The 907832-nt window shown below is 56.8% G+C and carries 850 protein-coding genes, 9 tRNA genes, 3 rRNA genes and 25 pseudogenes (2 of these 887 cut by a window edge); 511 read left to right on the top strand and 376 right to left on the bottom strand.

Annotated features, from left to right (window positions below):
* The 3 genes in view from N7D90_RS17790 to N7D90_RS17780 are tightly spaced (at most 46 nt apart) and all read right to left on the bottom strand, a layout consistent with a single transcriptional unit that may run on beyond the window.
* A protein-coding gene (locus N7D90_RS17790; RefSeq protein ID WP_261739229.1) for a cob(I)yrinic acid a,c-diamide adenosyltransferase crosses the window boundary here: on the bottom strand, positions 1-496 show its 5' portion. It extends 86 nt beyond the left edge of the window; the window shows 496 of its 582 coding nt (coding positions 1-496); it begins with the start codon at positions 494-496; the stop codon falls past the left edge of the window.
* A gap of 1 nt (position 497) precedes the next feature.
* Positions 498-2534, bottom strand: a complete 2037-nt coding sequence (locus N7D90_RS17785; RefSeq protein WP_261739228.1) for an ATP-binding protein — start codon at positions 2532-2534, stop codon at positions 498-500.
* A gap of 46 nt (positions 2535-2580) precedes the next feature.
* Entirely contained in the window at positions 2581-3462 is an 882-nt protein-coding gene (locus tag N7D90_RS17780) for a putative 2-dehydropantoate 2-reductase (RefSeq protein ID WP_315968123.1), read from the bottom strand.
* Between the two features lie 200 nt (positions 3463-3662).
* Here N7D90_RS17780 and N7D90_RS17775 point away from each other — a divergent pair, with 200 nt between their 5' ends.
* The gene (locus N7D90_RS17775) at positions 3663-4148 is read left to right on the top strand and encodes a YajQ family cyclic di-GMP-binding protein (RefSeq protein ID WP_019823277.1); all 486 of its coding nucleotides are present in this window, start codon (positions 3663-3665) and stop codon (positions 4146-4148) included.
* A 138-nt stretch (positions 4149-4286) separates the two neighbouring features.
* The gene (locus N7D90_RS17770; RefSeq protein ID WP_261739226.1) at positions 4287-5129 is read left to right on the top strand and encodes a mechanosensitive ion channel family protein; all 843 of its coding nucleotides are present in this window, start codon (positions 4287-4289) and stop codon (positions 5127-5129) included.
* A gap of 265 nt (positions 5130-5394) precedes the next feature.
* On the opposite strand, the gene N7D90_RS17765 is transcribed toward N7D90_RS17770, so the two are convergent.
* Both N7D90_RS17765 and N7D90_RS17760 read right to left on the bottom strand, forming a co-directional pair.
* Positions 5395-6678 carry an OprD family porin gene (locus tag N7D90_RS17765; protein WP_261739225.1) on the bottom strand — a complete coding sequence of 428 codons (1284 nt, stop codon included), beginning with the start codon at positions 6676-6678 and terminating at the stop codon, positions 5395-5397.
* A 372-nt stretch (positions 6679-7050) separates the two neighbouring features.
* Entirely contained in the window at positions 7051-7413 is a 363-nt protein-coding gene (locus N7D90_RS17760) for a hypothetical protein (protein ID WP_261739224.1), read from the bottom strand.
* Positions 7414-7461: 48 nt separating this feature from the next.
* Here N7D90_RS17760 and N7D90_RS17755 point away from each other — a divergent pair, with 48 nt between their 5' ends.
* A complete protein-coding gene (locus N7D90_RS17755) occupies positions 7462-7887 on the top strand; it encodes an HIT family protein (RefSeq protein WP_261739223.1) in 426 nt (141 codons plus the stop codon).
* Positions 7888-7889: 2 nt separating this feature from the next.
* A complete protein-coding gene (locus N7D90_RS17750) occupies positions 7890-8096 on the top strand; it encodes a SlyX family protein (RefSeq protein WP_029611570.1) in 207 nt (68 codons plus the stop codon).
* A 67-nt stretch (positions 8097-8163) separates the two neighbouring features.
* Here the strand turns inward: N7D90_RS17750 and N7D90_RS24655 are convergent, their stop codons facing one another.
* Positions 8164-8766, bottom strand: a complete 603-nt coding sequence (locus N7D90_RS24655) for a cold-shock protein (RefSeq protein ID WP_315968122.1) — start codon at positions 8764-8766, stop codon at positions 8164-8166.
* 854 nt (positions 8767-9620) lie between these two features.
* On the opposite strand from N7D90_RS24655, the gene N7D90_RS17740 reads away from it, so the two are divergent.
* The 18 genes from N7D90_RS17740 to N7D90_RS17655 all read left to right on the top strand — a co-directional run bounded on the left by N7D90_RS17740 (position 9621) and on the right by N7D90_RS17655 (position 23361).
* Positions 9621-9983 (top strand): ribbon-helix-helix domain-containing protein, encoded by a 363-nt coding sequence (locus N7D90_RS17740; RefSeq protein WP_261739222.1) that lies wholly within the window; start codon positions 9621-9623, stop codon positions 9981-9983.
* A gap of 181 nt (positions 9984-10164) precedes the next feature.
* Positions 10165-10386 carry an FmdB family zinc ribbon protein gene (locus N7D90_RS17735; protein ID WP_019823263.1) on the top strand — a complete coding sequence of 74 codons (222 nt, stop codon included), beginning with the start codon at positions 10165-10167 and terminating at the stop codon, positions 10384-10386.
* Between the two features lie 109 nt (positions 10387-10495).
* The gene (gene aspS, locus N7D90_RS17730) at positions 10496-12271 is read left to right on the top strand and encodes an aspartate--tRNA ligase (RefSeq protein ID WP_261739221.1); all 1776 of its coding nucleotides are present in this window, start codon (positions 10496-10498) and stop codon (positions 12269-12271) included.
* 121 nt (positions 12272-12392) lie between these two features.
* Complete coding sequence (locus N7D90_RS17725) at positions 12393-13139, top strand: YebC/PmpR family DNA-binding transcriptional regulator (protein WP_261739220.1); 747 nt, start codon at positions 12393-12395, stop codon at positions 13137-13139.
* A gap of 132 nt (positions 13140-13271) precedes the next feature.
* Complete coding sequence (ruvC, locus tag N7D90_RS17720) at positions 13272-13796, top strand: crossover junction endodeoxyribonuclease RuvC (RefSeq protein WP_029611572.1); 525 nt, start codon at positions 13272-13274, stop codon at positions 13794-13796.
* A gap of 112 nt (positions 13797-13908) precedes the next feature.
* Positions 13909-14517 carry a Holliday junction branch migration protein RuvA gene (ruvA, locus tag N7D90_RS17715; protein WP_019823258.1) on the top strand — a complete coding sequence of 203 codons (609 nt, stop codon included), beginning with the start codon at positions 13909-13911 and terminating at the stop codon, positions 14515-14517.
* Positions 14518-15576 carry a Holliday junction branch migration DNA helicase RuvB gene (gene ruvB, locus N7D90_RS17710; protein WP_261739219.1) on the top strand — a complete coding sequence of 353 codons (1059 nt, stop codon included), beginning with the start codon at positions 14518-14520 and terminating at the stop codon, positions 15574-15576.
* A gap of 138 nt (positions 15577-15714) precedes the next feature.
* Positions 15715-16182: a tol-pal system-associated acyl-CoA thioesterase gene (ybgC, locus tag N7D90_RS17705; RefSeq protein WP_261739218.1), complete on the top strand. Its 468-nt coding sequence runs from the start codon at positions 15715-15717 to the stop codon at positions 16180-16182.
* A complete protein-coding gene (tolQ, locus tag N7D90_RS17700; RefSeq protein ID WP_060694291.1) occupies positions 16172-16867 on the top strand; it encodes a protein TolQ in 696 nt (231 codons plus the stop codon). The genes ybgC and tolQ overlap by 11 nt, the downstream gene beginning before the upstream one ends.
* Before the next feature lie 23 nt (positions 16868-16890).
* Complete coding sequence (gene tolR / locus N7D90_RS17695; RefSeq protein ID WP_162200692.1) at positions 16891-17343, top strand: protein TolR; 453 nt, start codon at positions 16891-16893, stop codon at positions 17341-17343.
* A complete protein-coding gene (tolA, locus tag N7D90_RS17690; RefSeq protein ID WP_261739217.1) occupies positions 17343-18437 on the top strand; it encodes a cell envelope integrity protein TolA in 1095 nt (364 codons plus the stop codon). Before tolR ends, tolA begins: the two co-directional genes overlap by 1 nt.
* A 47-nt stretch (positions 18438-18484) precedes the next feature.
* Entirely contained in the window at positions 18485-19735 is a 1251-nt protein-coding gene (gene tolB / locus N7D90_RS17685) for a Tol-Pal system beta propeller repeat protein TolB (protein ID WP_261742473.1), read from the top strand.
* A 55-nt stretch (positions 19736-19790) separates the two neighbouring features.
* Entirely contained in the window at positions 19791-20291 is a 501-nt protein-coding gene (gene pal / locus N7D90_RS17680) for a peptidoglycan-associated lipoprotein Pal (RefSeq protein WP_003441254.1), read from the top strand.
* Between the two features lie 6 nt (positions 20292-20297).
* The gene (ybgF, locus tag N7D90_RS17675; RefSeq protein WP_261739216.1) at positions 20298-21113 is read left to right on the top strand and encodes a tol-pal system protein YbgF; all 816 of its coding nucleotides are present in this window, start codon (positions 20298-20300) and stop codon (positions 21111-21113) included.
* A 163-nt stretch (positions 21114-21276) separates the two neighbouring features.
* Entirely contained in the window at positions 21277-21924 is a 648-nt protein-coding gene (queE, locus tag N7D90_RS17670) for a 7-carboxy-7-deazaguanine synthase QueE (RefSeq protein ID WP_261739215.1), read from the top strand.
* A 1-nt stretch (position 21925) separates the two neighbouring features.
* Complete coding sequence (gene queC, locus N7D90_RS17665) at positions 21926-22618, top strand: 7-cyano-7-deazaguanine synthase QueC (RefSeq protein ID WP_261739214.1); 693 nt, start codon at positions 21926-21928, stop codon at positions 22616-22618.
* 74 nt (positions 22619-22692) lie between these two features.
* Positions 22693-22768, top strand: a tRNA-Lys gene (locus N7D90_RS17660).
* A 224-nt stretch (positions 22769-22992) separates the two neighbouring features.
* Entirely contained in the window at positions 22993-23361 is a 369-nt protein-coding gene (locus N7D90_RS17655; protein WP_261739213.1) for a hypothetical protein, read from the top strand.
* A gap of 71 nt (positions 23362-23432) precedes the next feature.
* On the opposite strand, the gene N7D90_RS17650 is transcribed toward N7D90_RS17655, so the two are convergent.
* Entirely contained in the window at positions 23433-24128 is a 696-nt protein-coding gene (locus N7D90_RS17650; RefSeq protein WP_315968121.1) for a tRNA (adenine(22)-N(1))-methyltransferase, read from the bottom strand.
* Positions 24129-24230: 102 nt separating this feature from the next.
* Positions 24231-25259: a LacI family DNA-binding transcriptional regulator gene (locus N7D90_RS17645; RefSeq protein ID WP_261739212.1), complete on the bottom strand. Its 1029-nt coding sequence runs from the start codon at positions 25257-25259 to the stop codon at positions 24231-24233.
* A 212-nt stretch (positions 25260-25471) separates the two neighbouring features.
* Here N7D90_RS17645 and N7D90_RS17640 point away from each other — a divergent pair, with 212 nt between their 5' ends.
* Positions 25472-26803 carry an MFS transporter gene (locus tag N7D90_RS17640; RefSeq protein WP_261739211.1) on the top strand — a complete coding sequence of 444 codons (1332 nt, stop codon included), beginning with the start codon at positions 25472-25474 and terminating at the stop codon, positions 26801-26803.
* A gap of 13 nt (positions 26804-26816) precedes the next feature.
* Complete coding sequence (locus N7D90_RS17635) at positions 26817-28172, top strand: amidase (RefSeq protein WP_261739210.1); 1356 nt, start codon at positions 26817-26819, stop codon at positions 28170-28172.
* 86 nt (positions 28173-28258) lie between these two features.
* Here the strand turns inward: N7D90_RS17635 and N7D90_RS17630 are convergent, their stop codons facing one another.
* From N7D90_RS17630 to N7D90_RS17585, 10 genes are all read right to left on the bottom strand, one after another.
* Positions 28259-30121, bottom strand: coding sequence for an NAD(P)/FAD-dependent oxidoreductase (locus tag N7D90_RS17630; RefSeq protein WP_261739209.1), 1863 nt, complete (start codon positions 30119-30121; stop codon positions 28259-28261).
* A 54-nt stretch (positions 30122-30175) separates the two neighbouring features.
* Positions 30176-31660: an APC family permease gene (locus tag N7D90_RS17625; protein WP_261739208.1), complete on the bottom strand. Its 1485-nt coding sequence runs from the start codon at positions 31658-31660 to the stop codon at positions 30176-30178.
* A 179-nt stretch (positions 31661-31839) separates the two neighbouring features.
* The gene (locus N7D90_RS17620; protein ID WP_261739207.1) at positions 31840-33264 is read right to left on the bottom strand and encodes a gamma-aminobutyraldehyde dehydrogenase; all 1425 of its coding nucleotides are present in this window, start codon (positions 33262-33264) and stop codon (positions 31840-31842) included.
* A 78-nt stretch (positions 33265-33342) separates the two neighbouring features.
* Positions 33343-34185, bottom strand: a complete 843-nt coding sequence (locus N7D90_RS17615) for an ABC transporter permease (RefSeq protein WP_261739206.1) — start codon at positions 34183-34185, stop codon at positions 33343-33345.
* Entirely contained in the window at positions 34175-35122 is a 948-nt protein-coding gene (locus tag N7D90_RS17610; RefSeq protein WP_261739205.1) for an ABC transporter permease, read from the bottom strand. Before N7D90_RS17610 ends, N7D90_RS17615 begins: the two co-directional genes overlap by 11 nt.
* A 1-nt stretch (position 35123) precedes the next feature.
* Positions 35124-36161 (bottom strand): ABC transporter ATP-binding protein, encoded by a 1038-nt coding sequence (locus N7D90_RS17605; RefSeq protein ID WP_261739204.1) that lies wholly within the window; start codon positions 36159-36161, stop codon positions 35124-35126.
* 105 nt (positions 36162-36266) lie between these two features.
* A complete protein-coding gene (gene ydcS / locus N7D90_RS17600) occupies positions 36267-37418 on the bottom strand; it encodes a putative ABC transporter substrate-binding protein YdcS (RefSeq protein ID WP_261739203.1) in 1152 nt (383 codons plus the stop codon).
* 88 nt (positions 37419-37506) lie between these two features.
* Entirely contained in the window at positions 37507-38994 is a 1488-nt protein-coding gene (locus tag N7D90_RS17595; protein ID WP_261739202.1) for a gamma-aminobutyraldehyde dehydrogenase, read from the bottom strand.
* A gap of 101 nt (positions 38995-39095) precedes the next feature.
* A complete protein-coding gene (locus tag N7D90_RS17590) occupies positions 39096-40010 on the bottom strand; it encodes a LysR family transcriptional regulator (protein WP_261739201.1) in 915 nt (304 codons plus the stop codon).
* An 89-nt stretch (positions 40011-40099) separates the two neighbouring features.
* Positions 40100-41338 (bottom strand): acyl-CoA dehydrogenase family protein, encoded by a 1239-nt coding sequence (locus tag N7D90_RS17585; RefSeq protein WP_261739200.1) that lies wholly within the window; start codon positions 41336-41338, stop codon positions 40100-40102.
* A 313-nt stretch (positions 41339-41651) separates the two neighbouring features.
* Between N7D90_RS17585 and N7D90_RS17580 the strand changes: the two genes are divergently transcribed.
* Both N7D90_RS17580 and N7D90_RS17575 read left to right on the top strand, forming a co-directional pair.
* Positions 41652-42575 carry an ABC transporter substrate-binding protein gene (locus tag N7D90_RS17580; protein WP_261739199.1) on the top strand — a complete coding sequence of 308 codons (924 nt, stop codon included), beginning with the start codon at positions 41652-41654 and terminating at the stop codon, positions 42573-42575.
* Between the two features lie 17 nt (positions 42576-42592).
* The gene (locus N7D90_RS17575; protein ID WP_261739198.1) at positions 42593-43909 is read left to right on the top strand and encodes an LLM class flavin-dependent oxidoreductase; all 1317 of its coding nucleotides are present in this window, start codon (positions 42593-42595) and stop codon (positions 43907-43909) included.
* A gap of 113 nt (positions 43910-44022) precedes the next feature.
* On the opposite strand, the gene N7D90_RS17570 is transcribed toward N7D90_RS17575, so the two are convergent.
* From N7D90_RS17570 to N7D90_RS17480, 19 genes are all read right to left on the bottom strand, one after another.
* Entirely contained in the window at positions 44023-44523 is a 501-nt protein-coding gene (locus N7D90_RS17570) for a C40 family peptidase (RefSeq protein WP_261739197.1), read from the bottom strand.
* A gap of 284 nt (positions 44524-44807) precedes the next feature.
* Positions 44808-47177 (bottom strand): TonB-dependent siderophore receptor, encoded by a 2370-nt coding sequence (locus N7D90_RS17565; RefSeq protein WP_261739196.1) that lies wholly within the window; start codon positions 47175-47177, stop codon positions 44808-44810.
* A gap of 288 nt (positions 47178-47465) precedes the next feature.
* Complete coding sequence (locus tag N7D90_RS17560) at positions 47466-48683, bottom strand: hypothetical protein (RefSeq protein WP_261739195.1); 1218 nt, start codon at positions 48681-48683, stop codon at positions 47466-47468.
* Positions 48684-49105: 422 nt separating this feature from the next.
* Positions 49106-50059 (bottom strand): PDR/VanB family oxidoreductase, encoded by a 954-nt coding sequence (locus tag N7D90_RS17555; protein WP_261739194.1) that lies wholly within the window; start codon positions 50057-50059, stop codon positions 49106-49108.
* The gene (locus N7D90_RS17550; protein WP_261739193.1) at positions 50056-51090 is read right to left on the bottom strand and encodes an aromatic ring-hydroxylating oxygenase subunit alpha; all 1035 of its coding nucleotides are present in this window, start codon (positions 51088-51090) and stop codon (positions 50056-50058) included. Before N7D90_RS17550 ends, N7D90_RS17555 begins: the two co-directional genes overlap by 4 nt.
* Before the next feature lie 37 nt (positions 51091-51127).
* Positions 51128-51358, bottom strand: a complete 231-nt coding sequence (locus N7D90_RS17545; RefSeq protein ID WP_261739192.1) for a recombinase-like helix-turn-helix domain-containing protein — start codon at positions 51356-51358, stop codon at positions 51128-51130.
* Between the two features lie 34 nt (positions 51359-51392).
* The gene (locus N7D90_RS17540; RefSeq protein WP_261739191.1) at positions 51393-52535 is read right to left on the bottom strand and encodes an FAD-dependent monooxygenase; all 1143 of its coding nucleotides are present in this window, start codon (positions 52533-52535) and stop codon (positions 51393-51395) included.
* 13 nt (positions 52536-52548) lie between these two features.
* Complete coding sequence (locus tag N7D90_RS17535) at positions 52549-53514, bottom strand: VOC family protein (RefSeq protein WP_261739190.1); 966 nt, start codon at positions 53512-53514, stop codon at positions 52549-52551.
* Positions 53511-55007, bottom strand: a complete 1497-nt coding sequence (locus N7D90_RS17530) for an aldehyde dehydrogenase (protein WP_261739189.1) — start codon at positions 55005-55007, stop codon at positions 53511-53513. Before N7D90_RS17530 ends, N7D90_RS17535 begins: the two co-directional genes overlap by 4 nt.
* Positions 55008-55041: 34 nt before the next feature.
* Positions 55042-55845: an aspartate dehydrogenase gene (locus N7D90_RS17525; protein ID WP_261739188.1), complete on the bottom strand. Its 804-nt coding sequence runs from the start codon at positions 55843-55845 to the stop codon at positions 55042-55044.
* A 10-nt stretch (positions 55846-55855) separates the two neighbouring features.
* Positions 55856-57538: a thiamine pyrophosphate-binding protein gene (locus tag N7D90_RS17520; RefSeq protein WP_261739187.1), complete on the bottom strand. Its 1683-nt coding sequence runs from the start codon at positions 57536-57538 to the stop codon at positions 55856-55858.
* A complete protein-coding gene (locus N7D90_RS17515) occupies positions 57531-58328 on the bottom strand; it encodes an SDR family oxidoreductase (protein ID WP_261739186.1) in 798 nt (265 codons plus the stop codon). Before N7D90_RS17515 ends, N7D90_RS17520 begins: the two co-directional genes overlap by 8 nt.
* A gap of 1 nt (position 58329) precedes the next feature.
* A complete protein-coding gene (locus N7D90_RS17510; RefSeq protein ID WP_261739185.1) occupies positions 58330-59166 on the bottom strand; it encodes an IclR family transcriptional regulator in 837 nt (278 codons plus the stop codon).
* Positions 59163-60047 (bottom strand): alpha/beta fold hydrolase, encoded by an 885-nt coding sequence (locus N7D90_RS17505; RefSeq protein ID WP_261739184.1) that lies wholly within the window; start codon positions 60045-60047, stop codon positions 59163-59165. The genes N7D90_RS17510 and N7D90_RS17505 overlap by 4 nt, the downstream gene beginning before the upstream one ends.
* A 4-nt stretch (positions 60048-60051) precedes the next feature.
* Positions 60052-60591, bottom strand: a complete 540-nt coding sequence (locus tag N7D90_RS17500) for a cupin domain-containing protein (RefSeq protein WP_261739183.1) — start codon at positions 60589-60591, stop codon at positions 60052-60054.
* Positions 60592-60604: 13 nt separating this feature from the next.
* Positions 60605-61369: an SDR family oxidoreductase gene (locus tag N7D90_RS17495; protein ID WP_261739182.1), complete on the bottom strand. Its 765-nt coding sequence runs from the start codon at positions 61367-61369 to the stop codon at positions 60605-60607.
* The gene (locus N7D90_RS17490) at positions 61369-62145 is read right to left on the bottom strand and encodes an ABC transporter permease (RefSeq protein ID WP_261739181.1); all 777 of its coding nucleotides are present in this window, start codon (positions 62143-62145) and stop codon (positions 61369-61371) included. The genes N7D90_RS17495 and N7D90_RS17490 overlap by 1 nt, the downstream gene beginning before the upstream one ends.
* Positions 62146-62173: 28 nt before the next feature.
* Entirely contained in the window at positions 62174-63175 is a 1002-nt protein-coding gene (locus tag N7D90_RS17485) for an ABC transporter substrate-binding protein (RefSeq protein WP_261739180.1), read from the bottom strand.
* Positions 63176-63213: 38 nt separating this feature from the next.
* Positions 63214-64065 (bottom strand): ABC transporter ATP-binding protein, encoded by an 852-nt coding sequence (locus tag N7D90_RS17480; protein ID WP_395247634.1) that lies wholly within the window; start codon positions 64063-64065, stop codon positions 63214-63216.
* A 450-nt stretch (positions 64066-64515) separates the two neighbouring features.
* Between N7D90_RS17480 and N7D90_RS17475 the strand changes: the two genes are divergently transcribed.
* The 3 genes from N7D90_RS17475 to nadA all read left to right on the top strand — a co-directional run bounded on the left by N7D90_RS17475 (position 64516) and on the right by nadA (position 67060).
* The gene (locus N7D90_RS17475; protein WP_261739179.1) at positions 64516-64959 is read left to right on the top strand and encodes a GNAT family N-acetyltransferase; all 444 of its coding nucleotides are present in this window, start codon (positions 64516-64518) and stop codon (positions 64957-64959) included.
* Positions 64956-65558 carry an FMN-dependent NADH-azoreductase gene (locus tag N7D90_RS17470; RefSeq protein ID WP_261739178.1) on the top strand — a complete coding sequence of 201 codons (603 nt, stop codon included), beginning with the start codon at positions 64956-64958 and terminating at the stop codon, positions 65556-65558. The genes N7D90_RS17475 and N7D90_RS17470 overlap by 4 nt, the downstream gene beginning before the upstream one ends.
* A gap of 443 nt (positions 65559-66001) precedes the next feature.
* Positions 66002-67060, top strand: a complete 1059-nt coding sequence (gene nadA, locus N7D90_RS17465; RefSeq protein WP_095001725.1) for a quinolinate synthase NadA — start codon at positions 66002-66004, stop codon at positions 67058-67060.
* Between the two features lie 100 nt (positions 67061-67160).
* Here nadA and N7D90_RS17460 read toward each other — a convergent pair whose 3' ends face one another.
* Complete coding sequence (locus tag N7D90_RS17460; protein ID WP_261739177.1) at positions 67161-68591, bottom strand: M48 family metalloprotease; 1431 nt, start codon at positions 68589-68591, stop codon at positions 67161-67163.
* 119 nt (positions 68592-68710) lie between these two features.
* Here N7D90_RS17460 and N7D90_RS17455 point away from each other — a divergent pair, with 119 nt between their 5' ends.
* Positions 68711-68950, top strand: coding sequence for a sulfurtransferase TusA family protein (locus N7D90_RS17455; RefSeq protein ID WP_261739176.1), 240 nt, complete (start codon positions 68711-68713; stop codon positions 68948-68950).
* A 79-nt stretch (positions 68951-69029) separates the two neighbouring features.
* The gene (locus N7D90_RS17450) at positions 69030-70100 is read left to right on the top strand and encodes an AI-2E family transporter (protein ID WP_261739175.1); all 1071 of its coding nucleotides are present in this window, start codon (positions 69030-69032) and stop codon (positions 70098-70100) included.
* A gap of 73 nt (positions 70101-70173) precedes the next feature.
* Here N7D90_RS17450 and acnB read toward each other — a convergent pair whose 3' ends face one another.
* Positions 70174-72774, bottom strand: coding sequence for a bifunctional aconitate hydratase 2/2-methylisocitrate dehydratase (gene acnB / locus N7D90_RS17445; RefSeq protein ID WP_261742470.1), 2601 nt, complete (start codon positions 72772-72774; stop codon positions 70174-70176).
* Between the two features lie 406 nt (positions 72775-73180).
* Here acnB and N7D90_RS17440 point away from each other — a divergent pair, with 406 nt between their 5' ends.
* Complete coding sequence (locus N7D90_RS17440) at positions 73181-73651, top strand: DUF1289 domain-containing protein (RefSeq protein ID WP_261739174.1); 471 nt, start codon at positions 73181-73183, stop codon at positions 73649-73651.
* Positions 73652-73656: 5 nt separating this feature from the next.
* On the opposite strand, the gene N7D90_RS17435 is transcribed toward N7D90_RS17440, so the two are convergent.
* On the bottom strand, positions 73657-74520 hold the full coding sequence (locus N7D90_RS17435) for a universal stress protein (protein WP_261739173.1): 864 nt from the start codon (positions 74518-74520) through the stop codon (positions 73657-73659).
* Between the two features lie 219 nt (positions 74521-74739).
* Here N7D90_RS17435 and N7D90_RS17430 point away from each other — a divergent pair, with 219 nt between their 5' ends.
* From N7D90_RS17430 to N7D90_RS17410, 5 genes are all read left to right on the top strand, one after another.
* Positions 74740-75348, top strand: coding sequence for a tRNA-(ms[2]io[6]A)-hydroxylase (locus tag N7D90_RS17430; RefSeq protein ID WP_261739172.1), 609 nt, complete (start codon positions 74740-74742; stop codon positions 75346-75348).
* A 268-nt stretch (positions 75349-75616) separates the two neighbouring features.
* A complete protein-coding gene (locus N7D90_RS17425) occupies positions 75617-76090 on the top strand; it encodes a MarR family winged helix-turn-helix transcriptional regulator (RefSeq protein WP_261739171.1) in 474 nt (157 codons plus the stop codon).
* Positions 76087-77562: an efflux transporter outer membrane subunit gene (locus N7D90_RS17420; RefSeq protein ID WP_261739170.1), complete on the top strand. Its 1476-nt coding sequence runs from the start codon at positions 76087-76089 to the stop codon at positions 77560-77562. Before N7D90_RS17425 ends, N7D90_RS17420 begins: the two co-directional genes overlap by 4 nt.
* 9 nt (positions 77563-77571) lie before the next feature.
* Entirely contained in the window at positions 77572-78777 is a 1206-nt protein-coding gene (locus N7D90_RS17415; protein WP_261739169.1) for an efflux RND transporter periplasmic adaptor subunit, read from the top strand.
* A gap of 63 nt (positions 78778-78840) precedes the next feature.
* Positions 78841-80370 (top strand): DHA2 family efflux MFS transporter permease subunit, encoded by a 1530-nt coding sequence (locus tag N7D90_RS17410; RefSeq protein WP_261739168.1) that lies wholly within the window; start codon positions 78841-78843, stop codon positions 80368-80370.
* A 95-nt stretch (positions 80371-80465) separates the two neighbouring features.
* Here the strand turns inward: N7D90_RS17410 and lpxH are convergent, their stop codons facing one another.
* Both lpxH and N7D90_RS17400 read right to left on the bottom strand, forming a co-directional pair.
* Positions 80466-81203, bottom strand: coding sequence for a UDP-2,3-diacylglucosamine diphosphatase (gene lpxH / locus N7D90_RS17405; RefSeq protein WP_261739167.1), 738 nt, complete (start codon positions 81201-81203; stop codon positions 80466-80468).
* Positions 81200-81703, bottom strand: coding sequence for a peptidylprolyl isomerase (locus N7D90_RS17400; protein ID WP_019823171.1), 504 nt, complete (start codon positions 81701-81703; stop codon positions 81200-81202). The genes lpxH and N7D90_RS17400 overlap by 4 nt, the downstream gene beginning before the upstream one ends.
* A 278-nt stretch (positions 81704-81981) precedes the next feature.
* Between N7D90_RS17400 and N7D90_RS17395 the strand changes: the two genes are divergently transcribed.
* The gene (locus N7D90_RS17395; protein WP_261739166.1) at positions 81982-83679 is read left to right on the top strand and encodes a glutamine--tRNA ligase/YqeY domain fusion protein; all 1698 of its coding nucleotides are present in this window, start codon (positions 81982-81984) and stop codon (positions 83677-83679) included.
* A gap of 22 nt (positions 83680-83701) precedes the next feature.
* Positions 83702-85084 carry a cysteine--tRNA ligase gene (gene cysS, locus N7D90_RS17390; RefSeq protein ID WP_261739165.1) on the top strand — a complete coding sequence of 461 codons (1383 nt, stop codon included), beginning with the start codon at positions 83702-83704 and terminating at the stop codon, positions 85082-85084.
* A 188-nt stretch (positions 85085-85272) separates the two neighbouring features.
* On the opposite strand, the gene folD is transcribed toward cysS, so the two are convergent.
* Positions 85273-86127 (bottom strand): bifunctional methylenetetrahydrofolate dehydrogenase/methenyltetrahydrofolate cyclohydrolase FolD, encoded by an 855-nt coding sequence (folD, locus tag N7D90_RS17385; RefSeq protein WP_261739164.1) that lies wholly within the window; start codon positions 86125-86127, stop codon positions 85273-85275.
* 280 nt (positions 86128-86407) lie between these two features.
* On the opposite strand from folD, the gene N7D90_RS17380 reads away from it, so the two are divergent.
* The 10 genes from N7D90_RS17380 (at position 86408) to N7D90_RS17335 (ending at position 95872) form a co-directional block, all read left to right on the top strand.
* Positions 86408-86484, top strand: a tRNA-Arg gene (locus N7D90_RS17380).
* Between the two features lie 41 nt (positions 86485-86525).
* A tRNA-His gene (locus tag N7D90_RS17375) sits at positions 86526-86601 on the top strand.
* A 56-nt stretch (positions 86602-86657) separates the two neighbouring features.
* A tRNA-Leu gene (locus N7D90_RS17370) sits at positions 86658-86742 on the top strand.
* A gap of 86 nt (positions 86743-86828) precedes the next feature.
* Positions 86829-86904 (top strand) — tRNA-His (locus N7D90_RS17365).
* 453 nt (positions 86905-87357) lie between these two features.
* The gene (gene tig, locus N7D90_RS17360) at positions 87358-88668 is read left to right on the top strand and encodes a trigger factor (protein ID WP_261739163.1); all 1311 of its coding nucleotides are present in this window, start codon (positions 87358-87360) and stop codon (positions 88666-88668) included.
* A gap of 90 nt (positions 88669-88758) precedes the next feature.
* Positions 88759-89400, top strand: coding sequence for an ATP-dependent Clp endopeptidase proteolytic subunit ClpP (gene clpP, locus N7D90_RS17355; protein ID WP_016782312.1), 642 nt, complete (start codon positions 88759-88761; stop codon positions 89398-89400).
* A 106-nt stretch (positions 89401-89506) separates the two neighbouring features.
* Positions 89507-90790 (top strand): ATP-dependent Clp protease ATP-binding subunit ClpX, encoded by a 1284-nt coding sequence (clpX, locus tag N7D90_RS17350; protein WP_048359633.1) that lies wholly within the window; start codon positions 89507-89509, stop codon positions 90788-90790.
* A gap of 163 nt (positions 90791-90953) precedes the next feature.
* A complete protein-coding gene (gene lon / locus N7D90_RS17345; RefSeq protein WP_261739162.1) occupies positions 90954-93350 on the top strand; it encodes an endopeptidase La in 2397 nt (798 codons plus the stop codon).
* A 148-nt stretch (positions 93351-93498) separates the two neighbouring features.
* Complete coding sequence (locus tag N7D90_RS17340) at positions 93499-93771, top strand: HU family DNA-binding protein (RefSeq protein WP_016782315.1); 273 nt, start codon at positions 93499-93501, stop codon at positions 93769-93771.
* Between the two features lie 229 nt (positions 93772-94000).
* Positions 94001-95872: a SurA N-terminal domain-containing protein gene (locus N7D90_RS17335; RefSeq protein WP_261739161.1), complete on the top strand. Its 1872-nt coding sequence runs from the start codon at positions 94001-94003 to the stop codon at positions 95870-95872.
* A gap of 62 nt (positions 95873-95934) precedes the next feature.
* On the opposite strand, the gene N7D90_RS17330 is transcribed toward N7D90_RS17335, so the two are convergent.
* Together N7D90_RS17330 and N7D90_RS17325 are read right to left on the bottom strand one after the other, a co-directional pair.
* The gene (locus N7D90_RS17330; protein WP_261739160.1) at positions 95935-96285 is read right to left on the bottom strand and encodes an antibiotic biosynthesis monooxygenase family protein; all 351 of its coding nucleotides are present in this window, start codon (positions 96283-96285) and stop codon (positions 95935-95937) included.
* Positions 96282-97442 carry a cytochrome P450 gene (locus N7D90_RS17325; protein WP_261739159.1) on the bottom strand — a complete coding sequence of 387 codons (1161 nt, stop codon included), beginning with the start codon at positions 97440-97442 and terminating at the stop codon, positions 96282-96284. Before N7D90_RS17325 ends, N7D90_RS17330 begins: the two co-directional genes overlap by 4 nt.
* Positions 97443-97516: 74 nt before the next feature.
* Here N7D90_RS17325 and N7D90_RS17320 point away from each other — a divergent pair, with 74 nt between their 5' ends.
* On the top strand, positions 97517-98215 hold the full coding sequence (locus tag N7D90_RS17320; protein WP_261739158.1) for an ArsR/SmtB family transcription factor: 699 nt from the start codon (positions 97517-97519) through the stop codon (positions 98213-98215).
* A gap of 76 nt (positions 98216-98291) precedes the next feature.
* Here N7D90_RS17320 and fabI read toward each other — a convergent pair whose 3' ends face one another.
* From fabI to gloB, 8 genes are all read right to left on the bottom strand, one after another.
* Entirely contained in the window at positions 98292-99086 is a 795-nt protein-coding gene (gene fabI / locus N7D90_RS17315) for an enoyl-ACP reductase FabI (protein WP_016782317.1), read from the bottom strand.
* A 19-nt stretch (positions 99087-99105) separates the two neighbouring features.
* A complete protein-coding gene (locus N7D90_RS17310; RefSeq protein WP_261739157.1) occupies positions 99106-100716 on the bottom strand; it encodes an ABC transporter ATP-binding protein in 1611 nt (536 codons plus the stop codon).
* A gap of 1 nt (position 100717) precedes the next feature.
* Positions 100718-101737 carry an ABC transporter permease gene (locus N7D90_RS17305; protein WP_261739156.1) on the bottom strand — a complete coding sequence of 340 codons (1020 nt, stop codon included), beginning with the start codon at positions 101735-101737 and terminating at the stop codon, positions 100718-100720.
* A gap of 1 nt (position 101738) precedes the next feature.
* Positions 101739-102812 carry a microcin C ABC transporter permease YejB gene (locus N7D90_RS17300; protein ID WP_261739155.1) on the bottom strand — a complete coding sequence of 358 codons (1074 nt, stop codon included), beginning with the start codon at positions 102810-102812 and terminating at the stop codon, positions 101739-101741.
* Complete coding sequence (locus N7D90_RS17295) at positions 102813-104654, bottom strand: extracellular solute-binding protein (protein WP_261739154.1); 1842 nt, start codon at positions 104652-104654, stop codon at positions 102813-102815.
* On the bottom strand, positions 104651-106480 hold the full coding sequence (locus N7D90_RS17290) for an extracellular solute-binding protein (protein WP_261739153.1): 1830 nt from the start codon (positions 106478-106480) through the stop codon (positions 104651-104653). The genes N7D90_RS17295 and N7D90_RS17290 overlap by 4 nt, the downstream gene beginning before the upstream one ends.
* 156 nt (positions 106481-106636) lie before the next feature.
* On the bottom strand, positions 106637-108037 hold the full coding sequence (locus N7D90_RS17285; protein WP_261739152.1) for a lytic transglycosylase domain-containing protein: 1401 nt from the start codon (positions 108035-108037) through the stop codon (positions 106637-106639).
* 99 nt (positions 108038-108136) lie between these two features.
* Positions 108137-108916, bottom strand: coding sequence for a hydroxyacylglutathione hydrolase (gloB, locus tag N7D90_RS17280; RefSeq protein WP_261739151.1), 780 nt, complete (start codon positions 108914-108916; stop codon positions 108137-108139).
* 73 nt (positions 108917-108989) lie between these two features.
* On the opposite strand from gloB, the gene N7D90_RS17275 reads away from it, so the two are divergent.
* The 4 genes from N7D90_RS17275 (at position 108990) to N7D90_RS17260 (ending at position 111743) form a co-directional block, all read left to right on the top strand.
* A complete protein-coding gene (locus N7D90_RS17275; protein ID WP_261739150.1) occupies positions 108990-109748 on the top strand; it encodes a methyltransferase domain-containing protein in 759 nt (252 codons plus the stop codon).
* An 86-nt stretch (positions 109749-109834) separates the two neighbouring features.
* Positions 109835-110287 (top strand): ribonuclease HI, encoded by a 453-nt coding sequence (gene rnhA, locus N7D90_RS17270; RefSeq protein ID WP_261739149.1) that lies wholly within the window; start codon positions 109835-109837, stop codon positions 110285-110287.
* Positions 110280-111038 (top strand): DNA polymerase III subunit epsilon, encoded by a 759-nt coding sequence (dnaQ, locus tag N7D90_RS17265; protein WP_261739148.1) that lies wholly within the window; start codon positions 110280-110282, stop codon positions 111036-111038. Before rnhA ends, dnaQ begins: the two co-directional genes overlap by 8 nt.
* Positions 111039-111167: 129 nt before the next feature.
* The gene (locus N7D90_RS17260; protein ID WP_261739147.1) at positions 111168-111743 is read left to right on the top strand and encodes a GNAT family N-acetyltransferase; all 576 of its coding nucleotides are present in this window, start codon (positions 111168-111170) and stop codon (positions 111741-111743) included.
* Positions 111744-111796: 53 nt separating this feature from the next.
* Here the strand turns inward: N7D90_RS17260 and N7D90_RS17255 are convergent, their stop codons facing one another.
* On the bottom strand, positions 111797-112708 hold the full coding sequence (locus N7D90_RS17255) for a LysR family transcriptional regulator (protein ID WP_261739146.1): 912 nt from the start codon (positions 112706-112708) through the stop codon (positions 111797-111799).
* 248 nt (positions 112709-112956) lie between these two features.
* A complete protein-coding gene (locus tag N7D90_RS17250) occupies positions 112957-113178 on the bottom strand; it encodes a hypothetical protein (protein WP_261739145.1) in 222 nt (73 codons plus the stop codon).
* Positions 113179-113374: 196 nt separating this feature from the next.
* On the opposite strand from N7D90_RS17250, the gene N7D90_RS17245 reads away from it, so the two are divergent.
* On the top strand, positions 113375-113935 hold the full coding sequence (locus N7D90_RS17245; RefSeq protein WP_261739144.1) for an NADPH-dependent FMN reductase: 561 nt from the start codon (positions 113375-113377) through the stop codon (positions 113933-113935).
* A 59-nt stretch (positions 113936-113994) separates the two neighbouring features.
* Here the strand turns inward: N7D90_RS17245 and phnX are convergent, their stop codons facing one another.
* A complete protein-coding gene (gene phnX, locus N7D90_RS17240) occupies positions 113995-114822 on the bottom strand; it encodes a phosphonoacetaldehyde hydrolase (RefSeq protein ID WP_261739143.1) in 828 nt (275 codons plus the stop codon).
* A 61-nt stretch (positions 114823-114883) separates the two neighbouring features.
* A complete protein-coding gene (locus tag N7D90_RS17235; protein ID WP_261739142.1) occupies positions 114884-115993 on the bottom strand; it encodes a 2-aminoethylphosphonate--pyruvate transaminase in 1110 nt (369 codons plus the stop codon).
* A 116-nt stretch (positions 115994-116109) separates the two neighbouring features.
* Between N7D90_RS17235 and N7D90_RS17230 the strand changes: the two genes are divergently transcribed.
* The gene (locus N7D90_RS17230; RefSeq protein WP_261739141.1) at positions 116110-116982 is read left to right on the top strand and encodes a LysR substrate-binding domain-containing protein; all 873 of its coding nucleotides are present in this window, start codon (positions 116110-116112) and stop codon (positions 116980-116982) included.
* Positions 116983-117149: 167 nt separating this feature from the next.
* Here N7D90_RS17230 and N7D90_RS17225 read toward each other — a convergent pair whose 3' ends face one another.
* A complete protein-coding gene (locus tag N7D90_RS17225; protein WP_261739140.1) occupies positions 117150-118019 on the bottom strand; it encodes a LysR family transcriptional regulator in 870 nt (289 codons plus the stop codon).
* Positions 118020-118308: 289 nt separating this feature from the next.
* Between N7D90_RS17225 and N7D90_RS17220 the strand changes: the two genes are divergently transcribed.
* From N7D90_RS17220 to N7D90_RS17210, 3 genes are all read left to right on the top strand, one after another.
* A complete protein-coding gene (locus N7D90_RS17220; protein ID WP_261739139.1) occupies positions 118309-119634 on the top strand; it encodes an MFS transporter in 1326 nt (441 codons plus the stop codon).
* Positions 119635-119649: 15 nt separating this feature from the next.
* Positions 119650-121041 (top strand): FAD-dependent oxidoreductase, encoded by a 1392-nt coding sequence (locus N7D90_RS17215; RefSeq protein WP_261739138.1) that lies wholly within the window; start codon positions 119650-119652, stop codon positions 121039-121041.
* 107 nt (positions 121042-121148) lie between these two features.
* The gene (locus tag N7D90_RS17210; RefSeq protein WP_261739137.1) at positions 121149-121853 is read left to right on the top strand and encodes a YebC/PmpR family DNA-binding transcriptional regulator; all 705 of its coding nucleotides are present in this window, start codon (positions 121149-121151) and stop codon (positions 121851-121853) included.
* 180 nt (positions 121854-122033) lie between these two features.
* Here N7D90_RS17210 and N7D90_RS17205 read toward each other — a convergent pair whose 3' ends face one another.
* The gene (locus tag N7D90_RS17205; RefSeq protein ID WP_261739136.1) at positions 122034-123344 is read right to left on the bottom strand and encodes a leucine-rich repeat-containing protein kinase family protein; all 1311 of its coding nucleotides are present in this window, start codon (positions 123342-123344) and stop codon (positions 122034-122036) included.
* 241 nt (positions 123345-123585) lie between these two features.
* Here N7D90_RS17205 and N7D90_RS17200 point away from each other — a divergent pair, with 241 nt between their 5' ends.
* From N7D90_RS17200 to N7D90_RS17170, 7 genes are all read left to right on the top strand, one after another.
* Entirely contained in the window at positions 123586-124074 is a 489-nt protein-coding gene (locus N7D90_RS17200; protein WP_405046649.1) for a spore coat U domain-containing protein, read from the top strand.
* 16 nt (positions 124075-124090) lie between these two features.
* Positions 124091-124627, top strand: a complete 537-nt coding sequence (locus N7D90_RS17195; RefSeq protein ID WP_261739134.1) for a spore coat U domain-containing protein — start codon at positions 124091-124093, stop codon at positions 124625-124627.
* Positions 124628-124645: 18 nt separating this feature from the next.
* Entirely contained in the window at positions 124646-125182 is a 537-nt protein-coding gene (locus N7D90_RS17190; protein WP_261739133.1) for a spore coat U domain-containing protein, read from the top strand.
* Between the two features lie 32 nt (positions 125183-125214).
* On the top strand, positions 125215-125682 hold the full coding sequence (locus tag N7D90_RS17185) for a spore coat U domain-containing protein (protein ID WP_261739132.1): 468 nt from the start codon (positions 125215-125217) through the stop codon (positions 125680-125682).
* 24 nt (positions 125683-125706) lie between these two features.
* Positions 125707-126486: a molecular chaperone gene (locus tag N7D90_RS17180; RefSeq protein ID WP_261739131.1), complete on the top strand. Its 780-nt coding sequence runs from the start codon at positions 125707-125709 to the stop codon at positions 126484-126486.
* A gap of 142 nt (positions 126487-126628) precedes the next feature.
* Positions 126629-128950: a fimbria/pilus outer membrane usher protein gene (locus N7D90_RS17175; RefSeq protein WP_261742469.1), complete on the top strand. Its 2322-nt coding sequence runs from the start codon at positions 126629-126631 to the stop codon at positions 128948-128950.
* Positions 128947-129897 (top strand): spore coat protein U domain-containing protein, encoded by a 951-nt coding sequence (locus N7D90_RS17170; RefSeq protein ID WP_261739130.1) that lies wholly within the window; start codon positions 128947-128949, stop codon positions 129895-129897. The genes N7D90_RS17175 and N7D90_RS17170 overlap by 4 nt, the downstream gene beginning before the upstream one ends.
* On the opposite strand, the gene N7D90_RS17165 is transcribed toward N7D90_RS17170, so the two are convergent.
* Together N7D90_RS17165 and N7D90_RS17160 are read right to left on the bottom strand one after the other, a co-directional pair.
* The gene (locus tag N7D90_RS17165) at positions 129894-131045 is read right to left on the bottom strand and encodes a M14-type cytosolic carboxypeptidase (RefSeq protein WP_261739129.1); all 1152 of its coding nucleotides are present in this window, start codon (positions 131043-131045) and stop codon (positions 129894-129896) included. The two genes, N7D90_RS17170 and N7D90_RS17165, sit on opposite strands and share 4 nt — an antisense overlap.
* A 536-nt stretch (positions 131046-131581) precedes the next feature.
* A complete protein-coding gene (locus N7D90_RS17160) occupies positions 131582-132049 on the bottom strand; it encodes an Lrp/AsnC family transcriptional regulator (RefSeq protein WP_261739128.1) in 468 nt (155 codons plus the stop codon).
* A gap of 184 nt (positions 132050-132233) precedes the next feature.
* Between N7D90_RS17160 and N7D90_RS17155 the strand changes: the two genes are divergently transcribed.
* A complete protein-coding gene (locus tag N7D90_RS17155; RefSeq protein ID WP_261739127.1) occupies positions 132234-133286 on the top strand; it encodes a Glu/Leu/Phe/Val dehydrogenase dimerization domain-containing protein in 1053 nt (350 codons plus the stop codon).
* Between the two features lie 48 nt (positions 133287-133334).
* Here N7D90_RS17155 and N7D90_RS17150 read toward each other — a convergent pair whose 3' ends face one another.
* On the bottom strand, positions 133335-133682 hold the full coding sequence (locus N7D90_RS17150) for a DUF6124 family protein (protein ID WP_261739126.1): 348 nt from the start codon (positions 133680-133682) through the stop codon (positions 133335-133337).
* A gap of 129 nt (positions 133683-133811) precedes the next feature.
* On the opposite strand from N7D90_RS17150, the gene N7D90_RS17145 reads away from it, so the two are divergent.
* Complete coding sequence (locus N7D90_RS17145) at positions 133812-134471, top strand: LexA family protein (RefSeq protein WP_261739125.1); 660 nt, start codon at positions 133812-133814, stop codon at positions 134469-134471.
* Between the two features lie 55 nt (positions 134472-134526).
* Here N7D90_RS17145 and N7D90_RS17140 read toward each other — a convergent pair whose 3' ends face one another.
* Genes N7D90_RS17140 through N7D90_RS17125 form a run of 4 tightly spaced genes read right to left on the bottom strand, consistent with a single transcriptional unit; the run spans position 134527 to position 140093 of the window.
* Positions 134527-136467 (bottom strand): acetyl/propionyl/methylcrotonyl-CoA carboxylase subunit alpha, encoded by a 1941-nt coding sequence (locus N7D90_RS17140; RefSeq protein ID WP_261739124.1) that lies wholly within the window; start codon positions 136465-136467, stop codon positions 134527-134529.
* Positions 136464-137282, bottom strand: a complete 819-nt coding sequence (locus N7D90_RS17135; RefSeq protein WP_261739123.1) for a gamma-carboxygeranoyl-CoA hydratase — start codon at positions 137280-137282, stop codon at positions 136464-136466. The genes N7D90_RS17140 and N7D90_RS17135 overlap by 4 nt, the downstream gene beginning before the upstream one ends.
* A gap of 28 nt (positions 137283-137310) precedes the next feature.
* Positions 137311-138918, bottom strand: coding sequence for a carboxyl transferase domain-containing protein (locus tag N7D90_RS17130; protein WP_261739122.1), 1608 nt, complete (start codon positions 138916-138918; stop codon positions 137311-137313).
* An 11-nt stretch (positions 138919-138929) separates the two neighbouring features.
* On the bottom strand, positions 138930-140093 hold the full coding sequence (locus N7D90_RS17125) for an isovaleryl-CoA dehydrogenase (RefSeq protein ID WP_261739121.1): 1164 nt from the start codon (positions 140091-140093) through the stop codon (positions 138930-138932).
* A gap of 204 nt (positions 140094-140297) precedes the next feature.
* Between N7D90_RS17125 and N7D90_RS17120 the strand changes: the two genes are divergently transcribed.
* Positions 140298-141980, top strand: coding sequence for an AMP-binding protein (locus tag N7D90_RS17120; RefSeq protein WP_261739120.1), 1683 nt, complete (start codon positions 140298-140300; stop codon positions 141978-141980).
* Positions 141981-142664: 684 nt separating this feature from the next.
* On the opposite strand, the gene N7D90_RS17115 is transcribed toward N7D90_RS17120, so the two are convergent.
* From N7D90_RS17115 to N7D90_RS17105, 3 genes are read right to left on the bottom strand one after another with little or no spacing between them, the layout of a single operon-like run.
* Positions 142665-143561, bottom strand: coding sequence for a hydroxymethylglutaryl-CoA lyase (locus tag N7D90_RS17115; RefSeq protein ID WP_261739119.1), 897 nt, complete (start codon positions 143559-143561; stop codon positions 142665-142667).
* Between the two features lie 52 nt (positions 143562-143613).
* Positions 143614-144012, bottom strand: coding sequence for a MerR family transcriptional regulator (locus tag N7D90_RS17110; RefSeq protein WP_261739118.1), 399 nt, complete (start codon positions 144010-144012; stop codon positions 143614-143616).
* A gap of 26 nt (positions 144013-144038) precedes the next feature.
* A complete protein-coding gene (locus N7D90_RS17105) occupies positions 144039-144992 on the bottom strand; it encodes a LysR family transcriptional regulator (protein WP_261739117.1) in 954 nt (317 codons plus the stop codon).
* A gap of 158 nt (positions 144993-145150) precedes the next feature.
* Between N7D90_RS17105 and N7D90_RS17100 the strand changes: the two genes are divergently transcribed.
* Positions 145151-146356, top strand: a complete 1206-nt coding sequence (locus N7D90_RS17100) for an acyl-CoA dehydrogenase (RefSeq protein WP_261739116.1) — start codon at positions 145151-145153, stop codon at positions 146354-146356.
* Positions 146357-146376: 20 nt separating this feature from the next.
* Here N7D90_RS17100 and N7D90_RS17095 read toward each other — a convergent pair whose 3' ends face one another.
* Positions 146377-147672 carry a phosphate ABC transporter substrate-binding/OmpA family protein gene (locus tag N7D90_RS17095; RefSeq protein ID WP_261742468.1) on the bottom strand — a complete coding sequence of 432 codons (1296 nt, stop codon included), beginning with the start codon at positions 147670-147672 and terminating at the stop codon, positions 146377-146379.
* A 243-nt stretch (positions 147673-147915) separates the two neighbouring features.
* Positions 147916-148728 carry an exodeoxyribonuclease III gene (gene xthA, locus N7D90_RS17090; protein ID WP_261739115.1) on the bottom strand — a complete coding sequence of 271 codons (813 nt, stop codon included), beginning with the start codon at positions 148726-148728 and terminating at the stop codon, positions 147916-147918.
* Between the two features lie 183 nt (positions 148729-148911).
* Between xthA and N7D90_RS17085 the strand changes: the two genes are divergently transcribed.
* From N7D90_RS17085 to N7D90_RS17075, 3 genes are all read left to right on the top strand, one after another.
* The gene (locus N7D90_RS17085; protein WP_261739114.1) at positions 148912-149562 is read left to right on the top strand and encodes a GNAT family N-acetyltransferase; all 651 of its coding nucleotides are present in this window, start codon (positions 148912-148914) and stop codon (positions 149560-149562) included.
* Between the two features lie 63 nt (positions 149563-149625).
* Positions 149626-151353, top strand: a complete 1728-nt coding sequence (locus N7D90_RS17080) for an autotransporter assembly complex protein TamA (protein ID WP_261739113.1) — start codon at positions 149626-149628, stop codon at positions 151351-151353.
* Entirely contained in the window at positions 151350-155024 is a 3675-nt protein-coding gene (locus N7D90_RS17075) for a translocation/assembly module TamB domain-containing protein (RefSeq protein ID WP_261739112.1), read from the top strand. The genes N7D90_RS17080 and N7D90_RS17075 overlap by 4 nt, the downstream gene beginning before the upstream one ends.
* Before the next feature lie 136 nt (positions 155025-155160).
* On the opposite strand, the gene N7D90_RS17070 is transcribed toward N7D90_RS17075, so the two are convergent.
* A complete protein-coding gene (locus N7D90_RS17070) occupies positions 155161-156156 on the bottom strand; it encodes an aldo/keto reductase (protein WP_261739111.1) in 996 nt (331 codons plus the stop codon).
* 107 nt (positions 156157-156263) lie between these two features.
* Between N7D90_RS17070 and N7D90_RS17065 the strand changes: the two genes are divergently transcribed.
* Together N7D90_RS17065 and N7D90_RS17060 are read left to right on the top strand one after the other, a co-directional pair.
* A complete protein-coding gene (locus N7D90_RS17065; RefSeq protein ID WP_261739110.1) occupies positions 156264-157169 on the top strand; it encodes a LysR family transcriptional regulator in 906 nt (301 codons plus the stop codon).
* A gap of 317 nt (positions 157170-157486) precedes the next feature.
* Positions 157487-157675 carry a hypothetical protein gene (locus N7D90_RS17060; RefSeq protein ID WP_261739109.1) on the top strand — a complete coding sequence of 63 codons (189 nt, stop codon included), beginning with the start codon at positions 157487-157489 and terminating at the stop codon, positions 157673-157675.
* Here N7D90_RS17060 and N7D90_RS17055 read toward each other — a convergent pair.
* Positions 157672-158058 carry a fe2+ zn2+ uptake regulation protein gene (locus N7D90_RS17055; protein ID WP_261739108.1) on the bottom strand — a complete coding sequence of 129 codons (387 nt, stop codon included), beginning with the start codon at positions 158056-158058 and terminating at the stop codon, positions 157672-157674. The genes N7D90_RS17060 and N7D90_RS17055 overlap by 4 nt on opposite strands.
* Before the next feature lie 262 nt (positions 158059-158320).
* On the opposite strand from N7D90_RS17055, the gene N7D90_RS17050 reads away from it, so the two are divergent.
* Positions 158321-160624 (top strand): acylase, encoded by a 2304-nt coding sequence (locus N7D90_RS17050; protein ID WP_261739107.1) that lies wholly within the window; start codon positions 158321-158323, stop codon positions 160622-160624.
* A gap of 207 nt (positions 160625-160831) precedes the next feature.
* On the opposite strand, the gene N7D90_RS17045 is transcribed toward N7D90_RS17050, so the two are convergent.
* Positions 160832-161836 (bottom strand): FecR family protein, encoded by a 1005-nt coding sequence (locus tag N7D90_RS17045; protein ID WP_261739106.1) that lies wholly within the window; start codon positions 161834-161836, stop codon positions 160832-160834.
* A gap of 164 nt (positions 161837-162000) precedes the next feature.
* On the opposite strand from N7D90_RS17045, the gene N7D90_RS17040 reads away from it, so the two are divergent.
* Complete coding sequence (locus N7D90_RS17040; RefSeq protein WP_261739105.1) at positions 162001-162273, top strand: PepSY domain-containing protein; 273 nt, start codon at positions 162001-162003, stop codon at positions 162271-162273.
* Positions 162274-162439: 166 nt separating this feature from the next.
* On the opposite strand, the gene N7D90_RS17035 is transcribed toward N7D90_RS17040, so the two are convergent.
* Both N7D90_RS17035 and N7D90_RS17030 read right to left on the bottom strand, forming a co-directional pair.
* Positions 162440-162697: a DUF2790 domain-containing protein gene (locus N7D90_RS17035; protein WP_261739104.1), complete on the bottom strand. Its 258-nt coding sequence runs from the start codon at positions 162695-162697 to the stop codon at positions 162440-162442.
* 289 nt (positions 162698-162986) lie between these two features.
* Complete coding sequence (locus tag N7D90_RS17030) at positions 162987-163241, bottom strand: DUF2790 domain-containing protein (protein WP_261739103.1); 255 nt, start codon at positions 163239-163241, stop codon at positions 162987-162989.
* A gap of 303 nt (positions 163242-163544) precedes the next feature.
* On the opposite strand from N7D90_RS17030, the gene zapE reads away from it, so the two are divergent.
* The gene (gene zapE, locus N7D90_RS17025; protein WP_261739102.1) at positions 163545-164675 is read left to right on the top strand and encodes a cell division protein ZapE; all 1131 of its coding nucleotides are present in this window, start codon (positions 163545-163547) and stop codon (positions 164673-164675) included.
* A gap of 86 nt (positions 164676-164761) precedes the next feature.
* Here the strand turns inward: zapE and dkgB are convergent, their stop codons facing one another.
* Positions 164762-165565, bottom strand: coding sequence for a 2,5-didehydrogluconate reductase DkgB (gene dkgB, locus N7D90_RS17020; protein ID WP_261739101.1), 804 nt, complete (start codon positions 165563-165565; stop codon positions 164762-164764).
* A gap of 190 nt (positions 165566-165755) precedes the next feature.
* Between dkgB and N7D90_RS17015 the strand changes: the two genes are divergently transcribed.
* On the top strand, positions 165756-167372 hold the full coding sequence (locus N7D90_RS17015; RefSeq protein WP_261739100.1) for a PvdJ/PvdD/PvdP-like protein: 1617 nt from the start codon (positions 165756-165758) through the stop codon (positions 167370-167372).
* Positions 167373-167382: 10 nt separating this feature from the next.
* On the opposite strand, the gene N7D90_RS17010 is transcribed toward N7D90_RS17015, so the two are convergent.
* Genes N7D90_RS17010 through N7D90_RS17000 form a run of 3 tightly spaced genes read right to left on the bottom strand, consistent with a single transcriptional unit; the run spans position 167383 to position 171922 of the window.
* The gene (locus N7D90_RS17010; RefSeq protein ID WP_261739099.1) at positions 167383-168777 is read right to left on the bottom strand and encodes an efflux transporter outer membrane subunit; all 1395 of its coding nucleotides are present in this window, start codon (positions 168775-168777) and stop codon (positions 167383-167385) included.
* A 7-nt stretch (positions 168778-168784) separates the two neighbouring features.
* Positions 168785-170755, bottom strand: coding sequence for a MacB family efflux pump subunit (locus N7D90_RS17005; protein ID WP_261739098.1), 1971 nt, complete (start codon positions 170753-170755; stop codon positions 168785-168787).
* Positions 170756-171922, bottom strand: a complete 1167-nt coding sequence (locus tag N7D90_RS17000) for an efflux RND transporter periplasmic adaptor subunit (protein WP_261739097.1) — start codon at positions 171920-171922, stop codon at positions 170756-170758.
* Positions 171923-172233: 311 nt separating this feature from the next.
* On the opposite strand from N7D90_RS17000, the gene N7D90_RS16995 reads away from it, so the two are divergent.
* The 7 genes from N7D90_RS16995 (at position 172234) to N7D90_RS16965 (ending at position 182775) form a co-directional block, all read left to right on the top strand.
* Positions 172234-172713, top strand: a complete 480-nt coding sequence (locus N7D90_RS16995; protein ID WP_261739096.1) for a sigma-70 family RNA polymerase sigma factor — start codon at positions 172234-172236, stop codon at positions 172711-172713.
* Positions 172714-172827: 114 nt separating this feature from the next.
* Positions 172828-174165, top strand: a complete 1338-nt coding sequence (locus tag N7D90_RS16990) for a lysine N(6)-hydroxylase/L-ornithine N(5)-oxygenase family protein (protein WP_261739095.1) — start codon at positions 172828-172830, stop codon at positions 174163-174165.
* 641 nt (positions 174166-174806) lie between these two features.
* Positions 174807-177569, top strand: coding sequence for a magnesium-translocating P-type ATPase (gene mgtA / locus N7D90_RS16985; protein ID WP_261739094.1), 2763 nt, complete (start codon positions 174807-174809; stop codon positions 177567-177569).
* A 396-nt stretch (positions 177570-177965) separates the two neighbouring features.
* The gene (locus N7D90_RS16980; protein WP_261739093.1) at positions 177966-178589 is read left to right on the top strand and encodes a response regulator transcription factor; all 624 of its coding nucleotides are present in this window, start codon (positions 177966-177968) and stop codon (positions 178587-178589) included.
* Positions 178590-181856 (top strand): transporter substrate-binding domain-containing protein, encoded by a 3267-nt coding sequence (locus N7D90_RS16975; RefSeq protein ID WP_261739092.1) that lies wholly within the window; start codon positions 178590-178592, stop codon positions 181854-181856.
* A complete protein-coding gene (locus N7D90_RS16970) occupies positions 181840-182196 on the top strand; it encodes a hypothetical protein (RefSeq protein ID WP_261739091.1) in 357 nt (118 codons plus the stop codon). Before N7D90_RS16975 ends, N7D90_RS16970 begins: the two co-directional genes overlap by 17 nt.
* A 93-nt stretch (positions 182197-182289) precedes the next feature.
* Positions 182290-182775: a GNAT family N-acetyltransferase gene (locus tag N7D90_RS16965; protein WP_261739090.1), complete on the top strand. Its 486-nt coding sequence runs from the start codon at positions 182290-182292 to the stop codon at positions 182773-182775.
* 179 nt (positions 182776-182954) lie between these two features.
* On the opposite strand, the gene N7D90_RS16960 is transcribed toward N7D90_RS16965, so the two are convergent.
* Complete coding sequence (locus tag N7D90_RS16960) at positions 182955-185168, bottom strand: TonB-dependent siderophore receptor (protein ID WP_261739089.1); 2214 nt, start codon at positions 185166-185168, stop codon at positions 182955-182957.
* Between the two features lie 155 nt (positions 185169-185323).
* Positions 185324-187066, bottom strand: a complete 1743-nt coding sequence (locus tag N7D90_RS16955; protein WP_261739088.1) for a phosphoethanolamine transferase CptA — start codon at positions 187064-187066, stop codon at positions 185324-185326.
* A gap of 362 nt (positions 187067-187428) precedes the next feature.
* On the opposite strand from N7D90_RS16955, the gene gnd reads away from it, so the two are divergent.
* The 5 genes from gnd (at position 187429) to nudC (ending at position 192541) form a co-directional block, all read left to right on the top strand.
* On the top strand, positions 187429-188409 hold the full coding sequence (gene gnd / locus N7D90_RS16950; protein ID WP_261739087.1) for a phosphogluconate dehydrogenase (NAD(+)-dependent, decarboxylating): 981 nt from the start codon (positions 187429-187431) through the stop codon (positions 188407-188409).
* Complete coding sequence (gene zwf / locus N7D90_RS16945) at positions 188406-189929, top strand: glucose-6-phosphate dehydrogenase (protein ID WP_261739086.1); 1524 nt, start codon at positions 188406-188408, stop codon at positions 189927-189929. Before gnd ends, zwf begins: the two co-directional genes overlap by 4 nt.
* The gene (locus N7D90_RS16940; RefSeq protein ID WP_261739085.1) at positions 189926-190744 is read left to right on the top strand and encodes a Cof-type HAD-IIB family hydrolase; all 819 of its coding nucleotides are present in this window, start codon (positions 189926-189928) and stop codon (positions 190742-190744) included. The genes zwf and N7D90_RS16940 overlap by 4 nt, the downstream gene beginning before the upstream one ends.
* Before the next feature lie 123 nt (positions 190745-190867).
* Positions 190868-191680 (top strand): crotonase/enoyl-CoA hydratase family protein, encoded by an 813-nt coding sequence (locus N7D90_RS16935; RefSeq protein WP_261739084.1) that lies wholly within the window; start codon positions 190868-190870, stop codon positions 191678-191680.
* Between the two features lie 30 nt (positions 191681-191710).
* Positions 191711-192541, top strand: coding sequence for an NAD(+) diphosphatase (nudC, locus tag N7D90_RS16930; protein WP_261739083.1), 831 nt, complete (start codon positions 191711-191713; stop codon positions 192539-192541).
* Here nudC and N7D90_RS16925 read toward each other — a convergent pair.
* The gene (locus tag N7D90_RS16925; RefSeq protein ID WP_261739082.1) at positions 192509-193288 is read right to left on the bottom strand and encodes a TSUP family transporter; all 780 of its coding nucleotides are present in this window, start codon (positions 193286-193288) and stop codon (positions 192509-192511) included. The two genes, nudC and N7D90_RS16925, sit on opposite strands and share 33 nt — an antisense overlap.
* Before the next feature lie 203 nt (positions 193289-193491).
* Positions 193492-194577, bottom strand: a complete 1086-nt coding sequence (locus N7D90_RS16920) for a sigma-54 interaction domain-containing protein (RefSeq protein ID WP_261739081.1) — start codon at positions 194575-194577, stop codon at positions 193492-193494.
* Between the two features lie 331 nt (positions 194578-194908).
* Here N7D90_RS16920 and N7D90_RS16915 point away from each other — a divergent pair, with 331 nt between their 5' ends.
* Together N7D90_RS16915 and N7D90_RS16910 are read left to right on the top strand one after the other, a co-directional pair.
* Positions 194909-196078, top strand: a complete 1170-nt coding sequence (locus N7D90_RS16915; RefSeq protein WP_261739080.1) for a cysteine desulfurase family protein — start codon at positions 194909-194911, stop codon at positions 196076-196078.
* 59 nt (positions 196079-196137) lie between these two features.
* On the top strand, positions 196138-197958 hold the full coding sequence (locus N7D90_RS16910) for an aminopeptidase P family protein (protein ID WP_261739079.1): 1821 nt from the start codon (positions 196138-196140) through the stop codon (positions 197956-197958).
* Positions 197959-198015: 57 nt separating this feature from the next.
* On the opposite strand, the gene N7D90_RS16905 is transcribed toward N7D90_RS16910, so the two are convergent.
* The gene (locus N7D90_RS16905) at positions 198016-198297 is read right to left on the bottom strand and encodes a hypothetical protein (protein ID WP_261739078.1); all 282 of its coding nucleotides are present in this window, start codon (positions 198295-198297) and stop codon (positions 198016-198018) included.
* A gap of 141 nt (positions 198298-198438) precedes the next feature.
* Positions 198439-199338, bottom strand: a complete 900-nt coding sequence (rhtA, locus tag N7D90_RS16900; protein WP_261739077.1) for a threonine/homoserine exporter RhtA — start codon at positions 199336-199338, stop codon at positions 198439-198441.
* A gap of 599 nt (positions 199339-199937) precedes the next feature.
* Between rhtA and N7D90_RS16895 the strand changes: the two genes are divergently transcribed.
* The 3 genes from N7D90_RS16895 to rrf all read left to right on the top strand — a co-directional run bounded on the left by N7D90_RS16895 (position 199938) and on the right by rrf (position 204968).
* Positions 199938-201474, top strand: a 16S ribosomal RNA gene (locus N7D90_RS16895).
* A 327-nt stretch (positions 201475-201801) separates the two neighbouring features.
* Positions 201802-204693, top strand: a 23S ribosomal RNA gene (locus N7D90_RS16890).
* Positions 204694-204852: 159 nt separating this feature from the next.
* Positions 204853-204968, top strand: a 5S ribosomal RNA gene (rrf, locus tag N7D90_RS16885).
* Together the 16S, 23S and 5S rRNA genes form the textbook arrangement of a ribosomal RNA operon.
* Positions 204969-205125: 157 nt before the next feature.
* On the opposite strand, the gene queD is transcribed toward rrf, so the two are convergent.
* Complete coding sequence (queD, locus tag N7D90_RS16880) at positions 205126-205482, bottom strand: 6-carboxytetrahydropterin synthase QueD (RefSeq protein ID WP_019410510.1); 357 nt, start codon at positions 205480-205482, stop codon at positions 205126-205128.
* A gap of 206 nt (positions 205483-205688) precedes the next feature.
* Between queD and N7D90_RS16875 the strand changes: the two genes are divergently transcribed.
* From N7D90_RS16875 to N7D90_RS16865, 3 genes are read left to right on the top strand one after another with little or no spacing between them, the layout of a single operon-like run.
* Positions 205689-206003 (top strand): PepSY domain-containing protein, encoded by a 315-nt coding sequence (locus tag N7D90_RS16875; RefSeq protein ID WP_261742467.1) that lies wholly within the window; start codon positions 205689-205691, stop codon positions 206001-206003.
* A complete protein-coding gene (locus tag N7D90_RS16870; protein WP_261739076.1) occupies positions 206003-206671 on the top strand; it encodes a response regulator transcription factor in 669 nt (222 codons plus the stop codon). Before N7D90_RS16875 ends, N7D90_RS16870 begins: the two co-directional genes overlap by 1 nt.
* Positions 206668-208002 (top strand): sensor histidine kinase, encoded by a 1335-nt coding sequence (locus tag N7D90_RS16865; RefSeq protein ID WP_261739075.1) that lies wholly within the window; start codon positions 206668-206670, stop codon positions 208000-208002. The genes N7D90_RS16870 and N7D90_RS16865 overlap by 4 nt, the downstream gene beginning before the upstream one ends.
* Before the next feature lie 20 nt (positions 208003-208022).
* Here N7D90_RS16865 and N7D90_RS16860 read toward each other — a convergent pair whose 3' ends face one another.
* Positions 208023-210170, bottom strand: coding sequence for a methyl-accepting chemotaxis protein (locus tag N7D90_RS16860; RefSeq protein WP_261739074.1), 2148 nt, complete (start codon positions 210168-210170; stop codon positions 208023-208025).
* Positions 210171-210486: 316 nt separating this feature from the next.
* Here N7D90_RS16860 and N7D90_RS16855 point away from each other — a divergent pair, with 316 nt between their 5' ends.
* Positions 210487-211806 carry a Na+/H+ antiporter family protein gene (locus tag N7D90_RS16855; protein WP_261739073.1) on the top strand — a complete coding sequence of 440 codons (1320 nt, stop codon included), beginning with the start codon at positions 210487-210489 and terminating at the stop codon, positions 211804-211806.
* Between the two features lie 19 nt (positions 211807-211825).
* On the opposite strand, the gene N7D90_RS16850 is transcribed toward N7D90_RS16855, so the two are convergent.
* The 5 genes from N7D90_RS16850 to N7D90_RS16830 all read right to left on the bottom strand — a co-directional run bounded on the left by N7D90_RS16850 (position 211826) and on the right by N7D90_RS16830 (position 217198).
* Positions 211826-212686, bottom strand: a complete 861-nt coding sequence (locus N7D90_RS16850; protein ID WP_261739072.1) for a pirin family protein — start codon at positions 212684-212686, stop codon at positions 211826-211828.
* A gap of 64 nt (positions 212687-212750) precedes the next feature.
* Complete coding sequence (locus N7D90_RS16845) at positions 212751-213167, bottom strand: OsmC family protein (protein WP_261739071.1); 417 nt, start codon at positions 213165-213167, stop codon at positions 212751-212753.
* A 135-nt stretch (positions 213168-213302) separates the two neighbouring features.
* Positions 213303-214523, bottom strand: a complete 1221-nt coding sequence (fabB, locus tag N7D90_RS16840) for a beta-ketoacyl-ACP synthase I (protein WP_261739070.1) — start codon at positions 214521-214523, stop codon at positions 213303-213305.
* An 11-nt stretch (positions 214524-214534) separates the two neighbouring features.
* A complete protein-coding gene (fabA, locus tag N7D90_RS16835) occupies positions 214535-215050 on the bottom strand; it encodes a 3-hydroxyacyl-[acyl-carrier-protein] dehydratase FabA (RefSeq protein ID WP_003210552.1) in 516 nt (171 codons plus the stop codon).
* A gap of 249 nt (positions 215051-215299) precedes the next feature.
* Entirely contained in the window at positions 215300-217198 is a 1899-nt protein-coding gene (locus tag N7D90_RS16830) for an ATP-binding protein (RefSeq protein ID WP_261739069.1), read from the bottom strand.
* A gap of 252 nt (positions 217199-217450) precedes the next feature.
* On the opposite strand from N7D90_RS16830, the gene N7D90_RS16825 reads away from it, so the two are divergent.
* From N7D90_RS16825 to N7D90_RS16790, 8 genes are all read left to right on the top strand, one after another.
* Positions 217451-218476: an NAD(P)H-dependent glycerol-3-phosphate dehydrogenase gene (locus N7D90_RS16825; protein WP_261739068.1), complete on the top strand. Its 1026-nt coding sequence runs from the start codon at positions 217451-217453 to the stop codon at positions 218474-218476.
* Positions 218477-218494: 18 nt separating this feature from the next.
* Positions 218495-218827 carry a DUF4389 domain-containing protein gene (locus tag N7D90_RS16820; protein WP_261739067.1) on the top strand — a complete coding sequence of 111 codons (333 nt, stop codon included), beginning with the start codon at positions 218495-218497 and terminating at the stop codon, positions 218825-218827.
* Positions 218824-219273: a phosphohistidine phosphatase SixA gene (sixA, locus tag N7D90_RS16815; protein ID WP_261739066.1), complete on the top strand. Its 450-nt coding sequence runs from the start codon at positions 218824-218826 to the stop codon at positions 219271-219273. The genes N7D90_RS16820 and sixA overlap by 4 nt, the downstream gene beginning before the upstream one ends.
* Before the next feature lie 125 nt (positions 219274-219398).
* Positions 219399-219842, top strand: coding sequence for a hotdog fold thioesterase (locus tag N7D90_RS16810; protein WP_261739065.1), 444 nt, complete (start codon positions 219399-219401; stop codon positions 219840-219842).
* 112 nt (positions 219843-219954) lie between these two features.
* Positions 219955-220755, top strand: coding sequence for an alpha/beta fold hydrolase (locus N7D90_RS16805; protein WP_261739064.1), 801 nt, complete (start codon positions 219955-219957; stop codon positions 220753-220755).
* Between the two features lie 12 nt (positions 220756-220767).
* The gene (locus N7D90_RS16800; RefSeq protein ID WP_261739063.1) at positions 220768-221622 is read left to right on the top strand and encodes an alpha/beta hydrolase; all 855 of its coding nucleotides are present in this window, start codon (positions 220768-220770) and stop codon (positions 221620-221622) included.
* A gap of 145 nt (positions 221623-221767) precedes the next feature.
* Positions 221768-222586: a DUF4892 domain-containing protein gene (locus N7D90_RS16795; RefSeq protein WP_261739062.1), complete on the top strand. Its 819-nt coding sequence runs from the start codon at positions 221768-221770 to the stop codon at positions 222584-222586.
* Positions 222587-222659: 73 nt separating this feature from the next.
* Positions 222660-223709 (top strand): AI-2E family transporter, encoded by a 1050-nt coding sequence (locus tag N7D90_RS16790; protein WP_261739061.1) that lies wholly within the window; start codon positions 222660-222662, stop codon positions 223707-223709.
* Position 223710: 1 nt separating this feature from the next.
* On the opposite strand, the gene N7D90_RS16785 is transcribed toward N7D90_RS16790, so the two are convergent.
* The 3 genes from N7D90_RS16785 to N7D90_RS16775 all read right to left on the bottom strand — a co-directional run bounded on the left by N7D90_RS16785 (position 223711) and on the right by N7D90_RS16775 (position 225373).
* Positions 223711-224181 carry an RNA methyltransferase gene (locus N7D90_RS16785; protein WP_261739060.1) on the bottom strand — a complete coding sequence of 157 codons (471 nt, stop codon included), beginning with the start codon at positions 224179-224181 and terminating at the stop codon, positions 223711-223713.
* 78 nt (positions 224182-224259) lie between these two features.
* Positions 224260-224634, bottom strand: coding sequence for a YajD family HNH nuclease (locus N7D90_RS16780; RefSeq protein WP_003441620.1), 375 nt, complete (start codon positions 224632-224634; stop codon positions 224260-224262).
* 52 nt (positions 224635-224686) lie between these two features.
* Positions 224687-225373, bottom strand: a complete 687-nt coding sequence (locus N7D90_RS16775) for a spermidine synthase (protein ID WP_048382941.1) — start codon at positions 225371-225373, stop codon at positions 224687-224689.
* Between the two features lie 82 nt (positions 225374-225455).
* Between N7D90_RS16775 and N7D90_RS16770 the strand changes: the two genes are divergently transcribed.
* Complete coding sequence (locus tag N7D90_RS16770) at positions 225456-225749, top strand: hypothetical protein (protein ID WP_261739059.1); 294 nt, start codon at positions 225456-225458, stop codon at positions 225747-225749.
* Between the two features lie 211 nt (positions 225750-225960).
* Here the strand turns inward: N7D90_RS16770 and N7D90_RS16765 are convergent, their stop codons facing one another.
* Entirely contained in the window at positions 225961-228006 is a 2046-nt protein-coding gene (locus N7D90_RS16765) for a S9 family peptidase (RefSeq protein ID WP_261739058.1), read from the bottom strand.
* A gap of 100 nt (positions 228007-228106) precedes the next feature.
* On the opposite strand from N7D90_RS16765, the gene N7D90_RS16760 reads away from it, so the two are divergent.
* The 6 genes from N7D90_RS16760 (at position 228107) to N7D90_RS16735 (ending at position 232564) form a co-directional block, all read left to right on the top strand.
* Positions 228107-228601: an MFS transporter gene (locus N7D90_RS16760; RefSeq protein ID WP_261739057.1), complete on the top strand. Its 495-nt coding sequence runs from the start codon at positions 228107-228109 to the stop codon at positions 228599-228601.
* Between the two features lie 36 nt (positions 228602-228637).
* On the top strand, positions 228638-229414 hold the full coding sequence (locus N7D90_RS16755) for a class II glutamine amidotransferase (RefSeq protein WP_261739056.1): 777 nt from the start codon (positions 228638-228640) through the stop codon (positions 229412-229414).
* A 12-nt stretch (positions 229415-229426) separates the two neighbouring features.
* A complete protein-coding gene (locus tag N7D90_RS16750; protein WP_261739055.1) occupies positions 229427-229960 on the top strand; it encodes a DUF2937 family protein in 534 nt (177 codons plus the stop codon).
* 236 nt (positions 229961-230196) lie between these two features.
* Positions 230197-230949, top strand: coding sequence for a 5-oxoprolinase subunit PxpA (locus N7D90_RS16745; RefSeq protein WP_261739054.1), 753 nt, complete (start codon positions 230197-230199; stop codon positions 230947-230949).
* Positions 230946-231650, top strand: coding sequence for a 5-oxoprolinase subunit B family protein (locus N7D90_RS16740; RefSeq protein ID WP_261739053.1), 705 nt, complete (start codon positions 230946-230948; stop codon positions 231648-231650). Before N7D90_RS16745 ends, N7D90_RS16740 begins: the two co-directional genes overlap by 4 nt.
* Positions 231647-232564, top strand: coding sequence for a biotin-dependent carboxyltransferase family protein (locus N7D90_RS16735; RefSeq protein ID WP_261739052.1), 918 nt, complete (start codon positions 231647-231649; stop codon positions 232562-232564). The genes N7D90_RS16740 and N7D90_RS16735 overlap by 4 nt, the downstream gene beginning before the upstream one ends.
* A gap of 171 nt (positions 232565-232735) precedes the next feature.
* On the opposite strand, the gene N7D90_RS16730 is transcribed toward N7D90_RS16735, so the two are convergent.
* Together N7D90_RS16730 and N7D90_RS16725 are read right to left on the bottom strand one after the other, a co-directional pair.
* Positions 232736-233914: a vWA domain-containing protein gene (locus N7D90_RS16730; RefSeq protein WP_261739051.1), complete on the bottom strand. Its 1179-nt coding sequence runs from the start codon at positions 233912-233914 to the stop codon at positions 232736-232738.
* Positions 233915-233935: 21 nt separating this feature from the next.
* Positions 233936-234781: an AAA family ATPase gene (locus tag N7D90_RS16725; protein ID WP_261739050.1), complete on the bottom strand. Its 846-nt coding sequence runs from the start codon at positions 234779-234781 to the stop codon at positions 233936-233938.
* Between the two features lie 206 nt (positions 234782-234987).
* Between N7D90_RS16725 and cysK the strand changes: the two genes are divergently transcribed.
* Both cysK and N7D90_RS16715 read left to right on the top strand, forming a co-directional pair.
* On the top strand, positions 234988-235962 hold the full coding sequence (gene cysK, locus N7D90_RS16720) for a cysteine synthase A (protein ID WP_261739049.1): 975 nt from the start codon (positions 234988-234990) through the stop codon (positions 235960-235962).
* Between the two features lie 278 nt (positions 235963-236240).
* Positions 236241-237179 carry an aspartyl/asparaginyl beta-hydroxylase domain-containing protein gene (locus N7D90_RS16715; protein WP_261739048.1) on the top strand — a complete coding sequence of 313 codons (939 nt, stop codon included), beginning with the start codon at positions 236241-236243 and terminating at the stop codon, positions 237177-237179.
* 263 nt (positions 237180-237442) lie between these two features.
* Here the strand turns inward: N7D90_RS16715 and N7D90_RS16710 are convergent, their stop codons facing one another.
* Positions 237443-237925 (bottom strand): hypothetical protein, encoded by a 483-nt coding sequence (locus N7D90_RS16710; RefSeq protein ID WP_315968120.1) that lies wholly within the window; start codon positions 237923-237925, stop codon positions 237443-237445.
* A gap of 425 nt (positions 237926-238350) precedes the next feature.
* Here N7D90_RS16710 and N7D90_RS16705 point away from each other — a divergent pair, with 425 nt between their 5' ends.
* The gene (locus N7D90_RS16705) at positions 238351-239214 is read left to right on the top strand and encodes a DMT family transporter (RefSeq protein ID WP_261739045.1); all 864 of its coding nucleotides are present in this window, start codon (positions 238351-238353) and stop codon (positions 239212-239214) included.
* A gap of 44 nt (positions 239215-239258) precedes the next feature.
* Here the strand turns inward: N7D90_RS16705 and N7D90_RS16700 are convergent, their stop codons facing one another.
* A complete protein-coding gene (locus N7D90_RS16700; RefSeq protein ID WP_405046648.1) occupies positions 239259-240128 on the bottom strand; it encodes a DMT family transporter in 870 nt (289 codons plus the stop codon).
* 162 nt (positions 240129-240290) lie between these two features.
* Here N7D90_RS16700 and aceK point away from each other — a divergent pair, with 162 nt between their 5' ends.
* From aceK to N7D90_RS16675, 5 genes are all read left to right on the top strand, one after another.
* Complete coding sequence (gene aceK / locus N7D90_RS16695) at positions 240291-242000, top strand: bifunctional isocitrate dehydrogenase kinase/phosphatase (protein ID WP_261739043.1); 1710 nt, start codon at positions 240291-240293, stop codon at positions 241998-242000.
* Between the two features lie 87 nt (positions 242001-242087).
* The gene (hrpA, locus tag N7D90_RS16690) at positions 242088-245999 is read left to right on the top strand and encodes an ATP-dependent RNA helicase HrpA (protein ID WP_261739042.1); all 3912 of its coding nucleotides are present in this window, start codon (positions 242088-242090) and stop codon (positions 245997-245999) included.
* A 204-nt stretch (positions 246000-246203) separates the two neighbouring features.
* Positions 246204-247325 (top strand): beta-ketoacyl-ACP synthase III, encoded by a 1122-nt coding sequence (locus N7D90_RS16685; protein ID WP_261739041.1) that lies wholly within the window; start codon positions 246204-246206, stop codon positions 247323-247325.
* 31 nt (positions 247326-247356) lie between these two features.
* A complete protein-coding gene (locus N7D90_RS16680; RefSeq protein WP_261739040.1) occupies positions 247357-247968 on the top strand; it encodes an RNA polymerase sigma factor in 612 nt (203 codons plus the stop codon).
* On the top strand, positions 247962-248189 hold the full coding sequence (locus tag N7D90_RS16675; protein ID WP_261739039.1) for an anti-sigma factor family protein: 228 nt from the start codon (positions 247962-247964) through the stop codon (positions 248187-248189). Before N7D90_RS16680 ends, N7D90_RS16675 begins: the two co-directional genes overlap by 7 nt.
* Before the next feature lie 121 nt (positions 248190-248310).
* Here the strand turns inward: N7D90_RS16675 and N7D90_RS16670 are convergent, their stop codons facing one another.
* Positions 248311-249603 carry a putative porin gene (locus N7D90_RS16670; RefSeq protein WP_261739038.1) on the bottom strand — a complete coding sequence of 431 codons (1293 nt, stop codon included), beginning with the start codon at positions 249601-249603 and terminating at the stop codon, positions 248311-248313.
* A 279-nt stretch (positions 249604-249882) separates the two neighbouring features.
* On the opposite strand from N7D90_RS16670, the gene N7D90_RS16665 reads away from it, so the two are divergent.
* Entirely contained in the window at positions 249883-251007 is a 1125-nt protein-coding gene (locus N7D90_RS16665; RefSeq protein ID WP_261739037.1) for a GNAT family N-acetyltransferase, read from the top strand.
* An 18-nt stretch (positions 251008-251025) separates the two neighbouring features.
* Here the strand turns inward: N7D90_RS16665 and aqpZ are convergent, their stop codons facing one another.
* The 4 genes from aqpZ to N7D90_RS16645 all read right to left on the bottom strand — a co-directional run bounded on the left by aqpZ (position 251026) and on the right by N7D90_RS16645 (position 255534).
* Positions 251026-251727 (bottom strand): aquaporin Z, encoded by a 702-nt coding sequence (gene aqpZ / locus N7D90_RS16660; RefSeq protein WP_261739036.1) that lies wholly within the window; start codon positions 251725-251727, stop codon positions 251026-251028.
* A 200-nt stretch (positions 251728-251927) separates the two neighbouring features.
* Complete coding sequence (locus tag N7D90_RS16655; protein WP_261739035.1) at positions 251928-253760, bottom strand: ABC transporter ATP-binding protein; 1833 nt, start codon at positions 253758-253760, stop codon at positions 251928-251930.
* Between the two features lie 125 nt (positions 253761-253885).
* Positions 253886-254449 (bottom strand): peptidylprolyl isomerase, encoded by a 564-nt coding sequence (locus N7D90_RS16650; RefSeq protein ID WP_261742466.1) that lies wholly within the window; start codon positions 254447-254449, stop codon positions 253886-253888.
* A 161-nt stretch (positions 254450-254610) separates the two neighbouring features.
* Positions 254611-255534, bottom strand: a complete 924-nt coding sequence (locus N7D90_RS16645; RefSeq protein WP_261739034.1) for a LysR family transcriptional regulator — start codon at positions 255532-255534, stop codon at positions 254611-254613.
* A 154-nt stretch (positions 255535-255688) separates the two neighbouring features.
* On the opposite strand from N7D90_RS16645, the gene N7D90_RS16640 reads away from it, so the two are divergent.
* The 3 genes from N7D90_RS16640 to N7D90_RS16630 all read left to right on the top strand — a co-directional run bounded on the left by N7D90_RS16640 (position 255689) and on the right by N7D90_RS16630 (position 258009).
* Entirely contained in the window at positions 255689-256288 is a 600-nt protein-coding gene (locus tag N7D90_RS16640) for an FMN-dependent NADH-azoreductase (RefSeq protein ID WP_261739033.1), read from the top strand.
* Between the two features lie 259 nt (positions 256289-256547).
* The gene (locus N7D90_RS16635) at positions 256548-257408 is read left to right on the top strand and encodes a carboxylate/amino acid/amine transporter (protein WP_261739032.1); all 861 of its coding nucleotides are present in this window, start codon (positions 256548-256550) and stop codon (positions 257406-257408) included.
* 40 nt (positions 257409-257448) lie between these two features.
* On the top strand, positions 257449-258009 hold the full coding sequence (locus N7D90_RS16630) for an RBBP9/YdeN family alpha/beta hydrolase (RefSeq protein WP_261739031.1): 561 nt from the start codon (positions 257449-257451) through the stop codon (positions 258007-258009).
* A 136-nt stretch (positions 258010-258145) separates the two neighbouring features.
* Here N7D90_RS16630 and N7D90_RS16625 read toward each other — a convergent pair whose 3' ends face one another.
* Positions 258146-259432, bottom strand: coding sequence for a mechanosensitive ion channel family protein (locus N7D90_RS16625; protein ID WP_261739030.1), 1287 nt, complete (start codon positions 259430-259432; stop codon positions 258146-258148).
* Positions 259433-259624: 192 nt separating this feature from the next.
* Here N7D90_RS16625 and N7D90_RS16620 point away from each other — a divergent pair, with 192 nt between their 5' ends.
* A complete protein-coding gene (locus N7D90_RS16620; protein WP_261739029.1) occupies positions 259625-260971 on the top strand; it encodes a DEAD/DEAH box helicase in 1347 nt (448 codons plus the stop codon).
* Positions 260972-261052: 81 nt separating this feature from the next.
* Here the strand turns inward: N7D90_RS16620 and N7D90_RS16615 are convergent, their stop codons facing one another.
* Both N7D90_RS16615 and N7D90_RS16610 read right to left on the bottom strand, forming a co-directional pair.
* Positions 261053-261775 (bottom strand): TorF family putative porin, encoded by a 723-nt coding sequence (locus tag N7D90_RS16615; protein ID WP_261739028.1) that lies wholly within the window; start codon positions 261773-261775, stop codon positions 261053-261055.
* A 191-nt stretch (positions 261776-261966) separates the two neighbouring features.
* Positions 261967-262146, bottom strand: coding sequence for a hypothetical protein (locus N7D90_RS16610; RefSeq protein WP_048360704.1), 180 nt, complete (start codon positions 262144-262146; stop codon positions 261967-261969).
* A 357-nt stretch (positions 262147-262503) separates the two neighbouring features.
* Between N7D90_RS16610 and N7D90_RS16605 the strand changes: the two genes are divergently transcribed.
* From N7D90_RS16605 to N7D90_RS16585, 5 genes and pseudogenes are all read left to right on the top strand, one after another.
* Complete coding sequence (locus N7D90_RS16605; RefSeq protein WP_261739027.1) at positions 262504-263340, top strand: S1 RNA-binding domain-containing protein; 837 nt, start codon at positions 262504-262506, stop codon at positions 263338-263340.
* Positions 263341-263363: 23 nt separating this feature from the next.
* Positions 263364-263768, top strand: coding sequence for a DUF2177 family protein (locus N7D90_RS16600; protein WP_261739026.1), 405 nt, complete (start codon positions 263364-263366; stop codon positions 263766-263768).
* Between the two features lie 73 nt (positions 263769-263841).
* Positions 263842-264771, top strand: a complete 930-nt coding sequence (locus N7D90_RS16595) for a DMT family transporter (RefSeq protein ID WP_261739025.1) — start codon at positions 263842-263844, stop codon at positions 264769-264771.
* Between the two features lie 11 nt (positions 264772-264782).
* A pseudogene (locus N7D90_RS16590) lies at positions 264783-264956 on the top strand (LysR family transcriptional regulator); the annotation flags it as partial.
* 127 nt (positions 264957-265083) lie between these two features.
* Positions 265084-265209, top strand: coding sequence for a PA1414 family protein (locus N7D90_RS16585; protein WP_003441703.1), 126 nt, complete (start codon positions 265084-265086; stop codon positions 265207-265209).
* Between the two features lie 118 nt (positions 265210-265327).
* On the opposite strand, the gene N7D90_RS16580 is transcribed toward N7D90_RS16585, so the two are convergent.
* The 3 genes from N7D90_RS16580 to speB all read right to left on the bottom strand — a co-directional run bounded on the left by N7D90_RS16580 (position 265328) and on the right by speB (position 268459).
* On the bottom strand, positions 265328-265810 hold the full coding sequence (locus N7D90_RS16580; RefSeq protein WP_261739024.1) for a hypothetical protein: 483 nt from the start codon (positions 265808-265810) through the stop codon (positions 265328-265330).
* A 214-nt stretch (positions 265811-266024) separates the two neighbouring features.
* Positions 266025-267407, bottom strand: a complete 1383-nt coding sequence (locus N7D90_RS16575; RefSeq protein WP_261739023.1) for a sodium:solute symporter — start codon at positions 267405-267407, stop codon at positions 266025-266027.
* Positions 267408-267508: 101 nt separating this feature from the next.
* Positions 267509-268459, bottom strand: coding sequence for an agmatinase (gene speB / locus N7D90_RS16570; protein WP_261739022.1), 951 nt, complete (start codon positions 268457-268459; stop codon positions 267509-267511).
* A gap of 175 nt (positions 268460-268634) precedes the next feature.
* Here speB and N7D90_RS16565 point away from each other — a divergent pair, with 175 nt between their 5' ends.
* Together N7D90_RS16565 and N7D90_RS16560 are read left to right on the top strand one after the other, a co-directional pair.
* A complete protein-coding gene (locus N7D90_RS16565; RefSeq protein ID WP_261739021.1) occupies positions 268635-269528 on the top strand; it encodes a LysR family transcriptional regulator in 894 nt (297 codons plus the stop codon).
* A gap of 17 nt (positions 269529-269545) precedes the next feature.
* Entirely contained in the window at positions 269546-270151 is a 606-nt protein-coding gene (locus N7D90_RS16560) for a tRNA-uridine aminocarboxypropyltransferase (RefSeq protein WP_261739020.1), read from the top strand.
* A 153-nt stretch (positions 270152-270304) separates the two neighbouring features.
* Here N7D90_RS16560 and N7D90_RS16555 read toward each other — a convergent pair whose 3' ends face one another.
* Both N7D90_RS16555 and N7D90_RS16550 read right to left on the bottom strand, forming a co-directional pair.
* Positions 270305-270703 (bottom strand): YbaN family protein, encoded by a 399-nt coding sequence (locus tag N7D90_RS16555; protein WP_261739019.1) that lies wholly within the window; start codon positions 270701-270703, stop codon positions 270305-270307.
* A gap of 4 nt (positions 270704-270707) precedes the next feature.
* Positions 270708-271295, bottom strand: a complete 588-nt coding sequence (locus tag N7D90_RS16550; RefSeq protein WP_048360714.1) for a YecA family protein — start codon at positions 271293-271295, stop codon at positions 270708-270710.
* Positions 271296-271565: 270 nt separating this feature from the next.
* Here N7D90_RS16550 and recQ point away from each other — a divergent pair, with 270 nt between their 5' ends.
* Together recQ and N7D90_RS16540 are read left to right on the top strand one after the other, a co-directional pair.
* The gene (gene recQ / locus N7D90_RS16545; protein ID WP_261739018.1) at positions 271566-273695 is read left to right on the top strand and encodes a DNA helicase RecQ; all 2130 of its coding nucleotides are present in this window, start codon (positions 271566-271568) and stop codon (positions 273693-273695) included.
* A 110-nt stretch (positions 273696-273805) separates the two neighbouring features.
* The gene (locus N7D90_RS16540) at positions 273806-274240 is read left to right on the top strand and encodes a MarR family transcriptional regulator (protein ID WP_261739017.1); all 435 of its coding nucleotides are present in this window, start codon (positions 273806-273808) and stop codon (positions 274238-274240) included.
* 118 nt (positions 274241-274358) lie between these two features.
* Here N7D90_RS16540 and N7D90_RS16535 read toward each other — a convergent pair whose 3' ends face one another.
* Positions 274359-276542 carry a patatin-like phospholipase family protein gene (locus N7D90_RS16535; protein ID WP_261742465.1) on the bottom strand — a complete coding sequence of 728 codons (2184 nt, stop codon included), beginning with the start codon at positions 276540-276542 and terminating at the stop codon, positions 274359-274361.
* A gap of 71 nt (positions 276543-276613) precedes the next feature.
* Between N7D90_RS16535 and N7D90_RS16530 the strand changes: the two genes are divergently transcribed.
* Positions 276614-276901, top strand: coding sequence for a SelT/SelW/SelH family protein (locus N7D90_RS16530; protein ID WP_261739016.1), 288 nt, complete (start codon positions 276614-276616; stop codon positions 276899-276901).
* Here the strand turns inward: N7D90_RS16530 and N7D90_RS16525 are convergent.
* The 3 genes from N7D90_RS16525 to N7D90_RS16515 form a co-directional block, all read right to left on the bottom strand.
* A complete protein-coding gene (locus N7D90_RS16525; RefSeq protein ID WP_261739015.1) occupies positions 276895-277788 on the bottom strand; it encodes a DMT family transporter in 894 nt (297 codons plus the stop codon). The two genes, N7D90_RS16530 and N7D90_RS16525, sit on opposite strands and share 7 nt — an antisense overlap.
* A gap of 77 nt (positions 277789-277865) precedes the next feature.
* Positions 277866-278624: a helix-turn-helix transcriptional regulator gene (locus N7D90_RS16520; protein ID WP_261739014.1), complete on the bottom strand. Its 759-nt coding sequence runs from the start codon at positions 278622-278624 to the stop codon at positions 277866-277868.
* A gap of 20 nt (positions 278625-278644) precedes the next feature.
* Positions 278645-280099, bottom strand: coding sequence for a TrkH family potassium uptake protein (locus N7D90_RS16515; RefSeq protein WP_261739013.1), 1455 nt, complete (start codon positions 280097-280099; stop codon positions 278645-278647).
* A gap of 119 nt (positions 280100-280218) precedes the next feature.
* Between N7D90_RS16515 and N7D90_RS16510 the strand changes: the two genes are divergently transcribed.
* Entirely contained in the window at positions 280219-280782 is a 564-nt protein-coding gene (locus N7D90_RS16510) for an NAD(P)H nitroreductase (protein ID WP_261739012.1), read from the top strand.
* 251 nt (positions 280783-281033) lie between these two features.
* On the opposite strand, the gene N7D90_RS16505 is transcribed toward N7D90_RS16510, so the two are convergent.
* From N7D90_RS16505 to N7D90_RS16485, 5 genes are all read right to left on the bottom strand, one after another.
* Positions 281034-282368, bottom strand: coding sequence for a sensor histidine kinase (locus tag N7D90_RS16505; RefSeq protein ID WP_261739011.1), 1335 nt, complete (start codon positions 282366-282368; stop codon positions 281034-281036).
* A gap of 78 nt (positions 282369-282446) precedes the next feature.
* Positions 282447-282875 (bottom strand): Spy/CpxP family protein refolding chaperone, encoded by a 429-nt coding sequence (locus N7D90_RS16500; RefSeq protein ID WP_261739010.1) that lies wholly within the window; start codon positions 282873-282875, stop codon positions 282447-282449.
* A gap of 227 nt (positions 282876-283102) precedes the next feature.
* The gene (locus N7D90_RS16495) at positions 283103-283780 is read right to left on the bottom strand and encodes a response regulator transcription factor (protein WP_261739009.1); all 678 of its coding nucleotides are present in this window, start codon (positions 283778-283780) and stop codon (positions 283103-283105) included.
* Between the two features lie 60 nt (positions 283781-283840).
* Positions 283841-284140, bottom strand: coding sequence for a YciI family protein (locus N7D90_RS16490; protein ID WP_261739008.1), 300 nt, complete (start codon positions 284138-284140; stop codon positions 283841-283843).
* Position 284141: 1 nt separating this feature from the next.
* Complete coding sequence (locus N7D90_RS16485; protein WP_261739007.1) at positions 284142-284738, bottom strand: septation protein A; 597 nt, start codon at positions 284736-284738, stop codon at positions 284142-284144.
* An 84-nt stretch (positions 284739-284822) separates the two neighbouring features.
* Between N7D90_RS16485 and N7D90_RS16480 the strand changes: the two genes are divergently transcribed.
* The 8 genes from N7D90_RS16480 (at position 284823) to arfB (ending at position 292413) form a co-directional block, all read left to right on the top strand.
* Positions 284823-285686, top strand: coding sequence for a PHP domain-containing protein (locus tag N7D90_RS16480; RefSeq protein ID WP_261739006.1), 864 nt, complete (start codon positions 284823-284825; stop codon positions 285684-285686).
* 13 nt (positions 285687-285699) lie between these two features.
* Complete coding sequence (locus tag N7D90_RS16475; RefSeq protein WP_261739005.1) at positions 285700-286332, top strand: L-threonylcarbamoyladenylate synthase; 633 nt, start codon at positions 285700-285702, stop codon at positions 286330-286332.
* Between the two features lie 128 nt (positions 286333-286460).
* Positions 286461-287159 carry a segregation and condensation protein A gene (locus N7D90_RS16470; protein ID WP_261742464.1) on the top strand — a complete coding sequence of 233 codons (699 nt, stop codon included), beginning with the start codon at positions 286461-286463 and terminating at the stop codon, positions 287157-287159.
* A 12-nt stretch (positions 287160-287171) separates the two neighbouring features.
* Positions 287172-288110 (top strand): SMC-Scp complex subunit ScpB, encoded by a 939-nt coding sequence (scpB, locus tag N7D90_RS16465; RefSeq protein WP_261739004.1) that lies wholly within the window; start codon positions 287172-287174, stop codon positions 288108-288110.
* 121 nt (positions 288111-288231) lie between these two features.
* Positions 288232-288423 carry a DUF1289 domain-containing protein gene (locus N7D90_RS16460; RefSeq protein WP_261739003.1) on the top strand — a complete coding sequence of 64 codons (192 nt, stop codon included), beginning with the start codon at positions 288232-288234 and terminating at the stop codon, positions 288421-288423.
* A 144-nt stretch (positions 288424-288567) separates the two neighbouring features.
* A complete protein-coding gene (rluB, locus tag N7D90_RS16455) occupies positions 288568-289764 on the top strand; it encodes a 23S rRNA pseudouridine(2605) synthase RluB (RefSeq protein WP_261739002.1) in 1197 nt (398 codons plus the stop codon).
* A 726-nt stretch (positions 289765-290490) separates the two neighbouring features.
* A complete protein-coding gene (locus tag N7D90_RS16450) occupies positions 290491-291909 on the top strand; it encodes an amino acid permease (RefSeq protein ID WP_261739001.1) in 1419 nt (472 codons plus the stop codon).
* A gap of 90 nt (positions 291910-291999) precedes the next feature.
* The gene (gene arfB, locus N7D90_RS16445; RefSeq protein ID WP_261739000.1) at positions 292000-292413 is read left to right on the top strand and encodes an alternative ribosome rescue aminoacyl-tRNA hydrolase ArfB; all 414 of its coding nucleotides are present in this window, start codon (positions 292000-292002) and stop codon (positions 292411-292413) included.
* Positions 292414-292437: 24 nt separating this feature from the next.
* Here the strand turns inward: arfB and N7D90_RS16440 are convergent, their stop codons facing one another.
* The 6 genes from N7D90_RS16440 to phhA all read right to left on the bottom strand — a co-directional run bounded on the left by N7D90_RS16440 (position 292438) and on the right by phhA (position 296756).
* Complete coding sequence (locus N7D90_RS16440; RefSeq protein ID WP_261738999.1) at positions 292438-293625, bottom strand: MFS transporter; 1188 nt, start codon at positions 293623-293625, stop codon at positions 292438-292440.
* Positions 293626-293660: 35 nt separating this feature from the next.
* The gene (locus N7D90_RS16435; protein ID WP_261738998.1) at positions 293661-293837 is read right to left on the bottom strand and encodes a hypothetical protein; all 177 of its coding nucleotides are present in this window, start codon (positions 293835-293837) and stop codon (positions 293661-293663) included.
* Between the two features lie 88 nt (positions 293838-293925).
* Positions 293926-294057, bottom strand: a complete 132-nt coding sequence (locus N7D90_RS16430; RefSeq protein WP_261738997.1) for a hypothetical protein — start codon at positions 294055-294057, stop codon at positions 293926-293928.
* A 305-nt stretch (positions 294058-294362) separates the two neighbouring features.
* Positions 294363-295559 (bottom strand): amino acid aminotransferase, encoded by a 1197-nt coding sequence (locus tag N7D90_RS16425; protein ID WP_261738996.1) that lies wholly within the window; start codon positions 295557-295559, stop codon positions 294363-294365.
* Positions 295559-295915, bottom strand: a complete 357-nt coding sequence (locus tag N7D90_RS16420; RefSeq protein WP_261738995.1) for a 4a-hydroxytetrahydrobiopterin dehydratase — start codon at positions 295913-295915, stop codon at positions 295559-295561. Before N7D90_RS16420 ends, N7D90_RS16425 begins: the two co-directional genes overlap by 1 nt.
* Before the next feature lie 49 nt (positions 295916-295964).
* On the bottom strand, positions 295965-296756 hold the full coding sequence (gene phhA / locus N7D90_RS16415; protein WP_261738994.1) for a phenylalanine 4-monooxygenase: 792 nt from the start codon (positions 296754-296756) through the stop codon (positions 295965-295967).
* A gap of 335 nt (positions 296757-297091) precedes the next feature.
* On the opposite strand from phhA, the gene N7D90_RS16410 reads away from it, so the two are divergent.
* The 56 genes from N7D90_RS16410 (at position 297092) to N7D90_RS16135 (ending at position 354380) form a co-directional block, all read left to right on the top strand.
* Complete coding sequence (locus tag N7D90_RS16410) at positions 297092-298651, top strand: sigma-54-dependent transcriptional regulator (protein ID WP_261738993.1); 1560 nt, start codon at positions 297092-297094, stop codon at positions 298649-298651.
* Positions 298652-298920: 269 nt separating this feature from the next.
* A complete protein-coding gene (locus N7D90_RS16405) occupies positions 298921-299661 on the top strand; it encodes a flagellar basal body rod protein FlgF (RefSeq protein WP_261738992.1) in 741 nt (246 codons plus the stop codon).
* 45 nt (positions 299662-299706) lie between these two features.
* Positions 299707-300492 (top strand): flagellar basal-body rod protein FlgG, encoded by a 786-nt coding sequence (flgG, locus tag N7D90_RS16400; RefSeq protein WP_261738991.1) that lies wholly within the window; start codon positions 299707-299709, stop codon positions 300490-300492.
* A gap of 24 nt (positions 300493-300516) precedes the next feature.
* Positions 300517-301212, top strand: coding sequence for a flagellar basal body L-ring protein FlgH (gene flgH / locus N7D90_RS16395; protein WP_261738990.1), 696 nt, complete (start codon positions 300517-300519; stop codon positions 301210-301212).
* 14 nt (positions 301213-301226) lie between these two features.
* Positions 301227-302336 carry a flagellar basal body P-ring protein FlgI gene (locus N7D90_RS16390; protein WP_261738989.1) on the top strand — a complete coding sequence of 370 codons (1110 nt, stop codon included), beginning with the start codon at positions 301227-301229 and terminating at the stop codon, positions 302334-302336.
* Between the two features lie 10 nt (positions 302337-302346).
* Entirely contained in the window at positions 302347-303603 is a 1257-nt protein-coding gene (gene flgJ, locus N7D90_RS16385; protein WP_261738988.1) for a flagellar assembly peptidoglycan hydrolase FlgJ, read from the top strand.
* A 10-nt stretch (positions 303604-303613) separates the two neighbouring features.
* On the top strand, positions 303614-305638 hold the full coding sequence (flgK, locus tag N7D90_RS16380; RefSeq protein WP_261738987.1) for a flagellar hook-associated protein FlgK: 2025 nt from the start codon (positions 303614-303616) through the stop codon (positions 305636-305638).
* 14 nt (positions 305639-305652) lie between these two features.
* On the top strand, positions 305653-307233 hold the full coding sequence (locus N7D90_RS16375) for a flagellar hook-associated protein 3 (protein WP_261738986.1): 1581 nt from the start codon (positions 305653-305655) through the stop codon (positions 307231-307233).
* 377 nt (positions 307234-307610) lie between these two features.
* Positions 307611-308537, top strand: coding sequence for a ketoacyl-ACP synthase III (locus N7D90_RS16370; RefSeq protein WP_261738985.1), 927 nt, complete (start codon positions 307611-307613; stop codon positions 308535-308537).
* A gap of 358 nt (positions 308538-308895) precedes the next feature.
* The gene (locus N7D90_RS16365; RefSeq protein WP_261738984.1) at positions 308896-310623 is read left to right on the top strand and encodes a flagellin; all 1728 of its coding nucleotides are present in this window, start codon (positions 308896-308898) and stop codon (positions 310621-310623) included.
* Between the two features lie 155 nt (positions 310624-310778).
* Positions 310779-312140, top strand: a complete 1362-nt coding sequence (gene fliD / locus N7D90_RS16360) for a flagellar filament capping protein FliD (RefSeq protein WP_261738983.1) — start codon at positions 310779-310781, stop codon at positions 312138-312140.
* A gap of 96 nt (positions 312141-312236) precedes the next feature.
* A complete protein-coding gene (fliS, locus tag N7D90_RS16355; protein WP_261738982.1) occupies positions 312237-312626 on the top strand; it encodes a flagellar export chaperone FliS in 390 nt (129 codons plus the stop codon).
* Positions 312627-312642: 16 nt separating this feature from the next.
* A complete protein-coding gene (locus N7D90_RS16350; RefSeq protein ID WP_261738981.1) occupies positions 312643-312936 on the top strand; it encodes a flagellar protein FliT in 294 nt (97 codons plus the stop codon).
* A 180-nt stretch (positions 312937-313116) separates the two neighbouring features.
* A complete protein-coding gene (locus N7D90_RS16345; protein WP_261738980.1) occupies positions 313117-314598 on the top strand; it encodes a sigma-54 dependent transcriptional regulator in 1482 nt (493 codons plus the stop codon).
* A 206-nt stretch (positions 314599-314804) separates the two neighbouring features.
* The gene (locus N7D90_RS16340) at positions 314805-315923 is read left to right on the top strand and encodes a sensor histidine kinase (protein WP_261738979.1); all 1119 of its coding nucleotides are present in this window, start codon (positions 314805-314807) and stop codon (positions 315921-315923) included.
* Positions 315924-315928: 5 nt separating this feature from the next.
* On the top strand, positions 315929-317296 hold the full coding sequence (locus tag N7D90_RS16335; protein WP_261742463.1) for a sigma-54-dependent transcriptional regulator: 1368 nt from the start codon (positions 315929-315931) through the stop codon (positions 317294-317296).
* Between the two features lie 243 nt (positions 317297-317539).
* On the top strand, positions 317540-317872 hold the full coding sequence (gene fliE / locus N7D90_RS16330) for a flagellar hook-basal body complex protein FliE (RefSeq protein ID WP_016781577.1): 333 nt from the start codon (positions 317540-317542) through the stop codon (positions 317870-317872).
* Positions 317873-317887: 15 nt separating this feature from the next.
* On the top strand, positions 317888-319672 hold the full coding sequence (gene fliF / locus N7D90_RS16325) for a flagellar basal-body MS-ring/collar protein FliF (RefSeq protein WP_261738978.1): 1785 nt from the start codon (positions 317888-317890) through the stop codon (positions 319670-319672).
* Positions 319665-320684, top strand: a complete 1020-nt coding sequence (gene fliG, locus N7D90_RS16320) for a flagellar motor switch protein FliG (protein ID WP_261738977.1) — start codon at positions 319665-319667, stop codon at positions 320682-320684. Before fliF ends, fliG begins: the two co-directional genes overlap by 8 nt.
* Entirely contained in the window at positions 320685-321443 is a 759-nt protein-coding gene (fliH, locus tag N7D90_RS16315; protein WP_261738976.1) for a flagellar assembly protein FliH, read from the top strand. It begins immediately after the preceding gene.
* Complete coding sequence (fliI, locus tag N7D90_RS16310) at positions 321433-322791, top strand: flagellar protein export ATPase FliI (RefSeq protein WP_261738975.1); 1359 nt, start codon at positions 321433-321435, stop codon at positions 322789-322791. Before fliH ends, fliI begins: the two co-directional genes overlap by 11 nt.
* A 6-nt stretch (positions 322792-322797) precedes the next feature.
* Positions 322798-323250: a flagellar export protein FliJ gene (fliJ, locus tag N7D90_RS16305; RefSeq protein ID WP_261738974.1), complete on the top strand. Its 453-nt coding sequence runs from the start codon at positions 322798-322800 to the stop codon at positions 323248-323250.
* Between the two features lie 139 nt (positions 323251-323389).
* Positions 323390-323695, top strand: a complete 306-nt coding sequence (locus tag N7D90_RS16300) for an STAS domain-containing protein (RefSeq protein ID WP_261738973.1) — start codon at positions 323390-323392, stop codon at positions 323693-323695.
* Between the two features lie 8 nt (positions 323696-323703).
* The gene (locus tag N7D90_RS16295) at positions 323704-325035 is read left to right on the top strand and encodes an ATP-binding SpoIIE family protein phosphatase (protein WP_261738972.1); all 1332 of its coding nucleotides are present in this window, start codon (positions 323704-323706) and stop codon (positions 325033-325035) included.
* Between the two features lie 30 nt (positions 325036-325065).
* Entirely contained in the window at positions 325066-325428 is a 363-nt protein-coding gene (locus N7D90_RS16290) for an Hpt domain-containing protein (protein WP_261738971.1), read from the top strand.
* A 78-nt stretch (positions 325429-325506) separates the two neighbouring features.
* On the top strand, positions 325507-326682 hold the full coding sequence (locus N7D90_RS16285) for a flagellar hook-length control protein FliK (RefSeq protein WP_261738970.1): 1176 nt from the start codon (positions 325507-325509) through the stop codon (positions 326680-326682).
* A gap of 252 nt (positions 326683-326934) precedes the next feature.
* Positions 326935-327426 carry a flagellar basal body-associated protein FliL gene (gene fliL, locus N7D90_RS16280; RefSeq protein ID WP_261738969.1) on the top strand — a complete coding sequence of 164 codons (492 nt, stop codon included), beginning with the start codon at positions 326935-326937 and terminating at the stop codon, positions 327424-327426.
* Between the two features lie 9 nt (positions 327427-327435).
* Positions 327436-328404 (top strand): flagellar motor switch protein FliM, encoded by a 969-nt coding sequence (gene fliM, locus N7D90_RS16275; protein ID WP_261738968.1) that lies wholly within the window; start codon positions 327436-327438, stop codon positions 328402-328404.
* 47 nt (positions 328405-328451) lie between these two features.
* Positions 328452-328916: a flagellar motor switch protein FliN gene (gene fliN / locus N7D90_RS16270; protein ID WP_261738967.1), complete on the top strand. Its 465-nt coding sequence runs from the start codon at positions 328452-328454 to the stop codon at positions 328914-328916.
* Positions 328917-329354: a flagellar biosynthetic protein FliO gene (fliO, locus tag N7D90_RS16265; protein ID WP_261738966.1), complete on the top strand. Its 438-nt coding sequence runs from the start codon at positions 328917-328919 to the stop codon at positions 329352-329354.
* Positions 329354-330097: a flagellar type III secretion system pore protein FliP gene (gene fliP, locus N7D90_RS16260; RefSeq protein ID WP_261738965.1), complete on the top strand. Its 744-nt coding sequence runs from the start codon at positions 329354-329356 to the stop codon at positions 330095-330097. Before fliO ends, fliP begins: the two co-directional genes overlap by 1 nt.
* A gap of 3 nt (positions 330098-330100) precedes the next feature.
* Positions 330101-330370, top strand: a complete 270-nt coding sequence (gene fliQ / locus N7D90_RS16255) for a flagellar biosynthesis protein FliQ (protein ID WP_019828826.1) — start codon at positions 330101-330103, stop codon at positions 330368-330370.
* Positions 330371-331153, top strand: a complete 783-nt coding sequence (gene fliR, locus N7D90_RS16250) for a flagellar biosynthetic protein FliR (protein WP_261738964.1) — start codon at positions 330371-330373, stop codon at positions 331151-331153.
* 6 nt (positions 331154-331159) lie between these two features.
* Positions 331160-332296: a flagellar biosynthesis protein FlhB gene (gene flhB, locus N7D90_RS16245; RefSeq protein WP_261738963.1), complete on the top strand. Its 1137-nt coding sequence runs from the start codon at positions 331160-331162 to the stop codon at positions 332294-332296.
* 404 nt (positions 332297-332700) lie between these two features.
* Positions 332701-333231 (top strand): fimbrial protein, encoded by a 531-nt coding sequence (locus N7D90_RS16240; protein WP_261738962.1) that lies wholly within the window; start codon positions 332701-332703, stop codon positions 333229-333231.
* A 56-nt stretch (positions 333232-333287) separates the two neighbouring features.
* Entirely contained in the window at positions 333288-333854 is a 567-nt protein-coding gene (locus N7D90_RS16235) for a fimbrial protein (protein WP_261738961.1), read from the top strand.
* Positions 333855-336419, top strand: coding sequence for an outer membrane usher protein (locus tag N7D90_RS16230; RefSeq protein WP_261738960.1), 2565 nt, complete (start codon positions 333855-333857; stop codon positions 336417-336419).
* A complete protein-coding gene (locus N7D90_RS16225) occupies positions 336416-337177 on the top strand; it encodes a fimbria/pilus periplasmic chaperone (protein ID WP_261738959.1) in 762 nt (253 codons plus the stop codon). Before N7D90_RS16230 ends, N7D90_RS16225 begins: the two co-directional genes overlap by 4 nt.
* A complete protein-coding gene (locus N7D90_RS16220) occupies positions 337170-337757 on the top strand; it encodes a fimbrial protein (RefSeq protein ID WP_261738958.1) in 588 nt (195 codons plus the stop codon). Before N7D90_RS16225 ends, N7D90_RS16220 begins: the two co-directional genes overlap by 8 nt.
* A complete protein-coding gene (locus N7D90_RS16215; protein ID WP_315968117.1) occupies positions 337711-338262 on the top strand; it encodes a fimbrial protein in 552 nt (183 codons plus the stop codon). The genes N7D90_RS16220 and N7D90_RS16215 overlap by 47 nt, the downstream gene beginning before the upstream one ends.
* 13 nt (positions 338263-338275) lie before the next feature.
* Positions 338276-338755, top strand: a complete 480-nt coding sequence (locus N7D90_RS16210; RefSeq protein ID WP_261738956.1) for a fimbrial protein — start codon at positions 338276-338278, stop codon at positions 338753-338755.
* A gap of 632 nt (positions 338756-339387) precedes the next feature.
* Positions 339388-339918: a fimbrial protein gene (locus N7D90_RS16205; protein WP_261738955.1), complete on the top strand. Its 531-nt coding sequence runs from the start codon at positions 339388-339390 to the stop codon at positions 339916-339918.
* Positions 339919-340186: 268 nt separating this feature from the next.
* Positions 340187-342316 carry a flagellar biosynthesis protein FlhA gene (flhA, locus tag N7D90_RS16200; protein WP_261742462.1) on the top strand — a complete coding sequence of 710 codons (2130 nt, stop codon included), beginning with the start codon at positions 340187-340189 and terminating at the stop codon, positions 342314-342316.
* Between the two features lie 11 nt (positions 342317-342327).
* Positions 342328-343644 carry a flagellar biosynthesis protein FlhF gene (gene flhF, locus N7D90_RS16195; RefSeq protein WP_261738954.1) on the top strand — a complete coding sequence of 439 codons (1317 nt, stop codon included), beginning with the start codon at positions 342328-342330 and terminating at the stop codon, positions 343642-343644.
* A 119-nt stretch (positions 343645-343763) separates the two neighbouring features.
* Positions 343764-344591: a flagellar synthesis regulator FleN gene (gene fleN, locus N7D90_RS16190; protein WP_016781547.1), complete on the top strand. Its 828-nt coding sequence runs from the start codon at positions 343764-343766 to the stop codon at positions 344589-344591.
* Positions 344591-345331 (top strand): RNA polymerase sigma factor FliA, encoded by a 741-nt coding sequence (gene fliA / locus N7D90_RS16185; RefSeq protein ID WP_261738953.1) that lies wholly within the window; start codon positions 344591-344593, stop codon positions 345329-345331. Before fleN ends, fliA begins: the two co-directional genes overlap by 1 nt.
* Positions 345332-345533: 202 nt before the next feature.
* A complete protein-coding gene (locus tag N7D90_RS16180) occupies positions 345534-345905 on the top strand; it encodes a chemotaxis response regulator CheY (RefSeq protein ID WP_261738952.1) in 372 nt (123 codons plus the stop codon).
* Between the two features lie 20 nt (positions 345906-345925).
* Positions 345926-346714, top strand: coding sequence for a protein phosphatase CheZ (locus N7D90_RS16175; RefSeq protein WP_261738951.1), 789 nt, complete (start codon positions 345926-345928; stop codon positions 346712-346714).
* 62 nt (positions 346715-346776) lie between these two features.
* A complete protein-coding gene (locus N7D90_RS16170) occupies positions 346777-348939 on the top strand; it encodes a chemotaxis protein CheA (RefSeq protein WP_261738950.1) in 2163 nt (720 codons plus the stop codon).
* Positions 348940-348982: 43 nt separating this feature from the next.
* Positions 348983-350116, top strand: a complete 1134-nt coding sequence (locus N7D90_RS16165; protein ID WP_261738949.1) for a chemotaxis response regulator protein-glutamate methylesterase — start codon at positions 348983-348985, stop codon at positions 350114-350116.
* A complete protein-coding gene (locus N7D90_RS16160) occupies positions 350116-350856 on the top strand; it encodes a flagellar motor protein (RefSeq protein ID WP_261738948.1) in 741 nt (246 codons plus the stop codon). Before N7D90_RS16165 ends, N7D90_RS16160 begins: the two co-directional genes overlap by 1 nt.
* Positions 350857-350858: 2 nt before the next feature.
* Entirely contained in the window at positions 350859-351749 is an 891-nt protein-coding gene (gene motD / locus N7D90_RS16155) for a flagellar motor protein MotD (RefSeq protein ID WP_261738947.1), read from the top strand.
* 38 nt (positions 351750-351787) lie between these two features.
* A complete protein-coding gene (locus N7D90_RS16150; protein ID WP_261738946.1) occupies positions 351788-352576 on the top strand; it encodes a ParA family protein in 789 nt (262 codons plus the stop codon).
* A gap of 84 nt (positions 352577-352660) precedes the next feature.
* A complete protein-coding gene (locus tag N7D90_RS16145; protein ID WP_261738945.1) occupies positions 352661-353425 on the top strand; it encodes a CheW domain-containing protein in 765 nt (254 codons plus the stop codon).
* Positions 353426-353507: 82 nt separating this feature from the next.
* Positions 353508-353987 (top strand): chemotaxis protein CheW, encoded by a 480-nt coding sequence (locus N7D90_RS16140; RefSeq protein ID WP_261738944.1) that lies wholly within the window; start codon positions 353508-353510, stop codon positions 353985-353987.
* Positions 353988-354380 carry a DUF2802 domain-containing protein gene (locus tag N7D90_RS16135; RefSeq protein WP_261738943.1) on the top strand — a complete coding sequence of 131 codons (393 nt, stop codon included), beginning with the start codon at positions 353988-353990 and terminating at the stop codon, positions 354378-354380.
* 298 nt (positions 354381-354678) lie between these two features.
* Here N7D90_RS16135 and N7D90_RS16130 read toward each other — a convergent pair whose 3' ends face one another.
* Positions 354679-354996 (bottom strand): EscU/YscU/HrcU family type III secretion system export apparatus switch protein, encoded by a 318-nt coding sequence (locus N7D90_RS16130; protein ID WP_261738942.1) that lies wholly within the window; start codon positions 354994-354996, stop codon positions 354679-354681.
* Positions 354993-356564, bottom strand: coding sequence for a flagellar hook-length control protein FliK (locus N7D90_RS16125; protein ID WP_261738941.1), 1572 nt, complete (start codon positions 356562-356564; stop codon positions 354993-354995). Before N7D90_RS16125 ends, N7D90_RS16130 begins: the two co-directional genes overlap by 4 nt.
* Before the next feature lie 245 nt (positions 356565-356809).
* Here N7D90_RS16125 and ccmA point away from each other — a divergent pair, with 245 nt between their 5' ends.
* From ccmA to N7D90_RS16070, 11 genes are all read left to right on the top strand, one after another.
* Positions 356810-357391, top strand: a complete 582-nt coding sequence (gene ccmA, locus N7D90_RS16120; RefSeq protein WP_261742461.1) for a cytochrome c biogenesis heme-transporting ATPase CcmA — start codon at positions 356810-356812, stop codon at positions 357389-357391.
* Complete coding sequence (ccmB, locus tag N7D90_RS16115) at positions 357388-358056, top strand: heme exporter protein CcmB (protein WP_261738940.1); 669 nt, start codon at positions 357388-357390, stop codon at positions 358054-358056. Before ccmA ends, ccmB begins: the two co-directional genes overlap by 4 nt.
* A gap of 84 nt (positions 358057-358140) precedes the next feature.
* Positions 358141-358899: a heme ABC transporter permease gene (locus N7D90_RS16110; protein WP_219261020.1), complete on the top strand. Its 759-nt coding sequence runs from the start codon at positions 358141-358143 to the stop codon at positions 358897-358899.
* Positions 358896-359072 (top strand): heme exporter protein CcmD, encoded by a 177-nt coding sequence (gene ccmD, locus N7D90_RS16105; protein WP_261738939.1) that lies wholly within the window; start codon positions 358896-358898, stop codon positions 359070-359072. Before N7D90_RS16110 ends, ccmD begins: the two co-directional genes overlap by 4 nt.
* A complete protein-coding gene (gene ccmE, locus N7D90_RS16100; RefSeq protein ID WP_261738938.1) occupies positions 359069-359527 on the top strand; it encodes a cytochrome c maturation protein CcmE in 459 nt (152 codons plus the stop codon). The genes ccmD and ccmE overlap by 4 nt, the downstream gene beginning before the upstream one ends.
* Complete coding sequence (locus tag N7D90_RS16095) at positions 359527-361515, top strand: heme lyase CcmF/NrfE family subunit (RefSeq protein ID WP_261738937.1); 1989 nt, start codon at positions 359527-359529, stop codon at positions 361513-361515. The genes ccmE and N7D90_RS16095 overlap by 1 nt, the downstream gene beginning before the upstream one ends.
* On the top strand, positions 361512-362048 hold the full coding sequence (locus N7D90_RS16090) for a DsbE family thiol:disulfide interchange protein (RefSeq protein WP_261738936.1): 537 nt from the start codon (positions 361512-361514) through the stop codon (positions 362046-362048). Before N7D90_RS16095 ends, N7D90_RS16090 begins: the two co-directional genes overlap by 4 nt.
* Entirely contained in the window at positions 362045-362521 is a 477-nt protein-coding gene (locus tag N7D90_RS16085; RefSeq protein ID WP_261738935.1) for a cytochrome c-type biogenesis protein, read from the top strand. Before N7D90_RS16090 ends, N7D90_RS16085 begins: the two co-directional genes overlap by 4 nt.
* On the top strand, positions 362514-363716 hold the full coding sequence (gene ccmI, locus N7D90_RS16080; RefSeq protein ID WP_261738934.1) for a c-type cytochrome biogenesis protein CcmI: 1203 nt from the start codon (positions 362514-362516) through the stop codon (positions 363714-363716). The genes N7D90_RS16085 and ccmI overlap by 8 nt, the downstream gene beginning before the upstream one ends.
* Before the next feature lie 88 nt (positions 363717-363804).
* The gene (locus N7D90_RS16075) at positions 363805-364200 is read left to right on the top strand and encodes a hypothetical protein (RefSeq protein ID WP_261738933.1); all 396 of its coding nucleotides are present in this window, start codon (positions 363805-363807) and stop codon (positions 364198-364200) included.
* Positions 364201-364288: 88 nt separating this feature from the next.
* Positions 364289-365131: a PhzF family phenazine biosynthesis protein gene (locus N7D90_RS16070; RefSeq protein WP_261738932.1), complete on the top strand. Its 843-nt coding sequence runs from the start codon at positions 364289-364291 to the stop codon at positions 365129-365131.
* 3 nt (positions 365132-365134) lie between these two features.
* On the opposite strand, the gene N7D90_RS16065 is transcribed toward N7D90_RS16070, so the two are convergent.
* The 7 genes from N7D90_RS16065 to gcl form a co-directional block, all read right to left on the bottom strand.
* Positions 365135-367072 carry a DNA topoisomerase III gene (locus N7D90_RS16065; RefSeq protein ID WP_261738931.1) on the bottom strand — a complete coding sequence of 646 codons (1938 nt, stop codon included), beginning with the start codon at positions 367070-367072 and terminating at the stop codon, positions 365135-365137.
* A gap of 295 nt (positions 367073-367367) precedes the next feature.
* Positions 367368-368375: a sulfate ABC transporter substrate-binding protein gene (locus N7D90_RS16060; protein ID WP_261738930.1), complete on the bottom strand. Its 1008-nt coding sequence runs from the start codon at positions 368373-368375 to the stop codon at positions 367368-367370.
* Positions 368376-368468: 93 nt separating this feature from the next.
* Positions 368469-369290 carry an ion transporter gene (locus tag N7D90_RS16055; RefSeq protein ID WP_261738929.1) on the bottom strand — a complete coding sequence of 274 codons (822 nt, stop codon included), beginning with the start codon at positions 369288-369290 and terminating at the stop codon, positions 368469-368471.
* 39 nt (positions 369291-369329) lie between these two features.
* Entirely contained in the window at positions 369330-370229 is a 900-nt protein-coding gene (locus N7D90_RS16050) for an urea transporter (RefSeq protein WP_261738928.1), read from the bottom strand.
* Positions 370230-370372: 143 nt separating this feature from the next.
* Positions 370373-371263: a 2-hydroxy-3-oxopropionate reductase gene (locus N7D90_RS16045; protein ID WP_261738927.1), complete on the bottom strand. Its 891-nt coding sequence runs from the start codon at positions 371261-371263 to the stop codon at positions 370373-370375.
* 190 nt (positions 371264-371453) lie between these two features.
* Positions 371454-372236, bottom strand: a complete 783-nt coding sequence (hyi, locus tag N7D90_RS16040) for a hydroxypyruvate isomerase (protein ID WP_261738926.1) — start codon at positions 372234-372236, stop codon at positions 371454-371456.
* A 53-nt stretch (positions 372237-372289) separates the two neighbouring features.
* On the bottom strand, positions 372290-374065 hold the full coding sequence (gene gcl, locus N7D90_RS16035; protein ID WP_261738925.1) for a glyoxylate carboligase: 1776 nt from the start codon (positions 374063-374065) through the stop codon (positions 372290-372292).
* A 266-nt stretch (positions 374066-374331) separates the two neighbouring features.
* Between gcl and N7D90_RS16030 the strand changes: the two genes are divergently transcribed.
* A complete protein-coding gene (locus N7D90_RS16030; RefSeq protein WP_261738924.1) occupies positions 374332-374772 on the top strand; it encodes a GlcG/HbpS family heme-binding protein in 441 nt (146 codons plus the stop codon).
* Positions 374773-374864: 92 nt separating this feature from the next.
* Here N7D90_RS16030 and N7D90_RS16025 read toward each other — a convergent pair whose 3' ends face one another.
* Both N7D90_RS16025 and N7D90_RS16020 read right to left on the bottom strand, forming a co-directional pair.
* The gene (locus tag N7D90_RS16025; RefSeq protein ID WP_261738923.1) at positions 374865-375323 is read right to left on the bottom strand and encodes an REP-associated tyrosine transposase; all 459 of its coding nucleotides are present in this window, start codon (positions 375321-375323) and stop codon (positions 374865-374867) included.
* Between the two features lie 163 nt (positions 375324-375486).
* On the bottom strand, positions 375487-376095 hold the full coding sequence (locus N7D90_RS16020; RefSeq protein ID WP_261738922.1) for a TetR/AcrR family transcriptional regulator: 609 nt from the start codon (positions 376093-376095) through the stop codon (positions 375487-375489).
* Positions 376096-376227: 132 nt separating this feature from the next.
* Here N7D90_RS16020 and N7D90_RS16015 point away from each other — a divergent pair.
* Positions 376228-376686, top strand: a pseudogene (locus N7D90_RS16015) (DUF808 family protein); the annotation flags it as partial.
* Positions 376687-377094: 408 nt separating this feature from the next.
* On the opposite strand, the gene N7D90_RS16010 reads toward N7D90_RS16015, so the two are convergent.
* Together N7D90_RS16010 and N7D90_RS16005 are read right to left on the bottom strand one after the other, a co-directional pair.
* A complete protein-coding gene (locus N7D90_RS16010; protein ID WP_261738921.1) occupies positions 377095-377193 on the bottom strand; it encodes a helix-turn-helix domain-containing protein in 99 nt (32 codons plus the stop codon).
* 254 nt (positions 377194-377447) lie between these two features.
* Entirely contained in the window at positions 377448-377915 is a 468-nt protein-coding gene (locus tag N7D90_RS16005) for a helix-turn-helix domain-containing protein (protein ID WP_261738920.1), read from the bottom strand.
* Between the two features lie 188 nt (positions 377916-378103).
* Between N7D90_RS16005 and N7D90_RS16000 the strand changes: the two genes are divergently transcribed.
* From N7D90_RS16000 to N7D90_RS15985, 4 genes are all read left to right on the top strand, one after another.
* The gene (locus N7D90_RS16000) at positions 378104-378400 is read left to right on the top strand and encodes a DUF6957 family protein (RefSeq protein ID WP_261738919.1); all 297 of its coding nucleotides are present in this window, start codon (positions 378104-378106) and stop codon (positions 378398-378400) included.
* A 17-nt stretch (positions 378401-378417) separates the two neighbouring features.
* Complete coding sequence (locus tag N7D90_RS15995) at positions 378418-378840, top strand: hypothetical protein (protein WP_261738918.1); 423 nt, start codon at positions 378418-378420, stop codon at positions 378838-378840.
* Positions 378841-378945: 105 nt separating this feature from the next.
* The gene (locus N7D90_RS15990) at positions 378946-379674 is read left to right on the top strand and encodes a metallophosphoesterase family protein (protein ID WP_261738917.1); all 729 of its coding nucleotides are present in this window, start codon (positions 378946-378948) and stop codon (positions 379672-379674) included.
* A gap of 157 nt (positions 379675-379831) precedes the next feature.
* Positions 379832-380143, top strand: a complete 312-nt coding sequence (locus tag N7D90_RS15985) for a DUF6957 family protein (RefSeq protein ID WP_410011854.1) — start codon at positions 379832-379834, stop codon at positions 380141-380143.
* Positions 380144-380731: 588 nt separating this feature from the next.
* Here N7D90_RS15985 and N7D90_RS15980 read toward each other — a convergent pair.
* Positions 380732-381031, bottom strand: a complete 300-nt coding sequence (locus N7D90_RS15980) for a hypothetical protein (protein ID WP_261738915.1) — start codon at positions 381029-381031, stop codon at positions 380732-380734.
* Positions 381032-381230: 199 nt separating this feature from the next.
* Between N7D90_RS15980 and N7D90_RS15975 the strand changes: the two genes are divergently transcribed.
* The gene (locus N7D90_RS15975) at positions 381231-381527 is read left to right on the top strand and encodes a hypothetical protein (protein ID WP_261738914.1); all 297 of its coding nucleotides are present in this window, start codon (positions 381231-381233) and stop codon (positions 381525-381527) included.
* Positions 381528-381677: 150 nt separating this feature from the next.
* Positions 381678-382175: a 3'-5' exonuclease gene (locus tag N7D90_RS15970; RefSeq protein WP_261738913.1), complete on the top strand. Its 498-nt coding sequence runs from the start codon at positions 381678-381680 to the stop codon at positions 382173-382175.
* A 50-nt stretch (positions 382176-382225) separates the two neighbouring features.
* Here N7D90_RS15970 and N7D90_RS15965 read toward each other — a convergent pair.
* Positions 382226-382398, bottom strand: a pseudogene (locus N7D90_RS15965) (nitroreductase family protein); the annotation flags it as partial.
* 89 nt (positions 382399-382487) lie between these two features.
* Between N7D90_RS15965 and N7D90_RS15960 the strand changes: the two are divergent.
* Positions 382488-382940, top strand: a complete 453-nt coding sequence (locus tag N7D90_RS15960) for a LysR substrate-binding domain-containing protein (protein ID WP_261738912.1) — start codon at positions 382488-382490, stop codon at positions 382938-382940.
* Positions 382941-382985: 45 nt separating this feature from the next.
* Here N7D90_RS15960 and N7D90_RS15955 read toward each other — a convergent pair.
* Positions 382986-383245: pseudogene (locus N7D90_RS15955) on the bottom strand (hypothetical protein); the annotation flags it as partial.
* Positions 383246-383455: 210 nt separating this feature from the next.
* On the opposite strand from N7D90_RS15955, the gene N7D90_RS15950 reads away from it, so the two are divergent.
* The 8 genes and pseudogenes from N7D90_RS15950 to tnpC (N7D90_RS15920) all read left to right on the top strand — a co-directional run.
* Complete coding sequence (locus tag N7D90_RS15950; RefSeq protein ID WP_261738911.1) at positions 383456-386266, top strand: ATP-binding protein; 2811 nt, start codon at positions 383456-383458, stop codon at positions 386264-386266.
* A gap of 11 nt (positions 386267-386277) precedes the next feature.
* Complete coding sequence (locus N7D90_RS15945; protein WP_261738910.1) at positions 386278-387480, top strand: EAL domain-containing protein; 1203 nt, start codon at positions 386278-386280, stop codon at positions 387478-387480.
* Between the two features lie 92 nt (positions 387481-387572).
* Positions 387573-390830 (top strand): hybrid sensor histidine kinase/response regulator, encoded by a 3258-nt coding sequence (locus tag N7D90_RS15940; RefSeq protein ID WP_261738909.1) that lies wholly within the window; start codon positions 387573-387575, stop codon positions 390828-390830.
* A 61-nt stretch (positions 390831-390891) separates the two neighbouring features.
* On the top strand, positions 390892-391542 hold the full coding sequence (locus tag N7D90_RS15935; RefSeq protein ID WP_261738908.1) for a response regulator: 651 nt from the start codon (positions 390892-390894) through the stop codon (positions 391540-391542).
* A gap of 502 nt (positions 391543-392044) precedes the next feature.
* On the top strand, positions 392045-392308 hold the full coding sequence (locus N7D90_RS15930; RefSeq protein ID WP_261738907.1) for a transposase: 264 nt from the start codon (positions 392045-392047) through the stop codon (positions 392306-392308).
* Positions 392309-392362: 54 nt separating this feature from the next.
* Positions 392363-392509, top strand: coding sequence for a hypothetical protein (locus N7D90_RS15925; RefSeq protein ID WP_261738906.1), 147 nt, complete (start codon positions 392363-392365; stop codon positions 392507-392509).
* Positions 392482-392682: an IS66 family insertion sequence element accessory protein TnpB gene (gene tnpB, locus N7D90_RS24710; RefSeq protein WP_410011853.1), complete on the top strand. Its 201-nt coding sequence runs from the start codon at positions 392482-392484 to the stop codon at positions 392680-392682. The genes N7D90_RS15925 and tnpB overlap by 28 nt, the downstream gene beginning before the upstream one ends.
* A gap of 118 nt (positions 392683-392800) precedes the next feature.
* Positions 392801-393743, top strand: a pseudogene (tnpC, locus tag N7D90_RS15920) (IS66 family transposase); the annotation flags it as partial.
* Positions 393744-394165: 422 nt separating this feature from the next.
* Here the strand turns inward: tnpC (N7D90_RS15920) and N7D90_RS15915 are convergent.
* Positions 394166-395329 (bottom strand): annotated as a pseudogene (locus N7D90_RS15915) (IS3 family transposase).
* Positions 395330-395615: 286 nt separating this feature from the next.
* Between N7D90_RS15915 and N7D90_RS15910 the strand changes: the two are divergent.
* The 8 genes from N7D90_RS15910 (at position 395616) to N7D90_RS15875 (ending at position 404895) form a co-directional block, all read left to right on the top strand.
* Entirely contained in the window at positions 395616-396164 is a 549-nt protein-coding gene (locus N7D90_RS15910) for a fimbrial protein (protein WP_261738905.1), read from the top strand.
* A gap of 133 nt (positions 396165-396297) precedes the next feature.
* The gene (locus N7D90_RS15905) at positions 396298-397044 is read left to right on the top strand and encodes a molecular chaperone (protein WP_261738904.1); all 747 of its coding nucleotides are present in this window, start codon (positions 396298-396300) and stop codon (positions 397042-397044) included.
* 150 nt (positions 397045-397194) lie between these two features.
* Positions 397195-399795: a fimbria/pilus outer membrane usher protein gene (locus tag N7D90_RS15900; RefSeq protein ID WP_261738903.1), complete on the top strand. Its 2601-nt coding sequence runs from the start codon at positions 397195-397197 to the stop codon at positions 399793-399795.
* Positions 399796-399955: 160 nt separating this feature from the next.
* On the top strand, positions 399956-400960 hold the full coding sequence (locus N7D90_RS15895; protein ID WP_261738902.1) for a fimbrial protein: 1005 nt from the start codon (positions 399956-399958) through the stop codon (positions 400958-400960).
* Between the two features lie 365 nt (positions 400961-401325).
* The gene (locus N7D90_RS15890) at positions 401326-401586 is read left to right on the top strand and encodes a DUF5339 domain-containing protein (RefSeq protein WP_261738901.1); all 261 of its coding nucleotides are present in this window, start codon (positions 401326-401328) and stop codon (positions 401584-401586) included.
* 223 nt (positions 401587-401809) lie between these two features.
* On the top strand, positions 401810-402340 hold the full coding sequence (locus tag N7D90_RS15885; RefSeq protein ID WP_261738900.1) for a hypothetical protein: 531 nt from the start codon (positions 401810-401812) through the stop codon (positions 402338-402340).
* A gap of 10 nt (positions 402341-402350) precedes the next feature.
* Positions 402351-403157, top strand: coding sequence for a DUF1266 domain-containing protein (locus tag N7D90_RS15880; protein ID WP_261738899.1), 807 nt, complete (start codon positions 402351-402353; stop codon positions 403155-403157).
* A 679-nt stretch (positions 403158-403836) separates the two neighbouring features.
* Positions 403837-404895, top strand: a complete 1059-nt coding sequence (locus N7D90_RS15875; RefSeq protein WP_261738898.1) for a hypothetical protein — start codon at positions 403837-403839, stop codon at positions 404893-404895.
* Positions 404896-405672: 777 nt separating this feature from the next.
* On the opposite strand, the gene N7D90_RS15870 is transcribed toward N7D90_RS15875, so the two are convergent.
* A complete protein-coding gene (locus tag N7D90_RS15870; protein WP_261738897.1) occupies positions 405673-406053 on the bottom strand; it encodes a type 1 fimbrial protein in 381 nt (126 codons plus the stop codon).
* Positions 406054-406805: 752 nt separating this feature from the next.
* Complete coding sequence (locus N7D90_RS15865) at positions 406806-407396, bottom strand: class I SAM-dependent methyltransferase (protein ID WP_261738896.1); 591 nt, start codon at positions 407394-407396, stop codon at positions 406806-406808.
* Between the two features lie 465 nt (positions 407397-407861).
* Here N7D90_RS15865 and N7D90_RS15860 point away from each other — a divergent pair, with 465 nt between their 5' ends.
* Positions 407862-408317, top strand: a complete 456-nt coding sequence (locus N7D90_RS15860; RefSeq protein ID WP_261738895.1) for a hypothetical protein — start codon at positions 407862-407864, stop codon at positions 408315-408317.
* 1298 nt (positions 408318-409615) lie between these two features.
* On the opposite strand, the gene N7D90_RS15855 is transcribed toward N7D90_RS15860, so the two are convergent.
* From N7D90_RS15855 to N7D90_RS15845, 3 genes are all read right to left on the bottom strand, one after another.
* Positions 409616-409966: a hypothetical protein gene (locus N7D90_RS15855; RefSeq protein WP_261738894.1), complete on the bottom strand. Its 351-nt coding sequence runs from the start codon at positions 409964-409966 to the stop codon at positions 409616-409618.
* Between the two features lie 251 nt (positions 409967-410217).
* On the bottom strand, positions 410218-410628 hold the full coding sequence (locus N7D90_RS15850; protein ID WP_261738893.1) for a DUF4259 domain-containing protein: 411 nt from the start codon (positions 410626-410628) through the stop codon (positions 410218-410220).
* 52 nt (positions 410629-410680) lie between these two features.
* Complete coding sequence (locus N7D90_RS15845) at positions 410681-411682, bottom strand: hypothetical protein (RefSeq protein ID WP_261738892.1); 1002 nt, start codon at positions 411680-411682, stop codon at positions 410681-410683.
* 674 nt (positions 411683-412356) lie between these two features.
* On the opposite strand from N7D90_RS15845, the pseudogene tnpC (N7D90_RS15840) reads away from it, so the two are divergent.
* Positions 412357-413076: pseudogene (tnpC, locus tag N7D90_RS15840) on the top strand (IS66 family transposase); the annotation flags it as partial.
* A 1208-nt stretch (positions 413077-414284) separates the two neighbouring features.
* Here the strand turns inward: tnpC (N7D90_RS15840) and N7D90_RS15835 are convergent.
* The 5 genes and pseudogenes from N7D90_RS15835 to N7D90_RS15815 all read right to left on the bottom strand — a co-directional run.
* Positions 414285-415022, bottom strand: coding sequence for a site-specific integrase (locus tag N7D90_RS15835; protein ID WP_261738891.1), 738 nt, complete (start codon positions 415020-415022; stop codon positions 414285-414287).
* 180 nt (positions 415023-415202) lie between these two features.
* Positions 415203-416300, bottom strand: coding sequence for an XRE family transcriptional regulator (locus tag N7D90_RS15830; protein WP_261738890.1), 1098 nt, complete (start codon positions 416298-416300; stop codon positions 415203-415205).
* A complete protein-coding gene (locus tag N7D90_RS15825) occupies positions 416300-416914 on the bottom strand; it encodes a hypothetical protein (RefSeq protein WP_261738889.1) in 615 nt (204 codons plus the stop codon). The genes N7D90_RS15830 and N7D90_RS15825 overlap by 1 nt, the downstream gene beginning before the upstream one ends.
* Positions 416915-417147: 233 nt before the next feature.
* Complete coding sequence (locus N7D90_RS15820; protein ID WP_261738888.1) at positions 417148-417765, bottom strand: 3'-5' exonuclease; 618 nt, start codon at positions 417763-417765, stop codon at positions 417148-417150.
* A gap of 93 nt (positions 417766-417858) precedes the next feature.
* Positions 417859-418507: pseudogene (locus tag N7D90_RS15815) on the bottom strand (IS3 family transposase); the annotation flags it as partial.
* A 246-nt stretch (positions 418508-418753) separates the two neighbouring features.
* On the opposite strand from N7D90_RS15815, the gene N7D90_RS15810 reads away from it, so the two are divergent.
* Positions 418754-420967: an AAA family ATPase gene (locus tag N7D90_RS15810; protein WP_261738887.1), complete on the top strand. Its 2214-nt coding sequence runs from the start codon at positions 418754-418756 to the stop codon at positions 420965-420967.
* 521 nt (positions 420968-421488) lie between these two features.
* Here N7D90_RS15810 and N7D90_RS15805 read toward each other — a convergent pair.
* Complete coding sequence (locus N7D90_RS15805; RefSeq protein WP_261738886.1) at positions 421489-425454, bottom strand: DUF4365 domain-containing protein; 3966 nt, start codon at positions 425452-425454, stop codon at positions 421489-421491.
* A 602-nt stretch (positions 425455-426056) separates the two neighbouring features.
* Between N7D90_RS15805 and N7D90_RS15800 the strand changes: the two genes are divergently transcribed.
* The gene (locus tag N7D90_RS15800) at positions 426057-427598 is read left to right on the top strand and encodes an LA2681 family HEPN domain-containing protein (RefSeq protein WP_261742460.1); all 1542 of its coding nucleotides are present in this window, start codon (positions 426057-426059) and stop codon (positions 427596-427598) included.
* 275 nt (positions 427599-427873) lie between these two features.
* Positions 427874-428797 (top strand): DUF808 domain-containing protein, encoded by a 924-nt coding sequence (locus N7D90_RS15795; RefSeq protein ID WP_261738885.1) that lies wholly within the window; start codon positions 427874-427876, stop codon positions 428795-428797.
* Between the two features lie 33 nt (positions 428798-428830).
* Here N7D90_RS15795 and N7D90_RS15790 read toward each other — a convergent pair whose 3' ends face one another.
* Positions 428831-429544, bottom strand: a complete 714-nt coding sequence (locus N7D90_RS15790; protein ID WP_261738884.1) for a hypothetical protein — start codon at positions 429542-429544, stop codon at positions 428831-428833.
* A gap of 51 nt (positions 429545-429595) precedes the next feature.
* Between N7D90_RS15790 and N7D90_RS15785 the strand changes: the two genes are divergently transcribed.
* Positions 429596-430228 carry an ATP-binding protein gene (locus N7D90_RS15785; RefSeq protein WP_261738883.1) on the top strand — a complete coding sequence of 211 codons (633 nt, stop codon included), beginning with the start codon at positions 429596-429598 and terminating at the stop codon, positions 430226-430228.
* A gap of 197 nt (positions 430229-430425) precedes the next feature.
* Here N7D90_RS15785 and N7D90_RS15780 read toward each other — a convergent pair.
* Positions 430426-431149, bottom strand: a pseudogene (locus N7D90_RS15780) (IS21 family transposase); the annotation flags it as partial.
* A gap of 422 nt (positions 431150-431571) precedes the next feature.
* Here N7D90_RS15780 and N7D90_RS15775 point away from each other — a divergent pair.
* The 5 genes and pseudogenes from N7D90_RS15775 to N7D90_RS15755 all read left to right on the top strand — a co-directional run.
* Entirely contained in the window at positions 431572-432675 is a 1104-nt protein-coding gene (locus N7D90_RS15775; RefSeq protein WP_261738882.1) for a tyrosine-type recombinase/integrase, read from the top strand.
* A 3-nt stretch (positions 432676-432678) separates the two neighbouring features.
* A complete protein-coding gene (locus N7D90_RS15770) occupies positions 432679-434493 on the top strand; it encodes a site-specific integrase (RefSeq protein ID WP_261738881.1) in 1815 nt (604 codons plus the stop codon).
* A complete protein-coding gene (locus tag N7D90_RS15765; RefSeq protein WP_261738880.1) occupies positions 434480-436357 on the top strand; it encodes a hypothetical protein in 1878 nt (625 codons plus the stop codon). Before N7D90_RS15770 ends, N7D90_RS15765 begins: the two co-directional genes overlap by 14 nt.
* The gene (locus tag N7D90_RS15760) at positions 436354-436827 is read left to right on the top strand and encodes a hypothetical protein (RefSeq protein ID WP_261738879.1); all 474 of its coding nucleotides are present in this window, start codon (positions 436354-436356) and stop codon (positions 436825-436827) included. The genes N7D90_RS15765 and N7D90_RS15760 overlap by 4 nt, the downstream gene beginning before the upstream one ends.
* Before the next feature lie 564 nt (positions 436828-437391).
* A pseudogene (locus tag N7D90_RS15755) lies at positions 437392-437880 on the top strand (DUF808 family protein); the annotation flags it as partial.
* Between the two features lie 4 nt (positions 437881-437884).
* Here N7D90_RS15755 and N7D90_RS15750 read toward each other — a convergent pair.
* Positions 437885-439087 (bottom strand): MFS transporter, encoded by a 1203-nt coding sequence (locus N7D90_RS15750; RefSeq protein WP_261738878.1) that lies wholly within the window; start codon positions 439085-439087, stop codon positions 437885-437887.
* 207 nt (positions 439088-439294) lie between these two features.
* Here N7D90_RS15750 and N7D90_RS15745 point away from each other — a divergent pair, with 207 nt between their 5' ends.
* A complete protein-coding gene (locus N7D90_RS15745) occupies positions 439295-439897 on the top strand; it encodes a TetR/AcrR family transcriptional regulator (protein WP_261738877.1) in 603 nt (200 codons plus the stop codon).
* A 19-nt stretch (positions 439898-439916) separates the two neighbouring features.
* Here N7D90_RS15745 and N7D90_RS15740 read toward each other — a convergent pair whose 3' ends face one another.
* From N7D90_RS15740 to puuE, 8 genes are all read right to left on the bottom strand, one after another.
* Entirely contained in the window at positions 439917-440702 is a 786-nt protein-coding gene (locus N7D90_RS15740) for an outer membrane protein OmpK (RefSeq protein WP_261738876.1), read from the bottom strand.
* A 249-nt stretch (positions 440703-440951) separates the two neighbouring features.
* Entirely contained in the window at positions 440952-441737 is a 786-nt protein-coding gene (locus N7D90_RS15735) for an outer membrane protein OmpK (protein ID WP_261738875.1), read from the bottom strand.
* A 135-nt stretch (positions 441738-441872) separates the two neighbouring features.
* Entirely contained in the window at positions 441873-443237 is a 1365-nt protein-coding gene (locus N7D90_RS15730; RefSeq protein ID WP_261738874.1) for a nucleobase:cation symporter-2 family protein, read from the bottom strand.
* A gap of 76 nt (positions 443238-443313) precedes the next feature.
* Positions 443314-444603 (bottom strand): urate hydroxylase PuuD, encoded by a 1290-nt coding sequence (locus N7D90_RS15725; protein ID WP_261738873.1) that lies wholly within the window; start codon positions 444601-444603, stop codon positions 443314-443316.
* A gap of 47 nt (positions 444604-444650) precedes the next feature.
* A complete protein-coding gene (locus tag N7D90_RS15720; protein WP_261738872.1) occupies positions 444651-445154 on the bottom strand; it encodes an ureidoglycolate lyase in 504 nt (167 codons plus the stop codon).
* 121 nt (positions 445155-445275) lie between these two features.
* Positions 445276-446271, bottom strand: a complete 996-nt coding sequence (gene alc / locus N7D90_RS15715; RefSeq protein ID WP_261738871.1) for an allantoicase — start codon at positions 446269-446271, stop codon at positions 445276-445278.
* Positions 446272-446332: 61 nt separating this feature from the next.
* On the bottom strand, positions 446333-446848 hold the full coding sequence (gene uraD, locus N7D90_RS15710; protein WP_261738870.1) for a 2-oxo-4-hydroxy-4-carboxy-5-ureidoimidazoline decarboxylase: 516 nt from the start codon (positions 446846-446848) through the stop codon (positions 446333-446335).
* A complete protein-coding gene (gene puuE / locus N7D90_RS15705; protein WP_261738869.1) occupies positions 446845-447774 on the bottom strand; it encodes an allantoinase PuuE in 930 nt (309 codons plus the stop codon). The genes uraD and puuE overlap by 4 nt, the downstream gene beginning before the upstream one ends.
* A gap of 374 nt (positions 447775-448148) precedes the next feature.
* Between puuE and uraH the strand changes: the two genes are divergently transcribed.
* The gene (gene uraH / locus N7D90_RS15700) at positions 448149-448502 is read left to right on the top strand and encodes a hydroxyisourate hydrolase (protein ID WP_261738868.1); all 354 of its coding nucleotides are present in this window, start codon (positions 448149-448151) and stop codon (positions 448500-448502) included.
* A 175-nt stretch (positions 448503-448677) separates the two neighbouring features.
* Here the strand turns inward: uraH and N7D90_RS15695 are convergent, their stop codons facing one another.
* The 3 genes from N7D90_RS15695 to N7D90_RS15685 all read right to left on the bottom strand — a co-directional run bounded on the left by N7D90_RS15695 (position 448678) and on the right by N7D90_RS15685 (position 451328).
* Positions 448678-449304 (bottom strand): LysE family translocator, encoded by a 627-nt coding sequence (locus N7D90_RS15695; RefSeq protein WP_261738867.1) that lies wholly within the window; start codon positions 449302-449304, stop codon positions 448678-448680.
* 61 nt (positions 449305-449365) lie between these two features.
* The gene (locus N7D90_RS15690; RefSeq protein ID WP_410011848.1) at positions 449366-450715 is read right to left on the bottom strand and encodes an NCS2 family permease; all 1350 of its coding nucleotides are present in this window, start codon (positions 450713-450715) and stop codon (positions 449366-449368) included.
* A gap of 172 nt (positions 450716-450887) precedes the next feature.
* On the bottom strand, positions 450888-451328 hold the full coding sequence (locus N7D90_RS15685) for a MarR family winged helix-turn-helix transcriptional regulator (protein ID WP_261738866.1): 441 nt from the start codon (positions 451326-451328) through the stop codon (positions 450888-450890).
* Positions 451329-451410: 82 nt separating this feature from the next.
* Here N7D90_RS15685 and N7D90_RS15680 point away from each other — a divergent pair, with 82 nt between their 5' ends.
* On the top strand, positions 451411-452577 hold the full coding sequence (locus N7D90_RS15680) for a PLP-dependent aminotransferase family protein (RefSeq protein ID WP_261738865.1): 1167 nt from the start codon (positions 451411-451413) through the stop codon (positions 452575-452577).
* A gap of 10 nt (positions 452578-452587) precedes the next feature.
* The gene (locus N7D90_RS15675) at positions 452588-453190 is read left to right on the top strand and encodes a glutathione S-transferase family protein (RefSeq protein WP_261738864.1); all 603 of its coding nucleotides are present in this window, start codon (positions 452588-452590) and stop codon (positions 453188-453190) included.
* 72 nt (positions 453191-453262) lie between these two features.
* On the opposite strand, the gene N7D90_RS15670 is transcribed toward N7D90_RS15675, so the two are convergent.
* From N7D90_RS15670 to N7D90_RS15635, 7 genes and pseudogenes are all read right to left on the bottom strand, one after another.
* A complete protein-coding gene (locus N7D90_RS15670; protein WP_261738863.1) occupies positions 453263-453634 on the bottom strand; it encodes a glutathione S-transferase N-terminal domain-containing protein in 372 nt (123 codons plus the stop codon).
* A gap of 100 nt (positions 453635-453734) precedes the next feature.
* The gene (gene folE / locus N7D90_RS15665; RefSeq protein WP_019826593.1) at positions 453735-454280 is read right to left on the bottom strand and encodes a GTP cyclohydrolase I FolE; all 546 of its coding nucleotides are present in this window, start codon (positions 454278-454280) and stop codon (positions 453735-453737) included.
* A gap of 22 nt (positions 454281-454302) precedes the next feature.
* Positions 454303-454569: pseudogene (locus N7D90_RS15660) on the bottom strand (site-specific integrase); the annotation flags it as partial.
* A 479-nt stretch (positions 454570-455048) separates the two neighbouring features.
* Complete coding sequence (locus tag N7D90_RS15650; RefSeq protein WP_261738862.1) at positions 455049-455366, bottom strand: hypothetical protein; 318 nt, start codon at positions 455364-455366, stop codon at positions 455049-455051.
* Between the two features lie 378 nt (positions 455367-455744).
* Positions 455745-456302 carry a Smr/MutS family protein gene (locus N7D90_RS15645; protein WP_261738861.1) on the bottom strand — a complete coding sequence of 186 codons (558 nt, stop codon included), beginning with the start codon at positions 456300-456302 and terminating at the stop codon, positions 455745-455747.
* Between the two features lie 63 nt (positions 456303-456365).
* Positions 456366-456686, bottom strand: a complete 321-nt coding sequence (locus N7D90_RS15640) for a hypothetical protein (RefSeq protein WP_261738860.1) — start codon at positions 456684-456686, stop codon at positions 456366-456368.
* A 140-nt stretch (positions 456687-456826) separates the two neighbouring features.
* Positions 456827-457417: a cysteine hydrolase family protein gene (locus N7D90_RS15635; protein ID WP_261738859.1), complete on the bottom strand. Its 591-nt coding sequence runs from the start codon at positions 457415-457417 to the stop codon at positions 456827-456829.
* Between the two features lie 273 nt (positions 457418-457690).
* On the opposite strand from N7D90_RS15635, the gene prmB reads away from it, so the two are divergent.
* A complete protein-coding gene (prmB, locus tag N7D90_RS15630; RefSeq protein ID WP_261738858.1) occupies positions 457691-458599 on the top strand; it encodes a 50S ribosomal protein L3 N(5)-glutamine methyltransferase in 909 nt (302 codons plus the stop codon).
* 193 nt (positions 458600-458792) lie between these two features.
* Here prmB and N7D90_RS15625 read toward each other — a convergent pair whose 3' ends face one another.
* On the bottom strand, positions 458793-459584 hold the full coding sequence (locus N7D90_RS15625; RefSeq protein WP_261738857.1) for a hypothetical protein: 792 nt from the start codon (positions 459582-459584) through the stop codon (positions 458793-458795).
* Positions 459585-459643: 59 nt separating this feature from the next.
* Positions 459644-460642 (bottom strand): alpha/beta hydrolase, encoded by a 999-nt coding sequence (locus N7D90_RS15620; RefSeq protein ID WP_261738856.1) that lies wholly within the window; start codon positions 460640-460642, stop codon positions 459644-459646.
* A gap of 190 nt (positions 460643-460832) precedes the next feature.
* On the opposite strand from N7D90_RS15620, the gene aroC reads away from it, so the two are divergent.
* From aroC to N7D90_RS15605, 3 genes are all read left to right on the top strand, one after another.
* A complete protein-coding gene (gene aroC, locus N7D90_RS15615) occupies positions 460833-461924 on the top strand; it encodes a chorismate synthase (RefSeq protein WP_261738855.1) in 1092 nt (363 codons plus the stop codon).
* A gap of 34 nt (positions 461925-461958) precedes the next feature.
* The gene (locus tag N7D90_RS15610; protein ID WP_261738854.1) at positions 461959-463107 is read left to right on the top strand and encodes an MFS transporter; all 1149 of its coding nucleotides are present in this window, start codon (positions 461959-461961) and stop codon (positions 463105-463107) included.
* A gap of 195 nt (positions 463108-463302) precedes the next feature.
* On the top strand, positions 463303-463848 hold the full coding sequence (locus N7D90_RS15605) for a 1,2-dihydroxy-3-keto-5-methylthiopentene dioxygenase (RefSeq protein WP_261738853.1): 546 nt from the start codon (positions 463303-463305) through the stop codon (positions 463846-463848).
* Positions 463849-463990: 142 nt separating this feature from the next.
* On the opposite strand, the gene N7D90_RS15600 is transcribed toward N7D90_RS15605, so the two are convergent.
* Positions 463991-464269 (bottom strand): DUF3509 domain-containing protein, encoded by a 279-nt coding sequence (locus N7D90_RS15600; RefSeq protein WP_261738852.1) that lies wholly within the window; start codon positions 464267-464269, stop codon positions 463991-463993.
* Between the two features lie 291 nt (positions 464270-464560).
* Here N7D90_RS15600 and N7D90_RS15595 point away from each other — a divergent pair, with 291 nt between their 5' ends.
* The 4 genes from N7D90_RS15595 to N7D90_RS15580 all read left to right on the top strand — a co-directional run bounded on the left by N7D90_RS15595 (position 464561) and on the right by N7D90_RS15580 (position 468343).
* The gene (locus N7D90_RS15595; protein ID WP_261738851.1) at positions 464561-465094 is read left to right on the top strand and encodes an ankyrin repeat domain-containing protein; all 534 of its coding nucleotides are present in this window, start codon (positions 464561-464563) and stop codon (positions 465092-465094) included.
* Positions 465095-465161: 67 nt separating this feature from the next.
* Positions 465162-465692: a hypothetical protein gene (locus N7D90_RS15590; RefSeq protein WP_261738850.1), complete on the top strand. Its 531-nt coding sequence runs from the start codon at positions 465162-465164 to the stop codon at positions 465690-465692.
* An 83-nt stretch (positions 465693-465775) separates the two neighbouring features.
* The gene (locus N7D90_RS15585; protein ID WP_261738849.1) at positions 465776-465967 is read left to right on the top strand and encodes a PLD nuclease N-terminal domain-containing protein; all 192 of its coding nucleotides are present in this window, start codon (positions 465776-465778) and stop codon (positions 465965-465967) included.
* Between the two features lie 297 nt (positions 465968-466264).
* Positions 466265-468343, top strand: coding sequence for an LTA synthase family protein (locus N7D90_RS15580; protein WP_261738848.1), 2079 nt, complete (start codon positions 466265-466267; stop codon positions 468341-468343).
* 57 nt (positions 468344-468400) lie between these two features.
* Here the strand turns inward: N7D90_RS15580 and N7D90_RS15575 are convergent, their stop codons facing one another.
* Positions 468401-468559: a DUF3309 domain-containing protein gene (locus N7D90_RS15575; RefSeq protein WP_261738847.1), complete on the bottom strand. Its 159-nt coding sequence runs from the start codon at positions 468557-468559 to the stop codon at positions 468401-468403.
* Between the two features lie 202 nt (positions 468560-468761).
* Here N7D90_RS15575 and N7D90_RS15570 point away from each other — a divergent pair, with 202 nt between their 5' ends.
* Together N7D90_RS15570 and csrA are read left to right on the top strand one after the other, a co-directional pair.
* Entirely contained in the window at positions 468762-469094 is a 333-nt protein-coding gene (locus N7D90_RS15570) for a YnfA family protein (RefSeq protein WP_261738846.1), read from the top strand.
* Positions 469095-469230: 136 nt separating this feature from the next.
* Positions 469231-469434 carry a carbon storage regulator CsrA gene (gene csrA, locus N7D90_RS15565; RefSeq protein ID WP_261738845.1) on the top strand — a complete coding sequence of 68 codons (204 nt, stop codon included), beginning with the start codon at positions 469231-469233 and terminating at the stop codon, positions 469432-469434.
* On the opposite strand, the gene N7D90_RS15560 is transcribed toward csrA, so the two are convergent.
* The 7 genes from N7D90_RS15560 to N7D90_RS15530 form a co-directional block, all read right to left on the bottom strand.
* Positions 469431-469658 carry a YheU family protein gene (locus N7D90_RS15560; protein WP_016781468.1) on the bottom strand — a complete coding sequence of 76 codons (228 nt, stop codon included), beginning with the start codon at positions 469656-469658 and terminating at the stop codon, positions 469431-469433. The two genes, csrA and N7D90_RS15560, sit on opposite strands and share 4 nt — an antisense overlap.
* A gap of 33 nt (positions 469659-469691) precedes the next feature.
* The gene (locus N7D90_RS15555) at positions 469692-470693 is read right to left on the bottom strand and encodes a glycosyl transferase family protein (RefSeq protein ID WP_261738844.1); all 1002 of its coding nucleotides are present in this window, start codon (positions 470691-470693) and stop codon (positions 469692-469694) included.
* Complete coding sequence (locus N7D90_RS15550) at positions 470690-471025, bottom strand: TusE/DsrC/DsvC family sulfur relay protein (protein WP_261738843.1); 336 nt, start codon at positions 471023-471025, stop codon at positions 470690-470692. Before N7D90_RS15550 ends, N7D90_RS15555 begins: the two co-directional genes overlap by 4 nt.
* A complete protein-coding gene (gene tusB / locus N7D90_RS15545) occupies positions 471022-471309 on the bottom strand; it encodes a sulfurtransferase complex subunit TusB (RefSeq protein WP_261738842.1) in 288 nt (95 codons plus the stop codon). Before tusB ends, N7D90_RS15550 begins: the two co-directional genes overlap by 4 nt.
* The gene (gene tusC, locus N7D90_RS15540) at positions 471309-471671 is read right to left on the bottom strand and encodes a sulfurtransferase complex subunit TusC (RefSeq protein WP_261738841.1); all 363 of its coding nucleotides are present in this window, start codon (positions 471669-471671) and stop codon (positions 471309-471311) included. Before tusC ends, tusB begins: the two co-directional genes overlap by 1 nt.
* A 1-nt stretch (position 471672) precedes the next feature.
* Positions 471673-472065, bottom strand: coding sequence for a sulfurtransferase complex subunit TusD (gene tusD / locus N7D90_RS15535; RefSeq protein ID WP_261738840.1), 393 nt, complete (start codon positions 472063-472065; stop codon positions 471673-471675).
* A 110-nt stretch (positions 472066-472175) separates the two neighbouring features.
* A complete protein-coding gene (locus tag N7D90_RS15530; protein WP_261738839.1) occupies positions 472176-472847 on the bottom strand; it encodes a Bax inhibitor-1/YccA family protein in 672 nt (223 codons plus the stop codon).
* Between the two features lie 240 nt (positions 472848-473087).
* Here N7D90_RS15530 and N7D90_RS15525 point away from each other — a divergent pair.
* Positions 473088-473178 (top strand) — tRNA-Ser (locus N7D90_RS15525).
* Between the two features lie 465 nt (positions 473179-473643).
* Here N7D90_RS15525 and N7D90_RS15515 read toward each other — a convergent pair.
* The 4 genes from N7D90_RS15515 to N7D90_RS15500 form a co-directional block, all read right to left on the bottom strand.
* Positions 473644-474696: a fimbrial protein gene (locus N7D90_RS15515; protein ID WP_261738838.1), complete on the bottom strand. Its 1053-nt coding sequence runs from the start codon at positions 474694-474696 to the stop codon at positions 473644-473646.
* 362 nt (positions 474697-475058) lie between these two features.
* A complete protein-coding gene (locus N7D90_RS15510; RefSeq protein WP_261738837.1) occupies positions 475059-475394 on the bottom strand; it encodes a hypothetical protein in 336 nt (111 codons plus the stop codon).
* 227 nt (positions 475395-475621) lie between these two features.
* A complete protein-coding gene (locus tag N7D90_RS15505) occupies positions 475622-476407 on the bottom strand; it encodes a class I SAM-dependent methyltransferase (RefSeq protein WP_261738836.1) in 786 nt (261 codons plus the stop codon).
* Positions 476408-476892: 485 nt separating this feature from the next.
* The gene (locus tag N7D90_RS15500; RefSeq protein WP_261738835.1) at positions 476893-477639 is read right to left on the bottom strand and encodes a porin family protein; all 747 of its coding nucleotides are present in this window, start codon (positions 477637-477639) and stop codon (positions 476893-476895) included.
* A gap of 256 nt (positions 477640-477895) precedes the next feature.
* Between N7D90_RS15500 and N7D90_RS15495 the strand changes: the two genes are divergently transcribed.
* The 8 genes from N7D90_RS15495 (at position 477896) to N7D90_RS15460 (ending at position 486828) form a co-directional block, all read left to right on the top strand.
* A complete protein-coding gene (locus tag N7D90_RS15495; RefSeq protein WP_261738834.1) occupies positions 477896-478303 on the top strand; it encodes a DUF3224 domain-containing protein in 408 nt (135 codons plus the stop codon).
* Between the two features lie 199 nt (positions 478304-478502).
* Complete coding sequence (locus tag N7D90_RS15490) at positions 478503-479780, top strand: cystathionine gamma-synthase family protein (RefSeq protein ID WP_261738833.1); 1278 nt, start codon at positions 478503-478505, stop codon at positions 479778-479780.
* Between the two features lie 131 nt (positions 479781-479911).
* Entirely contained in the window at positions 479912-481351 is a 1440-nt protein-coding gene (locus N7D90_RS15485; protein WP_261738832.1) for an amino acid permease, read from the top strand.
* A gap of 50 nt (positions 481352-481401) precedes the next feature.
* On the top strand, positions 481402-482292 hold the full coding sequence (locus N7D90_RS15480; protein ID WP_261738831.1) for a LysR substrate-binding domain-containing protein: 891 nt from the start codon (positions 481402-481404) through the stop codon (positions 482290-482292).
* A gap of 18 nt (positions 482293-482310) precedes the next feature.
* The gene (gene thrC, locus N7D90_RS15475; RefSeq protein WP_261738830.1) at positions 482311-483699 is read left to right on the top strand and encodes a threonine synthase; all 1389 of its coding nucleotides are present in this window, start codon (positions 482311-482313) and stop codon (positions 483697-483699) included.
* Complete coding sequence (locus tag N7D90_RS15470; RefSeq protein WP_261738829.1) at positions 483696-484133, top strand: Lrp/AsnC family transcriptional regulator; 438 nt, start codon at positions 483696-483698, stop codon at positions 484131-484133. Before thrC ends, N7D90_RS15470 begins: the two co-directional genes overlap by 4 nt.
* Positions 484134-484355: 222 nt before the next feature.
* Complete coding sequence (locus tag N7D90_RS15465) at positions 484356-485396, top strand: homoserine dehydrogenase (protein ID WP_261738828.1); 1041 nt, start codon at positions 484356-484358, stop codon at positions 485394-485396.
* Positions 485397-485409: 13 nt separating this feature from the next.
* The gene (locus N7D90_RS15460; protein ID WP_261738827.1) at positions 485410-486828 is read left to right on the top strand and encodes an aldehyde dehydrogenase family protein; all 1419 of its coding nucleotides are present in this window, start codon (positions 485410-485412) and stop codon (positions 486826-486828) included.
* Positions 486829-486958: 130 nt separating this feature from the next.
* Here the strand turns inward: N7D90_RS15460 and N7D90_RS15455 are convergent, their stop codons facing one another.
* Positions 486959-487120, bottom strand: a complete 162-nt coding sequence (locus tag N7D90_RS15455) for a DUF2986 domain-containing protein (RefSeq protein WP_261738826.1) — start codon at positions 487118-487120, stop codon at positions 486959-486961.
* A gap of 502 nt (positions 487121-487622) precedes the next feature.
* On the opposite strand from N7D90_RS15455, the gene N7D90_RS15450 reads away from it, so the two are divergent.
* Positions 487623-488711 (top strand): hypothetical protein, encoded by a 1089-nt coding sequence (locus N7D90_RS15450; protein WP_261738825.1) that lies wholly within the window; start codon positions 487623-487625, stop codon positions 488709-488711.
* A gap of 105 nt (positions 488712-488816) precedes the next feature.
* Here the strand turns inward: N7D90_RS15450 and N7D90_RS15445 are convergent, their stop codons facing one another.
* Together N7D90_RS15445 and N7D90_RS15440 are read right to left on the bottom strand one after the other, a co-directional pair.
* Positions 488817-489380, bottom strand: coding sequence for a cysteine hydrolase family protein (locus tag N7D90_RS15445; RefSeq protein ID WP_261738824.1), 564 nt, complete (start codon positions 489378-489380; stop codon positions 488817-488819).
* 66 nt (positions 489381-489446) lie between these two features.
* Positions 489447-489704 (bottom strand): hypothetical protein, encoded by a 258-nt coding sequence (locus N7D90_RS15440; protein WP_261738823.1) that lies wholly within the window; start codon positions 489702-489704, stop codon positions 489447-489449.
* Positions 489705-489875: 171 nt separating this feature from the next.
* On the opposite strand from N7D90_RS15440, the gene N7D90_RS15435 reads away from it, so the two are divergent.
* The gene (locus N7D90_RS15435; RefSeq protein WP_261738822.1) at positions 489876-490586 is read left to right on the top strand and encodes a response regulator; all 711 of its coding nucleotides are present in this window, start codon (positions 489876-489878) and stop codon (positions 490584-490586) included.
* A gap of 77 nt (positions 490587-490663) precedes the next feature.
* Positions 490664-491941 (top strand): ATP-binding protein, encoded by a 1278-nt coding sequence (locus N7D90_RS15430; RefSeq protein ID WP_261742458.1) that lies wholly within the window; start codon positions 490664-490666, stop codon positions 491939-491941.
* A gap of 142 nt (positions 491942-492083) precedes the next feature.
* Here the strand turns inward: N7D90_RS15430 and N7D90_RS15425 are convergent, their stop codons facing one another.
* Both N7D90_RS15425 and N7D90_RS15420 read right to left on the bottom strand, forming a co-directional pair.
* Positions 492084-493421, bottom strand: coding sequence for an MFS transporter (locus N7D90_RS15425; RefSeq protein WP_261738821.1), 1338 nt, complete (start codon positions 493419-493421; stop codon positions 492084-492086).
* Positions 493422-493540: 119 nt separating this feature from the next.
* Positions 493541-495148 (bottom strand): EAL domain-containing protein, encoded by a 1608-nt coding sequence (locus N7D90_RS15420; RefSeq protein ID WP_261738820.1) that lies wholly within the window; start codon positions 495146-495148, stop codon positions 493541-493543.
* 239 nt (positions 495149-495387) lie between these two features.
* On the opposite strand from N7D90_RS15420, the gene N7D90_RS15415 reads away from it, so the two are divergent.
* Entirely contained in the window at positions 495388-495900 is a 513-nt protein-coding gene (locus N7D90_RS15415; protein WP_261738819.1) for a hypothetical protein, read from the top strand.
* On the opposite strand, the gene N7D90_RS15410 is transcribed toward N7D90_RS15415, so the two are convergent.
* From N7D90_RS15410 to N7D90_RS15400, 3 genes are all read right to left on the bottom strand, one after another.
* Positions 495860-496354 (bottom strand): hypothetical protein, encoded by a 495-nt coding sequence (locus N7D90_RS15410; protein WP_261738818.1) that lies wholly within the window; start codon positions 496352-496354, stop codon positions 495860-495862. The two genes, N7D90_RS15415 and N7D90_RS15410, sit on opposite strands and share 41 nt — an antisense overlap.
* Positions 496318-497196, bottom strand: a complete 879-nt coding sequence (locus N7D90_RS15405) for a transcriptional regulator (protein WP_261738817.1) — start codon at positions 497194-497196, stop codon at positions 496318-496320. The genes N7D90_RS15410 and N7D90_RS15405 overlap by 37 nt, the downstream gene beginning before the upstream one ends.
* Positions 497197-497651: 455 nt before the next feature.
* A complete protein-coding gene (locus N7D90_RS15400; protein ID WP_261738816.1) occupies positions 497652-498548 on the bottom strand; it encodes a DMT family transporter in 897 nt (298 codons plus the stop codon).
* 98 nt (positions 498549-498646) lie between these two features.
* On the opposite strand from N7D90_RS15400, the gene N7D90_RS15395 reads away from it, so the two are divergent.
* Entirely contained in the window at positions 498647-499984 is a 1338-nt protein-coding gene (locus N7D90_RS15395; RefSeq protein ID WP_261738815.1) for a PLP-dependent aminotransferase family protein, read from the top strand.
* A gap of 2 nt (positions 499985-499986) precedes the next feature.
* Here the strand turns inward: N7D90_RS15395 and N7D90_RS15390 are convergent, their stop codons facing one another.
* Positions 499987-500424, bottom strand: coding sequence for an Lrp/AsnC family transcriptional regulator (locus tag N7D90_RS15390; protein WP_261738814.1), 438 nt, complete (start codon positions 500422-500424; stop codon positions 499987-499989).
* Positions 500425-500555: 131 nt separating this feature from the next.
* Here N7D90_RS15390 and N7D90_RS15385 point away from each other — a divergent pair, with 131 nt between their 5' ends.
* Both N7D90_RS15385 and N7D90_RS15380 read left to right on the top strand, forming a co-directional pair.
* Positions 500556-501449, top strand: a complete 894-nt coding sequence (locus tag N7D90_RS15385) for a DMT family transporter (RefSeq protein WP_261738813.1) — start codon at positions 500556-500558, stop codon at positions 501447-501449.
* Positions 501450-501563: 114 nt separating this feature from the next.
* Complete coding sequence (locus N7D90_RS15380) at positions 501564-502346, top strand: HNH endonuclease (RefSeq protein WP_261738812.1); 783 nt, start codon at positions 501564-501566, stop codon at positions 502344-502346.
* Here the strand turns inward: N7D90_RS15380 and N7D90_RS15375 are convergent.
* Positions 502318-502809 (bottom strand): hypothetical protein, encoded by a 492-nt coding sequence (locus N7D90_RS15375; RefSeq protein WP_261738811.1) that lies wholly within the window; start codon positions 502807-502809, stop codon positions 502318-502320. The two genes, N7D90_RS15380 and N7D90_RS15375, sit on opposite strands and share 29 nt — an antisense overlap.
* A gap of 252 nt (positions 502810-503061) precedes the next feature.
* On the opposite strand from N7D90_RS15375, the gene N7D90_RS15370 reads away from it, so the two are divergent.
* From N7D90_RS15370 to N7D90_RS15350, 5 genes are read left to right on the top strand one after another with little or no spacing between them, the layout of a single operon-like run.
* On the top strand, positions 503062-504642 hold the full coding sequence (locus tag N7D90_RS15370) for an ABC transporter substrate-binding protein (RefSeq protein WP_261738810.1): 1581 nt from the start codon (positions 503062-503064) through the stop codon (positions 504640-504642).
* Positions 504639-505610, top strand: coding sequence for an ABC transporter permease (locus N7D90_RS15365; RefSeq protein WP_261738809.1), 972 nt, complete (start codon positions 504639-504641; stop codon positions 505608-505610). Before N7D90_RS15370 ends, N7D90_RS15365 begins: the two co-directional genes overlap by 4 nt.
* On the top strand, positions 505607-506413 hold the full coding sequence (locus N7D90_RS15360) for an ABC transporter permease (RefSeq protein WP_261738808.1): 807 nt from the start codon (positions 505607-505609) through the stop codon (positions 506411-506413). Before N7D90_RS15365 ends, N7D90_RS15360 begins: the two co-directional genes overlap by 4 nt.
* Entirely contained in the window at positions 506413-507204 is a 792-nt protein-coding gene (locus N7D90_RS15355) for an ATP-binding cassette domain-containing protein (RefSeq protein ID WP_261738807.1), read from the top strand. Before N7D90_RS15360 ends, N7D90_RS15355 begins: the two co-directional genes overlap by 1 nt.
* Entirely contained in the window at positions 507197-507802 is a 606-nt protein-coding gene (locus N7D90_RS15350) for an ATP-binding cassette domain-containing protein (RefSeq protein ID WP_261738806.1), read from the top strand. The genes N7D90_RS15355 and N7D90_RS15350 overlap by 8 nt, the downstream gene beginning before the upstream one ends.
* Positions 507803-507945: 143 nt before the next feature.
* On the opposite strand, the gene N7D90_RS15345 is transcribed toward N7D90_RS15350, so the two are convergent.
* The 7 genes from N7D90_RS15345 to N7D90_RS15315 all read right to left on the bottom strand — a co-directional run bounded on the left by N7D90_RS15345 (position 507946) and on the right by N7D90_RS15315 (position 515279).
* A complete protein-coding gene (locus tag N7D90_RS15345) occupies positions 507946-508281 on the bottom strand; it encodes a DUF6388 family protein (protein WP_261738805.1) in 336 nt (111 codons plus the stop codon).
* Positions 508244-508522, bottom strand: a complete 279-nt coding sequence (locus tag N7D90_RS15340) for a helix-turn-helix domain-containing protein (RefSeq protein ID WP_261738804.1) — start codon at positions 508520-508522, stop codon at positions 508244-508246. Before N7D90_RS15340 ends, N7D90_RS15345 begins: the two co-directional genes overlap by 38 nt.
* Before the next feature lie 154 nt (positions 508523-508676).
* A complete protein-coding gene (locus tag N7D90_RS15335; RefSeq protein WP_261738803.1) occupies positions 508677-510062 on the bottom strand; it encodes a nucleobase:cation symporter-2 family protein in 1386 nt (461 codons plus the stop codon).
* A 252-nt stretch (positions 510063-510314) separates the two neighbouring features.
* Entirely contained in the window at positions 510315-511703 is a 1389-nt protein-coding gene (gene lpdA / locus N7D90_RS15330; protein WP_261738802.1) for a dihydrolipoyl dehydrogenase, read from the bottom strand.
* A 2-nt stretch (positions 511704-511705) separates the two neighbouring features.
* Positions 511706-512986: a dihydrolipoamide acetyltransferase family protein gene (locus N7D90_RS15325; RefSeq protein WP_261738801.1), complete on the bottom strand. Its 1281-nt coding sequence runs from the start codon at positions 512984-512986 to the stop codon at positions 511706-511708.
* Positions 512987-514042, bottom strand: coding sequence for an alpha-ketoacid dehydrogenase subunit beta (locus N7D90_RS15320; RefSeq protein ID WP_019826497.1), 1056 nt, complete (start codon positions 514040-514042; stop codon positions 512987-512989).
* 4 nt (positions 514043-514046) lie between these two features.
* Positions 514047-515279 (bottom strand): 3-methyl-2-oxobutanoate dehydrogenase (2-methylpropanoyl-transferring) subunit alpha, encoded by a 1233-nt coding sequence (locus tag N7D90_RS15315; protein WP_261738800.1) that lies wholly within the window; start codon positions 515277-515279, stop codon positions 514047-514049.
* 206 nt (positions 515280-515485) lie between these two features.
* On the opposite strand from N7D90_RS15315, the gene bkdR reads away from it, so the two are divergent.
* Positions 515486-515974 (top strand): Bkd operon transcriptional regulator BkdR, encoded by a 489-nt coding sequence (bkdR, locus tag N7D90_RS15310; RefSeq protein WP_016781430.1) that lies wholly within the window; start codon positions 515486-515488, stop codon positions 515972-515974.
* 1 nt (position 515975) lies between these two features.
* On the opposite strand, the gene N7D90_RS15305 is transcribed toward bkdR, so the two are convergent.
* Positions 515976-516521 carry a histidine phosphatase family protein gene (locus N7D90_RS15305; protein ID WP_261738799.1) on the bottom strand — a complete coding sequence of 182 codons (546 nt, stop codon included), beginning with the start codon at positions 516519-516521 and terminating at the stop codon, positions 515976-515978.
* 193 nt (positions 516522-516714) lie between these two features.
* On the opposite strand from N7D90_RS15305, the gene copC reads away from it, so the two are divergent.
* A complete protein-coding gene (gene copC / locus N7D90_RS15300; protein WP_261738798.1) occupies positions 516715-517089 on the top strand; it encodes a copper homeostasis periplasmic binding protein CopC in 375 nt (124 codons plus the stop codon).
* 4 nt (positions 517090-517093) lie between these two features.
* A complete protein-coding gene (gene copD / locus N7D90_RS15295) occupies positions 517094-517945 on the top strand; it encodes a copper homeostasis membrane protein CopD (protein WP_261742457.1) in 852 nt (283 codons plus the stop codon).
* 123 nt (positions 517946-518068) lie between these two features.
* Here copD and lpxO read toward each other — a convergent pair whose 3' ends face one another.
* The 4 genes from lpxO to N7D90_RS15275 all read right to left on the bottom strand — a co-directional run bounded on the left by lpxO (position 518069) and on the right by N7D90_RS15275 (position 521471).
* Positions 518069-518968 carry a lipid A hydroxylase LpxO gene (gene lpxO / locus N7D90_RS15290; protein WP_261738797.1) on the bottom strand — a complete coding sequence of 300 codons (900 nt, stop codon included), beginning with the start codon at positions 518966-518968 and terminating at the stop codon, positions 518069-518071.
* Between the two features lie 303 nt (positions 518969-519271).
* Positions 519272-519961: an endonuclease I family protein gene (locus tag N7D90_RS15285; RefSeq protein ID WP_261738796.1), complete on the bottom strand. Its 690-nt coding sequence runs from the start codon at positions 519959-519961 to the stop codon at positions 519272-519274.
* A 4-nt stretch (positions 519962-519965) separates the two neighbouring features.
* Entirely contained in the window at positions 519966-520217 is a 252-nt protein-coding gene (locus tag N7D90_RS15280; protein ID WP_248098305.1) for a DUF1654 domain-containing protein, read from the bottom strand.
* 174 nt (positions 520218-520391) lie between these two features.
* Complete coding sequence (locus N7D90_RS15275) at positions 520392-521471, bottom strand: asparaginase (RefSeq protein ID WP_261738795.1); 1080 nt, start codon at positions 521469-521471, stop codon at positions 520392-520394.
* 439 nt (positions 521472-521910) lie between these two features.
* Between N7D90_RS15275 and N7D90_RS15270 the strand changes: the two genes are divergently transcribed.
* From N7D90_RS15270 to N7D90_RS15240, 7 genes are read left to right on the top strand one after another with little or no spacing between them, the layout of a single operon-like run.
* Positions 521911-522864 (top strand): sugar ABC transporter substrate-binding protein, encoded by a 954-nt coding sequence (locus N7D90_RS15270; protein ID WP_261738794.1) that lies wholly within the window; start codon positions 521911-521913, stop codon positions 522862-522864.
* Positions 522865-522919: 55 nt separating this feature from the next.
* The gene (locus N7D90_RS15265) at positions 522920-524476 is read left to right on the top strand and encodes a sugar ABC transporter ATP-binding protein (RefSeq protein WP_261738793.1); all 1557 of its coding nucleotides are present in this window, start codon (positions 522920-522922) and stop codon (positions 524474-524476) included.
* Entirely contained in the window at positions 524473-525450 is a 978-nt protein-coding gene (locus N7D90_RS15260; protein WP_261738792.1) for an ABC transporter permease, read from the top strand. Before N7D90_RS15265 ends, N7D90_RS15260 begins: the two co-directional genes overlap by 4 nt.
* A 3-nt stretch (positions 525451-525453) precedes the next feature.
* The gene (locus N7D90_RS15255; RefSeq protein ID WP_261738791.1) at positions 525454-526488 is read left to right on the top strand and encodes a LacI family DNA-binding transcriptional regulator; all 1035 of its coding nucleotides are present in this window, start codon (positions 525454-525456) and stop codon (positions 526486-526488) included.
* Positions 526489-526498: 10 nt separating this feature from the next.
* Positions 526499-527419, top strand: coding sequence for a ribokinase (gene rbsK / locus N7D90_RS15250; protein ID WP_261738790.1), 921 nt, complete (start codon positions 526499-526501; stop codon positions 527417-527419).
* Entirely contained in the window at positions 527416-527820 is a 405-nt protein-coding gene (gene rbsD / locus N7D90_RS15245; protein WP_261738789.1) for a D-ribose pyranase, read from the top strand. Before rbsK ends, rbsD begins: the two co-directional genes overlap by 4 nt.
* Positions 527821-527842: 22 nt before the next feature.
* The gene (locus N7D90_RS15240) at positions 527843-528871 is read left to right on the top strand and encodes a nucleoside hydrolase (protein WP_261738788.1); all 1029 of its coding nucleotides are present in this window, start codon (positions 527843-527845) and stop codon (positions 528869-528871) included.
* Positions 528872-528888: 17 nt separating this feature from the next.
* Here N7D90_RS15240 and N7D90_RS15235 read toward each other — a convergent pair whose 3' ends face one another.
* Entirely contained in the window at positions 528889-529089 is a 201-nt protein-coding gene (locus tag N7D90_RS15235; RefSeq protein WP_261738787.1) for a hypothetical protein, read from the bottom strand.
* A 144-nt stretch (positions 529090-529233) separates the two neighbouring features.
* On the opposite strand from N7D90_RS15235, the gene N7D90_RS15230 reads away from it, so the two are divergent.
* A complete protein-coding gene (locus N7D90_RS15230; protein ID WP_261738786.1) occupies positions 529234-529539 on the top strand; it encodes a hypothetical protein in 306 nt (101 codons plus the stop codon).
* A gap of 163 nt (positions 529540-529702) precedes the next feature.
* The gene (locus N7D90_RS15225; RefSeq protein WP_261738785.1) at positions 529703-530011 is read left to right on the top strand and encodes an I78 family peptidase inhibitor; all 309 of its coding nucleotides are present in this window, start codon (positions 529703-529705) and stop codon (positions 530009-530011) included.
* Between the two features lie 71 nt (positions 530012-530082).
* On the opposite strand, the gene N7D90_RS15220 is transcribed toward N7D90_RS15225, so the two are convergent.
* Entirely contained in the window at positions 530083-530295 is a 213-nt protein-coding gene (locus N7D90_RS15220; protein WP_003179963.1) for a cold-shock protein, read from the bottom strand.
* A gap of 293 nt (positions 530296-530588) precedes the next feature.
* On the bottom strand, positions 530589-530891 hold the full coding sequence (locus N7D90_RS15215) for a hypothetical protein (RefSeq protein ID WP_261738784.1): 303 nt from the start codon (positions 530889-530891) through the stop codon (positions 530589-530591).
* A 365-nt stretch (positions 530892-531256) separates the two neighbouring features.
* Between N7D90_RS15215 and thrS the strand changes: the two genes are divergently transcribed.
* The 9 genes from thrS (at position 531257) to N7D90_RS15170 (ending at position 538699) form a co-directional block, all read left to right on the top strand.
* Positions 531257-533179, top strand: a complete 1923-nt coding sequence (gene thrS, locus N7D90_RS15210; protein ID WP_261738783.1) for a threonine--tRNA ligase — start codon at positions 531257-531259, stop codon at positions 533177-533179.
* Positions 533179-533730 (top strand): translation initiation factor IF-3, encoded by a 552-nt coding sequence (gene infC, locus N7D90_RS15205; RefSeq protein WP_171970586.1) that lies wholly within the window; start codon positions 533179-533181, stop codon positions 533728-533730. Before thrS ends, infC begins: the two co-directional genes overlap by 1 nt.
* A 59-nt stretch (positions 533731-533789) precedes the next feature.
* A complete protein-coding gene (gene rpmI / locus N7D90_RS15200) occupies positions 533790-533984 on the top strand; it encodes a 50S ribosomal protein L35 (RefSeq protein ID WP_003442181.1) in 195 nt (64 codons plus the stop codon).
* 28 nt (positions 533985-534012) lie between these two features.
* Positions 534013-534369 carry a 50S ribosomal protein L20 gene (rplT, locus tag N7D90_RS15195; protein ID WP_003442184.1) on the top strand — a complete coding sequence of 119 codons (357 nt, stop codon included), beginning with the start codon at positions 534013-534015 and terminating at the stop codon, positions 534367-534369.
* A gap of 109 nt (positions 534370-534478) precedes the next feature.
* Positions 534479-535495, top strand: coding sequence for a phenylalanine--tRNA ligase subunit alpha (gene pheS, locus N7D90_RS15190; RefSeq protein WP_048383162.1), 1017 nt, complete (start codon positions 534479-534481; stop codon positions 535493-535495).
* Positions 535496-535521: 26 nt separating this feature from the next.
* Positions 535522-537900, top strand: coding sequence for a phenylalanine--tRNA ligase subunit beta (pheT, locus tag N7D90_RS15185; protein WP_261738782.1), 2379 nt, complete (start codon positions 535522-535524; stop codon positions 537898-537900).
* A 3-nt stretch (positions 537901-537903) separates the two neighbouring features.
* A complete protein-coding gene (gene ihfA / locus N7D90_RS15180; RefSeq protein WP_002553164.1) occupies positions 537904-538206 on the top strand; it encodes an integration host factor subunit alpha in 303 nt (100 codons plus the stop codon).
* On the top strand, positions 538187-538543 hold the full coding sequence (locus tag N7D90_RS15175; protein ID WP_095001969.1) for a MerR family transcriptional regulator: 357 nt from the start codon (positions 538187-538189) through the stop codon (positions 538541-538543). Before ihfA ends, N7D90_RS15175 begins: the two co-directional genes overlap by 20 nt.
* Before the next feature lie 79 nt (positions 538544-538622).
* Positions 538623-538699, top strand: a tRNA-Pro gene (locus N7D90_RS15170).
* A gap of 87 nt (positions 538700-538786) precedes the next feature.
* Here N7D90_RS15170 and N7D90_RS15165 read toward each other — a convergent pair.
* The 9 genes from N7D90_RS15165 to N7D90_RS15125 form a co-directional block, all read right to left on the bottom strand.
* Positions 538787-539899, bottom strand: coding sequence for a phage integrase Arm DNA-binding domain-containing protein (locus tag N7D90_RS15165; protein WP_261738781.1), 1113 nt, complete (start codon positions 539897-539899; stop codon positions 538787-538789).
* Positions 539899-540123 carry a hypothetical protein gene (locus N7D90_RS15160; RefSeq protein WP_261738780.1) on the bottom strand — a complete coding sequence of 75 codons (225 nt, stop codon included), beginning with the start codon at positions 540121-540123 and terminating at the stop codon, positions 539899-539901. The genes N7D90_RS15165 and N7D90_RS15160 overlap by 1 nt, the downstream gene beginning before the upstream one ends.
* A gap of 199 nt (positions 540124-540322) precedes the next feature.
* Positions 540323-541144 (bottom strand): YfdQ family protein, encoded by an 822-nt coding sequence (locus tag N7D90_RS15155; protein ID WP_261738779.1) that lies wholly within the window; start codon positions 541142-541144, stop codon positions 540323-540325.
* Positions 541145-541184: 40 nt separating this feature from the next.
* Positions 541185-541526, bottom strand: coding sequence for a hypothetical protein (locus N7D90_RS15150; RefSeq protein ID WP_261738778.1), 342 nt, complete (start codon positions 541524-541526; stop codon positions 541185-541187).
* A 58-nt stretch (positions 541527-541584) separates the two neighbouring features.
* On the bottom strand, positions 541585-541830 hold the full coding sequence (locus N7D90_RS15145; RefSeq protein WP_261738777.1) for a pyocin activator PrtN family protein: 246 nt from the start codon (positions 541828-541830) through the stop codon (positions 541585-541587).
* Positions 541827-542201 (bottom strand): hypothetical protein, encoded by a 375-nt coding sequence (locus N7D90_RS15140; RefSeq protein WP_261738776.1) that lies wholly within the window; start codon positions 542199-542201, stop codon positions 541827-541829. The genes N7D90_RS15145 and N7D90_RS15140 overlap by 4 nt, the downstream gene beginning before the upstream one ends.
* Complete coding sequence (locus N7D90_RS15135) at positions 542198-542440, bottom strand: hypothetical protein (RefSeq protein ID WP_410012309.1); 243 nt, start codon at positions 542438-542440, stop codon at positions 542198-542200. Before N7D90_RS15135 ends, N7D90_RS15140 begins: the two co-directional genes overlap by 4 nt.
* Positions 542441-542490: 50 nt before the next feature.
* Entirely contained in the window at positions 542491-543054 is a 564-nt protein-coding gene (locus tag N7D90_RS15130) for a deoxynucleotide monophosphate kinase (RefSeq protein ID WP_261738774.1), read from the bottom strand.
* 323 nt (positions 543055-543377) lie between these two features.
* The gene (locus N7D90_RS15125; RefSeq protein WP_169907975.1) at positions 543378-544136 is read right to left on the bottom strand and encodes a S24 family peptidase; all 759 of its coding nucleotides are present in this window, start codon (positions 544134-544136) and stop codon (positions 543378-543380) included.
* A 580-nt stretch (positions 544137-544716) separates the two neighbouring features.
* On the opposite strand from N7D90_RS15125, the gene N7D90_RS15120 reads away from it, so the two are divergent.
* The 5 genes from N7D90_RS15120 to N7D90_RS15100 all read left to right on the top strand — a co-directional run bounded on the left by N7D90_RS15120 (position 544717) and on the right by N7D90_RS15100 (position 549524).
* Positions 544717-545205 carry a phage regulatory CII family protein gene (locus N7D90_RS15120; protein WP_146427179.1) on the top strand — a complete coding sequence of 163 codons (489 nt, stop codon included), beginning with the start codon at positions 544717-544719 and terminating at the stop codon, positions 545203-545205.
* Positions 545198-545404 carry a TraR/DksA C4-type zinc finger protein gene (locus tag N7D90_RS15115; protein WP_073514855.1) on the top strand — a complete coding sequence of 69 codons (207 nt, stop codon included), beginning with the start codon at positions 545198-545200 and terminating at the stop codon, positions 545402-545404. Before N7D90_RS15120 ends, N7D90_RS15115 begins: the two co-directional genes overlap by 8 nt.
* Entirely contained in the window at positions 545401-548097 is a 2697-nt protein-coding gene (locus N7D90_RS15110) for a bifunctional DNA primase/polymerase (protein WP_261738773.1), read from the top strand. Before N7D90_RS15115 ends, N7D90_RS15110 begins: the two co-directional genes overlap by 4 nt.
* A 328-nt stretch (positions 548098-548425) precedes the next feature.
* Positions 548426-548914 (top strand): hypothetical protein, encoded by a 489-nt coding sequence (locus N7D90_RS15105; RefSeq protein WP_261738772.1) that lies wholly within the window; start codon positions 548426-548428, stop codon positions 548912-548914.
* Positions 548915-549179: 265 nt separating this feature from the next.
* A complete protein-coding gene (locus tag N7D90_RS15100; RefSeq protein WP_261738771.1) occupies positions 549180-549524 on the top strand; it encodes a phage holin family protein in 345 nt (114 codons plus the stop codon).
* 82 nt (positions 549525-549606) lie between these two features.
* On the opposite strand, the gene N7D90_RS15095 is transcribed toward N7D90_RS15100, so the two are convergent.
* Positions 549607-550848, bottom strand: coding sequence for an amidase (locus tag N7D90_RS15095; RefSeq protein ID WP_261742456.1), 1242 nt, complete (start codon positions 550846-550848; stop codon positions 549607-549609).
* Between the two features lie 349 nt (positions 550849-551197).
* On the opposite strand from N7D90_RS15095, the gene N7D90_RS15090 reads away from it, so the two are divergent.
* The 29 genes and pseudogenes from N7D90_RS15090 to N7D90_RS14950 all read left to right on the top strand — a co-directional run bounded on the left by N7D90_RS15090 (position 551198) and on the right by N7D90_RS14950 (position 575873).
* Positions 551198-551806 carry a terminase small subunit gene (locus tag N7D90_RS15090; RefSeq protein ID WP_261738770.1) on the top strand — a complete coding sequence of 203 codons (609 nt, stop codon included), beginning with the start codon at positions 551198-551200 and terminating at the stop codon, positions 551804-551806.
* Positions 551807-551809: 3 nt separating this feature from the next.
* Positions 551810-553819 (top strand): phage terminase large subunit family protein, encoded by a 2010-nt coding sequence (locus tag N7D90_RS15085; RefSeq protein ID WP_261738769.1) that lies wholly within the window; start codon positions 551810-551812, stop codon positions 553817-553819.
* Between the two features lie 2 nt (positions 553820-553821).
* On the top strand, positions 553822-554028 hold the full coding sequence (locus tag N7D90_RS15080; protein ID WP_094992971.1) for a phage head-tail joining protein: 207 nt from the start codon (positions 553822-553824) through the stop codon (positions 554026-554028).
* Entirely contained in the window at positions 554028-555512 is a 1485-nt protein-coding gene (locus tag N7D90_RS15075) for a phage portal protein (RefSeq protein ID WP_261738768.1), read from the top strand. Before N7D90_RS15080 ends, N7D90_RS15075 begins: the two co-directional genes overlap by 1 nt.
* Positions 555509-556627 (top strand): head maturation protease, ClpP-related, encoded by a 1119-nt coding sequence (locus N7D90_RS15070; RefSeq protein ID WP_261738767.1) that lies wholly within the window; start codon positions 555509-555511, stop codon positions 556625-556627. The genes N7D90_RS15075 and N7D90_RS15070 overlap by 4 nt, the downstream gene beginning before the upstream one ends.
* Positions 556624-556968, top strand: a complete 345-nt coding sequence (locus N7D90_RS15065) for a head decoration protein (protein ID WP_261738766.1) — start codon at positions 556624-556626, stop codon at positions 556966-556968. The genes N7D90_RS15070 and N7D90_RS15065 overlap by 4 nt, the downstream gene beginning before the upstream one ends.
* 64 nt (positions 556969-557032) lie before the next feature.
* Positions 557033-558028 carry a major capsid protein gene (locus tag N7D90_RS15060; protein ID WP_159259507.1) on the top strand — a complete coding sequence of 332 codons (996 nt, stop codon included), beginning with the start codon at positions 557033-557035 and terminating at the stop codon, positions 558026-558028.
* A gap of 2 nt (positions 558029-558030) precedes the next feature.
* Positions 558031-558351: a hypothetical protein gene (locus N7D90_RS15055; RefSeq protein ID WP_261738765.1), complete on the top strand. Its 321-nt coding sequence runs from the start codon at positions 558031-558033 to the stop codon at positions 558349-558351.
* Positions 558348-559013 (top strand): phage tail protein, encoded by a 666-nt coding sequence (locus N7D90_RS15050; protein ID WP_261738764.1) that lies wholly within the window; start codon positions 558348-558350, stop codon positions 559011-559013. The genes N7D90_RS15055 and N7D90_RS15050 overlap by 4 nt, the downstream gene beginning before the upstream one ends.
* Positions 559006-559497 (top strand): hypothetical protein, encoded by a 492-nt coding sequence (locus N7D90_RS15045; protein WP_261738763.1) that lies wholly within the window; start codon positions 559006-559008, stop codon positions 559495-559497. The genes N7D90_RS15050 and N7D90_RS15045 overlap by 8 nt, the downstream gene beginning before the upstream one ends.
* Positions 559494-560093 (top strand): phage baseplate assembly protein V, encoded by a 600-nt coding sequence (locus tag N7D90_RS15040; RefSeq protein ID WP_261738762.1) that lies wholly within the window; start codon positions 559494-559496, stop codon positions 560091-560093. Before N7D90_RS15045 ends, N7D90_RS15040 begins: the two co-directional genes overlap by 4 nt.
* A 55-nt stretch (positions 560094-560148) precedes the next feature.
* Positions 560149-560343 carry a hypothetical protein gene (locus tag N7D90_RS15035; RefSeq protein ID WP_261738761.1) on the top strand — a complete coding sequence of 65 codons (195 nt, stop codon included), beginning with the start codon at positions 560149-560151 and terminating at the stop codon, positions 560341-560343.
* 4 nt (positions 560344-560347) lie between these two features.
* Positions 560348-560674, top strand: a complete 327-nt coding sequence (locus N7D90_RS15030) for a GPW/gp25 family protein (protein WP_261738760.1) — start codon at positions 560348-560350, stop codon at positions 560672-560674.
* Complete coding sequence (locus tag N7D90_RS15025) at positions 560671-561561, top strand: baseplate J/gp47 family protein (RefSeq protein WP_169846523.1); 891 nt, start codon at positions 560671-560673, stop codon at positions 561559-561561. Before N7D90_RS15030 ends, N7D90_RS15025 begins: the two co-directional genes overlap by 4 nt.
* A complete protein-coding gene (locus N7D90_RS15020) occupies positions 561554-562192 on the top strand; it encodes a phage tail protein I (protein ID WP_073514838.1) in 639 nt (212 codons plus the stop codon). Before N7D90_RS15025 ends, N7D90_RS15020 begins: the two co-directional genes overlap by 8 nt.
* Entirely contained in the window at positions 562189-562716 is a 528-nt protein-coding gene (locus N7D90_RS15015; protein WP_261738759.1) for a hypothetical protein, read from the top strand. Before N7D90_RS15020 ends, N7D90_RS15015 begins: the two co-directional genes overlap by 4 nt.
* Positions 562697-565534 (top strand): phage tail protein, encoded by a 2838-nt coding sequence (locus tag N7D90_RS15010; protein WP_261738758.1) that lies wholly within the window; start codon positions 562697-562699, stop codon positions 565532-565534. Before N7D90_RS15015 ends, N7D90_RS15010 begins: the two co-directional genes overlap by 20 nt.
* A 21-nt stretch (positions 565535-565555) precedes the next feature.
* Positions 565556-566866: a phage tail protein gene (locus N7D90_RS15005; RefSeq protein WP_261738757.1), complete on the top strand. Its 1311-nt coding sequence runs from the start codon at positions 565556-565558 to the stop codon at positions 566864-566866.
* 66 nt (positions 566867-566932) lie between these two features.
* Complete coding sequence (locus N7D90_RS15000; protein ID WP_261738756.1) at positions 566933-568096, top strand: phage tail sheath family protein; 1164 nt, start codon at positions 566933-566935, stop codon at positions 568094-568096.
* A gap of 11 nt (positions 568097-568107) precedes the next feature.
* On the top strand, positions 568108-568611 hold the full coding sequence (locus tag N7D90_RS14995) for a phage major tail tube protein (RefSeq protein ID WP_261738755.1): 504 nt from the start codon (positions 568108-568110) through the stop codon (positions 568609-568611).
* A gap of 12 nt (positions 568612-568623) precedes the next feature.
* Positions 568624-568941 (top strand): phage tail assembly protein, encoded by a 318-nt coding sequence (locus N7D90_RS14990; RefSeq protein ID WP_159259391.1) that lies wholly within the window; start codon positions 568624-568626, stop codon positions 568939-568941.
* Positions 568916-569038 carry a hypothetical protein gene (locus N7D90_RS14985; protein WP_254925087.1) on the top strand — a complete coding sequence of 41 codons (123 nt, stop codon included), beginning with the start codon at positions 568916-568918 and terminating at the stop codon, positions 569036-569038. The genes N7D90_RS14990 and N7D90_RS14985 overlap by 26 nt, the downstream gene beginning before the upstream one ends.
* Positions 569039-569073: 35 nt before the next feature.
* Entirely contained in the window at positions 569074-571692 is a 2619-nt protein-coding gene (locus N7D90_RS14980; protein ID WP_261738754.1) for a phage tail tape measure protein, read from the top strand.
* 9 nt (positions 571693-571701) lie between these two features.
* Positions 571702-572547 (top strand): phage tail protein, encoded by an 846-nt coding sequence (locus N7D90_RS14975; RefSeq protein ID WP_261738753.1) that lies wholly within the window; start codon positions 571702-571704, stop codon positions 572545-572547.
* Positions 572522-572731: a tail protein X gene (locus N7D90_RS14970; RefSeq protein ID WP_261738752.1), complete on the top strand. Its 210-nt coding sequence runs from the start codon at positions 572522-572524 to the stop codon at positions 572729-572731. The genes N7D90_RS14975 and N7D90_RS14970 overlap by 26 nt, the downstream gene beginning before the upstream one ends.
* A gap of 49 nt (positions 572732-572780) precedes the next feature.
* On the top strand, positions 572781-573818 hold the full coding sequence (locus N7D90_RS14965) for a phage late control D family protein (protein WP_261738751.1): 1038 nt from the start codon (positions 572781-572783) through the stop codon (positions 573816-573818).
* Between the two features lie 56 nt (positions 573819-573874).
* A complete protein-coding gene (locus N7D90_RS14960; RefSeq protein WP_261738750.1) occupies positions 573875-574408 on the top strand; it encodes a glycoside hydrolase family 19 protein in 534 nt (177 codons plus the stop codon).
* A pseudogene (locus N7D90_RS14955) lies at positions 574405-574928 on the top strand (lysis protein). Before N7D90_RS14960 ends, N7D90_RS14955 begins: the two are co-directional and overlap by 4 nt.
* 150 nt (positions 574929-575078) lie before the next feature.
* Positions 575079-575873, top strand: coding sequence for a DNA adenine methylase (locus N7D90_RS14950; protein ID WP_261738749.1), 795 nt, complete (start codon positions 575079-575081; stop codon positions 575871-575873).
* A 321-nt stretch (positions 575874-576194) separates the two neighbouring features.
* Here N7D90_RS14950 and N7D90_RS14945 read toward each other — a convergent pair whose 3' ends face one another.
* From N7D90_RS14945 to N7D90_RS14935, 3 genes are all read right to left on the bottom strand, one after another.
* Positions 576195-578453, bottom strand: a complete 2259-nt coding sequence (locus tag N7D90_RS14945) for an AAA family ATPase (RefSeq protein WP_261738748.1) — start codon at positions 578451-578453, stop codon at positions 576195-576197.
* A 1316-nt stretch (positions 578454-579769) separates the two neighbouring features.
* Entirely contained in the window at positions 579770-580264 is a 495-nt protein-coding gene (locus N7D90_RS14940; RefSeq protein ID WP_261738747.1) for a hypothetical protein, read from the bottom strand.
* Positions 580261-581427: an AAA family ATPase gene (locus N7D90_RS14935; RefSeq protein ID WP_261738746.1), complete on the bottom strand. Its 1167-nt coding sequence runs from the start codon at positions 581425-581427 to the stop codon at positions 580261-580263. Before N7D90_RS14935 ends, N7D90_RS14940 begins: the two co-directional genes overlap by 4 nt.
* Before the next feature lie 565 nt (positions 581428-581992).
* Between N7D90_RS14935 and N7D90_RS14930 the strand changes: the two genes are divergently transcribed.
* Positions 581993-582205 carry a hypothetical protein gene (locus N7D90_RS14930; protein ID WP_261738745.1) on the top strand — a complete coding sequence of 71 codons (213 nt, stop codon included), beginning with the start codon at positions 581993-581995 and terminating at the stop codon, positions 582203-582205.
* A 1098-nt stretch (positions 582206-583303) separates the two neighbouring features.
* On the opposite strand, the gene N7D90_RS14925 is transcribed toward N7D90_RS14930, so the two are convergent.
* The 3 genes and pseudogenes from N7D90_RS14925 to N7D90_RS14915 form a co-directional block, all read right to left on the bottom strand.
* Positions 583304-583507 (bottom strand): DNA-binding protein, encoded by a 204-nt coding sequence (locus N7D90_RS14925; RefSeq protein ID WP_261738744.1) that lies wholly within the window; start codon positions 583505-583507, stop codon positions 583304-583306.
* Between the two features lie 617 nt (positions 583508-584124).
* A complete protein-coding gene (locus N7D90_RS14920) occupies positions 584125-584946 on the bottom strand; it encodes an SDR family oxidoreductase (RefSeq protein ID WP_261738743.1) in 822 nt (273 codons plus the stop codon).
* 557 nt (positions 584947-585503) lie between these two features.
* Positions 585504-586103 (bottom strand): annotated as a pseudogene (locus tag N7D90_RS14915) (tyrosine-type recombinase/integrase); the annotation flags it as partial.
* A gap of 2 nt (positions 586104-586105) precedes the next feature.
* Between N7D90_RS14915 and N7D90_RS14910 the strand changes: the two are divergent.
* The 3 genes and pseudogenes from N7D90_RS14910 to N7D90_RS14900 all read left to right on the top strand — a co-directional run.
* Positions 586106-586378 (top strand): annotated as a pseudogene (locus N7D90_RS14910) (glycoside hydrolase family 19 protein); the annotation flags it as partial.
* On the top strand, positions 586375-586584 hold the full coding sequence (locus N7D90_RS14905; protein ID WP_261738742.1) for a hypothetical protein: 210 nt from the start codon (positions 586375-586377) through the stop codon (positions 586582-586584). The pseudogene N7D90_RS14910 and the gene N7D90_RS14905, both read left to right, overlap by 4 nt.
* 159 nt (positions 586585-586743) lie before the next feature.
* On the top strand, positions 586744-587196 hold the full coding sequence (locus N7D90_RS14900; protein WP_315968165.1) for a hypothetical protein: 453 nt from the start codon (positions 586744-586746) through the stop codon (positions 587194-587196).
* A 571-nt stretch (positions 587197-587767) separates the two neighbouring features.
* Here the strand turns inward: N7D90_RS14900 and N7D90_RS14895 are convergent.
* The 5 genes from N7D90_RS14895 to N7D90_RS14875 form a co-directional block, all read right to left on the bottom strand.
* The gene (locus tag N7D90_RS14895; RefSeq protein WP_261738740.1) at positions 587768-588328 is read right to left on the bottom strand and encodes a membrane integrity-associated transporter subunit PqiC; all 561 of its coding nucleotides are present in this window, start codon (positions 588326-588328) and stop codon (positions 587768-587770) included.
* A 17-nt stretch (positions 588329-588345) separates the two neighbouring features.
* Positions 588346-590001: an intermembrane transport protein PqiB gene (locus N7D90_RS14890; RefSeq protein ID WP_261738739.1), complete on the bottom strand. Its 1656-nt coding sequence runs from the start codon at positions 589999-590001 to the stop codon at positions 588346-588348.
* The gene (locus N7D90_RS14885; protein WP_261738738.1) at positions 589982-590626 is read right to left on the bottom strand and encodes a paraquat-inducible protein A; all 645 of its coding nucleotides are present in this window, start codon (positions 590624-590626) and stop codon (positions 589982-589984) included. Before N7D90_RS14885 ends, N7D90_RS14890 begins: the two co-directional genes overlap by 20 nt.
* A complete protein-coding gene (locus tag N7D90_RS14880; protein ID WP_261738737.1) occupies positions 590623-591219 on the bottom strand; it encodes a paraquat-inducible protein A in 597 nt (198 codons plus the stop codon). Before N7D90_RS14880 ends, N7D90_RS14885 begins: the two co-directional genes overlap by 4 nt.
* Positions 591220-591366: 147 nt before the next feature.
* Positions 591367-591708, bottom strand: a complete 342-nt coding sequence (locus N7D90_RS14875; RefSeq protein WP_261738736.1) for a hypothetical protein — start codon at positions 591706-591708, stop codon at positions 591367-591369.
* Positions 591709-591994: 286 nt separating this feature from the next.
* On the opposite strand from N7D90_RS14875, the pseudogene N7D90_RS14870 reads away from it, so the two are divergent.
* A pseudogene (locus N7D90_RS14870) lies at positions 591995-593368 on the top strand (transposase).
* A gap of 219 nt (positions 593369-593587) precedes the next feature.
* On the opposite strand, the gene N7D90_RS14865 reads toward N7D90_RS14870, so the two are convergent.
* Positions 593588-594577, bottom strand: coding sequence for a GlxA family transcriptional regulator (locus N7D90_RS14865; RefSeq protein WP_261738735.1), 990 nt, complete (start codon positions 594575-594577; stop codon positions 593588-593590).
* Between the two features lie 230 nt (positions 594578-594807).
* On the opposite strand from N7D90_RS14865, the gene N7D90_RS14860 reads away from it, so the two are divergent.
* The 3 genes from N7D90_RS14860 (at position 594808) to N7D90_RS14850 (ending at position 597516) form a co-directional block, all read left to right on the top strand.
* Positions 594808-595698, top strand: coding sequence for an MBL fold metallo-hydrolase (locus tag N7D90_RS14860; RefSeq protein ID WP_261738734.1), 891 nt, complete (start codon positions 594808-594810; stop codon positions 595696-595698).
* A gap of 98 nt (positions 595699-595796) precedes the next feature.
* A complete protein-coding gene (locus N7D90_RS14855; RefSeq protein WP_261738733.1) occupies positions 595797-596342 on the top strand; it encodes a cysteine hydrolase family protein in 546 nt (181 codons plus the stop codon).
* A gap of 406 nt (positions 596343-596748) precedes the next feature.
* Positions 596749-597516 (top strand): NAD(P)-binding domain-containing protein, encoded by a 768-nt coding sequence (locus N7D90_RS14850; RefSeq protein ID WP_261738732.1) that lies wholly within the window; start codon positions 596749-596751, stop codon positions 597514-597516.
* A gap of 353 nt (positions 597517-597869) precedes the next feature.
* Here N7D90_RS14850 and N7D90_RS14845 read toward each other — a convergent pair.
* Positions 597870-598235: pseudogene (locus N7D90_RS14845) on the bottom strand (site-specific integrase); the annotation flags it as partial.
* Positions 598236-598614: 379 nt separating this feature from the next.
* Here N7D90_RS14845 and N7D90_RS14840 point away from each other — a divergent pair.
* Positions 598615-599103 carry a hypothetical protein gene (locus N7D90_RS14840; RefSeq protein ID WP_261738731.1) on the top strand — a complete coding sequence of 163 codons (489 nt, stop codon included), beginning with the start codon at positions 598615-598617 and terminating at the stop codon, positions 599101-599103.
* 106 nt (positions 599104-599209) lie between these two features.
* Here N7D90_RS14840 and N7D90_RS14835 read toward each other — a convergent pair.
* A pseudogene (locus N7D90_RS14835) lies at positions 599210-599773 on the bottom strand (nucleoid-associated protein); the annotation flags it as partial.
* Between the two features lie 118 nt (positions 599774-599891).
* On the opposite strand from N7D90_RS14835, the gene N7D90_RS14830 reads away from it, so the two are divergent.
* Positions 599892-600353 carry an RcnB family protein gene (locus N7D90_RS14830; RefSeq protein WP_261738730.1) on the top strand — a complete coding sequence of 154 codons (462 nt, stop codon included), beginning with the start codon at positions 599892-599894 and terminating at the stop codon, positions 600351-600353.
* Between the two features lie 239 nt (positions 600354-600592).
* Positions 600593-600721: pseudogene (locus N7D90_RS14825) on the top strand (transposase); the annotation flags it as partial.
* A 212-nt stretch (positions 600722-600933) separates the two neighbouring features.
* On the opposite strand, the pseudogene N7D90_RS14820 reads toward N7D90_RS14825, so the two are convergent.
* Positions 600934-601071: pseudogene (locus N7D90_RS14820) on the bottom strand (site-specific integrase); the annotation flags it as partial.
* 142 nt (positions 601072-601213) lie between these two features.
* Here N7D90_RS14820 and N7D90_RS14815 point away from each other — a divergent pair.
* Genes N7D90_RS14815 through N7D90_RS14805 form a run of 3 tightly spaced genes read left to right on the top strand, consistent with a single transcriptional unit; the run spans position 601214 to position 605305 of the window.
* Positions 601214-602554 (top strand): cytochrome C, encoded by a 1341-nt coding sequence (locus N7D90_RS14815; protein WP_261738729.1) that lies wholly within the window; start codon positions 601214-601216, stop codon positions 602552-602554.
* A 4-nt stretch (positions 602555-602558) separates the two neighbouring features.
* On the top strand, positions 602559-603050 hold the full coding sequence (locus tag N7D90_RS14810) for a sorbitol dehydrogenase (RefSeq protein WP_261738728.1): 492 nt from the start codon (positions 602559-602561) through the stop codon (positions 603048-603050).
* On the top strand, positions 603047-605305 hold the full coding sequence (locus tag N7D90_RS14805) for a GMC oxidoreductase (protein WP_261738727.1): 2259 nt from the start codon (positions 603047-603049) through the stop codon (positions 605303-605305). The genes N7D90_RS14810 and N7D90_RS14805 overlap by 4 nt, the downstream gene beginning before the upstream one ends.
* Positions 605306-605374: 69 nt before the next feature.
* Here N7D90_RS14805 and N7D90_RS14800 read toward each other — a convergent pair.
* Together N7D90_RS14800 and N7D90_RS14795 are read right to left on the bottom strand one after the other, a co-directional pair.
* Positions 605375-605575 (bottom strand): annotated as a pseudogene (locus tag N7D90_RS14800) (IS5/IS1182 family transposase); the annotation flags it as partial.
* A 71-nt stretch (positions 605576-605646) separates the two neighbouring features.
* A pseudogene (locus tag N7D90_RS14795) lies at positions 605647-606154 on the bottom strand (integrase); the annotation flags it as partial.
* Between N7D90_RS14795 and N7D90_RS14790 the strand changes: the two are divergent.
* Positions 606132-606465, top strand: a pseudogene (locus tag N7D90_RS14790) (hypothetical protein). The pseudogenes N7D90_RS14795 and N7D90_RS14790 sit on opposite strands and share 23 nt — an antisense overlap.
* 252 nt (positions 606466-606717) lie before the next feature.
* Here N7D90_RS14790 and N7D90_RS14785 read toward each other — a convergent pair.
* Positions 606718-607467: an NADPH-dependent F420 reductase gene (locus tag N7D90_RS14785; protein ID WP_261738726.1), complete on the bottom strand. Its 750-nt coding sequence runs from the start codon at positions 607465-607467 to the stop codon at positions 606718-606720.
* Between the two features lie 101 nt (positions 607468-607568).
* On the opposite strand from N7D90_RS14785, the gene N7D90_RS14780 reads away from it, so the two are divergent.
* The 3 genes from N7D90_RS14780 to N7D90_RS14770 all read left to right on the top strand — a co-directional run bounded on the left by N7D90_RS14780 (position 607569) and on the right by N7D90_RS14770 (position 610200).
* On the top strand, positions 607569-607976 hold the full coding sequence (locus tag N7D90_RS14780) for a winged helix-turn-helix transcriptional regulator (RefSeq protein ID WP_261738725.1): 408 nt from the start codon (positions 607569-607571) through the stop codon (positions 607974-607976).
* Positions 607977-608111: 135 nt separating this feature from the next.
* Complete coding sequence (locus N7D90_RS14775; RefSeq protein ID WP_261738724.1) at positions 608112-608732, top strand: TetR/AcrR family transcriptional regulator; 621 nt, start codon at positions 608112-608114, stop codon at positions 608730-608732.
* A 196-nt stretch (positions 608733-608928) separates the two neighbouring features.
* The gene (locus N7D90_RS14770; protein ID WP_261738723.1) at positions 608929-610200 is read left to right on the top strand and encodes an OmpP1/FadL family transporter; all 1272 of its coding nucleotides are present in this window, start codon (positions 608929-608931) and stop codon (positions 610198-610200) included.
* 112 nt (positions 610201-610312) lie between these two features.
* Here the strand turns inward: N7D90_RS14770 and N7D90_RS14765 are convergent, their stop codons facing one another.
* Complete coding sequence (locus N7D90_RS14765; protein WP_261738722.1) at positions 610313-611770, bottom strand: efflux transporter outer membrane subunit; 1458 nt, start codon at positions 611768-611770, stop codon at positions 610313-610315.
* A 218-nt stretch (positions 611771-611988) separates the two neighbouring features.
* Here N7D90_RS14765 and N7D90_RS14760 point away from each other — a divergent pair, with 218 nt between their 5' ends.
* From N7D90_RS14760 to N7D90_RS14745, 4 genes are all read left to right on the top strand, one after another.
* On the top strand, positions 611989-613098 hold the full coding sequence (locus tag N7D90_RS14760; protein WP_261738721.1) for an efflux RND transporter periplasmic adaptor subunit: 1110 nt from the start codon (positions 611989-611991) through the stop codon (positions 613096-613098).
* Entirely contained in the window at positions 613095-616184 is a 3090-nt protein-coding gene (locus tag N7D90_RS14755) for an efflux RND transporter permease subunit (protein WP_261738720.1), read from the top strand. The genes N7D90_RS14760 and N7D90_RS14755 overlap by 4 nt, the downstream gene beginning before the upstream one ends.
* A gap of 66 nt (positions 616185-616250) precedes the next feature.
* Entirely contained in the window at positions 616251-617543 is a 1293-nt protein-coding gene (fabF, locus tag N7D90_RS14750; protein WP_261738719.1) for a beta-ketoacyl-ACP synthase II, read from the top strand.
* 256 nt (positions 617544-617799) lie between these two features.
* Positions 617800-618405, top strand: coding sequence for a hypothetical protein (locus N7D90_RS14745; RefSeq protein WP_261738718.1), 606 nt, complete (start codon positions 617800-617802; stop codon positions 618403-618405).
* A gap of 158 nt (positions 618406-618563) precedes the next feature.
* Here N7D90_RS14745 and N7D90_RS14740 read toward each other — a convergent pair whose 3' ends face one another.
* From N7D90_RS14740 to N7D90_RS14730, 3 genes and pseudogenes are all read right to left on the bottom strand, one after another.
* The gene (locus N7D90_RS14740) at positions 618564-619025 is read right to left on the bottom strand and encodes an NUDIX hydrolase (protein WP_261738717.1); all 462 of its coding nucleotides are present in this window, start codon (positions 619023-619025) and stop codon (positions 618564-618566) included.
* A gap of 107 nt (positions 619026-619132) precedes the next feature.
* A complete protein-coding gene (locus N7D90_RS14735) occupies positions 619133-619510 on the bottom strand; it encodes a cytochrome c (RefSeq protein ID WP_261738716.1) in 378 nt (125 codons plus the stop codon).
* Between the two features lie 173 nt (positions 619511-619683).
* A pseudogene (locus N7D90_RS14730) lies at positions 619684-619899 on the bottom strand (transposase); the annotation flags it as partial.
* On the opposite strand from N7D90_RS14730, the pseudogene N7D90_RS14725 reads away from it, so the two are divergent.
* A pseudogene (locus tag N7D90_RS14725) lies at positions 619831-620107 on the top strand (cation transporter); the annotation flags it as partial. The pseudogenes N7D90_RS14730 and N7D90_RS14725 sit on opposite strands and share 69 nt — an antisense overlap.
* Positions 620108-620210: 103 nt before the next feature.
* A complete protein-coding gene (locus N7D90_RS14720; protein ID WP_261738715.1) occupies positions 620211-620426 on the top strand; it encodes a hypothetical protein in 216 nt (71 codons plus the stop codon).
* A 543-nt stretch (positions 620427-620969) separates the two neighbouring features.
* Here N7D90_RS14720 and N7D90_RS14715 read toward each other — a convergent pair.
* Positions 620970-621683, bottom strand: coding sequence for a helix-turn-helix transcriptional regulator (locus N7D90_RS14715; protein ID WP_261738714.1), 714 nt, complete (start codon positions 621681-621683; stop codon positions 620970-620972).
* Positions 621676-621930 carry a helix-hairpin-helix domain-containing protein gene (locus N7D90_RS14710; RefSeq protein ID WP_261738713.1) on the bottom strand — a complete coding sequence of 85 codons (255 nt, stop codon included), beginning with the start codon at positions 621928-621930 and terminating at the stop codon, positions 621676-621678. Before N7D90_RS14710 ends, N7D90_RS14715 begins: the two co-directional genes overlap by 8 nt.
* A gap of 232 nt (positions 621931-622162) precedes the next feature.
* On the opposite strand from N7D90_RS14710, the gene N7D90_RS14705 reads away from it, so the two are divergent.
* The 4 genes from N7D90_RS14705 to N7D90_RS14690 all read left to right on the top strand — a co-directional run bounded on the left by N7D90_RS14705 (position 622163) and on the right by N7D90_RS14690 (position 625967).
* Positions 622163-622984 (top strand): ABC transporter substrate-binding protein, encoded by an 822-nt coding sequence (locus N7D90_RS14705; RefSeq protein ID WP_395246766.1) that lies wholly within the window; start codon positions 622163-622165, stop codon positions 622982-622984.
* Entirely contained in the window at positions 622981-623826 is an 846-nt protein-coding gene (locus N7D90_RS14700; RefSeq protein WP_261738711.1) for an amino acid ABC transporter permease, read from the top strand. Before N7D90_RS14705 ends, N7D90_RS14700 begins: the two co-directional genes overlap by 4 nt.
* A 148-nt stretch (positions 623827-623974) precedes the next feature.
* The gene (locus N7D90_RS14695) at positions 623975-624859 is read left to right on the top strand and encodes a homocysteine S-methyltransferase family protein (RefSeq protein ID WP_261738710.1); all 885 of its coding nucleotides are present in this window, start codon (positions 623975-623977) and stop codon (positions 624857-624859) included.
* A gap of 328 nt (positions 624860-625187) precedes the next feature.
* Entirely contained in the window at positions 625188-625967 is a 780-nt protein-coding gene (locus tag N7D90_RS14690) for a transglutaminase-like domain-containing protein (RefSeq protein ID WP_261738709.1), read from the top strand.
* Between the two features lie 26 nt (positions 625968-625993).
* Here the strand turns inward: N7D90_RS14690 and N7D90_RS14685 are convergent, their stop codons facing one another.
* Positions 625994-626320, bottom strand: a complete 327-nt coding sequence (locus tag N7D90_RS14685; RefSeq protein ID WP_261742455.1) for a DUF2388 domain-containing protein — start codon at positions 626318-626320, stop codon at positions 625994-625996.
* 224 nt (positions 626321-626544) lie between these two features.
* A complete protein-coding gene (locus N7D90_RS14680) occupies positions 626545-627021 on the bottom strand; it encodes a hemerythrin domain-containing protein (protein ID WP_261738708.1) in 477 nt (158 codons plus the stop codon).
* Between the two features lie 501 nt (positions 627022-627522).
* Here N7D90_RS14680 and N7D90_RS14675 point away from each other — a divergent pair.
* From N7D90_RS14675 to N7D90_RS14650, 6 genes are all read left to right on the top strand, one after another.
* Complete coding sequence (locus N7D90_RS14675; RefSeq protein ID WP_261738707.1) at positions 627523-627966, top strand: CopD family copper resistance protein; 444 nt, start codon at positions 627523-627525, stop codon at positions 627964-627966.
* Positions 627967-628129: 163 nt separating this feature from the next.
* A complete protein-coding gene (locus N7D90_RS14670) occupies positions 628130-629320 on the top strand; it encodes an NnrS family protein (RefSeq protein ID WP_261738706.1) in 1191 nt (396 codons plus the stop codon).
* 28 nt (positions 629321-629348) lie between these two features.
* Complete coding sequence (locus N7D90_RS14665; RefSeq protein WP_261742454.1) at positions 629349-629786, top strand: hypothetical protein; 438 nt, start codon at positions 629349-629351, stop codon at positions 629784-629786.
* 473 nt (positions 629787-630259) lie between these two features.
* Positions 630260-631789, top strand: a complete 1530-nt coding sequence (locus N7D90_RS14660) for a flavin monoamine oxidase family protein (RefSeq protein ID WP_315968164.1) — start codon at positions 630260-630262, stop codon at positions 631787-631789.
* 14 nt (positions 631790-631803) lie between these two features.
* Entirely contained in the window at positions 631804-632199 is a 396-nt protein-coding gene (locus N7D90_RS14655; protein ID WP_261738704.1) for a c-type cytochrome, read from the top strand.
* Positions 632200-632248: 49 nt separating this feature from the next.
* Positions 632249-632752, top strand: coding sequence for a RidA family protein (locus N7D90_RS14650; protein WP_261738703.1), 504 nt, complete (start codon positions 632249-632251; stop codon positions 632750-632752).
* 71 nt (positions 632753-632823) lie between these two features.
* Here N7D90_RS14650 and N7D90_RS14645 read toward each other — a convergent pair whose 3' ends face one another.
* The 3 genes from N7D90_RS14645 to N7D90_RS14635 form a co-directional block, all read right to left on the bottom strand.
* Entirely contained in the window at positions 632824-633795 is a 972-nt protein-coding gene (locus tag N7D90_RS14645) for an acyltransferase family protein (protein WP_261738702.1), read from the bottom strand.
* A gap of 286 nt (positions 633796-634081) precedes the next feature.
* Positions 634082-636193, bottom strand: coding sequence for a TonB-dependent siderophore receptor (locus tag N7D90_RS14640; RefSeq protein WP_261738701.1), 2112 nt, complete (start codon positions 636191-636193; stop codon positions 634082-634084).
* 265 nt (positions 636194-636458) lie between these two features.
* Complete coding sequence (locus N7D90_RS14635) at positions 636459-636959, bottom strand: HPP family protein (protein ID WP_261738700.1); 501 nt, start codon at positions 636957-636959, stop codon at positions 636459-636461.
* 107 nt (positions 636960-637066) lie between these two features.
* Here N7D90_RS14635 and N7D90_RS14630 point away from each other — a divergent pair, with 107 nt between their 5' ends.
* Entirely contained in the window at positions 637067-637621 is a 555-nt protein-coding gene (locus N7D90_RS14630) for a TetR/AcrR family transcriptional regulator (protein ID WP_261738699.1), read from the top strand.
* Positions 637622-637722: 101 nt separating this feature from the next.
* Here N7D90_RS14630 and N7D90_RS14625 read toward each other — a convergent pair whose 3' ends face one another.
* From N7D90_RS14625 to N7D90_RS14595, 7 genes are all read right to left on the bottom strand, one after another.
* A complete protein-coding gene (locus N7D90_RS14625; protein ID WP_261738698.1) occupies positions 637723-638625 on the bottom strand; it encodes a LysR substrate-binding domain-containing protein in 903 nt (300 codons plus the stop codon).
* Positions 638626-638713: 88 nt separating this feature from the next.
* Entirely contained in the window at positions 638714-639490 is a 777-nt protein-coding gene (locus tag N7D90_RS14620) for a TorF family putative porin (RefSeq protein WP_261738697.1), read from the bottom strand.
* Positions 639491-639579: 89 nt separating this feature from the next.
* Positions 639580-641322, bottom strand: a complete 1743-nt coding sequence (locus tag N7D90_RS14615; protein ID WP_261738696.1) for an amidohydrolase — start codon at positions 641320-641322, stop codon at positions 639580-639582.
* A 59-nt stretch (positions 641323-641381) separates the two neighbouring features.
* The gene (locus N7D90_RS14610; protein ID WP_261738695.1) at positions 641382-642680 is read right to left on the bottom strand and encodes an NAD(P)/FAD-dependent oxidoreductase; all 1299 of its coding nucleotides are present in this window, start codon (positions 642678-642680) and stop codon (positions 641382-641384) included.
* Positions 642681-642729: 49 nt separating this feature from the next.
* A complete protein-coding gene (locus N7D90_RS14605) occupies positions 642730-643818 on the bottom strand; it encodes a polyamine ABC transporter substrate-binding protein (protein ID WP_261738694.1) in 1089 nt (362 codons plus the stop codon).
* Positions 643819-643861: 43 nt separating this feature from the next.
* Positions 643862-645220 (bottom strand): glutamine synthetase family protein, encoded by a 1359-nt coding sequence (locus tag N7D90_RS14600; RefSeq protein WP_261738693.1) that lies wholly within the window; start codon positions 645218-645220, stop codon positions 643862-643864.
* A 130-nt stretch (positions 645221-645350) separates the two neighbouring features.
* A complete protein-coding gene (locus tag N7D90_RS14595; protein WP_261738692.1) occupies positions 645351-646235 on the bottom strand; it encodes a helix-turn-helix domain-containing protein in 885 nt (294 codons plus the stop codon).
* A gap of 129 nt (positions 646236-646364) precedes the next feature.
* Between N7D90_RS14595 and N7D90_RS14590 the strand changes: the two genes are divergently transcribed.
* Positions 646365-646745, top strand: coding sequence for a RidA family protein (locus tag N7D90_RS14590; protein WP_261738691.1), 381 nt, complete (start codon positions 646365-646367; stop codon positions 646743-646745).
* Positions 646746-647002: 257 nt separating this feature from the next.
* On the opposite strand, the gene N7D90_RS14585 is transcribed toward N7D90_RS14590, so the two are convergent.
* The 9 genes from N7D90_RS14585 to N7D90_RS14545 all read right to left on the bottom strand — a co-directional run bounded on the left by N7D90_RS14585 (position 647003) and on the right by N7D90_RS14545 (position 657805).
* Positions 647003-648712: an amidase gene (locus tag N7D90_RS14585; protein ID WP_261738690.1), complete on the bottom strand. Its 1710-nt coding sequence runs from the start codon at positions 648710-648712 to the stop codon at positions 647003-647005.
* Positions 648713-648805: 93 nt separating this feature from the next.
* Positions 648806-650077: an OprD family porin gene (locus N7D90_RS14580; protein WP_261738689.1), complete on the bottom strand. Its 1272-nt coding sequence runs from the start codon at positions 650075-650077 to the stop codon at positions 648806-648808.
* Between the two features lie 62 nt (positions 650078-650139).
* On the bottom strand, positions 650140-651333 hold the full coding sequence (gene mhpT, locus N7D90_RS14575) for a 3-(3-hydroxy-phenyl)propionate transporter MhpT (protein ID WP_261738688.1): 1194 nt from the start codon (positions 651331-651333) through the stop codon (positions 650140-650142).
* 158 nt (positions 651334-651491) lie between these two features.
* Positions 651492-652502 (bottom strand): 4-hydroxy-2-oxovalerate aldolase, encoded by a 1011-nt coding sequence (gene dmpG, locus N7D90_RS14570; protein WP_046808984.1) that lies wholly within the window; start codon positions 652500-652502, stop codon positions 651492-651494.
* A gap of 10 nt (positions 652503-652512) precedes the next feature.
* A complete protein-coding gene (locus N7D90_RS14565) occupies positions 652513-653451 on the bottom strand; it encodes an acetaldehyde dehydrogenase (acetylating) (protein WP_261738687.1) in 939 nt (312 codons plus the stop codon).
* Between the two features lie 32 nt (positions 653452-653483).
* The gene (gene mhpD, locus N7D90_RS14560) at positions 653484-654290 is read right to left on the bottom strand and encodes a 2-keto-4-pentenoate hydratase (protein ID WP_261742453.1); all 807 of its coding nucleotides are present in this window, start codon (positions 654288-654290) and stop codon (positions 653484-653486) included.
* A gap of 14 nt (positions 654291-654304) precedes the next feature.
* Positions 654305-655174 (bottom strand): alpha/beta fold hydrolase, encoded by an 870-nt coding sequence (locus N7D90_RS14555; RefSeq protein ID WP_261738686.1) that lies wholly within the window; start codon positions 655172-655174, stop codon positions 654305-654307.
* A 17-nt stretch (positions 655175-655191) separates the two neighbouring features.
* Positions 655192-656145 (bottom strand): 3-carboxyethylcatechol 2,3-dioxygenase, encoded by a 954-nt coding sequence (gene mhpB, locus N7D90_RS14550; protein ID WP_261738685.1) that lies wholly within the window; start codon positions 656143-656145, stop codon positions 655192-655194.
* A 1-nt stretch (position 656146) separates the two neighbouring features.
* Complete coding sequence (locus N7D90_RS14545; RefSeq protein WP_261738684.1) at positions 656147-657805, bottom strand: bifunctional 3-(3-hydroxy-phenyl)propionate/3-hydroxycinnamic acid hydroxylase; 1659 nt, start codon at positions 657803-657805, stop codon at positions 656147-656149.
* Between the two features lie 139 nt (positions 657806-657944).
* Between N7D90_RS14545 and N7D90_RS14540 the strand changes: the two genes are divergently transcribed.
* Positions 657945-658724, top strand: a complete 780-nt coding sequence (locus N7D90_RS14540) for a DNA-binding transcriptional regulator (RefSeq protein ID WP_261738683.1) — start codon at positions 657945-657947, stop codon at positions 658722-658724.
* A gap of 173 nt (positions 658725-658897) precedes the next feature.
* Here the strand turns inward: N7D90_RS14540 and N7D90_RS14535 are convergent, their stop codons facing one another.
* Positions 658898-659767, bottom strand: a complete 870-nt coding sequence (locus tag N7D90_RS14535; RefSeq protein WP_261738682.1) for a LysR family transcriptional regulator — start codon at positions 659765-659767, stop codon at positions 658898-658900.
* Positions 659768-659932: 165 nt separating this feature from the next.
* Between N7D90_RS14535 and N7D90_RS14530 the strand changes: the two genes are divergently transcribed.
* The 13 genes from N7D90_RS14530 (at position 659933) to N7D90_RS14470 (ending at position 671726) form a co-directional block, all read left to right on the top strand.
* Positions 659933-660970, top strand: a complete 1038-nt coding sequence (locus N7D90_RS14530; RefSeq protein WP_261738681.1) for an amino acid ABC transporter substrate-binding protein — start codon at positions 659933-659935, stop codon at positions 660968-660970.
* Positions 660971-660983: 13 nt separating this feature from the next.
* Positions 660984-662138 carry an amino acid ABC transporter permease gene (locus tag N7D90_RS14525; protein WP_261738680.1) on the top strand — a complete coding sequence of 385 codons (1155 nt, stop codon included), beginning with the start codon at positions 660984-660986 and terminating at the stop codon, positions 662136-662138.
* A 2-nt stretch (positions 662139-662140) separates the two neighbouring features.
* On the top strand, positions 662141-663238 hold the full coding sequence (locus tag N7D90_RS14520; protein ID WP_261738679.1) for an amino acid ABC transporter permease: 1098 nt from the start codon (positions 662141-662143) through the stop codon (positions 663236-663238).
* Positions 663235-664011 carry an amino acid ABC transporter ATP-binding protein gene (locus N7D90_RS14515; protein ID WP_315968115.1) on the top strand — a complete coding sequence of 259 codons (777 nt, stop codon included), beginning with the start codon at positions 663235-663237 and terminating at the stop codon, positions 664009-664011. Before N7D90_RS14520 ends, N7D90_RS14515 begins: the two co-directional genes overlap by 4 nt.
* Positions 664008-664967 carry an isoaspartyl peptidase/L-asparaginase family protein gene (locus N7D90_RS14510; protein WP_261738678.1) on the top strand — a complete coding sequence of 320 codons (960 nt, stop codon included), beginning with the start codon at positions 664008-664010 and terminating at the stop codon, positions 664965-664967. Before N7D90_RS14515 ends, N7D90_RS14510 begins: the two co-directional genes overlap by 4 nt.
* Positions 664968-665032: 65 nt before the next feature.
* On the top strand, positions 665033-665338 hold the full coding sequence (locus tag N7D90_RS14505; RefSeq protein WP_261738677.1) for an NIPSNAP family protein: 306 nt from the start codon (positions 665033-665035) through the stop codon (positions 665336-665338).
* A gap of 515 nt (positions 665339-665853) precedes the next feature.
* A complete protein-coding gene (locus N7D90_RS14500; protein WP_261738676.1) occupies positions 665854-666501 on the top strand; it encodes a hypothetical protein in 648 nt (215 codons plus the stop codon).
* Complete coding sequence (locus tag N7D90_RS14495; RefSeq protein WP_261738675.1) at positions 666432-667310, top strand: hypothetical protein; 879 nt, start codon at positions 666432-666434, stop codon at positions 667308-667310. Before N7D90_RS14500 ends, N7D90_RS14495 begins: the two co-directional genes overlap by 70 nt.
* Positions 667311-667428: 118 nt before the next feature.
* Positions 667429-668154 carry a class II glutamine amidotransferase gene (locus tag N7D90_RS14490; RefSeq protein WP_261738674.1) on the top strand — a complete coding sequence of 242 codons (726 nt, stop codon included), beginning with the start codon at positions 667429-667431 and terminating at the stop codon, positions 668152-668154.
* Entirely contained in the window at positions 668141-668941 is an 801-nt protein-coding gene (locus tag N7D90_RS14485; protein WP_261738673.1) for a hypothetical protein, read from the top strand. Before N7D90_RS14490 ends, N7D90_RS14485 begins: the two co-directional genes overlap by 14 nt.
* A gap of 63 nt (positions 668942-669004) precedes the next feature.
* Entirely contained in the window at positions 669005-669910 is a 906-nt protein-coding gene (locus tag N7D90_RS14480) for an EamA family transporter (RefSeq protein ID WP_261738672.1), read from the top strand.
* 111 nt (positions 669911-670021) lie between these two features.
* Positions 670022-670996 (top strand): asparaginase domain-containing protein, encoded by a 975-nt coding sequence (locus N7D90_RS14475; RefSeq protein WP_261742451.1) that lies wholly within the window; start codon positions 670022-670024, stop codon positions 670994-670996.
* Between the two features lie 310 nt (positions 670997-671306).
* Positions 671307-671726 carry an SRPBCC family protein gene (locus tag N7D90_RS14470; protein WP_261738671.1) on the top strand — a complete coding sequence of 140 codons (420 nt, stop codon included), beginning with the start codon at positions 671307-671309 and terminating at the stop codon, positions 671724-671726.
* Between the two features lie 372 nt (positions 671727-672098).
* On the opposite strand, the gene N7D90_RS14465 is transcribed toward N7D90_RS14470, so the two are convergent.
* Entirely contained in the window at positions 672099-673682 is a 1584-nt protein-coding gene (locus tag N7D90_RS14465) for an aldehyde dehydrogenase (NADP(+)) (RefSeq protein ID WP_261738670.1), read from the bottom strand.
* A gap of 45 nt (positions 673683-673727) precedes the next feature.
* Entirely contained in the window at positions 673728-675077 is a 1350-nt protein-coding gene (gene gudD, locus N7D90_RS14460; RefSeq protein WP_261738669.1) for a glucarate dehydratase, read from the bottom strand.
* Positions 675078-675642: 565 nt separating this feature from the next.
* Here gudD and N7D90_RS14455 point away from each other — a divergent pair.
* Positions 675643-675996: a hypothetical protein gene (locus N7D90_RS14455; protein ID WP_261738668.1), complete on the top strand. Its 354-nt coding sequence runs from the start codon at positions 675643-675645 to the stop codon at positions 675994-675996.
* A 30-nt stretch (positions 675997-676026) separates the two neighbouring features.
* Positions 676027-678390: a DNA polymerase II gene (locus N7D90_RS14450; RefSeq protein WP_261738667.1), complete on the top strand. Its 2364-nt coding sequence runs from the start codon at positions 676027-676029 to the stop codon at positions 678388-678390.
* Here N7D90_RS14450 and N7D90_RS14445 read toward each other — a convergent pair.
* From N7D90_RS14445 to N7D90_RS14435, 3 genes and pseudogenes are all read right to left on the bottom strand, one after another.
* Complete coding sequence (locus N7D90_RS14445) at positions 678387-678665, bottom strand: hypothetical protein (protein WP_261738666.1); 279 nt, start codon at positions 678663-678665, stop codon at positions 678387-678389. The two genes, N7D90_RS14450 and N7D90_RS14445, sit on opposite strands and share 4 nt — an antisense overlap.
* Positions 678666-678802: 137 nt before the next feature.
* Entirely contained in the window at positions 678803-679171 is a 369-nt protein-coding gene (locus N7D90_RS14440) for a type II toxin-antitoxin system HigA family antitoxin (protein ID WP_261738665.1), read from the bottom strand.
* Positions 679168-679311, bottom strand: a pseudogene (locus N7D90_RS14435) (type II toxin-antitoxin system HigB family toxin); the annotation flags it as partial. The pseudogene N7D90_RS14435 and the gene N7D90_RS14440, both read right to left, overlap by 4 nt.
* A 215-nt stretch (positions 679312-679526) precedes the next feature.
* Here N7D90_RS14435 and crcB (N7D90_RS14430) point away from each other — a divergent pair.
* Both crcB (N7D90_RS14430) and crcB (N7D90_RS14425) read left to right on the top strand, forming a co-directional pair.
* Positions 679527-679907 (top strand): fluoride efflux transporter CrcB, encoded by a 381-nt coding sequence (gene crcB / locus N7D90_RS14430; RefSeq protein WP_261738664.1) that lies wholly within the window; start codon positions 679527-679529, stop codon positions 679905-679907.
* Between the two features lie 16 nt (positions 679908-679923).
* The gene (crcB, locus tag N7D90_RS14425) at positions 679924-680322 is read left to right on the top strand and encodes a fluoride efflux transporter CrcB (protein WP_261738663.1); all 399 of its coding nucleotides are present in this window, start codon (positions 679924-679926) and stop codon (positions 680320-680322) included.
* Positions 680323-680410: 88 nt separating this feature from the next.
* On the opposite strand, the gene kch is transcribed toward crcB (N7D90_RS14425), so the two are convergent.
* The 11 genes from kch to N7D90_RS14370 all read right to left on the bottom strand — a co-directional run bounded on the left by kch (position 680411) and on the right by N7D90_RS14370 (position 691359).
* Entirely contained in the window at positions 680411-681586 is a 1176-nt protein-coding gene (gene kch / locus N7D90_RS14420; RefSeq protein ID WP_261738662.1) for a voltage-gated potassium channel protein, read from the bottom strand.
* Positions 681587-681676: 90 nt separating this feature from the next.
* Positions 681677-682735, bottom strand: a complete 1059-nt coding sequence (locus N7D90_RS14415) for a HoxN/HupN/NixA family nickel/cobalt transporter (protein WP_261738661.1) — start codon at positions 682733-682735, stop codon at positions 681677-681679.
* Between the two features lie 28 nt (positions 682736-682763).
* Complete coding sequence (gene yut / locus N7D90_RS14410; RefSeq protein WP_261738660.1) at positions 682764-683744, bottom strand: urea transporter; 981 nt, start codon at positions 683742-683744, stop codon at positions 682764-682766.
* A 195-nt stretch (positions 683745-683939) separates the two neighbouring features.
* Complete coding sequence (locus N7D90_RS14405; protein ID WP_261738659.1) at positions 683940-684902, bottom strand: urease accessory protein UreD; 963 nt, start codon at positions 684900-684902, stop codon at positions 683940-683942.
* Complete coding sequence (ureG, locus tag N7D90_RS14400) at positions 684899-685546, bottom strand: urease accessory protein UreG (RefSeq protein ID WP_048360971.1); 648 nt, start codon at positions 685544-685546, stop codon at positions 684899-684901. The genes N7D90_RS14405 and ureG overlap by 4 nt, the downstream gene beginning before the upstream one ends.
* Before the next feature lie 67 nt (positions 685547-685613).
* On the bottom strand, positions 685614-686300 hold the full coding sequence (locus N7D90_RS14395; protein ID WP_261738658.1) for an urease accessory protein UreF: 687 nt from the start codon (positions 686298-686300) through the stop codon (positions 685614-685616).
* Positions 686301-686321: 21 nt separating this feature from the next.
* The gene (gene ureE, locus N7D90_RS14390; RefSeq protein WP_261738657.1) at positions 686322-686993 is read right to left on the bottom strand and encodes an urease accessory protein UreE; all 672 of its coding nucleotides are present in this window, start codon (positions 686991-686993) and stop codon (positions 686322-686324) included.
* Positions 686994-687076: 83 nt separating this feature from the next.
* Positions 687077-688795, bottom strand: coding sequence for an urease subunit alpha (locus N7D90_RS14385; protein ID WP_261738656.1), 1719 nt, complete (start codon positions 688793-688795; stop codon positions 687077-687079).
* A gap of 74 nt (positions 688796-688869) precedes the next feature.
* Complete coding sequence (gene ureB / locus N7D90_RS24650) at positions 688870-689400, bottom strand: urease subunit beta (protein ID WP_315968114.1); 531 nt, start codon at positions 689398-689400, stop codon at positions 688870-688872.
* Between the two features lie 54 nt (positions 689401-689454).
* Positions 689455-689757: an urease subunit gamma gene (locus N7D90_RS14375; protein WP_261738655.1), complete on the bottom strand. Its 303-nt coding sequence runs from the start codon at positions 689755-689757 to the stop codon at positions 689455-689457.
* A gap of 501 nt (positions 689758-690258) precedes the next feature.
* Positions 690259-691359, bottom strand: a complete 1101-nt coding sequence (locus tag N7D90_RS14370) for an FUSC family protein (protein WP_261738654.1) — start codon at positions 691357-691359, stop codon at positions 690259-690261.
* Positions 691360-691664: 305 nt separating this feature from the next.
* On the opposite strand from N7D90_RS14370, the gene N7D90_RS14365 reads away from it, so the two are divergent.
* The 5 genes from N7D90_RS14365 to N7D90_RS14345 all read left to right on the top strand — a co-directional run bounded on the left by N7D90_RS14365 (position 691665) and on the right by N7D90_RS14345 (position 698323).
* Positions 691665-692570, top strand: a complete 906-nt coding sequence (locus N7D90_RS14365) for a LysR family transcriptional regulator (RefSeq protein ID WP_261742450.1) — start codon at positions 691665-691667, stop codon at positions 692568-692570.
* Positions 692571-692777: 207 nt separating this feature from the next.
* Positions 692778-694319, top strand: a complete 1542-nt coding sequence (locus N7D90_RS14360) for an MFS transporter (RefSeq protein ID WP_261738653.1) — start codon at positions 692778-692780, stop codon at positions 694317-694319.
* Positions 694316-695380, top strand: a complete 1065-nt coding sequence (locus N7D90_RS14355; protein WP_261738652.1) for an HlyD family secretion protein — start codon at positions 694316-694318, stop codon at positions 695378-695380. The genes N7D90_RS14360 and N7D90_RS14355 overlap by 4 nt, the downstream gene beginning before the upstream one ends.
* Complete coding sequence (locus N7D90_RS14350) at positions 695377-696807, top strand: efflux transporter outer membrane subunit (protein WP_261738651.1); 1431 nt, start codon at positions 695377-695379, stop codon at positions 696805-696807. The genes N7D90_RS14355 and N7D90_RS14350 overlap by 4 nt, the downstream gene beginning before the upstream one ends.
* Positions 696808-697003: 196 nt before the next feature.
* Positions 697004-698323: an MFS transporter gene (locus N7D90_RS14345; protein WP_261738650.1), complete on the top strand. Its 1320-nt coding sequence runs from the start codon at positions 697004-697006 to the stop codon at positions 698321-698323.
* A 77-nt stretch (positions 698324-698400) separates the two neighbouring features.
* On the opposite strand, the gene N7D90_RS14340 is transcribed toward N7D90_RS14345, so the two are convergent.
* Positions 698401-699552 carry an MFS transporter gene (locus N7D90_RS14340; protein ID WP_261738649.1) on the bottom strand — a complete coding sequence of 384 codons (1152 nt, stop codon included), beginning with the start codon at positions 699550-699552 and terminating at the stop codon, positions 698401-698403.
* A gap of 147 nt (positions 699553-699699) precedes the next feature.
* Here N7D90_RS14340 and N7D90_RS14335 point away from each other — a divergent pair, with 147 nt between their 5' ends.
* Positions 699700-700122, top strand: a complete 423-nt coding sequence (locus N7D90_RS14335) for a RidA family protein (protein ID WP_261738648.1) — start codon at positions 699700-699702, stop codon at positions 700120-700122.
* A gap of 176 nt (positions 700123-700298) precedes the next feature.
* Here the strand turns inward: N7D90_RS14335 and uvrB are convergent, their stop codons facing one another.
* Positions 700299-702314: an excinuclease ABC subunit UvrB gene (gene uvrB / locus N7D90_RS14330; protein WP_261738647.1), complete on the bottom strand. Its 2016-nt coding sequence runs from the start codon at positions 702312-702314 to the stop codon at positions 700299-700301.
* Positions 702315-702637: 323 nt separating this feature from the next.
* Between uvrB and N7D90_RS14325 the strand changes: the two genes are divergently transcribed.
* Positions 702638-703834, top strand: coding sequence for an amino acid aminotransferase (locus N7D90_RS14325; RefSeq protein ID WP_261738646.1), 1197 nt, complete (start codon positions 702638-702640; stop codon positions 703832-703834).
* Between the two features lie 65 nt (positions 703835-703899).
* A tRNA-Asn gene (locus N7D90_RS14320) sits at positions 703900-703975 on the top strand.
* Between the two features lie 148 nt (positions 703976-704123).
* On the opposite strand, the gene N7D90_RS14315 is transcribed toward N7D90_RS14320, so the two are convergent.
* The 3 genes from N7D90_RS14315 to aroE all read right to left on the bottom strand — a co-directional run bounded on the left by N7D90_RS14315 (position 704124) and on the right by aroE (position 707002).
* Positions 704124-704498, bottom strand: coding sequence for a DUF1640 domain-containing protein (locus N7D90_RS14315; RefSeq protein WP_261738645.1), 375 nt, complete (start codon positions 704496-704498; stop codon positions 704124-704126).
* A gap of 185 nt (positions 704499-704683) precedes the next feature.
* Positions 704684-706126 carry an MFS transporter gene (locus N7D90_RS14310; protein ID WP_261738644.1) on the bottom strand — a complete coding sequence of 481 codons (1443 nt, stop codon included), beginning with the start codon at positions 706124-706126 and terminating at the stop codon, positions 704684-704686.
* Between the two features lie 60 nt (positions 706127-706186).
* The gene (gene aroE / locus N7D90_RS14305; RefSeq protein ID WP_261738643.1) at positions 706187-707002 is read right to left on the bottom strand and encodes a shikimate dehydrogenase; all 816 of its coding nucleotides are present in this window, start codon (positions 707000-707002) and stop codon (positions 706187-706189) included.
* On the opposite strand from aroE, the gene N7D90_RS14300 reads away from it, so the two are divergent.
* Both N7D90_RS14300 and N7D90_RS14295 read left to right on the top strand, forming a co-directional pair.
* Entirely contained in the window at positions 707001-707192 is a 192-nt protein-coding gene (locus N7D90_RS14300; RefSeq protein ID WP_261738642.1) for a hypothetical protein, read from the top strand. The genes aroE and N7D90_RS14300 overlap by 2 nt on opposite strands.
* 27 nt (positions 707193-707219) lie before the next feature.
* On the top strand, positions 707220-707915 hold the full coding sequence (locus N7D90_RS14295; protein ID WP_261738641.1) for an HAD-IA family hydrolase: 696 nt from the start codon (positions 707220-707222) through the stop codon (positions 707913-707915).
* Positions 707916-708008: 93 nt separating this feature from the next.
* Here the strand turns inward: N7D90_RS14295 and N7D90_RS14290 are convergent, their stop codons facing one another.
* The gene (locus tag N7D90_RS14290) at positions 708009-708890 is read right to left on the bottom strand and encodes a dihydrodipicolinate synthase family protein (RefSeq protein WP_261738640.1); all 882 of its coding nucleotides are present in this window, start codon (positions 708888-708890) and stop codon (positions 708009-708011) included.
* A gap of 26 nt (positions 708891-708916) precedes the next feature.
* On the bottom strand, positions 708917-709699 hold the full coding sequence (locus N7D90_RS14285) for an aldolase (RefSeq protein ID WP_261738639.1): 783 nt from the start codon (positions 709697-709699) through the stop codon (positions 708917-708919).
* A 160-nt stretch (positions 709700-709859) separates the two neighbouring features.
* On the opposite strand from N7D90_RS14285, the gene N7D90_RS14280 reads away from it, so the two are divergent.
* Complete coding sequence (locus tag N7D90_RS14280) at positions 709860-710402, top strand: helix-turn-helix domain-containing protein (RefSeq protein ID WP_261738638.1); 543 nt, start codon at positions 709860-709862, stop codon at positions 710400-710402.
* A 42-nt stretch (positions 710403-710444) separates the two neighbouring features.
* Here the strand turns inward: N7D90_RS14280 and N7D90_RS14275 are convergent, their stop codons facing one another.
* Positions 710445-710915 carry an FAD/FMN-containing dehydrogenase gene (locus N7D90_RS14275; protein WP_261738637.1) on the bottom strand — a complete coding sequence of 157 codons (471 nt, stop codon included), beginning with the start codon at positions 710913-710915 and terminating at the stop codon, positions 710445-710447.
* A gap of 150 nt (positions 710916-711065) precedes the next feature.
* On the opposite strand from N7D90_RS14275, the gene yghX reads away from it, so the two are divergent.
* Complete coding sequence (gene yghX, locus N7D90_RS14270; protein ID WP_261738636.1) at positions 711066-711950, top strand: YghX family hydrolase; 885 nt, start codon at positions 711066-711068, stop codon at positions 711948-711950.
* Between the two features lie 4 nt (positions 711951-711954).
* On the opposite strand, the gene N7D90_RS14265 is transcribed toward yghX, so the two are convergent.
* Positions 711955-712137 carry a DUF1289 domain-containing protein gene (locus N7D90_RS14265; RefSeq protein WP_261738635.1) on the bottom strand — a complete coding sequence of 61 codons (183 nt, stop codon included), beginning with the start codon at positions 712135-712137 and terminating at the stop codon, positions 711955-711957.
* Between the two features lie 3 nt (positions 712138-712140).
* On the bottom strand, positions 712141-712512 hold the full coding sequence (locus N7D90_RS14260) for a hypothetical protein (RefSeq protein WP_261738634.1): 372 nt from the start codon (positions 712510-712512) through the stop codon (positions 712141-712143).
* A 408-nt stretch (positions 712513-712920) separates the two neighbouring features.
* Between N7D90_RS14260 and mqo the strand changes: the two genes are divergently transcribed.
* Entirely contained in the window at positions 712921-714567 is a 1647-nt protein-coding gene (gene mqo / locus N7D90_RS14255; protein WP_261738633.1) for a malate dehydrogenase (quinone), read from the top strand.
* Between the two features lie 80 nt (positions 714568-714647).
* Here the strand turns inward: mqo and N7D90_RS14250 are convergent, their stop codons facing one another.
* From N7D90_RS14250 to N7D90_RS14220, 7 genes are all read right to left on the bottom strand, one after another.
* A complete protein-coding gene (locus N7D90_RS14250; protein WP_261738632.1) occupies positions 714648-715499 on the bottom strand; it encodes a CAP domain-containing protein in 852 nt (283 codons plus the stop codon).
* A gap of 49 nt (positions 715500-715548) precedes the next feature.
* Entirely contained in the window at positions 715549-716229 is a 681-nt protein-coding gene (locus N7D90_RS14245; protein WP_261738631.1) for a GNAT family N-acetyltransferase, read from the bottom strand.
* 114 nt (positions 716230-716343) lie between these two features.
* Entirely contained in the window at positions 716344-716898 is a 555-nt protein-coding gene (locus tag N7D90_RS14240; protein WP_261738630.1) for a UPF0149 family protein, read from the bottom strand.
* A gap of 34 nt (positions 716899-716932) precedes the next feature.
* On the bottom strand, positions 716933-717289 hold the full coding sequence (locus N7D90_RS14235; protein ID WP_261738629.1) for a hypothetical protein: 357 nt from the start codon (positions 717287-717289) through the stop codon (positions 716933-716935).
* A 124-nt stretch (positions 717290-717413) separates the two neighbouring features.
* Positions 717414-717815 (bottom strand): type II toxin-antitoxin system PrlF family antitoxin, encoded by a 402-nt coding sequence (locus N7D90_RS14230; protein ID WP_261738628.1) that lies wholly within the window; start codon positions 717813-717815, stop codon positions 717414-717416.
* 26 nt (positions 717816-717841) lie between these two features.
* Positions 717842-718297 (bottom strand): GNAT family N-acetyltransferase, encoded by a 456-nt coding sequence (locus N7D90_RS14225; protein WP_261738627.1) that lies wholly within the window; start codon positions 718295-718297, stop codon positions 717842-717844.
* A gap of 17 nt (positions 718298-718314) precedes the next feature.
* Positions 718315-719292: a threonine dehydratase gene (locus N7D90_RS14220; protein WP_261738626.1), complete on the bottom strand. Its 978-nt coding sequence runs from the start codon at positions 719290-719292 to the stop codon at positions 718315-718317.
* Positions 719293-719377: 85 nt separating this feature from the next.
* Here N7D90_RS14220 and N7D90_RS14215 point away from each other — a divergent pair, with 85 nt between their 5' ends.
* From N7D90_RS14215 to N7D90_RS14205, 3 genes are all read left to right on the top strand, one after another.
* Complete coding sequence (locus N7D90_RS14215; protein ID WP_261738625.1) at positions 719378-720763, top strand: PLP-dependent aminotransferase family protein; 1386 nt, start codon at positions 719378-719380, stop codon at positions 720761-720763.
* Between the two features lie 35 nt (positions 720764-720798).
* Positions 720799-721023 (top strand): hypothetical protein, encoded by a 225-nt coding sequence (locus N7D90_RS14210; RefSeq protein WP_095000442.1) that lies wholly within the window; start codon positions 720799-720801, stop codon positions 721021-721023.
* 108 nt (positions 721024-721131) lie between these two features.
* Positions 721132-721734 (top strand): hypothetical protein, encoded by a 603-nt coding sequence (locus tag N7D90_RS14205; RefSeq protein WP_261738624.1) that lies wholly within the window; start codon positions 721132-721134, stop codon positions 721732-721734.
* 44 nt (positions 721735-721778) lie between these two features.
* Here the strand turns inward: N7D90_RS14205 and N7D90_RS14200 are convergent, their stop codons facing one another.
* The 4 genes from N7D90_RS14200 to N7D90_RS14185 all read right to left on the bottom strand — a co-directional run bounded on the left by N7D90_RS14200 (position 721779) and on the right by N7D90_RS14185 (position 724432).
* Complete coding sequence (locus tag N7D90_RS14200) at positions 721779-722456, bottom strand: RES family NAD+ phosphorylase (protein WP_261738623.1); 678 nt, start codon at positions 722454-722456, stop codon at positions 721779-721781.
* Positions 722456-722857, bottom strand: a complete 402-nt coding sequence (locus tag N7D90_RS14195) for an MbcA/ParS/Xre antitoxin family protein (protein ID WP_261738622.1) — start codon at positions 722855-722857, stop codon at positions 722456-722458. Before N7D90_RS14195 ends, N7D90_RS14200 begins: the two co-directional genes overlap by 1 nt.
* Before the next feature lie 80 nt (positions 722858-722937).
* Positions 722938-724014: a DUF1615 domain-containing protein gene (locus N7D90_RS14190; RefSeq protein WP_261742449.1), complete on the bottom strand. Its 1077-nt coding sequence runs from the start codon at positions 724012-724014 to the stop codon at positions 722938-722940.
* Positions 724015-724090: 76 nt separating this feature from the next.
* Positions 724091-724432, bottom strand: a complete 342-nt coding sequence (locus N7D90_RS14185; RefSeq protein WP_261738621.1) for an FKBP-type peptidyl-prolyl cis-trans isomerase — start codon at positions 724430-724432, stop codon at positions 724091-724093.
* 303 nt (positions 724433-724735) lie between these two features.
* Here N7D90_RS14185 and N7D90_RS14180 point away from each other — a divergent pair, with 303 nt between their 5' ends.
* The 4 genes from N7D90_RS14180 to N7D90_RS14165 all read left to right on the top strand — a co-directional run bounded on the left by N7D90_RS14180 (position 724736) and on the right by N7D90_RS14165 (position 729287).
* A complete protein-coding gene (locus N7D90_RS14180) occupies positions 724736-726994 on the top strand; it encodes a FepA family TonB-dependent siderophore receptor (RefSeq protein ID WP_261738620.1) in 2259 nt (752 codons plus the stop codon).
* Positions 726995-727124: 130 nt separating this feature from the next.
* Complete coding sequence (locus N7D90_RS14175; protein ID WP_261738619.1) at positions 727125-727415, top strand: iron transporter; 291 nt, start codon at positions 727125-727127, stop codon at positions 727413-727415.
* Positions 727412-728950, top strand: coding sequence for a PepSY-associated TM helix domain-containing protein (locus N7D90_RS14170; protein ID WP_261738618.1), 1539 nt, complete (start codon positions 727412-727414; stop codon positions 728948-728950). The genes N7D90_RS14175 and N7D90_RS14170 overlap by 4 nt, the downstream gene beginning before the upstream one ends.
* 1 nt (position 728951) lies before the next feature.
* Positions 728952-729287 carry a DUF3325 domain-containing protein gene (locus N7D90_RS14165; RefSeq protein ID WP_261738617.1) on the top strand — a complete coding sequence of 112 codons (336 nt, stop codon included), beginning with the start codon at positions 728952-728954 and terminating at the stop codon, positions 729285-729287.
* Positions 729288-729421: 134 nt separating this feature from the next.
* On the opposite strand, the gene N7D90_RS14160 is transcribed toward N7D90_RS14165, so the two are convergent.
* From N7D90_RS14160 to N7D90_RS14140, 5 genes are all read right to left on the bottom strand, one after another.
* Complete coding sequence (locus N7D90_RS14160) at positions 729422-730105, bottom strand: amino acid ABC transporter permease (protein ID WP_261738616.1); 684 nt, start codon at positions 730103-730105, stop codon at positions 729422-729424.
* Between the two features lie 2 nt (positions 730106-730107).
* Complete coding sequence (locus N7D90_RS14155; protein WP_261738615.1) at positions 730108-730836, bottom strand: amino acid ABC transporter permease; 729 nt, start codon at positions 730834-730836, stop codon at positions 730108-730110.
* Positions 730837-730913: 77 nt separating this feature from the next.
* A complete protein-coding gene (locus tag N7D90_RS14150) occupies positions 730914-731720 on the bottom strand; it encodes an ABC transporter substrate-binding protein (RefSeq protein ID WP_261738614.1) in 807 nt (268 codons plus the stop codon).
* Positions 731721-731866: 146 nt separating this feature from the next.
* Positions 731867-733255, bottom strand: a complete 1389-nt coding sequence (locus N7D90_RS14145) for a sensor histidine kinase (RefSeq protein ID WP_261738613.1) — start codon at positions 733253-733255, stop codon at positions 731867-731869.
* On the bottom strand, positions 733233-733916 hold the full coding sequence (locus N7D90_RS14140) for a response regulator transcription factor (protein ID WP_261738612.1): 684 nt from the start codon (positions 733914-733916) through the stop codon (positions 733233-733235). The genes N7D90_RS14145 and N7D90_RS14140 overlap by 23 nt, the downstream gene beginning before the upstream one ends.
* Before the next feature lie 223 nt (positions 733917-734139).
* Here N7D90_RS14140 and N7D90_RS14135 point away from each other — a divergent pair, with 223 nt between their 5' ends.
* The 9 genes from N7D90_RS14135 to N7D90_RS14095 all read left to right on the top strand — a co-directional run bounded on the left by N7D90_RS14135 (position 734140) and on the right by N7D90_RS14095 (position 745852).
* On the top strand, positions 734140-735495 hold the full coding sequence (locus tag N7D90_RS14135; protein ID WP_261738611.1) for an MATE family efflux transporter: 1356 nt from the start codon (positions 734140-734142) through the stop codon (positions 735493-735495).
* Positions 735496-735772: 277 nt separating this feature from the next.
* A complete protein-coding gene (locus N7D90_RS14130; RefSeq protein ID WP_261738610.1) occupies positions 735773-736753 on the top strand; it encodes a WD40/YVTN/BNR-like repeat-containing protein in 981 nt (326 codons plus the stop codon).
* Positions 736750-739176 (top strand): efflux RND transporter permease subunit, encoded by a 2427-nt coding sequence (locus tag N7D90_RS14125; RefSeq protein ID WP_261738609.1) that lies wholly within the window; start codon positions 736750-736752, stop codon positions 739174-739176. The genes N7D90_RS14130 and N7D90_RS14125 overlap by 4 nt, the downstream gene beginning before the upstream one ends.
* 149 nt (positions 739177-739325) lie before the next feature.
* Complete coding sequence (locus N7D90_RS14120; RefSeq protein WP_261738608.1) at positions 739326-740576, top strand: helix-turn-helix transcriptional regulator; 1251 nt, start codon at positions 739326-739328, stop codon at positions 740574-740576.
* A gap of 91 nt (positions 740577-740667) precedes the next feature.
* Positions 740668-741435, top strand: a complete 768-nt coding sequence (locus N7D90_RS14115; RefSeq protein ID WP_261738607.1) for an SDR family oxidoreductase — start codon at positions 740668-740670, stop codon at positions 741433-741435.
* A gap of 16 nt (positions 741436-741451) precedes the next feature.
* Complete coding sequence (locus tag N7D90_RS14110) at positions 741452-742285, top strand: SDR family NAD(P)-dependent oxidoreductase (protein ID WP_261738606.1); 834 nt, start codon at positions 741452-741454, stop codon at positions 742283-742285.
* A 230-nt stretch (positions 742286-742515) separates the two neighbouring features.
* Entirely contained in the window at positions 742516-743553 is a 1038-nt protein-coding gene (locus tag N7D90_RS14105) for a Rieske 2Fe-2S domain-containing protein (RefSeq protein WP_261738605.1), read from the top strand.
* 28 nt (positions 743554-743581) lie between these two features.
* Positions 743582-744757, top strand: coding sequence for an MFS transporter (locus N7D90_RS14100; protein WP_261738604.1), 1176 nt, complete (start codon positions 743582-743584; stop codon positions 744755-744757).
* A gap of 81 nt (positions 744758-744838) precedes the next feature.
* Entirely contained in the window at positions 744839-745852 is a 1014-nt protein-coding gene (locus N7D90_RS14095) for an AraC family transcriptional regulator (protein WP_261738603.1), read from the top strand.
* On the opposite strand, the gene N7D90_RS14090 is transcribed toward N7D90_RS14095, so the two are convergent.
* The 3 genes from N7D90_RS14090 to N7D90_RS14080 form a co-directional block, all read right to left on the bottom strand.
* Positions 745838-747379: a SulP family inorganic anion transporter gene (locus N7D90_RS14090; RefSeq protein ID WP_261738602.1), complete on the bottom strand. Its 1542-nt coding sequence runs from the start codon at positions 747377-747379 to the stop codon at positions 745838-745840. The two genes, N7D90_RS14095 and N7D90_RS14090, sit on opposite strands and share 15 nt — an antisense overlap.
* A gap of 370 nt (positions 747380-747749) precedes the next feature.
* Entirely contained in the window at positions 747750-748805 is a 1056-nt protein-coding gene (locus tag N7D90_RS14085; RefSeq protein WP_261738601.1) for a permease, read from the bottom strand.
* 231 nt (positions 748806-749036) lie between these two features.
* Positions 749037-749813, bottom strand: a complete 777-nt coding sequence (locus N7D90_RS14080; protein ID WP_261738600.1) for an IclR family transcriptional regulator — start codon at positions 749811-749813, stop codon at positions 749037-749039.
* A gap of 172 nt (positions 749814-749985) precedes the next feature.
* Here N7D90_RS14080 and N7D90_RS14075 point away from each other — a divergent pair, with 172 nt between their 5' ends.
* The 3 genes from N7D90_RS14075 to N7D90_RS14065 are packed head-to-tail and all read left to right on the top strand — an operon-like array spanning position 749986 to position 752752.
* Positions 749986-750747 (top strand): ABC transporter substrate-binding protein, encoded by a 762-nt coding sequence (locus N7D90_RS14075; RefSeq protein WP_261738599.1) that lies wholly within the window; start codon positions 749986-749988, stop codon positions 750745-750747.
* A gap of 59 nt (positions 750748-750806) precedes the next feature.
* The gene (locus N7D90_RS14070; RefSeq protein ID WP_261738598.1) at positions 750807-751463 is read left to right on the top strand and encodes an amino acid ABC transporter permease; all 657 of its coding nucleotides are present in this window, start codon (positions 750807-750809) and stop codon (positions 751461-751463) included.
* On the top strand, positions 751460-752752 hold the full coding sequence (locus N7D90_RS14065; RefSeq protein ID WP_261738597.1) for an NAD(P)/FAD-dependent oxidoreductase: 1293 nt from the start codon (positions 751460-751462) through the stop codon (positions 752750-752752). The genes N7D90_RS14070 and N7D90_RS14065 overlap by 4 nt, the downstream gene beginning before the upstream one ends.
* A 47-nt stretch (positions 752753-752799) precedes the next feature.
* Here N7D90_RS14065 and N7D90_RS14060 read toward each other — a convergent pair whose 3' ends face one another.
* Both N7D90_RS14060 and N7D90_RS14055 read right to left on the bottom strand, forming a co-directional pair.
* Positions 752800-753021, bottom strand: coding sequence for a YgdI/YgdR family lipoprotein (locus tag N7D90_RS14060; protein ID WP_261738596.1), 222 nt, complete (start codon positions 753019-753021; stop codon positions 752800-752802).
* Between the two features lie 375 nt (positions 753022-753396).
* Complete coding sequence (locus tag N7D90_RS14055; protein ID WP_261738595.1) at positions 753397-754071, bottom strand: histidine phosphatase family protein; 675 nt, start codon at positions 754069-754071, stop codon at positions 753397-753399.
* Positions 754072-754333: 262 nt separating this feature from the next.
* Here N7D90_RS14055 and N7D90_RS14050 point away from each other — a divergent pair, with 262 nt between their 5' ends.
* The 7 genes from N7D90_RS14050 (at position 754334) to N7D90_RS14020 (ending at position 761803) form a co-directional block, all read left to right on the top strand.
* The gene (locus N7D90_RS14050; RefSeq protein ID WP_261738594.1) at positions 754334-755038 is read left to right on the top strand and encodes a YoaK family protein; all 705 of its coding nucleotides are present in this window, start codon (positions 754334-754336) and stop codon (positions 755036-755038) included.
* An 80-nt stretch (positions 755039-755118) separates the two neighbouring features.
* A complete protein-coding gene (gene hutC, locus N7D90_RS14045; RefSeq protein WP_261738593.1) occupies positions 755119-755871 on the top strand; it encodes a histidine utilization repressor in 753 nt (250 codons plus the stop codon).
* 300 nt (positions 755872-756171) lie between these two features.
* A complete protein-coding gene (locus N7D90_RS14040) occupies positions 756172-757332 on the top strand; it encodes a CaiB/BaiF CoA transferase family protein (protein ID WP_261738592.1) in 1161 nt (386 codons plus the stop codon).
* Positions 757329-758471 carry an acyl-CoA dehydrogenase family protein gene (locus N7D90_RS14035; protein WP_261738591.1) on the top strand — a complete coding sequence of 381 codons (1143 nt, stop codon included), beginning with the start codon at positions 757329-757331 and terminating at the stop codon, positions 758469-758471. The genes N7D90_RS14040 and N7D90_RS14035 overlap by 4 nt, the downstream gene beginning before the upstream one ends.
* Before the next feature lie 131 nt (positions 758472-758602).
* The gene (locus tag N7D90_RS14030; protein ID WP_261738590.1) at positions 758603-760030 is read left to right on the top strand and encodes a purine-cytosine permease family protein; all 1428 of its coding nucleotides are present in this window, start codon (positions 758603-758605) and stop codon (positions 760028-760030) included.
* Between the two features lie 76 nt (positions 760031-760106).
* Positions 760107-760871, top strand: coding sequence for an electron transfer flavoprotein subunit beta/FixA family protein (locus N7D90_RS14025; protein ID WP_261738589.1), 765 nt, complete (start codon positions 760107-760109; stop codon positions 760869-760871).
* Positions 760872-760873: 2 nt separating this feature from the next.
* The gene (locus N7D90_RS14020) at positions 760874-761803 is read left to right on the top strand and encodes an electron transfer flavoprotein subunit alpha/FixB family protein (RefSeq protein ID WP_261738588.1); all 930 of its coding nucleotides are present in this window, start codon (positions 760874-760876) and stop codon (positions 761801-761803) included.
* A gap of 54 nt (positions 761804-761857) precedes the next feature.
* Here the strand turns inward: N7D90_RS14020 and N7D90_RS14015 are convergent, their stop codons facing one another.
* On the bottom strand, positions 761858-762187 hold the full coding sequence (locus tag N7D90_RS14015; protein ID WP_261738587.1) for a hypothetical protein: 330 nt from the start codon (positions 762185-762187) through the stop codon (positions 761858-761860).
* Between the two features lie 664 nt (positions 762188-762851).
* Here N7D90_RS14015 and selD point away from each other — a divergent pair.
* The 7 genes from selD to N7D90_RS13980 all read left to right on the top strand — a co-directional run bounded on the left by selD (position 762852) and on the right by N7D90_RS13980 (position 770716).
* The gene (selD, locus tag N7D90_RS14010; RefSeq protein WP_261738586.1) at positions 762852-763886 is read left to right on the top strand and encodes a selenide, water dikinase SelD; all 1035 of its coding nucleotides are present in this window, start codon (positions 762852-762854) and stop codon (positions 763884-763886) included.
* A complete protein-coding gene (gene mnmH / locus N7D90_RS14005) occupies positions 763886-764992 on the top strand; it encodes a tRNA 2-selenouridine(34) synthase MnmH (protein WP_261738585.1) in 1107 nt (368 codons plus the stop codon). Before selD ends, mnmH begins: the two co-directional genes overlap by 1 nt.
* Positions 764993-765137: 145 nt before the next feature.
* Positions 765138-766802: an AMP-binding protein gene (locus N7D90_RS14000; RefSeq protein ID WP_261738584.1), complete on the top strand. Its 1665-nt coding sequence runs from the start codon at positions 765138-765140 to the stop codon at positions 766800-766802.
* Between the two features lie 15 nt (positions 766803-766817).
* Positions 766818-767585 (top strand): SDR family NAD(P)-dependent oxidoreductase, encoded by a 768-nt coding sequence (locus tag N7D90_RS13995; protein ID WP_261738583.1) that lies wholly within the window; start codon positions 766818-766820, stop codon positions 767583-767585.
* A gap of 10 nt (positions 767586-767595) precedes the next feature.
* Positions 767596-768789, top strand: a complete 1194-nt coding sequence (locus N7D90_RS13990; protein ID WP_261738582.1) for an acetyl-CoA C-acyltransferase — start codon at positions 767596-767598, stop codon at positions 768787-768789.
* A 9-nt stretch (positions 768790-768798) separates the two neighbouring features.
* Entirely contained in the window at positions 768799-769926 is a 1128-nt protein-coding gene (locus N7D90_RS13985) for an acyl-CoA dehydrogenase (protein ID WP_261738581.1), read from the top strand.
* Positions 769927-769942: 16 nt separating this feature from the next.
* Positions 769943-770716: an enoyl-CoA hydratase gene (locus tag N7D90_RS13980; protein WP_261738580.1), complete on the top strand. Its 774-nt coding sequence runs from the start codon at positions 769943-769945 to the stop codon at positions 770714-770716.
* A gap of 66 nt (positions 770717-770782) precedes the next feature.
* On the opposite strand, the gene N7D90_RS13975 is transcribed toward N7D90_RS13980, so the two are convergent.
* The 7 genes from N7D90_RS13975 to N7D90_RS13945 all read right to left on the bottom strand — a co-directional run bounded on the left by N7D90_RS13975 (position 770783) and on the right by N7D90_RS13945 (position 777484).
* Positions 770783-771934 carry an acyl-CoA dehydrogenase family protein gene (locus N7D90_RS13975; RefSeq protein WP_261738579.1) on the bottom strand — a complete coding sequence of 384 codons (1152 nt, stop codon included), beginning with the start codon at positions 771932-771934 and terminating at the stop codon, positions 770783-770785.
* Positions 771935-771937: 3 nt separating this feature from the next.
* Positions 771938-773044 (bottom strand): enoyl-CoA hydratase/isomerase family protein, encoded by a 1107-nt coding sequence (locus N7D90_RS13970; RefSeq protein ID WP_261738578.1) that lies wholly within the window; start codon positions 773042-773044, stop codon positions 771938-771940.
* Between the two features lie 148 nt (positions 773045-773192).
* Complete coding sequence (locus N7D90_RS13965; RefSeq protein WP_261738577.1) at positions 773193-773963, bottom strand: 3-hydroxybutyrate dehydrogenase; 771 nt, start codon at positions 773961-773963, stop codon at positions 773193-773195.
* Between the two features lie 116 nt (positions 773964-774079).
* Positions 774080-774361 carry a peptidylprolyl isomerase gene (locus tag N7D90_RS13960; protein ID WP_016781241.1) on the bottom strand — a complete coding sequence of 94 codons (282 nt, stop codon included), beginning with the start codon at positions 774359-774361 and terminating at the stop codon, positions 774080-774082.
* A 92-nt stretch (positions 774362-774453) separates the two neighbouring features.
* Positions 774454-775335, bottom strand: coding sequence for a lipase family alpha/beta hydrolase (locus N7D90_RS13955; RefSeq protein WP_261738576.1), 882 nt, complete (start codon positions 775333-775335; stop codon positions 774454-774456).
* Positions 775336-775445: 110 nt separating this feature from the next.
* Entirely contained in the window at positions 775446-776534 is a 1089-nt protein-coding gene (locus tag N7D90_RS13950) for a 3-deoxy-7-phosphoheptulonate synthase (RefSeq protein WP_261738575.1), read from the bottom strand.
* A gap of 707 nt (positions 776535-777241) precedes the next feature.
* Complete coding sequence (locus tag N7D90_RS13945) at positions 777242-777484, bottom strand: DNA-binding protein (protein WP_261738574.1); 243 nt, start codon at positions 777482-777484, stop codon at positions 777242-777244.
* Between the two features lie 81 nt (positions 777485-777565).
* On the opposite strand from N7D90_RS13945, the gene N7D90_RS13940 reads away from it, so the two are divergent.
* The 5 genes from N7D90_RS13940 to N7D90_RS13920 all read left to right on the top strand — a co-directional run bounded on the left by N7D90_RS13940 (position 777566) and on the right by N7D90_RS13920 (position 781256).
* Positions 777566-777913: a helix-turn-helix domain-containing protein gene (locus tag N7D90_RS13940; RefSeq protein ID WP_261742448.1), complete on the top strand. Its 348-nt coding sequence runs from the start codon at positions 777566-777568 to the stop codon at positions 777911-777913.
* A 149-nt stretch (positions 777914-778062) separates the two neighbouring features.
* Positions 778063-778701, top strand: a complete 639-nt coding sequence (gene uvrY / locus N7D90_RS13935; RefSeq protein ID WP_261738573.1) for a UvrY/SirA/GacA family response regulator transcription factor — start codon at positions 778063-778065, stop codon at positions 778699-778701.
* 2 nt (positions 778702-778703) lie between these two features.
* Positions 778704-780527 carry an excinuclease ABC subunit UvrC gene (gene uvrC, locus N7D90_RS13930; RefSeq protein WP_261738572.1) on the top strand — a complete coding sequence of 608 codons (1824 nt, stop codon included), beginning with the start codon at positions 778704-778706 and terminating at the stop codon, positions 780525-780527.
* A gap of 32 nt (positions 780528-780559) precedes the next feature.
* A complete protein-coding gene (gene pgsA / locus N7D90_RS13925; protein WP_261738571.1) occupies positions 780560-781117 on the top strand; it encodes a CDP-diacylglycerol--glycerol-3-phosphate 3-phosphatidyltransferase in 558 nt (185 codons plus the stop codon).
* Between the two features lie 63 nt (positions 781118-781180).
* A tRNA-Gly gene (locus N7D90_RS13920) sits at positions 781181-781256 on the top strand.
* Positions 781257-781364: 108 nt separating this feature from the next.
* Here N7D90_RS13920 and N7D90_RS13915 read toward each other — a convergent pair.
* The 16 genes from N7D90_RS13915 to N7D90_RS13840 all read right to left on the bottom strand — a co-directional run bounded on the left by N7D90_RS13915 (position 781365) and on the right by N7D90_RS13840 (position 798447).
* Positions 781365-782231, bottom strand: a complete 867-nt coding sequence (locus N7D90_RS13915) for a prepilin peptidase (RefSeq protein ID WP_261738570.1) — start codon at positions 782229-782231, stop codon at positions 781365-781367.
* A 145-nt stretch (positions 782232-782376) separates the two neighbouring features.
* Positions 782377-782823: a type II secretion system protein M gene (locus tag N7D90_RS13910; protein ID WP_261738569.1), complete on the bottom strand. Its 447-nt coding sequence runs from the start codon at positions 782821-782823 to the stop codon at positions 782377-782379.
* 2 nt (positions 782824-782825) lie between these two features.
* Positions 782826-783905: a type II secretion system protein GspL gene (gene gspL / locus N7D90_RS13905; protein WP_261738568.1), complete on the bottom strand. Its 1080-nt coding sequence runs from the start codon at positions 783903-783905 to the stop codon at positions 782826-782828.
* 7 nt (positions 783906-783912) lie between these two features.
* Positions 783913-784791, bottom strand: coding sequence for a type II secretion system minor pseudopilin GspK (gene gspK, locus N7D90_RS13900; RefSeq protein ID WP_261738567.1), 879 nt, complete (start codon positions 784789-784791; stop codon positions 783913-783915).
* Positions 784784-785383: a type II secretion system minor pseudopilin GspJ gene (gene gspJ, locus N7D90_RS13895; protein WP_261738566.1), complete on the bottom strand. Its 600-nt coding sequence runs from the start codon at positions 785381-785383 to the stop codon at positions 784784-784786. Before gspJ ends, gspK begins: the two co-directional genes overlap by 8 nt.
* A complete protein-coding gene (gene gspI / locus N7D90_RS13890; RefSeq protein ID WP_261738565.1) occupies positions 785380-785748 on the bottom strand; it encodes a type II secretion system minor pseudopilin GspI in 369 nt (122 codons plus the stop codon). Before gspI ends, gspJ begins: the two co-directional genes overlap by 4 nt.
* Entirely contained in the window at positions 785735-786217 is a 483-nt protein-coding gene (gene gspH / locus N7D90_RS13885) for a type II secretion system minor pseudopilin GspH (protein ID WP_261738564.1), read from the bottom strand. Before gspH ends, gspI begins: the two co-directional genes overlap by 14 nt.
* A gap of 1 nt (position 786218) precedes the next feature.
* The gene (gene gspG / locus N7D90_RS13880; RefSeq protein WP_261738563.1) at positions 786219-786650 is read right to left on the bottom strand and encodes a type II secretion system major pseudopilin GspG; all 432 of its coding nucleotides are present in this window, start codon (positions 786648-786650) and stop codon (positions 786219-786221) included.
* Between the two features lie 15 nt (positions 786651-786665).
* On the bottom strand, positions 786666-787874 hold the full coding sequence (gene gspF / locus N7D90_RS13875; RefSeq protein ID WP_261738562.1) for a type II secretion system inner membrane protein GspF: 1209 nt from the start codon (positions 787872-787874) through the stop codon (positions 786666-786668).
* Between the two features lie 2 nt (positions 787875-787876).
* A complete protein-coding gene (gspE, locus tag N7D90_RS13870; RefSeq protein ID WP_261738561.1) occupies positions 787877-789349 on the bottom strand; it encodes a type II secretion system ATPase GspE in 1473 nt (490 codons plus the stop codon).
* Entirely contained in the window at positions 789346-791247 is a 1902-nt protein-coding gene (gspD, locus tag N7D90_RS13865) for a type II secretion system secretin GspD (protein WP_261738560.1), read from the bottom strand. The genes gspE and gspD overlap by 4 nt, the downstream gene beginning before the upstream one ends.
* Complete coding sequence (locus N7D90_RS13860; protein WP_261738559.1) at positions 791244-791765, bottom strand: type II secretion system protein N; 522 nt, start codon at positions 791763-791765, stop codon at positions 791244-791246. Before N7D90_RS13860 ends, gspD begins: the two co-directional genes overlap by 4 nt.
* Positions 791762-792277, bottom strand: coding sequence for a cytochrome b/b6 domain-containing protein (locus N7D90_RS13855; protein WP_261738558.1), 516 nt, complete (start codon positions 792275-792277; stop codon positions 791762-791764). Before N7D90_RS13855 ends, N7D90_RS13860 begins: the two co-directional genes overlap by 4 nt.
* Before the next feature lie 62 nt (positions 792278-792339).
* On the bottom strand, positions 792340-793827 hold the full coding sequence (gene gbpA, locus N7D90_RS13850) for an N-acetylglucosamine-binding protein GbpA (protein ID WP_261738557.1): 1488 nt from the start codon (positions 793825-793827) through the stop codon (positions 792340-792342).
* Positions 793828-794215: 388 nt separating this feature from the next.
* The gene (locus N7D90_RS13845) at positions 794216-797809 is read right to left on the bottom strand and encodes an ATP-binding protein (RefSeq protein WP_261738556.1); all 3594 of its coding nucleotides are present in this window, start codon (positions 797807-797809) and stop codon (positions 794216-794218) included.
* On the bottom strand, positions 797806-798447 hold the full coding sequence (locus N7D90_RS13840; protein WP_261738555.1) for a response regulator transcription factor: 642 nt from the start codon (positions 798445-798447) through the stop codon (positions 797806-797808). Before N7D90_RS13840 ends, N7D90_RS13845 begins: the two co-directional genes overlap by 4 nt.
* Positions 798448-798851: 404 nt before the next feature.
* Here N7D90_RS13840 and pstS point away from each other — a divergent pair, with 404 nt between their 5' ends.
* The 8 genes from pstS to N7D90_RS13800 all read left to right on the top strand — a co-directional run bounded on the left by pstS (position 798852) and on the right by N7D90_RS13800 (position 806578).
* A complete protein-coding gene (gene pstS, locus N7D90_RS13835; RefSeq protein ID WP_261738554.1) occupies positions 798852-799883 on the top strand; it encodes a phosphate ABC transporter substrate-binding protein PstS in 1032 nt (343 codons plus the stop codon).
* Between the two features lie 75 nt (positions 799884-799958).
* Positions 799959-800924, top strand: a complete 966-nt coding sequence (gene pstC, locus N7D90_RS13830; protein WP_261738553.1) for a phosphate ABC transporter permease subunit PstC — start codon at positions 799959-799961, stop codon at positions 800922-800924.
* Positions 800924-801817 (top strand): phosphate ABC transporter permease PstA, encoded by an 894-nt coding sequence (gene pstA, locus N7D90_RS13825; RefSeq protein ID WP_261738552.1) that lies wholly within the window; start codon positions 800924-800926, stop codon positions 801815-801817. The genes pstC and pstA overlap by 1 nt, the downstream gene beginning before the upstream one ends.
* A gap of 76 nt (positions 801818-801893) precedes the next feature.
* Positions 801894-802655 carry a phosphate ABC transporter ATP-binding protein PstB gene (gene pstB / locus N7D90_RS13820; protein ID WP_261742447.1) on the top strand — a complete coding sequence of 254 codons (762 nt, stop codon included), beginning with the start codon at positions 801894-801896 and terminating at the stop codon, positions 802653-802655.
* Positions 802656-802757: 102 nt separating this feature from the next.
* Positions 802758-803459 carry a hypothetical protein gene (locus N7D90_RS13815; protein WP_261738551.1) on the top strand — a complete coding sequence of 234 codons (702 nt, stop codon included), beginning with the start codon at positions 802758-802760 and terminating at the stop codon, positions 803457-803459.
* Positions 803456-804091 (top strand): hypothetical protein, encoded by a 636-nt coding sequence (locus N7D90_RS13810; protein WP_261738550.1) that lies wholly within the window; start codon positions 803456-803458, stop codon positions 804089-804091. The genes N7D90_RS13815 and N7D90_RS13810 overlap by 4 nt, the downstream gene beginning before the upstream one ends.
* 116 nt (positions 804092-804207) lie before the next feature.
* Positions 804208-805305 carry a carboxynorspermidine decarboxylase gene (locus N7D90_RS13805; RefSeq protein WP_261738549.1) on the top strand — a complete coding sequence of 366 codons (1098 nt, stop codon included), beginning with the start codon at positions 804208-804210 and terminating at the stop codon, positions 805303-805305.
* Between the two features lie 28 nt (positions 805306-805333).
* On the top strand, positions 805334-806578 hold the full coding sequence (locus N7D90_RS13800) for a saccharopine dehydrogenase family protein (RefSeq protein WP_261738548.1): 1245 nt from the start codon (positions 805334-805336) through the stop codon (positions 806576-806578).
* A gap of 122 nt (positions 806579-806700) precedes the next feature.
* On the opposite strand, the gene N7D90_RS13795 is transcribed toward N7D90_RS13800, so the two are convergent.
* Complete coding sequence (locus tag N7D90_RS13795; protein ID WP_261738547.1) at positions 806701-807591, bottom strand: LysR family transcriptional regulator; 891 nt, start codon at positions 807589-807591, stop codon at positions 806701-806703.
* Between the two features lie 165 nt (positions 807592-807756).
* Between N7D90_RS13795 and N7D90_RS13790 the strand changes: the two genes are divergently transcribed.
* The 4 genes from N7D90_RS13790 to N7D90_RS13775 all read left to right on the top strand — a co-directional run bounded on the left by N7D90_RS13790 (position 807757) and on the right by N7D90_RS13775 (position 813000).
* Positions 807757-808839 (top strand): 4-oxalomesaconate tautomerase, encoded by a 1083-nt coding sequence (locus N7D90_RS13790; protein WP_261738546.1) that lies wholly within the window; start codon positions 807757-807759, stop codon positions 808837-808839.
* A gap of 45 nt (positions 808840-808884) precedes the next feature.
* Positions 808885-810210, top strand: a complete 1326-nt coding sequence (locus N7D90_RS13785) for a dicarboxylate/amino acid:cation symporter (RefSeq protein ID WP_261738545.1) — start codon at positions 808885-808887, stop codon at positions 810208-810210.
* Positions 810211-810350: 140 nt separating this feature from the next.
* A complete protein-coding gene (locus N7D90_RS13780; RefSeq protein WP_261738544.1) occupies positions 810351-811655 on the top strand; it encodes a CitMHS family transporter in 1305 nt (434 codons plus the stop codon).
* A 91-nt stretch (positions 811656-811746) separates the two neighbouring features.
* Positions 811747-813000, top strand: a complete 1254-nt coding sequence (locus N7D90_RS13775; RefSeq protein ID WP_261738543.1) for an OprD family porin — start codon at positions 811747-811749, stop codon at positions 812998-813000.
* A 139-nt stretch (positions 813001-813139) separates the two neighbouring features.
* Here the strand turns inward: N7D90_RS13775 and N7D90_RS13770 are convergent, their stop codons facing one another.
* Entirely contained in the window at positions 813140-814039 is a 900-nt protein-coding gene (locus N7D90_RS13770) for a LysR family transcriptional regulator (RefSeq protein ID WP_261738542.1), read from the bottom strand.
* 130 nt (positions 814040-814169) lie between these two features.
* On the opposite strand from N7D90_RS13770, the gene N7D90_RS13765 reads away from it, so the two are divergent.
* From N7D90_RS13765 to N7D90_RS13725, 9 genes are all read left to right on the top strand, one after another.
* Complete coding sequence (locus N7D90_RS13765; RefSeq protein WP_261738541.1) at positions 814170-814997, top strand: MaoC family dehydratase N-terminal domain-containing protein; 828 nt, start codon at positions 814170-814172, stop codon at positions 814995-814997.
* A 47-nt stretch (positions 814998-815044) separates the two neighbouring features.
* Positions 815045-816208, top strand: a complete 1164-nt coding sequence (locus tag N7D90_RS13760) for an acyl-CoA dehydrogenase family protein (RefSeq protein ID WP_261738540.1) — start codon at positions 815045-815047, stop codon at positions 816206-816208.
* Between the two features lie 37 nt (positions 816209-816245).
* A complete protein-coding gene (locus N7D90_RS13755) occupies positions 816246-817616 on the top strand; it encodes an MmgE/PrpD family protein (protein WP_261738539.1) in 1371 nt (456 codons plus the stop codon).
* Positions 817613-818818, top strand: coding sequence for a CaiB/BaiF CoA transferase family protein (locus N7D90_RS13750; RefSeq protein WP_261738538.1), 1206 nt, complete (start codon positions 817613-817615; stop codon positions 818816-818818). Before N7D90_RS13755 ends, N7D90_RS13750 begins: the two co-directional genes overlap by 4 nt.
* A 16-nt stretch (positions 818819-818834) precedes the next feature.
* Entirely contained in the window at positions 818835-819662 is an 828-nt protein-coding gene (locus tag N7D90_RS13745; protein ID WP_261738537.1) for an HpcH/HpaI aldolase/citrate lyase family protein, read from the top strand.
* A gap of 89 nt (positions 819663-819751) precedes the next feature.
* Positions 819752-820744 (top strand): TRAP transporter substrate-binding protein, encoded by a 993-nt coding sequence (locus tag N7D90_RS13740; protein WP_261738536.1) that lies wholly within the window; start codon positions 819752-819754, stop codon positions 820742-820744.
* Between the two features lie 96 nt (positions 820745-820840).
* Complete coding sequence (locus N7D90_RS13735) at positions 820841-821479, top strand: TRAP transporter small permease (protein WP_261738535.1); 639 nt, start codon at positions 820841-820843, stop codon at positions 821477-821479.
* Positions 821476-822756 carry a C4-dicarboxylate TRAP transporter large permease protein DctM gene (dctM, locus tag N7D90_RS13730; RefSeq protein WP_261738534.1) on the top strand — a complete coding sequence of 427 codons (1281 nt, stop codon included), beginning with the start codon at positions 821476-821478 and terminating at the stop codon, positions 822754-822756. Before N7D90_RS13735 ends, dctM begins: the two co-directional genes overlap by 4 nt.
* 221 nt (positions 822757-822977) lie before the next feature.
* The gene (locus tag N7D90_RS13725; RefSeq protein ID WP_261738533.1) at positions 822978-824189 is read left to right on the top strand and encodes a YeeE/YedE family protein; all 1212 of its coding nucleotides are present in this window, start codon (positions 822978-822980) and stop codon (positions 824187-824189) included.
* 59 nt (positions 824190-824248) lie between these two features.
* Here N7D90_RS13725 and N7D90_RS13720 read toward each other — a convergent pair whose 3' ends face one another.
* From N7D90_RS13720 to N7D90_RS13705, 4 genes are all read right to left on the bottom strand, one after another.
* Positions 824249-824647 carry a hypothetical protein gene (locus tag N7D90_RS13720; protein ID WP_261738532.1) on the bottom strand — a complete coding sequence of 133 codons (399 nt, stop codon included), beginning with the start codon at positions 824645-824647 and terminating at the stop codon, positions 824249-824251.
* A 314-nt stretch (positions 824648-824961) separates the two neighbouring features.
* Positions 824962-826476, bottom strand: coding sequence for a nucleobase:cation symporter-2 family protein (locus tag N7D90_RS13715; RefSeq protein ID WP_261738531.1), 1515 nt, complete (start codon positions 826474-826476; stop codon positions 824962-824964).
* 126 nt (positions 826477-826602) lie between these two features.
* Positions 826603-827961, bottom strand: a complete 1359-nt coding sequence (locus N7D90_RS13710) for an 8-oxoguanine deaminase (protein WP_261738530.1) — start codon at positions 827959-827961, stop codon at positions 826603-826605.
* A gap of 801 nt (positions 827962-828762) precedes the next feature.
* Complete coding sequence (locus tag N7D90_RS13705) at positions 828763-829185, bottom strand: ester cyclase (protein ID WP_261738529.1); 423 nt, start codon at positions 829183-829185, stop codon at positions 828763-828765.
* Positions 829186-829316: 131 nt separating this feature from the next.
* On the opposite strand from N7D90_RS13705, the gene N7D90_RS13700 reads away from it, so the two are divergent.
* Both N7D90_RS13700 and N7D90_RS13695 read left to right on the top strand, forming a co-directional pair.
* A complete protein-coding gene (locus tag N7D90_RS13700; RefSeq protein ID WP_261738528.1) occupies positions 829317-830210 on the top strand; it encodes a LysR family transcriptional regulator in 894 nt (297 codons plus the stop codon).
* 290 nt (positions 830211-830500) lie between these two features.
* The gene (locus N7D90_RS13695) at positions 830501-831085 is read left to right on the top strand and encodes a dihydrofolate reductase family protein (protein ID WP_261738527.1); all 585 of its coding nucleotides are present in this window, start codon (positions 830501-830503) and stop codon (positions 831083-831085) included.
* Positions 831086-831489: 404 nt separating this feature from the next.
* Here the strand turns inward: N7D90_RS13695 and N7D90_RS13690 are convergent, their stop codons facing one another.
* Positions 831490-832005, bottom strand: a complete 516-nt coding sequence (locus N7D90_RS13690; protein ID WP_261738526.1) for a DUF2938 domain-containing protein — start codon at positions 832003-832005, stop codon at positions 831490-831492.
* 79 nt (positions 832006-832084) lie between these two features.
* Here N7D90_RS13690 and N7D90_RS13685 point away from each other — a divergent pair, with 79 nt between their 5' ends.
* From N7D90_RS13685 to N7D90_RS13675, 3 genes are all read left to right on the top strand, one after another.
* The gene (locus N7D90_RS13685; RefSeq protein ID WP_261738525.1) at positions 832085-832525 is read left to right on the top strand and encodes a helix-turn-helix domain-containing protein; all 441 of its coding nucleotides are present in this window, start codon (positions 832085-832087) and stop codon (positions 832523-832525) included.
* Positions 832526-832765: 240 nt separating this feature from the next.
* Positions 832766-833974, top strand: a complete 1209-nt coding sequence (gene chrA, locus N7D90_RS13680; protein WP_261738524.1) for a chromate efflux transporter — start codon at positions 832766-832768, stop codon at positions 833972-833974.
* A 208-nt stretch (positions 833975-834182) separates the two neighbouring features.
* Complete coding sequence (locus N7D90_RS13675; protein ID WP_261738523.1) at positions 834183-835055, top strand: hypothetical protein; 873 nt, start codon at positions 834183-834185, stop codon at positions 835053-835055.
* Positions 835056-835127: 72 nt separating this feature from the next.
* Here N7D90_RS13675 and N7D90_RS13670 read toward each other — a convergent pair whose 3' ends face one another.
* The gene (locus N7D90_RS13670; protein ID WP_261738522.1) at positions 835128-836012 is read right to left on the bottom strand and encodes a LysR family transcriptional regulator; all 885 of its coding nucleotides are present in this window, start codon (positions 836010-836012) and stop codon (positions 835128-835130) included.
* Between the two features lie 114 nt (positions 836013-836126).
* Between N7D90_RS13670 and argC the strand changes: the two genes are divergently transcribed.
* On the top strand, positions 836127-837056 hold the full coding sequence (argC, locus tag N7D90_RS13665; RefSeq protein WP_261738521.1) for an N-acetyl-gamma-glutamyl-phosphate reductase: 930 nt from the start codon (positions 836127-836129) through the stop codon (positions 837054-837056).
* 71 nt (positions 837057-837127) lie between these two features.
* Here the strand turns inward: argC and N7D90_RS13660 are convergent, their stop codons facing one another.
* Both N7D90_RS13660 and N7D90_RS13655 read right to left on the bottom strand, forming a co-directional pair.
* On the bottom strand, positions 837128-837919 hold the full coding sequence (locus N7D90_RS13660) for a PhzF family phenazine biosynthesis protein (protein ID WP_261738520.1): 792 nt from the start codon (positions 837917-837919) through the stop codon (positions 837128-837130).
* Positions 837920-838077: 158 nt separating this feature from the next.
* The gene (locus N7D90_RS13655) at positions 838078-838836 is read right to left on the bottom strand and encodes an SDR family oxidoreductase (RefSeq protein ID WP_261738519.1); all 759 of its coding nucleotides are present in this window, start codon (positions 838834-838836) and stop codon (positions 838078-838080) included.
* 101 nt (positions 838837-838937) lie between these two features.
* On the opposite strand from N7D90_RS13655, the gene N7D90_RS13650 reads away from it, so the two are divergent.
* Positions 838938-839531: a TetR/AcrR family transcriptional regulator gene (locus N7D90_RS13650; protein WP_261738518.1), complete on the top strand. Its 594-nt coding sequence runs from the start codon at positions 838938-838940 to the stop codon at positions 839529-839531.
* 56 nt (positions 839532-839587) lie between these two features.
* Here the strand turns inward: N7D90_RS13650 and dctA are convergent, their stop codons facing one another.
* Entirely contained in the window at positions 839588-840895 is a 1308-nt protein-coding gene (dctA, locus tag N7D90_RS13645) for a C4-dicarboxylate transporter DctA (RefSeq protein ID WP_261738517.1), read from the bottom strand.
* Between the two features lie 102 nt (positions 840896-840997).
* Entirely contained in the window at positions 840998-842167 is a 1170-nt protein-coding gene (locus tag N7D90_RS13640) for a mandelate racemase/muconate lactonizing enzyme family protein (RefSeq protein ID WP_261738516.1), read from the bottom strand.
* Positions 842168-842266: 99 nt separating this feature from the next.
* Here N7D90_RS13640 and N7D90_RS13635 point away from each other — a divergent pair, with 99 nt between their 5' ends.
* Positions 842267-843142: a LysR family transcriptional regulator gene (locus N7D90_RS13635; protein ID WP_261738515.1), complete on the top strand. Its 876-nt coding sequence runs from the start codon at positions 842267-842269 to the stop codon at positions 843140-843142.
* Positions 843143-843298: 156 nt separating this feature from the next.
* On the opposite strand, the gene N7D90_RS13630 is transcribed toward N7D90_RS13635, so the two are convergent.
* Positions 843299-844789, bottom strand: a complete 1491-nt coding sequence (locus N7D90_RS13630; protein ID WP_261738514.1) for an MFS transporter — start codon at positions 844787-844789, stop codon at positions 843299-843301.
* Between the two features lie 114 nt (positions 844790-844903).
* Between N7D90_RS13630 and soxR the strand changes: the two genes are divergently transcribed.
* Positions 844904-845383, top strand: a complete 480-nt coding sequence (gene soxR, locus N7D90_RS13625; protein WP_261738513.1) for a redox-sensitive transcriptional activator SoxR — start codon at positions 844904-844906, stop codon at positions 845381-845383.
* Here the strand turns inward: soxR and N7D90_RS13620 are convergent.
* The gene (locus N7D90_RS13620; RefSeq protein ID WP_261738512.1) at positions 845371-845772 is read right to left on the bottom strand and encodes a GFA family protein; all 402 of its coding nucleotides are present in this window, start codon (positions 845770-845772) and stop codon (positions 845371-845373) included. The genes soxR and N7D90_RS13620 overlap by 13 nt on opposite strands.
* A 181-nt stretch (positions 845773-845953) precedes the next feature.
* Here N7D90_RS13620 and N7D90_RS13615 point away from each other — a divergent pair, with 181 nt between their 5' ends.
* Positions 845954-846817: a sensor domain-containing diguanylate cyclase gene (locus N7D90_RS13615; protein ID WP_261738511.1), complete on the top strand. Its 864-nt coding sequence runs from the start codon at positions 845954-845956 to the stop codon at positions 846815-846817.
* A gap of 5 nt (positions 846818-846822) precedes the next feature.
* On the opposite strand, the gene N7D90_RS13610 is transcribed toward N7D90_RS13615, so the two are convergent.
* On the bottom strand, positions 846823-847362 hold the full coding sequence (locus N7D90_RS13610; RefSeq protein WP_261738510.1) for a DUF1523 family protein: 540 nt from the start codon (positions 847360-847362) through the stop codon (positions 846823-846825).
* A 261-nt stretch (positions 847363-847623) separates the two neighbouring features.
* Here N7D90_RS13610 and N7D90_RS13605 point away from each other — a divergent pair, with 261 nt between their 5' ends.
* From N7D90_RS13605 to N7D90_RS13590, 4 genes are all read left to right on the top strand, one after another.
* The gene (locus tag N7D90_RS13605; protein WP_261738509.1) at positions 847624-848133 is read left to right on the top strand and encodes a sigma-70 family RNA polymerase sigma factor; all 510 of its coding nucleotides are present in this window, start codon (positions 847624-847626) and stop codon (positions 848131-848133) included.
* Positions 848130-849080, top strand: a complete 951-nt coding sequence (locus N7D90_RS13600) for a FecR domain-containing protein (RefSeq protein ID WP_261738508.1) — start codon at positions 848130-848132, stop codon at positions 849078-849080. Before N7D90_RS13605 ends, N7D90_RS13600 begins: the two co-directional genes overlap by 4 nt.
* Positions 849081-849198: 118 nt before the next feature.
* Positions 849199-851598 (top strand): TonB-dependent receptor, encoded by a 2400-nt coding sequence (locus N7D90_RS13595; RefSeq protein WP_261738507.1) that lies wholly within the window; start codon positions 849199-849201, stop codon positions 851596-851598.
* A gap of 115 nt (positions 851599-851713) precedes the next feature.
* Positions 851714-852739, top strand: a complete 1026-nt coding sequence (locus N7D90_RS13590; RefSeq protein ID WP_261738506.1) for a GlxA family transcriptional regulator — start codon at positions 851714-851716, stop codon at positions 852737-852739.
* A gap of 3 nt (positions 852740-852742) precedes the next feature.
* On the opposite strand, the gene N7D90_RS13585 is transcribed toward N7D90_RS13590, so the two are convergent.
* The 4 genes from N7D90_RS13585 to N7D90_RS13570 form a co-directional block, all read right to left on the bottom strand.
* The gene (locus N7D90_RS13585; protein ID WP_261738505.1) at positions 852743-853222 is read right to left on the bottom strand and encodes a hypothetical protein; all 480 of its coding nucleotides are present in this window, start codon (positions 853220-853222) and stop codon (positions 852743-852745) included.
* Positions 853223-853347: 125 nt separating this feature from the next.
* Complete coding sequence (locus N7D90_RS13580; RefSeq protein WP_261738504.1) at positions 853348-853668, bottom strand: addiction module antidote protein; 321 nt, start codon at positions 853666-853668, stop codon at positions 853348-853350.
* 1 nt (position 853669) lies between these two features.
* Entirely contained in the window at positions 853670-853963 is a 294-nt protein-coding gene (locus tag N7D90_RS13575; RefSeq protein ID WP_261738503.1) for a type II toxin-antitoxin system RelE/ParE family toxin, read from the bottom strand.
* 177 nt (positions 853964-854140) lie between these two features.
* Positions 854141-855367 (bottom strand): MFS transporter, encoded by a 1227-nt coding sequence (locus N7D90_RS13570; protein WP_261738502.1) that lies wholly within the window; start codon positions 855365-855367, stop codon positions 854141-854143.
* 122 nt (positions 855368-855489) lie between these two features.
* Here N7D90_RS13570 and N7D90_RS13565 point away from each other — a divergent pair, with 122 nt between their 5' ends.
* Positions 855490-855939, top strand: a complete 450-nt coding sequence (locus tag N7D90_RS13565; protein WP_261738501.1) for a winged helix-turn-helix transcriptional regulator — start codon at positions 855490-855492, stop codon at positions 855937-855939.
* A gap of 80 nt (positions 855940-856019) precedes the next feature.
* On the opposite strand, the gene N7D90_RS13560 is transcribed toward N7D90_RS13565, so the two are convergent.
* The 3 genes from N7D90_RS13560 to N7D90_RS13550 form a co-directional block, all read right to left on the bottom strand.
* Complete coding sequence (locus N7D90_RS13560; RefSeq protein WP_261738500.1) at positions 856020-857201, bottom strand: acetyl-CoA C-acetyltransferase; 1182 nt, start codon at positions 857199-857201, stop codon at positions 856020-856022.
* Between the two features lie 25 nt (positions 857202-857226).
* Positions 857227-857886, bottom strand: coding sequence for a CoA transferase subunit B (locus N7D90_RS13555; RefSeq protein WP_261738499.1), 660 nt, complete (start codon positions 857884-857886; stop codon positions 857227-857229).
* A gap of 62 nt (positions 857887-857948) precedes the next feature.
* Positions 857949-858647, bottom strand: coding sequence for a CoA transferase subunit A (locus N7D90_RS13550; protein WP_261738498.1), 699 nt, complete (start codon positions 858645-858647; stop codon positions 857949-857951).
* A gap of 134 nt (positions 858648-858781) precedes the next feature.
* Here N7D90_RS13550 and N7D90_RS13545 point away from each other — a divergent pair, with 134 nt between their 5' ends.
* From N7D90_RS13545 to N7D90_RS13515, 7 genes are all read left to right on the top strand, one after another.
* Positions 858782-859681, top strand: coding sequence for a LysR family transcriptional regulator (locus tag N7D90_RS13545; protein WP_261738497.1), 900 nt, complete (start codon positions 858782-858784; stop codon positions 859679-859681).
* Positions 859682-859852: 171 nt separating this feature from the next.
* The gene (locus N7D90_RS13540) at positions 859853-860833 is read left to right on the top strand and encodes a quinone oxidoreductase family protein (protein WP_261738496.1); all 981 of its coding nucleotides are present in this window, start codon (positions 859853-859855) and stop codon (positions 860831-860833) included.
* A gap of 21 nt (positions 860834-860854) precedes the next feature.
* A complete protein-coding gene (locus N7D90_RS13535) occupies positions 860855-861703 on the top strand; it encodes a TauD/TfdA dioxygenase family protein (RefSeq protein ID WP_261738495.1) in 849 nt (282 codons plus the stop codon).
* Between the two features lie 62 nt (positions 861704-861765).
* Positions 861766-862818 carry a 3-keto-5-aminohexanoate cleavage protein gene (locus N7D90_RS13530; RefSeq protein WP_261738494.1) on the top strand — a complete coding sequence of 351 codons (1053 nt, stop codon included), beginning with the start codon at positions 861766-861768 and terminating at the stop codon, positions 862816-862818.
* Positions 862819-862909: 91 nt separating this feature from the next.
* Positions 862910-864241, top strand: coding sequence for an MFS transporter (locus N7D90_RS13525; RefSeq protein ID WP_261738493.1), 1332 nt, complete (start codon positions 862910-862912; stop codon positions 864239-864241).
* Between the two features lie 8 nt (positions 864242-864249).
* The gene (locus tag N7D90_RS13520) at positions 864250-864570 is read left to right on the top strand and encodes a Rieske (2Fe-2S) protein (RefSeq protein WP_261742446.1); all 321 of its coding nucleotides are present in this window, start codon (positions 864250-864252) and stop codon (positions 864568-864570) included.
* Positions 864567-865577 carry a YeiH family protein gene (locus N7D90_RS13515; RefSeq protein ID WP_261738492.1) on the top strand — a complete coding sequence of 337 codons (1011 nt, stop codon included), beginning with the start codon at positions 864567-864569 and terminating at the stop codon, positions 865575-865577. Before N7D90_RS13520 ends, N7D90_RS13515 begins: the two co-directional genes overlap by 4 nt.
* A gap of 57 nt (positions 865578-865634) precedes the next feature.
* Here N7D90_RS13515 and N7D90_RS13510 read toward each other — a convergent pair whose 3' ends face one another.
* On the bottom strand, positions 865635-866654 hold the full coding sequence (locus N7D90_RS13510) for an AraC family transcriptional regulator (protein ID WP_261738491.1): 1020 nt from the start codon (positions 866652-866654) through the stop codon (positions 865635-865637).
* A gap of 253 nt (positions 866655-866907) precedes the next feature.
* Between N7D90_RS13510 and N7D90_RS13505 the strand changes: the two genes are divergently transcribed.
* From N7D90_RS13505 to N7D90_RS13475, 7 genes are all read left to right on the top strand, one after another.
* The gene (locus N7D90_RS13505; protein ID WP_261738490.1) at positions 866908-867462 is read left to right on the top strand and encodes an RBBP9/YdeN family alpha/beta hydrolase; all 555 of its coding nucleotides are present in this window, start codon (positions 866908-866910) and stop codon (positions 867460-867462) included.
* A 109-nt stretch (positions 867463-867571) separates the two neighbouring features.
* Positions 867572-869434 (top strand): DUF1302 domain-containing protein, encoded by a 1863-nt coding sequence (locus tag N7D90_RS13500; RefSeq protein WP_261738489.1) that lies wholly within the window; start codon positions 867572-867574, stop codon positions 869432-869434.
* A 39-nt stretch (positions 869435-869473) separates the two neighbouring features.
* A complete protein-coding gene (locus N7D90_RS13495; RefSeq protein ID WP_261738488.1) occupies positions 869474-870832 on the top strand; it encodes a DUF1329 domain-containing protein in 1359 nt (452 codons plus the stop codon).
* A 66-nt stretch (positions 870833-870898) separates the two neighbouring features.
* On the top strand, positions 870899-871972 hold the full coding sequence (locus N7D90_RS13490) for a WD40/YVTN/BNR-like repeat-containing protein (RefSeq protein ID WP_261738487.1): 1074 nt from the start codon (positions 870899-870901) through the stop codon (positions 871970-871972).
* 31 nt (positions 871973-872003) lie between these two features.
* The gene (locus N7D90_RS13485; RefSeq protein ID WP_261738486.1) at positions 872004-874535 is read left to right on the top strand and encodes an efflux RND transporter permease subunit; all 2532 of its coding nucleotides are present in this window, start codon (positions 872004-872006) and stop codon (positions 874533-874535) included.
* On the top strand, positions 874528-876306 hold the full coding sequence (locus tag N7D90_RS13480) for an acyl-CoA dehydrogenase C-terminal domain-containing protein (RefSeq protein ID WP_261738485.1): 1779 nt from the start codon (positions 874528-874530) through the stop codon (positions 876304-876306). Before N7D90_RS13485 ends, N7D90_RS13480 begins: the two co-directional genes overlap by 8 nt.
* Before the next feature lie 22 nt (positions 876307-876328).
* The gene (locus N7D90_RS13475; RefSeq protein WP_261738484.1) at positions 876329-877972 is read left to right on the top strand and encodes a fatty acid--CoA ligase; all 1644 of its coding nucleotides are present in this window, start codon (positions 876329-876331) and stop codon (positions 877970-877972) included.
* A 15-nt stretch (positions 877973-877987) separates the two neighbouring features.
* Here the strand turns inward: N7D90_RS13475 and N7D90_RS13470 are convergent, their stop codons facing one another.
* The 4 genes from N7D90_RS13470 to N7D90_RS13455 form a co-directional block, all read right to left on the bottom strand.
* A complete protein-coding gene (locus tag N7D90_RS13470; RefSeq protein WP_261738483.1) occupies positions 877988-879112 on the bottom strand; it encodes a tryptophan 7-halogenase in 1125 nt (374 codons plus the stop codon).
* Positions 879099-881123 carry a CTQ-dependent lysine 6-oxidase LodA gene (gene lodA, locus N7D90_RS13465; protein ID WP_261738482.1) on the bottom strand — a complete coding sequence of 675 codons (2025 nt, stop codon included), beginning with the start codon at positions 881121-881123 and terminating at the stop codon, positions 879099-879101. The genes N7D90_RS13470 and lodA overlap by 14 nt, the downstream gene beginning before the upstream one ends.
* Positions 881124-881620: 497 nt before the next feature.
* A complete protein-coding gene (locus N7D90_RS13460; protein ID WP_261738481.1) occupies positions 881621-881893 on the bottom strand; it encodes a hypothetical protein in 273 nt (90 codons plus the stop codon).
* Positions 881894-882292: 399 nt separating this feature from the next.
* Positions 882293-883630, bottom strand: a complete 1338-nt coding sequence (locus N7D90_RS13455) for an amidohydrolase (RefSeq protein WP_261738480.1) — start codon at positions 883628-883630, stop codon at positions 882293-882295.
* 178 nt (positions 883631-883808) lie between these two features.
* Between N7D90_RS13455 and N7D90_RS13450 the strand changes: the two genes are divergently transcribed.
* From N7D90_RS13450 to N7D90_RS13410, 9 genes are all read left to right on the top strand, one after another.
* Positions 883809-884765 carry an AraC family transcriptional regulator gene (locus N7D90_RS13450; protein ID WP_261742445.1) on the top strand — a complete coding sequence of 319 codons (957 nt, stop codon included), beginning with the start codon at positions 883809-883811 and terminating at the stop codon, positions 884763-884765.
* 191 nt (positions 884766-884956) lie between these two features.
* A complete protein-coding gene (gene benA, locus N7D90_RS13445; protein ID WP_261738479.1) occupies positions 884957-886312 on the top strand; it encodes a benzoate 1,2-dioxygenase large subunit in 1356 nt (451 codons plus the stop codon).
* Positions 886312-886800: a benzoate 1,2-dioxygenase small subunit gene (gene benB / locus N7D90_RS13440; protein ID WP_261738478.1), complete on the top strand. Its 489-nt coding sequence runs from the start codon at positions 886312-886314 to the stop codon at positions 886798-886800. Before benA ends, benB begins: the two co-directional genes overlap by 1 nt.
* 70 nt (positions 886801-886870) lie before the next feature.
* Positions 886871-887881 (top strand): benzoate 1,2-dioxygenase electron transfer component BenC, encoded by a 1011-nt coding sequence (benC, locus tag N7D90_RS13435; RefSeq protein ID WP_261738477.1) that lies wholly within the window; start codon positions 886871-886873, stop codon positions 887879-887881.
* Between the two features lie 21 nt (positions 887882-887902).
* The gene (locus tag N7D90_RS13430) at positions 887903-888664 is read left to right on the top strand and encodes a 1,6-dihydroxycyclohexa-2,4-diene-1-carboxylate dehydrogenase (protein ID WP_261738476.1); all 762 of its coding nucleotides are present in this window, start codon (positions 887903-887905) and stop codon (positions 888662-888664) included.
* 35 nt (positions 888665-888699) lie between these two features.
* Positions 888700-889818, top strand: a complete 1119-nt coding sequence (locus N7D90_RS13425; RefSeq protein WP_261738475.1) for a muconate cycloisomerase family protein — start codon at positions 888700-888702, stop codon at positions 889816-889818.
* A gap of 135 nt (positions 889819-889953) precedes the next feature.
* On the top strand, positions 889954-890244 hold the full coding sequence (gene catC, locus N7D90_RS13420) for a muconolactone Delta-isomerase (RefSeq protein ID WP_261738474.1): 291 nt from the start codon (positions 889954-889956) through the stop codon (positions 890242-890244).
* Between the two features lie 38 nt (positions 890245-890282).
* Positions 890283-891209, top strand: coding sequence for a catechol 1,2-dioxygenase (gene catA / locus N7D90_RS13415; RefSeq protein ID WP_261738473.1), 927 nt, complete (start codon positions 890283-890285; stop codon positions 891207-891209).
* A gap of 125 nt (positions 891210-891334) precedes the next feature.
* Positions 891335-892759, top strand: a complete 1425-nt coding sequence (locus N7D90_RS13410; RefSeq protein WP_261738472.1) for an FAD/NAD(P)-binding protein — start codon at positions 891335-891337, stop codon at positions 892757-892759.
* 49 nt (positions 892760-892808) lie between these two features.
* On the opposite strand, the gene mgrA is transcribed toward N7D90_RS13410, so the two are convergent.
* Positions 892809-893846, bottom strand: coding sequence for an L-glyceraldehyde 3-phosphate reductase (mgrA, locus tag N7D90_RS13405; RefSeq protein ID WP_261738471.1), 1038 nt, complete (start codon positions 893844-893846; stop codon positions 892809-892811).
* 361 nt (positions 893847-894207) lie between these two features.
* On the opposite strand from mgrA, the gene N7D90_RS13400 reads away from it, so the two are divergent.
* On the top strand, positions 894208-895308 hold the full coding sequence (locus N7D90_RS13400; RefSeq protein ID WP_315968112.1) for a polyamine ABC transporter substrate-binding protein: 1101 nt from the start codon (positions 894208-894210) through the stop codon (positions 895306-895308).
* Positions 895309-895397: 89 nt separating this feature from the next.
* Positions 895398-896510: a P1 family peptidase gene (locus N7D90_RS13395; protein ID WP_261738470.1), complete on the top strand. Its 1113-nt coding sequence runs from the start codon at positions 895398-895400 to the stop codon at positions 896508-896510.
* 153 nt (positions 896511-896663) lie between these two features.
* Here N7D90_RS13395 and N7D90_RS13390 read toward each other — a convergent pair whose 3' ends face one another.
* Both N7D90_RS13390 and N7D90_RS13385 read right to left on the bottom strand, forming a co-directional pair.
* Positions 896664-898403, bottom strand: coding sequence for a dipeptidase (locus N7D90_RS13390; protein WP_261738469.1), 1740 nt, complete (start codon positions 898401-898403; stop codon positions 896664-896666).
* Positions 898404-898506: 103 nt separating this feature from the next.
* Entirely contained in the window at positions 898507-899289 is a 783-nt protein-coding gene (locus tag N7D90_RS13385) for a helix-turn-helix transcriptional regulator (protein ID WP_261738468.1), read from the bottom strand.
* Between the two features lie 93 nt (positions 899290-899382).
* Here N7D90_RS13385 and N7D90_RS13380 point away from each other — a divergent pair, with 93 nt between their 5' ends.
* The 5 genes from N7D90_RS13380 (at position 899383) to N7D90_RS13360 (ending at position 905697) form a co-directional block, all read left to right on the top strand.
* A complete protein-coding gene (locus N7D90_RS13380) occupies positions 899383-900207 on the top strand; it encodes a carbon-nitrogen hydrolase family protein (protein ID WP_261738467.1) in 825 nt (274 codons plus the stop codon).
* On the top strand, positions 900204-901304 hold the full coding sequence (locus N7D90_RS13375) for a polyamine ABC transporter substrate-binding protein (protein ID WP_261738466.1): 1101 nt from the start codon (positions 900204-900206) through the stop codon (positions 901302-901304). Before N7D90_RS13380 ends, N7D90_RS13375 begins: the two co-directional genes overlap by 4 nt.
* Before the next feature lie 409 nt (positions 901305-901713).
* A complete protein-coding gene (locus N7D90_RS13370) occupies positions 901714-902280 on the top strand; it encodes a fimbrial protein (protein WP_315968111.1) in 567 nt (188 codons plus the stop codon).
* A 140-nt stretch (positions 902281-902420) separates the two neighbouring features.
* Positions 902421-903170, top strand: coding sequence for a molecular chaperone (locus tag N7D90_RS13365; protein WP_261738465.1), 750 nt, complete (start codon positions 902421-902423; stop codon positions 903168-903170).
* Positions 903171-903201: 31 nt separating this feature from the next.
* Positions 903202-905697 carry a fimbria/pilus outer membrane usher protein gene (locus N7D90_RS13360; protein WP_261738464.1) on the top strand — a complete coding sequence of 832 codons (2496 nt, stop codon included), beginning with the start codon at positions 903202-903204 and terminating at the stop codon, positions 905695-905697.
* Between the two features lie 34 nt (positions 905698-905731).
* On the opposite strand, the gene N7D90_RS13355 is transcribed toward N7D90_RS13360, so the two are convergent.
* On the bottom strand, positions 905732-907832 hold the 3' portion of the coding sequence (locus N7D90_RS13355; protein ID WP_261738463.1) for an ATP-binding protein. The gene runs 1439 nt beyond the window's last position; only the last 2101 of its 3540 coding nucleotides appear in the window; its start codon lies off the right edge, out of view — the gene reads right to left on this strand; the stop codon is at positions 905732-905734.

The raw sequence follows: 907832 nt of genomic DNA, 5'->3' as shown, positions 1-907832 counted from the left end.
GGTCAGACAAGCGATTGATGTAAGCCAGCCCCACACCTGTCAGCGGCTCCATGGCATTTAGCTGCTGGCAGCGGCGTTCGGCGCTTCGTGCCAGGCAGCGGCAAACGTGGGCTTGAGCAATCAGGCTCGAGCCGCCGGGCAGAATGAAATTCTCAAGCGGGCCCAGTTCTTCGTTCCAGCGATCAATTGCGCTTTCAAGTCGCTCGACTTCAGTGTTATCGAGCGCTTGATACACCGGCATTGCCAACTCGCCTCCCAGGTCAAATAGCCGGTGCTGGCAGGGCTCAAGTACTTCAATCAGCTCGGTGAGGCCGGGATTCGCGGCGCTATGTTCAGTGAGTGCGGCCAGGAGCAAGCCGATCTGGCTGTTTAGCGTATCGACCTCACCGATGGCTTCTATCCGTGGGTGGTCCTTGGGTACGCGGCGGCCGTCGCCAAGCCCTGTTTCGCCCTTGTCGCCGGTGCGTGTGTAAATTTTCGATAAGCGAAAGCCCATATTACAGTTCCACCATGGTTGATTCGGGGGAGGCCATCAGGTTACCAGCCAAGGGTAAGCGCAGGGTGAAGCAGGTACCCTGGCCCAAGGTTGAATTCACTTCCATTTGGCCCTTGTGGTTATTGGTAATGATGAAGTACGACACGGATAAGCCTAGGCCAGTGCCCTGGCCAACTTCCTTGGTAGTGAAAAAGGGTTCGAAAATCCGTTTGCGCACAGGCTCGGGCATTCCGACTCCGTTGTCTTCGACCTGGATTTCGGCCCACGGCGGGTTCAGTTTGGTGCGCAGGGTGATGCGCCCTGGCTCGCTTTTGTCGGTGCGTTGATGAATTGCCTGGGCTGCGTTCTTCAACAGGTTGAGCAGCACTTGCTCCAACTCGTTGGGGATGCCGGGCACCGGGCCAAGCTGTGGATCGAACTGCCGGACGATCGCTTGCCCCATAAAGTCAAAACCGATGGCCAAATCGAAATCATTGCTGGCAATGTCCAGCGCCTGGTCAATAAGTGCCGATAAATCACAGGGGCTCATTTGGCGATTGCTGCGTCGGCTGAAGCTGAGCATGTGGGTGACGATTTTCGCCGCCCGTGCGCCAGCTTGCTGAATGCCGTCCAGCAGCTTGGGAACTTCACGTGCCTGCAGATATTCATTGACGATATTCAGGTCAATGCCGGTCTGTTCGGCTTGTTCGACGTTCTTTGGCAGATCGCTCGATAAGCGTCGGCGAATGTTCTGTACGTTATGCAGAATGGCGCCTAGTGGGTTGTTGATTTCGTGAGCCATGCCTGCAGCCAGTCCGCCAACAGACAGCATCTTTTCTGATTGCACCATCATGTCTTCCAGCGACAGGCGCTGGGTAATGTCATCGATGCGGATCACTACGCCGCGCCCACCACCACCCATCAGCGGGTAGAAGGTCAGGGCATAGTGGCGAGCGTCTTCGCCCTGGCCCCAGGTGACGCGTTCAATTTTTACGACGCTGTGCTGTTCTATGGTGTCTTTGAGTTGTGGCAGGAACGGCTTCAGAGGCTCAAAGGCCAGGTAAATGGGCTTGTTCATGGCTTCATCCAGCTGAGTGCCGGAGAGGGCGCTGGCTTCCTGATTCCATTGCGTGACATAGAGTTGCTCGTCCAGAGCGATCAGGGCTGAAGGCATGGAGTCGATGATGCAGTTGAGGTAGTTCTGAAAGCCGGTGAGTTTTTTCTCTATTTTGCTGCGCACCTGTACCTCAAGCTCAAGCTTGCGGTTGGTGTTGCGGGTTTCCTCGGCCAGCGCCTGAGCTTGATCGTAAGCCTCCCGGGCTTCATCCCTGGCGCGTTTGAGCTCCTGATCACGCACTTCAATTCGCGACAACATGGTGTTGAATGCTTTGGCCAGGCTACCGATTTCGTCGTCGTTTCCCGGCGCTGCGCGTAGTGAGTAATTCTCTTCGCGCGTGACCTGGCGGGACAGCTCTTCCAGGCGGTGAATGGGTTGGGTGATCAGGCGTTTGATCTGTCGTGCCACTACGAACCACAGCAAAATGCTGAACACCAGAATGCCCAGGCTGGCGGTCAGGGTGCCAGTGTAGAAGGCCATGGGCAGTTCGCTGCTGGCGATCAACAGCAAATGCCCGGGCGGCTGGTCGCCGTGGTGCAGGCGTGTGACCTGATGGCTGCGCAGTTCGGTCAGGCTCCAGGCTTCAATTTGGCGATAGTGTTCCGGGAGTGGAAGGTGCTCGCCATGCTGCAATTGCACCAGCAGATTGCCAGCGCTGTCGTAAATTGCTGCGGCGCGCAGGGGGGCATAGCTGCCGATTTCATTGAGCAGGGCCTTGGCATTTTCTGGCGAGTCCAGAGCCTGAACGATCAGGTCGGGGTTGGCGCTTAACTGCCCCAGTGTCTGCAAGGCTTGTGGTGCGGTGCTCTCGTGGGAGATCCAGTACGCCACGCTGATAAACGTCAAATTGGCCACCAGCAACACAGTTGCCAGTAACGCGAGGAGGGCGGCCAGCAACTTCTGGCCTACCGGGAGGTTTTCAAGGCGCTGGCGCAAGGGCATGGGATGGCCGCTAAAAGAAGAACAAGCTGGCAGGGTAGCGCGGGGCTCAGTCGCAGGGCAATCCGCGCCGCTGCAGGTGTTCGCTCAAGCGCTGGTGCAGCTGTTGTAAATGCGGTACGGCAAACTGTCGATCGCGCGCGGCTTCGCAGGCATAGCCCAGCAGGTAGCTGATTTCGGTGCGGCGACCCTTGGTGACATCCTGATGCATCGAGGAGTAGTTGTTGGCGGTGGCCTGGATCACGTGATTTACCTCAGCGGCCAAATCAATCGCGGCTTCAGCTTGGTCGCAGTGCTCAAGCAAGGCGCCGAGTTCAGTACACAGGGTATTCACTTCAGCGCTGTGTGCTTGCAAGCCGCCATTGCGGCAATCGTGCAGGACCGTCAGCGGGTTGATCGCGCAGTTAAGGGCCAGCTTGCGCCACAAGCGGCTCAGAATATTGGGGCTCCACTCGTAGCTGATGCCGCTGTGCTGAAGTTCTTCAAGCCATTGCGGAGCAGGGCCCTGGTTGGAATCGCCCAGCCAGGTATGACCCATGCCGGCAAAGACCACCCGCCAGTCACCGTCGCGAAAGGCGCCTTCGGTACTGGAGGCGAAGATACAGCGTGCGTGCGGTACCAGGGTGGCGATGGCTTGCTGGCTGCCGAGGCCGTTCTGCAGCAGGATCAGCTCGGCATTCGGGCTAAGCCGCGCGGCGACTTGTGCAATGGCCTGCGGTGCGTCATAGGCCTTGCACGTGACCAGTAAGCGCTGGATCGGCTCATCAGTCTCGGGGATTTGTGCGCTGATGGCCCATTTTACTGAGTGTTCGCCTTCAATTAGCGTCAGACCTTGCGCCGCTTCATAGGCTTGCAGGCGTGCGGGGTTGCGCACGATCAGCTTGACCGGCAGGCCCGCACGCGCCAGTCGAGTGGCCCACAGTGTGCCCATGCTTCCAGCACCGAGAATGTGCCAGGTGGCAGATGCCCTGACGGGTACGTTGGGTCGTGGTTGAGACAGGGCCGAATTTGGCATGTGAGCTCGCAAGTGAATGAAGTCGAAGAACCGCTATAATGCCCGCGCATTTTAACTGTCAGGTCAGGCGTGCTCCATCTGTGTTGAGCGCGCCCTTTATTATTGGAGAAAATTACATGCCGTCGTTCGACGTGGTATCCGAACTGGACAAGCACGAAGTCACCAACGCCGTCGAAAACGCCGTCAAGGAACTGGACCGCCGTTATGACCTCAAGGGCAAGGGCACTTTCGAGTTCAAGGAGAAGGACCTGACGGTTAACTTGACGGCTGAGGCTGACTTTCAGCTCGAAGCAATGATCGAGATCCTTAAGCTGGCCCTGGTCAAGCGCAAGATCGACGTTCAGTGCCTTGAGGTCAAGGATGCTTATGCTTCAGGCAAGTTGATGAAGCAGGAAGCCGTGCTCAAGGAAGGTATTGATAAAGAGCTGGCGAAGAAGATCGTTGCTCACGTCAAGGACGCCAAGCTCAAGGTTCAGGCTGCCATTCAGGGCGAGCAAGTGCGCATCACCGGCAAGAAGCGTGATGACCTGCAAGACGCGATTGCTGCGTTGCGTGCCAAAACCTTCGACATGCCTTTGCAGTTTAATAACTTCCGCGACTGATGGCGGGGCTGGAGGAACCTCTGGCGATCATTGACGTCCGACTTTCCTGAGCGCTGCAGAAACGATAGAGCAGCCGAGGCTGCTCTATCGTTTTGTTGAATAAATAACGTTGCCGGGTATGGGCGCGAGGAGATGTAAATGGATTTGAACGCTGAAGTTGATCAATTGGTCAAGGCCTCACAGGCCTGGATCCCGATGATCATGGAATACGGCAGCCGTGTGTTGCTGGCACTGGTTACGCTAGCGGTGGGCTGGTGGTTGATCAACCGCCTGACGACCAAGATCGGGCAATTGCTGGCGTTGAGAAAGGCTGATTTGGCTCTGCAAGGTTTTATCAGCAGCCTGGCCAATATCATTCTCAAGATCTTGCTGGTTGTCAGTGTCGCATCAATGATCGGGATCCAGACCACGTCATTCGTTGCGGCGATTGGTGCGGCAGGTCTGGCCATTGGTCTGGCGTTGCAGGGCAGCTTGGCCAACTTTGCTGGCGGGGTACTGATTCTGTTGTTCCGTCCGTTCAAGATCGGTGACTGGATCGAAGCGCAAAGCGTAAGCGGAACCGTCGATAGCATTCAGATTTTTCACACCGTGCTGCGCACTGGCGACAATAAAACCGTCATCGTGCCAAATGGCAATCTGTCTAACGGCATCATCACCAACTACAACCGTCAGCCGACGCGCAAGGTAGTGTTTGATGTTGGTGTGGATTACGAAGCTGATCTGCAGAAGGTGCGTGAAGTATTGCTGAGGCTGGCTGATGATTCTCGGGTACTGAAAGAGCCGGCTCCAGTGGTTGTGGTCACGACCTTGGGCGAAAGCGCGATTACCATGTCGCTGCGTGTTTGGGTTAACACCCCGGATTACTGGGATGTTCTGTTTATGTTCAACGAGCATTCGCGTGATCGTTTGAAGGCAGAAGGTGTTGATATTCCGTTTCCGCACCGTGTAATTCGTGTGGTCCAGGAAGTGGCAGCGCAATAAGGTCGTGCCTGTACCCGTTAAAAAGGGTGGGTGTGAACAAACATTAAAGGGGCGAATGCCCCTTTAATTGTTTTTGTACCTTGAGGTGGACAGCTGCAGGTGCAAAGTTGGACCAACGTCGTTAAGTGATAACTACTTGCGTTTAATGTTGTTAGTTAGCTTGCTATATATCGGCTTTTATATCCGCAAATAAAAAGCCACGCCCTTAGACAGGAGCGTGGCTTTCGCTAAACAAGTGCTTGTAATGACTGCCCGAAGGCCATGATTACAAGATGTTCAGTGGGTACTCAGCAATCAGGCGAAGATCGTTTACATCGTTGCCGTTGTTGCTGGTGGTGCGGTAGATAGCGCTACGCAGACGGAAAGACAGGTCTTTGGCCGGGCCTTCCTGCAGTACGTACTTGGTTTCGAAGTCGAACTCGTGTTCTTTGCCTTCGCCATCAGTCGTGGAGATGTTATCGCCTTTAACGTAGCGAGCCATGAAGCTCAGGCCAGGAACGCCGTAGCTGGCCATGTTCAGGTCGTAGCGACCCTGCCAGGAACGTTCGTCACGTTGGTTAAAGTCGGAGTACTGTACGGAGTTGGCAAGGAAAATGGTGCCGCCGCCGTCTACGCCGTAGTAATAAGCGCTGTCACCGGTGGAGCGCTGGTGAGCGATGGTGAACTTGTGAGCGCCGAGGCTATAGGCTGCTGCCAAGCTCCAGATTTTGTTGTCAACGTCGCCAGCTCGTTCCTGACCTTGGCTAGCAGTTCTGTAGCCGTTGAAGTCGAAGTTCAGGGCTTGAGTATCTGCGATAGGCAGGGTGTAGTTCAGGTTGATGTACTGCTTCTTGAAGTAGTCATCAACATCGGAAGCAGCTACGCCGCCGACAAAATTGTCAGTGAACTGATAGGTCGCGCCAGCAATGTTGGCAGCTGTCAGGCCTTTCTGGCCAGGACCGTTGATGCTGTCACGCGCCATACCGGTCTGCGAACTCAATGCGGTGAAGCGACCTGCGGTCAGTTCCAGGCCTTTGATTTCCTTGCTGGTGAGCAAGGTGCCGGTGGCAACCTCTGGCAGCAGACGGCTATCGTCGGTGGAGAAAACCGGGCTGGCTACGAATTGGTTACCGTATTTCAGCACTGTGTCGGAGAGGCGGAATTTAACAGCGCCGCCGATTTTCGATTGGGTATCTTCCGGAGAACCGTCGCTTTTGGTTGCGAACAGACCGTTGCCTTGACGACCGGCGCCGCCGTCCAGACGTGCTGTACCCATGGCGAAAGCATCAACGCCGACACCGATGGTGCCTTGAGTGAAGCCCGATTGGTAGTTCAGCAGTTCGCTCAGGCCCCAGTCTTCGCGATAGCCACTTTTAAAGCCGCCACCTGGCTTGGCAATGTTGCCAGCGCCGTTACGGAAGTCACGGTTCATGTACAGCATGCGAGTTTTGGAAGTCAGCGAGCTGTCTTCAACGAAACCTTTAGCATCGTCCTGGGACGAGGCCATTGCGAACTGGGTAGTACCGGCTGAAACAGCCAGGGCGATTATGCTCCACTTCATCACGCGCATCGTGATTTGCTCCTTTGGTTTTTAGGAAGAGTACTGCCGTCCCACCTGAATTTATTATCTGGGCGGCTCTTTCTTTTTGTGTCGGCGCAAACTTATATCACGCCGGCAATGTTGGCGATACTTGCTCTCAAAAGCTTTCAGCATCGTTACAGCTATGTCGCAAATTGCACTCTACATGTCGCAAGCGCGTAGCGTTGAGCCGTTTTTCAGCATGTTTGTACTGCTGTTTTCAGCGTTGGCACATGTGTAAATACATGAGGCCTACAATAAAAACTCCTAATTCCTACGGTGCAACTTTTGTTATTTATCGTCAGGCTGCTGCGCTCCGGCTGAAGCCTGGTGACTATGCCAAGCTCCATGCAACAAGCATGCTCAAATTGGCCTGAGGGGTAAAAAATAAATATTTTTCTCTCGGATCAGGCTGTGAGGCCTGATGCTGCTTGGGTCAAACGGCGATAAGACAGTCATTGAGGTATTGTTTTTCGTTGCAAGGAGAGCGCCTTGCTCAACCGCTAAGCTCAAAGCGTTACCGGTTACCACCTGTTGGGGTGGTAGGTGACGTTTTAGCGCACTAAAAGCATTCGCATTGTGCAGTTTTGGTGCACAAATGTTTGAGCGCTGTTGAATGAGCGTGCATTGCGGCATTTCAGGGGCGTGCAGGTGCTTGTTGGCGTGATGCGCGGAGTAATCAAGGGTATCCTTAACCTTTGTCGCTTGGTTGTCGGTGAGTCTCATCGCACGGCCAATCCAGCTGAAATAAACGGTTAAACAGGAGAGCTCCCAGTGTTCGCTTTGGATACACGCCTTCAAGAGGATACTTGGCTGATAGGGGATTTCCCCTTGTGCCGCTTGCTGCTTTCCAATGATTCGAATTACCCCTGGTTCATTTTGGTGCCGCGTCGCGAGGGTATAACCGAATTGTTTCAATTGGGTGACGATGACCAGCGAGTGATGTGGGCTGAGACCACCGCTTTGGCGCGAGTGCTTAAAGAGGTGTTCGGGGCGGACAAAATGAATGTCGCGACGCTGGGGAATGTTGTCAGCCAGTTGCACATGCATGTGATTGTTCGTTATCAGGCTGATGTGGCCTGGCCTGGGCCGGTGTGGGGCAAGCATCCTGCCAAGCCTTATACGCAGGCTGATGTGGGCGCGGTCCGAGATCGGCTGGCGTCGGCTTTTGACGTTGGGTTCACTTTTTCGGAGGGTTGATTGTGACGCTTGAAGCGCGAGTAATGGACCTTGAGAGCCGCTTGGCTTTTCAGGATGACACTATCCAGGCATTGAACGATGTGCTGGTAGCGCAGCAAAACGCGGTAGATCGCTTGCAAATGCAGATGGCTGCCTTGCTCAAGCGCCAGGAAGAAATGGGCGGGCAGTTTGAGTCGTTTGAAGAGGAAGCTCCGCCTCCGCACTATTAAGCCTTTTGTACAGGCAAAAAAAACCGCGATCCAGCAGGGCTGGTCGCGGTTTTTTTTCAGGTTTGAATCAGCGGCGCGGCAGTGCTGCGATCACATCTTCAGCTTGCAGGCCTTTGTCGCGGTTCATGACCGAGAACTCGACGCGTTGCCCTTCCACCAGTACGCGGTGGCCTTCGCCACGAATGGCGCGAAAGTGAACAAAAATATCATCGCCGGAATCTCGGGAAATAAAGCCGAAACCCTTTGAGGTGTTGAACCATTTTACAGTCCCTGTATCGCGGTTGGTCATGTCATAGCTTTGCGAGGACGAGGACGGTGATGATTTGTAGAAGCTGACAGCCAGGTGAAGCGCTACGGCAATTACTGCAGGAGTAAGGCCGAGCAGTACTGCAGGCTGGTCGCCAATCGGCAGCAGGAGGCCGAACAAGGTCAGTGTTTGCAGGACAACGGAAAGCACCAACAGGGCGCTGACCAGATTTTGCAGTTGGTGACGCGGGCCTTTATTCCAAAAAGGAATTACTGGAGCCAGAGTCAGGTTCAGCAGGCCAAAAAAAGCCAAGTAAAGAGCATCAGGATGTTGGAGGTAAGGTATAGCTTCGGATTGCAGGCTGGGAATAAAGGACAGCAGCAAAGCCGCTGCACCCGTTAGCAGGTGGACGATTTTCAACATTTCAATTGACTCACATTAAGATGGATCGCAAGGAAGAACTGGCTGAGCACGGTTCGCTTCAGAAAAAAATGGAGGCGCTGGACACGTGTGATCATCAGCCTGTGCACCCTCGCCAGAGGCTAAAAGAGGGCGACACGCTGCCTATTTAACAGCAAAGCTGGGGCCTACTCAAATTAAGCGTATTGAAACATCTGTGAGTGACACGGCTCGCTGAGGTCTAGGTCATATCTGTTTGTTGCGAAAGCCTTGTCCTAGACACATGTAGTCTACTTTCTATTCGGAGCGGGTGCAGTGTCGCTCGTAGGCTTGATAAGCCAGCAGTTATCGGCGTCGTTGTGCCGAGGGGCGCAGAATGTGAATTTATGTGTTTTTTTTTCGGCTTGAAGATATGCGCGGTATGAGTATGGCTACATGCATGCCGTCTGAGGTGTGTACTTTTAGCGATTATTAAAAGGAGAAAGTATTTCGTTATGCTGATGGTGGATAACTTGCTTGGGGGTGAAATTAACGGGGTAAAGCGTGTGCGGTATTTAATTGTGTTTAATTGTTATTGTTCATGTTTTTTTTGATAGTTGCGTCGTAAGGCTGTCGTGTGAAGTGTTGGGTGTTTTATAGCTTTATGTGCGATACGTTTTCTGATTTTTTGGTGGCTCTCGCTCACTCTCGTCTACCTATTTTCCCTAGCGCTGGCACAGCTCTCGGTTGCGCCTGTTTTCACCTCTCGCAGCGAGAGCGCTCCTACAGGCATGAGGGTCTGGTCCGCTGGATAAGAATTCTTACATATTGTTTTATGGGGTGGTGTTCTACAAACAATATTAATTAATTCCAGTAATGTGCGATGGAGTGCTTTAGCTATGGATCGATTGATTCGACACGAAAACTCAGGGAGCAGGCTGCTGCATAAAGTTAAAGTTGATCCTGTAATTCTTGATTTTGGCATGACCTTGGCCCGGCCACTTTCCCGGTCGGTCAGGTTAAATGGTTTTGCCACCTGTTTACGGCTTGAAGAGGTGTACTGGGAAGTGCTGTCTGATATTTCGCGTATAAATAGCTGTTCAATAAACACGTTGCTGTTTTACATCGATCGAGAAGTGCACTTGCGTCATGGGGGGGTAAAAAACTTCAGCGGGCTCATTCGGGTTGTCTGCGTGATGCATCTGTTGAAAATGGGCAGTGATTCTCGGGAGGTAGCATCCAGGCAGGTGGTTACCGGGTGAAGCCACGCGTTCAGCTGGGGGAGGGTGCTCGACGGCTTGTAATCGTTCAATATTTATGATGCATTTAGGGGTTTCTGGCTGTTCATGCGGCTGCAATGGCTCGATTTACCAGATATAATCTCGCGCTTTGCTGCGTGGCCCTCTTTAAGGGTCGCCGCTAACGGATTGTCGAGACACGCCAATGCCCATGTACGATTATCAATGTGCTTCCTGTGGTCATCAGCTGGAAGCCATTCAAAAGATCAGTGCCTCACCGCTGGTTGATTGTCCAGCCTGTCAGGCCCCTGAGCTGAAGAAAATGCTGTCCATGCCAGGCTTTCGCCTTAGTGGCACAGGCTGGTATGAAACAGACTTCAAGACAGGCTCGAAAAAGAATCTGGCCGGCGGCGATAAATCCGACTGAGGTCGAGCGAAAGCAGTCAGAACACAAGCGGGCTCTTGCATGGTTACCAGCACCGACGGTGCGCAAGACCTCCACCGAATTTCGAATTACGAGAAGTGAAACCACTACCATGATGCGCAGCCATTATTGCGGCCAACTGAACGAAAGCCTGGAAGGCCAGGAAATTACCCTTTGCGGATGGGTCCACCGTCGCCGTGACCACGGTGGGGTGATTTTCCTCGATATCCGTGATCGTGATGGTCTGGCCCAGGTGGTGTTTGACCCGGATCGCGCCGAGACTTTCGCTGCTGCCGACCGTGTGCGCAGTGAGTATGTAGTCAAGGTCACCGGTAAGGTGCGCCTGCGTCCGGCCGGTGCTGGCAACGCCAACATGGCGTCGGGCATGATCGAAGTGCTGGGTTACGAGCTTGAAGTGCTGAACGAAGCGGAAACCCCGCCGTTCCCGCTCAACGAGTTCTCCGACGTTGGTGAAGAAACCCGTCTGCGCTATCGCTTTATCGACCTGCGTCGTCCAGAAATGCTCGAGAAGCTGCGTCTGCGTTCGCGCATGACCACCAGCATTCGTCGTTTCCTGGACGAAAACGGTTTCCTGGACGTTGAAACACCAATCCTGACCCGTGCCACGCCAGAAGGCGCGCGGGACTATCTGGTGCCAAGCCGTACCCATGCCGGTTCTTTCTTTGCCTTGCCGCAATCGCCACAGCTGTTCAAGCAGTTGTTGATGGTTGCCGGTTTTGACCGTTACTACCAGATCGCCAAGTGCTTCCGTGACGAAGACCTGCGTGCCGACCGTCAGCCTGAGTTCACTCAGATCGACATCGAAACCAGCTTCATGAACGAAGCCGAGATCATGGGCCTGACTGAAGAGATGATCCGCAACCTGTTCAAGGAAGTGCTGGGTCTGGAATTCGGTGAGTTCCCGCACATGACCTGGGAAGAGGCCATGCGCCGTTTCGGTTCCGACAAGCCTGACCTGCGTAACCCGCTGGAACTGGTTGATGTTGCCGATCAGCTCAAGGATGTGGAATTCAAGGTGTTCAGCGGTCCGGCCAACGATCCTAAGTGCCGTATCGCTGCCCTGCGCGTTCCCGGCGGCGCGAGCATGCCGCGCAAGCAGATCGACGATTACACCAAGTTTGTCGGCATCTACGGTGCCCGCGGCCTGGCGTACATCAAGGTCAACGAACGCGCCAAAGGTGTTGAGGGTCTGCAATCGCCGATCGTCAAGAACATCCCTGAAGCCAACCTCAATGTGATCCTGGATCGCGTTGGTGCGGTTGATGGCGACATCGTGTTCTTTGGTGCCGACAAGGCCAAGATCGTTAGCGAAGCCTTGGGCGCTCTGCGTATCAAGGTTGGTAACGATCTGAACCTGCTGACGTGCGAGTGGGCACCGATGTGGGTTGTTGACTTCCCTATGTTCGAAGAGAACGCAGACGGCAGCTTCAGCGCCTTGCATCACCCGTTCACGGCACCCAAGTGTTCGCCGCAGGAGCTCGAGGCCAACCCGGCTACCGCGCTGTCCCGTGCCTACGACATGGTGCTCAACGGTACTGAGTTGGGTGGCGGTTCGATCCGTATCCACCGCAAGGAAATGCAACAAGCGGTCTTCCGCCTGTTGGGTATCAATGAAGCTGAACAGGAAGAGAAATTTGGCTTCCTGCTGGACGCACTGAAATACGGCGCACCACCCCACGGTGGTTTGGCGTTCGGTCTAGACCGTCTGGTGATGCTGATGACCGGTGCCCAGTCGATTCGTGAAGTGATTGCCTTCCCGAAAACCCAGAGTGCTGCCTGCGTCATGACTCAGGCCCCGGGTGTGGTTGATAACAAAGCGCTGAGCGAGTTGCACATTCGTTTGCGCGAACAGCCTAAGGCTGAGTAAAGCGGTCCCTCAAAGGCGCATCTCCGGATGCGCCTTTGTCATTTGGGGCAAGAATTTTTATTGTCGGGTCACGTCACAGGCGAGGCCGGGCAAGGTTTTATAAAGGGATTCGGAGTACGTTATGGCAGGTCATTCTAAGTGGGCGAACATCAAGCACCGCAAAGAGCGTCAGGATGCCAAAAAAGGCAAGATTTTCACCAAGTGGATACGTGAGCTGACCGTTGCTGCCCGTCAAGGCGGTGCTGAGCCGGGTTCTAACCCGCGTCTGCGTCTGGCGCTGGACAAGGCCCTTGGTGCGAACATGAGCCGTGACATCATCGATCGTGCGGTCGCCCGGGGTGCTGGCGCGGCTGATACCGACGATATGGTCGAGTTGAGCTACGAAGGTTACGGCCCTGGCGGTGTTGCTGTGATGGTTGAGTGCATGACCGATAATCGCAACCGCACCGCAGCGGCTGTACGTCATGCGTTCAGCAAGTGCGGCGGTAACCTGGGGACTGACGGTTCTGTGGCGTATCTGTTCGAGCGCAAGGGTCAGATATCCTATGCTGCCGGCGTTGATGAAGATGCCTTGATCGAAGCTGCAATGGAGGCTGACGCCGACGATGTGGTGACCAATGAAGACGGCTCCATTGACGTGTTTACTTCGTTCTCCAGCTTTTATGCGGTTCGCAATGCACTGGAGGCAGCAGGGTTTGCTCCGGCTGATGCCGAAATCGTCATGCTGCCAACCACCAGCGCCGAACTGGATCTGGAAGGTGCGGAAAAGGTGCTCAAGCTGATCGATATGCTTGAAGACCTGGATGACGTACAGAACGTATATTCCAACGCTGAAATCCCTGACGCCGTCCTGGAGCAGCTAGCCTGACATACAGGTTGCGTCAATCAAGAGGCCGGAGGTGCTCCGTCGCGATGATCGCGGCGCTGTGCACCTCCGGCTTCTGCCTTTAAGCTGTCCGGGTAAATGCCGGTGGGCGTCACTTCATAAGCTGTAGGCGTTATGACTCTTATTCTTGGTATCGATCCTGGTTCGCGAATCACCGGTTATGGCGTAGTGCGGGACACTGGGCGTGGCTGTGTGTATGTAGCATCTGGGTGTATTCGCACGGGTAGCGGCGAACTGCATGAGCGGTTGCAGATTGTTTATCGCGGGGTGCGTGAGGTTATTCAGACGTACGGTCCTGTCACCATGGGCATCGAAAAAGTCTTTATGGCGCGCAATGCCGACTCGGCGCTCAAGCTCGGGCAGGCCAGAGGTGCAGCGATTGTGGCCGGGGCCGAAGAAAACCTGGAGATCGCCGAATATTCGGCAACTCAGGTCAAGCAGGCCGTGGCAGGCACTGGTGGTGCCAACAAGGAGCAAGTGATGATGATGGTCATGCACCTGCTCAAGCTGACCTCCAAGCCGCAAATCGATGCGTCGGATGCCTTGGCGATTGCCTTGTGCCATGCGCACACGCGCTCCAGCCTGTTGCCGCATGGTTTGGGTGCTGCGCGTAGTCGTGGCGGGCGTTTGCGGCTCTGAGACGCGCTTTTTATCTGTAATTAAGCTTGCTGGCAGGGCTTCATCTGTAATGATGCGGTTCTGTCGTTCTACTTGTCAGCCATTGATCTGGCCAGAGAAAAGGATCTGAAACGTGATTGGACGCTTGCGCGGCACTCTGGCTGAAAAACAGCCGCCGCACCTGATTCTTGATGTAAACGGCCTGGGCTATGAGCTGGAAGTGCCGATGACTACGCTTTATCGGTTGCCGTCTATCGGCGAGCCGCTGACCTTGCATACCCACTTGGTGGTTCGCGAGGACGCGCAGTTGCTCTATGGTTTCATTGGCAAGCGCGAGCGCGACTTCTTCCGTGAGCTGATCCGGCTCAATGGCGTTGGTCCCAAGCTGGCCCTGGCATTGATGTCCAGCCTGGAGGTTGATGAACTTGTTCGCTGTGTGCAGGCGCAGGACACCTCGGCCTTGACCAAGGTGCCGGGGGTGGGCAAAAAGACCGCCGAGCGCTTGCTGGTTGAGTTGAAAGATCGCTTCAAGGCGTGGGAGCAAGTACCAAGCATGTTCGCCCTGGTGCCTAATCAGCCTGATGCGCCGGTGCAAGTGGCCAGCGCAGAAAGTGATGCAGTCAGTGCCTTGATCTCCTTGGGTTATAAGCCTCAAGAGGCGAGCAAGGCGGTTTCCGCTATCAAGGATAAAACGTTGAGCAGTGAAGATATGATTCGCCGCGCCCTGAAGGGAATGATTTAAGTGATTGAAGCTGATCGTCTGATAACCGCCTCAAGCGGGCGAGATCGAGAAGAAGTTCAGGATCGAGCGATTCGCCCTTTGAGTCTGGCTGACTATATAGGCCAGCCAACCGTGCGTGAGCAGATGGAGCTGTTTATCCAGGCCGCACGCGGGCGCTCGGAGTCGTTGGATCACACGCTGATTTTTGGTCCGCCCGGGCTTGGTAAAACCACGCTGGCCCATATCATTGCCCAGGAAATGGGGGTGTCGATCAAAAGCACCTCGGGCCCCGTATTGGAGCGTCCGGGGGATCTGGCCGCCTTGCTGACCAATCTTGAGCCGCACGATGTGCTGTTTATTGATGAAATCCATCGTTTGTCGCCCATTGTCGAAGAAGTGTTGTACCCGGCAATGGAGGATTTTCAGCTCGACATCATGATTGGTGAAGGGCCAGCTGCGCGCTCCATCAAGCTCGACTTGCCGCCATTCACTCTGGTGGGGGCGACGACCCGTGCCGGGATGCTGACCAACCCGCTGCGCGATCGTTTCGGGATTGTGCAACGCCTGGAGTTCTACAGCACCGACGATCTGGCGACGATTGTCAGCCGCTCGGCCGGTATCTTCGGCTTGCCGCTTGATCCTGAGGGTGCTTACGAGATTGCCCGTCGGGCTCGCGGCACACCGCGCATAGCCAACCGTCTGTTGCGCCGCGTACGGGATTTTGCCGAAGTGCGGGCCCAGGGTCATATCACCAAGCCGGTGGCTGACCTGGCGTTGAATCTGCTGGATGTCGATGAACATGGTTTTGATCATCAAGACCGGCGCTTGCTGTTGACTATGATCGAGAAGTTCGATGGTGGGCCGGTGGGTGTAGACAGCTTGGCCGCGGCAATCAGTGAAGAGCGTCATACAATCGAAGATGTACTGGAGCCCTATCTGATCCAGCAGGGTTACATCATGCGCACCCCGCGTGGTCGTGTTGTGACTCGCCATGCGTATCTACACTTCGGTTTGAACATTCCGTCGCGTTTGGGTGAGATGCCTGTAGTAGACGAATTTCTGAATGCCCTGGACGATTAATAAGCCGTTTGCGGCCGATTTTTTTAAGGTTTTTGCTGTCTCAAGGACTGGCGCTGAAAATCTTGGGTCATAAAGCCCAAGAAGCGCAAAAAAACAGTGGCTTGGCGGATTGGCAACCTGAGGAGTAAGCACTAGAGTATGCGCGCGCAAAACAGGCTTGAGCCGTTCGTACATCGCTGTCGCGTTTATTACGAGGACACCGATGCGGGTGGCGTCGTGTATTACGTAAATTATCTAAAGTTTATGGAGCGGGCTCGAACCGAAAGGCTACGGGAGATGGGCTTTGCCCAATCCGAGCTGGTGGGTGAGAACCTGTTATTTGTCGTGCATTCCAGCGAGGCGCGTTACCACGCACCGGCGCGACTGGACGATGAACTGTTGGTAAGTGCGCAAGTAATAGAACTGAACCGTGCCAGTCTGCGTTTCAAGCAGCAGGTTTGGCGGGCTGCAGATGCAACGCTGCTCTGTGAAGGGCATTTTTTGGTGGCCTGTGTGCGCGCCGATAGTTTCAAACCCCGAGCCATTCCCGAAGCTTTACGTACGGCCTTTGCCGACGTGAGCGGCGCGGGTAAACATTTAGAGCAGGAGATAAAGCGTGGAAGCTAACGTCGTCGACCATTCCTCCATGTGGAGCTTGGTCAGCAATGCCAGCATTGTTGTGCAGTTGGTAATGTTGATCCTACTGGCCGCATCGGTTACCTCGTGGGTCATGATTTTTCAGCGCAGCACCATGCTGCGCGCCGGTCGACGTGCCCTGGAAAGCTTTGAAGAGCGTTTCTGGTCGGGTATCGACCTGTCGAAGCTGTATCGTCAGGCGGGTAGCAATCCGGACCCGGACTCCGGCGTTGAACAAATCTTCCGTGCCGGTTTCAAAGAGTTCTCGCGTCTGCGTCAGCAGCCGGGCGTCGATCCTGAAGCGGTAATGGAAGGTGTTGCACGTGCCATGCGCGTAGCCATCTCCCGTGAAGAAGAAAAGCTTGAACAAAGCTTGCCGTTCCTTGCCACTGTGGGTTCTGTGAGCCCGTATATCGGTCTGTTTGGTACGGTATGGGGCATCATGAACTCCTTCCGTGGCTTGGCAACTGCTCAGCAGGCAACGCTTGCGACAGTGGCGCCAGGTATTGCCGAGGCGTTGGTTGCAACGGCCATTGGCTTGTTTGCTGCTATCCCTGCGGTAATTGCCTACAACCGTTTTGCTGCGCGTAGCGAAACCTTGATCAGCCGCTACTACACCTTCGCCGATGAATTCCAGGCGATCCTGCACCGCAAAGTGCACACCAGCGAAGAATAAGCAGGTAATTTCCAATGGCTTTAATCGCTCGAGCTCGCAAAAAGCGCAAGCCGGTTGCCGAGATGAACGTAGTGCCCTACATCGATGTGATGTTGGTGCTGCTGGTCATCTTCATGGTGACCGCTCCGATGCTCAACCAGGGTGTGAAGGTTGATTTGCCCAAGGTCTCCAGCGAGGCCTTGCCGCAAGACAACAACACTCAGGTTCTGACTATTTCGATCAAGGCTGACAAGACCTACTTCTGGAACCTTGGCAGTGAAGTTGATACCGACAAGCAGATGGACAAGGCAATGACCTTGCCTCAGATGACTGACGCGGTGACTAAAATCATTCGCGCAGGCAATGAGGGCGGCAAACACACCCAGGTCTTTATTCGCGGTGACAAAACCGTGGATTACGGTGCGGTAATGGGTGCTATGGGTGGCCTACAGAAGGCCGGGGTCGGTAACGTTGGCTTGATAACCGAGGCTCCCTGATGCGCGAACAGCGGGAGCCGTCCGCCTCTGAAAACTTTTTTTGGCCTACAGTTTGGGCGGTAGGGCTGCACGTTTTGATTTTTGGCATGCTGTTCGCCAGCTTTGCCATGACTCCGGACCTGCCGCCTTCTAAGCCGATTGTTCAGGCGACCTTGTATCAGCTGAAGTCAAAAAGTCAGGCAACCACCCAAACCAATCAAAAGATTGCGGGTGAGGCGAAGAAATCCGCCGCTCGTCAGACCGAAGTCGAGCAGATGGAACAAAAGAAGGTTGAGCAGGAAGCTGTAAAAGCCGCGGAACAAAAGAAGGAAGAGGCTGCCGAAAAGGCTGCAGAAGCCAAGAAGGCTGACGAAGCCAAGGCGAGCGAGGCCAAAAAGGCAGACGAGGCGAAGAAGTCTGATGACGCCAAGAAAGCCGAGGATGCCAAAAAGGCTACAGACGCTAAAAAAGCCGAAGAGAAAAAACTGGCAGACATAGCCAAGAAAAAATCCGAGGAAGAGGCCAAGAAGGCTGCGGAAGAAGAGGCCAAGAAAAAGGCCGCAGAAGACGCCAAGAAAAAAGCGGCTGAAGATGCGAAGAAAAAAGCAGCTGAAGACGCCAAGAAGAAGGCCGTAGCAGACGAGGCAAAGAAGAAAACTGCCGAAGATGCGAAGAAAAAGGCCGCGGCCGATGCAGCCAAGAAAAAGGCTGTAGAAGCAGCACGTAAATCGACCGAAGAGAAAAAGGCGCAAGCCTTGGCTGATTTGCTTTCCGATACGCCGCAACGCCAGCAAGCCTTGGCGGATGAGCAAGGTGATGAGGTCGCCGGTAGTTTTGATGACCTGATTCGTGCTCGTGCAGCAGAAGGGTGGGCTCGTCCGCCGTCGGCGCGCAAAAATATGACAGTGGTGCTGCAAATTGGCATGTTGCCAGATGGCACGGTAACGTCTGTGACGGTTGCCAAGTCCAGTGGTGATGGACCGTTCGATAGCTCGGCTGTGGCAGCGGTCAAAAATATTGGCCGTTTAACGGAAATGCAGGGTATGAAGCCCAGCGATTTTAATCCTTATCGATCATTCAAGATGACATTCACACCTGAGGATCTAGCCTTGTGATTAAACTTTTTCGAGGACTGCTGGTCGTCGTCTGCTGCCTGGCAGGGATGGCTGTAGCAGATGAAAAGAACATTCTGGTCACCAGTGGCAGCGACCGGGCGACACCCATTGCAGTAGTACCTTTCGGCTGGCAGGGCGGCACTGTGCTGCCGGATGACATGGCTGAAATCATTGGTAATGACCTGCGTAACTCGGGTTACTACGCGCCGATTCCAAAGCAGAACATGATTGGCTTGCCGACTCAGGCCAGCGAAGTCATTTTCCGTGACTGGAAAGCCTTGGGTGCCCAGTACGTGATGGTTGGTAATATCGTGCCCGCAGGTGGTCGCCTGCAGGTGCAATATGCCCTGTTCAACGTTGCAACCGAGCAGCCAGTGTTGACCGGCAGCGTGTCGGGTACTGCTGAGCAGTTGCGGGATATGGCGCACTACATCTCCGATCAGTCGTTTGAAAAACTGACCGGTATTAAAGGTGCATTCTCAACCCGTCTGCTTTATGTAACGGCTGAGCGTGCCAGTGCAACCAATACCCGTTACACCTTGCAGCGCTCGGATTACGATGGTGCTCGCGCCGTTACCCTGCTGCAGTCGCGTGAGCCGATCCTGTCGCCGCGTTTTGCACCAGATGGCAAGCGCATCGCTTATGTGTCGTTCGAGCAGAAACGCCCACGTATCTTTATGCAGAACATTGATACCGGTCGTCGTGAGCAGATCACCAATTTTGAAGGCCTGAACGGCGCTCCAGCATGGTCGCCGGATGGCTCCAAGCTGGCGTTCGTATTGTCCAAAGACGGCAATGCCGAGATCTATGTAATGGATCTGGCTTCTCGTGGGTTGACTCGCGTCACCAATAACCCGGCAATTGATACCGAACCGTTCTGGGGCAAGGATGGTTCAACCATCTACTTCACCTCTGACCGTGGCGGCAAACCGCAGATTTACAAGACCGCAGTTGGTAGCGGTAACGCAGAGCGCGTGACATTTATCGGGAACTACAACGCCAGTCCGAAGCTTTCGGCTGACGAAAAGACCCTGGTAATGATCCATCGTCAGGACGGTTTCACCAATTTCCGTGTTGCGGCGCAAGATATACAGCGTGGAACCGTGAAAATCCTCACAGATACCAACCTTGATGAGTCTGCTACTGTCGCACCCAACGGCACCATGGTAATCTACGCCACCCGCCAGCAGGGCCGGGGAGTCTTGATGCTCGTGTCTATTAATGGACGCGTAAGGCTCCCTCTTCCTACCGCTCAAGGCGAAGTCAGAGAACCTTCCTGGTCCCCTTACCTGAACTGACGTGGTGATAGCTGTACGTTGCACATAACACTTGGGGTTCATTAGGAGTTTTACGATGGAAATGCTGAAGTTTGGTAAATTCGCTGCGCTGGCACTGGCCATGGCTGTAGCTGTAGGTTGCTCGTCCAAAGGCGGCGACAATGCCGGTGAAGGCGCTGCTGTTGATCCAAACGCTGGTTACGGCGCAAACACTGGCGCTGTTGATGGCTCCCTGAGCGAAGAAGCTGCTCTGCGCGCTATCACTGTTTTCTACTTCGAATACGATTCTTCGGACCTGAAACCAGAAGCAATGCGCGCTCTGGACGTTCACGCTAAAGACCTGAAAGCTAACGGCGCTCGCGTTGTTCTGGAAGGTAACACTGACGCCCGTGGTACTCGTGAGTACAACATGGCACTGGGCGAGCGTCGTGCGAAAGCCGTTCAACGCTACCTGGTACTGCAAGGTGTTTCTCCAGCACAGCTGGAGCTGGTGTCCTACGGTAAAGAGCGTCCAATCGCTACTGGCAACGACGAACAGTCGTGGGCTCAAAACCGTCGCGTCGAACTGCGTAAGTAATTCGTCATGCGAACGTGCCGCCGTGCTGTAACTATTCTGACTCTCAGCCTCATGCCGCTAGCGGCATGGGCTGCGGTTCCTGTGGTCGATGACAACTCTGGCTATAACAATAGCGGGGGGAGTTATCCATCACCGGGTTATGGTGCGAGCGGCGCCTATGCCGGGGGAGGGGTTTCGGCCCCTGTCTCGGCACAGGGCGAGCTGTTCAACCAGCTGCAACAAATGCAGGAACAGATTGCACGCCAACAGGGTGTGATCGAAGTTCTGCAAAATGATATATCTCGCATGAAACAAGAAAGCCTGGAGCGATACCAGGAACTTGATCGGCGTATTGGTTCTGGCATTGCTCCTGCTGCCGCTCCTGATAATTCCTCTGCTGGTGGTAATGCCGCCGGTAATACAGCAGCGCCTGCACCTCAGGTTGCTGCCAGTTCGGAACCTGGTGATCCGGCGAAAGAAAAGCTCTATTACGATGCTGCTTTCGACCTGATCAAAGCCAAGGATTTCGACAAGGCCAGCCAGGCATTTACAGCCTTTCTGCGCAAATATCCAAACAGCCAATATGCGGGCAATGCCCAATACTGGTTGGGTGAAGTGAATCTCGCCAAAGGTGATCTGCAAGCCGCTGGCCAGGCATTTGCCAAGGTCAGTCAGCTGTATCCCAAGCATGCGAAAGTACCTGATTCACTGTACAAACTTGCTGATGTAGAGCGCCGCCTGGGTCATACCGACAAGGTCAAAGGCATCTTGCAGCAGGTTGTAGCTCAGTATCCGGGTACTTCGGCTGCTCAGCTGGCTCAGCGCGATTTGCAGCGCATGTAAGCAATAACCGGCTTTGATCGAGAAACCCGCGCCTGTCGCGGGTTTTTTCGTTAGAATCCACGCCCTTTTATGAAATACGCTCTTTTGAATCCTGCGTAAGCAGATTCTCTGGGGTGCCTGACGGAGGCGGACAGCCTGTTTAGCTGTTACGCCCGTGGCGACTATGCAAGACACATTGAGAATTACCGAAGTTTTTTACTCGTTGCAGGGTGAAACGCGAACGGCTGGGCTGCCCACCGTTTTTGTACGCCTGACCGGATGCCCTTTGCGCTGCGGTTACTGTGACAGCGCTTACGCCTTCAGCGGCGGGACTGTGCGCCCCCTTGACGACATCCTCCAGCAAGTTGCCGGCTTTCGCCCGCGTTACGTGTGCGTGACCGGTGGCGAACCACTGGCCCAGCCCAATGCCATTCCTCTGCTAAAGCAGCTCTGCGATGCGGGCTACGAAGTCTCGATCGAGACCAGTGGTGCTCTTGATATCTCGGCGGTCGATCCGCGTGTCAGTCGTGTTCTTGACTTGAAAACGCCGGGCTCAAAAGAGTCCCATCGCAACCTTTACGAAAACATCGCGTTGCTGACACCCAATGATCAGGTCAAGTTTGTGATCTGCTCTCGGGAAGACTACGACTGGGCGGTGTCCAAGTTGATCGAGTATGGTTTGGAGCGGCGGGCGGGCGAAGTGCTGTTTTCGCCGAGCCACCATGATTTGCCAGCCCGCGATCTGGCGGACTGGATCGTGGCGGATAACTTGCCAGTACGCTTGCAGATGCAACTGCACAAATATCTATGGAATGACGAGCCGGGGCGCTGAAATGACCGAACAAACTGTTGTCACCGAAAAAAGAGCCGTGATCTTGCTGTCTGGCGGCCTCGACTCAGCGACCGTGGTGGCTATGGCCCGTGCTGAAGGCTATAGCTGCTACACCATGAGTTTTGATTACGGCCAGCGTCACCGCGCTGAGCTGGACGCAGCTGCACGTGTTGCACGGGACTTGGGCGCGGTTGAGCATAAAGTGATTGGCCTGAACCTGGACGGTATTGGCGGCTCAGCCCTGACTGACAGCTCGATAGACGTACCAGAAGCCCCGAGTGAGGGCATCCCGGTCACCTACGTGCCAGCGCGCAATACTGTGTTCCTGTCTCTGGCCCTGGGTTGGGCTGAAGTGCTGCAAGCGCGAGATATCTTTATTGGCGTCAACGCAGTGGATTACTCGGGTTACCCGGATTGCCGCCCGGAGTTTGTTGAAGCGTTTGAGGTCATGGCCAACCTGGCGACCAAGGCCGGGGTAGAGGGGCAGGGTTTTAGTATCAAGGCGCCTCTGCAAAACATGAGCAAGGCTCAAATCGTACAAGCCGGTGTGAAGCTGGGTGTGGACTACGCATTGACCGTTTCTTGCTACCAGGCAGACGCCCAGGGTCGTGCGTGTGGCAAGTGCGATAGCTGCCGCCTGCGTGCAGAAGGCTTTGCAGCCGCCGGAATTACTGACCCAACCCGGTATTTTTGAATTATTTCGAATTTATTTCTAACAAGGTGTTGAATTCTCGTTAGAAATCAGTATTATACGTCCCACAACGAAGCGGGTCGTTAGCTCAGTTGGTAGAGCAGTTGGCTTTTAACCAATTGGTCGTAGGTTCGAATCCCACACGACCCACCATATAGCAACACCAAAACAGCCGGTCTAATCCTCAGGATTAACCGGCTTTTTTGTGCCTGCGATTTGGTCAGGCGCGGGTATGGATGCAGTAGAAAGCACATTCCTTGCAACGTGCTGCGTAGGAAGTGATGCACCTGAAAATAGGAAATTTCACTCGATTAAAGCCAGAGCCATGGTCTTTGGGCGGTAGTTAAATAGGCATCCTCACTACAGAGGGTTATGCCATGGCCAAGGGGTTGATGGTTTCGTTTCGTGACGAGGTGCTTCGCAAAGGACTTGAGTCCACGTTGCCCTGCAACTTGAGTGATAAATGGTTGGGTGTGCTGGCTGCACAGTTGGAAGCGTACTTTGAGCAGGATGTAGAGGATGCACTGTCTCTGCCCCTTGCAGCGGTGCTGCATATCTTGTGCTCCAAAAGTGGAGGCGAGGCCGTCACGGTCTCACAAGACAGGCTTTTCGAGCATCTATGTGATTATCGTATTGAACTGGGGCTGGAAGAGATCAGACGAAAAACAGAGATGGGGAATGAGCCGGTCAGTCTGCAGGCGATTTTTACGAATCGGACTGTCACGTTTCATGGTGCGGGGGATTAGTCGTCCAGTGTCAATGAACAAGGTGTCGTGGTTGGCGTCCTGGATTGAGCCCTGGGAGGTGCAGGGCCCGCTCAAGCCAGCAGTTCGGTAATCCAGCGTACCTGTTGGGCGATGTCTTGCACCTTTGCTTCGGGTACTGCCTGCTGCGCTCGGGCGATGTTGTTCAGGTTTTTTTGCTTCTGGCGCAGCATGCGCTGCCACTTGTGCAGGAACTCCGGGCTGCGGGCCTGCATTTGCAGTGGGCCGAAGTACAGTTCTTCGCCTGTGTATGTCACTGGCCCGGTGCGCTCGGCGACGATGATTTCGTAGTCGAACCGATTTTCTCGCAGCAGTTCCTCGTAGAGGATGCAGTAGTCGTTTTCCATCAGCCATTGGCGCAGTGGTTGTTCGCCGCCGTTGGGCTGCAGGATCAAGCGCTCCCGGCCGCTCAGGTGGGCCTTGCCGTTGTCGAGGATGTCGCGGATGGTTTCGCCGCCCATGCCGCAGATGCTGATCGCGGTAATCCCGTCGCCCGGTTCGATCGCTGCCAGGCCGCTGGCCTGACGCACGGTGATGCGCTGTTCCAGGCTGTTGTCGCGTACGGTGCGCTTGGCTGAGAGGAACGGCGTCAATGCCACCTCGCCAGCCACCGCCGCCGCGATGACGCCACGCCGCATCAACGCCACCGGCAGATAGGCGTGATCCGAGCCGATATCGGCCAGGTGCGCATCTGCTGGTATATGTGCAGCCACGCGCTCCAGGCGCATGGACAATGTATGTTGGTTCAACTGCAGTTCCTTTTCACCGCGAAGGTTCAGTACCTAGGCCTTGGCGCGGGTAATGTGATTGACCGAGCTTGTGCGCTTCAGCGCCCACCCGCCTGGCTAAGCTCAGCGCAGCAGCGAGGAGCTCGCCCGCACCTGTAGCTGCGGGGTCAGGGTGATCGACTCGCAGGCCTCGCCCTTGATGCGCTTGAGCAGCAGTTGCACGGCATGCTGACCCATTTCTGCCAGCGGCAGGCGCACGCTGGTCAGCGGCACCATCAGCTCGTTGGCCAGCGGGGTGTCGTTGAAGCCGACCACGGCAATGTCTTTTCCGGGCATCAAGCCCTTGTCGCGTGCGGCTCCCATCAAGCCGATGGCGAGGAAGTCGTTGACCGCGAAAAACGCCTGCGGCCGTGGGTTCAGGCCCAACAGGTACTCGCCTTGCTTGTGTCCGGTGAGGCTGTCAAAAGGGCCATTGAGGGTCCACTCCGGGCGCAGCGTGATGCCTTGTTCACGGTAAAACCGGGTAAAACCGCGGGTGCGGTCGGCCCCGGTGGAGGCATGCCGTTCGCCCGCCAGAATTGCCACATCGCGACAACCCAGCTGGTACAGGTGCTCGGCCGCCAGCCAGCCACCCAACTCATCGTCACTGCATGCCGCCAGATGCCCGGCAATCTGGCGGCTGACCAGCACGTAGGGGATGTGCTTGCGAGTCAGCAGATCGAGCAAGGGCTGGGTTTCGCCAACGTGTGAATCACCCACGATCAACCCGGCCACCGAGCGACGCAAGGCATGTTCGGCACGCGCCATCTGGCGCTGCGGCTGGTCGTCGGTATTGGAGACGAAAGTCAGGTAGCCGGCCTGCTCGGCCGCGCTGTCGATGCTGTCGTAGATAGTCGCCATCACCAGGTCGGTGAGGCGCGGCATGAGCACGCAGATTTCCTGACTTTTACGCAACTTCAGGTTGGATGCCTGCGTGTTCGGTCGATAATCCAGCTCTTTTGCCAATGCGCGAATCCGCGCCACAACTTCGGCCGACGCCGCTCGCTCGACCCCGGCGGGGTCGCCATTGAGCACCCGTGACACCGTGGAAACGTGCACTCCGAGTGCAGTCGCCATGGACTTCAGGGTGGCGGGGCGGGATTGATTCGGCATGTTCAAGAGGCTTCCAGCAGTCTGTTATTCAGCGCGCGAATTCTACCCGAACATGGGGCATCGCCCCGGAATTAAATCTTTACCCAAACGTTTGACTAAAACTTTTCTTCGCTCTACATTTCGCCAACCCAAACGTTTGGGTAAAACAATAAAAATACGCCGAGTCCGGCCGACTTTTTGACTTCTGCCATCACTTGAAGAGTCAGATTCCTATGAATAACCCAGTGATTCCGTCTTTCCGCTACCAGATTTTTTTCCTGATCATGCTGATGGCACTGCTCAACTACATCGACCGCGGCGCGATTGCCTACGCCTCGGCGAGCATTCTTCCGGAGTACGGTTTCGACAAGGCCGACTGGGGCAATGTCCTGGGTTACTTCGGTTACGGCTACATCCTTGGTGCGTTGATCGGCGGGATCCTCGCTGACCGTTTTGGTGCCAAGCGCATCTGGCTGATTGCCGGTGCCACCTGGTCGGTCTTCGAAATCGCCACGGCGTTTGCCGGTGATTTCGGGCTGGCGTTCCTGGGTGGTTCGGCCATGGCCGGTTTCGCCACCATCCGCGTGATGTTCGGCTTTGCCGAGGGGCCAGCGTACTCGGTGATCAACAAGAGCGTGGCCAACTGGGCGACCCCCAAGGAGCGCGGCTTCGTGGTTTCGGTCGGTTTGCTGAGTACACCGTTGGGTGCGTTGTTGACTGCCCCGGTGGCGGTGGGCCTGCAAACGCTGACCGGCGACTGGCGCAGCATGTTCGTGGTGCTGGGCGTGGTCAGCCTGGCACTGCTGATCTTCTTCATGACGCGCTTCACCAACACCCCCGAGGAAAACCCGCGCGTGTCCAAAGCCGAGCTGGACTTTCTGCGCAAGGAGCGTGCCGACGCGACCAATGCCTCGATCCCAACGAGCAGCGTTGCGCCGGTCTGGCACTTCTTCAAGAACAAGGACCTGTTGCTTAATGCAATCGGCTACTTCTCGTTTGTGTACGTAACCTTTCTGTTGCTGACCTGGACCCCCAAATACCTGCAGGACGAGTTCCATTACAACCTCTCGTCGCTGTGGTACATGGGCATGATTCCGTGGACCGGCGCCTGCTTCACCGTGTTGCTGGGCGGCAAGATTTCCGACCTGTTGCTGCGCCGCACCGGCAATCTGAAAGTGGCCCGCAGCTGGCTGGCTGCGACCTGCCTGTTGTTGACCACGTTGTGTTTTATCCTCGTATCGCAGGCCCAGACCGTGTGGGGCGTGATTGCCCTGATGACCTTGGCCAACGCCCTCAACGCGCTGCCCAACTCGGTGTACTGGGCCGTGGTGATCGACACCGCGCCGTCCAACCGGGTTGGCGCCTACAGTGGCATGACCCACTTTATCGCCAACACCGCTTCGTTCATTGCCCCAATGCTCACCGGTTACCTGACCGTTCGTTACGGTTACTCCTCGATGTTTGTGGCGGCTGCGGTGGCCACGGCGCTGGGGATGAGCGCAATGCTGATGGTGCGTCCCGGTGGACGGCAGGCTGTTCCTTCCCCTATCCCCGCAGTTGTTTGATGGAGTTGTCTGTATGAACCTGGCGAAGCCTACCCACGCTGGATATTTTTTTGGCCAATCAGTCACCACGCTGGCCGAACGCCTGCGCGCGGGCAGCCTGACGAGTGTCGAGTTGACCCAGGCGGCTTTGGACAGCATCGAGCGCCTGAATCCGCTCTTGAACGCATTTGTTCAGGTCGATGCACCCATCGCACTGGCTCAGGCCCGCAGGGCCGATGAGTTGTTGGCCCAAGGTCAGGACCTGGGCCCGCTGCAGGGCATTCCGGTAGCGGTCAAAGACAACATCGACACGTTCGACTACGTCACCACCTATGGTTCGGCACATTTCGAAGGCTTCAAGCCGAACGCCGATGCGCTGTGTGTGCAGCGGTTGCGCGAGGCGGGGGCGGTGATTGTGGGCAAGACCTTGACCCACGAATTTGCCTACGGTCCGACCGGCGACCGTTCGCTGCAGGGCGCGGCCCGCAACCCGTGGGATGCGCGTTGCATCACGGGCGGCTCCAGCGCAGGCAGCGCCGCTGCAGTTGCCAGCGGTATGGTGCCGCTGGCGCTGGGCACCGACACCGGCGGATCGATCCGGATTCCGGCGGCATTGTGCGGCGTGGTCGGCTTCAAGCCATCGTTTGCCAGCGTACCGCTGGAGGGCGTGTTCCCGCTGTCATCGAGCCTCGACCACGTGGGCCCGATCGCCAACTTCGTCGAGGATGCGCGTCTGCTGTTCGAAGTGATTGCAGGACGCGCCTGCGTCTCGCAGGCCAATCCTCGGCCGTTGCGGGTGGGCTGGATTACCACGGGCAGCTTCGGCCCGGTCGACGCCGAGGTGGATCGCCAGGCATATCAGGCGGCGCAACAGTTGTTTGGCGATACGTTGCAGGAGACTGCAGAGCTGGCGCCGCTGGCGGGAGGAATGAAAGACACCTTGCTGGTTCTGCAACGCGCCGAGGCCTTCGACGTCCATGCCGAGCGCATGCAGGATGCGCCGCACAAGTTTGAGCAGGAGGTACGCGAACGTCTTGAGTTGTCGCGCGAGGTCAGGGGGTGGCAATACATTCGTGCCCAGGCTGGCCAGGAGCAGTACAAGGCGGCCATGGCGCGTTTATTCGAGCGCTATGACTTCCTGGTCTCGCCCAGCGTACCTGTCACCGCAACCGAGGTTGATGCGCGTGAGGTTCGGGTTGGTGAACAGGACATTGATGTACGCGGTGCAGTGCTTAGCTACACCAGTGCCTGGAACCTTACCGGGTTACCGGCGATCAGCCTGCCTGTGGGGCAGGTGAGGGGGATGCCGGTAGGGCTGCAAGTGATTGGCCCCGCAGGCGCAGATGATCGTTTGTTGCAGGTGTTGGCCAAGCTGTTCGTGCGGGGCTAGGTCACCCGCACAAACCCTGTAGCAGTATAGAGGTAGCCGGTCAGCCCCTCAGGGCTACCGGTTGCTTTTCATTTGTGATGGTTTGACTACGCCACTTCGCCCACGGCCCTGTGTGCTTCATCAATTGCAGCATGGGCATAGGCGCTCCAGGCTGCATCCGAATTGGCAATGCTCACCCGGCCCAGCGGTTGGCGTGCCAGGTTCATCAGTTTTTCGCTCTCGTCGGCATCGTCGTACAGGCTGTTGGAAAAATACGCATAGCCGTGTGACCAGCGATTGACGGTGATGGCGAGAATGTCGGTCTGGTGATTGAACCCCCCTGGGCCGAGCATGCGTTGCAGTTGATCACGCAGTTGCGCTTCGAGCACTTCGAACGATTGCCCGTACAGTCTGCCGCGACCGGCACGGGCCTGGTCGCGTGCGTTCATGCCACTGTTCGGGCTGGTAGGTACGTAGACCATGTGCAAGCCGATGGGTTGTTTCGGATCGCGCGGGTGTTCGTAGCCGCCCATGCTTACCGGGTAGTCGAGTTTGATGCGGCTGTAGGGCTGGGTCGCAGCATAGATTTCGTGGACGCCCAGCTTCTGGAACGACTCCCAGTTACGGATCACTACCTTGGTGTAGACCAGCGGGAATTTCACGTTTTGGCTCAGGGCGTAGGATTGCTCTGGCGGCAGGTCGTGCAGCAGATACGGAATCATCATGTTGTAGCAGGCCAGGATGCAATGCTTGCCGCGGACCTGATTGAGCTGGCCGCCACGGCTGTAACCGATATTTACCCCTTCGCCGACATTGCGCACGCTGACGGCGGTGCTGTTCAGACGTAAGCGTACTGGGGCTTTTGGCTGGTCCAGCTTGGCGTAGTCGAACGATGCGAGGACGATGTCGTCCATGTTGTGTCCGGGCGCGACGCTTGGTATCAGGCTACGAACCAGTAGCCGGGCCAGCGAAGCATTGCCATCAGGGAAGTGGTAGATGTAAGGCTCTTCCATTTCTGCTTGGGCTTCTTCGCTGATCGGTTCCAGACTCATCGCACTGAAACCTGGAAAGCCGACGTTATAAGTATCGTAAGCCGAAACAGCGTCGATGCTCAGGGCCATGAAGTCATTGGTACGACTCTGGAAGTATTTCACCGCAGACTCTGACAGGCCTACGTTCTTGAGCAGGAAATCGCGATAGCTGGTGGCTTCCAGGTAGGCGGTTTTTTCCTCGACAGTTTTGCCTGCGAGGTAGTCTTTTGGCGCGACGTGCAGTTCGATCAAGGCTGTCCGGTCTGCTTGCGGCAGGGGGAAGTCGTTGATGAAGTCACTGATGGAGCGGGCATGCAGTTGGTCCGGGGCAATGTCGTCGGCGACCATCGGTGTTGGGTCGCCGTTGACCAGTTTGTCTTCGCCGAAGTTCTCCTTGTCGAAGAACACCGCACGGGACAGCCCCAGGTTCGGGTAGAACTGGCGGTCGAAAGCGGTTTCGAAGCGTTTGGTTTCGACCCCGAGTTTTTTCAGCATCCCGTTCACTTCCTTACTGAACAGGTGATTCGGCGACTGGAAGGCTTCGCTGCCGCCGTAGCCCAGGATCATGCGGCCGCCAGCGGAGAATTCGTTGCGCTTGGCGTGGCCGCCGAAGTCGTCGTGGTTGTCCAGAATCAGGATGCGTGCGTTCGGATGTTTCTCACGATAAAACCACGCAGCAGACAGCCCGCTCAAGCCGCCGCCGACTACCACCAGGTCGTACTGCTCACTGATGGGCAGGTGATCGGTGTCAAAGACCTTTTTCTCCCAGCCCATCTGGTGCGCGATTTCGAAGGAGCCGACGTGGCTGCCGCGCAGGCCGGTCAGGGCAGGTGGGTAGTAGCGACCGTCGGGTGCGGCCTGGAGGATCTGCAAAGGCGTCATGCCGGCAGCGATGGTGATGGCGACGCCGTTGAGAAAGTCGCGGCGGGTGATTTCCATGATGAGTCCTTGTTTATTGTTATAAGCGCTGCGGTATCGAGGGGTGAAATGCAGTTATCGGCTGATCTGCCAAGCATCACCCGCTGGGGCTGTGCCGTGGTCATACGGTTTGGCGAGCCACATGTAGAGCAGGCCCAGACCGATGACGATGGCCGTGCTCAGGAGCATGGCGTAGTTGATGTACCACGGGGCATCCGGGGTGCGCGGCCAAGCCATGTTGATAATTGCGCTGATACCGTAGACCAAAGCGCCGATATTCACTGGCCAGCCCCAGGCGCCGAGGGTGAATTTGCCGCTGGGTTTCCAGCCTTTGGCGCGCGCGTAAAGTGCCGCGAGCACGATCATCTGGAACGCAAGGTAAATGCCGATCGCAGCGAAGCTGACGATGGTTGCCACCGCATCTTGCAGAAAGAAGCCCAGTGCAATGATCAGTGCGGGCAGGACGCCGGACACAAACAGTGCTGCCACCGGCACCTGAGTTGCAGGTGAAATTTTCTTCAGCACTGAGCTGCCAATGACCATTTCATCCCGTGCGTAGGAGTACAGCAGGCGACTGGCAGCGGCTTGTAGGCTAATCACACAGGAGATGAAGGAAATCATGACTACGCCCATCACCACTTTCGAGCCAACTGGACCGAAGGCGTTATTGAGGATGGTGGTCACCGGGTCCTTGTCGGTGCCGTTGATCACAGCCTGCATGTCCGGAACCGCCAGAATCAGCGCGAGGCAGGCGAACATCGCCGCGATCCCGCCGATATAGATGGTCATACGCATGGCTACCGGGATTTGCTTGCTCGGGTTCGGGGTTTCTTCGGCCACATCGCCGCACGCTTCAAAGCCGTAGTACAGAAACATTCCCGCCAGCGAGGCAGTGAGGAAGGCTGGCAGATACGAGCCATCGACGCTGATATCAAAGGTGTTGAACAGCACACCGAGTGGTTGGTGACGTTCGAAAACCAACAAGTAAACGCCGACGATCACGGCGCCGATCAGCTCGCACAGGAAGCCGAACATGGCGATGCGTGCCAGCACCTTGGTGCCGCTGAGATTGACCAGGGTGGCGAACAGGGTCAAAACCAGCGCGATGATGATGTTGGTGTTATTGCTCGGCTCAAAGCCCATCATTGCGGCCAGGTACGGGCCGGCACCGACTGCCACGGCGGCGATGGTGACGCACAGTGCGATGGAGTAGATCCAGCCGACCATCCATGCCCAGCGCTTGCCTACCAAGCGACGAGCCCATGGGTAGACGCCACCGGAAATAGGAAACTGTGAAACCACTTCACCAAAAATCAGACAGACCAGCATTTGGCCGCAACCGACCAGCAGGTAGGCCCAGAACATCGGAGGCCCGCCTGCGGCGAGGCACAGACCGAAGAGGGTATAAACCCCTACGACCGGAGAGAGATAGGTGAAGCCCAGGGCGAAGTTCTCCCACAGGCTCATGCTGCGATTGAAGTTGGAGGTGTAACCCAGTTTGCGCAGTTGCTCGGCGTCGCTATCGTCGATGGTGGCAGAGAGGTCGGGGGATGCACTCATGGTGTGCTGGCTCCGGAAGAACGGCGGATTTTGGATGGCCGAAACCGTGGCAAGGCGCTGATGGCGCTGCCGGGATCGGCGGTTATTGTTTTTAAATCGCGCAGAGTCCTTCGCGAACAGGCTCATTCCCGCAGGGGGAGTGCGGTCAAGATGCAGGAGCGAGCCTGCTCGCGAAGCGGTTAGTGCTTGAACATCACATGTCGCACGGTGGTGTAGTCCTCCAGTCCGTACATGGACATGTCCTTGCCATAACCGGACAGTTTCTGACCGCCGTGAGGCATTTCGTTGACCAGCATAAAGTGGGTGTTGACCCAGGTGCAGCCGTACTGCAAGCGTGCAGACAAACGGTGTGCGCGACCTACGTCCGAGGTCCAGACCGACGACGCCAAGCCGTAGTCCGAGTCGTTGGCCCAGCCCAGCACCTGTGCTTCATCGGTGAACTTGGTCACTGACACCACGGGCCCGAATACTTCGCGGCGGACAATTTCATCGTCCTGCAGGGCGTCGGCCAATACGGTCGGTTCGAAAAAGAAACCCTCGCCTTGAACCGCCTTGCCACCGGTGATCAAACGGATATGCGGCTGCGCCACCGCGCGCTCGACAAACCCGGCAACCTGGTCGCGGTGGCGAGCGGTGATCAGCGGGCCGAGTTCGGTCGATGGATCGTCCTGCAAGCCGTACTTGATGCTGCTTACCGCCGCGCCGAGCTTTTCGACGAACTTGTCGTAGATGCCTTCCTGGGCGTAGATGCGGCAGGCGGCGGTGCAGTCTTGCCCTGCATTGTAGAAACCGAAGGTGCGGATGCCTTCCACGGCGGCGTCGATGTCAGCGTCGTCAAAGATAATCACCGGGGCCTTGCCGCCCAGCTCCATGTGCATGCGTTTGACGCTGTCAGCGGTACTGGAAATGATGTTCGAACCGGTGGCAATCGAGCCAGTCAGCGACACCATGCGCACTTTGGGGTGAGTAGTCAGTGGGCTGCCCACCGTCTGACCGCGGCCGAACACCAGGTTAAGCACGCCAGCCGGGAGGATATCTGACACCAGCTCAGCCAGACGCAATGCTGTCAGCGGGGTTTGCTCCGACGGTTTGAGCACCACGGTATTACCGGCAGCCAGGGCCGGGGCGATTTTCCAGGCAACCATCATCAGCGGGTAGTTCCAGGGCGCGATAGAGGCGATCACACCCACCGGGTCGCGGCGGATCATCGAGGTATGCCCCGGCAGGTATTCACCGCCGGCCGAACCGCTCATGCAGCGGCTGGCGCCAGCGAAGAAGCGGAATACATCGGCAATCGCCGGGATCTCGTCGTTCAATGCGGCGCTGTAGGGTTTGCCACAGTTGTCCGATTCCAGTTTGGCCAGCTCTTGCCCGTGGGCTTCGATGGTATCGGCGATTTTGAGCAACAGCAGTGAACGGTCCTTTGGCGGGGTTTGCGACCAGCTGTCAAACGCGGCATCGGCGGCACGCACGGCGGCATCGACCTGGGCCTCGCTGGCTTCGTTGATGTGCACCAGCACGCTGCCGAGTGCCGGGTTGAGCACCGGTTGGGCGGGGCCTTCGCCGTCAATCAGTTGGCCGTTGATCAAGAGTTTGGTTTGCATGGCTGCGTCCTTATCGAATTATTTTGATCACTGTGGGAACGAGCCTGCTCGCTCCCACAGGAGGGGAGTCGCTGTCGGTTATTTACCGCCACTGCCCGCTACGCTTTCGCCACCACGGGTCAGGTAATAGGCGCCGAGAATTGGCAGCATGGTCACCATCATCACCAGCATGGCGACTACGTTGGTGACCGGCACGTCCCTTGGGCGGCTGAGCTGGTTGAGCAGCCACAGCGGCAAGGTGCGCTCATGACCAGCAGTGAACGTGGTGACGATGATTTCATCGAACGACAATGCAAATGCCAGCATCCCGCCTGCGAGCAACGCCGAGCCCAGGCTCGGTAACATGATGTAGCGGAAGGTTTGCCAGCCATCAGCCCCCAAGTCCATCGACGCTTCGATCAGGCTGTGGGAGGTGCGGCGCAAGCGCGCGATTACGTTGTTGTAGACGATCACTACGCAGAAAGTCGCATGGCCGACGATGATGGTGAACATCCCGGGTTCGATGCCGAATGACTTGAATGTCGCCAGCAACGCGATACCGGTGATGATCCCGGGCAGGGCAATCGGCAGGATCAGCATCAGTGAGATGCCTTGCTTGCCGAAGAAATCCCGGCGGTACAACGCCGCCGAAGCCAAGGTGCCGAGCACCATCGCAATCAGCGTTGCAATCGCAGCAATTTGTGCCGACAGCTTGATCGCTTCCAGTACGTCGGGGCGCGAAAACGCCACGCTGAACCAGTGCAGGGTGAACCCCTTGGGCGGAAAGCTGAAGGCCGCTTCCTCGGTGTTGAAGGCGTACATGAAGATGATCAGGATCGGGAAGTGCAAAAACACCAACCCGCCCCAGGCTGCGATTTTCAGGCCCAGGGATGCTTGATCGCCTTGTTTTTCCGACGCCGGTTTCTTTGGATCAGAGCGCATCGAAGGCCCCCAGACGTTTGACGATGGACAGGTAAATGGCGATCAGCACGATCGGCACCAGCGTGAAGGCGGCAGCCATCGGCATGTTGCCGATTGCGCCTTGTTGGGCGTACACCATGCTGCCAACGAAGTAGCCTGGCGGGCCGACCAGTTGCGGCACGATAAAGTCGCCCAGCGTCAGTGAAAACGTGAAGATCGAACCGGCGGCAATGCCCGGAATCGACAGCGGCAGAATCACCTGCATAAAGGTCTGGCGCGGCTTGGCGCCAAGGTCGGCCGAGGCTTGCAGCAGGGAGGGCGGCAAGCGTTCCAAAGAGGCCTGGATCGGCAATATCATGAACGGTAGCCAGATGTAGACGAACACCATGAAACGGCCAAGGTGCGAGGTCGACAATGTACTGCCGCCGACCCCCGGAGTGCCCAGTACAAACTGCAATACCGGTTCCAGCCCCAGGTGCTGAACGAACCACTGCGCCACGCCGCCCTTGGCCAGCAGCAGCGTCCAGGCGTAAGCCTTGACGATGTAACTGGCCCACATCGGCGTCATCACCGCGATGTAGAAAAACGCTTTGGTTTTACCGGTGGTGTAGCGCGCCATGTAGTAGGCAATCGGAAATGCGACAACGGCACTGGCGATTGACACGACAATGGCCATGCTCAGAGTGCGCACGATGATGTCGAAGTTTGACGGCTGAAACAGCGCTGCAAAATTTGCCAGGGTCAGGTCGGGAGTGACCGCCATGGTGAAGTCATCGAAGGTGTAAAAACCTTGCCATAGCAACATCAACAACGAGCCCAGGTAGATCGCGCCAAACCACAGCAACGGCGGCACCAGCAGCATCGACAGGTAGAGGTTGGGGCGCCGGTACAACAGGTTGGAGAACCTGCGCAGAGGCGAGTTACCGGCCTGGGTTTGAGGGATAGCCACGCTGTTCATCTCACACCCCGCTTGTAACGGTGTCGTGCAGCGCGACCATGGCCTCGCGTGCCCAGCGGGCGCTGATGCGCTGCCCTGTCTGGTGCTGGGCACTGACATCCAGCCACTGCACGTTGGCGCGGCTGATGTTCAGGGTCTGGCCGTCTTCCAGTTTCAGCTCATAGCGGGTGGTGCTGCCTTGGTATTGAATATCGTGCAGCAGGCCACTGACTTCGATCTCGTGGCTGGCCAAGGGGCCCTCGGCGAAACGTACATGCTCGGGACGAATTGAAAACGCCTGCGGGTTGCCGCTCAATCGACGCGCCAAATCACCGCGGATCACGTTGGAGGTGCCGACGAATTCGGCGACGAAGGTGGTTGCCGGTTTCATGTACAGATTGCGCGGGGTATCAACTTGTTCGATGCGGCCCTTGTTGAACACGGCTACACGGTCAGACATCGATAGCGCTTCGGTCTGGTCGTGGGTGACAAAGATGAACGTGATGCCGAGCTGGCGTTGCAACTTTTTCAGCTCACTTTGCATCTGTTCGCGCAGCTTCAGGTCGAGAGCGCCCAGGGGCTCGTCGAGCAGCAACACGCGGGGGCGATTGACCAGGGCGCGGGCCAGGGCCACGCGTTGGCGTTGGCCGCCGGACAACTGCACCGGTTTACGCTCGCCGTAACCACCAAGGGCGACCATATCCAGCGCCTCTTCGGCGCGCATCTGGCGCTCGGCCTTGGCGACGCCTTTGACTTTCAAGCCATAAGCGACGTTGTCGCGAACGTTCATGTGCGGGAACAGAGCGTAATCCTGGAAGACGGTGTTCACATCACGCTGGTACGGCGGCAGCCCGGCGGCTTCTTCGCCATGAATGCGGATCGAGCCTGCGCTCGGTTGTTCGAAGCCTGCGATCAGACGCAAGCAGGTGGTTTTGCCCGAGCCGGATGGGCCCAGCATGGAGAAGAACTCGCCGTCCTTGATATCGATGGAAACCCGGTCAACGGCTTTCACCTCGCCGAATTGACGGGAAACTTGGGTGAACTGGACTGCAAGTGTCATGGTGCGGTGCTCCAAAAAACAGAATCTTTAAAAGCTGCGCGAGCAGGCTCGCTCCCACGGGGGAGTGCAATCAAATGCGCAAGTGAGCCTGCTGGCGAAGACGGCTTAGCGACCGCCCATGATCGCGATGTAGTCCTGGGTCCAGCGGCTGTACGGCACAAATTTGCCGCCTTCAGCCTGCGGGGTTTTCCAGAAGGCGATCTTCTCGAACTGGTCAAAACCGTTGGTCTTGCAGCCTTGTGCGCCCAACAGTTCGCTCGAGTTGCACGCTGCCGGCACTGCTGGTAACGAACCAAACCAGGCGGCTACGTCGCCCTGGACCTTGGGTTGCAGCGACCAGTCCATCCACTTGTAAGCACAGTTGGGGTGCTTGGCCTCGGCGTGCAACATGGTGGTGTCGGCCCAGCCCGTGGCGCCTTCCTTGGGGATGGTCGAGGCGATTGGCTGTTTCTCGTTCATCAGGCCGTTGACTTGATACGGCCAGGCGCTGGACGCGACCACGCCTTCGTTTTTGAAGTCGCTCATTTGCACGGTAGTGTCGTGCCAGTAGCGGTGAATCAATGGTTGCTGGGCACGCAGCAGTTCAAGCACGGCCTGGTATTGGGTTTCAGTCAGTTCATAGGGGCTCTGGATGCCCAGTTCCGGCTTGGCGGTCTTCAGGTACAGCGCCGCGTCGGCAATGTAGATCGGGCCGTCGTAGGCTTGCACGCGACCCTTGTTCGGCTTGCCGTCGGGCAGGTTCTGCGCATTGAACACCACGCTCCAGCTGTCAGGCGCGGTTTTGAACACGCCGGTGTTGTACATCAGTACGTTCGGGCCCCACTGATACGGGGTGCCGTAGGTTTGCTGGTTGACCACGTACCACTGCGCATTGGCGAGTCGCGGGTCGATGTTTTTCCAGTTCGGGATTAGCGCCGTATTGATCGGCTGTACGCGCTTGCCGACGATCAACCGTAACGATGCGTCGCCGGAGGCGGTGACCAGGTCATAGCCACCCTTGGCCATCAGGCTGACCATTTCATCGGAGGTGGCGGCGGTCTTGACGTTGACCTTGCAGCCGGTTTCTTTTTCGAAACCGGTTACCCAGTCATAAGCCTTGTCGCTCTCGCCCCGCTCGATGTAGCCGGGCCATGCAACGATATCCAGCTGGCCTTCGCCTGCACCGACGGCTTTGAGCGGTTCGCCGGCCTGGAGCGTGGCGCTGGCCAGCAGCGCGGTGGTGATTGCACTGAGCATTGCGGTCTTGTGCACGAACATGGGGTTTCCCTCTTTTTTAATTATGGTCGGGGCAGTTTTGAACGTGATGTTGTGCCGTGAGCGGCTTGTTATTAGGGGATGCTGTTTTTCATAGATGTTGCCCGTGGCGGGCCATGATGTGCCGCACCACGCTGTAGTCCTGCAGCGAATCGCTGGACAAATCCTTGCCATAGCCCGAGCGCTTGAGCCCGCCGTGGGGCATCTCGCTGACTAACATGAAATGGCTGTTGATCCAGGTGCAACCGTATTGCAGGCGTGCCGCAACCTGCATTGCCTTGTCCAGGTTTTGGGTCCAGATCGAGGAGGCGAGGCCGTATTCGGAGTCGTTGGCCCAGTCCACGGCTTGGGCGAGTTCGTCGAAGCGGGTCACTGTGACCACGGGCCCGAACACTTCGCGCTGAACAATTTCATCGCTCTGTTTGCACCCGGCCAGCAGGGTGGGCTGGTAATAGAAGCCAGCACCTGAATGCACGGCCGCACCGGTGATGCGTTCAATATGCGGTTGGCCGAGGGCCCTCTCGACGAAACTGGATACGCGGTCGCGCTGGCGGGTGCTGATCAGCGGGCCGATCTCGTTGTCGGTGTCGCGTTTACCGGCAAAGCGCAGGCTGCTGACGGCGGCACCGAGCTCGGCTACCAGTCGGTCATAAATTCCGGCCTGTGCATAAATCCTGCAGGCTGCGGTGCAGTCCTGGCCGGCGTTGTAATAACCATAGGTGCGCACGCCTTCAACCACGGCTTGAATGTCCGCATCATTGCAGACAATCACCGGGGCCTTGCCGCCGAGTTCCAGGTGCGTGCGCTTGAGGGTTTTGGCGGCGGTCGACAGGATTTTTTGCCCGGTGACGATATCGCCGGTCAGCGAAACCATGCGCACTTTGGGGTGGCTGACCAGACAGCTGCCCACGCTTTCACCGCCGCCGCAGATGATGTTGATCACCCCGCGTGGCAGGATCTGGGCCAGTGCTGGCGCCAGGGCCAGAATCGACAGCGGAGTGTGCTCGGAAGGCTTGAATACCAGCGTGTTGCCAGCGGCCAGCGCGGGGGCGATTTTCCAGGCGGCCATCATGATGGGGTAGTTCCATGGCGCAATCGAGGCCACCACCCCAATCGGATCGCGGCGCACCATGCTGGTGTAGCCCGGCAGGTATTCGCCGCTGAGCTGGCCGGTCTGGCAGCGCACGGCGCCGGCGAAGAAGCGGAACACATCGACAGTGGCGCTCAGATCGTCCTTGCGGGCCAGGTGCAGTGGCTTGCCGCAGTTCAGCGATTCGAGGCGGGCGAGCAAGTCGGCGTTCTTTTCGATCGCATTAGCGATCTCCAGCAGCAGGTTCGAGCGTTGCTGCGGCGTGGTCCGTGCCCAGCCAGCGAACGCGCGGTGGGCGGCGAGGATCGCGGCCTCGACCTGCTCGGAGCTGGCTTCGGCGATGTGGGTCAGCACTTCACCGGTTGCGGGGTTGAGGATTGGCTCAGCCATACCTTGGCCTGCGACCAGTTCACCATCGATTAATAGTGCGGTGAACAACGGGGTCTGGGCGGCTGACATTTTGCGGGTTCTCTTTTCTTGTGTGGTCATGGTGCTCCCTGTGACTGGGGCCCCGACCGTCTTATAGATGTAACAAGATTAGTCTTGGGCTCCGAGGTCGACAAATACTTAATACTGAAGGTGGCGTTCGATTAAATAGATGGCTTGCGCCCGCCGTGGGGTTGCTCCCGGGCGACTGTCAGGAACGGATCTACCAACGCCGGGCGCGCAGTACCGCGGCGCCAGGCCAGGCCGACGTCGAGGGTCTGGTTCAGATCCGCTATGGGCCGTGCTTCGATGATGTCGCCCTCCAGTGACCATGGCCGGTAAGTCATGTCCGGCTGGATCGACACGCCCAACCCTGCGGCCACCAGGCTGCGTACCGCTTCGGTCGAGGCGGTGCGCAAAGTGATGCGCGGTTGCAGGCCCGCCCGGGACCAAAGGCGCTGGGCATTGCTGTCCATTTCATCGACGTTCAACTGGATCAGGGGCTCGCGGGTCACGTCGGCAAGGTTGATGCTGTCGCGTTCCAGCAACGGGTGCTGGGCCGGCAGCCATAGCCGGTGGGGGGAGTGGGTCAGCACTTCGGTCTGCAAGGCGTGGCGGTCTTCGAGGTTGGAGAGGATCAGTACCCCGACATCAATTTCGCCGCTGACCAGCAAATGCTCGATATAAGGGCGTTCGTCTTCCATTACCCGAATTTCGACGTTGGGATAAGCGCGCTGGAAGCGGGTGAGCAAGTCTGCAAGGTAGTAACCGGCAACGAGGCTGGTCACGCCTACGATCAACTGCCCGGCCACCTGGTCGGTGCTCTGCTGAAGGCTACGCTTGGCGTTGTCGACAGTCGCCAGAATCAGATGCGCCTGGCGCAGGAACTGGTGGCCCTGGTGGGTCAGGGTCATGCCCTTGGCATGGCGGTTGAACAGGCTGACACCGATTTCCTGCTCCAGTTGCTGGATGGCCAGGGTCAATGTCGATTGTGAGATATACACCGCCTGGGCGGCGGCCGAGATCGAACCGGTCTCGGCCACGGCAATAAAGTGGCGGATCTGACGCAAAGTCATCATGGGGGATTACCCAGTGGGCTGTTTTTATAGATGTGCCCCAGTGTATATCCTTTTTATCGATGGCTTGGTGCCGAAAGAACTCGCGATGTTCAGCCTTTGGCCACGCCTACCCGCCACTGCGAGGGTGGCACTATGCCGTTGACCAGGTAGTTGCCGACGATGCGCGACTTGTATACCCGGGGGTTGTGGTTGGCCAGGGTGCGGGCGTTTCGCCACAGGCGATCCAGCGCCTTGTTACTTGCAGTGGCGCTGGCGCCCAGGGCATCGAACAGCGCGGTGGTTGCCGCCAGCGTCGCGTCCACCACCGGATTTACCGCCAGGCAAACCTCCAGCTCGGCCTGTGCGACCTGCGGATCGTCATGGGGCAGCGGCTTGTCACTGGCTATCGTGTATTGCGCGGTGCTCTCCAGACGCTCTGCAGCTTGTCGGGTAATGGCTTGTGCGGCGTAGGCCTGGCTGGCGACTTCGCCGATCACTTGCAGCAGTTGTACGTCTTGCGCGGCAATGTCGGCATTGCCCGTGGAAAAGGTCCTGGATCGATTGCTCAGTTCTTCGGCGCCACTCAAGGCGGCTCGGCGGGCGATACCGGCCAGGGTGCTCAGGTGATAGATCTGAAAGAACGACTGCCCATAGGCAAAACGCTGGTCGGTGGCGCGCGGCTCGTCATCCAGCCGTACATTTTCGAAGATGCAGGTGCCGCTTGCCGTCAGGCGTTGGCCAAAACCGTTCCAGTCATCAATGATCTGTACCCCCGGCGCTTTAAGGTCGACCACCACGCTGTACAGCGTGTCGTCTTCACCGGTGCCGATGGTGTTGATCAGGTCGCTGTAGAGCGCACCAGTGGTGTAGAACTTTTTACCGCTGATACGCAACGAGCCGTCTTCAGCCCGATGGATGCGTGTGCCGAATTCGCCACGGGTCTGGGTGCCGACTTCGGTACTGCCCGGGGAGAGAAGTGCGCCCTGGCTCAGCGTGTCCAGCCATTTTGCCTGCCAGTCGAGATCCTTCGAGACGAGTACTTCTTCGCAAAAACCAAAATGCCCGCGCAGGGCCTGGGTGATGTTTGAGTCCGCGGCGGATAACTCGGTCAGCAGGGTGAGCAACTCGACCAGCGTTGCGCCGTGTCCGCCATAAGCTTGCGGCAGGCGCCACCGCGGCAAGCCCAATGCATTCAATTGCTGGATCACCGTGGCCAGGCTGCTGCGCGAGCCATCCGCCTCCGCGGCTTGCGCGCTGATGTGTTCAAACAGCGGGCGAAAGGGCGCGGCCAGTTGTTCATAACGGGCGGTTGGGGCTGTGCCCCAAATATTCAAATCTGGATTAGGCATGCAATCTGACCTTGCCGGGCCTGCGCTCAAGGGCGCGCTGGCGCTGTAATGAGTGAAGTAAATGCGATTAGGCCCAGTGGTCTGGTGAGGCCACCCTAAACCTGGAACGGGAAAATTCTTAATACCAAAAACAGCTAACCAAATACCCGGACAGGGTTCTATTGATATGACTTAAAAGTATTAACCGGTTATGTATTTATTGCGCTAGCTTCTAAAAACGCCACGCTTGGCGATCCATAAAGCCTCTTTTCTCAATGCCAGACTGCATGCCTACAGATGGTTGAGTTAGCCGTTAACTCTGTAGGGATCCTTAATGACAACTCGTAAAAAACTGCTGGCCCTGCTGGGTGTGGCCTCTCTGGCACTGCATGGCGCATCGGCCTGTGCAGCTGCGCCATTGACCTTGGTGGTGGGGGATCAGTTCTTCTCCAATCGCATTGTTTTAGAGCTTTCGGGTGAACTCAAGGACTTGCCCTATACCATTGACTTCAAGCGCTTCAATACTGGCTCGCCAGTGGCCTCGGCGGTTGCCAGCGGTGCGCTGGATATTGGCGTCGTTGGTGATACGCCGGTGATTAGCCTGGCGGCCAATGGTGCCCCGGTGAAGGTGGTGGCCAGTACGCAAACCAGCCTGAACGGTGTAGGTATCGTGGCCCGCCCGGGGATTCAGTCGGTGGCTGATCTCAAAGGTAAAACCGTCGCTATCTGGAACGGCTCCTGGAGCCAGCAAATGATGTTCAAGGCTCTGGATGAGGCAGGGGTTGCACGCGACAGCGTGACCTACAAATACCTGCTGCCGGCTGAAGCCAGCATGGCGCTGAGCCAGGGCGATATCGACGCGTTTGGCACGTGGGAACCCTATGTCTCGTTGCAGGAGAAAGAGGGAAGCACCCTGATCCGTAACGCCAAGGGGCTGATGAGCGCACCGACTTACGTGGTGGCCTATGAGCCTGTGCTGGCGAAAAAAGGCGAAATCATCAAGGACTTTGTTGCGCGCCTGACCCGTGCCCGGGTGTGGAGCCAAAGCCATGTCGATGAGTACGCCGTTGCCTGGTCCAAGGCTAACCAGTCCTCCCCGGAAATTGCCAAAGCCTGGTTCAAGCGCGACGCCATCACCGTGTTGCCGATTTCGCCCACCATCATCAGCGAGGCCCAGGCCACCTCTGATTTCCTCTATGACGCCAAGCTGCTTAAAAAGCCGTACGACGTCACTCCCATGTTTGACCGCGCACTCTGATCAACAAGGAAATCCTTATGGCCAAGCAAATGGCATTGGCGGGGTTCATGCTTTCGGGCCCCGTGGTACATAGCCACGCGGTATGGCGTCATCCGCAAACCCATAGCCACTTTCTCGACCCCGTCTACTACATCGAAATCGCTAAAACCCTCGAGGATGGCTGCTTCGACCTGCTGTTTTTTGCCGATCGGCTGGCGGTTGGCGATCAGGCCGGGCAATCCCGTGCGCGCTCTTTTGAGCTGGGTGCCCAGGATGCTGCGCGGCTGGACCCGTTACCGATTCTCAGCCTGTTGGCCGGTCACACCAAACACATTGGCCTGGGGCTGACGCGCTCCACCACCTACTACCAACCGCCCCATGTGGCGCGAGCGATCGCCTCTCTGGATCATATTTCCAGAGGCCGCAGCGCTTGGAATATCGTGACCTCGATGAATGACAGCGAGGCGCGCCTGTTTGGCCAAGCGCAGCACTTGGCCCATGATCAGCGCTACGCCCGTGCCGATGAGTTTGTCGAACTGGTGCTCAAACTGTGGAACAGCTGGCAGCCCGATGCGCTGGTGCTGGACAAGGTTCGGGGCATCCTCGCGGACGCGAGCAAGATTGATGCGTTCAAGCACAGCGGTACTTTCTTCGACTGTGAGGGGCCGCTGAATATTCCGCGTGTGCCGCAGGGCCAGCCGGTGTTGATCCAGGCCGGGGCTTCGGGGCGTGGTCGGCAGTTTGGTTCGCGTTGGGCAGAGGTGATTTTCAGTATCAACAGCCGGGTGGAGCGCATGCTTGAATTCCGCCAGGACATCCACCAGCAAATGCGCACCATTGGTCGCAACCCGGACGATTGCAAAATCCTCACCGCGGTCATGCCGTTTATTGGCGGCACTGAAGCCGAGGCGATCAAAAAGCGTGATGAGCACAATGCGCTGGCCAACCCTGAGCTGGGGGTTATCACCTTGTCTACCCAGTCGAATTTCGACTTCACCCAGTTCCCGCTGGACACCCGCCTGCTCGATATCGCCAGGCACTCGACGACACCGGACGTGATCGCGCAAAAGCTGCGTCTGGAACGCGATATCACCCTTGGAGAATACGGCGCGATCATGGCCGCCAGCATCCGAGTGCCGCAACTGGTGGGCACTGCACAAAGCGTGGCGCAGCAACTGATCGACTGGCTGGAGCAGGGCGCTTGCGACGGTTATGTCGTATCGCCAGCGTATCTGCCGGGCACCTTTAAGGAGTTCACCGAATCGGTAGTGCCGATCCTGCAACGTCGCGGCTACCTGCGCACGGCGTATGAACACCCGACACTGCGTGGGCATCTGGGTTTAAAAAGTTATTAGTGACTGATCACAATGCGAGGGGCTTACCCCTAAACCCCTCGCTGATACCTCAATACTCGATAGATCCATCAATGCGTCCGCTTCTCTGAGCGGTTATGTCCTTGTGCTTGGGCTTAGAAGCGGCGGGCAGTAGTGTAGTTTTTCTTCCAGTAGGAATTGTCCATCGAGTCGATGCGGATCGTTTTGCCGGTGCGGGGTGCATGGATAAAGCGGTTATCGCCGATGTACAGGCCAACGTGATTGCTGCGTGTGCCGCCCTGAGTGCGGAAAAATACCGCATCCCCAGGTTTCAGATTATGCCGGTCGACTTTTTGCAATTTCGCGCTGAGCATGGCTGCGGTGGTTCTTGGTACATGGATATTGGCTTCGTTCTTGAACAGATACACCAGCATGCCGCTGCAATCGAAGCCCTTTTCCAGTGACATGCCGCCCCACAGATAAGGGATGCCAAGCAAGGTATGTGCGCGGTTGATGACCTTTTTGACATGGTGTGGTGCAGAGGTTTCATGAACCGTCTGGACGGCCCAGGGATAAGGTTTTCGAGCCTCAGAAGCGGTAGCAAGGGTGGAGCCGACAAGGGTGAAAAACAAGAACAGAGAAATGAATTTAGACACAAGTAACCTTCCGTTTGATGGGGGTGCTTGAAGTCTAAAAGTGCAGTCGCAGCGGGTATGTGGGGCGCTTCCTACAAGGATTACGGTATTAATCTGAACCCGACGAACAGTACTTGGCGTATTGGATAAAGCGTTTTTCGGTTCTCGGGCTTAATCACGGTGCGCAGACCAGTGACTTCTTTGTGGGAGCGAGCCTGCTCGCGAATGATCTGCCTTCGCGAGCAGGCTCGCTCCCACAGAGAGTTGGCCTTGCAGGTTCTTTGTCGGGCGTCAGTTGGCGCGTGTTACAGCGACCATTTCAGGGAAAACATCACATTGCGCGGGTCACCATAGGTACCGCTGCCGGTGGCAGTCGGGATGCCCTGCCAGTATTTCTGGTCGAGCACGTTGTTCAGATTCACCCGTGCGTCCCAGTGCTCATTGACGCGATAGCCCGCCATCAGGCCAACCACGGCGTAGGCGTCCTGTTCGGCATGGCCATTGCCGACCCGGCCGTAAGTTGCGCTTTGGGCCAGTACGTCAGCGCCAATGCGCATTTTTTCCAGGTCACCTTGCAAGTGATAGGTGGTTGCGGCCTTGAACAGGTGTTTGGGCTGGTTGGGCGCAAACAGATTGCCCTTGTCAAAGGCCTTGTCCTTGACGTACTGGCTCAGCACCAGGGTGTAGGCTGCCGAGGCTTGCCAGTTCGGGGTGAGGGCACCACTGATTTCCGCGTCAAGCCCACGGCTGCGGACTTCGCCCGCGGCTTCGTAGCAGGTGCGGTTGGTGGCCCGGCAACCGGCAGGCTGGGTATCGAGTGCATAGGCGCGGTTTTCCTGGGTCATGTCGAACAGCGCCAGCGATGCATTCAGTTCACCGTCGAAATACTCACCCTTGATCCCCACCTCATAACTTTCGCCGGTCATTGGTTTCAGAACAGAGCCGCTCACGTCCTGCTGCGTTTGCGGTTTGAAAATCTCGGTGTAGCTGGCGTAGACCGAATATGTGTCGTTCAGGTCGTAGATGACACCCGCGTAAGGGGTGATTTGCTGAGTGACTTTGTAGTCACCCGTGCCCGCTCGGTTGTCGTAGTCGTACCAGCTTAACCGGCTGCCAATGATGACGTGCAGCGGGTCGAACGGGTTGAACCGGGCCGCGGCATAAATGCCCCTCTCGGTTGCCGTGTTTTGGCTTTGATAGGGTGTGCGATCAGCAATGTCGGGCTTGGGAATCACGCCGGGGTCGAAGTTGTAGATATCGATCGGGGTGGCCTTTGACCAGAAGCCACCTTTTTGGTCGAACTTCTCCTGGCGACTGCTGGCGCCAACGGTCAGTTCATGCTCACGGCCAAACAACTGAAACGGACCGGATAAGGAGCCATCGAGGTTGGTCTGCACATCGGTGGTGTCGTATTGGCCCGAGGACTGAGTGAAACCTCCGCTCTTGGGTGGATTCAAGTAACTGGAGAAGGTATTGGACTCGGCCCAGATCCTGGCGAACGCCAGCCGTGAGGTCCAGCCGTTGTCGAAGTGGGTGGTGAGGTCGGTGAACAGGCTCACATTGTCCCGGTTCCAGTAGGCCCAATCGTTGCTCAAGAAGGTGTGGCGCGGCAGGTGCAAGTCTTCGCCATTCGGCCCGGCTGGCAGGCTCCCCCAGTCCGAGGTTGCATCGTCGCGCTGCTTGGACGCGCCCAGGGTCAAGGTGGTTGAGTCGCTCAGGTCGGCTTCCAGCACACCGTAAAAAGTCTGACGCAATTTGTCGCGTTCATCGATATAGCTCTTGTCATCTTCATACGCGGCTACCAGGCGCCCGCGCAGCGTGCCTGTTTCATTGAGCTTGTTCGATGCGTCCACCTCGGTGCGGTAGCGATCCCAACTGCCGGCACTGGTGGTGATACTGACTTGCGGCGTGGCCGTAGGGCGCTTGCGCACCAGGTTGAGGGTCGCCGACGGGCTGCCGGCTCCGCTCATCAACCCGGTGGCACCACGCACCACTTCAACCCGGTCATACATCGCCAAGTCTGCCCCGGCGATGGTGTCCAGGGTGAATGTACTGAGGCTGGTCGGCAGGCCGTCGTACATCAGGTTATCGACGATAAAACCACGGGCCAGAAACTGTTGGCGGTCTCCGCCGAACTTGCGCAGGGTGATGCCCGGCGCGTACTTGACCACATCATTGAGGTCGTTCATGCCCTGGTCATCCATGCGCTGGCGGGTAATCACGCTCACCGACTGCGGGGTTTCGCGGATCGACAACGGCAGGCCGACTGCAGTACTCATGGCGCCCGTGGTGTAAGAACCGCTGCCTTCGGTGGTGGCCGTGCCAGCAACGCCGCTTTGCGCATTGATACTCACCTCGCCGAGGTTCAATACGCCTGTGTTGTATGGCTGCACATGGACGGAGTTGCCCTGTACGGTGCCACTTAGGCCGCTGCCAGCAAGCAGTTGCTCAAGTGCTTGCGCAGGTTCCAATTGGCCATGTATTGCTGGCGCCTGCTTGCCTGCGACCGCTTGGCTCTCGTAGTTCACCCGCAGGCCACTGGCTTTACTCAACTGGGTCAATGAAGTCGATAACGGTTGAGCCGGCAGATTGAAACTGAGCGGTGCCGCCAGTGCTGCGGTCGACAGAGCAAGTGCCAAGGAGCCTGACAACATGGGCATAAAGGGACGAAGCATGTCGAAGATCCTGCAGAGGGGAGGGAGGCAGATCGACTTTGCAGGCAGCTCGCAGCGCAAGCGTGCAATGTATGGCAAAGACCACGTAAGGCGGGGATATTAGAGACTTATTCTCATATGTAAATGATAATTAATCCCAATCAAGCGTATTTTTCGTTTGCGCAAATGCCGCTGGTTTTCAGGGCCGGGGGATTGTTGTGTGTTCACTGATGTAGAGGGGGGTGTGCTGCGACTGTCAGTTTTTCCTTGCAGCCTTGTGGCCACAAGGAAACGCCGAGTTCGAGGGTTTTAGAAGTAATAGCCAATATTGACATTGGTGCGGTAGTACCAGTGGTTACTACCCACTGAACTTGTGTTGGTGAACCCGCTGCCGTTTTCTGCACCGCCGTAAGGGTTGGCATTTTTCGCCCAGGTCAGGTCAACCCAGGCCATGACTGGCATTGCAAAGAACTGCGCGCCCACGGTGTACATCTGCGAGTCGTCCCAGCCGCTTTTGTCTTTCATCAGACGGCTGTAGTCGTTATACAGTTTGATTTTTTTCAGCTGCCCCAGTTTTGGCGTGAGGATGTCGTAGCTTACGTTCAGCGCCCCAAGACTGGCCTTGGAAGCGATCAGGTACGCAGGCGTCAAGCCGTTACCGCCCATCAGCACCGAGTCTTTGCTGACTCCGGCCGGGTTTTTCGGGTCGAACTCATAGCGGATGCCTTGCCCGGTTACCGTCCATTGCCCGGCATTGATGATGGCGTGAATACCGCCAGCCCAGTAGTCGCCGTCGTCTTTGGTGGTGGCGTTATACAGCTGGGCGGTGGCGACCGATGCCCCGACCTCGGCTTTCCAGCCATCATTGATAAAGGTTCGCGCGACACGGGCGTTGAGCTGGTTGCGCTTCTCGTTGTCCTGGCGCGACTGGATGGCCGGGATCGCATTGTCCTTGAGGTCGGCATAGCGCCCGACCTCCGGCGCAAAGCGAATATCGCTCGGCAACATGCGCGGGAAAAAGGCCAGTTGCACGTCCCACTCCGGGTTCTTGTAGCTGTATTTCAAGCCTGAAGCCGTGCTTGAGCCGTAGCCCATAAAGAACGGCAGGTGATAACTCCAGCCGAACTGGGGATAGGGCTCCAGGCCGAACGGTTTGAACGGTGCACCCAGTTGCAGGTTGGAGTTGTCGTTCAGGCGATAGCCGACATAACCGCGATCCACGGCGCGTTTACCGTCATCCTGAAACCAGTAGCCGACATCACTGAACAGGTTCTTGTAGGTTGCCTGCACATCGAGGCGAAAGGTGTCGAACAAAAAGCGGCCATTGTTTTCGGTCGTGTCCCAATGTTCATCGCGGTAGTTGGTGCGCAAGGCCCCGCCAATATCGAGACTGCTTTGACCGTCATCACTGCGCCAGGCGATATGCGGAAACGGCTTTTTAACCACGGGTGCGGTCGAGCCGGATTCGGCAGCAAAACTGACGCAACTGCTCATCATCAGTCCCAGACATATAACGGACTTGTTCATGTTTGACTCCCCTGCAAAGTTACGCATTGAAAAGTGACAGGCAACACGTTCCCGCTTGCCTTGATGGCGGCAATTGGCGAAGTGGCTTTGATAGATGCGTTTATTGTTTTATAGGTGATACGGCGTCTTTTCTATAAATCCGCTAGAGATAGAGCAGAAACTATGCCAACTATTTTGTTTTTTATTTTTATTGATAATTCTATGTAAAACAATGATTTATATATAAAACGCAGGGCGCCGTATTGCCTGTGGAACATGGCTCTTGGGGAGTAACCAAAGTGCACATTAACTGTGCGTATATCTGTCACGTGCACAAAAAAGCCGACATTGAAGTCGGCTGCTTATAACGACGCAAAACTTTATTCAGGTGCAAGTTATTGTGGGAGCGAGCCTGCTCGCGCCCACAGATATTTACAGTAAGCCTATAAATCCAGCACCAATCGCTGGCTCTTGCAGCCCGATACACAGACCATCATCGATTTGTTCGTCGCACGCTCGGCTTTGGTCAGCACGCCGTCGCGATGGTCGATATCACCTTCCACTACCCGTGTTTCGCACGACCCGCATACCCCTTCGCGACAGCTGTATTCGATATCACAACCGGCTTCGAGCAACACGTCGAGCAAACTCAAACCTGGCCCGACGGACAGCGTCTTGCCGGTTTTTTTCAGTTCCACGCTGTAACTGCTCTGCGCGTCTGTGGATGGCGGCAGTTCGGCCGCCGCAAAGCGCTCGATATGCGCATGGGGATAGCCGAGACTTTCGCAGGTGCTCTCAAACGCATCGAGCATCGGGGTCGGGCCGCAGCAATAGAAGTGCGTATCGACGGGCTTGTCTGCCAGGTAAGCCGCCAGGTTCGGCGGCACGCCTTTTTCGTCGTTGAAGTGGTAGACCACCCGGGCGTCCAACCCGGCGAGTTCTTCCACCAGCGCCGCTTCCTGGCGCGAACGGGCGCAGTAGATCAGCTCGGCAGATTTACCCAGCGCCAGCAATTGGCGAAACATGCAGTAGATCGGCGTGATGCCGATGCCGCCTGCCACCAGCACACTGTGGCGAGCGCTCTCATCCAGTGCGAAGTTATTGCGCGGCCTGGATATGGACAGCTGCATGCCGACCCGCAATTGCCCGTGCACAAACTCCGAGCCGCCACGGCTGTTGCGATCCCGCAGGATGCCGATCACATAACGGCCCTGATCGCTCGGCGAGTTGAGCAACGAGTAACTGCGCACCAGACCGTTGGGCAGGTGCAGGTCAATATGTGAACCCGCGTCGAAAGGTGCGAACACGGTGTCATCGTAAGGGCGCAATTCGACACTGATAATGCCTTCGGCCTCGTAGCGCAGGGTATGCACGCGGGCGGTGATGGCGGCGTTCATGGCAATTGCTTCGCGTCGATCAGCTCCAGTTGAGCCTTGGCCGCGTTTTTCAGGTAGCGGCGCAGACGCACCACACCCAGGTCGTGCTGGTAGAGATTTTCCCGTTGATTGGCGTCCGGCTCCATAAACTCGAGCAGCACCCGGTCTTGCTCCAGCACTGCCCAGTGTCGTGCTTCCAGGCGGTTTTTGTAGAGGAAGCGCCAGGTATCACGCTGCCAGCCGGTCAGTGGCCGGCAACGCCAGTGGAACACCGCCGACAGTGAACGGCTGCTCGGCGTGTAGCTGCCGATGATGCTGAAGTTGCCGCCCGGGCCGCCGGTTTTCGGGTACGGGATTTCCAAACGCAGCCAGTGGCAGCTGTCGTCCATAAATTCGGTCCAGTCGAAATTCACCCCGCGCTGGCCCTCTTTTTCGAAGAAGAAACCCTTGTCAGTGTCGCGGGTGACGAATTTGGCAGTGGCTTCGCCTTCGCTCATGGAGTGCGACATCTTGTGCAGATAGGTGCCGTGCATCGGGTCCATGACGTTATCGATTACATAACGGTAATCGCCTTGCCACTCGGCGTAGCACAAGAAGCTGCTCCACTCTGGCGAGGTCAGCTGTTCGGGCAGCACCAGTTCCGGCGGGGTGTCCACATGGGGCTCGGCGGCGTTGTAGAGAAAGATCGCGCCAGCGGCTTCGCGGGTGTGAAACATACGTGTCGGGCGGCTGCCTTCGAGCTTGCAACCGGGGCTGCCCGGTACTTTGGTCACGGTGCCGTCGCTGCGCACTTCAACGCCGTGATACGGGCACTGCAGCCGGTCGCCCAGCACCGGGCCCTGGGACAAAGGAGCGCCGCGGTGGGGGCAGTGATCTTCCAGGGCGTGGACGCTGCCATCATTGTCGCGCCACAGGGCGATCTTGTAGCCCAGGCGGCGGATCGACACGGGTTTTTCGCCCAGATGGTCGCTGGGCAATACCGGGAACCAGAGGTTTTTCAAGCCGTTAGCCAGGAGGTTTTCTACAGGGTCGACGGTTATGTTCATGTTCATTTTTCTCTTCTACCTAATTTTATGGGGCCTTAGCGGGCTATTCGCCCAGCCGGGCCATCAGGTTTTTATAGGCTTCAGGTGTCCACTCGCCGCTAGTCAGGGGGCAGGGCGGCCCGGCGCGGTTGAGGTGGGCGAGCAGGTCAGGCAGCTCGGTCACACCATTGCCGAAAGCGCGTTCGATGGAGTCGCCCAGCAGCTCTTCAAACTGGGTATTGGGACGTTTGCGGGCCTGATGCGGCTCGACATAAGGGAGTTGGGTCGTACTCATTTCATTAACCTGCGCAAGTTTTTTATAGGGGCGATCAAGCCGCATTCGGCGTGGGTACGGTCCAGGCGTCGTAGCCATAAACCCAATCGGCATTGCCGCCGTCCTTGAGCCATTGATTACCCCGTGAACCAATCTGGATCTGGCTGGTGCGTTGCAGGCGGGCGTTCTGGTAAGCGAGCAGAGCATCGGCAATTTGCCCGGTGCTGGTCAGGTCTTGCAGATGGCGGGCGAGCACCACCGCGTCTTCGATGGCCTGGCCTGCACCCTGAGCCATAAACGGCATCATCGGATGGCACGCGTCACCCAGCAGGGTCATGGCGCCCTGGGACCAGAACGGCAGCGGGTCGCGTTCGTACAGTGCGGTCTTGAGCACATCGCTGCAGGCATCGAGCAGGGCGCGGGCATCGGGATGGAAGTCCTGATAGTGGCTGCGCAACTCGTCGGCATCCCCGGCGCTGGTCCAGGACTCTTCATGCCAGCTGTCTTGCGCGGTAGTGGCGAAGATAAAAATGTCGCGGCCCTGATTCAGCGGGAAGGTCACGATCTGGCTTTCAGGGTTGGGCCCCCACCACTTGGTGAACGCTTGAATATTCGGCACATGGGCCACGCTTTCGGCGGGCACCACGGCGCGGTAGGCGACTACCCCGGTAAAGCGTGGTTGCTCATCACCGAACAACGCATTGCGTACCACCGAGTGGATGCCGTCGGCGCCGATCAGCAGGTCGGTGACGTGACGGCTGCCGTCCTTGAAGTGCAGTTCGATGCCTTGTCCGGTCTGTACCACTTGCTCGGCACGTTTGCCAAATTGCACGTTTTCACTCGGGAACACATCGGCCAGCGCAGCCAGCAAGTCGGCGCGGTGAATGGTCAGTTGTGGCGCGCCGTATTTCTGTTCGGCGGCATCGGCCATTTCCAGACGCGAGGTTTCTTCGCCGCTGTCCCACATCCGGCTGATGCGGTGAGTGGGGCGGGCTGCGGGGATACGCACCGCCGCGCCGACACCCAAGCCGTCAAGGGCTCGCACGGCGTTTGGGGTCAGGTTGATATCGGCACCGACCCGCAAAAAGGCCTTTGACTGTTCGAACACGGTGACGTTGTGGCCTGCGCGCTGCAGGGCAATCGCGGCGGTCAGGCCGCCGATTCCGGCACCGGCAATGGCGATATTCAGGGAAGACATGGGCGACTCCTGTTCAGGGTTTCGGTTTGTCGGTAAGGAATTTGCCTTGCGGTGCCTCGACATGCTGCTGGCGACGGGTATTGCCATCGATGCCGCCCGCGATGGCCCATTCGGCAAACATCGTGGGGCCGGGTTCGAAGGCGCGTGGCTGCCACTCGCCGGTCAGTTGGTCTTCGTCGGCGTAGTACTCCACCAGCGCGCCAGCCGGGTTTTTGAAGTACCAGAAGAATGCCGAGGACACCGGATGGCGCCCAGGGCCAATTTCGGTGGCCCAGCCGCTGCGCGAGATATGCATGCCGCCGCCGAACACTTCGTGTACATCGCGCACGGTGAACGCGACGTGATTCAACCCGGCGCGCGGGGCGGGCAGTTGCAGCATGAACAGGTCGTGGTGGCCGCCTTCTTCGGCGGTGCGCAAAAACGCGCCGCGATCCGGATAACGATCCGAGGCCTGGAAACCAAAACGCTCGTGGTAGAAGGCTTCGCAGGCATTCACGTCCTTGACGAAAAACACCACATGGCCAACCTCAATCGGCGTGGCGCGGTCGTAGATCGGCGCGGCTTTATTGATCCGGCCTTTGGTCTGCCAGGTGTTATGGCCGCTGCACTCGATCTCCAGTTCACGCTTGCGGGTTACTTGCAGGCGGATGGCCAGGCCATTGGGATCGGTGCAGCCGATACGACCGTTGCTCTCGATAAAGCCCGGGTCGTTGGCGATGCGCTGGCTGTACAGCGCCAGGTCGGCAGTGTCGGCCACACCCCACACCACTTCGCGCACGGTCGAGCCGGCTTCGATGGCGGGCGGCAAGCCGGCCTTGTTGATATCGGCGAGGACCACACGGCAGCCGTTGAGGGTTTCAAAGATCACCTCATCGGCCTGCTCGCTGACTTTGCTCAGGCCCCAGTCGCTGAAAAAACGTACACAGGTGTCCAGATCCTCGACACCGTAGGTGACTTCATCAATGCCCAATACGCTCATAACCCACCTTCTTTTGCCACACCGGCCCAGGCCAGCGGCTGTTCGTTCATGCCCCAATAGAGGCTTTTCTGTTCCATGTACTGCAGGATGCCGAGGCGGCCTTTTTCGCGGCCCAGGCCGCTGTCGCGCCAGCCGCCGAACGGGGTGGAAATCGAGAACTGCTTGTAGGTGTTGATCCACACCGTACCGGCCTGGATTTTTCGTCCCAGCGCCCAGGCACGCTTGTAATCGCGGGTCCAGATTCCGGCGGCGAGGGCATACAGGCTGTCGTTGGCCTGCTCCAGCAGTTGCGCTTCGTCATCGAACGGCATAGCCACCAGCACCGGGCCGAAGATCTCTTCCTGGCAGACTTGCTGGTGGTTGCTCAGGCCTTCGAGGATGGTCGGTGGATAGAAGTAACCCTGGTCGTACACGCCACCGCGCAAGCGCTGACCGCCGAGCATCAGGCGTCCACCTTCGGCGAGCCCCAGGGCGACGTAGCGCTCAACCGACTCGCGGTGCGCGGCGCTGATCAGCGGGCCCATTTGCGTGCGCTCATCGGCCGGGTCACCGACCCGCAACTCAGCTGCGGCCGCCACCAGCCGCGCCATAAACGGCTCATACAGGGCACGGGCGACAAACAGCCGCGAGCCGGCAATGCAGGCTTCACCCGACGAGCTGAAAATGCCGTACAGCACCCCGGCCACCGCGTGGTCGAGGTCGGCGTCGTCGAGCACGATGGTCGGCGACTTGCCACCCAGCTCCAATGACACCGGCATCATTTTGTCGGCGGCGATATGGGCAATGTGCTTGCCGGTTTTGGTCCCGCCGGTGAACGACACACGTTTGACCAGCGGGTGGCGGGTCAGGGCATCACCCAGCAGCGAACCCTTGCCTGGCAGCACGCTGAGCAGGCCTTTGGGCAAACCAGCGTCCTCACAAATACGCGCCAGTTGCAGGGCCATTAGCGGGGTGATTTCGGCCGGTTTGATTACCACGGCGTTACCCGCGGCCAGTGCTGGCGCGACCTTTTGCGCTTCGCTGGCGATCGGCGAGTTCCACGGCGTGATCGCAGCGATCACACCCATGGGCTCGTAGACGCTCATGGTGACGAAGTCACCGCGTGACGGGGTGATGGTTTCTTCGAGGGTTTCACAGGCCGAGGCGAAAAACTGGAACGTACCGGCCGCGCTGGCTACCAGGGCTCGAGTTTCGCTGATCGGCTTGCCGTTGTCCTGGCGCTGTAACTGCGCCAGATCTTCGCTGCGTTCGCGGATCAGTTCGGCGATGCGATACAGCACGCTGGCCCGCTCGTGGGGTTTGCGCTGCGCCCAGCCACTGTGCAAAAACGCTTGGTGGGCACCCTGCACGGCGTCTTCCACGTCTTCGACGCTGGCGGCATTGAGCCAGGCCACGGTCTCGCCGGTCGCCGGGTAGCACGTGGCGTAGCGCTCACCGCGGCCTTGTCGCCATTGGCCAGCAATGCAGATGGGTAAGGTCTGTTCGAGAGTCATAAGGGGGTCCTTGGCTTGCAACTTGCCGCTAAATTCATATCGAAATCACATGCGCGTGGTTGCCCAAGGCGCGTACAACGCTATAAACGGTCAGCGCCGAGGTTTTCGGGTTGGCCAGTAGCGGCTTGCCGCGCAGGCTCATTTCAAAACCGCCAAAAGCTCCGCGGGCTTCGAAGTGATGCACGTTCTCTTCGCTGCTCGGGTCGGCAATCAGGGTCACCAGCGTGCGGTCCAGTCCGATCCCTGCCAGGGACAAGGTGGCCGCGACGTTGGCATTTTTTGGATAAAGCCGTGCTGCCTCACGGGCGCTGCCCTGAAAAATCACCGTGGCTTCGCTGATGCTGTCCAGGTCGCAGACCTGCTCGGCCGGGGTGTTTTTCCAGGCCCGGGCCGGTTTGCGCCCGGTGTAGCTGACCGAATCCAGCCCGCCCACCTTGGCCGCCGACAGAGCGTCGATGCCGCCGATAGCGCCGGGCAGCAACTGGATGTAGGTCTGACCACGCTCGGCAGCCGCTTCCAGGCGCTCCACCAGGCCGACCTCGGACAGTGCGCCGACCGACACCACCAGGCACGGGATGCCGCGCTCCAGCGCCGGTAGTACGTGCTCTTCGATGGCGCGGTGGCCAGCGCACTCGACCAACAGGTCAGGGCGAGCGTCTGCTGGCAATGCGGTCAGTACCTGCGGCGGATGTTTGAAACCCGCCAGGCGCTGGCGCACCAGTTCCTCGGAACCAGCCGAGGCAATAACGCAGTCGACGCACATCTGCGCATCGCTCTCCAGCAGTTCGAGTACGCCGACGCCAATCGCGCCGCAGCCAACCATGGTGATATGCAACATGAACTAGTCCTCAGGCCGTGGCTTTTTGCGCTTTGGTTTCGCTGTTGGGCGGACCGGCGAACTGGGTGGCGAAACTGCCGACGCTGAGCATGTCGACTTCCAGCAGGAACGGGCCGGGTTGCGCCAATGCACCGTCGACCACACTGGCGAAATCCTTGAGGTCGGTGACCAGCGCGTGACGCAGGTTCAGCGACTCGGCGAGCATGGCGTAATCCGGGGTATGCAGGTCGACGTAGCAGTGGCGGCTGCCATACACCGCGTCCTGAATATTGCGGATCACCCCGTAGCGCTGGTCGTTCATCAGCAGGATCACCACGTTGGCCTTCTCTTGCACCAACGTCGCCAGCTCTCCGAGGTTAAGGATGAAACCGCCGTCACCCGCCAGGGCGAAGACCTTGCGTGTAGGGTCGGTCTCGGCGGCTGCAACCGCAGCACCGATGGCCATCGGCATCCCTTGGCCAATACCGCCACCCAGTGCATGCACGCCCGAACGCGGGTGGAACAGGGTCAGCAGGCGATTGCCCCAGATGCTGTTGGACAAGGTCACGTCGCGCACCCAGGAAAAATTGCGCCCGGTCATGCCTTGCAACTGTTCAACCATCGCCGAATACGGGCCAAGGTCTGCAACCAGTTGGGCGCGGGATTGTTCGCGCACCGCCTTGAGGTCGGCGAGGAACGTCGGGTCGATTTTCAGCCGCCCTTGCAGACGATCGGCCAGGCCGTCGAGGGCCAGCGCCGCATCACCGCAGATAAACAGTTCGCTGTTGTAGCTGCGGCCTTCGATGGCCGGGTTGGCGTCGATCCGCAGGGTGTTGCGCGGCAGTTTCAGCGCGTACTTGAAGGTTTCGTTGCTGCGCAGGCGCGAACCTGCAATCAGCAGCGCATCGCAGCTTTGCAGAAACTGTTCGACCCGCTTGTTTTGCGAAAACGCGCCAAGGCAGCGCTCGTCGTCTTCATTGACCACCCCGCGGCCTTGGGTCGAGGTGATCACACCGACGCCCATCTCCAGCAGGCGTTTGACCTGCGCCCCGGCATGCCGCGCCCCACCACCGAGCCACAGCAGCGGGCGGGTAGCACTGGCCAGCCGCTCGGCCACCAGGTCCAGCGCTTCGGGCGACGGTACGGCCACGGGGATCGGCAATGGCGACAGGTCGGTGGGCATGGGGATAAAGGTCGACTGGATATCGATCGGGATCTCGACGCTGACCGGCCCGGTAGGGGCGGTGAGGGCGGTTTGCACGGCGAGCTTCAGGGTGCTGATGGCGGTTTCGACGCTGCGCACCCGGAATGCGGCCTTGGACACGGCCTTGAGCATGGTCAACTGGTCGCGGGCTTCGTGGATGTAAGCAAACTCCTGATCCAGATACGGTGTTTCGATTTGCCCGGTGATGTGTAGCAGCGGTGTGCCAGCGGTCAGTGCTTCGACCATTGCACCCGCGGCGTTACCCGCAGCGGTGCCGGTAGAGGTCAGGCATACCCCCAGGCCGCCGGTGGTGCGGGCATAGGCATCGGCCATATTGGTGGCGCCGGCTTCACCCCGGGCCATGACAAAGCGGATATTGCCCCGCGCGGCGAAGGCATCGAGGATCGGCATGTTGTGGATGGAGATCACGCCGAACGCGGCCTTGACCTCGCACTGTTCAAGAAATGCAGTGATGGCGGCGCCAACGGTGACGGTATTTTCATTACGCATGGCGGGACAGACCTCCAGAAACATCGATATGGCTGCCTGTGGTGTACGAGGACAAAGGCGAAGCCAAAAACAGGATCGCGCGGGCCGCTTCAATCGGCAGGCCCAGACGCCCCAAGGGAATGTGTTTGCGTTGCGCCAGTTGGGCGGTCCATCGGGACCAGTCGAGCTCGCGCTCTTCCCGGGCCTCGAAGCGACGGCGCCATTGGCCTGACTCGACCAGGCCGATCAGAATGCCGTTGACTCGAATGCCCTCAGGGGCAAATTCGGTGGCCATTGAACGCACCAGGTTCATCACTCCGGCGCGGGCGGCCGAGGTGGCGACCATGTGCGGTTCCGGTTGGCTGGCCAGCAGTGAATTGACGCAGACGATGGCGGCGTCGGGCTGGCTTTGCAGCTGGGTCATAAAGGCGCGGACCGGGTTGATCACCGAGAAAAACTTCAGGTTCAACTCTTCGGCCCAGTCGCTGTCCGTGGTATCGGCAAAGGTCGATACCCGGCCCTGGCCTGCGTTGTTGATCAAGATACTCGCCGGGCCAAGTGCTGCGAGGCTGGCGGCGGCAAAGGACTTCACTGACTCTGCGTCTAGCACATTGCACACCTGGGCAAGCAGGCGTGCTTCGGGGAAGCGTTGGCGCAAGGTGGCTTCGGCGTTGCGCAAACGTTCTTCGTTACGCCCGCATAAAGCTACGGCGGCGCCGGCTTCGAGCAACAGTTCGACGCAGGCCAGGCCAATTCCCGAAGAACCACCGGTGACAATCGCGGTGCTGCCTTGCAGTTGATAGAGGCTCATCTCAATCCCTCATCAAGGCGGTGACGCGGTTGTGGCCATCGTTGGCCGCGCCGCTGTTGTAGTTGAGCAACCGCGACAGCTCGTCGGCGCTGCGGCGCACTTGCAGCAGCAACTCGTTGAAGTTGACGTGGGCAATCTGCGCGGTGGGAATGGTCACCCCCAGGGCGGCAACAATCCTGCTTGACTCATCGCGCACCGGAGCGGCAACGGTGGAGATCGACGACTCGAAGAAACCTTCGCCGCTGACGAAACCGCGCTCGCGGTCTGCCTGTACCATGTCGAACAGTTCCAGGGCGGTTTTTGGCGTGCAGGGGGAGTGCTGTTCAAGATGTTCTTCGGGGAACAGCTCGCGTAATTCGCTCAGTGACAGGTCTTCCAGCAGGATGCGCCCCAGCACCGTGGCGTGTGCGGGCAGGCGGGTGCCGACGTTGACTGCGCTGGAGAACACCGACGGTGGCGAGACCTTGGCCACGTACACGATGGAGCGGCCATCGCGGACCACCAGGTTGCTCGGATAGTTGACCCGGTCACACAAACGCGCGAGCAACGGTTGCCCCAGCTCGGTCAGTTCCAGCGAGGCCAGGTACTCGAAGCCCAGGCGCAGTACCGACATGCCGAGGCGGTATTCGTTGCCGCTGCGGGTGACGAAACCCATGGTTTCAAGGGTGGTCAGCAGACGAAAAATCGTCGAGCGCGGCAGGGCCAGACGCCGCGCCAGCTCGGGGGCGGTCAGGGTGCGGTTGCTGCGCGTGAACTCGCACAGCAGCAGCAAGCCGCGCTCCAGGCCCGGCACGATATATTTGTCCTGAGCGTCCTTGGGCAGTTCTGAATCTGTCATAGCGATGCACCTGTCAGGGATTGTTTGATGGCAATGGCCAGTTGGCCTGCCACCGCATAGGGTTGTTCGATAGGGCTGGCATGTCCTGCGCTGTCAATCAGGCTGAAGCTGGCGCCCAAGGTCTGGGCCAGTACCCGGCAGCTGTCGGGTGTGGTGATGCCGTCGGCGGCGCCGCAATGCACGTCGCACGGCATCGACAGCGGGGGGTGGCGCAGCAGGTCATCGCCGCACAGCAGTTCAATGGCCTGGCGATAACCCTCGGGGTTAAGCCGCGCCATGTTCCAGCGCACCCAGGCGTGATCCTTGGGGCTGGCGCCGGGTGAAAGCATGTAGGCACTGCGTTGCTCGGCCATGGCCTGAATGCCTGGGTATTCGAGGTCGGCCAGGCGTTTTAGACGCACGGCCTGGCCCTGAATCTTGCGCGATGGATGGCCATAGCCCTGGGCCGGGCTGATCAACACCAGTCGGCTTACCCGTTGTTGCTGTGCGCCGCTGGCGAAGGCCGTTGCCGTGATTGCACCAAGGGAATGGCCCACCAGCACACAACGCTCAATATCCAGTGCGTCGAGCATTTGCCGCAGGCGCTCGGCGTAGTCGGATGCATCCGGGGCCAGCGAACGTAGCGGGCTGGACTCCCCGTAGCCGGGGGCATCCCAGGCAATTACCCGTACGCGTTGCGCCAGCAACTGCGCCACCGCCAACCAGGACGCCGCGCCAGAGCCAATACCGTGCAACAGCACAATGGCCGGCCCGCTCCCGCATTCGCGCAAGCTTTGACGCCCGCCTGCGACGTCCAGCGTGCGCAGGGGGAAGTTAACGGCCAGCCTTGCTTCAAGGTCGGCGGTCAGCGTCGGGGTTAGATGATCGGTGGCGTGGAGCATGGCGTTATCCGCGTTTGATCGAGGCCAGAGGGTGCTCTGGCGGGTAAGTCGGGGTCAGCGGTTTTTTTGCGCCGAGCATCACGCACATCAACGCGTCTTCATCGCCGATGTTGATCTCTTCGCGATACACACCGGGCGGCACGGAGATCACATCGCGGTCGGTGAGGATGGTTTCGAACCGCTCGCCGTCTTTCTCGATCACCACCTTGAGTGTGCCGCGCAGCACGAAGAACACTTCTTCAACGTCGGTGTGCAGGTGTGGTGGGCCTTCGTGGCCGGCCGGAATCACCATGGTCGAAAAGGTGAAATTCTCTGACGGGATGGTGTTCATGTCAGTGCTCACACCCGTACCGCCGGTGCCGATGTAACGCATTTGCGCACGGCGGAATTTTGGGTCGTAGTCGGCCTGGAACTTCAGTGCGTTCCAGTCGTACTGGCGCGTTTCATAGCGGGCGATACGGCTTTTCATCCAACTGGCGAGGTCGCTGCCGGCGGGCTGTTCCCAGCTTTTTGGGGTGTCTTGCTGTGCGGATAAATCGGTCATGGCTGTCTCCAGTTCAAGGCATGACGAACCCGCCGTTGACCGGCAGGGTTTGTCCAGTGATAAAGCGGGCAAGGTCGGACAGCGCGAACAGCACGGCGCCGCTGACGTCTTCGGGCAGTTGCGGGCGCTGTATGGCCCGGCGGTCGTTGTACAAGCGGTGACGTGCTTCGGGCACGTAGGCGGTGGCCTCGACCAGCACCAGGCCGGGGGCAATGGCATTGACCGTGATGTTGTCGACGCCCAGTTCGCGGGCCAGGCTGCGGGTCATGGCGATGATTGCGCCCTTGCTCGCGACATACGCCAACAGGTTTGGCGCGCCCCATAGCGGGGTATCGGAGGCCAGGTTGACGATGGCGCCCTGGCCGCTATTGCGCAGGGCGGGCAGGCAGGCTTTGGTCATCAGCCAGGTACCGCGCACGTTGACCTGCATGACCTGGTCCCAGGTGTCGATGTGCAGCTCTTCGCAGGTTTTGCCGCCGGAGTTGGTGATCGAGGCATTGTTCACCAGCCCGTCGAGCCCACCCAGCAAGTGCACGGTTTGCGCGACGCAGGCATCGATCGAAGCGGGCTGCGCCAGATCGACAGTTACCCCATACACGTTGAGCCCTTCAGCGACCAGTTCGGCGGCTGACTGCTGCACGCGCTCGGCGAGAATATCGGCGATCACCACCTGGGCACCGGCCTGGCCAATAGCCCTGGCAAAGGCATAACCCAACCCGCGAGCACCGCCGGTGACCAGCACCCGGCGCCCTTCAAGTAACGATTTATGAGCGCTCATCATTGGGTACTCAGCATGGCTTTAGGCATGTAATGCAGGACGCGCTTCTCGGCCCAGACCACGGCGCCGTAAGCCAATACGCCGATCAGGGTGAGCATGACGATGGCGACGAATACGCCAGCTGTATTGCCTTGGCCCTCGGCGTCGACCAGCAGGAACCCCAGGCCCTGATTGCCGCCGACCAGCTCACCCACGGTGACGCCGATCACGGCCAGGGTCGATGCGATACGCAGGCCGGAGAACAGCGCGGCCATGGCGGACGGGAACTCCACCAGACGGAAGATCTGCCAGCGGCTGGCGCTCATGGTGCGCACCAGGTTGATCATGTCCGGGTCTACGGTACGGATGGCGGAGAGCACGTTGATCATTACCGGGAAGAACACGATCAGGATCGCGATCAAAATCTTCGGGTAGATGGTGTAGCCCAGCCACATCACAAACAGCGGGGCGAAGGCCACTTTCGGGGCAATTTGCAGCGCCAGAATGTACGGCGAGAGCATGGCTTCGGCGCTGGGAGATAGCCCCAGCGATACGCCAATCGCTACGCCGAGCAGTGCGCCCAAGGCGAAGCCGACCACGATCTCGAACGCGGTGATCAGGGTGTGTTGCAGCAGGCCACCGGTTTGCCACATCAGCACGCCTTCCTGGGCCACACGGCTCAGTTTTGGCATGACAAATTCGGGCATGCCGAGCAGTCCAGGGCCCCATTGCCAGAGCGCCAGAAACAGGATCAGCAGGGCGATGCTGCCGAACACGGAGTTGTTAAGGTTTTTCATCGTATGTGTACCTTGTTGTCACTGGCCGTTATTGCGCGGCTGTTGGGCTGTCGATGAACTGGTTGGTGTAGAGCTCGTCGAGCTTGGGCTCGCGGGTGACGATGCCTTCGCTGACATAGAATTGGCGCACCGCTTCGAGTCGCGCCGGATCAATGCGCCCCAGTACGGGCTGGTTGGCATAAACGTGTTCGACGTAGAGCTTGAAGATTTTCTCCAGCTCATCTTCCTTGCCGGTATAGGCCGGAACCGCCTTGGCGAACGTCACGGCCGCGGCACGTGGGTCCTGGATGATGTCGCGCATGCCCTGCAGGGTTGCCTGCACCGTGCCGCGTACAATCTGCGGGTGGTTTTTGATGGCGTCATCGGAAGCGATGATCGACTGGGCCGTGCTTTCGAAAATTTGCTCTTGCGGGATCAGCTTGACCTTCAAGCCTGCTTCTTGGGCCTGGACCACCCAGTCCGGTACACCGGCCATGGCCTGGGCCTTGTTGGCCGTGAACAACTGCCAGACCCCCGCTGGGCCTGCGGCCTGGATATTCACATCGGTTTTGCTCAGGCCTGCTTTGCGCAGCGTGGCGAGCAGGGCGTAGTAGGTGGTGTCCGAGTAGGACATCACGGTCATGGTCTTGCCCTTGAGGTCGGCCACCGAATTGATATTGTCCGCGGCATTGGTCGCGATCATCGTTACCCCGCCTGCACCCAGGATAGCCACGGCCCGCACGGGAATGCCGTTGGCTCGCACCACGATCGGGGTATCGCCGATGGCGCCGCCGAGCATGGCGTTACCGGCGCCGATCTGCTTGGCCACATCCACCCCGCCCTTGGCTGCGATGAAGTTCATGTTCAAATCCTGGGCGGCGTAGTAGCCCTTTTCCTTGGCAATAATCCACGGAGCGAACGCTGGCAGGTTCGGCGGTGCCGGTAACAGGTACGTCACGTCGGTCGGTTGCGCCTGGGCGGCGAAAGCCACGCCCAGGCTCAAGGCAAGGGCGCTGGCTTGGCTAAAACGTTGAAACACAGACTTGAACATGCGGACTCCTCAAACAGGTGGGGGACGGCAGGGCGTGATCAATGCAGTTCGGTGTCGGCGCCGACTTGCAGCAATTCCATCAGGCGGCCTACCAGCGGGCCGATTTGCGGCAGCTTGCGGCGCTCCAGCGGGTTGTCGCGAAACGGCAGGTCAATGCTGATTTCTTCGATGATGGTGCCGGGGCGGGCGCTCATGACCAGCAAGCGATCGGACATGGCGATGGCTTCGATCAGGTCGTGGGTGATGAACAGGGCGGTTTTCTTTTCATCGAACAACATGCGCGCCATGTCTTGCTGCAGGATCATTTTGGTTTGCGCATCCAGCGCCGAGAACGGCTCATCGAGAAACAGCACTTGCGGGTCGATGGCCAGGGTGCGGGCCAGGGCTGCGCGTTGGCGCATGCCGCCTGATAGCTGGAACGGGTAGTGGTCGGCAAAACCGTGCAGGTGGCAGCGGTCGAGCAGATCCTTGGCCACGGCTTGGCGCTTGGCCGCGGGTACACCTTGAATCTCAAGGCCCAGCTCGACGTTGCGGCGGATACTGCGCCACGGCATGAGCAGGTCTTTTTGCAGCATGAACGCGACCTGGCGAACCGGGCCGGTAACCGCTTCACCGCCGACGAAGACTTCGCCTTCGGTGGGGCGATACAGACCGGAGCCCATGTTCAGGATGGTGCTTTTGCCGCAACCGGAGGGGCCGATGATCGACACCACTTCGCCACGGCGAATCTTGAAATTTACCTCGCGGATGGCGAAGGGGGCTTCGGACTTTCCTTTGGCCGGGAAGCACTTTCCGACATTGCGGAATTCAATTTCGGTGGGCTCCATATCTTCCTTGGGAGCGGCGTTGTTCCATTGCGGCGCGACGGCGAACATCTCTTTCACAGCCATTGGGAAGGGTCTCTGGTCTGTTTTATAGGTGATACGGTGTTTAGTGCATGAACAATGCCAAAGTATTTATGGTTAAGTTTTATGTTTGAAATCTGTTGTTAATCAGTAAGTTGAGTGTTTATTCGGTTAATTGGCTTGTTTCATATATAAAACAACGTTTCTGTTCTGGCACAAAAATGCCCATGTTCAGCGCGAGCCAAATGAAGTTGCGAGAAAGTGGTGCTTCGGTAAGTAACGGATACACGTGTTAATTCGGGGTTTTGTTTTAAGTGCGAAACAGCCGGGACTTTGGTTGGAATCCCTGAGTGAAATCATGTGACTGCCGGGTTTGGTTACACCTCGGTGGTGTAGCGCAACTATCATGGCCTGGTTGTTTAGTCGTTTTGTGGCTCTAGGTGCTATGCCGTTGCAGCTCTACAGTGGAGCTATCTATCCTTATGGCTGACCATCATGGACTTCACACTGCAACACCTTGAGGACGAACCGGCCCTGCGTGCCAGTTTTGACCTGATGCGCGTCTTGCGCCCACATCTGCGCGATCCTGCAGCCTATTCGACGCAATTGCTGCGTCAGGTGGCTCAGGGCTATCGCCTGCTGGGCGCCTGGCAGGGGCTAACCCTGGTTGGGCTGGCGGGATACCGCGAGATGGAGAATCTGATCTATTCGCGCTTTATCTATGTCGATGATCTGGTGGTCAGTCCCGATTTGCAGCGCTCGGGGCTGGGGGCCAAACTTCTGAACGGCGTTCGTGACGAGGCCGTGCGCCGTCAGTGCAATCAACTGGTGCTGGACACAGGGCTGCATATGGCTCTGGCTCAGCGTTTCTACTTCCGCCAGGGCCTGCTGGCGCATGGCATGCACTTCACCCAGAGCCTGACCGGGAAGCAACCATGAACAACGCCTTGCTGATCAACGCCAGCCCCCACGGGCACTTTTCCCACGCCAGCCGTCTGGCCCGAGAGTTATTGGCCTCGCTACGCCAACGCTACCCGGACCTGGCCTGGGTGGGGCGGGATCTGAGCGAGCAGCCCTTGCCGCCACTGAACATCGACTATGGCGCGGCACTGGCCGCACCCACTGCGTTTGATGCTCCTGTGTTCGATGTGTCCGAGACGCTGATCCGTGAGTTGGAAGCCAGTGACATATTGGTGATCGCCACGCCCATGCACAATTTCACCATTCCGGCGGCGCTAAAGCTGTGGATCGACTACGTGTTGCGTATCCATCGCACCTTCAGCGCGGGGCCAGAAGGCAAAACCGGCTTGCTCGCCGACCGTCCGGTGTATGTGCTGGTAGGGTCGGGTGGTTTTCATCAGGGGGAGCGGGCGCGGCAACCCGATTTTCTGACCGATTACCTGCGTTATGCCCTCAACACGCTCGGGCTGTTTGATATCCACTTTGTCTACTTGCAGGGACTGGTGTTTGGCGAGGAGGCGGTGGCCGCGGCACTCACGGTTGCCCGTGGGCAACTGGCCGACCTGGCGGGGCGATAGCATTCGTGTAGTCACTGGCAAGGCCCGAAGGCTGCGAGAACAGGTGTTTGACGTTATCAATCAATAGCTGGCTCAACACCTGTGCCGGGCCTGCCTGCACGCTTTGGGTGTAAAACGGCGACAGGTGTTCGTCACCGCCCAGGCACTGGGTGCTTTCAACGCCTGTTGATTGAACGGTTATCCATGCTCCGGGTTCAGATCAGTGTTTCAGAGCATAAATCTCAGTCTGGTCATTGATCCGGTCAGGGGCTGCGCCCTTCGTCTGTGCGCAGGCCGTCGCCAGTGCAACATTAAACTTTTGAATCCCAAGGATATTCTGTAGCCTTGGCGCTCTGAATAGCTGGTCCGTGCCTGATAACACACATTCTCCCGGCGGGACTTGACGGTCCGGAGCCGGTGGTACACTCGACTTTCGCGCAACAGCGCTTGCAGGTCTTGCGAACATGACGCAAATTTCTGAACGACTTCTGGTTCAAGCCCACCTTGATGCCAAGCAGCCCAAGCCGTTGACTGAGGCCCAAGCCCTCAGCCTGCGTGCGCAGATCGCGGCTGAACTAAAAGCCCGCGATGCGGTGCTGGTGGCGCATTTTTATTGTGATCCGGTGATTCAGGCCCTGGCCGAAGAAACCGGCGGATGTGTGTCCGACTCTCTGGAAATGGCCCGCTTTGGCGCGGCCCACCCGGCCAAAACGATTTTGGTTGCCGGTGTGCGTTTTATGGGCGAGACGGCAAAAATCCTCACCCCTGAAAAACGCGTGCTGATGCCCACACTGGAGGCCACCTGTTCGCTTGATCTGGGTTGCCCGGTTGAGGAGTTCTCGGCCTTTTGCGACAAGCATCCCGAGCGCACGGTGGTGGTGTATGCCAACACTTCAGCGGCGGTCAAGGCTCGGGCTGACTGGGTAGTGACCTCAAGCTGCGCACTGGAAATTGTCGAAAGCCTGATGGATAACGGCGAAACCATTATTTGGGGGCCGGATAAGCATTTGGGCCGTTACATTCAGCGCCAGACCGGTGCCGACATGCTGCTGTGGGACGGTGCCTGCATCGTTCACGAAGAGTTCAAGTCCAAGCAGCTTGAAGACATGAAGGCGTTGTACCCGGATGCGGCGATTCTGGTTCACCCTGAGTCGCCGGAGTCGGTGATCGATCTGGCCGACGCGGTGGGGTCCACCAGCCAGTTGATTGCAGCGGCGCAAAACCTGCCGAACAAGACGTTTATCGTGGCCACCGACCGCGGCATTTTTTACAAGATGCAGCAGTTGTGCCCGGACAAGGTCTTTATCGAAGCGCCGACCGCGGGTAACGGTGCTGCATGCCGCAGTTGCGCGCATTGCCCGTGGATGGCGATGAACACACTGGAGCGCACGCTGGAGTGCTTGCAGCAGGGCAGCAACGAAATCTTTGTTGACCCGGCACTGGTGCCTCACGCGATTCGCCCGCTCAAACGCATGCTGGATTTCACCCAGGCTGCGCGTTTGAAATTGGCGGGGAATGCCTAGTTTTATTGTGGGAGCGAGCCTGCTGGCGATGCAGGCGGTGCGGTTTGTCTGGATGACTGCCTCGAGGCCATCGCGAGCAGGCTCCCTCCCACGTGAAGCATCAGTTCATCATCTCTTTAAGCGCCCGCTCCTGATCCATCAACTCCCGCTTGCGCGCGTCCAGGCGCGACGACAGCTGGAAGTTGTTGGTCAGCTTCTGCGCGAAGTCCAGTTGCTGGATGGCCTGTCGATAGTCGCCCACCAAAGCAAAATACTCGGCACGCGCTTGATGCAGGCCGATGATATTGCCCGACAAACCCCGCGTTTCGGCCACTGAGTACCAGACATCCGGGTCATCGGGGCGGCTTTTGAGCAAGGCTTCAAGAGCCTTGTCGGCTTCCTTGGGATTATTTTGCTTGAGCAGCAAATCAACTCGGGCCTGGTTGAGCGGGTAGTTGCCCGGATAGAGCGTGCGCATTCTGTCGATGCGCTGCTGGGCTTCGGCCAGGCGATTGCTGTCCATATCCAGCTCAATCTGCGCCAGGTTGTAGGTGATGTCGTTCGGCGCCTTTTCCAGCAGGGGCTTGAGGGTCTCGCGGGCTTCGGTGAACTGGCTGCTTTTGATATGGGCAATCGCGAGGCCATAACGGGCTACGTCGTTTTTCGGGTTTTCATCCAGTTGCTGGCGAAAGCGCTTGGCGGCCAGGCCCGGGGTTTCTTCGTAGTTGAGTTGTACCCGGGCGCGGATCAGTTGATAGCGCAGGCTGTCTTCGGTGCCGCCCACTCTGGCCTGTTCGGCACGGTTGCGGGTGTCGGCGATACGCGACTCGGTGACCGGGTGAGTCAGCAAAAACTCGGGTGGCCTGCCGTCAAAACGGTATTGGCGCATCAGGCGCTCAAACATGGTGGGCATGGAGCGTGGGTCGTAACCGGCTTTTTCCAGGTTGAGAATACCGATCCGGTCCGCTTCCTGCTCATTCTGGCGCGAGAAGCGCCGCTGCTCTTGCAGGGCTGCGGCTTGTGTACCGGCGATGGCGGCGATCCCGGCGTCGCCCGCGCCTGAGGCCGCAACGATGATCCCGGCGAGCAGGGCGGCCATCATCGGCAATTGCATGCGCTGCTGGGCTTCTACGCCGCGGGCAAAGTGGCGTTGCGACAAGTGGGCCAGTTCGTGGGCCATTACCGAGGCATATTCGCCTTCGGTCTGGGCATTGAGAAACAGGCCGCCGTTAACCCCGATGATCCCGCCGGGCGCGGCAAAGGCGTTGAGTTGCGGGCTGTTGATCAGGATGAATTCCAGGCGCCGATCCTGCACCTGGCTGGTTTCGACCAGTTTGTAGACGCTGGTTTCGACGTAATCCTTGAGTTGCGGGTCGTTGAGTTGCGACACCTGGCTGCGCAGCATGCTCAACCAGGCGCGGCCCAATTGGTACTCTTGCTGCGGCGAGACGATGGACGAACTGGCGTCACCCAGAGACGGTAAATCGTCGGCGAAACTCGGTGAAGCGAGCAGGCAAGCGAGCGTCAACAGGGTAGGGCGCAGAAAAGTCATGCACAGAGCTCTAGTCGGTAAAGCGCTTACTGTAGCTGGACACTGGTCTGACGACCAGTGGCGGGTCGGCTTGGGGTATTCTAGCCGGCATAAAAAATGCCCCTCTGGAGAAGTACGTAATGACTGATGCGTTGGCCCATGATGCCGAACTGGACGCCGCGGGCCTGAATTGTCCGTTACCGTTGCTCAAGGCCAAGATGGCGCTGAACAAAATGATCAGTGGGCAGGTCCTTAAGGTGGTCGCCACGGATGCGGGTTCGCAACGCGACTTTCGTACCTTCGCACGCCTGGCTGGGCATGAGCTGCTGCGTGAGGAAGAGGATGCTGGCACCTATCGCTACTGGTTACGCAAGGCTTGAGTCCTGATTGACTTCAACTGTGGGGGCGGGCCTGCTCGCTCCCACAGAGAAGCACCGTACTTTCTTCTAAGGAATACCGATGTTCAAGGTTTTACGCGGTTGGGTGCAGCGCTATTTCTCCGATGAAGAGGCGGTGGTGCTGGCGGTTTTGTTGGTGCTGGCTTTTACCGCCGTGCTGACATTGGGCGGCATGTTGGCGCCGGTGCTGGCGGGCATGGTGCTGGCGTATTTGATGCAGGGCCTGGTCGTTGCGCTGGAACGCATGCGAGTACCGGCTGCGGCGGCGGTCGGGCTGGTGTTTGCGTTGTTCATGGGGTTGTTGCTGGTGTTCCTCGTGGTCGCGGTGCCCTTGCTTTGGCATCAGTTGATCACCTTGTTCAACGAGTTACCGGGCATGCTCGCCAAGTGGCAATCGCTGCTACTGCTGTTGCCCGAGCGGTATCCGCATCTGGTGTCGGATGAGCAGGTGCTGCAGGCCATCGAAGTGGCCCGGGGTGAAATCGGCAAGTTTGGGCAACTGGCGCTGACCTTTTCGTTGTCCAGCTTGCCGCTGTTGGTCAACATCATGATTTATCTGGTGCTGGTGCCGATTCTGGTGTTTTTCTTCCTCAAGGACCGGGCGTTGATTGGTCGTTGGGTGCGCGGTTACTTGCCCCGTGAACGGGCATTGATTACCCGGGTGGCCGAGGAAATGAACCGCCAGATTGCCAATTACATTCGCGGCAAGGTCATTGAAATCATTATCTGTGGCGGCGTGACTTATATCGCCTTTGTCACCATGGGCCTTAACTACGCGGCCTTGCTGGCGCTGCTGGTGGGGATCTCGGTGGTGGTGCCGTATGTAGGGGCGGTGGTGGTGACCGTGCCGGTGCTGTTGATTGCGTTGTTCCAGTGGGGCTGGAGCGACCAGTTTATCTACCTGATGGCGGTCTACGGGATCATCCAGACTCTGGACGGCAATGTGCTGGTGCCGCTGCTGTTCTCCGAGGCGGTAAGCTTGCACCCGGTGGCGATCATTTGCGCGGTGTTGTTGTTTGGCGGCTTGTGGGGTTTCTGGGGGATATTTTTTGCGATCCCTCTGGCGACGCTGTTCAAGGCGGTGCTCGATGCCTGGCCGCGTGAGCAACAATTAGTGGCTCCACTACTATAAATAGCTGAATCCCGAACATGAAAAAGCCCCGGCTCTTAAGTACAAGCCGGGGCTTTTTCGTTACTGCATCAGCTTACGCTTGAATAACCGGGATATTGGCATTTGCAGCCGCTTCACGGAATTCGGCGATCTGATCAAAGCTCAGGTAGCGGTACACGTCCGCTGCCATGGTGTTGATCTCTGCCGCGTAGACCATGTACTCCTCGACGCTTGGCAGGCGACCCAGGATCGAGGCAACCGACGCCAACTCGGCCGAAGCCAGGTAAACGTTAGCGCCGTCACCCAGACGGTTCGGGAAGTTGCGGGTCGAAGTCGACACAACAGTCGAGTTCGGCTCTACACGTGCCTGGTTACCCATGCACAGCGAGCAGCCCGGCATTTCCATGCGCGCGCCTGCTTTGCCGAAGATGCCGTAGTAGCCTTCTTCGGTCAGCTGGTGAGCGTCCATCTTGGTCGGAGGCGACAGCCACAGACGAGTTGGCAACTGGCCTTTGACCTTGTCCAGCAACTTGCCCGCAGCGCGGAAGTGGCCGATGTTGGTCATGCACGAACCGATGAACACTTCGTCGATTTTCTCACCGGTAACGGTGGACAGCAGACGGGCGTCATCCGGGTCGTTCGGCGCGCAGAGCACAGGCTCATTGATGTCAGCCAAGTCGATTTCGATGATGTGCGCGTATTCGGCGTCAGCATCGGCTTCCATCAGTTCAGGGTTGGCTACCCAGGCTTCCATCGCTTGAGCACGACGCTCAAGGGTACGAGCATCGCCGTAACCTTCACCGATCATCCAGCGCAGCAGGGTGATGTTGGAGTTCAGGTATTCGGTGATGGACTCTTTGGACAGCTTGATGGTGCAGCCAGCAGCCGAACGCTCTGCCGAGGCGTCGGACAGTTCGAATGCCTGCTCGATGCTCAGGTTGTCCAGACCTTCGATTTCCAGGATGCGACCCGAGAATTCGTTGATCTTGCCTTTCTTCTCGACCGTCAGCAGACCCTGTTGGATTGCGACGTAAGGAATGGCGTGTACCAGGTCACGCAGGGTGATGCCCGGCTGCATTTCGCCTTTGAAGCGAACCAGAACCGACTCAGGCATGTCCAGTGGCATAACGCCAGTGGCTGCTGCGAACGCTACCAGACCGGAACCGGCCGGGAACGAAATGCCCATTGGGAAACGAGTGTGGGAGTCGCCGCCAGTGCCGACGGTATCCGGCAGCAGCATACGGTTCAGCCAGCTGTGGATGATGCCGTCGCCCGGACGCAGGGATACACCGCCACGGGTCATGATGAAGTCAGGCAGGGTGTGGTGGGTGGTCACGTCGATCGGCTTTGGATAAGCCGCGGTATGGCAGAACGACTGCATTACCAGATCAGCGGAGAAGCCCAGGCACGCCAGGTCTTTCAGTTCGTCACGGGTCATTGGACCGGTGGTGTCCTGAGAGCCTACGGTGGTCATCTTCGGTTCGCAGTAAGTACCTGGACGAACGCCAGTTACGCCGCAAGCCTTGCCAACCATTTTCTGCGCCAGGGTGAAACCCTTGGTGCTTTCAATCGGAGCTTCAGGCTTCTTGAACAGGTCGGCAGGGCCCAGACCCAGTTCAGCGCGAGCCTTATCGGTCAGGCCACGGCCGATGATCAGAGGGATACGGCCACCAGCGCGAACTTCGTCCAACAGCACCGGGGTCTTCATTTCGAAGGTGGTGATGACTTCGTCAGTACCGTGCTTGCAGACTTTGCCAGCGTGCGGGTACAGGTCGATCACGTCGCCCATGTTGATGTTGGAAACATCGAATTCGATTGGCAGTGCGCCAGCATCTTCCATGGTGTTGTAGAAGATTGGAGCGATTTTGCTGCCGAAGCAGAAACCACCGGCACGCTTGTTCGGTACATAAGGAACGTCGTCGCCGAAGAACCACAGTACGGAGTTGGTAGCCGATTTACGCGACGAACCGGTACCGACCACGTCACCGACGTAGGCAATCGGGAAGCCGGCGTTGCGCATTTCTTCGATTTGCTTCATCGGACCGATGGAGCCTTGAACGTCCGGCACGATACCGTCGCGAGCCATTTTCAGCATGGCCAGGGCGTGCAGCGGGATATCAGGGCGCGACCAGGCGTCCGGTGCAGGCGACAGGTCGTCGGTGTTGGTTTCGCCGGTGACCTTGAACACGCGCAGGCTGATTTTGTCAGCCAGGACTGGGCGGTTCTTGAACCACTCGCCGTCAGCCCAGGATTGCACTACAGCTTTGGCGTGGGGGTTGCCGTTTTTGGCTTTTTCAGCGACGTCGTGGAAGGCGTCAAACATCAGCAGGGTGTGCTTGAGTTGCTCGGCGGCAACCGGTGCCAACTCTGCGTCGTCCAGCATCTCAACCAGAGTCACGATGTTGTAGCCGCCTTGCATAGTGCCAAGCAGTTCAACAGCGCGTTTTTTGCTGATCAAAGGAGAGGTAGCTTCGCCCTTGGCAATCGCTGCCAGGAAGCCGGCTTTTACGTAAGCAGCTTCGTCAACACCCGGCGGAATGCGGTTGGTGATCAGGTCTACGAGGAATTCTTCTTCGCCGGCTGGCGGGTTTTTCAGCAGCTCAACCAGGCCTGCGGTTTGTTCGGCGTTAAGCGGCTGGGGAACGATACCCAGTGCTGCACGCTCTTCGATATGTTTGCGGTAGGCTTCAAGCACAGTTATTACCCTCATCATTGGTCCCAAATGGGTGTCCGGGACGCGCATCCAGGAATGCCGAGCACTCATGCGCTGCGGGGCTTTTTGAGCCGCTTAGCCAGAATTGCAAGGATTCCCAACAGAAGCTGTTTTCAAAGTTTTACGCCTTCCGAACGGGGGGCATGATGAATGTTGGTGCGGGTATCTGCAGTGCAAACACCCCTCACCAACACCGTTCTTCGGGATCAACTGTGCTCGTGACGCTTTGAAAACAGCTTCTAACGGACATTGGCGCCTTAAAAGGCAGACCGATTCTACGGTAAAAACTTGTTAAAGGTAAGTTAGGCCCTGAAGGTTGAGGGGTGATCTGCGTTAGACAAAGGGCTAACATGGGCGCCTGTTTCGTTCTGCAGTGCTCTATTTCGCCATGTCCAATCAAACCATCAAGACTCCCTGCATAGGCCTTTGCTCAACGGTTTACGGCGACCTCGTGTGCCGTGGTTGCAAGCGTTTCCACCATGAAGTGATCAATTGGAACGGTTACAACGAGGAAGAAAAGCGCGCTGTATGGCGCAGGCTTGAGCAGCTTTTGGTGCAAGTGATGGCTGGCAAGGTAGAGGTTTTTGATCGAGCCACGCTGCGCGACCAACTGGTGGCGCGCAAGATCCGCTTTGTGCCCAACCAGTCCGAATATTGCTGGGCCTACCAGCTGATTGCCCGCGGTGCGCGGGTGATCAATCAGCTGGAGCTCTACGGCATGGTGCTATTGCCGGAGTTTCGTGGTTGGGCTCTGCCCGAGTTGCGTGACGCCATTGATCGGGAATTTTTCCTGCTGTCCGAAGCGCATTATCAGCGCTATATCGCCCCTGGTTTTTTGCAAGAGGCCTTTGGCGAATAAGCCGATCAGCTCTTGCTCGCCAGTTCTTCCAGGTGCTCGATCATGTCATCGGGCTTGAGCACCAGGATGTCGCTTTCCAGCTTGTCTATCACCACTTCAGCAGTATTGCCGATCAGTGCGCCCGAGAAACCGGTGCGCGCCACTGTGCCCATCACCGTCACTACCGCGCCCAGAGCTTTGGCTACCCGTGGAATAATCACGTCTGCCGGGCCTTCCTCGATATGCAGGCGGCTGTCATCAATTTCACATTGCTGCTGAAACACCTTGCACTCGGCCCGGTAGGTTTGTTCCAGCTGGGTATCCAGGGGGTAAGCTGCGTCGACCGCTGCCAGCATTGGAGCGGGGTGAGCGCTGACGACATGAAATTGCGCATGGGCCATGCTGGCGATGCGGAAGCCGTGGTCGACAATGCTTGAATGCAGGGCCATATGCTCAGGATCGTTGTTGCCCACGTCGACGGCGGCCAATATGACCCCGTGCTCCCAGGATTCTGCGGTTTTGGCCAGCAGTACCGGGCTCGGGCAGTAACGCAGCAGTTTCCAGTCTTCGGGAGTCAGCAGGACTTTTTTCAGCGGGTTATCCGGCACGTGTTGCTTGATCACCAATCCGCAATTGTGAGCTTGCTGCACCTTGATGATGGTTGCGTGCTGGCTTTCATGCCAGGCCTGCTCGCTGCTGACGCTGTAGGCTTCAGTTTTCAGGCTGCTTTCAAGCACGCTCAGCAGGGCTGAGTGGTCATGCTTTTTATCGCAGATCAACAGATGCAAGTGCGCCTTGGTGTGGCAGGCGATATGTTTGGCACGTTTGAGTGCGAGGCTTTCCATCAGATGGGGCTCGATGACGACCAACAGGGTGTTAATGCTGTGCATGACCGATGACTCCACAAGTAATAAAAGCGGCTTGCATTCACTATAGTTGCTCTGCAGTTGTACCCGTGTTGATGCATATCAAGTTACGCCGTTGGTGCTGCGCTCCGTGGCCCGTATAATCCCTGGCTCGCCTCAATTCAGTTTTGTGAGCCTCATGTCAGCGATTTTTCAAAACACTGCCGGTTTGCCGTGCAACCCCCAACGGTCGGGAGCATGCGCGTGATTCTTCCTGAAATTCATCAGTTCCTGGGTTGCCGCACGCCTGACGGCTGGATCGCGGCGGCGTTGGCTGATCAGGAAACTTTGCTGATCGATCACAAAAACTGTGAGTTCAAGGCTGCGAGCACAGCGCTGAGCCTGATCGCCAAGTACCATTCCCATGTTGACCTGATCAACATGATGTCGCGTCTGGCCCGTGAAGAGCTGGTGCACCACGAGCAAGTCATGCGCCTGATGAAAAAGCGCAAGATCGAGTTGCGCCAGCTGTCGGCCGGGCGCTATGCCTCGGCGCTGCGCAAAGTGGTGCGTAACCACGAGCCGGTCAAACTGGTAGACACATTGGTGGTAGGTGCATTTATCGAAGCCCGCAGTTGCGAGCGCTTCGAAGCCCTGGTGCCACATTTGGACGAAGAACTCGGCAAGTTTTACTTCGGCCTGCTCAAGAGCGAGGCGCGGCATTTTCAGGGCTACCTGAAACTGGCCTACCAATATGGTGATGCCAAGGATATTGCCCAAGTGATCGAGCGGGTGAGGGTGGCGGAGCAGGAGCTGATCGAGTCGCCGGATGTCGAGTTCCGTTTCCATAGTGGTGTGCCAGCCGCCGCTTAAACTTCGTAGCAGCTGCCGAAGGAACGAGGCTGCGTTCGGCGGCGAAGCCGTCGTAAAACCTGAAATCGCGGTCTGTCAGTTAAATCGCGGACTCAGGTTTTACGATCGCTTCGCAATCGAACGCAGCCTCGTTCCTTCGGCAGCTGCTACGGGAACTGTAAAAATACCAACGACCAGATAGATAGCCGCCTAATAATCGGCTTGACATTAGCTGCCTAGACAGTAATATTTCGAAACATTACTGCCTAGGCAGCTTCCTGGTGCCCTGATGAAACATTTCCATCCCGATAACTTCCAAAACTGCACCCTGGGTTTGCTCCTGGGGCGTACGGCCATGCTCAAGGACAAGATCATCGACCGCCATATGGAGCCTTACGGCATCACGGCGGCGCAGTTCAAGGTGCTGATCATCATGGCCCAGTTTGACGTCGACACTCCGGCCGAGCTCTGCCGCCACCTGTCGCTGGACAGTGGTTCGATGACCCGCATGCTGGATCGTCTCGAGCAAAAAAAACTGCTGGTGCGCCAGCGTTCCGAGGCCGATCGGCGCCAGGTTCAACTGGTGCTGACCGATGATGGTCAGGCGCTCGCCAGCCTGCTGCCGCAGATTGGCGCCGATGCGATGAATCAGCTGGCAAGCGCCATTAGCCCGCAAGAGCTGCAAAGCCTGGAACAGATCCTCAAGAAAATACTGTTGGCAGCGGGTGATCCGATCACTGTCATGCGCTTAGGTGAAAAATGAGCCACAAAACGCTGCGTACAGGCCTGAGCCTGGTATTTACGTCGATGGTGCTGGCCGGTTGCGCCAGCTACAGCGGTTTGAGCACCGTGGGCGTGAGCCAGGATGCGAAAAACCTTCACGCTGCCCGAACGCTTGACGGTGTGACGCTCAGCCCGGCGGCCTGGCCTGAAAAGGACTGGTGGAAGCGTCTGGGGGACGGGCAGCTTGATGGTTTGATCGAGGAAGCATTGCGCGACAGTCCGGATATGCAAATAGCCAGTGCCCGTGCGCATCAGGCAGCGGCTGCAGCCGGTGCCGCCAACGCTGCACGCATGCCAACCCTGGATGCCGAAGCTGATGTTTCGCGTTCGCGCTTGTCGCGCTCCCAGGACCCTACAGGTCAGGGCGGTCGGTACGACACGCTGCGCGATGCCAGCCTGACATTTAATTACACCTTCGATCTATGGGGCGGCCAACGCGACGCCTGGGAAGCAGCATTGGGCGAAGCCCGTGCGGCCACAGTTGACAGTCAGGCCGCGAGCCTGACCCTGGCCGCCGATGTGGCGCGGGGCTATAGCAGCCTGGGGCATGCCTTTATTGTGCGAGACCTGGCCAAGGATGACCTTGAGCGCACCGGTAAATTGCTCGACCTGAGCAAGCGCCGCCTGCAGGCCGGTATCGACAGTCACTATCAGTATCAGCAAACCGAAAGCCTTGAGGCCAGCTCCCAGGAGCAACTGATCAACGCTGAAAAACAACTCAAAAGTGCGCGCATCGCGCTGGCGGTGTTGTTGGGCAAGGGGCCGGATCGCGGGGTCGAGATTGCTCGCCCGAAAATTCTGGCGCCGAGCGCCGTAGCGTTGCCGAGCACCTTGCCGGCTGAGTTGCTGGGTCGTCGTCCCGATCTGGTGGCGGCGCGCTGGCGAGTGGAGGCGGCGAGCAAGAATATTGCGGCAGCCAAGACCCGGTTTTATCCCAATCTGAACTTGAGTGCGGCGGCGGGTACTCAGTCGTTGCTGGGCGATGCCTTGTTTGGCTCTGCCAGCCGCTTCCTCAATATTGCGCCGGCCATTTCGTTGCCGATATTTGATGGCGGGCGCCTGCGTGCAGGGCTGGATGCCGAAGATGCCAATTACGACCTGGCGGTCGCGCAGTACAACAAGATACTGGTGGGCGCGCTTGGCGACGTCAGCAATACCCTTGCGCAACTAGGCGCAGTGGGGCAGCAAATCAATGCCCAGCAGCGGGCTACCGATATCGCTCAGGATTCGTTCAATACCGTGTTGCAGCGCTACGGCTCGGGTGTCGGTAACTACCTGGATGTGCTCAGCATTGAACAGCAATTGCTTCAGGCCCAACGCCAGTTGGCGGACCTGAATGCCGAACAGATCGACCTTTCGATTCAACTGATGCAAGCCCTGGGCGGTGGATTTCAGCCCGGTAACCCGGTTGCGGCCGATTCCACTGAAGTCCTCGCTGGCAGAAAATTTTAGGTACCCGTCATGGCCACTGTGCAAACACCGAATGAAACGCAACAAACCCAGGACGCTGGCAACCAGCGTAAACGCAAACTCTGGCTGAGCGGCCTGGCAATTCTGGTCATCCTGCTCGGGCTCGGCGTCTGGGCCTGGCAAGAGCTGTATGGTCGCTGGAGTGAAAGCACCGACGATGCCTATGTAAATGGCAACGTGGTTGAAATCACGCCGCTGGTCACCGGAACAGTGGTGAGCATCGGCGCCGATGATGGCGATCTGGTTCATGAGGGCCAGGTCCTGCTCAACTTCGATCCGAGCGATGCGCTGGTTGGTTTGCAAAGCGCCGAGGCCAATCTGGCTCGTACGGTGCGTCAGGTTCGAGGCCTGTTCAGTGACGTGAAGGGCATGAAGGCTCAGGTCGCTGCGCAAAAAGTCGAAGTGCAGAAAAACCAGGACAACTACAACCGCCGTAAAAGTCTGGCGGCGGGCGGGGCTATTTCCCAGGAAGAGCTGTCCCATGCCCGGGATGATCTGTCTTCGGCGCAAAGTGCCTTGCGCAATGCCGAGCAAAAACTCGATACCACCAGTGCGCTGGTCGATAACACCTCCGTGGCCAACCACCCTGATGTGAAGGCGGCGGCTGCCCAGTTGCGTCAGGCGTATCTGGCCAATGCCCGCTCCACCTTGATTGCGCCGGTCACAGGCTACGTGGCCAAGCGTACTGTTCAGTTGGGCCAGCGGGTTCAGCCTGGCACTGCCCTGATGGCGGTCATTCCGCTGAATCAGCTGTGGATTGATGCCAACTTCAAGGAAACCCAGCTGCACAAGATGCGTATCGGCCAGCCGGTGGACATTGAGTCGGATATCTACGGCAGCAGCGTGAAGTACAGCGGCACCATCGACAGCATTGGTGCCGGTACGGGCAGCGCATTTGCTCTGTTGCCTGCGCAGAATGCGACGGGTAACTGGATCAAGATCGTGCAGCGGGTGCCGGTGCGCATTCATATCAATGCCGATGAGTTGGCGGAGCATCCGCTGCGGGTCGGCTTGTCGACGACCGTTGATGTGAACCTGCGAGACCAAAGTGGCCCGGTACTGGCCCAACAACCGCCGCAAAGAGCTTCGTTCACCACCACTGTGTACGCGCAGCAATTGGCCGACGCCGAAGCTCTGATAGCGCACTTGATCGACAGCAACAGCGCAGGTACTGGCGACATGGCCGCCCAACGCTGATTCGCCAATCCATAAGCCCCGCGACACAGGCGGGGCTGCATCCCCGGTTTTAAAGGATTTGCGATGAGTACAAACGCGTCTTTTTCTCCTCCCAGCCTGGTAATGGCCACCATCGGATTGTCGCTGGCGACCTTTATGCAGGTGCTCGACACCACCATCGCCAACGTCGCCTTGCCCACCATCTCCGGCAACCTTGGGGTGAGTTCGGAGCAGGGTACGTGGGTAATTACCTCATTTGCGGTAAGCAACGCGATTGCCTTGCCACTGACCGGTTGGTTGAGTCGGCGCTTTGGTGAGGTAAAGCTGTTTTTGTGGGCCACGATTCTGTTCGTGCTGGCTTCTTTTTTATGCGGTATTTCGACCTCGATGCCTGAGCTGGTCGGGTTTCGCGTGTTGCAGGGGTTGGTGGCCGGGCCGCTGTACCCCATGACTCAAACCCTGTTGATTGCGGTGTATCCACCTGCGAAACGGGGGATGGCATTGGCATTGCTGGCGATGGTCACGGTGGTTGCGCCCATTGCCGGGCCCATTTTGGGTGGCTGGATCACGGACAGTTACAGTTGGCCGTGGATCTTCTTCATTAATATCCCGATTGGCATATTTGCGGTGATGGTGGTTCGCCAGCAACTGAAGGCGCGCCCGGTGGTAATTACCCGTCAGCCGATGGATTACGTGGGGTTGATTACTCTGATTATCGGGGTTGGTGCGTTGCAGATTGTGCTCGACAAGGGCAATGATCTGGACTGGTTCGAGTCCAACTTTATCCTGCTGGGCACCGCATTATCGGTAGTGGCGCTGGCGGCATTTATCATTTGGGAAATGACGGACAAGCATCCGATCGTCAACTTGCGTCTGTTTGCCCATCGCAACTTTCGCATCGGCACCATTGTGTTGGTGCTGGGTTATGCCGGGTTCTTCGGTATCAACCTGATTTTGCCGCAATGGTTGCAGACGCAGATGGGCTATACCGCCACCTGGGCTGGCCTGGCAGTGGCGCCAATCGGGATTTTGCCGGTGTTGATGTCGCCATTTGTGGGCAAGTACGCGAATAAATTCGACTTGCGCCTGTTGGCTGGGCTGGCGTTCTTGGCCATTGGCCTGAGCTGCTTTATGCGCGCCGATTTCACCAATCAGGTGGACTTCCAGCACATTGCGCTGGTGCAGCTGTTTATGGGGATTGGTGTGGCGCTGTTCTTTATGCCGACCTTGACCATATTGATGTCGGACTTGCCGCCGCATCAGATTGCCGATGGTGCAGGGTTGGCGACGTTCCTGCGTACTCTGGGGGGCAGCTTTGCGGCTTCGCTGACCACCTGGATCTGGATTCGCAGGGCGGATCAGCATCACGCCTATATGAGTGAAAGCATCAGCGCCTATGACCCGGTAACCCGGCATACCCTGGAAAGTCTGGGTGGGGCCAGCACACCGGCTTACGCCCAGATGGATCAGATTCTGACGAGTCAGGCGTATATGTTCTCCACCGTGGACTACTTCACCATGATGGGTTGGTTGTTTATGGGCTTGATTTTGCTGGTATGGCTGGCCAAGCCACCGTTTGCAGCGAAGGCGGGGCCGGCGACCAGCGGGCATTAAAGCTGGAGCCCTGCAAACCCCTTGTGGGAGCGAGCCTGCTCGCGAAAGTATCTGACTGCGCCGATACCTTCGCGAGCAGGCTCGCTCCCACAGCTTTACTGTGAGGCGGGCTGCAAGAAATCAAACGGCTCAAGTCGCATGCCGTGCTCATCCACTTGCAGCACCCAACCTTGACGGTCCCAGTCACCCAGAACAATACGCTTGGCGGCGAGTTCGCCGATTTGCAATTTGTGGATTGCCGGGCGATGGGTATGACCGTGAATCAGGGTGTGTACGCCAAAGTGCGCCATGATCCGGGGAACTTCCTCGGGGGTCACGTCAACGATGTCATTGGCCTTCATGCGAGTCTGGGCACGGCTTTCGCTGCGCAGCTTGCGCGCCAGTTTGTGGCGAGTGCTCAGGGGCAGGTGGCGCAGAACCCATAAGGTGATGGGGTTGCGCAGGTAGCGTCGCAGGCGCATATAGGCTTCATCGCGGGTGCACAGGCTGTCGCCATGCATCAGCAATACCGGCTCACCATAGAAGTCGACAACGCTAGGGTCTTTGATCAGGGTGCAGCCAGCCGCTTTACAAAAGGCCTGGCCAAGCAAAAAGTCGCGGTTACCGTGCATCAGAAAAATCTTCGTGCCGGTTTCGCTGAGTGTTCGCAACGCTTCGCAGATCGAGCGTTGGTAGGGTGTCATCGCATCGTCGCCAATCCAGGCTTCGAAAAAATCACCCAGAATGTATAGCGCCTGAGCCGAGCGCGCGCGCCCGGTCAGGAAATCCAGAAACGCCCGGGTTATGTCCGGGCGCTCCTCTTCCAGATGCAAATCTGAAATCAGCAGTATCACTCAATGATCTCTGCTTTCTCGACGATCACGTCTTCTTTAGGCACGTCTTGATGACCGGCTTTGGAAGTAGTGGCAACGCCTTTGATTTTGTCTACCACGTCCTGGCCTTCAACGACTTTACCGAACACGGCGTAGCCCCAGCCCTGAGCGGTTTTGCCGCTGTGGTTGAGGAAGCTGTTGTCAGCCACGTTGATGAAGAACTGGGCGGAAGCCGAATGCGGCTCCATGGTGCGAGCCATGGCCACGGTGTACTTCTCGTTTGGCAGGCCGTTGTCAGCTTCGTTCTGGATGCTTGGGCGCTTGTCTTTCTTTTCTTTCATGCCTGGCTCGAAACCGCCGCCCTGGACCATGAAATTGCCGATTACACGGTGGAAAACAGTGTTTTCGTAGTGGCCGGCTTTTACGTATTCGATGAAGTTAGCAACGGTGATCGGTGCTTTTTCAGCGTTCAGCTCGATCACGATGTCGCCGTGGTTGGTGCTCAGTTTTACTTTGGTCATGGTCGTTATCGCTCTATCAGAGAATTCGTCGGGCTTGGGGGCGGGGTGAACACACCTCAATCCCCCAGGCTGGCTGGGTAGATACAGCCGCGGGCGGAGTTTAGCGTGCTCGCACGGCATTTCGATGGTGTTTTTCCCATATGGGGACTAAAAGCCGGCATTTCAATCGGTTTGATTGAGTACCTGCTCTGTCAGGGACTTGACGGCATCGGCTATGATAGGCGCTTTGATTTAGTCGGCCGACCCAGGCCGCGCACCCTGTTACGTTCAAGGATCCTATGAGCAAGCCCACTGTCGACCCCACTCTGAATCCAAAAGCTGGCCCTGCTGTCCCGGCTAACTTCCTGCGTCCAATCGTTCAGGCGGACCTAGACTCGGGTAAATGCACACAGATCGTGACCCGCTTCCCGCCGGAGCCCAATGGCTATCTGCACATCGGTCATGCCAAATCCATTTGTGTGAACTTTGGGCTGGCTCAGGAGTTCGGTGGCGTTACGCATTTGCGTTTTGACGACACCAACCCGGCTAAAGAAGACCAGGAATACATCGACGCGATCGAAAGCGACGTGAAATGGCTGGGCTTCGAGTGGTCTGGCGAAGTGCGCTACGCCTCGCAATATTTCGACCAGTTGCACGCGTGGGCGATTTACCTAATTAAAGAAGGTAAGGCCTACGTCTGCGACCTGTCGCCTGAGCAAGCCAAGGAATACCGTGGCACTCTGACCGAACCTGGCAAGAACAGCCCATTCCGCGACCGTAGCGTCGAAGAGAATCTGGATCTGTTTGCCCGCATGACGGCTGGTGAGTTCGAGGACGGCAAGTGCGTACTGCGCGCCAAGATCGATATGGCATCGCCGAACATGAACCTGCGTGACCCGATCATGTACCGCATTCGTCATGCCCATCACCACCAGACCGGCGACAAATGGTGCATCTATCCGAACTATGACTTCACTCATGGTCAGTCGGATGCGATCGAAGGTATTACTCATTCGATCTGCACCCTGGAATTCGAAAGCCATCGCCCGCTGTACGAATGGTTCCTCGACAGCCTGCCAGTGCCAGCGCACCCGCGTCAGTACGAATTCAGCCGTCTGAACCTGAACTACACCATCACCAGCAAGCGCAAGCTCAAGCAACTGGTTGATGAAAAACACGTCAATGGCTGGGATGACCCGCGCATGTCCACGCTGTCGGGTTTCCGTCGTCGTGGCTACACGCCAAAATCGATCCGCAACTTCTGCGACATGGTCGGCACCAACCGTTCCGACGGCGTGGTTGACTTCGGCATGCTGGAATTCAGCATCCGTGACGATCTGGACCACAGCGCGCCGCGCGCCATGTGCGTACTGCGCCCGTTGAAAGTCATCATCACCAACTACCCGGAAGGTCAGGTCGAGAATCTTGAACTGCCTTGCCATCCGAAAGAAGACATGGGTGTGCGCGTACTGCCATTCGCCCGTGAGATCTACATTGATCGCGACGATTTCATGGAAGAACCGCCAAAAGGCTACAAGCGCCTTGAGCCTGCGGGCGAAGTGCGTTTGCGCGGCAGCTATGTGATCCGTGCCGACGAAGCAATCAAGGACGCCGATGGCAACATCGTTGAACTGCATTGCTCGTACGATCCTGAAACCCTGGGCAAAAACCCTGAAGGTCGCAAGGTCAAAGGTGTGGTGCATTGGGTGCCAGCGGCTGCCAGCGTCGAGTGTGAAGTGCGTTTGTATGATCGTCTGTTCCGTTCGCCGAACCCTGAAAAGGCCGAAGACGGCGCGGGCTTCCTGGAAAACATCAACCCTGACTCGCTGCAGGTGCTTACCGGTTGTCGTGCTGAACCCTCGCTGGGTAATGCGCAGCCGGAAGACCGTTTCCAGTTCGAGCGCGAAGGCTACTTCTGCGCGGATATCAAGGACTCGAAACCCGGTCACCCGGTATTCAACCGTACCGTGACCCTGCGTGATTCGTGGGGCCAGTGATCAAGTTTTGAAGGAATAAGCCGTGCTTACGATCTACAACACGCTCACCAAGAGCAAAGAAGTTTTCAAGCCGCTGGACGGCAACAATGTGCGCATGTATGTGTGCGGCATGACCGTGTACGACTACTGCCACATTGGTCATGGTCGTAGCATGATCGCCTTCGATCTGGTGACCCGCTGGTTGCGTTTCAGCGGCTACAACCTGACCTATGTGCGCAACATCACGGACATTGAAGACAAGATCATCAATCGTGCCCGCGAAAACGGTGAGCCTTTTGAGGTGCTGACCGAGCGCATGATCGCGGCGATGCATGAAGATGAGGCGCGGCTCAATATCCTCAAGCCGGATATGGAGCCGCGTGCCACGGATCATATTCCTGGCATGCACGCGATGATCCAGACCTTGATCGACAAGGGCTACGCCTATGCCCCGGGCAATGGTGACGTGTATTACCGCGTCGCCAAGTTCATGGGCTACGGCAAGCTGTCGCGTAAAAAGATCGAAGATTTGCGCATCGGTGCCCGCATCGAAGTCGATGAGGCCAAGAACGATCCTCTGGACTTCGTGCTCTGGAAGGGCGTCAAGCCGGGCGAGCCGAGCTGGGAATCGCCGTGGGGTCCGGGTCGTCCGGGCTGGCATATCGAGTGCTCGGTGATGTCCACCTGCTGCTTGGGTGAGACCTTCGATATTCATGGCGGCGGCAGCGATCTTGAGTTCCCGCACCATGAAAACGAAATCGCCCAGAGCGAGGCGGCAACGGGTAAAACCTACGCCAATGCCTGGATGCACTGCGGGATGATTCGCATCAATGGCGAGAAGATGTCCAAGTCCTTGAACAACTTCTTCACCATTCGCGACGTTCTGGAGAAATATCACCCGGAAGTGGTGCGTTATCTGTTGGTGTCGAGCCACTACCGTAGCTCGATCAACTACTCGGAAGATAATCTCAAGGATGCGAAAGCGGCCCTTGATCGCTTCTATAACGCACTTAAAGGGTTGCCGAAGGTTGCTCCGGCCGGTGGTGAGGCGTTTGTTGAGCGTTTCACCCAGGTGATGAACGACGACTTCGGTACGCCGGAAGCTTGTGCGGTGCTGTTCGAGATGGTTCGCGAGATCAACCGTTTGCGCGAAACTGATCTGCAAGCGGCCGCCGGTTTGGCTGCGCGCCTCAAGCAATTGGCGGATGTGCTGGGTGTATTGCAGCTCGAAGCCGACGATTTCTTGCAGGCAGGTGCTGCAGGCAAGATCGATGCGGCCCAGGTAGATGCCTTGATCGAAGCGCGTTTGGCTGCCCGTGCCGGTAAGGACTGGGCTGAGTCGGATCGTATACGCGATCAGCTGGCTGCGATGGGTGTGGTGCTGGAAGACGGTAAGGGCGGGACAACCTGGCGCTTGGCTGACTAGGTTGCACGTTGTGTGAACAAGAGCCCGTACAGGGTTTAATGCTGGTGATGTTGTGGGAGCGAGCCTGCTTGCTCCCACAGTTGAAGTCATCGCATTGCGCTCTGTGCGGGCTTTTGTTTGCCTGCCTTTTACCGGCACCCACAAAAACGGCACCCGAAGGTGCCGTTTTTGTATGCGCGGATCAACACTCAGTCGTGCAGTGTTTCAGCCGCGTACAGAGTATTTTCCAGCAGGCAGGCACGGGTCATCGGGCCAACGCCGCCCGGAACCGGGGTGATCCAGCCCGCGCGGGGCAGGGCTGTCTCGTAAACCACGTCACCCACCAGCTTGCCATCGGCCTGACGGTTGATGCCAACGTCGATCACGATGGCGCCTTCCTTGATCCACTCGCCTTTAACCAGGCCCGGCTTGCCGGCAGCAACCACGACCAGATCGGCGCGGCCAACGTGGCCGGCCAGGTCCTTGGTGAAGCGGTGGGTCACGGTCACGGTGCAGCCTGCCAGCAGCAACTCCATGGCCATCGGACGGCCAACGATGTTGGATGCGCCGACAATCACAGCGTCCATCCCGTACAGGTCCTGACCGGTGCTTTCCAGCAGGGTCATGATGCCTTTAGGGGTGCACGGACGCAGCAGCGGGATACGCTGGGCCAGGCGGCCGACGTTGTAGGGGTGGAAACCGTCGACATCTTTGTCCGGGCGAATGCGTTCCAGCAGCCTGGATGCATCCAGATGCGCTGGCAGAGGCAGTTGTAGCAGGATGCCGTCGATGTTCGCGTCGTCATTAAGACGGTCGATCAGATCGGTCAGCTCTTGCTGGGCAGTGTCAGAAGGCAGGTCATAGGCTTGGGAAATAAAGCCTACCTCTTCGCAGTCTTTACGCTTGTGCGAAACATAAACCTGGGAAGCAGGATCGCTGCCGACCAGAATCACTGCCAGACCAGGGGTTCGCAGGCCTTGCTCGTGACGCTCGGCGACACGTTTGGCAATCTGCTGGCGCAGGCTGGCGGCGATCGCTTTGCCGTCGATTAGTTGTGCAGTCATTACGCGTGATTAACCATCGTAAAGGGTGGAAAAAGGACGTGCATTCTCGCATGCCGCGACGCGAGGGCAAAGGCGCTTGGTCTGCTTATTCCCCTAACTCCTTTATATTTCTAAACTTTTTTCAAAAAAGAGTTGACGACTTTAGGGCTCACCTATAACATTCGTCGCACTTGTCGGGCACAGCCTAGCACTGGTTAAGAAGGTAGAGCGAAGTTGTTGTTCAGCTTGGTGATACTGAAAGCACTTGGTTTGTAGTCGTCACAGAGTACAAATTATTAAGGCGCCCGTAGCTCAGCTGGATAGAGCATCCGCCTTCTAAGCGGATGGTCGCAGGTTCGAGTCCTGCCGGGTGCGCCATTAGGCAGCTTTGGCACAAGTAAAGCAGTACAGGCAATATGGTGGGCGTAGCTCAGTTGGTAGAGCACGGGATTGTGACTCCCGTTGTCGAGGGTTCGATCCCCTTCGTCCACCCCATATTTAGAAAGCCGCCAGATTAATCGTCTGGCGTCTTTGCTTAAAAAGTTTGAAATGCGGATGTGGTGGAATTGGTAGACACACTGGATTTAGGTTCCAGCGCCGCAAGGTGTGAGAGTTCGAGTCTCTCCGTCCGCACCAAATTTGAACAAAGCCGCTGTAGCGGCTTTTTTCTTTTGTTTTAACTGCTTGTTTCGTGAAACAGGCAGGGTTGTAAACGCGCTATGGTGGGCGTAGCTCAGTTGGTAGAGCACGGGATTGTGACTCCCGTTGTCGAGGGTTCGATCCCCTTCGTCCACCCCATATTTAAAGAAAACGCCAGATTAACCATCTGGCGTTTTTTTGTATCTGCAGTTTGAGAAACTGACGTAAGGGTGTCGCGCAGCGCCTCATTTCCCGCATGCTTAGCGTCCACTGCGATTTGTGTGACAATGCGCGCAGATTGGGGCGGCTCCAAAGGTGCCCGTGATCGCCAGTTAATCGGCAAGGGCTGTGTGCGTCGGTTTTGCGTCCGGCTTTTGCTCAATAATGCGGTTGTCTGCGCAAAGTGTCTTCGGTGATGTATCTGGTTCTGCCCGGTACTCGCTTCTATCTATATAGAAGGCGCAGCAGATGGCTGCTTTTACTTCATTTCTGTCGGCTGTTTTCATGCGTGTTTACGGTAGGGTGACTTCTTGAGTTTGACCCACTAGAATGCATGCCCTTGATTATGGGGTCGGAAACGGCCGGCTAACGTCTGTGCAACGAGGAATATCCATGCAAGTTTCTGTTGAAAATACTTCCGCTCTTGAGCGTCGCATGACCATTGGCGTGCCATCAGAGCGTATTGAGGCTGAAGTCAACAAGCGTCTGCAACAGACTGCCCAAAAGGCCAAGATCCCGGGCTTCCGTCCAGGCAAGGTGCCAATGAGCGTGATCCGTCAGCGTTACGAAGCTGATGCGCGTCAAGAAGCTCTGGGCAATGTGATCCAGGCTTCCTTCTACGAAGCAGTGGTTGAGCAGAAGCTGAACCCGGCTGGCGCTCCTTCTGTTGAGCCTAAAGTCTTCGAAAAAGGCAAGGATCTGGAATACGTTGCTACTTTCGAAGTATTCCCTGAATTCGAAGTAACCGGTCTGGACACTATCGCTATCGAGCGCCTGAGCGCCGAAGTGGCTGATGCCGACCTGGACAAAATGCTGGACGTGCTGCGCAAGCAGAACACCCGTTTTGAAGTGACTGACCGTGCCGCCCAGAACGATGATCAACTGAACATCGATTTCGTTGGCAAGGTTGACGGCGAAGTATTCGCTGGTGGTTCGGCCACCGGTACTCAGTTGGTTCTGGGTTCGGGCCGCATGATTCCTGGCTTCGAAGAAGGCCTAGTTGGCGCTAAAGCTGGCGAAGAGCGCGTTCTGAAGCTGACTTTCCCTGCTGACTACCAGAACCTGGACCTTGCTGGCAAAGAAGCCGAGTTCACCGTGACTGTGAACACTGTTTCCGAGCCTAAGCTGCCTGAGCTGAACGAAGAGTTCTTCGCTCAGTTCGGTATCAAGGAAACAGGTCTGGAAGGTTTCCGCACCGAAGTTCGCAAGAACATGGAGCGTGAGCTGCGTCAGGCCATCAAGTCCAAGGTCAAGAACCAGGTAATGGACGGTCTGTTGGCTGCCAACCCGATCGAAGTGCCGAAATCGCTGCTGTCCAACGAAGTTGATCGTCTGCGCGTGCAGGCTGTTCAGCAGTTCGGTGGCAACATCAAGCCTGATCAACTGCCGGCCGAGCTGTTCGAAGAGCAAGCTAGCCGTCGCGTAGTACTGGGTCTGATCGTGGCTGAAGTAGTCAAGCAGTTCGACCTCAAGCCTGACGAAGATCGCGTTCGCGAAATGATTCAGGAAATGGCTTCCGCTTACCAGGAGCCAGAGCAGGTTGTAGCTTGGTACTACAAAAATGACGCTCAATTGAACGAGGTTCGTTCGGTTGTGCTGGAAGAGCAAGTTGTGGATACTGTTCTGCAGAAGGCCAAGGTGACCGATAAAGCGGTCTCTTACGAAGAAGCTGTCAAGCCGGTGGAAGCTCCACAAGCCGACTGATTTCTGACTCGTTAGAAAACACAACCATAAGCCAGCCTCGAGCTGGCTTATGCGTATCCAGACATGACTATTTGGGAGTGACTGCCGGACATGTCCCGCAATTCTTATATTCAGCAGAACTCTGATATCCACGCCGCTGGCGGCCTGGTCCCGATGGTTGTCGAGCAGTCGGCCCGTGGCGAGCGCGCCTATGACATCTATTCGCGCCTCCTGAAGGAGCGAATCATCTTCCTGGTCGGCCCTGTAGAAGACTACATGGCCAACCTGGTTGCGGCGCAGCTGCTATTCCTTGAAGCCGAGAACCCGGACAAGGACATCCATCTTTACATCAACTCCCCAGGCGGTTCGGTGACTGCAGGCATGTCGATCTACGACACCATGCAATTCATCAAGCCAGACGTGTCGACCATCTGTATCGGTCAGGCTTGCAGCATGGGCGCCTTCCTGTTGGCCGGTGGCGCACCGGGCAAGCGTCACTGCCTGCCTAACTCGCGCATGATGATTCACCAGCCGCTGGGCGGTTTCCAGGGGCAGGCGTCGGATATCGACATCCATGCCAAGGAAATTCTCAACATCCGTCATCGTTTGAACTCGCTGCTGGCTCACCACACGGGCCAGACTCTCGAAACCATCGAGCGTGACACTGAGCGTGACAACTTCATGAGCGCCGAGCGTGCAACCGAATACGGTTTGATCGACTCTGTGTTCAGCAAGCGTCAAATGCCCGCTTAAGCAGCTCAAATGTGGGTGGTTGGGTTAACCGACCACCTGCGGGCTTGAAAAAGCCCGCAGTTGCCTTCATCTTGTGTTGCAAGCCTATCGGATTTGGATCGATCGAATGACTGACACCCGCAACGGCGAGGACAACGGCAAATTGCTCTATTGCTCCTTCTGTGGCAAAAGCCAGCATGAAGTGCGCAAATTGATTGCCGGCCCCTCGGTCTTTATCTGCGACGAATGCGTCGACCTGTGCAATGACATCATCCGTGAGGAGGTGCAGGAAGCCCAGGCCGAGAGCAGCGCGCATAAATTACCTTCGCCAAAAGAAATCAGCGGCATCCTTGATCAATACGTCATTGGTCAGGAACGTGCCAAAAAGGTTTTGGCTGTAGCGGTGTACAACCACTACAAGCGCCTTAACCAGCGTGACAAGAAAAACGACGACGTCGAACTCGGCAAGAGCAACATTCTGCTGATCGGCCCGACCGGCTCGGGTAAAACCCTGCTGGCAGAAACCTTGGCTCGCCTGCTGAATGTGCCTTTCACCATTGCTGACGCAACCACGCTGACTGAAGCCGGTTACGTGGGCGAAGATGTTGAAAACATCATTCAGAAGCTGCTTCAGAAATGCGATTACGACGTAGAGAAAGCCCAGATGGGTATTGTCTACATCGATGAAATCGACAAGATTTCGCGCAAATCCGACAACCCTTCGATTACCCGTGATGTTTCGGGTGAGGGTGTGCAGCAGGCATTGCTCAAACTGATTGAAGGCACCGTGGCTTCCGTACCGCCTCAAGGTGGTCGCAAGCACCCGCAGCAGGAATTTTTGCAGGTTGATACCCGCAACATCCTGTTTATCTGTGGTGGCGCGTTCTCGGGTCTGGAGAAGGTTGTACAGGCTCGTTCGACTCGTGGCGGCATCGGCTTCAGTGCTGAAGTGCGCAGCAAGGAAGAGGGCAAGAAGGTTGGCGAATCCCTGCGTGAAGTCGAACCTGACGATTTGGTCAAGTTTGGTCTGATCCCGGAATTCGTGGGCCGTCTACCTGTTTTGGCGACGCTCGATGAGTTGGACGAAGCTGCATTGATGCAGATTCTGACCGAGCCAAAGAATGCGTTGACCAAGCAGTACGGCAAGTTGTTCGAGATGGAAGGTGTTGATCTCGAGTTCCGTGCTGATGCCTTGAAAGCCATCGCCAAGCGTGCGCTCGAGCGCAAGACTGGCGCCCGTGGCCTGCGTTCGATTCTTGAAGGCGTTCTGCTCGACACCATGTATGAAATCCCCTCGCAATCCGAGGTGAGTAAAGTGGTGATCGACGAAAGCGTTATAGAAGGCAAGTCCAAGCCGTTGTTGATTTATGAAAACAACGAACCGACTGCCAAGGTAGCACCTGACGCGTAAATGTAGTGCTGGGCACTACACATTGCGTGTTAAAGAAGGGGCCTTCGGGCCCCTTTGCTTTTCCTGCGGTACAACGCTTGTTTTTTATCGAGACTGCCCCCATCTTGGCTTCAAGCTTACATCCATCTGATTACGGCCTTATGGCCGCCGTAGAGGCGAAATCATGAAGACAACCATCGAATTGCCTCTCCTGCCATTGCGCGATGTTGTGGTTTATCCGCACATGGTGATCCCACTGTTCGTGGGACGCGAGAAATCAATCGAGGCCCTTGAGGCTGCGATGACGGGCGACAAGCAGATTTTGCTGCTGGCTCAAAAGAACCCGGCCGACGATGATCCGGGCGAAGATGCGCTCTATCGCGTAGGTACAATTGCAACCGTCCTGCAACTGCTCAAGCTCCCGGATGGCACAGTTAAAGTGCTGGTCGAAGGCGAGCAGCGTGGCGCTGTTGAGCATTTTGGCCAGGCTGATGGCTATCTGAGTGCTGAAGTATCCTTGATTGACGAAGTGGCTGCCCCGGATCGCGAGTCCGAGGTCTTTGTTCGCAGTCTGCTTTCGCAGTTCGAACAATATGTGCAGCTAGGCAAAAAGGTCCCGGCCGAAGTTCTTTCATCGCTTAACAGCATTGATGAACCAAGCCGTCTGGTCGATACGATGGCTGCCCATATGGCGCTCAAGATCGAACAGAAGCAGGAAATTCTTGAAATCATCGACTTGCAAGCTCGGGTTGAGCACGTCCTGGCGCTGCTGGATGCCGAGATTGATCTGCTGCAAGTTGAAAAGCGTATCCGTGGTCGTGTCAAAAAGCAGATGGAGCGCAGCCAGCGCGAGTACTACCTGAATGAGCAAATGAAAGCCATTCAGAAAGAGCTGGGTGATGGTGACGAAGGTCACAATGAAATCGAAGAGCTGAAAAAGCGCATTGACGCTGCGGGCTTGCCTAAAGACGCAATGACCAAGGCTTTGGCCGAGCTGAACAAGCTCAAGCAAATGTCGCCAATGTCAGCAGAAGCCACCGTGGTGCGCTCCTACATTGACTGGCTGGTGCAGGTGCCGTGGAAGGCTCAGAGCAAGGTGCGTCTGGACCTGAAGCGCGCAGAAGACATTCTGGACGCAGACCACTACGGTCTGGACGAAGTTAAAGAGCGGATTCTCGAATACCTCGCGGTGCAAAAGCGCGTGAAGAAAATTCGTGGCCCGGTTCTATGTCTGGTCGGTCCTCCTGGCGTAGGCAAAACCTCGCTTGCCGAGTCCATTGCTCACGCGACAAACCGTAAATTCGTGCGCATGGCTTTGGGTGGCGTGCGTGATGAGGCGGAAATTCGTGGTCATCGCCGTACTTATATCGGTTCGATGCCAGGAAGATTGATTCAAAAGATGACAAAGGTTGGGGTTCGCAACCCGCTGTTCCTGCTCGATGAAATCGACAAAATGGGCAGTGATATGCGCGGCGATCCCGCTTCGGCGTTGCTTGAAGTGCTTGACCCTGAGCAAAACCACAATTTTAACGACCATTACCTCGAGGTCGATTACGACCTGTCGGATGTGATGTTCCTGTGTACGTCCAACTCGATGAATATCCCGCCAGCTTTGCTGGACCGGATGGAAGTCATTCGTTTGCCGGGCTACACCGAAGACGAAAAAATCAACATTGCTGTCAAATACCTGGCCCCGAAACAGATTGAAGCCAACGGCTTGAAAAAGGGCGAGCTGGCGTTTGATAACGAAGCTATCCGCGACATTATTCGTTACTACACCCGCGAAGCCGGTGTGCGGGGCCTGGAGCGTCAGATTGCGAAGATCTGCCGCAAGGCAGTCAAAGAGCATGCGATGGAAAAACGCTTCGCGGTGACCGTCACGCCAGAGCTTCTTGAGCACTTCCTGGGTGTAAGAAAATTCAGCTATGGTTTGGCTGAAGTTCAGGATCAAATTGGTCAAGTGACCGGGTTGGCCTGGACTCAGGTCGGTGGCGAATTGTTGACCATTGAAGCGGCAGTTGTTCCCGGCAAGGGCCAGTTGATCAAGACCGGTTCGCTGGGCGATGTGATGGTTGAGTCCATCACGGCTGCGCTGACAGTTGTTCGCAGCCGCGCCAAGAGCCTCGGCATCCCATTGGATTTCCACGAGAAACGTGACATTCACATCCACATGCCAGAGGGCGCTACGCCTAAAGATGGCCCAAGTGCGGGTGTGGGCATGTGTACCGCTCTGGTCTCTGCGTTGACCCTGATACCGGTACGTGCCGATGTTGCCATGACCGGTGAAATAACCCTTCGTGGTCAAGTATTGGCCATTGGCGGTTTGAAGGAAAAATTACTTGCAGCTCACCGTGGTGGGATCAAGACTGTAATTATTCCGGAAGAAAACGTTCGTGATCTGAAGGAAATTCCTGACAACATCAAACAGGATCTTCAGATTAAACCGGTTAAATGGATTGACGAGGTCCTGCAAATTGCGCTGCAATACGCGCCGGAGCCCTTGCCGGATGTGGCTCCCGAGATTGTTGCCAAGGACGACAAGCGAGAGTCTGACTCTAAGGAAAGAATTAGCACGCATTAATACGGATTCGCCTGATGGGCTTTCTTGACGCTTTTTAGAGCCCTTGTTATAAAGCGGCTCTATAAGTGTCCGTAAGTGCTTCAGCAGTCGTTTTGCTTTTACCAAAAAACTTTAGAAACATACTCAGATAGATATAAGGGGACTTAGAGTGAACAAGTCGGAACTGATTGATGCTATCGCTGCATCTGCTGATATCCCGAAAGCTGCAGCTGGCCGTGCGCTGGACGCAGTAATCGAATCCGTCACTGGCGCTCTTAAGGCTGGCGACTCTGTGGTACTGGTTGGTTTTGGTACTTTTTCTGTAACCGATCGTCCAGCTCGCATTGGTCGTAACCCACAGACCGGTAAAACGCTGGAAATTCCTGCTGCTAAAAAACCAGGCTTCAAAGCCGGTAAAGCACTGAAAGAAGCGGTTAACTAAGTTTCTGTAACACTTTTTACCCAACCGGGTCAGGCGCACGCCAGGCTTGGCAGCGGAGCGGTAGTGCAGTCGGTGGCAACATCGTCGTGTCACGCCGGGGGTCGCGGGTTCGAGCCCGGTCCGCTCCGCCAGTTACGAGAAGGCGCATCCTCGGATGCGCCTTTCTTCTATCCGGACTCTACCCACGCTCCACGGTTGCTCATTATGCAAGACCGTTTCTGGGGGAAGCATGCTGCAAAATATCAGGGACAATTCACAAGGCTGGATTGCCAAGACCATCATCGGAGTCATCGTCGCGTTAATGGCGTTGACCGGTTTCGATGCCATTTTTCAAGCCACCTCTACCAGCCAGGATGCCGCCAAGGTTAACGGTGAAGAAATCACTCAAGTCGAGCTGACTCAGGCTGTCGACATGCAACGTCGTCAGTTGCTGCAGCAGTTGGGCAAGGATTTCGACTCTTCGTTGCTGGATGAGAAAATGCTGCGTGAAGCGGCCCTCAAAGGGTTGATCGATCGCAAGCTGTTGCTGCAAGGCGCTAAAGACGCGAAGTTTTCGTTCTCTGAAGCTGCTCTGGATCAAGTCATTCTGCAGACCCCTGAATTTCAGGAAGACGGCAAATTCAGTTCTGAGCGCTTTGATCAGGTGATTCGTCAGCTGGGTTACGGCCGCCTGCAGTTCCGCGACATGCTGGGCCAGGAAATGCTGATTGGTCAGCTGCGTGCCGGTTTGGCAGGCAGTGGTTTCGTGACCGATGAGCAGGTGAACGCTTTTGCCCGTCTCGAAAAACAAACCCGTGATTTCGCGTCCATGAACATCAAGGCCGACCCGGCTGCGGTGAAATTGAGCGACGACGAAATCAAGGCTTACTACGACGAGCACGCCAAAGAGTTCATGACACCTGATCAAGTTGTGATCGACTACATCGAATTGAAGAAATCTTCTTTCTTTGATCAAGTAGCCGTGAAGGACGATGAACTGCAAGCACAGTACCAAAAGGAAATCGCCAACCTGGCTGAACAACGCCGGGCTGCGCACATCCTGATTGAAGTCAACGACAAGGTCAGCGACGAGCAGGCCAAAGCGAAGATCTCCGAGATTCAGCAGCGTCTGGCCAAGGGTGAAAGCTTCGAGGCACTGGCTAAAGAGTTCTCGCAGGATCCAGGCTCGGCTGCCAATGGCGGTGATCTGGGCTTTGCAGGTCCGGGTGTTTACGATCCTGTGTTCGAAACTGCAGTTTATGCTTTGAAGCAGGATCAGGTTTCGGAGCCGGTGCGTACCAGCTTTGGCTATCACCTGATCAAGCTGCTGGGCGTTGAAGCACCTGAAGTGCCGAGCTTTGCCAGCCTGAAAGACAAGCTGACCCATGATCTGAAAACCCAACAGGTTGAGCGTCGCTTTGTCGATGCGACCAAGCAGTTGGAAGACTCTGCGTTTGAAGCGTCCGATCTGGTTCAACCTGCTCAAGAGCTGAAGCTGACTGTGCACACTTCCGCGCCATTCGGTCGTGAAGGTGGCGAAGGCATTGCAGCCAACCGTGCTGTGATTCAAGCCGCATTCAGCACCGAAGTGATGGATGAAGGTGCGAACAGCACTGCAATCGAACTCGATCCTGAGACCGTAGTCGTGTTGCGCGCCAAGGAGCACCGCAAGCCTGAACAGTTGCCGCTGGAGGCTGTTGCCTCAAGCATTCGCGCGCAACTGGTCAAAGAGCACGCCAGTGCTGCGGCCAAGACTCGGGCTGAAGACATCATCAAAAATCTGCGCGATGGCAAACTGCCGTTGAACAAGCCGGTTGATGGTCAGTCGTGGAAGGTCCAGGAAGCGGTTGCGCGTGGTCAGGAAGGTATTGATCCTGCCGTGCTGCAAGCTGTATTCCGTATGCCCAAGCCAGCATCCAAGGACAAGCCGACATTTGGCAGCGTGACCTTGGCCGATGGCAGTGTTGTCGTACTGCGTTTGAATGGCGTCAACGATGCAGTAGCGCCAACGGAAGAAGAGAAAGCGTCGTATCGCCGCTTCCTCGCTTCGCGTGTTGGTCAGCAGGATTTCTCTGCCTACCGCAAGCAGTTGGAAAACGAAGCCAAGGTCGAGCGTTACTAATCGATCTTGCTGCTTCACTAAAAATGGCCGCTCATTGAGCGGCCATTTTTTATGGGTGCTGATCAGCTATTGCGGTGGGCGTGCTGGCTATCAACCGGCGCCTGGGCTCGCCGTTCGAGGCTGTAATCGCGTACCACATGGGCGATGCGCAAATGATAGTCGTTGAACACTTGCGCCCGTCCTTCGGACTGGGCCATACGGTGCTGCTCCAGCATGCGCCATTTCTGAATAGACTCTTCGTCGCGCCAAAATGACAATGACAGCAGTTTTCCCGGCTCGCTCAGGCTTTGGTAGCGCTCTATGGATATAAAACCCTCCAGCTCTGCAAGCAGCGGTTTAAGCTCGCCAGCCAGATCGAGGTAACGTTGGTAGTGCTGCTCGTGTGGCCAGGCTTCAAAAATCACGGCAATCATTGTTCAGGCTCCAGGTGGTTGCGAAATTGAGGGATTCGGCCGTTGAGCGAGGGGAGGTAGCACCAGCGCAGCGGGCGCTTCAGTGATGCGGCCGGTTGTTGCAGGAGTGTAGAAATGGTTTCAGCAACGATCATCAATGCTAATTGCTGGCCCGGGCATTGATGCCTTGCCTGGCTGAAACTGAAACTTCTCCGCTCACCGCGCGTGAGCAAAAAACTGTCGGGCTCGGGGTTCGCGGCGGGGTCTCTGTTGGCCGAAGCGAGCAACAGCAGAACCGTATCCCCCGCGTGTAAAACGCTATCGCCGATGGTGCATTGTCTGGCAACAAAGCGCCGGGTGTTCTGTACCGGTGAGTCGTAGCGCGCAACTTCTGCAACCAGTTCGTTGACCAGTACTGGGGTGCGGGTCATCTCTTCCAGCAGTCCGGGTTGTTGCTGGAGCGCTACCAAGGTATTGCCGATCAAGCCTGCGCACGCTTCGCAGGTCTGCGATAGCAGGCCGATCAAATTGGCAATCAGGGCGTCATGGTCTTGCCAATCACTGGCTTTGAAGGACCGACAAATAGCCGAGAGAAAGTGGCTTCTCTGCTGCCCGTCGCTGAGCAGCACGTTTAGCATGTGGCTTAACCGGGTAGCGGCAATGTCCGCGTTACGCAGTTCAGAGGCATTGCTCAATGGCGAGAGGCAAGCGACAAAATCACGAGTCAACCCTGCGACGGTTTGTAATTGCGTGGCCTGGAACCCCATCAAGGTCGCAAGTACTGAAACCGGCAAATTGAACATCAGCCTGTTCAGGCTTTCAGCACAGTACTCTGCACGTCCTGTAAGGCTGCCTACGAGCGCCGCGACCTCTTCCTGCGGCACTTCCATCAGGGTGGGCTCGATAACGGCCCTGGGGCACTGGTGGCGCGCTCCTTCGTTCGTGCGCATCAGCCTGGAAAATACCCACCCGGCCGAGCCTTGCGCAATGGCTGTCGGAACCGGTTCATGTACGGGCCGTACCCGGCAGTCCGGGTGTTGCAAAATAGCCGCCACCGCCGTTGCCCCGCATGCAACCCACAGGCCCAGAGCGGGATCGAAGTAAAGGTCCTTGTTTTGCCTGAGACCCGAGTAATAGAGGTAAGGGTCGGCGTGCGTGGCTGCCTCAAGGAGTGTCATCAAGAGCGTCCTGTTCAGTAAGAACGGTTAATCTCTCGTACACACGCTGTCTACGATTCGCTCAGGAGCGAAATATGGATGTTTCAGGTCATGACACCGATATCTCTCAGGTTGCGGCGGCTATTGCCGAGCCAGCCAGAACCAGGATGCTCTGTTCGCTGATGGACGGCCACGCGCGGACCAGTACAGAGCTGGCTGTGATTGCCCAGGTGGGAACATCCACGGCCAGTGCGCATCTGGCGCGGCTGAAAGAGGATGGGCTGGTCAAGCTGCATGTACAGGGTCGGCATCGTTACTACAGCCTGGCTGATGACCACGTCGCCCGGGCCATCGAAGCTCTGATGGTCATCAGCAAGATCGCCACGCCCCGGTTTGTACCCACGGCCCCTGATCGTTTGCAGTTTGCCAGAACCTGCTATGACCATATGGCGGGGACGCTGGCGGTTCGCCTGCATGATTTTTTCATCGAGTCTGCCTGGCTTGTCACTGCTGCGTCCGGCGATGGCATGTATCAACTCACGCTGGATGGCGAGAAGGCGCTGACGGGGCTTGGTATCGAGATCGAGACGCTGCGAGCGCAGCGCCGCCGCTTTGCCTGCGGGTGTCTGGACTGGAGCATGCGCCGCCCTCATCTAGCGGGAACGCTGGGTGCAGCCTTCCTGCAAATGTCCATTGCCCGCCAATGGGTGACTCAAGACCTGGATAGCCGGGCGCTTGGGTTGACGCCCAAAGGGCGGAAGGAGCTGGGCAGCCGTTTTGGCATCAGTTTTTGAAATTTCATGCCCAAATGCAAAACGCCCGGTGCAATTAATGCGCCGGGCGTTTTGAGTAGCGGCTACAGCGAAGGATTTACTCTTCGAGGCTGCCCATGGCGGTAGTGTTGAAGCCACCGTCTACGTACATGATTTCGCCGCTGATGCCCGACGCCAGGTCCGAGCACAGGAACGCGCCGGCATTGCCGACTTCGTCGATGGTGACGTTACGACGCAGTGGGGTCTGCGCTTCGTTGGCCGCCAGCATTTTGCGGAAGTTCTTGATGCCCGACGCTGCCAGAGTACGGATCGGGCCTGCCGATACGCAGTTAACGCGCGTGCCTTCAGGACCCAGGCTACCTGCCAGGTAACGAACACCCGCTTCCAGGCTGGCTTTAGCCATGCCCATCACGTTGTAGTTAGGCATGGTGCGCTCGGCGCCCAGGTAGGACAGGGTCAGCAGGCTGCCATTGCGGCCTTTCATCATCGGGCGACCGGCTTTGGCCAGGGCCACGAAGCTGTAGGCGCTGATGTCGTGAGCAATGCGGAAGCCTTCACGGGTGGTAGCGTCAGTGAAGTCGCCGTCCAGCTGGTCGCCAGGGGCGAAACCTACGGAGTGAACGATGCAATCCAGACCGTCCCACTTCTTGCTCAGGTCTTCGAAGACCTTGGCGATTTCTTCATCGCTGGCCACGTCGCAAGGGAAGCACAGCTCAGGGTTCGAGCCCCAGCCTGCGGCGAACTCTTCAACACGACCTTTCAGCTTTTCGTTCTGATAAGTGAAAGCCAGCTCAGCGCCTTCACGGTGCATGGCGGCAGCAATGCCAGAAGCGATGGACAATTTGCTGGCGACACCAACGATCAGTACGCGCTTACCGGTGAGAAAACCCATGTGTTGTTCCTCTATCAGGTTAATCGACAGCCACTGGTGCCAAAAAGGCGGCTTCCAGCAGCTGTTGTGTATATGGATGTTGCGGTGAGGCAAAGATGCTTTGCGCTTCACCCTGTTCGACCACTTGGCCATGCTTGACCACCATCAACTGGTGGCTAAGCGCTTTAACGACAGCCAGGTCATGGCTGATAAACAAATACGTCAGGTTGTGTCTGGTCTGCAGAGACCGCAGCAACTCAACCACCTGCCGTTGTACTGTCCGATCCAACGCTGACGTTGGCTCGTCGAGCAGAATCAATGCCGGTTTTAAAACCAGCGCCCGGGCAATGGCGATTCTTTGCCGTTGTCCGCCTGAAAACTCGTGAGGGTAACGGTGCCGGGTTTCCGGATCCAGACCTACTTCTCGCAAGGCTTCAATAATTGCGATTTCCTGCTCTGCAGCTGTGCCCATGCGATGAATTCGCAAACCTTCACCGACAATCTCGCTGACGCTCATGCGCGGGCTGAGGCTGCCAAACGGGTCCTGGAAGACCACCTGCATTTCCCGTCGCAGCGGCCTGACTTCTTTCTGCGACAAACAGTCTAGCCGTTTGTCTTCAAAACTGATCAAACCCTTGCTGGCAATCAGCCGTAAAATCGCCAGGCCCAGTGTCGACTTGCCCGATCCACTTTCTCCCACGATACCCAGGGTCTGCCCCTGTGGCAGGCTGAAGTTGATGCCGTCGACCGCTTTCACGTAATCAACGGTCTTGCGCAACAGCCCTTTTTTGATCGGGAACCAGACTTTCAGGTCCTCGACTTCCAGCAATGGCGGGCCGGCAACAGTGTTGGCCGGGCCTCCGCTGGGTTCTGCACTGAGCAGTTCCCGGGTGTAAGGATGCTGTGGCGAACGGAACAGCTGCTCGCACGATGCTTGTTCGACGATTAAACCGCGCTGCATGACACATACTCGATGTGCAATTCTTCGAACCAGGTTCAAATCGTGACTGATCAGTAGCAACGACATGCCCAGACGGGCTTGCAGATCCTTGAGCAAATCAAGAATTTTCAGCTGCACGGTAACGTCCAGTGCCGTCGTGGGTTCATCGGCAATCAGTACCTCAGGCTCGTTGGCCAAGGCCATGGCGATCATTACACGCTGCCTCTGGCCGCCTGAAAGCTCGTGTGGCAGGGCCTTGAGGCGTTTGTGAGGCTCGGGGATGCCGACCAGCTCCAGAAGCTCCAGTGTACGTTCTGTCGCTGCCTTGCCCATCAGCCCCTTGTGAATGGCCAGCACTTCATTGATTTGTTTCTCAATGCTGTGCAGCGGGTTCAGCGAGGTCATGGGTTCCTGAAAAATCATCGCAATGCGATTGCCACGGATATGCCGCAGTTTTTTCTCGCTCAGGCTCAGCAAGTCCTGCCCGCAATAGGTAATGCTGCCGCTAGGGTGATGTGCGAGAGGGTAGGGCAGCAGCCGGAGGATCGAATGTGCGGTGACCGATTTGCCCGAGCCGCTTTCGCCGACCAGGGCCAGGGTCTCCCCACGTTTGATATCAAAACTGATGCCTTGCACTGCACGTTGTGATTTTTCACCGGAGATGAACTCGACGGAGAGATCGCGTACTTCGATCAGATTGTCCTGCGTCATCTCATTTCCTCGGGTCGAAGGCATCGCGAGCGGACTCACCGATAAACACCAGCAGGCTGAGCATGATGGCCAGCACTGCAAAGGCACTGATGCCCAGCCAGGGAGCTTGCAGGTTGGACTTGCCCTGAGCGACCAGCTCACCCAGTGACGGCGCGCCTGGTGGCAGGCCGAAGCCCAAAAAGTCCAGCGCAGTGAGGGTGCCGATGGCGCCAGTCAGGATGAACGGCATGAAGGTCATGGTGGAGACCATCGCATTGGGCAAAATATGGCGGTACATGATGGCCATGTCCTGCATGCCGAGGGCTCGGGCTGCGCGTACATATTCCAGATTTCTCCCACGCAGGAATTCGGCGCGTACTACGTCCACCAGGCTCATCCATGAGAACAGCAACATGATCCCCAGCAGCCACCAGAAGTTGGGCTGCACGAAGCTGGCAAGAATGATCAGCAGGTACAGCACGGGCAAACCTGACCAGATTTCCAGAAAGCGCTGACCGGCTAGGTCGACCCAGCCGCCATAAAAGCCCTGAAGCGCTCCGGCTATCACGCCAATAATCGAACTTAAAACAGTCAGGGTCAGAGCGAACAGCACGGAAATCCGAAAACCATAAATGACCCGCGCCAGCACATCGCGGCCTTGGTCATCGGTGCCTAACCAGTTTTCGGCGGAGGGTGGAGCAGGAGCGGGGACTTTCAGGTCGTAGTTAATACTCTGATAGCTGTAAGGGATAGGCGGCCACAGTACCCAGGCGTCCTTCTTGGCCAGCAGTTCACGGATATACGGGCTTTTGTAGTTGGCTTCGAGGGGGAACTCGCCGCCAAAGACTGTTTCCGGGTAACGCTTGAGTGCTGGGAAATACCACTGGCCGTCGTAATCGATCGCCAAGGGTTTGTCGTTGGCAATAAATTCGGCGTTCAGGCTGAGGCCGAACAGCACCAGAAAAATCCACAGTGACCACCAGCCACGCTTGTTGGCTTTGAAACGCGCAAAGCGGCGTCGATTCAGAGGCGATAGTTTCATCTCAATGCTCCCTGCTTTCAAAGTCGATTCGCGGATCGACCAGGGTGTATGAGAGGTCGCCGATCAGCTTCACCACCAGCCCGACCAGAGTGAAGATAAACAGGGTGCCGAATACCACGGGGTAGTCGCGATTAATGGCAGCTTCGAAACTCATCAAGCCCAGGCCATCCAGAGAGAAAATTACTTCCACCAGCAAGGCGCCGGTAAAGAAAATTCCGATAAATGCCGACGGGAACCCCGCGATCACCAGCAGCATGGCATTGCGGAAAACATGGCCGTAGAGCACTCGGTGGTTAGTCAGCCCCTTGGCTTTGGCCGTGACCACATACTGCTTGTTGATCTCATCCAAAAAGCTGTTTTTGGTCAGCAAGGTCATGGTGGCGAAGTTGCCGATCACCAACGCGGTGACCGGTAACGCCAGGTGCCAGAAATAATCGAGGATCTTGCCGCCTACACTCAGCTCGTCGAAGTTGTTGGAGGTCAGGCCGCGTAAGGGAAACCAGTCAAAATAGCTGCCTCCGGCAAACAGCACGATCAGCAGGATGGCAAACAGAAAGGCCGGGATTGCATAGCCGACGATGATCAATGAGCTGGTCCAGACGTCGAAGTGGCTGCCGTGTCGTGTCGCCTTGGCGATCCCCAGCGGGATCGACACCAGGTACATGATCAGGGTGCTCCACAACCCCAGCGAGATGGACACCGGCATTTTCTCCTTGATCAGGTCGATGACCTTGGCATCGCGGAAGAAGCTTTCGCCGAAGTCCAGCTGCGCGTAGTTCTTGATCATGATCCACAAGCGTTCCGGCGCCGACTTGTCGAAGCCGTACATCTTTTCGATTTCCTTGATCAGTTCCGGGTCGAGGCCCTGTGCGCCGCGATAATTGGAACCGGCCACCGATACCTCGGAGCCGCCTCCCGCAATACGGCTGGTGGCGCCATCAAAGCCTTCGAGCTTGGCGATCATCTGTTCAACCGGGCCACCGGGGGCGGCCTGGATGATGATGAAGTTAATCAGCAGGATCCCGAATAACGTCGGAATAATCAGCAGCAGTCGCCTGAATATATAAGCCAGCATTTAAGGCTCCAGGCCCGCGCTTGCAGGTTTAGTGGGAGTAGCAGGTTTGGCGTCAGGTTTTGCCCACCATGTCGTGGTGCCAATATCGTACTTCGGGGTCACTTCGGGATGGCCGATATGGCTTGAATACGCCACACGCCAGGTTTTGATATGCCAGTTGGGGATCACGTAGAACCCCCACTGCAGCACTCGATCCAGCGCACGGGCGTAGTTGATCAGGCTTTGCCGGGACTCGGCGTTGATCAGGCCTTCAGTCAGTTGGTCGATGGCCGGGTCCTTGAGCCCTATAAAATTGCGGCTGCCGGGTTTATCGATACTTTGCGACTCCCAGTATTCTCGCTGCTCGCTGCCCGGTGAACTGGACTGCGGGAAGCTGCCGACAATCATGTCGTAGTCACGCGAACGCAGACGGTTCAAGTACTGAGACGTATCGACCCGACGAATCTGCAAGTCGATGCCCAAGTCGCTGAGGTTGCGCTTGAATGGCAGCAGGATTCGCTCAAATTCGGTTTGTGCCAGCAGAAACTCGATAATGACCGGCTTGCCCTGCGCATCGACCATCTTGTCGTCGACAATGCGCCAGCCTGCTTCCTGCAGCAATTGATAGGCGCGGCGTTGTTGTTCGCGAATCATGCCGCTGGCGTCGGTGGCATTCGGTTTGAAGACCTGGGTGAACACCTGATCGGGAATCTGGCCGCGCAATGGCTCCAAAATGGCCAGTTCTGCTTCGCTTGGTGGTGCCTTGGCGGCCATTTCCGAGTTTTCGAAGTAACTGCCGGTGCGTGCATAGGCACCGCTGAACAACTGCTTGTTGGCCCATTCAAAGTCAAACAGCAGGCTCAGCGCCTCGCGCACACGAACATCCTGGAACATGGGTTTGCGCAGGTTGAAGATAAAGCCCTGCATGCCCGTAGGGTTGTGGTTGCGGATTTCTTCTTTTTTCAAGCGGCCCTGAGTGAACGCGGGGGCGTTGTAGGCGCCGGCCCAGTTCTTGGCGCTGATCTCCAGCCAGTAGTCAAATTGCCCGGCCTTGAGTGCTTCAAAGGCCACGCTGTTGTCGCGAAAGTAATCGAAGGTAATCGCATCAAAGTTGTACAGACCCTTGTTGATTGGCAGGTCCTTGCCCCAATAGTTCTTGTTGCGCTCGTAACGAATCGAACGCCCGGGCTTGATCTCGGTGATGGTGTAGGGGCCGCTGCCTGGCGGAACTTCAAGGTTACCCTTGCCGAAATCCCGGGTTTCCCACCAGTGCTTGGGCAGGACCGGGAGCTGGCCAAGAATTAGCGGCAGCTCGCGATTTTTGTTGTGCTTGAAAGTGAACTTCACCTGTAGCGGGTTTTCCGCGATGGCCTGGTCGACATCGCTGTAGTAGCCCTTGTACAGCGGTGAACCGTTTTTCATCAGGGTATCGAAGCTGAATACCACGTCTTCGGCACGGATCGGATGACCATCGCTGAACTTTGCTTCCGGGCGCAGATAAAACCGTACCCAGCTGTTGTCAGGGGCTTTTTCGATTTTCTCGGCGATCAGGCCGTAGGAGGTGAAGGGCTCATCGAGGGTCTGCCGGGCCAGGGTATCGAAGGTCAGCTCAATATCATCGGCCGGAACCCCTTTATTGATAAAGGGGTTGAGGCTGTCAAAACTGCCCAGCGCGGATTTACGAAACGTTCCGCCCTTGGGCGCGTCCGGGTTGACGTATTCCACATGCTTGAAGTTGGCCGGGTATTTGGGCGGCTCGTCGTAGAGGGTCAAGGCATGTTGCGGGGCGGCCAGCGCCGCGCAGGCCAAACCTGCCAACAGCAAGCCGGCGACGGGCTTGAGCAACGTACGCAAGGGCATCATTGGGTTTTCTCCGTAGGCTTAAGCCACCACGCGCTAAGGCCCAAGTTGTAGGGCGGCGTAGTCACAAAGGCGAACCGGTTGCGGTACGCCAGGCGGTGATAGTTCAGATACCAGTTGGGAATGATGTAGTGCTGCCACAGCAACACGCGGTCCAGGGCTCGCCCCGCTGACAATTGTTCGTCACGGGTCTGGGCGGCCAGCAAGCGCTCGAGCAACTGATCAACAATGGGGTTGGCCACGCCCGCATAGTTTTTGCTGCCCTTGATGTTGGCCTGGCTCGAGTGGAAGTACTGCCACTGCTCAAGGCCGGGGCTCAGGGTCTGGTCGAGGGTCATCAGGATCATGTCGAAGTCGAACTGATCCAGTCTCTGTTTGTATTGAGCACGGTCGACAGTGCGCAGGCGGGCGTCGATGCCGATGCTGGCCAGGTTTTCCACATAGGGTTGCAGAATGCGCTCAAGGTTGGGATTAACCAGCAGTATTTCGAAACGCAGCGGCTTGCCTTCGCTATCGAGCAGGCGCTGGCCGGAGAGTTTCCAGCCGCTTTCTGCCAGCAAACCCAGCGCTTGGCGCAGGGTTTCACGGGGAATGCCGCGACCATTGGTTTGAGGCAGGGCAAAGGCTTGGCTGAACAGTTCAGGTGGCAGTTGGCTGCGCCAGGGCGAAAGCATTAGCCATTCATGCCCTTGGGGAATGCCACTGGCCGAAAACTCACTGTTGGGGTAATAGCTCAAGGCGCGCTTGTAGGCGCCGTTGAACAGTGTGCGGTTGGTCCATTCAAAATCGAACATCAAACCCAGGGCCTCACGGACTTTGCTTTGCTCAAAACTGGCGCGGCGGCTGTTCATAAACAGCCCCTGGGTTTGCGTCGGGATCTGGTGGGTAATTTCGGCCTTGATCACATCACCGCGGCGTACGGCTGGGAAGTTATAGCCATTGGCCCAGTTCTTGGCCTGATGTTCGATATAGATGTCGAATTCACGGGCTTTGAATGCCTCAAACGCGACATCGCTGTCGCGATAGAACTCCACTTCAACCCGGTCGAAATTGTATTTGCCGCGATTGACCGGGAGATTGGCGCCCCACCAGTTTTTCACGTGTTCAAAGACCAATTGGCGGCCGGGAGTGACCTTGGTGATGCGATAAGGCCCGCTGCCCAGCGGTGGTTCGAAGGTAGTGGCTTTGAAGTCGCGTTTAGCCCAGTAGTGCTGAGGCAAGACTGGCAATTCGCCCAAGCGCAAAATCAGTAACGGGTTGCCCGCACGTTTGAACACAAAGCGAATACGTTTGGGGCCCAGAATATCGACCCGCAGTACTTCCTGAAGATTGGTCCGGTACTGCGGGTGGCCTTCTTTGAGCAACAGGTTGTAAGAGAACGCCACGTCGTAGGCAGTGATCGGAGCGCCATCGTGAAAGCGGGCTTCTGGCCGTAGGTTAAAGACGACCCAACTGCGTTCTTCGTTGTACTCCACCGACTGCGCGATCAAGCCATAGCTGGAGGTTGGCTCGTCGCCGGAGGGCGCGTACTGGCCAGTGCCGGCCATCAGGGTTTCGTTGAGTTCATTGACCCCGTATTGCAAGAAATTAGGCGTCGATACCGGACTGGTGCCTTTGAAGGTATAGGGGTTAAGGGTGTCAAAGGTGCCGAACGCCATGACCTTCAAGGTCCCGCCTTTGGGCGCGTCAGGGTTTACCCAATCGAAATGGGTAAATGTGGCCGGGTATTTGAGGGTGCCGAACTGCGCATAACCGTGGCTTTCGCTCAGGGTTGCGCTTGCAGGGAAGCTCAAGGCCAGGCTGATAAATAGCGTAAGGAGGGGACGCATCAAGTCAGAGATCCGATCCAGGCATTGGGCTTAGGGTTTCCGTACAGTAACAGCTTGTATCTGTAGGAAAAAGGCCACGCTGGAAAGCACTGCGGGCAAGTTGAGTCCTACTTTTGTGTAGGACTCAACTTGCCCGCAAGGATAATCCCCTTCCGCTTAACGCGGTTTTGAGACTGTCAGCATTTGCCCGGGTTTTAGGGCTTTTGCGCTGTTTGGATTCCAGCGCTTGAGATGTTGCATTTCAACGTTGAAACGCTTGGCAACGATATACAGTGAATCACCTTTTTTGACCCTGTATTGCGTGGCCTTTCTACCTGTAGGTTTGCGGGTGTCCTGCATGACCAGGACCTGCCCTGCCTTGAGGTTGTTGCCGCTGAGTTTGTTCCAGTGTTGCAGGTCTTTGACGTCGACCTTGTTGGCCTTGGCAATCAGCGTCAGGTTGTCGCCACTTTTAACCTGGTACTTGCGATTCAGTCGAGCTGGTTGAGTGCTTGCAATCGTGTCAAAAACCGGCTTTTTAGGGCGCAGGCTTACCAGCTCTTCAGGCTTGAGGTTGGACAAGCTGGCGGTCAGCAGTTGAGCTTTGGAAGTAGGCACCAACAAGTGTTGCGGGCCATCAGTGGTGGCGCGCTGCTTGTAGGCCGGGTTTAGCTGAAACATCTCGTCTTCGTCGATCTCGGCCAGGGCTGCCACGCGGGACAAGTCCATGGACTGCTTGATCTCGACCATTTCGAAGTAGGGTTCGTTGGCGATCGGGTTCAGGTTGATGCCGTAAGCCTCAGGGGCCAGAACCACCTGGGACAGGGCCAGCAGTTTCGGGACGTAGTCCTTGGTTTCCTGCGGCAGTGGCAGGTTCCAGTAGTCAGTCGGCAAACCGAGTTTTTCGTTGCGTTCGATGGCCCGGCTTACGGTTCCTTCGCCAGCGTTGTAGGCCGCCAGGGCCAACAGCCAGTCGCCGTTGAACATGTCGTGCAGACGGTTCAGGTAGTTCAGGGCCGCAATCGTCGAGGCGGTAATGTCGCGACGGCCGTCATAGGCGCGAGTTTGACGTAAATTGAAGTAGCGGCCCGTCGAAGGAATAAACTGCCACAGCCCTACCGCATTGGCGTGGGAGTACGCCATTGGGTTATAGGCGCTTTCGATGGCTGGCAGCAGGGCCAGTTCAAGGGGCATGTTGCGTTCTTCGAGGCGCTCCACGATGTAGTGGATATACAGGCTGCCGCGCTCGCCGGCATTTTCGAGAAACGACGGGTTGCTGGCAAACCACAAGCGCTGTTGTTCGATTCGGGGGTTAACGTTCTGGCCGTCTTGCAGTTTGAAGCCCTGGCGCATCCGTTCCCACACATCCTGCGGGGCAACGGGGCTAGGCTTTTCACTGAGCCAGAGCGGCTCCTGGGGAATGCGTTTGGTGATTTTCAGGCTGGCGCGTTCGGTGGTTTGCGCCGAATGATCCATGGATTGGCAGCCCGCGAGAGTGGCGGACACAGCCACCGCGATGGCTTTAACCAAGCGCGTCAATGCGTCTGAATTGATGGAGTGACCTTTAAATGACGACATTGGCTGGAGGATGATTTCAGGAAAAAATGTCGGGGGATTCTAGGAAGCAGGGGGGGCGCGGTCAACTGTTCAGAACTTTTGTGCCAACCGCGACCTTGTTTAGAACGTGTCTTTCCAACTGCGCAAGCTGGCAAAGACAGCACTGGGCGAGTCATTGTCGAGTGAATTCCACTCGTCAGCTTTTTCTTTAACAGATGTTTCATTGACCCGCAGAAAGGGATTTGTGCGTAATTCGAGAGCTATAGATGATGGCAAGCTGATGCGTCCTTCGGCGCGCCATTGCGTGACTTGCGCCACTCGCGCTGTAACGTCCGGGTTATTGGGCTCTACTGCCTGGGCAAAGCGCAAATTGCTCAAGGTGTATTCGTGGGTGCAATACACGCTCGTGTTGTCGGGCAGCGCGGCCAGTCGACTCAGCGAGTGGTGCATCTGCTCGGGGGTGCCCTCGAACAGTCGGCCACAACCGGCGGCAAACAAGGTGTCGCCACAGAACAGCAGGGGTGTCGACGCCGCATCGTGGTAGTAGGCAATGTGCCCCAGCGTATGGCCCGGCACTAGAATCACCTGGAATTCCAGGCCCAGCACCTCGATGCGGTCGGCGTCACGGAGTGCCACTTGTCGGGCTGGAATGGTCTCAAGTGCCGGTCCCCAGACCTTCGCGTTAGTGTGCTCATGCAGTTGCGTAACACCGCCGACATGATCGAAGTGGTGGTGAGTGATCAGGATGTCACTCAGCACCCAGTCCGGATGCAGGTCCAGCCAGGCCAGCACAGGTGCGGCGTCACCCGGATCGACCACGGCGCAGCGCTTGTGAGTGGTGTCCTGTAGCAACCAGATGTAGTTGTCGCTGAAGGCGGGCAGGGCGTCGATCTGTAACATGGTGCAATTCCCAAGTGCGAAACAATGGCGCATCTTAGGGCTTGTGATAGGTAGATGGCGAGTTGGAGGAGCAATGACCAATAAAGCATTGGCTCAGGCAGATCCTGAGTGGCTGGCGCTGATCAGTTCGGCACGTGAATGGCTGTCTGGTCCTCATGGACAATTGTTGCTCGAAGATGAGCAGCGGGTTCTTGAGGACGAGTTGGGACGCTTTTTCGGCGGCTACCTGGTGCATTACGGTCCTGGCGCCGAACCCCCGCCACAGGCTGCGCAGGTGCGGCGCAATGTGCGTCTTGGTGCACCTCTGCCAGGTGTTGAAATCATTTGTGAAGAGCAGGCCTGGCCGCTGTGTGAGCATGCAGCGGATGTTGTGGTGTTGCAGCATGGCCTGGATTTTTGCCTGTCACCCCATGGTTTGTTGCGCGAGGCGGCCAGCAGTGTGCGTCCCGGCGGGCACTTGTTGATTGTCGGGATCAACCCTTGGAGCAGTTGGGGGTTGCGCCATGTGTTCGCCAAGGATGCCTTGCGCAAAGCACGTTGCATTTCACCTTCACGCGTCGCCGACTGGTTGAACCTGCTGGGCTTTGCGCTGGAGAAACGCCGCTTCGGGTGCTATCGTCCGCCGCTTGCATCCAAGGCGTGGCAAAGCCGTTTGTCCGGCTGGGAGCGCAAGGCCGGTAGCTGGCAATTGGCCGGTGGCGGCTTCTATGTATTGGTCGCGCGCAAAATGGTAGTGGGCTTGCGTCCCGTCAACCCGCTACGCCGAGAGCCGATGGGCAAGTTGATTCCTCTGCAAATGGCCAAGGTCAACCGGCGCCATACTGAACCCTGAATTTATAGTGGGTCGGGTTAACCCGGCCCAGGCACTGCCCATTGCCAATGGTCAGGCCATAAGCAGCCTTTTCTGGAAAGTTTGTAATGATTGATAGCGTTGAAATGTTCACTGATGGTGCCTGCAAGGGCAATCCTGGTCCGGGTGGCTGGGGCGCTTTGCTGGTTTGCCAAGGGGTTGAAAAAGAACTCTGGGGCGGCGAAGCCAATACCACCAACAATCGCATGGAGCTGATGGCTGCCATTCGTGGGCTTGAAGAACTCAAGCGCCCATGCGAAGTGTTGCTGGTGACCGACTCGCAGTACGTGATGAAAGGCATCACCGAGTGGATGGTCAACTGGAAAAAACGCGGCTGGAAAACCGCCTCCAAGGAACCGGTGAAAAACGCCGACCTGTGGAAATTACTCGATGAGCAAGTCAGTCGTCACACCGTGAAGTGGCAGTGGGTACGCGGGCACATTGGTCACCCAGGCAACGAGCGCGCCGACCAGTTGGCCAATCGCGGGGTAGACCAGGTGCGGGGAATCAAGCATGCGTAGTGTTGTTCTCGATACTGAAACCACCGGTATGCCGGTTACCGATGGCCATCGGGTGATCGAGATCGGTTGCGTGGAGTTGATGGGGCGGCGTCTGACCGGCCGGCACTTTCACGTGTATCTGCAACCTGATCGTGAAAGTGACGAGGGCGCCATTGGCGTCCACGGTATTACCAACGAGTTTCTGGTGGGCAAGCCGCGCTTTGCTGAAGTGGCCGATGAGTTTTTTGAATTCATCAAGGGCGCTCAGCTGATCATTCATAACGCCGCGTTTGACGTGGGCTTTCTGAATAACGAGTTTGCCCTGATCGGGCAGACGGATCGCGCTGACTTGACGCAGTACTGCACCATTCTCGATACCCTGGCAATGGCGCGGGCACGTCATCCGGGCCAGCGCAACAGCCTCGATGCCTTGTGCAAACGGTATGGCGTCGACAACTCGGGCCGTGAGTTGCACGGCGCACTGCTCGACTCCGAGATCCTGGCAGACGTTTACCTGACAATGACCGGCGGTCAGACCAGCCTGTCGCTGGCCGGCAATGCCTCCGACGGAAACGGCTCGGGCGAAGGTTCGGGCAATCAGGCCAGCGAGATCCGCCGCTTGTCGGCCGACCGTCAGCCGGGTCGGATTATTCGTGCAAGTGAAAGCGACTTGGCCGAGCATGCGGCACGGCTTGAAGCTATTGCAAAGTCAGCAGGTGGCCCGTCGTTGTGGGCGCAGTTGCTCGACGCGAAAGGGCAAACGCTGCAATAAGCACGGGATTTGTGTAGTCACTGCCGAAGGCGGCGATGGGTTGTGAAGGCAGTACTCCTGCTCCCCTATCGCACTGCGGCAACGGCTATATAAAGCCGGGCAGTCCTTGACAGGAAAGAAGGATTTTTCATGCATCTGGTTAGGAATCCCAAGGACCCTGAAGTCTCGGTACGTGTGGCTGACGAAGGTTTTGCTCCGTATGTCTGGTGCAACGATTTCAGCTTTGAAGTGCGTGCTTACGCCCGTGCCGATCGGCATAAAAAGGTCGAGCACTGGCCGCTGGATCTGATCACGCCTTACCGCAAATGCTACGGCATTGACCCGGATGAATTTGCCAGCTATCGCGGTGGCAAGGACAGCGACATTTTCATGGCGTATCTGGACAATCAGCCGGTTGGGCATGTGGTCGTTAGCACCAACTGGAACGGTTATGCCCATGTTGATGAGCTGGCAGTCGTCGTCAGTGCCCGCCGCCATGGTGTGGCCAAGTCGCTGCTGGACGTGGTCAGGTTCTGGAGTCACAAGAAAAACCTGCCGGGGATCATGCTTGAGACCCAGAACAACAATCTTGGCGCCTGCCGGTTGTACGAGCGTTGTGGGTATCAGGTGGGGGGTATCGATCACTTGCGTTATCGCGGCATTGATCCGCAGACCAGCGAAGTGGCGATTTTCTGGTATTTGATTTTTGAGAATACCAACTCGTAACCGCAGCGTCGTTCCTTCAGCCGCGGCTACGAGGATTTGCGGTCCCTGGGTAACTAAAGCGTCACCAACCCCTGATCAGACAGCAACGCCTCGGCCTTTAAACGCACGATATCGAGCAGCGCATTCAGTGCGGGCCCAGGCTGCGCGCCTTTGCGCGTCAACGCATAGAGTGTCACCGGGATCGCCGGTGATATCGGGCAAACATCCAGCCCACTGGCTTTGGCCCCCACGGCCGTAAACGGGTCAACCAGCGCCAGCCCTTCGCCTGCTTCCACCATGCTGCGCATCATCTGGTAACTCTGTACCTGAATCTGTACGACGGGCGCCGGGTGCAAGGCTTGCAGCTTGCTGTCCAGTACGCGGCTTAAAGGGTCGTGCTGTTGCAGGCCAATCATTGCCTGGCCTGCCAGCTCTTGTAGCGCGATGTATTTGTGCTTGGGGGATAGCCAACCGTGGGGCGCAAGAAACTGTACTTTGCCTTGAACCAGAGGCAGGCATTCGATCCCCGGTTGTTCTGATGGCTGCAGGCTAAAGCCGATATCACATTCGTCCATTAACAGACTGCGCACGATTTCAGCACAGGGCTGGCTGCCAAGAGTGCTCGGGGTATCGGGAAAGCGGCGTCTGAGGGCACCAATACAGTGAGGGAGCAGAGGGCGTGCCAACGTTTCGCTGCAGACCACGCGCAAGGCTGGTTCCTGATGCTGGCGCAACTCGTTGCCAAGTTGGCGCAGCGGCTCAAGTGCCTGGTACAGCTGGTTGATCAGGGGTTGCAGTACAAGCGTATCGCGGGTGGCTTGAAGCCGCCCGCGAACGCTGGCAAACAGCATGAAGCCCAATTGCTGTTCGGCCTCCTGCAGCGTTGCGCTGAGGGTGGCTGCGGGCAATTGCAGCAATTCGGCAGCATGGCCGAGATTGCCGGTTTGCAAGATGGCTTGAATCACTTCGATGTGGCGTAAGCGCATGCTGGTGTCCTGTCTCGCAAATACTGATCCTTTTTGACGGCGTCTGTTGTTGCCATGCTGCGTTGCCGCTCCTCCCCATAGCCAGCTATGAGTCGTCGCGGCGCCTTGACTGACAACAACAGCCACTCGTCAAAAAAGGATCGTATTCGTGAGACAGGACACTCGTGTCCGGCAGATGAGGTTTCAGCCGTGCGAAGCCTGATCCCGGTCTCATCCTTTGACTTCAGCTAAATGCCGTGTGCAACAGGTCAGACTGCGACAATCGGAGAAGGCTCACGAACCAATATGACGCCCGATTGCACCAGCTCGAAATTATTGTCATCGTTCTTTTTGACGCGATCACCAATGGCCAACTTGTACGTTGTTACGAGTTGGTCACCTGTTGCTTCCAAATTTTCAAATTCATGCACGGAATAGACACGGCCTTCCGCATCCCTTGCATGAAATTGCCCAACGAGAACTGCCGCCATTTGTAGAGAACCTCTGGAGATAAACACCCAATTTGCGGTTCTGTAGACCGTTGTTCAGCAGGGGAAGTTTAACAATGTTTAAAAAATAGTCCGCCTACTTTACAGGCTTGCAGGCCGATAGGGTGAACTGGGGTGCAAGAAAGGCGTCCGATCATCTATAACTAATCTTCTTACAGCCACAGACTCGGGGTTTTCTATGAGCAAGGTCTACAGCGTTGCAGTGTTGGTTGGCAGTTTGAGGAAGGATTCACTCAACCGAAAAGTGGCCCAGGCTCTGGCAGAGTTGGCCCCGGCCAGCCTTAAACTGTTCATTGTCGAAATTGGTGATCTGGCGCTGTATAACGAAGACATTGATGCCACACAGCCACCTGCGCCATACACCATCTTCCGCGATCAGATACGCCCGGCCGATGCCGTGTTGTTCGTGACTCCAGAGTACAACCGCTCGGTACCTGGCGTGCTGAAAAACGCCATCGATGTCGGCTCGCGTCCTTATGGTCAAAGTGTATTCAATGCCAAACCGGGCGCGGTGATCAGCGTTTCGCCGGGGGCCATCGGTGGCTTCGGGGCTAACCACCATTTGCGCCAGTCGCTGGTGTTCCTCAATGTGCCATGCATGCAGCAACCTGAGGCCTATCTGGGGGGAGCAGGGGATGCGTTTGATGCGTCCGGCAAGCTGTCAGATAAAACCCGACCGTTTTTGCAAAAGTTTATCGACGAGTACGCCAAGTGGGTTGAGCAGCATCACAAGCTCTGAGCCATAGATCTAAAAAAGCGGCAGGCCTGATTCAGGGCTGCCGCTTTTTTTTAGCTCACTCAGCTGCTCTGCGGCATCTCGCCCTTGGCCAGGCGCTGGTTGATATCGGCAATCACGTCCGGCAGGTCGCTGATGGTGTCGATCAGGTAGTGCGGGCGTGAACCTGCAAACAGCGCGTGGATGCGGGTGCGCTCACTGTCCAGTGTCGCGGGGTCCAGTGCCTGGTATTGGGCGTAGGTCAGGCCCAGCGCGTTGCCGGAACATACCAGCGCGACAGTCCACATGCCTGCACGGCGACCTTCAAGGATGCCCGGTACGGTATCGTCGATCTTCACGCAGGCGCCCACGTCATCAATGCCCAGCGCGATCACGTTGGCCAGAGCCTGGGCTGGCCAAGGGCGGCCATTAGGCACTTCGTCGGTGGCCACTACATGGTCGGCGACGTAGCCATTGGTGGCCGCCAGTTCAACAACTTTGGCCATTACTTGCGCCGGGTAACCTGAACACGAACCGATTTTAATACCTTGCTCACGCAGCTTGGCAATAGTCTCCAGGGCGCCTGGGATCAATGCCGAGTGCTCGGCGATTTTTTCGATTTGCAGTGGCATAAAGCGCTGGTAAATCGCAGTTACGTCATCGTCGCTCGGCGCGCGGCCAAAGGCTTTTTTGTAGCGCTCGGTGATTTGCGGTTGATCACACAGGGTGCGGATGTGGTCCCACTTGCCCATGCCCATCGGGCCGCGTGCTTCTTCGATGGAAACCTGCACGTCGAATTCGGCAAACGCTTCGACAAAAATCTGGGTTGGGGCGAAAGAGCCGAAATCGACCACGGTGCCGGCCCAATCGAGAATGGCGGCTTGCAGCTTGCTTGGGTTGGTGTAGTTCATGTCAGTAAGTCCTGTATGAGCGGGTGAGCCGCACGAAGTGAGTTAGGTTGTTTCCACACCATCAGATTTCGAAAACTTCCATCTCTTTTAGTACCTGGCCTACTGCGTTTACCGCTGCTTGCATTTCGGCCTGATTGACGTGGCCGATACAGCCCACACGGAAGGTTTCGACCTGGGTCAATTTGCCTGGGTACAGGATGAAGCCCTTGGCCTTGACGCGTTCGTAAAACTCCTTGAACTGGTAGCGCGGGTCTTTGGGGGCATGGAAGGTGACGATAATGGGCGCCTGAATGGCTTCGGGCAGGAAGCTGCGAATACCCAATTTGGCCATGCCGTCGAGCAGTGCCTGGCAGTTGTTGGCATAACGCTGGTGCCGTGCTGGCAAACCGCCTTCTTCGTTGTATTGCAGCAGCGCTTCGTGCAGTGCGGCGACCACGTGAGTCGGCGGGGTGAAGCGCCATTGCCCGGTTTTGGTCATATAAGCGTGCTGATCGTGCAGGTCCATCGCCAGTGAGTGGCTGTTGCCTGCAGCGTTGTCCAGCGCCTGTTTTCGGGCAAAGACAAAGCCCATGCCCGGTACACCTTCCAGGCATTTGCCGGAAGCAGCGATCAGCGCGTCAAAAGGAACCTGCCGGGCATCGACCGGCAGGGCGCCGAAGGAACTCATGGCGTCGATGATCAGACGCTTTCCGTGCTGGGCAATTACCGCCGCAATTTCGGGCAGCGGATTAAGAATTCCGGTACTGGTTTCGCAATGAATCAGTGCCACATGGGTGATGCTCGGGTCGGCGCGCAGCAGGCGGTCGACGTCGCTTGCGGTGGTGGGCTCATCTTCAGCGGTTTCAAAGGTGCTGAAGCGACGCCCCAGCACTTCACAGATTTTAGCCAGGCGTTTGCCATAGGCGCCGTTGATCAGTACCAGCACATTGCCGTCTCGTGGCACGAGTGTGCCGATGGCTGCCTCGACGGCAAATGTGCCGCTGCCTTGTAGAGGCACGCAGTAATGACTGTCAGTGCCATTGAGAATAGCCAGCAGTTGCTCGCAAAGGCTGGCAGTCAGCTGGTTGAAGCTGTCATCCCAGGAACCCCAATCGACCATCATCGCCTGGCGTGTACGCGCCGACGTTGTCAGTGGGCCAGGGGTCAGCAGGATCGGCGCGGCAGTACTCATTCTGGTTTCCTCACAAGCATTGGGATGGCTACTGGATACACGGCATAAATTGCAGTTTGTGTTGATATCAATCAAATTGTTTGTTGTTATGCCAATCATCAGTGAGGCTTATAGCTATGAACTTGTTCCAGCTCCGTGCGTTTGACGCCGTGGCCCGTGAGGGCAGCTTTACTCGGGCGGCGGCCCGGCTGTTTATCAGCCAGCCAGCGGTGACCGGGCATATCAAGGCTCTTGAAGAGCACTACCAGATCACCCTGCTCAGGCGTACGGCACGGCGTGTGGAGTTGACCGAAGAAGGGATCAAGCTGGCGGCTATCACCCGTGCCATATTCGGCTTGGTGGATGAAGCGCAGGTCATGCTGGAAGCCAATCGGCAACTGCTCACCGGGAGGCTTGAGGTGGCGGCCGACGGTCCGCATCTGGTGATGCCGATGCTGGCGAGTCTGCGGGCACGTTATCCGGGGATTACCGTGAACTTGCGCCTGGGCAATGCTCAGGAAACCCTGGCCGCGTTGTTGTCGGAGCATGCCGATGTCGCTGTTCTGACTGAAGTTGAGCCACGTAAAGGGCTGAGCTTGCGCCCGTTGGATGAGTCACGGATATGCGCGTTGGTGCCAGCCAACCATCCGTGGTTGGCGCTGCCCGATGGTATTGCGATTGCGCAACTGGATCAGGTGATCATGGTGCTGCGCGAACCGACCTCGATTACCCGTCGCACTTTCGATAGCGCTTGCGAGCAGGCCGGGGTCAGCCCGCGAGTGCTGCTGGAACTGGATAGTCGTGAAGCTGTGACCGAAGCCGTCGCGGCGCAACTTGGGGTGGGGATTGTGTCGTCGGTAGAGGTCAGCCATGACCCCCGTGTACGGGCAGTGCCGATCAACGGGGCGGGGCTGATCAATCTGCATATGCTGGGTTGCATGGAGCGGCGTGCCGAGTTGCGGCTGATCAAGGCGTTTATGGAGTTGGCGCCAAAAGTTTTGAGCGAATAAAACCCGTAGCAGTTGCCGAAGCAACGAGGCTACGTTCGATTGCGAAGCGATCGCAAACTCGTAGTACGCGTTTTTTCTGTAATAACAAGTGAGCTGACTTTACGATGGCTTCGCCGCCGGACGTAGCCTCGTTCCTTCGGCAACTGCTACGGTTCAGTGATCGTGATTTACAAACTCTCCCGCACAATCTCCAAAAACGTCGCTACCACCCGCCGTGATCTCTGCTCTTTCAGGCACACCAGCGTCTCGGTCAGGCGTCTCTTGCAGTCGGTGATTGGCAAGGCGCAGACCCGCGAGTCCGAACCGAACTCGGCTGCCGATACGACCCCCACGCCAATTCCGACCACCACCGCTTCGCGTGCGGCTTCGCGGCCCTCCACCTGGATCGCGGCGCGGATGCGCAGGCCCGCCTGGCTCATTTCTTCTTCAAGGGTTTGCCGGGTCACGGAGCCCATTTCGCGCAGCACCAGCGGCGTATCATCCAGGTCGGCCAGGCAGATGGAGCTGCGACTGGCCCATGGGTGGGTGCGCGCGACAAACGCCACCATCGGATCACTGCGCAAGGGCACGCTCAGCAGTCTTTCGTCGTTGACGTCGCGCCCGAGCAGGGCCAGGTCCGCCTGATAGTTGAACAGGCGCGCCAGGGATTCATCGGTGTTGCCGGTTTCGATTTTTACGGTGATTCCTGGGTAGCGTTCGCAGAAGCGGGCAATTTGCGGTAACACGTGAACCGGCGCGTCCACAGCCAGAATCAGGCTGCCGGTTTGCAGGGCCTGGGAAGCTTGCAGCAGTTCCTGGGCCTCGGCCTGAACCACGAACAGGCGTTGGGTGATGCTCAGTAAGCGCTCACCCAGGTCGGTCAGGCGCACCGAGCGTTTGTTGCGGTGGAACAACAAAACCCCAAAACGCTCTTCGAGCTTTCGGACCTGATCGGAGATGGCTGGCTGGCTTAAAAACAACCGTTCGGCGGCACGAGTGAAATTGCCGTGGACAGCAACTGCGTGGAAGGCCTTCAACTGCGCATGGGAAACCGGCATCGGATAACCTCTTACAAGCTGAGCTTATGAGTGAAATACGATAAATCGATTTTACCTATTAGTCAGTAATTGCTTTGATCGACCTCAGCCCGCCGTTATGTCCTCGATAGCGGTGGGTCGTGACACACCCTTGAGCGACCCTGAACCCAATAAAAAACGGGCGCTCATGGCGTGTCTGATAAATACGGCCCTTGTCTGAAGGGCGGTATTGAAGTGCTCAACACAATAAAAAAACAGGCGTTCTTTTCTGATTCTGCCGGCACATCCCACCTCTGAGGTCAGACCTGACATGAACAAGTCCATTGCCACCATCAAGCGTTGGCGCGTGCAGATTTTTGCTATCACCTGGCTGGCCTATGCGGCCTTTTATTTCACTCGCAAAGCGTTTGCCGTTGCCAAGCTGGGGATCGGTGAAGACCCAAACTTCCATCTGGACAAGATGGCCATGGCCAACCTCGACGGTATCTACCTGGCCGCTTATGCCGTCGGACAATTTACCTGGGGCATCCTCGCCGACCGCTTTGGTCCGCGGGTTGTGGTGCTGGGCGGTTTGATCATCTCGGCACTGGCGGCGTTGGTAATGGGCACTTACGCCACCTTGCCGATTTTTGCCACCTGCATGCTGATCCAGGGGCTGGCGCAATCGACAGGCTGGTCGGGCCTGTGCAAAAACATCGGCAGCTTCTTTCCTGCCGAGCAACGCGGTCGGGTGTTGGGGTTGTGGAGTTCGTGCTACGCCTTTGGCGGGCTGGTGGCTTCACCCTTTGCCGGTTGGTGGGCGTATACGTTGATTGGCAGCTGGCATGCGGCGTTTATTTCCAGTGCGGCGGTGGTGGCTGTGGTCGCGGTGCTGTTTTTTATCTTCCAGCGCAACAAGCCTGAAGATGTCGGCCTACCAGCGGTCGAGCCAGAGCCCGAAATGAGCGCTGAGGAGATTGCTGCCGAAAAACGCATCAGTGTCTGGGCGCCTCTGCGCGAGATCATGCGCAATCGCACAGTGCTGACTTTGGGCCTGGCGTATTTCATGTTGAAACCGGCACGCTACGCGATTCTGTTGTGGGGCCCGGTCATCGTCTTTGAACAAATGCCGCATGTGGGCAAGGTCGGTGCGGCGATCATCCCTACCGCTTTTGAGCTGGCGGGGCTGCTGGGCCCGATCATGATTGGTCTGGCTTCCGACAAACTCTTCGGCGCACGACGAATGCCAGCCTGTATTTTGAGTCTGCTGGCACTGACCATTTCACTCGCGTTCTTTATGGGAGCCTTGCATTCCGGCAGCGTGGTGCTGGTGGTGGCTTTGCTGTTTGTGATGGGGCTGACCCTGTACGGGCCGGATTCAATGATCAGCGGTGCTGCCGCCATTGACTTCGGCACCGCTAAAGCAGGCGCCACCGCGGCGGGTTTTGTGAATGGTTGCGGCTCGGTCGGGGCGATTCTCGGCGGTTTGCTGCCTGGCTATTTCGATACGGTCACGGTGTTTATCGTATTTGCCTGCTGCGCGCTGTTTTCCTCTCTGGTGCTGATTCCGCACTGGAACAGCCGTCCTGCAGGGCTCAAACCCCATTGCGCGTTTGTGCCCAATCATCCGTTGCTGATCAAACCCTTGCGCACCTGAGTGGGAGAATTATCCATGCGACCTTTTTGGCTGGAGCAGGCGCTAGCCCTGGAAAATGTCGAACCTTGTGCCGCGCTGGAGGGCGAGACCCGTGCCAGCGTCTGCATCGTGGGCGGCGGCTACACGGGGTTGTGGACGGCAATCATGCTCAAGGAACAAGACCCCGAGCTGGATGTGGTGCTGATTGAGGCCGACATTTGCGGCGCAGGCGCCAGCGGACGCAATGGCGGCTGCGCGTTGTCCTGGTCGGCCAAGTACTTCACCCTGGAACGTTTGTTTGGCGTGGAGGAGGCGGTACGTCTGGTCAAGGCTTCGGAGCACAGCATTTATGCGATTGGTGCGTTCTGTGAAAAGTACGAGGTAGACGCTGATTACCGTCTTGATGGCACGCTGTATACCGCGACCAATCAGGCCCAGGTCGGCTCGACAGACGGCGTGATTGCGGCGCTGAAGCGACAATCGATCAATTCGTTCAGCAAGTTGCCAGTTGACGAGGTACAGCGCCGGGCCGGTTCGGCTCAGCATGTGGAGGGCTGGTTTTCTCCGGCAGCGGCCAGCGTGCAACCGGGCAAGCTGGTGCGAGGATTACGTAGGGTCGCGTTGCAGCTTGGGGTGAGGCTGTATGAAAACACCCCGATGACCGGTTTGGAGGAGGGTGTGCCAGCCCTGATTCGTACACCCGCCGGGAGTGTTCGCGCCGATCGCGTGGTGCTGGCGATGAATGCCTGGATGGCCCGGGCATTCCCGCAGTTCGAACGCAGTGTGGCGATTGTGTCCAGCGATATGCTGATCACTGAACCGCGTCCTGACCTGCTGCAGGAGATCGGCCTGACCAGCGGTATCACGGTGCTCGATTCGCGAATTTTCGTGCACTACTACCACAACACCCCTGACGGGCGAATCATGCTGGGCAAGGGCGGAAATACCTTCGCCTATGGCGGGCGCATGTTGCCAGTGTTCGATCAGCCTTCGCCCTATGCCGGGTTGCTGGGTAAAAGCCTGCAGCAGTTTTTCCCGGCATTTGCCGGGGTGGGTGTGGAGGCCACCTGGAACGGGCCTTCGGACCGTTCGGTCACCGGTTTGCCGTTTTTCGGACAGATGAGCAGCCATGGCAATGTGTTCTATGGCTTTGGCTATTCGGGCAGCGGGGTGGGGCCGTGCCACATGGGGGGGCAGATTTTGGCGTCGCTGGTGCAGGGGCTGGGCAATGACTGGACGCGTTCGCCACTGGTCAACGGACCGCTGGGGTATTTTCCGCCCGAACCGATTCGCTACCTGGGCTCGCTGATGGTGCGTAACGCAATTCGGCGCAAGGAGCGGGCCGAGGATCATGGCCATCGGCCCCGGCATTTGGATGTGCGGCTGGCCAGGTTTGCAGCGGCGGCGGGCAAGGCTGATAAGGGATAAGCAGGCACCGATTGGATTTTTTGGTCGATTGCCGACTTCTGGCCGTATAAACTTGCGCCCATTCGACGGCCGATAGGCCGCGACACACCAGATTAAGAGAGTGAGTAATGGGCGCACAGTGGAAGGTTAAACATAAAGCGGACGCCGCCAACAGCCGCGGCAAGATTTTTGGCAAGCTGGCCAAGGAACTGACGGTTGCTGCTCGCAACGGCGCCGACCCGGACATGAACTCGCACTTGCGTCTGGTCTATGAACAGGCGAAAAAAGCCTCGATGCCGGCTGACACCATCAAGCGTGCGATCAACAAGGGTGCCGGTATCGGCACTGAGGCCGTGCAATACCATCGCGTTACTTATGAAGGTTTTGCTCCCCATCAGGTGCCGCTGATCATTGAGTGCCTGACTGACAATATCAACCGCACCGTGGCTGAAATTCGCGTTGCGTTCCGCAAGGGCCAATTGGGTGCTTCGGGTTCGGTGGCATGGGATTTCAACCACGTTGGCATGATCGAAGCCAAGCCTGATACCCCGGACGCAGATCCGGAAATGGCCGCGATTGAAGCGGGTGCCCAGGATTTCGAAGAAGGTGAAGAAGAAGGCACGACCTTGTTCATCACCGAGCCGACTGACCTCGACTCCGTGCAAAAGGCACTGCCAGAGCAAGGCTTCACCGTGTTGTCGGCCAAGCTGGGCTATCAGCCGAAAAACCCGGTGAGCGGTTTGACGGACGAACAGATGGCCGAAGTCCAGGAGTTCCTGACCAAGCTGGAAGAGCAGGACGACGTGCAGGACATGTTTGTGGCGTTGGCCTGAACCTGAAGCAATGCTCCTTTGTAGATACTCTGTTCCAGGTCAAGCCCCAGTGGGAGCGAGCCTGCTTGAAGTATCTCTGTAGCCGCTGAGGAGTGTAGCGAGGCTGCGATGGGTTGCTCCGCAACCCCGGGATATTGAGCCCTTTTCGCAGCCTCGTTCCTCGTCAGCGGCTACAGATTTCTATGCCAGTTCCTGGCTGATATGTACAAAATCCGGCCGTGCCAGCACATCCGGCTGGGTACAGCGCTGCTGCAGGTCTTGCAGCGAAGCTCGCTGTTGATCACTCAGGCCTGAGTCGATCCGCTCCAGCAACTCCCCGAGCAAAATCCCGAAGGCCCGCACCTCGATGCGCTGCAGTGCCCGGCTGTGCAGGCTGTCGTCGATGGCGTGAAAGCACGCTGCGCCAAAATCGCCCAGTAAACATTTGCCTTGGGCGTTGAACAGAATGTTGTGCCCGTACAAGTCGCCATGACAGATGCCCTGAGCGTGCAGGTGGCCTGCCGCCGAGGCGATGCCACGGGCGATGCGCAAGGCGCTGTCACACGTGAAGCGAGTGCTGTCGGCATACACATCGCGGCTACAGGTATCGAAACTGGGCAGGGCTGCAAGGTTGATAAACGACGGGTCGATCAATTCCATGACCAGAGCGGCCTGGTTGTCAGGATGGCCAACGACGCGCCCCAGCACCTTGATCAGGTTGGGATGCTGGCCCGCAGCGATACAGGCGTTCATTTCATTGAGCGGCGAGCCGTCGCTGGTGATGCTGCCTTTGTACAGTTTGACGGCCACTGACTGACCTGCCTGGCCGGGGGCGTTCCACCGGGCTTGATAAATAATCCCGGAGGCGCCTTCGCCCAACTTGTGTTCAAGCGCAAGCTGCGACCAGTCAATGTCAGGCGTGTTATCGGCTTGGCGATGAGCGCTGGCATCTTCACGTAGCGGGTTGCCGGCATACGCCAGCCAGCTCAGACCTGGCAAGGCCAGCAGGTCTGAGGGTAACTCGGTGAATTGGTTGGCAGCCAGGCGGATCAACTCCAGGCGCTCGCAGTTAGCCAGGCTCTGAGGCAAATGCTGTAGCCGGTTACCCGCCAGCATCAGCTTTTGCAGCAATGGTCGCTGGCCCAGTTCTTCGGGCAATTGGCTGATGCGGTTATCGGTCAGGATCAGCCAACGGAGCAGAGGAGGCAGCGCCGCACCGGGCACGCTTTCGATCCGGTTGGCCTTGAAGCCGATCATGCTCAACTGTGCGCACTGCCCCAGGCTTGCCGGTAGTTCGGTGAACTTGTTGTCCGAGCAAAACAGGATACGCAAACGGGTAAGACGATGCAGGTCGTCGGGCAGGCTGCTTAAGGCGTTGCCGCTCAGATTGAGAATTTCCAGGGACTCGGCCAACTGGAAAATCTCGACCGGGAACTCGGTCAGTCCGCACGACAGATCAAGGCGTTTGAGGCCTGCCAATTGGCCGGCGCGCAGTTTAGCGAGGGTATCCATAAGCAGGTTGGGCACTCGTGGGTGGGGCAAAAAGTGTCGCGCATGATAACGACTAATTGTGTCGGGGCCGAGTACTAGCACGCAGAGGTTCTGCGCACAGCCTACGATGAACGGTCTGTGTCTGTTTAATTCCGCTGTCTCATGGACGAATCATCCTACGCTGCTAACCTTCATGCATAAGAACACGCCATGAAAGGGAAAACTCGTGGGGTATCGTTCAGGGATAATCATTATTGGCTTCTTGTTCAGTGGCTGTGCATGGTCTGCGCAGTACGAACTGGAAACTCGCCTCGTCGTCGAACGAGGCTGCCAGTTGGTCGGCATAACCCGCGAGGCGGGTGTCGACTCCTTGGGTATCCTTGATTTTGGTCATACATCGCGGCTGGACGGCCCATCAGCACCCTTGAGTGCAGCACTGATTAATCCGCGTTTACCCCGCTTGGAATGTAATCCCGATACGACTTATCAACTTCAAATCGACGGTGGCCAGCACGGCGGCAACGCCGATGTTCGTTATCTGACCCTGGGGCCCGGCAGCCCGGCCATTCCTTATCGACTGTTTCGTGACCCGGCGCGGCAAATACCGTTACTGGTCAATGTGCCTGTCAGCGGCACAGTGTCTGACAGCGGCTCGGTTGATTTGCCGTTGTATGGACGGATCGAGCCTTTACAGCTAATCCCTCCTGTCGGGCTGTATGCCGACCTGTTGAAAGTCACTCTCACGTGGTAACGACAGGAGTATGGATATGGCCGGCTCCGCGCGCATTTCAATCCTGTTCGGGACCTGTGTCTTGCTGGGCGTAAACGCGCAGGCAGCCATGCTCAGCGGGCAGATCCAAGCCCGTTTGGTGATCCTGGCCAGTTGTCAGGTAAGCAGTGGAGGCAGTGTCGATGAGTACAGCCTGGGCAAGATTGGCGTGCTCGATTTTGGCAGCCACGGCCCGACCTGGAACACCCCGTTTGAAGCATTGCTTGAGGGCAGCGAAAGTAATCTGGCGGTGGACTGCAACCCTTCGGTGAAGGGTTTTTCGGTCTCCATCGATGGCGGTAGTCACGTTAAAGGCACGACGCGACAATTGAGCAATGGGCGACACATGATTCCATATCATCTGTTTTTCGATGCCGCTGGCAGCGATAGCTACAGTATTGGGCAACAGCACAGATTCAAGGTGGTGAGTGGTGGCCAAGTACCGATTCCGGTGTATGGCATGGTGATGGCGAATCCCAATGCGCTCCCGGCGGGTGTCTATCGAGACACGCTGCGGGTGACGTTGGATTGGTAAATATGAGTGGGGTGCAAGATGCGCGTACTTACATCAACGTTGGGTTTCACATTGCTGGGCTTGATGGCGACAAGTCAGGTACAGGCAGCCACCACGGTAACCGGTGTCATCAATGCCACGTTAACGCTGACTACCAGTTGCCTGGTTAACGGGGCAACGGGCACCAGCGGGCTGGATTTCGGGACTTTGAGCTTCGGTACCACGACCTCGCTTTTCACTGAGGCCGACGGGCAAGTGCTGGGCAGTGGCGGTGGGGCCTTGACGATTCAGTGTTCGGCCGGTACGTCGCCGGTAATTACGGTGGGGGCGGGTGCTCACGATGGGCTCTCCACGGGGGGCACTCGTGCCTTGTCGGACAGTAATGGCCACTTCGTACCCTATGACCTTTACAGCGACACAGGGCATAGCACCTTGGTAGCCATCAACGGCACCATCGCGCCCGGCCTCAGTACAGGCGTAGCGCAGACGATCAATCTTTACGGCAAGGCGGTGGGTAAAACCGGCCTTCCGGCGGGTAGCTACACGGACGTCATTAACGTTTCACTGACCTTTTAACCTTTGTGGGCTGGCCGTGCGCAGCGTCACTGATGCTGCTGTGTTCGTGCAGCGGTGTTTTGCACGCTGCAACAACTGCGACGTTTCAGGTCGGCGCGGGCATCGTGGCGGGGTGTCTGGTGACCAGTACCGGCGGCACTTACGGCAGTCTGAACTTCGGTACGTATCCGGCGTTGTCCACCTCGCCAGTCAGTGTGAACCTGGTGGGTGGCGTTACGTTGCAGTGTACGCCAGGGGTGACTGTCAGCATGCAGGTCGATGGCGGGTTGCATAACACCAGTGGGCGTTATTTGCAGGTCGGCAGTGGCAGTGCACGGGTGGCATACCAGTTATTTCAGGACGCTGCACACAGCCAGAGCCTGGGCATCGCGCAGTCGGTCAACGTGCCTTATACCAATGCCAACGCAATCAGCCTGCCGATTTTTGGCTATGTGCTACTGCCGGGTAATCAACCGGCGGGTGCCTATAGCGATACGGTGCAAGTGCAATTGTCTTATTGAAGTCCAGGGTTCAGGAGTTTGTTTATGCACTTATTTTTACGGCCGCTTCAAGGTTTGGCCTGTTGCCTGCTGACGTTGGGGATTACTCAGCAGGCTCTGGCAGCCAGTTCGATTTTGATCTGGCCTATCGATCCGGTACTGGAAGCCGATCAGCAAGCCAGTGCCTTGTGGTTGGAAAACCGCGGAGATGAGCCTGCCAGTATGCAGATACGGGTATTTGCCTGGAATCAGGACGGCTTTGACGATCAGTATCAAAATCAGCGTGATGTGATTGGCAGCCCGCCGGTGGCCACTATCGGGCCTGGGCAAAAGCAGCTGATTCGTTTGACCCGGACCAAGTCTTTTCCCGCAGGCGAGGAGCATGCCTACCGCATCATCATCGATGAAATCCCTTCGGCCCTGCCTCCTGCGGCGAATGACAGCACCAAGACGGCGGCGACGATTCGATTGCAAATGCGCTACTCGGTGCCGCTGTTTGCTTATGGCGCCGGGCTGTGGAGCAAGGTGGATGCAAGCCGCCCACGTGATGCTGCCGGTATCGGCTTACCGCAATTGAGCGGTCGCACCGTCAAGGTCGATGGCAAGCCCTATATCGAGATCCGTAATCGTGGCTCGGTGCATGCGCGACTGACCGAGGCGGTGCTCAAGTCGGGTGGCAAGTCGCAATCGATGGTAGATGGTTTGCTGGGCTATGTGTTGCCGGGTGCAACGATGCGCTGGCCAGCGCCGTTGGCCCAGGGCGATGCGTTGCAAGTACGGGTCAATGGTCAGACCAAGGTGCAGGCGGTGCCTTTAGGTCAATAAACGCAGGGTTCAGTAGTCGCAATTGGCCTTTAGCAAGTCCCCCTGACAACGGCATGACGTAGCGCGGTGTTGAATGTAACCGCGGGAGCGTTTGCAAGGAGCAGCCATTGAGGGACGGGATGAGGACGTGAGCCGGGCACTGATGTTGGCCATCATCGGCTTGTGCAGTGCACTGGCGGTGCCAATCAGTGAGGCAGCAGAACTGCCGCCACCGCCCGCCAATATACAGGCGGTCGCCGATGCATCGCTGTATCTGGAATTGGTGGTTAATCAAATGAATACCGGGCGCCTGGTTCACGTGCAACAGCGTGCAGGTCAACTGTATCTGCCAGCGGCCGATTTGAAGGAGTCGGGTATTCGCCTGCCAGTAGCCAGCCCGGAGGAAGTGGGACTCGACAGCGTGCCTGGTTTGCACAGCGAGTACGATATTCAGGGCCAGCGCCTGTTGCTCGACGTACCCCCCGAATGGCTGCCTGAGCAGCACTTTGGCAGGCGTTCAAGCTATCCGCGCACGGAGGCGGTGAGTAGCTTTGGCGGCTTGCTCAACTACGACCTGTACCTGAACGATACAGACGATGCTGGCACTTATCTGGCCGCCTGGAATGAAATACGGCTGTTTGACAGTTGGGGCACGCTGTCAAACACCGGGCAATACCGGCGCAGCATTGTGGGTACCGCCGATAGCCAGATGGATAATGGCTACCGCCGCTATGACACGCTCTGGCGCTTTTCCGATGACGAGCGAATGCTCACCTACGAGGCGGGCGACCTGATCAGCGGCGCCTTGCCCTGGACCAGTTCCGTGCGCATGGGCGGGGTGCAGCTATCGCGAGACTTTGGCGTGCGTCCTGATCTTGTGACCTATCCGTTGCCGCAGTTCTCCGGGGAGGCGGCGGTTCCGTCTTCAGTCGACCTGTTCATAAATGGCTTCAAGTCCTCCAGCGAAAACTTGCAACCTGGGCCTTATACCCTGACCAATATTCCCTTTATCAATGGCGCAGGCGAGGCCGTGGTGGTGACCACCGACGCGCTGGGGCGGCAGGTTTCTACCAGCGTGCCGTTTTATGTGACCAGTACCTTGCTGCAAAAAGGCCTGAGTGATTTTTCGGTGTCGGCGGGCAGCGTGCGTAGGGAGTATGGGGTCCGTAACTTTGCCTACGGCCCGGGTGTGACGTCGGGTAGCCTGCGCTATGGCCTGACCGACAGCCTGACCCTTGAAAGTCACCTTGAGGCCTCTGACTCGCTGACCTTGGGCGGTATGGGGGGCAATCTCAAGTTGGGTAACTTTGGTGTACTCAACAGTGCCGTGAGCCAAAGCCAGTTCGATGGCCGCGATGGCCGCCAGTTGAGCGTGGGCTACCAGTACAGCGCGCAACGTTTCAGTCTTGCCTATCAGCGTTTGCAACGATTTTCCGACTATGCCGATCTCTCGGTAGTCGACAGTGATTACATCAGCCTCAGCCAGCGTAGCGAGCAATTGACCCTGAGCTTGAACCTGGATCGCTTTGGCAGTCTGGGCGCCGGGTATTTTGATGTGGTGGCCGCCGATACTTCGCGTACCCGTTTGCTTAACCTGAGCTGGAGCAAGCCGTTGTGGTTCAACAGCAGTGTGTACGTCTCGGCCAATCGTCAGTTTGGCGACAGTAACTGGGCGCTGCAGGCGCAGATTGTGGTGCCGTTTGATCTGAACGCCAGCATGAGCTTCAGCACCGAGCGCAGCACCACGGGCGCCACCCAGCAACGGGTCAATTACAGTCGCGGGGTTCCGACGCAGGGGGGCGTTGGTTTCAACCTGGGGTATGCCCATGGCGACACACCTGACTACCGCCAGGCCGACCTGACCTGGCGGATGCAGTCGGTGCAGCTGCAAGCAGGCGTTTATGGTACTTCAGCTCAGCAAACACGTTGGGGCGATGCCAGTGGGTCACTGGTCTGGATGGACAATCAGGTATTTGCGGCCAACCGTATTGACGACGCTTTTGTCGTAGTCAGTACCGGGGATTTTTCCGATATTGGCGTGTTGTATGAAAACCAGTGGGTAGGCAATACCGATAAAAACGGTCATCTGCTGGTGCCCTGGAGCAGTGCCTACTATCGCGGAAAATACGAAATAGATCCGTTGAACCTGCCGGTCAACGTCCTCAGCCCTACGGTCGAGCAGCGGGTGGCGGTGCGTCGTGGAAGTGGCTACTTGCTGGAGTTTCCATTAAAGCGGGTGGCCGCTGCCAGCGTGCGTCTGGTCAATGCCCAGCAGCAAAACCTGGGGTTGGGCAGTGCGGTATTGAATGAGCAAAACGGCTCGCGTGCGGTCGTCGGCTGGGACGGGTTGGTGTACCTGGAAAACCTGGTGGCAAAAAACTCGCTGCAAGTGATCCTGCCTGATGGCCAGCAGTGCAAGGCACAATTCGAACTGGTGCCGGAGGCGGACCAGGTGCCTTTGATCGAGCCGGTGGTGTGCCAATGAAGTGTGCAATCGGGCTATGCCTATTGTGTTGCTTTGCTTTGTCCGAAGTAGAGGCAGGTTGTACTGCGGCGGCGGTCGCCAGCCCGGCCGGTTATGGAACGATCAGTTCAACGTTGGTGCGTACCGTGGCTCAAAACACTTCCTCAACAAGTGCTGGCCTCACCTGCACTCCCGGAGGGATCGCGCTATTCAGCACCGCCTACTTCAAGGCCACGATCACCTCGGCCCAGAGTGGAATGCTAGGACCTACCGGAGATGTGATTGCCTACTCGATCAGTGCGGGCACTAATGGCACTCATCCCATTACCCGTGGAACGGCATTCGACTTTGCCAGCAACGGGCTGCTGGGCACTACGGCACCCAGTATTATTCCTTTGTACTTCATGACCTCGATCAATAATGTCGCGGCAGGGATCTACACCGAAACACTGAGTGTGCGATGGGATTGGTACTACTGCACCGGCTTGGGCGCTTTAGGCGTTTGCCTTGGGTCAGACTCGGGGGTCAACAAGGTCAGCACCCTGACCGTAACCATGACGGTGGCCAACGACTGCACCATCAGCGCTCCCGTTATTACTTTTGGCAATGCGCCGGTGATCAGCGGGTTTACCCCGGTCAGTCAGACCATCAGTGTGGCCTGCACCAAAGGCAGTGCCTACACCGTGGGTTTGAGTGATGGCCTGCATCCCGTCAGTGTGGGCGGGCGGCGGCAGATGATTTTCGGCACTAACTTTTTGGCCTACGATATTTTCCAAAGTGCCGGTACTACCCGCTGGGGCAACGTGGGCAGTGCCCGGCGGGCGAGTTCGACTGCCGAGGTCAACCCCGGCAACGGGTTGGGCACAGGCAGCCAGATATTCAACTACAACGCCAAGATTTATACCGACCAGGCCACGCCGCCAGCCGGTGCCTACACCGACAGCGTGGTGCTGGACGTGGGGTTTTAGCGAAGCTCCTTGACCATCGCCGACAGGGTTGTCAGCACATCCTTGGCCAACTGCTTCGAACGTTTGCCATCCCAGCCAGTCTGCGGGTTCGGTGCATCGTTGTTGTCCTTGAATGGCATCTCCAGGGTCAACGACAGGCAGTCAAAGCGCTGGCCGACGCTGTTGCAGGCCAGGGTCATATTGGCTTGCCCGGGCTCGTCGCGGGTGTAGCCGTGCACGGTCTGAAAGTCCTTGGTCAGCGCGCCAAGGTGGCTGCGAAAGCGCTCCTCCAGGGTCGCCAGCCGCGGGGTGTAGCCCGGATTGCCTTCACAGCCGGCGGTGAATATATAGGGGATTTCTTCGTCGCCGTGGATATCCAGAAACAGGTCGACACCGTAGTGAGCCATCTGCTCCAGGGCGAAAAATACTTCCGGGCTGACCTGCGGGCTGGTGTTTTGCCAGGCGCGGTTCAGGTCCTGACCGTTGGCGTTGGTACGCAAGTGCCCGTGAAACGCGCCGTCGGGGTTCATGTTGGGGATCAGGTACAGGTCAGCGAAATCCAGCAGCTTGCGCATTTGCGGGTCGCTGCCTTGTTCGAGACGCTCGAAGATCCCTTCCATAAACCATTCGGCCATATGCTCGCCGGGGTGCTGCTGGGCGATGATCCAGATCTTGCGCTTGTGGCTGGCGCCGTTGCCTTTGCGCAGCAATTGGATGTCGCGACCTTCAACACTTTTGCCGGTGGCCAGCAACTCGCAACCTGACCACTGCAGTGCGTTCTTGATCAGTTGATCATGGCGTGCGCGGCTGTAGGGTTCGAAGTAGGCAAACCAGACCTGAGGTTGTTCGGCTGCAAGTTGAAAATTCAGTGCTGTGCCGTCGAATTCAGTAGGCACCCGGAACCAGTTTTCGTGATCGTATGAGGCAACGGCCTGATAGCCTTCCCACGCTTTATTGTAGGAAGACTGGCTGGCATTGCTTAATTGAAAATGGTGGGTATGCCCCGGCGTCAGGCCATCAGCCTTGAAGTGGAACCACTGAAAGTGCGGGCTCTTGGTGTCCGGTTTGATGGCGAGCTTTACCTGCAGCGGGTTGCTGGCGTCCAGCACCTGAATGTTGCCGCTGTCGAAGTCGCTGCTGATATGAAGTGAAGAGGGCGCCACGGTCATGGTCCAAATCCCAAAATCTGATGATTGTGGGCGTTACTGTACATCGCTATGGCGATAGGCCAATACGGAATTTTGGACAATAAGATGTAGGGGAATACGAAGGGGGGCGTCATCCTTGACGCAGCACGATTTTAGTGTTTTTGCGAGTGATTCTCAAGTGCTAAATTGCCATTACGGCCATAGTCCAGGACTTCAGGCTTCCGTTTCCCGATGTTCTTTTGCTATCATCGCCAACATCGTAGCGGTCACTGAAAAAAACCGACCGCACACCAGACTTCATTAGCCTGAAGCACGCAGAGCCAGAAAACTGGCCGCAAAAAAAAGACCCGGCCAGAAGCCGGGTCAAATAACCGTGATTAGCCTGATGAGGAGCTAATTCAAAAGACCGACCTAAGGTCCTTTGAATTATCGACTGATCTCGCGACCAGCTGCATGCAATAGTAATCATTATCATTTGCAAAGCAAGTTTTTTCCGCGCTATCTGGAAAATAATTTTCCATTCCTTGGCCCAGGCTTCTATCCCGCGGCCTGTACTGTTAGCCCAACAGCAACTCAGTGGTGCGCTTGACCTCGCTCATGGCGATATTCGAGTGGGCTTCCTGAACGTGTGGCTTCTGCAGCAAGTGATCGCGCAAAAAGCGTTCATAACTGTCGATGTCATGGGTGACCACCTTCAGCAGGTAGTCCATATCGCCTGCCATCGTGTAGCACTCGATCACTTCGGGGTAATCGGTAATCGCCTCTTCAAACTCCGTCAAATGACGTCGCCCGTGGCCTGACAGCCGCACATTGACGAAAACAACGATATTGAGCCCGAGTTTTTTCGGATTGAGCAGGGCGACCTTGCGCTCGATCAAGCCTTCCTCTTGCAGTCGATGGATCCGTCGCCAGCAGGGCGACTGTGACAACTCCACGTGTTCCGCCACCTCGGCGGCAGACAGGTCGGCATTATGTTGCAGCAGGCGGAGAATCTTGCGGTCGATGGCGCTTAATTTAATCTGCATGAATTGATCTGATTTCTTATTTTTTTTGAATGATACATGCAGATTAGCAGAACATTTCCTGCAATTTAGAAAGAAAATTCCTAGGTAAAACCTTCACTCTTTGGCTGCGCACCCATGCGTCGGGTCAGATACTGACTTTGCGGTCTGACACGCTTCCAGGGCCAAGAACAAGAGAGAGAATGTAATGCCGATATTTGCTCATCCCGAATTCGATCACCACGAACAAGTCCAGTTCTGTCACGACAAAGCGACTGGCCTCAAGGCCATTATTGCAGTGCACAACACGCGCCTTGGCCCTGCTTTGGGTGGCTGCCGCATGTGGCCCTATGCCGACGAACAGCAAGCCTTGAACGACGTGCTGCGCCTGTCTCGCGGCATGACGTACAAATCGGCGCTGGCCGGCTTGCCGCTAGGCGGCGGCAAGGCGGTGATCATTGGCGATCCGCGCAAAGACAAGAGCGAAGCGTTGTTTCAGGCCATGGGCGGGTTTGTCGAGAGCATGGGCGGGCGTTACATCACGGCTGCAGACTCGGGCACCGGTGTCGCTGAAATGGCCCTGATGGGCCAGCGCACTCACCACGTGGTGGGGGCTGGCACGCGTGAGCAACTGGGCGGAGGCACGCGCAGTGGTGATCCGTCACCGGCGACGGCCCTTGGCGTGTTTATCGGCTTGCGCGAGGCAGTCTTGCAGCGTTTGGGTCGCAGCGACCTGGCAGGCTTGCGGGTGGCCGTTCAGGGCCTTGGGCAAGTCGGTTTCAACCTTGCCCGGCAGTTGAAAGAGGCGGGTGCTGAACTGTGGGTACACGATATTCAGGACGCTAACGTCAGGCGCGCAGTCGATGAACTGGGCGCCCATGCGGTCAGTGCACAAGATATTTACGGGCTGGATGTCGATGTATTTTCACCGTGCGCGATGGGCGCCATCATCAATGATGAAACCTTGCAGTTACTGCGTGCCCCGGTGATTGCCGGGGCGGCGAATAACCAATTGGCCAAAGCCTCTCATGCCGATGAGTTGTGGCGTCGTGGCTGCTTGCATGCCCCAGACTATGCAATCAATGCAGGCGGCATTATTGACGTGTCCTACGAGTACAACGGCGGCACGCCCGAACAGGTTCGCCAGCACGTAGAAGGCATTGGTGAGACTTTGCGCCAGATCTTCCAGAGGGCCAAGGCACAGGATCGCAACACCACGAGCATTGCCGACAGCCTTGCACAAGAGCGTCTTAACGCTTGATAGAAAAGGCGTTGGGGTTCGATCGGGCAGCCAGCGCCTTTTTCCACTTCAGCGGGCAGACAGCTGTTGCACGTCAATGGCCCTGTCCACCAATTGCTTGGACGATTCCATAAAGAACAGGATGCTCATCAGAAGATCACGTTGAGAACCCTGCTGATGCTCGGCAGCGCCTTGAGCACTGGCAATTGCACATCGCAGATAGTCCGATGCATGCACCAGAGCTTCCTCTTGGCTCACGTCTTCGCTGACCAGGAACATTTTTTTTTCGAGACCCTGCTGAGAAACAGATGGTTTCAAATAATAGTCGAGCGCACGTTGGGTTGCGGCGCTGTCCCTTAAGGATTCGAGCTCATTATCAGGCTCTGTTTTCAGCGCAATTTTTGTTATTGGAGTCATGATTTACCTGCGTTTCAGGAGTTAATCGAATCAGCAGGACAAGACTAGTACAAATAGTATTTGTTCATCGATCATAAATAATACAATGTGTGTATTGTTGCGCTGAATTCAATCCGTATTGTTCGGCAGATGGATAAATGGATCGCTTTAGTCAGAACCAAATTGCGCGAGCTGAAACTCACGCAAGAAAAACTAGCCGAACGCGTCGGGGCATCCCAGGGCGGAGTCGGTCATTGGCTCAATAAACGCCGTCAACCCGACCTGCCGACGATGAACAACGTGCTGCATGCCCTTGGGCTTGAGCACCTTGAAGTCGCCCTGGTGATTCGTGAGCGCCATGATGCAGGTGATACACCTGGTCCTGACGAATACGCCTATGAGATCACGTCAGCTTTCCGCTATCCGGTGAGAGACTGGGTGACGGCGGGTCAGGTCAGCGAGAAGGTGCAGCCTGGTTATGCGCCGCCCGGTACGATCTTTGAAGTCAGCGATCATTACGCCAAAGGGGCAGCGTTCTGGCTGCAGGTGACCGGTGATGCCATGACTGCTCCGATGGGTGTCAGCATCGCGCAAGGGATGATGATTCTGGTTGATCCGGATATCGAAGCCACGCCAGGCAGAATGGTGATTGCCCTTACACCTGAATCCGAGGCGACGACGTTCCGGCAGTTGATCGAAGAAAGTGGTCAACGCTATCTGAAGCCGCTGAACCCAACGTATCCCAAAACATTGTTCGATGACCGCTGCCGGATTATCGGAGTGGTGGTCCAGGCCACAGCCAAGTTCTAGACGCGTTTCAGATGCTGTAAAAAAGGCGGATACCGATCACGGTATCCGCCTTTTCTCATTCCAGCTCAACCAGCGCCGAGCCTTCACTGACCATCTCGCCTTCCTGGAAGAACAGGGCTTTCACCACACCCCCATGGGGGGCGCGCAGGCTGTGTTCCATCTTCATGGCTTCGAGTACCACCAGTTGCGTGCCAGCCTCGACAGTTTGACCGACCTCAACCAGTACCCGCACGATGCTGCCGTTCATGGGGGCAGTCAGGCCGCCCTGGGCCGTGTGACTGGCACTCACGGCGCTGATCGGATCGTGCAGGCGCACGCAGTGCAACTCACCTTCCCAGCGTAGGTACAGCGCCTCAGCGCGGCGAATGGCCAAGTGCTGGCGCCGTACTCCGTCCTGTTCAATGACTAACTGTTCATCACGCAAGATGGCTGTATTGCCATTGAGGTGGATGACCTGTTGTTCGCCATTACAAGCCAATGCCAGCAACGTGTGTGCAGGTAAACCGCTGCGAAAGCCGTTGTTTGCGGACCAGGGTGACGCCGGGTCATCGTCCCGTACCTGTGGGGCCTGGCTCTGATTGAAGGCTTCGGCGGCTGCCGACCAGAAGGCAGCAGGCAGAGGCTCGGCAGCAGGCAGTAATTGTTCTTCGTAGCGCGGGATAAACCCGGTATCGAGTTCGGCTGCGGCGAAGGCGGGGTGGCCGATGATGCGTCGCAAAAAGCTCAGGTTGGTTTTCAGACCGCCGATGGCGAATTCATCGAGCATCGCCAGTAGGCGCAGGCGGGCCTGTTCGCGGTCCTCTCCCCAGGCAATCAGCTTGCCCAGCATCGGATCGTAAAACGGTGAAACCTCGTCGCCTTCACTGACCCCACTGTCCACGCGCCTGCCCGGGCCGGCAGCTGATTCGCGGTACACCTCAAGACGCCCGGTTTGCGGGAGAAAATCATGGCTCGGGTCTTCAGCGTACAAACGCACTTCGATGGCGTGGCCGCGCAAGGGCACTTGTGCCTGGGTGATGGGCAAGGCCTCACCGCATGCCACGCGGATTTGCCAGGCCACCAGGTCCAGCCCAGTAATGGCTTCGGTGACCGGGTGTTCAACCTGCAGGCGCGTGTTCATCTCCATAAAGAAGAATTCGCCTCGCGCATCCAGCAAAAACTCCACGGTGCCCGCGCCAACGTAGCCGATCGCCTGTGCCGCGCGCACGGCGGATTCGCCCATGGCTTGGCGCTGTTCGACACTCAGGCCCGGTGCTGGTGCTTCTTCCACGACTTTCTGGTGGCGGCGCTGAATCGAGCAATCGCGCTCATTGAGGTACAGGCAGTTGCCGTGCTGGTCGGCAAATATCTGGATCTCCACATGACGCGGCTTGAGCACGTACTTCTCAACCAGCATCCGTGCGTCGCCAAAGGAGGACAGTGCCTCGCGCTGAGCCGAAGCCAGCGCCTCAGCCAGTTGGCTGACCTCTTCGACCACTTTCATGCCTTTGCCGCCACCGCCCGCCGTGGCTTTGAGCAGCACCGGGTAGCCGATGCGCTCTGCGGCGAGGCGGAAGGTTTCCAGGTCTTGAGCTTCGCCGTGGTAGCCAGGCACCAACGGTACGCCTGCGACTTCCATCAAGGCCTTGGCCGCGGATTTGCTGCCCATCGCATCAATCGCGCTGGCGGGGGGGCCAAGGAAAATCAGCCCGGCGGCCTCAATGGCGCGCGCGAAGCCTGCGTTTTCCGACAAAAAACCGTAACCGGGGTGAATGGCCTGCGCACCGCTGGCCTTGGCGGCAGCGATGATTTTGTCGATCTTCAGGTAGCTGTCGGCGGCTTTGCTACCGCCCAGGTCCACACAGATATCGGCTTCGCGACAATGCCGTGCATCGCGGTCGGTTGCGCTGTGTACGGCGACGGTGGTGAGGCCCAGCGCTTTGGCCGTGCGCATCACCCGGCAGGCGATCTCGCCGCGGTTAGCCACCAGCACGGAAGTAAGAAGAGGGGCGGTCATGAGCGCGGCTCCTGAGTCGATGAATCGGCTTGCCAGCTGGGTGCACGCTTCTGCAGAAAGGCGCGCAAGCCTTCCTGGCCTTCAGGACTGACCCGAATCCGTGCAATGGCGTTTTCACAGTAGCGACGGATGGCCAGAGTTGGCGCGCCATGACTGACTTCGCGCAGCAGATCCTTGCAGGAGCGCATGGCTTGTGGGCTGTTGAGCAGCAAGTTGTCGACCCAATGGGCGATGTGCTGTTCAAGCTCTGCGAGGGGGTAGCACTCGGACAGCAAACCCAGCTCACGGGCACGCTCGCCGCTGAAGCGTTCAGCGGTCAGGGCGTAGCGCCGGGCTGCGCGCTCACCGATGGCCTGCACCACGAAGGGACTGATTACAGCAGGTGCCAGGCCGATACGGACTTCGGACAAGCAAAACTGCGCATCCTGCGCGCCGATGGCCATGTCGCAGGCACTGATCAGGCCCAGTGCGCCACCGTAGGCTGCGCCTTGCACGACGGCCAGGGTCGGCATTTTCAGCTTGGCCAGGTTGTACATCAGTTCGGCCAGATGGCGGGCGTCGTCGAGATTGGTGTGGTAGTCGAGTTCGGCCGATTGTTGCATCCAGGCCAGATCGGCACCGGCACTGAAATGCTTGCCGCGCCCGCGCAGTACCAGAAAACGCATGGCTGGATCTGCTTGCACGGCCTCCAGAGCAAGGATCAGCTCGCGGATCATCTCGGCGTTAAAGGCATTGTTCTTCTGCTCGCGGCTCAACCACAGGGTGGCAAAGCCCCGGGGATCGGTGTGCAGTTCGAGGGTGTTGAAATCGATCATGTTCTTCAGTCCTGAAAGGCTGTGGGAGTTACATCCGGAACACACCGAAACGGGTGGCTTCGATAGGTGCGTTCAACGCCGCCGACAAACCCAGCGCCAATACGTCGCGGGTTTGCGCCGGGTCGATCACGCCGTCATCCCACAAGCGAGCACTGGAATAGTAGGGGTGGCCCTGGTGTTCGTACTGGTCGAGGATCGGTTGTTTGATCTCGGCTTCTTCACGGGCTGAAAACGCGACACCATTGCGTTCTGCCTGCTCGCGCTTGACCTGCACCAGCACGCCTGCCGCCTGTTCGGCGCCCATCACGCCAATTCGGGCGTTGGGCCACATCCACAAAAAGCGTGGATCGTAGGCCCGGCCGCACATGCCGTAGTTACCAGCGCCAAAACTGCCACCGATGATTACGGTGAATTTCGGCACTTTGGCGCACGCCACAGCGGTGACCAATTTGGCGCCGTGCTTGGCAATGCCACCGGCTTCGTACTTTTGGCCGACCATAAAACCGGTGATGTTTTGCAGAAACACCAAGGGAATACCGCGCTGGCACGCCAGCTCGATAAAGTGCGCGCCTTTTTGTGCCGCTTCGGCGAACAGAATTCCGTTGTTGGCCAGGATCGCTACCGGGTAACCGTGCAAATGCGCAAAGCCGCACACCAGCGTGGTGCCGAACAGGGCTTTGAATTCATCGAACACCGAACCGTCCACCAGCCGCGCAATGACTTCGCGCACATCAAAGGGCTGTTTGGCATCTGCCGGGACGATGCCATACAACTCGTCACGGCCATACAGCGGTGCCAGCGGTGTGCGCTGCTGCAACTGGCCCAACTTGCGCCAGTTGAGGTTAGCCACGCTGCGCCGAGCCAGTGCCAGCGCATGCTCGTCACTGTCGGCGTAATGGTCGGCCACTCCCGAAATCTTGCAGTGCACATCGGCACCGCCCAGGTCTTCGGCACTGACCACCTCGCCGGTGGCGGCCTTTACCAGTGGCGGACCAGCAAGAAAGATTGTCGCTTGCTGGCGCACCATGATGGCTTCGTCGGCCATGGCAGGCACATAGGCCCCACCAGCAGTACACGAACCCATGACCACGGCAATTTGCGGGATGCCCGCCGCGCTCATGTTGGCTTGATTGAAGAAGATTCGCCCAAAGTGCTCGCGGTCCGGGAACACTTCATCCTGACGTGGCAGGTTGGCGCCGCCGGAGTCCACCAGATAGATGCACGGCAAGCGGTTTTGCTCGGCAATAGTCTGTGCCCGGAGGTGTTTTTTCACCGTCAGCGGGTAGTACGAACCACCTTTGACCGTGGCATCGTTGGCCACAATCATGCATTCCACGCCTTCGACCCGACCAATACCGGCGATTATCCCGGCAGCCGGAACCTCTTCGCCGTACACGCCGTAAGCCGCCAGCTGACTCAACTCCAGGAAGGGTGAGCCGCTGTCCAGCAGGCGATCAATGCGCTCGCGTGGCAGTAGCTTGCCGCGTGAAGTGTGACGCTCCTGGGCCTTGGCCCCGCCGCCCTGTTGTACCTGCTCGAGCAGGGTGTGCAAGGCTGCCACCTGCTTGAGCATGGCGTCGCGGTTGATACCGAACTCGGCCGAGCGCGGGTTGATCGTCGTATGCAAGATGGACATGCCTACGCTCCTTAGCGAGTTTCGTTGAAGAGTTCGCGACCAATCAGCATGCGTCGGATTTCGCTGGTGCCAGCTCCGATCTCATACAGCTTGGCGTCACGCAGCAGGCGTCCGGCCGGGAATTCATTGATATAACCGTTGCCACCCAGAATCTGGATCGCGTCGAGGGCCATCTGGGTGGCGCGTTCGGCGCTGTACAAAATCACCCCGGCGGCGTCCTTGCGCGTGGTTTCACCACGCTCGCACGCGGCTGCGACGGCATACAGATAGGCGCGGCTGGCGTTGAGCTGGGTGTACATGTCAGCCACCTTGCCCTGGATCAGTTGAAACTCGCCGATGCTCTGGCCGAACTGTTTGCGGTCGTGGATGTACGGCACGATCAAATCCATGCAGGCCTGCATGATTCCGGTAGGACCGCCCGACAGCACCACGCGCTCGTAGTCCAGGCCACTCATCAACACCTTGACCCCGGCGTTGAGGGTGCCCAGCAGGTTCTCTTCTGGCACTTCAACATCGTCGAAAAACAGTTCGCTGGTATTGGACCCGCGCATGCCGAGCTTGTCGAAATGGCTGCTGCGGCTGAAGCCTTTCCAGTCGCGCTCAACGATAAATGCGCTGATGCCGTGTGCGCCCTTTTCCAGATCGGTCTTGGCGTAGATCACATAGGTGCTGGCATCAGGGCCGTTGGTGATCCAGGTCTTGCTGCCGTTGAGGACGTAATGGTCGCCGCGCTTGTCGGCACGCAGTTTCATCGACACCACATCGGAACCGGCGTTGGGTTCGCTCATGGCCAGTGCGCCAACGTGTTCGCCGCTGATCAGCTTGGGCAAGTATTTGAGTTTTTGTTCGTGGCTGCCGTTGCGGTTGATCTGATTGACGCAGAGGTTGGAGTGAGCGCCGTAGGAGAGGGCGACCGAGGCTGAGCCGCGGCTGATTTCTTCCATCGCCACCACGTGCGCCAAATAGCTCAGACCGGTGCCGCCGTATTCTTCCGGAACGGTGATGCCGAGCAACCCCATGTCACCGAACTTGCGCCACATGTCGGCGGGGAACAGATTGTCCTTGTCGATTTGCGCCGCACGTGGCGCCAGTTCGGCAGCGACGAAGGCCTGAACCTGATCGCGCAGCATGTCGATGGTTTCGCCCAGGGCGAAGTTCAAAGTCGGGTAGCTCATGGGGCACCTTGATCGTTGTTCTTGTGGAGGCGGTTACTGCGTCGCCATTGATAACCTTGACGTTAACGTAAACTTGGCCTGTAAAACTGTCAACGACCTTTACGTTAACGTCAACTTCAGCCAGAGTAATTGCTGTTCTTCAATTGAGAGGGCGCCGGTACGCGCTTTACTCATGCTCCCAAAACAATCACAAGAGGAGTTGTCATGAAGCTGCAATCCAACCCCAGTTACAGCCAGGGTGCGCAGGACAAGCCACTGCTGGCGATGACCATAGGACAGGCTTTCGATCAGACCGTTGCGCGCTATCCCGAGGGCGAAGCGCTGGTGGTACGGCATCAACAGCAACGCTACACCTGGGCCCAGTTGGCGCGAGCGGTCGATGTGCATGCCAGAGCGTTGCTGGCCTTGGGTTTGCAAGTGGGGGACCGACTAGGGGTGTGGGCTCCTAACGGTGCCGAGTGGTTTATCAGCCAGTTTGCCAGCGCCAGGATTGGCGTGATTCTGGTCAACATCAACCCCGCATACCGGCTCTCTGAGCTGGAATACGTGCTTAAGCAATCGGGGTGTCAGTGGCTGGTTTGCGCGGGTGCGTTCAAGACCTCCAACTACCACGCCATGCTCCAGGAACTCATTCCCGAACTGGCCGAACAATCGATCGGGGCGCTTGATTGCCCACGCTTTGCCGAGCTGCGCGGGGTTATCAGCCTTGCTCCTGAACCGCCTGCTGGCTTCCTGCCCTGGTCACAACTAGCCCCGCTGGCTGACGGGGTTACGGTTGAGCAACTGCATGCCCGCCAGGCCAGCCTGCACTTCGATCAGCCGGTAAACATTCAGTACACCTCGGGCACTACGGGCTTTCCCAAGGGCGCGACCCTTAGCCATCACAATATTCTCAACAATGGCTACATGGTCGGTGAAAGTCTGGGGCTGACGGCCAATGACCGGCTGGTAATCCCGGTGCCGCTGTATCACTGCTTTGGCATGGTGATGGGCAATCTGGGTTGCGTGACCCACGGCACGACGATGATCTACCCCAGTGAAGCCTTTGATCCGGGCCTGACGCTGCAAGCGGTGGCCGAGGAGCGGGCTACCGGGTTGTACGGCGTGCCAACCATGTTTATCGCCATGCTTGATCATCCGCAGCGTGCCGGCTTTGATCTGTCGAGCCTGCGTACCGGAATCATGGCCGGGGCCACGTGCCCGATCGAGATCATGCGTCGGGTCATCAGCGAAATGCATATGGGTGAGGTACAAATTGCCTATGGCATGACCGAAACCAGCCCGGTCTCGATACAGACGGGTCCTGCGGATGAGTTGGAATTACGTGTTACCACTGTGGGGCGTACCCAGCCACAGCTGGAGAGCAAGCTGATCGATGCGCAAGGCAACACCGTTGCACGCGGTGAGATTGGTGAGCTCTGTACGCGGGGCTACAGCGTGATGCTGGGTTACTGGAGCAACCCGCAGGCGACTCGCGAGGCCATCGACAGCGAAGGCTGGATGCATACCGGGGATTTGGCGCAGATGGATGAGCAGGGCTATGTGCGCATCGTGGGGCGTAACAAGGACATGATTATTCGCGGTGGTGAAAATATTTACCCGCGTGAGCTGGAAGAGTTCTTTTTTACCCATCCGGCCGTGGCTGACGTGCAGATCGTGGGCATCCCGGATGCCAAATATGGCGAAGAGATTGTTGCCTGGATCAAATTCCACCCAGGCCACACGGCTAATGAGCTGGAGTTGCAAACCTGGTGCAAGTCACGCATTGCGCACTTTAAAACGCCGCGTTACTTCAAGTTTGTGGAGACCTTTCCCATGACGGTGACTGGCAAGATCCAGAAGTTCAAAATGCGCGAGATCAGCATTCAGGAGTGTGCAAAACGCTAAGGCACTATTTGTTTTTTGTGGGAGCGGGCTTGCTCGCGATGCAGTCGCTGCGGTTTATCAGGTAAACCGAGGTGAAGTCCATCGCGAGCAGGCTCGCTCCCACATGAGTCGCATGTGATTTGGCAAAATATCAAATCCCGGACAACACAAAGGGGAGCCTGGGCTCCCCTTTAATATGTCGTTGCATGCTCTTTTTTTATTATTGAAGGGCGGTTTATTGTTGTTTTTGGAACTCACCCTTTGCTGCGTTTTTTTGCGACCCCCATCCGGGGTCAAGAGCAAACGTATTTTTTTGAGCGCTGATCCACTTTTATCACTGGCTATCAAACCTGTGATCCAACCTGTGCGGGTGCTACCTGAAGGTAGTTTTATTATTCTCTGCCCGGTTGCGAGGTGGCTTTTAGGCGCCTCGGAAAAGTAAACCTTCTCCAAAAAAATCTGTTAGCTGCGTCTCTGCCGTGTTGTTTTTGTTATGTCAGAGTCGTTTCGTATTGTTTTTATTATGTTGCTGCGGTTTTTATTCTTGTTATGCCATAGAGATAGCAGGAGCCGTGCCAACTTTTGAAAACCCTTATAAATCAACGACTTGTGATTTTTGACAATAAAAAACCGGCCATAGGTATGGCCGGTTTGTTTCCGTGTTACTCGTTTGTGGGAACACGAGGTAACACCATGGAACACTTTTTAGCCCTGGCGGGCCTTTGCTACCCGTGACCCGGTAACACGGCCCAGCACGTTGCAGATGTGTTCACCGGCCAGTAACAGCTTGTCCATGTCGATCCCGGTTTCGATGCCCATGCCGTTGAGCATGTACAGCACATCTTCTGTGGCCACGTTACCGCTGGCGCCCTTGGCATAAGGGCAGCCGCCGAGGCCGGCAATCGAGCTGTCGAACACCGCGATGCCTTCCTGCAGGCTGGCGTAGATATTCACCAGTGCCTGGCCGTAGGTATCGTGGAAATGCCCGGCGAGTTTTTCCCGAGGTACGTAAGCGGTTACTGCCTCAAACATCGCTCGCGTGGCCGTAGGTGTTCCGGTGCCAATGGTGTCGCCCAGCGACACTTCGTAACAGCCCATGGCGTACAGCTCTTTTGCTACCTGCGCGACCTGCTGCGCGCTGACCTGACCTTCATAGGGGCAGCCGAGCACACAGGACACATAGCCGCGTACGCTGATGCCGTGCTGTTGGGCGGCTTCGATGATGGGCACAAAGCGCGCCAGGCTTTCGCTGATCGAGCAGTTGATATTGCGTTGCGAGAAAGCTTCGGATGCCGCGGCAAATACCGCGACCTCTTTTACGCCTGCCGCCACGGCATCTTCAAACCCGCGCATGTTTGGTGCCAGTGCACCGTAGACCACCCCCGGCTTGCGCTGGATTTGCGCAAAGACCTCAGCTGAACCGGCCATTTGCGGCACCCACTTGGGCGATACAAAACTGCCGACCTCGATATAGCCCAGCCCGGCGTCGGTCAGGGCATCAACCAATTGCACCTTGTCGGCGACGCTGATGGGTTGAGCCTCATTTTGCAGACCGTCGCGGGGGCCAACTTCGATCAAGCGCACATAGGTTGGAAGTGTCATGGGGATTCACCGTATCTGTGTGGGGATACCCTGTGGGAGCGGGTATCAGCGTCTAATTGGTCGCCTGGCTGCTAATGGTCTGTTCCAGCGCCTGGATACAGCGTTCCTCGGCGGTATCCAGTTCCAGCTGCATTTGCTGGATATCCAGTAACTGCTGCTCCAGCTGCTCGCGGCGTTCGGCGATTTTGCCCAGCATGCTGTTGAGCTGCTTTTGATTGCCGCTGGTGGGGTCGTAAAGCTCGATCAGCTCGCGGCATTCGGCCAGTGAGAAACCGATGCGCTTGCCGCGCAGGATCAATTTCAGGCTGACCTTGTCCCGTGGCGAATACACCCGCTCCTGGCCGCGTCGCTCGGGGGCGAGCAAACCTTGTTCTTCATAAAAACGAATGGCACGGGTGGTGATGTCGAGCTCGCGGGCAAGGTCGGAAATACTGTACGTCTGGCTGCTCATGGGCGGGCTCTGGAAGAATCGTGCTCTTAAACTAATGGCTGCTTGACGTATACGTCAAGCAAGCTCGCAGCTTCGGATTTCACTTGCTGTTGGCACAGCTCGATCAGTTGCTCACGCATCCAGCGATTGGCCGGGTCTTGCTCGGTGCTTTCGTGCCAATACAAGTGGGTTTCCACGTTGGGCAACTCATTGAGCGGCAATGGCACAAAGTGCAGGGCATGGCGCCGGGCAAAACGTTCGGGCACGGTCATGACCATGTCGGTTTGTTGCAGCACATTGGAGGCCATCAGGTAATGCTGGGAGCGCAGGGTGATCTTGCGTTGCAGGCCCATTTTTCCCAGTGCCAGGTCTACTTCACCCAGGCCATTGCGCCGGGTCGAAATATGAATATGGGTCAGTGCTAGGTACTCATCCAGGCTCAGGGTCGCGTTGCTGGCTAATGGATGGCCTTGGCGCATGGCGCAGACATAGCGGTCTTCCATCAACTTGATATGGCGCACTTGCGGGTCGGTATTGAGTGGCGCATCCACCGCAAAATCCAGCCGTCCTGCCGCCAGATCACTGGTGGTCTCACGTCGATGGGAGAGAAAGCTCTCGACCACCACTGATGGCGCCTGACGCCGCAAGCGCTGAAATAACGGCGGCAAAATCACCGCTTCGGTCAGGTCAGTCATGCTGATACGGTAGGTCTTGTTGGCTTGCAGGGGGTTGAAGGTGCGGCTTTCCTGAACGGATACGCGCAACAGCGCGAGGGCACTGCGCACCGGGCTGATGATGTTTTGTGCCATTGGCGTCGGCACCATGCCCTGGGCGGTACGGACGAACAGCGGGTCGTTGAAACTCTCGCGCAATCGCGCCAGTGCATTGGACACGGCTGGTTGCGTGATGCCGATGATTTGCCCGGCGCGGGTCAGGTTGGCTTCGGTGTAGATGGCGTCGAAGACGATAAACAGATTGAGATCAACCTTGTTCAGGTTCATGGGACGTGACTCTTGTTGTTAGTTATAGGGCTGCGGGTGAATCATATATTGCTTATGAATGGTAATACACGCTGTTAATAGGTGGCGCAAATAAAGGCGGGCTGATCTAGCATCGGGCATCAGTATTTTTCGACATTCCCGGTAGAAGGTAGCCACCCATGGATTTCGCTTATTCCCCGAAAGTTCAGGTACTGCGCGAGCGTGTGACAGCGTTTATGGACGCCTATGTTTACCCGGCGGAAGCGATCTTCGATCAGCAGGTGGCTGAAGGCGATCGCTGGCAGCCGACAGCGATCATGCAAGAGCTGAAACTCAAGGCCCAGGCTGAAGGCCTGTGGAACCTGTTCTTGCCCGAGTCCGAACTGGGTGCCGGGTTAACCAATCTGGAATACGCGCCTCTGGCGGAAATCATGGGCCGCTCGATGCTGGGTTCGGAGCCGTTCAATTGCTCGGCGCCCGACACCGGCAATATGGAGGTGCTGGTGCGTTACGCCAGCGAGGCGCAAAAACAACAGTGGCTGGCACCACTGCTGCGGGGCGAAATACGCTCGGCGTTCGCGATGACCGAGCCGGATGTGGCCTCATCGGATGCAACCAATATGGCTGCCCGTGCTGTGCGTGAGGGTGAAGAATGGGTGATCAATGGCCGTAAATGGTGGACGTCCGGCGCCTGTGACCCGCGCTGCAAAATTCTGATTTTCATGGGGTTGAGCAATCCCGAAAACCCGCGTCATCAGCAGCACTCGATGATCCTGGTGCCCATCGACACGCCGGGGGTGAAAATCGTACGGCCATTGCCGGTGTTCGGTTATGACGATGCGCCCCACGGGCATGCCGAAGTACTGTTCGATAATGTGCGAGTGCCCTACGAAAATGTCTTGCTGGGCGAAGGGCGCGGTTTTGAAATTGCTCAAGGCCGCCTTGGGCCGGGGCGAATCCACCACTGCATGCGCTCTGTTGGCATGGCCGAGCGGGCATTGGAATTGATGTGTAAACGCTCGTTGGGGCGCACCGCGTTCGGCAAACCGCTGGCACGTCTGGGGGCCAATATCGACAAAATCGCCGACTCGCGGATGGAGATCGACATGGCGCGGCTGTTGACGCTTAAAGCCGCGTACATGATGGACACCGTGGGTAACAAGGTGGCGAAAAGTGAAATCGCCCAGATCAAGGTCATCGCCCCGAACGTTGCGTTGAAAGTGATTGATCGGGCAATTCAGATTCATGGCGGGGCAGGGGTGTCGGGGGATTTTCCGCTGGCTTATATGTACGCCATGCAGCGCACGCTGCGTCTGGCCGATGGCCCGGATGAAGTACACCGGGCAGCGGTGGGCAAGTTTGAGCTGGACAAATATGTGGAGTGACGGGCTTTGATCCTGTGCAGTCAATACACCCACACCTCAACCCGGCGGTTCTTGAGGCGGCCTTCATCTTCGGTGTTGGCCGCTACCGGCATTTGTGCGCCGTAGCCGCGAATCTCGCGCAATACCACGCCATTTTTAACCAGCTCGCGGCGTACAGCCATTGCCCGCAATTTCGACAGCAGTTGTGCTCGCTCCGGGTCATCCTTGGCATCGCCAAAACCTACCAGCGTTACCTGTTTGTTGAGCTTGCCGGTGGCGGTCAGGTACTCGACGACCCGCAACAAGTCCTGGCGTGCCTTGTTATCCAGCGAGGCACTGCCTTCTTCAAAACGAAAGTTGACTGACAGGCGCTGCGCTTCTCTGGCCAGGGTTTGGTAGTCCAGAGGCATATGTGCACCGGGAAGCACACTGCCTGCCTGTACGCTTTGGGCGACAAAACCGTTTTGTGCAACGATGGCCTGGCCTTGAGGGCTTTGGGTAAAGGTAATCAACGCCTTGGCCCAGGGATTGTTCGTAGAGGGTGGCAGGTAAAAGAACAGTCGCCGCGACAAGGGGTAATCCTCGCTGGCGATCAGACTGGTAAGCGGCAGCATCGGTTGCGATGCGCCATCGATGATGGCTACTGCTTTGGCCTCGCGGATATAAGGCAGGCCGATAAAACCAATGGCTTGCGGATCGTGGCTGACCGCATCCGACAGCTGCTCGCTGGATTCAAAGCGTTTCGCGGTGCTGCTCAAGGGGTGCTCGCTGCGGTTCAAGACCAGCTCCTTGAAGATTTCCCAGGTGCCGGATTGATTATCGCGAGCATATAAATGGATGGCGCCGCCGATGCCGCCCAGTTGTTCCCAGCGGTTGATCTGGCCGCTGAAAATCTGTGCCAGCTGTTCGGTGTTGAGTTGATTGAGCGGGTTGCGTGGGTGAAGAATAATCGCCAGCCCGTCGATGGCAATTACCTGCTCGGCGTCAGGGCTTTTCAGGTCACCCAAGCGTTCGAGGTCGACCAGCTCACGGTCCTTGATTGGTCGCGATGAGGCCACCAGATCCGCCTGCCCAGAGGCAAGTGCAGCGAAACCGGTCCCCGAGCCGTGTGCAGCAACATCCACGCGGATCTGCTGACCTTGCGCGTTGGTGCCGACAATACTGTGTTCGTTGGGAGGGACGACGGGGACGCTATGGATGTCATGCAGCCCTTGCTCGGCCAGCATGGCCGCCACCAGCGCCGGGCCGAGGTTGGCGCCGATAGTGTTGGAACCCTGTATGTGCAAGTCGGCAGCAATGACCAGGCTGGTCATGGTGCAGAACAGGGTCAACGACATAAAGCGCAGCATCAGCGGGCACCTTCCTGGGGGCCATAGAAGTGCATGCAATTTAAGTCAGAAAAGTTGCAAGCCGATGACACGGTTTCCTGTAGCCGCTGCCGGAGGAACGAGGCTGCGTTCGGCGAAGGAGTCGTCGCAAATCAGGCGCCTCAATGTGACAGACAAATTGAGTGCTCAGGTTTCACGACGGATACGCCGCCGAACGCAGCCCCGCTGCGCTCCTCAGCGGCTACAGGCCACTCAGCTCAATTCCAGCCAGATCGGTGCATGGTCTGATGGTTTTTCCATGCCGCGCAGGTCGTAGTCGACTCCCGCCGCCTTGATCCGTGGCACCAGCCCCTCGGAGGCGAGGATCACGTCAATCCGCAGGCCGCGCTTGGGCTCGTCTTCAAAACCGCGGCTGCGGTAGTCGAACCAGCTGAAGCGGTCGGCCACGTCCGGGTGCAGATAACGGAAGCTGTCTACCAGCCCCCAGCCCTTTAGGCGTTCCAGCCACTCGCGCTCTTCCGGCAAAAAGCTGCACTTGCCGGTTTTCAGCCAGCGCTTGGCGTTGTCCGGGCCGATGCCGATGTCGCAGTCCTGTGGGGAAATATTGATATCACCCATCACCACCAGCGGTTGTTCGTTGCTGAACTGGCTTTCGAGCAACTGCTGCAGGTCGCTGTAAAAACGCTGCTTGGCCGGAAACTTGGTAGGGTGGTCGCGGCTTTCGCCCTGTGGGAAGTAACCGTTCATGATGGTCACGGGCTGGCCGTTTTCGTCGGCGAAAGTGCCCCAGATAAAACGCCGTTGCGCATCTTCTTCGTCGCTGGCGAAACCTTTATGCAGTTCCAGCGGCGCCTGGCGCGAGAGCAGGGCGACACCGTAATGGCCTTTTTGGCCATGAAAGTGCACGTGATAACCCAGCGCTTCGATGTCGGCGAGGGGGAACTGGTCGTCATGGACTTTGGTTTCTTGCAGGCCGATCACGTCTGGCTGATGTTTTTCGATCAGGGCTGCCAGTTGATGCGGCCTAGCGCGCAGGCCATTGATGTTGAATGAAACGATTTTCATGGGCGGGCAGTCCTGAGCAAAACTGCGATGCTAGCGGACTGACGCGTCAGCGGCCAGTGTGCAGTAGGTCAAATGCACTGCTAACGTAGGATGCACTTGGCCATGATTGAACTGTTGTGGCACTCGGGGGTTCGTACGCATTAGAAGCGCTGCCATGCAGGCCGCGCCCGGGAGATTTATCGCATGACGCAAACGTCGAACGCCAGCAGTCAGATTCAGATGCTCGACAGCGGCTATTCAAGAGAAGCGCGCTCTTTGCTGTATCAGGCCTATCGCCATGAGCCGACGTTCCGCTTTCTGTTTAACGCGAACCGCAGTGGTTACGAACAGCGGGTCAGGGCCACGGTGCGCGAGCTGGTCAAGCAGCATTTCCTGCAGGATTTGCCCGCGTTGGGGTTGCTGGTCAATGACCGGTTGTTGGGTGTTGCATTGATTGCGCCGCCGCAAAGGCGCCTGGGCATCACTGAAAGTTGGGCATGGCAGTTGCGTATGCTGCTCAGTACCGGTTTGAGCTGTACGCGGCGCTATCTGGATTATCACCAAGCGGTACAGGCCTGCGTCCCGGGCGATGCAGTCCACATGTTGCCGCTGTTGGGGATTCATCCAGAATTTCAGGGGTTGCACTATGGCGAGCAGTTGCTGGAAGCGGTGCATAACTGGTGTGCCGAAGACGAACATTCCGAAGGCGTGGTGCTCGACACCGGGAACCCGCACTATCTGGAGTTCTACAAGCGTCAGGGTTATGTGGAAATAGGTGAGGTAGCGGTCGGACCTGTTGTGGAGCATGTGTTCTTTCATGCCAATCCACAGGTTTCACGCGTAGACGAAGCTTAAAATCCAGTTTCTGCCCATTGACGCGCTCTATGCGCACCCTAGCCCGTGATAGCATTCGCGCCTATGAAGTATCCAGGAAGATTTACCAGTGGTGTTGTCCTGCTGTTCAGCAGTTTTGCGGCGTTTGCCCAAAGCGAGCTGGTGGTCAAGGTCAACCCGGCAAACGACGCCCTCAAGGCCAACGTGGAAGGTTATATCGGCAGCCTCGACGATCGCGACGAGAAAGCGTTGCTGCGCTTCAAGCGTGGTGCGCAAGAGCAGGCCCTTAAAGCATCCCAGGCCTTGGGTTACTACCAGCCCAGCATAGAAGCCGAGGTTGAGCCCGGTGCCAAACCGCGTCTGGTGTTGCGCATTGATCCCGGCGAACCGGTGCATCTGCGCAACGTCAATGTGCGCGTCGAAGGCCCGGCCGCCTCGCTCAAGGCGTTTCAAATCCCGGCCAGTGATGATCTGAAACCGGGTGCGGTGCTTAATCAGGGCAACTACGAAGACGCCAAGCGGATGATTCAAAACCGGGCCCTGCGGTACGGTTTTTTCAACGGCAAATTTACTCGGCACGAACTGCTGGTCGACCCTAAAGGCGGTTTTGCAGACATCGATCTGGTCTACGAAAGCGGACCGCGTTTCCTCCTTGGCAAAGTCAGTTTTGCCGGCGATGCACCTTTTGACCAAACCCTGTTGCAACGCATGGTGCCTTTTACTCCGGACACCCCTTACGACTCGGAGCTGGTTGCAGAACTCAATCAAAACCTGCAAAGCAGTGGTTATTTTGAAGTCGTGCGTGTCGATGCCGCACCGAGTACCGCTGTAGGGCAAGTAATTCCGGTCGACGTTGATCTGGAAACCCGCAAGCCGCGCACCATGACCCTTGGCCTTGGTTTTTCGACCGACACCGGTGCCCGTGGCAAGGCTAGCTGGATGCGTCACTGGGGCAACCCGCGGGGCGATAGCTATGGTTTCGAATCTGAAATTTCCCAGCCCAAGCAAAACGTAGGCGCCTGGTATGACATCCCGCTGGACCCGCCGCTGACCGACAAGCTGCGTCTTGCCGCGGGTTATCAAAATGAAGAAATCGCCAACACCGATACCTTGAGCAAGTTGCTCACGGTTGGCCCCGAGTGGCACAGCAAACTGGACAACGGCTGGACGCGAGTCGTGTCGCTCAAGTGGCAGCACGAGGAATATCGCCTGGGCGATGACTCTGGCCTCAGTACCCTGCTGATGCCAGGCGTCAGCTATTCGGTATTGCGCAGCGATAACCGTATCGATCCCAGCCACGGTTATAGCGTGACCACGGATATGCAAGTGGCCAAGGAAGGATTGTTGTCCGATACCAACCTGTTCCATGGTGATGTGAAGCTCAAGGCGCTGACCACCTTGTGGGACAAGCACCGCTTTTTGGGGCGGATTCAGTTTGGCGGCAGTGCCACCAATGGCTACCAATCGATTCCGCCATCCTTGCGCTTCTTTGCCGGTGGCGACCAGAGCGTGCGTGGCTATGACTACCAGACCCTGTCGCCGAAAAATTCGGAAGGTGATCGCATCGGCGGGCGTTACATGCTGGCTGGCAGCCTTGAGTATCAATATCAGTTCGCTGACAAATGGCGCTGGGCGACTTTTGTCGACCAGGGCAACGCATTCAATACGCTGGACTTTCCGAGCCTGAAAACCGGGGTCGGTGTGGGTATTCGCTGGATTTCTCCGGTTGGCCCGATACGCCTCGATCTGGCCCATGCGCTGGATGACGATGGCGGTGTTCGTTTGCACTTCTCGATGGGGCCAGAACTGTGATTCGTGGTTTGAAAATAGCCGGTCTGGTGTTGTTGGCGTTGGTGCTGCTGGTGGTTGTCAGCGTGGGCGTTATTCTCGGGACGCAGGCGGGCAGCCGCTGGGTGCTGGGGCAAGTGCCGGGCTTGCAAGTGGACAACTTCGCCGGGCGCCTGGGTGGCCAATGGGGTGCCGATCATCTGTTGTGGGAGCAAGGTACCAGTCGGGTCGAGGTGAGCAGGCCGATCTTTGCCTGGTCGCCGGGCTGCCTGATGCGCATGACTCTGTGTATTGATCAATTGCAGGCCGAGCAAATCAGCCTGCAATTTCCCCCGAGTGAAGACAGCAGTAGCGGTCCGATCAGCCTGCCGGAGTTGAAATTGCCGCTGGCGATTGAAGTTGGAGTGGTCAAAGTCGGCAATGTGCTGTTCAACGGCATCGAACAACTCAAAGGCATGCAGATGTCGGCGCAGTGGACCGCCAAGGGTTTGCAGATCGACTCGGTGCATGTCGAGCGCGAAGACCTGAACGTTGAACTGTCCGGCTTGCTGCAACCCAATGGCGACTGGCCATTGACCTTGCAAGGCAATATCAGCCTGCCAGCACCGGGTGAAAAACCCTTGGCGCTGGCGCTCAAGGTTGAAGGTAGTGTGCGCACTATGCTGAACCTTACGGCCGACAGCAGCGGTTACCTTAACGCGCATCTGACGGGTGAAATTCAGCCGTTGGCGGATAACTTCCCGGCGCAGTTGAAAATTACCGCCGAGCCGTTCAAGGCCAGTCCGGATCTGCCGGATACCTTGCAGCTCAATCAGTTGCTGCTCACGGCTAAGGGCAATCTCAAAGACGGTTATGAATTGAATGGCAGCGCCACTCTGCCAGCTGAAAAAGAGCCAGTGAATCTGCTGCTCAAAGGTCGGGTAGATGCCAAGGGCGCGCACATCGCAGCACTGGATTTGACGGCCAACCCGCAGCAGCGCTTGAAACTGTCGGGGCAAGTGGACTGGCAGGAAGGTTTGAGTGCCGAAGCCAAAATCGACTGGCTGGAATTCCCCTGGCACAACCTGTACCCGGTGATCGACAAGCCCGATGTGGACTTGCGTACCTTTGTTGGTGAAGTGTCCTACAGAGATGGCAATTATCTGGGTAACTTCAAGGCTGACCTCGACGGTCCAGCAGGCAAGTTCAGCCTCAGCAGCCCATTCAGTGGCGATCTGGGCAAGATATTCCTGCCGCAGCTCAAGCTGGTGGCCGGGCAGGGCAAGGCCGAAGGGCACGTCAATCTGCAGTTCGCCGACGGCCTGGTGTGGGACACGGCACTGGATTTGAGTGCAATCAACCCAGCGTACTGGGTGGCCGAGTTGCCGGGTACGTTGGCTGGGCCATTGCGCAGCAAGGGCTCATTCAAAAATGAGCGTCTTGAGCTGGATGCCAACCTCGACCTTAAAGGCCGTTTGCGCGGCCAGCCAGCGGTATTGCAAGCCAAGGCCGCAGGCGCAGGAGAGGCCTGGACTGTCAGTGCGCTGGACATTCGCCTGGGTGATAACCGAATCAATGGCAGCGCCAGTTTGCAGCAGCAACTCAAGGCCCAGCTTGATCTGAACATGCCGCGTCTGGGGCAACTGTGGCCCGAACTGCGCGGCCAGCTCAAAGGCCGGGTCGACCTGGCCGGGACGCTCAACGCGCCGCAAGGCAAGGTGCAGCTCAACGGCCAACAGCTGGCATTTGCCGATAATCATCTGCAAAGCCTGAGCCTGGATGCCAGTCTTGATCGTAATCAACGTGGTCGCTTTGACCTCAAAGGCAGCGGGATTCAGGCCGGTGACACTCAGCTTGGCGTACTCACTGCCAACGGCAGTGGCGATATCAAGCGCCAGCAGTTGAAGCTGGCGTTGCAAGGGCCGTTGCTGCAACTGGGCCTGGCGCTGGAGGGTGGCCTGGATAAAGACAATTGGCGTGGACGATTGGTCAGCGGTGACGTCAAGGCTGGCGGGCAGGACTGGGTGTTGCAAAACCCGGCGCGCCTGGAACGCCTGGCCGATGGCCGGGTCAATCTGGGCGCACAGTGCTGGATCTCTGGTCCGGCCAGTTTGTGCAGCGAAGAGCAACGCCTGGTGCCGGATCCCAAGTTGCGCTTGCACCTCAAGCAGTTTCCGCTCGACAGCCTGGCGCAGTGGCTGCCCAAGGATTTCCAATGGCAAGGCCAGCTCAATGCTGACCTGATGCTCGACCTGCCAGCCAGCGGGCCCAAAGGCCAGATAGTGGTGGATGCCAGTGGCGGCACGTTGCGCTTCAAGGACAAGGGCCAGTGGCTGGACTTCCCGTATCAGGCGTTCAAGCTGACCAGCAATCTGACGCCCAACCGGGTCGACTCCAGGCTCGATTTCGACGGTGGCAAGCTGGGGCAACTGATGCTGGCGGCGCGAATCAACCCGCTGCCAAAAAGCAAACCGATCACCGGTGAGTTCCGCCTGAGCGGGTTGGATGTGTCGATGATTCGTCCATTTGCGCCAATGGTGGAAAAACTCACCGGCCAATTGAACGGCTCGGGCACGATTTCCGGCGCGTTGCTGGCGCCTCATATCAACGGCAATGTGGCTCTGACTGGCGGCGAAATTTCAGGCCCGCAGTTGCCAACCAGTTTCGAGAATCTGCAACTTTCGGTAGCCATCAACGGTGAAACTGCACTGTTGAATGGTGGCTGGACCAGTGGCCCTCAAGGGCAGGGCAGCATCAGCGGCAATCTCGCCTGGGGCCAGGCTATGGCGGTCAACGTGCTGGTCAAGGGCAACAATTTGCCGGTTACGGTGGAGCCTTACGCCAAGCTTGAAGTCGCCCCCGACCTGAAAATCTCCCTGAATGCCGATAACACCTTGTTGATCGCCGGTCGGGTGAACGTTCCCAAAGGTGAAATCGTTGTTCGCGAGTTGCCGCCTTCGACGGTCAAGGTCTCGGATGACACTGTGATCGTGGGCCAGCAAACGACGGATGAGGCGCCGCCGATGCAGGTGGATATGGACATCACGGTGGTGGTGGGGCAGGAGTTGCTGACGTTCTCGGGCTTCGGCCTGAACGCTGACCTGGCCGGGCAGGTGCATATCGGCAACAACATGGATACCCGTGGCGAGTTACGGTTGAACAATGGCCGCTACCGGGCCTATGGCCAGAAGTTGACCATTCGCCGGGCGCGTTTGTTGTTTGCCGGGCCCATTGATCAGCCGTATCTGGACATCGAAGCGATTCGCCAGACCGACGATGTTATCGCCGGGATTCGCCTGACAGGCAGTGCGGAACAGCCCACCACGCAAATCTTCTCGGAACCGGCCATGAGCCAGGAGCAGGCGTTGTCCTACCTGATTCTGGGGCGACCGCTGACGGGGACTGGTGAAGATGAAAATATGCTGGCGCAAGCGGCACTGGGCCTGGGGTTGATGGGCAGTTCGGGGATCACCACCAGCCTGGCCAATCATCTGGGGATCAAGGACTTTGAACTCGACACCCAAGGCAGCGGCAACAGTACGGCAGTGGTGGCCAGTGGCAAGATCAACGAGCGCTTGAGCGTGCGTTACGGGGTTGGCGTATTTGAACCTGCCAGTACCATTGCCCTGCGTTACAAACTGAGCAAACGGGTGTATGTCGAAGTGGCCAGCGGCTTTGCGAGTTCGCTGGATATCTTCTACAAACGGGATTTTTAACCTGGGGTGAAATCCTGCGGCAGCGGTTACAGAGATACTTCAACCGTGGGAGCGAGCCTGCTCGCGAAGATCATTCGCGAGCAGGCTCGCTCCCACAGGGTGCTTGACCTGGAGCTGAGTATCTACAGGCTGTTGATCAGTGATTCAGTTGCTGCATCACCTCTTCGGTATAGCGCAACCCTGCCACGGCGCTGGCCGGGAAAATCGCCGCCAGTGCCGCCAGTTCGCTGGCGTTCAACTTGACCTCCAGCGCCGCCACATTCTGTTCCAGATACTTGCGCTGTTTGGTGCCAGGGATCGGGATCAGGTAATCACCTTGAGCCAGTACCCACGCCAAGGCCAATTGCCCGGCAGTTACGCCTTTTTCCGCCGCCAGACTTTCAACCTGCTCAACCAACAGCAGATTTTTGGCGAAGTTGTCACCTTGAAAACGCGGGCTGAAACGGCGGTAGTCGTCGTCGGCAAAGTCGTCAGCAGTTTTCAGAGCGCCGGTCAAAAAGCCACGCCCCAGCGGGCTATAAGGCACAAAGGCAATCCCCAGGCGTCGGCAGGCCTCAAGGCAGCCGTTGTCTTCCTGATCCCGGCTCCACAGCGAATACTCACTTTGCAGCGCGCTGATCGGATGCACCTTGTGCGCACGCTCAAGGGTCGTTGCCGAGGCCTCGCTCAGGCCCAGATAGCGAACCTTGCCCGCCTTGACCAGATCGGCCATCGCGCCGACGGTCTCTTCAATCGGTACATTCGGGTCCATGCGGTGCTGGTAGTACAGGTCGATAGTCTCGACCCCCAAACGCTTGAGGCTGCCCTCGATGGACTGGCGGATGTACTCGGGGCGACCGCTGACGGCGCGAAAGGCCGGGTTGGCCGGATCACGTACGATGCCGAACTTGCTGGCCACAAACACCTGGTCGCGTTTGCCGCGTATCGCCTGGCCGATCAGTTCTTCATTGGTGTGCGGGCCGTAAATATCGGCGGTATCGAGCAGGTTGATTCCCAGTTCCAGGGCTCGGTGCAGGGTGGCCACGGCTTCGCGGGTGTTGCTGCCGGTGGTGTAGAAGTCGGTCATGCCCATGCAGCCAAGGCCAATAGCGCTGACATAAGGGCCGTTTTTACCAAGTTGGCGAGTGTGCATGCGAAGTGCTCCTGAGTGGGGTGGAGCTATTCTTGACCTCGACAGCGGCAAGATAAACCGGGTAAAAACACTATGAGTATTCGTATTTTCTAAACAATGGAGGGGCTATGGACCGATTCAACGCGATGCGGGTCTTTACCCGTATCGTTGAGCTGGGCGGTTTCGCCAAAGCTGCCGACAGCCTGCAAATGCCTCGCGCCTCGGTCACGGTACTGATCAAGCAACTGGAAGCGCACTTGGGCGTACAACTGTTGCATCGCACTACGCGCCAAGTGAGTCCTACCCTGGACGGCGCCGCGTACTACCAGCGCTGCATCAGTTTGCTGGCAGATCTTGAGGAAGCCGAAGGGCTGTTCAAAAGCAGCCAGCCCAAGGGAACGCTTCGGGTCGAGATGCCTGCTGCGGTGGGCCGCCTGGTGGTGTTGCCGGCTTTGCCGGAATTCACGCAGCGCTATGCGCACATCGAGCTGGAAATCGGTCTTAACGATCGCCCGGTGGATCTGATTCGCGAAGGTGTGGATTGCGTGATTCGCGGCGGATTGACGATGGATGATTCACTGGTGGCGCGGCCGCTGGTGCAGATGGATCAGATCACGTGCGCCAGCCCCGGCTATTTGCAGGCCCACGGCGTGCCGCAATCACTTGAGGACTTGAGCGGGCATCAGGTGGTGGAGTACTTCTCCAGCGCATCCGGCAAGCGCTACGGGCTGGAGTTCCAGATCGGTGACGAAGTACGTCTGGTGGATTTGCCCAAGCAGATCGCGGTCAATAGTGCAGAGGGTTATCTGGCGGCGTGTGTGGCGGGGTATGGTCTGGTGCAAGTGCCGCATTACCATGTTGCGCAACTGGTACGTGAAGGACGAGTGCAAGAAGTGCTCGGCGATTGTCTGCCACCGCGCATGGCATTGACCGCCCTGTATCCGCCGCATCGGCAACTGTCGCCGCGAGTGCGGGTGTTTGTGGATTGGCTGGTGGACTTGTGTGCCCGGCCGGGCAGTGGCTTTAGACGTTAACCCGAGCCTGCGGGGCAGGCTCGGGGTGATTCATCAGCGGTGGTAATAACCTGGGCCACCATCATAGTAACGGTGATCGCCATGCCTTCCATGACCTGGGAAAACCACGCACCCGCTCATGGCCAGGATGAGCAACAACGGGACCAGCCTGGAGATACGACGTAACATGCACAGATCCTCAAGGTTAGAGCCGGTGGCAGCTAAAAAGCTTCCCCGGCTGTAAGATGAGACCTCGAATGTTTCAAATCATCTCCGTAAACCGAACATATTTGTTAAATTCCCGGTTTGCGTTTTCAGACTTACTTCAGGAACAGGTTATGACCCCTTCGCAGCGCTTGAAATACTCGATTTTGATCTCACTGGTAGTTCTGGGGATCATGTTTGGTCTTTCGTACATGCAGAACGCCGGCATGATCAGCGAGAAAATGTTCCAGTACATCGCCATCGGCGTGGCTGTGGTCGTGGTCGTGATCAACGGTGTGATGCGCCGCAAGACCAAGATTTAAGCTTCAATCCTTCCGATCAGAACGGCTTCAGCCTGTGGATGCAGGCTGTAGCTCTTGTCGCTGTTGAGCACCACCACCCCCTCGCTGCACAAGCGCTTGAGCACCTCGCGCACACTCAGAAACGACAATGGAATATCCAGTGCCTGCAAATGACTGTGCATGCCGCGCACTCCCAGCCGTCGATCATTCCCGGCCGCGGTCAGCAATGCGTCAATGACCTTGAGCCGTACCAGGCTGGTACGCAGCCCGAAACACTTGAGTAAATGACGGATCCGTTCGTTGCCCTGCAAAGGAGCCAGAGCCTCCAGCAACCCCGGGTCGGGCTGGAAAGCTGTGTCGTGATGCTGGTGGCTACCATCCGTTGGTATTTGCTGGTTGTGCATGCAAAAAACTCCTTTTCAGAGCCTGATCAGGAAAAGAAAAAAAATGCTCTTGGTTAACTAGACGAATGAGCGACTTAAATCATGAACATTTGAATGTAGAAAATTTGTCGTAAATCCGTCTCGATTACGTATGCCCCCAGTAAGACCGGGGGTTTGGAACAATTATTAAATTTTTTTAACCTGCTTCGTTTTTCACTTGCCCGTGGTGGTTTTCAATCGATTGCGCCGCCCGGCTTTTTGTCGTGAAGGAGCAGCAGTGCACGTGATTATTTCCAGACCGTTAAGCAAAGTGTGCCTTGCAGGGCTGTGCCTGGGGCTGAGCGTTTCAGCCATGGCCAGCACGCCCGCCAGCGACGTGAGCGCAGATATCCGCCGTACCACTTTTGGCGTGCCGCATATCCGTGCCGCTGATGAGCGCGGCCTGGGCTATGGCATCGGTTATGCCTATGCCCAGGACAACCTGTGTCTTTTGGCCAATGAAGTGGTCACCGTCAACGGTGAGCGCGCCAAATATTTTGGCCCCGAGGCGTTGACCCTGGAGCAGCGCGACAACCTGTCCAGCGATGTGTTTTTCACTTGGCTCAATACGCCCGAAGCGGTGTCTGCCTTTTGGCAGGCGCAAACCCCTGAAGTGCGGGATTTGATCAATGGCTATGTGGCCGGCTACAACCGCCAGCTCAGTGAGCGCGTAATACTCCCGGCACAATGTGACAATGCTTCGGTACGGCCCATCACGGCACAGGACCTGGTCAAGCTGACCCGTCGCTTACTGGTAGAGGGCGGGGCCGGTCAATTTGCCGAGGCCTTGGTAGCAGCAACGCCGCCGCGTGCCACGGCCGGTATCAAGACAACTGCCGGCAGCTTTGAAGTCGCCGCCGAGCGCATGCAACGCTTTGCCTTGGACCGCGGCAGCAACGCAGTGGCTGTAGGGGCCGAGCGCTCACAAACCGGTCGCGCCATGTTGTTGGCCAACCCGCATTTTCCATGGGTGGGCGGGATGCGTTTTTACCAGATGCAGTTGACCATTCCCGGCAAGCTCGACGTGATGGGTGCTGCGCTGCCCGGCTTGCCGATGATCAATATCGGCTTTAACCGGCACATGGCCTGGACCCACACCGTCGACACGTCAAAGCACTTCACTCTGTACCGGCTTGAGCTCGACCCGAAGGACCCGACGCGCTATCTGCTTGATGGTCAGTCGCGGGCACTCGATAAAAAAACCGTGACGGTCGACGTCAAGCAAGCCGATGGCAGCCTGCAATCTGTATCGCGGGATATCTACAGCTCAGTGTTCGGCCCGATAGTGCAGTGGCCGGGCAAGCTCGACTGGGATAATCACGTAGCCTTTAGCCTGCGCGACGCCAACCTGCAAAATGACCGCGTGTTGCAGCAGTGGTATGCGATCAATCAAGCCCCGAGCCTCGATGCCCTGCAAGCGTCCGTGAACCGGGTCCAGGGCATTCCGTGGGTTAACACCCTGGCGGTGGATGATCAGGGGCAGGCGCTGTACATGAACGTCTCGGTAGTGCCCTATGTCGACGCGGCTAAACTCGCCGCCTGCAGCGATCCGCGTGCAGGCCTTGAGCTGATCCTGCTTGATGGCAGCCGCAGTGCCTGTGGCTGGACCGTTGATCCGAGTGCAGCGCAACCGGGCATCTACCCGGCAAGTCATTTGCCACAATTGCGGCGTGATGATTACGTGCAGCACTCCAACGACTCGGCCTGGATGGTCAACCCCAAGGCGCCGTTGACCGGTTTTTCACCCCTGATCAGCCAGGACAGCCAGCCGCTGGGGCCGCGTGCGCGCTTTGCCCTGCAACGCCTGAGCCAGCCGGGGGCAATCAGCGTGTCGGATCTGCAAGGCATGGTGATGGATGATCGGGTGTATCTGGCCGGGTTGGTCATGCCTGACTTGCTGCAGGCCTGTGCGAGCGCGTCGAGGAGCCTTGCACCGCTGTGTGCCAGCCTCAAGGCATGGGATCAGCAGGCAGATCTCGACAGTGGCATTGGCCTGGTGCACTTTCAGCACATCATGGGGCAATTGCTTGAAGTCGCGGATGTTTGGCGCGTGCCGTTCGACCCCGCAGACCCGCAGCACACCCCGCGTGGGCTGAACCTGAGTCAGGCGCAGGTACTCAAGGCGGTGCATGAGGCGCTACTGGCCTCGGCAGCCGCAGTGGCTGAAACCGGGTTGGGCGCGGATGTCACCTGGGGCGAGATTCAGGTCGTCAGCAGTGGTGGCCAGCAAACCCCGATCCACGGTGGCCCAGCGACGTTGGGTGTGTACAACGCCATGCAAAGCGTGCCGGGTCAGGACGGAAAGCGTGAAGTGGTCAGCGGCACCAGTTACCTGCAAACCGTGACCTTCGACGAGCAGGGGCCTAAGGCGCAAGGGTTACTGGCGTTCTCGCTGTCCAGCGACCCGGCCTCCAGGTATGCCCGTGACCAGACGCAAGCGTTTTCCAGGAAACAGTGGCAACCATTGCCCTTCACGGAGGCGCAGATCAAGGCTGACCCCGAATATCAGACGGTGCAAATTCGCGGGGAGCTAAAAGGAGGTTTGTAGATACTCTATTTCAGGCCCGGCACCCTGTTCGCTCCCACGCTCGAAGTATCTCTGTAGCCGCTGTCGAGGTACGAGGCTGCGATCGGCTGCGTAGCAGTCGTAAGATCATTCAGGCTAACGAGCGCTTCGCCCTCGGACGCAGCCTCGCTTCGCTCCTCAGCGGCTACAGAGATACTTCAAGCGTGGGAGTGACCTGGAACAGAGTATCTACAAGTTTTGCGGTCGGGCGTTGAGCACTGGCTGGCCATCCGCATTGCGGCTCAGGTACACCGGCAACACTTTGGGCAGGGAGGTCACCAACTGGTTGATGTCGCGGGTGTTGAACACGCCACCAATGCGCAGCTTGCCGGTGGCGCTGTCCGCCACAGTCAGCGGGGTATTGAGGTAGCGGTTGATCAGGGGCAGGGCCTCTGCCAGCGACAGGTTGTCCAGTACCAGCTTGCCGGTGCGCCACGCCAGGTCCGGGGTATTGGCGTAGGTCTGGCTGATTTGCGCTGCGTAGTCGCCCGACCTGTAGCGCGCCTGCATGCCCGGTTCCAGGCGCAAGCCATCGCCACTTAGGTTCTTGTTGCTGGTCACCAGCACCGAGCCTTCCAGCAGCGTGACCCGCACCTGATCCTCGTACATCCACACATTGAACTGGGTGCCTGTAACCCGAATTCGCCCTTCTGCGGCCTGGACCAGGAACGGGTGCGTGACATCGTGACTGACCTTGAAAAACGCCTCGCCCTTGCTCAGGGTCACCCGACGCTGATCCTTGTAGTTGCTGAAGGTCAGTTGTGTGCCCAGGTTTAGCTCGACTTGGCTGCCATCGGGCAACGTCACCGTTCTGATACTGGTGTCAGCTGTAAAACGTTCATAGGCATTGGGCAGCCAGCCCAGTTGCCAGCCGCTGTAAGCCGCCACAGGGGCCGCAAGCAGGGTGACGGCCGCGGCCACGGCAAAGCGTGACCAGGGGCTGCGACGTTGCACGCGGGGCAGTGCAATCACCTGGGCGGTGGCGGGAGCGGGGTGGGGCAGGTGCTCGCTGACATCCCAGATGTCGAGCATCGCTTCATATTCAAATGCGTGCACGGGATCGGCCGCCAGCCACACAGCGAAAGCCTCGCGTTCCTGATCGGTGCAATCGGGCTCGTGCACGCGCATGCACCACTGAGCCGCAGCTTCGGTGATGGCATCGTATTGGGCTTCGGTGAGGCGTGTTTCACTCATTGGCTTTTCCCGGTTTTGCGTATTCTAACCCCGCACTAGAGCTAACGAGAACATGAGCCATGTCAAAAGCATATCATTTAGCTGCATGGCCGGTTTTTTCTCTGCTACGGTTGTTCCAGTCACATTGAGTACCAGATACAACATCAATTAATGGAGTTAAGACAATGTTGAAGAAAACCTTTGCTGCTGTGATCACTACTGCTGCTTTGTTGGGTGCCGGTGCAGCGATGGCTCAGCCTGATCCGAACTGGGCGTTCTCCAAAGAATTGGTTGAAGTTCTCAAGAACAAAAACGGTTACACCGTGATCAAGAAAATTGAAGCCCAGGACCCTGCTGCCGGCATTTGGAAAGCAGAGGGGATCAAGAAAGTGGATGGCCTGGAATACGAAATTGTTTTCGATTCGACTGGCAAGGTGATCTCCGAGAAGAAAGACTGATTTCGGACACCTGAAACGAATTATCTGCTGAGCGTTTCAACCCGGTCCTGATCACACGTTGTGACAGGGTCGGGTTTTTTATTGCCTGTTTCAAGCCTGGTGCCACCCATTAAAAAGCCCCCGCTCTACGGAGGCTTGTTGTGAGCAGCTGGCGCAAGCGGTGGTATCAGCCGTTGCTGCAACCATTACCCATCACCCGGTATTCAAGAATATGACGCTTGCCCTGATGGTCTTCATAAGTCATTTGTGCCGGCACAATGTCGCAGACATCGGCCACCGGTGACACGCTGATAACGTTGGCAATGTCGAGGTCAGTGGCGTAAGTGTAATGTTCGACAGCGGGTTGTTGTTGCGTAACTTGAAGTTCGTCAGCAGCAGCCAGTGTTGAAAAACTGATAAGTGCAAGAGCGATCAAACGTTTCATTATGGAGACCTTAAAACAATCACGAATCACTGACTTCAATTGCCGACATGGCGGGAGAAGTTGCTGCATCAACGAGGTAAGTGATGCAGTACGAAGTACCGTGCCCTGTTTCAATGTTGCGTTGAGGGATGAACATAGAATACGCCCCACGCGTATTGATTAAAGTCAAAAGATCGCCAAGGAGTCTTTCCGGATCAGTAACAATCCTGCTGCTTAATGGTCCGCACAACAAAAGGCCCCCTCACAAGAGGGGGCCTGGGGTCGTATCCGCAGGTGCAGCCATCGAGGGCTAGTGCATGCTGCAACCGTCACCCATCACCTGATACTCGACAGTGTGGCGCTGACCCTGGGAGTCTTCATAGGTCATGGTCGCCGGCACGACTTCACACACGTTGGGGATGGTGGACAGACTGACGACGCGGGCGATATCCAGTTTTGTACCGTAGCTGTAATGTTCGACAGCTGAAGGTTGAACGGTGGAAGTTTCACCTGCAACTGCAAGTGTTGCAAAACCGGCAAGCAAGAGTGCGATTAAATTTTTCATGAACGTGGCCTCTAAAGTAATCAAGAGTTAAAGCTGACTGACTTCATTTGCCGATGAGGCGGGAAGAAGTTACGACACATGTGAAAGTTGCCAGGTGCGTACGAAGTACCGTGTAACAGGGTCAAGCAATGTTTAGAACATGTGAGTAATTTTACGCTGTTTTACCAAAGGAAAAAGACCTGATGGCAAAAGGCTCTGTTACTGCTGGGGTAACAATGTGATGGCGATGCGAACTTTTTCAAGTGCCCCCCGTATCGGCTTGCTGGCATACTGGCATCTCTGTTTCAGGAGTCAGCCATCGGTATGAATGTCGAGTCCCCCCTTAATGCATATCAACAGGCCATCGAGCAGCAAGGCTTTGTCCATGATCCTGCTCAATGGCTGGCTGTACAGGCGTTGCAACGCTGTCATGAGGCATTGCACTCAGGGGCGAAGTCGGTCAATGGCGTGTATTTGTGGGGCCCGGTAGGGCGGGGTAAAACCTGGTTGATGGACCGGTTCTACCAAAGCCTGCGGGTACCGGCCCGACGCCAGCATTTTCATCACTTCATGCAATGGGTGCATCAGCGCCTGTTTCAGCTGACCGGCACAGCGGATCCACTCAAGGCGCTGGCTAAAGGCCTGGCTGAGGACGTTAGAGTGCTGTGTTTTGACGAGTTGTTCGTCAATGACATTGCCGATGCGATCATTTTGGGGCGTTTGTTCCAAGTCATGTTCGATGAAGGGGTGGTGCTGGTCTGTACCTCTAACCAGCCGCCGCAAGACCTCTATGGTCACGGCTTCAACCGCGATCGCTTCGCCCCAGGGATCAGCGCGATTCTCCAGCATATGGATGTGGTTGCGGTGGACGGTATTGAAGACCACCGGCTGCACCCCGGTATTGCTCATCAGCGCTATTGGGTGACTGAACCGGGCCGGCCGAGCGCGATTGAAGCAGTGTTCAAGGAATTGACCCAAGGCCAGACGGTGTCTGATCAGCCGATTGGGGTGGGCCATCGCTCGCTGAATGTGGTGCACGCCAGTGATGCCGTGCTGTGGTGCAATTTCCACGAGCTGTGTGAGCAGCCGCTGGCAGCCACCGAGTTCATGGACATCTGTGACCGCTATAAGGTGATGTTGCTCAGCGGAGTACCTTGCCTGAGTGCAGAGCAGCGCGAAGGTAAAATTGCCCGGGGTACGGAAGACGGGGCGGTGAAAGTCGAGGCCGGGGATCGCGAGCTGCCGCAGCTGTCCAAATACGATGACAGCGTGCGGCGTTTTATTGCGCTGATCGACGAATGTTACGACCGCAAAGTGCCGGTATGTATCGAAGCCCAGGTGCCGATGGATCAGCTCTATACCCAAGGTTACCTGGAGTTCGCCTTTCGCCGCACCTTGAGCCGCCTGCAGGAAATGCAGCTGCAGCGCTTTGGCCTGCAGGGCCAACCCTTGTAGATACTCTGTTCCGGATCAAGCCCCTTGTGGGAGCGAGCCTGCTCGCTCCCACGGTTGAAGTATCTCTGTAGATACCCTGTTCCCGGTCAATCCCACTGCGGTGCAACGCTCTGCGGGTTGGTCAGGCGGTGGCCGCGATCCAGTGCGGCAATCTGTGCCATGTCATCTTCGGTCAGGGTTAACTCACACGCCTTCAAGTTGCTCTCGAGGTTGTCGCGCTTGGTCGACGACGGAATCACCGAATATCCCAATTGCATCGCCCAGGCCAGTGTCACTTGGGCCGCAGTTGCGGCATGGCGTTTAGCGATCTCGATGATCACCGGATCGTTCAGGACTTCACCGTAGGCCAGTGTCATGTACGAGGTGATATGAATACCTTGGCTCTGTGCGAACTCAACCAATTTACGATTTTGCAGGTACGGGTGAAGTTCGATCTGATTGGTGGCGATGTGTTCGGCGCCAACAGCGGCAATCGCTTCTTTCATCAGCGCGATGGTGAAGTTCGAGACGCCAATCTGTTTGGTCAGCCCCAGCTTTTTGGCTTCAAGCAATGCGCCCATAAATTCTGCTACCGGGACTGCACTTTTCGGTGACGGCCAGTGGATCAGGGTCAGGTCCAGGTGATCGGTGCGCAATTTTTTCAGGCTGTCCTGCAAGCTCGGAATCAGTTGGTCCCCGGCAAAATGGCTGACCCAGATCTTGCTGGTGATAAACAGTTTGTCCCGCGCTACGCCACTCTCGGCAATAGCCTGGCCGACGTCAGCTTCGTTTTCATAGATCTGCGCGGTGTCGACTGCCCGATAGCCCAGATCCAGGGCGTTTTTTACCGAGTCGATTACTACTTGGCCTTTTAGACGAAAAGTACCGAGGCCGAATGCTGGAATAGTCATGGATAACTCCTTGAGGGACGTAAGAATGAGGTTGAGTATCCTCGGACTGATCCGTGGGAAAAACCTGCGATCAAGCAAAGCAGTCTTGATCTCAGGTCATGAATCCAGCCAGCAGAGTTCCTAAATTTCGTCCTTGAGCAAACGTTCTAGCTTGGATAACGCCTGCATTCGGGCTGGGACAGGTAGGGCAATGACGATTTCACGACGATGGTTCATCGCTGGTTTGGCGATCACCGGCGCAGCAGCGCCAGCAGCGTTTTATGGGCATCGTGAGTTGACGCGAGTGGACGAGCCGATTACGCCCGGCGAGGCGACAGTTGACCTGGCAGATACCGCCGGGCAGCAGTTGGCCGACCAGTTGCGCGGGCTTTGGACGATTCGCTTCAACGGGCAGGATGCCGGGCTTGACGGTGTGCCTGCAGATGATCTGGAGCTATGGCTCGATATCGCGCCACGTGGCCGTGGTGTCCGCGGTTATCTTGACACGGCCGCTATTTTGCACGGCTCACAGGTGCCGCGTTATCGCATTTTGGGCGACCTGGTGGCACCGGATGCGAAGCGGATGTACTGGCGACTCACCAGCAGCGAGTCGGTTAACGGCCAGCCTGATTACGAGTTCAGTTTCAGCCTCGATGAAGTCTGGGGCGCTTACGGTAATGCCGGCAGCGGCACCCTCAGCGGGCGCGTGCAGCATCTTGCGCGGCCATTGGCCTTGCCCGAGCAGGACAACAGCTTTGTTGCCGTCAAGCGTACCTTTCCTGAAGCCCGCGAACGGATCGGCCTCAACCCGACGTTGCTGGCCTGGCTGGTGACTCCTGAGCATCGGTTGTTTCACCAGCTGTGGCATGCATCCCGCGATACCTGGCATGAGTTATCTGAAGACAAACGCAACGCTCTGCGTGGCATTGGCTGGCAACCCGGCCAGCGCGACAGGGAGCGCGATGCCCGTGGCCCGCGCAAGGATCGCAACGGCTCTGGAGTGGATTTTTTCTTTATGCATCGACATATGTTGCGCACCGCGCGCTCGATGCAGGATTTACCGTCATGGCCAGCGCTGCCATTACCGCAGCCAGAGCTTGAGCGTGATCGTGCAGGCTTTGCTCGTTACTTTGATAACCACGATGGCAGCGCCTTGCCGCCGACCTGGCTGGCGGAGGGTGATGAGGTCTATACGCAGTGGTTGAGTGATATCAAACAGCCGGAAACCTTTCACAGCAACTTCGAGGTCTGGGAGTCACGCTATCGTGACCCGCGCTATTTATCGTCGCTGACTTTGGGGCAGTTTGGTTCCGAGGTTGAGCTAGGTTTGCATGACTGGCTGCACATGCGCTGGGCCTCTGTACCGAGGGATCCGTCCAATGGCGCCCCGGTGCCGATGGCCCGTGATCCGGCGGATTTTGCCGGGCGCTGGTATGTGCCCGAAAACGACTTTTTGGGTGATCCGTTTTCCTCCCATGTAAATCCGGTGTTCTGGAGTTTTCATGGCTGGATCGATGATCGTCTCGAGGATTGGTACCGTGCCCATGAGCGCTTCCACCCTGGGGAGCTGACACGTCGGCAAGTCAATGGCGTGCCTTGGTTTGCGCCGGGGCGCTGGGTGGAAGTGGATGACCCGTGGCTGGGCCCGCTCACCCACGGCTGTAGCACAACACCGGGGTTGGCCACGGGTAAAACCGTGGAGATGGACCCCGAAACCATGAAACTGGCGCTGCGCATTACCTTTGGCGATGAGAAGAGCATTACCGGGTTGCTGCGGCGCATCCCGCGGCGACCGTGGTATGCGCGGCACCTGCTGGTCAAGACCTGAAGCAGGCGGGTTACTGCACCCGCCAACCTCCACCCAATGCCTTGTACAGCGCAACACTCGCCTGCAGCCGGGCCATGCGCAGTTGCACGCTCTGGTCCTGGGCCTGGTACAGCGTGCTTTGTGTTTGCAGAACCGTCAGCAGCCCTTCTGCCCCGGCGGTGTAGCGACTTTGGGCAATGTCAAAGGCCCGCTGCGCCTGCTTGAGTTCCTCGTCCTGCCATTGACGTTGCTGGTCCAGACCGCTGGCGCTGTTGAGGGCTTTTTCGACATCGGCAAAGGCGCTGATGATGCTGCCCCGATAGGCTTGCAGCAACTCTTGTTGACGTGCTGTGGCTTTATCGCGTTCGGCACTTAGACGGCCATTGTTAAAGATCGGCGCTGCGAGCCCTGCAGTGAGGGTGTAGAACGGGCTGCGCAGGATATTGCTGAAACGGTCAGCGCCAGAGCCCAGGCTGGCGCTCAGGGTCAGGCTGGGCAGCATGGCGGCGCGGGCCACGGTGATATCGGCCCGGGCGGCGATCAGTTTGGCTTCGGCGCTGGCGATGTCCGGGCGTCGGCCGAGCAGCTCGCTGGGCAGTCCGCTGCCTGTCGATGGCCAATGCAGCCGGGCGAAAGTGGTGTCGCCCAGTGCCAGGTTTTGTACGGGCTGACCAAGCAGGACGGCGAGGGTGATCCGTGCTTCCTGGGCCTGTTGCCCAGCCAGTGGCACTTGCCGTTGTTGGCTGGCAACCAGACTCTTTTGTTGGGCCAGTTCCAGGGCTGTGGCCGAGCCCGCGTCATAGCGAGTTTGCACGACGTGCAACACACTTTGCGCATTGGCCAGATTGAGTCGGGCAATGCGCAGTTGTTCATCAAGTGCCAGGGTTTGCACATAACTGCTGGCGACGCCGCTGAGCAAGGTCAGCTCGACCGTCGCGCGATCAAACTCGCTGGCCTTGAGCGCTTGTAGCGCACTGTCCTGAGCTGCCGCTTTGCCGCCCCAGAAGTCCACTTCATAGCTGGCGCTCAGGCTGGCGTCGAAATAGTCCACGGCCTTGTTGTCATCGCTGGCATCCAGTTGACTGTAGCCTTTGCCGCGCAGCAGTTTTTGACGATTGGCATTGGTGCCGAATTTTACTTCGGGCAATAACGGTGCCCCGGCAATCACGGCAGATGCCTGGGCTTGCCGGACTCGGGCCATGGCGCCCGCCAGATCGTAGCTGCCAGCCCGCGCCTGGCTGATCAGGCGGCCCAGTTCGGGGCTACCAAACTGTTCCCACCATTGCTGGCTGACCTGCTGGCTGGCTGGTGCATGTGCCGACTGCCAGGAGGGTGGTGGAACCACGTCGTTATTGTCGTCAGGGGTGGAGTGGCTGCAAGCGCCCAGCAGCAGGCACAGGCTCAACAAGCTCAAGGTCGGCTTCATCAATTGCTCATTCACTGGTAAGGGCCGTGACCGGGTCTAGCCGGGCAGCCTTGCGGGCTGGCATAAAGCCGAAAATGACGCCGGTCACCAATGCGCAGCCAAAGGCGCCGAGCACTGCGACCAGCGAGAACGCCACCGCCACATCGCAGAGCAACAATACGCCACCGACGATAAAGGCCAGGGTGATGCCGGCCACGCCGCCGACCACCGAGAGCATCAGTGCTTCGGTCAAAAACTGGCGCAGGATGTCGCGCTGGCGGGCGCCGGTGGCCATGCGAATGCCGATCTCGCGGGTACGCTCGCGCACGGTCATCAGCATGATGTTCATCACCCCGATACCGCCCACCAGCAGCGAGATGGCGGCGATCGAACCGAGCATCAACGACAGGGTGTTGCGGGTTTTGGCTTCGGCCTGAATCATCGCCGCGTTGTTGGTGATTTCGAAATCGCGTTTGCCGTGGTGCAGCCTGAGCATCAGTTGCTCGATGGCCTTTTCGGTCTGGTTGACCTTGCTCGCATCGGCGGCGGCGATCACCACATATTCCGGATTGTGGGTGCCGAACAGGCGCACGCTGGCCGCAGAGTAAGGCACCACGATGCGCGTATCGCTGTCCGAGTCGCCGGAGCTGGCGCCTTTTTCGGCAAGCACCCCGACCACGCGAAACGGTACGTTTTCCAGCAGGATGTACTGGCCAATCGGGTTGGGCACATCCTTGAGCACTTTATCGCGGACCTTTTTGCCTATCACCGCCACGGCGGCAGCCGCGTCTTCATCGGCCTGGCTGAAGAAGCTGCCTTGCACTACCGGCCAGTTGAAGATCGCCGAAAAATCAATACCGTTGCCGCCGGTGTACAGGGTGTGATCGACATTGCCATAGCGCACGCCAATCTCGGCGCCATTGATCGGCATGATCATTTTTACTTGCGGCAAGGTCGAGAGGGCGGCTACGTCATTGAGGGTCACGATGCCCAGTGGCGCTCTGGGCCTTGGCGACATGCCGCTGAGGTAAATGATGTTGGAGCCAAAGGCGCCCATTTCCGCCATCACCTGGCGTTTGCTGCCTTCGCCGACGGCCAGCATCACCACCACCGAGGCCACGCCGATGACAATGCCGAGCAGGGTCAAGGCGGTGCGAAAACGGTTGATCCACATGACTCGCCAGGCGGCGTGAACCGCATCGACCAGTTCGCCTTTCCAGGCTCCCCGGGCCTCGCTGCCTTCGCTCAGGCGCTTGCGCAGATCGATGGCCTGCAAGGCCTGGGGGTTGTCGGTCGCGGGCAGGTGCGTGCCGTTGCTACTGTCGCTGATAACTTCGCCATCGCGCACTTCGATGATCCGGTTGGCCCGTGCTGCGACTTCGCGGTCATGGGTAATCAGGATAACCACATGGCCTTGGCTCGCCAGTTCGTCAAGCAGGGCCATGACCTCGGCGCCGCTGTGGCTGTCGAGAGCCCCGGTGGGTTCGTCGGCGAGGATGATATGCCCGCCGTTCATCAGGGCGCGGGCGATCGACACCCGTTGTTGCTGACCACCGGACAGTTGGTGCGGACGGTTGGCGGTGCGTTCGGCCAAACCCAGGCGGTCGAGCAGGGCGGCTGCACGGGCGTGACGCTCGGCGGCCGGGGTACCAGCATAGATGGCCGGCATTTCGACGTTTTCCTGGGCCGACGCCGAGGGGATCAAATGGTAGCCCTGGAACACAAAGCCAAAGGCTTCGCGGCGCAACCAGGCCAGCTCGTCACTGTCGAGCCGGGCGACGTCTTCACCGGCAAACAGGTAGCGCCCGGAGGTTGGGCGGTCGAGGCAGCCGAGGATGTTCATCAGGGTCGACTTGCCCGAGCCCGAGGCGCCGACGATGGCGACGAACTCCCCGGCATGGATCGACAGACTGATGCCTTTAAGCACGTGAACTTCAGGCGTGTCGATGCCGCCGTAGACCTTGCGGATATCCTGCAGGTCGATCAAGGGAGTGGGCATTCAGCCTCCGTTGCCGGTAGCGGGGCCGGCCAGCAGGTGATCGCCCTCATCCAGACCTTCGAGGATTTCTACGCGCAAACGGTCGCTGATGCCGGTACGGATTTCGCGAGGCTCGACCTTGCCGTTCTTGCTCACGATATGGGCGGTCTGGCGGTCCCCCTCGGTAGTGCCCTGCAACGCGATGATTGGCGCGAGCAATACATCCCGGGCCTGATTGGCGACAAAAAACACCTGGGTGGTCATTTCGGGCATCAGTGCCTGATCGTTGTTGTCGACATCCAGCAGCACGGTATAGAGCACCACGCGGGCGCTGCCGCTTTTGCTTGCGGGGCTGCCGCCGCCCTGGCTGCTTTCGTTGAGGGGTTTGGGCGGTACGGGCAGGACCTGGCGCACGGTGCTGTTCCAGCGCCGGTTGCCGCCGCTCAAGGTGGTGAAGTAGGCCTGCATGCCGGTTTTTACATGGCCGATATCGGCTTCCGAGACTTCAGCCCAGACCGTCATCGGCGAGAGCTTGGCGATGCGCAGGATCAGCGGTGTTTGCTGTTGGGCATTGAGGGTCTGGCCTTCGCGGGCATCCAGTGCCACCACGGTGCCAGACATGGGCGCAAAGATGCGGGTGTAGCCCAGTTCGGCTTCATCACTGCGCAAACTGGCCTGGGCCTGACGGATCTGCGCCGCAAACATGTCGGTCCGCGCCTGGGTGGTGCGGACTTCAGCCTGTGCCGCCTGAACATCTTCTTCGCGGGTGGCGCCGCCTTTTGCGAGGTGTTGCTGGCGCTGCAACTTCTGTTTTGCCAGATCGTGCAGGGCGCGTTGTTCTTGCAGTTGAGCCTTGAGGTTTTCGATGGCAAAGCGGCTGGCATCGAGTTTGGCTGTTTGGGTGGACGGGTCGATTTCGACCAGAAGCTGGCCTTCCTTGACTTCAGCACCGACGTCGACGTGGATCTTATGGATTTGCCCTGAGGCCTGTGCACCCACATCGACATATTGCCGGGGTTGCAGGGTGCCGAGTGCGGTCACGCTGCTTTCAATATCGCCCCGGGTTACGGGCACGGTGTCATAGGCATCGCGGCCCGGCGTCAGGAAAGGCCAGGCTGCCAAGGCGGCGCCGAGTAATAAACACAGGGTGATCAGCAGCGCACGTCGGGTCTGTCGAGGGCGTTTCATGCAGGGTTCCGGCCAATGGAAGTCGGCCCGTCGTCATGCCATTGGGCCCAAATGCCCAGAGCAAACGCTGTCGCGAGGACGACAGACACGGGGAGCTGTTGAGTAAACGAATGATTTGGCGAGGGATTTAGCTGTTTGTTTATAGGGTTGTTGCTAAATAATTCGACGAGGGTAGTGGCCTTGGGGTTTAAATCTATATGAGAATTACTATAAATTACATCTGTAAAAGTGCCATCATCATGCCGCTATTTCATTAGATCTGTTTCTGCGCTCACGGAGTGTTGCCGCTGCTGTTGCGGCCAGGAGTCCTGTTGGAAAACTACTATCGCGAACTGGTGGGCTTTTTGAGTGCCAGATTGGGTAATGCCCAGGCGGCCGAAGATGTGGTGCATGACGCATATGTGCGCGTGCTGGAGCGTTCCAGTGATGAGCCGATTGCTCAACCTCGCGCATTTTTGTACCGCACGGCGCTCAATCTGGTGATCGACGGTCATCGGCGCAACACGTTGCGCCAGGCCGAGCCGCTGGAAGTGCTGGATAGCGAAGAGCGTTTTTACAGCCCCTCGCCGCAGGTGCTGATGGATCATGGTCAGCGCCTGGACATGCTCCAGCGGGCGTTGTCCGAGTTGCCAGCGGCATGTCGCGAGTGTTTTTTGCTGCGCAAGCTCGATGGCTTGTCTCACCTGGAAATTGCCGACCGTCTGGGGGTATCCCGCAGCATGGTCGAGAAGCACATCGTTAACGCAATGAAGCACTGCCGGATTCGTATCCGGCAGTGGGACAACGCCTAAATTTCATTTCTGTGTTCTCGTTCCTACTCAACAGACGATCTGCTGCCCTGCCACTGGGCAGTCGGTCACGGGCTTTTTTCCCTCTGTTGAGGGGTAATCCAGAGGACACTGAAAATGACACAGGCAATCGCTGCGGGCGTTGTGCATGATCTGATCGGCATCGGTTTCGGACCTTCCAATCTGGCTCTGGCCATCGCCCTGGAAGAACGCGGGCAGGTTCAAGGCCCCCTGAATGCGTTGTTTTTAGACAAACAGGCTGACTATCGCTGGCACGGCAACACCCTGGTCACTCAGAGTGAGCTGCAGATTTCGTTCCTCAAGGATCTGGTCACGCTGCGCAATCCCACCAGTGCGTATTCCTTCGTCAATTACCTCAAGGCCCACGGTCGTCTGGTGGATTTCATCAACCTGGGGACCTTTTATCCATGTCGTATGGAGTTCAACGACTACCTGCGCTGGGTGGCGTCGCACTTTGAGGCGCAAAGCCGTTATGGCGAAGAAGTGCTGAGCATCGAGCCGGTACTGCATCAACAGCAGGTCGAAGCCCTGCGAGTGATTTCCCGCGATTCTCACGGCTTGCAACACGCTCGTACTACGCGCTCTGTGGTAGTGAGTGCCGGGGGAACGCCGAATATTCCGACGGTTTTCAAAGCGCTCAAGGATGACCCGCGGGTTTTCCATCATTCCCAGTACCTGGCGCGCATGGCCAAACAGCCATGTGTCAGCGGCAAGCCGATGCGCATCGCAATTATTGGCGGTGGTCAGAGTGCGGCTGAAGCGTTTATCGACTTGAACGACAGTTATCCATCGGCTCAGGTGGACTTGATTCTGCGTGGTTCGGCACTTAAACCTGCGGATGACAGTCCGTTCGTCAACGAGGTGTTTTCGCCACAGTTCACCGATCTGGTGTTTGCCCAAAACACCGCCGAGCGCGAGCGTCTGATTGTCGAGTATCAGAGCACCAACTATTCGGTGGTGGACATCGATCTGATTGAGCGCATCTACGCGATCTTCTATCGGCAGAAAGTCTCGGGCATTGCCCGTCATGTTTTCCGTAGCCTGACCAGCATTGAAAACGCCACGGCAGACGGGCAGGGCATCAAGTTGGCGCTGCGCAACACCGCCAATGGCGAGATGCTGGAGCAACACTACGATGCGGTCATTCTGGCCACCGGTTACGAGCGGCAGATGCACCGTCACCTGCTGGCACCACTGGCTGAATACCTGGGCGACTTCGAAGTAGGCCGGGACTACCGGATAGTCACCGATGAGCGCTGCAAGGCGGGGATTTACATGCAAGGTTTCTGTCAGGCCAGCCACGGCCTGAGTGACACCTTGTTGTCGGTTTTACCGATTCGGGCAGATGAGATTTCGGCGTCCCTGTATGCCCATGACAAGCGCAACAGCCAGCATCCAGCGGTGACTGAGCCTATGTTGGCCAGCGCGAGCTGAGACGCCATATCCCGCGCGGATGTCAGGCTTTATGACATTCGCGTGGTGAAACTGAACTCTTCCTGAAGAAGTTTCTGATTCATAAAGCGGAAGCCTTCCTACGGTTTACTCTCTAAAACGTCGGGCGTAAGCTGCCCGCGTTTTGATCAATAGCGCAGAGACCAAGTGGATAGCAGTTTGAGCGACAGTAGTTGGCCGGGTTCTAAGACCGGCATATTTTCGGCAAGCTAGCGCGCAGAATCCCCTGCCGCTTCTTGCTTGATAGCGAGAGGTGGCGTCTTGCCCGGGGCTGTTGTGACCCGAGCCCGCAAGCCCTCTTTCCGACACTGAAACGTGTGTGATTAACGCCCTTGGCGCATCGCAACGCGTTGTATGCGCGTGCCTTTTGGCTCATGCGCACGCTTGGCTGTACCTGCTTGTCGGCTTCGTTGACCGCCAGGGGAATCGTTATGGGCAACTTCTTTAGACTCGTTCGCCGCCGCCAGCATCGGCCCGCGCTACCGGGCAGTTTGCGATTGTTTGAATAACCGCGAGCCCCAGGCTCGCTCACGAGATTAAAACCATGAACGACGGTTCCAGATTAAGGCCGGCTGTGTAGTCACTCTGCTTGGGGTGAGCGCAGGCGGCGCAGGAGTAGCACCATGAAACTCGCCCTGAAAGAATTTTTCGCAGGCTTTTTGCGCACCCGCCATATTGGCCGGCACTTCCGCCGCCTGGCTTTGCTCGACAGCCTGACCAACACCACGGTCAGCCGCGAAGTGCCACCGATCCTGGCGCAAACTCTGGTGGCGGCCGCCAATACTGACAGCGCCGTTTTGATCGACAACCTGGGCACCCACACCGACGGTCTGAGTGAGGCCGAGGTTGAGGTGCAGCGTCAGCAATACGGGCTCAATGAAGTTGAACACGAGCAGCCGCTGAGCCGTTGGGTACATTTGTGGCACTGCTACAAAAACCCGTTCAACCTGCTGCTGACCTTGCTCGCAGCTGTATCTCTGGCCACCGATGACATTCAAGCCGCCGTGGTGATTGGCACGATGGTGGTGTTATCGACGTTGCTGCGGTTTTGGCAAGAGGCCAAATCCAACAAGGCGGCTGATGCCCTCAAGGAAATGGTCAGTAACACCGCGACGGTGATGCGTCGCGATTTCAGTGCTGACGCATCGCCGATGTTTGGCAAGTTCTATGGCGCGGCACAGAAAATCAGGGGCGCGCAGCGTATTGAGCTGGCAATCAAACAGTTGGTGCCGGGTGATCTGATCGTGTTGTCGGCGGGAGACATGATTCCGGCAGACTGTCGGGTACTGAGCGCCAAGGATTTGTTCGTCAGCCAAGCTGCGATGACGGGCGAATCGATGCCGGTCGAGAAGTTTGCGCGTCAGTTTGATAGCCAGACCAGTAACCCGCTGGAACTGGACAATATTTTGTTCATGGGCACCAACGTGGTCTCCGGCGCGGCCACGGCGGTGGTACTGACCACGGGCAACAACACCTACTTCGGGGCATTGGCACAGCGGGTTGGCGCGACCGATCGCGGTCCGACTTCGTTTCAGACCGGGGTCAACAAAGTCAGCTGGTTGCTGATCCGCTTTATGTTTGTGATGGCGCCACTGGTGCTGTTCATCAATGGTTTCACCAAGGGCGACTGGACGGAAGCCTTGCTGTTCGCACTGTCTGTCGCGGTGGGCCTGACCCCGGAAATGCTGCCGATGATCGTGACCTCGACCCTGGCCAAAGGCGCAGTGTTCCTGTCACGCAAAAAAGTCATCGTCAAACGTCTTGATGCGATCCAGAACTTTGGCGCGATGGATGTGCTGTGTACCGACAAAACGGGCACGCTGACCCAGGACAAGATTTTCCTGGCCAGGCATGTGGATGTCTGGGGGCAAGAGTCCGACGACGTGCTGGAAATGGCCTACCTCAACAGCTACTACCAAACCGGGCTGAAAAACCTGCTGGACGTGGCGGTGTTGGAGCATGTCGAGGTTCACCGCGAATTGAACGTGGGTACGGCCTTCAACAAGGTCGATGAAATCCCGTTCGACTTTACCCGTCGCCGCATGTCCGTAGTGGTGGCCGAGCAGGACCAGCCACATTTGCTGATCTGCAAGGGTGCTGTCGAAGAAGTGCTTTCGGTGTGCAAAACCGTGCGTCATGGTGAGCGGGAAGAAGCCCTGAGCGACGAACTGCTGGCGCGTATTCGCCAGGTTACCGCGGCCTTCAACGAAGAAGGCTTGCGCGTAGTGGCAGTGGCTGCGCGGCCGATGACGGAAGGGCGCGAGACATACAGCCTGAGCGATGAGCAGGAACTGACGCTGATTGGTTATGTAGCGTTTCTGGATCCGCCCAAAGAGAGCACCGCGCCTGCGCTTAAAGCGTTGGCAGAGCATGGGGTTGCGGTAAAAGTTCTGACGGGCGACAACGAACTGGTTACGGCCAAGATCTGCCGTGAAGTGGGCCTGGAGCAGCAAGGCTTGCTTATGGGCAATGACATTGAGCGCATGAGCGATGCCGAACTGGCGGTAGCGGTTGAAACCACCAACGTATTTGCCAGGCTGACACCGACGCACAAGGAACGCATTGTGCGTTTGCTCAAGGCTAACGGGCATGTGGTTGGCTTTATGGGAGACGGGATCAACGATGCGCCTGCGCTGCGCACGGCTGATATCGGGATTTCGGTGGACAGCGCGGTGGATATTGCCAAGGAAGCGGCAGATATCATCTTGCTGGAGAAAAGCCTGATGGTGCTGGAGGAGGGTGTGCTGGAAGGGCGTCGGACCTTTGCCAACATGCTCAAGTACATCAAAATGACCGCCAGCTCGAACTTCGGCAATGTGTTTTCGGTATTGGTGGCCAGTGCGTTTATTCCGTTTTTGCCAATGTTGCCGATGCATCTGCTGGTTCAGAACCTGCTGTATGACGTGTCACAAATCGCCATCCCTTTCGATAACGTTGATGAGGAAATGCTGAAAAAGCCGCAGCGCTGGCAGCCTGCGGACGTAGGGCGTTTCATGTTGTTCTTTGGGCCGATCAGCTCGATTTTCGACATCCTGACCTTTGGCCTGATGTGGTATGTGTTTAAAGCCAATACCCCTGAACACCAAACCCTTTTCCAGTCGGGCTGGTTCGTGGTTGGGCTGCTGACTCAAACCCTGATCGTGCACATGATCCGCACACCGAAAATCCCGTTCCTGCAAAGCCGTGCGGCAATGCCGTTGATGGTCATGACGGGGGTTATCATGGCTGTGGGCATCTTCCTGCCAATGGGGCCGTTGGCCGCTTACTTCAAATTACAGGCCTTGCCACCGCTGTACTTTGTGTTCTTGCCCATGATCCTGCTGGCGTACATGGTACTGACCCAGGCCGTGAAAGGGTTCTACATTCGCAAGTTCGGCTGGCAATGAGGCCTGCCCCGGCCATCTGAGTGACGAGGGTTACGGTCTTTTGAGATTGGCGTTTGCATGAGCAGTGAATTTCCGGCTCGGCAGCTCAAAAGGCCAAAACCCTTGGCAGCTTTAAGTAGCGAATATAAGAAAAATCTTACAGATAAGATGGTGAATTCCCTTCTCGTAGGCGGCATCTGATTAGCGATCATTCGCGGCTCGATTTCGAACGGGCTTCAGTGTGTTGCGCTCAAATATAGTGGGACCTAAAGAGGTTGATTGTAGGATCTATCCTATACTTTCAATGTCATCCATTAGGTTGTTTTTTACCGGCTTGCGCCGGCTATACCTACTCAAAACGATATGTTTGCGCCTGATATACGCTGATGCTCGGCTTACTGGCAGAGGATTAAATGTATGAAAGTGTTGATTGCTGATGATCATTCACTTATTCGATCAGCGATGAAAGTGCTGATGGAAAGTCAGGGGTATGAGGTCGTGGCAGAAGCGGCCAATGGCACCGATACGGTTCAACTCGCGCGCCTGCATAACGTTGACTTGATTGTCTTGGATATCACCATGCCAGGCCTGGATGGCCTGGAAGTGATCAATCGAATCAGGGCTTCAGGGCTGGATACCCGTATTCTGGTACTCACCTCACAATCGCCGCTGTTTTACTCACAGCGTTGCATGAAGGCCGGTGCCGCAGGGTTTATCACCAAGAGCCAGGACCTCACGGAATTGCTGAGGGCTGTCAAAGTGATCATGGATGGCTATACGTTCTTTCCGTATCTGGCGGCCAGTTCGGTACGCAACAGTGATGCAAGCATGAGCGACGTGGAGTTGATTCAGCATTTATCGGCGCGTGAGTTGTATATTCTGCAACAACTTGCTCGAGGCTTGAGTAACAAGAAGATTGCTGAAGACATGATATTGAGCAGTAAAACCATTAGTACTTATAAGGCGCGATTAATAGAAAAACTGAATATAAAGTCGGTCGTCTATTTGGCAGATTTTGCCAAACGTAATGATCTGATTTAATTGAAAACACTTGCATGTCTGGGACTCATTGCGCTGCTACTTGTCCTTGGCCAACCCAATGCAGCCGCTGACCCGCCAGTGCAACCCTTGCGGCTGTTGGGCCGTTCGAATGTCGAAGCGTACAGCGTGGTGCTTACGGCATCTGACTGGCAATGGCTCAAGCAACAAGGCCCCCTGCGTTTGGGGGGCTCGGCACCCGACTACGGCCCTTTTGACCTGGTCGTCAATGGCCAGGATTTCGAAGGGGTAACGGCTGACTACGCGCAGTTGCTGTCGCAGTTGTTGCACGTCGATATCGAGGTCAAGCGTTACCCTTCAAGGCCGCAAGCGATTGAAGCACTCAAACTGGGCGAGCTGGATTTGCTCAGCAGCTCCAATGGTTTTGAAGCGCAAGATCCCGCATTGGTGTTAAGCCTGGCGTACGCGGACGACACACCTGCGCTGGTGACGCGCAGCAGTAATCGGGAGCGTCCGCCAGTTAATCTGGCAGGCCTGCGCATAGCCATGCTGGATCACTATTTGCCGCCGCAAAAGGTCAAGGACTTCTACCCCGAAGCATCCTTGCAACTGTATCCCTCGACTCTGACCGCTATCGGCGCCGTGGCATTTGGCCAAGCCGATGTTTACCTGGGGGATTTTATCAGCGCCAATTACTTGATCCAGAAGAACTACTTGAACAACGTGCAACTGGCTGACTTTTCACGTCTGGAAGGCAACCCATTTTCTTTTGCACTGCGTGGTGATGAGCCTAGATTGGTGCGCATTATTAATGCCGCGCTGGCGGTAATCCCACCCAGTGCACGTATGACAATCCTGCGGCGCTGGAGCTCTGACGGGCCGCAAATCAATAACCCGTGGCGGTTTAACCCCACTACAAGCGAACAGAGCTGGTTGGCAGAACACCCGCGATTAAAGGTAGCGGTCAATGATCAGTTCCTGCCGCTGTCGTTTTTTGATGAGCAAGGCGAGTTCAAAGGTTTAATTGCCGATCTGTTAACCAACATCAGTGCACGGACCGGCATAGAGTTTCAGCCAGTACGCGAGCATACGGTCGGGGGCGTGATTGAGTTGGTCGCCTCGGGCAAGGCAGATGTGTTGGGTGCTATCACCAGTAGCACCGCTCGTGAAAACCAGCTGAGCTTTACTCGGCCTTACCTCACCACGCCTTTTGTGCTGACCACCCGTATTGGCTCCGAGGGCTTTGAAACACTGGATGAAATGGCCAGCCAGCGTGTGGTGTTAGTACGTGGCAATGTGCTGCGCGATTTTATTGTGCATAGCTACCCACAGGTTCAGGTGCTGGAGGCTGACAACCCTCCGGCGGCCTTGCAAATGGTGGCAGAGGGCAAGGCCGATGCGGCGATCTGCACGCTGGTCAGTGCGCGTTATCTGGTCTCGCGGCGTTTTGCCAAACAATTGCACATCACGAGTACGGTGGGCACACAACCCGAGCAGATCGGATTTGCCACTGCTGGCAATGATCCTCAGTTGAATTCGATTCTGAACAAGGCATTACTCAGTATCACCCCTGGAGAAATGAGTGAACTGACCCGTCGCTGGCGCACTGACACGCTGGCGGGTGAGAGCTACTGGTTGCGTAATCGCGCTGCAATTTTACAAGGCTTCGCTATTGCGGCGGCCTTGCTGTTGGTGGCTATCGCGTGGATTACCTATTTGCAGCGGGTAATTGCCAAGCGTCAGCAATTGTTGAACGAGTTAAATATCGCCAAACAAGGCGCTGATGAGGCGAACCGGGCGAAGACCACATTCTTGGCTACCATGAGTCATGAAATCCGCACTCCCATGAATGCGGTGATTGGCATGCTGGAGCTGGCACTGAAAAAAGCCGATCAAGGGGTCATGGATCGTTTTGCTATTGAAGTGGCCTCGGTATCTGCCCGCGAGTTGCTCGAACTGATTGGCGATATCCTGGATATCGCACGTATTGAATCCGGGCACCTGTCGTTGAGCCCCCAACGGGCGAATATCAAATCGCTGGTAGAGGCCGTGGCGCGGATGTTCGATGGGCTTGCGCGGCAAAAGCACTTGAGTCTGGTGTGTGAGTTGAGTCCGCAGGCGGATGCTGAGGTTCTGATCGATCCGATACGTTTCAAGCAGATCGTCTCCAACTTGCTGAGCAATGCGATCAAGTTCACGCACAAGGGCGAAGTTCGTCTGATCTTGAAAGTTCAGCCCGTTGACGATGCGCAGCAGGTGTCAATTTGCTTGCGTGTCGAGGACACGGGGGTGGGTATTTCTGATGAAGACCAGCGTCGCTTGTTCAGTCCATTTGTTCAGGCCAGTAACAACACCCAATCGGCACGCAACGGTTCAGGTCTGGGGTTGGTGATTAGCCGCGATCTTTGCGAAATGATGGGGGGGCAGTTGCACCTCAGTAGCCTGGAAGCGATCGGCACCCGGGTTGAGGTCATGATGGTGGTGCCACTGCTTGAGCCTGAAGAGTTTGCGGTAGACACCGAGCAGCAAGAGGTGGGCATTACCCGGTCGTTGAATGTTCTGGTGGTGGATGATTATCCGGCTAACCGGATGTTGCTGGCCCAGCAACTGAGTTATCTGGGGCACCGGGTGACGGACGCCGAAAATGGAGCGTTGGGCCTGAAAGCGTGGCGGACGGGGCATTTCGACGTGGTAATCACCGATTGTTCGATGCCGGTCATGAATGGCTATGAGCTGGCGCGGGCAGTGCGCTCCGAGGAGGCTTCCCTGGCACGGGTGGCTTGCCGGATTTTTGGTTTTACGGCGAACGCACAACCGGAAGAAGTCGAGCGCTGCAGGGACGCCGGTATGGATCAGTGCCTGTTTAAGCCCATCAGTTTGAATGACTTGAGTGCGTGTCTGGCGTCTGGTGTACCGCAGGATGCGAAAGGCCAGGATAGCCATGAACCGGAGGATGGCGCCGAGATTAATCTGACGTATCTCAAACAGTTGAGTCAGGGCGATGATGGGGTGATTCAAAAGCTGCTCACTGAACTGGCGGTCAGCAATCGACAGGACCTTGTATCCCTGGTCGAACTGTTTGTGAACGATGATTACCAAGGGCTGGCTGACCTGGCGCATGGGGTCAAAGGGGGAGGGAGGCTGATTCAAGCCAATAAACTGATCGAGTGCTGCGAGCAACTGGAAGCGGTTTGCCAGGCGGGGGAACCGCAACGTCTTACCGTTGCGGTCGATGCGCTGCACAGCAGTATGGAGCAGTTGGCTGAACAATTAGAGCGTTACGCGCAGGTCAATGAGTCACCTGAATGATGAGACCAAAATGCCAACCAGATCATTACGAATACTGATAGCCGACGCAGATCCGGCTCAGGCTCTAAAAATAGAAAAGGCCCTTAATATTTTGGGTTACTACCGGATCGCGCCTTTGTACAACGCTGAGGCGTTGGTGGGTTTGAAGGTCGCGGACACCAATGAATATGACGTGTTGCTGATCAGTCAGGACATGGCAGGAGGGGACATCGCGGATGAGGTCGAATATCGCAATGAGAATTCGCATTTTCGCCATGTACTGATGTATGCGGATGTCGACAAGTTTGTCAGCCAGCTCCCCAGGCTTATGCCGATGCTGGATTCTTCAGCTCAGCCTTGAAGCGCAGACTTGTCTGTATTACCTCGGCCGCGCTAAGGTCTGGTGTCGTCATATACAGACACTAATGGACTGATTCGTCGAGGAATACGCGTAATGTCGGATGTCGTTGTAGTGCAAGCAGACTATACAAACCCGGTTCACGCCCAGGCGCTGAGAGACGTATTGAACCACTACGCCAAAGACCCGATGGGTGGTGGTCAAGGGCTGTCGCAGGAAGTGCTGGATGGGTTGCCCGCCGCGCTTGCCAAGCGTCCCCATGCATTTAGTGTGCTGGCGTTCGTCAACGGTGAGGCGGCTGGTCTGGTGAACTGTTTTGAAGGGTTCTCGACCTTTGCCGGTAAGCCTTTGGTCAACGTGCATGATGTGTCAGTAGTGGATACGTTTCGCGGCCTGGGCCTGAGCCAGAAAATGTTGCTCAAGGTTGAAGACATCGCCCGTGAGCGCGATTGCTGCAAGATCACCCTGGAAGTGCTTGAAGGCAATCCGGTGGCACAAGGTTCCTATCGCAAGTTTGGCTTCAGCGACGGGCAACTCGACCCGGCTCATGGGCGTATGTTGTTCTGGAACAAGTATTTGTAAGCAGGGCAAGCCTGCTCCCACAAAAATGACAAAAATGACAAAAATGTGTGAGCGAGCCTGCTCGCGAAGGTCGTAAACGATAGTGCGTGCATACGGGCTAATCGCGACGCTCTTGACGCTTTCGCGAGCAGGCTCGCTCCCACAGTTGCGGCCATACCTTAAGTGAACAGCATTGCGGCTTAGAGTGTCCACTCCAGGCCTAAAGCCACCGTCCTCGGTTCGCCCCAGAACACGCCGTTATAAAAGCCCACGTTTTCGTAGTACTTCTGATCGAGCAGGTTCTTGACGTTCAGCGAAGCGGAGACATGCTCGTCGAATTTGTAGCGGGCCATCAGATCGACCAGGGTGTAGGACTTTTGATTAATGTCTTCTTTGAAGGTGATCGGGTTGCCATCTGCGTTTTTCTCACCGGTAGGACGATTGGCTGCTCGGTAGATATCGCTTTGCCAGTTCACGGCGGCACCCACGGTCATGGCGTTCCATTCCCCCGGCAGGCGGTAGGTGCTCGAGACCTTGACCAGGTTCAATGGCGACGCGGTGTTCATGCGCTGGCCTGTGGCGTTGCGTGAGTGGGTATAGGTGTAACCGGCAACCATGTTCCAGTCACGCATGACCTCACCAGCCAGCTCGATTTCAAAGCCATTGATCTTGTTGCCCTTGCCTCCGGATTTGTAATATTCCTCGCCGTTGGGGCCGCGTGGCACTGAGTCGTCGATTTCCGGCACGTTGTCCTGTTTGCTCCAGAACACGGCCGTCGACAAGTTGAGGCGTTCTTGCAGGAAGCTGCCCTTGAGGCCCAGTTCGTAGTTACTGCCAACTACAGGTTCCAGGTATGAGCCCGAAACAGATTTTTCTTCGGAAGGATTGAAGATATCCGTGTAGCTCACATAAGCCGTGAAGTCTTCGGTGAAGTCATACAGAACGCCTGCATAGGGTGTGAGCATATCGTTGTGGGCTTGGGTGACTGTTTCTGCACCTAACTTGGCGTTTGAACTTTTCCAACTGCCATACCGAGTACCGAGAACCGCGTGCCACTTATCGGTCAGGTTAAAGCGTGTGGCCAGATAGCCGGATTTTTGCTTGATGGTGTCCCGGCTGCCCTCAATACCCGTATCAAAGTCCTGAAACGCGGGTGTTGAGCCCATGTCATTCCAGTTCGGGATGTTGCCATAGTCACCAGGGTTGAGATCAATCAGCAAGGGCGAAGTGTTGACGTTCTTCGCTTCGCCGTAACCCAGCATCAGGTCGTGGTCTCCCCCGAACAAGGGGTAAGTGCCCGAGATATTGACGTCGACGGCTGTCATGGTTTCGTCACCGGCGAAATGTTTGCTATAGGCCAACATGCCCGTCCCATCGGCATTAGGGAAACCGCCACCGGCGTAATACACCTTGCCCTCGGCGTCACTGGTGCGATGGGTATAGGCGGCTTTCAGCCGCCAGTCGTTGAACAGTTGCTGGTCAAGGGTGGCAAACGCGGTTTTGTCCTTCATCGGCCATGAGCTCCAGGGTGCAACCCAGTTGGTTGAGCGCCCAAGATGGGCTTTTTCGCCCGCACCGTTCCAGTAAGGCAGGGTGCCCCAGGATGACCCCTTGACCTGCTTGTCCTGATAATCGTAACCCACAGCCAAGGTAGTGGAGTCGGTCAGGTCCGCTTCCAAAATTCCGTAGGCCACTTCTCGTTTCAGGGCGTAGTTGTCGCGAAACGATTTGCTGTCGCGATAGGCAAGCACAGTGCGCCCGCGCAAACGGCCATCGAAGGCCAGCGGTCCGCCCACATCGACATAGCTGTAATAGTCATCGTAGCTGCCGCCCATGACGCCGGCCTTGGCCTGCAGCTCGTGGGTCGGGCGTTTGCGGATCATGTTGATGGTGCCCGACGGATCACCTGCGCCGGTGGTCAAACCGGTGGCTCCGCGCACGACTTCAATGCGGTCGTAGATGATGGTGTCAGCATCAGACTTCATAAAGCTGAAGGTGTTGAGCATCCCGTCAATCTGGAAGTTACGAATGGTATAGCCACGGGCGGAATAGGCGACCCGGTCCGAGTCGTTGTGCTGCACTACCACGCCGGTGGTATGGCGCATGGCCTCGGTAAGGGTGTTGAGGTTGAAGTCGTCCATCTCCTGGCGGGTGACGACCGAGATCGACTGCGGGGTTTCGCGAATGCTCAGGTTGAGTTTGGTCGCGGTGCTGGTCGAGCCCGTGGTGTAGGAACCACTGTTTTCGGTGGTTGCACCCAGGCCTTCGGCAGTGACACGGGTACTGCCCAACTCCAGCGAACGGGTGGTTTTTTCGGTGTCATCCAGTTCGGCATCTGCCAGTAATTGCGGGCTGACGACACTGCTGATAAGGCCGAGAGAAAGGGTAATGGAACGGGTTATGGGCGCGAGCATGGCTGCGGCTCCTTGTTATTGATCTGAAGTTGTCTAGTGCTTCAAACGAATAACAAGGGGACGAGTTAAGGCAAATGAGACTTATTGTTGTTTCTGGGTATGTGTAACGTTGAACTAAAACGTGCGGAGCGGTATTGGCGCCCCGCAGCGTTTTTTTATTGCGTGGCCACACTTCCCGGAGCAGGAGGTTTGGGTTTGATCAGGCTGAAGTCGATCAAGGCTTTTTGCGGGCGCGAGTAAGGATCGCCAATCAGTTGCGGGCGGGCGACAAACTGATCGCTGACCAGGCTCTTTTTATCGTCGAGCTCGTCGGCACTCAGGCCTGCCAGGTCTGTCCAGGTATGGATGAACTGCGAGCTGCTGTAAGGGCGGCTGAGGTCGCTGGCAAAATTCCAGGCATGGCTTTCACGCCATTTTGGCGAGGCCCAGGCCATAAACGGAATGGTGTACATCGGCGCGGTCGGTTTGGCTTCGTTACGCCCCAACGTGTTGTGGCCGACCGAATCGAACACGTCTTCGCCGTGGTCGGACAGGTACAGCAGGAAACCATTGGGATCGGTCTTGGCAAAGTCCTTGATCAGGCTTGATACCACAAAGTCGTTATACAAAACGGCGTTGTCGTAGCTGTTGTACGTAGGTACTTGATCATCGGTAAGGCCAGACGGTACACCGGTGCGGTCGACGAATTTTTCGAAGGTCGGCGGGTAACGGTACTGGTAGCTCATGTGGGTGCCGAGCAGGTGAATCACGATTAGCTTGCGCGGGGCACTGTCGGCAAGGATCTTGTTGAATGGCTCAAGTACATCGCCGTCGTACTGACGGGCGTTCTGGTTACGGTTGTTGTTGAGGTAGACCTGCTGGTCAGCCTGCTCGGAGAAAGTGGTGAGCATGGTGTTGCGCTTGGTCATGGTCTGCTGGTTGGTCACCCAGAAGGTCTTGTAACCGGCTTGCTTCATCACACTGACCAGTGACGGGGTGCTGAGGTACAGGTCAGGGTTTTCTTCGTCGGCAAACGTCAGCACTTGCTGCAGGGCTTCGATGGTGTAAGGACGTGGAGTCACGACGTTGTCGAAAATCGCCAGTTGATCGCGCAATTTGTCGAGGTTGGGTGTGGTTTCGCGAGGATAGCCATAAAGGCTCATGCGCTGGCGGTTGGTGGACTCGCCAATGACCAGAACCAGGGTGGTGGGTTTGCCGGCTTCAGTGTCCTTGAGGTTGGTCAGGGGTGGGATCTTGCTGGCGCTGGCAAGCATGCCTTGCATGTTGTCCAGTTGCTCAAGATAACGGCGATAAGCCACCACCATCTGCCATGGCACTGCTGGTTCGACACGGCTTTCGAAACTTTCCATGGCCGAGGCAAAGGTGTCGTGCTTGATGGTTTGCTTGATCAGCGGATAACCGACAACGGCCACCAGTATGGCGATTGCTGCGGTCCAGGCTTGCACGCGGGGCAGATACACCGGGCGCAGGCGAGTCCAGAGGAACACGGCAAAAGCGGTATGCGCCAGGAATGCCAGGACCATCCACCAGGCAAAGTACTGGGTCATGTATTCGCCAGCTTCGGAGATGTTCGATTCGAACATGATGAAGATGACGCTTTGTGAGAACTCTTGCTGATAGATAAAGAAGTAGCCAAGGCTGGCCATGGAGCATGCCCACAGAACGACGCCGATAACGGCAGCCATGACGCGGGTATGCTTGGGAAACATCAGCATCGGGGCCAGCCAGATGGCGCTCATCACAAAGGCTTGGCGAAACCCTGAAAACCCCGAGGTGCCCGTCAGCTGGATCAGCAGTTGGGTGATGCCGGAGAAATACCAGAAGAATAGAAACAGCCACCCAAGGGCCGCCCAGTCGAACCCCTTCGCAGATGTGTTACTGCGTTTAAACATCCCCATACAGCGCTCCAGCCGATAACTACTTGATTGGTTAGTGCCGTGTAGGCAGGCACAACACATGAGAACTGCATCAATGATGAGCAGTCGCAAAGTGTTTAAGTATTGCGAAGTGCATGTGAAAACTTTGTCACCAACAGTGGCGACTGTCGGGGCAGATCGGCTTGCTCAGGCGACCCTGAGGCTTGTAACTTTTGCAGTCTTTGCTGCTTCGTCCGTCTGTTGCATGTATTGAATCGGGTATATGTCCTTCAGCTTGTGCGAAACTATGCACCATGTGCCAGGACTGATCCTGGCCGAGCACCTTAAGCAATGCTGCACTAAGGTGCTTTAGACCTATTTTTTGTCGTTGGGAGCAACAGTACATGCAGTTGGGAATTATTGGATTGGGCCGTATGGGCGGGAATATCGCGCGGCGTCTGATGCTCAATGGGCATACAACCGTGGTTTTTGACCGCAATACCGACTTTGTAAGTGCTCTGGAACAGGAAGGCGCCACAGGCGTTGCCGATTTGCCAGCGCTGGTTGCAGGCCTGGCCAAACCTCGTGCTGTCTGGGTGATGCTGCCTTCCGGCGCGCCAACCGAAGAGACCATCGAGACCTTGAGCCAACTGCTCGACGCCGATGACATCATCATTGATGGCGGCAACACCTTCTACAAAGATGACATCCGTCGTTCGCAGTCGCTGGCCGAAAAGGGCCTGCAGTACGTTGACGTCGGTACATCGGGCGGCGTGTGGGGCCTGGAGCGCGGTTATTGCATGATGATCGGTGGAGACAGCGCTGTCGTGAAGCACCTGGACCCGCTGTTTGCAGCGCTGGCGCCGGGCATGGGTGATATCCCGCGCACCAAGGACCGTGTGTCTGACGATGATCGTGCCGAGCGTGGTTACATCCATGCAGGCCCAGCGGGTGCAGGCCATTTTGTGAAAATGGTTCACAACGGTATTGAGTACGGCTTGATGCAGGCTTTCGCCGAAGGTTTCAACCTGATGAAGATGAAGGGCGGTGAAAATCTGCCTGAAGATCAGCGTTTTGACCTGAACCTGGGTGATATCGCGGAAGTATGGCGTCGTGGCAGCGTGGTTTCGTCCTGGTTGCTGGACTTGACTGCCGACGCATTGGCCACTGATGAGCCGCTGGACGGTTACTCGGGCGCCGTGGCGGACAGCGGTGAAGGCCGTTGGACTATCGAAGCCGCTATGGAACAGTCGACGCCGGTGCCGGTGTTGTCGCAGGCCTTGTTTGCCCGCTACAGTTCGCGTCAGCAAAGCCTCTATGGCGACAAATTGTTGTCGGCCATGCGCTTTGGTTTCGGCGGCCATGTGGAGACGCCTAAAAAATGACCGATCTGTCCAGTAAACCCAACGTCAAGCCTGCGCCACCTACCACTCTGTTTTTGTTCGGGGCTCACGGTGATCTGGTAAAGCGCTTGCTGATGCCCGCGCTGTACAACTTGAGTCGTGACGGTTTACTGGATGATGGCCTGCGCATTGTGGGCGTCGACCACAATGCGATCAGCGATGAGGGTTTCGCCAAAAAGCTGGAAGACTTCATTCGAACTGAAGCCGCCAGCAAAGTGGATCATCCTGATGGCCAAGGCTTGAATGCCGATTTGTGGGCCTCGTTGGCGAAGAACATCAGCTACGTGCAGGGCGACTTTCTGGATGACAGCACCTACGGGGCGCTGGGGCAGAAAATCATCGCCAGTGGTACGGGCAATGCGGTGTTCTACCTGGCCACTGCACCCCGCTTTTTCAGCGAAGTCGTGCAGCGGTTGGGCGCCAGCGGGTTGCTCAAGGAAACCCCGGATGCATTTCGCCGGGTAGTCATTGAAAAACCTTTTGGCTCGGACGTGCAGACAGCGCAAGCATTGAATGAATGCCTGCTTGATGTCATGAGCGAGAAGCAGATCTATCGGATTGACCATTACCTGGGCAAGGAAACTGTCCAGAACATTTTGGTCAGCCGTTTCTCCAATGGGCTTTTTGAGGCCTTCTGGAACAATCATTACATTGACCATGTGCAGATCACGGCGGCAGAAACCGTTGGGGTCGAGACACGTGGCAGTTTTTACGAACACACCGGCGCTTTGCGCGACATGCTGCCAAATCATTTGTTTCAACTGCTGGCGATGGTGGCGATGGAGCCGCCCGCAGCGTTTGGGGCGGATGCGGTGCGCGGCGAAAAGGCCAAAGTCATTGGCGCGATTCGTCCCTGGTCCGAGGAAGATGCGCTGAAAAACTCTGTGCGCGGGCAGTACACCCAGGGTGAGTCCGGCGGCAAGCCGGTCGTGGGTTATCGCGAAGAGAACAACGTGGCGCCTGACAGCAATACCGAAACCTTTGTTGCGCTCAAGATAATGATCGATAACTGGCGCTGGGTCGGTGTGCCGTTTTATCTGCGTACCGGCAAACGCATGAGCGCGCGCGACACTGAAATCGCCATCTGCTTCAAACCGGCGCCTTATGCGCAATTCCGCGACACCGATGTCGAGCGGTTGCAGCCCAACTATTTGCGGATTCAGATTCAACCCAACGAAGGAATGTGGTTTGACCTTCAGGCCAAGCGTCCGGGCCCAGGCCTGAAAACAACCAATGTCGAGTTGGGGTTTGCCTACAAGGACTTCTTCGAGATGCAGCCGTCTACCGGCTACGAAACCTTGATTTATGACTGCCTGACCGGTGATCAGACATTGTTCCAGCGCGCGGACAATATCGAAAACGGCTGGCGTGGCGTGCAGCCTTTTCTGGATGCATGGCGTGAAAACACTGACGTGCAACCTTACAAGGCTGGCGAAGATGGCCCGCAGGCGGCTCAAGAACTGCTGGCTCGCGATGGTCGCGCCTGGCTCAACATAGGATGAGTGGCGTGAAGCAAGAACCCATCGAACTGGTGCTGTGCGACATGGATGGCACCTTGCTGTTGCCCGACCACACCATCAGCCCGCGCAACCTTGCGGCAGTCAAGGCACTGCAAGCGGCAGGCATTCATTTCACTCTGGCCACCGGCCGTCCGCCCAGAGCCATGCGCGAATTTATCAGGCAGTTGGGTATTGAGCTGCCTACAGCGGGCTTCAATGGTGGGGTTTTGGTCAACGCCGATGGCAGCTATCTGCAGTCCCACCACTTGCCGTACGAAGCGGTCCTCAAGACCCTCGCCTTGTTGGCTGAGCATGAAGTTGAAGTCTGGGTGTTCGCTGACGATGAGTGGCTGTTGCGCGATCCGTTAGGGCCGATGGTTGCCCACGAGCAGCAGGGCCTGGGTTATGCGCCGCTGGCGGTCGAGAGTTTTGAGCCCTATCTGCACCGGGTGGACAAGATCGTGGCCACCACCAGCAATGCGCCGCTGTTGGTGGAGCTTGAGCAACATTTGCAGTTGTTGTTGAGCGGGGAAGCGTCAGCCAGCCGTTCGCAGTCCCGTTATCTGGATATCACCGCCCTCAAGGCCAATAAAGGCGATGCTCTTGTCGCCTTGGCCGAGCATCTGGGCGTACCGCTTGAGCGGACGGTAGCAATCGGTGATGGCGGCAATGATCCGGCGATGTTTAATCGCGCCGGGTTGTCGATTGCAATGGGTCAGGCCGATGCGCAGATTCGCGAGCAAGCGATGCAGGTCACCGGCAGTAATGTTGCAGATGGCGTTGCTCAGGCGATTGAGCGCTTTATTCTGCCGCGCTGAAGTTTTTCATGTAGGTCATTTTGTCCGTAACTTGGCGTAATCGCGGCCTGCCTGGGGCCTGCAAGGCTTGTTATAGTCCGCCGTTCATTGACCGGCGGCAGCGCCCTACAAAGGATTCAGGTTATGTCCGACTACCAGGCTTTTCAGGTTGAGCTAAAAGGCAGCATCGCCCACGTTCAGATCAACCGGCCTGAAAAGGTCAACGCGATGAATGCGGCGTTCTGGACCGAAATCATCGAGATATTCCAGTGGATTGATGAAACCGACGCCGTGCGGGTTGTGGTGCTCAGTGGTGCAGGCAAGCATTTTTCCGCCGGTATTGACCTGATGCTCCTGGCCTCGGTGGCCAATGAGATGGGCAAGGATGTGGGGCGCAATGCCCGCTTGCTACGACGCAAGATCCTGCAAATGCAGGCCTCGTTTACTGCCGTGGACCAGTGTCGAAAACCTGTACTGGCCGCCATTCAGGGTTACTGCCTGGGGGGTGCGATCGATCTGATAGCCGCCTGCGACATGCGCTACGCCGCCGCGGACGCGCAGTTCTCGATCAAGGAAATCGACATGGGCATGGCCGCGGATGTGGGCACTCTGCAGCGACTGCCGCGCATCATCGGTGATGGCATGCTCCGTGAGCTGGCTTACACCGGCCGGATGGTCGCGGCGGATGAAGCCCGCACGATCGGTTTGGTGAACCGGGTCTACAGTGATCAACAGGCGTTGCTTGACGGCGTTATGGCGATTGCCGATGAAATCGCCGGCAAGTCCCCCATCGCTATTGCGGGAACCAAGCGGATGATCAGCTATATGCGTGATCACAGTGTGGATGACGGTCTGGAATATGTCGCGACATGGAACGCAGCGATGCTGCAATCCAGCGACCTGCGTTTGGCGATGGCGGCGCACATGACCAAGCAAAAACCCGAGTTTGTGGATTGACGACTTTGTAACCTGAGCAAGGATCATTTAATGGCACCGCGTTGGATCACGGCAGTACTGGATACAGACCTACCTGGCGGCTGGGCCGTGGCGCGCGGCCCCGACGGCTTTTTGATTGACGGCAACGGCCCGTTGTTTCCCCGCAACTGGCTCAAGCGTCAGGACCTGCCGGTGCTGGCCGAGCATGGCATCGGCCACCTGGACGGTGAACCGGTGTATCTGCTGGAGCTGGATCGTGCAGCGCACGTTGAGGGTTGTGAATGGCAGGGCTTGCGCGCATTTATGCTGGGTGACGATCACACCCTGTACAAGGTGCTCGGCTATGCCGCGCAAATTGGCACCTGGGCTCGCGAGCATCGTTTTTGCGGTAGCTGCGGTCAGGCAATGACGCAGGTGCCAAGGGAGCGTGCGATGCATTGCGCAACCTGCGACTTGCGCAGTTACCCGCGTATCTCGCCGAGCATGATTGTGTTGATTACCCGGGGCGATGAGGTATTGCTGGCCCGTTCACCGCGCTTTGTGCCAGGGGTCTACAGCACCTTGGCAGGGTTCGCCGAACCGGGAGAATCCGCCGAGGATTGCCTGATTCGTGAAGTCCGTGAAGAGGTGCAGGTCGAGGTCAGAAACATCCAGTATGTGGGCAGCCAGTGCTGGCCGTTTCCGCATTCGATGATGCTGGGTTTTCACGCTGAATATGCAGGGGGTGAAATCGTGCCCCAGGCCGATGAGATAGAAGATGCGCAGTGGTTCAATGTGCACCAGCTACCGCCGTTGCCAGCGTCGCGCTCAATCGCGCGCTATCTCATCGACTTGTATGTGGCAAAACGCTTAGGCCATGCCGAACCAGTGCTGCCAAGCTAGGCGCACGGTCAAACCCAGCACTACGGTGATAAACACCGGGCGTATAAATTTGGCCCCGCCGCTGATCGCGCTGCGGGCGCCAAAGAAGGCGCCGATCATGACGGCGAAACCCATGGTCAGGCCGATCACCCAGTCCACGTGGCCGGAGAAGATAAACACCGACAGCGCCGCGATATTACTTACGAAGTTCATGCTGCGGGCCACGCCACTGGCCTTCACCAGGTCGATCGGGTACATCAGCATGCTGCTGACGGTCCAGAACGCGCCTGTTCCTGGCCCTGCCACGCCATCATAGAAACCCAGGCCAAAACCTAGCGGCAACTGCCACTTCTTTTTGATCGGCGCATCGTTGTCGATCGGGGTTTTGGGCGTACCGCCAAACAGCAGGTAGAGCCCGCAGCCGAAAACAATCACCGGCAGCATTTTGTTCAGCCAGTCGGCGGGCATGTAGTGGGCGGTGGTTGCACCGATCAGGCCGCCTGCGAGAGTGCCGAAGATGGCCAGCTTCCACTCCCGGGGGTGGAACAGCTTGCGTCGGTAAAAGGTGAGGCTCGCCGTGGCCGCGCCGAATGTCGAGCTGAGCTTGTTGGTGCCCAGCACCAGATGTGGCGGCAGGCCTGCGGTGAGCAGGGCGGGGGTGGTGAGCAAGCCTCCGCCGCCGGCAATGGCGTCGATAAATCCGGCAACAAAAGCCACGAGAGCCAGAATGGCGAGGGTGGTCAAATCTACGCTGAGTTCAAAAGGCATGGGATCGACTTAATTCGGCAGGACGTACAGCGCAGACGCGCGGGAAGGGCGTCATCTTACCGATAAGCGTGAACAGCGGCGATAGGCCTTTTGTGGTGGGGCGGTTCAATAGACATCGCGCTGATTGCCCGACGGTACTTGGAGCGGTGCTGCAAACCGCTCTGTGCTGTTGTCAGGCAATTGCTGATGGTGTGCGAGTGTTATCAATAGGCGAGGGCATCGGCTTCCACTCGCCGGGTGTTGACTGACAGTGCTCCGAGCTTGATCAGGCGTGTGCGCGTGACGTTACGACTCAAACCCAGCAGCTTGGCAGTGTGTACCTGATTGTGATGGCAAAACTCATAGGCGCTGCGTAGCAGGGCGTCTTCCACGGTTTCATGCAAGGCTCCTGGTTCTTCTTCGAACAGTTCTCGAAATGCGCGCTGCAACAAGTCCCGGGTAGTGTGCGTGGCGGACTGCTGTGCAGAGCAGTCCGGGCGCCTGCTGCGTAACTGGGACAAACGCAGATCTTGCACCGTGATGGTTTGATTGCGGCACAGGAGCAGGCTGTGGTGCACAACGTTTTCCAGTTCGCGAATATTGCCCTGCCAAGGGTGGCTGATCAGTGCCTCTTCAGCGCACGGGCTCAGGGCTGTCGGTCCGTGCGGTAGCCGTTGGCGGTAGATTTTAAGAAAGTGCTTGGCCAGCGGCAGTATGTCGCCAGGGCGTTCGCGCAATGGGAGCAGCGCGAGGCTAACCACATTGAGGCGGTAATACAGGTCCTCTCGGAAATGGCCAGCGTCGATGGCTTGTTCCAGATTGACGTTGGTTGCGGCCAGCACGCGAACGTTGATCGGTGTGCTTTTGCGTGAGCCCAGCCGCACGACTTCTTGTTCTTGCAGGACGCGCAGCAGCTTTACCTGGATGGTCAACGGCAAGTCGCCGATTTCATCCAAAAACAAGGTGCCGCCATCGGCCTCCTCAAACCAGCCGGCCTTGGCGGTCAGCGCACCTGTGAACGCGCCCTTTTCATGGCCGAACAGTTCGGCTTCGACCAGTGACTCGGCAAATGCTCCGCAGTTAACGGCCACAAAAGGCTGCTGGTGGCGATGGCTGAGTTGGTGAATATGCCGGGCGACCAGTTCCTTGCCCGTACCGGTCTCGCCAATGATCAGCACACTGGCGTCACTGGGGGCTATTTGTTGCAGGTGCGCCAGCAGGTCTTTGGACGCAGGGTCTTCAAAAACCTGGGCCGTGGCGCGTATTGACGTGGCCAGTGCCGGGGTGGCAGGTAATGTTAAAAGCTGCATTGACAGCTCCTTTTAACAGGGGCTCTGCCCACAAAAGGAAAGCCGAAGGCTGCTTTATAAAGTTATTTTGATATTCCGTAAACTAACCTAATTCCATATTTATATATCGATATTGCATATCAGACTTGCGTCAGCACCTGTTTTTAGCGCCTTATAAGACCTTGCTTCCCAGATGGTCTGACTTTGGGATTTTTCCTACGTATTTTGTTCCGGAAACACCTTTTTTCGCCTGACTCAATCGGGTATTTCTTACAGCCGCCTTTTCATGCGGCTTCACTATTCTGATATCAAGCACTGCCTGATTCCAGAACGCGCTCAGTGGGTTTGGACAATGAACAAGCGACCTATTTATTTCGATTACGCTGCCACCACGCCTGTGGACGCCCGTGTCATTCAGGTGATGGTCGATTGCCTGGGCTTTGAAGGTAATTTTGGTAACCCGGCTTCGGGCTCTCATGTCTTTGGCCAGCAAGCCCGATCTGCAGTAGAGCTGGCACGTGAACAGGTAGCGCAACTGATTAATGCAAGGCCCGAGCAGATTATCTGGACCTCGGGCGCCACCGAGTCCAACAACCTGGCGTTAAAAGGTGTGGCTCAGGCCAGTGGCCAGTCGCATGGGCATATCATCACCAGCCAGATTGAGCATAAGGCGGTGCTGGATACGGCACGTTTTTTACAGAATTCGGGCTTTGAGGTGACCTATCTGGCACCCGATGCCAATGGGCTTGTAAGTGCTGAACAGGTCAGTGCTGCGCTGCGTGAAGATACGCTGCTGGTTTCGTTGATGCTGGTCAACAATGAACTGGGTACGGTCAATGACATCCCGGGTATTGGTCGGCGGGTGCGCGAGCATGGTGCGTTGTTTCATGTTGATGCCGCGCAAGGCGCGGGCAAGATCGCCATCGATCTGGATGAGTGGGCGGTAGATCTGATGTCGTTTTCCGGGCACAAGATCTATGGCCCCAAAGGGATCGGTGCCTTGTATGTGGGGGCGCGAGCCCAGGACCGGCTGCAGGCGCAGATTCATGGCGGCGGACACGAGTCTGGCTTGCGTTCAGGAACCCTGGCCACGCACCAGATCGCAGGCATGGGCGCAGCATTTGCGCTGGCCAGTCAGGAATTTATTCAGGAGCTGGCTCATATCGGCCACTTGCGTGAGCGTTTGCTCGAGCAACTGGCTGATGTGCCGGGGCTGCAGTGTAATGGTTGTCCGACACAGCGCATTCCCCACACCTTGAGCCTGACCTTTAGCGAAGGGCTCTTCAACAGTGCGGCCTTGAGTGCTGCGCTGGCATACTCGGCAACGTCGGCATGCAACTCGGCCAGCAATGCGCCGTCCCACGTGCTGCTGGCATTGGGGCATGATGCAGATAAGGCGAGCCGAACGATTCGTTTGAGTCTTGGCCGTTTCACCCGCGAGCAGGATATAGATGTTGCAGTGAAGGCGATCAAGGCTTCTGTCGCTGCGCCCGCACCTTTTTGGGCGGTTGCCCAACCTTAGTGGCTGATCCATCATCATTGGCAACCAATAATAATTACCAGTGGCAAGCAGGAGACAGAATGAGCACTCAGTTGTTGAATTCGGAGTCGGTGGTGGAGCGCTTGGCGCGCACCCGTGCGTTGATGAGCCAGAATGGTATTTTCGCGCTTCTGGTGCCGTCGGCCGATCCCCATCTCTCGGAGTACTTGCCCGCGTATTGGCAGGGTCGCCAGTGGCTGTCAGGCTTTCATGGTTCTGTCGGAACCCTGATTGTGACTCCAACTTTTGCCGGGCTCTGGGCGGACAGCCGTTACTGGGAGCAAGCGAGCAAAGAGCTGAGTGGCAGCACCATCGAGCTCGTCAAGCTGGTGCCCGGCCAGCCCGGCCCTCTGGAGTGGTTGGCTGAGCAAGCGCCTGAGGGCGCAACGGTTTCGGTTGATGGCGCCGTTCTCGCGTTGGCCTCGGCGCGAACACTTGAAAGCAGGCTCAAGCAGCGCGGTGCAGTCCTGCGTACTGATATCGATCTGCTAAATCTGGTTTGGGAAAACCGTCCGGCACTTCCGGTGCAGCCGGTTTATGAGCACTTGCCACCGCAAGCGACAGTCAGCCGCGTTGAAAAGCTGGTGCAGTTGCGCGAGACCCTAACGCAGCGCAAGGCCGATGCACATTTCATTGCAACCCTGGATGACATTGCTTGGTTGTTTAACCTGCGTGGTTCGGATGTCTCCTTTAATCCAGTGTTCGTATCGTTTGCCATAATCGAGCAAGTGCGGGCAACCTTGTTCCTGGATCTGAATAAAGTCGGTGCACAACTGCGAGAGAGGCTTGAGGGGGAGGGTGTTGAGCTGTGTGATTACACTGAGGTCAACGCGGCTCTGGCGTCCTTGCCTGCTGCAACCCGTTTGCTGGTCGATCCCGCGCGCGTGACCTGTGGGCTGCTTGGCCATTTGCAGCCTGAAGTAAAACTGGTCGAAGGCCTGAACCCAACCACCCTGGCCAAGTCACAAAAGAGTCTTGATGACGCGGTCCATATTCGTCAGGCCATGGAGCAGGATGGCGCTGCCCTCTGTGAGTTTTTTGCTTGGCTTGAAACAGCTCTTGGGCGTGAGCGCATCACTGAATTGACGATTGATGAGCAACTGACCGCTGCTCGTGCCCGCCGCCCCGGCTTTGTATCGCTGAGCTTCAACACTATCGCCGCGTTCAATGCCAATGGTGCAATGCCGCATTACCACGCAACCGAGCAAGAGCATGCGGTGATCGAGGGCGACGGCTTGTTGTTGATCGACTCTGGTGGACAGTACCTTGGAGGCACAACTGATATCACGCGCATGGTTCCAGTGGGTACGCCAACGCCAGAGCAGAAGCGCGACTGTACCCGTGTACTTAAAGGTGTAATCGCTCTGTCCAGGGCTCAATTCCCGAAAGGAATCCTGTCACCCTTGCTGGACTCGATTGCACGGGCGCCGATTTGGGCTGAGAGCGTCGATTACGGGCATGGCACAGGACATGGCGTCGGCTATTTCCTCAATGTGCATGAAGGCCCACAGGTTATTGCCTATCAGGCTGCACCTGCACCGCATACGGCGATGCAAGTGGGGATGATTACCTCGATTGAGCCCGGGACATATCGTCCGGGTCGCTGGGGGGTGAGGATCGAGAACCTGGTGCTGAACCGTGAGGCAGGGACTTCAGAGTTTGGGGTGTTTCTGAAGTTTGAAACTCTGACGCTGTGCCCGATTGACACTCGCTGCCTGGAGCCTTCGTTGCTGACGCGTGAGGAGCTGGACTGGTTTGATGCTTATCATGCACAGGTTCGCGAGCGCTTGAGTCCGCTGCTTGCGGGGGCCGCTCTCGAGTGGTTGCTGGTTCGCACTGAGCCATTTTCGATCACTGGCTGATGTCTATGCCCTGCAGTCGGCCTGGTCGACTGCTGGGCATTATTATGGCGCGGGTCGCTACTTGCAGATAACGATCATGCTGCGACTGGTATAACCGGCCGGGTTCAAGCCGAACGGGTAATCTCCCGGTTCTTCGGCGGCATCCCCCGATTTGGCGACCACTCGGTATCCCTTGCTGCCACAGGACTTGACGGCTTTGTCGTAGCACTTGTTCCAGGATGAGGACAATCCAGAGCAATTGATATGCAAGCCTCGTTTGCCATGCTTGACGGCTGTTTCTGAGGTTGCAGCGCAGCCGGTTAAGGCGAGCACGGCTAAAGCTACCAAAATTCGTTTCATTCCTGTCCTTAAGCGTTTGCGTCGGATTTACGGGATGCGGGTATCGGTGACTATGAATCGATTGCTCCGATGGGAATTCTCATCCGGAATCGGTTCAAGTGACAAACATCCCTTAAACGAGAGTCAATTACCAGAACTCTGTCAAATAGCTGCCTTCTTGTCAGCAATGATAGGTTTTGAGTGGTTACGCATCGTTAAAGTCGCACCGATTGAAGCCAGAATGATGCAAGAAATGGCCATCCATTGGGTGAATGACAGTACCTCATTAAGAAACAGCAGGCCCGACAGTGCGCCAAAGGCGGGTTCTATGCTCATGAGGGTGCCGAATGTGCGGGTGGGGATGCGCGTTAGAGCGATCATCTCCAGTGTGTAAGGCACAGCGGTCGACAATAGCGCTACACCAATGGCTATGGGGATGATGCCCGGTGTCAGTAGTGCTGCTCCTGCGTGGTAAACGCCAATAGGCGCGAAAAACAAGGCTGCAATGATCACCCCTAGGGCCGCTGTCTGTACTCCGTTGTCAGCACCGGCCCTCTGGCCATAAAGAATGTACAGCGCCCAGCAGACCCCGGCGCTTAATGCATAGCCGGCACCAACGGGATCTATTCCTTGAGCGCTTTCACCAATCGGTATGAGCAGTAGCAGCCCTGTAATGGCCAGACCTATCCATATAAAGTCGATTGGTCTGCGGGAGCTATAAATAGCTACCGCCAATGGCCCCGTAAACTCCAGGGCAACAGCAATGCCCAGCGGAACGCTGCGCAGTGACATATAGAAGAGGAAGTTCATTCCTCCCAGGGCTATCCCATAAACAATCACGGTCTTCAGGGATGTCGCAGTGAGCTTGGCTCGCCACGGGCGCAGTATCAGCAGCATGATAAGGCTGGCGAAGGTAAGGCGCAGGCTGGTTGTTCCTTGGGCACCGATAATGGGGAACATGCTTTTTGCCAGCGATGCGCCAGATTGTATCGAGGCCATGGCGATAAGCAGCAGGCCGACAGGGAATAGCGTCGATAAGAGGCTATGAGGGAGCTTTGTCATTACAGAGAGTGCCTGGGGTATGGGGCCTAGAGGTCAGGCATCATGCTTAAGTAATGCCGAATGTGCAATATACTGCGCACTTATCCGGTTTTCGCTATCTATAGAGCTGCTTCGGTCAATAGTTTGGGTTAATGCTTGACTTGGAATTCTAACGGCCTATAATTCGCCCACTTCCGGCGCAGTCGAAACGGAAAACTCCTTGAGTTTCAATGAGTTGGATTGGTTTTCGGCAGTGTCAGCTTCAAGTCATCGAAGCAGGAAATGAGGTGTTGACAGCAGCGTGTAACGCTGTAGAATTCGCCTCCCGCTAACGAGAGATCGAAAGCGCAAGTGGTTGATGTTACAGAGGAAACTTTGAAAACATCTTAAAATAACCGCTTGACAGCAACAGAGGCTGCTGTAGAATGCGCGCCTCGGTTCAGCGAAAGCTAACCAACCGCTCTTTAACAACTGAATCAAGCAATTCGTGTGGGTGCTTGTGGAGTCAGACTGATAGTCAACAAGATTATCAGCATCACAAGTTACTCCGCGAGAAATCAAAGATGTAACCAACGATTGCTGAGCCAAGTTTAGGGTTTCTTAAAAACCCAAAGATGTTTGAACTGAAGAGTTTGATCATGGCTCAGATTGAACGCTGGCGGCAGGCCTAACACATGCAAGTCGAGCGGTAGAGAGAAGCTTGCTTCTCTTGAGAGCGGCGGACGGGTGAGTAATACCTAGGAATCTGCCTGATAGTGGGGGATAACGTTCGGAAACGGACGCTAATACCGCATACGTCCTACGGGAGAAAGCAGGGGACCTTCGGGCCTTGCGCTATCAGATGAGCCTAGGTCGGATTAGCTAGTTGGTGAGGTAATGGCTCACCAAGGCTACGATCCGTAACTGGTCTGAGAGGATGATCAGTCACACTGGAACTGAGACACGGTCCAGACTCCTACGGGAGGCAGCAGTGGGGAATATTGGACAATGGGCGAAAGCCTGATCCAGCCATGCCGCGTGTGTGAAGAAGGTCTTCGGATTGTAAAGCACTTTAAGTTGGGAGGAAGGGCAGTTACCTAATACGTGACTGTCTTGACGTTACCGACAGAATAAGCACCGGCTAACTCTGTGCCAGCAGCCGCGGTAATACAGAGGGTGCAAGCGTTAATCGGAATTACTGGGCGTAAAGCGCGCGTAGGTGGTTTGTTAAGTTGAATGTGAAATCCCCGGGCTCAACCTGGGAACTGCATCCAAAACTGGCAAGCTAGAGTATGGTAGAGGGTAGTGGAATTTCCTGTGTAGCGGTGAAATGCGTAGATATAGGAAGGAACACCAGTGGCGAAGGCGACTACCTGGACTGATACTGACACTGAGGTGCGAAAGCGTGGGGAGCAAACAGGATTAGATACCCTGGTAGTCCACGCCGTAAACGATGTCAACTAGCCGTTGGGAGTCTTGAACTCTTAGTGGCGCAGCTAACGCATTAAGTTGACCGCCTGGGGAGTACGGCCGCAAGGTTAAAACTCAAATGAATTGACGGGGGCCCGCACAAGCGGTGGAGCATGTGGTTTAATTCGAAGCAACGCGAAGAACCTTACCAGGCCTTGACATCCAATGAACTTTCTAGAGATAGATTGGTGCCTTCGGGAACATTGAGACAGGTGCTGCATGGCTGTCGTCAGCTCGTGTCGTGAGATGTTGGGTTAAGTCCCGTAACGAGCGCAACCCTTGTCCTTAGTTACCAGCACGTAATGGTGGGCACTCTAAGGAGACTGCCGGTGACAAACCGGAGGAAGGTGGGGATGACGTCAAGTCATCATGGCCCTTACGGCCTGGGCTACACACGTGCTACAATGGTCGGTACAAAGGGTTGCCAAGCCGCGAGGTGGAGCTAATCCCATAAAACCGATCGTAGTCCGGATCGCAGTCTGCAACTCGACTGCGTGAAGTCGGAATCGCTAGTAATCGTGAATCAGAATGTCACGGTGAATACGTTCCCGGGCCTTGTACACACCGCCCGTCACACCATGGGAGTGGGTTGCACCAGAAGTAGCTAGTCTAACCTTCGGGAGGACGGTTACCACGGTGTGATTCATGACTGGGGTGAAGTCGTAACAAGGTAGCCGTAGGGGAACCTGCGGCTGGATCACCTCCTTAATCGACGACATCAGCTGCTCCGTAAGTTCCCACACGAATTGCTTGATTCACTGTAAAAGACGGTAGAAGCCACTTAAGTTGTACGGCTTCTCTATCGTAAAGCTTAGAAATGAACATTTTCTCGAAAGAGAGTGAATGTTGATTTCTGATCTTTTGATTAGATCGTTCTTTAAAAATTTGGGTATGTAATAGAAAGTTAGACTGGATAACACTTTCACTGGTGTTTATTCAGGCTAAGGTAAAATTTGTGAATGAGTTCTTAATTGAACATGCGAATTTTCGGCGAATGTCGTCTTCATAGTATAACCAGATTGCTTGGGGTTATATGGTCAAGTGAAGAAGCGCATACGGTGGATGCCTTGGCAGTCAGAGGCGATGAAAGACGTGGTAGCCTGCGAAAAGCTTCGGGGAGTCGGCAAACAGACTTTGATCCGGAGATGTCTGAATGGGGGAACCCACCTAACATAAGTTAGGTATCTTAAGCTGAATACATAGGCTTAAGAAGCGAACCAGGGGAACTGAAACATCTAAGTACCCTGAGGAAAAGAAATCAACCGAGATTCCCTTAGTAGTGGCGAGCGAACGGGGACCAGCCCTTAAGCTGTATTGATGTTAGCGGAACGCTCTGGAAAGTGCGGCCATAGTGGGTGATAGCCCTGTACGCGAAAACATCTTTGCAGTGAAATCGAGTAGGACGGAGCACGAGAAACTTTGTCTGAATATGGGGGGACCATCCTCCAAGGCTAAATACTACTGACTGACCGATAGTGAACTAGTACCGTGAGGGAAAGGCGAAAAGAACCCCGGAGAGGGGAGTGAAATAGATCCTGAAACCGTATGCGTACAAGCAGTGGGAGCCTACTTTGTTGGGTGACTGCGTACCTTTTGTATAATGGGTCAGCGACTTATTTTCAGTGGCAAGCTTAACCGAATAGGGGAGGCGTAGCGAAAGCGAGTCTTAATAGGGCGTCTAGTCGCTGGGAATAGACCCGAAACCGGGCGATCTATCCATGGGCAGGTTGAAGGTTGGGTAACACTAACTGGAGGACCGAACCGACTACCGTTGAAAAGTTAGCGGATGACCTGTGGATCGGAGTGAAAGGCTAATCAAGCTCGGAGATAGCTGGTTCTCCTCGAAAGCTATTTAGGTAGCGCCTCATGTATCACTGTAGGGGGTAGAGCACTGTTTCGGCTAGGGGGTCATCCCGACTTACCAAACCGATGCAAACTCCGAATACCTACAAGTGCCGAGCATGGGAGACACACGGCGGGTGCTAACGTCCGTCGTGAAAAGGGAAACAACCCAGACCGTCAGCTAAGGTCCCAAAGTTATGGTTAAGTGGGAAACGATGTGGGAAGGCTTAGACAGCTAGGAGGTTGGCTTAGAAGCAGCCACCCTTTAAAGAAAGCGTAATAGCTCACTAGTCGAGTCGGCCTGCGCGGAAGATTTAACGGGGCTCAAACCATACACCGAAGCTACGGGTATCACTTAGGTGATGCGGTAGAGGAGCGTTCTGTAAGCCTGTGAAGGTGAGTTGAGAAGCTTGCTGGAGGTATCAGAAGTGCGAATGCTGACATGAGTAACGATAATGGGTGTGAAAAACACCCACGCCGAAAGACCAAGGTTTCCTGCGCAACGTTAATCGACGCAGGGTTAGTCGGTCCCTAAGGCGAGGCTGAAAAGCGTAGTCGATGGAAAACAGGTTAATATTCCTGTACTTCTGGTTATTGCGATGGAGGGACGGAGAAGGCTAGGCCAGCTTGGCGTTGGTTGTCCAAGTTTAAGGTGGTAGGCTGGAATCTTAGGTAAATCCGGGATTCTAAGGCCGAGAGCTGATGACGAGTTAACTTTTAGTTAACGAAGTGGTTGATGCCATGCTTCCAAGAAAAGCTTCTAAGCTTCAGGTAACCAGGAACCGTACCCCAAACCGACACAGGTGGTTGGGTAGAGAATACCAAGGCGCTTGAGAGAACTCGGGTGAAGGAACTAGGCAAAATGGCACCGTAACTTCGGGAGAAGGTGCGCCGGTGAGGGTGAAGCATTTACTGCGTAAGCCCACGCCGGTCGAAGATACCAGGCCGCTGCGACTGTTTATTAAAAACACAGCACTCTGCAAACACGAAAGTGGACGTATAGGGTGTGACGCCTGCCCGGTGCCGGAAGGTTAATTGATGGGGTTAGCTAACGCGAAGCTCTTGATCGAAGCCCCGGTAAACGGCGGCCGTAACTATAACGGTCCTAAGGTAGCGAAATTCCTTGTCGGGTAAGTTCCGACCTGCACGAATGGCGTAACGATGGCGGCGCTGTCTCCACCCGAGACTCAGTGAAATTGAAATCGCTGTGAAGATGCAGTGTATCCGCGGCTAGACGGAAAGACCCCGTGAACCTTTACTATAGCTTTGCACTGGACTTTGAATTTGCTTGTGTAGGATAGGTGGGAGGCTTTGAAGTGTGGACGCCAGTCTGCATGGAGCCAACCTTGAAATACCACCCTGGCAACTTTGAGGTTCTAACTCAGGTCCGTTATCCGGATCGAGGACAGTGTATGGTGGGTAGTTTGACTGGGGCGGTCTCCTCCTAAAGAGTAACGGAGGAGTACGAAGGTGCGCTCAGACCGGTCGGAAATCGGTCGTAGAGTATAAAGGCAAAAGCGCGCTTGACTGCGAGACAGACACGTCGAGCAGGTACGAAAGTAGGTCTTAGTGATCCGGTGGTTCTGTATGGAAGGGCCATCGCTCAACGGATAAAAGGTACTCCGGGGATAACAGGCTGATACCGCCCAAGAGTTCATATCGACGGCGGTGTTTGGCACCTCGATGTCGGCTCATCACATCCTGGGGCTGAAGCCGGTCCCAAGGGTATGGCTGTTCGCCATTTAAAGTGGTACGCGAGCTGGGTTTAGAACGTCGTGAGACAGTTCGGTCCCTATCTGCCGTGGACGTTTGAGATTTGAGAGGGGCTGCTCCTAGTACGAGAGGACCGGAGTGGACGAACCTCTGGTGTTCCGGTTGTCACGCCAGTGGCATTGCCGGGTAGCTATGTTCGGGAAAGATAACCGCTGAAAGCATCTAAGCGGGAAACTTGCCTCAAGATGAGATCTCACTGGAACCTTGAGTTCCCTAAAGGGCCGTCGAAGACTACGACGTTGATAGGTTGGGTGTGTAAGCGCTGTGAGGCGTTGAGCTAACCAATACTAATTGCCCGTGAGGCTTGACCATATAACACCCAAGCAATTTGCGCCCTTGAATACAAGAGCCTGCAAGTTGCGGTGTGTGAAGACGATACAAACCGAAAGTTTGCGTTCACAAAACACCCTCTATTACATACCCATTCGCTGGAGCGTAAGCCGAAAGGCAAACGACCTGGCTACCGAATTTCTTGACGACCATAGAGCATTGGAACCACCTGATCCCATCCCGAACTCAGTAGTGAAACGATGCATCGCCGATGGTAGTGTGGGGTTTCCCCATGTGAGAGTAGGTCATCGTCAAGATTAAATTCCAAACCCCCTGTCTGCTCACGCAGACAGGGGGTTTGTTTTTGTGCCGAGAAAAGTTGCGGCTAACGCAATGCCTGGAATTACAGCTTGACCATACTTTTCCCGGAGCAAAAAAAAACACCCCGAAAGGTGGTTTTTTTGAACCTGCGATTCAGTCACCGTAGTAGATACAGCCACTGGTGCAGGTTTCATGAATGCGTATCGCCGACAGTTCTGGAAGCAAAGGTTTGAGCTGTTGCCAAATCCACTTTGCCAATACTTCGCTGGTTGGATTTTCCAGGCCCGGAATGTCGTTCAAGTAATTGTGATCAAGCAGCTCATAAAGCGGTTTGAAAATCGCTTTGATTTCCGAAAAGTCACGGATCCAGCCTGTTGCAGGGTCGATATCGCCGCTTAAATGGATCGCCACCTTGAATGAGTGACCATGCAAGCGGCCGCATTTATGGCCTTCAGGAACATAAGGCAGGCGATGCGCAGATTCGAAGGTAAACTCTTTGAAAATTTCCACAATGTTTATAGCTCTTGAAGAAGTGACTATCGCCTGAGCGATAAATACAGGCTCGCAGTTTAGCAGTTAACACTCAGGTGCAGGTGTATACCTCCCTCATTCCGGAGCCTCGCCAGGCCGATTCAGTTTCAATTAAGCCAGCAACGCTATGCTTTGTGTTTTTGATGTCGCATAACGACGCTGGACGGAGGCCGTAAAGGCAAGTGATGACAGTGAACGTACGAGTTGGCGGATTGGTCGTGCTGATGTTTTCTGCTTTCTGTTCTTTGGCCTTCGCGCGGGACTTGGGGCAAGACGAGGCGCTGCATTTGCGCGAGAAAGGTCTCATTCAGCCTCTGGAGCAACTGCTTCAAAAAGCCCTCGAGCGCTATCCAGGTTCAAAGCTGCTGGAAGTGGAGCTTGAAGAGGATGACGACGTTTATGTTTATGAGGTTGAACTGCTTACGCCCAGTGGCGTAGTCCGTGAGATCAAGCTGAACGCCAGTAATGGTCAATTGCTCAAAGACGAGGTAGACGATTAATGCGGTTGTTGCTGGTGGAAGATCATGTCCCTTTGGCCGACGAACTGATGGCCGGCCTGACTCGATTGGGCTATGCGGTTGATTGGCTGGCCGATGGGCGTGATGCCCTTTATCAAGGGCAAAGTGAGCCGTATGACCTGATTATTCTCGATTTGGGCTTACCCGGAATTTCCGGCATCGATGTTCTCAAACAATGGCGTGCGCAGGGGTTGGCAACGCCGGTACTGATTCTGACTGCCCGTAGTTCCTGGTCTGAGCGCATTGATGGTCTTAAAGCCGGTGCAGATGATTATGTGACCAAGCCTTTCCATCCTGAAGAGCTGCAGTTGAGGGTACAGGCACTATTGCGTCGCTCTCACGGTCAAGCGAATCAGCCTTTATTGAAGTCTGCGGGGCTGCATTTGGATGAGGCACGTCAATGTGTGATCAATGACGGGGCCGAAGTACAGCTGACCGCTGCCGAGTTTCGCCTTCTGCGGTATTTCATGTTGCATCCGCAGCAGATTCTCTCCAAGAGTCATTTGGCTGAGCATCTCTACGATGGCGAGACCGAGCGTGACTCTAATGTGCTTGAGGTCCATGTGAACCACCTGCGTCGCAAGCTAGGGCGGGCCGTGATCGAAACCCGGCGTGGCCAGGGTTATATTTTCGGCGCTGTTGGCCAGTGAAATCCATTCAGAGGCGTTTGAGCCTGGGCTTGGTCAGTGTTCTGTTGGTTGCAGGTCTGGTCGTAGGCCAGGTCAGTCTCTGGTTGTTCGAAAATGGCCTGCAGAGCTACCTGGAATCTGGCCTGAAGAATGACAGCGAAAATTTGCTGATGGCATTGAGCCGCGGTCCCCAGGGATTGCAGTTGGATGAGCGGCGAGTATCGCCAGCGTATCAACGTCCCTTCTCCGGGCACTATTTCAGCATCGAATTTGGTGATACTCACTGGCGCTCACGCTCGCTGTGGGACGCTCAATTGCCGCGACTCAGCCAGCCTGGATTGGACAGCGTGCTACAACCTGGCCCTGAAGGGCAGATGCTGCTGGTCTTGCGCAGTGACTATCGGCGTCTTGGTCAGGTGGTCTCCATCAGCGTGGCTCAGGACTACACACCGATCCGGGATAGCTTCAAGCAAGTTCAGCGGATCGGTCTGGGCATTGGTGTCCTGGCCCTGATCATTGTATTGCTGCTGCAACGAATTACTGTGCGCCGTGCTCTGCGGCCATTGGAGACTGCACGTAAACAGATTGCTCAATTGCAGTCAGGCCAGCGCTCGCAACTTGATGCACAGGTGCCCCTTGAGCTTGAGCCGTTGGTCACGCAGGTAAACCATTTGCTGGCTCATACCGAAGACAATCTCAAGCGCTCGCGTAATGCACTGGGCAATCTGGGCCATGCATTAAAAACACCGTTGGCGGTCTTAGTCAGCCTGGCCAATGATCCGCGGCTTGCAGCTTATCCTCAGATCCAAAAAACACTGCGTGAGCAGTTGGAGCAGATACAGCAGCGTATGAGTCGTGAACTCAATCGTGCACGCCTTGCAGGTGATGCGTTGCCGGGTGCTCAATTTGATGCCGATGCAGAACTGCCTGGGCTTCTGTCGACTTTGGGCATGATTCACGGCGATCATCTGGAGTTGATACTCAAGGCTTCGCCGGGCATCCATTTACCCTGGGACCGGGAGGACATGCTCGAGCTGCTCGGCAATCTATTGGATAACGCCTGCAAATGGGCCGACTCCCAGGTAGAGCTAAGCGTTAGTCAAATGCCAAGCGGGTTTTTGATCGAGGTGCAGGATGATGGTCCGGGTATTCCGGCGACCGAGCGTGATCAGGTGTTCAGCCGAGGCACGCGTCTGGACGAGCAAACCAGTGGTCATGGCCTGGGGCTGGGGATTGTGCGAGACATTGTTGATGCCTGGGGTGGGGAGATGCAGCTTGATACGGGTACGTTGGGCGGGCTGCTGGTAAGAATCAAACTCCCGGGGCGTACGCCAAAGGCGACGACGGCTTAAAGCCGTCATCGCCCAGCAGATCACACGCGAAATTGGTCCATCAACCCTTGCTGCTGGTTGGCCAGTGCGTTGAGTGATTGGCTGACCCGCGCAGACTCATTGGCCTGTTCAGACAATGACTCGGTTACATCGCGAATAGTGGCTATGTTGGTGTTGATTTCTTCCGCTACGGCACTTTGCTCTTCTGCTGCACTGGCAATCTGCAAGTTCATGTCGGTGATCACGGTCACGGCATCACCGATTTGCTGCAAGGCCGTCACCGCTTGTCCCACTTGCTCGACACTGCCCTGGGCTTGGCGATGGCTATTGCCCATGGAGCTCACCACTTCCTGGGTGCCTGCCTGCAGTTGCTCGATGACCAGCCGGGTTTCCTCAACCGATTCCTGGGTCCGGCGTGCCAGATTGCGTACTTCGTCAGCCACCACGGCAAAACCGCGCCCGGCTTCGCCTGCCCGCGCTGCTTCGATTGCAGCATTCAGGGCGAGCAGGTTGGTCTGTTCGGCAATCGCACGAATAACTTCCAGCACCGAGCCTATTTTTTCACTATTGGCCGCCAGCCCTTCGACTTGTGCCATGGCCACGCTCATGTCGGCAGCCAGATGGTCGATGCTGGTGGTGGTGCGGTCGATGATGGTGAGGCCTTGGCGTGTCGCCTGATCGGCATCACGAGCGGCCTGGGCAGCCTGCGCAGCACTGCGTGCCACGTCCTGTGCCGTTGCGCTCATCTCGTGGGAGGCGGTGGCCGCCTGATCGACCTGACGGTATTGCTGTTCCATGCCGGCACTGGTCTGGGTGGCAATGGCAGCCGACTGATCGGCCGTACTGCGGGCATCCTGAACCGAGCGTTTAACCTCGGCGATGGTTGGTTGCAGTTTGTCGAGAAAACGGTTGAACCAACTGGCCAGTTCGCCCAGTTCGTCTTTTTTATCGTAAGCCAGGCGACGAGTCAGATCGCCTTCACCGCTGGCAATATCTTCGAGCATGTTGGCCACGCTGAGGATTGGACGTGTAACGCTACGGGCCATCAGCCACACGAGCATCAGTCCGATGATTGCAGCGAGTGAACCCCAGGCCAACTCGACCAGGGCCCCGGCTTTATTGCCTTCATCCAGTTCGACTTGCAGCGCTTGGGCCGGTCCAAGCAATATTTTTTCCGGTACGTCGAGTAATACGGCCCAAGGCTTGCTGCCGGGGATCGGCAGGAAGGGGGTCAGGACTTTCAAGCGCTGCTGGCTGCGAATGCTTTGTGCCTGATCACTCCCGGCCATCATCCGAGTCAGTTGAGCGCCATCGTTGAGGTCTACCTGGTCAAGGCGCTGGGAAAGCTTGCTGGCATCAGCACTGAACCCGGCCAGTATCCCTGCCGAACTGATGATGCCCACACGGGTTTCCCCTTTGTACAGCTTCTGACTGGCTTGCAGGCTGATGGCTTGCAAGCTGTTGAGGTTGATATCGACCGACAGTGACGCGATGACTTTGCCGTCAACAATCAGTGGGAACACGATGCTGGTCAGCAATACGTTTTGCCCGTCGATCTCATAAAAATACGGTTCGATGATGCACGGTTTACGCGTCGTACGTGGGCAGGTAAACCATGTGTTATTGGCTTGGCCGCTGGGCCCGGTGCTGGTGTCGGCCATGTCCTTCTCAGGCAGTGCCATCGAGGTCAGTTTGCCCGGTGTCGGTTGCGACCAGTACAGGGCAAAGCGCCCCTTGTCATTGCTGCCCAGCTCTTTTTGATGGTCGAACAGTGCGTCCTTGCCATCCAGCGCGTTGGCTTCAAACACCAGCGACAGCCCCAGCAGGTCCGGATTGGCTTGCAGCGCGGCTTTTACCTGGCGGGTCAGGTCTTCACGCAGGTCGAAGGCATCCAGAAAGCGTTTCTCGGATTGCTCACGTAAAAACAGGACTTGTCGGGCGAAGCCGTTGCCGTACTGATAGGCGTCCATAAACTGGCGACTGATAGCCAGTGCCTGGGCTTCACCCTGGGCCTCAATGCGAGCTTGGGCAGAATCATTAAGCATCTGCGAACTTGAAGCCTCTACCAGGTCGGCGGTGTGATCCATGCGATAGAGAGAAAGCCCCACCAGCAAGGTGACAACGCCCAGCAGGCAGAGTCCGGCGAGGAGGGTGATTTTCCATTGGATGGAAAGCTGTCTAAGCGACATGGATACATCCTAAAAAGGGGCTTTCATTGTTAGCGGCCGTGCGGGTTTTTTCTTTACCCGAAAGCCAGAGTTATTAGTCATCCAATCGGTGTTTATAAAGCTGATTTAGCCCTTTAAATACTAGGGTTAAGGCCTGCGGAGGTGGATTGGTGGGAGCCTGTTGGCACGCGCTTTGACAAGGGGCTGGAGGTGCTGCAAAGTGTGCGCCCCCAAATAGGTCAACCCTTCCAGATCCGGCGATTGGAACAGTCGTCTGTTGCCCGAAATTTTCCGCTTTACGGTGTTTTATCGTGGTGCGCGCTATGAGGTTGTAATAATGAATGCAGTAATTGCCGCGGTCGGCATCATGCTGGTGCTCAGTCTGTCCCGTGTGCATGTGGTAATCGCACTGATTGTGGGTGCCGTCGTTGGCGGTCTCGTGGGTGGTCTGGGTATCGAAGCAACGCTCAACGCTTTTAACGGTGGCCTGGGTGGTGGCGCGCAGGTTGCGTTGTCCTACGCCATGTTGGGCGCTTTTGCAGTGGCCATCGCCAAGTCGGGCATGGCCCATGCCTTGGCGGACAAAGCGTTGATGATGGTCAACAGGCAACATGCTGTCGGGGGTAATAGCGTCAAATGGTTATTGATCGGTTTGTTGCTGGTTGTGGCTATTGCTTCGCAGAACATCGTGCCGATTCACATCGCCTTTATTCCTTTATTGGTTCCGCCTCTGTTGTATGTACTGACCAAGCTGAAAATTGACCGACGCTTGATCGCCTGTGTCATGACCTTTGGTTTGATCACGCCGTACATGTTCTTGCCAGTGGGCTTTGGCAATATCTTCCTCAATCAGATCCTGCTCGCCAACGTCAGTAAAAGTGGCGTGGATATCAGCCAGGTCAATGTCACACACGCGATGGCAATCCCGGCCCTGGGTATGTTGTTTGGCTTGCTGGTGGCGGTTTTTATCAGCTACCGCAAAAAACGCGAATATGATCTGGCCAAAATCGAACAGGTTGAGCAGGTAGCCGTCAGCTATAACCCCCGCACATTGCTGGTGGCCGGTGTGGCCATTGCTGCGGCGTTTATTATTCAGCTGTGGCTGGGGTCCATGATCATTGGTGCGTTGTCGGGTTTCCTGATTTTCTCGGCCTCGGGGATTGTGCGTTGGCGCGAGACTGACGATCTGTTTACCGAAGGTATGAAAATGATGGCCATGATTGGTTTCATCATGATCGCAGCCTCGGGTTTTGCCGAAGTTCTGAAGGCCACGGGCGAGGTTAAATCGCTGGTTGAGGCATCTGCTGGCTGGATTAACCACAGCAAAGGCGTGGGTGCGCTGCTGATGTTGCTGGTGGGTTTGCTGGTGACCATGGGCATCGGCTCGTCGTTTTCGACGGTGCCGATTCTGGCGGCTATTTTTGTACCGCTGTGCGTGCAGCTGGGTTTCAGCCCGATGGCCATCGTTTGCATCGTAGGTACTGCGGGAGCCTTGGGTGATGCGGGTTCTCCGGCGTCGGACTCCACGTTGGGTCCGACCTCCGGCCTGAATATTGACGGTCAACATCATCATATCTGGGACACCGTGGTGCCCACGTTCCTGCATTACAACTTGCCATTACTGGCCTTTGGTTGGGTCGCGGCTATGGTCTTGTAAGCGCTCGACGCGCCGGGCTTCAGGGCAGTTCGATACGCCCGGTTTCTCCGGGGACGGTCGGCCAATCTCCTGCAGCCCAGCGGGTTCTTGCCTGCTCGATCAGCGCCGGATCACTGGCAACGAAGTTCCAGTTCATGCGGCGCGGTCCATCCAGTGGCGCGCCGCCGATCAGCATCAGATGGCAGTCACCCTGTGCGTACAGCGTCATGTCTTCGCCCTCCGGCAGCAAGACCAGGGTGCGTGCCTCAAGTGTCTGGCCGTCCAGTTGTACTTCACCTTCCAGCACATACAGCGCGCGCTCCGGGTGTTCCGCCGGGATAAGCAGGGTGGTGGCCGTTTGCATGTGTATTTCGGCATACAGGGTCGGTGAAAGCACTGGCACCGTAGATGTCAGGCAAAAGCCTGTGCCTGCAATCAGACGAATCCTCACCCCCAGACTTTCGCTGACCGGCAAACTGTCGGGATGATGATGGCTGTAGTGTCCTGGGCCTTTCTCGTGTTCTTTCGGGGACGCCAGCCACACCTGCAGCCCGTGCATGCTTGAGCCCTGGGCCAGCAGGGAGGAAGGCGTGCGTTCGATGTGGGCAATGGCCGCACCAGCTGTCATCCAGCTGACTTCGCCAGGGCCAACCTGTTGGTCGGAGCCCAGGCTGTCCTTGTGTTGCAGTTGGCCTTCAAACAGATAAGTCAAAGTGGACAGGCCAATGTGCGGATGCTGTCGGATATTCATCCCGTGACCGGGCGGGTAGTGGGTAGGCAGCATGTGATCGAAAAACACAAAAGGCCCGACGCTGCGGCATTTGGCTGAAGGCAGTGGGCGCAGGATCGGTTGGCCTTCGACATCCTCGGCGCGCGGCCGAATCACGGTCAGTGTCTGCATGGGAGGATCCTGGAGATGGAGAAGCGTTGAGCATAACCCAACGCTGCTCGGTCCTGCCGGGGCGCTACTGGCTGAAAGCGCCTTCAGACAGGTGGGTTTCGATGGTGATCTCGGCGGTGGTCATCAATTTATGCACCGGGCACTTGTCGGCCACGTTGTGCAGTTCATCGCGCTGGGCATCGGTGAGCACGCCCTTGAGTGTCAGTTTGACGTGCAGGGCGTATTTGCCTTTCTGTTCTTCGCTGGCGTCGTGTTTGACTTCAACTGTGACCCCGGTCAGCGGGATGTCTTTCTTTTGTGCGTAGAGCTTGAGCGTCAGCGCCTTGCAGGCACCGAGGGCGGCATCGAAGTAATCATGGGGGGAGGGTGCAGAGCTTTCGCCGCCCATTGATTTGGGCAAATCGGTAAACACTTCGTGATCGTCGATTTTAATGCTGTGACGAAAACCCTCGTGGGACTCGGTATTAACAGTAACAGTCATGGCAAACCTCGGAGTGGCAGTGATAAAGGTCCTGATCTTTATAGAGCATCCCGAGCGGCATGCGTTCCATTAGACAAAAAAATGCCCCGGACTGGTTAGGCCAGCCGGGGCATTTTTACTTCGCGAGGGGTGGGCTTATTTGCCAACCCAGCGCTTCAGAACCAGAGTGGCGTTAGTGCCACCGAAGCCGAAGCTGTTGCTCATCACGTTGTTCAGCGTGACGTCTTCGCGAGTCTTGGTCAGGATCGGCATGTCAGCGACAGCCGGGTCCAGCTCCTCGATGTTGGCAGAACCGGCGATGAAGTTGCCTTCCATCATCAGCAAGCAGTAGATCGCTTCGTGAACGCCTGCGGCGCCCAGGGAGTGACCCGACAGGCTCTTGGTCGAGCTGATGGCTGGCGCCTTGTCACCGAACACCGCACGAACACCTTCCATTTCCTTGGCGTCGCCTACCGGAGTAGAGGTGCCGTGGGTGTTGAGGTAGTCGATCGGGCCGTCAACGGTAGACATTGCCATCTGCATGCAGCGGATGGCGCCTTCGCCGCTTGGAGCAACCATGTCGTAGCCGTCGGACGTCGCGCCGTAGCCGACGATTTCGGCGTAGATTTTGGCGCCACGAGCCAGAGCGTGTTCCAGCTCTTCAACCACGACCATGCCACCACCACCGGCGATGACGAAGCCATCACGGTTTTTGTCGTAGGCACGGGACGCTTTTTCAGGCGTGTCGTTGTATTGAGTGGACAGCGCGCCCATGGCGTCGAACAGGAACGACTGGCTCCAGTGTTCTTCTTCGCCGCCGCCAGCAAACACGATGTCCTGCTTACCCAGCTGGATCTGCTCAACCGCAGTACCGATGCAATGTGCACTGGTAGCGCAGGCTGAGGAGATCGAGTAGTTCACGCCCTTGATTTTGAAGGGAGTGGCCAGGCAGGCAGAAACGGTGCTGCCCATGGTCCGCGTAACGCGATACGGACCAACACGCTTGACGCCTTTTTCGCGCAGGATGTCCAGCGCTTCCATCTGGTTCAGGGTCGACGCGCCGCCGGAACCGGCGATCAGGCCGGTACGCGGGTTGGAGACTTGCTCCTCGGTCAGGCCCGAATCAGTGATGGCGTCTTTCATGGCCAAGTAGGCATAAGCCGCTGCGTGGCCGACGAAGCGATAGATCTTGCGATCGATCAGCTCTTCGAGAGGCAGGTCAATGGAGCCGGAAACCTGGCTACGCAGACCCATTTCGGCATATTCCGGGTTGAATCGGATGCCAGGGCGACTTGCACGCAGGTTAGCGGAGACGGTCTCTTTGTCATTGCCCAGGCACGAAACGATGCCCAGACCAGTGATAACGACGCGGCGCATGCGGATAACCCTTAAAAGTTGTCAGTGGAAGTAAATACGCCGACCCGAAGGCCTTCGGCTGTATAAATCTCGCGACCGTCGACAGTCACCGAACCATCGGCAATGGCCAGGTTCAGTTTGCCTTTGAGGACGCGCTTGATTTGAATGTTGTAGGTGACTTTCTTGGCGGTCGGCAAGACCTGGCCAAAGAACTTCACTTCGCCCGAGCCCAAGGCACGACCGCGGCCCGGCAGACCTTGCCAGCCGAGATAGAAACCTACCAACTGCCACATGGCGTCGAGGCCCAGGCAGCCTGGCATCACCGGATCGCCTTCGAAATGGCAGGCGAAAAACCACAGGTCCGGGGTGATATCCAGCTCGGCGACCAATTCACCTTTGCCGTACTTGCCACCCTCTTCACTGATATGGGTGATGCGATCCACCATCAGCATGTTAGGGGCGGGCAGTTGCGCGTTACCCGGGCCGAACAGCTCGCCGCGGCTACAGCGCAGCAAATCTTCCCGAGTAAAGGCGTTTTGTTTGGTCATGCGAGCTCCTCAATAATCCCATGCGGCAGGGTGGGGCAAATCTTCCCGACCAACCGAAACGTACACGTCCCAGTTCGCCAGCCTACACATAGACTATTGCGTTGTAGTGAAAGTCACAGCGCAAAGGGCAAGAATGTACACTTGTGCACTGAAAATTTAAATCGGGCCGGTTCAGTGGCCCATTCGGGTGTCTAAGACTGCCGCACTTTTGTGTTTAACGCCAGTCGCAGGTGGCTTATTAGCCATAAGTTACTGGACCCAGCGCTGCAGAATTTGTTCCAGATCAGCTCGTTTGAACGGCTTGGCCAGGTAATCGTTCATTCCAGCCTGCAGGCAGGTTTCCCGATCACCCTGCAAGGCGTTGGCGGTCAAGGCGATGATGGGCAGGGTCGCGCAGCCGGGCAGTTGGCGAATTTGCCGAGTGGCCTCGTAGCCGTTGATGATCGGCAACCGACAATCCATCAGGATCGCGGCGAAGCGCTCGGTGTTGGCGAAATGAATGGCTTGTGCGCCATCGCTGACCATACTCACCTCATACCCTAGGCTGCTCAACATGGCTTCAATCACGGTCTGATTGACCAGATTATCTTCCACCAGCAGGACTTTACGCCCAGGCGTACATGTTGCTTCAGCTTCTGGTACAGGCCGTGGGCTGAGTGCTATGGGTTGATGCAGCTCCAACGGGATTTCCAGGGTGAACACCGAGCCTTGTGTTTCTTCGCTCGCGGCGTGCAGTGAGCCGCCCATGCGCTCAGCCAGCGTACGGGCGATGGGCAGTCCCAGCCCTGTACCGCCATAACGCCGCGAAATCGAACTGTCAGCCTGCTGGAAGGCTGTAAACATGGAGTCCAGCTTTTCGCTGCTGATGCCGATACCACTGTCGCGCACGGCGCAGGTAAACCAGATCAACTCGTGATCCAGCTGTTGCCAAAGCGGTTCGATACTCACCTGGCCATGTTCGGTGAACTTCAAGGCGTTGCCGATCAGGTTGACCAGAATTTGCCGGATTCGGGTCGGGTCGCCCAGGACGTGCAAGTCTTGCAAGCCCTCGGGGATAGTCAGTTGCAAACGCAACCCGCGTTGCCCGGCGCTGTGCTGGAACGCCTGAGCGCAGTTGCTGACCAACTCTGCAAGGCTGAAGGGGATGTGCTCCAGCTCAAGCGCCGAACGTTCGATTCGCGAGAAGTCGAGGATATCGTTGATGACCTTGAGCAAATGTTCGGTGGACTCCGACGCGAGGGCGGCATATTCAGCCTGCTCGTCGGTCATCTCTGTGGTTTCCAGCAGTTGCAGCATCCCTAATACGCCATTCATTGGCGTGCGCAGCTCGTGGCTCATCATTGCCAGAAAATCGGTTTTGGCGCGGTTGGCCCGCTCGGCCTCTTCGCGGGTCTGAATCAGCTGCGCAATGGCTGTCTGCTGCTCGCGGCTGGCCTGTTCAAGGCCCTCGGCCAGGTTGTTGATGTGTTGGGCCAGGCTGCCCAGCTCGCCATCGTCGACGACCGGCAAGGGACGCTTGTAGTCGCCTTGCTGGATCGCCTTGACCGCGTTGCTCATATCACTGATGGGCTTGGACAAGTTTGATGCCAGGCGTCTGGCCAGGAGGTAAGTGAACCCCAGTGCAAACAAGGCAAGAATCACGGCCTTGAGCAGGATTTCTTGCTGGCGGGAACTGAACGCCTCCCCGGACATGCCAACCAGTACCCGTCCCAGATAGTCTTCTGCGGGTGCTGGCAGCTGGTCATTGCTCACCAGAGAAAAACTCCCCGAGGGGTTCTTTTGCAGCCTTACGGAAGCCTGGAACACTTCAACCTGCGACCCTTGTTCTGCGCTGGATGTTGGGTGCTCTGCGTGGGCCAGCACGTCGTTGGTACGGTTCTGTACTTGCACAAACTGTACGTGCGGAATGTTCAGAGAGGCGTTTATCAGGGTTTCCAGAACATGAGTGTTCCCGGTGATGACCCCGTACTCGGTGGCGGGTGCCAGTTGGTTGGCGATCAACTGACCCGTGTGCTTGAGCTCCTGGCGCAAGTCCTGGATTCTTACAAAGGTAAAAAAACTGATCAACAACAAGGTCAATAACAACGCCGGGCCTAGGCTCATCATCTGAGTGCGGGTGTGGATGTCCCACCGAGTGCGAGCCATCATGGGAGTGGGGCTCCTTCAGAGAGTCGCCAGCCAGCAAACACATGGCCTATGTTGATTGTCATCCTTGACTTGCAGTCGTTCATTTTGAAGTACAGCAGTGCTGCCTCTTGAAGGTGAGAACCAGAACACCATGTTAACCGAGGTGCGGTACTTTTTCAGTCAAAGCCATCCATATGCCATGGGGCTGGTCGCGGGTGATGTGCTCCGTATAATGCCGCCATTGCCACTGCTAGATGGATTACGGGATTGCATATGACTGAACAGCGCGCTATTGCGGTCTTGGGAGGCGGAAGCTTTGGCACCGCCGTGGCCAACTTGCTGGCAGAGAACGGTCATCGTGTACATCAGTGGATGCGCGACCCCGAGCAAGCCGAGGCGATTCGCCTCAATCGAGAAAACCCACGTTACCTTAAAGGCATCAAGATTCATCCCGGGGTCGAGCCGGTAACCGACCTGCAGGCAGCACTCGAAGCCTGTGAGCTATGTTTTGTAGCCTTGCCGTCCAGCGCCTTGCGCAGTGTGCTGGCGGCACATGCCGAGCGTTTGAGCGGCAAAATGCTGGTCAGCCTGACCAAAGGAATTGAGGCTCACAGTTTCAAACTGATGAGCGAAATCCTTGAAGAAATTGCCCCTCAAGCGCGCATTGGCGTGCTGTCCGGGCCTAACCTGGCGCGGGAGGTTGCCGAGCATGCCCTGACCGCCACCGTAGTCGCCAGTGCCGACGAAGACCTTTGTAGTCGCGTTCAGGCCGCACTGCACGGGCGTACCTTCCGGGTCTATGCCAGTGCCGACCGGTTTGGGGTGGAGTTGGGCGGGGCGTTGAAAAACGTTTACGCGATCATCGCCGGCATGGCGGTGGCGTTGGGCATGGGTGAAAATACCAAGAGCATGTTGATTACCCGTGCATTGGCAGAAATGACCCGATTTGCCGTGAGCCAGGGCGCCAACCCCATGACTTTTCTCGGTCTGGCTGGTGTAGGTGATTTGATTGTCACTTGCTCATCCCCCAAAAGCCGTAACTATCAGGTCGGCTTTGCCTTGGGGCAGGGGCTGAGCCTCGAAGACGCGGTTGCTCGGCTGGGGGAAGTGGCCGAAGGCGTGAACACCCTCAAGGTGCTCAAGGCCAAGGCACAGGAGCTGAACGTATACATGCCGCTGGTTGCTGGCCTGCACGCTATTTTGTTCGAGGGTTATACCCTGGACCAGGTGATCGGGCAGTTGATGCGCGGCGAACCGAAGACCGATGTCGACTTTATTTCCACCAGCGGTTTTAACTGAGCACGACAGGAGCAGTAGATGAACGACACTAAAAACGCGCCCAAGTACGAGTCCATCATTTTGCGCGTGCTGTGGATGCTGGTTTTCTTGCTGGTCTGGCAGGTAGCACAACTGGTCCTCGGCGGGCTGGTGCTGGTGCAACTGATTTACCGCTTGGTGTATGGCGCGCCCAACGGTTGCCTGATGAACTTTGGCGACAGCCTGAGCCTTTATTTGGCGCAGATCGGCCGTTTCGGCAGCTTTCACACCGAGCAAAAACCCTGGCCGTTTGCAGACTGGCCAGCTCCGCGTGCCCCTGAAGGTGAAGCGCCTTACGGGCAAGCCGCCAAGGGCGAAGAGACCAAGCCATGAAAGTCTGGATTTTGCGTCATGGCGAAGCCCAGCCCCACGCCCGGCGAGATGCCGAGCGCGAACTCACGGCCCATGGTCGGGAGCAAGTACTGCATAGCGCCGCCCGATTGATCGGCCAGCCGCTGGACTGCATTTTGGTCAGCCCTTATGTGCGGGCTCAGCAGACCGCCGAGCTGGTACGCAAGGCCTTGGGTTTCACTTCCGAGCTCATTACCGTGCCGTGGCTGACACCCGAGAGCGAGCCCAGGGACGCGGTCAGCAAACTTGCGGACAGCGGCAATGTATTGTTGGTCAGCCATCAGCCGTTTGTGGGCGAGTTGATCAGCTTGTTGCTGCACGGCCATTTGCGCCAGCCCCAGCCCATGCAGACGGCCAGCCTGGTGGAGCTTGAAGGTGAGTGGCCGCTGGCGGGCAGCATGACCTTGCTCAGTGCGTATCACCCTTGATCAGTCCTGCGGTTGCGCATGTTGGTCGTAGTGAAAGATAGTTGGTGGCGGACCCATGGCATTTTGACGTTGCGTTGAAGGCCAATGGTTCCGCCACCCACATTCACTGACCTAGGAATGACCACATGAGCTTGTGGACCACCCCGCCAGATCTGGCGTACTTGAATTCAATGCGCAACAACACGATTTGCGACGTGCTGGACATCACCTTCGATGCCTTCGATGACAACTCAATCACCGCGAGCATGGTGGTCGATCATCGCACTCATCAACCCTTTGGCCTGTTACATGGTGGCGCCTCGGTGGTCCTGGCCGAAACCTTGGGTTCGATGGCCAGCTTTCTGTGTGTCGACACCACCAAATTCTATTGTGTTGGCCTCGAGGTCAACGCCAACCACTTGCGTGGCGTGCGTAGCGGCCGGGTGAGCGCAGTGGCCCGCCCGGTGCACATAGGCCGCACGACCCATGTCTGGGATATCCGCCTGAGCGATGACAGCGGCAAAAACAACTGTATTTCCCGGCTGACCATCGCCGTCGTTCCTTTGGGTGAAACACCACCAGCTCGGTGATCAAACGGCCAGATAATGGCCGTAGTGTCGTCACTCATGGCGCATACGGTCATTGATATGAAGAATCTTCCTGCAGACAATACGGCATACCTCCTACATCTGGACGCCTTGTATGTCTCGGCAGATTTTTTTCGCCCATGCCAATGGCTTCCCTTCGGCCACGTACGCAAAGCTGTTCCGTGCCCTTGCGCCGGATTACCGCGTGGCTCATCTGCCACAGCACGGGCATGACCCGCGTTATCCGGTGGACAACAACTGGCACAACCTTGTTGATGAACTGATCTTCCATCTGCAACAGCAAGACGAACCCGTGCTGGGGGTGGGCCATTCGTTGGGCGGGATGCTGCATCTGCATGCCGCTATCCGCTGTCCGCACCTGTACCGAGGCGTAGTCATGCTGGATTCACCGGTGCTGACGCGTACCGACCAGTGGGTGATTCGTGCGGCCAAACGCTTTGGCCTGATCGATCGTCTGACCCCGGCCGGTCGCACGCTGGGACGGCGTGAAGAGTTTGCCGACCGGGAAGCGGCGCGCGCTTACTTTGCAGGCAAATCGCTGTTTCGCAGCTTTGATCCCGACTGCTTTGAAGCCTATCTGGAGCATGGGTTGCGGCCTGTGGATGACCGCTTGCGGCTGAGCTTTGACCCGGCAACAGAGATCGACATCTATCGCAGCGTCCCGCATACCAGTCCCGGTCGAGCCTTTCAGTTGCAGGTGCCGTTGACCGTGGTTCGCGGGCGCGACAGCCGGGTAGTCATGAGCCATCATGCCAAGGCTGTTGCCCGCATGCCCAACGGAGAGTCGCTGAGTGTGCCGGGCGGGCACATGTTCCCGCTGGAGCAGCCGCAGGACACCGCCAGCCTGCTGAAACAGATTTTTGCCCGCTGGGAGCTTCGTTATCCTGGCCTCTAAAGAGCACCTTGCATGAGCCCTGTGGTTGAAGAAATTCGTCTTAGCCTGCCGCATATCGAACTGGCCGCACACATTTTTGGTCCCGAAGACGGGCTGCCCGTAATTGCCCTGCACGGTTGGCTGGACAACGCCAACAGCTTTGCCCGGCTGGCGCCAAAACTGTCGGAGTTGCGCATCGTGGCGCTGGATTTCGCCGGGCATGGTTATTCGGATCACCGGCCACGCGGAGCCGGGTATGCGTTGGCGGACTATGCCTTTGATGTGCTGCGTGTGGCCGAGCAACTGGGTTGGGATCGGTTTGCCCTGTTGGGCCACTCGCTGGGGGCGATTGTGTCGGTAGTCATTGCCGGATCGTTCCCTGAGCGGGTGACCCGGCTGGCGCTGATTGATGGCATCGTGTTGCGCAGCGGCCCTGAAGGGGATACGGCTGAGCGCATGGGGCAAGCCCTGCAGGCGCAACTCGACCTGGAGCACAAACGCAAGTCAGTGCATCCGACCCTCGACCGGGCCGTTGAGGCGCGAATGAAAGGTCTGGTTGCCGTCAGTCGTGAGGCGGCAGAACTGCTGGCCCAGCGCGGTCTGATGCCGGTGCCAGGAGGTTACAGCTGGCGTAGCGACAGCCGGCTGACATTACCGTCGCCCTTGCGCCTGAGTGACGAGCAGGCAATGTCCTTCGTTCGGCGGGTGAGTTGCCCTACGACGCTGGTGGTGGCAGAGCAGGGCATGCTGGCCAATCATCCCGAGCTGCTGGATCGACTACCCTTCACACTGGAACGGTTACCAGGTGGCCATCATTTGCACCTGAATGACGAGGCAGGGGCGATCCTTGTTGCAGACTGTTTCAATCGGTTCTTCGCCGTTCCTTGACTTGCGGCTACCAACTGTCGAGGCTTGGCGGGTTGAAATGGGAGACAACCATGATAGATCTCTACACCGCTGCGACCTCGAAAGGCCACCCGGTCTCTATCGTGAGGATGCTGAGCCACACGCTAGCACTCGGTGATGTACGCCGATGAAAATACCCAATCGTTATATCTGGGCGTTGGGACTGAGCTGTTTTAGCCCGCTACTGTGGGCCAGTGATGTACCCGGTAGCCACGATTTGCCCGATGTGCCGCGCCTCGCGGACGCGCAAATTGTCGATTACACCGTTAAACCTGACGTCGAGCGTATTTACCCGATGGGCTCGATCCGTAAGATCAGCGGCCGCCTGCGATTCGAGGGACAGATCAATACCCGTGGTCAGACCACGGCTGTGACCTACGAGTTGCCTGCCGAACATTCGGCCACCGAAGCCTTTACCGCTGCCCGTGAAGCACTGCAAAAGCAGGGTGCCGAATTGCTGTTCTGGTGCCAGGCTCGTGACTGTGGCGAAAGCAGCATCTGGGCCAATGAGATTTTCGGTAATTCCAAACTGGTCGGTTCTGATGAGCAACAGACCTACTTGTTGCTGCGTCGAGCGGCTCCCGAGCAGAACCAACTGATTGCCTTGTACGGCATCAATCGGGGCAACCGCAAAGCCTATCTGCACGTCGAACAACTGCAGGCGAGTGCCGATCTGGGTGAGTTGCTTCCGACCTCGGCCACCTTGCAGCGCCAGTTGAAAAGTACCGGCGAACTGGACTTCCCCAAGCTCAGCGGTGAGCCGGATGCACAGTGGCTGACGTTGATCTCAAGAGCATTGAACCTTGATGCGACTTCCAGGGTCAGTTTGACCGGTGCCCAGGCTTCCGCCTGGCGCGATGCGTTGATCAATAACGGGGTACGGGCTGCCCGAATGGAACTGGGTAATGGTCAGGCCAAGGGCCTGCATATCGAGTTGCTACGCTAAACTTTTTCAAACGACGGCTACACTCTGCGTAGTCGTCGTCCTTCTTTTATTCTGAATTTTCTGCGGAACATACATGCTCAATAACGATCGCCTGCTGGTGCAGATTCTGCTGCTGGTGTTGTTCGGTGCCAGCCTGTGGGTGATGGCGCCATTCTGGTCAGCCTTGTTCTGGGGCGCAGTGCTGGCGTTTGCCAGCTGGCCGCTGATGCGCCTGCTGACACGCTTGCTCAAGGGCCGCGAATCGCTGGCCGCGAGCATCCTGACCCTGGGCTGGATGCTGTTGGTGGCCGTGCCGCTGGTGTGGCTGGGGCTAAACCTGGCAGACCATGTGCGTGATGCCACCACCTTCGTCAAGGATGTGCAGCTCGAAGGCTTGCCAGATGCTCCGGCCTGGATTGCCGGTATCCCGCTGGTGGGCGAACGTCTGGTGGGGATATGGAACACCATCGATGAACAGGGCGCGGCGATGCTTCTGGCGGTCAAGCCCTACCTGGGGCAGGTGGGTAACTGGTTACTGGCTCGCAGTGCACAGATCGGCGGCGGCATTCTTGAATTGACGCTGAGTATTGTCTTTGTGTTCTTTTTTTACCGTGATGGCCCGCGGCTGGCGAGCTTTGTACACGGTCTGCTTGAGCGGTTGATTGGTGATCGTGCCGACTACTACCAGGAGCTGGTAGCGGGCACTGTGCAGCGAGTGGTTAACGGTGTGATCGGCACCGCAGCTGCCCAGGCATTGCTGGCGCTGATCGGCTTTCTTATCGCTGGAGTGCCCGGTGCATTGGTGCTGGGGCTGGCAACGTTCCTGCTCAGCCTGATCCCGATGGGACCGCCGCTGATCTGGATTCCGGCCACGGCTTGGCTGGCCTGGAAGGGCGATTACGGGATGGCGATCTTCCTGGGTGTTTGGGGCACGCTGATCATCAGCGGTGTCGATAACGTGCTTAAACCATATCTGATCAGCAGGGGCGGCAACCTGCCGCTGGTAATCGTCCTGCTTGGCGTGTTTGGCGGTTTGATAGCCTTTGGTTTCATCGGCCTGTTTATCGGCCCAACCTTGCTTGCCATCGCATATAGCCTGCTGGTGGACTGGAGCTCCAGCCAGCAGAATAAAGACAAGGTCTGACTTAGCCGAACTTGGGCCCGGAGCGGGTGTTTTTGCCCTTGGCCAAACGGTCGTAAAGCACCACATTGACCGTTGCGGCCAGGTTCATGCAGCCCGTGGTAGGGATGTAAATCACGTCTTCGCACCAGTCGAGCACGTCCTTGCCGAGCGAGCCGTCTTCCGGGCCGAAAATATAAATCGCCCGGTCAGGGTGGGTGTACTCAGGCAAGGAGCGCGCGCCCTCGACCATCTCAACCGCGACCGGGATACAGCCCAGCGGAATGATTTTTTTCAGATCGTCGATACCGATCAGAGGAATATCCTGATGGATTTTCTTGGTGTCGGTGACGAAGTCGCGAGCGCGCTCATAGCGTTTACCGGTGTAAAACACCGACGCCACGTTATAGCAACCAGCCGCACGCATCACCGAACCGACGTTTTCCGGTGATTTGGGGTTATACAAACCAATGCAGCTGTACCGTTTGTTTGCCACGTGCCCGAGCCTTTGCGAAAAAAGACGCGAGTATACGGCATTGGCACAGCATAGGCCTGCGGTGGGAGTGGCGGTGTGCTACTCGTCTTTCTTCATCAGCCCGGCCAACGCCGCGAACGGGTTGTGGGTGGCCTTGGCAATTTTCGGGCTGCTGGTGGAGCTTTCCGAAAAGTACTGCTGATCGGTGTAACGAGAGTGCTCGTTGTCGTGGCAGTACAAGCACAGCAGTTCCCAGTTGGAACCGTCTTGCGGGTTGTTATCGTGGTTGTGGTCGCGGTGGTGCACCGTCAGCTCGCTCAGGCGCTTGCCAGCAAACTCACGGGCGCAGCGGCCGCACACGTGGGGGTACATTTTCAGGGCTTTGTCGCGGTAGCCCATTTCGCGGTCACGCTGGGCATCGGCCAGGATGCGATCCAGCTTGGCGGTGTGGGAGGGTGGGTTCGCCGAACTCATGGGTTCACCTTGTAAGACTAATGACGGTTATGTCGCTAAGTTTAGCTGTTGATCAGCCTTTGATTTTTTCTGCAATCCAGATCGTGTGCCGGGTGCCCTTGTTGCCGTGGGCAAACACCTGCACTTCTTCAGCCTTGAAACCGGCTTTGCGCAGTTTGTCCGAAAACTGTTTGTCAGCGCTGGCAGACCAGACCGCCAGCACGCCTTTTGGGCGCAGGGCCTTGGCGCAGGCGCTCAAACCGCCCGCTGAGTACAACCAGCTATTGGCTTTTTGGGTCAGGCCTTCAGGGCCGTTGTCGACGTCGAGCATGATCGCATCAAAACCACTGGGTTCGGCTTGCAGGACCTTGGCTACGTCTTCCATGCGGATCACGGTGCGTGGGTCCTGTAGCGGGTTACCCGATTTTTCGCCCAGCGGGCCGCGATTCCATTCAACGACGCCGGGTACCAGTTCGGCGACTACCACTTCGGCAGTCTTGCCCAAATGCTTGAGCGCCGAGGCCAGGGTGAAGCCCATGCCCAGACCGCCAATCAGGACCCGCGACTGCGGACGCCCGGCGACCTTGCGGCAGGGGATTTCGGCCAGTGCGTCTTCGGAGCCATGCATGCGGGTGTTCATCAGCTGGCCGCCGTCACCGCCCTGAATCTTGATCACGAAGTCTTCGCCATACTCGAACAGGCACAAGGCACCGCCGTTTTCGGGGATTGGAGTGGTGTCGAGCAAAACAAAACGTTTCATGGAAATCTCATTGAAGGGGGCAAAAACCGCAGGTTACGAGTAGCCTGAGGGCAGACAAGCCGGTCTGGCAACGGAGTGATTGATGAAACGCACTATTCTAACGGCCATTGTATGGAGCGCGCTCTTGATAAGTGCAGCCCAGGCAACGGAATTAACCACTGTTCCGAGCGCGCCCGTGACTGCGGCACCGGGTTCGCCAGGCACTGCCACGCCAACCCCGTACCCGCAAATCACCCCGCGCGCTGTGCCAAAACCGGTAGCCGGGAGTGGCAGCCTGATCCCGCTGCCACCGATTGATCTGCCGCAACCGCCCAAGGATCAAGCGCTACCGGGGCTTGAACCGAAAGACTCGAAAGGTAAAACCTCTCAGGACTGACTGTACGCGAGCGTGTGTAGCCGCTGACGAACAGCGCGAAGGCGAGCAAAACCCCTGTAGCAGTTGACGAGTAGAGCGAGGCTACGTTCGGCTGCGAAGCAGTCGTAAAACCACTCAGCCTTGGTGTTTCAGAGACATCGCGGATACCGGGTTTACGACGATTGCATCGTCGGACGCAGCCTCGCGGAGCTCGTCAGCTGCTACGTGACCGTTAAATACCCAGCACCTTGAACACAAACGCATATTCCAGCGCCACATCGCGCAAGCCCTGATAACGCCCGCTCATGCCGCCATGGCCTGCTTCCAGCTCGGTCTTGAGCAGCAGCAGGTTGTCGTCGGTTTTGCTGGCGCGCAGTTTGGCCACCCATTTGGCAGCTTCCCAATACTGCACGCGACTGTCGTTGTAGCCAGCAATTACCAGCATCGCCGGATACGCTTGCGCTGTGACGTTTTCATACGGTGCGTAGGCCTTGATCCGCTCATACACCTCTGGCTCTTGCGGGTTGCCCCATTCGTCGTATTCGGTGACGGTCAACGGCAGGTCCGGGTCGAGCATGGTGTTGAGCACATCCACGAACGGCACTTCGGCAATCGCCGCCTTGAACAGCCCAGGACGTTGATTGAGCACCGCACCAATCAGCAGCCCGCCAGCACTGCCGCCACTGATGACCAATTGTTCGCTACGGGTCAGGCCCTGTTCGATCAGGTGTTCGGCACAGGCGATAAAATCGCTGAACGTGTTGTGTTTGTGTTCCTGTTTTCCCGCGCGATACCAGGCTTCGCCCAGTTCACCGCCACCACGCACATGGGCGATGGCAAAGACTACGCCTCGATCGAGCAGGCTCAGGCGCGAATGGGAAAACCACGGGTCGAGACTTTCACCGTAGGCGCCGTAGCCATACAGGTAGAGCGGCACAGGCTGGCCCAGGACGTCGCGTTTGACCACCAGGCTGATCGGCACCTGAGTGCCATCCGGTGCGGTAGCCCACAAGCGCTGGCTGACGTAGTCATCGGCATTGAATGGCCCCAGTACCGGGGTTTCCTTGAGCACGTTTTGCGCGCCGGTGCTGAGCGTCAGTTGTCGAACTTGTGCCGGGCGATTCAGTGCTTCGTAACGCAGGCGAATATGCTTGCTGTCAAATTCCAGGCTGTCTTGCACATACAGGCTGTAGGCCGCGTCCGGCAATTGCACGCGATACGACGGCAGATCGTTGGGACGCACTTCAATGATCGGCAGGCCGCCTTCACGCAGGCTCAGGCACAAGGCTTGGGTGTTCAGGGTCATGCCTTCCAGCATCACGCTATCGCTGTGGGCGATCAGTTGCTGCCAGTCATTGCGCGTCGGCACCTCGCCGAGGGCGTAATAGAGGGCAAAATTAATGCCGTCCTGATTGGTGCGGATAAACCAGGCCCATTGGCCTTCGTACAGGCCGTGATCGACGCTGTAATCGTGCCCTTCAATCCGTGGTGCCAAGCAGCTAAAGGCTTGCTGCGGCTGATCGGCGTCCAGCACCCAGCTTTCGCTGGTGGTTTTGCTGTTGAGCAGCAAAATCAGCTGGTGCTCGGAACTCGAACGATAGCAATGCAGGAAGAAACGTCCGTCCGGCTCATGAAACACCTCGTGGGCGTGCGTCTCGCCCAAGGTATGACGCAACAACTTGTGTGGGCGATGGGTGTCGTCAAGCTCGGCGAAAAACAGCGTCTGGCTGTCATTGGCCCACGTCATGCTGCCATCGCAGTCTTCAAATGGCAGTTCGGTAACAGCGCCACTGCTCAGTTCTTTGACAAACAGGCGATAAACCTCTTCACCGCTGGTGTCCAGGCTGTAGGCAAGCCGCTGGTGATCAGGGCTGATGCTGAATGCGCCCAGGGAAATAAACCCGCCATCGGCCAGGGCGTTGGGGTCCAGCAGCAAGTGTTCGGCGTTTTCGTCGACCTGCTGACTGTCATCGGCCGGGCGCGGGCAGCGGTAATGGCGAGCGTACTCATCGCCGGCATTGGTGCGGGTGTAGTACAGATACGGCCCCCAAGGGGAGGGCAGTGACAGGTCGGTTTCGCGAATTCGGCCCTTGATCTCTTGAAACAGCGTCTCACGCAAGGTGGCCTGGTCGGCCAGTTGTGCCTCCTGATAGCTGTTTTCGGCTTTCAAGTAGTCTAAAACTTCATCGCTATCGCGATTTTGCAACCACGAGTAGGGGTCTGAGCCCTCAACCTTATGTGCGATAGGAGCGCTATTGGCGTGGGCTGATTCGGTCATTAAGTGTTCTCTGAAACCTGCATGAAAAGAAGTGGCGCTGACGGCGTTGCAGCCGCACTGCCTAAAAGCCGTTATCATAGCGTCTCATTGCCTGCCGACCATGGATACCATGACCGAGAACGACTATCTGATCGCCTGGGGCCTTTACGCCTTTGCAGCTTTTGGCTGCCTGCTCGTATGGTGCCGCCTGACCCGCTTCATGTGGCGCTGGCTGCGCGAACCATTGCGCGTGTTAATGGCCGTACTGCTGTTCAGTCCGACCATTATTGACCCGGTCAAAGAGCAATTCGCGCCAGCGGTGGCTATTACCGCGCTGGATCTGGCGTTTAAAGTCGGCAACAACGCTTGGCGTGCCGTCTCTGACCTGCTGATGTACGCCATTATTGCGCTGTGTCTATACGCTGTGTTTGTGTTGATCCGCTGGCCAATCGAGCGCGCCAGCAAGGCGCGCAAGGCGCAAGCCGACGCGGCAGCACAAGCCCATCAACACGATCCTGAAGACGACCAGCCATTTGGCTCGGCCGGCAATGATCGTTATGCGCCACAAGGCGCATCGCGTGCATCGGCCCCGTCCCGGGTCGAGCCGCGGCTGTAATCCTATTTCGTCGAGCCTGAATGCGAGAGTGCGAGCGTGTGTGAATTATTGGGCATGAGCGCCAACGTCCCGACCGATATTGTGTTCAGCTTTACCGGGCTTATGCAGCGCGGTGGGCGTACCGGCCCGCATCGTGATGGCTGGGGCATTGCCTTCTACGAAGGCCGTGGCCTGCGCCTGTTCCAGGACCCGGCTGCCAGTTGCGACTCCGAAGTCGCTTTGCTGGTACAGCGTTACCCGATCAAAAGTGAAGTGGTGATTGGCCATATCCGCCAGGCCAACGTGGGCAAGGTGTGCCTGTCCAATACTCACCCGTTTGTCCGTGAGCTGTGGGGGCGTAACTGGTGTTTCGCGCATAACGGTCAGTTGGCCGACTTTTCCCCGAGCACGAGCTTTTACCGTCCCATAGGCGATACCGACAGCGAAGCGGCGTTCTGTGATCTGCTCAACCGGGTGCGCGAAGCCTTCCCCGAGCCGGTCGACGTTGAGAGCATTCTGCCGGTGCTGGTAGCGGCCTGCGCCGAGTTTCGCAGCAAAGGCGTGTTCAACTGCCTGCTCAGCGACGGTGACTGGTTGTTTTGCTATTGCTCGACCAAGCTGGCGCAAATTACCCGTCGCGCCCCGTTTGGCCCGGCACGCTTGAAAGATGTCGACGTGATCGTCGATTTTCAGGCCGAAACCACGCCTAACGATGTGGTCACCGTGATCGCCACCGAGCCTTTGACCGAAAACGAAACCTGGACCCGCTACGAGCCGGGCCAATGGAGCCTGTGGCGACGCGGTGAATGCGTCAGCCAGGGCACAACCGAATAAGGATGGGCGTGTATGTTCTTGAGCTACCTGCGGTTGGTGTTGTTTACCCTTGGGCTGCTCCTCGGTGTGCAAGTGCCTGGGTTTATCAATGATTACGCCAATCGCGTTGAAGCTCATCTGATCGAGGCCCAGACCGGGTTGACGGGCTTCCAGAACACCGCCAACCAGTTTTTCAAAGGTGACCTGCAAGCGCTGGTGGCACATTACCAGGCCAGCGACGACCCGGTCTTCCGCAGCGATGCCACCAGCCTCGGCACCTTGCTCAACCGTCAGCGCCTGCTCGACGAGCAGTTCCAGGCCATGCAAGGCCCGTGGTACATGCGCGCCCTGCAAGTAGCGTATGCGGCCGACCCGGCCATCCGCCAGGAAACCCTCAACGCCTACACCTATCAGGTCTTGCTGTCGCCAAGCGCCATAGGCTGGGCTATGGCAGGGGCCTTGTTGTTCTCCTTTATGATCGAGGGGTTCTTCAGGCTGGTGGACTGGGTGGTACTCGGTGGCAAACGCCAACGCGAACGTCTGGCCCGACGCGAGCGCAGCTACTGATCGTGGGAGCGAGCCTGCTCGCGAAGATCTCAAGAGCGCACGGTAAGCTTGTAAACGCGCGCTACTGTTAACGACCTTCGCGAGCTGGCTGGCTCCCACAAAAATTTGTGCGTGTGGTTAGAAGCAATCAAATTATTTTTATGCCCGAGTCCGGCTTTTATTAGTTGGACGAACGGCGTGCGGCTGTCGAAAAATGCTCCACACCTAAACTATAAAAAGACCACAGGAGCATCATCGTGAGCCGCCTGTTATTGAACTGCGACATTGGTGAGAGTTTTGGCAGCTGGACCATGGGCCTGGATGCCGAAGTCATGCCGTTTATCGATTGCGCCAACATCGCCTGCGGCTTTCACGCCGGCGACCCGAGCATCATGCGCAAAACCGTGGCCCTGGCCTTGGCGCACGACGTGCAAATCGGAGCCCATCCTGCGTATCAGGACCTGGCGGGCTTTGGTCGCCGCTCCATGGCCTATTCAGCACAAGAAGTGCAGGACTTGTTGCACTATCAGATCGGCGCGCTGGATGGCATTTGCCGGGCGCAGGGTGCCCGGGTCAGTTACGTCAAACCTCACGGCGCAATGTACAACGACATGATGGCCAACCCCGCACAGCTGCGGGCAGTGATTCAGGCCATGGCCGCTTATGATTCAAGCTTGCCGCTGATGCTGATGGCTACCCGCGACAACAGCGCCGCCCAGGCGATTGGCGATGAGTTCGGTATCACCCTGTGGTTTGAAGCTTTCGCTGACCGCGCTTACGACAGCGCCGGGCATTTGGTCTCGCGTCAGTTGCCGGGGGCCGTGCACCACGAAGCGGATGTCATCGTGCAACAGGCTCTGACCATCGCTGCGGGCAAGGCTCTGGTTGCCAGTGATGGCAGCGCCTTGCTACTGCATGCCAATACCCTGTGTGTGCATGGCGATAACGCCAGCTCGGTTGCCGCCGTGCAGCGTATTCGCGAGGCTTTGAGCCAGCAGGCTCAGGCATGACGCTGCGTATCGAAGTGGTGGCCATCGACTGCTTGATGCTACGTTTGTTCGATGAAATCGCCGAAGCCAACATGCCGTGGATGCTGGCCGCCTGCGAACGATTGCGGGCCTGCTTCGCCGGGCAGTTGATCGATCTGGTGCCGTCCTACACCACCCTGATGGTGCATTACGACGGACTGGCGCTAAGTCCAGCTCAGGCTCGGGAGTTGATCGCCGAGGCCATGACCGACCTGCGCCCGGAAACCCAAAACCGTGGCCAGTGCCATGTTCTGCCGGTGTGGTACGACTTGAGCGTGGGCCCGGAACTCACCTTGCTGGCCCAGCGCGCAGGTTGCTCTGTGAGTGAGGTCATTCGCCGTCACAGCGAGCATCAGTACCAGGTGTTTGCACTGGGCTTTGCTCCGGGCTTTGCCTTTATGGGCCTGGTCGAAGAGGCGCTGGCCGCCCCACGCCTGAACACCCCGCGCAAGCGCGTCGCCAGCGGCAGCGTCGGGATTGCCGAGCGTCAGACCGCCGCCTACCCGGCGCAGTCCCCCGGCGGCTGGAACCTGGTCGGGCGTACCCCGAGCGCGTTGTTTGACCGTGAACGTGATGGCTACAGCCTGATGCAGCCCGGCGATACGGTGCAATTCGCGCCTGTATCCCACGCTGAATTCATCCGTTTAGGCGGTGACGATACCCCTCAGGAGGCCCTGGCATGAGCCAATTATTGATTCGAGCCAGCACGCCGTTGTGCCTGTTGCAGGACACCGGACGTTTTGGCGTGCGGCATTTGGGCGTGACCCAGGGCGGTGCCGCGGATTGGCTGTCGATGGCGTGGGCCAATTGGCTGCTGGGTAATTCGCCGGATGCGGCGGTTATCGAAATCACTCTCGGTGGCTTGAGCCTTGTTGCCCAGGCTGATTGCAGCCTGGCATTGGCGGGCGCCGACCTTGCTGCCACAGTTGACGGGCAGGCGCTGAAGCCCTGGCGCAGTTTCGACTTGAAAAAAGGCCAGACTCTCACATTTACCCAGCCGCTGATCGGCGCCCGGGCTTATCTGGCGGCTCCCGCAGGTTTCAATGCGCCTCAAGTCTTGGGCAGTTGCGCCACGGTAGCCCGTGAGCAACTCGGTGGGCCGGATGGCTTCGGTCGCGGGCTGGTCGCAGGCGATGAACTGAGTTTTGCCGGGCATGCACAGCCGCTGCGCGAACTACCCCGTGGGCTGCAACCGGTGTTCAGTGCCAATCCTGCGCTGGATGTGGTGCTGGGTGCGCAAATTGGAGCTTTCAGCGGGCAAAGTACCTTCGATGCTTTCAACAGCTCCTGGACTCTGGACGCCCGGGCCGACCGCATGGGGATTCGCTTGTTGGGGCCAGCGCTGGTCTATCAGGGCGCACCGATGATTTCAGAAGGGATACCGCTGGGGGCGATTCAAGTGCCGCCCGATGGCCAGCCAATCGTGCTGCTCAATGACCGTCAGACCATTGGCGGCTATCCGCGGCTTGGTGCCTTGACGCCATTGGCTCTGGCGCGTCTGGCCCAGTGCTTGCCGGGGGAGGGCGTGTCCATGCGGCCCACCACCCAGGAAGCTGCGCAACGTCAGATGGTGGGATTCATGCAGCGATTCGGCTGAATCACTTTGTAGATACTCTGTTCCAGGTCAAGCCCCAGTGGGAGCGAGCCTGCTCGCGAATGATCTTCGCGAACAGGCTCGCTCCCACGCTTGAAGTATCTCTGTAGCCGCTGCGCTGCCCATCGCAGCCTGCGGCAGCGGCTCCAGAGTATCTACAAGGTTCATGAAAAATCACTTCGCCAAAAACCGCATCCCTTCTTCCAGCCCGTCAAGGGTCAGCGGGTACATGCGATCTTCGATCAGGTCACGCACGATCCCGGTGGAAGCCGTGTAGTTCCACGTGTCCTTGGGGTATGGATTGATCCAGATAAGTTTTTTGTACTTCTCCATAAAGCGTTGCATCCACTTGTAGCCTGGCTCTTCGTTCCAGTGCTCGACACTGCCCCCCGCGTGGGTAATCTCATACGGACCCATCGCCGCGTCGCCGATAAAAATCACTTTGTAGTCGGCACCGTACTTGTTCAGCAGGTCCTGGGTCGAGATGCGCTCAACCTGGCGGCGTTGGTTGTTCTTCCACACCGATTCATAAATGAAGTTGTGAAAGTAGTAGTACTCCAGATGTTTGAACTCGGTTTTGCAGGCCGAAAACAGCTCTTCGCACGTCTTGACGTGGGAGTCCATCGAGCCGCCGATGTCGAACAGCAACAGCAGTTTGATGTTGTTGCGACGCTCGGGGCGCATCTGAATATTCAGCAGGCCGGCATCACGGGCGGTGTGGTCGATGGTGCCGTCGATATCCAGTTCATCCGCCGCGCCCTGGCGGGCGAATTTGCGCAGGCGCCGTAGCGCGACTTTGATATTGCGCGTGCCCAGTTCGACCTGATCGTCGAGGTTCTTGTATTCGCGCTGCTCCCAGACCTTGGCCGCCTTGCCCTGACGCGCCCCGGCATCGCCCACGCGAATCCCTTCGGGGTGATAACCACCCGAGCCGAACGGGCTGGTACCGCCCGTGCCAATCCATTTGTTGCCACCGGCATGGCGTTCCTTTTGCTCCTCAAGGCGTTGCTTGAACGCTTCGATCAGCTTGTCCAGGCCGCCCAAGGACTGGAGTTGCGCACGATCTTCGTCGCTCAGCGAACGCTCGAACTCCTTGCGCAGCCAGTCTTCGGGGATCAAGGCCTCAAGGTGTTCGTTGAGGTTTTGCAAGCCATTGAAATAGGCGCCAAACGCCCGGTCGAACTTGTCGAAATGACGTTCATCCTTCACCAGGATCGTGCGCGCCAGGTAATAAAACTCGTCCATGTCGGCGAAGGTCACGCGGTGTTTCAGGGCGTTGATCAGGTCCAGCAGCTCGCGCACGGATACTGGCACCTTGGCCGCACGCATTTCATTGAACAGGTTAAGCAGCATGCTTATCGCCTTCTTGAAAAATCAGCGATTGGGGCGACGGCTCATAAACGCCAGGCGCTCAAGCAATTGCACGTCCTGCTCGTTTTTAACCAGCGCGCCCGCCAGTGGCGGAATGGCCTTGGTCGGATCGCGTTCGCGCAACACGGCTTCGCCAATGTTGTCGGCCATCAGCAGCTTGAGCCAGTCGACCAGCTCGGAGGTCGAAGGTTTTTTCTTCAGCCCTGGCACCTTGCGCACGTCGAAAAACACGTCAAGCGCTTCGCTGACCAGCTCTTTCTTGATGTCGGGGAAGTGCACGTCGACGATTTTCTGCAGTGTGGTGCGATCCGGGAAGTTGATGTAGTGGAAGAAACAGCGGCGCAGGAAAGCGTCCGGCAGCTCTTTTTCGTTGTTGGAGGTAATGATGATGATTGGGCGGACCTTGGCCTTGATCGTTTCATCCGTCTCGTAAACGTAGAACTCCATCTTGTCGAGTTCTTGCAGCAAATCGTTAGGGAACTCGATGTCAGCCTTGTCGATTTCGTCAATCAGCAGGATGACGCGCTCTTCGGCCTCGAAGGCTTCCCAAAGCTTGCCTTTTTTCAGGTAGTTGCGAACATCGTGCACCTTGTCGACACCCAACTGCGAGTCACGCAGGCGGCTGACCGCGTCGTACTCGTACAGGCCCTGATGAGCCTTGGTGGTGGACTTGATGTGCCAGGTGATCAGCTTGCAGCCAAAGGATTCGGCCAACTGCTCGGCAAGCATGGTCTTGCCTGTACCGGGTTCGCCCTTGACCAGTAGTGGGCGTTCCAGAGTGATCGCCGCGTTGACCGCCAGCTTCAGGTCGTCGGTGGCCACATAGGCGCGAGTGCCTTCAAACTTCATCTGCAATTCCTCAAACCATAACCCGGGGCCTGCAAGGGGCAGGGCGGGACAACTAAAAAGTATGTCCGACTATAACGCGCTGCCCGCATAACGAGAACGCAGACGCGCCATTCAGTCTCTGAATGAGGCGTCACGCCATGACTGGACGCATGTAAGCGTGAGGCCTACCCTTGAGATCTTCCCAAAAGGTGCATAAGGACCCCGCCATGAGCCGCATTTTTGCAGATAACGCCCAATCCATCGGTAACACGCCTTTAGTGCAGATCAACAGCATCGCGCCGCGCGGCGTGACGATCCTGGCCAAGATCGAAGGTCGTAACCCTGGCTATTCGGTGAAATGCCGGATTGGCGCCAATATGATCTGGGATGCCGAGAGCCGCGGTGTACTCAAGCCGGGCATGACCATCATCGAACCTACGTCGGGGAATACGGGGATCGGCCTGGCGTTTGTCGCGGCAGCGCGCGGTTACAAATTAGTGCTGACCATGCCTTCATCGATGAGCATCGAACGCCGCAAGGTGCTTAAGGCTCTGGGTGCCGAACTGATCTTGACCGAGCCGGCCAAGGGTATGAAAGGTGCGATCGACAAGGCTGCTGAAATTCTGGCCAGTGACCCGGTCAATTACTTTATGCCGCAACAGTTTGAAAACCCGGCCAACCCGGCGATTCACGAAAAAACCACCGGCCCGGAAATCTGGAACGACACCGATGGTGGGGTTGACGTGCTGGTGTCTGGCGTAGGTACTGGCGGTACGATTACCGGGATTTCGCGCTATATCAAACACACTCAGGGCAAGCCGATCCTGTCGGTTGCGGTAGAGCCCATCACCTCGCCGGTGATCACTCAGGCGTTGGCTGGTGAAGAAATCAAGCCTGCTCCACACAAGATCCAGGGCATTGGTGCCGGTTTTGTACCGAAAAACCTCGACTTGTCGATTCTCGACAAGGTTGAACTGGTCAGCGACGACGAATCCAAAGCCATGGCCCTGCGACTGATGCATGAAGAAGGCATCTTGTGCGGAATCTCCAGCGGCGCAGCGATGGCCGCTGCCGCCCGTTTGGCAGAAACCCCGGAAATGCAAGGCAAAACCATTGTCGTGATCCTCCCGGATTCGGGTGAGCGTTACCTGTCGAGTTTCCTGTTTAGCGACATGTTCAGTGAGCAGGAACTGCACCCGTAACACTATGTTGCAGGCTGCGATGGGCGTAGCGCCTCGGGTCTTTGGATCTACAATGAAGGTCCTTTGGCCCTTATCGCAGCCTGCGGCAGCGGCTACAGCCGTTGCCTGACCCAAATCAAACTGTTTTCCACCTCAAAATGCATAATCATTGCCTTTGGTGTCGGTCATTGCCCTGAATATTGGTTTTTGTGGGTTTTGTCCTATGCCTGTAGTGTTTATCATGGCCGGCTGCCACGTCGGGCGATTGGTGCCGCACGGTATTTTCGAGGAGTTGTTGCATGACCTTATCCTTCGCCATCAAGGCAGGGCTCATACTGCTGTTTGTCGGCAGCATCCTGTACGTGCATTTTCGCGGCAAGGCACGGTTGCCGGTGTTGCGCCAGTTCGTCAACCACTCCGCGTTCTTTGCGCCGTACAACGCCTTGATGTACCTGTTCTCCGGCGTGCCGTCCAAACCGTACCTGGACCGCAGCAAGTTCCCCGAACTGGATGTACTCAAGGACAACTGGCAAGCGATCCGCGAAGAAGCCATGCATTTGTTCGACGAGGGCTATATTCGCGCCGCAGAAAAGAACAACGACGCCGGTTTTGGCTCGTTTTTCAAGAAAGGCTGGAAGCGTTTTTACCTCAAGTGGTACGACAAGGCGCTGCCATCGGCCGAGTTGCTGTGCCCAAAAACCGTTGAGCTGGTCAACAGCATCCCCAATGTCAAAGGCGCAATGTTTGCCTTGTTGCCGGGCGGCAGCCACCTCAACCCGCATCGTGACCCGTTCGCCGGATCGCTGCGCTATCACCTGGGCCTGTCGACTCCCAACTCCGATGCCTGCCGTATCTTCGTCGATGGCGAAGAATATGCGTGGCGCGACGGTGAAGACGTGATGTTCGACGAGACCTACGTGCACTGGGTCAAAAACGAAACCGACATCACCCGCGTCATCCTGTTTTGCGACATCGAGCGGCCACTCACCAGCCCCCTGATGACCCGGATCAACCGTTGGGTCAGCGCGCAGCTGGGTAAAGCCACTGCTCCGCAGAACCTCGATGACGAACGCGTAGGCGGGATCAACAAGGCATACGCCTGGAGTAAAACCTTCAGCGACCGCTTCAGTGGTGTGGTCAAACAGTGGAAACGCCGCAATCCCAAGCTGTACCGCATCGCCCGGCCGATATTGGCGGTTATCGTGCTGGTACTGCTGTGGCGCTGGTTGTTTGGCTGATTTCAAGAAGCACAAAAAAACCGCTCTATAGGGAGCGGTTTTTTTTGGGATTTTTCCAGTCAGCTACCCGCTAAAACACCTGCAGGTTCCTCAGCTTTACTGCCGTTGAGTGCAACGCTCAAAAAACGCTGCTGAGTGGCAGACACGGCCGCTTTGCCTGGCTCGCTCTGATTACGAGGCTTGGCTTGGTTGGAGGCGGGAGGTGTGATCGTGACAGACATATTGCCACCATTTTGATTGTTTATTGTACAGTGATGTCGATGTTAGTCGTTCTCCAGGCGGACAACAAGTCGTCCAAATGGATCGAATTGAACCCCCAGTTCCTGGTAGACCTTTATGGCTCCCTGAGCCGGCTCTTGAATTTCCAGCCACTGGCTACCGACCTTTCGCGCGTATTGTTCGACAGCAATCATCGCAATTGCGGCGATGCGGTTCTTCAGTGGATGCCAGTTGTCAGGTTTACCTTCAAGCCTGAGAATTTTGGTGCGCAAACGGCTCTGGTTGGGATTGGCGAAGCACAGACCGCACAGCTCTGAGCCGGACCAGATGGATAGGTCGAATGACCAGGGCTCCTTGGCTTTCCAGATGGGTATTTCCTCCCATGAGAAGTGAACGCCGTCTCCCCAGCCATTTAGTGCTTCAAGCGCTCGTGAATCGATGGGCTTCAATTGTACGGCTCTGTCGGGCAATGTTGTCGGCGTGTCAGCCAGTATCGAGCAAGCCGCCGCCCTGGCTTGTGATTTCAAAAGCTGGTGCTTGAGCCGGTTTCTGGGTCTTGGCATAAGGCTGATCAAGTGAAAAGGTAGCCCGCTGTTTTACTCGACTCTCGCCTGTTTTTAATCAGATGAGTCATTGCAATTAATGTCGAGCGCTGGTTATAGTCGGCGCTCGATACTTCTCTTCAAAAAGATCAGCCCATGCCGGTTTCCTTCTCACATAGCGTCGCCGTTTCAGCAGTCACTGCTGGCGTCGATCCGTGCGGAAATCAACAGCCTGCGCAGATCAGTCACTATCCCCCTCCTGTCAGCCGCACTGTGGTGTACGTCGTCGTATCGCCACCGGGTGTTGTTGCGGGCTGAGCAGATCGCTCGGCTGCCCGTACCCGTCTAAAAAAACACTGAATTTCAGCCTCGGCTGAGTTGGCTTTTTTGCCTGATGACAGGTGTTACCCATGTTTTCGATTTCTAAAGAGTCCGCGCTGGCGGCTGCGTCTACGTGCCTGTTCGTACTGCTGTGGAGCAGCGGTGCGATTTTCTCCAAGTGGGGGCTGGCACATGCGTCGCCGTTTGCCTTTTTGTTGATTCGTTTTGCCATTGCCCTGTTGGCGCTGGTGCTGATTATTCCGCTGATGAAGTTTCAGTTGCCCCGTGGCAGAAGGGCGATCAGTTATGCATTGGCTACGGGCGTGGTGTTACTGGGGGCGTATCAGATTTTTTATCTGCTGGCGCTGGATCTGAAAGTGACACCCGGGGTTATGGCTACGGTCATGGGTGTGCAACCGATCCTCACTGCTGTGATCATGGAGCGTAGGCATTCCTTTAGCCGCTCCCTGGGGTTGCTGCTGGGTCTCGCCGGGCTGGTTCTGGTGGTGTATCAGGGCATCGGCCTAGCGGGGTTGTCGTGGGCCGGGATGTTGTATGCCCTGTTGGCACTGGCCAGCATGACGGCAGGCACCTTGATGCAAAAGCGCATCACCCGGAACCCGCTAGGCACGTTGCCCCTGCAATACCTCGCCGGTTTGCTGGTGTGTGCGGTATTTGTGCCGTTTCAGCCCTTTCACTTTGAACACAGCGCGGGCTTTGTCGTGCCGGTGTTGTGGATGGGGCTGGTGGTTTCGGTATTGGCAACCTTGTTGCTGTACCGGATGATTGCCAGAGGCAATCTGGTCAACGTCACCAGCCTGTTTTACCTGGTGCCTGCGGTAACCGCGATCATGGACTACCTGATATTTGGCAACAAACTCGCAGCGTTGAGTTTGCTCGGGATGGCGATGATTATCATCGGGCTGATGTTTGTGTTCCGTAAAACCACCTGAAGCATATGCTTTTGTAGCCGCTGCCGCAGGCAGCGGCTACAGGTTCAGACCTTGGCTGCCGCCCCGGGCTTAAGCACCAGCCACAACGCCAGCGCAATCAGCAGCCCGCCATACAGATGGGCCATTGATAGCGGTTCGCCCAGAAACAGCGCGCCCCACAACACGCCGAATGGCGGGATCATAAAGGTCACGGTCATGGATTTGACCGGGCCAATGCTCGTCAGTAAGCGGAAGTACAGAATGTAGGCAAACGCTGTACACACCAGCCCCAAGCCCAGCAACGACAACCAGACACTCATCCCGCCCCAACTGACGGGTGGTTGATTGATCACGCTCAGGCCAAACAGCGGCAACAGGAACAGTGTGGCGCCAAGCATGCTGCCCAGCGCCGAAAGGCGTGGGTCAAGACCGCCTTGCTGATCCAGCCAGCGGCGGGCCAAAAAGCCGGCAAAGCCATAAAAGGTTGTAGCCAGCAGGCAGGCGAGGGCACCCATCAGCAAGTCCAGATTAAAAGCCACTGGGCCGGCCCGGGTCAGAACTCCGACTCCGAGCAGCCCGAGAAACACTCCGGCCATTTTGGTCAGGGTCAGTTTTTCGCTGAAAAACAGCCCGCCAATCAATACCCCCATCAACGGGGTGGTCGCGTTAAAGATTGACGAATAACCAGCTGGCAGTACCTGTGCCGCGACCGAGTACAGTGTGGCCGGAACCCCGGAGTTGATAACCCCCAGAATCAGAATCACCTTGAGTTTGCCGCCAAAATTCCAGCGCACGCGCATCAGCGCCAGGATCACTACCAGGCCAGTAGCCGCGATGGAGACCCGAAAGAATGCTGTAGGAATGGTTCCAAGTACCGGTGCGATGATCCGCATAAACAGAAAGCTGGCGCCCCAAATGCCTGCCAGCGACAGCATGCGCACCAAATCGACAAGTCTCACGGGTTTTTCCTTACAAGGTTTGAGCCGCGCAGTGTAGGGGATGCTGCGCGCAAGGCAATGGTTGCGCCTGCTAACAATTGGCCACTAAGCTCAGCCGTACAATAAAACCCTCACCGATAGTCGTGCAGAGGTTCCTCCATGCCCCAAACCTGGCCTGCGGCCGCCATCGCGCAAATGATCCTCGATGGTTTCGATGATTATCGTGAGCACTTTCGTCAGATCACCGACGGCGCCCGCGCCCGTTTTGAAGGGGCGTTGTGGCAAGCTGCGCAGGCCGCGTCGGCGGCACGGATCAATCTGTACGAGCAGAAGGTCAGTGAAATCAGGCAGCGCATGCAGGGCGCTTTTGGAGATCAGGATTTGCTGGATGCCGAGCAATGGCCGCGGGTCAAAAGTGCTTATATCCGATTGATAGACCTGCGCTTTGACGATGAGCTGGCCGAGACCTGGTACAACTCGACCTTCTGCAGCCTGTTCAGCCACGACCTGATCAGCGATGGCTGCATGTTTATTCACACTACCCGGCCCGTATTGCGTCAGGCCCGTGCTGCACAAACCCGTACCTATCGCCCTGCCGGGCAGTTGCATAACGCGTTGGCGCAGATTTTTAGCGACTTTGCCTTCGATGAGCCTTACGCCGATTTGCCGGGTGATCTGTTCAGGCTCGCTGCCCAATTGCGCGAAAGCTTGCCCGACTGGGTGTGCAAAGACCCGCAGTTGAGCATTGAGCTGTTTTCGTCGGTGCTATACCGCAACAAGGGGGCGTATCTGGTGGGACGCCTTTATACCCAGGACGAGCAATGGCCGCTGGTGATCCCGCTGCTGCACCGCGAAGGCCGGGGGGTTCAGATTGATGCGTTGATCACCGACGAAGCCGAGGTGTCGATCATCTTCTCGTTCACCCGCTCGTATTTCATGGTGGATGTGCCTGTACCTGCGGAGTTTATCGGCTTTCTCAAGCGTATCCTGCCGGGTAAACATGTCGCGGAGCTGTACACCTCAATCGGCTTTTACAAACACGGCAAGTCAGAATTTTACCGGGCGTTGATCAATCATCTGGCCACCACCGACGACCGTTTCATCATGGCGCCAGGGGTACGTGGGATGGTCATGACCGTGTTTACCCTGCCGGGCTTCAACACGGTATTCAAACTGATCAAGGATCGTTTCTCACCGTCGAAAAACGTCAATCGCGCCACAGTTATTGAGAAATATCGCCTGGTAAAAAGCGTGGACCGGGTAGGGCGTATGGCGGACACCCAGGAGTTCGCCGATTTTCGCTTCCCGATGAGTAAGTTCGACCCGGAGTGCCTGGCCGAATTGCTGGAAGTTGCGCCTTCAACCGTGGTCATCGAAGGCGATCAGGTATTGATTCGCCACTGCTGGACCGAGCGACGTATGACCCCACTTAACCTGTATCTGGAAAATGCCAGCGCCGCACAGATCCGCGAGGCGCTGGAGGATTACGGCCTGGCGATCAAACAACTGGCGGCGGCCAATATTTTTCCCGGCGACATGCTGTTGAAAAATTTTGGCGTCACTCGGCATGGCCGCGTGGTGTTCTACGACTACGACGAAATCTGCTATCTGACCGAGGCCAACTTCCGACATATCCCGCAGCCGCGCACCCCCGAAGACGAAATGGCCAGTGAGCCCTGGTACTCCATAGGGCCGCTGGATGTGTTTCCTGAAGAGTTTCCGCCGTTCCTGTTCGCCGACGCTGGCCAGCGCCGCCTGTTCAATGAGCTGCATGGTGACCTGTACAACGCCGATTACTGGAAAAGCCTGCAAGCTGCGATTCTGGAGGGCAAGGTGATTGATGTGTTTCCTTACCGGCGCCGAGGCTGATCGCTCGCTCCCACACAAGAGGCTCTGTTTTGCTCGCAAATCTGCGACAATCCGCCCCCTGCATTTATGAAGACTTTTGCGCACCTGATGACTGACGAATCGCCTGCTATCGACCAACTGTTGAAAAACCTTGATCAAGCCATGATTGCCGACCGCCATAAGCTGCGTCGGCAGTTGCATGAGCTGCGCAAAAAGCCTGACGACGCCAAGCTGGCCGTCTGGGCGGAGCGGGTGCAGGCGTCGTGCGCGCAAGTGGCAGCGCGGGCGGCCAGTGTGCCGCTGATTCGCTATGACGAAAACCTGCCGATTGCCGCCAAGCGCGATGAGATCAAGGCCGCGTTGCTCAAGCACCAGGTGCTGATTCTGGCCGGTGAGACCGGCTCGGGCAAAACCACCCAACTGCCGAAAATCTGCCTGGAAATCGGTCGTGGTCAGCACGGTTTGATTGGCCATACCCAGCCGCGACGAATTGCTGCGCGCAGTGTTGCCAGCCGGGTGGCCGAAGAGCTGGGCACACCGCTGGGGGCGCTGGTCGGTTATCAGGTACGGTTTGAGGATCAGAGCGATTCCAACACCCTGGTCAAGCTGATGACAGACGGTATCCTGCTGGCCGAAACCCAGCACGACCGCTACCTCGAGCGTTATGACACGATCATTGTCGACGAAGCCCACGAGCGCAGTCTGAACATCGACTTCCTGCTGGGTTATCTGAAGATTTTGCTGCCGCGCCGTCCGGACCTGAAAGTCATCATCACTTCGGCGACCATCGATCTGGAGCGCTTCTCCAAGCACTTCAATGACGCGCCTATCGTCGAAGTCTCGGGCCGCACCTTCCCGGTCGAAACCTGGTACCGCCCGTTGACCTCAGAGCAGGACGAAGAGGGCAATAACGTCGAAGAAGACTTGAGCGTCGATCAGGCCATCATCGCTACTCTGGACGAGATTGCCGCGTTTGAGCGCAGTGAGCGCAAAAGTCCGGGTGACGTGCTGGTGTTTTTGCCCGGCGAGCGTGAAATTCGCGATGCCGCTGACATGTTGCGCAAGGCTCAGCTCAAACACACCGAAATCCTGCCTTTATATGCGCGGTTATCGCCTGCCGAGCAGCAGCGGATTTTCCAGTCGCACCCCGGCCGCCGTGTAGTGCTGGCGACCAACGTGGCGGAAACCTCGCTGACGGTTCCGGGCATTCGCTACGTGATCGACAGCGGTACCGCCCGCATCAGCCGTTACAGCTATCGGGCCAAGGTCCAGCGCCTGCCGATCGAGGCCATTTCCCAGGCCAGCGCCAACCAGCGTAAAGGTCGTTGCGGCCGGGTCGAGCCGGGTATCTGTGTGCGCTTGTACGCGGAGGAAGACTTTAACGGTCGCCCGGAATTTACCGATCCGGAAATTCTGCGTACCAACCTCGCGGCAGTAATCCTGCAGATGCTGCACTTGCGTCTGGGCGAGATCACGGCGTTTCCGTTTATCGAGCCACCGGATGGCAAGGCAATCACCGACGGTTTCAACCTGCTGCAAGAGCTGTCGGCGGTTAACCGCGAAAATCAGCTGACCCCGCTGGGCCGCCAGTTGGCGCGCTTGCCGGTGGACCCGCGCATGGGGCGCATGCTGCTCGAAGCCGCCAAGCTCGGCAGCTTGCAGGAAGTGTTGATTGTCGCCAGTGCGATGTCGGTGCAAGACCCGCGTGAACGGCCGCCCGAGCGCCAACAAGCGGCCGATCAGGCCCACGCGCAATGGAAAGATGTGGACTCGGACTTTGCCGGTTTGATCAATGTGTGGCGCGGTTTTGAGGAACAACGCCAGGCGCTGACTGCCAGCCCGCTACGTAACTGGTGTCGCAAGAATTTCCTCAACTACCTGCGCTTGCGCGAGTGGCGTGACTCTCACCGTCAACTGAGCCTGATCTGCCGCGATATGCAGCTCACGGTCAATCAGGAGCCGGCCGACTACCCGAAATTGCACAAGGCGGTGCTGTCCGGTTTGCTGAGCCAGATTGGGCAAAAAACCGAAGACGGCGATTACCTCGGCGCGCGTCAGCGCCGGTTCTGGATTCATCCGTCCTCAGGTCTGGGCAAAAAACGCCCGCAATGGCTGATGACTGCCGAACTGGTAGAAACCACCAAGTTGTATGCGCGGATGGTGGCCAAGATCGAGCCGGACTGGATTGAGCCGCTGGCCGGGCACTTGATCAAAAAGAATTACTTCGAGCCGCACTGGGAGAAGAAGCGCGGGCAAGTGGTGGCCTATGAGCAAATCACTTTGTTCGGCCTGATCGTGGTTGGGCGGCGAGCGGTGCATTACGGGCCAATTGATCCGGTGCTGTCACGCGAGCTTTTTATCCGGGAAGGGCTGGTGCGTGGCGAGATTCAGTCGCGGGCCAAGTGCCTGACCGCCAACGCGCAGTTGCTCGAGCAACTCGACGAGCTGGAGGCCAAGGCGCGTCGCCGCGATATTTTGGCGGACGAAGAAACCCTGTACGGGTTTTACGATGCCCGCCTGCCTGCCGAGATTCATCAGACCGCGACGTTTGACAGTTGGTATCGAGTCAACAGTCAGAAAGATCCGCAGTTGTTGATCATGCGTGAAGAAGACGTGCTGGCCCGTGAAGCCACCGAAATTACTGCCAAACATTACCCCGACACGCTGCACCTGGGGGATTTGACCCTGGAGCTGAGCTATCACTTTGAGCCCAATCATCCCCGTGATGGGGTAACGGTCAAAGTGCCTGCGCCGCTGCTTTCGGTATTGCCGCCAGAGCGTCTGGAATGGCTGGTGCCCGGTATGATTGAAGCCAAGTGCATTGCGCTGGTGCGCAGTCTGCCCAAAGCATTGCGCAAAAACTTTGTGCCGGTGCCGGACTTCGTCAAAGCGGCATTGCAGCGCATGGAGTTTGCTCAAGGCTCGTTACCGCAAACCTTGGGCCGCGAATTGCTGCGCATGACGGGGGCGCGGGTGAGTGATGAGGCGTGGGCAGAGGCCGCGCAGCAAGTTGAAAATCACCTGAAGATGAACCTTGAGATTGTCGATGCCGATGGCAAATTCCTTGGTGAAGGTCGCGACCTGGCTGAGTTGACGGCGCGCTTTGCCCAAGCGAGTCAGGCCGCGCTGGCGGTGCCGCAAACGGCCAAAAACCAGCAGCCGGTGGAAGCTAAAGTGTTTGCTGCAGTTGCGGAAAAAACCCAGCAGAAGATCGCCGGGCTGTCGATGACGGTTTACCCGGCGCTGGTGGAAGAGGGCAACACGGTCAAGGAAGGGCGTTTCTCGACCCCGGCTGAGGCGGAGTATCAGCATCGCCGCGCTTTGCAGCGCCTGTTGATGCAACAACTGGCGGAACCGGCCAAGTTCCTGCGCGGCAAATTGCCGGGGCTGACCGAGCTGGGCCTGTTGTACCGCGAGCTGGGACGGGTTGAGAGTCTGGTCGAAGATATTCTGCTGGCCAGTCTTGATAGCTGCATCCTTGAGGGCGAAGCGCTGCTGCCCCGTGATGGCGCCGGGCTGGCGTCGCTTGCCGAACGCAAGCGCGGGGCGTGGACCGAACATGCGGAAAAACTGGCGAAACTGACGCTGGATATCCTCAAACTGTGGCACGGGCTGCAAAAGCGCTTCAAGGGCAAGATCGACCTGGCCCAGGCGGTTGCCTTGAATGACATCAAGCAGCAGTTGAGTCATTTGGTGTATCCGGGTTTTGTTCGCGAAACCCCTGCGCTCTGGCTCAAAGAGCTGCCGCGCTACCTCAAGGCGATAGAAATGCGCCTTGAGAAACTGCCGGGTCAGGTGCAGAAGGACCGGGTCTGGAGTGGTGAGCTGAGCGGGCTTTGGGCGCAATATCAAGCGCGTGCCACCAAGCACGCGCAGGAAGGCAAGCGCGACCCGCAGCTTGAGTTGTACCGCTGGTGGCTGGAGGAATACCGCGTGTCGCTGTTCGGCCAGCAACTGGGTACGAAGGTGCCGATTTCGGACAAGCGCCTGAGCAAACAGTGGAGTGCCGTGGACGCGTAGATGTGACTGCTAACGGGATACTCTGTTACCGGTCAAGGCCCCCTGTGGGAAAGAGGCTGCTCGCGAATTATCTTTGCGAGCAGCCTCGCACCCACAGTTGAAGTATTTGCAGTGGAGCTCTTCGCGTCTGTAAATAACGCCAAATGCTGGCATTTATGGCAAACTTCGCTGTTATCGACACCTGAAAACAATAGAGGAACGACCGTGCATAACGTCGTCATCAGCGGCACCGGCCTGTACACCCCGGCCAACAGCATCTCCAACGAAGAGCTGGTGCAGTCTTTCAATACCTATGTGCAACAGTTCAATGCGCACAACGCGACAGCCATCGAGGCAGGCGAAGTTCAGCCTCTGGCCGAGTCGAGCGCTGCATTTATCGAAAAAGCATCAGGCATCAAAAGCCGATTTGTGATGGACAAGGATGGCATTCTTGACCCGCAACGCATGCGCCCGCACTTGCCGGTGCGTAGCAACGATGAAATGTCGGTGCTCTGCGAAATGGCGGTAGGCGCCGCCAAACAAGCGCTGGAACGCGCATGCAAGACTGCTGCCGATATCGACGGCGTGATCGTGGCGTGCTCCAACCTGCAACGCCCGTACCCGGCCATTGCCGTTGAAGTGCAACACGCGCTGGGCATTCAGGGTTTTGGTTTTGACATGAACGTGGCCTGTTCTTCGGCGACTTTCGGTATTCAGACCGCGAGCAACAGTGTCCAGCTGGGCCAGGCCCGCGCAGTGTTGCTGATCAGCCCTGAAGTGTGCACCGGCCACTTGAACTTCCGTGACCGCGACAGCCACTTTATCTTTGGCGATGCTGCAACCGCGGTGGTTGTCGAGCGCGCAGATCTGGCAACCTCCGAGCATCAATTCGATATCGTCAGCACCAAATTGCTGACCACCTTCTCGAACAATATCCGCAACAACTTCGGCTTCCTCAATCGTGCTTCTGACGAACCGACTGACAGCCCGGACAAACTGTTCGTCCAGGAAGGCCGTAAGGTGTTCCGTGATGTGTGCCCGATGGTGGCCGAGCTGATTGCTCAGCACCTGCAGGAAAACCAGCTGGATGTGACTCAAGTGAAACGCTTCTGGCTGCACCAGGCCAACCTGAGCATGAACCACCTGATCGTACGCAAGCTGTTGGGGCGCGAGGCTTCGATTGAAGAGGCGCCGGTGATTCTCGATACCTACGCCAACACCAGTTCGGCCGGTTCGGTGATTGCCTTTCACACGTACCAGGACGATCTGCCAAGCGGGGCGCTGGCAGTACTCAGCTCGTTTGGCGCCGGTTATTCGATTGGCAGCGTGATTTTGCGTAAGCGCTAAACACTGCCTAATTCCGATTGCGGAGGCCTTGATGGCAACTGCTGACGACGCTGAGCTACTCAAACGTCTGCTAAGCGGCGAACAGCAGGCCTTTCGCGAGCTGGTCAGCACTTATCAAAGTGCGATGAAAGCTGTGGCCTATGCCATTGTTGGCAATCGCCACGCTGATGAAGCAGTCCAGGATGCCTGGCTGTCAGTGGTACGCAATTTGTCCGGGTTTGAGGGCCGTTCGAGCCTGAAAACCTGGCTGCTGACCATAACCGCCAACTCGGCGAAAAACCGCTATAAGCAAAATCGCCGGGAAGTCTTGCTCGACGATTTACCCTCACCCCACGGCACGATTGACCCTGAGCGTTTTTCCAGCGATGGCCACTGGCTACTGGCACCGTTTGCCTGGCATCAGGACACCCCCGAAGCCTTGCTCACTGAAGATGAATTGCGCGAATGCCTTGAACAAACACTGCTCAGCCTGCCGCAGTTGCAGAGCAGTGTGCTGGTGTTGCGCGAGCGTCAGGGCCTGGAGCTGGAAGAAATCTGTAATCTTCTTGAGCTGTCGCTCTCCAATGTTCGAGTGCTGGTGCATCGCGCCCGGCTTAAAGTCTTCGCGACTGTGGAGCATTTCGAGGAAACCGGCGAATGTTGAGCTGCAAACAGCAAGTAGCGCGTTCAAGTGACTATCTGGATGGTCAGCTGAGTTTTCGTGAGCGGTTGTTGGTGCGCCATCATTTGCTGTTTTGCCCTAACTGCCGACGTTTTATCAAGCAAATGCGCTTGATGAGTGCCGCGTTGAGAAAACTTCCCGAACCGCTGCCTACAGACCTTGAGCAAACGGTTGAGCGGATGATGCGCGAGCAATCTCGCTAAAAAAGGAGCGCAAGCAAGGTTGCCGTCGGTGGATGTGATGGGGGCCGACGCCAGCCTCGCTCTGCTTTTCAGACACAAAACGCTGAATGATTTCAGCGTTTTGCTGGTTGCGGGAGGCTTTTTAGAACTTGGCTTCCAGATCCAGTTGCAAGGTGTTGGCCTTGGCATCTTTCTGCGTGGAGGTTGCGTAGTCAGCCTTGGTCAGGAAGTAAGTCACGCCGACACCGAAGTTCTTGTCGATTTCATAACCCACTTTGACCTTGTGGCCGCGTGAGCCGGTAGTGCCGTTGGCGAAGTCAGAGTCAGTGAAAGCACCGACCACGGCGTTACGCTGAATGTCGCGGTAGTTGTAGTCCAGGCTGAAGGCGTTGAGCTTGCTTTTGAAACCCACCAGCCAGGCGTTGTCCTGATCGCTGTCGGTCGCTGCGTTGTGTACATATTGACCGTACAGCGACAGTGGCAGCGGCAGGTTGGCGATATCGACCTGGCCGAAGCCTTCGTACAGACGGAATTCGTCAGTGCTGTTGCCGTTAACTGCCAGGGCGCAAGGGGTGGTCTTGGTCCCGGTGGTTGGGCACTTGCTGTCCTTGTCGTTGTTGTAGCTGTAGACACTGCCGCCCAAAGTCACTTTCAGGCTGTCGGTCGGTGCGAACCTTGCACCCAACTGACCGGCATACAGGCTCAAGTCGTTGCGAAATTGCACGCCTTCGCCGTCAACGTTGTCCTTAAGGGTGTAGTAACCGGCGCTACCGAACATCTCGACGCCGCTGTTACCCAGGCTGTGCTTGTAAGTGGCGGCCAGGCCTTCCGGGTTGATATCGCTATCCCAGATCACATCGCCCATGCTCACCCATGGCTGTGCCATCTTGCCGGCGATCAGGTGCAGGTCCTTGACGGCGGTCGGGTGGTAGTCGATGAAGGCCATGTCCAGCCACAGCTGCTTCTTGTCGAAGTAGTTGTCCAGATCCTGGTTGGTGGAGCGCGCATCGTCGCCGCCGCCAGTGGCGATACGAATACCGGTGTTCACTTGCGGGTTGATTTCGGTGTAGGCACCTAGACGAGCACGAATGCGCTGACGATCCTTGTTTTTGCCATCGGATTCGCCATCGATTTTGACTGTTTCCTGACGAACCCGCACATCCCCTTTGAGTTCGGTTTTGGCAGCCCAGGCGACTTTCTGTTCGAAAGCGCTGAGATCGGATTTTTTCACCTGGTTAGCGGCTGCTTCTTGCTGGGCTTGCTTCTCACTGGTGAGTTCGGTTTGCAGCTCGGCGTATTGAGCCGGCGATATGGAACCGTTGGCTTTAAGCATTTCGAGCAGTTTGGCATCGACCGCAGCGCTGGCCGGAATGCTCATGGCCAGTGCAAGGCCACCACACAGTCCCGCCGCTACCCGTGTAGATACAAGACGCATTTTGAATCTCCCAGTGCTGAGATGGCCCTAGCCACCCCAATAAAAATCGGCCCTTTACGGGCTCACGTTAACGAGGTTGGGTGTGTCATGAGCGTGTTGGCAAACCGTTCACTCATAACCCCGTGTTCTAAGAAGCGGCGTCAGTATCGCGGCTGGATATGACAGAAAAGTGGCGAACTGATAGCAAGTCTGTGACAGTGATTTCAGCCGGGTAAAACCGCCGGGAGCAGGCTTGTGGTGCTACCATCGCCGCTCTAAGCCGCGCTTCGGGGACTATTGATGCCGTTACAACGACTGGACAGCCTGTCCGCCATCACCGCTCAGGAATGGGATGCGCTGGTGCCGGTTGCGCAACCTTTCTTGCGGCATGCTTTTCTTAGCGCCCTGGAAGACAGTGCCAGCCTTGGCCCGCACTCCGGTTGGCAACCCGAGCACTTGTTGCATTACGAGAACGGGCAACTGCGAGCGGCATTGCCCAGCTACCGCAAATGGCACTCTTACGGCGAATACGTGTTCGATCACGAGTGGGCGCAGGCGTGTGAGCGAGCGGGTATCGAGTACTACCCCAAACTGTTGACGGCCGTACCCTTCAGCCCGGTCAGCGGCCCACGCTTGCTGGCCGCCCGTGCCGAGGACGGGTTGGAGCTGCTGGCAGCCTTGCCCGGCTATCTGGAGATAGAAGGGCTGTCCAGCGCGCACATCAATTTCACCGATGCATTGGCCGATACCGCCTTGGCGCAACAGCCCGGTTGGATGCAACGGTTGGGTTGCCAGTTTCATTGGCAGAACCGTGAATACCGCGATTTTCAGGACTTTCTTGATGCGCTGAGTTCACGCAAGCGCAAGCAAATGCGCAAGGAGCGCGAGCAAGTGGCGGGGCAGGGTTTCGACTTTGAATGGCTCGAAGGCCGTCAGGTCAGTGAGGCGCAATGGGATTTTGTCTATGCCTGCTACGCCAACACCTACGCCGTGCGCCGCCAAACGCCGTACCTGACCCGGGCGTTTTTCAGCCTGCTGGCCGAGCGCATGCCCGAATCGATTCGCCTGGTGCTGGCCAAGCAGGGCGGCACCTCGGTCGCCATGGCGTTCAGCCTGATCGGCGGCGACAGTTTGTATGGTCGTTACTGGGGTTGCTTGGCCGAGTTCGATCAGCTGCATTTTGAGACGTGCTTCTACCAGGGCATGGATTACGCCATTGCCCAAGGGATTCAGCGATTTGATGCCGGTGCCCAGGGTGAGCACAAGTTGATCCGCGGCTTTGAACCGGTGATCACCCACTCATGGCATTACCTGCGTCATCAGGGGCTGAAAGCGGCCGTGAGTGACTTTTTGCAGCGTGAGCGGGTCGGGGTGCTGGCGTATGCCGAAGAGGCGAGGTCGGCATTGCCTTACCGGCAGGCCTGATCCTCGCCGCTGCATGTGTCAGCTGCCTTCCTTGCCCAGCCAGCGATAGGTCAGCCCGCCAATGGCTGCACCCACCAGTGGTGCCAGCCAGAACATCCAGAGTTGCTGAAGCGCCCAGCCGCCTACGATCAGGGCCGGACCGGTGCTGCGTGCCGGGTTGACTGAAGTGTTGGTGACCGGGATCGAGATCAGGTGGATCAGCGTCAGTGCCAAACCGATGGCAATCGGCGCGAAGCCCGCAGGAGCTCGTTTGTCCGTGGCACCCATGATGATCAGGATGAACATGGCGCTCATTGCAATTTCACACACCAGCCCCGAAACCATCGAGTAGCCACCGGGTGAATGGTCGCCATAGCCATTGGCCGCGAGGCCGCTTGCGGCAAGATCAAAACCGGGTTTGCCGCTGGCAATCAAGTACAGAAGCGCTGCGGCAATTATCCCGCCCAGTACCTGGGCGATGATGTATGCAGGCAGTTCTTTGGCCGGAAAGCGTCCGCCTACCCACAAACCGAAGGACACGGCAGGGTTCAGATGACAACCGGAAATATGCCCTATGGCGAATGCCATGGTCAGCACTGTGAGGCCAAATGCCAGCGCGACCCCAAGTAAACCAATACCTACGTGGGGGAATGCTGCCGCGAGCACAGCACTGCCACAACCGCCAAGTACTAACCAAAAAGTACCCAGCAACTCGGTGACTGAACGTTTGAACAAGGTCATGGGAAGGTCCCGGATAGATAAATCTATCGAGCAATTGAAGCAGCGTCGCCTCCTGCGGTTAACGACAGAATTCGTCCGAATCCTGCTCTAAGTACAGCACTTGCGCGCTTTTTTGCCAGTACCATAAAAAACGCCAGGGCCCTTTAAAATCGGGCGCTGGCGTTGTGGCTCAGGCAGGTTGCAGTGGCTTTCCTGTTGACTCAGTCGATGCCTACAAACCCTCCCGTTTGGTGCTGCCAGAGGCGTGAGTACAACCCGCCCCGGGCCAGCAGTTCACTGTGGGTGCCGGTTTCGGCGATATGGCCGTTTTCCAGGACCACCAAGCGGTCCATGCGGGCGATGGTTGACAGACGGTGGGCGATCGCAATCACGGTTTTGCCCTGCATCAGGGTTTCCAGGCTTTCTTGAATCGCGGCCTCGACTTCGGAGTCCAGTGCTGAGGTCGCTTCGTCCATGATCAGGATCGGGGCGTTCTTCAGCAGGACCCGGGCAATGGCGATACGCTGGCGTTGACCACCGGACAGTTTGACTCCGCGCTCGCCCACATGGGCATCGAAGCCGGTACGGCCCTGAGCATCGGACAGGAGCGGGATGAACTCATCAGCCCGGGCCTTGCGTACGGCTTCCCACAGTTCTGCATCGGTCGCGTCCGGTTTGCCGTAGAGCAAGTTGTCGCGGATCGAGCGGTGCAGCAATGAAGTATCTTGGGTGATCATGCCGATCTGCTCGCGCAAGCTTTCCTGGGTCACTTCGGCGATGTTCTGATCGTCGATCAGGATGCGACCGCCTTGCAGGTCGTACAAGCGCAGCAGCAGGTTGACCAGGGTCGACTTGCCAGCACCGGAAGGTCCGATCAGGCCGATTTTCTCACCGGGTTTGATCACCAGGTTGAGGTCGCTGATGATCCCGCTGCGCTTGCCGTAGTGGAAGTCGACGTGTTCAAAACGTACTTCACCACGGCTGACTGTGAGGCGGGGTGCCTGCTCGCGATCCGTCACTGCGACAGGTTGGGCGATGGTTTTCAGGCCGTCTTGCACCATGCCGATGTTTTCAAAGATGCCGTTGACCACCCACATGATCCAGCCGGACATGTTGACGATACGGATTACCAGGCCGGTGGCCAGGGCGATGGCACCGACGCTGATCAGCGACTGGCTCCACAGCCACAGGGCCAGGCCGCTGGTGCAGACGATCAGCAGGCCGTTCAGGGTGGTGATGGTCACGTCCATGCTAGTGACGACACGGCTCGCCAGCCGGGTTTTTTCGGTCTGCTCAATAATGGCTTCGCGGGCGTACTGCTGCTCGAAGTGGGTGTGGGCAAACAGCTTCAGGGTGGTGATGTTGGTGTAGCCGTCGACGATGCGCCCCATCAGTTTGGAGCGCGCATCGGAAGACACCACCGAGCGCTCTTTGACCCTGGGCACGAAGTAGTACAAGGCGCCGATGTAGCAAAGAATCCAGGTCAGCAACGGGATCATCAAGCGCCAGTCGGCTTCGGCAAACAGCACTAGGGAACTGATGGCGTAGATCAGGACGTGCCACAGGGCATCGACTGCCTGTACGGCCGAATCACGCAGCGAGTTGCCGGTTTGCATGATGCGCTGGGCGATGCGCCCGGCAAAATCGTTCTGGAAGAAGTTGAGGCTTTGTTTGAGCACATAGCTGTGGTTCTGCCAGCGGATCATGCTGGTCATGCTCGGGCTTAGGGTCTGGTGTACCAGCAGGTCATGCAAGCCAAAGAACACCGGGCGAATGATCAGGGCAACCACGGCCATCCAGATCAGCTCGGAGCTGTGGACCTTGAAGAAATCAGTATTAGGAGTGCCCTGGGTCAAGTCGATCAGCGTGCTCAGGTAGCTGAACAGTGATACTTCGATCAACGCCGCTATCAGCCCGACCACCAACAAGGCGGCAAACATGGGCCAGACCTGACGCAAGTAATAGAGATAAAACGCCCAGACAGTACTGGGAGGGGCAGCGGTGGGGGCTTCGCGGAAAATATCGATCAGTTGTTCGAAACGACGATAAAGCATGTGCACTGACGCCCGCAGGGCGGGCTCTCCTTTAGTTGACGTTCCCTATCCTGTAGCCGCTCGGAACGCAGCCTCGTTCCTTCGGCAGCGGCTACAGGGCACCGGTCAAGGCTCCTGGCAGTCTGTCAGTCGATGCGTTTGGCTGACTTGATCAGTACCGGGTCGATTGGCACATTCTGCATGCCTTGTTTGGTGGTGGTTTGCGAATTGACGATCTGGTCGACCACGTCCATGCCATTAACTACCTTGGCAAATACGGCGTAGCCAGCGTCACGGCCCGGGTCCAGGAAGGCATTGTCAGCCACGTTGATGAAAAACTGGCTGGTGGCAGAGTTCGGGTTGGAGGTACGCGCCATCGACAGGGTGCCACGCACGTTATGCAGGCCGTTGCTGGCTTCGTTCTTGATCGGGTCGCGGGTCGGCTTTTGCACCATCTGCGTGGTAAATCCGCCGCCTTGCACCATAAAACCCGGGATCACACGGTGGAAAATGGTGTTGTTGTAGAAGCCACTATCGACATACTTCAGAAAGTTGTCAGTGCTGACTGGCGCCTTTACCGGGTCCAGTTCGATTTCGATCTTGCCGAAGCTGGTGTCCAGCATGACATGAGGTGCTTTGGTGGTGTCGGCAGCCATCAGATTGGCAGCGAACAGCAGGGCGCCAGCGGCAAGAGCAATTTTTTTAAGCATCATTCAGTGATCCTGAAAAGTGGAGTGGCTGTTCAATGCACGCGGGCAGGGATGCAAGGCGCATTGAACCAGTGCCCGTGCCACATCCGGCAGTGGCGGATGTTCACGGGCGGCGGGTATTGGACAGGATATTCTTGAATCAGGTTCCTGCCCACTGATCTTCACGCTTGTTGTGGTGCTGCAAAAGCTGCGTCCAGTGGGGCCGTGTCGAAAGTTTGCAACAGTTCGACAAGAATTTGCGTGGCCGGGCCCAGAGGTTTGTCCTTGTTGGCGTACAGGAAGAACACCGGGTGACGATTACCGCCTTGATTGAGCGGCAGCGGTTTGAGCACGCCTTCCTTGAGTTCGCGTTCGATCATGTGCCGTGGCAACCAGGCAAAGCCCAGCCCGCTGCCTACAAACGCGGCAGCGGTGGCCAGGCTGCCGACGGTCCAGCGCTGTTCGGAGCCGAGCCAGCCAACGTCCCGTGGTTGCTGGCGGCCGGAGTCGCGAATCACCACTTGCAGTTGGCTTTCGAGATCCTGGAAATGCAGTTCGCGCTGCAGGCGATGCAACGGATGGTCGGGGTGGGCCACTGCAACAAATTCCACGGTGCTCAACTCGGTGCCCAGATAGCCGGGAATATTGAAGCTGCTGATGGCCAGGTCTGCGACGCCTTCGAGCAATACCTCTTCGACGCCGGACAATACTTCTTCGCGCAAACGCACGCGACAGCCCCGGCTTTGCGGCATGAAGGCGGTCAGGGCGCGTACCAACCGGGCATTGGGGTAGGCGGCGTCGACTACCAGCCGGACTTCGGCTTCCCAGCCTTGTTCCATGTGATGGGCGAGGTCTTCGAGCTGACTGGCCTGTTTCACCAGTTGCCGGGAGCGGCGCAGCAACACGCCGCCCGCCTCGGTGAGCACCGCTTTACGGCCATCGATGCGCAGCAATGGCACGCCAAGCTGATCCTGCATGCGGGCCACGGTGTAGCTGACAGACGACTGCGAGCGATGGAGTACTTCAGCAGCTTGAGCGAAGCCGCCGTGGTCGACCACCGCTTGCAAGGTGCGCCATTGATCAAGGGTCACGCGGGGCGCTTTCACGATGAATTCCTCTGGTGTTGAAGGGGTACAGGATACCGCTAAACAAACAGATTTATAGATAGGTTGTAGCAGGTATTTGCGCTTTTTTATCGAACCGATGCTCTCTAATCTTTCTCCATCGTCTTACAGTATTTACAGATGGAGCCTATCCGCCATGTCCAATGTTCTGATTATTGAAAGCAGCGCCCGTCAGCAGGATTCGTTTTCCCGACAGTTGACTCAGCAGTTCATCGACCAGTGGCAAACGCTGCATCCAACCGATCAGATTACCGTGCGCGATGTCGCCCTGAACCCGGTGCCGCATCTTGACGCCAACCTGCTGGGTGGCTGGATGAAGCCTGAAGCGCAACGCAACGGTGACGAGCATGCTTCCCTGCAGCGCTCCAACGAGCTGACTGACGAGTTGCTGGCCGCCGATGTACTGGTACTGGCGGCGCCGATGTACAACTTCGCGATTCCGAGCACCCTCAAGGCGTGGCTTGACCACGTGTTACGGGCCGGCGTGACCTTCAAGTACACCGAAACCGGGCCACAAGGCCTTCTGACCGGCAAGAAAGCATACGTTCTGACTGCACGCGGCGGGCTATATGCAGGTAGCACCTCGGATCACCAGGAACCCTATCTGCGGCAGGTCATGGCTTTTATCGGGATTCATGATGTGACCTTTATCCATGCCGAAGGCATGAACCTGGGGGGTGACTTCCAGGAGAAAGGTTTAAACCAGGCCAAGGCCCGACTGTCTGCCATCGCATAGTCTGTTAATCGACAGATAATCGTCGCAAGGCTTAATCGTTTCATTGCTCCTTCAAGCATGCGGTTCGCGCATCGAACCTCCCTTTGCACTTTCTTGAGTGCTCGTACCCGATCGGCCCTTGCGCCGGATCGGGTTTTTTTTGTCCGGGTATTGCGGGGTGATGGTCAAGGCTGATGAAAAACCGCTAAGGTCGCACACCTTCTTATGAGCTTGCGGGCGTTTTGCCTGCGAGCTGATGCAACTTTCCGGCGAGAGATTCATGGGCTATCTGTTGTTTGTCACCTTGATTCAGGCGTTTTCCTTCAGCCTGATTGGTGAGTATCTGGCGGGACACGTCGACAGTTATTTTGCGGTACTGGTGCGTGTGGTACTGGCGGGGTTGGTGTTTATTCCCCTGACGCGCTGGCGCCAGGTAGAGCCCGGCTTTATGCGCGGCATGTTGCTGATCGGCGCCTTGCAGTTCGGGATCACCTACGTCTGCCTGTACTTGAGCTTTCGCGTACTGACGGTGCCTGAGGTGTTGCTGTTCACCATCCTGACGCCGTTGCACGTGACTTTGATCGAAGATGCGCTTAATCGCCGCTTCAACCCCTGGGCGCTCGTGGCCGCGCTGGTGGCTGTGATGGGGGCTGCAGTGATCCGTTTCGACACTATCAGCCCGGACTTCTTTGGAGGTTTTCTGTTGCTGCAATTGGGCAACTTTACTTTTGCCGCCGGGCAAGTGTTGTACAAGCGTTTGGTGGCACGCTATCCGAGTGACATGCCGCATTATCGGCGGTTTGGTTTCTTTTACCTGGGGGCTTTGGCGGTGGTATTGCCGGCCTTCTTGCTGTTTGGCAAAGCCAACTTTTGGCCGGACGCGCCCTTGCAATGGGGTGTACTGGTATTTCTGGGGCTTATTTCTACGGCGTTGGGTCTGTACTGGTGGAACAAAGGTGCATGTATGGTCAGGGTCGGCACTTTGGCCGTGATAAACATTTTGCATGTGCCCGTGGGGTTGATTCTCAATCTGCTGATCTGGAACCAGCATGAACCGCTGGGGCGGTTGCTCATCGGCGGGCTGGTGATTGTGTTTGCGGTCTGGATCAGCCGGCTAGACCGCAGGGCTGTGACGGTCTAAGGTCAATCCCAGTCATCCATCGCCTGAAGGGAGAGTCGCAATGACAGTCAGGGTGTTGATCTTGCCGGGCCTGTTCAATTCCGGAGCAGGGCATTGGCAATCTCACTGGGAGCAGCGCTTCAGCGGGTTGCATCGGGTCAAGCAGGAAGACTGGGAAACCCCTGTCTGTACTGACTGGGTGCAGAACCTGCAGAAAAAGATTACCAAAAGTGAGCGGCCTGTGGTGCTGGTGGGCCACAGCCTGGCGTGTACGCTGATTGCACGTTGGGCGCAGCAGCACCCGGCAGAGGCAAGGCGTGTACGCGGGGCGCTGCTGGTTGCGCCCAGCGATACCGAAGCTGACAGTTATCCGGCCGGTACAACGGGCTTTAGCCCCATGCCGCTAAGTGAGCTGCCGTTTGACGCGATCACCGTAGCCAGCACCAACGACCCCTATGTCAGCCGCGAACGGGCTAGCGCATTCAGCGAGGCCTGGGGCAGCGAACTGGTATGGCTGGAGAATGCGGGGCATATCAATGGCGAAGGTGGCTATGGGTCCTGGCCACAGGGGATCGAGCTGTTGTTCAGGCTGACTGGTGATCCCCAGTTCAAGCAGGCCTGACACCTGTTTTGGGCTTGGTGGGGTGGAATCTGTGGGAGCGGGCTTGCTCGTGATACAGGCAACTCGGTTTATCTGGCGGGCCGAGGTGACGCCATCGCGAGCAAGCCGCTCCCACAAAGCTCCAGCTCATACAGGGTCAGGCGTCTTCCGGCAACGCCAACGGCGTATGCATCTTGCTCAGCAATCCTTTGCGCAGGTCGTTGCCGCTGGGTTGCTGATACGCGCTCAGTCCGAATTCGGGCAACACCGACAACAGGTAGTCAAAAATATCGCCCTGGATGCGCTCGTATTCGTCCCACACCGTGGTTCGGGTAAAGCAGTACACCTCAAGCGGTACGCCTTGAGGCGTGGTTTGCATCTGGCGCACCATGCAGGTCATGTTCGGCTGAATGTCGGCATGGCTCTTCAGGTAGGCCAGGGCATACGCCCGAAACGTACCGATATTGGTCATACGTCGACGGTTGGCGGCCATTGCTGCGACGTTGCCCTGGGCTTCGTTCCAGCTCTTGAGCTCGGCTTTCTTGCGATGCAGGTAATCGCTCAGCAGGTGTACCTGTTCCAGCCGCTGCTCCTGCTCATCGGTCAAAAAGGCAATGTCGCTCGCGTCAATAAACAGGCTGCGCTTGATTCGCCGCCCGCCGGATTGCTGCATACCGCGCCAGTTCTTGAACGATTCGGACATCAAGCGCCAAGTCGGGATCGACACAATAGTCTTATCGAAGTTCTGCACCTTGACGGTGTGCAGGCTGATGTCGATCACATCGCCATCGGCACCGACCTGTGGCATCTCGATCCAGTCGCCGACGCGCAGCAAGTCGTTACTGGTCAATTGCACGCTGGCCACGAACGACAGCAGGGTGTCCTTGTAGACCAACAGAATGACCGCGGACATCGCGCCCAGCCCCGAAAGCAGCAGCATCGGCGAGCGGTCGATCAGGGTTGCGACGATGATGATTGCGCAGAACACATACAGCAGCATTTTCGTCAGCTGAATGTAGCCCTTGATCGGTCGGGTCTTGGCGTAATTGGTGCGCGAATAAATATCGAGCAAGGCGTCCAGCAGTGAACTGATGACCCGCGTCAGGACAAAAATGGTAATGGCCAGCGCCAGGTTGCCGAGGAAATGACGACCGTTGTCGCTCATGTCCGGCACCAGGTTGCGCCCGAACTGCACGATCAGGGATGGAGTCAGTTGTGCCAGGCGATGGAACACTTTGTGTTCGCGTAAATCATTGATCCAGTGCAAGGCGGGCTGGCGACCAAGCATTTTGGTCACGCGCAGCACAACGATGCGTGCGATGTGACCGGCCAGCAGGGCAATGCCCACCAGAACGATCAGGCCCAGTATGGCCGAGACCCAGGGATGTTGATCCAGGTTGGCCCACAGGGTCTGGATTTGGGTCCAGAGTGGTTGAGTATCCATAAGCTAAAACACTATCCAGGTAATAAATGGCCATGGGATTAGAGCACTTCAGGACAATTTATGGGCCCTGATTGGACTAAAGACCCTAAAAAACCATTTGTTTCATGCCGTTCGTGCAAAGTAACTCGGCCTAGGCGCTCGAAACCGTTACTCTATGCCGCTGATTTTTTGTATTTCTTCGAGGTAGCACCCGTGTTTTCCGATTTCGCCCTGCACGAACGCCTGCTTAAAGCTGTGGCCGAGCTTAAATTTGTCGAGCCTACGCCTGTGCAAGCAGCGGCCATCCCGCTCGCGCTCGAAGGGCGTGACCTGCGGGTTACAGCTCAAACCGGGAGTGGCAAAACCGCCGCTTTCGTCCTGCCGATTCTGAATCGTCTGATTGGTCCAGCTAAAATCCGCGTCAGCATCAAAGCGTTGATTTTGCTGCCGACCCGCGAGCTGGCACAGCAAACGCTTAAAGAAGTTGAGCGTTTTTCGCAGTTCACGTTCATCAAGTCCGGTCTGATCACCGGCGGTGAAGATTTCAAGGTCCAGGCCGCCATGCTGCGCAAGGTGCCTGACATCCTGATCGGCACCCCTGGCCGTTTACTGGAGCAACTGAACGCCGGCAACCTCGACTTGAAAGAAGTTGAAGTACTGGTGCTCGACGAAGCCGACCGCATGCTCGACATGGGCTTCTCCGAAGACGTTCAGCGTCTGGTCAACGAGTGTGCGAACCGTCAGCAGACCATGCTGTTCTCGGCCACCACCGGTGGTTCGGGCCTGCGCGAGATGGTTGGCAAGGTTCTGGACAATGCCGAGCACTTGCAGCTCAACCAGGTCAGCCAGCTGAACGCCACCACGCGCCAGCAAGTGATCACTGCTGACCACAACCAGCACAAAGAACAAATTGTTAACTGGCTGCTGGCTAACGAGACTTATCAAAAGGCTATCGTTTTCACCAATACCCGCGCCATGGCGGACCGTATCTACGGTCGTCTGGTGGCTCAGGACTACAAGGCGTTTGTCTTGCATGGTGAAAAAGATCAGAAAGACCGCAAACTGGCCATTGACCGTCTGAAGCAGGGCGGCGTCAAGATCCTGGTTGCCACCGACGTTGCGGCCCGTGGTCTGGACGTTGAAGGCCTGGATCTGGTGATCAACTTCGATATGCCACGCAGCGGCGACGAGTACGTTCACCGTATTGGCCGTACTGGCCGCGCCGGTAACGATGGCCTGGCGATCTCGCTGATCTGTCACGGCGACTGGAACCTGATGTCCAGCGTTGAGCGCTACCTGAAGCAGAGCTTCGAGCGCCGCACCATCAAGGAAGTCAAAGGTACCTACGGCGGACCGAAAAACGTCAAGGCCTCGGGTAAAGCTGTTGGTGTGAAGAAGAAAAAGACCGACGCCAAGGGCGTCAAGAAGAAGTCGGGCGCCAAGGCACCGACCAAGCGCAAAATCGCCAACCGCCCGAAGACCGACGCTCTGTCGCTGGTCAGCAAAGACGGCATGGCACCGCTCAAGCGCCGCAAGCCAGAAGCTCCAGCCGCTGAATAAAGCGCTGGCGTGACTCACAAAAAACCCGGCCTGTGCCGGGTTTTTTGTTGCCTGCTCCTTTCTTTGTGCTTATGCCATGAGTCAGTAGAACGCCCGCTCGGCCTTGAACGTCAGCAAACCATCACATTCGGCGTTTTGCCCTGAATACGCCGAGCACTCTGTATCGTCCAGGCTGGAGTCGCTGTAGATCAAGTTCAGGTCAATCCCCATCCAGGGGCGCGATAACTTGATCGACCAATCATTGAAAGCGCGCACGCTGCCACCATCGGCGATTGATACCGGGGTGCCCAACTGGTGGGTGGTGTATTTCATGCTCACCCCGATACCGAAGGGCTGGTTGACCCCGAGATCGGCAAACAGCGTACTGTCGCGACGGTCCGGGTCGTTACTGAAGGCGGCGCCAAAGCGCGTACCCAGCAGCGTGAGGCCGGCAAAAAATTGCTGGCTGTCGAGTGAGTCGAGTTTGGGGTAGCTGTAATGGATCATCCCCAGCTCATAGCTCAGGGTCTGGTCGAAGGGATGCTTGTAGCCGAGGTAGGAGTCCACTTCCAGATTGCTGCCGGGCTTGATGCCCATGGTGGGCGCCCATTGCCCGGCGTACCAGCCGCTGTCATGGGTCAGGTCCAGGCCGCCATGAAAGGTCGAGCCTGCGCTCGTAGGCTTGACCAGGCCTTGGGCCATACTGCGGCTCGGCTGGGTGGCCAGTTTAAGATCGAAGTCGCCCAGCGCGCGGGAAAAGACGTGTGCATCCACAATCGTGCTGGCTAGCAGCGTGCCAGTCAGCAGTACAGCCCGTGTGAGCATGATTGGCTCCCTATATCGGCTCAAAGGCTTGATTCAGAGCCTTTGGAGCATACGCAGGAATGTCGGCAATAAAGTGCCGTTCGTCGATTTATCGATTCGAATCAGCTTTGATGCAGGAGAAGATGGGATAAATCGATAGTCCTAGCGCCTTGGAAGGCAAAGCGCATGAGGACCAGATGACGCGAGGGGTATTACTTTTTGCCGAGCGTGATTTGCTTGGACGGACCAAAAGTTTGGCCGCTGACGCCTTTCTTGATTTCCTGAATTTCGCCGCCGGATTTCAAGAATGCTTCAATTTGAGCATTGATTGAGGCGCTGGTTTCAACAGCGGGAGCTGGCTTTGCTTTGCTGGCGGATGCTTTTACACGCATGGCGGCTATTGTCCTGTAGAAAATAACTTGGCCAGCGATAGTACCTGAAATACTTGACAATTGCTTGTTAAATATCTTCGTAAAATTAAAGTGACGTTGTACGCGAGGGATAAACACTCGCGTAATTCTCTGCTAACTCGCTGTTTTAATTCATAACAGCGTAAGAATTCTAAACGAATTTGGAGGCTGGCAGGCGGGTGGTCGGCACCTTGCCGGGTGACGAGTGGCACCTAAGGTACGCTGGAAAATCCTGATAAATCAAACCTTTCGCAAATTTTTTGGATGCCGGGCGGCGGCGCTCCAATTCGCCCCTCTAAACTCGGGTAGAATGCCGCCTACGTAATGAGGGTATTGAACATGGCTTTAATCGGTCGCTACAACAGTTTGCAAGTGGTTAAACATACAACGTTTGGTTTGTATCTGGACGGCGGGGCTGACGGTGAAATCCTGTTGCCTAACCGTTATATTCCAAAAGATATTCCCAGCGAAGATGAAGATTGGCTTAACGTCTTTGTTTATTTGGACAGCGATGACAAGTTAATTGCCACGACTGAAAAACCAAAAGTTCAAGTCGGTGAGTTCGCCAGCCTTAAAGTGGTTGAAGTTAATAGCATCGGTGTATTCCTCGATTGGGGGCTGCCGAAAGATTTGCTGTTGCCGTATTCCGAAGAAAAACGCCAGATGACGGCTGGTGAATATGTCGTGGTGCACGTCTACCTCGACAAGCACACGCGCCGTATCACCGCGACGGCGCGTCTGGACCGTTATCTGGACAAAACCCCGGCCAATTACCAGGTAGGCCAGGAAGTTGATCTGTTGGTAGCGGAAGCTACGGACATGGGCTTTAAAGCCGTGATCAACAACAAACACTGGGGTTTGATCCACAAGAATGAAATTTTCAAGTTCATGCGTGCGGGCAAACAAGAGAAAGGGTTCATCAAGGAAGTGCGCGCTGACGGCAAGATCAGCCTGAGCCTGCAACCGGTTGGCCAGGAAGCGGCCAGCAGCCTGAACTCGAAGATCCTCAGCAAGTTGCGCGACAACAACGGCGTACTGGCGGTCAGCGACAAAAGTGCCCCTGAAGTGATCAGCAACCTGTTTGGCGTCAGCAAGGGCAACTTCAAAAAAGCCATTGGCGCGCTGTACAAGGAAGGCAAGATTGCGATCCACGCGGACCGCATTGAACTGATCTGATCCAACGCGAAGGGGCTGACGACATGAGTAAAGCAGTGTGGGCGTATATCGGTGCGTTACTGGCTTTCCTAGTGCTCGACGGCCTGTGGCTGGGCTTGCTCATGAGCTCAACTTATAAAGAGCTGCTGGGTTCGCTGATGCTGGCGCAACCCAAATGGGGCCCGGCCATCGTGTTTTATCTGTTGTATGTGCTGGGCGTGGTGTTCTTTGTCGTGCTGCCGGCTCTGGCCCGTGGCAGTGCGCGCAGGGCCGCATTGACCGGTGCGTTTTTCGGGCTGGTAGCCTATGGCACCTATGACATGACCAACTGGGCTACGCTGCAAGGCTGGTCTGCCCAGTTGGCATTGATGGACATGGCGTGGGGCGGGTTATTGACTTGTCTTGCCGCGTTGTCGGGTTATTGGGCGGCACGCAAACTGGCGGGCTGATTTCTTCTGTAACAGCACCGAACGCTGTGCGGTTCTTGACCTTTGCGGGCGTGGCTTTCTTGTTAGGTGAACTATGAGTGTTTCGCGGCGCGCAACGGATGCTTTCGCACTGCAAGTCATGTTGGGCCTGTGCCTGATCTGGGGCGTGCAACAAGTCATCATCAAACTCGCAGCGCCCGATATCGCGCCGGTCATGCAAGCCGCCATGCGCTCCGGTATTTCGGCGTTGCTGGTGGGGCTGTTGATCTGCTGGAAGGGCGGTTGGGGCCAGGTGCCCGCAACCTGGCGAGGGGGCCTGCTGGCAGGTAGCCTTTTCGGTCTGGAGTTCTTCTTTATCTCTGAAGGCCTGCAACTGACCAGTGCTGCGCATATGTCGGTATTCCTCTATACCGCGCCCATTTTTACCGCGCTGGGCATTAACTGGTTATTGCCCAGCGAGCGTTTGCGGCCGTTGCAATGGTTGGGGATCATTCTCGCGTTTATCGGGATCGCCTTTTCCTTTGCGGGTGGTGTTTCGTTTGCCGATATGGACCGCAATATGCTGCTGGGCGATGCCTACGCGATTCTGGCAGGCATGGCCTGGGGCGCGACCACGGTCGTGGTGCGTGGCTCGCGGCTATCGGAAGCGCCGGTGACCCTGACGTTGTTCTACCAACTGGTGGTCGGCTTTCTCGGGCTGTTGGTGATCGCCGCTTTTAGCGGCCAGATCACCCATGTCAGCCTGACCACCGTCGCGGTGGCCAGTGTGCTGTTTCAAGGGCTAGTGGTGTCGTTCTTCAGTTATCTGGTGTGGTTCTGGCTGCTCAAGCGCTATATGGCTTCCAACCTGGCGGTGTTCTCGTTTATGACGCCGCTATTTGGTGTGACGTTTGGCGTGCTGGTGCTGCACGAACCCTTGAGCGCCAACTTTGTGGTAGGCGCGATTCTGGTGCTGTGCGGCATCACGTTTGTCAGCGCTGAGCAGTGGGTGCGGCGCAAGGTGCGCGCTCTGCTCGGTAGCTGATCGACTGCCGAGGGGGTGAAAGTGTCGGTGTACATGCCTTGCAACAACCTTTTGGCAGTACTACAACCTGGCTGATGTGGCGAAAAGGCATGATGGGCGTCAACTCGAACGCGTGGATAGAGCTGCTGCAGACGTCGCCACTGCTAAATAGTGCGAAGTCGACGCAACTCAAGGCATTGGCTTGAGTCAGATGAGTAGGACGTTAGCCTAAAGTTCATTGACCTTAGGCATGCATTGAGTAGGACTTAGGACTATTATCTGTGTGAAGCGACTACAGAACTCCCGTCGCCAGAGTGACCCCAAGGGGGATTTATGAAAGACAAACTGCAAACCTGGCTCCATGACGTTGGTGTTGCGCTTGGCCTGATTGAGCCGCCACTGCAACCTGTGCCGATTCCTGTCGAGGATCCGCGTCGTCGTCCGCAACGTCGCCGTTAACGGTGTGTTTGCGTTACACGCAGATTGACTGCTTTTTTCTTCCGATCCTTGGCCGGTGAGTGGGCCAAGGAGGGGGCAAAGAAAGGGCAGCATGAACTGCCCTTCAATTTTTGGCTGGCTAGCCTACGGTATAGCGCACGCTGTAATTTAGCGGTGCATTGTCTGTTTTCTCTGTGACTCGAGCTTCACACTTCACATCTTCCATACCCGTTGACGTTGCACTGGCCGATCGAGCTGAGGTTAGTGTCGGCTTGAATACGCCGAATGACTGGCTGACTTTCAGCTCTGTGGTAAAGGTGCATTCCCGATTTCCGTTGGCATATGAAATGACTTCACGCAGTGTTGCAGGGGTTTTTCTGGGGTAGCCGAAGTTGGTTTTGTAGTTGGCTTCAAATGAATGTTCGCTCACCGGATCGACATCAAAGAAGCCCGGCTCGGCCAGCGACAGGTTCCAGCTCGAGCGATTGAGGGTGAGGGGGCCTGACGTGTTGTTGACTATTTCGAACGTCAGAGTGGTGACATCGGCTTGAGCGCTGGCGCTGGTGAGTGCCATGCCGGTAGCTACTATGGCAGTGGCCAGATAGATCTTGAAGTGGGTCATGGTGTTAAGTCCATTTAATCAAAGGCTGCTTGAAGTTGTGCGGCGACATCCCATGTCGCCACTTTTCAAGCGTAGTTGGATTGATTAATGGCTTGGCAGCGATATAGCGCTGTATGGGCGGGGTATTAGAGTTTGTAGCTGTATGAAGTTGTACAGCTGTGGGGTGTAGAGAAAAACGGGTAGGACCTGAGGGTCGTACCCGCTGAAGAAACCTTTACAAGACTGCGCTAGCAACTGCAGCAGGGCGTCGATCCAGCAGGCTGACCAGGATAAAGCTGATTAGCGCTACGCCCAGGCTGTAGTAAATCGGCGTGTTGGCTTCCAGCCCATCCTTGAACATAAACCCCAGAGCCGTGATAAACCCCAGACCCATGCTGGTAATGGCGCCCGCCGTGGTGGCACGCTTCCAGAAAATCGCCCCGATCAGTGGCACCAGCATGCCGCCGACCAGCAGGTTGTAGGCCAAGGTTAGAGCACTGATCACATCCGAGACCACCAGTGCGATGCCCAACACCGCGATGCCTGTGAGCAAGGTAAACAGGCGGTTGATGTTGAGGCTCGACTGCTTGCCGCCGCGTAGCCTTGGCAGCAGGTCTTCGGTCAATACGGTGGAGGCAGCCAGCAAGCCTGCACTGGCCGTCGACATCATGGCCGCCAGGGCCGCTGCAATCACCAGTCCGCGAATACCGTCCGGTAGCGAGACCTTGACGATAGCGGCGAAGGCGTTATTGACGTTGTCCAGATCCGGCAGCAGTACATGCGCCGCCATGCCGATCAGGGCACAGGTCAGGCCGTAGAGGATGCAATACAAGCCTGCAAACGTGCCTGCGTACTTGGCCACCTTGGCGGTCTTGGCAGTAAACACCCGCTGCCAAATGTCCTGGCCGATCAGGATGCCGAAGAAGTAGATCATGAAGTAGGTGATGATCGTGTCCCAGCCGATGCTGGTGAAGCTGAAGTTCGAGGCTGGCAACTTGCTGACCAGCTCGTCCCAGCCGCCGACGCGGTACAGGCAGATGGGCAGCAGCACGAACATCAGGCCGATGGTCTTGATCGCAAATTGCACGATATCGGTCAGGGTCAGCGACCACATGCCGCCAATGGTTGAATACACCACCACCACGCCACCACCGAGCAGCACCGAAATCCAGAAGGGCAGGTCGAACAGCACTTCCAGCACGGTGCCGATGGCCAGTATCGAAGTCACGCCGATCATCAGTGCGTAGGCCAGCATAATTACCGCACTGGCCTGACGGGCCATCGGGTTGTAACGCTTCTCCAGCACCTGGGTCACGGTGAAGATTTTCAGTTTTAGCAACGGTTTGGCCAGGAACAGATTGAGGGCGATGATTCCGCAGCCCAGCGCGGCACACAGCCAGAACCCGGAAATCCCATGTACATAGCCCAGCCGCACGGTGCCGACAGTAGACGCGCCGCCGAGCACGGTTGCCGCCATGGTGCCCATGTACAGGGTAGGACCGAGATTGCGTCCTGCCACCAGGTAGTCTTCGTGGGTTTTTGCCTTGCGCATGCCGTAGTAACCCAGCACCAGCATTGCCGCTGCGTAGATAAGGACGACCAGTAGATCTAAAGCCATGATGGCGAATCTCCGATTATTTTTTTTATGGATGCAGCGAGTCACAGCACGGTGGCTCGGTGCCATAAAGCCTGGGGCTTAATGACACCGATAGGATGTCTTCAGCGATGCACAACGCCAGGTAGCACGCAGAGCATTTCGTAGAGCAGGTTGGCCCCCAGTAATGAGGTGTTGCCGGTGGTGTCGTAGGGCGGCGAGACTTCTACCAGATCGCAACCAACCAGATCGAGGCCCTGGCAGCCGCGAATGATTTCAATCCCCTGAATCGTGGTCAGGCCGCCGATTTCCGGCGTTCCGGTTCCGGGTGCCCAGGCCGGGTCAATACCGTCGATATCAAAGCTCAGGTATACCGGGCCATTGCCGACTTTCTCGCGCACTTCGGCCATCAAGGGGGCCAGCGATTTGTGCCAGCACTCTTCGGCCTGGACTACGCGGAAACCCTGGTTGCGGCTCCAGTTGAAATCTTCGGCGGTATAGCCTTGGGCGCGCAGGCCGATCTGAACCACGCGGTTGCAGTCCAGCAGGCCTTCCTCCACGGCGCGGCGGAAGGTGGTGCCATGGGCGATTTTCTCGCCGAACATATGGTCGTTCACATCGGCGTGGGCATCGATATGCACCAGCCCGACCTTGCCGTGCTTTTTATGAATGGCCCGCAGAATCGGCAGGGTGATGGTGTGATCGCCGCCCAGGGTCAGTGGGATCACATCGTGCTCGAGGATTTCGTCGTAGGATTCTTCGATGATCCGCACGGCATCCAGCAGATTGAAGGTGTTGATCGCCACATCGCCGATATCGGCCACTGACAGTGAATCGAACGGCGCGGCGCCGGTGGCCATGTTGTAGGGGCGGATCATCACCGACTCGGCGCGAATTTCGCGAGGGCCGAAGCGGGTGCCGGGGCGCAGCGAGGTGCCAATGTCCAGTGGCACCCCAATAAAAGCGGCATCCAGGCCTTTGGCCGATGGCAGGTGGGGCAAGCGCAGCATGGTGGCGATACCGGCGAAGCGCGGCATCTCATTGCCACCCAGTGGTTGATGAAGAATTTTGTCCACGGGAAAGGCCTCGTCGTTTGTTGTGGTTATGGCGGTCGATTCTGCGAAAGGCGCGCCGCGGGAAGAATCTCTGCGGGCAAATACTTAGTTCAGGTTTTTCTAAACTAATCATCCGGCGCAAGATAGACTTTGCCCCATGCCCTCAAAGCCAAACCATAAGATGCCCGGAACTCCCATGGCCAACGCTTTACCCGATCTGAAACTATTGCGAATCTTTGCCAGCGTGGTCAGGCATCAGGGTTTTGCTAATGCGCAACAGGCACTCAACCTATCGACCTCAGCCATCAGCACCTATATGAGCCAGCTCGAAGCCAATCTGGGCCTGGTGCTGTGTCATCGCGGGCGCGGCGGGTTCAGCCTGACCAGCAAGGGCGAGCTGTTTCATCAGGAAACCTTGCGTCTATTGGGCGAGCTTGAAGGGTTTGAGCAATACGCCGCAGCGCTCAAGGGCGAATTGCGCGGCACCCTGAACCTGGGGGTTATCGACTCCACGGTCAGCGATAAGGCCTTGCCCTTTGCCGAGGCAATCGGTGCTTACAGTCAAGAGCACCCGGCGGTACACCTGCATCTATCGGTGATGAGCCCGTATGAATTGCAGCTCGGGGTGCAGGACAACCGCCTGGATCTGGCCATCGGTGCGTTTTCGACGCGGATGAGCGGGCTGGTGTATCAGCCGCTGTATCGAGAACAACACTGGTTGTACTGCAGCACACGGCATCCCTTGTTCAGCGAACGACGTATTCCCGAACCGGTCATTACCCAGCAACGGATGGTCGGTCGCGGTTACTGGAGCCAGGCCGAGCTGGCGCGCCACGGCTTCAAGCACAGTGCGGCAACGGTCGACAGCATGGAGGCGCAACTGATTCTGGTGCTGTCCGGGGCTTACATTGGCTATTTGCCCGAGCATTACGCAGAACCGTGGGTGGAGAAGGGCGACTTGCGCGTGCTGCTGCCCGCGACTTTTGGCTATCAGGCACCGCTTTCAATGATCGTACGCCGTGGTCGCAGCCGTGAACCGCTGATTCAAACCTTCCGCGATCTGCTCAAAGCGCAGCTAAACCAATCTTGAACGAGAGCTTTATTCCCATGTCCCGAGCCCAATGCCCTCGCTGTTTGCGTCCGCAATCCCACTGCTTGTGCAAATTGATCCCACAACTGGACAGTCGCACCAAGGTGTTGCTGCTACAGCACCCGAGCGAGGTAAACCATGCGCTGAATACTGCGCGGCTGGCAGCCCTGGGGTTGATCAATGCCGAGTTGGTGGTGGGCGAAGTGTTTGTGGATCTGGACGTATTGCTCAACCCACCGGGGTATCAGGCGCGATTGCTGTTTCCGGGGGATGATGCGCAGTTAATACACTCGGGCGCAGCTTCGGATGATAGCTTGCCGCTGTTGCTGGTGGTGCCGGACGGTACGTGGCGCAAAGCGCGCAAATTGTTGCACCTCAACCCGTTGCTGGCGCAGTTGCCGCGGGTCACGTTACCCGAAGGTGCGGTATCGCGTTACCGGCTGCGCAAAGCGCCGGGGCCGGGTGCCCTGTCGACCCTGGAAGCGATTGTGCAGGCGCTCGAAATCCTTGAAGCGCCGACTTCGTTTGCGCCGCTGTTGCGTCCGTTTGAAGCGCTGATTGAAGGGCAAATCGAGGCAATGGGTGCGCAGACCTATCAGCGAAATCATCTGAGCACCCTGTAGCAGTTGCCGAAGGAACGAGGCTACGTCCGGCTGCGCAGCAGTCGTAAACCTGAGGACCAAATATGGCTGACACACCGAGGCGCCTGATTTTGCAACGGCTACGCAGCCGAACGCAGCCTCGTTCCTTTGGCAGCTGCTACAAGTTGTTATGTTTCAGTGCTTTTCGAGGGTTTTTTGACGCAGGATGTAAATGCTCACCAGCACCGCACTGGTCAACATAAAGCCCCGGGCCCAAGGCAGTGGCACCAGGTAGCAGGACACGCCAATGCTCAGCCACATCAAGCCAATGGCATAGACCTTGCCCTTGAGCGGAATGCCGTTGCCATCAAGATAGTCGCGGATCCATGGCCCGAGCCGAGGATGCTCGATCAGCCATTGATAAAAGCGCGGGGAACTGCGAGCAAAGCATGCTGCAGCCAATAGCAGAAAGGGGGTTGTGGGCAGTACCGGCAGGAAAATCCCGATCACCCCCAACGCTACGCTCAGCCAGCCGATGGCAAACAGAGCGTAGCGCAGCAACCGCGAACGGTTGCCCAAGGAGGGAGGTGTCACTTAATCAGTGGTGACGTGGCTTGAGGATCGCCGGCTTCTCGTCAGGTGCCTGGCACAGCAGGTACAGGGCGGTCAGCGCTTCAGGGATCTGCACGATCATGTCGTCCATCAGATTGGCATCCTTGGCGATGTCTTCGAACTCTGGCTGATCATCGAACAGGCCCGAACCCACCATGATCGGCAGCAGCATTTCGCTGACTTCTTCTTCGGCGGTTTCGAACCAGGCAGCTTCGCGCATAAATACGCCTTCCATGAAGCCGACACACCAGCCGCGCAAGTCGGAATCGTCCGGCTCGTCGCCCAGATCCAGATCACAAGGCAGCTCGAACTCTTCGTCGGACGCCAGTTGGCGAGCGATATGAGCCTTGAGCTGAATCAGCGTGCCTTCGATCTCGGCGCGCTGGGCGTCGTCCTGGTAATGAGGTGCCTCGGAGAAGATCGCATCGATCCACTCACGCTCAGGAACGTCTTCAGAGCAGATGGACAGGGCAGTCAGATAGCCGTGGGTGGCCACGTAGTCCAGCGCCTCGTCATGCAGCTCGTCGGCGTCGAGGAAGACTTGCAGGCGGGTTAGTTGCTCAGCGAAGGACATTAAAGTGCTACCTAGTAAATAAACGATAGTGAATTCTAGGCTTTCTTGAGCGCCCAAGCCAGTCGCAGGGCACATTTGGCCTCAGTTTCCGGTTATCGGTGTTGCAATTACACAGCCCGCAGCGGGGGAGTGCTCGGGTATACTGCCGCGTTTTGTGATGCCCTGTGGAAAATGCAGCGCGCCGGTGCCCTGTGCCCGAGCCTTTGAATGGCTTGCGGCCGTGCCGGATCGTGTTGGCGCAGGGGTGTTTCGGCGATTTCTGGAGTTTTTATGCTCGAACAGGCTCAACGCGTACTCAAAGACATCTTCGGCTACGACAGTTTCCGTGGCCGTCAGGGTGACATCATTGAGCGCGTGGCCAATGGTGGTGACGCCTTGGTGCTGATGCCCACCGGCGGCGGCAAATCCTTGTGCTTTCAGGTGCCTGCGCTGCTGCGTGATGGCCTGGCCGTGGTGGTGTCGCCGCTTATCGCCCTGATGGATGATCAGGTCGCGACTCTTGAAGAACTCGGGGTGGCGGCTGCAGCATTGAATTCGACCCTCAACGCCGAGCAACAGCGTGACCTGGCCAACCGCATCAAGCGCGGTGAAGTCAAAATGCTCTATCTGGCGCCCGAACGTCTGGTACAGCCGCGCATGATGGCGTTTTTGCAGAGCCTGGATATCGCTCTGTTTGCCATCGACGAAGCGCATTGCGTGTCGCAGTGGGGTCATGACTTCCGCCCCGAATATCTGCAATTGGGCCAACTGGCCGAAGTGTTCCCCAATGTGCCGCGTATCGCCCTGACGGCCACGGCGGACAAACGCACTCGCGAAGAAATCGTCACCCGCCTGCATTTGCAGAACGCGGAACGTTTTCTGTCGAGCTTTGACCGGCCCAATATTTTTTATCGCATCGTGCCAAAAGAGCAGCCGCGCAAGCAGTTGCTGGCGTTCCTCTCGGAGCGGCGCAGCGATGCAGGCATTGTGTACTGCCTGTCGCGTAAAAAAGTCGACGAAGTGGCGAAGTTCTTGTGTGATCAGGGCTTCCCGGCCTTGCCGTATCACGCCGGTTTACCGAGCGATACCCGTGCTGCCAACCAAAAGCGCTTCCTCAACGAGGAGGGGCTGATCATGGTAGCGACCATCGCTTTCGGCATGGGTATCGACAAATCCAACGTGCGCTTTGTCGCACACCTGGATTTGCCCAAGTCACTCGAGGCCTATTACCAGGAAACCGGTCGGGCAGGGCGTGACGGCCTGCCAGCTGATGCGTGGATGGCCTACGGTCTGCAAGACGTGGTGATGCTCAAGCAAATGCTGCAAAACTCCGAAGGCGATGAGCGACACAAGCGTCTTGAGCATCACAAGCTCGATGCGATGTTGTCTTTGTGCGAAGAAACCCGCTGCCGCCGTCAGACCTTGCTCGCATATTTCGACGAAGACATGCCGCAACCTTGCGGGCATTGCGACAACTGTGTCGATGGCGTGCAGACCTGGGACGCAACCGAGCCTGCGCGTCAGGCGCTGTCGGCGATTTATCGTACCGGCCAGCGTTATGGCACCGGGCACTTGATCGATGTGCTGCTGGGCCGAGAAAACGAAAAAATCCGCAGCGTGGGTCATCAGCACTTGTCGGTGTTTGGTGTCGGCAAAGACCGCAGCGAAGGTGATTGGCGCACGCTTTTCCGTCAGTTGGTGGCCCGTGGTCTGGCCGATATCGATATTGAAGGCTACGGTGGTTTGCGTTTGAGCGACAGCTGCCGGCCGTTGCTGCGCGGTGAAGTGACGCTGGAACTGCGCCGCGAGCTGAAGCCGCAAACCTCGGTCAAAAGCAGCTCTGCCAGCCCGGCCAGCCAACTGGTGCGCGGCGAAGAGCGCGAACAGTGGGAAGCCCTGCGTGCCTTGCGACGCAAGTTGGCTGAAGAACACGGCGTGCCGCCTTACGTCATCTTCCCCGACTCGACTTTGCTCGAGATGCTACGCAGCCAACCCAGCTCCTTGTCCGAGATGGCCACGGTCAGCGGTGTCGGTGCGCGTAAGTTGGAGCGTTACGGCGAGGCGTTCCTCGAAGTACTCGGCGGGCAGGCTGAAACCCCGAAAGTGGTGGCCGACATCCGCCACGAGTTGATCAGCCTGGCCCGCGCCGGCATGACCCCGCTGCAAATCAGCGGGCAATTGCAGTGCTCGGAAAAGAACGTTTACACCATGCTGGCCGAAGCCATCGGGCGTCAGGAGTTGTCGCTGGAGCAGGCGCTGGACTTGCCTGAAGAGCTGATGGAAGAAGTGCAGGATGCGTTCCTGGATGGCGAAGGGGAGCTGCCGAGCGTGGCCAGCATTGCCGAGCAATTCAAGGGTCGGGTGCCTGAAGGCGTGCTGTATTGCGTGCGTGCGGCGCTGCAATCGGAATTTGAAATCTAATGATTATGTAACGATTGATTGACTTGTAGCTATTGCCTATGAGCAGTCGTCATGCTTAGCTGACTAATAATTAGTTTCACTCTATTTTCAGTCTAATCATTGAGTTTTTTATGCCGTTAACCGATCAACACCGTTTTGGTATGCAATTGGCCCAAATGTCTCGTGGGTGGCGTGCCGAACTGGATCGTCGTCTTGCTGGCCTGGGCCTGTCCCAGGCACGCTGGTTGGTGCTATTGCATCTGGCCCGTTTTGACGAAGCGCCCACTCAGCGCGAACTGGCCCAGAGCGTTGGCGTTGAAGGTCCGACCCTGGCCCGTCTGCTCGACAGCCTTGAGGCTCAGGGCCTGGTGCAGCGCCACGCGGTAGTTGAGGATCGTCGTGCCAAGAAGATCGTCCTGAGTGATTCTGCCCGCCCGTTGATCGAGCAGATAGAAGCCATTGCCACGGCGTTGCGTCAGGAACTGTTTGTGGGCATTGATGAAGAAGAACAGCGCATCTGCCTGCGGGTTCACAAGCGCATTCTGGATAACCTGGAAAAAAACTGATCCCTGCACATTTTCCCTTGTGGGAGCGAGCCTGCTAGCGATGGCATCACTGCGGTCTCTTTGGAGGACCGCGCTGCCAGCATCGCGAGCAGGCTCGCTCCCACATTGGCGTGAACCGTCAGAACGTCTGCCCCAGGTTCAGATACAGCGCCTTTTGGTCATCATCGTTAAAGCCATAGCTGAAGTTGAGCGGGCCCAGCGGGGTGTCGAAGCCGATAAAGATACTCGCCGCATTGATATAGCCGCTGTCGAACTCGTTGTCGTTGTTCCAGGCGCGTCCGCGCTCCAGCGACGCCCCGGCATACAGCGGGAAATCAAACGGCAAGTACGAGCGCGGAGTCAGGCGACGGTAGTACACGGCGCGCATCAGGCTGATGTTTTGCCCGGAGATCGCGTCCTGCCTGAAGCCCGACAACTGCCGCGCCCCCCCCAGCAAATAGCTCGATGTGACAACGTTCGCCTGATCCAGAGTCCGCGCGTATCGCCCACCCAGAATCCAGGTGTTGGGTCCTGAACTCAGCGCCTTGTCCAGGTTGAATTCCCACTGACGATAGCGCTCATCCGAGCCAATTCCCGGTTCGAACTGGCGTACGCTCAGGTTGATATCTTCACCCGAGTGCGGGAAGTACACGTTATCCAACGAGTCGAACGAGTATTTGATGTCATAGAAGCCCTCATTGAAGCTGGCGCTCGGCAAGTCCTGATCGCCGATTCGCACATTGGCTTTGCCCCAAGCCTCGCCAACACCCAAACGGATCTCACCGCTGTTGCCGATTTGACGACCCACATTCAAACCAAAGCCGTAACGTTCCAGTCGATATTCTGCGACGGGATCGTTATCGAGGATGGACTCCACGTTCTGTGACTGGGCGTTGATATACGGAGCGACGAAGTACCGCGAGCCCGCATCCAGTGGTTGATAAAACTCGCTGTAGAGTTCTTGCTGGTCACCGATTTGGACCCGTGTCAGCCATTCGGCTCCTAAGGTGTTGATGCCGTTCATGCGGTAACTGGCGCCCAAATTGAACGCGCTATCACCGCGCAGATCGTCAGACAGGTTCAGCCCCAGCCGCAAGTAATCAGTGCCGCTGCGCTTGGCCCGAGCGCTGATCACCAAGGTATGATCCTGGCCTTTGCGCGCGACGCGGTATTGCACCTGATCGAAGTAATCGAGGCCGTACAGGGTGCCCATATCTCGCTGCAGGCGGCCCAGATCCAGTGGCTCGCCGATCGGTTGGCGAATGTAATAGCGGATTACCGAGTCGCCGATTTTCGAGTCGTTCTCAATTTTGATCGCGGTAATGACCGGCGTACGCTCTTCGCTGGTGCGGGCAGCTGCCAGGCTCGCATCAGGGTTTTGGCGCAGGCTGGCCAGGCGCTTTTCAAGAATCTGCGTGGCCCGGTAACCGGCGTTGATGATGTCTGCGGAGCGGCCAAAATCAGTGGCGCCATAACTGGCCAGCGCGGGCTGGATCAAGATGTCGTCCGGTTTTAGCGACGCAAGCTGCACCTCGGAGTTAGTGCGGGTCATCAGGGTGATGGACTGATTGAGGATGTCGAACACCGTGCTCAGCTCTTTGCGCCCGCGCAGCGGTGTACCGATGTCGACCACAATTACGATATCCACGCCCATTTCCCGGGCTACATCCACCGGGATATTGTCGACCATGCCGCCGTCGACCAGCAGTTGACCATTGATTTCAACCGGGGCGAACACCGCAGGGATCGACATGCTGGCGCGGATCACCTGGGGCAGATGGCCTTTGCGAAACACTACTTTTTCGCCGTTGACGATATCGGTGGCTACGGCGCGGAACGGGATCGGCAACTTGTCGAAATCGCGAATATCGCTGCTGTGGGCCAGCAGGCTTTCGAGCAGCAGTGACAGGTTCTGGCCCTGAATCACGCCCAATGGCAGGCCCAGGCTGCCATCGTCGCGAAAGCTGAGTTTTTGTTTGATCAGAAAGTCGCGGTCATCCTGCTTGCGTCGAAACGGTACGTCTTCGCGGTCTGGAGCGTCAGACAGGGCGTCTTTCCAGTCGATGCTCAAGGCGAGTTTTTCCAGTTCGTCGATCTTGTAGCCGGAGGCATACAGACCGCCGATTACCGCGCCCATGCTGGTGCCCGCGATGGCATCGATATGAATGCCCTGTTCTTCGAGGGCCTTGAGCACGCCGACGTGGGCCAGGCCACGGGCCGCCCCCCCGGACAACACCAGGCCGACTTTCGGCTTGCCCGCTTCGGCGGCAAACAGCATCAAGGGGCAAAGACACAGGAGTAAACAGCTCAGCAGGCGGCGCATCATGAATCTCTGGGCAAGCGATAAAGGCGGCTATTATAGCGGCGCCTTTCTCTTCAAGAGCCTTTGAAATCATGTCGCTCAATAAACCCGAAATTGTCATCACCTATTGCACCCAATGCCAGTGGCTGCTGCGTGCCGCATGGCTGGCCCAGGAGTTGCTCAGCACCTTTGCCGAAGACCTTGGCCGGGTTGCGCTGGAACCGGGCACCGGCGGGGTGTTTCGCATCACCTGCGACGGCGTGCAAATCTGGGAGCGCAAGGCCGATGGCGGCTTTCCCGAGGCCAAGGTGCTGAAGCAGCGGGTGCGTGATCAAATCGACCCGCAGCGCGACCTTGGGCATAACGACCGGGCTCAGTGAACGCCAGCGTCCACAGAGGTGTTGCGCGGTGTCGGGCCGCTGGCCATACGGCTTGATACCACGATAGCGACGATGATCAGCACTCCGCCCAGCAGCATGCGCAGCGTGGGTGTTTCGTGGAACAAGACCCACGCCAGTGTGATGCCATACACCGGCTCCAGGGCGAAAACCACGGCGGCGGTGCGTGCTTTGATCACCCCCAGGCTGGCGACGAACAGGCTGTGCGCCACACCGGTGCAGAGCACGCCGAGCAGGCCGATCCACAGCCAGTCCAGCGGGCTGACGTCGCTCAGCCCCGGGGCGGCAAAAGGCAGCAGGCATAATGCGACGACTGCGTTTTGCCACATGGCGGCCTGTACCGCAGGGACTCGGCCCGAGCTGGCGCGGTTGTTCAGCGACAACAGCGAGAACAGCAACCCCGAGGCCACCGACCACAGCAGCCCTTCGGTGGCCTGGCTGGCCAGATCAAAGCTTGGGGTGACGAGGATCAGTCCGACGCTGACCAGTACCACCAAAATGATTTCGTTGAGCCGAATGCGTTCGCGAAAAATCAACCCTTCCAGGATGACGGTAAACGCCGGGAAGCTGGCAAAGCCCAGGGTTGCAATCGCCACCCCGGCGATCTTGACCGAAACAAAAAAACTCACCCAATGCCCGGCCAGCAGCAAGCCGCTTAACAGCAAGCTGCGGGCATCGCGCAGGGTCAGCGGGTGCCAGCGGGTGCGTTTGGCCAGCGCGGCAAAGCACACCAGGGCCAGCACCGCGAAGGCGGCGCGGCCAAATACGATAATTGAGGCCGAAGCAGCTGCAAGCTTGCCGAATACGCCGGTCAGGCCAAACAGCAGGGCGCCGATATGCAGGGCGCCCAGGGCGGTACGCGGAGTCATTGCAATCCTTGAATCAATCCAGGCAAGGCGTGCAGTCTAAAGCGCGAGGCGCGGGGCTGTCTGTCGTCAAACTGGCGTCAGTTGTCGCCAGGCTCGCGGCGCAGCACTGACGGCGAGGCACCGAACTCACGGAGCATGGCGGCGGCAAACGCGCTTTGCGAACTGTAACCGACGCGGTTGGCGACTTCGCCAATCGGCAGGCTGCTCTGGCGTAACAAGGTCAAAGCGCTGCGCAAACGGCGTTGGCGGATGTAGTCCATTGGCGTTTGCCCGCACTCGCTGGCAAAGCGGCTGTGCAAGCGGGCGCAGGACAAACCAGCGATCTGCGCCAGATCCGCGACTTGCAGTGGGTAGGCGGCGTTCTGCTCGATATAGGCATCCAGAGCGGCGTAAGGCAGACGCTTGGGTTGCGCCCGTTCAGGAGCAAGGGTGTTCAAGCTGGCCAACAGCAAAATCGCGCCTTGGCGGGCAATCAGCGGATCGCTTACCGGGCTGCTGGCGAGCCAGCTTACCAATTGATGTTGACGGGGATCGAGAGGCAAGTGCCCGGCAGTGTCGAGCAGTTGGCGACTGGCATCGGCATGCTCGCCCAGCGACTGCCCGAGCCAGTCCTGCCCCGGAACATCGAGCACCAGGCAATGGCTGCCTTGGGTGCTGCCGCAAGTGTGATGGGCTCCGGCGGGCACGATGATCAAATGTTGCTGGTGCAACAGGCTGGCGCGCCCGTCTACTTCAAAGTCGAGCTTGCCGGACAGACTGATCACCACCTGCGCGTGCTCATGGCTATGAGCAATCACCTCGTGGCGGTAATGGCGCAGTGACAGGATCTGGTCCATGGCGATCTCTTTTTGTAGGATCAGTGCCGCCAAAACGCTGGAATGCACAGTACGAACACGGTAATGATCTCCAGTCGTCCAAGCAACATGCCCAGTGACAGAATCCACTTGGCTGCATCCGGCAGGCTGGCGAAGTTGCCGGACGGCCCAATGGTCTCGCCCAACCCCGGCCCCACACCAGAGACCGTACTGGCCGCGCCGGTGAGGGCGGTCATCCAGTCCAGCCCGAGCAGCGACAAGGCCAGGGCAATCACGCAAATGGTGATGGCGAAGAAGAACGAAAAGGTCAAAATCGAACGTACGATTTCTTCGTCGAGGCGGTGGCCGTTGTACTTCTGCTTGATCACTGCCCGCGGGTGGATCAGTTGGTTAAGGTTGGCCTTGAGCAGGATATAGGCGACTTGAAAGCGGAAAATCTTGATCCCGCCTGCGGTCGAACCCGAACAGCCGCCAATAAAGCCCAGATAGAAAAACAGCATCAGCGAGAAATTGCCCCACAGGCTGTAGTCGCCAAGGGCAAAACCCGTAGTTGTAACCACTGACGTTACGTTCAGGGCCACATGGCGAAAGGCATCCCACCAGGGCATGTTGGTGGTCCACCACAGCCAGGCGCTGAGCACCAGCCAGGTCACCAGCAGCAGGCCAAGCAAACCTTGTACTTGCTGGTCCTTGATCAGTGCCTTGCGATGGCCGCGCAAGGTTGCGACATAAAGAGTAAACGGCAGGCTGCCCATGATCATGACGGCGATGGCGACCCAGTGGACCGCCGGTTGTGACCACTTGGCCAGTGATTGGTCGGAGGTCGAGAAGCCGCCAGTGGAGATCGCCGACATCGCGTGGTTGATCGCATCAAACACACTCATGCCCGCCCACCAGAACGCCAGGCTGCCGAGGATGGTAATGCCGACGTACGTGGCGACAATCAGGCGGGCCACCATGTGCGAGCGCGGCATGACTTTTTCGGAGCGGTCAGAGGATTCGGTCTGAAACAGGCGCATGCCACCGATTCGCAGCAAGGGCAAGATCGCTACCGCCATCCCGATAAAGCCGATGCCGCCCAGCCAGTGCAGCATCGAGCGCCACATCAGAATGCCGGGGGACATGGTGTCCAGCCCGCTCAAAACCGTGGAGCCGGTGGCGGTAATGCCGGACATGCTTTCGAAAAACGAGTCGGTATAGCTGATGTGCTGCGTCAGCAAAAATGGCAGCGCGGCGAAGATACAGACGATGACCCAGCTGGACACTGTCAGCAGGTACATGTCGCGGGGCCGCAGGTGAACCTGCTCGGGGCGCCCGGGTATCACCAGCGCCAGGCCAGCAAGAAAGGTGATCAGGCTGGCCCACAGAAAGGACGGCAAGTCGCCCAAATGGTCGTAAATAACCAACGTCAGCATGGGCACGGCCATGCTGATCGCGAGCGTAATCAGGAAGATGCCGATGATAAAACCAATGATGCGTAAAGTCGGCAACGCCATGAAGTCAGCTCGGGGATGAAAGAGGGGCGCCATTCTACCTGTGGGCTGGGCTATGTAAACCGCCAAGCCTTCGGGAGATACCGTTAGAATAGCCGCACATTTTCTTCAGGAGGTGGCCAATGGAGGCTCTCGACGCTTTGCTCAACCGTGTTTCTGCCCCGCGCCTGCTCGACCCGGCGCCAACGGCTGAGCAACGTGAAGTACTTTTTGCGGCCGCCTTGCGTGCGCCGGACCACGGCCAGTTGCGCCCTTATCGGTTTTTGACGGTTGAAGGCAATGCGCGCAACCAATTGGGCGAAATCCTCGCCGAGGCGGTGCAGGCTCAGGGCGGCGAGGTGACTCAAGCCGCACTGGACAAGGCTCGCGCCATGCCTTTACGAGCCCCCTTGGTGGTCGTGGTGGTTGCCCGGTTGCAGGACCACTTCAAAGTGCCTAAATCCGAGCAACTGATTACTGCGGGTTGTGCGGCCCATGCCATTGAGTTGGCGGCTTATGCCCAAGGCATTGGTGCGGTATGGCGCACGGGTGAGCTGTCGTATGCGCCGCATGTGGCCAAAGGCCTTGGCTTGACCGAGGGTGAGGAAGTGGTGGCATTTTTGTACCTGGGCACGCCGCAGAACGAGTTACGAACCGCGCCTAAGGTCGATAGCGCCGAGTTTGTGACGGTCTGGTCGGTTAAATAACACCCTGTAGATACTCTGTTCCAGGTCAAGCCCCAGTGGGAGCGAGCCTGCTCGCGAATGATCTTCGCGAGCAGGCTCGCTCCCACGCTTGAAGTATATCTGTAGCCGCTGAGGAGCGAAGCGAGGCTGCGATCGAGGGCGAAGCCGTCGCAAGATGCGTCAGCAAAACCGCGTACTCGGGTTTTACGACTGCTGCGCAGCCGATCGCAGCCTCGCTTCGCTCCTCAGCGGCTACAGAACGTTACAGAGCTTTACAGATTGCCGTTCGGCTCCAGCGGCAACTCCAGAGTGGCAACAAACCCGCCATCCGGGTGATTGCTCAGCACCAGCCGCCCGCCATGGCGTTCTGCCGCACGGCGTGCAATTGCCAGTCCCAGCCCGTGCCCGGCCGCTGTCTGACCGGGAGCGCGGAAGAATGGTTCGCCCAATTGCGTCAGGTACTCCTCAGCAACTCCGGGCCCATGGTCGCGAACCTTGATGGTGATGTGCTCGCCTTCGCGGCCGGCGCTCAGCTCAATCGGCTGGCCGGGCGGGTTGAAGCGCTGCGCGTTGCGCAGCAGGTTATCCACTGCACGTTCGATCATCGTCGGCCAGCCGTTGAGGTTCAACCCCGGCTCGTCATGCAGGTGCACCGGCTGCTCGGGGGCCGCCATCGAAGCGTCTTTTTGCACCGCACTGAGCAGGGCATTCAGTTCGACGGGTTCCGCACTGGCCTGATCGGCATCAACCCTGGCCAGGGCCAGAATTTCGCTGATCAACGACTCCAGTCGGTCGCACTCGCGGGTCAGGCGCGGCCACAGCTTTTCACGCTCCTCGGGCCCGGCGCGTTCGGCCAGGGCCAAGGCGATGCGCAGCCGTGCCAGCGGCGAGCGCAGTTCGTGGGACACGTCGCGCAGCAATTGGCGCTGGCTGCTGATCAGGCTCTGCAGGCGGGCGCCCATGCGGTTGAAGTCGGTGGCCAGCACGCCAAACTCATCACGTCGTGAAGCCAGTCGCGCCAGGCTGTTCTGCTGATAGGTGGTTTGCCCCAGATCATCCACTGCCACGCGCAGGCGGCTCAGTGGGCGGGTGATCGACAGCGTAACCAGCAGGCTGAACAGCGTCAGTACCACCAGCGCAATGCCCAGCGCACTCAGTGGCCAGATCAGGCTTTGGCGATGCCAGGCATCCAGTTCCGGGTGTGGAATGCGATAAATCAGCAGATAGGTTTCAGCAGTTGTGGGGCTGGTGTATTCGACGGTCAGGCGGCGCCACGGCAGTTCCTCCTGGCCCGGATTCTGGCGGGCTTCCCAGGCAGCTGCGCGTCGGGGGAAGGTGCCGCGTACCACGGGGTCGCCACTTTCGTTCAGCACTTGCACATCGATGTGATAGCGACGTTTGCGTTTTTCGAGGAATTCTTGCGCCGCATCGGCGCCTTGGGTTTCGTAGCGCTCCGTCCATTGTTGCGCCAGATTGGCAATTGCGGGGTGACGGGAGAGGATCCAGGCGTCTTGATTGAGCATGTGCCCCAGCAGGATCGACAGCCCTGCGACCAAGGCAATCGCCAGCCAGAAGCTGGCAAGAATGCGCCAAAACAGTGATCGCACGGTAATTCCTCACGAGTCATGGATTAAAACGAGTAAAGCCCAACGGCCAAGGGCCGTTGGGCTTGATGTGCGCGTGGATTATTGCGCTTTTGGAGCTTGCTGTGCTTTCCAGTCTTTGAACTGCTTCCATTCAGCCTGACGCTCGGCGCGTTTCGTTTGCATCTCGTCGAAGCGTTTTTGCTGATCAGGCTTGAGCAAGGCACGGATATCGCTCTGGGTTTTATCGTGCTTGGCTTTCATCTCGTCTTTCAGCGCTTTCTGATCGGCAGCTGGCAGTTTTTCCAGGTACTTCTCGACCAGTTGCTTGCGATCATGCATTTGCTCGCCCATCAACTTGCCGATTTGCTGGCGCTGTTCGCGGCTCAGGTCCAGTTGGCTGTACGGGGCATCGCCGCGGCCGTGTTCACCACCGTGACGTGGGCCCATCGAGCCATCGCCACCAGGCATGGCCATTGCGACGGTTGGCAGTGCTGCAGCAAACATCAAAGCAATTAGAGTCTTGCGCATGGTGTATCTCCTTCGATTACGGTTCCGGTGAATCCGGATGCGCCCAGTTTAGGGAGATCAAGGTCAAGCGCTGTCAGCCATGCGTAAAGCTTTGGTAAAGAGGGTTTTGCAGCGGGTTTACATATACGTCCTCTGTGTGGGGACGTCCTGTAGCCGCTGCCGCTGGCTGCGCTGCGCTTTTCGAAGCCGGACCTATCGCAGCCCGCGGCAGCGGCTACATGGATAAATCAGGCGCTGTAAAAGTAACCGCGGCTGCGCAGCGCTACGATGCGCGGGCTGCCATCGGGGTGGGGGCCGATTTTTTTGCGCAGGTTGCTGACGTGCATGTCGAGGCTGCGATCGTACAGGGTCAGCTTGCGACCCAGGGCGATTTGCGCCAGTTCCTGCTTATCCAGCGGCTCACCCGGTTGGCGCAACAAGGCTTCGAGAATGCGGCTTTCAGAAACAGTCAGGGTAATGTCGTGCTGGTCGATGGTGGCCACGCCGCGCATCGGGCTGAAACACAGGTCGCCCAGCTCGATCTGGGTGGAGACGGCGGCCGGATGGCTGCGGCGCAGTACCGCGCGCAGGCGGGCGGTCAGCTCACGGGGGTCGCACGGTTTGGCCAGATAGTCATCGGCGCCCAGTTCCAGGCCCAGAATCCGGTCCAGCGGTTCGCCGCGGGCTGACAGCATCAACACCGGCAGGTCCGGGTGGTCGTTGCGTAGTTGCTTGAGCAGCTCAAGGCCGCTGCCGTCGGGAAGCATCACATCCAGCACCACGGCATCGGGGCTGGATTCGGTCAGCGCCTTGCGGGCACTCAGACCGTCGTGGCAAGCGCGAACCTGGAAGCCTTCCTGGCTCAACCAGCTGGCCAGCAGCTCACACAGCTCCTGGTCATCATCTATCAGTAACAGGTCGCTCATGACTTACTCGATTTAGCCGGTGCCGACGTTGTCTACGTCGACCACCGGTAAAGATACAGGTTACGGCAGGACTTGCTTGAACGGCTTGACGCTGACATTGGCATACACGCCAGCGGCAACGAAGGGGTCAGCCGCGGCCCAGGCCTGGGCGTCGATCAGGGACTCGAATTCGGCCACCACCAGGCTGCCGGTAAAGCCGGCAGCGCCCGGATCATTGCTGTCGATGGCCGGGTGCGGGCCAGCCAGCACGATGCGACCTGCCGCTTTAAGCTGTTGCAAACGCTCAAGGTGCGCGGGGCGGGCAGCCAGGCGAGCTTCGAGCGAGTTGGCGACGTCTGTTGCAATAATGGCGTAGAGCATGTCAGTCCTTGGTCTTGGGGGTGGTTGGGTCGGTGTCATGCAGATGACGCGACAGGTAGATACCTTGGGCGATCAGGAACAGCACGGTCATGCCCAGGCTACCAAACACTTTAAAGTCGACCCAGATGCTTTGATAGGTGAACGCAACGAACAGGTTGGCAGCGCCGCAGAACAGGAAAAACCCGATCCAGGCCAGGTTCAGGCGGGTCCATACAGCATCCGGCAGGCTCAGTGCGTGCCCCATCATGCGTTTGATCAGCAGTTTGTCGCCGATGAAATGACTACCGGCAAACGCCAGTGCGAACAGCCAGTTCACCACCGGTGCTTTCCACTTGAGGAAGGTTTCGCTGTGGAAAGCCAGGGTAAGGCTACCGAACAGCAGGCAGGCAACCAGGGTCAGCCATTGGCTTTTTTCGAGTTTGCGCTGCTTGAAAAACAGAATCCCGTAAACCACCAGCGAACTGGCGATCAACATTGCAGTAGCGCTGTAGATGCCCCCTACCGACAGGCTGTGCCCGCCGATTTCGACGATGCGTGGATCGGTTTTATAAACGATGAAAAACAGTAACAGCGGGATGAAGTCGATGAATTGTTTCACAGTGGCAGCCAGAAGCAGGATGTAGCGGCATAATAACAAACATCAATGACAGCGAAAGCGTCAGCTAGAGGTTATTAAATTCCCGTGGAAATTGACTTGCATTGCCATAGCACAGCTTCCGATGGCGCCCTGGCGCCTGCGGTACTGGTCGCGCGTGCGTTCGAGAAAGGTGTGCGAGTCCTGGCCCTGACCGATCACGATACACTTGAAGGCCTTGACGAAGCTCGCGCTGCGGCGCAGGCGTTGAACATGACGCTGATCAACGGCGTTGAATTGTCATGCACCTGGGGTGGGGCCACGATTCATGTGCTCGGCTATGGTTTTGATGTCAATGCTCCGGCGTTGGTCGAGGCGATTGCCAAACTTCATGATGGCCGCTGGCTGCGGGCTGAGGAGATCAGCCGCAAGCTGGCGCTCAAAGGCATGCCCGGTGCGCTTGAAGGCGCGCGAGCCATTCAGCAGGGCCTGGGTGACAGTGGAAACGCCCCGGCCCGGCCGCACTTTGCCGACTACCTGGTCGAGGCTGGCTACGTCAAGGACCGCGCCGAAGCGTTCCGCAAGTGGCTGGGTGCTGGCAAGTTGGGCGACGTCAAACTGCATTGGCCGACCCTTGAAGACACCGTCGCGACCCTGCGAGCAGCGGGCGCTTGGGTCAGCCTGGCGCACCCTTCGCACTATGATTTCACGCGTAGCAAGCGCCGACGGCTGATTGGCGACTATATTCAAGCTGGGGGTCACGCAATTGAAGTGGTCAACGGGCATCAGCCAGCCGAACAGGTTGGCAGCTTGGCGATCCTTGCGCGTGAGTTCGGTCTGCTGGTCAGTGCCGGCAGTGATTTTCATGGCCCAGGAGGTTGGTCCGAGATCGGCGAGTACCGTCCCATCCCGGAAGATCTACCGCCATTGTGGTGTCGATTCAAATATGAGCAACCCACAGCCAACGTCTGAACAGGTAAACACTGTGAGTCAATTTTTCCAGATTCATCCGGAAAACCCACAACCGCGCCTGATCAAACAGGCCGTTGACATCATCAAAAAGGGTGGGGTGGTGATTTATCCCACCGATTCGTCCTACGCCGTGGGTTGCCAGATGGGCGACAAGGGCGCGATCGAACGGATCAAGCGCTTGCGTAACCTGGACGACAAGCACAACTTTACCCTGATGTGCTGCGACCTTTCTCAGTTGGGGCTGTTTGCCAAGGTCGACACCGGCACCTTCCGTTTGCTCAAGGCGCACACGCCGGGGCCTTACACCTTTATTCTCAACGCCACCCGCGAAGTACCGCGCCTGCTGCTGCATCCCAAGCGCCGCACCATTGGTTTGCGGGTGCCGAGCCATCCGATTGCCTTGGCGCTGCTTGAAGAGTTGGGCGAGCCGCTGATGAGCGTCACCCTGATTCTGCCGGGCGAAAGCGAGCCGATGGAAGACCCGTACGAGATCCGCGACGCCCTGGAAAAACAGGTCGACCTGATCATCGATGGCGGTTTTGGCGGCAACAAGGCCTCCACCGTGATCAGTATGGTGGACAGTGGTGATCCCGAAATCGTGCGCGTGGGCTGTGGCGACCCTGAACCCTTTATGGTCGAGGCCTGATGTCTGACGTTCAAGCTCCTGAGGCGGTAGAGGCCCAGGCCGGTGCCCAGCAAGAACTGTCGCTCGCTATGGTCTATGGCCAGGCCGTCATCGAAATGCCGCAAGACCTGTACATCCCGCCGGATGCGCTGGAGGTTTTTCTCGATGCTTTTGAAGGCCCGCTCGACCTGCTGCTGTACCTGATCCGCAAGCAAAACATCGACATTCTCGACATTCCAGTGGCGGAAATTACCCGCCAGTACATGGGATATGTCGAGTTGATGAAAACCGTTCGCCTGGAATTGGCTGCCGAATACCTGGTTATGGCTGCGATGCTGGCCGAGATCAAGTCGCGCATGTTGTTGCCGCGCTCGGTTGCAATCGAAGAGGACGAGGGCGACCCTCGGGCCGAACTGATCCGCCGCCTGCAGCAATATGAGCGGTTCAAGGCTGCTGCTGAAGGGATTGAGGGGCTGAGCCGGGTAGGGCGCGAGGTGTTTGTGCCCAAGCTCGACGCGCCCGAGGCGCGGGCGCGCAAGCTGGTGCCGGATGTGGCGCTGGAAGAACTGCTGATGTCGATGGCTGAAGTGTTGCGTCGCACCGACATGTTTGAAAGTCACCAGGTCAGCCGTGAGGCTCTGTCGACCCGCGAACGGATGAGCGACGTGCTCGAACGCCTTAAGGGCGGCGGTTTTGTACCGTTTGTCGAGCTGTTTACCGCCGAAGAAGGCAAGTTGGGCGTGGTCGTGACGTTTATGGCCGTTCTTGAGCTGGTCAAAGAGTCGCTGATCGAATTGGTGCAAAATGAATCCTTCGCGCCGATCCATGTGCGGGCAAGAGCCGAATAAAGAGCTGAAACCATGAATTTGACTGAACCCCGCGAGCTGGCCCCCTTGCTTGAGGCTTTTCTGTTGGCCTCGGGAAAGCCGCAAAGCCTTGAGCGCCTGTTTGAATTGTTTGAAGAAGGCGAGCGCCCGGAACCGCCGGTGTTCAAAAAGGCCCTGGAGCTGTTGCGCAAATCCTGCGATGGCCGGGCGTTTGAGCTCAAGGAGGTGGCCTCGGGCTATCGCCTGCAGATCCGCGAGAAATTCTCACCCTGGATCGGGCGCTTGTGGGAAGAGCGCCCGCAGCGCTATTCGCGAGCCATGCTTGAAACCATGGCGCTGATTGCCTATCGCCAGCCCATTACCCGGGGCGAGATTGAAGATGTGCGCGGTGTGGCGGTGAACAGCCATATCGTCAAAACCCTGCTTGAACGTGAGTGGATTCGCGTGGTGGGGTATCGCGACGTGCCGGGCAAGCCCGCGATGTTCGCGACCACCAAGGGCTTTCTCGACCACTTCAACCTCAAAAGCCTCGACGAATTGCCGCCGTTGGCCGAATTGCGCGAGCTGGAGCCAGATCCGATCCTCGATTTTGACGACGCCCCGGTGCCTGCGCATCTTCAGGCCCTGGCTGACGAAAGTGCAGAGCCCGAAGAGCCGAAAGACGAAACCAGCTTCCGCACCCTGCTGACGGAACTGGACTCGATGGAAGAAGGTCTTAAAACCGACTTTGATGACTTGTTGCGCGACGCGGCGCCAATTGATGTTCCGGAACCAGAACCAGAACCAGAACCGGAACCAGAGATAGAGGCGCAACCACAACCGCAGCAACCCTCTGCGGCCGAACTGGCCCGCGAGCGCTTGCGCGCAGCCGTTGCTGCGCTTGAGCAGCGATCCGCCTTGAGCGATGAAGAGCTTGAGGCACAGGCGCTAGCCGAAGCCATCGAACAGGAACGCCGCGAGCTGGACGACTGACGCAAAACCTCTGTGGGAGCGAGCCTGCTCGCGATTTGAGCGGCGAGGTGTATCTGTGACTGACGTAGCGATCCCATCGCGAGCAGGCTCGCTCCCACAAAAAAGCAATTGAGGTATATCCATGAGTTCACCCAAGGACCCCTGCATCAGTGTCTGCAAGTTTACCGATGACATTTGCATCGGTTGCGGGCGCACCAAAGCTGAAATCAAAGGCTGGAAGAAACTCGGCAAGGATGAAAAACGTGCGGTGCTGGCCGAGTCGGCCCTGCGTTTGCTGGCGCTTGAGGCCACCGGTCGGCGGAAAAAGAAGTAGGAAACCCACTTCGTGACTAGGCTTTGATGCGCAATGGCCAACATCAGCGTATGATTCGCGACCCTCTGGGGCTCTATAGAGCTCCAAGGCCCATTTTTAACACTTCAGGCGCTCGCCTGAATTGACACACCGGGAGGTGCCCAGATGAGTGATCTAGACCCTAAAGACAGCCAGGAAATTGGCCCAGCAGGCGAAAAACTGCAAAAAGTCCTCGCCCGTATTGGCGTTGGCTCGCGTCGCGACGTAGAGAGTTGGATCAGCCAAGGCCGGATCAAGGTCAATGGCAAGGATGCAACCCTGGGTCTGCGCGTAGACCTGCATGACGCCATCTCCATCGATGGCAAGGTGATCAAGCGTGAAGAGGCAGCCGAATCGGTTCGCCGCGTGATCATGTACAACAAACCCGACGGCGAAATCTGCACCCGTGACGACCCTGAAGGCCGTCCGACCGTGTTCGACAAACTGCCGCGTCCAAAAGAAGGCCGCTGGATCAACATCGGCCGTCTGGACATCAACACCACCGGCTTGCTGATGTTCACCACTGACGGTGAATTGGCTAACCGCCTGATGCACCCTTCCTACGAAATGGACCGTGAATACGCGGTACGTGTACGTGGCGAAGTGGACGACGAGATGATCGAGCGCCTCAAGGCCGGCGTTGTGCTGGAAGACGGCCCGGCGCGTTTCACCGACATCAAGCAGGCTCCGGGCGGCGAAGGCTTCAACCATTGGTACCACTGTGTAGTGATGGAAGGCCGTAACCGTGAAGTACGTCGCCTGTGGGAATCCCAGGGCCTGGTGGTCAGCCGTCTGAAGCGCGTGCGTTTCGGTCCGGTGTTCCTCAACTCCGACCTGCCAATGGGTCGCTGGCGCGAAATGAGCCAGTTTGAGGTCGATATCCTCAGCGCTGAAGTTGGCTTGACGCCAGTTGCCATGCCGCAAATGAACGCCAAGAGCAAAGACAAGCTTGAGCGTATGCAGCGTAAATCTTCGCGTCCTGTGGCGCGTACTGATCGTGTTGCACGCACTCTGCGCCCGGCCGAAGGTGCTCCGTTGGCTCCGCGCCCTGCGCGCCAGCCGCACATCGAAGGCGAGCGTCCTGCGCGTCCTGCTCGCGAAGAGGCTGCTCGTCCGGCACGCAAGCCGGCAGGTCGTACTGACCGTGTGCCAGCGGGTCGTGGTGCACCAGTCGCTGAGCGTCCGAGCGAAGTTAACAAGCGTCCAACCAAGCCGAGCCGTTCAGGCCCCAAGCTGGTTGACGATGCACCGTCGGGCAAGCGCCGTGGCGCCCCGGCCGGTTCGGGCCAGCGCCCGGGCTTCGGTCGCCGCAAGCCGCAGTAAGCTTGTAGCGCGCTAAAAAGAACGCCAGCCCCCAGGGGCTGGCGTTTTTTTATGCCTGAAAAAAGCCCTGTAGCAGCTGCCGAAGGAACGAGGCTGCGTTCGGCGACGTAGTCGTCGCAAAATCAGATTGCTCGGTGTGCCAGTCAAATCCGGATGTCAGGATTTACGACGGCTGCGCCGCCGAACGCAGCCTCGTTCCTTCGGCAGCTGCTACGGTTAAAAATCTGAGTGGCAAATAATCGTTACAGTCCGTCAATAAATCCATACGAATTCAACCACTTACTGACCTTAAACCGCTAAAAACCGCTCTCTGTAATGAAAATCTTCCGAGTTTTATAGATTTAGGACACTTCCTGCCCGAATGGCGGCTTGTTTCGTCTTGCAATCAGCTGTGTGATGGGATCTTGCCTTCGTGCGGGTGTACAATGCGCCGCGTTTTAACTGTGACTCAATTGCGTACCCGCGCATTTTGTGCCACTCGGTGATATGCCGATTGGCCAAAACATCAAGGCTATCCGCCTTGTTAATTCCGCAATGCCACAAGCGTTGCGGGTTCGATTCCGTCACAGATAAAAACAAACAGGTGACGCATGACTCGTGAAACAACCTTGGATTCCTGGCGTCTGCGCTGGGGTTTGATTTGTGTTGTAGACCCTTCGATCACTGCCTCTGGTGCTCAAGTTACAACGCACTGAATCACATCAAACCTTGTGTGGGACCTTTTCAATGAGTGGAAATACCTCGCATTCGGGCGAGCTTAAACGCGGCCTGAAAAATCGTCATATCCAACTGATAGCCCTCGGTGGCGCGATTGGTACTGGCCTGTTCCTCGGTTCGGCCGGGGTGCTGAAATCGGCCGGCCCGTCAATGATTCTGGGTTATGCGATCTGCGGCTTTATCGCCTTCATGATCATGCGCCAGCTCGGCGAAATGATCGTCGAAGAGCCGGTAGCCGGTTCTTTTAGCCACTTTGCGCATAAGTATTGGGGCGGCTTTGCCGGTTTCATGTCGGGCTGGAACTGCTGGGTGCTGTACATCCTGGTGGGTATGTCAGAACTGACCGCTGTCGGTAAATACGTGCACTACTGGTGGCCGGAGATCCCGACCTGGGCCTCGGCAGCTGCCTTTTTCGTCCTGATCAACCTGATTAACCTGACCAACGTCAAAGTGTTTGGCGAGGCCGAATTCTGGTTTGCGATCATCAAGGTTGTGGCGATTGTTGGCATGATTGCTCTGGGCAGCTATCTGCTGGTCAGCGGCACCGGTGGTCCTCAGGCATCGGTCAGCAACCTGTGGGAGCATGGCGGCTTTTTCCCCAACGGGACGACCGGTCTGATCATGGCCATGGCCTTTATCATGTTCTCCTTCGGTGGTCTGGAAATGCTTGGCTTCACCGCCGCAGAAGCCGACAAGCCACGCACCGTGATCCCCAAGGCAATCAATCAGGTGATCTACCGGATCCTGATTTTCTACATCGGTGCCCTGGTGGTCCTGCTGTCGCTGACCCCGTGGGACTCGTTGCTTGAAACCCTCAATGCCGGTGGCGATAGCTACAGCAGCAGCCCGTTCGTGCAAGTGTTCTCGATGCTGGGCAGCAACACCGCTGCGCATATCCTCAACTTTGTGGTCCTGACCGCGGCGTTGTCGGTGTACAACAGCGGTACTTACTGCAACAGCCGCATGTTGCTGGGTATGGCGCAACAGGGCGATGCCCCGAAAGTGCTGGCTAAAATCGACAAGCGCGGTGTGCCGGTCAACTCGATCCTGGCCTCGGCTGCGGTCACGGTGATTGCAGTTCTGCTCAACTACCTGATGCCGCACGATGCGCTGGAACTGCTGATGTCGTTGGTAGTGGCCACGCTGGTGATCAACTGGGCGATGATCAGCTACTCGCACCTCAAGTTCCGCCAGCACATGGACAAAACAGCGCAAGCGCCGCTGTTCAAGGCGCTGTGGTATCCGTATGGCAACTACGTTTGCCTGGCATTCGTGGCGTTTATTCTGGTGATCATGTTGTTGATCCCGGGGATTCGTGTGTCGGTCTACGCGATTCCGGTATGGGTGGCCTTTATGTGGATGTGCTTCCTGATCAAGAACAAGCGTGCGCTGCAAGCATCAACAGCGGCTTACAGTTCAGCCAAATAAGCTGAGCGCTGAAATCAACAAACCCGGCCATTGCGCCGGGTTTGTTGTTTGTGGGGTATCCTGCACGCCCTGAAGACGGACCCATTTTTGATGCTGGTAATTTCCAACAACGTGCATATCCCTGATGCCGAGATCGAGCTGACGGCAATCCGTGCCCAGGGAGCGGGCGGGCAGAACGTCAATAAAGTCTCAAGCGCCATGCACTTGCGCTTCGATATCGTTAATTCGTCGCTGCCGCCGTTTTACAAGGAGCGGCTGCTGGCGCTGCGTGACAGCCGGATCACCAGTGATGGTGTGCTGATTCTCAAGGCCCAGCAATATCGCACCCAGGAGCAGAACCGGGCCGATGCACTGGAGCGTTTGGTCGAGTTGATCGTCAGCGCGACCAAGGTCGAGAAAAAACGCCGCCCGACCAAGCCGACCCTGGGTTCGAAAAAGCGTCGCCTGGAATCCAAGACCAAGCGCGGCAGCATCAAGGCTGGGCGGGGCAAGGTGGACTTCTAGAGAGTCCCCCAATCCCCAAAGGCATTAAGTGACTCTCGCTCTCTGCGCCTGGCGATACAGATACACACTGAGCAACAACCCGCTGAGCGCCGCCAGTGCCGCAAACAGAAAGATCGAAGCAAAGCCAAAGCCTGCGGCTACGGCGCCCACCAGCGGCCCGGTGATGCCCAGTGACAGGTCTATAAACAGCGAGTACGCGCCCACCGCTGCACCACGGCTGGAGGCGGGCACCAGGTTGACCGCTTCAACCCCCAGTGCCGGGAACACCAGTGAGAAGCCGAAGCCACTCAAGGCCGCGCCCGCCAGCGCCAGTTCCGGGTTCGGCGCCAACCACAGCAACAGCAGGCCCAGGGTCTCGACGCTCAGGCAGGCAATCGCCACCCGAAAGCCGCCGATACGGTTGATAAAGTTGCCGAATATCAGCCGTGCGCCAATAAAGCTGGCGCCAAACAAGCTCAGGCACAGTACTGCGTTTTCCCAGTGATTAGTTGCGTAGTACAGGGTGATAAAGGTCGCGATGGTGCCAAAGCCGATCGAGCCCAGGGCCAGCCCGGTGCCGTGGGGCAGCACTCGCCCCAGCACATGCAGGAACGGCAAGCGCACACCGCTGACAATGGGCGCGGCCAGTTTTGGCCAGGCCAGCAACACGCCCAGGGCTCCCAGGGCAATGATGCTTGCCCCCAGGCTCCACATGCCCAGATGGCCGACCATCACCACGCCCAATGGCGCGCCAATAGCAATCGCGCCGTAACTGGCGATGCCGTTCCAGGAAATCACCTTGGCGGTATTCTGTGCGCCAACCCGGCCAATGCCCCAGCCGATGGAGCCGGAACCCACCAGGCTTTCCGCGCTGCCCAGCACCAGCCTGCCGATCAACAGGCTGGCAAGGCTCCAGGCCGGCATGCTCGTCAGCCAGGTGGACACCAGCATAAACACGCCGCTCAGGCCGCAGCCAGCCAAGCCAATCATCACGGCGCGCTTGCTGCCCCGGGTGTCAATGATGCGGCTGGCGTACGGGCGGCTCAGCAGGGTGGCCAAATACTGCACGCTGATCACCAGCCCGGCGATTACGGTGCCGTAGCCGAGGTGGTTGTGTACGTAACCGGGCAGTACGGCCAGCGGAATGCCGATATTCAGATAGCCGATAAAGGTAAACAGAACAATGGAAACCACTTGCAGTGTGATTGCCATAGGGCGCTGTGTTTCAGGCATGGGGTAGGGGTCCTGCGGGGAGCGGTTGGGGCAGATTACAACGGTGCAACCAATTGTGTCGCGATTAAAGCCGCCAGTGCATTTTCCTGGGTGCCGAAACGCTTGAGCAAGGTTGCTTGTTTTTCGGGGCTTAGGCGTTCCCAGAGGTCGATCATTTTTTCGGCGGTGCCGATCAAAACGCTGGCTTGGGTTTCGCTGAAATTGTCAGTCACGCTTGAATCCGGAATAGGGGAGGGTGGAGCGATTGTGTCAGACGGTGTGAAAAACCAGATGCTTTTCGCACCGTCTGATTGCGAACCGTCAGTCTTCGCTGTCGGCCTGGAGGCTTTCTGAAGCCTCGTCCAGTGCGGAGTTTTCGCCACTGGTGTGTTGCGGGATTGGCTGCTGGGTTTCATGCAGGCTTGGGAAGGGGAGGTTTGGGATCTCGTGCATCGTCGCGCTCCTCGCAAGGTGTGTTTAAGTAGCTTGCTAAGGATACAGGACGAAGTGTGACAATTTGTCTTTTTATTGCGTCTGGGGGGATTTGTATCGAGTTTTTCATGCGGCGGCTACAAGGCAAGCAAAATCCCCGTAGCAGCTGCCGAAGGAACGAGGCTGCGTCCGGCGACGCAGTCGACGTAAACCCGGTGAACTCGATGTATCTGAAACACCAAGGCTCAATGGTTTTGCGACTGCTGCGCAGCCGGACGCAGCCTCATTCCTTCGTCAGCTGCTACGGATTTCAGATGTGTCGAAAGTCAGTGAGTACACACCTGCGCAATTGCCTTGGCCAGCAGGCTCAGGCGGGTGCCGTCTACTCCCGCCATGTTGGCGCGACCGGAACCGACCATGTACACGCTGTGTTTCTCGCGCAACAACTGGACTTGCTCCTGAGTCAGGCCGGTGTACGAAAACATCCCGCGCTGCTGATTAATATGCGCGAAGTGCTCAGCCAGCCCGAATGGCGTCAGTGCTTCTACCAGACCGCTGCGCAATTGCGCGATCCGGCTGCGCATGGCTTCCACTTCTTCGATCCACACGCTTTTGAGCTGTGCATCGCCGAGGATCGTCGCCACCACTGCCGCGCCGTGATCCGGCGGGTTGGACCACAGGTTGCGCGCCAGATAAGCCAACTGGCTGCGGATGTCCGTCAGCTTTTCGGCATCATGGGCACACACAATCAAGGCGCCGACACGTTCGCGATACAGGCCGAAGTTCTTCGAGCACGAGCTGGTGATCAGGACTTCCGGCAGCTCACGGGCAAACAGGCGAGTCGACCAGGCATCTGCTTCCAGTCCATCGCCGAAGCCTTGGTAGGCGAAGTCGATCAACGGCAACAGTTCGCGGCGGCGTACTACGTCCAGTACCTGCAGCCAGTCAGCCTGGGACAGGTCGAACCCGGTCGGGTTGTGGCAGCAAGCGTGCAGCAGCACCACATCGCCTTTTGGCGCGTGTTCCAGCGCTTCGAGCATCGCAGCAACGTTGAGCTTGTTGTCGCTGCCCACGTACGGGTAGTGGCTGATCTTCAGCCCGGCAGCGGCAAAGATGGTTTCATGGATCGGCCAGGTCGGATCGCTCAGCCAGATGCCGCGGCCCGGCAGGCATTGTGCGATAAAGTCGGCGCTCAGGCGCAACGCGCCGGTGCCACCCGGAGTCTGCGTGGCGCCTGCACGTTTGCCCGCCAGCAGAGGCGAGTCCTCACCCAGTACCAGTTCGCTGATCAGTTGCCCGAAACGGCTGTCGCCATGACCGCCGATATAGGTTTTGGTCTGCTGCTGGTCTACCAGGCGCTGTTCGGCCTGTTTGACCGATTGCAAGATCGGCGTCAGGCCATTGGCGTCTTTATAGACGCCCACGCCCAAGTCGAACTTGTCGGGGTTGTTGTCCTGCTGGTAGGCGTCCATCAAACCAAGAATCGGGTCGCCCGGTACCCGACCAATAGCGGCAAAGTGCATTACTTGCGGCCTTCGGCGGTTTTTGCAACTTCGTCAGTGCGCGCGGCCATGATGAAGTCGTTGCGGTGCAGGCCTTTGATCGAGTGGCTCCACCAGGTCACGGTGACCGAGCCCCACTCGGTCAGCAGGCCTGGGTGATGGCCTTCAGCCTCAGCGATTTCGCCCACGGCATTGGTAAAGTCCAGTGCGAACTTGAAATTCTTGAACAGAAAGACCTTTTCCAGCTGCATGACGCCGTCGCGAACTTCGATGTTCCAGTCGGGGATCTGTTTGATCAGCATCGGCAGTTCTTCGTCGCTGACCTGTGGAGCATCGGCGCGGCAGGCTTCGCAGTGGGCTTGGTTCAGTGCGTTCATGGTGGATTCCTGAATTCGGTTTTTATTGATGTAAGTATAAAAAGTCGGGTTAAGCCGCTTTGGGTTTAGGCGCGAACTTTGGCGCGTGCAGGCCCATTGTCATGCCTTTTTCGACCATGCCCATAATGTCTTCGTGGGCCAGGTCAAACAGTCGCTTCAAGTCCGGCAGGACAAAATACAGCGGCTGCAAAATATCGATGCGATACGGCGTGCGCATGGCTTCCAGCGGATCGAACACCTGATGTTCCGGTTCTGACGACAGGCTGTAAACCGTTTCTTTGGGCGATGAAAGAATCCCGCCACCATAAATGCGCTTGCCTTCAGGGGTGTCGACCAGGCCGAACTCGATGGTCATCCAGTACAGGCGGGCCAGATACACGCGCTGTTCCTTGCTCGCTTGCAGCCCAAGCTTGCCGTAGGTGTGGGTGAACTCGGCAAACCACGGGTTGGTCAGCAGCGGGCAATGGCCGAAGATCTCGTGGAAAATATCGGGCTCTTGCAGGTAATCCAGCTCTTCGGGGGTGCGAATAAAGGTCGCTACCGGGAACTGCTTATTGGCCAGCAATTCGAAGAAGGTCTGGAAGGGGATCAGCGCGGGTACGCGGGCAACTTGCCAGCCGGTGGTGGCGCCCAATACCTGATTGATTTCGCTCAGTTGCGGGATTCTGTCGTGGGGCAGGCCAAGCTTCTCGATGCCTTGCATGTACTCAGGGCAGGCGCGGCCTTCCAGCAGTTTCAACTGACGGGTAATCAGCGTGTTCCACACCGCGTGTTCTGCAGGTGTGTAGTCGATAAAGCCATTGGCATCCGGCTCACGGGCGACGTATTTCGTTTGCTTCATGGGGCTCTCCGCAAGGAAATCGTTTTTATTATTCGGCGTTGTTGCGATGCCTTAGTGATACCCCAAGTGATTGCGTCGTACAGCTAGCCTTAAGCCAGTAATGCTGGGATGATGCGCCTAATTTGTAAAGTATTCGTTACGATGTGAGTGTTGCTCTGTCATTGCTGAGTAACCGACAGCAAAACTGTCACAAAATCGTGACGATGAAATGCCACTGAAGTAGGAAAACTTCTCTGTGGGAGCGAGCCTGCTCGCGAAAGGCGCTCTTGAGGCCTTCGCGAGCAGGCTCGCTCCCACACTGGATCTCCATTGTTAGTTATTCCCGAGCCCTGCCCATGCGCATCAAAGTCCACTGCCAAAACCGGATTGGCATTCTTCGCGACATTCTCAACCTGCTGGTTGCCTATGGCATCAACGTCAAGCGGGGCGAGGTGGGGGGCGATCAGGGTAATGCGATTTACCTGTACTGCCCAAATTTGATCAACCTGCAATTCCAGGCCCTGCGTCCGAAGTTTGAAACCATCGCCGGTGTATTCGGAGTCAAGCGCGTAGGTTTGATGCCCAGCGAACGCAGGCATATGGAACTCAATGCCTTGCTCGGGGCGCTGGAGTTTCCGGTGTTGTCCATTGATATGGGCGGTTGCATCGTTGCCGCCAACCGTGCCGCCGCGCAGTTGCTCGGGGTTCGTGTCGACGAGGTGCCGGGGATTTCCCTGTCGCGTTACGCAGAAGATTTTGACCTGCCCGAACTGGTGCGGGCCAACAAGTCGCGGATCAATGGCTTGCGGGTCAAGATCAAGGGGCTGGTGTATCTGGCGGACATTGCACCGCTGCAACTGGAGCACGATGAAAGCGAGGCGATGGCGGGCGCAGTCCTTACCCTGCACCGCGCTGACCGCGTGGGCGAGCAAATCTACAACGTGCGCAAACAGGAGTTGCGCGGTTTTGACAGTATCTTCCAGAGTTCGAAAGTCATGGCCGCCGTGGTGCGTGAAGCCCGGCGCATGGCGCCGCTGGACGCGCCACTGTTAATAGAAGGCGAAACCGGGACCGGCAAGGAGCTGCTGGCCCGCGCCTGTCACCTGGCCAGCCCCCGTGGCCAGTCGCCATTGATGGCGCTCAACTGTGCTGGCCTGCCCGAGTCGATGGCCGAAACCGAGCTGTTCGGTTATGGCCCCGGAGCGTTTGAAGGGGCGCGCGCCGAAGGCAAACTCGGCCTGCTGGAACTGACAGCGGGCGGTACGTTGTTTCTCGATGGTGTGGGTGAAATGAGCCCGCGTTTGCAGGTCAAACTGTTGCGCTTTTTGCAGGACGGCTGCTTCCGGCGTGTCGGCAGCGATGAAGAGGTGTATCTGGATGTGCGGGTTATGTGCGCCACCCAGGTCGACCTGTCCGAGTTGTGTGCCAAAGGTGAGTTCCGCCAGGACCTTTACCACCGGCTCAACGTGCTGTCGCTGCACATCCCGCCGCTGCGTGATTGCCTGGACGGACTTGAGCCTTTGGTCGAGCATTTTCTGGATCAGGCCAGCCGACAAATCGGTTGCCCGCTGCCGCGTCTGGCGCCTGCGGCCATGGATCGCCTGAGCCACTACCACTGGCCGGGCAACGTGCGCCAACTGGAGAACGTGTTGTTTCAGGCGGTTTCGCTGTGTGATGGCGGGATGGTAAAGGCCGAGCATATTCGCTTGCCGGATTACGGCGTACGCCAGCCGTTGGGTGAGTTTTCGATGGAGGGCGGCCTGGAGCAGATTGTCGGGCGTTTCGAGAAGGCGGTGCTGGAGCAGCTGTATTCCGAGCACCCGAGCAGCCGATTGCTGGGCAAGCGGCTGGGGGTTTCCCACACCACCATCGCCAACAAACTGCGCGAGCACGACATTATCAAGACGAAGCAGTAGAACCGTGGGAGCGTTGTCTGCTCGCGAACGGCCTTCGCGAGCAGGCTCGCTCCCACAGGTTGTGCGTTGTCTGGCAGACCATGCCTTGCCGCTACCGGCAGAACCCCGCCGTATTTACGTCTTTTCCCTTTCTCGCCTCGTCCGCCAATCTCCCTCCAGCCCGGTCAAACCGGCCTTTCCCACCGTCAAAAAATAGTTGGTGCGCAAATTGCTTTAACCACCGCAGTACAGCGGTGGGCGGCAAGCGTCCGTCAGACAGAGGAAAGACTGTGGACAAGTACCTTTATGTGGCAATGACCGGCGCCAGTCAGAACGCACTGGCGCAAAAGGCGCATGCCAACAATCTGGCGAACATCTCGACCAACGGTTTTCAGCGTGACCTGGAGCAGGCGCGTTCGATGCCGGTGTTTGGCGACAGCTTTCCGGCGCGGGCCTTTGCCCTGACTGAGCGCCCGGCAACCGATTTCAGCCCCGGTGCCATGATCGAGACCGGCCGTGACCTGGATGTGGCCGTGTCCGGCGATGGCTGGCTGGCCGTGCAGGCTCCTGACGGCAGCGAAGCCTATGTGCGCACCGCGAGCATGAACGTGGACGCCCTTGGCATGCTGCGTGCTGGCAATGGCATGCCGATCATGGGCAACGGTGGGCCGATTGCGGTGCCGCCCCAGCAGCAGATCGAGGTTGGTCAGGACGGCACCATCAGCATCCGCGCCCAGGGCGAAGGCCCACGCGTCATGGCGCAAGTGGACCGGATCAAGCTGGTCCAGCCGGACTTGAAAACCATGACCAAGGGCCTGGACGGCTTGATCCACACCAGCGACGGCCAGCCTGCTGTGGCAGATGCCAACGTGCGAGTGGTCTCGGGGTTTCTGGAGGCGAGCAACGTCAATGCCGTCGATGAAATGACCTCGGTGCTGGCACTTTCCAAGCAGTTCGAGCTGCACATCAAAATGATGAACACCGCCAAAGAAGACGATCAGGCCATGACTCGCGTCTTGTCCATCAGCTAATTACTTGAACGCAGCGCCGAAAAACCGGCGCGCGAGGAGAGCACCATGCTTCCAGCACTGTGGGTTGCAAAAACCGGTTTGGCTGCACAAGACACCAACCTGACCACCATTTCCAACAACCTGGCCAACGTGTCGACCACCGGTTTCAAACGTGATCGCGCCGAGTTCCAGGATTTGCTCTATCAGATCAAGCGCCAGCCTGGCGCCCAATCGACCCAGGACAGCGAGCTGCCTTCGGGTCTGCAAGTGGGCACCGGGGTGCGCATCGTCGGCACGCAAAAGAACTTTGCCGCTGGTAGCCTGCAAACCACTGATCAGCCATTGGATATGGCGATCAATGGCCGGGGCTTTTTCCAGATCATGCAGCCCGATGGGACTACGGCCTACAGCCGCGACGGTACATTCCACCTGGACTCTAACGGCCAGATCGTCACCGCCAGCGGTTTTGCCCTGGAACCGGCGATTGTGGTGCCTGCCGATGCGCAGACCTTCACCGTAGGCCAGGACGGCACCGTGTCAGTGACGATTGCCGGTAACCCGGCCGCGCAGGTGATCGGCAACGTGCAGACCGCCGACTTTATTAACCCGGCCGGTTTGCAGTCCCAGGGCGGCAACCTGTTCCTGGAAACCGCCTCCAGCGGCGCACCGCAAATTGGTACACCTGGCCTCAACGGTTTTGGTCTGACCATGCAAAGCATGCTGGAGACCTCGAACGTCAGCACCGTGGAAGAAATGGTCAACATGATCACCACTCAGCGCGCCTACGAGATGAACTCAAAAGTGATCTCCACCGCTGACCAGATGTTGTCGTTCGTTACGCAAAACCTGTAATTACGTGAAATAGCGGGAGAGCTCATGAAGCGCTTGTTTTCTGTTCTGGCACTGGGCGCCATTACCTTTGTGGCCGGTTGCGTCAGTCCGCCACCGCGGCCTAACGATCCGTACTACGCCCCTGTACTGCCGCGCACGCCGCTGCCGGCAGCGGCCAACAACGGCTCGATTTACCAGGCCGGTTTCGAGCAGAACCTGTACAGCGACCGCAAGGCGTTCCGCATTGGCGACATCATTACCATCACCCTGAACGAGAAGACCCAGGCGAGCAAAAACGCCAACTCGGCGATCGGTAAAAACAGCAACACCAGCATCGGTCTGACCTCGTTGTTCGGCAGCGGCATGACCACCAATAACCCGCTGGGCGGTGGCGACCTGAGCCTAAACGCCGGTTACAGCGGCAGCCGTGCGACCAAGGGCGACAGCAAGGCCGGGCAGGGCAACAGCCTGACCGGCTCGGTCACTGTGACCGTGGCCGACGTGTTGCCCAATGGCATCATCGCCGTGCGCGGCGAGAAGTGGATGACCCTGAACACGGGTGACGAGCTGGTACGCATTGCCGGTCTGGTGCGGGCGGATGACATCTCCACCGACAACACCGTGTCTTCGACCCGCGTGGCCGATGCGCGCATTACCTATTCGGGGACCGGCTCGTTTGCCGATGCGAGTCAGCCAGGCTGGTTCGACCGCTTCTTCCTTAGCCCGTTGTTTCCTTTTTAGTGATGAACTTCACCATGTCCAACCTCAAGCATTTGCTGGCAGCCGTGTTGCTGTTGTCGACCTCCCTGGGCGCCCATGCCGAGCGGTTGAAAGACATCGCCAGCATTTCTGGCGTGCGCTCCAACCAATTGATTGGTTATGGCCTGGTGGTCGGGTTGAATGGTACGGGCGACCAGACCACGCAAACCCCGTTCACCCTGCAGACCTTCAACAACATGTTGTCGCAGTTCGGGATCAAGGTGCCGCCGGGCTCGGGCAATGTGCAGCTCAAAAACGTTGCGGCAGTGTCGATCAGCGCCGATCTGCCCGCATTTGCCAAGCCGGGGCAGGTGATCGATATCACCGTGTCCTCGATCGGCAACTCCAAAAGCCTGCGCGGCGGCACGCTGCTGCTGACACCGCTCAAGGGTATCGATGGCAATGTGTATGCGGTCGCCCAGGGCAACCTGGTGGTTGGCGGCTTTGACGCCGAAGGCCGCGACGGCTCGAAAATCACCGTCAACGTTCCGTCTGCCGGGCGCATTCCGGGTGGTGCATCGGTTGAACGAGCAGTGCCGAGTGGTTTCAATCAGGGCAACAGCCTGACTTTGAACCTCAACCGTTCGGACTTCACCACGGCCAAGCGGGTAGTGGACAAGATCAACGACCTGCTCGGCCCTGGCGTAGCACAAGCGATTGATGGCGGTTCGATTCGCGTGACTGCGCCGCTGGACCCAAGCCAGCGTGTCGATTACCTGTCGATCCTGGAAAACCTTGAAGTCGATCCGGGGCAGGCGGTGGCCAAGGTCATCATCAACTCGCGCACCGGCACTATCGTGATCGGCCAGAACGTCAAGGTTTCGCCAGCTGCGGTGACTCACGGCAGCCTGACCGTGACCATCACCGAAGACCCTATCGTCAGCCAGCCGGGCCCATTGTCCAATGGTGAGACGGCCGTGGTGCCGCGCTCGCGCCTTAACGCCCAGCAGGAAGCCAAGCCAATGTTCAAGTTTGGCCCGGGCACTACGCTGGATGAAATCGTGCGTGCGGTGAATCAAGTGGGTGCGGCGCCAGGGGACTTGATGGCGATTCTCGAAGCGCTGAAGCAGGCTGGCGCCCTGCAAGCCGACCTGATCGTGATCTGAGGCCGACGTCATGGACATGCGTAAGAGTGGAGTGGTCAGTGGCAGCGATTCCGGGGCGTTTACCGACCTTAATCGGCTGAACAACCTGAAGGTCGGCGACCGCGAAAGCGACGCGAATATGCGCAAGGTTGCGCAGGAATTCGAGTCGCTGTTCCTCAACGAAATGCTCAAGTCCATGCGCTCGGCAAACGAAGTGCTGGGCAAGGACAATCCGCTCAACACCCCTGCGGCCAAGCAATATCAGGAAATGTACGACCAGCAACTGTCGGTGACCCTGTCCCGCCAGGGCGGCGGTATCGGCCTGGCCGACGTATTGATGCGCCAGATGTCGAAAAACAAATCCGCAGTGCCGGGGGAGGCTACGGCCATCACGGCGCTGAACACCGAAGTCAAAACTCCGGCAGTCACTAGCACGGACAGCCCCTTTGTCCGCTCCAGTGGCCAGCGTGCGCTGTGGGCCTCGCGAGTCGCCGTCGCGCCGACTGCGGCAGAGGGCGGGCACAAAAACGATATGGCCATGCTCAATCAGCGGCGGTTGGCGTTGCCGAGCAAACTCACGGATCGCCTGCTGGCCGGGATCGTGCCGTCAGCCGACCCTGCGCGCTCGACCCTTAATACCGGCAGCGTGCCGGGGCGTACCTCGCCGGGGCTGGATGCGGTGCTCAAGGGCGGCCGCCAGCCGATGCTCAGCGCCAGCGGCGCGCATGGGCGGATGCAGATTTACGGGCGTGCCATAGCGCAGCCACCACTGGCTCCGGCCAAGCAAGCGTTCGGCTCTCCCGATGCGTTTGTCGCCACCATGCTGCCGATGGCCCAGCAGGCCGCCGCCCGTATCGGTGTCGACCCGCTGTATCTGGTGGCGCAAGCGGCACTGGAAACCGGCTGGGGCAAATCGGTAATGCGCCAGCAAGATGGCAGCAGCAGCCACAACCTGTTTGGCATCAAGGCCACCGGCAGTTGGCAGGGCGCGCAGGCGCGGGCTATTACCAGTGAGTTCAAGGGCGGGCAGATGGTCAAGGAGACAGCGGACTTCCGCTCCTACGATTCGTATCAAGACAGCTTCCACGATCTGGTCACGCTGCTGCAGAGCAACAATCGTTATAAAGAAGTGCTCAACGCTGCCGATAAACCGGAGCAGTTTGTGCGCGAGTTGCAGAAGGCCGGTTACGCGACCGACCCTGAGTACGCGAGCAAGATTTCGCAGATAGCCAAGCAAATGAAAACCTACCAGAGCTACGCCTCGACGGGTTCTCTCACGAATTTATAAGGTTTGAACCATGGCGAGTTTGATCAACATCGGGATGTCGGGGCTGAACGCCAGCCAGGGCGCATTGGCGACGGTCGGCAATAACATTGCCAACGCCAATACCTCGGGCTATTCGCGTCAGCAAATCGTCCAGGGCAGTGGCGCTTCGCAGCAAGTGGGCGGGGTGTTTATCGGCACCGGCACCACCCTGGCTGACGTGCGCCGGGTGTACAACTCCTACCTCGACGCCCAGTTGCAAACCACCACTTCGCTCAATGGCGATGCCCAGGCCTATCTCGATCAGATCGGCACGGTCGACAAACTGCTGTCGGATAAAAATACCGGTGTTTCGGCCGCGCTCAGCAGCTTCTTCAGTTCGCTGCAAACCTCTGCCAGCGCGCCCGGTGATGTGTCGGCACGCCAGCTGCTGCTGACCAGCGCACAAACCCTGAGCAACCGTTTCAACTCGATCTCGTCCCAGCTGAACCAGCAGAACGAAGGCATCAACAGCCAGTTGGACACCCTGACCTCGATGGTCAATCAGCACACGGCCACCATTGCCTCACTGAACAAGCAGATTGCCCAGGCGACTACCGCCGGCAACACGCCAAACAACCTGCTGGATGCGCGCAACGAAGCCGTACGCACCCTTAACGAATTGGTCGGAGTGAGCGTTCAGGAACACGACAACGTTTACGACATCACCCTGGGCACCGGTCAGGCGCTGGTGCAGGGCACCACCTCCAATACCCTGTCGGCGGTGCCGGGCAAGGTCGATAAAAGCCAGTACAGCATCCAGATCAATTACCAGCAGTCGAGCTCCGATGTGAGCTCGGTGCTCAGTGGCGGCAAGATCGGCGGCCTGCTGCGCTATCGCGACGATGTGCTGGCCCCGGCGATGAACGATCTGGGGCGCACCGCGATTGTGGTCGCCGATGCGATCAACAAACAGCTGGGGCAGGGGTTGGATGCAAACGGCGAATTCGGTTCGTCGATGTTCAACAGCATCAACAGTGACAAGGTCATTACCCAGCGCAGCCAGGCGGCGACCGGCAATATTGGCGCGGGTAACTTCAATGTCAGCATCGCCGACAGCGGCGCCCTGACGGCCTACGACTATCAGGTGACGTTTACCAGCGCGACCGAGTATTCGGTCAAGCGCTCGGATGGCACCGATATGGGCTCGTTCGACAGCGCGGCAACCCCGGCCAAAGTGATCGACGGCTTCACCCTGGACCTCAAGGGCGGGCCCATGACCGCTGGCGACGCATTCAAGGTCAGCCCCACCCGCAGCGGCGCGAGCAATATCGGCGTGCAAATGAGCGATGCCAATAAGTTGGCGTTTGCCGGACCACTGGTGGCCGGGGCGGGCAGCTCCAACAGCGGTACTGGCGCGGTGGGCGGCTTGAACCTGTCGTCGGCGCTGGATATTTATGGCGGGGTCAATCTGGGCAAAGCGCAAAGTGATATCGAAGGCGCGATGCCGGTGCGCATCGCGTTTGACGAGGCCGCAGCCGACGGTACACAGAGCTACCGGGTGCTGAACGAAGCAGGCAAGGAAATCGGCACAGGTAGCATCGTGCCGGGCCAGGACAACAAGGTCACGATCAATGTGCCAGTCACCAATGCTGACGGCACCACCACTCAGGTAGGTTTTGACACGGTTATCAGCGGTTCGCCGGGCAAGGGCGACAGTTTTGATATCAAGTTCAACAAGGACGGCAAGGCCGATAACCGCAACGCCAATGAGCTGCTGGGCCTGCAAACCAAAGCTACTGTGGGTGTAGGCAAGGACGGCACCGGCGGCGTCAGCATGGGAACCTCCTACAGTCAGCTGGTTTCCAAGGTCGGCGGCAAGGCCAGCCAGGCCGCTGTCGACGGCACCGCCAACGGCGCGGCGTTGGCTTATGCCAAGGAAGTGCGCAACTCGGTGTCCCAGGTCAACCTGGATGAAGAAGCGTCCAATCTGGTCAAGTTCCAGCAGTACTACACAGCCTCGTCGCAGATCATCAAAGCGGCGCAAGCAACCTTCAGCACGCTGATCAACAGTCTTTAAGGGAGCCCGCGACGATGCGTATTTCTACCTCGCAGTTTTTTGAATCGACCAGCGCCACCTACCAGAACAACTTCTCGTCGGTGATCAAGACCCAGGGCCAGATTGATTCCGGCGTGCGAATTCAGACTGCTGCGGATGACCCGGTGGGCGCAGCGCGCTTGCTGCAACTGCAACAGCAAAAAGACATGCTGGGCCAGTACTCCGCCAATATGAACAGCATCAAGGCCTCGTTGGGCGCTCAGGAAGCGGTGCTCGACAGCATCAATACCGCGTTGCAGAAGGCCGGTGAGCTGGCTCTGGGGGCGGGCAGCGGCAAAAACGACGCCGACCGCATGGCCATCGCCAATGAGCTGGGTAGCATTGAAGATCAGGTGTTCAGCCTGCTCAACAGCAAGGATACCGCGGGCAACTACATGTTCTCGGGCTCTAAAAGCGACACGCCGCCCTACACCCGTAACAACGATGGCACTTATACCTATCAGGGTGACGACACCCAGCTCAACCTTAAAGTCTCCGACACCCTGACCCTGGCCAGCAGCGATACGGCCAGGAGCATCATGGAAGGCGCGACCAATACCGGGCGCACCCAGGCGACTTTCGTCCCGGTACTGGACGCTGCGGGTGTGCCTTCGGTCAACGATGGCAAACTCTCGGTGTCTGCCGGTTTGGTGACTTCAAGCCCGGTATTCAACAAGAGCTTTGCCGAAGGCCAGCCTTACACGCTGACATTCACCAGCAGCACTCAGTACACCTTGACCGATAGCAAGGGCAATGACCTGACCTCGCAGGTTGCGGGCAATGGCGCGTTCGACCCGACCAAGGACGGCTCTCAGAGCTTCAGCCTGCACGGCGTGTCGTTCGACATCAGCCCCAACCTCAAGGACATTCCCGAGGCAGAGCGGGACGCGGCAGTGGCGGGGCGTACCTTTACCCTGGAAGCCAAGGCGGACACCTTCAACGCTTCGCGCACGCCGAGCAACACCTCGACCGCGCAAATCACCGGCTCCACGGTGACCGACCCCAAGGCCTACGGTGACAGCTTTCCGAGCAATGGCGCGGTAATCAAATTCACCAGCACCACCGAGTACGAGGTCTATGCCCAGCCACTGAGCGCCGACAGCAAGTCGATTGCCCAGGGCAAGGTTGGCGATGAGGTGCTCGGGATCACGTTTGACTTTGCCGGTACGCCTGCAGCGGGCGACCAGTTCGCGATCAACCGCAACAACCACCAGAGCCAGAACGCGCTGGATACCATCAGCCAGCTGCGTAAGGCGCTGGTGATCCCCAGCGACAAGGACCCGTTGGTCCAGCAAACGCAAAAGGACGCGATCAACGCGGCGATCGGCAACCTGAAAAACGCCAGTGCGGGGGTCGACAGTGCCCGTGGCTCGATTGGTGCGCGTTTAAAGGCGGTGGACATCCAGGCCGACGAAAATATCAGCCTGGGCCTGGCCAACGACTCCACCACCGCGGCCATCGGCAACACCGACATGGCGGGGGCCTCCATCGAACTGGCGTTCCAGAAAGCCATGCTCGAAGCCTCGCAACTGGCGTTTGTCAAAATCTCCCAGCTAAGCCTGTTTAACCAGCTTTAACCAGCTTTAACCAGCTTTAAACAGCTGCGCTAAGGCCGCTGTGTGGGAGCGAGCCTGCTCGCGATAGCCTCAACGCGGTGATTCAGGCATACCGCGTTGAGGCTATCGCGAGCAGGCTCGCTCCCACAGGGAATCTCTGTGTTCTCGTAATGTTTTGTATAAAACCTCACAAAATAGCGTGACCTATGAGTCATAACGGGCATCTTCACTGTATCGTATGAAACGTACGGGCGGGTGCAGGGCCTTTTTCAGGCTGTTTTGTCTATTTTTATGCACCCATATTCGCCGCATTCCTGCGCGTTTAAGCCCTTTTATTGTCAGCACCCCTCGATTGTGCGAGCGGGTGATCTCCAGCTATTTAGTATTGGGAAGCCACAATGATTGGCATTAAAAGCATCGCCAGTTACGTGCCAGCAAGCGGTGTAGACAACTACGCGCAAGGCGCGAAATTCTCCAAGGACGAAGAATTTATTCTGGGCAAGATAGGTTCGGCTTTTCTGCCGCGCAAAGATGCTGACCAGGAAACCTCGGATCTGTGTGTCGAAGCGGTCAACGCGCTGTTCGCCAACAACCCGCAGCTCAAGCGCGAATCCATCGACGCGCTGATCGTCGTTACCCAAAACGGCGATGCCGAAGGCCTGCCGCACACGGCCGCCATCGTTCAGGACAAACTCGGTCTGCCGACCAACGTGGCTGCCTTTGATATTTCCCTGGGTTGCTCGGGTTATGTCTACGGCATCTACGCGATGAAAGGTTTTATGGAAGCCACTGGCCTGAAAAACGGCCTGTTGATCACTGCCGACCCGTATTCGAAAATCGTTGATCCCGAAGACCGCAACACCACCATGCTCTTCGGCGACGCCGCTACTGCTACCTGGATGGGCGAAGACGCTCCCTGGCAGCTGGGCAAGGCCAAATTCGGCACCGACGGCTCCGGTGCCCCGCACCTGAAAGTCAGCGATGGCGTGTTCTTTATGAACGGCCGCCAGGTGTTCAACTTCGCGCTGCTCAAAGTGCCTGCGCACTTGAACGAGCTGCTGGAAGAGTCTGAGCTGACCTCCAAGGACATCGACGCCTTCTGCATCCACCAGGGCAGCGCGGCGATTGTTGACGCCGTGGCCCGCCGTTTTGAAGGCGAGCCGGAGAAGTTCATCAAGGACATGGTCGAGACGGGTAACACCGTGTCGTCGAGCATTCCTTTGCTGCTGGAAAAACACGTGATGGAAGCCAGCTGGAAGCGCGTAGCGCTGAGCGGTTTTGGCGTGGGCCTGTCGTGGGGCTCGGCGATCATCTATCGCCCATAAGCTTCACCCTGAAATACAAAACGCCCGTGGCCTAAAAAGCCACGGGCGTTTTGCTTTCTGACAGGGCTGATTGAATCCGTGGGAGCGGGCTTGCTCGCGAAGGCATCAACCCGGTTTCCCAGAAGTACCGAGCCGCCTGAATCGCGAGCAAGCCCGCTCCCACACTGGGGGATACCCGGCAGGTCATCCCCCGCTAACCCCCTGAAATACAAGGGATGGCCCCCTGCCAGTAAAAAAAAACAAAAAACCCCTCAAGCAACCAGCATTCACGACGATAACTATTACGAAGGTTCTCTAGGCCACACCCGGCGGTTGCCAGGGCCGGAAGCCGCAGTATTCATCCAATGAGGATTTCGTCATGGCTTTATCAGTAAACACTAACGTCACGTCCCAGACCGTTCAGAAGAACCTGAACAAAGCCGGCGACTCGTTGAGCACCTCGATGACCCGTCTGTCTTCCGGCCTGAAAATCAACAGCGCCAAAGACGACGCTGCCGGCATGCAGATCGCCAACCGTCTGACCTCTCAGACCAAAGGCATGACCGTTGCCATCGCTAACGCCAACAACGGCTCGTCGATTGCACAGACTGCTGAAGGCGCGATGCAAGAGTCGACCAACATTCTGCAACGTTTGCGTGAACTGGCCCTGCAGTCCGCGAACGGTGATAAAAGCGACGCCGACCGTGCGTCCCTGCAACAAGAATTTACTGCGAAAACCGGTGAACTGACCCGTATCGCACAAACCACTACTTACGGTGGTCGTAACATCCTGGACGGTTCGTTCACCAACCAGTCCTTCCAGGTCGGTGCTGATGCTAACCAGACTATTTCGTTTGGCATGAGCGATATCAGTGCTACTGGTTTGAAAGGTTCTTACAGCGAAGCGACTACAAGCGGTGCTGCTTTGGCTGGTTTGAGTGCGACTACAACTAGCGCATCATTGAGCACAGTTGCGGCAACTGTGGTGGCTGGTTCTGCTCCAGTCGCCACTACGGCGGGTGATAAATTTACGATTAATGGTAAAGAGATCACGTTGACAGGTGCTGCTCTAGGGAAACCTGGGGGTGATGAAGCTGCAAGTGATATTAATGATCAGTTGGCTGCAACTAATGTGAGAGCTGTTGCTGATGCTGGAGGCAAGCTGACTCTCACCTCTACCGACGGTAAGGCGATTGAGCTTGGTGATGTTGGTGCTGGTACCACTTTGAATAAGCTCGGTTTGACAGCTGGTAAGACTGAAGTTTCAGAAGTCCCAAAACTGACTGGTGATGTTATCGGTTCTAAAGGTGATATTTCTGTTAATGGTAATGCTGTGGCGTGGTCCGATACTGAAACATACACACAAGTACTGGCGAAAATTCAAACTGCCGCAGGTGCAGGAGCTAAGGCTGAACTAGCTGATGGACGTATCAAAGTTACCACTGGCAATGGAAGTGATATAAAGCTAGCCAACACAACCACGGGTGGTTCGCTGGCTCAGTTAGGTCTTTCGGCCGGTACTTCCCAAGCGAAACTGAAAGAAGACACTTCGATCGAACTCAACGGTGTTGAAGTCAAGTTCAAGAAGGGCGACACATCTGACACCATCGTTTCCTCGATCAACAGCGCCAGCACCGGTGTAACTGCCAGTAAAAACGCTGACGGCACCTTGAAGTTGTTCTCCAACAAGGACATCACTATCAAGGATGGTGCTGCTGGCACAGGTTTGGCAGATTTGGGGCTGACTCCGGCAACTGGCAAAACTGATACCACCAAAGCCACTACCGTAGAAACTAACGTGGCTAGCCTAAGCGTCCTGACTGCCGCTGACTCCCAGCGTACCGTCCAGGCTCTGGCTGATGCGATCCAGCAGATCGACACCCAGCGTTCCGCTCTGGGTGCCGTACAAAACCGTTTCACCAGCACCGTGGCCAACCTGCAGAGCATTTCCGAGAACTCCACCGCTGCACTGGGTCGCGTTCAGGATACTGACTTCGCTTCCGAAGCTGCCGAGCTGACCAAGCAACAAACCCTGCAACAGGCATCCACCGCGATCCTGTCCCAGGCTAACCAGCTGCCTTCCGCTGTTATGAAATTGCTTCAGTAATTTCAGCGCTAGGTTGAGAACAAAAGGGCGCGTTTACGTGCCCTTTTGTTTTTTCAGCGTTTGGTACTTGAAGGTGGCACGAATTGTGAAGCTGCCTGCAGCCTTGGCACTTGCTTCGTCAATAAAGCGATAGCCACCGTACAAGGAGAATACAGATGGCCAGTTCAACGATTACCGGTGTCGGCTCGGGTTTCGACACCATCGGGATTGTGAAAGCCTTGGTTGATGCTGAAAAAGCGCCCAAGCAAAGCCAGATTACTGCGCAACAAAAAGACACCACCATCCAGCTTTCCGCTGTGGGTACGGTAAAGGCTTCGCTCGAAACCTATCGCACGGCCATTGCCAAACTCAACAGCGTTTCCAGCTTCAACGGTTTGACCGCTTCGTCCAATGACGAAAAAATTTCTAAAGTCACCATCGATGACAAGGCGTCCAGCGGCAAATACGCGCTGAACGTCACTCAGTTGGCGACCGCATCAAAAATCACCAGCAAGGTGTTTGAAGGGGGCGCATCGGCGTCGGTCAACTCCAGCGAAAAAGACCAGACCCTGACCATCTCGCAGTCCGGTGACAGCTATGACGTCAAGATCCCGGCTGGCGCGACCATGCAGCAGACCCGGGACGCGATCAACACCCAGTTGCAGTCCAAGGGCATCAGCGCCAACGTTCTGACCGATGCCAACGGCTCGCGTCTGGTGATCGGCTCGCAGACCACGGGCAAGGGCACCGATATTACCGTCAGCGGTGATTCGGAACTGGCCACCGGGTACAGCGCCGGTAAACCCCCGGTGAATGCCGAGTACACCATCGATGACATCGCCATGGAGTCGTCGAGCAACAAGATCACCTCGGCCATCAGTGGCGTGACCCTTGAGTTGCTCGATACCAAGGCGTCCACCATCACCGTGGCCTCCAACACCGACACCCTGAAAACCTCGGTGCAGTCGTTTGTCACGGCCTACAACGCGCTGCTGACCAGCATCAACACCCAGACCAAGGTCACCGCCACCGGTGATGCGGCGACCACCACTGCGGGTGCCTTGACGGGTGATGCGTCGATGCGTCAGTTGGTTAACGGTTTGCGCGGCGAGCTGCTGCAAAACTCGGGTACGTCGAGTGTCGGCAACCTGGCGCAGATGGGTATCAGTACCGACCAGAAAACCGGGCTGCTGACCCTGGATGACACCAAGTGGAAAGCAGCGGTTGCCACGCCCAACGGTGCAATCGAGATTGCCAAGGTGTTTACCGGTGATACCGGTCTGATCACGCGCATGACCAAGGCCACCGAGAGCTATGTCGGTACGGCGGGGCTGTTGGCGACTCGCGCCACGGACCTGAATACCAAGCTCACCGATCTGACCACCCAGCAATCGGATCTGGACCGGCGCATGGAGTCGATGAAAACCACCCTGACCGCCAAGTACACGGCCATGGACGGTCTGATCGCCAAAATCAACGCCAGCAGCTCCAGCATCATGACCACGCTCAATTCCTTGAATAACCCTAAATCCAACTGATTTCGCCCGGCCTCACGGCTAAAGCTTTTGGCCGCTCAGTCGATATAAAAATCAATAACCAGTCATTTTTGCCTGTCACCGTAATGAGGTAGAAACATGAACCCGATGCGCGCCCTTCGTCAGTATCAGAAGGTTAATTCCCACGCTCAAATTTCCGAAGCCAGCCCCCATCGTCTGATTCAAATGCTGATGGAAGGCGGTCTGGATCGCATGGCCCAGGCCAAAGGCGCAATGAGCCGTGGTGATATCCCGCAGAAGGCGATGTTGATCACCAAGGCCATCGATATCATCACCGGCCTGCGTCAGGGCCTGGATGAAGACAAGACCGATGACAAGGCGGCCTTGCAGCAGCTGGACAGCCTGTACGAATACATGACCGTGCGCCTGACCCTGGCCAATGCCAAGAACGACCCGGAGATCATCGATGAAGTGGCCCGTCTGCTGATCACTGTAAAAAGTGGTTGGGATGCCATTGCCCCGCAATAAGCCCGAGGAGTGCGTCATGAGCCAACTGCAACGAATTCAGGAAACCCGCGAAGCGCTGATTGATGCTCTGGCCGAGCGCAATTGGGATGCCATCGGCGAGTTGGACTCGGCCTGTCGGGTGTGTGTCGAGAATGTGCTCGATGAAGCACCGCTGGATGAAGCGGTGTTGCGCGAGAATCTGGAAGGGCTGTTGGTGGTGTATCGCATGTTGCTGGAGGCGGCAACCGATGAGCGTCAGTCGGTTGTTGAGCAGATGGGGCAGATCAATCAAGCAAAAAATGCGTCAAAGGTTTACCATCTGTTCGGTTAAGGCTTAAAGAAGATGTGGTTAATCGCGTTTTAAACCGCCATAAATTTGACTATGCACAGCTTTTTGACTTAACTAGCGCGTTATTCTGTTTTCAGTCGTCTTAGATATCCAACAGGGTTAGGGCGTCTACATATGTCCTGCCATCCGGGGCATTGAGTTGACTAGGGAAGTTGCTATTGCATGTGGCGTGAAACCAAAATTCTGCTGATCGATGACGATAGCGTCCGCCGCCGCGACCTGGCGGTGATTCTGAATTTTCTTGGCGAAGAAAATTTGGCCAGCCCTAGCCACGAGTGGGAGCAGGCCGTCAGTTCCTTGTCGTCCAGCCGCGAAGTACTCTGCGTGCTTGTAGGCACGGTGAGTGCCCCCGGTGGGCCTTCAGGTTTACTTAAGACACTGGCTGTGTGGGATGAGTTCCTGCCGATCATGCTTTTAGGTGAAGTTTCTTCGGTCGACCTGCCTGAAGACCAGCGCCGCCGGGTGTTATCCAGCCTCGAAATGCCGCCCAGCTACAGCAAATTGCTTGATTCCCTGCACCGTGCCCAGGTCTATCGCGAGATGTACGATCAGGCCCGCGAGCGCGGCCGTCATCGTGAACCCAACCTGTTCCGCAGCCTGGTCGGTACCAGTCGGGCGATTCAGCATGTGCGTCAGATGATGCAGCAAGTGGCCGATACCGATGCCAGCGTGCTGATCCTTGGCGAGTCCGGGACCGGCAAGGAAGTGGTCGCACGTAATCTGCATTACCACTCCAAGCGCCGTGATGCGCCGTTTGTGCCGGTCAACTGTGGGGCGATTCCTGCCGAGCTGCTTGAAAGCGAACTGTTCGGGCATGAGAAGGGCGCTTTCACGGGTGCTATCACTAGCCGCGCCGGGCGTTTTGAGCTGGCCAATGGCGGCACGCTGTTCCTCGATGAAATCGGCGACATGCCGCTGCCGATGCAGGTCAAGCTGCTGCGCGTGTTGCAGGAGCGCACCTTCGAGCGTGTGGGCAGTAACAAGACGCAGAGTGCTGACGTGCGCATTATCGCCGCCACGCACAAAAACCTCGAAAGCATGATTGAAGTCGGCGCCTTCCGCGAAGACCTGTACTACCGCCTCAACGTATTCCCGATTGAAATGGCGCCGCTGCGTGAGCGGGTCGAAGATATTCCGTTGCTGATGAACGAGCTGATTTCGCGCATGGAGCACGAAAAACGCGGTTCGATCCGCTTCAATTCCGCTGCGATCATGTCGCTGTGCCGTCACGGTTGGCCGGGCAACGTTCGCGAGTTGGCCAACCTGGTCGAGCGCATGGCAATCATGCATCCGTACGGGGTGATTGGCGTTGTTGAGCTGCCGAAAAAATTCCGCTACGTGGATGACGAAGACGAGCAGCTGGTCGACAGCCTGCGCAGCGATATGGAAGAGCGCGTGGCGATCAACAACGCCACCACCGATTTTGTCGCCAGTGCCAATGCGATGCTGCCGCCCGAAGGTCTGGACCTCAAGGACTACCTGGGCGGGCTGGAGCAGGGCTTGATTCAGCAGGCACTCGACGACGCCAATGGCATCGTCGCCCGTGCCGCGGAGCGCCTGCGGATTCGCCGTACCACCCTGGTCGAAAAAATGCGCAAGTACGGCATGAGCCGTCGCGAAGGCGAAGAGCAGTCAGACGATTGACGTTGTAGCTCTGTAGATACTCTGTTCCAGGTCAATCCCCAGTGGGAGCGAGCCTGCTCGCGAATGATCTTCGCGAGCAGGCTCGCTCCCACGCTTGAAGTATCTCTGCAGCGGCTACATTTGCAATGCGCCCGTATCAGGCACGGGTATTGCTTCGCTTGGTGTAACGAACCGTTTTATGACGGTCAGCCAAGCGAGAACGCAGCATGTCTCAAGCCGCCATCCAACTGTCCTCTGTCCCTGATCCCTACAGCCTGCTCGAAGCTCGTGTCTCTGAGCTTGCGGGCGAGTTGGCCGTGGTCAGCGCGCAGCGCATGGCCGAGCTGGCGGAAAAAGAGCGGCTGGCCAATCGCCTGCAAAACCTCCTTGATCTGCTGCCCGGCGGGGTCATCGTGATTGATGATCGCGGCCGGGTGCGCGAGGCCAACCCTGCGGCCTGCGAGCTGCTGGGGCTCCCTCTGGAAGGCGAGTTGTGGCGCCATGTGATTGCCCGCTGCTTTGCACCCCGCGAAGACGATGGTCACGAAGTCTCCTTGAAGGACGGCCGGCGACTGTCGATCGCTACACGTTCATTGGACGCAGAGCCGGGGCAACTGGTGTTGCTCAACGACCTGACAGAAACCCGGCGCCTGCAAGACCAGCTTGCCCGCCATGAACGCCTGTCTTCGCTGGGGCGGATGGTTGCTTCCCTGGCTCACCAGATTCGTACGCCGCTTTCGGCCGCGCTGATTTACGCCAGTCACTTGACCGAGCAGGCACTGCCGGTAGAAACCCAGCAGCGCTTTGCCGGGCGCCTCAAGGAGCGTCTGCACGAGCTTGAACATCAGGTGCGTGACATGCTGGTGTTTGCCCGTGGCGAACTACCGCTGACCGATCGGGTTACTCCCAAAGTCCTGATGCAAACCCTGCAGGCCGCAGCGCAAACCCATGTCCAGGGCGTCGAAATACGCTGGCAGTGCGACGCCTATACAGGGCAGTTGCTGTGTAATCGCGACACCTTGGTCGGTGCGCTGCTGAACTTGATCGAAAACGCCCTGCAAACCGGTGCCGCGCAGGTGCGGCTCAAAGTCCACTTGTACCGTCGTGACAACAGTCTGCGGTTGTGTGTCAGTGACAGCGGCAGTGGTATTGAGCCCAAGGTTCTGGCGCGCTTGGGTGAGCCGTTTTTTACCACCAAAGCCACCGGCACCGGCCTTGGGCTGGCGGTGGTCAATGCCGTGGTGCGAGCGCATCAGGGTCAGTTGCAATTACGTTCGCGGCTGGGGCGTGGCACCTGCGCCTTGCTCTGTTTACCGCTGATTCCCGGTGTGGCGGAGGCAAACTGATGGTGATGCGAATTAACGTGCTGCTGGTCGAGGACGACCATGCATTGCGCGAGGCCTTGGCGGACACTTTGTTGTTGGCCGGGCATGGGTTTCGGGCCGTCAGTTCGGGCGAGGAAGCGCTGGCGGCAGTCGCCCTGGAGTCATTCAGCCTGGTGATCAGCGATGTCAACATGCCGGGCATGGATGGCCATCAACTGCTTGCCCGCCTGCGCAGCAGTCAGCCGCAATTGCCGGTGTTGCTGATGACGGCTCACGGCGCCGTGGAGCGTGCCGTGGATGCAATGCGTCAGGGCGCGGTGGACTATCTGGTCAAGCCGTTTGAGCCCAAGGCCCTGCTCGATCTGGTGGCCCGCCATGCCCTGGGCAGTCTAGGGGTGGCGGACACTGAAGGTCCGGTGGCGGTGGAGCCGGCCAGCGCGCAACTGCTGGAGCTGGCAGCAAGGGTGGCCCGCAGTGACGCAACGGTGCTGATCTCGGGCGAGTCGGGCACTGGTAAAGAGGTGCTGGCGCGCTATATCCACCAGCACTCCCATCGGGTCAATCAGCCGTTTGTGGCGATCAACTGCGCAGCCATCCCCGACAACATGCTTGAAGCCACGTTGTTCGGTCATGAAAAAGGCTCGTTTACTGGCGCCATTGCAGCCCAGGCGGGCAAGTTCGAGCAGGCGGATGGCGGCACCTTGCTGCTCGACGAAATTTCCGAAATGCCGCTGGGTCTGCAGGCCAAATTGCTGCGCGTGTTGCAAGAGCGTGAAGTGGAGCGGGTTGGCGGGCGCAAGCCGATCGTGCTGGATATCCGCGTGGTGGCGACCACCAACCGCGATCTGGCGGGCGAAGTGGCGGCGGGGCGCTTCAGGGAAGATTTGTACTACCGTCTTTCGGTGTTTCCGCTGGCCTGGCGCCCTTTGCGCGAGCGCACTGCCGATATCCTGCCGCTGGCCGAGCGCTTGCTGGCTAAATACATCAGCAAAATGAAGCACACGGCGGTGGGGTTTTCCGCGGATGCCAAGGCGTGCCTGAGTACTTACCCGTGGCCTGGCAATGTGCGTGAGCTGGATAACGCCATTCAACGTGCGTTGATCCTGCAGCAGCGCGGATTGATCGAGGCGGCAGATTTTTGCCTGGCCGGGCCTGTGGCCTGCGCGCCATTGCCGCCGTTAGCGGTTGAAATGCCGGAATCGCCCGGCGGATTGGGCGACGACCTGCGCCGCCGAGAGTTTCAGATGATCATCGACACCCTGCGGGCCGAGCGCGGCCGCCGCAAGGAAGCCTCCGAGCGGCTGGGTATCAGCCCGCGTACCCTGCGCTACAAGCTGGCGCAGATGCGCGATGCGGGGATGGATGTTGAGGCCTATCTGTTTGCATCGAGCTGACAGGTCGGCCCTTTTTTTTGTGGGAGCGAGCCTGCTCGCTATGCAAGCGCAGCGGTTTATCAGGTGCATATGGTGATGCCTTCGCGAGCAGGCTCGCTCCCACATAGTTGATTGACTCTTTACCTGCGACGTTTTGTAACGTTAATTGTTATAGAACGACAAAGAGCTGGCACTCTTGTTGCTACACCTCGGTATGCGCTGTGAAAGTGTCAAAAAATTGCGGGTCGTCGGAGGCAGTTGTCCATGAGCCAAGGTATTGAATTTAATCGATTGATGTTGGACATGCGGGCCATGCAGATGGACGCCATGGCTCAGCCGAAATCGGCTGTGCAGGCCGCTCCCGAAGCGGGTGCCAGCAGCTTCTCCGACATGCTCGGCAATGCGATCAACAAGGTCAGCGAAACCCAGCAGGCGTCGAGCCAGTTGTCGAATGCGTTCGAAATCGGCAAGAGTGGCGTCGATCTGACTGACGTGATGATTGCTTCCCAGAAGGCCAGCGTTTCTTTCCAGGCCTTGACCCAAGTGCGTAACAAGCTGGTTCAGGCGTACCAAGACATCATGCAGATGCCGGTTTAAGGGCGATATAAAGTCATGGCAGATGCACTCCCGGATAACGTTCCGGCCCCAGCAGGCTCAGGCGGCAAGTCGTCGCTGTTTGGCCTGTCCTTCCTCGATAATCTGGCTGATATGACCATGCTGCGTCAGGTCGGCCTGATGGTCGGCCTGGCGGCGAGCGTGGCGATTGGTTTTGCCGTGGTGTTGTGGTCGCAGCAGCCCGATTACCGGCCGCTGTATGGCAGCCTGGCCGGTATGGATGCCAAGCAGGTCATGGAAACCCTGGCCGCTGCAGATATTACCTACACCGTTGAACCCAACTCGGGTGCCTTGCTGGTCAAGGCCGATGACATCTCCCGTGCACGGCTCAAGCTCGCCGCCGCAGGCGTCAAGCCGACTGATGGCAATATCGGTTTTGAGATTCTCGACAAGGACCAGGGCCTGGGTACCAGCCAGTTTATGGAAGCCACGCGCTATCGCCGTGGTCTGGAAGGCGAACTGGCGCGCACCATTTCCAGCCTCAATAACGTCAAGGGCGCCAGGGTTCACTTGGCCATCCCTAAAAGCTCGGTGTTTGTGCGCGATGAGCGCAGGCCCAGCGCTTCGGTACTGGTTGAGCTGTACGCAGGCCGCTCGCTGGAGCCTGGCCAGGTACTGGCGATTGTCAATCTGGTGGCCACCAGCGTGCCGGAGTTGAGCAAGTCGCAGATCACCGTCGTCGACCAAAAAGGCAACCTGCTCTCGGATCAGGGCGAAAATTCCGAATTGACCATGGCTGGCAAGCAGTTCGATTACAGCCGCCGCATGGAAGGCATGCTGACCCAGCGTGTGCACAACATTCTGCAGCCGGTGCTGGGTAATGACCGCTACAAGGCCGAAGTGTCGGCCGATGTGGATTTCAGTGCAGTCGAGTCCACCTCCGAGCAGTTCAACCCCGATCAACCGGCCCTGCGCAGCGAGCAATCGACCAGCGAGCAGCGTACTGCCAGCAACGGCCCGCAAGGGGTGCCCGGAGCCTTGAGCAACCAGCCGCCGAGCCCGGCCACAGCCCCGCAGCAAGCCGGTCGGGGCGCTGGCGCCACGGGTATGATCCAGCCGGGTCAGCCGTTACTCGATGCCAACGGCCAGCAAATCATGGACCCGGGCACCGGTCAGCCGATGCTGGCCCCGTACCCGGCCGACAAGCGCTCGCAATCGACCCGCAACTTTGAGTTGGACCGCTCCATCAGCCACACCAAGCAGCAGCAGGGCAGGGTCAATCGCCTGTCGGTGGCGGTGGTGATCGACGACAAGCTCAGCGTCAACCCGGCCAACGGTGAAGTCACCCAGGTGCCGTGGAGCACCGATCAGCTGGCGCGCTTTACCCGCTTGGTACAGGACGCGGTGGGCTTTGATGCCAGTCGCGGCGACAGCGTCAGTGTGATCAACGTGCCGTTCTCCACCGAGCGTGCTGAAGTGATCGCCGATATTCCGTTCTATTCGCAGCCCTGGTTCTGGGATGTGGTCAAACAAGTACTGGGCGTGCTGTTTATTCTGGTGCTGGTGTTTGGTGTGTTGCGCCCGGTGCTCAACAACATCACCGGCCATGGCCGCAACAAGCAAACGGCAGGTATTGGCAGCGATGCCGAAATGGGCGGTATGGGCGGTCTGGATGGCGAGTTGGGTAACGACCGTGTCAGCCTCGGCGGCCCGCAAAGCATCCTGTTGCCAAGCCCGAGCGAAGGCTATGACGCCCAGTTGAATGCAATCAAGAGTCTGGTCGCTGAAGATCCGGGCCGTGTAGCCCAGGTAGTAAAAGAGTGGATCAATGCCGATGAGTGATAACCGTGCCGCCGCCGCCAAACTGAGCCGGGTCGACAAGGCGGCAATTTTGCTGCTGTCGCTTGGCGAAACCGACGCGGCCCAAGTTTTGCGGCATATGGGCCCCAAGGAGGTTCAGCGGGTCGGTGTGGCGATGGCGCAAATGCGCAACGTACACCGTGAGCAGGTCGAGCAGGTGATGAGCGAGTTCGTCGAAATTGTCGGCGACCAGACCAGCCTTGGCGTCGGGTCGGACAGCTACATCCGCAAAATGCTCACCTCGGCCCTTGGCGAAGACAAGGCCAATGGTCTGATCGACCGTATTCTGCTGGGCGGCAACACCAGCGGCCTGGACAGCTTGAAGTGGATGGAACCGCGGGCAGTGGCCGACGTGATCCGCTTCGAGCACCCGCAGATCCAAGCCATTGTGGTGGCCTACCTTGACCCGGATCAGGCGGGCGAAGTGCTCGGTCACTTTGATCAAAAGGCGCGTTTGGACATCATCCTGCGGGTCTCGTCGCTGAACACCGTGCAGCCGGCGGCGCTCAAGGAACTGAACCAGATCCTCGAGAAGCAGTTCTCCGGCAACTCCAATGCGGCCCGCACCTCTCTGGGCGGCGTGAAGCGGGCGGCCGATATCATGAACTTCCTCGACAGTTCGATGGAGTCGCAACTGATGGACTCGATTCGCGATATCGACGAAGACCTGTCCGGGCAGATCGAAGACCTGATGTTTGTCTTCAATAATTTGGCCGACGTTGACGACCGGGGCATTCAGGCGCTGCTGCGCGAGGTATCTTCGGACGTGCTGGTGCTGGCGCTCAAGGGCTCCGACGAGAACGTGCAGGAAAAGATTTTCAAGAACATGTCCAAACGTGCTGCCGAGCTGCTGCGCGACGATCTGGAAGCCAAGGGGCCGGTACGCGTCAGCGATGTCGAAACCGCGCAGAAGGAAATTCTCACCATCGCCCGCCGTATGGCCGAAGCCGGAGAAATTGTTCTCGGCGGGAAGGGCGGCGAAGAGATGATCTAAGTGAGCAGCGGCGAGTCTCCCGGTGATGTGATCCGCGCCAAGGATGTTGGCGCCTTCGATGTATGGGGGCTGCCCAGCTTTGACCCGTGGCGCGAACCCGAAGCGCCTGAACCCGAGCCGGTCGAAGAGCTGCCGGTCGAGATGGAAGAAGTGCCGCTGGATGAAGTCCAGCCATTGACCCTCGAAGAGTTGGAAAGCATTCGTCAGGAGGCCTACAACGAAGGCTTCGCCACTGGTGAAAAAGAAGGTTTTCACAGCACTCAGCTCAAGGTCCGCCAGGAAGCAGAAGTGGCTCTGAACGCCAAGGTCGCCAGCCTGGAGCGCTTGATGAGCAGCCTGTTGGCGCCACTTGCCGAGCAGGATCAACAGCTGGAAAAAGCCATGGTCGGGCTGGTCGAACATATGACCCGACAAGTGATACAGCGCGAACTGAAAACCGACTCCACTCAGATCGAAAAAGTGCTGCGTGAAGGCCTGAAGCTGCTGCCGATGGGCGCCGAAAATATCCGGCTGTTTATCAATCCGCAGGATTTCGATCAGATCAAGGCCTTGCGCGAGCGCCATGACGAGCACTGGCGGATTGTCGAAGACGACAGCTTGCAACCCGGCGGCTGCCGCATTGAAACCGAACACAGCCGGATCGATGCCAGCATCGAAACTCGGGTCAAGCAGGCCATGAGCCAGTTGTTTGACCAACTCCACGAACAGGCGCTGCACCCGGCGGCGCCTGATATTGAAATCGACCTCGATGCACCTTAAGCGCACCAGCTTTGCCAAGCGCCTGAGCACCTATGCCCCGGCCGTGTCGTTGCCCGTGCAGCCAGTGGTCGAGGGGCGCTTGCTGCGCATGGTCGGCCTGACTCTTGAAGCTGAAGGCTTGCGTGCTGCCATGGGCAGCCGTTGCCTGGTGATCAATGACGACAGCTTTCACCCGGTGGAAGTCGAAGCCGAGGTCATGGGCTTTTCCGGCGGCAAAATTTTCCTGATGCCCGTGGGCAGTGTGGCCGGAATTGCCCCCGGCGCCCGGGTGGTGCCGCTGGCCGATAATGGCCGCTTGCCCATGGGCATGAGCATGCTCGGGCGGGTGCTGGATGGCGCCGGGCGCGCGCTGGACGGCAAAGGCCCGATGAAGGCCGAAGACTGGGTGCCAATGGACGGTCCCGCGATCAACCCGCTCAAGCGCGATCCGATCAGCGTGCCGCTGGACGTGGGTATTCGTAGCATCAACGGTTTGTTGACGGTCGGGCGCGGCCAGCGTTTGGGCCTGTTTGCCGGTACAGGGGTGGGCAAGAGTGTGCTGTTGGGGATGATGACCCGCTTTACCGAGGCCGACATTATCGTGGTCGGTCTGATCGGTGAGCGGGGCCGTGAGGTAAAGGAGTTTATCGAGCACATCCTTGGTACCGAAGGGCTCAAGCGCTCGGTGGTCGTGGCGTCGCCCGCCGATGACGCGCCATTGATGCGGTTGCGTGCGGCCATGTATTGCACGCGGATTGCCGAATATTTTCGCGACAAGGGCAAGAACGTCCTGTTGCTGATGGACTCCCTGACCCGCTTCGCCCAGGCCCAGCGGGAAATCGCCTTGGCCATTGGCGAGCCGCCTGCGACCAAGGGCTATCCGCCTTCGGTATTTGCCAAGCTGCCCAAGCTGGTGGAGCGTGCCGGTAATGCCGAGGCGGGTGGTGGTTCGATTACCGCGTTTTATACCGTGTTGTCCGAAGGCGATGACCAGCAGGATCCGATTGCCGACTCGGCGCGAGGCGTACTCGACGGCCATATCGTCTTGTCCCGGCGCTTGGCCGAAGAAGGGCACTACCCGGCCATCGACATTGAAGCGTCCATCAGCCGGGTGATGCCGTCGGTGGTGACGGCAGAGCACATGCGCCGGGCGCAGCAGTTCAAACAGCTGTGGTCGCGCTTCCAGCAGGCGCGGGACTTGATCAGCGTCGGTGCCTACGTGCCGGGCGGCGACCGCGAAACCGACACCGCAATCTCCCTGCAACCGGCGATGGTGGCGTACCTGCGCCAAGGGCTGAACGACAACATCAGCCTGGCCGAAAGTGGCGGCCATCTGGGCAGCATCTTTGCGCCGGCAGCGGGTGGTTAATCGATCATGGTTGGTGATGGAAGGGCGGCGCGCCTGGCGCCAGTGGTCGATATGGCCGAAAAGACCGAAAAGGCTGCAGCCCAGCGCTTGGGTCACTTTCAAGGGCAGGTCAACCTGGCCAACAGCAAGCTCGGGGATCTGGAAAACTACCGTGGCGAATACCAGGAGCAATGGGTTGATCGTGGCAGCCAGGGCGTGTCGGGCCAATGGTTGCGCAACTATCAATACTTTCTAGGCCAGCTGGAAACTGCCGTTGGCCAGCAGCGCCAGAGCCTGGTGTGGCATCAGAACAACCTCGATAAAGCCCGCGAGACCTGGCAAGCCGCTTATGCCCGGGTCGAGGGTCTGCGCAAACTGGTCCAGCGCTACGCCGACGAAGCCCGCCAGTTGGAAGACAAGCGCGAACAGAAATTGATGGATGAACTGTCCCAGCGCTTGCCGCGTAAAGAAGTTTACTGAGCCAGACTAAGGCCCCCTGTGGGAGCGAGCCTGCTCGCTCCCTCGGTGAAGTATCTGTAGCCGCTGTCGAGGCACGAGGTTACACATTTTCGTTCGCAAGACCGTCTATAGTTGCTGGGTCAACCACGGGAGTATCCATATGGCAGTGACATCTGAAATCTCCGCAGATGGCCGTAAGCTGACAATTGCGATCAAGGGGCGGTTCGACTTCGCCAAGCATCAGGAGTTTCGTGATGCCTATGAGGAGCTGAATCCCCGGCCCGCCTGCGTGGTAGTGGACTTGAAAGAGGCGACCTACCTCGACAGTTCGGCGTTGGGCATGTTGTTGTTGCTGCGTGAATATGCAGGCGGTGATGAGTCTGATATCCGGGTGGTCAACAGCAATCCGGATGTGCGCAAAATTCTGGGCACATCCAACTTCGACCAGTTGTTCGATATCAATTGAGCAGCCCAATGGAGCGTCTGTGGCATCTGCAACAGACGGTTTTGCAACAGCGCGACCTGATCGCCGAGCACAACGACTACCTGCTCAATGAGCAGCGGGTGGCCAAGGCGGTATTTGACCGAGTAGCGCACTCGGGCTGTCTGGATGCGCCTAATATCCGCTATCTGCAATCGCCCTATGCCTTGTTTAACGGCGACTTGCTACTGGCCGCCTATACGCCGTCAGGCGATACCCATCTACTGCTAGCCGACTTTACCGGCCACGGCTTGCCCGCGGCTATTGGTGCCATGCCCCTGGCTGAAGTGTTCTACAGCATGACGGCCAAGGGCTACGGGCTGGCGGAAATCCTGCGGGAGATGAATTCCAAGCTCAAACGCATCCTGCCGGTGGACATGTTCTGCTGCGCCGCCTTGCTGTGCGTCAGTGCCCAGCGCCGCTGTGTCGAGGTCTGGAATGGCGGCATGCCCGATGGCTATCTGCAATCCGACGGGCAGCGCACGGCATTGACCTCGCAGCATCTGCCACTGGGGGTGTTGCGTGCCGAAGTGTTTGATCATGCCACTCAGGTATTGCCGATGCTGCCTGGGGATCAGGTGTTTTTATTGACTGACGGGGTAATTGATACCTGTGGGCCGGATCAGCAGTTGTTCGGGGTTGAGCGGCTGGAGCGGGTGCTGGATGCCAATCGGCATCCGCTGCAATTGATTGCCGAGGTCGAACAGGCCTTGCGTGATTTTCAGGGCCTTGCCCGCGATGATGTGAGCATGGTGCAGATCACCTCGCAATTACCACAGCCTTTCGGTGTGCCGGCTATCGTCTACTCCGACAGCGGCCAATGCAGCCCGCTGGACTGGTCGTCCAGTTTCGAGTTTCGGGCACCAACCCTGCGACAGTTCAACCCTCTGCCTTATTTACTGCAATTGATGATGGAGGTTCACGGGTTGCGGGCTCAAGGTGCGGTGATCCATGCCGTTTTATCCGAGCTTTACAGCAACGCGCTGGAACATGGAGTGCTGGGCCTCGACTCTCGGCTAAAGCGCGATACAGAGGGGTTCGCGCATTATTATCAGCAGCGCAAGGAGCGTTTGGCGACTCTCAAAAGCGGGTTTGTGCGGGTGTCGTTGCAGGTCGAGCCGATTGGGGATAGTGGTCGCTTGCTGGTCCAGGTCGAGGACAGTGGCGCGGGCTTTGACGTTGCCAAAGTGCTGGCCAGACCACTTGATCTAGACCGTCTGTCGGGGCGTGGGGTGAGTTTGGTACGGCAACTGTGCCCTGCAGCGCGTTGGGCACCCGATGGTCGCAGTGCGACCGTAGAGTTTTCATGGGGGGGTCTGGCATAATCCGCCCATTCTTGATCAAGGAGTGAACAAGTGTCTGATATCCATATGGATCCAAAAGTGGTAAGTGCGTTGCGAGACGTGATGGAAGGAGGGTTTGCGGACCTGCTGGACACCTTTCTCTCGGACTCCGAAGAGCGTATTGGCCAATTGCACAGCACCCGCGAAGCAGGCGACCTGACACTGGTTGCCCACAGCTTTAAAGGCAGCAGCAGCAATATGGGTGCCATTCGATTGGCGCATTTGTGCGGCCAGCTCGAAGAACGTGCGCAAAAGAAACAACTGGTCGGCATCCAGGAGCTGGTGATTAAAATCGACGATGAATACCAGATGGTACGTCGACTCTATCGCGCCGAGCGCCATCGTTCCGAGCCTCCACACTTTGCGTCCAGCTGATTTTACCCAAGCTGGCCCGAACCTTGCTCTGACTCTCTGACCTGTACCCATATCCAGCCGTACAGCGGAGACCCGTTAATGCCTGTTGTCGCCCAATCACTGCTCCAGACACCTGCTGCTGCGCCCCCCAAGGCAGCGGCGGGCAACCCTGCGCAGCTTGTCAATGCCGAGGCGCAACCCTTTGCCAAGGTGTATGCCGAGGCGTCTGCCCCGGCACCCGCCGTTGCCGATAGCGGCAACCCCTTGCCTGGCGGCAAGGCCAAGGAGGCAGCCAGCACCGATCAGGATGAGAGTGCCAGGCTGGCTGATGACGCGGCAGCCACCGATCCGCTGGTTTTGCAGCCCGTGACCCCAGCACCGGCACCGGTGGTGGAGGCCGCACCTGAGGCGGTGCCGGTCACTGCTGAAGTGCAAGTGGCCCAGCTGGCGGTTCAAGTACCGCCGCAACCTGTGGCCGACGACGGCTTCGACCCCGAAGCTGACCCTCTGGATGCAATGCCCGCTGTGCGCCTGGCAATGGAGCAAGGCGGGCATGTATCCGCCAGCAGTCAGACTCCGGTTAAAAACGCCCCGAGTGAAGCCGCGCCCACCGCTGCACAAGGGCAGGCCGGTGCAGTAACCATGCTGGTCGATGCGAAAGCCGACGACTCGACAGCGGGTGAAGGCGGCGAAAAAGCCTTCAAGGGCTTGGTAGACGATGGCCTCAAGGACCTGAAAAGCGCGGCCAGCGACACGCGGGTCGATGACTTCGCCAATCGCCTGGCGGCGCTGACCCAGGCATCCGTACCAAAAACCGTGAATGCACTGCCGGTCAACCAGCCGTTGGCCATGCACCAGAGCGGCTGGTCTGAAGAAGTCGTCAATCGTGTGATGTACCTGTCCAGTGCCAACCTCAAATCGGCCGATATCCAGTTGGAGCCGGCAGAACTGGGGCGTCTGGATATTCGGGTCAACATTGCTGCCGACCAATCGGCGCAAGTCAACTTTGTCAGTGGCCATGCCGGCGTTCGCGAAGCGCTGGACAGCCAGATGCATCGTTTGCGCGAAATGCTCGCTCAGCAGGGCATGGGGCAGGTCGACGTTAACGTCTCTGACCAGTCGCGCAACTGGCAGGGGCAGCAGGGTCAGGAGCAGGCCCAGAGCCGCTCCAGCGGGCATCGACTTGAGAGTGGCGGCGAAGAAGAACTCGCGGTCGAAGCACCAGTGGCTCCCAGGGTAGTGCTGGGCTCCAGTGCGGTGGATTACTACGCGTAATCAGCTCCCCCTCTGTAGCAGCTGCCGAAGGCACGAGGCTGCGTTCGGCGGCTCAGCCGCCGCAAAGTCAGGCCCTGCGGTATGTCAGTTAAACCCGGCTTTCAGGTTTTACGATTGCTGCGCAACCGAACGCAGCCTCGTGCCTTCGGCAGCTGCTACAGGGCTGGGATTTATGTCGCAACCACTTCTGGCATAACACTTGCTCTGCCAAGTCTGGCACCTGTGAAAACCAAATAGTGACGGATTATTGGCATGGCGACGAGCGACGCGGTAAATGAACCGGCCGGCAAAGGCAAACTCAAGCTGATTATCCTGATCGTCGTGGCTGTGCTGCTGGCGATAGGTCTTTCCGTGGGCGCTACCTGGTATTTCATGCACAGCCCCAAGACTGAACCCGTGGCCGAGGCGAATGCCAACGTCAAGCTGCCCGCGATCTATGAACCTCTGACTCCGGCCTTTGTGGTCAATTACAACGCCAATGGCCGCCAGCGTTACCTGCAAGTGAGTTTGACCTTGCAGGCGCGCGACCCTGCCGACCTGAAGGCGCTGATGGTGCATATGCCGGTGATCCGCAACAATCTGGTGATGCTGTTCTCCGGGCAGACCTTTGACGATCTCGCGACACCGGTAGGCCAGGAAATACTGCGCCAGAAAACCACTGCCAGCGTGCAGGAAGTTGCGCAAAAAGAACTCGGCAAAGTGGTTATCGATCAGGTGCTCTTTACTAACTTTGTATTGCAGTAGGATCACGACATGGCCGTGCAAGACCTGCTGTCCCAGGATGAGATTGACGCGCTGCTGCATGGCGTCGATGACGGTCTGGTACAGGCCGAAACAGCTGCCGAGCCCGGTAGTGTCAAAAGCTACGACCTGACCAGTCAGGACCGCATCGTCCGGGGCCGCATGCCGACCCTGGAAATGATCAACGAACGTTTCGCCCGCTACACCCGCATCAGCATGTTCAACATGCTGCGCCGCTCGGCGGACGTGGCGGTGGGCGGGGTGCAAGTGATGAAGTTCGGCGAGTACGTGCACTCGCTGTACGTGCCCACCAGCCTCAACCTGGTCAAGATCAAACCGTTGCGCGGCACGGCGCTGTTTATCCTCGACGCCAAGCTGGTGTTCAAACTGGTAGACAACTTCTTTGGCGGTGACGGCCGTCACGCCAAGATCGAAGGCCGTGAATTCACCCCCACCGAATTGCGGGTGGTGCGCATGGTGCTGGAGCAAGCCTTCATCGACTTGAAGGAAGCCTGGCAAGCGATCATGGAAGTCAATTTCGAGTACATCAACTCGGAAGTGAACCCCGCCATGGCCAATATCGTCGGCCCCAGCGAAGCCATCGTGGTGTCCACATTCCATATCGAACTCGATGGCGGAGGTGGCGACCTGCACGTGACCATGCCGTACTCGATGATCGAGCCGGTGCGCGAAATGCTTGATGCCGGTTTCCAGTCCGATCTCGACGATCAGGACGAGCGCTGGAGCAAGGCCCTGCGCGAAGATGTACTCGATGTCAGCGTGCCGCTCAGTGCCACCGTGGCTCGCCGTCAATTGCGCCTGCGCGATATTTTGCATATGCAGCCTGGCGACGTGATCCCGATCGAGCTGGAAGATGAACTGATCATGCGCGCCAATGGCGTGCCCTCGTTCAAGGTCAAACTGGGCTCGCACAAGGGCAATCTGGCCTTGCAGGTTGTTGAGCCCATCGGTCGGCGCTAAGCCGCCCCACACGAATCCAATGATTGAATGCCCGCCGAGGACACCCCATGACTAACCAACACGATACAACTGCTGCAGACCAGGCGCTGGCCGATGAATGGGCAGCGGCTCTGGAAGAAACCGGCGATGTTGGCCAGGCAGATATCGACGCGTTGCTGGCTGCCGATGCGGCCACCAAGCCGACTTCCAACCGGCTGGCGATGGAAGAGTTCGGCAGCGTGCCGCGCAATAATCAGCCGGTCACCCTGGACGGACCCAACCTGGATGTGATTCTGGATATTCCGGTGTCGATCTCCATGGAAGTGGGCAGTACCGACATCAACATCCGCAACCTGCTGCAACTCAATCAGGGCTCGGTGATCGAACTCGATCGTCTGGCTGGTGAGCCGCTGGATGTGCTGGTCAACGGCACCCTGATTGCTCACGGCGAAGTGGTGGTGGTCAACGAAAAGTTCGGCATCCGCCTGACCGACGTGATCAGTCCAAGCGAACGCATCAAGAAGCTGCGCTAAGTGAAGCGGTTCCTCGGCGGTTTACTGGCCTTGCCCTTTAGCGTGCTGGCGGCAGAGCCTGTGGCCAATGCCACGGTGGCTGCACCCGTGGTCGGCGCCAGCATCGGCGGGCAATTGACGCAGCTGGTGCTGGGTTTGCTGTTGGTCCTGGGGCTGATTTTTGCCCTGGCCTGGCTGCTGCGCCGCGTTCAGCAGACGGGGCCGCGTCAGGGCCAGGTAATTGAATTGATCAGCTCACGGGCCCTGGGTGCGCGGGATCGGCTGGTGCTGGTGCAAGTCGGCAACGAACAGATCCTGCTGGGCCTCACGCCGGGCCGTATCACCCCGTTGCATGTGCTCAAGGAACCGGTGCAAGTGCCGGGTACTGCGCAGTCGGCAACCCCCGAATTTGCCAAACGATTGATGGAAATACTGGGTCAGCAAAAGGACAAGCCGTAATGCGTTTAGTTGTCGCGCTGTTGTTGGCGCTGGTCGCGCCGTTGGCGTTAGGGGCTGACCCGCTGTCGATTCCGGCCATCACCCTGGGTACCGGGGCCAACGGCCAGCAGGAGTATTCGGTCAGCCTGCAAATCCTGCTGATCATGACCGCGCTGAGCTTTATCCCGGCATTCGTTATGCTGATGACCAGCTTTACGCGGATCATCATCGTGTTTTCGATCCTGCGTCAGGCGCTGGGGTTGCAGCAGACCCCGTCGAACCAGATCCTGACTGGCATGGCGCTGTTCCTGACCATGTTTATCATGGCCCCGGTATTCGACCGGGTGAACAACGATGCCTTGCAGCCTTACCTTGCGGAAAAGCTCACGGCCCAGGATGCCATTCTCAAGGCTGAAGTGCCGATCAAGGACTTTATGCTGGCGCAGACCCGCACCAGCGACCTTGAGCTGTTTATGCGCCTGTCCAAACGCACCGATATCGCTACCCCGGATGCCGCGCCCCTGACCATTCTGGTTCCGGCCTTTGTCACATCGGAGCTGAAAACCGCCTTCCAGATCGGTTTCATGATCTTTATTCCGTTTTTGATCATCGACCTGGTGGTGGCCAGTGTGCTGATGGCCATGGGCATGATGATGCTCTCGCCGCTGATCATCTCGCTGCCGTTTAAAATCATGCTGTTTGTGCTGGTGGATGGCTGGGCGCTGATTATTGGCACGCTGGCCAGCAGTTTTGGTGGAGTCTGAATCATGACCCCGGAAGTTGCGGTTGACCTGTTTCGCAGTGCGTTGTGGCTGACCACCCTGATGGTCGCCGTGCTGGTGATCCCCAGCTTGCTGGTGGGGCTGCTGGTGGCCATGTTTCAGGCAGCGACCCAGATCAACGAACAAACCTTGAGCTTCCTCCCGCGATTGCTGGTGATGTTGATCACCTTGATCGTGGCGGGGCCGTGGCTGGTGCAGACCTTTATGGAATACATCCTGCAGTTGTACGGCAGCATTCCGCAGTTGATCGGCTAAATGTCGCTGCTCGCCCTGACAGACGCGCAGATCAGTACCTGGGTCGCCAGCTTTATGCTGCCGCTGTTCCGGGTGGGCGCGCTGCTGACCACCATGCCGATCATCGGCACGACCCTGGTGCCCAAGCGCATCAAGCTGTTTCTGTCTTTGGCGATTACCCTGGCGATCATGCCCAGCCTGCCGCCGTTGCCCACCGTCAACCCACTGGACCTGAGCGGCCTGATGCTGATTGCCGAGCAAATCATCATCGGTGCGTTGCTGGGGTTCTCGTTGCAGCTGTTTTTCCAGGCGTTCGTGGTGGCCGGGCAAATTGTCGCGATCCAGATGGGCATGGGCTTTGCGTCCATGGTCGATCCGGCAAACGGGGTTAACGTGGCGGTGATCGGGCAGTTCTTCACCATGCTCGTGACGTTGCTGTTTCTGTCGATGAACGGCCATTTGGTGGTGTTTGAGGTGCTCACCGAGAGCTTCACCACCTTGCCGGTGGGTGGCGGGTTGCTGACCAACCATTACTGGGAAATCGCCAACAAATTGGGCTGGGTGCTGGGGGCCGCGCTGCTGCTGGTGCTGCCTGCGATTACTGCGCTGCTGGTGGTCAATATTGCTTTCGGCGTGATGACCCGGGCCGCGCCGCAACTGAATATCTTTGCCATCGGTTTTCCGCTGACCCTGGTGCTAGGCATGGTGATTCTGTGGATCAGCATGGCTGACATTCTCAACCAGTATCAACCGCTGGCCTCCGAGGCTCTGCAGTTCTTACGTGAACTGGCACAGGCGAGATAGACCGTCATGGCAGAGAGCGAAAGCGGTGCCGATAAAACAGAAGACCCCACGGAGAAACGAAAAAAAGACTCCAGAGAAAAGGGCGAAATCGCACGTTCCAAAGAACTGAACACCTTGGCCATCATGTTGGCCGGCTCTGCGGCTTTGCTGATTTTCGGCGGCGCGCTGGCGCAGGACCTGATGGAGTTGATGCGCTACAACTTCAGCCTGAGCCGCGACGTACTGCTCAACCCTGACTCCATGGGCATCTTCCTGCTGCACTCGGGCAAGATTGCGCTGCTGGCCCTGCAGCCGGTGTTGATCACCTTGCTCATTGCCGCCCTGGTCGGGCCGATCTCTCTGGGCGGTTGGCTCTTCGCTGCGGGCAGCCTGGCCCCAAAATTCAGCCGCATGAACCCCGCCGCCGGGATCAAGCGCATGTTCTCGGCCAAGGCCCTGATTGAACTGCTTAAAGCGCTGGCCAAATTTTTTATCATCCTGATCGTAGCCTTGCTGGTGTTGAAGTCCGACATCGACGACCTGCTGCGTATCGCCCATGAGCCGCTGGAACTGGCGGTGATCCATAGCCTGCAAGTGGTTGCCTGGAGTGCCTTGTGGATGGCGTGCGGGCTGATCCTGATTGCAGCGGTGGACGTGCCGGTGCAGCTGTGGGAAAGCCATCAGAAGCTGTTGATGACCAAGCAGGAGGTGCGCGATGAGCATAAAGACCAGGAAGGCCGCCCCGAGGTCAAACAGCGGATTCGCCAGTTGCAGCGCGATATGTCCCAGCGTCGGATGATGGCAGCGATCCCCGATGCTGACGTCATCATCACCAACCCGACACACTACGCCGTGGCCCTCAAGTACGACCCGGAGCAGGGCGGGGCGCCAATGTTGCTGGCCAAGGGCAGTGACTTTTTGGCGCTGAAAATTCGCGAAATTGGTGCCAAACACAACATCCTGCTGCTTGAATCCCCGGCACTGGCGCGTTCGATTTACCACTCCACGGAACTGGAGCAGGAAATCCCGGCCGGCTTATACCTGGCCGTGGCCCAGGTGCTGGCCTACGTGTACCAGATCCGCCAGCACCAGGCGGGCCAGGGCAAACGCCCGGACCCGCTCAAGGATCTGCCGATTCCGGCGGATTTGAGGCGTGATGAGTAAGCGTTCTTAAAGTGTATGAAAAGGGCTGTTGCCAATGAGTCAGTTATGTTTGTAATAGTAACTGATCGCTTTTCGTTACGTGTTTTTAAAGTGGGCTTTGATAAGTACTTTAAAAGTATATATTTCAGATATATCTTAAATTATAAAAAGATCGTAATTTAAAAAAACTAATGAGTTGTATCTTTTGCTGCTTATCAGTAGTAACTACTGGTTTGTTGGATTCGCTTGTGTTTTTCCTGTCGTTCGCTTGAGAAATTCCCTACATATTATTTTTTGTTTCGCTGTTAATTTCTTTTCCTGCTGCACCAGTGCTGCAAAAAAATATGATGTTATTTGTCGGTAAAACTACAGAAGCCTTGTTGGTTTCGTAATTGTTTTAAGTGCGTTTGCACGGGAGAAATTAAATGCGTGTTGCAATGAAAACTGCCATGGCGTCCATGGTCTTGTTGGCTGTTTCTGCGTCCGGTGTTAATGCGGGTGTAGGGTCGGGCCAAATCACGTTCCAGGGTGAGATTCTCGATTCTGCATGCTCCATCAATCCGGGCAGTTCCGACCAGACAGTTTCTCTGGGGCAGGTGGCTAAGTCGCAATTGGCAACGGGGGGCATGGCCCCTCCTCAAAGCTTCCAGATTGAGCTTAGTGGCTGCTCCTTGACCGGCCTAACTGATAAGACAGTGACTGCCAAGTTCACGGGCGCCGAATCAGCAGCCGTGCCCGGAGCATTGGGTATTGTTGGTACGGCCAAGGGGGCGGGCATTATGTTAGTTGATGGCACTGGCACCGCGGTTACTTTGGGTAGCTCCACCAAAGTGCAGACAATTCAGGCTGGTGATAACACCATGCTTTTTGGTGCCTATCTGAAAGGTCAGGCGACCGGTGCTATTACGCCTGGCGAGTTCACCTCCGTGACTAACTTCGCCCTCGAATACAAATAGTCCTTTGCCCTGTTGTCGTTCGTTCGACAGCAGGGCAAATACGGCGGGAGCTAACTGTGAAAGCATTCTTCAAGCCCGCTGTTGCTGGCGTGCTCTTCATATGTATGAATTTTTTTATTGGTTCTTCGTCCGCGCAGAATAAACAGGGCAGTGGCCGTGTAATGCTGGCTGGAGAAGTTGTTGATTCTGCGTGTGCGCTGGATGCAAAAAGTGCCTATCAAGTCATTGAATTGGATCCTTTGTCCATGGGGCGACTTATTCGTCAGGGCGAGGGTGAGCCTCATGTTTTTTTATTGCGTTTGGTCAAGTGTTCTTTGACTCGCCCTGACCCTTCCCGGCCAGGTACTTATTTGCCTGATTGGCAGCACCTCAGGGTGACCTTTGAAGGGCTGGCCGACAGTGGCGGGCGCCTGTTTGCCACTGTCGGTACCTCAACAGGTCTGGCCCTGCGTATTGCCGATATGCAAGGGCTGCAAAGTACGCCGGGAGTGTCGATGCCTCTGACGTCCCTTACCGGAGAGGATCAAGAGCTGCGCTACACCCTTCAACTGGTCGGCAATGGCCGCCCAATGGCTGTTGGTTCTCACCGAGCTGCGGTGCGTTTCCGGCTGGAGTATTTTTAAATGTACGGGCTGTTTACCTTGCGGGACTGCGCAGTCGCCAGAGCGATGCTGTGTACCGGGCTGATGTCGATTGCAGGCGGTGTATGGGCCGCCGAGGACATCCAGTTCAATACCGATATTCTTGATCTGAACGATCGCACCAACATCGACCTGTCACAGTTCTCTCGCGGCGGCTTTATCTTGCCGGGCACCTACCTGATGCAGGTACAGATAAACACGCAGTCGCAGCCTGAGCAGCGCATTGCCTTTTATCCCCCTGACGATGATCCCAAAGGCAGCCAGGCCTGTGTGTCTGCCGAACTGGTGGAGCAGTTGGGTTTGAAGAAAGATCAACTGACCCAGCTCACTTGGTGGAAAGGCGGTGAGTGCCTGGACAGCAGCAGTCTGTCGGGGATGGAAGTCAGTGGCGATTTGAGTACCTCCACGCTCCGTATCTCCATCCCTCATGCGTACCTGGAGTACAGCGCGCAGAACTGGGATCCACCCTCCCGGTGGGACGAAGGGGTGCCAGGCCTGCTGCTGGACTACAACCTGACGGCACAGTCGATCAGCCAGAGAAACACAGTAAGCCGCAACAACCTGAGTGGCAACGGCACTTTTGGTGCCAATGCGGGGCCCTGGCGGTTGCGGGCTGACTGGCAAGGTCGTATCGACGACGAAAACATCCGTCGTGAGCAACGGCTCGAGTGGAACCGTTTCTATGCATATCGGGCATTGCCTTCAATCCAGGCACGCCTGATGGTGGGGGAAAACTACCTGTACTCGGACCTGTTCGACAGCTTTCGTTTTACCGGCTTCGCACTCAGCTCCGATGACAACCAGTTGCCTCCCAACTTGCGAGGCTATGCGCCTGAGGTCGTGGGTGTTGCCAAAACCAATGCCAAGGTCACCATCAGCCAGCAGGGTCGGGTGTTGTATGAAACCTTGGTCGCGGCGGGGCCTTTTCGCATTCAGGATCTCAATGATGCCGTTAGCGGCAGTCTCGATGTGCGGGTGGAAGAGCAAGATGGCACTGTCAATTCATTCACGGTCGAGTCATCCAGCATTCCCTACCTGACTCGCCCCGGTACGGTGCGCTACAAGCTTGCCAGCGGTCGGCCGTCTGGCCTGCATGATGGAGGGCAGGGCAGCGTCTTTGGCTCGGGGGAGTTTTCCTGGGGGGTGAGTAACGGTTGGTCGCTTTATGGAGGGGGCCTTAGCGACAGCAACTACACGGCGTTATCACTCGGTGTAGGGCGCGATCTGTTGGCCTTTGGTGCGCTGTCATTCGATGTTTCGCGAGCCCGCACCACTGTGCAGGACGAATCGCTGTCCGGCAGTTCCTACCGTCTGAGCTATTCGAAGCGATTTGAGGAATACGACAGTCAAGTCTCCTTTGCGGGATACCGGTTTTCTGAAAAAGACTACGTGAGCATGAGCGAATACCTGAATGCGCGTCACTACGGCAAGCCTGTGGGGGGCAGCAAATCGCTTTATACCGCCACGCTCAACAAGCATTTTCGAGATGCCGGGCTCTCTGCTTACGTGACCTACACCGATCAGTCCTTTTGGGATCTCCCGAGCAGTAAACGCTGGAACCTGTCACTGGCGCGTTCTTTCAATATGGGGTCGGTCAAGAACATGAATGTCTCATTGAACATGTTTAGAAATCAGGAACGAAACCAGCGCACGGGTACGCAAAATAATAATACCGGCATGTTTCTGTCGCTCAGCATGCCCTTGGGTAGATCTGGCAGCTTAAGCACCAGCGCCAGCAGTTCGCACAATAAAAATATGTATTCAGCGCGCTTCAGTGACCAGTTAGGTGAGCGCAGCCACTATCAACTGAGTGCAGATAACACCTCTGTCGGTGGTTATCTAAGCCATGTCGCTGATCATGCGGATTTGTCTCTGAGCGCCAGCCTGAAGGAAAACAACTACACCAGCCTCGGCATGTCTGCACGAGGCGGCGCCACACTGACCCCATACGGCGGGGCGGGGCATCGAAGCTCAGGTGTGGGTGGCACTCGATTGATGGTCGATACCAGCGGTGTGCCTGGGGTACCTGTGCGCGGCTATGGCCGCACAACGAGCAGTAACGCCTTTGGCAAAGCTGTGGTTCCGGACGTCAACAGTTACTTGCGCACAGCGGCCAGTGTTGACCTTGAAAACTTGCCGGCAAATGTTGAGGCGACCCAGTCCGTGACCCAGTTGACCCTGACGGAAGGCGCCATTGGTTACCGCACGCTGGATGTGATTGCCGGCCACAAAGCTATGGCAGTGCTGCTTCTGCCCGATGGCAGCGTGCCGCCGTTTGGTGGCACGGTGAAAAATGAAAAACAGCAGGAAACCGGCATCGTCAATGACGGTGGCAGTGTCTATCTAAGCGGCATTCGGCCCGGGGAGAAGATGGTTGTCTCTTGGGGTGGTGTAGAGCGTTGCACGCTGGTAATGCCTGTCAATTTACCGGCCGACGGCTTGGCCACCACCCTGGATCTGCGCTGCCAGATGCTGATGCCTGATAACGCTGCACCCGCATCTGCATCGCGGATCCGGATTACTAACACAGAGATAACACCTTCATGATCAAGAAATTCAGCTTTGCACTCTCGGTTCCTGCCCTTGTGGCCATGTGCCTGATCAACAACGCCCATGCCGCCATTGGCCTTGACCGCACCCGAGTCGTGTTTGATGGCAGCAAAGAGGCTGTCAGCATGAACATCACCAACAACAACACCCAGTTGCCTTATCTGGCCCAGGGCTGGGTAGAAGATGAGCAAGGCAACAAGATCACTTCACCGTTGATCGTGCTTCCGCCTGTCCAGCGCCTGGAGCCGGGCAAAAAAAGTCAGGTAAAAGTCCAGTCGTTACCGGCAATCAAGTCTCTCCCTCAGGATAGGGAGTCGGTGTATTACTTCAACCTGCGGGAAATTCCGCCCCGCAGTGACAAGGCCAACAGCCTGCAAATTGCCCTGCAGACCCGCATCAAGTTGTTTTACCGACCTGCCGCATTAGTTCAGAACCGACAAGAGCGGTCTGAGCCCTGGCAGCAAGAACTGACCCTTACCCGTGTCGGTGATCACTACCAGGTCAACAACCCCACCCCGTACTACGTCACGCTGATTGATGCCCGTCGCAGTAAGGACACGGAAACCGTCGCGGATTTCGAGCCCCTTATGCTGTCGCCCAAAGGCTCATTGAAGTTGGGGGGAAGTGTTGCTGCGCTCGGCACTAAACCAAGGCTGACCTATGTGAATGATTTCGGTGGTCGTCCGACTCTGGTGTTCAGCTGTGCTGGCACTACTTGCAAGGTGGACGTGGCTGCGTCCTCGGTCAATGAGTAGCGCGCATCGGGCTTGCACGGTGACGGCCCTGAGCTGCCTGCTACTGGTGTCGAGTATTCATCAGGCCCGGGCCGGGGTGATCCACGGCATGAGTGGAATGCTGGATATCTCCGGCACACTGCACAACACCCCCTGTGCCCTGGACATGTCTTCGGCCTATCAGGATGTAGACCTGGGCAGTGTGGCTCGCAGTCAATTGCAGCGCCCGGGCGATCAGGCAACCCCCGTGGCGTTTCAATTGCGCTTTGTCGATTGCCAGCGCGCGTCGGGCAGCCTCCAGAGCGAGCGCACGGGCAATCTGGTATGGAGTGCCTCTCAGCCTGTGGTGTCGGTAGCCTTTGTGGCGCCAGCCGATGCGGATGATCCGCGGCTGGTCAAAGTGCAGGGGGTTACCGGTATGGGACTGCTGCTGACCGATGCCCTTGGACGGGACGCGGCGTTGGGCAATCGCGGCGAGCCTCTGTTCCTGCAGCACGGCAACGACACCCTGACCTGGCACGTGCGGCCAGTGCGCACTTCGGCTGCTCTGAGCAATGGCGCCTTTCAGGCGGCCGTTGATTTCAGGCTCGTCTATGAATAAGGGGGCAGCGATGAACATGTCAATACATTGGCGGGCAGTAACCGCCTTGGGCAGCCTGTTGTTGCTCTGCGGTCAAGGTGCCTTGGCGGACGTCAGTGTGAGCATCAGGGGGGTAGTCCTCATGCCTCCACCCTGCGTTATCAACGCAGCAGGCACGCTGAATGTATCTTTTGGGAGCGAGCTTCTGACGACCCGGATCAACGGCGTCAATTACGAGAAAGCGGTGCCTTACACCCTGACATGTGGGCAGCAACCCACCAATTCAATGACCCTGGAATTAAGGGGAACTGGCGCCGGGTTTGACGCTAAGGTCCTGGGTACCAGTAAAAGTGATCTTGGTATCAGGCTTATGGTTGGGGGAGAAGCTTGGCCCCTCAATACCACCGTGAATTTCACGCACCCCACCTTGCCAGTTGTGACGGCGGTTCTCGTAAAAAAAACTGGCAGCACCCTCACGGGCGGGTCATTCGCTGCCTCGGCTACATTAGTGCAAGCACTGCGATAAGAGGCAGATACTGATGAGACTCAAGCAACAATCTGTGCTTTTTGCCGTATGTGCCATTGGCTTTGGTGGCAATGCAATGGCCAACCTGACGTTCGAGGGCACCCTGATAGAACCCCCGCCCTGCACTATAAATAGCGGTGCCAGTATCGTTATCGACTTCGAGAAAATCGGCGTCAGAACTATCGATGGGGTGAACCACCGCAAACCGGTGAATTACACCATTACCTGTTCCCCTGGCACTCAGGCGTGGGAAATGGTCTTGAAGGTGACGGGTACGGCAACGCCTTTTGAATCGTCAGCCGTGCAGTCCAGTGTCACCGACCTTGGCGTCAGACTTCTGAAAGATGGAGTGCCGTTAGCACTCAACACACAGGTGCTGATTAATCCTGCAGAGCCACCGATGCTGGAAGCCGTACCGGTCAAGAAGTTGGGCTCCTCGCTGAGCCTAGGCGGGTTTACGGCCATGGCAACACTGCTGGCTGATTACCAGTGAGGACGGTGTCTCAGCAAGTGAATGCGGCCAGTGATAGGCAGATATTGAGTAATGGCGCCAATGTGATTGCTTTTAAGGTCGTTGTCAAAGCAGAGCCGCAGGCCATTACCAATCATTCAATAGTGCCCGGGTACTTTGCTGCCGTTTCGACTTTTACGTTGGGCTACCTTTAAAGGTGCGCAAATTTTGTAGTGCTATTTTATGTTGAAGAGATTTATATGAGATATCTAACTGGGTTGATGTTGTTTATGCTGGCTCATATTGCCAGCGCAGTAGAGTGTCGGGTAAATGGTAGCGCTTGGGCAGATGCGGAGAAACTTTCATTTAATGTATATGTCGATGTAAAAGCGAGTACTAGCCTCACCGATAAGATTTTGCTGGATTACGCGATGGACTGCAGGCATAATTCGGCTACTAGTTCTAATCCCGTTCTAAGAATCGCCCCACTTACCACTAGGGGGGTCGTTTTGGCGTGGCCGTATGTTCATCTCACGGGCGGATTAAGGTTTAACGATACTAATTACCCAATACCGGTAGCGTCCAATATTATACTCGCGACGCACAGAAATGAGCCGTATGTGAGTGTGGGGGGGCGACCATATTTAAACATTACCAGGACGCCTGGTAATTATATGAATATCCAGTCGTCGGCGGGAGAAATCGCTAGAGTGAATTTGTTCATGCATTTCACTAATAATTTTGGCTCGAAGTCTTTCGATACGACTATCTTTATTTATCCACGTAACTCACTCAACTTGAACCCGTCAACCTGCACGATTAATGATGACAAGCCCATTGAAGTGGACTTTGGTTCGGTGGATCCTGTTGCGATCCCGGAATCGCCATATGATTCAACCAATAGTAGAGCTGTCGCTCTTAATTACTCATGCCCTGATCTCGGTATTACCACGCCCATACACATCATTTTGCAGGGTAGTGGCGCTTTGTTCAACTTGGGGGGGCTTGCCACCAGTAATACCGATCTTGCCGTCAGGATGGTGCGTAATAATGGTGGAGTACCTGTAGGACTTCCTTTCGCGACTAGTATCACCAACAGTTCAGGGGGGGATACGGTCGTGTTTTCTCTTTTTCGCAAACCCGGCAGCGTCCCTGCCGCCGGGCCTTTCACAGCGAGTGGCACGCTGGTGATGAGCGTGCCTTGAGTTTTTGAAGGATTAAGGCCTTGTGACATCACCGTGGGAGCGAGCCTGCTCGCGAAGGTCTCAAGAGCGTCGCGATTATCAGTAAACGCGCGCTATGGTTTATGGCCTTCGCGAGCAGGCTCGCTCCCTCAGAGGCACCTACTGGGTGAATCAGGGCGGGCTTTTGATTCTGATATGGCCATTGGCCAAAGTTGGAAGGGTTCTTGCAGTGGCAGGCTCTACGGCGCACATGGCGTCAAAAGTTTGCTAAAGGTTTGTCGCAATGTCCTTGGATCGCTCTCAGTTAATCAACACCGCACGCAGCGGTCTGGCCGGTTTGGGTCGAGGGCAATTGGGCGTGCCGTTGTTGTTGCTGGTGATGCTGGCAATGATGATGTTGCCAATCCCGGCGTTCCTGCTGGACGTGTTTTTTACCTTCAATATTGCGCTGTCGATTGTGGTGCTGTTGGTGTGCGTCTACGCCCTGCGGCCCCTGGATTTTGCGGTGTTCCCCACCATTTTGCTGGTCGCCACCCTGATGCGGCTGGCGCTCAACGTGGCTTCGACCCGGGTGGTGATGCTCCACGGTCAGGAAGGGCACGCGGCGGCAGGCAAGGTGATTCAAGCCTTCGGTGAGGTGGTGATCGGCGGCAACTACGTGGTCGGTATCGTGGTTTTTGCGATTTTGATGATCATCAACTTCGTGGTGGTGACCAAAGGTGCCGGGCGCATTTCCGAGGTCAGCGCACGTTTCACCCTCGATGCCATGCCCGGCAAACAAATGGCCATCGACGCCGACCTCAACGCCGGGCTGATCGATCAGAACCAGGCCAAGCTGCGCCGTCAGGAAGTCGCCCAAGAGGCCGAGTTCTACGGCTCGATGGACGGTGCCAGCAAATTCGTACGCGGTGATGCAATCGCCGGTCTGTTGATTCTATTTATCAACCTGATCGGCGGCATGGCGGTGGGTATCTTCCAGCACGGCATGACGTTCAGCGAAGCGGGCAAGGTTTACGCCTTGCTGACCATCGGTGACGGTTTGGTGGCGCAGTTGCCATCCCTGCTGCTGTCCACCGCAGCCGCGATCATGGTGACCCGTGCCTCGGGCTCCGAAGACATGGGCAAGCAGATCAATCGCCAGATGTTTGCCTCGCCCAAGGCGCTGGCGGTGTCGGCAGGTTTGATGGCGGTGATGGGGATTGTGCCGGGCATGCCGCACTTTTCCTTCCTGAGCCTGGCCGCCGTTGCCGGTGGCGTGGCGTACCTGATGTGGAAAAAACAGAACGTGGTCAAGGTCCAGGCCCTGCAAGAGGTCAAGCGCCAGCAAGAGTTGCTGCCGTCGCCTGCCCGTGCGCAAGAGACCAAGGAGCTGGGTTGGGATGACGTGACGCCCATCGACATGATCGGGCTCGAAGTCGGCTATCGGCTGATCCCGCTGGTAGACCGCAATCAAGGTGGCCAGTTATTGGCGCGGATCAAGGGGGTGCGTAAAAAGTTGTCCCAGGATTTGGGCTTTCTGATGCCGACCGTGCATATCCGCGACAACCTCGACCTGGCCCCCAGTGCCTATCGCTTGACCCTGATGGGGGTGATTCTGGCCGAGGCCGAGATCTACCCGGACCGCGAAATGGCGATCAATCCGGGGCAGGTATTCGGCACGCTGAACGGGATTACCACCAAAGACCCGGCCTTTGGTCTGGAAGCGGTGTGGATTGAAGTCAGTCAGCGCAGCCAGGCGCAATCGCTGGGCTATACCGTAGTGGATGCCAGCACCGTGGTGGCGACGCACCTTAACCAGATTTTGTACAAACACTCCCATGAGCTGATCGGGCATGAAGAAGTGCAGCAGTTGATGCAGTTGCTGGCCAAGTCTTCGCCCAAGCTGGCCGAGGAGCTGGTGCCGGGCGTGCTGAGCCTGTCGCAGTTACTCAAAGTGTTGCAGGCCTTGTTGGCTGAGCAGGTGCCGGTGCGCGATATCCGCAGCATTGCCGAAGCCGTCGCGAACAATGCCCATAAGAGTCAAGATACTGCCGCTTTGGTTGCCGCTGTGCGCGTGGGCCTGTCCCGCGCCATTGTGCAAAGTATTGTAGGCGTTGAGTCTGAGCTGCCTGTGATCACCCTTGAGCCAAGGTTGGAACAAATATTGCTCAATAGTTTGCAGAAGGCCGGACAAGGCCAGGAAGAGGGCGTTTTGCTGGAGCCAAGCATGGCAGAGAAACTCCAGCGCTCGTTGATCGACGCTGCTCAGCGTCAGGAAATGCAAGGTAATCCAGTGATCCTGTTGGTGGCAGGCCCGGTACGCGCAATGCTTTCGCGCTTCGGCCGTCTGGCGGTGCCCAACCTGCATGTGCTGGCTTACCAGGAAATCCCTGACAACAAGCAGGTCACGATCGTTGCGACAGTAGGCCCTAACGGCTGAGGGTTTGGTTTATGCAAGTGAAGCGATTTTTCGCCGCCGATATGCGTCAGGCCATGAAGCTGATCCGTGATGAGCTGGGGGCTGACGCCGCCATTATTGGCAACCGCCGGATCGCCGGGGGCGTTGAGTTGACCGCGGCCCTGGACTACAAGCTGTCCGCGCTGGCACCCCGTGTCCCGAACATTGAGCTCGAAGAAGAACTGCGCAAGACCCAGTCGCGGATTGTCTCGGCCCAGGCCGAGTTGAGCCTGCGCGGCGAAGGCGAGGCGGGCGTTAACCGTCAGCTGTTTGCCGGTTTGCCGCTGACTGCCGCCGAGCCGTTGATCGAGCCGACGCTGGAAGAGCCGCCACGCCCTGCGCCTGCGCCCGTCGCACCGACGGTTGATCAGCGCGCATTCGACAATATGCGTCATGAGCTGAACGGTTTGCGTGAATTGCTTGAAGTGCAGCTCGGCTCGTTGGCCTGGAGCCAGTTGCAGGATGCCAAGCCAGCGCAGGCCAATCTGTGGCGCCGCTTGCAGCGTATCGGCCTGTCCGGGCCGCTGTCGCGTGATCTGCTGGCCCAAGTGGCCGGTATCGAAGAGCCGCGCCAGGCCTGGCGAATGTTGCTGGCGCACCTGGCGCGGATGATCGCTACACCGGAGCTGGAGCCGCTGGAAGAGGGCGGCGTGATTGCGATGGTCGGGCCTGCAGGGATGGGTAAAACCACTACGCTGGCCAAGCTGGCGGCGCGTTATGTACTCAAGTACGGCGCGCAGAATATCGCTCTGGTGAGCATGGACAGCTTTCGAATTGGCGCTCAGGAGCAACTCAAGACCCTGGGCCGAATTCTCAATGTACCGGTGACCCACGTCGCTCCCGGCCAGTCGTTGGGCCAGACCCTCGAGCCGTTGGTGCGCAAGCGCGTGGTGCTGGTGGATACCGCGGGCCTGCAGGCCAGTGATCCGGCGTTGCGTTTGCAGCTTGAAAGCCTGGCCGGGCGCGGGATCAAGGCGCGAAATTATTTGGTATTGGCCACCACCAGCCAGAAACAGGTGCTGACGGCGGCGTACCTCAGTTACAAGCGTTGCGGGTTGGCGGGTTGCATCCTGACCAAGCTGGATGAGACAGCAAGCCTGGGCGAGGTGTTGAGCCTGGCGATCAGCAATGCGCTGCCGGTGGCTTATCTCACTGACGGCCCACGGATTCCGGACGACCTTCACTTGCCGCGTCGGCACCAACTGGTGAGTCGCGCAGTGAGTGTGCAGATGCAGGAAGAACCCAGCGAAGAAGCTATGGCAGACATGTTTGCCGATATCTATCACAGCCCTCCCAAACGGGTCGGCTGAGGCAGTCAAGATTACGTTGCAATGTACCTACATCGGATGGTCTGAAAATTTTGTTCCGCAGGGGAACGAGCAGCCAACGCATGTAGCCGCGTCTAAGTAAGACAAGGTAAAGAAAGATCATGGGCAGCATGCATCCCGTACAGGTGATCGCAGTGACCGGCGGCAAGGGTGGCGTCGGTAAAACTAACGTGTCAGTCAACTTGTCCATCGCATTGGCCGAGCTGGGCAGGCGCGTTCTGTTGATGGACGCGGACCTTGGGCTGGCAAATGTCGATGTCCTGCTGGGCTTGACCCCCAAATTTACCCTGGCCGATGTGGTCGAGGGTCGTTGCGAGCTGCGCGACGTATTGCTGCAAGGCCCCGGCGGAATTCGCATCGTGCCGGCGGCTTCGGGCACCCAGAGCATGGTGCATCTGAGCCCGGCGCAGCATGCCGGCCTGATCCAGGCATTCAGCGACCTTGGCGATAACCTGGATGTACTGGTGATCGACACCGCTGCCGGGATCGGCGAGTCGGTGGTCAGCTTTGTGCGCGCCGCCCAGGAAGTGCTGCTGGTGGTGTGCGACGAGCCGACGTCGATCACCGATGCCTATGCGCTGATCAAACTGCTTAATCGCGATTACGGGATGAACCGCTTTCGCGTACTGGCCAATATGGCCCAAAGCCCCCAGGAAGGGCGCAATCTGTTCGCCAAACTGACCAAGGTTACCGACCGTTTTCTGGATGTAGCCCTGCAGTATGTGGGTGCCGTGCCTTACGACGAGTGCGTGCGCAAGGCCGTACAAAAGCAGCGCGCCGTTTACGAAGCGTTCCCGCGCTCCAAGTGCTCGCTGGCGTTCAAGGCCATTGCGCAAAAAGTTGATACCTGGCCATTGCCCGCCAACCCCAGGGGCCACCTGGAGTTCTTTGTCGAGCGTCTGGTGCAGCAAGCAGGGGGGCGTTTTTAATGACGGCCAGCGGTTATCGCATGTACAGCAAGTCGTCGCGTGACACCCAGTATGAGCTGATCGAGCGCTACGCCCCTCTGGTCAAGCGCATTGCCTATCACTTGCTGGCGCGTTTGCCTGCCAGCGTGCAGGTGGATGACTTGATTCAGGCCGGGATGATCGGCCTGCTTGAAGTATCGGGCAAATACGACGCGAGCAAGGGCGCGAGTTTCGAGACTTACGCCGGCATCCGTATCCGTGGCGCGATGCTTGATGAAGTGCGCAAGGGCGACTGGGCGCCGCGTTCGGTGCACCGCAATACACGCATGGTCAGTGATGCAATTCGGGTAATTGAAGCAAAAACCGGTTGTGACGCTAAAGATCATGAAGTTGCGGCCGAACTCCAGTTAAGCCTTGATGATTATTACGCCATCTTGAATGACACCCTGGGCAGCCGCCTGTTCAGTTTTGACGACCTGTTGCAGGACGGCGAACACGAAGGGCTGCATGAAGATGGCGTGAGTGCCCACACGGAGCCATCGCGAGATCTGGAAGACGAGCGCTTCCAGGCCGCCTTGGCCGATGCGATTGCCCATCTGCCCGAGCGCGAGCGTCTGGTGTTGGCGCTGTACTACGACGAGGAGTTGAACCTCAAGGAAATCGGCGAAGTGCTGGGGGTCAGTGAATCCCGTGTCAGCCAGTTGCACAGCCAGTGCGCCGCACGCCTGCGTGCGCGTCTGAGCCAGTGGCGAGCGCACTGACGGGAACACGTGCACTTATTGTGGGAGCGGGCTTGCTCGCGATGGGATCGACACGGTGAATCAGAAAAACCGCGCCGCCTGCATCGCGAGCAAGCCCGCTCCCACAGTCGATTTGGGCGGTTTTTGAAAACGAATTGATTGAATGGCGCGTCCCCAGACAGGACGCGTTTAAGACTGCTTGGAGGTCGAATTGGACAAGAACATGAAAATCCTCATCGTTGATGATTTTTCAACGATGCGGCGGATCATCAAAAACCTGTTGCGTGACCTTGGTTTCACCAACACGGTCGAGGCGGATGACGGCACCACGGCGCTGCCGATCCTCAACCTGGGGCAAATCGACTTTTTGGTGACCGACTGGAACATGCCGGGCATGACCGGTATCGAGCTGTTGCGCCACGTGCGTGCAGACGAAAAACTCAAGCACTTGCCAGTGCTGATGGTGACAGCTGAAGCCAAGCGCGAGCAGATCATCGAAGCGGCCCAGGCCGGAGTTAACGGTTATGTGGTCAAGCCATTCACGGCTATCGCACTCAAAGACAAGATCGAAAAGATCTTTGATCGCATCGGTTGATCGGTTGCCTTGGGGGCGCTATGGAGCATAAAGAATCCACACAGGGTGATTTTGAGTCGACCCTGAAAAAACATGCTCACGAATTGGTCGAAAGCCTTGAAAGAGGCCAATTTGGCGATGCCGTGCAGCTGATTCACGAACTTAACCAGACTCGCGACCGCGGGCTGTATCGCGAAGTCGGCAAGCTGACCCGCGAGCTGCACAGCGCAATAGTCAATTTTCAGATTGACCCGGGAATGCCGCAAGCCGAAGAAGTGTCGCAGATCACGGATGCCACTGAACGTTTGGCCTATGTTGTGAAACTCACTGAAGCGGCGGCCAATCGGACCATGGACCTGGTGGAAAACAGCACGCCGCTGGTCAACGCAATGGGGCACGAAGCCAAGGCCTTGAGTACGGACTGGGGGCGCTTTATGCGTCGTGAAGTCGGTGCCGAGGAGTTTCGTGAGCTAGCGCGTCGGGTTGACAGTTTTTTGACGCGTAGCGAAACGCAAAACAGCATCGTCTCCAGCAACCTGACGGACATTTTGCTGGCTCAGGATTACCAGGACCTCACCGGTCAGGTGATAAAACGTGTGACGCAATTGGTCACGGAAGTTGAAAGCAATCTGCTCAAACTGGTGCTGATGGCCAGCCAGGTAGATCGCTTTGCCGGGATCGAACACGATCGCGATGCACTGCGTGCTGAAAATAATTCGCAAAAAAACCAGGCCAAGGGTGAAGGTCCGCAGATTCATGCCGATACACGTAATGACGTCGTATCCGGTCAGGATGATGTAGACGATTTGCTGTCCAGTTTAGGTTTTTAGGTCTTGAAGAGGCACGGGCGCTGTTGCCCGGCGTCCACGAGCCTATATCAAGGAGCACGTACATGAGCTTCGGCGCCGATGAAGAAATCCTTCAGGATTTTCTGGTTGAAGCCGGCGAGATTCTAGAGTTGCTGTCCGAACAACTGGTTGAGCTGGAAAGCCGACCGGATGATGCGGATCTGCTCAATGCAATTTTTCGCGGTTTTCACACTGTAAAAGGGGGCGCCGGCTTCCTGCAGCTCCATGAGTTGGTGGAGTGCTGTCACATCGCCGAAAACGTCTTCGACATCCTGCGCAAGGGTGAGCGCAGCGTCGACGCGGAGCTGATGGACGTGGTGCTCGAGGCCCTGGATGCGGTCAACGGCATGTTCAGCGAAGTGCGCGAGCGCAGCCCGGTCACCGCCGCAACCCCTGAGTTGCTGGAAGCGCTGGCGCGTCTGGCCGAGCCTGCGGCTGCGCAGGTTGTCGTTGCACCCGTACCTGAGCCAGTGATGGCTGCCGCCCCGGTGAGCGATATCACCGACAGCGAATTTGAACAGCTGCTGAATTCGCTCGACGCGGTCAAGGCTGCTGCGGCAGAACCTGAACCGGTCACCGCGCCAGAGATCACGGCCAGCGACGAAATCAGCGATGCCGAGTTTGAGTTGCTGCTTGACCAGTTGCATGGCAAGGGCCAGTTTTCCTCGGCCGCTGCGGTGGTTGCCGCCGAGCCTGAAGAGGTGCCTGCTGCGCCAGCCGAAGTGAGCAATGAAATCACCGATGACGAATTTGAAGCCTTGCTCGATCAGTTGCATGGCAAGGGTTCGTTCAATACCGATGCGCTGGAAACTGCGACTGTAGCGCCTGTGGCCATTGCCCAGGAGCCTGCTGGCGATCCGAATCTGATCAGCGATCACGAATTCGAAGCCTTGCTCGATGAGATGCACGGCAAAGGCAAGTTCAGTGCTGATTCTGCTGCGGTAGTGGCTGTGGTTGCGCCGGTCAAACCAGTGCCGGCTGCGCGTCCGGCCCCGGCCCGTGCTGCTGCACCTGCGGAAAAACCGGTCGCCTCCGAGGCCGAAACCACGGTGCGGGTGGATACCGCACGGCTCGATGACATCATGAACATGGTCGGCGAACTGGTGCTGGTGCGTAACCGTCTGGTGCGCCTGGGCCTGAACAGCCATGACGAGGAAATGGCCAAGGCGCTGTCCAACCTTGACGTGGTGACCGCCGACCTGCAAACCGCAGTGATGAAGACCCGGATGCAGCCGATCAAGAAAGTATTCGGTCGCTTCCCGCGGCTGGTACGTGACTTGGCGCGTCAGCTGAAAAAAGAAATCAGCCTGGAGTTGGTGGGCGAAGAAACCGACCTGGACAAAAACCTGGTCGAAGCCCTCGCCGATCCGCTGGTCCACTTGGTACGCAACGCGGTCGATCACGGTTGCGAAACCCCGGAAGAACGCGCAGCCGCAGGCAAACCGAGCTGTGGCCGGGTGATTCTGTCCGCCGAGCAGGAAGGCGACCATATCCTGCTGTCGATCTCCGATGATGGCAAAGGCATGGACGCCAATTTCCTGCGCTCCCTGGCCGTGAAAAAAGGCCTGATGGACAAGGACGCAGCTGATCGCCTGAGCGAGAGCGACTGCTACAACCTGATTTTTGCGCCGGGCTTCTCGACCAAAACCGAGATCAGCGATGTGTCCGGGCGTGGCGTGGGCATGGACGTGGTGAAAACCAAGATTGCCCAGCTCAACGGCTCACTGAGCATTGAGTCAGTCCTGGGGCGCGGCTCGAAAATCGTGATCAAGGTGCCGTTGACCCTGGCGATCATGCCAACCCTGATGGTGATGCTGGGCAACCAGGCATTTGCCTTCCCGCTGGTCAACGTCAACGAGATTTTCCACCTTGATCTGTCACGCACCAACGTGGTCGACGGCCAGGAAGTGGTGATCGTGCGCGACAAGGCGCTGCCATTGTTCTACCTCAAGCGTTGGCTGGTAGCCTCGGCCGCCCATGAAGAGCAGCGCGAAGGGCATGTGGTGATTCTGTCGGTCGGGACCCAGCGCATCGGCTTTGTGGTCGATCAGTTGGTCGGTCAGGAAGAAGTGGTGATCAAACCGTTGGGGAAAATGCTCCAGGGCACGCCAGGCATGTCGGGCGCCACCATTACCGGTGATGGCCGTATTGCCTTGATTCTGGATGTTCCGAGCATGCTCAAGCATTACGCATCACGGCGTATTTGATTCTGGTGAGTCGGGCGTGCCCCGACGGCCTAACGGAGTGTTTATGGTAGTCAAGGTCCTGGTGGTGGATGATTCCGGTTTTTTCCGCCGTCGCGTCTCGGAAATTCTGTCGGCTGATCCGACGATTCAAGTGATCGGCACTGCCACCAATGGCAAGGAAGCGATTGATCAGGCGCTGGCGCTCAAGCCGGACGTGATCACCATGGATTACGAGATGCCGTTGATGGATGGCATCACGGCCGTGCGCCATATCATGCAGCGCTGTCCGACCCCGGTATTGATGTTTTCCTCGCTGACCCACGAGGGCGCTCGCGTCACCCTCGATGCGCTGGATGCCGGTGCGGTGGATTTTCTGCCGAAAAATTTCGAAGACATCTCGCGCAATCCCGAGAAGGTCAAACAGATGCTGTGCGAAAAGGTCCACAGCATCTCGCGCAGCAACCGGCGAATGTCCAGCTACAGCGCCCCGGCACCTGTGGTTCCGACTCCAGCGCCCCGGCCAGCACTGGGTGGCTTTACAGCGCCAGCCGCCGTTGCCGCACCTGCACGCACCACGCCGATTGCCAGCCGTGGCGCAACAGCGCCAAGCACAACCTCTGGCGCGCCCAAACGCAAGGCGTACAAGTTGGTCGCCATCGGAACATCGACCGGTGGCCCGGTGGCCTTGCAGCGGGTATTGACCCAGTTGCCGGGCAACTTCCCGGCGCCGATTGTGCTGGTGCAGCACATGCCCGCGGCGTTCACCAAGGCGTTTGCCGAGCGCTTGGACAAGCTGTGCCGCATCAGCGTCAAGGAAGCCGAAGACGGCGATATCCTGCGCCCTGGTCTGGCCCTGCTGGCGCCAGGCGGCAAGCAAATGATGATTGATGGTCGTGGCGCGGTACGCATCCTGCCGGGCGACGAGCGCCTGAACTACAAACCGTGTGTGGATATCACCTTCGGTTCTGCGGCCAAGTCCTTTGGTGACAAAGTTTTGGCGGTGGTCTTGACCGGCATGGGCGCAGACGGTCGTGAAGGCGCTCGTATGCTCAAACAGGGCGGTAGTCAGGTGTGGGCGCAGGACGAAGCCAGTTGTGTGATTTACGGCATGCCCATGGCCATCGTCAAAGCCAACCTGGCCGATGCGGTGTACAGCCTCGATGACATCGGCAGGCATCTGGTCGAGGCTTGCCACTGATGGACGTGCTCAGCCTGATTGGCATCATCATGGCGTTTGTCGCGATCATCGGCGGCAATTACCTGGAAGGCGGCCATTTAGGCGCGCTGGCCAATGGCCCGGCGGCGTTGATCGTGCTCGGCGGCACAGTGGGGGCGGCGTTGTTGCAGTCGCCCATGAGTGCGTTCAAGCGGGCGATGCATACCGTGGTGTGGATCTTGTTTCCGCCGCGTATCGACATGGCGGGCGGCATCGACCGTGTCGTCAACTGGAGCCTGACGGCGCGCAAGGAAGGCTTGCTGGGCCTTGAAGGCGTGGCCGATACCGAGCCCGACAATTATTCGCGCAAGGGCCTGCAATTGCTGGTCGACGGGGTTGAGCCAGAAACCATTCGCAGCGTGCTGGAGGTCGATTACATGACCCAGGAAAGCCGCGATATCGAGGCCGCGAAAGTCTTTGAAAGCATGGGCGGCTACGCGCCGACCATCGGCATTATCGGCGCCGTCATGGGCCTGATCCACGTGATGGGCAATCTGGCCGATCCGGGGCAATTGGGTAGCGGTATCGCCGTGGCGTTTGTAGCGACCATTTACGGGGTGGCCAGTGCCAACCTGGTGTTGCTGCCCATCGCCAGCAAGCTCAAGGCGATTGCCATGCGCCAATCGCTGTACCGCGAGATGTTGCTCGAAGGCATTTTGTCGATAGCCGAAGGCGAAAACCCACGCTCCATTGAACTCAAGCTGCAAGGCTTTACGGGTTAACCATGAGCCGTCGCCGTCGCCCCGTTGATGAGCACGTCAATCACGAACGTTGGCTGGTGTCCTACGCGGATTTCATCACCTTGCTGTTTGCTTTCTTCGTGGTCATGTACTCGATTTCTTCGATCAATGAAGGCAAGTACCGGGTGGTCTCCAAGGCGCTGGTGGGGGTGTTTAGTGACACCGAGCGCAGCATCAGACCGGTGCCCATCGGTGAAGAGCGGCCGCTGACGACCCAGCCTGCCGAGCCCTTGATCAAAGACAGTGAACATACCGATGCAGGCCTTGGGCAAGTGCCGGATGACCCGCTTAAAGCCATCGCCAATGACATCACCAATGCCTTTGGCGACTTGATCGCATCCAGGCAATTGACGGTGCGCGGCAATGAGTTGTGGGTCGAGATTGAACTCAATTCCAGCCTGTTGTTCGGCAGCGGAGATGCGATGCCCAGCAATGCGGCGTTCAACATTATCGACAAGGTGGCGGCGATCCTTAAGCCGTTCGAGAACCCGATTCACGTCGAGGGTTTTACTGACGATTTGCCGATTCGGACCGCGCAATATCCCACCAACTGGGAGCTGTCTTCGGCCCGCTCGGCGAGCATCGTGCGCATGCTCGCAATGCAGGGGGTGAACCCCGGCCGCATGGCGTCGGTGGGCTACGGCGAGTTTCAGCCGGTGGCCAATAACGCCACACCAGAGGGGCGCGCGCTCAATCGTCGGGTGGTGCTGGTGGTGTCGCGCAACCTTGAAGTGCGTCGCAGCCTGACCGCCACCGGAACCGCCAACGCAACACCGGATGCTGCCCTGAAGCGGGCTGGCACACAAACTGCACCGCCACCCACACAGCCGCTGGTTCGCGGGGATGCCGTCAATTCCCCGTCACCAAACCTTTAATCTCGGCCGGCACGCATGCAGCCGGGAGGAACCACAGAATGAGAGTCTGGGCAGTAGCCAATCAAAAAGGTGGGGTCGGCAAGACCACCACATCCATCGCTCTGGCCGGTTTGCTGGCAGAGGCGGGCAAGCGCGTGGTCGTGGTCGATCTCGACCCGCACGGCTCCATGACCAGTTACTTCGGGTATGACCCCGATGGTCTGGAACACAGCGTTTATGACCTGTTTCTGCATCAGGGGCAGGTGCCTGAAGGCTTGGCTGCACAATTGCTGCTGCCCACCAGCCACGAAAAGATTGCCTTGCTGCCGGCCACCACGGCACTGGCAACCCTGGAGCGTCAGGCGCCGGGACAAAGCGGCTTGGGGTTGGTGATTGCGCGCAGCCTGGCGCAACTGTGGCAGGACTATGACTACGCCATCATCGACAGCCCGCCGATTCTGGGGGTGCTGATGGTCAACGCATTGGCGGCCAGCCAACAGTTGATTATCCCGGTGCAAACCGAGCATCTGGCGCTCAAAGGCCTGGAGCGGATGGTCCACACCCTGCGCATGATCAACCGTTCGCGTACGCAAGAGCTGCCGTTCTGCATCGTGCCGACCTTGTTCGACCGCCGCACCCAGGCTTCGATGAGCACCTTGCGGGTGTTGCGCGATGTGTATCCCGACACTCTGTGGCAGGGTTTTATTCCGGTCGATACCCGGTTGCGCGATGCCAGTCGGGCCGGGCAGACACCATCGCAGTTCGACGAGAAAACCCGGGGAGTTATCGCTTATCGTGCGTTGCTCAAGCACGTCCTGACCCGCCAGCTTGCACCGCAGGTGGCGTGAGGTGGGCGAGCATTCAAGTATCGGCCGTGCTTGGCCGATAACGTCTACAGGTCTCTGTCGCGAGGCTGTTGAGTGGGGCACTTTATGACGCAGCCGATAGCACTTTCCAACCGACCGCAATTGGCGTTGCAGTCGTACCTCGACGACTTGCTGTTCGATGCAACGCAAGCGGCGCTGGTTGAGTCGGACGAGTTTGCCGACGCCATTCTTGAAGAGCAGGTGCGCGATGCCCGTGCCCTGTCTCTGGAGCAGGCTGCGCTAACACCTGCCGAAGAGCCACTGGCGATGCCGGTAGAGTTGGCGCAGGTGGGCGTGCCCGCTGAGACGCTGGCCCATCCACTGGTTGAAGTGCATCGGCCGAGTGCGCCGGGTGCGCACTTGCCGATACCGGATGATGGCCGCCCTGCGTGGGCTGCTGAGCCTTTCGAATGCCTGTTGTTCGACGTGGCCGGGCTAACCCTGGCGGTGCCTTTGGTGTGCCTGGGTTCGATTTATTCACTGGCCGGGCGTGAACTGACCCCGCTGTTTGGTCAGCCCGACTGGTATCTGGGAATTCTGCCCAGCCAGGGCGGCAAGCTCAACGTGCTGGACACGGCGCGCTGGGTGATGCCCGAGCGCTATCGCGATGATTTTCGCGAAGGCCTGCAATATGTCATTTCAGTACAGGGCTACGAATGGGGGCTGGCGGTGCATCAGGTCAGCCGCTCGTTGCGCCTGCACCCGAACGAAATCAAATGGCGCTCCCAGCGCGGGCAGCGGCCGTGGCTGGCGGGCACTGTGATTGAACACATGTGTGCACTGCTGGATGTGGAGCAATTGGCGCAGTTGATCGCCAAAGGCAAATCATAAGAACAAGCCTGGTGGACGCCCATCTGTAGGGGGAGCCGCCGGTTATCAGAATTTTGCAGTATTTCAGTCAGGGGTTTGGGGTATGAAACAGTCAGCGGCACAGGGGTTGGAAGATCCGATCCTGCAATGGGTTACCTTCAAGCTGGATAACGAGACCTATGGCATCAACGTGATGCAGGTGCAGGAAGTGCTGCGTTACACCGAAATCGCCCCGGTTCCGGGTGCGCCTTCCTACGTGCTGGGCATCATCAACCTGCGCGGTAACGTAGTGACGGTGATCGACACGCGTCAGCGTTTTGGCTTGTACAGCGCCGAAATTACCGATAATTCGCGGATTGTCATCATTGAAGCCGACAAACAAGTGGTCGGTATTCTGGTCGACAGCGTGGCGGAAGTGGTTTACCTGCGTCAGTCTGAAATCGAAACGGCGCCTAATGTGGGCAACGACGAGTCGGCCAAGTTTATCCAGGGCGTGTGCAACAAGAACGGCGAACTGCTGATTCTGGTTGAGCTGGACAAAATGATGACCGAAGAAGAATGGTCGGATCTGGAGAACATCTGATTGATCCTTGAGGTGGCGGTAATCGTCCTCGGCCTGCTGTGGGCCGTGACCCTGTGGCTGTTCGTCAGCCACGTACGCCGCCAGCGGGTGCTTGCGGCGCAGCAGGTGGCGGGCGATGAACAGCGTGACCGGCGCCTCAGGGAACTGACGCGGCGCCTGGACACCTACCAGAACGGTAATGTGCAAATGGGTGAAGACCTGCACGAACTGCGCGCCGTGGTCGCGCCGCTGCCCGAAAAGCTGACCCAGCTTGAACAGCGCGACCCCACCAGCCTGTCGTTCAACCAGGCGGCGCGTCTGGTCAGCATGGGTGCCAGCGTCGACGAACTGACCCAGTCTTGCGGACTGACTCAGGCCGAGGCCGAGTTGATGAGCAAGATGTACAAAGGCTGAACGTTCTAACCGCCAGACCATTTCTTCCCCCTGTTTACCAGATGCATCGCGCGAGGACGTTGTCCTCGATCGCAGCCTTGCTGCTACAGAGATACTTCAAGCGTGGGAGCGAGCCTGCTCGCGAAGATCATTCGCGAGCAGGCTCGCTCCCACTGGGGCTTGACCTGGAACAGAGTATCTACAAGGCCGGTGGTTTCTGTAGCCGCTGTCGAGCAGCGCGAGGCTGCGATCGGCTGCGTAGCAGTCGCCAGTTCATTCACCCCGGTTTTGCGAGTATTTTTTAGCGGCAGGGGAGGATTTATGGCGGTGTTATATCCCGCTCACCCGGAACCGCATCCGGGTCAAATCCCACCGGGAACTTGCCTTTAAGCTGCCAGGCAAAGGCAATGATCTCGGCCAACGTCCGGTACAGCTCCTGTGGGATGCTGTCGCCTAACTCCATTCGCGCCAATAACCTGACCAGCTCAGCATTCTCATAAATAGGCACTTCGTACTCGCGGGCCAGTGCGAGGATGGCTTCGGCCAGTTCGTCATCTCCCTTGGCGGTGAGGGTCGGGGCCTGTTTGCCGTCGTATTTGAGGGCAATCGCCTGGCGCGGTTCAGGTGGGTTATTCATGCGGTTTCATCCACCCAGCGTTGTTCCAGTTTGGTATGGCTGCTTGGTGGTGGTGTGCCTTGATGGCAATCCAGATCGGTCACGCTCAACCCCGCGTCAAGCAAGCGCTGGCGCAAGTTGCCCAGTTGGCTCTCGATCAAGTTCACCGTGTACGCTCGCTCAGCCCAGAGCTGGCCCGACAGGTTGCCGCGCAGCAGTTGCGCCTGCACATGCAGCGGGCCGAGCGGTGCAAGGTCAAAGGCCAGTTCTACGCGCCACAGTTGATCCTTGATGTCTCGGGCCTCGGGTTTGTCCTGCGGTTGTTTCTCTGGCGGATCTTCGCGCTGGAATTTGACCTGTAACGGCACGATGTCATGAGCATTGCGCATCGGGATTTCCAGTTGCCAAGTGGTCAGCACGGCGCCATCGGCCGTGCGCCCGCTTTGCTCCAGACTCGACAGCTGATGGCTTTGCAGGCGCGAAATGGCTGCTGCGGCCAATTTCAGCAAGCTATCCAGACTGTCTTCTCTTTCGCCGCTCTGCATTGACCGCTGAGGCAGGGGGAACCCGCCGGGTTGTGGCTTGGCACTGACCTGGCCAAGCATGCCCAAGGCATTGCGGACAAAGGTCGGCAAGGCCTGGGCCTGGGTGCTGGCGGCCATGCCGGGGTTGAAGCTGGTACTGGCCGGCACGCCGGGCAGGATCTGCGCAATCAGGCGCAGCAGGGTGGCCTTCATGTCCGGGGCCAAGGCCAGGGGTTGGCCACTCAGCAGTCGGGCCTCCAAAAATGCACCGCTGTTGAGCAGGGCGTCACTCAGGCCCTTGGGGTTACTCAATTGCGCCGTGGTAGGCAAACCGGCTAACAGCCTGTCGATGGATGTGCGAAGTTCGCTAGGCATGTCGGCAGTGGGGGGCAGTTTTTGCAGGGCATTGAGCAGCCCCTCCAGCGAGCCTTGGCGGCTTTGTTGTGTGGCCAGTTGTTGCGCTACCGCCAGTTGTTCCTGACGCCCGCTGAGCGGTACAAAGCTCAAGCTTTGCGGGCCGTTCACCTGCGCGCTGAGCAAACTGCCGATCCGCAAAGGCTGTGGGCTATCCAGGGTCAGGGTGCTGCCGCTCAGGGCGCTGTTGAGCAGGGTCACCAATGAGCGATAGACCGCCGGTTGCCCGGCTGGCTGGGCTAACACCTGGGTGGTCAGCACTTTGCCTTGCAGCAGCGTGCCCACCGGCAGTTGTTGTGGATCAAGGCGGGTGAGGGTGGCCACGCTGCTGGTCAGCGCCTGTTGCAGGCTGATCGCCAGGTTACCTGCTGAAGGCTGGGTCACGGCCAGTTGCGTGCCCAGCGGCAACGGGAAGTTGCTGCTGGCCTGCACGTTGGTTTCTCGGCCACCGGCCAGGGTCAACTTTAGCAGCAGCTGGAAAGTAAGGTCGTTTTGCTTGAGCGATAACACTTCGGCTTGGGCGCTCTGGCCAGGTCGAATAAGGCCTTCAGCAGGTTGCAGCAACTTGAGCACTTCACCGCCCACAAGACCAGAGCGCAGACTGCTTGGTGCGGTTTGTGGGATGGGTGGGATATTCATGTCGCCTTTCATCGAAACAACCTGTCGAAATTGCCCGCTTTAGAGTAGGACATGGCATGTATAATGCCGCCCCGTCGTTCAGAGACCCTAAAAACATCACAAATGTTTGATCCAGCTCTCTGAAACAGGCCATAAATGCATTTATCCTGCATCACTTTAACGGCCACGCCCGCGCCGACTTGAACCGTGAAGGCCTCAATTACGTGACCAGCCCTCTTTTAGAAGCCGTAGCGCTCGCCTGTGAGCGTGACTGGCGGATGCTGTTCGAAAATCTCGAATTGCGCCTGGCCAGCCACGACATGTTGCAAATCAGTGGCCCCAATGGCAGCGGCAAAACCAGCCTGCTGCGTTTGTTGGCGGGCCTGATGCAGCCAACGGCGGGCGAAGTGCGGCTTAACGGTCAAGCCTTGAGCAGCCAGCGCTACGAACTGGCGAACAACCTGCTGTGGATCGGCCATGCCGCCGGGATCAAGGACCTGCTCACCGCCGAAGAGAACCTCAGCTGGCTCTGCGCCTTGCATCGTCCGGCCACTCGCGAAGCGATCTGGACCGCACTGGCAGCGGTAGGGCTCAAGGGTTTTGAAGATGTACCGTGTCATACCTTGTCGGCCGGTCAGCAGCGCCGTGTAGCCTTGGCCCGGTTGTATCTGGACAGCCCGCCGTTGTGGATTCTCGACGAGCCGTTCACCGCGCTCGACAAACAGGGCGTGGCGCAACTCGAAGAGCACCTGGTCCGCCATTGCGAAGGTGGCGGCATGGTGGTGCTCACCACGCACCATACGTTGGCCCGGATGCCGGCCGGTTACCGCAATATCGACCTGGGGCAGTGGGCTGTATGAGTGTGTTCGGGACGTTGGTGGCGCGTGAAGCGCGTTTGTTGTTTCGCCGCCCGGCCGAGTTGGCCAATCCGTTGGTGTTTTTCGCGATTGTGATCGCGATGTTTCCGTTGGCCGTCGGCCCGGAGACTAAATTGTTGCAAACCTTGTCTCCAGGGCTACTGTGGGTGGCTGCGCTTTTAGCGGTTTTACTCTCGCTGGACGGGCTTTTTCGCAGTGATTTCGAGGACGGATCGCTGGAGCAGTGGGTCCTTTCGTCGCACCCCCTGCCTCTACTGGTATTGGCCAAGGTACTGGCACACTGGGCGTTTTCCGGTCTGGCACTGGTGATTCTGTCGCCACTGCTGGCCTTGATGCTCGGGCTGCCGGTGGCTTGCCTGCCAGTGTTACTGATGTCGCTACTGCTGGGCACGCCGGTGTTGAGTTTACTTGGGGCCGTGGGGGCTGCGTTGACCGTAGGCCTCAAGCGTGGCGGCCTGCTCCTGGCGTTGCTGATTCTGCCTTTATATATCCCGGTGCTGATTCTTGGCAGTGGCGCCCTGCAGGCGGCATTACAAGGCATGCCCGTAACCGGTTATTTGCTGTGGCTTGGTAGCCTGACCGCCTTGGCAGTAACCCTGACACCCTTTGCAATAGCCGCCGGCCTGAAAATCAGCGTCGGCGAATAATGAGGTCTGGCCCCCGTGGGCCAGTAAAGACCCTGGCTGGCATGACACTCAACCTGTCGTGACCGGCACCGTGATGGAAACAGCGTGATGAACTGGACTTGGTTTCACAAACTCGGCTCGCCCAAATGGTTCTATGCCATCAGTGGGCGGCTGTTGCCGTGGTTAAGCATTGCCGCCGTGTTGCTGATTACCTGCGGAGTGGTCTGGGGCCTGGCGTTTGCACCGCCGGACTACCAGCAGGGCAACAGCTTTCGGATTATTTATATCCATGTTCCGGCGGCCATGCTGGCGCAGTCCTGCTACGTGATGCTGGCAGTGTGCGGTGTGGTGGGGCTGGTGTGGAAGATGAAAATCGCCGACGTTGCCCTGCAAGCCGCGGCGCCCATCGGTGCCTGGATGACCGCCGTAGCGCTGGTCACCGGTGCCGTGTGGGGCAAGCCAACGTGGGGCTCGTGGTGGGTGTGGGATGCGCGCCTGACCTCGATGCTGATTCTGCTGTTTCTGTATTTCGGCCTGATCGCCCTGGGCAACGCCATCACCAATCGCGACAGCGCGGCCAAGGCCTGCGCTGTGCTGGCGATTGTGGGGGTGATCAATATTCCGATCATCAAATACTCGGTGGAGTGGTGGAACACCCTGCATCAGGGCGCGACCTTCACCCTGACCGAAAAACCGGCGATGCCCATGGAAATGTGGATGCCGCTGCTGCTGACCGTGTTGGGCTTTTATTGCTTCTTTGGCGCGGTGCTGCTGTTGCGCATGCGCCTGGAAGTGCTCAAGCGAGAGGCTCGCAGCAGTTGGGTCAAGGCTGAGGTGTTGAAGGCTCTGGAGGGTGCGCGATGAGTTTTGCTTCTTTTGGCGACTTTATCGCCATGGGTCATCACGCGGTGTATGTCTGGTCGGCCTATGGCATTTGCCTGGCGGTACTGGGGTTGAATGTGGCGCTGCCGATCATGGCGCGCCGACGCTATCTGCAACAAGAGGCGCGCCGCTTGCGTCGGGAGAATTCGAAGTGAATCCGCTGCGTAAAAAACGCTTGATCATCATCCTCGCGATTCTGGTGGGGGTGGGCGCTGCCCTGGCCTTGGCCCTGAGCGCCTTGCAGCAGAACATCAACCTGTTTTACACCCCGACTCAGATTGCCAATGGCGAAGCGCCACTGGACACCCGCATCCGTGCCGGTGGCATGGTTGAGGCCGGTTCGCTCAAGCGCTCGGGCGACTCACTGGATGTGCAATTTGTAGTCACCGACTTCAACAAGTCCGTAACCATCACGTATCGCGGCATCCTGCCGGACCTGTTCCGTGAAGGGCAGGGCATCGTCGCGCTGGGCAAGCTCAATGCCCAGGGTGTGGTGGTGGCCGATGAAGTACTGGCCAAGCACGACGAAAAATACATGCCGCCCGAAGTGACCAAAGCGCTGAACGAAAGTGGCCAATCCGCGCCTGTACCGGCGAGTGAGGGTAAGTAATGATGTCTGGACTGTTTATTCCTGAATTGGGCCACCTGGCCATGATTCTGGCCCTGTGCTTCGCCATCGTGCAGGCCATCGTGCCGCTGCTGGGTGCCTGGCGTGGCGACAAATTGTGGATGAGCCTGGCGCAACCCGCCGCGTGGGGCCAGTCTGCCTTTTTGCTGTTCTCGTTCGGCTGCCTGACCTATGCCTTTATGGCCGATGATTTCTCGGTGGCGTACGTGGCGAGCAACTCCAACAGCGCGCTGCCGTGGTACTACAAGTTCAGTGCCGTGTGGGGCGCCCACGAAGGCTCATTGCTGTTATGGGCGATGATTCTGGGTGGCTGGACCTTCGCGGTGTCGATCTTCTCGCGGCAATTGCCGCAGGTGATGCTGGCGCGGGTGCTGGCGATCATGGGCATGATCAGTGTGGGTTTCCTGCTGTTTTTGATCCTGACCTCGGACCCATTCGTACGCTTGCTGCCGCAGATTCCTTCGGACGGTAATGACCTTAACCCACTGTTGCAGGATATCGGCCTGATTGTTCACCCGCCGATGCTGTACATGGGTTATGTCGGTTTCTCTGTGGCATTTGCCTTCGCCATTGCCGCCTTGCTCGGTGGTCGTCTGGACGCCGCATGGGCGCGCTGGTCGCGTCCGTGGACCATCGTGGCGTGGGCCTTCCTGGGCATAGGGATCACCCTCGGTTCCTGGTGGGCTTACTACGAACTTGGCTGGGGCGGCTGGTGGTTCTGGGACCCGGTGGAGAACGCCTCGTTCATGCCATGGCTGGTGGGTACTGCACTGATTCACTCGCTGGCCGTCACGGAAAAACGTGGTGTGTTCAAAAGCTGGACCGTATTACTGGCCATTGCCGCGTTTTCGTTGAGCTTGCTGGGCACCTTCCTGGTACGTTCCGGCGTGCTGACCTCGGTGCATGCGTTCGCCTCCGACCCGGAGCGCGGCGTGTTTATCCTGATCTTCCTGCTGTTTGTGGTGGGCGGTTCGCTGACCCTGTTTGCGTTGCGCGCGCCGGTGGTCAAAAGTCACGTCAGCTTCAAGTTGTGGTCCCGCGAAACCTTGCTGCTGGGCAATAACCTGGTGCTGGTGGTGGCCGCGTCAATGATTCTGCTTGGCACCCTGTACCCGCTGATTGTGGATGCCATCAGTGGCGCCAAGATGTCGGTGGGCCCGCCGTACTTCAACGCACTGTTTATCCCGTTGATGGGCTTGCTGATGGTGGTGATGGCCGTCGGCATGCTGGTGCGCTGGAAAGACACTCCGGTCAAATGGTTGTTGGGCATGCTGACCCCTGTGTTGCTGGGCAGCGCGGCCCTGTCGGCGATTGCCGGCGTGGCTTATGGCGACTTCAACTGGGCCGTGATGACCACCTTTATGCTGGCCGCTTGGGTGCTGTTGGCCGGGGTGCGTGATATCGGTGACAAAACCCGCCACAAAGGCCTGGTCAAAGGTGTGCGCAGCCTGACCCGCAGCTATTGGGGCATGCAGATTGCCCACCTGGGTATCGCGATGTGCGCGCTGGGTGTGGTGTTGTCGAGCCAGAACAGTGCCGAGCGCGACCTGCGCCTGGCGCCGGGCGAGTCGATGGAACTGGGCGGTTATCACTTTATCTTTGAAGGTGCCAAACACTTCCAGGGCCCCAACTTCACATCGGACAAAGGCACTGTGCGAGTAGTGCGCAATGGTAAGGAAGTCAGTGTGCTGCACCCTGAAAAACGCCTGTACACGGTGCAGAACTCGATGATGACCGAAGCCGGGATTGATGCCGGTTTCACCCGCGATCTGTATGTGGCGCTGGGCGAGCCTCTGGGTGACGGCGCATGGGCTGTGCGGGTACATGTGAAACCGTTTGTGCGCTGGATCTGGTTCGGCGGTCTGCTCACTGGTTTTGGTGGACTGCTGGCAGCGATGGACCGTCGCTACCGGGTCAAGGTTAAAAGCCGGGTGCGCGAAGCACTGGGCATGACAGGAGCCACGGCATGAGACGTTGGTTGATGCTGATCCCGCTGGCCGTTTTTCTGGGCATGGCGTGGTTTCTATACAGAGGCTTGTACCTGGACCCGACCGAGCTGCCGTCGGCGATGATCGACAAGCCGTTCCCGGCGTTCAGCCTGCCTGCGGTCGAGGGCGACAAGGTCCTGACCGAGGCTGACCTCAAGGGCAAACCGGCGCTGGTCAACGTGTGGGCCACCTGGTGCATATCGTGCCGGGTCGAGCACCCGGTGCTGACCAAGTTGGCTGAGCAGGGCGTGGTGATCTACGGCGTGAACTACAAGGACGTCAATGCAGACGCGAAAAAGTGGCTCAAGGATTTCCATAACCCGTATCAGCTGGACATCAACGATGCAGACGGCACCCTGGGTCTGGACCTGGGTGTGTACGGCGCTCCCGAGACCTTCCTGATCGACAGTCAAGGCATCATCCGGCACAAGTTTGTCGGCGTGATCGACGACACCGTGTGGCGCGAACAACTGGCCGGCAAGTATCAGGCACTGGTTGACGAGGCCAAGCCATGAAGCGCTGGTTAGCCGCCGTGGTATTCGGCTTGACGCTGACGGGTATTGCTCATGCGGCCATCGACACCTACGAGTTTGCCAATGACGCCGAGCGCGAGCGCTTCCGCGAACTGACCAAGGAACTGCGTTGCCCCAAGTGCCAGAATCAGGACATTGCCGATTCCAACGCACCGATTGCCACCGACCTGCGCCGCGAGATTTTCCGCATGTTGGGCGAGGGCAAGGACAACCAGCAGATCCTCGATTTTATGGTTTCTCGCTACGGCGATTTCGTGCTCTATAAACCGGCGCTGACCAGCAAGACAGTCGTGCTTTGGTTTGGCCCGCTGGCCTTGCTGGTGGGTGGTCTGGTGGTAATTGGCGTCATCGTCGGGCGCCGCCGTCGTACAGAGCAGGCCGAAGGCTCGGACACACTTTCTGCCGAGGAGCGTAAGCGCCTCGACACTTTGCTGGATAAAACCAAAGATGATTGATTTCTGGCTCGCAGCAGGCTTGCTGCTACTGATAGCCCTCAGCTTTTTATTGATTCCGGTATTGCGTGGGCGCCGCGCCCAGCGTGAAGAAGACCGTACTGCATTGAACGTCGCCTTGTACCAGGAGCGCGTGGCCGAATTGCAGGTCCAGCGTGAAGAAGGCGTACTGACTGCCGAGCAGCTCGAAACCGGCCGCGCCGAAGCTGCCCGCGAATTGCTGGCGGACACCGAAGGCGTGGCGCCGGGGCGGGTTTCCAGCCTGGGCAAGGCCATCCCGCTGCTGGCGGCGGTAATGGTGCCGGTCCTGGGCTTGGGCCTGTACCTGCACTTTGGCTCCAGCGATAAGGTCGAGCTGACTCGCGAGTTCTCGCAGCCGCCGCAATCCCTTGAAGAAATGGTCGCGCGCCTTGAACGTGCTGCCGCCGCGCAACCTGACTCGGCCGAAGGTCTGTACTTCCTGGGCCGTGCCTATATGGCGCAAAACCGTCCGGCTGATGCAGCCAAAGTGTTCGAGCGTACGGTCACGCTGGCAGGGCGTCAGCCTGAGCTGCTGGGGCAGTGGGCGCAGGCGCAGTACTTTGCCGACGATAAAAAGTGGAGTGACAAGACCCAGGCACTGACCGATGAAGCCTTGAAGGCCGACCCGAAAGAAGTCACCAGCCTGGGCCTGCTGGGCATTGCAGCCTTTGAAGACCAGCGCTTCCAGGAGGCCATTGGCTACTGGCAGCGCCTGATGAATGAATTGCCCGAAGGCGACACTTCACGCGCCGCCCTGGAAGGTGGTATCGCCAAGGCCCGCGAACAACTGCTGGCCAACGGGGGCAAGGTTGAAGCTGCGCCTGCGGTCAAGGCCCAGGCGTCGATCAAGGTCAGCGTTGATCTGGCTGACGCGGTCAAAGCCAGTGTCCTGCCGGGCGATAGCGTGTTTATCTTCGCCCGTGCGGTGTCCGGCCCACCGGCGCCGCTGGCGGTCAAGCGCGTGACCGTGGCGGACCTGCCCATCACCGTTGAGCTGGGCGATGTCGACGCCATGATGCCGCAATTGAAACTGTCGAACTTTCCTGAAGTCCAACTGATGGCACGCATCTCCCGTGCTGGCCAGCCGACGGCGGGCGAGTGGGTAGGGCGCAGCAAACCGCTGTCCAGCAGCACCAAGGCGTTGCAACAGCTGACCATCGATAGCCCGGACAAATAAAGTTGATGCAATCGATGTAGCCGCTGTGCTGCCCATCGCAGCCTGCGGCAGCGGCGACAGGTTCATCACTATCAATAGAGACATTTTCATGAGTCCACTTGCACGCATCACCCTGCTCAGTGTGGTTTTAGGCTTGAGCGCCTGTGCGGTTCATCAGCCTTACGAACCGAGCGCGCCATCCACACCGATGCCGCAGCCGTCGCCCCAGCCCTCCGGCAAACCCCTGCCTGACATGCCCATCCCCAAGGCGCCGAAGCCGTTACCGCGGACCTCGGCCACCTTTGCGCCGCCGCCGGGCGGGCCGAGTCATTGGGATGCGCGCATGGGCGTGTACGTGCTGGATGACCAGACCAACGTCTTCTACCGTCAACGCGCCTACTATCGCTGGGACAACGGCTGGAGCCGCTCGGTCAGCCCCAGCGGGCCGTGGGAAGACACCGATATCAGCGGCGTACCGCCGGGGTTGAGTCGGCAGTTCAAGTAACGTTCAACGGCGACCTTAGGGTCGCCGTTTTATTTTCAGATATATCGAAACTGTGTAGGGTGCTTCTGATCGTTATCAGGAGCTGGCCATGAGCCTATTTGAATTCAAGCAAATTGATGTCTTCAGCACAGTTGCACTTAAAGGCAACCCGGTGGCCGTGGTTTTGAACGCCGACGGTTTGACCGATGCGCAGATGGCCGACTTTGCGCGCTGGACCAACCTCAGCGAAACCACCTTTGTACTGAAACCGCAAAACCCCGAAGCCGATTACCGCCTGCGCATTTTCACCACCCTGAAAGAACTGCCATTTGCCGGGCATCCGACGCTGGGCAGTTGCCATGCCTGGCTGGAAGCCGGGGGCAAGCCCAAGGGTGAAGAGATCGTTCAGGAGTGCAGCGCGGGCTTGATCCGAATTCGCCGCAATGCTGGGCAACTGGCATTTACAGCGCCGCCTTTGTTGCGTGCTGGCGCCGTCGAAGATGCACTGCTGCAACGCCTCTGCCGTGGCCTGGGTATCGAGTCTCAGGCTGTTGCGCTGGCGCGTTGGGTCGACAACGGCCCCGGCTGGGTGGCGCTGATGCTACGCGACCGGGAGCAGGTGCTGGCTTTGAACCCTGATTACGCACAGTTGCTGGGCCTGTCCATTGGCGTGGTCGCGCCTTGGAACGCCGAGCGCGATGGTGATGAAGCGCAGTTTGAAGTGCGCGCATTTTGCGCCGGTGAAGGCATGCCCGAAGACCCGGTCACTGGCAGCCTGAATGCCGGGCTGGCGCAGTGGCTGATTGCGGACGGCCTGGCCCCGACGCGCTATGTAGTCAGTCAGGGCACGGCCATGGGGCGTGCGGGGCGGGTATCTATCGAGCAGATTGGCGACGATATCTGGGTGGGCGGTGCGGCTGTGACCTGTATTTCGGGGCAGCTCACGCTTTAACATTCATGCCCCTTTGGCTTTCACCGCCCGTTTTGGCTTTGCCTTGCCTGTTGCAGCCTTGCGTTTCTTTTTCCAGGCAGGCGCCGTGCCTGCCGGGCTGGCCGGGCCGCTGATGGTCATGGTCATGGCGCTGCAACGCTCGATATGTTTGCTCATCCATGCCGCCTGTTTGGCGACGAATATGTCGAGGGTCATTTCGCCGCTTTGCACCATGTCCAGTGCCTGTTCCCAGATAGCCGTGGTGCCGGGGTCGGCGATGGCGCGGGGCACGGCGTCGATCAGGCTGAAGGCTGGTGGCGTGGCAGCCAAGGCCTTGCCGTTTTTGATCAGGTAGCCGCGATCCAGCAAGCCCTGGATGATCCCGGCGCGGGTAGCTTCGGTGCCGATGCCGGTGGTGTCCTTGAGCTTTTGCTTAAGCAGCGGATCCTGCACCAGTTTGGCGACGTTTTTCATCGCCTTGATCAGGTCGCCTTCGGTGAAGGGCTTGGGCGGCTGGGTCCACAGGTCCTTGAGGTTAACCGCCGCAATCGCGCAATCCAGATCTTCGCGCAATATCGGCAAGGGTTGAGGTGCCGGTGCCTCGCGACCTTTGGCGGGGGCCAGGGCTTCGGGCAGGGCGCGCTTCCAGCCGGGTTCGACGATCTGCTTGCCCACGGCGCGCAGTTTTTGCCCTGCGCAGTCGAAGTCGGCCTGGGTGCGGTCGTACTCGTGGTTGGGCAGGAACTGCGCCAGGTAGCGTGCGCGAATCAAGGTATACACCGCGCGGTGTTTACCGCTCAGGCGCTCCAGGTTTTTCGCAGCTGCTGTGGGAATGATGCCGTGGTGGGCGCTGACTTTGGCGTCGTTCCAGGCTCGTGAGCGGCGCTGTGGGTCCAGATACCCGGCCAAGGGGCCCAGTGCCGGGTCGGCCTGCTGCAATGCCGCCAGAATCGACGGTGCTTCGCTGTGCTGACTTTGCGGCAGGTAGCCGCAATCGCTGCGCGGGTAGGTGACGACTTTGTAGGTTTCGTACAGCGCCTGGGCGATGTCGAGGGTTTCCTGGGCGCCGAGGCCGAGTTTTTTCGAACACACTTCTTGCAGCGTGCCCAGATCGAACGGCAACGGTGCGACTTCGCGCATGCGCTCGGTGCGCAGCTTGCAAACCCTGGCGCTGCTGGCGCTGTTTATCGCCGCTGCGGCTTGCTGCGCATGGGCCTGATTGAGGCAGCGGTCCTGGTCGTCGCAGGTGTCGGGGGCGGCGCGCCATTGTGCGGTGAACAACTGCGCGTCATGTTTGAGTTGTACATCAATGGCCCAGTAGGCCACGGGAATAAAGTCGCTGATGCTGCGATCACGGTCGACCACCAGACGCAGGGTCGGGGTTTGCACCCGGCCCACTGGCAATACGCCCTGATAGCCGGACTGGCGCCCGAGCAGGGTGAACAGGCGGCTCATGTTCATGCCGATCAACCAGTCGGCTCGCGAGCGCCCCAGCGCTGAATGATAGAGGTTGAAGGTTTCGCTGCCAGGCTTGAGGGCGCCCAAGGCTTTGCGGATGGAAGCGTCGTCCAGGGCCGAGAGCCACAGGCGCTGGATGGGGCCGCGATAACGGCAATGCTCGACCAGTTCGCGGGCGATCATCTCGCCTTCACGGTCGGCGTCGGTTGCGATCACCAGTTCGCTGGCTTCACCGAGCAGGCGCTTGACGGCCTTGAACTGGCTGGCGGTCTTGGGTTTGACGCGCATTTTCCATTTTTCGGGAATGATCGGCAGGTCGGCCAGCACCCAGCGCTTGTAACGCTCGTCGTAGGCATCGGGCGGGGCGGTTTCGAGCAGGTGGCCGATGCACCAGGTGACGGTGGCATTGGGGCCCACCCAGCAGCCATCACCGCGTCGGCTGGCACCGAGCACGGCGGCAATATCTTTGGCCTGGGAGGGTTTTTCACACAGAAACAGCCGCATCGCTTAACTCATTCATGCTGCGCAGAAGGTGCACAGCATGGGCAGAGATAGGCGCGAGGGCAAGTGTTTTTACTGGGTGTATGTACAGCTTGACGTGTTGCGTAGCAGTTGCCGTAGGAACGAGGCTACGTCCGGCGACGAAGTCGTCGTAAACCCGGCAAGCACGGTACACCTGAAACAACGAGTCGCTTGGTTTTACGACTGCTACGCAGCCGAACGCAGCCTTGTTCCTACGGCAGCTGCTACGAGTAAATCCCTGTGGGAGCAAGACAGTTGCTCCCACAGGAGGCGGGTGTTATTGACCGTTATAAATCTGGTCGAATACGCCACCGTCGTTGAAGTACTTTTTCTGCACGTCGCGCCAGTCGCCGAAGGTTTTTTCAACCGACAGGAATTCGACTTTCGGGAAGCGGTCGTTGTACTTGGCCAGCACTGCCTTGTCCCGTGGACGCAGGTAGTTTTTGGCGGCAATTTCCTGGCCTTCAGGCGACCACAGGTACTTCAAATAGGCTTCGGCAGTGGCGCGGGTGCCTTTTTTGTCTACCACTTTGTCGACCACGGTCACGGGCGGCTCTGCTTCGGCCGATACGCTTGGGTAGATCACTTCGAACTGGTCGCGGCCAAATTCGCGGGCGATCATTTCAGCTTCGTTCTCGAACGTTACCAGCACGTCGCCGATCTGGTTGGTCATAAAGGTCGTGGTGGCTGCGCGGCCGCCGGTGTCGAGTACCGGAGCCTGCTTGAACAGCTTGGCGACAAAGTCCTTGGCCTTGGTTTCGTCACCGCCGTTTTTCAGCACATAGCCCCAGGCCGAAAGGAAGGTGTAGCGGCCGTTACCCGAGGTTTTCGGGTTGGGCACAATCACCTGTACGCCGTCCTTGAGCAGGTCTGGCCAGTCTTTCAGGGCTTTGGGGTTGCCTTTGCGCACGATAAACACAGTGGCCGAGGTGAACGGCGCGCTGTTGTCGGGCAGGCGGGTCACCCAGTTTTCCGGAACCAACTGGCCGTTATCGGCCAGGGCGTTGATGTCGGTGGCCATGTTCATGGTGATCACGTCAGCTGGCAGGCCGTCGATTACCGAACGCGCCTGTTTGCTGGAGCCGCCGAAGGACATTTGTACGTTGAGCTTTTCGCCGTTGTGCTCTTGCGCCCAGTGTTTCTGGAATGCTGCGTTGTAGTCTTTGTAGAAGTCACGCATCACGTCGTAGGACACGTTCAGCAGCGGCGGTGGGGTGGCCGCATGAGCGACACTGCCAAGGGCCAGGCCAGCGGCAAGAATGGAGGCGCTAAAGAATTTTTTCACTGAGCATTCCTTGTTATAGGGAGCAGTAGGGGCAAATTGCCAGCAACTATAGCCGCTGGCGCATAGTCCTTAAAAGATTAAAAAGTACTGTGGTTATGCCTTTTTCGTAAAGAGTGCATTGCCGCAACGGGAACAAAAAGCTGCCGTTGGTTCGTGAGTGTTCTTCTTGCAGGTCGGGCAGTCGTGCTTGAGTTGTTCACCCCGCATGGCGTTGGCCAGTTCGGCGGTGAAGATGCCCGTAGGCACGGCAATAATCGAGTAGCCGGTGATCATGACCATGGCCGAGATAACTTGCCCCAGTACAGTTTTGGGCACTATGTCACCAAAGCCGACGGTGGTCAGGGTGACGATGGCCCAGTAGATACTTACCGGAATGCTGGTAAAGCCGTTTTCCGGGCCTTCAACCACATACATCAGGCTGCCGAACACCGTGACCAGAGTCGAGACACTGACCAGGAACACGATGATTTTTTGCTTGCTGCCCCGCAGGGCCGCGAGCAGGTAGTTGGCCTGGCTCAGGTAGGGTCGCAGCTTGAGGATGCGAAAAATGCGCAGCATACGGATGATGCGGATAATCAGCAGGTACTGCGCGTCGCTGTAGTAGATCGCCAGGATCCCCGGCACGATGGCCAGCAAATCCACCAACCCATAAAAGCTGAAGGCGTAGCGCAGCGGTTTGGGCGAGCAATACAGACGCAGGCCGTACTCGATGGCAAAAACAAAGGTGAAGCCCCATTCGATATACGCCAGCATATCGGCGTAGTCGCGGTGAATGCTGTTGATGCTGTCGAGCACCACGACCACCAGGCTGCACAGGATGATCAGCAGTAGTGCGGTGTCGAAACGGCGCCCGGCGGCGGTGTCGGCCTGAAAGACCATGACGTAAAGCCGTTGGCGCCAATCATTGTTATCCATGCAGGTTGCTCGATGCCCAAATGTCAGAAGGTTCGAGTATTAACGCTCAATGCGCAACCTGCATTGCTCTTCAGCATCCGGTATGGCGGGGCTGAATATCCGCACGCTGGCGTGTACCAGCCAGCAAGCGAGAATAAACGGTGCGGTTAATGGCGCCAGGCCCAGGGCGGTAAAACCGGGTGTGAGCAGCAAAGTGACGATGATGCCGACCAGTGGCAGCCAGGCTCGGCGTCGTTGCTGGCTTAGGGCCAGCGCCGCGAGCACCGGGTTGTAGCCGGTGAGCCCACTCAGTGCTGCCGCCGTATCCTGCTGGTACAGGCCGAATAACAGACCGGCCAACGAACCCGTAATGGCCCACAGAGCAGCCCGCCAACTGCTGGCCCACAGGCCGATCACAATCAGCAGCCCGGCAATCGGATGCTGTAACAGCATGACCTGAGCAACACCTTTGAACAGGGCCTGTATCAGCGCCAGGCTGTTGACTGCCTGTTCGGGACTCAAGGACGGGGTCGGGGTGTTGTTGAGGTGCAGCAACATCCAGCCGATACCCACGAATGGCGCGGTATAGGCCAACAGGCTTTGCCCGTGGCTGGCGCGTTTGAGCCACTGGTGAACCAGTATCGTGCTAGATCCGGCACTGGCAATGATCAGCAAGGGCAGTAGGGCCGACCATTCCAGATGGTGGCTCAACAGTAACCCCAGCAAGATCCCGTTGTAACTGTAGAGGCCCGCTTGGCGCTCGGCTTTGGGGTAGTCGCGGCGTTGCGCGGTCAGGAGCCCGGCAATCCCTCCCAGCAACGCGCCACCAAGCAGGGTTGGGGCGCTGATCAGAATTGCCAGCAAGCACAACACACCGCACAACGGATGACGCTGGAGGAATATCTGGCTGAAACCGGCGCACAGGGCAGTCGCCCAGTCGGGACAGGGGTGTGAGCTCATGATTGTTACCTGGTAGTCGCTGCCGAGGCACGAAGGCTGCGAGCTCTTGATTGGCTCCCTGCATGATCAAGAACTCGCAGCCTTCGTGCCTCGGCAGCGACTACAGGTATCCCGGTATCCCGAAAGAGGGGAGGCCGGTGGGCTTATTTGTCGCGAATCGAAAAATTGGCCATGTGTTCCAGGCCCTTGATCAGCGCCGAGTGGTCCCAGTTGCTGCCACCGATGGCTGCGCAGGTGCTGAACACTTGCTGGGCATTGGCGGTGTTGGGCAGGTTGATCCCCAGCTCACGGGCACCGGCCAGGGCCAGGTTGAGGTCTTTCTGGTGCAGGCTGATGCGGAAGCCCGGGTCGAAAGTGCCCTTGATCATGCGTTCGCCGTGAACTTCGAGGATCTTCGACGAGGCAAAACCACCCATCAGTGCTTCGCGAACCTTGGCCGGATCGGCGCCGTTTTTCGCGGCAAATACCAGCGCTTCAGCTACCGCCTGAATATTCAGGGCGACGATAATCTGGTTCGCCACCTTGGCGGTTTGACCGTCGCCATTGCCACCGACCAAGGTGATGTTTTTGCCCATGCTCTGGAGCAGGGGCAGGGCGCGGGCAAAGGTTTTTTCGTCGCCGCCGACCATGATGCTCAGCGTGCCAGCCTTGGCGCCGACTTCACCGCCGGACACTGGGGCATCCAGATATTGCGCGCCCTTGGCGTTGATTTTTTCAGCGAAGGCCTTGGTCGCGGTCGGCGAGATCGAACTCATGTCGATCACTACCTTGTTCGGGCTCAGGCCAGCGGCGATGCCGTCTTCGCGAAACAGCACGTCTTCGACCTGTGGGGTATCGGGCACCATGACGATGATGAATTCGGCTTCCTGGGCAACTTCCCGCGGGCTGGCCAGGGCAATCGCGCCTGCAGCGATCAGATCGGCCGGTGCCGCGCCGTGATGGGTCGACAGGAACAGGCTGTGCCCGGCCTTTTGCAGGTTGCTGGCCATAGGCGAACCCATGATGCCTGTGCCGATAAATCCGATTTTAGCCATGACAAATCCTCTTGTTTTTATTGGAGCTGTTTGGATTGCCCGTAGCAGCTGCCGAAGGAACGAGGCTGCGTCCGGCGGCGAAGCCGTCGTAAAATCAGCTGACGCGGTGCATCAGTTGAATGGCGATCACCGGGTTTGCGACGGCTTCGCCGCCGGACGCAGAGCTGCTACAGGGTTTTGTGTGTTGCTGTTACACCGCGTTATGGCTCTTGAGCCACACAAGGCCAGCTTCGGTGCTGGTCAGCGGCTTGTATTCGCAGCCGACCCAACCTTGATAACCAATGCGGTCCAGGTGCTCGAACAGGAAGCGGTAGTTGATTTCGCCAGTGCCCGGTTCGTGACGGCCGGGGTTGTCGGCCAACTGGATATGGTTGATCTGGGGCAGGTGCGTTTGCATAGTGCGGGCCAGATCGCCCTCCATTATTTGCATGTGGTAGATGTCGTACTGCAGGAACAGGTTGGTGCTGCCGACTTTTTCCTGGATCGCCAGTGCCTGCTTGGTGTTGTTCAGGTAGAAGCCCGGAATGTCGAGGGTGTTGATCGACTCCATCACCAGCTTGATACCCACCGCCTGCAGCTTGTCGGCGGCGTATTTGAGGTTGCTGACAAAGGTTTTTTCGATCAGCGCCTCGTCTGCGCCTTGTGGGCGAATCCCGGCCAAGCAGTTGATCTGGTCGTTGCCCAGCACTTGCGCGTAGGCAATGGCCAGATCGACCCCGGAGCGGAACTCTTCAACCCGATCCGGGTGGCAGGCAATTCCGCGCTCACCCTTGGCCCAGTCACCCGCTGGCAGGTTGAACAGCACTTGAGTCAACTTGTTAGCGTCGAGCTGTGCCTTGATCTCGGCAGAGCTGTAGTCGTAAGGGAACAAATATTCAACGCCATGGAAACCAGCGTTGGCAGCCGCTTGAAAACGGACAAGGAAATCCTGTTCGGTGAACAGCATGGACAGGTTGGCGGCAAAACGCGGCATGGTGAACTCCTGCAAATAGGTGGCCCCTCTCCATGAAGGAAAGGGGCGGTCAATTAATCCAGAATCGAAATGGCAGTCGGTGCATCGTTACCCACCAACGCCAGATCTTCAAACTCATTGACGGCGTTGATTTCGGTGCCCATCGAAATATTGGTCACGCGCTCCAGGATGATTTCTACCATCACGGGCACACGGAATTCCTTGATCAGCTCTTGGGCCTTGCGCAGGGCAGGCTGGATTTCACTCGGTTCAAACACACGCAAGGCCTTGCAGCCCAAACCTTGAACGACGGCGACATGGTCAACGCCATAGCCATTGAGTTCAGGTGCGTTGAGGTTGTCGAACGCCAACTGCACGCAGTAGTCCATTTCAAAACCACGCTGCGCCTGACGAATCAGTCCCAAGTAGGAGTTGTTAACAACGACGTGGATATACGGCAGGTTGAACTGTGCGCCGACGGCCAGTTCTTCGATCATGAACTGGAAGTCATAGTCGCCGGACAACGCCACTACATTGCGACTCGGGTCAGCCTTGACCACGCCCAGCGCTGCCGGAATGGTCCAGCCCAAAGGTCCGGCCTGGCCGCAGTTGATCCAGTGTCGAGGCTTGTACACGTGCAGGAATTGCGCACCGGCAATCTGCGATAAACCGATGGTGCTTACGTAGCATGTGTCTTTGCCAAACACCTGGTTCATTTCTTCGTACACGCGCTGCGGTTTGACCGGCACATTGTCGAAGTGGGTCTTGCGGTGCAGGGTCGCTTTGCGCTGCTGGCAGTCTTGCAGCCAGGCACTGCGGTTTTTCAGTTTGCCAGCGGCTTTCCATTCGCGGGCCACTTCAAGGAACACTTTGAGTGCGGAACCTGCGTCGGAAACGATGCCCAGATCCGGGTTAAACACGCGGCCGATCTGGGTGGGTTCGATATCAACGTGAATGAACTTGCGGCCTTCGGTGTAGACGTCGACCGAGCCGGTGTGACGGTTCGCCCAGCGGTTGCCGATGCCCAGTACCACATCGGACTTGAGCAGGGTGGCGTTGCCATAACGATGCGAAGTTTGCAGACCGACCATACCCACCATCAGCGGGTGATCGTCGGGGATGGTGCCCCAGCCCATCAGAGTCGGGATCACCGGGATACCGGTCAATTCGGCGAATTCCACCAGCAGGTCACTGGCGTCGGCATTGATCACGCCGCCACCGCTGACCAGCAGCGGGCGCTCGGCTTGATCGAGCAGGGCCAGGGCTTTTTCGGCCTGGAGCCGGGTAGCTGCAGGCTTGGCCAGTGGCAGTGGTTCGTAGGCGTCGATGTCGAATTCGATTTCAGCCATTTGCACATCAAACGGCAGGTCGATCAGCACCGGGCCAGGGCGGCCGGAGCGCATTTCGTAAAAGGCTTTCTGGAAGGCATAAGGCACCTGGCCTGGTTCCATCACAGTGGTCGACCACTTGGTGACGGGTTTGACGATGGTGGTGATATCGACAGCCTGGAAGTCTTCTTTATGCATCCGCGCCCGTGGCGCCTGGCCGGTGATGCACAGAATCGGGATCGAGTCGGCCGAGGCACTGTATAGGCCGGTGACCATATCGGTACCCGCAGGCCCCGAGGTGCCGATGCACACGCCGATATTGCCGGCCTTGGTGCGGGTGTAACCCTCGGCCATGTGCGAGGCGCCTTCGACGTGGCGAGCGAGGACGTGATCGATGCCACCGACCTTTTGCAGGGCCGAGTACAGCGGGTTGATGGCAGCGCCCGGGATGCCGAACGCGGTATCGACACCTTCGCGACGCATCACCAGAACGGCGGCTTCGATTGCTCTCATTTTGCTCATTGTTTTGTGCCTCTTACGTTTTGTAATTGTATACAAGTGGCTGTTGAGGGAGTGTATTCATCCTCCGGCGTGCAGGTCAATGGCTTTTATCGATTCAGTGCCTGATCGCTGATGTGCCCTGTATTCAGGCTTTATGTGCGGGTATTGAATTTTATGAAGATAAAAATTGTATACAAAAGAGTTTATTATTGTGTTCTATTAATCTCATAGAAGGCGCGTTAAAAGGCGTGCGAAAGGCTTTCCATAACAAGATAAGGATGGCAACCATGAGTGCTTTAACCTTGAAAGTCGCTTTAGAACTGACCGTTCAAGCCCTTGGCGTGGGGCGCGAAATTCACGCGTCACCGCTGACGGTGGCGGTGCTCGACAGTGGCGGGCATTTGCTGGCGTTGCAGCGCGAAGACGGCGCCAGCCTGTTGCGCCCCAGCATTGCGATTGGTAAAGCCTGGGGCGCAATTGCCTTGGGCAAGGGGTCGCGTTTGCTGGCGCTGGATGCACAGCAGCGCCCGGCGTTTTTTGCCGCTCTGAACGGCATGGGTCAGAGCGACGTGGTGCCTGCACCGGGAGGCGTGTTGATTCGCGATGAGTCGGGGCAAGTGGTCGGCGCGATTGGCATCAGTGGCGATACTTCGGATATCGACGAACAGTGCGCGATCAGCGCGGTAGAGGCTCTGGGCTTGCGGGCGGATGCGGGAGTGGTGGCCTGATTTTTGGTAAATGATTGACCGCCTTCGCGAGCAGGCTCGCTCCCACAGTGATCCCTTGACTGTGGGAGCGAGCCTGCTCGCGAAGTACCCAGTCAAACCCAGATAGCGTCCCACAGCGGATAATCGCCCAGCTTCTCAACCAGCCCCGCTCGCAATGGGTTTGCGACAACATAACGAGCAATTTTCACCAAATCCTCCTCTCGCCTTAATGCACGATCATGAAAGCCATTCTGCCAAAGGCTTATCTTGCGAACGCTCGACAGGTTCACCGCTTTGGTACTCAAAGACTTTGTTCTTTGCATCAACCCGCTCAGCGTCCCACGGCGCAACTCGATCAACCAATGAAAGTGATCGGGCATTACGACCCAAGCCAGCGAGTCAGCAAAACCTTGGTCTTGCGCGGCGCGAAATTGCGCGACAACCAATCGGCCCAAAGCAAAGTCATTGAAAATCGGTTCTCTACAGCGCGTATTGGTACTCAGGAGATAAATTCGATTCTGCTCAGAATAACGGCCTATGCGCAGGCGGTGTGAGGCAGCGAGAGACGGCATTCCTTTGCCCTTTCACAAATAAGTCATGAAAAGGCTAGCCCTGTAAGGGCAACACAGATGGGCAGTTTTTTAGCTTGATGTGTCTGGGAAAATACCTTCACGAGCAAGCTCGTTACCGCGGGTAGGGTGGGAGCGAGCCTGCTCGCGAAGGCCCTTGCTCGGTCTACCGGTCCGGTTCACAACCCTTGAGCACCAGCCGAATAATGGTCTGTGTCGCCGCTTCGTAGTCGCTGTCGTCGAGTTTGGCCTTGCCGGTGATGGCGGAGATTTGCCAGTCGAAGTCGGCGTAGGTCTGGGTCGCGGCCCAGATACTGAACATCAGGTGATGCGGGTCGATAGGTGCTATCTGGCCACGGTCGATCCAGATCTGGATGCAGTCGATATTGTGTTTGGCCTGGACGTTCAGCTGCTCGACCTGTTTTTCGCTCAGGTGCGGGGCGCCGTGCATGATTTCACTGGCAAACACCTTGGACGCAAACGGCAGATCGCGGGAGATGAGGATTTTTGAGCGGATGTAGTTGCTCAGTACTTCGTTCGGTTCGCCATCGGCATTGAACGGCGTCGAAGCTCGCAAAATCGGGTCGATAATGCTTTCGAGCACCTCGCGATAAAGGTTTTCCTTGGACTTGAAGTAGTAGTAGACGTTGGGCTTGGGCACGCCTGCCTTGGCCGCGATATCGCTGGTTTTGCTGGCGGCGAAACCCTTGTCAGCGAACTCTTCGCTGGCGGCACGCAAAATCAGTTCTTTATTACGCTCGCGGATACTGCTCATAAACCCGATATGTCCTTGCCGACTGTGGCGGTCGGGCATGGTAGCACCGGGCTTGCAAGTGGCTCAAGATTGCAGCTTTCGGGCTGGCACGCGCTATGCTTGTGTCCATTCAAACTCAAAGGATGTTTTTCTATGGCTGGCAGTAGCTTGCTGATGTTGCTCGACGATATCGCCGCAGTACTCGATGACGTCGCACTGATGACTAAGGTGGCCGCCAAAAAAACCGCAGGGGTGCTGGGCGATGACCTTGCGCTCAACGCCCAGCAGGTGTCTGGCGTACGCGCCGACCGGGAGTTGCCGGTGGTGTGGGCCGTGGCCAAGGGCTCGTTTCGCAACAAGTTGATCCTGGTGCCCGCAGCACTGGCTATAAGCGCATTTGTACCGTGGGCCGTGACGCCGCTGTTGATGGTGGGCGGTGCTTTTTTGTGCTTTGAGGGCTTTGAGAAGCTCGCCCATTCCTTTATGCACAACAAGGCCGAGGCTCAGAGCGAGCGCCAGGCGTTGCAGGACACCCTAGCCGGGGCTGACGTCGATCTGGCGGCCTTTGAAAAGGACAAGGTCAAGGGCGCCGTGCGCACGGACTTCATTCTTTTTGTCTACCGCTTTGAAATGCACAATACGCTGTCCTTTCCTGCCCGCTAATCAGCGCCAGCCCCTTGCAGGCGAAACGATGACCAAGCCATTTCAACTATCTCTTCAAGGCTCCTTATTAGGTGCGGGCGGTGGAAGCATCGATGAATATTCAAGGGCGCGTTGGTTTGAGCTATTTAATAGGAGGGCAAAAAAGCTCTTGTCTGCAGTACTCCACATCTCTATTGACTGGGCGCGGGGTGAAGAGAGGGAAGGCGGAGGAGCTAGCCCCTCCTAAGGGTTAGATGCAGTTTCGATTCCCATAGGGGACACATCCTTCCAGCAACGCCAATACGCTAAAGGCTCCAGATCTCAGCCGCTGATAGCTCGCCTCCGATCTGAAGCTTTTGGCATCGTTTTCAGTTGCTGTTAATTCTTTTGCCAATATCGATGTACGGTAGACCTCGCCAGCCCAAGCTTCTCTGCTACCTCCGCCTGGCTCAATCCTAAAACCTTCAGTTTTCTCACAGCATCGGCATTTTTGGTATTGCCAAGCTTACCCGAAAACCTCTTTTTCAGCTCTTTGCCAACAAACTGACATCGAAGAAACTACAACGCCTGATGTCCAGAAATCGTTTTGCTCGGTCGGGCCCGGTTCAAGAAGTCTTAAGTGCGATCGCCATCCTGCATGCAATACGGATTGAGAGCTCAGCGAAGATGTTGAGTGGAGAGGAAGCGTCCTGAGAGGTAGATCATCATATCGGTAGCGTCAGTGGTTACCGTTAATGAGGAGCCTTGGCTAGATACCGTTGTACCGTTGACTTAGAAACGTCTAATTCTCGAGCTATTTCTGAATTAGATAGGCCTTTTTGCTTCAGATGCGGAGCAAGTTTTAGTCGTTCACTCGCAGCGAGGTTGGAGGGGCGTCCATGTTGGCGTGGCCTACCACCGCTGGAGATCAGCTCGATCACTCCAGTCTCTTTCAGCGTCTCTAGCTTCCGTGAGACCCGCTCCAATGCCACATCTGCCGCCTCCTCAGAAAGCAAAGATGTTGTTAGGAGCATTAGAACAGTGGGCTCAGCGTCCAGCATTTTTGAAATTTTCAAGAGCATTTCGATCGAAACGTTCCCCTTACCGCGCTCCACGCGACTCAGATAAGAGCGATCGAGTAAAGATAGATCGTCCTGGGACATTCCTGATTTCTGTCTCAAGGCCCGGATAACGACCGCAAATGCTTCGCTGAGAGACATTTATGATCCTCTACAAAACAGAGGATAAGGCCACATTGCGCCGACCCATAACACGTTATATAATCCTCGTTACGGGTCGTTCGGCTTCATCAAACATGAGAAGGCAGTTCCCCAGGTAGCGCTGCGTCCTTGAGCTTTACTAACGGGGATGCGTTTAAACATATGACATGTATTGACGGGAATGAAGCATGGAGTTTGAAGAAATCCAAGTAGCCAGTGAGCTCCTCTCCACCACCGGAGAGACTCGCTCTGGATCTGGAGAAAGCCAAGAAGCACTAATTCATATCGCGCAGACCCGCTTTCCAAACAAAGGTTTTTGCATCGTCCAGCAGTGGACAATCGTGCGCGCGATAGCGAGCGATGGGGATCTCACCAAAATCCACGTTCATGGCCACCTGCCGCTCTTTGTTTTCGCCGAAAAAGTCATCCTAGACAGGCGATACTGTCTCTTTATCAATGATGTCAGCTGCAACTGCGGTCTGTAGATCCACGGGAATGTGAAATGTTTAGAAGTCATGAAGCCTTTGCCGAGGGCTACCCTAATATCTTTGGGGATGGGTATTCAAACTGGCGGATATTTGAACGCCACTTGGCTCATCCTTGGTATCACGTCGTTCTTGAAGAGTGCTTGGATGGCAAGGTGTGGCCACGCACCATGATGATTAGTGACATCGATATGCTCGAAGAAATACTTTCCCAACAAACCAGCGAGTTTGTCGTTACGGAAATTCAGGTCGTCACGCCGGGGTGGATGAACAAAAACGGCAAGTGGATCATGGAGGGGCTTTCGGGGTTGCTGGTGGGATATGACTCCACGGGATGTCGGGTATGTCTTCACAACATAGATGACGAAAAGGCTTATACCGATGCCCCAGGTCGTCTTATTGACGCTCACTCTCTTAAAGGGCTTCGAGTGATTTTTTAATCCAAGTACGTAAACGCAGTCTCTCCTTGCAAGGCGAGCAATGCTCGGAGGCCGGCCGCCGCAGCGGTATCCAAAGTACAACTAAATCGAAACTGGTCGTCCGTTATGAAAATTCAGATTTACTCTGACCTGCACCTCGAGTTCGCTCGGTTCGATCCCGCCCCAAGCGACGCGGACGTAGTAATTCTCGCCGGCGACATTGATATCAAATCGCGGGGCGTGAAATGGGCAAGCGAGGTTTTTCAATGCCCAGTGATCTATGTATGCGGTAATCATGAGTACTACGGCGGGCACATAGGCCACACACTGCTAAAGATGAAAGACGCTGCATTGCCCCATGTGCATGTACTCGAAAACGAGATGCTCATTCTCGATGGCACACGCTTTTTGGTCACAACTGCCTGGACGGATTATTCGTCTACGGGTGATGTGGTTGCGGCAAAGAGAATTGCTTGGGATTCGATGAACGATTTTTTGGTGATTCGAGCCGACTTGGATTACAGGCGCTTACGTCCAGACGATTTGGTCGCCAAATCAATGAGGGCTCGCCGCTGGTTAGCCCAGGAACTCGATAAACCCTTCGACGGTAAAACAGTGGTGGTCACTCACCATGCGCCAGCGTTGGATCATGTGGGTGACGATCATCCCGGACATTTGATTGCAGCCTATGCGAACAATTGGACGGATTTGTTGGGTAAGGCCGATCTTTGGGTTTATGGGCATACCCACGTTGCTGCGGATTTCTCGAAGGAAGGGTGCCGAGTGGTTTCCAATCCACGCGGTTATCCGGGGCAGAACACGGGCTTTGATCCTGATTTATTGATCGAGCTTTGATTATCAGTGATTGGCTATTGGACAAGTTCGCGTGGCTGGCCGAGCTCAACGGGATGGAGGATTTTTGATGGTGACATTGGAAGAGGTTTCGCAACTCTTGTACGGCGCTTGAGAGGAGGTTGTCGGCTGGGAAGGCTCACAAGAAGACCTGATCTCTTTGGCAGCAAAGACATTCCCGGGCAAAGCATTCTGTGTGGTGAAGCAATGGATTCTGATCGACCTCACTGTGACACCTGCTGAGAAAGACAAGCTGACGACCCTCGGCCTACTACCCGCAACCGTATTTGCCCACGAGGTAGTACTCGACAGCCAAGGTCGCTTCCAGCCCTCGATGTGGGTGCGGAGTAACTTTGGTGTTTCTTCCAGCGCTTACATGTTTGAAACCAACAAAACGGTCTATCTCCTCCTTGGGTCAGGCCTGAGAAAAGAGGCCAGTATTGGTGCTGCTTTTTCAATGAAAACCGGTTAAGTAATGACCGCCGTAAGTTAATTTTGCGTAATTTTGGAGATCTGGCCGGATGCCTGAAATAATCAAAGTCGAATTTCACCGTAAGTATCTCAGTGACTTTCAAATGAGTCGCCTCGTACAAGCGAGTCTCCGAAAATACACAGTGGCCATTACGGCTTTTATTAGCGATGCGGTGATAATAGAAGACAGGTGCCTTGGCGTGTTCTTCGATCACCTTCAGGAAGACGGGGCGTATCGAACAGCCAGTGGCGGAATCATTTGCACGACAAAAATTCAAAGGACATGGAAAGAAGGGCGTTTCTGGATTTTGGAAACGGGGGAGGGAAATTACCTTGTTGGTAGCTTCAAACGTGGGGGTGGGCGACGTAGCTTTCTAGGGTTACTTCGATCGTGTGATCGTCTCGAATCAGAAGATTGAATGCTTTATCTCTGGCGTAGTAGAGATATGACTGCATGGCAGTTGATGAGCGCTGGATGGCTATTACGGTTTTGATCAGCAGTGCTCCGAATTAGACGTGCGAAGCGCTCCAAATTGCCGCTATCCGGTGAAACTAATTTTTCCATCGGTTGGACTCATAGCTCGCCTTTTTAATAGCCAAAGTCGTTCAGCAGTTGCTGCAAAAACTCACGCCTCCGTTGGACGATGCTCAAAATTAGGTAGTCACGGTCGGTATCTCTCGTCGACAGATGCCCAGCGTCCACAAGGCCATGGATGTAGCCTTCAGCTCTGCCCCTAGCTTCGAGCAACGTCTCTGTGGAAGTGCTTTTGTAGATGTCTTCCGCGATGAGCTGGCACCGCTTCATTTGACGTCGACCAACCGGGTCGTCCGAGAATTTTGGTGCATTGATCAGTGTGTTGAAATCGTTGGGTGCGGTGGCTGTGCTCAAGGTGGGTTCTCAGAACAGTGATGCCTGAGCTGAAGTTATCATGCGCACACTATATCGCCTGCTGCTGGCTGGTTTTTTGTAGGCGCTGACGCGAAGGGCCGAATTTAATGTTGTTACACGCTATCGGTGGCGTCTTTGAACATTGTGTAGCGTACAGGCAGTGCTATTCAGCGAGAACATTCTTAGGTAGGGGTTCGATATGGGATACCTCAGCCTAGAGGACATCTACCCCGATGACGTAGAAAAATATGGCCATCTGCGGGTGGTGACCGACCTCTATGTCAAAGACAATCACGCCATTTATGGTGTGGTTACGCGTGCTGAGTACCGCGAGCTGACCCGCATGTTACTGCGTGACGAAGCGGTTCAAATGATCATCAGCGCGAAGCTTGCCTCGATTTCCGAAGACTACGATCCTTGGATCAGAAGGATCGAGCGCAATCGTACCTTAGATGCTAGGTATGGCGAAAAATTCGATCCCAGGGGAGACAACTGACCTTCCCTCGTTCAATCAAAATGTAGTTCCTCATCTTATTCGGCAGACTTGGTAGTAACGCTCCTCGAAAATCTATCGGCACTGTAAATAGTAGGACGAAAAAGGGCTCCAATGACAGGCCACACGAACAATCGTCGAAAAGGTAAGTCTTTGAAGATATTCCTTGATTGCGAGTTTACCCAGCTCAACCAAGACTCGAAGCTGATATCTCTGGCGCTGGTATCGGAGTCAGACGAAGAGTTTTACGTTGAGCTGACGGATACCTATGTGGTTGAGGACTGCAGCTGTTTCGTCATCCAGAACGTCCTACCGCAGCTCAATCTTAGGCGGTATGGTAAGTCGCTTATTGAAGCCCAGCGCTCACTTCGAAGATTTCTAGACGGCTTGGACGGAGAGCTTGAGGTATGTTCGGATGCGCCAAATTGGGACTGGGATTTTTTCGTTAATCTCGTTGATGTAAAGCATCAACCATGGCCAGTCCAGGTTATGAATCAACCCACCAACCTCATAAGCCATTTCACTCAGGTAAATACAGAAGCTCTTGAGCACGTTGAGCTATGTGATCTACCTCACCATGCTTTGCTAGATGCACGAATGCTTGCGGAGCTTTTCAAAATATTGCTATCCCAGCTTAAGGTTTCGTTATAGAAGGGCTTCTTAGCTCGATGATTTCTTACGTCGTAATGAATGTTGGCAGCCCATGTGAATCGCCCCGGGTAACCTACAGTCACCAGCATCACAGGAACGTCAGCCGGGCCTAGGCCAAAGCTTGTGAAACACCTGCAGCATCGAATCCTATCATCGGCGTAGACACCAAGCCCTGACCGTTAGCCGTGAGCATCAAGGTCATGGCTGCCAATGAGCCGGAACCAGCGTGTCGGTTTCTTGCCGTGTAGCCTCAACGATCCGGGTGATCAGTGAATTGAGGAAGGCGTCGACTTATCGGTTCGTTTTGGGGAGATGAAAGACACCAGTGGTCTGGTGGCGCGTCTGTTGACTCGCCAACGATGGGCGATCTGGACGTCATCGGAATATCTCGAAGGCTTCGGTACGCCGTCGACGCTTGATGACTTGAGAGATCACTTTTGCATCGTCGGGCATAGAAGAGGGCAGCCTCTTTCCTGGCGCGTGCGGGTAGGCGAGGACTCTATTCACTTTGCGCCTGCTGTTACTCACCAGCTAGGTGATGGTGAAGCAATGATTCACGCGGCAATCGTAGGAATGGGTTTATGTCAGATGCCACGATGCTTATTCAGTGACGACATCAACGGCGGGAGATTGGTCGAGGTACTAGGAGGCTACGAACCGGATCCGGTGGAATTGCATGCAGTCTGGCCAAAAGTGTCCCACTTGCGGCCAAAGGTGCGGTATGTAGTCGATGAGCTGGTGAAAGTCTGCGCTCATTGGCAGTGAAATGGAGTGCCTCCCCGCTGCCACAGACAATTTCCAGCCTCATAATTAGGCCCTTTCAAAGGCCTCAGGGTTGACGCCGCCCAGAGGACTGAGATGACGTGTTCGATCGTAACGCACTTCAATGTCACAGAACGCTTTGGCTCGGGTCATATCCCGGGTTTTGTAGATCCGGATGCGGATGCGGATGCGGATGCGGATGCGGATGCGTACCTCTTTCAGGCTGTTAAAAAAGACTCGGCCACGGCATTGTCTCGCATTTTTCCCGATGGCTTCTGCTTTGAGCTCCGGCGTGAATCGTTGGGTGCTCATAGACTTCCTCCTACGCTCAAAGAATAGGCTGGAGGTGTCTAGGGTGCCGGTCGGATTCAAATCCTCACAGCAATCTGGGCGGCTTCATTCGCGAGGCCTTTGAGCGTCGCGTCTGAGAGCGGCTAAGGAGAACATAGAGCTTAATAGTTCAGCTGTTTGAGAGTTGTCTTATGGTTTGGTCGTTCCTGATTTATTAGCATAAGCTAATGAAGATTAAAAATTTTTTTCTGCCTTTCGAGACAACCTTTTCCACCCCCAAAGCTGTACGCAGGTTGCTGCGCTTATTCGCATGGCTGCTATTATTTAGCATGATATCAGGCGTTTGTTTCTACCTAAATTCTTGTTTCAATGACGAACTTTCCAAGCGGCGGCGAGAAATGAGTCGTGCTATTTATGACGCTCAGATATATTTTCACAAGCGCGAGGCCATGCTGGTTCATATGAATCGCTCTTTAATGTATAGGGCAAATGATTCAAAACACTCTGCGATGGCTCTGGTGGGGCAGCTTGAAAAATATAAATACACTAATATAGCCTTGGGTGAGTTAGGGGGTGATTGGAGTATTTTGTTATCCGGCCGTGACTTGGCTGATCTAGACAATTTAGAAGTAGGTCTGCTTTATGTGGCTGCTGATAAAGCGTTGACAGTGAGTTATCTCCATGGCCGATTTGATAGGCATTATGCAATACCTTCAAGCATACTTGAGCAGCTAAAAAATATAGGGTTTGAAGATAGTCCCGAGATAATTTGGCTTGCAGATGCCAATGATCCACTATCTCGAATATACCTATTCTCAAAAATAGACCATGATGGAGGTTGGCTTGGGATCAAGCTCAATGGAGCTGATGTGAAGGAGGCAATTGGAAGTAGGGATGTTAGTGGGTACTTGTTATTAGACAGTGATTTTCGAAGTGCGTCAGGGGGCTCTATTGGGTTTAATCTTGAACAAGAAGCTAAAGAAGTTGGTTTTTTAAAAGATGAGGTTTTTGGGCTTTCTGGGACTGGTTTCTTGCCTGAATATTTAAGATTGGTTAGGGCGATTGAAGGGTCGAACTGGGCGCTAGTATATTTTGTTACTTTAAGTGATCTACTGTCGCCATTATGGGGGGTGATAATTGGTGGAGTGCTGGTGTGTCTTGTTAGTTCTTGTGTTGTTTGGTTGTTGGTTCGGCGTATTAATTTACGATTGGTTATTCCTGCGCAACGGCACTTTGAACAACTCATCGAAAGTGAACAGTTTTTTCGTGCAATAATAGAAACTGCTCCTGTTGCTCTTTGTGTGTTACGCCGTACTGATGGCACGGTTGTACTAGAAAATAGATTGGCAAGTCAATGGTTGGGCGACGGTGTTAATCGAAAGCGATGGAGTAAAAGTTGGATAGAACAGGCGTTTTGTACTCATGAGTCTGGTCGCTACGAAGAAGTAGAAACTGTAGGTGGAGGGCACTTATATTTAAGTTTTGTACCAACACGTTATAGTGGTGAAGATGTTGTATTTTGTGCATTTAGTAATATCAGTATGCGTAAACAAATAGAAGAAACTCTAGCCAAAGCAAAGGAGCTAGCTGACTCTGCAAATGAAGCAAAGACGATATTCTTGGCGACTATGAGTCATGAAATTAGAACTCCGCTTTATGGTGTTCTAGGGACGTTGGAGTTGTTAGGTCGCACAGATATGACATCCCAGCAGCAAGCATATTTCCTGGCGATTCAGCGATCCTCGTCGGTATTGCAGCAGTTAATTAATGATGTTTTAGATGTTTCAAAAATTGAAGCGGGACAGCTAATCCTTCAGGTGGAAGAGTTTAATCCTGTAGAGTTAGTTGAAGATGTCGTGCATGCCTATGCAGCAGCGGCTTGGAGCAAAAAACTGCATCTATATGCATGTTGCGACCCACAATTACCTACTGTGTTGAGGGGGGATGCTGCTCGGATACGACAAGTGCTTAATAATTTATTAAGCAATGCAGTTAAATATACGGATCATGGGCATATAGTCATACGAGTGCGAGTAGAGTCGAGGGATGCAGAGCGAATATCAATACTTTGGCAAGTTGCGGATACCGGGGTAGGGATTGCTAAAGAGGATCATCGTCGTTTGTTTGATCCTTTCTATCAGACAGGAAGTCGTGCATATCTACCTGGTGGGACGGGGCTTGGACTTTCCATATGTCAGAGACTAACGCAGTTGATGAATGGCGATATTCATGTGGTTAGCGAGCTTGGTTTGGGGTCTAGCTTTATGCTAACTCTTGCCTTGGAGGTTGAGTTAAATACTAATGAAGCCCTACTCGGACTGCCGCTACTCCCTCCTCAGCCTATATTTGTATATTCACCAGTGCGTGAGCTTGCAGCTAGCATGTGTGGTTGGTTGAATAAATGGGGTGCGCTAGCGCAAGTTGGATTGGCAAGTGACTCAAAAAACTACGAGGGTTTAGTTCAGCTTGAACTAAGGCCGTATAATGATGAATCCACTATCGACTGGGACGGATCTCATGTGGTGGCTTATGCCGATGGATATAGCAATCCACAATTTATTGGCGGGAAATGGCGTGTGAGTATGCATAGCTTGTATGCAATTTATCAGGCGATAAAGCTATCTATGGGCAAGGCTGTAGAGCGGCATGACACGATTGAGCGTGAAAATAAGGGTGAGCAGTTAAATTTGAGGGTTCTTGTGGCTGAAGATAACCCAATAAACCAACTTGTACTTAAGGATCAACTTGAAGCTATAGGGTGTAGCGTAGTTATTACATCGGATGGTAATGAAGCGCTAAGCCAGTGGGTAGGTGGTGAGTTTGACATAATACTCAGTGACATCAATATGCCTGGGATGGATGGTTACGAACTTGCACGAGAATTACGCCAAGCAGGATGTATAGTTCCAATTATTGGTGCTACCGCCAATGCTGCACTTGAAGAGAGTGACCGGTGTCTGTCTGCAGGGATGAATCTTTGCCTGGTAAAGCCTGTGAACCTGAGTGTGCTATATAGCACCCTGAACTCACTAAAATAAGAGTATCACACATGTCAAATTTCCAAGTTCTCATCGTTGAAGATCAACCATTTCAGCTAGCATATTTAGAAAACCTGTTTAGAGATATTGGCGTCAAAAAAATCGAATTGGCTGAGAACGGAAACGAAGCAATGATGAAGTTGGAGAGTCAAGGGTTTGATTTGATTCTTACTGACTTAATGATGCCTGAGCTAGATGGAATTCAGTTTATTCAGAGGTTGGCGGAGCTTGAAGTGAGGCCCGCATTGGCTATTATGAGTACATCTTCTCGAAAAATAATGGCAGGTGCGTGTTTAGTTGCAAATGCTCTTGGGATCGATGTGCTTGAGCAAATCTCAAAGCCAGTGATGCCCAGTGCGATTTCAGCTCTCATGATAAAGCTTAAAAATTTAAGTAAGGTAAGACCATGTAGTGTGCATACGTCTCGGAAATTTAGTAGGAAAAGGTTACTGTCTGCTATAAGTAGTGGGCAGTTACAAGCTTGGTTTCAGCCAAAAAAATCATTGCAGAATGGAAGTATTGTCTCTGCCGAAGCGCTAGTACGCTGGGTATGTCCTGAGTTAGGTATATTACAGCCTGGGCAGTTTCTGAAATCGATTGAATTAGCTGGTCTGGAGGAGGAGCTTCTTTTTTTAATGATCGAACAAACTGTTTTGGCCCAGGCATGTTGGTTAGAGCAAGGGTTTCAGGTGCCGGTGTCAATAAACTTGTCTCCTCATTTATTAGATCGTCAGTATTTACCTGATCTGATTTGCGAGCAGGTTATTCGCTTTGGCGGTTCCACAAAAAATATATGTTTCGAGTTAACCGAAGATACTATGCCTTCAGTCCCCAGTAACTATGTCGCAGGTGCCTGTCGCTTGCGGATGAAAGGTTTTGGGTTATCTCAAGATGATTTTGGTAACGGCTACAGCTCTTTTTATAACTTGGTAGCTACACCGTTCACAGAACTTAAAATTGATCGTGCATTGATTTATAATTGCGTGGAGGACGAGGGAGTTGCTAGTGCTTTGAAAAGTATTATTAAACTAGGTCGAGAACTGGGTTTGGATGTAGTAGCGGAAGGGGTGGAAACGCAAGAGCAATTGGCCTTGCTGCGTCAGTTCGAGTGCCATGCAGTGCAAGGTTTTTTCATCTCAAAGGCTATACCTCCAGACTCATTCATGAAAATTTTATTCGATGATAACCCTTTAGGTTATACTAAACCATCATAAGGAAGGTCGGTTTGTTGGAATGCGCTGACCTTAGAGGCTTGTAAAACTGGCGTCGTGCAGTCAAACAGACTCCTGAATTTGGATGGCTAAGTATGCAATACGATAATGCACCGATACGTAAACTGGCGAAAACCTCTCTCCGACTTAATATATTATTAATCTGCTTTGTATCTATAGCGATAGTCCTTGTAGGTACTTGCTACTGGGCGCTTTGGCGACTGGCTGAAGAAGATAACGAGAAAGTTAATTTTCATTTTTCGCGGTTAATTGGTGATATCCGTGAGCATGAAAATTTCCTCACTCGTGTGGCACGACAAAGTGATGAGGCCGTGCAGCTATTAGATCATCATGTTATACCATGGCAACAAAAAATTTTATATAAGAACGACTCCTTTTCAGTATTCGAAGGGAGAGAGTTCTCAATAGCTATGCCTTTCACTGTGGCTATTCCTAATGCACCTCAAAAGGAAGTTAATGATACAAGTAAAGGCCTATTTTCACTAGGTGTATTGTTGGCTGATTTTTATAGTTCTTATTGGGCAACTTCAAAGTATCCTGCTGCACAAGCAATCATTTTAGATTTGAATAGTGATGTTAGTCTGGCTGTTCCTTCGATAGACTCTTTCCCTGGCCACGTGGCGCTTAGTCAGATTACATATGACCAGGTAATTGCCCGTGTGCTCGGAAGAATAAAAGTACAACCGCCAACTAAAGATGGTAAGTACGTGCAGTGGTCGGGAGCTGAGCGCATAACTCAAGACGTATCAGGTACTGAGTTAATGGCTTATATATCGGCAGATATTCCAGATGCCTTATGGCTAGCAAATGACCAGAAGCGTCACGTAATTGCCGTTTCACTACTGGATTTAGCGCGTATAAATGACTATACGCAAGTACTGGATAGAGCTATTTTTGACGAAATGGAGTTGCGTACTCCAAAGGGTGAAGTATTAGTTGGCAAAATTGGAGGTGTGGAAAATCTCAAGGAGGGGTTGAATTTAACCGCTCGCGGGATGTTAGTGAAGGTAGAAAGTTCTGAAGGCTGGGTTGGGTATTACTTAATCGGATTTAAGAGCTTTTTACGCTACTCAGGTTGGCAGTTATTAAGTTTTTTTACTCTGTTATTAGTGAGTGTTCTGGGTAGTATTTTATTGTTTCGATGGTACTCGTTAAAAGTAGTAGCTCCTGCAAAAAAAGCACATCATTATATAGTTGAGAGTGACTCATTTAGTCGAAAGGTTATTCAGTCGGTTCCAATTGCGTTGTGCGTTATACGTCGAGACGATGGTAAGGTTGTTTTGGAGAATCGTCTAGCATTGGAATGGTTGGGTGATAGAAGTGATATCGCCGAACTGAGCAGGGAATTAATTGTAGATAGTGATGGTGAGCCTTTAGTTGGAGATCGCGAAGTATATGCAGACATAAAAGGTCGTAGTTTGAGAATCGTTTGTGTGCCAGCACGATATAAAGGAGCAGATGTTACACTATGCACATTCAATGATATAACGGCTCATAAACAAGTCGAAGCAGCTTTGGCGGCCGCAAAAAGAAATTCCGATGCTGCAAGCGAAGCTAAGACAATATTTCTTGCCACTATGAGTCATGAAATAAGAACACCTCTGTACGGTGTGTTGGGAACATTAGAGTTGTTGGGGTTAACACCGCTTACATCGCTGCAACGCGGGTATTTTGAAACAATCCAGCGTTCTTCCTCGACGTTACTACAACTAATTAGTGATGTGCTCGATGTGTCTAAAATTGAGTCAGGTCAGATGGCTCTAGAATCTGTTGAATTCTCGCCTATTGATATGATTGAAGATTTGATGCAGTCGTATTCAGCATCAGCACAAGCCAAAGGTATTCAAGCCTATTTTAATATTGATACGAATGTACCAGGCATAGTTTGTGGTGATGCATTCAGAATCAGGCAAATACTCAGCAATATTCTAAGTAATGCAATAAAATTTACCGACGTAGGTCGTGTGGCATTACGGCTAAAAGCTGTTCTTATGGATACGGGTTTAGTAACTCTGCAATGGCAAATAACTGATACTGGAATTGGTATTTCACAAGAACAGCAAGTTCAGTTATTTGAGCGATTTTATCAAGCGCATGGGCAGTCACACACCATCAGTGGAACTGGACTTGGCTTGTCAATTTGTCAGCATTTGAGTCACCTGATGAATGGTAGTTTAAAGGTTGTTAGTGAAACTGGTTTAGGAAGTAGCTTTACTTTTTCACTAAGTTTGGGCGTGATTAGTAATGAGCTTTCTAAAGAGGAAGACTTCAAGTTGCGGCCAGATATGATTTTTGTTCGTGCCCCTTTTAAAGAGCTGGCAGATAGCGTCTGTGGCTGGATTTCGCATTGGGGGGGAAGAGCTGTTAGTGTAGGTGAGACGCCAGAGAGTAATGATACTTCGATTGTTTTAGTTGATATCCTTTCGGACTATCTTCCCCCAATAACGTGGCCTGGAAAAATAATTTCGTGTGTAAGTATAGGACAGGTTTACCCGCAGCATGCAGCGTCGGGTTGGATGGTAGGGATGCACTCATTAAAAGCTATCGGTCGCGCACTAACTTTGGTTCAAGGTGGATACTTGTTGCCAGAGCCAAATTCCAATAAAACAATACTGAAATGGGGGGATCTCGGGTTGAAGGTGTTAGTTGCAGAAGATAACCCGATAAATCAAGTTCTTCTAAAGGAGCAACTACAAGAGTTGGGGTGCACTGTAACGCTTTGTGCCAATGGTATTGATGCGTTACAGTGTTGGAGAAATAGTGTCTATGATGTGTTGTTAACAGATTTAAATATGCCATTTATGGATGGCTGTGAATTAGTTAGTGAAATCCGTAAGCAAGATACGCGGTTACCGATAATAGGTGTTACAGCCAATGCGATGCGCGAGGAGGGTGAGAGGTGTATGGCCGCTGGGATGACTGCCTGGGTTGTGAAACCAATAAGTTTGACTAATCTGTACGAGTGTTTGCGAGGAGTTTGTGACCGTAGTGAAGTGTCGACGAATTGTAACGAGAGGCTAATTGATAACTATCCGGCAGATATGGATGAAGATGTTATCAATGTATCGGAACGAATGAGGCCACTATTTTTACAAACTATGTCTGATGATGTGAAAACAGCAAAAACCGCACTGAAAGATGGTGATGGTAAGAGTGCGCGACTAATGCTACATCGGATTCGAGGAGCACTTGCTGTAGTCCAGGCACATTCTTTGGTAGCACTCTGTGCGGTGGCAGAGGAAAAAATATGTGGCGAAACTATGAGTGCGGATTTGACTGTATATGTAGATGGTGTGCTGGATCAGATACTAATTGCTCTAGGCAGGGTTTAAATACCTAGCTGAGCATGCTTATCGATGATATATAGTATTTAAATTGGAGCAAGTAGCCCTCATGAAGAAATTAAAAGTAGTCTTGGCGGATGATCATCCAATAGTACTTCTTGGTGTGCGAGAAATTATAGAGCGAGCCGGTGAGTATTGCATAGTTAGTGACGTCTCAAATTCGAGTAGCTTGGTAGACTCGATTGAGATGCTAGCCCCGGATGTTGTAGTGACCGACTATAATATGCCCGGTGATGACACCTATGGGGATGGCATTCAATTAATTGAGTATCTGATCCGGAGATATCCTGCTCTAAAAATTGTTGTTCTTACTATGATTGATAATCCCCTAATACATACGAGACTCTACGAGCTTGGTGTGTGGGGCGTTGTTTTGAAGAATGGTGATCTGAATCAGATATTGGTTGCCTTGAAAGCGATAAATCAATCAAGAATTTACAGGGCTCCTGCTTTAAATGAATCAGTAGTGCCGGCTGTAAAGAATAAAGATATTGCCTGCCGTATCGATAGCCTCACAATTAAGGAATATGAGGTCTTACGAAGTTTTTTCTCTGGTATGAGTGTCAGCGACATAGCCATACAAAATAACCGTAGTATTAAGACTATAAGTGCTCAAAAAATGTCAGCTATGCGAAAACTTAATGTTGGAACCGATCAAGAACTTTCAATATTTTGTGCAAGCTCTGGGATGTTTTTCTGATCTATGTATGGCGCTGAACATTAACCTTGTTGAGGTTGGCGCCTTATTTCTGTTTCGATAAAAGTGTGACTGTATTTTGTAAATGTATTTTGATAATGGGATAAGCGCTGAGGAATTTCAAGGTGCTCGGCCAGCTCGCTGCCTAACTCGTTTCAAATATAACTGCGGAAAGCTGATTGTTGAAACTAGGGCGGTGTTTTGCATTGTGATAATCTCGATGTATTTAGCACATTTCTGCGCTCTGGAGTGCCCGCGCCACCACAGACACTTTCCACCCTCAAAGTCCTCAGGACTTACGCTACCCAGATGAGTCTGACGGTGCGTTCTGTTGTAAACATCGTATGGCACAAGCCAGCGAGACCATCACCCATAACTTTTCATGAGTTTGTCGTAGCTCGTTAAGTGTTCGGCCGACACACCTTCCTGATCGCAACGCTTAGGGCGAAGGTGCTCACCTAATTTTAAGTGGACACCATTTCTAGCCTTTTTAAGCTGACTCCCCATGCCACAAAAACGTCGCTCCGATTCCTATTTCAAATCCTTCAAGGCCCAGGTCATTGCCGAATGTGCGCAACCTGACAGCTCGATTGCCAGTGTTGCTCTGGCTCACAACCTTGTTCATAAGTGGATTCGGGTGCATGAGCATAAAAACCAGGCACTGCAATCTGTCTTTATTCCGGTAAAGGTATCGCATTCGACATTGCCTCAAGCTCTTGCTGCAACTATCCGCAACGAAGTCCCCATTCGAGAGGTGTGGTCGTTGTGAGTTGGCCGGCGGATAATGCATCGGCGTGTACCGCTTTTTCCGCGGCTTACTGCGATGATCCGCATCGACTCCATCTGGCTCGCCCCCGAGCCCAAGGATATTCGCGCGGGCACCGACACCGCGCTGGCGCGGGTCGTGGCGGTGTTTGGTAGGGCTAGCCGTACTGTGTTTATATGTTTGCCAACCGCCGCGCCAATCTAATGAAAGTGCTGGTGCATGATGGCGTTGGCATCAGGCATCAGGCATCAGGCATCAGGCTGCCGGCACGTCGGTTGCATAAAGTGCGGTTTTTCTGGCCCAGTGTCCGACACGGTTCAGGACTTGAATTAGATGCCGAGCAACTTCAGGCCCTAGTGCTCGGATTGTCGTGGTAAAGAGTCGGCACCGGCGGTGTTATTACCGTGCTGTAAAGCTCTGCCACGGCTAGCTCGCCAGCACAATTGTCCGATCAGTGTATCTTCGCCTAACGCCCCCTATGGCAAAATCAGCCGCATGACTTCCGCCCCAAATCTCGACCATTTTAATCCTGAACAACTGCGCGCTCTGGCGGCGCAGTTGATGCAGCGCGTTGAGACGATGGACAAGCAAATTCACCATCATAAACGGTCAACGAGAAGCTGGCCCATGAGATAGCACTGCTCAAGCGTTTCAAGTTTGCCAAGCGCAGCGAGCAACTAAGCCCGGCCCAGGCCAGCGTGCTCGATGACCTAATCGACACCGATATCGCAGATATCGAAGCCGAACTTGAGGCGCTGCATCGATGCTGCTTGAGGCAAAGTGCGCCAGCAACCCTAGCGCACTCCGTTGCCAGCACAATTTTCTCGTACGCAGATCCACCATGAACGGGATAACAGCCATTGCAAACGCAGCTGCGCCCTCAAGCGCATCGGTGAAGATGCCAGCGAAAAGCCTGACTACACGCCCAGCATATTTATCGTCGAACGTCACATCCGTGGGAAATGGGCATGCGAACAGTGCGAAACGCTGATCCAGGCGCCGGTACCGGCGCATGTCAACGACAAAGGCATTCCGACTACGGGGCTTCTGGCCCATGTCATGGTGGCCAAGTTCGCTGACCATCTGCAACTGTACCGTCAGGATAAAATCTTCGGTCGTGCCGCCTGACAATCGCCTGTTCGACCTTGGCGCAATGGGGCGTGAATTGCGGGGTGCAGCTACAGCCAATGGTGGATGCGTTGCGCGAAGCAGTACTCGAGCATGGTGTGATCCACGCCGATGAAACTCCGGTACAGATGCTGAGGCCGGGCCCCAAGAAGACCCTCCAAGCCTACGTATGGGCCTACGCTAACAGCCAGATCTCAGACCTGGCGGAGCTAGCAGCGACGGCGAACACGCCCGAAGCTTCCTGAACAACTGGAACGGCAAGCTGGTCTGCGACGAGTTCGCCGGTTACAAAACGAGCTTCGAGCTGGGCAGCCGTGCTCGGATGTAAGTGATATCGGTCATCCAAGCCTTGTTCGGGGCGTTGACCGTGAGCGCTCGATTGAATGAATTGTGGGCAATGATAGCGGGGGGGGGGCGTTTTGATAGGGCGAGAGCCTTTGTAGCACTCTAAGTGGTTGGATTAAATTCGTGTGCATCAACGCGGCCACTCGGTGCTTACCGCCAGCTTCACCTACTCACAAAATAGGTAAACACACTCCGCGTAGCACAGACGCCTCGGCTGGCAGCATAGGCGTTGCGGATAAGCCCTAGAACCGCGCGTTATCGTGTTTTCGATCAGAATCCAGCGTTGGGGCAGTAAATTTAAGGCATGAAGATGTCTGTGAAATTAGGAAGGGATCAAAACGTAATGCCGCATTTTCAAAAAAACAAAAACGTGCGTGATTGTAGTGGTCAACTAATCCCGGACACGACGTTAAGTTTTTTCTCGGCCTGAGCCGGTGGCAGCCCACCATTAAATTGGTGCGGTCGAATCCAGTTGTACCGGTGCATCAAAAAATGGCTGATATCCCGCTGAGCTTGTTGGACTGTCGCGTAGCCCATGGTCGGTATCCACTCAGTTTTCAGGCTCCTGAACACCCGCTCCATCGGCGCATTATCCCAACAATTTCCTCGCCGGCTCATGCTCTGACGCATGCGATATCGCCAAAGGCGCTGGCGAAAACTCCGGCTTCCATATTGCGAGCCCTGGTCGGAGTGGAACAGCAAACCCTGAGGCTTCCCTCGCTGCTCGTAAGCCATGTCCAAGGCCTTGATGACCAAGTCGGCATCCGGCTTTCCCGACAACGCCCAACCCACAACACGGCGGGCAAAAAGATCTAGCACAACCGCCAGATACTGCCATTTCCCTTGAGCCCAGATGTAAGTGATATCGCCACACCAGACGTGGTCAGGAGCGGGCACATCAAACTCTCGGTTCAAAATATTAGGGATGTCGGGCCGCTCGACCGTCGCCTTTTTGTAAGCATGCGATCCCGGTTGTTTGCTGACCAACTCCAGCTCGCGCATCAGGCTGCGTACCTTGAATCGCCCGATCTGCTCGCAGTCGTCCTGCATCATGGCCATGATGCTACGGCTACCGGGAGCACTGCGGCCTTGGGTGAACAACTCGCTCACCCGACTGCGCAATCGAAGGCGTTCTACATCCGGTGTGCGGCGCCTGAGACGCCGAGCGTAGTAGCACGAGCGGGTCACTTCAAACACCTTGCACAGCCAATCAACCGGCTCGTGGATGCTCAACTGGTCAATCAGCGCGAACGCTCGAGATCTTCCGACATCAAGAGCGCGGTGGCCTTTTTTAAGATCGATTTTTCCCGCTCAAGGCGAGTAATTCGGGCTTCCAGCTCTTGGATTTTCTGCTGCTCCGGGGTCAGCGCTTTGCTCTGCGGGGTGACGCCCGTGCGTTCTTGCTGCACCTGGTCGACCCATCGGCGCAAAGCCGACTCGCCGACACCAAGCGAGCGGCTGGCCTCAATGAAGCTGTAATCCTGCTTGAGAACGAGGTCGGCAGCCTCGCGTTTGAATTCAGGGGGAAAAGGTACGGCGTTGTTTGGTCATCTGACACCTCGTTCTGGCGAGCATTCTCGCCTAAATGGGTGTCCGGTTTCATTAGACCACTACAGATGCCATGCGTCATGGGTAGGAATTAAATGGCGTAAACGCTGCTTTATATCTAGGAACACCCTGCAGATTCAGAGTTGTCTCATATCGAAAAAGGTCGTGGCGAAAGATAATAGCTGGGAGATAAAGATTCTGAATGTATGTGATGAACATATAAAGAGTTTGGTGTGCTTGTCTCATTCATGGCTTGTTAAGTGAACTCAAAAATTTAAAGAGTAACGTAATGAAAAAAAGTATTTTTGCTCTCGCGCTGTCTGCTATCAGTGTTGCTTCCTTCGTTCAGACTGCAAACGCCTCTGATGGTCAGATTGACTTCACCGGCAGTATCGTATCGACCACATGCAAAATTAATGCTGGTAGCGGCGAGAACTTCACCGTAAACCTGCCACCTGTTTCTACAGCTTCGCTTGCTGATGTAGGTCAGCATGCCGGTACCACTCCATTCAGCATTAAGCTGACTGGCTGCGCTGTAGATGCTGGCCCTGTACAAGCACATTTTGAATCTGGCGCAAGTGTTAACCCTCAAACCGGTCGACTTATAGTTGACACGGGTTCGGATAATGCTGAAAACGTAGAGATTGGCCTGGTTAACGTTGAAAACAGTCTGCCTATTTCCGCAGGTGCTGCCAATGGCAGCCAGAATACTGAAATTGTAGATATCGATGGCAGTGGTGCAGCAACGATGAATTTTGCTGCTCGCTATGAGTCGTTGGGCGGTGCAACTGCAGGTGCTGCTAATTCGCGTGTTCAATACACTATTGTGTATCAGTAATAGTTATTTTGCCGTGCCCCTTTTGTTTTAGGGGTGCGGTATTTTTTATATGTGAATATCTTGCTAAGTCTTCTCGTGATGTAGAAGTTTTAGCAAGATATTGTTTAATCTATTAAGTGTTAGGGAATATAAGGTGAAGTTTCTTTTAAGAAGCACGGTATTCACGATAATCACTTGTGTTTGTCAGATCTTCTATCAGGCGCAGGCGAGCGTTGTTGTTTCGGGAACTCGTGTGATTTTTCCTGGTCAGGATCGTGAGGTTACAGTAAGGCTAACCAATAACGGGCTGGCACCTGCTTTGGTGCAGGCTTGGCTTGATGATGGCTCAGCTAATATAACGCCTGATAAGATGGAGGTACCGTTTACCGTCGCGCCCGCGATATTCAGGCTAGACACTAATAAAGGTCAGGCGTTACGGTTGATCTATACGCAGGAACCATTAGCGCAAGATAAAGAATCGTTATATTGGCTTAATATTCTAGAAGTTCCACCCAAATCCCCGGAGGGAATGGAGTCCAATAACAAGCTTCAGTTAGCATTTCGTACGCGAATCAAGGTCATATACCGTCCGAAGGGGCTTCTTGGTAGTGTCAAAGAGTCGCCGGGTAAAGTTCAATGGTCTGCCGTGCGCGCGAGTTCGGGGGAGGGCTATGTATTGAGGGCGTTCAATCCAACGCCTTACTTCGTTAACTTGGGAAAGGTGACCTTGAAGATCGGCAAAAAAGAAGTCTATGCTGGAGCAGACTTTGTGAAACCTGGTGAGACTCAAGACTTTCTACTTGATGGGGTTTCGGTACTGCCAGATATTTCTTCAGTAGTGAGCTTTGTTGCTATTAACGACTTCGGTGCGGGAGTGGTTTTAACTAAGAAACTAGAATAGAGCACATGATGTGCCTTGGTTGTGGTGATGTTGGTGGTTTTGTTGTTTGTTTATATGAGTTCCCCAGCTTAGAGTTATCTAATAAGAAGGCCGTGGGTCTGTTCTTGCGCGCTTAAACGTTGCGCTTGTCTTGTGTAAGGTGCAATAAAGATGCTTAGTAAAAGCTTGAAAGATATTAAGGTTCTCTTTGGCTTCAAAAAAGTGATTGGCGTCATTGTTTTTTTGATTCCACCAACTAGCCTGGTCGCTGCACCGAATGATACAAGAGTTACGCCCACTGTAAGTTCTGACCTGGATGTAGAGTTTGATAGCAAATTTATTAGTCAGGATGCTGGGGGAGCTGTAGATCTATCACGCTTCAAGCAGGGCGGTTTCGTCATGCCTGGAAATTATAGCGTCGACCTCTATGTTAATGGCGATTGGATTGGTCGCGCCCTAGTACCATTTAAAATTTTACAAGGCGAAATTAAAAAAAATGCGCAGCCTTGTTTTGATAAAAAACTATTATTGCTCCTAAATATTGACTTTAAAAGTATTCCTTCGGATGTAGTGCAAGCCCTTAATGATATTAATACGTGCTTTCCTATTAGCGAAATAATTAGTGGTGCTGCTAGTAATTTTGCGCTGGATGATCAACGCCTCGACCTAACTATCCAGCAAATATCGCTGAGTAGAAGTCCACGAGGTTATGTGAGTTCTGAGTTTTGGGATAAAGGAGTAAACGCGAGTTTTCTCGGTTATGATTTCAATCAATATCGTTATAGTGCGCATGGTCAAGGTGGGCAGCAAACTTTTAGTTATTTGGGTTTGAATGCTGGGGTGAACATTGGCGATTGGCAGCTTAGGCATAATGGTTCATACAGCAAGAGTAGTGGCGCTAAGTCGGATTATCAGAGTCTAGAATCCTATGTGCAAAGAGGTTTGCCAGTAATATCATCTAAACTTGTGTTAGGTGAAAGTTACACAACGGGAGAGCTTTTTGACTCTACCCGGTTTCGTGGTGTTCGCCTATTCACAGATGATCGTATGCTGCCTGATTCGCTACGAGGCTATGCACCGACAGTGCGCGGTGTAGCAACAAGTAATGCTAAAGTGACGATAAAGCAAAATGGCGTTACTATTTACGAATCTACTGTTGCGCCTGGAAGCTTTGAAATTAATGACCTCTATGCTACAGGGTATGGTGGTGATCTTAACGTCTATGTGAGAGAGGCTGATGGTAGCGAGCACTCATTTTCGGTGCCGTATGCTGCCGTCCCCTTATCTTTGCGGCCAGGTGCTAATCGTTATAGCGTAACTGCTGGTAAGTTGATTAATCCGAACATTTCTAACGATGTGACATTTACTCAGTTGAGTTTGCAACATGGCTTTACTAACCTGTTTACTGGATATGCAGGTATTAATGCTGCGCAAAATTATACTGCAACGATGTTTGGTGGTGCTTTTAATACTTATATTGGGGCGTTCGGTTTAGATTTAACCCATGCTCAGGCTAAGTTTGAAAAAAGTTCCGACCTCAAGGGGCAAAGTATTCGAGCCAGTTACTCCAAGAGCGTTATGGAAACAGGAACTAACGTAGCTATCGCGGCATATCGTTACTCTACGGGTGGGTACCTTGATCTAAATAGTGCTCTACAGCTGCGTGAACAATTAGATCGTAATCAGGGCTTTGATACTATTTTGCGCCAACGAGATCGTGCGCAATTTACGCTTAGCCAGCGACTTGGTGAAACCCGTGGTCAACTTAATGCAACTTCATCTGCAACCAGTTATTGGAATCGTGGTGGTTCGGATGTGAATTACTCATTTGGTTATAGCAATAGCTTTAAACGTGTTGCTTATAGTTTACAGGTTAATCGTGAGTACCTTTATAATGGCGCCACGGATACTCAGTACTATTTAAGCCTCTCCATGCCGTTAGGTACAGAGAGACCTTTATCGCTGAGTTCTAGTATGACTAGAGACTCAAATGGACGAGCACAAACTCAGGCGACATTGTCAGGCGCGCTGGGTGATGAGAATAGGTTGTCCTACGGAGTGACAGGAAATCATGCAACTGATAGTGGCAACACCTCCAATAGTGGAAGCGCGAACTTGTTGTATCGCGGTAGTAATGCTGAAGTTCTCGGGAGTGTAGGTGCCGGCTCCGGGTATAGACAAGACTCTATCGGTATAAGAGGTGCGATGGTTTCGCACTCTGGTGGTATTATTTTTTCGCAGCCCATCTCTGATACGTTTGGTATTATTGAGGCAAAAGATGCTAAAGGTGCTCGCTTGCTTAACTCATCCGGTGTCGAGGTTGGTAGTTCGGGTTATGCCGTAGTTCCATACCTTACGCCATACCGTATGAACTCGATTGACCTTGACCCACACGGTTTATCTACTGATGTAGAGTTGCAAGTTGCAAGTCAGCAAGTTGCTCCTGTTGCAGGCTCTGTAGCAGTAGTTCGTTTTGCAACAGTTTCAGGGCGAGCTGCGATAATACGTGCGAAGCAGGATAGTGGTGAAACACTACCTTTTGGCGCTATTGTTATAGATGAGAGTAATAAGGAAGTTGGTGTGGTTGGTCAAGGTAGCAAGATCTTTGCTCGCGGCTTGAACGATAATGGTGAACTTACTGTGAGATGGAATGAGGGCAGGCAGTCGTTTTGTAAAGTCAAGTATGTATTGCCGTCTCGACCTTCTGATGTGATGAATAGTTATCAACAAATAGATGCTGTGTGTAGATTGGAGTCTTCTACTCGTGAGTAGATAGATTGATGCTTGAAGTGCTAGTTGGTCTGTAGGAAGTATGGTTGTTATGTAGGTGGGTATTCAGGCTGGCTATGTGTAAGTGTATTAACTAAGTTTTTTGGTTTCTCGGACTTGAGATAAGTGCTTGGAGCCTTCCAATTTATCGTTGGATTATTTTATGAAAAAATTTATTGCATTGTTGGATTTATTTGCTGTCGGTTTTTTATTAAGCATATTGTCTTCGCTCGCGCATGCTGATATTGCTCCACAATGTAACTATGCTATTCCTGGGCCAGGTACAGTTAACTTCGATTCTGATGTTCCTGTGGGGAGTTTGCTTTGGGCAACCAATTATACAGTTGCGGTTGTGAACTCTGGTCAATGCGGTTTGTCATTGTTACGTGTGTTTACATTTGAATTTACGTTGCCTAGCCTCGGTGGTAAATTGCATGATACCGGCATTCCTGGGGTTGGAATCAGAATGACATTTACTGGGGGGGCCGACTGGACACATTTGCCTTGTAATCCAGGAGAGTGGTGGCCAACTTCATGCTCGCACGTGATGCCCGAGGGAATGCCGACAGCCCATGGTATACGAATTGAGCTTATCAAAACCGGGGAAATTGGTACGGGTGGTACACTGCAAGGGATGTTTGCACGTTATTCGGCGTTCGGTGTAATGGGTGGTAGGATTCTTGCCACTTATAACTGGTCTGCGCCAATTATAATAAAACCTAGCAAGCCCACATGTACGGTAATCAATCCGACAGTCTCGGTTTTTCTAGGTCGTACTCCAAGAAATGAGTTTAATGGAGTCGGAACTTTTTCGATGAGTAAACCTTTTAGTATCGATTTGCGTTGCTCAGAAGGAGATGCAGAGTCAACATTTAGTGTGTATACAACTCTCACAGATCAAACTGATTCTGGTAATTTAACCAATGCATTGACTCTGACAAATGACTCTACTGCCAGTGGAGTTAAAATCCAAGTCCTTAACGGCTCTACTGTTCTAGGATATGGGCCAGATTCCAAAGTTATCGGAAATCCAAATCAGTGGAGTGCTGGCACAACCGGTAACGGTGTTTTTATAATTCCGTTGTCTGCACGATACATACAAACGGATGAGTCAATTATTTCTGGCTCGGCAAATGGCCGTGCTACCTTCACAATGAGCTATCAGTAAAGTGAGTGATTAGTTTTCTGTGACGAAGATTTATTTCATTCTTCGTCCAAGCCATCGTAGAGTATTTAAATTGATGGATTGCATGAGGGTGTCAATGTATTTTGGCTTAGATCTACGTCAGTATATATGTGAAGTTGTGTTGGTTTTAAGTTTTATTATAGCTTTGATTTTTGTTATATCAGGGTAAGCGTAGCAAGCAGTTGCCTGTCGCCCGTCTAGGTGAAAGCGAGGCATCGGTTTCTGTTTCGCTAAGCTGTTCAAGCAATATTGTTGTATACGAGATGACGCTTGAGACAAACAAGCGTGTCTTTCAGGGAAATAGAAGTTAAAGCTTTTAAATTTATATCAATGGAATAGGAGTTCTTATGAAAAAAATCATTAGCGCATTAGTAATGACTGGTTTTTCTAGCGTCACTATGGCTGCTGATCTCGGCCCATCTTGCACCGAGTATTTCAAAAAACTTGATGAGGTTGTGGCTGCCAGTCCTCATGGCGAAGCAATGAAAACTCAATATGATACTGTAAAAAAGCAAATGGCAAGTATGCCTGGTGAAGCACAAGAAGCAGCATGTAAACAGGCTGCAGACCTGATGAGTCAGGCGATGGCAAACATGCCTGCCAAGTAATGTATTCTTGCTGATAAGTCACATGGTAATATTTATGTGACTTAACCTTCAGCTTTTTATAGGCTGTTATGTTGGTTGGTGTGCGGCTATGCTGCATGCCACCAGCTTTTTTTGTGGTGTGTATCTTGTTTTTCGGATTTCTAATTTTCAAATAAAGCTTAGCAGTATTACTTATATATTAAGAGTAGTGCTTAGGGTGTTATAAATTGTACAGGATTGCTATATGAAAGCTATGCAGGTAATTCCATATAAAATGGAATACTCAATTCTTGAATTAATCTTCGGTCTCATAGGGCCGATTATTATTATGATATCTATTTTTTATCCAATCACGGATATGAAAATAGGAACCCTATGGCTTCATCTTCCGCCAGGTGTAGCTAACGGAATTCTCACCATACTGGGGGTTTTTATAATGTATCTTACAGTTGGATCGCTTTTTAAAAAGCGTGCGGCTAATAGTCAAGGCGCCAGAATTGTTTTGGATGATAATGCAATAAGCTTCACCACAGTTCAGAAGTTTTGTGGTGTGCAGACTACAGTAAGCTATGACGCAATCGACAAAGTTGTTATTACACATATTCCGGAAACAAGTACGTCGGTTGAAGAGAAAATGGTGGAGATTAGCATGCCATCTCGGACACCAAAGAAATTTGAGTTTGACGCTATTCATATGGCGAAAGATTCGGATTTTGAAGTTCTTGTGCAGACGCTTAAACATCGAGCTGCTAATGCGGTCTTCGAAGTAAATTGACGCGAGTTATGTGAGCATTTTGAAAAAATTTTTTGATATTATATTTGGGAAAAAATATAGAAAATGCCCAAGTGAAGCGATGATCTATAATGGCGAAAAGCGAGCCCTCCAAGCGGGGCTCATCAACTCCGAGCAGATCATGGCGTACTCCGATAGTTACACTACCGGGCTTACTGGCGACAATCTGAGCGACGGACTTAGCTCAAGCTGGGGTATAACATCCCCGCAAGAGGCAGTTGAAACACTAACGGCACTCAGTGAATCTGGACACCGTTATTTTTACGACATAATTTATCGAGTCTACAGTGAGGGCGCTTCCGAAGGCTCTTCTCAAAAAATCCTAGATGCATTGGTAGAAAGTGGTCGATACGGCAAGCCTGAAACTGTGCATAAGTGGATTCTTGCGACGGAACAATCAGAGGAAAAAGACCTCATTTTCTTCGAACTGAAAATCGCATTGGGGATGTTCGAAAATCTGAGTTCAATTTTTCGAGTCCTCAAAGATAAGGTCAACGGGTCTTATGGTTCAGAGGACTACAGCGCTGGTATCCTTGCATGGGATCTGGGCCGCCTTGTTACGGTTGCAAGGATGTCATTTGATTGCGGATACCTTGAGCAGCATGAAGTTAGCCAGGTTCTTGCGCATGTAGATAGACAAGTGCAAGTGAATTTTTCATCTTGGCCTCAGTTTGCCAAGAGCTATATTATTGGCCGGGCGATCTGGTCAGGTCAAAATGTGACGTTAGGTGGAATTATCGGCATTGCTGAAGATCTTATGACTGATAAACATAGCCCTTGGGTTTTGTCACCGCTTTAAGTTACTGATTAAGACTTTTTTGATTGTGGGCATAAGCCAATTGCCGTATCTGAATGTGCTCCTGTGGCCTAATGACCTAAGTATGATGACTATCATTAAGGTGCATCCGATTTTTAGCTGCCGTTAGTCAGAGATAGACAACGACCAAAAGCAGTCAATCAGATGCATACAAAATACCTAGGGCTAGATTCATAATCTGGCGGCGCGTTTTTCCAGAAGCTGAAGTAGTTTCGTCGTATCTCAACCAAGTATTAGCGATAGGCAAAAGATACCGATCGATTTAAATTTTGTATCGTTCGTGATGTGACTGGCCTGATCGAGATCGCCGCCCAAGATATTTTAAATATTGAAAACATATAATAATGTCGGCTCTGATCTGATAAATTAGCCTGCAGTGTCCAGACATCAGTTCAGCGTAAACTCGAAATCTACGTTCGCGGTGAGCCTGTGCCGGGTTTCTATTTCATTAATTTCCCCTCAGCCGGCTTCAATCTAGTTACGCTGGATCTGAGTCGGTTGCTGGCCACGTGTGGTCATATGCGCCTGAATTCTTTGGTGAGAGAACCTGATCGCAATCGATGTTCAGCGCTCTATTTCCCGTTACAGGCGTTGCACTACTCTATGCTTTAGGGGCACAATTTAAAATATGTATTTTATTATCTTAATAAGCACCCTTTGTATGTCCTTTTTTTGGGTGACTGGCTGCGGCAATTCAGAGTTTAGTCGGCTCGCCCCGAAAGATAAATTACCCGTAGAGTTCTCGAACTATCAATACATAGATGATATTTCAGTGTTTGAAGGTGGTTATGTTATTGAGAGGTTTAAATATTCTGCGCCTGGGAGGATGCGCTACAGTATCAACAAAAGTAAAGATAACGTAATTATTGAGGTGGTTTCAAGTATTGATGATCAGACAAGGAAGTTTTCCTTTTATAAGCTTAGTGCTTTAGGATGCATCATTGGTGAGCATAACTTCATACAAAGTACTTTGGTTGCGCGGCGCTCGGGGACAGAGGAACTGGTGGGGGCTTCATTTTTAGTTAATAAAGTAAACTCTTATTATACTACTTGGCCGGTGGATGGCGATAGACAAAGAAAACCATTTGTTCCAATCAATAAGGATTTGGCTTGGAGCGCAGAGAAAGTTGATGCGTACTATGCAGCCATATTAGAAAAGGCAGCAAGAGTTGATAGTTTTATTGAGTTTGAAGCAGTTAGTGTCAAAGAGAATAAAGCACGTACCCGTGTTGTGTATTATTTAAATAGTACAGGTCGTTGGTATGTTTTATTCGGCGATTCACTGCGTGGTGGATATACTGGAAAAGGATTGCACTCCGGCGAAAATATTATATTTAAAGATTTTGGAAGTGGTGTGCATTTGAATGAGGAATATTCGCCACCAGCCAATATAACTATTCCTTACTTTCAAAAAACAGATTATAGAAAAACAGTTTCCGCAGGTGGTGGCTCAACTAACAGTGCTTCAAGTGTAAGCTATCACTTGGATGGTATAGGATATTTCCAGGTAGTAGTAAATGGGAGTGTTTTGAAATTTAAAAACAAAGGTGTTTTATCGCGCAGAGAGGGTGGGTCTCATGTATTTCCCTCCAAAGAAAGTTTGCTTTCTGGGTTTTCATATTATACAAGTCCTAGTTTAAAGTATTCCCTGCTTTTGGTAAATGACATGCTTTATGTGATTAGAGCAAAAAACTGTTTGGCCGAAATTTCGGAGCGGTAGATGGATGCATCCAAAAATGCTATTTTGCTCGTAAATCATGAGTGGAACGTTTTGTAGTATAAAATCCACCATCTCTTAGCTACCAAGCTGTTTAATCAGGCATTATCAGTGCCGCGCAACGCTCGTTCGATATATGCGCAGCGAAATCAACTCGCTACTTAGACTAAGCTGCGAAGGGCGATAAAGCTTCCCTAACTACCCTTGAACGCTAAGATCTGTATGATTCGCCATTTAGGGAGCAGCAGGGGATAGCGTGCGTAGATCGCGCAAGCGGTGTTGATAAGACAGGGTGGCGGGTAACGGCATAGGTTTTCTTGATTTCTTACGGTTCCGAGTTAGTGGCCCGCACTGTGTAAACCAGTAGCTCAGGGTATAGCGTACCAGTGTAGGGGGAGGAGTTTCCCCAGGTACAGAAAAGCCCCCGCACTTGGCTTGAGTGTGTGGGGGACATAAGCGTGTTTTTCGCAAATCGATCACTCGCTAGCCACGCGCAGACCTGAGTGGTTTTGCCCACGTGCGCGGACTGAAGAGTTTATTTCCTTACCATCCTGATTGATGATGGCTTTCATCCTAGGGCTGGGTTCACTTCTGTCCTTTCGATTCGTCATTTATGCCATTTCCCCAACGGCTATAGCTGTGCGACCACTCTTTGATCGCTGGCTACGTGTACGCGCTTTTACAGAGACCAGAAAGTAAAAAAGATGGGCGGGTTAATTGCCCGTCCATCTCCATTCTGGATCTAAGGTTCCTGATCATATGCAGGTTTACGACTTGTCTTCAGGGAGAAATTACAGTGATTAAATAACTTCCAGATAGCACCGGTTTGCCCGATCTATCCACCAGACCGTATTGTTGATTGTAATAGCGGCCGTCTGAACTGCCGCTCGCTAGCAACTTGACTTTGACGCTGGAATACTCGGCAGCTCTAACAGCGCCTGCCGATTCAACTTTCTGCACATTGACCTCATTGCTAAATATTTGGCGCGGACATCTTTGCAACTCAAAAGTCGAACTAACTCTTACATTGGTAGTACAGCCCGACTCTACAATACTGCCGTTAAACTGAATAACGCCCTGGCCTAATGGTGTAGCAGCCAAACTACTACTGCTCAATACAAAGAGCAGGATTGCACATATTGCTAATCTGTTATTGTTCATGCTGAAGCTCCTTTGGGACTTAAGGAACGCATTGACAGTTTTGGCACAGATCGTGAGTTTTGCTTCGATACAGCTGTTTTTTTTTGAAAAAAGTGATCTGACACACATTAGTTGCAAAGAGCTTACGCATGATGGAGCGGGCGCGCATTCCATGCGCTATAAGCACACGCTATCTATAGTCTGCTCGGCTTTGGATCACAGAGGGATATCGGTCGCGAGCATTCTGTCACGCAATTCATCGGCCCATTAGGGGTCAGTGTGTTGCGGAACAATGCTTTGTACTCATGTGCTTTCACATCGTACTGCACCACTAGATCCTTTATGCGATAACTATTGCGAGTCACGTTGGTTTAGGCTATTTCGAGCTAATGGATAAAGCCATACCAGATGCATTGGTAAAGCGTTCATTGACTGTCCCCGCAACCCCAATTGGGCAATGAACGCTTTCCGATACACCCGCGTGCTGGCCTACTATTCGATCTTGTACATATTGGTAAACCCTCTACTACGACCATCCCTTCAAACAGAAGCATTTTTCTCTGCGGTGGAGGTGGACACCTGCCCAGTGAGCCATACATCCCGCACTCCCTGCGTGTACCCAGTGTAATTTCCGTATTTATCTCAGTAAGGCGTGGAACCAGTCTCTCTGAATTGGCCCTTACTCTCTAGACGGTTAACGTTTTCACTCAACCTCAGCCGATAGCGGTCGTGCGTTATAGCCTCTCTCTACCCGTAGCTCTTACTTGTTACATTTAATAAGGCTTTTGAACAATCAAGTTCAAACGGTGCCAGTTTAGTGGGCCATTGGGTGTTTGTGTCATTATTTGCGTCTCTCTAAGATGAGTTACTTCCAGCCCCTTGCACATCCGACGGATGTCCTGCTCGGAGTGGAAGGTCAAATGGGGAAGCTTCGACCAGCCATGCTGGGTACCAAAAAAATGCCCGACAAATACTCCCCCTGGCTCGAGAGCATGTAGAACCTGATCCCAGAGTTGCTTAAAGCTTTTCGGCCGACAAAAAGGCAATGCCAATCCGGCGTGGATTAGGTTTGATCTAGGTAGAGCAAGTAAACATTCAAAATCCGAGAGGCAAGTAGTCAGTGTTCCGAGATAGGGCCCTGAGCAGTTTGCAATCGTGCGGGTAATGGCCTCTGGCTCGTTATCGACAGCCAGGACATCCCAGCCCGACAGCATAAGCTGCTGCGCTTCCATCCCTGCGCCGCACCCCAAATCTACGGCTTGGCGAACGGCTGCCTTGTTGCCAGCAAGGTTCATCGCTCGGGCTAGCAGAAGGGAAGGGCCTCGACGCTCGGCCTCATCATAAAAAGCGTCCCAGCTAGTCATGGATAAAACATCATAATTTCTTGAGTTTGTTGCAAATCAGTTTTCATTCGAACTCCTTTTCATTGTTTTCTTTCTGCAGGATACGTTGAGCGTCTTTTTGTGGATAGGTGAAATGCAGCTCTGGCCGGAGTGTAGCCACTCGTGATAGGCCGTTATCTGTCATAAGCAGCCTCTCGAAGGTGTCTAAAGCAGCCGGGGGCGATTCATACCATAGAGCGAAAGGAAAGGTCTGATGTCGAACGATTAAGATTTTTCCAGTCTCAAAAAATGGACATCACTCTTTACCAGGAATGTCAGGCTTTTACTAAGAGTTTAGGAGTTATCCTATATCCAATCCTAGTTAGGTCGGCGATGATCTACATCTTTTATCAAGTTGTTTCAATAGCTTCTTGTAGCTGTGGTTTGTATGAACAACGTTGATAGATGTGTTGTTGGCGTTTTAGTAAATTAAACTCGAGTAGGCATATGAATATTAGCGATCATAAAGATAAATCAAAAAAAACTATGTTTGATGAGAATGATGGGTTTTCTTTTATGCATGGGTGGTCACCAACCGCTCGCTGGATAAGTATGATTCCCGCCGTACTGCTAGCTTTTTTTCTTTCTCGTTATCTTATCATTGGAACGCTTGTTATGGTTCTTCAAAATTTTTTGCCCGAGTTTCTGTGGTATTATTCGAGTGCGATTCTGGTATTTTTCGTTTACTACATAACCGTCTATGTTGGCGGTGCGGCGGTGCCTGTAGGTAGCCGTAGAGTATTAAGCGCTGTACTGGCATTACTTATTTCAATTGCTCTTATCATACTTTTTGTGGGCTTTTGGTCTCAGGTTGAAGGCCATGACACCGCTATACTGATCATTAGTACACTTATGTCAGTGTTGGGATGTGTTGCTGCATCACTCAAACATGCAAAAAAATGATATTGGTTTTGACCAATGTTAAATTATGAAAATATGAGGTGGGATAGGTAATAGCAGTTTAGTTAGAAGGGGGGGATCCACCCCTCTTCTACTCAAAAAGTCGGATGCTTCGGGGTTCGTTGTCGTGCGTGTATCATCTCCAGAAAAAGAACCGGAGCGTAACCCATTGAGTTTTTTATTCAGCTGTAGAAGCAGTAGGATGTTTTTTGTGTACTTTTGGTCATTGCGTCTCATGAAAGTAATAGCTGAGCATCCACTGCGCAATATCGTAGGCTAATGCGTCAATCACTGGGTCGATCATGCTGCATTCGGTCGTCTCAGCTGTGATTTCGGACGGCTTCATGTTTCCCTGGCGCAGAGCTCGGAACTGCTCTAGCGGTTTCCCGGGGTGCTCGAGCTGGGCATGTACAACCATGATGGTGGGGCCGCCACTACTGATGCTCGCTAGGTCTACGTTCTCTAGTTTTAGCAAAGTACTCTTAGGGCTGGCGTCGTGCAGAGGGAGTATAATCTCAAATCGCGCCTCCAGCCGATCGTGTACGGCCGAATACAGCAAACCGAGTGCGCCGCACGTGTCATCGGCTTCCGATACTTAGCGCCTTTAGGCGAGATAGCGTACCCAACAGCAGGCATCACCAACGTATTGTCCTGATCGGGCACAGAGGGTGTGGACGCCAGTGCTTGGTGAGGCGAGCCGAAAGCCGCCAGAAGTAATATCATGGCCAGCGTGAAGCATGCATTGCGCATGAAGTGCCATCCTTTGGATGTTGAGCATATTGACTGTGTGGCTTTTGAAGCAGGTATTGAAAGCCGTTAAAGCTAGGAACTTCTCCCTTTTCTACGACGTTGCCATTTCGAGAGGGTTAGGGGATTTTCGTCTGCGAAATCAGACCGAGCGACAGTAGCCAAGTGCCTACCCCCATATTTGGTATTCCCTGCGTAAGCGGCCAACCAATACATGTTGAGGGCGGCACTCTGAACTCGGTGCTGGGACGAATTGCCGTCATGTAAATCCAGCTATTGAGGACGAACTCTCCGCTTTTATCGTCCAGGCATATGGGCTTCATAAAACGGAAAATAAAGCACGTTAAGCCAGCTTCAGGAGTAGCAATGGTCTGAACCAACCGGTGTTTTGTGGCGACTGCTTAGCCTGGCGCATATCGACCAGATCATCTTTCGACCATCTTTGCATCCAAGTGTAACCCGCTTCGCCATAGAAATATGTCTCTCTGCAATTGTCCTGCTATCAATGGCTGACCCCAGCCAACGCCGCTGAAGTCACTACCACTTTGAAATTTCTAGTCGTCAAGGCCTGGTAGAGACCATCCATGCTGTTCATCCCAGTCGAACTCGTCATCCTCCAAAGCAACTTTCCACTCGGCGTTTGAAATGGCTCGGCGAAGTTCAGTTAAACAGTTCCGCCAATGCCGAAGTCCAATTGTCGCGGCATCCTCAGAGTAGAGTGGCAATTTCACTGAACCATCTAATATTACATTGCCCTCATAATCATCGGAATCATAAAAATCCAAACATTCGCCCTCAACATTGATACTAGCAGAATACTCATTCTGAATAGACTCGATAGCGTTCTTCTCAAGAGTCGAAAGCGGTTTGGCTCGCTCTGCCGTATAGTAAACAGAAACTCCCACAATATTTTCCTTATAGATTCTTAACAAACACTGAATAGCCCCGGGTTTTCTAGACACTCCCGCGACTCGTTTGGTACTGGGCCTGCCATGGCAGCGTATGGATTCTGGCGGCACGATCACACATCGATGCATTACAAACCCGGATGATGCCCGTCTGAGTCTCGCAAGGTGACTCAGGCGGGCGCTTACTAGCAACACAAGAATTAAGAAAGGTAAGTGCTTGGCCAAGGCAGACTGTCTCCGGCTGACCCTTACGAGCCGATGCGCTCGCGAAGCTGCGCTACGGCCGATAACCAAGCCTCTGCGTCCTCGCTCTCTTGCCACAACTCCAGAAGTTCAGACGGCTCTGACACCACGCGGTCAAGGGCTGCACGCGCTTTTGCCAGCAACGCAGCGCTTGGCACTGACCGTACTTTCCCCACCCAATCGTCGATGGCTTGGGAGCACGCATCGCGTACACCGAAGCGGCCTTTCGCTCGGGCAATCACCTCCGCGGCTGCAATCGCTTCGCTAGCTGCGTCCATGTCGAGATCTTCATCGCCCGTATCGAGCACTGTTTGCAGGGTCTTGTCGACGTAGGCAAGGTCTAGCTCGCTGGTCAGCGGCCCGCACCAGTCGCAAGCTGTGTCGTTGCCAAAAGATTCATGCGACCACGCGCCCATTTTTCTGCTCTTTTAGTTAAGTTGTAGTTCCAACTTTCTGCGCATGCGCCGCTCAATCGGTGGACTGCAATCGCAGCACCTCTTGCTTGAGAAGTTCGATGAAGGATGCCTTCAGATCGGCGCTCGCGTGCGCGGTCAGTTGTAGGGGCACGCCCGCATCATTGAGCACCTCGTCTCCTTTCTCCGAAAGCCGCAGCGAGCGCGCATCGAGCCTGTCCAACGTTAGACGCACCGGTGCTTCAAACAGGTCTCGGCTGTGCAGCGCTTTTGTGGTCAGCGCAATTCCGTAAGGGCCGCCGAACAACGGAAAGTCGACCAGCGCGAACTGCAAGGTCTCGTCGGCTGGAATCTGGAATTTGCCGGCAACCTTGTCGAGCTTCTTGGCTGTCTTGGCATCTGCCTGGCCCAGCAGGGTGCCGGCGGCGGCATGGTCGGCAATCAGGCCGTTCACTGTCCATATTCTTTGCGGCGCCTGTCGCTGGCTGGCGTGTTGCGCGTGGTGGTTCATCACGGTCTTCACGGCGGCGGCGAGCAGCACGTGGATTCGGTTCATCAGGGTCGCCTCGGGGCGGCCCGCTAGGGCGGCCCAGCCTTTCCTGTCCTTGTATCGGCCGAGCAGCATCGACACGAAATCGCCTGCGTCTTCGGCCCGCGAGGGCAGGGTGTTGCCCTGGGCTAGCAAGGGCGAGGATCGCAGAGCGTTGAAGCCGTCCTGCACATACATCGCCTGGTCGGTCAGCAGCAGACCCTGGGCGGTGCGCCGGCCGTTGAACCAGTTTTTGGCGTGGTAGCCGACGAATAGCAGCGGTATTTCGTCGCCGACCCATGGTTTCGGGCCGTACATGTCTTCGACCGCATGCGCGAAGACATGGGCCGCGTTCCCGTGGTCGGGGTGATTCGTTTGGTCGGGTAGGAACAGGAACGCCGAGATGTCGGCATTGGACGGCCTGCGCACCTCCTGCTCCATGGCGGCACGCAACGCCTTGCCATGGCGCGCGTGCTCGACCGGCAGCGCTGCAAGATGGTCGCTGAACGATGAATAGAGGAATGGCATCTTCTTATTTTTCCCTGATGCAGTTGATGAAAGGAAAGTGCGAACGGAGAATTATTTCTGCACTTCCGAGCCTATGCGCTCTTGGCCCACTCGATTGGGCAGTGTCATGTCAGCACTGTGTTGTGTACGTAAACTGGCCATGCAGCCTATAAGGCTAGGTACACAAGGGCTATAGGAGAATTCTGAAGTTGCTGGCCCTCGGTCAATTACGCTGCGGGCTCTGCTAATCTGAGCCGCTCCAACGCAACGCTTTGCTCGCAGCCAAGTCTATCTACGTTGAAATCCCACAATGTAAATACGCATGCTTGCTGCCTTATCCAAAGCTGGGCATTTACCATTTGCTGTTGAGGAGCGAATTTCCCTGGATAGCCTTAGATAAGCATTCATCTATATGGCCCGCAGCAGATCGGCCCGACCATAACTCATATTGAAATCGCGCTTAACGCAGCTGCGTTGTATGCGGCTGGCGAAGTCATCTAGCATATTGGTTTATCGTCGTGAGTTACCTCGTCTGGCAAGGTCGGCACCATGACTCTCCCCAATTCCGACCTTCTAAATCGTGAACAACTGCGCGCATGGGCGGCGCAGTTGTTTCAGCGTGTCGAGATACTCGACCACCAAGTTGACACCCTGGGCAAGGCTGTCGAGACAATGGCAAGAAGATCAGCCAGCTCTCGAAGTTGGCAGCGGTGGTTTACGACTTCAGTCCCAGCCGCGCCGGTGAGCATGCTCGCAACTTCCTGCAAGGCTGGAAGGGCAAGCTGGTCTGTGATGATTTTGGCGGTTACAAGGCCAGCTTCGAACTGGGCGTGACTGAGATCGGCTGCTTGGCTCATGCACGTCGTAAGTTCTTCGAACTGCACGCCACCAACAAGAGCAAGCTAGCCGAGCAAGCCCTGCGCTATATCCAGTTGCTTTACGAAAACGAGAGGGAAGTCCGCGACCTGGAACCGGATTTACGGCGCCGAATACGGCAAGAAAAAGCGGTACCAGTGATGGATATGCTGCATGCCTGGATGATCGCCCAGCGTGATCTTGTACCCGCAGGATCGGCGATCAGCAGAGCGCTGGATTACAGCCTGAAACTCTGGGCAGCGCTGTCGTGCTACCTCAATGACGGGGCCGTACCTATAGACAACAATTGGGCCGAGAACCAGATCCGACCATGGGCTCTTGGGCGCACGAACTGGCTCTTCACAGGTTCGCTGCGCAGCGGCAAAAGGGCAGTGGCGATTATGAGTCTGATCCAGTCTGCGCGACTGAATGGTCATGATCCGTATGCGTATCTGAAGGATGTTCTCACGCGCCTGCCGACGCAGCGTGCCAATGAGATTGATCAACTACTGTCGCATCAGTGGATGCCTACTTATCTTGCGAAAGACGAGTTAGGCTGACGCTTACATAGATCTTAAGATTAAGCTACTCGACCAAGTACCCACACTGCATACCTCCGCACGTGGGCGAACTCGCTCGACACTGCACGAACGCAGGCACTAGCGGTTTGCTTCGGGTCGATGTGCATCACTAGGCGAAGTTGATCTTTAAACTGCTCTGAGAATTTTCCAGATTGGAGGCGCAGAAGAATGCAAACCAAGAGCTTGGTTTGGCTTGCTCGACTCAAAGCGCAGTGCTTGAGACGGCGACACATTAGAGCCCTTATCCGCCCGTGCCCATTACCTTTTGTTTCGGCCACAATGAACTCAACGCAGCAATAGATGATGGCAGGTTCTTGCCCAGCTAATCGGTCTGCGATCGCTCGAAGTTCTTCCTTGGAGTACTTAGAGAATTGGGCGCGAACACTGGATATTTCCATCTATTTTCTCGCTGCAACTCGCTGTAAATGATCAGAAAGGGCGTTCCATGAGGATACCGTATTTTGAGGTATCCATGGTTTCCTCTACCGCTCGAGTAATGTGGTACAGATCGAAGCGCCCCCATAGCGCCCTATGTGGCAATCGGTTCAGTTATGCAAGGCGTAATGCCCGGACGCATACTGATGACCCGCTACTCAGTGTATGAACATGCTCAGTCTGAGGAGATGCCCAGCAGCGCTCTTGAGCTGGATGTATTCGAAGCTGATGTGACAGGCTTGCAACGATGTATCGCAGAGTTTGGATCGAGAGCCGGCTAATAGGGGTCATTGAGGAAGGGTCAGAATCAAGTCGTACCTCATGATTCTGGCCCGAGCCTAGATACTCTACGGGCATGAGACCGTGTAGATCTCACTCCAAGACTGTATAGAGCTTCGTATCATGATGCGTTTACCCAGCCCGACGTCCGTCAGCACCTGGCAGACCTCGTGGGCGGTGAGAGGGGAGTTTGTGTTCAATCTACGCTCGAGTCATGGCTTGCCCATCGCTAGGCTGCGGTATGAGGTGGCCTCCACGGGGAGGTCGACTCTTCGGGCCGATTGGCCCGGCTACGCATAGATTCGCGCCCATTAGTGGAAACCGTCCATTGCTCCTACCTCAGCCGCTTTCGGCTGCAGTCAATAGCTGATTCGAATACCGCTTGATCTGCGAGTAAGGGCTTACTCGGAGCTTGGTGACTTGGGAGCGATCGAGCTTCATTTGACTGAAGCTTGGGCCCTCCCTTTGGTACCTTATGCTCTCGGCTTTTTATTTCGCGAAGAATGGTAGTAGCGCGACATTTCAGGAGGGATGTGACCTAGCAAACTGGTCTCGTTTGCACGCGCTGACTCTGTAATAGCTCGGATGAATCGAACAATCACTGAAAGTCGCATTGCATGAACCGATAATCCCGTGGGATCAATTTGTGCTTCCAATAACCATGAGCGCAAAATTTTATTCAATTCATAGGCGGTCATTGGATTGGTAGCGTTCTTGCTGGATGGAAACAGGTAATCCCCGTTAGAGAGCGCACTTTTTTCAATGTACCTATGAATCAACCCTGCATCGATTGGAGTCAAAAGGCTTCGTTGGCGGTTCGCATCCGCTTTGGCGGATGGAAAGTCCAGCATGACTTTATGGTTGGTGTAGATTACGTTTTCGACTCTGAGCTGGAGTAATTCAGTTTGTCGGATACCTGAGAGCAGCACCGAAAACAAAACTCGATCACGAAGGATGGCTTTGCGGTGGACTACCTCCGCGATGGCATTAAGCTCATGCTCACTCAGAATTTTTTTTGATAGGACGAAAGACGCGGAGTCCGAGGGTACAGTGCCTGACGAATCTGATGCTTCGTGAATTACGCCTCGAGCCGCTTCTGTGGATTTTTGACTTGAGCGCAATTTCGAACCATGACTATGTGTCTTCCCGATGTCAGCCGTTTGCCCTTGCCGGAAGCTGTGGAAAGCCAGAAGTTCATGAAATATCGACACCGTTTTTCGGGCGAAGCGATCAGTAGACAGTCAAGGGCGGGTGGACTACTGGGATGGCAGAAATCTTTACTCGATATGGGATAGGAAGCCAAGTTTCTTCAGCCATATCGACTGATATCTCAATCGGCACTTAGCATTTCGTAATCTACCTTGGCTCAACACGACGATGACCATGATTGATCAGACAAGTGATAAAGGGGAGGTCGGGACTCTCAGCAAATATCGCTCCACCACGGTTCTGGACTCAAGCCCTGCTGTACGGAGTATCTTTCTCCAGGACGTGTAATCCAGCAGATCTATCGCACGTTGTACGAGCGCAGGCATTTCCATTGGTATCTCACCATCCAGCTCCTCGTGTTTGGTGAATCCGTTTCGATTTAGGTAGGTAAAACCGGATTTCGCTTGTTCCTGAGTAATTAGATTCAACGTCTGGGCGCGGTAGATTAGAGCCTTGAAGCTTACCTTCCAACGAAGCTTTAGCTCACCGAGAGCTTGCCAATTTAGGTACTTGCCACGCATGGTGGGAAACTCTCCGGCAAAGCTGGAGCGAGGCATCAATAGGGCACTCGCGAATTGGTTTGCTTGACTCTCAGTGTCGTGGCAGCCCGTCTCTATGCCTTGATGCATTACAAGGTGACCAAGCTCATGAGCAAGGTCAAAGCGCTGGCGGCATGGATTCATTTTTGCCGTATTGCGCACGATGAGGGGGCGCTTGTTATACAGAGAGAACGCATCCACCCGATCATCCGCATCTGCAATGCTTACAACGAGTACACCGATCTTTTCAGCCAGCCTGGTCATGTTGGAAATAGGCCCTAATCCAAGCGCTTGATCTCTTCGAAAACGTTCGGCAACTTGTTCAATCACATCCACGCTGGCGAGTGGCTCCTCGAACATTTTGAAGCTCACCGGTGGAAAGGCAATTTCCTTGTCTAGCTCGTCAATCAGCAGCTCGAACAATTCGACCTGTGCGGCAATAGACTTTTTGACCGTCTGAGTAGAGGCTCGAACGCTTCGAAAATGGCACTGCTCAAGCTCCACAGAGCTTCGCCTAGCGGTGAAGAAAAACTCGCTACTCACACCCAGTAAAGCACTCAGCGTTGCCAGTTGAGTAGGGGAGGGAATGGCGTTTACCTCAAGCTTATGAGCGTACTGGCGGGTAACTCCCAATAGCTCCCCTATCTCGGCAAGCGAACGGCCCGCCGCACAACGCGCAAGGCGAAGTTTGTCGGGTGAAAACTCGTCGCCGAGAGGAAGCTGTTTGGTTCTTTCGTCCATTAAGTCACATCAACGTCTGTAGTGGTTTCAGTTTCAGCATCTTTGTTACGACGCACAGGTTGTGGATCTTCAAACTCAACGGCGTCTGGCAGATGGGCAGATTTGACCGGAATTCGCGCTTTGTACTCATGTGACCAATGGCAAATGACGTTTCGGTTGATATCGAAGCCAACCACAGTCGCCGTGAGCTTTGGCGATTCGAAATTGTGATCGTTATCTACGAACAAGCGCCAGGTCACGATCTCTTCTGGATTCGCGTCGAATAAGCTCATCTGCATAAGCTCGACATCGTTGGCCAGAAGGCGATACGACTTTTTTGGCGCATCTGGATCGTCCATCACTACCTGGAACAGCACATCGTTGATGCTGATCGTATAGTCCATGGTGCTATTGCGTAGGATCAGCCAAGGTAGGGAAGGATCACGACTCAGCTTTTTGAACAAACCATGGACTCGCCCATATAGCAACGTGCCACGTGTCCAAGCTGTGTCGTTTTCAGTCGATGCATCCGCCAGCGCCCCATAGGCGACCGACACTACCTCCTGGCAAATCCTCTCGAGAAATTCTGGATGGAGTTTCGGTGCAAAAAAGCTGGGGTGTTGGGTTTCAGACATTCGATACTCTCCAAAAACTATGCAAAATACGATTAGTGTCAACCGTGATTTTTGTGCATATGTGGAGATTTGTCAACCCTGCTTGCGAGCGTAGTTTAGGAATGGTTTATGCCAACTGCTGTTGGCTTCCATGCATTCCAAAAACTCGGCCTGCACTATCTTCGAATGCTCGTAGCTGCAGTCTGACGTAAATGGGGAGGTCGATCCTTCGGGCCAATGGCCCGGCTCATAAATTAGCTAAGCACTTCCTTCACGATGGAAGCCACATTTCTTGCGTCGTCTATCCCACGGTGATAGGTACCCTGCCAAATCAAGCCCAACGACTCTACTGTTTGCATAAGTGATTTTGGTGGATTGTCATGTAAGCCTGCATGCCATTTCCTAGCATTGAAATGGGGCAAACCTTCAAGTAGGGAAGGGCACGCAGCAAACCCAGCGTCTCGCTCTAGCTGCCTTGCGTCATAGTCACCCCACGATGTCCAAGCAGCGTTTGGATATCGCGCAATAAGCGCTCCTAGCTCCTGGCCAACCTCCACATAGGTTCGTGCGCTATCCACATCCTCTTGACGAATTGACGTAAGTTTTTTACAGAAAGCGGTCAGGATAGGATTGATCTGAGGTCGAACGAAGCGCTGGAACTCATCGACGACCTCAAACGTTTCCAAATCGATCACCACCAGGCCAATTTCGATCGTTTCCATTTGATCAGGGGGGACTGCTAGCGGCCTCAGTTGTTCCGAATCCTCTACCTCATCACAGGTTGCCTCGAGATCTACGCAATAGAGGTAACGGTGTGGCGCGAGAAGGTTTTTGATGGCTTGGAGGTAAAGGAGCTTTGCTTCAATGATCATGGCATTGATGTCCTAAAGTGATCTCTCAAAGGTACATCTAAAGGTGCATATAGCGATGCTCTGAAGGCGTTGATATGAATCGCCCCGGATTCTCTAGACACCTTGCAAGCTCATTGCGTAACGTTTTTCAAACTCTACCGGTGACAGCTGATTGTTGAAACCATGGCGGCGTTTTACGTTGTAGAACATCTCGATGTAATCGAACACATCACTCCGAGCATCTTCCCGCGTGGTGTAGATTTTTCGCTTGATCCGTTCCCGCTTTAGAAGCTGGAAAAAGCTCTCGGCTACGGCGTTGTCATGACAGTTGCCTCGGAGACTCATGCAGGCAACCAAATTGTTTGCCTTCAATAGGCTGCGCTAATCGGAGCTGCTGTACTGGCTGCCTTGGTCGGGATGAACCATCACCTATTGCTTCGGTTAACGCCTCCAAACCGCCATCAATAACGCATCAGTGACTAAATCACTGGTCATCTGCGACTTCATCGACCAGCCTACATTCATACGTACGAATGTAGGTGATGTCGGTGACCCAAACCTTGTTGGGTTTCACGACAACGAACTGGCGCTTCAGTAAATTGGGAGAGGCAACCGTTGGCATACCGCCGTACTTTCCAGGTCTACGTCGATGCCTTGTCTGAGTGCGCAGACCTTCAAGTTGCATCAACCTCACCACACGATGCTGACCACAACTCTCACCGACATCGCGCAAATTGTCATGGATTTTGCGGTACCCATAGGTGAACGCCTCTATAAGGAAATAAACCCTTTTAAGGCGAATGGAGGTTTTTTCATCTTCTCCTTGGTCTTTGTTGGGGATGAAGCCGTCGGCGATGGGAGGTAGGGGCTCGGGCCAAAGTGTCACGTCGCGAGTGCTTTACGCAGAGAATACGAAGAGTGTCTATTTTTGGGGGCATTATGGGCAACACCTTCGACAGAGTGGTAGGTTGGTGGCAATTTGATATTCACCCTCCCATGGATGACTCTCGTGATCGAACATGTTTCACTTAAAGGTGTTACCAGCTACTCCTCAGATGCGTCCGTCACGCTTGGGCCGTTGACGCGCGTCAACCTCATCTATGGGCTGAACGGCAGCGGTAAATCCACTATCGCCAACTACCTGCAAGACCTCGCACACAAGGATTACAAGCAGTGTCAGGTCGTGCCGGCGATCAGTCAGGATCAACTGTTTGTCTATAACCAGGCGTTCGTGGAGAAAAACTTCCACCAAGAAACCCAGCCTGGGATCTTCACGCTTAATCAGGGCAATATCGAAGCTGAAGCGGCGATCTGTAATGATGAGCAGCGCTTGGAGGAGGTGCGATTACAACGCCTAGATGTCGCTAATAATCGACAAGAATTTGCCGACCTATTGACCAAGGAGGATGACCGGTACAAGGAGCTTATCTGGGAAATAAAAAAAGACCTCCAGCAAGACAGCCTGCACTACTGCTTCGACGGATTTCACACTAACAAGGTGAAGTTCAAAAACAGCTTGGAAACCATGACTCTCCCCACGGTTGCGACGCGCGCAGCGGTGGAGCTGGCCGAAGCTGCGGAGGCCCTACAATCTTCTGATGGTGAGCTTTTAGCTGATCTGGCACTTATCGTATTCAAGGCGTCCGCCACTGAAGGCCATACTATTTTTAGCGAAGTCATTACGCCTTCAGGAGACTCGTATCTGGCAGGGTTGATCGAGAAGCTTGGAAGCTCGGACTGGGTCAAGAGCGCGATGCCCTTTGTCGCCGAATCTGAAGGTCAATGCCCACTCTGTCAGCAAGTGCTGCCTCACGACTTCCAGTCTAACGTAAAACGTCTCTTCGATAAAAGTTACGACGATAAGATCGAGACGCTGCTGAAGCTTAAGGAAGGCTATGATCAGGCTGCCCGTTCACTGCTGACAACCCTGGATAGTGAACCCTACAAAAGCTCGCCGATCCAGGAAAATCCCGCATTTGTGAAGGCCGTGGCTGACTTGGTCAAAGCCTTTGCCGATAACACCTCAAAAATTAGCGAAAAGAAAGTTTCTGTCTCGAAGGTCATTACTCTCAAACCAACCGCTGACATTATCGACAGACTCAACGTTGCCATCGAAGCACAGCGGCTCAAGATTGAGGAGTACAACGACAGGATCGTTAAGAAGGATCAGCTGCTCAAGGCGATCAATCTGGAGTTGTGGCTACTCCTGCGCAAACAGGCGGATCCCATTATGCAGGCACACAAACACGCTGCTCTTGAACTAGATGTGAAACTTAAGGCGTGTGACGAGAGCCTGATCCTTCTGGATGACGATTCGAGGGGGATTCATGCATCCATCTCAGTGCATCGATCGCAAATTACTAATATTGAAGAGTCGGTAAAGAACATAAACGATTCGTTAGCCAGTATAGGTCTCAGCGGTTTTTCCATCGAAAAGGAGGCAAGCGATCAAACCAGCTATCGGCTCGTCCGTCCTCGCGGCACAGGGGATGTCTTTCAGTCACTGAGTGAGGGGGAGAAAACCTTGGTGACCTTCCTCTATTTCCTGGAACTATGTATTGGCAGTGTCGAGGCTGACTCACCAGTGGTCTTGGGTAGTCGCGTCGTCGTCATCGACGACCCGATCTCCAGCCTGTCGCACAACTACGTCTATGAGGTTGCCGCTCATATCTATCACCGAATTCTGCGACCTGAGGCTAACTTCAAAAAGGTTTTGGTGATGACCCATAACCTGTTTTTCTTTCACGAGCTCCTCAAAAATGCACCGCGGAATATCGTCAACAAATACAGATGTTTCCGAGTTGTGAAGGGCGGATTCAGCGACATCACAGCACTAGGCCCCAGTGAAATTAAGAACGACTACGAAACGTACTGGCAAGTGATCAAGGACGCAAGCCAAGCAAAGGTGCATGCCACCGTGCTACCCAACATGATGCGAAACGTGCTTGAGCACTATTTTGGCTTCATTCACAAAAGAGACGATTTGCTCAAGGCTCTGGAATCCCTAGAAAAGAAAGACAGCGGTGAGTTCAAGGCCCTCTATCGCTACATCAACCGGGAATCACACGGCACTGCGATCAATATCACCGACTTTGGCGGATGGGAGCCCAACAAGCTCATTGAAAAATTCAAGGCTGTTTTCGTTGAGTCCGGGTATCCCGAACACTACAGCATGATGATGGGAGAGGCCGAAGCAAAAGAGGGTGATGCTGGAGATGATTGAACCGGACTCAGGGTCTGAGCCCCTGAGACGGAGCTCCTCAGATGAGACTTTCAGCCGTAAGCATCGGTGAGGGGGAGCATGATGACTCCTCACTCATAAACAAGCCTAGCGCTCTAATGGCTAAACGCTACTTATCTGCTTTCCTGCTGCTACCTAGCCTGTTAGTATCGCCACGCAGCTACCACCAACGGATTTCCATTTCCATCCTGCCTGACCTCCCAGCCCGCATAGCTTTGCGCATGGGGCGCAAAGGCTATCAGCGGCAACGCTGAGAAAAAATGGAGATATCGTCATGACTAGTCATGCCAAAGTCGTACCTGTACGACAATACGAACGTTTCCGCTTTGGTCGTTGGGAGTCGGTGTGCAAGCACCATCGCTCCCTGCCTCAGCGGTAATGGATAACCTTGGTGGTAGCTGCACCTTTCGTTCAGGCTTAGTAAGTTCTATGTTCTGACGATGTCAATTTTAACGCTAACCTTTGGTGCTTGACCCCATCGTACAGCGTTTGCGGCCTCGTACTCATCGTCCGAATTTGGGGCTTTGTGCCGCTATTCGTGCTCTGGTGTAAGCGTTGGCGAAATCGGACTGGTCAATCGTGCCCCTCGTTAGACTCTCATTGAGCTCGGTAAAGATTCGCAACCCTTCGCCAGCCGCTACGGATTCCAACTGAGCACAATTCGAACCTAGCAACTGGATAGCAACCCTCTCAAGACGTTCGTCCATTTGGTCACCATGGTGAGACTCGACCAACAACCTGTAAACCGCCCAGAGTCGTTTGGCGCAAGCCTTCGGCAAATGACCCATGAGTGAGGCGGTGATGACCAAAAGGACTATGGTCTCAAGGGCCTGATCAGGGGCATCATTCTTCATAGCTGCTTTGACATGCCAGTGTCGCATGAGCGCAGCTAACCCAATCTCAGGAAGCAGAGCCTGCGCCACCAGTGCGCGTAGCACCGATGCTGCATGCCTCAGCGCTTTCTCAAAGGGCGCACGGAAATCCCAGAGCGCCGAGATCACTGAGATGAACCTAGGTTCTGCGTCAAAGATTTCTACGCCTTGACGTACGGTTTGTGCAGTAAAGACAGCCGGAGGGAGTAACTGCACAATTTCGGATAGCTGTACGATTACCCCGACCCGCCATTCGCACAGCTGGGCAACTTTGCCTGCTTTTTCAAGTGGTGAGAGCTGCCCAACCTCTGTCAGGGCGGCCAGGACGTCAAGCGTGCAGAAGCCATCGACCTCGGAACCTGCGGCACAAAAAGTGCGCAGCGCTTCGTCATCAGAATAGAGCCTGTACCGTTCTGGCTCTTTAGCGCATATCTCCACCATTTCGCTGTTGCTTCGCCCAATGACTTTTGAGGACGATGCTTCGTTTGCTTCCTCTGGAGAGGAGGGTTGGAGGATAGAAGCGAGATGAGGTTTCAAGGCGTTCTGTAGGCCCAAGCATTTGCTTCGCATTGGGCTTCCGAATAAAGGATTTGTGAACTCGGCAAGCTCCTCCATCGTGGCTCTGGCCACTGCAATTTGACCGAAGAAAATGATGACGGCGTCAATGAGCCCCAAATCATTGAGGACTAGCAGCGCTGTCCAATCCAGCAAGGGCACTCGCTTGCGCAGGGCATCGGCCCCGGTTGGTTGCCAACCAATATCGTTGATCATCGCCAGGTGATATTGCCGATCATCCCGGCTGGATACCTTGGCAATTTCCCACAGATGCACGATATCGCAAATGCAGGACAGCACCAGTCGCGGGCGCCATGAGAAAGGGATGGTGTTTGATCCCTGCCGTAGGGAGCGCTCCAGCCGTTTCTGGAACGCTTCTCTGTCGGGCGTTAGTCCAGTCAATGCTTTCAGACTTTCAACCAACTCCCTGCCAGAGGCGCCCTCTCGAACTTCGCCTTTCCAGAGCATCCGGGAATTCGGGAAATTTCTGAAAAATGCATCAGCGCGTATTCGGAATTGCTCTCTATCCCTGGCAAGGTCGATTTCACTGCGTCCACCCATGTTGCCGCTCAGATGCATCATCAAATAGGTGCTTTCCTGGCTCTCTACGCTCTGATCCACTAGTTCGCCTGCTCGCAGAGCCAGCTCCAATAGCCTGTCGCTCGTTGGGTCGGAAAACTGAATGAGAAAGAACAGTAACTTTACGAACTCCAACTGTTCCCCTTTGGACTTCGCAGTTTCGAGAGCCCTTTCCGCCGCCTCTACGGCGTCATCGACGTAGCCGCAGCGAGTGGCGATCGTGGCATAGGTGTTCAGAGCCAGTGGGTCGTCGGATCCTGTAGCTACAATTTTCAACAACCGATCCCGGGCTTTTTCCGTTTCTCCTAGATGATCAAGTGCCAATGCCTCAAAGGCCCCCATTCGATCACCCGGCTCAACGCGGACTTTATTGCTTTGACACAGTTCTACAAGGCCCTGCCAATCTTTCAAGGTCACCAACGCCATCCCGAGGCGCGCAGCCATCGCGGGCGAGAGCACGTAGTGCTCTGTTATCCTTTCGGAGAGTCGAACACACTGCATCGCACTTTCTGAATCGGTAGGATCAAGCTCGTGGAGGAGCGTGAGCGCAATGCTCACGGGCCGATCTAGTTCCTCATACCTGGCCTGCAGCGACCTCAAAGCCTCATCTTTGGCCAACCTGCTGATCTCCAGCTGGAGATAAAAATGTGCGAGGGCGGCTTGGGGAGCTAAATCAGGATCCGACTCGAGCAGACCCATCCACTGTTTCACGAGGCTAGGTTGAACGGATTTGTGGGCAGAAATAGAGGCTGCTGTGACAGCCGACCCAAATAGGGGATGGCTGCGATCCACGCTACCGATGTATACGCTGAAGCTTTGGTAGCATGCCCGGAACTTCCGGGTTTCATATAGCAGGAGCGTGTTCCAGAGATGCTTGTCCGGTGAATCGGGTAACTGATCATTTGCCGACAACGCTAGGGTGAAGTCCGATAACTGACCTGCAATGCCCCGTAAGACCTCATGGATATGAGGTAAGTCCGGGCGTTTCTGCGCAGCATCCTTCAGGTCTGCAAGTATCGACTCTGCCTTGCCGAGTGCCGACGCTGTGGCGCCCCAAATGTCGACGAGCTGCTCTATATTAGAATCCCAGCCTGATGCCTTTATGGACAACACAGCGTCGTTAATCGCAGCCCAAGCCTCCTCAAGCTTTTGAAGGTCTACACCCGGAAGACCTGCTGGTGGGATAAATTCACGTCGCTGCGTACTGGCGGTGGCCAACGCGAGGGAAAATTTGGATCGGGCCCTAAGCAAAAGCAACAGTTCACGTATGTCATCGGACGCCTCGCAGGATGCAAGGCCCGCTTCGCAGTCCGCCAGAGCATTTGCAGTCTCCTCAGACAACCAATGTGCAAACGCTCTGGCGAAAGACCGTTGAGGTTCTGGAAGCAAATCAGCCAGCTCAATTGCCAGCTCGTAATGCCCTTGCACAGCATGGAGCCGGGAACGAACAGCGATGACTATTGGGTCTTCACCCTCCAGTAGATCATGCAGCTCATCAAGCGAGTCGCTATCGTGTTCGAATCTGATGCGGATCTCTGTTTCCACCAAAGCGGCTCTGTACTTGGGCAAAGGCGTTGCCTCATACGCGTTCTGGTATGAAGAGGCTGCCGCTTGGTTATCCCCTGTTTGAACCTGCCAGTTGCCACGTAGACGCCAATATTCTGCGCGCTCAAGGGTGGTCGATTCTTTTAGCTTGGGCTCTGCATCGTCGAGCTGTATCTTTGCTCGATCCAGCGCAGTTACCCGGAGATCCGCTTTGGCCTGAGTCAGATTCCAGGCAAGCGTGTCCCGAGCTGGGTTGACCCAGTAGTCTTCTGTTGAGCCTGCCAAGGCGTTCATCAGTGCAGACCCTCTTGCAGCCACGCCTTCTACCACCCCCTGAACCAAGGTTAAGCGGTCATCTGCTTGCATCCCTGGGTGGGTTTGCTCGGCGCGCTGGCTCAGTATGTGCCCCACGCGAGACAGTTCGTTCTGGTGGCGAATGCCCTCTGAGAGATCTGTAGTCCTCTTCAGAATGTTCGTTGTTGGCGCGCGAAGGGTGACGTATTTCCGTTCAGCAGACAGATCATCGACGGTGATGCGGATCAGCTCATCCCTGAGCCAGGCATAGTAAAGGGGGCAGTCAACAGGATCTTCGTTTACCGAAAGGTCGCAGATCACCAAGAGCACCGGTTCAACGGCTCGGGCGTAATAGCGGACAGTGGTGGCTTTCAGAGTGACCGAAATGTATTCGCCATCCGCCGTCAGGCTCGGAGAGCGGGTGCCTTTAAGTTGGATACGGAAAATATCTGTCGCGCGTTGATTCGGCGTGGTCTGCACTTGGAAGTCATAGCCATAGTCGTCTGTCCCTTCCAGGCTTTGCAATCGCCAATCCTTGGGATGACGAGCCATCAGGCAACGTGTTGCATCGGCATTGATGTCGTGCTGATCACCCGTCCCAGGCAAAGGCCCGTCAACTGGCATGGTGCTACCTCGGCATAATCAAAAAGGGCGCTGATGGCGTAAAAAGGCGTTTCTCGGAGCAATTTTTTCAGGAGTATACAGCCCTCTAAACCGGGCTTGGGATCAGAGTATGGGATCAATATCTATGTATCTGGGATTGAGAGGCAGGTTGGGCGCAAACCTGTCTCGTACGAAGCTACTCAAGGTGTTCCTAGCTCCGGCCCTTCCAGAGCGCCTGGTAATGGCTTCTTGATGCCAGTCCGGTTACGCTGATGTGCACTCGGGAGGTGGCACGATGAGTCAGTACCTTTTAAGTTTTGCAAGGCAGAACATTGAGGGGCGTACTGATGCTTACCTAGTGTATGTACCAGGCTAACCAAAGCAAGGGCCGCTACTCCGATCACATCAAATCACACATCACTACGGTGTCTTATCTTCGACAGCGTGCGTGGAAGACCTTTGAGCAGCTTATCGCTTAAGACCACGTGTCCTGAGGTCTGGCTCACTGTTAGTAGTTAATTGATTATCCGTGAAGCTCCGGCTCCAGGGTGCGATCATTCAGACAGCGCCTTTTTATGGGACGTATACCTATAGGCGACTCAGTGGTGGGGGAACGAACTGTGATGGACGACTCTTGCAGTTTTGGCGAGTTGGCAGCTCACTTGGATCACCTGACAGACACTAATCCTGGTGAAGCATTGAGGCAAGCCAGAGCGTTGAGTCTTGAAGGGGCGAATCGCCTCAACATGATGCAGTTGCGCGCGGCTACGTTGGTCAATGCTGGAGTGCAATGCCAGCAGCAGGATGCGATCAATGATGGACTCACTCTCTACCGTGAACTCCATAGCCATTACCCCACACCGGATACCGTCTTCAACCTAGGCACTGCGATAGTCAGTTCAATTGGCTATTCACCCGATGGGGCCGAGTGGTTGGTTCATAAGGAAAGCACCAAGCATCTCCGCTCGGAGGCTAGGGCATGCTTTTGGAGTGTGGCTCAAGATGCTGAAGCGGGCGCGTCCGCGCGAACTCAGAGCTGGACGAATCTCGCCAATCAGTTCGCAGACAGCCAGCGCTTGAGCGAGTCTCACGATGCACGACTTGCTGCCTTAGCCCTAGATCAAAAAAACGGCGTTGCTGCTCACGGAGCAGCTAGGTACCTGATTTACTGCTACCAAATGGGCCTTTGTTCGGATCTGGCGATACTAGAAGCCGCAGCACATGCCAAGGTGGCACGGGATAACCGAGATCGAATCATTGAGTACGCTGGGCTACAGGCAGCAGATGGAATGCTTAGCTTCCTCAATCGTTTCCAAGAGCCGCCGCCGAGGGCGCCGCATAACGACCCTTTCGTTTCCTGGGTTGAGGAGGAGCGGCTGACTCTCGGCCCGACCGTTGAGCTTGTAGATCCCGAAATGGGCAAGCTTGATTGGTTACGATTGCCGGGCATTCTGGAGCGAGAGACTGGAAAAGGGGCAACGCCACCGCCGATATTTGCGATGTTCAACCAGATGAAGGGTGACTTCATACTTGCTCGCGACCTCGCTTGGCGTTCTCGGGATGAAGCAGGGTGGCCTTCTTCGGGGTGCTTCGATGACACCTTGGATTACGCCGTATATGGCCCAGCCACGTCTGCACTGATACTTGCTCACCGCACCGCCATAGACCTCCTAGATAAAGTCGCTGCTGCAGCGAATCACTACTTCGAGCTCGGTCTGAAACCGCATGAGATTTTCTTTGGAAAGATCTGGCGCCTACGGACAAAAAAAGAAGGTCAGAGCCCATTGACTTCCGAGGTCGAATCCATTGTTCGTAGTGGTGTGCGCGCCCTTTACGGCTTGGTTGAACTGGCAGATGACTATGAGGCCCGAGGTGGCATTCTGCGCCCCTTGAAAAACCTCCGTAATGTCGGCACGCATCGCTTCGTGGTCTTGCATGATTTAGGCGATATTACCCAGTGCAGAAAGGCTGCCGAAGTCGAACATCACGACTTTGATCGATTCGCTGCAACGGTCACGGAGGCGCTTCGCGTCGCTAGGTCGGCCATTCAGATGCTTGCCCTGGCAGTCAGTGAGCACGAAGAATTGTTGATAGAGTCGAAGGATGTGATTAGCACCCTTGAGGTGTTTGATCATGAATGGATTCGAGGGCGGGATGATGTGTAGTGGTCTAATGAAACCGGACACCCATTTAGGCGAGAATGCTCGCCATATCGAGGTGTCAGATGACCAAACAACGCCGTGTCTTTACCTCTGAGTTCAAGCGAGTGGCCGCATGCCTAGTGCTAAGGCTACAGCCATAGTGAAGCTGCCTGTTCGCTTGGGCTGGTTGAGTCGGCCTTGCGTCCTTGTGGGCCATCGGGCTTTTCCTGCAAGCAAGTCTGAGGATTCAGGTGCTTCAGGATAATTAAATTGTAAGAATCTACTAAGGGTGAAATGAAATGGCTGGCAGCAGTTTTTTTGCGTTGTTGGATGATATTGCGGCCTTGTTAGATGACATCTCTTTAATGAGTAAGGTCGCTGCAAAAAAATCGGCCAGCGTCCTGAGTGACGATTTGGCCGTAAATGCTGAGCAAGTAACCGGCATGAAAGCAGATCGTGAACTCCCTGTGGTCTGGGCAGTGTTCAAAGGATCACTCGTTAATAAAGCGATTTTAGTGCCATGTGCGCTGTTACTTAGTGCTTTTTTGCCTTGGTCAGTAAAGTGGCTGCTAATGGCAGGAGGTATCTACCTGTGCTACGAGGGATTCGAAGCCATCAAGGAGAAGCTGTTTCGAGGCAGTCATGAGCTCGATACTAGCGATACTAAGTCCGCTCCTAAAACTAAGGAGGAATTGGCTGCTTACGAAAGGCGTAAAATTAAGGGGGCAATCCGGACGGATTTTATATTGAGCGCGGAAATTACGATTATAACTTTGAATGTTGTATCGTCTGCCCCTTTGCTTCAGCAGATAGTCACGCTAATTATTATTTCAGTGGCTATGACTGTTGGTGTTTATGGTCTGGTTGCAGGAATTGTAAGGCTGGATGATGCTGGTCTCGCTTTACTCAAGTCTAAGTCTAAAGGCAGCATCGGGGCGGTTTTGAGAAAAATTGGTAGCATGTTGGTAGCGTCAGCCCCAGTTCTCATGAAGGCACTGTCGTGGATTGGAACTATCGCGATGTTCCTAGTTGGCGGCACTTTTGTGGCAGAGGGTATTCATCCAGTCGAGCAGTTTATTGAAACTATCGTGAGCACGCTTGGAGGATGGGGGGCTGTCGCTAAGATGGGAGCATATGGTGTGGTTGGGGCTCTATCTGGAATGATCGCCGCAGTTGCGATGGGCGCGATTTCGCGGGTTGCGGAAGCAGCCAAGAAAGATTAATGCCTCAGGCCGTTTTATAGCATGTCCGCCAATTTATTGAAAATCCACTGGATGCGCTGACGCTGGAGGGGGATCTCCTCCTGCTCGGCTCTTGGTTCGTTCAGGATGGAATGAGCCCGTGTTGTGCAGAATCCGGCGATGCACAAGCCTAATTAGTGCGGTTACCGAACAGCTCGTTGATCGAATGACCGAGCCAAGATCGTATGTCCTTCGCAATGCCACCTCGTCGCCAGATGACACCCTCGCATGGGTGAAGATCGTCGACAAAAACCGCCTCCGCTCGCCATTGCCGAGTTCAGACCAAATTCTTGGCTGCCCTTGTGCATCAGGAGCCGCCAGCCGGTCGAGGAGATACTCCTCCAGGCTATGCAGACGTTGCTGGCCATCAATCAAAATTTCACTGTTTTCGGCCAATGCCCTGCCATCGCTTAGCGACTCGTACCAGTCATTCGAGAGGTAACTCCCCAGATCCCCGCCTGACCACACTGCAGAGATGAAACGAGGCTTCTGACCCAGGTTCCACTCCAGCCCACGGGCCCAAGTTGGGACGGGCATGCTCATAACGAATCGGGCAGCCCACGGAAAGTGCTCATGAGCGGAGGCGGGGTCTACCAGATACTCTTCCCAGTGGCCCACTAAGACATCGAGTGGATAATGACTGACGGTAGTTGGCAGAAACCGCTGTGGTATCTGGATGTGCATGTCTGATGTTCCGACGTCGGCGTAGCGTTGAAAAAAGGAAGTCATGGTTTTCCTGGGTAGCTCAGGTGGGCTGAAGTATTCGGGGGCAGTACGGGTTTGTCTCCAAGTGTCCACCGTTTCGATGATCAAAAGATCTCGTTCGATGGATATGCGCTGCCAAGCGTGGTCGAAAAGTTCGACGCGTTCTTCGCTGGAGATAAGCGCTTGCTCCGAATTTGCCTGAGCTCCATTGGCTATGAGTTCAATACTAGGGAAGTGATCGCCAATGCCATCGGGCGCTTGCTGCTACAGCGAGCCAGGGCTGAGACTTTTAGATTCAAGCCCTTGATCGTCATTCTCGACGAAGCCCACAACTTTCTTGGCAAGACTCTTGGCAATGAGGACGATGTCCAGAATCTCGATGCTTTCGAGCTAATTGCTAAAGAAGGGCGAAAATACGGCTTGAACATATGCTTGGCCACGCAGCGGCCCAGAGATATTACTGAAGGGGTGCTGAGCCAGATGGGGACGCTACTCGTTCACCGGTTGACGAATGATCGAGACCGGGAGGTCGTGGAGCGCGCGTGTGGGGAGCTTGATAGATGGGCGGCCGCCTTTCTACCGAACCTCAAACAAGGTGAAGTTGCCATGGTTGGCGTTGATTTTCCTATACCTGTCACGATCCAGATCGGAAGGCCCAGTCAGCCGCCGATTTCGGATGGGCCGAGCTTTCAGGGTCTTTGGGGTTAGATAGTCATTCAATTTGGTGCGGCAGTCCATGACGTGCAGGCGCAGGGGTTGCAGCTTTTCGAGTGTCGCGTTGGACAGCATCTATCTACTCCTTTTTGAGTCATTGGTAGTAGCTAGGGCCGCGCAGATTAATGTGATCTTCGGGCAGTTATGGCTGGTTGTGCTGGGGCAGCGGCAGCCGCTCTTCACCGTGCTGTTTGCTCAGGCACAGGATACCCAAGCAGGCACGGAAACCGTGCTTCGGATAGATTCTGCGTTCGAGGATGTAGGCATACTTCAATCTGCTCGGCCAGATATCGGTAACTGAGGTTGGTATCCAGCTCGTAGCGATGCGTCTTGGTGAAGCGGCTGTGCAGGTTGTCTGACACTAGAAGCTGCGCTGTTCTGCCGAAAAAGCGAAGCAACGGGCGTACGAGCCCTGCTAGTCAGGCAATTTTTGCGACAAGGTGGCCTCGGCGAAGGTGTAGCTGGGGGCACCCAGGACTGCAACGAAGATTTGAGCTTACCGGATCTCGCCTGCTCACCGGTCGATGAACGGTACGGTTTGGTCGACGCAATCGACGAACAGCTTTACCCCGGTTCGGTGCTCCTGATTCATGACCACATCGATCTTGGCGCCCAGAGAAGGAAGTGCTCGCAGAACCCGCTTCATTGGAAACCTTGTGGGTGGGTTAGTCGATATTCCTGCCAGAACAAAGTCAAAGTCACGCCAGGGCGCTCAACTCGGCGTGAGCCCTACCCAATCGGGCATCGGGCGCTAATCGTTGGGCACAGTCGATGGCGGTGGAAAAGGCACCGTTCGAGTTCAGCGTCTGATAACGATGTCGGCTAGGTCAGCCCGCAAGCGTTGAAACGAAGCAAGTAATTGCCGGCACTGTCGCTGCTGATGAGCCTGCTGGTAAAATTTTTTCGTACGGACAGGCGGGCGTCGCACTTTAAGCATAATACCTCTCGGCTTTAACGCACGAATAACCCTCCCCACGACGTGCTTTTCGCTCCGATAAAAAAAGTCGCTGGTAGTGAATACTCCTGCGTTGCTGCCTGCTTGAGCGAGGGATGGGTCAGTAGGCGATTTTTGTCCAAGTACTCGGGGGCTCGCTGTCCAAGTGTTCATGGAGTGAGTGCTCAAGTGCGCTCAAACTGCGCAAAGCTGTCAATAACTGATCAATGTTTCAGACGGTCAATATATGAGTAATGCTGAAGTGTCATTATATGGGTGTTGTTATTAAACAATGTATTAAAATTGCTAGTTATACCTGTTGTTGATTTTCGGTGCGAAATATTCTAACTAAAAATGAGGTTGGTTGTTGCTTTGAGCATGGTATTTCTTTATCGTTCTCGACATGAACTTGGTGAATGTACGAACAAGTAATAAGTTGAAGGTTTGCCCGGTGTTGTTTTCGCGTAATGGTGATATTTCGGAGCTGCCAAGTCATTACTTGAAGTCTAAGGCAGAAACTAATAAGCATCCTCTTGCTGTTATTTTGTTGTATGCTGATCATATTAAAATTTTCTGTGAGTATCTTGAAGGTTTAGAGATATATTCTGGTCGCAGTGTTGATGATATTTTATGTGGAATTTCTCGTTCTGTTATAAGTACTTACCTTGTTCAGCTTGTTGGTCAGGGCTATGAGCGCACCTATATTAGATTGCGTGAAACAATAATAAGTGGGCTTTTCGCGTGGTTGGCTTCTTCTGAAAGCGGGTATGCAAGAAAGAGTAGTGGCTTTGAGAACAAAAAGCTTGACACCCCAAAGCCAAAGAGAAAACGTCCTAGGTATGTTACGCAGGATCAGCTTTGCAAGCTCCTGAAAGGCATGTATTGGGAGTCTCAGCGCTGTGCAGTGCATGCCTTGTATGACATGGGGCTGCGTGTTTCTGAACTAATTAGAATTACCAAAGATGACATTGACGAACTAGAAAATGTACCTTCAGATTTAGCCTACTTGCCACTTACTGTGCAAGGTAGTAAGGGGCCGGCGGGTGAGATAAAAGAGCGTACGGTAATAATTACTCGAGCGATGTATTCTAGGATCAAAAAGTATCATAGTTCTCCGCAATATAGGTTTTCTTTCTACAGTAAAAATAAGCCGGCTTTTTTAAATACATTTGGTAAGCCATTAACCGTTAAAGGGCTACAAAAGTGTATAGCAGATGCTGCGAAGAGAGTTGGTTTTAAATTGAGGGAGATAAGCCCGCATCGCTTAAGACATGGTACGGCGCTTACATTCCTTACCGGGGAACTTGGGGATGATCATGTTCAGAAGTTGATACTTATCAAGGAGCAGTTTGGCCATGAAAGGCTCTCGACGACCAATATATACGCAGGCGTGTCACCGCATTTGTTTGTCAATGAGTTAGGTTTAAGGTACGTGAAGCCAAGATTTATCGAGGCAAAGAAAGTTTACGATTTGACTTATCTATCACGCAGTAAAGAGAAAAAATGAACAATGTCTTATTCTATTTTTAGTCACGATCTACCGAAGGCTTCATGTGAAAATCCTTTAGCGGAGGTTGCCGCAGTTTTTGACGCAAGTATTGCTAGGTACACCAATCAGAGCACCATACTTACCTATAAAGGTGCGAAAAGACTGGTGTTGGATTTTATTGCCTCAGATCCAAGGTTTGCGAAGAAGATTATCAGAGTTGGGCATGAGTTTGATCAGTATTTTTTGGTGCACCTCAAAAATCACATGGATTATCAACCCTACTCATCATCATACCGGGCTTCAGTCTTGTCGGCTGTGCGAGGCGTGCTTTCGTATGCGGTTGTAAACTCATTTTACGGCTATCTAAGCTTTCTAGATATTATTCTTGATCCAACTTCAAGGGAAACCAACGCTCGGAATTCGTTCTCCGAGAACGAGTTCAGAAATTTTGATAATGCGCTTGATCAAGAAATTGCGTATGTCGAAAGCAAACTGATGCCGGGGTACAAGCCGACTGGATTAGGTGTGCCGCCTGAGTTTAATGGTCACGGTTTCGTTCCTGGTTGGAGTGATGATGAAAATAATATGCGGTGGTGGTTTGAAAATAAACTCGATTGCATGCCTTTTGTTAATTCTAAAACAATGAGTTTCGCTCAGAAAAAATTTTATTTTGCGGCGCTGAAGCATGGCGGTACAAGAAATTTATTTCAGCGATGGGGAGTGCCTCTGGGGCTGGATGGTTTCGTGATTATGCCGTTCTTGTTCAAGCTTGTTACATGGACAGGTTTGAACTCAACTCCTGCTCAATCCCTCAAGACTACAGACTATATTAGAAATCATCCCCTAACCGGTAAACCGTGTATTTACTATTGGAAGAACAGAGGGCAAGGCGATACTGATCTTCATATACCTCTACTAGTAAACACTTTGGGTCAAAGTGACGTAGATAGGAAAGATGTAATGCCTCTTGAGGACAAGCAGTCAAACTACGTTGAAAAAATATGGGATCGTATACTGGACATTACCAAGACCATACGGCTTGAAGTGGCTGGAGGGGACGACTATCTTTTCATCTATAAGCCTTATTATGGGCCTGCTAGTGGCGAACTGAGGAATCTTCTCCAGCCTAATAAGTTGATTTCTGATTGGTGTCGTTACATGGTAGATAAATACAATCTTGTTGACGATCATGGGAAACCACTTGACATAAATATCTCACGGTTACGCCCATCGTTGGTATCTAGGTTGCTTGGCGCAGGAGTTGATGTGTCGGTGATTCAGGCAATTCTTGGACATGGCGATATTATCACCACCATGCGTTATATTGATAAGCATAATTTTGCCCCCAAGGCTCGGAAAGAAATATATAAATGCCTTTCTGATATTCGGAAGAACCGAGAAGAACAAATTACGAATCCTAAGCCTATTGCAACGCAAACCAGCAGTGATCCTGCTATTATTTTTACAACTGCAACAGCGTTATGTCTTGACGTGTATAACCCGCCGGCTCGTATAAAAAAGGCGGTCGGCTGGGTCGAAGGGCAGTCGTGTACTTATTTCAATATGTGCCTCCGTTGTTCAAAGGTGGTTATTTTAGAGGAACACCTACCCAGGCTTTTTGCAATTCAGCGTGGATATAAATATGCACTTGAAAACGGCGCCGGAGCCACTACTCATCGGTCTGTACTCATGCAAAATCTCAGTATTCTAGATGGGATTTTGGGCGATAACAGTGATTTTGCTCAGGAACTGTTGAATAGCGCAGAGCAGCAGTCCTTGAGTATGGAAGTTTACATGGATCCTTTTTTGGTGAGGGGTAAGTATGAAAGAAAATGAACTAGAATGGCTCTTTGATTTAGTAAAAAAAGGCTCTTGTAGTCGGTTAGCCGGATTTGTGAAAATTTCGGCACTATCTCAAGCGAGAGACGCGGTATGGGATTTTACCCAAGACGTATTGGATCGCGCACGGTCGATTGATGAAACCCGTCTCAACGTGGATTGGGGTAACTGGAAAATCAGTCCAAAGATAGTAGAAGAACTCCAGACAATATTTCTTTTTTATACTAAGGTTCCGGTCTGGTTTGGCGGCAGTAGGAATGTTAAGCCGCAGACTGTAGTCCCCAAAGTACGGGCTGCATGTGGTTTTTTGGAACAGTTGTTGAAAGATGAAAATCTTTACGATTTTGATATCTCGCTTGCAGATATTGTTATCGAAGATTGCGAGAAGTGCCTAGCTCAATATCCAGGTGCTCAAAGAACTTTGAAGGCGTCTCTTAAGTTGATTTTTAGCGCTGCTGCTGGGAAATTAATAGGAAGGGATATGCAGATTGATGCTAAAACGAACCTGCGTCTAAAAGCTGCTTTCTCTGGGGCGGGAGGCGTTGAAAGTTCAAAAAAAACAACTTATCGCTGGTTGTCTGATCAGCAATTTTCTGAGGCTAGTTATTCATCGCTTGCGAGAGTTCAAGATTTTCTGAAGCGCATGAATTTACCTGTTCTTGATAACAGTGTTTATGACTATTCGCCTCCAAAAAATATTACGAAATTTGACTTTCGTTATATTTTTGAGTTGTATACGCAATTTAGGGTTTCATATGTAAGCGGAGTTCGGGATCGAGGGATCGAAGATAAGTTAGAATCCATGGGCACTAAGGTAAAGGTCATCGCCGATTATTTGAAGGAGGTCAACATGGCATCCCAATGTGTAATTGGGCTGTATGTTGGTGGCAGATTTTCAGAATTGGCCAGTCTCAAGTATGGCTGCCGAGAAATTAAAGATGGAATTCCTGTCGTGAGTGGTCGTGTATATAAGACTAAGTCGGCTCATGATATAAGTGATGACACATGGGTGGCTATAGATGTAGTTTTGGATGCGGTTGAGGCTCTTGAGGCCATGTCGCCGATAAAAGGAAGTGAGTATCTTTTTTCGCCAAATAATCTGATTGTGGGGGCTCCTTCGAACGATGATTCCAAGAGGTTTAAAGGGTACTCGTATTCAGGGTTTCATGTCGCTATGAAACGATATTTTAAAATCGTAAATCGTGACGGACTGTTTGACGAATGGATATTTAACTCTCATCAGTTCAAACATTCGCTAACTCGTCAAATGGTCAAGGCTCATCTTGGTATGCCATATATTAGCTTTCAATTGAAGCATATGTATGATGAGGTTCAGCGTCTTCCCAGTGAAGTCACTATGGCATATGGGAATAGTGCTTCATTGCTTCAGTCACAAATGGCCGGGTTCTTTATATCCGAGTTCAAGCGGGAGAAAGTCGTTCAGATTTTTTCGCCTCGTTCCCCGATTTCTGGTGGCGGAGCCGCAGTTTTTTCTGAGCGCAGGGACGTGTATTTTGAAGGTATGATGAGTGCAGGCTATTCAAATGAGGAGATCATTGATGAACTTGGTAGGTTAACCAACGCAGTGTTTGTAAACGTCGGACTAGGTTATTGTACGGGACGGAAAACAGACCCAGGAGGGGCTAAAGATGTGCCATGCATTGGTCAGCTACGTTGTAATCCTAACAAATGCAAAAATGCTGTGATCACCGAAGAGCATATTCCAGCATGGCAAGCGGTTAAGGCTGACAATGTCAGGATGATGGAGGATCCTCGTTTTTTCTATGGGAAAGAACAGTTTGAAACAGCAATCGCAGAAGCTGAGAAGGTAATTACGAATTTTAGGAAAAAACAAAATTGAAGAAACTAGCATTCGAGGCTAAGAATTCCCAAGATTTTGAGGCGATAACAATTGCAATAACCTCTGCTTTAGTGAAAATCGAGAAAGATCCCAAACTCTCGTCAACGCAAGCTTGTCTTGCTAAGCTTTCTAAAGTTCACCGCAATACCATAATGAATCGTGCTAAAGATAACAAAACACTTGAGGGTGGGCTCGGGTGGCCGCTGTCAGAGCTCGAAAGAATCAAGAGCCAGAGGGCCGCCGAGACTCTGAGCACTGCCGCTCTTATCAAGAGTGATAAAGAGCTTATTACGGAACTACAGAACCAGTTGCAGGGAGCCCGGGTGAGGGCGGGGCATTGGTTCCATCGCACGCTCGACCTGAAGCGTGACATTCATGATCTGAAAATCATGATCGAGCGGCATGAAACCCGTATCAGGTTGATAACGGATGAGAATAATCGCCTAAGGAGTTTGAAAGTTATAAAGTAACTTCACAATCCCTCTTTTCCACACCTACTCATCAAGCAGTGAGTAGCTGAGTACAGGCTAGGCTCCTAGTATAAAAATGCGCTAATGAGGCATAGGATGGGTAGGCATGCTGTATTTCATTCATTATCAGCGTTCGATGTACCCATCTTTGTTGAGTCCTCAGTCTCCCCAGCGATAATCCGCTTCCAGTGATATTTGACCATCGTGGACGACAGCCCTAACTTTTGGGTGATCTGTGCCTGATATACACCGGTAGCCCTAAGGTTCCTGGCAGCATTCGGGTTTCAGTGTTCGTAGTCTTTCCATTTGAGCGCTGTACTTAGACGCCGTCCGCAATTTGATTTCCCCATAACTCCAGGCCTCCGTCGACCTCCAAGGTTTGGAAGAGCTCACAATCACGTTGCGCTGTGGCGGCGGGAGATCTGGCCTTGCATATTCGCTTCATTGTGGGGGCGATCTGGCCAGGTGAGCTCGCATTGTGCAAAAAAAGCTGATGCACAAGCATCAATCTACCTTGCGGGCCAAGGCCCATCAGGTACTGTGCATCTTAGTGGTGGTTAAAATGTGCTGTCCGCCGAAATCATTGCCATCACCTTGGGGATCGTGTCCGAGTCGCCGTTGATACAGCAAGTGGTGGTGTTGTCGGGGATCGCCATTGTGATGACAATCGGCGTGTATGGCGTGGTGGGTGGCATCGTCAAGCTCGATGATGGCGGCCTGTACCTGAGCCGCAAGACCGGTGACGGGGCATGGCCGCGTTTTCAGCGCAGCTTTGGCCGTGGCGTGTTGAGCGCCGCACCTTACATGATGAAAAGCCTGACGGTGATCGGCACGGCTGCGATGTTTATGGTCGGCGGCGGGATCTTGACCCACGGCGTGCCCGCGCTTCATCACTGGGTCGAAGGCGTGGCGCAAAACAGCGCGCAATGGCTGGGCGTGGTATCGGCCATTGTGCCGACCTTGCTCAACGCCGTGGGCGGCATCATCGCCGGGGCGCTGGTGTTGGCTGTGGTCACAGGCGTGAGCAAGGTATGGCGCGCAGTCAAAGGCTAAGCCGTCATGCCGCCGGGGGGCGCGGCGACGTGCTGTTTTGCAGCAGGCGATAACCCAGCACGGCGAACAGCAACATGCCGCCCCCGGCTGCCAGTGACACGGTAAACCCGGTCTGGGCGCCGTAAGCGTCGATTACCCAGCCGCCGACCACTGCGCCGAGGGCAACCCCCATGCCCAGGCCGGTAATCATCCAGGTCAGGCCTTCGGTCAGTTTGGCGGGCGGGACGATATTTTCCACCAACCCCATAGCGGTAATCAGGGTCGGGGCGAAAAACAGCCCGGCAAACAGCATTCCGACGGCCAGTGTGGTGATGCTGTCGACCCACATCAGCGGCACCATCGTGATCGCGGTGGCCAGTGCGCCCAGCACAAACAGCTTGGGCAGCGGCATGTTCAATTTGAGCGTACCGAACACCAACCCGGCCACGCACGATCCCAGGGCATATACCGAGAGCACGATGCTTGCAGCGGCGGGTTGGCCCTGGTGCTGGGCAAAGGCGACGCTAACCACATCCACAGTGCCCACAATCGTCCCCAGGCCCAGCAGGGCCATCAGCAAAATAAGCACGGCACCCTGCTGCAAGACGCTGCCGCCGTGCTCGTTGCTGCGCGGGTGTACCGGTGGTTCGGTTTTGCGTTGCAGCACAAACGCGGTGACACCGATTGCCAGCAGGATGGCTGCCACCAGCGGCCCGGCCTGCGGAAACAGCGCCACGCTGAGGCCCACGGAAATTGGCGGGCCGATGATAAAACTCACTTCATCGAGCACAGACTCGAACGAGAACGCGGTGTGCAATTTGGGGGAGCCGCGATACAGCTCGGTCCAGCGTGCCCGCACCATCGCTGGCATGCTGGGAATGCAGCCCGACAGTGCGGCAAAAACAAACAGCGTCCAGTCCGGCGCGCCGAAGTGGCTGCACAGCAGCAAGCCCAGCAATGCGCTGACGCCAATGACGGTGACGCCCGGTAGTACGCGGCTCTGGCCGTAGCGGTCGACCCAGCGCGAGATTTGCGGCGCCAGCAGGGCCATGGCCAGGGCAAAGGTTGCGGCCACGGCGCCTGCCAACCAGTACGAGCCGTGCAATTGTGCCAGCATGGTGATGATGCCGATGCCTACCATGGAAATTGGCATCCGTGCGATCAGGCCCGCGCCGCTGAAAGCCTTGGTGCCGGGGGCGCTGAAAATCTCGCGATAAGGGTTAGCCATACAAGCTCCGCAACAAAAGGTGGACCGCAGTCTGTAGCCGCTGCCGCAGGCTGCGATGGGTTGCGAAGCGACCTCGTTGTTGAAGGTCCTTCGGCCCTTATCGCAGCCTGCGGCAGCGCCCACATACGCGGCGTATGTAGAAATATACGCATACGCGGCGTATGTCAATTAACATACGTCGTGTATCTCAAAATAAAGGTGGCAGGCATGGCGCCCAAAGCGCGGTCGCAAATGATCGAAGAAACCCGTGGCAAGCTGCTTGAGGCTGCTCGGCTGGCCTTCGGTTCGGTGGGTTACGCCCAGACTTCGATGGACGAGTTGACGGCCTCGGTGGGCTTGACCCGTGGTGCGCTGTATCACCACTTTGGTGACAAGAAGGGGTTGTTTCAGGCGGTGGCCCAGCAGATCGATGCCGAACTGGACGCGCAGTTGGCGCAGGTTCTTGAGCAGGCCGAGAGCCAGTGGCAAGGGTTTCGGGATCAGTGCCGGTTGTATCTGGAAATGGCCCTGGAAATTGAAGTGCAGCGCATTCTGTTGCGTGATGCGCCCTCGGTACTGGGCTCGCAATACGTACAGAACACCCAATCGGTGTGCTGCTTGTCGATGGCGTCAATGCTGCAAGGCTTGATGGACACCCAGGTGATTCAACGCACCGATCCCGAGGCGCTGGCGCGTCTGATTCAGGGTGGTTTGATGGATGCGTCGTTCTGGATTGCCGAGGCTGACAACCCGCCACAGCGTCTGGCGGCTGCGCTGGACAGCCTGGACCTGATGCTGCGGGGTTTGCTGCAAGTGCCTCAGGCGCGATAACGCGGCTGAGGCCGGTGCATCAGAAGTGGTACTTGACCAACAGGCTCGCGGTGTCCTGGTTGGTCTTGAATGAACCGCTGTCTTCGATGCCGTACTTGTTTTTCCAGTAGTCGTATTCCACGCCGACATACAACTGTTTGGCGCCCCAGCTCAAGGCCTTGCCCAGGTCGTATTTGATCTGCGGATTGAAGTGCAGGTTGGCATGGTAGGTGCCACGGGCGTTCTGGTCATTGTCGACCACCCAGTCCATGTAGCCGTCGATCAGCACATCGGAGTTGCCCAGGGGCAGGGTGTAGGCCCACACCGGGGTAATCTGCCATACGCCTTTGCCTGCACGATTACCTTCCGGGAAGCGCTGGTAGAAGTTCAACTGGAAGTAGTCAAAGCCCGGCACGTTCAGGTCGAAACCCGGGCCGATCAGGTAGGCCTCGGTGTCGCCTTCGCCAAACTCGTAGGTCATGGCCAGCAACACGTCTTTGATCGGGCCAAACTCAAACTTCTGATCGAAAATCTTGCCGAACGACAACCGTGGGGTGAATTCACCGTAATAGGTGTTCGGGCCAACGTTGCCGTCTTCTTTGCCGTTGTAAAAAATGCGGTCGAGGAAGAAGAAGTTATCACCGTACTTCCAACTGTCAGCATGCTCGAAGGTGACGGTCTGCTGAATCTTTGGATTGACTTGAAAGTCCTTGCCGTACAAGTAAGTCAGGCTGTTGGTTTGCCATTGCAACAGGTCGCCGGCGACTGCCGCAGGACCGCCCAACATGCTCCCCGCAAGCATCAGGCTGGTAAGTGTGCGCTTCATTCGGTTAGCTCCAAAAAAGTAAAAAGTTGTGCAGTAGTCAGAACGTGGCGCTCTGTGATGGCGCCTTGATCCGTGCTTTAAAACAGTCAGTAAACCTTTGATTTAAAGGTATAAAGCTGGCTCTGAAGTCAGCTTTAAAACAGTACTGGCGCTTGAGCGGGCGCGGAGAATACTGGCTCAGGCGTCTGCACTCAAGCGCTCTGTTAACGCTCAAGGCGAGCATGAACAGTGGGTGCACAAACATTTAACTTAGAAGTGGACTTTGATCAGGGCGCTGGCGGTGTTCTGGTTGGTGTCCAGACGGCTGCTGCTGTCGATGCCGTACTTGTCCTTCCAATAACTGTATTCAATCCCGACATACAGCTGTTTTTCACCCAGATTCAGGGCTTTGCCCAGGTCATATTTGATCTGCGGATTGAAGTGCAGATTGGCGTGGTAAGTGCCGCGTGAGTTCTGGTCGTTGTCGACCACCCAGTCCATGTAACCGTCGATCAGCAGGTTGGAGCGTCCCATCGGGATTGTGTAGGAAAACGACGGAGTGATCTGCCAGACCCCTGTTCCAGGGCGCGGGCCTTCGGTATGTCGACGGTAGAAGTTCAGGGTGAAGTAGTTAAACCCCGGCACCGCCAGATCAAACCCCGGGCCGATCAAGTACGCCTCGCTGTCGCCTTCGCCGTACTCGTAGGTCATGGCCAGCAGGACGTCCTTGATCGGGCCGTACTCAAGTTTTTGGTCGAAGATTTTTCCGAACGACAGGCGCGGGCTGAACTCACCATAGTAGGTGTGTGGGCCTTTGTTGGGGTCATCCTTGCCGTTGTAGAAAATGCGATCGACAAACAGAAAGTTGTCGCCGTACTTCCACTTGTCGGCATGTTCGAAAGTGACGGTTTGCTGGATAGAAGGGTTGATCTCGAAATTTTTGCCGTAGAGGTAAGTCAGGCTGTTGGTTTGCCACAAAAACAGATCTCCGGCCATTGCCTGACCGGCAGCCAAAATCCCACCCGCGAGCGTGACGCCCCAGTGTTTGCAGTTCATGGGTAACTCCCTTTTTATTATTGTGTTGTTTCAGAAGCTGGTGAATCTGTGGGCGCGAGCTTGCTCGCGATGGCATCAATGCGGTCGTTCAGATTTACCGCATCGTTTGCATCGCGAGCAGGGGCTCAGTCAGCTTCAATGCTGATGCACATGCCCGCTCATGGCCGTGCGTCCGGCGCCACCCAGTACATTGAACATCAGGTTCAGGCACACCGCGCTGACGGCGGCCATGGCGATGCCGCTGTGGGTGATGGGTCCCATCCACAGTGGCAGGTGGGCGAAGAACTCGGGGCGCACCACCGGGATCAGGCCCATGCCGATACTGACGGCCACCAGCAACTGATTGCGGCGGTCGGCGATATCGGCTTCCTGCAGGATTTTGATTCCAGTTGCCGCAACCATGCCGAACATGGCGATGGCTGCGCCGCCCAATACCGCCGGTGGAATCGAGGCCACCAGGTACGCCGCCTTGGGCAGCAGGCTCAGGGTGATCAGAAACACGCCCGCCATGATCGTCACCGAGCGGCAACGCACGCCGGTCATCTGTACCAGACCAATGTTTTGAGCGAAGGAGGAGTGGGTAAATGTGTTGAAAAAGCCGGCGAGGAACGACGCCCCGGCATCACACAACAGGCCGCGACGCAGCATGCGTGGGGTGACTTCCTGGCCGGTGATTTTGCCCAGCGCCAGGAACATCCCGGTGGATTCGACAAAAATGATGACTACCACCAGACACATGGAAAGGATCGGCGCCAAGTGGAACTCCGGCATGCCGAAGTGCAGCGGCGTAACAATCTGGAACCAGGGCGCGTTGTCGATGCCGGACAGGTCAACCATACCAATGGCGCCGGACAGCACGTAGCCCAAAGCCATACCGATCAGCACCGAGATATTGACCCAGAAACCGCGCATAAAACGGTTGATCAGCAAGATGGTGCCCAGCACCAATGCTGCGATAGCCAGGTACACCGGCGAACCGAACTGTGCAGCAGCACTGCCACCACCGGCCCAGTTAACCGCGACGGGGAATAGTGACAGGCCAATCGAAGTGATCACGGTGCCGGTGACCAAGGGTGGAAAAAAACGCACCACCTTGGACATGAACGGCGCAATGATCATCCCGAAAAAGCCTGCGGCAATAGTCGCGCCGAAAATCCCGGTCATACCGATACCCGGCATCCCGGCCATCGCCACCATGCTGCCAACGGCTGCAAAACTGGCGCCCATCATCACCGGCATGCGAATACCCATGGGGCCGATACCCATCGACTGCACGATAGTGGCGACCCCGGCGACCAGCAGGTCGGCGTTGATCAGAAAGGCGATCTCTTCGCGACTCAAACCAGCGGCCTGTCCGATGATCAACGGTACGGCAACGGCGCCGCCGTACATCAGCAGTACATGCTGCAAACCGACCAGAATCAATTGCAACAAGGGTAGCCGCGCCAAGGGGGGCGGGGCTGATATGGCGGGTATGCGCGGTTCGGTTAAATCGGACATGCAACACCTCGGTCATTTTTATTGTAGTGGTGTGTTCCTGTGGTCGCAGCAGTGCTGCGACCACATAGCCTGTGCGTCAGTTGGTTTGGGCTCCGGTGTTGATCCAGGCACCGATCAGGTCGCGTTCCTGTTGCGTCATTTGGGTGATATTGCCCAGCGGCATGATCTGGCTGGCGACGGCCTGGGCCTGAATGCGCGGGGCCATCAGCTTGATCTGTTGCGCGGTATCGAACATCACGCCAGCGGGCGCTGCGCTGAACAGCGGACTGCTGGGCGTGGCTGAGTGACAGACTGTGCAGCGTTCCTGGATCACCACATGGACTTTCTCGAAGTCGATACTGGCCACTGGCGCTGCCGGGGCGGCGGGTGCGGTTACCGGGGCTGGAGCATCTGCGGCTCTGACTCCGCCCAGGGCGGTTTCCGGAAGCGGTTGGTACTTGATGACCTTGGCGGTTTCAGGAGCAGTCGACACCGGTTTTGGGCCTGTGACGTAAGCCAGGCAGATCATGCCCAGTGCTGCGACCGGCAAGGTCCAGGCATATTTGTGGCTATTGTGGCGGGTGTTGAAGTAGTGACGAACCAACACCGCCAACACCGCAATCCCGGCCAGGATCAGCCAGTTGTATTGGCTGCCATAGGTGCTCGGGAAGTGGTTGCTGATCATGATGAACAGCACCGGCAAGGTGAAGTAGTTGTTGTGACGTGAACGCAGCAGGCCTTTGGCCGGCAGTGCCGGATCGGGGCTGCGGCCTTCCTTGATGGCAGCTACCAGAGCGCGTTGCGCGGGCATGATGGTGCGGAACACGTTACCGACCATGATGGTGCCGATAATGGCGCCCACATGCAGGTACGCACCGCGCCCGCTGAACACCTTGCTCAGGCCGAACGCTGCTGCAACCAGCAACACAAACAGGACGAAACCGAGCAACGCCGGGCGTTTGCCCAAGGCGGAGTCGCATAGAAAGTCGTAAACAAACCAGCCGGCAATCAATGAACCGATACCGATGGCAACTGCTTCGGGACCGCTCAGGCTGCTGCCGGGAGCGATCAGGTACAGCGCGGGGTTGAAGTAGAACACCAGGCAGAGCAGGGCGATGCCTGACATCCAGGTGAAATAGGCTTCCCACTTAAACCAGTGCAGGTTTTCCGGCATGGTGGGTGGGGCCAGCTTGTATTTTTCGAGGTGGTAAATACCGCCGCCGTGAATGGCCCAAAGGTCGCCCGCCAGGCCTTCCTTGGGGTTGGCTCGGTTGAGGTTGTTCTCCAGCCAGACGAAATAAAACGATGCGCCGATCCAGGCCACACCGGTAATCATATGAATCCAGCGCACGCTCAGATTCAGCCATTCCATTAGATGTGCTTCCACAGTCTTTACCTCTGCCCGCTACCCTGCGTGAGTAGACGGACCTTCTCTTATTGGTGGGGGGCGAGGATCAACAGCTCATCCTCTTTCAAGAAATGCTCATCGCAGTTATTGCCTGTGCCACTGCGATCAACCACCAGGAAGTCATCCCGCTTTTCGATCGTCAGCACCGGATGGTGCCAAACGCCGCGATGGTAATTAATGCCCTGCCTGCCATTACTGACAAAGGCACGGACCAGACCTGATACAGGTTCATCGCCAAGTGGCGCGACCACGATCAGAAAGGGGTTGCCGAGCAGCGGTATAAAAGCCTGGCTGCCCAGCGGATGGCGCTCCAGCATGCGGACGGTAAACGGCATATCCTGCGCGTCTGCGCGGAAAATACTGATGATCGCCTTGTCTTCTGGCGTAGCCGTTTCGACCTCGGCCAGACGGTGAAAGCGCATGGTCGAACCGTTATTGATCATGAAGTGGTCGCTGCCATCGGTTTCAATCACATCACCGAAAGGGGCGAAGGCTTCTTTGGTCAGCGGTTCAATCATCAATGTGCGCATGGTGGTCTTCTTATTCGGGTTTCTGTGGTGTCAGTTTTGTCGCTATCGCGGGCAAGCCCGCTCCCACATGTGCGATGCAATTCCCTGTGGGAGCAGGCTTGCCTGCGATCGGGGTCAGCGCTTATTTGGCGACTTTACCCAATACGCGCAGGCGGCTTACACCACCGTCCGGGAACAGATTCAGGCGAATGTGGGTGATTGGACCGAGGTCTTTGAGTTGCTCGCTGTAGGTGTGTTCAGCGTGCATTTCCATTTTTTGGCTCGGCAGCAATTCACGCCAGAACAGCGACTGGGTTTCGATCTGGTTGTCAGTACCGCCCTTGACGAACGCGCCCTGGATCGAGCAGCTGTCCGGGTAGTTGCCCTTGAAGTGCAGGGTGTCGATGGTGATTTCTTCGATCAGGCCAGCATGCCCCAGAGCCACGATGACCCAGTCATTACCTGGCGTACGACGACGCGCGGTTTCCCAGCCGTCGCCCATGTTGATGCCACGGCCCGGGTTGAGGATGTTGCTCATGCGGCCGAAGTGTTCATCGGAGCAGGCGAGGGCACGGCCACCGTTGAGGGCTGAAGCCAGATCGACCTGTTCGTTGTCGCCCACTGCCGACCAGTCGCGGAACGGCACGCCGTAAACGCGCAGACGTGCTACGCCGCCATCCGGGTAGATATTGAAGCGCAAGTGGCTGAACGCCTGGTCATTGCTGATCTCGTGGTAGTGGTGGCTGTTGCCTTGCAGCTCGACAGCCGACAGCACTTCAACCCATTTAGTGTCTTCGCCCGGTTCGCCCGAGGCCAGGAAACAGGCCTCAAGGGAGGCAGACGGCGGGAAGTTGCCGGTGAAGAATGAAGTGTCGATGTCCACGCCCTTGATCGAGCCCGGAACGCCAAGACGGATGACTGCACTGTCATAGCCTTCGAAGCGCTTGCGGCGGGACTCCCAGCCGTCCATCCACTTGCCGTTGTCATCGAAAACGCCCTCCTTCCATACGGCCGGGGTCGGCTGGAACATGCGGTTGGCGTCAGCGAACCAGTCATCGGTTACCGAAACGATTTTGGTGCCCAGGCGGGCATCGGCCAGGTTGACGAACTTCTCGAAAGGTACGGCGTAAGCTTTCATTCTTCTTGTCTGCCTTTAATTAAGTGGCTGGAGATGCGTCATCGGCAAGTGCCGGTTCGGCTTAGAGCTGGAGCAATCGGAACAGGGCAATTTTGTTGATTTCTGCCAACGCGCATTTGAACTCGACGTCTGCCGGGTTGTGGATACGTGTCTCGAACGCGGCGAGGATCTGGTGCCGGTCGCTGCCTTTTACCGCCATGATGAAGGGAAACTTGAACTTGGCTTTGTAGGCGTCGTTCAGCTCGGTGAAGCGTTGGAACTCATCGCTCGTGCATTGGTGAATACCGGCGCCAGCCTGTTCATGGGTACTGGCTTCGGTAAGTTGGCCCTGGACGGCTGCTTTGCCTGCCAGGTCCGGGTGAGCGTTGATCAATGCCAGCTGGCTGGCGTGATCGGCGCTCAACAAAATGTCACTCATACGCTGGTGCAGGGCCTCGATGGCGTCGACGCTGCTGTCCAGGCCCAGGTCGAAGGCTTTTGCAGCAACCCAGGGCGAGTGTTCGTAAATATCGGCAAAGGCCGCCACGAACGCTTCACGACTCAGGGTTGAAGGCTTGAGGGTCTTGAAGGTGCTCATTTGGCAGTCTCTGCAACATAAGGATGGGTGGCGTGCCAGTGGCGGGCGATGTCCACGCGGCGGGTGAACCAGACGTGCTCGTGCCCCTTGGCGTATTCAATAAAACGCTTGAGGGCGGCGAGACGCGCAGGGCGGCCAATGAGGCGGCAATGCAGGCCGATCGATAGCATCTTCGGCGACTCTGCGCCTTCGGCGTACAGCACATCGAAAGCATCCTTGAGGTACTGGAAAAACTGCTCGCCGGTGTTGAAACCCTGCACCTGGGTGAAGCGCATGTCATTGGTGTCCAGGGTGTACGGGATCACCAGATGCGGTTTGCCGGTAGGGTTGTTCGGTTCCCAGTAGGGCAGGTCGTCGTCATAGGTGTCCGAGTCGTACAGAAAGCCGCCTTCTTCCATCACCAAACGCCGGGTATTGGGGCCGGTGCGGCCGGTGTACCAGCCCAGCGGGCGTTCGCCGCTGATTTCGGTGAGGATGCGGATCGCTTCGAGCATATGCTCACGCTCGAGGGCTTCATCCATGTACTGGTAGTCAATCCAGCGATAACCGTGGCTGCAAATCTCATGCCCGGCGTCAACCATGGCGCGGATCACATCCGGGTGGCGCTGGGCGGCCATGGCGACGGCAAATACGGTGAGCGGGATATCGAATTCTCGAAACAGCTTGAGTACTCGCCAAACGCCTGCGCGGCTGCCGTACTCGTAAAGGGATTCCATGCTCATGTTGCGCTCGCCTTGCAGCGGCTGCGCCGAAACCATTTCCGAAAGGAAGGCTTCTGACTCCTTGTCACCGTGGAGAATGTTGCGCTCGCCGCCTTCTTCGTAGTTGAGTACAAAAGACAGGGCGATGCGGGCGTTGTCCGGCCAATGCGGGTGCGGAGGGTTTGGACCGTAACCAATCAGGTCGCGTGGGTAGTCAGCGCTCACTACAGTCTTCCTTATTGTTTGTGTTAACAGTCGATTGGCCAGACCTGGCGTCACTGTGATGGATTAATTGTATACAACTTTGCAATCAATTTGTAACCCTGATTTTTCCTATTTCTACCATGTCTGCTGCTGAAATAGTACTTGCAAGAAACTTGCCTGATTGGTCAGTTTATGGGGGTTAGGTCTATGGCCACTGTGGCTTTGCCAAGAAATGGCATGTAGGCCGCGTGGTTCAAGGGGGAGGCTGGATTGTGCTTTTTAATTGTGTACAATTTTTTTGATAAATGTCTTAATCATGTCTTCGCTGAGCCTTTTGGTGCGCTAAAGGGGTGCAGCTCCAGTTTTATTCACCGACTCGGGAGGTCGCACAATCTATGGGACGTTTGACTACGCACGTTTTGGATGCCGCACACGGCTGCCCGGGCAGCTCGATCAAGGTCGAGCTGTATCGGGTAGAAGGTTCAGGGCTGGAATTGGTGGCGACGGCGCTGACCAACAACGATGGCCGATGCGATACGCCCCTGCTGGAAGGTGATACGTACCGTTCCGGGGTTTATCAGTTGCAGTTCAGTGCCGGTGATTACTACCGCGCGCGGGGTGTGCAGCTGCCTGCACCTGCGTTTCTGGATGTGGTGGTGCTGCGTTTCGGGATCAGTGCCGAGCAGGATCACTACCATGTACCGCTGTTGATTTCGCCGTACAGCTACTCGACTTATCGCGGGAGCTAAAAGTTTTCGATCTGCGCATGTGGTTTTTTGCCCGCTCACACTGCGGGCTTTTTTTTGCCCGCAAACAAATAAGCTGTGGGAGCGGGCTTGCTCGCGATGGCGTCGATGCGGTCATCCAGAAAAACTGCGTCGCCCGTATCGCGAGCAAGCCCGCTCCCACAAATGCGGTGCTGTATCAGCGGCTCAACAGCGACGCCGTGCCCGCCACGCCAAACAGCCCGGCACTGACGCGGTTGAACCAGCTCTGGCCCTTGCCGCTGCGCAGATAGCCCGCCGCACCGTGTGCACCCAGGCCATAAGCCAGCTTGCACAGCAGGTCGAGCACGGTCCAGGTGGCGATCATCACCAGCAACTGGTTGAGGAAGGGCAGGTTGGGGTTCAGAAATTGCGGCAGGAAGGCGGCAAAGAACAGAATGTCTTTTGGATTGCTCGCACCCAGTACAAACGCGCGCCCAAACAGGGCGCTGAAGCGCGGTTTTGGTGCGGCTTCAGGTACATTGGTGACGGTGGCCGGCTGGCGCGACTGTTTCCAGCTTTGCCAGGCAAGGTAAAACAGATAGAGCGCACCGACGATCTTCAGGGCGCTGAAGAGTTTTTCCGAGGCCAGCAGCAAGGCGCCCAGACCCAGGGCCGAGGCGCTGAGCAGGCAAATCGAGGCAAACACACCGCCCAGAAAGGCCGGATACGAGCGACGCAACCCGTAGTTCAAGCTGTTGCTGATCATCAATAACGACAATGGCCCCGGAATCAGGATTACCACCAATGCCGCGCTGCTGAACAGCAGCCAGGTTTCCAGACTCATCACTTCCTCCCATGCAACAAAGGCCCCGCTTCATTGGCGGAGCCGGTTGATACCGCCCGGTTTACAGGTAAATAAACTTGGCGATGAAAATAGCGCAGAGCACCCACAAACTGACGGATATTTCGCGGTGTTTGCCGGTGCCCGCCTTGAGTGCGACATAGCTGATAAAACCCAGAGCGATCCCGTCGGCGACCGAGAAGGTCAGCGGCATCATGATCACGGTCACAATCGCCGGGATGCAGTCGGTGGGTTCGTCCCAGTTGATGTGCTGCATGCCGCCCATCATCAGCATCGCGACGTAAATCAGTGCGCCTGCCGTGGCATAAGCGGGGATCATGCCAGCCAGTGGGGCAAAGAACATCGCGGCCACAAACAACACGCCCACAGTGACGGCGGTAAGCCCGGTGCGCCCGCCTGCTGCGACACCCGCGGCGCTTTCGACGTAACTGGTGACCGGCGGTACACCGACCACCGCGCCGAACACGCTGGAGGCGCTGTCAGCCTTGAGCGCCCGTGACAGATTCTCGATCTTGCCGTCTGCCTTGACCAGCCCGGCTCGCTGGGCCACACCCATCAGGGTGCCTGCTGTGTCGAACATGTGTACAAACAGGAAGGCCAGTACCACGCTGATCATACTGATATTGAACACACCCTTGAGGTCCATGGCCATCCAGGTTGGCGCCAGGCTTGGCGGCGCTGACATGATGCCGTTGTAGTGCACCAGGTCCAGGCCCCAACCGGCCAGGGTGACGGCGATGATGCTGATCAGGATCGCGCCGAAAACCCGGTGATAGCTGAGAATTGCGATCATCAAAAAGCACACGGCGGCCAGCAGCGGGGCAGGGTCGCGCAACGAACCGAGCTTGATCAGGGTTGCCGGGCTGTCGACGATGATGCCCGAGGTTTTCAGGCCGATGATCCCTAGAAACAAGCCCACCCCTGCGCCCATTGCATAACGCAGGCTGACGGGAATGCTGTTGAGCAGCCATTCGCGTACCCGCGACAGGGTCAGAATCAGAAACAGCACGCCGGAGACAAAGACCGCGCCCAAGGCCGTCTCCCAGCTGTAGCCCATAGTGCCGACCACGGTGTAGGTGAAAAACGCATTCAGGCCCATGCCTGGCGCCAGCCCTACCGGCCAGTTGGCGTAGAGCCCCATCAGCAGGCTGCCGAGGGCGGCGGCGATACAGGTCGCGACAAAGGCGGCGCCGTGATCAATGCCAGCATCAGCCATGATGTTGGGGTTGACGAAGATGATGTAGGCCATGGTGATAAAGGTAGTCAGCCCGGCGATCAGCTCGGTTTTGACCGTGGTGCCATGCAGCGACAGTTTGAACAGACGCTCCAGCCAGCCACGGGGGGAGGGAGGTGAAAGTTCAGCGACGGGTATTTCATACTTTTGGCTGTCCACGGTAATTTCCTCAGGCTTTTATTGTTTTTAAGGGCACTGGGTGAGGCGGGCGACAGGTTTATTGACTTTTAGGTCAAGAACGCAGGCGAGATGAATTATGCTTTTGTATACAAATAAAGCAAATAATGTTTTCTAAATTGTGGACGAAGTGCCGGGTCGGCTACCCCGCAGGTTAGCCGTGGCGGCTTTGGCCCAATGCAAGATTGATCGCCAACCAGCCGTTAACCGCCTCGTCACCCGCCTGAGCGAACACTCGCTGGAGTAATTTGACCTGCTCGCGGCGCAGGTTTTTCTCGAAGGTCACGCCGTCAGCGGTCAGTTCCAGCAGGCGTTTGCGCTTGTCGGTCTCGGGCGCGACGCTACGCACCAGGTCCATTTCGATCAACTGCCGTAATGGCGTGTTGAGGGCCTGTTTACTCACACCCAGCAATGTCAGCAGTTCCTTGACGCTTACACCGGGGTGATGGGCGATAAAGAAAACAATGCGCTGATGCACCCGACTTAGCCCACGGCGTGCCAGCATTTCGTCCGCCTTGGCGGTAAATGCTTGATAGCCAAAGAAGAAGGCTTCCATGGCGGCGCGCTGAGTGGTCGGATTTTTAAGGTCAAGCATATTGACGTATCTAGGCTTCGCGGCGTAGTTTCGGTCAACCAGTTTGACTTATTTCCAATTACTTCCGCTACCGGTGATCTGTATGGCCTTCTCCGAACGTGTTTCCCGCCTGAAAAGCTCTTTGATTCGTGAAATTCTGGCTGCGGCCCAACGTCCGGAAGTCATGTCTTTCGCTGGCGGGCTACCGGCCGAGGCCATGCTGCCCAAAGTCGACTGGACCGATATGCCAGCCTCGATGGGTCAATACGGTATGAGCGAAGGCGAACCGGCATTGCGTGAAGTGCTGGCCGCAGAGGCCCGCGCACTGGGTGTTGATTGCGATGCGAGCCAGGTCATTGTGCTGAGTGGCTCGCAGCAAGCGCTGGATCTGGCTGCCAAGCTGTATATCGACAAGGGCACTGAAATCATGCTCGAAGCGCCGACCTACCTGGCGGCGCTGCAAATCTTCCAATTGTTCGGCGCCGAGTGCCTGAGCTTCCCGCTGCAAGCCGATGGCCCGGATCTGGCCGCGTTGCGTGTGCAGCTGGAAAAACACAAGCCAGCGTTCATCTACCTGATCCCGACGTTCCAGAACCCGTCTGCCGTGCGTTACAGCGAAACCAAGCGCGACGCGGTAGCGGCTTTGCTGGATGAGTTCGGCGTGACCCTGATTGAAGACGAACCCTACCGCGAACTGAATTTCGACGGTGGCAGCGCCACGCCGATTGTCAGCCGCTTGAAAAAAGCCAGCTGGATCTACACCGGCACCGTGTCCAAAACCTTGTTGCCAGGCCTGCGCGTTGGCTTCCTGATTGCCAGCCCGGACCTGTTCCCGCACCTGCTGCGCCTCAAGCAATCGGCAGACCTGCACACCAACCGTATCGGTCAATGGCAGGCTCTGCAGTGGATCGGCACCGAGAAAATGAGCAACCATCTGGCCGAACTGCGTGATTTCTATCGCGTGCGCCGTGACGGTTTTCAGCTGGCGCTGGAAGAACACTTCGCGGATCTGGCCGATTGGCATGTACCGCAGGGCGGGCTGTTCTTCTGGCTGACCCTCAAGCAGCCGTTTGATACCCGTACCTTGCTCAAGCCTGCACTGGAGCAGAACGTGGCATTTATGCCGGGTGAACCGTTCTTCGCCAACCCGGACCAGAACGTTGGCAGCCTGCGCCTGAACTTCAGTCACATCGACCCTGCGCGTCTGCACGAAGGTCTCAAGCGCCTGGCTAACGTGATTCGTCAGGCACAGGCTGCCCAGGCGGCCTAAAGGAGGCGCGATGCTCAAGGTTTATGGCGATTACAACTCGGGCAACTGCTACAAGATCAAGCTGATGCTGCATTTGCTGGGTCTTGAGTATCAGTGGTTCGCGGTGGATATTCTCAAGGGCGAAACCGAAACCCCGGAATTTCTGGCGAAAAATCCCAACGGCAAGGTGCCGGTGCTGGAACTGGAAGACGGTACGTGCCTGTGGGAGTCCAATGCGATTCTCAACTACCTGGCCGACGGTAGCGAGTTTTTGCCCGCGGAGCCGCGTTTGCGCACGCAAGTGCTGCAATGGCAGTTTTTCGAGCAGTACAGCCATGAGCCTTATATCGCGGTGGCACGTTTTATCCAGTTCTACCTGGGGCTGCCTGAGGAGCGTCTGGCGGAATACCGCAAGCTGCAGAAACGCGGTTACAAGGCGCTGGACGTAATGGAGCAACAGCTCAACCGCACACCATATCTGGTGGGTGAGCAGTACTCGATTGCGGACGTGACGTTGTATGCCTACACCCATGTGGCTGATCAGGGCGGGTTTGATCTGAGCAGCTATCCGGGTATTCAGGCCTGGCTTGCTCGGGTGGCCAGCCATCCGCGGCATGTGGGGATGCTTGACTAAAATCCCCTAAAGCCTGTTCGCGAAGGTGTCAGAAGCTTTCGCGAGCAGGCTCGCTCTCACTGAAAGTGCAGCTTAAACGTTGGCAAACCGTTGGTTCAGGTAATCAATAATGACCTTGGATTCATACATCCAGGTGGTCTTGCCATCTTCTTCTATGCGCAGGCACGGTACTTTGATCTTGCCGCCTTGTTCCAGCAGGGTCTGACGGTCCTGCTCGTTGTTCTTGGCATCACGCAGAGCTACCGGCACATTCAGGCGGCGCAGCGTGCGGCGGGTTTTTACACAGAACGGGCAGGCGTGGAACTGGTACAGGGTCAGACCCTTTGCAGCTTGATCAACCTGCGCCTGTGCGGCAGCTGGGCGCTTTTTTTTGCTCGGGCGGGTAATAAAATCGCCAGCGATGATGAGCTGACCCAGGCCTACGCGAAGCGCTTTGATAAACACAGTAAAAGCCTCATGGGCAAGAAAGAAGAGGCGCAGCTTACCTGAAAACACGCAGACGAAAAAAACCGGCGATAAACGCCGGCCTTTTTCGGTATGCCTGTTACTTGATCAGGCTGAGAAACTCGCTGCGCGTGGCCGCGTTCTCGCGGAACTCACCCAGCATCACCGAAGTGATCATCGACGAGTTTTGCTTCTCGACACCGCGCATCATCATGCACATGTGCTTGGCTTCAATCACCACTGCAACGCCCAAGGCGCCGGTGACTTGCATCACAGCGTCGGCGATTTGGCGGCTCAGGTTTTCCTGGATCTGCAGGCGACGAGCGTACATGTCGACAATGCGTGCCACTTTCGACAGGCCCAGCACTTTGCCGCTCGGAATATAAGCGACGTGGGCCTTGCCGATAAACGGCAGCAGGTGGTGTTCGCACAACGAGTACAGCTCGATGTCTTTCACCAGCACCATTTCGCTGTTGTCAGAGCTGAACAAGGCGCCGTTGGTGACTTCTTCCAGGGTTTGCTCATAGCCACGGCAAAGGTATTGCATGGCTTTGGCTGCACGCTTTGGCGTATCCAGCAGGCCTTCACGGGAAACGTCTTCGCCGAGTTGACCGAGGATCGCGGTGTAGTTTTGTTCCAGTGTCACAGGACTATATTCCATGCGGGTTTCAGAGTGGCACCTCATCGGGTCGTACCAATTTTATACCAATCACGCTGTTTTCGAGTTTCCCGAGCTCGCTCCAGTCTGCGCTGGAATTTAGCCATTTAGCATACGTTGGTAGCAACATTTGTACGCTGTGGCCTAGCTGATTGGCGATAAACGCAGGGTTCATGCCTGCCATGGGGCACATGGTAGCTTAGGTGTGCCTGCAGTTGTATTGTCTGCGCACCCTGATCTGCAGTTTTGAGCGGGCTTCCTGAAAAAAGTTGGCGGTTATGCCTGATCGATGGTCGACTGTTACGGTTGCGTACGTTGGGCAAGCTTGGTGGGCTCGTAGAGCCAGTCAGCATCGTTTTGAAAGGGGCGGGCATCATGTTTTGAGCTGTTGAGCGATTCAACTGCTGCAGTTTGCCGGTGATTTGGTTATGCATTTTGATTCTTCGGTGGTTGTCAGAATACCCCCCTGTGGCTGAAGCCGTACCGCTCTGAATATGATCGAGGTGCGTGAATACTTTTCGCGCGGGTAGACACGCTATTTTGTAATTCAATGCGGTCATTTTATCTTGTAAGTCATACCCTGGATTGCGCTCGTCGCTGCTCGCATCCCTGGAGTCATTATCGATCACGAATACAGGCATGGCTTTACCTTGCAAGGCCGTGTGCAAAAGTTGCAGGCAAGTTTTGGTCAATTCAAGTGACTTATAGTTGACCACTACAATGCTGTAGTTTTGTTTGTTTTATTAGCGGGGAGCTTCAGTCTGGAATGACGCCCGAGGGGCCAGCCAAGGCAGCGGCTTCAGTCAGAAATGTTGCAGCTTGCTTGTGCGATAACCCGCCTTGCCTGGCCAAGGTATTCAACCAGCCGGCCAATCGCGACACGCAGCGCGACTGCTGCGAGCCTATTGCGTGCATATGGTGGAACAACTGCGTCTGCAGCGCCGCGGGGGAGGTGGACACCACTTGCGGATGAAGCTCGACAGCAATTCGGGCGGCCAGTTGTGCCGTGTCTTCTGAGACGGTGCATAACTCACGTAAACAGTGCTCATAAGACGGCGTGACGGGTAACGGCATGACGGCATGTCCTGTTAATTGTAATGGGTCTGTACACGTAAGCCGGTAGCTGGAGCCTGGCAGGTTTCCTGGCCCAACTGAAAAGGTCCCCGCACCGGGCTTCGATGAAGAGATGTATTGGGCGCGAGAGTCATTTTCGGATAGGGCTATACCGCTGAACGGCCTTGTCCTGACTTGTTGCTCACCGGTGAAGACTGTATCGATGCACGGCTATTCGGAGCCAGGCTCAAGGGGGGCATCGTTTTCAGATTAACGGCCAATGAGTGAAGAACATGTGAAAGTCGGCAGGGCGCCTTGAACGAGGGGAGGGTGCGCGCAGAAGGCGCTTTGCCTGATTCTGGTAGTCAGGCACAACGCTGCAAGCTTGATGACAGGCTGTTACTCGTCGCGACCTTCCATCATGGTGCGCTTGAGCATCACATATACGGCGCCGGCGCCGCCGTGTTTGGCCTGGCAGGAACAAAAGCCCAGTACCTGTGAATGCTGGCGCAGCCAGGTATTGACGTGACTTTTAATCATCGGGCGCTTGCCGTCCAGGCGCACGGCCTTGCCATGAGTAACGCGTACACAGCGAACTTCAAGTTTGGTGGCTTCGCCGAGAAACTCCCAAAGGGTTTCGCGGGCTTTTTCGACCGTCATGCCATGCAGGTCAAGGCTGCCTTCGAAGCTGATCTGCCCGAGCTTGAGCTTGCGCATCTGGCTTTCTTGTACGCCGTCACGGGACCAGCTCAGCTGATCTTCGGGGCCCACATCAATCACGAACTGGTCAGACAGGCCGTCGATGATGGTCGCATTGGTACGTACGGTGGCTGACTGGCGCAATTTGGCCAACTGCGCACGGTCAGCTTTGGGTTTGCCGGTGTCGGCCCGATCATGCTTGATCGGTTTAACACCGCGAATTTCGGTTTTGAACAGGGAAAAGTCGTCGTCTTGCATGTCAGCCTCCGCGAAGGGCGGCTAGTTTACCCAAGTCGACGACGATCGGGCGGCGGATATGCTTCAGTCGTGCTTTTTCATCAAGTGCGCAGCCATACTCAGCCCGAGCGGTTGGCGCATAAGGCGACGTCGGCGACGCCACATCCAGATTCCTAGCCAGCAGATCAGCAAGCCGAGCACCAGTACCAACGATGCGCCTGCGGGGCTGGCGTTGAGCTCGCCCAGGGCGTTTGGATGGCCAATCAGGCTGGTAGCACCCGCAGCCGCCAACAGCGCGCCAAACAGGGCCAGCAGGGCTGCAAACGTCAGAGTCAGGCGTGCACGCCAGTTGCTGTGTGCCTTTGGGCGTAAGCGTCGAGCATCAAAACCATCGGAGATCTTCATTCCGATCTTTCCTTAAAGGGTATCGGCCCTTCGACAGGGACATGGGCAGGTTGTTCCTGAGTGTCGTGAAATTGGGCGCGCGTGCAGGTAGATGGTTGCAGATGGGCGGTTGGGGGACCGCCCTCGGAAGTGGGCTCAGATCAAATCAGGTTTTGAGTCAGCGTCAGGGTGGCGAAGTTGTCGTTCATGATCGCCATTTCGGCTTTCTGAACCTGCGCCGCACTGATGATGCCATCTGGAGTAGGCAGGTCCCGGGTGGCGCACGCATCTTCAACCAGGGTGCAGCGCAAGCCGTAGTCTTTGGCTGCTCGCACGGTGGTGCTGACGCTGGAATGGCTCATGAAACCGCAGACGATCACATCCAGGGAACCCAGGTTCTCCAGCGCCTTTTGCAGGCCTGTGTCGTTGAAAGCGTTGGGCATGCGTTTTTCGATAATCAGCTCATCGCCCTGGGGCTCCAGGCCCTTGATGAAAGCACCGCGCTCGCCCTGGGGGTCGAACATGCCGCCTACGGTGCCCAGGTGACGGATATGGATTACCGGACGCTTGGCCTTGCGGGCCGCCTCAAGCAAAAGGGCGATGTTGGCGGTGGCAGCATCCATACCGGACAAGGCCAGTGGCCCGTTCAGGTATTCATTTTGCGCATCGATGATCAGCAGGCTGGCGTTGCTCAGGTTGGCCGCGGCATAACCACGTCCTGTGAGTTGAAACATCGTCTTTAAAGCGGGCATTCGGGGGCTCCTTTGAATGGGGCTTTTGCGACATTCTCCACTGGCGGAGCGTTTATGTGAATGGCCTGTCGTGTAAGCGGCGTGGTTGTTGGCCTGTAGCCATGTCAAGGAGCAGCGCCAGAGCCGCAAAATGTACAAAGTGGAGCGATTTTGCCATTTTTTTGCAGGTGGTCTTACATTTTAAAACGGTCTTGCGTCTAACCGTCCGGCACAACTTTGGCGCGTAGAGGTTTGGCTGTTAGAATCGGCAATCGATTTTGAGGAGTAAGACCATTGATCACTTCCCGCCTGCGCACTCTGCGCGACCATATTCGCTGGGCCGTTAGCCACTTTCATGGGGAAGATCTGTTCTTTGGTCATGGCACCGACAACGCTTGGGACGAAGCCCGTCAACTGGTATTGGGTGCATTGAACCTGCCGTGGGAAATCGCGGACAGTTATCTCGATTGCCGTCTTGAAGACGATGAGCTGGTCAATCTGCAACATCTGCTCAAACGCCGGATTGAAGAGCGTGTACCTACTGCCTACCTGTTGGGTGAGGCCTGGTTCTGCGGCATGTCGTTTATTGTTGACGAGCGCGTCTTGATTCCGCGTTCGCCGATTGGTGAGTTGATCGAAAAACGCTTTGAACCGTGGTTTGGCACTGAGCCTGCGCGCATTCTCGACCTGTGCACCGGTTCGGGTTGTATCGGCATTGCGTGCGCCTATGAGTTCCCGAACGCTGAAGTGGTGCTGGCGGACTTGTCCTTTGAAGCCCTTGAAGTGGCCAATCAGAACATTGAGCGCCATGGTGTCGACGAGCGTGTGTACACGGTTCAGGGCGACGGCTTTGATGGCTTGCCGGGGCAGCGCTTTGACTTGATCGTGTCCAACCCGCCGTATGTCGATGCAGAAGATTTTGCCGACATGCCTGCCGAGTACCAGCATGAGCCGGAACTGGGCCTGGCCTGCGGCGATGATGGTCTGAACCTGGTGCGCCGGATGCTGGCCGAGGCGGCTGATCATCTGACCGAGAAGGGCCTGCTGATTGTTGAAGTGGGCAACAGTCAGGTTCACGTCGAGTCGCTGTACCCGGAGGTTGATTTTGCCTGGCTTGATTTCGAGCGCGGCGGTCATGGCGTGTTTATGCTGACTGCCGAGCAGTGCCGTGAGCATCAAGCGTTGTTTGCTTCGCGGGTTTGATCGTAGCCGCTGTCGAGCTCCGGCGAGGCAGCGATCGGCGACGTAGTCGTCGTGAAATCAGGCGTTATGGTGTGCCAGTTGAGTCCGGGACTCAGGGTTTGCGACTGCTGCGCAGCCGGACGCAGCCTCGTTCTACTCGTCAGCGGCTACAGGGCTACAGGGCTACAGGGCTACAGGGCTTCAGGCTGCAGTATCAGCGGTGGGTCGCAATCCAGATCAACAAGCCTGCCTGGAAGACCGTAAAGGCCACCAGGCAGGTGATGGTAAATCTCAGGCCAGTCTCTTCGCGCTGGTATCGGCTGAGTTTTTCATCTTTTTCGCGCAGTTTTACATCTTGTTCCAGCAGGTTCTGTTCGGCCTGCTGGAGCATGTGCGCAGCCTCCAGAATGTCCAGAATCTGCAGCTTTTCGGCGTTCCAGCTGTCCAGCAGTTCGCCTACCAGCACGTCTTCGATCCGTGCTTTCAGATACTGGGCGTCGGCATACACCACATCAAACCCATGCACACGCAAGAAATGATCGCGACGCAGGCGGCTGTCTTCGTTCAACGCGTCCCTGCTGGGCAGGTCGGTTCCGGCAATGCGGTACTGCGACCATCTCTTCTGCGCCCACAGTACGGCCTGGGCCAGCAGAAAACGGCCAATTCCGCGGTTCAGCGGTTCTACCTGCAAACCGCGTTCAGGGCTGATACGCACGCGGCGGGTGGTGTGGTCGACCCACACGTCAAGATGGTTTTGTTCACTGCGTACCCGCTGGCCAGGCAGCGAGAGAGTCAGGCGCAGCAGGCTGAGCTCCTTGCTGTGGCGCTCGGCAGAGCCGAACTGCACGAAGCGCAAGGGCCGCGCTCCCGTGCTGCGGTCGGTCTGCAAGGGGGCGAGACGCAGCATCCTGAAATGCTCAGGTTGCACGTCAGCCCAAGGCAGCGGCGGTGCTTCGGGCGTTGCCGCTGTCTCAGGCCCGGCGGGTTGTGATGGGGTGTCGCTCATAGCGGCTCAATCCTGTGCTAGCCCGAAATGTCAGCTAAGCAAAGGCGGCCGACACAGGTTTATCGGCCGTTATGCGCAGTACTGTAGGGCTGGCCCGCGTTCACTTTCGTGATAAAGCGCACAGTTCGGTCACCCAACTCACCAGCCAGCCGCTGATTGGGATCGTTGTACGACTGCACCTGGCGTTTCATGTCCATGGGCACGATGCGCATCACGTGGTTCATGCCATTGATCAGGGTCAGCACGGCATCGGGCTTGGCTGCCTTGAGCAGGCGCGCATCCTTGACCTCAACCTGAATGTCGTGAGTGCCCTGAATGATCAGCGCCGGCATTTTTAATGCAGCAAAGGCGGTAGCCGGGTTGTAGCGCAGCAGGCTGACCATGTACGGCTGCACGGAGGGGCGAAACACCAGTTGCAGGTCAGTGGGTACGTTGTCGTCGGTTTGGCCGGCCTCCAGAGTGCTGATCAGCTCAAAGCTGCGCTTGAGCAGGGCTGGTGGCAGGTGATTGCGTTGCAGTTGTTCGCGCAACAACACGCCGACCGGACGTCCCGTGCCCGCAATGGAGACCACCCCGGCGGCGCCAATTTTAGGTGCTGCCAGGCTGGCGATCAGTGCGCCTTCACTGTGCCCGAGCACAAACACCTTGCCAAAGCGCGGGTCGCTCTTGAGCTTGTTGCCCCAAGCGACGGCGTCGGAGACATATTGATCGAAGTTCAACTGACGCTCGTCGGGCCCGGCAGGCTGGCTTTGGGCAATGCCGCGCTTGTCGAAGCGCACACTGGCGATATTGCTCTGTGCCAGGCGCCATGCCAGTTTTTTCAGGCTGTCGTTACGCCCGCCAATAGGGTTGTTGCCATCGCGGTCAGTAGGGCCGGAGCCGGCAATGATCAGCACTACAGGCACGGGTTTGTCGCTCTTGGGTAGCACCAACGAGCCATACAGAGTGCCAGAGCCGGTATCCAGCTCAATGGGTCGCAGCAAGACATTAGAAGGAGGGGCCGCCAGGGCCTGGGTGCCGAACAGGGTCAGTGCTAAAAAGAGTATTCGAAGCATCATAGCGCCATCATTGTCTAATGTGCCGGTTGGACAAACCCGGATGAGTAAGGTTCGAGGATGAACTACAGAGGTAGCCTGCGTATACTGGCGCACTTAGTTATCTGGGATCTGTTCATGCTTTGTTGTGGCTGCAACAAAAAAACAGATTCCGGGCTGAATTCAATCGGCTGATTTTCGCGGAGCGCCCTGCATGTCCGGCAATACCTACGGCAAGCTGTTCACTGTCACCACCGCTGGCGAAAGCCATGGTCCGGCGTTGGTCGCCATTGTTGATGGCTGCCCGCCCGGGCTTGAGCTGTCTCTTGAAGACTTGCAGCGTGATCTGGATCGACGCAAACCCGGCACCAGTCGTCACACGACTCAGCGTCAGGAACCCGACGAAGTCGAAATCCTTTCCGGGGTTTTTGAAGGTCGCACCACCGGTTGCGCCATCGGCCTGCTGATCCGCAACACCGATCAGAAGTCCAAGGACTATTCGGCGATCAAGGACCTGTTCCGCCCATCCCACGCCGATTACACCTACCACCACAAATACGGTGAGCGCGATTACCGTGGTGGCGGTCGCAGCTCGGCCCGCGAAACGGCCATGCGGGTAGCCGCAGGTGCAATTGCCAAGAAGTATCTGGCAACCCAGGGCATCGTGATTCGTGGCTACATGAGCCAGTTGGGCCCGATTGAAATTCCGTTCAAGACCTGGGATTCAGTCGAAGAAAACGCCTTTTTCAGCCCCGATCCGGACAAAGTGCCCGAGCTTGAGGCCTACATGGATCAACTGCGCCGTGACCAGGACTCGGTCGGTGCCAAGATCACCGTAGTCGCCGAAGGCGTGATTCCAGGTTTGGGCGAGCCGATTTTCGATCGTCTGGATGCCGAGCTGGCCCATGCGCTGATGAGCATCAACGCGGTCAAAGGCATTGAAATTGGCGCCGGTTTTGCCAGCGTTGCCCAGCGCGGCACCGAGCACCGCGACGAGATGACCCCTGAAGGCTTCCTTAGCAACAACGCAGGCGGCATTTTGGGCGGCATTTCGTCTGGTCAGCCGATCGTTGCGCATTTGGCCCTCAAGCCAACGTCGAGCATCACCACGCCGGGTCGTTCGATCGATGTTCATGGCAATCCGGTGGATGTGATCACCAAGGGCCGCCATGACCCGTGCGTTGGCATTCGTGCCACGCCGATTGCCGAAGCGATGATGGCCATCGTGTTGATGGACCATCTGCTGCGTCATCGTGGCCAGAACGCTGATGTGCGAGTGAGCACACCAGTGCTGGGCCAGTTGTAATGCAAGGGCTGTTGAGCGCTACGGTCTGACGGCCGTGGCGACACTTCCTTACTGGCGCCTGTCAGGGTTCTATCTTTTCTATTTCGCTTTGCTCGGCGCGACAGCGCCGTTTCTGGCGCTGTACTTCCATCACCTTGGCTTCTCCAGCGCACGCATAGGCGAGCTGGTTGCCATCCCGATGCTGATGCGTTGCGTGGCCCCCAACCTGTGGGGCTGGCTGGGCGACTACACCGGCCAGCGTCTGTTGATCGTGCGTTTGGGTGCGCTGTGTACCTTGCTCAGTTTTGCGCTGATTTTTGTTAGCCAGAGTTACGTCTGGCTGGCGCTGGTGATGGCGTTGCACGCGTTCTTCTGGCACGCCGTGTTGCCGCAATTTGAAGTCATCACCTTCGCCCACTTGCGTGAGCAGCCTGAACGCTACAGTCAGATTCGCCTGTGGGGCTCTATCGGCTTCATTCTTACCGTGGTGATTTTGGGGCGCCTGTTCGAGTGGCTGAGCCTGGATATCTACCCGGTAGCGTTGATCGTAATCATGGCCGGGATTGTGTTGTGCAGCCTCTGGGTGCCGAACGCGCAGCCTTCAAGTCAGGGACGAAAGCTCATCGCGGGTGGTTTTTTAAAGCAGCTGTGCAGTCCGGGCGTGCTGGCGTTTTATGCCTGTGTCGCGTTGATGCAAATGAGCCACGGACCGTATTACACCTTCCTGACCTTGCACCTTGAAGACCTTGGTTACAGCCGTGGCGTGATTGGCTTGCTCTGGGCCTTGGGGGTGGTTGCCGAAGTGCTGATGTTTTTGGCCATGCGCCGCATCCTGCTGAAGTTCTCGGTGCGGCGGGTGTTGATGTTCAGCTTTATGCTGGCCGCCTTGCGCTGGCTGCTGTTGGGGTCTTTTGCCGAGCACTTGTGGGTGCTGTTGTTGGCGCAGCTGCTGCACGCCGCAACCTTCGGCAGTTTTCATGCATCGGCCATGACCTTTGTGCAGCGCAGTTTCGGCCCCGGCCAACAAGGGCAGGGCCAGGCCCTGTATGCCACGTTGGCCGGTATCGGCGGAGCTGTGGGGGCGCTGTACTCCGGCTACAGCTGGAACACGCTGGGCCCCGCTATCACCTTTAGTATGGCAAGCCTCGCAGCGTTGGCCGCAGCCGTTATCATTGGCACTCGACTGCAAGAGGACAGGCCATGAGCCTTATCCGTGAACACCTGAGCCTGGATATCATTGAAGCCTTCGAACTCCTGTTTGAAGGCGAACTGAAAACCCGCGCAGTACTCAATCGTTAACGCTGACTTCGTTGTGAAGAAGCCCATCACTTGATTTGACCGGTATGCCTGAGCGGTCTGTAAAAGCCGAGTGCGCGCCGAAGCCGAGGAACCACGCCCCATGAGCAGCCTGTCCGTTTATCACGTATCGAGCCCCGAGCTACCGAACAAGGTGCTGACCCACCTTGAAGACATCGCCTCCACGCTGGCCGAGCAGGGTGTGCGCTTTGACCGTTGGCAGGCGGGCGCGCCAATTCAGCCGGGTGCCAGTCAGGAACAAGTGATCAGCGCCTATCGCCCCCAGATTGACCGGCTGATGAGCGAGGGTGGCTATGTCGCCGTTGACGTGATCAGCCTCAATAGCGATCACCCGCAAAAAGCCGAACTGCGCGCCAAATTCCTCGATGAGCATCGTCATGCCGAAGATGAGGTGCGTTTTTTCGTCGCCGGACGTGGGCTGTTTACGCTGCACATTGAAGATTATATTTATGCAGTTTTGTGCGAAAAGAACGACCTGATCTCAGTGCCAGCAGGCACGCGGCACTGGTTCGATATGGGCGAGCATCCGCATTTTGTTGCCATCCGGCTGTTCAAAAACCCTGAAGGCTGGGTCGCGGACTTTACTGGCGAAGACATCGCCAATCATTTCCCGCGCCTCGAAGATTAATCACGCTCCCACGCTGCTCATCACGCTGCTCATGTTGTTGCAGGAGATGATCCGGTTTGCCTGGATCATTCCAGGGGTGCGACTGCTGCACACAGTAAAAAAGCCAGCGAATGCTGGCTTTTTTGTATGTGGCATTCACGGTTTAGCGGCTGTGATAAGTCGGCAGGGCGAAGCGATGCTGGCTTTGCAGCAGCGAAATGGTCGGCAGCTCACTGGCTGAGCCCGCCAGGTCGCGGCGAATAGCGCTGATGGCCCAAGTCAATTGCTCTGCGGTGTGCAGTTGCGCGTAAGAAAGTGTGCGCTGGGTCTGCTTGCCATCGCTGTCACACAGGGTCAGCAACACGCCGCCATCGGGGCGGGGCTTGACGGTCACGGTGTGGTTGGAGAACAACGATGCGAATTTTTCCTGGATCATGCTCATGTGTTCAGCTCCATAGCTCTTGAAGGGCTTGTATGGAGTAGAAGGTGCAGTGATTGTGCCATCATTGATTTTTTAAAAAATCGTTTAAAATCAGCTACTTATATTTTTGCGCAAATCAATGAGTCGTGCATTCTGCATGAATGGGCATCGTGCATCCTGCATTTTGCCATGTGCGTATCAATCTTTGACCGTTGATTAATTGTCTCTATGAGCATCTTGAGTAAAAAAGGGATGACACATTTGCTCCGTCTCAGGAAACTAGGTTTTTTTGTAACGAACGTGGAGCCTTACATGTCAGACGACAAGCCAGCAGACCAAAACCGGCAGATGACCCCAGAAGAGGCCGCCGACTTTGCCGAGCAGGTGTTCAACAAGGCGCGCGACGGCGATGCTGCGATGCTGGCAGCCTTGCTGAGCAAGGGCTTACCCGCCAATTTGCGCAATCACAAGGGCGATACCCTGTTGATGCTGGCCAGCTATCACGGGCACGTAGAGGCCGTTAAGGTTTTGCTGGAGCACAATGCCGATCCTGAAATCCGCAACGACAACGGCCAAAGTCCGATTGCCGGTGCAGCTTTCAAGGGCGATCTGGAGATGGTCAAAACTTTGGTCGAGGGCGGCGCGCAAGTAGAAGGCGCTTCGTTTGATGGCCGGACTGCGTTGATGATGGCCGCGATGTTCAACCGCACGCCGATCATTGATTACCTGGTCAGCAAGGGTGCCGATCCAAAAGCCAAGGACGCCAACGGCATTACGGCACTGGATGCGGCCAAGACCATGGGAGCTACCGAGGCGGTAGCTCAACTCGAGAAGCTGCTGGGCTGATTGCCCTTGAAGGGCGCAATTGTTATATCCTTCGCGCCCTTAATTTTCCTTGTGACAGGCCTCGCCCATGAAAACCACTCTCGTTGAACTCATCAGCAAAATCAGCTCTGGGTGCATGGGCGACGATGAAATCGCCGCGATTGCTGATGAGGCGGCTCAAGCGTACGCCGACCAGGCTGGGTTTCTGGCTGCCAACCCGGACATCAACTACGACGACAGCTTCCCCATCCCATTGGGTGAGTGGGTGGTTGTGGGCAGCCTGCCGGATACAGTCTTGTTTCAGGCAGACACCTACATGGATCTGTTTGCCCAGATCGTCGACTCGTTTGGCCCGGGCGTAGCGTTCAATATCAAGCCCAAACAGCTGGCCAAGACCGAGCCGCTGACGGCACTGAACCGGATTCAGATCCAGATGGGCAGCATGAACCCGCAAAATGGTGGCTATGTGTTGCTGAACCTCAGCCAGCCGCTGGATGATGAAATCCAGGTGGTGCTGGTTTACGGCAATGACGTGCCGCGCGTACTCGAGCTGTGCGCAGAAGCCGGTATTGCTGCGGCACCTTCGCTGGAAGCCTTGAAAGTGGCAGTGCACGTCTGACGCCGGGCCAGTGCAATAAAAAACTGAACCCCGGCCACGGGTGACTATCCTATGTGCACAAGTACTCACTCAGGAGCGTCATCATGGGTTCAACCTTTAATGGTCTGATTGGTCTGATCATTCTGGCTCTGGATATCTGGGCCATCATCAATGTGCTCAAAAGCGGTGCCGGGACCGGGGCGAAAATCCTCTGGGTGTTGTTGATCCTCTTCCTGCCGGTACTGGGGCTGGTCATTTGGGCCATCGCCGGGCCGCGGGGCAATGTGCGCATTTAAGTTGGCCAGTTGTCAGCTGGCAGCCAACACGCCAAGCAACGATTAAGCTTCTGTAATAGTAACAAAGGGCCTGATGGCCCTTTTTTATGTTTCAAAATGTGCTCTGCACGAAATTTTCACGGTATCTTTAAGACAATTCGCGCGCATTTTTCTGCTCGATCGACTCGTTAAACGGCTCTGGCTTGGTATTTAGCAGTCAGTCGACGGCCAAATTTTGCGTAATAGAGAGCGATGCACCCGTGGCAAGCCACCGGTGATAAAGCCACTTCAACTTGAACCAATGGGTCCTAAAACGACATGGCAAACCCGGACGCCCCAAGACAACAACACGCGGCCACGCGTATGTTGCAACCGACTGTCAAATCGCATCTGGCGTTTACGCTGCTCTGTGCCTTGATCATGATGGTGATGTTCACCCTGCTGCGGGTGGCATTGCTGGTTTATAACCGGGAAATGATCCTCGATACCCCGGCCTCTACTTTCCTTGAAGCGTTCGCCAACGGCTTGCGTTTTGACATTCGTATTGTTGTCTACTTCAGCATTCCTCTGCTGCTGGCGCTGCTCAGCGTCAAGGCAATGGCTGCGCGCGGCGTGCTGCGCTTCTGGCTGACTGCTGCCAGCAGTCTGGCGCTGTTTCTGGGCCTGATGGAGATGGACTTCTATCGTGAATTCCATCAACGCCTTAACGGTCTGGTTTTCCAGTACGTGAAGGAAGACCCGAAAACCGTGATGAGCATGCTCTGGTATGGCTTCCCGGTCGTGCGTTACCTGCTGGCCTGGGCTGTTGGCACCGTCATTTTGTACTTTGCCTTCCGAGGCGCTGACCGCGTAACTCGCTCCAGCTCGACCGTGGCTACTGCAGGCGGATCCCGTGCCGTAGCGCCTTGGTATGGCCGCGTTGCGGTGTTTGTGGTGCTGCTGTTGGTGTGTGTGGTGGCTGCTCGCGGTACTTTGCGCCAAGGTCCTCCGCTGCGCTGGGGTGATGCCTACACAACAGACTCCAACTTCGCTAACCAATTGGGTCTGAACGGCTCTCTGTCCCTGATTGCAGCAGCCAAAAGCCGCTTCGGTGATGACCGCGCCAATACCTGGAAGGCCACGCTGGAACAGCCGGTAGCTCAACAAACCGTGCGCGATATGTTGCTGACCGCGAACGACAAGCTGGTCGATCCGGACACTGCTGCTGTACGTCGTGATACCACGCCGCCTGCGGAAAAAACCCTGCCGATCAAGAACGTTGTCGTGATCCTGATGGAAAGCTTCGCCGGTCACTCGGTGGGCGCGCTAGGTCGTCCGGGCAATATCACGCCGTACTTCGACAACCTGTCCAAGGAAGGCTTGCTGTTTGAGCGCTTCTTCTCCAACGGCACCCATACCCACCAGGGCATGTTTGCCACCATGGCCTGCTTCCCGAACCTGCCGGGCTTTGAATACCTGATGCAGACCCCGGAAGGCAGCCACAAGCTGTCTGGCCTGCCAGAGCTGCTTAGCGCACGCAAGTTCGATGACGTGTATGTCTACAACGGCGATTTTGCCTGGGACAACCAGTCAGGTTTCTTCAGCAACCAGGGGATGACCACTTTTGTTGGTCGTAACGATTTCGTTGACCCGGTGTTCTCTGATCCTACTTGGGGCGTGTCCGATCAGGACATGTTCAATCGTGGCCTGGAAGAGCTGAAAAAGCGTGAAGGCAAAGAGCCTTTCTATGCGTTGCTGCAAACCCTGTCCAACCACACGCCGTATGCCTTGCCTACGCCGTTGCCGGTTGAGCCGGTGACGGATCGTGGTTCGCTCAACGAGCATTTGACCGCGATGCGTTACTCGGACTGGGCGTTGGGCCAGTTCTTCGAAAAAGCGCGCAAAGAGCCATATTTCAAGGAAACCCTGTTTGTGGTGGTCGGTGACCACGGCTTCGGCAACGAACAGCAGATATCCGAGATGGACCTTGGGCGTTTTAACGTGCCATTGCTGCTGATCGGTCCTGGCATTCAGGAAAAATTTGGGGCCCGTACTGACATTGTGGGGACTCAGGTCGACATCGTGCCAACCATCATGGGCCGTTTGGGTGGCGAGTTCCGTCAGCAATGCTGGGGTCGTGACCTGCTCACTCTGCCTGAAGGCGACAAGGGCAGCGGTGTGATCAAGCCGTCTGGCAATGACCAGACAGTGGCGATCATCAGTGACGACCAGTTGCTGGTTCAGCCCAAGGATATGCCGCCCAAGATTTGGCAGTACAAGTTGGGTGCCAATGCTGAAGCCAAAGTGGTGACCGATTCGCCGGACGAAGCCGTGCTTAAACAGAAGCTCGAATCCTTCCTGCAAACCGCGACCAAAAGCCTGCTGGATAACACCGCAGGTGTGGCTGATCCGAAGTAATCAGCCATGTGAATAAAAAAGAGGCCTAAGGGCCTCTTTTTTATTGTGTTACGGGCGTCAAATTTTGCCGAGTAAAAGCAATATCAACAGTACAACCAGCACGGTCCCGATGATGCCCGAGGGTCCATACCCCCAGCTCTTTGAGTGCGGGAACACAGGGAGCCCGCCAACTAGCAGCAAAATCAGGATGATCAGAAGAATCGTGGTCATGGGCATTTCCTTCTTGATGTGTTCCGTCAACGTTGAAGTTCTACGGGGCGCCGCTTTAGGAACAAGGATGGGCAGTGCTTACAAAATCCGACTCGACTGCCAGGTGAATAATTCAACTTTTTCTACCTTGGGCTCAAAAACAGTTCTGTCTTGATCGCCAGCCAGCCCGCAGGTAGGGTGGCGCGCTGCATATCCGGAGGCATCACGCATGCTTAATTACGTTTGGTTTTTTTTGGCAGCTCTGTTTGAAATTGCCGGTTGCTATGGCTTTTGGATGTGGTTGCGCCAAGGCAAGAGCGCATGGTGGGCATTGCCCGCGCTGTTGAGCCTGGTGCTGTTTGCCCTGCTGTTGACAAAAATCGAGGCGACCTATGCCGGGCGCGCCTATGCCGCTTATGGCGGGATTTATATTGTGACGTCCATTGCCTGGCTGGCGGTCGTGGAGCGTGTACGACCGTTGAGTTCTGACTGGATAGGGGTTGGGCTGTGTGTGATTGGCGCGACCATTATCTTGCTGGGGCCGCGCTTTTCAACGCCGTAAAAGACACGATTCGGCGACTGCGCTGTAGGAGTTAACCGATGCAGTAGTAGGCCTGCGCTGAATTCTCTTGTAGGGATTGAAGGGTGATTTTATGCCGTGCAGTCTTTGTGGCTACCCACCCTTCAGGATAAGAGTCATGCAGATACTGAGTTGTGCTGCCGGTGAGCGTATTTCAATCGGGCAAGACATTTACGTGTGCATCATTGCTGTGAACAGCAACAGCATTCGTTTGGGGGTCGAGGCCCCCAGGCATGTCAGTGTTCATCGATCAGAGATTTATGAGCGGATAAAAAGCCAGCGGGCAGGGCGCCTGGTCATTGGTCCCCTTGCCAAGGGTTAATCAAAGAACTCTTTTGGCACTGCGTGCTTGGGCATGAGCTGGCATTGCTGGCTTTCGAGGTCAAAGAAAATGACCGCCTGGCCTTTGCTCAGTGCATGCCGAACCCGCAGCACACGGGTCTCCTGGGGGGTGTCATCGCCGTTGTCAGTGCCATCGCGACTTACGAAGTCTTCGATCAGACGGGTGAGGGTGTCAGGTTCAAGCTGGTCGTAAGGAATAAGCATGGGGTTTCTCGTAAGTGGGCGGGTGCAATGCGCTTAAATCGATTTGTCACGGTTATCCCAATAGCGCTGTGCCAGCTCAAAGGCTTGCTCCCGCGGTGTACCCAGCCCGCGTAATGCCAGGGCCATAGTCGAGAGCAGGGCCAGTTGCGGGTAGCTGTCTTCAACTTCGCCACGCCATAGCGCCTTAAGGTGCTCGGGCTCCAGCGACGCCGGTTTTACGTGACGTTGCGCAGACAATGCCGGCCACTCTTCGTCCCAACTGACTCCCGCCGTAGTGCCGTAAAGATGGCTCAGGGTGTCGGGATTGATTTCAACTTCGCCGCCATCGCCTTTGACCACAATGCTGGTGTCCCCCAGCAACCCGCTAGCCTCACGATGCACGCTTTGATACCCAGGGTGGAAGATGCTTTGCAGGCCGCAGCGGGCACTCAACGGGTTAAGAATGCGTGCCAGTGAGTGAATCGGCGAACGCAGGCCCAAGGTGTTACGCAGATCAATCATGCGCTGCAATTGCGGCGCCCAGTCCTGCAGTGGCATAAATGCCAGGTTGCCTGTATCCAGAGCCTCGCTAACGCTTTGCCAGTTGCGGCACAGTGGAATGGCCAGCTCGTCGAGAAGTTGCTCGCTGTACAGTCGGCCCGCGGTATGGGCGCCACCGCCATGCATAAAAATACGCACGCCATTTTGCGCCAGGCACTTGGCGGCCAACAGATACCAGGGCAGGTGCCGTTTTTTACCTGCGTAAGTCGGCCAGTCAATGTCGACACTGATCGCGGGCGCCATCAGACGCTCCCTCACTGCCTCAGTGAAACCGGCCATTTCCTCGGGGCTTTCTTCCTTGTGCCGCAGCAACATCAGGAAGGCGCCCAATTGCGTGTCTTCTGCTTTTTCGTCGAGCAACATACCCATTGCCTCGCGAGCTTCTTCGCGGGTCAGATTGCGGGCACCACGTTTGCCTTTGCCCAGGATGCGCACAAATTGCGCAAAAGGGTGTTCGGCTGGAGTTTCGAGAGTCAGCGCAGCGGGAGTGTTCATAGGCAATTGGTCGGCTTGGGCAGGCCCGCCAGCTTAGCGGCGAGTTTGGCTGGGGTGCCATTAAACAGTCGGTTGAGGTGCAGGCTGTTGCCTTTGTCAGGCCCCAGTTTAAGCGCGGTGTACTTGATTAGCGGGCGCGTGGCAGGCGACAGCTCAAACTCCTGATAGAAGCTGCGCAGCAACTCGAGGATTTCCCAGTGCTCAGGGCTTAACTCAAGCCCTGCTTGCGCGGCCAATGCCTGAGCAACCTCGGCAGACCAATCGTTGAGATCGAGCAAGTAGCCGTCTTTGTCCAGCTCGATATTTTTACCATTGAGTGTGAGCGTATTCATAGCCAGCTGTTGACCTTGTCATAACGAATCGACAGTTCGACGAAGGCCGGGTAATCCACACATGTTGCCCATTGCGGGCAATCAAGATTGCGCGCCAGCAAGTCCTCCTCAAGGATAAACACGGTTTTCTCCTGAAGGGGCGTCAGAGCGCTGCCTTGAGGCAGTACGGCATATACCGCGTCACCGCTAAGCAGTAAGGCATCGTCGCTACCCAGCAAGCGCAGGCAGCTACCCAGACGGGTGTCGGAAAAGGGTGAGTGGCTCAGAACGTGTAGGGTCGACATCAGAGAGTGATCACTTGGTCGTAACGGTCAATAAGTGCGCGGACTTCTTCAGTCGACAGCGACTGCACATCAGCTACCGCAAGCCCTGCGGGAGTGATGCCGCGTTCGCTCAAACTGTGGTTGCAGGCATACAAATCGTCTACGCCGAACATGGTCAGGGCTTGCAGGTTGGCCGAGAGGTTCTTCTGCTCAATGGCGGCGGCATTTTGATTCGCCAGCAGCTGAAAAATACCGTCATCCAAAAACAGCAGGCCAATCGGCAGATCAAACGCACCGCCGGCCAGCACAATATCCAGTGCTTCCTTCGCGCCGGGGCCAGACCAGGGCGCCTGTCGGCTGATAATCAACAGCGACTTGGACATATCAAGGCCCTCCGAAGCAGATCAGTCGATCAGCCGTTTGAATGGCATCGTGTAATTGCCCAAGTCCCGACAACTCCCACGGAGCTTTCAGGTTGACCCCGGGCCGTTGGTAGCGTGCGGCTTCGTCTTCATTCAGCACACCACGGCGCAAGGCGGCGGCAATGCAGACCACACCATCGAGCTGATGCTGGCTGACGAACGTCGCCCATTGTTGCGCGATATCCTGCTCGTCTTGCGGCGTCACAATATTGCTCGAAGCGCTGTGCACGCCATCTTGATAGAAGAACAACCGAACAATTTCATGGCCGCTAGCCAGCGCTGCCTCGGCAAAGCGTAGGGCTCGGCGGGAAGAGGGCGCATGGGCCGCAGAATAAAGGGCAATGGCAAATTTCATGGTGGGCTCTGTCAGCAAATCTGCGGCAATGATAAAGCCAGATGCCTCAAGATGCTTGCAGCAGACAACAAAAAGCCCGCCGAAGCGGGCTTTTGCGTAGCGGATGTCGATCAGTCGTCGCGGCTCATGATGCCGAAAATTTGCAGCAGGCTGATAAACAGGTTGTAGATCGACACATACAGGCTGATGGTGGCCATGATGTAGTTGCGCTCACCGCCATGAATGATGGCGCTGGTCTGGAACAGAATGCAGACCGAAGAGAACAGTACGAAGCCAGCGCTGATCGCCAGTTGCAGGCCGCTGATCTGGAAGAAGAAGCTCGCCAGTGTCGCGCCCAGCAGAACAAAGAAACCGGCAGTGATAAAACCGCCCAGGAAGCTCATGTCCTTGCGAGTGATCAGCACATAGGCAGACAGGCCGCCAAACACCAGGGCCGTCATTGCAAATGCCGAACTAACCACCTCGGCGCCGCCCTGCATGCCCAGGAAACGATTCAGAATCGGGCCCAGCAAGAAACCCATGAAACCGGTCAGGGCAAAAGCGGACACCAGGCCCCATGCCGAATCACGAAGCTTGTTGGTCAAGAAAAACAGACCGTAAAAACCGATCAGTACAACAAAAATATTAGGGTAACCGACCCGCATCTGCTGCGAGACATAAGCCATCACACCGCTGAAAGCGAGGGTAAGGGCCAGCAAACCGTACGTGTTGCGCAGGACGCGGCTAACTTCTAGCTGCTCGGCCTGCACGCTGTTATTAACGGCGTAATCCTGTTCGCGCATGGCGATACTCCTGTGGTTGGAAATGTTAAGTAGCAAAGATCATAGCAGAGGCTCTGAAACAAGCGATCAAGAGAGTTTGACAACGTGTTTCATTCAGGTATTATGGCCCCCGCAACAACGGTAGGCAGTGTGGCTGGATGGTTTAAGGCGAAAGTCTGAAGCCGCCGATTGTATCAGGTACGGGGGTCTTATCTCTGGTACTTTTTACTTGCACGCTAGCGGTTGTTGAGTTTGAAGTACGGGAAATTGGCAGAGTGGTTGAATGCACCGGTCTTGAAAACCGGCGAACGTTAATAGCGTTCCCAGGGTTCGAATCCCTGGTTTCCCGCCAAATTTAAAGATAAAGCCTCGACTCGTCGGGGCTTTGTCGTTTCTGGGGTTTGGGACTGAAAACAGAAGAATAGGCATGAGTTCCGAAGCTTTGCCTATTTGGAGGGCTTGGCGGTCTCCCGGTTTTTCCTTCGCCTCCAGTTCGGGTCGCTTCAAGCGGGCCTTGCTCAAGTCGCTTCCCGGTGGGATCTTCTTGCCAGTGGCATCCCTGTAGTAATAGCCAACCCACACTTTGCCGTTCTTGCGCCTTTCTATCCACCCGCGCCGGCGGCGTGGTTTATGGCGCCCATAGAGCCCAGCTGCCCCTGTGTATGCTCAAAATTGGTGATCAACGACTGATTGCGCAGATCTGCGAGGCCTACGTCAAAGAAATTTCTGCCACAAGGTAAAAGGAGCGTCCGAAGCCGGATGCGCGAACATCCAGCCCTACCATACATATATGGGCTGGTAGCTTCGGCAGAGGTTACTACTGATAAGTAAGCGTAAAATTGGCAGCTGCATTCGCCGTTCCAGGTTGAGGTCCTTGTGGGTCTGAACTGGTCTGGATATAGCGTGCTTTAAGTTTAATTGTTGTAGCACCTGGTACTAACGTTATGACTTCTTTGGCGACGTTCAGAGGGAAGGCAGTGTTATCGGATGTTAGTACTTGAACGCCTAGGCCGCTGGCGACTGAGTCGGTTGTTAACCCGAGAATGCCTCGCGTGGCGTCGAGACTCGTCGACCCTTTTACTCCGTCGAGACGTAAATGAATCTTGGTAAGTTGACGATTTTTTACCGAAGAGTCACCCATGCAATCCGTCAGAGGGATCTGAATATCCCGGGCGTCTAATACACTGTTTTTTCCGCTAAAGTCGATTCGTCTAGCGGCACCCATAAGGACAGTGATCGTCTTGGATGCCGTCGGCAATGTGCATTCTGAGCGAATAATGGTTCCTGAAACCGTTCCTGTTCCCATCCTCCAAGCGGTGTTTCCCTGGTCGCCAAAAGCTGTGATTGTTGTAGAAGCTATCGTGTGTGATCCTACGGCAATAGGACCAGCTTTTACTAACGTCGCGGTAATACTAGGGGTGGTTGATTCTCTTGTATCCCAAAAACCTGATCTAACTCTCAGTGGTAGATTTGGATATTGGTCTGTTCGTGTAAAGTCGCTCGCTGTGTAAATATCATTCATCCTATATTTAATGGCCACTCCGGGGATGTTCGTCTGGTAAATATACTCTGAACCCGGCAGAAGTGGGGTCTCCCCATAAACTCTCATAGAGCCCCGGCTTGAACAAAAAAGGTCGTAGGCCCCTTCAAAAGAGGCTTTGATTTCGGGTCCTATGGCTTTGCCTTCAGCAAGGTCCCGAGGTACGTAAACTGTACCGAAATTTATAGCCATGGAGCGGTCTTTATCCACATAATATTTCAACCCTGGAGCAGTCCAGCCGCAGTCTGCGAGCGCAGACTTTTGAAACAGTAAGAGAGTGCCGAATATGCAAACAGCTAAGTACTTGTTAAGGTTTTTTGAGAAACTCATAAGGTTGTATGGTTGCGCCGAAAAGTGTTAGGAGTGGGGTGAGTTAGTAATTGAGTCTTGTAAAAGCATACCTAATGCTATAGTTTTTTATCAGCAGTTAAACCAAGAAAGGTCTTGTTTTTTATCGGTTATTTCTCGTAAGAGAGAAAAGTCTTGTCGCCCAGATTTTTACATACTGTCCCAGCATCAAAATACTGGGGCATGCTATGAAAACGCGGTTGAGGGGATTTCCGAACAAGTCTTGAAATGTGCTGAAATACGCCTGACCACCCGAAGCTCCAAGATGGCAGCTTCAAGGGCAATCCCCTGCCACCAGAAACAGAAAAGCCCGGCGAGCCGGGCTTCCTCAAACCGAGCGCAGCTTAATTAGCAGTTTTCAGCTTGATCACATCGCCAGAGACGGTGGTGGTGTAGCCGTTAAGAACCCAAGCCCAGAACCACTTTTCCTGCACTTGAGTATTGATCAGCGCATCGCCACCTTTTGCCTGGATTGCAGAATTCTGCGCGCGAACAAAACGGTTGTTCTGACCAATCGGAATCAGACCGAGAAGCATCAGGCCCGTAGCGCTTGCTTCACTGTGGCCAACGACGGTGTACTGGTTGCTATCGTACTGATGAGTCTTCATCGCGGTACCGGTGCAGCCAGCAAGAACCAAACCACATACTGCAGAAGCGATGACTTTACTAAACAACTTCACGGTGTTACTCCATGGAATAGAGCCCGGATCCAATTATCGGGCGCAGACACCATACCCGAAGGGCTCGAGCTTTTGATACTTTTGACACCTGTGTCGTTTGTGAAGGCTATGTTCGTCCGCGCCCCAGATCCATAGCGCTGCGCCGCCAGCTCCTTCAGAAGCATCCTGGCGCGGATAAGGCGCCTGTACTCGCGATTATTTATTCGGTCTGTCTGAGTAGGCAGTATTTATCGCTGTCCCCAGCATGTGATTAATCCTGGAGATAAATCCGCGACCTTTCCTGCATTGAGGTTGTGTATAGCTTGCGTATAAGTATCAATATGTAGACCGCCTGTGGTGAGTAAGTGATGTTTCATCTGCATCCAAGTCAGGCACCAAAAGGCTGAAATGGGTGATCCGCTACTCAGGGGTGGGTAATGTAATGAATTGCCCAGTTTCTTTAGACCAAGTGCGTTGAAGTTGTCCGGTAGGCTGTTGCCCCAGTTACAGTCTGTGCCAATGGTTTTGTATAGAACCTCCCACATGGTTTTCATGGTTTTGCTATAGGCTGAAGGGCGTGGTTTCGTCGTGCTGGTATCAATAAATTCAGATAGGATGATCCATCCGCCAGGTTTTAACCATGACACAAGTTTTTCTAATACTTCTGATCGGTCGCGAAGATGGATCAGGACGAGGCGAGCATGAATTAAATCAAACTCACCCAGTGAGTGGGCCTTGGATATGTCCGATTTCAGAACCGTAAAATTGTTATGGGCGGAAGCTTGCTTTGGTAAAAATTGTCCGTCACGGTCTAGTGCCATTACCTCGAAATTTCTTTGCTGGGAGTGGACTGAGAGCCATGACGCGATGCTTCCTGTGCCCGAACCGATATCAAGGCATCTTGAATTTAAAGGAAGGTTGAGCTGGGTGATATGTTCTTTTGTAATAGAGTCAAATGCAGTGGTTATATGGTTCAGTCGCTCAAGTTCATTGTGCTGATTTTGATTGAATATAAGTTCGCCATAAACGTCCATGTTGATGTTTCTCCGGTAGGGTGCTCTATAGTTCTGGGTTTTTGGTACAGGGATGGCAGGCTTGGCTGAAGGTAGGGTGAACACCAAGTGTAGATCGCTGTTAAAGGTTTACAGATTTTTATTTATGCGATATTTGGATAATCTTCTATATTTTTTTGTGTTGGCAGGTATATGTGAAACTATTGTTGTAGCAGGTAAGTTAGGTTTTTGTATGGAGAAGACGTTGTGCCGTCTTTGAATGGACGGACGGGTGAAATGCTTTCGCATTGAGTGAATTCATATTGAATCTGCGTGCTTGAATTTAGCGGCCTGTAGGGAAACAAGCTTGAAGGGTGTGCGAGTAGGCGAAGGAAGTCATGGTGACAAAAGCTGGCTCTGCGCGGGCAGCAGCCAGACCTGTATCACTACTGATTTAATGAAGTAGGGGAGCCGCGGCGGTGCGGCCGGTGCAGGCCCCTTCAGCTAACGGGGCCTGCCAGATGGGGTCAGAACGCCAGGCCGACTTTCACGCCGAACTCGTCACGCTTGAGTTTGGTGTTGTCGGCAACCGGCGAATCCTCGTCGATCTTGTACTCCGAACGGGTGTAGTACACCCCCGCATTGATCGGCATGGCACCCTTTTGGTTCATCAGTAGCGAAACTTCTGCGTAAGGGTTGGTACGGTCTTTCATGTCGACGCTATCGCTGCCGAAGCCGTCGACCTTCAGGCGTGCGCGTCCATCGATAGTGTGACGGGCACCCACCTCTACGCGAAGGGTAGAGGTGTCGAACTGGTGGTTGTAGCCCAGTGCTGCCTTGGCAAATGGCGATTTAAGGGTCAGTTTTGTGTCCAGATCGTTGATCTCAGGCTCGAAACGGGTCCAGCCATAACCGCCACCGACTATCACGTCGACAAAGTTGCGGGCATCCAGCGCAGTGCGCCAGCCAAGGTCCAGGTCGGCTTGGGCTTCCTTGAGCTTGTTGTCATTTTTCTTGCTGTATTTGGCTTCACCACCAATCTGGTAGATGAAACCGGATTCGGCGGTCATTTTGTTACCAAAGTTGGCGAACACACCGCCCTGGCCCATGTGTTCCTTGTCTGACTCGCGACCGCCTTCAAACTTGAAATCGCTGTAGGAACCCAGTAGGCCGATGGTGAAGAGGGGGTCGGTGCTTTGGGCGGCCATCACTGCCATTGGTGCGCTGAACAGCGCTAGAGCACAGGTGTGACGCAGCAGTTTTGCAGTAAGCATTCGCGAATGTCTCCATGACGTGGATAAAAATGGTTACGACCGTTTAGATATAAAGGTTATGAAAAGTTCAGGAAATATCGATAAAAAAGCTAACAATTGCCCCTAATCAAGTTTTGATTTCGCTGGTCTGCCGGAGTTTTTTCGACCTCGAATCCGTTGTGCTTGCGCAGAACTATTTTTGGTTAGTGTTCGTTCGGCAGGACGCCGGGGAAGGGTAGAATGACCGCCCAACTCATATGGAACAGGACTGATCCGAATGGAAGCGCGAGCCACTTTTGCCGCCAGGAATTTCAAACCAATTGCCCTGACTCCCACGCTCGAAATTACAACAGGCTTACCCGTGTCGATCAGCACTATGGAAAAGTCCTATACAGGAGCTATCGATGGTGTTTCTTCAACGGCCTTTACTGCGGCGTTCGACCAAGCGTCAAGAAAGGGCAGTTACATCGCGATGGAGAGCTTCAAGGGTACGGTGAATGGGGTTGAGGGTTCCTTTAATTTCATTCATTGCGCCTCTACTACCGGGGTTGATCGTTCAGATGAGTTTTTCTGCATAGTTGGCGGCAGTGGTACGGATGGTTTGAAAGGGATATCAGGGACAGGAGGGATCACAATTGATACCGATGGAACGCACCATATTTGGTTGAGTTACCACCTCGAATAATTTAACCAGTCGTAAAGGGCACCGCCCCTGATGCATCAGGGTCTACGGTGCCCGGGGCAATTCAGGCTGTTGGTATGCATCCATTAAAAAAAGCCCCCCTTAGCCCCGGATAACATGATTTTTCACACGCTCAACCCTTCCATATAGTCATCGCAAGCCCAATCGGAACATGTATGTTCCATCGATGCGAGACAGACTTATGGATGACAAATTAAATCCTGGCTTGAACCAGGGCGCTGGTTTGGGGACGCGAGTGGTGTGGGGAGGGGAGCAGGTTCAGCATCCTTACAACGCAACCCAGACCCCCATCGTGGTCAGTGCCGCCTACGGTTACCATGACATCGATGAGTGGTATGACGTAGCGCTGGGTAAACAGCCTGGCTTTATCTATAGCCGCATGAGCAACCCTACGGTCTCTGTTCTGGAGGACAAACTCTGCGAACTGGAAGGTGCAGAGTCCGCTGTCGCTTTCAGTACCGGGATGGCTGCAATCAGTGGTGTGCTGCAGACCTTCCTTTCCTGTGGTCAGCGCGTGGTTTCTACCCGTGACAGCTACGGTGGCACAAACAAGATTTTTGAAGAGTTCCTTCCCCGCATGGGAGTTGAGGTCACGCTATGCGATACCCTCAACGCAGAAGCAATCGAGCAGCAAATCCATAAAGGCTGCAATGTCCTCTACCTGGAAACCCCCACGAACCCAACACTGAAGGTTCTGGATATTCGACGTCTTGTGGCGGCGGCGAAGCAGGTTGGCGCTCTGGTTATCGCAGACAATACGTTCGCAACACCTTTGAATCAGAACCCCCTTGCTCTCGGGGTCGATGTGGTCGTGCACAGTGCTACAAAGTTTCTGTCCGGGCATGGCGATGTGCTCGCCGGTGTGGTCTGCGGCAACGAGGATCTTATGTCCCAGGTTCGCCATTACCGAGAAATCAACGGGGCCTCACTGGATCCATTCTCGGCTTATCTCGTTATTCGGGGGATCAAGACTCTGGCGTTGCGTCTTCGCCAGCAACAGGTGAGCGCGCAAGCACTGGCCGAATACCTGTGCTCCGAGCCGTTAGTGGAATCTGTTAATTATCCGGGACTACCTCAACATCCAGGTCATGCGATTGCTCGCTCGCAGATGCGCGGGTTTGGCGCAATAGTCAGTTTTGTGTTGGTAGGGGGCATGGACACAGTGACTTGCCTGTTACCGCAGCTCAAGTACGCACATCGGGCGGGTAACTTGGGAGCGGTTGAAACCATTTATGGGCCGGCACGGACAACCAGTCATGTAGAAAACACCTTGGAGGAACGCGAGGCGCTCGGGATTTCCGAAGGCTTGGTCAGGGTCTCCGTAGGTATTGAGGATACGGCCGACCTGTTGGCGGATCTTAAACAAGCCTTTGCATGGGTTCGCGATAAACAAGGGCGTGCAAACCCGCAGGCTGGAAGTGTTCAGCGTTTTGCTGAAGTGGGAATCCAAAGGCAATAAGACTCCCGGCTTTAGTGCCGGGTAGTTGTTCATGAATAGTGAAAACAATAACAATTCGCGGCAACTTCATTGTGCTGCCTAATAGTCGGCTGCAAGAAATTGTTGTCCGAACATTTCATGAGAACATAGCAATGACCATCCAGACACATAGTGATCAGTCTGATCCAAGCTTGAACTTCAAGAAAGAAATGCAAACCCGGCACATTGTCATGTTGGCGTTGGGTGGCGTAATCGGTACGGGATTATTCCTTACCTCCGGTTACACCGTTAATCAGGCCGGACCGCTCGGCGCAGTGATTGCCTACATCATCGGTGCGGTGATGGTGTATCTGGTAATGGTCTGTCTTGGTGAGTTGGCGGTACAGATGCCAGAGACCGGCTCTTTTAGCAGCTATGCAACCCGATACCTCGGCCCTGGAACAGGCTATACGGTGGCCTGGTTGTATTGGCTCACGTGGGCAGTCGCGATTGGCTCTGAATTTACGGCTGCGGGTATCCTGATGGTTCGGTGGTTCCCGGACACGCCAGTCTGGATCTGGAGTGCGGTTTTTGCCATTGCGGTTTTTTTAAGTAATGTTGTTTCTGTTCGGTTGTTTGCAGAGACCGAATTCTGGCTTTCGCTCATTAAAGTGCTGACCGTCATTACATTCATAGTCATTGGTGGTGGGGCTATTTGCGGGCTCTTCCAAGTCCAGCATTTACAGGGTGCCGGGCTTTCGAACTTTACCCGTGAAGGGCTATTTCCGACAGGCTTTCTGCCGATTGCAATGACACTTCTGGCCGTCTCCTTCGCGTTTTCCGGGACAGAACTTATCGGGATTGCAGCAGGTGAAGCGCAGGACCCACAGACAAGTGTGCCCAAGGCGATTCGCACGACGGTAGTGCGTTTAGCGCTGTTCTTCGTGGGTACGATTTTCGTACTTGCGACCTTGTTGCCCCGCGAGCAGGCGGGAGTGATAGAAAGTCCGTTCGTGATGGTGTTCGAGCTGATTGGCATCCCGTATTCAGCAGACATTATGAACTTTGTGATCCTCACGGCTTTGATTTCCGCCGCTAACTCGGGGCTCTATGCCGCTTCGCGCATGCTTTGGACGTTGAGCGATCAGGGTCACATGCCTAAACGCTACGTCAAGCTTTCGAAGCGGGGCACGCCGGTCAACGCCATTATTCTGAGCATGGTGGGCGCCATGGCATCTCTGCTTAGCAGTGTACTTGCCCCTGATACGGTGTATTTGGCACTGGTGTCGATTTCGGGGCTCGCGGTGGTGATCGTCTGGATGAGCATCGCCGCCAGCCAAATCGCCTTCCGACGCCAATACGTCGCCAATGGCGGGCGAGTCGAAGATCTGCATTTCCGCGTGCGCGGCTACCCTTGGGTACCTCTTGGTGCTCTGTTGTGTTGCTTGATGGCTTGCGTCGGCATTGCTTTTGATCCTGAGCAGCGAGTAGCGCTTTACTTTGGTCTGCCGTTTATCGCGTGGTGCTACTTCGTTTACTGGATTACTCGCAAGAAGCGTGAGGAGCGGTTGGCATTAGCAGCAGCTGCAAATCATTGCGCTGGTGCGGCGTGAATGGCTCAGGCCATGATTGAGCAAAGATAAGTCCCCAAGAGGTTGCGCCGATGAGTCAAAAATCACTACCGCCCTTGAACTGGCTAAGGGCATTCGAGGTGTCGGCGCGGTATCTGAACTTCACCCATGCAGCGGAGGAATTGCACCTGACTCAAGGTGCAGTAAGCCAGCAGATTCGTCAGTTGGAGGGGCATCTCGGTGTCGCGCTGTTCAAGCGCTTGCCACGAGGGCTTGGCATGACCGAGGAAGGGCAGTCTTACCTGCCGGTGGTACAAGACGCAATCAGTCGTCTGGCAGTGGGTACCAACGAGATTTTTGGTCAGCACAAGCAAAGGCATGTGAAGGTGCGAGGCAGCCTTTCCTTTCTTCACTATTGGTTGGCCCCTAGGCTCGCGGATTTTTGTCGGGACTATCCTCAGATAGACATTCGCTATATCAGCAACCTCTGGGTGAAGGAGCCTGACGGAGAGGATGACCTGGAGATTCGCTGGGGCAGCGGTGAGTGGTCGGGTTTGCACTCTCAACGATTAACCTGGGACATCCTCCAGCCTGTTTGCTCACCCGAGCTCATGGCCCGTTCACCGATACGCGAGCCTCGCGATTTGATGAACCATTCCTTGCTCCATGTGTTGGGGTACGAGGAAGGTTGGGGGTACTGGTTGAAGCGGGTTGGAGCAGACGATGTCGATTACTCCCGTGGTCTTCAGTTTGACACCCTTGTTTCCACAATTCGTATGGCAGAACTGGGTCAGGGCGTTGCCTTGGCGCGGTCTTCGGTCGTGGAGGATTTGCTCAAGAGTGGGCACCTGATTGCTCCATTCAATCACCCCATCGAGGCCAGCGAGTCTTTTTATCTAGTGCGCGAGCAGGCCGAGGTTCTATCACCGCATGCCGCGATTTTTTCTACTTGGCTGGTGGCTCAATCCCACCGTCTTTTGTAATTCTGATCTGGAGTCATCATGCATTACGTAAGCACACGCGGCGGTGACGTGAGGGCGGACTTTCGAAGTGTGGTGCTGTCGGGGCTTGCGCCAGATGGCGGTTTGTATGTCCCGGCCAGTATGCCGGTCTTCACCGAGAAGCAGATTGCCAGTTGGTCCTGGCTGCCATTCGATGAGCTTGTCTGGCGCGTGGTGTCGCCGTTTGTTGGATCTTCCATGGACGAAAGCACTCTGCGTAGCTTGCTGAGCGACAGCTATCGGAACTTCAACCACCGCGCCATTACCCCGCTTGAGCAGGTTGGCCACAACGAGTGGATACTTCAGCTGTTTCATGGCCCGACCCATTCCTCCAAGGACTTCGCTGCGCAATTGCAGTCGCGCCTGGTGGAGCATTTCCTGGGTGAGGTCGCAGGCGAGGCGCTGATCATCGGCGCGACCAACGGTGATACCGGGTTGGCCGCGCTAGAGGCGTTTGCCAACTGCCCGCGCACGCGCATGGCCATACTGTATCCGTGCAATGGAGTATCGCCTGAGCAACTCTCTGTTCTACAAGCAGCAGACCGTGAGCGGGTTCAGCTTTATCCCGTAGACGGTAATTTCGATGACTGTCAGACGTTGGTCTCTCGGCTTATGCGTGACTGGCCTTTGGACGGGGTAATTCCGATCTGCTTCAACTCCACTAACTGGGTCGGAGTGCTCGCGCAGATCGTTTTCTATTTTCACGCGGTCTTGCAACTGGGCGGGGGGACACGTCCCGTCGGCTTCAGTATTCCAGCGGCCAGCTCTGCCGAGATCTATGCCGGCTACATTGCTCAGAAAATGGGATTGCCGATCAATCAGGTCATTATCTCCACCAACAGTAACGATGCACTTCACCAGTTTTTTCATCGCAATCGCTACACGACTCAAGTCAGCAACCGTACGTTATCTCCGGCGATGGATTTCTCCCTGTTCTCTAACCTGGAACGTTTCATTTGGGAGCTTTATGAACATGACGGCAGCTCAACGAAGGCGCTTATGGAGCACTTTGAGGACTGCGGCGAGTTAAGTATCGGCAACCAGCAATGGCTCCGGGCCAGAGTCCTGTTCGACTCTTATGCAGTCAACGAAGAGCAGGTTCGCGAGGAGGTGGTCAAATTATTCCGTGAGACCGGGGCTGCAGTCGATCCTCATACCGCTGTAGGCGTGCTGGCTGGCCGAATTCATCGACGCAGCCTTGGAGCTCCTATGGTGACCTTTGGGCAAATTGCACCGCGCAAGTCTGCGGCGCTATTGGCCGAACTGGGTGTCTGGCAGGGTGCGGTGCCAACGGCTCCCGATGTTTGCACCCAACCCCCTGGTTTGGCCAAAAGGGATCTGGACGGCCTTCGTCAGGCCCTGTTGTATGCGCAGCAGAGGTACGTATGAAGCGCATTCTGGATCCATTGGATGAGCGCATACTTGCCGAGCTCACGGCCAATGCTCGAATAGCCCATGTGGAGCTGGGGGCCAAGGTCAATTTGTCGCGTAACGCTGTGCGCCAACGCATTGAACGTCTTGAGCGCGATGGCGCCATCCAGGGGTATACAGTACTTCTCGGTGATTCCAGACGGCCTTCATCGCTGATCAGTGCAGTGATTTTCGTTTACCGCTACGACCGCATGCGTGGAGAAGAAGTGCTTGCCGCGCTGCGCTCGCTACCCGAGGTGGTGCAGTGCGAAGTCTTGAGTGGTGAGTTTGATTTGATGCTTCGCGTGAATGCAGCATCTCCCGAGCGGGTCCATCTTGTTTGGAAGGAAATAGCTGCGATGCCCGGGGTAGAAAACACCGTCACATCCTTTGTCCTTTCGGCAGTGTTTTGAGCAAAGAAGTTTCAGCCGCCCGATTTTTCGTGGTCCAGTGCACTTCTCTTATTCACCTCGCGCTCTCCACACCACAACCCAGCTATTCACTTGGACTCTGCGTGTTGAGCAGGGTTGTGTACGAGCAAAACGGCCAGTAAATACAGCACTCTGCCATATTCAACTGCCCGAGCCCGACTCTTACGATGTTCCTGTCAAACAACGTCTAAGAGGACTGCTTTCATGACTGAATACAAGATTGCCCTGGTGGGTTTTGGTGGCGTCAATCGTGGCCTGGCGCAACTAATTGCCGATCGTAACGCCGAGTGGAAAGCAACTCTGGGCTTCGGAATAACAATCGTCGGTGTTACTGATCTTTTTCTTGGCTCCATCGTTGCTAAAGAAGGGCTGGATGCCATGCAGTTGGTCGCTCTACCCAGCGAGAAGGGGGCACTCGCTCAGTTGCCAGGGGGCAGTGCCGAGGCGTTCAACGAAACCATCATCAAGCATTCTGGTGCCGACATGATTGCTGAAGCCACCTTCACCAACCCTGTCGATGGTGAGCCCGCGACGACGTTCTGTCGTTGGGCTCTGGAAAGCGGCATTCATGTTGTGACCACCAATAAAGGGCCAATTGCACTGCACGGTGCCGAGCTAAAGGAACTGGCCCGTCGCAATGGTGTTGCCTTCGAGTACGAGGGTTCTGTGATGAGCGGTACACCTGTGATTCGCTTGGCAAGACAAGCTCTGGCAGGTGCACAGATTCAAGGTTTTGAAGGCATTCTGAACGGGACTTCCAATTACGTGCTGACTCGCATGAAGGACGGCCTGACGTTTAACGCAGCTGTCGCCCAGGCTCAACAGCTTGGCTATGCCGAGGCTGACCCAACGGCCGATGTGGAGGGGTTTGACGTCCGCCTCAAGGTGGTGATCCTTGCCAACGAACTGCTCAATGCACGATTGAGTGTCAGCGATGTGGCTTGCTCCGGGATTAGCCGCATCACCCCGGAAGACATCGCTCAGGCAACTGCCAACGGTGCAAGCTGGAAGCTGATCGGTTCTGCACATCGCGAAATTGATGGTTCGGTTCGAGCGAGTGTGGAGGCTCGACTGCTGCCCAATACCCATCCGCTCGCAGGGATTTGCGGTGCCATTAACGCGGTGTCGTTCAATACCGCACTGCTGGGAGCCGTCACCGTATCTGGGCCTGGAGCGGGTCGTATCGAGACTGCCTTTGCATTGCTGTCAGACATCATCGCCATCCATGGCACCTACAGTAAGTAAGGGGAGAGTAGTCATGACCATATCCAGCATGGCCAGTATCCAGCTTGTTGATGCCAAACAGATTGATGTGTTCAGCCCATTCGATGGTCGCTTGGTGGGAAGCGTGCCTTGCCTCGATGCAACTGCGGTACCTGGCTTGCTGGAGCGCGCTCGAATCGGTGTGCGTGAGAGTGCGGCGATGCCGCGTCACCTCCGTGCACGCATCCTGGAGGACGCGTCCAGGCGTGTAGAGCTTGCCGCGCAAGCATTTGCCAAACTTATCGTTGCAGAGTCGGGAAAGACGCTGCGCCAAGCAGAAAAGGAAGTGAAGCGCTGTGTCAACACGCTGAAGCTGTCAGCGGAAGAGGCTCGCCGTAACGCCGGTGAGGTCATTCCATTTGAGGCATATGAAGGCTCCGAATCGCGCCAAGGTTGGTTTACCCGTGAGCCGCTGGGGCTGATCGTTGCGATCACTCCCTACAACGATCCCCTGAACCTGGTTGCCCATAAATTGGGCCCGGCCATCGCGGGTGGTAATGCCGTGATCCTGAAACCCTCAGAGCTCGCACCCTTGTCTGCACTCAAGTTGGTTCAGTGCCTGGTAGACGCGGGTCTACCGCCTTCTGTGGTAACCCCGGCCACCGGCGGCGTTGACCTGGGTAAAGCATTGGTACAACTGCGCGAAGTGCGGATGATTTCCTTCACCGGTGGCTTTGCAACTGGAGAGTCCATTGCCCGTACTGCAGGCTTGAAAAAGCTGGCCATGGATCTGGGAGGGAACGCACCCGTCATTGTGCTCGACGACTGTGATCTTGAGCCGACCGTTGAGTCCTGTGTATCTGGCGCCTTCTGGGCCGCAGGGCAGAACTGCATCGGAACGCAGCGCATCCTTGTGCACCGTTCAATCTACGAAGTTTTCCGGGAACGGTTTGTCAGCAAAGCGCGTGCATTGGTACTTGGCGATCCCGATCAGCGAGCAACCGATGTGGGGCCGATGATTACGGAGCAGGCGGCTCGTCGCACAGAACAACTGGTGAATGAAGCATTGGGTGAGGGCGCAGTTCTACTGTGCGGCCACCATCGTCAAGCGGGCAGCTATGCCCCAACTGTTCTAGAGCGTGTAAGCCATGACAGCAGGATTTGGCAGCAGGAAGTCTTCGCGCCGGTGGTCATTCTGGAGCCGTTTGATCAGCTTGAAGATGCCGTTGCTTTGGCCAATGCCCCGGAGTACAGCTTGCATGCAGGCCTCTTCACACGCGATTTGTCCAAAGCATTGAAATTGGCCCGCCAAATTGAAGCCGGCGGTGTGATGATCAATGACTCTTCAGATTATCGTTTCGATGCCATGCCTTTTGGTGGCTTCAAATACGGAAGCCTGGGCCGAGAAGGTGTTCGGTTTGCCTATGAGGACATGACCCAGCCCAAAGTGGTCTGCATCAACGAAATGGGTTAAACCATCGACGTACTTTTACATCGGGTGAGCCCGCTTATCGGCGTCACCCGGTGCTCTTTCAATTCAAACTGATGGGGCGCTCGGCACGGGCGCGGCGTTGTAAATACCGATAGCACTTCAGGCCCGCGGATCAGCTCTCAGGGGACGCAGCCAAATCCTGGCTGGACTCCGCCGCCAGCTTCAAGCGGTCAGCTTTGCTAATGTATTTGTCCTTGTTTTTCGGTGCCAATTTGGCGCTGGCCTTTTTGGCGTGAGCCTTCAGCAACTGGGTTATTTTTTTACGACGATTCATGTTTTCTTCTCAGCTTGTAAATTCTTGAATTCTTGCTTGGCCGTGTCAGCGCCACTTTTACCCGTTGCGCTGCCGCGAGGCGTTGGCGGGTAGTGTGGATCAGCGCTTCATCTTCTTCTGTCACGACCGCTGGGCGAGGTGGACATTATGTGTTCAGCCCGTCAGTTGCTGTTATCGATTTCAGTTAAGTTATTGATTTGTAAAAACACACTTGTTTCATAATATTTCAGAGGTTTTTGCGGTCAATATCGCCATGTTCAAGATATTTGTGATGAATTAATGTTTTTTGCGCCATGTTTTCGCCAGATAAAGATCTGTATATGGTGAAAATACCTGCGCAACACTTCCTATACTGCCTGCGGCGTCTGCCTACCCGCACAGTTCAGCAAACCACAGCAGTTGGTTGGACTGCCCTGGAGACAGTCGCTCCGCGAAAGTGAGGGGGTGTCAGTGGGCCCTCTGTTTGCGTGCACCTAATAAGTCCAAGAATGAGAAAAGTGTAATGAATAAACAGTCGATCCAGATTGCGCTTGCGTACATGTCCGTGGTGATTGGTGGCGGCTTTGCCTCCGGGCAGGAGGTGCTACAGTTTTTCACCGGCTATGGGCTTATAGGCATTATAGGCACTCTGGTGAGTGGGCTGATGTTTGCTTTCCTCGGTATGCAGATCGCTCGAATGAGCTCGAAGATGCAAGCAAGCTCGCACAAGGAAGTTCTATACATCCTGTTCGGTGCTCGTCTCGGGTTGGTCGTTGACGTAGTGCTGTCTTTCTTCCTGTACGGCGTGGGTGTGGTGATGTTGGCCGGTAGCGGCTCGATCTTTGCCCAACAGTACGACCTGCCTCCGTTGTTTGGCGGTGTACTGATGTCCGTACTGGTAATCGCCACCCTGTGCATGAACGTCAAGCGCATCATCGATCTGATCAGCGCGGTAATGCCATTTCTGCTGGCGATGGTGCTGATCATCACCACCTACTCGATCTTCAGCTACAACGCCCCGATCGAGACCCTCGACGCAGTTGCACGGGAAAACAACGAAACGGTCACCGGTAACTGGTTTGTCGGCGCCTTGCTGTACGCATCGTTCAATATCGCCGTGGGCTTCCCGATGCTGGCGGTGATCGGTGGCATGACCAAGCAACCCAAGGCCGCGGCTCTGGGCGGCGTACTTGGTGGTCTGGGTCTGGGCGCGCTGATCCTGCTGTTGAATATTGGCCTGTTTGCCAACATCAACCAGTTGCAGGGCATCGAAATGCCGTCCCTGGCACTGGCGGGGCGCATCTCGCCGATCCTTTCGGTGGTGATGTCGGTGGCGCTGGTATGCATGGTCTACAGCACTGCGGTGGGAATGTTCTTTGCTTTCAGCGCGCGCTTCTCCAAGCCTGAAACGAGTCGCTTCAAGCTCATCAGTGCAGTGACTGTATGCGTGGGGCTGGGCTTGAGCCTGGGCGGTTTCAGCAAGTTGGTAGGCACTGTCTATCCGCTGCTGGGCTACGTCGGCTTCGCCTTGATTCTCGCTATTTGTTTCAACTGGGTGCGTGGCCGCTCTGCAGCCAAGGCGCAAAAAGCCGCACTGGACGCGGTGTCCTGACCCAGGTGCCGCCGAGCGCAGGTTCGGCGGCATCCCGAAGGCTTGTTCGGACTTGTACCCGAGCAAGCGTTCCCGGAGCAGAGGCCTTGGCCACGCTCATGTGAGTCAGCCCAGCTCTGCAAGTATCCGGTTCACATCCATGACACTGGCATAGTCCATCGCCATATTGGCAAGCGACAGCGCATGTACATCCTCGGCTGGCCAGAGCCGCCCCGTCAGGTCTTTCTGATCAAATGTATAACAGGCGCTGGCAGCCACGATCGTGTCAAAACCCAGGCAACCTGCTGCGCGCACAGTGGACTCCACGGAGTTGTTGGTAACGACTCCGGCGATGACCAATTGTTGAATGGAGCGTGTGCGCAGCCACCGCTCCAGGCCGGAGTTGGCGAATGCATCGGGTACGTTTTTTTCGACGACGTGCTCAAGAGCCAGCGGGGCAAGTGCATCCTGGAACTCGCAGCCTGTTTGTCCGGGCGAGAACACTGAGCCCGCAGTCCTGGAAATATGCCGGATATGGACAACCGGGCGTTGCGCCTGCCTCCAGGAATCCAGCAAGCGTTGTATGTTCAGCTCGGCATCCGGGTTGTTTCTACGGCCAAGTTTCGGGTCGGACATCCCTTTTTGCATATCGATGATGATCAATGCTGCATTGGCTTTGATAGAGGGCATGACCGTACCTCAGGCTGGAAATAGGAGGGTCATGCTAAGCGGGTTGTGGTGGTTGGCACCAGCGCGTTATAGGTCGCTGTCCTGGGTAAGGGTCTGTGGTTCGCCACGGGTAATCATCCACTTCAAGAGCGCGCTCACCGGCACCCGGTGGGTACGCTCGACCCATTGCACGCCTTCCTGGCTGTAATGCTCGATATAGCGGCTGAGTACCAGTTCTGCGCGGTCACTCGACAGCTGCAGGCTGGTTTCTCGACAGTGCAGGGCGGCGTTGGCACGTTTTACCAGGCGCTGCTCCAGGATCATGGGCGAGTTGTCAGGAGGCATGGGCTAAAACATTCTTGGCAGGAAAGGAGGTTGATCCTCGCACTCGCGGTTTGCCCGGATATGTCTGCTTTTTTGCCGTGCCGACACTTTATTGCCGAGTTGAAATATATGACGCAGCGCGCCGAATAGTTTTAGATACGTGTCCTTACAGAGCTTAAGTGATATGCGCCGGTGAGCAGTCTTTTGATCGTGGACGATGACCTTGAGGTCCTTGCGCTACTGAAGAAATTTTTTGTGCAACACGGGTATTCGGTGGAGGTGGCGACCGATGGCACTTCACTGTGGGCGGCGATGGCCCTTCAGCCGCCGGACCTGATCATTCTTGACCTGATGCTGCCTGGAGAGAACGGACTGATGTTGTGTCAGCGCCTGCGCCAGCAGTACCCCACGCCGGTCATTATGCTGACGGCCATGGGCGAGCTGAGTGATCGGGTGGTGGGGCTGGAAATGGGTGCCGACGATTACCTGAGCAAGCCTTTCGACGCCCGCGAACTCTTGGCGCGGGTACGTGCGGTGCTGCGCCGGGCCGGGCAGAGTCAGCCTTCGACCGGGCAGGTGCCGCGGCCGCTGATGAAGTTTGCCGACTGGCAGTTGGACCTTACCCGACGGGAACTGCGTTCGCCGGATCAAGTGATGATCCCGCTGTCGGCCGGGGAGTTCGATTTGTTGCTGGTATTTGTTGAACACCCGCAGCGCATTCTTACCCGCGAACTCTTGCTCGATCTGGCGCGGGGTTCGGGTCATGAAGCGTTCGACCGCAGCATCGACGTTCAGGTCAGCCGCTTGCGGCGCAAGCTGGAGTTCGACAGCAAAGGGGTTGAGATGATTCGCACCGTGCGTAACGTCGGTTACTTGTTTACCCCCAGTGTGACCCGGCAGTGAGGCGCTGGATTTCAGGTTGGCGCCTGCGTTCGCGCGACACCATAGCCCGCTGGATTGCCTTGACCACGATTGTCGCGATGCTCACGGCACTGGGGTTCAACGCGCTCTTTACCCAACTGGCAGGCGTCTGGGCCTATCCTCCGCTGGATGAGACCGGTTTGCTGGAAAAGATTTCCCTGACCACCAAGCTGATAGAAGCTTCAGAGGCCTCGCAGCGTGAACGTCTGGCTGCAGCCGTCACCGACCGCACTTCGAACATCAGTTGGCATGCCAGCCGCGAAGGCCTGGACTTACCGCAGGTTCCTGACGCGGTGCAGCGAACGCTCAGCCCGCTTACGCAGCGTCTGTTCAATAGCCCCGTGCGGCGACTCGAAGCCTACCAGCCCAGCGACTGGCCAGAGAAAAATGGTCACTACAGCCTGCTGGTGCAACTGACCGATGGTTCCTGGCTGATGTTCAGCATCCCGTCGCGCAGTTGGGGGTTGGGCCAATGGCAGCGCAACCTGATCCTGATTCTGTTGGTGCTGCTGTCCACCGCACTGGTAGCGCTGATCGCGACCCGCCACCTGGCCAGACCTTTGCAACAATTTGCCGAAGGCGCCCGACGCTTCGGTGTCGACTTTCGGGCGCCGCCCATCGAACCGATTGGCCCCAAGGAAATCCGTCAGGCAATTCTTGCCTTCAACGCGATGCAGGCACAGTTGCAGCACTTCATCAAAGACCGTACCCAGATGCTCGCGGCTATTTCCCATGACCTGCGCACGCCGCTGACGCGCATGCGCTTGCGCGGTGAATTTATCGACGATCCTGATCAACAGCAGCGACTGTTTCGCGATGTGGATGAGATGCAGGCAATGATTAACTCCAGTCTGGAGTTTTTTCGCGACGACGCCCGGCTGGAGCAGGCCACGCAATTTGATCTGGCAGAGCTTCTACAAACCCTGATCGATGACTATCGCGATCAGGCGATCGATATTGCCTTCAGCGGCCCTGCGCACCTTGTTTACTTCGGTCGCCCGCTGGGTCTGAAACGCGTTGTCACCAACCTGCTGGACAACGCCATCAAATACGCATGCGAGCCAGCCATAGAACTGAGCGGGGACGATGAGCAGGTGACGGTTGTCATACTCGATCGAGGCCCTGGGATTCCTGTGGAAAGCCAGGAGCAGGTGTTTGTACCCTTCTATCGACTGGAAGGGTCGCGCAATAAAAACACCGGTGGAGTAGGGCTGGGGTTGTCGGCAGCCAGGGCAATTGTGCTGGAGCACGGGGGGTCGTTAACCCTGAGCAATCGCAAGATTGGCGGCTTGCAAGTGAACGTGGTGTTAGCCGTGTTAAAGGGCGAAGGTCTGTAGGCAGTATCGGGTCAGCCCGTAATGCTGTTCACCCACGTTCGGTGTAGCCCCCACTGTGGGAGCGAGCCTGCTCGCGAACGTCTCAAGCACATCGCGCGCAGGCTGGCTCTCACAGAAGCACGGTTAACGGCTACTCAGCCCTTCAGAGCGCCGCAGCCACTCTTGCCCCTTTGCCCTGGGGCGCAACATCATGCAGGGATATCCGTGACGTCTCGGGCAACGCCAGGCCACCAACCAGGGCGAGCAGTGCAACTGCAATCAGATAGAACGCCGGCGACAGGTTGCTGCCGGTGGTGCTGATCAACCATGTTGCTACCAACGGTGCGGTGCCGCCGAACAGGGTGTAGGCCATGTTGTAGGTGATGGCTGAGGCGGTGTAACGGGTGCGGGTAGGAAAGGTTTCCGAGAGTAGGGCTGCGGTTACCACGCCGCACAACACCGCGCCAATCGCCAGCAACATGACCCCGACGATGGACGCCGCGAACCCACCGGAACTTGCCATCAGGAACGACGGATACACCGCGACAATCAGCAGGGCGCATGCCGTCACCACTGTCGCCCGCCGCCCGACGCGATCCGAGAACAACCCTGCCAGCGGGCATATTGCGGCGGCGAAGATCAGGGCAATCAGTGACACCAGCAATGCGGTAGCGCGACTCAGACCGCCTGCGACTTGCAGATAGGTCGCGAAGTAGGTGGTAAACATATAAAACGACAGCGCTGTCAGTGACACAAAGGCCCCCAGGCAGCAAATTGCCGCGCCATGGTTGCGCAAGGTTTCCTTGAGTGGGGAGTGGGCAACTGCATGTTCCTCCTTCACCGCCTGGAACGCCGGGGTTTCATCCAGCTTCCAGCGCAGGTAAAGCCCCACCAGCCCCAACGGCGCTGCAATCAGGAACGGCAGGCGCCAACCCCAACTGCCCATGGCCTCGGCCGATAATGACGCCTCAAGGGCGTAGGCCACCACAGCGGCGGCTGCAAAAGCGGAAAATGTCGACACTGGCAGAAAGCTGCCATACCAGGCCCTTTTATCGTTGGGCGCGTGCTCCATCAGGTAGGCACAGGCCCCTGCGTATTCACCGCCTGCGGAAAAGCCCTGGGCGCAACGGATCAGGGTCAGAAGAATTGGTGCCACGACCCCTATAGCCGCATACGTAGGCAGCACACCGATCAAGGTTGTGGCCCCGGCCATCAGCAAAATGGTCATCGCCAGGGTGCGTTTGCGGCCGATTCTGTCGCCCAGCATGCCGAAGAAAATCCCGCCCAGAGGCCGAAACGCGAAGGCCACGGCAAACACCGCGAAGGTCTTGAGTAACGCGGCACCGGAATCGCCGCTGGGGAAAAATTGCTGGGCAATGGTCGTGGCCAGAAAGCCATAGACGGCGAAGTCGAACCATTCGACAAAATTACCGATGGCGGCGGCGACAATTACCTTTCTCAGCGTTTTCGGGCTGACTTGCTCTGTAGACGCGCTTGTCATGCTGAACCTCGACCTGTCATCAGTAAGTCGTGATTATCGAGGCGGCAGCTAAATCGATTCGCTCCAAAAGTGTCATCGGCATAGTCAGCACCGACTTGTCCCTTGCCAGGCAAGCTTGATCAGGGCTGTGCGGACGCCGGGCATGTTGCCGTCGAACCGGGGTTGTCTACCCAGGCTGTTTTTTTCGAGAGGCTGGTCTTATCCAGTAGGGTGCTTAAAAAATCGTCGATGGGCATGGGCTTGGCGTAGAAGTAGCCCTGCATAAAGTCCACGCCGCACGCACCCAGATAGTCGCGCTGTTCTTCGGTCTCAATACCCTCGGCCAGAACCTGCAAATCCAGTTTGAGGGCCAGGTCCAGTATGGAGTCAAGGATGTGCACCGACAGGGCATCGGCCCCGATCATTGAAATAAAACTCTGATCTATCTTGATGAAGTCGACCTTGAAACGCTGCAAGTAGCTCAGGCTGGAATGGCCGGTGCCAAAATCATCAAGGGCAATTTTTACACCAAGGTCGTGGAGCCTTTCAATCAGCTGCAGCGCGGTGGGCGTTGGTTTTATAAGTTCTCGCTCGGTCATTTCCAACACCATGATGATCGCGCCAGGTTTGAATGCCCGCAAAAATAGAATGCAGTCATCGACCAAATCAAAATTTTCAAAATGCTTGGCCGAGACATTAAATCCCACATGAAAGGGCTGTTCCAGCCTTGACGCATAAGGTGCCAGTTGCTGTGCAGTCTTGTGCATCAGGCGTCGGGTCATGGCAATAATCAAGTTGGAACGTTCGGCCAGCGGAATAAAACTGTTAGGCGCAATGATTCCTTCATGAGGGTGGTTCCATCTGATCAGAACTTCGCAGCCCACCCATTTGCCGGAGGTTGAAGAAATAACTGGCTGTAAAAAGGGAATGAATTCATCAGCCGACAAAGCGCGCTGAAGTTCCATGCTCGGTGCCAGTACGCGGCCAAGCATCCAGTAGGTCAGTAGCCCGGTAAATATGCCCAATGCCAACAACAGCCCGAGAAGTACCGAATAGGTATCGAACGTATGCTTTACCAATGTGCCTGCCGGGTAGGCCGCATAGACGGTGAAACCGTATTCATTGGAGAGTAAGGTTTTGGGGGCTGTTGGAAAGTCTTTATAGGGCGGTGTATGGGTTATCCCATACTGAGTCATCCAGGTGTTACCGACTTGAAGTGACAAATTGCTGTGTTTATTGATCAGGTGCAAGGCATCTTGAATATGTCTGCCATCGATGCCCACCAGAACGCTTTTAGTGCCATGTTGAACCCTTAATATAAGCACTGATGTCTTGGGCCCGGGGCTGGCCTGGTCAACCAGGCGTAAACGGCCACGCAAGTAGTTTTGTGGGTTCACGGTCAGGTTTACATCTGTGCCATATAAAGAGCTGCAATAAACCTGATTGTCCATGGCCAGGTTTGTTGCACGCAAGAAGCGGTAGGTGGCGACGGCTTCCCGTAACTCCTTGGCAACTTCAGAGCAGGGCACTCCTGCGATGTTGATCAGTTCATTGGCTGCCGCCTCTGCCTCATTCAACATGACTGTTATCTGTCTGGATGCCTCGTGAGCGGCATTGTCTGATGTGCGCGACAAGTCAGAACTCGTCTTCAGGTAGACCAGAAGAGTCCCCAGCACTATGGGCAAAAGGCCGATGGCAAGAGCAATCAAAATGACTTTTTTCGAGGAATAACGTATTGCGCGATTCATGGAAATTCCTGCGAAATTCAGCCGGATAAAATACGCTCAAGGCAAGAGTTCGCGCCTGGAGTACAGCGAACGCATGAGCCAATATTAGCCTCTCAAGGCCACGAGCAACACCCGCAGGCCGTGGCTTTCAGGTGGGGTAAGGAAAAGTAAGAATGAGGAAACCTATATAAGGTTGCTGGCAGGTTGAGGGGGCAAGGCTATGTGACTATTGAACTGGAATTTGCCCCGGATGTTGAAGCATGGTTTCACTGAACGCAGTACCCATCGTGGGTAGAGACTTCGCTTTTAAAGCTGCCCAGGCTGTTCAGGGAACAGCGGAATTCAGAAATGTCGACTTTCGTAATGCCTTGCGGTTTCTCGATGTGCTGACCCGCAAAGGTCGCCTGCTGAACGTCAGTGATCGGGATAATGTGGTCCGCCAGATAGCCGCTCATATTTGCCGGTGCGGGACCTACCCACCGCTGGTGGTGTTTGCGCAGTACAGCCTGGCACTGACCAATGTGGTGACGTTTGTCACCTCCTCAAATATGGAGTTTTTCAAAGTCACTGAAGTGATCAGGCGCTTGCTGCGGGTTCTGGCCAAGGCAAGAACCGAGGATATTTCGCTCTATGACTCTGGTGATGTCAGTGGTTTCTCATTGTTTGTTCGGCGCGAATTTAAACGGGAGACCAAGTGGGTAGGGGCATATGGGTACCCGTGCACAACAGCACTCAGGTTGGAACGTGGCAAACACCCGTCAGAATATTGTTGATGTTGTAGTAATACTCGACATCAGAGAATCGTGAAAAAGTTATTAGCCCACCTTCCAGTCCGCGGCGCATAAAAAGTGCATGCTTGCTGCTGTTGTCGCTTTCAAAAACGGTTGCGCTCAGGGTTTTAAACAAGAAGCGGGAGGTGTCCAGTTTCTCAAAGTTAACCTGGAGCCTGCGATTGTATAAAAATGATTGCTGTTCCGGGTTTTTCAGGTTGAAGTAAAGGTATATTTCACCTGCGTCCATATTGATGGACATATCACCTTTGCCGGTCCAGCGCAGGCCATCATCTGACGAGTAGACAAAATCGATAGAGGCGTAGCACTGCGCCTGAGGCGTGTCCTCATGGTAGGTGTAAGCCTGCAGGGCGATCAGCGTGCCAAACACCATGATAGAGGCCAGGCTCAGCCATAGGGTTATTTTTTTTGTTCGATGATGAGGTAATTTGTACATAACGCCTCTCCTTTACTTTCCGGCTTTTCGCAGCTGACTAAAAGTTCAGACAAGGTTTTTTTAACATAATAGTTAGTCCCGGACGTGCCCGCAGAGGGACCAAATATAGCCATGCCGGAAACGATATCGCCAAGGGCGGTTTTATCCCCCAGTTCGACAAACAGCTTCGATTGTCCGGTGTCCGATAAAAGCCGCCACCGTTCGAGTTGGACAGGTTTACTAAAAAGCATGAAAGCATAATAGGCGGGCAGGGCAATGCCTAAGAACAGTGCCAGGTAAAAAAGATGTTTTCTGACAAAGTGTTTTCTAATAGTTCTGGGTGGGGGCGGTGAGGCAGTTGGGGGATGTTCCATGGTTGCTGGCGTTGTGACCGTGTTGTCATTTTCAAGCGCTGCTGTTATTGGGGCTGAAGGCGATGTTTCGCTGACGTTTGGGCAACTCTCGGTCGCCGTGTTATCGGGCAGTTCGTATGGAGGTTCATGCCCATGCGTATCGGCGTTATTTTCACTGGATGTTTTTTCTATTGTTAATAACAAAACAACGCCGCGTCGGGGCAATGTTTTTAACACGGATCTGTCGAGTCCAACTTCCGAGAGATAATGCCTGAGGGTGTGAAGCGCCTTGTAGTAACTGCTGTCCGATACGATCAGACCACGATCTCCCCAGACGCGTCGGATTAAATCTTCTTTGTCAGTCACGCCCTCGATCAGGGCTAATAGCAAATGGCCTTCATTGCTGGTGAGGGTAGTTTGCAGGGGAGAGTTACGCAGTAAAAGCTTCTCATGATCATAGGTGCATTTGACCGTAGTTAATGCTGTTGAAGTTTCACGGTCGCCCTGCATCTTATGTACCTTTGATATTTTCCTGTACAAGAAGATCATAGAGGTACGCTATGAGTCAAGTCTGCTTGTAGGAAATTTCCTATCCGTCTCGTTGGGTCGTTTGTTTGGGGTGCTCAAAAGTTGAAAGTAAGTTTGAGTAAGGTGTTTTAAGGCGGGGAGGTATTGTGAGTAAGGTACGGTGAGGCATTTAATGGGTAGAATGGTTATATTGAAAGCTTAATTTTTAATCTAAAATTGAGCGTCGTTACGTTTGATATATGTGAACTAAGGTGTGATGTTGTGACGCATGTTTTTTCAGTGATGGTGCTTGTGTTTAGTTTCGGTCTCACCGGTTGTACTGCCAGTGATTGGATTCACGCGGCGGGGAGTGTCATGCACGCTCAGGAGGCCTACGATAAAAAGTCGCGCGGCGACAGAATCAAAAGAGCCAATTCAGCGGCTGCGCGTATAAACCGTTAGCGGGCAAACTTCCTGGCCGCAATCACACACATAATCACCACCGCAGTAACGCCAAACATGCCCATGCTTACTGTTTCATGCAGCACTGTGGCTGCCAGCGCCAATCCAAAAAAAGGTTGCAGAAGTTGAAGCTGGCCAACTGCAGCAATCCCGCCTTGGGCCAGCCCTCGATACCAAAATACAAAACCAATCAACATGCTGAAGACTGATATGTAGGCCAAGCCAAACCAGGCGGGAGGGCTGATGCCTGTGAATGAAGTGGGGGCCCACAGCCATGCCAGTGGTGCCATCAGCGGTAGCGAGAGCACCAGTGCCCAGGAAATCACCTGCCAACCGCCCAGCGTGCGGGACAGCTTGGCTCCTTCGGCATAACCAAGGCCACATATCAGCACTGCCAGCAGCATCAGGATGTCACCTTCGGGGGCAGCCGTAAGGCCCTGGGAGAAGGCGTAGCCCACCACAAAAGCGCTGCCCAGGACTGAAAACAACCAGAATGCTGGCCTGGGTCGTTCCCCTCCGCGCATTACAGCGAAAGCTGCTGTGGAAAGTGGTAACAGGCCCAGAAACACAATGGTATGTGCCGATGTCACATGTTGCAGGGCTAGCGCTGTCAGCAGGGGGAAGCCGATTACCACGCCAGAGGCCACGATCAGCAGGGGTAGCAGATGGATGCGCTGCGGCCGTCTGGCCTTGAACAGCCCAAGCAAGGCTAACGCAAGCACACCGGCAATACTGGCGCGTGCCAGGGTCAGAAACACCGGATCAAACTCCAGCACCGCCACCTTGGTCGCGGGCAGTGAAGCGCTGAAAATAACCACGCCGATAAACCCGTTGATCCAGCCGCTCAGGTTCTTTTCAGAGGTGGGGTTTTGCAGGTTTGAGGTACGTTCCATCGAGTCTCACACTCAAGGCTGATCGGGGGATTGCATGCAGCACATCCTATGGCTGATGATTAATGACAATCAAAATATTGTCATGGATACAAAGCCCGATGTCTCGATCCCGCTACAAGTCGCTGGTTGACGCATTTGCAGTTGATATCCGCTCAGGGCGATTGCCTCCGGGCACGCGCTTGCCCACTCACCGCCAGCTTGCCGCCAGCGAAGGGTTGGCGCTGGTCACGGCAAGCCGGGTTTATGCAGAACTTGAGGCCATGGGACTGGTCAGCGGAGAAACCGGGCGTGGCACCTTTGTCAGGGAGACCTCGTTGCCTCCCGGTCATGGTATCGACCAGCCCGACGTGACAGCCGGGATGCTCGACCTCAACTACAACTATCCCTCCTTGCCTGGCCAGGCCGACATGCTGCGCACCGCCTTGCGGCAATTGGCGTTGTCTGGCGACCTGGAGTCGTTGTTACGCTACCAGCCCCATGGCGGCCGCTTGCACGAGCGGGCATCGGTGGCGCGGCACTTGAGCGCGTGCGGGCTGAATGTACCTGGCGAACAGGTATTAATCGTCAATGGCGCGCAGCACGGATTGACCGTGGCGTTGATGGCACTGTTACAGCCCGGCGATGTGATCGCGGTCGATGCCTTGACCTACCCAGGCTTCAAGGCTCTGGCGCTCGCATTGCATCTTGAAATCCTGCCGATTCCAACCACAGAAAGCGGCCCGGATCTGGAGGCCCTCGCCAAGCTTTGTCGCAGCCGCTCGGTGCGTGCGGTGTATTGCATGCCGACTTTGCATAACCCGTTGGGTTGGGTGATGAGCCTTGAGCAGCGAGAGCAGTTGGTCGCGATTGCTCGCAAGCATGACCTGCATATTATCGAAGACGCGGCCTATGCGTTTTTGGTCGAAAACCCTCCGACACCTTTGGCCGAATTGGCGCCGGAAAGGACGGTCTACGTTTCTGGATTTTCCAAAAGTGTCGCAGCAGGCTTGCGCGTAGGTTTTATCGTCGCGCCTGCGGAAAAAGTCGGGGTTCTGGAACGAATCATCCGGGTCACCGCCTGGAATGCACCTGGCGTGATGACAGCGATCACCAGCGCTTGGCTCGACGATGGCACTGTAAGCCGCCTGGAAGCACAGAAGCGCAAAGACGCACAAGCACGGCAGCTTATCGCTGACGAACTATTGGCCGGGATGCACACTGTTCGCCACCCTTCGTCCTACTTTGTCTGGCTGCCTTTATCGGAGGACGCTAGAGCGGATCAGGTCGCGGCGGCATTACTGCGCGAACAAGTATCGGTCTCCACCGCTCAGCCGTTTGCGACATCAGCCCATGTACCCCATGCCATCAGGCTGGCGCTGGGATCGGTGGGCATGGCTTCACTGCGTGAAGGCCTGGCAAAAGTGAGGCGGGTGGTTGAGGCCCATGCCTGGGCGTGAACTTATGCCATGGGCGGCAAGCGGCGCTTTACCGGGCTCTTCTTGATAATCGCCGTATTGGTTTCGGCGTATGCATTCAGGTCATCGAGCAGGCTGTCCAATTGCTCGATTGAACGGACATGCAGGCGGGCGATAAAGCAGTCTTCCCCCGTGACCTTGTCGCATTCGGTGAACTGCGGGGTGTTCTGGATCTGGCGTTCTACCTCCTGCAACTGGCCGGGTAGCGGTCGAATCCGAATGATCGCCTGGAGCTGATAACCGAATGCCTTGGGATCAATATCCACGGTATAACCAGTGATCACTTTGCGCTCTTCCAGCTTGCGTATCCGCTCGGCGACGCTGGGCGAGGACAACCCGCTGATGCCAGCGAGGGTCTTCAGGGAGCTACGTGAATCTTCCATCAAGGCACTAATCAAAAGCTGATCAATCCCGTCGTTCATTTCTTGCTCCTTAGGCAAAATCGGCAGAATGCCTCAACACTAAAGGCAAATATACCGACTCGCCTTTTTTGGATTATGGAGCTGCCTGTGTCGGGATTGCCATACTGTTTCCTACTTTAAAGGGGGCAGTTATGGACAAGACAGTGCAACGCGGTTCGCTGGAAATGGTCGCCGCCATGTTGATCTCCGGGACAATTGGCTGGCTGGTTCTGCTCTCCGGGCAAGCGGTGCTGGATGTAGTGTTTTGGCGCTGTGTATTTGGTGCAGCCACGTTGCTGGTGATCTGTGGACTGATGGGGTTTCTGCGCCCCGGTTTGTTGAATCGCCATACCTTTGGATTGATCGTGCTGAGCGCAGTGGCCATCGTCGCCAACTGGGTGCTGTTGTTTGCTTCCTACTCACGCGCCTCCATTGCCATCGGCACCGCCGTGTACAACGTCCAACCGTTTATTCTGCTTGGTTTGGCGGCGTTGTTTCTCGGCGAAAAAATCACCCTGCAAAAACTGGCCTGGCTGGCGGTGTCCTTCGTCGGAATGCTGGCCATCGTCAGCGCTCATCAGGGGCAAGGGGAGAGCGGCAATCAGTACTTGCTGGGGATTGCCTTGGCATTGAGCGCAGCGTTGATGTATGCCGTGGCCGTACTGATCATCAAACGTCTGCGCGGAGTGCCGCCGCACCTGATCGCGCTGATCCAGGTCAGCACCGGAGTACTGCTGCTGGCTCCAATGGCCAATTTCAGCGAGCTACCAGCTGGCACACAGGCCTGGAGTTCTTTACTCACTCTTGGTGTAGTCCATACCGGCTTGATGTACGTACTTCTCTACGGAGCAATCCAGAAACTGCCCACGGCACTGATCGGAGCACTGAGCTTTATCTACCCCATAGCTGCAATTTTTGTCGACTGGTTTGCCTTTGGCCATCGGCTGGGGTTGCTGCAATGGGTGGGTGTTGTGGCGATTTTGGTTGCCGCGGCAGGGATTCAGTTGGGGTGGCGAGTGGGTGGGAGGCGGGTTGTGGTTCAGTAAAGGATTAAGCGCTCGGCATCTCGACTCTTTCCTACGGCAGGCACATTCTGCTTACGTTGTCGGGTAAATTTCCCTACCGTGTGTGCCTACGTGCAGATTCATAAGGATAGGGTGATGTCGGGCGGATGGAGTGACAAGGAGCTAGCGGCGTCGGTTGAGGCATACCGGGCAATGTTGGAAAAGCAGGCAGCAGGACAAAAGTTTGTTAAGGCTCATATTTATCGTGGCTTAGCCGAGCGTTTTGGTCGCGATGAGGGGGCTTTTGAACGCCGAATGCAAAACATCTCCGCCATCTATGATGCGAGGGGCCTGGAGTGGGTTAAAGGACTAAAGCCGCAAAAAAATATCGGTACAGCCATCAAGTCTATATTGATTGAAATGATTGATTCGCTACCGGGCCTCAGCCCAGCAGCTCAGGAGCTGGCAGTAGCCGAAACCCAAGCCGAACTAGAACACGCCTTCGATCCCCAAAATATTGAAGACGCGAGAAACCGAGTGGCTGCAAGTATTGTTCGTCGTCGCGGGCAGGCTGCGTTTCGTAAGAAGTTATTGGCGGCTTATGCCGAGCGCTGCGCAATCACAGGCTGCGATCAACCGGAAGTGCTGGAGGCTGCGCATATTCATCCCTATAGGGGGCAGCAGACCAATGCCGTCGCCAACGGTGTCTTGCTTCGCGCCGATCTGCATACGTTGTTCGATTTGTATCTGATTGCCATTGAACCAGACACTCGCCTTATTCGCTTGGCTCCGGCGCTGAGTAAATCGGACTACGCCCAATACGAAGGCATGCCACTCAATACACCAGTATCGCCCTCAGCGATGGCCAGTACTGAAGCGTTGCAGTGGCATGCGGATCGTTGCTCCTGGCTTAAATCCCCGAGCGACTCATCGGACTGATCATCCGCACTCCCAAACTCAGGGCCTGGGTCACCAGTGCTCTGAGGTCCGCTGTGTTTTCGTCCTTGATGCTCTGCGCCAGCTTTTCGCCGAGGGTGGGGGCGGTATCTGTGCCTTCAGGGTAGGCGCGCAAAATCAGTAGCCCGCTGTTGGTCAGTACTACTTCGTAGAACGCAACGCCTGACATGCCGTCGAAGTGGATATAGCCGATGTCGGCCAGCCATTTGACGGTGGCCAGAAACAGGTTTTCTTCTTTCTCCAAGGCTTCGCGGTTGCTGTCGCCAAGGGTTTTGTAGTCGATAAAATGCTCGGCAGTGAGGGTGATCGGCAAAGGGAAGTTGCGGTACAGATGGCCCAGGATCAATCCGGTATAGCAGTCGAACAGTTCAATATTGTTGGACGGCAAGGCGGTGAATGAATGGACGTTCTTGTCTTTGAGGTGACTGGCTAATCCTTTGAACATGCGAACCTCTGTCAGTTGAGTCTGTTTGCCGTGACTGAAAAAACTTACCCATTGGTATAGCACAGCCACAATCATCGAACCTGACTTGCAGCAATTGTTACAAGGTTATGCAGAGAGATGGGAAAAAGCCTAAAAAATCAGATGGATAACTGGCTATTTAAAATCAGACTGCTATTACTGATGGGCGCGATCACGTGCGTATAGCCGCTTGCTACCCGGTTTGGGCGAGGCTATTTATTATCAGGAGGATGGATGTCAAAGCCTGCATGGATGCGCAACACCTTGGTGGCGGCTGCTTTGCTCAGTGTACTGGCAGCGCCTGCTTATTCATCGCAGGACCGCACCCTGCAACTGGCCATTGGCGATGAGCCCACAGAAGGTTTTGACCCGATGTTGGGTTGGAGTCATGGCAGTTACCTGCTGTTGCACAGCCCATTGCTCAAACAGAATGAAGATTTGTCCTGGAGCAGCTTTCTGCTCAGCGACTATAAGACCAGTGACGACGGCAAGACCTGGACTCTGAAGCTCAAACCCGACTTGAAGTTTTCCGACGGCTTGCCGTTAACGGCCAAGGATGTGGCGTACACCTACAACAATGCGGCGGCCAGCGGTGGCAAGGTCGACATGGGCAACTTTCTCAAGGCCGAAGCGGTTGATCCGCTTACTGTGCGTATTGAGCTAAAGGCCCCGCAAAGCACCTTCGTCAATGTGCTCGGCTCGCTGGGTATCGTCTCTGCGGATAAATACGACGCCAAAACCTACGCGCAAAAACCGATTGGCGCAGGGCCTTATCGACTGGTCAGTTATCAGCCGGGCCAGCAGTTGATTGTTGAGGCCAACCCGTACTACGCGGGGCAGAAAAACGATTTCAACAAGTTGGTGTTTGTCTTCCTCGATGAGGACAGTGCATTTGCTGCCGCGCAAAGCAAGCAGTTGGGCATTGTGCGTATTGCGCCTTCGCTGGCCGTAACGCCGGCGGCGGGCATGAAGTTGTGGGTTCGTCCTAGCGTGGAAAACCGTGGCATCGTGATGCCAACCATCGCTTCAGGCAAGAAAGACGCTCAGGGCTATCCCATAGGTAATGATGTGACGGCCGATGTCGCCATCCGCAAAGCCATCAACTACGCCATCAATCGTCAGTTGCTTGCCGACCAGATTCTCGAAGGTCACGCTATCCCGGCGTATACCGGCGTCCAGGGCTTGCCGTGGGATAACCCGGATGCGGCCTTCAAGGATGGCGATATCGCCCGGGCCAAACAGATTCTGGATGAGGCCGGTTGGGTAGAAACCGCCAGCGGTATCCGCGAGAAAAACGGCCTGCCAGCCAAAGTCACCCTGTGGTACGCCAGTGGTGATGCCACGCGTCGTGATCTGGCCCAGGCCGTGCGTTCGATGCTCAAACCTGTCGGCATTGACGTGGACTTGAAATCCGGCAGCTGGGAAACCGTTGAACGCAACATGCACGCCAACCCGACCCTGTTTGGCTGGGGCAGCCTTGACCCGATGGAGCTTTACCATCACTACAGCAGCAAGGCGGCAGGCGTTGAGTACTACAACCCCGGCTATTACAAAAATCCATTGGTTGACCAGCATCTGCAGCAAGCGCTGGATGCGCCGACCTGGCAGCAGGCTGTGCCGTTTTGGCAGCAAGTGGAGTGGGACGGCAAAACCGGCGTGGGGGTAAAAGGCGATGCAGCCTGGGCCTGGTTGCTCAACGTACAGCACACCTACCTGACAGATGAATGCATCGACCTGGGCAAGGGCGCCCCGGAAATTCACGGTTCCTGGTCGTTGCTCAATAGCGTTGACGGCTGGAAGTGGACCTGCAAGTGATACGCGGTCTCTCGTTGTTTGTTGTGCGTTTACTGGGCCTGCTGCTGGTAACGGCAGCGGGCACCTTTGTCTTGCTGAGTTTTTCGCCGGTGGACCCGATTCGTGCCTATATCGGCAACGACTTGCTGCACGTGCCCCCTGAGCAATATCCGTTGATTGCTGCGCGCTGGGGGCTCGACCTGCCATTGTGGGAACGTTTTTTGCGCTGGTTCGGGCAAATGCTGCAAGGCGATTTCGGCTACTCGATGCTTTATAACGCACCGGTCTCGCAAGTGATTGGCGAGCGCTTTGCTACCTCTTTTGCGCTGCTGTTTTCGGCGTGGCTGTTTTCCGGCATCGTTGGCCTGGCGATGGGCCTGACAGCGGGGCGTTACTTGAATCGCTGGCCGGACCGGCTGATCTCAACCTTGTCCTATGTGCTCGCGTCGATGCCAACCTTCTGGATTGGCTTGCTGTTGCTGTCACTGTTTGCCGTGACCCTGAATTGGGCGCCGATCTGCTGCGCCTGGACCCCAGGCAGCAATGCTGAAACCGCAACCTGGGGTGACAGGCTCAGGCATTTGATTCTGCCCATGCTGGCACTTGGGGTGTTGGGCGTGGGCAATATCGCCCTGCATACCCGCTCGCGGGTCGCTGAGGTCATGAACAGCGAATTTATTCGCTATGCCCATGCCCAGGGCGATAAAGGTTGGCCACTGATCAATTTCCACATTCTGCGTCACGCGGTGACCCCCGCCCTATGCCTGCAATTTGCCTCGGTGGGGGAGTTGATTGGCGGCTCGTTACTGGCCGAAAAAGTCTTCGCCTATCCGGGCCTCGGGCAGGCCACAATTGATGCCGGTTTGCGCGGTGATATTCCGTTGCTGATGGGGATTGTGATGTTTTGTGCCGTGCTGGTGTTTACCGGCAACAGCATCGCCAACGCGCTGGTATTGCGCCTCAACCGTGGGGCGGCGCGCCAGATATGACTTACGACCCGAATCGCGCCTTGCTCAGGCTTTGTCTTTCGCTGCTGCTGTTGCTGGGATTGATCGTCTACGGCATTTCGATCATCAATATCGATGTTTCCATGGACTTGCTGGCCCGGCGCCTGCCGCCATCGGCCGAGTACTGGTTTGGTACTGACAGCCTCGGCCGTGACCTGTGGTTGCGGTGTTTTCAGGGGATGACCACCAGCCTGCAGATCGGCCTGACCGCCGCCTTCAGCAGCGGCTTTTTGGCGATGCTGGCCGCCAGTTTGTGCACAGTGAACAAAACCCTCGACTACCTGATTCGCGGGCTGATCGACAGCATGTTGGCGCTACCGCATTTGTTGTTGCTGGTATTGATTTGTTTCACCCTGGGCGGCGGCAAACAGGGGGTGATCCTGGCAGTGGCGCTGACCCATTGGCCGCGACTGGCTTTGATCCTGCGTGGCGAGATCCTGCGGATACGCGAGACTGACTTCGTGATGCTCTCGCACCGTCTGGGCAACAGCAGCTTTTATCGCTGGCGCCATCACTTGCTGCCGTTGCTGTTGCCGCAGTGGATCATCGGCACCTTGTTGATGTTCCCCCACGCGGTCTTGCATTCGGCGGCGTTGAGTTTTCTGGGTTTTGGCCTGGCGCCACATGACCCGTCATTGGGCCTGTTGCTGGCCGATGCGCTAAGGTATTTGAGCAGCGGCGCCTGGTGGCTGGCATTTTTCCCGGGTTTGATCCTGGTGGGCCTGGTACTGGTTTTTGACCAATTTGCACGGGCATTGCAGCAGCTCTGGATAAGGATTACCTGATGCTGAAATTCGACCAGTTTGCGATCGACGTTGCTCACTACCATTGGCTGGGGCACAAGACCTGGCATCCTCTGCTGAGCAATATTTGCCTTGAGGTTCACCCCGGCGAACTGGTGGCGCTGGTGGGCTCCAGCGGTGAAGGTAAAAGCCTGCTGCTGCAAAGCACCTTGGGCTTGTTGCCTGAAAACATGCGCTGCCGGGGTGACATTATGCTCGACGGGCAGGTACTGGGGGATGCCAGCAAGGTCGATCAGCGCGGTAAAACCGTGTGTTACGTGCCCCAGGGTGTCAGTGCCCTGAACCCGCTGATCAAGCTCGGACCGCAATTGATGCGGGCAGCCCAATTGAGCGGGGTCAAGCTGGGGCTGGACGATGTGGCTGAGCAACTTCGCCGCTACCGCTTGCAGCCGGAATTGATCAATGAGTTTCCGCGCACACTATCTGGCGGGATGGCCAAGCGCGTTCTGGCCAGTAGTGCGGCCCTGACCCATGCGCGCTATATCCTGGCTGACGAGATCACCTCGTGGCTGGATGACGACCATGCCTGTCAGTTGCTGACTCACCTCAAGAGCTTTTGCCTGCAGGGGCGCGGGATTTTGTGGGTCACCCATGATCTGGCGCTGGCGGCGCGCTTTGCCGATAGGATCGCGGTGTTGCATCAGGGCCAATTGCACGAAACCCTGAGTGCGCAAGAATTGCGCGAAAACGGCGGCAGCCCTTGGCTGCAGTCGCTGTGGGCGGCGTTGCCCGAGCAGCAGTTCTTTGCGCGCAGGGTGCCGGAATATGCTTGAGGTCCAGCAATTAAGCATTGTTCAGGATGGCCACCGGCTTTGGGATGCGGTGTCATTCGAGGTCAGACCGGGGGAGCGTCAAGGCATCTCTGCACCTAGCGGCTACGGCAAAACTACCCTCGGCCGAGTGCTGGCGCAATGGCAGTCGGCAACCTCGGGCAGTGTCCGTGTGGGCGGCAAACCACTGTCGAAAAAGGGCTATTGCCCGGTCCAACTAGTACCGCAGCATCCCGAGCAAACGTTCAACCCTTACCGCACCACGGGTGAAAGCCTGCGCGATGCCTGGTCGCCGGATGCCGATTGGCTGAAGCGTCTGGCGGTAAACCCTGGCTGGTTGGCACGCCGTCCGGACGAATTGTCGGGCGGGGAGTTGGCACGTATCGCCTTGCTCAGAGCATTGGACCCACGCACCCGTTACCTGATTGCCGATGAAGTGACGGCGCAACTGGATGCACATATTCAGGCGCAGGTCTGGCAAGTGTTGCTGGAAGAAGCCAAGCACCGAGAGTTGGGGTTGATTGTGTTCAGCCACAACAAGGCGTTGCTGGAGAAGGTGTGTTCGAATATCTGGTATCCGGGTAGAACCGTTTCTTCGTAGCCGCTGCCGCAGGCTGCGATGGGTTGTGTAGCGATCCCTTTGACCCGAATCGAAGGTCCTGCGGACCTTATCGCCGCCTTCGGCAGCGGCTACAGAGATCATTCGCGAGCAGGCTCTGGAACAGAGTATCTACAAGTGCTCAGTCAGGCTGCACCTTCAAGACCATGCAATTCGCAGTATTCAGCCCAGTCCATGCCGGCCATTTGCGCCACCTCGCGGTGGACCTCAAGGCGTTGGGCCTCAAATTCCTGCGCGCTGGCGCTGGTCAACTTAAGCGTCAGTTCCCAAGCAAAAAAGCCCAGGCGTTCGGCTTCGGCTTCAAAGGCTTCGTTCAAGCGCTCCTGGCGATACTCCTTCATCGACTGGCCCACCGCGCGGGCAGCCAATGGATTTAACGTATCAAGTTCTTCGACCAGCTCAGGGTGTTCAGTGAGAAATCGATCAAGGGCTTTTTGATGATTGGTTCCGGGTTCGGTCACAACGATCTCCAGGTAAGAACGCAGGGGTGTCGATATTCAGGGAGTGGCGGCCGGTGATGATAAACAGCACATCAATGCCTGACTGCGTGATGGCCGACAGGTAATCGGCGCGGGGCAGGGTGATGTCGCGCTCATAGCCGCTTTGCGCATGGCGCCCAACGCCACCTGCAACGGCCAGTTGTGCCTGTGTCAGTTTCAGGCGTAGACGCTCGTGTTTCAGCCGCTCACCGTATGTACTCATTCACGTCGCCAAAGCCAAGCATTAATGGTGTTGAAAAGAGTAAGACAAACGGAGAAATAGGGAAAGAATTGAGGCGCTAACTGGTCATTATCTGTAAGACGAAGCTCTAAAGCCAAGCAGGATCGCCCAAGGCGATCCTGTTGTGCGTAGTCGTTTACAGCGCGGGGTTTTTCTCTGCTTCTGGCAGGAACCAGTTCAGCAGCAAGGCGCAGATACCGCCAGTGGCCACGCCCGACTCCAGCACGTTGCGCAGAGCTGCAGGCATATGCGCAAGGAACTCAGGCACCTGCGACACACCCAGGCCCAGTGCCAGGGAGACGGCAATGATCAGCAGAGCGCGGCGGTCTAGGTTGATGCTGGCCAGAATGTTGATCCCCGAGGCGGCTACGGCGCCGAACATCACCATTGCTGCACCGCCAAGCACCGGCTCTGGCACGGCCTGAATGGCACCGGCCACGCTTGGGAACAGGCCCAGCAGAATCAGCATGCCGGCAATCCATACGCCAATGTGGCGGCTGGCAATGCCGGTGAGCTGAATCACGCCATTGTTCTGGGCGAAGATCGAGCTGGGGAAGGTATTGAAAATACCCGCCAGAAACGAGTTGGCGCCGTTGACCAGCACGCCGCCCTTGATGCGCTGCATCCAGACCGGGCCTTCGACCGGTTGGCGCGATACCTTGCTGGTGGCGGTCACGTCGCCAATGGCTTCCAGCGAGGTGACGAGGTAAATCACCAACATCGGAATAAACAGCGCCCAGGAGAAGCCTAGACCGAAGTGCAAAGGCATCGGCACCTGGAACAGTTCGGCTTCATGCATGCCGGTGAAGTCCAGGCGACCCAGGTAGCCAGCCAGTGCATAGCCCACGGCCAGTGCGATAACGATGGCGCAACTGCGCATCCATACCAGCGGGATGCGGTTCAGGATGACGATGATCGCCAGTACCACACCCGACAGCAGCAGGTTTTCGCCATTGGCAAATGTACCGTTACCCATCGCAGTGAAGCCGCCGCCCATGCTGATCAGGCCGACTTTGATCAGCGTCAGGCCAATCATCAGCACCACGATGCCGGTGACCAGCGGGGTGATCATGCGTTTTACAAAGGGTAAAACCCGCGAGATGCCCATTTCCACAAACGAACCGGCAATCACTACCCCAAAGATCGCAGCCATCACGCCTTCGACCGGCGTGCCTTGCTTGACCATCAGCGCGCCACCCGCAATCAGCGGGCCGACAAAGTTGAAGCTGGTGCCTTGCACGATCAGCAACCCGGCGCCGAAAGGCCCGAAGCGCTTGCACTGGACGAAGGTGGCGATGCCGGAGATGACCAGCGACATGGAGACGATCAGGTTGGTATCGCGGCTGGAGACGCCCAGCGCCTGGCAGATCAACAGGCCGGGCGTGACGATCGGTACGATGATGGCCAACAGATGTTGCAGCGCTGCGAGAAAGCCGATCCACGGCTTGGGACGGTCTTCAAGACCGAAGACCAGCTCGCTGGTTCGGGACTCGGCTTCATGTGGGGTTTTGAGAGAGGTCATGGCGAGCGCCCTGGAAAAAAGAGCGCGATTCTACTGGTCTTGGGCCATTACGCCCAGCGTTGGATTGCCACCTTATAAGAACCCCCCGTAGCAGCTGCCGAAGGAACGAGGCTGCGTTCGATTGCGAAGCAATCGTAAAACCTGAGTCCGCGATTTTACTGATAGGCCGCGACTTCAGGTTTTACGACGGCTGCGCCGCCGAACGCAGCCTCGTTCCTTCGGCAGCTGCTACGGGGGTTCTTACCTATTTAGTTACAGATGCAACGCATGCCCCAAAGCACGCAGCGCGGCTTCTTGCACAGCTTCACCCAAGGTCGGGTGAGCGTGAATGGTGCCAGCGATGTCTTCCAGGCAAGCGCCCATTTCCATTGACTGGCCAAAGGCCGTCGACAACTCGGAAACCCCCGCGCCCACGGCTTGCCAGCCAACAATCAGGTGGTTATCACGGCGTGCCACAACCCGCACAAACCCGGTTTTGGATTCCAGGGTCATGGCCCGGCCATTGGCGGAGAACGGAAAGCTGGCACTGATACAGTCCAGGCCCGCCGCTTCAGCCTCAGCCGGAGTTTTGCCGACCACGACGATCTCCGGGTCGGTAAAGCACACCGCAGCAATGGCCGTAGGGCTGAACTCGCGCTGCTTTCCGGCAATGATTTCGGCGACCATCTCGCCCTGGGCCATGGCCCGATGAGCCAGCATCGGCTCGCCGGTCAGGTCGCCAATCGCCCACACGTTGCGCATGCTGGTGTGGCAACGGTTGTCCACGCGAATTGCCGGGCCATTCATGGCCAGCGCCAGGGATTCAAGGTTGTAGCCTTGAGTGCGCGGACGGCGCCCGACAGCAACCAGCACCTGGTCGGTTTCCAATGTCTGGCTCTGGCCCATGCGGTCGCGCATGGACAGGGTTTTGGTGCTGGCCTGGAATCCTTCGACGCTGTGTTCCAGATACAGGGTAATGCCCAGCGCCTTGAGGGACTCGGCCACCGGCAGCGTCAGATCCTTGTCGTAAGTCGGCAGGATTCGATCACGGGCTTCTACCACCGTGACTTCGGCACCGAGCTTGCGGTAGGCAATACCCAGTTCCAGACCGATATACCCGGCGCCGACCACGGTCAGGCGCTTGGGAATGGCTGTTGGCTGCAGGGCTTCGGTAGACGAAATAATTGCTCCGCCAATCGGCAAAATCGGCAGATCAATGGTTTGTGAGCCGGTGGCCAGCAGCAGGTGTTCGCATTCGATGCGTTGCCCGTCGACTTCAACCGCCTTGCCATCGAGGATCCTGGCCCAGCCATGAATGACCTTGACCCCGTTCTTTTTCAGCAGCGCGCCAACGCCGGTCGTCAGGCGGTCAACGATGCCGTTTTTCCATTGCACGCTCTGGCCGATATCGAGAGTCGGCGCTTGGGTCTTGATCCCCAGTGGCGAACTGTTGGTGCTGTAGCGCTGGGTGGTATGAAACTGCTCGGCAACGTGAATCAGTGCCTTGGACGGGATGCAGCCGACGTTCAGGCAGGTGCCGCCCAGCGACTGGCCTTCGATCAGGACCGTCGGGATACCCAGCTGGCCAGCGCGGATCGCCGCGACATAGCCGCCAGGGCCGCCACCGATAATCAGCAGCGTGGTGTGTTGTGTTGGCTGCATGTTCACTCCAGAAACAGGGTGGCAGGTTGTTCGAGCAAGCCACGCATGGCCTGGATAAATTGTGCCGCGTCCATGCCATCGACCACGCGATGATCGAAGGAGCTGGAGAGGTTCATCATTTTGCGGATCACGATCTGGCCTTTGACCACTACTGGTCGTTCGACGATACGGTTCACGCCAATGATCGCCACCTCGGGCAGGTTGACCACCGGCGTGCTGACAATGCCGCCCAACGCGCCAAGGCTGGTCAGGGTAATGGTCGAACCGGAGAGTTCTTCGCGGGTGGCTTTGCCGGTGCGTACGGCATTGGCCAGCCGGGCAATTTCATCGGCGGCGCCCCACAGGTTCAGGGTTTCGGCATGGCGAACCACCGGCACCATCAGGCCTGCGTCGCTTTGTGCCGCAACGCCAATATGCGCCGCGCCAAAGCGAGTGATGATCTGGGCTTCGTCGTCGTAGCGTACGTTGATCTGCGGGAAATCGCGCAAGGCTACGACCATCGCCCGTACCAGAAACGGCAACAAGGTCAGCTTGCCGCGGCTTTCGCCCCACTTCTGATTGAGCTGGGCACGCAGTTCTTCGAGTGCGGTGACGTCTACTTCTTCGACATAACTGAAGTGCGCCGCGCGGCGTTTGGCGTCCTGCATGCGCTGGGCGATTTTGCGGCGCAGGCCGATTACCGGGATTTGCTGTTCATCATTGCGTTTGGCGTAACCACTGGCAGGCGCGACGCTGGTGCTGGTGTCTTGTGCCAGGTAAGCATCCAGGTCGTCATGCAGCACACGGCCAGCAGGGCCGCTACCGACTACAAAGCGTAGCTCGATCCCGGCATCCCAAGCGCGCTTACGCACGGCCGGGGAGGCAAGTGGGCGTTCATTGGCTTCGCGGGCGACAGGTGCAGCCCGTAGCACCGCTGCGGCTTTAATCGCGGGCGACGCAACCACGGCGACTTCGACGCGGGCCTGTGGCGCAATGTTAGGGGCGGCGGCCACCGGTGCTGGTGCAGCGGCAGGCTGGGCGCTTTCACGCAGGTTTCCCGCGCCTTCGACTTCGATGCGGATCAGCTCGCTGCCCACTGCCATCACTTCGCCGGGCTGGCCGCCCAGGGCCAGGACTCTGCCAGCGACGGGGGAGGGAATGTCTACGGTAGCCTTGTCGGTCATCACATCGGCCACTACCTGGTCTTCACTGACCATGTCGCCGACTTTGACAAACCATTCCACCAGTTCAACTTGAGCAATGCCTTCGCCAATGTCCGGCATCTTGATAACGTGCGTACCCATTCAGACCTCCATAACCCGTTGTAAAGCTGCACCCACTCGCGCCGGGCCAGGGAAGTAGGCCCACTCCTGAGCATGCGGATACGGTGTATCCCAGCCGGTTACGCGCTCGATTGGCGCTTCCAGGTAGTGGAAGCAGTGCTCTTGAACCAGTGCGATCAGCTCGGCGCCAAAACCGCAGGTGCGGGTGGCTTCGTGCACGACAACGCAACGGCGGGTCTTCTTGACAGAGGTGACGATGGCATCCAGATCCAGCGGCCACAGGCTGCGCAGGTCGATGACTTCGGCGTCGATACCGGTTTCTTCGGCGGCAACTTGCGCGACATACACCGTGGTGCCGTAGGTCAGGATGGTGACTTCAGTGCCGGGGCGCACGATGGCGGCGCAGTCCAGCGGTACGGTGTAATAACCGTCGGGTACGGCGCTGGCCGGGTGTTTCGACCACGGGGTAACCGGGCGGTCGTGGTGGCCGTCGAACGGGCCGTTGTACAGGCGTTTTGGCTCGAGGAAGATCACCGGGTCATCGTTTTCGATGGCGGCAATCAGCAGGCCTTTGGCGTCGTAGGGGTTGGATGGCATCACGGTGCGCAGGCCGCAGACCTGGGTGAACATGGCCTCCGGGCTCTGGCTGTGCGTCTGGCCGCCGTAGATCCCGCCGCCGCAAGGCATGCGGATGGTCATCGGGGCGATAAACTCACCGGCCGAACGATAGCGCAGACGCGCAGCTTCAGACACGATCTGGTCGGAAGCCGGGTAGAAGTAGTCGGCAAACTGGATTTCGGCGACCGGGCGCAGGCCATAAGCGCCCATGCCCACGGCAGCACCAACGATGCCGCTTTCCGAGATCGGCGCGTCGAACACCCGCGAGCTGCCGTACTTGGCCTGCAGGCCTTCGGTGCAGCGAAATACGCCGCCGAAGTAGCCCACGTCCTGGCCAAACACCACTACGTTATCGTCGCGCTCAAGCATGACATCCATGGCCGAGCGCAGGGCCTGGATCATCGTCATGGTGCTGGTACTCACGGCGTTCTCCATCTGAATTTTATTGTTGTCGTTCATCTGGTTATAACCCCAATTCCTGACGTTGCCGACGCAAATGCTCGGGCATTTCCTTGTACACGTCCTCAAACATCGTCGCGGCGCTGGGTATTTGCCCGCCGGCCAGGGTGCCGAAACGCTCGGCTTCCTTTTGCGCGCCAATGATTTCGGCTTCGAGTTCGGCGCTGACGGCAACGTGTTCTTCTTCTGACCAGTTGCCGGTGGCAATCAGGTGCTGTTTGAGGCGAATAATCGGATCGCCCAGCGGGAAGTGGCTCCAGTCATCTGCAGGACGGTACTTGGATGGATCGTCCGAAGTGGAGTGCGGGCCTGCGCGATAGGTGACCCACTCGATCAGGGTCGGTCCCAGGTTGCGACGGGCGCGTTCGGCGGCCCAGGCGGAGGCGGCGTACACCGCGATAAAGTCGTTACCGTCAACTCGCAGTGAGGCGATGCCGCAGCCTACGCCGCGCCCGGCGAAGGTGGTGGATTCGCCGCCAGCAATGGCCTGGAACGTTGAAATCGCCCATTGGTTGTTGACCACGTTGAGGATCACCGGGGCGCGATAGACGTGAGCGAAGGTGAGGGCGGTGTGGAAGTCGGACTCGGCGGTGGCGCCGTCACCGATCCAGGCCGAGGCGATTTTAGTGTCGCCCTTGATCGCTGAGGCCATGCCCCAGCCGACTGCCTGTACGAATTGTGTTGCGAGGTTGCCGGAAATACTAAAAAAACCGTAGTCACGTACCGAATACATGATCGGCAATTGCCGGCCCTTGAGCGGGTCGCGTTCGTTGGACAGCAATTGGCAGATCAGATCGACCAGAGGCACATCGCGGGCCATCAGAATGCTTTGCTGGCGATAGGTCGGAAAGCACATGTCGTCGATGTTCAAGGCCAGGGCCTGGGCGCTGCCGATGGCTTCTTCGCCAAGGCTTTGCATGTAGAACGACATTTTTTTCTGGCGCTGGGCGACCACCATGCGCGTGTCGAAAATACGGGTCTTGAGCATGGCGCGCATGCCAGCACGCAACACCTCGGTCGATACGCCTTCGGCCCAGGGGCCAAGGGCCTGGCCCTGATCATCGAGCACGCGGATCAGGCCTTTGGCCAGGTCGGCCGTGTCGGCAGGCTCTACGTCGATAGGGGGTTTGCGCACCAGACCGGCGTCGGTCAGGCGAAGGTAACTGAAGTCGGTCTTGCAGCCTGGGCGGCCAGACGGTTCGGGAACGTGCAGGCGCAGCGGTGCATATTCATTCATGGCTTTCTCTACGCTCGATCTTGTCGTGTTTATTAGGCGCGGGAGCTAGGTTTTACGTCGAAGATCTGTCTGATAAGAGATTCAGATCTTGTCCTACAACAATCATATTCCTGACGGTGAAGAATATTTCTCTGTAGTTGGTTGTGCTTTGAAGCATTTAAGGATAAGAATTCTTTATAAACATAAAAAACAGGTGTTTTTATCTCATGCGCAAGCTAGATCGAACGGATATCGGGATTCTCAACAGTCTTCAGCAGAATGCACGCATCACCAATGCGGACCTTGCGCGTTCGGTAAACCTGTCGCCGACGCCGTGTTTCAACCGGGTCAAGGCGATGGAAGAACGTGGCCTGATCCGTGAGCAGGTGACCCTGCTTGATGCCGATATGCTGGGCCTGCACGTCAATGTGTTTATCCATGTCAGCCTGGAGAAACAGGTCGAAGAAGCTCTGCAGCATTTTGAAGCGGCGATTTCCGATCGCCATGAAGTCATGGAGTGCTATTTGATGGCCGGCGACCCGGATTATCTGATCCGGGTTTTGGTGCCCAGTATTCAGGCGCTGGAGCGCTTCATGATGGACTTTTTGACCAAGGTGCCCGGCGTGGCCAATATCCGCTCCAGCTTCGCGCTCAAACAGGTGCGCTACAAAACGGCGTTGCCCCTGCCGCCCGGGGGGCTAACGCTGGAAGAGTAATCTAAACCCGCAACCGCCAACGTTCATTGAAGCGCAGGTCAACCACCGACAGCGGTTCCACGTCGATCAGGTTGAAGGAGGCGGTGCTGGCTGCCAGCGCATGCAAAATGGCGGCGCGGATGACAAAGGGATGAGTCACCACGGCAAAATGGCCCTCTTCACGAAATTCGTCGAGCCAGGCGCTGACCCGCAGGCAGAGGTCTTGCACGGATTCGCCGCCATGGGGCGCTGAGTATGGGTTGTTGATCCAGCTCGTCAGTGCCTGGGGCATGCTCTGTTGCAGGTCTGACAGACGCAGGCCCTGCCAGTCGCCTATATCGTAATCCCCCAGCGCGGGCACGATTTCAATTTCGCCGCCCAGTGCCTGGGCGGTTTGCAAGGCTCGGGTTTCGGGGGCGCAGAGGATGCGTACTGGTTTTTTCAGGGCCACACTCATTTCAGCCGCCAGCAGCAACCCCTTGGGCTCAGCCGGCTCATCCAGCGCAAAGCGTCCCAGACGCTGGGCTTCAGTGCGGGCATGACAAATAAGGCTGAGACGAATGGGCATGCTGAGATCCTTGCGGGGGAGGCGTAGTGTCTGGTTTCGGGGTTACTGCGTGCCTTAAAGTCAGTTTAGGCCAGGGTCTGACGTTTCGTTGTGAACCGCGTCGCTGGGTCAAATTTTGCCAGGCGCGGCCACAACCAAACGTCAACAGACCCTAGTATTATGACCGCGTATTTCACTCTCCAGGTACTTTGCAATGTCTGCTGCTTTCTTGAAAAAAATCCTCAATACCGCTGCGTTGCTGACACTGATGGCCGGTGCCAGCGCGGCATTTGCCCATGCCCATCTGGAACAGTCGACACCTGCCGCTGACAGCACCGTCAGTAATGTCAAAGAACTGCGTCTGGCTTTTACCGAGGGCGTGGAACAGGCGTTCACCAAGGTCGTCCTTACTCATGACCAGGCACCGGTTGCAGTGAGCAGCATCAAGACCGAGCCCGCAAACAAGAAAATCCTGATTGTAACTCCAGCCCAGCCGTTGCCAGCGGGCACCTATAACGTGAAGTGGAACGCAGTGTCTGTCGATACCCACAAGAGCACCGGCGATTACAGTTTTACGGTGAGCAACTGAGTTGATTATCAGCGCAATGGTCATCTGCCGGTTTGTACACTTTTGCGTGCTGCTGCTGATGTTCGGGGCCTGTGCATTCAGGCCCTTGCTGCTCGGCGCCTACCCAGCCATCGACATTGATCGGCAACTGCGCAAGGTCAAACGCGGCCTGGCATGGCTGGGACTGCTCAGCGGTGTGGCCTGGTTATTGTTGACCACCCATTCCATGGCCGGTAGCTGGCCCGAAACACTGGAGCCCGCCACGCTGTGGCTGGTGCTGGGCAGCACTTTTTTCGGTCAGGTCTGGGCCTTTCATCTGCTGTTTTGCGTGTTGCTACTGATTGCCTTGTATCGCCCGGGCCGTTTTTACCTCGTGTGGACGCTGAGCTTTCTATTGCTGGCCACTTTGGCGCCGGTGGGGCACGGCGCGATGCTGGATGGCTGGCGCGGGCAACTGCTGATGCTCAACCAACTGGTGCATTTGGTGTGTGTCGGGACCTGGGTCGGAGGCCTGATGGGGTTGTTGCTGATCCTTGTACGTCCTGCCGGGCAAGCCGTGAGCGCGGTTTTGCAGCGCTTCAGCAATCTGGGGTTTGTGTTGGTTGCCGGGATCATTCTTACCGGGCTGATCAATACACGAGTGTTGACCGGGGCACTCTGGCCTACGCCATTGTTTGAAGGCTTCGCACTGATCCTGTTGATCAAAGTGACGCTGGTGGGCGTGATGCTATTGCTGGCGCTGTTCAATCTGCTGATGAGTCGCGCGGGGCACTTGGCCATTTTGCGCAGCAGCGTGGCACTTGAGTGGTTCTTCGGGCTGGCGGCCGTGGCTGCGGTTTCATTGCTCGGAACCTTGCCGCCACTGGTGGTGCGCTGATTCCTGTAGCCGCTGTCGAGGCACGAGGCTGAGATAAGGGCCGTAGGTCCTTCAAATTTTCGGGGCCGCTGCGCAGCCCATCGCAGCCCATCGCAGCCTCGTGCCTCGACAGCGGCTACAGGTCTAAATCAATAAAAACACGCCCAGCAACGCGCCGAACACTAACCACTTTTCCAGGTAATAACGGGTGCGGTTGCGCTTTTTCAGTTCTTTGCCGCGCAGGCGAATCTTGTACAACCGGGTAAATGCGCGGTTCAAGCCCCCGGTTTTGTCGTTGTCATCGTTTGGTGAACTGGCAGAGGCCATGACCGTGCGGCTGAACCACCGGTTGAAGGCGCTGGCCCAGCGATATTGCATCGGCCGTTCTACATCGCAGAACAGAATGATGCGGTTTTTGTCCGTGGCGTTTTCGGCGTAATGGATAAAAGTTTCATCAAACATCACGGCTTCGCCGTCACGCCACGCGTAGCTCTGCCCGTCGACGTTGATATGGCAGCCCGGATCATTTGGCGTGTCCAGGCCCAAATGAAAGCGCAGCGAGCCCGCATAAGGATCGCGATGGCGCACCAGCTTCGAACCGGGCGGCAACTCGGCAAACATGGCGGCCTTGACCGTGCCGATGCTGTTGAGCAGCTCGATGGTTCGCGGGCACAGTTCGACCGCTGACGGGTGATTGTCGCCATACCACTTCAGATAAAAGCGCTTCCAGCCGCTCTTGAAGAACGAATTGAACCCAACATCATTCGGTTGTTCAGAACGCTTGATTTCACCCGCCTGCATCAGGCTTCGCGCTTCTTCGCGGATTTCCTGCCAATGGTCCTGCAAGGGCTGCAGTTCGGGAAAGTCCGCAGGCTTGAGGTAAGGCTGGCTGGGGACTTTGGAGAACAGGTACAGAAAACAATTGATCGGTGCCAGGAAGGTCGAGTGATCGCTCAACTGGCGCCCCAGCTTATGGCGTACTTTGCCCCGCAGGTGGACATATGCGATGGACAAAACGTAGACAGCAATAATGATGAGTTTCAAGAGTATCGTCACAAGTCAGGAGAAACGCAGCCCTGCATACACGCAAGTGGCCCGATGTCCTGTAGGAGATATCGGGCGCTGGTGTCGCTTGTTGGGAGCCAAGTCGTAAGGTTAAAACAGCACTTTGGGCATTTTCCAGCTTTTCATGCTGTTTTTGCACCTCTTTGGGTACAGTCTTTGGTCGTGTTGCGGGCAGGATGGTGGCCGGTTCTCAATCTGTCGAATTAAGGCATCGACCTCGGCAGGCCCCCTGAGCTGTGGCGGGGCCCCGGCGGGTGACAGGGCGAGAAAGACGCGATGTCGTCAGCCGCAGGCTTTGAGGTTGACCGGGCCAACGAACTCGTTGCCACGGCCCATCACGCACGCGACCGCCTGGTTGCGTTGACGTTCCCAGGCCTGGACGGGGTAGGTTTTGTTCCAGGCCTCGTACAGCTGTTGGTCCTGTTTTGATAGACGTAAATTGTATTGCTTGCTCATGTAGAAGTAGGTGCGCGCGATCATGCCGCGGATGGAAGGTCGGGGCATGACCTTTTTAGCCTTGAAATCGACCTGTGTCAGGCACGAGCCATATTGGCCCTTTTGCTCGGGTAGCCAGCCAAAACTGAAGTTGTTTCTGTCCCCATTTACCTCACCAATGCTGGGCACCAGGTTGTGCAGGTCAGCTTCTGCGACCTTGTACACGGGATCGTTACGTGTGCAGTTTTTTCGCCCACCACTTTGCCAGCATTGGCGCTGATGGCCGATCTGCCAGGCCGGAACGATGTGTTCCCATTCTATGCGCGCTGCCCGGTTGGCATTCTTGCGCGGGATGTAACCACAGGCTTTGAGGTCGACGCGGTTGCCGGTGTATTTGCAACCGCAATAAAACTCGGTGGACTGTGGTGCGTAGAGTTTCCAGGCGACTTTCTTGGCTGCGCTGAAGGTCTGCGGGGCTTCGGCCTGAACGCTTAGAACGGTGAAGAGACTGACCAGTGCCAGTAAACGAACCTTCATTTACTCAATCTTCCTCAAGCACGGTCCAGAAAATATTGACCCCGCCATCATCGCGATGGGCAACGGTGACGTTGTCGTTTTCGGAAATTTCTTCCAGCAGGCGCTCCCAGAACTCAGGGTTGTCGCCTTCGAGTCGCTCAAGTACCGCCATTTTGTCTTTTTGAGCTTTTGGCGAACTGATGATTTTTTGTATACGCGTGCCGAAAATTTCGTAGGGGCTTGGAGGGGTCGGCTCTTTAGCCGCTTTTTTAGCCATGATGCGATCCTTGGTGTGCTGTATGCGCATACAGTATTTAACTGCGCTAGATTTGGCAACTGTTTGGTGCATTGGCGAGCATCTTCGACTGTTAATCAGCGCCAAAAAAAGGCCGCCTCCCACAGGGGAGGCGGCCTTTTCACGTTCAAATCGCTAGCGCTTCAAGCGTGCGACTTAGTACTCCCAGAACATCCGCTGCAGCTCTTTGCTGTCTTGGGTTTTGGTCAGTGCGACCATGGCCAGGATGCGAGCTTTCTGAGGGTTCAGGTCGTGGGCTACAACCCAATCGTTTTTGTCGTCAGGCTGCTCTGCGTTACGCAGTACGAAACCGCCGTTGTTTACGTGGGAAGAGCGAATGATTTGCACGCCATCCTTACGCAGGGCTTGTAAGGTTGGAACCACACTCGAGGCTACTGAACCGTTGCCTGTGCCAGCGTGGATGATGGCTTTGGCGCCGGATTGTGCCAACGCTTTGTAGGCGGTGTCGTCGACGTTGCCATAGGAGTAGGCGATGCCTACGTTTGGCAGGCTCTTGATGTCTTTAATGTCGAATTCGGAATCCATGGTGTGACGCTTGGCCGGCAAGCGGAACCAGTAGGATTTGCCTTCAACGACCATGCCCAGTGGGCCCCATGGGCTTTTGAATGCTTCGGTCTTGATGTTGATCATTTTGCTGACATCGCGGCCGGACTGGATCTCGTCGTTCATGGTGACCAGTACGCCTTTGCCGCGAGCTTCTTTGCTGCCGGCAACGGCAACAGCGTTGTACAGGTTGAGCATGCCGTCAGCCGACATCGCGGTGCCTGGGCGCATGGAGCCAACAACAACAATCGGTTTGTCGGTTTTTTCGACCAGCGTCAGGAAGTAAGCGGTCTCTTCCAGAGTGTCGGTGCCGTGGGTGATAACGATACCGTCGACATCCTTGCTGTCAGCCAGTTCGGCGACGCGGCGGCCCAATTGCAGCAAGTTTTCGTTGGTGATGCTCTCGGATGCAATTTGCATCACTTGTTCGCCACGTACGTTTGCCAGTTGGCTCAGCTCGGGAACACCGGCGATCAGCTTGTCGATGCCGACTTTGGCTGCGGTGTAAGTGGCGCTGTTTGCAGAGCTTGCGCCCGCACCGGCAATGGTGCCGCCTGTAGCCAGAATGATGACATTAGGTTTGGCGACAGCTTCTTGTGCCTGAACAGTCGGCAGTGCCAGCAGAAGGGCCAGTGCGCCCGGAACAATCGTTTTCAACACAGCATTTTTCATTGTTTTTTCTCTTATTAGTGAGTGTGCCGATGTACACACCGAGCACGGCGCGCGCCATCCTTAGGCCACGAGCGGTGTTAGAAAGGCATTATTTGTGCCAGAGCGAGGAGTGTTGTGTTTTGATGCTAACTAATTGATTTATAAGCATTTAATTTGTTGGTAATTTATTTTGTAATTAAATAAGACGGTTTTCCGAACAAAAGTCGATTTTGTGTTCGGAGAGTCGACTGCTGGTCGGTGAGGGGCAGGTTTTTTTCACGTTGACAAATAACAACCAGCTTTCCATAGTAAGGTTCAAGCAAACGTTTGCGCCGCTTTTTTTGAACCTGCATCTGCAGGTTCTCACCCATGACCTATTGCCAGTGACACGGTTTTTGGCAGTCAGGCGGAGCGCGAGCGGGACGTTGCTCACAATAATCATAAGATCGGAGTTACTTCCATGAAGCTGCCATTTGCTGGACGCCTCCTTGCTGTCGCCATGCTGGCTGCGGCATCCCTTACCCTCCCTGTTGCTTATGCGGATACGCCTCAAAAACCCAAAGTTGGCCTGGTGATGAAATCGTTGGCAAACGAGTTCTTTGTCACCATGCAGAAGGGCGGTGAGGACTATCAGAAAGCGCATTCGGCCAGTTTCGACCTGGTCTCCAACGGGATCAAAAATGAAACCGATACCGCAGGCCAGATCGACATCATCAATCAGATGATCATCGCCAAGGTCGATGCACTGGTGATTGCTCCCGCGGACTCCAAAGCTCTGGTTTCGGCCATCAAAAAAGCCAAGGACCGTGGCATCGTGGTAGTCAATATCGACAACCAGCTGGATCCCGAAGTGCTCAAAAGCAAAGGCATCGAAGTGCCGTTTGTAGGGCCCAACAACCGGCTGGGCGCTCGTGAAGTCGGGGAGTACCTGGCGACCAAGCTGCAGGCGGGCGACGAAGTGGGGATCATCGAGGGCGTATCGACTACCACCAATGCCCAGATGCGCACTGCAGGTTTCAAGGATGCGATGACCGCAGCCGGGATGAAAATTGTGCCGGTGCAGTCGGGCAATTGGGAAATTGACGGCGGCAACAAGGTCGCGGCGGGCATGCTCAGCGAGTACCCGAACCTCAAGGCCATCCTGGCGGGCAATGACAGCATGGCACTGGGTGCGGTGTCGGCCATTCGTGCTGCTGGCAAGGTCGGTAAGGTGCAGGTTGTAGGCTACGACAATATCGATGCGATCAAGCCGATGCTCAAGGATGGCCGAGTATTGGCCACGGCTGATCAGGCGGCAGCCCAGCAGGCAGTTTTTGGTATTGAAACCGCGCTCAAGCTGGTCAAGAAAGAGCCGGTCGAGAACCTCAAGGATGGCGTCATCGATACCCCTGTCGAACTGGTCATCAACAAGTAATCCAATTCGCTGTCGCAGGCACCTGCCCGGTTGGGCGGGTGCCCGGAGAAATGTTATGTCTGCTCCTGATGCCAGCGTGGTCCTCACGGTCAGCGGGATTGGTAAAACTTATACTCAGCAGCCGGTACTGGCAGGCATTGATCTGTCGCTGTATCGCGGCGAAGTGCTGGCTCTGACCGGCGAGAATGGCGCGGGTAAAAGCACTCTGTCGAAGATCATTGGTGGCCTGGAAGTTCCGACTCTTGGCCATATGCAGTTCAATGGTCAGGCCTACACCCCCGGCAGTCGCTCACAAGCCGAGATGCAGGGTGTGCGCATGGTCATGCAGGAACTGAACCTGTTGTCCACGCTGACGGTGGCTGAAAACCTGTTTCTGGATAATCTGCCCAGCCGCATGGGTTGGATCAGCCGTAAGCAATTGCGCAAAGCAGCCATTGAGGCCATGGCCCAGGTTGGGCTGGAGGCGATAGACCCCGACACCCTGGTCGGGGAACTGGGTATTGGTCATCAGCAAATGGTCGAGATCGCTCGCAACCTGATTGGCGACTGCCATGTGCTGATCCTTGATGAGCCCACGGCGATGCTCACCGCACGTGAAGTCGAAATGCTCTTTGTGCAAATCGAACGGTTGCAGGCACGGGGCGTGGCGATTGTTTACATCTCTCATCGCCTTGAAGAGCTGGCCCGGGTGGCGCAGCGGATTGCCGTGCTGCGTGACGGTTGTCTGGTGTGTGTCGAGCCCATTGCCGATTACAGCAGCGAGCAGTTGGTCAATCTGATGGTCGGGCGTGAGTTGGGTGATCAGCTGGATTTGGGCGAGCGCACCTTAGGGGATACTGCGCTCAAGGTCTGTGCGATCAGTCGTTCGGACAAGGTGCAAGATGTCTCTTTTGAGGTCAGAAAGGGCGAAATATTTGGCATTTCAGGGTTGATCGGGGCAGGGCGCACTGAGCTTTTGCGGTTGATTTATGGCGCTGACTTAGCCGATAGCGGCACGGTTGCAGTGGGCTCTCCGGTGCAGGTGGTCAGTATCCGTTCGCCCGCAGATGCGGTGAGGCAGGGGATCGCCCTGATTACCGAGGACCGCAAGGGCGAGGGGTTACTGTTGACCCAGTCGATCAGTGCCAATATCGGCCTGGGCAATATGCACCGGATCTCCCGAACGGGTGTGGTCAATGGCCAGCAGGAAGCCGCACTGGCTCAGCGCCAAATAGACGCAATGGGCATCCGCAGCACCGGCCCCGAGCAAGTGGTATCGCAACTCTCCGGCGGCAACCAGCAGAAGGTGGTGATCGGTCGTTGGCTGGAGCGCGACTGTACGGTCCTGCTGTTCGATGAACCCACTCGCGGTATCGACATTGGCGCCAAGTTCGATATTTACCGGCTGCTGGGCGAGTTGACGCGCCAGGGCAAGGCGCTGGTTGTGGTGTCGAGTGATCTTCGCGAGTTGATGTTGATCTGTGACCGGATCGGCGTGCTGTCTGCGGGGCGTCTGATCGATACCTTTGAACGTGACAGCTGGAGCCAGGAACAATTGCTGGCAGCCGCTTTTGCCGGTTATCAAAAACGAGATGCGTTGCTCGCAGAAGCCGCGCCAAAGGAAGCCTCATGAAAGCCACCCTCGTGCCGCGAAAAAATGCACACAACTATTACGGAATGGGCACCTATCTGGGGTTGGCGGGCGCTTTGCTGGCCATGATTGTCCTGTTCTCCAGCCTGAGTGACCATTTTTTCTCTTATGACACGTTAAGCACCCTGGCCAATCAGATCCCGGATTTAATGGTGCTGTCTGTCGGCATGACCTTTGTACTGATTATCGGTGGTATCGATCTGTCGGTTGGCTCGGTGCTGGCCCTGGCGGCATCTGCGGTCAGCGTGGCGATCCTTGGATGGGGCTGGAGCGTTTTGCCCGCAGCGCTGCTGGGCATGGGCTGTGCAGCTCTCGCCGGGACAATTACAGGCTCGATCACGGTGGCCTGGAAAATCCCCTCGTTTATTGTGTCGCTGGGTGTTCTGGAAATGGCCCGGGGTGCGGCCTACCAAATGACCGGTTCGCGTACGGCCTATATCGGCGACGCTTTCGCCTGGCTTTCGAACCCGATTGCCTTCGGTATTTCGCCTTCTTTTATCATCGCATTGCTGATTATTGTGGTGGCTCAGGCCGTACTGACACGCACGGTGTTTGGCCGTTATCTGATCGGGATTGGTACCAACGAGGAAGCCGTACGCTTGGCCGGTATTAATCCAAAGCCTTACAAGGTTTTGGTTTTCAGCATGATGGGCTTGCTGGCCGGGGTGGCTGCGTTGTTCCAGATATCTCGTCTGGAAGCGGCGGACCCTAATGCCGGTTCGGGTCTTGAGTTGCAGGTTATTGCAGCCGTGGTGATTGGCGGCACGAGTCTGATGGGTGGGCGCGGTTCGGTGATCAGTACCTTTTTCGGGGTGCTGATTATTTCGGTATTGGCTGCCGGGTTGGCTCAAATCGGCGCAACCGAGCCTACCAAGCGTATTATTACCGGTGCTGTCATTGTGATAGCAGTGGTATTGGACACTTACCGCAGTCAACGTGCACAGCGACGGAATTAAGCGATGGCAACTATTAAAGATGTCGCGGCAATGGCAGGCATTTCGTATACGACGGTTTCTCATGTTTTGAACAAAACCCGTCCCGTCAGCGAGCCGGTCCGCTTGAAAGTTGAGGAAGCCATTGCGCATCTCCAGTATGTACCCAGCGCTGTAGCGCGCTCCCTTAAAGCAAAAACGACAGCGACTATCGGTCTGTTGGTGGCCAATAGTCTGAACCCATACTTTGCCGAGTTGGCCCGAGGCATCGAGGACTACTGCGAACGCAACAATTACTGCGTGATCCTGTGCAACTGCGACGACGATCCTGACAAGCAGCGCAACTACCTGCGAGTACTGCTGGAAAAACGGGTCGACGGGCTGGTTGTTGCTTCCGCAGGGGGCGACCTGGGGATGGCGAGCGGGCTGGTCGGGGTTCGAACGCCGATGGTGATTGTCGACCGCAGCCTTGAAGGTGTTGATGCTGATTTGGTGCGAATCGATCACGAGTTGGGCGCTTATCTGGCCACGCGTCATTTGCTCGACCTGGGCCATCGTGCCATCGCCTGTATTGGTGGGCCGGCTATTACCCGTGTTGCGCAGCAGCGTACTGCCGGGTATCTGCGGGCCTTGGCAGAGGCGGGTATTTCGGCCCCAGAGCACTGGATGGTCGAAAGTGATTTCAGCAGTGTTGGTGGCTATCAGGCCGCTGTCGGTCTGCTGGAGAGCAACCCGCCCTCGGCCATTTTTGCCTGCAACGACATGATGGGCATCGGCGTATTGCGAGCCGCTGCCGAGCGCAATATCCGGGTGCCGGAGCAATTGTCGGTTATCGGTTTTGATGATGTGCAGATGAGCCGTTATGTCTATCCATCGCTGACCACTGTCGGGCAGTCGATTCTGCAATTGGGTGAAATGGCCGCACAGTTATTGTTGCGCCGTATTGCATCGCCCGAGCGGGCTGTGGAGCAGAAAATCGTCAGCCCTGGGATTGTGCTGCGCGAATCCACCAGAGCTTATGTTGAGACGCCGCTTAAGTACCCCCAAAAAATCAATGGATGAGTGTCGATAGATGCAAGCAAATGTAGTGGTGATTGGCAGTCTGAACATGGACCTGGTCACGCGAACCGAGAGACTGCCGCATCCGGGAGAAACCGTGTTTGGGCAGTCCTTTGCCACGGTGCACGGAGGCAAGGGGGCCAATCAGGCAGTAGCGGCATCGCGCTTGGGCGCCCGGGTAGCCATGCTCGGGTGTGTCGGTAGTGACGCTTATGGCACGCAACTGCGCGAAGGGCTGCTGGCTGACCAGATCGATTGTCAGGCGGTGCGTACCGTGTCCGGTAGTGCAAGTGGTGTGGCGCTGATTACGGTCGATGCCAAGAGCCAGAACACCATCGTGGTCGTTGCGGGTGCCAATGGCTGCCTTGAACCGCAGGACATCAAGACCTTTGATCAGGTTTTGCAAGGCGCGCAAGTGCTTGTTTGCCAGCTTGAAGTGCCGATGGAAACTGTAGGTTGTGTGCTCGCTCGCGGGCGTGAGCTGGGTAAAGTTGTGATTCTCAACCCCGCGCCTGTGAGTGGCCCGCTGCCAGGGCACTGGTACGCCACCATTGATTATTTGATTCCGAATGAGAGCGAGGCGTGGGCACTCAGCGGGGTGACGGTTGACTCGCTTGAGTCGGCAGAGCTGGCGGCTCGTCGGCTCGTCGGGTTCGGGGCGGGCAAGGTGATTGTGACACTGGGCGCGCTGGGCGCTCTGTTTGTCAGCGCGCAGCGTGTTGCGCACTTTGCTGCGCCCAAGGTTGAAGCTGTGGATGCCACTGCGGCGGGAGACACCTTTGTGGGAGGCTTCTCGGCCGGGCTGGCGGCTGGCATGGATGAAGACGATGCAATCCGCTTTGCCCAGGTTGCGGCGGCGCTGTCGGTCACCCGTGCAGGTGCCCAGCCTTCCATTCCACTGTTGCGTGATGTCCAGGGTTTTGCCAAGTCATGAAAAAAACACCTTTGCTTAATATCGCCCTGTCGCGGCTTGTCGCTTCGTTGGGGCATGGCGACATAGTGGTGATCGCGGATGCTGGTTTGCCAGTGCCCAAGGGGGTTGAACTGATTGATCTGGCTCTGACCCAAGGCGTTCCTGATGTCGCCAGTACTTTGCGTGCGTTGCTCAGCGAGATGCAGGTGCAAAGCCATGTGCTGGCCCATGAACTGCTGCTAGCGCCTTGCCCGGCACTGACATGCATTGAACAACATGCCAGTAACGATGAGTTGGGTTCGAGGCTCTTGCTCACCCACAGCGCCTTCAAAGAGCTGTGCCAACAAGCAAGAGTGATTGTTCGTACCGGGGAGTGTCGCCCCTACTGCAACATTGCCCTGGTCTCGGGTGTAACCTTTTAGATAAAAATACAGGGAGTTGTTTATGTTGCGTTTTAACCGGTTTTTTAAACCATTGATCAGGAGTGTCCTGCTTTTGTCCGCTATCACGATTTCAAGTGTTCAGGCTGCAGACAAAATTGATTTGATTATCGACACGGACCCCGGTGCGGATGATGTTGTCGCGCTACTGATGGCGCTGGCTTCGCCAGAGCAATTGAATGTGCGGGCGATTACCACCGTGGCGGGTAATGTGCGGTTGGACAAGACCTCGCGCAATGCTCGGCTGGCGCGGGAGTGGGCAGGGCGTGAAGACGTTCCGGTCTATGCCGGGGCGCCCAAGCCGTTGGTACGCTCTCCTATCTACGCCGAGAACATTCACGGTCAGGAAGGTGTGACAGGTGTACCTGTGCATGAGCCTGCGAAAGGGCTTGAGCCTGAAAATGCGGTTAACTACTTGATCGATACATTGCGGGCGGCCAAGCCTGGCAGCGTGACCATTGCCATGCTCGGGCCACAGACCAACCTGGCCCTGGCGTTGATTCAGGCACCCGATATTACTAAGGGGATCAAGGAAGTCGTACTCATGGGAGGCGCTCACTTCAACGGGGGGAATATTACCCCGGTCGCCGAGTTCAACCTTTATGCAGACCCGCATGCAGCCGATGTGGTGCTCAAAAGCGGCGTCAAGCTGACGTATGTGCCGCTCGATGTAACGCACAAGATTTTGACCAGTGAAGCGCGTTTGAAACAGATCGCTGCATTGGGCAACACGGCCGGCAAACTGGTTGGCGATATCCTCAATGAATACGTCAAAGGTGATATGGAACACTACGGGTTGCCAGGCGGGCCCGTGCACGATGCCAGCGTTATCGCCTACCTGCTAAGCCCGGAGTTGTTTACCGGGCGTGAAGTGAACCTGGTAGTGGATACGCGCGAAGGGCCAACCTTTGGCCAGACAATCCCGGATTGGTACAACACCTTGAATCAGCCAAAAAATGCCTTCTGGGTCGAAGACGGGGACGCACAAGGCTTTTTTGATTTGCTGACGGCACGGCTGGGCCGGTTGAAGTGATCTAAGCGCGCGCAGGTTCAGGTCAGTTTCGCGAGTTCACCCTGTTTGTACTTTTCGAAAACCTGACTGACAAAAGCTCGGGCTGCATCTGTCCCGAGCTCTTTGACTAAAAGGTCGATGCCGATGATGGCCAGCTCTTCAGGGCTGCCTGGGCTGTAGGAACACTGGCCTTGAGGCCACTTGGCCTTGATATCTGCGTCGATGCTGACTGTTGTCATGGGGTGCTCATGAGGGGGCGTGAAAAACGATTTTAGCAAAAAGCCACCCTTAAGCTATCAGGAGACCAAAGTTTTCCTGTCTCAACTTTGACATCAGGTCTGTGGTGCATGCCACACTTGCGCTTTTCAAGAGCGGTGCAGGCCATGCAAATTGATTTAAACGACCCTGAGGGCCTGACCCTTGCTGCGGTGCGCCAGTTGCTGGCTTCGGCGGGTGACGATGAACACACTCAGCTGCGCGTGAGCAAGGCGGGTATTGCTTACATTTCATCTGGCGTAGTGGGCGGTGTAGATACCGACGGGCTGCTTTTCAGGTTGGAAACCTGGGCGGCTGGATCTGGCTATGTCGGAAAAGTCGCGGCTAGCGATGAGGTATGGGTGATGCAGATTTTCAACGCCCTTAAAGACAACTGGCCTAACCCGCCATTTGACTACATTGATGTGTACTGATTTCGTACACATATTTGGCAATGATTAGATGCGTGCGGTAACAGTCCGCGTGTGCAAAATCGTGCATGCGCAGGCCAATCAAGTGGGTGCAGTCAGGCGCCATGCAACCTATTTGCGAAAAAGCTGTCGCAAGGGTTCAGACTATTTATCTTAAGGAGGCTTCATGTCTTGGAAGCTAGTGTCATTGGGCTCGTTGTTGGCAGTCGTAGCACTGTCAGGGTGCAGCACCCAGAATTCAGTTAAAGAACCCGTCGCTGATGCAGGGCATAGCCGTTGCGATGCTAAATCAGCAGAGTTTGTGATCGGTAAAAAGGCTTCGTCCGAGCTTCTGGAGCAGGCCCGCGTAAAGGCCGGTGCGCAAAACGCGCGGATCTTGTCGCCGCACGACGTAATGACGCTTGAGTACCGTTCGGATCGTTTGAATCTCAATGCGGATGACGATGCAATCATTACCCGGGTTAACTGCGGCTAACGTACGGCTGACGATGCATCAGGCATAAAAAACCCCGTCACATGGACGGGGTTTTTTTGTTCGAGGGAGATTTACTCCGGACGAACCTGAGCAGCTTGCATACCCTTTTGGCCTTTCTCAGCCACGAAGGAAACGGTTTGGCCTTCTTTCAGGCTTTTGAAACCGTCGCTTTCGATAGCTTTGAAGTGTACGAACAGGTCGTCACCGCCACCTTGAGGAGTGATGAAGCCGAAGCCTTTTTCATCGTTGAACCATTTTACGGTGCCGGTTTGGCGATTAGACATGGTGTATCTCCAAGAAACTTATATTTTCAGTAGTACTGTGCTGCTCAGGCCAACTGGGCACACCGAGCTATCATAGTCGAAATGTGCGCTTTGGGAGCCCCCCCGAGCTGCAGATTGCTGCAATGTTAGCTTTTGTCTGCCGCTTAAAACCTTCGAAACCCCCGTATTACGGGGGTTTGATGGCCAAAAAGACTTGGAAAAAAAGCAGTCACGAATATATATTTTTTAAGCAAAAAGGATTTTTAGGCCGCTTTTGCTCTGAACAAGACCCAAATTGGCCCTGAAAGCAGGGTCTATTTTGTTGCCCGGCAGGTCTGTATTGCATCCAGAGCCTTGGTACGAAGCTCGGCGCTCGGCTGAGTCGTCTTGCTCATCAACTGCTTGATCTCAGCAGTCGAGAACTTTTCAGAGAGCTTGTCCGCGCCGCATGCGCAATGCTGCTGGGCTGTTTTGGCATCGACGTTTTGGCTTGCCGCTGCGACGCAGTCTTTCATGTAATCTTTTTTGGCCCCGGCTGGCCAGTTGTCGGCCTGGGCACTCAGGGGCAGCAGCATTGCCAAAGGTGCTGCGAGGGCGAGGAGGCGGATCATGCGCATAAGATGCTCCTTGTAAGTATTAAAACCGAGTGTGTATCACTGAGTATCTGAAAGGTTAGTGCAGCTCAAGTTCACCATGCTTGTAAGAATGTTTCCTTTATTTTGGATGCAGGGCAGGGTCTACAACAGAGAGCGGACATCTGTGCTAGCATGCCGCCCTTGGCTGTTTTGTGCTTTTGTGTACTCCCTGAGTCGCAATGCCGGGCCATTAACCTTATTGATTTGAACTCCAGTCACTCTGGTTCGGTTCTCGTTTGGCCGCAAGGCTCCTGCCACTGTGAGGCAGGCATACTCCCGAATCGCGTACTGGCTCATCCCAACCCACGTGACCTTTGGTAGGGGTCACCACTAGGAGAGGAGGCGCCATGCCAACTATTACTCTTCCCGACGGCAGTCAACGCTCTTTCGATCATCCTGTATCTGTTGCTGAGGTAGCCGCTTCAATTGGCGCGGGCCTGGCAAAAGCCACCGTGGCCGGCAAGGTCAACGGCAAGCTGGTTGATGCCTGTGACCTGATTGAAAACGACGCCACTTTGCAAATCATCACGCCAAAGGATGAAGAGGGGCTGGAGATCATTCGTCACTCTTGCGCCCACTTGGTCGGTCATGCGGTGAAGCAACTGTTTCCGACGGCCAAAATGGTGATCGGCCCGGTGATCGATGAAGGCTTTTATTACGATATCGCCTATGAGCGTCCGTTTACTCCGGATGACATGGCCGCTATCGAAGCGCGCATGCAGCAACTGATCGAAAAAGATTACGACGTCATCAAAAAAGTCACTCCGCGTGCCGAAGTGATTGATCTGTTTTCCGCTCGTGGCGAAGACTACAAGCTGCGTTTGATCGAAGACATGCCGAACGAACAGGCCATGGGTTTGTACTTCCATGAAGAGTACGTCGACATGTGCCGCGGGCCTCACGTCCCGAATACGCGCTTCCTGAAGTCGTTCAAGCTGACCAAGTTGTCGGGCGCCTACTGGCGTGGCGATGCCAAGAATGAGCAGTTGCAGCGTATTTACGGCACTGCCTGGGCTGACAAAAAGCAGCTCGCGGCTTACGTTCTGCGTATCGAAGAAGCCGAGAAGCGCGATCACCGTAAAATCGGTAAGCGTCTTGGCCTGTTTCATACTCAGGAAGAAGCACCGGGCATGGTGTTTTGGCACCCGAATGGTTGGACGCTTTACCAGGTACTTGAGCAGTACATGCGCAAAGTACAGCGCGATAACGGCTATCTGGAGATCAAGACTCCTCAGGTAGTGGATCGCAGCCTGTGGGAAAAGTCCGGGCACTGGGCCAACTACGCCGAAAACATGTTCACTACCCAGTCGGAAAGCCGCGATTACGCGATCAAGCCGATGAACTGCCCTTGCCACGTGCAAGTGTTTAATCAGGGTCTGAAAAGCTACCGTGAGTTGCCGCTGCGTCTGGCGGAGTTCGGTGCTTGCCATCGTAATGAGCCGTCGGGTGCCTTGCACGGCATCATGCGTGTGCGTGGCTTTACTCAGGACGATGCCCACATCTTCTGTACTGAAGAACAGATGCAAGCCGAGTCGGCAGCTTTCATCAAGCTGACCCTGGATGTGTACGCTGACTTCGGGTTCAAGGACATCGAGCTCAAGCTGTCAACGCGTCCTGAAAAGCGCGTGGGGTCTGATGATCTGTGGGATCGTGCTGAAAGTGCATTGGCCTCGGCCCTTGATAGTGCGGGTCTGCCCTACGACTTGCAGCCGGGTGAAGGCGCCTTTTACGGACCCAAGATTGAATTTTCTCTGAAAGATTGTCTGGGTCGTGTCTGGCAATGTGGTACCCTGCAGCTCGATTTCAACCTGCCTATCCGTCTTGGCGCAGAATATGTGTCCGAAGACAACAGCCGCAAGCACCCGGTTATGCTGCACCGTGCGATCCTTGGATCGTTCGAACGCTTTATCGGTATTTTGATCGAGCATTACGAAGGTGCGTTCCCTGCGTGGCTGGCGCCAACCCAGGCAGTGATCATGAATATCACTGATAAACAGGCAGATTTTGCTGCTGAAGTTGAAAAAACTCTCAATCAGAGCGGATTTCGTGCCAAGTCTGACTTGAGAAATGAAAAGATCGGCTTTAAAATCCGCGAGCATACTTTGCTCAAGGTTCCTTATCTCTTGGTTATCGGAGATCGGGAAGTCGAGATGCAGACTGTCGCTGTGCGTACACGTGAAGGTGCTGACCTGGGCTCGATGCCCGTCGCGCAATTCGCTGAATTCCTCGCACAAGCGGTTTCCCGGCGTGGTCGCCATGATTCGGAGTAATTATTATTAAGCGTGAAATGAGACAAGATAAACGAGCTGCACCGAAAGCCCCGATCAACGAGAATATCTCTGCACGCGAGGTTCGGTTAATTGGGGCTGAAGGCGAGCAGCTTGGGATTGTGTCAATTGAAGACGCGCTTCTTAAAGCTGAAGAGGCCAAACTGGATTTGGTGGAAATTTCCGCTGATGCAGTACCCCCAGTTTGTAAGCTGATGGACTACGGCAAATCTATCTTCGAGAAGAAGAAACAGGTTGCCGCTGCAAAGAAAAACCAGAAACAGATCCAGGTTAAAGAAATCAAGTTTCGTCCAGGGACGGAGGAAGGGGATTACCAGGTAAAACTGCGCAACCTGGTACGTTTCCTGAGTGATGGGGACAGGGCCAAGGTATCGTTACGATTCCGCGGCCGTGAGATGGCCCACCAGGAGCTGGGTATGGAACTGTTGAAGCGGGTTGAAGGTGACCTGCTTGAGTACGGGACCGTCGAACAGCATCCTAAGATGGAAGGACGCCAACTGATTATGGTCATCGCCCCGAAAAAGAAGAAGTAATCACTAGGGCACGGCAGGCCTTTTGATTATGTTTATCAACTGAATGCGGAGTACCGAACATGCCAAAGATGAAAACTAAAAGTGGTGCTGCCAAGCGGTTTCTGAAAACTGCTAACGGCATCAAGCACAAGCACGCTTTCAAGAGCCACATCCTGACCAAAATGTCGACTAAGCGTAAGCGTCAATTGCGCGGTAGCAGCTTGCTGCATCCGTCTGACGTGGCAAAAGTGAAGCGCATGCTGCGCCTTTGCTAATTTCGGTCAAGAATAGAGGAAGTAACTCATGGCTCGTGTAAAGCGTGGCGTTGTCGCCCGTAAACGTCACAAAAAAATTCTGAAACTGGCTAAAGGCTACTACGGCGCACGCTCACGCGTATTCCGTGTTGCCAAGCAAGCGGTAATCAAGGCAGGCCAATACGCCTACCGTGACCGTCGTCAGAAAAAACGTCAGTTCCGCGCTCTGTGGATCGCTCGTATCAACGCTGGTGCACGTATTAACGGTCTGTCCTACAGCCGTTTCATCGCCGGCCTGAAAAAAGCTTCCATCGAGATCGACCGTAAGGTTCTGTCTGATCTGGCAGTGAACGAAAAAGCGGCGTTTGCTGCGATTGTCGAGAAAGCTAAAGCCACTCTGGCTTAAGTACCCCCGACAGTCACCTGGGCTTGCCTGTGTAAGCCCGGGTGCTAAACGTCTTAAATAGGGGAAGAGCCTTCAAGCTCTTCCCCTATTTTGTATCTGGAGTCTGTACATGGAAAACCTGGATGCGCTGGTCTCTCAAGCACTAGAGGCTGTGCAAAGCGCTGAAGATATCAATGCCCTGGAGCAAATCCGGGTTCAATACCTTGGCAAAAAAGGTGAATTGACTCAGGTGATGAAGACCCTGGGCAATCTGCCGGCCGAAGAGCGTCCGCAGGTCGGTGCTCTGATAAACGTTGCCAAGGAGCGTGTCACAGAGGTTCTCAATGCGCGCAAGGCGTTGTTTGAAGAGGCTGATCTGGCCGCCAAACTGTCCGCCGAGTCCATTGATGTAACCCTGCCTGGCCGTGGCCAGACCTCAGGCGGCCTGCATCCGGTTACCCGGACTCTGGAACGTATCGAGCAGTTCTTCACCCATATAGGCTACGGCATCGCCGAAGGTCCTGAGGTCGAAGACGACTATCACAACTTTGAAGCACTCAACATCCCAGGCCATCACCCGGCCCGGTCGATGCATGACACCTTCTATTTCAATGCAAACATGTTGCTGCGCACCCATACCTCGCCGGTACAGGTCCGCACCATGGAATCGAAACAGCCGCCGATCCGCATCGTCTGCCCAGGCCGTGTGTATCGTAGCGACTCCGATATCACCCACTCGCCGATGTTCCACCAGGTCGAAGGCCTGTTGGTCGATCGCGATATCAATTTCGCCGACCTGAAAGGGACGATCGAAGAATTCCTGCGGGTGTTCTTCGAAAAAGAACTGGCTGTGCGCTTCCGTCCTTCGTACTTCCCGTTCACTGAGCCTTCGGCTGAAGTGGATATGGAATGCGTGATGTGCAGCGGCAAAGGCTGCCGTGTCTGCAAGCAGACAGGCTGGCTGGAAGTCATGGGCTGCGGCATGGTTCATCCGAACGTACTGCGCATGTCCGGGATCGATCCAGAAGAGTTTTCGGGCTTTGCCTTCGGCATGGGCGTTGAGCGTCTGGCCATGCTGCGTTACGGCGTGAACGACTTGCGTCTGTTCTTCGACAACGACTTGCGGTTCCTCGCGCAATTTCGCTAGTCGTAACGAATTCTTAGGAGAGCAGGATGAAATTCAGTGAACAATGGCTGCGTGGTTGGGTTAACCCGCAGGTAGGTCGCGACGAGCTGGTTGCTCGTCTGTCGATGGCCGGTCTTGAGGTCGACAGCGTTACGCCGGCCGCCGGTGTATTCAGTGGCGTGGTCGTGGGCGAGGTGCTGAGCACCGAGCAGCACCCCGATGCCGACAAGCTTCGTGTTTGCCAGGTCAGCAATGGCTCGCAGACTTTTCAGGTAGTTTGTGGTGCGCCTAACGTGCGCCCAGGCCTGAAAATTCCGTTCGCCATGATCGGTGCCGAGCTGCCAGGCGACTTCAAAATCAAGAAAGCCAAGCTGCGTGGCGTCGAATCCAACGGCATGCTGTGCTCGCAAGCAGAGCTGCAAGTGGGCGAAGGTAATGACGGCCTGATGGAGCTGCCGGCCGATGCGCCGGTTGGTGAAGATATCCGTGTTTACCTGAACCTTGAAGATGCCAGCATCGAAGTAGACCTGACCCCGAACCGTGGTGATTGTCTGTCGCTGGCTGGTCTGGCGCGTGAAGTTGGCGCGTTGTACGCGGCACAAGTGACCCGTCCTGTTGTGGCCGTTGTACCGGCAGCGCATGACGAAGTTCGCTCTGTCGAAGTGCTGGCTCCTGCAGCTTGCCCACGCTATTTGGGCCGAGTTATCCGCAATGTCGACCTGTCCCGGCCGACTCCGCTGTGGATGGTTGAGCGTCTGCGTCGCGCCGACGTGCGCAGCATTGATGCGGCTGTAGACATCACCAACTATGTGATGTTGGAGCTGGGCCAGCCGTTGCACGCGTTTGACCTTGCCGAAATCAATGGCGGCATCCGCGTTCGCATGGCCGAAGAGGGCGAGAAGCTGGTATTGCTCGACGGTCAGGAAGTTGCCCTGCGTAGCGATACGCTGGTGATTGCAGACCATACCCGCGCCTTGGCAATTGCAGGGGTAATGGGTGGCGAGCACAGCGGCGTAACCGCCAAGACTCGCGATTTATTCCTTGAAAGCGCTTTCTTTGATCAGATTGCTGTCGCTGGTAAAGCCCGTTCCTACGGTCTGCACACCGACGCATCGCACCGCTACGAGCGTGGCGTAGACTGGAAGCTGGCCCGTGAAGCCATGGAGCGCGCCACTGGCCTGCTGCTTGAAATCACTGGCGGCGAAGCCGGCCCGATTATCGAAACCGTAAACGAACAATACCTGCCGTCGATTGCGCCGATCACCTTGCGTGCCGCGCGTATCAGCCAGATGCTGGGTATGGAAATGGACTCGGCCGAAATTGAGCGCCTGCTCAGCGCACTGGGCCTGACCATTACCGCTGAAGGGGCAGGGCAATGGCGCGTAGAAGTGCCAAGCCATCGTTTCGATATCAGCCTTGAAGTTGATCTGATCGAAGAGTTGGCACGTCTGTACGGTTACAACCGTTTACCGGTTCGTTACCCTCAGGCCCGACTGGCACCGCAAGCCAAGGCTGAAGCACGTAGCGACCTGCCTGAGTTGCGCCGTCTGCTGGTAGCGCGTGGTTATCAGGAAGCAATTACATACAGCTTCATCGACCCGAAACAGTTCGAACTGTTCAGCCCGGGTGTTGAGCCGCTGTTGCTGGCCAATCCGATCTCCAATGATATGGCCGCCATGCGTGCCTCGTTGTGGCCGGGCCTGGTCAAGTCATTGCAACACAACCTGAATCGTCAGCAAGATCGCGTTCGTTTGTTTGAAAGCGGTCTGCGTTTTGTCGGTCAGTTGGAAGGTCTCAAACAAGAGCCGATGCTGGCGGGTGTGGTTTGCGGCAGTCGCCTGCCTGAGGGCTGGGCCCAGGGGCGCGATGTCGTTGACTTCTTCGACGTCAAGGCTGATGTAGAAGCCGTGTTGGGTTTTGCGGGTGCTCTGGATGCATTCACTTTTGTGCCGGGTACTCACCCTGCGCTGCACCCGGGTCAGACCGCACGTATTGAGCGTGATGGCCGAGAAGTCGGCTATGTAGGTGCAATCCATCCTGAACTGTCGAAAAATCTGGGTCTCGACCGACCAGTGTTCGTCTTCGAGCTGGTCTTGGCCGAAGTGGCACTAGGTAAAATGCCTAAATTCCATGAGTTATCGCGCTTTCCTGAAGTACGTCGTGACTTGGCGTTGTTGGCCGACCGTGACGTTGCAGCCAGTGCTGTGCTGGATGTAATTCGTGAAAATGCAGGCGAGTGGCTCACGGACCTAAGGTTATTTGACGTTTACCAGGGTAAAGGTATTGATCCGCATAGAAAAAGCCTTGCAGTCGGCTTGACCTGGCAGCATCCATCGCGCACTCTTAATGACGATGAGGTGAATACCACTACGCAAAATATCCTCACCTCGCTCGAAACAAGGTTGAACGCCACGTTAAGGAAGTGACGTATGGGGGCTCTGACGAAAGCTGAAATGGCGGAACGTCTTTATGAAGAGTTGGGCCTGAATAAACGCGAAGCCAAAGAATTGGTGGAATTGTTTTTCGAAGAAATCAGGCACGCTCTTGAAGACAACGAGCAAGTCAAATTGTCAGGTTTTGGCAATTTTGATCTGCGTGACAAGCGACAGCGGCCTGGCCGCAATCCGAAAACGGGAGAAGAAATCCCGATCACGGCTCGCCGTGTAGTCACTTTTCGTCCAGGGCAGAAGTTGAAGGCCCGAGTAGAGGCTTATGCTGGAACCAAGTCATAACGACGAGCTCCCGCCGATCCCAGGCAAACGCTACTTCGCCATTGGCGAAGTCAGCGAGCTGTGTGGGGTAAAACCACACGTGCTGCGCTATTGGGAGCAAGAGTTTCCTCAACTCAACCCCGTGAAGCGTCGCGGAAATCGCCGGTATTATCAGCGCCAGGATGTGCTGATGATCCGGCAAATTCGTGCGCTGCTCTATGATCAAGGGTTCACCATTGGCGGCGCGCGCTTGCGGCTTTCCGGTGATGAAGCCAAAGATGACACCACGCAGTACAAACAATTGATCCGCCAAACAATCTCCGAATTGGAAGATGTTTTGCTGGTTCTCAAGAAATAACAAAGGCTTTCAAAATACTTTCGTATTTCAAGAGCTTAAGGTATATTTCTCGACGTTCTATCAAGTTGTAACGCCTAGTCGGGGCGTAGCGCAGTCCGGTAGCGCACTAGCATGGGGTGCTAGGGGTCGAGTGTTCGAATCACTCCGTCCCGACCATATTCTGTAAGGGGATCAAGTACTTAGGTGCTTGATCCCCTTTCTCGTTTCTGGCCTGCGCAAAACTGGCGCAAAATGCGCGCAAAACTATCCGGTGATTTCACTGATATTCAGGTCCGGAATCGCATCCGACCAGATCACATCGGCGTGGTCTTTCTGGTAGTTCTTGGTCATGGTTTCGCTGGCATGCCCCGCAATGGCCTGGCCGTCTTTACCGGCCCTTTTGTACAGGTGCAGCGACAACGCGCGCACTTCGTGAAAGCCCGGCATTTCCTCTTCTTTCCATTCCGCATAACAGCCAGCAAGTTCCCGCGCCTCTTTAAAAGAGCGCGTTAGAAAGCGATCCTCAACCTTCGTCCAGTGTTCTTTAGTCTGCGCCTGCTTCTGCAGCAGTCGTTGCGGCTTGCGATGAATCAGGAAAGGGGAGGCTATGTTGTCCTGGCAGCGGGTTATGACGGTCTGCAGTTCGTCAGTCACCTTGAAACGAATCCACGCTGTATCACTGGCCTTGGCTGTCTTCTTTTGTACCAGGTACAGGAAGCCATCCCGAACGCCATCAAAGCGCATATCCAGAATGTCGGACCGCCGCTGAGCAGTGATCAGTGCCAAGTCGATGGCGTTGCGCAGCCAAGGTGGGGCCACCTCCCTGATTGCCTTCAGGCCTTCCACGGTATGGCGTTTGCGTTGCTTCTTCTCGATACGGTTTATGGTGCTCGATGCCGGGTTGTCCGGGCATAAACCCTTGGACGCTGCGTGATTGAAAATATCTACCAGTAGAGCGCGGCTTTGATTGGCGCTCCTTGGGGTCAGTGTGTCCAGCAACTCGGCAACCATACGAATGGTTATTTGATCGACGGCTTTGCCCTCAAAATGCTTTCGGAAGCGTCTGAAGTGAACGGCATACAGTTCGAGCGTGCCCTTGGCCAGTTCGCGGGGAGGTAAGATCTCGGCTTCGTATTTATCCAGAAAGCCCGCAAAGGACCCTGATGGATTACCCATGACAGAGCGAACCAGATCGGCGCCTTGCATAAAGGCCAGGTTGAGCTGTTTTGCGGCATCAATGGCCCTGATCCGATCGGTACCGAATTGGAACCACTTACCGTCGCTGGGGCGACGGTAGCGGTATGTCGAACGGCGTGGATCAAAGTACAGGTTCTGCGGCAGGTGCTTGTTCGCACTATTGCGTGGCCGTGGAGCCATCAGGCAACTCCTCTTAGCACCATAGCGACCAGATCGTTGCCGTCAGCTATGTTCAGAGCGTTCCAGTCCACATACCAGAGCGAGCCTATCTGCTCGCCCGGCAGCTTTCCGTTGCGGATGTAATTACGGATGGCTTGCGAGCAGAGCGGTGTCCCGTTCTCACCCCAGCGGCGGCGTTGGTATTCGCTAATCTTTATGAGTTCTTTGCGCGTCATTGGGGGCATGTATGACTCCGTGCTATCACCCTGTAGCGGATGCTTGTTCGGACAATCGCCTTGCGAACGAAGTAAGTTAGGGCTAAAAAACCAACCACCATTCCAGTTGCAATAATGCTTATGTCTTGTGCGTGCATGTGCTGTGTATCTCGTAGTCCCCGCCTCCTGGATCACTGGTGAGAGGCTGGAAGCGGGGTATTGCGGTTATTTACAGCGTGGCTTCGTACAACGGAACTTCGTTAATGGCGGCTTGGATTTTGTCGCGCACTGCGTTGTAGGCTTCTTCAAGCACTTTGTCCGGGCGTACCAGCTCGAACCACATCATCAGGCGGCCGTCTTGGATGCGATAACGGAAGCGTGCCGGAACGCAGAACGCATCGCCGCCAAGAAAGGGTTTCACACCAATGAAGAACTGTTCAGGTATGCGCAACTGTCCAGCTTCGCCTGCACGGCCGTCGATCTCTTCGTTATAGGTCAGTTGCACTTGGCCATTGTCGAGACGGGTGCCCTGGCGGAAGCTGATATTTTTCTTGGCTTCGAGGGTGCGACTGATTTCCAGCATGTCAGCTGGACCTGGAGCGTTTTGTTCGTTGGCAGGCTGAGTGATGTCCCACACGTTTTCTTCAATGAACTCAGCAAAGGTCGTTTGGTCCATGCGCTTGCGGTCGTTTTCCTTCCAGCGGCCCCACTCAACAGTGGTCGGGCACCGATAGATCGCAACGTGTTCGCGCCATGCAGGACTTTCTGGCTGGTGGTAATCGATAACCGCTGAGAAGGTTCGGCCTTCTGGACCGTTACAGAAAACAGCAGTGGCAGAAGTAGCGAAGCGATTCACGTATTCAATGAACGATTCCGCATCCAGAACGGTTAGCTTTTGCTTGGTGCGGGTGGGGGCAGGCAGCAGATGCTCCAGGTTCTCGAGCGATACACCGTGAGGTACCAGCGCAATCGGCGCTGCCAGTCCTGGGTGGTCGAGGGGCTTGCCAAGGGCTTGGGCCAGAGTGAACAGCTGTTGTAGGGCTTGTTGCATTGGATGTGCTCCAGTGGGTAGTACAAGTGGTGAGAGGTGTTTACTGGCTGACTTGTCGCAGTACTTCTGGCTTGTCATCGTTCACCGTCCGAAGCGGCAGATCCTGCTGGCGTGGGTCGCGACGGGTGAGATTGCCTTCGGGGGTCAAGAAGAACAAAGACGTGCCACGCGAAAGGGCCGGTTCTTTGGCTTTTACGTCCGCTTTGATAGTCATCTGGCCGCTGCCGTCAGGCTTGTAGGCGAGCTTGATCGTCAGCTCGCCCCCTTTGCCTGTTAAGCGAATGGCGTCGATCAAGCTATGCTGGGTTTCGCTGAGTTCATCCAGCAGGCCGCCGGCTTCGATGTCGCGCAGGGTGTCAATAAATGGACGTGACTTGCTCATGTGCTGTTCCTCATTAAGTTTGGGTTATTCCCCTTGTGCGGCAGGGGCTGCCGTTGAATCAGGCTGCTTGCTTTGCCGTTTGTGCGTCTAGGTAAGCGGCCAAGTCATGCAGATAAACAACTGCTGTGCCTTTGTTCCCTGCACCGCCCAAACGGGTGACTTTTAGTTCGATTCGCCCAGCGCTGATTCGGCGCAGTAGATAGCGATCGCTAGATATGTGTGCGAAGTAGCGCTCGCGCACTGCCTTCAGGCTTGGGCAAGGTGTGGTGAACTCCTTGCGCAGTTGATCGAGTGTGTTGCTCACGCTAAATCCTCCCCGCACCCCTCCAGTGGGGGCAGCAACTTGAGACGAATTAACTCGGCCAGTCCTTCTTTGGTTTTCCCTATCGCCGCGGCACAAATGTGCCCCTCGCTGTCTGCAATTACAGCTCCATATGGGTATTCAGGGCTGCGGGTAGGGGTGACGTAAGCGGTCTGCCCGTCGCTGATTACGGCATTTACGCAACGAAACACCTCGATCAGCTCAGCAGATGACGCGGGAAGTGCCTCAAGCAGAGCAACAGCCTCTGCTGATGCCCCAATCATCGTGGCGCGACTGACGATGGTCGGGTTATTGACGAATATCGGGACCAGTTTCAAGGCGCCGATCGCTTGCGTGATGGCGTTCTGTTTCATGCTGCGGCGTCCTTTTTAGCAGAGGTCACGGTGATGCCTAGTTGCTTGCTCAACCAGCTCACGCCGGGCTCTTTCACCATCACTACCGCGTAATAGCTGAAGGTGTTGATGTTCACGTTCCAGCGACTGCGTGTGTCTACATACAGATAACCCTGGTCTCGGTGCTTGCTGGCCAGTTCACCGTTCTGAGTCAAAATTCCAAGCTCACGTAAGCGACTGCGGAAGGCGCGTGGTTTCAAGCCAAGTAGGGCGGCAGTAGCATCCAGGGTGCGGTTCATGTGGCTGCTCCTTAAGCCGCTGCGCGAGCGCAAAGGGCATTGAAGATCTCGTCCAGTTGGCCGGTCATCTGCTCAATCGTTTCGTCGTTGTGCACCACGAAATCGTTGTCGTGTATGGCTATGCCGGTTTCGCTGATATGTGGGTTCACATCGGGTGCGCTTTCGCGTAGCAAATGGATGACCAGGCCGCCTTTCTCTCGAACGAAAGCCGCTTCGTTTTCAAAACGAAGATCGCTAATCACAAAGCCGGAGGCTGCCGAATTGGTTTGCTCGAGGAATCCAAGATTTTGCTCGGCCAGAAGCAGCCACAGTTCTGGGTGCACCTGATTACGGCCCCACTCGGTGCCCATCGACTGCATCAGTTCGCGTGCGGAGCGGCCTAGCCAGGCGATTGGCTGTTCTTTGTGCTCGTCATCAAAGTCACGTTGGGTAAGGTTGAAGATGGTTGTCAGTCCTTCACGCAGCGGGTCTGCGAATGCGTAGGTCTGGAGGTTGTGCGTGCTAGCCAAGTATTTAGCTGCAGTTGTTTTGCCCGCGCGAGCGCGGCCTGCCAATCCAATAAGTAACTTTTTCATGCCGCAGTACCTCCGAATGAGGAGGTGGTTTGAGCGGGTTGAGCGACCAGCGCGATTCGCTCTGGAGTGGTGATGATGACCAGAAGCCCTGTGCGACGTTGAATGGCTTCAATTGAGGCGCGACTGGTGCAGGCTGTTGGATGTAGATAGATCCGGCAGCGGGCAACGCTGTGCTGTGTCATATGCATGGCTCGTACTCTTGGTGAGAGGTTTCGAGCCAAAGACTACAATCTAATTTGTAATATGGTCAACAGGCTAATTTGTATTATTTGCTTTTAACAAAAAAAAGCCCGAATTAACGGGCTTTTTTGTAGTTTGAATTTTTATCTCAGTACTGAATACCAGAAGACACGACCTAATACGACGATCTCCTCGTTACGAATCTTCTCCGGAGGGTACTCCTCGTCCGGATACTCGTCGCGATTGAAGCTGCGCATCCTGATGCCGCCTGCAGGTAGCCGATACAGCATCTTCACTCGCAAATGGTCGTTATGCCTTAAGGCATAAATATCCCCATCCTTGATGTCTTTCCTTCCTTGATCGACCCCTACAGTGCTGCCGTTAGGGAGTACGGGCTCCATGCTGTGTCCTGAGACGGTCACGCAAATTGCGTTTTCAGGATCAATGCCCTGTCGCCTTAAGGTCATCTTTCCGAATCGCAGTTTCGAGCGGGAGTGGTGCTGAACTGCTGTGCAGCCCGAACCTGCAGACAGCTCTATTTCCTTGAGCAAAGGGATTTCTACCTCGTCATCATCCAGCGGGGTTTCGTCGTCCCACACTTCAATCGGACCAAGCATTACTGCGTCTGCAGTAACAGGATTGGGCGCTGTCTGTGTGGCTGGGCTTGTGCCGGCAACTTCATCCATAGATAGCCCAAGTACCTGAGCTATCTGGAGTGCAAATCGTGTGTTTTGAGTATTACCGGCTTCAAACGCAGCATAGGTTTGCTGGCTGAAGGTTTCATCAGGACCAAGGAGTTCGCGGACCCGGTCAGCAAGGGCTACCTGGCTTAATTTCAGGGCCTTCCTGCGGGTCTTGAACAGTGAGGCTACAGGCGAGGGTGAGCGCGTTGGTTTATTCATGCTCTGAGGATACAAACCCTTTTGTATTGGTTCCAACACGTTAATTTGTTGCGATAATACAAATTAACATGTATTTTCCGTTTGTACTTTTCGCTTTGAGGTCTTCATGAACCCAGCAACAGAGATGCGCGAGGCACTAGTGGACGCTGTGGACTCAGCCAAAGGGCAGGTCGCGTTTGCATCAGCCATGTCGACTTCTGAGCGGCCTGTATCTCAACAAATTGTTTCTTACTGGTTGAAGCGAGGTTTTTTGCCTGCTGAGCTTGTTGTCCGAGCTGAGCTTATTACTGGCGTTTCGAGATTTAGGTTGCGCCCGGATGTGTTCTGCATCCCAAAAGATCTTGAGTCAATCCAAGCAGCATAGAAGGTATCGACCCAGAACCTCTCACCAAAGAAACGCCGGGTCGACAGAGCAATGCAGTTGTAGATCTACATCGCTAAAAGGGTGCTGAACCGGAGCCTCTCACCAAAGATCCTCCGGTCCAGCTACGACGATACACAGCACATGTACATCGGTCGTGGTCGTAGGATAGGGCGTGCCCTGTTTTATGGCTACACCGTAAAAGGGGTTTTTACGGTTATGAGTCGCATCGATCTATTACCGGACGCTGGTCCGGTGCTTTCATTGCGTCACGCGCTCTATCGCGCAGGACGTTCCTACAAGGGTGGTGTCACCGCACTTGCATTCGCAATGGTGATCGACAACGACTCCTTGCAGAAGAAACTCAAACTCGACGAAGAACGCCGCTGGCTTACGCCGGATGAGCTGGAGGAGGTGATTCGCCTCACGGCTGATCCGCGTTTGCTCGATGCCTTAGTGCGTCCAGCCGGGGCCGTTTGGTACAAGCCAACGCCAGTGCCTGCCACAAAAGAAGCGTTGAAGGCGGTAGGCAAATTGCTTCATGAATCTGGCGAGTTTGTGTCTTGCATGCACGACGGTGTGGCCGACGCAGTTTGGGAGGCGCACGAAGTCGTCATTCTAGAAAAGCGCGGTATGGATGTTATCCGCGAGGTACTGGGCATCATGGCCGGCGCACGCCAGGCAATGGAGGATCGCGATAATGGCTGACATCGTTGATCTGGCTAATGACTATGCGGATGAGTTTTTACAGCGCGCTTTGGAGCAACGTCAGCGTGCTTCTGCTTCCGTGGTCAGTGCATCAATCTGTGTTGATTGCGATGAACCTATCCCACAGCTTCGCCAGGAGAAGGTCAAAGGCTGCCAAACCTGCGTCAGTTGCCAAGAGTTGCGGGAGCGCCGCAGATGACCGATCGTTTTCACGCTGTGCCGATGGCTACATGGGCACGGCGCTACATTGACACCTTCAAACTGGCACTTGTTGCTATCGAGCCTGGCGATAAAGCCCCCAAAGGGTTGGGGTGGAATAAGCCTGGTGGTTACATCACCGATGCACAAGCCGCCGAAGCCTTCTGGACCGCGAATCCAATGCACAACCTTGGCGTGGTCTTAGGCCCGAGCCGTGTGTGCTCGTTGGACGTTGATGATGTCCAGTGGACACGCCACATCTTGTACGAGTTGCTCGGCCTGGACTTGGACGCAATGGCGCTGGTGTACCCGACAGTAGTGGGTAACCCGGCACGTTTTCGTATCCTGTTCCAGTTGCCGGATGGAATAGACCTCACGCGTCATTCGCTTGCATGGCCCAACGAAAACGACCCTGATGGGTCGATTTTTAAAGGTCTGATTGAGAAAGCCAAGGCTGCAAAAGAAGCCGGCGATCTCGATGGAGAAGCGGCTGCACGCGCCGATGCAGAGCCCTACAAGCGCTTCACGGTTTTCGAGTTGCGCGCAGGCTTGGTGCAAGACGTGTTACCTCCTTCGATTCACCCGGGTACTGGTAAACCGTATACCTGGCGTACACCACCCTCCGCTGAGGGCTTACCGGTGTTGACCAACGATCTGTTGGCCATCTGGCAAAACTGGGACATTTTCAAACGTGATGCCGAGGCTGCTTGCCCTTGGGCGCCGAAGGCTGAAAAGATCAAACCAAAGTCGAGCAAGGCGCCTGTCCATGTAACTGGCAACCGGCCTTCGGTGATTGATGAGTTCAACCGCAGCCATGATGTTGAAGAGTTACTGCGAACCCACGGTTACATCAAACGCGGTAATAAATGGCTTTATCCGCAAAGCAGCACTGGGGTGCCGGGTATCACCATCACCGATGACAAGCTGTATTCGCACCATGGCGCTGATCCGTTGGCCAATGGTCACCAGAATGATGCGTTTGAGGTGTTCTGCCTGCTTGAGCACGGCGGCGATCAGCCCAAAGCGGTTAAAGATGCTGCTCGCATGTTGGGTATGCAGCATTCGTCGCGAACTGATCAGCCTGATCTTCCCCCGACCCCATCCCATGATATGAGCGAGCAGGGCTCCGCTAATGTCGCTGTCAGCGATGCCGCTCCAACTCCTACTGGGGGCGCGGGGGAGGTGCTGACGCTCGATCACGCTCTTCGGCGATTTGCATTGGTAGAAGGAACTACGCATGTCTGGGACTTCGATCAGTCGAGAGTTATGAAAAGGTCGGCATTTGAGGCGCGAGTCGGTAAGCCTTTGGCGAAGCAGTGGCTGGAGGACACCGAGCGTCGAAAGCTGATATCCGATGAACATGTGCGTGATATCGAGCAGTCTCGACGCATGGCTGGCAAAAAAGGCGGTGCCTTCGGTATGCCGCCAACCGAGCGATACGTTTACATCGATGGTACGAAGGATGTTTGGGATCGCGAGAAAAAGCGGCGAGTAGCAGAGGGCGCTGTGAAGATGGCCCTCGGAGATACATACCCCTTGTGGTTGAACAGCAGCGAGCGTCGGGTGGTGGATGTTGACCATATCGTCTTTGACCCAACAATGACGAAAGACCCGCAGGTCTACATCAATACCTTCGATGGCTTACCGCTAGAACCGATCACTGATGAAGCTGCGTGCGAAAACCTGCGCTGGCTGATTTCTTTTCTCTGCAACCATGATCAGGATGCCGCTCAGTGGTTGACGCGATGGATGGCATATCCGCTCCAACACCTCGGCGCGAAGATGGACACGGCTGTTTTGATGCACTCGATCATGGAGGGCTCGGGTAAGAGTCTGCTGTTCGCCGATGCGATGGGCATGCTTTACGGTCAGTACTCTGCCACCGTAGGACAGACGCAGCTTGAAAGTACCTTCAACGCCTGGCAAAGCCGTAAGCTTTGGTCGGTGTTTGAAGAGGTCGTCAGCCGGGATCAGCGCTACAACCAAGTGGGCAAGATCAAGCACTTGATCACCGGCAAAACGGTGCGGATGGAATCGAAGTTCATCAATGGTTGGGAAGAAGCCAACCATATGAATGCGGTTTTCCTGAGCAACGAGATCCTGCCATGGCCCATCAGCGAAAGTGATCGTCGAATGCTGGTGATGTGGCCCGAGCATACTCTGCCAGAAGACCGGCAGAAGGCTATTGGCAAGGAGCTTAAAAACGGCGGGGTCGCTGCTCTGTATGGATGGTTGTTATCGATTGAGCTCGGTGATTTCGACCAGCGTACCCGGCCACCGAGTACAGCGGCACGTGAGCGTTTGGTGGCGTTGAGTCGTGCCGGGTGGCAAACATTCCTCAGTCTTTGGAAATATAACGAGCTGGGACGAGATCTGTGGGGCGTGTGCCTTTCTACAGATATTTATTCACTTTTCCTTGAGTGGTGTCACCGCAATAAAGAACACGTGATGAGTCAGACGAAGTTCTCGCTGTTCGTCGGTTCGGAAGTGGACAAGACCCGATCTATCCCCTGGACAGAGGGCAGTAACAGACGATTTGGTGCGTTTTTCTTTCCAAACGATCCCGGTGCTTCCCAGCCCCCATCACTGAAAGCGGCCGATCTGGGCAAAACGGTCGCCAATTGGCGTGCCCAAGCGAAGTTGGCCGGCTGGAGCGTGGACAGCTGGGAACACGTCAAGGCGGCTGCAGCATGACTGTACCCAAAAGTGTGTTGGGTGTGTCGGGTGTGTGTCGGGTTGGTTTTGGGTACTCCACACAGTTTCAGACCTTTATTCATGCGGCTTTCCGGCTGCTGTGTTGGGTGTGTTGGGTTTGTCGTCGCGCACGCGCATACGTGACGTTAATTGCACTGAAACGAAGACCTATATTTTTTTCTTATGCGAGGACCTATAAACCCAACAAACCCAACACACTCAACTCAAAGCTAATAAGGATATTGATTTTAAAGGAGTTTATTTGTGTTGGGTCTGTGTTGGGTTTGGTGATTTTTGTGCTGGGTTCGTTCTTTCGGGGGGAAGGGCAATGATCGAAGAAATTGAAGCGTTGATGCAGCATTGGGCCAGCCAGCACTGCCGCGTGGGTGACGGTGTTGGGTTGGGCAGCCCGATGGCGACAATCATGCAGTGGGGTGGCAGTGCGCCACGTGGTACGCCAGGATCGCGTGATTTGTTGATGGCGTCGGGTAGTGGTATGGATCACGTTGCAACTGAAGTAGCGGCGGCCCTTGCACAGCTTGAGCGGCAGTCTGAGAAAGGGGCTCAACTCGCGACCTTGGCTCGCAATCGCTATCTGCCACAGCCTGCATACTCGGTTCGCTCTCAGCTGCAACTGCTCGGACTTCGAGAGGATGCTGATCGGACGTATCGTAATTGGGTTCATCGTCTGCATCAGCAGGTTCAGCTGATTCTCGCAGTTCGCAGTGCCACAACTCGTGGCCTTGGCCAGCGCACTGGTGCACAAGAAACCAGCCTGATCAGAGCAAGAATGAGCAGGCGCGCCCGTAGCCACTAACTACCGTTCGTCTGGGCACTTTGTCGTATTGTGGTTGTATTGTGGTCGTTTCATGGTCGTTTGTAGGCCTACCGAAAATAGCCTCTTTTCGGTTTTTCCGGAGAGGGGTAAAACGTTCCCACGATATGAATTCTGCGCCTAAGCGCTCCCCGAGCACGTGCTGTGCACCTCGCCCTGGCATACACCAGCGCACTGAAAACCCTGCCCACCCCGGCGGGGTTTTCTTTTTTCAGCACCACGCGCCGCTCTTTGATTGAGGTCATACATGACAACAGAGCAACAAGCGTTAGCTGATATGCCGATCTGGCTGGTGATCGCACTGTCTTTGGTCGGTGGGGTGTCGGGTGAGATGTGGCGAGCGGACAAGGATGGCGCCCGGGGCTGGTCGCTGGTACGGCGCTTGGCCTTGCGGTCAGGTGCCTGTATCGGATGCGGGCTGTCCACGATGATGCTGCTGCATGCCAACGGCGTGTCGATCTGGGCGTCATCGGCGGTGGGCTGCCTCACGGCGATGGCCGGGGCGGACGTAGCCATTGGCCTTTACGAGCGCTGGGCAGCCAAGCGGCTCGGGGTTTGCGAGGTGTCGACCCCAAGCGACCGTTCTGAATAGTTGCTGGTTGTCGAAGCATTTGAGCTGACGGCTGAATACCCCGTGGATAATGTTTCCCAGAGTACCAGCGTAGGCAGATGCCTCAGATCAAATCGTGAAAGGGGAGTGCCTCTTCAATGGCGGTTGCCGCAGCTAATGCCATATGTTCGTGCCAAGGTCGCGCGACGATTTGCACACCTACTGGCAACCCCAAGTCGCAGGTCCCTGCACGAATAACCACGCAAGGCCAGCCAGCCAGGCTATAGGGCAAAGTGTGACTGAACAGGTCAGGCCGGGCATCCCCCAAGCGCGGTGCGGGTGCTGCGTCGACCGGGCACAGAATGATGTCGTAGCCTTCCATGAATCCCAGCATGGAGCTGCGAAACTGGTCCCAGTCTGTCAACAATTGTACGAACTCCGCTCCCGAGCCCTTGCTTATTGCCCAATAGCGCTCGGTAATGGCCCGAGAGTTGGCCAGAGCCGTAGGAAACGCCGAATGGATCACGGCACCCGCTTTCTGCAAAATGTCGGCCGCCGACTGCAGGGCTGCCTGTGTTGCAGCGTCAACAGGAGCAATACCGCCATCGCTGTACCAGGCGACTCTCATGCCCTGGAGTTTCGCGGTGCTGATGGAAGGTAGTGGCATCGGTATCACAGCTGCGTCCCGGCCATCCTCACCGGCGATTAATTGCAGTACTAAAGCCAGATCCTCCACACGCCGGGCCATTGGGCCAACTTGGCTGCGGTAGTCACTGAAGCCTCCTGGGTGATCGAATACTCCGGTGTTGGGTACGCGGCCACTGGTGGGTTTTAGCGTGCAGATGCCGCAAAAATGCGCAGGTACACGCAGGCTGCCACCCGAGTCACTTCCCAGACCCAATGGTGACAGGCCCGAGGCTATCGCCGCAGCTTCGCCTCCGCTGCTGCCTCCAGGGCCATGGGATAGAGAGTGAGGGTTACGAGTAGCGCCGTATACAGGATTATCGGTGACGCCCCCACCTCCACCGGGTGGGCAGTTGCTTTTGCCGAGTAAGATCCCTCCGGCGGCTTTCATGCGCGCAACCACGACTGCGTCCTGCTCCGGAACGTACGCCGCACGATCAGTTAAACCCACCGCCGATATCACACCACGAGTATCGAAAACATCTTTGACGGTGAAGGGGACACCATGTAGCAGTCCCCAATACTGACCTTGTGCAACGGCACGGTCAGCCTCCCACGCCTGTGCCAATGCCGACTCACCACACACCTGTACTAAGGCGTTTAGTGATGGGTTGAGCTTCTCGATACGTGCGAGGTAGGTAGAAACTATAGATGTGGAGGAGAGCTCACGCCTTTGAATCAATGCGGCAAGCTCGGAAGCCGAATGACGTGGCAATGAATCCGATAAAGACAATGGTGTTTGCTCCGGTCAGGACACTTGCTGTTGGCATCATGACAACGCTAAGTGCCGGTCAAAGCTAACACGACCCCTCTATGAGATACACGGGCAGCAACATGCCCAAACACCTTATAAACAAGTGTTTATAACATCTAGACCTGTCGATAAAGCCGGCGGGGTCCCTGTGGTTTTCAGACCTGTACGGGGCAGGAAACCCGCGGGAAATCGTTAGCCGCAGGGCTGGCAGCTTATTGAAATTCAATCCATTGAAATTGAAAGGCTTGCATTGAAAAGCCGTTGAAAAGGAGGGCTTGTGACAGACCCTATCTTTCTGTCGAAGAGCGCCTTTGCGGCCTATATCGGCAAGGCGCCGAGCTACATCACCTGGCTCAGAAAGAACAATCGACTGGTCCTGTCGACGGATGAAAGACAGGTCAATGTTGAAGAGACCATCGCACTGATCCGCGAAACCGCCGACCCCACTAAAGCCGCCGTCGCGGCTCGGCATCAAGAGGCCCGAGTGCAGCGCGACGTGATCAGCCAGTTATCCCCGCTGGTCGAATCCACGCCGAACATGGCTGCGCCGCAGCCCGTCATCGGCCCGGCGGGCAAGCAACCCGACTTCCAAAAGGCCCGCGCCCACCGCGAGTACTACCTGGCGCAACTGGCCGAGGCTGAATTCCACAAGGTTCAGGGTTCACAGGTCGAGCTGGAGGCAGTTAAAACCGGTGCCTTCAACGCGGGGCGCCTGCTGCGCGATCAGTTGCTGGGCATGCCCCCGCAACTGGCGCCGGAGTTGGCCGCCATGACTGACCCTTGGGAAATCGAGCGCCGTCTGACCGCTGCCATCCGTGCCTCGCTGGAGGACGCTGAGCGCATGTCCTCGGCTGACCTGGTTCACGCCCTCAACAACAAGAGCTAACCCATGCACACGGAAAACCCGAACGGTGCAGAGGTGTACCGCGAGGCGTATTTCCGTGGGCTACGGCCTGACCCTTCGCTGTGGGTCGACCAGTGGGCCGACGAGTACATGCGTATCCCGCGTGACACTGGCGCCGCCGAGCCCGGCCAGTACCGCACCTCGCGTACACCCTATGCCCGCGAGCCCATGCGCTGCCTGTCACCGGCTCACCCCTGCAAGCGCGTGGTCACGATGGTGGCCTCGCAGCTGATGAAAACCCAGATCGCATTGAACTGGATTGGCGGCTTGATCCATATGGTGCCGTCCAACATCTTGACCCTGCTGCCGAGCCTGAGCCTAGCCAAGCGGGTGTCGTCACGGATCGGCAAGACCATCAAGGCTACGCCGGTGCTGCGTGAGCGTGTCGCGGCCAACCGCTCGCGGGACGCACGCAACACGATGGACACCAAAGAGTTTGAAGGCGGTTCGCTGTACGTCACCACAGCCGGCTCTGCGGCCAACCTGGCCGAGTTGTCGGCACGCTACATCTACGGCGATGAGATCGACCGTTGGGATGTGGACGTGGGCGAAGAGGGCGACCCGATCGAACTGGCCGAAACCCGGGGTAGTACCTTCGGGCGCAACGCCAAGTTTTACTTCTCCAGCTCACCGACCATCAAGGGCGCCTCGCGTATCGCCGATCTGTTCGAGACCAGCGACCAGCGTTACTACTACGTTCCATGCCCGCACTGCGGCCATATGCAGGTGCTTGAATGGGAAAGCCTGCACTACTCGGCCGATTACAGCGTGGTGCATTACCAGTGCGCCGGGCCAGATTGCGACGTGCTGATAGAGGAGCATCACAAGGGCCAGATGCTGGCCAGTGGCGAATGGCGATCCCATGCCCAGGGCGACGGCGAAACCATCGGCTTTCACCTCAACGCCCTGTACTCACCGCTTGGCTGGATGGACTGGCGTTCGCTGGCCAAGCAATTTGAAAAGGCAAAGAAGGCGCAAAACCGGGGCGATCTGGAACCCATGCAGGTGTTCTACAACACCCGCTTGGCCAAGGTCTGGGACAGCGCCCAGGAGCAGACCAAAGCGGATGTTCTGAAAGAGCGCGCCCGCCGCGAAACCTACGGCCTAGGTTCTATGACCCTGCGCGTGCTGATGCTCACTGCATCGGTCGACGTACAAGCCAATCGCCTGGAACTGATGGTGATGGGCTGGGGTGTCGGCATGGAGCGCTGGATCATCGACTACCAGGTGATCTGGGGCGACCCGGCGGACGAGCGTACCTGGGCCGTGCTCGATGAAAAGCTCAAGGTGCGTTACCCGCATCCTTGTGGAGTCGGACTCGGCATTCTGGCCACCGCCGTCGACTCCGGCGGTCACCACACGGACGAGGTTTACCAGTTCTGTCGTATCCGTCGGTGGCGCAATATCTTCGCCATCAAGGGCGCGAGCAAGCCGGGCAAACCGGTTATTGCCCAACGCCCGTCAATGGTCGACGTCACCTGGAAAGGCCAGACCGAACGCAACGGCGCCGAGCTGTGGTTTGTCGGTACCGACACCGCCAAGGACTGGATCTACAACCGTTACCCGTTTGAAGAAGGGCCGGGCGCGCTGCACTTTGCCAACGACTTGCCGGACGACTTCTTCGACCAGTGCGTAGCCGAGCGCAAGGTGGCCCGCTACGTGCGCGGCCACAAGCGTATCGAGTGGGTGAAGGGTAAGGCCGAGCGCAACGAAGCGCTCGACCTGATGGTGTACTGCTTGGCGATGGCGCATTACCTGGGCCTGAACCGCTACAAGGAACATGACTGGGAGCGCATTCGCCAAGCCCTGGCGCAGGCCGGGTTGTTCGATGAGAAGCCCGTTCAGGCTGAACGTCTTGCACTTCCGGCCGCAATACCCGCGACACAACCTGTTGAAACGTCTGCACCCGAAGTAATGCCGGCCGCACCATCGCAGCCGGTTGCACGACCCCCTCAACGTCGCAGCTCCAGCAGCGGCTATCTCAAGAGACGCTGATTATGTCCTTTACCCAAAAGCACCTCGACGCGGTTGAGTCGGCCATCGCGCGCGGCGAGAAAACCGTGCGCTACGCCGATCGCACCGTGGAGTACCGCACGGTGGATGAGCTGCTCAAGGCCCGCGACCAGATCCGTACTTCGCTGGTCGCGTCCGCCGGGCCACGTTCAAAAGTGGTGAGGCTTTACCACGGAGGCAAGGGACTCTAATGGCACGCCAATATCCAACCCTGACCCGCAACGGTTTTTTGCTGCCGGAACGGATCAAAGCCAGTTATGAAGGAGCCGGAGAGGGCAGGCGTTCAGCCAGTTGGGACGCGCCCGATATTGGCATCAACAGCATCAACACCCCGGCCTTGCGCAACCTGCGGTCCCGTTCGCGGGCGGCTGTGCGTAATGACCCTTACGCCTTCAACGTAATCGACAAGCGCGTCAGCAACCTGATCGGTACCGGCATCACTCCGCGACCCAAGATCGAGGACGATGCCCTGCGCAAAGTGCAGCAGGAGTTGTGGGAGGACTGGGTTGATGAGTCGGATGCCGATGGCCTAACCGACTTCTACGGGCAGCAAGCATTGATCGCCCGCACCGTCGAAACCGCCGGTGAATGCTTTGTGCGTATACGGCCACGCAGCCTGGACCAAGATCTGGCGGTACCGCTTCAGCTTCAGGTACTGGCCCCCGAGTTTGTACCCCATGACAAATTTGAGCCGGCCAAAAACGGCAACAACATCCGTGCTGGGATCGAGTTCAACCCGGCTCATCAGCGGGTGGCTTACTGGATGTACCGCGTTCACCCCCGCGATGCCTCGTCGTTGAACGCCGGTTACAACCAACTGGTACGGGTACCGGCCGAGCAGGTTCTGCACATCTTTGAACCGGTCGAGCCTGGGCAGTTGCGCGGTGTGCCGCGATTGGCACCAGTACTCAAGCGCTTGCGCAGCCTGGACAACTACGACGATGCGGTGCTGTTCCGTCAGGAAGTGGCCAACCTGTTTGCCGGGTTTATCAGCAGACCGCCCCCCGAAGCCTCACAGCAACCCCGCGACCCGGTCACCGGCCAGTTGTTGACCGAAGACCGCGACGGCTTCACCCCGATGGTCGCGCTGGAGCCCGGCACCATGCAGGAGCTGGGGCCCGGTGAAGAGGTTGAATTTTCCAAGCCCCCGGACGCCGGCAACAACTACCCGGACTTTATGCGGCAGCAATTGATGGCCGCTGCCGCCGGTACCGGCACGCCTTACGAAATCCTCACCGGTGATATGCGCGAGGTCAACGACCGGGCGCTGCGGGTTGTGCTCAACGAATTCCGCCGTCGCCTGGAGCAACTGCAATTCGGGGTGTACGTGCACCAGTTGTGCCGCCCGGTTCGCGCGGCGTGGATGGACATGGCGGTGTTGGCCGGTCGCCTCAAACTGGACGATTACGCGCAGCGCCGTCGCGAATACCTGCGCACCCGCTGGGTACCGCAGGGCTGGGCCTATATCCAGCCGGTGCAGGACATTCAGGCGCGGATGATGGAAGTCAATGCGGGCTTTAACTCCCGCAGCGAAATGGTCCTGCGTTCGGGCTATGACGCTGAAACCGTGGACGCTGAAAATGCTGCCGATCAGGCTCGCGCCCGTGACCTGGGCCTCAACTACAAAACGCTCGTCGACCAGCCAGAACCGGCCGCCGACAAGGAGACACCATGAACAGGCTACGCATTTTCAATAAAGCCGGTGACCTACCGGCGCCGCAGAATAAGCACTGGTACAGCCTCAAGGCCAGCGGCGAGGCCGAGACCCGCAGCATTGAGGTCTATGTTTACGGCGAGATCGGCACCTGGGGCATCACTGCCAACCAGTTTGTCCGCGACTTGGCCGCATTGGATGACGGTGTGTCGCCAATTGTTGTGGCCTTTAACAGCATCGGCGGTGACCTGTTTGACGGCCTGGCCATTCACAACGCCCTGTCGCGGCTGGGCGAGCGTTGCACCGGCCGGGTGGATGCCCTGGCAGCCAGCGCGGCCAGTGTCGCGGTGTGCGGTGCTCACAAGGTCGTGATCGCAAGCAACGCGATTTTGATGATCCACAACCCGTATACCTATGCATCAGGCGATGCCGAGGATCTGCGTAAGGTTGCCGCCGTGCTGGACCAAGCGACGGAAGTCATCATTGCCGCCTACAAATCCAAGTCGCCCAACATTGACGAGGTGGAGCTGCGGCGCCTGGTTAACGCCGAAACCTGGCTCACGGCCAGCGAAGCGGTAGCCCTGGGTCTGGCAGATGAAGTGGGCGCGGGCCTCACCGTCAAAGCCTGTGTGGGCCAGGGCAGCGTGCTGCAGCGCTTTCAGCATGCGCCGCAGGCATTGCTGGCCCAGCTGGAAGATCCGCCCGAGCCAACCCCGGAGCCGATTCCGCCGGAGCCCGAAAAACCGCCCATTGCGGACTCGGCCAAGCTGGCCTTGTTGATCACCCAAAGCTGCAACGCGGCCGGGATCAGCAACCTGATCGAGTCGCTGATCAGCAGCACCAAACTGGCCGATGAGGCCACAGTTAATGCCGCGCTTACCAACGCCAAGGCCGTGCGCGACCTGTGCGTTGCTGCGCGTCTGCCGGAGTTCGCCCAGGAGTTTGTCGCGGCCGGGCTCAGTGCTGAAGCCGTGCGCGGCCGCCTGTTCGACAAGCTGGTCAGCGGCGGCGGTTTTGAAATCGACAACAGCCTGCCGATCAACGATGACCCGGCGCCGAAAACCCAGGCCAAACAGCCTGACACCAATGCGATCTATGCGGCCCGTCGCGCCGCCCAGACAGGGGTAAAAGCATGACCATTAAAAAAGAGCCGATCCACGCGGGTGAGTTCCTGCTGTCCGAAGGGGCCGGGAACATCTCTCGTGAAGCGATCAATGTGGCGGCTGGCTCTGCGCTGAATGCTGGCCAGGTCCTCGGTTTGGTGACCGCCTCGGGCGAATTCGCGCCTTATGTACCCACCGCCGAAGACGGCAGCCAGCACGCTGTCGCCATTCTGTTCGGCCCGCTGGGCGAATCCGACATCGTGCGCCGTGGTCGCGCGGTGGTTCGCCTAGCTGAAGTCAGCGAGGCGCATCTGACCGGGCTTGATCTCGAGGGTGAGAAATCCCTGGCCGAGCATTTTGTGATCGTGCGCTAAGCCGACCGCCCCTTTATTGCACCCCGCCATTGAGCGGGGTTTTTACTTTCTGGAGAGTCCCCTAATGGCCGATATCGCCATCTTTGACGACGAAGCGTTTTCTGTTTCGTCGCTGACCGCTGCCATCAATGAACAGCAATACCTGCCCGGACGCCTGAGCAGCCTCGGCCTGTTTCAGGAGGAAGGGATCACCACCCTGACCGTGCAGATCGAAAAGGACGGCGACACCCTGGCACTGGTGCCGGCCGGTGAGCGCGGTACTTCGGGTCTGGTTGTGGGTGCCAGCAAGCGCACCTTGATCCCCTTCAACACCGTGCACCTGCCGGAACGCTTCACGATCAAGGCTGACGAGATTCAGGGCATTCGTGCCTTCGGCACACGCAGCGAACTGCAAGCCGTGCAGGACGTGGTCAATGCACGCTTGCTCAAGGCGCGCCGCCAATTGGACGTCACCCATGAGTACCAGCGTATGGGCGCTCTGAACGGGCAGATCCTGGATGCGGACGGCAAGACGGTATTGCTCGATCTTTATCAGCGTTTCGGTGTGGACAAGCAAAGCTTGAAAATGGGTTTTGCTACTGCGGGCGTCAAGTTGCGCGTCAAATGTATGCAGGCCCTGGACAAGCAAGAGGAGGCCTTGGGCAGCACTACCACCAGCGGCTCCCGAGCGTTTTGTGGCAAGACTTTCTGGGAGGCACTCGTCACCCATGAGGATGTGGAGAAAACGTATACCAACACCCTGCAAGCTGCGGCATTGCGCGGTGATGCCCGAGAAGCATTTGAGTTCGGCGGCATCACTTGGGAACGCTACCGGGGTCGTATTGCGGGCCAGCCTTTTGTCCACGACGACAAAGCCCTGTTGGTCCCCGAAGGCGTCCCCGACTTGTATATCTCGGCCTTTGCCCCGGCCGACTATATGGAAACGGTCAACACCCAGGGCATCCCGTACTACAGCAAAATCGAGCCGATGCCGTTCAACAAAGGCATGGCCGGCGAAGCCCAGTCCAACCCGCTGCATATCTGCACCCGGCCTCGCGCCCAGATCCTGCTGGAGCTGTAACCGTGGGCATTCGTGATCTGGTGGCCGATATCGACAGCGTGATCTTCGACGTGCTGGGTGATACCGCGCGCATCGAAGGCCGCGCCGAGCCGGTGCTGGGGATGTTCTCGGCACCGTGGAAACAGCCGCAGATCGGTCGTCTCAATACGGGCCTTCGCGAGCCGCACTTTGTCGTGCGGCTCGCGGACTCTGATGGCCTGAACAAAGGGCTACTGGTCACCATCGACTTGCCCGATCTGGACGGAGGTGGTGACTACGAACTGCTGCAGCTGGAGCCCGGCGGCGATGGCCTGGTATCCCTGATCTTGAGGAAACGCGCATGAGCATTGGCAGCTTTAGTGAGAACAGGGCCAGTAGCGGGATGTTCAATATTCAGGTCTCGGCCGAGGATATGAAAGCATTTGCGGACTTGGCCACGTTGGTACCCAAGGCTGCTGCCAACGCGCAACGCCGCGCAATCAACAAAACCCTGGGCTGGCTCAGCACCCATATAGCCCGGGCCGTGGGCAAGCAGGAGCGGATCGCGGTCAAGGCGGTGCGGCAGCGTTTGCGCAGCTATCCGATCGCCGGCGGCGCAATGCGCGGCAAACTCTGGTTCGGGATCAACCCGTTGGAAGCCAGCCGGACAGGGCGGCCACGGCAGACCAAGGCTGGTGTATCGGTGGGCAGTCGTCGCTATCGAGGTGCCTTCTACAAAAAGGTGTATGGCAACCAGGCCGACATCTGGATTCGTACCGCCAGTAAACACTTCGCCCGGGCTGACTACCCAGACAGCGAAGTCACTTCGCAGACCGGGGCCAGCTCCGGTTTTGTGGGGGAAAACAGCGATCGTTTTCCGTTGGCCAAGGCCAAGATTTCACTGGATTCAGTACGGCCACATTTTGAAGCCTGGAGCCGCAAGGCCGATGAGCGCCTGCTGCAGATCCTCCGGCAAGAAATGAACTTTGAACTGCAGAAATACCTGAAGGGGACGCGCCGTGTCTGAGCAGCCGTTTAGCTTCGACCTGTTGTATCAAACGATTGAACAGCATCTGCAGGAGAAACTGTTAGGTGTTCAGTTGGTCCGCTTCTGGCCTGACATCGAGCAGCATATCCCGCTACCGGCAGTGTTTCTCGATATCGCCGAGATTGAGCCCGGTACCGATATCGGCACCGGGGAAAGCACACTGAACGTCACCTTTGAAGCGCGGGTGATTGTTGACGTGATCCGCGACCAGCATTACCAGCAGGCCATTCACCTGGCCACGCAACTGGCGGTGTTGTTGCGCACCCAGACGTGGGGCCTGGCAGTAGAGCCTGCCGAGTTCAAGCGTTCAACCCAGGACTGGACCCGCCCGGAGCTGGATGGTTACACCGTGTGGTTGGTCGAGTGGACGCAGACGATTTACCTGGGTGAAACGGAATGGCCGTGGCCGGATGAGAAACCCGGCTCGCTGGTGTTCAGCGTGGGCGGCGAGGTAGACCCATGAGCCACGCCCTTGCCGAGCACGACCGCATGATCGCGGGGGTGGTCAAGAGCTGCTATGTGGTTGCTCTGGATCTGACGGTCAGGCCACCCGTGTGCCGGGTGTCTGATGGTGAGTGGGTCAGTGCTTGGGTGCGCTGGCACAGTCAGGCAGCGGGCAAGGCACGGCACTGGCGAGTACCCAGTATGGGCGAGCAGGGCGCTTTGCTCAGCCCGAGCGGTGACGTGTCACAGGGCACCTTTGTGCCGGGTTTGTTTGGCGATGCTGGGGCAGCCCCGGATAACCGCGATCACGTCGAGTGCTGGCTGTTCGACGATGGTGGGTCGCTGACTTACGACTGGCAGGCCCACAGTTACAGCATTGTGCTGCCGACCGGCTCGGTGGATATCAAGGTCGGCGGGTCGTCGGCGACCGTTACGGATAGCGCCGTAATGGTGAAGTCTGGGCATATCACTCTGGATGGTCCTTCGCTGCTCAAGGGAGACGTAGAGATCGACGGGGACGTGTTGATCAAAGGCGCATTACACGCAACGGCTGATATCAGCACCGATGGAACGCTGATCGATGTTGCCGGCAACTCAAACCACCACACTCATTAAAACCAACCTTCAACCAGCCCGCCCTGTGCGGGTTTTTTTCTGCCTGGAGAAAACGATGACGAGCAAACCCGTCTCGATCGACAAGCCTGTCAGCCCGGTCGTTTACCGCGACCGGGCCTTTATTTCTCGCACATTGGTGATGCCCGGTGGGCGTTTATTGAATGTCAGCCAACATCACATCGAAGCGCTGGACATCCAGGCGCAGGCCTTTCTCGATAAACACCCCGACTTAGAGCGTCTGCCGGAGTAGCCCCATGATCGGAATGGACCGCCACACCGGGCAGCCTATCTCGGGCCTCGATCACCTGCTGCAGTCCATTGAAGACATTTTGACCACGCCTCTGGGGTCGCGGCTGATGCGTCCCGAGTACGGCAGCACGATCCGCCGCTTTGTCGACTTGCCCGTTTCCGAGGGCTGGAAAAGCGCCGTGCAGGCCGAAGCTGCCCGCGCCCTGAGTCGCTGGGAGCCGCGTCTGGAGCTGACCCGGGTTCAAGTCGTGTCCGTGCTGAGCGGGCGTATCACCTTTCGCCTGTCGGGCACCTTTCTGGGCGACAGCAAGCTATTGGATGTGACTGTATGAGTACTCTGGACCTGTCCCGCTTGCCGGCGCCGATCGTGCTGGAGCCGCTGGATTTTGAGGCGCTGTATCAAGAGGCACTGACCGATTTTCGCGCCTTGATGGGCAACAACTGGTCGGCACCGATTGAGTCTGAACCGGTGGTCAAGCTGCTTGAAAAGCGCGCTTACGACAAGATGATGGAACGGGCACGGATCAATGACGCGGCCAAGGCGCTGCTGTTGGCGTTTGCCCGGGGCAGTGACGTGGACCATCTGGCGGCCAACTACAACGTCAAGCGCCTGACCGTGGTCGAGGCTGATCCCGCTGCCGTGCCGCCGATCGAGGCGCAATACGAGTCGGACGACTCTCTGGTCGAGCGCACGTTGCTGGCCTTTGAGGGCATGTCGATCGCGGGGCCACGGGATGCTTATGTGTTTCATGCGCTGTCGGCGGACGGCCGAGTGGCGGATGCCCGGGCCAGTAGCCCGAGCCCGGCCACGGTGCTGGTCAGCATCCTGAGCCGCCTGGGTGATGGCAAGGCCCCGGCGGACTTGCTGGAAAAGGTGCGGGTCGCGCTCAGTGATGAGGACGTGCGCCCCGTGGGTGATCGCCTTCTGGTGCGGTCGGCCGAGCTGGTCGACTACAAGATCGAGGCGGTGCTGTACCTCTACCCTGGTCCGGAAATGGAGCTGAGTCTGGCCGAGGCCAACGCCTCACTGGAGCGCTATGTGAACACGCAGCGCCGACTGGGGCGGGATATCCGCAAATCAGCCATCCATGCCGCGCTGCATGTTTCCCGGGTGCAGCGGGTCGAGCTGATACACCCGGCGGCGGATGTGGTGGTGCTGGATACGCAAGCGGCCAACTGCATCAAGGCCAGCGTAGTAATCGGTGGCACTGATGAGTGATTCCAGCCTGTTGCCGAGCAATCGCGTGTCGCTGGAACAGGCGCTTGCCCAGCTTTCGACGGGTGACGTCGAGCTGGCCAACGTGCTGCGCCAAGTCCACTCGGTCGAGAACTGCCCGGCGGCACTGCTGCCGTGGCTGGCCATCCAGCGCAGTGTCGATCGCTGGGACCCAGAATGGTCCGAGACGATCAAGCGCAAGGTGGTCAAGGATGCGTTTGAAGTCCACAAGCGCAAGGGCACCGTGGGCGCGCTGCGCCGGGTGGTCGAGCCGTTTGCGGACATTCTGGATATCACCGAGTGGCACGAGCTGGAGCCGATGGGCGAACCGGGCACGTTCACCATGAGTCTGGCCCTGTTCGACAGCGGCCTGAGCGACACGGCCATTGCCGAGCTGGAACGGATGATCAACGACACCAAGCCGGTCAGCCGGCATCTGGTGGGCCTGAGCATCACCTTCAGCCCGGACGGCACCTACTACATCGGCGCCGGTATTTCTTCGGGTGACGAGGTGACTATTTCATCACCTGAGCTGTGGTCGGACGACCTCGACCTGATCAATCTGGAGCTGTCGGCCAACGACCTCTATTACTTCTCCAACTTCGCCTTACCGGGCCTGATGAGGGTTACATGAGCGAAATGTCTGACCGCCAACGGGCGGCTATCGAGCTGATGGAAACAGCAGCGCAAACGGCCCATGACATTGTTCACCTGCCGGCGGACGTGGTTGTCGAGACCGCTTCCGGGCCTTCGCCCACGCTCCTGGCACTGGCCAAGATGATCACCGACTTGACTGGCGGCCTGTTGCTGCCGCGCAAGAAAAAGATCCAGTCCGCAGGCGCCGCTCTGGCTCTGGACGTGGCCTACACGAACGGCGTGTCGTTCTTCGACGTGACGCTGGATAAGCCGCAATGCCTATTCAGCTTTCTCAATACCGATGTGCCAGCGGGTTACACCTGGTCATTCACCGTGCGCCTGCGTCAGGGCACCGGGGCGAATAAGGTCACGTTTCCGGCCAGCGTTCACTGGTCAAGCAAGCGCCCGCCAGTGCTGGCCTACGAGGCTGGCACGGCGGATCTGCTGACGTTTATCTCAGACGATAACGGCTGGCTGGGCATTTCTGATGGGAGTTGGTTCGATGTTTCCGTCCCCGCTTAACAGTCGTCTCCCGGCCAGTAACAAAACCGGCCTGAATAATGCGCTAAGCATGATTGAAGGCCATCACCGTTTTCTCAAGCACAGCACCGGCGACACCAACGACGCCACGCTGCAGCATTACGCGCAGAACCTGCAGGGCGTTCTGGCTAACAATCGGCACTTTATCGCGCACTCGCAAATGGAGTATCAGCCCAACGGCGACGGCACGACCGAAGGTCAGGCGTTGCACATCCTCGGCTATGCCCATGCTTATCTTGCGACCAAGGACCAGCGCTTTCTGGACGCGGCGGTGTGGCACTGGGAGGCTTACGAGGCATTTTTCTACGCGGGTCAGCCGATCCCTGAAACTCCCCAGCGACGCATAGCCAACTGGATCGTCAATTCAAAAGAGCCGGTGTTGGCCAACTGGCCGATCGATGCTGCCGAGCCCACCCACAGCGGGTTCAAGGGTGTTCCCTTTGCGTTCGTCAATGGTGCCCTGAGCATCCCCCATGGCGAACCGCACTGGGGTGAGTATCTGGACAAGGCCACCTTTGCCTTTGACGGCGCCTTGGCCTGGGAGGCGATCAACGCCACGGTGCAGGCGGTCAAGGAAGACGGCTCGATTGACTGGGACAAGACGGGCAGTCAGTTCGATGTGGACTGGATCATCGCGTGGACCGGGCAAAAGATTAATGCCGATGGCGACGTGCTTTCTGATGGCCACCCGCTGGAAGAGCGCGGGCAGGTCCAGCTCAAAAGCGCGACGGTGAACGGGGAGCACAAGCTGAACTACGCCACCCGGCAACCCGTTGAACACGGCGGCTACTTGATCCCGCGTAATGCCGTCCAGCACAACCGGCCGTTGCATGTGCCACTGCTGGGCAGCGTTAACCAGATGGGCAACGCGGCGGACGGTGAGCAGTGGTACATGGACGCCTGCTACATGCTCTGGCGAATGACGGGCGAAACCCGCTACAAAAAGGCGATGGATGCCTGCCGCTTCACCGCCCATGAGTACACGCAGATCGACTCAAGCGACCGTTTTTTTCGCCAAAGCCGCACCGAGCTGACCCCTTACACGGACGGCATTGCCTACCAGTTCAGCTACCCGAGCGATGCAGAGCCGGTGATCAACCGCGACTCAATGGGTTACATCACCGTGGATTGCGCCGAGGCGGCGCAAGTGTCCCTGGAGCAGCAGGCGGTGTGGTTCAGGATCAGCAAGGACTCACTGGTACGCACCTGTTACGGCGGCGTGGACACCTTCAATGCGCCGCTCAATGCCAAGGTCGAGCTGGTGGTGTCGCCGAGCAAGGTCGAGGGCAGTGGGATCAAGTACAGCTGTGCGCTGCCCAAGTCGGTGTCCAACATTGAAGTGGTCGCCCACGATATCCCGCTGAGCAGCTTTACCCGGCTGAGCAAGGATGACGGCTCTGAGTACATCATGGCCGACCTACGCGCCGTCTCGCACTCGGACGATATCGTGTCTGAGGAAGGCTACGAGCCGGGGATTTTTGAAGGGCGCGGCGGCAACGTGGTCAGCTCGCTTTTCCCCACTGATGACGGCTGGTACAGCGTCGGGCACTGGCTGTTGCCGACCGAAAAGGCTCCGCTGCAGAGCATCACCTACCGCGCTGACGGCAATTTCAATCTGCGCATTGTCGATGCTGACGGGTGGCGCTGGTGGTGGATGTTGCCGGCAACGGCGGGTGCCTGGGTCACGCTGGTGATCCGCCCCGAGGACGCCACGCTGTCGGGCTACCAGCCCGGGGCGGCAGATCGTTCCGAGCCGGCGGCGCCGGTATACACCGAGGTCGAAGGCTTTAGTGTCCTGATGGATGACAGCTCAGACACCAATCTGACGTTCTCTTATTACTGCATCAATGACGTGCCCCCAGCCTTTGCAGCCGAAGATGGCTACACGCTGAACTACCGGCTGACGGTCAAGGGGCAGGCCAAGTTCAGGGCGCTGGTGGGCGACTGCACCATCCTGCAGTACCGCGACGACTCTCTGGCGTACTGCCCGGGCGTGATCCCGTTTTCCAACATCTACGCCGAGGGCACCGACCAGATCGGGGCTTGGCACGGTATGCCTTACCCGGGCTATCAGTACCCACTGATTTACTGCATCGACCCGTTTAATGAGTACGGGTCGAAGCTCAATCAGATGGTCGAGTTTCTGTATGACTCGCAGCAGTGGTACGCGCAGAAATTCGGCCAGTTGGGCCCGGGCGCCTCGGCCTATGTGTGGAACCGCTGGGACAACTACAAGTACGGCGATCCGGATACCTGGACCATGTACCACTGGGGCACGGGGACTGCGTGGAGTGGCTACCAACCCAGGGCAATGATGGGCGCCTGTCGGGCGTGGTACGAGCTGGTCAGTCAGGGTCGGCCAGTCCCGGTGAAATTGAAGGCCTATGCCGAGAACTGGTTGGCCTGGTTGATCACCTTCACCAAGACCTCGGGCGGGATCTTGCCCACCGACTTTCCCATGACTGGCTTGCCGCAACCGGACCCTGACGATTTCACCGGCCATGTAACCGGGCTGTGGTTGGCCGGTGCCTGTCTGGCGGGTTTGGCGGGCTGTCAGGTGGCGGGGCTGGATGATCTGATCGAGGCCTGCGTGACCGAGCTGCAGAACAATTATGTCGTCACCCCGGTGCCGGGTCAGCCCATGAACGGCTGTTGGTCGCCGGCGGTGCGGCTGGGCACGGATAACGGCATGTTCTTCGGCTTTTGGGCCGGGGAGATTCTGCGTGGCCTGGGCTTGTACATCCTGTACCGCAACCTTGGCCCTGGGGCGAATATCTACGGCGCTCCCATGCCGCTGTAACTCACTCAATTAGGCACATTCATGGCAGAGCAAAACACGTTGTATATCGCCATGCTGACGGATGTTGGCGCGGCGCAGCAGGCCAAGGCGATCGCAAGCGGTACGCCTTGGAACATCACTCATATGGGCGTGGGTGACGGTAATGGCGTCACACCGATTCCGTCCAAGCTGCAGAAAAAGCTGATCAACGAGAACGTGCGCCTCAAGCTCAACCGCCTGACTGTGCGGGCCGATCGGCCGGTGATCAGCGCCGAGTTGATCCTGCCGTCCGATATCGGTGGTTGGTGGGTGCGTGAGGTCGGCTTGTATGACTCCACCGGCGCACTGGTGGCGGTGGCCAGCTACCCGCCGACCTACAAGCCGACACTGGCTCAGGGCACCGGGCGCACCCAAGGTATCCGCCTGCAGATCCTTGTCAGCAGCACGGCCAATATAACGATTCAAGACGACCCGACGCTGGTCACGGCGACCCTGTCGACAGTGCGTGAAGAAATCACCAAGGGCAATGCCAACTCGGCAAACAAGCTGTATGCCGGCAGGTTTCTAACCTACAAAGGTGCGGTGACGGGGCAGGGTTTTTTCGACGGCAGTGGCGACATTGATATCCCGATGACTCTTGCTGACTCGGGTGTGGCGGCGGGGACTTACAGCAAGGTCACGGTCAACGCCAAGGGGCTGGTGACTGGCGCCCAGTCGCTGATTCAGGGGGATATTCCGGCGCTGGATGCCAGCAAGATTACCACCGGTACCTTGAGCCGCCCGACCTCGGCCAACGCCGGTACGGCGACCAAGCTGCAGACCGGCCGGACGTTGACCTTCAGCGGCGCCGCCACGGGCCAGGGCTGGTTCGACGGCAGTGGCGACCTCAACATTAATCTGGCTCTGGCTGCATTGGATGCCAGCAAATTGACCAGCGGCATTTTGCCTGTTGCTCGCGGGGGCACGGGCGGCGGTACACCGGCCGAAGCTCGAGCAGGTATCGGCGCGGGTGTGCCGTCCAGTTTCTACCACGACCCGACGGGTTTCTGGTGGGACAAGGACACCGGTTTTTTCGTGCAGTGGGGCAGCCGATGGATGGGGGACTTGCCCGGTGGCATGGTGAACGCAAAGGTTGTTTTTACTTATCCGTTCGATACCAAGCCTTTTATCGTTCTTCCGGTGGTTACGCAGTATCCCGGCGGTGTTGTTTCGTCCGCGTCGGTTACCTGTGCGCTGAACGAACAAAACATTACAGCCACGGAGTGCCTGCTGAGCTTCACAGAATATACCCCTCTGGTTCAGCAGTTCGGCTTTCGCTGGATCGCAGTCGGGTATCGCGTTACACCGATGTAAACACAGGTTTCAACGCAGTACCGCAACCGCCAATAGGGCGGTTTTTTCGTTTCTATGGAGAACATCATGAGTCTTACCGACTTCTTTCACGGCATTACCGTGTCGCTGGTCGAGACCGGCGCCCGTGTCATCGCGCTGCCTTCGTCCTCGATCATTGGTCTGGTCGATACCTTCACCCCGGGGCTGGGCCTGGTGGCGTCCAACGTGCCCACCTTGCTGACCCGTGAGAGCGAAGCGGTGGCCGCGTTCGGTGCTGACTCGGCCATCACCCGGGCGTGCAAGGCGATTTTTAACCAGTCGGCGGCCGCGATCGTGGCCGTGGGTGTGCCGGCAGATACCGAGGCGGCCGTGCTGACCAGTGCCGTGATTGGTGGCGTGTCGGCCGATGGCACGCGTACCGGCCTCCAGGCGCTGCTCGATGGCAAGAGCCTGTTCAACCTGCAGCCGCGGCTGGTCATTGCGCCCAAGCACAGCGCCACGGAAGCGGTGGCCACCGCGATGGACGTACTGGCCGGCAAGCTCAAGGCAATCGGCATCATCGATGGCCCGAACACCACAGACGAGGCGGCGATTGCCTACGCCGAAAACTTCGGTTCCAAGCGCCTGTTTATGGTTGATCCGGCGGTCAAGCAGTGGAGCACAGCGCTCAACGGCGACGTGTCGGTGCCAGGTTCTGCGATCGCTGCAGGCCTGTTCGCGCAGACCGATTCGCGCTTTGGTTTCTGGTCGTCGCCGTCGAACAAAGAAATTGTCGGCATCACCGGCACGGTGCGCCCGGTCGAGTACCTGGACGGTGACAAGACCTGCCGCGCCAACCTGCTCAACGGCGCCAATATCACCACCATCATCCGCGACGGCGGCTACCGCCTGTGGGGCAACCGCACGCTGTCGAGTGATGCCAAGTGGGCCTTTGTCACCCGCGTGCGTACCACCGACATGGTCATGGAAGCCATTCAGACGGGCATGAAATGGGCCGTCGACCGGGGTATTACCAAGACCTACGTCAAGGATGTGACCGAGACGATCAACGCCTTTATGCGGGATCTGAAAGCCCAAGGTGCGGTGATCAATTTTGAGGTTTATCCCGACCTAGAGAAGACCACGGCCACGCAGATCGAGCAGGGCAAGGTGTACTGGACCATCCGCTTTACCGATGTGCCGCCGGCGGAAAACCCGATTTTCCAAGTTGAAGTCACTAACCAGTGGCTGACCGAAGTTCTGGAAGCCTAAGGAGGCATTCAATGATTCCGCAAACCCTGTTTAACACCAACATGTTTATCGGTGGCCAAAGCCTGCAGGGCGACGTCCCCAGCCTGAGCCTGCCCAAGGTCACGGTGAAAACCGAGGAATATCGCGGTGGCGGCATGGATGCCCCGGTGGCGATGGACATGGGGTTGGAAAAGCTGGAGGCCAGCTTTGCCACCAACGGTGTGCGCCGTGAGGTGCTGAAGTACTTCGGCGCCTTTGACCAGACCGGTTTCAACGCTTCGTTCCGCGGTGCCTTCAAGGGCCAGAAAGGTGCGACCACCGGCGTGGTGGCCACCTTGCGTGGCGGCCTGCGTGAAGTCGACCCTGGCGAGTGGTCGGCCGGTTCCAAGGCCGAGTTCAAGTACGCCGTGGACGTCACCTACTACAAGCTCGAAATCGACGGGCGTGTGATGTTTGAAATCGATCCGATCAACTGCGTGCGCGTCATTGATGGCGTGGACCAACTCGCTGACGTGCGTAACGCCCTGGGCCTTTAAGGAGCAATGAACATGACCACTACCAAGAAACTGCCAAGCTGGCTGGAACTGACGGCCGAAGGTGCAACCATCACCTTGCGCAAACCGACCGAGATCAACCAGATCCAAGTCGATCGGATCAGCCTGCGTGCCCCCACGGTCAAGGATGTACAGCAAGCCACCGTCCAGTCCTGCGGTGATGCGGAGAAGCGTGAACTGATCTTGTTTGCCTCTCTCACGGGGTCGGGCGACAAGGACATTAGCGCCATGACCATCGTCGACTACAACCGCCTGCAGGCCGGCTATTTTCGCCTGGTCGAAGATGATGAACCTTACACCTACCACGATTAAAGCGGCGGCCAAGTACCTGGCCCGGGAGTTTCATTTCTCGGCCAGCGAGATCGAGGCGATGCCGTTTAACCGCATGCTGTGGTGGCTCACGGATTGAGCTGCTTCCTCCGCTACACGTAACAGGGCACTCCTATGGCAAACAACATGTCGCTCGGCCTGGTGATCGGCGGGGCGGTGAGCTCGACCGTGGGCGCTGCATTCAAGGATGTGGAAAGCCGCGTCAAAAAGCTCAGTGAGCAAGGCAAGAAAGCCCGGGTACTACAAAGCACGATCGGCGAAACCATGCGTCTACGGGACGAGTGGAGAAAGGCTCACGCTGCCGGTGAAAAAGGGGCTGCTGCCCTGCTTGGTAGGCTGGAAAAAAATATCAACGTCCTGCGCAAGGAAGGCGTGGAAGTCAGTCGGCTGGCCAAGGAATACGACCGCCTTGGCCGCGCCGGCCGCAGTGCTGAACTGAAGGCCAAAGGCTTTGGCCAGATCGATCAGGGCAAGCAGCAGGTGCGCGCCGGGGTTGCGCAGGGGGTGGTGGCCACCGGCATGGTGGCTGTGACGGCCAAGGTTAGCGCCGACTATCAGGCGATCATCCGGGATATTGCGATCAAGGCCGGCGTGGCCCGATCGGCGCAAGAGGCCGACATGTCGCGCAGCATCATCGCCACGTCGAACGATATCGGCATGGGTCGCAATGAAGTGGCCGATGTGGTCAACCAGTTGGTCGGCGCGGGGATGGAGCTGAAGCAGGCGATGGAGTTTGCGCCGGTGGCGGCCAAGTTCGTCGTGGGGCAGGGTTCCAGCGGCGTCGACACCGCCAAGATGATCCAGGCGCTGCAGAGTAACGCCAATATCACCGACCCGAAGGTGCTGGAAAAGGCGCTGGAAGCGGTAGCGTTTCAAGGGCAGGCGGGCAGCTTTGAAGCCAGCGACATGGCGCGTTGGTTTCCGCAGTTGTTGGCGAGCATGCAGAAACAGGGCATCACCGGCATGGACGCCGTGACGCAGTTGGGCGCGATGCTCCAGGTGCAGATGAAAACTGCCGGCACCTCCGACGAGGCGGCCAACAACCTCAAAAACTGGATGGAGAAAATCGGCTCCGGCGAAGTAGTGGATGCCTACAAGAAGGCCGGCATTGATTATCAGGGCTCGCTCAACACCGGTATTCAGGGAGGCATGTCCACGCTGGAGGCCAGTTTCGGGTTGGCCAAGCGTTACATCGAAGCCACCGACCCGAAGAAAGCCGCCAAGATGGCCGAGGCCACGGCCCAGATTAGTAAGGAAGCGAATCCGGAAAAGGCCAAGGCCATGCTCAGCAGCCTGGAGCAGGCTTTGCGCACCGGCGATATCTTTGCCGACATGCAGGTTAAGTCAGCACTGACCGCCTATGTGCAGAACAAGGCGCTGTACGAGCAGCTTAAAAACGAGGCGTCCGGAGCCTCTGGGATCTTGGACAAAAACCTGTCGGAACGGCGCGACACCTCATCGCAAAAATGGGCCGAGACGATTCAGGCCGGCAATGACGCAATGCGCAGCGTGGGCGATGCCATTCGTCCGGTCACGGATGCAGTTGCCACCGGGCTGACTACGGTGGTCAAGGGCTTCACCAAACTGTCAGATGAATCGCCCAATCTGGTTGCGGGCATTACAGCTTTGGCCGCCGGGGCCAGTGTTTTGACCAGTTTGCTGGGTGCGTTCAAAATCGGCCGGGGTCTAGTCAATCTGGCCCGGGGCGGGTTGGGCGGTGGCGGCGGTGCAGGTCGTGCCGGTGTGCAGTCGGTCTTTGTCACCAACGCCAAGGAGGTGCTGGGCGGTTCTGACGGCGGCGATGAGAAGGGTGATGCAGTCAAATCGCTGGTCTCGTCGGGACTCAATGCGCTGCTGGGTCGCAAAGACGAGGAAGGTGAGGGCGCCCCCGATACCAAGCTAGACCCAGTCGAGACCGGTCTGAAGCTGCTCGATGTGATTCGTGAAGCCAAGGGCGGTGAAGACGGTGAAAGCTCCGAGCCGCAAAAAGTCTTTGTGGTCAACGCCCGGGATATCGGCGGCGGCCTGGGTAGCGGTCGCGGTGGACGTCGATCGCGGCGCCGAGGGCCGCCACGCCCGCCGGCGCCGCCACCTGTGCCGCCGCGTTTGGGCGCTCGGTTGATGAATGCCGTGGGCACTATCAGTAAGGCCGGGAAAGCCATTCCGGCCGGCACGGTGTTTGAGGCTGGTATCAAGGCTTTCGACACTTACACCACAGCAAAGACAGCCCAAGAAAAGGCCGAAGGCTACGGCGGTGCGGCCGGTGGTTTGGCTGGGTCGGTAGCCGGTGCTGCAGCGGGCGCCGCGATTGGTTCCGTGGTGCCGATCATTGGCACGGCGGTGGGCGGTCTGGTCGGCGCGTTCCTGGGGGGCATGGGCGGCGATACCGTGGGCGGCATGTTTGGCAAAACGTCGTTTGCCAAGTCGCTGTTCGGCAATGATGCGGAGCCGGGGGATGTGGTGCGCTCGATGTCGGCTCGGTCCGGCCGATCAGAATCCCAGCCGCCGTTGATGCTCAAGCTCGATCCCAAGCCAGCAATGGTCGATCAGAAAATCACCTTCGCCCCGCATATGCCCATCACGGTGCAGGGGGATGTGAAAGACCCGGCCGACCTGATGCGTCAGTTACAACCCATGATGCAGGGTCAGTTGAATGACTTCGCCCGCCAGTTGGAAGACAACGCCCGCCGGGCCAATGACCGCAAGTTATACGACGCCCCACATACCGGGTAAGGAGGTGATATGGCTTACATGGAACAGATGCAAAGCACGCTCAGCTACTTGGCCACGGCCGGGGAGGCTGGGCGGCGAAGTCTGGATGGGATGATGGGCCCGGTAAACGGGGCGATCAGTGAAATCACCGGCGCCGCGTCGGAGCTGGAGACCCTTCCGGTGATTGGCCCGTTGGTTGGGGAAAAGCTGCAGCGGGTCATGCGCGGTATCAGCGCCGCACAGTCCAAGGTGGGTTCGGTGATCGCGGTTTATAACCAAGCCACCCGCGCGGCTTCGCAGATCGAGCAGCGTCTGGGAGTATTTAGCGAGCAGGCCACCCGGGCTAAAAATGCGATCAACCAGATTGCGGGCAAGATCAATCCCGCGCTGGGCAACATCCTGCCCACCAGCGTGTTTGCGACTGATACCACCCCGGCCGTGGAGGCGGTTAAGCCGTTTCCGCACCTGCTGATTTTGCAGCCGCACAAGCATGAGGCGCCGCCGTACTACTTCAACCTGGACACGGCGGCCTTTGAGGAACTGAACCGGCAAAGCGGTTTCCGCTGGGCCTCGCAAGAGCGCCTGGTGCGTCGGCCGGCACAGCAGGCGGTGGGCATGGGCGACGATAAAATCACCCTCAAAGGTTCGATCTTTCCCGGGCACCGGGGCGGCCTCAAGCAACTGGACACCCTGCGCAGCATTGGTGGGTTGTTGGTGCCTCTGGGGCTGACCACGGGCTATGGCTACGTCCTGGGGGATTGGTGCCTGACCTCGATCACCGAGGATCAGAGCGCGTTCCTGCAGGGCGGAATTCCCCGCAAACAGGGCTTTAGTTTGGAGTTCGTCCGATATGGCGAGGACCTGCAGAACGCTTGACGGCGACAAGCTCTACACCATTTGTCACAACGCCTATGGCCACCTCAACGGCAGCGTGGAGGCGGTGCTGGAAGCCAACCCCGGGCTGGCCGCTGAGCCGGAGCCGTATCGTGGTGGTGTGCTGATCGTGTTGCCGGACTTGGCGCTGGCCAGCGATGAGCAGGCCGTCCAGCTCTGGAGCTGAAAAACCCTTGAGCCCCGCCTTTGTGCGGGGCTTTTTGTTGGAGCTAGATATGACACCCGTTTTTCGCATCGTCGCCGATGGCAGCGACATCACCCGCATGATCAACGACCGGCTGTTGTTGCTGCGCACCTCGGACAAACCCGGGATGGAGTCGGACGAGTTTGAGTTGCGCATTGACGACCGCGACAGCGCCGTGACGTTGCCGTCTCGCGGTGCCAGCATCGAAATCTATCTGGGCTATGCCGGGTCGACCTTGTCCCGGGAGGGCCGCTATGTGGTCGATGAGGTCGAAGTCTCCGGCCCGCCGGACACGCTGGTGATACGCGGCAAGGCCAGCGACATGCGCGGCAGCGGCAAGACCACCCGAAGCGGCAGTTGGGAGGGCGACACCCTGGCCACCATCGTCAGCACCGTGGCCCGGCGTAACGGCTGGGAGCCGGCCTGTACGGTGGCCACGATCGTACCCCGGGCTGACCAGTTGGGTGAATCAGACTTTAACTTTATTACCCGCTTGGCCCGGCTGCATGACTGCACGGCCAAGGTCGCTGACGGCAAATTGATCGTTATACCGCGTCAGGGCGGTGTCACGGCCAGCGGCAAGACGCTGGGCGTCGTGACCATCAACAAAACGGACGTCAGCCGCTACAGCTTTCGGTTGGGCGATCGCTCGACCCACAAGGCTGTGAGCACCAAGTACCAGGACAAGGCTACCGGCAAACTGGCGGTGGTGAATTTGAACAACGACGACGCCCCGGACGGCCTGCCGCCGGTGCATACCGATCGGCATATCCACCCGAACAAGACCGCCGCCGAGCAGGCCGCAAAAGCGCGTTTGGCCGCGTTCAACCGCTCCACGGCCGGTGTACGGCTGGAGATGCCCGGGCGCTCGGATCTGTTCGCAGAACGGATGATCAACGCACAGGGTTTCAAGGACGGGCTCGATGGTGAGTATCTGGTGGACTCCCGGGAGCAGGTATTCACCCAGTCGGGCTGGTCGACGACGATCGAGTGCAACGCCGGCAAGAAGGGCAAGGCCAAGGTCAAAGGCAAGAAGCCTGAGAAGACCCTGAAAATCGTTCAACTCTAACCCGAAAATCCCCACCCCCGGCCCGCCTTGTGCGGGCTTTTTCGTAAGGGCAACTTATGTCGATTACCACGCAACAACTGCTGCAGATTCTCCCCAACGCCGGCCCAGTTGCCGGCGTTTTTGTGCCGCTGCTGAACACCGCTATGGTGCGTTACCAGATCATTGGTCCGAAGCGCGTAGCCGCGTTTATCGCGCAGATTGGCCATGAGTCTGGCCAGCTCAAATACGTCAAAGAAATCTGGGGGCCAACGGCTGCCCAAGCCAGATACGAAGATCGCAAAGACCTGGGCAATACCGTAGTAGGCGACGGCTCCAAGTACCGAGGGCGTGGCCTGATCCAGATCACCGGCCGTGCGAACTACATGGCGTGCGGCGAAGGGCTGGGCCTTGATCTGATCAAGCAGCCCGAACTGCTGGAGAAACCACAGCACGCCTGCATGTCGGCGGCATGGTTCTGGGCGACCAAAGGCCTGAGCACACTGGCCGACGCGGGCCAGTTCGACAAGATCACCCGGCGCATCAACGGTGGCCAGAATGGCGCAGTCGATCGGCAGACGCTGTACGCCCGGGCGCTCAAGGTGTTGGCGTGAAGATCGATGCGGTGAAGTGGGGCGGGGTGCTGCTGATCACCCTGGCCCTGATGGCTGGCAGTGCGTGGGCCGCATGGACGTGGCAGGCCAACGCCTACGGCCAGCAACTGGCTGCTAAGGAAGCTGCATACCAAACCGAACGCACCCATCTGGCCAATGCCAACGCCGCACATATTCTGGCAGAGCGGGGCAAGCGCCTCGCCCTGGAGCAATGGCTGGCAGTCAGCGACCAATCCCATTACCGAGCCCTGACCGATGAAAAACCAAACAGGCACGCCTGCGTGATCGCCTTGCTACTGCTGATCTGCGGTTGTCAGTCCAGCTCGACGCCGCCGCAACTGGTTATGACGCAGTGCAAGCCACCACCCGCACCGGCGGCGTGGTTTATGGCGCCCATAGCGCCAGACTTGACCCTGCGCATGCTCAACGAATTATCGGAATCACCGGCGACGGCGATCAAGGACTGATCGCGCTGCAGGCCTGCCAGGCCTACGCCAAAGAAGTATCAGGCACGAAATAAAAGGAGCGGCCAAAGCTGGATGCGTCAACATCCAGCCCGGCCACCAAACCCGCAGATCAGTCCTGCAAGCCCAGTCAAGGCTCCTGCTTCGTGCACAAAGCGGAGCGAGCCTAACACCTGTTTATCCATACAGTAAAGGTCTTGCATATTATGTCTTCTCCCATCATTCCTTGGATGGGCGGCAAACGCCGCCTGGCCGACCGCCTTATCCCCCTGTTCCCACCCCACGAATGCTATGTCGAAATCTTCGCCGGCGGAGGGGCGCTGTACTTCCTGCGCCCACAGCCTGCCCCGGTCGAAGTGCTTAACGACATCAACGGCGACCTGGTGACCCTGTACCGCGTGGTGCAGAACCACTTGGAAGAATTCGTGCGCCAGTTCAAATGGGCTCTCAGCTCACGGCAGATTTTCGAGTGGCAGAAAATGACTCGCCCGGAAACCCTGACCGACATCCAGCGCGCCGCTCGGTTCTTCTACCTTCAGCACCATGCCTTTGGTGGCAAGGTCTCAGGTCAGAGCTTCGGCACCGCAACAACTGCTCCTGCAATCAACCTGCTGCGGATTGAAGAAAACCTTTCTGCAGCTTGGCAGCGTCTATCCGGCACCTACGTCGAAAACCTGCCCTGGCTTGAGTGCGCAGAGCGTTACGACCGGCCGCACACCTTCCATTACATGGACCCACCTTACTGGCAGACTGCTGGCTACGGCGTGGATTTCCCGTTTGAGAACTACGAGCGGATGGCTGACTTTATGCGGCGCTGCAAAGGCAAGGTGATGGTCAGTATTAACGATCACCCGGACATTCGGCGGGTGTTTGAGGGGTTTCATTTTGAGACGACCGAGATTCGGTACACGACCGCGAATCAGCGGCAGGGGAAGGCTGAGGTGACGGGGGAGTTGATTGTGATGAGCTGGGTGCCGAGTGATCTGGGAGGGCTTTTTTAGTAAAGCCTGATCGTGATCGGATTCTTGGCTACGTTAGAGCGATGATTGATTTTTCCAGAGTGATTTATTCTGAATATGTCAGATACACCCTATATCCACATGGACGATTTAGCATGTCGAGAAGGGCTACAATCGGTCATAGGCGGTCATTGTGTATCTATAAAGTCCGGGGCATCCACCATACCCACCTACCTGGTCCGAAGCAGAGTCCAAAGGACAGTAACGAATTCATGGGACTCTCGATGAAAGCTCGAAAACCGGTAGTCACATTGCAGGGTATAACCTTATGAGTTTATAGGCGTGAATCCACGCCTATAAAATTTAACTGCGAGCTGAATTCAGAGCTTCAAAGTGGTATTTGTCTGACTCAAGCAAGGTCATTAAGTCAGATATTGCACCTTCAATATCGCATAGAAGATCGCTATTACTAGCCATCCTTTCAATAGTGTTTCCATGGCTGAAGAAGTGAAATACTTTTAGCAGTCTCTTGGACTTTTCATTGCCGAATAACTTGTCAGCGCGTTCGTCAACTGTTGCGTTTCCGGGGATTTTTGAGTAGGTGTATAGTTCAAGGAATCTACGGACAGCGTTAGGGAGTAGCATAAGAACTTCAAAGTTGGATTTGTCGTTGCTTTCATGGAAGTCACGCATGATTGAATATAGGAAGTGGTATTCAGACTTATAAAGTAGTAATGACTTCGGCATGTTTGAAATTGTTGATGTTGTTGGTGTTGTTTTTTTGATTAAGTAGTTGCTTGATGCGGTGCTCCCTGTGAGCTTGAGCTCCTTTACTAAGTACAAGAACTCAAAGTTGTGCGTTGATAAAAATAATTGCTTGCAACGCGTATGTGTTTGTCCTGAGACTTCGTCCTTAAGGAAAAAGACTTCTTTGATTATGGCAACTACTTGAAATATGTGGTTGCTATCGAGGCTGGAAATAGGGTCGTCTATGTATACAACTGCATCGCTTAGATGTTCTAGTTCATCAAGTTTGGTTAAGAAAAAGCTAAAGGCAATTGCTGTTTTCTCTCCCTCGCTTAAATGCTTCGCTATTTGTCCATCTCGTCTAACTAACTGGAATCGCTCTTCGTCCCCAGCTCTGATAATGTTTATCTGTACACAGTTGCCACCTAGAAGACTTTCAATTCGGCTGTTGATTTTTTCTCGCCCTAATTGAGCCTTACTTATTAAAGCTCTAAGTTCAGCGATTTTGCCATTTAGTCGCTGTGCCAGTTCGCCGTATTTTTTCTCATGGCGTGTGAGCAAGGATTGCATAGTATCGTATGCATCATAGTCTTGGATTTTTAAGAAATCTGAGACTAAATGTTTGCGAGTGCGCTCTATCGCTTCTAATTTTCTACTGCTGAATTCAATATTTAAAGTGTTGTTTTCTGTGATTATTTCATTCAGCTGGGTGCAAGCTTTGTTTAGGGTTTTTAGGGATGATCCAATAATTGAAAAGAGTGTTGGTTCGTCTAGGGTTCGTGGGGAAAAAGGTTCGTTGAGTTTTTTATCGACTTCCGCTGAAAGGACTCCAAGGTGCCAGTTGTAGTCGGTAATCGCTGTATCGATCTGCAAGTAGATTGCTGAAAACTTTGTTCGGAATTGAGAGTTGAATTCTATTTCTTTAATTTGAGGGGGTGATATTTTAGCGTTGGCGATCTTTGATTTTAAATTCCGTAGTTCTTGTTTGTGGTCGCCAAGCTCTTTGGAGAAATGATTTATAAGTTCCTTATATCGGGCTTTGTCTAGAATCGAACCGCAGAACTCACAGTTATCGCCTTCTTTGTGAAGTGGTAAGCCACTTTCTACCCAGTTCTCAATGGCTGGGGAGTTTATTAGGTGTTCAATTGTATTGGTTAGGTCGGGTACGATTTTTAATGAGCTGGCAGTGGTTTTTGCTAGTGTGGAAAGTTGTAGGTTTAGAGAGCACAGGTTGATGTCAGGTAGTTGGTCCGTGTTCGATGTTAGTGCGAGTTTTAAGTTGCTTTCAAGGTCTTCATCGCCTAATGTGTAGTTTTCACTTGATGTCCGTATGGCAGCGATATCCTTGTCCAGTTGAATTGAGCCGTAGACGCTGATTATGCCTAGCTGTTTTTTTATTGCGGCAGAAGTGTCTGTTTTAGATTTGTCAAATTTACGTTTCCTTTCATCTCGTAGCGCTTTGGTTCCTGTTTGTTTTAGGTCGAGTCTTTCAGTGTGAAGGTTAAGTTTGTCGATTTCTGTTTGTGCAGCTTCAGTTTCTTTTCCAAGCAAAAGAATGGGTTTGAAAGGGCTGCCTGTAAAATTTAAGTTGTTAGTAACAAAGTCAGCATTAAATACTCTCACTTCCAGCTTTGATGTGAGGTAGTTTTTCTCAGTTATAGGACCGTCAGTAGAGTCAATCGTGAAGTTGAATGCCGGCAAATCATAGTTTGTGGCTTTTTGCTCAATCATTGCAAAAATACGGGAGAGGGTTGTCTTGCCGGAATAGTTCCAGCCGAAGAAAATATTTCTGGTGCCGAAATTTTTTAAGTCTATAGGGGGCGAGTAATCGTCATAAACGCCTAGACCTTTTATTTTGCTAATTTTTGTTAGCACAGCTGTCGCTCCCTGAGTGATGCTATTCAATAGCCGTATTTACTACTCAAATCTTTTCTAGCTGATGTCTAGTGTCCTAAAGGTGATGGCTAAACGCAATCATTTATGATGAAAATACAATTCATACAAAGAAATGTTCAAAATGCATTTATCCCCCTCCCGCCGACGGGCCTTGTGTGCTTTTTTGTGCAAATCCGGGTGTAGTGCAAACGAACCTGCAGCCCAGGCAGGCCGTGGAGATTTGCAGGGGATCGGCAATTGCACAGAATGCAAAGTTCTGCAGAGAAATGCAGCGCGGTTGCACAGCGGCACACTGCGCGGTCATCGCAGGAGTGGCGGCCAAGTGCTCGGATTCATTGGGCGAAAGATTTTAAAACACGGGTTTCGGTGTGTTTTCAAAAACGCGCGCAATCTTTTTGGTTCGGTATTGATGGTGTGTGCGGGAAAGGCTGAATTCCTTGCGCGCCATGACCGACTGGGCCTATAGCGTATCTGGTGGATTTCACGGGACTGCACACTGTCGATGATCAGGTTCACCATTGCTCGGGCAATTCGGGCTTGTCTAAAAAACATCTTGTTATTGCGATTGGCTCTCAAGTATAGGGGGGTGTTTTCAAAATAACGATATTAGTAATAAGGGCTGATGGATAGGTCTGGAGGCCCCGTTTTAGTGGGCTTTTGGTATCACAAGGGAAGGTAATATGAAGCGATATGAAAAGTAATATTTCTTACCCATCCCCGGATTCATTAAGTTTAAAGAGTAGAAATATAGCATTATAGGAAGGTAATACTATCGCCTTCCTATCGCTCAAATATCGCTTTTTCCTGAAAGCGCTGGAAACCTTGGTCTGTAAGGACTGTAGCCATTTTTTGAAGGTGATATTACCAGTATTACTTTTTACAGATCACCACGAATTTGAGGATTGGCACGTATATGGGAGTGGGTACTAGGCTGTGTGGCTATTTGCGTCAGATCTCATGAAGCGGCCCCCAGATGGATGCGGTAAGGGATGTATAGAGCTACAGGCATAGAAAATAGTGGAGCGGGTGGCGGGAATCGAATCCGCGTGATCAATTTGGGAAGCTCTCACTAGGCTTCGCTAGATCTTAGTGTGCTGTCTCGAAATAAACGTCCCTGTGACGTAGCCATATGTATCTGTTTTTCATGGGGAAATTCACCAGTAGGAAATGACTTTATTCTGAGACAGTACACTAGGATACTGAGGAGGGCGGTGAAGTGGCAGAACTGGGAAGTAGATGACTTCCCAGATAATCATTGAAATGGCGACCGTATTTCTTTACCGGTCGCCGGGGGGTTATTGAGACTCAGTCAAATAGAAATTGTGATCTAGATCGATGAAAACCAAATAAAATGTATTTAAGTCATAGTCTGGGAATGTTTTGTTAGTCCTGTCTATATGTGAGCCAGGCACTGTGAAGCCAATTAATCGTGATAAGTTTTCCATTCTAAATCGACACCAGCTAACATCGTGGGGCACAAATTTCGGATGCTTGAAGTTGCTTTTTTTAGGGAATGTCTCGTAATCAGCAAGGATTTTTAGACCATGGCCTCCGCATCGCTGGTTGCGCCAGTAGTTTAATTCATTACGAGTGTACGCTTTGATCTTGTCAATTATATCTGTGAGCGCATCAGGGCGTAGCGCCGCGAAGCTTGAACCGTATTGTTGCGAATCGTCGAAAAATGAAAGATTGAACTTACATCTACCTTTTATATCGCTGTTTTCCAAGCTTACTGTCGGGAACTGTTCTATGAATTTCTTTTTGCGAGAATTGTTAGTGAATTTTTTCATAGCTTAGGAACACCGCCAAGCTTTCCATCTCGGTAAAGGCTTGAGATGGAACGGTCGTTTCGAATGATGTCGCCGGGTATTTCATCAAGTCGATAGCAGAAGCTTTCACAGTTTTCTTTGGATACAAGATAAGTCCGATATTTACCCAGATAGTCCATTATTTCAAGATTATGAGAAGTAAAGATAAATTGAGCGTTTTCGGGGTTGCTGCTTTCATTAATAAAAAGATCAAGGATTTGTGGAAGTAGATCAGGGTGATAGTTTGTATCAAATTCGTCCATGATTAAAACCCCGCCGCTAGTTAGCGCTCTCCAGTATTGGAATAGTCGACGGTAAAGTGCTCTAGTACCGTCAGACTCATCCCAGTAACTAAGCTTTTCCGACTTGGGGCCGTTCAAGTCGAAAGGATGTATGAACATTGGAAAGTAGCGAGGTTCGCCTTTTTCGTTTTCTGCTTGGAAAATTTCAACATTAGAGATCCCTAGATCGCAAGATCTAATGATCTTTTTTGCAAACTCAAACGCGCTCGGGTTCTTATGATAATACTCACTGATCTGGTTGTGGTCAAAGACGTAGCTGTCTTCCATTACCCCCATTGAGCTAACGTTTCCGCTGAAACGATTAAAAAAAGATTTTATATTCCGTAGGTCTTGCCCTATTTCTTTTATGTTGTACTGTAAAGCAGTATCCACTAGTGAGGCGTTACTTCGTAGTGTGATTAGGTCCAAATCGCTAAGCTCAGATATTCTGCTTTTCAGTTCATTATTTTTTCTTTCAACGATTAGCGTTTTTCGTGAGATTTTCTTGTAAATCGCTTCGCGAATCACTTTTTCCTTAGTGGTCGAAAGCTCATAGATGTAACGAATGCCATTGCTCTCAAAGTCTATATAAACATCAGTTGGTTTTTTGCTGTCGAAAAAAGGGTGAAGAAAAATATCTGCTTCGGGTGGCTGGTTGAAAGAGTTTGATATGAAGTAAGACAAAAATTGGAGGCACTTAAGGATATTTGTTTTTCCAGAAGCATTTCCGCCCTTGACCCCCAATATCGTAGAAAATTTTCTTGAATTGGATATGCTTTTTGGTACCTTTGAATTGAATTCAAGTGATATTTGAAAACCATCCTTAAAAGAAAAGTAATTATTAGCGCCGAAAGAGTAGATCATCTGAAGCTGTCCTTAAGTGAATATCGCGTCAATAATGTCGCGATCGCAGGATAAGGTATTGCGCGCACGATAGCTACACGTGAATTCGGTTCTTGTGTAGTCAACCCTGAGGCCCTCCTTCGGATTACAGAGCCATCTCCATGGTGTTGGGAGTCATTTGTCGGGCGAGTCGACAGGCATGGAGGCCTAGCTGCCTGTGAGCTCTTCACTCCGGTGCCATCAGCCCCGTTATCACTATGAGCCTTTGCTTATGGCTCTTGTGGGTAGTTAGTCGAGACCATCATCGATGGCTACGCTGAAGAGGCTGGATAGGGAGCATGCTAATAGTGCTCGGTCGGCAGGTAGTCGGTGGTGAGCAAAAAAGGTCGAGTGACTTTTCGAGTGACCTTGTTAACAGCGCTGTTGGGCGTTGTTGCAGCGTGCGCCAAGCACAAAGCCTTGAATTTAGATGCCTGTGGAGATTAAAACCCGTATGGGGTGCTAGGAGGCGAAGTAAATTATTTCGCCGAATGCTACCCCTCAGTGGGTAACAGCTAGACTGATCTCAATACTGAGAGGGTGAGTATTGATGAAGAGGACGATACTGGGAATGACCGAGGTTGGGGAGCCGCTGCTCCAGCAGGCTAGCGAAGCTATATGTCGCTATCGCGAAGCCGAATCAAGAGGATGCCCTCCAGAAGAGGTAGAGCGCCTGCGATTGCTGGCGGAATCGTTATACCAAGTAGTTACCGATTATCAGCTTCGAGCGCAGGGCGCTGTAACACCTACGTTGCATTAGAACTACAACCCGCAGCTTTCATCCATTCCACATTAGTGATGGATGGAAACTGAAAGGCGTTAAATTCGAGTTTTAGTGTCTGCCTAAATTTTTCAGCGGCTGGCCTATATCCTCATAGGATCAGAGCAGCCCTGCTTGGTTTTTTTGTCTAAGGATCTCGGCTAGTTCACTACAAGGGTATTGAGCTTGTCTACCCCAGAAAGGACAGTCATGGCAGTGGCTAAAAGCGCTGCAGTCTGTGAGGTCCTGGCTTGCTCCGCAGAGCCGACAACGCAACCTAAGGCCCTGAATGACCCAGTGACTGTTCCAAGTATCCAGAGTGTGGAAGGGCACTAACATCGCTAAGCAGTCCTTTTGTAACCAGTCACAGCGACTGAGTGGGCGTTAAAACCTGACAGTTAAAACAATAGTTCAAGTTCGTACAGATTGGTGTTGGTCGAGCAAAAAACCTGCCTGAGGGGGAACGGGTGACGGCGGTTTTGGGAGGGGATCGATGGGCGTGGGGAAGGAGAGCGCGTGCTATGAGACGCCGGGCTATCCAGGATCAGGTGATCAATACAGACTTCCAACCGTGTATGTCAGAAAAGTCCAGCTTGGATCTTTTGCTTCATAATCTCGGCTAATTCAGCGCAAGGGTATTGAGCTTGTCGTCCCCAAAGCGGACAGCCACGCTTATGGCTAAAAGCGCTACCGTCCGTGAGGTCCTGACTTGCTCCGCAGCGCCGGCACAGCAACCGGGGCCCCTCAAGAATCCATTGTTTGTTCCAAGCTTTCAACGGAAGGTAAGTCACGGACATTGCAAAGCCTCCTTCACTAACCAGCCACAGGGGCTGAATGAGCGTTAAGCCCTTACAATAAAAATATTAGTTCAACTCCCTACATCTCTGCTGTCCTGGGGGACAAAAATACCTGCGTGAGGAGCAGGGACGGATGCCGAATAGAGGGTCTCAGTGGGCGCATGGGAGCTGAGTGAACTTCGAGGGCGGCTCCGCAGCGATCAGTGACGATTGCGTTGCATGCTTCTCAGGCCTGTGTGGCTTGAGTGATAGTCTCTGGCCAAAGGCAGTAATCGGGCCTAAGAGTCCTGCAGGAGCTGCCTCACTGGGTACAAATTGGGTCGGCTTTAATACCCAGTGCGACTGCCGCCTTATGGGCCTTCCCGCGATACCCCTTCTTGACGCCTGATAAAACCTGATAAGTGGTGGCCGGATCAAGGTCATGCTGGCGAGCGAAATCCGAAATACTTATGCCGTTGGCACGCAGCCAATTTTTAGCCTCAGCCGGTGATTTTAGAGTGCCCATAGTTCAGGTCGAGATCGTTTGTGTTTGTTTAATTTAGTTTAGTTCATTTAGGACGCTCTGCGCCCAGACATAACTGCCGAAAGGTGGCTTGGAAGTACCTACGGAGCTAGCCCCGTGCCCCTAGATGTATAAAATCATATTGCGATCCGATTAGCCTCGCACGGTCCTGCCATGCTCGGCCAAAAACGGTCAATCCAAGCGTCTGCGAAAGCTGGGGCAATTCATCGACAGGATGCCGTAGGGGGAAGGCTGCGTGACTTTTGCGTGACCTTCTCACGGATCTATGTGTAGTGCTCTGGAGTTGTTTTTTGACAAGCAGGACGCTGTAGGAAGGGTGGTTTTTGGGGCCATAACCTAAGACCGAGCCTAGATAGAATACAGCCTGCAAGCTGTACGGGAACTCCTGTTAATGGAACGCCAAGTAACCCACAAGCCACGGTTTTAAAGGACTTACCGCCCAGATTGCAAAATCGCCAACGCCAGTTCTAGTCCGGCTTCGACCTACATAACTCCGTAAATTTGGATCTCGTTACGAGGAGAGGGCTTCGACTGATCTCATCGGTCCGGTAGTCTGCTTTCGGCCAGAAGTGGCCCTTCAATCGCGCAATTCTATTGAGCTAGGTTCCGCTGTCTTCCACTACCGTTGGCATCACGGCCGACCCTGCCAACAGGCCTCCGTCAATGTTGAACTCACTGCCGGTAATGTACGTTGCTTCATCCGAGGCGAGTAACAGGGCCAGGGCTGCCACTTCTTCGGGCATCCCGAATCGTCTCAGCGGAGTGTCTCGAACCAGGGCGGCCATTCGCTCATCACGACCTGTATCAGTACCCAGTATGGGCTCCCATATGGGTGTGAGGATGGCTGCCGGATGAATCGAGTTGCACCGAACCGTCAGTCCTTGCTCGGCGCAGTAAAGCGCCACCGTCTTGGTGTGATTGCGAACGGCAGCCTTGGACGACGCGTAGGCTGCGGCGCCTGGAATACCGATCAGGCCGGAGCGAGAGGAGATGTTGATAATGGATCCGGCCCCTGAATGGCGCATGGAACGAATGGCGTACTTACAACCCAGGAATACACCGTCGAGGTTGGTGTGATGCACCGCGTGCCAGTCCTCCAGTCGCGCATGTTCCGGATCATGCCGCACGGCGCCTTGCTCAAATCCGGTAATACCCGCGTTGTTCACCAAGACGTTCCAGCTGCCGCGCTCCTCCAAGACCTGCATTGTCACCCGCTGCCAATCTTCTTCGCACCGCACATCCAGGCGCAAATAACAGGCGCGATCACCTAGTGAGCTTGCGACAGCTCTGCCGAGTTCGTTATTTATATCGGTGACGTAAACAAAGCAGCCCTCTTGCACGAAGCGGCGTGCAATCGCGGCGCCAATTCCTTGAGCCGCCCCTGTAATAATTGCGATTTTGGAAGTTAGTTTATTGTCCATAAATGATGAAGTCCCTGGCTGAGGCGTGTGCAAAAAGCATGAAAAAACAGTCTATGCCCTATGCCGTGCTATCGCCTGAGAAAAACGTCTGCTGTTGCAGCAGGGCTTTGGGTCACCAAATTCTGAAAGCTTGTTGGTTGCCTCTGTATTGTGCCGACCAGCTTCCATTCAGGCGTTGGTTAACGGCTGCAATGGGTCGGAAGTGGTCGTTCATGGGCGACCGCTATTGGCCGAATGCAGACGATCACCCGGCATTGCCAGTTCTGAGTATCTGGAAATAAAGCATAGGGTGGATGCATACCAAAATCTGCGCAAAACCTACCCTGGAGGCCACGGTTTATCGTTTGCTAATGTACGAAAAGCCGTTAACTTTGCCACCCTTGATGAAGATATTTATTCTTTAATTACAATGACTTATGGCGATCTAAGATCGAGCATGGGGTGCTAGGGGTCGAGTGTTCGAATCACTCCGTCCCGACCATATTCTGTTAGGGAGTCAAGGGTTTAGGCCTTTGATTCCCTTTCTCGTTTCTGCCTTGCGCAAAATGGGCGCAAAACTAACCGGTAATTTCGCTGATATTCAGGTCTGGAATCGCATCCGACCAGATTACATCGGCGTGGTCTTTCTGGTAGTTCTTGGGCATGGTCTCGCTTGCATGGCCCGCAATGGTCTGGCCATCTTTACCAGCTCTTTTGTACAGGTGCAGCGACAGCGCGCGCACTTCGTGAAAGCCCGGCATTTCCTCTTCTTTCCATTCCGCATAACAGCCAGCAAGTTCCCGCGCCTCTTTAAAAGAGCGCGTTAGAAAGCGATCCTCAACCTTCGTCCAGTGCTCTTTAGTCTGCGCTTGCTTCTGCAGCAGTCGTTGCGGTTTGCGATGAATCAGGAAAGGGGAGGCGATGTTGTCCTGGCAGCGGGTTATGACGGTCTGCAGTTCGTCAGTCACCTTGAAACGAATCCACGCTGTATCACTGGCCTTGGCTGTCTTCTTTTGTACCAGGTACAGGAAGCCATCCCGAACGCCATCAAAGCGCATGTCCAGAGTGTCGGAGCGCCGCTGAGCAGTGATCAGTGCCAAGTCGATGGCGTTGCGCAGCCAGGGTGGGGCCACCTCTCTGATTGCCTTCAGGCCTTCCACGGTATGGCGTTTGCGTTGTGTATCGCGGTCGTGGCCTGATCCAGATCACCGGCCGGGCCAACTACATGACCTGCAGTGAAGCGCTGGCACTGGATCTGCTCAAGCAGCCCGAGCTGCTGGAAAAGCCACAACATGCTTGCATGTCAGCGGCATGGTTCTGGGCCACCAAGGGGCTCAACACCCTTGCCGACGCTGGCCAGTTCGACAAGATCACCCAACGTATCAATGGTGGCCAGAACGGCGCGGCCGATCGGCAGGTGCTGTATGCCCGTGCGCTTAAGGTATTGGCGTGAAGATCGATGCGGTGAAGTGGAGCGGGGTGCTGCTGGTGGGCCTAACCCTTATGGCGGGCAGCGCGTGGGCCGCACGGGCGTGGCAGGCCAACGCCTACAGCCAGCAGCTGGTCGACAAGGAAGCTGCCTACCAAACCGAGTGCATAAATCTGGCCAATGCCAACTCCGCGCAAATCCTGGCAGAGAACGATAACAATCAGCGTTGATGGAGGCAGTCGAGGTGCACATTCAGCCAACGCATTACGAATAAATCCGCTCCTACAACAGCGCGAGTGACTGCCAACAAAGCAAAACAGCTATCTTGGACTAGCTTTATTTGGATCACTGAAGCCTCCGACCACAACTCAACCAGGCCAAAGTTCGTAATGCTCAAAAAAATCGATTTGACGATCACCCATGATTACCTCAATCCATTTGCCTCGCCGGACGCACCCAAACTAAGCCCGGAGCTGGCGGACTACCTGTTGGATAGTGCCTGGTACTACCCCAAACTGTGCCTGCAGATCAGCTGCCCCGAAAATGAGCGAGAACGCCTACAGCAAGCTATCAGCAATACCTTTGCAGAAAAGAGCGAGCAAGTCAGAGGGGATATTCTCATCCTACAGTTGGAAGCGCTGACACTCCTGGGCCTGGCACTGGCGGTGGGGCTGATAGGCAATGCTCTAGACATTGAAAGCACCATCCCGGTGGCAGTATTTACCGTTACGGTGTGGATGCTGCTCTGGCGCAGCGCAGAGATATTTTTTCTGGATATCCGCAGCGCTTATCGGGAGTTGCGTAGGTACCGGCGTATAGCCAGCGCAACAAAGCAGTATTAATTGAAAATGTTGAATCGCCGCTGATTTAATAAGTACCCTCGAAGACCAGCTCTTGGCAGATTTCAACCCCTCGTGGCAGACAGAAACGATACCATCAAGCAGTCCACGAAAATGGGAGTAACTACTTATAGCCGGTAGTTGCCTGTTACGAAAGGCAACTACCGGCCAAAAGCGGACATTGTCTAGGACTCTTACTATAGTGTCGAAGGTCAATAAGCTGAACCACCGCTTCGCCAGAAATAAGATTATCACCCCTCAAAATTCAAAGGAATGGTATGAAACAGATACCAATCTGCGCGCTAGTTACGTTCGCTGCCGTAACAGTGCTGGGCGCGGCCCACGTCAATGAATCGACATCGGATCTAGGGACTTTGCTAGTGACAGTAGATATCTACCCCATCTAATCGCCGAGATCGTAAATGCTTCGCATCGGTTGCAAATTGGACCCCGCAACCTATCGAGATTGCCTCCATATCTAGCCGTTGAGCAGAGCAACGGGCAGGTCGATAAACATTGAACCTGACCGCCCGTTTAAATCCATCCGTCAGTCGTTAGCTGCTTTAAAAGATTTTTACCGATCGAGGGGGCAGTCGGTAGATGTTCTGCCGGAAGCCTCACTGATTATGGCGGCCAGGCGCTTTACGTTGTTTTGGTGGGCCATTACCAAGTCATCGATGGTAGGTCCAGTTGGCGAACGAAGGGTCGTTCGGCATGTCATCAGCGAAGAATCGTTGCCGCCTGTTGTACGCAAGCGCCATTTCACGTCTAGCAAGGCGTACTGGTCAGGTATCGAGTCAAAGCGCTGCACGTCCAGTCGCACCGAAAACTTGCGGCTGGGCGTACTGTTAGTCAATTGACCAACCAGCGCACTGCGCAATTCATCGACTAGACTCGCCGCCCACCATTGGGTTTCCAGAATCGCAAGGCCACTGTTTCCCTGCCGGATAACGATCTGCGGACGATCAACCTGGGGTGGCACGCTAATGCCTACAATTTGGATATCCGCTGCGCCTGACCTTGAGTTGCCGCTCAGATGAGCTGGCATCAGGGTGTGAAATTGAATCGGGTCACTGCGGCAAGCCGCGAGCAGCAGCAACGCTGTTAACAGGCTGATCTTTAGTGGCAAAAACATGAATGTTGCTCCTATGGTCAGTTACGCGGTGGCGCCTTTAAATCCATCGGCGGGGCATTATCGGGACGACCGCGTAGCAGCGATTCCGGATGCCTGCCGAGGTAATCTGAGAGTTCTCGCAAGGAGCGCGACATTCGGCCGAGTTCGTCGAGGGTCTGGGTCAACTGTTCCCGTTGCGGCGAGTCTTCGGCCAAGGTCGAACTGGCCGATTGCAGGGTTTTGCTGACGTCCGCCAAGGTGGTTTGCACACCGGGGAGGGTTTTTGCGTTGAATTGAGTCAACCCCTTACGCAGTTCGACGAGGTTGCTATCGAGGTTCCCGGCGATTCGCTCGATGGGCAACTGATTGATCTTGTTGACCATGCTTTCCAGTTTCTCCTGCAACTGCTCCAAGCTGCCAGGAATGGTTGGGATGGTGGCAGGGCGGGCAGTCGAGTCGAACACGACCTTTTCCGCCTTTGGGTAGAAGTCGAGAGCGATGTACAGCTGGCCGGTCAACAGGTTTCCGCTGCGGGCCTGTGCGCGCAGGCCGTTTTCGATGAAGGTACCTATCAGCTTGATGCCAGCAGCTTCGTCATTTGGGTCGTGCTTTAAGGCCTCAAGCATTTTAAGGTGGGCCTGACCTAGGCGTTGCGGGTAGATCACTATGCCGACATTGACCGGAAAGCTGCGCTTTTTCACGTCGAAATCGAGGTTGACCGATACTACTTTTCCAAATTCAATGCCGAGAAACTCCACTGGCGCATCGACCTTAAGTCCGCGCAAGGACTGATCAAAACGCAAACTCAAGTACTGCGCCTTGCCGCTGGGCGGAGCGAGGGCGGTTTGCTGGTCTTCGAACAGGTCAAAGGCTTTTTCCTCTCCGGCAGGTTGGTCGTTTGGGCTGTATTCCGGAGCACGGAAGGCGATGCCCCCCACCAGCAATGACGACAGCGACTCGGTCTTCACCGCAAACCCGTTTGCGCCCACGTTCACGTCGATCCCGCTGGCATTCCAGAATCGAGTGTTTTCGGTGACGTAGGCATCATTCGGGGCGTGGATAAACACTTCGATATTCACCCCTTTACCATCGGCGTCCAAGGCATAGGCGACCACCTGGCCAACAGGGATTTTGCGGTAATAAACCGGCGAACCGATGTCCACAGATCCCAGGTTCTGGGTGCGCAGGGTGAAGCGTTTGCCCGGCTCGCCATAGGTAATCGGCGGCGGGTTTTCCAGGCCGGTAAACTTTTTCGCCCGGGCGCTCGACTGGCCAATATCCGCACCGATGTAGTCACCGGAGAGCAGGGTATCGATGCCCGAGACGCCGCCAGCTCCGATACGCGGTCGCACGACCCAGAATTGCGAATCTTCGCGGGTAAAACTTTCCGCTTGTTTGACCAGTTTGATGGTGGCGTTGACACTCTTCTGGTCGTCGCTCAATTCCACGTCGGACACTGTTCCGATCACCACGTTGCGGTACTTGACCACGGTTTTGTTAGCCGTCAGACCACTGCCGGTCTTGAAGTTCAGAGTGATGGTCGGTCCTTCCTGCATCAAGCTGTGCACCACCAGCGAGATCCCCACGAGCACCGCAACGATCGGAACGATCCACACCAGCGATACACTGAAGCGTCGGGTTTTGATGGGGGCTTTGCCCGGGAGTTTCGGCCCGTCAGTGGCTTTCAGCGTCATCCATTTGCTCCTTGTTTTGTGGGGTATCCCAGATCAGGCGTGGATCGAAACTCATCGCCGACAGCATGGTGAATATCACCACAAGGCCAAAAAATAGAATGCCCACGCGCGGCTCGATATCGCCCAGCGCTTGGAATTTCACCAATGCTGCCACCAGCGCGACGACAATCACGTCCAGCATCGACCAATAGCCGATCAGCTCGACGAAACGGTAAAGTTTTGATCGTTCCTTGCGCGCCCATTGGCTGTTGCGCTGCACGGTAACCAGCAGCAACGTCAGGGCGACGAACTTGATACCTGGCACGGCGATGCTGGCAATGAAAATAATTAAGGCAATGTCCCAGGCACCGTGCTGCCAGAACTCCAGCACACCGCTCATGATGGTGCTGTCGGCTCCGGAGCCGAGCATGGTGGTATTCATCACCGGCAGCAGATTGGCGGGGATATAAAACACCAGCGACGCCAGCAGGTATGCCCAGGTTCGGGTTAGAGAATTGATTTTTCGGTAGTGCAGCGGAGCGTCACATCGTTCGCATTGATGTGCACGATTGCTCAAGTCACAAGCCAAGCCGCAGGTGTGACACAAGCAGAGGTTGAGTTCGCTGGCTGTCGGTGGCGTATTCATAGGATGCCCCACAGATCACGGATATCGCGCCCGGCAAGACGGATCATCATCAGGCTTAGGACCGCCAGGGCAAACAGGCCGATACCTGGCAGCACATCGAGTAATCCTGCGAGTTTGAACACCGCCACCATCGCCCCCAGCAGACAGACTTCCAGCATGCTCCAGGGACGAAGGGTTTCCAGCCAGCGCATACACGACTTAAACGCCGGCGAACGTCTGTTTGCAAGTGCGAAACTCAAGACCCACATTAATAAAAGCAGCTGAAAAACTGGTGCGATGATGATGGCAATCGCCGCCACCAACGCGATGAACGTGATCGGCCCTACGCTGAGTGCCAGTACCGAATCCCATAACGTGGCGCTGCTTTTCAGGCCTTGCAGGTTGATGCTCATGACCGGATAGAAATTGGCGAAAATCCACAGCACCGCAGCAGTAAAGGTCAACGCTAAACGCTGCTCCACCGACAGACCGTTAAAGCGCTGAAGCACGCCATCGCAACGCGAACAATAGGAAGTTTGATAGTTGACGAGAGTAACCTTGTCATACACACAGTCACAATGCTCACAGATGACTAGGTTGTCATAATTCGCCATGAATATTACTCGTCAAAAAGCCGATGAATACTGAGGTGAGCCAATATAGAACGGTTAGAAAAATGCGTAATATTATAAAATATAGTGGCTAAACCTGTGAGTCGACGCACTGCTTGTCAACGCTCAGGACTGGGAAAGTTCCATCCGTTACGCGCGGAAGCTCCAGACCATCTCCACAACCCGTGCGGAAATTATTATATAGACGAGCACTATCAAAAGCTGAAAGGCGAGGTGGTAGCGGAGTTGGGCTAGGCGGCGAATGCCATCACTGAGGTTCAGGAGCATCAGTAATCCAGATACGGTGATCACTCCCCATCCAGCCAGGTTGGTGGCAGTGATGCTCATAAAAATCTTGTGATCACTTTGCAAAGCGTTCGTACCCGCTGCAAACAGAAGCGCGCATAGAACCATATTTTTGAAATTGTCGAAGATCTTGGCATTGAGATCCTTGTCGAGTAATTCCGAGTAGCGCATCCATAACTTTTGCATGTTCACCGCCTCAAGAAGGAAGGATCAATTAAGCATAGTTCGTCTCAACAACTGCTCGGGGATTATCGGGCACACGTTGCATTCTGCAGCGCGCCACCGCAGATTTTAAGCTCGTTGGGGCGGTTGGGTGGGTACGCTGTTGTAGCTGGCTTCAAGTGTAAGGATTTAACAAGCGTGCTTCCACGGCTTTGCGAGCGTCTTCTTTTGGCCGATTCTGTTGAAAAAGTAGCTCCCTTGTCTGGCCTGCGGCAAAATCGCTTCATTGGCCGGCGAGGGATCACACAGCATGATGGGACAGTTATCGAGTGGGCAGGATCGACTGTTTTACTCGTTCAACCTTGAAGATCACATCCCAGCCAATCACCTTCTTCGCAGCATTGATCGATGTCTCGATCTGAGCGATCTGCGCCATTACCTCGCCGATTTCTATAGCCCGATTGGGCGTCCGTCGATTGATCCTGAACTGATGATCCGCATGCTGATCGTGGGTTATTGCTACGGCATTCGCTCAGAGCGACGGTTGTGCGAAGAGGCCCATTTGAACCTGGCGTATCGTTGGTTCTGCCGGTTAAGCCTTGAAGATGAAGTCCCCAATCACTCGACGTTTTCCAAAAAACGACATGGCCGTTTTCGGGACAGCGATCTGCTTCGCTGGTTGTTTAATGAAGTACTGCGGCGCTGCATGGACGCAGGTCTGGTCAAGGGCGAAGGCTTTGCCGTGGACGCCAGCATCATCAAGGCGGATGCCAGTCGTCAGCGCGGCGTACCGGGCGATGAACCGGTCAACTGGAGCGATCCGTCCCTGAGCACCCGCGCAGTGCGTGAGTACCTTGAGGCACTCGATGAAGAGGCTCTAGCTGAAACGCTACCGAAGCGCCTGTCACTGACTGATCCTCAAGCCCGCTGGACCGCCGCTCCTGGAGGCCCAGCGTTCTTCGCCTACTCCACCAACTATCTGATCGATACCGAACACGGCGTCATCGTGGATGTGGAACCCACACCAGCTCATCGAACGGCCGAGGTCGAGAGCACCAAAACAATGGTTGATCGTGTCGAAGAGCAGTTCGACATCAAGCCGGAACGCCTCATCGGCGACACCGCTTACGGAACCGCGCCGATGCTGGCTTGGATGGTGGAGGAAAAAGACATCGAACCGCATGTGCCGGTGTGGGACAAAACCGAGCGTAAGAACGACAGCTTCTCGAGCAATGATTTCCGCTGGAATGAAGAGGCTGAGGAATACCGCTGTCCGACCGGCAACGCATTGCGCAGCTAATGGCGAGCCTTCAAAAGCGAGCGTTCACACGTCACCAAAGCCAACACGATCATCTTCCGATCCAGGCAGAGCGACTGCGTAGCCTGTCCGATGAAAGCCAAGTGCTGCCCGAACACGGCGTTCCGCAAAATCGCTCGCAGCGTCCATGAAGCCGCTCGTGATGTGGCTCGACGCATCGCGACGACGCCAGCGTATCAGCGCTCTCGCCATGAACGTAAGAAGGTCGAAATGTTGTTTGCCCATCTCAAACGCATCCTGAAACTGGATCGCTTGCGACTACGTGGCATGAGTGGCGCGACCGATGAGTTCACGTTGGCGGCTGCGGTGCAGAACCTGCGTCGACTGGCCAAATTTACATCTCAAGGGCCACCTGCCACGGGATAGGTGCGCCTGCACTAGGCAAAAAACCTCAAATTAACCCAATAACAGAGGAGTAAAGGTCAACGAAGGGCCGAGAAACCACTCAATGTTGTGAGTAGGCTCTCCGGTGGTAGTCGTGCCTGAGTTCAGGCGAACTGAAAATCCGCCTTTTTCAACAGAATCGGCCAATTGCAGTCATTCGTACCAGACCACAATCGGCCATGAGCAGTCGCTCAAAGGTTTCTACGAAACTTGGGGCGACTCATTCTTTGGATTCATTCCAAGACAAAACATTTTCCGATAGTCAGATGGCGATGTACCTAGATGAGCTGCGAAATGTTGTCTTAAGGAAAGGGACGTCCCAAATCCTACATCACCCGCGATGTATTCAATCGATAACTCGGTCGTCTCGAGTAGTTCCTGCGCTCTGACCACACGTTCCGCGTTTAACCATTTGGATACGGTAGTGCCAGTGGCCTCCTTGAACCGACGGGTAAAGGTGCGCCTGCTCATTTTTGCGATTTCAGCCAGGACATCTAGCGACAGATGGCTGGCCAGATTCATGCGAGCCCACGCCAATACATCAGACAAATGAGTTTCGCTGGAGAGGTGCGGTACAGGGTGTTCTACGTATTGAGCCTGGCCCCCCTGCCTGTGTGGTGGTGTCACCAGCAATTTGGCGGTGCGATTGGCTACATCAGCTCCTAGACGCTGGCGTACCAGATGCAGGCAACAATCAATTGCTGCCACGGTTCCAGCGGAGGTCATGATGTTGCCGTCACTGACATAGAGTACTTCAGGCCGAAAACTGACCTCTGGAAAACGCCGCGCGAATTCGTCGCGTGCCATCCAGTGAGTCGTCGCCTCTTTCCCGTCAAGCAGCCCGGCATCGCCGAGCACAAATGCCCCGAGGCATAACCCGACGATCAACTTGTCTTTGGAGTGGGCGAGTTGCAGCGCCTTCACAAGCTGTGCAGATGCGGCGACCGACGAATCACTCCACGCGGGAATGACAATTACGTCACTTGCTTCCATCAGTTCTAGGCCGTGGGTTACAGACAGCCCAATGCCCTGGTCACTGCTCAGCATACCCGGCACCTCTGCGCAGAAATTGACCTCGTATTCAGGTTCACCCGGCGCGGTTTGAGCAGTTCCCAATACAATGCCAGGAACAGAAAGGTGAAAAAGGCTCACGCCGTTGAATGCTAGAACTGCAACACGTATGGCTTCCATCAGGCTGCCTCAAATTGATCCTGTATTGGCCCACTGTCTGTCACACACAGGAATGGGAGGGCCGCTCACGCGGATTTTTCACTCCAAGGGAAGCCCCAAATACCCTTGTCCCTCCCTTACAATACAGATTATCTGGCCCGATTATATCTAATTATGTCATTCGGGCCACTGTTGGGCTCTAAGGCGCTAGCCCAGAATGGTCTCCTTGATGTACCAACAGGATTAATTCCATGAAATTTATAGCGCTTCCTCTCGCCCTTGGCATTGCCTGCGGTGCAGTCGCTACAGCGGCGTTCGCGGATACCAATAACCCCCAGGCACCTGAGGCCTCCCACAAAGTGGATCTGCAGCAGGTTCGCAATGCCACGGTAAAAATCACTTACGGTGACACCACGTTCTTGATCGATCCAATGTTGGCTAAAAAAGGGGCTTACCCCGGGTTTGAAAATACCTACCGAAGCAACCTTCGCAATCCGCTGGTCGATCTACCCGAATCCCCTGACAAGGTTATCTCGGGTGTCGACGCAGTCATCGTCACGCATACACACCTTGATCACTGGGATGATGCGGCACAAAAAGCGCTACCTAAAGACATCCCGCTGTTCACTCAACACGAAGATGATGCACAGCTGATTCGTTCCCAGGGTTTCAAAAATGTACGTGTACTGACTGACGAAGCTGAATTCGGCGGCGTCAAAATCACCAAAACCGGTGGTCAGCATGGCACCGACGAAATGTATGCCGTACCGGCCCTCGCAAAACCGCTGGGCGAAGCCATGGGTGTGGTGTTTCAAGCGCCAGGCTATAAGTCTCTATACCTCGCCGGCGACACCATCTGGCGCAAAGAGGTCGACCAGACCATCGATAAACATCACCCTGAAGTCATCGTCCTGAACGCAGGGAAAGCAAAAATGACGGGGTTCGAGGGTGCGATCATTATGGGTGAGGAGGACGTCCTGCGTGCCGCACAGACCGCCAAAGGCGCAAAAATTGTCGCAGTGCACATGGACGCGGTTAACCATATGTCCCTGACCCGTGAAGAGTTGCGCAATTACGTCAAGAAACAAGGTATCGAGAGTCGCGTTGATATACCGGAAGACGGCGCTTCGCTGAAGTACTGATTTAAACCGTATTGGGCCGTGGTAGCGGGCAGGTTTCTTACCTACCAGCAGTCTCAGCCCTCAGTGCAACATCACTTTGATTTGATCGGAGATCGCTCATGAAACAAGGTCTTGTAGTAGTTGATCTGCAAAACGAATACCTGGCCACTGGTAAATTGCCTTTGAGCGGCATCGAGGCGGCTGTGGCGAATGCTCGACGGGTCATGGACCATGCGCGGAATACAGGTATTCCCGTTTTTCACATACGGCACGAATCAGATAATGCTGATGCCCCAATCTTCGTAAAGGGATCTAAAGGCGCGCAAATTCAGCCAGCGGTAGCCCCTGAGGATGAAGAACCTGTGATTGTTAAAAAGCACATTAACGCCTTCAGAGGCACTGACCTCAAAAAGCAGCTGGATGCTTTCGATGTTCAAGATATCGTGGTGGTAGGTGCAATGAGCCACATGTGTATCGACGCCGTCGTACGTGCTGCGGCGGACATGGGTTATCCGGTTACGGTGCTGCATGACGCTTGCGCCACCCTGGATCTCAAATTCAATGGCGTTAACGTGCCAGCCGCTCAAGTGCATGCAGCGATGATGGCCGCGTTTGAATTTGGGTACGGCACGGTTAAATGTGTGGATGATTATCTCTCGGCGTGAGTTCGTACTAATGCAGTTTCGCGTCAGATAAGCTTGAAAGCCAGCAGGTCCAATACCCTTTCTCTACATATGTTATGGGTCTTAAGCATCTATTTACGAAGGGCCGCTTTTAGCCGGAAGCAGCCCTTCGTGCCCGAACACACAGCCTGCGGGCGCTGACTACGATGGCTACATATCAACCTGTTACGCTTCTTTCGAGGCGGAACCCAGTGAAGGTGATGTCGAATCCATCCATGTTGGACAGCTGATGCATTCAGCGGCAGAGGGTTAAAATTGTCCAAGTGCTCTGGGCAGTGGGTCATGATTCGCCAAGGATGGAGGCTTTGGGTCGATTGGTACTTCGGGACAGGCTGCCCTCCAGTTATCATGAGACACTCTCTATTTGCTTAATACAGGAGAAGGCAGAGTGCTGAACATTGGAGTTCTGGGTGTCGGCGAACTGACGGAGAAGATCGTGATTGGCTTGCGCCGAAGCGGATTCTCCGGGAAGATTTTGCTTTCACCGCGCAATAATGACCGTGCCCGAGAGCTAGGCAGGCTCTGGGCCTGTGAGATTGCTCAGAACAACCAAAGTGTGGTCGATGACTGCGACCTGCTATTTCTGGGCGTCCGACCTGATGCTGTTGAGCAACTTGCCAATGAGGTACGACTCAAGCCCGAACAGACGCTGGTTTCGCTCGTAGCGGGTATGAGTATCAGCGAATTGGAACACAACTTTCCTAAAGCGCGGCACGTCCGGGCGATGCTGTCCTATGCAGCTCAGATTAACCAATCAACAGTTGTCGTGACCCCAGGCGGCCAGCCTCATGAGAGCTTACTCGGCGCCCTTGGGTCACTGATCGTGATCGACCAAGAGGACGCGTTTGAGCTCGCCACTGTGGCGGCGTGCATGAACGGCTGGTTTTATTTCTTCCTCGGCGATCTTCAGGAGTGGTTTACCGGGAAGGGCCTCTCTCATGAGCAGGCAGCACAGTTGGTGATGGGCAATATGCAGGATTGTCTGACCAGTGCACGGCACCAACCTCACGTCAGCATGGAAGTTCTTGGCGGTAGTATTGCAACACCTGGTACGTTCACTTCCGCCGGGTTAGAGAAGCTTCGAAAGAATGGCGCAATGCTGGCTTGGAGAGAAGCATGTGATGAGGTGTTCGCGCGTATGAGAAAGGACGTTTAGCATCTGCGTTCGCAATGCCTGCTTTTGGCCGAATGCAGACGATCACCCGGCACTGCCAGTTCTGAGTATCTGGAAATAAAGAATAGGGTGGATGCATACCAAAATCTGCGCAAAACCTTCCCTGGAGGCCACGGTTTATCGTTTGCTAATGCACGAAAAACCGTTAACTTTGCCATCCTTGATTAAGATATTTATTCTTTAATTACAATGATTTACAGTGACATAAGATCGAGCTAGGGGTGCTAGGGGTCGAGTGTTCGAATTACTCCGCCCCGACCATATTATTTAATGACTTAGGCCAATGTTTAACGCATTGGCCTTTTTCATGTGCGTGACTTTTGCGTGACTTCTATTTCGGTAACACCCGCCGCCCGAAGGCCCCGACCAAACGTGTGTTTCAAATCGTGAATCCTGATAGACAAATAACCGGGGTGAGCGGGGCGAAGGTTTTCCTCCCGCCAGAGTTTGCCGCCCTCACTCGTGCTTTCTTCCAGATTGAGTCATTCATGCGGTGAACCATTGTTTCGTTACCATCGCCGTCTGGCTTGCCGAAAGGGAAGGCGTACTGCTTGTGCTGGCCTCGCTGGTTCTCAATGATTGACTTGGCCACAGTGTTGAGAATCATCAGGCGCTCGTCCCGGTTCTTCACTTCGCCCGCCAAACCCGGCCGGAATCAAAAATACTGTGGTATCCAGCTCCGATACCGCGATTTCCCAATCCCGAGGAGTTAGGCGTCGAACTTGAGATGGGGTCAGTAACGCAGGTGGAGGACTGCACGCATCGAGTGACGCTGTGCAGTCCCTGTATAGCTTCCCGGCACCGCGTAAGCGGTAGCAATCGGCTGATCACGCCCTGTACCGTCTTCACTGCCATCAAAGCCCTCAGCTTTAAGCGCGTAAGTAATTTCATTCGTAATCCTGCCCCCATACTGTGACGCTTGATCCAGGGTGTGCCAGCGGCTTCAATGCCGCTGCAAATGCTTCCGTATGTAATAGGTATGAAAGATCCTCACCGGATGGCGTGATTCGTTGAAGTGGGGTATTTGTGTTCGCCCGGCATGGAGCCGGAGTAGCCCTTGATCAGGATGGAGTTTGAAAGATGCTCAAAGTATTTGCTGCACCTCTGGTATTACTTTTCTCGGCATCTTGCCTTGCTGATTTAAAGCAAACAGCTCCGGAGTCGGTCTGTGCATTTCTGAGCAATTTGGACCTGAAAGGGCGGAAATGGACCGACTATGGTGACGGTACGTCTGGTTGCGCAAGCAACTACAAGGACATCGGGAGTGGTTCTCCGATGGCTAACAATCTTGCGTTTTATGCGACAGGCAGTGACTCAACTGTCGATCAGGTAAAGCTGGTTCTCAACTTCAATCAGGTGAAGTCTGTGGGCATGTCAATTAGCGCACTGGGTAAGGCTTCGGAAAAACTCTCCCTCGAAGCCCTCGGAGCCCCACTCCCGAACAGCATTAAAAAAGCCATAGTTCTCGGCCAGCCCTTAACCGCTGCGGCAGGCACAGGAACCATTGAGGTAGTTCGGGATAATTGGCCTACAGGTAAAGGTTATGAGGTTCAAGTAATCATGAAATGACATCACCCCGGGCCTGATGCCCCTCTGGGCGTGTCGGTAGGCTCTAGGCAGATGCGCGCTTGAGCTGATAAATGAGCTGAGTTGGCAGGCCGTAGTCCTTGTAGCGGATGAAGTCGCGGAAGTACTCCGAGGACTTCGTGCCAGTTTTACTTTTGATAAATGAAATGTACTACCGTGAGTTTGGGTTATTACTCCATTCCGAAAGGTTGATCCGGGCTGCCAGGCTGATGCTGCCGAAATCCAGATGCTTGGAAGGCTTAATGCTGAGGTCAGTACTAACCGTGATGCTCTCGCTGTGCTGGAGCAGGCCGATAATCATGTAGTCGGTCAGGCCTTGCTGGAAGTGCGCGAACAAGACGTGACCACCAACGGAAAGGTTCGATTTTTCCATCAAGCTGGTCAGGTGCTCGACAGCGGTGAGGCTGAACTCAATAAAGTCGCCGCCATCGTAAAAGCCCTTCATCCAGCCGCTGAAAGGGTAGGCGCCTGATTCGGGGTGGAACAGGCTCCAGCCTTTGCCCTGTTTGGCGCTGTACGCTTCGTTGAAGTCGTGCAGCAGGTTTTCAGTGACCTGAGATTCGACCAGTTCGGTGCTGCTGACGTGCAGCACGGCAGGTGTATCGCCTGGCTTCTTGTCGATCTGGTGAATGATGCTGTGGCGGATGGGCATGAGATTACCTCGGGATGGCCCTCCGTGACCGGATGCAGCGAGTGGATGGGTTATACGGAACTAAAATCGGTAATACCGTCTATATTTCAAGGGGTATTCCCTTTCGGAGAAGACGGTCATGCTTAAGCCTCGCTCGCTCCTAGTAGCTATTACCTGCCTTGCTTTGGCCGCAGGCCCAGTTACCACTTTGGCCGATCCTGGCAATGGAAAGGGTCAAGGTAATGGACAAGGCAACTCCCAAGGCGGCCAAGGACATGGAAGCCAGGGTCACAAAGGAAAGGGCTCGAGCGGGAGTGATTGGGCGCGCGGCCCCAGCATTGACCGGGGCAGCATATTGGGTGTGCTTGGCGGCCACCGTGACTACTGGAGTTCAGACCATTCACTGCCACCTGGGATACAGAAGAACCTAGCTAGAGGAAAGCCTCTTCCTCCGGGCATTGCCAAGAAGCTGGATGGCCGGTTGTTGGGCAGGCTGCCACATTACGACGGCTACGAATGGCAGCAGGCTGGGACCGATTTAATACTTGTCGCAATTGCTTCCGGCATAATTTATGAGGTACTCAACGGAGCCTTTGATTAAGGTACGAGAGGTTCAATGATCTCGTCCCCAGGGTCTTTCTGAATTACCAGAAGGCTTTCATTGCGGAACTCTCTCGACACCTTTAGTGCATTAACGGGCAAGGAAGGTTAGCGCGGTGGGTACGAAGTCGGAATTAAACTGAAAGATGCCCCAATGACCCGCATCAGGGTAGATGTGTAGTGGTCTAATGAAACCGGACACCCATTTAGGCGTGAATGCTCGCCAGATCGAGGTGTCAGATGACCAAACAACGCCGTTCCTTTTCCGCTGAATTCAAACGCGAGGCTGCCGACCTCGTACTCAAGCAGAATTACAGTTTCATCGAAGCTGGTAGCTCGCTCGGAGTTGGCGAATCGGCCCTGCGCCGCTGCGCTGTCAGCCAGTGCCGATGTGTACGGTGTGGCTTGTGTGATCTACGAATTGCGTGATGCTTTCGCTGTCACTTCGTCCTGGCTGCAACGCTTGATGCATTGGCGTAACGGATGACTGCCGAACAGATAACCAACGATGTTCAACAGTTCTAACTAAATGCGCTTCTGCGTGACTACAACGCAACTTCAAATGCCCGACGAATCGTTGCTTAATCGACAGTCAAACAGGGCTTGCTGTGGTCAAGGCAGGAATGACCAAGGATGGTCTACACCGTCTCAACATCGCCAGTTGCCGTCAACACCTTGGCCACCAGAGAGCGTCTGCCGCTGTCCGACGATCCCTGCTTATCCCTACCGTTAGTCAGGTATTTATGAGGGGGCTGACGCAACGGCTAGCCTGCAGCTTAGCGTCAGGGACAACGCTGAACATTCGGTCCATGAAGGGCCAGCACTCATCGTCCCGACGCTTTATCTGCTGAGGAGACGATAATGATAATAACCTTGAAGCGGTTGGCGTGTTTGGGTGCAAGCTTCACCAGCGCGCTCGTCATGGCCGATGCGGCCAGCCCACCGGTGCTGTCACCTGCGATTCCCTTCGATGTCACCGCCAACCCCCCCTTTACTCTGGACAACCTGCAACACGATTTCGACGTGCTTTCGTGGCAGACCTTCGTCGCCCTGAACTGGCCCGCAAGCGCCGACGGCAGCGCCAACACCTCGGCGAAGATTGGCGCGCCGGGGCAGACAGTTTGGGAGACGTGGAAGGAGAGCTACGAGGTTTTCCTGCCCAAAGGCCAGAAGCCGGTCGCCTGGAACCAGAAGGCGCCGCTACCCTCCGCCTGCCAAGGCAAGGGTGACCTGCCCGTACTGCAACAGATGGGCAAGGTTGCCGGTGTGCTCGATGAATTCATCCAGCCGTTCAAGACCGGCCCACTGGTGGACCAGAACGGCGCCTACACGCGCAACGCGATCATGATCAACCAGCCGATGTTCGACGACATCGTCAGCAATGACCTCTACAGCAAGGAAGGCCAGCAGGCTTTCTTCACCAAGGCTGACAACCGCATCGCCTTCTCCTGCGGCTCGCAGAAGGCCCAGCAGGTCGGCGCGATCATGGTCAAGTCGGCCTGGAAGGTACTCGGCGACAACGACAACCCGCAAGACTTCCACGCCGTCGACGCCTTGGTCTACACCCCCGGCAACGCCGACCCGAACAAGGGCGCGGTGATCCCCGAGTCGTGTGACGCGCAGAAGGTAGGGCTGGTCGGCCTGCACATCGTGCACAAGACCCAGAGCTCGCCGCAGTGGGTATGGTCGAGCTTCGAGCACGTGCGCAACGTGCCGGAAAAGACCACGCCGATGAACGAGCGCAAGGGTCCCTACCTATTCTACGACGCCCAGGCCAGCGACCGCCCGGTAAACGAGCCGCCAGTGCAGCCGTGGGATCCGTCGAAGAAAGCCACACCCTCGCAGATCGTGCGGGAAATCCCGCTCACCGCCGCGACCCACCAGCTCAACGCGCAGTGGCAAGGCGCGCTCAAGGGCACGGTCTGGGCCAACTACCAGCTGATCAGCACCCAGTGGCCGACCGACCCGGCCAACGATTGCCAAGTGCCGTCGCCGACCAACCCGCTGGGCAGTCCTGCCCCGACCTTTCTGGCCAACGCCACCCTGGAAACCTTCAACCAGGGCACCACGCCACAGGCCTCGTCAAGCTGCATGGAATGCCACAACAACGCGACCACCCGGGTGACCCAGTCCCCGCGCACCAGTTTCGCCGATTTCACCTTCTTGCTTGAACGTGCCCAATCCACCGGCGCCAAGGAGTGATGCCATGAGTGACCCGAACCTGCAGAACTTCATCGACCTGTCTGCCGTACTCACCGGCCTTGCGGCCGACCTGCTCGCGCCGTCCGTCGACCCGATCAACCTGCCGCCACTGTTCTTCACCACTGCCCAGCAAGGCATGGGCACCGCAGCGTTCAGCAACCTGCTGGATCTGTACGCCAGCATCGAGAGCCAACAGCCTGCGCAAATCGCCAGCGCCGTGCTCGGCAACTCGAACCCGCAGATCGCCCAGGGCGCCCGCTCGATCATGAAGCTGTGGCTGCTTGGCAGTTGGTACCAGCCTTATGATCAAGACAACGCCCACACGGGTGACACCCTCGTAGTCTCCGACCAGGCCTACAAGGAAAGCTGGGCGTGGAAGATCGCCCAATCCCACCCCATGGGCTACAGCCAGTACCATTTCGGCTACTGGGCCGAGCAGCCACCGACCCTCAAGCAATTCACCGGTGTCGACGCCAAGGAAGGGCAGCAGCCATGAACAATCTACAAACCCAGAACATCGAAACTGCCGATGTGATCGTCGTGGGCGCCGGCATGGCCGGCAGCGTTATGGCCTATCAGTTGGGCCTGGCCGGCCTGAAAGTGCTGGTGCTCGAGTCGGGCCCGGCGATTCCGCCTAACCGCAGCGAATACCTGGAGCGTTTCTACACCGCCGTGCTCAAGTCGCCCGAGTCGCCATACCCACCGGAGCAGACCGAGCAAACCCCGGCCACGCAGTTCGCCCCGCGAGCGACTATCCAGGACTTGATCACTGCCGGCAGCACCGACCCGAACAAGGTGCAGAAGAGCTACTTGGTACAGAAGGGGCCGCAACTGTTCGCCAGCACCTACGAGCGGGTAGGCGGCGGCACCATGTGGCACTGGATGGGCACTGCCCTGCGTCTGTTGCCCAACGACTTTCGCATGCGCACTGCGTACAACGTCGGGGTCGACTGGCCGATCAGCTACGACGATCTGCAGACCGCCTACTGCCGCGCCGAGGAGGAGATGGGCGTGTCCGCCGATGTCGCCTCGCAGACCTACCTGGGCGTGACCTTCCCGCAGAGCTATGAATACAGCATGCACGGCATCCCGATGTCGTTGGTCGACCAGGGCCTGGGCAAGAACGTCACGGGCACGGTGTACCAGAGCCCGGAGAAGGCGCCCGATGGCAAGCCGTACCCAGGTGTCACCCTCAACGTCCGGCAGACCCCGGCCGGGCGCAATTCGCAGAGCGACAACGGCCGCCGGGTGTGCGCCGGCAACACCAGCTGCACGCCGATCTGCCCGATCCAAGCTAAGTACGATGCCACCGTGACCATGGCCAAGGCACTGGATACCGGCAACGTGCGCATCCTCTACCAGGCCGTGGCGAGCCAGGTGCAGGTCGATAGCAATGGGGTCACGGGTATCGATTTCATCCAGTACCAGAACAATGGCCCGCGCCAGAACGGCACGGCCCAGGGGAAGCGCTACGTGATCGCCGCCCACGCGATCGAAACCCCGAAGCTGCTGCTCAACTCCATCGGTCCGAACAGCCCTAAAGGGGTCGCCAACAGCAGCGGCCAAGTCGGCCAGGCGTTGGCCGACCACCCGGTGTATTTGGCCTGGGGCCTGATGCCCGAAGGCAAGCCGCTGTTCCCATTCCGCGGGCCGTTGTCCACCTCGGGGATCGAGGACATGCGCGATGGCCCGTTCCGCAGCCAGCGTGCCGCCTGGCGTATCGAGATCGGCAACGAGGGTTGGAACTGGTCGGTGAACGATCCCTACACCTCGGTTTGCGATTTCATCGACGGCACCAACAACGGCGGCGCTAACCCCAACAAGCTGGCGCTGTCCGGCAAGATGCTGGTGCAGCAGCTCAATAGCGTGCTGACCCGCCAGTTCCGTCTGGGCTTCTTGATCGAGCAGGTAGAGAAAGACCCCGACAATGCGCTGTGCCGGGTGGAGAGGACCATGGAGTTCACCGACGGCTTGGGCCTGCCTCGGCCACAGATAACCTACGAACTGTCCGACTACACCAAGGAGGGCTTCAAGCAGGCGCGCCTGGCCGCCACGCATATCATCACCGAGCTCATGGGCGCCACTGAACTGACCGACCTGAACCCTAAGATCGAGCTCGGCTCGCAAACGGTGTTCAACTACGACGGCCAGAACTACGCGTTCTTCGGCGCTGGCCACCTGATGGGCACCTACCGCATGGGCTCGGACCGCACTAAGTCGGTGGTGGACAAGGACCAGCGCAGTTGGGACCACCCCAACCTGTTCCTGGTCGGCGACGGAGTGTTCCCCGCCACCGGCACCGCCAACCCGACCTTGACCATCACCGCGCTGACCTTCCAGGCCGCCGACGTGGTCGCCAGCGATCTACTCAAGCGTACCGTGCAGGTACAGGCCAACCAAGCCTGGCAGGGCACCGGCGTACAGGTCAACGGGCAGAACTGGCAACTGGCGATGTGCACCGGTGGGCAGTGGACGGCTAACCCGGCCACCGGGATGGTCAGCGCGGCGGGCAACCCAGGGTTGATAGCCAAGCCCGGCTATGCCTTGCCCGGTCAACCGGAAGGAGCGCTGATCGGGCGTATCGGCAACAGCGGCGTGCCGTTCCTGGTCGGTAATAAGGCGCAATTGCCGCGTGCTCAGCAGGGGGAGTTGCAATTGTGCATCAATGACGACCTGGACGGGCATTACGGAGCTGGTCTGAGCGATAACCTGGGCAGCCTGTCGGTGGAGGTGCGTTTCGGGACTGTGTAGGCGCTGTCATACCAACCCCACAGTGCTACGGCAAAGCCGCAGTATTGTGGGGTTGCTTTATCAGCCCAGCTGAATGCGGTTCAGATAGCCGTAGATGTAGGTCTTCAGGAGAATCGCGGGATGCTAAGCAGACCGGCCAGTTCTGCCGGTATGACGCCTTCAAAACCCCGTTTGACCAGATAGACTTCGTCGACAAAGACGTCGACTGCGCTCACCGGATTGGTATCGCTGACGTAGTCGTCGGTATTCACCTTGGATAAAGCGCTTCATGGGCGGTTCCTGCGATGAAATCCTCAGAAATAATGGCAAGTATTCGCGAAGGCCTTTTTACACACTCTGGGCCGATAGCAGGCCTTCACAAAAGTGCGCTTTAGAAAGCGATCTTCAACCTTCGTCCAGTGCTCTTTGGTCTGCGCCTGCTTGTGCAGCAGTCGTTGCGGCTTGCGATGAATCAAGAAGGGGGAAGCGATATTGTCCTGGCAGCGGGTAATGACGGTCTGCAGTTCGTCAGTCACCTTGAAACGAATCCACGCTGTATCACTGGCTTTGGCTGTCTTCTTTTGTACCAGGTACAAGAACCCATCCGAACGCCATCAAAGCGCATGTCCAGGATGTCGGAGCGCCGCTGAGAGTGATCAGTGCCAAGTCGATGGCGTTGCGCAGCCAGGGTGGTGCCACCTCCCTGACCGCCTTCAGGCCTTCCACGGTATGGCGTTTTCGTTGCTTCTTCTCGATACGGTTGATGGTGCTCGATGCGGGGTTGTCCGGACACAAGCCCTTCGACGCGGCATGATTGAAAATGTCCACCAGCAGAGCGCGACTCTGATTGGCGCTCCTTGGGGTCAAGGAAACCGCCCACCAAACCGAACGCACAAATCTGGCCAATCTCAACTCCGCGCAAATTCTGGCGGAGCAGGGCAAGCACTTCGCCCTGGAGCAGTGGCTGGCAGCCAGCGACCAAGCCCATTACCTAGCCCTTACCGATGAGAAAACGAAGCAGGCACGTCTGCGTGATCGCCTTGCTACTGTTGACCTGCGGTGTGGTTCATGGCGCCCATAGAGCCCGACTTGACCCAGTGCATGCTCAACGAGTTATCGGAATTACCGGTGAAGGCGATCATGGACTGATCGCTCTGCAGGCTTGTCAGGCTTACATTTAAGAGGTCTCAGGCACTAAGTCAAACATTGGGAATAAACCGTAGATTCGTATAATCCGCTCATTCAAGGATGACATTGCGCGTGTAACGAGGATTAGTGTTTAAGAAACTGTTTATCTATGCGCAAAGGTACCGGTTGTGGCTAGTTGAAAGTGTATGGCCAGTGGAGCTTTATAAGCTAGTTATAGCTGATAAAATTAGTTGCTTGTAACCGCTTAAAAAGCATGGATGCTAGTTGGATTAATAACGAGGAGTTCAGCCCGCCGCGTTGAAGTTTCGATTGAATTCAACCACCTCATTATGAGAAGGGTTTTTGGCGAATAAGGTCAGGATTTGTGTGTTGTACGCCTCGCGTTTCTGAGCTGCGGCACCCTTCACGGCGGCATTTAACGCGGGAGTCATTTCATCTGCGGTGTAGTCGCAGCAGTACGCTGGTGTGCAGGGTTGCTGGCGCCATGAGGCCTCGAGACGGCCACCGTCAACTGGATCAAATCCAACGGCATCGACAAGTTGCATTACGAGGCGCTTATGGTTTGCGTCGTCACCGGCAACAGCGACTCCCAGGCGGTTTTCCGCATCTTTTGGCTTACTAAGATGCTCCAGCGAATACGCCAGAATGTTATTGAATGCCTTGATCACCGGTCGACCAAGCTGCTCGCTAACCCAGATGCTCTCTGTCTGACCATTTTCCAAAGCGTCGATGCACTCGTCTCTCAAACCTGGGTAGTAGTTGCTCGTGTCGACCACTGGAGTCGAGGATGACAACACAGCCAGCAGGTTCTTGGGAAGAGCTGTCATGGCCGGTAGGGGGATGGCAAGAATCACCGCATCGGCGCCGTCGAAGACATCTTTCAAGTCGCAAGGAGCGGCCCCTACTTCCGCGGAAAAAGCCCTTACTGCCTCTTTTCCCCGAGAGTTGGCCACACTGACTTCGTGACCAGCGCTTACAAGCTTGCGGGCTAGGGTTGAGCCGATAGATCCAATACCAACGATTGCGATTTTCATAACGCCTCCAGGGATTCAAAGTCTGCATACGTTATGATTTATGCTGTAGTAGTCGCAAGAACCAACGTTTTTGTCTGTAACCCACCAAAAGGTAAGTATTGATGGAGCGCAAGTGGGAGTGTGACAACCCTTTACGGCGACAGGCTTGGTCGGCCGCAATCAACGCTACGCTTCGTGTTTTGGAGGGTAAGTGGAAAATTGTGATTATCAATGAGCTGATGGCCGCTAAAGGCCGGCCGCTTCGGTTCTCTGAATTGGAAAGGCTCATTCCGGATGTTACGCAGAAAATGCTCATTCAGCAGTTGAAAGGGCTTCAGCAAGACGACATTATTCTGCGCACCGTATACCCGCAGGTGCCTCCGCGGGTGGAGTACGCGCTGACAACGTTGGGCCATGCACTCGGCCCGGCCATGACAGCCCTCATCGACTGGGCTGAGCTTCGTCACCAGCACGAAGTCAATGGCATGGACCCACGTGGGGTTAGCGACGATGGACGTGTTGAGCGCTGATACGACCCGTTCGATGACTCAAGCGTCAGCCCGTTCTCATCCCGAACTGCGGTGGTTCCAGAAAGTTCGATTTATGACTATGTACTCTAAAGGTCACAATTTGTAAGTCCTCGACAGGGTGAGTAAGCTATCCCCATGAAGCAGCCATCAATATCTTCGCCCAGCTCCCGTGGCCCGGCCGATCACGACATTCGCGATCAAATTGTTGCGGCGGCCAACCAGCACTTCAGCCAATACGGCTACGGTAAAACTACGGTTTCCGACCTGGCCAAGGCCATCGGTTTCTCCAAGGCTTACATCTACAAATTTTTTGATTCCAAGCAGGCGATTGGTGAAGCCATCTGCTCAAATTGCCTGGCAGAAATCGTCGCGGCTGTGGAACACGCTATCAATGTAGAGAACCTGTCGCCGACGGAGCGCTTTCGACGCTTGGTCAAAACTGTGATCGCCACAGGCGTGAATCTGTTCTTCAACGACCGAAAACTCTATGACATAGCAGCGTTTGCAGCGTCTGAAAGCTGGCCGAGTTCACAGGCCTATGACGCACGTATCAAACACTTCGTGTTGCAAATCGTGCGGGAAGGGCGAGAGATCGGCGAGTTTGAACGCAAGACTCCGCTGGACGAGACAGTTGAAGCGATACATCTCGCCCTGCGACCATTCGTCAACCCCTTGCTACTGCAGTACAACCTCGATTTCGTCGAGGAGGCTCCCACGCTCACCTGCAACCTGATCTTGCGCAGCCTGATGCCTTGATCTTCGGCTGAAGGTTCACTGCATACCCGGGTAAGCGACAGCTCATCAGCCGGCTTTTCACTGAGCCCTTCTCTATCAGTAGGAGGGTATTTTATTTGTTTGTTTTGTGACCATTGACTGATTTGGTCACTTGAATGAATATGGGTGTTCACCGCTTCTAATGCTTCATCTCAGTGATACCCATAGAGTTCAAACAATGAAAAAAATAGCGCTCAAGACCCCATTTGGCATTGCTGTTGTGCTCGCATCTTCAAGCGCTTTTGCAAGCGGCTTCGCGCTCAACGAACAAAGCATCAGTGGAATGGGGGCTGGGTTTGCCGGTCGCTCTTCCGCCGCTGAAGACGCGAGTACGGTCTTCGGTAATCCGGCGGGCATGTCTCGTTTGAAAAGAGAGCAGGTCAGCGTGGGAGCAGCGACTCTGTTCGCCAAGTCCGACATCAGCCACACCCGGAGTACATTCGGCGGCCAGGAAGACGGCGACATGGTGCCCACCACTACCGTACCGATGGGGTATTACGTCAAACCCATCGATGAGCATTGGGCGTTCGGTGTGGGTTTTTATGTGCCTTTTGGTCTGATGACTGACTATGGCAGCGGTTTCGCCGGGCGCTACTACGCCAACAAAAGCGAGGTCACGACCCTCACGTTCCAGCCCACCATCAGCTTTGCCTTCAACGATAAAGTATCGATTGGGTTCGGTCCGACCATCAATCACATCAGTGGTGAGCTGACGGGTATGGTGCTCAATCCGCTTAGCCCCGGTCGTAATGACGGAAAACTCAAAAGCACGGGTGACGACACTGCGCTTGGTTTCAACGCCGGTATCTTGGTGCAGGCTACGGACCGAACCCGCCTGGGTATGACCTACCACTCCAAGGTCAGTTATCAACTGGATGCCAAGACCAAGGTCACTGACGGCATCTTTAGCGTGTTGGGGGTTAGCGGCCGCAGTTATGACGCTTCGCTGGAAGTGGATACCCCGGAGTCAGTGGATTTCTCGGTGACTCATCAGCTCAATAATGACTGGACCCTCTACATGGGGAGCACCTGGACTCGCTGGAGTCGCTTTAAAGACTTAACCATCGAGAACACCGGTTTACCCCCAGCGTTGAGCGGCTCGCTGGGCACGATTACCGAAGAGCAAAATTGGCACGATACGTGGGCACACGCTATCGGCGCGGCGTACGCGCTGAATAAAGAGTGGGTGCTTCGCGCAGGCTTTTCGGTGGATCAGTCACCCACCAATAACTCCCATCGTGGACCGCGCATTCCTACGGGTGACAGGAAGGTCATCAGCTTCGGTGCTGGCTGGACTCCGGCGGACAATCTCACGATCGATGTGGCCTATTCCTACTTGTGGGAGGAGAGCGTACAGGTCAACGACACTTCGCCGACCAAAGGAGCCTACAGTGCACACTACAAGAACAGTGCGAGCGGGCTTGGTACCTCTGTGAGTTACCGTTTCTAGTTGAGTGCTGTTATCGGCATTTAAATATGCCCTTTACGCCTGGCTCGCATCGTTTGTGCAAAGAAGCGAGTCATGGCGTTCAGTCTGCGCGCTACCAGAATCAGCGATCTTCCTATCGACTCGTCACCGTGACATCCCATGGTTGCCAGCCACCTCCGAGTGACTTGAATAGCGCAACCGCCGCGAGTGCCGATTCTGTTCGCGCTTGCGCCCGAGCATCGGAGGCCTGGAGCATCGTCTCATCCGCGTGCAGGACATCGATCAGGCTGGCCGTGCCCTTCTGATAGGCAATGAACGACGATACTCGAGCCTGACTTAGAGAGGCTTCGCCTCCGGTGAGGGTGGTTGCTTGAGTTTGCCGATTTACCAGTGAAGAAAGTGCGTTCTCGACATCCTCGGTGGCGCGCAACACAGACTGACGGTAAGCGGCCAGATTTTCGGCTTCCTGCCCCTTGGCTTGGTCGATTTGTGCGTTTATGCGACCGAAGTCGAAGAGCCTCCAGCGCAGTCCCAGCAAGCCTGCCGATTGGCTGGCGCCACCGGTAAATAGATGGCCTGCGGACACCGACGTAGCACTGCCCAGCAATGCACCAAGGGAGAACTTTGGGTAGTACTCAGCAATAGCTTCCCCGATGCGTGCGTTTGCGGCTGCAAGACGACGCTCAGCCACAATGAGGTCTGGCCTGCGGCGCAGCAAATCGGCCGGCGTTCCCATTGTCTGCAACTGAGGCGCGACAGGAATGTGTGCCGCCGTTGCAAGTTGCGAGCGATGAGTGCCTGGCGGCGTGCCGAGCATGACATCCAGTGCATTCATGGCGGCCTCCAGCCCGGCCTGCAGGACCGGCACGGTCGCCTGGACCTGTGACAGCGCACCCTCGGTCTGATGAACCTGATAGGTAGCATTGAGTCCCTTGGCGTGGAGCAACAGGACTTTTTCTAGCAACGCCTGCTGCGTGTTGACTTGCCGACTCGCAATGTCCAGCCGGGCCTGCAATCCGCGGACAGTGATGTAGGCGTCCGCGGTCTGTGCAGCGATGGCCAGTCGCGTGGCCGCGACGCCAGCCCGGGACGCCTGGTACTCGGCCAGAGCGGCCTCGCGTCCGCGTCGCAGGCCGCCAAAGACATCGGCCTCCCAGCTGGCATTGAGGTTGACCTCGTAGGCGTTTGCGTACCGATCATAGCCAGGTGTTGAATTGAGCACCTGGCCCAGTGGGGTCTCGAGTGATTGGTAGGCGCGCGCGGCTTGGCCGTTGACATTCCCCGAGGGCAGTAAGGCGGCATTGGCGGCGCCTAGTCCGGCCCGCGCCTGCGTGACTCGCGCCGACGCCTGCGCCAGGTCCAGATTTTGCTCAAGAGCCTTGGAGATGAGCGCGGTCAGTAAGGGGTCACCAAAGCCTTCCCACCAAGCGACAAGATCAGTCGGCGTCGCTCCAGGGCACTGTTCGAGGCAAGCATGGCCCACGTAACGATTCGAAAGCGGAGCGTCTGGACGATGGTAATCCGGACCGACCGCGCAACCTGCCATTACGCCGGCGCTGACCAAAAGTGCAATTGGACGAAGGGGAGGCATTGAGGTTCCTTAAGCAGAGGATGATATGTGACCATATTACTTATTGGTCACAATCTGTCAATTAACGCATCCCGAGGGTAGTGGGAGATATCCCGGGATCTTCAGTAATATTGGCGGTTACCATTAATTCTCATAGGTCCTGCCGAACGTGACCGTTGACACATATGGTCACTAGACTGAGAATATGTCACTCGTCATATCTATAAATAAGGGAACCTATGCGCCGGCTTCGACCTTTCCCCTTTGCCGTTTTCTTGTTGCCTCTCGTCCTGACAGCGTGCGGTGATTCATCCACTGCTGAAGATCCGCGCACGTTGGCCCCTGTGGTGAGGTCCGTTGCTGTTCAGGCTTCGTCCGACACCTCACGTTCATTCACGGGTGTAGTGGCTGCCCGTGTCCAGGGCGACCTGGGGTTTCGGGTATCAGGCAAGGTACTTGAGCGTCTGGTTGACACCGGTCAGACCGTTAAACGTGGTCAGCCACTTATGCGCCTCGACCCAATCGATCTGGGCTTGCAGGCGCGTGCACAACAAGAGTCGGTCATGGCTGCTCGGGCTCGAGCCAAGCAGACAGCAGATGATGAAGCTCGATATCGTGATCTGGTCGGCGCAGGCGCTATTTCTGCATCGGCTTACGACCAGATCAAAGCTGCAGCGGATTCTGCAAAGGCGCAACTCAGCGCCGCTGAAGCGCAGTCTGATGTGGCCCGCAATGCCTCTGGTTATGCGGTGCTGTCTGCCGATTCCGATGGCGTTGTGGTGGAGACCCTCGCCGAGCCCGGGCAGGTTGTCAGCCCCGGGCAGCCCGTGCTTCGTCTGGCGCGGGCCGGCCAGCGCGAAGCCATCGTGCATCTGCCCGAGACATTGCGCCCCGCAGCCGGCTCCACTGCGCAAGCGACGCTTTATGGCAACATCACGGGGGCTGTTACCGCGAAGTTAAGGCTGCTGTCCGACTCGGCTGACCGTATGACCCGCACCTTTGAGGCGCGGTATGTGCTTGAGGGGGCGCTGGCCAATGCACCAATAGGTTCGACCGTTACTCTTCGAATCGCTGAAGGCGCCGCGCAAGGGCAAACGATGCAAGTGCCGATCGCAGCCGTTTATGACCCTGGCAAAGGCACTGGCCTGTGGGTGATCGCCGGTACACCTGCGAAGGTGGTCTGGAGACCTGTTCAGGTCTTGGGCTTGAGCGACGACTTTGCGCTCGTCGCGGGTGATCTAAAGGTGGGCGAGCAGATCGTGGCGCTGGGCGCACATCTGTTGCGCGAGGGTGACGAGGTGAGGTTGCCTCAACTGGATGACACCACCGCCGGGGGGAGTCGTCCATGAGCGAGGGGCGCTTTAATCTATCCGCGCTTGCCGTTCGCGAGCGCTCAATCACCGTATTCCTGATCTTTCTGATCGCCGTTGCAGGCACTCTGTCGTTCTTCCAGCTGGGGCGCGCAGAAGATCCTCCGTTTACGGTCAAGCAGATGACGGTCATTACCGCCTGGCCGGGCGCAACTGCGCAGGAAATGCAGGATCAGGTAGCTGAGCCACTGGAAAAACGCCTGCAAGAATTGAAGTGGTACGACCGCACGGAAACCTACACCCGCCCTGGTCTCGCCTTCACGATGCTGTCACTGCTCGATAGCACGCCACCCGCGCAGGTGCAGGAGGAGTTCTATCAGGCGCGCAAAAAGCTCGACGATGAAGCCCGAAAGTTACCATCAGGTGTCATCGGGCCAATGGTCAACGACGAGTTTTCGGATGTGACATTTGCTCTTTTCGCCCTCAAAGCCAAGGGCGAACCGCAGCGGTTGCTGGTGCGTGATGCTGAGTTGTTGCGCCAGCGCCTTTTACATGTGCCGGGGGTGAAGAAGGTCAACATTATCGGGGAGCAACCCGAACGTATCTTTGTCTCCTTTGCCCATGATCGGCTGGCCACCTTGGGCGTGTCTCCTCAGGATATCTTTGCTGCCCTCAATAGCCAGAACGTGCTCACGCCTGCCGGTTCGATCGATACCGCAGGGCCGCAGGTTTTCCTCAGGCTGGAGGGCGCCTTCGATACGTTACAGAAAATTCGGGACACGCCCATTACGGCTCAGGGGCGTACGCTCAAGCTCTCTGACGTGGCGACCATCGAGCGCGGTTATGAAGACCCCGCAACCTTTCTCGTGCGTAACAATGGTGAAGACGCGCTGTTGTTGGGGATCGTGATGCGTGAGGGCTGGAATGGCCTTGAACTCGGCAAGGCACTGGACGCCGAAACGCTCAAGATCAACCAAGGCATGCCCTTGGGCATGACGCTCTCCAAGGTCACCGACCAATCTGTAAATATTGATTCGGCCGTGGGCGAGTTCATGATCAAGTTCTTCGTTGCGCTGCTCGTGGTCATGCTCGTGTGCTTCCTCAGCATGGGCTGGCGCGTGGGCTTTGTGGTCGCAGCGGCTGTTCCGTTGACGCTGGCCGTGGTGTTTGTGGTGATGGCTGCCACTGGCAAGAGCTTTGACCGTATTACCCTAGGCTCGCTGATTCTGGCGCTTGGGCTGCTGGTCGATGACGCCATTATTGCCATTGAAATGATGGTGGTGAAGATGGAGGAGGGCTACGATCGCATCAAAGCGTGCGCCTATGCTTGGAGTCATACGGCCGCTCCGATGCTGTCCGGTACGCTGGTGACGGCTATCGGTTTTATGCCCAACGGCTTCGCGCAATCAACCGCGGGCGAGTACACCAGCAACATGTTCTGGATCGTAGGCATTGCCCTGATTGCCTCCTGGGTGGTCGCGGTAGTCTTTACCCCGTACCTGGGGGTAAAGCTGCTGCCGGATATCAAGAAGGTCGAGGGTGGTCACGGGGCAATCTACAACACCCCTAACTACAATCGTTTTCGCCAGCTTTTGACGCATGTTATCGCGCGTAAATGGCTGGTGGCCGGGGCTGTTATCGTTTCTTTTGTCGTGGCTGTCCTGGGTATGGGCGTGGTCAAAAAGCAGTTTTTCCCAACTTCGGACCGTCCCGACGTATTGATTGAAGTGCAAATGCCGTATGGAACCGCCATTGAACAGACCCGCGCGACTACCAGCTCTATAGAGGCCTGGCTGCAAAAGCAGGATGAGGCAAAAATCGTTACGTCCTACATCGGCCAGGGTGCGCCGCGTTTTTATCTGGCGATGGCGCCGGAACTCCCTGATCCGTCGTTCGCGAAGATTGTAGTGCTTACCGACAGCCAAGAGCAGCGCGAGGCCCTCAAGTTCCGCCTCAGAGCGGCTGCCGCTGAGGGGCTCGCCCCGCAAGCGCGTATCAGGGTGACTCAACTGGTGTTTGGCCCGTACTCGCCATTTCCGGTTGCCTACCGGGTCATGGGGCCTGCCCCCTCAAAACTGCGTGAGATAGCGGGGCAGGTGCAGGACGTGTTGCAGTCGAGCCCGATGATGAGGACCGTCAACACAGACTGGGGCCCGCTGACCCCGACGCTGCATTTCACTCTCGATCAGGATCGCCTGGAGGCGGTGGGGCTGACGTCCAGTTCAGTGGCGCAGCAACTGCAATTTTTGCTGAGCGGAGTGCCCATCACCGCGGTTCGCGAGGACATACGTTCGGTACAGGTGGTCGGGCGGGCAGCGGGTGATATCCGCCTCGATCCCGCAAAAATTGAAGGCTTTACGCTGGTGGGGGCTGCAGGCCAGCGTCTACCGTTGTCTCAGGTAGGCAAAGTCGATGTGCGAATGGAGGACCCGATCCTGCGGCGTCGTGATCGCACGCCGACCATCACCGTGCGAGGTGACATCGCCGAAGGTCTGCAGCCACCTGATGTATCGAGTGTGATCATCAAGGCATTGCAGCCGGTCATCGATCAGTTGCCTGACGGATACCGGATCGAGCAGGCGGGGGCAATCGAGGAGTCGGGCAAGGCGGGCAAGGCGATGTTGCCACTCTTCCCGATCATGATTGCCTTGACGCTGCTGATCATCATTGTGCAGGTCCGGTCGATTTCGGCGATGGTCATGGTGTTCCTTACCTCGCCACTTGGGTTGATTGGCGTGGTGCCGACCCTGCTGATCTTCCAGCAGCCATTTGGCATCAATGCCCTGGTCGGCCTGATCGCACTTTCAGGCATTTTGATGCGCAATACGCTGATTCTGATTGGGCAAATCCATCACAACACGCAACAAGGGCTGGATCCGTTTCACGCAGTGGTCGAGGCCACGGTACAGCGAGCCCGTCCGGTACTGCTGACGGCGCTGGCGGCAATACTGGCGTTTATCCCCCTGACGCACTCTGTTTTCTGGGGGACGCTGGCCTACACACTGATCGGGGGAACGTTCATGGGGACTATCATCACCTTGGTGTTCCTGCCAGCGATGTACTCCATCTGGTTCAAGATCCGCCCTGAGGCTTCAGGCAAAACGCCCACCGTCCTCTCGCCGTAGAGGTTTGATCCTAGGCATTAGCGCGCTGCTTTTTACCAGCGTCGACTGAAAAACAAAGAGGTTTCAATGATTAATCTCGAAGCTCAAAAGCGAATCGTAGTGACAGGCGTCGGAATAGTCGGGCCTCTGGGATGCGGAGCAGAAGAAGTCTGGAGCAGGTTGCTGTCTGGCCGTTCCGGCATCCGTAACTTGCCAGGCGATATCACCGAGGGTACGGGCGTTACCGCAGGAGGTCCGGTGCCGTCTCTGGAGGAGGATGCCATCGCAGGCTACGATCCGGAGCGAATCATTTCGGCCAAGGACCGCAAGAAGATGGACCGCTTTATCGAGTTTGCACTGGTGGCCGCCCACGAAGCACTGGAACAGGCAGGTTGGCAGCCCACAACGGCCGTGGAGCAGGAACGGACGGCAATGATCATTGCATCGGGCGTCGGGGGGTTTGGCGTGATTGCCGATGCTGTACGAACCACCGATACACGCGGCCCCCGTCGATTGTCGCCGTTCACTGCACCGTCTTTTCTAGCCAACATGGCGGCAGGGCACATATCCATCAACTACGGCTTCAAAGGGCCGCTCGGCGCTCCTGTAACCGCCTGTGCGGCCGGGGTGCAGGCCATCGGCGATGCGGCACGAATCATCCGAAGTGGTGAGGCAGACATCGCCCTCTGCGGGGGCACCGAAGCTGCAATCGACCGAGTGACACTGGGCTGCTTTGCGGCGGCCCGCGCGCTGTCTACAGGTTTTGCCGAGCACCCGCAGCAGGCTTCACGCCCTTTTGATCGTGATCGCGACGGCTTCGTTATGTCCGAAGGTGCGGGGTTGCTGGTGATCGAGACACTGGAGCACGCCCTTGCGCGCGGTGCCAAGCCCCTGGCGGAGCTGGTCGGCTATGGCACCAGCGCCGATGCTTATCACCTGACGGCAGGCCCAGCGGACGGCGGTGGTGCACGACGCGCCATGGAGCAGGCGTTGCGCCAGGCTGCTGTGAGCCCTGCCCAGGTGCAGCATATCAATGCGCATGCCACCTCCACACCGGTCGGTGACAGGGGGGAGCTGGCAGCCATCCGCTCGTTGTTCGGGACTGACTCCAGCGTGGCGATCAGCGCGACCAAATCCGCCACCGGGCATCTTCTGGGAGCGGCTGGAGGTATTGAAGCGATCTTCACCGTTCTGGCACTTCGAGACCAGGTCGCGCCACCCACACTGAATCTGACTCATCCCGATGAGTTGGCCGACGGGCTCAATCTGGTCGGTCCTACTAAACGAGAGATGTTAATTACTCATGCACTTTCAAATGGTTTTGGGTTCGGTGGAGTTAACGCCAGCGTGCTGTTCCGTCGCTGGGAGCCTGAGCATTGAGAATAGATGTTGGTTTCAGAACCAATTATTTAGCATCAAGGCCGCAGTTTTCCAGCAGATAGCCACTTCATTGTGCAAGTAGGGAGGTGAAGCTGCGCAAAACCTACCTGGTAGGTCACGGTTTGTCGTTTGCTAGCGCCCCGTTGGATTTCTGCCTAAAGCTCCTGCCAGTCATAATGTGCAGATGATCAAGAGTCTCCAAGCATCCAGATGTTTGGAGACTACAAGGATGCGCAACTAACGGAGTAGTCAAACGATGATTTTGGTTGTTGAGGGGATCAGTGCCAGCGGGAAAACCACCTGGTGCGCCAAGCATGGAGGGCAGCATGTTATTGCTGAAAACGGTCGTTTTGAAAACGAACCGGATCGGATAAAGGATTCATTTGGAGCTGCAAGTTTTTGGGCAGAGCGAAACGTGGATCGCTGGCAAACGGCGCTGGCCATGGAAGATATTTCTTCGTGGGCTATGTGTGACAGTGACCCTCTCAAACTCCACTACATTTGGTGTCTTTGGCAGATCGGCGAGGCGAGCGAACACGACTGGCAAATAGAGTTGGAAGCCACAAGAGAAACGATCGCACAAGGGCGTATTGGTTTTGCTGACTGTTACATTGTTGGCCGCATAGATCCGATGCTCGCGCGAGAACGAGCCAAAGCAGACACTACCCGCCGACGGAGCAAGTTCGAACTTCATGTGCGCCTCCAACAGGCTTTGCTAGCCTGGTACGCATCTATGGACGAAGTGCTTCCCGGCAGAGTGCGATTTGGGTTTCCTTCCAAAATGCCCGCTGTAGAAAAGCTTGAGGGAAGATATTCGGTTACGTCCTTTGATCAAATGATCGCATTGCTCCCCAGAAAATAGTCAGCGCTTCTGCAGATAGGGATGTGAGAGGTTGATGCATAGAGTGTGATTTGACGTGAGTGTAATGAACAGGGGTGTTAGGCAGCCTCTTACATTCTTGTTGCACGTCAGCTTCTGGCCCAGGGTGTGTAAAAACGCATATGGATTCGCGGTGACGGTTACGCCCCCGGTGTGAAGACAGCTGCATCTACCAGCATCTCCACTAACGCCTCTGGCCATACCGTTTCTCCAGTAGATCTAAGCGCAAGAGCGGACCACCAGTGATGATCTGCCATGACCTGAGTCTCGTGTAAGGTCCATTCGGAGCTAGAGATAATCTGGCTGTCCACGTGCACAACGAAATACTGCTCAACGGCGAATACCGTCTCGCCGCTGGGCAGGAGCATTGAAAACCTCCGATCTGCCACAGGCCCTACAACAGTGTTGACTTGAATACCGGTCTCCTCACGCAGTTCACGTATTGCAGCGGCGTGGAATGTTTCTCCGTCCTCAAGACCACCGCCAGGGGTGGCCCAGTAATTTTTACCGGCTAAAGCTCCATCTTTATGGAGAAACTTGAAAAGCAGGACATCTCGAGAGGGGCTTATAACTAGTAATCGTGCTGCCTTTCGCTCACGCATTTGACGTATATCGCTCCTGAAGTTTTGTGAGGTGGATTGCAGCCCTGATTAGTTGGAGGTCACCCACATGGCTCTTGGGTTTCTGTGCCTGCCTCTCAACTCAACAATCATCGATTTTTTGAAATCATTCCATTCATGTATTGATTTAAATCGCGTAGATCTTTAATCCCCCATGAGTACGGCGATAGCTTTACACCATTCTCTCGCAACGTTTTTGGAATCAAGTCTCCATTTGGGCGAAGTATTATCGATGATACAATCACGCCCGGATAATCATTTAATCGTTTTTTGAAAGCAGAAGTTGTTAGATCAGGTGTAGCCGGATTGCTTTTATTAGCCAATGGCCCTGTTGCTTTGAGATCTAATCCGTGGCACATGGAGCATCGCTGTAAATAGAGATTTTTCCCATTAACATTATCCGCGAAGGACAGTGGTGTTTGAATTAGCGACAAGATTCCTAGCGTAGCGATGAATGATATTTTCATTGTTTTTATCCTCCTTGATGGATCAGCGTCGATTGGACCCGATTTAGTGCGCGGGGAAGATATCAGCCTTCGTATCTGCACTCACAGTCATTTCTGATGCCCATTGAATCAACTCGTTTTCCAGGCGCATTCCAGTGACCGCTTCCGGCCCAGAGTGTGTGAAAACGTCAGAGGGCTTCTCGTTCAAGGCGTCTGCTCGACTGAATGTGGTTGAAATAGCCGTAGATATAGAGCTTCAGCAAGATTGCGGGGTGGTAAGCAGGTCGACCAGTATCGGCTGGAATAACGCCTTCAAAACCCAAATTGACCAGGTCGAGTTCGTCGGCGCCATCGTTATTGCGCGGTGGGCATGGACCTTGATGGGGGCCACCGCAGGTGTGCTGCTGGATCAGACTGATGCGCACGTTGCCGAGGAAATTCGTGAACTGGTTGAGACTCCGGGGGATGCCACCATTACGGACTTGCACGTCTGGCAGATTGGGCCGCAAGCCCATGCGGCTATCGTCAGCGTCCTTGGTGAGGGCACTGCGAACGCCGACAGCATTCGTGAACGTCTTAAGCCGGTGCCATCTCACGGTCGAGTTTCGAACGGCCTGATTCTGCTCTCCGTGACCGAGCGCGATAGTACACTGGTGGCAATTTACTGTTAGATGGAGTATTTATTTTGCTCCGGCACCGGGTCGGCTCAAGGAGCAGAATAATGAACAGGCAAGCCTATTTTTTGGAGGCCGAACGTCTTTCTGACGATTTTGCAGATAAGGTCAAGGCCGTCGACGACTACATGAAAACCGCACCCGACCTTGCAGACGACGAAGCCTACAAGAAGCTTTGTGACCTGCAGAGTAAGGCAAGTGCTGCAGCTGGGCGCTGGTCTTCACACTGTGAAAATAATCGTAGCCATATTCGATCCGTTTAATGGTCGCGACAGATCCGCATCGATTATCGTAGCCAAGCCAACTCAAGTTTCCGCGACACGTTTTCAGATTTCACGAAGTCGTGTTGCGCAGGAGTTATAAATGGTGAAGAGCCGCCTGGGCCAAGGCCGTGCAGGTGATGAATGATCAACATTACTGTTTCGCCTTACTCATCGATGCCATCCCAGGTCATCAACTCACCTCTGGCGCTAGATGGCTCATGAACGTCAGATTTTCAATAGCGTACATATACTCAGAGAATCTCGGATCTCCATCGTTGAACGCCTTTGCCACTTTTTGTGCGTTCTCAAGGCTGTCCCACATTGCCAGGTCCGCGAATATTCGGTCGTCGCTCGTAGGGCAGTAGGCTCGGTACTCGAGCAAACCCGCAAAGCTCTTTAACGTTTCGCGAAGCCCTGCGCGGAGCACTGGTATTTGTTCAATGCATTCTTGTTTGACCTTGAAAATGGCTAATTCGAGTACATGAGATGAGCGCTGCATAGGGACGGCCTTCTGTGTGTTGAGGAGTCCTGATTATCAGTGGCTCATACTGACAGCGTTGTGTCAGTAGTGGTGATCGCTTTCCACTGGCTTGCCTGGTGCTTCATATACGCTTGTAGATCAAGGGCCGGGTTGTTGGGAGATGGTTGTTGAGTAATAGCAATGGAGGCTATGCGATCGACCCGAAAATCACGATATGCCGCTCTGGTACTACACCAGCTTCCAACGGTCCACTTTCCTCCCCAATAGAACAGTCCAAGGGGGGATATGAGGCGCTGCGAAACCGAACCGTCCAAGCGGGTATACGTTATTTTCAGCGCCTGAGTGTTTTCGATGGCATTTCGCAGGGTTGCCAGATGGGCACGTGTCGAAGAAGACGTTGTTCCGAGTGCCCTGATTTTTGCAGCGCAGGGATCAACCGTGTGAAGGGCACTGGACGCCGAGATTTTGCTCAACAACATGCGTGCTGCAGCGCTTAGATCGTTATCGGCGCAAGCTGAGAGCATTTCCATCCCTAGCATCAACGCATCCAGTTCGAGTCTGTTCAACGTTAAAGGTGGCATCTCAAAATCGGCATCCAAGGCATATCCCACTCCTGCGGTGCCATAGATTGGGATCCCACTGAAAGAAAGGTCGTCGATGTATCGATAGATTGAGCGAACGGAAACACCAATTCGACTAGCCAGCCGTTCAGCAGAGATTGGCTGATGAACACGAATCAGATTTACCAACTGAAACAATCGATCAGCTTTACGCACCTGATGTGCTCGACCGAGAGTCCTTTGCAAACTGAATGGCTGCGTTAATCGCCGCTCTGGCTTGGGGGCTGTTTTTCCAGCAAGTCGATCCCACTGCTGCCGATGCCTGAGCCAGGATGTCAGTGGTGTTGGCTTCGCTGAGCACCGCGAGCGAGTCAATGCCCATCTGCTCAAGGCGAGCGATAACGGTCGGTCCGACGCCCTTCAAGGCTAGCAAGGCATTATGTTCCGTCAATGGAAATGGCATCCGTAAACTCCTGTTCTCGGGTAATGAGGTCGCCTGATTTTGCCTTACGGGAGAGGGCATCTCAACTCGCTTCGGATCGCACGCGGGGTGGCCCGGCACATGCGGGCATGTCGGGAGCAACTGTTCGATATAGCTCAAAGCTAGGGTGTTATTCCATTAAATCAGTACAAATAGGATTTATAGTACGTTTTAATCTATTCGTATGACTTTGAAATGATTGGAGTATTGGTCTTTGAAAACAATAGCGCTCTTACCCTTTGGCCTGGCTTTGCTCGCAACCTGTGCCACCGCTTTTGCTGGGCCCACCCTGGATCGTGTGACTAAAAAAGGGGAGATGACAGGGGTTCTGATGGAGAGCTATCCGCCATTTTCATTTCTCAACGATCAGAACCAACTGGACGGGTTTGACGTTGATGTCGCCAAGGCCGTAGCGCAACGACTAGGGGTAAAGCTCAAGCTGGAAACACCGTCCTGGGATGTGATTGCTGCTGGCCGCTGGAGTGGGCGTTATGACATCTGCGTCTGCTCAATGACCCCAAGCAAGGCGCGTGCTGAGGTGTTCGATTTCCCGGTCGAGTATTACCAGTCGCCAGCGGTCATCGTGGTCAACGCCAAAGACAACGCTATCGTCGAAGGCAAGGATTTATCAGGGAAGAAAGTCGGTGTGATCAGCGCATCGACCTATGAAGCTTATTTGAACAAGGACCTGGTGATTGAGGGCGCAGAAGACAAGCCTTTGAAATATCCGTTCGATACCGTGCAGATTGCCCCCTACGACAATGAAACCGTGGCGTTCCAGGACCTGGCATTGGGCAGTGGAGTGCGTCTGGATGCCATGGTCACCAATCTCATCACGGCCCGTGAACGCATTGCCCAGGATCCCCGCTTCAAGATTACCGGCGACACGTTGTATGCAGAGCCCAATGTGGTAGCGATTGAAAAGGGCGACCCGCAGTGGAGCGCCAAGGTGACTGAAGCCATTACTCAACTTAAAGCCGACGGCACACTGAGCAAGATTTCGCAGAAGTGGATCGGTGCCGATATCAGCCAATGACAGCCCACAATCCACACCCCGCCAAGACGAATTTAATTGCCAAGACCGAGCCGCGTAATTTGAGCCTACGGTTCGGTTTTCGCACTCGGCTCTATCTCACGTGGGCAGTTTTACTCGGTTTGTGCGTCATGTTTTTCATGAGCTTCGACCTGAAGTTATCGATCATTCTGGATAAATTGCCGAACCTGGTGGGCTGGCATCTGGGCCCCAACGGTTTCTTGCAAGGCGCAGCGCTGACGTTATTTCTGTGTTTCTGCTCAATCTGGTTGTCATTGCTGCTCGGTTTTGTGACCGCGCTCGCACGTCTGTCGCGCAGTGCCGTGGCCTTTGGGATCGCGAGCTTCTACGCGTCTTTTTTTCGCGGCACTCCGTTGCTGATCCAGATCCTGCTGATCTACCTGGGCCTGCCCCAGATCGGTGTTGTCCCAGGTGCAATCAGCGCGGGCATCATTGCCTTGTCGCTGAATTACGGCGCTTACCTCAGCGAGATTTTCCGCGCCGGGATCATGGCGGTAGCCCCCGGTCAGCGTGAAGCTGCGATGGCTTTGGGGCTTTCGCCGACAGCGACTTTTCTGCACATCATCCTGCCCCAGGCGATGCGCACGATTATTCCGCCGACAACCAGTCAGTTCATTTCAATGCTCAAGGACTCCTCCCTGATTTCGGTCATGGGCGTCTGGGAAGTGATGTTCCTGGCGCAGTCGTATGGGCGTTCGTCTTATCGCTATATCGAAATGCTCACGACCGCAGCGGTTATCTATTGGCTGATGTCGATTGGTCTGGAGTTGCTCCAGAACCGCCTCGAGCGCCATTACGGCAAAGGGTTCGTAAATCAGCGGTAAGCCGATCCCTTCACCAGCAAGCCAGTGACTGCGGTGAATGGATATTCAAAAGGTGACGCGCTCTGGATGTTGGATCATTTTTTGGCGCTTGCACTTATTAATCAGCTACACGTCTCAAACTTAGAGAAGTGACATGAAGGAACGATCAATGGTTATTCTTGATGGTGGTATGGGGCGGGAGTTGCAACGTTGTGGCGCACCTTTCAGGCAACCCGAGTGGTCGGCTCTTGCATTGAGCGAAGCGCCGCAAGTGGTAGTTGCCGTGCATGCAGCGTTTATCGAATCCGGTGCTCAAGTTATTACCAGCAACAGTTATGCAGTTGTTCCCTTTCATATTGGGGAAGAGCGATTTGCTAACGAGGGATTAAAACTGGCCTCGATCGCAGGTCAACTGGCACGCACAGCTGCTGACGCAAGCGCCCACCCGGTCAAGGTAGCGGGTTCTCTTCCGCCGTTGTTCGGCTCCTATCGGCCTGACCTGTTCCAGCCGGAGCGCGTGGCAGAGGTTCTTACGCCTCTGCTTCAAGGCTTGGGAGCGCACGTGGATCTGTGGTTGGCAGAGACTCAAAGTTCGCTTGCCGAAGTGCAGGCGATCCATGCTCATTTGCCATCTGACGGTAAACCGTTCTGGGTATCCTTCACGCTTCAAGATGAAGACGTCGACGGTGTGCCTCGCTTGCGGTCCGGTGAGACCGTGGCTGAGGCAATCGAAGTTGGCGCAAAAATGGGCGTGGCTGCGCTGTTGTTCAACTGTAGCCAGCCGGAGGTGATCGGTGCTGCAGTGGATGTGGCGCAATCGATTATCAAGCGTTTGGGCGCTGATATCGCGATTGGTGTCTACGCCAATGCCTTCCCGCCGCAACCGAAAGAGGCGACGGCCAATGACGGCCTGGATGAACTGCGTGAAGACCTAGATCCTTTGGGTTACCTGCAGTGGGCCAAGGATTGGCAACAAAGAGGAGCCAGTATGATTGGCGGATGCTGTGGGATCGGCCCGGAGCATATTGCCGAGCTTAAACGCAGCCTGACATGATCCAGAAACACTCGCGCACAGAGTGAGAGTCAGCACGGCCGCTGCAAGATTATCGGATGTAAGCGATTGTCTTGTAAGCGGCTTTGTTTATTCACGGTCACGCGTTGCAGGGCGCCAGAGGAGTGCACAAATGGAACCGTGCTCAGCACTCTAACCGTCCGCCCAACATAGTTTGTTGAGCGACGTTCCTGCTCACCTGCTACTGCATCACTACGGCACTGTTAATCTATTACAGATGACAAGCTCATTTGGAGTGGCTGGAGGGCGGAGTCTTGACATTGAAGTAACTAGAGGGTTCAGGCTGCACAAAACCACGGAGGATTTGGCTATGAGCAAGCAGCAGGATCAGGACTATCTAGGACGTACTTCAATACTCGACTTCGACGCCCCCAGCATTACTCAGCTCATCGACGTACGCGGCTGGCGTCAATTGCCGCATGAGCAGGCTGCTAGAGCTGTCTACGAATTCTGTCGCGACGAGATTCTTTTCGGCTATAACGCTGGCGCCGATAACTTACCAGCGTCCGCCATCCTTGAAGAAGGCCTAGGCCACTGCAACACCAAATCGACACTGTTGATGGGATTGCTGCGTGCGCTGGGCATTCCTTGCCGACTGCGCGGTTTCACCATCGACAAACGCCTGCAGAAAGGTGCAATGACCCCCTTTGTCTACTTCATGTCACCGAAGGAAATCCTTCATACCTGGGTCGAGGTCAGCCTGCACGAACGCTGGGTAGTGCTTGAAGGGGTGATTTTGGACGAGCAATACCTGCGTGCAGTGCAGAACAGATTTAGTAACTGCACGCACGCTTTTCTTGGCTATGCCGTAGCAACGCCTTGTTTGGCCAAGCCCGCAGTGCAATGGACCGGTCGGGATACCTTCATCCAGCGCGAAGGCATTGCCCGGGAACTGGGGTTGTATGCCTCACCGGACGAGTTCTATACCGAGCACAAGACTAACTTGACCGGTTTGAAGGGTTGGCTTTACCACCATTTTTTTTACAAGGTACTCAACAATAACGTGCGTCGCATCCGTGAGGGGGCACACGACAGCACTGCGCTGAGCCGTGAATGCGAGCATCGTGAGCCCCCCAGTCCATCGTTTTAATAAGCGTTTTACACTGAAAGGGGCACTCAAAAAGCTGCTGCGATCGCTTGCGCCAATTGCTGGTCGGACATCAGCGGCGCAGGGTAAGTCTCGCGATAATAGCGAGATGCCTGTTCAAACTGCGCCCCACGAATTTCGCCGTCAGAACCAATGAACGCAAGGGCATCGGCTTTGGATGATTTGAACATCTGTGGAATGCTGGAGGTCAGGCCTGTAGTGCCTGCGACTATCAAGAAGGGAATCGCAGTGGTAATCATGAGTGCTGCCTGGAACGGGTTGTTATTTTCAGCGGCCACGGTTTGGGTGCTTATAGTCATCAGAAAGGCGACCCCTACAGCTTTCCATGAGTCCATTCTTAACACTTCCATTGCGTTTGGATGGCCGCCACCATAGCAGAGGAGGGGGCTTTTCAAAAACCTGAAGCCTGGCGCAGGGGCTGTGACGGTTGAAGAATCTGAGCGCTCGTCAGCTCATCAATCCCATGACCGCCAACCCGATTGAAATGTAGTTTGGGTGGCAAATACTCTATTTGAACTGGCTACCAACTCCAGTAATCAGGCAGAGCCACCCAAGTGCATCAGGCAGCGCGTTTTGACGTGCCAAGAGTTTTTTTCAGGGCCGTTTTCATCGCCAGCATTTGTTCACCCAGCTCATCCAGTTCGGCTTTTCCAAGCAGCTTTTTCGCTTGTGGGAACATCTCCGTTTCTTCCTCCTCGATATGGTGCTCAAGTAGCTCTTTCACTACTTTGCACCTCCCGGCAAATTCCGGAGTGGACGGGTCAGTGTTCTTGAGATCAGGAAGAACCAGTGAGTCGACAGTACGGTGCTCTTCCTTTGCCTCGTAATACATTTCTTCTTGTTCTTTACCGCCCGCTTTTTTAAATGCCGGATAGAGAATTTTCTCTTCAAGTTGTGTGTGTACGCTGATTTCCAGCTCAAGCTTGTGCAGTAGCTCGGTGCGTTTTTTCAACGCTTTATCTGTTGTGGCGCTGAGCTGGGCAAGGATCGATTTAACTTTTTCGTGGTCGGCCAGCAGAATGTCAATGGCGTTCATTTTTGCCTCACTATCACGGATGGATGGTTCCCGCTCTGTCTTGGCGGTTCAATTGTCGTGATGGATTTCGCAATTGCTGTGCCAAAAACGAAATTTAAAAATCATAGTATTTTCAATACGTTATAAAAATAGTAGCCAAATATAATCATGCATCCTGCCCGAGATTTTTCTTTGCGCATTGCAAAAAGCAGATAGCTGAAAAGGCTGCGCTACCGGATCAATCGCACCGGTTGCAGCAATCTCCTTGTCTGGATTCCTTGATTGACGTCAACCGCATGGCTCGGCCTGCTCTGTATTGTGCTCTGTAATCGACAGGTGGAAGGGCAAGGCTTATGCATTGCTTGAAACCCCGCGCGCCATTCTGGAAAACCCAGCTGGTGGCCGAGGGTCCCATTGGGTCGAGGCCCGCAATAGTGATCGCGAGGCCGCGCAACGACGGGATTGACGGTTTTTAATCGCGGTGAGCGAATCGTTTTCAGCTGAAATGAGAGCCAGAGTCCCATGCTCTATCCGCTATTTCTGACCTTGCATCTGTTTGCTGCGCTGATTTTTATCGGCACGGTTTTCTTTGAAGTCCTGTTCCTGGGAAGTATCCGCAAACAGCTGCCCGCCAAGGTCATGCTGCTGGTCGAGCAGGGCATCGGTCAACGCGCCCGCATCTTGATTCCATGGGTGTTGCTGGTGCTGTTCGGTGCCGGGTCAGGGATGGTCTGGCTGCGTTATGTGCCGGTTTTGGCCACACCCCTGGCCTCATCGTTCGGCACCTTGCTGATGCTGAAAATCGTGCTTGCCGTCAGCGTACTGCTGCACTTTATGGTCGCCATGTACCTGTTCAAAAGTGGCCGGATGAATGCTCGATACCTGCATTTCATCCACGGCAGCCTGTTTTGCCACATGATTGGCATCGTACTACTGGCCAAGGGCATGTTTTACCTGACCTGGTGAGCTGGCTTGCCCGCGAGCTCAAGCTCCGCTGCGATCACGGTGTGCCCCACCGTGAGATCGACCTTTGATCTGCGACAACGGTGATTGATCGCCAATACCCGATGATGGAGCCCGGAATTACTTCGACGCTTGCGCGCCGGCAACACGTTAGAGGAGTGGTGTTATGCAAGTGCTTGAGCGCCGTAAAGCGATGGCGATTACACCGCTGCTACGGTTGGCCTTCAGGCCGTTTTTCCTCGGTGGTTGCCTGTTGGCGGTGTTGGTCATACCGCTATGGCTGGCTGCTTTCAGCGGTTTGATTAGCCACTGGACCCCTGCAGGCGGCTGGTTGGGCTGGCATCGACATGAGCTGCTGTTCGGGTTCGGGTTGGCGATCATCGCGGGCTTTCTGCTGACAGCGGTGCAGACCTGGACCGGTCGCCCAGGCATCAGTGCAACACCTCTGGCGGCGCTGGCGCTGCTGTGGCTGTGCGCGCGGCTGGCCTGGCTGGCCAATGCGCCCTGGCCGTTGCTCGTGGTGCTGGAGTTAGGGTTCCCGCTGGCGCTAGCGGTGTTGATGGGCATGACCCTGTGGCAGGTGCGGCAGAAACGTAACTACCCGATTGTGCTGGTGTTGTTGCTGTTGGCCGCGGCCGACGGGCTGTCCCTCCGGGGCCTGGTCCAAGGGCACGAAGGCTGGCAGCGCCAGGGCGTACTGGCCGGTATCTGGCTGGTGGCGGCGATGATGGGTTTGATCGGCGGGCGAGTCATTCCATTCTTCACCCAGCGCGGCCTCGGCCGGATCGAGGGCGTTGCCCCCTGGGCGTGGCTGGATTGGTCGTTGTTGCTCGGTTCAGTGTTGGTTGCGTTGCTGTATGCGGCGGGACCTGCGCTCAACCCCGATGTCCGGGTTGGTTTACTGTTCGCGGTATTGGCAGTGGGGCATCTGCTGCGCCTGGTCCGTTGGCATGATCGGGCACTCTGGCGCGTGCCGTTGTTGTGGTCGTTGCACCTGGCGTATGGCTGGTTGGCGGTGGCGTGCCTGGGCATGGCGCTGTGGCATTTCGGTGTATCGATCAACCCGAGCCTGGCGGTGCATAGCTTGACCATCGGTGCCATGGGCGGACTGGTACTGGCGATGATTGCGCGGGTCACCCTTGGGCATACCGGTCGTCCGCTGGAGCCGCCATCGGGCATGACCCTGGCGTTCATTTTGCTCAATCTGGCGTGTCTCAGTCGGGTCGGGCTAGTTGTCTTTTTTCCCTTGGCGGCGTTGTGGCTGGCGGGTCTGTGCTGGACGCTGGCGTTTGCGCTATATGCCTGGCGTTACGGGCCGATGCTGCTGCGCTCCCGGGTTGACGGTCATCCAGGTTAGGCCCGTAACTCGTAGGAGTTGGTCAGTGATGTATCCCTTTTTGCTGGTGATTCACTTGCTCGCGGCAATCGCCTTCATCGGCACGTTATTTTTCGAAGTGGTTATCTGGCATCACGCTCGCCAGCAGTTGCCGGATGCCCCACAGTTGACGGCGGATCGGGCGATTGCAGTACGCTCGCGCAAGGTGCTGCATGGCGTGGTATTGCTGCTGTATGGCGCTGGCATAAGCCTGGCGTGGCAGTACCGGGGGGCCTTGAATCAGCCGCTGGCCAGCAGTTTTGGCACCTTGCTGAGTCTGAAGATCCTGTTGGCCCTGAGTATCATTGGTCATTATTTGTTGTTGGCGTATTGGCTCAAAAGCGCACGGCTGACCTGCGCCCGGGCGAGCTGGATTCGTCGCAGCATTCTGGGGCATATGGTGTTGATCGTGATCCTCGCCAAGACCATGTTCTATTGGCATGGCTAAGCACTTTCCCATAAACCCCAAACACCCCGAGCGGACAAGTGCATGCTTTTATCACAGTCACTTTCCTGCAAGCTTCGATATTCAGCCGAGGGGGAAGAGTAGCCCTTCGGCCTGATCATCCCTTTGTAGCAATGCGCCCATGAAGCACACGGTCTAATGACCTGCCCAATACTGGCGCACCTGTCTTGCACCAAAAATAGACTTGGCCGACCTATGTCGAAGCATTTGGCTGCCTGGCATTTCAGAACTGCCACTTTTCCTGCGTTTCTCAATTTATGGCATACCGCTTGCTCTAGGGGATCACCGGGCGCAGACATTACTGTGGTCGGGCGATGCCATTAGCCGGGTTGTTCGTCAGTTATTGCCTGCGTATTTCCCTTCGATTCAAAGGATTGGTCATGCAAGAGAAATCAATGGTTGTGAGCCGTCGTACAGTATTGAACTGGATTGGAGTGACAGCGGGCGCTGCTGCGATGTATCAGGCAATGACTGCTTTAAGTTTTGCCGCTGAATCCAACCATGATCGCAACTTTGCATTAAGCGGTGCACCCAAGGGCACGCGAGTGTTGATCCTGGGAGCGGGGCTGGCAGGCATGACCGCGGCCTACGAACTGCGAAAGGCGGGCTATCAGGTCAAAGTACTGGAGTTCAATGCCAGACCGGGCGGGCGCTGCTGGACACTGCGCGGTGGGGACCGTTTCACCGAGTTGGGCGGCGCGACCCAACATTGCGAATTTGACAAGGGACTTTACCTCAATCCCGGCCCATGGCGGATTCCGTACCACCACCATGCGGTGCTCGATTACTGCCACAAATTCGGTGTCGCGCTGGAGCCTTTTGTTCAGGTCAATTACAACGCAATGGTCCATTCCACCAAAGCATTTGGCGGCAAGCCACAGCGTTATCGCGAAGTGCAGGCTGACTTTCAGGGGCATGTTGCCGAGCTGCTGAGCAAGGCAGTCAATCAGCACGGCCTGGACCAGGCGCTGACCCAGGAGGACCGCGAGCGCTTGCTGGAAGTGATGCGCAAATGGGGCGCGCTGGACGCCGGCAACAGTTATAAAAAATCCCTGGAAACCAGCCTGCGTCGTGGCTTTGCCATCGACGATGGGGGTGGCCTGATGCCCGAGGCCGTGCCGTCCGAACCGATGGACTGCAAGGCGCTGCTCGATTCCAACCTGTGGCAAAGCATCGCCAGTGGCCAGGAGTACGAATACCAAAGCAGCATTTTTCAACCGGTTGGCGGCATGGACATGATCGCCCAGGCCTTCCAGAAGCAGGTCAATGACCTGATTCACTACAACGCCAAGGTCACGCGCATCCAGCAAAACGATACCGGCGTGACCGTCACTTACCAGAACAGCGATGGTAGTGGCGGGCTGCAGCAGGAGCAGGCGCACTGGTGCGTTTGTACCTTGCCGTTGTCGATTCTCGGGCAACTGCCGATCGATGTGAGTGCACCGATGATGAGCGCGATTCGTGCGGTGCCTTACGAGTCTTCGGTAAAAATCGGGCTGCAATTCAAGCGCCGTTTCTGGGAGCAGGACGAGCATATCTACGGCGGTATCAGCTACACCGATACGCCGATCAGTAAAATCAGCTACCCGAGCACTGACTACGGAAAACAGGGCAAAGGTGTTCTGCTCGGTGCCTACATCTGGGGCCCGAACGCATACGAATTCACCGCTATGAGCCCGAAAATGCGTGTGCAGAAGGCTGTTGAATACGGCGCGCAGATTCACCCGCAATACCCGAGCGAGTTCGAGAACGGGATTGCTGTCGGTTGGCATCGGGTGCCCTGGACTAACGGTTGCTACGGGCTATGGACCCCCGAGACCCGTCAGCAGCATTACAAAAATCTGTGCCAGATTGACGGTCGGATCGTCCTTGCCGGTGAGCATGCGTCCTATATCCCGGCCTGGATGGAGGGTGCAATTCTGTCGTCACAGGATGCGATCAAACGTCTGCACACCCATATCATCGCCAGCGCGAAAGCTGCCTGACTCCGGAGTTAGCCATGCGAACAACTTTCACGATAGCCACTCTGTTGAGTCTGCTGGCCAGTACCTCAGTGCTTGCAGAAGAGACGCCAATGCTTTCCACCTCCGGCAAGTTCGATCAACCCAGTGGCGAGGCCCTGTTCAATCAGGTCTGTCAGGGCTGCCATATGGCTGAGGGCCAGGGCTCTCACGGTGCAGGTGCGTATCCGGCCCTGGCGACCAACCAGAAACTGGGGGCCAAGGTCTACCCGGTGTACATGGTGTCATCGGGGCAGGGCGGCATGCCGGGCTTTAAAAAGTACATGGATGATCAGCAGATTGCATCGGTGGTCAACTATGTACGTACCCACTTTGGTAACCAATATGCCGATAGCGTGACGGTCGAAGATGTTCGGGCGGTCACCCAGCGCTGACACAAACATGGACGGCGCGCTTTGTTCACATCCCTAAAGGAATAAAAAGATGTCTAAAAAAATCATCCCCGCTTTTCTCCTGACCTCCCTGTTGGCTGGCTTGATGGCTTCGCAGGTAAATGCGGCTGAAGTGATACGCCACAAGTTGCCGAACTCGGACTTCCCGATCTCCCTGGCCGTCGAAATTCCGCCGGGTGTCACCCTGGTCAACCTCAGTGGTGTTGTACCTCCCGTCGCGGATAGCAAGGCAGACCCCAAGACTCTCGCGGCCTATGGCAATACCGAAGTGCAGACGGTCAACGTGCTGAAAAATATCGAGGCCACATTAAAAAGCCTGGGCCTGACCATGGGTGATGTAATCAAAATGCAGGTCTATCTGGTGGGCACGCCAGAGACGGGCAAGATGGACTTTACAGGCTTTATGAAAGGCTACACCCAGTTCTTTGGCACCAAGGACCAGCCTAAGCTGCCAACTCGCTCGGCATTCCAGGTGGCCGGCCTGGCCAACCCGAATTATCTGGTTGAGATCGAAGTGACTGCGGCTCGGCCGTAATTCGGCGAGGCGTCAGGCGCCATGACCACTGAGTTTCAGTAGTCATGGCGTCAGTAGTGGCAGAGCGCATTTTAGGCAGTAGGCAGTGTTGCCGTGTAACTTTTGGAGTTCTTTTTCACCAGAGTGGAAATGGGTTTTTCAATCCATCTGAAACTTGAGTAGGACACAACAAGAATACCTGCGATGGTCAAGGCAAATGTTACTGCATCGTGAAAATTCAAGAGCTCCTGAATTTTCATCATTGAGCACATAACCAGCACATGGCACAGATAAGTTGAGTATGACCAGTCGCCAAGGCGGCTAATTAACCCCGAACCAGGACTGAAGCGCTCAAGAGATACGGCCGCAAAGAGAATCATTGCGCAAGGAAGGCCTGACTTTAGAGGGTTATGGGAGACTTGCCCGTAAAAGATAATCATCCCGATAGCAACAAGGATTACAGCGACAGCGACTAACGAGGGTGTTTTCTGTACCCAACCTTTTTTATAGGCGATGGCAATCAGTATTCCGAATAAAAATTCATAGATGATTTTGTTGCCATAGAAGGCAAGATCACCTCCTAGACGGGAGATAAACTTGCAAAGTAGAAAAAGCCCAATCGCTACCATCAGCAGTTGGAGTTTTTTCGGAAAATAAAAGCTCAGCAAGAAAACGCTATAAAATGCCATTTCATAGTTCAGCGTCCAACCCACCGTCAACAGGGGATACGGACCAATGCCTGAGGGGTTTTGAGCCGGTATAAATAGCAGACTCTGCAGAAGGAACGTCGGGTCGAATGCCGTGAGTGGCAAGAAAGTTGGTGCATTGAGCAAAATAACCGCCGAAATAAAGGTGAAAATCCAATACGCCGGCACAACCCTGGCCAAGCGATGAACCGCAAAAACACCCGGTGTGACATTCTTGCCCGCCACTGAGAGATAAATAACAAAGCCGCTGATGATAAAAAATAAATCGACACCAATAGCGCCATACATATGAAGCGCTTTAGAGAGCGGGCCGCTCAGGTTATTGCCATGCACAACTTGAATGTAGTGATGAAACACTACGAGCCATGCAGCCAAGGCTCTTAAGAGTTGAATTGAATTGAATTGAGCATAGCAAAAGGCCATGTAATAAAGAGGCCGAGTATAGTCAAAGGATTGTATTTGTCTTTGTTATAAATGTATTTTTGCCAACTCAGTCATAAACCGGGGTTGGATGTAGGGCTTTTCATTCAAACTATTTCGTCACGCCGCACAAAAACTGTTCTTTTTATTATGAATATCATGCTCAGTTTGAGGGTGTATCAAGCAGGCGCCATGTCCAGTTGTCTGGCGCCTGCCCGTTACACTAGAAGTTGACTTCCCCCGTCAATCGCAGCGTCCTTCCTTCGCCCCAACTTACTCGTCGGGTAGTGCCACCCGAAGCCACAAAATAGCTGCGGTCGGTCAGGTTGCTGGCATTGAGTTGCAGCGAGGTTTCCTTGCCCAGCAGATGGCTGGTCTTCCAAGATGCGAAAGCGTCCACCGTGGTGTAGTCAGGAAGCTCGAAGGAGTTGCTGATATCCCCTGCGCGCTTGCCCACATAACGGGCGCCGGAACCAAGACGCAAGCGACCTGCAAAAATGTCGGCCGGGACTTCGTAGGTGAGGTAAGCACCGCCCACATGACGCGCCACGTTGAACAGGCGATTGCCTTCGGTTTGCTCAGTGTCTTTCTTGATTCGGGCATCGGTGTAGGCGTAGTTGGCGATCACACTCCATTGCGCACTCAGGCGTCCGGTCATGCTCCATTCCAGGCCGCGTGACTGCACTTCACCCGCCAAACGTTGCACCATGTTGCCGAACTCGTCGAGTTCACCGGTGTTCTGCTGCACGTTGTTTTTCAGGATGTCGTACAGCGCCAACTGACTCGTCCAGTCGCCGTTGTCATACTTCATTCCCACTTCGTACTGGCGGCCGGTCTCTGACTTGTAGGTGCCTTCGAAAGTGGTGCCGTTTTCCATCTCGTTGGGCGCGAACGACTGGCTGTAGTTGGCATACAGCGAGAGATCGTCACGCATCTGATACACCAGCCCTAAAAAAGGCAGGAGCTTGGACTCGCCCTCATCGGTGGTTTGCTTGAAGTCCAGACCCGCGCCCGAATCTATCGAGTAGTGCTGGTAGCGCAGTCCCGGTGCCAGAATCCATTTTTCGCCCAGATGGATATTGTCTTTGACGTACAGCGACTGACCCTTGATATGGCTTTTGCCGTTGGTGTTTGACGGGTTGACCGTACCCACGGGCGGGAGCAAGCCATATTGCGGGTTGGCCGGGTAGAAGCCGCCAACGTTGCGGCTTTGCAGGAAGTCCCCGTTGGCTTCGCGGCGGGTTTCATAGTCGGCGCCGGTGACCAGATCATGATCGATTCCGTACCAGGTCTTGTTGCCAATCCAGTCGAGGGACAGGTAAGCGTTTTCCCGATTGGCACCCACATTGCGTCGAAAACGTCGCGTCAGCTCGCCAGTTGCGGGGCGATACTCACTGGGGTCGGCCTGGTAATCGTTGTAATGGTCATACACCCAGCCCGTGGTCAGGCGCACCCGCGAACTCGGGTCGAGGCGGTATTCGGTGGTGGTGTTGAACGACTGGCGCTGGCCTTCGGCGCGGGTCCACTTTTCGTCCAGGCGCTTGTCGCGGCTGCCCACATGGTGGCCGTTGTAAAACAACGCGCCGCGGTCCAGCGTGTTGCTGTAATCGTTGTATTCATAGGCGGCGAGAAACGACAGGTCGTCAGACTCGTAGGCCAGTGAGGGAGCGACCAGTTTTGACGTGTTCTGGCCAAAGTTGCGCCAGTAATCCTCATCGCGGTTTTGCCCGATCAAACGAAACGCAAAACCGCTGTCAGCCAGCGGGCCGGTGATGTCGAACCAGCCATCGCCACCGCCCTGATCACTCCGGGTGCCGCCCAGCGAACTGCTCCATTGGTATTGCGGCTTTTTGGTGATTACGTTGATTACCCCACCTGGCTCCTGCATCCCGTACAGCAATGAGGCGGGGCCTTTGAGCATCTCCACACGCTCGGTGGTGACACGTTGAAAATTACGTCCGATGGGCATGCGCACACCATCGCGCAAAACGCCGCCATCATCAGAGTTGCCGAAGCCGCGCTTGATAAAACTGTCCTGTGTGCCACCAAAGTTGTTACTGACGACCACTCCGGGCATAAATTTAATCACGTCCTCGAGGGTTTGTGGTGCTTGATCCTTGAGCTGCTGACGGGTCACCGTATCGACTGTTTGTGACTGCTGCAGATAGGGTGTTTCAGTCTTGTCTGCAGTCGAGCTATAGCCCGCACGGTAGTCCGTATCGTCTACGGTAGATTGCACACCGTCGACCTGAATACTTGGCAGTTGCATGGGGGCGTTTTCGCCCGCCAGCGCCGTACAGCTAATCACCAGACTGGTACATACCCCGAGGGGCATAATGCCTGCCCGTTTAAAACCACGCTTCCTTTGCAACATCCGTAACACTCCACACCAATGACGGCAGATAACTGAATTCGCTGCCGATAACCGAACAATGAAGTGGGCGAGGTTCTTGTTGCCTCTCTTTTCAGTGCGCCGGTTGAAACGTCTATTACGGGCGTCTCAGACTATTCGACAGAGCTGAATCGTATCAGCAAGGAGAATGTTTATCATTTACTTTGGTATGGCAAAGGGTAATTAGCGGTAACGGGACAGGTGAGTTCTATAGCCAGTACTTGGGATAACTGCCTTTATTACGGGCGTTATTCAGGCACCAGGCCACCATCACAATCACGATGGAGCCGGCCAGTACCGGTGTAACCAAAAATGACAGCGGCGCACCTGCGGTTAGTACCACTATGGGATTTGCACCTGCTGGGGCATGCACGGTTCGGGTTTGCTGCATGGCCACCAGTGCCAGGCCTACGGCTAGCGCACATGCCCACCATGAATTGCCTAGGGTGTTGAGAATGATCAGCCCGATCAGCGTCGAGATGAAATGCCCGCCGATAATGCTGCGTGGCTGAGCCAGTGGCGAGTCCGGCAAGCCGAAAGCCAGCACGCAACTGGCTCCCAGTGACGCCATCAGCCAGGGGGTGCCTGAGATAGCGTTAAGCCAGCCTGTGGCACCGATGGCGATAACCACGCCGATAAACGACGTCAGGGTAAAACGCAGTGAAGGTGCGGCTGGCGCACCCGATTTGAGCAGGCGATGTGTTGGCATGGAGGTGCTCGCAGGGAGGGTGAAGTCACCAAAGGATACCGATCGGTATACCTGCAAGTCAACCGATCGGTATACACTGTTCGGCATCTCCCATGAGGTCCTTGGAAATGAGTACATCCGATGCAATAACCGGTTCTGCCTTGCGCCTGTTCTATCGTCAGGGTTTTCATGCGACCGGAGTGGAGCAGCTGAGCCAGGAGGCAGGGGTTACCAAAAAGACCCTGTACCGGCATTTTCCAAGTAAGGAACATCTGGTCGAGGCTGCTTTGGCGCTTCGTCACAACGAGTTCATGGCCAAAGTGAACGCAGCGGTTGAGCAGGCTCCGCCAGCGCTGCGACCCGAAGCCTATCTCGACTTTATTGGCGCCTGGGTACAGGAGCCTGACTTCCACGGCTGCGCCTTTATCAATGCCTCTGCCGAATACGCCAGCCTGACACTGGCGCCGCATATTTTGGCCAAACGACACAAGCAGGCACTTGTGGCTTATCTGGAGCAAATATGTGCCCAAGCACACCTCAACAACCCTCGCTTGGCAGCCATGCAACTGCTGTTGATCGGTGAAGGGCTAATCGTTTCGAGTCAGGTCAACGGTGTGTGCCGCGAGTTGATCGCGGCGGGCAAGGAGATGGTGGGGCTATTAGGCTGTGATCCGAAGCAATAAACCTGCTCCCACAGTCGGGGTAACGCGGACCTTAAGTGAACAGCATTACCGCGTCGCCCTTGCAAAATCTGCCCTGTGGCAGGACTGCCCATACGCCTTTCTCAGCTCTTGTCCCGCAGCGAAGCCATCGGCAACAACTCATCTATCAAACTGAACACCGTCGTTTTAACCGCGCTGTTCAGATCCGTCCAAGCCAGGCCGGTAGTTGCCCGGTAACTACCCAGCTCCAGGGGCCTGGAGATGACATTGGCGGGTAAGGCGCGTCCGGCATTGGCCGGTAGCAAGCCAACGCCGAGCCCGGCGGACACCAGGGCGAGCATGGTGGTGAATTCGCCCAACTCCGTCGCGATTTGCAGTTGCGCGCCGTGGCGTGCAAGCGATTGCATCAGTTCATCGTAAAAACCGGGAGCGTAGCGTCTGGCCAGGATAAACACCGGCAATTGGGCGAGGGCAGTCGGGGGCAGGGTGTCGCAGGCCACCAGCGGGTGATCGCCGGGCAGGGCAACGATAAAGGTTTCCTGCAGTACCTCGCGGGTCTGGATGCCCGGAATAGCAGCGGGCAAGCGCATTAGACCGAAATCAAGCTGACCGTTTTTCAAGGCACTAGCCTGGTCCGGGCCGGGCATATCCTTGAGTTCCAGCTCGATACGCGGAAAGCGGGTATGCAGCGCGCGGATCAGTGAGGGCAGCAGTTCGGGCAATACCGATGAGACAAAACCCAAACGCACACGGCCGATTTCCCCTCGCCCACAGGCCCTGGCCACATCAGCCGCATGGGCCGACTGATACAGCGTGGCCCGGGCTTCGGGCAAGAAGATGGCACCCACTTCGGTCAGCGTGACCGAGTGCCGGTTACGCTCGAACAGGCGCACTCCCAGCTCTTCTTCGAGCATCTTGATCTGCATGCTCAGGGCCGGTTGCACAATGGACAGGCGTTGCGCAGCCCGGCCGAAGTGCAGCTCCTCGGCCAGGGTCACAAATGATCGCAGGTGTTTGATTTCCACAGAGCACTCCCGGCTACGTAACGACGTCTTGGCGGTGCTCATGGTAATGGATCACAGGATCATTGGTGACGCCGGGTCGCAGGTTTAATCAGAAGGTTTTGCTGGCGCTGGCCACCAGCGTTGCACCGCACACATCGTCGTAGCCGGTAAAGCTGGTGCATTGGGCTTTCGACAGGTCGGTATCGATATAGCTCAGCGCCCAGTCAATGCCGATCAGTTGGCGGCTGAGTTTGACTTCCCAGTCGTAGTAATCGGCCTGGCCCTTGCCGCTGTTGCTGAAAAATACGTCATCCTTGTAGTCGACGTATTCGTAGCGCAACACCAAACCGATTTCGGCGGGCAGCACGGTGTGGTAACCGATAAACACCGTGGATAAGTCCTCGTCTTTCTTGCCCTCGTGGAACTCGCCGTTTTCATCCTCGTAATCCGGGCCTTTCATGTTGTTGACGTATTTGCCACCGAGTAAAACGCCGTATACATCGAGGGTGGCCTGGACATCGCTCTGGTTGTATCCGCTTTCACGGGGGTACCCGTAGCGGGTGTAGAAGGTGTCCAGGCTGATGTTGTCGTTGATTTGCCAGAAGTACCCGGCAAAGTATTCGAGCTCCTGACGGGTTTTAGAGTCGTAGCCAAAATCGACATTCGAGGTCCACAGGCCTGCGTACAAGCCACTGCTGTGGTTGAGGGTGATCGACAGTTGCGCAGCAGGGTCGCCCAGGGTTTGCGAGAGGCCGTTGGCCCGGTAATCGCTGATTAGCGTGGGCGTAATCACCAGCTGGAAATCGTCGTTGAGCTCCAGCGCCTGGGCGCTGAGCAGGGGTGTAAGGGCCAGGCCCGTGAGCATGCAGACAGACAATGCGTTCATATCAGTTCTCTTGTTTTTATAAGGCGCTATGAGCAATGTTTTTTTCGACCGCCCCGAGTGCAGGGACGGTCGCAAGCCTGGCGAGCCAATCAGGCGTCGGGCGCGTAGACCTGCTTGCCGGCGAAGTAGGTCTTCAGGACTTTGGTGTCCGAGAGGGCTTCGTCATCAACGCTGAATACGTCACGGTCGAGGATGATCAGGTCGGCCTGCTTGCCGGGTGCCAAGGAACCGATTTGCGTATCCAGCCCCAGGGTTTTGGCGGCATTGCTGGTGTAGGCATAAAACATGGTCTGGCGATCAACGCTTTCCTTGGCATTGAGCACGCCCAGCGGGCCTTTGCGGGTGGCGGCCTGGGCGATGGCATTCCACGGGTTGGGGCTCGATACCGGCCAGTCGCTGGCGCCCGCGATCATGGCCCCGGCGTCTTTCAGGGATTTGGCCGGGTACTGATAGCCATAGGCAAATGCGCTGATGTAAGGCTTGACTAGGTCGACGGTGTAGCTTTCTTCGGTGGCCCACAGCAGTTGCATGGACGCCACTACCCCCAGTTGCGCAAAGCGCGGGAATTCCTTGGGATTGACCAGTTGCAGGTGGCTGATGCTATGGGTGACCGGTGCCGGGCCGAGCTTGCGCGCATATTCAAAGCCATTGAGGGACTCGCGCACCGCGCGGTCGCCGACTGCGTGCATATGGACGATCCAGCCGCGTTTTTCGGCTGCGACCACCAACTCGCCAAAGTGCGCCGGGTCGATCAGCAACTCGCCGTTTTTATTGTTGTTTTTGTAAGGCACGATGACCGCTGCGGTTTGCCCCGGGTATTCCAGAACGCCGTCGGCAAACACCTTGATGCCGGGGAAGGTCAGGTTGGGCACGCCTTCGAACTGCTTCATCACCTTGGCCAGCACTTCAAGGTCGGCGGGCTTGCTTTTGGAGTTGGTCAGCAGCAGTGCCGCGACGTGGGCTGACAGCTCGCCATTCTCTGCCAGCTGGCGATACAGCGGCAATACGCCGACGCTTTGTTCGGTGGCGGTGAAATCAAATAGCGAGTCGGAATGGCCTGCGTTCGAGGCTGCGTCCATCCAGCCCGTCACCCCATACTGATTGTTGATTTTCACGGCTTCACGGGCCGCCTTGAGCATCACCTCTGCGCTTGGCGGTGGGACCTGGCCGCGTACCTGGTCCCACATGGACTCGGCGACAAAACCGGTGGGGGTGAAGTCCGCCGCGTGACCGATATAATCGCGCTCCTTGCTTGGCAGGTTTTTAATGTAGGTGGCATCAATCCCGATGCGCTTGAGCATGGCATTGTTGGCCCAACCGGTATGCCCGTCGATACCGTTCAATACCAGTGGTTTGTCAGCCCAGCGGCCTTGATTGAAGTGTTTGCCCAACTCGCTGCTTTGCTCCCAGTAGGCCGAACTGACGCCCGCAATATTGACGACTCCGCCTTCCCCGGTAGTGCCCGCCTGCTCCTGCTCGGTGATCCATTGCTCAAGCTCGGGCAGGGGGATTTCTTCATCGAGCAGGTTCGCCCCAAGGCTGGCCAGGCCGGCAGCTACAGGGTGGCTGTGGGTATCAATCATGCCGGGCATCAGTACCTTGCCCGCCAGGTCAATGCGCTGGGTGCCGGAGTCGGCCAATGCATTGATCTCGGCATCGCTGCCGGCCTTGATGATCTTGCCGTTTTCGACGGCCACGGCTTTCACCAGTGGCTGGCCGGGCACGCCGGTGAACACCTTGCCGTTGGTGAATACCAGATCGGCAGCGGCCATAGCCTGCAAGGAGGGCAGGGCAAACAGGGCTGCCAGCAGGCAGGGGGTAAATCGCTTCATAGGAACGTCCTTTTTATTGTTGGTATTTTTGAATGGTGAGAGCAGGGCTTATGCGCCTATCAATGACCTGCGATTTCCTTGAGTCGATACCAGAGCATGCCCAGGGCCAATAAAGGCGAGCGCAGATGTTTGCCGCCCGGGAATGTCATGTGCGGCACGCGGGCGAACAGCTCAAAGCCCTGGCTCTGCTCAAGGCTTATCGCTTGTGCAACCAGTCGCGCCGCCATGTGCGTGGTATTGATGCCATGCCCGGCATAGGCCTGGGCATAGAACACATTGGGGTGGGTCTGCAAACGACCAATTTGTGGCAGCCGGTTGGCGCCGATGCCGATCATGCCGCTCCACTGAAAGTCGATGCGCTTACCCGCAAGCTGGGGGAATACTTCAAGCATTTTCGGGCGCATATAACCGGCGATGTCCTTGGGCGTGCGCCCGGAGTAGTGGCACGCGCCGCCAAACAGCAAGCGCCGGTCGGCCGACAGGCGATAGTAATCCAGGCCGACACGCTGATCGCACAGCGCCCGGTTCTCCGGAATCAGGGTGTGCGCCAGCGCTTCGCTCAAGGGTTCGGTGGCAATCACGTAGCTGCCGGCGGCCAGCACCTTGCCGCTGAGCGCCGGTTCCAGATCACCAAGATGGGCATTGCCGGCGAGTACCAGGGTCTTGGCGTGAACCACGCCGTTGGCCGTGTGCACCCGAACCTGGCTGCCATAATCGATGCGCATCGCCGCGCTGTTTTCGTAAATATTGACTCCCAGTTGCTGAGCCACCCTGGCCTCGCCCAAGGCCAGGTTGAGCGGGTGCAAATGCCCCGACCCGGTATCGATCAGCCCGCCCAGATAGCGGTCCGAGGCGACTACGCGATGCATGTCCGCACGCTCAACCAGCTCGACCTTGTGCCGATACCCCAGTTTTTGCAGTGACGCCTGCTCGGCGATAAGGTTTTCGACATGGCGCGGGGTGTTGGCCAACTCGCAAAAGCCCCAGCGTAGGTCACAGTCAATGCCATGCTTTTCGACGCGCTGGCGCACCAGATCCACCGCGTCCAGGCCCAGCCGCTCCAGCACCTTGACGCCTTCGCGGCCGATGGTTTTTTCGTGGGCGTCGAGGTCGTGGCCAACCCCGCGAATCAGTTGCCCGCCGTTACGGCCGGTGGCACCCCAGGCGACTTGCTGCGCCTCGAGCACAATCACCGAATGACCGCGTTCAGCCAGTTCAATGGCCGTGTTCAAACCGGTAAAGCCCGCGCCAATGATGCACACGTCTGCCTGCACCTTACCTGCAAGGGGCGGGCAACTGAGCTGCAGGTTGCGTGTGGCGCGGTAATAGGTGTGCGGTAAAGACATCGTGGACGTCATAAAAACTGCCTACTGAGTTGCCGGGCAGCCATTGCTGCCCGGCACAGGATTAACGACCGGACTTGAACTTGTTCCACGAACGCGTCATCCAGCGCATAAGGTCAGGCGGCAGCTCCGATGACACATAGAGCTTGGCCTGTACCGCCTCGGGTGGGTAAATCGATGGGTTATGAGTAATTTCCTCACCCATCAAGGCCGTGGCCGAGGTGTTGGCATTGGCGTAGCCCACGTGCTCGCTGATGTCAGCAATCACCTCAGGCTTGAGCAGATAGTTGATAAACGCATGGGCTTGTTGCGGGTTCTTGGCATCGGCCGGGATGGTCAGCATGTCGAACCACAGGTTGCCGCCTTCCTTGGGCACCACGTAGGCCACATTCACCCCGTTACCGGCCTCTTGCGCACGATGGATCGCCTGATACACGTCGCCGGAATAACCGAAGGCAATACAGATGTCGCCGTTGGCCAGGTCAGTCACGTATTTAGAGGAGTGGAAGTAGCTGATGTAAGGCCGCAGCGGTTGCAGTTTTTTCGCGGCGATCTTGTAGTCCTCAAGCTTCTCGCTGTTCGCATTGAGCCCAAGGTAGTTGAGCATCGATGGCATCACTTCATCTGGCGAGTCCATAAAGGCCACGCCGCAGCTTTTCAGCTTCTTGAGGTTTTCCGGTTCGAACAAAACGCTCCAGGAATCAATCTTGTCGATGCCCAATACCTGTTTGACCTTGTCGACGTTGTAACCAATGCCGTTGGTGCCCCACAGATAGGGCACTGCGTATTCATTGCCGGGGTCGTTGGCTTGCAGTCGCGCGAGCAAGAGCGGGTCGAGGTTTTTCCAGTTGGGGATCTGCGACTTGTCGAGCTTCTGAAAAACCCCGGCCTTGATCTGCCGTCCCAGAAAGTGGTTGCTGGGCACCACTACGTCATAGCCGGTGCGCCCGGCCAGCAGCTTGCCTTCCAGGGTTTCATTGGAGTCGAACACGTCATAAATCGGCTTGATGCCAGTGTCGTGCTGGAAGTTAACCAGGGTGTCTGCAGCGATATAGTCGGTCCAGTTATAGATATTCACCGTGTCTTGCGCCGAGGCTTGGCCAGCCAGGGCGAAGAGGGTGGTGAAGAGCATTTTTTTGGCGGTACGTTTCATCCACATGTCCTTTCTGTGAGTCCATTTTGGAGTGCGTTTGGAGCTACACGCTAAACAGCAGGAACTCGCGTTCCCAGGAACTGATCACCTGCTTGTAGTTCTCGTGTTCGACCCGCTTGACCGCCACAAAACCTTTGGTAAAACGCTCACCCAGGTATTTTTTGGCCATGTCCGACTGCTCCATGCATTCCAGCGCGGCTTCCAGGGTCAGTGGCAGGCGCAGGTTACGGCGCTCGTAGCCACGGCCAACCACGGCTGCGCTCGGCTCTACGCCCTCGACCATCCCGGCGTAGCCGCAGAGCAGGCTGGCGGCCAGGGCCAGGTAAGGGTTGGCATCGGCGCCGGCCAGTCGGTTTTCAACCCGACGGTTTTGCGGGTCGGAGTCCGGCACGCGCAGGCCAACGGTGCGGTTTTCTTCGCCCCACTCAACGTTCACCGGCGCAGAGGTGTCGGGGAGGAAGCGGCGAAACGAATTCACGTTAGGGGCGAACAGCGGCAAGGTTTCGGGGATGTACTTTTGCAGGCCGCCGATGTGGTGCATAAACAGCTCGCTCATGCTGCCATCGGGGTTGGAGAACACCGATTCGCCGGTCTCCAGGTCAACCACGCTCTGATGGACGTGCATCGCGCTGCCGGGTTCGCCGGTCATTGGCTTGGCCATAAAGGTCGCGCTGACGTCATGTTTGAGCGCGGCTTCGCGCATGGTGCGCTTGAAAATAATGATCTGGTCAGCCAGTGACAGCGCCGCGCCGTGACGGAAATTGATCTCCATCTGCGCCGTGCCTTCCTCATGGATCAGAGTGTCCAGATCCAGACCCTGGGCTTCGCTCCAGTCGTACATGTCTTCAAACAGCGGGTCGAACTCGTTGGTCGCCTCGATCGAGTACGACTGGCGTCCGGTTTCCTGGCGCCCGGAGCGGCCAACCGGCGGCTTCAACGGATAGTCAGGATCGGGGCTGCGCTGGGTCAGGTAGAACTCCATTTCAGGCGCAACAATCGGCTTCCAGCCACGCGCCGTGTACAGGCTCAGAACCTTTTTCAGCAGGTTGCGCGGCGACAGCTCAATGGCATTGCCTTGCTTGTCATAGGTGTCGTGGATCACCTGTGCGGTGGGTTCGCTTGCCCAAGGCACGATAAACACCGCGTCCTGGTCCGGGCGGCAGTGCATGTCGATATCCGCGGCATCCAGCAACTCGTAGTAGATATCGTCATCTACATAGTCGCCGGTCACGGTCTGCAACAAGACGCTCTCCGGCAGGCGCATGCCTTGCTCGTTGAGGAATTTGTTGGTGGGTGAGATTTTGCCCCGAGCGATGCCGCTCAGATCAGAGATCAGGCACTCGACTTCAGTGATTTTGTTTTCTTTGAGCCAGTGGCTCAGCCGATCCAGATTGCCTTTCATAACGCCTCTTGCAGGGAAATGCCTGAGCGCCCCCTGGCTGCTCAGTTCCGTGTTGCGAGGTGATAGTGCAATCGTGAGGCGGCGGGCTTCTATCCGATTTGCGTTTTAATGTGCGCCCTGTTTTGGTGCGCTAGCGGGTGCGTAGGAGGGTGCAACTGGGTAGTTCGCCGAACAGGCTGTTATAGGTCTGCGAGAAGCGGCCCAGGTGCCAGAACGACCAACGCATGGCGATTTCGGCCACGGTGGTTTCGGCGGGGGACATGCGCAGCAAGTCGCGGCGGGCAAAATTCAGTCGCCGCAAGCGTTGCCACTGGCTGGGCGAGACGCCGGTGAAAGAGGTGAAGCTGTGTTGCAACTGACGCACCGAAACCCCTGCAGCATTGGCCAGTTGCAGTACGTTGAAGTGCTCTTGCGGGGCGGTCATGACCAGATCGAACACACGCCGGATCAGGCGGCGGTCATGGGCCAGGTGTTTTTGGTGGGCGTAGTCGAGTGTCTGGCGCGGACAGTCGAGGATATACAGGCAATCGTCGACCAGTTGCTGTGCCAGGCCTTCATCGGGGGGTGGCGAATCATCCGCGGCCAATTGCTGCAGGGTGTTGCTTAGCCAGCGGCCAAAAATCCGGCTGTGCTGGGACACCAATGGAGTGAGGAACAGGCCATCGAGTGTGTTCAGATTCAGGCAATCGAGTTGCTTGAGATACTGCGGCCCGATCACCACTGCCACTTCCTTGTAGTTCTCCGGTGTGATCCAGGTGTTTTGGGTTTCTTCGTTGAGCAGGTACAACGAGCCGTTTTGCGTGTCAAAACTGAACACCAGGGACGCCGCGGGCGCTTGAAAATGCTGCTCGATACGGGTGTTCATCTGCTCTTCGTACACTTCGATGCCGTTGAGTTGCAGGTGCACCACCTTGCCCTGGAAGTAACCAGCCGACATTTGTTGGTAGTGTTCCTGCCAGCCGGCAATCACCAGTTGCTGATCCACGTCCGCAGTGTTGTGGGATTGAATCTGCATGGTTTGCTTCCTCGCTCAGGGCGAAATTTATACTTATTGTTTCAGCGCACCCTAGCAGCGTGAAAAAAACCGCGCAAGGCACGGGCGGAGGTTGGAGAATATGTTTTTTACTTCTAGCAAGAGATCCTTATGACTCAACAGGACATTACCTACATCCCTGATCCTGATGCTGAATCCATCTCGTCTGATGTTGCCGGTTTCGGCGGTTTGCTGGTTTCGACGCAGATCCCGACCCGCACGGACGGTAGTCTGGAACTGGGCGGAATTGTCGAGCAGAGCGAGTGCACCCTGCAGGCACTCAAGTTGGCGCTGGAGAAAGCTGGCAGCTCGATGGATCGGGTGCTCCACCTGACTATTTATCTGACTGACATGGCGGATCGTGCGGCATTCAACGAGGTGTACAAACGCTTCTTCGCCAAGCCGTGGCCGGTTCGTGCTGCCGTGGGTGTGGCGGCGTTGGCGGTTGAGGGCATGCGCGTGGAAGTAACGGCGATGGCGGCCAAGGGCTGAAAACGGGAAGGACGGTAAATTTCCTGTAGATACTCTGTTCCAGGTCAAGCCCCAGTGGGAGCGAGCCTGCTCGCGAATGATCTTCGCGAGCAGGCTCGCTCCCACGCTTGAAGTATCTCTGTAGATACTCTGTTCCGGGTCAAGCATTAGCGAAGTGTTTCTCGCTAAACAGCTTGGCCGGATCAAAGGGCTCACCTGTGCGGAAAATCTCGATAATCAGTGGGGAAAACAACCCCCACCCTGGCCCTGTATTCCGCTCAGCAACCTGACAGCGGTGGCGTACGCGGCGGAACCAATCGCTTGGATCCCGTGGCCTCGAACGCCGAAGCGAAGCGCAGCAAGGCCGAGTCGTCATAGGCACGGCCGGCAAAGGTCAGCCCCACCGGCATGCCGATATCGGCCATCACGCCCATTGGTACCGTAACGGTTGGTACGCCCAAATGGCGGATGGCGAGGTTGCCGTTGGCCACCCATACACCGTTGCTCCAGGCGATATCCGCAGAGGCAGGATTCACATCTGCATCCGCTGGGCCAACATCGGCGACGGTCGGGAACAGCACGGCATCGAGACCCAAGCGGTCCATCCAGTCTTCCAGGTCGATGCGTCGCGTTTGCTCAAGGCCGCGCAGGCCGTCCGGGACGGTGCTGATCTGGTCCCACGGCGTGATTGTGCGCTGGGCCATGCGTACGTATTCGTCCATGCCCGCGGCCAACTCATCTTCACGATTGGGCAGGGTGCCTGGGTCGTGTGGAAAAATCAGCGAGCCATCAACGTCGGCCAAGCGATTCAGTTTTGGGTCGCCGTTGGCGCGCAGGAAGTCATCAAACGCCCAGCCCGACAGCTCCCAAAGCTCATCATGCAAAAACGCTTTCGACACCAGCCCACGGTTATACACCGTCGGCGCGCCTGGGCGATCACCCTCGCAGTTGGAGACCAGCGGGAAGTCGACTTCGATCACTTCGCCGCCTTGGGCTTCGATGGCTTGACGTGCGGCTTGCCACAGGTCGATCACCGAGGCGCGGGTGATGATGCGTTGCCCGGTCGGACCGCCGATGCCCGGTGCTTCGGCCGTGCCCGCTTCAGGGTCGGCATTGATGTACATGCGCGGCACGCCAAAGCGCTTGCCTGCCAGTGCGTCGCCTTTAACGGCAAGTTCTGCATACGAAGCCGGGCGCACCGAGGCAACACTCGGGATCGGCACCCAGGGTTGCAGGCGCCACAGATCACCACGGGTGTCCGGGTCTTCAGCCACCACCACATCGAGCACTTCCAGCAGGTCGGCCATGGTTCTGGCAAACGGCACCACCACGTCCATGGTCGGTGTCAGCGGCCAGTTACCGCGCACCGAGATCACTCCGCGAGAAGGCGTGTAGGCACACAAACCGTTGTTGGAAGCGGGCCCGCGTCCGCTCGACCAGGTTTCTTCGGCCAGGCCGAACGCCGAGAAGCTGGCCGCCGTGGCCGTGCCTGCACCGTTGGAGGAGCCGGAAGCGAAGGGGGCCGTCAGATAGTCGGCGTTGTACGGGCTTTCGGCGCGGCCATAAACCCCGCGCTGCATGCCGCCGTTAGCCATGGGCGGCATATTGGTCTTGCCCAGGCAGATGGCGCCGGCGCCGCGCAGGCGTTCGATGGTGAACGCGTCACGATAAGCGATCAGGTCCTTGAAGGCCGGGCTGCCCGACGCTGCAGTCAGGCCCTTGACCAGGTAACTGTCCTTGGCAGTGTAGGGAATCCCATCCAGTGGGCCCAGGGTCTGGCCCTTCGCCCGGCGGGCATCGGAAGCCTGCGCCTCGATCAGCACCTGCGGGTTGCGCACCACCACCGCATTCAGGGCGGTGGGAGTGTCCGGGGTGTCGTAGGCATCGATCCGTGCGAGATAGGCCTGCACCAGCTCGACCGCCGTGGTTTGGCCAGATTCAAGCGCCGCGCGCAATTGGGCTATGGAAACCTCGGTCACTTCAATCATGGACTTACCGCTGGTGGCTGATGGGAGGCCGCAGAGCTTATCGAATGTCCTGCCTGCTCAGCCAGCCCATGTCGCATTTGTTGTCGTAAATCGTCACCAGAGCTTCCAGGTGTAATCGATATTGACCCGCAGTTCGTTATCATCCCGGTGGCTGGCCTGTGCTGTGAAGTCGTTGCGGTACCAGGCGTTGCGCAACCGCAGCGAGAGGTCCTTGAGCGGTCCGCTCTGCAGCACATACGAGACCTCGATATCCTTTTCGCTCTCGCTCAGGTTCGAGCCGCCGAATCGGGCCAGCTCGATATTGTCGCCACTTACGTAGCGCAGCATGCCGTTGAGTCCCGGCGCCCCCATTGCAGCGAAATTGTAGTCGTAGCGCACCTGCCAGCTGCGTTCCTTGGGGTTGAGGAACTCCGAACTCAGGGTGCCTTCGGTGATCACCAGCGGTTCGGTGCCAAACAGATACGGCATGCCGGTCTTGCCGGTCAGTTGCATGTAGCCGGCGCCGAATTTGTGGGCGCCCAGGCTGTAGGTCAGCATCAGCGCCGCATTGCGGTTGTCCACCGTTCCGGCCTTGGCTGCGCCGTCCTCGCCGGTGACAAACAGACGAAAATCGCTTTTCAGGCTGCCGGGGCCCACCGGGCGATTATCGACGAGGCCGTAAAAATCCTTGCGGTACAACTGCGCGAGTTCAGCGTGGTAATACTTGAGAGTCAGGTGCGGTGACCAGGCATAGTCGCCGCCGATGAACATGAAACGGTTGGACTCGGCCGCGCCATTAAAGCGGCCATTGGGCGAGCCGACCGACATTTTCTGGTAGTCGGTAGAGTCACGCAGGTTGATGCGGTCCAGCCAGCCGACATGCAGCGTCAACTGCTCAATTTCCTGAGACTTCAGGTACGCGCCGCGAAACGTCTGCGGCAGCAAGCGGGTAGGGCTGGCGAAGGCGATCGGTAAAAAGGTGCTGATGGTGCCTAGTTGCAGCTCGCTTTTGGAGGCGCGGACCTTGGCTGTCAGCCCCAGCTCCGAGTACTCATCGGCAGGTTCGCGGGTGGTAGCGTTGTAGGGCAGCAGGCCGGTGCCGGTGCGTGCGCGTGAGGAGTCCAGGCGCACGCCGAGCAAGCCTTGGGCGTCCAGGCCGAACCCGACCGGGCCTTCGGTGTAGCCCGAGCGCAAGTTGAGGATAAACCCCTGTGCCCATTCCCGGGCAGCAGCCTGGGGCGTTGCATTGACGTAGTTGCGATCAAAGTAATAGTTGCGCATCACCAGATCAGCGTGGCTGTCATCGATAAAACCGCTGGCCAGGGCGGGGCCCATGGATAAAACGCAGGTGCAGGCGCTGAGCGCCCGAAGAACAGTCTTGAGCATGGCGGGTTCACTTTTATTGTTATTGGGGGTGGAGCTGTGCGCGCCTTTCGACGCGCAGGTTGTCAGTCCGGCGCTGCTGCGTTGCGCCGCACCGACAGGTAAAACATGGCCACGGCCGCGATCACGATGCCCGGCGCCGACGCCAGCATCACCCCGGCGGTGCCGGTGCCCAGCGCGAGCATTTTGCCGGCCACCAATGGGCCGCTCATGGCACCGAGGCGACCGATTGCCACCGCGCTGCCCACGCCCGTGGCGCGTATGGAGGGACGATAGAAATGTGGCGCCAGGGCGTAGAGCACGCATTGGCCACCGGTGGCAAAGAAACCGGCGATAAAGCCCGCTGCCAGCATACCCGGCAAATGACTGGCCAACCCGAGGGCGGTCAGTGACACGAGGATGCCTATATAGATAAGCGCCGACAGGGCCCAGGCGGGCAGGCGGTCCATGACCCAACCCAGAAACAGAGTGCCGGCCGCTGCGCCAATTTGCAGGGCGAGCATCACCCAGCTGGCTTGACGCCCGGTGAAACCCTGGCCGATCACCAGGCTGGGCAGCCAGTTGATCAGGATGTAGACCACCATCAGGGTGAAGAAATAGCTGACCCAGATCAGCGCAGTCGGCAGTGCCGCGCCATCGCGAAACAGGCCCTGAACCACACCGACAGGCGCCTCGCCCTGAACCTTGCGAAACTGCTGCGACTCTGGAAGGTAGAACCCCAGCAGCGGCACGATCAGCAGCGGCACCACACCGCCGACGTAGAACACCACTTGCCAGCCACCGACCAGGTCGGCGATGCCGATCATGGCGGCCAGCGCAGCGCCCAAAGGCACGCCGCAATACATCAGGCTTACCGCCGTACCGCGCAAACGCGGGCCAGCCACTTCGCTGGTGAGGGCAATCAGGTTGGGTAGTGCCGCGCCCAGTCCAACGCCCGTCAGGCAACGGGCGACCAATAGGCTGTTGAAGTCCCAGGCCAGCGCCGTGGCCAGGGAAAACACCCCGAACAGCACCACCGAAGCCATCAGTACGCGCTTGCGGCCAATGCGGTCAGCCAGCCATCCACCCGCGAAGGCACCGGGCAACAGGCCGAAAATCCCGGCGCTGAAGACCCAGCTCATGTGTAATTTATCCAGTTCGAACGCGGCAGCCATGCCTTGAGCAGCGATCCCTGCGGCCTGTAGATCAAGGCCCTCCATCAGTGCCACGAGGAAGCACAGGCCGATAGTGCGGGCCATTTGCAGATTGAGTGAAGTCATGGGCTGTACCCGTTTTATTGTTGTTATGGATGAAGCAGCGTTAACCCCTGTTTCTGTGGGAGCGGGTTTGCTCGCGATTGGATCAATGCGGTTCGTCAGGTACACCGCGTTGCCAGCATCGCGAGCAAGCCCGCTCCCACAAGGGGGCAAGGAGGGCTTTAGCGTTTAAGCAGGTCCAGCGCCACGTCGACGATCATGTCTTCCTGGCCGCCCACCATCCGCCGTTTGCCAAGCTCCACCAGGATGTCCAGCGTCTTGAGCCCGTACTTGGCCGCAGCGATTTCGGCATGGCGCAAAAAGCTCGAATACACCCCGGCATAACCCAGCGCCAGGGTTTCGCGGTCGACCCGTACCGGGCGATCCTGCAGCGGTCGGACGATGTCATCCGCTGCATCCATCAGCGTGTAAAGGTCCGTGCCGTGGTTCCAGCCCAGACGCTCGGCGGCGGCGATAAACACTTCCAGCGGGGCATTGCCGGCCCCGGCACCCATGCCCGCGAGGCTGGCATCGATCCGGTCGCAGCCTTCTTCAACCGCCGTAATCGAGTTGGCCACGCCCAGCGACAGGTTGTGGTGGGCATGCATGCCGGTTTCGGTCTCAGGCTTGAGCACCGCCTTGAACGCGCGGAAGCGGTCGCGGATATCCTGCATGTTCATGGCGCCGCCGGAGTCGGCCATGTACACGCAAGTGGCGCCGTAGCTCTCCATCAGCTTGGCCTGTGCGGCCAACTGCTCGGCCGGGATCATGTGGCTCATCATCAGAAAGCCCACGGTGTCCATGCCCAGTTCACGGGCGTATTCGATGTGCTGCTTCGATACATCGGCTTCGGTGCAATGGGTGGCGATGCGCACCACCCGGGCACCGGCGTTGTACGCGGCCTTGAGGTCGTGAACCGTGCCGATGCCGGGCAACAGCAAGGTGGTGATTTTGGCGTGGCTGATTACATCCGCCGCCGCTTCGATCCACTCCAGATCGGTGTGCGAGGCAAACCCATAGTTGAAGCTCGAACCCTGCAGTCCATCACCGTGGGCTACTTCGATGGCGTCGACACGGGCCTTGTCCAGGGCGCGGGCGATGTCCTGCACGTTCTGCAACGAGTACTGATGGCGCACCGCGTGGCTGCCGTCGCGTAGGGTTACGTCGCTGATATAGATCTTTTTACCGTTCATGGTTTTCCCCTCAGGCGTTGAGCATCGACAGCGCCATGCGCTCGGCGGTGGCCAAGGCTGCGGAGGTCATGATGTCGAGATTTCCGGCGTAGGCCGGCAGGTAGTGGGCGGCGCCTTCGACTTCAAGAAACACCGACGTCTTGAGGCCGGAAAACCTGCCTAGTCCGGGAATAGTCAGCGGTGCGTCTTCAGGGATTACGTCAAACTGCACGCGTTGCTTGAGGCGATAGCCCGGCACATAGGCTTGCACCGCTGCGGCCATTTCAACGATGGATGCCTCGACCAGTGCCTGGTCTGCGGCCTCGCTTAGCACAAAAACGGTGTCGCGCATCATCAACGGCGGCTCTGCCGGATTCATCACGATGATCGCCTTGCCCTTGGTTGCACCGCCAATCACTTCGATGGCCCTGGAGGTGGTTTCGGTGAACTCGTCGATATTGGCGCGGGTGCCGGGACCGGCAGATTTGCTGGCAATCGAAGCGACGATTTCGGCGTAATGCACTTTGGCCACACGGGACACGGCGGCGACCATCGGGATGGTCGCCTGCCCGCCGCACGTGACCATATTGACGTTTAGCTGGTCGAGGTTCTGTTCCAGATTGACCACTGGCACGCAGTACGGGCCAATGGCCGCGGGCGTGAGGTCGATCAGGCGGATACCGGGTTTGATGCCGCGCAGAAAGGCGTCGTTCTTGACATGGGCGCCGGCGGAGGTGGCATCGAACACGAAGTCGATGTCCTTGAACACGTCCATGCGCGTCAGGCCTTCAACCCCTTCGTGGGTGATCGCAATACCCATGCGGGCAGCGCGGGCCAGACCGTCGGAGGCCGGATCGATACCGACCATGGCGCCCATTTCCAGGTGCCTGGCATTGCGCAGGATTTTAATCATCAGGTCGGTGCCGATATTGCCGGAGCCGATGATGGCGACCTTGAGTTTCTTGTTCATTATTGTTGCCTCATGTGCACGCAAGTCGCCGATTACTCGGCGCTGCTGTGTTGCGAGAAGTCCACACCGACACTGCCGATGCCTTCGATATACGCGTCGAAACGATCACCGGCGGCCACGGCCACCATTGGCCCCAGTGCGCCTGTCAGGATGATGTCGCCCGCTTGCAGCGGATTGCCCAGACGCGCCATGGTGCAAGCCAGCCACACGGCCGCATTGAGCGGATGGCCCAGGCATTGCGCGCCGCTGCCACTGGAAACCTCTTCACCATTGCGGGTCATGCGCATGCCCGCATTGCGCAAGTCCAGCCCCTCGAGGCTGCGGGCCGGGCCGCCGAGTACGTAGCAGCCACTGGAGGCGTTGTCGGCTACCGTATCGACAAAGCGGATGTTCCACTGCTGCACGCGGCTGCCGACGATTTCCAGGGCCGGGACCACCCAGCCGGTGGCGCTCATGACTTCGTCGAAGGTGGTGTCGGGGTGGGGCAGGTCATGTTTGAGGATCAAGGCGATTTCAGCCTCGATCTTGGGTTGCAGCACGCGCTCGATGGGCACGGTCTGGTTGTCGCCGTAGCACATGTCCGCGAACAGGGTGCCGAAGTCCGGTTGGTCCACGCCTAGTTGCGCCTGAACCTTGGGGTTGGTCAGGCCGATTTTTCGGCCCACTACCCGGCGTCCATTGGCGATGCCGTGGGCGACATTGAGCTGCTGGATGGTGTAGGCGGCTGTCGCGTTGTCTTCACCGATCAGCTCGCGCAGCGGTGCGATGGCGTTGCCGTGAGTTTCGGCGTGACGCAAATCGGCGGCCAGTTGGGCCAGTGTCTCTGGAGTCGGGTTCATGGCGGTCTCGGTCATCAGTGGGTCAGGAAGTCCAGCACCATGCGGTTGAAGGTGTCGGCGTGCTCCCACTGCGCCCAGTGGCCGCAGCGGTTGAACACGTGCAACTGCGCTTTAGGCAGTCCGGCCAGCAGACGCAAGCCGGTGTCCATCGGCACAAAGCGGTCTTCGCGACCCCACACCAGCAGGGTTTCTGCGCTGATTTCGTGCAGGCGATGGCTGAAGTCGGGGAACTGCTTGGGATTGAGGGTGCTGCTTTTAACGAAGTTTTCCAGATGGTCGCGGCGCGCCAGGAGGTTATCCAGGCGGGTCTGGAACAGTTCTTCGGTCAGGCTGCTGGCGTCGAAAACGAAGACGTTCATCATCTTTTTCAGGTTTTCAATGGTCGGCTCGCGGTACAGCGCACCGATCAGCTTGATGCCTTCGGTGGGCTGGGGCACAAACGCGCTCGGGCCGCCGGTGCCGCCGCCCATGAGGATCAGTTTGCCGATGCGCTCCGGGTTTTCCAGAGCGAAGGCTACGGTGCTGTGGGCACCCATCGAGTTGCCGATGATGTGCACCCGGTCTAGGTCCAGCACATCGAGCAGCCCCTTGAGCGCCGACGCATTGAGGTTGGAGCGCGAACCTTCGCTGACCACCGGGTCGCTTTTGCTCCAGCCCGGGCAGTCGAGCAGGATCACCCGGTAACCGGCTGTCACCAACGGTTCGATGTTGCGGTGGAAGTTGGCCCAGCCGCTGGCGCCGGGCCCGGAGCCGTGGAGCATGACCACAGTCTCTGCACCTTGGCCGACGTCGTTGTAGTGCAATTGCAGGTCCAGGCCGCCTTCCTTGATACGGGCAAAGCGGCTGGTCGAGGCTTCAGTGAATACGCTGGCAGTGGTAGTCATGGCAGTGTTCCTTGAATTCAAAGGGTGTTGTTCAGCGGCTGCGCGCCAAGGGCGCCGAAGCCTGCGATCCACTCGGGAATCGGGCGGTAGTAGCGGCCTTCGGTTTGGTAAGGACCGAAGGCGGACAGGGCGGCGAAGGCGGCGACCCAGGTTTTAACCTCGTGGGTCGACTTGCCGGCCAGCGCCGACAGCTCGTCATTGCCCAGAGCGTCGAGGTCGCTCAGGCGGCCCTGTTCCAGGGTGTCGAGAAACTGTTGGTCCCATACCGGGTTGAGCGGATGCAGGCTGTTCTGGTCTTCGACAAAGTGCCGTGCGGCCTGGATCACCCGCTGCTGGCGAGCCTCGCGCTCATCGGCTGGCAACTGGCGGCCGCTGCCCATCAGGCGGTCGGCCATGCGTGCATCGGCCTTGGCCAGCTCTGGCACCGGGGGTTGATGTGACAGGCCTCCGGACGCGAGAAACAGCACGCGCAGGTCCAGTGATTTGGCCCATTGGCCGATGGCCTCACCCAGCAAGCGCGCACGCTTGAAGCCGGGCAGGGGCACTGCCACCGAATTGATGAATACCGGAATCACGGGGCAGGTGCACAATCCGCCCAGCAACAGTTCCAGCGGTTGGGCAAAGGCGTGGTCAACCTGCATTCGATAGGACACGGCGGTGTCTATTCCGGCATCCATGACGGCTTGGGCGCAGGCTTCTGCCAGCGCTTTAGGTACGTCGAGGGGGCCGGCTGCCGTGTCGAAATCACCGATGGCATCGGCGGCCATGCCAATGCAAAAGGGCGGCATTACGTCGTAGAAAAAGCCGTTGTAGTGATCGGGTCCCAGGAGCACGATCAGTTGCGGATCGAAACGGGCAATACGCTCGCGGGCATCGCTGATCATGCTGTCCACTTCGGCCAGCACTTCAGGTGCCGGGTCGACGTAGCCCACCAGCGGCGTATGTGACAGGCAGTGCAGATATGCGCTCATTTCAGGCCACCTTGCTGACGATTGACGTCACGCTGGCTTGCGTCTGTGCGTTGAGTGCCAGGGCCAGTTCATTACAGGCTTTGCCAAGGGTTTGTGGTGTGGCCAACCCGGCGAGAAAGCGATCAGGGCGCAGCAGGGCGATGGACGATGAACCGCGAGCGAACCACTCGCGCAGGCGGCCACTGCTGTCGCCGATGCGAATCACGTCGTTGCCGGCGTCGCTCGGAGCCCTGAGCTGGACGTCCGGCAGCACTTGAATAAACCGCGTGCCCAGGGTTTTCCATTGCGCAATCTGCGCTGGCGTCAGGCCCCAGGTGGGGTCGCAACCCCAGGCGATAATGGCGAAGTTCTCGCCGATCACTTCATCGAGTAGAACGGTGGTGCCGGTGTCAGTCAGTACCTTGGGCTGAATAAACATCTTGCCCACCGGCGAGCCTTTTTCGCTTGGCACGATCAGGGCACCGCGGGTGTATTGCGGCATGGGCTTGAAGCGCATTTCGACGAAGTAGCGTTTGACCGGTGGCACATAGTTGAGCAGCCACGACACGCCATCACGCAGAGTGCCCTGCCAGCGCTTGGGCGGCGCCAGTACATGGCCAGCCAGAACGGATAGGTCGATCATCGCCTTGGCGTGGTCGCGGCGTTCCAGTTCATAGCTGTCGAGCAAGCGGTCGCTGGCCAGACCCTTGATCACCAGCGACAGCTTCCAGGCCAGGTTGGAGGCATCGCGCATGCCGCTGTTGTAACCCTGGCCCTGCCAGACCGGCATGATATGTGCGGCATCCCCGGCCAGCAGTACCCGACCCTGACGAAAGCGTCCGGCGAGGCGTGCGTTATGGGTATAGACGCGGCTGCGGATCAGCTCGATGCGGTCCGGGTCCGGCAGCACCTTGGCCAGCAGCTTGCGCATGTTTTCGGGCTTGCTCAGCTCGGCCTCGGTTTCGCCGGGCATCACCATAAACTCGAAGCGGCGCACGCCGTGGGGCAGGGCGGCCGATACGTAGGGCCGCACCGGGTCGCAGCACAGGTACACATGGGGCGTACTGAGCGGGTCGTTGGCGATATCCACCACGATCCACTGATTGGGCGCGGTCTTGCCTTCAAAACTGATATCCAGGCTGCGGCGTACCAGGCTGTTGCCGCCGTCGCAGCCGATCAGGTATTTGGCCTGCAAGCGCTCGCTGCGACCTTCGGTGTTTTTCAGGCTTAGTTGCACGCCGCTGTCGCTTTGCTCGAAGCCTTCGAGTTCGCGGCCGAACAGCACCTTGACGTTGTCAAAGCGGGCCAGGCCTTCGAACAGCACGCGGTCTGCCAACGGCTGGATAAAGGCATTACGGCGGGACCAGCCGAACTCATCGGTCTTGGGCTGGATATCTGCAAAGCAACGACCCTTGGGCGTCATAAAACGCATCGCATGCCAGGGCGTAGTGTGCGGCAGCACGTTATCGGCAAGGCCGACTGCCTGGAAGGTACGCAGGCTTTCGTCATCCAGGCCGATGGCGCGGGGGTAGTCGATCAGGCTGTCGAGTTTTTCCACCAGGGTGACGTTCACACCACATTGGCCCAGGTAGTTGGCGATCATCAGTCCGACCGGGCCGGCACCGACAATCGCGACATCGGTGCTCAGGTCCAGAGGTGAAGCAGTGTGAGCAGAACTCATGGGTATCTCCGTACAGCGCTTTTTTGGATTTCTTGTTGGGCGCAGTATGGAAATCACGAGGCTGGTGAACAACGACAACCCTTGTTAGTGTGCACACAGTGCACATCGTTGATTTACCTATAAAAATAATGGAAATGACATGAGCGAAACCGAATATAAGGCCGTGCGCGGCTTGATGCGCGGGCTGTTGCTGATCAACGGTCTCAACCGTTTCGATGGTGGTGCCAGCACCGCACAACTGGCTGAACACAGTGGCCTGCATCGCACCACAGTGCGTCGTTTGCTCGAAACTCTGCAGGCCGAAGGTTATGTGCGGCGCAGCGAGTCTGATGACAGCTACCGGCTGACGCTCAAGGTGCGCGAGCTCAGTGAAGGCTTTCGCGATGAACAGTGGATTTCTTCAATTGCCGCGCCCTTGTTGGGCCAGTTGCTCCAGCAAGTGGCCTGGCCTACCGACCTGTGCACCCTGGATGGCGATGCCATGGTGATACGCGAAACCACTCACCGATTCAGTCGCCTGTCATTTCATCGTTCGATGGTGGGGCGCCGCTTGCCGTTACTGATGACGGCGACCGGGCGAGCCTACTTCGCATTTTGCCCGCCTGCCGAGCGGGAGGAGTTGATCGAGCTGATGATCAGTCGTGACGACTCGCAATCGGCGCTGGCGGCGGATCGCCGATTTGTCGAACGGTTGGTGGAGCACACACGCAACAAGGGCTATGGGGAAAACAACTCGCACTGGGGTGAGGAGCGCAAAATCGCTGCGATAGCGATCCCGGTGATGTATCAGGAGCGGGTGATGGGTTGCCTGAATCTGGTGTATATCGCCAAGGCCATGCCGGTGGAGGAAGCTGCTCGCCGCTTTTTACCGGCGATGCAGGAGGTGGTGGGAAAGATTCAGGCGGGGTTGGTTCAATAGCCATCTCAGGCTCATATAATTTTCACGGCGTGAAGGCACAGGGAGTGTGAACAGTGCAAAACCTGTGGGAGCTGGCTTACCTGCGATGCAGATGCCTCGGTGTGTCAGGCAAGCTACGGTGATGCCTTCGCGAGCAGGCTCGCTTCCACAAGGACTCGCGCATCAGGTTAAATTTACAACCGTTGCCAGAACGCCTCGGCCTGTGGGTTACGGTTGTCCCGCCAGCGCACCAAAATCACTTCCAGATGGTCGGACTCCATGTCTGGATACAGGCGCACCAATTCCTTTCGCTCAATCAACGGCGCCACCATGCTGTGGGGCATGCACGCCACGCCCTGGCCGCTGGCGACCATCGGTTTGAGCGCTTCTGATACGGTTGCCTCGAACACTTGCAGCAGGCGATGGGGCTGCGGATGGCGGTTGATCTGGGTGCGTGACAGTTCATGCAATTGCGCGCTGCGCGAGTAGCTGAGCAACGGGATCGGTTCGTCGGTCTGCGCGCAATGCGTGGCCAAGTCGGGGGTGGCGACCCAGTACAGTTCGTCATGGCCCAGGGATTTGACTTCGAATTCACTTTGCCGGGAGTAGGGCGCGCTCTTGGTGTCGCGGTAGAACAGGACGAAATCGCAACGCCCGGACATCAGCGCCATGTAGTAATCATCGGTGCTGCGATAGCCAGTATCGATCCGGGTGAACAGCGGCGTTTGCGGGCTGTTCAACTGGCTGATCCAGCCGGGGAAGAAGTTGCAGGCCAGGGTGTGCAGCGAGGCAAAGGTCAGTGGCCGGTTGAGCACTTTTACGCTCTGCTCGCAGTCGCGGGCCATGCGTACCAGTTCCACGGCATTGGGCAGCAAGGCTTCACCGGCGGCAGTCAGGCGTACCGGGTTGCGTTCGCGGTCGATCAGGTTGGCGCCCAGGTGCGCTTCGAGCAATTGAATGCGTCGGCTCAACGCCGATTGCGAAGAGCCACGCATGCTGGCCGCCGCGGTGAACTTGCCGGTATCGGCCAGGGCGAGGAAATCTTCATACCAGTCGATATTCATAGAGTTATTCCAATATTCGATAGCGCGTCCAGCATAGTGGATCAATAGTCGCTATCCGACCCATGCCTCTGTCTTTATTGTGCACCTTAACCGCCACCTGCCGCTTTACCGATCGTAAAAGTGTGGTTCACAGGCATAACAAGAAGAATTTCGAAGGGGCATGATATGCACAAATTGAATAGGGTGAAGCTTTTACTTGGGGCTCCGTTAGTGGCCCTGCTGGTGGTCAGTGGTCAGGCTGCCCAGGCAGGTGTGTTGGAAAAGGTCAAGGCACATGGCAGCGTGCGCTGTGGTGTGGCTGGTGATAAACCGGGTTTTTCGCTGATTGATGACAAGGGCCGCTGGACCGGCATGGACGTGGATTTGTGCCGCGCCGTCGCCGCTGCGGTGCTGGGTGATGCGGACAAGGTCGAGTACCTGACCACCACCGCGAAGAACCGCTTCACGGCCCTGGCCTCCGGTGAAATCGACATCCTGTCACGGGCCGCGTCCTGGACGGCTGAGCGGGTGGCCAATCTGGGGGTGGACTTCACGACGGTATGGTTTTACGACGGCCAGGGCTTCATGACCCATACGGCCGACGGCATCAAAAAACTCACCGATCTGGATGGCGCCACCTTTTGCCTGTCGCCCGGCACCACCTCCGAGCAGAACCTCGAAGACTATTTCGGCCGACGTGGCCTGACCTACAAAACCGTGGTCATCGAAAAAAGCCCCGAACTCTACGCTGCTTTCCAGCGCGGGCGCTGCAATGCCATTTCCAATGACTCTTCCGGTCTGGCTGCACGATTGGCGCTGATGAATAACCCCCAGGACTACGCGTTGCTGCCGGAAGTGATTTCCAAGGAACCACTGGGTGCCTTCGTCGCTCAGGGTGACACCACCTGGCGCAATATCGTGACCTGGACCGCCTATGCCCTGATGACGGGCGAAGAGCTGGGTGTGACTTCGGACAACGTCGACGAACTGCGGGGCAATAAAACCGCATCGACCGATATCGCCCGTTTGCTCGGCACCGAAGGCACCATCGGCAAATCCTTTGGCCTGGACAGTGACTGGGCGTATCGCGCCATAAAGCAGGTCGGCAACTACGCGCAAATCTACGACCGTAACCTCGGCCAGCAGACAGCATTGAACATCCCGCGCGGGCTGAACCGCAGTTGGAAAGACCATGGCTTGATGTACGCACCGCCGATCCGTTAAGGGAATTACTGTCATGTCGACCCATCGTTCGCACAATCTGCGTCTGTCGAGTGTGTTGCAGCAAGGGCTGGTACTGGCTCTGGTTGCAGCGGTGTTTTATCTGCTCTCCAGCAACGCCGCGTTGAACCTCAAGAACCTCAATATTGCTTCCGGATTCGGCTTTTTATCTCAGCGCGCCGGCTACGACATCAGCTTCTCGCTGATTGATTACACCCCGGACGCGACCTATGCCAGGGCTTATCTGGTGGGCTTGCTCAACACCTTGCTGGTGTCGGTGCTGAGCATCGTGCTGGCCACCTTGCTGGGTGGTGCGTTGGGTATCGCCAGGGTCTCGGACAACTGGCTGATCAAGCGCCTGAGTGGCACCTGCATCGAATTTCTGCGCAACGTGCCGTTGGTGGTGCATCTGGTCTGGTGGTACGGCCTGGTACTGGCATTGCCCGGGGTCAAGCATTCGGCGTCGTTGTTTGGCGTGGTGTTTTTGAACAACAACGGCCTGAACCTGCCCTGGCTTGCGCAAGGCAGTCAGGTCGGCTGGGGTGTGGCCCTGATGGTGCTGGGCATGTTGCTGGGTTATGGGTTTTGTCGTTTCAAGGAGGCCCGTACACCGTGGCGCGGTTTTGCCTCCAAGCGTTGGCCTGTGCTGTTGCTCGGGGCAGTGGTGCTGCCTTTGCTGGTGTACGCCGTGAGCGGTACTCAATTGCAATGGGAGGTGCCGGTGCAGCGCGGTTTTGGCTTTAAGGGCGGGATTACCCTGGTGCCGGAAATGCTTGCTCTGTGCCTGGCCCTGTCGTTCTACAGCGCCAGTTACATCGCAGAAATCTTTCGCGGTGCGATTGAGTCGGTGCATCGCGGTCAGTACGAAGCGGCCAGGGCGCTCGGCTTCAAATCGGGCGCCACCATGCGCCAGTTGATCGTCCCGCAGGCGATCTACCCGATGATTCCGCAAATCACCAATACCTACCTCAATATCGTCAAAAACTCCTCTTTGGGTGTGGTGATCGGCTTTATGGAACTGGTGTCGTCTACCGGCGGCACCACCCTGAACCAGACGGGGCAGGCTATTGAATGCATCGCGTTGGTCATGGGCACTTATTGTGCGATCAGCCTGGTGATTTCTTTGGGGATGAATATCTACAACCACCGTATCGGCCAGAGGGGGCACTGAACATGACCGCAATGAATCAGGTACTGGCTGTCCCGCTGACGCCGCCGCGCTTGCCCTGGGTTCAGCGGGCTGTGGCCTGGAGCCGCAGCCAACTGTTTCCCAGTGTGGGGCACAGCCTGCTGACCCTCAGCGTGATTGCGCTGTTGTGTTGGTGCGTTCCCGCCGCACTCAACTGGCTGGTGTTCGACGCGACCTTCGTTGGCGACAGTGCCAAGGATTGCAACCCGGCAGGGGCGTGCTGGCTGCCGATTACCCAGCGCTGGAATCTGTTTGTGTATGGCTTTTATCCGCAGGCTGAGCAGTGGCGGGTGACGGTGTCGCTGGTGCTGGCCGGGTCGGCGTTTGTCCTGCTGTTTTTCAAGCGTCTGGACCGGCGCCTGCTGCTGGCGTATCTGGCCTTGCTGCCGATCGTGATGTGGTGGCTGCTCAAGGGCGGAGCCGGGCTGCCCGAGGTGTCTTCGACCAAGTTCGCCGGGATGCTGGTGACGGTATTTCTGGGCACCGCGGGGATGATTTTCGCCTTGCCGCTGGGGATTTTGCTGGCCTTGGGCCGACGCTCCAAACTGCCGGTCATCCGCATGCTGTGCGTGCTCTACATCGAGCTGGTGCGTTCGGTGCCGGTGATCTCGCTGTTGTTTATGGCTTCGCTGATGATTCAGCTGTTTCTGCCACCGGACTCGGCGTTCGACATTCTGCTGCGGGTGCAGCTGGTGCTGATTCTGTTTACCGCCGCCTATATGGCCGAGACCTTGCGCGGCGGTTTGCAGAACCTGCCCAAAGGCCAGTACGAAGCGGCGATGGCGCTGGGTTTCGGCTACTGGAAAACCATGGGCCAGATCATCCTGCCGCAAGTGCTCAAGCAGTCCATTGCGCCCTTGCTAACGCAATTTATCGGCCTGTTCAAGGAAACCACGCTGGTGATGATTGTCGGCGTGCTGGACATCGTCGGTATCGCCATGAGCACCGCTGTCGCACCTGAATGGGTTGAGTACGGCCACGAAATTTACATCTTCCTGGCGATCTATTTCTTCGTCATCTGTTTTGCACTGTCGCGCTATGCCCGACACCTTGAACAACGTATGGAGCAAAGCCGCTCATGATCATCAAACCCAAGGCCGACGCTGACCTGATGGTGCGCATCGAACAATTGAACAAATGGTTCGGCAATGCCCACGTGCTGAAAAATATCTCGCTGAATGTCAAAGCCGGCGAGAAAGTGGTGATTTGCGGACCTTCCGGCTCCGGCAAGTCAACCCTGATCCGCTGCATCAATCAACTGGAGCAACACCAGCAGGGCGTGGTCGAGGTGCTGGGCGAGGAGCTCAATGGCAACCTCAAGGGCCTTGAGCGCATCCGCCGTCAGGTGGGCATGTGCTTCCAGCACTTCAATCTGTTTCCGCATCTCACAGTGCTGAAAAACTGCACGTTGCCACAGACTTCCAACCTGGGTGTGCCTGAGGCTGAAGCCATCGAACGTGCGCTGGGGCTGCTGGACAAGGTCAAGATGCGCGACCACGCCAACAAGTTTCCCTCGCAGTTGTCCGGCGGTCAGCAGCAGCGAATCGCCATTGCCCGGGCGCTGTGCATGCAGCCCAAGGTCATGCTGTTCGACGAGCCAACCTCGGCCCTCGACCCGGAAATGATCGCCGAAGTGCTGGAGGTAATGACCAGCCTGGCCCAGGAAGGCATGACCATGATCTGTGTGACCCACGAAATGGGTTTTGCCCGTAAAGTCGCGGATCGAATTGTGTTTATGGATCAGGGCGAGATTGTCGAAGAAGCCCCGCCTGAACGGTTTTTCTCGGCCCCGGAATCACCGCGAACCCAACGCTTTTTGAGCCAGATAATCAATCACGGAGTGCATGCGCAATGACTCAATCCATAGCGATGGCCCTGCATGGCGGCGCTGGCGTACTGATGCCCGGCGTGCTGGCGCAAGATGACGAACAGGCAATTCACGCGGCGTTATTGCAGGCGCTCAAGGCCGGTGTTGATGTGCTGGAGCGGGGTGGCAGCAGCCTGGACGCAGTACAGGCCAGCGTGATTGAACTCGAAGAGTGCCCCTGGTTCAACGCCGGTAAAGGCGCGGTATTTACCCATACCGGTGACCATGAACTGGACGCGGCGATCATGAACGGCGCCAATCTCGAAGCCGGAGCCGTGGCCGGAGTGCATCACGTGCGTAACCCGATTTGCGGAGCGAGGGCGGTGCTGGAGCACAGCGAACACGTGCTGCTGGCAGGGGCGGGGGCGGATCTGTTTCTGTCCGAGCAGCCCGGCCTGGAACACGTCAGCAACGATTGGTACGACACCCCCTTGCGTCGTCGCCAATGGGCAGCCCAGCAGCAGCAACCAGAGACGGTATTACTGGAGCCGGGAGGCGTGGAGAAAAAATTCGGCACCGTGGGCGCCGTGGCACTCGACCAGCACGGGCATGTCGCTGCCGCTACCTCCACAGGCGGGATTACCAACAAGCGCTATGGTCGCGTGGGCGATTCACCACTGATTGGTTCTGGCACCTGGGCCGATGACCGCAGCGCCGCGATCTCGGCCACTGGTCACGGTGAGTTCTTTATGCGCACCGTGGTTGCTCACAATATTGCGTCGCGCATTCGCCTGGTTGGCTCCAGCCTGCAAGATGCCTGCGACCAAGTGGTGCAGGGTGAGCTCAAGGAGCTGGGAGGCAACGGCGGGGTGGTTGCGGTGTCTCCGTCCGGCGAAACCGTACTGAGCTTCAACACCCCGGGTATGTACCGCGCCTGGCGCGATGCCGAGGGCGGTTTGCACACGGCGATCTATGCCGAGGATGATTGCCTGCATCCTGTGTGAGTTGATTGACCCGTGAGGTGGGAGGGGACTAGTCTCGATTTCCTTTTGCCTCATGGAATGAACCCATGATCACCTGCTACCTGCGTTACGTGATTGACCCGTACCAACTGGCTGAATTTGAAGCCTATGCGAAAGTGTGGATCCCGCTGGTAGCGAAGTTCGGTGGGCAGCACCACGGCTACTTCCTGCCCTCGGAAGGCGCCAACAACATCGCCTTGGCGATGTTTACCTTCCCCAGCCTCGCGGTTTATGAAGACTACCGCGAGCGCTCAAAAACCGATGCCGAGTGCATTGCCGCATTCAAACTGGCTGAAGACAACCGGTGCATCTTGAGTTACGAGCGAAGCTTCTTTCGGCCGGTTTTCGAGTAGCCGGGCGCAGTTTCATCCTCTGTGAAAGCTGTAGTGTGCAGCTTTCATATTGCCCTTTTCCGGGCGCAGCAATCTTAAAACCTGAGTGCCGGGGTTGTCAGGGGCATCCCTTTATTGATTTCACAACGTCTACCCTGTTGAACTCCATTTTGTGCGTGAGTACATACCGCTTCGCCATTCAGTGAGCACGCAATTACCTTGGTGTGAACTTTTGTTGGGTGCTTTCTGTAATTTGTTGAGTTGTAGGATGATTCCTAGTTTTTTTTAGAAATTTCTTAACTCTAAACAAGAATTGCCAGTCGCTATTTGTAAGATATGTCGGAAAAATAGGCGCTTTGTTTGCGTAATAATATTTTCGGCACTAGCGTATAAGCGTGATGAGTTTATGTTGTTGCGATCAAATGTGATTGGTGTTGGTTGCTCAATTGTAGTTGCACTCTAGTGTGGGTCATAAAGGTTGGGTGGGAGTGTCTATGTTGTAGTTGTCGCAGGTCGATAGGCCTCGGGAGGCTTAGATGATAAGAAAAGCGATTGAATCGTATTTTTCCGATGCCACAATTGACTCGGCAAATAAATGTGCCCAGAGATTAATTCAGTGTTTACCTGATCAGAAGAAAATTAAAAATAATAGGGTGCTTCTTGCTTATGGGGGAGGCAAGGACAGCAGTTATATGGTTGCGTGGGTTAAATATATTCATAATATTGTTTTGGAAGAGAAAGGTGAAACGTTCAGGCTCAGAATAGTAACCAATCGTCATGCTGGAATGAACGATAAGGTGATGGAGAATATTGATAATGCTTATCGAGCATTAGGCCTGTACGATGACGAATCGGTCGAATGTTTGATTGTTGATGGCTTGCTGGTCAGGTATTTTGAACGTTATTTATTGATGCCTGAGTCTGTAAGAATTCAAAATCGTACTGATGTTTTGATGAGTGGGCACCGATTTCAGGCAGATGCTCGCTCAACCTTTTGCAATGCCTGTAATCTAAGTATGATGAACTCATTTGGCATGGCCTCTCAGTGGGAGGGGGGGGTGATGTCGTTATCACGGGTGACTCTTCAAAAGAACAAACAGCCTACTTCGCATGGGTGCGCCATCTTTCACGATTATTTAATCGGCAGGCAATTGATGAGGGGCGTGGTTTTTCAAGTTTCCTGAAAACCCTTGATGGTGTAGCAAAAGGTTATTTTGAGAATATTTATGGGCCGGGCAATGTCACGTCGGAGCACCGCATTGCTCATGCGTTAGTACGAGATCCAATATTTTTTAATATTTATCAGGATGCTGCCTACGAGTCGGGTGAGCATTGGTCGCTCTTGACGGAATTTCTGAAGTTTGATTTTGATGAGTTAATGTTCAGTTTTTCTGAATCAGATTGTGGCAACCCTACGCTCATGGCCCATATCCGTGGGTTGCGGGCGGAAACACTGTTAGGGCGAACCTATACGGAAGGTGTTCGAGAGTATGTAAATTTTGCAATAGGGCTTATGCAACAGAAAGAGTTCCCTCGTCACTTGGTTTCCGAGATGTCAGCTCGATACCAAAATGACTCTGCAATTGATAGGCAGCGAGCACGTGCGGAAAAATTTGCATTAGACGCTTACGATCTATCATCGGAGCAACTGATATGTATGATTTATTCCCCGTTTACAGAGTGTGGAAAAAATCTTGAACGCTATCTAGCGGATCAAAAAATCTTACTATCAGCCCCAGCCATTCATGCGCTACTCGGCGGTAATATAAATGGTTGTTCGATGCTGAAGACAAAGCTAGAAACACTCTCGGGTTTGAATTTGGAGCAACTTCGCCAATGCTACGGTAATTGTTTAGTTGTCTCATTACTTGAGCCTAAGAGTAAGGATCCATTGTCAAGAGTTTTACGGTATGACCCCCACAAAGCGATCATTCAAGTGAAAAATGATAACGCTCCAGACAGGCGGATTACAGAGATTATCTCTGGTCGGTAATCGTCAGAAAGCAGGGCTGTTTATTTTAAAGTAATCACAGCGTTGGCTGCGCGATTTTATGGGCCGTGAAGTCGAAAAAGTGCCAGGTGGTTCGAGCAGTCGGTGGGAGGAGGTTGTAATGTGTAGGATGATTGTTGCGTGTGGAAAATTCTCTGTGGCTGAGGTTATGAACGCTGCCCGTATAATGGCAGCTGGCGAAACAGGCAAACATGATGGCTTAATTAAACAGCATACTCACGGTTGGGGTTGTCTGTGGGTAAGTAATGGCCAAATTAGAGTGCTGCGCGGAGGCGACAGTTTTATAGAAGCGTGTTCGGCGATTGAACTTTTAGATGCAGATATAGATTTTCTGGCCGTACATGTGCGACATGCTACATTAAGAAAAAATCGCGGTGTCGAGTTCTCGCACCCACTGCGACGAGAGAGTGGCGGAACGTGTTGGTATATGATGCATAATGGTTATTTACCAACGGTTTATCCTCATCTTGGACTCTCGGCCTCCCAATTCGACTCCGCAGAATACCTTGAGTATATTGTGGGTCCTATAGAGCCGACAGGGTTGGGTAAAGACTATTTGATGAGTAAACTAATACAGCTTGCACCAGGCGGTAGCTCAGGTAATTTTTTTTTGATGACTCTGGATAGAGCGTGGGTATGGCAATGGTTTGCTGAAGACACGTCTTGTCCTGAATATTTCACCCTGCGGCATTTTAAAGGCGAAAAGGTTGAATATATTTCTTCAGAGATCATACCGTCGTTGGGGGATGAGCTTGAATGGCGCCCTATGAAAAATGGTGAATTATATGAGTTTGATTTGAAGGGGGTGAAAGGTGGACGAGCCTAGTGAAGTTAAAATAGTTACACCTGCCATGTCAGTAGAGCCTAGGTGGTTCGAGGACATTATTTCGGCAAGAACACCGGTGCTTGTATTTCGTGACTTTTTACCGCCGGTGATGAGTCAGGATTTGATACGGGACTTAGAGCTTTGTGCAGAGTCAATTCGTGTTTCGAGCTACCTTAATGCCACACTCACAACGCTTGGGCCATATTTGGCGAAATATGTTTCATGCCCTGGTGAATATTTCAGGCAGGTTTCTGATATTCAGCCCGTACTGCCTCAATCTTTGACAAATATGGAGTGCACAGTCTATCAGCTGGTTATGCAATGGCTCCAACTCGAAGCTTTAAACATCGCTTTAGAGCCGGTGCTGGGTGAATACTCAGGCTCAGTAGTGCGTTTTCATGCAAATGGCATCGCCAATCCTTTACATAACGACAATATATCGCGTGACGCTGCTGGCACTGGATTAATCGTCACGCAAGTTACTCAGCAGCTTAGCTGTGTCGTATGCTTGCAAGCGTGTACTTCTGGCGGGGCATTGCGGATTTTTAATAAAAGATGGGGCCTTGAAGATGAGCAGTTTAAAGTTGAGTTTCAATTGGGCTATGCTGATGAGGTAGTTGACGGTTACGAGTTTTGCGAGTTCAGCCCGCAGCGGGGAGATGTTTATATTTTTAATCCTAATTTCTATCATGAAATTGACCATGTCGTTGGGACGACTCGTATCACGATGGGGTTTTTTTTCGGGTTGACCGACCCAAAGGGTAAGGAAGCTATTGCCTGGAGCTGAATATAGCTTTCAGGCGCTGGACTTCTGGGCTTCTTGCAGTCGTTTATTAATGGGAATAAGTCTATGTCTGTGAAGGATATGTTGCTAGCCCTTTGCGTAGTTATTATATGGGGGTTGAACTTTGTAGTCATAAAGATTGGGCTTAATGGCATGCCTCCTTTTCTCTTGGCGGGTCTGAGATTCTCTCTTGTCGCTTTCCCGGCAGTTTTTTTTATAGGGTTACCTAAAATACCTGTGAGGTGGCTGTTGGCGTATGGTTTAACCATAAGTTTTGGGCAGTTTTCTTTTTTGTTTGTTGCGATCAAGCTCGGTATGCCTGCGGGTATTGCATCTTTGGTTATTCAGACCCAAGCTTTTTTTACGTTAATATTTGGCATGCTCCTGCTGTCGGAAAAATGCAAATGGAACCATATAGCAGGCATTTTGGTTGCTAGTATAGGGATGTTTTTGCTTGCAAAAGCAGGCATGAGTGTTCAAGGCAGTAATTCTATTACGCCAGGTACTTTTCTGTTGACCGTAGGTGCGGCAGTATCGTGGGCGTTGGGCAATATAGCTAACAAGATTATTGTGAAAAACAATAAAGTGTCTGGGATTTCTTTAGTGGTTTGGAGCGCCCTCGTAGCGATCATTCCATTTTTTTTGTGCTCATGGCTATTTGAGGGCGTTGATGAGGTGCGACAGAGCTTGTTGGGTATATCGTCTCGAACAGTATGGTCATTAATCTATCTTTCATTCTTTGCGACCCTACTATGCTATGCCGCCTGGGGATATTTATTAGGTCGCTATGAAACATGGCGGATTGCGCCATTATCTCTTCTGGTTCCTGTCGTAGGTATTGCAAGTGCGGTGCTTTTGCTAGGTGAAACACTGTCTGGTGAGCAGTTTGTTGGTGCGGGCGTTATCGTTTTCGGGTTGTTTTTAAATATATTTGGAGGTTCTATTTTTTTGGTGCGCTGGAAACGGGGTTAAACGTTAAAGCTGTAGTAGTGGTGGGGTGTAATTCTATAATTATTAGGTAACTAATGTTTTTTGTCGCGTAGCCCATGAGTCCTTGAATACAAACCACAGGTAATTCTGGTGATGACAGATGCGTCTCTGCAGTTTCAAAAAAAAGTAATGATTTTGTGTGCGGGTATTACGAAAAGCATGCATCTCAGTCTTTCTGATTTCAGGCAGTCTTCATGTTTTGGGTGCCAAGTCGGAGATTTTATAAAAGACGGGTTCGCTTCTTTAAACGTTACTTGGATGTATCAAGAAGTAGAGCCGATTAATGGCTGCTCCATTAATACGCCTGAATATTGGCTCGTTCTGCGCAAAGCGATTGTCAACGCTGTGGAGGTGGAGGGTTGCAGTGGTGTTTTGGTCTTGCATGAGGTAGACACGTTAACGTATGGCGCAGCAGCGATGAGTTATTTGTTATACCGTCTTCCCGCAGCCATAATTTTTACGGGGGCCATGGTAGCCATTGATGCCGCAGAAAGTGATGTTTGGGAGAATTTTACTGGCGGGTTAATATTGCTTGCAAAAGGAATGTCTGATGGCGTGTACCTGTATTTTCATGGGGACATTTTGAGGCCGCTTCGATCCACTAAGCTTAAAACCTCCGGTCGGCATCCATTTGTAGAGCGAGACTTTACGTGCCAAAAAGATGTGCCATGCCTGCCTAATGAGGTTAACTACAAACGTTATATGAGACCTGTCAGTATAGGGGTTCTTCCTCTGTTTCCAGGTTTGGGTTCTTGGTTTCTTGAAAGTATGCTTGGCAGTGGGATACAGGCGCTGGTATTAGAGCATGAAGGCGTTGAGTTGGCGGTTGGAGAAGGCTTTGGCCATGGTCTTGTGGGCGTTCTACGTAATGCGTCTGCCAAAGGTATTGTTGTTGTAGTCATTTCACAATGTGCTAGCCGAAGTCCCTATAAGCTCAGCGCTGACATTCGTGCTGCGGGTGTTATCTCGGGTGGGTATATCACGCGTGAGGCAATGCTTGGGAAATTGTATGCCCTGTTAGGGGGGGAGTTAGAGCAGAGTCAAATTCGTAAATATATTGAAGATTGAATAGCGTAGGATTTTTGCGGAGCGACAAAATAAGTCTGCAAACTTTCGTGGTGTTCTGTTAATCGGTGCGTCGAAGCTATACGTGGCGTGCAGTGGTTAAATTTATATTGCCAAGAGGCTTATTGCCTTTGCCGTTACTGCGTTAACCATCGCAGCCATAGGCATTACCCTTTGCGAAGCGAGGCCGCGCCCTAATTCGTAGATGTTACTGCAATTGTATACAGCCCAACCCTACTGCATGCTGTCGACCCATCCTGGTCGTCGCAAGCAGGGCGTTCCAATCCTATTTATTCTGAGAGGCACACACCCCATGGCAGCAACATCCGCGTTTATCGATATTCCCGCTTCAACCGATCAGGTCTGGCAACTGATTGGCGGTTTTAACTCGCTGCCCGACTGGTTGTCGTTTATTGCCAAAAGCGAGCACGGTGAAGGCGGGCGTTTGCGCACGCTGCAGACCGTAGATGGCACGGTGATCGTCGAGCGGCTGCAAACGTTCGACAATGCGGGCAAAACCTATAGTTATTCCATCGTTCAGGCACCGTTTCCGGTGACCGACTATCTGGCGACTTTACGTGTCGAAGCACAAGGCGACGGTTCGCGTGTGACCTGGTCGGGGCAGTTTACGCCGCTGGGCATAAGCGTCGAGGCTGCGCAGGAATTGTTTGCCGGGGTTTACCAGGGTGGGTTGGCGGCGCTGCGTAGCCACTTTCCAGTGGTAAACCACTGACACACAGGTTTCACGCCACGCACATTAATCTGGAACCACCAACTTTCCGCCGAAAGCAAGGCGTGAGGTGGGTAGAAATCACCCAAAAACCGCAGAATGATGGCAATTTAAAATCAATGGATCCAAAAATAATGTGTCTATTTAATGACTTAGGTCAGTAACGATTTGAAAAAAATTGTTCAGAATCACTTGTTACTGATTGTTACAGTGGGGTAATATCGCCCTGCGTTCACCTACCACGGTTTATGCATTTTTAAGCCCCAAGTTTCCATCAGCTACTTGGGCTTTTTTTTGCCTGAAATTTGGTATCGGATCCAATTTTTCGGCAATAAAAAGGCGCCAAACGCGGCGCCTTCAGGCGGTGGTCAGGCCTTAATCAATCGCCTGGGAACTCCACTCGCCATTAACCAGACGCTGCAATCCCAGCGGATTGCTGTTTTGCAACGCTTCCGGGAGCTGTGCATCGGGATAGTTCTGGTAGCAGACCGGACGCAGGAAACGGTCAATGGCCAGCGAGCCCACCGATGTGCCGCGTGAATCCGAAGTGGCCGGGTACGGGCCGCCATGAACCATGGCGTCACATACCTCAACGCCAGTCGGGTAGCCGTTGACCAGAATCCGCCCGACCTTTTGCTCAAGGATCGGCACCAGCCATTGATAGTGCGCAAGGTCCGCCGGTTCGCCGATCAGGGTGGCGGTCAATTGGCCACGCAAGGCCAGCAAGGCGGCCTTTAACTGCGCGTCACTGTCGACTTCGATGATGATCGTGGTCGGACCGAACACTTCTTCCTGTAGTAGCGGGTCTTTTTCCAGCAACAGGCTTACATCAGCCTTGAACAGCTGAGGTTGCGCTTGCGATCCTGATTGAGTGTGGCCGGCCAGGTGGGTGATGCCAGCATGGCTGAGCAGGTGCTCCACGCCTTTGGCATAGTTGCGCAGGCCGCCTGCATTGAGCAGGGTGTGTGGCCCCTGTTCGGCCATTTGCACAGTCAGTTGCTCGACAAAGGCTGCGAACTCGGGGGAGCGCAGGCCGATCACCAGGCCTGGGTTGGTGCAGAACTGCCCGCCGCCTTGGGTGACTGAAGCCGCGAGTTCCTTGGCCACAGCCGCGCTGCGCGAAGCCAGGGCTTGAGGCAGCAGGATGACCGGGTTGATGCTCGACATTTCGGCGAACACCGGAATCGGTTGTTCGCGCTCGGCGGCCATTTTGCTCAGGGCGTTGCCACCATGCAGCGAGCCGGTAAAGCCCACTGCCTGAATCGCTGGGTGCTTGACCAACTGTTCACCGACGCCCGCGCCGAAGATCATGTTGAACACGCCATTGGGCATGCCGGTCTTTTGTGCGGCGCGAATAATTGCGCTACCGACCTGGTCGGCGGTTGCCATGTGCCCGCTGTGCGCCTTGAATACCACCGGGCAGCCCGCAGCAAAGGCGGCTGCGGTATCGCCACCGGCAGTGGAGAAGGCCAGCGGGAAGTTGCTGGCACCGAACACAGCGACCGGCCCGACGCCGATCCGGTACTGGCGTAAGTCCGCCCGTGGCAGAGGCTTGCGATCCGGCAGGGCCAGATCGATCCGAGCCCCTAAATAATCACCGCGACGCAGTACCTTGGCGAACAGGCGCATTTGCCCGCTGGTACGGCCGCGTTCGCCTTGAATGCGCGCTGCAGGCAGGGCGGTCTCTCTGCACACCAGGGCGACAAAGTCGTCGCCCAGTTGATCAATCTCGTCACCAATGGCGTCGAGAAATTCGGCGCGGCGCTCAGGCGAAAGTTGGCGAAACGCCAAAAAGGCTTCGGCGGCGGCGTTGGAGGCGCGGTCCACTTCTTCAGGGGTCGCCTGATAAAAGCGCAGAGGCAAGGCCTCGCCGGTGCTGGCATCCAGGCTTTCAAGCGTGACGGTGCCTTCTGCGCTGCGGCTGCCGCCGATAAAATTGTGGCCTGTTTCGTTCGACATCGTTTCAATCCTCGCTAGATAGGCTTTAAGCGCGCACTGGAGTGTTCAGCGCACAAGGCATGGTTTTTTGTTGTCGTATTTCCAGCCGGGAACAAGGAGCTGCATGGCGACGCTGTCGTCGCGAGCACCTAGGCCCATGCCTTTGTACAGTTCGTGAGCCTTGGCCACGGCGTCCATGTCGATATCCACGCCCAGGCCGGATCTGGCCGGAACCTTGATATGACCGTCGACGATTTTCAGCGGCTCGCGGGTCAGGCGCTGGCCGTCCTGCCAGATCCAGTGGGTATCGATGGCGGTAATTTCGCCCGGTGCCGCCGCTGCGACCTGAGTGAACATGGCAAGGGAAATATCAAAATGGTTATTGGAGTGTGAACCCCAGGTCAGGCCCCACTCGTGACACATCTGCGCGACCCGTACCGAGCCCTGCATTGTCCAGAAATGCGGGTCGGCCAATGGAATGTCCACTGCTTGCGATTGAATCGCGTGCCCCATTTCGCGCCAGTCGGTGGCGATCATGTTGGTGGCGGTGGGCAGTCCGGTGGCGCGACGGAACTCAGCCATCACTTCACGCCCTGAATAGCCGTTTTCCGCGCCGCATGGGTCTTCGGCATACGCCAGCACGTGATGCTGATCACGGCACAGGGTAATGGCTTCCTTGAGTGACCAGGCGCCATTGGGGTCAAGGGTGATGCGTGCATTCGGGAAGCGCTCGGCCAGCGCCGTCACCGCTTCGATCTCTTCGGCACCGCGCAATACACCGCCCTTAAGCTTGAAGTCGTTAAAGCCGTATCTGGCTTGGGCGGCTTCTGCAAGGCGGACGATGGCTTGCGGGGTCAGTGCTTTTTCGTGGCGCAGGCGCAACCAGTCATCGCCATCGGCTTCACTGCGGTAGGCCAGATCGGTCTGCTGGCGGTCGCCGATGTAAAACAGGTAGCCGAGCATCTTCACCGCATCGCGTTGCTGGCCTTCACCGAGCAAAGCCGCTACCGGAACCTCGAGGAACTGACCGAGCAAGTCGAGAAGGGCCGCTTCCATCGCCGTGACCGCGTGGATGGTGATGCGCAGGTCAAAGGTTTGCAGGCCGCGCCCCGCCGAGTCGCGGGCGGCGAATGTGCTACGCATGGCATTGAGGATGCTCTGGTAGTTGCCGATGGGTTGGCCCACCACCAGGTTGCGTGCGTCTTCGAGGGTTTCGCGGATGCGTTCGCCGCCCGGCACTTCACCTACGCCGATATTGCCGCTGCTGTCCTTGAGGATAACGATATTGCGGGTAAAGAAAGGGCCATGAGCGCCGCTAAGGTTGAGCAACATGCTGTCATGGCCCGCCACGGGGATAACCTGCAGGCTGGTGACGACCGGCGCTTTGCTGGCGTGGTGCTGATGTTCGGCGTTCATGGTCTGTTCCTTGAAAAGAGTCAGGGGTTGGCTGATCGATTAACGAGGCGGTTTGCAGGGCTATGGCAGCCGTGACCGGTGGGTGGGTCCTGGCAAAGCGTTAGCGCGTACAGCAGACAGATTGCTGGCGTTATTCACAATTCGAAGCCCCACTGATTATTGTTATGCGGGTGATTTGCGCCGAAGGGTTTGCCCTTGGTTAACAGACATCATACGAGTTGGGTTTTGGTCCCGCAATGCTTTAAAGCCAGTCGATTAGTCACAAGTCGGTTTTTATACGTATTTTTATAGGTTTTATTGGGTTTATAGCAGTTTTGTGGTTTTCCCATAGCCGATTTTTCTGTTGGTCATCGTACCTGTTAGCTGCGCCGATGCGCCCGTGGCTTCTGTAGCCGCTGCCGAGGTACGAGGCTGCGATCGATTGCGAAGCGATCGCAAATCCTGAATGTGCGGTTTTTCTGCGAAGCTGCACAGCCTCGTGCCGTGACAACGACCACTGGTTATTTAGCCACCTCTTTGCACTGGCTGCGTGCTATCGTGTTCGCCTTATTTGAGGGGGAATCCAATGCGAATGCTGATCAGTGTTTTGAGCCTGGCCTTGCTGGCCGGCTGTGTTTCTCCTGCGATGGACACTGCCCGCAGTAAAAGCCCGACGCGGGTGCTGGCTTCGGCCAAGCCGACGCCGCTGGTGGCGGAGTGCATCAAATTTTCGTGGCAGGACGAAAGTGTCTTCGGGGTAGATGCCAGCGCTTATGTCAACACCGACAAGTCCGGCCAGCAGACGGTTTATACCCGTGGTGCCGAGTCTTTTGCCGATTTGCTGCCACAAGGCACGGGCACTGCGGTGAGCTATTACGCCAAGCAGCCTGATGATGCTGCGGCCATGCGCCGCCTGGCGATGTTGGCGACGTGTCTGTAACTCGCTCGATCGGCCTTTGAGGCTGCCACAGTGGAGTTGACACAGGGCTTCGTCCTGACCCGGCACTGGCGCGATACACCGTCGGGGATCAAGGTCGAGTTGTGGCTGGCGACTGATGACGGGCCGCAGCACGTGCGCTTGCCTTACCAGACGTCTACTGCGTTTATCCCTACGGTGCAGCGTGCACAGGCACAGGCACTGTTGGGGGATGAGCGTGGGGTCGAGTTTCGTGAGTTGGCGCTGTGTGATTTTCAGTCGCGCCCGGTCATTGGGCTTTACTGCCAACAGCACGGTCAATTGATGGACATTGCCCAGCGGCTGCGTCGCGCCGGGGTGGATGTGTATGAGGCCGATGTACGTCCGCCGGAGCGCTTCCTGATGGAGCGCTTTATCACTGCGCCAGTCAGTTTCGGCGGCAGCGCTCAGGCCAACGGTCCGCTGTTGAACACCCAGATGAAACCCCATCCAGACTATCGGCCGCGCTTGAAGCTGGTGTCGCTGGATATCGAAACCAGCCCCCAGGGCGATCTGTATTCGATTGCCCTTGAGGGCTGCGGCCAGCGTCAGGTGTATATGCTGGGCAAGGCCACCGAGGCCGATACCCCAGTGAATTTCGACCTGGAATTCTGCGCCACCCGGGGCGATCTGCTGCTGCGTTTGAACCAGTGGCTGGCGCTGCATGATCCCGACGCGATCATTGGCTGGAACGTCGTGCAATTCGATCTGCGGGTGCTGCACGAGCATGCCCGGCGCCTGGGCATCCCGCTGTTGCTGGGACGTGCGGGCAGCGAAATGCAGTGGCGCGAACACGGCAGCCGCAAAAACCATTTTTTCGCCAGTGCGGCGGGGCGTTTGATCATCGACGGTATTGAGTCGTTGCGCTCGGCGACCTGGTCGTTCCCGTCCTTTAGCCTGGAAAATGTCGCCCAGACCCTGCTTGGCGAAGGCAAGGACATAAGCACCCCGTACCAGCGCATGGACGAAATCAACCGCATGTTTGCCGAGGACAAACCGGCGCTGGCGCGTTACAACCTCAAGGATTGCGAACTGGTGACGCGGATCTTCGCGAAAACCGAGTTGCTGACCTTTCTGCTTGAACGCGCTTCGGTCACGGGCCTGGAGGCGGACCGCAGTGGTGGTTCGGTGGCGGCGTTTTACCATTTGTACATGCCGTTGATGCACCGCCAGGGCTTTGTCGCCCCCAATCTCGGTGACAAACCACCCCAGGCCAGCCCCGGCGGCTTTGTGATGGAGTCCCAGCCGGGGTTGTACGAATCGGTGCTGGTGCTCGATTACAAAAGCCTTTATCCGTCGATTATCCGCACCTTTTTGATTGATCCGCTGGGGTTGGTGGAAGGATTGCGCGAGCCCGGAGACGACACTTCGGTACCGGGCTTTCGCGGTGCGCGCTTTTCGCGTACACGGCATTGTTTGCCCGCCATTATCGAGCGGGTGGCCAATGGGCGCGAAGTCGCCAAGCGGGAGAAAAACGCTCCGTTATCCCAAGCCCTGAAAATCATCATGAATGCGTTTTATGGGGTGTTGGGCTCCAGTGGCTGCCGTTTTTTCGACACCCGACTGGCGTCGTCGATCACCCTGCGCGGGCACGAAATCATGCTCAAGACCCGCGCGCTGATCGAGGCCCAGGGCTTTAGCGTGATCTATGGTGACACCGACTCTACCTTCGTCTGGCTGCGCAGTGAGCACAGTGAAGAGGACGCCGCGCGTATCGGCCGCGAGCTGGTGCAGCATGTCAACCAGTGGTGGCAGGCCCATGTGCACGACGAATACGGGCTGACCAGTGCGCTGGAACTACAGTTCGAAACCCACTACAGCCGGTTTTTGATGCCAACCATTCGCGGCGCCGAGGAGGGCAGCAAAAAGCGCTATGCGGGTTTGGTGGCGCACGCGGACGGGCGTCGGGAGATGGTCTACAAGGGGCTTGAAACCGTGCGCAGCGACTGGTCGCCGCTGGCCCAGCAGTTTCAGCAGGCGTTGTACCTGCGCATCTTCAATCGCCAGCCCTATCAGGACTACGTACGGGATTTTGTGCGCAGCACCCTGGCGGGTGAGCATGATGAACTGTTGATTTACCGCAAGCGCCTGCGTCGTCAGCTCAGTGATTACGAACGCAATGTGCCGCCCCATGTGCGAGCGGCGCGGCTGGCCGATGAGTACAACGACCTGCAAGGTCGTCCCCGGCAGTACCAGAACGGCGGCACCATCAGCTATGTGATCACCGTGGCCGGCCCCCAGCCGCTTGAGAATCGCACTGCAGAGGTGGATTACGACCACTACCTGACGCGTCAGCTACAACCGGTAGCGGACGCGATTCTGGTGTTTGTCGACGACGACTTCAGCGCACTGGTGGGCGGGCAACTGGGGTTGTTTTAAGCGTCGCTGGCCGGGGTTGTTGCTTTGGATTTGGCGCGGTCTTTGGCGGCCTTGGCTTCGGCGGCCAGGCACTCCAGGCAGAACTGTTCGGCGTAGCTCATGATGATCTCGGTGGTATCACCCTTGATCGTGCGTGAACCCGCGAGGATGTAGCGCATGCGTTTTTCGGTCACGCCGATGCGCAGGGCAATCCAGGCTGGGGTCTGACCGATACGGTCGACCAGTTTGTTGGCGTATTCGGTGGAGTGGTTGTAGCGTTCAGCGTTGGGAAACATAGGGGGTCCATGGTGGAGGGCGAAACCGGAGCGCATGGTACTCCTTTTCAGCCGCTGCCATGATTTTGCCTGCCGTCGAGTGTGTCACCGCCACATGAGTGGTAGCCACTGGCGAAGGCTGCGTAAAAATCAGACAGCTATGATTTCACGGGCCTGATCAGGCTCTCCGCGGGAATTCCAAACATCTCATGCAGCTTCCAAATCATTGGAAGCGTCAAGGCTCTCTTGCCATTTAGCACTTTATATACCCGATTCTGCCGACCAATAGCAGGCACAAGGTCAGCAGGTGATAGCCCGGATGGCTCCATCCTGAAGCGTATGGAATCGACCGGGTTGGGAAGGTCAATTGGGAAGTGCCTTGCTTCATAGGCTTCGATCAGGGTGATCACTACCTCAAGGTAGTCACCTTCTGGAGTATCTGGCTGCGGCTCATTGTCGAAAAATGGTGAAACGGACTTCAGTGCATCCTTGTAGTCCTGCTCGGTGCGGATTGGACGAATGTTCATGGTTCAACGGTGTTGGCATCAATGACGTCGTACTGGTTGTGAGTACCGACGAACTTGATATAAATGGCGCTGTAGCGATAGGCCACAGCTACAACCAGCCGATAGTCGTTACCTTAAATGTTGAATACGACCCTGCTGCTCAAATACCTCGCCAATCCCAAGAACACCGGTTTGAAAGCTTAAGCAAATATGAGCTTGCGAAGGTGTTTAGCCGTATGCGACCAGAGCCAATTTTTGTGTTGCACCGCAATTCGAGGCGACTGGGGCCAACACTTTCGCATTGGCTAAGATGCCCCTCGCGGATTTTATCAACTAGAGTTCCCTCGACTAACCAACAGGCACGAGAGGGATTTTCATGACTGCGCTGGATGTGTTTTGGGTTGGGCTGGGAGGCGGTTTGGGCTCGCTGTTGCGCTGGTGGGTCGGGTTGCGTGTCGGGCAGTTTTACAAGGGGGGCTTACCGCTGGGCACGTTTTTGATCAACGTTAGCGGTGCCTTTGTGATCGGCTATTTGAGCATTCTGTTTACCGTGGACTGGCGCGACCGCTATGGCGATTTTTTGAGCGCTGCGGTGCTCACCGGCATTCTGGGTGGCTACACCACGTTCAGCAGTATGCAGCTGGACGCTTCCAAGCTGGCCAAGGCCAAGGATCGGGCCTGGGCGGCAGGTTATTTGATCGTCTCGGTACTGCTCGGCCTGGCCGCCGCCGCATTCGGCGCCTGGCTGGCGCGCTGACACAGGAGTACACAAGATGCTGAATATGATCATTCTGGTGTTTGTCGGTGGCGCGTTTGGCGCCATGTGCCGCGAGTTTGTGATGCTGTCGGTGCCGCGTCTGGCCGATGGTTTTCCAATGGATATCTTTGTTGCCAATATCGTCGCGGCGTTCCTTCTGGGGGTGGCTACGTCACTGTTTAAAAGCAACCGGATCAATCAGTACGTACACGTGATGGTCGGCACCGGGATCATGGGCGGGCTGTCCACGTTTTCGAGCTTCGTATTCGGCGCGGTTGAAATGATGAAAGACCCAGCCGGTGTATTTGTCTCCATCTGCTATCTGGTGATCAGTCTGGTGATTGGCTTTGCAGCGGTTGAGCTGGGTTTGTTGGCCGGGGCCAGGGGCACGCCTGCCCCCGATACCTCGCAATAAAACATGATAAAGCCCTCAACTGTGGGAGCGAGCCTGCTCGCGAATGAACTTCGCGAGCAGGCTCGCTCCCACAGAACACCGCTCCTGTTTACGCCAGCGAAGTGCGCTTGCCGAAGAACATTTCGGTGATCAGGTCGTTGTTGATTTCATCTCCCTGAAGGGTACGCACCAGCAACTCACTGCCAAGCAACGGCAACGACAGCACCATGGTCGGGTTGACGCGTTTGACCTTGGGCATGTTTCGGGTTTCGTTGACCAAGGCGATGATTTGGGTATCGTCCCCGGCCACTTCCTTGGCTGCCAGAATGGTGAACACGTTTTCGGCGTCGCTGTCGCACAGGGTCACGATGTACTTGGCCTGCGCTGCGCCTGCCAGTGTCAGGGTCGAAGCTGCCGAGGGGTCACCTTCGATGATGTCTGCCTTTTCCGGCAGATCGTGCTGACTACCGGTGGCACACACCACGGTGACGTGCTCGCCACGATCAGTCAGGCCTTTGTAGACGTTTTGGGCAAGGGAGCCGACGCCAACGAGGATGTAGTGATTTTTACGGGCCATGTGGGTAATCCTGCCTTTAACGATTCGTTGGATGTTGTTGCTGATCAGCGGGCCGGCAATGGACGCCACCGAAATCGCGAAGATGGTGATGCCCAGGATGATCACCGTCAGGGTGAAAAACCGTGCATCGGTGCTATGCGGGACGATGTCGCCAAAGCCCACGGTCGACATCACCACTATGGCAAAGTAGAACGCTGACGGGAGGTCAGTTACTGGCGGTGCAAAGCCGTCACCGATGTAGAGCGTGCCCAGGGTGCTGTAGACAATTAGTGAGGCGATGCTGACCACCGCGAAGAAGCTGCCCGTGGCCAGGCTGTAGTGGTCGAATCGGCGCCAATAAAAGGCCAGAACGGCAATGGTGAACAGTGAGTAGAAGGTAACGCCGTCGGGTTTTTTAAGGATGAAAAAATCAACACAGACGGTGGCCACCAACAGCAGCAAGGCGAAGAACCAGCTGATGCGCGACCTGATCAATAGCCCCAGTGACATCAGCAGCAGGACAAACCCCACCACAAACCCGGGGATTTCCAGCAGGGCTAAAAAGCTTAATGCCTCCTTCCAGGTATCGAATGAGCCAGAGATAGAATTGGCGTGGGCGACGCCACGTTGCAACACCGGCAAAAATAATAGAAAGCCATTGATTGCCACCAACAAGGCGACCCCATAGGCAAAGGAGATCCGATTTCTTACGTCCTGTAATAAAGTCATGGCACCTACGACGCGTCTGTTAAGGGGTGATGGGAGTGTAGGTCAGGTTTTTTCGACTGCCAGATACGATCCCGCGTGCTTGAGCCTGCATCAGGTATTGGCGGGCAATTGGTCATAGCCGCGCAGGTAGTAGTTAACGGCAGAAATTAGCCAGCACAGCACAAACATGCCGATGATCCAGTAGCCAATTTCGCCGAAGTTTTCACTTATTGCGTTGATTGGCGTCCATATCCCGCCGGTTAGTTGAAGTTTGTCGGCAATCAACCCCAGCGCTTCGACGCCGCCGATAAACAGCGCGACCACTACCGAGGCGGCAGTGATGGTGATGTTGTAGTAAAGCTTGCGCACTGGCTTGGAGAAGGCCCAGCCGTAGGCGCCAATCATCACGAAGTTGTCCAGTGAATCGATCAGGGCCATGCCCACTGCGAACAGCACCGGGAACACCATGATCGACCACAGGCTGATGCCGTGCGAGGCGCTGGTGGCGCTGATGCCCAGCAGGCCGATCTCGGTAGCGGTGTCGAACCCCAGGCCGAACAGAAAGCCCACCGGGTACATATGCCAGCTTTTATTGACCAGGTTGAACACCCGGCCAAAGATCCGTGCCATCAGGCCACCCTTGTTGGTGACGATCAGGTCCAGCTCTTCGGGGGCCAGGGTGTGTCCGGCCTTTACCTGTCTGAACTTCTTGTACACCGATATCAGGATTACCAGGTTGAGCAAGCCGAACAGCAGCAAGAACACCGATGACACCAGCGTACCAATCAGGCCGCCGGTTTCATGGAACCACTCCATATCGTCTTTGAAGGCCATCGCGGTGGCCGCAATTGCGAAAGACGCCAGCACCACAATGGTGGAGTGTCCCAAGGAGAACCAGGTGCCCACGGCAATCGGTCGTTTGCCCTGTTGCATCAACTTGCGCGTCACGTTGTCGATGGCCGCAATATGGTCCGCATCCACGGCGTGACGCAAGCCGAAGCTGTACGCCAGCAAAGCTGTGCCCATCAACACCGGATTACTGCCGAACTCGATAAAAGCCCAAGCCCACGCGAGGAGGTTGGCCACGATCAAACCGGTCAGTAGATAAATGGCACGCCGTGTGGTGTTCACCGGTTCGGCATTCGTCAGGGGGAGGGCAATCGCGCTCATGGAAGAACTCCGGCAAAAGGATCGAAAGTTATTGGCGGTGGGCCGGCATCACGTCTTTGTTGGGCACCAGGAACAGCCAGGAGGCCAGCACAAACGGCATGGTCAGGGTCGGGATTCCAACCGGGGCCAGTACTGTATTCAAGGCCCCCTGCACAAAGACAGTGAAAATCACCCCGATCAGGGTGTAGATCAGTACGCGCCAACTGGGCTTGTTGAAGGTTGAACCCAGGGCGATAGCGGTCAGCACGGCGCTGAATGCGTAGAGTCCGTTGTTGATACTGGAGTGTTCTGCCTGCAACACTGTGGCCACAAGAATCGCCAACAGCGAACCGCAGAAGGCAAAAACCGCCGCCCACAACGATGACACCGCCAGTCCCGCCAGCAGCAACACGCTGCCGATCACACTGCTGAACAGAAACACTTCGGAGATGCCATAGAAGGTGCCATCGAGCCAATGAATGCCGTCGAACAGGTTGCTGTTATGCGCGATCAGGTCATGGGGCAGGTTGGGCACCGGCAAGGTGGTGATGTTCATGCCGCCGAAGGCGTAGCTGGCCAGGAACATGGTCCAGGTGACCAGTACGAAGGGGGCGGTCAGGGCGGCGACTTTCCAGGTTTTCAGAATGTCGGCGATGCAAATGGTGACGATCACCGAGACCACGCTGCCCAGAATGATGCACAGCCACAGAATTGGCGTGGCCTCGAGAAAGGTCGGCAAGGCGACACCGACCAGGCAGCCGTTATAGCCGTACAGACCGGCCTTCCAGGATTTGCGGTCCTTGAGGTGTATGCCGGTAAAGGTTGCCACCGCGGTGCCTAATACACTGCCGAAGGCTACGGCAGGAAGCCCCTCGGCAAAGGCTCCAACAAAGATCGCGGCAAAAAACAGCAGTCCGGTCAGAGGGTTGTTCTGGAACATGACTTGAGCGCAGCCGCGCAGGGTGACGTCGATAAACTCAAGGACGACGTTGCCATCCGCTATTTTTGACCATTTGGAAGCCGCTTGCATGATGACTCTCCCTTTTGTGTACTTTGCCGGAACCGCTTGTGTAGCAGCTGCCGAAGGAACGAGGCTGCGTTCGGCGGCGAAGCCGTCGTAAAGTCATGCAGCCCGGTCTTTCAGATACACCGCGTCCACCGGGTTTACGAGGACTCTGTCCTCGGACGCAGCCTCGTTCCTGCGACAGCTGCTACAGGTTTTCTACTATCGCCAAAGAAACTGCGGTTGCAGCGTTATGCTCAGGATCTCTTCGCGTGCGACTTTCCAGAACTCGCGGATTTGCGCCTTGACCTCGCCACTGTCATTGCCCAGCACCTTGAAGATCAGGCCGCAATCGTTGGGCAGGCGAGTGACGCCGCTGGCCAAGCCTGCCGTCATGTCGAAGAGCGCCGGGATACGCGCCACAATCCTGTCGTGATGCTCCTTGGGTGTGAGCAACACCACGTTGCCAAACACGTCGAAGGTTTGCATCACGCCGACGGCGTCCAGGCTCTCCTTCTTCGGCTCAAGAATGTACTTCTCGACAAACAGCTCGCGGCCTTCAAGGTTCTCGGCGCTCACTCGTGAGGAGTACACGTCAAACCCGAAGCGCTCATCCACATGGTGGTACTTGCGCCCCGACATCAGAATTTCGCAGTAGATCGCTGTCGCCGTGGGGTGGATCTTTATCCGGGTGTCGGTGATGAATCGCGCATTGCGATGGGGGATCAGCGGGTCGGGCATAAACTCCAGATAGCCGTCTTCTTCGACCCGAAAGTGCTGGATTTGCGAGGCATAGTTGGCATTCATCGAATGCACTTTGGTCGCAGACTGGGTGGTGACATGCCCGCAGGCACCCACCCCCACATTAACGTCTGTGGCCAAGCGGTCGCCCTGCAACACGCAGCCCGAGGTTGAAATCATGGTGACGCAAGGCAGCTCGGGCATTTCTTCATCCCAATACAGTGCCCGCTGCACCAGCGACGGTACACGCCGCTCCATATCAGCCAGGATGCTGCGATTGCCGCGTTTCTCAAAACCCAGTCGCAGGTAGCCGCTTTTGCCCGCAGCACCGCTGTGCATTTGCGGCGGCTCGTCCTGGTACTGCGCCAGCTCCGGCGCAGCATTACCGAGTGAGTGAGCGCGAAGCCGTGACGGGTTGTTCACGATTTGGCTCAGCGCTGTCATGCAGTGACCTCGCTCTTGACTGCCGGTTTCTGGGCGAACAGGAACATGTGCTCGATCATGTCCACCAGCTCCTCGATGCCCTGGCCGGTCTTGCAGTTGGTGAGAATATACGGACGGTTGCCGCGCACCACTTTGGTGTCGCTTTCCATTACATCCAGGCTGGCGCCCACATAAGGTGCGAGGTCAATTTTGTTGATGATCAGAATATCTGCCTGCACCAGACCCGGGCCGTTCTTGCGCGGGATTTTTTCGCCTTCTGCCACGTCGATCACGTAGATATAGAAGTCAGCCAGGGCGGGGCTAAAGGTCAGGGTCAGGTTGTCGCCGCCACTTTCAATCATGATCAGGTCGCTGTCGGGGAACTTTTCTTCCATTTCCTCGACGGCTGCAATATTCATGCTCGGGTCTTCACGCACAGCAGTGTGCGGGCAAGCACCGGTCTCGACGCCGAGAATCTTGTCTTCGTCGAGAATCCCCTTGAGGGTGCGTTTGACTTGCTTGGCGTCTTCGGTGGTGACGATGTCGTTGGTGATGATCAGCGGCTTGTAGCCACGGTTGATAAGGATCGGGGTGATCACTTCGATGATCGCGGTTTTACCTGAACCGACCGGGCCGCCAATACCAATACGAGTAATCTTTTTCACGGTTTATTCCTTAACAAATAGGGAAGCTGATTGAGCGTCGACACAGGTCAACGCAGGCCATCGGGTGTCAGTTCATGAAGAGCCGCACATGCGCTTTCACGTGTACGGCGGCGAGCACATCGACGATCGGTACATAGGAGGACATCTGCTCGATATCGCCGATTTCGGCGATGTCGCAGAAGGCTTCAATGTCGTGATTGAGTTCGAACAGGATGTGCTGGGTGTCCAAGTGTGTGACCCGCATCAGGCGCATGGCAGCGCTAAGAATGGTCATGGCGACACCGTACTGGTGCATCACCACCACTTCGCGGGCGCCAATGCCCTGGGTCGACATCACCACTGCCTGGGTGACGGGGTAGGTGCCCGCAGCGTTACCCGCCTTGATCTGCTCCAGCCACCAGCGCACCAAGGGTTTTTCGACGACATGGATCGACATTTCGGCCAGTTTTTTGCCCATGCGCGTGGCCATCAAGCGGCTTTCTTCGTTGAGCTTGCGGTTATTGACCGCCCAGTCGGCGCGCAAAATACCGTCGCGATCATCGGCAACGGCGGCCCGGTGCGCCGCGACGACGCCCATGCCGTCACAACTGGCCGCTTGTTTTAGCGCGGTGAGAACAAAGCCTTTGAGGGTCGCGACATCGTGAACGATGCCTTTCTGAATGGCGGACTCCACGCCGTTCGAGAACGAAAAGGCACCCACTGGCAATACGGAATCGCCAAACTGCATGATGCGAATTAGATCTGATGCGTTCATCTATGCGCCTTCTTGCCGGGTTCAGTGCTTATGGCTGTGAAACGTATGGCCGTCATCGTGGCTATGACTGTGTGAGTCGTGGCTGTGCAGGCCTTGAATTTTCAGGGCCGCGGCCTCCAGCTTGTCTTGCGGGCTGGCCACGTGAACGTGGGTGTCGGTTTCTTCGGCACCGCCAAACAGCAGGCGCGCTTCGGAAGTGGTGAGCAGGGGCAGAATCTCAGCGCCGCCTATAAAGGCGTACGGCAGGTGTTGAAAACCGTGAGTGCGCATCACCGAATCCATCATTTTGGTTTCGACGGTAAGCGGGATGTAGACCTCATTGTGTTTGGTAACGGCTTTCCAGTGCTGGTTACCCAGGGCATGGCCCAGTTCAAAGCTGGTTTTGATCAGTACGTCCAGAGGCTGTTGTTTCAGTTCCTTGAGATCGATCACCATCACGTCTCTCAGGTTCAGTTGCACCACGACCGCGGTGTTGGTGGCTTCATCCCATAGCAGCACATCGCCGTCGGACAGCACGACATTGCGCTCCAGCGAGATACCCAGATCCAGCCCGCCGAGGCTGGTGCGCCGGCAGCGGCTTTTCTGCGCCTCACGCTGGTCCAGCACCAGCAGGTCGACGTTGGCGGCTTCCAGCTTTTGCTTCCAGTGCGGGTCTTTCTTGGCGTTGCCCAGAATGTGTTCAATCAAAATCACGTCGCAAACTCCTTCCCTGAATCATTTGCCGGGCGTTTGCCACCGGGGAACCAATGCCTCCCCGGTGGCTGCCCGTTCAGGCCTTAGCCAAAGAAATAACGCTGGTTCATGGTCGCCACATCGATGGGCTTGCATGTGGCATGTACACCGTCGACTTTCACGGCAAAGGTTTCAGGGTCGACGTCGATATGCGGAGTCTGGTCGTTGCGCACCAGGTTCTTTTTAGAGACGGTACGGCAGCCGCGAACGGCTATTACCTGACGCTCCAGTCCGGCCTTTTCTTTCACGCCGTCGTCAAATGCCGCCTGGGACACGAAGGTCACGCAGGTGTCTTGCAGGGTTTTGCCCAAGGCGCCAAACATCGGGCGGTAGAACACCGGCTGCGGGGTAGGCAGGGAAGCGTTGGGGTCACCCATGGCGGCCCAGTTGATCATGCCGCCCTTGATCACCATCTTCGGCTTGGCACCGAAGAAGCGCGGATCCCACAGCACCAGGTCGGCCATTTTGCCGACTTCGACCGAGCCCAGTACGTGGCTGATACCCTGGGCCAGAGCCGGGTTGATGGTGATCTTGGCCACGTAGCGCAGGACTCGGAAGTTATCGTTGTCGGCACTGTCTTCCGGCAACTTGCCCCGCGAGGCTTTCATTGCGTGGGCGGTTTGCATCACCCGCAGCCAGTTTTCACCGACCCGGCCCATGGCCTGGGAGTCACTGGAGAACATGGAAATCACGCCCATGTCCTGCAGCACGTTTTCGGCGGCGATGGTTTCCGGGCGTACCCGGCTTTCGGCAAACGACACGTCGGCCGGCACGTTAGGGTTGAGGTTGTGACAGACCATGATCATGTCGAACAACTCGGCCTGGCTGTTGATGCCGTAGGGCAGGGTCGGGTTGGTCGAACTGGGCAGCACGTTGTTCTGGCTGGCCACCTTGATGATGTCGGGGGCATGACCGCCACCGGCGCCTTCAGTGTGGAAGGTATGAATGGTGCGACCTTCGAAGGCATCGATGGTGTCTTCGACATAACCGCATTCGTTCAGGCTGTCGGTGTGCACCGAGACCTGGACGTCGAACTCATCTGCCGTACGCAGCGAATGACGCAGTGCGTTGGAGGTTGCGCCCCAGTCCTCGTGAACCTTGAATCCGGCCACACCGGCAATGAGCTGCTCGACCAACGGGTCGCGGCCAAAGGAGTTGCCCTTGCCGAGCATGCCGACGTTAATCGGCAGCCCTTCGAGAGAGCGCAGCATCTGGCGGATGTTCCACGGGCCTGGCGTTACGGTGGTGCCGTTGGTGCCGTCGGTTGGGCCAATGCCGCCGCCGAAGAAGGTGGTCACGCCGTTGGACAGCGCGTGATAGGCCTGTTGTGGAGAGATCAGGTGAACGTGGGTGTCGATCCCCGCAGCGGTCAGGATCAGGTGCTCGCCGGAGATGGCGTCGGTGCTCACACCGACCACCAGGCCCGGGGTCACACCATTCATGGTGCCTGGGTTGCCGCTTTTACCGATCCCGACAATTTTGCCGTCACGGATCCCGACGTCGGCTTTGATCACGCCCTGGATCGCGTCGATGATGGTGACGTTGGTGATCACCAGGTCCAGCACGCCGTTATCGCGGGTCAGTGTGTTGTCGGCCCCCATACCGTCGCGCAGTGACTTGCCGCCGCCGTATACGGATTCGTCGCCGTAACCGCGCAGGTCTTTTTCAATCTCGACAAACAGGTTGGTGTCACCCAGGCGGATTTTATCGCCCGTGGTTGGGCCGAACAGGCCTGCGTATTCTTTGCGTGAAATGGTTGGCATCGGTGGCTCCTTTCTAATGCCGCGCATGCGTCAATGGCTCGACGGCGCGTATGCAAAAAATGAGAATGCGGCGGTTACTTGTCGTTGACGGGCTTGGACGGCGCGGAGAACTTGAAGCCGTGATCGCGCGCGCGCTGGATGGCTTGCAGTTTTTCCGGGCGCTCATGGTTGCTGGTGAGCTTGTCCGGTGCCCAGCCATCGACCAGGTTGTTGAAGCCGTAAAGGGTTTGCTTGCCACCGAAGGGAACCAGCGGCACTTCAATTTCATCGCCCGGCTCGAAGCGGATAGCCGTGGTGGACGAGATGTTCAGACGCTTGCCAAAGGCAGCAGCACGGTCGAACTCCAGGGCACGGTTAACTTCGAAAAAGTGGAAATGAGAGCCGATCTGAATCGGGCGGTCACCGGTGTTGCGCACTTTGACTTTGGTGACAGGACGGTCTTCGTTGAACGTGATCGGCGTGCTGGCGTAGATGGTGCCGCCCAGGGGCACATCGGCTTCATTGCCCTTGTGTACGCCCCCGGGGTTTTTGGCGTGAGGGATGCTGTGGTTGGGGTGAGTATCCTGGTGCGGGCCTGCTGCTTCTTTGGTTTCTTTGGTGCTCATGACTGACTCCTCAAAACGTGTCTGTTTTGCGTTAACCGGGTGTATGGCAGACCGTTATTTGATCGGGTCGTGAACCGTGACCAAGCGGCTGCCGTCGGTGAAAATCGCTTCAACCTGTACGTTGGGAATCAAGTCGCTGACGCCTTCCATCACGTCATCTTTGGTCAGCACCTTGCTGGCCTCAGTCATTACGTCCTCAACCGACTTGCCGTCCCGTGCGCCTTCCATCGCGGTCACGGTGATAATTGAAACGGCTTCTGGATAGTTCAATTTCAAGCCGCGAGCCTTTCGCCGGAATGCCACGTCCGACAAGGTGTAAATCATCAGCTTTTCGACTTCTCTGGGGGTGAGCTGCATAAGCCCTCCTATCTACAGTGCGATAAAATTAAAATTCTGGAGTGCCGGTCCGGCGTTCGCGCATGCAAACCACCCCGCACGTTGAGTACGTGCGAAGGCTCGGTGAGATTTGGGTGTGCTTGTTAAAGCAGGCTGTCGTTTCATTGGCTCATCCGTTCAAATCCATTAATACGGGTGCGAGCAGAGCCTAGACCATAATTCTCGGCAGGCCAGGTGAGGCAGGAGGGGCGTAAAGAGGTTGTTGACAGAAATGAGAAGATGGTGCTTTTTATAAAAATCTATATTAAACAATAAGTTATGTTGTTTTTGATGGCGGCTTTATCATCGTTTATGACTAGTTGGTACGTCGTTTTTGATAGATAAATCTTCATCTATAGTGCGATAAGTCATCAAAATACTTAGGAAATAACCTGTATATAGCCGAAATTCATACAAGAGCTTGTGATTTGAAAGGGGCTCGTGAGCCCCCGCAAGCACACCGCTAAATTTGAGGGTTAAAGGTTATTTCTCATCCGGAAGCTTGCCGTTTTTGAACAAGTGTCTGTGGTTATTGTGGTAGAGCGCAGCATGCAATTGATCGTTAAGCTCGGTCAGTTGCCTGAGCATTTCCAGGCTCAGCCAGACATAGGCATAAAAGGGTGTTTCGTTAATTTTGCCTTCAAGACTCTTGAGTACAAGCTCCTGCAGATCCTGGGTTTTCTGGCGTAGCTCGCCACTGATCTGGTTGTTCGAAATTCCCATACACAGTTTGTTCTGCAAGGACTCCAGTGCTTGCGGGATCAAGTTGTGAAGGTCGTTCAGGGATGGCTCGCTTTCAATCAGCAGATGACTTTCACGTGAAGACCAGTACGCATCAATCATCAGGCTCATGGTTGCCAGTAGATTGCGGTGCAGGGTTTGCAATGACCCGAACACTTGCGGCTTCAGGTTGCTCTCGTTGCTGGCAGGCACCATGTAGTTGCGCAACTTCACAATCGTGTCCAGTTCGTCCTTCAGTTGATCATCCAGGTCCGGCCGCTCGGGGACCCGGGGCGAGAAGTACGCCGAGTACAGGCTGTTGATTTTGCCCAGGCTTTCGCTGAATTTGATCCGCAGGTCGGTATAGGCCCGTTGCGGGTAAATACTGGTATAGAGCATGGCCAGTAACGAACCCGCCAATACATAAAGGCTGCGCGTTATGGCTGACTCCATGTCATTGGGCGGAGCGCAACTGACCACCGCCAGTGTGGCCCCGATCAGCAGGGCCATATAGGGGTGTTTGCCCAAGGTCAGGTAACCGGCGACAAACATCATGACCGCGCACCACAACAGCATCAAAGGAAACGAATACATTTCCAGGTACAACGACACCAGGCCGGATAGCGCGCCCAGAACTGTGCCGCCGGTTCGTTGCAGTGCCCGGGAAAATACATTGCCCCAATATGGTTGCGGGCCCATGACGATCAACATGGTGATCAGGGCGTAGGAGGCACCGTCAAGCTTGAAATAGCGAATGACGATAAAGGTAATCAGGAACGCCAGGCTGATACGAGTTGCATGAATCCAGCGATAGTACTTGCAGGCCAGTCGTTCCAGATTCGAAATCTTTTTGCCTAGCTGCATAGAGTCCCCAATCGCTGTAATGGATTGGGCTGCCAGCGTAGTTCAGGTTGAGCGGGTCCACCACGTGGTATGGCTCTATGGTGGTGGGGGAGGAGCAATGGAGGGCGTAAAAAAGGCCATTACCATCATGGGGATCCGGTAATGGCCAAAAATCTCAACCAAAGAGAGCGTCAGGCACAAACCTGACGAGCGGCAATGTATCAATGGCACACTTAGTTAGCTAGCTAAGTGTGAGCGAAACTGTTTTACCTCATGCGCAACAATGGTGCATGACGAGTTCTCTACTTAGCGATAACCTTTGGCCTATGCAAATACCTGACTTGAATCTGCTGGTTGCCTTGAACATCTTGCTTGAAGAAGGCTCGGTGGTAGGCGCTGCCCGGCGCATGAACCTTAGCGCTCCGGCCATGAGCCGTACCCTGACCCGGATCCGCGAAGCCTTGAATGACCCTATTCTGGTGCGTTCCGGACGCGGGCTGGTTCCCACACCCAGAGCACTGGAGTTGCGTGAGCAGGTACGCGGAGCGGTGGAGTTGGCGCACGGGGTCTTCACCCAAAGCCAGGCCACCGATTTGCGTGAACTTGAGCGCACGTTCAGCATTCGTGCCAATGACGTGTTCTTTGGTGTTTATGGCGCAGCTTTACGCCAGCAAATGGCCCTGGAAATGCCCAAGGCTACTTTGCGGGTCGTGCCTGAAGGTTTTACCGATGATCAAGCGCTGAACGAAGGGCGCATTGACCTGACCATTTGCGCAACCAACCGTTTCAGTTCGGATATCAAGGTACAACGGCTGTTTACCTGCCCCTTTGTGGGGCTGGCCCGCGAGGGGCACCCGATTTTCGACCAGCCGATTACGCCGCAGATATTTGCCGGTTTTGACCACATCAGCGTTTCGCGCCGGGGCCATGCCCGTGGGCCGATTGATACGCTGCTGGCCGAGCAGGGGCTGGAGCGTCGAGTATTGTTTACCACGCCGACTTTTTACTCGGCGATCTTTGCCCTGGCCGGAGCCGATCTGATCTTGCCGCTGATGCCGCAAGTGCTGCTCAAAACCCTGGAGCCTTTGGGGTTGAAACTGCGTGCGTTCGAGTTGCCGATCACCTTGCAACCGGTAGAAATCGTCCAGGCCTGGCACCCGCGCCTGGACAACGACCATGCCCACCGCTGGCTGCGTCGCACCCTGAAAACCTTCTGTGATAACGCGGTTTAGCCGCCAGACCGCGCCGTCTGCATCGCGCGCAAGCTCACTTCCACAGTCCAGGTTGATTGTTGCGTCTGGCGCACTCCAAGGTTAGCTATTTATCAATTTTTATAGCAATGCGAGCTGATTAAACTTTCTGTCATCTATTTAGACGAGGAAGTCAGCTATGTATTGGCGGTTTGAGCATGGAACAAATTTGGCCTCAGGGGGCCGAGTGTGACGTCTCTGGTAGCGAGTACAGCGGGCAACGCCAGCTCGGCACCGGTCATTAGTACAGCCTTTGGCCTGCGGATTTTTACCGGACTGCTTGGGGTATTGCTTGCGGTGCTGGTCTCGGGTTTTAACGAGAATGTGACCAAGGTGGCCATGCCCGACATTCGCGGGGCGATGGGCATCGGTTATGACGAAAGTACCTGGCTGCTGGCGGTGTACTCGGCCACGTCGATCAGTGCCATGGCCTTCGCGCCCTGGTGTGCGGCCACCTTCTCTTTGCGTCGCTTTACCCTATGTGCCATCGGCGCTTTTTTGCTGCTGGGCATCCTTTGTCCGTTTGCCCCTAATGTCGATGTGTTGCTGTTGCTGCGCACCTTGCAGGGCTTTGCCGGTGGAGCATTGCCGCCGATGCTGATGTCCGTGGCGCTGCGCTTTTTACCGCCGGGCATTCGTCTGTACGGGTTGGGTAGTTATGCGCTGACCGCCACCTTTGGCCCCAGCTTTGGTACGCCGCTGTCCGCCTGGTGGGTGGAGTACGCCGGTTGGCAATGGGCGTTCTGGCAGATCATCCCGTTGGGTTTGCTGTCGATGGCCTGCGTGGCCTGGGGCTTGCCGCAGGATCCCTTGCGTCTGGAACGCTTCAAACAGTTTGACTGGCGCGGCCTGCTACTTGGCTTGCCGGGGTTGATCATGCTGGTGTTGGCACTGGAGTTGGGCCAGCGGTTGAACTGGTTCGAGTCGCCGATGATCAGTTTTTTTATTGTCGGCGGTACGGCCCTGATGGTGCTGTTTTTTATTAATGAGTGGTCGCACCCGCTGCCATTTTTCAAGCTGCAACTGCTGAAAATTCGCAACCTTGCGCATGCCTTGCTGACCCTGGGCGGGGTGCTGTTTGTATTGCTGGCAGTGATCAAGATTCCGTCGGGCTATCTGGCCCAGGTGCAGGGTTATCGTCCGCTTGAAACCGCTCCAGTGATGTTGCTGGTGGCCTTGCCACAATTGATTGCACTGCCGTTGGTGGTTGCGCTGTGCAACCTGCGCTGGGTCGATTGCCGTTGGGTGTTGGCCATTGGTCTGGCGTTGTTGGCGTTGGCATGCGGCATCGGTTCGCAGGTCACGTCGATATGGAATCGCGAGAATTTTTACGGCGTGCAGGCGATTCAAATCATTGCTCAGCCAATGGCGGTGATCCCACTGCTGATGCTCGCCACGGGTGGCCTGAACCCTGCTGACGGGCCGTTCGCATCGGCCTGGTTCAATACCGTCAAAGGCTTTTCGGCGGTTGCTGCGAGCAGCGTGCTGGGGGTGCTGACCCTCAATCGCGAGCACTTCCATTCAACAATGCTGCTCGACCGTCTAGGCAACTCACCGCTGGTCAGTACCGGCACCGATCTAGCGCGCCGGGTTCATCAGCAGGCGGTGGTGCTGACCTCGGCTGATCTTTATCTGTACATGGCCGCCCTGGCGCTTTTGTTGATTGTGTTAATCCCTTTTGGCCCCACGCGGATCTACGCGCCGGGCACACCTGTTGGAGCAGTGAAATGAGTACAACAAACGGGCGCAAGCCTTTGGTCATGGCCGGTGCGGGTGCGCTGGTAGCTATCGTACTGTACGGAGTATGGCGGCTGGTTTTCGTCACGGGCACAGTGCAGACCACTAATGATGCGTTTGTCAGCGCCGATTACACCTTGATAGCGCCGAAAGTCGCTGGGTTTATCGACGAAGTACTGGTGCAGGACAATCAGCCGGTCAAGGCCGGGCAGTTGCTGGCGCGAATCGATCCACTGGACTACCAGGCCGCCGTGCAAGCGGCACAAGCCAGCGTTGCCACTGCCCAGGCACAACGGGCCAATGCGTTGGCGATGCTGGAACGTCAGCGCTCGCTGATTGAACAGGCCAAGGCAACGGTTGATGCCGATTTAGCGCAGGTCGAGTTTGCCGAGCATGAGTTGCAGCGCTATCAGCATCTGGCGGGGCAGGGAGCAGGCACGCTGCAAAACTCCCAGCAGGCGAAAAACCGCTCGCAGACTGCGCGGGCAGAGTTGGCCCAGCATAAGGCCGCCCTGGAAGCCGCTCGCCAGCAAACCCGGGTGCTGGCAGCTCAAGCCACCGCCGCACAAGCCTCGGTGCACTATGCCGAGGCTTTGCAGGCGAGGGCAGAGTTGGATTTGTCGCACACCCAACTGGTAGCACCCTTCGACGGTGTCGTAGGTCGGCGCAGCTTGCGTCTTGGCGCTTACGTCAAGCCCGGCGATACGGTGCTGGCGGTGGTGCCGCTGGCCAGCGCATACGTGGTGGCCAACTTTCTAGAGCACCAGCTGACGAGTATGCAGGCGGGGCAGCGCGTGACGATACGGGTCGACAGTTTTCCCGGCGAGACTCTGCAAGGCACGGTCGACAGCATCGCCCCGGCCACCGGTGTGACGTTCTCGGCAATTGCGCCGGATAATGCAACGGGGAACTTCACCAAGGTCGCGCAGCGCATTGCGGTGAAAGTCACTCTTGATCAAGGGCAGTTACTGGCCAGTCAGTTACGCCTCGGGATGTCGGTTGATGCGTCCATCGACACTGCCTCTGTACTCGATCAGCAGGTCAGCGCCCGATGAAAAACAATCTGTTGGCCTGTGCCATGGCCTGTTACAGCGTACTGGGCCTGAGTGGTTGCGTGGTGGGTCCGGATTTTCAGGCGCCCGTGCCCAAGCTGGCAGCCAATTGGGCGCCGGTGCCCACTGAAACGGGGCATAGCCGGGCCGTCGAGTCGGCGGTAGATCCGCGTTGGTGGGACAGTTTTGGCGACCGGCAATTATCGGCTCTGGTGCGCGAGGCGCAACAGAGCAACTTTGATCTGCAAATGGCGACCAGTCGCCTGGAGCAAAGCCTTGCGATACGCCGTCAGATAAACGCCGATACCTTGCCCGAAGTGGACGGGACGGCCAGTTACAATCGCAGCCGTAACAGTCAGCAGGGTTTGAACGATCCTTCGGGAAACGGCGGCAAGCAGGCGTTCAATCTGTGGAATGGAGGCTTGGGATTCAGTTGGGAGGCTGACCTCTGGGGCCGGGTCAAACGCTCGGTCGAGGCCGCCGATGCATCGGTGCAAGTGGCAGCAGAGGACCGGCACGGGGTGCAGTTGCTGGTGCTCGTGCAGACGGCGCAGCACTATATTCAGTTGCGTGGTACGCAACAGTCCCTGGCGGTGGTGGAGCAAAACCTGCAAATCGCCCGGCGTAGCCTGGAGTTGACCCGCTTGCAGGTCCAGGAAGGGGTAGCCACTGACTTGCAGGTGTCGGAAGCCGCTGCTCAGGTAGCCGAAATCGAAGCGCGCCTGGCACCGCTGCAACAGCGTAGCGCGCAATTGATCAATGCCCTGAGCATGCTCCTGGCCCGCGAACCTCGAGCATTGCAGGAGCAATTAAGCGTTGCAGCACCTGTGCCGGCCTATGGCGCTAGTGTGCCGATCGGTCTGCCGAGCGAGTTGGCTCAGCGACGTCCCGATATCCGCCGTGCCGAGGCGCAATTGCATGCAGCGACGGCCGCCATCGGTATGGCCAAAGCAGATTTTTATCCGCGAATTACCTTGTCAGGCAGTCTGGGCTTGCAGGCCATGCAACTGTCGGATCTGGGCAGTTGGGGCGCACGCAGCTTTGCGTTTGGCCCAGGGTTGAGCGTGCCGGTGTTTGAGGGGGGGCGTTTGCAGGGGGCCTTGCAATTGCAGGAGGGGCACCAGCAAGAGGCGGGTATTGCCTATCAAAAAACCGTATTGCGCGCTTGGCACGAGGTGGACGATGCGCTGGTGGCGTACCAGGCCAGCCAGCGTCGGCGTGACAGCCTGCAGCAGGCGGTGGTGCACAGCCAGCGGGCGCTGGATAGCGTTCACCAGCAGTACGCCCAGGGTACGGTGGATTTTCTGAACGTATTGACCGTACAAAACGCCCTGCTGGCCAACGAAGCGGCGCTGGTGGACAGCACTGCACAGGTGTCGCTGTCGCTGGTTGAGCTATACGGTTCATTGGGTGGTGGGTGGCAAGGCTAGTTGCTTGTTGGGGCTTTGTGGGAACGGGCTTGCTCGCGATTCAGGCGCTGCGGCAGTGCTGTAAAACTGCGTCGCTGCGATCGCGAGCAAGCTCGCTCCCACAGGTTTTACCAGTCGTTTCTGCAAGATTTGCTATGCTCGCGCCCTCGACCGCAAGCGCCAACATAGGCGTGTCCAGTTCATATTGAGCCTATTTATGTCTGCCGATACTCAAGCCACAACGGTGCGTTTTTCCCGTTCCGACTATAGAACCTTGGGCCTTGCAGCCTTGGGCGGGGCGTTGGAGATCTACGATTTCATCATTTTCGTGTTTTTTGCCCTGACCCTCAGTCAGCTGTTTTTTCCACCGGATATGCCCGAATGGCTGCGCTTGCTGCAAAGCTTCGGCATTTTCGTGACCGGTTATCTGGCGCGACCGCTGGGCGGGATTCTGATGGCGCATTTTGCCGATCACCTAGGGCGAAAACGGGTGTTCAGTCTGAGCATCTTGATGATGGCACTGCCGTGTCTGCTGATCGGCATCATGCCCACTTATGCCGATATCGGTTACTTCGCGCCGTTGATCCTGTTGGCGCTACGTATTCTTCAGGGCGCAGCGGTCGGGGGTGAGGTGCCCAGTGCCTGGGTGTTTGTGGCCGAGCACGCACCGGCCGGCCGCAGAGGCTTTGCCCTGGGCTTTTTGCAAGCAGGGCTGACCTTTGGCTACTTGATTGGCGCCTTGACCGCGACGCTGCTGGCACAGCTGTTTACTCCGGCGGAAATCCTCGACTACGCCTGGCGCTTTCCGTTCCTGCTCGGCGGAGTGTTCGGTGTGATTGGCGTATGGTTGCGCCGCTGGCTCAGCGAAACTCCGGTGTTTCTGGCCTTGCGCGAGCGCAAGGAAGGCCGGGCCGAGTTCCCGCTGCGCACCGTGTTGCGCGATCACCGTGCTTCATTGTTGCCGGCTGCGTTGCTGACCTGCGTACTTACCAGTGCCGTGGTGGTGTTTGTGGTCATTACCCCGACCGTGATGCAGCAGCGCTTTGGCATGACCGCCAGCCATACTTTCGCCTTGAGCAGTCTGGGTATCGTATTTTTGAATATCGGCTGCGTGTTGGCCGGGTTGATCGTCGACCGTATAGGTGTGTGGCGTAGCATCATGTTGTACAGCGTGCTACTGCCATTGGGCATCGGCCTGTTGTACGCCAGCCTGGTCGGAGAATGGGCATTGCCCGGTCTGGCTTATGCCTTCGCGGGTCTGACCTGCGGGATTGTCGGGGTGGTGCCGTCGGTAATGGTTGGCCTGTTTCCGGCACCCATCCGCGTCTCTGGCATTTCGTTCACCTACAACATCGCCTACGCCCTCTGGGCCAGTACCACGCCGTTGTTGCTGATTGCGCTGATGCCTTGGAGCCCGTGGGTGTGCGTTATGTTTTGCGCGGTGATGGGGCTGGTCGGCTTACTGACCGCCCGACGCTATGGTGTGAGCGGAGCCACTCAGGTTGAGAAACGGTTATTGGCCAAGGCCGAGATGTAGTGGATTGACCTGCGGGGCTCTTAGAGTGGCACTGTGGGAGCGAGCAGGCTCGCTCCCACATGTTTCTAAAATAGTGCCTAAACCCGCAAGATCCGCCCGCTGATGGCTACTGCCACCAGCATGGCGGCGATCAGCAAAAAGGCCATGCTCAAGCTGCTGGCATGGGCGATAAAGCCAATGGCCGCAGGCCCCGCGAGAATCCCCGCATAACCCAAAGTCGTAATAGCTGGCACGGCGATGTGCTCGGGCATTACGGTCTGCTTGCCGACGGCGGTATACAGCACCGGCACAATGTTTGAGCAACCCATACCGACCAGGGCATAACCGAGCAGCGAGATTTCCCAACTCGGTGCCAGGGTCGCCAGGGCCATGCCAGCGGCGGCAAATATCCCTCCCACGACAATCACCCGTCGGGCACCCAGCCGTTTGACAATGGTGTCGCCCGTCAATCGACCTGCGGTCATGGTCAAGGCGAACGCGGCATAGCCAAGTCCGGCATAGGCTTCGCCGATATTTTTTTCGGTGGTCAAGAACACTGCGCTCCAGTCGAGCATCGCGCCTTCGGCCAGGAATACGGTAAAGCACAGCAAGCCGATAAACAGCACCACGCCGTGGGGCACGGCAAACGCCGGGCCGCTGCTTTCACTGCCATACGGCAACAGGTGCGGGGCTGCCTTGAGCAGTGCGGCGAGGGTTAACACAATGACCACCACAATCGCCCACAGCGGCGACAGGCCCAACGCCAAGAGCGCGCTGACGCCAGCTGCGCCAGCAATCCCGCCGACACTGAACAACCCATGAAAGCCCGACATCATATTGCGTCCGCTGGCGCGCTCAACGATCACGGCTTGCAGGTTGACGGTGGAGTCGACACACCCCAGGCCTGCACCAAACACGAACAGTGTTGCAACCAGCAGCGGCATCGAACTGGCGGTCGCGAGCAGCGGCAGCGCGAGGCAGATCAGTAGCGTTCCACCGATCAATACCCGTCGGCAACCAAAGCGTGTCGCCAGAATCCCGGCTACGGGCATCGCCAGGATAGAGCCTGCGCCCAGGCACAGCAGTAACAGACCCAAGGTCGCTTCATCGAGCCCGGCCCGTGCTTTAGCGTAGGGCACCAGTGGGGCCCAGGCCGCAAGGGTGAAGCCAGCGATAAAAAACGCAATGCGGGTCGACATTTGCTCAAGACGCCCCGGGATAAGGGGCATTTGGGTGTTGATGGCAGTCATGGACATCCTTGAAAGCGGGATTTTTATGCAGTGCAGCGCGACATCCTTGCATATTTTTGGCATGTGTCGCGAGGTTGCTGGCACAGGTATTAGCTGGAGTGGTTGAATAGCGCGCTTGTTTATTCAACTGCCCAAGGTGCGTACTTTATGGATAAAAATTCTAACCCCGCAGTGCAATTGCTTAACCCGGTCGGCTTGTATGACCCGGCACCCAATGGCTATTCCCATGTCGCCCGCTTGGCGCCCAATGTGCGTTTGGTGTACACCGCTGGCCAAGGCGGTGAAAACGCCAACAGCGAGCTGTCGCCGGACTTCGCCGAACAGGTGCGTCAGGCATTTTCCAATCTGCAGATTGCGTTGGCCGCGGCGGATGCGCAGATCAAGGACGTAGCCAAGATCACCGTGCTGATCGTTGATCACAGCATGGAGCGCTTGCACATTTTGGGCGCTGAAGTGGCACGGGTGTGGGGTGCGCTGCCTGCGCCGGCCTGCACATTGATCCCCGTACCGCGATTGGCGCTGGATGAAATGTTGTTTGAGGTTGAGGCGGTGGCGGCAGTAGCAGTCTGAGCATGTTGTAGCAGTTGCCGAAGGGACGAGGCTGCGTTCGGCGGCGAAGCCGTCGTAAATCCTGAGCGCCGGGTTTAACTGGCACACCGTAGTGGCTGACTTTGCGACGACTACGTCGCCGAACGCAGCCTCGTTCCTTCGGCAGCTGCTACGGGTTTTTCGTGACTCGACGCTATCTACACCTGCAACAACCGCTCCCTTAGCTTGCCGATTTCGTCGCGCATTTGCGCAGCGGCCTCGAACTCCAGGTCGCGGGCCAAGGCGTACATTTTCTCTTCCAGTTGGCGAATGCGTTTGCTGATTTCGCTCGGCGAGCGCAATTCGTTTTCGTACTTGGCGTTTTCTTCCGCAGCCTTGGCCATGCCTTTGCGCTTTTTGCTGCGCGAACCCGGCACTACCGCACCTTCCATGATATCCGCCACGTCCTTGAATACGCCTTTGGGGGTGATACCGTTGGCGAGGTTGAAGGCGATCTGTTTCTCGCGACGACGCTCGGTTTCGCCAATCGCCCGTTCCATCGACCCGGTGATCCGGTCCGCGTACAAAATCGCCCGACCATTGAGGTTACGCGCAGCACGGCCAATGGTCTGGATCAGCGAGCGCTCCGAACGCAGGAAACCTTCCTTGTCCGCATCGAGAATCGCCACCAGCGACACCTCGGGCATGTCCAGGCCTTCACGCAGCAAGTTGATGCCCACCAGCACGTCGAATACACCAAGGCGCAGGTCGCGAATGATTTCGACCCGTTCCACGGTGTCGATGTCCGAGTGCAGATAGCGTACGCGCACGCCGTGGTCGGCGAGGTAGTCGGTGAGGTCTTCGGACATGCGCTTGGTCAGTGTGGTGACCAGCACGCGCTCTTCCAGCGCTACGCGCTTGGCGATCTCGGACAGCAAGTCGTCGACCTGGGTCAGCGCTGGGCGAACTTCGATCTGCGGGTCGACCAGACCGGTCGGGCGCACCACTTGCTCGATCACCCGGCCCGCATGCTCGGCTTCGTAATTACCGGGTGTTGCCGAGACAAAAATCGTTTGCGGGCTGATGCGCTCCCATTCGTCAAAGCGCATCGGCCGGTTATCCAGGGCCGAGGGCAGGCGGAAACCGTACTCCACCAGGGTCTCTTTGCGAGAGCGGTCGCCTTTGTACATGGCGCCCACCTGCGGCACGCTGACGTGGGACTCATCGATCACCAGCAAGGCGTCGGCCGGCAGGTAGTCGAACAGGGTCGGTGGTGGTGCGCCGGACTCGCGGCCCGAGAGGTAGCGCGAGTAGTTTTCGATACCGTTGCAGTAACCCAGCTCCATGATCATTTCCAGATCGAAGCGGGTGCGTTGCTCAAGGCGCTGGGCCTCGACCAGTTTGTTATTGGCGCGCAGATACTCAAGACGCTCCTTGAGCTCTTCCTTGATCCCTTCAACGGCGTCGAGCAAGGTCTCGCGCGGAGTCACATAGTGGCTCTTGGGGTAGAAAGTAAAACGCGGCATCTTGCGTATGACTTCGCCGGTCAGCGGGTCAAAGGCGCTGATGCTTTCGACTTCGTCATCGAACAGCTCAATACGCACGGCTTCAAGATCGGATTCGGCCGGGTAGATGTCGATCACATCGCCACGCACTCGAAACGTCGAGCGGGAAAAGTCCATATCGTTGCGGGTGTATTGCAGGTCTGCCAGGCGGCGCAGCAGTTCGCGTTGGTCGAGCCGGTCACCGCGATCGACGTGCAACACCATCTTCAAATAGGTTTCCGGGCTCCCCAAGCCATAGATGCACGACACCGTGGTGACGATAATCGCGTCCTTGCGTTCCAGCAGCGCCTTGGTTGCGGACAGGCGCATCTGCTCGATATGGTCGTTGATCGAGGCGTCTTTCTCGATAAAGGTATCGGAGGAGGGCACATAGGCTTCGGGCTGGTAGTAGTCGTAGTACGAAACGAAGTACTCCACCGCGTTATTGGGGAAGAACGACTTGAATTCGCCGTACAACTGCGCCGCCAGGGTTTTGTTTGGCGCGAGCACCAGGGTCGGGCGATTTACATGGGCGATTACGTTGGCGATGCTGAAGGTTTTACCCGAACCCGTTACCCCGAGAAGGGTCTGGTGCGACAGACCGGCTTCGATGCCTTCGATCATCTGGCGAATGGCTTCGGGTTGATCGCCCGCAGGCTCGAAGCGGGTAACAAGTTGGAAATCGGGCATGACGGACCTCTGGGTTTGCTTCTATAAAGGCATCAGCCTTTATAAGTGCATGCGACTCAGGCCGCAGGAAAAAACAGGATACGGCTAAACATGGAGGTGATGCCCGACTGTTTCAAGAGCATGGCTCTGACACAGCCGTCCTGGCAAAGATTGAAATTGGACCAGTGGCCTGAAAATAAACTGAAATACTTGGTCAAAACAGGGATTAGCCTGTTGCCCCAATCCTGATCGGCCTTATACTTGCTCCCCGTTTGTGCACCGCTCTAGTGCAATCGGCTGGAGCGTTGTTCCCCCTCCATTTTCCATTCAGAGCCGCCGTAATAATGAGCCTGTTCTCCGCTGTCGAAATGGCACCACGCGATCCTATCCTGGGCCTCAACGAAGCATTTAACGCCGATACTCGTACCAGCAAAGTGAATCTGGGGGTCGGTGTTTACTGCAACGAGGAGGGACGAATTCCGCTCTTGCGTGCCGTTGTCGAAGCCGAAACGATTCGGGTTGCTCAGCATGCGTCGCGCGGCTACTTGCCGATCGATGGTATTGCTGCCTACGACCAAGCTGTGCAGAAACTGCTGTTCGGTGCCGAGTCGCCATTGCTGGCTGCTGGCCGAGTGATCACCACTCAAGCCGTTGGCGGTACTGGCGCGCTGAAAATCGGTGCTGACTTCCTCAAGCAACTGCAGCCAGATGCTGTTGTGGCTATCAGCGATCCAAGCTGGGAAAACCACCGCGCGCTGTTCGAAACCGCGGGTTTCCCGGTGCAGAACTACCGCTACTACGACGCTGCCAGCCATGACGTAAACCGTGCCGGTATGCTCGAAGACCTCAATGCCTTGCCAGCCGGTTCCATCGTGGTTCTGCACGCATGCTGCCATAACCCGACCGGTGTCGACCTGACTCCGGCTGACTGGCAGAACGTGCTGGACGTGGTCCGGGCCAAGGGCCTGATCCCGTTCCTCGACATGGCCTACCAGGGTTTTGGCGACGGTATCGCTGAAGACGCCGCTGCAGTGCGCCTGTTCGCTGATTCGGGCCTGAACTTCTTTGTTTCCAGCTCGTTCTCCAAGTCGTTCTCGCTGTATGGCGAGCGCGTTGGTGCACTGTCGATCATCACCGAGTCCAAGGAAGAGAGCGCGCGCGTTCTGTCCCAGGTCAAACGTGTGATCCGTACCAACTACTCCAACCCGCCGACCCACGGTGCAACCATTGCCGCTGCTGTGCTCAACAGCCCGGAATTGCGCGCAATGTGGGAAGAAGAACTGGCAGAAATGCGCCTGCGTATTCGTGGCATGCGCCTGCAAATGGTTGAGCTGTTGTCGAAAAAAGCGCCTGGGCATGATTTCAGCTTTGTGGCGCGTCAGCGCGGCATGTTCTCGTACTCCGGCCTGACCGTTGAACAAGTGACGCGCCTGCGCACCGAGTTCGGAATCTACGCCCTCGACACCGGCCGAATCTGCGTTGCTTCCTTGAATCAGCGCAACATTGAAGCGGTAACCGATGCCATTGTTCAGGTGATCTGAATAATGCACTGAGAAGTCATCGAAAGTGTTGACTTCTCTTTTTATATCAGTAAGATAGACGCCATTCCGCGATAGCTCAGTTGGTAGAGCAAATGACTGTTAATCATTGGGTCCCTGGTTCGAGTCCAGGTCGTGGAGCCAGATAGTAAAAAAGCCGCTAGCGATAGCGGCTTTTTTTTGCTTGAAATTTGGCGAGTGATTGCCATTGGCTGCTTCCTGGCCGCCATGCAAGATGGCTTCGCTCGGGTTTTTATGCGCAAGTCGTTTGAGATTTGAGGGTCAAAGCCCATTAGGCCAGGAGCGCCTGACTCAGATACTCATATGCCAGTTTGATTGCAGGCACACTGATACAAATAAAGATGATCCCGAATTGCCAGTGAACAATTTTATTCTGGGCTTCAAGCGCAGAAATGGACGACCTTGATTCAGCGCCTTGGTCCTTGATAGAGGATCGAAGTTCAGCGCTCTGCTCCCTGATCAGAACACGTAGTTCAGCGCCTAACTCTGAAATGGAGGCTTTGAGGTGCTGCTCTGTTTGCAGCAGATCAGACTTTGATGCGAGCTTTTCCACATCTATCTCCCAGGCATCAACAACGGCCTTGGCTTTGTTCGAGGGCATGCTGATCGATGTCAGCGCGTCATATAAGGTGATCGACAGTTTCATTTCGCCTCCTGCGATTGGTAACTGATGCAAGGCCTCCAGATGATGGTAGGGGCTGGTCCAGATCGGATGCTCGACTAAAACTCAAGACAATACAGTCAGCCGTTTCTTGTAGTTATGTCAGTCTTCGGTGAGTTCCAATAAAAAAGCCGCTGGCAATAGCGGCTTTCTTACAGGCGGTTTGAGTCTTACCTTGGCAACGATTGCCCAACCGGCTGCGGCGCCACGCTCTGTGCACTATGAGCGGGCATCATTTCCCAGGCATCGCGAGGCTCGTCCAGGTCGCGGTTGAGGGTTTCCGGGGTTTTGAAGGTGGTGTACAGGGTGATCAGCGTCAGTAGCGACAGGTAGCAGGCAATCGGCAGCCAGGCACCAATCCCGGCGCTGGCGTCGCCATCGTGGTTGGCCACGACCAGCGCAATAAGCCCGGCGCCAATCAGCGGTGCAATGCCTCCGGCGATTACGGCCGAGGCTTCCCTGGCGATGGACACGCCCATATAGCGGTGACGCGAGCCAAACAGTTCAGGCATCAGCGCCGCTTGGGTGCCGAACATGCCCCAGGTGCCTATGCCCAGAGCGATGGAGATGGCAATGATGCTCGCAACCACATTGCCCTGGCTCAATACCCACCACACCGGGAAGGCCAGTGCCAGTTGCAGGAAGGCGAAGGCGCGGTAGACCACCACACGACCAAAGCGGTCGCTGAGTTTGCCGGCAATCGGCACAGTCAGCGCGCCCAGGCTGGCGGCGCAGATCAGGGTCAGTACGCCCACGGGTCCTTGCAAGCCAACCACGCCAACGATGTAGCTCACCGCCAGGGCTTGGTAAATTGAAGAGCCGCCGTTTTCTCCCAGGCGCAGGCCGATGCCGAGCAGCAAGGTTGGTTTGGAGTGTTTCATTGCGCTTTTGAGGGGGTTTTCGCAGACGCGCTTGAGTGCCTTCAGGCGGATAAAGGTCGGCGATTCCTTAAGTGACAAACGCATGTACAGGCCCAGCGCAACGATGACCACGCTGCTGAAAAACGGTATCCGCCACAGTCCGCTCTCCAGCACGTTGTCACTGCTGCTGATCACCATGAAGTACACCAGTGCTGCGAGGATGGTGCCCAGTTGAATACCAAGGAACGGCAGGGCGGCGTAGAAGCCGCGTCGGCCCTCGGGGGCGTATTCAGTCATCATCACTGCCGCACCGGCCTGTTCGGCTCCTGCGCCCAGCCCTTGAAGCAGGCGCAGAACCACCAGCAGTACCGGGGCCAGATAACCCACCTGATTGAAGGTGGGCAGGGCGCCGATCAGGGTGCTGGAAATACCCATCAGCAGCACCGTGGATGTCAGCACGAATTTTCGCCCCACACGGTCACCGATCATGCCGAACAGCACACCGCCGAGCGGGCGTATGGCAAAACCCAGGAAGTAAGTGCCGAAGCTGGCAATCAGGCTCATGGTGCGGGTCTGTTCCGGGAAGAACAGCGGCCCGAAGATCAGTGCCGCGGCCAGGGTGTAGAGGGCGAAATCGTAATATTCCAGAGCACTGCCCAGGGAGCAGGCCCAGGCGGCGCGGTGCAGGTCTTTCTTGTGTTCTTGCGTTTCGGGGACCAGGTCAATATCAGATGGAGAATGATCGTGAGTCATGTTGGTACCTTCTGGTAGGTGCCTTTACGGCATCTTGTTATTGATAGGCAGCAGGGTTACTTACAATTTCAGCCTCTGGATTTCCTGGAGCATGGCTTGCTCCATGATGTCGATGGGCGCGTCCTTGCCGGTGTACAACTCGATTTGCCGACATGCCTGATGCACCAGCATGCGTGTGCCTGAAACGGTGCGGCAGCCTAGTGCGGCGGCTTGCAGCAGCAGGGCGGTGTGTGCCGGCATGAACGCCACATCCATGACAATCAAGTGGCTGGCCAGCAGGCCGTCCAGCGGGTTGCTGTCGGGTTGCTTGAAACCCACGGAGGTGGCGTTGATTACGATGTCAAAATCCCGGGCCGAGAATGCCTCAATGCTACCGCCCCATTGCGCGCCCAGATCCGCGGTCAGCGCCTTGCCTCGTTCGCTGCTGCGGTTGAATACCGTGACCCGGGCAGCCGCTTGCAGGCAGCCGTAGACCACGGCTCGAGCCGCGCCACCAGCACCGATCACGGCAATCCGTTGGTTGTTCAGTTCAGTGATTTCCTGCAGGGCGCGCACCGCACCCAGGTAGTCGGTGTTGTAGCCGGTCAGCACGCCGTCAATATTATTGATGGTGTTGACCGCACCAATCACCAGGGCGGATTCGTCGATCGCATCCAGATGTTCCATCACTACCGTCTTGTAGGGCATGGACACGTTCATGCCGCGTACGCCCAGCGCCCTGATGGCCGCCACGGCTGCTCCTGGGTCTTCGACGCCAAAACATACAAAGGTGTAATCCAGGTCCAGGGCGGAGTAGGCCGCGTTATGGATTTTTGCGGAGAGGGAAAATGGCGAGCCCATGATTGAACCGCACAGGGTTGGCAGGGATTGGGGCATGCGTGCCTCCTTGTTTTGGATTTATGAGTGGGGCAATAACCCCACTTTCAACCCCTACCGGGCATACGCGCCAATCGTATATGGTGATCCCGTGATCACGGATATTGATCACCCTCGCGTGGAAGGCGATTTTGCGAATGCAGTGCTGATGTGGCTGGCATTCATGCATGCCGGGCCGTTATTGTGCTGAATCCTTCCTGCCAACGGATCTGTTGAGATGAGTGCACCGCGTGTTGCTGTCGGCCCGATCAAGGCCGTGATTTTTGATATGGATGGGTTGTTGCTGGATACAGAAGGCATTTACACCGAAGTCACGAAGATCATCGCCGAGCGTTATGGCCGCGTATATGACTGGAGTATCAAGCAACACATCATTGGCCGTGGCGCTTTGGACCTTGCCGAGTTTCTGGTTAAAGCCCTGGATTTGCCGATCACCGCGCAAGAGTTTCTGATCGTTCGTGAGCCGCTGCTGAGTGAGCGTTTCCCCAAGGCCGCAGGCATGCCGGGCGCCGAAGCGCTGGTGCGGCATTTGAAGGCACACAACATCCCGATTGCCGTGGGCACCAGTTCGTCGCTGCATTCCTTTGCCCATAAGACCACCTTGCACGGCGAGTGGTTTGACCTGTTCGACACCATCGTCACCGCTGACGACCCTGAAGTCGGTGCCGCTAAACCCGCGCCGGATATCTTCCTGACGGCAGCGCGGCGTCTGGGGGTGGCGCCGCAGGAGTGCCTGGTATTCGAGGATTCGCCCTTTGGTGTGACTGCCGCAAAAGCTGCAAATATGACCGCCATTGCCGTACCTGACGAAGCTATGGCCGACAGTAAGTACCACCATGCCGATCAGATCATTCGCCAGCTGGCCGACTTTGATCTGGCAGCATACGGCTTGCCGTCAATAAACAAACGGTAGTGGCTGGTGTAGGAACGAGGTTGCAATCGACTGCGCAGCAGTCAAGTGTTTCAAGCGGTCTTACGATTGCAGCCTCGCTCCGCTTCTCAGCGGTTACGCGTCGATCATGGCTAGCAACTGTTTGCTGGCGGCGTCACTCAACGGTGAAACCGGCAAGCGCGGGTTGCCGACATCCAGCCCGGTGCTGCGCAAACCGGCCTTGATAGTTGCTGGCAAGCCACCCTTGAGGATGAAATCCAGCAGCGGCAACTGGCGATAGAACAGCACCCGGGCCCGCTCCAGATCATTGGCCAAAATGGCGGCATACAACTCCAGGTTAAGCGTTGCAATCAAGTTAGGGGCAGCGGTACACCAGCCCTTGGCGCCTGCGGCAAAGGCTTCCAGTGCCATCGGATTGCAGCCATTGAAAAACGGCACCTGGCCTTCACTCAGCTGTTGCAGGCGGTGCATGCGCTGGATATCGCCGGTGCTCTCCTTGACCATGGTGACGTTTTCCACGGCATTGAAAATTCGCAGGATCAGCTCTGGCGACATGTCGGTGCCGCTGGTGGCCGGGTTGTTATAAACCATGATCGGCAAATCGATGCTGCCGCCGATAGCCTGGTAATGGGCCAGGATTTCAGCTTCGCTGAGCTTCCAGTAGGACGTGGGCAACACCATGACCGCATCGGCGCCCCGATCCTGGGCAAAGCGCGCACGGCGGATGGCTTTTGCCGTGGTCAGATCTGAAACGCTGACGATGGTCGGGATGCGTTTGGCCACGTGCTGGGTGCTGAACTCGCACACCTGGTCCCATTCGTAGTCACTCAGATAGGCGCCTTCGCCCGTGCTGCCCAATGGCGCGATGGCATGTATGCCGCTGTCGATCAGGCGGTCGATGGAGTGCCCAAGGATATCCAGGTCCAGTTGTTCGCCGTCAGTGGAAAAAGGGGTGATGGTGTAGCCGATGATGCCGTGGATATCAGGGGTCAACATATCAATGTCCTTGGGCGAAAGTGAGGTCAGTTCAGGCAGTCGGCATGACGACGAAGGTTTTGCCGTGCGTAGTAATTGAATGCGGCAGTGTGACGCTTGGGTCTGGCAATCCAGTCATGGGCTTCGCGGCCCAGTTCGGGCTGGATCGGCTTGATTTCACCTGCAGCCATGGCCAGTAATTGCAACCTGGCAGCCCGCTCTATCAGTTGCGCGATCACGCAGGCTTCTTCAATGCTGGCGCCGGTCGACAATTGGCCGTGATGGGAAAGCAGCACCGCCCGTTTGTTACCCAGCGCACCGGCAATCAGCTCGCCTTCCTCATTACCCACTGGTACGCCCGGCCAGCCTTCGAGGAACGCGCAGTCGTCATACAGCGGGCACAGGTCCATGTGCGAAATCTGCAGTGGAACTTCCAGCATCGACAGCGCGCTGACGTGGGTCGGATGGGTATGAATGATGCAGTTCACGTCAGGGCGGGCCCGGTACACCCAGCTGTGAAAGCGGTTGGCCGGATTGGGCATGCCGTGGCCTTCAAGCACTTCCAGATCTTCATTGACCAGCAGCAAATTACCCGCACTGATTTCATCGAAACCCAGGCCCAATTGCTGGGTGTAGTAGGTGCCGGGGTGCGGGCCGCGGGCAGTGATTTGCCCGGCAAGGCCGGAGTCGTGACCGTTCTCGAACAAAATTCGGCAGGTAAGTGCCAGCTTTTGCCGGTCGGTCCACGTATTATCCGCCAGGGTCTGCTGCATCTGATTCAGCGCTTGCTTGACCAACAGGTCCTTGGGGAGTGTTAGTGTCTTGCCCATATTTGGTGTCCTCTGATGCGTTCAATAAGCGTCGAGTACGCGGTTCACTCATTTCCGGGGAGGGCGTGGGTGAACGCAAATGACACGAAAGATCCTATATGACACTTTGTGTCATTGGCAAGTGTGCGTCGTTTCCTTTTTTGTGAGTTAGCTGTTCTTTATGTCTATCCGATTGAAATTATTAAGAAAAAAACTCGGAATGAGCCTAGAGGCTTTGGCTGAAAAATCCGGGATGACCAAGAGTTATCTGTCAAAAGTCGAGCGCGGGTTGAATACGCCGTCGATTGCGGCGGCTCTCAAGCTGGCCAAAGCGCTGAACGTGAAGGTCGAAGAATTGTTCAGCGAAGACAACGCACAACTCGATAGCTACAGCCTGGTTCGCAGCGATGAGCGTCAATCGTTGGCGGCCAATGACCAGAGCCTGGGTTATGCCGTGCTGGCCCGTCAGGTGGGGGAGCGCAGCATGCTGCCGTTCATGATCTACCCGCCGGCCGAGTTCATCGACAAGGCCTTCAAGGAACACATGGGCGAAGAGTTCTTGTTTGTGCACGAAGGGCAGGTCGAAGTGGATTTCATGACTGAGCGCGTGCTGCTCAATCGTGGCGATGCATTGCACTTCAATGCGCAAAAGCCGCATCGCATTCGTTCGGTGGGCGAGCAGCAAGCGCAATTGCTGGTGGTGGTACACAGCGCGCAAGAATGAGGCGGGGAGGGGCTCAGTGACGTGATCACTGAGCCCAAGAGGTTATTGAGCCGGCAGTTTCTCCAGCGCTGCGCGCAATGCGTCAGCCGTGGCAAATTCCTGCTGTGAAACCAGCGTGCCATTGTCCAGTTGCAGCCACAGTACCTTGTCTTCTGCGCCCGGGTAGTTGGCGGCCACTTTACCGTCGCGGTCGAGTACCACGCGGTAGTTGTAGTCACGCATGGCCGGGATCGCGATGAACTTGCCGATCAGAGAAGGCATGCGCTGCACGTCGGCCAAAAAAACCACGTTGCGTGCTTCCAGATAGCCTTTGGCCTGGTTTTCCAGTGCAGCCTTGAGCAGTTTGGAGCCGTCCATGTTGCGCGCCACCAGCAGGACCTGGGTTTTTTCGTCCAGGGTGTAAGGCTGGTCGTGTTGATCCTGCAGGGTCCAGGGTGTCAGGCGTTCGCCGATATTCGCCGCCTGGGCCAGCATGGAACACGCGCTCAACAGCAGCACAAGTGCAATTCTCACCGTTTGATACCCCTTCAGTTAACAGTTCTGGCCTGACAGGTTTCAGGCATGACGTGCATGGTATCCCAGGGCGTGAGGTAAAAGTTCTGAGACGCATTTAGCTACAAATTGCTCTATGGTTAAACGCAACCGGCCAAAGGAAATGCACTGATGACTCGTCTTACAGCGAAAGATTTTGCCCCTGAGCTGCTTGAACTTTACGACTACTATGCCCACGGCAAGATCAATCGCCGCGAGTTTCTTGATCGCGCCGCCCTGTTCACGCTGGGTGGTACGGCGCTTTCGGTGCTGACAGCACTAAGCCCCGATTACGCACTCGCCGAGCAAGTCTCTTTCACAGATCCGGACATCGTTGCCGAGTACGTCATGTATCCCTCGCCCAAGGGCAACGGTCAGGTGCGCGGTTATCTGGTGCGTCCCGCCAAGGCGGCAGCCAAGTTGCCGGCTGTGGTGGTGGTGCATGAAAATCGTGGGCTTAACCCGTATATCGAAGATGTCGCCCGGCGGCTGGGCAAGGCGGGGTTTATTGCCTTGGCGCCCGATGGCCTGACGTCTGTGGGCGGTTATCCCGGCAATGATGAGCAAGGCCTGGCATTGCAACAAAAGGTCGATCCGACAAAACTGATGAATGACTTTTTCGCGGCCGTGGAATGGTTGATGCAACACGACGCAAGCACCGGCAAAGTTGGCATTACCGGCTTTTGCTACGGCGGCGGAGTGGCCAATGCGGCAGCTGTGGCTTACCCGGAGCTGGGGGCAGCGGTGTCGTTTTACGGACGTCAGCCCGGTGCTGACGAGGTCAGCCGGATTCAGGCGCCGCTGATGTTGCACTACGCCGGGCTGGATACGCGAATCAATGAGGGCTGGCCGGCCTTTGAACAGGCGCTGAAGGCCAATGGCAAGGTATATGAAGCGCATATCTACCCAGGGGTAAACCACGGCTTTCATAACGATTCAACGCCTCGCTACGATGAAGCAGCGGCGACGTTGGCCTGGGACCGCACCTTGAGGTGGTTTGGCAAGTATCTGGCGTAAGGGCTTAGCCGTTCTTTTTACGCAGGCTCTTGAGTCGTGCACTGGCGCGCTGCACGGCGGCCATTTTTTCCGGGCGTTTCATGCTCCGCCACTTGCGGATGTCCTCTTTGGTACGACCGCAACTCACGCACAAGTCGCCACTTAACTGGCAAACCGCAATGCACGGGTTTTCAATGTCTTTTGCCACGGCTCAGCTGCGCCCCGACTGCTTCTGGGCCAGACGTTTTGGCCAGTTGCCGCCACAGCTGCGCTGGCACTCTTCTTCGGAGTCGAAGTACACGTGGGCCGATGCATTACGCACCTTCACCTGTGCCTCAGCAAATGCCTGGGCTGTCAGCTCACCCATAAAGCGGGCCTCGCCATCAGCCAGGGCGAAATCCTTGCTGGCCTGCGTGTCGAAGATCCACACCACCTTCAGGCTGGCCGGGAAGGCCTCGTAGTCGACCATGTGCGTCAACCAGAGAAACCCCGGGATCTGCGTTTTGGCCGTTTCACAGGCTTCGGTCAGGGTAGTGATCAGGCGACGTTCAATCTGCGCCTGGGTGCGCTTGCTTAAAGACATGGGTGAATCCTGTTGATAGGCGGGGCAAAAGCGTGATTATACCTGACCTCGGGACGCCTGCTGCTTCGCCCAAAGTGCCACCTGAGGTAGAATGTCGCGGTTAGTCGGCTGGCCGCCCTGGATCGTCGTGTCCGCGCAAGTTCCCCGGAAGGAGCTGCGAGCTGGCTGGGCATCAAGGGAGTCGCATCTGCTGTACCAAAAATGTTACCCAAGCAGCTGAAGCCAAAACCAACAAGAGATCAGCGCCCAAGGTACATAAAGTGAGGTCTGTAACGTGCACAGGCCTTATATATCTGCCCGTTCAAGGTTTGAGGGTTGGCTCGATTGCAGGCGACAAGCCTGTGGTGAGTCGAGGGACTTCATGCTCTGCGTGCCGGGAAGATGGCGTTTTATCTTAGGTACTACAACATGTTTAAAAAAGTGAACAAGGGGCTTCTGGGCCTGGCGCTGACCATGGGGATTACCTCCGTGCACGCTGCCGAGCCTAAACACGTCGATGTGCTGCTGATTGGCGGCGGCATCATGAGCGCTACCCTGGGTGTCTGGCTCAATGAGCTGGAACCTGGTATGTCCATGGAGATGATTGAACGTCTCGATGGCGTTGCCCTGGAAAGCTCCAACGGCTGGAACAACGCCGGTACGGGCCACTCGGCTCTGGCCGAGTTGAACTACACGCCGGAAGACAAGAACGGCAACGTTGAAATCCCGAAGGCCATTGAGATCAATGAAGCTTTCCAGGTGTCGCGCCAGTTCTGGTCGTGGCAGGTCAAGAACGGCGTTCTGAAAGACCCGCGTTCGTTCATCAACTCCACTCCGCACATGAGCTTTGTGTGGGGCGATGACAACATCAAGTTCTTGAAGAAGCGCTACGAAGCCCTGCAGGCCAGCCCTCTGTTCGCAGGCATGCAGTACTCCGAAGACCCGGTGCAGATCAAGAAGTGGGTTCCGCTGATGATGGAAGGGCGTGACCCGAACCAGAAAGTCGCGGCGACCTGGTCTCCGATCGGTACTGACGTGAACTTCGGCGAAATCACGCGCCAGTTCGCGACCTACCTGCAGACCAAACCTAACTTCTCGCTGAAACTGTCGAGCGAAGTTGAAGACATCAAGCGCAATGAAGATGGTTCATGGCGTGTGGTCTACAAAAACCTGAAAGACGGCACCAAAACCGAAACCGACGCCAAGTTCGTGTTTATCGGCGCAGGCGGCGGTGCATTGCATCTGCTGCAGAAGTCCGGCATTCCGGAAGCCAAGGAATACGCTGGCTTCCCGGTTGGCGGCTCGTTCCTGGTAACCGATAACCCGACCATCGCCCAGCAGCACTTGGCCAAGGCCTACGGCAAGGCTTCGGTTGGCGCACCACCGATGTCGGTTCCGCACCTGGACACCCGCGTGCTGGATGGCAAGCGCGTTATCCTGTTTGGCCCGTTCGCGACCTTCTCCACCAAGTTTCTGAAAGAAGGCTCGTACTTCGACCTGCTGACCAGCACCACGACCCACAACATCTGGCCAATGACCAAAGTAGGTATCGAACAGTACCCACTGGTTGAATACCTGGCCGGTCAACTGATGCTGTCGGACGAAGATCGCTTCAACGCACTGAAAGAGTACTTCCCGAACGCCAAGTCTGAAGACTGGCGCCTGTGGCAGGCCGGTCAGCGTGTGCAGATCATCAAGCGTGACGAAGAGAAAGGCGGCGTGCTGAAACTCGGTACCGAGATCGTCAGCGCCAAAGATGGCAGCATCGCCGGTCTGCTGGGGGCATCCCCTGGTGCATCTACTGCTGCGCCAATCATGCTGACCGTGCTCGAAACCGTGTTCAAGGACAAGGTTGCGACCCCTGAGTGGCAAGCCAAGCTGCACCAGATCGTGCCGAGCTATGGCACCAAGCTCAACGGTGATCCTGATCGCGTTGCACAAGAGTGGGCCTACACTGCTGAAGTCCTGCAATTGACTCCGCCACCGGCGATCCCGGCTGCAACACACACTGCAACTCCTGCTGCTGCGCCGGCCAAGCCTGCGCCAAGCAACCCAGCGGCTGACATGGCGCTGTAAAAAAATAGCCCCACTCAACGCTGGTTGGGTGGGGCTACTTTTCTCGCATTATCTCCCTCGTATATCCCTCGCGTAACCCCTCACTGCGTCCCGAACAGGGCCGTCCAGTAAATCCCCGCGTCACTTTTAGGGTCTACCGCATAGGCTGCGCCCAACTCGCGAAACTCAGGGTTCATCACGTTGGCGCAATGGCCAGGACTGGCCAGCCAGCCATCGACCAGTTTGCGTGTGGTGTCTTGCCCGGCCGCGATATTTTCGCCGACCTGTTGCGCGTTATAGCCCGCCAACTCAACGCGATCTCCAGGGGTACTGCCATCGCGGCCCTTGTGATCGAAATAGTTGTTATTGGCCATATCTCGCGAATGGATTTCGGCGGCGGTTGCCAGTGTGGTATTCCATGCCAGCGGTGTGGTGGGGGCAAAGGTCCGGGTGCCGCATTGGCGAGGTTGGGTGCGGGCGCTGTTGAGCAGTTCAAGGACTTTCTGGCCCTCGGCCTGCCAGTCGCCCAAGCGAGCCGCAAGCAGCGGACGGGCCAGCACGATGCGCCAGTCGCGCTGGTCATGGCTGACGCCGATGTCGATGAATTGCGGGTCCAGCACCACGCGACAGAAGCTTTCCTGCACGGCTTTCATGGCGGCCTGCGCATCACGCGGCCCCGACAGGTTGATCGCCTGCACGTTGACCATCGGGTAGGCGGCCCGGCCCAGGGCTTCCTGCAAGTCACCGAAACTGCTGGCTGGCAGCACCAACCGGGTGTCCGCCGACAGTGGCGGCAACTCTTGCGAAGCCTGGCCCGCGCACAGCTGAATTTGGCTGCGGTAGGCGTTGATTGACTCAATCAGTTGCGACTCTTCGCTGGCCAGAGCGCAAGAGCTGAGCGCCAGTCCCAGGGTCAAGGCGCCGAGATGGGCCAGGGTAAAGTGAACACGCATATAGGTTCCCTCTAAGCGGAGTGTGCCCATGATGCGTTATTTCAGCTTTTTAGTCTTTTACCTGCGCCACAAAGGCTTTGGCCTTGGCCGTCAGTTGATCGATCTGGCGGTCGCGTTTTTTCTCGGCGTCGAGCATGGCCTTCTTGCCGTTGCGTTGCAGCAGGTAGGTATGGATCTGCCGCACTTCAGTGGAGTTATAGATCGGCGCAACATCGAGAATGCCCATCAGGCCATCGGTGCTGTGGTCACGGGTGTTCATCAGTACTTGCGGGCCGCGTGTGCCGATTACTTGCAGGCCCATGGCTTCAAACGCCGCGACTTTAGCCACGGAGCACGTCAGTTCGGTATGGGGGTAGCGGCGCACCACTTCCTGCACCATTGCCCGGATCACACCCAGGTGGCGATGGCTGGCCAGCTCTGCCATATAGGCGATGCCGCAGGCTTGCGGATCGTCCTTTACCGGCAAGTAGAGGGCGAAGCCGGTCACTTTTTGCGGGTCTTGCGCGTCAGTTGCAACGATCAGCTCAACCGCAATCCCCTTGGCCCCGCCGAGGGCTTGCAGGTACAGGTGCACTTCAAAGCCAATGGCATATTGATAAATGCTGTAGAGCAGATTGCTCGGCGCAATCTCCATCGCACTGATGTCGGTGAGATGGTCGACGACGAGCTGCATGATCTGGCTGTTGATCGGCTCGCTGACCGGGGTATCGAAATGGGTGAGGGTGGTCATGGGAGTCAAATCTCTGTAGCCGCTGTTGAGGAACGAAGGCTGCGTGCTTTTAAAGATCAAAAACTCGCAGCCCTCGTTCCTTGGCAACGGCTACATGGGTTGAATAGGTAATGGTTAACGCTGGCTCGACCAGAAGTCATGCAGTGCACGCGCCGCCGGTGCAATGGCTGCAACGCTTTGCTGATGAGCTGCCACGTCCAGATCTTCGGGCAGTTCAAAGTTGTCCTGCTCGGCGCAGTCTGCAATTGCTTGCAGAAGCAATGCTTGCGGTACGGGCAGTGCTGGCCAGTTGCAGATGGCTACCGCGCGGGTGTACCCAAAGCACCACTCTTCAGCCAGCGTCACCTGCTGGCCCAGATGCTCGGTCTGTTCGAAACGCGGCACGAATGCGTCGCTGTCTTCGGCCAGTTGCCGGGCGAGGGTGTTGATGTGGCGCACGCTCAACTCGATGAACTGCTTGGCCTCATCAGGGGTTTGCCAGGCCGGGTTCTGACCGCCCCAGATTGCCGGGAACCAGTCGGCAATATCCACCCGCGTCGGGCTCGAAACCAGAGCAGTGAAATAGCCGTCAAGTTCTGAAGGGTTGAGGACAGAGTGATCGTCGCCGTATTTGAGTAGCGTGTTTTCGATCGCTTCAAAGTCGCTGGCGTTCAGGGGTTGCGATTGCATGTTCGGGCTCCTTGGATGGTGCGGCAGTGCGAAGTCAGTCCACTGAAACGATAGACTCAAGCTCAAAATATTTGAACCCGGCCTTGGCCAGGGCTTTTTTGGCTTCTTGCTCTGCGTTGAATCGGCTCAGATCTTTGGAGTCATGCACAAACCGGGTTTCATCGCCGTCAAATACCTTGGTCACCCGCATGGTGACGCGAAGGATCGGCCCACTGCGTTTTTTCGCGACAGGTGACGATGCCTTGTCAGGTGCCGGAGCTTTCTTGGGAGCAGGCTTGGGGGCTGGCGTGATTTTAGCTGGAGCAGGTTCAATTTCAGGTTGAACAGGGGCAGCAGGCAGATCAAGGCCGAGCGCTCTGCGCATGTCGTCCTCGGTGAATCCGGCACTCATTGATAAGACTCTAATAATTTAAAAGACGCGCTTATAGGACAGCGCTTCGGGTTATGGCAAGAGAATTTATTGATATGCAGCAAAATATGACCTTTTTAGGGCTAAAGCCCTTGTTAGAGCGGATTCAGGTGTCGCGCAACAAGTCGTGGCCATCCAGCAATTTGTAGGCGATTTCAGGGCGTTTCTCCAAGGCCCGGCGGATGGCGGCCGGGATGGTCTGACGGGTTTTTCGGCACAGCCCCGGTTGCTCGGCAAGGCGGATGGTTATGCCGCGCATGGTGCGAACTTCAGTGATACCCGGGTCAATCAGCACTTCGATGCCCAATTGCTCATGCATGCGGCGCTGCATGTGTTCCAGATCGCTGAGGCTTTGAATATTTTCCAGGCGCTCCAGCAGTACCTTTTCGGCCTGACGCGTGAGGTTGAAAATGCGCAGGTCAGTATCGGGTGTCGCCAACAGCCGTTCCCGCTCGCAGATGCAGGCGCCGGGCGGGCAGGGTGAGCGGATCGCCACAGAAGGAGTCATGGAACTCAGCATAGCCGTGCCAGGATTCAGGCGTCCAGACTCAGTGCCATGATCACGGTGCGCTCGGCCCCGTGAAATTCATCGCGGACTTTGTGAAAACCCAATTGCGCATAGAACGATTGCGCCGTCAGCGAGGAGGGCACCCGCAGCTCTTCGAGCTGGGCCGAAACAGCGGCTTCCTTGAGGCGCGCCATCAATTGCTGGCCGATGCCCCGACCCTGATGGCGCGGGTTGACGAAAACGCTGCGCACCACCGCCTGATCCAGGCTTGCGGTGCCGACCACATGCTGTTCGACCACGGCCACGTACATCTGGCGCTGCTTCATCAGCCTCAGGATCGAGGCCGGGCAGAAGTTCTCCTCGACCTGGGCGATCACCTCGGGCGGATAATCCCGGGCATTGGATTCGTGCAAGGCGGCTATCACCACTTTGCTGATGGCTTGTGCGTCGCTCTCGATGGCGCGGCGAATCTGGCACTGCATACAGACTCCTTGTTCTTTTATGACTTGGCTGATGGGGCACAGTCTTCGGCCAAAATACTGGCATACAGCTGACGGTCAATATTGGCCCCGCTTAAAATGAGCGCAATCCGACGGCCTTGCTGGCGCGATTGTTCGCTGATCAATCCGGCCAGCGCGGCGGCACCCGCACCTTCGGCGGTGTTGTGAGTGGTTTCATGGTAGACCCGAATGGCGTGGGCGATCTCCTGATCGGTTACCCGGATAACCCGTGCCGCGCCCTTGGCAATTATCTCCAGCGCCTCAGGCAGCGGCTGACGACAGGCCAGCCCGTCAGCGAATGTATTGGCGGAGTCCGTGCAAACCAGGCGGCCCTGTTCGACACTTTGCGCAAAGGCATCGGCCTGGCTGGATACGACGCCGACAATCTCGGTCTTTAGACCCAGCAGATCACGGGTCTGGATCAATCCGCAAATTCCCGAACCCATGCCGATGGGTACATACACCGTATCCAGTTCTTCCACGGCTTCCAGCAACTCCAGAGCATACGTGGCGACCCCGCGAATCAGGTCCGGATGGAAGGCAGGCACCAGATGCAACTGACGGGTTTGCGCCAGTGCTGCGGCTTCGGCCCGCGCTTCGTCGAAGTCCTTGCCGCACTCAATGACCGTCGCCCCCAGTGCCCGCATTGCGGCGTTTTTTTCCAGCGAGTTGCCTTCAGGTACCACGATACGGATCGACAGACCCAAGCTCCGGGCCGCGAGCGCCAGGCTTTGCCCATGATTGCCACGGGTGGCGGTGACCAGGCCTTTGATATGTGGCTCCCGAGCCAACAAACCCTGCACATATAACAAACCGCCACGTACTTTGAATGCACCGGTGGGGGTGTGGTTTTCATGCTTGACCCACACCGTGCAACCCATACGCTCAGCCAGCAAGGGCCAGGCCAGTTGCGGTGTGGGCGCCAGGGTCTGGTGTACGGTTTGTGCTGCAAGGCGAAGGGCATTCAAGTCAAACATGGCGCACCGTCATCGAGGGATTTGACTCGATTCTAGGCACAACGCATTGTATGGGCCGACCCTTATATTGCATGGCCGACAATAAATGTGGATACCAACGCTTAGCGACACCGAGCAGCCGCGCTATCTGGCGTTGGTCGATGCCATCACCCAGGCCATCGCCAGCGGCGAGTTGCAACCCGGCGCACGCTTGCCGCCACAGCGGCGACTGGCCTGGGCGCTGGGCTGGAACCCCAGCACCACCATGCAGGCCTATCGCGAGGCGGCGCGCCGGCACCTGGTGTCGGGTGAGGTCGGGCGTGGCACTTATGTGCTGGCGGGCAGTCAGGAAGCGACCCTGTTTCGGCTGCAACACGCCGATGAGCACACGGCCCGCATTGACCTGAGAACCAATGTGCCGGCCATCGACAAGATTGGCGAGCAAGATGCACAGGCCTTGTCCTGGTTGCTCGACAGTAGCCAGGCGATCCGTTTGCAGGGCTACCTGAGTGCAGCGGATTTATTGCTGGCACGGGTACAGGGCGCGGCCTGGCTCAACGGACGAGGGCTGAAACTGAATGTGGACAACATCATGCTGTGCACCGGTGCTCAGCAGGGGCTGTTCACCGTACTGCTGTCGTTGTGTCAGGCAGGTGAGCCGGTGCTGGTCGAAGCCTTTACCGCGCCGGGAATAAAGGCTGCCTGCGCTCAGTTGCGTTTACCCATGCATGGGGTTGCGATGGATCGCCAGGGCATTGTGCCGGAAGACTTCGATCGGATGATCCGCGCCACGGGTGCACGGACTGCGGTACTAACGCCAACTCTGCAGAACCCGACCTCGGCGGTGATGAGCGTTGAGCGCAAACAGGCGATTGCCCAGATTGCCCGGCGTCACGGCGTGCATGTGATCGAAGATGATGTGTACGGCGCGCTGACTGACAGCCCGCCGCTGCACCTGTTTTTACCCGAATTCGGGGTGTTGGTGACCAGCCTGTCCAAGACCGTTGCGGCGGGTGTACGCCTGGGCTGGATCGCCGCGAGCCCACAACTGTTGGCGCGTATCGATCCCTATGCACAGTCGGCGCACTGGGGTGTTTCGCCGCTGTGCATGGCCATCGCTTGCCAATGGATCAGCGATGGCACGGCGCACGCGCGAGTGCAGTGGCAAACGCAGGAAGTTGCCCGGCGCTGGCGTCTGGCAAAAAAGATCCTTGGTCCGTCGATGTATCAGACAGACACGCCTTCGCCGCATATCTGGGTAACAGTAGCTGAGGGTGCGGAGACCTGCCGTGCAGCCGGGGTTGATGTAGTGCCTGCGGATGTATTTGCGGTGAAGTCCACGGCGACCGATGCGGTGCGCATCAGCCTGACGGCGGCTGCCAGTGCCCAGGTTTTGAAAGTGGCGCTGGAGCGGATTACGGCAATACACCCACCTTGTGGGAGCCGGCTTGCCGGCGATAGCATCACTGGCAAGCCAGCTCCAACAGCTTGACCGACGCGTTCAGAATCCTCACAAAAGGCAGATCCATGCGCAGAGAAATTGGCTACTGGCACCGCGAAGGTCGCGAGTTGTTTTATTACCTGGAGTTCAAACCCGAAACCGCCGAGTTTTACCTGACCTGCGAACACACCCCCGCAGAGGGCGAAGGCAGTGTGCGCTCGGTGTTGCTGAGCGAAGCCCGGGGCGAGCGCTACTACGAAGATGCGTTATTGATCATCAAGGAGGAACTGTTCAAGCAATACACCCTCTGAGAGGTGTCGCGATCAATGATCTGGTTTAAGGCCAGGGCAAGATAAGTCGATAATGCCGGGGGCCCGGCAGGTGTCGGGTCAGGACGTTGTAATTGAAAGGAGCTGTAGATGCGCGCGTTTTATATCTTTACCCTGTTGGGTACCTTGCTGTTGGCCGGTTGCGCAAGCAACCCGATGGACCCGGTCGCGGACCAGACGATACCTGCAGCTGCGCCGGACAAGGCACAAGTGGTGTTTATGCGCGATGCCTATACCGGCAAAGCGATTGTCTCTTCGCTGTATGACGTGACCGATGGCAAGACCCAATTTATTGGCGTAATGGCCAACGGCACGAAAATCGCCTACCCGACCACGCCAGGCAAACATACCTTTATGGTGGTGTCAGAAGCGGCGGACTTTATGGAAGCCGATCTTGTTGCAGGCAAAACCTACTACGCGCTGGTGACGCCGCGTATGGGCTTGTGGAAAGCACGTTTTTCACTGTGGCCTATCAGCAATGACCCTGAGGCGGCTCACAGCCTGAAGTCCAAGAACTTCAAAGGCTGGGTTGAAGATACCGATCTGGTGACCAACTCGCCGAAATCACTGGCCTGGTACGAGCGTGTTAAAGCCAGCATTGAGAAAAAACGCGCTGAATACTGGCCGGTCTGGCAGGAAAAGAGCGCTGACGCGGTTGCCGAGCGTACGCTCAAGCCGAGCGATGGCTTGTAACACTTGAGTCGGGGCAGGGCGGCGACAGTCATGTCGCCCTGACCTCATCTCGGTACTTCACTGACCTGCAACACCCAGGCAATCGCCTGCGTCCTTTCATCCCATACATACCGAAAATGCTGGCCCTGCACGGGTAGCGAAAGCGCTGGTGGGCGGAACGCTGCGACACATTCGTGGCCGCTCAGGCGCACGCTGTTGTACAGCAGCCCCCAAACACCCTCTTCGCGCAATGGCCGGGCGAAGGCCTGGGACAGGCCATAGCTGGCAGGTGCCGGCTGATGCAAGCCGGGGTCGCCACGCACATCTATCATCGGCTGCACCACACGGTTGATATAGGTACGCATGGTGATTTCAATACTGGGTTCGCGGGTGGCCCGCCAGAATTGCTCCTGATGAAAACAGGTTTCAGCAATCGCCGCCTCGACGCTGCTGGAGCAGTAATACACACCGTAGCTGCCATCGGTAAAGCGACTGGCTCGGCCAATATGGGTAAAGGCGGCCATCACCGGTGTTGAGCCTTCGCCGCACAGGCGGTCTTCTGGCCTGACCCTGTTCAGCACCCCGGCCTGGTCTCGCAGGCGATCATTGGTCAAGCTTTCGAGGACAAAGGCAATCTCCAGATCGGCCGGGTCCAGGGTGTCTTCAAATACTGAGATGGGCGGGAAAGCGCTGTTGATGATGCGATAAGCCTTGTTCCAGCCAGGCAGCACTGCATCTGGCATCAGCCGCGTACTCCATCCAGATAACGGCGCACATCCGCCAGGTCGACCACCTGGCCCGCAAGCATATAGCTCAAGGCACTCTGGCCATTAAAAGGCGCGGCGGTGTTGGCTTTGTGCACCCATTCATAGGCACGCTCAGGCTGATTACTGAACAGAATGCGCAACGCCTTGTGCATGCCCATCAGGTATGAAATGCGCTCCAGAGTGTCATGAGGCAAACGCACGTTTGGCAGCTTTTTGTACTTGAAGTAGGTGGTGTTGCCGATGGAGCCGAGCAGTGTGCACTGTTGCTCCTTGGTGCACCCCCAATGCTCCATCAGGCTGAAGAAAAAGGTCAGGGCAACGCGACCGGCATCGCCGCTGGTGATATCGGGCTGGGGGTCGTGGGCAACTAGATGCATGACTGCCTCCAAGGTGTTTATGCCCTCAGCCTACACCCGATATGAATTATTTCAAGAAAACAGTTCGTATCTGAATATGTTCAGCGCCTTGGCAGTGTCTTCGCCCGGTTCATGCACTGCTGACGACGTTCATCTACCCGCTTGGCAAACCAGGCGGTGGTCAGGTTGCGGGTGATTTTCGGGCTTTGCAGGGTGATCCCCGGCAGTACGGCGCGGGGCAGGGGTTTGCCTTGTTGGCGATCGGCGAGGGCAAAGACGCCCTGGTAGAGATCGGTTTTATTGAAGTCCAGACTGTCGCCTTTTTCGAGTTGGCGGCGGATAGCGTTATTGCTCAAGCCCAATTGCTTGCCCAAGGCGCGCACGGCCAGCTCAGTCGAGCCGAGGTTGTAAGACCCGGGGATGGTCAGATCGCCATCCAGTGCCAGCGGGATGCCTGAAGCCTGACTTACGGCGCTCTGAAACGCGGCATTGCGACTGGCGTACCAGCCGGCATTGAAGTCGGCAAAACGGTACAGCGATTGTGTGTAGTCGACCGGGTAGCCCAACAGGTGGGCGATGCCGAAATACATGCCACCGCGTCGGGTAAAGACTTCCCGGCGGATCGAGTGGGCAACGGGGTAGGGATATTCCCGCGCCTGTTTCTCGGCAAAGGCAATACTGACCTGCATCGGGCCGCCGGTGTGAACAGGATTCAAGCTGCCAAACAGGCTTTTGCCCAGCGGCACCATACCGATAAAGTCGTCAAAAATAGCGCTCAGCTGACCTTCGGTGCGGGCCGCATCGAGGCGTTGGTTGTAGGTTTTACCGGTGGGCGAGGTGATATTCAGCGCGCTGCGCACCACAAATTCGGGGATATGCAGCTTGCCGGCGCGGCGGTTGATTTCGGTACGGGCGATAGTGGCCAGCCCCGGCACCGGCGGATCGGCCTGAAAGGTCGACTCCTGCTCTGTAACGGCCAATACCGAACACAGGTTTTCATCGGTGGGGGACAGCCCTTGTGCGGCAAAGGCTGCATAAATGTCAGTTGCCCAGCCCTGGCGATCCGGGGTCTTGGCCGGTAGCAGTTGCACGATGCGTGAGCGGGCCTGATCGGGGGTTATATCCGGCAGTGTGCGCGAGGCCTGGCTGCTGCAACCCGCCAGTACAACCAGCGGCATCAGCGGTAATAAACGCCTGAAAAATCGATTCACCCGATCAAACTCCTTAAACAATGCAGTGTGGGTACGCAGGCAATCAATCGTCGCGCGTCAGTACTTCCAGCAGTTCGATCTCAAACCGCAGGTTAGAGTTCGCAGTGATATGCGCGCCCATGCTTCTTTCACCATAGGCCAGGTGTGCGGGAACCTGCAGTGCACGTTTGCCGCCTACCTTCATTCCCATGAGGCCAATATCCCAGCCTTTAATTACCCGGCCGGTGCCAATAACGCACTGGAACGGCTTGCCACGTTGAAACGAAGAGTCGAACACAGTGCCATCTTCGAGCCAGCCGGTGTATTGCGTAGTGATCAATGCGCCTTTGACCACGGCTTTGCCGTCGCCGTGTAACAGGTCAGTGATGTGCAGTTCGTCAGTCATGGGCAGGCTCAGAAATAGGATGAACGATTGATTTAGGCAGGGTTTTTCTCAATTTGAAGAGCATTTAGCAATGGATTTAAATTTTTTTTCTGTGGGAAAAGGCTCTAAAACAAAGGGATTGGGGAACTTGCGAATGAGGATCGGTGTCAATTGCGCTTTACTCTCAATTGAGAGTGTTTATCATTACAGCCCTGGCAGTGCCGGGGAGAGCTAAACCACGACGTGCCCTTTTGGGGGCGTGCGTCAGCGATTTCCAGCCTTTGGCCTGCTGAGCACACTCCATTGTTAAGGGATCAACTGGACATGTCGTCTCGATTCAACCGCAGTCATCTTTCACTGGCTCTCATGGCCGCACTGGCTTCGCCAACCCTGCTCGCCGATGCACTTGAACGCGAGCGTGACGAAGTACCGGTAGAGGCCGCCGATTTGCCGGTGGATGGCACCCGACAGGCGCTGCAACTTGAAGAAACCCGCGTACTGGGCACCGCAGCCCAAGAGCTGAAGCAGGCTCCGGGTGTGTCGATCATCACCGCCGAAGACATCAAAAAACGCCCGCCCGCCAATGATCTCTCCGACATCATCCGTCGTGAGCCGGGGGTCAACCTCACTGGCAACAGTTCCAGCGGCGCGCGCGGTAACAACCGCCAGATCGACCTGCGCGGCATGGGCCCGGAAAACACCCTGATCCTGATCGACGGCAAACCGTCTTCTTCGCGTAACGCCCAACGTTATGGCTGGAGCGGCGACCGTGATACCCGTGGCGAAACCAACTGGGTGCCGGCCGAAGAAGTCGAACGCATCGAGATCCTGCGTGGCCCGGCAGCGGCACGTTATGGCTCAGGGGCAATGGGCGGGGTGGTCAATATCATCACCAAGCGCCCTTCGGACAAGCTTAGCGGTTCGATGACGGCCTATTACCTGTCGCCGGAAGACGACTCGGAAGGTGTCAGCAAGCGCACCAACTTCAATCTCAGCGGACCGATCACGGACGATCTGGTGTTTCGTGTATATGGCGGTGTAAACAAGACCGATGCCGATGATGCGGGCATCAATACCGCAGCCCAAGCGTCCCCCGACAGTGTAGTGGCTGGCCGCGAAGGCGTGCGCAACAAGGACGTCAATGGCTTGCTCAGCTGGCAGTTCACCCCGGAGCAGAGCCTGGATCTGGAAGCCAGCTATAGCCGCCAGGGCAATATTTTTGCCGGTGACACCATGCTCAACAGCGGTGGTGATTTCGTTAACAGCCTGACCGGTAAAGAAACCAGCGTGCTGCAGCGCAGCAGCTTTTCGGCGACCCACAATGGCTCGTTCGACTGGGGCTCCACCATGGCTTCGCTAACCCACGACCTGACCCGCAACGCACGCCTCAACGAAGGCCTGGCCGGTTATGGCGAAGGTGCGCCGTCTGAAAGTGCTGGCCGATTCGAATCGCGGTTGCGCAACACTCGAGCCACCGGCGAAGTGAACCTGCCGTTGAACATGGGCACCGCCCAGGTACTGACACTGGGCGGCGAGTACCTCTACGAGTCGCTCAATGACCCGGGCTCATTACGTGCGCAAAGCTGGGATCCGGGCACAGATGGCACGCCGGGCATTCCCGGTACGGACCGTACGCAAACCAAATCCACTGCCAACAGCTATGCGTTCTACGTCGAGGACAATATCGAAGTCGGCGCCAAGACCATCGTCACCCCCGGCGTGCGCTTCGATCACCACAGCGAGTTTGGCGGTAACTGGAGCCCGAGCCTCAACGCTTCGCACCAGATCACTGATGAGCTGAGCATCAAGGGCGGTATTGCCCGGGCCTACAAAACCCCCAACCTGTACCAGTCCAACCCCAATTACCTGCTGTATAGCCGTGGTAATGGATGCAGTTCGGTCGAGGTCAACCTGGGCGGCTGCTACCTAGTGGGCAATCCGGACCTCAAGCCCGAGGTCAGCATCAACAAAGAGATTGGCCTGGCATTCGACAAAGGCACATGGCGCACCAGCGCCACGTATTTCCGCAACGACTACCAGAACAAGATCAATGCCAGCAACGAATCGGCATTCCGCCTGCCCAACGGGCGTCGCGTGCTGCAATGGGAAAACAGCGGCAAGGCTATCGTGCAAGGGGTTGAGGGCAATCTATTTGTCAGCCTGCGCGACGATCTGGACTGGAACACCAACCTGACCTACATGATCGAAAGCAAGGACAAGGAAACTGGCGATCCGCTGAGTATTATCCCCAAGTACACCCTCAACACTATGCTCGACTGGTATGCCACCGAGAAGCTGTCGTTCCAGGTCAGCGGTACTTACTACGGCAAGCAGGAAGCGCCCAAGCGTAATAATCGCGCCAACGAAGCACTCGACAAATCGGTGCAGCAGCCCGTTGACCCGTATGGCTTGGTGGGCCTGAGCAGTGGCTATGAGTTCAATAAAAACTTCAGTGTGCGGGTGGGCATCAACAACCTGTTCGACAAGCAGCTGTACCGCAAGGGCAACTCTGACGAAGCGGGCGCGCAGACCTACAACGAAGCGGGCCGTGCCTACTTCGCCTCGGTGACCAGCTCGTTCTGATAACAACCCGGGCCTGATCACCGTTAGCGGTGCAGGCACTAACAGGCGCGACATTCGTGAATAACGGGTGCCGCGCCGTTGTCGCATCTGGCGCAGGCAAAACGCAGAGCTTGATGAGGAATTGAAAAACATGAAACTCGCAACGTCGGCCTGGGCGCCGATTGTGTCTCGCACACTGGCTGCATTGGTCGGTGGCTACGTTTTTACCTATGCCTTTACTGCTGCATTGGCGCGGCTGCTGCCGCTGGACAATGTAGATGCCATGATCGTCGCCAGTCTGCTGTCGTTTGTGATCTACACCTTCGCCATCCTGTGGGCGTTTGCCGCCCGCCACCAGTGGTCGGCCTGGATGGGCGCGGTACTTGCGCTACCGTTGGCCGCCATCGGTTTTTGGCCGCAATTGCTGGAGCAACTGGGATGAAACAGACCCTGACCCAATCCATGGCCTGGCTACACACCTGGGGTGGCCTGATTGTTGGCTGGTTGCTGTTCGTGATTTTTTTGACCGGCAGCCTGGCGGTATTCGATCAAGAGATCGATAACTGGATGACCCCCGAACTGCCTGCGCACCACCTCACCGATGAGCAGGCCGCGCAGCGGGCACTGTCCTACCTGCGAGAGCACAAGGCGGACGCGAAGCAATGGGGGATCAGCCTGCCTTACGAGCGTTCGCCGCAGCTTCAGGCCTCTACTGGCGGGCGCCGCGACGGCGTGTCGGTGACACTCGATCCCGACACCGGCGAAGTGATACCGGTACGCGAGACGGTCGGTGGGCGGTTTTTCTTCCTGTTTCACTTCACCTTGCATATGCCACGCATGATCGGCATCTATCTGGTCGGTGCACTGGCCATGGGCATGCTCGCGGCACTGGTCAGCGGCATCGTGATTCACAAGAAGTTCTTCAAGGAATTCTTCACCTTCCGGCCTGCCAAGGGCCAGCGCTCATGGCTTGATGCCCACAACGCCAGTGCCGTGCTGCTGTTGCCGTTTCACCTGATGATCACTTACAGCGGGCTGGCGATTTTTTTGGTGATCTACATGCCCGCCGCAATGGATGCGTTGTTCGATGGCAATCGCGAGGCTTTTTTCAAGGCCCAGGACTCGGCGCCACCGGCGCTTGAGGTCAAGCGCGGGGCGACTGTCGAACCGGCGCCGCTGGTGGCTCTTGGGCCGTTGCTGAGCAAAGCCCGCGAGGTGATGGGCCCATTGAGCGGAGTGAGCATCAGCAACCCAGGGCAGAGCAATGCCGAAATTCAGATCCGGCCGATCCTGGGCAATCGCATCGCTCTGATCAAAGGTGGAGGCATGCGCTTCGACGGGGTCACAGGCGAGCAAATATCCGGGCCGACTGAAATGCGTCCTACGGTGTTGACGCACCGGGTGATTTCTGGGCTGCACTTTGCCCAGTTTGGCGGCTATCCGATGCGCTGGCTGTACTTCGTTTGCGGCCTGATCAGCAGCGCCATGATCGGCAGCGGGCTGGTGTTGTTCACGGTCAAGCGGCGGCGTAAATACGCCAGCGAAAGCCGCGTGGCGCAGGCCCTCTATCGTGTGGTTGAAGCGTTCAACATCACCGTCATGGCTGGCCTGAGCCTGGCCTGCATCAGCCTGCTGTGGGGCAACCGCTTGCTGGCGTCAGGGATGGCAGAACGTGCCGATGCTGAATTGAACGTGTTCTTTGGTGTTTGGGCCTTGAGCCTGGTCCATGCGTTGTTGCGTCCGCGCATGCAGGCCTGGCGCGAGCAACTAGGGCTGGCGGGGCTGATGTGTTTGGGCTTGCCCTTGCTCAGCGTGTTGACGGTTAATCGGCCTTGGGCACTGCATAGCAGCATGGGCCTGGAGCTGACCGCGATGGCCCTGGGTGGCTTGTTGCTGTGGGCCTGCTGGAAAGTATCGCAACCGGTGGTTGAGCGGGTGCCGCGCAAAAAGACTGCCGCTATGGCCGAGGTGAATTGACATGCTGGCTAATTTTTTTGCCGCACTGGGGTTCGCTTACATCGGCATGCTTGCCCTGTGTCAGGGGTTGGAACGCCATTACAAACAGGTCTGGGGCAAACCCCCGTCGGTTCGCTTGAGCCGATTGCTGCGGGTTGCAGGCTGGGTGAGCCTGGGTTTTAGCTTCTGGTTTTGCGGGCAGGCCTGGGGTTGGGCGATGGGGCCGGTCGGCTGGTTTGGCATGCTCTCATTGAGTGGTTTTGGGTTACTGATGCTGTTGCCGTACCGGTCACGGCTGGCAGTGTGGTTGCCCATGGGTTTTGTGCCGGTGTGGGCGCTGATTGAAACCCTGGCCTGAAACCTGAAACCTGAAACCTGAAACCTGTAGCCGCTGCCGCAGGCTGCGATAAGGTCCGCAGGACCTTCGTTTGTAACCTTGATAGCGTGGGGGCCGCTGCGCTGCCATCGCAGCCTGCGGCAGCGGCTACAGGTTTAATTGCGTGCGGTCTTGGGTTTTACCCAACGATTGGCAATCAAGTCCAGGCTGCTGCAAAACACGAAGTACACCAGTGCCACAAACAGGAAGATCTCGGTCGGGTGCACCATCACCCGATTGCTGACCTGGGTGGCGACAAACGACAGCTCGCCAACCCCGATCACATACGCCAGCGAGGTGTCCTTGATCAGTGAGATCCATTGATTGAGAAAAGACGGCAGCATCATTGGCAAAGCCTGCGGCAGGATGATCAGGCGCAGCACTTGCCAGCTCCCGAGCCCCAGCGCCTTGCCCGCAGCCCATTGCCCGGGAGGCAGGCTGCTGATCCCGGCATACACCGAGTGCGCCAGATACGCGCCACCGATCAGCGACAGCGCGCATACCACCGTGGCCAGTGCCGGTACATCGACCTTGAACATGATGGGCAGCAGGAAGTAACTCCAGAAAATCAGCATCACCACTGGAATCGCTCGCAAAAAGCCCAATACGCCGAGCAACAGCCAGCGCACTTTGCCGCGAATCATCACCAGCGCAATACCCAGCACCAGCCCCAGCACCGCCGAGATTACCCCGGACAGTGCACTCAAGAGCAAGGTCAGGGCCGCGCCGCCCAGCGGGCCGTTGGGCCAGGCGCCAATCAAGAAGTACGACAGATTGTCGCTAATCACCGAAAAATCCATTTTTACACCACTCCCTGGCGATACCACTTGCTGCGTGCAATCAATTGGCCGATCACCTCGATCAACGCAATGCTGGCCACATATAGCAGGGTGGCAAAACCGAAGGCTTGAAAGGTCTTGAAGGTTTCAGTCTCGACCTGACGCGAGGCGTAAGACAGTTCAGCCAAGCCAATGGCCATGGTCAGCGACGAGTTCTTCAGGGCATTCATGTACTGCCCCAACAATGGTCCCAAGGCCGTGCGCAGTGCCTGCGGGAACACGATATAGCGCCACACCTGCGCCGGTTTGAAGCCCAGCGCCAGGCCCGCCGCCCGTTGCTCAATGCGCACCGAACTGACCCCTGCGCGAAACTCTTCGCAAATAAAGGCGGCGGTATAAAGCATCAAGCCCCAGAACCCGGCAAGAAACTCGAAGGACGGCCATTCGATTTCAAACAGACCCAATGACAGGCTGCGCGGCTGATTGAGCCACATCACCAGCCCTTCGGGCAGCATCGCCGTGACCCCGAAGTACCAAAAGAACAGCTGCACCAGCAGCGGTGTATTACGAAACAGGGCCAGGTAGGCCCGTGCTGGCCACGACCACAGGCGCGACGGTGAGAGGCGCGCCAGACACAGCAAAAAGCCCAGCCCGGTAGCCACCAGGCAGGTCAGGAGCGAAAGAATCAGGGTGAGGACAAAACCATCGAGCAACCAGTGCAGGTATTGCGGGGCAAGCAGTTCACCGAACATAAACAGCGTCCATCCAGAAACGAACAAACCCGTCCGGTTGACCGGGACGGGCTTAAAGGTGCCGCGAAAAAGGGGAGTTAGCTTTTGTCACCAATCTTGTACAGACGGGTCAGCGGGGTCTTGGTAGTCGGGCCGAACCAAGTGTCATAGATGCCCTGTGCCTTGCCCTGGGCTTCCAGGTCGGTGAGGGTCTGGTTGACCACTTCGGTCAGGCGCGCTTCACCTTTTGGAATACCGACGCCGATCAGGTCATTGGAAATGGTGAACGGCGGCACTTCGTATTTGTCCTTGTCCGGCACATTGGCCAGCAGGCCGATCAGCTTCGGGCCGTCCTGGGTGATGGCTTGTACGTTGCCGTTGCGCAGGGCAGTGAAGGCGAACGGAGTGTCATCGTAGGCCACCACTTTGGCGCCCGGGAACTTCTCGCGCAGCACACCTTCGTTGACCGTGCCCTTGTCGACACCCACGCGCCATTTGTTCAGTTCTTCCGGGGACTTGAGCGTGCCTTTCTTGACGATAAATTGCTGGCCCGAGGCGAAATACGGAATGCTGAAATTCACCTGCTCGGCGCGTTCAGGGGTGATGGTGAAGTTGGCCAGTACCAGATCCACCTTGTTTGCCACCAGCAACGGCACACGGTTGGCCGGGTTGGTCGGCTGTAGTTGCAGCTTCACGCCCAGCTTGTCGGCAATGGCCTTGGCGTAGTCGACATCCAGACCCTCAATCTGCTTGCTCTTGGCATCGACAAAACCAAACGGCGGGTTGCTGTCAAACGACGCCACGCGCAGCACACCGGATTTTTTGATGTCATCCAGACGATCGGCGTGGGCCAGGCCAGACAAAACAGCCAGGGTCAGAGCGGTGAGGGCAGTGAGTTTTTTCATTTCGTTCTCATCATGAGTTGGAAGAGTTATGACGAGAGTCTTGCAGGAAAATTAGCTTTTAAAAAAGAATATAAAACGATTTAAATATTCTATTTTGGTATATGTAGTGGCGCCACTCACTCCCACAGGTATTGTGCAAAATTGGTCTACCCCTGATTTATCAGACTTTGCCGGCAATGCAGAGTTAGCCAGGCGCCGCCGCCTTCGCGGTTACTGACGTCCAAAGTAAAGCCATGCAGGCTGACGATGGCGGCGACGATGGACAGCCCAAGGCCAAAACCACCGTGCTTGTCATCACAACGGTAAAAGCGCTGGAACACGGCGACCCGCTCGGCTTCGGGGATACCGGGGCCGGTGTCGAGCACCTCAATGCGCGGGCTGGCGCCATCGTCTGTGGCACGCAAGATCACTTCACCACCGGGTGGGGTGAATTTGATCGAGTTGCTCAGCAGGTTGGCCAGCGCCTCGAACAGCAGCGCCCGATCGCCTGTCAGGCTGGGCAATGTTTGCGCTGCGTCGAGAGTCAACGTGACCTGGCCCTCTTCAGCCAGTGGCAGGTAAAAGTCGTACAGTTCTTGCAGCAAGGGCAGTGGGTCGAGTTGCACAAAGCCCGAGCGCCGTTGATGGTCTTCCAGCTCGGAAATACGCAGCAAGCCGCGAAAACGCGCCATCAGGGTGTCGGTTTCGCCAATCACTTCGTCCAGTTGCAGCGCTTCGGGCGAACCTTCCACGGCTTGCTGTCGAATTCTGTAGAGCTGCGCCCGCAGGCGAGTGAGCGGGGTACGCAGGTCGTGGGCGATGTTGTCGCACACGCCCTTGACCTCGTGCATCAGCCGTTCGATACGGTCGAGCATGGCGTTGACAATAGCGGCGAGCATGTCCAGCTCGTCACGGCGATTGGACAACGGCAGGCGGTAGGTCAAATCCCCGGCGACAATGGCTTCGGCGCTGGCCTGGATGGCTCGGATGCGCTGCAGCGGGCGCCTGCGCAACAAGTGCCAGCCCGCAATCCCTGGGATAATGGTCAGCGACAAGCCCCAGAACAGCGCGTGCAAAATGATCCGGGTGACGGCAAACAGCGAGCCGTTGTCGCGCACCAGTACCAGCCAGCGCCCGTCATTGGTCTGGCTGGCCACGGCATCGCAGCTGTCTTGCGGCAGGTTGGGATCGTCGGAGTCGATGCAGGTGCTCAAGGCGTGGATCTGGCCATCCAGCGGCAAGCCAGCAGGGATTGTCTGGATCGGGCCGCTCAGCGGCTTGTGTTGCGCGTCGAACAGCCCATAGGCATCAACTGCACGCATATCGAACGTCATGCTGGTGGCCAGCGCTTCGTCCAGTTGCTCGCCTTCGAACCGGGCAAACAAATGCTGGCGCTGCATCAGTGAATGCTTGGCCAGGTTGCCCAGGTAATCCGAGACTTCGTAATACAGCACCCCCATGAGGATGCAGCTCCAGGCCACGAACAGAAAACTGTACAACGCCAGCAGTCGACTGCTGGAAGAACGCCAGCCCTTAGAGGGGTTCGGCAATGACATAACCCGAGCCTCGAACGGTGCGAATCAGAGGCACTTGGCCGGGCGGGTCGATTTTTTTGCGCAGGCGACCGATATGCACGTCGATCAGGTTGGTGCCCGGGTCGAAGTGATAGCCCCAGACTTCCTCGAAAATCATCATGCGCGAGAGGATTTGCCCGGTGTTGCGCATCAAGAATTCCAGCAGTTTGAATTCGGTGGGCAGCAGGCTCAGCTGTTGCTCGTTGCGGCTGGCTTCGCGGGTAATCAGGTTGAGTTCCAGATCGCAAACCCGCAATGAGGTTTCGAACTTGTCGACCGGGCTTTTGCGTCGTAACAGAACTTCAACCCGGGCCGCCATTTCGTCGCTGGCAAAAGGTTTGGTCAGGTAGTCATCCCCACCGGCGCGCAGGCCGCGTACCCGCTCGTCGACATCGGAGAGGGCGCTGATCATCAAAATCGGGGTGCTGACGCCAATGGTGCGCAGGGTGGTCACGATCGCCAAACCGTCCAGCTCGGGGAGCATGCGGTCGAGGGTGATCAGGTCGTAGTCGCCACTGACCGCCCGGACCAGGCCTTCACGGCCATTGGCTACCCAATCGACCTCAAGGCCGTGGCTGGTCAATTCAGCCACGATTTCTTTCGCTGTTACGGCATCGTCTTCAATGGTCAAAATACGGGTCATACCGTCACCTGATGGGCTTTTGCTGCGATAAGCACATTTTGCCCACAAAAAAGCTGAAACGTTTCTTAATGTTTCTTCATGTTCAGCAAACCGTCAGCAAGGGTAGTCGAAAAACCCATGTTCAGGTGTTGAGCCCGGTCGTGGTTATGTTCATGTTCAACAGGAACATACGGATACATTTGCGGTATAACCCCCGTTGTTAATTTCTTCAGGCACTTTGTTCATGCAAACCCCCTCGCAACGGCCGCTGTGGCGAACCTACCTGATTTTCCTCGCGCCGATGGTGCTGTCCAACTTCCTGCAGAGCTTTTCCGGCACCCTCAACGGGATTTATGTCGGGCAACTGCTCGGCACCCAGGCGCTGGCTGCTGTGTCGGGAATGTTTCCCATCGTGTTCTTCTTTATCGCGCTGGTGATTGGTCTGGGGGCCGGTGCGTCGGTGCTGATTGGCCAGGCCTGGGGCGCGCGGGAGACCACGATGGTCAAACAGATCACCGGGGCTACCTTGACCCTTGGTGCGCTGATCGGCCTGCTGGCGGCGGTGCTGGGCAGCCTGCTGGCACGGCCAGCCCTGCAGGCATTGGGCACACCGGTTGACGTGCTGGAAGAGGCAGTCGGCTATGCCCGGGTGATGATGTTGATCATGCCGTTGCTGCTGGTGTTTATTCTTTTTACGCAAATACTGCGTGGGGTCAGTGATACGGTTTCGCCGTTGCTGGCGCTGATGGTGTCTACGGCGGTGGGCTTGCTATTGACCCCGGCCCTTATCCTCGGCTGGATCGGGCTGCCACCGATGGGCATTCAAAGCGCGGCCTATGCGGGGCTGGTGGGTAATATTCTGGCCATGCTGTTTTTGGTGCTGCGCCTGCGCCATAAAAACCATGTGATGGCCCCGGACCGTGAGCTGTGGGCTGCATTGCGCCTGAACCGGGAGATTCTGGGCAAGGTGCTGCGCATCGGTTTGCCTACCGGCGTGCAGATGGTAGTGCTATCGCTGTCGGAGCTGGTGATTCTGGCGCTGGTCAACAGCCACGGTTCCCAGGCTACGGCGGCTTATGGCGCGGTGACCCAGATCGTTAACTACGTGCAGTTCCCGGCGCTGTCGATTGCCATTACTGCCTCGATTCTGGGTGCCCAGGCCATTGGTGCCGGGCGTATCGAGCGCATTGGGCCGATCCTGCGTACCGGTTTGCTGATCAACCTGTGCCTGACCGGAGCCCTGATTGTGCTGGGCTATGTGCTCTCGCACTGGCTGCTGGGGCTGTTTATTACCGACGTTGATGCACGTGTACGGGCTGAGCACCTGTTGCACATCATGTTGTGGAGCATTCTGGTATTTGGCTTCCAGGCAGTTATCGGCGGGATCATGCGTGCCAGCGGCGTAGTACTGGTGCCGATGGGAATCACGATTTTCTGCGTGCTGTGCATCGAGTTGCCGGTGGCCTATGCGCTCAATGCGCATTTTGGGCTTGAGGGCGTATGGATGGCGTTCCCGGTGACCTATATCGCCATGCTGGGCTTGCAGACCGCTTACTACCGGCTGGTCTGGCGGCACAAGCAGATTCAGCGGCTGGTTTGAGCCACTCTCTGTAGATACTCTGTTCCAGGTCAAGCCCCAGTGGGAGCATCTCTGTAGCCGCAGCCTCGCGTAGCTCGTCAGCGGCTACAGGTGGCGTGCATCACCCACCATCAGGGCTAGGCCATTTGGACGATGTGCCCGTGACTGACCAGTCCGATGATCGAAGGCAGGTTCTGGCACCTCGCCGAGTAGGTAGCCAGAGCATCCACGATTATAAAAAGAGGACTGGCTGCATGAACTCTGCCCAGCAACTGAATCGTGCAGCGAGGCATCGACCATGCGCTCAATAATCGGCTATCTGGTTTGCCTGATTGTCGCTGCAACCATCGCGTTTACCTTCTCCCCCCGCCATGCCTCTAACGTCGCTTCGGCCCAGTTGCGCCCCGATCGTCTGCAAATCAACGGCATGCTGTATCTCGATCAGCGTGTAGTTGCAGTGGGTGAACGCGGCAATATTTTGCTCAGCGATGATCAGGGTGTGTCCTGGCAGTCGGCTGCGGTCAAGCCACAACGTGATTTGACCCTGACCGCACTGGTGGCACTGCAAGACAAAAGCTTGCTGGCAGTGGGTCATGATGGCTGGATTCTGCGCTCTGATGATGCAGGCACGAACTGGTCCGAGGTTCGCTATGACGCTGAAATCGCCGAACCGTTGCTGGGTGTCTGGAGTGCGGGCGGTAATCGTGTGCTGGCGTTCGGTAGTTTTGGCAAGTTCTACCAGTCCGATGATGACGGTCGCACTTGGCAAGCCCAGCCATTGGAGGTGGACAGTGCCCACCTGAACGGCATGGACGGCGGTGCCGACGGTCGGCGGATGGTGGTCGGCGAGCAAGGGCTGGTGTTGCGCAGTGACGATGCGGGCCGCAGTTGGGAGAAGCTGGCTCCGTTCTACAACGGTTCATTGTTTGGCGTGGTGCGCTTGAGCCCGGATCGCTGGGTGACCTACGGCATGCGCGGCCATGTGTTTGTCAGCCAGAACTTTGGCCAGACCTGGCAGGCGGTGAATGTTGGCAATCAGTTGCCCCTCTACGGGCATGCTCTGTTGCCCAATGGCGGGGGCTTGCTGATTGTCGGCGCGGGCAGCTCGCTGGTGCGTCTGGATGGTAATGGTGCGCTGGTCAGCGCTACTCGTCTGCCGGGTCTGGGCACACTGACTTCGGCGGTATTGATCGGCTCTCGGCGCTTGCTGGTGGGCGGCGAGCGCGGTGTGTTCCAGGGCGCTGATGGTGGTGTTGCGGCGCTGGGAGGTGCCCAGTGAGTAGTCAGAAAACTGCGATAAACCGTGTGGTCGAGCGTATCGCCGACCTGTTGATTACTTGGCGCAAGGGTTTGCTGGCGCTGTTTGTGCTGTTGACCCTGGCCCTGGGTTACAGCGCTACCCATACGCAATTGGACCCGGGCTTTAACAAGCAGATCCCGGTACGCAACGCGTTTATGGTCAACTTCCTCAACTTCAGCCAGTACTTCACCGGCGCCAACCGCTTTTTGGTCAGCGTGAAGTGGAAGGGCGAGGGCGATATCTATAACCGCCAATACCTCGAAACCCTGAGCAAGGTTACGGATGATGTTTTCTTCATCAATGGTGTCAGTCGCGCCAGTGTGACTTCGTTGTTTACCGCCAATGTGCGTTACATCGAAATTACTGAAGACGGTTTTTTTGGTGATGTGGTGGTGCCTCCGCGCTTTACTGGCTCGGCCGAGGACCTGTCCCAGGTACGCAACAACGTCGCCCGTTCGGGGCAGGTCGGACGCTTGGTAGCCAACGACCTGACCTCCTCGATGGTGCGCGCCGACCTGCAGGATCTGGACCCCCAGACCGGCAAGTCGGTGTCGTATGCCGAGGTCGCCAAGCGGCTTGAGGATATTCGCTCCAAGTACAGCAATGACGAGATCGAGATCAATATCGTCGGCTTTGCCAAGCTGGTGGGAGATGTGGTTGAAGGGCTGACTACAGTGATCGGCTTCTTTGTGATTGCCTTTGTGATCACGGCCCTGATGCTGTGGGTGTATTCACGCTCATGGCGGCTGACCGTCGTGGCTCTGGCTGTGGCGCTGTTGCCGGTGGTCTGGCTGCTGGGGTTGCTGCCTTTGCTGGGGCTGGGGATCGACCCGATGTCGATTCTGGTGCCGTTCCTGATCTTCTCGATTGGCGTGTCCCATGCGGTACAGATGACCAATGCCTGGAAACAGGATGTGCTGGGCGGCTGCTCGTCGGTGCAGGCGGCGCGCGGTGCCTTTTGCAAGATTTTCATCCCCGGCTCCCTGGCCTTGCTGATGAATGCCCTGGGCTTTGGCGTGATCATGCTGATCGATATTCCCATCGTGCATGAGCTGGGCGTGACCGCGTGCATTGGGGTGATGCTGATGATCATCACCAACAAGCTGATGCTGCCGATCATCCTGTCGTATTTGAAGCTCGAGCCGAGCGCTCTGGCGCAAGGACTCAAGGTTCAGGGCAAGCACGCATTGTGGTGGCGGCTGTCGGCGCTGGCCGAGCCGAAACCAGCGTTGGCAGTCTTTGTAGTCAGCCTGTTGCTGCTCGGCGTCGGCGCCTGGAAGGCCCGGGATCTAGCGGTAGGCGATATTGGCGTTGGTGCGCCGGAACTGCGGGCAGACTCGCGTTACAACCAGGACAACCAGAAGATCATTAACAGCTACTCCATTGGTCTGGATGTGATGTCGGTGTTTGTACAGGTCAAAGGCATTGAAGAAGGTTGCCTGGCGCCGCAGGTGATGCGGGCCATCGAGTCGTTCGACTTTCAGATCCGCAGCGTGGCCGGGGTGCAGTCGGTACAGAGTGTGGCGGGCATGGGTAAAACCGTGATTGCCGGCAATAACGAAGGCAACCCGCGCTGGTCGGCGATCCCGGGTTCCGAACGCGGTTTGAGCCAGGGATCCCGTGCTTACATGCCGGATGACGGGCTGGTGACTGAAGGCTGCCAGCGCATGCAGATACTGGTGTTTCTAACCGACCACGAAGGTGCGACGGTGAGCCATGTGGTCGACGAAACCCAGCGCATCATTGCCGGTCTGCAAGGTCCGAATGTGGAGTTTCTGATGGCGGGCGGCAACGTCGGTGTGATGGCCGCGTCCAACGAAGCGGTCAAGCAGGCCGAGGTGGTGATGCTCGCTGCCCTGTTCGGCTCGGTGGCGCTGTTCTGCTGGCTGACCTTTGGCTCATTGCGCGCAGTACTGTGCATTCTGGTGCCGTTGGCGATTGTCGCGATCCTGTGTAATGCCCTGATGGCAACCCTGGGAATCGGTCTGAAAGTCGCGACGTTGCCGGTGATGGCGCTGGGCGTGGGCGTCGGGGTCGATTACGGGATCTACCTGTACGAGCGGATTGCCCATGAAATGGCCGACGGCAAGGACCTGCGTAACGCCTTCTACCAGGCCATGTGCCAACGCGGTACGGCGGCGGTTTTTACTGCACTGACCATGTCCATCGGTGTTTGTACCTGGGCCTTTGCCCCCTTGAAGTTCCAGGCCGATATGGGTGTGCTGCTGTCGTTCATGTTCCTGGTTAACGTGCTCGGGGCGATCTTTTTACTGCCTGCGCTGGCGGCCTGGTTCAATCTGGGGCGCCCGTTGGTCAAGGTTAAACCCCGGGGCCAGGATGTGCCTGCCGGGCATTACCCGCTCAAGCCGAGCGTTGCCGCCAAGGACTCGTCAAACCGCTGAAACAGACAGCTTGCCGGGCTTGTATGGCGACCAACATAAAGACACACTGAGGTGCTTTTGCGCAGGGCTGCAGTACCTGCGCAGAGGCAAGCCGCTGGTAATAAGAACAATAAAAAGGGCAGGTCCTGAACCTGACCCAATGCGAGGAAATGTCCGTGGATACAGTGACCCTGAATCATCAAACCCTGGCCAGTCTGGGACTTGAACTGGCCGATTACGATCAAATGATCGGCAGCTTCTACGACGGGGCGCTAGACCCGAAAGTCATGGGTCGTACCTTGTGCGCGGTTCGCAACATGTTCCAGGCCAACTACGCGACCTTGATTCTGCGCGTGCCGGATCAGCCTGACCTGGGCCTGATGATTGTGGCCGGGGATATTGAAGGCGAGGGTGAACTGACGTATCAAACCTACCCGCAAGCCAATACCCCGTTCGCCGGGCAAGCGCTGGATCAGGTGTTTACGGTTGAAGACCTGATGAGCGAGTCCGAATGGATGAGTTCGGCGTATTTCAAGGCTTACTGCGGCCCGCAAAATGTCTTCCATGTAATGGGGGCCGATATTTCCACCCCTGAAGGTGGCAAGCTGCGTTTTCGTCTGACCCGGCCCAAAACCTCTCCGAAATTTTCCAGTGCCGAACGTGCGTTGTGCAGCAGCTTCCTGCCGCATTTGCGCCGGGCCTTGCACTTGCACAACCTGCTCGATCGCAGCGAGTCCATGAGCGAGCTTTATGCGCAGGCTATCAGTCGCCTGTCCGTGGCGACCATTGTGCTCGACGAAACCGGCAAGGTGCTGCGCCTGAACCCGGTGGCCGAAGAAATCCTCAAAAACGCCGATGGCCTGAAACTGGTGGGTGGCAGGCTGGAAGCCACTTACCCCAGCGACAACCGTGAGCTGCAGCGTCTGGTCAAGCATGCCTTTAGTCAGGAAGTGCGCGATGGCGGGGTGACGGCCGATGCGATGTCCGTGACCCGACCTTCGGGGCAGGTCAGCTTGGGGCTGGTGGTCGAGGCTATTCCTTCGCTGGAATGGGCTGAAGGCAAGAGCAAACCGGCGGCGGTGATCTATATCCGCGACTCGGTCGGCAAGTCGCTGGCCAGCGAGGTGGTGACCAAGCAGCTGTTCAATCTGACCAAGGCCGAAACGGCGCTGGCGATGGAGTTGGCCAACGGTTTGTCCTTGGAAGAGGCCGCGGAAAACCTGAATATTCGACGCAACACCGCACGGGCGCATCTGCGTTCTATTTTCTCCAAGACCGGTGTGCGCCGTCAGACCGAGCTGGTAAGGATTCTGCTGAACAGCGTGGTCGCGCTGGGAAAGCCCAAGTGCGCCTTGCGAGCGGCTGAGTCAGTGATAGTGCCGGCGCCACAGTTGGCGCGGCCGCTTCGTAAAAGCGCTTAAACATCGTTTACCGGCCGACGGTGGCGATTGATCGCCACTGTCGGTTGCTCTTCAGCCAGGCTACTGCGCCTGCATCATCAAGGAAAGTCATATGCCAGTTACAGCTGTCAGCGGTTCCGCTTCCGGGATCGGCGCCGCCGTGTGCGCGGTATTACGGGCTGCGGGGCACCGCATTATCGGGATCGACCGGGCTAATGCCGAGGTGGTCGCTGACCTGTCGACCCGTACCGGGCGCCAGACAGCCGTGGCCCAGGTGCTTGAGCAGTCGGGCGGGGTGCTTGATGGCCTGGTGTGCTGCGCCGGTCTTGGGGTGACGGCTTCTTCAAGCAGCCTGGTGCTGGCAGTGAACTACTTCGGCGTCAGTGAACTGCTTGACGGTTTGGCTGACGCGCTGGCCAAGGGTGAAAACCCGGCCGCGTTGGTGATTGGCTCGGTGGCCGCCACCCAGCCCGGTGCTGATCAACAGCCGATGGTTGCAGCGCTGCTGGCCGGTGACGAGACGCAAGCCCTGGCGCTGGCCGATGCACTGGGCCAGCCCCATATCGCCTATGCCAGCTCCAAATACGCGGTGACCTGTGAAGCACGGCGCAAGTCGGTGCAATGGGCTGCGCAAGGTATCCGCTTGAACGTGGTTGCACCGGGCGCGGTGGAAACTCCGCTACATCAGGCGGCCAAGGAGGATGCCCGGTTCGGCAAGGCAGTACGTGAGTTTGTCGCGCCATTGGGGCGTGCGGGAAGTTCTGCTGAAATTGCCCAGGTGGTGGCATTTCTGCAGTCGACACAGGCCAGTTTTGTCACTGGCAGCGTGATGTTTGTCGACGGTGGCATGGATGCGATGGTGCGCGCGCAGCGCTTTTGACCTTTAAGGAACTCTTATGAACAAAGTGGCATTTATTACCGGCGCCAGTCGCGGTATCGGTCGTGAAACCGCGCTGGCGTTTGCCCGTGCAGGTTTCGATCTGGCCATCAGCGCTCGCAGCCTGGATGAGGGCGAAAGCCATACCCACGGTTTGCGCAACCCCGACGGCACAGCGCTACCCGGCAGTTTGAACGCCACGGCGGCAGCGATCCGCGAACTGGGGCGCAAGGCGCTGGTGGTACGCATGGACCTGCTCGACAGCGAATCGGTGCTCGCGGCAAGCCGTGCGGTGGTTGCCGAATATGGTCGGGTGGATGTGCTGGTCAACAATGCGATCTATCAGGGCAGCGACCTTAACGCAGCGTTTATGGAGTTGCAGCCCGAGACCCTGGAGCGGGTGTTTCAGGGCTATGTAATGACCCCGTTTTTGCTGACCCGGGCCGTGGTCAGCCAGATGCTGGAGCAGGGCGCCGGGGTGGTGATTAACGTCACCTCCGGCGCGGGTGAAACTGATCCGCCGGTGGCGGCGGGCAAGGGCGGCTGGGGCTATGCCTATGGCGCGGGCAAGGCGGCGGTATCGCGTTTGTCGGGTATTTTGTCGGTGGAGTTCGGCGAGCAGGGGATCCGCGCCTACACCCTCAACCCTGGCGTCGTGACCACCGATGCCTTGCGCGCCACCATCGGTGACAAGGGCGTGATTGCCTTGCGCGCAGGTTCTGCGCCACCCCAGGTGCCAGCAGCGGTGATGTTGTGGCTGGCGACCAACGATGCGGCAGTCGATCACCAGCGCAAGACCATTCATTGCCAGCCATTTGCCAGGGAACACGGGATTGTCGAGGACTGGCGGTAATACGAATTTGCACTCTCAAATGCTGTAGCCACTGTCCAGGAACGAGGCTGCGATAAGGGACGAAGGACCTTCAAGACATCGAGGCCGCTGCGCAGCCCATCGCAGCCTCGTTCCTCGACAGCAGCTACGGCGCCTCGGTGTACTAGTCCATCTGAACGATGAACCTGCCTCGGACCTCGGTGAAGATCATTCGGTAAGCGCCCTGGCCCTTAACCTGAGGAATAATAAAAATGACTAAACTCGCAGAAATCCACGTCGAGAATACTTTGTCACCGCGTTTTGGCCGTGGTTGGCATTGCCTGGGCGAAGCTAATGAATTCCGTGATGGCAAGTTGCATACCCTGAATGTGTTTGGCTCGCGACTGCTGGCTTTCGCCACGTCCACTGGCGCGATCAGTGTGCTGGACGCCCATTGCCCGCATATGGGGGCCGACCTGTCCCAGGGCACTATCGAGAATGACCGGGTGGTCTGCCCCTTCCACCACTGGCAGTACGACGCCAGTGGCAAGTGTGTCGAGATCCCTTACTGCAAGCGTATTCCGCCCAAGGCCAAAACCCGCGCCTGGCAGACCTGCGAAGTGAACAAGCTGCTGTTTGTGTGGAACAACCCTGAAGGCAAGCCGCCTGCCGAAGGCGTGGTGATCCCGCATCTGCCGGAAATGGACAGCGATGAGTGGCTTCACAGCTGGTACATGGACAAGCTGATCATCAATACCAACCCTCGTGAACTGGTCGACAACCTGGTGGATGCCCAGCATTTCGGTCCGGTACATGGCACGCCAACCAAGTATTTCCACAATGTGTTCGAAGGCCATATCGCTCAGCAAATTTTCCACGGCGACTCCGAACGCTTGGGCGGCGACCTGGTTGCTGAATCGGCCTATTACGGCCCCGCGACTCACCTGACCCGCATGCGCGCCATGTTCGATGGTCAGGAAATCAAGTCCATCCTGCTCAATTGCCACGTGCCTATCGGCCCCAACAGTTTTGAACTGCGCTTTGGCTGCATGGTGAAAAAAGTGCCGGGCTGGACCCAGGAACAGAACGAAGCCCTGGCGTTGGATTACGTGCAACGCAACCGCGATTCGTTCTATCAGGACGTGGATATCTGGACTCACAAAGTGCGGGTCAACAACCCGGTTTTGGCCGAGGGTGATGGTCCGGTGTATCAGTTGCGCGAGTGGTATCAGCAGTTCTTTACAGACGAAGCCAGCGTTGCGGCGAACATGGCCGAGCGTCGTGAAATCACTACCGTAGATCACCGCTGATTGATTGCTTGAGCGAAGGGCACTGCCGATGACGCTGAACCAACGTAAAACCCTGACCTTTATGTTGGCCGCCAGTCTGGCGTCGACCATCGGTGGCTTGCCCTTCAATACCCTGCCCATTCTGCTGGGCTCACTGGCGGACAGTTTCGGTTTTGCACCGTCGCAAATCGGTTTGCTCGGCTCTGTGTGCTTCAGCGGCTATCTGGTGGGGACGCTGGTTGCTGTGGGCTTTATCGACCGCTGCAACTGGCGCGTCCTGACGTTTGGCTGCGCATTGGGCGCGGCACTGGCATTGCTGGCCTCTTCACAGTTGCCGGCCCCTGCACAGCTGCCGTTGTGGGCGCTGATCGGTTTTTTTGCCGCACTGATGACCTGCCTCGGGCTGCGGATCATGGCTGAGATGCCCAACAAGGAGCGGGCGTTTGGCATGCGCCAGGGGATTGAGCTGGGCTTGGTGGCGCTGGTGCTGTTTGTGTTGCCTTCGATGGTGATCAGCAACTATCACTACGCCGGTGGCGCGCTGGTGCTGGCGGCCATGATTCTGTTACTGAGCCTGAGCGCCTTTGCGTTGCCGCGCCGCAGTGATTTCGCGGTACAGGCGGATTTGGCTAAAGACAATTCCCTTCGAGGCCGTTTTCTCTTCCCTGTGCCTGCGTATTGGGCACTGGGGTTTTTCTTTGTGTTTGGTGCCGGGCAGATCGGTCTGTGGGCATTTCTTGAACGTCTTGGGCATGGTCTGGACGTGGCGCCCGCACAAATGGGGGTGGTGTTTGCGGTGCTTAAACTGCTCGGTGGCGGTGCGGCCTTGGCGCTGGCGCTGATTGGCGACCGACTCGGTACACGCTGGCCGCACTTGCTGGTGCTGGCGGTAATCGGTACGGGTTTGCTGTTGCTGGCCTATGCCGAAGGCTTTGTCCTGTACGCCCTGGGGGCCTGGATCTGGGAGGTGGGTTTCTGCTGGGGCTGCATCTACCAGACCGCTGCGGTTGCGAGGCTCGACCCGAGCGGGCGTTCGATCATGTTGATTCCTGCTGCCTTTGCCTTGAGCTCTATGGTCGGGCCAGCGCTGGCCGGGCAATTGGTGGTGGACGGTTTTGCCGGTCTGTTATGGCTGGCTCTGGCTACCGCGGTGGTCCCGGTGGTGGCGTTTGCCGGGTTGCTGGCCAAGCGTTTGGCAGCACCGCCATTGGCGCTGGCCGTATAAGGCTAAGGTACTGCTGGCTTTTTGATCCGTGCTGCTTAAGATGGCCGTCATCTAAAAGTCATCGGGCTTGGAACCGGGCCAATGCTGAACAAGGACACCATCTCCATTCATCTGGTGCGCGAGGCGCTGTTGCAGAGTTGCGCGCCGGGCAGTGCCACGGATGAAGTGTTGCACAAGGTCGGTATCGCTCCGGCGCTGCTCGACGAGCCGCAGGCCCGCGTGCCTGCAATAGTCTATGCACGTCTGTGGCGGCTGTTGGCGCGACGTCTGGATGACGAATTTTTTGGCATGGACCCACACAAGTTGCGCTCCGGCAGCCTGGAGTTCATGTGCCGCACGGCCATGGCGCAGCCGACGCTGGCCCAGGGGCTGGAGGTGGTGCTGGGATTTCTGTCGTTGATGCTTGAGCGCTTGCCGGCGCGGTTGGTGCGCCAGCAAAGCCTGGCCGAAATCGTCTTGCAGGAACCTGACCAGCAGACGAGCCGTGGCTTTACCTACTTCACCTACTGGATGATCGTGCACGGTGTGGCCTGCTGGCTGGCCGGGCGACGACTGCCGATTCTGGCCATCGAGCTGCGCTGTGAAGCGCCCGATTACTGCGGTGACTACGAAGTGATGTTCTCCGAGAACCTGCGCTTTGAGCGGCCACGCACACGGATGATATTTGCCGCCGATTGCCTGGATGCACCGATCAAGCGCAACGCCCAGGAACTGAAGCGTTTTTTGGCCGAAGCTCCGGCCAATATTCTGGTCAAGTACCGTGACCCGTTGAGCCTGGCCAGCCAGATCAAACAGGATTTGCGCCAGTTGCCAGCCGAGCAGTGGCCTGAAACCCAGGGCATGGCGCAGAGCCTGTGCATGTCGGCGTCAACCCTGCGCCGCCGTTTGGCGGACGAGGGGCAAACCTTTCAAGGGATCAAGGACGGCGTGCGCAAGGAACTGGCGATTGGCTGGCTGGCCGACCCCGACCACAGCTTTGCCGACATCGCCCAGCGCCTGGGTTTTGCCGACACCAGCTCGTTTTACAAGGCCTTTCGCAAATGGTCAGGGACCAATCCTGGGCATTACCGGAGTTTGATTTTAGGCGGTGGCTGAACCCAGGCCCCGGGTGGTGCGCAGTCGGCCTTCCAGACGGCGTTTCAACCCCTGGGGTTCAATGATCAGCTTCGAGCCCTTGGCGGCATTGGCCCGCCCCCATTCTTCGAACAACTCCAGGCAGGAGTGATCGATATAGCTCAGGTTATTAAGTGGTACATATACGCTGCTGCCTGCTGGTACGCGAGCCAGTACCTGAGTTAATGCCGGTACTTTGAGGAAGGTCGCAGAACCATTGAGCCGCAACTCCATCTCGCCGCTTTGGGGCAGGTCAATCAAGCTGATTTTCAGACGTGCTGCTTTCCACGCCAAGTTGGCCAGGGTCAAGCCGAAACCCAGCAGTACCCCGGTCAGCAAGTCGGTGAAGATGATCGACAGCGCGGTTGCGGCATAGGTCAGCATCGGGATGCGGCCATAACGGGCCAGGCCGCGGAAGGCCTTGAGGTCCACCAATTTGATCCCGGTGTAGACCAGTACTCCCGCCAGGCTTGCCACTGGAATGCTTTGCAGCACACTGGACAGCAACATCACAAAAGCCAGCAGCCAAAGGCCATGGAACATTGCCGAAAGACGGGTGGTGGCGCCTGCCTGAACATTGGCCGAGCTGCGCACGATCACTCCGGTCATTGGCAATGCACCGAGCACGCCACAGAGCATATTGCCGCCCCCCTGTGCCGTCAGTTCCTTGTCAAAATCAGAGCGCTTGCCGTTGTGCATACGGTCGACGGCTGCTGCGGACAGCAAGGTTTCTGCACTGGCGATAAACGCCACTGCAAACGCCGCGATCAACAGATTGGGATCGGCCAGGTTCAGCAGGTCGGCTGGGCGCAGCCAGTCGATAGCGTCCGCCAGGTTTTCCGGGACTTCAACCCGTTTTACCTGCAACGCCATTATCAGGCTGACCAGAGTGGTCAAGCCCACGCCGAGCAGGGCACCGGGGACAAAGCGCAGTTTTTGCGGGCGTAATTTGTCCCACGACCACATCACCAGAATGGTTGCCAGGCCCAGGAGTCCTGCCTGCCATCCAAGGCCGCCACCCAGGGTTGGAATGGCTTGCGCCAATGCCTGCGGGAAACCTGCAAGGTTGTCCAGGCCGGAAGGTTTTGGCACGCCGTCGAGCATTACATGGATTTGCGACAGCACTATCAGCACCCCGATCCCGGCAAGCATGCCGTAGACCACAGCCGGGGCGGTGACGCGGAACCAGCAGCCCAGGCGCAAACGTCCGGCCAACAGTTGCAGAAAACCTGCCAGCAGCAGGATCGGCCCCAGCATGACCATGCCATGCTGGCGCACCACTTCGAATACCAGTACTGCCAGACCGGCTGCCGGGCCACTGACTTGCAGCGGCGACCCCGCCAGCCACCCCACGACCAGGCCGCCGATGATGCCGGTGATCAAGCCTTTGGCCGGTGGCATCCCGGAGGCGATGGCGATGCCCATGCACAAGGGCAGGGCGACCAGAAACACAACCACAGAGGCCAATAGCTCCCGTGGCAGTAGCGTTTTTAATTGCGCAGCACGCATGATGATTCTCCCTGGGGATTCCTGGAGGCGTGGCAAGGCCTGGCGTCATGTTCGGCCGCCACCGATACCTCGTTGGGATAGGTTTGGACGCGCGCTTCAGGTATCGCGCAAGGAGTTGTCTTCGGTGAGGAGATGCAAGTCAGGAAGGGTAGTAGTTGCAGTCGGGAGCTGTGTCACCTTGTTATCCATCGTTCATCCTCTGTGGTGGAGCAGGGGAATAGCTAATGCGAGTCATTTGTGACTCGCTGGTCACGTTAGCCCCCGAAACTTAACTGAACCTTAATTGACCGCTCTAGCACGGGCTTTACGGTGATGGTCAGAAGTTTCGCGAGCCCGCCCGCTCCACAGGCGCAGGGTGTTGTTGGCGGTTTTAAAGCAACCACATTCCGACCAGACCGCTGAGTACACCGACCAGCATGGTCATCAGAGCCACGCTGACCAGAACCCGGGTGTCGAAGTCTTTGCGTAGCATCAGCAGTGACGGCAGGCTGACGCTCGGCAAGGTCATCAGTAGCGCCACGGCTGGGGCTGTGCCCATGCCTAGAGCCATCATGGTCTGCACAATCGGAATTTCCGCCGCCGTGGGGATCACAAACAGCGTGCCGATAATGGCCAGAGGGACCAGCCACATCAGGTTATCGCTCATGGCGCCGTCCACATGGGGGAACAGCCATACGCGTGCTGCGCCCAGCAACAGCACTGCCAGCAGATACACCGGAATGGTATTCCAGAACAATTGCCACAAGGTCTGGCCCCAGCGGCTGAAGAAGTTCTGCTGAACAATCTGGCTGGCCTCGGACACTGCGTCCAGTGCCGCGTCGGGGATACTTTCGGGGCGCGAGATGCGTTGTGCAATCAGTGACACACCAACCACCAGCACGATCCCGGCGACCAGGCGCAGAACACTAAAGCCCCAGCCCAGTACAAAGCCCATAAACACCAGGGTTGCAGGGTTGAGTACCGGGTTGGCGATCCAGAAGGCCAGTGCCGCGCCTACCGAGACCTTTTGCCGACGCATGCCAGCGGCCACAGGCGCCGCGCAGCAGGTACACATCATGCCCGGCAAGGCGAACAGGCCACCACGCAGGGTCGAGCCCAGCCCGGCCTTGCCGAACAGGCGCAGCAGCCAGTCACGGGGGATCAGTACCTGAATCAGCGAGCCTAGAATGACCGCCAGCACGGCGGCTTTCCAGATCGCCAGAAAGTACACCTGGGCATAGGCCAGTGCGGCGGCGATGGGTTCGCCCTGATTATCGTTGAGGATCGAGGCTCCGATGCTGTGGTTGTCGGCGGCGACAAAAGCCTTGAGGTAGTAGGGCGACCACTTGACGTAGTACAGACCAATACCGGCAATCAGCAAAAACAGCAGGGGCTTGCACCAGAATGACCAGCCTCTAGTGGGCTTGGCTGGGGAAATACTGGACATAAAGAGTTACCAAACGCAGGGAAATAGCGCCGCATGATACCTGTCCCCGGACCATAAATCCTGTAGCCGCCGACGAGCTCCGCGAGGCTGCGTTCGCGATGAGACAGCAAAACCAGGGTTCAGGGTTTACGGTCGCTGCGCAACCGGACGCAGTCTCGTTCTACTCGTCAGCGGCTACAGATACTTCAAGCGTGGGAGCGAGCCTGGAGCAGAGTATCGACAAGATCGGGGTTACAAGGTCCTGATCGAATTGCTGATTCCACGGGCGCATTGGATAACGGTCGAGGCAACTTTGTCTTCGGCGTCTTGCATGACCCAACGGCTGCTGGGCACTACTACGTGTACGGCGGCAACCGGCAGGCCGTGGCTGTTGAATATCGGCGCAGCAATGGTCATGTCGCCGAGGAACATTTCTTCCTTGTTGGTGGCATAGCCCTGTTTGCGGCTGATTTGCACGCGCTCAAAAATGGCCGAGGCATCGGTCAGGGTGTAGCGGGTCAGTTCAACCAGTTCACTGGCTTGCAGCACGCTGTGAACCTCGTCGTCGGTCAGGCCACTCAGGTACGCACGACCGCCCCCGGAGCAGTACATGGGGATGCGGCTGCCGATGGGCATATGGATCGGGATAAATTTTGGCGCGACAAAACGCGAGACAAACACCATGTCCAGACCGTCCGGTTCTGTCAGGTTGACCGTCTCTCCGGTGATCTGGTTGAGCTCGGCCAGGTAGGGGTTGGCGACATCGACCAGGATGTCGGCCGTCAGGTAGTTGTAGCCGATCTCCATGACCTTGGGCGTTAACTGAAAGCGTCGGCTTTGCGGATGTTTGCGCACATAACCGAGCTCCTCAAGGGTATGCACCATGCGCTGGGCCGAGCTTTTGCTGATGCCCGCCGCCAGCGCGATATCCGCCAGGGTCATGGTGCGCCGCGCTGCTCCAAAGCCGCGAAGAACGGCCAGGCCCTTTTCCAGTGACTGGTTGAAAAGAGGGTTGTTGTTATCGCTCATGGCGCATCCTATGCATTTTTCGGGCATATAAGTATCGATATCCGATACTTATAAATCTCTTTACGATTTAAGTAAATTGGTTATAGTCGATGGCGGCATTTTGTACCAGAGGGTGCAAGGGTTGTTGAGTGCCGCATAGGAACAACCAAAAGCGACCACAGGGAGATTCGCTATGCAAAAACCTTTTCAAGTACTGACGCTTGTTTGCGCCATGGCTGCCGGGCTGATTGGATCAGCCGCAGCTGTTGCAGAGCCTGTGTACAAAGTCGGAGCAACGGCGACGGGCATCCCGTTCACCTTCCTCGATATCAAGAGCGGTAAAATCCAGGGCATGATGGTCGACGCAGCTGAAGCTGTCGGCAAAGCCGGTGGGTTTGGTACCGAAATCCAGCAAACCACGTTTGCCGCACTGATCCCTTCGCTGACTACCAACAAGATTGACCTGATTTCCGCCGCCATGCTCAAGACCCCCGAGCGTGAGAAGGTTGTGCAGTATTCCGATCCTATCTTCAGCTACGGCGAAGGCCTGATGGTTCAGGCTGATGATCAGAAAGAATACAAGACCATGGCTGACCTGGCCGGTGAAGTGGTCGGTGCGCAAGTGGGCACGGTGTTCCTTGATGCGCTGAACAAGCACGGTGGCTTCAAGGAAGTCCGTAGCTACGACTCCATTCCAGACATGATGCGCGACCTGAAACTGGGCCGTATCAAGGCCGCATTCGGTGATCGCCCGATCATCGCCTACCAGTTGGCCCAGGGCAAAAACCCGGACGTGAAACTGTCGAGCAGTTATGTGCCGGTGGTGATGGGCGACGTATGCCTGGTCATGCGTCAGGGCGACGCCGAGAAGCTGGCGCAGGTCAACAAGGGCATTGCTGCGATCAAGGCGGACGGCTCGCTGCAACGCATCATCGAGAAGTGGAAGCTGAACTGATGATCCTGTGGCCCCCGCGATGCGGTGGGCCACTTTTTGTAGCGGTGCGCAGGTAGTTTATGTTTCTCCAGGATGCGTTGGACTTTCTTCCGATTCTGCTCAAAGGCGCTGTGGTCACGGTTCAGGTCACGGCGGGGTCGTTCCTGCTCAGTTCAGTGATTGGCCTGCTGTTCGCACTGATGATGGTTTCCAAAATTCGTGCCGTCGCCTTGTTCGCCATTGGCGTGGTCAATGTGATTCGCGGACTGCCGATCATCGTGCAGCTGTTTTATATCTATTTTGTATTACCCGACTTCGGTATCCAGCTCAGCGCCATGCAGGCTGGGGTGGTCGGTTTGGGGATAGCCTATTCGGCTTATCAGGCCGAGAACTTCCGGGCCGGAATTCAAGCCATCGACATTGGCCAGATCGAAGCTGCCGAGTCTTTTGGCATGCGCGGCCTGCTGATCATGCGCAGGATCGTATTGCCCCAGGCGTTTCGCATTGCCTTGCCACCCTATGGCAACACACTGGTGATGATGCTCAAGGACTCGTCACTGGTATCGACCATCACCGTGGCCGAGATGACTCGCCAAGGGCAACTGATCGCGTCTTCGACGTTTGAAAACATGACGGTCTACACCCTGGTTGCGTTGCTCTATCTGTCGATGAGCTTGCCGCTGTCCTATGGCTTGCGTCGTCTGGAAGGCCGTTTTGCGCTGCGGAGGCGTACATGAAGCCAACGTCAAAACTGAAACTGCCGCCTTCGCTATGGTCCGCGACCTCTCGTCCTGGAGCGCTGACCCGGCCCCTGGCAGAAAACAAGCGCGTCGATGTGGCGATTGTCGGTGCCGGCTACACCGGGCTGGTGACTGCGCTGCGCCTGGCGGAGTCGGGTGTCAGTGTGTGTGTGCTGGATGCGGGAGAGCCAGGCTGGGGGGCTTCGGGGCGCAACGGCGGGCAGGTGATTCCGGGGCTAAAATACGATCCGGATCAGTTGATTGAGCGCTTCGGTGCGGTGCGCGGTGAGAAGATCATCGAAGCGTGCGGCGGGGCAGCGGACGAAGTGTTTTCCTTGATTCGCGAGTACGGCATTGCTTGCGATGCCACGCGCAAGGGCTGGATCCAGCCGGCTTTTTCCTATGCCACGATGAAGACCCTGGAGCACCGTGCCCGACAGTGGCAGCAGCGCGGCATCGCAGCCGAGTTGCTGGACAGCGATGCTGTTTGCCAGCGTATCGGCACGCAAAATTACGTGGGCGGGTGGGTTGATCCGCGAGCTGGCAGTCTGCATCCGCTGAACTATGCCCGGGGCTTGGCCAGATCGGCACTGGGCCGTGGGGTGATGATTCACAGCGACAGCCGGGTGACAGACCTGCGCCGAATTGGCCCGCAATGGCAATTGACCACCGCCCAGGGGCACACTGTCACCGCCGAGCGCGTGGTGCTGGCGACCAATGGCTATACCGATGGCTTGTGGCCCGGGCTGCGCCAAACCGTGCTGGCGGCCAACAGTTTCATGATCGCGACCCGGCCACTTTCACCAGAGTTGCGCAAAACCATTTTGCCCGGTGGGGAAGTGTGTTCGGATGCCCGGCGTTTGTTGTTGTATTTCAAGCAGGATGCTCAGGGCCGCGTGTTGCTGGGCGGGCGAGGGCCCTTCGCCGAGCCGCGTCGGGCTGAAGATTGGGGGCATCTGGAGCGCTCGCTGGTCAGCGTGTTTCCACAATTGGCGGGGGTCGCGATTGAATACCGCTGGAGCGGTCGTGTGGCGCTCAACCATAGCATGCTGCCGCAATTACATGAGCCGCAACCGGGGCTATCAATCCTGATGGGCTACAACGGGCGCGGTATTGCGATGTCGAGCACCTTGGGCAAGCACCTTGCGGCGCGGATCTCAGGCGCCAGCGATGACTTCCCGTTTCCGGTGACGCCGATTCGCCGAATTCCCTTTCACAGCTTGCAGCGCTTGTACGTGGCGGCGGGTATCAGCTACTACCGGCTGCTGGATGCGCTGAACGGGTAAGGGCAGCGGCAAGTTTCAAGGTTGCCGCTTACAGCCTGATGCTGTTGTCAGTCCGACTTGATGGTGGAGACATCATCAGCCCTGATCTTGATGTGTTTGCCTGCAATGTCCACGAACTCATAGAAGCCGTCCTTGTTGGTGGTGTTTGGCAGGTCTTTGGTCAGGTACTGCGTGCCGTTTTGCAGGGTCACAACGCTCGGGGTCGCGCAGCCAGCCAATCCCAGCAAGGCCACCAAAAGCAGGGGTAAACCGATAACGTTGATCTTCATGCGTGTACCTTGAGCTGTTGGCAAGTAAGAAAATAGTCGCGCCGGGCTTCGTTCTGCCGCCAGCGCTGCGAAGCAGTTGCTGGATCTGACAGCGTTTTTTCGATTTTGTGCCTGACGTCTTTGCTGGCGAGGAATGTACCTGTAGCTACTCTGTTCCAGGTCAAGCCCCAGTGGGAGCGAGCCTGCTCGCGAATGATCTTCGCGAGCAGGCTCGCTCCCACGCTTGAAGTATCTCTGCCGCTGATGAGGCACGAGGCTGCGATGGGCTGAGGCCCCGTGCCTCGTCAGGGGCTATAGGGGCTACAAAAAATCGTGGTGATGGTATAGGCATGTTCTGGCGCGGACAATGTTTATACCGGGGCAGACCGTTGGCGATCAGCTCGGGCAGGTCCTGGAGCCATTGTCCAGAAGCTGCTTTTCAGTGCGGTTGAGCAGTGTGGCCTTGCCGTCTTTCCAGGTCAGGGTCAGCACATACAGTGAGTCAAAGTCACTGCCGGGCCAGTCTTCAATCAATGAGGTTTTCTTGCCCAGCGCGTTGCTGGCGACGTCATTGATCAGCTCTGGCAGGTAGCCGTGGGACCAGGCGGTGTAGATGGTCGAGTTGTGATACTGGTCGTCGGTCAACTCATTGGCCAGGGCACGAGTGTCATTGGCCGAGTACTCCAGATTGATTGGCAAGCCCAGCTTGATGGCGCTGGGGTTGATGGTCATCAGTGGCCGTACGTAGCTGTAGGCGTCATCATCGGCGCCCTCTTCAACCTGGCGTGAGGGGTTGGCGGCAAACACGTAGTCGGCCTTGCCATAGCGTTGCGGCAGCAGGGTAGCCAGATCAATCGCGCGGTTAAGCCCCTGACAGGTGAGCTGGCCAAGGCCGTCGGCCGGTTTTTCGGCATGGCGCATAAACACCAGGGTCTGCACACCGTCTACCGGCTGGGCAAAGACGTCATCCGCATGTATGGCCAGAGTAATGGCGCCAGCGACCAATAACAGCGGGATAGCCGCCAGTGCGTAGGGCTTGAGTCGAGGTTTAATCCAAACAGACTGGGTCATGGGGTTCTTCTGATTACATCTATTGAGGCTGATTGGCCTGGCACATCGAGCGTATCAGCCCGTGTGTTTCTCCTTGTTAGTGCTGCACTATCTAAGCTTTTTCATTCCTGAACAAAGCGTTCATTAGATACCGGTTTCAAAATTGGTTCGATTTTACCTGCGCTAGATAGCTAATAGTCCTACAGGTCGAGTGCTATGGTGGCTTTTTTATATGACAAAATCGTTCGCTCTTTAGTCCGGTATCTCGACAGAGGCTCCCGAAATGCTCCCAGCGCCATTCAGAAAACCGACCAATCCCGTGCACCTGCGTGTTCGTGCCTGGCGCGGCCGGGTGGGTTTGGCAATGGTCGCGAGCTTGTCGGTTCTGGCTGGCATGACTGACGCCATTGGCTTTCTGGCCACCGGCAATTTCATCTCGTTTATGAGTGGCAATACTACGCGTCTGGCCGTGGCGGTCGGTGAGGGTGACGTGAGCATGGTGGTACGCCTGCTGCTTGCGGTGCTGGCGTTTATTCTCGGCAATGCCCTGGGAGTATTGTTGGGGCGCTGGAGTGGGCGGCGGGCATTGCCGTTGATGCTGGTGATTGCCGGCTTGTTGTGTACCGCCGCGTTGCTGCCGCTGGCGACACAAGTACCCGCGTTGCTGGCGGCGATTGTGGCGATGGGCATGCTCAATGCGGCGGTGGAGCAGGTTAATGGCTTGCCGGTGGGTTTGACGTATGTGACCGGGGCGTTATCGCGTTTTGGTCGGGGCCTGGGGCGATGGATGCTGGGCGAGCGGCGCAGCGGCTGGCGAGTGCAGTTGGTGCCCTGGACCGGGATGTTGCTGGGCGCGGTACTGGGCGCGGTGCTGGAGGCGCAGTTCGGGCTCAAGGCCATGCTTTTCAGCGCCGGTTTTGCCGCAGCTCTGGGGCTGCTGTCGCTGAGAATTCCGCGTCGCTGGCAGCGCGATTACATGCCGCGCTAAACGCCCGTTTTTCTTCGCCCACGCTGGGCGTAAACTGGCCCGGCGCACCAGCATGCCCAACCCTACGAACAGGAGTCGTTGTGTCCAAGTCAGTCGATGACAATTCATCCCTTGAGTCATTTTCCATTGAGAGTCCTGCGCCGCTGTACGCGCGCGTCAAACAGGCCATCGCGCAAAAAATCCGTTCGGGCGCCTGGTTGCCCAATTCCAAGCTGCCTTCCGAGAGCGAGCTGCTCACCCTGCTGGGCGTGAGCCGCATGACCATCAATCGCGCATTGCGTGAGTTGACTATCGAAGGGCTGCTGGTACGCATGCAGGGGGTGGGAACTTTTGTGGCGGTGCCCAAAGGCAATGCGGCGTTGTTCGAGATCCACAATATTGCCCAGGAAATCGCCGACCGCGGCCACGTGCATCGCTGTGAGGTAATGGTGCTGGAAGAGGTCCCGGCCAAGGTTACACCTGTGCTGCCGTTTGCCCTGGATGGGGTCAAACGCTTCTTCCACTCGGTGATGGTGCATTACGAAAACAATGTGCCGGTGCAAATCGAAGAGCGCTATGTGAATGCCGAGATTGCCCCGGAATACTTGCAGCAGGACTTCACCCGTACCACCGCCTATGCCTACCTGATGAACCTGGCGCCACTGACCGGCGGTGAACATGTGGTGGAAGCGATTCATGCCAAATCTGCGGAATGCCGCTTGCTGAACGTCAAGCGAAATGAGCCATGCCTGCTGATTCGTCGCCGCACCTGGGCCGCTCAAGGCCTGGTGGGTTGTGCCCGGCTGGTGTATCCGGGTTCGCGCTATCGCCTGCAGGGTCAATGCGGGAACTGAGTGGTGGTTTGTAGCGGGTAGCGGTGTGTTACTCGCGTTACTTTTGGTGCGTTTTTGTTACCTTCCTACCTGTTGATGCACAAAGTTGCGGCACATTTTTGCAACTTTTCCGTGCGTAAAATTCTTTTGGTGAAAAACATTAGTTTTTTAACTATCTGATTTTAAATAATATTTTTCACTAATTTTAGCCTTCCTGCGCGATGCCTTTGGCGTGTTGGCCCTTCACTTGCATTCACTTGTACATACAGGTTGGTATAAGTGCGCACTAGTTTGCGCTGCTTGAGCATTTGAGGGGGTGGCATGAACAACAGTCCGTTTACGCAACAACTGCAAGGTGTACGGGTGCTGGATATCAGTCGCGTACTGGCCGGGCCGCATTGCACTGCGATGCTCGCTGATTTGGGGGCCGATGTGATCAAGTTCGAAGTGCCCGAGGAGGGTGATGATGCCCGTCACTTGGGGCCGTTTCTGGACGGTGAAAGTGTCTACTTCGGCCTTATTAACCGCGGTAAGCGCAGCGTTGAAATTGATTTCAAAAACCCAGCGGATCGCCAGCGTTTCTACGAGTTGGTGGCCGATGCTGATGTTGTGGTCGAGAATTTTCGCCCCGGCGTCACTCAGCGTTTGGGCATAGATTTCGACAGCCTCAAGCAGTACAACCCGCGTCTGATCTACGCCAGCATTTCCGGTTTTGGCCAGGAAGGTCCGCTGTCCAAGCGCCCGGCATACGACATCGTGGCGCAGGCCATGTCCGGCCTGATGAGTGTCACCGGATTCGCTGCCACCGGCCCGACCCGCAGCGGTGAGGCCATTGGCGATTTGTGTGCGGGGGTTTATGCGGCCTGGGCCATCAGCTCGGCGCTGTTTGCCCGTGAGCGGCATGCACCGGGCGCGCAGTACATCGATGTGGCCATGTTTGATGTGCTGTTCAGTCTGCAAATGACCGGTCTGTCCAACCTTTACGCCAACGGTGTGGCGCCGGGGTTGGTGGGTAATCGGCATCCGGTCTCGACCCCCTTTGATACCTACTGCGCGGCAGACGGTCAGGTGGTCATTGCGGTGGCAAGTAATCGCTTGTTTGAGCGCTTGTGCCAGTGCATGGGCCAGCCGGAACTGGCGACCGATGCGCGCTTTATCAATGACACCCAGCGCACCCTGAATGAACCGGCCCTGCGCGCCACCATTGAAGCCTGGACGGCGCAGCACAGTGTTGAACATTTGTGCGACGGCCTGCTCGATGCAGGTGTTCCGTCATCGCCCGTGTGGGATCTGGCACAAGCTGCGAGCAGTGAGCACGCCCGTGTGCGCCAGTTGCAGTTTCAGCCTGCGGGCGCGGTATTGCCGCTGGTGCCGCAACCGGTGTTCTTCAATGGCCTTAAACCCCACGCAACCACTATTGCCCCACGTTTGGGGGCAGACAACGCCGTATTTGGCTTGAGTAAAGCAGGAGCACACGCATGAACTTCGAAATGACTGCAGAAGAGTTGGCCGTGGTCGACAGCGCCGAGCAAGTGGCCCGCGAAGTGATTCAACCACTGGCCCAGCACTACGACGAAACCGAAAGCTTTTGTCTGGCGAGCATCCGGGCCCTGGGCGATTTGGGCTGCATGGGCATCAACCTGCCAGAAGAATACGGCGGCCTGGGCATCGGTAGCCTGGCGATGAGTCGTGTAGTGGAAGCGGTGGCGGGGGCCTGTGCCTCCACCGCATCGGCAATGACCGCACACTTTTTGGCCACGGACTCGATCCTGCTCGGCGGCACCGAGCAACAAAAACAGGAATGGTTGCCACGTGCAGCCAGCGGCGAGTTACTCGGTGCCTTTGCCCTGACTGAACCGGCGGCGGGCTCGAACCCGGCCGATATGCGCAGTCGCGCAGCACGTGAAGAGGGCGGTTGGCGCATACGCGGCAGCAAGCACTACATTACCAACGCCAAGGAAGCCGACTTTATTGTGCTGTACGTGAAGACTGACGCAGACGCCGGGCACAAGGGCATCAGTGCCTTTATGGTGCCCAGGGGCACGGCGGGCATCAGCTTCTCCAGTCCGGAAAAAACCATGGGCCTGCGTGGCAGTACCATCTATGAGCTGGCGCTGGACTGCTGGTTGCCGGAGTCGGCATTGCTCGGTGTTGAGGGCCAGGGGTTCAACACGGCAATGGCGGTGCTGGATCGCGGACGGGTGGAGGTGGCAGCCATGTCGCTCGGGATTGCCAATGCGGCTCTGCAAGCCAGCCTGAGCTGGGTGCGTGAGCGTCAGATCGGGCCCAAGCCTCTGGCGGCGTATCAAGGTACGCAATGGCGACTGGCAGACATGTACGCTCAGCTTGAAAGTGCGCGCATGCTGACCATGAAAGCCGCCGCCCGGCGTGATAGCGGCGAACGTTTCAGCCTGGACTCGGCCACCGCCAAATTGGTGGCCGCCGAATGCGCCGGGTTTATTACTGATGCCGCGCTGCAACTGCACGGTGGTTATGGTTACAGCCGGGATTTACCGCTGGAGCGCTATGTGCGTGATGCACGGATTTTGCGGATTTTTGAAGGCACCTCCGAGGTGCAGAAGATCATCATCTCCCGCGCCTTGCTCGACGCTACCAGGTAATCAACCTGTGGCAGGTGCAGGTTGGGGCCTGCCCGTTGTTGCATGGATGCACTGAAGTCCGGTCAAGGATTGGAAAAGTCTTTCCCAAAACAACACGGCGCACCTGTGGTGCCAGCCTGAAGGAACTGCTTATGTCCACGCTCAACCAAGATTCGCCGCGGGCTACGCTGGTAGAACAGCGTTCTATTGATTACATCCCTGAATCAGAGCGCCATGGGCGCCTGTTCAGCCAGTTCACCTTGTGGTTCGGGGCCAACCTGCAAGTCACTGCAATTGTCACCGGGGCCCTGGCCGTGGTGCTGGGCGGCGATGTGTTCTGGTCGCTGATCGGTCTGCTGATCGGGCAAGTACTGGGCGGAACCATCATGGCGTTGCACGCGGCGCAGGGGCCGAAACTGGGCTTGCCGCAGATGATCTCCAGCCGAGTGCAATTCGGAGTCTACGGCGCAGTGATCCCGATTGTGCTGGTGTGCCTGATGTACGTGGGCTTTTCGGCCAGCGGTTCAGTGCTGGCTGGGCAGGCGGTGGGGCAACTGATCGGGGTGAGTGATTCGTGGGGCATACTGATTTTTGCCGCGCTGATCGTGCTGCTGACCATTCTGGGCTATCGCACTATTCACATGATCGGCCGCGTGGCGAGTGTGGTCGGGGTGCTGGCGTTTTTCTACCTGTTCTACACCTTGATTTCACAAAACGACATTGGTTTGTTGCTGAGCAACAAACACTTTTCATTGAGTAGTTTTTTGCTGGCCATTTCCTTGTCGGCGTCCTGGCAGATCGCCTTTGGGCCATATGTGGCGGACTACTCGCGTTACTTGCCATCCAATACCTCGTCGCTGAAAACCTTTCTGGCGGTGGGTCTGGGGTCGGTCGTCGGTTCGCAGATTTCGATGGTCTTCGGGGTATTTGTGGCCGCGTTGGCGGGCAGCAAGTTTGCCGGGCATGAGGTGTCGTACATCGTTGGCATGGGAGCGAGCGGGGCAATGGCGGCGTTGCTGTATTTTTGTGTGGTATTCGGCAAGGTGACCATCACCACACTCAATGCTTACGGCAGCTTCATGTCACTGGCGACCATTGTCAGTGGCTTTCGTGGCAACCATGAAATTTCCAAAGCTTTGCGCCTGTTTTACATCCTGCTCATGGTGGGCTTTGCTACCGCGTTGGCGTTGCTGGGGCAGCATTCGTTCCTCAAGGACTTCTCTGCATTCATCCTGTTTTTGTTGGCTTTTTTCACCCCTTGGAGTGCGATCAATCTGGTTGATTTCTACTTGATCAGCAAAGAGCGCTATGACGTACCGGCACTGTCTAACCCGAATGGCCGATACGGGCGCTGGAATCTGCGGGGTATTCTGGTCTACGCCTTTGGGGTGGTAATTCAGCTGCCGTTTATTGCCACCAGCTTCTATACCGGGCCTTTGGTCGAGCCGCTGGGCGGGACTGATATCTCGTGGATTATCGGCCTGACGCTGCCAGCGCTGGTGTATTACTTCGTGGCGCGTAACTCGGGGCAAGCGGTGCCGGATCAACTGATTTTGCCCGTTGAACCGGCGACGGTTTAAGGGCTTTCCAATCAACACAGGTGTGCGGTGCTGTTTGCTGTCGGCGCTGCCCCTGCAGCCATAGAGGGAAAAAACCATGAAGGTGCTGGCCTGTATCAAACGCGTGGTCGACTACAACGTTAAAGTACGCGTCAAGGCGGACAACTCCGGTGTTGACCTCGCCAACGTCAAGATGTCGATGAACCCCTTCTGCGAAATCGCTGTGGAAGAAGCCGTACGCCTGAAAGAGCTTTCTATAAAAGAAGGGGGTGTTGCGACTGAAATCGTCGTCGTCTGCATCGGCCCGACCACTGCTCAGGAACAGCTGCGTACCGCGCTGGCACTGGGTGCAGATCGCGCCATTCTCGTCGAGTCCGCCGAAGACCTGACCTCGCTCGCCGTGGCCAAGCTGCTCAAGGCAGTGGTCGACAAGGAGCAGCCTCAGCTGATGATCCTGGGCAAACAGGCCATCGACAGCGACAACAACCAGACCGGCCAGATGCTGGCTGCGCTGACCGGTTACGGTCAGGGCACTTTCGCCTCCAAAGTTGAAGTGGCGGGCGACAAGGTTGTCGTGACCCGTGAAGTTGACGGTGGCGCGCAAACTGTTTCGCTGAGCTTGCCAGCGATCATCACCACGGATCTGCGTTTGAACGAGCCGCGTTATGCGTCCCTGCCAAACATCATGAAAGCCAAGAAGAAGCCGCTTGAAGTGCTGACGCCAGAAGCGTTGGGCGTTTCCACTGCGTCGACCAACAAAACCTTGAAAGTCGAAGCGCCTGCTGCACGCAGCGCGGGCATCAAGGTCAAGTCGGTGGCTGAACTGGTCGAGAAACTGAAAACCGAAGCGAAGGTAATCTAATCATGACTATCTTGGTAATCGCAGAACACGACGGCAAAACGCTGGCTCCGGCCACGCTGAACACCGTAGCCGCTGCCGCTAAAATCGGTGGCGATATCAACGTTCTGGTCGCAGGCCAGGGCATTGGTGCTGTAGCTGAAGCTGCTGCTAACATTGCTGGCGTGGCTAAAATCCTGGTGGCTGACAACGCGGCTTACGCGCATCAGTTGCCTGAGAACGTTGCCCCGCTGGTAGCTGAGCTTGCTGCTGGCTACAGCCATATCCTGGCTGCTGCCACCTCCAACGGCAAAAACATCCTGCCGCGCGTTGCTGCGCAGTTGGACGTTGACCAGATCTCCGAGATCATCTCGGTCATCAGCGCTGACACCTTCACCCGTCCGATCTACGCCGGTAACGCCATTGCCACCGTGCAGTCCACTGCACCGGTCAAAGTGATTACCGTGCGTGCCACCGGTTTCGATCCGGTTGCCGCACAAGGTGGTTCGGCAGCGGTTGAAGCACTTGCAGCGGTTCACGATGCAGGCACTTCGTCGTTTGTCAGCGAAGAGCTGGCCAAGTCGGACCGTCCTGAGCTGACCGCAGCCAAAATCGTCGTCTCCGGCGGTCGCGGGATGCAGAATGGTGACAACTTCAAGTACCTGTATTCACTGGCCGACAAGCTGGGCGCAGGTGTCGGGGCTTCTCGTGCTGCAGTGGACGCAGGCTTTGTACCCAACGACATGCAGGTCGGACAGACCGGCAAAATCGTTGCGCCTCAACTGTACATCGCCGTTGGTATTTCCGGCGCGATCCAGCATCTGGCCGGTATGAAAGACTCCAAAGTGATCGTTGCGATCAACAAGGACGAAGAAGCACCGATCTTCCAGGTAGCGGATTACGGTCTGGTAGCGGACTTGTTCGAGGCGGTGCCTGAGCTGGAACAGGCGGTATAGCAGCCCAAAAAAAGCCCCGGAGATTATCCGGGGCTTTTTTGTACGGCGGGGTTATCAGCTGTAGCTGTTAACTTTGACCAGTGCCGGCTCGGTTTGAGCCTTTTCCCAGGTCAGGGTCAAGGTTTGCAGGACACGCGCCATGTAGTCGCTATCGGCGGCGGCCTTCTTGCCCACGTAGCCTTGGCCACGGCGGTACATTTTGAGGTGGGCTCGCATTTGTGGGCGTTCCTCCTCGAATCTGGTTTCTTCCTTGCACGATGTCACTGCGTCGATACGCACATCACCGGCGTCGCTGATCCACAGGATGTGGTCGTTCAGCGTGTCTTTCTGAGCGGCGAACAGTCGAGCCAGCTCGTTAACAGTCGGTTGGTTATTCAGGTTCATGGCTAACTCCGTGACTACTCGTTGATCTGTCTAATTGATTCGCGCAACTGCACCTGCAGCGCTACGTAGTGTCCATCTAAAGCAGATCTGCCTTGAGTTCGTCATATGTAGTCGTAAAACAAAGCGCTACATAAAGAGCGTAAAGCGAGGGAGAGCAGCGTGAACCAGGATGCCAGGGTGACATGACGCATCAGCCACAAGCTTCTTGAGGACCTTTCGCTAGCCTCTGTCGTCTTTGACGCGGACGATCAAGCCAGGTCAGCTTCATCAATTCTGCCTTGTGGGCAGTACCTATCCCGGAACAGCCCGACAGCTCGTCGAGCATGCATGCAACAACCCTTTCCAGTGCTTCCGGTGGGGAAGACGTCTGCATAATGCTGGGGGAAAAACCTGTCGTCAATACATATGTAGTGATTATTTTTAAGCACTACATATGTGACTGGCAGGTCGATTTTCAGCATGCCGGTCATCCCTCGATGGTCACAAAACCTGTAGCCACTGCCGCAGGCTGCGATGGGTTGCGCAGCGGCCCCAAGGCGCTTCCATCAAAGGCGAAGGTGCTGCGGCCCTTGTCGCAGCCTTCGGCAGCGGCTACAGAAGACCTGCGGTGCAAGGCGCCGCTCTGCTAGTATCAGGCGCTTTGACATTGACTAGAGGTGCCTCCATGAGCGAGCCGATTCGCCTGACCCAGTACAGCCACGGCGCGGGGTGCGGGTGCAAGATTTCGCCTCAGGTACTGGAAGTGATTCTCGCCGGCAGTGGCGCGCAAAACCTCGATTCCAAACTTTGGGTAGGCAATGCGTCACGCGACGATGCGGCGGTTTATGCGCTGGATGACGAACGCGGAGTGGTCTCGACCACCGACTTCTTCATGCCGATTGTCGATGATCCCTACGATTTCGGCCGGATTGCGGCCACCAATGCCATCAGCGATATCTATGCCATGGGCGGCGATCCGTTGATGGCGATTGCGATTCTGGGCTGGCCGGTGCATTTGCTGCCACCCGAAGTGGCCCGTGAAGTGATTCGCGGTGGTCGTGCCGTGTGCGATGACGCTGGCATCCCGCTGGCGGGCGGGCATTCGATCGACACCCCAGAGCCGATTTTCGGCCTGGCCGTGACCGGTGTGGTCAACAAGCGCCACATGAAGCGCAACGACACGGCGACCGCCGGGTGCCTGCTGTACCTGACCAAACCCTTGGGTATCGGCATCCTCACTACGGCCGAGAAGAAGGGCAAGTTGCGCACCGAAGACGTCGGTCTGGCACGGGACTGGATGTGCACGCTGAACAAGATCGGCAGCCAGTTTGCCAAGCTTGATGGGGTCAAGGCGATGACTGACGTCACCGGTTTTGGCCTGCTCGGGCATTTGGTGGAAATGGCCGATGGCAGCCACCTGACTGCGCAGATCCAGTACGCCAAAGTGCCGCTTCTGGCCTCGGTTGAGTACTACCTGGAACAGGGCTGTGTACCTGGCGGCACATTGCGCAACTTTGACAGTTACGCCAGCAAGCTTTCGCCGCTTCAGGAATTGCACAAGCGTGTGCTATGCGACCCGCAAACCAGCGGCGGCCTGTTGGTTGCCGTCAGTCCGGAGGGCAACCAGGCGTTCCTGCAAATGGCCAGCGAGCATGGCCTGGCACTGGAGCCGATCGGCCAGTTGGTTGAGCGACAGACGTACGCGGTTGAGGTGTCATGATGGCTTATGACGTAACCGACTTCCGCGAGCTGTTTCTCAATGATCGGCCGATGATGGACACCCGTGCGCCGATTGAATTTCACAAAGGGGCGTTCCCCGGTGTAGTCAACCTGCCGTTGATGACCGACTACGAGCGCGAACGTGTCGGCACCTGCTACAAGCAGCAAGGCCAGCAGGCTGCTGTGGTGCTGGGGCATCAACTGGTGTCGGGCCAGACTAAAGCCGAACGCCTGCAGGCATGGGCCGATTTTGCCCGGGCCAACCCCGATGGCTGCCTGTACTGCTTTCGCGGTGGCATGCGCTCGCAAATCGTCCAGCAGTGGCTCAAACAGGATGCCGGGATCGATTACCCGCGTGTCACCGGCGGCTACAAGGCGCTGCGTACCTTTCTGATCCAGACCGTTGATGATGCCGTGGCGCAATGCGCCATGACGGTACTCGGCGGCATGACCGGCACCGGAAAAACCGATGTGCTGGTGCAACTGAACAATGGCCTGGACCTTGAAGGCCATGCCAATCATCGTGGCTCAAGTTTCGGCAAACGGGCGACCGGACAACCGTCGAATATCGACTTTGAAAACCGTCTGGCGATCGACGTGCTGAAAAAGCGCGCCAAAGGTCACGAAGGTTTTGTGGTCGAAGACGAAAGCCGCACGGTCGGCAGCTGCGCCTTGCCACTGGCGCTGTATCAACGCATGCAAGACGCGCCGATGGTCTGGCTGGAAGACAGCCTGCAAAGCCGTGTCGAGCGTATTTTGCGCGACTACGTCGTGGATTTGAGCGCTGAATTCACTGTCAAAAATGGCGAACACGGCTTCACCCTGTTTGCCCAGCGTTTGCTGGAAAGCCTGGCGAAAATTCAGCGACGTCTGGGCGGCGAACGCCATCAGCGTTTGCAGGCCGTCATGGAAGCCGCCCTGCAAGAGCAGGAAAGCTGTGGTGCGGTGGACCTGCACCGGGTCTGGATCGAGGCTTTGCTGCGCGAATATTACGACCCGATGTACGCCTTCCAGCGCGAGAAAAAAGGCTCGCGCATTGCCTTTGCCGGTGATCAGGCGGCAGTGCTTGAGTATCTGCGCGAACAGGCGGGCAACACGGTTTCGTAGCAGCTACCGCGTGTGGTCCGGCATTGGCCAAAGCAGTCACCCAGCTTGAGCGGTTTGACCATTGTTGCAGAGCCTTCGCAAGGCGATTATCAGCAGGATTTTTCACGGTTCCCATCCTAAAAATAAAGACCGAGGGATTCTGCTGATGCGCGACTATCTGACTGCGATGAATGATTTTGACTACCAACGTACCGTGACGGGCGCACTGGACGGCCATTTGGCGGCCATCAATGCCTGTGTCGAGTGCTGTGATCGGCATGCCTTGCCGGGTCGTATTGCGTTGTTCTGGGAGGGTCGCGATGCCAGCAGCGCAACGTATACCTTCACGCAGTTACAGGATCAGGCCGCGCGCTTTGCCAATTTTCTGTTGGCCCAGGGCGTAAAGCGTGGCGATAAAGTTGCAGGCTTGCTGCCGCGTAACGTCGAGTTGCTGATCGTTGCCTTCGCAACCTGGCGGATTGGCGCCATCTACCAGCCGCTTTTCACCGCATTTGGCCCCAAGGCCATCGAGCACCGGCTCAATGGTTCCGGCGCTGCGCTGGTGGTTACGGATGCGGTAAACCGGGCCAAACTCAACGAGGTCAATGATTGCCCTGCGATTGTCACGGTGGCAGGGGCCAAAGGGCAGGGCCTGGTGCGCGGCGACTTCAGCTTTTGGGCGGAGCTGGATAACTATCCGGCTACCTGCGAGCCGGTGATGCTCACCGGTGAAGACCCGTTTTTGCTGATGTTCACCTCGGGCACCACCGGCCCGGCCAAGCCGCTGCTGGTGCCGCTCAAGGCGATTGTCGCGTTCCAGAGCTATACCCGCGATGCGGTGGGGCTGCGCCCTGAGGATTCGTTCTGGAACCTGGCTGATCCGGGCTGGGCCTACGGTATCTACTTCGGGATCACCGGGCCGTTGTCCATGGGCCACCCGATCACTTTGTACGATGGCCCGTTCACGGTCGAAAGCACCTGTCGGGTGATCAAGAAGTACGGCATCACCAACCTCACCGGTTCGCCCACTGCGTATCGGATGCTGATCGCTGCCGGGGACGCGTTCTCCAGCAAGATCAAGGGCCAGTTGCGGGTGGTGAGCAGCGCCGGTGAGCCGCTCAACCCTGAAGTGATTCGCTGGTTTGCCGAAGAACTCGACGTCACCATCCATGACCACTACGGCCAGACCGAAGTCGGCATGGTGCTGTGCAACCACCACGGGCTCGATCACCCGGTGCATATGGGCGCCGCAGGTTTCGCCTCGCCGGGGCATCGGATCGTGGTGCTCGATGATAACTATCAGGAATTGCCCGTCGGCCAACCGGGGATTCTGGCAGTTGATCGCAGCCAATCGCCAATGTGCTGGTTTGGTGGCTACGAAGGCTTCAAGACCAAGGCGTTCGTCGGCAATTATTACCTGAGCGGCGACACCGTGGAGCTGAACCCGGACGGCAGCATCAGCTTCGTCGGGCGTAGTGATGACGTGATCACCACCTCCGGTTATCGCGTCGGGCCGTTCGATGTGGAAAGCGCCCTGATCGAGCACCCGGCCGTGGTCGAAGCCGCCGTGGTCGGCAAGCCGGACCCCGAGCGCACCGAGCTGGTCAAAGCCTTCGTGGTTTTGAACCCGCAGTACCTGGGCGATGCGCAACTGGCTGAAACCCTGCGCCTGCATGTACGCCAGCGTCTGGCCGCGCATGCCTATCCCCGTGAAATCGAATTTGTCAGCGAGCTGCCGAAAACGCCGAGCGGCAAGCTGCAGCGCTTTATTTTGCGCAACCAGGAAATTGCCAAGGCTGAACTGGCCGCAAGCGCCAAAGTCTCTGCTTAATAATCAGGAATTATCATGCAAATCGAGAACAAGGTTTTTATCGTCACCGGTGGTGCATCGGGACTGGGTGCAGCCACCGCCGAGATGCTGGTCAAGGCGGGCGCCAAGGTGATGTTGGTGGATATGAACGCCGATGCAGTGGCCGCCCAGGCAGCCAGACTCGGCAGCCAGGCGCGTAGCGCAGTGGCCGACATCAGCCAGGCAGATGCTGCGCAAGCGGCGGTCACGGCTACAGTGGCCGCCTTTGGCGGGGTCAACGGGCTGGTCAATTGCGCAGGTATCGTGCGCGGTGAAAAGATCATCGGTAAAAACGGCCCGCATGCGCTGGAGAGCTTCAGCCAGGTGATCAACGTCAACCTGATTGGCAGCTTCAACATGCTGCGTCTGGCCGCTGCGGCAATTGCTGAAACCGGCGCCGATGCCGATGGCGAGCGCGGAGTGATCATCAATACGGCTTCGGTGGCAGCCTTTGACGGCCAGATCGGCCAGGCCGCGTATGCCGCGTCGAAGGGGGCTATCGCCAGCCTCACCTTGCCTGCTGCTCGCGAATTGGCTCGCTTCGGGATTCGGGTCATGACCATCGCCCCGGGCATCTTTGAAACCCCGATGATGGCCGGCATGACTCCCGAAGTACGTGACTCCCTGGCTGCCGGTGTACCGTTCCCGCCACGCCTGGGCAAGCCTGACGAGTACGCGTCGCTGGTGCGGCATATTATCGAAAACAGCATGCTCAATGGCGAGGTGATCCGTCTCGACGGTGCCTTGCGCATGGCCGCCAAATAAGAGGTGTGAAATGACAATAGCCAATGATCCGGTCGTGATTGTGAGTGTTGCACGCACGCCCATGGGCGGTTTTCAAGGTGACTTCAAGGGCCTGACCGCACCGCAACTCGGCGCTGCGGCGATCCGTGCAGCGGTAGAGCGGGCCGGGGTGGCGCCTGATGGTGTGGAAGAAGTGCTGTTTGGCTGCGTGCTCTCGGCCGGTCTCGGTCAGGCACCTGCGCGTCAGGCCGCCCTGGGCGCCGGGCTGGACAAGGGCACGCGCTGCACCACGCTGAACAAGATGTGCGGTTCGGGTATGGAAGCCACCATTCTGGGCCACGACCGGCTGCTGGCCGGGGGCGTCGATGTGGTGGTGGCGGGGGGCATGGAGAGCATGTCCAATGCGCCGTACTTGCTGGACCGTGCCCGTAGCGGTTACCGCATGGGCCATGGCCGGGTACTGGACCACATGTTCCTCGACGGTCTGGAAGATGCCTATGACCGTGGTCGCCTGATGGGCACTTTCGCCGAAGACTGTGCCCAGCTTCATGGTTTCAGTCGCGAGGCGCAGGATGCGTTTGCCGTGGCTTCGCTGACCCGTGCGCAGCAGGCGATCAAAGACGGCAGTTTCAGCGCCGAGATCGTCCCGGTGCAGGTGACCGTGGGCAAGGAGCAACGCCTGATCAGTGATGATGAGCAACCGCCCAAGGCCAATTTGGCAAAAATTCCTACCCTGAAACCGGCGTTCCGCGATGGCGGCACGGTGACGGCGGCCAACTCCAGTTCGATTTCCGATGGTGCTGCGGCGCTGGTTTTGATGCGCAGCAGCGAGGCGCAAAAACGCGGGCTCAAACCCCTGGCGGTGATCCATGGCCATGCGGCGTTTGCCGATGAGCCAGGGCTGTTCCCGACGGCCCCTGTGGGCGCGATCAAGCGGCTGATGAGCAAGACCGGTTGGGATCTGAACCAAGTTGATCTGTTCGAGATCAACGAAGCGTTTGCAGTGGTCAGCCTGGTGACGATGAGCGAGCTGGATATCCCCCACAGCAAGGTCAATATCTACGGCGGGGCTTGTGCACTGGGGCATCCGATAGGCGCTTCGGGAGCACGGATCCTGGTGACCTTGCTTTCGGCATTGCGTCAGCAAAAGGCCAAATTCGGCGTTGCAGCCATCTGCATCGGCGGCGGTGAAGCCACGGCGATTGCCGTGGAATGTCTGTATTAAGGATTTTTTATGCTGCCCACATCCGAACAATTACAAATTCGCGAAGCGGCCCAACAGTTTGCCCAGGAACGTTTGAAGCCCTTTGCGGCTGAGTGGGACAAGCAGCACCGCTTTCCTCGAGAGGCCATTGATGAGATGGCGCAACTGGGGTTTTTCGGCATGCTCGTACCTGAGGAGTGGGGCGGTTGCGACACCGGCTATCAGGCCTACGCAATGGCCCTCGAAGAAATCGCCGCCGGCGACGGATCCTGCTCCACGATTATGAGCGTGCACAACTCGGTGGGTTGCGTGCCAATCCTCAAGTACGGCACCGAGCAGCAAAAACAGGAGTTTTTGATCCCCCTGGCCAGCGGTGCGATGCTTGGCGCTTTTGCTCTGACCGAACCGCAGGCCGGCTCCGATGCCAGCGACCTGAAAACCCGTGCCCGCCGTGAAGGCGATCATTACGTACTCAATGGCTGCAAGCAGTTCATCACCTCGGGGCAAAACGCCGGGGTGGTGATAGTTTTTGCGGTGACGGACCCAGCGGCGGGCAAGCGTGGGATCACTGCATTTATCGTCCCCACTGATTCGCCGGGCTATAGCGTGGCCCGGGTTGAAGACAAATTGGGGCAGCATGCTTCAGACACCTGCCAGATCCTGTTTACCGACCTGAAAGTGCCGGTGGCCAACCGCTTGGGTGAAGAAGGGCAGGGCTACAAAATTGCCCTCGGCAACCTGGAAGGCGGGCGCATTGGTATTGCTTCGCAAGCAGTGGGCATGGCCCGGGCTGCCTTTGAAGCTGCCCGCGACTACGCCCGCGAACGCGTGACCTTTGGTCAACCATTGGTTGAGCATCAGGCGGTGGCGTTTCGTCTGGCCGATATGTCGACTGAAATAGCCGTCGCCCGGCAGATGGTTCGTTACGCCGCAGCGCTGCGTGACAGTGGCCAGTCGGCGTTGGTCGAGGCTTCGCAGGCCAAGCTGTTTGCATCGGAAATGGCCGAGCGGGTGTGCTCCAAAGCGTTGCAAACCTTGGGCGGTTATGGCTATTTGAGCGATTTTCCGCTGGAACGGATCTACCGCGATGTACGGGTGTGCCAGATTTATGAAGGCACCAGTGATATTCAGCGCATGGTCATTTCGCGCAATCTTTGAATCGAGGGCATAAGCGATGAGTTACGAAACCATTCTGTTGGACATTCATGGGCAGGTGGGCCTGATTACCCTGAACCGACCGCAGGCGCTCAACGCCCTGAATGCGCAGTTGGTCAGCGAGGTCAACCAGGCGCTGGACACGCTGGAAGCCGATAACGGGATTGGCTGTATCGTCATTACCGGCTCGAAAAAAGCCTTTGCCGCGGGTGCGGATATCAAGGAAATGGCGGACCTGACCTACCCGCAAATTTATCTCGACGATCTGTTCTCGGACAGCGATCGCGTAGCGACCCGACGCAAGCCGATTATTGCTGCGGTGGCCGGGTTTGCCTTGGGCGGTGGCTGTGAACTGGCGATGATGTGCGACTTTATTCTGGCCGGTGACAATGCCAAATTCGGCCAGCCGGAAATCAACCTGGGGGTGTTGCCGGGCATGGGCGGTACGCAGCGTCTGACCCGTGCCGTGGGTAAGGCCAAGGCGATGGAAATGTGCTTGAGCGGACGCTTGATCGGCGCCGAAGAGGCCGAGCGTTCAGGGCTGGTAGCCCGTGTGGTGCCAGTGGATGAGTTGCTCGACGAAGCGCTGAAAGTGGCGGCGCTGATCGCCAGGAAATCTCTGCCGGTGCTGATGCTGACCAAGGAATGTGTGAATCGCTCTTTCGAAGTCAACTTGGCTGAAGGTGTGCGTTTCGAGCGTCGGGTATTCCATTCGATGTTCGCGACACACGACCAGAAAGAAGGCATGGCGGCGTTTGTGGGTAAACGTGAGGCGGAGTTCAAAAACCGCTAAAGATCAAAGTCCCCTCACCCTAACCCTCTCCCTTTGGGAGAGGGTTAGGGGCTCTCGTAGCACCCCTTAAATCAGATAATTCTTCAATTCCCGCGCAATCACCATCCGTTGAATCTCGCTCGATCCCTCATAGATCTGGGTGATTCGCGCGTCCCGGTAGTAACGCTCCACCGGATAGTCCTCAAGGTAGCCATAGCCGCCGTGGATCTGGATGGCTTTGGAGCACACATACTCGGCCATTTCCGAAGCAAACAGCTTGGCTTGCGAGGCTTCCGAGAGGCAGGGCTTGCCCGCGCTGCGCAGGCGCGCCGCATGCAGGATCAACAGGCGTGCAGCATTGATTCGGGTTTGCATGTCGGCCAGCATGTTGGCGATGCTTTGGTGCTCGATGATCGCTTTGTCAAACTGCACCCGGTCGCGGGCATAGCCCAGTGCCGCCTCAAAGGCCGCCCGGGCGATCCCCAATGCCTGTGCGCCAATACCGATGCGGCCGCCTTCAAGGTTGGACAGGGCGATGGCCAGCCCCTTGCCGCGCTCGCCGAGCATATTGGCTTCAGGCACGCTGCAGTTGTTCAGGGTAACGGCGCAGGTGTCCGAGGCGCGGATGCCCATTTTGTGTTCGGTACGGTCGACGATAAAACCTGGGGTGGAGGTGGGCACCAAAAAGGCCGAAATGCCTTTTTTGCCCAAGTCGGGGTCGGTCACTGCAAATACGATGGCCAGTTTGGCGCGCTTGCCATTGCTGACAAATTGCTTGGCACCGTTGATCACCCATTGCCCGTCGCGCAGTTCAGCCCGGGTGCGCAGGTTGTGGGCTTCGGAGCCTGCTTGTGGTTCGGTCAGGCAAAAACAGGCGATGGTCTGGCCGCTGGCAAGCTCCGCCAGCCAGGTTTGCTTTTGCGTCTCGCTGCCATATTTGAGGATGGGCCCGCAGCCCACCGAGTTATGGATGCTCATCAGCGCCCCGGTTGCGGCATCCCCGGCCGAGATCTCTTCCACGGCCAGAGCATAAGCGACGTAATCGACATAAGTGCCGCCCCATTCCTCCGGGACCACCATGCCGAGCAGCCCCAGTTCGCCGAGCTTGGCAACCAGTGCATCGTCGATCCAGCCGGCCTTTTCCCAGGCCTGGGCATGGGGAGCGATTTCGCGGCGGGCAAAGTCGCGGGCCATGTCGCGGATCATCACTTGTTCTTCGCTCAGTTCGATGTCTTGCATGGCTCAGGCTCCCTTCGCGTTGAATTCGGTGAAAAAACTGGCGACATGGTTCGCATCCAGCGCGTCCAGGGTTGGCGGGTTCCAGTGCGGGGTTTTGTCCTTGTCGATAATCAGCGCGCGCACGCCCTCCATCAGGTCACCGCGATCAAACCACTGGCGGTCCAGGTGCAGCTCCAGGGCGAAGCACTGTTCAAGGGGCAACTCGCGTCCACGGCGCAACATTTCGAGGGTGACGGCCATGGCCAGTGGCGAGCGAGTTTGCAGCAGGTCAGCGGTTTCAATGGCCCAGTCGCGGGTTTCTGGTGCAATGACGGCGCGCAGGTGGGCAACAATCCGCGGCAGGTCGTCTTGGGAGAAAACACTGTCAATCAGAGGGCGCAGCCTGGCCAGCGGCGGATCGGGCAATGCAGCTACCGCGAACCGGGCTACCAGCGCAGTCAGGTCGTCAATGGGAGATGTTTGCCAGGCGAGGGCGTTCAGGCACTGATCCAGTTCAGCCAGTTTGCTGCTCTCCAGGTAGCCGTCAGCCAGTCCGCAATACAACGCATCGGCAGCGCGGATTTGCACGCCGCTGACGCCGAGATATGTACCCAGTTGGCCCGGTGTACGGGTCAGAAAATAGCTGCCGCCGACGTCAGGGAAATAACCGATGGCCACTTCCGGCATCGCCAGTTTGCTGCGCTCGGTGACCAGGCGTAGATCCGCGCCTTGCACCAGCCCCATGCCGCCGCCGAGGACGAATCCGTCCATCAAGGCAACCACGGGTTTTGGGTAGCGGTGCAGTGTCAAGTCGAGGGCGTATTCTTCTTCGAAGAACACGCTGTGCAGGGTGTCTTTGTTTTGATAGCTGTCGTACAACGAGCGAATATCGCCGCCAGCACAGAAGGCTTTTTCACCCGCGCCGCGCAGCACTACAGCCTTGATCTGTGGGTCTGTAGCCCAGTTATCCAGGTGTTGCTGAAGGCTGCGGACCATCTGCAGATTGATGGCGTTGAGGCCGCTGGGGCGGTTGAGGGTCAGGTGGCCAATATGGTTGCGGACCTCGGCCAGAATCGTGTCTTGTAGCGGCGCGACATCCGGTGTCGGTGAGGAGGAAACCTGAGCAGTCATCACTAACTCCCTGCTTTGTATTATTTTTAGAAGGTGTTCACGGGCGAACGATAGGCGATGCTAACAGTGCAAATTTGCCCATTACAACCCTGATAAGTGCAGGGTTGGTGTGCATTTTTGCATGTCCGGCGTGCAGTATTGCGCGAACTTATTGCGCCAGCCACCCGCCGTCCACATTCCAGGCTGCGCCGCGCACTTGGCTGCCAGCCTCACTGCATAGAAACAGCACCAGTTCGCCCAGTTGCGGCGGGGTTACGAACTCCAGTGAGGGTTGTTTTTCGGCCAGCAAATCATGCTGCGCCTGGTAGGGGTCAATACCCTGGCTGATGCGCTGGTCAATTTGCTTTTGCACCAGTGGTGTCAGCACCCAGCCCGGGCAGATGGCGTTGCAGGTGATGTTGCTGGTGGCGGTTTCAAGGCCTACCACTTTGGTCAGGCCGATCACCCCATGTTTTGCGGCAACATAGGCGGCTTTGCCGACCGAACCCACCAGCCCGTGAACCGAGGCGATGTTGACGATACGGCCCCAGCCGCGTTTGCGCATGCCGGGCAAGGTCAGACGGGTGCTGTGGAATACCGAAGACAGATTGATCGCGATGATCGAGTCCCAGCGCTCTACCGGGAATTCCTCGACGCTGGCGACATGCTGGATGCCAGCGTTGTTGACCAGAATGTCGATGCCGCCAAACTCGCGTTCGGCATAACTGATCATATCGGCGATCTGCGCGGGGTCGCTGACATCCGCCGGATGGTGGCCAACCTTGCCGCCGAACTGTTCGATCTCGGCAATGACTTTGCTGGCATCGCCAAAGCCGTTGAGTATCAGGTCCGCTCCGGCTTTGGCCAGGCTCAGTGCGATGCCCAGGCCGATGCCGCTGGTAGAACCAGTAACCAATGCAGTTTTGCCATTAAGGCTCATGATCAATTCCTCAGTACGATGGTTTCGTGAATGAGGAAACGTAGCACGCGGTTTGCAATTGCGGATACGAAACGGCCCACCAAAAGGTGGGCCGTTTTCACGCAGCGCGGGGAGGATTAGTCCTGGCGGCTGGTGACTTCCAGCAGGTGGTAACCGAACTGGGTTTTAACCGGGCCTTGCACCACGTTGATAGGTGCGCTGAAGACGACGGTGTCGAATTCTTTAACCATTTGGCCTGGACCGAAAGAACCCAGATCGCCGCCCTGACGGCTGGATGGGCAAGAAGAGTTGGCTTTGGCAACTTCGGCGAAATCAGCGCCGCCTTCGATTTGTGCTTTCAGTTCGTTGCACTTGTCTTCGGTGGCAACCAGGATGTGACGGGCAGTGGCTTTGGCCATGAGGGTGTACTCCTTTCAAGAAAGTGCCGAGCCTACCGGATTCAGTGGCTTTTTTCTCGGCAAATGTGCGGTTTTGGGGATTTGATTACCCGCTACAGATCTGCTTGCTTCAGCCGTCTGGCATGTTCCACGTAGAGCTGCATCGGGTCAATGTTCCTGCGGCTTCCTCTTGCTACCTGGTTGATGGTGTCGAGGTGGTCCATGGGGTAATCCGAGCGTATCACCTGGCCCAGATGCGAGCTGAAGCGCCCGACCATCCCGTCGTTTTCCCTGGTCTCGCGGGTAAAGAAGCTGCCAAAAACACGCAGGGCATTGTGCAGGGGGTCGAGCAGGTTCAGTGACTCCGTCAGCCGTGAACCTTTGATGATGCCGCTCCAGGAGTAATAGAAGACGTCATTGACTTGTCCGGGCCCCATGCCTCCCCACGTGGTGGGCAAGCCTTGAGGGTATTTCAGGTTAAAGGCGGCAACGCCTTCGGTGGTCAGGGCATTCAGTGCGTTCAAAGCATGTTGAGGCAGTTGCGGGTGGCCGCTGAGGGCCGACAGGAATGCGCTGAGTGCGGTGGTCAGGGCTGCCGCGACGGTTTCGGGAAGTCGTCCCGGGATCAAGGCCAAGCGCAAACGGTCGGCCAGTTCCGAGCCCTGGTTGGGGCCGCTGACTGAAGTAACGGAGGCGATGACCTCGGGGGCGATGGCTGCCGCATAACGTGCAGTCAGGGCGCCCTGGCTGTGGCCGATAAGGTTGACCCGTGGTGCTCCGGTCTGTCTGCGCAAGCCGTGTATTTGCTCGAGCAGTTGGTCGCCACGGGCTTCATTGCCGTTGGCGGCAGAAATAATCGGCACAAAGACGCTGGCACCACACTCAGTGAGCGCTTGTTTGATGCCATTGAAGTAATGGTGGGAGCCAATCCGGTCGAATCCAAAAAGGCCATGCACCAGTAAAATCGGGTATTGGGTGTTTGCAGAGTCATCCATGATCAATCTCGCTAGGTGTTTTTGAGTCATAAAAACACCTTAGTCGAAACCGGCTTTGCGCAACCGTGGGCATTTTCCCGGGTTGCGCTGTTGTTTGCAGAGCGTGGTTGTCAGGCGATGGCCTTGGCGCTGTGGCGCTGCGCTTGCAGTTGATGGGCGGCGTTGCGCAGCAGTTGCTCGGTTGCATCCCAGCCCAGGCAGCCATCGGTCACGGAAACCCCGTAGCGCATGTTCGTGCTCAGGGGCTGACAGCCTTCGAACAGATGGCTTTCGAGCATCATCCCAATCAGCGAATGGTCGCCTGCCAGGCGCTGCTCAAGTACCTCATTGAACACTTCAGGCTGACGCAACGGGTCTTTGCCGCTGTTTGCGTGGCTGCAGTCGACCATGATGCGGGTTGCAATAGCGCTCTTTTGCAGTCCGGCGCGGGCCTTGGCGAGGCTGGCACGGTCGTAGTTCGGGCCACTGTGGCCGCCACGTAACACCAGGTGGGTGTCGGGGTTGCCGCGTGTCTCGACGATTGCCGGATGGCCCTGGCTATCGACGCCGAAGTGACGATGGCTGTGTGCCGCAGAGCGCATGGCGTCGCAAGCAATTGCCACACCACCGTCGGTGCCGTTTTTGAAGCCCACCGGCAGATCAAGACCACTGGCCATTTCGCGGTGGATTTGCGATTCGGTGGTGCGGGCGCCAATGGCCACCCAGCCCAGCAGGTCGTCGAAGTAGCCAGCGGCAATGGGTTGCAGCAGTTCGGTTGCAACCGGCAGGCCCATGCGCAGCATTTCAAGCATCAGTTCGCGTGACAGGGTCAGGCCGTGGGCCATGTCATCGCTGCCATCCAGGTGCGGGTCGTAGGCCAGGCCTTTCCAGCCGACGGTGGTGCGCGGTTTTTCGATATAGGCACGCATGACCAGCAGCAAGTCGTCGCGCACTTCATGTGCCAGGGCTGCGAGGTTGCTGGCGTATTCCAGTGCGGCGAGGGGGTCGTGGATGGAGCAGGGGCCTACGACAACCAGTAAACGGGAGTCTTCACCGTTGAGGATGGCGCGAATGGCTTGGCGCTGATTGCGGACCTGGTTGCCAAGCATGTCGCTCAGCGGCAGCTGCTGTTTGAGTTGCGATGCGCTGGGCAGACGACGGGTCGAAACGGTGGCAGTGGCAGTGTGTACGGTTGGCAGAGCTGAAACGGATGCGTTCATGGTGTGTGCTTCCTGGGCAGGCGGCGGGTTGTCCCGCGCGCTCAGCCCTACTGGGGTGTTCGACAATTGGCCAGACTGGCTGTGAGTGCTTGCGTGCCACCAATGTGGGTCCGTTCGGAGGTGGCAGGCTGTCCCGAACGGCGGCTGATAAATCGCCATGCAGTGCAAAGGTCGAAGCGGTAATAAGTGGCGTAGTTCATGGGGTAAATCCTCAATTCAAGAAAATGTCAGGGGCTGAAAAAACAAAACCCCCGGTCGGGAAGCCGACCGGGGGTGAGAATTCTCTGGTAGGCGACCCCTAAGTAGTGGGCGCCGTGTGGGTATCAGGCGCGCCAGTGGCTAAACCAATACCCAAAATAAAATCGTGCTGTGGAGTGCATGTTGTTCGCGCACACAGCAGCAGCCAGACGCGATTGGCGTGTGGTCTTGCAAATGGCTGTGTTGGCGTGATGCAACATGGGTTGTCTCCGATTAGTGGTTTGCAGCTTACTCGACGCGAACCGACTGATTCAATAAAAAAATACTATCTGGAAGAACGATAAAGGCTATTGCCTGACGCCAATGTGCGTACCCAAGGCGCAGCGGTGGGTTACCCGCCGTTGGGTTCTTGCCCTGAAACGCTCTATTTGGGCTTTTGCGACCCATTTTAGTGAGGTGCGAAATGGCCTGCACACTAAATCGGGAGGGTTGGCCAATAAAGCGCATACTCAGGCGAGTACATCATCTTTTGACTCTGTCGGATGCATAGTCCTTGGCACAATGATGCCGTCCTTCATACCCAAAAGAACCGCTACCTTGTGAGCTTCACCGCGTTTTCCTTTTTTGCGGCCGGAGAGCACTTGATAGGTAGTTGCAGGGTCGATTCCATGCTCTCGAGCAAACTCTTGAACGGACTTTCCCTGGTGTTCCAGCCATGCCTTGGCTTGTGCGGCAGTACGGATTCCGGTCATAGTTCAAAACCGTTCAAAGTTGTTTAATATTCATCGATTATACCATCCTCGTGGGTGTTTAAAATGAGGTCTTACATCCAAATGGGTGGAATTGGTTTGCGCTTGAGGCAAGAGAGAGAGCGACTTGGCTTGTCGCAGAAATCTTTTGGCGAAATCGGTGGTGTCGAGGCGAACGCCCAAGGCAAGTACGAAAATGGCGATCGCGCTCCAAAAGCGGACTATCTGTCACGTGTCGCAGGGCGCGGTGTGGATGTGCTCTATGTGTTGACGGGCAGCCCAACCCCAACACTAATCGATAATCTCAGTCAGATAGAAGAAAAGGTTCTGATCAGTTACCGGGTGCTGCATAAGGAAGATCAGGACGCTATCCGCCGTTTGACCACAACCCTGGCAGAGTTGTCGGCCCCGCAGATGGTCAAAGAACGTTGAGATCTTGAGGAGGTCGATCCCGTCAAGGGGTGATTCTTTACAAGGCTTTAACGTTTCGGCATGGATAGTTGACGCATGCCGGTAGGTTGGTGCATTAGTTTTTGCTATGGTATCGGCAATCAAACAAGACCAATTTGCGAGGTGTCGACTTGATTCGGGTTCTAGTGGTCGATGATCACGATCTGGTGCGTACAGGGATCACACGAATGCTGGCCGATATCGAGGGCTTGCAAGTGGTCGGTCAAGCCGAGTCCGGTGAGGAGTCGCTTATCAAGGCTCGTGAGCTGAAACCGGATGTGGTCTTGATGGATGTCAAAATGCCCGGCATCGGTGGCCTTGAGGCTACTCGCAAAATGATGCGCAGCCACCCGGATATCAAGGTTGTCGCTGTGACCGTGTGCGAAGAAGACCCTTTTCCGACGCGTTTGCTGCAAGCAGGCGCGGCGGGCTATATGACCAAGGGCGCGGGCCTGGCTGAAATGGTCCAGGCCATTCGCCTGGTATTCGCCGGTCAGCGTTATATCAGCCCACAAGTTGCACAGCAATTGGCGCTCAAGTCCTTTCAGCCCGCCAGTGATTCCCCTTTCGATGCCTTGTCCGAGCGTGAAATTCAGATCGCGCTAATGATTGTCGGTTGCCAGAAGGTTCAGGTTATTTCCGACAAGCTTTGCCTGTCACCCAAGACGGTCAATACCTACCGCTACCGTATCTACGAGAAGCTTTCAGTCAAAAGCGATGTTGAACTGGCGTTGTTGGCCGTTCGTCACGGCATGGTTGATGCTGGCTAACGATGACTGACGTGTTCGACGCAAGTGCGTTTCTTTCGACCTGCAGCGGTCGACCTGGCGTGTATCGCATGTTTGATAGCGATGCGCGGTTGCTTTATGTGGGCAAGGCCAAGCACCTGAAAAAACGCCTGGCCAGCTACTTTCGCAAAACCGGCCTGGCGCCCAAAACGGCGGCATTGGTTGCGCGGATCGCGCAAATTGAAACCACTATTACCGCCAACGAAACCGAAGCGCTGTTGCTTGAGCAGACGCTTATCAAGGAGTGGCGCCCGCCGTACAACATTCTGTTGCGCGACGACAAGTCCTACCCCTACGTGTTTCTGTCAGATGGCGAGTACCCGCGCCTGAGTATTCATCGCGGCGCCAAGAAGAAAAAAGGCAAGTTTTTTGGGCCCTATCCCAGTGCTGGCGCTATTCGCGAAAGCCTGAGCATCTTGCAGAAGACTTTTCTGGTGCGTCAGTGCGAAGACAGCTATTTCAAAAATAGAACACGACCTTGCTTGCAGTATCAGATCAAGCGCTGCAAGGCCCCGTGTGTCGGTTTGGTCGACCCGCAGGAATATGCCGAAGACGTGCGTCACTCGATCATGTTCCTCGAAGGGCGCAGCAGTGCGCTGACCGACGAGTTGAACAGTGCGATGGAGCAGGCCGCCAGTACCCTCGATTTCGAGCGTGCAGCAGAGGTGCGTGATCAGATCTCCCTGCTGCGTCGGGTTCAGGATCAGCAGAGCATGGAAGGCGGAACCGGCGACGTGGACGTGATTGCCGCCTTTGTTAACCCCGGCGGCGCCTGTGTGCATTTGATCAACGTGCGCGGCGGGCGGGTACTGGGCAGCAAGAACTTCTTTCCTCAGGTAGGCATCGAGGAAGATGTGGCCGAAGTCATGGCGGCGTTTCTCGGGCAGTACTACATCAGCAGCCCTGAGCGCGACCTGCCGAGTGAGCTGATCGTCAACGTGGAGCATGAGAGCTTCGGGGCGATTGTCGAGGCGATAGACGAGCTGCGCGGCCGAGAGCTGGCTATCAGCTACCGGGTGCGTGGCACCCGGGCGCGCTGGCAGCAGTTGGCGGTCACCAATGCCGAGCAGGCGCTGACGGCGCGCCTGACCAACCGCCTGCATGTCGCGGCGCGCTTCGAGGCCCTGGCGCAAGTATTGAAGCTGGACGAAATTCCGCAGCGTCTGGAATGTTATGACATCAGTCACTCCAGCGGCGAAGCCACCGTTGCATCCTGCGTGGTGTTTGGCCCCGAAGGTCCGATCAAGTCGGATTACCGGCGTTTCAACATTGAAGGGGTAACCCCTGGTGATGACTATGCCGCCATGCACCAGGCGCTGATGCGCCGCTTCAGTCGGCTTAAAGAGGGGGAGGGCAAGCTGCCGGACATCCTCTTGGTCGACGGTGGCAAGGGCCAGCTGTCGATGGCCCGTGATGTGCTCAATGAGCTGGCGGTGCCGGACCTGATTCTGCTTGGCGTGGCCAAGGGTGCGACCCGCAAGGCGGGCTTTGAAACCCTCTATTTGAACGACGCGGCCCATGAATTCACATTAAAAGGCGATTCGCCGGCCTTGCATTTGATCCAGCAAATCCGTGACGAGGCTCACCGCTTTGCAATTACCGGACATCGGGCGCGACGCGGCAAAACCCGTCGAACCTCAACCCTGGAAGGCATTGCGGGGGTAGGGCCGACACGTCGCCGAGATTTATTGAAACATTTTGGTGGCTTACAGGAGCTATCTCGTGCCAGCATCGAGGAGATCGCCAAAGCACCCGGGATCAGTAAAAAGCTCGCTGAGTTGATTTATGCAAACCTGCACAGCGAGTAGAATGCCACCTCACCTCGTAGCTAGTTGTGCCGATGAATATCCCTAATTTGATCACCGTACTACGCGTTCTACTTATTCCTTTCTTCATCCTGCTGTTCTATCTCCCCTACAGCTGGAGTTATGTAGCCGCCAGCTCAGTCTTCGCATTTGCGGCGGCGACCGATTGGCTCGACGGCTATCTGGCCCGACGACTGGAGCAAAGCACGCCTTTTGGCGCCTTTCTGGATCCAGTTGCCGACAAGCTGATGGTCGCTGTGGCTTTGGTTTTGCTGGTGCAAGAACACCACAACGTATGGTTGACCCTGCCTGCGGCCGTGATTATCGGTCGTGAAATCGTCATCTCGGCGTTGCGTGAGTGGATGGCGGAACTGGGCGCGCGGGCTCAGGTTGCCGTATCGAACATGGGCAAATGGAAAACCGCAGCACAAATGCTGGCGCTGATCATCTTGCTGGCCAACCCTTCGGACTTCAGTTTCTGGGTCCTGGTGGGTTACGGGTTGCTGCTGGTGGCTGCCGGGTTGACCTTATGGTCGATGGTTCAATATTTGCGGGCTGCCTGGCCGCATCTGAAGACGACCTCGGTCAAATAAATAAAACTTTTTGAATCAATGGCTTGACGCATTCTTTTATTGCTATAGAATGCGCCACACCAAGCGGGAATAGCTCAGTTGGTAGAGCACGACCTTGCCAAGGTCGGGGTCGCGAGTTCGAGTCTCGTTTCCCGCTCCAGACATGGCCCTACGAATTCATCGCAATTCGACAGGGCAAGAAAAAAGGACCTTCGGGTCCTTTTTTCGTTTCTGCGGCAGCGTATTTTTGTACAAAATACGCTGAGCACTAACCGACGAATTGCCAATAGAAGTTGGTTATTTGATCACCCCATATCAATGCAGCCCAGCCGGCCATGGCCAGATAGGGACCAAAGGGGGTCGGTGTCGATACTTGAGCGTTGCGCAAACGCAGCAACGTCAGGCCGCCCAACGTGCCAGCCAGGGCCGCCAGCAGGATGGTCAGCGGCAATATCTGCCAGCCGCCCCAGGCCCCCAGCAGGGCCAGCAATTTGAAGTCGCCATAGCCCAAGCCGTCCTGGCCGGTGAGCAGTCGAAACAGCCAGAACACTGACCATAGACTCAGGTAGCCAGCCACCGCGCCCCACATCGCGTCCGTCAGCGGGACAAATACTCCGAAGCTGTTCACGATCAAGCCGAGCCACAGCAGCGGCAGTGTCAGCTCATCAGGCAATAATTGGTGGTCGGCATCGATCAGGCTCGCTGCCAGCAAACCCCAACTCAAGACCAATACTCCGGCGGCCTGCCAGCCAAACCCGAAATGCCAGGCGATAAATCCCGAGAGCACAGCGCAGGCCAGCTCTGTCAGCGGGTAGCGAAGGCTGATGGTTTTTTGGCAGCCTGAACAACGACCACGCAGCAGCAGGTAGCTCACCAGAGGGATGTTTTGCCACGGACGAATCGACTCTGCGCAATGGGGGCAGGCGGAGTGCGGGTACATCAGGTTATAGGGCGCCCCGGCAGGTTCAGCGGGCAGATTGAGCGCTTCATGGGCCTGTGCTTGCCAGTCGCGTTCGAGCATCTTCGGCAGGCGCCAGACCAGCACATTGATAAAACTGCCTACGATCAGTCCTAGCACCAGTGCGTATATGACGAAAACCAGAGGGAAACTGGCAAGGACTTCAGTGAGGGCCATGTTCAAATCGCTGATCCAGGTGGGTAAGTGTGCAAGTACTTGGCGCCGTACTCAGAGGCCTTTAGACCCTGAGAATGGTCGCCAATTGAGGGGTAAACAGGGCAGCCAGCTATTGATGATCTGTATGCGTCAGTGAGTGCCAGGTCTATCTGACCTCCAGCACCAGCCTTGCCCGGACGTGGGCCATTGGATTGACCTCAAGGTTGGCCGAAATAACCTCCACCCCTTGCTCGCCGAGTTGCTGCAACCAGGCAAGCAGATCATCCAGAGAACCGGAGAGGCCGAGATTGACTCGGCCTTGTTGTTCGTTATCCAGGCGTTCCAGATTCAGGTTGGCCTCAGCGCTGGTTCGTGCCAGTAACCCCGGCAAGTCCCCGGAGTTAATTGTCGTTCCATGCTGTCCGCCACTAGTGGCGGGCATGCGCTGCAGGTCTGCCGTCAGTTGCAGCTCGTCGCGGTACTGACGTGCTGCGTCCTGCAAGGCCGCACGCTGTGGTTGCCACAACAGCGTCCAGGTCAGCACCAGGCCGAGCAGCAGGGCCAGCAGAGACAAGGCCAAGCGTTCGCGTTCGGATAAATTGCGAAAGGGCATATTCATTCCTTGATCTTCAAACGGGCGCTGACCACTTGGTCATCACGGACGGTGGAGTCGGCTTGCACCGTCAGGCCAGCGCGGCCCAGGCCCTCACGCAAGCGTTCGAGGTCGGCGAAAGCCGGAGCGATTACACGCAGGGTCCAGCCCTCACCATTTTGATAATCCAGCTGGTCGACCCGGGCCAAGGCGCCGCTGCTGTTGCTCCAGTGTCGAGCCAGTGTTTCCAGGCGCCGTGCCAGGTCCTGATGGGGTGTCTGGTTTTGCTGCAGTCGCGCCTGGACCTGACGGTTAAGGTCGACGACCCGAGACTCATCTGGCGCCCGCTGTTGCCAAGTATCAAGGTTGGCTTGATGCAGTTCGACGCTGCGTTGTTCCAACACCATCCGGTGGCCGAAGTCCTGCAACAGGCTGGCGCCACAGCCCAATACGGCCAGTAAAGCCAGGGCGCGCCAGGGTGGGCGGCGCCGACCGCCGAGGGAGAATCCGCCTTGGCGCAAGTCGATGGCGTGCTTCGCGCCTTCGGCCAGCAAAGGCCAAGGTGACTCTTCGCAGCGATGCAGGTCGTCTGGCAGCAATGTGACCAGGGTTTCCAGCTCCTCTTCGATGAGGGCCGAGGGATGGACGATCGTACCGCCGAGCAACCAGCGACCTGCGCAGTACAATGCTGTCGGCTGCTCGCCCTGCACGCAGTCGGCATCGATATGAATCCGCGTTGGGACCAGGCCTTTGTCCTCCAGGCGCGCGAGCAGTGGTTGGAGCCAGTCGCGGCGTATCACCCACAATCGGCAATGACGCCGTTGGTGTAACGCTCCCTGGGCCAGGTGCAGTTGGTCGAGGTCATCCAGCAGTTTTTCTTCAAGTGCCGAATGGATCGCCTGACGCAGCCAGCGGCCGCTGCCTGGGGGTACTTCGATGCGGTGATGGCTGGCGGCTTCGCTGGGCAGCAGCAATACCAGAGGCTGACCAGCAAGGGCTTGGGCCGCCTGATCCAGATCGCCCTGGGTCACGGGGCCGTCGCCATGCCACCAGGTCAGGGGCGCGTCTTCGATCAGGGAGGAGATATAAAGTAAGGCGTTCACGTGGGGGTCACTCCGAAAAAGTGCGCAGAGGGGCGACGAGTTGTCGGCGCAGCACCTGAACCTGGCCGTCAATGCCAGTGCGCAGGTCGCTGATCAGGTGCAGGCGACGTTCGCCCAGCGCTACCTCGAGGGTCGCGCGAAAGTTGCTACTACTGGTGGTCAGCCCTGCACCATTGACTTGACGGCCTTGCAGCAGCGGTTGCTCAAGAAACTCCTGCACGCTTTTGTAACCGTCGGCAGGGCGTTGCTGCACCAGGGCCTGGGCGATACCGAGGTCCAGGCTTTCGAGGGTAGCCAGCAGTTGGGCGCTTGCGGTATTGATGTTCAAGGCACCCAACCCGGTGGTCGCAACCCAAGGTTGCAGGCGCTGCCAGCCCGAGAAGTCCAGGGCCACCAGACGGCGCAATTCGCTGCTGTCGGCGAAGGGTAAGGGCTTGTGGTTGTAGCCTGCAGTCGTGGGCAGGCTTGCTGGGTCGTGGGGGGGCAGACCGAGTTGTGCCAGCAGGCGCTGGTAGCGAGCACGATTCAGTTCGTCGTTGGGATTGCGCAGGCGGTCGAGGTTAAAGCGCGCGCCCAAGTCTTCCAGGTGGATGCGGATACGCCCGCCCTCGATCTCGAGTTCGCCGCCGTCCTGGGGCCAGCGCTGTCCCAAATGCACTCGGGTCAGGCCGTCGTCAGCACGCAGGTCGCTGCGCAATTGCTCGCGGGCCCAGGTCTCGCCGCTGAGGGCCAACTGCCAGAGTTGCTGCTGTTGCAATTGGTTGGCGCTACTGGCCACGCTCAGGCGTTGTCGGGCGAGCATATCGCTGATGATCAGGGTCACCAGTGCGGTGATCAGCAACACACTGATCAGCGCCACCCCTCGTTGCCGACGTGGGTTATTCACTGGCGGTGCCCTGGAAACCGGGCAGCAAGATAACCCGGCGGATATCCGGGTAACCGGGGGCGTCGAGTTCAATCTCTATCGCTTGCGGCAGGCTTAGCGGCAGGCTCAGGGCCGGCCAGGCCGAATGCGCTGTGCCGTTGGCGTCGATGTAGCGCAGGTGTTTGAGATGCACGCCATCGAGCAAGCGCTGCTGGCGAACTTCCCCTGGCAGGGGTGCTTGCCCGGTGAGGGGGTGGTAGTCGCGCAGCCATTGGCCCTGGCTCCAGCGGTGGCTGACTTGCAGTACATCGCTGCGTGCCTGCTCCAGCGGGTTGCTCCAGCCGCCCCTTACGAGGCGCAGGTTATCGCTGCGCCCGATCAGTGCCTGGCGTCGGCTGGGGTCATCGCTCAGTGGGTAGGCGATGGCTTGTGTCAGGTCGCGCTCGAAGATCGCGAGGGCCCGTTGCAGGTTGCGCAGTTGCTGTTCGTGTTGGTCGATGCGCCGCTCACTGTGCAGCACGCGCTCCAGCAGTTGATAGCAGGCCAGGCCCAGTAGGCTGAACAGGGCCATGGCGATGAGCACTTCCAGAAGGGTAAAACCACGCTGTTTCATGGGTGTGCCTCGATGAATCCGCTGAGCAAGGCCCGGCGCAGCGGTCGTGGGCCGACGATGGAAACCTCCAGGCTGACCTGGCGCAGGCGTGGGTCGGGGGCGCTCGTCACACGGCTGTCGAGCAGCCACTGACGGCCGCCGAAGTCCAGTCTCTCTGGTTGCTGACCGGCGGCGATCTGGCGCATACCAGCGCGCAGTTCGGTCAAGCGGTTGTCCGCCAGCCAATGTGCAAGGCTGCGTTCGGAAAGGCCGCTATTGTTGCTGGCTATGTGCTGGGCAGCGCTGTAGAGGGCCACTGAAAGGGTGGCAAAGATGCTCAGGGCGACCATTACTTCGAGCAAGGTAAAACCGTCACAGCGTTTCAATGCGCACCTCTTCCAGCCCGTCGCTGTGCAGAGAGAGCACCGGTTTGAGGCGATGTTCTACGTGCAGGGTAAAAGGCGAAATTTCATCGTTGGACAGCACCAGCAGTTGCGGTGCTTTGCTGTTGGCAGGGGCGTTGGGCTCAAGCAGGTTTGCTCCCGCTTGCAATTGCAGGCGTACGTTTACCGGCAGTTGCTGCTCGCGGTATTGCGGGGCGGGCTGCCAGCGTCCGTCTCTGGTGCGCGACTGGACCGAGTAACGGTCGTTGTCCAGGCGCAGGCCATAGTCGCGGTGGTTAATCAGGGCGTCTACGCGCAGCAGCCCGATCAGGCTGCGCAGCTGTTCTGCCTCGCGGCGGGCCTGCTGGATGCTATCGACCTGGGACAGCCCTGCCAGGCCGGCCATCAGGCCGACGATCAGGATCACCACCAGTACTTCGAGCAAGGTAAAACCGCGGGCGGAGTGCTTCACTTCAGAAGTCCCAGTTACCGATATCGGCGTTCAGGCCTTCGCCACCGAGGCGGCCATCGGCACCGAAGGAGAACAGATCGTATGCATTCTCCCGGCTACCCGGGGACAGGTACTGGTAAGCGTTGCCCCAGGGGTCGACCGGTAGGCGCTTGAGATAGCCGTCCGCATTCCAGTTGCGCATCAGGGCGCCCGATGGTTTGCTGACCAGGGCTTCGAGGCCTTGCTGGGTGTTGGGATAGTTGTGGTTGTCGAGCTTGTAGATGTCCAGGGCCATGGCGATGGCCTTGATGTCGCTCTGCGCCGCGGTGGCCTTGGCCTGGCCCGGGCGGCTCATGATCTGTGGTACCACCAGCGCGGCGAGTACCCCGAGGATTACAACGACCACCATGATTTCGATCAGGGTGAAACCCCTTTGCTTGTGTCGCTTGTGCATGCGCACTCCCGTGTTTTAGGTGATGAGTTGGTTAAGGCTGAGGATCGGCATCAGAATCGCCAGGACGATGAGCAGTACGCTGGCGCCCATGAACACCAGCATCACCGGCTCGAACAGGCCCACCAGCATGGCGATGCGGTTGGCCAGTTGCGCTTCCTGCTGTTGCGCGGCGCGGTCGAGCATGGCGTCCAGCTCGCCGGAGCGTTCGCCGCTGGCGATCATGTAGAGCATCATTGGCGGGAATTGGCCGCTGTGTTCCAAGGCTCGAGTCAGGCCGCTACCTTCGCGCACCGCTTGGGCGACGTCTTTCAGACAGGTACGAATTTTCTGGTTGGCGACAACCTGAGCGGAGATTTCCAGGGCGTCCACCAACGGCACGCCGCTACGTCCAAGAATCGCCAGGGTGCTGACAAAACGTGTGCAGTTGCTGGCCCGGATCACCCGGCCGAGCAGTGGCACACGCAGTTGCAATTGGTGCCAACGCAGGAGCGTCGCCGGCTTTTTCAGTGCCAACCGGGCAGCTGCCAGCAAGCCTGCGATCAGTAACAGCAGCAGCAGACCGTAGTCGTGCAGCAAGTTACTGGCGGCAATCAGGCCTCGGGTGAGCAGGGGCAGTTGCTGGCCGCTGTCGATAAACACCTTGACCACGTCCGGCACCACAAAACCCAGCAGAAAACCGACGATACTAAAAGCCGCCACCATCAGGATGCTCGGGTAGAGCACGGCCAGCTGTATCTGTTGCTGCGCGGCCTGGCGTGCCTCGGTGTAATCGGCCAGTTGCAGCAGCACATGGCCCAGGTGCCCGGAGCGTTCGCCAGCGGCCACAGTAGCTCGGTACAGCGCGGGGAAGGCACGGGGGAATTCGCCCATGGCGCGGGCCAGGCTGTGACCTTCCAGAACGCGTGCGCGAATCGCCAGGACCATGCTCTGCTGGGCGTTTTTTTCGCACTGGGCGGCTACCGCCGCCAGTACGTCTGCCAGGGGTAGCGAAGCTTGTACCAAGGTCGCGAACTGGCGTGTCAGCAGGGACAGCTGCGCTGTGCTCAGGCTGCGTCTTGAGGTCCCCATACTCCGGTCCTGGTTACCGCGGGCAGGCTTGACTTGCAATGGAATCAGGTTGCGCTCGCGCAACAGTTGGCGTGCCTGGCGGATGCTGTCGGCTTCCTGCACACCCTTGGTTTTGCGGCCAGCGTTACACATGGCGAGGTATTCGAAGGCGGCCATGGTCAGTCCTCCCGGGTTACGCGCAGTAATTCTTCGAGGCTGGTGCTGCCTTGCAGTACCTTTTCGCGGCCATCGGCGAACAGGCTTGGCCCGTGTGCTCGGGCATGGCGGCTGAGTTCGGCTTCACCGGCACCCTGGTGTACCAATTGGCGCAATTTTTCGTCGAACAGCACCAGTTCGTAGATGCCCTGGCGTCCGCGATAGCCGCTGTGCTGGCAGGCCGCACAGCCTTTTGCCTGATACAGCAGGGGTGGCGCCAGGGGGGCGAGATCCAGGCGCGCGCATGCACTGGTATCAGCGGGTGCGCCGACCTTGCACTCGACGCACAGCACCCGCACCAAGCGCTGGGCCAGTACCCCTATCAGCGAGGTGCAGAGCAAAAACGGCTCCACGCCCATATCGACCAAGCGCGTAACCGCGCCCACTGCGCTGTTGGTGTGCAGGGTCGATAGCACCAGGTGTCCAGTGAGGGACGCCTGCACGGCAATTTCGGCGGTTTCACGGTCGCGAATTTCACCGACCATCACCACGTCCGGGTCTTGCCGCAAGATGGCCCGCAGGCCACGGGCGAAGGTCATGTCCACCTTGGTGTTGACCTGCGTCTGGCCGATGCCCGTCAGGTGATATTCCACCGGGTCTTCAATGGTCAGGATATTGCGGGACAACGTGTTGAGACTGGCAAGGCCCGCATACAGGGTGGTGGTTTTGCCGGAGCCGGTGGGCCCAGTCACCAGCAGGATCCCGTGGGGCCGCGCGAGGGTGGCTTCCAGGCGTTCGCGACAAGCCGTGGCCATGCCCAGACGCGCCAGGTCCAGGCGCCCGGCCTGTTTGTCCAGCAGGCGCATCACTACGCGTTCACCGTGGGCTGAGGGCAGGGTGGAAACGCGCACGTCAACTTCATGGCCGCCAATTCGCAGGGCGATACGGCCGTCCTGGGGGATGCGTTTTTCGGCTATGTCCAGGCGTGCCATGACCTTGATCCGCGACACCAGTAGCCCGGCCAGTTCGCGCCGAGGGCGCAGCACTTCGCGCAGCAGGCCATCGACGCGCAGGCGCACCGAGAGGTGTTGCTCGAAGGTCTCCAGGTGGATGTCCGAGGCCTTGGCCTTGACCGCCTCACCGAGGATGGCGTTGATCAGACGGATGATCGGTGCATCGTCTTCCTGCTCCAGCAGGTCTGTGGTCTGCGGCAGGTGTTCGGCCAGGCTGGCCATATCGTCCTGGTCAGCTATTTGGTCGCCCAGGCCTTCGGCCATTTGCATGGCATCATCCTGCCCATCGCGGTAGCACTCGGCCAGGCGCAAGGCGAAGTTTTCGGCGCTAATCACTTGAGTGTGGGGCTGGGCGCCATGACGCCTGCGCACTTCGGCCAGGACTTCCAGCGACGTGTCGTTGCGGCACAGCAATTGGTCGTGCTCCAGCAAAACGCCGTGGCGCCGAGCGAAACTGAAAGGCAGACGTACTGCCTGGGTCATGGCTTGGTCTCGCTGCGCATGTCGGTCACCCCGCCTTGCGGGTTGGCATCGAACATCTGTCGCGGATCATTTGGCAGACGCATGCTATTGGGGCTGCCGTCCAGAGCCCGAAGCTGGCGCAGGTTCTCGTACTTGCGGTCGCTAAGGTTGCTGTTGTCATTGCTGGTGCGCAGCAGTGTCGGGCGCAGGAAGACCATCAGGTTGGTCTTTTCAGTGACCTCACGAGTACTGCTGAACAGGCGGCCGATAAACGGAATGCTGCCCAATATCGGGACCTTGCTGACTTGGGTCTTGACGTTGTCCTTGATCAAGCCACCAAGCACGATGATCTGCCCATCGTCGGCCAGGATGGTGCTTTTTACAGAGCGTTTGTTGGTGATTATGTCGCTGGTGCTGATGCCCGCCGGGGCGGCGGCCAGCTCTGAGCTCTCCTGCTCGACCTCCAGGCGCAAGGTTTTGCCATCGTTGATATGGGGTGTCACCTTGAGGGTAATCCCCACGTCCTTGCGCTCCACGGTGGTGAAGGGGTTGCTGGCACCGGCACTGTCGGTGGTGTAGGAGCCCGTCTGGAATGGCACGTTCTGCCCGACCAGGATTTCTGCAGCCTCGTTGTCCAGGGTCAGCAGGCTAGGAGTCGACAGCAGGTTGTTGTTGGAGTCGCTGGACAGCGCGGTGACCAGAGCCCCGAAGTTGCGGCTTCCCAGGCCTATGATTGCGCCATCGGGCAGCGTCGGGCTCTTGTCGTTGTTGAGGTTGCCCAGCAGGGTGCCGATGGCCAGGCCGCTGGCCGGGAAGTTGGTGCCACCGGTCAGATTGCCCGCCCTTGCGGCCCACTGCACGCCGAGGGCCTCATTGATGTCGCCACTGACTTCGACAATGGCCGCTTCCACCAGCACTTGGGCCCGTGGGCGGTCAAGCTCGGCGATGACCTTGTCAAGCATGCTCAGTTGCGAGGGTTCTGCCATGAGTACCAGGGCGTTCTGGCTTTGGTCGGCGCTGACCAGGATTGAGTTGCCTTGGGAGCTGCCCTCGGAACTGCCACGGCCACCGCCTTCGATGCGCTTGCCGATGCCGTTGAGCAGCTCGGCCATTTGCTTGGCGTCGCTATGGCGTAGGCGTACCACGCGGGTGCCATCGTCGGCGTTGGAGGCTACGTCCATGGTTTTGGCCAGGCGTTCCATCTGTAGGCGTGCCGGCGCCGGGCCGATCAGGATCAGGCGATTGCTGCGGGCGTCGCCGATGGCTTTGGCGGTGCTATTGCCGCTGTTATTCTGGGCGACGCTTTCGCTCAGGATCTTGGCCACGTCGACCGCCCAGGCATGTTTCAGGTTGAGGGTGGTAACGGCCTTGTGCCCGGCGGCATCGAGGTCGCTGACCACCTGGCGAATACGTTCGACGTTGTTGGCGCTGTCTGTGATGACCAGTGCATTTGCACTGGCCGAGGGGGCGAGGTAAGCGTCCGGTGCCACCAGCGGTCGCACCACGGTCGCCACTTCACTGGCAGTGGCGTTATACAGAGGCAATACTTTGGTGATGAACATATCACCCACGGCCATTTTGCTTCCGACAGCCTTGGTCTTGGCTTCGCTGACAGGCACGATCAGCACTCGGTCACCCTGGTCGAGGGCGGCGAACCCCTGGCTGCGCAGCACGGTAAGAAACAGTGAGTAAATACCCTCGCGGTCCATGGCAGAGGCCGACTGCACTGTGACCTTGCCGCTCATGCGAGGGTCCAGGACCATGGTCTTGCCGGTAATGTTACCGACTTCACTGACCAGGTCCTGCAGCTCGGCGTCCTTCATGTTCAAGGTCCACTTGTGCTTGGCATCGGCCGTGGCCAGGGGTGAAAGCAGGGTGCCGAGCATCAGCACGGTACCGGTGATCAGGGAGAGGTTCATGGTTGCATCTCTGCTGGAGGGGGGAGTGCGTCGGCAGTGGGTGTGGGGGTCAGCAGACGCGCGGTATGGCTGGGAAAAGCCAGGGTTTGTTCCAGGCCCCCACCCAGCACCACAATGTGATCCGGGTTGATTGAGCTGAGGCTGACGCCGCCGGGCAGGCGATCGCCAATGCTGTAGAACGCGGTGCTGTCTGGGGCACGGATCAGCGCACGTGAGTCCTTGCTGTGAGCGGCTGTCAGGCTCGCCAGCAGGGTTAGCGGCACCGCAAGGGCAGCTCTCTGCATCTCGGGCGGCGTGGCGCCGAACATTCTGGTTATGCCTTGCGTGTCCAGCGCTTGCAGAGGCTTGGGAGCCTCTGCCGCGGTGGCGCTCTGGGCTGGTTGCGCGGGCAGTTGCTGGATGAAGTCCCAGCTGCCAAGGGCGAGCCAGGCACATAGCGCGCAGGCGCTGAGCAGCAGCAGGTCGCGGTTGAGCGGCATCTTTGCGAGCATAGGCTTCAGCGTATTCAGGCTGATCAAGGCAGCATCCGCTGCAGTACACCGCAGCCCCGGCGCTGGTGCAGCACTACCGCGCCGATATGTCCGAGCACCAGCAGGGCCAGGACCACGCAGCAAGCACGGTGCACGTCGTTGAAAAAGTTCAGCAACAGTGTTGCTTCAAGCGGCTGGGGAATGGTCAGCACGCCAAAAAAATCAATGGGTCGATCCATCATCAGCACGCCGGTTACCAGCACCAGTGCGGTGACGATATACAGCGCCAGGTGACCGAGCCTGGCCAGCAGGTGGTTGCGGGCTCCGATAGCTGCGCACTCTTTGGGTGCGGGGTGGGCCACGGCGAAAAATACACGCACTGCAAACAGTGGCAGCAGCAGTGCAGTCAGCGAAACGTTGATAAAAGTAATGCTGGTTTCTATCGAAGGCGGAAAATGCAGCAACGAGTTGGCAAAACCGCTGATGGAGGCCCAGATAATGATCAGGGCAAAACACCAGTGCAGCAGCCTGCGTGGTGTGGAGTAATTAAGAGCAGACATTGGGTGTTCCTGAACAATAGAACGTGACGCCAGGCGTCACGCTCGTATTACGACCTTATGAGTTACTTGCGGATCCAGGCCTGGTCCCAGGCGCGACCAGCACCAGGCTCGTAGGCGTTGTTGGCTGGGGTGTAGATCTTGCACCAGCCGCTGTAGGGGTACGGTTTGCACTCGTAGGTGTTGCCGTCTTTGGCCAGTACTTTGGTACCAGCTTTGTAGGAGGCGAGGCCATCTGGGAAGACGAAGTCGTACTCACCGCCTGCCGCTGCATCCTTGAGTTTGAAGCTGTGGGTCTTTTGCAGCAGCTCGCCTTTTTCCGGCTTGGCCACGACCACCAGGTCGTAGTCACCGGCAGTGGCGTCCGTCACTGGCAGTGAGAAGTGCGGCGTGTTTTCCCCGGCATTGGCCTGTTTATGAGCGATGCTCTCACCCTTGGAATTGAACACAGTGGCGTCGATGGTGTACTTGCCGCCTTGTGCCACAGCGTTGAAGTGCAGGTTGGCAGTGCCGTTGTTCAGGGTGTAATCGGCAGCCAGTCCGCTCAGGGTCAGGGTACCCGGCATAGATGCTTGATCTTTCTGGATTTCTACCCGTACCACGTCGCTCTTGGCCATTTTGAAGATGCCGTTGAGGCCGTAGCTTGGCGTGATCTTGTCGTCAGCACCGACCTGACCCATCTGGTAGCCAGCACTGGCTTTGTTTACTTTCTCAGCCAGCAGGAATGGCCAGGTTTTGGCCTGGGCCTGTTCGGTGTTGCTGATTTCGAGCACGGTCTGGCGAGCATTCTGTTCACCGGTTGCAATGAACACGCGGGTCATCACTTTATCGCCGATTTGCAATTGTTCAGGCTGTACCGCGCCTATCTGACTCCATTGGGACTCAGGGGCACCGTCGTTATCGATGTTGACGTCGATCGCTTGGTAGAAGGTGGCGTCAGTGTCGGCGATGCGCCAGGCAGCGAGGACGACGTGGTAACCAGTGTGATCGGCCGGAATGTTGACCTGGTGCTTGGTGGGTACGTCGGTGGACGGGATGTTGTTGTTACCATTTTCATGCAGCAACGGGATCAAGTCGAAAGAATCACGGGTCAGTGGCTGGTTCGGGTTCCAGTCTTTCTTGGTGATATAGAACTGGTAGTAGGCACTGGCATGGCCGGCAGCGTACTTCCAGCGGAACTCGTTCATGCCGGACTTGATGTTGGTTTTAGACCAGCGAGTGCTCGACTGCTCGTCAAGCTCATTGAACTTCTGCAGACCGCCGCTGGCGATGTGATCATCTGCCGGGCCGCATTTGGTGAAGTCGCCAGGGCAGTACGCACCGTTGTGATGCTGCTGGGATGCAGGTACGTACTCAACGCTTTGTGGCTCGTAGGTAACGCTGCCGCAATTTGCGTTAAGCGCTCCGCCTACGGGGCTGCACATGAAAGGGCGGGACTTGGGGCTTTCAATATAACCGTGAGCGAATGCTTGCTGCGAAGCCAGAGTGGCCAGGCCAATCGCCATGGCCAGAGGTAGTTTGCGCAGCGCGCTTGCACGTTTGCTTTGAATCATTGTGAATCCTAGATAGTTTTTTTAATTGAGTGTGGCGCCAGCAAGATCGGGGGGGAGTGTTCATCCGGTCTTTGAAGACCCGTTCAGGATGCCCGGGGTGGGGGTGTGCGAACATGGGACGAGTACGAGATACGCCCGCAGGGGAAGTGCCGGTTAGCGGAGTGTGTGATTGGAGGGCGCCGACCTGTGACCGTCCTCGCGGCGCACGCCAGTGCTCGGTTGAGCACCCTGCAGGTGCTGGCGAGGGGGAACGAAGATGTGTTGTGCAGCAGGTATAGGCCGCGCAAGTCAGCTCTTGGGCAAGATCGACGTTGAACCGCTGCCGTATGGAATCACGCCGATCGTAGACTGGACCGGCGGACTACAGCATCAGTTATGGCTGGGGCGGCTAACGGCCTGGACTGCGACGCTTGATATCGTCCAGCAGACCGTTCAACACTGACAATAAATGTACCTGCGCCACTGTCACGCTGACACTCTCGCCGATGGCCTGGCGTACGCCCTGGCAGGCCCGTAGCAATCCAAGCGCATCGATATTGCAGGCTAGGCCTTCAAGGCGGTGCATGAATTGCTCGATGGCTTCGTCGCTGCTGTTGGCCAAAGGCTGTTGCAGCCGTTGGCATTCTTCGGTGAGATTGCGGTGCAACTCCACCAGCAAGCGGGAGATCAGGCTCGGATCAGCTCCCGCCAGGTCTTCCAGATGGCTCAGGTCGAAGCCTTCGGTCGCGCAGTGCAGGCTTGGCGGGTCGTCGGTTTCGAAAGGTTGCGGTACTTGCCCAGCGAGTGCTTCGCGCAGGCGGGCCAAGGTCACGGGTTTGATCATCAAATCGTTCATGCCCGCGTCGCGACAGCGTTGGCTCTCCACCGTCAGGGCGCTGGCGGTGCAGCCAATGATAGGCCTTGGCGCCAAACCCAATGCCTGTTCGCGTTGACGAATGGCCTGAGCCAGTGTGTAACCGTCCATGCCGGGCATGTTGCAGTCGCTGATCAGCATGTCGAATGGTTCGCGCTCCCAGGCGTCCAACGCAGCCAGGCCGCTGCAGACGAAGGTGGCATGATGACCCAGGTTGCTCAGCTGTTGTTGTAACACCAGGCCGTTGGTCGATACGTCGTCCACGATCAGTACTTTGAGCGGTTGGCTTAAGGCTGGCACCACAGCGCGCTGCGGCTTGGTGTCCGGTGCCGTCTGCCAGGTCAGCGGTAGTTCGACACTGACCCGGCAGCCTTGGCCCGGCTGGCTATCGAGCCAAATTCGGCCGCCCATCAATTGCACCAGTTGGCTGCAGATATTTAGCCCCAGACCAGAGCCGCCATACAGGTGCGCGACTTCGGCGTGGGCTTGCATGTAGGGTTCGAAAATACGCGACTGGATGGCCTGGGGTATACCGATGCCGGTGTCACTGACCAGCAGGGTCAACAGGCTTTTGTTACCTCCCAGATCCAGTTCTTCAACACTGAGTCGAACCTGGCCACGAGCAGTGAACTTGAGTGCATTACCCAGCAGGTTTTGCAGCACCTGGCGCAAGCGCATAGGGTCCAGCAGGTGCTGTCTCTGGGGCGTCAGCCCAGTATCGTCGAGGCTCAGGGCCAGGGTTTTTTGCCCGGCCTGGGCGGCAAACAGATCAAGGCAGTCTTGCAGCAGCGCTGTCAGGGCCACCGGTTGAGGGGCCAGTTGCATTTGCCCGCTCTCGATCTTGTCGAGATCAAGGATGTTTCCGATCAGGTCGATCATCGAATTGGCCGACTGCTGGGCAATTCGCAAGTTTTCCGACGGTGCTCGCTCGTCCTGGCTTTCCAGTTCCAGCAGACCGACCAGCGCATTGAGCGGGGTGCGTAGTTCGTGGCTCATGGTGGCCAGGAAGTTGCTCTTGGCAGCACTGGCGTTGATGGCGGCCTGTTGCGCCTCGCGCAGTTTGAGTTCAAGGCCCTTGCGCTCGCTGATATCTATCCAGCCGCCGAGCAGGCCCTGCAGCCTGCCGCGCGCATTGTAGAACGGCACTAGCCAGTGGTAGATATGCCGCCGCTCGCCGTTGCTCTCGAGGCAGCCATCGAAGAATTGCGGTTGGCGGTTTTCCAGAAGTGCCCGGTATTGGTCTTCGAGGTTCAGTGCCAAATTGTGCGGGGCCATGCCCTGCTCCTGCGGGGTGGTGCCTTGCAGTTGCTCCAGGGAACTGCCGAAGAAACTCTCGTAAGCACGGTTGCAGGTGCTCAAACGCAACTCCAGATCACGCACGTAAAGCGGTGTCGGCAGGCCGTTGAGCAAAGAGAACTGGAAGGCCAACTGGTCGCTCAGTTGATGCTGGGCGGCACGCCGTTGTCGGACTTGCACCTTGAGCCGCCAGTTCCATAGCAGAGACAGCAGGATCACCACCAGCGCCAGTACCACGGCATGCCAGAAGCCTTCCGGCAGTTGCTCCCAGGGCGCTTTGTCGTTCTGGTGGTTGGTCAATAACTTGACTTTGCCGTTGAACTCACCGGCTACCGATCCGAGCAATTTATCAAGAATGCCGCGCAGCTCAGGGGCGCTTGGGCTGATCGCGAACACCTGGGGCAGGGACATGGCCTGGATGACTTGCCCGGGCCTGAGGTCGCGCCCGATCATCCAGGGTTGGCGTCCTCGAGTGCTCAATGCGGTATTCAGGGTGGCGTCGACCTTGCCACTTTCCACCAGCTCCAGGGTCTGTTCAGTGGTTTGAGTGCGCACCACTTCAATCTGTGGGTAGCGCGTTTTCAGCCAGTTATCCAGTGGGTGTTTGAGTGGCAAGGCAAGGCGCCGGCCGGCCATGGCTTCCAGGGAACTCGGTGAACTGGCGTCGCGGCGAATAACGAAAGTCCAGGCCAGGGCCCCAAAGGGCTCGCTGAACAGCAGGCTTTGTCGACGCTCTGCGGTGGCCGGCAGGCTGGTTGCAAACTGGGCGCGTCCGCTTTGCAGCAGTTGCTGGTCGGCGACTGGCGATTGGCTGTCGAGCACTTCCAACTGAAGCTGGTAGGCGTCGGCCAGGCCGCGCAGGATGTCCATGCCCAAGCCGCTCCACTGGCCCTGCGCGTTACGGTAGAAGTAGGACTGTTGTTCGCTGGCGATCAGGCTCAGGGTTGGATGCCGGTGCAGCCATTCGCGCTCTTTTGGGGTAAGGGCAAACGCGTCCGTCGGGGCGAATAGCCTGGTGGACTGGGTGCGTTGCTCGACGATCTCGCGATTGCGTGCTTCGGGGATGCTTTCCAGGGCAACGTTGATCAGGGTAATCAGATCGTGCGCGCTGTCCCGTGCGGCGAAAGAAAAACCCTCACTGTTCAGGTGGGCGGCGAACTTGTTCTGCAGTTGCATCTCGGGCAGGGCAAGCATATGAAAGTTGGCGCGTACCTTGTCGCCAATAAACGCGTCTGCCTCACCGTCCGCCAAGCGGCGCAGCCCCTCCGCGGCGCTGGGTACCGCGTTGATCCTTGCGCCCGGGTAAACATGGCGCACAGTGGACAGGTCCATATAGTCGGCGAGCAGCAGTACTCGTTTGCCCTGAAGGTCTGGGGGCAGGCTGTTGTCATCGTTGCGCCCGACGATGATCGGTGCATTGGCCAGGTACGGGTGGCTGAGTGTCAGCTTGGCATGTTGGCGCTCAAAGTCGGTGACACGCGTGAGCAGGTCAATATCTCCAGCGTTAAGCTTATCGATTGCCGCAGCAACACTGGGACAGGGCACTTCCTCGATTGTCAGGTCGAGAAAGTCGCCGATCAACCGCAGGTAATCCTCGGTGATGGCGCGCAAGGTTTGGTCGGCACCGATTTCATGCGCATGTTCGGGCGCAATAATACGTGCCACACGCAACGTCTTGCTCGGCAGTGCCTGACGCATAGCGTCGAGCTGCGCGAGGGTGATTGAGGGCGATTCGGAGTGGCTGGCGTGGGCAATGTTGGGCAGGGCACACAGGCCGAGCAGGCAAATGGTGATCAAAGACTGGAGGATACGAGGCAGGTGAACAGCCCTCACGTCAGTCCGTTCTCCTGGATATAGAGGTAGAGAGCGGCGTTAGTGTCTAGCCCCAGTTTGCGCATGGCACTGGTCTTCTGGTTGCTGATGGTTTGTTTGCTGCGATTCAGGTGCAGGGCAATCTCGCCGATTGTCATACCGCTGCCGTAAAGGCGTAACACTTCGACTTCGCGCGGCGAAAGTTGTTCGAGTTGCAGCAGCGGTTTACCGTGCTCGGCCACCCCCAGGTCCAGCAGTTTCTTGAACAGACCCGAGAGAAAGGGCTCTCGGGCACTGGCATTAATGGCTTTGGGTAAATCGTTGAGCAGCCCTCGCTTGCTTACGAGACCCTGGATTCCGAGTTTGAGCAACGAGCCAATCAGTGCCTGGTTGTTGAGCATTGTGACCACCACTATTGCCAGTTGCGGGTAGCGGCGGCGTAGTTGCTGGATTAGCCGCAGGCCGTCCGCCTGTTCACTGTCGGGCATCATCAGGTCGGTGATCAGCAAGTCGCAGGGTTGTCGTTCCAGTAGCTCCAGAAGCCCGCTGACGTCTTGCGCTTCACCCACGATTGAGATTTTCGGGTAACCGTTCAACAGGGCGCGCATTCCGATCAGTGTGATGGGGTGGTCATCGACAATCACGGTTCGGATTAGCATTGGATCGGGGTTAGCTTGATTCAGGGGAGGGGGTGCTTGCTGGCCGAACAATAGAGCTCCAATCACTGTTTATGAAACAGTGTGATGTTTTTTGAGGGGGATTGATGATGTCGGGAGCAGGAAGTGCATCTGAAAAGTCAACCGTCAAGCGCGCGATTTTAATACGTTCTTTCCATTTCTGGGCGGAATTTTATATTTTTACGATCAATGCCGGTTCCTGAACCGCCGCCCGCACCTTAAACCCTTCGATATGCTCGCCATCCTTGTGTACTTACGACGCACTATTACGACTGCCAGCAGCGGCGGGCAGGGTGGCAAAAGGACAGTTTGTCATCCGGCTTTCATAAAAACGTAACAATGCTGCTGCAAAGTTCGGGAGCCCGTAATCACAAGGAGTTCCTTTAATGAAAAGCTTGATGAAGTCTGCTGCACTCGCCGTTGCGGTTTCTCTTTGTGCCACCTCGGCATCCTTCGCCGCAGAGAGCGTACGCCTGACAGGTTCCGGTGCCAGTTTCCCGGCACCGATCTACCTCACATGGTTCAAGGATTTCAGCAAGAAAACCGCGGGTGTCACTGTGGATTACCAATCCAAGGGCAGCGGCGCGGGTGTACAGGACTTCCTGAATAGAACCGTCGATTTCGCCGCCAGTGACTCGGCCATGAAAGAGGAAGACATTGCCAAGGTCGCCGAGGGTGTGCAGTTGCTGCCGATGACCGCAGGTGAAATCGTTCTGGCCTATAACCTGCCGGGTAATCCCAAGGGCCTTAAACTGCCTCGTGACGTTTACTCCAACATCTTCCTGGGCAAGATCACGCGCTGGAACGATCCGCAGATCGTCGCTGCCAACCCCGAGCTGAAACTGCCCGACACGCCGATCACCGTTGTCGTGCGTGCAGACTCCAGCGGTACGACTGCGGTGTTCACCAAGCACCTGGCGGCCATCAACCCGGAGTTCAAGCAGGCGCTGGGTGAGGGCAATACCGTCAACTGGCCAGCCAGCGACAAATTCATCAAATCGCCCAAGAACGATGGTGTGACAGCTACCGTACGCCAGACCCCGGGCGCGATTGGTTACATCGAGTACGGCTTCGCCAAGCTGGCCAAGGTTGACTTCGCCCAGTTGCAGAACAAGGCCGGGCAGTACGTTGTGCCGAACGCTGAGAGCGGTGCCGAGGCACTGGCTGCGGTGAAAATGCCGGAAAGCCTGGTGGCCTGGTTGCCGGACCCGGACGGCGCCAAGTCCTACCCGATCACTTCCTACACCTGGATGATCTTCCGCAAGGACAACGGCAACCCGGCCAAGGCCAAGGCCATGCGTGAAATGGTTGAGTACAGCCTGACTGAGGGGCAGAAAATCGCCGACTCGATGGGTTACATCCCGCTGCCGCAATCGGTTGTCGATCAGGTTCGCAAAGCGTCCGCCAACATCCAGTAAAGCTCGTGAGGCCTCTCTCGGTGTGCGCTGTCAGCCATGCCGGGAGAGTTTCCCCCTCTGTTCCGGACTTAGCCAATGAACAAACCTTTTGTGGTGCCGGTTAACCCGGACTCTGCCTGCCAACCACCTTCTGCGAAGGACTTTCTGGTTGATCGCACCTTTCGTGCTCTTGCGCGTATAGGGGTGGTCCTGGTGTTGGCCTTGGTATTTGCCCTGGTATTCGAAGTAGGGCGCAAGGCGCTTCCAGGCATGGAAAAACACGGTTTTGACGTGATTTTTGGCAGTGTCTGGGACGTTAACCAAGGAAAGTACGGCATTTTGCCGGCTATCTGGGGCACGCTTTACAGCGCCATGATTGCGTTGCTGATCGCAGGCGTTTTCGGCGTCAGCATGGCGATTTTCCTTACTCAGGATTTCCTGCCCGCCCAACTGGCAGCGGTGTTTCGCACCATTGTCGAACTACTCGCAGCCATCCCCAGTGTCGTCTATGGCCTGTGGGGGATCTACGTGGTAATTCCGGCAATTCGCCCGCTCGCGACCTGGTTGAATACGGAACTCGGCTGGATACCCTTTTTCGGCACGTCCTTGAGCGGGCCGGGGCTGTTACCGGCAGCACTGGTACTTGCCATCATGATTCTGCCGACCATTGCCGCCGTTTCGCAGGACGCCCTGACCGGCGTACCGATGAAAACCAAGCAGGCCGCCTATGGCATGGGAACCACCCATTGGGAAGCGATTCTCAAAGTGATGGTGCCGTCCGCCGCCACCGGCATCTTCGGTTCTTTGGTTCTGGGACTGGGCCGCGCGCTGGGCGAAACCATGGCCTTGGCCATGCTGGTCGGCAACGCGAACAATATTTCCCTTTCTCTGTTCGCACCGGCCAATACCCTGGCAGCCCTGTTGGCGCTGAACTTTCCCGAAGCAGGACCGAATGAGATCGAGGTGCTGATGTATGCCGCACTGGTACTCATGCTGATCACGCTGATCGTGAACGTCCTCGGCTCGATGATTATGGTTTATGCCCAGCGTGGTAATAAGTGATGACTGACTTAACGTCCCATATAACCGCCTTGCCAAGCCTGCAACGCAAATTTGAAGGCCGCGCTCTGCGCAGTCTGGTGTTGACCACACTGGTTTGGGTTGGCGCGCTGCTGGCCAGCGTACCGCTGATTTCCGTGCTCTACATGCTGATCATGCGTGGAGGGGCGCGCCTGAGCCTGGAAGTATTTACCGAGCTGCCTCCAACCGGTTTCGAGACCGGTGGCGGCTTCGGCAACGCGATGGCCGGCACCTTTGTCATGGTCGGTATCGCGGCTGCAATCGCGGTGCCGGTCGGCATCATGGCGGCCGTGTTCCTGGCCGAACTGGGACCGGACAGCAAGCTGGCGAACGCTGCGCGCTTTGCCGCCAAGATGCTCACGGGCCTGCCTTCCATTCTGGCCGGGGTTTTTGCCTACGCCCTGGTGGTGATGACCACCGGTACCTACTCGGCACCTGCAGGTGGCGTGGCACTGGCGGTACTGATGTTGCCCATCGTTGTGCTGACGGCTGAAGAGTCGATGAAGATGGTGCCCAAGATCATGAAGGATGCCGCTTATGGCATGGGCTGCACTCGCTCACAGGTGATCTGGAAAATCGTATTGCCTACCGGCCTGCCGGCGATCCTGACCGGTGTAATGCTGGCCGTAGCCCGCGCTGCGGGCGAGACCGCGCCGTTATTGTTTACCGCGTTGTTCAGCAACTACTGGATCTACCACGACGGCAGCCTGGCGGTCATGAACCCGACGGCCTCGCTTGCCGTACTGATTTACAACTTCTCCGGCATGCCTTTCGACAACCAGCTCGAGCTCGCATGGGCGGCCTCGCTGGTTCTGGTGATGATTGTGCTGGTCGTGAACGTTATCAGCCGTATTTTCGGCAAACCCAAGTATTGAGCACGGGAGCACCTGAATTTTGAACGTATCAACTGCGCAAAAAACCGCTCCGTTTGTCGCCCAAACGCCTGTGGTCATGGATTGCAAACTGGACAAGATTTTCTACGGCAACTTTATGGCTGTACGTGACAGCCATGTGCCAATCGAAAAAAACAAGATCACCGGCTTCATCGGCCCTTCCGGCTGTGGCAAAAGCACGGTGTTGCGCAGCCTTAACCGGATGAACGACCTGGTCAAAGGTTTTCGTTTTGAAGGGCATGTGCATTTCCTCGGCCAGGACGTCTATGGCAAGGGTGTTGATCCAGTGGTCGTGCGCCGCTATATCGGCATGGTGTTTCAACAGCCCAATCCGTTCTCGATGAGCATTTTCGACAACGTTGCATTTGGCCTGCGCCTCAACCGCTACAAGGGCGACCTGGGTGATCGCGTCAAGCACGCCTTGCAGGGCGCCGCGCTGTGGGATGAAGTCAAGGACAAGCTCAAGGTCAGCGGCCTGTCCCTGTCGGGCGGCCAGCAGCAACGACTGTGCATCGCTCGCGCGATTGCGACTGAACCCGAAGTGCTGTTGCTTGATGAGCCGTGTTCGGCGCTCGACCCGATCGCTACCCGCCGAGTCGAGGAGTTGATGGTCGAGTTGAAGAAGGACTACACCATCGCGCTGGTCACCCACAATATGCAGCAGGCCATCCGTGTCGCTGACACCACGGCCTTTTTCTCGGTGGATATTTCCCAGGGATCGCGCACCGGTTATCTGGTTGAGATGGGGCCTACGACCCAGATATTCGACAACCCGCGTGAACAAATGACCGAGGATTACATCAGCGGCAAGTTCAGCTAGGCAACCCCCACGTCCGGTCAAGGCCACAGGTCTGCAACAACCAACGGCCTTGACCGGTATCTGCTCGCTTTACTTACTTATCTACCGTTTGCGGGATTGCCAATGTCTGTAACTCATCGTCTTGATTTGCCAGCGATTGAACGCGCACTGCGTGAGGTGCAAAGCCGCTTTGCCGAGCTGAGCATGCACTTTACCGAGCAGCGTGATCCCTTGACTGATGAAGTTCTGCACAATGTGCTTGAGGGCTATGCGCTGATTGACGACTACGTTGCACGTGGTGTCGACCTGTTTGATCTTCAGCAACTGAACCTGATGCTGGAAATCAACGCCACCGTTCTTTGTGGCCGAGACCCGGCACGCCGACTGGAGTACGCCCAGCACCTGGCTGCGACCGAGGAACACTTCTTCAATAACGTTGAGGGTGGGATCAAGGACTTATACAATTGGTACTGCTCGTATCGCAGCGAGTCAGTCTGGAAGCGGGCGGCGGGTGTTTATGTGCGCATCCTCAGCAAGCCGCAACTGTTTATAGAAGGCAATAACCGCAGCGGGTCGCTGATCGTCAGCTACTTGCTGATGCGCGCCGGGCTGCCACCGTTCGTGCTGACACTGGACAACGCCGAGGGCTATTTCAACCCGTCATCGGTTATTCGCAACTCAGCTAAACATGGTGTCAAGGCATTGTACGAACTGCCCAAGATCAAGAAAAAATATGCAGCATTCCTGGAAGAACAGGCACCTGACCCAATGAAGTTTTTTCTCAGTGACAAGCCCATGCCCACCTGTAAGGGCGGGCATCGATGAGCCGCTATCCAATTCTCGATACCTGCCGAGCTTCCGTTGGTCGGGCATGGCAGGCAATCGGCTGTGTTTTTGCGAGGCAACTGTTCGGTCGGCCGCGCATACGGATTTCGTTTGATATCGATGACACGCTGGCCTGCCAGCTCCACCATTGCGCCGTCGAGCGAAGCCGGCTGCCAGCCTGTGTTCATCGTTGGCTGGGTGAGCCGTTGCGGATCGGAACCCTCTCCCTGATCCGGGAGTTACGTCGCCAGGACTGCAGTATTTGGGTGTACACCTCGTCGGGTCGCACTCCGGCCTACATCCGGCGTTGGCTATTGCTGTACGGTATCCGCGTCGACGGAGTGGTCAACAGCGTGCTGCATAACCGTGCTCTGACAGTGCATGGGCTTTCGAACTCGCCATCGAAATTTCCACCGGCATTCGATATCGACTTGCATGTCGATGATTCCGAAGGTGTGCAGATAGAAGGCAAGGATCACGGCTTTCGGGTCGTTGTAGTACGTCCGGATGATGAGAACTGGGCGCAAAAAGTCCTCGATGCAGTCACTGCAGTCCAGGCCCAGCTCGCCTGGCAGCAACCACACCGGTACAAGGAGCCGGTGCGCAAACGCACTGAAGCTTTTTCCTCCTGAGGCATCAACACTAATCATCGACTGCTGCCATGCCGCACTTTCTGCTCTTTCGATCTGCAGTGAGTGCGGGCACAATACGCATCCTTTTTTTGGCTAGCCTTGCCCGAGGCCTCGAAATGATCAAAACGCCATACTACCTAATCGATAAAACAAAGCTGCTGGCGAACATGCAGAAGATCGCTTACGTGCGCGAACAGTCCGGGGCCAAGGCCCTGCTGGCACTCAAGTGCTTCGCCACCTGGTCGGTGTTCGACCTGATGCAGGAATACATGGACGGCACCACATCGTCGTCGCTCTATGAGCTCAAGCTCGGTCGACAGAAGTTCGTTGGCGAGACTCACGCCTATAGCGTCGCCTGGGCCGACGATGAGATCGAGGAGATGCTCGCCAACTGCGACAAAATCATCTTCAACTCCATCAGCCAGTTGCAGCGCTTTACCGAACGCTCCGAAGGCAAGCCTCGTGGCCTGCGCGTCAACCCGCAGGTGAGCAGCTCCGACTACCTGCTGGCCGATCCGGCACGTCCGTTCAGCCGCTTGGGCGAATGGGATCCGGTGAAAATCGAAGGCGTCATTGATCAGATCTCGGGCTTCATGTTCCACAACAACTGCGAGAACGGCGACTTCAGCCTGTTCGACAAGATGCTGTGTACCATCGAAGAGCGCTTCGGCGAGTTGCTGCACAAGGTCTCGTGGGTCAGCCTCGGTGGCGGCATTCACTTCACCGGTGAAGATTATGCGCTGGACGCGTTCTGCGCACGCTTGAAGGCTTTTTCGCAAAAGTACGGCGTGCAGGTCTACCTGGAACCCGGCGAAGCGGCGATCACCAACAGTGCCTCGCTGGAAGTCAGCGTGCTCGACACCCTCTACAACGGCAAGAACCTCGCCGTGGTAGACAGCTCCATCGAAGCTCACCTGCTGGATCTGCTGATCTATCGCTTGAACGCCAAGCTGGCGCCGAGTGAAGGCGAGCATACCTACATGGTGTGCGGCAAATCCTGCCTGGCCGGTGATATTTTCGGGGAGTACCAATTTGATCGTCCGTTGGCCATCGGCGATCGGCTGTCGTTTATCGACACCGCGGGCTACACCATGGTCAAGAAAAATTGGTTCAACGGTCTGAAAATGCCGTCCATCGTAGTGAAACAACTCGACGGTACAGTCGAAGTTGTTCGTGAATTTGGTTACGACGACTACCTGTCCAGCCTTTCTTAAGCTGGCGGATATAGGAGAGACAAAGCAATTGAAAAAGAACGTTCTTATCATTGGTGCAGGAGGTGTCGCCAAGGTGGTGGCCCACAAGTGCGCGCAGCACAACGACGAACTCGGTCGTATTGCTATCGCGTCGCGCAACATCTCCAAATGTCAGGCCATCATTGATAGCGTCAAGGCCAAGGGCAGCCTCAAAGTGCCCGCCGATATCCAGGCTTTCTCGCTCAATGCCCTGGATGTAGAAGCGACCAAAGCGTTGATCCGCGAGACCGAATCGCAGATCGTCATCAACGTCGGTTCCGCTTTCCTCAACATGTCGGTACTGCGCGCCTGTATTGATACCGGCGTGGCTTACCTCGACACCGCCATTCATGAAGAGCCGGGCAAGGTCTGCGAGACCCCGCCTTGGTACGGCAACTATGAATGGAACCACCTGGAAGAGTGCAAACAGAAGAACATTACCGCCATCCTTGGCGTGGGCTTCGACCCGGGTGTCGTCAACGCGTATGCAGCGCTGGCGCAGCAACAGCATTTCGACCACATTGATTCGATCGACATTCTCGACGTCAATGCGGGCTCGCATGGCAAATACTTTGCTACCAATTTCGACCCGGAAATCAACTTCCGTGAATTCACCGGACAGGTATGGAGCTGGCAGAACAGCCAGTGGACCAGCAACGCCATGTTCGAAGTCAAGCGCACCGATGATCTGCCGGTGGTCGGTTCGCAGAACCTGTACCTGACGGGTCACGATGAAGTGCACTCACTGTCGAAAAACCTCGACGTGCCCAATGTGCGTTTCTGGATGAGCTTTGGCGAACACTACATCAACGTGTTCACCGTACTGAACAACCTTGGCCTGCTCTCGGAAAAACCGGTTACCACGGCTGAAGGCCTGGAAGTCGTGCCGCTCAAAGTGGTCAAGGCCGTACTGCCTGACCCGAGTTCGCTGGCACCCGGCTATACCGGCAAGACGTGCATCGGTGACCTGGTCAAAGGCACCAAGGATGGCAAGCCCCGCGAGATGTTCATCTACAACGTGGCTTGCCACGAAGAAGCCTTTGCCGAGACGGAAAGCCAGGGCATCTCCTACACCGCCGGCGTTCCTCCAGTGGCTGCGGCCCTGTTGGTGGCCCGTGGCGAGTGGGACGTGCAACGTATGGCCAACGTCGAAGAACTGCCAGCAGAGCCGTTCCTCAAGGCGCTGGATGTGATGGGGCTGCCGACCCGCATCAAGGACGAGAATGGAGATCGTCCCTGGAACAGCAACGTCTGAGACACCTGAAACGAAGGTGAATCGCGCTTCCCGTTCCCTATGCAAAAACGCCGCTCTTTGAGCGGCGTTTTGCTTTGTGCGTTGGAGGTGTCTGTGAAACCAGGGCCACTCAAACAGTTGCGTTATTGCTCCCACTGCTCGAGCAATATTGATACGAATTTTTCCGCTGCCGGAGATAGTGAGGCGCCTCGACGGTAAACCAGCCCCAGCGATCGGTTTACGATGGGATCTATCAAAGGCACGCTCACCAGTGTTGGATGATCCACGGCAGGCATGGCCAAACTCGGCATTGCCGATACACCCAATCCGGCTTCTACCAGGCCAAGCGAAGTTGACAGGTGTTGCACCTCGTAGAACCACTGCGGGCGCCAGCTCAGGCCCGACAAGGCGTGGTCAAGCAACATCCGGTTGCCGCTCAGTCGACCGACCCCGATAAGGCGGTAATTGCTCAGCTCAGCCCAGGACACCGAGCTACGTTCTGCCAACTCATGATCGCGTCGACAGGCTAGAACAAAAGGTTCGTTGACCAAAGGCACAAACTCTATGTCGGGGTGCTGGCCGCTCATCATGTTGATGCCAAAGTCGGCTTCGCCGCGCAGCACAGCCTCCAGCCCTTCGTTTGCACTGAGATCAAGAAGGCGGATGCGGATTTGCGGGTAGCGCTCGTTGTAGAGGCGAATCACCGAAGGCAGGAAGTAGAAGGCTGCGGTGGGGATACAGGCGAGGGTGACACGGCCACTTTGGCGCTCGGCCAGCTCTCGGATGTTAAGTATCGAATCGTCGAAGTCATCCAGCAAGCGGCGAGCCTTTGGTAGAAAGTCCCGTCCAACACTTGTAAGACTTACTCTTCTTGTCGTGCGATCAAGAAGCGCTGTGCCCAGTCCATCTTCGAGCTTTTTCATCCTGCGGCTTAATGCCGGTTGGGATAGATGCAACGCATCAGCTGCTTCGTGAAAGCTGCCAAGTTCTGCGATTTTCACGAAAGATCGGATGTCATTGAGCTCATAGTTCATGTCTGTATCTCAGCCGAAGAGAAGAATGCAGCTAAATCATCCTAAATTTATCATTCGTCAAACGCAATAATCCGGCTGATATTTGCATTGGAAACAATTCTGGAAGCCTGCGACTCTTGCTTTCAAGACATCAATCACCCCGATTGATCAACAAGAGTCGATGTCATGCAACGAATTCCCTGTGTGCTAATGCGCGGTGGTACCTCCAAGGGGCCGGTATTTCTCGCCTGGGATCTTCCTGCTGCGATCCAGGAGCGGGACGAGTTATTGCTCAACCTGATGGGCTCTGGCCATGAACTGGAAATTGATGGTATCGGTGGGGGGAGCCCACAAACCAGCAAAGTGGCAATCGTAAGTCCGTCGCTGCACGCTGATGCGGATGTCGACTATCTGTTCGTTCAGGTCATGGTCTCTCAGCGTCGGGTCGATACCGCACCCAATTGCGGCAACATGTTGTGTGCCGTCGGCCCGTTTGCCATCGAGCAGGGGCTGGTAAAAGCCGCCAAAGACCTGACTTGTGTGCGTATTCGCAATCTCAACACCGGGACATTTGTGAACGCGCAAGTACAGACCCCTGACGGAAAGGTCAGCTATGAAGGCAACACTTCCATCGACGGTGTGCCGGGTACCGCCGCTCCCGTGCAACTGACTTTCCTTGATGCTGCGGGTAGCAAGACCGGCAAACTTTTCCCGACCGGGCAACCCCTGGATTTGATTGACGGTGTTGCGCTGACTTGCATCGACATGGCGATGCCTATGGTGATCATTGAAGCTGGTCAGTTGGGTAAGCGCGGAGATGAAAGTCCTGCTGAATTAGATGCCGACGTCGAGTTCCTTCGTCGCCTGGAATCCCTGCGCCTGAAAGCCGGTCTGGCAATGGGCCTGGGTGATGTCAGTGACAAAGTGATTCCCAAGCCAGTGCTGGTGTCACCGGCCAAGGCTGGCGGCACTATTCAAGTGCGCTACTTCATGCCTCACAACTGTCATCGCGCGCTGGCGATCACCGGTGCCATTGGCCTGGCTACTGCTTGTGTCACCGAAGGTAGTGTGATCGCGCAACTGCTCGGCAACGTCAGCGAGCCGCGCTTGAAGCACGTGCGTATCGAACATCCAAGTGGGGGGATAGACGTTGTATTGTCTTACACCGGTGCTCAGGGCGAGACAATTCGTGCCTCGGTAGTGCGAACATCGCGCAGGCTGTTCTCCGGTTTTGTTTACGCCACGGCTTCCCAACGACTCGCCGGGTAATTTCCTCCAGGTCATTGCCGCTTTTGCATCAGCACAATTCTAAAAATGGGTGATGCCATGAAAGTTGTAAAATCGCTCTACTTCCAGATTCTTTGCGCCGTAGTATTGGGCGTGCTGTTTGGACACTTTTGGTCGCAACAAGCCATTGCCTTGAAACCGCTTGGTGATGCGTTCATCAAGCTGATCAAGATGATGATCGCACCAGTGGTGTTCTGCACGATCGTTACCGGTATCGCCGGAATGAGCGACAAGCGCTCGCTAGGGCGTTTGTTAAGCAAGACCATGCTGCTGTTCCTGGCGCTGACCGTGATTAGCCTGATCATCGGCCTGGTGTCGGTCTACCTGTTCAAACCCGGTGTCGGGATGAATATTGACCCGACCCAGCTAAGTACCAAGGGGTTGTCGCAGTACACCGATTCGGCTGCGAAGCTGGGAGTGGTCGAGTTCTTCATGCACATCATTCCTGACACCTTCATGGGTGCTTTCAATAAAGGTGAAGTGCTTCCTGTGTTGTTCATTGCAGTACTTTGCGGTTTTGCGCTTTCGGCCATAGGTGAGCGGGGCAAGCCGGTACTGGATGTATTGGAATCTGCATCACACATGGTGTTCAAGATTTTCTCCTATCTGATGCGCTTTGCTCCGATTGGTGCGTTTGGTGCTTTGGCATTCACCGTAGGCCAGTACGGTATTACATCGCTCGGCTCGTTGGCCAAGCTGATCATGACCTTGTACATCGCCTGTGCCTTCTTCGTCTTTGTAGTGTTGGGGAGTATTTGCCGGGCTAACGGCTTCAGTCTCTGGAAGCTGCTGCGCTATTTTCGGGAAGAATTTTTGGTGGTGCTCGGGACTTCTTCCACCGAGCCGGTAATGCCGCGGATGTTGGAAAAACTCGAGGCCCTGGGATGCAAAAAAGGTGTGGTGGGGTTGGTGTTACCAACGGGTTACTCGTTTAACCTCGACGGCACGGCAATCTACCTGTCGCTGGCAGCGGTCTTCATTGCCCAGGCTTGTAATATCGACCTGAGCTTGACGCAAACCGTGACCATGCTGGCAGTCATGCTGTTGTCCTCCAAAGGGGCCGCAGGCGTCACCGGGGCCGGCTTTGTCGCGCTGGCCTCGACCCTTACCGTAATTCATGACATTCCTCTGGCTGGCCTTGCTCTGTTGATTGGTATCGACCGTTTCATGTCGGAAGCCAGGGCGTTGACCAGCCTGGCAAGCAACGCCGTGGCTACCGTGGTCATGTCCATCTCGGAAAATGCCTGCGATCGCGAAACCCTGATGCGGACATTGGACGGCAAGCCATTGCTCGATGCGGCCCAATCTCGGAACGAGCCTTGGGATGGCCCTAAGGTCGTTGAGCGCGTCTGACCCGTCACTGCAGTTTCATAATCCAATAAATATCTCGTAAGTCCTCCCGCCAGACACCGTTGGTTCGTGTCGTCCGGCGGGATTGGGGTCGTGCGCCTTTGCGTCGGCCGCGCTATTCATAAAAACAAGAGAATTGACCTATGCTCGCATTTCTTGGTTTGGCCATGGTGGTCGTCTTCACCTTTCTAATTATGACCAAACGGCTCTCACCGATTGTCGCGCTTGTTGTAGTGCCGATCGTCTTTGCTGTCATTGGTGGCTTTGGCGGCACTACTGGCAAGATGATGCTCGATGGCCTGAAAATGGTCGCCCCTTCGGCTGCGCTTCTGCTGTTCGCCATTTTGTTCTTCGGCCTGATGATTGATGCAGGGTTGTTCGACCCGCTGATTCGAAAAATCCTCAAGCGCGTGAATGGCGATCCGATGAAAATCGCTATTGGTACTGCTCTGTTGTCATTGGTGGTCGCACTCGACGGCGACGGTACAACCACTTACATGATTACCTGTGCGGCGATGTTGCCGTTGTACAAACGGATTGGCATGAACCCCATGATCCTGGCAACCATCGCCATGCTGTCCTTGAGCATCATGAGTGGCATGACGCCCTGGGGCGGGCCTGCAACCAGAGCAATCGCGGTCCTGGGCCTGGATGCCGGTGAATACTTCGTCCCGCTGCTGCCGACGATGATTGGTGGTGCACTGTGGGTAGTGTTTACGGCTTTTATGCTGGGCCGTGGCGAGCGCAAACGCATTGGTAATGTCCAATTGCAAAGCGGTGGGGGCAATTGCTACATCAAGGCGATTCTTGAAGATACGCCGCATAAACGTCCCAAGCTGGCCTACATCAACCTGCTGCTGGTGATCGCGGTGATGGTGGCTTTGGTAATGGGGATCATGCATTCGGCGATCCTGTTCCTGATCGGCTTTGTCCTGGCACTGATGATCAACTACCCGCAACTGGATATTCAGAAAGAGCGCATCCTCGCTCATTCCGGCAATGCGATGACGGTGGTGCTACTGGTGTTTGCCGCCGGTATCTTTGCCGGGATCTTCTCGGGCACCAAGATGGTCGACTCTCTGGCGCAAACTATGGTGGACTGGATTCCACCGTCATGGGGGCATCTGTTCCCGCTGGTGGTGGCGATAACCAGCATGCCGCTGACTTTTATCCTTTCCAACGATGCTTACTACTTTGGGGTGGTGCCGATCCTGGCCAACGCCGCGGCGGCCTATGGCATCGACCCGGTTGAAATCGCCCGGGCCTCGATACTCGGGCAGCCAGTGCACTTGATGAGCCCGCTGGTGGCTTCAACCCTGTTGCTGGTGGGGATGGTTGACCGTGACATCGGCGACTTCCAGAAGGCTACCGTTAAATGGGCGGTGTTGACGTCCCTGGTGATTACAGCTCTGGCCTTGCTGACCGGGGCGATAAGCCTGTTCTCCTGAGTTACCCGATTCGCCTCGATAGTACCGGATGCCTCACGTGTGGGGCGTGCGCTGAGTTGCACCCTGAATAACAATAAAAGAGTGGTTTCATATGAGCATTTCATTTACCCGTTGGGTTTCTTTTCCTCTTGTTGCCATGCTGCCATTGGCCAGTGCAAGTGCAGAAGGGTTTATTGAAGACAGTAAGCTCAAGTTGCAGCTACGCAATGTTTACTTCAATGAAAACTTTCGTGATGAACATGGCTTGAGCGCTCGAGCGGCAAGAATCGCGAAGAGTGAGAGGACGGAATGGGCCCAAGGCTTTCTGCTGGATTACCAGTCGGGATTTACCCCTGGCACCCTCGGTTTGGGTGTTGATGCGCTGGGCCTGTTCGGGGTCAAGCTCGACTCTGGCCGTGGTCGTAGCGGTACTGGCTTGATGCCTGTCCATGATGATGGACGTGCGGCAGACGAGTTCGCAAGTCTCGGAGTGACCGCTAAAGCCCGGCTGGCTAAAACCACGTTGAAATACGGCACTTTGCTCCCCAAGACGCCGGTACTGATTTACAACGATGCACGCCTCTTGCCTCAAACGTATCAAGGTACCCAGATCAGCAGCATAGATATCGAGAACCTCACTCTGACCGGGGGCTACCTGGACCGATTCAAACTGCGAGACTCCACCGACAGTATGCCGATTGTGTCCGATGGCTATGGCGGAGATAAATCAGGGGACTTCAGCTATGCCGGTGCCGAGTACACGCTGAGGAAAAACGTACGCTTGAGTTACTTCTACGGCGAACTGGAAAATTTTTACCGTCAGAATTTCGCCGGTATCCAGCACGATCTTCCCTTGGGCACTGGCGTGCTGACCAGTGACCTGCGCTATTTCAACAGTGTCGATAGCGGATCGGCTTACGGCGGCAAAATCGATAACAACATGCTGAGTGGGCAACTGTCTTACGCCATCTCCGGGCATACCTTCGGTGGTGGTTACCAGACCCTCAGCGGCGACGCAGGGTTGCCCTACATCAGCGGTGCAACCGTTTACTCGTTCAGCAACGCCGGCATAGGCAAGTTCATCGAGGAGGACGAGAAGACATGGATGCTGAACTACGGCTACAACTTTGCCGCCCTCGGAGTGCCTGGTCTGGCCTTTACCACTCGCTATCTGAGCGGTAACGACGGTAAGTCCAACACCACGGTCAAGGAGTGGGAACGTGATGCCGAACTTGCTTATGTCGTGCAACAAGGCACCTTCAAAGGCTTGGGCGTGCGGTTGCGTAATTACGTTTATCGCTCTGATTATTCACGTGGGCGAGACAGCAACCGAATCTACTTTACCTACGACATCGCTCTCTGGTGATCTGCTGAACGTGGCCTTACCTTGAACGGAGGCCAGAATACGTTTCTGGCCTGAGCGCGCCCCGGTAGGGGCGATTCAGCGTTCAATGGGGTGGACGTTGCTGCGGCGACCCTGCTCGAACCACTGGGTTCGACCGTGTTTATTCAACGCTCTTGTTATGCGCCAACAACAAATTGATCAAGACCCTGATCACATTGGGCAGCGCTTGCAGGTCGCGGACCAGAATACTTCGCTCACGAACCCGCCAGGGTTCGTCCAGCTCGATGACTGACAAGCCCATAGTCTGCTGATGACGACGGGCTGATGACTCCGGCAGGATGGCGATACCCACTCCCGCTTCGACCATCCTGCACATCGCTTCGAAACTGTAGACCTTGATGCGCATGTTCAATGTCTTGCCGAGCAGGGCGACTTGCTCATTCAAAAAGCGCAATAGGGTAGTGCCTTCGTGCAGGCCGATGTGCGGATAGGCCAGAGTCTCGGCCAGTTTGATCGACTTGCGTTGGGCCAGCGGGTGGCCGAGAGGGGTGACCAGAATCAACTGGTCAGTGCTGAAGTGGATGACCTGCAAACTGTCGGCCTCGACCGGGCCAGCAATGATGCCCATATCTGTTGAGCCATCCATCACTCCGCGAACAATGTCACGGCTCAGTCGCTCTTGCAGGTCAACCGTCACTCCCGGTCGTTCGGCGAGAAAACCGGCAAGGATTTCGGGCAGGAATTCGGTGGCGGCCGTGGTGTTGGCAAAGATCTTGATATGCCCCGAAGACTCGGTTCCGTACTCGGTGAACTCGCTTTTCATGTAGTCCACCTGGCGCATGATCACGCGCGCATGGTGCAAAAACAGCTCGCCTGCCGGGGTCAGCTCGACGCCACGGCTGTCACGGTACAACAAGCGGCTGGAGAGGTTCTCTTCCAGGCTTTTGATCCGGGCACTGGCCGCTGCCGGGGAGATAAATGCCTTGCGCGCGCCCTGGGTCATGCTGGGGGATTCGGCGATATGAATGAACAGGCGCAGGTCGACCAGATCAAAATGCATGACTGCTTTCCGCTATGGATTGGTTCTGGCGTTAAGTAAAACCGAACGCCCCCTTACCGAAACGCAGATTCACAGATCGCCTGGCTTTTGGCAATCATGGCCAAAATAACAAGCCACGGGGAAACCACCGATGAGCGATAACGCACTGTCCGCCTGGATCGGTCGAACTGAAGAAATCCAGGATCACCTTAGCCTGAACCTGGTCACCCGGATTGCCGCCACTCTCGGTGAGCCGGTGCCGCAGGCCGGGGAAGATCTGCCAGCGTTGTGGCAGTGGTGTTTCTTCCAGACAGCGATGGAGGAAGGCGCTCTGGGTGGCGATGGGCATCCGGCCCGTGGGGGCTTTCTGCCACCCGCCGATAACCGCAACCGCATGTGGGCGGGTGGCCGTGTGGAGTTCCATACACCGCTCAAGGTGGATGCTCACGCGACGCGTATTTCCACCATCATCGATGTTCAGCAAAAGCACGGAAGGACCGGTTCGCTGCTGTTTGTCACGCTCCAGCATGACTATCTGCAGGATGGGCAACTGGCAATTCGCGAAGAGCAGGACATCGTCTATCGCGAGCCGACACCGCCTAGGCTCGTGGGCAGTGAGCCATTGCCCACGGGCGCCTGGCAGGAGTCCGTCACGCCCAGCACCACCTTGCTGTTCCGCTATTCGGCAGTGACCTTTAATGGTCACCGTATTCACTACGACTGGCCCTATGCGACTGCAACCGAGGGTTATCCGGGGCTGGTGGTGCATGGGCCGTTGATGGCCACGCTGAGTCTGCGCGCCTTCTGCCGCGCCAATCCCCAGGCTCGTGTGCGTGGCTTCGCGTATCGCGGCATACGCCCGCTGATGGCGCCCCATCCCTTTGTGCTGAGGGGGCGCATCGTCGCTGAGGGTAAGGCCGAGCTATGGGTGGGCAATACAGACGGTGTGGCCCAGCAGGGCGAAGTGACATTCGACTGACGATTACCCGGCGGCATTCAGTTCGATAACTACAACAAGGATCTGCAATGAATCCGTATCTGAACGAAGACTACAACGCCATCCGCGAGGGCGTGCGAGCCCTGTGTGCCGAGTTCCCGGCGCAGTACTGGCGCGAGATCGACGAGCAAAAGGGCTTCCCCGAGGCCTTTGTCACGGCGATGACCCAAGCCGGCTGGTTGTCGGCAATGATTCCGGAGCAGTACGGCGGCTCGGGCCTGGGGCTGGCCGAAGCCTCGGTGATTCTGGAGGAGGTGAACCACTGCGGCGGCAACTCCGGCACCGTGCATGGTCAGATGTACAACATGTTCACCTTGTTGCGGCACGGCAGTGAGGCGCAGAAGAGCTACTACCTGCCCAGGCTGGCCAGCGGCGAGTTGCGCCTGCAGTCCATGGCCGTGACCGAACCGACTACCGGCACCGACACCACCAAAATCAAGACCACCGCCGTGCGCCAGGGCGACAAGTACGTGATCAATGGGCAGAAAGTCTGGATCTCGCGGGTTCAGCACTCGGACCTGATGATCCTGCTGGCCCGCACAACGCCGCTATCGGAGGTCGAGAAAAAAGTCGACGGCATGTCGATCTTTCTGGTCGATCTGCGCGAAGCCATCGGCAACGGCCTGACCGTGCAGCCGATTGCCAACATGGTTAATCACGAGACCAACGAACTGTTCTTCGACAACCTTGAAATCCCGGTCAGCAGCTTGATCGGGCAGGAAGGCAAGGGCTTTCGCTACATTCTCGACGGGCTCAATGCCGAACGTACGCTGATCGCTGCCGAGTGCATTGGTGATGGTCGCTGGTTCAATGAAAAGTCCGCGCAGTACGCCCGTGACCGCGTGGTGTTCGGTCGTCCGATCGGGCAAAACCAGGGTGTTCAGTTCCCGATTGCCGAAGCCCATATCGAGCTTGAAGCCGCCGACCTGATGCGCTGGCGCGCCTGCGAGGAATACGACAGCGGGCGCAAGGCCGGTGCGGCGGCCAACATGGCCAAGTACCTGGCGGCCAAGGCCAGCTGGGAAGCGGCCAATGCCTGCCTGCAGACCCACGGTGGTTTTGGCTTCGCCAATGAATACGACGTCGAGCGCAAGTTCCGCGAAACGCGTCTGTACCAGGTAGCGCCCATTTCCACCAACCTGATCCTGTCTTACGTGGCCGAGCACCTGCTCGAGTTGCCGCGTTCTTTCTAAGCAAGTTCTACAAATAGACATTGATGGAGAACGCGGCATGAGTCAGCACACTCAAGCACTCACCGGTTTTTTGGCCGACCTGAATTACACGCAACTGCCCGAAGCAGTTATCAGCCGCACCGAAGACCTGTTTCTCGACTGGCTGGGCTCGGCCTTGGCCAGTCAGGGAGCGCATCCGATCCCTTTGTTCGAGCGCTATGCAGCAATGATGGGCCCGGCCAGCGGGCCTGCCGGGGTCCTGGTCAATGGCACGACCAGCTCCGCGTATTTTGCTGCGCTGGTCAACGGCGCTAGCTCACACCTGGTGGAGCAGGATGACCTGCACAACAGCTCGGTCCTGCACCCGGCAACAGTGGTGTTCCCGGCGGTGCTGGCTGGCGCCCAGGACCTGGGCAAAACCGGCCGCGAACTGATCCTCGCCGCTGTCGCCGGTTATGAAGCGGGTATTCGCATCGGTGAATTTCTCGGCCGCTCGCACTATCGCACCTTCCACACTACCGCCACGGTCGGCACGCTGGCGGCGGCAGTTGGCGTCGGCAAGTTGATGGATTTCAATCAGGAGCAGTTCACCAACCTGCTCGGTAGCGCCGGAACCCAGGCGGCGGGCTTGTGGGAGTTCTTGCGTGATGCAGCTGACTCCAAGCAGTTGCATACCGCCAAGGCAGCAGCCGATGGCCTGCTTGCCGCCTACTTGACCGCCGAAGGGCTGAGCGGTGCAAGAAACATTCTTGAGGGCGAGCAGGGCATGGCCGCCGGGATGTCCAGCGATGCCAACCCAGCCTGCTTGTCTGATGGTCTGGGCAGGCGCTGGGCGCTGACTGAAACCTCGTTCAAGTTTCACGCGTCGTGCCGCCATACGCACCCGGCGGCGGATGCGCTGCTGGATCTGATGCAGCGCGAGCAGCTGCGCGCCGAGGACATTGCCCGCGTCACCACCCGCGTGCATCAGGGCGCCATCGATGTATTAGGCCGTGTGCTGGTGCCGAAGAGCGTCCATCAGGCCAAGTTCTCCATGGGCACGGTGCTGGGCTTGATCGCCGTTTACGGCAAGGCCGGATTGCCCGAATTTCAGCAACACGCATTGACCGACCCGCGCATCAGTGAGTTTCGCGACAAAGTACATATGGTGTTGGACGACGAAGTCGACAGCGCCTATCCGCAACGCTGGCTGGGCCGGGTAGAGGTGACCACGGTGCAGGGCCGAACCGTGCACGGCCGCATCGACGAGCCCAAGGGCGACCCTGGCAATACCCTGACTCGCGACGAGCTGGAAGATAAATTTCGCCGCCTGTTGGCTTTCTCGGGAGCGCGGAATGACGAACAAGCCAGCGGGCTTGTCGAGCTGGTCTGGCATCTGCGCCATCTCGACGATCTGAGTGTGCTGACCCGCACCGGGAGCTCCTCATGACCGCCACTACAGCCAAGCCCCGCCCGCTGGACGGGATTACCGTGGTAAGCCTGGAGCACGCCATCGCGGCGCCGTTTTGCACCCGCCAACTGGCAGACCTAGGAGCGCGGGTCATCAAGATCGAACGTCCTGGCTCCGGCGACTTTGCCCGTGACTATGACGAGCGGGTCAAAGGCCTGGCCTCGCACTTTGTCTGGACTAACCGCTCCAAGGAAAGCCTGACCCTCAACGTCAAACAGCAGGAGTCGGGGCAGGTGCTCGATAAACTGTTGGCCACGGCCGATGTGCTGGTGCAGAACCTGGCTCCAGGTGCGGCAGAGCGCATGGGGCTGTCTTTTGCAGCCCTGCATGAGCGTTTCCCGCGGTTGATCGTCTGCGATATTTCCGGCTACGGAGATGGCGGTCCCTACGAACAGAAAAAAGCCTACGACCTGCTGATCCAGAGCGAAGGCGGATTCCTGTCCGTAACCGGCGGGCCGGGCGAAAACGACATGGCCAAAGCCGGTTGCTCGATTGCCGACATCGCCGCGGGCATGTACGCCTACACCGGCGTGCTCTCGGCGCTGCTGCTGCGGGACAAGACCGGGGAGGGCAGCCGCATTGATGTGTCGATGCTCGAAAGCCTGGTCGAGTGGATGAACTACCCGATGTATTACGCCTACGACGGGGCGCCTCCACCTCCGCGTGCCGGTGCCGCGCACGCCACGATCTACCCCTACGGACCCTTCCCTGCGGGCGACGGCGGTACGGTGATGCTCGGCCTGCAGAACGAGCGCGAATGGCAGCAGTTTTGCGACAAGGTGTTGCTGCAGCCGGATCTTGCGAGCGACCCACGCTTTAATGCAAACGCGCGGCGCTCGGATAATCGCACCGAGTTGCGGGCGATCATTGTTGCGGCCTTTGCCCGGATGAGCGCTGATGAAGTGATTGCACGGCTCGACGCGGCATCGATAGCCAATGCCCATGTCAATGATATGGCGGGTGTCTGGGCGCATCCGCAACTGCAAGCCCGTGATCGCTGGCGCGAGGTGGACAGCCCGGCTGGCAAGCTGCCTGCGCTGTTGCCACCGGGGCGCAACGCAGCCTTCGAGCCGCGCATGGATGCGGTGCCGTACTTGGGCGAACACACCGATAGCCTGCTGAGCGAGTTGGGCTATGGGATGGCTGACATCCAGCGTCTTCACCAGCAAGGAGCGGTATGAGCCATGGAGCACATTTATGAATAACACCACTATTCGTTCGGCGCTGTTTGTCCCGGCCACCCGCCCCGAGCGCATTGCCAAAGCCCTGGGCAGCGGCGCCGATGCGGTGATCGTCGATCTGGAAGACGCTGTAGCGGATAACCTCAAAGCCCAGGCGCGAGCCAACCTGGATGCTTTTCTGGATGCCAACCCGCAGGCCCGGGTACTGGTGCGTATCAATGCGCCGCAGCATGAGCAGCAAGCGGCAGATCTGGCGCTGTGTCGCCGTCAGCCCGGTGTGGTGGCGGTATTACTGCCCAAGGCCGAGAGCGCTGCACAGGTCGAACTGGCTGCGGCGTGTGGCAAACCGATCTGGCCAATTATCGAAAGTGCCAAGGGCCTGCTGGAATTACCGGCCATCGTGCGCGCAGCCGGGGTCGAGCGCCTGACATTTGGCGCTCTGGATCTGGGCCTGGATTTGGGGTTGGCCAGCGCGAGCGCCGCAGCGCTGCGGATACTCGATCAGGCCCGCTACGCCATTTTGCTGCACAGCCGGTTGGCGCAACTGGCGCCACCGCTGGACAGCGTGTTCCCGGATATCAAAAACACTCAAGGCATGACCCGAATGGCCGCCGATGCGAGGGATATGGGGTTTGGCGGCCTGCTGTGTATCCATCCCGGTCAGGTTGCATTGATTCACACAGCCTACATGCCAAGGCAGGAAGAGCTTGAGTGGGCAAGGCAGGTTCTGGCCGCGGTTGCGAGCGGAAACGGAGTGTTCGTGGTCGACGGGCAGATGGTCGATGCCCCAGTGATCGAGCATGCCCGGCGAATATTGCGCCGGGCAGGCTTGCCGTCTGCCTGAGTCAAAAAAGCAGATTGGCAGTCAAGTTCAAACGAAGTTCAGGCAACACCAGGCACTACCAAACTTATAACAACAAGAGGTATGTACCCATGTTCAAGCACACTCTCAAGGCCTTGGCCTGCGCACTTCCATTATTCGCAGGTTTTGCGAGCGCGGCCGACCCCATCAGTATCAAGTTCGCCCACGTGGTCGCCGAACACACGCCCAAGGGGCAGGGCGCGTTGCTGTTCAAAAAACTGGCTGAAGAGCGCCTGCCAGGGCGGGTCAAGGTCGAGGTTTATCCGAACTCGTCGTTGTTCGGCGACGGCAAGGAAATGGAAGCGTTGCTGCTGGGTGACGTGCAATTGCTGGCGCCGTCGCTGGCCAAGTTCGAGCACTATTCCAAGCCGATCCAGATTTTCGATCTGCCGTTTCTGTTCAACGATATCCAGGCGGTCGACCGCTTCCAGCAGAGCCCGCAGGGGCAGGCCCTGCTCAAGTCCATGGAAGGCAAGGGCATTACCGGCCTCGGTTACTGGCACAACGGGATGAAGCAGTTGTCCGCCAACAAGGCCCTGTACGAACCCAAGGATGCCCGTGGCCTGAAGTTCCGGGTACAGGCCTCCGCAGTTTTGGATGAGCAGTTCAAGGCCCTGCGCGCCGCGCCGCGCAAGATGAGCTTTGCCGAGGTGTATCAGGGCTTGCAGACCGGCGTGGTGAATGGCACCGAGAACACCTGGTCGAACTACGAGAGCCAGAACGTGTATGAGGTGCAAAAGTTCTTCACTGAGTCCAACCATGGCGCCATCGATTACATGGTAATCACCAACACCAAGTTCTGGAACGGCCTGCCGCCAGACGTGCGCACCACGCTGGATACGGTCATGACCGAGGTGACGGTCGAGGTCAACAAACAGGCCGAGGCGCTGAACCAGGCTTCCCGCCAGCGCATTGCCGATTCCGGCAACAGCGAAATCATCTCCCTTACTCCGGAGCAGCGCGAGCTATGGCGTGAAGCCATGCGCCCGGTGTGGAAGAAGTTCGAGAGCGCCATCGGTACCGATGTGATCGAAGCCGCCGAGCAAGCTAACCAAAGCAGCTAAGACCCGGATTGTCGCCGGTGACCCCGTGCGGGGTCGCCAGCGACTTCATCGGTCCCATTTGTCGCTTGGCGACCGCTCTTTATAGGGAGATACCCCATGCACGCAGTCGTTCGTGTCTGGAATCACGCGGAAGAAATGCTGGTGGCGTTCCTGCTTGCAGGCATGACCCTGGTCACTTTTTCGTATGTGGTGTTCAACAACCTTTATGGCATTTTCTACTCGCTGGGGGATTCGCTGCCCTTCGCCAACGAGACCCTGCTCAGCATCGGCGACGGTATTTTGTTTATCGCTCAGGAGATGACCTGGAGCGTGGCGCTGACCAAGGCCATGTTCGGCTGGTTGATCTTTGTAGGTCTGGCCTGGGGCGTACGCATTGGTGCGCACATTGGTGTCGACTTGCTGGTGCGCCAGTTCAAACCCGCCAACCAGCGCCGCGTTGCCTTGCTGGCGGTACTCATTTGCCTGGGCTACTGCGCCCTGATGGCGTACTCCAGCGAACAGTGGGTCGCCACGCTGTATGCGGTCGGCACCAGTGCCGAAGACCTGGACCGCTTTGGCATTCAACAGTGGCAAATCGTAATGATCGTGCCAATCGGCTTTGCCCTGATGTTCGTACGTTTTCTGCAGATTTTCATCCGTATAGCGCAAGGCAAGCAACAAGGCCTGGGCTTGCACAGTGAAGTGGATGACGCCGTCAAGCTGGCGGAAAACGACAAGTCGGGGACCGAAAAATGACCATCGCCTTCCTTTTTGTCGCCCTGTTCGTGCTGATGTTTGTCGGCATTCCGGTGGCGATTTCCCTGGGTTTATCCGGGGCTATGACCATCCTGTTCTTCAGCAACGACTCGGTGCGTTCGCTGGCGATCAAGTTGTTCGAAACCAGCGAGCACTACACGTTGCTGGCCATTCCGTTCTTTCTGCTGTCTGGCGCATTCATGACCAGCGGGGGCGTGGCCCGGCGCCTGATCGACTTTGCCAACGCGTGCGTCGGTCACATCAAAGGTGGCCTGGCCATCGCTGCAATTCTTGCCTGCATGCTGTTTGCCGCACTCAGCGGTTCGTCGCCGGCCACGGTGGCGGCGGTCGGTTCGATTGTCATCGCGGGCATGGTGCGCTCCGGTTACAAGCAGGACTTCGCTGCTGGCATCGTCTGTAATGCCGGGACCCTGGGTATCCTGATTCCGCCGTCGATCGTCATGGTGGTCTACGCCACCGCGACCGAAACCTCGGTGGGCAAGCTGTTTATGGCCGGTGTGGTGCCGGGCTTGCTGTTGGGGCTGGTGCTGATGGTCACCATTTACATCATGGCGCGGGTCAAGGATATGCCGTCGCTGCCGCGTGCCTCGTTCAAGGAAATCATGACCGCAGGCCGCAGGGCCGGTTGGGGCCTGATGCTGATCGTGATCATTCTCGGCGGCATCTACTCGGGCATGTTCACACCCACCGAAGCCGCTGCGGTCGCCGCCGTCTATGCCGCGTTTGTGGCCATCTTTATCTATAAGGACATGACCGTTCGCGAATGCCCGAAGGTGATTATCGAAGCGGGAAAGCTGAGCGTGGTACTGATGTTTATCATCGCCAACGCCATGCTTTTTGCTCATGTCCTCACCACCGAGCAGATCCCGCAGTCGATCACCGCCTGGGTGGTGGAGCAGGGCTTTACGCCGCTTGAATTCCTGTTGGTGGTCAATATTGTGCTGCTGGTTGCCGGGACCTTTATGGAGCCTTCGGCGATCATCCTGATCCTGGCGCCGATCCTGTTCCCTATCGCCATGCAACTGGGCATCGACCCGATCCACTTGGGCATCATTATGGTGGTGAACATGGAAATCGGCCTGATCACGCCGCCCACCGGACTCAACCTGTTTGTTACCTCGGCAGTCACGGGCATGCCGCTGACCCGCGTGGTGCGAGCGGTATCGCCGTGGCTGCTGGTGATGCTGGCGTTCCTGGTCCTGGTGACCTACGTACCATTTGTTTCGCTGGCGCTGCCGAACTGGCTGGGGATGTAGGCGTAGCCTTCGTTCCTCTCCAGCGGCATGAGGGATACTTCAAGCGTGGGAGCGAGCCTGCTCGCGAATGATCTTCGCGAGCAAGCTTGCTCCCACTGGGGGGGCTTGACCTGGAACAGCGTATCTACAGCAATAGCCATCTATAACAGGATCAGTCTCACGCTCAGGTTTATACTCGGCGCCATTGCAATCAATCAAAATCCATTGAACCGAGATTTCCCATGAGCAGTTCGCTTCCCATGACACCTGCGCGCAAGCCCGTCGCGCCGCTGGTGGCTTTTGTCCTTTTGTTGCTTGGCGCCGTATTTCTGCAAAACAGCGTCGGCTCGCGCCAGGTGCTGTTGCTGGTGGTCGGCGCGGCGCTGGGTTTGACCCTTTATCACGCAGCCTTCGGGTTTACCTCGGCCTGGCGGGTGTTTCTCAATGACCGGCGGGGTGCTGGTCTGCGTGCGCAAATGGTGATGCTGGCCGTGGCGGTAGTGCTGTTTTTCCCCGCGCTGGGAGCGGGCACTTTGTTTGGCCAGCCTGTGGTCGGGCTGGTGGCGCCAATCGGGATTTCGGTCGTGTTCGGTGCGTTTATTTTCGGCATCGGCATGCAGCTGGGCGGTGGGTGCGCCTCTGGCACCCTGTTTACCGTCGGCGGCGGTAACGCGCGGATGCTGGTGACTCTGTTGTTCTTTATATGCGGTTCGTTGATTGCTACTCATCACGTTGACTGGTGGTTTGCGCTGCCTGCGTTCCCGGCCACCTCCATCGTTAAAAGCTTCGGCGTGGTTCCAGCATTGCTCGTGAGCCTGAGCGTGTTTGCGATCATTGCGGTGGTGACCGTACGCCTGGAAAAACGTCGCCATGGCACGCTTGAAGAAGGCGTGACCAGCGAACACCTGGGCCTGCGCCGCTTCTTGCGCGGTCCGTGGCCATTGGTATGGGGGGCGATTGGCCTGGCGCTGCTCAACTACGCCACGCTGGCGCTGGCTGGGCGGCCATGGGGCATTACTTCGGCATTCGCGCTTTGGGGCGCCAAGGCTGCGAGCGGGTTGGGTGTGGATGTCGCCAGTTGGGGGTTCTGGCAAATGCCGGGCAATGCCAAGGCCCTGGCCGCGCCGGTTTGGGAAGACATCACCAGTGTCATGGACATCGGCATCGTCCTCGGTGCGCTATTGGCCGCAGGTTTGGCCGGACGCTTTGCGCCCAGCCTGAAAATCCCGGCCCGTTCGCTGTTGGCGGCGGTGATCGGTGGTTTGCTGCTTGGTTATGGTTCGCGTCTGGCCTATGGCTGCAATATCGGTGCGTACTTTAGCGGCATCGCCTCGGGCAGCCTGCATGGCTGGGTGTGGTTGGTGGCTGCGTTTATCGGGAACAGCGTGGGTGTGCGCCTGCGCCCGTGGTTCTTCGCCGGCGAGCGTCGGCAGGTGGCGTTGAGCGGCTGCTGAGAAAGTCGGTCTTGCGGGCCTGCTGACCTCTTCGCAGCAGCGCCCGTGTTGTACCGATGCTAGCGACGATAGTAGCGGTGTTCGTCCTCGTAGCGCTGGCGCATGGCCCGATCATGGCGGCGCTCCCAATCTCTATGGCGTTCGGCTTCCCGGCGCGCCTGTTCTCTGCGCCATTGTTCTCGACGCCAGTTCTCCCGGCGTGAATCGTCCCTGCGATCGTGCCAGCGACCGTCATCCCTGTATCGGTCGTCATGGGCAAGTAATGTTGCTGGTTGCCTGGCGTCGATACTGGCCAGGGTCGGCCAAGGGTTTTCGCCAGCCTGGACCGGAACCTCAACGGCTGCGACTTCGGGGGCGAAAACAGGGCTTGAGGCTTTCATTTGTGTGGCTGATGCCGAGCCCACTGCCGCCAACGCGAACAGGCCGAAAAGCACCATTCGTGGGTCATGGAATTTCATGAGCGCAGAAAACCTCTGATTAACAATTGGACGTGTCGCCATCTGGCTGCGGGAACCTTCGGGTTCGGGCCTGCCGCGCAGATGTGCTTATTCACATAGACCAATAAACAGGGAAAAGTTCTAGGTGCCCGTTGCTTAAATCGCCAACGGCCCCAGAGTGCGGTTGTTTTTAGACTTGGTGTTTCGACATGCGTTTTTGGCTTGGAGCGTGTGAAAACCTGGTTGATCAGCCGTTATATTGCCCTTGAACAGGCATCCACAACGGCAGTATGGAAAGCGGCGCGTGCACGCCGCTTTCCTTGGCTCAGGGTGGCCTAGTGTTCCTGCTCGAAGCGCTTTTTGCGCAGTGCCGGGGCCTGCTCATGGCTCTCGTCGCTCTCTATAATCGGTACTTCCTTGCCGTTGCAGTCGAACAGCTTGCCATCGCGGAAAACATCACCGTCATTGAGTTCGCAGATATCCCGGGAGCGCAGGATGCGATCGCTGGCAGCAACGAATACCGATTGCTGGTCGGAGTTACCGGCCCGCAGATGGTTGAACAGCAGGTTGAGCAGGATGGCCATGATCGCTGCCGAGCTGATGCCGGAGTGAAAAATGGTCTCGAACCAGGTCGGGAAGTGATTGTAGAAGTTTGGCGCTGCAATCGGGATCATGCCGAAACCGATTGATGTGGCCACGATGATCAGGTTCATGTTGTTGCGGTAGTCCACCTGGGCCAGGGTACGGATACCGCTGGCTGCGACGGTGCCGAACAGCACCAGACCGGCACCACCGAGGACGGCGGTAGGCACCGCGGCGACCAGTCTTCCCATCACCGGCAGCAGCCCCAGAGTCACCAGGATCAGCCCGGCGGTGGCCACCACATAGCGGCTCTTGATACCAGTTACGGCGACCAGACCAACGTTCTGCGCAAAGGCACTCTGGGTGAAGGAGCCAAACAGGGGCGCCAGGGCGCTGGAAATCATATCCGCCCGCAGGCCGTTGCCGAGGCGTTTCGAATCGACTTTGGTATCGATGATCTCACCGACGGCGAGAATGTCTGCGGAGGTCTCGACCATGGTCACGAGAATTACGATCAGCATCGACAGGATAGCGGCGAACCGAAATTGCGGAAGGCCGTAGTGCAGGACTTCGGGCAGCGCCACCAAGGGGCCTTTTAGTACTTGGGAGAAATCTGCCATCCCACAAGCGGTAGCGACCAGTGTGCCGATGACGATTGCCAGCAGAATCGACAGGCGCGAAATGCTCGCACTTCCCAGCTTGCTGAGCAGCAGTACGGTGACCAGTGTGAGTGCCGCCAGGCCTATGTTGGCCATGCTGCCAAAGTCGGCTGCCTGACTGTTACCGCCCATGGCCCAGCGTGCCGTGACAGGCATCAGAGTCAATCCGATGGTGGTTATGACGATTCCCGTCACCAGCGGCGGAAAGAACTTGATGATGCTCGAGAACAGCGGCGTGATCAGCAGGCCGATCACCGACGCAACGATTACCGCCCCGAATACCACGGGCAGTCCGCCTGTACCGTCACTGCCAATGATCGCGACCATGGTCGAAACACCGGCGAAAGACACCCCTTGAACCAGAGGGAGGCGACAGCCGAAGAAGGGAATCCCAAGTGTCTGCAGCAAGGTGGCCAGGCCTCCGGCGAACAGCGACGCGGCGATCAACAGGCCCACGTCGGCTGAAGAAAGCCCGGCAGCCTGACCGATGATCAGGGGGACAGCGATGATGCCTCCGTACATTGTCAACACATGTTGAAGACCGTAGGCCAGGTTGGCGCCAATACCGAGGTTTTCGTCCTCTGGACGAGATGAAGCTGAAGAAGTCATGGTGAGTAGCTCGCTTTTGTTATTTTAGATGCGTCTAACAGCACGTTCTCAGTCGCATTCGATGAGTGGGTGGGCGCAGTTGCGCCCGTCGTTGCACTCAGTGTCGAGGGCAGCGATTGGTACGGGTCACTCGCCGCTGACCAACTGCCGGGCCAACCGGTTGTGGCGTTCCAGCACCAGGGGCAGGTCGACGGTGGTGAGGTGACCGTTCTTGACCACCACACGGCCGTTGATCACGCTGGTGTCGACGTGGGTCGGGGTGCAAAACACCAAGGCGGCCAGCGGGTCGTGAAGGGCGCCGGCATAGGCCAGATGTCCAAGGTCGAAGGCGACGAAGTCCGCCACCATGCCGGGGGCGAGGGCGCCAATATCATTGCGGTTGAGCACCTTGGCGCCGCCCAGTGTTGCGATTTCCAGTGCTTCACGAGCAGACATCGCATCGGGGCCAAAACCGACACGCTGCAACAGCAGCGCCTGGCGTACCTCGCCGATCATGCTGGCGCCATCGTTGGAAGCCGAACCGTCCACACCCAGGCCCACCGGGACACCCTGGTCGCGCATCTTGCGGATCGGAGCGATCCCTGAGCCCAGACGCATGTTCGAGCACGGGCAGTGGGCAACTCCGGTCCCGGTGCGCGCGAACAGCTCAATACCGTGCTGGTCGAGTTGCACACAATGGGCGTGCCATACATCGTGGCCGACCCAGCCCAGGTCTTCGACGTATTCGGCAGGGGTCATGCCGAACTTCTCGCGGCTGTAGGCGATGTCGCTGACGTTTTCTGCAAGGTGCGTGTGCAATGACACACCGTACTGGCGCGCAAGAACTGCTGATTCGCGCATCAGGTCACGGCTCACGGAAAAGGGCGAGCAGGGCGCCACGACCATGCGCAGCATTGAGCCATGGCTGGCATCATGGAACTCTTCGATCAGGCGCTGGGAATCCTTGAGGATGTAACTCTCTTTCTCCACCACGGAGTCGGGTGGTAGACCGCCTAGGCTGCGGCCCACACTCATGCTGCCGCGTGCAGCGTGAAAGCGCATGCCAATCTCTGCGGCGGCATGGATGCTGTCATCAAGCTTGCAGCCATTGGGGTAAATATAGAGGTGGTCACTGGAGGTGGTGCAGCCTGAGAGAATCAGCTCGGCCATCGCCGTTTGAGTCGATACCGCGATCATTTCGGGCGTCAGCCGGGCCCAGATTGGATACAGGTTGGTCAGCCAATTGAACAGCTCACCGTCCTGAGCCGCCGGCACTACGCGGGTGAGGCTCTGGTACATGTGGTGGTGGGTATTGACCAGGCCTGGAATTACTACTTTCCCGGCCATGTCCAGAATCACATCAGCATGTTGGGGCAGTGTTTCGGTAGGGCCGACCTGCTTGATCAGGTTGCCCTCGATGAACAGACCACCGCGCCTGATTTCCCGGCGCTCACCATCCATTGTCACCAAAAGCTCGGCGTTTTTTACCAGTAAAGTTTTGGGCATGGGTGCTCCTCTTCCGTATGGATCTTGGATACAAGTTGATTCTGGGCATACACCTGTTTTCGGCATCAGCGAAGCCCTTGCAGGCAGGTACTGCCCGGATGCAACGTGTTGCTGTCAGGCTCAGACTTCAGCAGACATTGACCCGCAGTGGGTTCCAGGAGGTTCCCGTAGGTGTGGTCGGCGAACGGCAGGAAGACGAATGTGTTGCTTGAACGATGGCTCAAGCAAGCATAGTAGAGGTCGTTGAACGACATCCGTGGATGACGTTCGATGGGTTGGAGCGGCTGTGGATGTTGCATGGTTTTTTGACCGTCGCAATACGCCCCGGCGATTACCGGGGTCGTAGGCGCGGAATAATGTAACCAGAACTTAAAGTTATTGTATACAACTAATGTGTGGCTCTGTTTTTCCGCCGTGATCGGGAGCCATTGCAACAGGGCAAGGTAGGTGAGCGCCTGGCCCTGCCTCCCTTCAGGACACAAGCACCGGTCACGGCCTGATGGTTTTCGGCGCGAAGGCGGTTTTCGTCGATGGCGGCAATGTCCCTGGAGCGATCTTGCAAATCTTTTCGAAAGCTCGGGTGATCCCAGGTATCTGCCAGCAGATCGAACTTGGCCTGAAAGGGCCTGGGTCACCTTTGGGTTTGCCAGATCGTTTTTGCCAAGAGGCAAGCCGGTTAAACCCATGACTTGAGCTTATATACGACGACGAACAAGTTGCCTTGGCAATTCAATCTGTAGAATATAAACAGCTTAAGTATTACCCGGTTTCCAGGCGAGCAAACCAGGCGCTGTGATTTACTTAGTCGTATTCAATAATGCCGAGCTGTTTCGCCATGAATAACTCATTTCGCTCAACAATTTCCTCAATGATCTTTCCCTCGGCATTGAATCGAAAATAAGTTAATGCCGTCCATGCGAGATCTTTTCCTGTGACATCAAACCCGTGCCAGGTATTGGATCCTTTGGCCTGATGCATTAATGCCACTACCACAACGTCGTCGACCACTATTTCTTTCTGAAAGGTCGTATGAATAGACTCATATCGATCAGTTACATTAAGCTTTAATGCTTCTTTAAAACGTTTTACACCCACGATAGGCGCGCTGCAGTCCGGCCGGTGAACTACGACATCATCCGCGAAGAATTCCTCCGCGCGATCCACATCTTTTCCATCAACACAGAATTTAAAATATTGTTTTACGGTCTCTAGATTATGACTCAATTGAATCTCCGTCGTGTTTTCCTCAGCGTAGATAATCTTTGCTGCAGGGGGTATATCTAGATTAGCGGTAGCAATTACTTTGAAAAAGTCTTTAACTGGAAATCACATTTCCACCCACCGGAACAATGCTGATGGATCGCTGGACAGAGTATGAGTTGTTTGTAAAGGTCACTGAACTGGGCAGCTTGAACAAAGCAGCTGAGGCGCTGGGCTTGTCCAATGCCGCTGCAAGCCGTCACCTGGCTGCGCTGGAGGATCGCCTGGGGGCCAGGCTGGTTGAGCGCAGTACCCGTCGATTGTTTGTTACCGAGGTAGGGAAGGACTTCTACAACAATTCCAAAGCCGCTCTGCTGGCCATGCAAGGGGCCACCGACGCCGTCTCTGCGACCAAAAGCCATCCAACGGGTGTGTTGCGTGTCACTGCCTCTTTATCTCTATGCCTGCAGTACATATTGCCCCTGCTGCCGAAGTTCAAACAGCTGTACCCCGATGTTCGCTTGGACGTCGTTGCTGAAAACCGTTATTGCGACATCATTGACGACAACATTGATGTCGCGCTGCGCACGCGTGAAAGTGAGCCTGACACCAGCCTTGTGGTTAGGCGTTTGACTGAGACACGCCGCACGCTAGCCGCGTCGCCTGATTATTTGCAACGCCACGGTTGTCCGGGACATCCTCAGGAGTTGATTGACCATCAACTCTTGCTCTACACCTACGCCACCGACCCTTATGAAATGGTTTTCCAGCGCGAAGACCAGTCCATAAGGATTTCAACATCAGCCTCGTTCGAGTCCAACGATGGTCAGCTCTTGCGAGCCGTTGCGCTGCAAGGGTCAGGTATTCTTGCTCAACCGACATATGTGATACACGACGATATAGTCTCGGGTCGACTGATCCCGGTTCTGACCGACTGGGAGTTGCCTGGGTTAGCCATCAATCTCGTTTATACATCGCGGTTGCATTTGCCAGCGAAAACGCGCGCTTTCATCGACTTTATCGTCAAGGAGTCTCAACACTTGGACTAATGTAATAGCTCTATGCTTAAGCAATGAGCGCATTTCCGGCACCCGTTCAATACCTCGCCAGATGATCGTTTTGGGTTGATAGCCCTCTGTCAAGAAGGGCTGCTATCGGCCAGAAGAGACAGTCGGGACTGTCTCCTTTACGGAAGGCGGTTTAAGAATGGCGTTCGGCTGATGTTCTACTGCGTAACCACGCAACATGGTGGGGAGAGGAAGGGTGGAAATGAAGGCAGAAACCAAGCACTGGCGGGACTTAACGACTATGTAATCAAAATAAAATCAAGGAGATAGTCATGCGGAAAATTGTTTCGTTTATGCATGTGTCACTGGATGGTTTTGTTGCCTCCACCGATGAAGGCATGGCTAGCTTGGGCTGGATCAGTCTGAGCGACGATTTGTTTGGATATGTGGACCAGCGGATTCAGCAGACCGACACCGCGTTATACGGGCGCGTCACCTATCAGATGATGGAGTCCTATTGGCCAACCGCTACCGAGCAGCCCAACGCCAGTACGCATGACCAGGCGCATTCGCGATGGTATAAAACCGCCCGAAAAATTGTGTTGTCGAAAACCCTGCTGGAAAAGAATAATCCTGATACTAAAATCATCAGCAGCCATTTAAGCGATGAAATCAGCAAGCTTAAGCATAGCGCAGGCAGCGATATTTTAGTGTTTGGCAGTCCCGGCGCCACACACGCGCTAATGGCGGAAAACCTCATCGACGAGTACTGGCTATTCATCAATCCGATTCTGTTGGGGCAGGGTATTCCTTTATTCAAAAATATTAAGGACAGAACTGCACTCACGCTGGTGAAAAGTAAATTGTTTGACTCGGGAGTGCTGTTCCTGCATTACGAGGTAAAACAAAACCAATGATATGAGGTTGTGATTTTTTAGGGTGATTAGTCTTTTGAGTCGACACACCCATTACTTCGTTTTAGGCCGTTATTGGCGATTCAAAGTGAAGTTGACTCTCCCCCGGAACTCAACAGCGCTTGCTGTCCATCTGACTGCCTTTACATTGGAGTTCCGCTTCCTGGAGCTCGCTGTTATTGCACAGTGTTGTTTGCTGAATTTCACAATTTTGTGTTCTTGCGCATAGAAGTCTATCGGTCTCTTACTAGGGTGAAAGCAGCCCCTCGTGGCGGGCCGCGTTCGGCCAGAAGTAGCCCTTGACTCACATTCAATGCCCCCGCCTTTTACCCCGTGCAGCAATCGGCTACAAACAGACACTCAGAACTTACGCTCTTACCCTAAGCACCAGCGCTGCCCAAAGGCACTCAACTTAGGCATAACGATGCCGGAAAGATCAGCATCAACAGCCATCCAGCAACAAAAAGGCCTAGTCCGAAAATCAGATGTGCAGTAATGCTTCTGCGCCTTGCGACGCTTGGTGCCGCTGTCTTCGACGCAGCAATGCCGAAACCGAACGCGGGCTGCATGATGAAGAAAGGCGCAATCACAGTGACCAACCCCATCACCAGCGCAGGCACCAGTGTGGGGTTGCAGAGCCAGGCAAGTCCTTTCGCACCGATCAGCACCATTGCGAAGACTATGCCGGTGACGTAATGAAATACCCACCCCAGCAGGCGCTCATTCCTGACAGGAGCCGCCGTCATGATCGTGGAGTGACGAAACTGCCCTTGCAGCATGTGGCCAAGCCAACGACCGACCAGCCCATAGTTAGGCGACGTCAGGCCAAATACTCGTGCTTGAACAAAAGCCGATAGGTCCATGATCAGCGTGGCCCCAATTCCGACAAACAGAATACGCAGTGCTGTCTCGGTTATTTCCATGGTATTGCTCCTTGCCTTGAACCTGTTTTGGAGGTTTGATCCGAGTAGTCTGCAGGTTCAAGTCGACTTGAGGTCAAGCATGAAAGAGCTGGATATTGGTGAGGTGGCACGACGTTCCGGTCTACCGGCTTCAACGCTGCGCTACTACGAAGAGAAAGGTCTTATCCGTTCGATAGGGCGTCGGGGCCTGAGTCGCGTGTTTCATGGCGATGTACTCCAGCGATTGTCCTTGATCGCGCTCGGGCAGTCGGCAGAGTTTTCACTGGACGATCTCGTTGCCATGCAGGATGCGCAGGGCCAGCCTGATATCGATCGCCAGCGGCTTAACGAAAAGGCTGACGAACTGGACCGTACCATCGAGCGACTTGGCGCCGTGCGCGATGAGCTTCGTCGAGTAGCGTCTTGCCCTGCGGCACATCACATTGAATGCTCAAAATTTCAGAAAATGCTGAGCGCTATAGCGACGGGAAATCTCAAAAGAAAAGCCGGAAAAATCGACCTGCGCAGGCGTGGATCGTGAGAGGAGGGCGTGTCTGTTTTGGGTCGACAATTTCCACGATTGGTCGGAAGCGGCCAGTCAGGGCCCTGTTATGAAAGGCCAAATTTGAGGGTGTACCTTCGAACCAGGATCGGAAGGTGTGCCATTTCGAAGGTGTATAGCGCCGCGATGTGATCAAAACAAACTCCTCGAGAGGGGCCGTTTTAGATAGGCGAAATTCGATTAATTTACCGGTCTTGTTCTAACCAGGTAGGCACATGCATGGCCAACTCTTATGTCGATAAACGCAGCAGCGCCTGGTCAGTTTTTTTCATCTTCATGCGCCTTGGGTTGACCTCGTTCGGTGGCCCTATTGCGCACTTGGGCTACTTTCGCGATGAGTTTGTCACACGACGGCGTTGGCTGACCGAGCGCACCTATGCGGACCTGGTCGCGCTCTGCCAATTATTACCTGGCCCGGCAAGCAGTCAGGTTGGCATCGCTCTGGGGGTGTCACGCGCAGGATACGGAGGGGCTTTCGCGGCCTGGGCTGGTTTTACGCTACCTTCGGCCATTGCGCTGATCCTGTTTGCGCTGGGCATCTCCCGATATGGCTCAGCCATCTCTCCCGGCGTCCTGCATGGCCTCAAAGTGGTCGCTGTCGCGGTGGTTGCTCAAGCCGTTTGGGGGATGGCGCGGCATCTGTGCACAGACGTGACGCGAGTCACCCTGATGGCGATTGCTACCTGCGTCGCCTTGCTTGAGCCGTCTGCAGGGGGGCAGGTCAGCGTGATTGTTGCTGCCGGGCTTGCAGGCCTGCTGCTGTTCAAACCCGGGCAGTGTGCCGAGCACGATCCATTGCCGATCTCCATCAGCCGCCGGGCCGGGGGGATTTACCTGTCTTTATTCCTGGCATTGCTGGTGGGGCTGCCGCTATTGACCCAACTGTGGCCCAGTCAAGCCGTGGCACTGGTGGATGCCTTCTACCGCTCCGGCTCACTGGTCTTCGGTGGCGGGCACGTGGTGCTGCCACTGTTGCAGGCCGAAGTGGTGCCCTCCGGCTGGGTCAGTAATGACGTGTTCCTGGCAGGATATGGCGCCGCGCAAGCCATACCTGGCCCCCTGTTCACGTTCGCCGCATTCCTCGGCACGTCGATGAATGTCCCTCCATCAGGATGGGCAGGGGGGATAATCTGCCTCTTGGCGATCTATGCGCCGTCCTTTTTGATTACTCTGGGCGCCTTGCCGTTTTGGGAACAATTACGCCGTAGCGTACGAACTCAGGCCGCGCTGGCCGGGGTCAATGCCGCGGTGGTTGGTCTGCTGTTGGCTGCGCTTTACCATCCAGTATGGACGAGTGCCATTTTGCAGCCGCAGGATTTCGGTCTGGCCGTGCTGGCCCTGGTTGCGCTGATGTTCTGGAAGGTTGCGCCGTGGCTGGTCGTCATTGGGAGCGGAATCGCGGGATGGGTGCTGAGTGTCACTATGTGAGGCGTAAGTAGTGACCGGGGGCGTTCGCTCACCGCTCCATTTCAATGTCCACGTGTGGCCTGTGCCTCGACGCTTTCCCGGAAAGACCGGCCCAGGCGAGCAAACTGAACTATCCCCGACAGGAGTTGGAAAGACAGATGACCAAAGAAATTGAGCAGAGGCTCGAACGTATCCATCACGAGCTGAGCGGCTCCACTCCCCGAGGTCGTTGAAGTACTACGTACGGGATATCCAGCGCAGATTGTCCGAATGGTTGATCGAGCACCGCCACCAGCAGGAAAAGCAGCGCCAAGATTTGCTCCGTGCCATGGTGGTGATTGGCGTCATCGGCGTCCTGCTGGCCATTGTGCGATCTGCCGCCAGTGACATGGAGTGGGTGCGCGAACATACCCTGGCATTTCGGCTGTGGGGGGTGAGCTTGTGTCTGATTTTCGTCGGCGTGTTGGTCGAGCGCACGTCAGTGGTGAAGTCCTTGTGGAGCTTCGCCGTCACCAAGTTATTGTTGTCGCTGATCCTTTCCGGGGCGTTGTTCTATGCGCGCGGCAGAGCAGCGGGGCACATCAATGGCGTGTTCCATGTGGACGCCTCCGCCTTGCCCATCACCCTGGTCCTGACCACAGGCCTGGTGCTGTTCAAACTGCTGGTGCCTTTTGTGCTGAGCATCGCGGCGCTGATTCTGGCGCTGCATATCTTGTTCATCAGCAATTGGGTCAAGGGCAAAGCGACCGGGGATGTCCCGTGGTTCTCTGTGCTGTGCAGTGCGGTGGCGGGTGTGATTCTGTTTTTCGGTTGGAGCTGGCCCAGCGATCAGTTGAGCGATACGCGTATTCCGGAGAAGGTCTATCTGATCGCGCAGGCGCTGGATTTCAACCAAAGACATGAGTGCGCGAATGTCGATCCCGAGCGTCCTGTGGTTTTTCTCGGTGCCGGTCAGGAGTCCGTGCTGGTGGCGCCATACCGCCTGGAGGACTTCGACTTTGCCACTTTCTTTGAAAGCAGGGTGATAGTGCCAACCGCTTTTGTGCGCGAGAAGTGCGAGTACAAGCCGCTGCTGCCCCTGAAGTCATTGGGCAGCTATTGAGAGGTTGTTTCCTGGCGAGTGAATACAGCGCTGCAAGTAGCGCTCTGACGCGCCTTTTGTGATCCTTGTCGGCTACTGCGCACTCAACCCCCACAACACATCCAGTACATATTGCGTAGATCGTTCGATGTCGCCTTCGCGGTGAGCTATTCCCAGCTGCCGCCATAGCAAGGGATGTAAAGGCCGCATGGCGATTCTGGTATCAGGCAAGGGTGTTGAGGCCTCATACGGCAACAGGGTCGCGCCATAACCGGCTGCCACCAGGCTTTTGATCGCATCGTTGTAGTTCAGCTGGATACGCGGGGTTGGCTGGCGTCCATCACTGGCAAACCACTCTGTGGTCAAGCGCGAAAGCCGGGTCGTGTTGTCATTCAGAATTAATGGCTGAGCAGCCAGCCAGTCGGGGCTGACAACCTGCGGACATTCCCAGCGAGCGGGCAAGAAAGCCATGACCGGGTCCCGTCGCCATGGCTTGATCCGTAATTGCCTGACGGGAGTCTGAGGCAGCGCGACCAGACCTATTTCCAAAGAGCCCTCGGCAAGTTTTTTCAACGTTTCCTGCGACGTCAGCACTGCAACCTGCACATCGATTGCAGGGTGGCGCTGGCTCAAGATCTCCAACGCTTGCGGCATCAACTGGGCGATGGCACCGGTGGAGGCGCCCAGCCGCACACGCCCTGAAAGGCCCTGCACCTGACGCTGCACGTCCTCCAGCGCTTGCTCCGCATCCGCCAGCAGACGTCGCGCGCGCTCCACCAGTGTTTCACCGATTGCCGAAGGCTGAACGCGGCCACGGGTGCGTGACAACAGCTTGCCGCCCACCCGCGACTCCAGGTCGGCGATATGCAAACTGACCGTGGGCGGCGAGAGATTCAGCACGCGGGCCGCCTCGGCAAATGAGCCCAGATCGGCGATAGCAACCAGCGTGCGCAGACGGTCGAGGCTGATTTCACGCATGGAGCGCTCCTTGTTCAGAAAAACTGAATCTCATCGTTTATAAATTCAACTTTTCCTATCTTAACTCCCGACTGATGATTGGGGCTCCTCATTTCCTGAGTCCGAGAGCATTCCATGGCAAGTCCACTTGTATTCATCGACGGCGACCAAGGCACCACCGGGTTGCAAATCCATCAGCGGCTACGCCACCGGACCGATCTGCAGCTTGTCACGCTCAGCGCTGAACATCGCAAGGATCCACAACGCCGAGCCGAGATCATCAATGCCTGCGATATCGCGATTTTATGCTTGCCCGACCAGGCCGCACGCGACGCGGTGGCGAGTATCGAAAACCCCGCAGTACGGGTGATCGATGCGAGTTCGGCACACCGTACCCATCCGGACTGGACCTATGGTTTCGCGCAAATGAACCCGCAGCAGGCGCAGCGCATTGCCACAGCCCGGCGGGTCAGTAATCCCGGTTGCTACCCTACCGGGGCGATAGGGCTGCTGCGTCCGTTACTGGAGGCCGGGTTGTTGCCAAGAGACTACCCGGCAAACATTTATGCCGTGTCGGGCTATTCGGGAAAAGGCCGCGTCGGCGTGCAGGAATATGAAGGCGAAGGCGCGTCGCCGCCCCCGGCATTTCAGGTGTATGGCCTGGGGCTTGAGCACAAGCATGTACCGGAGATCCAGCAGCAAAGCGGCCTGAGCCAGCCCCCAATGTTCGTACCGGCCTATGGCGCTTTTCGGCAGGGGATCGTGCTGACCATACCGGTGCAACTTCGGTTACTGGCGCCGGGGGTGGATGCGGCGCAGCTGCATGAGTGTCTTGTGCGGCACTATCTGGATGCAGCCCATGTACAGGTGATGTCGCTGCAGGAGGCTAAACAACTGACGCACCTTGATCCTCAGGCGCTTAACGGGACTGATGATCTGCAGTTGGTGGTGTGTGCAAATGAACAGACGGGGCAAGTCTTGCTGGCTGCCATATTTGACAATTTGGGGAAGGGCGCTGCTGGCGCCGCGGTGCAGAATCTGGATTTGATGGTTGCAGAAATCTGACCCCCGACACTCGCCTGGAATGGAATCCGTGGCGCCGGGGGGCAGCATTTCATTGCGCCTTCACCTGGCGCTTACAGGTTAATAATCCCTTCCAGATATTGCACCGCCCGCCCTGAGACAAATACCCGGCCGTCATCAACCCGGCAGTCCAGCACACCGCGCCGACGGGAGGCCTGCAACGCTAACAACCGCGACTTGTTCAAGCGTTTTGCCCAGAACGGAGCCAACCCTGCATGAATGGATCCGGTGACAGGATCCTCATCGCCACCGTTGGCTGGCCAGAAGTAGCGCGAGACAAAATCGTACTGTTGACCGGGCGCAGTGACGACCACATCCCGCGGGCCCAGCTCTTTCAGCTTATCGAGTCGCGGCACCACGCTCTCGACCTGCTGTTGATCGGTATAAATCGCAAAGTAGGCTTGGCGGCTGACCCAATATTCGTTGGGTGTGATCGAAAGACCTTCGAGCAACTGGGCAGGCACATCAACCAGCGGGCGGGGAGCGAGTTCGGGGAAATTCAACTCTATCTCGCCGCCAGGTAACTGGGTGACCGGAATTTCTCCAACTGCCTTGGCCCAGAACGTGATGGACTTGCTGGCACCGGGCTGATTGAACAGCACAAAAGCGCTTGCCAGCGTGGCGTGGCCGCAGAAGTCGATCTCAGTGAATGGCGAGAACCAGCGGATTTCGTATTGTCCGCTCTGGTTAAGCACATAGAACGCAGTTTCCGGCAGCGAATTTTCAATGGCAATCGACTGCATGACCTCGACAGGTAGCCAGGCTTCAAGAGGAACCACGGCTGCCGGGCTGCCCGAGAATACCGTGGAGGTGAATGCGTCGATTTGGTAGAGGTTAAGCTGCATGGCTGAATCCAGTCGGTGTGGGTAAGGCGCACCCTAGCAGTCATGCAGCAACTTTCAGTAGTGACAGAGCCGCGTTTTCTGGAGCATACAGCGGCTGCTTGGGGCTTGTTCCTCGGCAGCCTCTTCCTTGGTAACAGCGCGTGCGCCGAAGCTTACCGTCACTCTGCCGGTGGTTTGTATCCCGCAAGCATTTTCAACACTTCATCATGTGAGCCACTCGCTTCAGCAAACCGTAATGGCTTGGCACGTTCGACGATCAGTTCGCGTGGGGTCGGAGAGATCTCGAGCAGCTCGAAGATTTCATCCAAAAACGCCTCCAACGGCATTGCGTGCTCGTCGTTTTCCTGCCCAAGCAAAGTGGTACGCACACCCGGTGGCGCAAGCTCGATAACCTCGACTGATGAGGCTTCCAGCTGAACTCGAAGGCTTTGAGTGAACGAGTGAACTGCCGCTTTGGTTGCGCTGTAGGTCGGTGTTGCAGGCAGCGGTACGAATGCCAAAGCCGAGCTTACATTCACAATCGTTGCACTGGACTGCGTGAGCAGGTGGGGAGTAAATGCATACACCATGCGGATCGTGCCCAGTAAGTTCGTTGTCACGATATCTTCGGCTGTGCTTAGGCTTTGCGGATCAGTCAGATCCTCCCAGTGCATGATTCCAGCGTTGTTTATAAGAACGTTTAGATTCGGATGGCTGATCGCAAGCGTTTCGCTGCTGCGCTGGATGGATTGTGGATCGGAAACGTCGAGCAATACTGATTCAATACCTGGGTGCTGCGACGTGATCTTGTCGAGCAGAGCTTTGCGACGTCCCGCGATGATGACTTTGTTGCCTGCCTTGTGAAGCCTAAGCGCCAGACCAAGGCCGATACCCGAGGTGCCGCCAGTGACCAGAATCGTATTGCCAGTGCTGTTCATAGTAAACTCCAGAAACGATGCTTAAGTGGACAGGTGTCCGCTTGAGAAAAATGTATCGGACAATTGTCCGTTTAGCAATGCGCTCAAGGAAAATTTTGCTCATGACTGACGATTTGGTGATGCGTTCTGACGCCAAGAAAAACCGTGAACGGATTCTGGAGGTCGCGGTGGTGGAGCTGACTCGTGATCCTGCGGTTCCGTTGAGCACGATTGCGAAGAAGGCAGGGGTGGGGCAGGGCACGTTCTATCGGCACTTCGCCACCAGAGAGAAGCTGGTATTCGAGGTTTATCAATTCGAGATGCAGCAGGTAGCCTCGTTAGCGGAACAGCTCCTGGCGATAAAACCACCTAAGGAGGCCCTCCGAGAATGGATGGACTGCCTCGCTGAATATGCAATGACAAAAGCAGGACTTGCTACCGCAATACAACAAGCTGCGTCTATTTACGAGTTCCCGGGGAAGTCAGGATACGCACCAGTTCAAGCAGCTGCCGAGTCGCTTTTGAGGGCAAATGAGAAAGCCGGAACGATTCGTAGCGGGATTACTAACGACGACTTTTTTCTCGCCATTGCTGGAATATGGCAAATGGACTCCCAGAGCGACTGGCGCTCGCGTCTCGCCAGATTGATGACCTTGGTGATGGATGGTCTGTGCGCTGGCAGCCCCGAAAGCTTAAAGAGAAACGCGCAACCTTAAAAATCGGAACCGGTCATAACCGTTCCTGACGCGGAATGACCGGAGCGTGTGACGGATTATTTTTGCGCCAGTAACATCTTCCTTTGCGCCTTTTCGTGTTTCATTGCGGCGATTTCACGCTCGCAGGCCTCGACATCAAACGAGTTATCCCACTTGGCAATGGCGATGGTGCCGATGCCGTTACCGATCAGGTTGGTTACGGCCCTCGCTTCGTTCAGGAACCGGTCAATGCCCAAGAGCAAAACAAGGCCTACGAGAGGGATTGAATGGATGGTTGTGAGTGTTGCAGCCAGCGTCACAAACCCTGCACCCGCAACGCCAGCCGAGCCTTTTGATGTCAGCAGGAATACACCGAGCAAAATCATCTGATCCACAAACGTCAGTGGCGTATTGGTCGCTTGGGCGATAAAGATGGCGGCCATGGTGAGATAGATGCAGGTGCCGTCTGCATTAAAGGTGTACCCCGTTGGCAACACCATGCCCACTACTGATTTTTTGCAGCCAAGCTTTTCAAGCTTCACCATCATGCGCGGCAGTACGGCTTCGGTTGAGCAGGTGCCAAGCGTGATGAGAATTTCATCTTTGAAATAACGAAGAAATTGCATGAGCGGCATGCCTGACCATCTGGCAACAGTACCCAGCACCACCACGATGAAAATCAAGGTTGTGATGTAGAGCGCGACCAGCAACTGGCCGAGTGACAGCAAGGTACCAATCCCGTACTTGCCGATAGTGAACGCCATACCGGCACCAGCACCAATTGGCGCCAAGCGCATGACCATTGCAACGATCTTGAACAGACCTTGCAGGAACAGATCAATGGTGTTGATTAGCGGTTTGCTGGTTTCGCCCATTTGAACCAGAGCAACACCCATTAGTACTGAAAGCAGGATAACCTGAAGCATTACACCATTCGAGAAGGCGCCGATGAATGTATGCGGGATGATATTGAGGAAGAAATCAATGGTGCCACCTTGCTCACTGGCAGCTTGGCTGTATTTACTGACTGCACTTCCATCAAGCGCGCTAGCATTGATGTTCATACCTGCACCAGGCTTCACGATGTTGACCACAATAAGGCCGACGACGAGGGCGATGGTTGAAAGAATCTCGAAGTAGATCAGCGCTTTCACACCAATCCGTCCAACTTCCTTGATACTGCCCATTTTCGCGATACCGACGACCACCGTACCGAAAATAATAGGCGCCAACAGCATTTTGATGAGTTTGATGAAACCATCGGCAAACGGTTGGAGCTTGGCTCCAATATCAGGCATGAAGTAACCGATGGCGGCACCGATCACAATGCCGATCAGCACTTGCACATACAGCTGGCTATACCAGTGTGACTTGGAAATTTCCACGTAAGCACCTCATTTTATTTTTGTGATGGGCGTGTGGCTTGGCGTCAGTGGGGGACGCCGGATTCTGCGGCCTCTTTACAAGAGACCGCAGATTGAGGGCGATTAGCCTTCGCCTAACTCACGCATTACTGCGTACAAGGCGGACTTGGCTTCGAAGCCAACACCTGGAATATCCGGCAGACCGACGTAGCCATTTTCGACGCGGATGCCGTCAGCGAAACCGCCGAAAGGCTGGAACACGTCCGGGTAGGATTCGTTGCCGCCCAGGTGCAGGCCTGCTGCGATGTTCAGGGACATCTGGTGGCCGCCATGCGGAACTACGCGTCGGGAAGACCAGCCCATTTCTTCCATCACCTTGAGGGTGCGCATGTACTCTACTAACCCGTAGGACAGGGCACAGTCGAATTGGAGGAAGTCGCGATCAGGGCGCATACCTCCGTGGCGCAGCAGGTTACGAGCATCCTGGTGGGAGAACAGGTTTTCACCGGTAGCCATGGGTAATTCATAGTGATTGGCCAGCTCAGCCTGGAGTGCGTAATCCAGAGGGTCGCCAATCTCCTCGTACCAGAACAGGTTGTACTGTTTGATCGCCTCAGCGTAAGCAATACCAGTCTGAAGATCGAAGCGCCCATTAGCATCGACTGCCAACCGGCGACCATCGCCTACCACCTCAAGTACAGCTTCGATGCGACGGATATCCTCGTCCAGCGGCACTGCACCGATCTTCATTTTGACGACGTCGTAGCCGCGATCCAGGTAGCTTTGCATTTCTGCCTTGAGTTTAGTCTGGTCTTTGCCGGGGTAGTAATAGCCACCGGCTGCATAGACCCAGACCTTGTCATCTGCCACGCCGTTACGGTAACGGTCAGCCAGTAGGCGATACAGAGGTTTGCCTTCAATCTTGGCCACTGCATCCCATACAGCCATGTCGATGGTGCCAACTGCGACCGATCGCTCGCCGTGGCCGCCTGGCTTCTCGTTGGTCATCAGGGCTTTCCAGATGGCGAACGGATCCAGGTTGTTGTTTTCATGGTCGACAAGGGTGTCCGGATCAGCCTCCGTGATACGCGCCAGGAAACGATCACGCATCAGAGCACCCTGGCCATAGCGACCGTTGGAGTTGAAACCGTAGCCGATGACGGGTTTACCATCGCGAATTACGTCCGTGATGACAGCGACGACCGAGCAGGTCATTTTGGAGAAGTCGATATAGGCGTTAGCAATTGGGGAAGCAATAGAGACAGTTTTTTCACGGATGTCTACGATACGCATGGCGGGTTCCTCTTGTTGTTTGTGACCCCACGTTATGCTTTGCGATGATCCCCGCCCAATGCTATTAATGCCGCGCCCTATGCACAGGAGGCATTGCCCTTGGAACTCGTTTGGTTAGAGGATTTTTCAGCGCTTGCGGAGTACGGCAGCTTTGTTCGGGCGGCTGAAGCTCGCCACGTTACTCAGCCTGCTTTCAGTCGTAGAGTCCGTTCCCTGGAGAACTGGATGGGCGTCGAGTTGTTTGTTCGCACGCCCCAAGGCGCGACCTTAACCGAGGCAGGAAGACAGATTTTGTCTAGTGCCCAAGAGGCTGCTAGAGGTTTGTACCTGATGCGTTCCGAGGCACAGGAGGTGGCTGGGGTAGCCGCCAAAACACTGCAATTTGCAGCCACACACTCCTTGTCATTCACCTTCTTCCCACGATGGTTGAGAGGTGCAGAAAATGGCGCGCCGATAGATTCGGTACGTCTATATTCAGACAGCATGGCTGTTTGCGAGCAGATGCTAATCCACGGTCAGGTTCAATTCCTGCTTTGCCATCGCCACCCCGACGTCCCACCCTTGCTAGCACCTGATCAGTTCATTGGAAAGAAGGTCGGAGGGGATGTACTCGTGCCACTGGCGAGCGCCTCTGCCAATTTTGGTACTTCTCCTGAAACACTGCCTTACCTGGCCTATACCCACGAGTCGGGGTTAGGCCGAATCGTCGCTCACCGACTCCACGGCAAAGAAGATTATCTTCATCTTAAACCTCTTTTCAGCAGTCACCTTGCCGCCGTTTTGATGTCAATGGCATTGGAGAGCAAAGGCGTCGCCTGGTTGCCCAAAAGCCTGACAGAACAGGAAATGGCTGATGGGCGCCTTGTCAGGGCGCTCGACGAAAGCTGGGATATTCCTTTAGAGATTCATCTAACCCGCCCTACAGCGGCTATTTGCCCTTCTGCAGAAGAGTTCTGGGCCAAGTTGAGTGGCTAGATCCACTGGGCTACCGGCCTTTTTACATACAGATGGAACGTCTATCCTTGACCGTTCCTGGCCGAAACTGTGAAGCCGTAACAGGCCGCTTTCGCCCCGTAGCACACGGTCGTCTGCCTCTATAGACGACCGTGCATTTGAGCACTTAGCGAGCTCCTAAAACTTGGGGCGATTCAGCCGATGCCGCACTACACGCAAGGCCGTAAAAACACCAAGAACCGGTGCGAGTGCGAACACTCCAAAAAGCCAGGTTGCTGCTCTTGATACGCCGCCGACGCCTCCGGGATCAGTCAGGCCAGCGAGGTTTGCCACCATTCCCGCCAGCGCCGCACCGAGCGCTGTAGCGAACAGCTGCACGGTTGTGATCGAAGCGGCTGCCAGGTCCTGTTCCCCCGCCGTAGACACCTGAAAGACGCGGGTCAGCAGATGCGGCCAAGCCAGCCCTACGCCCAGCCCGATTGCGACCAATGCAAGGCAGATAGGGGTAAGTGCCTGCCAGCCACCTTCAGTTTCAGTTCGCATCAAAACGGCAAGCGCAACCATGCCCGCTAATCCAAGGATTGGGCCAGCGAGGATCGCGCGCCGGATGTTTCTACCGCTCACGGCGGCGCTTGCCAGTGAACCCAGGGTCCACCCGGCCGCCATCAGCGCTGCAAGATAGCCAGCGGCGAGCGGTGACTGGTGGTGGAGAACCTGAAGGAATAACGGCACAAATATTTCGCCACTGGTAACGGCTATCGCCAGCAACGACATAGTTGCATAAAGCGCCCCCAAGGCTGATGTGATGCGCAATGCATCTTGTGGCAGCAGCCTGTGTCGGGCGCGGCTTTCCGTTGTGACCAACAAGGCTGTCAGGATGACGGCCGCCGCCAGACCGACCATGTTCCAGAGGAAGGTTGCCGAGACGCTGCCAGCCGACACGACGAGAACAGCCGATGTCAGAAGGACCAGTTGGGTGAGAGGAAGCGGGGAGGGGGCAGTGCTCTGTGTGCTGCGTTTGGGCAGTACGGCCACAGCGAGCAGGGCGAACAGTAGTGCGACTGGAATCAGCGACCAAAACGCAGCCCGCCATATACCGAGTTCCGCGAAGACCCCGCCTACGGCAGGGCCAACGAGCGTTGCCACTCCCCACATTCCGGAGACCAAGGCCATTGCGCGCGGCCATAGGCTTTCATTGAAGACCAGCCTGATCATGGCATAGGACAGCGCGAACAGAAATCCGCCGCCTAGCCCCTGAATCAGTCGTCCGGCAAGCATGACAGGCATTGAGGGGGCGAATGCGCAGATGAGCGTACCAATTGCAAATACCAGGGTTGCGCTGACGTAAGCGCCGCGTGGCCCCGCGCGAATGAGTAATCGCGCCGACAACGCCGAGCCGAGAATCGAGGCTGCAACGAACAGTGTGGTATTCCAGGCGTAGTAGTCGATACCGCCGATGTCCCTTACGACAGATGGCAGAATTGTCGTGGAAATATAAACATTGACCGCATGCAGGACGACGCCGCCTGCGAGCGCAAGCGAACGCACGCCATTTGTACCAGAGAGCAGTGCTCCCCAGCCTGTAGTTGAGGGCGCGTTATCTCCAGATGCCCATGGGTTCGATCTGTTGTGTGAGGGTTGATCAGATGGGATGTGACGCTTGTCCATGTTGGCTCCACTTCGAGAACTCACCCGCCCCAGCGAATGAAGGCTTGCAAAGGCAAGCCGACACTCTTTATAAAACCTCATGTATAGATGAGGTCAAGAGGGGGCCAGGAATCCATGATCGATGTGCGCGTACCTGTTTCGGTAGGAGAGTTAGCCCGCCGATCGGGCGTTACAATAGCGACCGTCCACTTCTACGAAGCCAAGGGACTGATTCAGGGGCAGCGGACTGCAGGCAACCAGCGTCGTTATGCTCGCGATACTCTTCGGCGCATTGCCATCATCAAGATTGCGAAGCGTGCGGGTATACCGCTGGCTGCAATCAAGGCTGCGCTGGACGAGCTACCCGCTGGAAGACCTCTAACTGCAAAAGACTGGGCGTCCCTTTCCACTAATTGGCGGGACATGTTGACTGAACGGATTCACAGCCTTACCCAGCTTCGTGATCAGCTCGATGGGTGTATCGGCTGCGGATGCCTGTCGATGGAGGACTGCCCTCTGCGCAACCCAGGCGATCATTTGCGTCTGCAGGGTGAAGGTGCCGTCTTACTGGAACAAGACACCCCGCCTGCCGATCCGGGTAGTCAGTCAACCTGAGGGCCAGAGTTGGCTGGCGTATACCACTGGACGGCGCAGGCATGATGCAGGTGTTTCTGTTTTTGAGTGGCGAAGGGCGTGTCGAGTGTGCCCAGTGCTATCGAAACCCAGTCGGCAAATTCGCCTTCTGAGCGTGACCAGAACAAGGTCGAGCCGCACCGGGTGCAGAACTCGCGCAACACCGTCGCCGAGGAGCGATAGGCTGTAATGCTGGTGGCGCCTTCAAGTATCCGAAGCGCACTGCGGGGGACGCTGGCATACGAAGCAAATGCCGCACCGTGACCTTTACGGCACTGGCTGCAATGGCAATGACTCACTGCTTTTGGCGCAGTGAGCAGTTCATATCTGACCGCTGCGCACAGGCAGCTTCCTTGGTATACCTCAGTCATGTGCCCGTCCGTGCAGGTGAAAAAACGCAATCTTAACTATCTCGGCTTGGTCCGTCTCGCGACGGCTTTCTTTTACAACCTCGGACATTGAGGTCGATAGGGCCATTTGAAATGGTTGCTTGGCCATTATTTAGCCATCAGTCTATTATCAAGACGACTTCCAATTGGATGCCCGTGACCTATGGCCGTTGACCTCCTAGCGCTCTATCCCAAACTGGTCCATCTGATGCTGGATACGGTGTTTGTGGTCGACAGGGACAACCAGATCGTTTTTGTGAGTGATGCCTGTGAGGCATTGCTCGGCTACCGTGCGTCCGAGCTGACGGGAACCACAATTACCGATTATATGCACCCTGATGATCTGGAAGCCTCGCATGCCTCCATTGCCCGGGTCATGAATGGTCAATCCCACATGGATTTTCGTAACCGTTACATCCGCAAGGATGGAGGTATCGTGCATATCCTGTGGGCTGCCTTCTGGTCCATGGAGGTCGGGGCGCGGATCGGTGTCGCGCGAGACATAACGGCACTCAGGCAGGCGGAGGATGAATTACGCTTCCTCGCCCATCATGATCCGCTGACAAAGCTGACCAACCGCTCGCTGTTCAATGAGCGGTTGGACGCGGCCCTGCGCGAGGCACGCCAGCACAAGAGCACGCTGGCCTTGCTGTTTCTGGACCTCAATGAGTTCAAGGGGATCAATGATGTTCATGGGCATGCAATGGGCGATAGCGTGCTCTGCATGACGGCGCGACGGCTGGAAGGCTGCGTAAGAGAGACGGACACGGTAGCCCGGATGGGCGGTGATGAGTTCACGGTTCTGTTGACCGATATCCAGTCGCCGGACGCCGTGTCCAAGCGGGTGGAGCAGATTCTGATGAAAATGGCCGAGCCACTTGGCGCCGAGTTTGGCGCGATCAAAATGCCGTCCTGCAGTATCGGCGTGGCCCTTTACCCCGCGGACGGGGAGGACGCCGATACGCTGCTCAACCATGCCGATGACGATATGTACCGGATTAAAAGGCACCACCGCTCAACTGAGTGATTCAATCAATTTACCGGCATTTGCGGACGTCGTTTCACGCGGCGCTTGATAAATACGGCAATAAACACCAGCCCCAGGGCCATCACGCTGAAAAACACCGTATTGAACCAGGGGAAGGGTTCAGTGCGAGTTTTGGTGGCTTCGATCGCGGTAATGTTAGGAAAAACCGAGAAGATCTTGATGCGCCAGCCGTAGTATCGAATCAGTGCCAGTTGCTCGGCATCGCGGGAGTACCCCTGGGCCTTGGCCTGGATATCGGCAGAATCGAACTTGAAATACCAGGGGAAGGACCAGCCGGTATCCTCGTTGCGATACACCATGACTTCCTTGGTGACCGGGTCTTCAGTGTTGATGAAGTAAACATCCCGGGTTGGGCCATCAGCCGGGTTTTCAGCGTTGATCACGCCATTGTGATCGACCCGTTTGACTTCAACCCCCGTGACCATCACCACATCGTGCTGGGGAAGAAAGTAAAACAGCCCAAGCGCTACGGCGCCGACTGCAAGCAGGACCGTGCCCAGAATGATGCCCTTGAGCCACTTCATGCAAAAACCACGTACATATCAATTATTCCTGATTGCTGTTGATTGAACTAATGGCGGAGCTTATCGCAGCCTGTGCAGGGGACTACAAGTTCTGAGTACGTTGCCTACATAATTTGTAGCAGTTTAGTGCTTCATCTACGCAGCAGAGCGCCGCTGGGAGCATCAAAGCGCTGAGCCTGACGAAAAAGAGCTTGGTTTAAAGATATAACACAAATTAGAATCACTCTCATTTACCTCGTCCTACGCACAGGGGCTCTTGAGATGATGGAAGCCGCGACACCGAAAGAGCAGACCCTGCATGCGCTGTATCGCGATCACAGCAGTTGGTTGGAAAACTGGCTGCGCCGACGCATGGGCAACGCATGGGATGCGGCAGACCTGAGCCAGGACACCTTTGTTCGGGTGCTTGCCAGTACCCAGCCCCTGGCTGACTTACGTGAGCCGCGGGCCTATCTGTTGACGGTGGGCAAGCGTCTACTGAGCAACTTCTACACCCGGCGCAGCCTGGAACAGGCCTATCTGGATGCGCTGGCGCAGTTGCCCGAAGAGAGTGTGCCGTCGCCCGAGCAGCGCTGGTTACTGCTTGAAACCCTGCAGGCGCTGGACGAGTTGCTTAACGGCTTGCCGCCAGTGGTGCGTCGGGCGTTTCTCTGGAGCCAGCTCGAAGGGCTGGGGTATCGGCAGATAGCCGAACGCCTGAAAGTGTCTGAGCGCACGGTCAAACGTTATATGGCCCAGGCTTACGAGCACTGTCTGTTGGTGGACGCTTGAAACACTCTGACCCTTCATCCGAACTGCGCAATGTTGCCCGGGCCGCGGCCCAGTGGTTGGCGCTGATGGAGTCCGGAACAGCCTGCGAGCATGATCGCGTGCATCTGCAACAGTGGCGCGATAGCAACAGTGCCCACGAGTCGGCATGGCAGAAGGCCCAATTGCTGCGCCAGCGTTTCCACAAGCTACCCACAGCGTTGGCGATGGCCACCCTTGACCGTCCTGACCCTGGACGGCGTGCGCTCTTGAAGCAGGCACTGTGTGTGGCGGCTGTGGTGCCAACCGCCTGGCTGGTGACACGCCAGTTGCCGCTGGACGTATGGCGCGCCGATCTGCAAACCGCTACCGGCGAGCACACCCGCGTGCCGCTGGCCGACGGCAGCATGCTGCAACTCAATACTGCCAGTGCCGTCAATGTGGATATGAACGCCCGGTTGCTGACGCTGGTACGCGGCGAAATGGCACTGAAAGTCGCAGGCAGTGCGCCGTTAACCATCGAAGTGCCTTATGGCCGGGTCACGCTCAGCCGCAGCGAAGTTTGCCTGCGTCTTGAAGCTGGCGACTGTAGGGTCTCGGTGATCAGCGGAACGGCGCAATTGCAGCCATTACAGGGGGCCGCGCTGCTGTTGCACGAAGGCCAGCAGGTCAGCTTGGGCGTGACGGGAGCGGGGGCACTAAGTCAGTTCGATCGGCTGCAGCCCGGCTGGCGTGAGCAGGTGCTGATGGCGCAAAACCAGCCCTTGGGGGATTTCTTGCGTGAACTGAGCCGCTATCGCGCCGGTTTACTGCGTTGGGAACCGGCACTTGAACAACTACGGGTGACTGGCAGTTTTCAGCTGGGCAATACCGACCGCATCCTGACGCTACTGGCCGCGACCTTGCCGCTGCAAGTGCAAACACGCACGCGTTACTGGGTCACGCTGGTACCACGAAACAGGCAGGCGTAAACCCTCCAAAACCTGTACCTGCTGCCGCGGTTACAGGTTTTGAGTAAATTTTGCTGTCCCTTTTTTTCATCTCAGCGGTCATCCAAGGCAAGTGAATAAAATACGAGAGCCTTGTCCCATGCTTGCAGTACCGTCCTTGCGCTTGCGCCCGTTGTTTCGATTGGGTCTTGTGGTGACCCTCAGTGCCAGTCCGTTGTTTATTGCCTGCAGCTGGGCCGACAGTAGCGAGCGCCGAACCTATCAGGTGCCAGCCGGAACTTTGGGTGCGGCCTTGACCCGCTTCGCCGGGTTGGCCGGAGTCAACCTCTCGGTAGACCCTGCGCTCGTCAACGGCCACAACAGCAACGGCCTGTCCGGCGCGTTCGCGGTAGAAGAGGGCTTTGCCCGGCTGCTGCAGGGTTCCGGCCTGCAATTGGTGCCCGCAGGCGACCAGGCCTATACCCTGATTCCTATCCCTCAAGGCAGCGTAGAACTGCCCAGTACCTCGGTTCTCGGTGCCGACGGTACTGCGGGCGGTGAAGTGTTCGCCGGTGGCCAGGTCGCACGCCGTGGTTCGCAAGGCATGCTCGGCTCGCGGGACTTTATGGAAACCCCGTTCAGCATGACCACCTACACCAGCGAGGCGGTCAAGAACCTGCAAGCCCGCACCCTGGGTGACCTGATCGGTAGCGACCCGTCGGTGCGCGCAACCAACCCGGCGGGCGGGCGCTATGAGCAATTCACCATTCGTGGCTTTAGCCTGTTCAACAGCGACGTGTCCTATAACGGCCTCTACGGCATCCTGCCGACTTACACCATCGACATGGAAATGGCCGACCGCGTCGACATCCTCAAAGGGCCAAGCCAACTGATCAACGGCATCTCGCCGCGCGGCAGTGTGGGCGGAGGTATCAACGTGGTGCCCAAGCGTGCCACCGACCAGCCGATTACCGAATTCACCGGCAGCTATGCCTCCAACAGTCAGGTCGGCGGTGCCGTGGATATAGGCCGCAGGTTTGGTGACGAGAACCAGTTCGGCTTGCGTTTCAACGGGGTAAAACAGTCCGGTGATACCGAGTGGGACCACCAGAGCGTTGACCGCGAGATGGCCGTCCTGGGCCTGGATTTTCGTGGCGAACGTTTGCGCCTGTCGACGGATATCGGCCGCACCGAACGCATCACCGACGCCCCGCAGGAGCGGGTGCAGGTTGGCCCCAAAGCCAAGGTTCCGGACGCCAACGATGTGCGCCATAACTACGCAGAACCCTGGACCCAGGCACACACCAAGGACACCTTCGGCGCAGTGAATGCCGAGTATGACGTCAACGACTCGGTCATGGTCTATGGTGCCGTGGGTGCCCGCAAAAGCAACCACGAGTTCCTGCGCCATGCAGTTTCAGTGAGCAACGATGCCGGTGACTTCCGTGTCCTGCCCCGCGATTTTACCCGTGACGAGAATGTGCGCACGGCTTCAGCCGGTGTACGCAACTGGTTCCACACCGGTGCTGTGAGCCATGAGGTCAATCTGGCCGCGAGTTACTTCTACATGGACTTCACCAATGGTGGCGCCCGTTATGCGGAGTCGACCAGCAACCTCTACGATCCCGTTGTAACCCCGACGCCCGGCACGCCCACGCGTCTTGATCCCGAGGTCTACACCGAGAGTCGCTACAGCGGTGTGGCGTTGTCCGACACCCTCGGTTTTTTTGACGATCGTCTGCTCCTGACCCTGGGCGCCCGCTGGCAGCGGGTCAAGGTTGATGACTGGAACAATGACATCAAGAGCAAAACCGCTTACGACGAAGAGAAGGTCTCGCCTTCGGGGGGCATCCTGTTCAAGGCCACCGACGAACTCTCGCTGTACGCCAACTACATGGAAGGCCTGAGCCAGGGCAAGACGGCGCCGTCGATCTCGGTCAACGAAGATGAAATCTTCCCGCCGTTTATCAGCCGTCAAATTGAAGCCGGGGCCAAGTACGACACGGGCCCGTTTGCGATCACCGCCAGTGTGTTCCGGATCAGGCAGCCTGCCTACGAAACCAATGCCACGACCAGTGTCTTTGGTCCTAATGGCAAACGGCAGAACCTGGGGGCCGAAGTGAGCGTGTTTGGCGAACCGCGCAAGGGCCTGCGCCTGCTGGGTGGGGTGATGTACATCGACAGCAAGCTGACGGATACCCTTGACGGCAAATATGACGGTAACCGTGCGCCTGCCACGCCCAAGTACAACGTCAATCTGGGAGCTGAGCTGGATGTGCCGGCTGTACAGGGCCTGACCCTCACCGGGCGCGGTATTTACACCAGCTCGCAGTATCTGGACCAGGGCAATACCAAGGAAATCGACGCGTGGGAGCGTTTCGACGTGGGTGCGCGTTACGCCTTCAAGGTCGATGAGAAGGCTGTGACCCTGCGGGCCAGTGTCGAGAACGTGCTGGGCAAGCGCTACTGGAGCTCGGCGGGCGCCTCGGATGACAGCGAGCCGGGCCTGACCCTCTCGACGCCGCGCACTTATCTGTTGAGTGCAACGGTGGGGTTCTGAGGGCACCGTTTTCACCAGGCAAACGGGTCCGGGTAGCCATCGAACGTGCAGGCACCGCCAGCAGGAGCTTTTTCGCCTGCTGGCGGGTAGCATTACGCCTTATAAATGCACAAAAATGGATCGGACCTTGATCGAGCGACGTCAGTTCAGCACAGGCATGAAGGGCAAAAACCTGCGCTATCTTAAAGACAGCCCCGCTGAGACAGGCCCAATGGTTCGCACCGGTTTTGTGCTGCTCGAGCACTTTTCGCTACCGGCCTTTACCCAGGCTCTGGACAGCATCATCACCGCCAACCTGCTGCGCGCCGACTTGTTTTCGGCACGCACCTATGGCCTGAGCGACAGCGAAGTAGTCAGCGATCTGGGCCTGGTGATCCGGCCCGATGCGCGGATTGATCCTTCGATGATCAATGAGCTGGACCTGCTGGTGATTTGTGGTGGCTACAGGACAGAGCTGAAGATCAGCGACGAACTGATCGGCTTGCTCCGCGCCGCTTCAAACGCGGGCATCACCTTGGGTGGGTTATGGAACGGTGCCTGGTTCCTGGCCAGTGCCGGGCTGCTGGACGGCTACAGGTGTGCGATTCACCCCGAACATCGACCCGCCCTGGCTGAAGTGGCCAGGGCGGCACAGGTTACCAGTGAGCCCTACGTTATTGACCGCGACCGCCTGACCGCTTCAAGCCCTGCCGGAGCCTTCCAGATGGCATTGGGCTGGATCAAGGGGCTGCACGACAAGGCACTGGTCGAGGGCATCGAGGATATTCTGGCGTTCGAAGAGTCCCGTTATCGTCGGATCAAACCGGTGCAAAATATCTGCGTCAGTGCGCCGCTGCGTGAAGTGGTGAAACTGATGGATGCCAACCTTGAAGAGCCGTTGGAGCTTGAGCAACTGGCCGTGTTTGTCGGGCGCTCCCGGCGTCAGCTCGAGCGTCTGTTCAAGGAGCAGCTGGGCACCACGCCACAACGTTATTACCTTGAGCTGCGTATCACCGAAGCGCGCCGGTTACTGCAACACACCGAGTTGTCCCAGGTCGATGTGCTGGTGGCCTGCGGCTTTGTGTCGCCCAGTCATTTCAGCAAGTGCTACAGCGCCTACTTTGGCTACCGGCCGTCCAAGGAAGTCCGTCTGGTCAAGTAGAGGTCACTGCGGCGTTGGGCCCTGACGCACCAGCTTGAGTGTCTGGCTAAAGGTGCCATCCGGCTTCGGTTGCGTACTCATTTCACCCGTAAAGCCTGCGTAATTCCCGGTGCTGCCAATGACCGCCACCACCGATGTGCCGACCTCATGTTCTTGGCCTGCCACAACAATGCTGGCTTCAACTTTTCCCGCAGCGTCGGTGAAGGACAGGGTCCATTGGCACTGGCTGTGAACCGCGGGCACTGTATTGATGCAGTAGCCACTGTTGGTGCCGATATCCTGATGCGCTTCGTTCATCAGGGGTTGGTCAAATACAAACAGATCGCCTTGCGAGGGACCTGGTGGGCCGATGTCGACAGCATTCTTGATCCCACGGTTGCCGTCCGCGAGGGTGACAAGGGTCAGTGATTCAGACTCATGCGCTTGAGCGCCAATGGGCAAGGTTGTCAGCAGCAGGAAAAAAGCGTGAAGAGTGTTGGTCATGTGCGTGCCTTTATTTTTGGAAGGGGACGCGCAGCTCTGTGGGCGCAACTGCACCAAAAAAGACTAGCGGCCTGCCATTTGGCACGATAGGGCGGATATGTGAACGCTTGTGACGAGGCGGTTAGTCAACGTGTAGTGGGCATGGATTTGCGGGTTTTGCTGCGTTGGGCTGTTGCTTGCAAATCAATACCCAAGGAATGCATCACTTTAATCACGGTTTCAAACCGGGGCTTGGCACCCGGAGCGAAGGCTTTGTACAAACTGGCACGGCCAAGGCCTGTGTCACTGGCAATTTGCGCCATGCCTCGGGCTTTTGCGACGTAGCCAACGGCACGGATAAGCTCGTCAGTGTCGCCTTCGGCCAGCACTTGTGTCAGGTATTCAGTGATGGCTTCGTCGGTGTTCAGCAGTTCTGCCATATCAAACGGCAGCAGTGTAGTGGTCATGCTATATCTCCTTTGCCATTTTTTTTGCCTGGCGGATATCGGCAGGCTGTGTGGACTTGTCACCCCCGGCCAGCAAAATCACGATCGAGCCGCCGCGCAGGGTGAAATAAACGCGATAGCCGGCTCCGACATCAATGCGCAGCTCGGATACGCCATCGCCTACGGATTTAAAGTCTCCAAGGTTGCCCGTTATTACCCGGTCAATCCGTCGTGCGATGGCAATGCGTGCACGCAAATCTCTTACATTCAGCAGCCAAAGAGCAAATACCCTGGTTTGCTGTATTTCATGATTCATAAGTGATTGTCTCTATTTGGAGACAGATGGCAAGTACTGATACGTGCCTGCATCCTATTCTCCGATGAGTGGGTGTGGCTGCGCGCCGGTTGTCTGGAAAAAGACTAGCAACCGGGATTCATCGAAGCAGGGTGGATATGTGAGCAGCTATAACAGGACAGGCACCGATGCAGGTCTTTAAGTACAAGTTGCCGGTTGCTCAGTCGCGCCAGGGATATAACGCAATGTGACTGCCCAAAACCCCAGTGCTATCACGCTGACACCGGCGCCAAGTACACACACGCCAGTCCAACCGTAAGTTGCGTATAGGGCCGTGGATGCCAGTGCTCCCAGCCCGCTGCCGACAGCATAAAAGAGCATGTAGCAACCCACGACCCGGCTATGTGAGTCGGGACTTGCGCTGAAGATCATGCTTTGGTTGGTCACATGAATGGCCTGCGCGCCGAGGTCGAGAATGACCACACCGATGACCAGCCACAGCATCGAGTAAGGGGTGAGCCACAGGGCAAACCAGGCCAGTATCAGCAACCCCAGTGATACACCGGTTGTCCATTGGCCCAGGCCTTTATCTGCCCACACGCCTGCGCGCGTGGCGGCGAGCGCACCCACTACACCGACCAGACCGAATGTGCCAATGGCGGTGTGCGAAAACTCGTAGGGCGTCCGGGTCAGGAGAAACACCAATGCACTCCAGAAGATGCCCAGCACTGCAAAAATAAACAACGCGAGCATGCCGCGGATTTGCAGCACGCGGTCTTGCTTGAGCAACGTAAACATTGACCAAACCAGTCGTGGATACGGCATCGGGGCGGCTGAAGGTCGCTGCGTCGGCAAGACGCTGCAAAGGATCAAGCCGAGCACCGTCATCACCAGCGCTGAACCCAGGTAAACCCAACGCCACCCGGCCAGGTCCGAGATCAGCCCGGCAGCCAACCGTGACAGCAACAGGCCAATCACAACTGCGCCTTGAACCGTGCCGACCACCCGGCCACGTTCCTGGGGCAAGGCCGAGGTGGCGGCGAAGGCAATCAGGCCCTGGGTCATGGCGGTCCCCAACAGCCCGACCGCGAGCATGGCTAAAAGCAGGATCGCGGGGGAGTGGGTTGCGCCGACGCAAAAAAGCGCCGCGATCAATGCGCCAATCTGGGCCAACATCAAGCGGCGGCGGTTGATCTGGTCACCCAGCGGCACGACCAGCAGCAAGGCCAGTACACTGCCGATTTGGGTGGCAGTAATTACCCCGCCAACGGCGCCAGGGCTGATGGCAAAGTCGGCAGCCAGTTGATCCAGCAACGGCTGGGCGTAATAAACGTTGGCCACGCTCAGCCCGCTGGCGCAAGCAAGCAGCGCGACCAGCCCGCGTGGAGTTGCCGCAGGGGCTGGGTAAACATGATCACTGTGCACGGGCAAACCTCTTGGCAATCTAGTCTCAAAATAAGACTGGTTTCATTCTAGGCTAACCAGTCTTAAAATAAAACTTGTTGCGTGAAGTCAATCTGATTTCCGAGGCAAGCAAAGGAGCCTGTATGGCCAAGCAGCACATTGATCCAGCGCCAACCTGTCCGGTGGCCAGGTCTGTGGACTTGATCGGCGATCGCTGGTCGTTGCTGATTGTGCGCGACGCGTTTGATGGCGTTCGGCGTTTCGGTGATTTCCAGAGTGGTCTGGGGGTTGCGCGCAGCGTATTGACCAACCGCCTGAAAAACCTGGTTGAGGCCGGTATTTTTGAAGTGCGCCCGGCATCAGACGGGACCTCGTACCAGGAGTACGTGCTGACGGCGAAGGGCGAGAGCCTGTTCCCGGTGGTCGTTGCATTTCGGCAATGGGCCGAGCAGTACTTGTTCGAGCCCGAAGAGGCGCGTTCGCAGTTGGTGGACAGCGCCACAGGCCTGCCGCTGGGCCTGATGCAACCTGTCACTGACGATGGTCAGGTGATTGCTCCCGAGCAAACCCGGGTCAAAAAAAACCCGGCGTGACCGAAGTCACGCCGGGAGTAGTGCCAGCCAACGCTTGGATATCGTGGGTCCGCACGCTGGCTGTTTGAACGCTTTACACCTTAGCTGCGCTCGATGGCCAGGGCCACGCCCATGCCGCCGCCGATGCACAGGGTGGCGAGGCCTTTTTTGGCGTCGCGCTTGATCATCTCGTGCAGCAGCGACACCAGCACACGGCAACCTGAGGCCCCGATCGGGTGGCCCAGAGCAATGGCGCCACCGTTGACATTAACCTTGGCCATATCCCATTCCAGCTCTTTGCCCACCGCCAACGATTGCGCGGCGAAGGCTTCGTTGGCTTCGATCAGGTCCAGTTGGTTGAGGTCCCAGCCAGCCTTGCTCAGGCAGGTGCGGGTCGCCGCTACCGGGCCGATACCCATGATTGCCGGGTCGACACCGGCGCTGGCATAACCGGCGATCCGGGCCAGTACCGGCAGGCCCAAGGCCTTGGCCTTGTCGGCACTCATCAGCACCACGGCTGCGGCGCCATCATTGATGGTCGAGGAGTTGCCGGCGGTGACGCTGCCGTCTTTCTTGAATGCTGGCTTGAGCTTGCCCAGCGACTCGGCAGTGATCCCGGCGCGGGGTTGTTCATCGACCTCGAAGGACAGTGGATCGCCCTTGCGCTGTGGAATCAGGATCGGCGTGATCTCGTCCGCGAAGCGCCCGGATTCGATGGCCGCGCTGGCTTTTTGTTGCGAGGCGGCGGCGAAAGCGTCCTGTTGTTCACGGCTGAGGTGGTATTTTTCTGCCAGATTCTCGGCAGTGATACCCATATGGTAATCGTTGAAAGCGTCCATCAAACCGTCGTGCAGCAGGCTGTCGAGCATCTTCGCATGGCCCATCCGCAAGCCGGTGCGAGCGGCAGGCAGCACATAGGGCGCCAGGCTCATGCTTTCCATGCCACCGGCGATAATCACCTCGGCATCGCCGCAACGAATCGCCTGGGTCGCCAGGTGCAAGGCCTTGAGGCCGGAACCGCAGAGTTTGTTGAGGGTCAGTGCCGGGACCGTGTGGGGCAGCCCGGCAAGGATCGACGCCTGACGTGCCGGGTTTTGCCCGCAGCCTGCGGTCAGCACCTGGCCGAGGATTACTTCATCTACCTGATCACCCTTGAGGCCAGTTTTTGCCAGCAACTGACGGATCACCGCAGCGCCGAGTTCGGCTGCCGGGATATTGGCCAGCGCGCCCTGAAAACTGCCAATCGCCGTACGAGTAGCGGCGACAATGACGACTTCTTGCATCAAATCTCTCCTAAAAATGGCCGGTTCAGGCGAATTGCATTTCCGGTACGTGGTCCGGAACGATCAGCTTGCCCGCGGTTTTGCGGATGATCTCGTCAACACTGACGCCGGGTGCGCGTTCCTTGAGGATAAACGCACCGTTGTCGATTTCCAGGTAGGCAAGGTCGGTCAGTACGCGTTTGATGCACCCGGCGCCGGTCAGCGGCAGGCTGCAACGCGAGAGCAATTTTGACTCTCCGTCCTTGGAGGCATGGGTCATGGTGACGATGATGTTATCCGCGCCCGCCACCAGGTCCATCGCGCCGCCCATGCCCTTGACCATCTTGCCGGGAATCATCCAGGAGGCGATGTTGCCGTGTACGTCGACCTCGAAAGCGCCGAGTACGGTGAGGTCGATATGGCCGCCGCGAATCATCGCGAACGATTCGGCCGAGGAGAAAATCGACGCGCCCGTACGGGCGGTGACGGTTTGTTTGCCAGCGTTGATCATGTCGGCATCCGCTTCACCGACGCGGGGGAATGCGCCCATGCCAAGCAGGCCGTTTTCCGATTGCAGCATGACTTCCATGCCTTCGGGGATGTAGTTGGCCACCAGGGTCGGGATGCCGATACCGAGGTTTACGTAGAAGCCGTCCTGCATTTCGCGGGCGACGCGCTGAGCCATTTGTTCGCGGGAAAGAGCCATTCTTATTCTCCGTGCTCCGGGTCAAGAGCTTTGGGCTGGGGCTTGGGCAAATTCAGGTGGGATCAGGAACGCTCGGTGAGCTGTTCGATACGTTTTTCGAACGTGCCGCAAATGATCCGGTCGACGTAAATGCCTGGGGTATGGATCTGCGTCGGGTCCAGCTCGCCGGGTTCGACGATTTCTTCGACTTCAACCACGGTGATCTTGCCCGCAGTGGCGGCCAGCGGGTTGAAGTTCTGTGCAGTGTGGCGGTAGATCACGTTGCCGAAGTGGTCGGCTTTCCAGCCTTTGACAATGGCGAAGTCGCCGGTGATGGACTCTTCCATCAGGTAGGCGCGGCCCTTGAACTCACGGGTTTCCTTGCCGTCGGCCACGGGCGTGCCGACGCCGGTGGCGGTGAAAAATGCCGGGATACCGGCACCGCCAGCGCGCATTTTTTCGGCGAGGGTGCCTTGAGGGGTCAATTCCACCTCGATTTCGCCGCTCAGCAGCTGCTTTTCGAACAGGGCGTTTTCACCCACATACGAGGCGATCACCTTGCTGATCTGGCGATCTTCGAGCAGTACACCGAGACCGAAACCGTCAACCCCACAGTTGTTTGAAACCACGGTCAGGTCGCGGATACCCTGGCGCTTGATCTCGTTGATCAGGTTCTCCGGGATCCCGCACAGGCCAAAGCCGCCAGAGATCACAGTCATGCCGTCCTTGAGACCGGCCAGGGCTTCCTCGTAGGACGCCACGCGCTTGTCGAAACCTGCCATATGCACCTCTTTTATTGTTTGTGGGCTGTGCTTAGCCATTTGTAGCGAGTGTTACCGCACGGGATTGATTTGTTAAGTTGATTTTTAATGTTTATTAATAGGTAAAATGAATTAATCATTTTGAGGCCAAGCCCATGACCGTGAAACAGATCCGCGCTTTCCTTGCTGTGGCCCAGAGCCTGAGTTTTGCCGTGGCCTGCGAGCGCCTGCATCTATCGCAGTCTGCCTTGAGCCTGACCATCAAAGCATTGGAGGAGGGCTTGGGCGGGCGCTTGTTCAGCCGGACCACGCGCAATGTGGCCCTTACCTCGGAAGGCGAATCGCTGCTGCCGCTGGCCCGGCGCCTGATCGCCGACTGGGACAATGCCGAGGATGAGATGCGCCAGCGCTTTACCCTGCAACGTGGGCGCGTGACCCTGGCGGCCATTCCTTCGTTTTCGGGCAACGTGCTGCCAGCTATTTTGAAGAGTTTTCGCGTGCGCTATCCCAAGGTCAACGTCACGGTGAATGACGTGATCAACGAGCAAGTGCTGGAAATGGTGCGTGACCGGCAGGTGGAACTGGGCGTGGCTTTTGAGCCTGCGGCCGGTTCGTCGTTGACGTTTACCCCGTTGTATCTGGACCGTTTTGTCGCGGTGGTGCCTCGAGAGTCCGAGTTGGCAGGGCGCTCGCTGATTGACTGGAAAACCCTGCTCCAACAGCCGTTCATTACCTTGCAACGGCCCTCTGCGGTAAGGGTGATGCTTGAAGAGCACCTGCAGGCACGGCAGATGAAGTTGCCGGTTGAGTTCGAGAGTCATCAACTGGCCACGGTGGGGCGCATGGTCGCCAGCGGGCTGGGCGTCAGCGCAGTACCGGCCCTGTGCGCCGAGCAGATGCGCGAACTCGGCGCGTGTTGCATCACCCTGCATGAACCGGTGGTGGAGCGGGCCATAGGCATACTGACCAAGCCCGGCCATGAGTTGTCGGCCGCGGCCCAGGCGATGTTTGACAGCTTGCTGGATAAGTGGCGGGTAGCCAGTGATTTTGAGTAGGCGCCGACTTGTTGTGTATCAATCGTTTGTAGCCTCGTTCTACTCGTCAACTGTCATGAAAAGAGAAGTCGTTGTCGTCTGATGAGAAGCACCTGACCCCCCCGTTGTTTACATTCCAGTCAACGTAAATCGCCGTAGTGCGCTCAGAACGCTGATTGGAGAAACAAAAGCATGGCCCAAGTCGTACGTTTTTACGAAACCGGTGGTCCCGAGGTGCTGCGCTTCGAGGAGGTGGAAGTCGGTGACCCGGGCCCGGGTGAGGTTCGGCTGCGTCACGTCGCTGTTGGCCTCAATTATGCCGATACCTATTTTCGCAACGGCACCTACCCGATCCCGATGCCCAACGGCATGGGCGTTGAGGCGGCCGGTATCGTGGCCGCAGTGGGTGAGGGGGTGAGCAATGTCGCGGTCGGGGATCGCGTCACCTATACCGGCTTCCTCAACACCCTGGGTGCCTACAGCACCGAGCGCCTGATCTCGGCTGCGCCATTGATCAAACTGCCGGAGAGCATCTCTTTCGAAACAGCCGCAGCCATGACCATGCGCGGGCTGACGTCTGCCTACCTGATGCGCCGCATCCATGACTTCAAGGCCGGGGACAGCATCCTGTTGCATGCCGCCGCCGGTGGCGTGGGTCTGATCGTTTCGCAGTGGGCCAAGCTGCTGGGCCTGAAAGTGATCGGCACCGTGTCCAGCGATGCCAAGGGCGAAGTTGCCCGCGCCCATGGTTGCGATCATGTGATCAATTACAGTCACGAGGATGTTGCCAGCCGCGTCCGCGAAGTGACCGATGGTGTGGGCGTCAACGTGGTGTTCGACAGCGTGGGCCAAAGTACCTTTATGGGTTCGCTGGACTCGCTCAAACGCCGCGGCCTGATGGTCTGCGTGGGTACCGCTTCCGGCCCGATCCCGGCATTTAACCCGGCGTTGCTGGCGATGAAAGGGTCGCTGTTCATGACGCGCCCGGCATTGGCTGATTACATCGCAGACCCGGCAGAGAAGGCCGACCTGGCCGGTGAGCTGTTCGATCTGGTGGGCAGCGGCCGGATCAAGATCGAGATCAACCAGCATTACAGCTTGCAGGATGCCGTCCAGGCTCACCGTGACCTGGAATCGCGCAAGACCACTGGCTCGTCGATCTTCGTTATCTAAGGACCAAGGAGGTTATTCGTCATGCAAGTCGAACAACTTACCTGTCACATTGGCGCCGAGCTTACCGGCGTCAACCTTGCCGATGCCGTTCATGACGCGGGCCTGTTCGCTGAGATCCGTGCCCAGTTGCTCAAGCATCGCGTGCTGTTCCTCAGGGACCAGGACATCAGTCGCGCCGATCACGTGGCCTTCGCCCGGCGCTTCGGTGAGCTGGAAAACCATCCGGTGCTTGGCAGCCACCCGGACCATCCCGGGCTGGTGCAGATTTACAAGACCCCGGACAGTCCGGCTGACCGTTACGAGAACAGCTGGCACACCGATGCCACCTGGCGCGATGAGCCGCCGATGGGTTGCGTACTGCGCTGTGTCGAGTGCCCGCCGGTTGGGGGCGACACCATGTGGGCCAATATGGTGGTGGCTTATGAACGCTTGCCAAACGACGTGAAAGCGAAGCTTGAGGGCCTGCGTGCCCGGCACAGCATCGAGGCCAGTTTCGGCGCGGCGATGCCCATCGAAAAACGTCTGGCGCTCAAGGCCCAGTACCCGGATGCGGAACACCCAGTGGTGCGTACCCACCCGGAGACTGGCGAGAAAGTGCTGTTCGTCAATTCTTTCGCCACCCACTTCAGCAACTACCACACCGCCGAGCGCGTGCGTTACGGCCAGGACTTCAGCCACGGTGCGTCCGAGTTGCTGCGCTACCTGATTGGCCAGGCGAGCATTCCGGAATACCAGGTGCGCTGGCGCTGGAAGCCAAACAGCATCGCTATCTGGGACAACCGTAGTACCCAGCACTATGCGGTGATGGACTACCCCGCGTGCCATCGAAAAATGGAACGCGCCGGGATCCGTGGCTCAACTACCGACTGAACAACCTCACCTGAAGCCAGATCAATGCCCGTTGGGCGAACAACAATAAAAAGGACACCGACATGCAATTTTTCGACGATTCCCTGCACCCCGAAAACATGGAAAAGGTGGTTATTACCGTCGCCCCTTATGCCCCTGAGTGGATGCCCGAAGACTTTCCGGAAGATATTCCGGTGACCATGGATGAGCAGGTACAGAAGGCTGTTGACTGCTATGAAGCAGGCGCCACCGTACTTCACTTGCATGTACGCGAGCTGGACGGCAAAGGTTCCAAGCGTTTGTCCAAGTTCAACGAGTTGATCGCCGGTGTGCGTGAAGCCGTGCCCGACATGATTATCCAGGTTGGCGGCTCGATTTCCTTCGCGCCTGAAAGCGATGGCGAAGCGGCCCTGTGGCTGTCCGACGACACCCGGCACATGCTCGCGGAGCTGTCGCCTCGGCCGGATCAGGTGACGGTAGCGATCAACACCACTCAAATGAACATCATGGAGTTGCTGTACCCGGAGTATCGCGAAGGCACCTCCCTGGACAATCCGCTTTACGAAGCTGCCTACAGCGAAATGACGGTTCCAGCAGGTCCGGCCTGGGTGACCGAACACCTCAAGCGTTTGCAGGCCAACAATATCCAGCCGCACTTCCAACTGACCGGCATCCATGCCTACGAAACCCTGGAACGCATGGTGCGCAAGGGGCTCTACAAAGGTCCGTTGAACTTGACCTGGATCGGTATTGGTGGCGGTTTCGACGGCCCCAACCCGTTCAATATGTTCAACTTTATCAATCGCGTACCGGATGGCTGCACGCTGACTTCCGAGTCGCTGATCAAGAACATGCTGCCGCTCAATACCATCGCCTTGGCCATGGGCTTGCACCCGCGCGTGGGGACTGAAGACACGATCATCGACCAGCACGGCAAACGCTTTACCAGCGTGCAGCAGATCCAGCAGACCGTGCGCATCGCCCACGAACTGGGACGTGAGATCGCCACCGGCAAAGAGGCCCGCGACATCTACCGTATCGGGGTGCAGTACGAGACGGTCGAACAAACCCTGCTGGCCAACGGCATGGCGCCCAACCGCAAGCCGGGGCAAAAAGGCGTACCGCGTCGCGCGTGAGGTGACATGAAGCAGGAAGCTCGAGGCTTCCTGCTTGCGCAGGGCCAAAAAACAACAATAAAAAACAGGTGCAAGACACCGAGGAGGCTGCATGGCCTATCACCACAGCACTGTGGGCGATGAAGAAGACACGTCGGCCGGTATCCCGCGCAGATACGCCTGGATTGTGTTCGCGCTGACTTTTGGCTTGTTGATTTCTGATTACATGTCCCGCCAGGTACTCAATGCCGTATTCCCGACACTCAAAAGTGAATGGGCACTGAGTGACAGCCAACTGGGCCTGCTCAGTGGCATCGTTGCCCTGATGGTCGGCCTTTTGACCTTCCCCCTGTCACTGATGGCCGACCGCTTTGGGCGAGTCAAAAGCCTGGCTCTGATGGCCTTGCTTTGGAGTCTGGCCACTTTAGGTTGCGCGCTGGCGCAGAATTACCAGCACATGCTGATTGCGCGCTTTATGGTCGGTGTCGGCGAAGCGGCCTACGGTAGCGTCGGTATCGCCGTGGTGGTCTCGGTGTTCCCCAAAAGCATGCGTGCCACCTTGGCCAGTGCCTTTATGGCGGGTGGTCTGTTTGGTTCGGTGCTCGGCATCGCCCTGGGCGGAGCCATCGCGGCCAAACTGGGCTGGCGCTGGTCGTTCGCCAGCATGGCGCTGTTTGGTCTGGTACTGGCAGTGCTTTACCCGTTGATCGTCAAGGAAGCCCGCATCGCTCCACAACGTCTGGCGAGCTTAAGGAACCAGAGCAAGACCGTGTTCAAACGTCCGCTGCGGACCTTGTACAGTACCCGCTCGGTGATCGCAGCCTATGTGGGCAGCGGGTTACAGATGGCCGTCACGGGCAGCTTGATCGTATGGATGCCCAGCTATCTGAATCGCTATTACGCGATGGGCGAGGCCAGGGCGGGCAGTGTCGCGGCAATCATGGTGTTGTGTTGTGGCGCCGGGGCAATCCTGTGCGGGATGCTCAGTGATCGTCTTTGCCGTCAGTCACCATTGCGCAAAATCGAGATCTCCATCGCTTACTGCCTGGGCAGCTGCCTGCTGCTGTCGCTGGCGTTGATCCTGCCTGCCGGGCCAGTACAACTGGTGCTGATCGGCATGGGCATGTTGATGGTGGCGGGCACTAACGGTACTTGCGCCGCTATGGTTGCCAACTTGACCCACTATTCGGTGCACGGCACTGCGTTTGCCACCCTGACCCTGGCCAACAACCTGCTGGGCCTGGCTCCTGGACCTTTTATCACCGGCCGGGTTTCGGACGTTATTGGTCTGCATGGAGCACTCCAGTGGATGCCATTGATGAGCATCGCTGCAGCGGCAGTGTTCTTCTACACCCGCCACCATTACCTCAACGATGTGGCCAGCGCCAGGATTCAGGAGGTGGTTGAGACACCCCACAAGCCTGCCTGCGAGGTGCTGTCGTGAGCGCGGTGATGCGAATTGCCGTGCCCGCCGAGAAGGTTCCGGCACCCGGCATGCGCACACTGTTCGAGCCCGCGGGTAACAGCCTGGCGCTGTTCAATGTCGCCGGTCAGCTCTATGCCATCGACGACAGTTGCCCGCATCAGGGCTCTTCGCTGTGCGGTGGCCGACTTGAGGGCCGGGTGATCCAGTGCTGTGCCCACGGCCTGCGCTTTGATCTGGCCAGCGGTTATCTGCTCAATTCCACCCACCTGAAAGTCGCCAACTACCCGATCGAGGTAATCGACGGCCAGGTATTTATTGTCTTTGCTGCAAAGGAACTTGCCGTATGAGTGTTATCGCCTTGGCCTGCGCCCACAGCCGTGTGCGGGAACTGGCTCCCGGTTTTATCGTTAGCCTGACGGTCGCCGCAGCGGCGAGTTTTCTTTCTGAGCACTACGGTGCGCCGGTGATGCTGTTTGCCCTGTTGCTGGGCATGGCGCTGAACTTTCTTGCGGGGGAGGGCACATGCAAGGCGGGTATCGAGTTCACCTCGCGTACCGTGTTGCGCATAGGCGTGGCACTGCTGGGGATGCGCATCACCCTGGAGCAGATTGCGGCGCTGGGCTGGAAACCCGTGGTACTGGTGGTGACGCTCGTGCTGGTGACCATCGTGGTCTCGGTGGTGGCGGCCAAGGCGATGGGTTTTCAGCGCCTGTTCGGCATGCTGACCGGTGGTGCCACGGCCATCTGCGGTGCCTCCGCGGCATTGGCGCTGGCGGCGGCCTTGCCTAACCATCCGCAGAAAGAGCGGGCCACGCTGTTTACCGTGATTGGCGTCTCGGCGTTGTCGACCATGGCGATGATCATCTATCCGATGATTGCCAACTGGCTCGAACTTTCACCGCAACAGTCCGGGGTGTTTCTGGGAGCGACCATTCATGACGTTGCCCAAGTGGTCGGTGCCGGCTACAGCATGTCCACCGAGACCGGCGACACCGCCACCGTGGTCAAGTTGATGCGGGTCGCGATGCTGCTGCCGGTGATCGTCTGCGCCGCAATGATTACTCGTATGCAGGGCGCCGATCCCACAGGCAAACGCCCGCCACTGTTGCCATGGTTTGCCGTCGGCTTTTTGATCCTGGCGTGTATCAACAGCACCGGTTGGGTGGCGCCGGTGGTGCAGGGCTTTACCAATGAACTGTCGCGCTGGTGCCTGGTGGTCGCAATCAGCGCCCTGGGCATGAAAACCCAGCTCAAGGAACTGGCGGCCGTAGGCATCAAACCTATTTTGCTGATGCTGGGGGAGACGGTATTTCTGGTGGTGCTGGTGCTGCTGTTGATGCGCTGGGGCCTGTAAACCGATGCTCCTTTTGCGCTCGCCCGTGGTCACGTGCGGGCGTTTTTTTGTTTGTGCTCAGTTGTCTTTGCGCAGCGCGATTTTATGCTCGCTACGCCAGGCAGCGGGGGGCATGTCGAACTGGGAAATAAACCAGCGGGTGAATGAACTGGGCATGGAGTAACCGAGCATGTCCGTGATCCGGCCCAGCGAGTAACCGGGGTTCTCCAGATAGCGAATGACCAGGTCGCGGCGCACGCTATTGATCAACTCGCTGAAACTGGCCCCGTCCTCTACCAGACGGCGTTGCAGTGTGCGCACGTTCATCCCTTGGCTCTGGGCAATCTGTTCGATGGTGGCGCGCCCCATGGGCAGCAGCAGGTAGATTGATTTGCGCACATCGAACGCCAGTGAACCGTTGTTTTTGCCTTGCAGCGAATCCAGGTAGCGCTGCGCATGCCGAGCCATTGCTTCATTGGCCAGCGGGTTGGCAGTGTCGAGGTTGGTGGCGGGGCAAACGATACCGTTGAACTCGCAACCGAACTCAATCTTGCAGCCGAAAATCCGCCGATGCACGCTCAGGTCGCTTGGCGCTTCATGGGTAAAGCACACATTGATCGGGCTCCAGTGCGCGCCGAGCAGGGCGGCACAAAAGCGATGCATGACAGCGATGGCCAGTTCGATGGCTTGGCGGTTGCTTGTGGCGACCTCAGTGATCAGCTCTTCACGAATGATCACGGTCTTGCCGGTCTCCTCAATGAAAATCGCCAGCGAGTCGTTGAGCAGGTGACGGTACTGCACGATCACTTGCAGGGCATCGCGCAGATTGTTTTGGTGGCTGAGCAGCAGGCTGACTTCACCGAAGTCTGACAAGTGACGCAACTCGGCCATGCGCAGGCCTAGGGTTTCACAACCGCTTTGTTGCGCCGAGTGCTCCAGCAGCGTGACAGCGGCGTTGGCCGGAATGCGCTGCTTGGGGTCGCTGAGGATCGCAGGGCTCAAGCCTGCATCAGCCAATAGCGTGTTCACGTTCAGCCGCAAATGGCGAGCCACTTCCAGGTAATTGGTCAGTGCGGCGGATCGGGCTAGAACGGTCATGGCGTGTATGTCTTCCCTTGGGTGACAAAAGAGGTCTCACCAGCGCTACTGCCGCGCATTTATAGAGCTTTGGTCGTGCAATGAAAAGTACCCAAGGGCAAACCATCGCTGTGATCCGCTCCCGCTGTCATCAAAAGAGAAGTGGTTGACGCCAAATGTGAAGCGTTGGGGGCAGTCGAAATCTACTGTGCAGTCAGCAGGGTTCGCAGCGTTGGCGAACGGTTCGATGGCATGTTCAAGGGTGAATGGATCGATGAGTGAAACCACGGTTTTGATTGTTCCGGGCTTGCGTGATCACGTGCCGCAGCATTGGCAGACGCTACTGCAGGCGCGGCTGGGCAAGGTTCGCTCGGTGCCACCGCTGGAGGAGCACAAACTCAGCCTGGCGGCTCGCGTGGACGCAATTCAGCGCGAGCTGCAGACCATCAGCGGCCCGGTAATTCTAGTGGCGCACAGTGCCGGTGTGCTGATGGTTGCGCACTGGGCGGCGGTTCATCAGCGCCCGATCAAGGGCGCCTTGCTGGCTGCACCGCCGGACCTTGAGGCCAGTTGGCCGCAAGGCTATCCGACCTCGCAAAGTCTGCGCGCCAATGGCTGGGACCCGCTCCCCAAAGGGGCTCTGCCATTCCCCTCGATTGTGGCGGCCAGCACCAATGACCACCTTGCCAGCTTGCAGGCAGTCACCAGGCTGGCCCTGGGCTGGGGCAGTGAATTGGTCAACCTGGGCGCGGTAGGTCATCTCAATCCTGCCGCCGGCTACGGCGACTGGCCACAAGCCGATGAGTTGATCCGCACGCTGGATCGCTAGCCAAACCCGCTGAAAGCCCTGCCTCAAATATGCTCGCACCATCGCCAGGACCGGGTGTGAGCCGTTGTTAAAACCAAAAAACAAAAACAAGAAAAACGGAGACAACGTAATGCATAACATCACAGGTCGCAGCCTGCTGAGCAGCGCCATGCTGCTCGCTTGCATGCCCGCAGCTCAAGGGTTTGAACTTACCGACGGCACTGAAGACTGGGCCGTACGCTTCGATAACACGCTCAAGGCCAGCTATGGGCAACGGGTTGAAAGTCAGAACTCGAAAATTGCCGACACCGCCAACCTCAATGACGGCGACAACAACTTCAGTGTCGGCAGCGCCGTCACCCAGCGCGTTGATTTGCTGACCGAGCTGGATGTTGTCTATCAGGGGAAAATGGGTTTTCGGGTCAGCGGCGCAAGCTGGTACGACCACGCGTATGACCATGTGGGCTCCAACTCCAATCCGTTTCCGGGGCAGGCGGGTAACGCCGGTAATCTGGTGGCGGCCCGACCTGCTGGCGGAGGGGCGATTCAGCCCGGTGACTCGCTCAACGGCCATACCGCTCGCAAACATGGGCTAAGCAACTACACCGCCCGTTATTACAACGGGCCGTCCGGCGAAATCCTCGATGCCTTTGTGTTTTACAGCACCGAAATCGGTGACGAGTCGATGCTCAGCGCCAAGCTCGGCAAGCACAACGTGTATTGGGGCGAAACCCTGTTCAACGCGGCCAACGGTATCAACTACGGGCAGTCGGCCCTTGACCTGGCAAAGCTGTACAACGTACCCGGCACCGAAACCAAGGAACTGTTCCTGCCGCGCAACCAGCTCTCGGTGTCTTTCACGGTCAACCCTGAGCTGACCCTGGGCGCGCAGTATTTCCTGGAATTCCAGAACTCGCGCCTGCCTGAAGGCGGAACCTATATGGGCGGCTACGACATGCTGGGCGAGGGCGCCGATGTGTTCTGGTTGCCCGTGCCGGGATTGCTGGGCGGGGCCGGTGCCTACTACGGTGCCCCCCGTGGGCATGATGTCAAACCGCGCAACTCCGGTGATTACGGGTTGATGGCTAAATGGAGCCCGGAGTGGCTGGACGGCACCTTGGGCTTCTACTACCGCAACACCTCGGACCCCATGCCCTCGGTTCTGATCAACGCGCCCAACCTGCACCTGCCGGGGCTGGCCGGTCTGGAAGGCGTCGAGTACCTGACGGCCTATGCCGATGACATCGATATCTACGGCATCAGCCTGTCGAAGGGCGTGGGGCCGGTCAGCGTGGGGCTTGACCTGAACTACCGCGAAAACATGCCGCTGGTGAGCAACTTCAGCACCATCAACTCGACGCTGGCGGCGCAGGCGGGGGCGGGGCTGGTCAACGGCGCCAACCTGATTGGCGGCGTACCGGGCAAGGGCGATACCGGGCTTGCCCGGGGCAAGACCTTGCATATTGTGCTCAATGGCCTGGTGAGTTTTGGCAAGACGCCGCTGTGGGACTCATCGTCACTGGCGGTTGAAGGTGCGATGACCCATCTGGTGAGTGTCGACAAGGGCAAGCAGACCTTCAAGGGCGACTCCAGCTACAGAGGCGTCGATAAGGTCGACACCAATGCCTACACCCTGGCGGTCAACCTGACCCCGACCTGGTTTCAGGTGTTCCCGGGCGTCGATATGTATATGCCGCTGGCCTACAACGTTGGCCTCAAGGGCAACTCGGCGGTGCAACTGGGCGGCAACGAAAATGCCGGCAGTTACTCCATCGGCGTCGCGGCGGATATCTATCAGAAGTACAAGCTGGACCTCAAGTACGTCGATGCTTTTGGCCCTTTCGATACGTGTGAAACCGGCTTCGACAACAACACCCCGGGTGCCAATGGCCTGTACCAGTGCATCCCCGGCCAGATCACTTCCCAAGCCGGACTGTCGCCGCTGTTGAAAGACCGCGGCATGGTCACGGCCTCGTTCAAGACCACCTTCTGATTGACGCTCGAATTATAAAAACAAGTGGAGAGAATTCAGATGCGATTTCTAAACAACATACTGGCAGTGTCCCTCGCTGCAGTGATCAGCGCCCAGGCCCAGGCTGGTGTATCGGCTCAGGACGCGGCAAGGCTGGGCACCAGCCTGACCGGAGTCGGCGGCGAGATGGCGGGCAATGCAGACGGTTCGATCCCGGCCTACAAGGGCGGATTGACCACCCCTCCGGCCAGTTTCAAGGCCGGTGAAAACATGCGGCCCGACCCCTTTGTCGATGAGAAGCCGGTACTGGTTATCGATGGTAAAAACGTCGACCAGTACAAGGGCATGCTGACTGCCACCACGGTGGAACTGGCCAAGCGTTACCCCACCTATCGTATCGATGTGTACCCCACCCACCGCACGGTCGCCTTGCCCAAGACGGTGCTGGACAACAGCCTGAAAAATGCCACCGATGCCAAGAGTCTCAACGGCGGCCTGGCCATCGATAACGTACTGCCCGGTGTGCCGTTTCCGATTCCGCAAAACGGCAGCGAAGCCATGTGGAACCACCTGTTGCGCTACCTGGGTACCAATTTCAATGCCAAGTACGATTCATGGAACGTAGACGCTGCGGGGGTGCCGACACTGTCCACCACGGCGCTGGCGTACATGAATTATCCGATCTACGAAAACATGTCAAAGCCGGTTGCCAGCAGCGATATTTTTTACCAGATGAAGCTGTATTACACCGGGCCTGCGCGGCGTGCGGGCGAGGCAATCATGCTCAAGGACTCCGCCGACCCGCTGGCCCAGCCGCGCAAGGCCTGGCAGTACTTGCCGGGGCAGCGCCGAGTCAAGCTGGCGCCGGACCTGGCCTATGATACGCCCAACCCCGGCACGGCCGGAGCCAATACCTACGACGATACGTTTGTGTTCAACGGGGCGCTGGACCGCTACGACTGGAAGCTGGTGGGCAAGCAGGAAATGATCGTGCCCTACAACACTTACAAACTCACGTACGCGCAGCAGGCCAAGTTGCTGATTACGCCCAACCACCTTGCCCCCGACTATGTGCGCTGGGAGAAACACCGGGTTTGGGTGGTGGAAGCCACGCTCAAGCCCGGTGCACGCCACATCTATCACAAGCGTCGCTTCTATCTGGATGAAGACAGCTGGATCGCTCTGGCCTCCGATCAGTACGATTCGAGCGGCAAACTCTACCGTGGCGCCTTCACCTTTCTCAGTCAGAGCTACGACAAGCAGACCCCTGACACGACACCTTTCATGATCTATGACCTGGTGGGCGGCAACTACAACATCAACGGCATTGTGGGTCCGTACGGCGGCATCAAGTACAGCGAGACCCTGTCTAAAGTGCAGTGGGCACCGGACGCCCTGGCAGGGGCCGGGATTCGCTAAGTGACCGACTCTGGCCCCGGGTTGTGCTCAGGCGCAGCCCGGCGTCGCTTGCCTGGAAGGTGCGGTATGGGTTCTTTGAAAAAAATCATGCGGGTGCTGCTGTGTTCGATGCTCGCGCCGTTGCCGGTCGCCGCTCTGGCGGCGGGCTATGTGGATGTGCTGGAACTGCCAGCCAAGCCCAGTGCTTTGGCCGTGCACAGCCCTTTGGTGGGTATCGCTCGCGCAGGTGAGCGATTGGTCAGCGTGGGGCAGCGCGGCCACATTGTGTATTCCGATGATGCGGGCCAGCACTGGGTGCAAGCCAGCGTGCCGCTGAGCAGTGATCTGAATGCGGTGTTTTTTCCGTCGCCCCGCCAGGGCTGGGCGGTGGGCAATGATGGGGTGGTACTGCACAGCAGCGACGCTGGCGTCACCTGGAGCAAACAGCTGGACGGTCGCCAGATCGGCGATTTGCTGGTCAGGCATTACACGGCGCTGGCAACTGCCGAACCGGCCAATGAGCAATGGCCATTGCTGGTCGCCGAAGGTCAGCGCCTGGCCGCAGAAGGCGCCGACAAGCCGTTGCTGGATCTGTGGTTCGCCAATGACCGGCTCGGTTATGTGATTGGCGTCTTCAACCTGATCCTGCGTACCGAGGACGGCGGTCAGAGCTGGACCCCGTTTCAGGACCGCACCGACAACCCCCAGGGGTTTCATCTGAATGCCATCGCCTCGACCGGCGACGGCCTGTATATCGCCGGCGAGCAGGGCCTGCTGCTCAAATGGCAGGCTGACCAGCAGCGGTTCGCGGCCTTGCAACCGCCGTATCAGGGCAGTTTTTTCGGGGTGGTCGGCAAGCCTGGTGAAGTGATCGTCTACGGCCTGCGCGGCAATGTGCTGCGCAGCACTGATGGCGGGGCGCACTGGAGCCCGCTCAACAGCGGGGTGCAGAGCAGCATCACGGCCGCGATCATCGATGCGCAAGGTCAATACGAGCTGTTTAGCCAAGCCGGGCACGTGCTGGTCAGCCAGGCGGGCGGCAGCGGCTTGCGGGCGCTGGCGCAGCAGAACCTGCCGCCGGTGGCTGGCGCTGCCCTGGCCGCCGACGGTTCGCGGGTGGTGGTGGGTAGCCGTGGTGCCCAGGCACTGGTCGGCAAGTAAGACCTCGAAAATCTAGAGCGAGAACCCAGACATGGGCAATATCAAGCAAGACAGCATGCCGGTGATCCACGATCTGCGTGATTTCGATCGCCAGTCCGGCAACCTGCTGGAACGGCTGGTGTTCAACCACCGCCCGCTGTTCATGGTGCTGATGGCACTGATTACGGTGGTGCTGGGCTATATGGCGGTGACACGTCTGGAGCTGCGGCCCAGTTTTGAAAAGATGATTCCCCAGAGCCAGCCCTATATCCAGAACTACCTGGAGAACCGCCAATCCTTGCGTGGCCTGGGCAACTCGGTACGGGTGGTGGTCGAGAACACCGGGGGGGATATTTTCGACCCCGCTTATCTGGAGGTTCTCAAACAGGTCAACGACCAACTGTTTATCACTGAAGGGGTTGATCGGGCCTGGATGAAATCGCTGTGGAGCCCCGGCGTGCGCTGGACCGAAGTCACTGAAGAGGGTTTTCAGGGTGGCCCGGTAATGCCCGGGACTTATCGGGGTTCGCCTGCCGACATCGAGCAACTACGCCAGAATATCAGCCGTGCCGGGATCGTCGGCAGCCTGGTAGCCAGTGACTTTAAATCCAGCATGTTGATCGTGCCTCTGCTGGATAAAACCTCGGCCACGGGCCAGGGCATCAACTACCAGCAGTTCTCGCGTTTGCTCGAGGAGCAGTTGCGCGACAAAATCGAATTCGCCGGTGACAGTGCCGCCCGCAAGGCCGGGGAGGAGGGCAAGGGCCAGTACAAGGTGCGGGTGATTGGGTTCGCCAAACTGATGGGCGACCTGATCGATGGCCTGATTCAGGTCATGATGTTCTTCGGCCTGGCGGTGCTCACTTCGCTGCTGATCATCTACTGCTATACCCGCTGTGTGCGCAGCACGCTACTGGTAGTGGGGTGTTCGCTGGTCGCGGTGGTCTGGCAACTGGGTATCGTTGCATGGCTGGGCTATGCGATTGACCCGTACTCGGTACTGGTGCCGTTCCTGATCTTCGCCATCGGCGTGTCCCATGCGGCGCAAAAGATGAACGGCATCATGCAGGACATCGCCCGTGGCACCCATAAGCTGATCGCCGCCCGCTATACCTTCCGCCGCCTGTTTATTGCCGGGGTCACCGCGTTGCTGGCGGATGCGGTGGGTTTTGCGGTGTTGATGCTGATCGATATCCCGGTGATCCAGGACCTGGCCGTCACCGCGAGTATCGGGGTCGCGGTGCTGATTTTTACCTCTTTGTTGTTGATGCCAGTGGCGCTGTCCTATGTAGGCGTCGGGCGCAAGGCGGCCGAACGTGCGCTGAAGCTCGAAACACGGGCAGACGGGCGCAAAGGGTTCGGCAAGCTTTGGGATCTGCTCGACCGTTTCACTACACGCAAATGGGCAACAGGCGCGGTGCTGGTGGCGCTCCTGATGGGTGTTGGCGGCTTTGTGGTCAGTCTGCAACTGCAAATTGGCGACCTCGACAGCGGCGCTCCGGAGTTGCGCGCCGATTCGCGCTACAACCGTGACAACGCCTACATCACCAGTCACTACGCACTGTCCAGCGACCTGTTCGCGGTGATGATCAAGACCGCGCCGGAAGGGTGCCTGAATTACCAGACGCTGATTCTCGCCGACCGACTGGCCTGGGAGTTACAGCAGTCGCCCGGTGTCCAGGCCACGTCGTCGCTGGTCAACGCCGTGCGCCAGATTACGGCGGGTTCCTACGAAGGCAACCCCAAGCTCAACAGCATTCAGCGTAATCAGGACGTGCTCAACTATGCCGCCCAGCAGGCCTCGGTCAATTCCCCGGAGTTGTTCAATACCGACTGTTCGCTGATGCCGGTGATTGCCTTTCTCAAGGACCACAAGGCCCAGACCCTGGACGCAGTGGTGAACATTGCCGATACCTTCGCCAGACAAAACAGCACCCCGGATCGTCAGTTCCTGCTGGCTGCCGGTACGGCGGGGATCGAGGCCGCGACCAATATTGTGGTGCGCGAAGCCAACCGCACCATGCTCCTTTACGTGTATGCGGCGGTCACGCTGTTTTGCCTGATCACCTTTCGCAGTTGGCGCGCCACGCTGGTGGCCTTGCTGCCGCTGGTGCTGACCTCGATCCTGTGCGAAGCCCTGATGGTGTTCATGGGCATCGGGGTAAAAGTCGCGACCCTGCCGGTGATTGCCCTCGGCGTGGGGATTGGCGTGGACTACGCGCTGTATTTGCTCAGCGTGCAACTGCATTACCAGCGCCAGGGTCTGTCACTGGGCGAGGCCTACCGCAAGGCGGTGTCCTTCACCGGTCGGGTAGTGGGGCTGGTGGGCATTACCCTGGCGGCTGGCGTGGTGTGCTGGGTCTGGTCGCCGATCAAGTTCCAGGCGGACATGGGCATTCTGCTGACCTTCATGTTCCTGTGGAACATGCTGGGCGCGCTGATCCTGATTCCGGCCTTGTCATATTTCCTGTTGCGCGGCCCCGCGTTTATCCCTCGTGTTGCCCCTGAGCAACCGGCCGCCAACATTCAAAAACCGAGCATGCGTCGTGCCCGCACACTGTCCGAGAAAGCCAATCATGTCTGAATATACAGCTCCCCTGCGCGACATGCGTTTCGTGCTCAATGAAGTTTTTCAGGTGTCCAGGCTTTGGGCCCAACTACCAGGCATGGCCGAGGTGGTGGATGAGCAAACCGCTGCCGCGATCCTTGAGGAAGCAGGCAAGATCAGCGCCGGGATCATCGCGCCGCTGCGCCAGACAGGCGATGAGCAAGGTTGTACCTGGAGCAGTGCGGGGGTTAAAACCCCGGAAGGTTTTGTCGCCGCTTACCAGGCATTTGCCGCCAGTGGTTGGGTGGGGCTTGGCGGTGCTCCGCAGTTCGGTGGCATGGGCATGCCCAAGGCAATTAGCGCCCAGGTCGAGGAAATGGTCAACTCGGCCAACCTGTCGTTCGGCCTGTACCCGATGTTGACTGCCGGGGCCTGCCTGTCGATTTACGCCCATGCCAGCGAAGAATTGAAGCAAAAGTACCTGCCGAACCTGTATGCCGGGGTCTGGAGCGGTTCCATGTGCCTGACCGAGGCCCACAGCGGCACCGACCTGGGGCTGATCCGCACCCGCGCCGAGCCACGGGCTGATGGCAGTTACGCGATCAGCGGCAGCAAGATGTTTATCACCGGCGGCGAGCATGATCTGAGCGAGAACATCATTCATCTGGTACTGGCACGCCTGCCGGATGCACCTGCGGGGCCCAAAGGTATCTCGCTGTTTCTGGTGCCCAAGGTGATGGTCAATGCCGATGGTTCCTTGGGCCAGCGCAACGCGCTGTCCTGCGGCTCCATCGAGCACAAGATGGGGATCAAGGCGTCCGCCACCTGTGTGATGAACTTCGACCAGGCCACCGGCTGGATCATCGATGCACCGAACAAGGGCCTGGCGGCAATGTTCACCATGATGAACTACGAGCGTCTGGGCGTAGGTATCCAGGGGCTGGCCCAGGGCGAGCGCTCTTATCAGGGCGCTGTCGAATATGCTCGGGAGCGTCTGCAAAGTCGTGCACCGTCCGGCGCGCAGTATCTGCATCAGGCCGCCGACCCGATCATCGTGCACCCGGACGTGCGCCGCATGCTGCTGACCATGAAAGCGCTGAACGAGGGTGGGCGGGCATTTTCCAGCTACGTGGCCCTGCAATTGGACACCGCCAAATACAGCGAAGACGCGACCACCCGCCAGCGCGCGCAAGACCTGGTAGCCCTGCTGACCCCTGTAGCCAAGGCGTTTCTCACCGATATGGGGTTGGAAACGACGCTGCACGGGCAGATGGTCTTCGGCGGTCATGGCTATATTCGTGAATGGGGCCAGGAGCAACTGGTGCGCGACGTGCGCATCACCCAGATCTACGAAGGCACCAATGGCATCCAGGCCCTGGACCTGGCAGGGCGCAAGACTGTGGGCAGCGGCGGGGCACTTTACCGGTTGTTCGCCGACGAGGTGCGTCAGTTCAGCGCGTCTGCTGGTGCCGAGCTGGCCGAGTTCTGCAAACCGCTGAACGCGGCCCTGGACAATCTGGACGAGCTGACCGCCTGGTTGCTGGATCGCGCCCAAAACAACCCCAATGAAGTCGGCGCAGCCTCGGTCGAGTACCTTCAGGTGTTCGGCTATACCGCCTACGCTTACATGTGGGCGCGGATGGCCGGGGCGGCGCTGGGCAAACAGCAAGAGGAGGACTTCTACGCCAGCAAGCTGGGCACTGCGCGTTTCTACTTCGCTCGCCTGTTACCGCGAATTCACTCCCTGAGCGCGTCAGTCAAGGCGGGCAGCGAAAGCCTCTACCTGCTCGATGCAGCGCAGTTCTAAAACAGTTTCAGGAACAACCACAATGCTGAACACAAAAATAATTCCACCAGCACCCGGGGCCTACACCTACCCCCTGTTAATCAAGAGCTTGCTGCTGTCGGGTGAGCGCTATGAGCCCGACAATCAAATCGTCTATGCCGACACGCTGCGCTACAGCTACAAGACTCTTAACCAGCGCATCCGCAGGCTGGCCAATGCGCTGACTGCTGCTGGGGTCAAGGCGGGAGACACGGTGGCCATGCTCGACTGGGACAGCCACCGCTACCTGGAGTGTTTTTTTGCGGTGCCGATGATTGGTGCCGTGCTGCACACGGTCAATATTCGTCTATCAGCGGATCAGGTGCTCTACACCATGAACCACGCCGAAGATGATCTGGTACTGGTGCATGATGACTTTGCGCCCTTGATCGAGCAGATTCACGCTGGGTTGACCACGGTTAAAGGTTATATCAGGCTTTCGGATAACCCCGCGAGCGGCACTCAATTACCGGTGTTGGGCGAGTACGAAAACCTGCTGGCCGAGGCTTCGGCTGACTATGACTTCCCCGACTTTGATGAAAACTCGGTGGCGACGATTTTCTACACCACGGGCACCACCGGCAGCCCCAAAGGGGTGTACTTCACCCATCGCCAGTTGGTGCTGCACACCCTGACGGCCGCCGGTTCCCTGAGCGGTTACCAGAGCATGCCACTGCTGCGCTCCGATGACGTTTATATGCCCATCACCCCGATGTTCCATGTACATGCCTGGGGCGTGCCCTATGTGGCGACCCTGATGGGCATCAAGCAGGTGTACCCCGGACGTTACGAACCCAACAGCCTGGTCAGGCTGTTTCGCGAAGAGAAGGTCACATTCTCGCATTGCGTACCGACCATCCTGCAAATGATCCTCGGCTGCGACGAAGCCAAGGATACGCGCTTCGACGGCTGGAAAATGCTCCTGGGCGGCAGTGCCCTGACCTTGGGAATTGCCAGCCAGGCCAGCGCCAAAGGGATCCAGGTTCACAGCGGCTACGGCATGTCCGAGACCTGCCCGTTGCTGTGTACCAGTTTCCTCAGTGCAGCCGAGATCCAACAGTCGCCCCAGGTGCAGCTCACTCAGCGCATCAAGACCGGCATGCCCACGCCGATGGTGGACCTGAAAATCATCGATGGCAGCGGCCATGTCGTGGCCCACGATGGCGAGTCCCTGGGCGAGATCGTGGTACGGGCGCCATGGCTGACCCAGGGCTATTTGCATGAGCCCGAAAAGGGCGCCGAACTGTGGCAAGGCGGTTGGATGCACACCGGCGACCTGGCCTCCATCGACCCCAAGGGGCGGGTTGAAATCAAGGATCGAATCAAGGACGTGATCAAGACAGGAGGCGAGTGGATCAGCTCTCTGGACCTGGAAAACCTGATCAGCGAACACCCCTCGGTGATCTCTGTCGCCGTGGTGGGGATTGCTGACGAACAATGGGGGGAGCGGCCAATGGCGCTGGTCGTGTGTGTGCCAGGGCACACGGTCGATCAGCCGATGCTCGAAGCCCACCTGCTACAGTTTGTGGCCGGTGGCCGGATCAACAAATGGGCCATCCCCAAGCAGTTCGACTTTGTGGCCGAAATCCCGAAAACCAGTGTTGGCAAGATCAACAAGAAGTTGATTCGGGAAAATCAGCGACTGTAGCAAAACAGGGCTAACTCAAATCACCTCAGCACTGCCCTGGCGACGAGCCCAGAACGGTTGATCGCTGTACCGGGTTTCGACGTTGTAATAGCTGCGCTTGAGGGTTTGATATTCCTCCACATGCCGCTGGATATCGTCAGCGTAAGCAGCCTGTTGCAGGGCGTGATCCTGAGCCCGGTCAATGCAACTGGCGGCAAGTCTCGCGGCATGTATTCCAGTGCTCAAGGCGTAGCCGATACCCATGGATGACAAGGGATCGAACGCCGCTGCGGCATCACCCGCTGCAACCCAGCCATTGCCACAACTGGGTTGTAGTTGCTGTGAATGGGCAGGCCATACGTGCAACTCACCCGTCAGGGTCCGTTCTCCCAAGCGCAGGCGTGTATTGGGGGCCTGTGCGAGTGCGCTTTTCCAGAGCATGGACCGGTCGCAATGGGAGGCTTGCAAGACGTCGGCGTCGGTCATCAGCACGGCAATTGTCCTGCCATCCGGGATCGGTGCGCTGTACCACCAACCCAGCGAAATGGCTTCGACCAATGAGCTGGATTCGACCGGCGTATCGCTGGCGGCAAAGTAGGCTGACACGCCCACCAGACGATCATGTTGTACCGTCTTTGCGCCAAGCGCTCGCCCGAGCCAGGCACTGCGCCCACTGGCGTCGATCAGGTAGCGGCACCAAATTGGTTGATCAGGCTCATTGTCCAGTTTGACTGTCCAGCCTGACGCTTGCCTGTGGACCTGCCTTACTCGTGCCCCCAGCACCAGATGTGCGCCGAAACTGCGGGCTGCATTGGCCAGGCCAGCATCGAAACGTGCGCGATCCAGATGCCAGCCGTGCCCGCGACCGGTAAACAGGAAGTCGCGGGTGCTGACCTGTGCATCTCCCCAGGCAGCCGTGAAGGCATGGGATGGGGCAAAATTACCCTGGCGAAAATGCTCGCCAACCCCCAGATAGTCCAGCAAAGGCAGGACGGCAGGGGACAAAGTCTCACCAACCTTGTCCTGTCCATAGCCGGTTTGTTCCACCAGCATCACCGAGAGACCGGTATGACGAAGCAGGGTGAGGGCCGCCGCACAACCGGCGGGACCTCCTCCTGCAATCACCACATCAACGATCTTCGGCTCGTTAGCGGCCAACATGACCTCGAGTCGACATGGCCCCGAAGACCTGGATTTTCTTATGCTGCGGGTCGGGCGCCAGATACCAGGTGTTAAAGAAGTTGACGTCAGCACCGCTTACCACGTTGGCCGCACTGGCCACCGCCACACTGGCGCTGATGAAACGCTCGTTATTGCGCTCGGTCTCCACGAAGTTGGGGAACAGATCGCGATAAGGCCCTGTTACTTCGTTGGTGATAAACCCCAGGTAATGCCAGGCCTGGATCATCTCCGCGAAGCTATTGATGCCCCGGTTGTAGATCGATTGCATGCCCGCGGGTATTCCGGCCTGCTCCTGAGCCTGTGCCGATAGATTGCCGGGGATAATGTTCCAGGGGCTTTGTGGCGGCCACCAGTAGGCGTAGTACGCAGGAGGTTTAGGAATGCCGTCTGCCTTGTTGGTTTGCGGGTCAGTGAAGTTGATGTTCTGCACGGTGCACTGATAAAAGTCCGACTGCCATGGTGTGGCCATGCGCTTGGTCAAGTCTCCGGGTTCGCAACCCTGGAAGGTGGTCGAGGGGTCGGTCTCGTTTTCACAAGGCTGCAGGCCGTGTTGGCGGTAGTAGTCTTCATCGTGCCTGTGTTTGATCCGATAAGGGGCTTCATAAAGCTCCTTGCTGTAAAGACTCCATGTGACCTCAATGCCCGGACAGAACGGCCCGCCAACGCAGTTGCCGATGCTTGCGCGGTCCAATTCGACCACCTGCGACACGGGCTCGCACTCAAGGTTGTCAAACTTGCCGTCTGCCCATTGGCTTAGCAGGAAGTATTGGGTCCGGGTCAAGGTCAGGAACTTGTCCAGTACCTCATTGCTGACAGAGTTGGAACCCGAATTGAGCGGCATCAACGGAGCGTTGCTGCCCTTGTCGAATAACTCGGCGGTTTGGCCACCGGTAAAACCGTTTTCGCCGGGCCTGCGGAATAAGCTGAAATAAGCCTGACGGTACTGCAGGGCCTTTTCACTGGGGTCAGTCGCATCGAAAGGCGCAGGCGAAAAACTGTTGAGTGCCGGGATCGCTGCCACCCAACGGTAACCCGCCGGACGCTTGATAATCGGCTCAATATCGCGCTGGTAGTTGGCGATGTAATTGGTGTTGTACTGTTGTTGGCTGTAAAGCTCAGGGTTAAGGTTCAGCTCACGGACACCTACATCGAACGCCACATCATCGAGAGTGACAATGTTCTGCAGTTCGGGTGCGAACTTGGGTGAGGCCACAACACACCAGGCCTTGAGGATTTGCGGCTCGCTACTGTCCTTGAACGTCAGCTTGCAGGTAACCGGTCCATCAGAGATATCGTCATGCCAACTGTCGGCCCCGGCAAAGCTGGTGATGGGCAAATTGCCTCCGGCATGGCCGAATCCGCCCAGTACCAGCAACCGACCCTGACTGTCGGTAAGGATCGCACCTAACGTATTGATGGCAAGGCCCTGGTCTGGCTTGTCGTTAGGGGCGTACGACGGAAACGAACCGTGGGTGTAGTCCGGGGGGATGTTGGTGCGGGCGAATTGCAGTTGAGGCTGGAGCGAGCCGGATACAGAGCGTGGGCCTGGATCAATAAGCAACTGGCTTTGTCGATCGTTGGTAGCAACGTTGCTGTTGCGCAAGGGCACTTTCCAGGCCTCATAGCTGTTGTCAGCCCCCAACAGCAGGTTGCCCTGTAATTCACTGAAGGTATACCAAGCGGCTTTTTTGTTGGCCAGGTGAACCGTCCACTCCATACCGGCAATAGCGGGGTCGGCCAGTGTTACCTCATGGCTTGTTCCGTCATCATCCACTGCAAACAGGCAAAAGCGCGCGGCCTGACGCTTGATACAGGCCTGCCCGTCCTTGTACTGACTGACATACACGGGTTGCCCGTTATCCAGAACTTGGTCTCCCTGTGGGCTGCAAACCAATGGTCTGCCGCCCAATTGCTCCGGGGCCAGATAAAAGTCGGTCAGACTGTTGCCCACACGCGCAATACCGATGCTGGGACCGATTACATACTTCATTACCGCTCTCCTTGTCTTGCTTTCCATAGTCCCGCAGCCCATGCAGAGGCGTAGGGGGTTGCTTGCAGGTCACCGCAAGACGACAGGAGCCAATACAGCGTTACCAGACAGATTTGGCCGGAACGTCAGTGCGTAAAGTATGAGGTCACAACGACAGCCCAGGCAGGCGGTCTGTTGGAAAACGAAAGGGGGGGAAAGAGCGACGTCATGGGCAGGTCTGTCCAGTACGCCGAAAACAGTCGGATATGAGTGTTCATCCTTGTAACTGTCCAGATTCCTTGGTCTCTGAACTCTAGCCTCTGCTAAACAGATGTCAAATTGATATCGAGCAATATCGATGGGCGATGCCTGGGGATGTCATATTCGGGGGCGCCGAACCCTGTGCGGGAGCTGCGGTGCAAGTTGCTGCATCGCGAGCAGGCTCGCTCCCACAGTTTTTCAGTACAACCGTGGATCTGTGGGAGCTGGCTTGCCTGCGATGGCAGCACCACGGTCTGTCAGTTTGACCGGGCCGCATCTGCCAATAATGAGTCAATTACGCCGCGCGCCAATTCAACGCCGTGAATCACATTCCATAACTGCTCGGCGTCAAAGCCGCTGAGGTGGGGGCGGATATCGTCGGCGTTGGTTTCTGCGCCTTTGAGCAGCAGCGAAACTTGCTGCAATGCGGCGTGGGCATTGATGCCAGGGTTGATGCCGAACAGGGAAGAGCCCTGGTGGGCGCAGGTTTTGAGGGTGTCGAGGGGTGGGTCGGGGACTATTTTGTTCATTGCATTTTCCTGTATTGGCCAAGAGGCTGCCACTGGCCGCTGTCAGGCAGATAGGGTGGCAGCTGCGTGCGGGCTGACAGGCCGAGGGAAAGTACCAAAGCTCGGTGCACTCGAAAGTGCCCCGCACGCAGCCGCCATAACACAGGAAAATGTGTAAAGCGCTGAATTTGGTAAATCCGGGCAGTCTGTCAGGACCGGTCACTGACATCAGTGACCGGGCGAGACTATCCATGCCATTTCAGCGCCGCAAGGCGGTGGGGATTCTCTCGGAAACTTCCCGCGAAGGAAAGCGACGAGGCAGGTGCAGACGTTGCAAGTTATGTGGGAAACACCGCAGATCCACCGTGGGAGTGAGCCTGCTCGCGGTGCTGCTATCGCGAGCAGGCTCACTCCCACAACTCAGAGGCTGCTTGCCGCTCGTCCCGGATAATTCATCACAAACTGCACATGGGCCTTCACGCCCGTGGCCAGGGTTGCATCGTCGACGGTGAAGTAGGGGCTGTGGTTGTTCGCCGCTTTGCTCATGTCCTGTCCTTCAGGCGTGGCGCCCAGGAACACGAACAAACCCGGCACCTTTTCGGCGTAGTACGAGAAGTCTTCGCTTGGCGACAGGGAAGCTGGCAACAGTTGCACCTTGCCCGGAGCTGCCAGTTCCAGTGCCGGAACCATGGCTGCGGTCAGTTGCGGGTCGTTGCGGGTGACGGGGGCATGGTTGACCAGCAGCAAATTGGCTTCGGTCTCATAGGCACTGGCGATGCCTTGCACCAGTGGCGGCATTTTTTTCAGCAGGGTGTCGCGCACCGCAGCGCTGTTACTGCGAATGGTGCCGGTCATTTCCACGGTCTCGGGAATGATGTTGGCCGCAGAACCCGCATTGATTGTGCCGACACTGATCACGCCCATGCCTTGGGTCAGGTCGGCACGCCGACTGACCAGGGTTTGCAGGCCGTTAATGATGCCGGCGCTGGCCACCACCGGATCAACGCCGCTCCAGGGCGCCGAACCATGGGTTTGCTTGCCCTTGACGATGATACGAAAGCCATCGCTGCTGTTCAGCACCGTACCGGCCTTGTAATACAAATGACCGGTGGGATAGCCCGCCATCACATGCACGCCGAAGATGGCTTCGACCTTGGGCGAATCCAGGGCGCCGTCGCGGATCATCGCCTGCGCACCAATCAGGGTGTCGGCCGCGAACTCGTCCACATCTGCCGCGCCTTCTTCCGCAGGCTGGAACAGGAACACCACCGTGCCCGCCACCTGGTCGCGATGTTCGGCGAGCACTTTGGCGGCGCCCAGCAGCATGGCGGTGTGGGTGTCATGCCCACAGGCGTGCATCACCGGCACGGTTTTGCCCAAGCGAATGCCGGTAGCCTGGCTGGCAAAGGGCAGGCCGGTCATCTCCTTGACGGGCAGTGCGTCCATGTCGGCCCGCAGGGCCATTACCGGGCCAGGCAGGCCGCCCTTGAGCACGGCGACCACGCCGGTTTTGCCCACTTGGGTACGCACCTGCAAGCCCAGGGCCTTGAGCTGCTCGGCGACCAGGGCGGCGGTCTTGAACTCCTGATTGCCCATTTCAGGGTTCTGGTGAATGGTGTGGCGCAGGTCGATCACCTGCGTATTGACCGCAGCGACGGCCGGGTCAACCCAGCTCAGGTCGCCAGCCTGGCTGGTGGTGGCAGTCAGTGCGCTGAGCAATGCGAGATACAAAGGGGCAGGGCGTAGACGATTGAACATCGGTCTTCTCTTGCTTGTTTTTAGATCGCACAGGGTATGTCGTCGCCCACCGCAGTTGCGCAACCGGCGGGCTAAAAGTGTTCGATTACCGAACGTTAGCCAAGAGTCCAATTGCTCTGTCATCGTGCCCAGGCCTACTCTGACAACCATAATAATGACAGTACCGAGTACCTTGCCGATGGATAGCCGCCTGCTGAGTGAGCGCAGTAGCGTGTTCCGACACGCAGACCCACATGCCGTCTCCGATTATGTGAACCAGCATGTCGGCCCGCACTGTATTGGCCTTTCCAGGACCACCCGGCCGCTGGCCAGCCTCAATCACCGTAAATTCGCCGAGCTTGACCTGTGCCGTATCAGTTATGGCGGCAGTGTGCGGGTGACCTCGCCCGCGCTGGAGACCCTCTTTCACTTGCAGGTGCTGTTGAGCGGCAATTGCTTGTGGCGCGGGCCGACCCGCGAGCACCACCTGGTGCCGGGCGAGCTGCTGCTGATCAACCCGGATGACCCGGTCGACCTGACCTACTCCCAGGACTGCGAGAAGTTCATCCTCAAACTACCGGTCAGCCTGCTCGAATCGATTTGCGACGCACAGCGCTGGCGGCGGCCCGCGGGCGGTGTGCGCTTTATGCGCAACCACTACCGGCTCGACGAACTGGAAGGGTTTCTCGGTTTGCTGGGCATGGTGTGCCAGGAGTCCGAGGCCAGCGACCCGTTGGTGCGGGTGCAGGAGCACTACACGCAGATTGTCGGCAGCAAGCTGCTGACCCTGATGCAGACCAATATCAGCCGTGAAAACCTGGCATCAGCCAGTGCCGGTATCGAGCGCATCCTCGACTACATCGAACGCAACCTGAAGCTGGAACTGAGCGGTGAAGACCTGGCCGTACAGGCGTGCATGAGCCAGCGTTCGCTCTATACCCTGTTCGAACGCCAACTGGGCGTCACGCCCTTGCAGTACATCCGCCAACGCAAACTTGCGCGGGTCCATGCCTGCCTGAGTGACCCGAGTTGCCCGGTACGCAGCCTGACCGAACTGGCGCTGGATTACGGTTTTCTGCACCTGGGACGGTTTTCCGAAAGCTATCGCTTGCAGTTCGGCGAACTGCCGTCGAGCACCCTTAAACGCCGGCATTGAGATACCCAAAAACCCGTAGCAGCTGCCGAAGGAACGCAGCCTCGTTCCTTCGGCAGCTGCTACAAGTTGGCGAGTGCTGTCTTTAGCCTTTGTGCAGTAATCGGATAGCGATCCGCAGTAAACGGATATTGCTCCTTGTATCGATTCCCTAACCTGACCCGGCCCTGATAATAACAACGGAGGCCCTGGCCATGTCCCTGGGAATCGATTACTTGAATGCCATGCTTGAAGAAGACAAGGAGAAGGGCATCTACCGCTGCAAGCGCGAGATGTTTACCGACCCTGATCTCTTCGAACTCGAAATGAGCCAAATCTTCGAGGGCAACTGGATCTACCTCGCCCACGAAAGTCAGATCCCCAACGTCAACGATTTTTTGACCACCACCATTGGCCGCCAGCCGATTTTTATCGCGCGCAATAAAGCGGGTGAGCTCAACGCCTTTCTCAACGCCTGCAGCCATCGCGGCGCCATGCTGTGCCGGCACAAGACCGGCAACCGCGCCAGCTACACCTGCCCGTTCCACGGTTGGACCTTCAACAACAGCGGCAAGCTGCTCAAGGTCAAGGACCCGAGTGCCGCCGGTTATCCCGAAGGGTTCAATTGTGAAGGCTCACACGACCTGACCAAGGTGGCCCGTTTTGAGTCCTATCGCGGCTTTCTGTTCGGCAGCCTCAACCCGGACGTCAAATCCCTGAGCGAGCACTTGGGTGAATCGGCCAGGATCATCGACATGATCGTTGACCAGTCTGCCGATGGCCTGGAAGTGCTGCGCGGCGCCAGTTCTTATATCTACGAAGGCAACTGGAAACTCGCAGCCGAAAACGGCGCCGATGGTTACCACGTCAGCTCCGTGCACTGGAACTACGCCGCCACGCAAAACCAGCGCACCCTGCGCGAAGCTGGCGAAGAAATCAAAACCATGAGCGCTGGCAGCTGGGCCAAGAGCGGTGGTGGTTTCTACTCTTTCGACCACGGCCATTTGCTGCTCTGGACCCGCTGGGCTAACCCCGAGGATCGCCCGGCCTACGAGCGCCGAGACGAACTGGCCCGCGACTTTGGCCAGGCCCGCGCCAACTGGATGATCGAAAATTCGCGCAACCTGTGCCTGTACCCCAACGTGTACCTGATGGACCAGTTCAGCTCGCAAATCCGCATCGCCCGGCCAATCTCCGTCGACAAGACCGAGATCACCATTTACTGCATCGCGCCCAAGGGCGAGAGCAGCGAGGCGCGCACCAAACGTATTCGTCAGTACGAAGACTTCTTCAACGTCAGCGGCATGGCCACCCCGGATGACCTGGAAGAGTTCCGTTCCTGTCAGACCGGCTACGGCGCAGGTCGGGGCTGGAATGATATGTCTCGCGGGGCAGAGCACTGGGTCGAAGGCGCGGATGCCGCTGCCGAGGAAATCGACCTCAAACCCTTGTTGTCCGGTATTCGTACCGAAGACGAAGGCCTGTTTGTGCTGCAACACAAGTACTGGCAGCAAACCATGCTCAAGGCCGTTGCCAGCGAGCCAACGCTGATCCCCGTGGAGGCCGTGTAATGAATAGCCTCTATGCCAGCGTGCGGGATTTTTTGTATCGCGAAGCGCGTTACCTGGACGACGCTGAATGGGATCAGTGGCTGGAGCTGTACGCCGCCGATGCCAGTTTCTGGATGCCGTGCTGGGACGACAACGACACGCTGACCGAAGACCCGCAAAGTGAAATTTCGCTGATTTGGTACGGCAACCGTGGCGGCCTGGAAGACCGGGTGTTCCGGATCAAGACCGAGCGCTCCAGTGCGACCATGCCGGACACCCGCACCTCGCACAACTTGAGCAATATCGAGATCGTCGACGAAGCCGACGGGCTGTGCCGCGTGCGTTTCAACTGGCACACCCTGAGCTTTCGCTACAAGACCACCGACAGCTACTTCGGCACCAGCTTCTACACCCTCGACATGCGCGGCACGCAGCCGCTGATCAAGGCCAAAAAAGTCGTGTTGAAGAATGACTACGTGCGTCAGGTCATCGACATTTACCACATCTGATCAACGCTGTGATGCGTGCCTGAAGGTGCCAGTGGGCGCCCGGGGCCCGGCATCGCCCGCGAGGTACATTATGAGCTTTCAAATTGCGCTCAATTTCGAAGACGGGGTCACCCGTTTTATCCAGGCCAACGACCAGGAAACCGTCGCCGACGCGGCTTACCGCCAGGGCATCAATATCCCGCTGGATTGCCGCGACGGTGCTTGCGGCACCTGCAAGTGCTTTGCCGAAGCCGGGCAATACGAGCTGGGCGACGAATATATTGAAGATGCCCTCAGCGAAGAGGAGGTTGCCCAAGGGTATGTGCTGACCTGCCAGATGCGCGCCGCAAGCGACTGCGTAGTGCGCGTGCCAGCCTCTTCGGCAGTGTGCAAGACCCAGCAAGCCAGCTTTGAAGCGGTTATCAGCGATGTGCGGCAGCTGTCAGAGAGCACCATTGCGCTGTCGATCAAGGGCGAGTCCCTGAACACCCTGGCATTTTTGCCGGGCCAGTACGTCAATCTGCAAGTACCGGGCAGCGAGCAGACGCGGGCCTATTCCTTCAGCACCCTGCAAAAGAATGGCGAGGTCAGCTTTCTGATCCGCAATGTGCCGGGCGGGCTGATGAGCAGTTTTTTGACCGGCATTGCCAAGGCGGGCGACAACATGACCCTGGCCGGACCACTGGGCAGCTTCTATCTGCGTCAGATCCAGCGCCCATTGCTGCTGCTGGCCGGTGGCACCGGGCTAGCGCCGTTTACCGCCATGCTGGAAAAAATCGCCGAGCACGGCAGCCCGTACCCGGTGCACCTGATCTATGGCGTGAGCAACGACTTTGATCTGGTTGAGCTGGATCGCCTGCAAGCCCTGAGTGAGTGCATTGCCAATTTCAGTTTCAGTGCCTGCGTGGCCAACCCGCAGAGCCAGCACCCGCTCAAGGGTTATGTCACCCAGCATATCGAGGCCTGCCATCTGAACCAGGGCGATGTCGACGTGTACCTGTGCGGCCCGCCACCGATGGTGGAAGCGGTCAACCTGTACATCCGCGAGCAAGGCATTACACCGGCCAACTTCTACTACGAAAAGTTTGCCGCTGCTGCTTGATCCCTTTTATCCGAGGTTGCCATGAACAACAGATTCGATAACAAGGTCGCGCTGGTGACCGGCGCCGCTCAAGGCATTGGCCGCCGGGTGTGTGAACGGTTGCTGGCCGAAGGTGCGCAAGTCATTGCGGTAGACCGTTCCGAGCTGGTTTTTGAGCTGCAAGGCGAGGGCGTGCTGGCCCTGACTGCCGACCTTGAGCAGTACACCGACTGCGCCCGAGTGATGGCGGCGGCGGTGCAAGCCTTCGGCCGACTGGACGTGCTGATCAACAACGTGGGCGGCACCATCTGGGCCAAACCGTTCGAGCACTACCAGGTTGAAGAAATCGAGGCAGAAGTGCGGCGTTCGTTGTTCCCCACCTTGTGGTGCTGCCATGCGGCACTGCCGTACATGCTGGAGCAGGGCCAAGGGGCGATTGTCAACGTCTCGTCCATCGCCACTCGCAGCATCAACCGCGTGCCGTATGGCGCGGCCAAGGGCGGCGTTAACGCATTGACTGCCTGCTTGGCCTTCGAGAACGCCGAGCGCGGCATCCGGGTCAATGCCACAGCCCCCGGCGGCACCCAGGCTCCGCCGCGCCGTATTGCCCGCAACCCCGGCGAACAAAGCGAAGACGAGAAGGGCTGGTATCAGCAAATCGTCGACCAGACCCTCGACACCAGCCTGATGAAACGCTACGGCACGCTGGATGAACAGGTCGGTGCGATCCTGTTTCTGGCCAGCGACGAAGCCTCCTATATCACCGGCGTAACCCTGCCGGTCGGCGGCGGCGATCTCGGCTGAAAGACTGCTATTACCTATCTGACGGGAAGACTGAAATGCCCCAAGTCCTGATTGAAAGCCTGACGACCCTGATCGTCGACCTGCCCACCATTCGCCCGCATACGCTGGCAATGCACACCATGCGCAAGCAGACCCTGGTGATCCTGCGCCTGCGTTGCAGCGACGGTATCGAAGGTATCGGCGAGGCCACCACCATCGGCGGTCTGGCCTACGGTTATGAAAGCCCGGAAAGCATCAAGGCCAACATTGATGCGCACCTGGCGCCGATGCTGGTGGGCAAGCCTGCAGACAATATCAATGCCGCCATGCAGACCCTGGACAAGATCGCCAAGGGCAACACCTTTGCCAAGTCCGGTATCGAAAGTGCGCTACTCGATGCCCAGGGCAAGCGCTTGGGGTTGCCGGTAAGCGAACTGCTCGGCGGTCGGGTGCGTGACAGCCTGGAAGTGGCCTGGACCCTGGCCAGCGGCGACACCGCCCGCGACATCGCCGAAGCCGAGCAGATGCTGGAGGCGCGCCGCCACCGGATCTTCAAGTTGAAGATCGGCGCTAACCCGCTGGAGCAGGATCTTAAACATGTGCTGGCGATCAAAAAGGCCCTCGGCGACCGGGCCAGCGTACGTGTCGACGTCAACCAGTATTGGGACGAGTCCCAGGCCATCCGTGGCTGTCAGGTACTGGGGGATAACGGTGTCGACCTGATCGAGCAGCCAATTTCTCGGGTCAATCGCTCGGGGCAGGTGCGCCTGAACCTGCGCAGCCCGGCGCCGATCATGGCCGATGAGTCCATCGAAAGTGTTGAAGACGCGTTCAGCCTCGCGGCGGACGGCGCGGCCAGCGTATTCGCTCTCAAAATCGCCAAGAACGGTGGCCCCAGTGCTGTTTTGCGCACTGCGCACATCGCCGAAGCGGCGGGCATCGCCCTGTACGGCGGCACCATGCTTGAAGGCTCGGTGGGCACCCTGGCATCGGCTCATGCGTTCCTCACCCTCAAGCAATTGACCTGGGGTACCGAGTTGTTCGGGCCGCTGTTGCTCACCGAAGATATCGTCACCGAGGCGCCGCTGTACCGCGACTTTGAGTTGCATATCCCGCGTACCCCGGGCCTGGGCCTGACGCTGGACGAAGAGCGGCTGGCGCGTTTTCGCCGTTAACACTCTGAATAACCCCTGTGGGAGCGGGCTTGCTCGCGATGCAGGCGCCTCGGTGCACCAGGCCAACCGCGCTGATGCTATCGCGAGCAAGCCCGCTCCCACAGCCACTTCCCCTATTTATTCAAGGAGAACCCCATGCTTTTCCACGTAAAAATGACCGTCAACTTGCCGCTGGATATGGACCCGACCAAGGCCGCGAAACTCAAGGCTGATGAAAAGGAACTGGCCCAGCGCCTGCAACAGGAAGGCAAATGGCGCCATTTGTGGCGCATTGCCGGGCATTACGCCAACTACAGCGTATTTGACCTGGCCAGTGTCGAGGCATTGCACGACACCCTGCTGCAGTTGCCGCTCTTTCCTTACATGGATATCGAGATAGAAGGGCTGTGCCGCCATCCGTCCTCGATCCATGACGACGACCGCTAACGCTTTCATCCCTGCATAAAAAAAATAAGGTGAGCCCCATGACCGTGAAAATTTCCCATACTGCCGCGATCCAGAGTTTCTTCAAGGAAGCCGCCGGCTTTGGCAGCGACAACGGCAGCCCGCGCCTCAAAAGCATCATTTTGCGGGTGCTGCAGGACAGCGCCAAAATCATCGAAGACCTGGACATTACCGAAGACGAATTCTGGAAGTCCGTGGACTATCTCAACCGTCTGGGCGGTCGCTCAGAGGCCGGTCTTTTGGTGGCAGGCCTGGGCATCGAACATTTTATCGATCTGTTGCAGGACGCCAAGGATGAGCAGGCCGGTCAGTTCGGCGGCACCCCGCGCACCATCGAAGGCCCGCTGTACGTGGCCGGCGCCCCGATCTTCGAGGGCCAGGCACGCATGGACGACGGCAGCGAGGAGGGCGTTGCCACTGTGATGTTCCTCGAAGGGCAGGTGTTCGATACCCAAGGCAACCCGTTGGCCGGAGCCACCGTCGATCTGTGGCATGCCAACACCAAGGGCACTTACTCGTTCTTCGACCAGAGCCAGTCTGAATACAACCTGCGTCGGCGCATCATCACCGATGCCCAGGGTCGCTATCGCGCCCGCAGTATCGTGCCATCGGGCTACGGTTGCGATCCGCAAGGCCCGACCCAGGAGTGTCTGGATCTGCTGGGGCGTCACGGCCAGCGTCCAGCCCATGTGCACTTCTTTATCTCGGCTTCTGGCCACCGCCACCTGACCACCCAGATCAACCTGTCGGGCGATAAATACCTGTGGGACGACTTTGCCTATGCCACCCGCGAAGGTCTGGTCGGCGAAGTACAGTTTCGCGACGATGGCGCCCGTGATGTGGCTGGGCGTTATGCCGAGCTGACGTTCGATTTCCAGTTGCAGCAGGCAGCCGCCCCGGCCGCCGAATTGCGCAGCCATCGCCCGCGAGCGTTGCAGGACAGCTGATCACTGAAGGTTCGGGTGACCTCAACTGAGAAAGCGAGTGCTTGAATCCGGGCGCTGAACACAGGAGGATCAGTGACAAACCCCTGCGTTCAGCGCTCTATAAATTCAGGAACGAGTGAATGACCATGAGTGAGCCGCAAACCGGACAGCAAACCCCTGCCATTCGCGAGGCCGATGTTTTGATAGTGGGTGGTGGCCTGAGCGGCACCTTGTTGGCCATGCAACTGCTGCGCTTGCCGGGTGCCCGGCGCATCGTGGTGGTGGAGCCCAGGCCCGAACTGGGTCGGGGGGAGGCCTACAGCGCCACCGAGCTGGGGCATACCCTCAATGGTAATGCGGCGCGCATGAGCGTCGAGCCGGAGGATAGCGATGACCTGACCCGCTGGCTGCAAGCCTATATCGCTGACGGTGGCTGGCCCGAGTCCGACAAGCAGCATGTGCCGGTTGCCGAACTGTTCCCGCCACGCGGTCTGTTCGGGTTGTATGTCCAGCAACGCCTGGCCGAAGCTCTGGCTATCGGCGAGCCGAACGGTTCAAGTTTGAGCCATGTGCGCGATGAAGTGATCGACCTGCAAACCCTTGAACACGGTGTCAGGGTTACGCTCAAGGACGGTAGCCAGTGGCAGGCAGGTGCAGCAGTGTTGGCCACCGGCATGTTTGCGGCAGCCCGTACCGCTCAGCGTGACTCCAGTGGTCTTAACGCATCGGCGCTGGACCCGTGGAATGTTGAAGCATTGCGAGCGCTGCCGACTGATGCCAGGGTGTTGATCATCGGCTCGGGGCTGACCATGGTCGATGCGCTGGAGTCGCTGAATCAGGCGGGTCATCGCGGACCAATCGAGGTCTTTTCCCGTCATGGTCTGTTACCCCATGTGCGTCGTCAGCCACCGGTCTGGGAAGATTTTTTGAGCCTGGCGCCGGAGCTGCGCAGCCCCTTGCAGTTGCTGCGCGAATTGCGCCGCCAATGTGTGCTGGCGCAGACGCAAGGTATCGACTGGCAAGCGCCGCTGGACACCGTGCGGGTGCACATCGCCAGGCTCTGGAGCCAGGCCAGCGACGCACAGCGGCGCCAGTTTGTGCGTCACGTGCGACCCTGGTGGGAGAGCCATCACCACCGCTCACCGCCCCAGGGCAATGCCTTGCTGGAGCGGTTGCTTTCACAAGGGCGGCTGACTATTCGTGCGGCGTCGCTGCAAGGGGTCGACAACTCTGGCCCGCGGGTTCGTCTGCGTTACCGTGGGCAAGCCGAGGCGGTATGGGTTGAAGGCGATGGCCTGATCAACTCCACCGGCATCGAGTATGACTGGCGCCGGGTCGATAAAGCCTTGCCTCGGCAACTGCTGCTGCGCGGGCTGATCCTGCCCGGAAATCTGGGCCTGGGAATTGCGGCCGATGCGGGGGGAGCGGTGTTGAATGCGCAAGCAGAACCCGCGCAACGACTGTTTGCGATGGGGCCGCCATTGCGTGGGATGTGGTGGGAAAGTACTGCGGTGACAGACGTTGCGTTACAGGCCAAGGCCTTGGCGCAACGACTGGCAATGCAGTTTTAGCTAACGGTGGGAGCGAGCATGCTCGCTCCCACAAAAAAGCCGGTAGCGCTTATTCAGCCGTCGAAGGTTTTTGCCACAAGTTAATCCCGCCTTCCTGGGCAAAGCGGTCGATCTCTGCCAGTTCCTCATGGCTAAAGTTCAAGTTCTGCAACGCTGCGACGTTCTCGATGATCTGCTCCGGGCGGCTTGCGCCGATCAGTGCCGAGGTCACGCGCGGGTCGCGCAGGGTCCAGGCCAGCGCCATCTGGGCCAGGCTCTGGCCCCGACGCTTAGCAATCTCGTTCAACGCCCGTACGTGGGCAATATTGGCCTGGGACAAGTGCGATGATTGCAACGAACCACCGCCCGGACGATTGATCCGCGCATCTGCCGGTATGCCATTGAGGTATTTGTCGGTCAGCAAACCTTGTGCCAGCGGGGTAAAGGCGATCACGCCGGTACCGAGTGCTTCGGCAGTGTCCAGCAGGTCCTTCTCGATCCAGCGATTAAGCAGGTTGTACGCCGGTTGATGAATCAACAGCGGGACTTTCCATTCCTTGAGCAATGCCGCTATTTCTCGGGTTTTGACCCCGGAGTACGACGAGATACCGATATACAACGCCTTGCCCTGTTGCACGGCCGTGGCCAGAGCGCTGGCGGTTTCTTCCAGCGGCGTGTCGGGGTCGAAGCGGTGCGAGTAGAAAATGTCCACGTAGTCCAGGCCCATGCGCTGCAGGCTCTGGTCGAGGCTTGCCAGCACGTATTTGCGCGAACCGCCACCCTGGCCGTAAGGGCCGGGCCACATGTCCCAGCCAGCCTTGCTGGAGATAATCAGCTCATCGCGGTACTGCTTGAAGTCTTCGCGCAGCAGGCGGCCGAAATTGGTCTCGGCGCTGCCGTAGGGCGGGCCGTAGTTGTTGGCCAGGTCGAAGTGATTGATGCCCAGATCGAACGCGGTGCGCAGCAGCGCACGCTGGGTGTCGATCGGTGTGCTGTCGCCAAAGTTGTGCCACAGGCCCAGAGACAATGCGGGCAGCACCAGCCCGCTGCGACCCGTGCGGCGGTAAGGGATGGAATCGTAGCGGTTTGCGGCAGCGATATAAGTCATCAAATCCTCATCGTTCAGGTGTGTTCGTATTCTCTTGAGCAATCTGCGTACCAGCCGTTGCGACTGCACAAATCCCAGCTTAGAGCAGTCGGGTGCTGTCGGTGGGTGAAACATTTGCTGATTGGCTGTTTGTCTGGCAACAGCGTGTGGCGCCCGGACATAGAATCGGACACGCACAGTGGCCATAAAGATCCCCTTTTGGCCTGCCTCCCTCTGTGATCGGGCAGAGCTCTCGGCAAGAATCAAAGCCGCCACGCCATAAAAACAAACCTTTCGTCCTTACCCTTGGCCATTTGCAGGCCGCTGCCGTGTACAGAACATAACAACTAACGATCTCACGCCGAACCTGGGGAACTGACTCATGGACACTATGAAACGCTTACTGGGCGCCACTGTTTGCGGGGTGACGCTGCTGGCCAGCGGTGTACAGGCCGAACAGCAGCAATTGCGGGTTTACAACTGGGCGGACTATATCCTGCCGTCGGTGCCCAAGGACTTCGCCAAGCAAACGGGGATCAAGGTGACCTGGGATTCGTTCGACACCAACGAAGCCCTGGAAGCCAAGCTGCTGACCGGCAACTCGGGGTATGACCTGGTGGTGCCGTCCAATCAGTTTCTCGATACCCAGATCAAGGCCGGGGTGTTCCAGAAACTGGACAAGTCCAAGCTGCCCAACTGGCAGCACCAGGACCCGGCCCTGCTCAAGTTGCTGGACACCAATGACCCCGGCAACCAGTACGCGGTGCCTTATATGTACGGCACGGTGCTGATCGGCTTCAACCCGGCCAAGGTCAAGGCCGCGCTGGGCGAGAATGCGCCGGTGGACAGCTGGGACCTGGTGTTCAAACCGGAGAACATGGCCAAGCTCAAATCCTGCGGCGTAGCGATGCTCGACTCACCGTCGGAAATCCTGCCGTTGGCACTGCACTATCTGGGCCTGGACCCCAACAGTCAGAACCCGGCAGACTATGAAAAAGCCAAGCAACTGATGCTGAAGATTCGTCCCTATGTGACCTACTTCAACTCGGCCAAGTACATGACCGACATTGCCAATGGCGACATCTGCGTGGCCATCGGTTACTCCGGCAGCTTTTACCAGTTCGGCAATCGCGCCAAGGAGTCGGGCAACGGCGTAGTGGTCGACTGGCGCTTGCCAAAGGAAGGCGCGCCGATCTGGTTTGATACGTTTGCGATCCCTAAAAGCGCGAAGAATGTCGAGCAAGCGCATGAGTTTCTCAACAACCTGCTGGAGCCCAAGGTCATCGCCGGGATCAGTGATTTCCTCGGCTATCCCAACGTCAACAAGGATTCGCTGCCACTGATCAACAAGGACATCACCGGCAACCCGAACCTGACACCGACCAGTGAGGCACTTAAATCCTTGTATGTGGTGCAACCGTTGCCGCAGAAAATGGAGCGCGTAAGGACCCGGGTCTGGACCAGTATCAAATCCGACAAGTAACCCCTCGGGGGTAGTGAATGGGGGTTATCGTCAAGTGCTTGCCGGGTTTCTACACTGGGGGCACTTTATCGAACGACGAGAACAGCACCATGCGTATCCGTGAGCTTGGCATCACCATCGGTTCGGGCACTCCGGGCGTGTACAACGCCATCACCGATGTGCCCGGTGTGCGAGTGGGTCATCACACCCTCAATGTTGAAACCGATGAGGTTTCCATCCATTCCGGTGTGACCGTGATTGAACCACGGGCCGGTGCGACGCATCTGCAACCGTGCTTTGCGGGCGTGCATGTGCTCAATGGCAACGGTGATGCCACGGGGCTGGAGTGGATTCGCGAGGCAGGGTTGCTGACTTCGCCCATCGCCTATACCAACACTCACAGCGTGGGCGTGGTGCGCGATGCTCTGGTTTCGGCCGAGCGCGAATTGGGCAAGCAACACACCTATTGGTGCATGCCCGTGGTGCTGGAAACCTACGACGGTACGCTGAACGATATCTGGGGCCAGCACGTTACTGCAGAACATCTGCACCTGGCACTGCAGGACGCAAAGTCCGGCCCGGTGCAGGAAGGCAATGTGGGTGGTGGTACGGGGATGATCTGTCACGAATTCAAGGGCGGGATCGGCACGTCTTCACGGGTCTTGAGCCCGGAGCAGGGTGGCTGGACCGTGGGCGCGCTGGTGCAGGCCAACTACGGCGTACGTGAAGCCTTGCGGGTGGGTGGGTACCCGGTCGGTACAGTGCTGGATGACGTGCCGTCGCCGTTTAAAAGCGCGGTTAATGTTGGCGTACCGGGCATGGGTTCTATCGTGATTACTATTGCGACCGATGCGCCCTTGTTGCCGCACCAATGCACCCGTCTTGCGCAGCGTGCCAGCGTCGGGCTGGCGCGGGTGGGCGGGGGAACGGAAGACTCCAGCGGCGATATTTTCATTGCCTTCGCGGTGGGCAACAACAATCTGCCAGCGGCCAATTTCGGCCATCCGGGCGAGCCGACCACGGCGTTGCAAATGGTCAACAACGACTACATCTCGCCGCTGTTTGTAGCAGCGGCGGATGCGGTTGAAGAGGCGATTCTCAATGCCATGCTTGGCGCTGAAGACCTGTCAGGGTGCGGCAATACCGTGCTGGCGCTCAAGCCCGAGCGTTTGCTGGCAGCCTTGAAGCAGGTGGGCTGGAAGCCGAATATCAAACTTGCGTAGCAGCTGCCGCAGGAACGAGGCTGCGTTCGATTGCGAAGCGATCGTAAATCCTGAATCCTCGGTCTAACTGATAGACCGCAAGTTTAGTTTTTACGACGGCTACGCCGTCGAACGCAGCCTCGTTCCTGCGGCAGCTGCTACGGATATTTACCCTCAGAGTTTCGGCAATTGCCCGATGCGGGCCATCATCTCGGTGACGATCTGCAGGTCCAGCATGAACTGCTCTACAGTCTTGAACTCGTTGTCGGTATGCCCGGTGTACTTGACATCGGGCATGGCCAGACCAAATTGCACGCCGTTGGGCAGTTCATGCACCGACGTCGCACCCGCCGAAGTACCGAACTTGTGTTCCATGCCAAGGTTCTCGCTGGCTACGGCCAGCAGGGCCTTGACCCACTCTCCCTCGGGGTTGCGATACATCGGCTCGGCGATGGTGTAGGCAAAGGTCACCGGCACTTGTTTGCGCTTGCTCCAGGCATCCAGTTTTTCGGCGATTTGCGCTTTGAGTGCTTCAGGCGACTTGCCCTTGGGTACGCGCAGGTTCACCGCCAGCTTGAGTGCCTTGTCATCCAGCCCGACAAAGGTCAGTGAAGTGGTCAGCGGTCCCATGAACGCATCGGCAAAACCGATCCCCAGCTTGCCACCCTCGTAGTCCAGCCCCCAGTTGTCGGCGCCATAGTGCGCGGCGTCGGTAATGTGGTTGTGCTTGAGGGCGATCTGGCCGTCAACGCTGCTGATGAAATCAAGCATCCGGGCCACCGGGTTGATCCCGGATTCGGGCTCGGAGGAGTGCGCGGAAACCCCAGTCACCGTCAGCACCACGTCTTTGCCGATTACCTTGGCGTTCACCTCGAAATTGTCGCCATTGCGCCGCACATATTCAGCACCGGCCTTGTTCAGACTGGCGGCCAGTTCGTCCGGTTTGTCGGTGACCAGGGTGGCGATCGATGTCGACGGAATCTGGTTGGTTGCCATGCCGCCCGTGAGCGAGATGATTTCTGCGCCCTGACCTTCGGCGTTACGTCGCGCAAAGCTGGCCATGACGGTTCCGTAGCCTTTTTCGGCAATGACCACCGGGTAGCCGCCATCCAGCGCCAGGTTGTAGTTGGGCACCGGGTTGTGTTCGAAGTAATAGGGGATGGCATCACCGGACGTTTCTTCGGTGGTGTCGATCAGCAGCTTGAAGTTCCTGGCCAGTGGCAGCTTCTCTTCCTTGATCACTTTCATGGCGTACATCGCCACCACTATGCCGTTTTTGTCATCCTCGGTGCCGCGTCCGTACATACGGTCGCCGATCAGTGTGACCTTGAACGGATCGAGTTTGGTCCCGTCCTTGAGCACCCAGTTTTCAGGGGTCACGGGTACTACGTCGGCGTGGGCGTGAATGCCGACTACTTCATCGCCACTGCCTTCGAGGGATACTTCGTAGACGCGGTTGTCGATATTGCGAAAATTCAGGTTAAAGGCCTTGGCCAGGTCCTTGATCTTGTCGGCAATCTTGAGAAATTGCGGGTTCTCGTACTGGGCCACGCCGTCCACGTTGACGGTCGGAATGGCAACCAGTTCACGTAGGGTTTCGGTGGCCGCCTGGCCGTATTTCAGGCGTGTGTAGAGGCCCAGCAGACGGTAGATTTCGTTCTGCTGTTCAGCGGTCAGTGCCTTGTGGTCGATAAAGGCACTGATGGTTGGCTCCAGGTTGTCGGTTTTGGCCAGTTCGCTTTTGGCTACAGCTCCCAGAAACTGCCTGAAGTCGGTAACCGGCGCGTTGTTGAAAGTCTTGAGGATGACCGCGCTCTGTTGCGGCGTGAGGGTGGCGTATGCAGTGCTGCTGAACGCGGTGAGGCTGGCCATCACCAAGGTTGCAGCAGCCAGTTGCTTGAGTGAAAAATCCATTGTGTGGGGCATTCCTTTGCAGGCAGTTGGTTAGAAATGGGCGTTAAATGAAACAAAACATTTCTCAACTTACACTGCGAGGGAGGGCAACGGTAGGTGCTTTTTACTCTTGCGCCTGTAAAAACAACGAGAACAGTTCGGACTGTGACTTGATCCCCAACTTGCTGTACATGTGCTTGCGGTGCACTTTCACCGTCTCGGCCGAAATCGCCAGTTTGCGTGCGATTTCCTTGTTCGAGCAGCCGCTGAGCAGCAGCAGGCCGACTTCCATTTCCCGTGCGGTCAGTGGCGTAGTCAACTGCTCAGTGGCTGCTTCCAGGCGGCTTTGCCAGTTGGGCGTCAGCTCCGGCGCTTCCTTGGGTTCGCGCTCAAAGTTCAGGCGTTGGCGCATCAGTGCGGCTACCCACGGTTGCACCAGCCCCAGCAAGGCGGTCTGCTCCAGGCTGAAGCGGCATTGGCTGCCCACTGAAAGGCTCAGGGTGCGTTCGTCGTCGAGTTGCACATTGATATGCACCTCGTCGGTGACGATATTCAGGCGGAAATAACGCTGATAGTAATCGGTCTGCTCAAAGCATTCCGGGGCCACGTCCTGCAGGCGGAACAACCCGCTGCGCGGTGATTCGCGGTTGGCGATGTAAAACGGGTCCAGCAGGTACAGGCCCTTGAGGTAGTCCTGAAACAGCGAGTCCATGCAACCGTCTGCGCCGGGGGATTCGGCCAGTACATGCGGTTTGCCTGCGCTGTAAATCAGCACCACCCAGTTATCCACGGGCACATACCGACCCAGCAAGCGCACCAGCGCCGTCCAGAAACCGGGCTGGTCGAGGGTTTCAATAACCCGGCCCATCGCGTCATGCCAGGCCACATCCTGCAACGTCAGAGTCATCTCACTACCCACTGGGTGTTACCCCATCGAAGTCATATATTGGCGCTATGCCGCGCACCATACTCGGCTCATCCCTCCCTGCAAGGATCCGAGATGAAAATTGAATTGGTGCAACTGGAAGGCCATGACGGCGACACCGCTTATAACCTGTTGCGCACTCTGAATGCCATCGCCACCTGTGCTCACGATACCGATTTGCTGGTGTTTCCGGAGACCCACCTGAGCGGTTTTGTCGGTGGCCAGCAGTTGGCGCAGGTTGCCGAACCATTGACCGGTCCGACCCTGCAAACCGTATTGCAGGCCGTGCGCGAGCGGGGTGTGAGTGTGGTGGTGGGGATTGCTGAGGTGCATGACGGCAGTTTCTACAACACCTCGGTACTGGTGACACCCGAAGGGATCGCACTGCAGTATCGCAAAACGCATCTGTGGCCAACCGAGCGTGGCGACTTCTGCCCCGGCGACCGTTTTGGCACTGTGCTCTGGAAGGGCGTTCGGGTGGGCCTGCTGATCTGTTACGACATCGAACTGCCGGAAACCAGCCGTGCCCTGGCACAACTGGGTGCCGAGCTGATCATCGTCACCAATGGCAACATGGACCCCTACGGCCCAGTGCATCGCACCGCGATCATGGCCCGCGCTCAGGAGAACCAGGCTTTTGCGGTGATGGTCAATCGCGTCGGGGCCGGGGATGACGGGCTGGTGTTCGCGGGTGGCAGCATGGTGGTCGACCCGTTCGGGCATGTGCTGTTCGAGGCCGGCCGCGAAGAAGTACGGCATGTTGTCGAGCTGGATTTCGATCAGCTCAAGGCCGCCCGCCGTGATTACGACTACCTCAAGGATCGCCGTTTGTTGCTCTCGGGCGAGCAGCTTGAACATGCCGACGGTCGTCGCGAATTGTTGATCGGAGCCTGCACATGAATTCCAAGCCCGTTATGCGCTTGGCCCTGGCCGCGCTGTTCAGTTGCAGTGCCGTGAACGCCGTTGCGGCTGAGCCCAGGGTCAACATCTACAACTGGTACGATTTTATCGCCCCGGACACGATGAAAAACTTCCAGGCCGAAACCGGCATCAGCTCCATGTATGACGTGTTCGACAACAGCGATGTGATGCAAAGCAAGCTCATGGCCGGTCGCAGTGGTTATGACGTTGTTGTGGCTACCGGTGATCTGTTACCCAACCTGATCAAGGCTGGGGTCCTCAAGGAACTGGACGCCTCGAAGTTGCCTAATCGCTCACACCTTGACCCGGCCATTCTGGCCAAGATGCAAAGCAACGATCCGGGTAATCGTTATGCCGTGCCTTATCTGTGGGGCACCACGGGGGTTGGTTATGATGTCGACAAAATCAGGGCAATCCTGGGGCCGGATGCACCGGTTGATTCCTGGGACCTGATTTTCAAGCCCGAGAACCTGAGCAAGCTCAGCCAGTGTGGCGTGGCGATGCTGGACGCCCCCAGTGAAATAATCCCCATCGCCCTGCATTACCTCGGTCTGCCTTACAACAGCACTAACCCCAAGGACTACCAGAAAGCCGAGGCGTTGCTGCTGACCTTGCGGCCATATATTCGCTACTTTGACTCATCCAAATTCATCACCGACCTGGCCAATGGCAACGTCTGCGCGGTGGTGGGTTGGGCAGGCGGCGTGCAGGACGCCAAAACCGCTTCGGAAGTGGCTGGCAACGGCCGCACCATCCGCTACAGCATCCCCCGCGAAGGGGCGCCGATTTGGGTTGAAAGCATGGTGCTGCTCAACGATGCGCCCAACCCGGAGCAGGGCCTGGCGTTTATCAACTACATGTTGCGCCCACAGGTGATTGCACAGACCTCCACCTACCTCAAGTACCCCAATGCCAACCAGGATGCCAAAGCGCTGATAGACGCGAAGATCCGCGACAATCCGCAGATCTACCCTGGCCAACAGGTGATGGACACGCTGTACCCGCTAGAGCCGTTGCCGCTGAAACTTGAGCGGGTACGCACACGGGTGTGGAGCAAGGTCAAAAGCGGTACGTAAACCCCGAAATCGTGTAGATACTCTGTTCCAGGTCAAGCCCCAGTGGGAGCGAGCCTGCTCGCGAATAATCTTCGCGAGCAGGCTCGCTCCCACGCTTGAAGTATCTCCTCAGCGGCTACATGTGTGCGTATCGTCGCCAGTATCACCTCTTGCAAAACTTTCCGTCCGATCAAAGTTCAATTTTTTGTATTCGGATAGTGCGTACTATTAACCACGCCTAAATGTTAAGTGGCCTGTTATTAGATCTGATAGCAGGTCTTTAATTATCCCGTGGTTATATCTTGCCCTTGAACAAGAACCGTCTCGGCCATTCTCGAGAATGGGCTGCTCATCTTATAGGATGGTATGCGGTACAGTTGTTTTGCCTTAAGGAATAGGCAACTACTCCCTCCTATTGAGTCTTAAAAAAATGAAATTTGCTAAATTATCCTTGGCTATGCTGTTTAGTGCCTCTTGCTTTGCTGTTCAAGCCCAGGCTGCTGACGGTGAAATTAACTTTCAGGGCACTGTAACTTCCAATACATGTTCTGCCGCCGTATCTGACGTGAACGGGGGCGGTGCAGGTTCTGTAACAATGGGTACCGTTACTGCTCTTTCCCTTGCCAAGGCGGGTGATCGGGCTGGCGCTTCAGCTTTTGAGTTGTCCCTTGTAGCACCTGCAGTTGGAGAAGGTGAAACGAACAACTGTGACCTGGCAGCGGGTACGGCCACCGTGCGCTTTATGAGCATGAACGGCGCTGCGGGTGCCAACGGCGAGTGGGTTGGCCTGACCAACGTCGGTACTGAGGGTGTTGCCAAGAACGTCGCCATTCAGATCCGCGACACAACCGGTAACGTTGTGGCAATGGGGCAGGACTCCACCATCTACGAAAACCTGACCGAGCCAATGCGTTTCACCGCGAACTACATCGCGACAGGTGCTGCAACCGCAGGTGAGGCCAACGCCAAAGTAGCGTTCAGCATCGATTACAAGTAATTAACCGACGCTGTCGCTCCTCGCATCCTGTGTACATCAAGGGTAATCATGCGAGCAAACGTTGCACAAGAGCGGACTTGAAAGTCCGCTTTTTCAAAGGCGGCGGCCGTTTTGAAATTTGTTGATAATGTGAAATTCAGATGAATACACTGCGCACTTTTTTCGTGGGCTATTTTTATAGCACCTGGTTGTTGGTTGTACTTGTAGTGGGTGTTTGTTATATGCCCTATGGGGTTGCCGGGGTGATGCTTAACGGCACGCGCATTGTATTGAATGCCAATGATCGAAACGCCTCAACCATTGTCACTAACCTGACCCAGTCTGACTATGCGGTGCAAGTTTGGGTGAATGACGAGAAAGACGATAACGTCTCGCACAGCCCGTTTATTGCATTGCCCGCCCTGTTCAAAATCCGCTCTGGTGAAGAGCAAGTGGTCCGTATCATTAAAACGCCAGGGCAACTGCCGAGTGATCGGGAGTCGGTGTTTTATTTCAATGCCCAGGAAATACCGGTACTTACCAGCGGCGAAAGAAATACGCTGAAAGTTGCGATCCGCACTCGGGTCAAGGTGTTTTATCGCCCGCAACACTTATCCGGCACCGCCAGCGAAGCCCCCGGCCAATTGCTCTGGAAGCTTGTCGATACGGCTTCGGGCAGTGTTCTGAGAGTCAGTAACCCAACGCCTTATCACGTGACGTTTATTGGTATTCGTGTGCTTGAAGGCACGGCTCCGACCGAGCTCAAAGATGTCGACATGGTAGCGCCAAATTCCAGTCTGGATTTCCCTCTGGGGCATTCGGTCAAGGCGCAGAAGGTAGCTGTCGAGTTTTCATTCATTAATGACTACGGCGGTTACAGCGACATCCTGAAATCCAGTGCCGCTCGTTAAAGCTCCCTGTCACTCAAGGATCGAGCGCGAGATGTCTTCTACAAGGGTCGAGGTCAAAGTGTTGCTTCGTTTATGGAGATCTGCACCCGTCTTTGCCGGTGCATTATTGTTTTTAGCCGTTAAACATGCAGACGCCACCGAGTTGGAGTTCGATGCCGGTTTTATTGCCGGTTTCGGGTCGCAGAGCTCGGCGCTCAAAAGTCAGTTGGAGGCCATGCTTAAAGACCGCGATATTGGTCCCGGCAATTATGTCGTCGGCATCAGTGTCAACCAGGACTTTTTCGGTCAGCGGGAGATTCGTTTTATCCGTCAGGGCAACGATCTGGTGCCTTGTCTTTCGCCAGCGATGCTCACTGAGATGGGCATCAAGTTTATGTTGCCCGCCGATGAACCGGAGGAGCAAACACAATGCCTGGATCTTGCGTCACGGGTCTCCGATGCGAAAGTGCATTTCAACAGCCAGAAGCTCACGCTGGATATCAGTGTGCCGCAGATTTCCATGGTGAGTGATGCGCGCGGTTATGTGTCGTCCAAAGAATGGGACGAGGGCATCAATGCCGGTTTCTTGAACTATCAGTTCTCAGGGTCGCAAAACAACAACCAATACAGCCGTGACACAGGCTATAACCTGTATCTGAACGGCGGTGTCAACCTGGGCAGCTGGCGGCTGCGTTCAAGCGCTTCCTATCAAAAGGACGGCACGTGGGAGCGTTCGAGCTCCTATGCCCAGCGTGACTTGCCGGGCACCATCGGTACCCTCACCGTGGGCGAAAGCGTTACCCCGGGAGATATGTTCCAGAGCGTTCCGTTTCGCGGTGTGCAACTGGCCACCGATGTCGATATGTTGCCCGACTCCATGCAAGGCTATGCCCCCATCATCCATGGCATCGCCCAGACCCAGGCCCGTGTCGAAATTCGCCAGCACGGCTATTCGATTTACAGCACCTTTGTGCCTCCCGGCCCGTTCGAAATTCGTGACTTGAACACGGCTTCCGGCAGCGGCGACCTGGAGGTGGTGATCATTGAAGCGGACGGCACAGAACGGCGCTTTATCCAGCCGTATGCCACGCTGGGCAACCTGCTGCGTGCCGGTACCTGGCGTTACAGCGTCACCGCTGGCCAGTATCACCAGCAAAACGCCGACTTTGAACAGCCGACATTTACTCAAGCGTCCGTGGCTTATGGTTTTGCCAATGACTACACGCTCTCGTTGGCAGGTTTGCTCAGTGCTTCGTACCGTGCGTATCAAGTAGGCGTCGGCAAGGGCCTCGGCAGTTTCGGGGCGGTGTCGCTGGACGTCACCCAAGCCACCACCGAGATGCGTCACCGCACCATAAGCGGGCAGAGTTACGGGGTGCGTTATGGCAAGGCCTTCGCAACCGGGACCAATATACGTTTTGCGGGCTATCGCTATTCCACGCCGGGTTATCGTGATTTCAGCGAGACGGTGGGGCAGGATCAGTTCTTGTATGGCGAGCAGGATGACTTTCGTAACGTCAGCCGCCGCAGCCGTCTTGAAGCCAACATTTCCCAGACTTTTGCCAGTAGCACTTCGTTGTACCTGAACTTGAACCAGCAAGACTACTGGAACAGTTCGCGCCAACAGCGTCAGTTGCAGTTTGGTGTCAGCACTCAGGTTTCCAGGGCGAACGTGTCGCTCTACGCCAGCAAGAGCTTGAGTGAAACTTACAACGATGGGCTTCAGGTGGGGCTCACCGCCAGCTTCCCTCTGGGCAACCAGAATGCGAGCGTGAGCATGGATCGCAACGCGGACGGTTCCAACGATCAGCGCCTGGGGTTGAGTGGTAGCACGGGGCGCTATAGTGATCTCAACTACAACCTGGATATGCGCCGCAACGAGCGCTCGGCCAATACCACATCGGGTTCTGTGGGTTACCGTGCACCCTGGGCCAACGTCAATGCGGGGCTCAGTAGCAGCAGCGAATACAAAACGGCCAACGTGGGTATTTCCGGTTCAGTCATGGCCCATGCCGGTGGTATTCAATTAGGGCAAAGTATGGGCGAAACCATGGCTCTGATTGAGGTCAAGGACACACCGAACGTAGGCACCAACAATGCCCCCGGCACTTTCACCAACAGCAAGGGTTACAGTCTGGTGCCCTATGTGCAGCCGTATCGCAAGAACCGCATCAGCCTGGATACCACCAATCTTGACGCCAATATCGATATTGAAAGCGGCGTGACCACGGTTGTCCCGCGACGTGGTGCGGTGGTCATGGCACGTTTCAAGGCGTCTCGCACAGAGAAAGTACTGGCCTCGGTCAAACTGGCCAACGGTGAATTCGTACCTTTCGGCGCGGCAGTGGTTGATAACGAAGGGGAGCGCATCAACGCCATTGGGCAACGGGGGCAGGTGTTGTTGTCAGTGGGTGACGAAACCCTCTATCACCTGTCATGGGGCACGGCTGTAAACCAGCAGTGTGCCTTTGAAGTCGATTTGGCAAGCGCCTACGACGACGAAGGATTCAAGGTGATAGAAGCCGTATGCAGGCTCAAGGGAAGCTGATGCAGGAGCGGGCTCGCTCCCTCCTGCAGTCAAGTTACGACGTGATTTCAAGCGCCGTGCGCAACTCGATTACCAGGCGCTCCAGTTCAGCCGGTTCTGGTTGACCTGACAGCGCGTACTCCAACTCCTGGCAATGGTTCCACAGCGCATCCGATTGCATCAGCCGCGCAGAGCCTTTGAGTTTGTGCGCGGTGTTGGCCATCCCCTCCAGGTCAAAGGCTGTCAGGCAGGCTTGCAACGTCAGCAGGTCCTTGCGGTTGCTGATGACAAGTTCGGCCATGATCGCCTGTTGTGCGCTGTCAGAGATATCGCCCAGGTAGCCCTCTGGCTGCCCGGTGGTGGCCAGCACCGGAATGTGCTGGCGCAGCAAGGGCAGGCTGACGGGCTTGAGCAGGCATACGTTCATCCCCGCCTTGAGGTAGGCGCGCATGTCTTCGGCGCGTGCGCTGGCGGTGACCCCGATGATGGTGCAGGGTTTGCTCTTGAACTGTTGCTCGAGCTTGCGGATTTCTTCGGTCAACCCGATGCCGTCCAGTTCCGGCATGTTGCAATCGGTGATCACCATGTCAACTTCGTGATCCTCCCATTTGAACAGCGCCTCCAGCCCGTCATGGGCAATCAGCGGTAAATGCCCCAGCAGCTGGATCTGCTCTTGCAGCAGCTTGAGGCTGGGCACGTGATCATCGACGATCAGGATGTTCAGGCGTCTGGTTGTGCTCGCGGGGGCGTGCAGGGTGGAAGGCGTTGCCAGGACCAGGCTGGCATCGACTGCAATCCCTTTGAACGTCATGGTAGTTCCTGAGCCCAACACGCTATCGACCTGTAAATCACCCCCCATGATCCGGCTCAAGGATTGGGCAATCGACAGTCCAAGCCCGGCCCCGCTGTTTTGGCTGATATTGACCTGGGAAAACGGAATAAACAGGGTGGCCATCTCGGAGGGCGGGATACCCCGGCCCGTGTCCTGCACGCTGATAACAAATTCAAAACTGCCTTTTTCCAGGGCCTTGCCAGCTACGCGGATGATCAGGCCGCCGCTTTCGGTGAACTTGATTGCGTTGCTGATCAGGTTGGTCAGTACCTGTTTGACCTTCAGGCGATCAAAGCCTGCGACATGCAAGGCGTAATCGTCGAATTGGGTGTTGATCCATAGGCCCTTTTTCTCGGCACTGACCTGAAAAACATCCACCACGGAGTCAACAATATCCTTGAGGTGCGTGGCTTGAAGGTGCAATTGAGTCTGGCCTGCCTCGATGCTGGAAATATCCAGAATCCCGCCCAGCAATTGCAGAAGACTCAGTGACGACTCGTGGGCAATTTGAATGGACTCACGGTTCTTTTCCGGGGAGCGATCAGGGGTCAGTGCCAGTTCAAGCATGCCGATCATGGCGTTCATGGGCGTGCGGATTTCATGGCTCATGGTTGCCAAAAACACCGTTTTAGCGCTGTTGGCCTTGTCCGCATCGGCCTTGGCCTGGCGCAACTGCTCAAGCATGCGCGAGCGGTCGCTGATGTCCAGCCAACCGCACACCACGCCGATGATGTGCTTGCGGTCATCGCGCAGGGGTTGTATCCAGTGATAGATGTCCAGAGCGAGGTCATCCAGCACCCATTGCTGGTCCTTGGCCACGGCTTCACCCGTGGCGACCACATGGGCGTAATCCTGCTGCCACAGTGCAAGAGTCGGCTGGTTCAGCAGGCTGTCCAGCAATCTGGCGTGGGTGTTATGGGTGGCGTTGGCCGAGATGCTTTGCGCGTATGCCGTGTTGAACAACAGTAATTGGCCTTCGCGATCCCGGACATAGATCGGTTGGGGGATGCTGTTGACGATGTTCTGCACAAGGCTCAGGCGATCTTGCAGGACTTTTCGGGTTGTGGATTTTTTGAAAATGATCTTGCGCAGATAAACGATCCAGATACAGGTCGCCAGCAGCAACACAAACAACACGCTCAATCCCTGATATACCCGCAAACTGAGGCCTTCCCAGTACATATTGTCGGTTGCTGCATTGGCCCGCCAGCGCCCGGCAATAACCGCGGCTTCATTGGGCGATATTTTCATCAGGGCTTTTTCAATGATGGAAATCAGCTGCGGATTGTCCATTGTGCCGGCAACCCCGATCAGGGCATTGACC

This window comes from Pseudomonas fragi, from assembly GCF_025426255.1.
GTDB classification, from domain to species: Bacteria; Pseudomonadota; Gammaproteobacteria; order Pseudomonadales; family Pseudomonadaceae; genus Aquipseudomonas; species Aquipseudomonas kulmbachensis.
Note: the sequence above shows the minus strand (reverse complement) of the source record. Positions and strands in the feature narration are given on the sequence as shown.

What these genes read in the sequence shown, in the direction of transcription:
- N7D90_RS17785 (WP_261739228.1), bottom strand. Translation starts at nt 2,534, where the DNA reads ATGCCCTTGCGCCAGCGCCTTGAAAACCTCCCGGTAGGCCAGAAGTTG.
- N7D90_RS17780 (WP_315968123.1), bottom strand. Translation starts at nt 3,462, where the DNA reads ATGGGCACACTGTGGGCCACTCGACTGGCGCGTGCGGGCCTGCCGGTC.
- N7D90_RS17775 (WP_019823277.1), top strand. Translation starts at nt 3,663, where the DNA reads ATGCCGTCGTTCGACGTGGTATCCGAACTGGACAAGCACGAAGTCACC.
- N7D90_RS17770 (WP_261739226.1), top strand. Translation starts at nt 4,287, where the DNA reads ATGGATTTGAACGCTGAAGTTGATCAATTGGTCAAGGCCTCACAGGCC.
- N7D90_RS17765 (WP_261739225.1), bottom strand. Translation starts at nt 6,678, where the DNA reads ATGCGCGTGATGAAGTGGAGCATAATCGCCCTGGCTGTTTCAGCCGGT.
- N7D90_RS17760 (WP_261739224.1), bottom strand. Translation starts at nt 7,413, where the DNA reads ATGAGACTCACCGACAACCAAGCGACAAAGGTTAAGGATACCCTTGAT.
- N7D90_RS24655 (WP_315968122.1), bottom strand. Translation starts at nt 8,766, where the DNA reads ATGTTGAAAATCGTCCACCTGCTAACGGGTGCAGCGGCTTTGCTGCTG.
- N7D90_RS17740 (WP_261739222.1), top strand. Translation starts at nt 9,621, where the DNA reads ATGGATCGATTGATTCGACACGAAAACTCAGGGAGCAGGCTGCTGCAT.
- N7D90_RS17735 (WP_019823263.1), top strand. Translation starts at nt 10,165, where the DNA reads ATGCCCATGTACGATTATCAATGTGCTTCCTGTGGTCATCAGCTGGAA.
- aspS (WP_261739221.1), top strand. Translation starts at nt 10,496, where the DNA reads ATGATGCGCAGCCATTATTGCGGCCAACTGAACGAAAGCCTGGAAGGC.
- N7D90_RS17725 (WP_261739220.1), top strand. Translation starts at nt 12,393, where the DNA reads ATGGCAGGTCATTCTAAGTGGGCGAACATCAAGCACCGCAAAGAGCGT.
- ruvC (WP_029611572.1), top strand. Translation starts at nt 13,272, where the DNA reads ATGACTCTTATTCTTGGTATCGATCCTGGTTCGCGAATCACCGGTTAT.
- ybgC (WP_261739218.1), top strand. Translation starts at nt 15,715, where the DNA reads ATGCGCGCGCAAAACAGGCTTGAGCCGTTCGTACATCGCTGTCGCGTT.
- tolA (WP_261739217.1), top strand. Translation starts at nt 17,343, where the DNA reads ATGCGCGAACAGCGGGAGCCGTCCGCCTCTGAAAACTTTTTTTGGCCT.
- tolB (WP_261742473.1), top strand. Translation starts at nt 18,485, where the DNA reads ATGGCTGTAGCAGATGAAAAGAACATTCTGGTCACCAGTGGCAGCGAC.
- pal (WP_003441254.1), top strand. Translation starts at nt 19,791, where the DNA reads ATGGAAATGCTGAAGTTTGGTAAATTCGCTGCGCTGGCACTGGCCATG.
- ybgF (WP_261739216.1), top strand. Translation starts at nt 20,298, where the DNA reads ATGCGAACGTGCCGCCGTGCTGTAACTATTCTGACTCTCAGCCTCATG.
- queE (WP_261739215.1), top strand. Translation starts at nt 21,277, where the DNA reads ATGCAAGACACATTGAGAATTACCGAAGTTTTTTACTCGTTGCAGGGT.
- queC (WP_261739214.1), top strand. Translation starts at nt 21,926, where the DNA reads ATGACCGAACAAACTGTTGTCACCGAAAAAAGAGCCGTGATCTTGCTG.
- N7D90_RS17655 (WP_261739213.1), top strand. Translation starts at nt 22,993, where the DNA reads ATGGCCAAGGGGTTGATGGTTTCGTTTCGTGACGAGGTGCTTCGCAAA.
- N7D90_RS17645 (WP_261739212.1), bottom strand. Translation starts at nt 25,259, where the DNA reads ATGCCGAATCAATCCCGCCCCGCCACCCTGAAGTCCATGGCGACTGCA.
- N7D90_RS17640 (WP_261739211.1), top strand. Translation starts at nt 25,472, where the DNA reads ATGAATAACCCAGTGATTCCGTCTTTCCGCTACCAGATTTTTTTCCTG.
- N7D90_RS17635 (WP_261739210.1), top strand. Translation starts at nt 26,817, where the DNA reads ATGAACCTGGCGAAGCCTACCCACGCTGGATATTTTTTTGGCCAATCA.
- N7D90_RS17630 (WP_261739209.1), bottom strand. Translation starts at nt 30,121, where the DNA reads ATGGAAATCACCCGCCGCGACTTTCTCAACGGCGTCGCCATCACCATC.
- N7D90_RS17625 (WP_261739208.1), bottom strand. Translation starts at nt 31,660, where the DNA reads ATGAGTGCATCCCCCGACCTCTCTGCCACCATCGACGATAGCGACGCC.
- N7D90_RS17620 (WP_261739207.1), bottom strand. Translation starts at nt 33,264, where the DNA reads ATGCAAACCAAACTCTTGATCAACGGCCAACTGATTGACGGCGAAGGC.
- N7D90_RS17615 (WP_261739206.1), bottom strand. Translation starts at nt 34,185, where the DNA reads ATGCGCTCTGATCCAAAGAAACCGGCGTCGGAAAAACAAGGCGATCAA.
- N7D90_RS17610 (WP_261739205.1), bottom strand. Translation starts at nt 35,122, where the DNA reads ATGAACAGCGTGGCTATCCCTCAAACCCAGGCCGGTAACTCGCCTCTG.
- N7D90_RS17605 (WP_261739204.1), bottom strand. Translation starts at nt 36,161, where the DNA reads ATGACACTTGCAGTCCAGTTCACCCAAGTTTCCCGTCAATTCGGCGAG.
- ydcS (WP_261739203.1), bottom strand. Translation starts at nt 37,418, where the DNA reads ATGTTCGTGCACAAGACCGCAATGCTCAGTGCAATCACCACCGCGCTG.
- N7D90_RS17595 (WP_261739202.1), bottom strand. Translation starts at nt 38,994, where the DNA reads ATGACCACACAAGAAAAGAGAACCCGCAAAATGTCAGCCGCCCAGACC.
- N7D90_RS17590 (WP_261739201.1), bottom strand. Translation starts at nt 40,010, where the DNA reads ATGATGACTTTGCGTCAGATCCGCCACTTTATTGCCGTGGCCGAGACC.
- N7D90_RS17585 (WP_261739200.1), bottom strand. Translation starts at nt 41,338, where the DNA reads ATGCCTAATCCAGATTTGAATATTTGGGGCACAGCCCCAACCGCCCGT.
- N7D90_RS17580 (WP_261739199.1), top strand. Translation starts at nt 41,652, where the DNA reads ATGACAACTCGTAAAAAACTGCTGGCCCTGCTGGGTGTGGCCTCTCTG.
- N7D90_RS17575 (WP_261739198.1), top strand. Translation starts at nt 42,593, where the DNA reads ATGGCCAAGCAAATGGCATTGGCGGGGTTCATGCTTTCGGGCCCCGTG.
- N7D90_RS17565 (WP_261739196.1), bottom strand. Translation starts at nt 47,177, where the DNA reads ATGCTTCGTCCCTTTATGCCCATGTTGTCAGGCTCCTTGGCACTTGCT.
- N7D90_RS17560 (WP_261739195.1), bottom strand. Translation starts at nt 48,683, where the DNA reads ATGAACAAGTCCGTTATATGTCTGGGACTGATGATGAGCAGTTGCGTC.
- N7D90_RS17555 (WP_261739194.1), bottom strand. Translation starts at nt 50,059, where the DNA reads ATGAACGCCGCCATCACCGCCCGCGTGCATACCCTGCGCTACGAGGCC.
- N7D90_RS17550 (WP_261739193.1), bottom strand. Translation starts at nt 51,090, where the DNA reads ATGAACATGAACATAACCGTCGACCCTGTAGAAAACCTCCTGGCTAAC.
- N7D90_RS17545 (WP_261739192.1), bottom strand. Translation starts at nt 51,358, where the DNA reads ATGAGTACGACCCAACTCCCTTATGTCGAGCCGCATCAGGCCCGCAAA.
- N7D90_RS17540 (WP_261739191.1), bottom strand. Translation starts at nt 52,535, where the DNA reads ATGTCTTCCCTGAATATCGCCATTGCCGGTGCCGGAATCGGCGGCCTG.
- N7D90_RS17535 (WP_261739190.1), bottom strand. Translation starts at nt 53,514, where the DNA reads ATGAGCGTATTGGGCATTGATGAAGTCACCTACGGTGTCGAGGATCTG.
- N7D90_RS17530 (WP_261739189.1), bottom strand. Translation starts at nt 55,007, where the DNA reads ATGACTCTCGAACAGACCTTACCCATCTGCATTGCTGGCCAATGGCGA.
- N7D90_RS17525 (WP_261739188.1), bottom strand. Translation starts at nt 55,845, where the DNA reads ATGTTGCATATCACCATGGTTGGCTGCGGCGCGATTGGCGTCGGCGTA.
- N7D90_RS17520 (WP_261739187.1), bottom strand. Translation starts at nt 57,538, where the DNA reads ATGCGTAATGAAAATACCGTCACCGTTGGCGCCGCCATCACTGCATTT.
- N7D90_RS17515 (WP_261739186.1), bottom strand. Translation starts at nt 58,328, where the DNA reads ATGAGCCTCTATCAACTGCAAGGCAGCACCGCGATTGTCACCGGTGGT.
- N7D90_RS17510 (WP_261739185.1), bottom strand. Translation starts at nt 59,166, where the DNA reads ATGACAGATTCAGAACTGCCCAAGGACGCTCAGGACAAATATATCGTG.
- N7D90_RS17505 (WP_261739184.1), bottom strand. Translation starts at nt 60,047, where the DNA reads ATGCTCCACGCCACCGATCATCTAACCCCGACGCTGACCGCCGACCTT.
- N7D90_RS17500 (WP_261739183.1), bottom strand. Translation starts at nt 60,591, where the DNA reads ATGACCGATTTATCCGCACAGCAAGACACCCCAAAAAGCTGGGAACAG.
- N7D90_RS17495 (WP_261739182.1), bottom strand. Translation starts at nt 61,369, where the DNA reads ATGAGCGCTCATAAATCGTTACTTGAAGGGCGCCGGGTGCTGGTCACC.
- N7D90_RS17490 (WP_261739181.1), bottom strand. Translation starts at nt 62,145, where the DNA reads ATGAAAAACCTTAACAACTCCGTGTTCGGCAGCATCGCCCTGCTGATC.
- N7D90_RS17485 (WP_261739180.1), bottom strand. Translation starts at nt 63,175, where the DNA reads ATGTTCAAGTCTGTGTTTCAACGTTTTAGCCAAGCCAGCGCCCTTGCC.
- N7D90_RS17480 (WP_395247634.1), bottom strand. Translation starts at nt 64,065, where the DNA reads ATGGCTGTGAAAGAGATGTTCGCCGTCGCGCCGCAATGGAACAACGCC.
- N7D90_RS17475 (WP_261739179.1), top strand. Translation starts at nt 64,516, where the DNA reads ATGGACTTCACACTGCAACACCTTGAGGACGAACCGGCCCTGCGTGCC.
- N7D90_RS17470 (WP_261739178.1), top strand. Translation starts at nt 64,956, where the DNA reads ATGAACAACGCCTTGCTGATCAACGCCAGCCCCCACGGGCACTTTTCC.
- nadA (WP_095001725.1), top strand. Translation starts at nt 66,002, where the DNA reads ATGACGCAAATTTCTGAACGACTTCTGGTTCAAGCCCACCTTGATGCC.
- N7D90_RS17460 (WP_261739177.1), bottom strand. Translation starts at nt 68,591, where the DNA reads ATGACTTTTCTGCGCCCTACCCTGTTGACGCTCGCTTGCCTGCTCGCT.
- N7D90_RS17455 (WP_261739176.1), top strand. Translation starts at nt 68,711, where the DNA reads ATGACTGATGCGTTGGCCCATGATGCCGAACTGGACGCCGCGGGCCTG.
- N7D90_RS17450 (WP_261739175.1), top strand. Translation starts at nt 69,030, where the DNA reads ATGTTCAAGGTTTTACGCGGTTGGGTGCAGCGCTATTTCTCCGATGAA.
- N7D90_RS17440 (WP_261739174.1), top strand. Translation starts at nt 73,181, where the DNA reads ATGTCCAATCAAACCATCAAGACTCCCTGCATAGGCCTTTGCTCAACG.
- N7D90_RS17435 (WP_261739173.1), bottom strand. Translation starts at nt 74,520, where the DNA reads ATGCACAGCATTAACACCCTGTTGGTCGTCATCGAGCCCCATCTGATG.
- N7D90_RS17425 (WP_261739171.1), top strand. Translation starts at nt 75,617, where the DNA reads ATGAAACATTTCCATCCCGATAACTTCCAAAACTGCACCCTGGGTTTG.
- N7D90_RS17420 (WP_261739170.1), top strand. Translation starts at nt 76,087, where the DNA reads ATGAGCCACAAAACGCTGCGTACAGGCCTGAGCCTGGTATTTACGTCG.
- N7D90_RS17415 (WP_261739169.1), top strand. Translation starts at nt 77,572, where the DNA reads ATGGCCACTGTGCAAACACCGAATGAAACGCAACAAACCCAGGACGCT.
- N7D90_RS17410 (WP_261739168.1), top strand. Translation starts at nt 78,841, where the DNA reads ATGAGTACAAACGCGTCTTTTTCTCCTCCCAGCCTGGTAATGGCCACC.
- N7D90_RS17400 (WP_019823171.1), bottom strand. Translation starts at nt 81,703, where the DNA reads ATGACCAAAGTAAAACTGAGCACCAACCACGGCGACATCGTGATCGAG.
- N7D90_RS17395 (WP_261739166.1), top strand. Translation starts at nt 81,982, where the DNA reads ATGAGCAAGCCCACTGTCGACCCCACTCTGAATCCAAAAGCTGGCCCT.
- folD (WP_261739164.1), bottom strand. Translation starts at nt 86,127, where the DNA reads ATGACTGCACAACTAATCGACGGCAAAGCGATCGCCGCCAGCCTGCGC.
- tig (WP_261739163.1), top strand. Translation starts at nt 87,358, where the DNA reads ATGCAAGTTTCTGTTGAAAATACTTCCGCTCTTGAGCGTCGCATGACC.
- clpP (WP_016782312.1), top strand. Translation starts at nt 88,759, where the DNA reads ATGTCCCGCAATTCTTATATTCAGCAGAACTCTGATATCCACGCCGCT.
- clpX (WP_048359633.1), top strand. Translation starts at nt 89,507, where the DNA reads ATGACTGACACCCGCAACGGCGAGGACAACGGCAAATTGCTCTATTGC.
- lon (WP_261739162.1), top strand. Translation starts at nt 90,954, where the DNA reads ATGAAGACAACCATCGAATTGCCTCTCCTGCCATTGCGCGATGTTGTG.
- N7D90_RS17335 (WP_261739161.1), top strand. Translation starts at nt 94,001, where the DNA reads ATGCTGCAAAATATCAGGGACAATTCACAAGGCTGGATTGCCAAGACC.
- N7D90_RS17330 (WP_261739160.1), bottom strand. Translation starts at nt 96,285, where the DNA reads ATGATTGCCGTGATTTTTGAAGCCTGGCCACACGAGCAGCACTACCAA.
- N7D90_RS17325 (WP_261739159.1), bottom strand. Translation starts at nt 97,442, where the DNA reads ATGACACTCCTTGAGGCAGCCACGCACGCCGACCCTTACCTCTATTAC.
- N7D90_RS17320 (WP_261739158.1), top strand. Translation starts at nt 97,517, where the DNA reads ATGGATGTTTCAGGTCATGACACCGATATCTCTCAGGTTGCGGCGGCT.
- fabI (WP_016782317.1), bottom strand. Translation starts at nt 99,086, where the DNA reads ATGGGTTTTCTCACCGGTAAGCGCGTACTGATCGTTGGTGTCGCCAGC.
- N7D90_RS17310 (WP_261739157.1), bottom strand. Translation starts at nt 100,716, where the DNA reads ATGACGCAGGACAATCTGATCGAAGTACGCGATCTCTCCGTCGAGTTC.
- N7D90_RS17305 (WP_261739156.1), bottom strand. Translation starts at nt 101,737, where the DNA reads ATGAAACTATCGCCTCTGAATCGACGCCGCTTTGCGCGTTTCAAAGCC.
- N7D90_RS17300 (WP_261739155.1), bottom strand. Translation starts at nt 102,812, where the DNA reads ATGCTGGCTTATATATTCAGGCGACTGCTGCTGATTATTCCGACGTTA.
- N7D90_RS17295 (WP_261739154.1), bottom strand. Translation starts at nt 104,654, where the DNA reads ATGATGCCCTTGCGTACGTTGCTCAAGCCCGTCGCCGGCTTGCTGTTG.
- N7D90_RS17290 (WP_261739153.1), bottom strand. Translation starts at nt 106,480, where the DNA reads ATGCGTCCCCTCCTTACGCTATTTATCAGCCTGGCCTTGAGCTTCCCT.
- N7D90_RS17285 (WP_261739152.1), bottom strand. Translation starts at nt 108,037, where the DNA reads ATGTCGTCATTTAAAGGTCACTCCATCAATTCAGACGCATTGACGCGC.
- gloB (WP_261739151.1), bottom strand. Translation starts at nt 108,916, where the DNA reads ATGTTACAGATCGACGCCCTGCCCGCCTTCAGCGACAACTACATCTGG.
- N7D90_RS17275 (WP_261739150.1), top strand. Translation starts at nt 108,990, where the DNA reads ATGACCAATAAAGCATTGGCTCAGGCAGATCCTGAGTGGCTGGCGCTG.
- rnhA (WP_261739149.1), top strand. Translation starts at nt 109,835, where the DNA reads ATGATTGATAGCGTTGAAATGTTCACTGATGGTGCCTGCAAGGGCAAT.
- dnaQ (WP_261739148.1), top strand. Translation starts at nt 110,280, where the DNA reads ATGCGTAGTGTTGTTCTCGATACTGAAACCACCGGTATGCCGGTTACC.
- N7D90_RS17260 (WP_261739147.1), top strand. Translation starts at nt 111,168, where the DNA reads ATGCATCTGGTTAGGAATCCCAAGGACCCTGAAGTCTCGGTACGTGTG.
- N7D90_RS17255 (WP_261739146.1), bottom strand. Translation starts at nt 112,708, where the DNA reads ATGCGCTTACGCCACATCGAAGTGATTCAAGCCATCTTGCAAACCGGC.
- N7D90_RS17250 (WP_261739145.1), bottom strand. Translation starts at nt 113,178, where the DNA reads ATGGCGGCAGTTCTCGTTGGGCAATTTCATGCAAGGGATGCGGAAGGC.
- N7D90_RS17245 (WP_261739144.1), top strand. Translation starts at nt 113,375, where the DNA reads ATGAGCAAGGTCTACAGCGTTGCAGTGTTGGTTGGCAGTTTGAGGAAG.
- phnX (WP_261739143.1), bottom strand. Translation starts at nt 114,822, where the DNA reads ATGAACTACACCAACCCAAGCAAGCTGCAAGCCGCCATTCTCGATTGG.
- N7D90_RS17235 (WP_261739142.1), bottom strand. Translation starts at nt 115,993, where the DNA reads ATGAGTACTGCCGCGCCGATCCTGCTGACCCCTGGCCCACTGACAACG.
- N7D90_RS17230 (WP_261739141.1), top strand. Translation starts at nt 116,110, where the DNA reads ATGAACTTGTTCCAGCTCCGTGCGTTTGACGCCGTGGCCCGTGAGGGC.
- N7D90_RS17225 (WP_261739140.1), bottom strand. Translation starts at nt 118,019, where the DNA reads ATGCCGGTTTCCCATGCGCAGTTGAAGGCCTTCCACGCAGTTGCTGTC.
- N7D90_RS17220 (WP_261739139.1), top strand. Translation starts at nt 118,309, where the DNA reads ATGAACAAGTCCATTGCCACCATCAAGCGTTGGCGCGTGCAGATTTTT.
- N7D90_RS17215 (WP_261739138.1), top strand. Translation starts at nt 119,650, where the DNA reads ATGCGACCTTTTTGGCTGGAGCAGGCGCTAGCCCTGGAAAATGTCGAA.
- N7D90_RS17210 (WP_261739137.1), top strand. Translation starts at nt 121,149, where the DNA reads ATGGGCGCACAGTGGAAGGTTAAACATAAAGCGGACGCCGCCAACAGC.
- N7D90_RS17205 (WP_261739136.1), bottom strand. Translation starts at nt 123,344, where the DNA reads ATGGATACCCTCGCTAAACTGCGCGCCGGCCAATTGGCAGGCCTCAAA.
- N7D90_RS17195 (WP_261739134.1), top strand. Translation starts at nt 124,091, where the DNA reads ATGGCCGGCTCCGCGCGCATTTCAATCCTGTTCGGGACCTGTGTCTTG.
- N7D90_RS17190 (WP_261739133.1), top strand. Translation starts at nt 124,646, where the DNA reads ATGCGCGTACTTACATCAACGTTGGGTTTCACATTGCTGGGCTTGATG.
- N7D90_RS17185 (WP_261739132.1), top strand. Translation starts at nt 125,215, where the DNA reads ATGCTGCTGTGTTCGTGCAGCGGTGTTTTGCACGCTGCAACAACTGCG.
- N7D90_RS17180 (WP_261739131.1), top strand. Translation starts at nt 125,707, where the DNA reads ATGCACTTATTTTTACGGCCGCTTCAAGGTTTGGCCTGTTGCCTGCTG.
- N7D90_RS17175 (WP_261742469.1), top strand. Translation starts at nt 126,629, where the DNA reads ATGTTGGCCATCATCGGCTTGTGCAGTGCACTGGCGGTGCCAATCAGT.
- N7D90_RS17170 (WP_261739130.1), top strand. Translation starts at nt 128,947, where the DNA reads ATGAAGTGTGCAATCGGGCTATGCCTATTGTGTTGCTTTGCTTTGTCC.
- N7D90_RS17165 (WP_261739129.1), bottom strand. Translation starts at nt 131,045, where the DNA reads ATGACCGTGGCGCCCTCTTCACTTCATATCAGCAGCGACTTCGACAGC.
- N7D90_RS17160 (WP_261739128.1), bottom strand. Translation starts at nt 132,049, where the DNA reads ATGCAGATTAAATTAAGCGCCATCGACCGCAAGATTCTCCGCCTGCTG.
- N7D90_RS17155 (WP_261739127.1), top strand. Translation starts at nt 132,234, where the DNA reads ATGCCGATATTTGCTCATCCCGAATTCGATCACCACGAACAAGTCCAG.
- N7D90_RS17150 (WP_261739126.1), bottom strand. Translation starts at nt 133,682, where the DNA reads ATGACTCCAATAACAAAAATTGCGCTGAAAACAGAGCCTGATAATGAG.
- N7D90_RS17145 (WP_261739125.1), top strand. Translation starts at nt 133,812, where the DNA reads ATGGATAAATGGATCGCTTTAGTCAGAACCAAATTGCGCGAGCTGAAA.
- N7D90_RS17140 (WP_261739124.1), bottom strand. Translation starts at nt 136,467, where the DNA reads ATGACCGCCCCTCTTCTTACTTCCGTGCTGGTGGCTAACCGCGGCGAG.
- N7D90_RS17135 (WP_261739123.1), bottom strand. Translation starts at nt 137,282, where the DNA reads ATGATCGATTTCAACACCCTCGAACTGCACACCGATCCCCGGGGCTTT.
- N7D90_RS17130 (WP_261739122.1), bottom strand. Translation starts at nt 138,918, where the DNA reads ATGTCCATCTTGCATACGACGATCAACCCGCGCTCGGCCGAGTTCGGT.
- N7D90_RS17125 (WP_261739121.1), bottom strand. Translation starts at nt 140,093, where the DNA reads ATGAGCTACCCGACTTTGAACTTCGCCCTGGGCGAAACCATCGACATG.
- N7D90_RS17120 (WP_261739120.1), top strand. Translation starts at nt 140,298, where the DNA reads ATGAAGCTGCAATCCAACCCCAGTTACAGCCAGGGTGCGCAGGACAAG.
- N7D90_RS17115 (WP_261739119.1), bottom strand. Translation starts at nt 143,561, where the DNA reads ATGACACTTCCAACCTATGTGCGCTTGATCGAAGTTGGCCCCCGCGAC.
- N7D90_RS17110 (WP_261739118.1), bottom strand. Translation starts at nt 144,012, where the DNA reads ATGAGCAGCCAGACGTACAGTATTTCCGACCTTGCCCGCGAGCTCGAC.
- N7D90_RS17105 (WP_261739117.1), bottom strand. Translation starts at nt 144,992, where the DNA reads ATGAACCTGAACAAGGTTGATCTCAATCTGTTTATCGTCTTCGACGCC.
- N7D90_RS17100 (WP_261739116.1), top strand. Translation starts at nt 145,151, where the DNA reads ATGGATTTCGCTTATTCCCCGAAAGTTCAGGTACTGCGCGAGCGTGTG.
- N7D90_RS17095 (WP_261742468.1), bottom strand. Translation starts at nt 147,672, where the DNA reads ATGTCGTTGACCCTGTTCTGCACCATGACCAGCCTGGTCATTGCTGCC.
- xthA (WP_261739115.1), bottom strand. Translation starts at nt 148,728, where the DNA reads ATGAAAATCGTTTCATTCAACATCAATGGCCTGCGCGCTAGGCCGCAT.
- N7D90_RS17085 (WP_261739114.1), top strand. Translation starts at nt 148,912, where the DNA reads ATGACGCAAACGTCGAACGCCAGCAGTCAGATTCAGATGCTCGACAGC.
- N7D90_RS17080 (WP_261739113.1), top strand. Translation starts at nt 149,626, where the DNA reads ATGAAGTATCCAGGAAGATTTACCAGTGGTGTTGTCCTGCTGTTCAGC.
- N7D90_RS17070 (WP_261739111.1), bottom strand. Translation starts at nt 156,156, where the DNA reads ATGCACACTCGCCAACTTGGTAAAAACGGCCCTTATGTCAGCGCTATT.
- N7D90_RS17065 (WP_261739110.1), top strand. Translation starts at nt 156,264, where the DNA reads ATGGACCGATTCAACGCGATGCGGGTCTTTACCCGTATCGTTGAGCTG.
- N7D90_RS17060 (WP_261739109.1), top strand. Translation starts at nt 157,487, where the DNA reads ATGACCCCTTCGCAGCGCTTGAAATACTCGATTTTGATCTCACTGGTA.
- N7D90_RS17055 (WP_261739108.1), bottom strand. Translation starts at nt 158,058, where the DNA reads ATGCACAACCAGCAAATACCAACGGATGGTAGCCACCAGCATCACGAC.
- N7D90_RS17045 (WP_261739106.1), bottom strand. Translation starts at nt 161,836, where the DNA reads ATGAGTGAAACACGCCTCACCGAAGCCCAATACGATGCCATCACCGAA.
- N7D90_RS17040 (WP_261739105.1), top strand. Translation starts at nt 162,001, where the DNA reads ATGTTGAAGAAAACCTTTGCTGCTGTGATCACTACTGCTGCTTTGTTG.
- N7D90_RS17035 (WP_261739104.1), bottom strand. Translation starts at nt 162,697, where the DNA reads ATGAAACGTTTGATCGCTCTTGCACTTATCAGTTTTTCAACACTGGCT.
- N7D90_RS17030 (WP_261739103.1), bottom strand. Translation starts at nt 163,241, where the DNA reads ATGAAAAATTTAATCGCACTCTTGCTTGCCGGTTTTGCAACACTTGCA.
- zapE (WP_261739102.1), top strand. Translation starts at nt 163,545, where the DNA reads ATGAATGTCGAGTCCCCCCTTAATGCATATCAACAGGCCATCGAGCAG.
- dkgB (WP_261739101.1), bottom strand. Translation starts at nt 165,565, where the DNA reads ATGACTATTCCAGCATTCGGCCTCGGTACTTTTCGTCTAAAAGGCCAA.
- N7D90_RS17015 (WP_261739100.1), top strand. Translation starts at nt 165,756, where the DNA reads ATGACGATTTCACGACGATGGTTCATCGCTGGTTTGGCGATCACCGGC.
- N7D90_RS17010 (WP_261739099.1), bottom strand. Translation starts at nt 168,777, where the DNA reads ATGAAGCCGACCTTGAGCTTGTTGAGCCTGTGCCTGCTGCTGGGCGCT.
- N7D90_RS17005 (WP_261739098.1), bottom strand. Translation starts at nt 170,755, where the DNA reads ATGCCCACTCCCTTGATCGACCTGCAGGATATCCGCAAGGTCTACGGC.
- N7D90_RS17000 (WP_261739097.1), bottom strand. Translation starts at nt 171,922, where the DNA reads ATGAAACGCCCTCGACAGACCCGACGTGCGCTGCTGATCACCCTGTGT.
- N7D90_RS16990 (WP_261739095.1), top strand. Translation starts at nt 172,828, where the DNA reads ATGACACAGGCAATCGCTGCGGGCGTTGTGCATGATCTGATCGGCATC.
- mgtA (WP_261739094.1), top strand. Translation starts at nt 174,807, where the DNA reads ATGAAACTCGCCCTGAAAGAATTTTTCGCAGGCTTTTTGCGCACCCGC.
- N7D90_RS16980 (WP_261739093.1), top strand. Translation starts at nt 177,966, where the DNA reads ATGAAAGTGTTGATTGCTGATGATCATTCACTTATTCGATCAGCGATG.
- N7D90_RS16970 (WP_261739091.1), top strand. Translation starts at nt 181,840, where the DNA reads ATGAGTCACCTGAATGATGAGACCAAAATGCCAACCAGATCATTACGA.
- N7D90_RS16965 (WP_261739090.1), top strand. Translation starts at nt 182,290, where the DNA reads ATGTCGGATGTCGTTGTAGTGCAAGCAGACTATACAAACCCGGTTCAC.
- N7D90_RS16960 (WP_261739089.1), bottom strand. Translation starts at nt 185,168, where the DNA reads ATGCTCGCGCCCATAACCCGTTCCATTACCCTTTCTCTCGGCCTTATC.
- N7D90_RS16955 (WP_261739088.1), bottom strand. Translation starts at nt 187,066, where the DNA reads ATGGGGATGTTTAAACGCAGTAACACATCTGCGAAGGGGTTCGACTGG.
- gnd (WP_261739087.1), top strand. Translation starts at nt 187,429, where the DNA reads ATGCAGTTGGGAATTATTGGATTGGGCCGTATGGGCGGGAATATCGCG.
- zwf (WP_261739086.1), top strand. Translation starts at nt 188,406, where the DNA reads ATGACCGATCTGTCCAGTAAACCCAACGTCAAGCCTGCGCCACCTACC.
- N7D90_RS16940 (WP_261739085.1), top strand. Translation starts at nt 189,926, where the DNA reads ATGAGTGGCGTGAAGCAAGAACCCATCGAACTGGTGCTGTGCGACATG.
- N7D90_RS16935 (WP_261739084.1), top strand. Translation starts at nt 190,868, where the DNA reads ATGTCCGACTACCAGGCTTTTCAGGTTGAGCTAAAAGGCAGCATCGCC.
- nudC (WP_261739083.1), top strand. Translation starts at nt 191,711, where the DNA reads ATGGCACCGCGTTGGATCACGGCAGTACTGGATACAGACCTACCTGGC.
- N7D90_RS16925 (WP_261739082.1), bottom strand. Translation starts at nt 193,288, where the DNA reads ATGCCTTTTGAACTCAGCGTAGATTTGACCACCCTCGCCATTCTGGCT.
- N7D90_RS16920 (WP_261739081.1), bottom strand. Translation starts at nt 194,577, where the DNA reads ATGCAGCTTTTAACATTACCTGCCACCCCGGCACTGGCCACGTCAATA.
- N7D90_RS16915 (WP_261739080.1), top strand. Translation starts at nt 194,909, where the DNA reads ATGAACAAGCGACCTATTTATTTCGATTACGCTGCCACCACGCCTGTG.
- N7D90_RS16910 (WP_261739079.1), top strand. Translation starts at nt 196,138, where the DNA reads ATGAGCACTCAGTTGTTGAATTCGGAGTCGGTGGTGGAGCGCTTGGCG.
- N7D90_RS16905 (WP_261739078.1), bottom strand. Translation starts at nt 198,297, where the DNA reads ATGAAACGAATTTTGGTAGCTTTAGCCGTGCTCGCCTTAACCGGCTGC.
- rhtA (WP_261739077.1), bottom strand. Translation starts at nt 199,338, where the DNA reads ATGACAAAGCTCCCTCATAGCCTCTTATCGACGCTATTCCCTGTCGGC.
- N7D90_RS16875 (WP_261742467.1), top strand. Translation starts at nt 205,689, where the DNA reads ATGACAGTGAACGTACGAGTTGGCGGATTGGTCGTGCTGATGTTTTCT.
- N7D90_RS16870 (WP_261739076.1), top strand. Translation starts at nt 206,003, where the DNA reads ATGCGGTTGTTGCTGGTGGAAGATCATGTCCCTTTGGCCGACGAACTG.
- N7D90_RS16860 (WP_261739074.1), bottom strand. Translation starts at nt 210,170, where the DNA reads ATGTCGCTTAGACAGCTTTCCATCCAATGGAAAATCACCCTCCTCGCC.
- N7D90_RS16855 (WP_261739073.1), top strand. Translation starts at nt 210,487, where the DNA reads ATGAATGCAGTAATTGCCGCGGTCGGCATCATGCTGGTGCTCAGTCTG.
- N7D90_RS16850 (WP_261739072.1), bottom strand. Translation starts at nt 212,686, where the DNA reads ATGCAGACACTGACCGTGATTCGGCCGCGCGCCGAGGATGTCGAAGGC.
- N7D90_RS16845 (WP_261739071.1), bottom strand. Translation starts at nt 213,167, where the DNA reads ATGACTGTTACTGTTAATACCGAGTCCCACGAGGGTTTTCGTCACAGC.
- fabB (WP_261739070.1), bottom strand. Translation starts at nt 214,523, where the DNA reads ATGCGCCGCGTCGTTATCACTGGTCTGGGCATCGTTTCGTGCCTGGGC.
- fabA (WP_003210552.1), bottom strand. Translation starts at nt 215,050, where the DNA reads ATGACCAAACAAAACGCCTTTACTCGGGAAGATTTGCTGCGCTGTAGC.
- N7D90_RS16830 (WP_261739069.1), bottom strand. Translation starts at nt 217,198, where the DNA reads ATGATGGCTCGCACTCGGTGGGACATCCACACCCGCACTCAGATGATG.
- N7D90_RS16825 (WP_261739068.1), top strand. Translation starts at nt 217,451, where the DNA reads ATGACTGAACAGCGCGCTATTGCGGTCTTGGGAGGCGGAAGCTTTGGC.
- N7D90_RS16820 (WP_261739067.1), top strand. Translation starts at nt 218,495, where the DNA reads ATGAACGACACTAAAAACGCGCCCAAGTACGAGTCCATCATTTTGCGC.
- sixA (WP_261739066.1), top strand. Translation starts at nt 218,824, where the DNA reads ATGAAAGTCTGGATTTTGCGTCATGGCGAAGCCCAGCCCCACGCCCGG.
- N7D90_RS16810 (WP_261739065.1), top strand. Translation starts at nt 219,399, where the DNA reads ATGAGCTTGTGGACCACCCCGCCAGATCTGGCGTACTTGAATTCAATG.
- N7D90_RS16805 (WP_261739064.1), top strand. Translation starts at nt 219,955, where the DNA reads ATGTCTCGGCAGATTTTTTTCGCCCATGCCAATGGCTTCCCTTCGGCC.
- N7D90_RS16800 (WP_261739063.1), top strand. Translation starts at nt 220,768, where the DNA reads ATGAGCCCTGTGGTTGAAGAAATTCGTCTTAGCCTGCCGCATATCGAA.
- N7D90_RS16795 (WP_261739062.1), top strand. Translation starts at nt 221,768, where the DNA reads ATGAAAATACCCAATCGTTATATCTGGGCGTTGGGACTGAGCTGTTTT.
- N7D90_RS16790 (WP_261739061.1), top strand. Translation starts at nt 222,660, where the DNA reads ATGCTCAATAACGATCGCCTGCTGGTGCAGATTCTGCTGCTGGTGTTG.
- N7D90_RS16780 (WP_003441620.1), bottom strand. Translation starts at nt 224,634, where the DNA reads ATGAGTTCGGCGAACCCACCCTCCCACACCGCCAAGCTGGATCGCATC.
- N7D90_RS16775 (WP_048382941.1), bottom strand. Translation starts at nt 225,373, where the DNA reads ATGAAACGTTTTGTTTTGCTCGACACCACTCCAATCCCCGAAAACGGC.
- N7D90_RS16770 (WP_261739059.1), top strand. Translation starts at nt 225,456, where the DNA reads ATGAAACGCACTATTCTAACGGCCATTGTATGGAGCGCGCTCTTGATA.
- N7D90_RS16765 (WP_261739058.1), bottom strand. Translation starts at nt 228,006, where the DNA reads ATGACCGAATCAGCCCACGCCAATAGCGCTCCTATCGCACATAAGGTT.
- N7D90_RS16760 (WP_261739057.1), top strand. Translation starts at nt 228,107, where the DNA reads ATGGATACCATGACCGAGAACGACTATCTGATCGCCTGGGGCCTTTAC.
- N7D90_RS16750 (WP_261739055.1), top strand. Translation starts at nt 229,427, where the DNA reads ATGTTCTTGAGCTACCTGCGGTTGGTGTTGTTTACCCTTGGGCTGCTC.
- N7D90_RS16740 (WP_261739053.1), top strand. Translation starts at nt 230,946, where the DNA reads ATGACGCTGCGTATCGAAGTGGTGGCCATCGACTGCTTGATGCTACGT.
- N7D90_RS16735 (WP_261739052.1), top strand. Translation starts at nt 231,647, where the DNA reads ATGAGCCAATTATTGATTCGAGCCAGCACGCCGTTGTGCCTGTTGCAG.
- N7D90_RS16730 (WP_261739051.1), bottom strand. Translation starts at nt 233,914, where the DNA reads ATGCTGCTTAACCTGTTCAATGAAATGCGTGCGGCCAAGGTGCCAGTA.
- N7D90_RS16725 (WP_261739050.1), bottom strand. Translation starts at nt 234,781, where the DNA reads ATGAAGTTTGAAGGCACTCGCGCCTATGTGGCCACCGACGACCTGAAG.
- cysK (WP_261739049.1), top strand. Translation starts at nt 234,988, where the DNA reads ATGAGCCGCATTTTTGCAGATAACGCCCAATCCATCGGTAACACGCCT.
- N7D90_RS16715 (WP_261739048.1), top strand. Translation starts at nt 236,241, where the DNA reads ATGACCTTATCCTTCGCCATCAAGGCAGGGCTCATACTGCTGTTTGTC.
- N7D90_RS16705 (WP_261739045.1), top strand. Translation starts at nt 238,351, where the DNA reads ATGTTTTCGATTTCTAAAGAGTCCGCGCTGGCGGCTGCGTCTACGTGC.
- N7D90_RS16700 (WP_405046648.1), bottom strand. Translation starts at nt 240,128, where the DNA reads ATGCTGTCGCTGGCAGGCATTTGGGGCGCCAGCTTTCTGTTTATGCGG.
- aceK (WP_261739043.1), top strand. Translation starts at nt 240,291, where the DNA reads ATGCCCCAAACCTGGCCTGCGGCCGCCATCGCGCAAATGATCCTCGAT.
- hrpA (WP_261739042.1), top strand. Translation starts at nt 242,088, where the DNA reads ATGACTGACGAATCGCCTGCTATCGACCAACTGTTGAAAAACCTTGAT.
- N7D90_RS16680 (WP_261739040.1), top strand. Translation starts at nt 247,357, where the DNA reads ATGGCAACTGCTGACGACGCTGAGCTACTCAAACGTCTGCTAAGCGGC.
- N7D90_RS16675 (WP_261739039.1), top strand. Translation starts at nt 247,962, where the DNA reads ATGTTGAGCTGCAAACAGCAAGTAGCGCGTTCAAGTGACTATCTGGAT.
- N7D90_RS16670 (WP_261739038.1), bottom strand. Translation starts at nt 249,603, where the DNA reads ATGCGTCTTGTATCTACACGGGTAGCGGCGGGACTGTGTGGTGGCCTT.
- N7D90_RS16665 (WP_261739037.1), top strand. Translation starts at nt 249,883, where the DNA reads ATGCCGTTACAACGACTGGACAGCCTGTCCGCCATCACCGCTCAGGAA.
- aqpZ (WP_261739036.1), bottom strand. Translation starts at nt 251,727, where the DNA reads ATGACCTTGTTCAAACGTTCAGTCACCGAGTTGCTGGGTACTTTTTGG.
- N7D90_RS16655 (WP_261739035.1), bottom strand. Translation starts at nt 253,760, where the DNA reads ATGCTTTATCGTCGTTTCGAACAACTGATCGATATTTTCCGCGAAGCC.
- N7D90_RS16650 (WP_261742466.1), bottom strand. Translation starts at nt 254,449, where the DNA reads ATGCTTAAAAAAATTGCTCTTGCCGCTGGCGCCCTGCTGTTCGCTGCC.
- N7D90_RS16640 (WP_261739033.1), top strand. Translation starts at nt 255,689, where the DNA reads ATGTCCAATGTTCTGATTATTGAAAGCAGCGCCCGTCAGCAGGATTCG.
- N7D90_RS16635 (WP_261739032.1), top strand. Translation starts at nt 256,548, where the DNA reads ATGGGCTATCTGTTGTTTGTCACCTTGATTCAGGCGTTTTCCTTCAGC.
- N7D90_RS16630 (WP_261739031.1), top strand. Translation starts at nt 257,449, where the DNA reads ATGACAGTCAGGGTGTTGATCTTGCCGGGCCTGTTCAATTCCGGAGCA.
- N7D90_RS16625 (WP_261739030.1), bottom strand. Translation starts at nt 259,432, where the DNA reads ATGGATACTCAACCACTCTGGACCCAAATCCAGACCCTGTGGGCCAAC.
- N7D90_RS16615 (WP_261739028.1), bottom strand. Translation starts at nt 261,775, where the DNA reads ATGCTCACACGGGCTGTACTGCTGACTGGCACGCTGCTAGCCAGCACG.
- N7D90_RS16610 (WP_048360704.1), bottom strand. Translation starts at nt 262,146, where the DNA reads ATGCGTGTAAAAGCATCCGCCAGCAAAGCAAAGCCAGCTCCCGCTGTT.
- N7D90_RS16605 (WP_261739027.1), top strand. Translation starts at nt 262,504, where the DNA reads ATGGCTTTAATCGGTCGCTACAACAGTTTGCAAGTGGTTAAACATACA.
- N7D90_RS16600 (WP_261739026.1), top strand. Translation starts at nt 263,364, where the DNA reads ATGAGTAAAGCAGTGTGGGCGTATATCGGTGCGTTACTGGCTTTCCTA.
- N7D90_RS16595 (WP_261739025.1), top strand. Translation starts at nt 263,842, where the DNA reads ATGAGTGTTTCGCGGCGCGCAACGGATGCTTTCGCACTGCAAGTCATG.
- N7D90_RS16585 (WP_003441703.1), top strand. Translation starts at nt 265,084, where the DNA reads ATGAAAGACAAACTGCAAACCTGGCTCCATGACGTTGGTGTTGCGCTT.
- N7D90_RS16580 (WP_261739024.1), bottom strand. Translation starts at nt 265,810, where the DNA reads ATGACCCACTTCAAGATCTATCTGGCCACTGCCATAGTAGCTACCGGC.
- N7D90_RS16575 (WP_261739023.1), bottom strand. Translation starts at nt 267,407, where the DNA reads ATGGCTTTAGATCTACTGGTCGTCCTTATCTACGCAGCGGCAATGCTG.
- N7D90_RS16565 (WP_261739021.1), top strand. Translation starts at nt 268,635, where the DNA reads ATGGCCAACGCTTTACCCGATCTGAAACTATTGCGAATCTTTGCCAGC.
- N7D90_RS16560 (WP_261739020.1), top strand. Translation starts at nt 269,546, where the DNA reads ATGTCCCGAGCCCAATGCCCTCGCTGTTTGCGTCCGCAATCCCACTGC.
- N7D90_RS16550 (WP_048360714.1), bottom strand. Translation starts at nt 271,295, where the DNA reads ATGTCCTTCGCTGAGCAACTAACCCGCCTGCAAGTCTTCCTCGACGCC.
- recQ (WP_261739018.1), top strand. Translation starts at nt 271,566, where the DNA reads ATGCTCGAACAGGCTCAACGCGTACTCAAAGACATCTTCGGCTACGAC.
- N7D90_RS16540 (WP_261739017.1), top strand. Translation starts at nt 273,806, where the DNA reads ATGCCGTTAACCGATCAACACCGTTTTGGTATGCAATTGGCCCAAATG.
- N7D90_RS16535 (WP_261742465.1), bottom strand. Translation starts at nt 276,542, where the DNA reads ATGCGCCGCCTGCTGAGCTGTTTACTCCTGTGTCTTTGCCCCTTGATG.
- N7D90_RS16530 (WP_261739016.1), top strand. Translation starts at nt 276,614, where the DNA reads ATGTCGCTCAATAAACCCGAAATTGTCATCACCTATTGCACCCAATGC.
- N7D90_RS16525 (WP_261739015.1), bottom strand. Translation starts at nt 277,788, where the DNA reads ATGACTCCGCGTACCGCCCTGGGCGCCCTGCATATCGGCGCCCTGCTG.
- N7D90_RS16520 (WP_261739014.1), bottom strand. Translation starts at nt 278,624, where the DNA reads ATGGACCAGATCCTGTCACTGCGCCATTACCGCCACGAGGTGATTGCT.
- N7D90_RS16515 (WP_261739013.1), bottom strand. Translation starts at nt 280,099, where the DNA reads ATGGCGTTGCCGACTTTACGCATCATTGGTTTTATCATCGGCATCTTC.
- N7D90_RS16510 (WP_261739012.1), top strand. Translation starts at nt 280,219, where the DNA reads ATGGAGGCTCTCGACGCTTTGCTCAACCGTGTTTCTGCCCCGCGCCTG.
- N7D90_RS16500 (WP_261739010.1), bottom strand. Translation starts at nt 282,875, where the DNA reads ATGCGCAAGACTCTAATTGCTTTGATGTTTGCTGCAGCACTGCCAACC.
- N7D90_RS16495 (WP_261739009.1), bottom strand. Translation starts at nt 283,780, where the DNA reads ATGAGCGACCTGTTACTGATAGATGATGACCAGGAGCTGTGTGAGCTG.
- N7D90_RS16490 (WP_261739008.1), bottom strand. Translation starts at nt 284,140, where the DNA reads ATGCTCTACGCCATTATTGCAACAGACGTCGCCAACTCGCTCGAAGCT.
- scpB (WP_261739004.1), top strand. Translation starts at nt 287,172, where the DNA reads ATGAATTTGACTGAACCCCGCGAGCTGGCCCCCTTGCTTGAGGCTTTT.
- N7D90_RS16460 (WP_261739003.1), top strand. Translation starts at nt 288,232, where the DNA reads ATGAGTTCACCCAAGGACCCCTGCATCAGTGTCTGCAAGTTTACCGAT.
- rluB (WP_261739002.1), top strand. Translation starts at nt 288,568, where the DNA reads ATGAGTGATCTAGACCCTAAAGACAGCCAGGAAATTGGCCCAGCAGGC.
- N7D90_RS16450 (WP_261739001.1), top strand. Translation starts at nt 290,491, where the DNA reads ATGAGTGGAAATACCTCGCATTCGGGCGAGCTTAAACGCGGCCTGAAA.
- arfB (WP_261739000.1), top strand. Translation starts at nt 292,000, where the DNA reads ATGCTGGTAATTTCCAACAACGTGCATATCCCTGATGCCGAGATCGAG.
- N7D90_RS16440 (WP_261738999.1), bottom strand. Translation starts at nt 293,625, where the DNA reads ATGCCTGAAACACAGCGCCCTATGGCAATCACACTGCAAGTGGTTTCC.
- N7D90_RS16430 (WP_261738997.1), bottom strand. Translation starts at nt 294,057, where the DNA reads ATGCACGAGATCCCAAACCTCCCCTTCCCAAGCCTGCATGAAACCCAG.
- N7D90_RS16425 (WP_261738996.1), bottom strand. Translation starts at nt 295,559, where the DNA reads ATGCACTTTGCCGCTATTGGTCGGGTACCGGGCGACCCGATTCTTGGT.
- N7D90_RS16420 (WP_261738995.1), bottom strand. Translation starts at nt 295,915, where the DNA reads ATGAACGCACTGAACCAAGCCCACTGCGAAGCCTGCCGCGCCGATGCT.
- phhA (WP_261738994.1), bottom strand. Translation starts at nt 296,756, where the DNA reads ATGAAGCAAACGAAATACGTCGCCCGTGAGCCGGATGCCAATGGCTTT.
- N7D90_RS16410 (WP_261738993.1), top strand. Translation starts at nt 297,092, where the DNA reads ATGCGCATCAAAGTCCACTGCCAAAACCGGATTGGCATTCTTCGCGAC.
- flgG (WP_261738991.1), top strand. Translation starts at nt 299,707, where the DNA reads ATGCTTCCAGCACTGTGGGTTGCAAAAACCGGTTTGGCTGCACAAGAC.
- flgH (WP_261738990.1), top strand. Translation starts at nt 300,517, where the DNA reads ATGAAGCGCTTGTTTTCTGTTCTGGCACTGGGCGCCATTACCTTTGTG.
- N7D90_RS16390 (WP_261738989.1), top strand. Translation starts at nt 301,227, where the DNA reads ATGTCCAACCTCAAGCATTTGCTGGCAGCCGTGTTGCTGTTGTCGACC.
- flgJ (WP_261738988.1), top strand. Translation starts at nt 302,347, where the DNA reads ATGGACATGCGTAAGAGTGGAGTGGTCAGTGGCAGCGATTCCGGGGCG.
- flgK (WP_261738987.1), top strand. Translation starts at nt 303,614, where the DNA reads ATGGCGAGTTTGATCAACATCGGGATGTCGGGGCTGAACGCCAGCCAG.
- N7D90_RS16375 (WP_261738986.1), top strand. Translation starts at nt 305,653, where the DNA reads ATGCGTATTTCTACCTCGCAGTTTTTTGAATCGACCAGCGCCACCTAC.
- N7D90_RS16370 (WP_261738985.1), top strand. Translation starts at nt 307,611, where the DNA reads ATGATTGGCATTAAAAGCATCGCCAGTTACGTGCCAGCAAGCGGTGTA.
- N7D90_RS16365 (WP_261738984.1), top strand. Translation starts at nt 308,896, where the DNA reads ATGGCTTTATCAGTAAACACTAACGTCACGTCCCAGACCGTTCAGAAG.
- fliD (WP_261738983.1), top strand. Translation starts at nt 310,779, where the DNA reads ATGGCCAGTTCAACGATTACCGGTGTCGGCTCGGGTTTCGACACCATC.
- fliS (WP_261738982.1), top strand. Translation starts at nt 312,237, where the DNA reads ATGAACCCGATGCGCGCCCTTCGTCAGTATCAGAAGGTTAATTCCCAC.
- N7D90_RS16350 (WP_261738981.1), top strand. Translation starts at nt 312,643, where the DNA reads ATGAGCCAACTGCAACGAATTCAGGAAACCCGCGAAGCGCTGATTGAT.
- N7D90_RS16345 (WP_261738980.1), top strand. Translation starts at nt 313,117, where the DNA reads ATGTGGCGTGAAACCAAAATTCTGCTGATCGATGACGATAGCGTCCGC.
- N7D90_RS16340 (WP_261738979.1), top strand. Translation starts at nt 314,805, where the DNA reads ATGTCTCAAGCCGCCATCCAACTGTCCTCTGTCCCTGATCCCTACAGC.
- N7D90_RS16335 (WP_261742463.1), top strand. Translation starts at nt 315,929, where the DNA reads ATGCGAATTAACGTGCTGCTGGTCGAGGACGACCATGCATTGCGCGAG.
- fliE (WP_016781577.1), top strand. Translation starts at nt 317,540, where the DNA reads ATGAGCCAAGGTATTGAATTTAATCGATTGATGTTGGACATGCGGGCC.
- fliF (WP_261738978.1), top strand. Translation starts at nt 317,888, where the DNA reads ATGGCAGATGCACTCCCGGATAACGTTCCGGCCCCAGCAGGCTCAGGC.
- fliG (WP_261738977.1), top strand. Translation starts at nt 319,665, where the DNA reads ATGAGTGATAACCGTGCCGCCGCCGCCAAACTGAGCCGGGTCGACAAG.
- fliI (WP_261738975.1), top strand. Translation starts at nt 321,433, where the DNA reads ATGCACCTTAAGCGCACCAGCTTTGCCAAGCGCCTGAGCACCTATGCC.
- fliJ (WP_261738974.1), top strand. Translation starts at nt 322,798, where the DNA reads ATGGTTGGTGATGGAAGGGCGGCGCGCCTGGCGCCAGTGGTCGATATG.
- N7D90_RS16300 (WP_261738973.1), top strand. Translation starts at nt 323,390, where the DNA reads ATGGCAGTGACATCTGAAATCTCCGCAGATGGCCGTAAGCTGACAATT.
- N7D90_RS16295 (WP_261738972.1), top strand. Translation starts at nt 323,704, where the DNA reads ATGGAGCGTCTGTGGCATCTGCAACAGACGGTTTTGCAACAGCGCGAC.
- N7D90_RS16285 (WP_261738970.1), top strand. Translation starts at nt 325,507, where the DNA reads ATGCCTGTTGTCGCCCAATCACTGCTCCAGACACCTGCTGCTGCGCCC.
- fliL (WP_261738969.1), top strand. Translation starts at nt 326,935, where the DNA reads ATGGCGACGAGCGACGCGGTAAATGAACCGGCCGGCAAAGGCAAACTC.
- fliM (WP_261738968.1), top strand. Translation starts at nt 327,436, where the DNA reads ATGGCCGTGCAAGACCTGCTGTCCCAGGATGAGATTGACGCGCTGCTG.
- fliN (WP_261738967.1), top strand. Translation starts at nt 328,452, where the DNA reads ATGACTAACCAACACGATACAACTGCTGCAGACCAGGCGCTGGCCGAT.
- fliP (WP_261738965.1), top strand. Translation starts at nt 329,354, where the DNA reads ATGCGTTTAGTTGTCGCGCTGTTGTTGGCGCTGGTCGCGCCGTTGGCG.
- fliQ (WP_019828826.1), top strand. Translation starts at nt 330,101, where the DNA reads ATGACCCCGGAAGTTGCGGTTGACCTGTTTCGCAGTGCGTTGTGGCTG.
- fliR (WP_261738964.1), top strand. Translation starts at nt 330,371, where the DNA reads ATGTCGCTGCTCGCCCTGACAGACGCGCAGATCAGTACCTGGGTCGCC.
- flhB (WP_261738963.1), top strand. Translation starts at nt 331,160, where the DNA reads ATGGCAGAGAGCGAAAGCGGTGCCGATAAAACAGAAGACCCCACGGAG.
- N7D90_RS16240 (WP_261738962.1), top strand. Translation starts at nt 332,701, where the DNA reads ATGCGTGTTGCAATGAAAACTGCCATGGCGTCCATGGTCTTGTTGGCT.
- N7D90_RS16230 (WP_261738960.1), top strand. Translation starts at nt 333,855, where the DNA reads ATGTACGGGCTGTTTACCTTGCGGGACTGCGCAGTCGCCAGAGCGATG.
- N7D90_RS16225 (WP_261738959.1), top strand. Translation starts at nt 336,416, where the DNA reads ATGATCAAGAAATTCAGCTTTGCACTCTCGGTTCCTGCCCTTGTGGCC.
- N7D90_RS16220 (WP_261738958.1), top strand. Translation starts at nt 337,170, where the DNA reads ATGAGTAGCGCGCATCGGGCTTGCACGGTGACGGCCCTGAGCTGCCTG.
- N7D90_RS16215 (WP_315968117.1), top strand. Translation starts at nt 337,711, where the DNA reads ATGGCGCCTTTCAGGCGGCCGTTGATTTCAGGCTCGTCTATGAATAAG.
- N7D90_RS16210 (WP_261738956.1), top strand. Translation starts at nt 338,276, where the DNA reads ATGAGACTCAAGCAACAATCTGTGCTTTTTGCCGTATGTGCCATTGGC.
- N7D90_RS16205 (WP_261738955.1), top strand. Translation starts at nt 339,388, where the DNA reads ATGAATATCCAGTCGTCGGCGGGAGAAATCGCTAGAGTGAATTTGTTC.
- flhF (WP_261738954.1), top strand. Translation starts at nt 342,328, where the DNA reads ATGCAAGTGAAGCGATTTTTCGCCGCCGATATGCGTCAGGCCATGAAG.
- fleN (WP_016781547.1), top strand. Translation starts at nt 343,764, where the DNA reads ATGGGCAGCATGCATCCCGTACAGGTGATCGCAGTGACCGGCGGCAAG.
- fliA (WP_261738953.1), top strand. Translation starts at nt 344,591, where the DNA reads ATGACGGCCAGCGGTTATCGCATGTACAGCAAGTCGTCGCGTGACACC.
- N7D90_RS16180 (WP_261738952.1), top strand. Translation starts at nt 345,534, where the DNA reads ATGAAAATCCTCATCGTTGATGATTTTTCAACGATGCGGCGGATCATC.
- N7D90_RS16175 (WP_261738951.1), top strand. Translation starts at nt 345,926, where the DNA reads ATGGAGCATAAAGAATCCACACAGGGTGATTTTGAGTCGACCCTGAAA.
- N7D90_RS16170 (WP_261738950.1), top strand. Translation starts at nt 346,777, where the DNA reads ATGAGCTTCGGCGCCGATGAAGAAATCCTTCAGGATTTTCTGGTTGAA.
- N7D90_RS16165 (WP_261738949.1), top strand. Translation starts at nt 348,983, where the DNA reads ATGGTAGTCAAGGTCCTGGTGGTGGATGATTCCGGTTTTTTCCGCCGT.
- N7D90_RS16160 (WP_261738948.1), top strand. Translation starts at nt 350,116, where the DNA reads ATGGACGTGCTCAGCCTGATTGGCATCATCATGGCGTTTGTCGCGATC.
- motD (WP_261738947.1), top strand. Translation starts at nt 350,859, where the DNA reads ATGAGCCGTCGCCGTCGCCCCGTTGATGAGCACGTCAATCACGAACGT.
- N7D90_RS16150 (WP_261738946.1), top strand. Translation starts at nt 351,788, where the DNA reads ATGAGAGTCTGGGCAGTAGCCAATCAAAAAGGTGGGGTCGGCAAGACC.
- N7D90_RS16145 (WP_261738945.1), top strand. Translation starts at nt 352,661, where the DNA reads ATGACGCAGCCGATAGCACTTTCCAACCGACCGCAATTGGCGTTGCAG.
- N7D90_RS16140 (WP_261738944.1), top strand. Translation starts at nt 353,508, where the DNA reads ATGAAACAGTCAGCGGCACAGGGGTTGGAAGATCCGATCCTGCAATGG.
- N7D90_RS16130 (WP_261738942.1), bottom strand. Translation starts at nt 354,996, where the DNA reads ATGAATAACCCACCTGAACCGCGCCAGGCGATTGCCCTCAAATACGAC.
- N7D90_RS16125 (WP_261738941.1), bottom strand. Translation starts at nt 356,564, where the DNA reads ATGAAAGGCGACATGAATATCCCACCCATCCCACAAACCGCACCAAGC.
- ccmA (WP_261742461.1), top strand. Translation starts at nt 356,810, where the DNA reads ATGCTGTTCGAAAATCTCGAATTGCGCCTGGCCAGCCACGACATGTTG.
- ccmB (WP_261738940.1), top strand. Translation starts at nt 357,388, where the DNA reads ATGAGTGTGTTCGGGACGTTGGTGGCGCGTGAAGCGCGTTTGTTGTTT.
- ccmD (WP_261738939.1), top strand. Translation starts at nt 358,896, where the DNA reads ATGAGTTTTGCTTCTTTTGGCGACTTTATCGCCATGGGTCATCACGCG.
- N7D90_RS16095 (WP_261738937.1), top strand. Translation starts at nt 359,527, where the DNA reads ATGATGTCTGGACTGTTTATTCCTGAATTGGGCCACCTGGCCATGATT.
- N7D90_RS16090 (WP_261738936.1), top strand. Translation starts at nt 361,512, where the DNA reads ATGAGACGTTGGTTGATGCTGATCCCGCTGGCCGTTTTTCTGGGCATG.
- N7D90_RS16085 (WP_261738935.1), top strand. Translation starts at nt 362,045, where the DNA reads ATGAAGCGCTGGTTAGCCGCCGTGGTATTCGGCTTGACGCTGACGGGT.
- ccmI (WP_261738934.1), top strand. Translation starts at nt 362,514, where the DNA reads ATGATTGATTTCTGGCTCGCAGCAGGCTTGCTGCTACTGATAGCCCTC.
- N7D90_RS16075 (WP_261738933.1), top strand. Translation starts at nt 363,805, where the DNA reads ATGAGTCCACTTGCACGCATCACCCTGCTCAGTGTGGTTTTAGGCTTG.
- N7D90_RS16070 (WP_261738932.1), top strand. Translation starts at nt 364,289, where the DNA reads ATGAGCCTATTTGAATTCAAGCAAATTGATGTCTTCAGCACAGTTGCA.
- N7D90_RS16065 (WP_261738931.1), bottom strand. Translation starts at nt 367,072, where the DNA reads ATGCGGCTGTTTCTGTGTGAAAAACCCTCCCAGGCCAAAGATATTGCC.
- N7D90_RS16055 (WP_261738929.1), bottom strand. Translation starts at nt 369,290, where the DNA reads ATGGATAACAATGATTGGCGCCAACGGCTTTACGTCATGGTCTTTCAG.
- N7D90_RS16050 (WP_261738928.1), bottom strand. Translation starts at nt 370,229, where the DNA reads ATGAGCTCACACCCCTGTCCCGACTGGGCGACTGCCCTGTGCGCCGGT.
- N7D90_RS16045 (WP_261738927.1), bottom strand. Translation starts at nt 371,263, where the DNA reads ATGGCTAAAATCGGATTTATCGGCACAGGCATCATGGGTTCGCCTATG.
- hyi (WP_261738926.1), bottom strand. Translation starts at nt 372,236, where the DNA reads ATGCCGCGTTTTGCCGCCAACCTGTCCATGCTGTTCACCGAACAGGAT.
- gcl (WP_261738925.1), bottom strand. Translation starts at nt 374,065, where the DNA reads ATGAGCAAAATGAGAGCAATCGAAGCCGCCGTTCTGGTGATGCGTCGC.
- N7D90_RS16030 (WP_261738924.1), top strand. Translation starts at nt 374,332, where the DNA reads ATGAGTGCTTTAACCTTGAAAGTCGCTTTAGAACTGACCGTTCAAGCC.
- N7D90_RS16025 (WP_261738923.1), bottom strand. Translation starts at nt 375,323, where the DNA reads ATGCCGTCTCTCGCTGCCTCACACCGCCTGCGCATAGGCCGTTATTCT.
- N7D90_RS16020 (WP_261738922.1), bottom strand. Translation starts at nt 376,095, where the DNA reads ATGAGCAGTATCCGCGAGCGTAATAAAGAACTGATTTTGCGTGCCGCC.
- N7D90_RS16005 (WP_261738920.1), bottom strand. Translation starts at nt 377,915, where the DNA reads ATGTCTCTCAGCGAAGCATTTGCGGTCGTTATCCGGGCCTTGAGACAG.
- N7D90_RS16000 (WP_261738919.1), top strand. Translation starts at nt 378,104, where the DNA reads ATGGAGTTTGAAGAAATCCAAGTAGCCAGTGAGCTCCTCTCCACCACC.
- N7D90_RS15995 (WP_261738918.1), top strand. Translation starts at nt 378,418, where the DNA reads ATGTTTAGAAGTCATGAAGCCTTTGCCGAGGGCTACCCTAATATCTTT.
- N7D90_RS15990 (WP_261738917.1), top strand. Translation starts at nt 378,946, where the DNA reads ATGAAAATTCAGATTTACTCTGACCTGCACCTCGAGTTCGCTCGGTTC.
- N7D90_RS15975 (WP_261738914.1), top strand. Translation starts at nt 381,231, where the DNA reads ATGGGATACCTCAGCCTAGAGGACATCTACCCCGATGACGTAGAAAAA.
- N7D90_RS15960 (WP_261738912.1), top strand. Translation starts at nt 382,488, where the DNA reads ATGAAAGACACCAGTGGTCTGGTGGCGCGTCTGTTGACTCGCCAACGA.
- N7D90_RS15950 (WP_261738911.1), top strand. Translation starts at nt 383,456, where the DNA reads ATGAAGATTAAAAATTTTTTTCTGCCTTTCGAGACAACCTTTTCCACC.
- N7D90_RS15945 (WP_261738910.1), top strand. Translation starts at nt 386,278, where the DNA reads ATGTCAAATTTCCAAGTTCTCATCGTTGAAGATCAACCATTTCAGCTA.
- N7D90_RS15940 (WP_261738909.1), top strand. Translation starts at nt 387,573, where the DNA reads ATGCAATACGATAATGCACCGATACGTAAACTGGCGAAAACCTCTCTC.
- N7D90_RS15935 (WP_261738908.1), top strand. Translation starts at nt 390,892, where the DNA reads ATGAAGAAATTAAAAGTAGTCTTGGCGGATGATCATCCAATAGTACTT.
- N7D90_RS15930 (WP_261738907.1), top strand. Translation starts at nt 392,045, where the DNA reads ATGCCACAAAAACGTCGCTCCGATTCCTATTTCAAATCCTTCAAGGCC.
- N7D90_RS15925 (WP_261738906.1), top strand. Translation starts at nt 392,363, where the DNA reads ATGATCCGCATCGACTCCATCTGGCTCGCCCCCGAGCCCAAGGATATT.
- tnpB (WP_410011853.1), top strand. Translation starts at nt 392,482, where the DNA reads ATGTTTGCCAACCGCCGCGCCAATCTAATGAAAGTGCTGGTGCATGAT.
- N7D90_RS15910 (WP_261738905.1), top strand. Translation starts at nt 395,616, where the DNA reads ATGAAAAAAAGTATTTTTGCTCTCGCGCTGTCTGCTATCAGTGTTGCT.
- N7D90_RS15900 (WP_261738903.1), top strand. Translation starts at nt 397,195, where the DNA reads ATGCTTAGTAAAAGCTTGAAAGATATTAAGGTTCTCTTTGGCTTCAAA.
- N7D90_RS15895 (WP_261738902.1), top strand. Translation starts at nt 399,956, where the DNA reads ATGAAAAAATTTATTGCATTGTTGGATTTATTTGCTGTCGGTTTTTTA.
- N7D90_RS15890 (WP_261738901.1), top strand. Translation starts at nt 401,326, where the DNA reads ATGAAAAAAATCATTAGCGCATTAGTAATGACTGGTTTTTCTAGCGTC.
- N7D90_RS15885 (WP_261738900.1), top strand. Translation starts at nt 401,810, where the DNA reads ATGAAAGCTATGCAGGTAATTCCATATAAAATGGAATACTCAATTCTT.
- N7D90_RS15875 (WP_261738898.1), top strand. Translation starts at nt 403,837, where the DNA reads ATGTCCTTTTTTTGGGTGACTGGCTGCGGCAATTCAGAGTTTAGTCGG.
- N7D90_RS15870 (WP_261738897.1), bottom strand. Translation starts at nt 406,053, where the DNA reads ATGAACAATAACAGATTAGCAATATGTGCAATCCTGCTCTTTGTATTG.
- N7D90_RS15865 (WP_261738896.1), bottom strand. Translation starts at nt 407,396, where the DNA reads ATGACTAGCTGGGACGCTTTTTATGATGAGGCCGAGCGTCGAGGCCCT.
- N7D90_RS15860 (WP_261738895.1), top strand. Translation starts at nt 407,862, where the DNA reads ATGAATATTAGCGATCATAAAGATAAATCAAAAAAAACTATGTTTGAT.
- N7D90_RS15850 (WP_261738893.1), bottom strand. Translation starts at nt 410,628, where the DNA reads ATGGGCGCGTGGTCGCATGAATCTTTTGGCAACGACACAGCTTGCGAC.
- N7D90_RS15845 (WP_261738892.1), bottom strand. Translation starts at nt 411,682, where the DNA reads ATGCCATTCCTCTATTCATCGTTCAGCGACCATCTTGCAGCGCTGCCG.
- N7D90_RS15830 (WP_261738890.1), bottom strand. Translation starts at nt 416,300, where the DNA reads ATGGACGAAAGAACCAAACAGCTTCCTCTCGGCGACGAGTTTTCACCC.
- N7D90_RS15825 (WP_261738889.1), bottom strand. Translation starts at nt 416,914, where the DNA reads ATGTCTGAAACCCAACACCCCAGCTTTTTTGCACCGAAACTCCATCCA.
- N7D90_RS15820 (WP_261738888.1), bottom strand. Translation starts at nt 417,765, where the DNA reads ATGATCATTGAAGCAAAGCTCCTTTACCTCCAAGCCATCAAAAACCTT.
- N7D90_RS15805 (WP_261738886.1), bottom strand. Translation starts at nt 425,454, where the DNA reads ATGCCAGTTGACGGGCCTTTGCCTGGGACGGGTGATCAGCACGACATC.
- N7D90_RS15800 (WP_261742460.1), top strand. Translation starts at nt 426,057, where the DNA reads ATGGACGACTCTTGCAGTTTTGGCGAGTTGGCAGCTCACTTGGATCAC.
- N7D90_RS15795 (WP_261738885.1), top strand. Translation starts at nt 427,874, where the DNA reads ATGGCTGGCAGCAGTTTTTTTGCGTTGTTGGATGATATTGCGGCCTTG.
- N7D90_RS15790 (WP_261738884.1), bottom strand. Translation starts at nt 429,544, where the DNA reads ATGACTTCCTTTTTTCAACGCTACGCCGACGTCGGAACATCAGACATG.
- N7D90_RS15775 (WP_261738882.1), top strand. Translation starts at nt 431,572, where the DNA reads ATGAACTTGGTGAATGTACGAACAAGTAATAAGTTGAAGGTTTGCCCG.
- N7D90_RS15770 (WP_261738881.1), top strand. Translation starts at nt 432,679, where the DNA reads ATGTCTTATTCTATTTTTAGTCACGATCTACCGAAGGCTTCATGTGAA.
- N7D90_RS15765 (WP_261738880.1), top strand. Translation starts at nt 434,480, where the DNA reads ATGAAAGAAAATGAACTAGAATGGCTCTTTGATTTAGTAAAAAAAGGC.
- N7D90_RS15750 (WP_261738878.1), bottom strand. Translation starts at nt 439,087, where the DNA reads ATGGCTAACCCTTATCGCGAGATTTTCAGCGCCCCCGGCACCAAGGCT.
- N7D90_RS15745 (WP_261738877.1), top strand. Translation starts at nt 439,295, where the DNA reads ATGGCGCCCAAAGCGCGGTCGCAAATGATCGAAGAAACCCGTGGCAAG.
- N7D90_RS15740 (WP_261738876.1), bottom strand. Translation starts at nt 440,702, where the DNA reads ATGAAGCGCACACTTACCAGCCTGATGCTTGCGGGGAGCATGTTGGGC.
- N7D90_RS15735 (WP_261738875.1), bottom strand. Translation starts at nt 441,737, where the DNA reads ATGAACTGCAAACACTGGGGCGTCACGCTCGCGGGTGGGATTTTGGCT.
- N7D90_RS15730 (WP_261738874.1), bottom strand. Translation starts at nt 443,237, where the DNA reads ATGTCCGATTTAACCGAACCGCGCATACCCGCCATATCAGCCCCGCCC.
- N7D90_RS15720 (WP_261738872.1), bottom strand. Translation starts at nt 445,154, where the DNA reads ATGCGCACATTGATGATTGAACCGCTGACCAAAGAAGCCTTCGCCCCT.
- alc (WP_261738871.1), bottom strand. Translation starts at nt 446,271, where the DNA reads ATGAAAGCTTACGCCGTACCTTTCGAGAAGTTCGTCAACCTGGCCGAT.
- uraD (WP_261738870.1), bottom strand. Translation starts at nt 446,848, where the DNA reads ATGAGCACCTTCAAGACCCTCAAGCCTTCAACCCTGAGTCGTGAAGCG.
- uraH (WP_261738868.1), top strand. Translation starts at nt 448,149, where the DNA reads ATGGGACGTTTGACTACGCACGTTTTGGATGCCGCACACGGCTGCCCG.
- N7D90_RS15695 (WP_261738867.1), bottom strand. Translation starts at nt 449,304, where the DNA reads ATGAGTCTGGAAACCTGGCTGCTGTTCAGCAGCGCGGCATTGGTGGTA.
- N7D90_RS15685 (WP_261738866.1), bottom strand. Translation starts at nt 451,328, where the DNA reads ATGCTTGACCTTAAAAATCCGACCACTCAGCGCGCCGCCATGGAAGCC.
- N7D90_RS15680 (WP_261738865.1), top strand. Translation starts at nt 451,411, where the DNA reads ATGGCCTTCTCCGAACGTGTTTCCCGCCTGAAAAGCTCTTTGATTCGT.
- N7D90_RS15675 (WP_261738864.1), top strand. Translation starts at nt 452,588, where the DNA reads ATGCTCAAGGTTTATGGCGATTACAACTCGGGCAACTGCTACAAGATC.
- N7D90_RS15650 (WP_261738862.1), bottom strand. Translation starts at nt 455,366, where the DNA reads ATGCCGTTACCCGTCACGCCGTCTTATGAGCACTGTTTACGTGAGTTA.
- N7D90_RS15645 (WP_261738861.1), bottom strand. Translation starts at nt 456,302, where the DNA reads ATGCAAGACGACGACTTTTCCCTGTTCAAAACCGAAATTCGCGGTGTT.
- N7D90_RS15640 (WP_261738860.1), bottom strand. Translation starts at nt 456,686, where the DNA reads ATGAAGATCTCCGATGGTTTTGATGCTCGACGCTTACGCCCAAAGGCA.
- N7D90_RS15635 (WP_261738859.1), bottom strand. Translation starts at nt 457,417, where the DNA reads ATGCCCGCTTTAAAGACGATGTTTCAACTCACAGGACGTGGTTATGCC.
- N7D90_RS15625 (WP_261738857.1), bottom strand. Translation starts at nt 459,584, where the DNA reads ATGAGCGACACCCCATCACAACCCGCCGGGCCTGAGACAGCGGCAACG.
- N7D90_RS15620 (WP_261738856.1), bottom strand. Translation starts at nt 460,642, where the DNA reads ATGATGCTTCGAATACTCTTTTTAGCACTGACCCTGTTCGGCACCCAG.
- aroC (WP_261738855.1), top strand. Translation starts at nt 460,833, where the DNA reads ATGTCCGGCAATACCTACGGCAAGCTGTTCACTGTCACCACCGCTGGC.
- N7D90_RS15605 (WP_261738853.1), top strand. Translation starts at nt 463,303, where the DNA reads ATGAGCAGCCTGTCCGTTTATCACGTATCGAGCCCCGAGCTACCGAAC.
- N7D90_RS15600 (WP_261738852.1), bottom strand. Translation starts at nt 464,269, where the DNA reads ATGAGCATGATCCAGGAAAAATTCGCATCGTTGTTCTCCAACCACACC.
- N7D90_RS15595 (WP_261738851.1), top strand. Translation starts at nt 464,561, where the DNA reads ATGTCAGACGACAAGCCAGCAGACCAAAACCGGCAGATGACCCCAGAA.
- N7D90_RS15590 (WP_261738850.1), top strand. Translation starts at nt 465,162, where the DNA reads ATGAAAACCACTCTCGTTGAACTCATCAGCAAAATCAGCTCTGGGTGC.
- N7D90_RS15585 (WP_261738849.1), top strand. Translation starts at nt 465,776, where the DNA reads ATGGGTTCAACCTTTAATGGTCTGATTGGTCTGATCATTCTGGCTCTG.
- N7D90_RS15580 (WP_261738848.1), top strand. Translation starts at nt 466,265, where the DNA reads ATGGCAAACCCGGACGCCCCAAGACAACAACACGCGGCCACGCGTATG.
- N7D90_RS15575 (WP_261738847.1), bottom strand. Translation starts at nt 468,559, where the DNA reads ATGCCCATGACCACGATTCTTCTGATCATCCTGATTTTGCTGCTAGTT.
- N7D90_RS15570 (WP_261738846.1), top strand. Translation starts at nt 468,762, where the DNA reads ATGCTTAATTACGTTTGGTTTTTTTTGGCAGCTCTGTTTGAAATTGCC.
- csrA (WP_261738845.1), top strand. Translation starts at nt 469,231, where the DNA reads ATGCAGATACTGAGTTGTGCTGCCGGTGAGCGTATTTCAATCGGGCAA.
- N7D90_RS15560 (WP_016781468.1), bottom strand. Translation starts at nt 469,658, where the DNA reads ATGCTTATTCCTTACGACCAGCTTGAACCTGACACCCTCACCCGTCTG.
- N7D90_RS15555 (WP_261738844.1), bottom strand. Translation starts at nt 470,693, where the DNA reads ATGAACACTCCCGCTGCGCTGACTCTCGAAACTCCAGCCGAACACCCT.
- N7D90_RS15550 (WP_261738843.1), bottom strand. Translation starts at nt 471,025, where the DNA reads ATGAATACGCTCACACTCAATGGTAAAAATATCGAGCTGGACAAAGAC.
- tusB (WP_261738842.1), bottom strand. Translation starts at nt 471,309, where the DNA reads ATGTCGACCCTACACGTTCTGAGCCACTCACCCTTTTCCGACACCCGT.
- tusC (WP_261738841.1), bottom strand. Translation starts at nt 471,671, where the DNA reads ATGTCCAAGTCGCTGTTGATTATCAGCCGACAGGCGCCCTGGTCTGGC.
- tusD (WP_261738840.1), bottom strand. Translation starts at nt 472,065, where the DNA reads ATGAAATTTGCCATTGCCCTTTATTCTGCGGCCCATGCGCCCTCTTCC.
- N7D90_RS15530 (WP_261738839.1), bottom strand. Translation starts at nt 472,847, where the DNA reads ATGCGCGAACAGGATTACGCCGTTAATAACAGCGTGCAGGCCGAGCAG.
- N7D90_RS15515 (WP_261738838.1), bottom strand. Translation starts at nt 474,696, where the DNA reads ATGAGTTTCTCAAAAAACCTTAACAAGTACTTAGCTGTTTGCATATTC.
- N7D90_RS15505 (WP_261738836.1), bottom strand. Translation starts at nt 476,407, where the DNA reads ATGGACGTTTATGGCGAACTTATATTCAATCAAAATCAGCACAATGAA.
- N7D90_RS15500 (WP_261738835.1), bottom strand. Translation starts at nt 477,639, where the DNA reads ATGCTTACTGCAAAACTGCTGCGTCACACCTGTGCTCTAGCGCTGTTC.
- N7D90_RS15495 (WP_261738834.1), top strand. Translation starts at nt 477,896, where the DNA reads ATGGAAGCGCGAGCCACTTTTGCCGCCAGGAATTTCAAACCAATTGCC.
- N7D90_RS15490 (WP_261738833.1), top strand. Translation starts at nt 478,503, where the DNA reads ATGGATGACAAATTAAATCCTGGCTTGAACCAGGGCGCTGGTTTGGGG.
- N7D90_RS15485 (WP_261738832.1), top strand. Translation starts at nt 479,912, where the DNA reads ATGACCATCCAGACACATAGTGATCAGTCTGATCCAAGCTTGAACTTC.
- N7D90_RS15480 (WP_261738831.1), top strand. Translation starts at nt 481,402, where the DNA reads ATGAGTCAAAAATCACTACCGCCCTTGAACTGGCTAAGGGCATTCGAG.
- thrC (WP_261738830.1), top strand. Translation starts at nt 482,311, where the DNA reads ATGCATTACGTAAGCACACGCGGCGGTGACGTGAGGGCGGACTTTCGA.
- N7D90_RS15470 (WP_261738829.1), top strand. Translation starts at nt 483,696, where the DNA reads ATGAAGCGCATTCTGGATCCATTGGATGAGCGCATACTTGCCGAGCTC.
- N7D90_RS15465 (WP_261738828.1), top strand. Translation starts at nt 484,356, where the DNA reads ATGACTGAATACAAGATTGCCCTGGTGGGTTTTGGTGGCGTCAATCGT.
- N7D90_RS15460 (WP_261738827.1), top strand. Translation starts at nt 485,410, where the DNA reads ATGACCATATCCAGCATGGCCAGTATCCAGCTTGTTGATGCCAAACAG.
- N7D90_RS15455 (WP_261738826.1), bottom strand. Translation starts at nt 487,120, where the DNA reads ATGAATCGTCGTAAAAAAATAACCCAGTTGCTGAAGGCTCACGCCAAA.
- N7D90_RS15450 (WP_261738825.1), top strand. Translation starts at nt 487,623, where the DNA reads ATGAATAAACAGTCGATCCAGATTGCGCTTGCGTACATGTCCGTGGTG.
- N7D90_RS15445 (WP_261738824.1), bottom strand. Translation starts at nt 489,380, where the DNA reads ATGCCCTCTATCAAAGCCAATGCAGCATTGATCATCATCGATATGCAA.
- N7D90_RS15440 (WP_261738823.1), bottom strand. Translation starts at nt 489,704, where the DNA reads ATGCCTCCTGACAACTCGCCCATGATCCTGGAGCAGCGCCTGGTAAAA.
- N7D90_RS15430 (WP_261742458.1), top strand. Translation starts at nt 490,664, where the DNA reads ATGCTCACGGCACTGGGGTTCAACGCGCTCTTTACCCAACTGGCAGGC.
- N7D90_RS15425 (WP_261738821.1), bottom strand. Translation starts at nt 493,421, where the DNA reads ATGACAAGCGCGTCTACAGAGCAAGTCAGCCCGAAAACGCTGAGAAAG.
- N7D90_RS15420 (WP_261738820.1), bottom strand. Translation starts at nt 495,148, where the DNA reads ATGAATCGCGCAATACGTTATTCCTCGAAAAAAGTCATTTTGATTGCT.
- N7D90_RS15415 (WP_261738819.1), top strand. Translation starts at nt 495,388, where the DNA reads ATGGTTTCACTGAACGCAGTACCCATCGTGGGTAGAGACTTCGCTTTT.
- N7D90_RS15410 (WP_261738818.1), bottom strand. Translation starts at nt 496,354, where the DNA reads ATGTACAAATTACCTCATCATCGAACAAAAAAAATAACCCTATGGCTG.
- N7D90_RS15405 (WP_261738817.1), bottom strand. Translation starts at nt 497,196, where the DNA reads ATGCAGGGCGACCGTGAAACTTCAACAGCATTAACTACGGTCAAATGC.
- N7D90_RS15400 (WP_261738816.1), bottom strand. Translation starts at nt 498,548, where the DNA reads ATGGAACGTACCTCAAACCTGCAAAACCCCACCTCTGAAAAGAACCTG.
- N7D90_RS15395 (WP_261738815.1), top strand. Translation starts at nt 498,647, where the DNA reads ATGTCTCGATCCCGCTACAAGTCGCTGGTTGACGCATTTGCAGTTGAT.
- N7D90_RS15390 (WP_261738814.1), bottom strand. Translation starts at nt 500,424, where the DNA reads ATGAACGACGGGATTGATCAGCTTTTGATTAGTGCCTTGATGGAAGAT.
- N7D90_RS15385 (WP_261738813.1), top strand. Translation starts at nt 500,556, where the DNA reads ATGGACAAGACAGTGCAACGCGGTTCGCTGGAAATGGTCGCCGCCATG.
- N7D90_RS15380 (WP_261738812.1), top strand. Translation starts at nt 501,564, where the DNA reads ATGTCGGGCGGATGGAGTGACAAGGAGCTAGCGGCGTCGGTTGAGGCA.
- N7D90_RS15375 (WP_261738811.1), bottom strand. Translation starts at nt 502,809, where the DNA reads ATGTTCAAAGGATTAGCCAGTCACCTCAAAGACAAGAACGTCCATTCA.
- N7D90_RS15370 (WP_261738810.1), top strand. Translation starts at nt 503,062, where the DNA reads ATGTCAAAGCCTGCATGGATGCGCAACACCTTGGTGGCGGCTGCTTTG.
- N7D90_RS15360 (WP_261738808.1), top strand. Translation starts at nt 505,607, where the DNA reads ATGACTTACGACCCGAATCGCGCCTTGCTCAGGCTTTGTCTTTCGCTG.
- N7D90_RS15355 (WP_261738807.1), top strand. Translation starts at nt 506,413, where the DNA reads ATGCTGAAATTCGACCAGTTTGCGATCGACGTTGCTCACTACCATTGG.
- N7D90_RS15350 (WP_261738806.1), top strand. Translation starts at nt 507,197, where the DNA reads ATGCTTGAGGTCCAGCAATTAAGCATTGTTCAGGATGGCCACCGGCTT.
- N7D90_RS15340 (WP_261738804.1), bottom strand. Translation starts at nt 508,522, where the DNA reads ATGAGTACATACGGTGAGCGGCTGAAACACGAGCGTCTACGCCTGAAA.
- N7D90_RS15335 (WP_261738803.1), bottom strand. Translation starts at nt 510,062, where the DNA reads ATGACCTCTCTCAAAACCCCACATGAAGCCGAGTCCCGAACCAGCGAG.
- lpdA (WP_261738802.1), bottom strand. Translation starts at nt 511,703, where the DNA reads ATGCAGCCAACACAACACACCACGCTGCTGATTATCGGTGGCGGCCCT.
- N7D90_RS15325 (WP_261738801.1), bottom strand. Translation starts at nt 512,986, where the DNA reads ATGGGTACGCACGTTATCAAGATGCCGGACATTGGCGAAGGCATTGCT.
- N7D90_RS15320 (WP_019826497.1), bottom strand. Translation starts at nt 514,042, where the DNA reads ATGAACGACAACAATAAAATTCAGATGGAGAACGCCGTGAGTACCAGC.
- N7D90_RS15315 (WP_261738800.1), bottom strand. Translation starts at nt 515,279, where the DNA reads ATGAATGAATATGCACCGCTGCGCCTGCACGTTCCCGAACCGTCTGGC.
- bkdR (WP_016781430.1), top strand. Translation starts at nt 515,486, where the DNA reads ATGCGCAAGCTAGATCGAACGGATATCGGGATTCTCAACAGTCTTCAG.
- N7D90_RS15305 (WP_261738799.1), bottom strand. Translation starts at nt 516,521, where the DNA reads ATGCCCATTCGTCTCAGCCTTATTTGTCATGCCCGCACTGAAGCCCAG.
- copC (WP_261738798.1), top strand. Translation starts at nt 516,715, where the DNA reads ATGTCTGCTGCTTTCTTGAAAAAAATCCTCAATACCGCTGCGTTGCTG.
- N7D90_RS15285 (WP_261738796.1), bottom strand. Translation starts at nt 519,961, where the DNA reads ATGAAGGTTCGTTTACTGGCACTGGTCAGTCTCTTCACCGTTCTAAGC.
- N7D90_RS15280 (WP_248098305.1), bottom strand. Translation starts at nt 520,217, where the DNA reads ATGGCTAAAAAAGCGGCTAAAGAGCCGACCCCTCCAAGCCCCTACGAA.
- N7D90_RS15275 (WP_261738795.1), bottom strand. Translation starts at nt 521,471, where the DNA reads ATGAAAAATGCTGTGTTGAAAACGATTGTTCCGGGCGCACTGGCCCTT.
- N7D90_RS15270 (WP_261738794.1), top strand. Translation starts at nt 521,911, where the DNA reads ATGAAGCTGCCATTTGCTGGACGCCTCCTTGCTGTCGCCATGCTGGCT.
- N7D90_RS15265 (WP_261738793.1), top strand. Translation starts at nt 522,920, where the DNA reads ATGTCTGCTCCTGATGCCAGCGTGGTCCTCACGGTCAGCGGGATTGGT.
- N7D90_RS15260 (WP_261738792.1), top strand. Translation starts at nt 524,473, where the DNA reads ATGAAAGCCACCCTCGTGCCGCGAAAAAATGCACACAACTATTACGGA.
- N7D90_RS15255 (WP_261738791.1), top strand. Translation starts at nt 525,454, where the DNA reads ATGGCAACTATTAAAGATGTCGCGGCAATGGCAGGCATTTCGTATACG.
- rbsK (WP_261738790.1), top strand. Translation starts at nt 526,499, where the DNA reads ATGCAAGCAAATGTAGTGGTGATTGGCAGTCTGAACATGGACCTGGTC.
- rbsD (WP_261738789.1), top strand. Translation starts at nt 527,416, where the DNA reads ATGAAAAAAACACCTTTGCTTAATATCGCCCTGTCGCGGCTTGTCGCT.
- N7D90_RS15240 (WP_261738788.1), top strand. Translation starts at nt 527,843, where the DNA reads ATGTTGCGTTTTAACCGGTTTTTTAAACCATTGATCAGGAGTGTCCTG.
- N7D90_RS15235 (WP_261738787.1), bottom strand. Translation starts at nt 529,089, where the DNA reads ATGACAACAGTCAGCATCGACGCAGATATCAAGGCCAAGTGGCCTCAA.
- N7D90_RS15230 (WP_261738786.1), top strand. Translation starts at nt 529,234, where the DNA reads ATGCAAATTGATTTAAACGACCCTGAGGGCCTGACCCTTGCTGCGGTG.
- N7D90_RS15225 (WP_261738785.1), top strand. Translation starts at nt 529,703, where the DNA reads ATGTCTTGGAAGCTAGTGTCATTGGGCTCGTTGTTGGCAGTCGTAGCA.
- N7D90_RS15220 (WP_003179963.1), bottom strand. Translation starts at nt 530,295, where the DNA reads ATGTCTAATCGCCAAACCGGCACCGTAAAATGGTTCAACGATGAAAAA.
- N7D90_RS15215 (WP_261738784.1), bottom strand. Translation starts at nt 530,891, where the DNA reads ATGCGCATGATCCGCCTCCTCGCCCTCGCAGCACCTTTGGCAATGCTG.
- thrS (WP_261738783.1), top strand. Translation starts at nt 531,257, where the DNA reads ATGCCAACTATTACTCTTCCCGACGGCAGTCAACGCTCTTTCGATCAT.
- rpmI (WP_003442181.1), top strand. Translation starts at nt 533,790, where the DNA reads ATGCCAAAGATGAAAACTAAAAGTGGTGCTGCCAAGCGGTTTCTGAAA.
- rplT (WP_003442184.1), top strand. Translation starts at nt 534,013, where the DNA reads ATGGCTCGTGTAAAGCGTGGCGTTGTCGCCCGTAAACGTCACAAAAAA.
- pheS (WP_048383162.1), top strand. Translation starts at nt 534,479, where the DNA reads ATGGAAAACCTGGATGCGCTGGTCTCTCAAGCACTAGAGGCTGTGCAA.
- pheT (WP_261738782.1), top strand. Translation starts at nt 535,522, where the DNA reads ATGAAATTCAGTGAACAATGGCTGCGTGGTTGGGTTAACCCGCAGGTA.
- ihfA (WP_002553164.1), top strand. Translation starts at nt 537,904, where the DNA reads ATGGGGGCTCTGACGAAAGCTGAAATGGCGGAACGTCTTTATGAAGAG.
- N7D90_RS15175 (WP_095001969.1), top strand. Translation starts at nt 538,187, where the DNA reads ATGCTGGAACCAAGTCATAACGACGAGCTCCCGCCGATCCCAGGCAAA.
- N7D90_RS15165 (WP_261738781.1), bottom strand. Translation starts at nt 539,899, where the DNA reads ATGGCTCCACGGCCACGCAATAGTGCGAACAAGCACCTGCCGCAGAAC.
- N7D90_RS15160 (WP_261738780.1), bottom strand. Translation starts at nt 540,123, where the DNA reads ATGCCCCCAATGACGCGCAAAGAACTCATAAAGATTAGCGAATACCAA.
- N7D90_RS15155 (WP_261738779.1), bottom strand. Translation starts at nt 541,144, where the DNA reads ATGCAACAAGCCCTACAACAGCTGTTCACTCTGGCCCAAGCCCTTGGC.
- N7D90_RS15150 (WP_261738778.1), bottom strand. Translation starts at nt 541,526, where the DNA reads ATGAGCAAGTCACGTCCATTTATTGACACCCTGCGCGACATCGAAGCC.
- N7D90_RS15140 (WP_261738776.1), bottom strand. Translation starts at nt 542,201, where the DNA reads ATGAAACAGAACGCCATCACGCAAGCGATCGGCGCCTTGAAACTGGTC.
- N7D90_RS15130 (WP_261738774.1), bottom strand. Translation starts at nt 543,054, where the DNA reads ATGAAAAAGTTACTTATTGGATTGGCAGGCCGCGCTCGCGCGGGCAAA.
- N7D90_RS15125 (WP_169907975.1), bottom strand. Translation starts at nt 544,136, where the DNA reads ATGAATAAACCAACGCGCTCACCCTCGCCTGTAGCCTCACTGTTCAAG.
- N7D90_RS15120 (WP_146427179.1), top strand. Translation starts at nt 544,717, where the DNA reads ATGAGTCGCATCGATCTATTACCGGACGCTGGTCCGGTGCTTTCATTG.
- N7D90_RS15115 (WP_073514855.1), top strand. Translation starts at nt 545,198, where the DNA reads ATGGCTGACATCGTTGATCTGGCTAATGACTATGCGGATGAGTTTTTA.
- N7D90_RS15110 (WP_261738773.1), top strand. Translation starts at nt 545,401, where the DNA reads ATGACCGATCGTTTTCACGCTGTGCCGATGGCTACATGGGCACGGCGC.
- N7D90_RS15105 (WP_261738772.1), top strand. Translation starts at nt 548,426, where the DNA reads ATGATCGAAGAAATTGAAGCGTTGATGCAGCATTGGGCCAGCCAGCAC.
- N7D90_RS15100 (WP_261738771.1), top strand. Translation starts at nt 549,180, where the DNA reads ATGACAACAGAGCAACAAGCGTTAGCTGATATGCCGATCTGGCTGGTG.
- N7D90_RS15085 (WP_261738769.1), top strand. Translation starts at nt 551,810, where the DNA reads ATGCACACGGAAAACCCGAACGGTGCAGAGGTGTACCGCGAGGCGTAT.
- N7D90_RS15080 (WP_094992971.1), top strand. Translation starts at nt 553,822, where the DNA reads ATGTCCTTTACCCAAAAGCACCTCGACGCGGTTGAGTCGGCCATCGCG.
- N7D90_RS15075 (WP_261738768.1), top strand. Translation starts at nt 554,028, where the DNA reads ATGGCACGCCAATATCCAACCCTGACCCGCAACGGTTTTTTGCTGCCG.
- N7D90_RS15070 (WP_261738767.1), top strand. Translation starts at nt 555,509, where the DNA reads ATGAACAGGCTACGCATTTTCAATAAAGCCGGTGACCTACCGGCGCCG.
- N7D90_RS15065 (WP_261738766.1), top strand. Translation starts at nt 556,624, where the DNA reads ATGACCATTAAAAAAGAGCCGATCCACGCGGGTGAGTTCCTGCTGTCC.
- N7D90_RS15060 (WP_159259507.1), top strand. Translation starts at nt 557,033, where the DNA reads ATGGCCGATATCGCCATCTTTGACGACGAAGCGTTTTCTGTTTCGTCG.
- N7D90_RS15050 (WP_261738764.1), top strand. Translation starts at nt 558,348, where the DNA reads ATGAGCATTGGCAGCTTTAGTGAGAACAGGGCCAGTAGCGGGATGTTC.
- N7D90_RS15040 (WP_261738762.1), top strand. Translation starts at nt 559,494, where the DNA reads ATGAGCCACGCCCTTGCCGAGCACGACCGCATGATCGCGGGGGTGGTC.
- N7D90_RS15035 (WP_261738761.1), top strand. Translation starts at nt 560,149, where the DNA reads ATGACGAGCAAACCCGTCTCGATCGACAAGCCTGTCAGCCCGGTCGTT.
- N7D90_RS15030 (WP_261738760.1), top strand. Translation starts at nt 560,348, where the DNA reads ATGATCGGAATGGACCGCCACACCGGGCAGCCTATCTCGGGCCTCGAT.
- N7D90_RS15025 (WP_169846523.1), top strand. Translation starts at nt 560,671, where the DNA reads ATGAGTACTCTGGACCTGTCCCGCTTGCCGGCGCCGATCGTGCTGGAG.
- N7D90_RS15020 (WP_073514838.1), top strand. Translation starts at nt 561,554, where the DNA reads ATGAGTGATTCCAGCCTGTTGCCGAGCAATCGCGTGTCGCTGGAACAG.
- N7D90_RS15015 (WP_261738759.1), top strand. Translation starts at nt 562,189, where the DNA reads ATGAGCGAAATGTCTGACCGCCAACGGGCGGCTATCGAGCTGATGGAA.
- N7D90_RS15010 (WP_261738758.1), top strand. Translation starts at nt 562,697, where the DNA reads ATGTTTCCGTCCCCGCTTAACAGTCGTCTCCCGGCCAGTAACAAAACC.
- N7D90_RS15005 (WP_261738757.1), top strand. Translation starts at nt 565,556, where the DNA reads ATGGCAGAGCAAAACACGTTGTATATCGCCATGCTGACGGATGTTGGC.
- N7D90_RS15000 (WP_261738756.1), top strand. Translation starts at nt 566,933, where the DNA reads ATGAGTCTTACCGACTTCTTTCACGGCATTACCGTGTCGCTGGTCGAG.
- N7D90_RS14995 (WP_261738755.1), top strand. Translation starts at nt 568,108, where the DNA reads ATGATTCCGCAAACCCTGTTTAACACCAACATGTTTATCGGTGGCCAA.
- N7D90_RS14990 (WP_159259391.1), top strand. Translation starts at nt 568,624, where the DNA reads ATGACCACTACCAAGAAACTGCCAAGCTGGCTGGAACTGACGGCCGAA.
- N7D90_RS14985 (WP_254925087.1), top strand. Translation starts at nt 568,916, where the DNA reads ATGAACCTTACACCTACCACGATTAAAGCGGCGGCCAAGTACCTGGCC.
- N7D90_RS14980 (WP_261738754.1), top strand. Translation starts at nt 569,074, where the DNA reads ATGGCAAACAACATGTCGCTCGGCCTGGTGATCGGCGGGGCGGTGAGC.
- N7D90_RS14975 (WP_261738753.1), top strand. Translation starts at nt 571,702, where the DNA reads ATGGCTTACATGGAACAGATGCAAAGCACGCTCAGCTACTTGGCCACG.
- N7D90_RS14970 (WP_261738752.1), top strand. Translation starts at nt 572,522, where the DNA reads ATGGCGAGGACCTGCAGAACGCTTGACGGCGACAAGCTCTACACCATT.
- N7D90_RS14965 (WP_261738751.1), top strand. Translation starts at nt 572,781, where the DNA reads ATGACACCCGTTTTTCGCATCGTCGCCGATGGCAGCGACATCACCCGC.
- N7D90_RS14960 (WP_261738750.1), top strand. Translation starts at nt 573,875, where the DNA reads ATGTCGATTACCACGCAACAACTGCTGCAGATTCTCCCCAACGCCGGC.
- N7D90_RS14950 (WP_261738749.1), top strand. Translation starts at nt 575,079, where the DNA reads ATGTCTTCTCCCATCATTCCTTGGATGGGCGGCAAACGCCGCCTGGCC.
- N7D90_RS14940 (WP_261738747.1), bottom strand. Translation starts at nt 580,264, where the DNA reads ATGAAAAAATTCACTAACAATTCTCGCAAAAAGAAATTCATAGAACAG.
- N7D90_RS14935 (WP_261738746.1), bottom strand. Translation starts at nt 581,427, where the DNA reads ATGATCTACTCTTTCGGCGCTAATAATTACTTTTCTTTTAAGGATGGT.
- N7D90_RS14925 (WP_261738744.1), bottom strand. Translation starts at nt 583,507, where the DNA reads ATGGGCACTCTAAAATCACCGGCTGAGGCTAAAAATTGGCTGCGTGCC.
- N7D90_RS14920 (WP_261738743.1), bottom strand. Translation starts at nt 584,946, where the DNA reads ATGGACAATAAACTAACTTCCAAAATCGCAATTATTACAGGGGCGGCT.
- N7D90_RS14900 (WP_315968165.1), top strand. Translation starts at nt 586,744, where the DNA reads ATGCTCAAAAAAATCGATTTGACGATCACCCATGATTACCTCAATCCA.
- N7D90_RS14895 (WP_261738740.1), bottom strand. Translation starts at nt 588,328, where the DNA reads ATGTTTTTGCCACTAAAGATCAGCCTGTTAACAGCGTTGCTGCTGCTC.
- N7D90_RS14890 (WP_261738739.1), bottom strand. Translation starts at nt 590,001, where the DNA reads ATGACGCTGAAAGCCACTGACGGGCCGAAACTCCCGGGCAAAGCCCCC.
- N7D90_RS14885 (WP_261738738.1), bottom strand. Translation starts at nt 590,626, where the DNA reads ATGAATACGCCACCGACAGCCAGCGAACTCAACCTCTGCTTGTGTCAC.
- N7D90_RS14880 (WP_261738737.1), bottom strand. Translation starts at nt 591,219, where the DNA reads ATGGCGAATTATGACAACCTAGTCATCTGTGAGCATTGTGACTGTGTG.
- N7D90_RS14875 (WP_261738736.1), bottom strand. Translation starts at nt 591,708, where the DNA reads ATGCAAAAGTTATGGATGCGCTACTCGGAATTACTCGACAAGGATCTC.
- N7D90_RS14865 (WP_261738735.1), bottom strand. Translation starts at nt 594,577, where the DNA reads ATGGAAGCCATACGTGTTGCAGTTCTAGCATTCAACGGCGTGAGCCTT.
- N7D90_RS14860 (WP_261738734.1), top strand. Translation starts at nt 594,808, where the DNA reads ATGAAATTTATAGCGCTTCCTCTCGCCCTTGGCATTGCCTGCGGTGCA.
- N7D90_RS14855 (WP_261738733.1), top strand. Translation starts at nt 595,797, where the DNA reads ATGAAACAAGGTCTTGTAGTAGTTGATCTGCAAAACGAATACCTGGCC.
- N7D90_RS14840 (WP_261738731.1), top strand. Translation starts at nt 598,615, where the DNA reads ATGCTCAAAGTATTTGCTGCACCTCTGGTATTACTTTTCTCGGCATCT.
- N7D90_RS14830 (WP_261738730.1), top strand. Translation starts at nt 599,892, where the DNA reads ATGCTTAAGCCTCGCTCGCTCCTAGTAGCTATTACCTGCCTTGCTTTG.
- N7D90_RS14815 (WP_261738729.1), top strand. Translation starts at nt 601,214, where the DNA reads ATGATAATAACCTTGAAGCGGTTGGCGTGTTTGGGTGCAAGCTTCACC.
- N7D90_RS14810 (WP_261738728.1), top strand. Translation starts at nt 602,559, where the DNA reads ATGAGTGACCCGAACCTGCAGAACTTCATCGACCTGTCTGCCGTACTC.
- N7D90_RS14805 (WP_261738727.1), top strand. Translation starts at nt 603,047, where the DNA reads ATGAACAATCTACAAACCCAGAACATCGAAACTGCCGATGTGATCGTC.
- N7D90_RS14785 (WP_261738726.1), bottom strand. Translation starts at nt 607,467, where the DNA reads ATGAAAATCGCAATCGTTGGTATTGGATCTATCGGCTCAACCCTAGCC.
- N7D90_RS14780 (WP_261738725.1), top strand. Translation starts at nt 607,569, where the DNA reads ATGGAGCGCAAGTGGGAGTGTGACAACCCTTTACGGCGACAGGCTTGG.
- N7D90_RS14775 (WP_261738724.1), top strand. Translation starts at nt 608,112, where the DNA reads ATGAAGCAGCCATCAATATCTTCGCCCAGCTCCCGTGGCCCGGCCGAT.
- N7D90_RS14770 (WP_261738723.1), top strand. Translation starts at nt 608,929, where the DNA reads ATGAAAAAAATAGCGCTCAAGACCCCATTTGGCATTGCTGTTGTGCTC.
- N7D90_RS14765 (WP_261738722.1), bottom strand. Translation starts at nt 611,770, where the DNA reads ATGCCTCCCCTTCGTCCAATTGCACTTTTGGTCAGCGCCGGCGTAATG.
- N7D90_RS14760 (WP_261738721.1), top strand. Translation starts at nt 611,989, where the DNA reads ATGCGCCGGCTTCGACCTTTCCCCTTTGCCGTTTTCTTGTTGCCTCTC.
- N7D90_RS14755 (WP_261738720.1), top strand. Translation starts at nt 613,095, where the DNA reads ATGAGCGAGGGGCGCTTTAATCTATCCGCGCTTGCCGTTCGCGAGCGC.
- fabF (WP_261738719.1), top strand. Translation starts at nt 616,251, where the DNA reads ATGATTAATCTCGAAGCTCAAAAGCGAATCGTAGTGACAGGCGTCGGA.
- N7D90_RS14745 (WP_261738718.1), top strand. Translation starts at nt 617,800, where the DNA reads ATGATTTTGGTTGTTGAGGGGATCAGTGCCAGCGGGAAAACCACCTGG.
- N7D90_RS14740 (WP_261738717.1), bottom strand. Translation starts at nt 619,025, where the DNA reads ATGCGTGAGCGAAAGGCAGCACGATTACTAGTTATAAGCCCCTCTCGA.
- N7D90_RS14735 (WP_261738716.1), bottom strand. Translation starts at nt 619,510, where the DNA reads ATGAAAATATCATTCATCGCTACGCTAGGAATCTTGTCGCTAATTCAA.
- N7D90_RS14720 (WP_261738715.1), top strand. Translation starts at nt 620,211, where the DNA reads ATGAACAGGCAAGCCTATTTTTTGGAGGCCGAACGTCTTTCTGACGAT.
- N7D90_RS14710 (WP_261738713.1), bottom strand. Translation starts at nt 621,930, where the DNA reads ATGCCATTTCCATTGACGGAACATAATGCCTTGCTAGCCTTGAAGGGC.
- N7D90_RS14700 (WP_261738711.1), top strand. Translation starts at nt 622,981, where the DNA reads ATGACAGCCCACAATCCACACCCCGCCAAGACGAATTTAATTGCCAAG.
- N7D90_RS14695 (WP_261738710.1), top strand. Translation starts at nt 623,975, where the DNA reads ATGGTTATTCTTGATGGTGGTATGGGGCGGGAGTTGCAACGTTGTGGC.
- N7D90_RS14690 (WP_261738709.1), top strand. Translation starts at nt 625,188, where the DNA reads ATGAGCAAGCAGCAGGATCAGGACTATCTAGGACGTACTTCAATACTC.
- N7D90_RS14685 (WP_261742455.1), bottom strand. Translation starts at nt 626,320, where the DNA reads ATGGACTCATGGAAAGCTGTAGGGGTCGCCTTTCTGATGACTATAAGC.
- N7D90_RS14680 (WP_261738708.1), bottom strand. Translation starts at nt 627,021, where the DNA reads ATGAACGCCATTGACATTCTGCTGGCCGACCACGAAAAAGTTAAATCG.
- N7D90_RS14675 (WP_261738707.1), top strand. Translation starts at nt 627,523, where the DNA reads ATGCTCTATCCGCTATTTCTGACCTTGCATCTGTTTGCTGCGCTGATT.
- N7D90_RS14670 (WP_261738706.1), top strand. Translation starts at nt 628,130, where the DNA reads ATGCAAGTGCTTGAGCGCCGTAAAGCGATGGCGATTACACCGCTGCTA.
- N7D90_RS14665 (WP_261742454.1), top strand. Translation starts at nt 629,349, where the DNA reads ATGTATCCCTTTTTGCTGGTGATTCACTTGCTCGCGGCAATCGCCTTC.
- N7D90_RS14660 (WP_315968164.1), top strand. Translation starts at nt 630,260, where the DNA reads ATGTATCAGGCAATGACTGCTTTAAGTTTTGCCGCTGAATCCAACCAT.
- N7D90_RS14655 (WP_261738704.1), top strand. Translation starts at nt 631,804, where the DNA reads ATGCGAACAACTTTCACGATAGCCACTCTGTTGAGTCTGCTGGCCAGT.
- N7D90_RS14650 (WP_261738703.1), top strand. Translation starts at nt 632,249, where the DNA reads ATGTCTAAAAAAATCATCCCCGCTTTTCTCCTGACCTCCCTGTTGGCT.
- N7D90_RS14640 (WP_261738701.1), bottom strand. Translation starts at nt 636,193, where the DNA reads ATGCCCCTCGGGGTATGTACCAGTCTGGTGATTAGCTGTACGGCGCTG.
- N7D90_RS14635 (WP_261738700.1), bottom strand. Translation starts at nt 636,959, where the DNA reads ATGCCAACACATCGCCTGCTCAAATCGGGTGCGCCAGCCGCACCTTCA.
- N7D90_RS14630 (WP_261738699.1), top strand. Translation starts at nt 637,067, where the DNA reads ATGAGTACATCCGATGCAATAACCGGTTCTGCCTTGCGCCTGTTCTAT.
- N7D90_RS14620 (WP_261738697.1), bottom strand. Translation starts at nt 639,490, where the DNA reads ATGAACGCATTGTCTGTCTGCATGCTCACGGGCCTGGCCCTTACACCC.
- N7D90_RS14615 (WP_261738696.1), bottom strand. Translation starts at nt 641,322, where the DNA reads ATGAAGCGATTTACCCCCTGCCTGCTGGCAGCCCTGTTTGCCCTGCCC.
- N7D90_RS14610 (WP_261738695.1), bottom strand. Translation starts at nt 642,680, where the DNA reads ATGACGTCCACGATGTCTTTACCGCACACCTATTACCGCGCCACACGC.
- N7D90_RS14605 (WP_261738694.1), bottom strand. Translation starts at nt 643,818, where the DNA reads ATGAAACGTACCGCCAAAAAAATGCTCTTCACCACCCTCTTCGCCCTG.
- N7D90_RS14600 (WP_261738693.1), bottom strand. Translation starts at nt 645,220, where the DNA reads ATGAAAGGCAATCTGGATCGGCTGAGCCACTGGCTCAAAGAAAACAAA.
- N7D90_RS14595 (WP_261738692.1), bottom strand. Translation starts at nt 646,235, where the DNA reads ATGCAGATTCAATCCCACAACACTGCGGACGTGGATCAGCAACTGGTG.
- N7D90_RS14590 (WP_261738691.1), top strand. Translation starts at nt 646,365, where the DNA reads ATGACTCAACAGGACATTACCTACATCCCTGATCCTGATGCTGAATCC.
- N7D90_RS14585 (WP_261738690.1), bottom strand. Translation starts at nt 648,712, where the DNA reads ATGATTGAAGTGACCGAGGTTTCCATAGCCCAATTGCGCGCGGCGCTT.
- N7D90_RS14580 (WP_261738689.1), bottom strand. Translation starts at nt 650,077, where the DNA reads ATGCTCAAGACTGTTCTTCGGGCGCTCAGCGCCTGCACCTGCGTTTTA.
- mhpT (WP_261738688.1), bottom strand. Translation starts at nt 651,333, where the DNA reads ATGACTTCACTCAATCTGCAAATGGCCCGCACTATCGGCCTGTGCTTC.
- dmpG (WP_046808984.1), bottom strand. Translation starts at nt 652,502, where the DNA reads ATGAACGGTAAAAAGATCTATATCAGCGACGTAACCCTACGCGACGGC.
- N7D90_RS14565 (WP_261738687.1), bottom strand. Translation starts at nt 653,451, where the DNA reads ATGAACAAGAAACTCAAGGTCGCCATCATCGGCTCCGGCAATATCGGC.
- mhpD (WP_261742453.1), bottom strand. Translation starts at nt 654,290, where the DNA reads ATGAACCCGACTCCAGAGACACTGGCCCAACTGGCCGCCGATTTGCGT.
- N7D90_RS14555 (WP_261738686.1), bottom strand. Translation starts at nt 655,174, where the DNA reads ATGACTACCACTGCCAGCGTATTCACTGAAGCCTCGACCAGCCGCTTT.
- mhpB (WP_261738685.1), bottom strand. Translation starts at nt 656,145, where the DNA reads ATGAGCGCATATCTGCACTGCCTGTCACATACGCCGCTGGTGGGCTAC.
- N7D90_RS14545 (WP_261738684.1), bottom strand. Translation starts at nt 657,805, where the DNA reads ATGAGTTCTGCTCACACTGCTTCACCTCTGGACCTGAGCACCGATGTC.
- N7D90_RS14540 (WP_261738683.1), top strand. Translation starts at nt 657,945, where the DNA reads ATGAGCGAAACCGAATATAAGGCCGTGCGCGGCTTGATGCGCGGGCTG.
- N7D90_RS14535 (WP_261738682.1), bottom strand. Translation starts at nt 659,767, where the DNA reads ATGAATATCGACTGGTATGAAGATTTCCTCGCCCTGGCCGATACCGGC.
- N7D90_RS14530 (WP_261738681.1), top strand. Translation starts at nt 659,933, where the DNA reads ATGCACAAATTGAATAGGGTGAAGCTTTTACTTGGGGCTCCGTTAGTG.
- N7D90_RS14525 (WP_261738680.1), top strand. Translation starts at nt 660,984, where the DNA reads ATGTCGACCCATCGTTCGCACAATCTGCGTCTGTCGAGTGTGTTGCAG.
- N7D90_RS14520 (WP_261738679.1), top strand. Translation starts at nt 662,141, where the DNA reads ATGACCGCAATGAATCAGGTACTGGCTGTCCCGCTGACGCCGCCGCGC.
- N7D90_RS14515 (WP_315968115.1), top strand. Translation starts at nt 663,235, where the DNA reads ATGATCATCAAACCCAAGGCCGACGCTGACCTGATGGTGCGCATCGAA.
- N7D90_RS14510 (WP_261738678.1), top strand. Translation starts at nt 664,008, where the DNA reads ATGACTCAATCCATAGCGATGGCCCTGCATGGCGGCGCTGGCGTACTG.
- N7D90_RS14505 (WP_261738677.1), top strand. Translation starts at nt 665,033, where the DNA reads ATGATCACCTGCTACCTGCGTTACGTGATTGACCCGTACCAACTGGCT.
- N7D90_RS14500 (WP_261738676.1), top strand. Translation starts at nt 665,854, where the DNA reads ATGATAAGAAAAGCGATTGAATCGTATTTTTCCGATGCCACAATTGAC.
- N7D90_RS14490 (WP_261738674.1), top strand. Translation starts at nt 667,429, where the DNA reads ATGTGTAGGATGATTGTTGCGTGTGGAAAATTCTCTGTGGCTGAGGTT.
- N7D90_RS14480 (WP_261738672.1), top strand. Translation starts at nt 669,005, where the DNA reads ATGTCTGTGAAGGATATGTTGCTAGCCCTTTGCGTAGTTATTATATGG.
- N7D90_RS14475 (WP_261742451.1), top strand. Translation starts at nt 670,022, where the DNA reads ATGACAGATGCGTCTCTGCAGTTTCAAAAAAAAGTAATGATTTTGTGT.
- N7D90_RS14470 (WP_261738671.1), top strand. Translation starts at nt 671,307, where the DNA reads ATGGCAGCAACATCCGCGTTTATCGATATTCCCGCTTCAACCGATCAG.
- N7D90_RS14465 (WP_261738670.1), bottom strand. Translation starts at nt 673,682, where the DNA reads ATGTCGAACGAAACAGGCCACAATTTTATCGGCGGCAGCCGCAGCGCA.
- gudD (WP_261738669.1), bottom strand. Translation starts at nt 675,077, where the DNA reads ATGAACGCCGAACATCAGCACCACGCCAGCAAAGCGCCGGTCGTCACC.
- N7D90_RS14455 (WP_261738668.1), top strand. Translation starts at nt 675,643, where the DNA reads ATGCGAATGCTGATCAGTGTTTTGAGCCTGGCCTTGCTGGCCGGCTGT.
- N7D90_RS14445 (WP_261738666.1), bottom strand. Translation starts at nt 678,665, where the DNA reads ATGTTTCCCAACGCTGAACGCTACAACCACTCCACCGAATACGCCAAC.
- N7D90_RS14440 (WP_261738665.1), bottom strand. Translation starts at nt 679,171, where the DNA reads ATGAACATTCGTCCAATCCGCACCGAGCAGGACTACAAGGATGCACTG.
- crcB (WP_261738664.1), top strand. Translation starts at nt 679,527, where the DNA reads ATGACTGCGCTGGATGTGTTTTGGGTTGGGCTGGGAGGCGGTTTGGGC.
- crcB (WP_261738663.1), top strand. Translation starts at nt 679,924, where the DNA reads ATGCTGAATATGATCATTCTGGTGTTTGTCGGTGGCGCGTTTGGCGCC.
- kch (WP_261738662.1), bottom strand. Translation starts at nt 681,586, where the DNA reads ATGACTTTATTACAGGACGTAAGAAATCGGATCTCCTTTGCCTATGGG.
- N7D90_RS14415 (WP_261738661.1), bottom strand. Translation starts at nt 682,735, where the DNA reads ATGAGCGCGATTGCCCTCCCCCTGACGAATGCCGAACCGGTGAACACC.
- yut (WP_261738660.1), bottom strand. Translation starts at nt 683,744, where the DNA reads ATGCAAGCGGCTTCCAAATGGTCAAAAATAGCGGATGGCAACGTCGTC.
- N7D90_RS14405 (WP_261738659.1), bottom strand. Translation starts at nt 684,902, where the DNA reads ATGACAGCGCTGAGCCAAATCGTGAACAACCCGTCACGGCTTCGCGCT.
- N7D90_RS14395 (WP_261738658.1), bottom strand. Translation starts at nt 686,300, where the DNA reads ATGAACGCATCAGATCTAATTCGCATCATGCAGTTTGGCGATTCCGTA.
- N7D90_RS14385 (WP_261738656.1), bottom strand. Translation starts at nt 688,795, where the DNA reads ATGCCAACCATTTCACGCAAAGAATACGCAGGCCTGTTCGGCCCAACC.
- ureB (WP_315968114.1), bottom strand. Translation starts at nt 689,400, where the DNA reads ATGAGCACCAAAGAAACCAAAGAAGCAGCAGGCCCGCACCAGGATACT.
- N7D90_RS14375 (WP_261738655.1), bottom strand. Translation starts at nt 689,757, where the DNA reads ATGCAGCTCACCCCCAGAGAAGTCGAAAAGCTGATGATTTACACCTTG.
- N7D90_RS14370 (WP_261738654.1), bottom strand. Translation starts at nt 691,359, where the DNA reads ATGCAGCTAGGCAAAAAGATTTCGAATCTGGAACGACTGGCCTGCAAG.
- N7D90_RS14365 (WP_261742450.1), top strand. Translation starts at nt 691,665, where the DNA reads ATGCAAATACCTGACTTGAATCTGCTGGTTGCCTTGAACATCTTGCTT.
- N7D90_RS14355 (WP_261738652.1), top strand. Translation starts at nt 694,316, where the DNA reads ATGAGTACAACAAACGGGCGCAAGCCTTTGGTCATGGCCGGTGCGGGT.
- N7D90_RS14350 (WP_261738651.1), top strand. Translation starts at nt 695,377, where the DNA reads ATGAAAAACAATCTGTTGGCCTGTGCCATGGCCTGTTACAGCGTACTG.
- N7D90_RS14345 (WP_261738650.1), top strand. Translation starts at nt 697,004, where the DNA reads ATGTCTGCCGATACTCAAGCCACAACGGTGCGTTTTTCCCGTTCCGAC.
- N7D90_RS14340 (WP_261738649.1), bottom strand. Translation starts at nt 699,552, where the DNA reads ATGACTGCCATCAACACCCAAATGCCCCTTATCCCGGGGCGTCTTGAG.
- N7D90_RS14335 (WP_261738648.1), top strand. Translation starts at nt 699,700, where the DNA reads ATGGATAAAAATTCTAACCCCGCAGTGCAATTGCTTAACCCGGTCGGC.
- uvrB (WP_261738647.1), bottom strand. Translation starts at nt 702,314, where the DNA reads ATGCCCGATTTCCAACTTGTTACCCGCTTCGAGCCTGCGGGCGATCAA.
- N7D90_RS14325 (WP_261738646.1), top strand. Translation starts at nt 702,638, where the DNA reads ATGAGCCTGTTCTCCGCTGTCGAAATGGCACCACGCGATCCTATCCTG.
- N7D90_RS14315 (WP_261738645.1), bottom strand. Translation starts at nt 704,498, where the DNA reads ATGAAACTGTCGATCACCTTATATGACGCGCTGACATCGATCAGCATG.
- N7D90_RS14310 (WP_261738644.1), bottom strand. Translation starts at nt 706,126, where the DNA reads ATGACTCACGATCATTCTCCATCTGATATTGACCTGGTCCCCGAAACG.
- N7D90_RS14300 (WP_261738642.1), top strand. Translation starts at nt 707,001, where the DNA reads ATGCGTGCCTCCTTGTTTTGGATTTATGAGTGGGGCAATAACCCCACT.
- aroE (WP_261738643.1), bottom strand. Translation starts at nt 707,002, where the DNA reads ATGCCCCAATCCCTGCCAACCCTGTGCGGTTCAATCATGGGCTCGCCA.
- N7D90_RS14295 (WP_261738641.1), top strand. Translation starts at nt 707,220, where the DNA reads ATGAGTGCACCGCGTGTTGCTGTCGGCCCGATCAAGGCCGTGATTTTT.
- N7D90_RS14290 (WP_261738640.1), bottom strand. Translation starts at nt 708,890, where the DNA reads ATGTTGACCCCTGATATCCACGGCATCATCGGCTACACCATCACCCCT.
- N7D90_RS14285 (WP_261738639.1), bottom strand. Translation starts at nt 709,699, where the DNA reads ATGGGCAAGACACTAACACTCCCCAAGGACCTGTTGGTCAAGCAAGCG.
- N7D90_RS14280 (WP_261738638.1), top strand. Translation starts at nt 709,860, where the DNA reads ATGTCTATCCGATTGAAATTATTAAGAAAAAAACTCGGAATGAGCCTA.
- yghX (WP_261738636.1), top strand. Translation starts at nt 711,066, where the DNA reads ATGACTCGTCTTACAGCGAAAGATTTTGCCCCTGAGCTGCTTGAACTT.
- N7D90_RS14260 (WP_261738634.1), bottom strand. Translation starts at nt 712,512, where the DNA reads ATGTCTTTAAGCAAGCGCACCCAGGCGCAGATTGAACGTCGCCTGATC.
- mqo (WP_261738633.1), top strand. Translation starts at nt 712,921, where the DNA reads ATGTTTAAAAAAGTGAACAAGGGGCTTCTGGGCCTGGCGCTGACCATG.
- N7D90_RS14250 (WP_261738632.1), bottom strand. Translation starts at nt 715,499, where the DNA reads ATGCGTGTTCACTTTACCCTGGCCCATCTCGGCGCCTTGACCCTGGGA.
- N7D90_RS14245 (WP_261738631.1), bottom strand. Translation starts at nt 716,229, where the DNA reads ATGACCACCCTCACCCATTTCGATACCCCGGTCAGCGAGCCGATCAAC.
- N7D90_RS14240 (WP_261738630.1), bottom strand. Translation starts at nt 716,898, where the DNA reads ATGCAATCGCAACCCCTGAACGCCAGCGACTTTGAAGCGATCGAAAAC.
- N7D90_RS14235 (WP_261738629.1), bottom strand. Translation starts at nt 717,289, where the DNA reads ATGAGTGCCGGATTCACCGAGGACGACATGCGCAGAGCGCTCGGCCTT.
- N7D90_RS14230 (WP_261738628.1), bottom strand. Translation starts at nt 717,815, where the DNA reads ATGACTCCTTCTGTGGCGATCCGCTCACCCTGCCCGCCCGGCGCCTGC.
- N7D90_RS14225 (WP_261738627.1), bottom strand. Translation starts at nt 718,297, where the DNA reads ATGCAGTGCCAGATTCGCCGCGCCATCGAGAGCGACGCACAAGCCATC.
- N7D90_RS14220 (WP_261738626.1), bottom strand. Translation starts at nt 719,292, where the DNA reads ATGTTTGACTTGAATGCCCTTCGCCTTGCAGCACAAACCGTACACCAG.
- N7D90_RS14215 (WP_261738625.1), top strand. Translation starts at nt 719,378, where the DNA reads ATGTGGATACCAACGCTTAGCGACACCGAGCAGCCGCGCTATCTGGCG.
- N7D90_RS14210 (WP_095000442.1), top strand. Translation starts at nt 720,799, where the DNA reads ATGCGCAGAGAAATTGGCTACTGGCACCGCGAAGGTCGCGAGTTGTTT.
- N7D90_RS14205 (WP_261738624.1), top strand. Translation starts at nt 721,132, where the DNA reads ATGCGCGCGTTTTATATCTTTACCCTGTTGGGTACCTTGCTGTTGGCC.
- N7D90_RS14200 (WP_261738623.1), bottom strand. Translation starts at nt 722,456, where the DNA reads ATGCCAGATGCAGTGCTGCCTGGCTGGAACAAGGCTTATCGCATCATC.
- N7D90_RS14195 (WP_261738622.1), bottom strand. Translation starts at nt 722,857, where the DNA reads ATGCATCTAGTTGCCCACGACCCCCAGCCCGATATCACCAGCGGCGAT.
- N7D90_RS14190 (WP_261742449.1), bottom strand. Translation starts at nt 724,014, where the DNA reads ATGCCGCTGGTTGTACTGGCGGGTTGCAGCAGCCAGGCCTCGCGCACA.
- N7D90_RS14185 (WP_261738621.1), bottom strand. Translation starts at nt 724,432, where the DNA reads ATGACTGACGAACTGCACATCACTGACCTGTTACACGGCGACGGCAAA.
- N7D90_RS14180 (WP_261738620.1), top strand. Translation starts at nt 724,736, where the DNA reads ATGTCGTCTCGATTCAACCGCAGTCATCTTTCACTGGCTCTCATGGCC.
- N7D90_RS14175 (WP_261738619.1), top strand. Translation starts at nt 727,125, where the DNA reads ATGAAACTCGCAACGTCGGCCTGGGCGCCGATTGTGTCTCGCACACTG.
- N7D90_RS14170 (WP_261738618.1), top strand. Translation starts at nt 727,412, where the DNA reads ATGAAACAGACCCTGACCCAATCCATGGCCTGGCTACACACCTGGGGT.
- N7D90_RS14165 (WP_261738617.1), top strand. Translation starts at nt 728,952, where the DNA reads ATGCTGGCTAATTTTTTTGCCGCACTGGGGTTCGCTTACATCGGCATG.
- N7D90_RS14160 (WP_261738616.1), bottom strand. Translation starts at nt 730,105, where the DNA reads ATGGATTTTTCGGTGATTAGCGACAATCTGTCGTACTTCTTGATTGGC.
- N7D90_RS14155 (WP_261738615.1), bottom strand. Translation starts at nt 730,836, where the DNA reads ATGTTCGGTGAACTGCTTGCCCCGCAATACCTGCACTGGTTGCTCGAT.
- N7D90_RS14150 (WP_261738614.1), bottom strand. Translation starts at nt 731,720, where the DNA reads ATGAAAAAACTCACTGCCCTCACCGCTCTGACCCTGGCTGTTTTGTCT.
- N7D90_RS14145 (WP_261738613.1), bottom strand. Translation starts at nt 733,255, where the DNA reads ATGTCATTGCCGAACCCCTCTAAGGGCTGGCGTTCTTCCAGCAGTCGA.
- N7D90_RS14140 (WP_261738612.1), bottom strand. Translation starts at nt 733,916, where the DNA reads ATGACCCGTATTTTGACCATTGAAGACGATGCCGTAACAGCGAAAGAA.
- N7D90_RS14135 (WP_261738611.1), top strand. Translation starts at nt 734,140, where the DNA reads ATGCAAACCCCCTCGCAACGGCCGCTGTGGCGAACCTACCTGATTTTC.
- N7D90_RS14130 (WP_261738610.1), top strand. Translation starts at nt 735,773, where the DNA reads ATGCGCTCAATAATCGGCTATCTGGTTTGCCTGATTGTCGCTGCAACC.
- N7D90_RS14120 (WP_261738608.1), top strand. Translation starts at nt 739,326, where the DNA reads ATGTCCGTGGATACAGTGACCCTGAATCATCAAACCCTGGCCAGTCTG.
- N7D90_RS14115 (WP_261738607.1), top strand. Translation starts at nt 740,668, where the DNA reads ATGCCAGTTACAGCTGTCAGCGGTTCCGCTTCCGGGATCGGCGCCGCC.
- N7D90_RS14110 (WP_261738606.1), top strand. Translation starts at nt 741,452, where the DNA reads ATGAACAAAGTGGCATTTATTACCGGCGCCAGTCGCGGTATCGGTCGT.
- N7D90_RS14105 (WP_261738605.1), top strand. Translation starts at nt 742,516, where the DNA reads ATGACTAAACTCGCAGAAATCCACGTCGAGAATACTTTGTCACCGCGT.
- N7D90_RS14100 (WP_261738604.1), top strand. Translation starts at nt 743,582, where the DNA reads ATGACGCTGAACCAACGTAAAACCCTGACCTTTATGTTGGCCGCCAGT.
- N7D90_RS14095 (WP_261738603.1), top strand. Translation starts at nt 744,839, where the DNA reads ATGCTGAACAAGGACACCATCTCCATTCATCTGGTGCGCGAGGCGCTG.
- N7D90_RS14090 (WP_261738602.1), bottom strand. Translation starts at nt 747,379, where the DNA reads ATGCGTGCTGCGCAATTAAAAACGCTACTGCCACGGGAGCTATTGGCC.
- N7D90_RS14085 (WP_261738601.1), bottom strand. Translation starts at nt 748,805, where the DNA reads ATGTCCAGTATTTCCCCAGCCAAGCCCACTAGAGGCTGGTCATTCTGG.
- N7D90_RS14080 (WP_261738600.1), bottom strand. Translation starts at nt 749,813, where the DNA reads ATGAGCGATAACAACAACCCTCTTTTCAACCAGTCACTGGAAAAGGGC.
- N7D90_RS14075 (WP_261738599.1), top strand. Translation starts at nt 749,986, where the DNA reads ATGCAAAAACCTTTTCAAGTACTGACGCTTGTTTGCGCCATGGCTGCC.
- N7D90_RS14070 (WP_261738598.1), top strand. Translation starts at nt 750,807, where the DNA reads ATGTTTCTCCAGGATGCGTTGGACTTTCTTCCGATTCTGCTCAAAGGC.
- N7D90_RS14065 (WP_261738597.1), top strand. Translation starts at nt 751,460, where the DNA reads ATGAAGCCAACGTCAAAACTGAAACTGCCGCCTTCGCTATGGTCCGCG.
- N7D90_RS14060 (WP_261738596.1), bottom strand. Translation starts at nt 753,021, where the DNA reads ATGAAGATCAACGTTATCGGTTTACCCCTGCTTTTGGTGGCCTTGCTG.
- N7D90_RS14055 (WP_261738595.1), bottom strand. Translation starts at nt 754,071, where the DNA reads ATGACCCAGTCTGTTTGGATTAAACCTCGACTCAAGCCCTACGCACTG.
- N7D90_RS14050 (WP_261738594.1), top strand. Translation starts at nt 754,334, where the DNA reads ATGCTCCCAGCGCCATTCAGAAAACCGACCAATCCCGTGCACCTGCGT.
- N7D90_RS14040 (WP_261738592.1), top strand. Translation starts at nt 756,172, where the DNA reads ATGAACAACAGTCCGTTTACGCAACAACTGCAAGGTGTACGGGTGCTG.
- N7D90_RS14035 (WP_261738591.1), top strand. Translation starts at nt 757,329, where the DNA reads ATGAACTTCGAAATGACTGCAGAAGAGTTGGCCGTGGTCGACAGCGCC.
- N7D90_RS14030 (WP_261738590.1), top strand. Translation starts at nt 758,603, where the DNA reads ATGTCCACGCTCAACCAAGATTCGCCGCGGGCTACGCTGGTAGAACAG.
- N7D90_RS14025 (WP_261738589.1), top strand. Translation starts at nt 760,107, where the DNA reads ATGAAGGTGCTGGCCTGTATCAAACGCGTGGTCGACTACAACGTTAAA.
- N7D90_RS14020 (WP_261738588.1), top strand. Translation starts at nt 760,874, where the DNA reads ATGACTATCTTGGTAATCGCAGAACACGACGGCAAAACGCTGGCTCCG.
- N7D90_RS14015 (WP_261738587.1), bottom strand. Translation starts at nt 762,187, where the DNA reads ATGAACCTGAATAACCAACCGACTGTTAACGAGCTGGCTCGACTGTTC.
- selD (WP_261738586.1), top strand. Translation starts at nt 762,852, where the DNA reads ATGAGCGAGCCGATTCGCCTGACCCAGTACAGCCACGGCGCGGGGTGC.
- mnmH (WP_261738585.1), top strand. Translation starts at nt 763,886, where the DNA reads ATGGCTTATGACGTAACCGACTTCCGCGAGCTGTTTCTCAATGATCGG.
- N7D90_RS14000 (WP_261738584.1), top strand. Translation starts at nt 765,138, where the DNA reads ATGCGCGACTATCTGACTGCGATGAATGATTTTGACTACCAACGTACC.
- N7D90_RS13995 (WP_261738583.1), top strand. Translation starts at nt 766,818, where the DNA reads ATGCAAATCGAGAACAAGGTTTTTATCGTCACCGGTGGTGCATCGGGA.
- N7D90_RS13990 (WP_261738582.1), top strand. Translation starts at nt 767,596, where the DNA reads ATGACAATAGCCAATGATCCGGTCGTGATTGTGAGTGTTGCACGCACG.
- N7D90_RS13985 (WP_261738581.1), top strand. Translation starts at nt 768,799, where the DNA reads ATGCTGCCCACATCCGAACAATTACAAATTCGCGAAGCGGCCCAACAG.
- N7D90_RS13980 (WP_261738580.1), top strand. Translation starts at nt 769,943, where the DNA reads ATGAGTTACGAAACCATTCTGTTGGACATTCATGGGCAGGTGGGCCTG.
- N7D90_RS13975 (WP_261738579.1), bottom strand. Translation starts at nt 771,934, where the DNA reads ATGCAAGACATCGAACTGAGCGAAGAACAAGTGATGATCCGCGACATG.
- N7D90_RS13970 (WP_261738578.1), bottom strand. Translation starts at nt 773,044, where the DNA reads ATGACTGCTCAGGTTTCCTCCTCACCGACACCGGATGTCGCGCCGCTA.
- N7D90_RS13965 (WP_261738577.1), bottom strand. Translation starts at nt 773,963, where the DNA reads ATGAGCCTTAATGGCAAAACTGCATTGGTTACTGGTTCTACCAGCGGC.
- N7D90_RS13960 (WP_016781241.1), bottom strand. Translation starts at nt 774,361, where the DNA reads ATGGCCAAAGCCACTGCCCGTCACATCCTGGTTGCCACCGAAGACAAG.
- N7D90_RS13955 (WP_261738576.1), bottom strand. Translation starts at nt 775,335, where the DNA reads ATGGATGACTCTGCAAACACCCAATACCCGATTTTACTGGTGCATGGC.
- N7D90_RS13950 (WP_261738575.1), bottom strand. Translation starts at nt 776,534, where the DNA reads ATGAACGCATCCGTTTCAGCTCTGCCAACCGTACACACTGCCACTGCC.
- N7D90_RS13945 (WP_261738574.1), bottom strand. Translation starts at nt 777,484, where the DNA reads ATGACCGGAATCCGTACTGCCGCACAAGCCAAGGCATGGCTGGAACAC.
- N7D90_RS13940 (WP_261742448.1), top strand. Translation starts at nt 777,566, where the DNA reads ATGGGTGGAATTGGTTTGCGCTTGAGGCAAGAGAGAGAGCGACTTGGC.
- uvrC (WP_261738572.1), top strand. Translation starts at nt 778,704, where the DNA reads ATGACTGACGTGTTCGACGCAAGTGCGTTTCTTTCGACCTGCAGCGGT.
- pgsA (WP_261738571.1), top strand. Translation starts at nt 780,560, where the DNA reads ATGAATATCCCTAATTTGATCACCGTACTACGCGTTCTACTTATTCCT.
- N7D90_RS13915 (WP_261738570.1), bottom strand. Translation starts at nt 782,231, where the DNA reads ATGGCCCTCACTGAAGTCCTTGCCAGTTTCCCTCTGGTTTTCGTCATA.
- N7D90_RS13910 (WP_261738569.1), bottom strand. Translation starts at nt 782,823, where the DNA reads ATGCCCTTTCGCAATTTATCCGAACGCGAACGCTTGGCCTTGTCTCTG.
- gspJ (WP_261738566.1), bottom strand. Translation starts at nt 785,383, where the DNA reads ATGAAACAGCGTGGTTTTACCCTTCTGGAAGTGCTCATCGCCATGGCC.
- gspG (WP_261738563.1), bottom strand. Translation starts at nt 786,650, where the DNA reads ATGCACAAGCGACACAAGCAAAGGGGTTTCACCCTGATCGAAATCATG.
- gspF (WP_261738562.1), bottom strand. Translation starts at nt 787,874, where the DNA reads ATGGCCGCCTTCGAATACCTCGCCATGTGTAACGCTGGCCGCAAAACC.
- gspE (WP_261738561.1), bottom strand. Translation starts at nt 789,349, where the DNA reads ATGACCCAGGCAGTACGTCTGCCTTTCAGTTTCGCTCGGCGCCACGGC.
- gspD (WP_261738560.1), bottom strand. Translation starts at nt 791,247, where the DNA reads ATGAACCTCTCCCTGATCACCGGTACCGTGCTGATGCTCGGCACCCTG.
- N7D90_RS13855 (WP_261738558.1), bottom strand. Translation starts at nt 792,277, where the DNA reads ATGTCTGCTCTTAATTACTCCACACCACGCAGGCTGCTGCACTGGTGT.
- gbpA (WP_261738557.1), bottom strand. Translation starts at nt 793,827, where the DNA reads ATGATTCAAAGCAAACGTGCAAGCGCGCTGCGCAAACTACCTCTGGCC.
- N7D90_RS13840 (WP_261738555.1), bottom strand. Translation starts at nt 798,447, where the DNA reads ATGCTAATCCGAACCGTGATTGTCGATGACCACCCCATCACACTGATC.
- pstS (WP_261738554.1), top strand. Translation starts at nt 798,852, where the DNA reads ATGAAAAGCTTGATGAAGTCTGCTGCACTCGCCGTTGCGGTTTCTCTT.
- pstC (WP_261738553.1), top strand. Translation starts at nt 799,959, where the DNA reads ATGAACAAACCTTTTGTGGTGCCGGTTAACCCGGACTCTGCCTGCCAA.
- pstA (WP_261738552.1), top strand. Translation starts at nt 800,924, where the DNA reads ATGACTGACTTAACGTCCCATATAACCGCCTTGCCAAGCCTGCAACGC.
- pstB (WP_261742447.1), top strand. Translation starts at nt 801,894, where the DNA reads ATGGATTGCAAACTGGACAAGATTTTCTACGGCAACTTTATGGCTGTA.
- N7D90_RS13815 (WP_261738551.1), top strand. Translation starts at nt 802,758, where the DNA reads ATGTCTGTAACTCATCGTCTTGATTTGCCAGCGATTGAACGCGCACTG.
- N7D90_RS13810 (WP_261738550.1), top strand. Translation starts at nt 803,456, where the DNA reads ATGAGCCGCTATCCAATTCTCGATACCTGCCGAGCTTCCGTTGGTCGG.
- N7D90_RS13805 (WP_261738549.1), top strand. Translation starts at nt 804,208, where the DNA reads ATGATCAAAACGCCATACTACCTAATCGATAAAACAAAGCTGCTGGCG.
- N7D90_RS13795 (WP_261738547.1), bottom strand. Translation starts at nt 807,591, where the DNA reads ATGAACTATGAGCTCAATGACATCCGATCTTTCGTGAAAATCGCAGAA.
- N7D90_RS13790 (WP_261738546.1), top strand. Translation starts at nt 807,757, where the DNA reads ATGCAACGAATTCCCTGTGTGCTAATGCGCGGTGGTACCTCCAAGGGG.
- N7D90_RS13785 (WP_261738545.1), top strand. Translation starts at nt 808,885, where the DNA reads ATGGGTGATGCCATGAAAGTTGTAAAATCGCTCTACTTCCAGATTCTT.
- N7D90_RS13780 (WP_261738544.1), top strand. Translation starts at nt 810,351, where the DNA reads ATGCTCGCATTTCTTGGTTTGGCCATGGTGGTCGTCTTCACCTTTCTA.
- N7D90_RS13775 (WP_261738543.1), top strand. Translation starts at nt 811,747, where the DNA reads ATGAGCATTTCATTTACCCGTTGGGTTTCTTTTCCTCTTGTTGCCATG.
- N7D90_RS13770 (WP_261738542.1), bottom strand. Translation starts at nt 814,039, where the DNA reads ATGCATTTTGATCTGGTCGACCTGCGCCTGTTCATTCATATCGCCGAA.
- N7D90_RS13765 (WP_261738541.1), top strand. Translation starts at nt 814,170, where the DNA reads ATGAGCGATAACGCACTGTCCGCCTGGATCGGTCGAACTGAAGAAATC.
- N7D90_RS13760 (WP_261738540.1), top strand. Translation starts at nt 815,045, where the DNA reads ATGAATCCGTATCTGAACGAAGACTACAACGCCATCCGCGAGGGCGTG.
- N7D90_RS13755 (WP_261738539.1), top strand. Translation starts at nt 816,246, where the DNA reads ATGAGTCAGCACACTCAAGCACTCACCGGTTTTTTGGCCGACCTGAAT.
- N7D90_RS13750 (WP_261738538.1), top strand. Translation starts at nt 817,613, where the DNA reads ATGACCGCCACTACAGCCAAGCCCCGCCCGCTGGACGGGATTACCGTG.
- N7D90_RS13745 (WP_261738537.1), top strand. Translation starts at nt 818,835, where the DNA reads ATGAATAACACCACTATTCGTTCGGCGCTGTTTGTCCCGGCCACCCGC.
- N7D90_RS13740 (WP_261738536.1), top strand. Translation starts at nt 819,752, where the DNA reads ATGTTCAAGCACACTCTCAAGGCCTTGGCCTGCGCACTTCCATTATTC.
- N7D90_RS13735 (WP_261738535.1), top strand. Translation starts at nt 820,841, where the DNA reads ATGCACGCAGTCGTTCGTGTCTGGAATCACGCGGAAGAAATGCTGGTG.
- dctM (WP_261738534.1), top strand. Translation starts at nt 821,476, where the DNA reads ATGACCATCGCCTTCCTTTTTGTCGCCCTGTTCGTGCTGATGTTTGTC.
- N7D90_RS13725 (WP_261738533.1), top strand. Translation starts at nt 822,978, where the DNA reads ATGAGCAGTTCGCTTCCCATGACACCTGCGCGCAAGCCCGTCGCGCCG.
- N7D90_RS13720 (WP_261738532.1), bottom strand. Translation starts at nt 824,647, where the DNA reads ATGAAATTCCATGACCCACGAATGGTGCTTTTCGGCCTGTTCGCGTTG.
- N7D90_RS13715 (WP_261738531.1), bottom strand. Translation starts at nt 826,476, where the DNA reads ATGACTTCTTCAGCTTCATCTCGTCCAGAGGACGAAAACCTCGGTATT.
- N7D90_RS13710 (WP_261738530.1), bottom strand. Translation starts at nt 827,961, where the DNA reads ATGCCCAAAACTTTACTGGTAAAAAACGCCGAGCTTTTGGTGACAATG.
- N7D90_RS13700 (WP_261738528.1), top strand. Translation starts at nt 829,317, where the DNA reads ATGGATCGCTGGACAGAGTATGAGTTGTTTGTAAAGGTCACTGAACTG.
- N7D90_RS13695 (WP_261738527.1), top strand. Translation starts at nt 830,501, where the DNA reads ATGCGGAAAATTGTTTCGTTTATGCATGTGTCACTGGATGGTTTTGTT.
- N7D90_RS13690 (WP_261738526.1), bottom strand. Translation starts at nt 832,005, where the DNA reads ATGGAAATAACCGAGACAGCACTGCGTATTCTGTTTGTCGGAATTGGG.
- N7D90_RS13685 (WP_261738525.1), top strand. Translation starts at nt 832,085, where the DNA reads ATGAAAGAGCTGGATATTGGTGAGGTGGCACGACGTTCCGGTCTACCG.
- chrA (WP_261738524.1), top strand. Translation starts at nt 832,766, where the DNA reads ATGGCCAACTCTTATGTCGATAAACGCAGCAGCGCCTGGTCAGTTTTT.
- N7D90_RS13670 (WP_261738522.1), bottom strand. Translation starts at nt 836,012, where the DNA reads ATGCGTGAAATCAGCCTCGACCGTCTGCGCACGCTGGTTGCTATCGCC.
- argC (WP_261738521.1), top strand. Translation starts at nt 836,127, where the DNA reads ATGGCAAGTCCACTTGTATTCATCGACGGCGACCAAGGCACCACCGGG.
- N7D90_RS13660 (WP_261738520.1), bottom strand. Translation starts at nt 837,919, where the DNA reads ATGCAGCTTAACCTCTACCAAATCGACGCATTCACCTCCACGGTATTC.
- N7D90_RS13655 (WP_261738519.1), bottom strand. Translation starts at nt 838,836, where the DNA reads ATGAACAGCACTGGCAATACGATTCTGGTCACTGGCGGCACCTCGGGT.
- N7D90_RS13650 (WP_261738518.1), top strand. Translation starts at nt 838,938, where the DNA reads ATGACTGACGATTTGGTGATGCGTTCTGACGCCAAGAAAAACCGTGAA.
- N7D90_RS13640 (WP_261738516.1), bottom strand. Translation starts at nt 842,167, where the DNA reads ATGCGTATCGTAGACATCCGTGAAAAAACTGTCTCTATTGCTTCCCCA.
- N7D90_RS13630 (WP_261738514.1), bottom strand. Translation starts at nt 844,789, where the DNA reads ATGGACAAGCGTCACATCCCATCTGATCAACCCTCACACAACAGATCG.
- soxR (WP_261738513.1), top strand. Translation starts at nt 844,904, where the DNA reads ATGATCGATGTGCGCGTACCTGTTTCGGTAGGAGAGTTAGCCCGCCGA.
- N7D90_RS13620 (WP_261738512.1), bottom strand. Translation starts at nt 845,772, where the DNA reads ATGACTGAGGTATACCAAGGAAGCTGCCTGTGCGCAGCGGTCAGATAT.
- N7D90_RS13615 (WP_261738511.1), top strand. Translation starts at nt 845,954, where the DNA reads ATGGCCGTTGACCTCCTAGCGCTCTATCCCAAACTGGTCCATCTGATG.
- N7D90_RS13610 (WP_261738510.1), bottom strand. Translation starts at nt 847,362, where the DNA reads ATGAAGTGGCTCAAGGGCATCATTCTGGGCACGGTCCTGCTTGCAGTC.
- N7D90_RS13605 (WP_261738509.1), top strand. Translation starts at nt 847,624, where the DNA reads ATGATGGAAGCCGCGACACCGAAAGAGCAGACCCTGCATGCGCTGTAT.
- N7D90_RS13595 (WP_261738507.1), top strand. Translation starts at nt 849,199, where the DNA reads ATGCTTGCAGTACCGTCCTTGCGCTTGCGCCCGTTGTTTCGATTGGGT.
- N7D90_RS13590 (WP_261738506.1), top strand. Translation starts at nt 851,714, where the DNA reads ATGGATCGGACCTTGATCGAGCGACGTCAGTTCAGCACAGGCATGAAG.
- N7D90_RS13585 (WP_261738505.1), bottom strand. Translation starts at nt 853,222, where the DNA reads ATGACCAACACTCTTCACGCTTTTTTCCTGCTGCTGACAACCTTGCCC.
- N7D90_RS13580 (WP_261738504.1), bottom strand. Translation starts at nt 853,668, where the DNA reads ATGACCACTACACTGCTGCCGTTTGATATGGCAGAACTGCTGAACACC.
- N7D90_RS13575 (WP_261738503.1), bottom strand. Translation starts at nt 853,963, where the DNA reads ATGAATCATGAAATACAGCAAACCAGGGTATTTGCTCTTTGGCTGCTG.
- N7D90_RS13565 (WP_261738501.1), top strand. Translation starts at nt 855,490, where the DNA reads ATGGCCAAGCAGCACATTGATCCAGCGCCAACCTGTCCGGTGGCCAGG.
- N7D90_RS13560 (WP_261738500.1), bottom strand. Translation starts at nt 857,201, where the DNA reads ATGCAAGAAGTCGTCATTGTCGCCGCTACTCGTACGGCGATTGGCAGT.
- N7D90_RS13555 (WP_261738499.1), bottom strand. Translation starts at nt 857,886, where the DNA reads ATGGCTCTTTCCCGCGAACAAATGGCTCAGCGCGTCGCCCGCGAAATG.
- N7D90_RS13550 (WP_261738498.1), bottom strand. Translation starts at nt 858,647, where the DNA reads ATGGCAGGTTTCGACAAGCGCGTGGCGTCCTACGAGGAAGCCCTGGCC.
- N7D90_RS13545 (WP_261738497.1), top strand. Translation starts at nt 858,782, where the DNA reads ATGACCGTGAAACAGATCCGCGCTTTCCTTGCTGTGGCCCAGAGCCTG.
- N7D90_RS13540 (WP_261738496.1), top strand. Translation starts at nt 859,853, where the DNA reads ATGGCCCAAGTCGTACGTTTTTACGAAACCGGTGGTCCCGAGGTGCTG.
- N7D90_RS13535 (WP_261738495.1), top strand. Translation starts at nt 860,855, where the DNA reads ATGCAAGTCGAACAACTTACCTGTCACATTGGCGCCGAGCTTACCGGC.
- N7D90_RS13530 (WP_261738494.1), top strand. Translation starts at nt 861,766, where the DNA reads ATGCAATTTTTCGACGATTCCCTGCACCCCGAAAACATGGAAAAGGTG.
- N7D90_RS13525 (WP_261738493.1), top strand. Translation starts at nt 862,910, where the DNA reads ATGGCCTATCACCACAGCACTGTGGGCGATGAAGAAGACACGTCGGCC.
- N7D90_RS13520 (WP_261742446.1), top strand. Translation starts at nt 864,250, where the DNA reads ATGCGAATTGCCGTGCCCGCCGAGAAGGTTCCGGCACCCGGCATGCGC.
- N7D90_RS13515 (WP_261738492.1), top strand. Translation starts at nt 864,567, where the DNA reads ATGAGTGTTATCGCCTTGGCCTGCGCCCACAGCCGTGTGCGGGAACTG.
- N7D90_RS13510 (WP_261738491.1), bottom strand. Translation starts at nt 866,654, where the DNA reads ATGACCGTTCTAGCCCGATCCGCCGCACTGACCAATTACCTGGAAGTG.
- N7D90_RS13505 (WP_261738490.1), top strand. Translation starts at nt 866,908, where the DNA reads ATGAGTGAAACCACGGTTTTGATTGTTCCGGGCTTGCGTGATCACGTG.
- N7D90_RS13500 (WP_261738489.1), top strand. Translation starts at nt 867,572, where the DNA reads ATGCATAACATCACAGGTCGCAGCCTGCTGAGCAGCGCCATGCTGCTC.
- N7D90_RS13495 (WP_261738488.1), top strand. Translation starts at nt 869,474, where the DNA reads ATGCGATTTCTAAACAACATACTGGCAGTGTCCCTCGCTGCAGTGATC.
- N7D90_RS13490 (WP_261738487.1), top strand. Translation starts at nt 870,899, where the DNA reads ATGGGTTCTTTGAAAAAAATCATGCGGGTGCTGCTGTGTTCGATGCTC.
- N7D90_RS13485 (WP_261738486.1), top strand. Translation starts at nt 872,004, where the DNA reads ATGGGCAATATCAAGCAAGACAGCATGCCGGTGATCCACGATCTGCGT.
- N7D90_RS13480 (WP_261738485.1), top strand. Translation starts at nt 874,528, where the DNA reads ATGTCTGAATATACAGCTCCCCTGCGCGACATGCGTTTCGTGCTCAAT.
- N7D90_RS13475 (WP_261738484.1), top strand. Translation starts at nt 876,329, where the DNA reads ATGCTGAACACAAAAATAATTCCACCAGCACCCGGGGCCTACACCTAC.
- N7D90_RS13470 (WP_261738483.1), bottom strand. Translation starts at nt 879,112, where the DNA reads ATGTTGGCCGCTAACGAGCCGAAGATCGTTGATGTGGTGATTGCAGGA.
- lodA (WP_261738482.1), bottom strand. Translation starts at nt 881,123, where the DNA reads ATGAAGTATGTAATCGGTCCCAGCATCGGTATTGCGCGTGTGGGCAAC.
- N7D90_RS13460 (WP_261738481.1), bottom strand. Translation starts at nt 881,893, where the DNA reads ATGAACAAAATAGTCCCCGACCCACCCCTCGACACCCTCAAAACCTGC.
- N7D90_RS13455 (WP_261738480.1), bottom strand. Translation starts at nt 883,630, where the DNA reads ATGTTCAATCGTCTACGCCCTGCCCCTTTGTATCTCGCATTGCTCAGC.
- N7D90_RS13450 (WP_261742445.1), top strand. Translation starts at nt 883,809, where the DNA reads ATGGATAGCCGCCTGCTGAGTGAGCGCAGTAGCGTGTTCCGACACGCA.
- benA (WP_261738479.1), top strand. Translation starts at nt 884,957, where the DNA reads ATGTCCCTGGGAATCGATTACTTGAATGCCATGCTTGAAGAAGACAAG.
- benB (WP_261738478.1), top strand. Translation starts at nt 886,312, where the DNA reads ATGAATAGCCTCTATGCCAGCGTGCGGGATTTTTTGTATCGCGAAGCG.
- benC (WP_261738477.1), top strand. Translation starts at nt 886,871, where the DNA reads ATGAGCTTTCAAATTGCGCTCAATTTCGAAGACGGGGTCACCCGTTTT.
- N7D90_RS13430 (WP_261738476.1), top strand. Translation starts at nt 887,903, where the DNA reads ATGAACAACAGATTCGATAACAAGGTCGCGCTGGTGACCGGCGCCGCT.
- N7D90_RS13425 (WP_261738475.1), top strand. Translation starts at nt 888,700, where the DNA reads ATGCCCCAAGTCCTGATTGAAAGCCTGACGACCCTGATCGTCGACCTG.
- catC (WP_261738474.1), top strand. Translation starts at nt 889,954, where the DNA reads ATGCTTTTCCACGTAAAAATGACCGTCAACTTGCCGCTGGATATGGAC.
- catA (WP_261738473.1), top strand. Translation starts at nt 890,283, where the DNA reads ATGACCGTGAAAATTTCCCATACTGCCGCGATCCAGAGTTTCTTCAAG.
- N7D90_RS13410 (WP_261738472.1), top strand. Translation starts at nt 891,335, where the DNA reads ATGAGTGAGCCGCAAACCGGACAGCAAACCCCTGCCATTCGCGAGGCC.
- mgrA (WP_261738471.1), bottom strand. Translation starts at nt 893,846, where the DNA reads ATGACTTATATCGCTGCCGCAAACCGCTACGATTCCATCCCTTACCGC.
- N7D90_RS13400 (WP_315968112.1), top strand. Translation starts at nt 894,208, where the DNA reads ATGGACACTATGAAACGCTTACTGGGCGCCACTGTTTGCGGGGTGACG.
- N7D90_RS13395 (WP_261738470.1), top strand. Translation starts at nt 895,398, where the DNA reads ATGCGTATCCGTGAGCTTGGCATCACCATCGGTTCGGGCACTCCGGGC.
- N7D90_RS13390 (WP_261738469.1), bottom strand. Translation starts at nt 898,403, where the DNA reads ATGGATTTTTCACTCAAGCAACTGGCTGCTGCAACCTTGGTGATGGCC.
- N7D90_RS13385 (WP_261738468.1), bottom strand. Translation starts at nt 899,289, where the DNA reads ATGACTCTGACGTTGCAGGATGTGGCCTGGCATGACGCGATGGGCCGG.
- N7D90_RS13380 (WP_261738467.1), top strand. Translation starts at nt 899,383, where the DNA reads ATGAAAATTGAATTGGTGCAACTGGAAGGCCATGACGGCGACACCGCT.
- N7D90_RS13375 (WP_261738466.1), top strand. Translation starts at nt 900,204, where the DNA reads ATGAATTCCAAGCCCGTTATGCGCTTGGCCCTGGCCGCGCTGTTCAGT.
- N7D90_RS13370 (WP_315968111.1), top strand. Translation starts at nt 901,714, where the DNA reads ATGAAATTTGCTAAATTATCCTTGGCTATGCTGTTTAGTGCCTCTTGC.
- N7D90_RS13365 (WP_261738465.1), top strand. Translation starts at nt 902,421, where the DNA reads ATGAATACACTGCGCACTTTTTTCGTGGGCTATTTTTATAGCACCTGG.
- N7D90_RS13360 (WP_261738464.1), top strand. Translation starts at nt 903,202, where the DNA reads ATGTCTTCTACAAGGGTCGAGGTCAAAGTGTTGCTTCGTTTATGGAGA.